Here is a 922,746-nt window from a genome sequence, read left to right on the forward strand (position 1 = left end):
AAAAAGTTAGTCACCACCATTTTTATCGTTGGCGCAGCTGTCTATATGGTAGAAGTGAAAGCGGAGATACCGGGGTTACAGCCAGAGAAGAACTGGGACCTAACCGGTTATGTGAAATACATGGCGACAGGGGGCATTCCAGATCACGGAGAGAATACCTTAGATCACCTTATACATCAGAGATTTAACTACGAGTATCGCTTCTCTTCCTCATTTCGTTTTAATGCAGGCATGCGCAATAGAGTACTCGCTGGCGATAGCTTGAGTGCGCCGTTCTATTCAGAGATTATTGCGGCGGACAACGGATATTTTGACCTATCAAGAAACCTGGTCGATAACGACAACATGATCATCAACAGTCAGTTTGACCGTTTGTATTTTGATTGGAAAGGGGATGACTGGAGCTCAAGAATAGGACGTTATCGAGTCAATTGGGCGATGAACACCATTTGGAATCCTAACGATCTGTATAACTCGTACTCGATATACGACTTTGACTATGAAGAAAGACCAGGAACCGATGCGATATCGCTCAGCCGCAAACTTGGATTTGCGAGCAGTATAGACTTTGTCTACAGTCCCAACAAAGACAGCAATTTAAAGAGATATTCTGCTCGCTATCTATTTAATCACAACGGTTGGGACATGCAGGTTCTAGCTGGACGATCAGGTTTGGATTACGTTCTAGGTGGTGGTTTTGCAGGTGATATTAATGGTGCTGGGTTTCGAGGGGAGCTGACATGGTTTGACCCATGGAAATCCGAGTATCAAGGTCAATCTTATGAAAAGACCATCGTATCAAGTATTGAGACTGACTATAGTTTTGGTGGAAGACGCAATTGGATAGGGCGAGCATCGGTACTTTATATTAGTGAACCACAACAAGCGATTGATGCGGCGGTATATCTAACTTTACCTCTCACCGCGAGAACTCTGAGTTTTACTAAATTCACGGGCTACGCCGACTTAGGTTTCGACATTACACCATTGTCGCGATTTACTATGTCTGGTAGTTACTATCAAGATGGCTCTTTTTTCGTTGGTTTATCGAACAGCTACTCATTGTCTGACGACTGGCAATTGCTTACCGTATTACAGCGTTTTGATGGCAGTTCTGGAAGCTTGTTTGGAGCAACCCCTTCAACACTGCTGTTTGCCAACATCAAATGGTCGTTCTAATTACTTAGATGATGAGTCGTTTTCTCTAGAACTAACCGAAACCATGCACTGAAGGTTGCTGGCTCCGCCTTCATCGTTTGCTCGATATCAGACTGCTGCCACCATTCACACAGTTCTGCTTCGTCTGCATTAAGGTTGAACTCGACTTTGTTCGATTCAGCAATAACCACGTGATCAAGTTCATTCTCAGTTAAACCATTGCTGAATTTAGCACAATAACTAACGGTACCAATATCGATGAGTTCGAGTGGGGTCGTTATGCCAAGCTCTTCGACAAGACGACGTTGTGAAGCCGAGATAATCTCTTCATCTGGACGTGGATGTGAACAGCAGGTATTACTCCACAATCCACCACTGTGATATTTATTGATCGCGCGTTTCTGAAGTAAGAACTCAAGTTGGCCAGCGTTATAACGATAAATAAGCACTGAAAAAGCCAGATGTTTAAGGCCTAAACGGTGGGCTTCCAGCTTCTCTTCGGTACCGATTGGTTTCCCAAATTTATCGACGACAACAACCAGTTCACAACTCATATTCTATCTCACGCTTGCTTAATGACCGCTTTGAACACTGCGGTTTTCTCTTATTTCACTGCTGCGCCAACCAGCGAGGGCGCGCATCATAGCACAAAAGACCCTGTGATGGAGAGTGGAGGGGAGATTAATTCACAACATTGATACTAAAGATGAAGAGAGATGGATCATTAATGTATTGATTGGGCTCATTCTTTCAGATGTGGATGAGAGTAGCGTTGGTACCTCGGTAACTGATTTCTTAGATTATTGAACGTCGCTCTAGCACTTTGGGTAGAGAGTTTATTCATCAACCAGTCGGGTAGTATTCCACCAGGGTCTGCATAGGCTTTGTATTCGATAAGTGTCGTACCGTTGGTCAGCTTTTGTAGATTCCAACTCGCATCGACAGAAGTAATTCGAATATAACCCTCTTGTTTCGGTAATGAGGATTCAGGCGCATCGTTAATTTCGATAGTGAAACCATAATCGTCGACCCAATACTTCGAGTAGGTAACCATATCGCGGTCTCTCGCTGGCCAAGGTGCTTTAAACTGGGTATAAACGATGTTTTCGCTGATTGATATTTGCCTTAACACTCGGCTATGGCTGGCGTTATCTATCCAGTTGGGGACGTTTTCACTATCTTCTAATAAGGTTAAGAAGGCACTATAAGTTGTTGGTGTAAACATTTGCGCTCGGATTTCGACTAAACCATCGGTGTGTTCTCGAGTGTAGATAGTGATTCCATCATTATCACTGTCAAATTGCCAATAGCTATTTTCTTCAGCGCTTAATGAGCCTGTCAGCAGTATCGTCGATAACAGTAAAATGATGCGTAAAACGTCCATGTTTCACCTGTTGAATGTCAATTTCTTGCATTAAGCATATACAATTTTATTCGAAAAATCAGGGTAGTAGACATTTTAAGTAAAAGAATGGAAGTAGAAGTAGATAGATAGAAGTAGGGAAAGGCTTTCCAAATAGTAAGAGCCAACAGGGCTAGGCGCACGTGTTGGCTCTTTAGGTTGTAATGAATATTAGCCTTCGTTACGCTTTCGGCTTACCAAGTGATTTGACGCCGCCGCTGCTAATAGCGCACCACCAATTACCAAGGTTTGGTAGTAGGCAGGTACGAGAGTGAGCATCCCGACGGTTAAGGTCATGATAATCAATGCACCAACAAATGAACGCAGTACTTTGCCTTCACCGCCACTAAACGCTGTACCACCAATTAACACCACAAGAATCGCGGTCAACTCCATACCATCACCCGACAACGGGTCACCCAGCGACATAAAGCTTGAACGAGCAATCCCCGCAAGCGCAGCTGTTGCACCGACAATGGCGTAGAGCGTGAAGACGACTAGCCCAGTCTTAATACCTGATAATTTAGCCGCCGTTGGGTTGCCACCCGTCGCTGCGGCGTATTTACCTAGTAAAGAACGGTTTTGTAGGATGATGAGCAAAGCCGTAACCCCCACCGCGACCCAAAATGCCATTGGCAATCCAAGTAAAACAGCATCGCGACCATAGTCGTTAAACCATGCTGGCATTTTTAGATCGCCCATGGACTTGATGGCTGACACGCCATCTTCAACTAGAAGCAGTGCGATACCTTTATACAGACTCAAGGTAATCAAGGTGGCAATAACGGGAGTGATATTAAACTTCACCACTAACAAGCCGTTGAAAGCGCCCAGCAATACACCACAAAACACGGTAATGGAGAAAGCTGCCCACATTGGAACACCATTGATGGCGAGGAGGGCATATATGACCGCAGTGAGTCCCATGGTGCTACCAACGGATAAGTCGATGTAACCCGAAACCATTAGCAAGGTAAATGCGCCGGCTAGTACCAACAGTGGGGCGGAGACACGTAAAATGTTGATGACGTTTTTCTTATAAAGAAAGTTTCCGCGCTCAAACAGTGCATACTGATCTAAGTTAACACTACTTAGAAAAATAACAATCGCTGCTAATACAAAGTAGATGTAATAGTTACGGAAAAACTCGGCCACTTGTCCGCCCAGTGCAGGTGATGGTACTGGTGACGGGGCAGATGATGAATTAAGTGATTTGGTTGAATCGGACATAACGTTTCCCCTCTTTATTTGTTTCTAAGGGACAGTGCCCAAGTTTGAGCAGTAATTGCTAAGAAAACGGCGACTGCTTTGAGTATGAATTGCCAATCCGGTGAGAGAGTTAACCCAGTTGCAGCCGAGGTTACCACCGCCAAGATAATGGCACCAAAGAACATGCCAATGACAGAACCGAAGCCGCCAGCAATAGCAATACCGCCAAGTAGCGCAATAACCAATGCGTCAAACTCCATCAGTAAACCACGATTAGAAAAGCCTGACTTAAACTCTGAGGAGAGCAGGATGCCAACAATGCCGGCTACTAGTGCACTAAATAGATAGAGGTAAGTAATGTGTTTTGAATTGTCGATACCTGACAGCTTGGCGGCTTCAGGGTTGGCGCCAATCCAATAGGTGATGCGGCCAAACACGGTTTTACGCTCAATAAAAATGGCGACAAAAAATAGAATGAGCATAAACAGCACGGGGAATTGCATTGAGGTGCCAAACACCTTCAAATTGCCTAGCAAGCCAAACTCCTCCGGCAAATTGGTGTTGCGTTGCGAACCTTGAGTAATCACCTGAGCGATACCTCTCGCCACCATCATAGTACCCAGCGTGACGATGATTGATGGGATGCGAAACTTCACGACGAACAGAGCGTTTAGGCCACCGATAGCCAGTGCGCCCATTAAAGCGCCGACCACGGCTAACCAATAAGGTAAACCTAAGCCTGTCGATAGCGCTGAGCCGCCACCTACAGCTTGAGCAAACCAAACCGACAGCACACCCGAAAGCGCTACAATACCGCCAACGGATAGGTCAAAGTTGCCAGAAATCAGCAGGAAAGAGACGCCAACACCAAGAGAAATGACCGCCCAGTTATTTGTGATCAGGTTAAGCATGTTTTGAACTTGGAAAAAGTTCGGGACAAACGCTGACGCAACAAGAAACAGCCCGATAGCGACAAATGCCACTAACAAGGTGATGTACATTTGGTCGCTCACCCTTCGATACTCGACTGGCGAGTGATTAGGCTTTACTGACGTGTTCATTATACTGCCTCCTCAAGGCCACCCGTAGCGGCATTTAAAATAAAGTTAGTGTCGACGTTCGGTCCATTCTTGATTTCAGACACCAGTGAACCGTCATAAAGTAAGAAGATTCGGTCACAAACACCCAAGATCTCTTCGAGTTCTGTAGAAAACACCGCGACTGAGTTGCCTTCGTTGGCGAGGCTTTTCACCAAGTCATAGATCTCTTTTTTCGCTCCCACATCGACGCCGCGAGTGGGTTCATCGAGTAGAAGAAGTTTTGCCTGTGAGAACAGACATTTAGCGATAACCACTTTTTGCTGATTACCACCGGAGAGTTTCTCTGTGTGCTTTTCTATTGAGCTGGTGGCAATAGAGAGCTTATCGACGTAATCGATCGCCGCATTCAGCTCATCATTTTCTCTGAATACCCCGAAGTCAGACATTCTTGGCAGATTCATCACTGGGATATTTTCTCGAATGGTTAAATTGGTAAATAAGCCTTGAGTACGACGCTCTTCAGGGACGAGGGCAATACCTGCTGCAATGGCTTCACGTGGCGAATTACCCACATCTTTGCCATTGAGGCGAATTGTGCCAGAGACTTTGTCGGCGCCGAATATCGCTCGTGCGATTTCTGTTTTTCCCGCGCCAACCAAACCATAAAACCCAACGATTTCGCCTTTTTTGATATCAAACGAGACATCTTTGAGGCGGTGGTTATTAAGGCGCTGCGCCGCCAGGAACACTTCATCGGTAATGGCGTCGCGCGGGGAATAATCGTGCATGATGCTGCGACCAATCATCATATCGATAAGCTCTGCGCGGCCATCGACTTCAGACATGGGTTTAGTTGCGATGTGTTTGCCATCGCGCATGACGGTGACGCGGTCGCCTAGGGTCAAAATCTCATCCAGTTTGTGAGAGATATAAATAACCGTCACGCTTTGTTCTTGCAGCCTACGAATAACGGTAAAAAGTCTTTCGACTTCTCTTTCCGACAGCGCAGCTGTTGGTTCATCCATAATGATGACGTTTGCGCCAGATGAAGCGGCACGGGCAATTTCAATAATCTGCTTTTGAGCGACACCTAGGGTCGAGACGCGAGCATATGGGTCGATAGACGGCTCGATGGTCGCTAAGGTCTCGATTACGCGATCCTCTAGATCTGATTTAATTAAAAAGCCGAATCGGCTCTGTTCCATACCCAGCGTTAAGTTTTCAAGTACAGTCAATTCATCAACGACGTGTAGCTCTTGGAATAAAGTGGCGATTCCCGATTCACGTGCTGACTGAGTGCCAGTAGGTCGGTAATCCTTACCGTTCACTTTCATTGCGCCTTGAGTAGGCTGAATAGCACCGGTGATCATTTTTACCAATGTGGATTTTCCTGCGCCGTTCTCGCCAATCAAGCAGTGAACGGTACTTCGTTCAATTGCAAAGCTCACATCGTTAACTGCCCGAACACCGGGGTAGTCTTTAATCAGCCCTTCAATTGATAATACAGGTGTTGAATTGTGACTATTCAAGATGATCTCTCCTTCAGTGGTTGCACCTTCGATACTGCTAGGCCACAGATGACATGACAGATGAAGCGAGTTTTTCCTTAACACTGAGATTTTGAATAAATGAGTAACATATAAGGTCGGCGGTCTAGCCGCCGACCTTAAGCCTAGGTTAGTTGCTGAACTGAGCGTCTAGCCATTGCTCTGCATCAGGTTTTGGCATTGACCAGTAAGAGATGGTGTAAGCCTTGTAGAAGAACTCTTCTGCTTGATCTTTTGTCGGAGCGACTTTTTTGTTGATTACGTCCATAACCAAGTCGATACGACCACGTGCTGTCTCAATCGGTGGAAGACCCATAGAGACTTTTAGGCTTGATTCAGGGTCATAGATTTGACCAAATTCGACCGAGTCAAAGTCAACACTGGCGACGATCTCTGTCACCGGTTTGCCATCTTTGAACTTGCCGCGACCTAGCTGGTTAAGACCTGCCATTGTGCCAACGGTTAGGTTAGAGGCTTCGGAATAAATTAAGTTAACTTCTGGCTGTTGAGTAAGAAGGTCAACGATGATCTGTTTCGCAGCTTCTTGGCCGCCGCTAGCATCAAGAGCGCCTAGGTTTTTCGCTGTTGGATCAACCGAAAGCACACCTTCTGCAAATGGGTTAGTTCGACCAGAACTTACCTCGGTATGGTTTGGCCAACCGAGTTGAACCATGACGATTGGCTTGTCAGGATTCGCTTCTTTCCATGCTTTTGCCATTTGTGCGCCCATATCGAAAGAAACGGTCGCTTCATCACTTCGAGCCGTTGGAATGCCGGTATCAGTGATTGGGCTAAAGAAAGACGTCATAGCGATGTTCTCTTCTAATGCTTCTTCAACACCTGGTGTCGCTGCTTCGCCATCCCATATATGAAGTGAGGCACCATCAAATGCACCTGCTGCTACTTGGTCAACGTTTTGCGTCATTACCGCTGAATCGGCTTTACCATCGAAAATAACCACTTCAGCACCGTACTTCTCTTTTGCGTAGCGCTTTGCTTCCGTCGCTTGAGATTGGTGGAATACATTAGACAAATCAGAAACGAAAAACGCGATTCGTTCGTTTGCATGTGTTGTGGCTGCTAGGCTTGAAGCGACAATAATACTCGTAGCGATAAGTCCTTTATTAAATATCTTTTTCAAAGTCACTGACTTCATAATTTTCTCCATTTTTATTTGCTATTCACTCGTCGTCTTTGGAGCAACATCTGCTTCGCCTCTATAAAACAGCTTGGTTCTTATTAAGCCAAAAGCAGCACAACACGTTGTTCTCGTTGATGTGAATTATCTTTCAGACAGGTGAAATATATTTCACGTGTTAAAAGGTAGTGAACAAAATGTAGCCGGTCAATGCTATATCGATACAATACGTATCACTTTGGTCATTATTTGTGATCTAACGCACTTAAATGGTCAAAACGATACGATTGGTATCATTTTAACTTGTAAAAGTCTTTTTCTATGATTACTTTTTACTCAGATGAAATAAATTTCACACCTTGTTAACCAAGATTGCCAAGATAAAAAGCTATTGAGTGTTAACGAAATGTGAGGCCTATATAAAGGCAGAAAGCAGTAATAAAGGTAGAGATATGACGATGAACGAACGTGACGACATATTGAGACAGACAGCAAAGATCTTAACGTTGCGATACATGGAAAATCGCAGCCAGTCGGATATTGCTAAGCAGCTTGGGTTGTCCACAGCGAAAGTGAATCGTGTCATTAAGCAAGCGCATGATGATGGTCTAGTTGAGATTACCTTAAAGCTTCCACAAGAAAGAACGCATACATTAGAACAACGCTTGTTGGAAAAATTTGGCTTGAAAACTGCGGTGATTCAGCCAAGTCTCAGCCAGGATGACGAAGTCGTTACTCGCCAAGTGGCACAGGCAGCAGGTGAACTACTTATAGAAACCATCAAGCCAGACAGCATTATTTGCATCAGTGCGGGTAAAACCATGGCGCAGATTGTTGAGCAGCTAAAACCCATGCACTTTCCGAATGTGAGAGTGGTTCCGGCTACAGGGGGTATCCAGGGGCACCATTTCACAGACGTGAACTACCTAGCAAGCAAATTGGCAGAAAAGCTGGGTGGAACAAGTACCCAACTCCACGCGCCGCTTTTTGTAGATACCGACGAACAGCGCAACATCTTGATGGAGATGCGTAGTATTAAAGATGTTCTCGACTTGGCTCGAAACGCAGATATTGCCTTGGTGGGTATTGGTTCCGTCGCCAGTGAAAGTGACAGCTACTATGACCTGCGCTCGTTAAGTGGCCATGAAACTGAAACGCTGATCAGCGCCCAATGTAAAGGGGAAGTACTAGCCCATCTTTATGATGCACAAGGCGATAAATGTGCGGAACACATCAACCAAAAACTTATCGGCCTCAATCTTCAAGAACTCGATAGCATCGAACACAGTTTCGGTGTAGCAGCAACTCGCTCTAAAGTGTCCGCCATGTTAGCGGCATTGAGAGGCGGATTGATCAACGGGTTAGTCTCGGACGAAGACACCGTCGCCAGCGTATTAGAACAAGCAGAATAGGGAATCAACATGCAAACTAGAGAAATTGGAAATTCAGGAATTGAAGCATCAGTCATCGGTCTTGGCACGTGGGCAATGGGTGGTTGGATGTGGGGTGGAACAGATGAGAAAGCCTCCATTGATGCCATTCATGCTTCTTTAGATCACGGCGTGTCTTTAATTGATACCGCTCCAGCGTATGGACTTGGTGTGTCTGAAGAAATAGTGGGTAAGGCAATCAAAGGACGCCGCGACAAGGTAGTACTGGCAACTAAATGTGGTTTGGTTTGGCATACGAATAAAGGTAATCACTTTTTTGATGAGAATGGCAAGCCAGTGCATCGTTATCTTGGTGCTGATGCTATCCAACATGAAGTGGATCAAAGCCTAAAACGTCTGCAAACGGATTATCTCGATCTCTACATTACCCACTGGCAAGACCCAACCACGCCGATTGCTGAAACCATGGAAGCATTATTGGCGCTAAAGAAAGCCGGTAAGATCCGCGCCATCGGGATCAGCAACGCTAATCAAGCGGAGTTGGAACAGTATCAACAAGCAGGCGTTGTGGACGCGGTGCAGGAGAAATATAACCTCATCGAGCGTCAGTTAGAACAAACTTTGTTGCCATCAACCATCAAAACTAATGTCGCGTGTCTTAGTTACTCATCACTTGCTATGGGGCTGCTGAGCGGAAAAATCACCCCTGAACGTGTTTTCACTGGCGATGACCAGCGCATCACTGATCCTATGTTTACTATCGAAAACCGCCGTTGGGTACAAAAGTTCTGTCAGTCCATTGAGCCGATTGCTCGCCAGAAAAATGTAAGTGTTGCACAGCTAGTGATTGCCGCAACACTGCAACAGCCAGGCATCACTTATGCTCTCTGTGGTGCACGAAATGCAGCTCAAGCAATAGAAAATGCCGCAGCAGGAAGTGTGGTGCTATCTCAGGAAGAGGTGAAGTTTATTGATGCAAAATCCCATGAGTTTTTTGGCGAGTTGGAATTGGCGTAGCGACGCATCGTAAGGAAAGCGGAAAACAGTGGCAGGGAGCAACAATGAATAACAACTCAACCGCCTTTAGGCGATTAAAAGAGAATAGTAACTTTGACGTCGTGGTCATTGGCGGAGGAATCAATGGTATTAGCGTTTTTCGAGAACTGGCATTGCAAGGTGTGAAGGTCTTGTTAGTCGAGAAAGATGACTTTTGTTCTAAGGCCAGTGCTGCGCCATCTCGCATGATACATGGCGGACTTCGCTATCTAGAAAATGGTGAGTTTCAATTGGTGAAAGAAGCACTCTATGAGCGAAATCGCCTACTTGATAACGCGCCTCATTTTGTTGCTCCTTTAGAAACCACCATTCCTATTTTCTCTACTTGGTCGGGTATGTTTGACGGCCTGTTTAAGTTCTTAGGATTGAAAGACAAGCCTTCACAGCGTGGCTCTGTGGTCATCAAAATTGGGCTGAGTCTTTACGATTGGTTCACCAAGCGTGATCAATTGATGCCAAATCACCAGATGCACTCATCTCGCTCAACACAAAAACGCTGGCCTATGATGGGGGGGGACGTAAAGAGCAGTGCCACATACTTTGATGCGTGGATTAGCTCACCCGAGCGCCTCGCCTTGGAATTGATTCAAGAAGGGGTAGAAGCGGGTGGCGTTGCACTCAATTACACTATGGTCTCTGGGTTAGAGCAGGGGAAGTTGACGATTTCTAATCACGACGCTGCGGAGTCTATTCAAGTTAAAACGCACCATGTGGTCAACGCGACAGGTGCTTGGGTCGACACGACCAATGGATTACTGACTGCACCTAGCCAGTATATGCAGGGGACAAAAGGGTCACATATCATCGTCGATAACGCAGATCTGCTGGCTGAGCTGGATGGCAATATGCTGTTTTATGAAAACAGCGAAGGACGAGTTTGTATCTTGTTCCCGTATTTCGGAAAAGTACTGATCGGCTCGACGGATATCCCCGTGAGCGACCCTGAATCGGTGCGTTGTACGGACGAAGAAATTGATTACATTATCGAATCACTTAGAGGCGTGCTACCAAAGCTGGATATCAGTCGTGAGCAGATCGTCTATCAGTTCTGTGGCGTGAGACCACTTCCTTCAGTCAATACCTCGACCACAGGGCAAATCCCCCGCAGTCATTCATTGAAACAAGACAAGATTGGCGACACTCTTATCTATTCGCTTATCGGAGGCAAGTGGACAACGTTCCGTGCCTTTGGTGAGGAAGTGGCAGATGAACTTTTAGCATCATTAGGTAAAACGCGAGTTTGCGATACCAAACAAAGAGCAATAGGTGGTGGTAAGGGTTACCCTGTCACTGATTCATCAAAAGCGACTTACTTAGCCTCATTAAGTGAGCGTCATCCGCAATATTCACAACGCCAAATGGAAACTTGGTTTCAGCGCTACGGCACGGCCTGTGAATCACTGCTTGGTGCACTTCAAGGAACACAAGATAAAGCGCTGTCGTCACTCGATGACTACACCCAAGGCGAGCTCAAGTTCATTCTGGAACGTGAGTATGTATCGACAACGTTGGATGTGCTGCTTCGCCGTACCTCGATAGCGATTGAAGGCAAGTTAACTGAGGAAAGCTTCGAGGAGATTTCCAATTTGGTCGCTGACCACTTTTCTTGGAGTCAAAGCGAACGCGATAAAGATAGAGCTCAATCGAAGCAAGTGTTGCTGGATTTCCATGGCGTTGAATTGGACGCCTTACCAAAAGTTTCAAAACCCACATTACAACCTACCGTTACGGAAAATGAACAACTATTAGATGGAGAAGAGTATGTATTTAACCAGTAAAGTCAGGATGAATCGCCTATTTAAGCAAGGGCGTTGTTTGGATGTGGCTATCGACCACGGCGTGTGCAACGAGCCTTCATTTTTAGATGGGCTAGAAAACATGTCTTCAGTGGTAAAACAACTAGTGGATGCCAAGCCAGATGCGATTCAGATGAATGCGGGTCAAGCTGACTTACTGCAAACTGTCGATGGCAAAGACAAACCTGCACTGGTCATGCGAATCGATTTGGGTAACCCATATAACGCAGAGCGTCACCGCCACATGTGGGCACTACTACAAAATGCGGAGCAGCCTCTTATTCAAGCCCTTCAAATGGATGCGGCATGCGTTGTAGTGAACCTATTCATGCTGCCTGATGAACCTGACTTGTTTAAGCAATGTGTTGCCAACATAAGTAAGGTCAAAGCTGAGTGTGAGAAATACGGTATGCCACTGATGATCGAACCCTTGGTGATGCAGCCTAACAGCCAAGGACAGGCTTATATGGTCGATGGTGACTGCGAAAAGATTGTCACCTTGGTGCGTATGGCACGTGAGCTAGGTGCTGACATTATTAAGGCCGATCCAACCAGCCAAGCAGAAGACTTCCATAAAGTGGTTGAGGCGGCAAGGTGCCCGGTATTGGTTCGTGGCGGTGGACGTGAAGATATTGAATCTGTGTTTAACAAAGCGCGAGCACTGCTCGATCAGGGTGCGCTTGGCATGGTGTATGGACGCAATATTTATCAACACCCCAATCCAAGCCGCGTTGTCGATGCTTTGATGGCTATGATTCACAATGGTGCGTCTACCTCAGAAGCAATGAACATCTACATTGGCGATAAATAGCAGATACAGAACTAAAGCAAGGAGGGGATATGAAGTCATATGCGATAGGAATTGATTGTGGTAACACGGCGATCAAAGCGGCATTGTTCGATGAGCATGGCTGCGAGATAGGTGCTGTAGCCAATAATTATCCGACTCATATCCCTCAACCAGACCACACCGAAGCGGACTTAAACCAATGTTGGTCGCTATGCGCAGAGGTGATCGCTAAGTTGATTGAGCAAACCGGTGTGCACAGCAGTCAAATTATCGCGCTAGGAACCAGCGGTCATGGGAATGGACTGTATCTGCTTGATACTGAACTAAAGCCATTACTTGGTATTAAGTCTCTGGATAATCGTGCTGCCAGCGAAGTCACCTTGCTACAGGCATCTAAGGGATTCACAGACCTCAAAAAGCGTAATCGACAAGGCGTGTGGTCATCTCAAACAGCAGTGTTACTTACGTGGCTACAGAAGCACCAGCCAGAAACGTTTCAAAAAACCGGTCAGGTGCTGTTTTGCAAAGACTATGTGAACTACTGCCTTACAGGGCAGTGCGCGACAGAATGGGGAGATATCACTGCATCGGGTTTGTTCGATTTTGAAACCGACTCAGTGTCTCTTGAGCTTCTAAATCACTACCAGTTGGCAGACATTAGCACCAAGTTGCCGCCGATTTATGAAAGTAATCAAGTGATAGGAACAGTCACTGAAGACGCTGCACGTATAACAAAGCTTAAAGCGGGGACACCTGTCATTGCGGGTCTGTTCGATGTAGTGGCATGCGCCTATGGTTCACAAGCCAGTGCGTTAGCTGATACCTCGGTCGTCGCTGGCACATGGAATATCAATCAGGTAGTGACTGATGAACTGCCGCCTGAAGAGGTATTTATGGCGTGCAAATTTGCTGAGAATCGATACTTAGCCATAGAGTCCAGCACCTGCTCAGCATCCAATCTAGAGTGGCTGGTGGAGCGATTCTTCTCTGAGCGAAGAGAGCGTGAAGCAAGCGTTGGCAATAATATTTTCGAACAGTTTAATCGTCAATTGGAAGATGTCGAATTAATGCCAACGTTACCCATGTTCCATCCGTACCTCTACGGATCGACCGGGCAAGATAGCCAATCGGCCAATCTGTTTGGTTTGAAGGGTTGGCATCAGGACATTCACGTGGTCTACGCCTTTTATGAGGGTATTGTATTTGCCCACCTTGAGCATATCCAAAGACTGCGATCGGCAGGGTATGACGTGGATCGAATTGCCATTAGCGGTGGCGCTTCTCGAAGTGAATATTGGTGTCAGTTGTTTGCAGACATATTGGGCGTCACGGTGACGTCGACAAATTGTAACGAGGTCGGGGCAAAAGGCGTGGCGCAACTGGCGATGAGTTCCGTTACTGAAAGTCAGACTGAGCGAGTAAGCCCTCAGCCGCAGCCCGATAAGCGTTATGTGCCTAATACTAAGCGCTCGGAGTTCTTTGCGACTCGATATAGTAAGTACTGTCTTCTGAGAGATGCATTACGTTCATTGGGTTGATTGAACCTTGATTATCTCAAGCGACAGGTCTAGCTAGTTAGCGACTAACAAGGATTTGCCACAGCAAAGTTGTGGGGGCTTGTTACGTCCTGAATAAACTAATTTAAATAATGATACGAAATGTATCGATATAAATTGTGAGGTGAATTATGAGTCAATCTATTGTTTTGCCAAAGCTTTTAGAGGTAGGCGAAGGCGCAACAGCGCGAGCGGGAGAGATAGCTATCCAACTGGGTTGTCGCCGAGTCATGATTGTATCTGACCCAGTGATGAAAACCTTAGGCCAGGTCGACCAGCTAAAGTCCTTCGTGAATCAAGCTGGTGTTGAGGCGGATGTTTTCACGGATACCGTTCCAGAACCAACAGAGGCGTCGATACTTCCAGCGGTAAATAAGGTGATTGATGGGCATTATGATGGCGTCATCGCGCTAGGCGGTGGCAGTGTGATTGATAGTGCTAAAGCGATTGCTTTGCTTGCGGAGCACCAAGGTCGAATTCGAGATTACAGTGTACCTAATATCGTGACTTCGCCAATTATGCCGTTGATTGCGATTCCAACGACGGCGGGAACGGGCTCGGAGGTCACCAAAGTGACCATTATTACCGACGAAACCAACGACGAAAAGCTGCTTTGTATGGGACCAGGTCTTATTCCATCAGCCGCCATCATTGATTTTACTTTAACAATGACGGCTCCGGAGCGCATCACAGCGGATACCGGAATTGATGCGTTAACTCACGCCATTGAAGCCTATGTCAGTGGAAAGTCGGGTCTGTTTACTGATCAGCAAGCGCTATTGGCGATGAAACTTATCGCGCCAAATCTGCGTGAAGCCGTCAATAATCCCGACAATAAAGATGCCAAAGAGCAAATGATGCTCGGCGCGACGCTCGCAGGCATTGCGTTTTCTAACGCATCTGTTGCCTTGGTACATGGCATGAGCCGCCCAATTGGCGCGCACTTTCATGTGCCTCACGGTATGAGCAACGCCATGTTATTGCCGACGGTAACGGAATATTCGATTCCAGCGGCTAAAACTCGTTATGCCGAGTGTGCAAGATCAATGGGAGTGGTTGATGCGAGTACCAATGACGACGATGCAGTCGCTGCGCTACTGCTGGAACTTAAGCAGATCAATCAGGATTTAAGCGTGCCTTCCATGAGCGATTTTGGCATTGATAAACAGGCGTTTTGGTCAAATCTCGACATCATGTCTGAACAAGCTCTGGCTTCTGGATCGCCTAACAACAATCCTCGAATTCCGAACAAAGAAGAAGTGATCGAGCTGTATAAAGCCGCTTGGTAGCGCCTGAATTTCCTCAATTAAGCCTCAGAATACTAAACAAGGATGAAAACATGATCAGTAGTTTTATTAATAATCAATGTGTTGAAAGTCAGTCCGAACGACATTTGCCTGTCTATGACCCTGCTACAGGTGAAGTGCAGAACCAAGTTGGACTGTGCTCAAAACAGGAAGTAGAGCAGGCAATTACCATTGCACAGGCAGCGTTTGACTCTTGGGCAAAAACCACACCGCTTAATCGCGCCAGAGTGATGTTCAAGTTCAAAACTCTGTTAGAACAAAATCGTGATGAACTGGCGAATATCATCAGCCGTGAGCATGGCAAGGTGTTTAGTGATGCATTAGGTGAGATAACTCGAGGGCTAGAGGTGGTCGAGTTTGCCTGTGGAATCCCACATCTGCAAAAAGGCGAGCACAGCCTAAATGTTGGAACTGGTGTCGATTCGCACTCGCAAATGATGCCACTTGGTGTGGTGGCCGGGATTTCACCATTTAACTTCCCAGTGATGGTTCCTATGTGGATGTTTCCCATTGCCATCGCAACGGGCAACACCTTTATCTTAAAACCGTCAGAGAAAAATCCCTCTGCGCCTCTGTTTATTGCTGACCTTCTGAAACAAGCGGGATTACCTGATGGTGTGTTTAATGTGGTTCAAGGGGATAAAGAAGCGGTAGATACGTTACTGCAAGACCCAAGAATTCAAGCTGTTAGTTTTGTCGGTTCAACGCCGATTGCGGAATACATCTATTCTGAGGGCGCAAAATACGGCAAGCGCGTTCAAGCCCTTGGTGGTGCGAAAAACCATATGGTGGTCATGCCGGATGCCGATATTGACGGTGCAGTGAATGCGCTGATGGGTGCAGCTTATGGTGCAGCTGGAGAGCGCTGCATGGCGATTTCGGTTGCCGTCGCTGTGGGTGATGAGACGGGCGATGCATTGGCTCGTCACCTTCAAGATAAGTTAGCCACGTTAAAAGTAGGACCCGGTTACGGTCAAGCGATTGAAAACGATATGGGACCTTTGATTACCAAAGAGCATAAGCAAAAAGTTTGCGGATACATTCAAAAGGGTCAGGAAGAGGGCGCGGCTTTACTTGTTGATGGTCGAGATCTAGAACTGGCTAAGTCCAGCGATGGCTTTTTCGTTGGTGGTACCTTGTTCGACCATGTGACCACCGACATGACTGTATATCAAGAAGAAATATTCGGTCCAGTGCTTTGCATTGTTCGAGTCAAAACCTATCAAGAAGCCCTGCAAATCATAAACGACCACGAATATGGCAACGGCACGGCTATCTTTACTGCAGACGGTGATACCGCAAGAGATTTCTCCGCCAATGTTCAGATCGGTATGGTCGGAGTAAATGTGCCTATTCCAGTACCAATGGCATTCCACAGTTTTGGCGGTTGGAAGCGTTCACTGTTTGGCCCTTTGCATATGCACGGTCCTGACGGCGTTCGATTCTTTACTCGAATGAAAACCATCACCACACGTTGGCCCGAATCGGATGTGAAAGTCGGTTCAAAGGACAGCACACAGACTCAAGCCGAATTCGTCATGCCAACTATGAAATAACGCATTGACGTGAGGAGGTGTGCGGTAGGTTTGCTTAAATTTGGGCAGCGAGTCAACAAGATAAACTGTCTATTTTTTGGATTGATTGGGTAGGCGAGCCTGTCCTCTTCATGTTTTTTAAGTGCTCACTTTTCTATGAGAAGTGAGCTTTGTTTAGTGACCATAAAAAACAAGGAGAAGGCGATGAAAGCCAATCGCTTGATAAAGTCTCTTGAGACTTGGCGTCGCCCTGTTGTGAGCAGTGTATTAGCGGGACTATGCAGTACCTCGTTTATTGCCGCAGCAAATGCTGCACAAGGCCCTGGATTGGGTAACCTTACCTACGGATCATCAGAGGCATTTACTCATGTATCGAGTCCACTCGTTGACGATACCACTAATTTTCTTCCCCCCGACTATCCCGGCAGAAAACACTATGGCGTAAACGTCATGACGATGCTCAACGGCTATATGGTTGGCGTCTTTGCCCCTGATAGTGGCGGTGGGCCGGGAGGTTGGATCGCACTGGATGTCTCTAACCCCAAAGCCATGCAACTCGTTAAAACAGTATATGAACCGGATCTTGCCAATCTAAACCGTACTGGTGATGGGTTAAGAACAGCGGAGTTCAGAGAGCCGCACTCGTTTGGCTTGGGGGAGAATAACACCATTGCCATCCAAACGGGAAAGGGGATAGAAATCTGGGATTGGTCGGATGTGACTAATCCTGTACGCTTGTCGAAATTGGCTATCTCTGGCGTGAACTTCGGTGATTACAACAACGTCTCTTGGCAGCTTTTTTGGCAAGCTCCTTATCTTTATATTGCTCGTGGCAATGCAGGGTTAACCATTGTTGATACCAGTGACATGAGTAACCCAACACTAGTGAAAACGGTGCCGAACTCGGAACTGGGCGGATTCAACATAGGACCACTCTTTGCGCTGGGTAACCGAATGTTCATTTCCAGCATGGAAGGGACGGCAGGTTTTTCCATGCTCAACATAGATGATCCGGTTAACCCAACCTTAGTTAAGACGGTTAATCGCCTACCAGAGAAGTACTATGCTTCATGTTGGGATGGCAAATATGCGTATTTCGGAGCGCGAAGCACCAATGACTATTTGCGTGTCTATGACACGACTACTAACCCGATGACGTTAGTTAATGAAAAACTGACTGGATTCGAAAATCTTTATTGTAACGTTCAAGACAACAAGTTGTTTCTGGGTAACCAAGACGATATTGCGGTATTAGATGTCAGTGATATCAACAATATACGTGAACTTGGGCGCAGCTCATTGAATGCCACAAGCAGCAACACTGACCATGGTCAGGTGTTCCCATTTGGTAACCTAGTTTGGGTTGGAAACGACCATGGTTCTGGCAGTGGTTTGATTGCACATCAAAGTATGCCGGACAATGTTCCTCCTTATATATCCGCCGCTAACCCAGCGATCGACGCGACACTGCAACCTTTATCGACACGTATTGGTGTGGCGTTATCAGATAGCGTGTTGATGGAATCGGTCAATAGTAGCTCGTTTACTGTCACCAAAATCGGTAGTTCAACCCCGCTTCAAGGGGAGTACAGCACCAACCTCGGATTCATCCACTTTACTCCATCCCAAGCACTGGAAGCGGACAGTATTTACGAAGTCGTACTGGAAGGTATAGAGGACTTTGCTGGCAACCCAATGGCTCGTACTGAATATCGCTTTGCGACGGGATCACAAGTCGGCCACGATGTGAGCTTGTCAGCCAATGATAAAGTGACACTAGGTAGTAGTGTTAATGTGTCTGCTTCTACGACACCTTTGTTAGGGGGCAGTCTGGAGTATTCTTGGAACTTTGGCGATGGTAGTGGTTCGACACCGTTTTCGACCAGCGGAAACGCGAGTTATACCTACAATCAGCCTAACCATTGGTCTGCGGTGGTGACGATTAAAGAAACCACGGCTGATGGCGTGTTTGAGAGTAGTAAGTCGGTACCCATCACAGTATATCGTCAACCAACAACGGTCTCGCCAACGGCGTCATCAACCATAGTGGAAGCCAATGGCCAGGTTGTTGTGGTTAACGAAGACAACGATACCGTCAGTGCTATCGAAAACACAGCTCCGTACGGCAAATTATGGGAAGCTGCAGTGGGTGATCAGCCGAGAACTCTAGCGGTAGCGCCTAATGGCAATTTATGGGTAGTTAATCAGGCAGATGCTAGTATCACTGTGCTGACAAATACTGGCCAGTTTGTGGATACGATTGTGCTGCCAAGAGCGTCTCAGCCATACGGCATCGCTTTCTCCCCAGATAGCACTAACGCTTTTGTGTCGCTGCAGGCAAGTGGTAAGTTGCTCAAGATCGACCCAAGCACCAAAGCTATCGTGGCAACAGTGGATGTTGGTCATAGCGCAAGAGGCATTGCGGTTGACAGTTCATCATCACAAGTTCTGGTGACACGCTTTGTTTCGCCTCAAACTAACGCGGAAGTTGTCGCAGTTGATGCATCCAGTATGACCATCGACCAGAGTTATCTTATCGCTAAAGATACGACAACAATAGATGGCCCAGATAGAAGCCGAGGCATTGCTAACTACCTTGGTTCCGTCGCAATTTCGCCGGATGGATATAGTGCTTGGCTGCCATCTAATAAAGCAAACGTTGATCGTGGTCCCTATTTAGAAGGCGATGAAACCAAAACGCTGACGTTTGAAACGACGATTCGAGCTGTGGTTAACCGACTCGATCTCAATTCGAAAACAGTGATGGATAATGCCTTAGATATTGATGATCGTGCACAGCCCAAAGCGGCCGTATTCAGCGATATAGGCGACCTAATTTTTATTGCGGTAGAAGGTCAAAATAGCATTGAGATTCGCAATACCTACAATTTAAACAGAGCTGGGGAGATTTTTGATACTGGCTTAGCACCAAGAGGGCTCGTACTATCAGGGTCGACATTATTTGTTCACAACTTTATGTCAAGAACGGTGTCTGTGCATGACGTCAATGCGTTTTTGACCGATCGAGGTGACATTCCAACCTTGGCACAAGTCTCTGTGGTGGCGAATGAAACACTGCATCCACGAGTGCTACGCGGCAAACAGATCTTCTACAACGCAGCCGATGCGAGAATGACCCAAGATGGCTACATATCTTGTGCCGGCTGCCACGCAGATGGCGATAGCGACCATAGGGTGTGGGACTTTACCGACCGTGGTGAAGGGTTAAGAAACACTATCTCGTTATTGGGTAAGACAGGCACAGGCAATGGTCGAGTGCATTGGACCGCGAATTTTGACGAGATACAGGATTTCGAAAACGATATTCGCTACGCGTTCGGTGGTCGTGGGTTTATGGTAGACGCCTTATTTAGCCTGTCAGAAAACCCATTAGGAACATCGAAATCAGGTAAAAGTGAAGACTTAGATAACCTCGCGTTTTACGTCAGTAGCTTAAATCAATTCCCTAAAAGTCCACACCGAGATTCTTCTGGCGCGTTAACAGCTGAAGCCTTAACGGGGCAGGCGCTGTTCACCTCGAAAGGGTGTGACACTTGTCATGCGGGAGTGTATTACACCGACATGCAAAGGCACGATGTCGATACCATTGATGCCTCTTCAGGGCAAGGCATCGGAGCTCCATTAGTAGGTACGGGTTTTGATACACCGAGTTTGATTGGTCTTTGGGGTAGCGCACCATATTTCCATAACGGTCAAGCGGCAACGCTGGATGATGTGTTACAAATTGGCTCGCAACATAGCGTGGCGGATAACTCAGAACGCGCTGCATTGGTGGCTTATCTAGAACAGATTGAATACGAAGGCCCCGATATAGTGGTACCCGAACCACCGCAAGCAACAACCTATACCTACCTAAGTGATCTTTCGGAAACCAGCGCAACCAATGGGTGGGGACCGATTGAAAAAGACACCAGTGTTGGTGAAAACGCTGCGGGTGATGGTCAAACGATATCCATTGGTGGTAGTGAATTTACCAAAGGACTCGGTGTTCATGCTTATTCAGAGGTGACGTACAGCCTGACGGGTGGCACTTACGATCAGTTTACTGCTTTCATCGGTGTTGATGATGAGACGGGCAGTTCAGGTTCCGTCGTGTTCGAGGTTTGGTTGGATGGCGTGATGGCTTATCAAAGTAGCGTATTACGAGGAAGTGATGTTGCCGAGTACGTGCAAGTGAACATTCCAAGTAGCGCGCAGGAGCTCAAGCTAGTGGTGAGTGATGCGGGTGACGGAGTCGGTAGTGACCATGGTTCTTGGGGAGACGCTAAGCTTCGCACACCAAGTGAAGGTGGCGGTGCCGCTGTTCCAGGGCTGTTTTATGGCACCGTTTCGGGCAATATTAATGAAACCGATGCTAACCCGAAAACATCCATAACAACCTCATTAAGCGAAACGGAAGATGCGATTGCTGGTAATACGACCGAGGTGTTTACCGGTTATATCTACGATGCCGACGGTCAGATTTCTTTCAGTGAAAACAATGATGACAAAACGCGTCTATGGATTGATGGACAGTTGGTGCTAAGTAGTGACCTCTGGAGTGATCGGGTTTCGACTGGCAACTTAAACTTATCTCCTGGTTGGCATCAGTTTGAGTTGAGGCTAAGTAATGGCAATGGTGGCAGCGGACCTCATACTGGATTGGCTTTTGCCTATGACCCAGACGGTGGCAGCAATTGGATTCATCCAGCCGATAATGGTTCGGGTAATCTATTTATGACTGAGGATCCAGGAAGTTCGCCCACACCGCCAGCGAGCGTTTATCTTAGTGACTTACAGGAAGACAGCTCGACCAATGGCTGGGGCTCTATCGAAAAAGATATGAGTAATGGTGAGCGAGAAGCGCAAGATGGCACCACCATTTCAATAGGCGGGCAAACCTTCGCCAAAGGATTGGGGGTACATGCGAACTCAACGATCACTTATACCATCTCTGCAGGTCAATACAGTCGCTTTACTGCGAGTGTTGGTGTTGATGACGAAGTGGGTAACTCTGGCTCGGTAGTATTCCAAGTAGAACTAGATGGCGTGTTGTACTATCAAAGTGCGACGTTGACCGGTTCAGATAACGCAGAATCCGTTTCTGTTGATATTCCAGTAGACGCTACGGCCATCACACTTAAGGCGAATGATGCCGGAAATGGCAATGGTTATGACCACGCGAGTTGGGGGGATGCGAAACTATTGCAAAACTAGCTTGAACAGGGCTTGCTCCGGCAAGCCCTTTTAATATCTGTCACTTAGGCTTTGTACACGGTTGCACTTAATCAGTAAAAGCAATAGGCTATTCAAAGCATATCGAATACCGTATCAAGGATGAATGTAGCTCTATGACAAGCTCTAGTTCGGCAAATACTACTAAAGGTTCAACCCTAGACCGAGTACTACAAGTGCTCGCCATCGTGGCTCACAGCCGTGGCCAACTCAATAGAGAGTCTATTGCCGAACAACTGTCTATGCCAATTGCGTCTGCGAACAAACTGATCAACCAGCTTATCGTTTTAGGCCATCTCCAAGAAAATATCATTGGTCGCGTTATTGCGGGGCCGAACCTGCAGTCTTTATCTCATGATATTTTAAAGAACCAACGCTTTTCTGAACAAAGAACATCGGTGTTGCAACGCCTTGCTGACACGATTGGTGAAACGTGCGGAATTTCAGTGCCTAATGGTATTGAAATGATCTACTTTGAGCGTGTGAACTGCAACTGGCCACTGCAAATCAATTTGGCAGAGGGGAGTCCGGTCCCTATTGCAGCTTCCGCATCGGGTAAGCTTTATCTCGCTTCATTGAACACTTCAATTCGTGAAAACGTCGTACAACACATGGGGTTAACCGAATACACACCAAAGACCATAACTAATGATGGTCTGTTTCTTGAAGAGCTGAGCCGGATTGCTGAACAAGGATTTGGTGAAGACAATGAAGAATTTGTCGACGGTATGGTGGCGATATCTGTGCCTATTGGCTCCGATGCATTAAGTTTTGGCTATCTATTTTGCCATGCACCGAGCTTTCGTACCTCGTTGGATAAGCTGAAAACACATCTCCCAGAATTACGCTCAGCTGCGCAAGAAATTTTAGAGTTTACACTTGGCGAGCTAAAGACCGAGTAGTTTGATCTTTGCCAAAAATTACCGTACGGCATTAATCGTTAGTGAGAATTTGTGATTGGTTGAGATATTAATTTTCATCCGTCTCGCGTATGTTAATACTTCCAATCCAAGGGAGCATTAGGCTTTGAAAACCAGCAACGCAATGTACCAACCTCATATTCAGCAGCATTTAAAAGACACCACAAAGTTCATTAATGGGTATCTAAAATCAGGCAAAGAAGACTTGACTGCATCCTTGGATAGTCAGAACCAAATCAAGATTCGCAACTCTGAGGGAGCGGTCGTCAAAACCTATGACGGTGAGAAAATTGCGGAGAAAAAAGCGGGCGTTGATACCTACGTATAAGGAATAGGTCTAGCTTGAAAGCTAGACCTATTTGAGTGCTCTTGAAGTTCGAAGGCCTACTTTATACCTGTTCGCTTGGGTGTCCCCACATGCGCGGCTCAGCGTAAGGGCCTGTTATCGATGATGTGGACTCCCCAATACCTTGCAAAGCGTTCGGTGTCAGTTCACGTGCAAACCAACATTCCAATGGCGCCTGTGTTCTCACCGGCGGTAGAACATTATGCGGTGTATTGTAGCGATTACCATAATGGAAGGGTTCTCCCATAACAAAGATAACGTCTGCATCCAATTCACTTTCGGCTTGTTCCATCAATCGTGTCGCATAGCCTTTCCCTTGATATTCCGGCAGTACAGCTAATGGTGCGAGCACATAACATTTGAGATGTGGGGCAGCATCAATGGTAATTGGCGTATAACATGCGTGAGCGACACCCTGATAAACGATAGAGTAACTTCCATCGAGAATTAAGTTATCGGCAAACTCAGCATAGAGCTTGGCATGTCTTTCATCATATAGTCCTCCTGCAGCAGCGAAGGCTTCATATTGAATTTGGTACGGCGTTTTCATTCGATTTACCTTATAAATTTCATGGTTGTCAGAGCACAAACCCAAGCGTTCACGGTTCACCTCATTGCTTGTCTGACGAGTTCTTTTCTACTTAAAGACGTTTTGATCAATTTGCTCATATCTTTGTCATATCGACGTTCTACATTCGAGTTTTTGTCCTTTTTTCGTCTTTCTAAGAAAGCATGTTCCTGTTTTAAATTTAGGTAACTGTCATAACGTTCAGGGGTTATGTTACCTGCTTCAAGCTCTTTCTGAACTGCACAACCAGGTTCCCCCTCATGCTGGCAGTTTCTATATTTGCAATCTTGGGCAACAAGAGATATTTCCTCGAAAACTGAGTCTATATCGTTACCGTTTGCCCACGCTTGTACTTCCTTGATACCAGATGTATCGACAATGAAACCGCCATTTTCTAACTCAAATAGGTAAGAGCTTGACGTGGTATGCCTGCCTCGCATGTCTTGCAAGCGAAGTCCATTAGTCTTCTGCGCTTGATATTGCAATAACGTATTGGTTAAGGTCGATTTACCCACACCAGATGGTCCAATGAAGACACCGACTTTACCGTTAGCTAGGTATGTCATAACGTCGTTAATACCTGTGCCGTCTAGAGCACTGCAGGTAATTATGTCGATACCTAGCGCGATCGTTTCGGCTTGCATTTGCACTAATTCAGCGTCTTCATTTAAATCCGACTTATTAAGTATGACTACAGGCGTTGCACCACTGTTCCAAGCAACGGTCAGAAGTCTTTCTAATAGACGGTCTGAGTAGTTTCGACCACCATCTAAGCCCATCACTATGAATGTGTAATCTACGTTTGCAGCGATAGTTTGTTGGACTGTTGCTTCACCTGAGGCTTTTCTGCTTACCAAACTTTTCCGTTTCTTGATGCTTTCGATCAATATAATATTGTTGTCATCTCTGGCTTCTATCCAATCGCCAACACAAGGATAGCCTTGCTTGTCTTGTATTAAATGGATAAAGCTACCCTTCAATTGGGCAGTTCTAATGCCGTCAGGGGTTTGTACTTTGTATCTATTGGCGTTTCTTTCAATTACTCGGTATGTCTGTAGGTTATTCGAGTACATATTCACTACCTTTGTTTATGCTCATTTGTTTCAGTTCAGACAAAATAGTTTTTGATGGGAATGGTAGAGACATCATCGGTTCTGCTGCCATTGTTACTAACAAAAATTCATTGTCGTCTGCTGCGATTCGGTTTGTTCTAATCGTGCTGCACTTACTACATTTGTGGACCAGAGACCATTCTCGATTCTTTTGAACATAAATACTGATCGGTTCCATAATGCCACGACAACTCGAACGTCTATCTCCCGCTTTAATATCCATGTGCACGCTGCTTAGGCAGTGAGGGCAGTGGTTACGATGTTGTCCACCGTATTGAATAGGTGTCACGCCTAAACCACATGATGCACAAAGGAATGATTCGTTAGGGTTAGCTCTTAAAGTTCTCGTTCTAGTCATAATGAATACCTCACACTAGTTAGTTTATTGGTGATACTGCTCCTTAAAAAGGAACTGACTGACCGTGCAGTCGGTTGTTGTGTTTAAAAAAATCACGCCGTTAACTGTGCGTGATATTGAGTGAATCTATTAACAATATTTGTTGATGAATTCTTGTTTGATTTCTTCTATAGGGAAGTCAACATTCAACAAATAGTTCATTGCGATGCCGTCGATTTCAGCGATAAACATTCTTGTCACAACCGATGGATTTGGGTGCGATAGAGAACGAAACACCTCTTCGGTTGATGCCTGCAGACCTTGATATCTTTCTTCAATTAGATCTAAGACGATCTTACGCGTGGTCGGATGTACCATAACACTGAAGTTTAATTGATACATCTTTCGGTGCTGCTCGATCATCATTCCTTCAAATATCGAATCAATCATCGCCTCAAGTCTCCCTTCTGATGAAGTTAAGTGCTCATCTTGTTGGTCAACTCCGTTGATGATGTCAGTCATATGGGTGAACACTGCTCTTAGTAGCTCGTTCTTATTTTTAAAGTGATGGAAAACTAAGCCTTTTGAGATTTCTGCATGCTCACAGATAGTTGAAATAGGCGTTTTTTCAAACCCATGCTCCGCAAATAGCTGCATGGCAACTTCAATGATCTTGTCTTTCTTGTCCATCACATTACTCACTTTGTTAACTGACCAGTCAGTCAGTGGGTGCGAATGTTAATTTCACTTTGAGTATGTGTCAAATATTATTTTGGATAATTTTTAGGTAGTAGATGGTAAATTGGTATAGAAATATCTTAGCAACTCTACGTAAGCCTACTTAAAACAATGAGATACGTTAGGAGTTATGGAAGGAGGGGCTCCCTTGCAAGTGAGATTAAGTTTGCAAGGGAGCATCAGGACTTATCGAAAAGGCAGTTTCCTTATAAGTCTTGATTCTTTTTGTTTAGAAGTTGTACTGAAGACGTACACGAGCACCGTATTCAGAGACATCGCCGCTTACTTTGTCAGCCTTTGCGGAGGTGTAATAAGCACCTGTAGACGCTGTCAATGAGTCAACTAAAAAGTCTTTGTGCTCATAACCAGCGTAGGTAGTGAATAGATTCACATCGCCAACGCTGCCATTTTTTACTTCGTTGTTGGCTGTTGTATAGAAAGCACCTAAGCCGAAACCATACGCTGCAATGTTAGTACCGAACGTGTGTAGTTTTGTGTCTACACGGGTACTGGTACCTTTCAAGAGAGGTTTAGATGTCTTGTATGCGTAACTCAGGTTTAAGCTTGCTAGGCCAAATTTAACATTAGCAGTTGTTGCTAAACCAAGTTCATCTTTGTCTTTAGACGCGTCTTCAAAACCTTTCTCAAGACCTGCTGAGATTGAGAACGATTTGCTTGGAGTCACTGTTAATACTGGACGTAACGCAACATTGCTGTTTTTATCTTTTTGGTCAACGAAAACAACGTTGGTTTCAAATTTAATTAAATCATTACCAGCGTAAAGTAACGCTGCGCCATCAAAACGTCCGCGGTATTTGTTACCACGATAGTGACCTGCGAATAGTTCACCATCGACTAGACTGGCTGTATCAGCATCATCTACGAAAATATCAATTTGAAGAGGGGAGAGATCCAGTGCTTCGAAACGACCTAACTGAGCGCCCAGATAAGTGTTGCCAGTTTTCTTAAGGTCTAAGTAAGCGTCATCCATAGTGACGGTACCGTCCGTTTTCAGTAACGGATTAACACGAGCTTTCATTTTATACCCGTTTTGCTCAACAATATAATCGGCAGTAAATGATAGACGCCCATTTGTATTAAGCGTTGTTTTGTCCGATTTTAGTTTTGTTGTCGAAGTCTTTAAGTCAACAGATTGTTTCGTAGCGTTCATATCAATACGCATATTGCCGCCAAGAGTTAATGTACCAGGGCCAGCTTTAATGTCTGCTGCCATTGTTCCAAATGACATAGTCGCACATGCAATACTCACTGCTAATATATTGAATTTCATAATTTACCTTTTTGTCCTTTCTTGTGTTTTTATTCAACGATGATTATTTTTATGTGAGAGATGTTTATTGACAAGTTGATAATATTAATATTTAGACTTGAACAGTTAAATGCCCTTTTTAATCTGGAAGGTTGTATTTGAATATAACTTCTTTGTCAGATGGGTTATTTACAATGTCATTTTCTATGTTGATAGTGTACTGGAATGTAATAAAGAATAGATAATATAATTAACGAGGGTGCTATATCGCGAGATGGTGAGAGTTGAGGTATTTAGTGAAAAGAGGTTGAGAATCTTATTAGTAGGTAGAGATTTAATAATGAATTGACGACAATACTAAACGTGATAGGAAACGATAGTAAGGCGATCATCTAAAAGGTGATCACCTTAAGCGTTAAAGCAAAACACAGGTTATTTGTTTTCTTGCCGATTTTCCAATACTTCGGTCAATGTGGCTTCAATCGACAAGCCGTCCTGTTTAACTTGCCATGCTTCATATTTTGCTTGTGCCTCAAGTATGCTGTCTATGTCCAGTGCGAAGAAGCAGCACAGCCTCATAGCTAGTTTAGGAGAGAGTCTCGTATTTCCGCATAAGACCATTGCAAGTCCACCATGACTTACACCGATGGACCGAGCCAACTCTCTTGTACTGAGGTTATGTTTTTCCTTTAATAAAGCAAAAACATCGACAGCAGATTTTGGTGGAAAGCTCATAAAGTAACCTTGGATTTATCTATATTTACTTGTTGGTTTAGCATTAAATAAACCAACATTGGTTCATTCTTTCTGATAGGTTTTAATGTAAAGCAATATTGGTTTACTTAGCTGTTTACCGCTGGTGTTGTATTTCAATTGACATTTTTATATGCAAGTACAAACCTAGGGTAACAGTTATTGCATAGTGAAGAGCCCAATCTTTTTGTGTGCAGCATCGACTTTTGTTGCATATTAATTGGGTTGTCTTCAAGTTTCTATTGATTGCCTCAATTGTCAATGTTCTCTGATGAAAGAGTGCATTTATTTTTGGTGATATATAGCATATCAAGATGATAAATATATTATTTAGACTTGAACGCCACTTTTGATATTCATTGTGATAAGGTTGGTAAGATAATTGTGGGTTAAGTCTATCTAAGTAACTTGTATGTAATTTCTTGTTCACCTAATGTATGTGATTGTAATTGCTTTGGTATTATTATCTAATTCACAGTGTCTGAGAGCATCGTCTACTCGTCAGTTGAGAATTAATGACGAGTCGGAGAGCTAATATATTCTACGAGTGTCAACGGATTGGTCTGCAAAACGTATTGTACTGACTGACCGTAGCGTATTATTACCATCTCGTCCTAAAAGAGAGTCTCTAACAATCACAACATCATCCTGATAGTTGATGTTGTAATCATTCTTTTCTCCTGAGAACGTAACGATGGTATTGGAATTATTGCCTGTAATGTTATTGTCAAGTTTATTGACGATTACTTCGACGGGATGGCTTCCTGTCAAAGTTATGTCTTTGAGGTAGCGAGAGTGGTTGGTATAAAGCAAGTCTTCACGGTACTGGAGACTAAACGTTCCTTTAAAATTAGGGTCTAGATGGGCGTTATAGGTTAAGTAGGGATGGAAGAATTCTGTCATTAACTGATAGCCCTTTGGATCACGAAGTTGAACTTCGTGTCTAGTTCCAGCAATGTAAAATCCCCACATACCCCATCCGCCGGTAAACTTGTCCATCATCCTAAAAGATTGCTTCGGATAAGCACCCCACAAGCCGTAATATGAGTCTAGAACAGATGCTAGATACTCTTGAGTTAGACTGTTCTCTTCCGTTAGCTCGTCGATCCAATCTTGTACTTCTGGAGTCATAGCCCAAATTTGTTTGGCATAAGCATTGATTTGAGCGTTGCGTATTTCAGTCTGGTACTCAGGGAGAACCCCTATGAATTTGTCATACCCATCTACGCCGATTCCATAATCATGAACGAGGTGCAATATTTCTTCAAAAGTCGCGTCTCGGTGCTGGTAGTTTTGCGCCATGTACCAAGGTCCGCCCTCAACTTGAATTTCCTCTTCATATAAAGGCTGCCCCTCAAGTTCGGCAGCGTTATTAGTGCCATCATCTCGTCCGTTTAAAAGGAGTAAAGTAGCACCATTCTCAGCCATTCTATTCGCAACAGCACCCTTATTGCTTCCATACTTGGATCCGGAAAAGTCGGTAAGATAATGAACAAGCACCGATTTGGCTCGAATTATCTGTCCGTCAGATAGCTGGTCTTGAGCAACAATGTGAATCGACTTTCCATTCGGTGCAACAACCGAAGTGTAACGATTAAAGCGTAACTCTGACGAAAACTGTTTTTTCAGTTGTAATGGAACTTCAGTAATACCGAGTGCTTCTTGTTGTGTTGAAATAGAAAAACCAACACTGGATGAACCCGCGTTGACTGCGTTGATATTGAGACAAGCTACGGTCATTGCTATCGGAAGGGCTTTGGGATATTGCAAAGTCATAAAAATGGCTCCATAAGAAGTCGCTTGATGCAGCGAGAGGCGGTAAATACGAGCAGAGTTCTAGGCTAAGAAACCAAAACTATTTTGAAGGAACTATCTTTAGCCTATAAATCTGACATACCGTCCATTCTATCGGAAGGGAGGTGAAACAGAGGTGAAATGGTGGCACTCTCGTTTTTGGAAAATTCGGCTCGGCTTGTTGCGAGTACATGACATTATGTTGGCAAGTGAAGAATAGCAATGAAGCCTGTCTCGGTCTTTTTAGTTTCCATAAACCAACCAAGCTTATCGCAAATTCTGAATATTAGATCTTGTCCCAAACCAAATCCGTCTGTTACCTGCAGCTCGTGGTCCGCCGTAGTGGTATTTTCAATGATGACGGTGTTGTCTTTGCAGTAAATGCGTATAAGCCCTGCGTGGGTGTATTTGAATGCGTTAACCAATAGATTACTTATAACGATTCGTATCGGGGTTTCCGGTAAGTCTAGTACTGGAGCGTTACTATAATCAGTCTCTAACGACACATCAGAACCGTTAATGAAGTGATAGTACTCTTCGACCAGTTCATTCAATAAAGCGGCTACTGAAACTTCCTTTTGTGGTGGAGGGGTGTTGTGTTTACGAGAAAGCCAAAGCATCGTCTCAACGACTTGTTGCATATTTTGACTTGCTCGGTCTATGCGCACAATCGCGTTTTTTGATGCTTCTGGTAGCGCTATTCTTTCCAATATCTCCATATTAGCTCTGATGATGGCCAGAGGGGTGCGAAGTTCGTGACTGGTATGAGATAAAAAGTCCTTTTCCCGAGCGAGCAGGCGGGCATTTTTCGATAGTGCTCGTTGCAAATATGAAGCGACGCGATTGTATTCCTGAAAAGTAAAATCGGGAGTGGGGTTTGATTCTAAGTTCTCTGATACCAGTTCAGACCAATGAACCAGTTGCTCTGTTCTTTTTCCTATTCGATAGCTATAAAACCAGAGTGCCAATAGCACTATAGAGATATAACCACCGACGATTAGCAAGATAAAATTGAATCGGCTATCAAACCATATATCGATTGTGTCATTGATTAGGTGGTAGTCATATTTCGCGATGACGTATACCGTTCTTTCGTCGTCGCGAAGAAACCTAAATATCCCTAAAGTGATTTCCTTCTCTGGGTCATCGGAAAAAGTTTCATCCACTGAAACCACAGTGAATCGATTGTTGGAAAGTTGAACATTTTCCAAAATATTCGTTCCTTCCACACGAATAACGGGGAGGTCGTCTAGGTAGAATCGAATCACATAAGAACTTGGCAACTCGATATTGGGGTCTAACTGGTAAGCTTCTGAGTAGGCTCGCCACTCCGTTAACATTCTCATCTTCACCGAATCTTCAATGCCGTACTCAAAGTAGCGAACTAGCAGCTCGAAAAGCATGAAGGCAGTGATAATCGCGATTCCAACAAAAAACGAGGTGAGATGGTTTTTTAATGGAAAGCTCTTATTAAGCATTGCTGGTAACCTGAATTCTTACACCTTGGCCCACAACGGTTTCGATGAGTTTAATATTATGATTCTTATCAACTTTCTGTCGAAGTTGATAAAGCTGAACCTTTAGGTTGTTGGTTTCAGGTATTTCATTAGGCCATAGCGTCTGTTCGATTTCTTCTCTCGAGACCAACTGAGGAGATTTACGCATTAGCAGCTCTAACAACCTAAGATTAAGTCGAGTGAGTTCAATAGGTTGATTTGAACGCGTTACTCGTTTTTGTTTAAGATCATAGGTCAGATCTCCAGCAACGAGTTTAGTTATTTGACCACTTCGTCTTCTCGATAGAGATTTTATCCGTAAAGCCAGTTCTTTCATCATAAATGGCTTTACAAGGTAATCGTCGGTACCTGAGTTGAACCCAGCCTCTTTGTCTTCAATGGTATCTTTGGCCGTCAACATGAGAATAGGTGTGTCAATACCTGCTTTTCGAAGGTTTTGGCAAACCGTAAAGCCGTTTACCTTGGGTAGCATTAAATCAAGAAGGATGACGTCGTAGTAATTCTCGCTGGCTAAATTGTAACCACTCTGTCCGTCGTAGGCGTGATCGCATTTTATGTTTTCGTATTCCAAGTAATCTGCAATCGAGGCTGCCAAGTCTCGGTCATCTTCAATGAGCAATACATGGATAGATAAATCGGAATTCATGTGTTCAATAGTCCTTTATCTTGCCGCATTGATGATTTGTATCGAAAAGCAGCTACGGGGTGTTAAGTACACCGTTTTGAGGAAATATCCTTAAATTGATAGAGATTATACCCAGATATACTTGATAAAACATTAGTTGAGGCTATGGCTTTGGTGTGTGGTATTTATTCTGTTGATATCCCATTTGGAGAGCAGGGCCATGTCGAACAGTCGTTTTATTAAGGAGGATCTTGAACGGTGAGGGCAAAGGGGAATGTGAGTAAAGAGCTAAAAAGGCTTACCGTAACCCGGTTACGATAAGCCTAAAGTTATCTATTGTGCAGACTTGTCGCTAGCTACTTGAGGTTGTTCAACCTCAGTCAGTAAGCCTTTAATCAAACTCACACAACCTAAAATTAGAATCAGTGTAAATGGCAGCGCTGCAATGATGGTAATCGATTGAAGTGCTTGAATCGATTGAGTACCACCGATCCACAACATGACCACGGCGATGACGGCTGAAATCACAGCCCAGACCACTTTCTGTTTGATAGGAAGCTCGAGTTTGCCACCTGCAGTCATACTGTCTACTACGATTGAACCTGAGTCCAAAGTGGTCACAAAGAAAACAATGATCAGCGCAACGGCAATCAGAGATAAGATGTTACCAATAGGGTACGCATCAAGCATATAGAACAAGCTAAGTGAAACGTCTCCGATACCCTGAGCGGCACCAAGTATACCCACATGATCAACGATCTGTTGAATCGCGACACCGCCAAAGAAAGACATCCATGCAGTGGTGACAAGAGTAGGGATAACTAGTACGCAAAATAGGAATTCGCGAATTGTTCTGCCTTTTGAAATTCGTGCAACGAACATGCCGAAGAATGGCGCATATGCAACCCACCAAGCCCAATAGAACACAGTCCAGCCATGAAGCCATGTGGTGTCTTCACGGCCAGCGCTTTGGCTTAGTGGAAGAATATTTTTCACATAACCAACTACTGCGGTCGAAACTGAATCCAATACCGTTGTGAAGTTCAAAATACCGATAAAACCAAGGAAAACGAATGCGATAATCATATTGAGATTACTCAATACCTTAACGCCGCCGTCCATTCCACGAACAACAGAAACAATAGCCAAACCCATAATGGTCAGGATAATGGCAATCTGAAGCAGAAGACTGTTTTCTAGTCCGAATACGTGACTGATTCCACTTGCAGCTTGTGAGCCGCCCAGACCAAGTGATGTTGCAAGGCCAAATAGGATTACCAGAACAGCCATTACATCGATAACGTCACCGACTCTTCCCCAAACTCTGTCACCAAGTAGAGGGTAGAATACCGAACGCATTGAGAGCGGAAGACCTTTGTTATAGACAAAGTATGCTAGCGATAATGCGGCCATCCCATAGATAGCCCAAGCGTGAAGTCCCCAGTGGAATACAGCAGCACCTAAGGCTAGTTCTCGCCCTTCTGGTGTAAACGGCTCAACACCTAGCGGTGTACCAAACCAATTGGTATAAAAGGCGGTCGGCTCTGCTACGCCCCAAAAAATCAAACCAATACCCATACCCGCTGCAAATAACATGGCGATCCAGGAAATGGTTGAATAATCTGTTGTGGCATTGTCGCCACCTAAACGAATTTTACCGAGCGGAGATAAAGCAATCAGCAAGGCAAAAATCAGAAGAATGTTTGCGCCCCACATAAAGACAAAATCAAACTTTGATAGTGCAGCGGATTTAACGGCATCGATGGCTGCTTTTGCGTCTTCTGGGGAAAGTACTAAGAGAGTGACGATGAAGAGGATGGATAAGCCCGCGGAAGCGGTAAACACTGTATTGTGAACATCCATGCCCCATTTAGTGATGTTGTCTTGACCGACTTGATAATCTGTAGAATCTATACTGTATTTTTGAGATTTAAAACCCATAATTATGAGGTTTACATATTCGTGTGAACGAATATAAAGACCAACTCCATGTTTAATTAATAACTGATTAGAATTCGAAATTCTTCCAATTAACATTATGTTAATCAGTAGTTTATGATGAAAGTGTCCGTTTTACATCTAATCCTGAAGGACGGATTTTAACACAAATAGGACACCTTTTGGGCGCTATATTGAAAGAAGTCATAACAAAGGGTATTTCTCTTATAGATACTTCTCTGTTTAGTGCTAAATGGTCGAAACGAATTTCACAGCACTACCTGCTTTAGCGTTTCGGTTGACAATTAATCGTCAAACAAAAGGTTAATAGCAATGCCTAACAGCACTAATCCGAAAATTGGACCAAGTACGCCAAGCGGTGCTCGTTCAATATACGGTAGGTTTTCTGCAATCATCAGCCCCCATTCGGGTGAGGGTGGCTTAGCGCCAAGACCGATAAAACTCAGCGACGTTAAGCTTAGCGTAATCACTGGCATTCTAAGTAGTGCATGTCTCAATAATGGCGGAAGCACATAAGGAAGGAGATAGTACCTAAGTATCTTGAATTTGCTCGTTCCCCATATCGGCGCAAGATGCGTGTAGGGTTGCGCTTTAGCCTCAACGATAAGACTTGAGCAGTGAGCCGCAAGAGGGGCCCAAGACACCAAAACAATGGCAATCATGGCACTGTTTGGATTCATCCCCGTCATTCCAGCAACCAATAAGCCAGCGATAATATAAGGAATACCCTTGGTTATTTCGATTAAACCTTGGCTGTATCGAGTGTTGAACCCAAGAACCATACCCACAACTAAACTTAGCACTGTCGCGACAAACCCTGCCCAAAACGTCGATAACATACCAGACCCAATGCGGGCTAGAAGGTCACGTCCAATGCCGTCGCCACCTAAGGGTGCCTGCAAGCTCGGAGCAGCAAGTCTGATGAACTGACTGCTAAACGGGTCGCGAAACAATGACCAGATAACAACAGCCAGCAACAGTGAAAAGATTAAACCCGCCGTCAATCGTTTGTTATTACTCGAGGTAAACGCAAAAGATGAATGACTACTGATAAGCTTACCGTTTCTGAGACTGTGGCCTAACAACAACTGTTGAACAAGCAAGCTCAAGCTACTGATGAAAATCGAAATAAATAGAAGTACTAACAAACCACCTTGGAGCACTGGTAGATCTTGTGCTTTCGCTGCACCTAAAATTAGTCGTCCTATTCCTGGGATGGAAAAAATCTGCTCTACAGCAACCGCTCCACCGGTCAGGCCGATCATTATCATCGCGACTTGCGGGATCAAACTGCTGATTGCACGTTTTAATGCGAAGCGCATGATCTGGAAGGAACTGATGTTCGCACTGAGCCAAGTGATCACCCATGGTTCATTGAGGACGCGCTGCAAACTGTCCCTTAACAGGCGACTCAAAAGACCGCTAGCGGGAAGCGCAAGTGCCAGACTAGGCAGCCAAATATGTTGCCAGCTTTGCCACCCGTAGGGGGGGAACCAACCCAACCAAATAGATAGAATAAGGATGAGAACGGACGCTACTACGTATTCAGGTAACGAGATGAGCACCGTACTCAGGCTATTATGGGTTTTCTTTAGCTTTCTTTGTTTCCAGCTAAACAAGGTATGAACTAGGCTAAACCCACACAGTACAAAGGTTAAACCTAATGCCATCGACATCAGTAACAGAGAGGTCGACATTGTCTGTTGAATACCAGCTATGACCGGTGAGCCATCGATCCATGAGTAGCCTAGATCACCATGCAGAGCGTCACTAAGCCAGTCTGTTAATCGTTCCATTGCACTACGGTCAAGCTGTAAATCGGCTCTTACCGCGGCAAGTGCTTCCGGCGTTAACATGTGTTGTTGTCCGGCGCGGGCACGCAAAATCGATTGGCTTGGGTCAATGCCAGCAATATCTGGCATCAAACCCACTAAAATGACGACGACGATCAATGAGATAAGTCTTGATAACCAAGGTGTTAGCACATCGAATATTCGTCGAGAAGTATCAACAGACAACATTAAGTTAGTTCACCTTAGTGTTCGCATTGATAAGGCGACGTTCGCTTGGGTCACGAACAGCATCAGAAACACGAAGGCTTTCACCCTGAATGACACGTTCGTGTAGCAGTGGAATGGCAGCGAAATCGTTCAAAATGATCTGTTCTGCAGCAATGATGGCTTGTTGACGTTTTGGTCCTAAAGGCTGTAGATCGGCGTAAGTCAGAGCGTTGTCGACTTCCTCAGAACAGAATTGACCTAAGTTGAACGATCCCTTACAGCCAAAATCACTCATCATATATGCGATAGGATCGCCTGAATCCAAAACTGTCGCTCGAGAAAGAATAAAGGCATCAAAATTACCCGCTAATGCATCGTTTTCAATTTGAGCGTACTCACGGATATCAAGTTCTACTTGGAAGCCTGCGCTTTCAAGCTGCTGTTTGAGCAAAGCGGCGACTTCAGGAAGTTCAGCACGGTCAGTGAACGTACCTATGACGATTTTCTCACCATTTGCTTTTGTTTTAGCTTCAATCGGTGATGCTTCGGGACGAAGTGGTGCAGCCCAAGCAAGTGCCGGACCTAACAAACCCTTTGCAATATCGGCATGGTTTTCATACACAGTTTTAATGATTTGCTCTCTATCTACCGCCGCGGCGGCAACTTGGCGCAACTCTAATTGACTAAAAACATCTGACTTATTGTTTAAGTAGAGCGTGTTAGTACGCGGCATAGCCACTTCGTGTAAAAGGTTGCTATCAATCGTTGCGATTTGAGAGACAGGTACAGCTTCGACAACATCAGCGGAACCTGTGCGTAGTGCTGCTGCACGTGCAAAGCCATTTGGAACATACTCAGCGATGACCGTGTCTATGTGAGCTTTCTCACCCCAGTAGTCATCGAATCGTTTTAGTTTGGCGCTGGTTGTGCCGTTAATTTCGATTAATTCAAATGGACCAGTGCCTGCACCAGTAGGTACGACTCGACCATTCTCTTTATATGCATTTGCCGCCAAAATGGCGAGTTGAGGACTTGATAAGCGGCTAGGTAGTAAAGGGTCATTAAATGTTGTCTTGATTTCTACGTGCGACGAGTCAAGGGCTCTAACAGAGAGGTCAACACCATCAAGAATACGAGGCTTAGGTGCCGCACTCAAAGCCTGTTGCAGTGAGTTAACCACTGTTTCTGCGGTTAGCATGGAACCATCGTGGAATTTCACACCCTGACGAATAGTAAAGTGCCATGTGAGTGAGTCAATCTGCTTCCAATCGGTAGCCAGCATTGGTTCAACCTCAGAAGCAGGGGAAAGATTGATTAACGTTTCCGCAGTACTCCAACGTGATAATTTGAAAGCGTCGTCAGATAATGGTGATAGTCCAGTGCGAGGTGGCTGCATCATTGCCACACGAATCTCGGATTTGACGCTTGAGTCACTGTTTTCATTTTGTGAATCAAAACAGCCAGTTAACGGTAGAGCGAGCGCAAGCGCGCATGCCAATTTAATTGAGTGAAAACGCATGATTATGTCTCGGTGATGTTGTGTTAAGTATTCGTTTTTGAATGAATTTGGGCATGAATCAGTGCCTGTGTTGTTGGGTGAACAGGTTGTTCCATGATTTGTTTAACAAAGCCGTGTTCGACGATCTCTCCTTGATCTAAGACCACTATCTCTTCACATAGCGCGATTGCTGCCTTGAGGTCGTGACTGACAAGAAGTAGTTGCAGGTCATATTTTTGCTTTAGCGAGTTGAGCAGTTCGATTATTCGTTGGCGATTTACTGGGTCTAAGCTACTGGTAGGTTCGTCTGCAACAAGTAACTTGGGTTTTACAATGAGCGCACGAGCGATGGCGATTCGCTGTGCCTGACCTGTTGAAAGCTGTTGTGGGTAGAGTGACAACAAGTCCGTGGTCAAGCCAACCTCGTTCAGTGCAATTTGTGCGAGCTGTGGGTGGTTCCCCCCAATTTTGAGGTTTTCTAGTGGTTCAATCAGGATTTGTTCGACTGTGTAATACGGATTTAAACTTGTGTGTGGCTCTTGGGGAACCATTTGTACTTCACTGCAGACCCTCAAACGCTCGCTTGCGTTGTGGAGAGGGAGTGTCCTTCCCGCGATTTGAACGTTTCCTAGTGAAGGTGTCCGTAAACCAAAGAGCAATTCAATAAGCGTAGACTTTCCGGCACCCGATGGGCCAACAATGGCAACGTTTTGATTCTCGATCTGGAGGGAAACATTACTGAGTGCTTTAAATGGTTTTCCACCCAACCATCTAGGAGTAGAGTAGTGGTGCACACTGACATTGCTAAAGCTCACTAAAGTTGAACTTACCTTACTACAACTCATGATAGTCTCTTCGATAATGGCAGTCATTGAAGGAGTCCTTTCAGTGAACGACAAAAATGATGAGAACTGGATTCAAGAGCGACTCGCGGTTCACCATAAGCAGCGACTTTTCCTTCGTCAATAACCAGTAATTTGTCGCAAGCTAACGCACTATTTAGGTCGTGTGTAATCAAAATACCCGCCATATTGGACTGCTTTACGCTTTGGCGAATGAGAATTAATATTTCCTGTTCAGTGACAGGATCGAGAGCACTTGTCGGTTCGTCTGCAATTAGTACTTGAGCTTGGCTTAATAAACCAATAGCAATGCAAATGCGTTGTCTCTGCCCACCAGAGAGTTGGCTAGGATAATTGGTTAATACTATGGCCGGATCGGGAAACCCAAGACGAACAAGTAGATTAACTATGGTGTTCCGATTTCTAGCGCTTGGCTTTGTTTGGTCTCCGGTGAGAGCGAGACAAAGCTGCTTCTCTACAGAAACTAAAGGATTAAGCGCTTGAAGGGCATCCTGAAAAATGAAGGCTGGCCGTTGTTGTGCAGAACGATTAAGCAATGGAATCTTACAGACTTCACTGCCCGCAATTGTTATCGTACCCGATACGGATATGGTGTCTGGAGTAAAGCCCGCAATGGCTTTAGATAGCATGGACTTACCAATACCTGAAGGACCCATTACGGCCAGCATTTCCCCCGCAGATACGTCAAACTGAATGCCTTGAAATAGGATTCGATCTTTACTGCTTATGGATAGTTGATTTATGGCGAGGAGAGGAGGTGTCACGAAAAAACTCTTTAATAATACGTTATAACATAACAATGTTATCATCACGAGTTAGGTAAGAGAAGAGCAATGCACAGATTACGGTGTAGATTTTCTAGCTGGTGTATCACCAGATTAAATCAAAAAAGCACTCAAAAGAGTGCTTCTTGAATAGTATGGTTTTGCGGTTGGGGCTAAGAAATGGTTTGATGACCACACTTTTGCTTAACTTGACCGATGAATGGATAGAGAAAGACGATTCGACCACAATAAAAAATAGTAAAAGCAAGCCATAAACCGTGGTTACCCCATAGTGGAACAGCCAATAACTGCGCCAATAAAAACACCATCAGTGTTGCAATACTGGAGTCTCTGACCGGTCGGGTTGTTCCGGTTCCGGTAAAGATCCCGTAGACCGTTAAGCCGTACCCGGCAACCAAGGGGAATACAATTAGCCAAGCTGCCACTTGGTGATACAAGCTGACGAGTTCTGTTTGTGTCGTGAACAGTAAAACTAAATGCGATTGGAACATCAGCACCAACAGAGTGAGAATTACGATGAAGCCCGATGTCCACTGGAAATTGAGTGTTAGCACTCGATCTAGCATCTTTGGATTGTTTTGTCCGACGGCTTTACCGGCGAAAACACTAGAGGCATTAGCAATACCATCAAACATGTAGCTGACGATAAAAGTAATTTGCATAAGGATGGCGTTAACCGCAAGTACGTCAGCCCCTAGTTGAGAGCCAACTCTTGCCATCATGTTGAAGAAAACCAAAATGCAGACCGTTCTCAACATCAAATCAGTATTCGATGAGACGATCGTTGAGAAGTCGTGCCTACTCATTTTGGCGGAGGAAATAAGGCGAGTTAGAGACATTCCTTGTGTATTGAATACTAACGTCATTCCAATCGCAAATGTCGCGATCTGTGCAATCCAGCTTGCATAAGCCACACCTGCTACACCAAGGTCAAAATACAATACAAATACTGCGTCAAGGACAATATTCAAGACATTGCCAAAGACCTGGGTGTATAAAGTTTCTTTCGCTTTCGCTTGCCCCATCAACCAACCAATAATGGTGTAGTTGAGAAGCACAAACGGAGCACCGAAGATCAAAATACCAAAATAGATTTGGGCTTGTTCAGCTACGGCATTTTCGGGCTCTATTATCCAGAGTGCTCCTTGCCAAATGACGGACTGTAGTAGGATAAAGCTTGCACCGACAACAGCAGCAAGAACAAATGGGCGCATCAAACTATTTGTCATCAATGCGTCATCACCTTTACCTAATGCCATTGCACTTTGGCCCGTTGTACTAACTCGGAAAAAACCGAACAACCAATATAGGGTGTTCATAATGACCGTCCCGATAGCAACGCCACCAATCAGCTCTGTGATACCTAAGTGGCCAATCACAGCAGTATCGACGGCACCCAGCAGAGGCTGAGTGACTGTGGAGATAATAAAGGGCAGAGCAATTTTGAAGTAATCTGAATGAGAAATAGTCATAGCAAAATAGCGGTGCACCAGCAAACAAGAATGTTAGTCGCCAATGAGAATTATTTACATTGCGTGAATGGTAGCGAGATTTATTGTGAATGTCATGGATTGATTCATGTGCAGTTACCAAATGCTCAGGAAACAAGCACCTTTAGATTTCAACCTGCCTGAAGCAGACTCAGGCAGGTTTTACAGCGGGGCTATCGATTACTTAAAGCAGGGTAATACATCCTGCTCAAAATAGGGTTCTTGGTTTACCCAAAACATATAGTTAACATGAAGAAACGACTGAGCGAATGAGTGGAGGGCAGGAACAAGACTTTGTCGTTTATCCACGACGTCAGTATTGTTGGTTTGGCCAATGTAGTTACCATCTTGTATCGCGATACCAAGTGGCACGGTATAGTCATTCTCATGCATCATTGCTAGGGCGTGATTTAATTGTCCGCGTTTTCGCATCATAAGGTCAGGCGCGCCAAGGCCAACGCCTATTTCTTGTCCGTATTGATAAATACTCTTTAAGTAACCTTTATCTTCCCATGGTAGCCATTCACCAACCATAAAGTTGGCGTATTGCATCGTGGTGGAGGTTGGGAACGCGTGTTTCATGGCTCGCATATTATCCTTGAGTCCTTCGACATAACTCGCTTCAGTAAAGCTTGGATCTTTCTCAACGCCAATAGCGGTTTCTTGAAGGTTGATGCCTTCAACTTTTCCATCAAACTGTTTTCCTAATGCGTTGAGGAGTTTCGCGAAACGCGCTCTTACTTTGTTGTCCCAACGTTTTGCCACCCAACCCTCTGGCTCACCGTCGTCTGTGTATTGGTAAACCGCACCACCATCGTATTCCTCAGACAATAGGTAGCTAGGTACACCTTTGTAGCGAGGATCAAACGTCGCGTCCTGAAGCTGAATAAAGAGCTTTTTGCCATGTGCTTTTAGATAGTCATAATCGGCTTGAATCATAGAAAAGTCGTACTGATCTTTCTCTGGTTCTAACATTGCCCACGAGTACATGATTTGCGCACCAGAAAAGCGAGCGTTGTTTAGCAATGGGTGATTGTGTATGGCTTCTCGATCACGTGCAAAGTACACAAAATGCTGAATATTATCTTTTGGGATCGGGCATTTAGCAGAGATATGGTTTTTATATTCGTTGGCATAACGGTCGACAGGGTTGTCCCATTGTGCCTGTGCATGACCAGTGATGAGTAACGCAGCTAAAAAGCAGAGCTTTTTCATAATCTGATGAGTTCCTTGAAATGGCGAGATAGCGAGCGTGAGCAGCTAACGAACTTAGTGAAAAAGAGCTAAGTTTGGTAATTACTGTGCCCCAGTTTAAGGAAGCTTTAGCTATGTGACTGTATGATTAGGTAAAGATGAGTCACACCTTGCTGTTTACTATTTACTATCCGCTAGCTCTTTCATTTCCTGATATACGGCTTCTAGGCTCTGTTGGGCGACACGAAGAATAGGTAGGTAATTTTCGAGATCGGCAACGGTTTTACGGCTCTTTGGACAATGGCAAAATAAGGCTGCCATAAAGTTGCCAAACTGGTCATAAAGAGGAAGTGCTATCGCCACCATGCCATCAATGAACTCTTCATCATCCACGCTGTATCCTCTGCGCTGAATAACGTTTAGCTCCTTTTTTAGGCTCTGCTTGTCGATAATGGTGTTTTTCGCACACTGGCTCAGTTCAATTTTACTCAATACTCGACGTAATTGAGGTGGCGTCAAAGTACTTAAATAAAGCTTGCCGCTGGCGGATGCCCAAAGTGGAGTGGGAAAACCAACCGGAATAACAATCTGCAACGGCCAATTGGTTTGAATTCGGTCGTAGTAGACCATATGCGGGCTAGGGTCATCATTCGCCAAGGCCAAACCGCAGGTTTCCTCTAGTTTACGAGAAAGGCCGTGCAGAATAGCCTGTCGTTGTAGTTTATGCTGATTGGTCCATCTTACATCTAATGCAATAGACAGCATTTGTGAACCCGGATAGAAATGACCGCGTTCATCGGACTGGATGTAGTTTGCGTCATCGAGTTGCTGCAACAATCGGTGGCAAGTAGGCTTGGGAATCCCTGACTCGAAGATAATATCAGAAGCTGAGATAGGACTCTTTGCTTCGCCAATCCGTTCAATAACGTTGATAAGACGATCGACTGAATTTACTTTTTCCGACACCATAGATTCCTTTTAAACGCTCACCCTAAAATAATATCCAATCTCACTGCGTTAACGCAGTCATTTGGGCAGCAAGGCTTTATATTCCCAAAGTATTTTACGAGTTTCAACTGGTTAAAGAGACATTGACTTGATTTGAGTGGGGCAAAATGTCGGTATTGACCCGATACTCTTCTCGTCCTTGAGTTGGCGCATCGAGAATAAAGAGTTCTCCTGAACTGGGATATAACACCGACTCTTGAGTGGTGAGCTCATAATCTGCTGTTGTGACGAATAAGGTATTGAAATCTTCGCCGCCAAAAGTACAGCGCGTAGCGTGCTTAACTGCAAGATTGATTTCACCAAGTTGTGTGGCATGACCTATTTTGTCCTGTGATGGAGTGTAATAGGAAATGATGCCGCAGTCCCAGTGACAGATATACAGGTTTCCGTGGCGATCAACGGACAGCCCATCAGGATAGCCCTTGCACTCATCGAGCTCAACAAACACCGCCTTTTCAATTATTTGGGTCATCGAATCATCGAGTTGATATTCATATACTTTTCTTTGGAACATATTTGAACAGTAGGCGCGTTTGAGTGCTGGGTTAAACGCTATGCCGTTGGCGACGCTGAATCCAGAATCCATTTCAAGCGCGGTGTTCGCCGTTAGTCGGTAAAGCTTGCCATCAGGAGCTTCAAGTTGCTTGTGGTTCATCGAACCAAACCATAAATGACCATTCGGCGCCGTAACCGCATCATTTAAATGAAGCTTAGTTGAACCAAAGCAAGGATCAGCGATAGGAGTAAAATCGTCAAAACTCGAAGTACAATAAAACAGTCCCTGTTTGCTAGCACAAATCCAACCATTGCCCTCACATCGTGCAATCGCCGTGATATCAAAAGGTACGTGAAAGACTTGGGTACTCTGGCTGTGAATCGAATACTCAAAAATCTCACTACCTGCAGCTTCGACCCAGACGAGACTATTGGTGTCGGGCTTCCAAATAGGCGACTCGCCAATGGTTGTTCTAATTCCTTTTACCGAATGCATTTTAACTATCCATATTGATACATTTTGTATCAATATAGTTTAATTTATGGTTCAAAGAACGATTTCTTTCAGGAATATGTGAAATGATGCAGCGGATTAACGAAAACACAATGACTTAGCTAATGAGTGGGCGCAATGCACAAGAAATATCCGTTATAATTTCGATAATTAGCTCGCTCAACAAGGTAAGCATCCGTTACCTTAACGAGTACGTATAAAGTATCCAAACCCAAATAAGGAATCTGGATGGAAAGCTCGATAGTGCCAAGAGCGATGGTTTTACCAAGGCCGGTAGTTGTACTTAAAGATGCGGTCAAAACGTTTATTGACGGCAAAGAATCTCATCACGTATTGGACAGAGTGAACTTGTCGCTGGCGGAAGGAGAGAGCATGGCACTCACTGGCGCAAGTGGTAGTGGCAAGAGCACGCTATTGAATATTTTGGGTGGTTTTGAGCCAATGACCAGTGGGACCTTAGAGTTGGCTGGTGAATTGGCGCAAACGTGGAACGATAAGCAATGGGGCTATTTTCGTCACCACAAGCTTGGCGTAGTCTTTCAGCAATTTAACCTGCTAACGCCGTTAAATGTCCGACAGAATATTGAGTTTCCTTTAAGTTTAAACAAACGGAAGTGGAACGCTTGGTGCGACTATTTAGTCGCTAAATTGGATATTCAACCACTGCTTGAACGCCATGTTTCTGCGTTATCAGGTGGTCAGCAACAACGAGTGGCGATTGCAAGAGCGTTGGCGCATCAACCCGCATTGCTTTTGGCAGATGAACCCACCGGAAACCTTGACCAGAAAGCGGGTTTGGAAGTGATGCGACTGTTAGAAGATATTACCCGCGAAGGAAATACGTCAGTTTTGCTTGTCACTCACAGCGAAGAATGTGCAGCGTTTATGCAGCGACGTTGCCGTTTAGAAAACGGATTGCTTTATGAAACACCGTAAAGGAACCCATCTACGCGTTGCTCTGTCCATTTCTGCGGCTCACTATCGTCAAGCGCCTTTACAGGCACTCGCTATTCTTATCGGCATTATTTTGGCAGTGACGTTGTTTGTGGCCGTGCAAGCGATCAATTTAAACGCCAAACGCAGTTACGCGGAATCGGCAGAGTCGCTTAGCGTCAAGGCGCATTATCTAGTTATTCCAATGTCTGGACAGCGCTATCTTCCTGAATCCGTGTATTTTTCATTACGTCAATCTGGATTGAGCCAATCGTTGCCAATACTTGAGGGTCGAGTGAGAGATGATACTGGGCGACGTTATTCTATCCAAGGAAGTGACATTGTAGCGGCGGTCACTTCACGCTCTCGATTACAGTCCGAGAGTGATGATGTGTCTTTATCTAATTCAGCATTGCCTCTGGCTAATTTGATGAATGGCGAACCTTTTGTCATTGTAAGCGAAACTCAGTATCAAAGGATGGGCGGCACTAAGACTGCGGTTTTGGACGACGTTGCTATCCAGTTTGTTGTAGTACCCGACGAATGGCAGTTGGGAAGTCGCTTGCTGGTGGATATCAGCTTTGCCCAACGTTTGCTGAACAAACAGGGGCTGCTCAGCTACATTGCAATATTAGATAACAAGGTGGCGGACGATACTAAGTGGCAAGCGTTGATATCAGGCGAAGCACAATGGGTTGCCAATACAAAAAGCTCAGACCTTGGTTCACTGACAGAGAGCTTTCACCTCAACCTCACTGCAATGAGTATGTTGGCATTTCTGGTTGGGTTATTCATTGCCTACAACGGTGTGAAATACAGCTTACTGAAACGCAATCGGCTGTTAGTGCAAATGCAGCAAGCGGGACTCACACCTAACACGGTTTTCTTGGCGCTGATTTTAGAACTGGTGCTTTTGGTCACTGTAGGCACCAGTCTTGGGTTTATCTTTGGTATCCAATTAAGTCATTGGTTACATCCCACGGTAGCACTCACCTTAGAGCAGCTTTACGGCGCAACGTTATTGCCGGGAACATGGCAATGGCAATGGTGGGCTCAGGCATTGCTACTTACGTTAGTAGCGGCATTGTTCGCTTGTTGGCATCATTTTAAACAGAGGGTACAACAACCCTTATCCTCCCACGGCGGATTCTATCAATCTCCTGAACAGAGCAATGAAAACCGCTTGATGATCGTTGGGCTGATACTTGTGGTGGTGGCACTCATTGGCCTTTGGTTGAGTAGTTATTTTCGCTTAACGATGTTCTGGCTGGGTGTGTTTATTGTTGCGATTCCAATGTTGCTGCCCAAGTCTCTTGGCCTGCTGGCTCGAATAGCAGAACGTAAAACCTCTACAGGGTTGGTCCAGTACCTGTTTGCGGAATTGCGGGAACTGATTGCACCTTTGTCTTTGGCTATGATGGCGCTGTTGTTGGCTATTACCGCTAACATAGGAATGAACACCTTGGTGGGCAGTTTCGAGTCGACATTGAAACATTGGCTAGAGCAGCGCCTGCATGCGGATATTTATGTCAGTCCTGCACAAAGTGACATGACTAAAGTCGAGCAGACGTTAGCTCATTTCGACGGCGTGGAAGAGGTCTATAAGCAATATTATGTGCAATCTAACGTCAGTGGGCTGCCCACACGATTAGGTACCAAAGATCGTATAACCTTAGAACAAACCATGGTATTTCAATCACAAGTCAATGATTTTTGGTCCCGTTTCTATGCTGGGGATGTCGTGGCTATCAGTGAGCCGATGGCAGTGAAACTGGGGTTAGTACTGGGAAGTGAGCTGCCAGGAGATTTTATGTCTGGCATGACACTGACTGTCGGTGCCATTTTTTATGATTATGGTTCGCCCGATGGCGAAGTGCTTATCTCGCCTGAGTTATGGCAATCACAAGGGTTCTCGATGGTGCCAAGCAGTTTAGGTGTGAAGGTGAGCGGTAACCGCGAAGCTATGCAGCAAGCATTAAAAACCAAACTGAATTTACACTCCAGTCAATTGTTTGATCAGGCAGAAATTAAGGCGATTGCGCTCAATATATTTGCTCAAACCTTTGCTATTACCAGCGCTCTCAATGGTGTGACGTTACTCGTCGCTGTTATCGGCTTATTTACTTCCTGTTTTATGCTACTGGAAGCTCGCAAAGCAGCTATCGCTCGGCTTTATGCACTGGGCGTCAATAAATCGCAATTGTTTGTTATGGTGGTAGGACAAATGGTCACTTTAGTGCTGTTCACATTATTGGTTGCCTTGCCACTGGGCGCATTAGTCGGTTATGTGCTGACTGATATTGTGACATTGAGAGCATTTGGTTGGAGTTTGAACTTTGTTTGGAGCTGGATGGATGTGGCTCGCCTTGCGACTATAACCGTAGTCGTGACCATCGTCGCGACCATTATTCCTTTGTGGCGTTTGGTGACACGTCCTGTGGTCGCAAGTTTGCAAAGCGAGGTACTGTAATGTTCAAACAGATGATGGCGATATTGTCGGCTCTAATCCTTATTGGTTGCGGTGAACCTGACGCTCCAAGTTTTGGTCAAATGTTAGGCTCCGATGATGGTCAATTTGAAGAGGTCAAAGGTGGTCGCATCCTTTCTTTTCCAGAAGATCATCAAGCCCACAACGACTTTCGTCAAGAGTGGTGGTATCTCACGGCAAACTTACAGGATGCCGAAGGCCGAGAATATGGTATTCAATGGACACAGTTTCGCTTGGCGGTGAGTTCTGAGGCACCAGCGAATGAAAATGGATGGCAGAGTCAGCAGATCTTTATGGCGCACAGTGCGATTACTACCCCTGATATTCATCTTGCAGATGAGAAGTGGTCTCGCCAGCACCCAGAAATAGCGGACGTATCAAGCGAACCGTTTCGAGTCTTTATTGATGATTGGCAATGGACTTCCACAACCAACGATATTTTCCCTGCGACCCTTGATGTCGCATCAAACCAATTTGGCTATCAATTGTCATTGACTCGAACCGCTCCCTATCAAAAACAAGGTGATGAGGGTTATAGCGAGAAAAGCGCTGACGGAAAGGTTGCATCGTACTATTACAGCCAGCCCTTTATCGACGTTCATGGTACTGTATCGATTAATGGAGAAAGCCATCACGTATCTGGACAAGGCTGGATAGACCGAGAGTGGAGCTCTCAATTTTTGCTCGATTCTCAACAAGGATGGGATTGGTTCGCAATACGGTTAGACGAAGCAACGAGTTTGGTGGTCTTTCAATTGCGTGATGCTGCGACCGGACAAGCGACTTATTCCTATGGGCGATTAATGTATAAAGATGGTCGAGGCATTACTTTGACTCAAAACGATCTAGAACTGTCAGCCGTTCAACAAACCGTAATCGAAGGCCAATCATACCCGACGCAATGGAAACTAATAGTCGTGTCGCAGGGTATTGACGTAAAGCTTTCAGCACTTAATCCTAACGCCAAAATGCCACTTTCCGTCCCATATTGGGAAGGCCCAATTATCGTTGAAGGCTCTCATCAAGGTAGAGGATATATGGAGCTCACTGGTTATTAATCAAAGCGTTAGAATATCTATAGCCTGCGGAATGGGCGGCTTAATGCTTGCACTTCGAAAGTGGCGACTTGTATCGAATCACTCCAAAAATCTAGAGACCACCCGGCTTTTTGTTTTAGGTGTCCTAAGAATTGAGCCGGATTAGGGAGTTGTTCCCAAACTTGGGGTAAGAATAACGCGCCTTTTTTTCCGTCCTTTAACGTCACGCCGCACTGGTGCAAGGAAAGGTGCTGTAGTAAGTCTTGTTCCGAATCAACGTGCAGGAGTTCGGGTTGTGTCAGTACGGAAACCTCAATGTTAAGCGCTTCGGCTTGATGTTTTTGAAGAGGGGTAAATCGTCTATCTTGGCAAGCCGCTGCCCAAGCTTTTCTCTCTACTTCTAGTACTAAGGGAATCTGTGCCACTGTTGTGCCAATGCAGCCTTGCAGCTGATTGTTTACGGTTAGCGTGACAAAGCAAGCCCCGGGTAAAGCCAAACTTTCTGGGTAATCTTGTACCAGTACTTTCGGTAGCGGTAGTTCATTCAAATAGCAATGAATGGTGTGTTCAACCACGTCGAGCAACATAGAAAGCTCGCTATGGGTTAGAGTACTTTTCGATGGATTAGCGGCAGATTGTGTAACTGACATAACCAACGACCCTTTGTTTATCACCATATTCAGTGTCTCCGGAATTAATCAAAGTGAGACGCTGTAACTGGTATTGTTTGGTTGAAATAAGATGGATTACGGCATTAACACCGGTTGAACCGCACGCTTCGTGTGGGGTAATCGTCGTCATGCCTGACTCAATTTTGTTGCAGGTCTGCCGGTCAAGTAGTTGGCACTCAGAATAGCGATGAAAGTGACTAAGATCAGTGCTGATCACCAATAAGGTCTTGCTGTCCCATATTGGCTCAATAAGTTTGGCAATCTCTAAGGCTCTAACTTGTCCTGTGACGATGGGCAGCAGTTGAAAGTCATCCAATACCGTTTGAAGAAAGGGAAGTTGTACTTCCAAGCTATGTTCTTGAGCATGTGCTTGATCGTTAATCGATACCATGGAATTGTCGGCAAGTAACTTGACACAATCTCGGTCAATACTCACGCAGCCTAGAGGTGTTTCAAAGGCACCCACAGAAGGTAATGCACATCCGTGAAACGCGACTCGATGACTAGGACCAACTAAAATCACTCGTGAAAACTGCTGTGCGACAGATTGCAACTGATGGTACGCTAATCCTGCTGTTTCTCCTGAAAATACATAGCCTGCGTGTGGAACAATAAGTCCTCGCAGATCATTCTGAACGTTACATGTCTCTGCGTCTCTGACGTTAGGGCCAGTCAATAACTGGTTTACCTGTCTAGTGAGTTGCTCGGTATCCTTGTTATAAAAACGGCCCGCGACAGCAGGAGGTCTAATCGTCATTTTTCCACTCATATAACATCAAATGTATATACTCATTAGTATAGTTTTTGTACTGAATGAAGGTGTGAGATGGAACCAGTTAACGCCAATCACCGTACACAATTTTGGCATTTGCAGGACGATGGAAGAGTCACGTGCACGGTTTGCCCTCGTTTTTGCACCCTCAGAGAAGGCAAGCGCGGCGCATGCTTTGTTCGTCAAGCCATTGATGGTGAGATAGTGTTAACCACCTATGGGCGTTCGAGTGGTTTTTGCATTGACCCTATAGAGAAAAAGCCTCTCAACCATTTTTATCCGGGTAGTTCAGTACTCTCTTTTGGGACTGCTGGGTGTAATTTAGGGTGCAAGTTTTGCCAGAACTGGAATATCAGTAAGTCTCGTCAAATTGACACGTTAGGTAGTCAGGCAAGTCCTGAACAAATAGCCTTAACAGCGACGAAACACCAAAGTGACAGCATCGCTTTTACCTACAACGATCCAGTGATTTTTCTTGAATATGCTGTCGATACGGCGCTTGCATGTAAGGAGGCAGGAGTAAATACCGTTGCAGTTTCGGCAGGCTACATGTGTGAGAAGCCACGAGAAACCTTCTACTCAGTGATGGACGCTGCCAACATTGATCTCAAAGCTTTTACTGAGCGTTTCTATCTGGGCAACTTGCTCCGGTATTAGATACGTTGAAGTATCTTAAGCATGAAACCGATGTTTGGTTTGAAATTACCACTCTGCTTATCCCCGACGAAAACGACAGCTCGGCTGAAATCGATGCCATGACCCAGTGGGTCATGGACAATTTGGGACCTGAAGTGCCACTTCATTTCACTGCATTTCATCCAGACTTCAAAATGCTCGATAAAACGAGAACACCAGCGGACAGTTTAGTCAGAGCGCGAAACATAGCGCTTAATAACGGTCTTCACTATGTCTATGTGGGCAATGTACACGATGAAGCTTGCAGCAGTACCTATTGCCCAAGTTGTCATAATAAAGTGCTCTCACGTAACTGGCACCAACTCGGCGATTGCGCACTAACTAGCTCTGGCGTTTGCCACCACTGTGGCCACCAAATTGCAGGACGTTTCGCGAAATGCGACAAGCCGTGGGGAAGAAAGCGGATACCAGTTCAAGTGAGATAAGATACGTTGCTATGCGGTCACGATGGACAGTCCTCGCTTTTTGGCGATGAAGGCGAACGAAGCAATGAAGGCATAACAGAGGACAGGAATGAGGTAACTAGTAGGGACATCAAACCTTGTAATTAGCGTTGCTTGCATCATAGGGATAATTCCGCCACCAATACCGCACATGATGAGAATCGCTGATGCTGCACCACTTGCATCACCGAGCCCTGAAACCGTTCGAGAAAATATGATTGGATACATAAATGAATTGCACAGACCAATCATTATTAGAGCGACTCCGCCAAAAAGCGACGGCGATAAGATAGCAACTGAAAGTAATATCATCGCAATACACGCACCAGAGAACAACGTGTTCATCGCAGAAAGACGTTGGGCAAAAATGCTGTATCCAAAACGACCAAGCAGGGAGCCAGCCCAGTATAAGCTCATTAATGTAGCGGCAACTGGAGCACTGAATCCTCCAATGTTGGGATCAGAAAGGTAACTTATCGTGACGGTACCAATCGACACCTCGACCCCTACGTAAACAAAGATAGTTGCAGCACCAAAAATAAACTGAGGCTGGTGACGTAAGGTAGCCAGATGACATAGAATTTTCACGCTCTCTGCGCTTCGATAATCGGTTATCGATGAGGAGTACAAAGTACAGGCAAGCAAAACAAGCAATGCGGATAAAACTAAGTAAATGTTGGATAGTCCGATGGAAATCATAGCGACTCCAAGAACAATAGGACCGATAGTTGTACCTAACGAATTGAACGTTGAAGCGATCGTTAACCTCTTAGTTTCGTTCTGGTCGTTACTGGTTCTGATGATGTACGGGTTAGCAACAACCTGCAAAGCAGCTACTCCCATAGCGGTTATAAAAACGGCACTTAACGCGAAGACAAAACTTTCAGCATAAAGACTGATACACAAACAGAGCGAGCCCAAAAATGTGAGCATAAGCGCTACCGTCAGGCTTAATTTATACCCTTTACGGGCCATTAAAGCAGAAGTAGGAATGCTTATGGCAAACGGAGCAAAATAAAAGGCCAGTTGAACAAGCATCGATTGTTCGTAGCTTAGTGAAAATGTCGATTGAAAATAGGGGACTAATATACTGTTTGCAGAAGTTAGTAGACCCCAACTGAAAAACACAGCAGATAACAAAATTAAAGATTGAGATGATTTGGAAGCCACTGAAACATAGGCCCACATTTCTGTGGACCTCCTCCGATGAATACTGATGGTTAATTGCTTATCAGCAATCAGATAAGAACAAGCTTTAGGCGTTGATTGCGTTATTCAAAATGTCGATGACTTGCTTCCGTTCATGGGCTTGCTGCAAAGAGGTACGGAAGTCTTCATGCATGAGTTTGCGTGCGATTTTAGAGAAAATCTTCATATGTGAATCCTTACCCTCTTCAGTGACAGTAAGCATGATAATAATATCAACATCGACATCCTCGCCCCAAGAGATAGAGTTGTCTAAGGTGAGAACGGAGACGCTGTTATGAGAGACACTGGAAGATTTACAATGAGGAATCGCTACTGAAAATCCTAGTGCGGTTGAAAACACGGCTTCTCTGTCCCAAATCGCTTTTTCAACCTCATTTGCACAACCTGTGCGTTCGTTAATCTCTAAGTTATCGCAAAGTAGCTTTATGGCTTCTTCTTTCGATCTAGTAGATTGTTGAGTAAATACGAGCGCTTCATCGAGTGTTTCTTTGCCGTCACTGCTGTTGTAAAACGTTGCGACACGCGCTTTCACTTGCTCGCTATTCGTTAAGGTAAGTACTTCATTAACTAAAGCTTCACACTCGTTTACGTTAAGTCGAGTTAAGGCACGTTTGCTTGTGGCAATTTTCGAGGCTCCCATAGAAAACTGTGTGAGCCCACAACCCAATAACAAGGGTTGCGCGATAGGGTCAGCAGCGAACTCGCCACACAGACTAACCTCTAACTTGGCCACTTTTGCCGAACCAATCAGCTGCTTTAGAAATGCGATAAAGGCTGGGTTTAAGTGGTCGTATAGGTCAGCGATGGTTTTGTTTCCTCGGTCACACGCAAAGAAGTATTGTGCTAGGTCGTTACTACCAATAGAAATGAAATCGATGAACTCAGATGCTTGGTCGAAGATGTAAGCAATGGATGGAACCTCAGCCATTGCACCAAGACGGATATTGCCTAACTCATGCCCTTCATTGGCAAGTTCGATAGCCAGTTCGTCAATGAGTTCTCTGCACCAAATGATTTCGTTAAGTTTAGAAATCATAGGCACCATGATAGACACTTCACCAAAACAACTGGCTCTAAGTAATGCACGAAGCTGAGAGCGTATAATGGCGTCATATTGAGGGTACATTCTGACAGCACGATAACCTAAGAAAGGGTTGTCTTCTGCTGGAAAACCCATATAAGCACAAGGTTTGTCACCGCCTATATCTAGAGTTCGAATAACCACCTTGTTACCTTGGCTATGTTTCACAACATTTGAATAATGTTGGAATTGCTCCTCCTCTGAAGGTGGAGTGGTACGCTCGCAGAACAGCATCTCAGTTCGATATAGCCCAATACCATCTGCACCAGACGAATAGATACCCTCAGCTTCTTCGCTTGAGACGATATTGGCGAGAACGTTAACCTTTTCTTTATCGAGTGTCGTTACTTTAAGATCCTTAAACTCTGCGGTTTGAGCCGAAAGTGCGTTGAGTTTTTTGCGCTCTAGTTGATAGAACGCATCACAAGCCACGTTACTCTCTAAAATCAATGCGCCATTAATGGCATCAACAACGAGCCGTTGGCCTTGGATAATCTGCTGAGTGAGGTTTTCTATTCCGACCAAAACAGGAATATTAAAAGAGCGTGCCAAGATTATAGTGTGAGAAGTGCTGCCTCCTTCACCCATCACAATACCTTGAATTAGTGCTTTTGGAAGAGCAAGAAGCTGACTTGGGGTGAGTAGCGTGTCTGAGACCAAAATAGTTGGTGCTGTGATCGTCGGCATTTGACTCAGATCTTCATCGCGAACGATATTAGCAAGTTGAAGAGCGATATCTTTGATATCGAGCGCTCGTTCTTTCAAATAGTCACTAGCGCTATTTTCTAGTGGCGCACATAACTTGTCGCATGCATTTGCGATCGCATCAAGAGTGTTTAACGCATTATTATGCATCATTAGAGCACGACCTAGCTCTTCATCTTGGGCAATTTTCAAATGTGCTTCGAGTATCTCTTTACATTCGCCTTCAGAGCTAGCTTGCTTCTTCAAAAGGTTTAGTTGTAACGCTTTCAAAGCGCTCTGTAATTCACTCTCGATACAAGATGACGTCTGGCTTGGTAATGCAGCGGCCATTTTTCTAAGGTCAGTTTGTTGCCAGAGAGTAGCACTAGCCTCACCCAAACCGACTGAAGCAACGGTACCTCGTACATAACGAGGTGCTGCACGCATTAAACCCACAGGAAGTGGTTGTTCGCTTAATTGGACATTCTGTGTGTCTATCGCATTGTCGATATGGCTGAGTTCAGTATCAACAAATGCTTGAAAAAAGATAAGTGCCTCGTTGGCGTCTGAGCCAGTGAAAATAAACTGGCAATGATCGCCTTCCAAGATATCGGCACTAATCATAGACAAGACACTTTTCGCATTAGCAGTTTTATCTTTTGAGCTGTTGACTAAGAGAATGTCACAGTTGAATCGATTTGCTCGTAGCTCAATTTCTTTGGCAGGTCGCGCATGTAAACCATTTGGTAGTGGGCAGATAAAATTAAGATTAGTCATTGTCGTTTCTCATAGTGCTTTTGGTTGCAAGGCTTATTGTTACTGGTCGGCATGGTGGTATGTCTGCCGTTTGTTCTACTGGGCTATGTTCGTCTAGTTGAACATTTTGGTATGAGTAAAGAGTTTGAATATCGCCAAATTCGCACGAAGATAAAGTAGGGTTGAAAGCCCGTAAAATAATCTGTTCGGAGTGCTCAGATTTCTTTAATGTGCTGAAGTGCAGAGAGTTGTTCCATTCGACTAGGCTTTGTGATTCTGGGACGACAAGCGTTGTAGGGTTGAGTCTGAATCTTGCCCAGTCAGTGCCGACATGGCTGATGACGGGTGTATTGATACACTCAACGGTTTGCCAGTACTCAGTTTCCCTTTCACTACAGAAAGGAACCAGAGAAAGAGAGAACTGATGACGGCCTTGAATTTGAGAGTCAGGAGCAGGAAGGACCATACCAGAGGCACGACCTGGTCGATAAGTGAGATTTGCTTGTCCAAGCCAACCAACGCTACGTAGTAGGGTAATAGCAATAGAGTTAGGTGTGTCTTGATGAAACTCATACTCGCGTAAGCCTTTCGTGACAACACCTAACCCTCGCGACGCATTACGATGTAGCACCATTGATTGCATCGGATAGTTAGCAACAGGTGCTTCGGTCCACGATTCTTGTTGCCAGATATCAAGCTCACCCGGTACGTTCTCTCGAGTGACCAAGCCAAATGGTTGGTCTGCCACATGTTGTGAGCACTCTATACCAGTAGGGAAGTTGATTTGTAAGCGGTGGTCCAAAACACAGTTATCTAAATCAACGTCTACATCAATGGCAGGACGGTCATTACGTAGAGTGATTTTGAGAGAAATAGGAAGTCGAGTTGAAGCAACGTGTTGCTTTCTCTCATCAAGGTTTTTAGGAAGCACCATGGAGAAACTTAATGTCATGGTTGACGTTAATACGCCTGTTTCTACAAACACGGTGTGTTCGGCGCTCTTACTGCTAATTATCCAATCATTGAGGAGTGGAGAAAAATTGTAGTTGTCACCTTCGTCAGAACCATCACAGATTTCGAACAGGTTCGGGTATTGAGCGCCATTCCTATGGTCGACAAGATGCAGTGTACCGTTAGTTTGGTATTCAAGCGTGAACCATTGGTTACTGATTACTGATTCTTTGCGGCGGATTGTGTCAGAGTTAGTTGCACTTAGCTTATCTTCTTGAAGGTAAATCGTTGTATAACCACATGCAGGGATATCTTTAACACTCACCATCATGGAGATCTTTCTATACCAAGTTGTTGTTGTGTTATTCGAGAGTTCCTGAATGATCGTCGACATATCTTGTTGTGATTCGTCAATGATTTGATATTGCAGTTCGTTACCTTGCTGATCGACGATGTTAAATTGGTCAGACGGGGTGTAGATGGTAACTTCAACTAAACTGTCACGTTTTTTCGGAATACTATTGAAGACTACGATTTTTGTGCCATCGACAGAGGCTTGAATACCTTGCGTTAACTTTCTGAAGTTGAGTTCTAACAATTGCTCAGCGGTTTCGATGCCTGACAAAAGACGATTAAGAACCATTGCATTTACACGGTCTGAGTTGCAACCACCAATACTATCGTGTGCATGACTTTTCATGGCTTCACGCCAGATCTGATTAACGGCATTTTGTGGGTAAGGCAGTCCATTTGTGTAGTTTAATGCCAGCAAAGGCTCCAAATAACGACTGACTAGGGTTTCTAACTTTTCGTTCGCGAGCTTAATATCCATTCGTGTCGAGAAAATGCCACGATGAATTCTCATATACTTAGGATCGAGCATTTCACCTTTGAAGCAATTTAGAGTGGGAGCCGATGTAGCAAGTGCATCGAAATAGTCATCGAAAGAACTGTTCACAAAGTGAAATTCATCTTGGGTTTGGTTGGCATGATCAAGAAGGCTAACTACCTGAAACTCAAAAGGTGATTGGTCATTGCCATTCGGAAGCATGACGTGCTCACTCGCTGCAAACTGGCATTGCTTTCGTGCATTGGAAGTAATAGCTTCGGTAAAACTCATAGGGTCAGTAGGTAACCATTTTGAACACCCATAACCCCATGGAAAGACTGCTGTTGTTATCTTACTCCCGTCTTGGCTCTGCCATTGAAATTCTGTATTGGCGACGAGTCGTTCAGACCAACCACGCCATAAAACTGCTCTATCAATATTGAATTGATTTAACAGCATTGGTAGTTGTTCTGTTTGCCCAAAGGAATCAGGAACATAGCCGATTTTCATCGCTTGACCATATTTCTCACAGTCGCTCATCCCAAGTAGTAGGTTACGCGTAATTGACTCAGCACTGACGGTGAGAAAGTCCGTTTGAGTATACCAGGGGCCAATCAATATTCTCTGGTTTTTGATAAGAAATTCTAATCGTTCTTTGTGTTCTGGTGCAACTTGTAAATAGTCGTCTAATACAACAGTTTGAGCATCTAATACAAAAGGTCCTATATTATTATCTCGTTCCAGATTAGACATTAAATCGTCCATAAAATAATAAAGTAGTGCTTTTGAATCGTTCTCAGTAAAATACCATTCGCGATCCCAGTGGGTATGCTGAATTAAATGAATAGTTTTCATAAGGCGTGATTAACCCCAGAGCATGGGCTCTAATAGTTTTATAATGAAGGTATATCTCAGGGCTAGGTGACTAGCCCTGAACTAAGAAGAATTTGCTTAACGGGAAACGGTAAATTTAGGTGCGTTTTCCGTTTTGTCCTGCTTTGTCATTTGTTCTCCGTTGAAAACTAACAGGGAGCCTACGGCAATGATGGCTGAACCCGTTGCAATTGCTAAGACGTAAACAAACCAGCTTTCAACAGCAAGCCAGCCGTAGAATCCTGAGATTGGCGCTTTGTTTACGGCTCCTAAGCCTACAGCCATAGCGGCACCAACGGCAGAGCCCAAAACGTTTACTGCGATGATCTTTGGATTAGCCAGTGCAAAGGGAATAGCGCCCTCTGACACACCGATTAGCCCCATCAATGTTGAGGCTTTGCCTGCTTCTTGAAGTGATGCGGGAAAGCGAGACTTCCAGATTAACGTCGCAACACCAATGCCAATTGGCGGAATAATAATGGCGACTTGGGCTGCTGTATTTGGGTCATAAATGCCGGATGCTAATAGAGCCATAGCAGTAGTTACTGCCGCTTTATTGATCGGACCGCCAAGGTCAAAGCCAACCATACCACCGACTACCGCCGCAAGAACGATTTTGTTGCCGTCAGACATAGAGAGTAGCCATGTTTCTAGACCTCTATTCAATGCCGCCATTGGGTCGCCGATTACGTAAGACATTAGTGCGCAAACGAGCAGAGTACCGCCAACAGGAATAATAAAGATTGGTCCGGCGGAGGCTAGTGACTTTGGTAGCTTAATTTTGGTTGCTAGATACTTGACGATATAACCTGCGAGAAGGCCTGCTGCAAGCGCCCCCAGGAAACCAGTACCGATTTTACCGGCAAGCAAACCACCAATCATACCTGGGGCTATCGCCGGCTTATTAGCGATAGCAAACGCGATGTATCCCGCAACAACAGGTAACATTAGCGATAATGCCATACCACCGAAGCCGTCAAAATCGTGGAACAGTCTGACTAGTTGATGTACCGACTCGGCGTGACTGCCATCCCAAATGTTATCGACACCATAAAACGAGGCACCGATACGAGCAATTCCCATCAGTACCGCGCCGGCAATGATGAAAGGGAGCATATATGACACACCGGTCATGATGGCATTCTTAATTTCAGTACCTACTGATTTTTGTCCTGCATTGAACTGGCTCATAATTACACCTCCGCTGTTAGCGCCTCAAACAAAGCAGAGCCGTGCTTAATTGGATCTGCTACTTTGCATTCAATTTTAGGAAGTGAAGCGAAACGCTCAACACCATTTATTGCCACATCAGCTGCGATAATAGCAGCGTCAGCTCGCGCAATATCTTCAGGAGTAATTTCGTTTTCAGCTCCCATACTACCTTGAGTCTCGACTTTTATTTCGAGTCCCAATTCCTTGGCTTTAACTTCAAGCGCTTCAGCGGCCATATAGGTATGAGCTACGCCAGTAGGGCAAGCGGCAACGCACACGATGAACATAATGTAATCCTCTTTTTATTGTAAAAAAAAACACACAACTGCGATAACGCTAGTTGTGTGTTTTTTGATGTTTCTATCAACTAATGTAAGAAAAGCGTAGGCTTTCTCAAGTACAGAGTACTGACATGCTTTTAAAATCTCTGTAAATCCTACAATGGCAATAAAGCTCAATACAAGACGTAGTAAGCGAGCGTGTTGCACCGCGTACTTGTATTCATGGTTGAATCGAGTCGTTGCCATTGGAAGAGAAATCGCTCTAAATGGAGGAATGAGTTCGGCGCTCTTAGTCCATAAATTAGAGTATTGCTCTGCAAGATTGAGCTCGTCTGTTGCGAGTTCTGATTGAGATGCGTTCGTCAGTTTATCTACGGAATCAATAGATTGTGGTATGAAAAACAAACAAAAAGAACGAAGTGCAAGCAATAACAGCTTGATGCACTCCGTAACTTTTAGTTTAAATTTCATTGTTGGTTTCATTTTATCTATCCAATTCCATATTGATGCTTATATTATATTTGAATTCCAAGTATATCCGTGATTGAGATCTCAAATGCAATTTAGCTTTAAACAATTATTCCACTCTCAATTAAAAAATAAATTTTCAATGATTTATGGATTAGTTTAAGTAATGCATTTCGTTTGGGAGGATGATAGCGTTGAGCCCATTAGTCGATAAGACTTTAGTCTTGTTTCCTTGAAGAGTTGGGGTATAGCGACTAATTTTGAACATATCTAGATACTGCATAAGGAAATGCATATGGATATTGTCGTGATGCTTACCAGTGGCCAGTTTGGCGTGTTAGAGGACTGCGAAAGCCTTGAGTTAGAAGGTGAGATGGTGGAGTGTTGGGTCGAGGCTGAGGAGAGCTTCGAGTATCGCTCTGGACAAGTAGAAAGAGTGCTCTAGATGAAAAAGTGGATACTACCCGTGATTTTGGGGTTGCTGGTGGCTTATGATTGGTCTTTTTCAAGGGATGCGTTGGACAGCGAAGACTTTGTCGCCTCTTTTGATAAGCAATCCCCCGATGAAAATGACGTGAAATATCATTTGGATACTTTAACGGCTAACAAGAGCCAGTTAAATGCGGCATTAACCTACTACTATCTAGCCATTTTAGTTACTGAAAAAGATACTGAAATGAAAAAAGACCGTATTGCGTTAGCTAAACAGCTGGATGAAAAGCGACAGGACGTTATTGATAGTTATCGCTTTTCAGAAAAAAATGTCGCTACGTATGATCAGGTTCTTAAGTACGTTGCCGATAGTATTACTTCCGACGAAAAGCGATATAACCGTTGGTACCAGATTCAATTGGCGGGGCAGGGCGATATAAATCAACGTCTTGTTAAAGTCAATGACATGCACGCTAGCTACTCTCATTGCCAACTTGGTACCTATTGTTAAGTACGAATAAGGCCGTCATTGACGGCCTTATATGGTTTTGTGTGTCAAAACATGGTTACTTGAGCTATTTCTTAACGACTAAATTGAGGACAAACAACAGCGCGATAGGAAATAGTGAGGCAATCAACATCCACGCCCAGCCTTGAGTATAGAGGACGAATCCCGCTCCTAATGAACCCGCCGCTTGAAATCCAGTGATAGAGAAATCGTTTACAGCTTGCACTTTGAATCGCTCACTAGGCTTGTATGTTTGAGGTAATAATGTTGTCCCTCCGATAAATAAGAAGTTCCAACCCACACCAAGTGCTACTAATGCCCACCAATAATGGTGTACGGAATGTCCTAGTAGAGCGATGACAATACAAGCAAGGAATATAATGCAACCTAAGGATATCAACTTGTAGAGACCGATGCGCTTAATGATCAGCGGAGTGATTAATGACGGTAAGTACATTGCCATGACATGACTCTGAATGACCCATTTTGCGCTTTGGATATCATGTCCATGACCTGACATCGCAAGTGGTGTCGCAGTCATTAAGAAAGCCATAACTGCATAAGCGGTAAGCCCAGCACCGATAGCGAGCCAAAGTAGGGGTTGTTTAAATAGAAGTGAAAGGGTGCGCGCTTCACCTACCTCGTTATTGCTATCGTGAATCTCTAGAGGTTTCATTGCGATAGCCAGAATGAGAGCACCAACGATCTCTAGAGTCCCTAGTGCCGCATATGCCCGAGCGTAATCAGACTCAAACATTGGGATAAACTGGCCCAAATTGAGCAGTTCAGGACCAACCCATGCTGCTGCAATACCTCCGACCAAAACTAAACTTATAACACTGGCATGTTGGGAAGGGTTTGCACAACTCTCTATTGCTGCGAATCGATATTGACCGACGTAGGCTAATTGAGTGCCAAGAATAAAAGTGCTCAGTGAGAATCCCCAGAAACTGCCATTATCGATGTTCCAAGCTGCAAAGAAGGCCGCGACGCTGCTTACTAGCGCAGCGATAACGAAAGCGCGTTTTCGACCGATTTTTCTTTGGATACGAGCAGCGGGAAAGATATTAAGTGATACGCCTAAAATCAAAGCAGTGACCGGAAAAGTAGCGAGGGTCGGGTCACTATGAAGACTGGTACCGACAATGCCTCCCAAAAATACGTTTAAAGCGCCTACAGAGAGGACAAAAGGTTGGACTGTGGCAAGTAACCAAGCATTCCATGGCAGAGTTCTCATGATATTTCTTACTAGTAGCACATTAGTTTAGTCTCTATGGTGCAGGAACTGGCTAGAAAAGCAATCTGTAATTTGTTTAAAAATCGGCTATTTGCTCACCTTATAAAATTCTTCAATGAAAATTGGAATATTCAATCTAAATTATCGAAGATTGATAATCATCTAAAAAATACTTTTATTTTTCATTAGTTATTCTGATCTATTTGTTATTAAAGTAATTATTCTTATTTTATTATGTTGTTTAAAGTCTAATTGTTGTGATTAATATAATCTCTTTATAAGTGTTTGTATTGATTTTTATATGTTCAACTTTGCTTAGGAAGGGTTATTTTAAATCTGGATTTTGTGTTTGAAATATATTTTGTGGGTACTAGTTTTATAAATGCGAGCTAGGGAATAATATAAGGAATAACTATGGATGGTTTATCATATAAACAGGCATCTAAATTTCTTGATGCAGCGACGATGGGAATTAAGAAAGGCGATGTTGAAGCGTTATTAGTTAGTGATGATAGAAACGGCTGGATCGACCAACAGATTAACCTCAGTTACACAAACCATGTTTCACAAACGTTAGTACAGCAGCAACAGCGTGGTCAAACAACCCTTACTCAGGAAATGAGAGTCTGTGCTTGGTTTGATCTTGCTTTGCAAGATGACGCTCAGTTACGTCAACGAGTTGCATTCGCACTAAGTCAAATTCTGGTTGTGGGCGACCGCGATGCGCAATTGGCACCGTATCCATTAGAGTTAGCCAATTACTATGACATTCTGACAACATACGCTTTCAGCGACTACAAAACGCTGCTTTATCATGTCACACGCTCACCCATCATGGGACATTACTTGACGATGGTGGGTAACCTTCCCAAGTCTCAAACTGGTGTGAATCCAGATCAAAACTATGCACGAGAAATCATGCAGTTGTTTACGATAGGTCTAAATAAACTTAATCCAGACGGAACACTTTATTTAGATTTGGAAGGTAACCCCGAAGCTAATTATGACGATGCCGATGTAGAAGATATGGCAAGAATATTTACTGGTTGGTTTATGTCTAATAGCAGCATGAATGCTCCTATGGAAGCAAACAATTCTTACCACGATATGGAATCAAAAAAGGTGTTGGGAGAGAGCTTTCCGGCTGGCGTTGGAGCGGAACAAGAACTCGATCACGTGCTGGAAGTGTTAGTCAAACACCCTAATACCGCCCCGAATATTTCTACCTTGTTGATTAAGCGATTTGTCACCTCTAACCCGACTCCTGCCTATGTGGGGCGAGTCTCATCCGTGTTTAAACAAACGGATGGAGACCTAGCAGCAGTGATTAAAGCAGTATTACTTGATGACGAAGTAAATGCAGAAGGAAGTCTATTTCGCGCGAAACTTCGCGAGCCCATATTGGCCATGACCTACCTGTATCGTGCTCTGGATAGCAAACCGGGGGCAGGCGCAACTATCACACCAAATGCCATGCTATATCAAGACACTTTTGGTCAATATCCACTGGGTTCACCTTCGGTATTTAATTTCTACTCTCCAGATTACCTACCAATGGGCGGTCTTGGCGAGCAAGGGCTAACTGCTCCTGAGCTTGAGATCATTGATTGGAACCAAACCGTTAAAATGAGCAATATTGCTTGGAAACTGGTTACCGATAATGGTTATAAAACTAGCTCAAATAGTTCTGGAGAACTCTATCCGGATGTGTCGGATTTTGTGTCGGCATCTGGAGACTACTCACAGCTTATAAATTTAATTGCAAATCGATTCTTTGGAGGAGAAGTTCCTGCAGATTTAGCGCCTCGATTTGAAGGTTTATGGAATGCGAAAAGCGATAATAATAAACCCTACTCGGTATCAGCCATGCTTTATTTTGCATTTATCTCTCCCAACTTTATGGTTCAGGAGTAAAGTACTATGAAATTAACAAGACGTAATTTTATTAAAAGCACTCTTTATAGTTCTGCAGCAACTTCTATTCCATTGACGTTATCATTGCCGTCGAGCGCTTTAGCAAATGATGGAAGTGATTATAAAGCCTTGGTTTGTTTATTTCTCTATGGTGGTAATGATTCTTTTAATATGCTTGTTCCAAAATATGGAGAAAATTTAAATAATTATAGAGATTCCCGGCCAGATATTCAGTTATGGGATCATGAGGTGTCGCAAATTGGTCATATTATGGACGACAATCAGCAATCCTTAGCCCTCAATGCCGCTATGCCCAAAATATCCAGTTTGTTCGAGACCAAAGTGGCGACAAGTATCGTTAATGTCGGTTCATTAATCGAACCAACAACCAAGGAAAACTACAACGTTGTCAAACGCTCTCCCAATTTGGGGGCGCATAATAAGCAGCAACTGGCATGGCAGCGAAGCTGGGCGACGAGTCAGTATCATCCTTACGGTTGGGCTGGAATGATGATGGACCTACTAGCGACTGGGGCTGAATCCATTTCACCTAATCTCTCTTTCAGTGGTAACGAGCTAATGAATGGTTCGGGAGTGCAAGACCTTAGAGTGAGTTCATCGGGAATTCGTGCAATGTCCTCTTTGTCGGTAAACTCAGTAAACAATAATATTACCAAATTACTTGCTGATAATAATGCATCGGAGTTCGGTAAGGCATACTTGCAGAGCTTCCAAGACATCTTAGATTTTCAAGATACATTGGGAGATTTGCTCGACCAATACCCAGAAGATCCAAACATTCCTTCCAGCTACCTTGGATCTCAGTTGAAAATGGTCAAAAGACTTATCCAATCTAGTGGCGGCCTTAATCAAGCACGTCAGGTATTTTTTGTTTCGCTAGGTGGGTTCGATAATCACAGCAACCAGCGTGGCAAGCATGATGGTTTGCTGACCACGATTGACGATGCTGTTTCCGCATTTTATGCCTCCCTTGAGGCTGATGGATTGCAAGATAGCGTAGTAACTTTCACCATGTCTGATTTCGGTAGAACCATTCAAAATAACAGTAATCGAGGTACAGATCATGGATGGGGAAGTAACCAATTAGTTATAGGCGGTAGTGTAAAAGGCGGCAAAGCTTATGGTCGCTATCCAGAGTTTGTTAAGGATGGTCCAGACGCAATAGGTAACAAGTTTATACCTACCACAGCGTCGGAACAGTATGCTGCGACATTATGTCGATGGTTTGGATTATCGGAATCTGGAGTTGACTATATCTTCCCCACTTTGTCGCCAGATAAGGAAAATCACTTCCCAAGCCGTTACTTAGGTTTCTTAGGGCAGGATTTAACGGAAAGCGAAAATCTAGCAATCGCCGGTGTCGCGGCCTCTGTGACTCGGGTAGATCATACACCAGAGATGGCTATTGATGGTGACCCTACGACGAAATGGACGGCGAAAGGCGAAGGGATTCATTTTGATATTACATTGTCAAAGATATCTAGCCTTGATGTGCTGCGTTTTTCACAAGCTAAGGGCGATGTAAGGCAGTACTTTATGGATATATCGGTAAGTAGCGATGGCGTGCAGTTCACTAAACTCATGAGTTACCAAACACCGGGAGATACAACTGGCTATGTGGACGTAGAGCTTGGTGGTCAACAGGCCCGTACCCTAAGAATTACTTGTAACGGCAATAATGACCCTGTGAACAGCAAGCTGGTCAAATGGAACAACTTCCAAGAAATTGAAGTATGGGGTAAGCCTGCATAGGTTATTACAAATAACGGAGGGCCCGAATCAGGGCCCCTAGTGAAATCGTTGATGAGGTTGAGATCAGTGACCTACGGTTTTCGAAAGCAAGTTGACGACAAGAACGCCAGATAGAATAAGCCCGATTCCGACAATTGCCGCTAGGTCCAATTTCTGCCCGTAAGCAAAATATCCGACCGTCGCTACTAAGACAATGCCTGCACCGCTCCAGATCGCATAAACCACACCAACCGGCATACTTTTAACGGTGACAGATAACAAAAAGAAAGCCACGGCGTAGCCGATACCAACCACTAGGCTGGGAGCCAGCTTGGTAAATTGTTCTGTCTTAGGAATAAACGAAGTTGCGATCACTTCAGTTACAATGGCTATTGAAAGTGCAATAGCTGGAGGCAGAGAAACAAGAGTTTGAAACATACTGCATTACCACCAAACAAGTGAATACGAAACCGCTCGTACTCTGATGGGCGAGAGTATAAATAATTTCAAAAACTTTGGTAGTGTTGGTTGGGTAAATAATTATTACACCAAAGAGATAATAAATAAGTGAGCGCGGCCGTCACAGACCGCTCCCACGTAGTCTTATGCTTGCTGAGCCACGAGTGCCTTTTTCTCAAGAAATTTAGCAATCGCAGTAACACCAGCAATGTACATAGCGCCACCAAGAAGAGCTACTGCCATCCAAGATAAGCCATGCTCAACAACGTGGTCTTTGTGAAGAATACACATCACCACATAAGCGAACGTAATATAACTAAATGCAAAGTGCGCGATTGGCCCCATACCAATAGTAATCAGAACAACACCAGCAACGTAAATGTAAAACGCGTTCTCACCGCCAACGATAGGCGCCAGTGCTCCCAAGGTTGCAGGGATTAGCATTCCCATGGCGATACCTACAATACCAGCTGCGAAAATGTTCTTAAGTTTGCTTAGGTCAAATCTTGCTTCAAAGAAAAAGATTAGCGCAAGGAATGCAGGCCATTTATCGTGAATACCTAACTTCTGAAGAATAACCGTACCGGCTACGATCCAGATTGTTAGCATTAGCGTTTTTGTCATATGTGCTGAATTGAATACTTGATTCATTATTGGATTCTCTAAATAAGGTGTAGTGAAAGAGGTTGGCGCGGATTCTATAGAGCAGGGATGTTGAGGTCACTAGCGAAAAAAGGGGATCTATCTGAAACTAGGATAGTTTCGAATGGCGATTGGCAAGGCTATAAATTGATGCTCATTGTATAAACAATGAGCATCAATGAGGTTAATGGTTTGAAAACAGTGATAGTGGTGCACTATCAAAGAATGCGCGTAGGCGCTACTTTACTTTGGTTGAACAAAGTACATGTCTTTAGCGTAAATATTGCCCTTCGGGTTATTAATCGGGAAGCCCTTCAGAGTATTTCGAACCAGTCGAGTATGCTTGTAATAGTAGAGTGGAATCATCGGTGCGGCCTCGGCTAATATGGTTTCTGCTTGGTTGAACAGTTGGTAGCGTTTGGCTTTATCTGCGGTTACGCTAGCACGTTGCATTAGCTCATCAAATTTCGCATCACAGAAGCCACTTTCATTTTCAACGTGGTTGCAAGTGTATGAAGCTAACACCGAGGAGGGCTCAGCGTAATCTCCAAATGACCATGAACGCGCTATCTCAAAATCTCCTAAAGATTTAGCTGAGACATAGGCTTTCCATTCCATGTTCTGCAGGTGAACTTTGACGCCAAGCGGCTTCCACATGGAGGCGAGGGCCAAGGCTATCTTTTTATGGTTTTCACTGGTGTTATAAGTCACTGTAAATTCGAGCGGTTTGTCTTTGTTATATCCAGCTTCTGCTAACAACTGTTTTGCCATTTCCAAACGCTGCTGCATGCTCTTATCGCTGTATGCCATATGTGGAGCATCGTAATTTGGAATGATAGATGGAACGGGCGTATAAGCAGCGACTTCTCCTTGACCAGTGATCTTCTCAACCAGTATGTTGCGGTCGATAGCAACGGTAAGGGCTTGTCGAACTTTGGCGTTATCGAACGGCGCTTTTTGGGTGTTGAAAGAGTAGATATACGAACCAAGTAGTGGCAACCCTTGGATTTGAGATGGATCCTCTTTAATCAAACGTTGATATTGCTCCAACTGAATTCGGTTGGTCATATCAATCTCACCTGATTGATAACGCACAAGTTCAGCATTTTGAGAAGCAAGACCAAGATAGGTCACGCCATTAATGACAGTGTGTTGGTCGTCCCAATATTGTGGATTACGCTCTACTTCAACATACTCATTAGGTACCCACTTAACCAACTTATAAGCACCATTGGTGACCATGTTCTCTGGACGAGTCCACTGGTTACCGAACTTTGTTACTACTGCTTCAGGAAGAGGAAAGAAGGTCTTCACACTCATCAAGCTTAAGAAATACGGTGTTGGTTTGGTTAAGGTTACTTCAAGAGCAGTGTCTGTAAGCGCTTTTACACCCAATTCAGAAGCTTTAACGTCTCCCGATAAGATAGCGCCAGCATTAGCGATGTTGGCGGTCTTGAAGTAGTGTCCAGTGTTGTTACCCGTACTAGGATCTACCGCGCGTTGCCAAGCAAAGACAAAGTCTTCTGCTGTTAGCGGCGAGCCATCAGACCATTTGAGATCTTCTTTTAGTTGGAAAGTCACTGTTAAACCGTCGTCGGAGACACTCCAAGACTTGGCTTGACCTGGAATCATTCGCCCATTTTGGTCCTCGATAATTAATCCTTCGAACATATCGTTGGCAATAATGTCGCCCGGCATGCCCGAATTAACGAAGGTTGGGTCGATAGTGCTAGGCTCGGCTCCATTTCCTCTAACAAGATATTGCTCATTTGCTAATACCGTCCCATCCGGAACATTGGCAGAGAGTGCATGAAAAGACGTCGCGATAAGTAAAGAGGCAATGGTGAGGGGGAGCGTTTTTTTGTTCATTGAGTACATCCTATACGTAAAACTTTGTCCGTAATAACTCCCATTTATAACTAAAATTGTCTCCTATTTAAACAACTTAACTACAATTAACCGCAATAAGTTTAATGATTTAATTTACAAATTAGTACAGTGGAGTGTGATTTGGGTCGGGTAGCCTACATATGACGGGGCTTGATCTACATTTCGAAACAATTGGTCATCTATTGAAGTGGGTTTGCAATCACTTGATAAGGTTATTCGCTATCGAACCACTGAAGCACGTGGTTTAATAACGGTATGTGCTTAGTTGTCCTGTCCACTTTCAATTAACACATGCATCCAACATAGACATTGTATTAATGTTTTGCCCTGCAGCCTTTGGCCGCAGGGCGTTTTTTTAATGAGTAAGATAGTCGGAGCCTGCTTGGCGAGAAAGTGTCTCTCGCAATGTTTCAGGAAGGATGCTCCAATGTATGCCTTCCAACGCACCAGCTATATAAAACAGTAAGTTGATTCCCGGCTGTTTATCGTGGCTACCACACACTGCTTTATAAGCATTCACAGGACCTTGCTCTCTTAATTCATCAATGGAGTGGATGCCCGCCTTACGTAACATTCGTTCCGTTTTATATTGCATATTAGGAAGGTCTTTGATGCGCGTGGGCGTTTCTTTACGCCTTTTTTCTTCCAAACCTACACTCCAAACTTCTTCGCAGAGCTTTGCAATTTGTTTATCGCAATGTTTTACAGCTTCAGGAATGGAATAGTAACTAGATAAGCTAGGGTAGTTGCGAGACGATGAGCGCCAATGAAACTCGTATGGCGTACACCCTAATTGCGAAAATTCGTCCTTAAACTTACTATTCGGTGCTCTAAGGTAGAGCTTGTTGCCCTTTATTAGTGCAAACATCACACCATTAGACAGAACGCCTTTCCCGCCAAATACAGAACGGATGCTTATCTCTTTAAGCTCAGTGTACGCCTGTATTGAGTCTACAAAGTTATCTAACATCATCTCTCTCCTTGAATGTGTTACGAATAGGGCAATTTGCGCTTTCGATAAGAAACTGTGATTACAGTTGCATTAATTGTTCCAAATTCTTAGCCGTTACAAATTTTGTGAGAGTGAGGTTGGAGTTATGGTGCGGTTAGAAACGATTTTAACGCAGAGGTTCTTCACTGTTCATAAAACTGAAGCGTGACTTTGCTAAAACGTAAAGAGGCAAACCGTGAGCAGCGAACAAGTTAAGTTCTAGTTTTGATGCAAGATTGAGACAGATTAGTTTTCAGTCTATTTGCTACTTACTTGAATAATGAATCGCGGCTACATTCATTAGGGTACGTGTTCAGAACGTTAGTTGGTAAAGGCTTTACCGAGATGGCTTAAGTTTGTAGTAAAGGTAACTGTTTTAGGTTGTCGAATGCTTCAATGCAATTTCTGAATATCGTGAGGAATGGAAATGCTAGAGCCTTGTACCGTTCTAACATGGGCTGATAATCAATTGATAACGTCCGATACTTCGTGGGTTTTGACCCATCATCAGTACTACCCTCGTTGCGAACAGCCCGTAACAACTAGGGCTCTTTGTGAGTTAGATATCTATCTTAAACGATACCAATACTTCACCGAACCTCGTGGTGTCGTTGACCCTAGATTTCCCATTTTAGCCTTTTCATATGGAGAAGGCAGAGAGGTTAATCAACTCATTGCCGAGCAAGTCATTACTATTATGCTCAGTCAGCCAAGGATTCAAGCTATCCTGCAATGGGAAATCTGCGACATTGTTTTAGACTCGCAGCCAAATTTTAAGTCGCGCGTTACTTCCATTCAGTTCGGGCATAACGAGACTTATATGACAACAAAAGAAGTCGCTTTGAAGGCTATTCAGTATACCCAAGTTCGCAAGGTGAATATTGTTGCTCAACTTTGGCATGCAAGCCGTTGTATTCGTCAGGCAGAAGAATGTGGTTGGCACTGTATTTCCTTGCGGGGTGTCGATGCTTTTGCTCCAACTGACCCACAGCCATGGGTTCGCCATCCGCTGTCTTGGTTGTTAAAAGAGAGTCGCTATCGTTATACCGAGTCTCAGGAGGGCAATTTCGTCATTCAACCTAGGACGACGGTGTAGCTGACGTTATGCCATTCGCTTCTTCTCTACCTTAGTTCTCAAAATTCACCAAACTGTATATGTATACAGTTGTTTCTGCGTTAGATTATCACCAGTAACAACATGGAAGGTAGATTTATGGAAAACGTTAAACAGATAGTTGAAGCGTATTGGCGTGCAATGGAAGGGAATGATTTCTATTATGCGAGTGAGTGTTTAGCAGAAAGTATTGAAGTTCATTGGCCTCAGTCGAATGAAAAAATCGTGGGAAGAGAGAACTTTGCTGCGGTAAACACTGAGTATCCCGCTAATGGGTTGTGGCAGTTTGATATTGTTTCTATTGTTGCAGAGGGTAATACGGTCGTTACCGATGTTAATGTCACTGATGGAAAGATCAAAGCAAAAGCCATTACGTTTCATACCGTTGAAAATGGAGAAATCGTCAAGCAAGTAGAATATTGGCCAGACGATTATCCGGCGGCAGAATGGCGCAAACGCTGGGTTTGCGCCATTAGTTAAGTTAGGCTGCGCCCTTTTTTGGCTCAGACGTTTCCTCTTCCGAGATTTCATTTTCGCTGGTGTTATCACTTAGTACATCAGCAAGCGTTGACTTAGATAGGTGGCCTTGAAGGTCGCCGTTGTCATCGACAACCGGAAGAGGGTGATCGTTATCCAGCGTTTCTGGAATCACTTCCTCCAACAAAGCATCGCTTTTCACCGCAGGAACATCATCCAACATCTCATCAGGAATTTCCTTATGGTAATCAGAGCGCTCAACTTGCTCCAACGCTTCTTGAGTAATGACTCCTTGGTATCCTTCGTCAGTGACAACGTAACCATAATCGTGTTTTGAACGACGCATTTGTGTCAGCGCTTCACCAAGAGTTTCGGCAGTAATGCGCGAAATAGGAGGTTGCATCACTGTCTCTACGGTTAACGCACGCGCACGATTAACGTCTTTAACAAAGGCTTCAACATAGTCGTCCGCTGGGTTTAGCAGTATGTCGACAGGTTTGTCTTGTTGAACAACCACGCCATCGCGAAGAATTGCGATGCGATCACCTAAGCGCAGTGCTTCATCCAAATCGTGAGTGATAAAGATAATGGTTTTGTGCAGTTTTTCCTGAAGTTCGATCAGCTGGTCCTGCATTTCGCTGCGGATTAACGGATCGAGTGCTGAGAATGCTTCATCCATTAAAAGGATATCGGCATCGGTACATAGAGCGCGAGCAAGGCCAACACGTTGCTGTTGTCCTCCTGAAAGTTGGCTAGGGTATTGTTCTTCATAGCCTTCTAAGCCCACGGTCTTAATCCATTCTTTTGCCTTGGCTAAGCGCTCTGTTTTGCTTAAGCCTTGAATCTGTAACCCATACGCTACGTTGTCGATGACTGACTTATGCGGAAGTAATCCAAAACGTTGAAATACCATCGACATCTTATGGCGGCGGAAATCTCGCAAGTCTTTATCGGATAGTTTCATCACGTCAGATCCATCAACGATAATCTCACCTTCAGAAGGGTCGATGAGGCGGTTAAAGTGACGAATCAATGTGGATTTACCCGAGCCGGAAAGCCCCATGACGACGAAAATTTCGCCAGGGTAGACATCAAGGTTGATATCTTGAAGTCCAAGAGTATGGCCAGTACGTGCTAGTAGCTCATCTTTGGTCTCACCGTCCTTGACGGCTTGTAAGTACGACTTATCTTTAGGACCAAAGATCTTATAGAGGTTTTTAATTTGAATAATTGGCTGAGGTTGAGTCATTATTCTCTTCCTCCTAAGTGAGCTTGGGTACGCTTAGCGTAGCTTTGGGAAACGCGGTCGAAGATGATAGCAAGTGCCACGATCGCTAGACCATTTAAAAGACCTAAAGTGAAGTATTGGTTGGTAATGGACTTAAGCACAGGTTGGCCCAATCCCTTCACCCCAATCATAGAGGCAATGACCACCATGGCGAGCGCCATCATAATGGTTTGGTTGATACCTGCCATAATATTTGGCATTGCCAAAGGAACTTGCACGCCAAATAGGCGCTGCATCGGACTTGCGCCGTACGCAGTAGCAGCTTCAAGAACTTCTTTGTCTACTAAGCGAATACCGAGATCTGTCAGTCGAATCACTGGCGGAATGGCATAAATGACGACGGCAATAACGCCCGGAATTTTACCAATGCCAAGCAGCATGACCACGGGTATCAAATAAACAAACGCTGGCATGGTTTGCATAATATCGAGTATCGGAGTGATCACGGCTCGTGCTTTCTTAGACTGAGCCATAATTATACCGGTAGGTATTCCGAGCGCGATGGCGACAAAGGTGGAGACGAGAATAATACTCATGGTTCGCATGGTATTGTCCCACATTCCGAAGAAGCCGATTAGAAAGAATGCAATACCAACAGAAGCACTAAGCTTCCATGAGCGGCTGGCTAAGTAGGCTAGGCCGACCAAAATACCGAGGATGAGCCACCAAGGGCTAGAAAGAAGCAGCTTTTCAAACCAGATTAAAAAACTCAAGAGAGGGTCAAAGATGGATTCGATGGCGTCGCCATATTCGCGAGAGAAGTCGCGATATGCGCCGTCGAGGGTTTTACGAATATCGAGTAGTTGTTTTCTATCGAGCTGAGGTATTTCACTCAACCAACTGGCATTAGACATCTGTTACTCCTTGATTACTTCTGCCATTTAAGAAGATCCCTAACTTAGGGATCTTCTTTTAGTGTGATTGACGCCAACCAATGCCATCATGGCGAGTATTGGATCAATCTCTGACTCTAATTTGCCTCTAAATCCGAAGAGGCAATCCTTCTAGAGCTTTATCTCTTTTACAGTGAATCAACCGCTTTTTGTACTTTTGCGGCTACGTCAGGTGACAGCCATGCTGCCCACGTATCTTTGTATTCCTTCATAAAGTGCTCAACGGCATATTCACCATCTGCTTGCTCGTCTTCCATCCAAGCAAGTAGGCCATTCATTTGAGCATTGGTGAATTCACGCTGCTTGAAATACGCCATCGCTTCTGGTGACTTCTTCGCAAAGCTATCGGTAACAACCGTCTCAACAGCTGAAGGTGGGTACATCGTAGGTTTAGGATCAAGACATTCTTCTTGGGTAATACAGTCTTTAAACATGGTCTCGTCGACACCGCTGCCAAAGTCTACTTTGACCATTTTGTATTTACCAAGAACCGCAGTCGGTGCCCAGTAATAACCAAACCACGCTTCTTCACGTTCATAGGCTTTCGCAATCGAGCCGGAAAGACCTGCACCTGAACCTGGGTCGACTAGTTCAAATCCCGCTTGTTCCATACCTAGTGCATTAAATAAGTTACCAGCAGAAATTTGGCAGTTCCAACCTGCTGGGCAAGTATAAAATGCGGATTTACTTGGGTCTTCTGGGTGAGTGAATTTCTTCGCGTTGGCAAGTACGCCTTCGATCGTTGCGAGAGTAGGATCTTGTTTAACCATGTATTCAGGAACCCAGAAGCCTTCTTCACCGCCATCGGTAAGCGTGGTTCCGGCGTATTGAATCTGGCCTTCATTAACACCGAGATCTAAGGCTTCACGCATTGAGTTACTCCAGAACTCAGGTGCGATATCAGGTTGTCCTTTTGAAATCATCGATGCGCCTGTTGGCATGGTATCGCCGGGAACAAGCTCTGCATCACAGTCGAAACCGTGTTCCAGAATAAATTTATCGATGTTGGCGATGAGTGTGGCTGAATTCCAGTTCATGTCAGCGATAGTGACAGTACCACACTCGTTTGCAGAGGCTGTTTGAAGACTTGATGTAGCTAAAAGAGATGAGAACAATAACGTCCTAGTTAAGTGTTTCATAGTGATTTTCCATTTCAGAGTTCGCTATTAAGTATATGAAATGGAAAAAATATTACAAATTGCATTCACAAACTGTTCACATTGCTGTGACCTAGCTTTCAACAATCGCGGTCTCTTTATGCATTCGTTTGCGTTTCTTCTCATGTTTGGTTAACCAGACAATAGGAACGACGATCATCAAGGTACCAATTGCCATAAAGATATCGGGAACTTCACCGAACCACAGTAAGCCCACTGCCACTGCGCCAATCAAACCGCTGTATTCTGCGCTGGCAATTTTGTTGCTATCTACAGAACGATAGGTTAACACGCACGTCGCCGCATAAATCAAAATAAAGGTGCTTGATGCGGCGGCCACAGGAAACGAACTCCAATCCCAAGATTGACCTTCCATGTATGCCAAACATAACGAGACTGGCATTCCAACAAGGTTAGTGATGAGTAACGTGTGCACGACCGATTGCTGTTTAGGCAGTTTGCGAATTAGTAGATTGTTTACCGCTATAGTAAGGGCAACCACCAAGGCCGATAAGGCGGCAAAATCGACTTGGTCAGGTCTGATAATGACTAACACACCGGCAAAACCCATAATCGCTGCCGCTATGGTTTGGCGCGAGAGTTTCTCACCAAAAAACAGGCCAGCTAAAGGTAACATCATCAGCGGTGCTGCGTAGAAAATAGCATTGGCTGTTGCCAATGGCATTGATGAAATGGCGTAAACCATGAATATGGCGCCAAACAACCACACGTGTGCTCGCAGAGCATGCCACTTCAAACCTTCAGTGATGTTTTTTGGTTTACTAAATAGGAAAAAAGGCAACAAGATCAGAACCGCTGACAACTGACGGAAGAAGACGAACTGAAAAACAGCGACGTCATTACCCACACTTTTAATCAGTGCGTCTGACAAAATAGCAATTTGATTACCAAACACGAGCAAAAGCATCGCTACGCCGACGGTCATTGGTTTCATGTTTATCCTCCTCTTCCTCTTTACGAGAGCATACGAGATGACCTAGGATGAAGTGAAATGATAAATATTCACTTAGTATGAGTTATTTAGATAATGAAACTTCCTCCGTTACGTGCTGTCCATTGTTTTGAATCTGTAGCAAGAAACCTAAGCTTTTCACTTGCCGCTGAAGAGCTCAATGTGACCCAAAGTGCCATCAGTCATCAGATTCGTTTATTGGAAGAGTATTTAGGCGAAGTGCTGTTTATTAGACAAGGGAGAAAGCTGTCACTTTCTCAAATTGGCGAAAGCTATTTGGAAGAGATTAGCCCTGCCGTTGCGTCTATTGCGAAGGCCAGCCAGAGAATTAGGGAAGGGGAGCGTGGCACGATCCGTTTAGCGCTATACAGTTCGTTAGCCGTAAAGTGGTTGATTCCAAGGTTGTCTGATTTTAAGCGCCTATATCCTGAAATCGAGCTGACACTAAACATGGTAGCGGAAGATCCTGAGTTATCAGATAACATAGGTGATTGCTTTATTACTGTAGAGAAACCTAGAAGGAATTTTGTTGCCGAGTCTTTGTACAACGAAGTTCTCTACCCAGTTTGTAGCCATAAAATCTGGAAGGAGATAGATGGAAAAAACCTTCCTGAGGCGCTTTGGAACTATCCCATTTTGTCGACGGATTCTGTATTTAGAGAAAGAGGTAAAGACTGGCTAAAATGGTGTCAAGCAGGCGGTATTACCATGCCAAAAGACCTTGATATGCAGCACTTTAGCCATATGTTGCTGGCCGTAGAAGCGGCGAAGTATGACCAAGGAATTACGTTCGCTAATGGTTACATGATGACTGAGCGAGACTTACAAGATTTGGTCGTGATCCCATCACATGGATTAGAAACGGGCGACAATTTCTATTTCGTTTACAAGAAGAGTCGTGCCCGACAGCCAGAAATTAAGAAGCTGGCAAGTTGGCTACAACAGCAGTGTGGTTAGCGTTCTCCCTAATTCGGTTAGGAAGAACGCTTAGTGTAGTTAACATATTAGGCTGGTTCGTTCACTTGCTTAGTGGCAAGAAGTAGCTCATTGACTTTATTGATAGAGAAGGCTTTATCGACAGCTAAAGTAAACTCGCATAATCCTACTTTAATAATGAGCGAGTTTAGCTCAGGGAAGTGAGGATGAGGTTCTAGCGATACTTTTTCAATCAAGCCGATTCGAATAAAGGTGTGACCAAATTTATAGTTGGCATCTTTAACATCGATGATGTGTTTACCTTGGTTAGCGATAATCAAATCAACGCCATCGGTCATAATCATTGAGCGTAACAGTTTGTATTGCACGAAATTATGGTAAAGATCCATGATGCTCGTGCGTTTTCTCTCTGTGAGCATCATTTCGCTTTGGTAAGCCAGTATGTGCAGCGGCTCTAATAGCTTTTCGGTGCCACAATAGAAACTGTAGGTCACTTTGTCCAACAAACTCGCGTCATTTAGTTCTGTAGAAATAGGGTAACTGGTTCTCGGAGAGACAATTTCACGCAATAGTTTTATCACATGGCTGGCAACGTCTTGAGATACGAGGTTGTATTTGATGATCATCTCGCCTTGAATCGATTGAAGGCCAATGTAGTTGTCGAGCAAATCACCGCCATGAGTGAGGAACAACACATCGGTGTACCACATTTTCTCGGCTTGAATCCGCTCACCATCAATCTTCAAATGCATGATGAAATCTTGTTGAATGATGACAACTTCGGGATAAAGCAACATGCCTGGCTTCATATTTCTACGTTCTTGATGCACAGGAATCTTAAAGCTGTATACCGCGTCTTCAAAGAAATGCTGCTGTTCTGAGAACTGGGGTGGAATGTCTTCTTGCGATTTTATTTCGATCAACCAGGGGCCAAACTGGTCATACTCTTTCTTTAGATCGTACATACCTACCTTCCTTGTTGTCTATTATTTGCTCAATATAACTCTATGTAAAATAATAGCAGGTTGTTGTGATCTTACTCGAAAGACCACCAATAAATGATGGTGGTTTGAATGGTGTTATGTTGTGGAGCAGAGGCTAAGCTGCTCCACTTTGTTTATCCCTCGTTTTTAAAACAACACTGCCGCGCCTAAGAAGAAATGATTGGATGAACCCCGATAGTCGGTCGGTTGATTCGTATTCCAATTTAACGTGTCGTTGAGTGTGACATCGTCTCTGTAACCCTCAACATAGATTTCTCCCCACGGAACAGGAGCCCAAGCTGCACCTAAATTAATCATCGCCACTTTAGTATTGGTCTTGTTAGCCAAGTCATCTTTATCTAACGCCCATTCATAACTGCCATAGAGACGGATATTTTCGGCTACATATAGGTTTGCACCAAGACCAACATTATCCGTGGTGCCTTTGAACGCCGGATTGGTTGCGCCATCTTCGGACATAAATCGTTCGTAGCGTCCGGAGACAGAGAGTAATCCCTCAGAAAAATGATGTTCGAAAGCAACGGCATACTGCTTAATGGTTGCATCCGTTGCTGTCAGGCTGGCACTTGGGTCTGGTATGCCGAGTAAGTCGATAAACTCGCCATTAATATGATTGGCTTGGTTATATGCCGCCGCTAGGTAAGTACCGAAATCCAAAGTATAGGTTGCAGCGACACCAAAGCCATTATCTATGGTGATAGTAGGGCGCGTCTCAACAGGCGCATATACGGAGCCAAAGTAAGGCCATTACCAAACGAGATTTGGTCCTCATTACGACTGGCTTGATATTGCAGTCCAACATAGTAATTCTCTGACTCTTTTGACCACACAACAGTATTCTTGGTTCGTCTGCTACCCAGCTCATCAGACTGCATCATATTTAAGCCACCAGCCCAATATGCGTAATAGCCCTTGTCTGTTTTCATGTAAGGGCTTTCTTGGCGGCCAATAGTTACTTGTCCGTAAATATCATGGCCGAAGCCAACATAGGTTTGGCGTTGCTGTAATGCAATGTCCGATGTATCTGATTGAGTACCAAAGTTAACGTCCCATTCCAGTTTTACGAGGGCTTTAAAGTGCCCATGGGTGTGGGAGATATCGAAGCCCAAATATGAGCCAGGATCTTCTACGTGGATAACATCGCTATTGTAGTTGTAGCCATTGGCGTTACCCATGGCGGTAGCTGAGTTGTAATCATAACGGCTAAGCTGCGCGGCTATCGCCCCGTAAATTGATAGCTCGGTACCTTCATCGTTGTAAAGCTCTATTGCATTGGAAGAAAAAGTTGCCAAAAGTGCTAGGAAAATAGGGTTCAGTTTAGTCATGTTTCTTAAGCTTATAATTAGGTTGCAAAAGTCACTGCCTACGTTTTAAACGCTAGCGTGTCATAGTATTTAATTATCTTTTCTATATTTGTTATGTTTGAATTTGTTATGTTTTTGTTTGGGTTATTATGTCCCTCTGTATTAATATGTTGGCTGACCGAAGTTTAATTAAATGGTGTGGAATTATTCATGGTACAAATCACAACTTATAGTTTTATAATTTTTTATGTAATTAATTAGACTATGGTAATGACTGTTACTTATAGAATTAATGAATGGATTAGGGTTGAGGGGAGTAAAGAAATCTGTCGCTGATTTAGGTATGTTGAAATATCAGGGGTGAAATGTGGTTGGAATGTAAAAATGCCTCCAGAGAAGGAGGCATTAAGTAGGTCACATTTTAGTCACTATTTAGAAGAAAACAGCTGCGCCTAGGAAGAAGTGAGCGCCTTTGGATTCAGTGTCTGCACTTGTAGGGAAGTTTTCGTAATCGATACTGTCGTTAAGTTGCACATCGTCGTAGTAGCTTTCTAAATATACTTCTCCCCATGCTACTGGAGCCCAACCAAAACCGACGTTGTAGATGTTTGCTTCAGATTGAGTTCTGCCAGTCAGATTGTTGTTTTCTTTCGCGTATTCATAGCTTCCGTAGATTCGCATTGATTCTGTAAAGTAAAAGTTAGCACCTAATCCGAAGTTGTCAGTTTTACTGTCGAAGATTGGGCTGCTGCTACCATCTTTTGCTTCGAAGTGCTCATATCGTCCAGAGACAGAAATTGCCCCATCCATGAAGTGATGCTCAGCAGCCAACGCATATTGTTTCACTTCGGCATTGTCTGCTGTACCGGTGGCGCTGCCTAAGATATCGATAAAATTCCCGCTGATATCATTTGCTTGGTTATAAGCAGCAGACACGTATGTTCCGAAATCAAAGGTGTAGGCGATTGCGCCCCCAAAGCCATCTTTAATGGTGATTTTAGAACGTGACTCCAAATCAAAGTTACTATCTAGCGTGCCACCAACTATGAATGAGCCAAAGTTTAATCCGTTACCAAAAGCAATTTGTTCTACATCTCTGCGTGCTTGATATTGCAATCCTAAATACAAATTATCGAAATCGTTTTGCCAAACGACAGTATTTGGAGCACGACGACTTCCTAACTCATCAGACTGCATCATATTAAGGCCACCAGCCCAGTATGAGTAATAGCCTTTGTCAGTTTTCATATAAGGACTTTCCTGACGGCCAATCGTCACGGTACCAAAGTCCTCATGACCGAAACCAGCGTAAATTTGTCTTGCGGTAAGTGCCTCTAAACTATCTCCATATCCATTAACGTCGGTTTGCGTCCCAAAATTAACATCGAACGCAATCTTGGCTACGCCTTTAAACTTTCCCTGTGTATGACTGATATCAAATCCAACGTAAGACCCCGGATCTTCGATAAATGTAGAGTCGTTATTTAGACCATAAGCCAGATCGGAGCCCATTGGTGTGGACTCATCATAATTGTACTTACTCACTTGTGCAGCAATCGCACCATACATAGTAAGTTCAGTGCCTTCGTTATTATATAATTCGATAGCGCTAACTTGAGAGGCAGCAAATACACTTACAGCTAATGTAGAAAGTTTGAATAGACTTTTCATAGTTATTCCTTTTTATAATTTCCGTTTTTTGGATAAAAGAATCCCCATTCAAAAATAAATCTATTTTTGAATACCACTATTAGGGGACATAGTTTGGAGCAGATTAATTAATCTTTGTTGATGGTTTCCCACTTTATTAATAAATACGTTATTTATATTTAGTGTAAGATATTTTTTTCAAACGTGTGTTTAACCTCGGTCACATTTATAGGACCGATGATTGCTCATGTATGAGCTAGGCATATAGAAGGAGGGTTGTACTTTTTATAAAACGAATGGTTGTTAGTGAAATGTTACTCTTAGTGGTATTTCGGTAATAAAGATGAGGGATTTTTGAGTGTATTCATAACTCAGCAAGCGAAGTCAGTAGTCGTTTCATGCCTGATTGATCCAAATATCCATCTGGCTTTTTGGTCGCGCGTAAATATTGATAAGCAGTGATGAGCTTACGATGCTCGAAAATGTCCTTTTCAGCTAGGCGAGTGCCGTTAACGGCCTCGTAAGCCAGTTGGTAAGCTTCCATATCGACAACTTCGGCCTGGCGGTACAGGTATCCGCATCCTGTCGCTAACCATTCGAGTGAACAGTTGGCTTTCATGGCGATTTGGTTTGCTTTTGCTAAGCTTGGTTCACTACCTTTTAAGTATTTGCGAATGAGTGCTTCTGATAGCTCGACACGTCGAGCAAATCCGCTAACACTCTCTTGTCCAATCAATTCTTGTAGTCTGTCTGCAAAGCTCACAACTTCGTACTCTAGTTCGTTTTTTCGAAGTTTACCCGTTGAGAGCTAGGTAAAACAAGCATAGGATGTTGGCAGACTTAAATAAGGAGATAACCAATGGTTTCGAATGTTACAGCTGTTTCGAAAGTGACAATGGCGCCAAATGGACCAGAGTTTTCAGAACTGGTTCAGGGGTATTGGCGATTAGCCGATTGGGGAATGACACCGCAACAACGTCTGACCTTCCTTAAACAGCATATTGAACTCGGTGTTACTACTGTTGATCATGCTGATATCTACGGTAACTATGAGTGCGAACGTTTGTTTGGTGAGGCGTTAGCGCTAGATAGCTCAGTCCGTGAACAGATTCAAATCGTCTCAAAATGCGACATCAAACTGTGCTCAGATAAATACCCGGATCGTAAGATCAACCATTACGATACCAGTGCAAAACATATTTATGAGTCAGTAGATAACTCGTTACAACGCTTGGGCGTAAACGAGTTAGATGTACTGTTAATTCACCGTCCAGACGTTTTAATGGATGCTGATGAAGTTGCTGATGCGTTTAATGAACTATACAAGATTGGTAAGGTCAAACACTTCGGCGTTTCAAACTTCTCGCCACGCCAGTTTGAATTGCTGCAATCGCGTTTGAGCAAACCACTAGTGACTAACCAAGTAGAAATTAACCCGCTTAATTTTGAAGTGGCTCATGACGGTACGCTAGATCAATTGCAACAACTTCGTGTGTTGCCAATGGCATGGTCAACACTTGCTGGTGGAGAAATCTTCAACGGCAAATCGGAACAAGCGAAGCGAGTCCGAGCAGAACTTGAGGCAATTCGCAACGAAGTAGGGGCGGCCAGCATCGATCAGGTGATTTATGCGTGGGTTAAGCGTCTTCCTTCGAATCCTTTACCTATCATCGGTTCAGGCAAAATTGAACGAGTTAAAGCAGCCGTTGCTTCTCTAGAAATAGAACTTACTCGTGAACAGTGGTTCAGAGTTTGGGTTGCAGCAAAAGGTCACGGTGTGCCATAGATACATTAAGTCGCCCGTATTAAATGACGAGGACCTTGCTTTGATTCATAGCAAGGTTTTTTTCTAACAATCGCTGACTTGGTGAGTAGTGCTTACTATGATACATATTCTGACATAAACAGTGTTTATTATTAGCGAGAGTGATGTTATAACATAACAATTGTGTTTTAGTTATTGTTATCCTATGAAGTCTCCACGATACGTCTTGTTTGCTATCGCTGCTGTCTCATTTTCCCTCGCAGCGTACCTCTCACTTGAACAAGAACAGCCTCAACCTGAACCTGTAACCATTAAAATTACACCATACAAATCTACGCTCGATAACCCTGAAATTAGCGCTTCAACCCCAACGACATCGCTGCAAGCAGAAAAGCCTAACCTTGCTAAAGTCCATTACATCGTTAAAGTTGGTGACTCGTTAAGCACCATTTTTAATGCCTGGGACTTGTCGTATAACACTCTGCAAAGTCTACTAGAGGCCGATTTAAACTCGCTGAAACTCGACACTATTAAGCCTGGCGACCACCTAGAAATGGTGATAGATCGAAACACTAACCAGCTCAAGCAATTAACCTATCATGAAAGCTTAGTGGAAAGGGCTGTATACAAACGCTTGGAAGATGGCAGCTACAGCTATGAATTTATTGAAGAACAAGGTGAGTGGAAGACACATCTCTTCTCTGGAGAAGTAATTGGCAGCTTTTCGAGCTCTGCCCATAAAGCAGGGTTAACGATCACACAGATCGCCAACATTACCCGAGTCCTAAGAGACAAAATAAACTTCGCCAAAGATTTCAGAGCGGGTGATACCTTTAACATTCTGGTCAATGAGCAATACCTGCGTAACCACTTAACAGGCAATACCGAAGTACAAGGTATCTCGATTACGATTAGAGGAAAAGAAGTCGCTGCGTTCTTGGCTGAAGACGGTCGTTTCTATGATCGTGAAGGTAACAGTTTAGAGCAAGCCTTTGACCGCTACCCCGTTGCGAAACCGTTCAGAAGAATTACCTCACCATTTAATCCACGACGCATCCATCCTGTTACTGGACGTATTTCACCACATAACGGTACTGACTTTGCAGCACCTGTCGGCACACCCGTTCATTCGACTGGTGATGGTAAGGTAATTGCCGTGCGCAACCACCCTTACGCGGGCAAGTATTTAGTTATTGAGCATAACAGTGTCTACAAAACACGATACTTACATTTGCAGCGTATTCTTGTTAAACGTGGTGACCATGTTAAGCGTGGTCAGACAGTGGCTTTATCTGGAGCAACTGGGCGCTTAACGGGGCCCCATTTACACTTTGAAGTGCTAGTACGAAATCGTGCAGTTGATCCAATTACAGCTAACTTGCCGATGGCAACGTCGATACCACCAAAGGATAAGCCTGCGTTTATTGCGCGAATTTCGGAATTTGACCAACTTGTTGGTAACGAAGGCGATATTCCGGCGGTTCAAGAAAAACGCCATGTTTAATCGGTTCGCATTGAGAGCTTTCAACTGGCAGGGAGTATTCTTTGTGGTTTTGTTGACGTTGGCGACCAACGTCAACGCACACCCACATTCGTGGATAGGTAACCAGTTAACGATCAATGGCAAAGGGACACTGGTGGATAGCATCAGCATGGAATGGGTGTTTGATCCTTTCACCAGCGCCTATGCGCTAGACGGCGATTTTTCAGTGTTTGATAGCGAAGAAAAAGCGCATAAAGAAGCGGTAAGGTTGATGTCGAATCTTTTGAATACACATTACTTTACCTATTTGTATGTTGATGGCGAACCGCTTAAGTTTCGTTTGCCAGAGGTCTACGCATTAACTAAGCGAGGACGACGTATGGTACTGACTTTTACATTGCCGTTATCTCGCGCTATCGATGTATCGACTCAGGAGCTGGATGTTCAGGTTTACGATAATACCTACTTCATCGATATTTCTTGGAAAGACCCGTCGACCGTTACGCTTAGTCCAGACGTAAGTGGCAAATGCAAGACTACCCTTGAAACCCCAAATCCGTCTCAAGAAATCCTTGATTACGCGAACTCATTAGGCATTGATGAACAAGGGGATGACGACCTTGGTGCTCATTTTAGTCAGAAAGTGAGCATACATTGTGAATAGCTTGAACCGTTGGATTCAAGCTTTAACGCTGGCACTAATATTGGCCGTTTTTGTCGCCGTGATTATGGGTGTGATCGAGAACATTGACTCCCTTAGATGGGTGTTTGTTTCGATACAGCGATCGCTACTAGAACAGCTATCTGACTACTTGGATCTGGTTGACTCTGGCGACTGGCAGGCACTCATTGTTACTGCACTGTGTACTTTTGCTTATGGTTTTACTCATTCTTTGGGGCCGGGGCATGGCAAAAGTGCGGTGATGTTGCTCGCAACAAGCTCAACCTTAAGCCGATGGAAACTAGTTTGGTTAAGCCTACTTATCAATATGTTGCAAGCAGCAGTGACGATCTCCATTGTTTTGCTTGCCAACCAGTTCTTATCTATTGGGTATCGGGCTTCCATAGGCTGGGTTGCATCCATTAATCAGTTTGTTGGCGCTGGTATGGTGGTGCTTGGCGTCGTTTATTTGATTAAAGGTTGTATCAAACAAAAACGGCCACACGAACCTGAAGTCAGTACCGTGGCGACATGGAATTTCTCAAACGTTATATTATATGGATTGCGACCTTGCAGCAGCTCGGCATTGATAGGGCTTTTCAGTATGCTTTGGTTTGGCTGGCAGTTGTCGTTAGGTTTGATGCTGGCGAGCTTTTTCGGTAGCTTTCTATCATTAAGCTTAGTGGTCGTATTCGGTCAAAGCGCTTGGTTTAAACTGGAATCTTTACTTCATCGTCGACATAAAAACCAAGAGAAACAATGGATGTGGGGTTATGTCGCGGTTTTCGCTATTTCAAGCTTTTATATCATGGTCGGCTGGTTGTTTTGGGAGACAAGTGCAGTACAAATGTCTCCCATCTTGTGACTATTAACGTTCTATTTTAATTTGTGGTTGCTGACTATTGGCTGGCTGAGTCAGTGACCCAATTCTTGTTGCCGTAACACCACAACTTCTGCAGAAGTTCAGCATATCGTTTACGCCGCTCTTTTCTACTGCGAGAAGCAGGCCACCAGAAGTTTGTGGATCGCATAAGATGGCTTTGTCAAAGTCGCTTATTTCACCCAGCATATGTTTGACTGAGTCATAGTTTCTGTGAGTGCCTCCAGGTATGGTGCCTAACTCAATATATTCCTCAACGCCAGGTAGCAGAGGTATCGCAGGTAAATCGATATGGGCATCTAGATTGGAACCATTACAGACTTCAATAAGGTGGCCAAGTAAGCCAAACCCCGTTACATCTGTGATAGCTTTTACTTGTGAAAACTCAGCAAGCTGCTGACCAATCACGTTGGACTCACACATCCATTTCACTGCTAGTCCTTTATGTTCTGGTTTAAGCTGCTTTTTCTTCTCAGCACTGGTTAATAAACCGATACCTAGAGGTTTGGTTAAAAAGAGGTCACAGTCTGCGGTGGCTTTTGAATTCTGTTTGATTTGATCTAACTTGCCAGTTCCGGTTACGGCCAAGCCAAATATCGGCTCTGGGGAGTCAATGGAATGGCCGCCCGCAAGCTCAATACCTGCTTTTTGGCAGACGCTGCGTGCTCCCTCTATAACTTTTCCTGCAATCTCTGGAGCCAATTTGTCGATAGGCCAGCCTAAAATCGCTAGCGCCATAATAGGTTTCCCACCCATCGCATAGATGTCGCTAATAGCGTTAGTGGCAGCAATACGGCCAAAATCAAACGGGTCGTCAACTATTGGCATGAAAAAGTCGGTGGTACTGATAACGCAGTGTCCATCGCCAATATGATAAACCGCGGCATCATCACGGCTAAGGTTGCCAACGATTAATTGATCACTGCTTGGCGTAGGTGTGTAGGAGGCGAGAATTTGGTTAAGGACTTTCGGTGACAGTTTACAGCCACAACCGGCACCATGACTGTATTGGGTAAGCGCGATATTTTCCATAGCAACAACTCCGTACGTAAGTGAATTAGGGAGAGAAGCATCAATGAGGCAATAACCAAGTACAGACTTGGTTATTACAGCGCCCCATTTTAGCTATTGAGAGCGTTCAACAAGAGATTGTCGAAAATAGTTAGCTATAGCACTTCTCGTTCAGACCATATTTTTTGAGTTTTCGATAAAGAGTAGCAATTCCTATGCCTAGTTCTTCCGCAACTAATTTGCGGTTTCCTAGTCGGCCAATTGCTTCTTCAATTCTGACTCGTTCCATGTCTTCTAAGCTCATTCCTGAATCCTGAATAGGGCTAGGTTTGGGCTCGGGTTGATGTGCTTCAAAGTGAGGGGGGAGAAGGTCAACATCAATCTGTTCGCCTTCCGGTACGATATTAATCAGATACTCTACTAAATTACTCAATTCACGAACGTTGCCCGGCCAGTGGTAACTGGTTAAACAGCTCATAGCTTCTTCAGACATACCTGGGTAATTGGTACCCAGTTTTTGGGTATGTATGTCCATAAAGTGATTAACCAACAGAGGTACGTCACCTTCGCGCTCACGCAATGCAGGTAGTTGCAAAGGAATAACGTTAAGTCGGTAGTAAAGGTCTTCACGGAACTTGTTAGTAGCAATCATCTCGGCGAAGTTTCGGTTGGTCGCAGAAATGATTCGAATGTCCACTGGAGTGGCTTTGTTAGAGCCAATTGGCATGACTTCGCGCGCTTCTAGTACACGAAGCAGTTTCGCTTGTAACTGCATCGACATATCGCCGATTTCGTCTAGGAAAAGTGTGCCATTGTTTGCGGCTTGGATTAAACCGACTCGGCCTTTACTGGACGCACCGGTAAAGGCGCCCTTGGTATAACCAAATAGTTCACTTTCCAGTAGCTGATCCGGGATCGCTGCACAGTTGATAGCAATAAACGGGTTTTGTGCTCGTCCGCTGAGCTTATGAACAGCGTTGGCGATGACTTCTTTACCTGTACCACTTTCACCATTAATAAGAACACTCGATGGGCTCTTAGAAATGCGTGACATGAGTCCTTTCAGCTTTTGCATTTTTGCACTTTCACCGATGACTTCGGCAAATATGGCATTGGTCTCGTAAGGTAGGACAGGGTTATGTGGTTGGTAGAATGACATTAAGAATAGTTTATGAGTTCGACAATTATAAAATTGCCCCACTAATAATTCTTCTCGACGACCAATCGAAACAATATGTTGCTGTTGATGATCATTACTACCGCGACATTGTGATAGAGGTCTAATATTTATTTTCTTTTCTGGCAGTTCTTGAATAGTAATATTCAGGTTAGCTAGGGCAGGTTGATTGCCATATTTAACGTAGTTATTTTCATCAAGAACTAAAACTCCTTGGTCCATATTGTCTATTAAGTTAATAAAGACATCTTCAAGGCCTTTATTCGGTGTTTGGTTTTCTGTGACTTTTGCCACAACAAGTTGCGCGGTATGTTTAATGTAGTCGGAAAAAAGCTTCGCGTTGTCTTTAATAGTCTGTTGAGATTCTTCTGTAAAAGCGACAAGGCTCATTACGCCAATACAACGATCTTCAAGAAGAATAGGAACACCTAGGAAGGCAGTTTCTCGGCACGCATCCTTAGTTGTGCACTCGGCACAGAGCGGATCGGCTTGAGACTTGATGAGTGTTTTTTCTTCTTTTGTTTCAATGATATATCTAAAAAGTCGTGAGCTGGCGTTGAGTTTTTTTCCAAAAAATTGGCTATAGGGGCCTGTTCCCGCGATACGGACCAAATCCGCGTCAACCACTTCAGCATCCACCTTGAGAACGGTAGACAGCATCTGGGTGAATCGGATGATGGTTGGCTGTATAGCCATGAGTTCGGAAGCGTTCTTAGTTTCAGGCATAATGTTTTAATCGTTATTAAGAGAATGACATTCTATTTTTAATTACTCCTTATGAGTTTGATTTAGGTCAGAGACAAATGTACACGCCTGTCAATTTTCAGAGCTTTGGTATCTGGGTCACATATTTATCAATACGCACTTTTGAATAAATAAGCATTATTCCCATTTGATGTCAGAAAATGAGAGTTTCTCGAAATGAGTCTATCAACCCGCAAGGCTATCAAATTGATAGTCTCACAATGATAATCTGCAATTTTCAGGTTTATAAATAAATTAACTTAGATTCGAGTATTTTATAGCTAAGATATATATCGCCGTTATATCAACCGATAAATAAAATCTCCATCACAGTTTTTTAGGTAGTTCATTTTTAACAAGAATATTTATGCTGACGATTGACTTTATGGAATTAATGGCTTGATAAATGCTTTGATCTAGCTTTCCGGCACGCCTGCTTTACTGCTCTATTTCGTGGGCGTGCCGCGAATCGTGATGCACACCTCATTCAACCAAGAGGGAGTTATTATGAATGAAGCTGGCTTAGGCAGCAGAATGCCTCGAGTAGATGGACGAGCCAAAGTAGAAGGTACGGCAGTTTACGGCGACGATGTTCACATATCGGGTTCTCTTCACGGAGTTTGCCGTTACACAGATATACCTGCGGGTAGAATTCTTTCTTTAGATACCTCGGACGCAATGAAAGTCCCTGGAGTCGAACGAATCATTACTTATGACGATATTCCAGGAGATCCCAAAGTTGGGGTGATCATTCGAGACTTTTACCCTATATGTCAGGAATGGGTACGTTTTAGTGGTGATGTTATTGCACTCGTTATCGCAGACAGTTATGAGACTGCTTGTGAAGCAAGTGAAAAGATCCGAGTCGAATATGAACCATTTCAGCCCGTTACTGATCCAGAGTCAGCGTTAGAAAGTGATGCAAGACTGATTCATCCGGATAAAGATTCTAATGTCGTTAACACTCACCACACCGTTAAAGGTGATGCAGATAAGGCCATTGCGAAGGCCGATGTGGTTATCGAACACACCTATCAAACGCACTATCAAGAACATGGCTATATTGAGCCAGAATCAATAACCACTTATCTAGACCCCAATAATAACGAGCTGACTATCGTTGGTTCAATTCAAAACCCTCATAGAGTAAGAAGCTTTGTCGCCGGTTTCCTTGGTATTCCACAAGCAACTATCAACGTGAAGCGTTCTGTGCTTGGTGGTTCGTTTGGTGGTAAAGATGACACCATTGATCATCTTGCTTGTCGAGCGGCGTTATCCACTTACCTTACCAAACGCGCAGTCAAGTTCTCCTATAACAGAGAGCAGTCACTTATCGAAAGTACCAAACGTCACCCATACACTATGCGCTACAAAGTCGGCGTATCGCGTGAGGGTAAAATTGAAGGGATTAAAATCAATATTATCGCGGATGCTGGTGCCTACGCGACTTGTACGCCGTTTGTAACTTGGCGCTCTTCAGTTCAAGCCGCGGGTCCGTATGATATTGACCATGTTCGAGTAGACGTGACAGGGGTTTACACCAACAACAGCGTATCGGGTGCAATGCGTGGTTTTGGTTCTCCTCAGATTATTTTCGCTCACGAATCCTTGATGGATGAGATAGCACTAACATGCGATATCGACCCAATTACGGTGCGTGAACGCAATGTTCTGAAACAAGGCTCTTTGAGCATGACAGGACAGTGTTTTGACCAGCATACGGTTTCAGCATCAGAAGTATTGAAAACCGCAGCGGAAAAATCTCAGTTCTATGAGCGTATGGCGGAAATGAACGCTAAGAACAACGTCAATTCGCCCATCAAATATGGTATTGGTTTAGCACTTAGTTATCGTGGCTGCTCTTTAGGTGCGGAAGGTGCGGATAACTCCACCGCGTTGTTATCGTTAAATGCAGACAGCAGTCTAAATATCTCAACTGGTGTGTGCGAAAACGGACAAGGCCTGCAAACTACCATGGCGATGATAGCGGGCGAAGTGTTAGGTGTGCCTTTGGATATGGTGCGTTTCTCAGAATCGCCAACCAGCCTAATCGCTGACGGCGGACCAACCGTTGCATCTCGCGCCACAATGACAGGCGGTAATGCGGTGAAACTCGGCGCAGAAACCATCCGAGCTCGTTTGTTTGATACCATAAAATCCGACCTCAAAGTCACGCGAATTGAAGATACCACATGGCGAAACGGTCAGATTAAATCGAACTTACAGTCTGATATTCAAGTGCCACTGCAAGAGGCGATTTCACGTTGTCGTCAGCAAGGGATTAACCTTGCGGCCTATGGTTGGTTCGATCCACCGCCGATTCACTGGGATGAAGAGAAGGGCACAGGCTCACCATACTTTACGTGGGTTTACGGCTGCCAAGTTGCAGAAGTAAAAGTAGACACCTCAACCGGTAAAGTAGATGTACTTGGGGTAACCGCAGTACACGATGTAGGTAAGGTTATTAACCCTGTCGGTTTTGAAGGCCAAGTAGCGGGCGGTATCGCTCAAGGTATCGGATTCGGTATTTTAGAAGACTACAATATCGAACAGAGCGAAGTGAAATCCGATAACTTCGACACCTACTTAATGCCTACCATCAAAGATATTCCCAACCTCAATATCCACGCGATAGAAAATCCCGACCCAGCAGGCCCTTACGGCGCGAAAAGTATTGGTGAACCTGCCGCAGAGCTCGCCGCTGCTGCCATCGTTAATGCTGTTGCGTTTGCCACTAAAAAACGTCATAGAACGTTACCACTGACACTGGAGCAAGTGTACTTAGGCTACAACCTTAAAAAGCCAGTGCGTCAAAGCGAACTCTTATGCAGCGGTGACAACCATCATCAAGTGAACCGCTTGTGCGATCTCAATGTGACTAGACCTGAAACCTTGGGTGAGGCGTTGTCGTTAATGCAGCAAGGTTCAATGACTATCTTAGCGGGTGGTACCGATGTGCTTGTTCAGCATCGTTTGCAAGAAACCGCAGCACCACTACTCGATATCACGGGCCTCAAAGAGCTAAAAACTATCACTCACGAAGGTAACAGCATAGTGATTGGTGGTGGTGCATGCATCACTGATGTCGTGGAGCACGAAGAAGTACGTCACCACTTCCCATTATTAGCAACCGCATGCAAAACCATAGGTTCAACACAAATCAGAAACCGTGCAACATTAGGCGGCAACATCGCCAATGCAGCACCATGTGCCGACTCAATTCCTCCGTTGATCGCTTACAAGGCAGAAATTGAGCTAGCGTCTGAAAAACAAGTGAGACGCTTACCTATAGCTGAGCTTCTTAAAGGCGGTTATCGCACGGACATTCAACCAGATGAGCTACTGACTAAGATCATTCTTACGATTCCAGATAAACCATTTGAGCTAACCGAGTACGTTCAACTAGGACGTCGTAATGCACTGAACATCACACGTTTGAGCTTGAGCTGTTTGATGAACGTCGAACAGGGCATAGTCAAAGAGTGTCGTCTTGTTGATGGCGCGCTATTTAGCTATCCACGACGCTTGTATCAAGTAGAAGAAGTGTTGTGTGAAACCACGTTAGACGAGCAGGTTATTGGCCGTGCTATCAGCGTGCTATCAGACATTATCGAAACAGAAATTGGTGGACGTTGGTCAGCTGCATACAAACAGCCTGTTTATCTGAACATGTTCCGAGAGCTTATGTCGGAAATCCAAACCAAACTGTCAGATGACCAGTCGTTAGCATAGGAGTGCATTTCAATGGTTAAAGAAACAAAACAAATATCGCTAACGGTGAATGGCGGTGTGTATAACCTCGAAGTCACGGGTAATACACGGCTACTCGACATGTTAAGAGAGCAATTGTCACTTACTGGCACGAAAGAAGGGTGTGCGGTAGGTGAGTGCGGTGCATGCACCGTGATTAAAGATGGCAAGCCGGTTTGTTCTTGTCTGGCACTGGCAATTCAGTGCGAAGGCAGTGAAATCGTCACCATTGAAGGGTTAAGAAAGGACCCACTGGGAGTGGTTCTTATGGATGAGTTTTTGACCACCGGAGGAACACAGTGTGGTTTCTGCACGCCAGGCATGATCATAAGTGCTTGGGCGTTGCTTAAACGCTATCCAAACCCGACTGAAGAAGAAATTCGTGATGCTCTGGAAGGCAACCTGTGTCGATGCACTGGTTATCAGCCGATTGTAGAAGCAATTAGGCGCGCCACAGAGTTTTGCAACATTCCTCAATCTCAAGTAGAGCACAGCCTATAAAAGGAAGCAGTATGGAACTCCTCTATGAACTAGACGAAAAACCCCCGTATGGCGTTACCTTATTTCTCGCAGTACAGCACATGTTGGCATCAATAGGAGGTATTGTCGCAGTGCCGCTTATAGCGGGGAGCGCGATTGGCTTGCCGCCTCAAGACATTGTCACGCTAATCAGCGCGTCATTGCTTGTGTCGGGTTTGGTCACTATTGTGCAATGTATTGGTTTTAAGCAGATCGGAATCCGGCTACCTGTCGTTATGGGTTCGAGTTTTGCCTTTATTGGCAGCATTATCGCCATTGGCAAAACCGAAGGGTTGGATGCAGTGCTTGGAGCCGCATTTGTAGGGTCATTTCTGGTGGTAGGTTCAAGCTTTTATATGAGCCATATTCGCAAGCTATTTCCTACCATTGTTAGTGGTGTGGTTGTAACCTTGATTGGTTTGACCATTTTACCTGTAGCAATGAACTGGATTGGTGATGCTCCTCAAGGTCACCCAGAGTTCGCGACGTTGCCGAAAATATTCTTGGCTGCCGCATCGTTAGCCGTGGTGATAGGCGTATCAGTGTTCTGTAAAGGCGTTGTCGCCGCATCGAGTATCATCATTGGGTTAGCCGCAGGTTATATGATGGCTATTCCACTGGGTATGGTCGATGTTACTCAAATTGGCGAAGCGAATTGGGTGGCAGCTCCTATGCCTCTGCACTTTGGGATGAGTTTTTCCATCCCAGCCATTATTACCATGAGTTTGGTCTATTTGGTGGTAGTTGCAGAAGCAACAGGAGACTTTATGGCACTGGCGAGCAACTGTCGTGTTGAGCTGAAAGGGAATGACTTGAAAAAAGGACTGTTGGCCGATGGTTTAGGCAGTACCTTTGGTTCGTTCTTCTCAGCCATGCCAGTAGCAAGTTTCAGTCAGAACGTTGGTATCGTTGGTATTAGTGGAGTCGCTAGCCGCTTTGTCGTTGCAGTGACAGGCTGTTTGTTGGTACTTGGTGGTCTATTCCCTAAATTTGCAGCATTAGCGGTGACGGTGCCAAAACCTGTGCTCGGTGGGGTTGGCTTCGTTATGTTCGGTATGATTGCTTACGCGGGTATTCGAATGCTAATGAAAGCCACTGATTCCCGACGCAATGCGATCGTGGTTTGTGTGGCGTTAGCATCAGGTTTGGCGGTTACCTACGAGCCTAATCTACTGCGTCATTTCCCAGAGAGTTTAAAACTTGTTTTCCACTCTGGCATCACCACGGGCACCCTAGCTGCCGTTACGCTAAACCTTATCCTTCCTAAGTCAAAAGCTAGCAAAGAATAGCCCTTCTAAGACACTCTTCTCGCCCTGAGAAGAGTGTCTATCACCCAATATCAATATGATACTCACCCTTTTACTATCGCTATCAATTTGGTTTCGGTGCTCTAATCAGACTGATAGTTGAGACTGTCATCGTTTTCATCCCTTCCATTGTCAAACGACGAACCCTTATAAGACGGGGCTTTCAAAGAAATTTCATTCTTTTTTATTTGATACGAATTATTGGCACAGAACTTGGAATATAAGAACCAGTGACAGAAATCTGAAGGCCAGACGATCGGCCAGTTAGGAGTAAATACAAATACAAACAAGAGGGCAAATACGCTTTGTTAGCCTGTTAAATATAAATAGCATGCGAATATTATCTTGAGTTGTATTTTTTATAGTTAATCTAGATGGATAATGGGATAGCAAATGAAAAATATGAATGAACTGATTAAAGAAATTTCTCAACTAGAATCAAAACTTCACGATAAAGACTTTCTATTAACGTGGGAGCAAAGCCCAGAAGAATTAGAAAGAGTATTAAAAACTGCACAAGTACTAAAAACCATGCGTGGTGAAAATATCGCCACTAATGTATTTAAAAACGGCCTAGGCATTTCCTTATTTAGAGACAACTCGACTCGTACTCGCTTTTCTTATGCTTCCGCTATCAACATGTTAGGTCTAGCGCAACAAGATCTTGATGAAGGTAAATCTCAAATTGCTCACGGTGAGACAGTTCGTGAAACTGCGAACATGATTTCTTTCTGTGCTGATGCGATTGGTATTCGTGATGACATGTACTTAGGCGCTGGTAATGCTTACATGCGTGAAGTAGGTGAAGCGTTAGATGATGGTGTTAAAGAAGGCGTACTTCCTCATCGTCCAGCATTGGTTAACCTACAGTGTGATATCGACCACCCAACACAGTCTATGGCTGACCTAGCATGGTTAGAAGAGCACTTCGGTGGCTTAGACCAACTTAAAGGCAAGAAGATAGCGATGACTTGGGCGTACTCGCCAAGTTACGGTAAGCCTCTATCTGTGCCACAAGGCATCATCGGTCTTATGAGCCGTTTCGGTATGGATGTCGTGCTAGCGCACCCTGAAGGCTATGACCTAATTCCTGAAGTTGTTGAAGAAGCGAAGAAAAACGCACAAGAGTCTGGCGGTAGCTTCACTCAAGTAACTTCTATGGAAGAAGCATTCAAAGATGCAGACATCGTTTATCCAAAATCTTGGGCACCTTACAAAGTTATGGGCGAGCGTACTGACTTGCTACGCGCTAATGACCATGATGGACTAAAAGAGCTAGAGAAAGCGTGCTTGGCACAAAACGCACAGCACAAAGACTGGCACTGTACTGAAGAGATGATGAAGCTAACTAAAGGCGGTGAAGCGTTGTACATGCACTGTCTACCTGCAGATATCACAGGCGTGTCTTGTGAAGAAGGTGAAGTAGAAGAGTCTGTATTCGAGAAGTACCGCATTGCAACTTATAAAGAAGCAAGTTGGAAGCCGTATATTATCGCGGCAATGATTCTGAACAGAAAATATCAAGATGTCGCAGGCGTTCTTGATGAGCTACTAAACGAATCAGAAAAAAGAGTTAAATAAAGTACTCCCGTAATATTACACCTCGCCTTTATTCCTTCGAAGGCGAGCGTGTAAATGGATTAAATAAGGTATCGCTATGTCAAAGTTGAATTTTAATATTCATATTGCCGATAACCAGCATTTTAATGGACGCCTCTCCGATCTGTTTTCCATCAGTGAAGCCGAAAAAGCGCGCCGATTTCATTTGCAATTAGATGGCTATCAACCAACACCTCTTCACAATCTAACCCACCTTGCAAAAGAGTTTGGTGTGAAGAACATTCTTGTTAAAGACGAAGCGTATCGCTTTGACCTAAACGCATTCAAAATGTTAGGCGGCGTTTACGCTATCGCACGACTCTTGTGTGATGAATACAAGATGGACATCGACGGTTTCAATTTCGAAACTTTCAAAACTCAAATCAAAACCAAAATGACCTTCGCAACGGCTACTGATGGTAACCACGGTCGTGGTGTCGCTTGGGCGGCGAATCAACTGGGTCAAAACGCAGTTGTCTACATGCCAAAAGGCGCAGCTGATGAGCGCGTTAACAACATTCGTGCCCTTGGCGCAGAGTGCATTGTTACTGACATGAATTACGACGATACCGTAAGACTAGCCATCAAAACTGCTAACGAGCATGGCTGGAAAGTGGTTCAAGACACGGCGTGGGAAGGCTATACCGAGATCCCAACGTGGATCATGCAAGGTTATAGCACCTTGGCAGTGGAAGCCGTTGAACAAATGGTTGAGCTAGGTCTGGATAAACCGACGCACGTGTTCTTACAAGCGGGTGTAGGCGCAATGGCTGGTGGCGTATTGGGCTATCTGGCTGAATATTGTGGCCCAGGTCAGCTTCGCTCAGTCGTTGTTGAACCAAACCAAGCAGACTGTATTTATCGTTCAGGTATTGCTGAGACTGGCGACATGGTCAACGTAGACGGCGATCTTGCCACCATCATGGTTGGTCTAGCTTGTGGCGAACCAAACCCATTGGGTTGGGAAGTGCTTAAAAACTGTGCCACTCAGTTTGTTTCCTGCGAAGACCGTGTAGCTGCGTTTGGTATGCGCGTATTGGGTAACCCTCTAAGTGGCGATCCTGCGGTTATCTCTGGTGAGTCCGGTGCGGTTGGTTTGGGTCTATTGGCAGCGGTGGAATACAGCCGTGAAAAAGAGAGCCTAAAAGAGCATTTAGCGCTTAATAAAGATTCTGTTGTTTTGGTTATCAATACCGAAGGCGACACAGATCCTGTGCACTATCGCGAAGTCGTTTGGCAAGGTAAGCACGCGACAATCTAAAACAACGCAGAAAAAAGTGACAAAGAAAGATTAGTAATTTCAAGCATTAACATTCCTGGTGGGGCAAGGCTCCATTGGGAACAGAATTTGGAGTAGTAACAATGACTGTAAGTATCCCTTTTGCAACCGTATTGGAAAAAGCGCAAGAATACAAAGCTGATATGTCTCGTTTCCTTCGCGATATGATTGCGATTCCAAGCGAAAGTTGCGACGAAGAAAAAGTCGTTCTTCGCATCAAAGAAGAAATGGAAAAAGTAGGTTTTGACCGCGTCGACATCGACCCGATGGGTAACGTATTAGGCTGGATTGGTAACGGTCCTACATTGATCGCAATGGACGCACACATCGATACTGTAGGTGTGGGTAACCTAGACAACTGGAACTTTGACCCATACGAAGGTATGGAAGATGATGAAGTTATCGGTGGTCGTGGTGCATCAGACCAAGAAGGCGGCATGGCGTCTATGGTTTATGCAGGTAAGATCATCAAAGACTTGGGCCTAGAAGACGAGTACACATTGCTTGTGACTGGTACGGTTCAAGAAGAAGATTGTGACGGCCTATGCTGGCAGTACATCATTGAAGAAAGCGATATTCGCCCTGAATTCGTTGTGTCTACTGAGCCTACTGATTGCCAAATTTACCGTGGTCAACGTGGCCGTATGGAAATCCGCGTAGACGTGTCTGGTATCAGCTGCCACGGCTCTGCACCTGAGCGTGGTGATAACGCTATATTCAAAATGGGCCACATTCTTAACGATATCGAGAAATTGGCTGGCAACCTTGGCGACGACCCATTCTTGGGTAAAGGTACGCTAACTGTGTCTGAAGTGTTCTTTACTTCTCCAAGCCGCTGTGCGGTAGCAGATAGCTGTGCAGTATCTATCGATAGACGTATCACTTGGGGTGAAACTTGGGAAGGCGCAATCGAAGAGATTCAAAACCTACCTGCAGTTCAGAAGTATGGCGCGAAAGTAACTATGTACAACTATGACCGTCCTGCATACACCGGTTTGGTCTACCCAACAGAGTGCTACTTCCCAGCATGGAAGATCGACGAAGACCACATTGCAACTAAGACTCTAGAAGCATCTTACGAGCTACTATTCGACAAAAAACCACTTGTCGACAAATGGACGTTCTCTACTAACGGCGTATCTATCATGGGTCGTTACGGCATTCCAGTTATCGGCTTTGGCCCAGGTAAAGAGCCAGAAGCTCATGCGCCAAACGAAAAGACTTGGAAAGAGCATTTGGTGACTTGTGCAGCAATGTACGCGGTTATCCCTCAAATGTATCTAGAGAAAAAACGCAACCAATAGGGTAGTACCACGCGCTAACACATTGAGTTGTAGCAGTTAGCGCGTGACGACTCACGTCGTTCTCCATCCTAGAGTGCCAACTTGTGTCTGCCTGAAGTTGGCGGAGTCCGCTCTAGGATGGGATTTTCCGTCACAGCTTATCGCGACTCCTTTATCTTGATGCGACATGTAACTTTCCGGTGATCTTATGACTTTTGAACAATTCAACAATATCGAATCCCTTCTCGATAATTCATCGTCGCCATTGCTGATTCAAAATGGCACTGTGGTTGACCATGCTGAAATTCGTAAAGCCGATGTTTTGGTCATTGATGGAAAGATTGAGCAAGTCGCTGAAAACCTAAAACCCGTGAGTGAAGATACTCGCGTGGTGGATGCAACAGGGTTGTACGTCATGCCAGGCGGTATTGACGTACATACCCACTTCAACATTGATGCAGGAATCACTCGAAGCTGTGATGACTTTTTTACTGGCACCAGAGCGGCGGCTTGTGGCGGCACGACGATGATCATCGATCATATGGGCTTTGGTCCAAAAGGCTGTGATTTGTTCCATCAACTGGATGTTTACCATGGTTACGCGGCTGATAAAGCGGTCATTGACTACAGTTTCCATGGTGTTATTCAGCACATTGATGATCAGATTTTGGAACAGATGCATGCCATGGTACATGAGCGCGGTATTCCGAGCTTCAAACTGTACCTAACTTACTCTTACAAGCTGGATGATTGTTCGGTCCTTAAAGCGTTAACGCAATTGAAAAAAGTTGGCGCACTGACAACGGTTCACCCAGAGAACGATGCAGCACTGTCACTGAAACGCAAACAGTTCATAGAGCAGGGCAAAGTAGAAGCGAAATATCATGCGCTAAGTCGTCCACTAGAATGTGAAGCGGAAGCGATAGCAAGAGTGATCAACCTTGCCCAACTAGCTGATTCTGCGCCGCTCTACATCGTCCATCTCTCTAACGGTCTAGGACTGGATTACACCCGCCTCGCAAGAGAGAACAACCAGCCAGTGTGGGTTGAAACTTGCCCACAATACTTGGTGTTGAACAATGACCGTTACGAACGTGAAGACGCGCTGAAATACGTGCTTAGTCCACCATTAAGAGACAAAGCGGAAAGCGAAAAACTCTGGAAAGGCTTAGCGGACGGTTCGATTGATACTGTCGCGACTGATCACTGCTCGTTTACGTATGCAGAACAAAAACAGCTAGGCGCAAAAGATTTTACCAAAACACCAAACGGCATTCCTGGCGTCGAAACTCGTATGCCTCTGATGTTCTCAGAAGGTGTCATAGCCGGACGAATTACCCCCAATCAGTTCGTGTCTCTAACCAGTTATGAGCCTGCCAAATTGTTTGGTCTCTATCCACAAAAAGGCCATCTAGGCTGTGGCGCGGATGCCGATTTGGTGTTGTTTGACCCGAACAAGAAACAAACTATCAGACACGATAGCTTACATGACAATGCAGACTACACGCCTTACGAGTCCATTGCGTGTCAAGGTTGGCCACTCATGACGTTCAGCCGAGGTAAGTTAGTTGCGTACGATGGTGAATTTACCGGAGAAGCGGGGGACGGGCAGTTTATTCACCGTCAACCTTTCTCAGCAGAATAACGACAGAAACAACTCAAATAACACACGATTTATTACTTATACAGAATGTGGAGGCCGAGCACAGCGAATGATCGGCGTCTTTCAAGGAGTCCCTATGAACGCAAGCAAAACAAACAAAAGCACTGTAGTGGTTGCCCTCGGTGGTAACGCACTATTAAGACGTGGCGATGAGCCAAGCTTCGCTAACCAACTCGACAACATCAAAATTGCCGCCAAAGCGATCGCTGAAATTGCCAAAGAATACCGCGTGGTGATTGTTCACGGTAATGGCCCTCAAGTCGGTCTGTTAGCATTGCAAAACCTAGCGTACGACAAAGTATCACCTTATCCATTGGATGTATTGGGCGCAGAAAGTGAAGGCATGATCGGCTACATGCTAGCTCAAGAGCTACAAAACAAATTGCCTGAAAGAGACGTGACTACGCTACTGACTCGTATCGAAGTCGACTGTGATGACCCAAGTATTTCTGATCCAACTAAGTTTGTGGGTCCAGTTTACGATGAAGCAGAAGGCCGCGCGTTAGCCGAGAAGAACGCATGGACGATGAAGCGCGATGGAGAATACTGGCGTCGAGTGGTGCCTTCACCACTTCCGAAAAACATCATCGACAAACACTCTATTGATACCTTGCTAGAAGCTGGACAAGTTGTCATCGCTTGTGGCGGCGGTGGTATCCCAGTATGTAAATGCGAATCTGGCTTCAAAGGTGTTGAAGGCGTGATTGATAAAGACTTAGCCGCAACCTTGTTAGCGAAACAGCTAGGGGCAGAGAAGCTACTTATCCTAACTGACGCACCAGCTGTGTTCCTAAACTGGGGTAAAGAGAACCAACAAGCACTACGCAGTGTGGGCCCAAGTGAGTTGAAACAATACCAATTCCCAGCAGGTAGCATGGGACCAAAAGTGGATGCGGTTGTGGACTTCGCAGAGTTTGGTGGCAGAGCGTATATCGGTGCACTTGATGAGAGCTTAGATGTACTGGCTGAAAATTGCGGAACTTGTGTATCGTTAGATTTTGAGGCAGTTCCGGCTTAAACGATTTAACTTAACCCACTCAGGCCGTGTTTGTTTTACGGCCTGTTTTTTTTCCTTACTTTTATTCGATACCTTATTTCTACTCAACACATTAGTTTACTTCGTGACGATGTGGTTAACGTGTAAACACTTTTCCTGACTCAAAATGGCTAACTCGGTTAGCCAACTTTTCCGTTTGTTTGGCTGAGTGAGACACCATGATAATGGTGTAACGCTTGGCTAATTCGAGAATCAACGCCTCTATTTGCTGCGCCGTGTGTTTATCTAATGACGCGCTAGGCTCATCAAGTAATAAAATTTCTGGCTCCAAAGCCAACGTTCTCGCCAAACAAAGCCGTTGCTGCTGTCCTCCCGATAGCGAAGCAGCATGATCACTCAAGCGATCACTGACTTCCTCCCAAAGAGCTGCTTGTTTGAGTGCGGTTTGGGCGATTTGATGTGCCTTTTGTCCAGTGACTGAGTTGACTACTCTCAATGGCAGTAACAGGTTATCGAGAATTGAACCCGGCAACAGTTGAGGATGTTGAAATACCATACCGACTTTTTGCCTAAGGTGGGGAAGTTGGTGTTCAGGCATTTTCTGAACACAATGTTGAGTATCATTGAGTGTAAGTTTGATATCACCTGTAGTTTTACACTCGGCAAAACAGTCATTGAGGCGATTCAGAGCGCGTAAAAAAGTGGTTTTTCCAGAGCCAGAAGCTCCAGTAAGCACATGGATCTGGTTCCGATAAAAATCCATATTGGCGTTGCTGACAACTTGATTGGAGCCAAAGGCGATGGTCAAATTTGAGACTGAACCAGCAAGCTGTGAAGAGGGTTGAAAGCTCATGTTAGGCTCTCCTTATCGATTTACGCTGAGTGAGTCCTGCTAACGAAAACAAGCTGGCAGTTAGACAAAGTAAGGTAAACGCTGCACCGAACGCCATATGTAGTTCAGTCTCACTTTGATATTGCGCACTGTAGTAAAAAATGGTGAAAGGTAGCGCTTCGTAGCGTTCAAAAATACCACCGGGCAATCCAGCGTTGGCAACTGCCCCAGTTAACATAATGACTGCTGTGTCTTCGGCGGCTCTGCCTATGGCGAGCATAATGCCTCCGATAATGCCGCTTTTCGCTTGTGGTAACAAAACGGTTCGTAACGCCTGCCATTGCGACATCCCCAAAGAAAGAGCTGTGACGTTGAGTGATGACGGAAGAGCTTGTAAAGCCGTTCGTGTAGCAACGGCCAAATAAGGGATGATTAACATGGCGAGGCACAAAGCGGATAACAGCAAACAAGCATTGGCAGAGGGTAAAAACCAATGCCTCAAAGAGAGAATTAGAGTAAAACCAAATAGCCCCATCAAAATAGACGGAATGCCTGCAAGAATATCGATGCCAATCGCAAGGCAACGTTTTAACAACGAAGTTTTACTCGTCGCGAGCCAAACTCCGGTAGCGAGTCCAGGCAAGAGGGCTAGTGTTAGCGCCAATAAGATGACCGACAGTGTGCCAACGCATGCGGGCCATATACCATCCCAGATAGGTTCCCGACCTAACATGGCATCAATGGGTAATGCATCACCAAAAAACAGCTCAGTACTTATCGTTGGTGCACCGCGATAAATAATAAAGCCGATAAAAACACTCAAAGCCGCGAGTAACAGTAACGTGCACAGCACACTCCAGAGATGGAATAAGCGAGCTTTCATCCGTTTATTCCTCTATCAGTTGAGTGAGTCAGTTTGCGAATCAGTACAGTAACGCAAACGCTAATGGTGAGTAGAAGTAGGCCCGCAGCAAATAACGAATTGTACATAGCGCTGCTATTTTCGGTGGCGAGAACCAAGCCAATATGAGCGGTGAGGGTGCGAACAGAATCTAAAATACTTCCTGTGATTTGTGGCGCATTGCCTGCCAACATCAGTGGTAACAGAGTGTCTCCAATCGCTCGGTTAAACCCCAACAAGGCGGCGCTTGCTACGGCGTGCATTGAGTTTGGTACGATGACGTGGGCAATCATCTGACTGTCGGTCATGCCAAGTGAACAAGAGGTTAATCGCAACTGCTGCGTCAAGGATTGAAACCGAGAGTCCAACATCATGATCATGACGGGTAAGATCAACAGCACCATCATCAACATAACAGCAAGTAAGGAAAAGCCGGAACCACTACGAAAGGTCTCTCTTAATAATGGAACCAACAAGAAAACCGCGGCTAAACCGTAGACCACAGTCGGAATGCCAGCCATTAGCCTGACTAAGCGGCGAATCCAAATAGCGATAGGTTGGTAACGGCTATATTGGCAGAAACTGGCAATGCCAAGAGCAAAAGGGAAGGCAACTAAACTGGCTGTAATAGCAAGAACACCAGAGCCGAATACCATTGGGAAAATGCCATAGTGTCCTTGATCAGGTTGCCATTGAAGAGAAAAGACAGCGACGCTTGGGTCAGTAACAACAGGCAATGCAAACCAAATCAGAAAACCAAACAATAATGACATCAAAACGAGCACTACCATCACTAGGGAAAGTAGTACCCGCTCTGGTGCAACCAAATGGTGCATGGTTAACGCTTGCTTAATGGGATATAACCAGATGCGCTGATGTACTCTGCGCCTTGAGGACTATAAATAAAGTCAACAAACTCGCTGACTAAACCTTGAGGTTCACCTTTGGTGTTCATATATAATTTGCGGACGATTTTGTATTCGCCAGATGCACAAGCTTCGTTGGTTGGGTGGACACCATCGAGCGCAGGGGCTTTCACTGTGTCATCGATGTAACCAACACTGCTATAGCCAATGGCGCCAGGGTCACGGGCAATGGCGGTTTTCATGGCACCATTTGATGGGATAACGTTGGCGTTCGTTACGATAGCAGTACTGTTGAGCATCTTTTTAAAGAATACCGCGCGTGTGCCACTGGCTTCATCGCGGGTAAAAAGGTTAATAGAACGGTCTTCACCACCCAGCGCTTTCCAGTTGGTGATTTTTCCAGAATAAATGTCGATAACTTGCTGTTGGGTTAGATCTTTAACGGGGTTCTCTGGATTAATGATGATAGCCACACCATCTATCGCAAAAGGGAAGGTGACCAAACCCTGCTCAGCTTCACTAGGTTTTAATGCGCGACCGGTGTTGCCGATATCAACCAAACCTTTGGCAACTTGCTGTGCCCCAACACCAGAACCACCTCCAGCAATGGTGATACGAATATCAGGGTTGGATTTCATAATCGCGCGCGATGCGAGTTTCATTACGGGAATATGTGCGGTGCCGCCAGCAATATTAATGGTGCCTGATTGGCCAGCAAATGTATCGGTATCTGCGGCCTGACTAATGACTGGAATAAAGCACAGACTACAGGCTAACAGTCTGATGAAACCAGTTTTAAAACGCATAACTACTCCTTTGTCTTAATCGAAAACATAAGGGCCGAATCACGGAATGTATTCGGTGTAAATCATGTCAAATTAACCAATCTAGATTACGCCTAATCATTTTCTAAAACTATGTGACTGCTAGACAGAAATGATGATTAGTGTTTGATTTAAATCATAAATGTTTATGATTTAAGGTTGGTTTGGACTTTATTTGAGAAATGTCTTGTTAAGGAAGGATGGCTTTAAATAATTACACCTTCTATCTTAACGTTTAAAGGCCAAAAGACAGTATGAGAGACCGATGACTGAATACCCATTAGAGATTTATCAAGCACCGTTAGACGCTATACGTTCTGGTGTTAAGAAAGTAGAGATTCGAACCAATAATAGCTATGAAGCGATTGAATACGACAAACTAATGCCGGGAGACAGAATCGCATTTCAGGTGATTTCCGGCCCTCCTTTTGTTGGTTTGGATGTCATTAAGCCAAATGCGTTAATCGTAGAAGTAGTCGAAGTACGTCAATATCCCGATCCAAGAGCGCTATTGACGAGTGAAGGTATGCAGGTCCTCTCCAAGCTGTGCAATACCATTGAAGAAGGGATAGAAATGTTATACAGCTTCCATGAATATAAAGAAATGATACCTCAGCATGGCATTTTTGCTATCGAGATTCGTATTGTTGAAGACGAGTAAACCCTGCTGATAGAGAACAAGAAAACTGAGTAGCGATACTCTGTTTTCTTTTGCTAATTCAGATGATTAGTTATTACAGTCCTTTCGATTTTCTAACAATCCAATTTTCCTATCCTAGACTAAAGATAATTACCTCAGTAGCGATAGGTTGATTATGCCGAGTCTCAATCGATGGTTCGATGACATCTCAATTACCAAGAAGCTATTACTCAGCTTTTCTGTGCCTGTTTTGTTGATGCTTGCCGTTTCTGTAGCCGTGTTTCAAAACACTCAATCTATGGAGGAGGACGCTCGTTGGGTTGAGCACACACACAAAGCTATTGGTCGCGCGCAGGAACTGCTGAGCCTCACGGTGGATATGGAGACGGGTAAACGAGGCTTTTTGCTCACCGGTGACGAAGTGTTTCTTGAACCTTTTCATTTATCGTTAGAGGTGTGGGATAAAAAAATTACTACCTTGTCTAAACAGGTGAGTGATAACCCCGTTCAAGTCGAACGACTCACCAGAATCAATACTTTGCATAATACTTGGCTCAGAGACATTGCAGATAAAGCCATTATTCAAAGACGCTTGTTGGAGAACGGACTAGCGAAGCAAGACAGCATCGAAGACCTTTCACAACAGAAAGAAGGTAAACGTATTATTGATGAAATACGTGGGGAATTTGCAACGTTTATTCAAATAGAGCAAGAGCTTATCACCATTCGCAGTATGGAGTCGTCAAAGTCCGCGAGTCAAACCTCCTTTGTGTTGTTTTTTGGAACCTTGTTTGCAGCACTGATCTCACTTTTTGTGGCGGCATGGAGCTCTAAACGTGTTAAGCAACGTATGGATACATTACTGAGTGCAACCCAACTCGTTGCTAAAGGACAACTTCAAAATGGATTAGAAACACTCAACCGTAGCCGCCATTTAAAAGGAAGAGACGAGTTCGCTATGCTCACATCGAGCTTTAGAGATATGGCGTTCAACTTATTGAAAAATGATCAAAAAATGAAGGAGTACAACCAGAAGCTTCGTGATGAAAGCGACCGCGCAGAAGCTGCAGCCAAAGCGAAGAGTGAGTTCTTATCGACCATGAGTCATGAAATTAGAACGCCAATGAATGGTGTTATAGGCATGACTAACTTGCTACTTGATACCAAGCTCGACGAGCAGCAAATACGAATGACTGAAACCACCAAAAATAGCGCTGAATCATTGCTTTCTATTATTAACGACATACTCGATTTCTCGAAAATAGAAGCAGGTAAGATTGACTTAGAGTTGATTGATTTTGACTTGGGTGAAGTGGTCGAGGATGTCGGGGCTATGCTCTATTTTGCGGCAGAGCAGAAGGGGATTCAGCTGGTATGTCCGGCTACACCGGTGATGGATCTTTTTTACCGAGGGGACCCTGGTCGTATTCGCCAAGTGCTCAACAATTTGGTCAGTAATGCGATTAAGTTTACTGAAGACGGAGAAGTCGCGGTGTACGTGACCGTGGAAGAAAAACGACTCACCGACAGTATGCTGAGATTCGAAATACGCGATACCGGTATTGGCATTAGTGAAGAGCAGCAACAAAAGCTGTTCTCGCGTTTCTCGCAAGCAGACAGTTCAACCACTCGAAAATATGGTGGGACGGGTTTGGGGCTTTCCATCAGCAAACGCTTAACGGAAATTATGGGTGGCGAGATCGGTGTCACCAGTGAAACGGGCAAAGGATCGACATTTTGGTTTACAGTTTGTCTGGAAAACTCATCTAAACAGTCCGTGGTCTATTTGCCTACTGGAGACCTGAAAAAACAACGTATCTTAGTGGTGGATGACAACGATACCAACTGCAATTTACTCGAGCAGATCTTCACTCGTTGGGAGATTCCATATCAGGTAGCTAATAGTGGTGAAGAGGCGTTGAGGGTTTTAGCTGATAACCACAAACAACAGCAATTCTTCACAATTGCGATTCTTGATTATCAAATGCCGAATATGGACGGGGTCGAGCTAGCCAAACAAATCCAAGATAACCCTGATTACAATGATACTCGCTTGGTGATGTTCTCATCGGTAGTGCAGCGTGGCGATGCGAAGAAAATGCAGAAGGCAGGCTTTAGCGGTTACCTCACCAAACCGATGCAGCAAGCTGACCTGTTGAGTGTGTTAGAAAAAGTATCGGGATTGTCGGGAAGTGATAGAAGCGAAGCGTTTGTGACACGACATACGCCGGCGAAGAAAACCCAATACAACGCGCGCATTCTTATTGTGGATGATGTCACCACTAACCAAGTCGTGCTGCAATCGCTGCTGTCGAAATTTGGTATCAAAGTCGATAAAGCTAAGAATGGACTTGAGGCACTAGCTGCTCTTAGAACACCTGCCAACTACGACCTTGTCTATATGGATTGCCAAATGCCAGAAATGGATGGCTATGAAGCAACGAGAGAGATAAGAAATACTAAAAATATCAACATCAACCATTCGATTCCTGTTGTTGCAATGACGGCAAACGCACTGCAAGGCGACCGCGAAAAATGCTTAGAAGCAGGGATGGATGACTATATTTCTAAACCTATTAACGCAAAAGCACTTGGTGAGTCGCTGGAACGTTGGATATCTCATTGTCAGATAGACGATGATGATTCCAAATCAGAAAATCGCACTAGCGCTTAGAGTGACAGTGTCACAAAATGATGAGTCAGTCAGGCCGTTGTTTATGGCTGGCTGACTTTTCTAGTTTCTATTCCAATGAAGTAATCAAACATTCCATTGATTGCACGCCAATATATTAATCTAGATTAAGTTTTGCGTTGTCCATTCTCTGTATTATCGCGCCTCGCTTTTGATACCAATAATAAGCATAACAATACATTGAGGAGATTGGAGTTGAGCCACTTGTTCACAGAGAGTCGCATCGGCAATTTGGTGCTGAAAAACCGCTTCATGCGAAGTGCAACTTGGGAAAATATGGCGACAGAAGACGGTCATATGACTGACAAGCTTTACGCCATCTATGAAGAACTTGCCCAAGGTGAGGTTGGTCTAATTGTGACTGGCTATGCCAACATCGTAAAAGAAGAAAAACCCAATGCAGGCATGATGGGGATGTACGATGACTCTTTTATCGACGAGTACCAAAAGCTGACTGATTTGGTTCATCAGCATGATTCGAAGATTGTAATGCAGTTGGCTTACGGCGGCACGAAAACCACGTTTAACGTTGGTGAAAGGGTGATCTTTGCGCCGAGTGATATCCCTGAAATGGGTACGCAAACACAAGGCAAAGCCATGACCAAAGCAGAGATTGACTACATTGTAGATGCCTTTGCTAAAGCAACGTTAAGAGCGAAACAGTCAGGCTTTGATGGGGTAGAACTGCATGCCGCGCATACCTATCTGATTAACCAGTTCCTGAGCCCGTACTATAACCGTCGCGATGATGAATATGGCGGTAGCTTAGAAAACCGCATGCGATTCTTAGTTGAAATCTATCAAGCGTGCCGCGAGCAAGTTGGTGATGACTTCCCGATTTTGGTGAAACTGACAGCCACTGAGTTTTTTGAAGGCGGTTTAACGTTCGACGAAACGCGAGTGGTATGTAAAACCCTTGAATCGATGGGTGTTGATGCGCTGGTTATCTCGGGCAATATCCACGGCAAAGCTAACACTATGGTTGGCGAAACTCACGATGGTTATACCATTCAAGAGGAAGGCTACTTTCACGAATACGGTCATGCGATCAGCCAAGAAGTGAACATTCCTGTGATTACGGTTGGTGGTTTGACGGATATTGCTGCGATTGAATCCATTGCAGAAAATACTGGTATTGAGTACTTCGCACTTTCACGCCCATTGTTGTCAGAGCCTAAGTTGGTTAAGCGTTGGAAACAGGGTGATCGAGCGCCAGTAGAGTGTGAGCGCTGCTCAAAATGTCGTACTAAGCGCGGTAACTTCTGTGTGGTGAATAAGGAAAGAAAAGTTGCGCTTGCCGCTATGTAATCTTACCGCTACGTAACGTCGCTATTTGCTAACCAAGTCGCTGTGTAAACTTAGCCCCAAACAGAAGTAGCGTATAGGAGCCAGAATGCCACTGGCTCTTGTCGATATACCAATCTTCATGATCTAGCACGAAAAATTCCATTTTATACCTACAACCTCTGAATAGTGACTACACTAAGTATTAACTCAATACGATCATCGCAATGATCGGTTCAGGATGAACATTGAGTGAGTAGTCGAGTATTCAAATAGAGGTAAGCTATGGCATTAATTACGCAAGTACTTAATAACTTCCCCGGATTCGCTGTTCAGTACGATCCAAGCAAAAATCCCTTTTTTCGACCAATCATGGAAGAGAACCTAAGAAAACTTAAACAAGTATCAGCGGGCAAATCGCTGCTCTCTGAAATTCAAGCGGCTAAGCCTGCGGCGCGGGGGTCGTTTCCTAACAACATCAACGTTATTTGTGTGCCAACACACCTTAACTTCACTCAAAGTGGCTTTAAGCGTGATGTGCTCTATGACAGCGATGGTCAAGCAAACGTTACGGGCATGACTGCGAGTAATCAAGCAAGGTTTGCTCCCCAAGGTTGTCCGTTCTGGATGGCTGGTGGTAGTCATAACTCCGCCGTCAATCAAACCGCAGCCACCAACGCCACTGGCTCAGTGTGTTATATGCATTTTACTAACGTGCAGGTGATGACGCGCAAAGGTGAAAAAGCGGAACCTTATGTCGTACTTGCTCACGAGCTCATTCATTCGCTCCATTGTCTTCAAGGTACAAAGATGGATGGGAAAGATGAAGAACTCTGGACAACCGGGTTAGGAAAATATTCCAACAATCCAATGAGTGAAAACTGCTTCCGCCGTCAATTCGGCTTAGCGGAGCGTACTCAGTACTTCTAATCCTTTCTTGCTAATCAGTTAGATAAGAGCCGCGGTGTTTACACTGCGGCTTTACTTTTGCGTGCTGGCTCATCACACCACTTTACAAAATCAACGCTAAACCAAGGCAGTTATCGCTTGCTTGGATGATAACCAGGGTTACTATATCCATAGCTAAAATAAGGATTAACGGGTTTGGAGAGTCAACCATGTTATTAAGCAATTACCATATGCATTGTCACTATTGTGATGGGAAAGGAACACCAAAAGAGATGGTGGATAAAGCCGTATCCCTTGGTTTTAAATCGGTGGGCTTTAGCTCTCACGCTCCTTTGCCTTTCGGCAACGATTTCTGCATGTTAGCGGAAAACCTAGAGGCCTACGTTGCCGACATTAAACAGCAAAAAGATCGTTCTGACATTGACGTGTATTTAGGATTAGAAATCGACTTTATAGTCGGTTTGACTGCGCCAAGCGATACGAAGTGGGACGCGTATCCCCTCGACTATAAGATTGGCTCGGTTCATACATTAGACGCCCCAAACGAGCGTTATTCTATGCTTAGTGTCGACGGCCCACACGATGAATTTAAAGTGTTGTTGGATGAAGTGCACAACGGCAGCGCGCGCTTGATGATTGAAGTCTATTACCAGCGCGTTCGAGAGTTATGCGAAGCTGGTGGATTTGATATTTTGGGTCATTACGATTTGGTCAAAAAGCACAATAAAGCGCTCGCTTTCTTTGACGAACAAGATAGCTGGTACCAAGAGATCGCCATTGCCACACTAGACGCAGTTGCAAAGGCTGGCGTGATATTGGAAGTCAATTATGGCGGTATGCTGCGCGGCGCAACCGACGATGTTTATCCGTCCCCTTGGCTACTTAAGCATGCCAAATCAAAGAATATCCCAGTACAGATTAACGCCGACGCTCACGCGCCTCATCACTTAGGCGTGTATCACGAGAAGTGTCGAGAAATCCTATTAGAAGCGGGGTATCAACAGCAGCGTATCTTACTTGATGGCAATTGGCAGGATGTGTCCATTCTCTAATAGCAGCGCCGCTTTTAAACCTAATTTTAAAGCCTCGATTGTAAAGTATGTTGTAAAGCGGCTTAGCTCACAGTTATTCCTATTCCGTACTCTGTATTTCGGCTTCGTGAACTCACCCCAATTATGTGCAACGCATTGGCGTTAGGATGAACTCAGACGAAAAGTAGAGTGGTGGTTGTATGACACTGTCTAGTAAAAACAAAGCCATAACGGCATTGGTTGTCGTTATGATTTCCGCTGCGCTATTGTGGTTTGAACAATTTGGCGTAGTTCCTTTCCTGACTCTGATTATCGGCTTCTTCACTTTTATCATTCAAGTCACGTTACACATTATGGGCTACCACAACGGCGACGTTTTCGAAGCCTACCAAGACGCTGAACGCACCGAAGCCACCGCACTCACTAATCTCATCAAAAACAAGAAAGACTGCGAAAAGCGTTAGCTAAAATCAGTCCCATCTCACTTATGTACGAATAATCGACATTGGTTGCATATCAATTATGCAACCAAGTTAACAGTATCCTTCGCCACAATTTCATAAAGTAACGCTCATTAACAGACTTTAACAAAATCAACAGCTTGCTCTTGCTAAAAAGAGTGCGGTAGCCGTGATGGAAAAAAGAGAAAACCGTTATTGCAGTGTTTGCGGAAAAAACACTGACCACGTCGTCGTATTGGTACGCAAAGAAAGCCCATTCAAAGAAGACAAGAAGCGTAAACGCAAAGAGTTTTTGACTGGCTTTTTAAAAGGCTGGGCATTTGGCGCATTTCTGGCCTCGATGGACGATTTCTCACGTCATTGTATTTGCGAACAGTGCGGGACTAAGACAATCGAAGACTGACACTAACCATGCACGCGTACTTAGCAGGACTAGAAATCCGTATTTACCTACATTAGGCGGAATAATTCCGCTTTTTCTGTTTAATATGCAACTGTATTTGCATTTTTTGTTGTAGGTGATTGAAAATTAGGGGTAAGTTTTGCATTGTGTGGGGAAGTTAGGTGGATTAAATCCGTCTATAAAGCGTTATATGAACTTAATAGACTTTGTAATTAGCTTAAGATGATAATGTTACAAGTTGCATATTATTTGCGAGTAATATCACTCTTTTAGTCTTAGAACTTCTTTAGACTAATCATTCACTAATGGAAGAAGTGGAAGATTAGTTTATGAAATATTGTCTTATGATGCTGGTAGCTATCTTTACAGGAACTCTATATGCACAGCCAGTAAGTCTTGTTGGTAAAGTTGAGTTGTCTCATAGTGGTGGAACGGATAGCTGTGGTTGCCATTACAATCGAAAAACTGGCGAATATCATTGTCATACTAGGAAGCAACGCGGTGGTAGTTGTCCGCCATAGCGGCACTTTGAACTTCGTAAATGCATGTGAGTTAGCTTAGAGTTACTCGTTCATATAACAAATTGCTCAAACGGACGCGTAACGTTCGTCACTTTTGGTTTGAAGTTCAGAGTACTTGGTAAGGTTGGTCGTAAGCGCCGTTTAGCAAAGCGTTAGGTCACATCATTAGTATAAGGAGAGACAGAAAGATGAATACTTACGTTGTATTAGAAAAGTCTGGAATTAGAGTGGCTGTAAATATTGTATCTGATGACGCGGGAGATGAGATAAGAGCACTTGAAAATGAGGGTTTTGTTATAGTAAACAACGCTATACAAGCGAATAGTAAAGAAGCTGCTATTGCTGCGTTGACCAGAAAAAAAACGGTTAATAACCCAGATTCTAATTACTCAACAGCAAAATTAATATCGTCTTTGATCAGTGTCATCGGCTGGACTGTATTTGCAGTCGGAATAATAGTTTTATTGTTGAGCTTAGGTATGTTGGGGGGTCGATATGGTGTGAACTTTTGGTTATTCCTAAGTGCAATAGCTCCGGGTGCAGGAACAATGGTTTCTGGGTTGTTCTTAGTTGCAACAGCTCAAGTGGTTAGAGCTACAGTAGATAATGCTGATAATAGCCGTCAAATTTTAGAACATTTGCAGCGCCAGTGACCTAACAATTTGTTCAAGCAGACAGCTAACGTTTGGCGATTTTGGTTTGGTTGAGTTTAGTGATTACGTGGCTTTGCTTGAGTGTGGTGGTAGTTAGCTGCCGCTTAACAAGGCGTTAGCTGCCATCCATGTTCAAAGGAGGAACAAATGGATTATCCACTTCAAGGAGCATGTCAGTGCGGACAAGTTACCTATGAATTACATGAAAAACCATTAATGGTCTTTGCTTGCCACTGTACAGAGTGTCAAAAGCTATCTACTAGTCCATTTAGTATCACTGCGGTTGTTGATGTATCTGAAATAGAGTTTTCGGGTCAACTGAGAAGCTGGGAGCGCTTAGCTGATAGTGGTAATAGAAACTGTGCAATGTTCTGTGCAAGTTGTGGAAACAGAATTTATCACTTTAACCCAGATGCACCGGAAACAGTTAAGTTGAAGCTAAAACCAATTGATCCATCTTCAGCTGATATTTTCGAACCTCAAGCGCATGTTTGGGTTAGTGAAAAACTGGATTGGTATCAGATACCAAATAATGTAAAGGTCTTTCTCAAGCAGCCGAGCTAGCAGCTAACAAATTGCTCAAGCAGACAGCTAACGCTCGGCGATTTTGGTTTGTTTGAGTTCAGTGATTACGTGGCTTTGCTTGGGTGTAGTGTTCGTTAACTGCAACTTAGCAAGGCGTTATGCGTAAAGCATCGTAGGAGTTATTTTGATCGTAATTAGAAAAGCTACTGAAGCTGATGTTCACATAATTTATGAATTAAGAAGACGCGCTATTTTAGACAAATGTGCAACCCATTATACGAAAGAACAACTCTCCTTGTGGACGCTTGGTGGAGTTTCGGATGGCTTTGTTCAAGATGTAATTAATACTTTTTACGTTTCTGAAACTGATGGTCAAGTAATTGGCAGTGGTAAGCTTAATATCGAAACCGGTATGGTAGACGCTATTTTTGTAGCACCCGAATACTTTGGAGTCGGTGCGGCCAAAAAAATGCTGAATTTTCTAGAAAGCTTGGCCAAAGAAAATGGTTTGTGCTCACTAAAATTAGAATCAACTTTAAATGCTGCACCTTTCTATCGCTCCTTTGGATTTATGGGAGATAAAGTATCTACTTACCATTCACCAAGAGGTATTAGTTTGGATTGTATTCCAATGACAAAATCACTGGAACAACACGCATAACAAATTGTTCAAGTGGGATTCGCAACGCGTGGCATTTTCAGTATGCGTTGCTTTAAGTGATTAAGGCGGTATGCGGCGGCATCGGTATTGCGTTGCTCACCTCTTAACAAGGCGTTATGTGTTTTATGAGGTGATATGAAAAAATCAATTATAGCGATTATTGTTCTTGTTTTTTCGATCGTTATTGCCTGGTATCAGTATCCAATGTGGATACAAATGATATTTAGTAATGACGTGTCGGAAGTGAGCAAAAGGGCGATGTTTGGTGATTCCTATGGTTCACTAAATACTTTGTTTTCAGGTTTAGCCTTTGCTGGCATTATTACATCTATATTTCTACAGTCTCAAGAATTGAGAGAAACTAGAGCTGAAATAAAGGCACAAAAAGAAGAGTTTGAACTTCAAACCAAAGCTATGAATAAGCAAGTGTTTGAGACAACATTCTTTCAATTACTCCAACTGCATAATGAAATTGTTCAATCATTGCAAATAGAAACAGGTTTCAGTACAAATCGAAAGTTGGTTCATGGTCGTGATGTTTTTAGTATTCTATTTAATGAAAAATTTGTAAGCCAAGATTATGAACTTGAGTATTATCATCAATTTGGTGATAGTGAAGACTTTAGTGATGACTTAAACGGGCACTATTTAAAGTTTCATCGGGTTTATGGGCATTTGGTTGGTCATTACTTTCGAAATATTTACCAAATTTTAAAGTATGTCGATCAGTCAACAGTGGAAGACAAAAAGTTCTATTCGAATTTGATTAGAGCTCAAATGTCGGACTATGAATTAGGTTTGTTATTTTACAACTGTATCAGCGACTTGGGTAATACGAAGTTTAAGCTGTTAATTGAAGAGTATGAGTTTTTTGAACATCTCCACAGTTTAAGTTCAATCGAGGAGCATGAAATTCGAATGTATGTGAAAAAAGCATATGGAACTACGAATAAGTCCTTTATTGGCATTTGTGAAAAAAACACATAACAAAGCGTTTAAGGCAGATTCCCAACGCATGGCATTTTTCATTCCATCGTTGGGTTTTGTGTTTAAGGTGGTATGGTTAGGTTTCGTGGTGGCGTTGCTCACTACTTAACGCGGCGTTATGTGCTATATAGTTTTTGTGAAAATTAGTAATTAGGTGGGATTTTGGCTAAGAAAAGAAATAAAAGAAACCAAAAAAATAATAGAGTGGAAAATAGAAAAGATAAAAAAAACCTCACACTTCTTGAAAAAATAAAGAAGCATAGATTTTTTATGTTAATCACTGGTGTTATAGGTTTTGCTTCTATGCTTTATCCGTATTATATGGATTACGCTGAAGGAAAGTGGGGGGGAGGAATTGGCTTAAGTATATTAAGTGCAGATATACCAGAAAATGAAGTGGTTTATATATTTTACTCTACGCCAGAGAAAGCTAAAGACAAGAACCTGATGATACCAGTGCAGTTAACTATTATAAATGATTCAAATGTTTCTGTTGATGATGTAACTTTGTCGTTAAAATATAAAAAAGAAAATTTTAGGTCAATATTAGATGAGAAATTTAATATTCACTCAGGTAGTAGATTGAAATCAGAGGTGTCCCATGAGTTAAGTTCATCATCAAAAAACGATTTTTCAACCTACCAAGTTAAATACTTACCAAAAGGAGGTAAGTTTTCGATAACGGATGGAGCCTTTTCCTCTAAGGTCGATTATGGTGAAGGTTTCCCAGTTCTATATTCAGCTATGAATGGTATTGATATAGAAGCAACAACCTTTAGTAAAAAGGATGCTGAAAGAAAGTGGTTGTTAAAATATAGAGGTGTTGATGTAAGGGATAATAATGGTATTGAATGGTGGATAAAGGAATGGTACGGGAAGGATATAGCTATAGATGTTAGACGTAGTAAAGGTTTTTTCCAGTACTTAATAGGGTTAATTTACTCAAAAGACATCATTGTCTACAGTTTTTCACCGAATTTTTCCTATGCAAAAGGTTGGGATGTTTATATTCCAACAGCTGATGTTGAACTGTATAAAGGGTATAAATTTAATCCATATGTTTGGAGTCTTTTATGGGATTTCAGTATTAAGTAGATCGGCGCACATAACAAGGCAATCAAGGTGACCCACTATACTCGGCGGTTTTGGTATGGAGTTCGGTGTGCTTTGTTAGTTCAGTGCGGGGCACCTTATTGCAGGCGTTAGGGTAATTGTTGGAAGTCGTATGGACGTTGAAGTTCGAAAAATATCAGGCCACATGTATGGCCTTGGAAAATACCTATTGGCTCACGGCATAGAGCATGTGATTTTTACTGGCATGAGGAATCCATTTTGGCCATCGATGGGTGTCTTACATGTTGCTCAGGCGGCGGAAATTTTAATAAAGTCGGCAATTGCTCAAGAGCATCCGCTGTTAATTTTCACGGATTTGCCGAAACTATCTCAAAATACCGAAGAACGGCTTACAACTTCTCAGTTGATGGCAAAAGCGAAAACTGTTCAATATAGTAAGCTTCCGGATTTGTTATGGGCTGCTACTGGTTATGAAATCAAGCATCTCGATGTTTATAGAGAAATGGGTGAACAGCGAAACCGTATTCAGCATTTAGCTGTACCTGATGATGATTTCAATGATTTAGTATTCCGTTTTTGTATCCAAGTTATCGATCCTTTAATGGTGCATTTTTTTCACGAGCATTTCTTGGATAATTTGGATTTTGACGACCTCTACATCTATGAGGATAACCTTCTAAGTGACTCAATAGACTCCACGGGGTTGAAGTACGAGGGTAAATTACCCTAACAAACAATTTAAGAGGGATTCCCCACGCTTGGCATTTTTAGTTTGGGTCAAGTTTAGTGTTTACGGTGTTCAAATTGAGTGGCGTGGTCGCGTGGCTCACCCCTTAATTGGGCGTTAATTGGCTAATTTGGATTCGGTACGAAGGAGAATAATAGTTGGGTAGATATGATCAGGTAGATTTAGCTTATACATTTCTTGCGGCTAAAGAAAATGCAGGTGAATCTTTTACAATCGAAGAGTTAGCTAGTGTTACTGGTTGGAAAAAACAAACGTGCGGCACTTATCCATCAAAACGATGGCACCAATATGTTCAAAAAGATGGTTCGCACTACCTGACATCTGGAATTAAGTCGTTAAGCAAAGAAGAGTTTCGTGCAGTTCATAGCCAAAAGCTCCAACAAGTTACTGATCAATCGACAAAAGGAATGCTACTGCATAAAGCAAGAGAGTTCGCATTGCTTGCAGTCTCGACATATAACAATCCTTATACAGAGTTTAAAACCTACGGTTATATAGTAAATATTGTCATAGCTTATACAGCATTGTTTCATGCGATTTTTGAAAAGAAAGGGGCTAACTATTTTCATTTAAAGGATGGTGAACCGGTTATTATTGACGGTGAAGAAAAAGCATGGGAGTTGATGGAGTGCTGCAACGAGTATTGGAAAGGCGTAGAGCGCCCTGAAAAATACAACCTTAAATTTCTTATAGGCTTGCGTAACAAGATTGAACATAGAAGTCTCCCTGCAATTGATTTGGCTGTTGCTGGTGAGTGTCAGTCAGCGTTAATGAATTTTGAAAATTTGCTTGTTGAAGAGTTTGGGGATTCACATGCTTTGTGTGCAAATTTAGCTATTGCAATGCAATTGAGTCGTACTTCAGAACAATCTCAATTGGACGCTTTGAAACAACTGCAACGGGATAACTACAAAGTAGTACGGCATTACATGGAAAGTTATCGTGCAGATTTAAGTGATGACATATTTGAAAGTCAACAATATAGACTTCGAGCTATGCTTGTTCCTAAATTAGGTAATCATGCTACATCAGCAGATTTAGCAGTAGAGTTTATCAATGTAAATAAACTATCCGAAGATGAGTTGAAACACTACGAGCAAGGGGTTGCGTTCATCAAAGGCATTGAGAATCCATTTAAGCTCAAACCTAAAAAAGTTATGCAATTGGTTAAGGAGAAAATGCCTGACTTCAATATGTTGCTACACACCAAATGTTGGAAACACTTCGAAGCTAGACCTCGTGATTTAAAACCAACTTTCAAAGGTGAGTTTGCTTCCTACATTGAAGGTTTTGATGGATACCTATATACAAACCAATGGGTTACATTTCTAATAACAGAATTGAAAAAGCCAGAAGTGCTAGCAAAAGTTAGAAACGCCAATTAACAAAGCCTTCAAGCTGATTCGTAAACGCGTGCCGAACTCGCTTCGCTCAAACATGGCACACATTCGCTCACAGCTTAAGGGGGCGTTATATTTTTCATCGATTTTTGTCTATTCAAGAATTTTCACTTGAATTAATGGTTATGACTTGATGCATATGTAATATGAATCACGTTATTAAAAATTATTGGCTTTTCGTCTTTTCCGGCTAAAAGCTATTCACTATATTGATGCTTATGGTTTTAGAGCAATTAAGCTCATACCGCTTGATGGTTTAGTTGGTAAGAGTCTTAATGTGATCTTGTATATAAGGAGTTATTGTGTCTGAGTTGAAAGCATCAGAAGTGTTTGGTATTCATAAAAATGTATTAACTTATGTTGCTAGAGACCATGTCGATCGCCTGTTCAAGATGGCTTTGCATTCCGAAAAACAGATTTTAGTATATGGTGCATCTAAGCAAGGAAAGACCGCACTTGTATCCAAGTATTGTGGGTACGACGAAAACATTGTTTACCAACTCACACCTGAAACGGAGTTGATAGACATATACCAAGGTATACTTAAGCAAGCTGGCATAGCTCTTAAAACCGAAGTTACAGAAGGAACTGGTGAGTCCAGCTCGTTGAAGCTTAGAGCTAAAATAATAGCTTCAATCGCATTGTTTGGTAAAGCGTCTGCTGAAACTGATCTTCAGGCGACTGATAGTAAGACAAAATCTGTAAAGTATGATGAAGTACCATTCAATATTAGCCAACCACAAGACATAGCTAACTTGTTAAAGCGCGCTAAAAATGAAAAGTTCATAATACTCGAAAACTTCCACTACTTAACATATGAGAATCAAAAAAGATTTGCCTTTGACCTTCGAGCCTTTCAGGAACTAGGAGTGAGATTCATCATTCTTGGAGTCTGGCGAGAAAGGAACAGAATGCTACAGTTTAACGGAGATCTTCTTGATCGAATTCAGGAGGTTCCTGTTGAACCATGGAATGAGAGCGATTTTAAAAAAATTGTGGACAAAGGCTCTGAACTGCTGAATATAGGTATTTCAGAAGGGCTTTTTAAGCATACTTGTGGTTTAGCTTTTAGTAGTGTAGGGGTTTTTCAGGACTTATTGTTAGGTATATGTTTAGCTTCTGAAGTATACGAGAAACAAAGTTCTTTTAAGCATTTATCTAGAACAGATTCTTTGGATCTTATTGTAGAAGAAAAAACTACGAGTTACGGTGACCGACATAAGAGGGCATTAGAAGCCATTGCTGCGTCGTCAAAAAATAGGGGACACGAAAAGTTTTATTATTGCATTATAGATATCATACTGGAAGGTGGATACTCCAAAATTGCCGATGGAATTCACCTGAATACTATGTTTGAAGCATTAAAAAACAGATCAAAACAGAATAACTTTAAGGTTAGAATGGTCAAGAACTCATTGATGTCTCTGCATAGAGTACAAGCAGACAAAGATATCATGCCCCCTATTTTGTATTTCGATGAAAATGCAGAGTTACTATCTATCTCAGACTCAACACTATACTTTTATCTGAAAAACTCAGATTTACGCAGTTTTCGTGAACAATTGAAAAACTCATGCGGAAATAAAATATAACAATCTGTTTAAGAGTGATTCGCAACGCGTGGCATTTTTGCTATGCGTTGTGTTTAGTGATTAAGGTGGTATGCGGTAGCTTCAGTATTACGTTGCTCACACCTTAACAGGGCTACATGGATTCCCCGGGCTGTCAAACATCCGCTAAACTTCAAGTGATGGGTTTTGGACTGCCGCTCTACATTCGGTCTACTTATCGATGGTTCGCAACATCGTGACCCTGATGACTTTGCGCGACTGCGGTGCCTTATTCGTTAGATGACATTTTAATGTCCGCCGCATTAACAGGCTCTCCGCACGTGGTCTTAACCTATCTCCATCCATTGCGTCTGCTATGACCCAGTGGGTGTAATACTCTCGCTGCTTGAGCTCGTCAGAGCTTAAGCAGCGTAGTTTTTATACTCCGTTTGATTGTGTAACAGTGACCAGATAATACGGGCGTTCTTAGCCGCTAAAGCGACAATTGCGCGGTTCATGCCTCGTCGTTCTAATACATTTCGACACCACTGACTCAGCCTGTCTTGCTTATCGCCGAGGTTGGCTATGACAGTTCTCGCCCCGTGAACGAGCAGTGTACCAAGGTATTTGTCCCCATGTTTGGTGATTCTGCCTAGCTTGGGTTTACCACCCGTAGAATATTGCTTGGGGACTAAGCCGAGCCAGGCAGAGAAGTCTCGGCTCTTATCAAACTCAGCGCCATTGCCTATCGAGGCTAATATGGCGGTCGCGGTTTGAGGGCCGATCCCTCGAACTTTCATAATGCGTTGAACGTTATCGCTGATCTTAGCGAAGGACTCGAATGTTTGTTCGGTATCCGCAATGCGTTGGTTGAGAGCATCAAGGTGTTGGTATGCGTCATGGAGGACGACTCTAGCCAATTGAGGCAGTTCGTTTTCTGCATCTTCGAGCATGAGTGGAACCTGCTTCATTATTGACGAGCGGCCGACGGGTATAACAAGCCCAAACTCAGAAAGCAAAGCTCGAATGCGGTTCATGATAGCTGTTCGTTCACGAACCCAGTGCTCACGCATACGATGTACCGACAATATAGCCTGCTGCTCAGGTGACTTTGTTGGAACAAAACGAGTCGCAGGACGTTGAACAGCCTCACATATCGCGACGGCATCATTGAGGTCGTTCTTTCCTTTAGTTCTGTATGGAGCCACATATTTAGCCGCCATGATGCGCATATCGTGGCCAAGTTTGTTGAGTGTTCTTGCCCAGTAATGTGCACCACCGCACGCTTCCAAGCCTATACGCATATGCGGAAGGTTTGATATGGTAGTCAACAACTTAGAGCGTGTAACTGACTTATGTAGAATAACTTTGCCTTTTTGGTCAACGACATGAAGACTGAAGTGGTTCTTAGCTAAGTCGATACCGCCAAAATACGAATAATCAGACATGGTGCCTCCGGTTCTAACAAGTACCACAAGAGTGTGGCAGATCCTCGGGAGGGGGAATCCATGTCATTTGTTATTTACCTGAAAGTATTAACTAAGTCACATCTTAGGATTACTTACTTTTTAAGTCGCTAATTGTTTTGTATCTTATATAAAACAATAAGTTAAGGATGATGCATGGAAGGCAAAGTTAAGTGGTTTAGTAACGAAAAAGGATATGGCTTTATCACTGCAAACACCGGGAAAGACCATTATTTCAATGTTCAAAGCGTTGTTGGTTCTTCTCTTCCGAATAATGGAGATCAGGTTGAATTCAACTCAAAACAAGGAAATAAAGGGCTAAGAGCTGTTGATGTTGTAATTACCGGTAAGGCAGTAAGACAAAGTAAATATGCTTCAAGAAACGATGATAGAATAAACTGCCCAAGCTGCGATAAAAAAATTGTACCTAGAATGATAACTTACCGAGGTGAGCCTGATAAGTCAGTATGTCCTTATTGTGCTGCAACAGTTAAAAACTTCCGTTCTAATATAATGGGCTATATCGTTTTAGGTGTATTAGTTTTAGTAGTTCTAGCCTCGCTAACATAGTCAAAACATAACAATTACTTCAGCCTGAAGCACTACTTCTGGCATTTTTAGTGCAGGTGGCGGCAAGTAAATTGGGCGTTAGACGAATAGGTAGAGTTCATTGTTCGAAGTTGGAAAAGTCTAAAGCCGGCGACCTGAAGTGTATAAAGGACAACAATACGGTGGTATTGCAACACCGACTCAACATCCTGATGTTTTTATATCTACCAGTGATGCAGGCGAAGAATTCGGTTATATAAGATGGCTTTGGCTCTGATGTTACATTTAGGTATGCCAGAGAAGGTCAGGAAGTTGATATGCTGTCGGTAAAAGGTAATTTGGCAATCTTCGATCACAAAAAAAACTAAAAAGAAATATTGCTGTTTGAATCGACCTCGAAAGGATTTATCCGTTTTTTCGGAGTGAGTAATTACACTGAACACCGTATTGAGCAACGTCTAGACAATAATGGTCAGCTTCGTAATGGGTTCATTTTTTATTTAGATGTATTTTAACAATCCAGGCTTTCAAAATTAGAAAGCTCGAAAAAATCCTATTTGACATAGCCAACTCGAAGTAAGTCACTAAAAGAATTACGTGACATCGCTAATGCCGTTGCTCCGATCAACTTAGACATCATAGAACAGGTCATTCATGTGCGTTACCGTTGCGAAGCCATAAAATTGTATGTCAAGAAGCGGGCGAGTGGAGTTTGTGAAGGGGGGAGAAAAATTGGCGTTTGAGAAAAGTTATTCATGGTTTGGACGGGAGTTTATTTAAAAGCCTCACATTTATCGGCCCCATAATTGCCTTATATAATCTTAACAAGGAGTAGTAGGATGGTTAAAAAAAGAATAGCACTAGCTTTAGTTGCGGCGGCTGCCTTCAGTACGCAAGCTAATGCTAGTACTTCTACGAATCAGGTTGTTTTACCTCAATGCACATTTGATTACGCAAACATTAGCCAAGAGTTTGTTCAGCGGGTTGCTGTTTACGTAACCGATGATGTCTTGAAGTATGCCACCCGAGAAGATGTGTTGAATTGGCTAGACGAGCAACTTGAATACTCTAATAAGACATTCCAAAACTCCTGTGTAAAAATGCAGCAAGAACTTGCAATAGTACGTTTTGTGGAGAGTCCCGATGACCAGTTGAGTAGGGACGGTTCATATACTTTGCAGACAAACGAAATGACTGTAGTCACTTATAACGACTGGATTTCTGGATTGGACATTGATTCTTCACGACCCCTAGGGGTGACAACACCTATGGGTCGAACAAGTTCAGTGATCCTAGATGATTGGAAGAAAAGGTCTATCGATAGAGTTGTTTCTGTCAGACCTTATTACTTAAAAAGTGGTTCAGGTAATACTGTTTGTGGTGTAGCGAATGGAAAGTGGAGTAGACCCAATGCTGCTCCTCAATTGGCGAGCTATGCTCCCTATAATAGTTGGGGTGAGAACTCACCAAGTTCGGATATTTTCTCAACGGTGGCCTACCATAATGACCCAGTTTGTATTAGCGAAGATCTCATTGCTCACGAGATAAACCACACAAATGGTCTTGCTCACGAAAGAGGAAACCAACCAGCAGTTAATCTCGAAGATACATTAGGACTTGCTTATGAGTGCGGTGGTCAACGCTCACTAATGTACTCTGGAATCAACAACCAAAGGGATGTTCCATTCCTATCTACTCCTGACATTACGATAAACGGTGTGAAGTGTGGTGTTGAGGGGAGCAGTTGGGGTGTTAATAGTGTGGAAACGTTGCATTTCAACCTTGGTATTTCTATTTTGCACAATAGTCCACGTCAAACTCCCTATCAAGGGGTGATAGATGCAGGAGATCACCAACAAGTAGGTGATACTTCAACTTGGAACTACCTAACTAATGCACGTCATGGAAATATGGTGAAGTCTGGTAGCGTCAGTATTGATGCCGTTCCTAATTCAATTGTTGACCAAAATGGCACATTTACAGTAACAGTATCAAGGACTGATGTTTCAAAAGAGGGAAGTGCACTTGTGCGTATTCTAGGTAAAAGTAATACATACAGTGGTACCGACTTCGACAGTGAAGCGAAGGTTGATTTTGCAATTGGTGAGTCTCAGAAAATAGTCACACTTAACACGTTTGCTTCTGGCTTGATGCGAAATACAGGCACTGTAGATATCGTACTCCATTCTCCATATCAAATGGACTTGGGAACGGTAGCAAGTATTACTGTACCTTATGTTCCTTCACAGTACGGAGATATGGGTAAAGTAAAAATCTTAAACGCAACTGCTAAGTGTGTAACTGACTGCCAATCTGGAGTAGTGAATCTATTGCGTGAAGGAGGAACACAGGGGTCCATAACCGCAACGGTTACTCTCTCGAACGATGGGAAAGTCGTAGATACGCAGAATGTAGTGTTTGCAGAAGGGGAAACTGCGAAGACGGTACCTGTCAATCGCTCTGATCTTACATCATTATTGGTCACTGTAGATGCTAATCATCCGTCTTTAGTTACCTATGGTGGAGTCAAGTTTACAAATGATTCAGGTCCTATCAACCCACCTTCTGGTGATGCTAGTGGTGGTGGCGGTTCCACAAGTTTGTTCGCTTTCATTGGCCTATTGTTAGCTCTTTATTCAAGAAAGTGGGCTAACAAATGGATTCATGACTTCTAAGGAAGCAGATCCAATTATCAGAAATCTGAAAGTCATTGGGATAATGCAGCTAACAAATTACTTCAACGGACGGCTTAGGTTCGCTATTTTGGCTTGAAACTCTGTGTTATTGGTAGGGTTTTTCGTAAGCGCCGTTTAGTAAAGCGTTAGCTTACCATACCAACTACTATGGCGATGTTACGCTCATCATCTTCCACATTAATATCATCTCAAGCATGAGCCAAACAAAGGAAAACCAACCATGAGAGTCGTCCCAGAACTCTATTGTCAAAGCATCAAGGACAACATCAAGTTCTTTGTCGACGTGCTTGGCTTTGCTATCAAGTACCAACGAGAAGAAGAGAAGTTTGTTTACTTAACGCGTGAGGGAGTTGACTTGATGCTTGAAGGAGTAGGTGGCGACTCCCGAAAATGGTTAACTGGCAACTTAGAGCATCCATTTGGTCGAGGTGTTAACTTCCAATGGGATGTAAGCGATATCAACGCGTTATATTCAACAGTGCAGTCTAAAGCACCCAGTTCGATCTTTCTTCCCATGGAAAGCAAACCTTATTCAGTTGACGGTAAAACGGTCACACAAGCTCAGTTTATTGTCGAAAGTCCTGATGGCTACCTATTCCGATTCTGCGAAGATGAACATCAATGACAAGTGCTGAGTACATTATTTTAGTTACTTTCCCTCAAAGCCACTTTTCAGTTAGCAAACATCCATTTAAGTGAGCCAGTCACTCGAAAAAATCACAGTCTATTTCATTAAATTAGGAGTAGTTCAATGTCTTATACAGAAGCAAGTTGCCTTTGCGGCGCGGTGACAATCAAAGCCGAAAATGTTAATCCCAAGTTTACTGTGTGCCATTGCCAATCCTGCAGGAAGTGGGGCGGTGCTCCATATTTTGCAGTGAAGTGTGGTACTCAAGTGAAGATTGAAGGTGGTGATAAAGTTAAAATGTATCAGTCATCGTCTTGGGCTTCTCGTGGTTTTTGCACAGAATGTGGCACTCATCTTTTCTACAAGTTTAAAGCAACCGGTGATTACAATATGTCATTAGGTCTGTTTGCTAACGTAGAAGGGTTGGAAATGGACATGCAGTATTTTAGTGATATGCGCCCTGAGTATTATTGCTTTGCGAATGAGACCAAGGAAATGACCACTGAGGAGATCATGGCCTATTTTGCTGACGAGGTTTAGATCACTATTGAGCGAACGCTACAATGGCTTGTCTCACTTGTTATCGTTAGTGCTGATGGCATAAGTGTATAGGAACAACAATGGTTAGATGGCCGTGTATTTTCAAACTAGAGGGCGACCCAGAGCTTATGTATTTTGGCTCTGAGTCAGCGTTAGCGAGTGAATTAGAGTCTTTGATTTGGAGTAGTTCTGATCGCTTAATCGATAGTGATGGTCACAGCTTCATAATTTGCCAGGCGAGCGGACGTTATACATTCGAACTGAACGACTCTGTTTTGTCGTTATCTGAAATTATTCAACTTATTCAAGAGCACGAGTTTTCAAAGGCTGAAGTGTGTTTGACAAAAATACAGTTTGCGTCTGTGAAGCAGGCTATCCAATCGCTGTCGTTTGAGAAGTAAATGGAGTGGGAGATTCAAGTCGATAGCTTGATACCTATGAGGAAGCAATGAATATCATCAATGTCATGAAGGAATATAACGAGTTTGAGCGAAAAGCCATTAACTCGTTTAATGGTGTGCAAGAGTCTAACGATGAAATCACGCGCTTTGTTTCTGAAGACGACTATGGCAGCTATATTTCTTATTTTGATTTCGACGAACAACGAGCAGAGTCCCTTGTTAAGGAACAGCTTGAGTATTTTCAAGCGCGAAATCTCAGCTTTGAATGGAAGACTTATAGTAGTGATGTGCCCGTTAACTTGGGGCAAATTTTGTCGCAATATGGTTTTCAACAAGAGGCAACCGAGTCTTTTATGGTGTTGGACCTCGAAAATGCCGAAAATGGAGCGTTCGATGATTCACTCATAACTGAAGTTTCGGATAGCAAAGGCATTCGGGATGCCATCAGGGTACAGGAACAAGTCTGGGGTGGCGATTATGAGTGGCAATACAACTACTTGTTTAAGCTTAAGCAACAGGAGCCAGATTCAATCTCTATTTATGTGGTTTATGTCGATGGCCACCCAGTGACATCGGCATGGTTAACGTTTAATGGCAACAGCCCATTTGCAGGAATTTGGGGCGGCAGTACGGTGAAAGCGTTTAGAAGTAAAGGATTCTATAGCCAGTTGCTCAACAAGCGTATCGCTGAAGCCAAGTCTAGAGGAATGAAATATCTTACTATTGATGCCTCGGATATGAGTAAGCCTATTGTTGAAAAGCGTGGTTTTAAAGTGGTGGCAACAACGACGGGTTATACGTCACCTAATAACTAATTGGGTGACATGCTTCAAGCCATATTTGTTAGGTAGTAGTAATCATGGGTTGCTCATCGCTAAAAAGTGCTAGCGACGCCATAGAATTACCGTCAGTGTTGCATACTGTTGTCAAAACCATTAATACTAGCTTTTGACTGTCTGATAACCGAGTTGAATTATGGAAGCACCAAAAGAAGAACTTCTAGCTTTATTAGTTAAAGAGTGTGAGCTATACACGTCTATACCTGCCAGTGAGCATCAGCAAAAGCGCGATAAAAAGTGTTTTATCGGTGGAATCATGACGGCCTGCCGTGTGGTAGGTATCAGTTATCAGGAATTGAATTCGATTATTGAGTCAATGCCAAAGCAACCGAAGTTCAAGGATTTAGACGAGGAGTTGTCGACTCCTACTTATGTTCGAAATAACGTAGATATTAAGTTGTAGGTTGCGGATGACTGAAAAAGTATTTTGGATTAACCCATACCAAACTGAGCTGCGTTCCGAAGTTACTCATATTGAAGGCAATAACGTTGAATTAAACAAGACGATATTTTACGCAGCGGCTGGGGGACAAGAAAGCGATAGTGGGACGATTCACGATGTCTCCGTTTTACAGGCTACCCAAAACGGTTCACGTATTATCTATACCTTAGCCTCGCTACCAGATTTTGAAGTTGGGGATACGGTTGTAACGTGTATTGATTGGGAGCGTCGCTATTCCTTAATGAAACTGCATTTTGCTGCGGAGGTTGTGTTAGAAAAACTATATCAACGCTGTAGTGGCATTGTGAGAATAGGCGCTCATATTGCACAAGATAAGAGTCGTATTGACGTTGAATGGCCAGAAAATTTAACCGCGTTATTGAAGGAAGTCGAAACAGAGTCGCAACTGCTCATTGATTCTGACGCAAGAATTATCAGTGATTTCTCTGACAAAGAAAACGAGCGCAGATACTGGAAAGTAGAAGGCTTTACTCAGGTACCATGCTGCGGTACCCACTTAAATAGAACATCTGAAGTAGGGCAGATCCGGCTAAAACGTAAAAATTTAGGTAAAGGCAAAGAACGCGTAGAGATAACGTTGTGCACATAGTTGGTTTTACCACAACTTTGACTAAGTGTGATTAACCTAATGGGGACGACATGGAAAGTTTAGGCAAACTGATTTTCTTTTGTGGAAAAATGGGTGCTGGCAAGACAACACAATCCAAGCTGATTGCGGCCAAGCAAAGGGCGGTACTTATTTCTGAGGATGAGTGGTTAGCCGCACACTATCCCAGTCAAATCCACTCGTTTGAGGACTACATCAAGTTCTCTACTCTTATTAAACCTTTTATTAAGTCACATGTTCAGAGCTTATTAACGGTGGGCGTTGATGTGGTAATGGACTTTCCTGCCAATACAGTTAGACAGCGTTCGTGGTTTTCATCTCTATGTTCTGAAGTGCAATGTGCTCATGAGCTTTGCTATCTCGATGTGTCGGATGAGGTTTGTTTGGTTCAAATCGGCAAGCGTCGGGTTGAGCAGCCAGAAAGGGCACATTTTGACACAGAGGATGTGTTTCATCATGTGACGCAGTACTTTGAAGAACCGACGGACGATGAAGGTTTGAACATAGTGAAGGTATAAAATCCGTTTGGTAACTTGATTGGCTTGCGTGGACCAAGCCGTTAACCCTTCTAAATCCGACCCATCCGTTTAACACCTATCTATCTTTTAAAACCAAATATTCTGGAGTACTAATGGCGAACCCAAGACTATTAAAGTCTCAAATCACCGACATTGTTTGTGGTGAAAACGTCACGATTATCGAACCTGCGAATGTCTATGGCTGTGAGTTAAAAGATGAAGTATTTGTTGGCCCATTTGTTGAGATACAAAAGAACTCAGTTATCGGTGCTCGAACTAAAATCCAATCGCACAGCTTTATTTGTGAATATGTGACTATCGGTGAGGATTGCTTTGTAGGTCACGGGGTTATGTTTGCCAATGACCTTTTTAAGAGCGGTCAACCCGATCCAAACCCAGAGAGTTGGGGACGTACTGTTATTGCCGACAACGTGACGATAGGGTCAAACGCTACCGTTCTGTCGGTCAATATCTGTGAAGGGGTTGTTATCGGTGCCGGAAGTGTCGTGACAAAGGACATTACCGAGAAAGGTATTTACGCAGGGAATCCGGCTAAAAAACTACGAAGCTTGCCTTAAGTTAGAAAAGTAATTATAAACAAGGTGTTAGTGCCATTTTTCATAGTATTTTGTTTGACTGAGTAAGTTGGTGAACGACATAGCATAGAGTGGCAAGTGGTATTGAAAACGCCACACCAACCATACAGTAAAACAAAGGAATGACCATGGACGTTACTATTGGCAAGAGTCTTGAACAGATTTCAATGGGTCAAGCTATACGCTATCAAGTATTTACGCTTGAACAAAATATCCCAACAGAGTTGGACTTGGATGGGTTGGATAATGACTCATTTCACGCTCTAGTCTGGGATGGCGGTAAGCCTGTCGCGACCGCTCGTTTAACGGTGAATCAAGACGGTTCGTCGACCATGGCGCGAGTGGCGGTTTCTGAGGAATATCGTGGTGATGGCGTTGCATCAAAAATAGTCCGGGCCCTAATAAAACATGCCAGCAATATCGGAGTGAGATGTATCGATATCCACGCCCACGCTTATTTAAGAAAGTACTACGAGAACTTTGGATTTGAATATATCAGAGAAGTTGAGATTGTTGGTGAGCATCAGCTTATTGAAATGAAGTACCAAATGGAACCTACCGTTTAATTACGTGGGTCGTGCAGTACAGCTTGGATAAAAAGATGAATAAAAGTGTGTTGGTAGTGGGTTCGATTGTTGTCGTCGTATCGCTATTTTACTTTGGTAAGCGAAGTGGAGAAGAATTGTCTTTGCCGGAATGTGAGCTAACTAAGGTTGCTGAAACGCCAGTGTTTTTCTTTACCGATGACTCTATTGATGAACATCGGTTACAGGAATATATCGACTATTCAAACTTAGTATTAAGCAACTCATGTGTTCCCATTAAGCGTACCTTGGCGGGCGTCTCCAACATCGATACCGGCAAATTTAAAGGGAATGAGGTTGGGAAATTGCATCAACAGCTGTTAAAGCAAATGACACCAAATGACCATGAAAAGCTCAAACAAACCGATAGTTACTATGTGTTGGTGCTCCCGAGCAGCCACGAGCTCACAGAAGATGGGACGTTAGGGATCGCCCATGTGAACTTTAGTCGTCGATTCTTGATCTTAAGTTCAGATAGTGACGTGCATGTTTTAGAGCATGAACTTGGGCATTTGGCTTGGGCATGGCATAACGATACGCCAGATTACTGGTTGAAAGGGGGACTACTGCCTGAGTTTCATAAACATATTAGGTCATATGCCAGAGGGGCGTTGTGCGGTGATGCTGGTACCGTTATGACTTATGCTGAGAATCAATTGCCAGTTTACTCATCACCAGATATTAAGTACTACGGCAAAGCATGTGGTAATGAAAATAGTGCTAACAATGCGCGTCTTATGCGCGAGTTCGCGGCCTCTTTGTTAAGCACCGAAGACGATTTCAAGGAGTAGACACTGTGAAGTTTGCATTATTACAGTTCCCAATTAGTGCTCAATCAACCGAAAACCATGAACAAATCAAGCGTGCTATCTTCGAAGCTAAGTGCGATGGTGCAGATGTATTAGTTACTCAAGAATGCGCCTTGTCTGGTTATCCACCAATTGAAATTGGTGCTGTTGCCGATATTGATTTTGAACTTCAAGACGCTGCGTTTAATCAGATTGTAGATTTGGTTAAACACACGCAAATCACTGTTTTCTTTGGGCTTATTTGCAAGTTTGGAGATAAAGCAGCAAATTCTGTTGCGATCATCCAACCCTCAGGTGAGGTGTTTTACTACGACAAAAGAGCCCTGTGGGGTTGGGACGCGGAGAATTTTGACGTAGGGAATGACTTCAATGGTGTTGTCGATATTCAGGGTATTAAGGTTGGTGTTCGAATCTGTTACGAAATTCGATTCCCTGAGTACTTTAGAGAACTCTATAGAGAACAGGTCGATGTCGCTATCGTGAGCTTATGTGATGTCCAACAAGAGTTTGATGCCAATCGTTATTCAATTATTAAATCGCATCTTGTGACTCGGGCGATTGAAAATGTGTTTACAGTGATATCGGTTAACTCGACAACCTTTGAGCAAACCGCTCCGACGGCAGTTATCGATAAACAGGGTAATCTTGTTGTTGAAGCAGAGCGAAACAAGAAATCTATCACCTATTTCGACTATGAAAAGACGGAACATGGCTTTGGTGCCAAAGGCTGTGTCACATACTCAAATAAGCTATTAGGTTTATAGCTAAAAATACAACAATAACTATTGTCAGGGTGAATAAATGAGTGAGATTGCTCGTTTTATATCTGGAGAAAGTCCAGATAAATTTGGTCGCTATATTGATGAGCTATTGGCTTATAACCATTTTTGGTTGGAGCATGATCATAAGTATATTCAGGTGTTCTTCCCAATCGACGAGGGCACCAAGTTTAATCAGCATGCTCCTTTAGTAACACAGAAAGATAGAGACTTGTTTGCCAATTCAGAAGCACTTCGAGTTGCTCATTTGAAGATACTTGATGTCATGTTGGATTTTTGGGGAATGCAGAGAAATGGATTTGAAATCACCTCTGTCTTGCCGCTGAGTGGGAAGAATCACGTTTGGTTAAAAAGCCACGATCATAATCAATTGAGACTAACACGAGCGATTCGCAGTCTGTATTTACTGGGCAATGAACAGGTTGCAATAAACCTATCTGAGTTTCTCTTTACTGCAGCTAATGAAGACGGCACTGTGTCGGATAAAACGATCCAATATTGGCGTAATGCCTTGGAGGGCTAGAACAACTAATGAGCCAGTACAGTACGGAGAAGATGAAGGCGTTCTGTTGTAATTGCAAGGCGTTAACACAGCATAAATACACCTTGTTTGGTACAGAGAGTAAACAACATAAGAGTGAAGCTACGGGCTTTTTCTCTGGGTTATTCTCAGCGATATTAATGTCTTTGATGGATGGAGAGGCGACAGGTGATTATAAATGCCAGAACTGTGGAACCTACCTGCATACCCCTGACTATTTAGATTGATTTTCTTATATAACGCTTCGGCGTTAATAGAGTCTATAACGAATATTCACCCCCAAATTGGAGCCCTTATGCACTTCACAATCAGAAAAGCACGAGCAAGTGATGCACTAGCAATCAGTCAGTTAATTATCCCTCTAACCAAGAAATACGTCTGCCCTGACTGCGATGAATCTGTGCACAATGTGTTGCTAGGCTCTATGTCTCCAGAACGCATTGAAGGGTATATGGCAAGCAATTATTCCTACGTTGTCGCTGTATCGGAAAGTAACGAGGTTATCGGCGTTGGTGGCGTTCGTGATAATACGCACTTGTACCACTTGTTTGTTCATGATGAATATCAAGGGAAAGGTTTGTCGCGTCAACTTTGGGAGAAGGTGAAAGGGGTTGCATTACAAAACGGAATGAAAGGCCGGTTTACCGTTAATTCTGCGCTTAGTGCAGAGAACGTTTATCTGAAATTTGGCTTTAAACGTATAGACGGAGTAAGACGTGAGAAAGGTATGGTTGATATCCCAATGGTATTAGATGTTACTGAAAAATGATTAGGCCAAATTGGTGTTTATTAAGGAGTATTGCCCGTGGAATCAGACAGAATAAAACTCGTTCCTCCTTCATTGGAGTACCAGCCTAAAATGTTGGCGGCAATCCAAGCGAGTAAAGCGGAGCTTGGAGAATATCTTCCTTGGGTACCATATGCTTTGACCCAAGAAGAATCGGTGGAGACCACCAAACAAGCGATGGCAGATTTTGAAAACTTCGAAAATGAACTGCGCTTTTCAATCATTGATAAAGAGACCGATACGTTGGTAGGCGCTGTAGGATTGATCATTCGTGATAAGGCGGTGCCATTTTTCGAAATTGGTTATTGGCTGAATACATCAAGCGTAGGCTCCGGTTATGTAACTGAGGCGGTAAAGCTTGTGGAGCAGTATGCCTTTGAATCATTAAAGGCGAACCGGGTGATTATCAGAGCTGCTGAAACGAACGCAAAAAGTCGTTCAGTTGCTGAGCGTTGCGGCTATCACTTAGAGGGCATTGCGCTCAATGAACGTCGATTGCCAAACGGTGAGCTATGTAACACCGTGATTTACTCAAAAATCAGTTTATAGAAAGCGATGGTTGTTTAGGAGCTGGGTTATATGGATATAGCAATACTAACGTTTGATGGATTTAACGAACTGGACTCTTTTATTGCCTCGGCAATTTTGAATCGAATGAAACCGCATGGGTGGAATGTTCAGATAACGTGTCCGACGGATGTGGTGACATCAATGAATGGCGTAGAGGTGGTAGCGCAGCAGCCGTTAGAGTTTGCAAATCAAGCCGATGCCGTGTTGTTTGGCAGCGGTATGTTGACGCGACAAATTGCAACGGACCAAACCATTCTGTCACGGCTTTCTCTTGATCCTAACAGGCAAATCATTGGCGCACAGTGTTCCGGTACGTTGCTTCTGGCTGCGTTGGATTTACTGAATGGAGTATCCGCTTGTACTGACCTCACCACGAAACCTTGGGTCCAAGATCTAGGCATCGAGGTGCTGGAACAACCTCTACATGCACACGGTAATGTGGCTACATCCGGTGGTTGTATGTCTTCGCAGTACTTAGCGGCTTGGGTGATCGCTAAGTTAGCCGATAGAGAACAAGCGGAGTCCGCGATTCATTACGTAGCTCCGGTTGGAGAGAAAGAAGAGTCGATTAGACACTGTATGTCGGTAATAGAGGCGTACTTATAAAAAGCGAATGAGATTGCTGTTCTGTTAATAGTTCTACGGCGCTATGACTGACTGATTATGTCGCAAAACCCTAGTTCTTTGTTGAGATTGTAAATTCAACTAGTATCATATTGATTTGCGATTTATTTAGGATACAGCCGTTTATTTTTACGGCGTAATCAAAGGAATGAAACATTGAAACGTTATCTAGCCCTATTCGCGTTAGCACTTAGTTTAATTTCTCCCATTATACATGCGAACGATGTTCAGCTTAGACGTGCTTATGAAAATCAACAGAGTGATCTTCAGGTAAAAGGCGAGGGCACAGTGTCTAGAGTACTTTCTGATGATAACAAAGGCTCGAGACATCAAAGGTTTATATTACGCTTGGACAGCAGACAAACGTTGCTGGTTGCTCATAATATTGATTTGGCACCACGCATCCCAGATCTGAAAGTGGGCGATAGAGTGCAGTTTTACGGTGAATATGAATGGAATAACAAAGGCGGTGTTATTCATTGGACTCATCACGACCCTAGAAATAGGCATGAGCATGGTTGGTTAAAGCACCAAGGTGAGGTATACCAATAGCACTTAATATCGACAAAAAGACAATAAGCCCTTATTTGTGAAAATAAGGGCTTATTTCTCTCCGTCCTCTAACATACACACGAATACCCTTTCATACATATTGAGAGCTCTCACAATGATATTCTCAGCGAACAAAATTACGTAAGTCTGTCGGTAGATTGGCTCTGGATTTGTTTTTGTTGAGCAATTCGAAAGCGTCAATGGCACCAACACTCAGCTTAGGTTGAAAGTGACAGATCATGCAGCAAAATGTAGGCAGTGTTTGATGGGCAAATCTAAACGAACCATTCCTTTATTTCTGACATTCTCATTGATTGTTGTGTTTCTTACTATATTCGCGGGAGCGAGTTTGATGGGAGAGAATCATAGAATCAATGAAGTGCTCAACGAGCGCTTTAAGAGGTTCAAAACCGAAGATTTTTCTGCGCCTTGCTTTCCTATTGCCGTTGATTCGCATTTGGTGAATATCGACGAGTCTAAGACTTGTAACAACCAAAACTTTTTACTCTACATTAGTTTGTTGAAGCGTTTCGATTTAATGGATGGCAGTGCGTATACGCTCAAGATTAAGCGCAATAGTTTTTGGATACCGTTTCTGTTTTCGGATGAAGTTGGCGTGAGCATTCGGCTGCAAAAAGAAGATGAGAATAACGGGTTCTCTTTTGATTGGTTGCCATTTGTCGAACAGCCAGAAGAACACTACATCGATGGCTTGTTTGTGATGGGGCGTGATCATTGGAAATGGACAATCAACGACGTAGTGATAAACGATGCGAAACTGCAACAGATATTCACGGAGTACGAGCAAACGGTCGACTTTAATAAACACATCGAAAAAGTTGGCTCTCGCTATGAATTCAAAAATGGTGTGGTGGATAGCGAAAGTGCCAGCGATTTTGATAAGCGGTTACTGAGATTCAATCTTCAAAAAGTCACGGAGTTTTTGAAGTAATCGACTCAGCTGTCTAGAAGCGAAGGTATTATGTCTGCTATGGTTGTTGGCATAAAGAACTAGCACCTTGCAAACATAAAGGAATCAATAACATGGAACTGGTTACTCCTTCGTTAGAACGGATGCAAGCCTTTGCGGTTTTCTATCAAGATTTTGAGATCCACGATGTGGACAATGCGGAGTATTACCGCGAAGGCGTCAGTGATTTTCCGAAATATGTTCAGCGTTTAATCGATGAAGAAAAGGGCGTCAATTTACGCCAAGGCTATGTGCCTTGCAGTCATTTTTGGTTGCTAGATTCTGAACAGAGAATTCTAGGTGCGATTCGTGTCCGTCATCATATTAATAATGAATTTCTGTCATCAGAAGGTGGTCATATTGGTTACGACATTGCCCCTTCATATCGAGGGGTAGGCTATGGAAAGCATATGCTCAAACTTGTTTTACCTAAAGCGAATGCCTTAGGCATAGAACGAGCCTTGGTGACCGCAGATGAAGATAACGTCGCTTCAAGACGCGTTATTGAATCCAATGGCGGTGAGTTAGAAAATATCGTCATGGGAGAGGTGTTTCCTAACCCAATTGCGAGATATTGGGTTGAATGCATTCAAGGTTAGTTTAATTATCGCCATTGCTATCAGGAGGATGAAATGTCAGAGCATTACACACAGATAAGTTGGAAGCGAAAACAGGACGAAGTATTTAGTGATAATAACTATAGCCGTGGTCATGTATGGGAATTTGATGGCGGTTTGACGGTCCCTGCATCACCTTCACCTCATGTGGTGCCATTGCCTCTCTCTATAGAAGAAAACATTGATCCAGAGGAAGCCTATATTGCTGCTTTATCAAGCTGCCATATGCTGGTTTTCTTATCGATTGCTGCAAAACGAAAATATGTTATCGACAGCTACATCGATAAAGCTGTTGGAATACTTGCAGAGAATGAAGCGGGAAGAATGGCAGTCACCAAAGTCATTTTGCGCCCGGATGTAGTGTTCTCTGGAGAGCGTGTACCTACCCGAGAACAGCTTGAAAAAATGCACCATTTGTCGCATGAAAACTGCTTTATCGCCAATTCTGTAAAGACTGAAATTGTGACCGAAATTAGTTAAGGATTGGTGTCGTCCGATCGAGTTCTGACAATACCCGACAAAACCACTATACAATTCATTGAATAGCTATCGTATGTTAGATCAAGTTTAACAAGGACAAGGCTATTCAGTGATGAAGATCTCTATTGTTCAAACCGATGTGGTCTATAAAGACAAACATCAGAATCTACTTCAAGTCACTCAACTTCTCTCAGAAACTCAAGAGGTTGGAGATGTCATCTTGTTGCCTGAATTGTTTTCTACTGGCTATATTTTTGACTCGCCTCAGGATATCCATGAGTTGTGTGAGGAGTATCAACACAGTCCCACCATTGAAACGTTACAGCAACTGGCTGCGACTTATCAATCAGTCATCGTTGCTGGTATTGCAGAGCATCATGAAGGGCGTTTCTGCAATAGCGTTGCAGTTATAGATAGCGCTGGTCTACAGCACCGCTATAGAAAAATCAGCCAAACCAATATCGACAAACAGTACTTCTCTCGTGGTGATTCATTGCTGACGTTTGAATACCAAGGTTATGTTTTCGGAGTCGCGATTTGTTTTGACTTGTGGTTTCCGGAAATTACTCGCGAATACGCAATATCCAATGTCGATGTTTTGTTGCATCCAGCAAACTTTGGTGGCGAACAGAGCCTACTTCTCTCTCGCACCAAAGCGATTGAAAACCACTGTTATGTAGCGACTTGTAATCGAGTCGGCATAGATAAAACCCAGAGTATCGTTGGCGAATATTGTGGTAATAGCCAAGTGATATCGCCCAGTGGTGAAATTTTGGCGCAGCTGAAATCTGTAGCTGCTGTTGAAACTATCGAACTGAGTAAGATCGAGACCAAGAAAGTGATTGGTGTGGATCTGATAAGTGAGATTGGGCAGATAGAAAAGCAGCTTAAGTAAAATCTGTTCTTTAATGAGATAACAAACAAAAGGTAAGTGGTCTATGAATTGGTTTCTAAGCGTATTAAAACGGCCTGTTGATTTTAAAGGTCGCGCCAGGCGGAAAGAGTATTGGTATTTCTTTTTATACAGTTTGATATTAACGATCATTTTGTCAGTGATAGATAATGCACTTGGCTGGTACAACCCTGCGGAAGAAGTCGGGATTTTGAGTGGGGTGTTCACGCTGTTGATTTTGTTACCGAGCTTAGCTGTCACCGCACGTCGTTTACACGATACCGGTCGCTCTGGCTGGTGGATGTTGCTGTATATCATTCCAATAATCGGTTTTTTAATACTACTGTACTTCTTGGTGTTGGACAGCAAACCAGAGTCCAATCAGTATGGTAGTAACCCGAAGGCATACGAGATTAACGGATAATCGTTTTTGCTCAGATCTGGAGTTCAGATCTGAGCTGGTCTTGTTTAATTAGCGCCACATTACAAGGAAGCTGAAATATGAATACTAAGACGCAACAGGTTTTAGAACGATTGGAGCGATTAGGCAATGACAACGATCGTCTGCAGTCAGAGCGAGCGAAAAAGTACCTCAACATTACAAAAGATACCGGTGAGTTTCTCTCAGTGCTGGTTAAAGCCACGAATGCTCAGCGTATCTTAGAAATTGGCACCTCAAATGGATACTCAACGATTTGGTTAGCCGCATCAATCCCGAACACCGGAATGGTGCACACCATTGAAGTCAACCCTCTCAAGATAGAAGAGGCCCGTGACAACTTCGAACAAGCTCAAGTTTTGCAGAATATTACCCAATGGTCAGGCGATGTTTGTGAGGTTCTAAAGCAGACACCGGAACAGGTCGATTTCATTTTTCTCGATGCAGACAGAAGCGATTATTTGTCCATTGCTGAGCCTCTGTTCTCACGCCTAAAACCAGGTGGATTGCTTGTGTGTGACAATGCCATATCTCATGCTTCAGAGCTAGAAGGGTTTGTCGCTTGGGTAGAGAGTCAAAGTAACTTAACTACGTCGTTGGTTCCTGTTGGGAAGGGGGAGTTGCTGGTCTTGAAAAGATAGAATCGTCATAAAATCATAAGGTTATTTTGAAAAAATTGCTCAAGGTCATTCAGTTTCATAAGTGCTTGGTTTAGTATTTGTTTCCCAAAAACATAACAATATGAGAATGAATGTGAAAATAATAAAATTACTGCTGTCATTAGGTGTCTTTGCGTTATTAACGGGATGTGCGACTAGGCTGGAAGCCACGGTTGCTCCGGGACAGTCATTAAGTGAGTTGGGGAATGTATATGTCCAGCATTTCTCGCCAGACAAAAGACACTTGAATTATGTAATTGCCGATAAGTTAACTTTGTTGGGTTATCCTGCTACACCACTTAATAGCGATAACATCCCTGATGATGCGGACATTGTAATTACATATGTTGATAACTGGCAGTGGGACATTACAAACTACATGATAAAAATAAAGATTGATTTTAGAAAAGCAGCAAGTAGGCAACTATTGATTACGGGTGAATCTTACCGTACGTCATTAGCTAGAAAAGATCCTGATCTGATGATTCAGGAGGCACTAGAGAAAATTCTTCAAGAAGCAGGGCTTAGGTACAATCATATAGCCATGAATTGAGCTTTGATTTGGAGAGCTTGATATATCAATAAGGGTTCGGAACGTGGGTTTTGAACCTTTTTTGTTTTCTAGGTATTAAAAATCTAAATGTTGAAATTAACTATGTTTAAGCTCTACTTACCATGATATTTTCATTCCATCCGAGTCCCTTTTTAGAAGCTGAAACATGAACATAGCGTTAAGAACCATCACGGGTGACAACTTCTACGCAATCTGTCAGCTTGAAGTCGCCCCTCATCAAACTTCACATATTGATAGCAATGCTATCTCTCTAGCGGAAGCAAATTTTATGGCGTCTCCGTGGTATAGAGCTATCTATGTCAAAGAACAACCCATTGGCTTTATTCTGGTTAACGTCGACTCACAATCCAATAGACTTTCACTGTGGCGATTTATGGTAGATAAAAACTATCAAAAGCAAGGCTTCGGTAGACAAGCTATCACTTTGCTTTATCAGGAGTTGAGACAAGAGTTTGGAACAATAGATTTGTTTACGAGTGTCGTTCGTGATGAAAAAGGGCCTAGGCACTTTTACCTAAGCTGTGGTTTTGTCGAGACTGGCACCTTAGTGGAAGGGCGAGAGATTGAGTTGGTGTTTTCTTTGGATTCGAACTTCAATAATGCTGATTAGTGAAGTGTGTTTGCACGGAGGAAGTGATTATCAATTCATGTTTTCTGGCTCACAAGCTTCGCGACATTATGAGTGGTTAATCTACTTCAAAGAAAGGCTTAACGTGGTTCACGAGGAATGCCGTGTTAATAGCAAAATATCTGTAATAGGAACGATCAAAGCATGCAATTAGAAAAAGTAACGAATAACAATTTAAATGCGGTATTGGCGTTGCAATTGGATGAAGCACAACGCGATTTCGTCTCAGAAAATGTTGTCTCAATGGCTCAAGCTGCGGTGAATCCGGATTATCAACCGAGAGTTGCTATGGTTGATGGTGAAGTCATAGGATTTGTCATGTATAGCGAATGGAAAAATGCGCCATGGGCAACGAGTGACAAACTTGGTGAGTACTATATTTTTCGTGTGATGACGGATAAGTCGTATCAAGGAAAGGGGTATGGCCGTTTGATGATGGAGGCACTTATCAAAGAAATTGAAGAGCTTAAACCTAAAGCGATACACATAGGCTACTGTGATGAGAATAAGGTAGCCCAACAATTCTATCAAAAACTTGGGTTTAAAGAATACGGACGATTCGATTGGGGAGATATAGCTGCAAGCATCGTTTACTGATCGTGATGGTTAAAGTTGCATCTGATTTTTGATAGGTAATATGTATTAATTATTGGTAATTAAGTGGTGAAAACTTAGTTATCATTTTTATGCACAAAGATGCGATTGATTATCATTTGCGTGCGAGTATCATTTCTCTATAGACGAAAGAGGAATGATACTTATGAATGGCGCATCCATATACGCAGATGCTAATGCGGCACAAAAAGCATCATCATTTGCCAAAATAAAACGTAAGTTACTGATGTTAGGGCCGGCGTTTATTGCAGCCATTGGCTACATCGACCCAGGTAACTTCGCGACAAATATTGAATCAGGATCTTCATTTGGTTACCAACTACTTTGGGTAGTGCTTTGGGCGAACTTAATGGCGATGTTGATTCAGTATTTGTCTGCCAAACTGGGTATTGTTACAGGGAAAAACTTAGCCGAACATTTACGTGATCACCTACCGAATAAATGGGCGGTTGGATTTTACTGGATTCAAGCAGAGATCATTGCCATTGCCACTGATCTAGCCGAGTTTATCGGCGCCGCAGTCGGTTTCCAATTAGTATTTGGCATAAGCTTAATGGAAGGGGCTCTGATAACCGCCGTTGTGACAGTTATGATTCTAATGCTGCATCAAAAAGGACAAAAGCCTTTAGAAGTAGTGATAGGGTCTTTACTCATGCTTGTTGCGGTTATTTATATTGCCGAACTCTTCTTCGCTCACCCAGCAGGTGGTGAGATGATGACAGGCTTGCTTACACCTAGCTTTACTGATTCTCGTCAAATCTACCTTGCCGCGGGGATTCTGGGGGCGACGGTGATGCCTCATGTTATCTACCTTCATTCTGCTTTGTTTAAGAACAGCTATGGGGAAAGTACTGAGACTCGCCTTCGCAGTACTCGATTTGATGTGTTGATCGCGATGGTTATTGCAGGATTCGTCAATATCGCCATTGTGGCGATGGCAGCAGCGGTCTTTCATTACTCTGGCAACCAACACGTTGCTGAAATTGAAACGGCTTATATGACACTAACACCATTAGTCGGTAAAGCAGCGTCGGTTTTATTTGGTGTGTCACTAATTGCTTCGGGTTTATCTTCTACTGTCGTTGGTACTATGGCGGGTCAAGTCGTGATGAAAGGGTTTGTTCGCTTTTCTATTCCGATGTGGTTACGTCGCTTTATTACTATGGCGCCATCGTTTGTCGTCATAGGCATGGGGATGAACACTACTGATATCCTAGTGATGAGCCAAGTTGTTTTGAGTTTTGGGATCGCGCTCGCCATTATCCCACTGCTTATTTTTACCAACAGTAAACGTTTAATGGGAGAGTTCAGAAATAACAAATGGGTTTCTTATGCGGGTATGGTGATTGTAAGTTTAGTGCTTGCTTTGAACGCCTACTTGATGTTCACATTAATCGTCTAAGTGTGATTATTTCTCAATATAACGGAAGCCGAGTGGCTTCCGTTTTTGCGTTTAGATTATTCTCTTTTCAAAGCGTCTTTTCTTTATCGCATACAGAGCTTGAAACCCTTAAATACACAATTGTTAGAAGTTCGACAAGATCTTGATTTACTGATTGAATATCTAACTCCAATTATCGATTATGCTTAGTACACGTCATTCAATTGATTATCACCTTGCTTTACAACCCATCAAGGAGAAAACGTTGGAAAAAGTCCTAATTAGTTCATGCTTGCTAGGGAACAAGGTTCGCTACAATGCGAGTGGGTTATCTATTTCTGAGCAAGATTTAGTTTGGCTCAAGCTGAATGTCGAATTAATAGTTATGTGTCCCGAAGTCTCGGCAGGTCTTCCTACGCCGAGACCGCCAGCAGAAATTGTTTTAGGACAAGGTGCCGATGTTATTGATCGCAAAGCTTCTGTTGTTGGGGATGACGGTCATGAGGTGACCGCTGAATTTTTGCACGGTGCAGAGCTTGCACTTAAGAAGTGTCGTGAACAGGGTATTCGTTACGCCATACTAGCAGAGGGTAGTCCGTCATGTGGCAGCGTACAGATTTATGATGGCACATTCACAGGCGTAAAAATTCCCGGGCAAGGAGTGACTACCGCCATGTTAATTAGGGAAGGCATCAAGGTGTATAGTCAACATACTCTCGCCAATCTCAAACATGAGTTGGAAACGTTGGAGTTGCATGAGCGGATGGAAGTTCATGGATAAAGACATCATAAGTACAGCACTGGATAATATACGAGCTAAATCGAAGGGTAAGCCATCCGCGAATACTAGCCGCATTACGATCAACTTTCATCCTGATAGATACACGCCTGAAGGGCTGCCTCTTTTGCTCGCCATCGCCAAAGATGGTGAGCTGAAATCCCAGTTTGAAACCAATACGAGTAACGGTGGCTTGACGGCTTTTGAAGGTGGCGACCGTTGGTTATGGGAACAACGGGTATTTGATGGTGCTTATGACCGTGCACCTATGAATTTGAGGCCGAAGTACGGCGCGGTTAACTTCCGAAACTATGCGAACGGAGCATCACCTAGGTTTGGGTCGGCGTTTTTTGAGTTAAAACCGCATGTGCTCGAACGAGCGACGTATTGTTACCCAGATAGTTTTTTTGAACCAGAAGATTTTGCTGTTTCAGAAACACTTAATAACTTGATCAATATAGCAACGTCTTCTTCTGCAGACTTACTTGATGACTACATTGAAGCACACATTCACGGGACAGTATCGTTAAAAGATGACGTTGAGTGCTTAGTCTTAGATCCTGTTTTCCAAGCCACTATGATTGAACAATATGCGCTTGAATTGGGTATTCCCATCCAGTGGCATAACGGCTATCAACTGTCTATTGAAACAATGAATCAATACCCCGATTATCGAGGTGTGCAGTTTATCGAATTAGCGAGAGAACTAGCGCGAGATGGAATGATCGATGCAAAGTTACTTGGTTTGGCGGTAACGGAGCAGCACTTTGACGAGCAAGATATTAAGAAAATCTGGCACTACTTAGCGAGGTTTGGATATCGAGCTTAAGCCATAAAGGCGATCAAAATGTGATTGGCTATTGTTGAGAGCACGCTATGAAGATTGTAAAAGTTGATAGCTCAAATATGCAGATATACGCAAATTTATATCAGGGTTATGCGGCCGAATTTTCAAGAATCATTGATGACAAACCAGATGCTAGTGGACTGTTCGAAATTTATCCAAAAATCGAGGGCAAGGTATCAGGCTATTTACTTTATTTGGATGGAATACTCGCGGCATTAGCTGCGATTGAAGAAAAAACACCAAAATGTTATGAAATCTGTGATTTCTATGTACTTCCTTGTTTTCGTAAGAATAAAGTCGGTAAGCAGTTTATTACTCAATTATTTATGCAACTCCAAGGTACGTGGGAAATCAAACAAGTCGCCGGAGCTGATCACGCAGTGAGTTTCTGGCGTGATGTCGTTGGTGAGTACACCTCACAAAACTATGTGGAAGATAAGTATCAAGACCACAAGTGGGGTTTGGTTACAAGGCAGTGTTTTGGCCACGTGTAGGTTAACCGGGGAATAACAGGGTGATTCGATGACGCGATTAAAGTTTAATGTGTTTGGTCAAATCATGTCAGTGACACGAGAGCACGATACTTGGGTTTTGTATCGAGAATCACAAGTGGGTATTAGGGCAAAGATCTATGATGTCGTGATACCTTCTGACTTAAAGGAAGAGGATTTAGTCACCTATTTAGATGATATTTACCATGAGATGGCCAGCGTTAAATTTCCAAGAGTGTTGAAGCTGTGAACAATAAAAAGTGGGTGATGGAGTATGACTACAAACAGAGCGTTGATTCTAACATTTTGAGAATCAACGCTTATTTTTTATGAGTTTAAGATTGAATCGGCAAGATTAACGGCATTGTCGAGACGTTCTTTGTCGTCAAGTCGTCCTAGGCTGGCTGGAGCAAGTACGTTGGTATAGAGAGCAACCTGCTTGCTAAAGGGCAGTTCTAGTTGCTCATACAAATCTTGACGGATTTGTGCATGTTGTTCCGGGGCATGATCAGCAAGACGAATTAAAGTATCGTAAATAAGAGTTTTAGTAGTATCCATGGTTCATTATTTTGTGTGTAGCTTCGGGGGACCCCAAGTTTATCCTTTTTTGTAGCAGAATCTCTGTGATGTAGATCGATGTTGTAATTGAAATGTAAAAATATGTGCTTGGTTGCGCACCAGGGTGGGGACGCTTTTCCTTCCATTAAGTTGTATAGTTCGAAGAGCCATAGATTGGTGTTGCTGGTTTGCGCATTATTAGAGCAGTCGAGATTCGGTATGCCATGACTTTTCTTGAGCGCTGGTACGGTATTGACTACAATAAGCCACTTCTTAAATACACTAGGTCATAATCATGAGCGACAACAACGCAAAGCCAGCTTTACCCGATCACCTATCAGGTAACCCACGCAGCCCACACCACGTAGCTGAGTGTTTTGAGCACCAGATTGGTATTCGCCTAAATGGTAAAGAGCGTACTGATGTTGAAGAATACTGCATCAGCGAAGGTTGGGTAAAAATCCCTTCACCAAAGGCACTGGATCGTCGCGGTCAACCTATACTAATCAAATTAAAAGGCACTGTGGAAGCGTACTACGTTTAATTCGTTAACCACGGTTGCTTGTTCAACACATAGAGGTATCGCCCGATGTCTTTATGTGTTGATATTCCATTTTCCACTCCACATCAAGTTCTGCGCTATTCCTTGTCTACCGTGACAGTTCCTTACGATCACTCAGATTAAGATATGTTAATTTATCTTATCTACATTACGTTAAATTGAAATGTTCTAATGAGATCTCAAGGAAGGTTAGGTCATGGAGCTCTATAGCGACTATCAGACGCACCCATTTCTCTGCCGCCATTGTAATCAACTAACGCCACATTTGTTGATCTATAGCCCCAACTCAGAATTAAAACTTCAGCGAATAGCTGCCAATGATTCGACACCTAACACGTTGTTTGGGTTACTTATCAGTCTGTTTTCGAGTCGCGAAATCGAAATAGTCGACTATCCTGATGATGAACAACTGTATCAATGCGACCGATGCGGTAAGGCTGAAGTACATAAAAGATAAGGACTCGTTATTCCCCCATGAACACCGTCATTTCAGAAGCCATAGCGCTTCGCAAAGCCGGAAAGCATCAAGACTCTCGTAAACTCCTCGAAACATTACTTGTTGACCCACTGTACGCTGCATCTGCGCATTTACAGATTGCATGGTCATACGACAATGAAGGCAAAGAAAAATCCGCGATTCCACACTATAAATCGGCATTACTTGGCAAGTTAGCGGATCAAGAGCGTTTTGACACACTGTTTGGCTTAGCTTGCACCTACAGAAGCTTAGGGGAATATGTTGAGGCGTTGCATTACTTTGAACAAACTATGTCTGAATACCCAAAAGCAGAAGAAGTCCAGCCATTTTATGCAATGTGCTTGTACAACTTAGGACGGCACAAAGAGGCTGTTCAGTTGCTATTGAATCTCTTGTTATCGACAACCAATAGCGAAGCCATAAAGGAATATAAACGAGCAATCTCTTTGTATTCAGATGATCTCGACAGAACTTGGTAAAAACAAGCGTAATAGATTAAAAGTTTCTATCGAAGTTGTGAAAAGGAATATGATATTTATTCCAAATTTAACGAGTGTCATTTACCATTCTATTATTAGTGAATGGCGCTTGTTTAGTATATTTGTTGGCCTGAAAATATAAATTATCATATTGTTCGTAAATAGCTTAACATTATTTCGGTATTTATATAAATATTGGTTTGTTTGATATTCATTTGGCGAATAATACTATTTAAATTGTCAAGTAATGTAGTGCAACGAAAGTAATCTTTCCCCATAACCACAAATTTTCCTTCGACATTTATTGAGTGAATAACGCTAGTGCGTACTATTCATCCCACATCCCCTGCGTAGAGATTTATTCTGCAAATCTCAATTAATAATAGTGATAAATATCACAATAAATGGATTGAAAGATGAAAAAGACTATCTTGGCTATTCTTGTAGGTTCGGTTATCTCCCTCTCTGGTTGCAACAGTTCGAGTTCAGATTCGACAGAAACACTACCTTCAACAGACGTATGCAATTTTGTTAACGTATTAGATAGAGTAGGTAATCCGGATCGAATGAAAGACCGTGATGCGCAAAGTAACTTAAGTTATAACGCATTTACAGACTTAGGTGCGTGGCATGGGCATTTATTACCAAGCGATGATTCTGCGATAGGTTCTGCTGGTGGTATTATGATTGTTGACCAGGAGTACTCTAGTTATATAGCTAATGAAAACTTTGACAAACTTACTCTAATTGACGCAGATAACAATCAAGAAATAAATTTACTATCTGCGGAGGTTAAGGCTTTTTCTACACCAGACGCGTTACATCAAGTTATCGAAAATAATGAATTTAAGATAGAAATGACGACACGTTTTGGTACTAATCGTTCATCTATTATTGAAACCAAAATCAGCAACAAGTCAGATCAAGTGCGTAATCTTAAACTTGTTTGGACGGGTGGTTTCCTAAGAGACTTTAGTACGGTAGGGGATGATGTCGCCGCTAATACGGTTTATAACGCGCTTACTGGCGAAAACGGTGGTGTTGAGCTGACGTTTAAAAAAGCAGCGTCTTGGTCGGGCTTAAAGAGTGAAGAGGGAGCTAAGTTTTTTGTGACTCGCTCTATCGGTAATGCAACTACTGCAGTGACCGACTATAACTATCGTTCTGAAGGTTCGGTTACTATTAACGCGAATGGCAATACTACTTTCTATAATGCGTACTCTTATGTACACAACCCGACAGAAGCTATTAGCGAAGCGAGTGCGGTGAGCACGTTGTTGCAGCAAGGTGCAACAGCAATGAGCACAGCGAAGGCTCGCTGGAATGAATATTTAAAACATGGTTTGGCCAACGACTCAGCAACTAAAGCAGAAAGTAATGTTGCAGTGAAAGCCATGATGACACTCAATGGGAACTGGCGCTCACCGGCGGGTATTGTTCAGCACGGGACCGTTACGCCATCGGTAACGGCTATCTGGTTCTCTGGTAACAACACTTGGCCTTGGGATACATGGAAACACGCGTATGCGATGGCTCACTTTAATCCAGATGTGGCAATGGAGAACATTCGTACTGTGTTCCAGTTCCAAGTGAAAGATGATGACCCAATCAGACCGCAAGACGCGGGCTATCTGTTGGATGTTGTAAACTACTCGCTACCACAAGATCGAATTGACTCTGGTTACTACGACGACAAATACGACATTCCTTCTGCGGCACAAAACGATGCGTCAATGAACTGGAATGAGCGTAATACTAAGCCTTCGCTAGCGGCTTGGGCTGTAATGGAAATCTACCACTCTCTTATCAACGAATTTGACCGTGCTAATGATGCTCAATCGTGGATTGATGAAATGTATCCAAAGTTGGTGGCGTATCATGATTGGTGGTTATCAAACCGTGACCACAACTCGAACGGAGTTCCTGAGTATGGTGCGGCTGTTGATCCTTCGCACAACACCGATGATGGACATATGTACATTGAAGTGTGGACAGAGCTAGGTGATGATCTAAAAGCTCTGGTAGGTGCTGAGAACGTGAAAGAGATTGATAGCAACGGCACATCGAAGGAGTATCAAGTCATCGGTGTGGACTCGTATAACTTGGTTCTGGATAACTACGAAGAGCTGGCTATCACTGGTTACAAAAATGGTTCACAAACAGCGACGTCATGGGAATCCGGTATGGATGATGCCGCTCGTTTTGGCTTTATCTATGATTTAGCGAAAACCAACTCTCGTGACTGGATCACAACAGTATCTGCAGCAACGGAATACGATCAGTTAGGTCGTTATGCTCAGCAGCATTATAACTTCGACAACACGATTACTGGTTCGTCAGAAAACTGGGCCTACAGTGACGTTTCTGATGAAAACATGGCGAAATTGCGTGATGCACGTAAAGACTGGCAGGTACGTTTTGGTGAGAACCACGATAGCAACACCAATCTAGTTGGCTTCTCTATGTTGCAAGAGTCGGTAGACCAAGCGTCTTACATGTACAGTGACAATAAGTATTTATCTGAAATGGCTGGCTTAGTTTCTGACGGCGTTGAAGGGAAAGGCCGTGGACAAGAGTTTGTGGAGCATGCAGAGTTTATTAAAGACTACATCAACACTTGTATGTTTGATTCTGCTACCTCGTTCTACTACGACATTCGACTTGTTGATAAAGATGGTAAGAGTTTCTTAGATTCCTCAGGAAATCCAGTACCTGGGGCTGATTTGAAGCGAGTGGATACGCCTTATCAAGGTAAAAATGTTTACTGTGCGGGTGTCGTACTAACTGAGCGCGGTCAGGCTCCAGACGGTTGGTCGCCATTGTTTAACGGTGCGGCGACTCAAGCGAACGCGGACAAGGTCATGGACGTCATGCTTGATGCGAGTAAGTTTGATAGTTCTACAGAATATCAAGGTGAAGGGGTGTCATTAGGGACGGCAAGTCGTGATAACCCAGCTTACGGAGCTGATATCTATTGGCGTGGGCGAGTATGGTTGGATCAATTCTATTTCGGCCTTCAAGCTCTTGAGAAGTATGGACGCCATAATGATGCGGTACGTATCGCTGAAGACCTGTTCCAAAACGGTGAAGGCTTTGGAAGCGACGGCGCAATTCGTGAAAACTACAACCCAGAAACAGGTGCGGTTCAAGGTGCCAGCAACTTCAGTTGGTCAGCAGCCCACACTTACATGATGTACCGTAACTTCTACGGAAAGTAGGTGAGTTAGCTCTGTAAGTTTTAATAAAAGAAAACGCCTGATGAGACCATCAGGCGTTGTTTGTTGAAATGTAGTGATATCAAAAACCTTCGTCATTTCCTTGAAAAAGGAAATCTCCGCTAGCGCATCGTAAACTCAATTTACTTAACGTGCTCACCACGTTTGGTTTTCTACGCGTTGTAGAAGGTCCTCATTTTCATGAGGGTGACGGACGTAAGCCAATAAGGATTCGTTATGTGGGTGATGGGTTATTAATACCCACTACCGACCACTTAAACACAACATTGCCTCAAGAACACCGCCTGCAACCGCACGCGCTTTATCAGAAATCGTGCAGTGATCAACGCTTTCTCCACGCGGATCGACATCGCCCACCTTAAAGCCTTGATGAACACTCAATCCGTTGTTGAGTAAGCCTCTCACTTTACCGCTCAATGGCGAGTAGACGACCATGTCATCGACTTTCGCAATAGGTTGTCCTTCTTCAACCAAATCGCCAAGTTTTACTTCCGCAGTAAAGATACCTACGCCAGGCGCTCTAATCACCCGTTGCTCTGTATAACCTAGAATGCTACCTGGTATACCTGAATTAGGCTGACATGGACCGTCGTAAATTACTCGACCGAGTTGATGTCCACGATTGGTTTCTATCGCAGCGTGACAGTCTTCACCAGCGGTAAAGCCAGGGCCTAAAGCAATGGTGACGGGTGCCATTCCTTTGTGTGTGCCAAGGTTCTTTTTCGCAAGGATGGCATCAACGACAAAATCAGGCTTGATGGCTTCGGCGAGTTTTCCTGTTTCGTCGACAAACACAGGAATCTTGCCTTTTTCTAACAATCGGCAGGCTTTATCAAAAGACTGAACTTTTTCTGCCGTAATGCCTTCTACCGTGACAGGTTTGCCGTAGAGGCATTGGCCGAATGAAACCGAGCAGCGAATCATCGTTGGCTTTTCAATATCGCTCATGACTACTTTAAAGCCGGAATTGTGCAATCTCGCAGCGACTCCAGTTGCGATATCTCCCGCACCTCGTACTAGCACCAGTTTTTGATTAAAGCTACCAACGCTTTCTTTCAATTTGGCCCCTGAAGCGCCATTTTTCGCATTAAGTACTTCAGCTAAAATACTGATGGCGATTTCTTCAGGCGTTTCAGCGCCAATATCAAAGCCGATAGGAGAGTGGATATGATCGATTTCTTCTTGGCTGGTGCCTAATTCGCGTAAGCCTTGGAATAGTGTTTGTACTTTTCTGCGGCTGGCCATTAAACCCGTATACGTGGTCTTTTTCTGGGCGATTGCGTTGATAGCGTCTTGATCTTGGTGGTTGGTGGCGATAATCACGTAGCTATCTGGTGTGATATCAAGAGAGTCGATAGCACTGAGCATGGTGTCGCCTAGTACTCGATGAGTGCCTTGGGGAAAATGTTCCTCTGCTAAGCTGCCTTCATAAGCATCGACAACAGTAATATCGAATCCTAATGGAGCGGCGGCTTGGGCAACGGCTCTGTTTACATGACCAGCCCCTATTAAGTAAAGGCGGGGGCGAGAGCCATAGACATCAATTGAAAGCGTCATTGCGCCACCACAATCCATTCCCATGGCTTCAGGGCCGGTACGCGTCATTCGTCCAGTAACGACTCGAGGTTTGTTTTCTTTTATTGCTTCAATAGCTTGCTCGATCACGTAGCGCTCGATCATGCCACCACCAATCGTGCCATGAATTTGTCCGCTTTGTTCTACGAGCATGGTTCCAGTATGACGAGGAGAAGAGCCTTTTGTTTCAATGATATTGGCAAACGCAAATGGTGTATTGGTTTGCTCTAACTGTGCTGCCTTGGCGAAAATGTTCATCCAAACTACCTCTGTGTAAATGCTATAGAGTCCGATTGAAAATGTGGTGGATTGGGTTATCTGCCGTCATTTGTGTTATCGCAAGTTGAGCGAGCTGGGGCTCTTCATCAAATATCTGCTTGGCCAATTCAGTCAGTTGTACTTTATCGCTAGCCAAATCGAATCTATTGATGACCCATATTTTTTGTTGTTGCTCACTGCATCCTTTAAACAGACCTTGGTCACTATTCACCAATGCTTGAATTTGATTTTTCCCGATGACTGACCCTTCGTTGCATTTCGTTAACATACTGAATTCATTCCAACGATGAATGGCTTCAGGATTAGCCGGGTTAAGTATCGGATCTGCACCAGTGACACCAATTACCACATCACTATGGTTAGGAATGCAAGGCTCATGCCTAGCAGGTGCCTTAAGAGGAAGTCGGTGTGAACCATCTGCTTCAATGATAAAAACAGAGTAAAGTTGCTGACGTTTTAGGGATTCAATCTGCTCGTTAGATAGGCCACGAACTTTCACTTTTTCATCGTTGTCGCTTGGAGATAAACGTTCACTATAAACAAAAGCAATACCCGTTGATGGTAATGGTGAATGAGAGGCAAAGTCCGTGACTTGATTCAGCTCTGGCGCATTAGGAAAGTACATCTTGGTGGTTGTCGTGACACATACTTTGTGGCCAAGTTGCTGGTATTCATTAGCAAGCCGATACAAGAGTTGTGTCTTTCCTCCGCCACCCACTAAGGAAATAGTTATTGGTTCACGGGCACTGGTGGTTGTTGAAATTAATGAATGTACAAACTCGGAAAAAGAATTATTTGACGACATTGGCATATTTACCCAATTCAATAGATTAAAATACAAAAAACTCAATTCGAATTTCGTATGATAAAAAATAAAAATAACATTGACTGTGTCATTCCAGCAGCCGGATTATCGTCTCGAATGGGATGCTGGAAATTAACTCTACCTTATAAAGACAATACGATCTTAGAGCAAAGTATCACAAATGCGTTGTCATTCTGTACTCGTGTGATCTTAGTGGTTGGGCATAGAGAAGACGAATTGATTGAGCAGTTTCAAGACAACATAAAGGTCACCATTGTACGAAACCAACATTACCGCTCAGGCATGTTTTCTTCACTTCAATTAGGCATTAATGAGGTCGACACAGAGTTCTTCTATATCAGCCATGGTGATATGCCTTGTATCGAAAAAGAAATTTATAAAACTCTTTGGGAACATAAGGTTACTGGCACGTTGTTCCCGGGTGAACCATACGCAACAGGCCACCCTGTGTTGATACATACGGCAAGCTTTAAGGCTCAACGAGACCAAGGAAACTTTGATTCGATGAAGTCGATTCTCAAGCTAGGAGAGATGGCATACCTTAGACTTTGCGACCCAACTATTCATTTAGATGTAGATACTCCCGAAGCCTACCAAAAACTGCTTAAGTTAACGCAATCAAAGTATTAACTATCAACTTGATAAAATAGTATCGAAAGTATCAATTTGATATTCATCTATCACCTGATAATGAATAATTAATTTGTTAATTGATGGTTAAAATCAATGACAATAAATAACACTTGGCTGGTCTGTACAGTTTAATTTGATATTGAAAATCACGATCTATATCGCAAATTCTTTCAATATTAGACCGAGCTCACGAATACTAAATAACAAAGTAAGCATTGGCTCAAATGTTGCCTTTTACCTAGTAACAGTTTTTCTGTAATTCAATCTAATCAATGCTAAAAGGCGAAGAATATGAATATTAAATACCTCACGCCGGACACAGTGAGTGCAGCGTTGGAGCTTAAAGCTAACCATGGAAGTCAAGCGGTGTGGTTTGCCGGAGGGTCTAAGTTAAACGCAGCACCGACTCGCAGTGATGCAGGTGTTTTTGTCGCAATCGACAAACTGGGTTTGGACTATATCAAACTAGATGGCAACACCCTCACTTTGGGCGCTATGAGCCGAATTCAAGATCTTGTCGATAGTGAGTTAGTCCCAAGCAACATTAAACAAGCTGCGGGCTTCATCTATTCAAGACATCTAAGAAATCAATCAACGATTGGTGGTGAAATAGCTGCGCATCAGTGTGAAGCTCCGCTAGTTCCTGTCCTTATGGCTCTCAATGCTTTAGTTCGCTTCGCGGATGACAAGCAGGTTGAATTGGAAGCTTACATTCAGCAACCAAGTGATGAGCTTATTAAAGAGATCGTCATTCCTGACATCACGCTTGCTGCACTAAGCAAACGAGTAGCAAGAAGCGCTGATGGCCTACGCGTAATCAATGCGTCGGTGTCTGTAGATAAGCAAGGCAAACAGATTGTTGCTATGGAAGGGGTCGCGACTCGTTTTGACGAAATCGCTAAGCCAATAAGACTACGCGATGTTGAAGGTCTGACATTTAGTGGTGATGAATTAGAGCAAGCCATTAAGAATTCAATTCACGCCGTGGAGGATATTTGTGGTAGCGCTGAGTACAAAACTTACCTAAGTGCCATCGTGATCTCTGACCTACTAATTGAATGCCGTGAAATGGCGAAGGGGGTAGCGTAATGTCTATTCAATTTAATCTTAATGGCCGACCTGAAACGGCTCATTGCGCACCAGAAACCAACGTTCAAACACTATTGCATTCTATGGGACTGCATTCGGTCCGAAATAGTGATGATGGTTGGGGTTTCGCGGGCTCAGATGTTGTGTTGTTCAACGGTAAACTTGTCAACGCATCACTGCTTATTGCAGCTCAATTGGAAGGTGGTGAAGTCAAAACGGCCGAAGCACTGTCTTCTTGGAATCAACTCAGTTTAGTTCAACAAGCGATGATCGATGTTGGTGTTGTTCAATCGGGATATAACGACCCAGCATTGGCATTGCTGTTGACTGATTTACTAGAGCGTATTCAACAACCTACACGCGAAGAAATAGACGATGCTCTATCTGGTTTGTTTAGCCGTGACGCTGGTTACCAACAATTCTATGAAGTTGTTGAATTGGCGGTGAAACGCCAAGCTGATCCGCAATATACCGAGATGTTTGCGCCAGAGTTTAGAGATGACTTGGATGTAGTTGGTAAGAACTGTCCAAAACTCGACTCTGCGAAAATGGTTCAGGCTAAGCCTTGTTATGTAGAAGATAGAATTCCTGCAAATGCTTGTGTCATCAAAATGCTGCGCAGCCCACATGCTCATGCTTGGATCACGCATCTAGATGTATCTAAAGCAGAAGCCTTACCAGGTGTAGTAAGTGTCATCACTCACCTTAACTGTCCTGATATTCCTTATACGCCGGGTGGTCAAAGTGCGCCAGAGCCTTCACCGCTTGATCGACGTATGTTCGGCCAAAAAATGCGTCACGTTGGTGACCGTGTTGCTGCTGTTGTTGCCGAGTCAGTAGACATTGCGAACGAAGCGCTGAAACTGATCGATGTTGAGTATGAAGTACTCAAGCCTGTCATGAGTATCGACGAAGCGCGCGCTCCAGATGCACCAATCGTCCATAATGAGCCTATTGAATATGGAGTAGGGGCACCAGACGATCTAGAGCAACAAAACGCCAACGCCGATCCTCGGGAAGGTAAGCTGATTGTGAATTTCCCAATTGGCTGTGAGCCAAGAAAGAACATCGCAGCAGGCGTTCGTGGACACATTGGTGATCTAGACAAAGGTTTTGCAGAAGCGGACGTTATTTTAGAGCGTACTTATGAGTCGAAGCAGGTACAGCAACTGCCAGTCGAAACCCATATCTGTTATAGCTACATGGATGGCGATCGCGTCATCATGCACGACTCTACACAAGTGCCTTGGCACGTACGTCGCCAAGTCGCCAAGATCCTTAATGTGAAACAGAACAAAGTTCACATCGTTAAAGAGCGTGTCGGTGGTGGTTACGGCTCAAAACAAGATATCCTTCTTGAAGACGTTTGTGCTTGGGCAACCTATACCACGGGTCGTCCAGTATATTTCCACCATACTCGCGAAGAAGAGTTTATTTGTAACTCCACTCGTCACGTAGCGAAAGTGACCGTGAAACTTGGGGCGACCAAAGACGGTAAGCTTACCGCTATTGATATGGAATTCCTCGCGAATACTGGCCCTTATGGTAACCACGCATTGACGGTACCATCAAATGGTCCTGCCTTGTCACTGCCGCTTTACCCTTGTGACAACGTCGATTTCCGAGTTACTACGTACTATTCAAATATCTGTCCAACAGGTGCTTATCAAGGTTATGGTGCGCCGAAAGGTAACTACGCATTGACGATGGCGATGGCGGAACTTGCGGAAGAGCTAGGTATTGACCATCTCGATATGATTGAGAAAAACCGAGTCGTTGAAGGCCAAGAGCTTAAGATTCTTGGTGCTATCGGCGAAGGTAAAATGCCTACCACCACTCCTAAGGTACACAGTTGTGCGTTAGAAGCAATTCTTCGTGAAGGTCGTAAGCTCATCGAATGGGATTCACCAAAAGATCATCAAGGTGATTGGAAAGTGGGTCGAGGTGTAGCGATCATTCAACAGAAATCAGGAATTCCTGATATCGACCAAGCGAACTGCAGCATCAAGATGGCCTCCGATGGTACTTTCATCGTTCATTCAGGTGGCGCAGACATCGGTACAGGTCTTGATACAGTGATCGCCAAGTTAACTGCTGAAGTTCTTAAGTGTCCACTGGAAGATATTACGATTCATTCTGGTGACACTGACCATGCACCTTTCGATAAAGGCGCGTATGCCTCTTCTGGCACTTGCTTCTCAGGTAATGCAGCAAAACGCGCTGCAGAAGCGATGCGTGAGAAAATCTTGAAGTACGGTGCGGAAATGCTTGAAGAGTCGGTTGAAAATGTACAAATCGTCGCACCTGGCTTGGTAAAAGGGCCTGCTGGTGAAGTAACTTTCTTCGACATCGCGCATAAAGCAGAAAGCGGAACGGGTTGGGGACAACTGTTGGCTTCAGGATGCTTCACTACTGCTGAGTTCGCTTTCCCTTACGGGGCAAACTTTGCAGAAGTTGCCGTCAATACTAGAACCGGTGAAATCCGACTTGATAAGTTCCATGCATTGCTCGATTGCGGTACTCCAGTGAACCCTGATTTGGCACTTGGTCAAATCTACGGTGCGAGTATGCGCGCTATCGGTCACAGCTTGTTTGAAGAGCTTATTTACGACGACAACGGTGTGCCAATCAACACCGATCTTAAGAGCTATGGTGCGCCGAAGATTGGTGACATTCCAAAAGATTTCAAAGCGGTGTTGGTGCCAAGTGATGATCCAGTTGGACCATACGGTGCGAAATCTATCTCTGAAATTGGTGTAAACGGTGCAGCGCCTGCCATTGCAACAGCAATTCATGATGCTTGTGGCGTATGGCTACGTGAGTGGCACTTTACTCCAGAGAAAATCCTCAAAGGTCTCAATAAATTATAACAAACAGTGCGGCAGCGGAGACCAAAAAACGCTGTCGCACATTTATTCCAAATAACGGGAAGCAATGCCTCTGTTAGTGAGCAAAGTAGTGAATAGGGGCGTTAAGGTCGAGGTAATTATGCAATATACCCAATCAATTAAGGCTATTAGGGCTTCAATACTTGATATCACAAAAGTAGTTGATAAGCCTGAAGATATCGAACAGCACGTACGTTTTATTGAAGATGGACTTCTTCTTGTTGACCAAGGTCGTATCGAGTGGGTCGGCGAGTGGGAAGAAGGCAAAGATAAAGTCCCAGACTCAGTACGTATTCGTTTTTATCCAGGCAAAATTGTCATGCCAGGATTTATTGATACCCATATTCATTACCCACAAGCAGAAATGGTTGGCGCGTATGGTGAACAGCTACTTGAATGGCTGAACAACTATACGTTCCCAACAGAAGCGCGCTATAAAGACAGAGACTACTCCAAGGAGATGTCTAAGTTCTTTATTAAGCAGTTGCTTCGAAATGGCACGACAACAGGCATGGTATTCGGAACGGTTCATCCAGAGTCCGTAGATGCATTGTTCTCTGAAGCAAACAAACTCAACATGAGAATCGTCGCGGGCAAGGTCATGATGGACCGCAACGCGCCAGACTACTTACTAGACACACCGGAGACAAGTTACAACCAAACAAAAACACTGATTGAGAAATGGCATAAAAAGGACCGTCTGCTTTACGCGATTACCCCAAGATTTGCACCCACTTCCACACCGGAACAGTTGGAAATGGCGCATAAGTTAAGAGAGGAATACCCAGATACGTATATTCATACGCATTTGTCAGAAAACACGAACGAAATTGCTTGGGTTAAAGAACTTTTCCCTGAACAAGACGGTTATTTAGATGTTTATCACCATTATGGCCTGACTGGATCAAAGAGTGTATTCGCACATTGTGTTCATCTAGAGGACCAAGAGTGGGACTGCATACAAGAAACGGATTCAGCTATCGCGTTTTGTCCAACTTCCAACCTGTATTTAGGCAGCGGCCTGTTCAAAATGCAGGAGGCGTGGAAACGAAACGTGAAAGTAGGTATCGGGACGGATATCGGCGCAGGAACCACTTTTAATATGATGCAAACGTTAAACGAGGCATACAAAGTTGCTCAATTGCAGCAGCAGAAGCTCTCGGCGTTTGAGGCATTATATTTGGCGACATTAGGTGGAGCGAAAGCACTCTCACTAGACCACCTATTGGGCAACTTTGAGGTTGGCAAAGAAGCTGACTTTGTTGTGATTGATCCTTGTGCGACACCGCTCCAGCAACTTCGATACGACAACTCTTCTGAACTTATTGAAAAACTGTTTGTGCTCATGACCCTCGGCGACGATAGAAGTATTTATCGTACCTACGTTGACGGGTGTTTGGTTTATGAGCGCAGCTGATTTTATGGCAAATATAGCAAATACAGCAGATGCATTGGTCTCAATACAAGGGATGACCAAGACTTAATGAAAAGGAATATAACATGTCCGAAAATATCTCAAATCAGCAAAGTACGATGGAGATTGCTGAAGATAAACCCACGTCAACCAACAATAGTTGGGTCGACAATTACTTCTTAATCTCACAACGTGGTAGTAATTTTAGGCAAGAGTTAATTGCTGGGCTTACTACTTTCTTAGCCATGGTTTACTCAGTGATCGTAGTACCAAGCATGCTTGGTGTTGCTGGGTTCGATCAAGGCTCCGTCTTTATCGCCACCTGTTTGGTTGCGGCATTTGGTTCACTGCTCATGGGCTTTTGGGCTAACTTGCCGATGGCTATTGGTTGTGCGATATCCCTAACCGCCTTTACCGCTTTCAGCTTGGTGCTCGGGCAAGGAATATCTATACCTGTTGCGCTGGGAGCGGTCTTTTTAATGGGTGTGGTCTTTACTGCGATTACCGTTACAGGGGTAAGGCAGTGGATCCTAACAAACCTACCTTTTGGTATTGCACACGGTACGGGTATTGGTATCGGTTTGTTCTTGCTACTTATCGCAGCGAATGGTGTTGGACTTGTGGTGAAAAACCCAGTTGAAGGTCTACCTGTTAGCTTGGGTGAGTTTACATCGTTCCCAGTAATCATGTCAGTACTTGGTTTAGCCGCGATTTTCGGCTTAGAGAAGCGTCGTGTTCCTGGAGGCATTTTACTGGTTATTGTTGCGATTTCTGTGCTAGGTCTGATGTTTGACCCAAGTGTTAAATTCCAAGGTGTATTCGCCATGCCATCGTTTGGTTCAGGTGAAAGCTCACTACTTGGTTCAATGGATATTATGGGTGCATTAAGTCCACTTGTTCTACCAAGTGTATTAGCCTTGGTTATGACAGCGATTTTTGATGCGACTGGTACGATTCGTGCGGTAGCGGGACAAGCTAATCTACTCGATAAAGATGGCAACATCATCAACGGTGGTAAAGCACTGACGTCTGACTCAGTCAGTAGTATTTTCTCTGGTTTTGTTGGTGGTGCGCCAGCTGCGGTTTATATCGAATCTGCAGCAGGTACTGCAGCGGGTGGTAAAACGGGTCTGACAGCCGTTGTGGTAGGTGGTTTGTTCCTATTGCTACTGTTCCTTGCCCCATTGAGCTACCTTGTTCCTTCTTACGCTACTGCACCTGCGCTGATGTATGTAGGTTTATTGATGATGAGTAACGTCAGCAAGCTTAATCTCGATGACTCTGTTGATGCGTTATCAGGTCTTGTTTGTGCGGTATTCATCGTACTAACTGGTAACATCGTGACGGGTATCATGCTTGGTTTCCTAACACTAGTATGTGGCCGTGTAGTATCAGGCGAATGGAAAAAACTTAACGTTGGTACTGTGTTGATTACTATCGTATTGGTGGTGTTCTACGCGGGCGGTTGGGCGATTTAAGACGCATGTCGATGAGCTCGATGAACGTGATTATTAGTATATAAAAGCAAGGGCACCTCGAATCACTTTCTTGGTGCCCTTATTGTTGGTTGGAAGGGGATTAATATGGACCTGATGGATTGTATTGCTGTACTGTGGAAACACGAGAGACCGGAGCTAGATACAGAGCCAATGGTTCTTATTGGGCGATTAATGCGAGTGAGTAAATGTGTGGAACAAGAACTCGCGAGTTTATGCCGTCAATACAGTTTAAAAACCGGAGAGTTTGATGTGCTAGCTTCACTACTGCGCTCTTCTGCACCTTATCGTTTAACTCCCAGTGAACTTACACAGTCTTTAATGCTGACATCAGGCGCAATGACCCATCGGCTGGATCGTTTAGAGAGTAAAAAACTGATTGCCCGATACCATTCGAACTGCGATAGACGTTGTGTTGTGGTTCAACTTACACAAACGGGATATGACATCGCTAACGCTCTGATTGATGCTCACGTTGATAAGCAAAAACAGTTGGTGTCCGGTCTTTCGTTGGAACAACGACAACAAACCACAGCGCATTTGAAAGTTTGGTTGGAGCATGTAGAGAAAGGTGGTTATGCGGAGCCGAAGCAGGACGAGAATGTACTTCAACGGCAGCGCAAAGCGAAAGCTATCGATATACCTAACCAGTCAGAAGTCGTATTAGAAAGCTAAACATTTAGTAGGCAATTAATGTGAGAATAATAAGCTATCAATATGATAGCTTTTTTATTGTTATGATAGATGTAATTAACAAAACACTCGAACTGACTATCATAAAAAACTGTATTAAATAAGATTACACTTTAATCAAATTAATAACTATTCTCAATAGCCTTTATTATCAGACCTCTGTCACGAAATAGCAGTTAAAATGTCTTCATGTTAAGTAATTAGACAACCTTGGCTTAGTGATTGCTCTTATCTCATTAATTCATTTACACAGAAGTACAAGCGAATTAATAAAGGAGTGTTACCATGGGAGATATCATGCGCCCAATTCCATTCACCGAGCTGCTTGAACGCATGTTTGGTGAGTATCATCAAAGCAAATCGATTTTCGGCATCCCAGAAAAGCAGTTCTATAAAAAACAGACAAACCAACACCTTGCGGTATGGGGTGAAAACTGCGAAACCCCTGTAGGACCTGCCGCCGGACCTCATACTCAATTAGCTCAGAATATAGTTACGTCTTGGCTTGCTGGTGGTCGCTTCATGGAGCTTAAGACTGTTCAGAAGTTAGATCGTCTTGAAATTGCTAAACCATGTATTGATGCAGAAGATGAGTGTTTTAATACAGAATGGTCAACCGAGTTTACGTTACACAAAGCGTATGACGAATATTTGAAAGCATGGTTTGCGCTCCATCTACTGGAATCAGTATTTGATAGTAAAGCGGCGAAGCAAGCGAAATCATTTATTTTTAACATGAGTGTTGGCTATGATTTAGATGGTATTCTGACCGAGCCAATGCAAGAGTATATTGATAATATGCTCGATTCTTCAAAGCATCCAAAATTTGCACAATATTCAACAGAATTAAAAGACTTTATTGCCAATAATAAACTGTTGAATAGCAAAACATCAGAAACTGAACTGCAACAATTATTCGAAATGGTAGATGATATCCCGGTTAGTTTGACTGAAGGGGTAACACTATCAACCATGCACGGTTGCCCACCAAACGAAATCGAAGCGATTTGTCGTTATATGTTGGAAGATAAGGGTATCAATACCTTCGTTAAATTAAACCCTACGCTGCTAGGTTATGACCGTGTTCGCAGCATTCTTGATCAAACGGGTTTTGACTATATTTCCCTTAGCAAAGAAGCGTTCTCTCACGACTTGCAACTGCAAGATGCGAAGGCCATGCTTCATCGTTTAGTTAAGCTTGGTAAAGATAAGAACATCGGCTTTGGTGTCAAACTGACCAACACTCTTGGTACATTGAACAATAAAGGCCGTCTTCCTGACAAAGAAATGTACATGTCTGGCCGCGCATTGTTCCCGCTATCTATCAATGTGGCGTTGGAACTGTCTCGCGAATTTAATGGCACGTTACCAATCTCTTATTCTGGTGGTGCAAGTAAGTTTAACATCAGAGAGATCTTTGAAACTGGTATTCGCCCAATCACTATGGCGACAGACCTGCTCAAACCAGGCGGCTACTTGCGCCTTGCTGACTGTGCCAAAGAGCTTGAAGAGAGCACTGATTGGGCAATGCGTGGTGTTAACCTAGAGCGTTTGGAAAAACTGGCCGAGAAGTCTTTGTGCGCTGAATACACGCAAAAAGAGTGGCGTGGTCCAGAAGAAATTACTGTCGAACAACCAGTGCCACTAACGGATTGTTATGTCGCACCTTGTGTAACAGCGTGTCCTATCAGCCAAGATATCCCTGAATACCTACGCCTAATGGGTCAGCACAAGTATACCGAAGCGTTGGAAGTCATTTACGCTCGAAACGCTCTGCCTTCCATCACAGGTCATATTTGTGATCACCAATGCCAATACAACTGTACTCGTCGCGATTACGAAGGTGCATTGAACATTCGTGAAATGAAGAAAATTGCGCTGGATAAAGGTTGGGATGGCTACCAATCTAAATGGCATCATCCAAATCTGGATACAACCAAACAGCCAGTCGCGGTTATTGGAGCAGGTCCTGCAGGTCTATCAGCGGCGTACTTCATTGCTCGAGCTGGTCACCCTGTGAAAATCTTCGAGAAAGAAGAGAGCGCAGGTGGTGTGGTGAAACACATTATTCCTCAATTTAGAATTCCTGAGAAAGCCATTAGACATGACATTGAGTTTGTTGAAGCTCATGGTGTGGAATTTGAGTATGGCGCGAATCCAGATATCACTATCGACCAACTGAAAGAGCAGGGCTATCAGTATATCTGTCTGGGTATCGGTGCAGATAAAGGTAACCCTATCAAGTTAGCGGGTGACAATAACAACATTTACAAGTCTCTAGACTTCTTACGTCGCTACAACGATGGCGAGGCGTTAGCGCTTGGTGACCATGTGGTAGTAGTTGGGGCAGGTAATACCGCGATGGATAGTGCTCGTGCCGCGCTTAAAGTCAAAGGTGTTGAGAAAGTAACAGTACTTTATCGCCGTACTGAAGCTGAAATGCCAGCATACAAAGAAGAGTATGACGAAGCGGTCGAAGATGGCGTGAACTTCAAGTTCTTAACCAATCCAGAAGAGTTCCATCAAGATGGCACTATCGTAGCGCGTGTCATGACATTGGGTGAGCCTGATGAGAAAGGCCGTAGACGTCCAGTAGCAACCGATGAAACTATTTCACTCAAGGCCAGCGCAGTCATTACAGCGGTAGGTGAGCAAGCGAACCGTGATGTGTTAACGCGTATCGGTGTACCAATGGGTGACGACGGTTGGCCAGCAGTCAACAATGACACTTGTGAGACTCAGGTCGAAAACGTGTTCTTGTTAGGTGATGCGCAAACCGGTCCATCATCGATTGTTTCGGCAATTTCTGGTGGTCGCAAAGCGGCGTCAGCAATTATCGAACGTGAACTTCAATCTGAAACGTTAGCTCAAGTTGAGTCTTCAGTAACGGCCGCAGAAGTTTATCGTAAGAAGGGCGAAATCAAAGTTGCACTGCTTGAAGCGAACAAGCTAGAAGAAAACGACCGCAATGAGTTTGTTAAGCAAGAAGCAGAGCGCTGCTTAGAGTGTTCTTATGTGTGCAGTAAGTGTGTAGATGTTTGTCCGAACCGTGCCAACATGTCACTGCCGATTCCGGGCTTTAAAGACCAGTATCAAACGCTCCACCTTGATGCTTACTGTAACGAGTGTGGCAACTGTGCTCAGTTCTGCCCTTGGGACAGCAAACCATACAAAGACAAATTTACGTTGTTCAGTCTGAAAGAAGACTTTGATTCAAGCACTAACCCAGGTTTCTTGGTTCAAGGCGATGAACTGTTGCTAAGAGCTAAAGGGGAAGTCGCAACGTATCCAATTAATCAAAATGGTCAAATCGAGTTGCCAGAAACGTTAGCTGATGAAGCCACTATTATTCAGTACGTTCTATCGAACCACAAATACTTGCTTGGCGCTGTAGAAGTGTAAAAGGAGAATAGAATTATGTTGATAATTAAGAACGCAACAGCAGTACAGATGGAACCTGCCTTTATTAAGGAAGGGATTGATATTGCGATTGAAAACGACCGTATCATAGAAGTCGGTGAGTCTCTTAGTGCCAAGTATCCAAACGCTGAAGTGAAGGACTTTACTGGTAAGTTAGTAATGCCGGGCATTGTCTGTTCTCACAACCACTTCTATTCTGGATTGGCTCGCGGCATCATGGCGGACATTAAACCAAGTCCAGATTTTATCTCCATCTTGAAGAACCTATGGTGGCGAATGGACCGTGCGTTGGATGAAGAAGCTTTGTACTACAGCGGTTTGATTTGTTCATTAGAAGCCATTCGTCATGGCTGTACATCGGTTATCGACCATCACGCCTCACCGAACTACATTGAAGGGTCACTGGCGACACTTCGTAAAGGCTTCTTAAAAGCTGGCCTTCGCGGTATGACCTGTTTTGAGACGACTGACCGTAACGGCGGCGTTGAAGAAATGGCGGCAGGTGTAGAAGAGAATATTCGCTTCGCACAACTTGTGGATGCAGAAAAAGAGCGAGGTGTTGAGCCTTATCTGGTTGAAGCTCATATCGGCGCTCATGCTCCATTTACCGTGTCGAATGAAGGTATGGCAATGCTGTCGGAAGCGGTGAAAGCGACTGGGCGTGGCTTACATATTCACGTTGCAGAAGACCGTTACGATGTGACTCATAGTCATCATCATTACGACCAAGATATTGTTGAGCGTCTCGATGGCTTTGGCTTAATCGATAGCAAAACACTGCTTGCTCATGGTTTATTCTTGTCCGAGAAGGACATTAATATCTTGAACAAACACGATGGTTTCTTGGTTCATAATGCGCGTTCGAATATGAACAACAATGTAGGTTATAACCATCAGTTACGTCAGTTCAAAAATGTCGCGATTGGTACCGATGGCATTGGTGCGGATATGTTCGAAGAGCTAAAATTTGCGTTCTTCAAGCATCGTGATGCTGGTGGTCAAATGTGGCCTGATAGCTTTATGCGCCATCTCTGGAACGGCAACGAGATTCTTGGTCGTAACTTTGGTGCTAAGTTTGGTCGTTTGGAAGCAGGATATAAAGCGGATCTAACGATTCTTGATTACACCTCACCAACACCTTTGGTTGCTGATAACTTGCCGGGTCACTTTGCATTCGCACTCAATGCGAGCAACGTAAACAGTGTGATGGTGGAAGGTAAGTTCTCTTATCTAAACCGTGAGTTCCCATTCGACGTTGAGCCTATCTATAAAGAGGCGAGGGAAGTCGCAGCTCGTTTATGGAAAGACATGGACAATCTTGATTAACCCTTTCGTTTGATTGACCAATAATAAAAAGACCAGCATACGCTGGTCTTTTTTATGAAGAGAATCTGAGGTGATTACTTCATTTGTTGTACTTGTTTTTGAAGCTGGTCAAGTTGCTTCATCTTGCCTTGAAGACCCAGAGACTGGTAGTCAATCGAAGCAGGGTTCATCATCTGACCTTGCTGCATTGGGTAGTTAGGCAGAGTTTGGAAGAATTCGCCAAGTACGTCTTGAATTGGAACGAATAGCCACATGTTGTCTGCCATCCAACGTAGGTACATGCCAGATTCGTGTGGTGCTTTCTCAAATGGGTCAGCACGTAGGTGAATGATCTTCGGCCAGTTAGGAGAGAAACGTACCGCGTCAGTGATGTTACCTTCTAACGTTGCGAAGTGTAGTTTCCAATCATTCCAACGAACCGCATTCAATTCGCCGTTTGCTGTGAAGTAAAGTAGAGACTCACGAGGTGCTTTGTCAGTTTTACCTTCAAAGAATGGTTTGAAGTTGTAGCCATCAATATGTACGCGCCAGTCTTTACCGTTTGCTTTGTAGCCTTTAGCTAACTTTTCTTTCACATCAGGAACACCTGCTGCAGCAAGAAGCGTTGGTAGCCAGTCTTGGTGAGCCATCATTTCGTTGATCTTAGTACCTGGTTCAATTATGCCAGGCCAACGGACAAGTTGAGGAACGCGCATACCGCCTTCCCAAGTTGTGCCTTTTTCACCGTGGAATGGTGTCGCACCGCCATCAGGCCAGCTAACTGTTTCAGCACCGTTATCAGTAGAGTAGATAACAATCGTGTTGTCAGCGATGTTTAGCTCGTCCAGTTTGTCTAGCAGGATACCAACTTGGTCATCGTGCTCTAGCATGCCGTCGGCATAAATAGAGATACCAGATTTACCTTGATACTTCTCTTGCAGACGAGTCCAAACGTGCATACGTGTGGTGTTGTGCCAGATGAAGAATGGTTTATCAGCTTTTACTGCCTTTTCCATAAACGCGAGAGACGTTTCTAGGAACTCTTCATCAGCATGTTCCATACGCTTACGCGTCATAGGACCAGTATCTTCGATTTTGCCATCAGCAAAAGACTTGATTACACCACGAGGGCCATAGTTCTTACGGAACTCTGGATCTTTAGGGTAGTAGTAAGTTTCTGGTTCTTCTTCAGCATTTAGGTGGTAAAGGTTACCAAAGAACTCATCGAAACCATGATTAGTTGGCAAGTGTTGGTCTTGGTCACCTAAGTGGTTTTTACCAAACTGTGCCGTCATGTAGCCTTGCTCTTTGAGTAGATCAGCAGTGGTTGGAGCCCAGTCTGGAATACCGTGTGTTGAACCTGGCATACCGATTGTTAATAGACCAGTACGGAAAGGTTCTTGACCAGTAATGAAGGCTGCGCGACCTGCTGTACAAGATTGCTGACCATAATGGTCAGTGAAAAGTGCACCTTCGTTAGCGATACGGTCGATATTTGGAGTTTCATACCCCATCATGCCTTGGTTATACGCGCTAATGTTCCAATAACCAACATCGTCGCCGAAAATCGCAAGGATATTCGGTTTATCTGCTGCAACTGCAACTGAAGATGTAGCAATAAGCCCAACGCCCATTGCAATCTTACTTAAGTGGTTTGCCATTCTAGACTCCATCGTCTTTTACTCATTGATTTTGCAGTAAACACCCAGTGAGGTGCTTATTTGCCTCGCACTCTATTTGAGGTCAGAGATGGTGTCGTCTTATAAACACTATAAAAAAAAGTTATAACTGGTAAATATTCTTATCTAAATCATAAGGTTGAGTTCCAATGGGGTGGTCACTTACAACTTTAGTGCTATGTGAGATTAATCAAAAAATCTGGCTAATGTTTATTAATCTATTAATAGTGAAAATTGCCTTAGATTTTTGGCGCTTATGAGTGTTTGCGACTATACGTTAATGGGCAGGATGCGACCAACTAACGTAGAGGTTTACATGACAACACACAGAAGGTTTAAGCGGAGCTTAGCAGTTTTGGCTACCGCGTTATTTGGTATATCAGCCAGTGCATATGCAGAAGATAAGCCCAACATCTTGGTGATATGGGGGGATGACATTGGTCAGTCCAATGTTAGTGCTTATACATTTGGTCTTATGGGGTATAAAACGCCTAATATTGATTCCATTGCGAAAGAAGGCATGATGTTCACCGACTACTACGGCGAGCAATCTTGTACGGCAGGACGTTCGACATTTATAACCGGTCAAAGTGTATTGCGCACAGGTTTAAGTAAAGTGGGTCTACCGGGGGCTGACCTTGGGTTACAAGCGGAAGATGCAACCATTGCGGAGCTTCTAAAGCCTCATGGTTATATGACAGGGCAATTTGGTAAAAACCACCTTGGCGACAAAGATGAGTTTTTACCTACCAATCACGGCTTTGACGAGTTCTTTGGTAACCTTTACCACCTAAATGCTGAGGAAGAACCTGAAAATATCGACTATCCGAAAGATCCCGAATTCCGTAAACAATTTGGACCTCGAGGGGTTATCAAATCTTATGCCGACGGCAAAATTGAAGATACTGGCCCTTTAACTCGTAAGCGTATGGAAATCGTGGATGAAGAGACTCTTTCCGCGGCTCTAGACTTTATGGATCGCGCGGTAGCCGCAAAGAAACCTTTCTTCGTATGGTGGAATGCGACACGCATGCACTTCCGTACTCATGTGAAAGATGAAAACCTCGGTAAGTCAGGCATTAGTTTTTATGCTGACGGGATGATTGAGCACGACAACCAAGTAGGCGAACTCCTTAAAAAAGTCGATGAGTTGGGAATCGAAGACAACACAATTGTTTTTTACTCAACGGATAACGGTCCGCACATGAATACGTGGCCAGATGCGGGTCTTACTCCTTTCCGAGGTGAGAAAAACACTAACTGGGAAGGAGCGTATCGTGTCCCTGCGATGGTGAAATGGCCGGGTAAAATCGAAGCGGGCTCGGTCTCCAACAATATTATGCATCACATGGATTGGTTGCCTACGTTGTTAGCAGCGGCTGGTGAGCCTGATGTAAAAGAGAAACTTCTTAAGGGGCACAAAGCCGGTGACAAGACCTTTAAAGTTCACCTTGATGGTTACAACTTCCTTCCTTACTTAACAGGTGAAAGTGAAGAGTCACCGCGTGCGGAGATTTTCTACTTCTCAGACGATGGTGATTTAACCGCACTGCGTTATAACAACTGGAAAGTCGTATTTATGGAGCAGAGGGTAGAGGGGACGTTGCAAATATGGGCAGAACCTTTCGTGACACTCCGCGTGCCAAAAATCTTTAACTTGAGAATGGACCCTTATGAGGTCGCTGATGTTACCTCCAATACTTACTATGACTGGATGTTGGATCGTGTTTACTTGTTAGTTCCGGCTCAAGTCTATGTAGGGAAGTTCTTAGAGACCTTTAAAGAATTCCCGCCAAGGCAAAAAGCAGCAAGCTTTAACTTGGATGAGGTTATGGACAAACTTCAGACCCCGACGAATAAGTAGTTAATCTGTGTCCGGAAAGCGCCCTAAGTATTGGGCGCTTTTTTGTGCATGTTCGTAATGAAAAGCACTCTGTCTGTTAGAGAATAATAGGAAATCGTAATTCGAGTTTGGATTCCTTTTCGCAGATTTTACATAAAGTTATCTGGAAATCATTGGCTGATACAGTAGACTAGTGAGAGATTTGCTGATTAGAACCCTTAGAACAACATGCTGCTAACTGCCTCCCCAACCGCTGAGTTATTTACTCAACACGAATTTCGCTCTCTTGAACTTAATGGCGATAGCCTTGTGCTGCACTCGGTGCGCGCCGAGGTTCGAATTCCGTTTAGTGAATGGTCGGGAAAATTAAGTGTTAAGCGAGGGTTAGTATGGTCATCCGTGTCGGTGTTTGCGCACGAAGAGAATGGCAAACAGGTGTGCTGGGTGGTTCAGGGGGTACCTTGGAGAGAAGCGCAGGACTTTGCCAAACATGCTGTGAGTTGTTATCAGCAATGGCACCATAAACAATGCGGTTTGCTGAATACCTATCTACCGAAATGGGAAGATGAGTTACGACGCTTGCGTTCTCTGCCACAATTTTTGCCTCAATCACAAATGGTGTCATGGGCGGATGAAGTAAACTCCGAGTTTCTTGAAATCAACATGTCACTGTCTGAAGCGATGCGCACAATGCCAAAGCGAATCAACAACCTCATTCCATGGTTGGATGATACAGCGACAGTGCTAGCAGAACGAAACCAAACATGGTTGGAAAATGAGCGTGAGAATTGGCAAGTATTATTCTCGCAATCTGAGTCATCTCCACTTAATTACTCACAACAAATGGCGGTCCTGCATAACAATGATCAAAATTTGATCCTTGCCGGAGCAGGTTCAGGTAAAACGAGTGTGCTGATGGCGCGTGTGTCCTATCTGCTGCAAAGTCATCTCGCACAGGCTGACCAGATACTATTGGTGGCGTTTGGTCGGGACGCTGCTAATGAAATGAAGCAACGTCTTGAGAAAAAGCTGGGGCAAACGGCTGACGCTATTTCGGTGCTGACCTTCCATCAATTAGGACTGAAGATACTCAAAGAAACTGAGAATCAACCACCTCAATTAACGCCATTAGCGACTGAGCAAACACAAAAAACTGCCTGGTGCATTGACTGGCTGAAGAAGCATTGGATGACACCAACCAACTTCAAACGTTGGCAAAAGCACTTATCTAAATGGCCTATTGCCTACTTAAAAGGAGATGAGGAGCTTGGCAGTCAAAGTGAAAACCCTAAGCTCATCGCGTGGCTAGAACAGCAACTAGACCAATTGATTTCTGCTGGATTATCGAAGAAAGCGATTCAAGAAAAGATCATAGACGAAGAAGAGTATGCGCGGCTTAATAGTGAGTTGGCGCTATGTTGGCCTTGTTATCAAGCGTGGCAAAAAATGCTCAAAGAGAATGAGCAAATTGACTTTACCTCGATGATTACTAAAGCGACTAAACATGTTTCTGCTTCGCGCTTCAAATCGAACTGGAAGTTTGTCATGGTCGACGAGTATCAGGATATTTCCCCTGATCGTTTAGAGTTGGTTCAAGCCCTTTGTGAACAAAAGCTTCAAGATGGTACCAATGCAACACTCTATGCTGTGGGCGATGATTGGCAGTCCATCTATCAGTTTACTGGATCTGATGTGGATTTGACGACAGGCTTTGAACAGCGATTCCCTAACGCCTCTATCCACTTGTTAGATACGACTTATCGTTTTAATGACAAGTTGTTGGAAGTGGCGTCTGACTTCATTCAAGCCAATCCGACACAACTGACTAAAGATATTAAGAGCCACAAATCCGCTAAGCAAAAGGCAGTGATTGTGGAGCAGGGCAGCCGTGTAGAGAAAATTCTTGAGGAACTTAATAGCAAGTCCAAACAAGGTAAATCAGTGTTGCTGTTAGGACGTAACCACTATCATAAACCGGAATTGCTTGGTGATTGGTGTAAGCAGTTTGCAAACTTGTCGTTGGAGTTTATGACCTGTCACTCTAGTAAAGGCAAAGAGGCGGATTACGTTATTGTAGTAGGCGCTGATGAGGGACAATTCCCAGCGAAAAGGAAGTTCGTTCACCTAAATAATGCCCTGACCATAGGCACAGATACTTATGAACACGCTGAAGAGCGGCGCTTGTTCTATGTTGCATTAACAAGAGCAAAAAACAAAGTGTGGGTGACGTATCAATCCTCACCATCGATATTTGTACGTGAACTTATGGAGCACGAACAAGTGCTTGTTAAAAAGTAATGGAATACAAAAAGGCCACATTTTGACGTGGCCTTTGTCTTAGTTACCGTTCCCTAAATCTTAAAGATTGAAATGGCACTGTCCATTTTGGTGGTTTGGCTAGACACGTTTTTCACTTCATCTAAGCAGTTACGTGCATTCGACATGTTGTCATTAGAAATTTCATTAAGCTCTGTGATGGATTCGCCTACCTGACCCATTACTATGCCTTGCTCTTCAATCGCCGCGGCAATTTGATCGGAGTTGGTCTGAATTTCAGCCATGTCCTCAGAGATTTGCTGTAGTGCGCTATCAAGCTTCGCAGAGGCAGACAATGTTTCTGCTCCTTGAGCGTTGCATTGCTCTATGTCGGTAACCACCGTTGTCATTTGAGCCTGAATCGCACTGACGAGGTTAGTGATCTCTTCCGTTGATTGATGTGTTCGGCTAGCCAAGGCACGAACTTCGTCTGCGACCACTGCGAATCCACGTCCTTGTTCGCCAGCGCGAGCTGCTTCAATAGCTGCGTTTAGTGCTAATAAATTAGTTTGCTCCGCGATATCTTGGATAATATGAACCGCTCCGCCAATTTTGCCAACATGCTCATTCAAGGAACGGATTTCATTGTTACTTTCCGCTAGTACGGAAGAAAGGGACTCAATATTACCGACAGTGTTTTCAACAAATGCGCGGCTGTTTTGAGAGTTGTCCGCTGCTTTGTTGACAACATCAGCGGCGTTGTGAGTAGTTTGTGCAATTTCGTCAATGGTGGTTACCATTTGCTGAACCGCCGTTGCCATTGAGTTAGTGTGGTCACTTTGACTATGGAATTGATGAATCACATTCTCCAATTCATCTTCCATATTGGTACTGCTGCTTCTAAGCTCTGAAGACTGCTTCTGTGTGTTACCAACTAATGAAGCAAAGTTATCTAGCAATGAATTGACGGCTTTACCAATCGAGGCTATCTCATCGTTGCCTTTAACTGGCACTCTTTTGGTTAGATCATTGTGTTCAGCAATATCCGAGATAGTCGACTGCAAGCGGTTTACATTAAGGTTGATTGCTCTGACTATGTAAGTGATGAGAGCGGCAATGACAACAAGTAATAGAACAGAAATGGTCCATTTTGCGGTCATGATGGTTTGGATTTTGTCATCAAGTACACGGTTTAATTGAGCATTAAAATCCTCAAAATCTGTTTCAATCTTATGAGAATTGCTGCGAGTTAGCCCAAGCAAACCTTGGTCGTAGGCAAAGCCAATGACTTCACGTTGCTTAAGGACATTTTGACCAACAGTATTAAGTGATGGGTTGTTGGTTGGTTTCACGGTCGCAACATTGCCAAACATAACGTCATCGTGGTACTGCAATAATTCATGAGTGATGTCTCGCTCAAGCTCTTGATGGAATACTTCAAGAAATTGATTAGACAGACCCTGTGAAAGGTTTAGACCAAGTACAACGTAACCATTTACCAGTTTTGTGAAGGCTTGTTCGTACGCTGCAAGCTCCGCTGATAGTTGATTTGGAAGAGAGACACCTGCGTTGGCAAGGGTGAGTTGAAGTTCATTCTGTTGATTACGGAAATGTTCAGCGTTGACTCTGAACTTTGCGAGGTACTTTTCGTCTTTACGTAACAAAAAATCTTTTTCATTTCTACGAAGATTCAACAAAGTGACTTCAAGTTGACTCAGTTTAGTGAGAGCATTGGTAAGGTTATCTGTAGTCTTCGCAAAGTAGCTACTAGACATTAACATTGAGGCGATAGCCAATACGGCTATTGACCCTAAAAGTAGAAGTTGGTGCTTGATCTTCATTATCAACCTTTTCATATTCGCGAGAAAGATATTGCCAGCAATTGGATTGGCAATATGAATATGTGTGCTTAAATATTTCTGAGCGTGGAATGTATCAACTTGTTGATTTCTAGTCACTTATAAAAGTTTTTCTAAACTCAAAAATGGAAAGACTACACAAAACTAAGCCGTTTTTTTATTATTTACTATTGTATCGGTAAGCGTACGCCGTTCTTTAGTAATAAATTTGTAATGTTAATGCCCTTAATGAACCACAAGAGGTTAACCAGTTGTTAGATTTAGAGTTGTATGATGGAATTATCTTCGATATGGATGGCACGTTGTTGGATACCATGCCAAACCATGTCTTAGCGTGGGAAATGACGGCAACGAAATTCGATTTTCCATTTGATCGCCATTGGCTGCATTCTCTGGGAGGTATGCCAAGTGTCAAGATCGCGGGTGAGGTGTCAAAGCGTTATGGTATCGAATTGGATCCGAAACAAGTGTCGATATTTAAGATGAATGCTTTTGCACAATTGCCACTAACAGGTAAGCCAATAGCACACACTTATGAAGTGTTTCAGCAATATAAAGGCACCAAACCCATGTCGATAGGTACAGGGAGCCAACGTGACTCTGCTTTGAAGCTATTGACGCACGCTGGAGTTTTGAATGACTTAGACTGTGTAGTGTCGGCAACCGATGTTGAGAGTCACAAACCTAATCCAGAAACGTTCTTGTTAGCGGCTAAGAATATGGGTGTAGACGCTAAGAAGTGTGTAGTTTTTGAAGACACTCAATTGGGCCTTCAAGCTGCGCATGCTGGTGGAATGGACTGTTATTTGGTTACTGAGTCAGGCTTTGAATTTCATCCGGTACAGTGACCTTTTCGATAGAGAACGAAACAAAAAGAGCACTTTATAGGTGCTCTTTTTGTTTATAGTTTTGATTATTGAATTTCAATCAATTCAACATCAAAAATCAGTACTGCCGACGGAGGGATAGGGCCAGTACCTTTCTTGCCATAACCCAATGTACTTGGGATGTACAAGCGATATTTGTCACCTTCAGACATGTGTTGAAGACCCTCTTGCCATCCTTTGATAACTTGGTTCAGCCCGAAGCTAATTGGTGTACCACGGTCAACTGAACTATCAAACACAGTACCGTCGATAAGCGTGCCGTGATAATGCACTTTAACTTTGCTTTTAGGACCTGGTTTTTCAGTATTGCCACTAGTTTCAAGCACTTCATATTGTAAGCCGCTCTCGGTAGTAATAATGCCTTCTTTCTTAGCGTTTTCTAGAAGGAATGCTTGGCCTTGCTGAAAGCTCTCCTCACCAGCTTTGCTGTTGGTCCAAGTTCGATAGATCATGAATGCCGCTAATAGCAGAACAATGAGAGGGATTAAGACTTTAGACACAGTAATTCCTTATTGTTATTTTGTTTTTAGGTAGTTGATGGTTTCAGCGATTTCATTAATGTCTTGGTGACCCGCTAGCATCACCTCGTATTTACCATTAACGATAAACGTTGGAACTGCATTAATTTGCGCTTTAGTCGATACGGTTTCTGCAGTTTGAATGTAATTAAACAGCTCTTTTTGCTGCGCTTCGCTCAGGTTGTATGGGCTAACCATTCCACGAGATTCAAAGATTCGATCCAATTCAACTTTCTTTGCGCTGCCATCCATATCTGGGTTTTGAACGAGTGCAAATAGCTCGTCTTTCATGTCAGCAGGAACGACGTTGTTTTCTGATTGCATGACGGCAGAGTAGAACAACATACCAGCGATTTGTGCGCTTTCATTAAACATCACATGGACTTTACCAAGTTTACTGTCAGTCAATGACTCTAACTCAGGGAGCATTGGTTCAAGGTTACGACAGTGACCACAGCCTAGAGAGAATACTTCGGTAACTTGAGGTAAGCGCAGTGTGCTCAGGTTGGCATCAAGTGTGCGATATTGCTTGCCCTCAACGGGTGTTGTATCAGAGTCACTACAAGCCGAAACAACAAGAGCCAAGGCCATCACGGATAAAGTTTTAGTAAGAGTTTTAAACATGTTTGAGCTTCTATATGAAAATAACTCACAGAGTTTAACGTTTATTTAAGTCTGCTTACAAGCAATTCAGCTCGTCAAATCGTTACAAAGAGAAACCTAAATTCCGTCAGTTTTTTTATGTTTCGCTATAAAGTTTCTGTATTAATCGCCGATAGTTAACAGCGTATAAAGGAATAATTGGAGAGTGACATGTTTACGTTGAAACAAGCAGGGATGGTATTGGCTGCCTCCTTACTAGCGGGATGTAGTGCCGTGTCATCGACAACAAGTAAACTATTTCCAGACATGCTGCAAACGGCTCCGAAGTCAGAGTTTGATGTGATGCATCCAGAATGGGCGGATGCGCCAAAAATCGCCTCAACCAGCGTTCAAGGACCTTATGGGCAAATGCGCACCGAGTCTTGGAATGTTCTTGAGCGCTACTTGGTCAACAATGGTCTCGACTATGAGTTAGTTCCTGGTGACTATGTCATGATCCGTTTAAAGCAAAAAATCCACTTTAATACTGGCTCTGCACATGTAGCTAGCACCTCTGCACAGTGGCTGCAACAACTGGCGAGCTTTTTATCTGGACAGCAAGGGATTGATGTTGTAATCGGCGGACATACAGATAATACCGGAACTGTGGCAATCAACGATAAGCTATCTGACAAACGTGCTGAGTCCGTTCGCCAAACCTTGATCAGTCAACGAGTGCCTAGGCAGATGATCTATACGCGTGGTTATGGCGAAAATGTTCCAGAGTGCACGAACCAAACACAATATGGGAAGGCTTGTAATAGGCGAGTCGAATTGACCTTGATAGTAGCGCAGTAGATAGTTAATAGATTAAAAAAGCGACGTTGTAACGTCGCTTTTTTATAGCTAAATCAGATAAATAGATTAACTTAGTCCAATGATGTTGCCTTCGTCATCAAGATCAAGAGACATAAAGGCTGGTTTGTCTGGTAAGCCTGGCATCGTCATTACATTGCCGCAAAGTGCATAGATAAAACCAGCACCAGCACACAAACGCAGTTCACGTATTACAACATCAAAGTCTTTTGGTGCGCCCTTGATACTGCCATCGGTGGTGATAGACAGAGGGGTCTTAGCAAGACATACGGCGAGGTGATTGAAGCCATGTTTTTCATATAGTTCAAGCTGCTTTTGCGCTTGATAAGACAGAGTGACTCGAGCGGCACCGTAACCACCTTCACATACGGCCATTAGTTTAGATTCAATGGATTGATCGAGTGTGTAAAGTGGTTTGAAGTTCGCTTCGTTCTCACAGGCCGCTATAACCTGCTGTGCGAGTTCTTTAGTGCCTTCGCCACCTTTTGCGAATCCTTCACTAATTGCTACTCGGCAATCTTGTTCAAGCGCTTCAATCCAAGATTTTAGAAGGTTAAGTTCCTCGTCACTATCTTGAGGGAAGCGGTTAATAGCGACGACCGCTGGTACACCATATTTAGCTACGTTGTTGATATGCCATTTCAAGTTCTCGAACCCAGCTTTCAGGGCGTTCGAGTCGTTACCGTAGATAGAGTCTGGAATAGGCGTACCTGGTTTGAGGTCATAGAGTCCAGAGTTCGCTTTTAAGCCACGAAGTGTCGCCACGATCACAGCACAGTCAGGTTTTTTATCTGTTGCAGAGGCTTTGATATTACACGCTTTTTCAAAACCCATATCAGAACCAAAACCACCTTCAGTGATCGTATAGCGACTCAACTTTGTCGCAATGCTATCGGCGATAATGGATGAGTTACCATGAGCGATATTGGCAAAAGGACCCGCATGGATAAGTGTTGGAACCCCTTCAAGAGTCTGCATTAAGGTTGGTTCAATGGCTTCTTTCATACTAACAGCCATAGCACCTGCAACCTGAAGATCCTCGGTGGTAATTGGCTCACCATCTAAAGAGTAAGCCACGACAATGCGGCCGATACGTGAACGCAGATCTTTTAAGTCTTTCGATAGTGCTAAAATCGCCATCAGCTCTGAGGCTGCGGAGATATCAAATCCGTCTTCACGCTCATAACCATTAATGGTTTTGTTCACCTCGTTTTGGCCAACTGTCACCATGCGAAGTGCTCGGTCATTGTGGTCAACTACGCGTTTCCAGACGACATTCTTGATATCAATTTTTAATGCTTTAAGCCCAGTACGAGATTCGAACGCTTCATAACCTTGGCGTTGTTCGTGGTAAATACGAGCGTCAATTGCGGCAGCAGCAAGGTTGTGAGCGGCGGTAACCGCGTGAATATCGCCCGTCAGGTGAAGGTTCAATTCTTCCATCGGTGCAACTTGAGAGTAGCCACCACCTGCAGCGCCACCTTTCACACCGAAAATTGGACCCATTGACGGCTGACGAATACACGCCATGACCGATTGACCAAGCTTTTTCAGACCTTGTGATAAACCAATTGTTGTCACGGTTTTGCCTTCACCTAGTGGTGTAGGAGTGATGGCAGTGACGACAACAAGCTTGCCATCAATATTGTCTTTGAGTCGGTTTACCGCGTTTAAGGATACTTTTGCCTTGTGAAAACCTTGAGGATGAAACTCAGAGTCGAGTAGTCCAGATTGCTTAGCAATCTCAGAAATAGGGGAAAGAGACGTCGTACGACAGATATCAATATCAGATAGCATTAACGGTCCTTAAAAGCCACAAAATTATTGAGGAAAACGTTTGCGTCAGGATAATACTGGTTAAAAATCCTTTGTAAAGTTAAATATTCAGCAATCTGTTCTATTTTTAATTACTCTTTATTTAGTTGATTGTTTTGAAAACAAAAAGAGGCCGAAGCCTCTTTTTTATCGATCCCAGTATGCTTCTTCCAAGCTGTCTTCTCGCTCTGGTAAAGAGCGGGTGAGTCGTGGCGAGTGCTGTGTTAGGACTTCGTAACTCACTCGGTTCGCATACTTACAAATTTGTGAAAGAGAAGAGTAGGTTAAGCAAGGTGCAACATGTTTATCTGACTCTGGAACATTCTGGCAATGAAAGTCATTGGCTGTCATGTCGTGAAGTAGAGCCGAAAGAGCACCATCACCTGCGCCGTTGGTGTTCTTAATCTCCAGTGGGCCACCTAAATATGGGCCAATATGAGAGTAGACTTTCTGCGGGTCAGCACAATCCGCTTTACGCATTGCTCGGCTAAATTCAAATTTGTTGAACTCATCGATTTCGCCTTCAAGAATATCGTGCGTCGTTTCACGGAGCGCAACATTGTCGCAATAACCGGCCATATATAGGCCGTCAGGGCCAGCTGTACACAATACCAAATCTACCCAGTCTAACGCTTTGTCGGCGGCAAGTAGTGGGTCGGAGAATCCAGTGAGTGCTTCACCTTCTTCTTCATTCATAGCAACGATAGTGACATTGTCTTTAATGTAATCCTGCCAGAACTTTTCGTTGCCTTCGATAACCCACTTAGTTCCTAACGTTAACACCACGGGTACCGATTTAGATTTTGCGATCTCGATTGCACGTGCAACCGCTTTAGGCATCGGATCTTCTGGCTTACCACGCATTAGATAAGAAGAAACAACCAAAGCTGAAGCCTTGTTAAACACAGACTCTGGAATACTCTCTGGCTTAAGTTGGTTCATTTCACCTTCGTTGATCGCAAATGTTCGTTCACCATCGTCGGTGATTAGCGTGTAGCAACGGCCAATTGGACCATCAACAGTTTGTAAATGGTTCAGGTTCATGCGTGAAGACGTTCGGCATAGATAACGGTAACCGTACGAACCTACTTCAATGTTCTTTGACATAACGCCCAGTAAAACAGATTTGCTATCTGCCAAAACTGAATAGTTGTGTAGCGTGTTACCAATAGTGTCACCTGGGAATTGGTGAGTAATTAGTCCTTCAGCAACCAGTTCTTCATAAAGCGCGTCTGCTTTACTTTCTTCAAGTACCAGAGAGTGACCTTTACTTAGGTCGTATTTAGCAAGAAAAGCATCGTCAACTCGTGCTTCGATATCAACGATCGTTTGACCAACACCAATAATAGTCGGTCGGAATAGCTTTGGAGCTGACTGAGCTTGGCTAACAGACAGATCTTTCTTGCTAGTTGGGAAATAGTGTTTTGACTTACGTTGTCCAGGGAATCTCATAGTAAACGCTGATGGAACGAAATTTGGCGGCATGATATCACAATGACTTCAATAATGTTTCATAAAATTGCAGCGTTTGTGTGATTTTGACCATATGCAGAAAGGGGTGAAATCCAATCTTTAATCAGACTGTTAACCAATGCATAACCATAGTCTTGACATGGTTTATCAGCCGACTAACCTAAGACTAGTTATAATGACACGGATTGCATATTGAATATTTCAAGCCTAAGCCCAGAGAAAATTCAAGAAGTGCTTGATCGCATGGATTGTTATTTCTTTATTAAAGACAAAAACGGATGTTACACCTACGTCAATGAAGCGGTATGTCAATTGTTTGCTCGTGCTAGAGAAGAGATTATCGGTGCTGATGACAATCAGTTTTTCTCGATAGAGCAGGCAAGTGACCTTATCAAAAATGATGTGTCGGTTCTGAATGGAAAAACGGTTTCAAACGTTGAAGTGAACACGTTGAAATCGGGTGAGGTTAAGCACTACCAAAATATGAAGTCACCCATTTTCAACAGCCATAATGAGGTGGTCGGCATATTTGGGTTAGCGATTGATATTTCAAAGACCGTGGCGCGCCACAATGAACTTGAGTTCCTCGCTATTCGGGATGTACTAACCGGCTTGTACAATCGTCGATTTCTTGAACTCCAATTAAAGCATGAGATCGCATCGTTTAAACGACATGGCCATGACATGTCCTGTTTAATGTTGGATGTGGATGGATTTAAATCCATTAACGACCGATTTGGGCATAGTATTGGAGATTACGTTCTCCAGTCGATAGGGAAGACCCTGTTAGGGACGGTGCGAGAAGAGGATTTTTGTTTTCGGTTTGGTGGAGATGAGTTCACTATTTTACTTCCAAAAACCTCGCTGCCGGATGCTTATAGATTGGCTGAAAGAGTACGTGAATCGGTAGCAAGTAAAACCCTCTATTCGAGCACTGGTCATCCGTTCAAGATCAAGATAAGTCTTGGGGTCGCATCTCTGCAAAAAGGATTGGAAGATCAACTGTTGGCATTGGCAGATAAAGCCTTAATGGAAGTAAAGCTCAACGCTAAAGGGAAGAATACCAGTTACGTGTTTTGTGACCATTTAGATTCCGTCACAAGCTGTAATGGTTGTATACAAGCGGGTCAATGTAAATAATGACTATTGGCGGAAGCGGGTACTTCTAATTATTAAAGTACCCGCTTATGTTTTATTGGGCTACTTCAGTGGCCGGCTCAACATAGGCAGCAGTATTCCATAGTGGAACAGTTGAGAGACTGTGCTTAAAGCTACCTGACGTTTCTTTGGTAGAGTATGAAAGATACATAAGCGTTTGGTTATCTTTGTCATAGATGCGACGTACTTTCATGCTCTTAAAGAAAATACTCTTAGATTTCTTGAAGACCACTTCACCTGACTTCGACTTATCGATTTGCGCGATCATTTCTGGTGTTATCTCACCAGTTTGTCGACATGAGATAGAGCTATCACTTGGATCAGATAGGCTTAAGTCAGCTTCAATGCTGGCAATATGGCAAGTAACACCGGTAACAATAGGATCGGTTAGAGTATTGAGTTTGATATCTTTTAATGTGAACATACCCAGCGATACATCACCTACCTCTTTATCACCACAACCGTATAAGGCTAGTGTCAGAGCAGGGACCAGCAAGAGCTTTTTAAACATAGAGAGCATTCCTTTTTATTAACGCTTTTGTATACCATAACCAAGGTTACTCGAAAAATCGAACAGGATTATTATGAAAGATGTCGCAGAACGACTTTATACCAACAAAAATCAATGGCTAGCGAGCCAGATAGACGTTGATTTCCCAACACCTGAAAGCGTACAGGGAAGGGAACTGTATCAGGAGTCGTTGTCGAGCAACAACTTAGAGTCGCTTAAGGTGGACTCTGAAAGCGATTTGAACATCGAGTGGCACAAGGTTGATTTTCATAGATTAACAGTCATGTTTGCTCTATTGCAGGCGAAAAGGTGGGCGGTTGAACACCATCAGAATGCGATAGTGGAATTTTTCGCACAAATTATTTTGGACCAGTCGCATGACCTATATCTGGGCTTTGAGGGTGGCGAAGCTTGTGCCTCGGTGTTAGTGAGTAAAGAAGACACCGTTGTTCTTTTCTCGGACTTAGTTACCTGTCATAGCGCACAGGATTTAAGCCCGGAGCCCATTATAGCGTCTCTAATACAAACCTTAGATATTGCAAAAGAATCTGACCTTTGGATTGAAAAACGGTGATCTGCTTGGAAGTTTCGATCATCAAGTAAAACAATATATAAAAACTCACGCCTAGCCCCACATATTGATCAGGGAAGTATATTAATATTTTACGAAAAATAAGTGTTGTAAGGCTTGGTGTTTGATGTCAAAAGTAAAATGTGTGTTGTTTGATTGTGATGGAACACTGGTCGATAGTGAAAGATTGTGTTGTGAGGCGATAGTTGCCACGTTTGAGCAGGTAGGGGTAACGCTAAGTATAGAAGCGGTATCGGATAACTTTTCGGGCGGCAAGATAGCGGACGTTCTATCTTCCGCTCAATCGTTGGCACAAAGTCATGTTTCGCTGGATTTACTAGAACCTATTTATCGTAATGAAACTCAACGCTTGTTTGAGCAGAAGCTTAGACCTATAGAAGGAGCATTGGAGCTGCTTTCTCACTTGGATCAACAAGGTATTGAATATTGTGTTGTTACCAACAGTCCACTTTCTAAAGCCCAAAAGATGCTCTCTATTGTTGGCTTGAGTGATAAATTCAGAGGTAAAGTGATTTCTGCTTTTGATGCAAACAGTTGGAAGCCTGAACCCGATTTGCTTCAATACTCAGTAACCATGATGGGTTTTCTACCGGATGAGTGCGTTTATATTGACGACACATCGAAAGGCGTCAAAATGGGCATAGCAGCGGGTATTAGAACTGTACACTTTGCCACCAGTTGTGACTACGAACAGAAAAATGCAACCTGTTTGACATCAATGAAACAGGTCATTGAACACATTAATGAACAGAACAGTTTAGCGTAAAAGGTTTGATTGACGTGGCATTGAACTTTTGTTGGTAGCTACGAGTTGTTTGCTTCGTCAATTCTGTGGTGTAGTAGCCACATTCCGCACACAAGAACGTTTCGTTATCTTCAGACAACAGGCCTTCATCAGCTCCGCACTCGGGACATAGTCCTGTATATGGTTCTTGTGATTTGCTATGTGACATATCTCTCCTAACTACTCGAAGTTACCTTGACCCTCCTAATAGTAATACGAGCTCAAATATCTAGTGTGGAAAACTGTTCGATTTCACGCGCTAATGCGACTTATGTCACTAACAGTCATTATTGGTCGCTATTTGTACAGATGAGATATTGGTTCAACGAATGAATATGCGTGTTGATGTGTAATTTAATATGCATCTAGGTTTGTATTTGGTGTTTCTTTGTATATTGAAAATAAGCCAACAAAAAAGCCAGCTATGCTGGCTTTCTAATTTGAAATACTGTTTTATGAGCAGAGCACGTTAAGTGCGGTAACGAGTCAGTACTTCTCCCAGTGTAATCGTCGCTTTAGTAAGGTTTGATACGCCCACCTCGCTTTGTTCCGCTACTTCGCGAATGGTACCGGACTGAACTCGAATATCACTGAGCTCTGCCGCAATTTCAGCAGCTACCGCGCTTTGTTCCGCCGCTGATGTAGAAATTTGAGTACTCATGTCCATTACTGCGCGAGATGAGTCGGCGATAGAATTGACGTCATGTCCAATCTCCGAAATCAGTGCGCTACTGGATTCGGCTTGTTCTACCGTTTGTTGAGTAATGGCGGCAATATTTTGGCTTTCAGATTGAAGCTTTTCAATCATAGCTTGAATCTCGACCGTGGCTGTCTGAGTACGACCAGCTAACGTGCGAACCTCATCTGCGACGACTGCGAAACCTCGGCCTTGTTCACCCGCTCTTGCAGCTTCAATAGCTGCGTTTAACGCTAATAGGTTAGTCTGTTCAGAGATTGCATTGATGGTGGTAATTACTTCATTAATTTGGGTCGTATTATCCGTCAAAGCCGCTACAGAATGTGAAGCTTCTTCGATAAACGCAGACAATTGATTGATATCACCAATAGCTTGTTGAACGCGTTGATAGCTGAGCTCAACTTGCTTGGTATCTTCTTCTGCTTGTTCATTTGACTGACGAGAAATGTTCGACACTTCTTGAGCGGAAGCCGTCATCTGTTCCATAGCGGTAGCAACTGAGTCAAGTGACGCATATTGATTGTTGATTTGGTTGTTACTTTTCGCCATTTCCTCTTGAAAAGAAGAGGCTGTTTCTTCCAGGCTGGTTGCAGATGACTTAACGGTGGTGACTAGCTCAGTTAAAGTGTCCATAGCGCGGTCCAATGCCACACCTATGGTTCCAAACTCATCGCGGCCAGCGACAAAATTAAGACGAGAGGTTAGGTCGCCGTCGGCAATTTTCTGAGTGGTGGAGTAAAGAGTAAATAGTGCACCACCGAGGAAAGTGGCCAACCAATAGCTAAAGATAGAAAAAGGCAGTAGCCAGAGATAAGTGAGAGCAAGAGAGGTAAGTGCTTGAGACTTGGCGTTGTCTATTTGTATAGAAGCTGAAGTGGTTAGGCTGTAATTTTTGCCATCCAACCCGCGAGCTGTTGCTGTTACCTGACCGTTATTGATCGAAGATGCTTGGCTTGTGGATTCTATAACGTTGAAGTTTTTCAAAATGCTTGAGTTACCCGTTGCTGAACTTACTTCTAAATAACTAGATAGCTTGGCTTCAGCACTAACGATTGCTTGTTGCTCTGCATTTGAGACGCTGTCTTGATAACGACTGACCGCAGAAAAGGTAAGTGCGGCGAAAAATAGGGCAAATAGTACCCACATCTTGTCATTAATCGACATCTTGATGAACAAGGCGTCGATCTTTCTAAATTTCACTTCTCTCATGATAACTCCGGGAGTGATATTGTTATTTGAATAGACTGATAAAATTAAAGGCCCTCATTGAGGACCTTCAATCTTGGTATGATATCGACATTTTATGAAATACATTTAGCGGCATTCATTTTAAATGTGATAACGATCACTTAACTAGCCAAGTGTAGGGAGGATCTTAAATGTTACAAGTAACTGAGAACCCACAATAATTACACCAACCAACATCGAGGAATAAAGTGCAATGTGCCCTCCAGCGACTTGGTAGCCCGTTTCACTTGTAAACTGTTTACGTGTTTTCGCCACCATGATGGTTGGTAGGAAGATAGCCAGTACAGCAAGTGCGATCGCTGCATAACCTAGTGCCATGATGAAACCTTGTGGATAGAACAAAGCAAAACATAGCGGTGGAAGGAATGTCACTAGCGCAGCAATTGCGCGTTGAGAGAATGACAGGCCTTCTGTTTGCTTGGTGCCATTTTGTTTTGAAGTGAACTTGCTGCCCAAATCTCTTAAGTATTCAAAAAGACCTAAGCTCACACCCAAGAATGATGTTACTAGGGCTAGATCAGCGAATACACCGATAATAGTAGCGAGCTTCTCGACATGGACTGCTTCCGCCAATAAGCCAATTAGGTTAGACAAACCAGAGTTTTCAATCAGTGTACTTTGTTGTACCACGCCTAAGGTAACAATTTGCCAGAAAATATAAATAACAAGGGGTAAGCTAGAGCCAATAACAATTGCTTTTTTCAGCGCTTTTGTGTCGCCTTCGAGGTAGTTCACTATCGCAGGAATGCTGCCGTGGAAACCAAAAGAAGTAAAAATGACTGGGATAGAAGCGACAATGAGACCTTGCTGAACAGGCATACTCATCAGGTAGCCTTGGGTGACATTGGGAGCTAGTAGAAATAGAACACTGCCCATTGCGATCAGTTTCAGCGTAAAGAGTACTCGATTGAGTTTATCTACCGCATGAGTACCAATGGTAACTGTTAACGCGACTAAAACGGTAAAAAGAAGAGTGGCCACGGTTCCTGGCAAACGAATACCAAAAAGCATATCTAAACGGTCAGCGAACTGGCCACCGCCACCCGCGATATAGGCCGCACAAAGTGCATAGAACAAAAATAGCATGGCGAAACTCGCGATGTATTTACCTTTTTTCCCAAGTACTTGTTTAGCTAGTGTGTGTAATGTCGCGGAATGATCGGCGTACTGGTGAAGTTCTACCATCAACAGAGCGGTATAAGCCATTAAGGCCCATAAGGCGAACATGAGTACTAAAGAAGTACCAAAACCAATACCAGCAGAGGCTATTGGAAGGGCGAGCATACCAGCACCAATGGTTGTACCGGCAATAATAAGTGTGCTTCCGAGAACTTTTGATTTCATTGTACAGTCTACTTTACAGCTTGTAGGTTACTTTGCATTATCGTTTTAACGAACACTCAAATTTGAGTCATTAATGCTGAATTTTCGAAGAGTATGCAGTGTAATAATCCAAATAACAAGTATAATGTAAACATAAATTTATCTAGTGTAAAACTATGTTTACAGCAAGTGTTGGGGTAGGAGATTTATTGGCTCCGCAATCGTTTAACAATGAGTTGTATCAAAATAAATGTCGATTTCTCTTGGGTTTCTTACTTTTGTCATATACGTTAGATAAAACTCTATGACGAGTGTTCAAGCGATTTGTAGTTAGCGGTCTGGTGTTTAGGGCTATGAATACAAAGGCGCTTGTTCTAAAACAGGATGACATTATGGAAACACAAACAAACGAAGAAGCACTCGAATGGCTTGATGCTATGGAGATCGGCTTCGAATTACCTGACTGCGAAGAATTGTCGCAAACGGAAGACTAATCAACATTACTACATGCAAACCAGCTCGTACCAATTAACTGTGTGAGCACATAGACTTAAAGCCGCTACACTGAATATATGAATTCGGTTGGAGATGAGATGGTTTGCAACGATTACTACTACTCTGCATTATTCTATTCCCCATACTTTCGGGGTGTTATCTCTACTATTTTGACCTGAACTGGCAGCTGGAAAATCTGGCCGCATTTATTGTCTTCATTCCCGCGTGTTATCTTATCTTCACGATTGTTCTGATTATTATTAAACAGACGTCAGCAGCAATGATGGCTGCGGTGTTGTCGGTTATCTCATTGGTTCTATTCGGAACGACGCCACAGTTTATTACTTCTGATGGTTGTGATGAGAATTACGTCAGTGTGATGCAATACAACACCTATTATGACAATCAACAGCTTGGGAACTTTATTGATTTTGTTCGTGAGCGACGTCCAGATATTTTGGTATTACAAGAAGTGTCCCCGCAACATGGGGAACAGCTTAAACTGTTGAAAGACCTTTATCCTTATCAATATGGTGGTCAGAGGCGAGTCGGTTATCCAAGTGGTCAAATGATACTTAGCCGCGCACCGTTGTATGGTATGAATACCACCACCTCGATATCGGGGCACAACATTATTCAAGTGGTTTGGCGAGCATCCAACGAACGAGATTTGTTTTTGATAGCTGCCCATCCGCCATCACCGCGATCGGAACTACTCTGGCGTGAAAGAAATGAGGTGATTGAAGATGTTGTTGATATGGCGCAAGCGTCGCCGTTAGATGTGACTATTGTGGTCGGGGACTTTAATTTGGCGAGTACGACAAAGCGATTCAATAAAATACTACCAAGCTTTGATAAGCAACCCGTTGCCAGTTGGCCTAAATTCATTAAACGTTGGTCGATACCTTTTGTGCCTGTAGTGGCAATAGATCATTTTTGGATTCGGCGTGTTGGTGGCTCGCAAAATACTATTTGCTTTCGAGAGAGTTTAAAACAGATTCAAGGGTCGGACCATGTTCCGGTCGAAACACGTTTTAAGTTATAGGGGAGCAACAAAAAAGCGACCCTAAGGTCGCTCTTCTTCCGTTCATTATAAATTGAACATCTTTATTTCTTGCGGCAGTATTCTGCAATCACATACATAGCTTGGCCGTTTGCTTTGCCTTGAACGTGTTTAGGGTCGTCTGCGTTAACGCTAATGCCACGAATTACAGTACCTTGTTTGATAACTTGAGAAGAACCTTTGATTGGCAGGTCTTTAATGACCGTTACGTCGTCACCTTTTTTAAGTTCTACGCCGTTTACATCACGTGGCTTTTCAATGTTTTCATCTAGGCCAAGTTCTGCCCATTTGGCTACTTCTTCTTCTAGATACATCATATCAACAAGATCTTGAGCCCAGCCTTCAGCAGAAAGACGTTTAAGTTGACGCCAAGCCATAACTTGAACAGGAGCAACTTGACTCCACATGCTGTCGTTTAGGCAGCGCCAGTGGTTAACATCCATTGTTTCTGGGTTTTCAATTTGGCCTGTGCAAGTGTCACAAAGCATAATCGCGTGATCAACCGTGATTTGGGTATGTGGAGCCACCGCGAAAGGCTTAAGTGCTGTTTCAGCACCACATAGTTCACATTTGTTTTCGCAGCGTTCAAGCATAGTTGCTTCAATAGACATACTTATACCTTTTATTTGGTGAGACGGGCCTAAGCCTCCGTCCGAATAGTTATGTGGTACTTACTTTGAGTATCACCGGTTTGATAACCGCGCATTATACATGGTTTTAGCCAAAAGTGTGATCGGGAGCGACTAAAACCGCACGATAGACTTTTTGGGCTGTAAGAATATTCTCACTGAGTGAGATTAAAATGCGCATCAAAGCAAGGTTTGGGTATGAGTTCAAACTTTTGTTACTCCACAAATAAACAGCTCACATAACCCATTTGTTTCACTAGATAACTATATAGTTTAAGAGTAAATATAAAACTATATAGTTATTTTAAGTCTGAAGCATATTAGGGAAAGTGTATGACGAGAATAAATCTGAACGGTGATTGGCTGTTAACAAGTAAACAAAAACCGGAAGTTGAAGTAACAATGCAAGTACCAGGCGATAATTACTCTGCTCTACTTAAAGCCGGTGTGATTAACGACCCATATTGGGGTTGTAACGAGCAAGAGGTTCAGTGGGTTCGGGATTGTGAGTGGCAAATTAGTCGCGCTTTTGAATTGAGTCAGCAGCAGTTATCCTCTGAGCAGTTACTCTTGTGCTTGTCTCGCCTAGATACGGTAGCGAAGCTTGTCATCAACGGAACAGAAGTCGACACTTTTTCCAATATGTTTGTCTCGCGTAGGATAGATATCAAGCCATATGTTCAGCTTGGCGTTAACACCATTTGTATCACTTTTACGCCAGCCCATCTTGAAGCTAAAAATAGATCGATATCATTACCTTTCCCAATACCGTCTTCGATGGGAAGCAATAACCAAATTCCTCATATGAACTTGCTCCGTAAAACCCAGTGCCACTCGGGTTGGGATTGGGGAATTTGCCTAGTTGTTTCCGGCATCTATGACGATGTCTTCATCAGCGTGGTTAACGAAGTTAGCTTAGATCGCGTATCAACGGAGCAAATCTGGAAAGAGGACGGCTCAGTTGAAGTTGTGGTACAGGTTTACCACCAAGCTGTTTCTGGCGTAGAGATATCGATTGGATTTGATGAAATTGAAACGCGAGTTAAAAGCTCAGACGGCGAGGTGACTTCAGTGAGTTTTACCATTGAGACTCCCAAACTCTGGTGGCCAGCCGGATATGGTGAGCAGCCACTGTATGATTTAAACGTCACAATGGACGGTCAAACAATAAACAAACGCCTTGGTTTGCGTAAGCTAGAGCTTAACAATGCAGAAGATGACATTGGCTCTGCGATGGAATTTCGTATTAACGATTTTCCTATTACAGCGCGCGGTGCGAACTGGATTCCTATGGATGCCATGCCTGCGCGAGAAAGCAAAACTCGTTATGAGTCCTTATTGGGTGATGCGGTCGCCGCTAACATGAATATGATTCGAGTTTGGGGTGGCGGCCAGTATGAAGCCGATATCTTCTATCAAACATGTGATGAGTTAGGTTTGCTAGTCTGGCAAGACCTCATGTTTGCCTGTTCGCTTTATCCATCCACTCAGACATTCATTGACGATGTAGAACCCGAAGTACGCTACCAAGTTCAGCGGTTAAAAGACCACGCCTGTATTGCCTTGTGGTGTGGTGATAATGAAGTAATAGGTGCATTAAATTGGTATGAAGAATCGAGAAACAGCAGAGATCGCTATGTCGTAAATTATGACCGATTAAATCGTAAACTCGCCGATTTTGTCACTCAAGAAGATCCATCACGAAAGTTTTGGTCTTCGTCTCCTTGTAACGGAGAACTCGATTATGGCGATTCATGGCACGATGACGCTCGAGGTGATATGCACTTTTGGGAAGTGTGGCATTCTGGTGCGTCGTTTAATGCTTACCATAATATTAAACCCCGATTTTGTTCGGAGTTTGGCTTTCAGTCGTGGCCTTCATTATCAGAAGTAAAAACCTTTGTACCGCAAGAAGATTGGAACGTAACCTCACCTACATTTAAAGGACACCAAAAGAATGCCTCTGGTAATAGCATTATTACCGAGATGTTTACCAGATATTTTCGCTTTCCGGCTAGCTTTGAGCAGATGCTGTATTTAAGCCAAGTTCAACAATCCATTGCGATTAAAACCGGTTGTGAGTACTGGCGCTCTATATCTCCGATTTGCCGAGGAATGTTGTACTGGCAGTTAAATGACAACTGGCCGGTAAGCTCTTGGTCGAGTATTGAATACAGCGGTCGCTGGAAACAACTTCATTATCATGCCAAACGTGTATTTGCCCCTACCTATGTACCATTTGTTGAGACTGATGATGCCCTGACCTTGAGGCTGGTTAACAATCGAAGAACTCAAGAAAAGGTCACCGCTGAAGTGATGTGGATGAGTTGGAATGGTGAACCACTTGGCAACTGGAATTTGAACCTTGATATCGCACCGGATGAAAATCAAGAAGTTTGGTCGTTGAACAAATCGCAGTGGCAGACGCGAGCTGACCATGGTTTCTTCTTTGTCCGCTTCGAATCTCAAGGTGAGTGGAGTCAGAATACCTGGTTTGCTAAACCCGAGGTGAAACAGTTGGCCATTAGCAAAGCGAAAATTCAAGTGGATATCGACGGAAGTGCGATAATACTAACCGCTGATAAACCAGCGTTTTTCGTTCATTTGGAGCACGACGATTCTGGGCGATTTAGTGATTCCAGTTTTACTTTGTTGCCCAATGAGCCTTATCAGGTTAACTATATTGGTGAGGAGTTAGAGACACTGCTATTGACGCTACGTGTCTATGACTTAAGCAATAGCTACTAATTAACGTTGACTTTGCTTCGCCCTTAGAGCCAGTGATACTTTTGATGCTGGCTCTTTGTTCAGTGCGTTACAGATTGTCCAACCAGCTTGGGCGACAGACTCAAGGTCTACGCCTGTTGCGATTCCCAACTCATGGCAGAGATAGAGCACGTCCTCAGTTGCCACATTTCCAGACGCTCCATCGGCGTAAGGGCATCCCCCAAGTCCGGCGACGCTGCTGTCTATGGTTTGAATACCCATTAGTAGCGCTTGATAAAGATTGGCAAGCGACTGCCCGTACGTATCGTGAAAATGAACGGCCAATTGCGATGTGGGGACATTCTCCAAGACAGCTTCTAACACCCTAGCTATTCTCAGTGGTGTTCCTGTACCTATGGTGTCGCCTAGTGACACCTGATAACAACCTAACTCTATTAGGGTGTCACTGATCGCTGCCACTTGCTCAGGCGTGGTTTTACCTTCATAGGGGCAATCAACGATGCACGAGAGGTAGCCACGAACTCTTAAATTGTGTTGATGAGCAGCTTCAATGACGGGAATGAACCGTCGAATGCTTTCTCTAATTGAGCAATGGATGTTTCGCTGAGTAAAAGACTCAGAGCAGGAAGTAAATACGGCCACTTCGTCAGCACCTGCCGTGAGAGCCGCTTCGAAGCCTTGTAAATTAGGCGTTAGGGCAGAGTAGGTGACTTTATTTTGCTTAGTTATTAGTTGAAAAACGTTAGATGAGTCCGCCATTTGAGGAATACGTTTTGCCGCCACAAACGCTCCTGACTCAATATGTGTTAGTCCAGCGGCTGTCAGTTGATTGATTAGGTTCACTTTGTGTGACGTGTCTACGTTGTTTTCGTTCTGTAATCCATCTCGCGGACCCACTTCAACAATATTAACGTGACTAGGAAGGACAGGATTAGTAAGGGTAGCCATTAGAATTTACTCCTCTTCTTTCCAAATAGGCGGCACTTTGTCGAAGAAGGCTTGCAGACCTTTCTGACCTTGAGAAGAGGTACGAGCATCGGCAATAACTTGGCTTGTGAAATCGATCAATGGAGGATCGATCGTATGGTTGTGGCAGTGCTGAATCAAGGCCTTTGTGTTTGCTATTGCGTTTGGGCTATTGGCAACGAATTTATCGACCAGTGCATCTACGAAGGGGTCAATTTTACTACCTAGTAGTACCTCGTGGACAATTCCAAGCTCCAGAGCTTGAGGGGCGCCCATGACTTCAGCACTCAGCATATAACGTCGAGCATAACGGGCACCTATGGTACGAATGACGTAAGGTCCAATGGTTGCAGGAACAAGTCCAAGTTTCACTTCGCTAAGACAGAATCGACAGTCGGCATGGGCAACCACTACATCGCAGCAGCACAGCAACCCTAAAGCCCCGCCAAATGCCGAACCTTGAACGACAGCTACGGTTGGAATCGTTAGCGTGTCTAGACGCTTCATTAGTTCGGCAAGTTTTTGGGCATCTTCCAAGTTTTCGTTTTGACTTTTGTTAGCCATGGATTTCATCCAGGCTAAATCAGCCCCTGCGGAGAAGTGCTTTCCGTTACCACGTAACACTAAGCAGCGGATATTCTTGTCGTTCCCAACGCGATGCAGTGCATCGAGCAGATCGGCAACCATCGCGTCATCAAAGGCATTGCTTTTATGTTGACGATCTAACGTCAGATGAGCGACTCCCTTAGTGTCGACGGTAAATTGAATAGCATTAAGTTCAGTCATAGCCGCCGCCCGTTACATTCGAAAGATGCCAAATTCACTATCGAGGATAGGAGCGTTATCAGTAGCATGCAATGCAAGTGTCAAAATACGGCGTGTGTCTTTGGGGTCGATAATGCCATCGTCCCAAAGCCTAGCACTGGCGTAATAGGGATGGCCTTCATTGTTATATCGGTCGACGATATTTTGTTTGTAGCTTAGCTCTTCCTGTTCAGGCCATTGTTGATTCTGACGTTTCTTCACCTCACGTTTTACTTGAGTGAGTACGTTGGCCGCTTGTAATCCCCCCATCACTGAGATACGCGCATTTGGCCACATCCACATCATTGTTGGGTCGTAGGCTCGGCCACACATGCCGTAATTGCCTGCGCCATATGAACCCCCAATGATGATAGTGAACTTGGGCACATCGGCACATGAGACCGCCATGACCAGTTTCGCGCCATGTTTTGCTATACCGCCTTCTTCATATTGCTTGCCGACCATAAAACCGGTGATATTCTGAAGAAACAGCAGCGGGATTTTACGTTTGGCACACAGTTCAACAAAATGCGCGCCTTTTTGGGCTGACTCGGAAAATAAGATGCCGTTGTTGGCAACAATTCCAATGAGTCGTCCATCAATTCGAGCAAAACCACAGACTAAGGTTGCTCCGTAAAGTGCTTTGAACTCGTCAAATTCAGAGTCATCGACGATTCGAGCTATCACTTCACGGATATCGAAGGACAGCCTTAAGTCACAGTTTACAATGCCATATATCTCAGTTGGGTCATAACTAGGTGATCCTGTTTTTGTCGCGGTATGAGTGGCTGGTAGCGTATTGTTTGTGTTAGTGCTCGAAACGGCTTGTCGTGCTAACTCCAACGCGTGTTGTTCGTTGTGGGCATAATAGTCAGCGACACCGGACTTTTTACAGTGTACGTCCGCGCCGCCGAGTTCTTCATCGGTCACTTCTTCTCCGGTCGCTGCTTTTACGAGAGGGGGGCCTGCGAGAAAAATCGTACTTTGATTTTTGACCATAATGGATACGTCAGCCATAGCGGGAACATACGCGCCGCCAGCGGTACATAGGCCGAGAACCACAGCGATTTGCGGTATGCCTTTTGCCGACATTCGAGCTTGATTAAAGAAAATGCGCCCGAAATGGTCCTTGTCTGGAAATACTTCGGCTTGGTGAGGCAAATTTGCTCCCCCAGAGTCAACAAGATAGATACAGGGAAGGTGGCATCGCGCCGCTATTTCTTGGGCTCGAAGGTGCTTTTTGACGGTCAGCGGGTAGTAGGTTCCGCCTTTAACGGCGGGATCGTTAGCAATGATCATACATTGAGTGTTGCAAACCGTACCAATTCCAGCGACGACTCCTGCACAAGGTACTTTGTCCTCGTATACCTCCCATGCTGCAAATTGACCAATTTCAAGGAAATCAGAATGCTGATCGAGCAGGGCATTAATACGTTCGCGAACCGGAAGCTTTCCTTTTGCACGTTGACGTTGAATGGCTTTTTCGCCACCGCCTTCCGCGATGGTTGAAAGGTCGGTTTCAAGCTGTGCCACAAGCGCATTCATTGCTTTTTGGTTTTTTAGATAAAGCTCTGAATTGGGTTTCACTTTACTGACAATTTTAGTCATAAATCCCTCCGCTATTGAGACTCTTGGAATAGCTCTCGGCCGATAAGCATGCGGCGGATTTCTGATGTGCCGGCACCGATTTCATATAGCTTAGCGTCACGCAACAAACGTCCTGCTGCATATTCATTGATATAGCCATTCCCGCCTAACAATTGGATCGCATCTAACGCCATTTGTGTTGCAAGCTCAGCGTTGTAGAGAATGACACCAGCAGAATCTTTTCGAGTAATTTCGCCTCTATCGCAAGCGCTGGCGACCGCATACAAATAGGCACGTGCTGCATTGCAGCGTGTATACATATCAGCGAGTTTTGCTTGAACCAATTGAAACTCACCAATAGAGCGGCCGAACTGTTTTCGTTCGTGAACGTAGGGGACAACCAAATCAAGGCAGGCCTGCATGATACCCAACGGACCCGCTGCTAGTACGACACGCTCGTAGTCAAGCCCGCTCATCAGTACTTCAACACCGTGATTGATTTCCCCTAGAACATTTTCTAAGGGTACTTTGCAGTTTTGAAACACAAGTTCGCAGGTGTTGGAGCCTCTCATGCCAAGCTTGTCGAGTTTTTGTGCGTGGCTGAATCCTTCGAATTGTTTTTCAACAATGAAAGCAGTAATGCCGTGTTGAGCCGCTGAAGGTTCAGTCTTGGCATAAACCACAACCACATCCGCATCTGGGCCATTGGTAATCCACATCTTGCAGCCATTAAGCACAAAGTGGTCACCGTGTCTTTCTGCGCGAAGCTGCATGCTTATGACATCTGAGCCTGCATTTGCTTCACTCATCGCTAATGCACCAATGTGAGTACCATCAACGAGTTTTGGGAGGTATTTTGCCCGCTGGGCATCATTACCATTTCGAAAGATTTGATTAACGCAAAGGTTGGAGTGAGCGCCATAGCTGAGGGCAATGGAAGCAGAAGCGCGGCTGATTTCTTCTAGAGCGATGACATGCGCAAGATACCCCATGGCAGCGCCACCATATTGCTCGTCAACGGTTACGCCGAGTAGACCCATCTCACCAAGCTCTGGCCAGAGGTGGTTTGGAAATGCGTTATCCGCATCCACTCGTGCAGCGATAGGGGCGATGCGTTCGCGAGCAAAAGCACTGACATGCTCGCGCAGTAAGTTGATGGATTCATCAAGCCCAAAGTTCAGTGGGCTGTACTGATTAATCATAGAACCTCCCTTTATCTGGAAGAGACTCTACATCCTGTTACTTTGGCAATGAATCACAGCGTTAGGAACATTAGCTTGCTTTCTGTTTTCCTAAGGCTTCGATACAACGTTTTTTTGCCACAGATAAGTCTTCCAGTAGTGCATTAATGTCTTCAAGTTGGCGTTTCAAAACCGCTTCTTTTTCATCAATGATGTTGAGCATTTGCGTGAGCTGATGCTCTCCCTGATGTGTGTCATAAAGCTCAAACAACTCACGTATCTCCGCAAGAGAGAATCCAAGTCTTTTACCTCGCAGTATTAACTTCAAGCGAATCTTGTCCCTTCGTTGATAGATTCGCATCGTGCCTTTACGGTCAGGTTGTATTAATCCTTCATCTTCGTAAAAACGAATGCTGCGAGTTGTTACATCAAATTCTTTTGCGAGCTCGCTGATCTTATAAGTTTCCATCGGTTACTGCTCTCCGAACTATGTTTTGGTCAGGCTTCGCGACCACTGCATTAATTTTAAAAGTCATTACCCAGTCGTTTGATGTGGTGATGTCCGACATTGTCGTAATGAAAAAATGATACGTTATTAAGTTGTTTCTTTACGTTTACGTAAATGTTAGTGCTATGCTTACTCATACGTCAAGGAAATAGTCGAGAATGCAGTTTAAAGACCAACGTCGTCACAAGAGCACAAGGAGAGAGTAATGCATCAACGAGAAGTCTGGATTGTCGCTGCAAAACGAACACCGATGGGACGGTTTCAAGGTGAACTATCGTCATTCACTGCTCCACAATTGGGAAGTGCCGCGATAAAAGCGGCGATGAATGATGTTTCGTTAGACAGATCCTCCGTTGATGAACTCTTAATGGGCTGTGTGTTGCCTGCTGGGTGTGGTCAAGCGCCAGCGAGACAGGCTGCTCTAGGTGCGGGAATAGTGGAGTCGGTTCCTTGTACCACGATTAATAAGGTATGCGGTTCTGGCATGAAAACGGTAATGCTTGCCCATTCAATGATTCAATTTGGCGAGGCAAACTGTGTGATCGCTGGTGGTATGGAAAGCATGACCAACGCGCCTTACTTGTTGCCCGGCGCAAGACAAGGGATGAGAATCGGGCACAAGTCTACCTGTGACCATATGTTTACCGATGGCCTAGAGGATGCCTATGAAGGTAAGTTAATGGGCGTGTACGGTCAAGCCGTCGCTGATGAGCTTGGTTTCTCTCGCGAGCAAATGGACAGCTGGGCGACGATATCAGCACAACGTGCGCTCAATGCGCAGCAACAAGGTTTATTTCGCGGCGAAATAGCGCCACTAGATAGCCAGCACCATGAGCCAATTAATGAAGATGAATTACCAAAAACCATCAAACTCGACAAAATTCCAAAGTTGAAACCCGCCTTTAGTCAACAGGGCACCATTACCGCAGCAAACTCAAGCGCTATCTCTGACGGGGCGGCTGCGCTTCTGCTGATGGAAAAAGAGCAGGCTATAGCTCTGCAGCTCAAGCCTTTAGCCATCATCAAAGGGCACGCATCGTTTGCCAGAAAACCTAGCGAATTCACGTTGGCCCCTGTTGGAGCTATCAAACAATTACTTACTAGACTCGAATGGTGCGTGGATGACGTAGATGGATGGGAGATCAATGAAGCGTTTGCTGTCGTAACGCAAATAGCGGTGAATCATTTTAAATTAGACAGCGACAAAGTGAATGTGAATGGAGGAGCCTGTGCGTTAGGTCATCCTCTTGGTGCAAGTGGCGCACGAATACTGGTTACTCTAATTCATAGTTTGAAAGCAAAATTAGCGAATTCAGAGTGCGAGAAAAGCTCGCTCAAAGGTGTAGCTGCATTGTGTATTGGTGGTGGGGAAGCGACCGCAATAGCTGTGGAAATTCCACGTTAATACGGAGAGGGAGATCATGAGTGAGAAAGTGCCTTTGTTTATCGACGGTGAATGCCGTCAATCATTAGCATCTGAATGGCTAGACGTCACCAACCCAGCGACCAATGAAATCATTGGCTCGGTACCAGTCACGCTAGACATTGAGATGCAGCGTGCTATTGAAAGTGCCTTACAAGCGCAAAAGGATTGGAAAGACGTACCTGTTTCTGAACGCGCGCGAGTGATGCTTCGTTATCAGCATTTACTCAAGGAACATCATGATGATATCGCTGAATTGCTTTCAAAAGAGACAGGCAAAACATTGGCGGATGCCAAGGGAGATGTTTGGCGTGGCATTGAGGTCGTCGAGCAAGCCGCCAATATTGCCAGCAATATGATGGGAGAGACTGTCGAGAACGTAGCGACAGATATAGATGGCTGTTCTATTGTTCAGCCCCTTGGCGTTTGTTGTGGTATTACGCCTTTTAACTTTCCAGCTATGATTCCGCTTTGGATGTTTCCTATAGCAGTTGCAGCCGGAAACAGCTTTATCCTCAAACCCTCTGAACAAGTGCCGCTAACATCGATTATGCTCGCCGAGTTATTTCAACAGGCGGGTTCACCTAGCGGAGTTCTTCAAGTGATTCACGGTACTAAGCCTCAAGTGGATTATTTGCTGAAACATCCAGATATCAAAGCCATATCATTTGTAGGCTCGGTACCGACCGCTCAATACATCTATCAAGTAGGCACTCAACACCATAAACGGGTTCAAGCATTTGCAGGGGCTAAAAATCATATGGTGGTTATGCCGGATGCAAATAAAGCTCAGGTAATAAATAACCTTGTGGGAGCATCCGTCGGCGCGGCGGGGCAACGATGTATGGCGATTTCAGTCGCGGTATTTGTCGGTCCCTCTAAACAATGGATAGCCGAACTGAAAGTTGAAATGGCGAAGATTAAACCTGGACCCAAAGAGGATCCTGAAGCTACTTACGGTCCATTAATCAGCCAACAGGCTAAGCAGCGGGTTTTGTCTTTTATTGAGGAAGGTAAGCAAGCTGGAGCGATATGCGAACTGGATGGCAGCCACTGTAAAGTAGAAGGCTATCCTAAAGGCAATTGGGTTGGACCCACCTTATTTAGCGGGGTTACGACTGATATGTCTATCTACCAACAAGAAATTTTTGGTCCGGTTTTAGTGTGCATTGAAGTGGAGACGCTCGAGCAGGCGCTTGAGCTAGTAAATCGAAATCCTTACGGTAACGGTACGTCAATTTTCACTGCTAGTGGTGCTGCCGCAAGGAAATATCAACACGAAGTGCTTGTCGGTCAGGTGGGGATCAATGTTCCTATTCCCGTGCCACTACCATTTTTCTCTTTCACCGGTTGGCGTGGGAGTTTTTATGGTGATCTGCATGCTTACGGTAAGCAAGCCGTAAGGTTCTACACGGAAACCAAAACAGTCACCTCGCGTTGGTTTGACGATGATATTCCTGATGGGCCGAATCTGACGATTCAACTTAAGTAGTTTCACTGCGGAAAATCGCAGAGTGATTAAGTCATGACAGTAGATGGTGAGGTAATGCTATGGATTTTGAACTGAATGAAGACCAACGAGCGTTTTCGGAGACGGCTTTTCAGTTTGCCAATGAGCACTTAATGCCTAATGCAGCACAATGGGACGAAGAATGTATCTTCCCTAAAGATGTGTTAAAGCAAGCAGGTGAATTGGGCTTTTTGGCACTGTATACACCAGAGCAAGAAGGTGGCTTAGGATTAAGCCGCCTTGACTCGTCTATTGTGTTTGAAAAGCTAAGCATGGGTTGTACCTCCACCACGGCCTTTATGACCATCCACAATATGGTGACTTGGATGATAGCCAGTTTTGCTACCGACGAGGCCAAGCGAGCGTTTTGTCCCAGTTTAATTAGTGGAGATTGGCTGGGGTCTTACTGCCTAACGGAGGCAACGGCGGGCTCAGACGCGGCTTCTCTGCTGACAACTGCTACGAGACAGGACGACAGTTACATCATTAACGGTTCAAAAGCCTTTATCTCAGGAGGTGGAGAGACCGATGTACTAGTGGTAATGGCAAGAACGGGGGAAACCGGTGCTAAAGGTATTTCGGCATTTGTTGTACCTGCACATTGTGATGGGATCAGTTATGGGCGCAAAGAGCCTAAGATGGGCTGGAATAGTCAACCAACGCGAGCCATCACATTCGATAACGTTGTTGTCCCTGCGACATATCGCTTGGGTGAAGAGGGGCAAGGCTTCACCTTTGCTATGAAAGGTTTGGATGGCGGGCGAATCAATATCGCGACTTGTTCCGTAGGAACGGCACAGCATGCGTTAAACCAAGCTGCTCAGTATCTCCATGAACGAAAGCAGTTTGGAAGGAGTTTGAGTCAGTTTCAAGCCTTACAGTTTAAGTTGGCAGACTTAGCAACGGAGCTGGTTGCGGCGAGACAGATGGTACGTTTGGCGGCATTTAAACTCGATAACCAACATCCAGATGCGACAACTTATTGCGCGATGGCGAAACGATTTGCTACCGACGTTGGATTTAACGTGTGCGATGGTGTGTTGCAACTCTTTGGCGGTTACGGATACATCAAAGAATATTCGCTTGAGCGTCATTTCAGAGACGTCAGAGTGCATCAAATCTTAGAAGGGACCAACGAGATCATGCGTATGATCATCGCAAGACGAGTCCTAAGCGACGCATTCGCTATTGAGTAACGCATTCAACACGGAGAAGACAAAATGTCAGAGGTCAGTTCGATTCCTTATACCATTGATAATCACGTGGCTGTGTTAACCATGCACAATCCACCCGCCAATACGTGGACGTGTGAAAGCTTAGTTCGTCTTAAACAGTTGATATTCGAGCTAAACGATAACAAAGATGTCTATGCGCTGGTTATCACAGGCAACGGAGACAAATTCTTTTCCGCCGGTGCTGATTTGAAGGTTTTTGCTCAAGGGGATAAAGAAAGTGCTTGCACCATGTCAAGAGTGTTCGGAGAAGCGTTTGAGGCGTTGTCCGGTTTTCGCGGCGTATCAATTGCCGCTATTAACGGCTACGCGATGGGAGGCGGTTTAGAGGTAGCGCTCGCTTGTGATATTCGAATTGCAGAGCAACAGGCCGTTTTAGCACTTCCGGAAGCTAAAGTTGGTTTACTACCTTGTGCGGGGGGAACGCAAAACCTTACGGCTCTGGTAGGTGAAGGCTGGGCAAAACGAATCATTTTGTGTGGAGAACAAGTGTCGGCACAAAAAGCACTGGATATACGATTGGTTGAAGAGGTTGTCGAAAGGGGCAAGGCGTTGTCTGTTGCGGTAGCATTGGCAGAGCAAGTTGCTCATCAATCACCGAGCTCGGTAACGGCATGTAAGGCATTGATTCAGTCAAATCGCCACGATTTTATTTCTCATGGTTTAGTCAAAGAACGAGAACTGTTCATCCGATTGTTTGATACTGAAGATCAGCGAGAAGGGGTGAATGCTTTTCTAGAAAAAAGGCCACCCGAATGGAAGAACAGCTAGGAGAGCAAAATGTCAGATACTGTTAACTTTCAAGAAATTCCTTGTGGTGAAGGTGGTTATGTTATCGCAGTTGCCACTCTAGACAATAGCGCCTCATTGAATGCACTTACTCACAATATGATTGTGTTACTAAAACAACAACTTGAACAATGGCATCAGGATGAGCGAGTTGTGTGTGTCGTGTTGGATGGTACGGGAGAAAAGGCATTTTGCGCCGGTGGCGATGTCAGAGCCATGCACACTATGATGAAAACACAACCCGCGGATGTGGCCAAAGCGTATTGCGAGCAGTTTTTTAGCGTGGAATATGAATGCGACTACCTCATTCATAGCTACTGTAAGCCTATCATTGGTTGGGGGGACGGCATTGTAATGGGCGGAGGAATGGGGCTTTTTATGGGAACTAGCCATAAGGTTGTCACGCCTACATCACGCTTAGCCATGCCAGAAATCAGCATCGGTCTGTTCCCCGATGTAGGCGCTACCTACTTTCTTAATCAACTTGAAGACCGCTTGGGCCTATTTTTAGGACTGACCGGCGTCATGTTTAATGCCACGGATGCGATGGACATTCATATGGCAGATCACCTAGTTGCCCCAGATGCAAAAGAGAAACTGATTAATCAATTGCAGGAAACCGATTGGAGCTGCGTTGACGACAGTTACGAATTCCTCTCTGAGTGCTTGGAGAAATTGGCCGAAAAAGATGACACTAGTTTACCAGCATCACAGTTGAAACCACGTTTGGATGAAATCTGTGCAGCGTGTAACGCCACTGACATTGGTAGTGTGTTTGCCAACATTATGGCGTTACCGGGTAACGATAAGTGGTTGGTGGCGGCAAAGCATAACCTGTCACAAGGCAGCCCTATCACAGCTCACATCTGCTTTCGACAAATCAACGATTATAGTCATTTAACACTTGCAGATTGCTTTCGACTCGAACTGATTCTTGGTGTTAGGAGTGCCACATTGGGGGAGTTTGAAGAGGGGGTGCGTTCACGTCTAGTTGACAAAGACGGCGCACCGCATTGGAAGTATCCAAACATCAACTCAGTTAATAAAGCCGTAATTGACGAGTTGTTTACCTCATTGTGGCGAGAGCAAGAACATCCGCTATTTCAGCTTGGTCGGGTTTAAGGAGAAGCGCTATGAATCAGTCAGAATGTAATACCATTGCGTTTGTTGGGCTTGGTAACATGGGCAGCCCTATGGTGGAAAACCTGTTAAAAGCGGGTTTTTCCGTCAATGTCTTTGACCTTGTCCCTGAGCTTGCTAAGCAGCTTGAGTCTGTCGGTGCGAAGGCATTTATCAGCCTAGAAGCTGCGGTTGAAAATGTTGATGCTGTAATAACCATGCTTCCTGCGGGAGAGCATGTGCGAGCGGTGTATTTAGGTGACCACCATGGAGGAGAAGGGCTACTCAAACTGGTAAAACCGGGTACATTCCTTATAGATTCTTCGACAATCGAGCCGGATTCCGCAAAGTTAGTTGCTAAAGAGGCGACCAAAAATGGATTGAGTTTTGTTGATGCGCCTGTCTCTGGTGGCGTAGCAGGTGCCAAGGCTGGAACGCTTACATTTATTGTTGGTGGAACTGATCAAGCGTTTGAAACCTCCAAACAAATCTTGGCTCATATGGGTAAGAACATATTTCATGCCGGACAAGCTGGCGATGGCCAAATGGCCAAAATTTGTAATAACTTGTTATTGGGTATTGTAATGTCCGGCACCTGCGAAGCCTTAAGCCTTGGTATCGATAACGGTCTCAACCCTGAGGTACTCTCAAATATTATGCAACAAAGCTCTGGAAGAAACTGGGTTTTAGAACTATATAACCCTTGTCCGGGAGTAATGGAATCCGCTCCAGCGAGCAATCAGTACGCTCCGGGCTTTATGAGTAAGTTGATGTCAAAAGACTTGGGGTTAGGGATGCAGGCAGCGGCTAATAGCCAATCGGCTGTTCCTATGGGCGCATTAGCGCGTAATCTCTATGCATTTCATAACAATAATGGCAATGCAGAGTTAGATTTCTCCAGTCTGTTTGAGTATTTTCGTAGTGAAAGGGAGAAGTAGATGGAACTGAAACAGAGCGTTATCGCCATTACTGGTGCTGGCCAAGGATTAGGTCAAACAATGGCGACAAGTCTCGCACAACAAGGAGCGCATCTCGCATTGATGGACGTGAACCTTGAAGCGTTGGCACAGACCAAACAGTTGTGTGAGGATTTAGGGGTTAAAGCACAGATCTACCAAGTTGACGTGACCAATGAAGAACAGGTGGAATCTGTATTTAGTGACATTGTCACTGATTTTGGTGCGCTAAATGGTTTAATCAATAATGCCGGTATTCTTCGTGATGGCATGCTAGTTAAAGCGAGAGATGGTGAGATATCTAAGATGTCTTTAGACCAGTTCAACTCGGTCATTAACGTCAATCTCACCGGTACGTTTTTATGTGGCCGTGAAGCCGCAGTAAAAATGATCGAAACGGACTCAAGAGGTGTGATTATCAACATCTCAAGCGTGTCGAGGGCGGGAAACATGGGGCAAACCAACTATGCCGCTTCTAAAGCGGCGGTCGCGACCATGGCTTCTGTTTGGGGGAAAGAACTTGCGCGCTATGGCATTCGCGCTGCTGCCATTGCTCCGGGTGTCGTTGAGACATCAATGACCGCGCAAATGAAGCCAGAAGCTCGTGAAAGACTTGAGCATATGGTTCCCGTAAGACGAATGGCCGATCCGTCAGAGATCGCTCATACGGTGCGTTTTATACTTGAAAATGAATACGTGAATGGCCGCATTATCGAAGTGGATGGCGGCTTAGTGATTTAACCGCCTTTGTTCTCGATAACTATTACATAGCTTGATAATTTGGACCGCCACCGCCTTCTGGTGGGGTCCATTTTATATTGGCTGATGGGTCTTTAATATCGCAAGTCTTGCAGTGCAGACAGTTACTGGCGTTGATTTGCAGCTGTTTGCGACCTTTCACCTCAATAATCTCATACACACCAGCAGGACAGTAGCGCTGACTAGGCTCGTCAAACTGTGGAATATGGCTATCGGTGACCACATTGACATCGAGAAGTTGCAGATGACACGGTTGATTCTCTTCATGCTGGGTACCCGACAAATAGACGGATGAGGGTTTGTCAAAACTCAAGACGCCATCGGGTTTTGGGTAGCTAATGTTAGGAACGTTGGCTTTATGTGCTAACTGTGAATGATCGTCATTGGTATCAGTGACTGTCCAAGGAATCGGGCGTTTGAATAAACGGGTCCACACATTTTGCTCGAGCACATTGAGCATGCCCCCTAGAGGTTCGCCAAAACGATGCAAGTTAGCGCCAAAGTTTTGTGTGTCGCTGAGTTCTTGATGGAGCCAAGACGCTTCAAACAAGGTTTGATAATCCGCTTCATTATGCGCGCATCCCTTCGCGAGTTGCTGATAAACCGCCTCGGCAGATAACATGCCGGACTTCATTGCGGTATGAGTGCCTTTTATTTTGCCCATGTTCAGTGTGCCAGCGTCACAACCAATGAGCAGCCCTCCAGGGAATTGCTGTTTGGGGAGCGAACGAAGACCACCTTTAGCGATGGCTCTTGCACCAAACGAGATACGTTCTCCATCATGAAGGTATTTCGCAATGGCTGGGTGGTGTTTGAAGCGTTGAAATTCGTCAAAGGGACTTAGGTGAGGGTTGGTGTAATTAAGGTCGACAATAAGACCTACAGCGATTTGATGATTGTCCAAGTGGTAGACAAAGGTGCCTCCTGTGGTTTTAGAGTCGTGCAAGGGCCAACCGACGCCATGAATGACTTTGCCTTTGGCGTAGTGGGGCTGCTCATCGGGTAGTTGCCAAACTTCTTTGAATCCAAGAGCGTAATGCTGTGGCTGCTTGCCCTGATCGAGCTTAAATCTATGAATAAGTTCCTTGCCTAAATGGCCACGCGCACCTTCAGCGAAAATGGTGTACTTACCTTTTAATTCTATGCCTGCTTCAAACGTGCTTTTTTGTTTTCCTTGCTTATCTAATCCCATATCTGAAGTACAAACACCAACTACTGCGCCTGTATCTGAATAAAGAACGTTCTGCGCTGCAAAGCCAGGAAAGATTTCAACGCCAAGGCGTTCTGCCTGCTCCGCAAGCCATTGACACAACAAGCCAAGACTGATGATGTGATTCTCTTCGTTGTTGTGTAGGGTGGCTGGCGTCAGAAATGGCGGTATGTTTAGATGATTGTACTGGGTAGTTAGATAGATGAAGTCATCTTGCTGCACAGGATTGTTCACAGGTGCGTTTAGCGATTGCCAGTCAGGAATAAGCTCATCAAGCGCTCTGGTTTCAAACACAGCACCAGAGAGAATATGAGCCCCAACTTCGGCACCTTTCTCAATCACACATACCGATAGCTCTGAGTCGTTTTGCGTCGCAAGCTGTGTAAGATGGATGGCACAAGCAAGCCCCGCAGGGCCGGCACCAACTATAACCACGTCAAATTCCATGCATTCTCTTTCCATGTTCACCACCTAATTTTGCAAAATGGATCCATTTTGGAACTCTACGTATAACTATAGTGCAGTTGACGTAAACGTAAACTTTACTAAGCTCAAATAGTAACCATTAGGCTTGTTCGTTTTATCCAAGGAGTCGGTATGAAGGTGTTAGTTGCTGTAAAGCGTGTCGTTGATCCCTATGTGAAAGTTCGTGTACTTAAAGATGGTAGTGGCGTTGAAACCGCTAACGTCAAAATGTCGATGAATCCTTTCTGTGAGATTGCCGTGGAAGAAGCCATAAGACTTAAAGAGTCTGGCTCTGTAGACGAAGTAGTGGTTGTGAGTATTGGTGATAAGACAGTGCAAGAAACTTTGCGCAATGCCCTTGCTTTGGGAGCTGACAGAGCGATTCATATAGAAGCGGCAACATCACCTGAGCCTTTAGCTGTAGCAAAAATCTTGAAAGCGATGGTTGAGAAAGAACAGCCAACATTGGTTCTACTAGGTAAACAATCGATCGATACGGACAACAATCAAGTTGCGCAAATGCTAGCGGCTTTGACGAGTAGACCTCAAGGAACGTTTGCCTCGCAAGTCATACTGTCGGGTGAGTATGTTGAAGTCACTAGAGAGATAGACGGGGGACTGGAGACCTTGAAGCTGACGTTACCAGCCATAATCAGTACCGATTTGAGGTTGAACGAGCCTCGTTATGCGTCCTTACCTAACATCATGAAGGCCAAGCGCAAGCAACTGGATGTTATCGATGTTGACTCATTGGGCGTGAACTTGAGTCCGAAACATCAGGTTTTGGAAGTCTTAGCTCCCAAAGCGCGTCCAGCAGGCGTGAAAGTCGCAACTGTAGATGAGTTGATCGATAAGTTAACGAATGAAGCAAAAGTACTTTAAGCCGGTGAGTATCAAGGAGAAGGGATTATGAATACGCAAATTCTTGTTATTGCAGAGCACGATAACCACAGCGTAGCGCTTGATACCTTTAAAACGCTATCCGCAGCAGCGCAAATAGGTGAAGACATTTCGGTGCTTGTCATGGGGTATCAATGTCAGGAGGTAATAGAGTGTATTGGCCAATGCGATATCGTCAAGCAGGTGATCGTCGCAGACAATGAACAATTTAGTCATTTACTTGCTGAGAACGGAGCGCCAATAGCGGTGCAGCTTGCCAAAGACTTTACACATATTTTGGCTCCAGCGACGACATTTGGGAAAAATATGCTACCACGTATTGCTGCGTTGCTCGACGTAGGCCAGCTATCTGATGTCGTGGAAATTGTAACGGCAGATACGGTTATCCGCCCAATCTATGCCGGTAACGCGCTAGCGAAAGTGAAGTCGACGGAGGAAAAAATACTCATGACGATACGCGGTTCAGCGTTTGAAGCTGTGGGGCTTGAACCCGCGAATCAAGCGCCAGTGATAGCGGTCGGCGGTCATGATATTGGGAATGGCCTTTCGGCATTTGTCTCTCAGCAACAAAATGAGAGCGAGCGCCCTGAATTAGCGGCTGCTAGTGTGGTTATTTCTGGTGGGCGTGGTGTAGGCAGTAAAGACAACTTCGCTTTGGTGGAACAACTCGCTGATAAACTCGGTGGTGCTATTGGTGCGTCGCGAGCCGCGGTTGATGCGGGATTTGTTTCTAACGACCTGCAAGTAGGCCAGACGGGTAAAATAGTCGCGCCAGATTTGTACATTGCTATCGGTATTTCAGGTGCAATCCAACATATGGCAGGGATGAAAGACTCTAAAGTGATCGTCGCGATAAACAGTGATCCTGAAGCACCCATTTTCCAAGTTGCGGACTATGGATTAGTAGGGGATTTGTTTGACATTATGCCGGAGCTTATCGACAAAGTACCCTAAGAGCTTAGGTTAAAAACAAACTCGCTACTTTGCTGTTAGGACAATTCCTACAGCGCGTATGAGGTTGGTTGTTACTCGATAATGTATTTCCAATATATTGAATAGTAAAGACTATTTTGCTCTTAAAAATGAATTGGTAGAGAAGTTGTTTTTGGGTGCTAACTTTTTGTTATGAATATCGTTGATTTCGTATAGGATGCTCCACCCGCAGTTTTTCGTCGGCAACGACTAGGCAAACATGTCCGCCACTTCTCTCTATACTGACCTTTCTGGTTACTACGACCTAATGTGTGTCGATATTGATTACCAAGCGCAGAGTCATAACGTAAAACGATTGCATCAATTGTTTGGAAACCAAGGAAATACTCATCTTGATTTAGCATGTGGCACTGGCCCTCATGTCCGTCACTTTATTGATTATGGTTATCAAAGTAGTGGTTTGGATATCAATCAACCTATGTTGGATTTCGCGTCGGTTAGATGTCCGGAAGCTCAGTTTTCGCTACAAAATATGAGCGAATTTACTGTTACACAGCCACTTGATTTGATTACCTGTTTTCTCTATTCGATTCACTACTGTGACGGGATAGAAAGGCTTAAACAGTGCATCAATAGTGTATTTAATGCTCTATCAGTCGGTCGCGTATTTTGCTTCAATGCGGTTGATAGGTTAAAAATCAATAACCATTCTTTTGTTCAGCATTCCGTAGAGAGCGAAGGCAGTAAATTTACGTTTCGTTCAGGTTGGTATTATGAAGGCCAAGGTGAGCGTCAGGCGCTTAAGCTTAACATTGAAAAAACCACAGGTGACGAAACGCAAAGTTGGTTTGATGAACACCCGATGGTGGCTTTCACTATCCAAGAACTAAAAGCACTATTAGAACCGCTATTCTACGTACACCTGTTTGAACATGACTATGAAAAAATAACGCCTTGGGATCAGCAATCGGGCAATGTTCTAGCGGTTTGCGTTAAGAAGTAACAGCGTCGTGCTAGGTTGCATCGAGAGTAAATAAATCAAAGCTCGTTAAATATGCAACCTAGCTATCATATTGAACACCCTTAACTTGAAGCGAGTGCACTTCGCTTGCAGGATAATGCACTCTGTTTTAAGTCACTAAGGAATGTTTGATGGCTGGTATTACCGAGCTAGAGCAGTTATTGAGCTCTATGAGTCCATGTCTTCTCGAAGACGAAGTCGTATTCTGTCATGTGAAAGGGGCGCTTAAGGAATATACAAAACTCGAGTTGATTGCTACCTTCATTGAAGCGGAAGGCCTCACACTTGTCCTACCTAAAGCCGAAGCTGTCAAAGCGAAATTGAGTTTTGAGTCAGTATTTCAACAAATTACGCTTAATGTTCATTCTAGCCTTGAAGCTGTAGGTCTAACCGCAGCCGTCGCCTCAAAATTGGCGGGCAAAGGCATTAGTGCCAACGTCATTGCTGCCTACTATCACGACCATATTTTCGTGCCATCACTAGAAGCTCAAAAAGCTTTACTAGCTTTACAAGAGTTTAGTGACGACAAATCCAGCAATGATGGAGCATCTAATGACCGCTGCCATTAGAGCTAAAGCCGTTTGTCTTTTTCGACATAACGGAAAGGTGTTACTTGCAGAAGGTTACGACCCTGCAAAAGACCAGCACTACCTGATCCCCGTTGGTGGTGGCATTGCGTTTGGCGAAACGTCGCGAGAGGCCGCTGAACGAGAAGTAAAAGAAGAAATCGGCGCAGATGTAACGTCCCTTGAACTTCTTGGCGTTAGTGAGAACCTCTTTACCTTCGATGGACGCTCTGGACATGAGATTGTGTTTGTCTATCAGGGGCGATTTGTTGATCAAGGTTACTATCAAAAGACGCATATCGACGGGGTTGAAACTAATGGAGTGGAATTTGTCGTTAAATGGGTTGAAGAAAGCGAGCTACTGGCAGGAAAGATACCGATTTATCCAGAGGGTATCTCAGAGATGTTACCAACGTAAGGAATGAAAAGAAGAAAGGACGCTGTTTTGTATCAATTATATTATTACCCTAACAATGCGAGCTTGGCACCGCATCTTTTGCTTCATCATATGAAGCTTCCCTATGAACTGCTCTTGGTGGACAAAAAGGAGAAGGTTCAAAAGTCTGCAGATTATTTAAAGCTGAATCCTGCGGGACGAATTCCTACTCTTGTAGCGAACGGTCAGGCTATTTTTGAAAGTCCAGCGATTTGTATTCACCTATGTGAAAGTCACCCCGAACACAAGTTGATTCCGGCGATTGGGAGTCCGTTGCGTCCGCTATTTTTTCAGTGGTTAACCTATTTAAACAATACACTGCAAGCCGAATTGATGGTGCGTTACTATCCACATCGTCATACCAATGATGATTCGACCATTCCCAATCTCTTGTCGGCCCAAGACGAGCGTATTGCAGAGGCGCTGGGCATTATTAATGATCAGCTTGAGGGTAACGAATACCTATTAGGTGCAAACATTTCTGCCTGTGATTATTTTTTATTTATGCTGGCAGAATGGTCACTCCCTGTAGAAAGAAATCCAATGACGTTTGCTCATTTGGCGGATTATCTACAAAGATTGTCTACTAACCCAACGATTAAAGCAGTCAGTGAAATAGAAGAAATAGACCTTTCTCCATTTATCAAAGGATATTACAAATAACGGGATAGCCGGATAGACTAATAAGGAATTACACATGAAACAAAGGACGTTTTCATCATGGCTGCATACTGAACTGCCAATCATTCAAGCGCCTATGGCCGGAGTGCAAGACAGTAAGCTTGCGATAGCAGTAAGCGAAGCTGGTGGTTTAGGCTCCATACCTTGTGGCATGCTTTCTAAAGAGCGTATTGTAGAAGAGTTAGAGTCCATTACATCAGCGACCGATAAACCATACAATCTTAATTTTTTCTGCCACTTAATGCCTAACTTTGATCAAGAACGCCAAGCTCAGTGGCGTAATCGACTTGCACCCTATTTTGAAGAGTTGAAACTCGATATTGCCATTCAACCTAGCATGGCAACGCGCATGCCATTTAGCGAGGATATCGCTGATGCTATTGAAGCATTTAAACCTCCTTACATCAGTTTCCATTTTGGGTTGCCGAAGAAGGCTCTTTTAGAACGAGTAAAAAGCTGGGGGACATGTATTTTGTCTTCGGCGACTACCGTCGAAGAGGCGGTTTGGTTAGAGACAAACGGGGCGGATGCGATTATTGCTCAAGGAGTGGAAGCGGGCGGTCATAGGGGAATGTTCCTAACGGATGATCTTGATACTCAATTACCAGTCGAAGATCTTATCAAGGAAATTGTTGATAATGTTACTGTACCCGTCGTGGCGGCTGGAGGTATCAGCACTGCTGACAAGGTTGAACACGCGTTTAACATAGGTGCTGAGGTAGTTCAGGTGGGGACCGCATTTCTATTGTGCGATGAGGCCACGACATCGACGTTACATCGTGATGCTATCAAAAGCACTCAGTCTCAGCATACTGCAATTACCAATGTATACTCGGGCCGACCGGCACGAGGAATAGTCAATCGTGCAATGAGGGAGCTTGGCTTTGTAACACAGGAAGCACCGCAATTTCCCTATGCGTCTATCGATATCACGCAGCTCAGAGGACAGGCAGAGCAGCAAGGTAGCGCAGACTTCTCACCGCTTTGGTGTGGAGAAAGCACTGACGGTTGTAAAGAAGTATCGGCAGAAAAGATACTCAGAGATCTCGCTAGAGTTTGAGTAATTAACGTAATATTGCGATAAACCTTATTTATTCATAAACCCGAATTACTATAGAGAAACCACAATGGATTACGACCAATTCAACGAATTTTGCGGCGCTTTCCCAGCGACCAGTCATGTTATTCAATGGGGTGATGCTCATGTCTGGAAGGTCGGTGGCAAAGTCTTCGCTATTGGGGGCTGGAACAAAGAGAGCGGGGCAGCGTTTACTTTCAAAACGTCGGATTTGAATTTTGATTTTCTTAGTGACAGTGAAGGCTATCGGCCTGCGCCATACTTTGCGAGTCGTGGAATGAAGTGGATACAGCAGGTGGAGACGTCAGGTCGACTTGACGAAGAATTACAATATTACCTTAAAGAATCATATCGGTTGGTGGCGTTAGGTCTAAGTAAGAAAAAACGTGGTGAGCTAGGTATCGTGATTGACGACTAACTCACCCCGTTTAACGTTTAGTCAATAGTTGGCTGCTGGAGGTGTTCAACCAGTACTTTGACGAATCGCGCCGCTTCGCCACCAGTACAGGCTCTATGATCGAATGTGATCGACAAAGGTAGCGCTTTGATGACTATTGGCTGGCCGTCTTGTAAAACTAGTTTTTCGATAATTCGACCAGCTCCTACGATAGCGACTTGAGGCGGTGAGACGACAGGAGTCGCGAAAATTCCAGCAATGGCACCAAAGTTCGACAGTGTTATCGTCGCGTGTTGTAGTTGTTCTCTGCCTATTCGCCTGGCCCGAATGCCCTCTACAGTGTCATTTAACCAATGGCGAATTCCTTGTTGGTCAAAGCTGTCGGCGTTTCTGAGTACTGGGACATACAATCCATGGCTACTATCTACCGCGATTCCGATATTCACTTTGCTATGAACACAACGAGTCATTGTATCGGCATCAAACCATGCGTTTAAAGCCGGTTCTTTTTGGCAAGCAAACACAACAGCTTTAATTAAACGGCCAGAGATATCCTCTTTTTGTGACCAATTGGACAACAACGCTTCTTCAGTGATCGTCACAGAAGCAACGTTGTGATGTGACTCCGCCATAGTGCCGACCATGGTGCGTCTTGCTCCTTTAAGCACTTCCGTTCCGGGTGTCTGTCGGTCGAGTTCGTTGTAAATATCTGTGTCAGTGATAACACCGTCATGTCCGCTTCCTTTCACCTTTAATAGGTCAACACCGAGCTTCTTAGCGAGAAGCCGAGCAGACGGCATCGCCGTGACTGTTTGTTCTGAGTTTGAATGATGAGCAGGCCCAACCCAAAAGTCATCAACTTCAACGTGGTGTGTGTGATTTGACACATTGCCAACAACGGTTGCTGCATCGCTTGATGTGGCTTTAGAGTGGGTCGCAGACGCTTCCGTGACCACTTCTTCAATCTCAATCAGCAAACTGCCGATGTTGATGACGTCACCTTCCTCCCCATGACGGCTGACGATTTTGCCACTGTAAGGTGCTGGCACTTCTACAACGGCTTTCGCGGTTTCGACGGTTAAGATCACCTGATCAACGTCTACATGTTCACCAACGTTAACGTGCCATTGAACAATTTCAGACTCAGCGAGTCCTTCCCCTAAATCTGGTAATAAAAATGACTTCATTTCCAGCCCTCCACAAGTTCGCGTGCGGCAAGTGTGATGTCTTGTTCTTGAATTAAGAAATAGTCTTCGTTTTTGTAATATGGCATAACGGTGTCGAGCCCAGTAACACGCCTAGGTGGGGCTTTGAGAAGACACATAGAATGTTCGGAAACTCGAGTAATGATCTCCGCTCCGACACCACAGCTTTGGCTTGCTTCATGGACGATAAGTAAACGTCCTGTTTTTTCCAGTGATTTAATAATGGTGTCCATATCGAGAGGCTTTATACTCGCGAGATCGATGACTTCTGCTTCAATTCCTTGTTCCGAAAGCGATTGGGCGGCTTGCAGGGTTTCAACTACACAAGCTCCCCAAGTGACGACTGTGAGATCCCGTCCTTTTCTTAGTGTGTAGCAGGTATCAAGAGGCAGAGCTTGTCCATCGTTTACTACGGGGGATTTGACTGTTCGATAGATTCGCTTTGGCTCGAAAAACATTACAGGGTCGTTACTACGAATTGCAGCTAGCAGAAGTCCGTATGCTCGTTGAGGAGAGGAGGGAATAACGACCTTTAATCCAGGAATATGAGCAAACAGGGTTTCGATGCTTTCAGAATGATGCTCAGGGGCGTGTATGCCGCCACCAAACGGTGCCCGAAATACCGCAGGGCAGGTTAACCGACCTCTAGTGCGGTTTCTCATTCTTGCAGCGTGGCAAATGAGGTGTTCCATCGCAGGAAAGACAAAGCCCTGAAATTGAAATTCGGCAATAGGTCTTAACCCTTGTGTTGCCATGCCAACCGCGACGCCTCCTATTAGGGCTTCGGCAAGGGGAGTATCAATCACTCTTCTTAATCCAAATTTCTCTTTTAAACCGACAGTAGCGCGAAACACACCGCCGTTGTCTCCAACGTCTTCGCCTAGTAGCACGACGTTTTTGTCGTGCTCCATTTCATAATGAAGTGCCAAGTTAACCGCTTCAATAAGCGTGATTTCGGGAGTTTGTTGATTAATCATGTTTGCCTCCCTGCATTCGCAACGTCTTATTAATCAGCGTATCTCTTTGCGGTGCTAGCTCGCTTGTTGGGGTTTCGTAGAGATAATCGAACGCCGACTCTGGTGGTTGAGGTGGGGTGGCTAAATAACGAGTAACAGCTTCTTCAACGATGGTTTTGGCTTCTTGAGCCAGTAACTGTTCCTGTTCATCAGACCAAAGGCTTAGCGCGATTAGATAGGATTTCAGACGTTTTATTGGTTCATAGTCCCAGGCTTGTTGTAGCTCTGAATCACTACGGTAACGACTAGCATCATCAGCGGTTGTGTGGTCACTTAGTCGATAGCTGATAGCTTCAATCAAAGTGGCTCCTTTGCCCTTTCTCGCTCGATCGACCGCTTGCAAAATGGTGTCATACATCGCTATAACATCATTGCCGTCCACTGTGAGACCGGGTAATCCAGCTCCAACCGCTTTGTCTGCTAAAAATTCTGCGCCACATTGTAGCGAGCGAGGGACGGAAATCGCCCATTGGTTATTGTTGACGACAAAAATCAAAGGAATGTTCCATGCACCAGCACAGTTGAGTGATTCCAAGAAGTCGCCTTTAGATGTGGCTCCATCTCCACAAGTTACCAAAGCGACATCGTGGTTCCCCTTAATTTTTAACGCGGACGCCACTCCTACGGCATGAGTGCATTGTGTGGCGATAGGAACGCAGAAGGGAAGATCGGTGCATGGTGAGCCATCATCAAATTCGAAATCACTGCCTCGCTCATCGCCTCCCCAGTATTGGAGGTTTTTCTCTATAGCGATACCACGAACCCAGAGAGCGGGCATATCACGGTAATAAGGAACAAAGACGTCTGATCTTGTGAGAGCGTGACCGATGGCGATACCGATGGCTTCTGCGCCAAGATGGGAAGGGTAGGTACCAAGTTTGCCGGTTCGCTGAAGAGCAACGGCTTTTGCATCGTATGTTCTCGCAACTACCATGTCGCGATAGAACTGAAGTAAGGTGTTCTCATCTGCCCATTGGGGCAACGGCTTAACGAGATTACCTTGGTAGTCGATAAAACGACGCATGGGTAATGCTTGTACGTTCATCTCGAACTCCTTTTCGCACGCTCTGATAAGAGCTAGTGCTAGAAAATCCCAGGGTACAACCTTGATTTTTGTTTTCAGACATGATGGTAATCGTCTGAAGACAAAAGAATCATTGATACTATAAGTGTAATCAAATTGTTAAAAAGTGCCGCATTTAGATGCCCTGATACTAGTAAAATTAACCTTACAGGGGTACTTATGTGAATTAATATATGGAATTGAAAATCAAATCTGGGGATATCGACTGGTTTTGAACGAGCGCGATTGTTTGGTGTGATATATGTCACTGGTATTACCTGTTGTAATTTCATGTAGAGGTTGGGCAACTACAACAGGTTTTCTGCCATATGTGGGTCTTGAGCTCTAAATCTCTTCACATAGTTCGAGTGGTAGACCGTCAGGATCTTGGAAAAACGTAAAACGCTTACCAGTGTATTCGTCAATTCGTATTGGTTCTACGTCAATATCATTTGCTTTTAGATAATCGACAATTTGCTCTAGTTTGGTGACATTAAATGCTAAATGTCTTAAACCCATAGCTTCTGGAAAGCTAGGACGTTCAGGAGCTCCAGGGAAAGTGAACAGCTCAAGTTGCGTGCCATCAGGTAAGGCGAGATCTAGTTTGTAGGAGTCTCGATGTTCGCGATAGTTCTCGTCGATGATTTCCAGCTTTAGTATGTTGACATAAAAGTGTTTCGACTTTGCGTAGTCGGAACAAATGATGGCGGTGTGATGGATCCCATTAAGCATTTTGTCTTCCGTCGTTGATTGGTTAATTGGTTAGCTTGGATGGCAGTTCCTTGACGACATAGTCAATAAACACGCGTAAGCGGGCCGGCATATACTTGGTTTGTGCGTATTGGAGTGCAACGGCTCCATGGTAGTTACTCTTGATGGTCCAATCCGAGAGGACGGGCACAACACTGCCATCTTCTATGGCTTCAGAAATAACAAAATCATGAAATATTCCGATGCCGAGACCTTGTTTAACGCCATGGAGGCGCATCTGAGAGTGGTTGATGGCATAGCGTCCTGCTACTTTCACAGTATGAAACTCATCGTCTTTGAGAAAATCCCAAATGTTGTCGCGTTCCGTTTCAGCAAGATAGAGGCAGTCATGTTTCTCAAGATCACTTGGTGTATAGGGCAGTCCACGCTTAGCAATGTAATCGGGACTGGCACACAGTACGAGGTTGGTTGGTCCTAACTCTTTCATAACGAGGTTTTCGTCTGGTTTGTCAGTAAGCTTGAATGCAACGTCGATGCCCATGCGCAACAGGTCGATTTCGCCATCAACGGCGCGAACTTTCAATTGAATTTCCGGATATCGCACTAGGAAGGGAGTAATAAAAGGTTGTAATACTGAGTTAAGAAACGCTTCCGGTGCGGCGACAGTAATAGACCCGCTTGGCTCAGTATGGTCGGATTGAGAGACGTCAATGGCCTGTTGTGCCGCGTTCACCATTAACACACTTTGGTCGTAAACCTTTTGCCCAGCCTGAGTGATAACCAACTTGCGCGTAGTGCGCTCAAACAACTTTGCCGATAGCGCACTTTCAAGACGAGTAATGGTTTTAGATAGCGCAGACGGCGTGACCCCCAGCTTTTTTGCGGCAGCGGTAAAGCTGCCTTCGTTTACCACCAAAATAAAAGACGCGAGGTCAGGTAGTAAACTCAATAACTTATGGCTGAACATTATTGTTGCCTCAGATTCACTAATGGTTTTCCATCTTAAGGGATAATCGTTTGCACCACAATGAACTAAAATGATTCCAATCTAGATATAAGGCGAATCAATACGCTGTAAATATCACCTCCCTACATAACCTATTGATAAATAGGATAGAAAAAGGAATCCACTATGTCTTCTGCGTTTTATAAGCAAATCCAAGAGCAAATTGAAGAAGTAAAAGCTGAAGGACTTTATAAGTCTGAGCGCATCATCACTTCTCAACAACAAGCGGCTGTTGAAATCTCAACAGGTGAAGAAGTACTAAACTTCTGCGCGAATAACTATCTTGGCCTTGCAAACCATCCTGCACTTATCGACGCTGGTAAAGCGGGCATGGATAAAAACGGCTTTGGTATGGCTTCAGTTCGTTTTATCTGTGGTACTCAAGACATTCACAAAGAACTTGAGCAGAAACTGTCTACATTCCTAGGTAAAGAAGACACTATCCTTTACACATCATGCTTCGATGCAAACACAGGTTTGTTCGAAACTATCTTGGGTAAAGAAGATGCCATCATTTCTGATGCGCTAAACCACGCTTCTATCATTGACGGTGTCCGTCTATGTAAAGCAATGCGTTACCGTTACTCTAATAACAATATGGAAGAGCTTGAGCAGCAGCTGATCGCAGCTAACGAAGCAGGTGCTCGCCATAAGCTAATCGTAACTGACGGTGTATTCTCAATGGACGGTGTGGTCGCAAACCTTCCTGCAATCTGCGATTTGGCAGATAAGTATGATGCGCTAGTGATGGTTGATGACTCTCACGCAGTTGGCTTCATGGGGAAAAACGGCGCGGGTACACATGAGTTCCACGACGTTGTAGACCGTATCGACATCATCACTGGTACGCTAGGTAAAGCAATGGGTGGTGCGTCAGGTGGCTATACTTCTGGTAAGAAAGAAGTGATTGACTGGTTACGTCAGCGTTCACGTCCATACCTGTTCTCTAACTCTGTAGCACCAGCTATCGTCAATGCGTCTATCCGTGTTCTAGATTTGCTACAAGAGAGTGGTGACCTACGTGAACGCCTATGGGAGAACGCTGCTCATTTCCGTACTCGTATGGAAGGTGCTGGTTTCACTATGGGTGGTACCGATCATGCAATCATTCCAATCATGCTAGGCGACGCAAAAGTGGCTGCAGAGTTTGCTGAGCGTGCGTTAGCGAAAGGTATCTACGTTATTGGTTTCTCTTTCCCAGTAGTACCTAAGGGCCAAGCTCGTATTCGTACTCAAATGTCTGCGGCTCATTCTCGTGAGCAACTTGACCGCGCTATCGATGCATTCATCGAAGTTGGCAAGGATATGGGTCTTATCTAAGGTTTTTAGGGTTTCGGGTTTAGAACCTGAAACCTGTCTTTAAGGTTACATTATGAAAATTAAAGCGCTATCTAAGCTAAAGCCTGAGCAAGGCATTTGGATGACCGAAGTGGACAAGCCTGAACTTGGTCACAACGACATTCTAATTCGTATTAAGAAAACGGCAATTTGTGGTACTGATGTACATATCTATAACTGGGATGAGTGGTCACAAAACACGATTCCTGTTCCTATGGTTGTCGGCCACGAATATGTAGGTGAAGTAGTTGGTATTGGCCAAGAAGTTCGTGGCTTCGAAATTGGCGACCGCGTATCTGGCGAGGGTCACATTACTTGCGGACATTGTCGTAACTGCCGTGGCGGTCGTACTCACCTATGCCGCAACACAGTTGGTGTTGGTGTAAACCGCACTGGTGCGTTCTCTGAATACTTGGTTATTCCAGCGTTCAATGCGTTTAAGATCCCTGAAGGTATCTCTGACGATCTAGCATCTATTTTTGACCCGTTCGGAAACGCTGTTCACACTGCGCTGTCTTTTGACCTAGTTGGTGAAGATGTACTGATTACAGGCGCTGGCCCTATCGGCATTATGGCCGCTGCGGTTGCCAAGCACGTAGGTGCGCGCCACGTAGTTATTACAGACGTTAACGAATACCGTCTAGATCTTGCAAGACAGATGGGTGTAACACGTGCCGTAAACGTTGCAAAAGAAAACCTAAAAGATGTGATGGCAGAACTAGGCATGACTGAAGGCTTCGATGTAGGTCTTGAAATGTCTGGTGTTCAAGCGGCATTTAGTTCAATGCTTGAAACCATGAACCACGGTGGTCGTATCGCACTACTAGGTATTCCACCATCAGACATGGGTATCGATTGGAACCAAGTGATCTTCAAAGGTCTGGTGATCAAAGGTATCTACGGCCGTGAAATGTTCGAAACATGGTATAAGATGGCAAGCTTGATTCAATCTGGCTTAGATCTGACGCCAATTATCACTCACCATTATAAGATTGATGATTTCCAAGAAGGCTTCGACGTCATGCGCAGCGGGCAGTCTGGAAAAGTTATTCTCGATTGGGAATAACTTTAGGGCATATTGTGAAATAAAAGAGCCAGAGATAATTCTCTGGCTCTTTTATTTAATAAATGGCGACTAATTGTTTTGCTCTTTATCTCTATTTTCGTAGTAGTCCCAAACGGTGTAACGTTCGTCGTCAGAGATAACGCAATAAGGTACACGTTTACCTTCTTCTGAGAATCTTTCTAATTTATGTCCTTGCTCAACGCAGTAAACATAAGCAGGGTCACTTTCAACCGTTATTTCGTCTACATCATATTTATCTGGCTCGCTCGCACAACCAGCCATAACTCCCACCGCTAATGCGCCAATCACCCATTGTAACTTTTTCATTCTTTCTCCTAGTTGGAATTCACGCTTTGAGTTAAGTGTAGGAGATTTCAAAGGAAAAGTGTTTTGATTGAGTCAAATTATTCAATATTTTATGAGAATGACCGGTCAATTGTCGTTTCGTTCCCAAAATTCCTACAAACGGTGCTTCATTGATTAAATAAGAACAAAACGGTGAGTATGAAACTCACCGTTTAGTCGCTTCGAAGCGCTAAATATACTTGTTACCTTCACCAAAACGGTAGATAAGTCGAGTTCCCCATAGTTGGTCTCGAGCACCAGAATTACGATGGTAAGCGTATTTCCAGTCAGCCTGCAGAGACCAATTGGCATTGAGGGAATAGTGAACACCAGTGCCAATGTTCCATTGTAGCTTTTTAGTATCGCGGTCTTTATCCAACATGGCTTCACCTACGCCAGCATTTAAATAAGGTTTAAATGCGCTGCCGGGCATAAAGTAGTACTGAACATCTAAGCTATAGTTCTCATAGATGTGCTTTTCGTTGCTTACCGTCGAGTCATAATTTCCTTGCATATAGCCTAAACGAGTAGAAAACTGCTCTGTGAAGTACAAGCCCAATGTAAAGGCAGGAGCAAAGTCGTTTTTCAGGTTACGTTCATTATCCAATTGCGGATACGCAAAGCCGGCACTCACACCAACGATACCGTAGGTAACGGGGTCGTCTGTGTACTGGTGGTAGTTCTTTTTCTGTCTACGTTTAAGGCTGTCATCCGTTTCACCTGCACCAAAGGCATAGTTAACTTGCATTTGGTACTTAGTCTCTACTTCACCATTGCGCATGACATTGGAATGAACGCCGACGAAACCAGTACCAGCTTTAATTACTTCGCGCCCTGCAATGTTGTTTACGCCTCGCCCCAGACTATCGACAGGGTCTAGGAAGAACAAAGCTGTTGAGCCTAGGGCATCAGAACCCCAAACAGTTCCTCCTCGTAAGCGAATTTCTTTTTCTTTGTTGAATGCCCATTCACCATATACCCAGCCAAGGGTAGGGGTAACAACCAAATCTTGAATTGATGGGATCTCTGCAAAGGCTTCGATACCATATTCCCAATAAAAGGTGGACATAAGTGTGGAATACATAAACGCATCCCATTGTCTATAACCAGATTTCCGAGCAGCTTGGTAATAAACACCACCAAAATATGGGTGTCCGATGTAGTTGATAATGTGATCATCGCGATCCCATACAGGCCCCGAGCGCACGTTATCCCACCACTTATTCATTAATTGAATATCATCTTTTTCCCAGTTAGTAATAGATTCGGGCATCAGTGCTAAGACACCTGCTACACCAACGCCATACGCAAAGATAGATTTAGTTTGAGACCAAAGCCTTTCACTGTCTTCGCCATTTTGAGGGTTAAACAGAGAAACGCGATATGGAGAATCATAGAAGTTTGTTGGGTTGTCAGACTCATTTGCTATACGCAACTCTTCAAAGCTACTGTTAGTGGATATGGAACGGTATCCAAGGCTATTCAGTTTTGCAGACTGAGTTGAACTGAGACCTGAGTCAGATAGCTTGTGATCTTCTGCGATGGCTTGTTGAACAAAATCTTGCTGAGAAATAGCAGGACTATGATTATCAGAACTATGATTATCAGAGGATAATGTGTCATCTTGAGCGAAAGTCGTTGGAACGGCGACTAAGATGGATAATGCGATTAACGATTTTTGAAGTTTCATATTGTAAGAGGAACTTGGCAAACGAATTTATAATATTAGTTGCTTAAGGTCCCTTTAAGCGAGGGAGCAATAATACAGCGTTCATTTATGTTAGTCGCTTATTTAGTCAGGACAAAACTGTGTCTAAGTGTAAATGAATGTTTTTGTGATAGACTTCTCGCAATATTTCATAGGTTAGCAGGTTACAAGTGAGACAAATTACCACGGCTATTCATCCTGATATTGAACATCTCGATGACAAAAAGATTATCAAACGAAATGCAACTCGCGCTATTGCGATTGATGGTGAAAATATTTTGCTGTTGTTTACTGAGCGTTATCATGATTACTCTCTTCCGGGCGGTGGATTAGATGAAGGCGAGGACGTTATTGCAGGTATGGTGAGAGAGCTAGAAGAAGAAACGGGTGCCCAAAATATCCATTCCATAAAGCCTTTTGGAATTTATGAAGAATTTCGTCCATGGTATAAAGATGATGCAGATGTAATGCATATGATTTCTTACTGTTATTCATGCAAAGTCGACCGAGAGCTTGGTGCGACTGCTTACGAAGATTATGAAGTAAAGAATGGTATGAAAGCGGTTTGGATAAACATCCACGAGGCAATCGCCTTTAATGAAAAGACCATTGCAGAAAGCGATAAAAAAGGGATGAGCATTGAAAGGGAAACCTACTTGCTACACTTGATCGCAAAAGAAATGCTATAGAGCTAAGGGATTAAACAATGAAATTGATGACTAAAGACGACAATTTCTTTTTCTTGCTTGGTTCTCTGTTGGTATTGTTTTTCTTAAGTGCGGTCGTTCATCAATTTAAAGATGAAGCTCAAGACTATGTTCTCGCGTTACTCATCCTTTGTATGAGTACGTCGATCGTTGGCGTACACAGAAAACAGACATTTTATCGATCTTGGTATGCGGTAATGATAACTGTGGTCGTGATTTCAGGTAGTATCTCTATCTTTGAAGACTATGACCTGTCCCTAATCACCATGTTTGCAATGCTGTTCTTCGTCTTAGCGCAAACCTTTTCCGCGCTGAAGCAGGTGATGACACCTAAGAAAGTTACGCTAAATCAGATTGTGGGCTCTATTTGCGTTTACTTGCTTTTTGGTTTGTCATTTGCATTTATCTACCTGATTCAGCTTGAGCTGTTCGTTGCTCCTTTTAACGGCTTGGAGGCGAAGCCATGGCTGGATAACCTTTTCGAAGTTATCTATTTTAGTTTTATCACATTAACGACTGTTGGCTATGGAGACATCTCTCCAGCGCTTGCGATTCCGAAGTTTTTTGTGTTTCTAGAATCAATTACGGGTAGCTTCTATCTAGCGATAATGGTTGCAAGTTTAGTGAGCAGCCATCTGTCCCAAAAGGAAGTCCATTAGTACTCAGATAGAGCAGCGACTGGCTGCTCTTTTCATTTCAGCTTGCCTCATTGGCATAGCATCAATGGTTTCCTTTACTAAGGCCCAATCTGTTTTTGCTCCCCAGCGAAGTTTTTCCGAGCCATCTTTACCGATTAGAACAGCTGCATGCTCGCCTTTGTTGATTCCATACATTTTGATCAGTGTGGAGTAGTCAAACGTCTCTTTAACCCATGCAGGGGAGGAGAAACCATCCTCGGTAATAACCAGAGTAACTACATCTCTTTCGTCTAACGAGCACTCATTAGTAAGAGTACCCAGCAAAAATTCCTTCACTTTGTCGTCATTGCTGGGTGCAAAGTACATGACGCTACGATGCGACATATCGTAATGAACCTCTCCAGAGCGCTTTGACCCATATTCTGGATAACCACAGGCGGTGCCGCTCAACAATGTCAACAGAGCGATTAGTCCAACATTTCTCATCGTTACCTCCTAAAGCTATCTCAGTGGTTATACGTTAAGTTTAGCAATTGAGTTTTCTATTGCTAAAACAATCAAACATGATTTCTGGTATCATGGACGGCAAATTGATAAAGATGTTCATTATGGAATCAATAGCGATATTTGTAGATGTACAAAATGTCTACTACACCACTCGTCAGGCGTTCGGTCGCCGCTTTGACTACAATGCGCTTTGGGCTAAGCTGAGCCAAAGTTATCGAATTGATATTGCGAGAGCCTACGCCATTTCGTCAACTGATCCTAAGCAAAGGCAGTTTCATCACATTTTAAGAGGCATTGGTTTTAATGTTCAGCTAAAGCCCTTTATTCAGCGTTTAGATGGCAGCGCAAAAGGAGATTGGGATGTAGGGTTGGCTTTGGATGTGTACGAAACCGCAAATAGTGTAGATAGAATCGTCCTGATATCTGGAGATGGCGACTTTCAAGTTTTGGTGGAACGTATTCAGCAGAGATTTAACACCAAAGTTACGGTAGCTGGTGTGAGATCGTTGACGGCCAATAACCTAATCCAAGCAGCTGACGACTATATTGAAATTGATTCTGATTTGTTGATAGGTCAACAGAATGAAAAGTAAGCTTCTCGTCGGCGCACTGGCCACAGAGTTCAAAACGGTTTCTGCAATGATGCGCATTTATTGCAAAAAGCATCATGGAAGTAATGATGAGTTGTGTGAAGATTGCAAATCATTGCTGGTCTATGCTGAGACGAAACTTGATCGTTGTCCATATGGTGAGTCAAAACCGACCTGTAATAAATGTCCAATACACTGCTATAAACCAGAGCCTAAAGCTCAGATGAAAGAAGTCATGGTTTATTCTGGACCAAGAATGTTACTGCCACACCCGATCTTATCAATTCGACACCTTTTACACGAGAGAAGAGATGTTCCTAAGAAGCCCGAGGCGGGGCAGTCTAATCGAGCGAAGCGTAAAGTTAAGTAAGCGCGTTGGATAGCTAATGGAATTATGAGCCTGCGAGCGCAATAACGTGTGAAACAAGGACACCCAATGTTAAATGATTGCGCAGAGTCGAGTAGGTTGAAGGGAAGGATGAACCTGCCGTAGATAACTTGGCTTTTTCTACGGCCCAAACAAAGATATACCCCACCATTGATACTACTAATGCTAGCTGAAACTGTTTTGGAGCAATCAAAATAACCAGCCAAGCCATCAAACAAATCAGATTACTGAGCAAAAGCATAGGAAGCGAAAGGGATTGGTTTTCTCCGGACAAGGCATGTGACCACAGAATGCCACACAAAAAGCTCAATATAATCCCACTGTACGCGATGAAGACTATTCTGGTATTTATGCCGAAAAGTTCTGCATTGGCATTAAAACTAGCGATACAAAGCGCAAAGGGGATTAATCCGAGATAACCCAACCAGTTCATCATCTTTACAAGTTGGAGTCGCTCCTTTTCAGTCATGGTGGCTTCCTATTATTACTTGAATATCAGCAAGTTTAAGACGAGAAATACTAAGATGCTAACTATTGTCGTTAATAAAACATTTTTGGTTACCCATGCCATAGCAACAGCAAACGTTGCGGCGAGCATGTAAGGTAAGTTATCCGCAAGTGACAATTCGCCATGAGGTAGAAATACTATAGGCCCCCAAATAGCGGTTAGAACAGCAGGACTCGCGTAACTTAAAAATCGCTGAGCAGAACTACTCAACCGCAACGGTACTGTAGGTTCTAAGAACAAATAACGACTTAGAAATACTACGGCGGTCAATACTAAAATAACTAAATACGTCATCGTTTGAGTCTCTCTTCACTTACATAACCGACTGTCATTCCAATTAGGCTTGCCAAAACTAAACCCATACCAATATCAAGCGCGGCAAACGCGACAGATGCCAAAAGAGCTGACAATGCTGCTAGGAAAATTGGCGTCGTTTTTATATTGGGCACTACAATAGCAATGAACGTTGCCGCTACCGCGAACTCTAAACCGTATTGCTGTAAATCTGGTATTTGTGATCCTATGACGATACCGATGAAGGTTGCGATATTCCATATCAAATAAAATGATAGCCCCGCTCCGAGTGCGTACCAACGGTCAAACTTTTTAGGGTCGTGGTGGCCGCAAAGAGCGAACAGTTCATCGGTGAGCAAGAAGCCGAGCACGACTCGCCAACGTAACGGTAAGACAGAAATATGGTTTCTCATTGAGAGGCCATATAAAAAATGTCGAGAGGTAATAAAGAAAATGGTGATGACCATAGCCAACAAGGTCGCGCCAGACTTAATCATACCCATAGCAACAAGTTGAGCCGCTCCTGCAAAAAGAATTGCGCTCATCGCTTGTCCTTCAAGTGGTGATAAACCAGAATCGATCGCAAATGAACCGGCTAGAAAACCCCATGGTACTACCGCTAGACTGAGCGGCATCATCGCTATTGTTCCTTGGGTGAGCCTCTTGAATGTAGTTGTAGAACTTTCCATATAACACTCCTTTGTAAGCAAGAGATTGTATTTGGAGTGTCAATTTTCAAGTGTGTAGATATATGAAATCAAAATTATTTTTGTATTTGATGACCTGATAATATCTTGCTCCCTTAATATCTCTAGAGCTCCATCTAATTTCATGCGCAACCTTGTTTTCTGTTTGACATTGATAAGCACCATGGCCCTAGCCAATGAATCAGCCGTTTCGTCTCATTTAAAAGTAAACGACGAAGATTTTGGCCGTACTCTGCCTTTCTTTGGAGATCGAATACGTAGCGTTGGAATTAGACTGCCCAAACCGATCGGGATATCTTTGTTTACTCATCAGCAAGAAGACTTAATGAACTTGAGCGACTTTAAAGTTGACGGTGAATCTGTAGGGGACTTACTGCCCGACGGAGCAAGTCAAACGGTAAATACAACGAGTATTATTGCGGTGAGAGGTGATGTATGGTTGATGCCGTTCTGGGGCTTTAACGCTATGATAGGCAAAGCGATAACCACATCGGACATATCTATTGGTGTTAATGACTTACTTAACGACAATATTGCAAAGCTGGAACTTAATGGGATGGCAACGACGTCGACCATTACATCGATAGGTACAACCTTAGCGTATGGGCATAAACAGTTTTTTACGACCATAGATGCACAATATGTCTCTACAGCTGTCTCTGGTGTAGGTGTCGATTTGGATGCTTTGGTGGTGACTCCGTTAGTAGGGTTTAATATTGGGGACAGCGGTTGGAAAGTTGTAGTCGGGGGACAGTACCAAGATTATCAAAGGCAACTTAAAGGACAGCTTGCAGATATCCGGTTTAGTGCCAAACAAACATCAAGTAGATGGTCGACAATGGTTGGAATGCAAAAAGAGTTCAGTTATAACTGGGAGGCCTCGTTAATGGCGCAGAGCGGTAAGACGAGGGAGGGCGTGACGTTTATGTTAGGTAAACGGTTTTAAACCACTTGTTGCAATCGAGGAAGCAAAGCAGTTGGCATAGCCAGGTGATATCCTTGATAGAAATCTATCTTCAGCGCTTTCATTGCAACGAGCTGTTCAGCGGTCTCTACGCCCTCTATGACGGTCTTGGCCCCTGATTGTTTAGCAAGTTTTAAACCCGTGAGTAGGGGACGTTGATTTCCATCCATATACTCAATTAACAACTGACGGTCCAATTTTAGTATATTAGGTTTAACTTGTTTGACCCTTTCAGGACTTGATTCTTTGCATCCAAAATCGTCGATAGCAATCAAAAAATCTTCATTACTTAGCTGGTGAGCAGCTGAAGCCAATGTTCTCGCACTAAAGGCCGTTAATTCCACAAGCTCGACAACGACTCTTTTATTATCGATTTGCAGTGCTTTAAGTCGAGACATTAACAACGATGATTTTAATCCTTCAGCCGCCAGCCTTTCACTGGATATCGGTAGAAAATTGAGGAATATAAGTCTGTTGTTGTACAAGGACATACTAAAGTTACGCAAATGAATGGCACGGCTCAATCTGTCCACGTTGAGCTGATCGGCTAATGAAATTTCATCATTCTGGAAAAATAGATTGGGTGGAATTGGTTCGTCATTTTGATCAAACAAGCGAACCAATGCTTCCATACCGATTATTTCATTTCTTATATTGAATATAGGCTGAAACACACTTTTTAAGGTCAAGTGTTTATAGGTTGCAATACAGCACCCGGAACGATCGAGTCTAATCCGTTGGGAAAATTGATGTTTATCGGTTAGTAGCATTTACAGCGTTTTATAAATGAAATTCAAACTATGATGGCACGCTGATCACGGATGTCAAATTCAGTAACTGAATGATATCTGTGATAAATATCACTATTATTGGCTAAGTCAATGTGAACTATTAACGTTTTTTGAAAGTGAATCAGTGTCAGTGTTTATAATTTGATGAAATCGTGTATAAAAAGCAGACAAAACTCGGCTAATAACCTTAACTACATTGATCTGTCTCATATTTGCGATAGCAATAGTATTGATAAATGTAATCGATTAACTTTTTGGAGATTTGTCTGTTTTTTTTGAAATACATCTCATTTTAACGCTCATCAAAGAAATCCTTGTTCCTTATGTATTTACTCATTAAATGATAAGAAAAAGGCCGGACTAACCAGGATATTAATGAGCGCCCGAATCTCACCAATGAAGGTGTGTTTTCATAAATGCGCCCGTTGTAGAGCCATAACATTTTTCCCACGTGCCAGTATGCGAATGGAATGGGTGGTAAGAACGTGACAACATCGAGGTCACAACAGATTCGGTAGGTTTTATGAGCTAATTTAAAGTGCTTTTTAAATCCATAACCCCCAATAGCCGGTTGGCCAAACGTAACAATGCGTTTTATCGACTTTGGGTATTTTTGTTCAAGTGCGTCTGCAATAACACATCCGATCGCGCCGCCAGAGGAATGGCCTGTAATCGCGATACGTTTACCATTCTCAATCAATTCGGAAGCGATGCTTATTGTGCGTTCGAACACAGAAAGGCCCAATTGGTCTTTTTTGTGCGTGGGTTGGCTTTCTTGGTTAAGAATAAAGTGAAAGCCTGCGTGAATAGAGTAGTTCAGCCCAAAGTGTTGACAGCTTCTTTGCCACATAGCGAAGTTTAATAACCAATCAGTAGGACTGTGAGAACCTTTAATTACGATGACCGCTTCTTCTTTGTTTTGGCTCCACAGAATGCGAACGACGGTTTTTCCAGATCTATTGGCGACAATTCGTTGCCCGTTAGGGTCGAAACCGTAGCGTGTTTGCTTGAATACTCGAGGATATGCCAAGTTACACAACACTGCGTATTTTTCATATTGGTATCGTTTGAGACTTTTCACTTCAACTCTGGTTTGGTTAGTAACGGAACCACTATGAGAAATTGTAGTTAAAGTTTGATGACAACTACCATGAAAAACAAAGGGGGCTATGGATAAATAATGGCGTAGAGCTGAACGTACTTTAATACTGGCTCTTGGTTGGCTGTCCGTTTTAAGGGATGAGTGAAGTTAATATAGTTAGGTGTCATCGCAAGTCGATTTCGAAGTGAACCACTAAGTGAACTATCTGCCTCAAGCAATTTAACTCCTTGGCGGACATAACTGTCGAGATCGTGTGGCAGTGTATTTTGCCACCAATGGATAATTCCTCTGCTTTGAGCACATCGATTGATCCAGTGGTCGGCGACAACCACCAAAATATCCTTAGATTGAATGGCGTAATGATTCTCTGCTTGCCATTGTTGAAGGTGAGTAAATAGGCGCTCTTTACTTGCAGAGTTGGCATTAATGAAATGATGAGTGATTATCCAAATAGTCCCCAAAGAAGAACTGACCCGATAATTACATGAGCTTGCTGAATCGTTTCTTGAATCTAACGGTGCTAGTGTTGCCTCATGGCCCAAGCTTATAAAGCTTGCGGAAACTCTTCTAGCAAACGCGAGTCCGAGGTGATGTTCGGTCATTCCACCATTATGGACGGCAGGGTAGTGCTGGTGGCAGAGTTTTTGGCAGTCTGCTTGAAAGTTGCGAATACTATGAACTACGATATCTTGCAACAATGAAAAATCCTTCTTCCTTGAAACGGAATCTTTATTAGATTCGTTTTTCCCAAGTGCCCCAACGCACGACACCCAACACATCAATATCATTATCACTGACTTGATGGATCGCATTCTTGGTTGTGTCGTCGCCATACCAGACGTGGATGATGGTACCAACTTTAACAAGAGTAAAAAAATCCGGATAGGGGTTACCTGGAAGTCTTGCTAGTACGATGTCATCGTTAACCCAAGGCTTATTTGGATTAACGAGCGCGATACAATCCCATTTATAGGAGACGGACCCAGTAACTGGGTACATTACGCCAAAACATTCTTTGTATTCAGGAGGAACAGGTATAGATCCGACTGAAGGTGGCATGTCTCCGCTTAGCAGTGCATTGACCTCTGTACGATTATAAACAGCTACAGTGATCGCACTTTGGTTTGCTGCATGGGTAATATCTTCAGCATCTGTGTGTTTGTCGCCAACACCAAAGCAAAGCCAATGTGCTTGCACTTTAAAATAATCAGCGATTAATGAAAGATCTTCAATGGACGGATAAGTACGTGTTGGGCCTTTCGTGAGGTAACGTCCTATCGTGGCTTTACCTTTTCCGATCGCTTCGGCCAACTCGTTATTGGTAATATTTTTTTCTTTTAGCAGTGTAGAAATGCGTTCTTGATATCCGTCGGTCATGGTTCCTCCATAAAATTGTCTTTATGATAGTTTATGGGTTTCAAAAATGAAACTTATAAGGGAAATAATCAAAGATTATGAGACTTGCGTGGAAAATTGTGAAAGCGAGGTTGAGATCTACGGTGGAATACTTGCCTTAAATGGAGCAGTGTTATAGTTAACCCTTTAATTGTAACAAATAATTAGGAATAACATGTTTGAAACCAAGAAAAGAGCAGAGCTCATTAGTGACTTACAAACCTACTTTAGTGATGAGCTCGATTACGAGTTAGGGCAGTTCGACGCCGAGTTTTTACTAGATTTCCTGATCAAAAAACTAGGTCCTGCCTTCTATAACAAAGGGTTAGATGATGCCAAACAGGTACTTGAACGGAAAGTTATGGACATTAGTGATGAGTTGTATGAGATAGAAATGCCAGAAGATAGCTAAGTGACTAATTGGTAAATAAATATCTTGTTCGAAAAAACTGAAGAACATTATCAAAGAGTGATTATCGTTAAAGTGTCAATTTAAGTAAATACTGTATCTCAAAGGTTGTATGGTTGTTAAGATGCTAAATGAGATGCAATATCAAGTAACGGAATTGGTAATGACTGGAAACGAAGTAAAAAACTATAACCCTGTGGCGAGAGCACTGCATTGGCTTTCTGCGATTGTGATTATAGGAATGTTTGCCGTTGGCTTATGGATGGTTGACTTAACCTATTACAGCGAATGGTACAAAACAGCTCCTCATTGGCATAAGTCGATAGGTATTCTTTTAGCTGGTTTGACGGTTTTTCGTCTTCTTTGGAAAAGTGCCACTGTCACACCAAAGATTGAAGGCCATCCTATTGAGCAATTAGGAGCGAAAGTTGGCCACTTACTGATGTATCTAGCGCTGATTGTTATATTTGTCAGTGGCTATTTAATCTCTACCTCAGATGGTAGAGGCATAGAAGTATTTGATTGGTTCACTGTACCTGGTGCAGGTGAGTTATTTGCTAACCAATCTGACATAGCGGGCGAAGTTCACTTTTATGCTGCTTGGTTCGTTATTATTGCCGCCGCTGGACATGCACTAGCCGCGTTAAAACATCACTTTATTAACAAAGATAATACTCTTCGAAAAATGTTAGGAGTTTCGAAATGAAAAAGACACTAATCGCTACAGGAATGGCAGTGGCAATGATGTTGCCGCTAGGTGCAAATGCTGCAGACTATGTAATTGATACAAAAGGTGCACACGCCTCTATTAACTTTAAAGTGAGTCACCTTGGCTATAGTTTTATTAAAGGTCGATTCAACAACTTCTCAGGCGAGTTCAGCTATGATCCAGCAAACATTGACGCATCAGCGGTAGAAGTCGTAGTTGATACGACAAGCTTAGATTCAAACCATGCTGAGCGTGACAAGCACATCCGCAGTTCAGACTTCATTGATGCAAGCAAGTTCTCTGAAGCAACGTTCAAAAGTACTGGTGTAAAAGATAAAGGTGACGGCAAACTTGACGTGATGGGAGAGCTAACACTTCACGGAGTAACACAACCAATCACGATTGAAGCTGAGTTTATCGGTGCAGGTCAAGACCCTTGGGGTGGTGAGCGTGCTGGCTTTAATGGTACTACCCGTTTAGAACTGGCTGACTTCAAGATTCCAGTCATGGGCGATTCAAGCTATGTTGACATGGAACTTCACGTAGAAGGCGTGAAGAAATAACTATTTCTCATGAACATGCTAATTTGATTTTTCAAGCCCCTTTTTAAGGGGCTTTTTTGTGAACCAAACTAAATCAAAAATACTGATAACTATAGTCAGATTTTCTTTTCTCGTAAGTTACGAGTCATTTATTAATGCTTCGTTAACTGCTTTCTATAAATAACCAATTTTCTTTAACTACATTAGAAAAATCTTTGTATCTAACATTCGCCTCGTTCTCAGCAATGAGCACCAGTTACCAACGGAACGGCTCGGTAATTGGCGAAATGATTGGTCTACGGTGAGTGGCTGATGTTTCGATAGGGCGAAGGGATAGTCGCCAAATAATAAATCCTATTTTCCTTATTGATACAAAGAGTTAAAAATGAAAAAGCTACTATTAGTTACCGCAATTACGTCTGTGTTTACTGGTTCTACATATGCTGCAATCTTAGGTGAAGATGTTAGCGTAGAATCTCTTGAGAGTCAGTTCGCTGTTCAAAATGGGCGCGTGTATAACAAAGTTACGAAAGAAGAAGTTGGTCTTATCAGAACGAATTCGAGTACTGATAGCGTTGTTGAAATTCGCACAAAAGAGGGTGCAATTGTAACGTTGGACAAAAATGATATGTCCTACAAAATTACTGAGACAAATGGTGAGTTAAACAAAGAAACGACGGGTAATATTTATACAGAAGCTTGGAAGCCAAATAACAAAGTGATTGATGCAGGAGAATCTGAATTTGAACAAGTTAATGTTGAGCGCGTTACTGCTGAACATGCAATCGCACACATTGTAGAGTCAAATAATTTAGAAATTAAAGGAGATGATATCATCGCGACTAATCGCCATGGAGAAATTGCAAAAGTAGGCGAGAAAATGGCTGATGGATCCTACGCTATTACAGATCCAACTACTGGTGAGTCGATCCGGGTGGAAGTGGATGATAAAGGAAATGCAACACATGTAAACTATAGTGATGGTCAAGGGAACAACACAAACGCCAAAATTGTAGACAATGATATGAAACCTATGCCGAATCCGATTGACCCTACAGATCAAGATAGAGCTGATACTCGCAATGATATAGCCGACAACCAAAAAGCTATCGCCGATGGACGTGCTTGGGCTGTACAAGCAGAACAACGCTTCAACCAAGAAGTTAAGCGCCTAGACAGCAAAATCGATAAAGTAGAGGGGCGTGTATCTAACGGTGTCGCTATGGTAGGTGCAATGAGCCAAATGCAATTTGGTCAGGGTGGTTTTGGTATCGGTGCTGGTGCAGCGAACTTTAATGGTTCCAACGCAATTGCGATCGGTGCAGGATATAATTTTGGTCAAAAAGAAGAGTGGATTATTAAAGGTTCATTTGGTTACGCTGAAACGAATAAAGGCAATGCTGGTAAAATCAAAGATACCATGGTCGCAGGTGGCGTAACTTATACATTCAAATAATAATAACTAAGTCTTTACGAATAAGATTGCCCCGGTTTTTACACCGGGGCTTTTTTCGGCCAAACGACTTATTTCCTAGCCAAAAACTTTTGTGTCGAACTATGCAGTTTCAAGCTCACGTTCAACAATATTTAGGCGTTCACCATAGATTGGGCGAACTGCTTTCATAACTTCTGCTCTAGACAGCACTCCTACTAAGACACCATTTTCAAGAACCGGTAGTACATGTGGCTTACTGACCTTCATCGTTTTAGCACGTTCTTCTAGTGATAGAGTAGAGAAACTCGTAGCGATGCCCATAGAGCTCACCGGATATAGCTGCTCTTTGTCGATGCAAAGAAACTCAGCCACATCAACCAACTTTTCGGTAGCATTGATGGCGACGACATCACGGCTCATTAAGTCCACTACTTTCTGACCTTGCTCAGGAATGTAGTCTTGGCACCAAAGGTCGACCATTACGTCGTGGACAGAGAAGAAACCAACCAAACGTCCTTCAATATCGGTGACTGGTGCGCTTGTTAAGTTGTGGTCTAAAAGCGTATCAAGTGCAACAGCAGTAGGCATTTCAACACTAAGCGTTACCGGTTGAGTGTTCATGATGTCTTTTACGATGATGTTGTTGTTCATTTGCGTCTCCTTTACTGACGTTAGCGCAGTAGTTGTTGTGATTGCAGTGACATTTGCTGCTTTTAGTTGTGGTCTTCGGTAGATGCTCCAATTGGCAAGTCCTACCAAAACCGCGCCACCGATGATGTTACCTAGCGTGACTGGTATTAGGTTATTAGTGAGAAAGTGCATTGGGGTTAGGTCGCTAAACTGTGCAGCGGTTGTCCCCGTTGCCGCCCAAAACTCGCTGCCCGCAAAGTTCTGAATAACGATTCCAAGTGGCACCATAAACATGTTTGCTACGCAGTGTTCAAAACCGCTGCTAACGAACATAGCGACAGGTAAGACGGTCATTGCAGCTTTCGTCATAGCGTTCGCTGAACTAAAGGTTAGCCATATCGCCAAGCAAACAAGTAGGTTACAAAGCACACCTAATGCAAAAGCTTGTATCCACGTATGATGAAGCTTATGTTGGGCGATATTCAGTGCGTTAAGACCCCATTGACCGTTGTCCATTTGGTAAAGCCCGGCAGCTGACACAATCAACAGCAAGAACATTGCGCCGATAAAGTTGCCGACATATACTTTTCCCCAAATTGACAGCATTTTTCTGAAACTGATTTGCTTATTTGCCCACGAGATGCTCGAGAGAACAGAGCTGGTGAATAGCTCTCCGCCGCAAATAACAATTAAAATCAGACCCATGCTGAATGCGAGTCCACCCGCTAATCGGCTTAGTCCCCATCCTGCATCTGCACTTCCAGTCGTAACTGTGATGTAGAAAAGGAATGCAAGCCCAATGAAGGCCCCGGCCATGATGGCCAGACTCATCGTCATCCCACTGGTTTTCTTCGCTTTACTTAAGGCAAACTTTTCAGCTTCTGCCATCATTTCAAGTGGCGAAAAGAGCAGATGATTGTCGGAGCTAGCTGATGCCATTAATGACTCCTTACTCTTGTCGTATTGGATGTTTCGCGCATTTCATAACTCCTTAATCAAAGTGCGAGAACAAGGCCCCTTGCCGTGTTCGAATCTAGATTAAGGGGTAGAGTACCTAGTGGTAAAATTGATAATTTTTAAAATCTAAATCAGAAATATTGATAACTTATCTGCACAAGGTAGAATAAGGGCTGTTGTCCATAACGTACTGTTTTTAAGTGAGAGATTGGCAGGTTAATAAGATTCTTGGTGGTGAAATAATAATCACAAAAATCCACCTGACGGGCAGCATAAGGGAAACTGATGATGTCCGGTCGACGCCTGAGAATTGATTGCGGCATTCAATTTGGATTTAGTAGTGGAAGGAAAGCAGATGCGATATTCATTAAAGCAGTTAGCAGTATTTGATGCAGTAGCCGATACAGGAAGTGTCAGTCAAGCTGCTGAAAAGCTGTCTTTAACCCAATCAGCCACTAGCATGTCGTTAGCGCAATTAGAGAAAATGCTTGGCCGCCCTTTATTTGAACGTCAGGGTAAGCAGATGGCGTTGTCCCATTGGGGAGTCTGGCTGCGTCCAAAAGCGAAACGCTTGTTACAAGACGCCCAGCAAATTGAGATGGGATTTTACGAACAGCATCTATTGAGTGGCGAATTAAAGCTTGGCGCTAGTCAAACACCAGCAGAACACTTAGTCCCTGATCTTATTAGTGCCATCGACAACGATTTCCCTGAGATGAGAATTACGTTGGGAGTGCAGAGTACGGACTCAGTGATCGAAGGTGTTTTGGATTACAAATACGACCTTGGCATTATAGAAGGTCGCTGCGACGATAATCGAGTTCACCAAGAAGTTTGGTGTCGAGACCACCTGACTGTCGTGGCATCTGCCCATCATCCTTTTGCAAAAAGAGATAGAGTGAGTCTCGCACAACTAGAGCAAGCGCGCTGGGTATTGCGCGAACATGGTTCCGGTACCCGTAAAATCTTTGATAGCTCCATCCACCATCTCATTGCAGACTTAGATGTCTGGCGCGAATACGAGCACGTACCCGTACTTCGTAGCATGGTCGCAAATAGCCAGTACCTAACTTGTTTACCATATCTTGATGTAGAGCGCTTTATTGAAGCTGGTCAATTGGTTGCGTTGAACGTTCCCGAACTAGAAATGGAACGCACGCTGTCATTCATCTGGCGTGCTGATATGGCCGAGAACCCTTTAGCTGAATGTGCAAAGAGAGAGGGGCTAAGAATGATGAAAGGTCGCCCTTCGGTATTGTAGTGATCTTTGTCACATAATAAATGTACACAATGTAACTTAAATAATGTTAACGTGATATTTGTCACGCCAATATCCAGTGTATTTGTTAACCTAGCATAAATAATCATTTTGCTAGGTTAACCCTTTATGAGCCCACTAATCGCTATTTCAATTACCACAGGTATTCTCTCTGGCATCTGGGGATGGACAGCGATGTCGTTAGGTTTGTTATCGTGGGCTGGGTTCTTAGGGTGTACAAGTTACTTTGCATCACCGAAAGATGGCATAAAAGGTTTAGCACAAAGCTTACTAACTAATATGTCTGGTGTTGTTTGGGCTTTAGTGATTATTCATGGCTCTTCACTGGTCAATCTAGAGATCGTTGGCTATTTAATGACGGCTTTAGTTTCATTCTTTATGTGTTTTCAAGCAAAACGCGATTGGTTAGGTTACATTCCAGGTACGTTTATCGGTGCTTGCGCAACTTTCGCGGCTAATGGTGACTGGCAAATCGTTGTACCGTCTTTAGTGCTTGGTGGATTGTTTGGCTATTCAATGAAAGCCAGTGGACTTTGGTTACATCAACAGCTTTCCGTCAAAACGACTCAAGAGTTAGTAAAAGACTGAATTTCAAAGTTAAAGCCTGATATCAAAACAATTGATATCAGGCTTTTCTTCAAGTATTACCGTTCGCCATAGTCACAACTCGTTTCAAGATCCACCTTATCAATAAAGGGATACTGTCCGGTCCTCTCTCTTCACATTCTGAGACAATCGCCAGTGCAAGGTCGGGTTTCGCAAACTTTTTGAGTACGCGCGTGACTACCTTTTTTGGAGGGATTGGATGATCATGAGGAATCTTGATGAGATCCCTAAAGAAATCTTCAAAGCCGTGTGTATACAGATAGTGCTCAATATCTCTATCGGGTAGTTCAGTTAAATGGTGGCGCGGATGGTCGCCGTGTAATTGATGGATAACAGTTGTTGCATATTTCTTTCCAGCAGCATCTCCGTCCGTTACAACATGCCAATCTATACCAAATGCTTGGGCAACTTTGATCAAAGACTTAAGACCTGATTGTGCAAATTCAATGATTTGAACTCCTTCAGCGGATAGGTTATAGCCCGAAAGATTAGCGAGTTCATTAAAAAGCCACACCTCAGTCTCGCCTTCAACCAGTAACCAACAACGGGCAAATAGTGCGCGGGAGCGATGAAATCGGATATGAAAACCAACGCGCCGCAAGTCATCTTTAGTTAGGTTGTTAGGAGAAATACTTGTCGTAACAGTCTTATCAGACTGCCTGACTAGTCGACGGATAGATTCCAGTGGGACTGCGCCGAGTAAGTCACTACTGTTCGTTGTGAGGATCTTTTGCATCGGAAGCATTTGCAATAAGCTCCACGCGCGGGAGAGGTGAGTTGGGTGTAAACGACCTTCAGGATCTTCAATGATAAGTATTGGACGTGCGCAACGTCTGAGTTCAGTTGGACCTTTTGCCTGTAAATAGGCATTGAGCAATCCTAATAGAAGTAACCGCGTTTGATGGTTCTTCGTTTCATCGATCACTTGGGAGAGATTTTGCTCATTCGAAGGTCGCGAGAAGAATACGCCATCGCGATTGCCATTTTTGGAAAGCCCGCGTGAATGGCTTTTAAATGAGAAATAGTGCTCTACCAACACCTTCATCGAGTTGAGACTACTTTTCATTTCTCCTTTATTCACATGGCCAGGTATCGCCATTAATCGACGCACTGTGTTGTTGATTCGCTTTTCAGAGCGTGAGTTATGACCATTAGTAGCGATCTCATGATGGTAGAATCTACGAGAGTCTCTAAGCCGTATGACAGGGTGAAGTGTCATCAACTCTTGCGCTAATTTCTCTGAATGGTGTAACCGTAGAGGAGAGCCATTTAAATCAAGAAAGGCATAATGCTGAGTGACATCATAGCCTTCTAATGTAGCACTGATTCGATAATAGAAACGTTCTACTCCATTACTGTCTTGCTGCCAAATAGGTTTGAGCTTGCGATAGCGGCCTGAGTGAGTTTCGTTTCTTTCAGTGGCTACAAAGGAGAGAATAATCTGTAGGTGCCTCGTTTGGGGATGTGAAGCGGCGTAATCTACGTGGAAATCTTTCATTTCGAACTGATACAGTTCCCCGTCAGCAGGAAGCACAACACACAAGGCATCAAGTAAAGAAGACTTACCCCAAGTATTTTCACCAATCAACGTGGTTAGGTCATTGAGCGCGAGAGAGAGGCGCTTAATGCCGCGAAAACCGGATATATCAATGCGTTCTAACTTCATCCAATTCTCCTTAAGTTGTAGTTAGTACGTAGAATCGAAAATACTAACTATCTCAATCAATTATAAGAGGGTTTTCGAGATTGAGCTGTAATCAAGCTCATATTAATTTCAAATATCCCTAGAGAATTTATGTGATGTATATCAAACACAGACCTGTATAATGTGCTCTGCATTTCAAGAACTTCATTGGAATGTCACATAAAGCGGTCTAACATCAGAGGGGAGATAACAGAGAAACGCTATGAAGAAAAACAATAAACCTCTCAAACTAACGATTGCTCATATCAATGATACTCACTCATACTTTGAACCAACGTCTCTTCCATTAACCATCGTCCATAACGAAACTGTATATCAACCATTTGTTAGCGCTGGCGGCTTTGCACGCATTGCAACTCGAGTTGAACAACTGAGAGCACAGGCTGATGATGAGGCATTCTTGCTGCTACATGCAGGTGATTGTTTTCAAGGGACGCTGTACTTCTCCTTATTTAAGGGCGAAGCAAACGCTGAATTACTCAATGAACTTAGACCAGATGCGATGGCACTGGGTAATCATGAACTTGATATGGGTAATGAACCTGTCGGGAAGTTCATTAGAGAAATAGAGTTTCCGTTATTGGCGGGTAACTGGAACCTCTCTAGAGAGGGGGACAAAGAGTTTCCGCTAAATGGGCATCCGAATCTATACCAATATGATGTGGAGCAAAAAACTGCACAATGGATAGTGAAGAGTGTTGGGAACGAACAAGTGGCCATCTTTGGTTTGTCTATCGACAAAATGGCTGACATCGCGAACCCGGACTGTGATACAAGCTTTGAGTCTTCGCTAGAGGTTGCGCGAGCGACTATCGCCGCCATTAAACAAAGTGGCATCAATAAAATCATTATCTTAAGCCATATGGGCTATGAGGCCGACCTTGAAATAGCGGGCCAATTGGAAGGTGTTGGGCTCATAATCGGCGGACATAGTCATGTGTTACAGGGTGACTTTTCTCAACTAGGATTGGCTTCCAAAGACCACTATGGCGTTAATGTGAATGGCACATATGTGGTTCAAGCGGGTTACCATGCGATGATGATGGGCCATTGTGAAATTGAGTTTGATAGTGACGGTTCAGTGGTGAGCTTTAACGGCAAAAACGAACTGTTAGTCGGACGCCGAGTGTTTATGGATGTAGACGGTGAGGTATCATCCATTCCTTATGAAGCGATTCGAGATAGAGTTCAATCGCATCCGAACGTCCAAGTTTGTCGCAAACATCCGTCAATCAAACAGATAATGAATGATAAGTACCGTCCTAGAGTAAAGGCATTACAAGAGCAAAAAGTGACGACTCTGAATCATACTCTTCGACATATTAGGCTTCCAGACGAACAGGGCGGTAGTGAGATTGCTCCTCTCGTCGCTGCGTCATTTTTACACACCATGAAAGCGCTTGGTCATCAGGTTGACTTTGCTATTCATAATGCTGGTGGCGTGCGAAATTCACTTAATCGCGGCGCTATTTCGGTGGCGGACATTGCCGGAAAATTATTGCCTTTTGCCGTGCCGATAGGCATCTATGAGATAAAAGGGAAGTACATTCCACGTATCATCGAAGGCGCAATCGACAACGCAATAGGTAATGGTGTTATAGGAACGGGTTCAGGCAGTTATCCATATACGTCGCAACTTGAGTTTCATTATGACAAAGACAAACCTAAAGGGGCTCGAGTTACAGATATTAAGATTGCTAACCAGCCAATCGAGTTGAACAAAATATATACTGGCAGTTCAAGCGCTTACACCATGAAAGGAAAAGAGGGCTACGACGCCATATTAAATATGGAAGGGACAGGTACTGTTACAAATTGGTCTATGGCTGATTGTTTTATAAAGCTTTTATCGGATAGACCGTATGTAGTGAATAGAATAAACCGAGAAAACAAAGACTCGGTTCCAAAATAATGGAACGTAAATTGCTTTTATTGAACTGATCTTGGCGGTTGCAGTCTATCGAAACAGATTGCGCCACATTCACTGGAGGAACCATGTGGAACAGAGATTGGATTGATACGCTTGTGGTACTGAGTTGGATAGGCGCATGGTCGCTACTTGTCTACTTTATACCAGGAGGGGCAATTTAGCCCACACTGCACTTTAGCCAGCTCAAATGAGCTGGCTTCTTTTTTATATTTTTCATCTTAGATGCAGATAAGAAAGGGGTTGGCCGAGAACTGCTTAATCTCGGCCGTTCCAGACGCGCAAGCAAAGGCGTTCCGTAAACAAAACTAAGAGCCAAGGCTTGCGTCGTCAAGAGAAATCGCACGTGATCCTCTATAATTATCCAAAAATACTGGTTTAGTTTTACTATGTGCGGTCGACTTAACATTATCGATGATCCATTTAGCCAACTTGTATCACGTCAACTTGGCATTACTTTTTATGCCAAGCCGAATCAAGACATTCGGCCGAGCGAACAGATCCAATGCATTGTTGCATCTCCCGAACAAGACTTGTTTCAGTTTCCACTTGGTTGGGGGCTCCGAACAAGCTGGAGTAGTAAGTTGATTATTAATGCTCAAGCCGAAACAGTATCTATTAAACCGACTTTTCAACAAGCTTTTGCTCTACATAGGGTCGTTATACCATGTTCTGGTTGGTATGAATGGAGTCAAGGAACCTCTTGCGCTGAAAACAAAACCAAGTGTTCATTTTATGCAGCAGATAATTCGCCTTTGTATATGGCAGCTATTGGTTATCCGGAGTCGAAGCGGGTTATCACACTCACCACTGCACCGACACAGAAGTATCTACGCTATCATCACCGTATGCCAGCGCTGCTCGCGGCTGATTCGGTTTCAGATTGGCTTAATTGCAATGCTCGCGAAGCGGAGGCTTTGTTGAAAAATGGATTAATACGCAATGCTTGGACTTGTCGACCCGCATAAAAAGCTAAGTGAAAACAACATCACTTGTGATTCATCGAGAAGGAAGTAAAATCTTTCAGACTTTCAAATACAAAGGGTAAACTTGGTATGATGCTCATCGCTTATAAACTGGTGAAATTAGCGATTATTACTGCTGTGTTTTTGACAATTTTTGATCTGGTCGCTTACGGTGAAATAACGTGGTTCAGCCGTTGGTTTGGACTTTAAGCAAGAAACCATTACGTATAAAAAAGCCTCATCTAGTGAGGCTTTTTTCGAATTCTGTTTGTACTAAGCGTTAGAGCTTACAACACGCTTTTCTTGTTGCATCTTGATTAGGAAGTAAACGTTGACGCAAGCTATAAAGCCGTTGGTGATAACAACTGGCATAGAATCAATAGCCAGTCCATAAGCTGTAAATAATGCACAGCCGATAAAGTTCAACACTCGTAGCTTTACGATATCCTTCATCGTTAATGAGATAGCCACCATAATTGATGCTGCATAACCCAATAACTCAACCATATTAATGTCCATAATGTGCTCCTCTAAATCTTGCCAGTGAGTCTGGTACCTATTCTTCTCATCATGAGATTTACGAGGAAGCTCCTTGCCTCGAACGGTGTTGCTAATTCGGGTGCACTATATCAGCCAGAGTTCTGTGATGGAAGCCTCACTTTTGTGTTCGGAGAGGGTTAGCGATTACGCAAACGTTTTTTCTCCTGACCTTAGTTACGAAGAACGGTTTTTGTTGAGTAAAATGTTAAAAAAAGCCCGCTTTAAAAGCGGGCTTATAAATCGGGTTAGGCGATTACTTCTTACCTTGAACCATTTGCTTGTCTTCTTCAGTCAGTTCACGAATGCGACGGCTGATATCACGACGAGCTTTTGAAATCTCAGCGCTCTTGATAATGTGATCATCAACACGGTCTTCGTAGTCTGCTTTCATGTTTTTGATGATGGTGACGATTTCATCGTGAGTCATTTCAGGCTTGATGTAGTCCATCAAGTTTTCTAGCAAGTCTACACGTTTACGGTTATCACGAACTTTTTTCTCGTTATCTAGAAGCTCGCGTTTTAGTTTGTTCTTACGACGTGCTTGTGCAACGATCTCGAATACGCTACTCATAAGTCCTTTCCTAAATTATTGTCAAAATCTAGCTTGATTAAAGCATAACAAAACTCGTTATAACAGCCCTTAGATCAATACTGACGGTCTATTGCTCATAATGTCATCACTCAAGAAAGAAACAATTGAGTTAATAGCTCACTTAGCGCTATGATTTCCGAACCCAATGTTTGTCAATTTAAAGAAAACCATGTTACCTCACTCTAAAACACTTCCTGAATTCAAAAGTGACATAGTGATCAATCAAGAGGAACCTCAAGTTTCGCCGTCAAAGAAACTGAAGGGGGCTTATATTAACGAGCGCTCTCGACTGGAAGTGACGGAAGTTGAGCTCAACCGTAGTAAGGTTGTGATGGTCGACCAAGATGGCAATTTGATTAGGGTTCCGTTTCTTTCTGAACACTAGGTACGTATGCTTACTTCTGTAAGGTTTAAAGCGAATAAAAGGATATAACAATGAATATAGAACTTTCCTTGGTCGAGGCTCGTGTTATCGGATGCCTTATCGAAAAAGAAGTGACAACGCCCGATCACTATCCCCTTACGTTGAATAGTCTAACAACAGCATGTAATCAAAAAAGCAATCGTGACCCAGTGTTATCTTTGTCAGAAGCCGACGTTCAAGATGCAGCTCAAGCATTGATTTCTCGCCGTTTAGTGAGCGATGAAAGTGGCTTTAATAGCCGTGTATCGAAATTTCAACATAGGTTCTGCAACACGGAATTTGGTGACTTAAAACTGAGCGCTCAGGAAAAAGGTATTGTATGTTGCTTGCTGTTGAGAGGCGCTCAAACTCCAGGCGAATTACGTACCAGAACTAACCGTCTATGTGAGTTCACGGATGTTAAAGAGGTAGAAGCTGTTTTAGATGCGATGAGCAGTCGTGAAGGCGGCGCTCTTGTCGTTAAACTCCCAAGAGAGGCGGGTAAACGCGAGTCTCGATACATGCACCTATTTAGTGGCGAAATCGACATTGAGGAGTTTGCACAGCAATCTGCTGGTCCTATTTCCGTCTCCACTCCGACGACCGAGCGTATTGAAGCTCTAGAGCAAGAAGTTGAATCTTTAAAGTCTGAGCTTAGTGAGCTCAAAGCGCTGGTCAATTCACTTATGTAATGCGAGAAAGGGTAGCAATCATCGCTACCCTTGTTTTTTTTGCGTATTTTGAAATTAAGTCATGGAAGTTGAAAACGAAGAGCCATCTTGGTTTGTTTACCTTGTTAGAACGTCTCATTCGGCGTTGTATTGCGGTATTACTAATGATTTACAGCGGCGCTTTAAACAACACCAAGAAGGTAAAGGAGCCAAAGCGCTGCGTGGTAAAGGGCCTTTACAGCTTGTGTGGAGTCAATCCGAAAAAAACAAAAGTGAAGCTCTGAAAACAGAAATAGCTATCAAGAAGCTCAGGAAAGCGCAGAAAGAACATCTAGTAAAGCAGGCTGTCCGTTTCGAGCGAAAATAACTGTAGCAAGATGACTGGCTGAACACATAGATGTTGTATACACTTGTTCTATAACAGAATAATGATAAGCAACACATGAACAGAATCTATTCAACTTTGCTAGCTTCCATAATCATTCCATTCGCCACTCAGTCGGCAGCGAGTGAAATATTGCCGGGCTATTGGGATTACCAAGAATATCTCCGTGCCCATCCTGTTCAAGAACAGCTTACCAATGAACTTTCCGAGGTTGTTAGGCGACAGCCAACACCACTCTCTGTCGAGCAGAATAAACCAGTGACAATATCGGTGGTTTACCCCGGTCAACAGGTGTCTGATTATTGGGTTAGGAACATCAAAGCCTTCGAGACACGTATGGAAGAACTTGGTATTAACTACGAGCTTAACCAAGTTTTTACTCGACCTAATATTGATTTGCGACAGCAAAGTGTTTCGCTGATGGAAGCGGTAAAAAACAAGTCCGGTTATTTGATTTTTACACTAGATACGACACGTCATCGTAAGTTCATTGAACACGTAATTCATTCAACTGACACCAAGCTCATCTTGCAGAATATCACGACTCCAGTGAGAGCATGGGATGAAAACCCTCCGTTTCTTTATGTTGGTTTTGACCATGTGATTGGCAGTCATCTACTCTCAGATTACTTTAAACAGCGCTTTGAAAATAACCATTCCTATTCTGTCTTGTATTTTTCAGAAGGTTACGTTAGCGATGCACGTGGCGGTACATTTATCCAAGACATGGAAGACTCGGGTAACTATCAACTCGCATCATCCTATTACACAAAAGCGAACAAAGAGAGTGGCTACAAGGCGGCATTGAGTAGCTTGCAACAGAACCCAGACATTAGCTTTATTTATGCTTGCTCAACGGATGTAGCTCTAGGCGCAGTTGATGCTCTAGAGCAGCTTAAACGCAATGATATCGTTATTAATGGTTGGGGAGGAGGGTCTGCTGAACTTGATGCGATCGCTAATAATAAGCTTGATGTAACCGTTATGAGAATGAATGACGACACTGGTGTTGCAATGGCTGAAGCTATTAAGTGGGACCTTGAAGGAAAGCCCGTACCAACGGTTTATTCCGGTGATTTTGAACTAGTTACCAGTAAAGATTCGCAATCAAGGATCGATGAATTGAAAAAGAAAGCATTTAGATATTCTGATAAAAGCTGATGCCACTAACGAACTTCAATAAACATAAAACACTCGCGACGCTTATTACTCGTACGGTTGTATGGGTAGTGACGATCTTTACTGTAGGGGTGTTGATTCAAAGTTGGCATTTAAGCCGAGATATCGTGCAAGAAGAAGTGCAACGAACCTCGCGCCAAACGAGTAGTTTAATACATAACTTCTTCGAATATCGCCTCGCTTCGTTACAAATTTTGCAAGACAGTAATGCCAAAAGTGATACGGTTGAGAGTTTTTTCAACAATCATGATTCTCGCTCGTTAGACTATTTTTTTCTCCGAGAAGACAACCTTGAGCCAATCCATTCTCCAGACTTTCGATTTATCAGTCATTTAAGTGATGTGATTTGGGATGACGGCAATGCTCTTTTCTATGGTTTGGAGTCTTCTAGTTTAAATGAGCTGTTTCACAAAGTAGACATCCACAGTAATTGGAATGCACTGGTTACTGACTCTCAGTTAGGACTTAAGCACACTTTGATTCGACGTACGCCAATTATCCAAAGCGAGTCGGGGGAAGTCCTTGGGTTCCTATTTGTTGGCGTTGTTCTAGATGACAATGCAGGTTTGTTAGCTAGCTTGTTGCGTGGCAGCAATAGTGATGATGTTATTCTGCGTTTTGGTAATAAATTTATTGCGTCGACCATTTCACCTGATGACAACTATACGCTTAAATCAATTTCTGATTTGATTTATAGCGGAGAAACAGATTTAAATCGTTTATTGATCACTGAAACAAACTTAACTGTCGGGACGAAACAAGATGTCTTGACTATCTTTTCAGTACAGCGAAACCCTAGTGTTCTTGCACTACGTAATAGCTATTTATTTTGGATTTTTCTTTCGCTTGTCGTCATAACCACCATATCTTTTTTAACTAGGCGCTGGCTAAATAGAAAAGTAACTCAAGAATTGTCTGAGCTGATGGTTTACACCAAAGTCGCTGTAAATAAAGAGCGGGTTCAGAGGTTTGCTGGTTCAAGTATCCATGAGTTCAATCATATTGGTAACACGTTAAGCAATACTTTTGAACGCTTGTCAGAGCAAGAAAAACTGTTCCAAGACCTATTCAATTTTTCTCTTTCCCCAATCATTGTCTGGACTGAGAAAGCCACTATTCTCCAAATTAACCCGGCAGCGAAAAAATCATTAGAGCTGTTTGAAGAATTAAATCAGTCAAACAGCGAGAGCTTTGTTCTATTTGTAAACGAGATGACGCCACTTGTTATGAAGGCGAGTATGGGAGCGACGTTAACAGGTATTGATGTCCCTATTGGAGAAAAAGTTTTTAGGTGGAGTTTATCCGCGATTCAGACTAGGGATGACAGTACGTTGGTGCTATCACAGGGCCAAGACATTACTAAATTGGTCGAGGCAGAAAAGCAAAGTATTAAAGCTCGTAAAGAAGCCGAATGGTCAGCTAAAGCTAGAACTGACTTTTTAGCGAAAATGAGTCATGAAATTCGTACACCATTAAATGGAATCTTAGGTATTTCACAGCTCCTTAAGCAAGGAGGCGATGATGGTAAATATCAAGAACAAATTGAAGTGCTTTGTAACAGTGGTGAACACCTACTGGCAGTGTTGAACGATATTTTAGATTTCTCCAAAATTGAGAATGGTAGCTTTAAGCTTGAAAAACATAACTTCAAGTTCAAAGAAGTGATTACTGCGATTGAGGGTATATATAAGCCTCTTTGCGATCATAAGAATATTGAGCTCGTTATCCAAAATGGTTTAAATGAAAATACAGCCTTAAATACAGATCAGGTTCGCCTCAATCAGATTTTGTTCAATCTAGTTAGTAACGCGATAAAGTTCACCCACAAAGGGCACGTTAAGGTAAGTTTTGCGCTTAAAACCACAGATTCGAGTAAAACCAATTGGTTAACTATTCATGTCGAAGACACCGGTATTGGTATCCTTAGTAATCAAATTCAACAGGTTTTTGACCCATTTGTTCAGTCGGAAGCAACGTTGACACGTGAGTATGGTGGTAGTGGTCTTGGGTTAGCGATTGTTAAAAACTTAGTGACTATTTTTGATGGTCAAATCAATGTAAGTAGTGAGGTAGGTCGCGGGACTCATTTCGAAGTTAGGTTACCCGTAGAAACAGCAATCGGGCAAGCTGAACAAAGTGTTGAAGAAACGGTTATCGATTTCAATTTGTTTTCTGAAGTAGTAAATGTGCTGCTGGTAGAAGACAACCATACCAACGCCTTTATTGCCAAAGCCTTCTGTGAAAAGTACGGTATGAATGTGATTTGGGCTAAAGACGGGCAGGAAGCGCTAGAGATTCTGAGTACGATGTCGTTTGAGTTGATCTTAATGGACAACCAATTACCTTCCGTATCAGGTATTGAAGTGACTAAACGAATTCGGAATACGATTAATCAAAAAGTTCCTATCTACGCTTGTACCGCAGACAATTTAGATTCAACCCGACAAGCCTTCTTTGCTGCTGGCGCAGATTTTGTCATTGTGAAACCGATTAAAGAGAAATCTCTGTACGAAGCATTACGACACTTCAAACAATATCATTATCACCTAGGAGCAAACCAGGCGGTAGAGAAGTAATTAAGGCAGGGAAGCGCAATTCGCTTCCCTGTTTTTAGTCGTCGGTATGGACTAACGAGCGAGCTTGTGATGGGCATTGGAGAAGTGGCCAGCACAAAATGCACCAACAATCGACAGCTCACCAGCTAAACAAAGGCTTGCTGCAACTTCCGCCAAGGCTTGGGAGTTACCGGTTCCATGCAAACCTAGTAAATCTAAGCAGGCTTTTTGACTTGGTAAGCCCGTGCCGCCCCCAACCGTACCAACCATTAGGTTTGGTAAGGTTACGCTAGCATACAACTCGCCCGCATCAGTCACTTCCATACGCGTCATGCCAATAGCAGACTCTGCAACGCATGCGGCATCTTGCCCACAAGCGATATAGAGTGCTGCTAACGCATTGGCGTAATGTGCGTTGATACCGATAGTACCACTGAGCGCTCCGCCAACCGTGGTCATCTGACCAAACTGCGCCATTTTTTTTGGGGTAGTGTGAAGGTATTTTTCGACTAAGCTTGCTGGAATAAGAACTTCAGCGGTGACTTTCTTGCCTCTAACGCTACGTAGGGTTTGAGAGTTGGCTTTTTTATCACCGGATAAGTTACCGTCGAGAAACGCATAATCCGGCTCAATAGGGGTATGCATCATGATGTAATCAAATACAACGTTGGTTGCTATGGTCACCATGTTTTGACCTGAAGCGTCTCCTGTCAAATACTCGAATACCAGATAAACATGATTACCTTCAATATTGACGTTGATATCGCTTAACTTTCCGTGTGATGTTGTAGATTCAGCTAATTGTTTAAAGTGGTCAAACTGTGTTACTAACCAAGCCACAAACTTTCCGGCTTCAATTAACGACTTGAAGGCGAAACCAGGGGTGCGCGTTACGCCCTCATTAAGCAACATAGCGCTAGCACCGCCGCAAGCAGTAATAAGATTAGCACCTCGGTTGTAAGAAGCAACAAGAGCGGCTTCTGTTGTTGCCAACGGGACTTGATAGTCGCCCTGTGCAAATAACCCATTGACCCGTAGAGGACCTGCTGTACCAACAGGCATTTTTAGAGTGCCTATGAAAAACTCGATATTTTTGGCATAGCTATCCATTTGGGATTCGGTATGAGCATCGAGTAATTGTGACTTGGCTTCAGAGTTATCAAGAATTCCCCAGCGGTAGTCAACATTACGAGCAGTTAGATAAGGGCTACGATTCACTTTTCGAGAAGGTGTGTGTTGCTTAGGCGATAACTTAGCATCGAACTCAGTCAAAGTGAGATCTTTATCAATACTAGTGAGGTAATCACGTTTATGAAGGTTAACTTTTGGCATGCGGATCTTAGTAAAACAGTTTGGAAGGGGATTCTACCCACCTAACACTCAGATACAAGGAGTTCCAGTGCGGTTATGTGACATCTTATTACTTTGCCACGTGAATCCAATGGGTTACTGAGAGAAAATGCAATACTTTGAAACAATACAACGGTTGGTATTTACTGGAATAGTTGTGTCAGAGCGCTGACTTCTTCGTCACTAAGTAGACTCGCAGCACTTGGGGAAAGTTGGTTGGAAATTTCACCTTGTAACGCTTTTAATTGCTGAGGAGATAGCAATTTGAGTTGTTCTCTTAACTGTTCAAACTGTTGCGTCGACATTCTATGACCTTTATTTAAATTGTTGAGTAAAGCAGTCTGAGTTCCGTTCATCTTCACATCGTAATATGGTGCTGATGCTTAATCTATCGTTGAACTGATGAGAATTTGTCCGAGTATTGTAAGGAACAGTTAATTGAACTGTAAGAATAGTCAGGTTGCTTTCACTTACAATAAACAGAAGCAACCTGAATGGCGGGGCCCAGCGAGACCTAAACCTGTTTGGTGCCCTCATTATGTGGTTGTGTCAGGGCGTCAGTTAACGCGTGGAATTCGGGCAACATTCGATAAATTAAGTGTAATTGTTGCAGGACCATACGAGCCGAACGATCATCTTCATCACGCCATTCTATTAATCGTCGGTGTATATCAAACTGATCAACGGTAGTTACGTTATTTTCATTCCCCATACCTTCAAGTTGATTTTCTAGTAATTCGATATGATGGTTTATGGTCCTATGTGCCTCCAAGACGAGAAGGTGGATTGACTCGTCTTCGAGTCGTTGCCTATGCGCGCCCAAAGCCGATACATAACTGAGAAGCGCATGACTTAGCGTTAAGAAGCGAAAACTCTTATCGGTGTCCACTTGATAACGTCCTGGTTCCGCCAACATATTTGAAATCGCAGTCGAAAGATTAGCATCGGCATTATGAGCATCGCGTCTGGCGATACGATAATTCAGGTCATCTTTTTTACCCAGACGATATTGACCGATAATCTGCATTAGATATCTTCGATTTGTCCTCAGCGAATTCGCCATAATCTTGTGCATACGTTTCGACTCCCAATCCGGGAGAATAAAGTAGACGGCACTTACTGCTAGAGCACAGCCAATAAGTGTATCCATCAGACGTGGCAATACCACGGCATAACCTTCACCAAGCTGATGAAAACAAAGCAGCACAAGTACTGTGATAAAGCCGGTAGCGTATCCGTAATTGTTGATTCTAAATGCAAAGAACATCACGCCAGACAGGACAATCAGGAACAGTTGGCTTTCGGGAGAAGGGAACAGAGTAAGTAAAGGGACGCCGACAAATAACCCAACAAGTGTACCTGCAATTCGCGCTGAGAGCTTTTGACGTGTTGCGCTGTAGTTTGGCTGGCACACAAAGAGTGTCGTCAGCAAGATCCAATAGCCTCGATCGAGATTGAAGCCTTGAATAATGCCATAGCCAATAGTCAGCGCTATTGATAGGCGAACGGCATGTCGAAACAGTATCGACTCTTTCGACATACTTGCTTTGATTCGATTCCACATCGCTGTGAACGTATGTGGGTTGGTGTCGTCCAGTATCCCGTCTTCTAAAACGTTACTATCCGGATTACTGACGTTACTAAGTAGCTTTTCTACAGTAGCCAAGTTATTAAACAGATAATTTAGCTGAACTAATAAAGGTGACCATTCAGGATTATTTTGTTGCTCCAGATACTCAATTGAATCTTGTAATTCGACTAACGCTTTAATCGAGTCGTTGCTGTGAGAGTATTTTTTCCCCAACTTAAGTGCAAAGGCGATCTCTTTACAGGCTTTAGCCTGCATTTCCAATACATGCTTGAAACGAAACAGGACATCAGAATGCGAAAATTGGGTTGCCAACTCTTGATAGCGATAGTGACTTGAGCTTACGCGCTCATGAATGTCTTGCGCGATAAAGTAAACCTGTAAAAAGCGATCACTTGGTCCATCGACGTGACCACGTCGAGAGCGGTTCAATAACGTCGATTTGCAAGCATTGAGCGCGAAGACGGTACATGCATTAAGGCTAGCTTCTTTTAAGCGATGCGGCTGTGGAATCAGGTTTAACGTAGGGTGGAATAAGTTTCTTTTGGCATCTAGATACAAACTCAATTCATTAAACACATTAGAGAGACTTTGCTGAACAGGTTGCATTGGCCAGAAACTATTCCAAATAATAGAAACTAAGTAATACCAACTCGCACCACCTAGTAGTAACAAAGGCTGGAACCAAATGTTCGTGCTTTCATGTGCTCCGAGCATAGTATAGATGGCGAGTAACAATGAGCCGAATGCGATACTAGAGTAACGAGGGCCGATGGCGCCGAGAATAATAAACAGGAACGTAGAACAAAAAAGCCCAATCGCGAACAACCAAGGTATGTTAAATAGAATCTCTATAGAAAATGCGGCAATGGCAAAGCAAATGAGGGTAAGGGTGATGGCTTTAATGCGCCCGAAGAAATTGTCGTCAGTTTCGGCTAGCGCAGCGGCGATGACGCCGAGAATTAATGGTGTAACCCATGTGTGTTGCTCGAAGTACCAAGCTGGAATCACAACGCCTAATAGCGCTATGAGCATTAACACACTGTAGTTAAACGTTTTATTGGCCCATTGAAGGCGAAGTTGACCAAGAATGCTCACAATAGAATGCTGTATCTGATAAAACCGTTATTCTAGCAGAAACTACTGTGGCTTATAAATGACTGTTTTCTAGGAAGAACGAGTAACATTCGTTCTTCCTAATAGCAAAAGGTGAGGAATTAACGCTTGTTCTTTAGGTAACGTTTACGGCGTTCTTCTTTGCGTTTAGCTTTCTCTTCCGCTTTACGTGTAGCTTCGATTTCCACTTGAACGAGCTCTTCAGTAATCATTTCAGGTAATTCAAGAGTGACTTGACCTAAAGTACCGTTTCGCAATTCGTGAAGTAGAATCTCGGAAGCTTTGTGAAGGTTAACACGACCACCAGATTGTAAAGCACCGCGTTTACGACCAATTAGCTCCATAAGTTCTAAATCAGATTCAGGAAGTTCTTCGTCGATCTGATAACGTTCTTTCAGACGTTCTGGATACTGAGCCGCCATATACTCCACGGTGTAGAACGCCACTTCATCGTATTCAATAGCGGTATCTTTTACTGCGCCAGTAGCCGCCAATCTAAAACCACTATGGGGGTTTTCGACTTTTGGCCATAAAATCCCCGGAGTATCAGAAAGCACGATACCGTTTTGCAAGTTAATTCGTTGTTGACGACGAGTAACGGCAGGTTGGTTGCCTGTCACTGCGATGGTTCTGCCGGCAAGGGTGTTGATGATAGTAGACTTACCAACATTTGGGATTCCCATGATCATCGTGCGAATGTTTTTACCAATCTCTTCACGGTGCGGCGCGAGTTTTCGACAAAGTTCAAGAATTTTATGCACTTCTTGAGAATTAGATGTGGTGATGGCCATTGCCTTAACACCTTGCTCTTTCTCTAGGTGCTCGATCCAAAGTTCGGTCTTTTCTGGATCCGCCAAATCACGTTTGTTCAACACCTTGACGACAGGTTTGTCGCCACGGAGTTGAGAAATCATAGGGTTTTCACTACTAAATGGAATACGTGCGTCAAGCACTTCAATAATGACATCTATTTGTGGGATGACTTCTTCGATTTCTTTGCGAGCCTTGTGCATGTGGCCTGGAAACCATTGGATAGACATGAGTGAAAACCTATATTTTGAAATTTGTGCACATTGTAGGAGGTTCAACGAGATAGTAAAGCCCTGCATTCGAGTGGCGAGCGAAGTTTTTGTCGCAAAATTCTTGAATAATAGGTGGAGCAAGCGCTTATATCGACTACTCTTTTTGGCCGAACTCGGTACGCAGCCATTGTCTTAGCGTAATAACACTTTCGTATTTCAAACTCTTTGGAGAACACGCAAAGTAGAACGCTTGATAAGGATTTGGGATGGGGGAACCAAGTTCAACTAGCAGTCCTTGTTCCACTTCATCTTTGATAAACAAACGGTGAGTGACAAGTATGCCTAAGCCTCTGATGGTGGCATGTATAGCTTGTACAGAAGCATTAAAAATCAGGTGATTATGGTATCTAGGGAGTGTTAAAGCGTTGGCATTACACCATGTATCCCAATCATACTTCCGTCTATCGTTAGTAACCAAAATGCTAGGATAATCCCCTAACACAGCGTCGAGTGATATAGCTGCGTGTTTATCGAGTAGGTTAGGGCTACACACTAACACCAATTCATCGTCACCCAGTTTTTCACAATAATAATCTTGCCATTCGTCTGTTTTACCGTGAATTAAGGCGATATCGACGCCTTCTCTCTCAAGGTTAAAACTGCCAATTAAGTTTGAAATACGGATATCCAGATTTGGAGCAAAATGTTGGAGATTGGTTACTCTCGGGATCCACCAGTGAAGAGCCAATGAGTTAACCATGTTTACTGTAAGCCTATTTGTCACGGTTTTGTTAAGCAATGCTTCATTAGCTTCAACAATTTTCTCTAGAGCAGGCGCAACTTTTTTATAGTAAAGGCGGCCTTGTTGATTTAACTCTATGCGCCGTCCAATTCGAAGAAACAGCTTAGTATCGAGTTGTTCTTCTAATGATTTAATTGACTGACTTACAGCTGAGTGACTTACAAATAGCTTTTGTGCCGCTTCGGACATGCTTCCTGTTTCGGCTACGGCTACGAATGTATAGATGGATTTGAGTGCAAGGTATTTTTTCATTTATCACTCTATGTAAGCAAAACTTACATAATCATTAATAATTACTCAGTATTTTTCAGTGATCGCGATCACTATAATTTAGCCCAAAAGACACATTTCGCGAGCACGATACATGATAAAAATTTCACTAACCCATACTCCTGTTTTCTATATGCTATCGTCGACACTTAGCTTATCCGTCACTGGGTTATTAACTAAATTCTTGTCTGAAAGCCTTGATGTGACCACATTGGCGTTCTTACGATTTGCGCTTCCTGCTATGTTCATATTTTCGATACTGATTTTCACTAAGATAAGAACACCTAATTTGGCCATGGCCAAGTTACTCGTCGTAAGAGCATTGTGTATTGGAGCCTGTCAACTGTGCTTTATTTATGCATTGAACAAACTCTCACTGGTGGAAAGTGCAGTGCTATTTGGAACAGGGCCTGTCTTTATCGCAGTTTTGGAAAAGATACTCTTCAATATTAAGCTCCATTGGTCGACTATCGTAGCGTTGTTTATGACGTTTATAGGAGTGGTAACGTTGGCCAATGATGGTAGTGGGTTTGTTGTCAAACCTGAACTTTTAGTCGGTCTTCTGGCGGGGTTCTTTAATGCTGGCTCTCAACTAAGCCTATATAAAGCGTCAAAAACGGAAATGTCAGGTTTAGAAACTAATGCTTGGACATTTGGTATTGCGAGTTTAATTCTACTACCGATTGTGACGTTTTCTCACTGGACTTCTCCTCTGAGTATTTTCAGCGACAATGCTGTAAATACAGGGGTTCTTTTGGCTTTGGCGATTATGGCACTATTGATTATCAATACGCAGGTTTCGCGACACAAAGCCTATTCAACTGCTGATAGCAATTCCCAATTAGCACCTTTAATCTATAGTAATCTGGCTTTCACAGCGTTATGGCAATTCCTTGTGTTTGATGTTGATTTTAGTCACACACAGTTACTTGGTTTAATGCTCATTGTAATGACCAGTGTTCTAACAACGGTATTTCCGCCTCAAAAGGTCATTATTTCTCATAAAGAAAAGTCTTCCGTCGCAGGTTAGCTAAATTGAATTGCAGATTGAAAATAGATTTAATGGAAAGTATAACTATTTGAAATATAGTAAATAAATATATGGCATGAGTTTTGTAGACATCTGATTGATCATTCATAAGCAGGGAACAGCAGATGAAAAAACAGATGTTACCACAAGGCACAAAACGACTGGTGGCTTCCTTAGCCCTGAGCGGACTATTGTTTAGTACGTCTAGCAACGCCGCGCCGTTTGATACGTGCCCAAGCAAAGCCTATCTTTTCCAATCTAATCCAGTTCAAGTTTATGGTGTCAACCTTGTTACGGGCTCGACTAGTTTATTGCAAAGTGATACTGGTATGAATGTGAACATTAACGGTGTCGGTTTCGACTTTGACAACCGTTATATCTATGGGTATGACACTAGCAATAAGCGAATCGTTCGTTTAGGGAGCGACTTCCAAGCGGAAGTCGTGAATACATCGGGTTTACCAACTGACCACACTTTTTATGTCGGTGATGTCTACGAAAGTGTTTATTACCTTTATAGAACAGGAAAAGGACTGTTTACTATCGATCTTTCACCGCTCGCGAGTGATAGTAGTGCGGTTTTACCGGTTAATCGAGTGACGACGCGTGCGGTAGTAAGTCTCACTGACTTCGCTTTCCATCCAAGCGACGGCAAGCTCTATGGCGTAGATAACGGCTCGGGTGCTTTATATTCGTTTAACGCTAGCACAGGTCAGGAAACTTATATTGGTGATACTGGCGAAACGGGTACGTTTGGTGCAGGGTACTTCGATGTAGATGGCTACTATTATGTGTCGAGAAATCAAGATGGTCAGATCTATCGCATTGACCTTTCACCGGGTAATGCCGCAAACATTGCTGCGGGCATAGTTCCGGCTGTCAAATTTGCCGATGGTCCAAATTCGAACCAAAACGATGGCGCTCGATGTGCGAATGCACCAGTGATAGATGAGGACTCTAACATTGATTTTGGAGATGCTCCGGAAAGTTACTCAACAAAACTTGCTGACAATGGCCCACGACATGAGCTCGACGGTAGTACATGGTTGGGAAGTGGGGAACCAGATGGTGAACAAGATGGACGTTACAACAATTTAGCGGATGATGAAGTAGGCACTGATGATGAAAACGGTGTGGGATTTGTCACTGCGGTCGAACCAGGGCTTGATAGTATTGTTAGGGTTAATGCTTCCACCTCTGGGTATCTGTCTGCATGGATAGATTGGAACCAAGATGGTGACTTCGCGGATGCGGGGGAGCAGATTTTTACCGACGAATCGCTATCTGCGGGAAACAACGATCTAGTTTTTACAGCTGATATTGATGCAACAGTGGGTACAACTTGGAGTCGTTTCCGCTTTAGTCAACAAACAGGGTTAAATTATTTTGGTGGTTCAACCAGTGGTGAAGTCGAGGATCATGCTCTTACGGTTACAGGAGATGGCATCACCGTTCGCTATTATCCCAATGCCACCGGTTACGCCACTGTTGCGTTTGAGGATAACTGGCCTTATACCGCCGACTATGACATGAACGATGTCGTTGTGCGTTACCGCGTCACGGAAATTCTCAAAAACGACCAAGTAGTTAAATCTAAGATTGATGGTTACTTAGGGGCAGTGGGTGCATCTTACCATAATGGCTTTGCTATCCGACTCAAAGGTGTCAATCGTGACGATATTGATAGCGCTACCACTCGTCAAATCCAAAACGGCGAGACATTGGCTTCAAGTGGATTAGAACTGATTTCTAATGAAGCGATTATTATCATCACTAACGATACGTCGACATTTAAAGTAGACGGTTGCGATTTCCATAGGACTTTGTCTTCATGTGCTGAGCAAGAGGATGTACAACTCAACTTTACGGTTCACGTTAACTACAATAGCGGCACTACTACTGGGTTAATGGCTATGCCGTACGACCCTTTCATTTTCGCTACAGACAATACGTATCATGGAGATGGGTTTACTGAACCAGGGCGTAAATGGGAAGTGCACCTACCTAACTACGAACCAACTGAGCAATTTGACGCAGATATGTTCGCTGGCTTAGGCGTCGATGTAAGCAACTCAAATACTGGCGTGTACTTTAAGACAGCAGAGAATCTGCCTTGGGCGCTATTAATAAATGACGAGTGGGAGTGGCCACTAGAGTATATCGATTTGGTGGTTGCGTATCCTCAATTTGCTACTTACGCAGAGTCATCTGGAGAGAATGCTCAAAACTGGTTTGAATCGCAATATGCTACGCCCGGCAAATGTTACGTTCCTTAGGAGATGATTATGAATACCAAATATATAACCTTACTAATTGCCTTCGGAACACTCACTGCTTGTGGAGGCGGTGGCGGTGGTGGCGGCGACTCTTCAGGTGGGGGCTCTACGGGGAATACCACCGAGGCCGCTCCTGAGCCGGTTCCAGCTCCGGTTACAGTGTCAGTATCAAGAACAATGGGTGATCTGTCTATACCGGATACGTTGGATTATAAGCCAATCGAAGACTACTCATTGGACATTGACGCAAGTAACGACGTAACTGGTAGAGCGTTTGCCTCGGTTTATACAGAATATGAGGACGACGGCTCTGGTGTACTCACTCCAGTGTACGACAGTAAAATCGCCTCTACGTCACTGAACAATGGGAGTGCTCAAATCGATTTCTCAGCTGCAGAACACGTTGATGCGTTCTTAGTTGAAATCTGGACGTATGATGGTAACCCACCAGCTCAGAAACTCGTGTCAGCGAGTAGTAACAACCTCGCTTGGTGAGAAAAAGAGGAAAATACGAATTGCCCCGTTTTACGGGGCTTTTTAATGGCTTGCTAGTCAACAACACAGTACAATGCGGGGAAATATTCGATTCAAATCACATTATGAGCCAAGAATACAACGACGAACACTATGACGACGATGCCATTGAGATTGAAGCTATTGGTATCGAAGTTTCAAGCCATCCAATCGAGCTATACAAACTATTTAAGGTAGCAAACCTTGTTGGAGGCGGCGGTGAAGCTAAGCACTTTATAGCGGAAGGCTATGTAGCGGTGAATGGCGAGCTAGAAACGCGAAAACGACGCAAAATGTATGATGGTGACTTCTTTGAGTTTAACCAAGAATATTATGTCGTTGTATGTGACAAACCGCCTGTTGAACCTGAGGAAAGAAAACAACTGCAACCTAAACAGCCAGAGGTAGCAGCGCCTTCGTCAAAACAAAAAAAGCAGAACAAGCAGCAAAAAAAGACGAAAGAGCAATCGGCTAAACAGAAAAAGAAATCTACTGAGCCGAATAAAGCGCGCTCTAAATCAAAAGACCCTAATAGCGGACGTGGCGGTATCGATTTTTTCTAAGACGATTTACGTTATGCGAGCAATCGATATTCGCTGTCGTTAAAGTGCCACAGTTTCCGCTGATAATAGAGGCTTAATAGCAATAGAGGAGATAACAATGAAATTTGAGGTAGATACGCATACTCATACTTATGCAAGTGGGCATGCCTACAGCACCATTATTGAAAATGCTAAAGCGGCAAAAGAACATGGATTAAAAGTCCTGTGTACTACAGATCATGCTGATTCAATGCCTGGTGCCCCTCACTTTTGGTTTTTCTCCAACCAACGTGTTATCCCAAGGTTTCTATCTGACGTTGCTATTATTCGCGGTGTAGAGGCAAATATTCTTAATGTGAATGGGGACATTGATGTACATCCTACGTCATACAAAGCACTTGATTGGATTATTGGCAGCTTTCATGAGCCTGTGTTTAAACCTTCTACTAAGGAGGACCACACTCGAGCTCTCATCAATACAATTGAAAGTGGCAATGTGGATGCGCTTGGACATTTGGGAAATCCGAACTTTGACTTTGATTTTCAAAGCGTAGCGGACTGTGCGGCAGCCAATCATGTCGCAATAGAGATCAATAACTCAACGCTGAGAGGGCACAGCCGAGTCGGAAGTGTGGACCGCTGCTATGACATCGCTCGAGCAGTAAAGCGCGCGGGTGGGTACATCACTACAGGCAGTGACTCACATTTTTGCGATACCATTGGTTTATTCGAACTGACCAGTGAATTGCTGACTACGGTTGAAATGCCGACGGATAAGATTATTACTTACAACGCTCGTCAATTCTTGGATTTCCTAGAGCTGAGAGGACGCGCACCGATAGAAGAGTTTGCCGAATTCTAAGATTTGCGTAAATAACGTTTAGAAACAATTTCATTAACGTTGTAGTAACGAGATTTAGTAAACTCGGTATTCAGACCTCAGGAAACTGGGGTCTAATTGACCTTCAAAAGGAATAATAATGATAAAAATAACTACGGCTAGCCTGCTTACATCAGTTCTTTTATTTTCTACTAGTGCTCTAGCAGAGGAGGTGGACCTCAAGAAGAACATGCAAGCCATGAAGTTAGCATTTAAACAAGCAGCAGAAGCTCAGTCCATTGACGAAATGCGCAAACCAGTACTTGATTTGGAAAATCTAATTGCCGACTCAAAGCAAGGTGATTATCCACCAGAGAAAACAGAATTGTATTTGGAAGGTTTCAAAAAGCTGTCAGGCGCAGTAAGTGAAGTCAATGCGGAACTGGATCAGGGTGACCTTGAAGCGGCCAAGCAATCATTACGTGAAGTGGACAGCTTGAGATTGGAGTACCATGACAAGCGTAATCCAAGTATTTGGAAGCGTCTGTTTGGTTAACTGATATCGAATTCGGACATTAAAAAGGAGCACTCTTTGAGTGCTCCTTTTGATTTAGATTAAATAGGTAGCGCTATGCCTGTGCAAACTTAAAGGTTCGGTAGCCCCCAATTAAGTTCTTGGCTTTATAGCCATTATTCACTAATTGACGATATGCAACGTTACCGCGTAACCCCGCTTGGCAGTAAATAATGATCTCTTTATCTTTAGGAAGCTCATCCATACGTTGGCGCAGCTGATCTACGGGTATATTAATTGCGCCGTCAATGAAACCAACGTTTTCTAACTCACCTGGATTACGTACATCCAGCAACAACTGGTTGTCGCTCAAATTATCTATTTCATCGAAATGTATCGGTGTTGCATCACCTTTTAAAATATTATTGGCAACGAAGGCTGCTTGGTTGATGACATCTTTGGCGCTGCCATAAGGGGGAGCGTAAGTTAGTTCAAGATGTTGTAGCTGCTCTACGGTCATTCCTGCACGTTGAGCCACAGCTAAAACATCGATACGTTTATCAATGCCGTCTTTTCCTGCTGCTTGCGCACCAAGAATTTTGCCAGTTTCGGGGCTAAACAATAGCTTTAACGAGACTATTTCCGAACCAGGGTAATAACCGGCATGACTAGCGGTATGTACGTATACTTTCTCGTACGCGATATTATCACGTTTAAGCAACTTTTCGTTTTTACCCACGGACGCTACAGCAAGATCGAAGATCTTAACAATCGCAGTACCTTGTGTGCCTTGATAACTCTCTTTACGGCCTAACATGTTGTCAGCAGCCATCCGACCTTGACGATTAGCAGGCCCAGCTAACGGAACGAAGCTAGGTTTTCCTGTGATGAAATCAGGATCTTCAACAGCATCGCCTACTGCATAAATATACGGGTCGCTGGTTTGTAGGTGTTCGTTGACCGAGATACCACCAAACGCACCAAGTTCGAGGTCTGCGTTTTGGGCTAGGGTATTTTCCGGTCTGACACCAATAGACAAGATAAGCATATCAGTATTTAACGCATCGCCATTGTTTAATGTTAAACGTAACTTGCCTTGTAAATGTTGATGTTCGTTTGTCTCTCCAGCATTTTGATCGGCAATATGTTCATTCGGAATATACTCAACAGATTCAAGTGCTGCACTCAATCTGAGATCAATGCCTCTTTGTTTAATCTCTGCATGTGCAAAACCTGCCATTTCTTTATCAACGGGCGTCATCACCTGATCGGCCATTTCTATTAAGGTGGTACTGATTCCTAGCTGGTGGAAAGCTTCCATCATTTCTAATCCGATAAAGCCACCGCCAACGACTGTTGCATGCTCAGGCTTATTCATTTGAATCGTCTTTATGATTCGATCCATATCGGGGATATTGCGAAGGGTATGAGTCAATGGGTTATCAATGCCTGGTATGGTCGGTACAAATGGAGCCGCGCCAGGACTTAGTAATAGAAAGTCATAACTTTCAGAATATTGACTACCATCAACGAGGTTGCGAACAGTAACAAATTTGTTCTGTTTATCGATGGAAATGACTTCGTTCATAACACGAACGTCAACATTAAAACGAGCGAGGAAACTCTCTGGAGTTTGAAGTAATAACTTTGAACGGTCGGTGATATCTCCACCTATGTGATAGGGAAGACCACAATTTGCAAATGAAACGAAAGGTCCGCGCTCAAACATAATAATTTCGGCTTCTTCACTCAAACGTCGAGCTCTTGCTGCTGCAGATGCGCCACCTGCAACTCCGCCTACGATTAAAATCTTAGTCATACTTTACCTCTGTCAGTGTCGTTTAGGTGCGATGTTCTAAACGTGCATTCAATGTTCATTTGTCGTTACTATATCAATAAAATTAGAAAAGTCTAATGTAATATTATCTAAATATTAAAAAGCTAATTAAGTATTGACTAAAGTAATGAATTGGATAGATAATGCGCGCTATGCAAAATGATCAAATCGTGGAGACTGCCGTTGTGGACTTAATGGAAATGAAAAGCCGAGTCATCGATGTAGCGGATGTACTCAAAACATTATCACACCCTGATAGGCTATTTGTTTTATGCCAGCTTGTAGATGGCGAACAAGGTGCAGGCCAGCTTCAGTCCAACTCAAACCTAAGCCAGTCTGCTTTCTCCCAACATCTGTCAGTATTGAAGAAAGCAGGGCTAGTAGGGATAAGAAAAGAAGCTCAACATGTCTATTACTCTTTAAAAGATCAGAGAGTTGCAGGGCTTATAAGCCAATTACATAGTTTATATTGCGATTAATAGGGCTTTCTGTAGTGGGTTCAATTTGCGAAATTTTCGTTAAGTTTCGCCACTAACATTATTTTTAGATTTAACTCTTAGTGAGGTAACAATGGAGTTTTCAATTCCGTGGGCATCGTTATTAGGCGGCATGATGCTAGGGCTTTCCGCGACTATTTTACTATTGTTCAACGGCAAAGTAGCTGGTATTAGCGGCATAGTGAGCAAAATCTATAAAGGAAGAGCCGGCGATACAAGCTGGCGTGTATTGTTCGTATTGGGAATGGTTGTCGGCGGAGTAGCAACCGCAAAATGGTTTGGATTAGCCCCTGTTGCTATGGTCGTGTCAACACCATTAGTTCTTATCTCAGGTTTACTCGTGGGTATGGGTACTAAATTAGGCAATGGCTGTACAAGTGGTCATGGTATTTGCGGAATGGGTCGACTATCTGTTCGATCAGTAATGGCGACTGTAACCTTTATGGTGGTGGCCATGTTGACCACATTTGTTATGACACACGTGCTTTAGGAGTTTTGAATATGCAAAGGTTGATATCTATCGTTGCAGGTTTGCTATTTGGCGCAGGTATGATCATCTCAGGTATGAGTGACCCGAAGAATGTCATTGCTTTTCTCGACGTTACTGGCCATTGGTCACCAGATTTGGCGTTTGTAATGGGGGGAGCATTATTGGTATTTGCACCAAGCTATTGGCTAATCATCCGCAAGAGGAAGGAGCCAGTATGTGCAGATTCATTCTGCTTGTCCGACAACAAGAAAATTGATAGTCAGCTACTAAGCGGTGCCGCTCTGTTTGGGTTAGGTTGGGGGATTGCAGGTATCTGCCCGGGACCCGCAATTGCATCGATGGCAAACGGCAGTTATAGCGTATTGGGTTTTGTTGTCACTATGTTGGTTGGTATGTTCATTGGCGATAATATCTCAAGGAAAGAAAACGGAAAACAAGCAGCGTAGTGGCTTACCGTATTCTTGAAGTTTGTGTTAAAGGAATAACCAAAGTACTGAAAACATCGAAATGGGAAATGTCATCTCTAGTTAATCATACAACTCTATCGATAAAGGGCAGTGATCACTCATTTGGTACTTTAGCACGTCCTCGACTGGCATGAGACTTTGAACAGCAGGACTTGTTCTTAACTCTGGACTGACGATGATGTGATCGATGAGAGAGCGAAATTGGTGTGTTTTGTCGTTATTCTTGCGAGATTTTACTTTACACGTGGCTTTAGTTTGCTGAGAGGTTAAACGCGGCGCAGTATCTAGACCATTGGTGATTGTCTTCCATAACCAATCGCCGTTATACGCTAGGTTGTGATTGAAATCACCCAACAAAATGTATAACTCGTTTTGTTGTTCGACCTGCTTTAGCCAACTATTTATGACTTTTCCTTGTTTTTTTAAAGTATGACATGAGTTTTGATTGACGAATTTTCCCGAGCAACCGGCTTTTAAGTGCACTGACAACAGGTTTATTGTTTTGTTACCCACGTTAAGTTTGATTGCAGAAGCAAATCTTAGTTTACTACCTGTACTAAGAGGGAAGTCCGCTACGTCTTTGATGGACAAACCCTTTTTCACAGCGAAGCCAGTGTATTGGTTAATCGCGGAGAATTGATGTTGTTTATTAGATGGTAGTGCACGATCCGACAAATAAATGTCGTAATCGTTGCCAGCTATTTTACGGATGGCTTCCTGACTATCTACTTCTTGAAACGCTAACACGGAGGGCGAGAGGACTTCAAATTGACGTGCTAAAGCGAGAAAATCGTCCTTGCCCCTTTGACTTGCTTCGAACTTTGATGATGGATTAAGCGTTAACCATTCAATATTCCATGTAGTAAACGTTGTTGCTGACACCAATGTAGGAAAAAGTGATATTCCAATTACTAAAGAAAATAACCACTTGTAATAACTTAATGTTCTTTTCATTGCACTTGCCATTTTAAAATTCCCTCACAGCCAATGTGCCGCAAGCGTTACTAAAATTGCAACCGAAAATGCGTTAAATTTCGTGAAAAATTTTGTTTTTCCTTCATATGAGATCTACTTCATCTAGATCGAATTCTTCTTGCTCAGTAGCCAATTTTTATTGATCTGAATCAATACTTTGGTTTGGTGCTTTTCGTTAAATACACCACAATATATTGTGTCAGAATAAAAAGTAACAACCCTATATAGTGTGTTTGTGGATAACTCTGTGAGTATACTTTGGGTAAGGAGAAAGGGTGAAAACAATCGTAATCAAGAGAGACGGCTCTCGTGCTCCGTTTACAAAGGATCGTATTGAAGCTGCTGTGGTAAGTGCGGCGGAACATGCAGATAAAGAGCTCGAAATCTACGCTAAAAATGTGGCTTTAGCGGTAGAGCTCAAACTGCAGGATTGCGAACATGTAGACATTCAAGAAATTCAAACAGCGGTAGAGAATGAACTAATGCAAGGTCCATATAAAGGACTTGCTCGTTCGTACATTGAATATCGTCATGACCGTGATATTGCTCGTGAAAAGAAAAGCGCTCTGACTAAAGAGATCGAAGGTCTGATTGAAGAAAGCAACGCCGATCTTCTTAATGAGAACGCTAATAAAGATGGCAAGGTTATCCCGACGCAGCGTGATTTGTTGGCGGGTATCGTCGCTAAACACTATGCGAAGACTCGAATTCTTCCTAGGGACGTTGTGCAAGCACACGACGAAGGCGACATCCATTATCACGATCTTGATTACGCGCCTTTCTTCCCGATGTTTAACTGTATGCTCATTGATTTAAAAGGCATGTTAACGCATGGCTTTAAGATGGGTAATGCTGAGATTGATACTCCTAAATCAATTTCAACTGCTACAGCTGTAACCGCACAGATTATTGCTCAAGTGGCAAGTCATATTTATGGTGGCACAACGATTAACCGTATTGATGAAGTCTTAGCGCCTTACGTAAAAGCAAGCTATGACAAACATCTTCAAATTGCTCAAGAGTGGGACATTCACCAGCCAGAAGCATTTGCTCAAGCTCGTACGGAGAAAGAATGTTATGACGCATTCCAATCATTAGAGTACGAAGTCAACACCTTGCACACTGCCAATGGTCAAACACCATTTGTTACTTTCGGCTTTGGACTTGGTACGAGTTGGGAGTCAAAACTTATCCAACAGTCGATTCTGAAGAATCGAATCGCTGGTCTTGGCAAAAACAGCAAAACAGCAGTATTCCCTAAATTGGTGTTTGCAATCAAAGATGGCTTAAATCATAAGTCTGAAGATCCAAACTACGATGTTAAACAGCTAGCGTTAGAGTGTGCGTCTAAGCGTATGTACCCAGATATTTTAAACTACGATAAAGTGGTTGAAGTAACGGGGTCATTTAAAACGCCAATGGGTTGTCGTAGTTTCCTTGGTACATATGAAGAAAACGGTGAACTTCAACATGAAGGGCGCAATAACCTTGGTGTTGTGAGCTTGAACCTTCCTCGCATTGCTATCAAAGCCAATGGTAGTGTTGAGAAGTTTTATGAGTTATTAAACGACCGTTTAGTGCTGGCGCGTAAAGCTCTTGAAACACGTATTAGTCGTCTAGAGAAAGTTAAGGCTCGTGTTGCCCCAATCCTTTATATGGAAGGCGCATGTGGTGTACGTCTAAAAGCAGACGACTCTATCGCACCAATTTTTAAGAATGGTCGTGCTTCAATTTCTCTTGGTTACATTGGTATTCATGAGATGGTTACGGCTCTATTTGGTAATGACGTTCATATGTACGATGACAATACTATGCGCGACATGGCGCTTAATGTTATCAAGCACATGAAGCAAGTGGTAAACCAATGGGCTGAAGAAACCGGCTACGCATTTAGCTTGTACGGTACGCCAAGTGAAAACCTATGTAGTCGTTTCTGCCAAATTGATACTAAAGAATTTGGGATCATCGAAGGGGTGACAGACAAAGGCTACTACACCAATAGCTTCCACTTGGACGTGCAAAAGAAAGTTAATCCATACGACAAGATTGACTTTGAAATGCCTTACCCAGAAATCTCCTCTGGTGGTTTCATTTGTTACGGCGAATTCCCAAATATGCAGCGTAACATTGAAGCATTAGAGAATGTATGGGACTACAGTTACACGCGCGTTCCTTACTATGGTACGAATACACCAATTGACGAGTGTTATGAGTGTGGCTACATGGGAGAGTTTGACTGCACTAGCAAAGGCTTCACTTGCCCTAAATGTGGTAACCACGACTCTACTCGAGTATCTGTAACGCGTCGTGTATGCGGTTATTTAGGTAGCCCAGATGCGCGCCCATTTAACTTTGGTAAACAAGAAGAAGTTAAACGTCGCGTTAAGCACCTTTAATATCATTTACTAAGAACCAAGAGAGTCAATATATGAATTATCATCAGTATCACCCTATCGACGTAGTCAATGGACCTGGTACGCGTTGTACTCTCTTTGTTTCGGGTTGCGTTCACCAATGTCGAGGCTGCTATAACCAAGCGACATGGTCTTTGCATTCAGGACATAGCTTTACCGATGAGATGGAAGATCGGATCATTGCGGATCTAAACGATACTCGTATTAAGAAGAGAGGTTTATCGTTATCTGGAGGAGACCCGTTACACCCCTCTAATGTAAGCCGCATACTACGGCTGGTGGAACGAGTAAGGCGTGAATGTCCCGATAAAGATATCTGGCTTTGGAGCGGTTATTTGTTACAGGAGCTGTCACCTGAGCAACAACAAGTGATTGACCTAGTAGACGTGCTTGTCGATGGCAAATTCGAGAAAGAGTTGGCTGACCCAGAGTTAGAATGGCGGGGCAGTTCGAATCAAGTGATTCATCGATTCAAACAGTTTTAATATAAAAGAGGGAGCGCAATGCTCCCTTTACTATGTACACTCCGAATTAATCCTGTTTATAACAAAACTATTTCAATATTTTTAATCTAATGCTAACGTGATGCCACTACTTGAATTTCAAAGGGTTGTGACTTTCATGTTCTCTCAATTACCCGAGCCTGTGCTCGATCCTATTCTTTCCTTATCCGTTGCTTTTAGAAATGATGAGCGTGCCGACAAAGTTGATTTAGGCATTGGCGTTTATCGTAACAGTGACGGGCAAACTCCAATAATGAAAGCCATTGCTGAAGCTCAGCGCATTGTCACTACGGAACAACAGACTAAAGCTTATGTTGGTCTTGCTGGGTGTGAAGAGTTTAACCAAAGTATTGCTAAAGTCGTGTTTGGTGAAACACCTATTTATGACCGTATGTCCGTCATTCAAACTCCGGGCGCGAGTGGTGGTTTGCGCATGTTGGGAGATTTACTCAATGTCGCTCAGCCAGGGACAACTGTTTGGCTTTCGAACCCAAGCTATGTAAATCATAAACCAGTAATGGAAGCAGCGGGCCTGCAGGTTAAGTATTATCGCTACTTCGACCCTGCAACTAAACAGGTTGACCGTGATTTAATGCTATCTGATATTGCTCAAGCAGGGCAAGGCGATGTCGTATTGCTTCATGGATGTTGTCACAATCCAACTGGCGCGGATATATCGCTAGAAGATTGGAAAACCATCACAGAGCTAAGCGTGAAAAATGGCTTTGTACCATTTGTTGACGTCGCTTATCAAGGCTTCGGTGACGGGTTAGAGCAAGATGCATATGGTCTTCGACATATGGCTGAAAATGTTGAAGAAATGCTCCTTACTACGTCATGTTCTAAGAACTTCGGGCTATATCGTGAACGTACTGGAGCGGCGATCGTCATTGGTAAAAATGCGACTGAGGCTGCGAACGCGAAAGGTAAACTACTTACATTAGCTCGAGCGACGTACACAATGCCACCGGATCATGGTGCAGCATTGGTTAAAACCATCTTGGCCGATGAGTATTTAACCAACATGTGGTCAACGGAACTGACTGAAATGCAACAACGATTGGTTGCGTTGCGTGATGGCCTTTGTAAAGAATTGAAAAATACTCATTCATCTGATCAATTTGACTTTATCATGTCTCACAAAGGCATGTTTACTGTGCTAGGATTTACACCAGAGCAAATGCAGCGTTTGCGTAACGACTTTGCTATTTACGGTGTAGACGATGGGCGAATTAACATCGCTGGCTTATCAGAGTCGCAATTACCTTATGTAGCCAATGCGCTGATTGCTGTCAGTCAATAATCGATGAGCATTTATGCGCGTCACAGAAATAGAATGAATAAAGGTGAATGAATGAAACCGTGGAAAGTGATTTTACCACTGATGTTAAGTGGTGGCTTGGTAGCCTGCTCTACTACACCAAGTGAGCCAGTGACTCCACCACAAGTTGAACAGCCTAAGCAAGACACTGAAGCTGCAAAATCAGAAACAGAAAAAAGTGCAACGGAAACTGAGAGCACAAAAAAAGAAAGTGATACTCAGAAAGCACAACCAGAGAAAGAGACAAAACCCGCAGAGAAACCAGAAGCTAAGCCAGAAAAGCCAGTTGCTAAACCTGCACCAGTGAAAAATGAAGAAGGTAAATTGATACTAGGTGAGCAAGAGTATGTTCGTTTAGTTGATATGAGAGTTACGACTAAAGCACGAATTGATACAGGAGCAACTACATCGTCACTGAGTGCTGTCGATATCGTTCCATTTGAGCGTGATGGTAAAGAGTGGGTTAAGTTCAAGGTAAAACATAGTGGTGTAGAATCTAAAGAGATGAGTATGCCAGTTGAGCGTTGGGTAAAAGTAAAACAGTCAAGCTCAGAAGAGAGTGATAAACGCCCAGTTATTGTATCCGTCATTAAGATTGGTGATATGACTAGCAAGACTGAGTTTACTTTGGCTGACCGCACGCATCTTAAATACCCAGTGTTGTTAGGTCGCAGTTTCTTTAGAGATGTCGCTCTTGTAGATGTGAGCCGTAAATACGTCCAACCTAAGCCAAGCGGTAAATAATCCAAATAAAGAGTAATAAAAAATGGCTTTCCAATCGGAAAGCCATTTTTTTATTTAGAAGTTAAATGCAACAGACATTTCTACTTGGTTTCCGTAGGTGCCGTTGTCAAATAAGGCTGCGCCTATTGACAGAGCGTCGGTAGAGTGAAATCTAGCGCCAACTTTCCATATAAACTTGGTGTCGTCATTGCCGTTAAGCATACCAATTCGTGCGTCTCCTTCTACATTTTGAAGGAACCAGATACGTGAGCCAATATTGAACTCAGATGCAAAGTCTGTATCCCAAGTGTCGTGGTTTTTTTGTTTGATGTTGTGCACTAGTAACTGGCCGTACACGTCGGCAAATTGTCCTGCTGGACCGTTAAAACCAATACCGCCAGCGACATCCCAATCACCATCAAACCGACTATCACCTCGCACTATAAAGTGTGTATTTTCGGTAAAGTACGTCGTAAATTCTGCTCCCATAGTGCCAGGATCTGCGCCTAAACGAATTTGAAAAGCATTGTAGTTAAAGTTGTTAGCGTAAACCAACGAAGGGGCGGCGACTGCTAATGTTAATAGCGCAGTACGGCTTGCTTTACCTAGCATGAGAACTCCGTGATGAATTGATGTCGACATAGTCTCTAAAAATGAGTTTGTCCAGTATATAGAAAAATGGTCTGCAAAATACAGACCATTTTTGACTAAGTCGAACTTTTCTTTACATTATTTGAATGTGGTCAACCTCAATTTCTGGTGTATTTCCACCTTCGTACTCTCCGAAAATTCTTACTTTAGTTTCATTATTAATAGGTGTAGTTAATCGCGCATCGTCCATATCTACTTGAATTTCAGCATCACCGTCACTGAAAATAAACTTATCGTCCCGAACTTGACGGACTAAATAGCCATCAACAATAACGTTTTTCTCAGTAAACATACTGGTATCAGTTAATAGCTCGGTTACAGAAATCGTTTCAACCGGCCCTGTATATACGACGCTAGGCGATTTAGAATCATGGTGCCCGCCGTCTTTTGCTAACACAAGAGCTGGAGTAAGAATTAGTGCCGCTGCTAGACTCAATACCGTTTTTTTCATAACTTGGTTCCTTTTAGAGTGTCTCTTTAGTTGTCGATTACTATTAAAACGTAGTTAAGCTTAACCATTGCTGAGTGCGGCATTCATTTTCCATTCACTGCGGTTTTTTAGGCTGTCGGTTGGGTCTGAGGAGTAAAAAAGGTAAACTTACCAAAGACTTCATAGCAATTTGAGAATATATGCGTCGCACTTCACAAGCTCTAATGGTTCAAGGAACAACTTCAGACGCAGGTAAAAGCGTCTTGGTGGCAGGATTATGCCGGGTTTTAGCGCGGAAAGGGATCAGTGTTGCCCCATTCAAGCCACAAAACATGGCATTGAACAGTGCCGTCACGAAAGATGGCGGCGAAATAGGCCGTGCGCAAGCTGTTCAAGCGCAAGCGGCTCGTGTTGACGCGACAGTGGACATGAATCCGGTTCTGATTAAACCCAATTCAGATACTGGTGCTCAAATCATTATTCAAGGCAAAGCTTTTGCTAATATGGATGCAGTTGGCTTCCACGACTACAAAAAAGTGGCTTTGCCTTATGTTCTTGATTCTTTTTCTAAACTAGCCAATCACTTCGACGCCATCATGATCGAAGGTGCAGGAAGCCCAGCAGAGATTAATCTTAGACAAAACGATATTGCCAATATGGGTTTTGCTGAAGAAGCCGATGTTCCGGTTATTATTGTGGCAGACATCGACCGTGGAGGAGTATTCGCTCATTTATACGGTACATTAGCATTGCTATCTGAGAGTGAACAGAATCGAGTCGTTGGTTTTGTTATTAATCGCTTTCGGGGTGACATTTCATTGCTAGAGCCAGGACTTGAATGGATAGAACAAAAAACAGGGAAGCCAGTAATTGGCGTAATCCCTTTTATACACGGCCTTAATATCGAAGCAGAAGACGCCATCACTGCGGAGTACGTGACCGCCGAAACAACTAAACTAAGGGTCGTGGTTCCCATACTTACTCGTATTAGTAATCACACCGATTTTGACGCTCTCCGATTACATCCTGAAATAGACTTTCGATACGTTGGTAAGGGAGAGCGAATCGATAATGCTGATTTGATTATTCTTCCGGGCACGAAATCTGTTAGAGATGACCTTAGCTATCTGAGAGAGCAGGGGTGGGATAAGGATATCTATCGACATCTACGATTTGGCGGAAAGGTGATGGGAATCTGTGGTGGATTTCAAATATTAGGCAAGCACATTACCGATTCACTCGGTATCGAAGGAAAAATCGGAACTAGTGATGGTTTAGCCTTACTTGATGTCGACACTGAACTATTCCCAGAGAAACAGCTGACCAACGTCACTGGTGTGTTATCTCTTGAAGGTACAAGCGTAAGCGTTTCTGGTTATGAAATACATGCGGGACAAAGCAAGGTTTCAAGCCAGCCACTTATTGAACTCAGTATTGGCACGAAAGATGGTGCGATTAGTGAGGATAATCAAGTAATTGGAACCTACCTTCATGGCATACTGGACTCTTCCGAATTTGTATCTTTATTGGTGCGCTGGGTAAACGGAGAGTCTGTTTCTAGTTATTCGATTAACGATGAAAAGGAACAAGCGCTGGATACGATAGCGGATGCTCTCGAAAAACACCTAGACCTTCAACAACTCTGGCCAGACTTGGGTTTCACAAACTGATGAAAAAGTTATTAATTTTACTTTTAGTTACACTGTCACCAGAAACATTGGCAGCAACGCTTAATATATACGCTGCGTCTTCTATGACGAATGCCGTTGATGAATTAGCCAATGAGTTTAATCAGCAATCAAATGTTGATGTAGTAAAGGTTTATGGTGGTTCTTCTTCTATAGCACGTCAGATTTACCAGGGCGCTCCAGCGGATCTGTTCATTTCTGCTAACGTTAAATGGGTGGACTATTTAATAAAGAAAGGGGCAGTCGAAACAGAAAATGTATCCAATATTGCACAAAATCGACTGGTGTTAATCAAAAACAACGCCGTAACACATAAAAGTGCATTTGTGTTCGATTCTGCGAAGAGTTGGGAGGAATGGTTAAATGGTGAGCGCTTAGCTATAGGGACAGTATCCTCTGTACCGGCTGGTATCTATGCCAAACAATCGCTCGAATCTTTAAATGTCTGGGCGTCTGTACGTTCTCATTTAGCACCAGTTAATAATGTTAGACAAGTATTAGCTTTGGTTGAGAGAAATGAGGCTCCATTAGGGATCGTCTATAAAACTGATGCGATGGCAAGCGATTCTGTTGAGGTAATTGGCGCTTTTCCTGATACGACCCACGATCCTATTATTTACCCACTAGTTAAATTGAATTCACGCCACGAGACCCAAGAATTTGTAGAGTTTATTAAGTCTCAGCCAGGCCAAAAAATCTTGGCTAAATACGGATTTTCGCCATTGGGTGGTAACCACTAAGTATGTTAACAGACTACGAAATCCAAGCATTACAGTTAAGTCTCAAAGTGGCTGGCGTAGCTATAGTCTGGCTTATTCCGATAGGAGTTTTTTTAGCGTGGATCTTAAGTAAGAAAGAGTTTTACGGCAAAAGCATTCTCGATAGCTTGATTCATCTTCCTCTGGTACTTCCTCCCGTGGTTATTGGTTATTTATTACTGATTTCTATGGGCAGACAAGGGTTCATTGGAAAATTCATTTATGATCTTACAGGCATCAGTTTCAGCTTTAGTTGGAGAGGAGCCGTTGTGGCTTGCATTATTGTATCTCTTCCCCTTATGGTTCGCTCTATTCGCCTCTCAATGGACAGCGTCGATCAAAAACTTGAGCAAGCTGCACGTACCCTTGGTGCTTCGCAAATCAAGGTTTTCTTTACTATCACTTTGCCTCTCGTCATTCCAGGAGTAATCAGTGGGACTATGCTCTCATTTGCTCGAAGTTTGGGGGAGTTCGGCGCAACAATAAGTTTTGTGTCAAATATCCCTGGGGAAACACAAACCATTCCACTCGCTATGTACAACTTCTTAGAGACCCCAGGTGCGGAAGATGCAGCTATGAGGCTATGTATTATCTCGATTGTTATTTCTCTAGCATCCCTCTATTTTGCAGAAGGACTAAATCGTTGGATGAGTAAGCGATTAGGTGTAGCGAAATGAATAGAATAAGTCTCGACGTAAAAAAGAACTTCTCTGATAGAAGCTTTCACTTAAAAACACAATTACCATCGAAGGGGATCACTGCCATATTTGGACGCTCCGGCGCTGGTAAAACGACGTTGATTAATTTGGTAAGCGGGCTTTTGACGCCGGACTCTGGCTTGATTAAAGTCGAAGACCGCATTTTGTTCGACTCAACCCTAAAGCTTGATGTTCCGATTGAAAGGAGACAAGTGGGTTACGTGTTCCAAGATGCAAGATTGTTTCCCCATATGACTGTTAATCGTAATTTGCGTTACGGCGTCACAGGTGGCGACTCGGAGTATTTTAATGAAATTGTTGGACTTTTGGCTATTGGGGATTTGCTAAATCGTTATCCAAGTAGCCTGTCAGGGGGAGAGAAACAGCGTGTTGCAATCGGAAGAGCACTCCTAAGTAAACCACAAATTTTACTAATGGATGAGCCATTAGCGTCATTGGATATTTCTCGCAAACGTGAACTAATGCCGTTTTTAGAGAAACTATCGCACTCTATTGATATTCCAATCCTTTATGTCACTCATAGTTTGAATGAAATTCTTCGTCTTGCTCAGCATCTAGTAGTCATCGAAGATGGCAAAGTTGTGGAGAGTGATACCATCGAAAACGTTTGGAGTTCATCGATTATGCAGTCGTGGCAATCATTTTCAGATAGAAGCTCCTTGTTTAAGGGAGAGATCCTTGAACAAAATAATTATTACGGGCTGACGAAAGTAGCGTTAACAGAACAGCATTATTTATGGGTTCAACATACAGAAGGTGTGATTGGTGAACATGTTCGATTAAGAGTTAGAGCTAGTGATGTATCCATCGCGCTAGAACGGCCAAATAAAACGTCTATCCGTAATATTTTATCTTGTACAGTGGGAGCTATTCACCTGGGAGGTAAAGGTACGTCAAGACAGAGCGTGGAAGTCATTCTCTCACTGACGAATCAACAAAAATTGATAGCAACAGTCACTCAATGGGCGATTGATGATCTGGCACTAGAAGTAGGCCAGAAAGTATATGCTCAAATAAAGGGCGTCAGTGTTTCTCAGAAAGACGTGGCGATTGAGCCGCAAATATAGAAAAGGTCGCTAACAAGCGACCTTTAAATGAGAACATGGTGTTTTATTTCTCAAATACTTCTTTGAAATCGCGCTTCAGAATAGCATCACGACGCGCTTTCTTAATCTGCTTAACCATATCACGAATACAATTGCTTAAAACTTTATCAAGCAGTTGAGCTCGATAGTCTTCTTTCTCTTCGTCAGTCATATCAGCAGGGAAGTCCATAGTTGTGAACTCTTCCATTGTGCTTACGCCCGCGAATGCTTGGCTAACTGAGATCAAAGCATGGAACTGCTCAAAGTTATCAAGGATATTCTGTGCACTGGCAGGTAATGTGTCCCAAGCTTCACGCACCGCTTCTTCAGTCACCTCGTGAATAGAGACCACCATGTTATGCAATTCTTCAGGCACGTCATCAAACGCGATGACTTGACGTAATTCTGGGGATACCAATTCTAGGTCAACTTTGGTTGCTTCGTTATTTTGTGTCTCAGACATACTACTATCTCAGTGTGTAAAATTGCGCTTATCCTAGGAGAAGCAATGTAAAAGTCAATAATAATCGAAGTCTCGGCAAAAATCCTCCCGATATTGGACAAATCAACCTTATCAATACGTTAAAACCTCGATTAAAGTGGGACTGGATGAATATTGTCCTAATATGTGTTATATCTGACTGATTAGGGTTGGCATGCAATTACAGGAAGGCTTATGACACCCATGGATTCTTCAATGAGAATTCTTCTCGTAGATGATGCGCAACTAGAACGGATGCAGCTTCAAATTCGACTGAAACAACTTGGACATGTAGTAGAAGTTGCCGCGAGCGGAAGAGAGGCGCTAGCCTTATACCCATCATTTGATCCAGAACTTGTTCTCCTTGATATCTCAATGCCGGAAATGGACGGCTTTCAGGTGGCTGCGGAGATAAGAGAACGCTATCAAGCAGACTGGATTCCCATTATTTTTCTGAGCAGTCATGATGAACCTGAAATGATTGCAAAGGCTATAAGGGCGGGTGGTGATGACTACTTGGTTAAACCAGTTAATAAGATAGTCTTGCAATCTAAACTAGTCGCCATGCAACGTATAGCGGATATGCGTCGCGAACTTAAGCAAGCAAGTGCGCAACTAGAAGAGGCTAATAGGGCGCTGCAACACCAAGCAAATGAAGATGGACTGACTAAACTATTTAACCGTCGTTATATGGATGAAAAACTCACTGAGCTTATTCAATGGCACGGTCGTCATCAAATACCGCTCTCGGTTATTTTGATGGACGTCGATCACTTTAAGGCGTTCAATGATAATTATGGTCATACCGAAGGTGACCAGTGTTTAATCAATATAGCTCAGTTTCTCGATGTGATGTTTATTCGCAGTGGCGAGTATGTCGGCCGATATGGCGGTGAAGAATTTGTTATTGTACTCAGCAAATGTGACACTCATGAAGCTGAAGAGAATGCGGCTAGGGTTAGGGAAGGGATTTCTCAATTAAACATACCGCATCAGTTTTCCAATACAACGGACAGAGTTACGTTGTCACTTGGAGTGTTTAGTTTGGTTCCTACGGGTACAGAGACAATTAACGAGCTGTATGAAAGTGCTGACAAATTGCTTTATCAAGCAAAACGAACCGGTAGAAACAGGTATGTTTCCCAAATTGAAGGCGATATCATTAGTACAACGTCTTGAGTCTAGCGTAATATGCACGTTATGAACTCCTCAATTATTGAGGAGTTTTTTTATTTAGTTCTGTAGATAAATTCCTAAATTACAAACTGTTACCCACAAATATTCATTGTGGGGCTATTATTAATATATTTCTTCACTCGGTAAAAATCTGTGTCCAAGGCTCGTTTCGTTTCTTTGATGTGTTTTACAACTTTATCTTCTCACAGCGCAGCTGAGCCTGAATTCCGTGATTTGTTTGAAGAAGATTTCGCAGCAGCTATCATTCTCACAGACAGTGATGCTCTAACATTAGGGTTCAAAGACTTTGATCCAAGCTCAGTGCTCAATATTGATAACGACGAAATAGGATCTCAAGAAGCACTTGATCGACGTAAGAATATTGCCGTTTCAGCATTGCCACTTACCTTTGCGTTAAATGATGATGATAGTTTCCAACAGAGGTTAACACTTAGGTTTTCAGCGCTCAGAATTGAAGACCAAATCCTAGATGCACCAGACAATCATACCAAATATGTTTTGGGAGCTTTTACGGGCTATGAACAAGAAATACAGTTCTCTGAACACTGGACATTTGAGACAGGTATAGGTGCACACCTGCAATATCTGCACAGTGACTATGATTTTCAATCCTCTTATTCAAAACTATTTCAACCGTTCCTAGATGGCAAAGTGGTCAATACGTCTGCGTGGGCGGCGAGTCTACAACCTAAAGTCGGCTTCAACTACCACAAATACAAACCTTGGGGGGAAGTGAAGTTTAATTCAACCTTCAACTATTTCTCAGGGGTAGGTTGGGGAAAAGCAAATGATGGGGATGTCGGAACGCCTGAAGGTTGGTATTGGTCAAATGAAGCGAAATTGTTTTATGACGTAACTGATTGGGGGCGTTCAGTTCAGACTATCTACACAAGTCTTAGGCGAGTGGATATTGGCGGAGATACAGTCGGTATGCTTGGATCCCCTCATTACTACGAAGGAACGGTTGGCTGGCTAATGACGCCTCCGTTTAAAATTGAGTTTGTTGATAATATTGGGATAGGGCTAAGTATTAACTATGGGAGTGATCTGAAAGGCGGTAGCATTGTGCTGTTTTTCAACCAAGATTAGTTCACTAAGATAGCATCAACGGGCGCACTGAACTTGGTTTCGCCCTTTTTCTTTGGCGCTGTACAACGCTTTATCGGCTTTCTTTAAAACTTCTTCTGGCTTTCTTGTGGCTTTGCTATCTGCTGCACCAATACTTACAGTGATGCTGACTGTTGAACCTTTGCTGTTCGCGTTACGTTGTTTTGCGCCTTTTTTGTTGTCATTTGGGCGTTCGGCGTTATTTCTAATTACCATTTCATAATCGGCTATCTTCTCTCTAAGTTCATCAAGATAGACTTTACTGTCCTTGGCTGTTTTACCCTTAAATAGAATTGTAAATTCTTCGCCGCCATATCGATAGACTCGTGCGTTACCGCCAACAGATAACATTCGTGAAGCAACAAGCTTTAGTACGTCGTCACCGGTATCGTGACCATAGGTATCATTAAATTTCTTAAAATGATCAACATCTAACATAGCAACAGTAAACTTTCTGCCCAAATGTTTCATATCCATTTCTAAAGCGCGACGACCAGGAATATTCGTGAGTCGATCATTGAATGCCATTTGATGACTGGCAGAAATAACATAAATAATGACTAAAACACCCGCTAAAGAAAATAGGGTGCTAGACATATGCGGGACATGAAAGAAAATGAATGTGCTGCTCGCAAGCAAAATACTGGTATACACAACAGCATCTATTGGGCGATTGTAATTTAATAAGAAAATACCCGTTGCTCCAGTTATAGCTAGGCTATACAAAACTAAAACCAAAGGTAAACGCGAGATTTCGGGGATGGCTAAGAGTAGATCACTGTCAAAATGGTTAAAGCCACCAGTAGCGAAGTGGCTCAATATCAAATAGCTCCACAGTAAAAAGCTCATAACAATCGCAGAGAAAAGGTACATTCCCTTGCTTAACACCCCAGTGTCTGGAAATAAAAACGCAAGACAGCAAGCAACAGGCAGTAGAAGGCTTAACAAGGAGAGTTCTAAAAGAGTTGTACCAGTTGATAACGGAGTTTGTAATCTAAATTGAATGACGCCGTATGCCAACAACATAGAAAGCGCCACCATAGCAATGCGCGATTGCTTAAAGCTGTGGCTCAGTGCGAAAGCAGTACCAAACAAAATGTAGGGCAAGTTTGTCACAAAGCCTGAGTTGGCTTGAGTTGCTGCAATGATATGATTTAAGCCTACGAGTATACCCGCAATCATGATAAGGGGAATAAATAGCCGGAACAGATTTGAGCTAGCAAAAGAGGTCGACATTAACGATATGACTCAGAGACTTGGCAGTAGATTATAGTTCAACATCTTAGGATACGGTAATTTGATGTTTTGCCAAGTGATTTGTTAATGGGAGACTCAAAACTCACACCATTTTCTCAAACTTAATAAAAAACGCTTCAATAATTTAATGAGTTTATAAAACCTAACGCCTATACAGGCGAAGGCAGAAGCAACGCAAACTGTAAACAAGATTCACTTTCCATACGCTAATGGTTGACCAAGCGCTCCAAACCCTACAACATGAATCAATCCATATAGAAAGAGGAAAAAAAGTGGGATTCTTCTCTAAGTTATTTGGTGGCACTAAGGCTGCCGAGCCAAAAATCGTTGAGCCAGTAGAGTACAAAGGCTTTTTGATATACCAAGAAGCATTGGCTGAAGGTGGTCAATACAGGATTGCTGGCAGAATTACGAAGCAATTTGGTGATGAAACAAAAGAGCATCGTTTTATTCGCTCTGATGTGGTTGGGTCTGAGTCTGATGCGAATGAGCTGATGTTAAAAAAAGCACAAATGTTCATCGACCAAATGGGATACAGTATTTTCTAAAGTCAACCCAGCCACCAATATATTGATGTCGATTGATGAAGATTTATTCTGGCAAGACCAGTATTAGTTGTTTGATTTAATTGATGTTGGTCATCTGCTTGCAGCATTTATTGTCATAATATGACCTACCTACACGAAATTCCTCTGCGAAAGCGTATTATAGCACTGGTAAGACCTCTATATTAAGGGTTTCGTGTGGTTTTTTTACTAAAGATGCCTGTTTAAAAGTCATTACGTTCAGTTATATGTAATGAAATATTGTTTTTTTATTACAAATTGCTTGATGTTGTGCACTTGGTTGGTTAAAAAAGAACAATACTTCTGCCAATAGTTAAGGAATAGCTATGCAAATTGGTGTGCCAAAAGAAATTCTCGCGGGAGAAACGCGAGTCGCTGCGACGCCCAAGTCGGTTGAGCAGTTACTAAAATTGGGGTTTGATGTCTCAATAGAATCACAAGCGGGTCTGCTTGCGAGTTTTGATGATTCAGCTTATGAAGCCGCTGGAGCAACCATCACTTCTTCAAAGGAAGTATGGGAGTCGGATTTAGTGCTAAAAGTAAATGCGCCTACTGATGAGGAAATTGCTTTCCTTAAAGATGGAGCGAGTTTAGTAAGCTTTATATGGCCGGCCCAGAATCCAGAGTTAATGGAAAAGCTTTCAAGTAAGAACATTAACGTGATGGCTATGGATTCGGTACCGCGAATCTCTCGTGCACAGGCTTTAGATGCATTAAGCTCCATGGCCAATATTGCTGGTTATAGAGCCGTCGTTGAAGCTGCACATGAATTTGGACGCTTCTTTACTGGTCAAATTACCGCTGCTGGTAAAGTGCCACCCGCTAAAGTGCTGGTAGCTGGGGCTGGAGTTGCTGGCTTAGCTGCGATAGGTGCTGCAGGTAGTCTTGGCGCAATCGTTCGTTCATTCGACGTGCGTCCAGAAGTAAAAGAGCAAGTAGAGTCGATGGGTGCAGAGTTCTTGGAAGTTGATTACCAAGAGAACTCGGGCTCAGGTGATGGCTACGCGAAAGAAATGTCAGATGAATTCAACAAAAAAGCAGCTGAACTCTACATGGAGCAAGCTAAAGATGTTGATATCATTATTACCACGGCATTGATTCCTGGTCGACCAGCTCCAAAGCTGGTAACAAAGGAAATGGTTGATGCAATGAAGCCTGGCAGCGTTATCGTTGATTTAGCTGCAGCGAATGGTGGTAACTGCGAATACACTGTTGCTGACCAAGTGGTAACAACAGAGAACGGTGTTAAAGTTATCGGTTATACAGACATGGTAGGCCGCCTTCCAACTCAATCTTCTCAGCTCTATGCGACTAACCTAGTCAATCTTCTAAAACTTCTTTGTAAAGAGAAAGATGGCAATATTGACATCGATTTTGAAGACGTTGTACTTCGCGGTGTAACCGTAGTTAAAGAAGGTGAGGTCACATGGCCAGCACCGCCAATTCAAGTCTCTGCTCAACCAGCTCCGGCAAAAGTAGAAGTAGCTAAACCTGCGGAAAAAGTAGAAGAGCCAACGTCACCAGTGAAAAAGCTGCTGGGTCTTGCTGCTGCCGTTGGTGTATTTGGCTGGGTTGCTTCTGTTGCACCGGCCGCGTTTTTATCTCACTTTACAGTCTTCGTATTGGCGTGTGTAGTAGGTTATTACGTGGTATGGAACGTCACACATGCACTTCATACACCACTCATGTCGGTAACTAACGCGATTTCAGGGATTATCGTTGTAGGTGCACTTCTTCAAATTGGACAAGGAAGTGGCGTTGTCACGTTTTTATCCTTTATCGCGGTATTAATAGCAAGCATCAACATTTTTGGTGGCTTTACCGTAACCAAGCGCATGCTTGAAATGTTCCGTAAAGATAAATAGGAGGCAACATGTCTGCAGGATTAGTACAAGCAGCATACATTGTTGCTGCATTATTTTTCATTATGAGTTTAGCGGGTCTCTCTAAACAGACCTCAGCACGTGCTGGTAACTATTACGGCATCGCTGGTATGGCAATCGCGTTAATTGCGACTATTTTCAGTCCTGATGCACAAGGCTTCGGCTGGGTTATTGTAGCAATGGTAATCGGTGGGGCGATTGGTATTTTCTATGCACGTAAAGTAGAAATGACTGAAATGCCCGAGCTAGTAGCAATTCTTCACAGCTTCGTAGGTTTAGCGGCTGTTCTTGTTGGTTACAATAGTTATATTGATCCACCGGCAATCGCTAACGTTGAAATGCTTTCTGAAGCCGAAGTTCATGCTCATCATGTAATTCACATGGTAGAAGTCTTCTTAGGCGTGTTTATCGGTGCAGTAACCTTTACTGGTTCTATAGTCGCATTCGGTAAATTACGCGGGGTTATTTCATCATCTCCACTTAATATTCCGCACAAACACAAACTCAACCTTGCTGCGATTGTTGTCTCAACCTTGCTGATGATCTACTTCGTGAAAGCAGACGGCAGCATGTTTGCTCTAATTGTGATGACACTAATTGCCTTCGCATTCGGTTATCACTTGGTTGCATCCATTGGTGGGGCGGATATGCCAGTAGTCGTTTCAATGCTTAACTCATATTCTGGTTGGGCAGCAGCGGCAGCTGGTTTCATGTTAGCAAACGACCTGCTCATTGTTACAGGTGCATTGGTCGGATCGTCAGGTGCAATCCTTTCTTACATCATGTGTAAAGCGATGAACCGCTCGTTCGTGAGCGTTATTGCCGGCGGATTCGGTCAAGAAGTCGTTATTTCAAGCGATGAAGAGCAAGGTGAACATCGCGAGACATCGGCTGAAGATGTTGCCGATATGCTCAAAAATAGCAAGTCAGTTATTATTACTCCTGGATACGGTATGGCGGTGGCTCAGGCTCAGTATCCAGTGCATGAAATTACTGAAAAATTGCGTGCTCAAGGCGTAGAGGTGCGTTTTGGTATTCACCCTGTCGCTGGCCGTTTGCCTGGACATATGAACGTTCTATTGGCAGAAGCGAAAGTACCTTATGATATCGTTCTGGAAATGGATGAAATCAACGATGACTTTAGCGAAACTGATACGGTCCTAGTTATTGGTGCAAATGACACGGTTAACCCAGCAGCTCTTGAAGATCCAAATAGTCCTATTGCTGGTATGCCAGTTCTAGAGGTGTGGAATGCGCAGAATGTAATTGTGTTTAAGCGCTCGATGAATACCGGTTATGCGGGTGTGCAAAACCCACTGTTCTTTAAAGAAAACACCTCGATGCTCTTCGGTGATGCGAAAGAGAGTGTGGACGCTATTTCCAAAGCGCTTTAGAGCCCAATCAAAAATAAAAAAGCCAGCATAAGCTGGCTTTTTTTGTGTTCGGTTATAACTACTATAACCTATAGAATCTCGGTTAACTTGTAGTCTTTGAATTGATCTAAGCCTAACCACTCTGTGGGAACAGCACTTCAATTAGGGGACTCCGATGATAAAATCTTTTGTTTGCTTTATAGTCTTTGCCGCGATTATGTCAGTTGGAATAGTGAACTATGCAAAGGACTCTAAATCTTATTATCTAGTTCATAAAACTCATCTCGCCGATATCACGTCAACGCTCGATAAACGACACGAAGCCTGTACACAGTATTTTAGTTGTTCAACACCCCTTTATTCACAGCCAAAGTATCAAGCTTGTATCGATCCAGATCATGGAACTGCAAATAGCATCTTGCGTCAAAAACGCATAGCTGAACTGCGGCTAGCGAAACTAAAAGGTCGAGTTGGAAAGATCTTGACTTCATAACTCGGGCTATTCCTTTAAGTCAAAATGGTAAATAGAGTCGCGAATCGTGTTTTCCAATAATTGACAAAATAATTGCGTGCACTTGGCGCGAATCTTGCCGATAATATGTAAATTAGTGTTTTTGTATTATTGACCAGACAAGATTATTCGTTTGAAGAAACTAGCGCGCCCTTTGCTTACCATTCTATCTATTGTTCTTGCTCCTCTGGCTTTTGCTGAGTCGCTACCTGAACGTATAGATAATTTCGTCAGTTTTTTTGATTTTGAGCAAGCGACCGCTTCATACGATGTAAGGGTTATTCAAGCTGACTACCCGACACAGCTTCTCACCCCTATATCTATGCTTCCGCAAACAAGTAAATACCCCCTGAAAGAAGTACAACAACTCTATCGGTTAGCTGAAAAATGCAGCGGTACATTACCACTAAGCCCTCTAATCACAGAACCTTTGGTTTTTACCAGGGCAATGTGTGGTGGACGTAAGCTATCGACGAAATGGTTTGCGCGCAGTGGATTGATTCATCCAGGTGGTGGTACTTACGCCGCTAGGTACATCACTAAATACCCAGATAAAAAACATGAGCTTCAAAAGTTTATGCACATCAAAGAAAGAGAGTTGGCACCTCCAGGTTCTCTCTTGGGTAGGCTGCAAGTAATGGATGAACAAACCGTCATTTCTTTAATCCGAGGTTCCTCAATGTTCGTTGAAAACGAGGAGTTGTGGTTGAGAAGAGGTGATATTTACTATTTGTTCCCTTCAAACATTTGGACCTCGAAAGCCAAAGAGGCTGGCCTCAACTTTAAACTGGCTTCTCAAACCAATACGTGTTTCGTGCAACGAGGAAACCTATGTTGGGAAGTTGAGGATCATTCTGATGTACTTCGTATTAGCATGATCAGTTTGATCATCGCTAACATACTTTTAGTAATTGGTTGGGCAATCTATCGCTGGAATACGAAACGTCAAGAGATGAAAAGCCGTATGCTAGTGTTACAAATCCTTACACACGAATTGAGAACACCCATCGCCAGTTTATCTCTGACAGTCGAAGGGTTTAGACGTGAATTTGAGCACTTACCAGAAACTGTATATGATGAGTTTAGAAGACTATGTGAAGATACGCGTAGACTGCGTCAGTTAGCTGAAGCCAGTAAGGATTATTTGCAATCTGATAACAAACCTTTATCGACAGAATGGCTACCATCTGTACAGGATTGGTTAAGTTTCAAAGCAGAGGAAGAATTTGAAGCTGACGTGAATTTGACTATTAATCAAGACGTAGCCGCTAAAATTAACATATATTGGTTAGGAACTTGTATTGATAACCTAATACGTAACGCGATTAAGTACGGCGTTGCACCAGTGAGTTTGAATGTTGTGACTTCTTCAAACTCTATCAAAATTGAAGTCATCGACAACGGACAATTAACTTCAAAGGACTGGCGTGAGCTTAGAAAGCCATTTGTAAGTAAGGCAGGCCTCGGCCTTGGCCTTACTATAGTAGAATCTATGGTTGGTCGAATGGGCGGTAAGATGTACCTAGTCGGGCCACCAACAACATTTATTTTGGAGATACCTTGTGAAACAGACACTGCTACTTGTTGAAGACGACAAGAATCTAGCTGACGGCCTTTTGGTGAGTTTAGAGTTGGCTGGTTATAACTGCCTTCACGCTGAATTCATCTCTCAGGTCGAGCAACACTGGGAAGAAGCAGACTTGGTAATTCTCGACCGACAACTTCCGGATGGTGATTCAGTAGAACACCTTGCTGGTTGGAAGAAAATCAAAGATGTTCCAGTGATATTGCTCACTGCGTTAGTCACAGTAAAAGACAAAGTAACCGGCTTAGATGCAGGTGCAAATGATTATTTAACCAAACCTTTCGCCGAAGCTGAGCTTTTTGCTCGTATTCGTGCACAACTTCGCGCGCCAGAAGCTGACTCGGAAGATGCAACGAAGGTTGTAACAGAGAGTTTGGTGATCGATAAAGCGACTCGTGAAGTGAACTATAAAGGTGAACTGATTACATTAACGCGTACTGAGTTTGATTTGCTACTATTCCTAGCAAGTAACTTGGGACGCGTGTTTACTCGTGATGAGCTGCTTGATCATGTTTGGGGTTACAATCACTTCCCAACGACACGAACTGTTGATACCCACGTGTTACAACTTAGACAGAAACTTCCTGGACTAGAGATCGAAACACTTCGTGGTGTTGGCTACAAAATGAAAGGCTAATGTCTAGAGCATCAAAATTATTAGCGCTAGCAATCCTTACGGCATCAACATCAGTTGGTGCCGATTGGTTTGAAAATAATACAACTATTACGCAAGCGCACCGTCATTTACTTAATCGTGATTTGGAGTCTATGTTCCAATCGCTAGTCGAAGAGTGGCAGCAACAACCGACTAAGAGTATCAAAAACCATATAAACAGGTTGTTTTTACAATCTTTAGAAGTGGATTGCGGTAAGGGTTACTCCTCCCAACCTCTACCTGAATGGATTGACTCCGTGGTAGTAAGACAACAATCTATTCAAAGTCCAGGAAGAGACACCTATTTATCTGCGATAGAAATTGAATCAAAGCGTGTCATTTCAGAAATAAGCCTAAAAAAATGGGTTGATCGGAGAGTTTCTAATGACAGCGAATTTTACGTCAATCCGATTAGTGACGCTGTAACTGAAGAGGCGGCTTATGGAATTCGCTACAACTTAACATCTCCATTAGATGTCGGTCTTTATCGTCTTGATGTGCGCTTACTTGATGGCGAAACTTGGAGTCAGTGGTTAATCTTTACCGATCAATCATTAAAACAGACAGTTCGTTGGTCAGCGAAAGATGAATGGCGTATCGAAAAAAATGCACTTCTAAACCCTTATTGCCCGTTGCCAAAACTCGAAGTTGGTTTATACGATTACATTGGCGGCAAATATACTCAAGTATGGGGCAAAGAATACGAATCTGATTACCCGACGAGTCTAGAAGCCAACAACATCACGCCTGACCGCTATGTATTAGCGGTTTCAATGAAGCAAAGTCGTTGGCAAGGTCCAATACTTTTCGAGCGCTCTCAAATAATTAGTAAAACGTTTGACGTTTCCGCCGACGAATAGCTCATTAGAAAGATTTCCCTCTGAAATCACTAAAGAATCTCGAATCGACGCCGTTAATAAATGCACAAAGGATTAACGGCGTTATTTTTAGATGAAAACCCAATTAAAAACACTAGCAGCCCTTATTATTACTACTTCTATGTCGGCAGGTGCTTCGACGTTAGCGATCGATGCTCGTGGCGATGCAATGGGCGGAACGGGGGTTGTCTCTGCTTCTTATCTTACTGCTCCATTCTATAATCCAGCACTGGTTGCAATCTATCGACGAAACGATGATGCAGGAATGTTGTTACCTAGCCTAGGGCTTAACTACAACGACGAAGACAAAATGTTGGATAAAATTGATAACGTCGTAAATAACCCAAGTGCTTCGGCGCTTAATGAGTTAAATGGTACACAGGCCAAAGTGGATTTTGGTGGTGCAATAGCATTTGGGATTCCCAATCGCTATATCGCTGCAAATATTTTTGGCAAAGCTTATGTGGAAAACGTAGCAACACCAGATATTGACCAAACAGGTAGTAATGATGCGGAAAAAGCGGCTAGGTCAGCAGTCAAAACCGCTTCAGTAGCCGTTACTGAAATCGGAATATCCTTGGCTAAGTACCAAACCTTATTTGGACAACATTTTTCATTCGGCGTATCTCCAAAAATCCAAAGAACCTATACCTATGCCTCAGTAAGTTCACTAAATGATTTCAATTTAAACAATATAAGAGAAAACTCTCAGGGCGATACTGCATTCAACGTTGATGCTGGAGCACTATGGTTCCATGGTCCGTTTAGAGTTGGATTTTCGGCCAAAAATATGTTGTCTCGAAATATTGAAACTGCGAGCGGCACTAAGAATATTGGGGGTAAAGACATACAATATGGTTATGAATACCAATTGTCTCCTCTGTATACTGTTGGTGCTGGTTTTATAGCAGATTACTTTCAATTTTCTGTGGACTACGACCTTAATACTGAAAAGAAATTCACACAGTTTGACGATGACGTAAGAATGCTAAGAGCAGGTATAGAAGTCGACTTAGCTCGGCAAGTTCAGTTAAGGGGAGGGTACATGAAAAACATGGCTGGTGATTCAGATGGAACAATTACAGCAGGTATCGGTTTACGTCCTCTAAATATTATTGAAATGGATATTGCCGCAAGTTACACATCACCTAAGGCTATGGGGGCTTCAATCAACTTTATTGCAACCTATTAGGTTTAATTCGCTTGCTAGAAAATCTAAATCGTCTATAGTTCTGCCATTAATTAATGTCCGTGTTTTTGGGAGGACTTTATGTTTGACGATTTGTCCCTGAGCCATGAAGAGCAGCAAGCTGCAGTAGAACGAATTCAAGAACTGATGAAGCAGGGGATTAGTACTGCTCAAGCGATCAAAATCATAGCTCAAGAGATCCGAGAAGAAAAATCGAAAGAAAGTTCTGACGAACAAAACTGATTTCTATTATTGAAGTGTATTTATAAAAGCCCTTTTAAAGGGCTTTTTTTGTACCCAAAATCCACCCATTCGCATATCGAATACATATTACAGAGTAGAGTTGAAAGCCCCGTACCTCCCAGTAAATTAGTGGCAATAAATAATATATATCTTTATATATCAGCTAATTATGGCAGCATAATCTACTGTCAAGTTTGTTGAAAAATCTGAAGTTGTAATTAAGTTACATATTTACTTTGGTAGTTCAAATCCAGTAGTGAATTGTGCTATGTGATAAAAACAAGTGATTTAGCAATAGTAAGTAGTTACGATCATAATTTGATCGTTTTTAAGGGGGCGAGACTTGTGACAATAAAAAGGCATACCAACAATTGGAGAGGCTAATAGATGATGTTGATTAGTTTAAACTAGATGAAACATGACAGTGTCACGTTTATGATGGAAACTTATGCACTACGTTAACCAAATAAGGCAACCAGAACCAAGACTAGAGTTGCGACGATTAGAAGTACACGCCATATTGGACGTGTGTTTTGAACATCTGAACCGTTGTGATGACACATACCCATAACAAATAGACCCGACTAATTGATTCTCATTTGTTAACCATAAAGGTTGCTCCTAGGTTAAAGTCAACGATCCAACACGAGTGAACTAGAACGACGCCCAAAACGTTGCTTAAAAAAGTGTAAATGTGGTTTCGTGTTAAAACGTTATTATATAAACGGAGAAGTTTAAGGTAGTTTATCTAGGTTCCTTCAAAGTGATGCTGCTTTTAATTCGGGACGTCAGTCAAAAAAATTTGCACACACCGTCAGGTGTTTTTTGATGCCACTTGAACTCCCCAACATTCAAGTGGCTTTTTTATCGTCATAATGTTTGTTGTATGTGAGGTTTCGTTAATAAGAGAGCAGTTTGTTCCTAAGAGTTCTTACGAAGTGGTGTTTAGTTGCTAGGTTGCTAGAAACTAAGTTTATCGGTTGTTGCAGCAGACTAAAGACGGTACAACGTCTTTGTTAATATTCCACACCCAATGCAAGTGCGTATTATCTATCATCTGGTAAGTGTTTCTTTAAGGGGTACGCCCTTCATGTAAGGCGTTGATAAGGCGAGGGTTTGAATACTTGTCGTCGATTAAACCGTACACTACATTTTGGTCATTTTCTTCAAGCATATCTGCTATCTCAAATGCCAAGTCCCAACCGATAGAACTTCTACCTTTACGGTATGCGCCTAGTCTGCTGGTCGTTATGTCGAGTTTCTTAGCTAATTGGTAATCTGAGCTTAGACCATACTTAGCTTTTACTCTATCCAAAAGTGCATTTGTGTAGTTCATATTAGCATCAGTCTCCGCTCACAAGTTGTTAAATTCTAGCGCTACATTATGCATTGGTCACTAAGGTGAATGGGTTTACCTTAAAAAAAGATTACCTTATTGTTATTCGCGAACTTGTGTGAAACGGCTTGCGGAGGCTAGACCATGGAAAGACTAATTACTGACCCCATTCATTTGCCTTGTCCTGATATGGCAGGGTGCGTGAATCCAGACCCAAATCTAACCAAAAACTCTCTCGACATGGTCGCAAAGCTTAAAGCTAAGTTCGCACCATCTTTCCCCAAAAAGCGAAAGACCACTATTCCTTCTCGTTTCAATCAAGCGTGTAGCCGTGATGAAGTTAAAGCACTCGGTCACGATGTAGAAGGGGGTGATTTATGATTGACTCACCCAAAGCATTTAGAAAAGCGGTGCTATACACCGAAAATCAATGCAAATCCGGCTCACTTAATGGCGCATGGAATATTCTTGAGGAGATTAATAAAACCTTTGGAACCTATCATTTTCGTGCTGTGAACCTTTGCAGTGTTATCGAACGTATCATTCAAAACCGCAGTGGGTATTTAACGTTTGAGCAGCGTGCGGACTTGAAAGTTAGTCACCGTCTACGAACGCTTATTAAAGAGCAACGTAACCGAAATGAAACGGGTGATAGTTCGTTATCAGGACTTCGTAAGCAGATTCGAGAGAACAACCAAATCCGCAAGCAAGATGAAGCGCCCAAAATGGGCGCGGATTCTTCAATGAAAGCGTTTGTCCTTTGCCAAGATTGCTTAAAGGTCATGCACTATACACATGAGCGCCACAACGAAGATGAGCTTTGCACTTGTGGTGGTCAATTGTGTGGTTGTGATGATTGCCAAAGCGAAGCGGCAAAACGTGTCGTATCGGGTGCAAAGGTGTTTGTATGAGTCGCAACAAACGCTATGAGGCAAGGAAACGCGCTCAAGGCTTAGTCAAGGTAACGCTTTGGGTGCCAGATTCCAGAGAATCCGAGTTCAAAATGTTAGCTGACGCGTGTTGTGAGTTTCGTCATTTGACGTTTAACACGCTTCGAGACACCCAAAGCGGGAAGTACGTTTCCCTTGAGCGCTTATGATTACTGACAATGACATTATCTTTGCAGCGTCTCTGGTTCAGGGCGCTGACAAAACAAGAAACAATATCGCCGCTCTTGATAGCGGTTTTTTTGGTTCGGTTGATAACGAATGGCTACACGACGAACAACGAAAGCTTAAGAATTTCGAACAAGCTCATGTGCCTCGCACTAAACACCTTCGAGAAATCGGGCGCGAAGCGGCGGCGCAAGCCGAAAGTACTAGGCTCGTCAAAGGGCGCAAAAGTCGGACAACAGGTAAACACCGGATTGACCGTTTAAATGGCGTACTGGCGAACCATACTCGACGCACGCGCTCAGTCGTGGAAGTCGGTGAGCAAGACCATGTGACCCAAAGCGGCCAGTTATTCGACGTGTCAGGGCTTCATGATAACGGTCAATCTCGTGTGTATTTGATGCAAAGAGACTGGTCAAACGAATACAAAGTGCAAACCGTGTATAAACCTGCGCCGAGTGAAGCACCGAACACCAATGACGGCGAGCGCTATACCGACAATCTCACGCCAAGAGCCGTGAAGAAAATCTTTGAGTCGGGGGCGTATGTGGCGGCGGTGCATGGAGGTTTTACCACGTTTTTGACCTTAACGTTTTCGCCAGAGCTGCGAGCGCAACTTTTTACGGGCGAAATTACGATTGGTAGTGAAGTGTCACGCTTTTTGAGTGGTGCTAAGAAACTGTATCAGCGCGGCTTTGATGTGGTTGTTGAAAGTGAAAGTGCTAATGCGTTACAAGGTCACTTTGAAGAGTGCGCCGAATGCCGTGAAATTGAAGGGCATGACACGCCATTTCATTACATTTGGGTGGCCGAATGTCCCGCTAACGAAGACGGTGAACCTAATCCCCATGTGCATGTATTGCTTAATTGGTCTGTGCCTCGCTGGGCGTTTGATACGTGGGCAAAACGCATAGAAAGTTTATGGGGGCATGGCATGGCGAACCTACAGCGAATCAAGTATTCCGAAGCGGCCAGCTCATACATTATCAAAGCGGTGGGTTACGCGGCCAAAGGTGGCAACGCCAATCAAGGACTCATACGCGGTAACCGCTACAATATTGCTCGCGCTTCGCGTGCGCCAAATTGGGAAGTCTTAGCGTCATTCGATACCGACAACATGCACGCCATTATCAAAGAGTGCGGCTACAAGTTAGAACAATGGCGAAAACCCATCGAGCGAATGATACGAAGAAAGCAACAAGCTAAACAGCAAGCGATACGAGGTCTTGATATTGCCAAGGATAACCAACAGGCCGTTAAGCAAATCAAGCTTAAGCGTCTTATTGATAAGTTGTCGCTCGAAATCCGCGAAGCTAAAACCAAAATCAAAGAGCGCGGTTTGTTTGCCAGCTCGCGCCAACACTTTGCACTCACGTTCAGTGGTGACGATGCGGCTACGCGTCTTGATAGTTTCTTAGTGTGGGCGGCGGGTGCTCGCGGTTGGTTTATGCAAAGCAAAGACATTGATGGAATCAATGAGCTAAGAGATTACGCCAAAGAGAAATACAGCGATGCGTATCAGGCGTACCTTGATAAGCGCTGTTACTGGCGAGCCTTGCTCCAACATGAGTTTGTTGATTATGACTTGGATTATGTACGCAGTGAGGCAATGGCCGAACGCTTAGAGTTTTGTCAATTCATGCGCTATGACGCATGAGTTTATTTAACGCCATGGCTAAGGGGAAACAATGGACAACAAAATTATTTCGGAAATGCAGAGTGAAGTGAAAAACGGAAACGCACTCAAAAAGCCGTTGGCATTCTTTCGAATGCTATTAGTCACACTCAAGAATCTAGATGAACGTTTAGAGCGTTTGGAAAAGGGCGCTTAAACACACTAACTAAACCACACCAACGTTGAGAAACAGGGGTAACACATTATGAAACGCAACGAAGCTGCGTGTAACAGCGATTTAAAAGCACTCGACCTTGCTGAGAACCTAGAAAAACAGGTCACTGAGGCCATAGCGAAAATTAAAGATATGGACTTGAGTAAAATCGCGTCCACTTTACCGCGTTTATTGCTCGGTGGCGGTGACCCGTTCGCGGCATTAGGTTTAGACCCTAAGTTATTCGAGCAAGTTGAACGGCTTACCATGCTTAATCGTATCGCTCGTGATAAGTGCCGAACGTTTGTGATGGAAGAAAAAGCCTCACTCGTCGATGAAATCGAAAACGCGGAGGTCATGAGTGATGAGCAAAGTGCCTAATCCTGTTCGCGGTTATGTCACTTGCCCTGTATGCAGTGAAACCGCAACGGTTCATATGATTGGAGAAGGAAAGCTATTATCCGAAGGTGAACCACCTAAAAACCCGCGCAATCTTGGCTTGTTGTATTACCGTTGTCCCAACTGCGGTAACAGTCAAATGTCGAAAAGCGTTAACCAATATATTACCGACCATATGAGCGAGGATGAGCCCGAAACGGTAAGCGCATCGGTAACGCTCGAAACCTGCAATGATAAGGCTCAAGCCGCTATTGAAGCGCCATTAATTAGCGCTGCTAACGATGACTTAAGCCCGTTATCCGTTGCAGCCAATGACGAAATCGTAGTACCTGAAACACCAAAGGCAAGTGTACCGAAACCCGTACCGACAAAGCTAGGAATGAAACTCGTCATAGGTTTTGTGGTGGTGTTACTCATCGTGATTGGTCTGCATGTAGCGCTCAAGAGCAAAGCGGAACAACAGGAGGCTAACGCACATGAGTAATGTTGAAAGTGCTGCAAGCTTTGAATCGATTGATATCGATGCATGGTCAGATTCGCTTAAGCAGACACAAGCCATCGAACAAGCAGAAAAGGACGCGCTATCACAGCCGCTTGACGGTGAATCTTCGTTGCCTGGTCAAACTTCGGATGACTCATACGAAGCCAAAACACCCGAGCAAATTGAAGGGGAAAAAGTATCAAGTGCGATGCTGCTTAATGCTTTGTTTGCGGGTCTAGAGCAAATGACGGCAGCGATTGCTGGCGTACCTTTTCAGTTTGAGCCAAGTTGCAAAGATGCGGTAGTTGAAGCGGCGTATCCAGTACTGGCGAAACAAGATAAGGGCGCGTTTTTTGGTGGTTACGTTGAAGAAGCTACGCTCGTTATCACCTTAATGACCTTACTGGCCGTGTCGGTCACTCAAGTAAAACGATTGAAATCAGTGGAGGGCAAGCCGAATGAAAGCACAACCGCTAACGCGTTTTCCAAATCCCACTAACTCAAATCCGTCACTGGATGCCGAGCATACGCTTTACCTAGCGGGTACGGGTGGCGGCAAAACCTCAGCCGTTAAATACTTAGGCCTAGTACCAAAAGGGGCGCAAGCCTTATTCTTTGACTCGTACCGCAACTACGCAGGGGCGAAGTTTCACGGCCAGCAATGTCATGGTTACTCGGTTCGGTCTGAGTTTATCCGCGCTGCGGTGAACGCTCGCAAGAGTGGCAGGCCGTTTAAGGTGGCGTACGTTCCTAAGCAGGGCGCTTGTATGAATGAATTGGAATTCTTCTCTGCCGTGGCGTGGGCGTTAGGTAATGGCCTTGCACCTAAGCTTTATGTCGTGATTGAAGAATTAGCCAGTTGTGCGGAAACCTCAGCGAAACTCAAAGGCAAAACAGGCGAGCTGCTTCGCGGTGGTCGTCAATATGGCTTAGTGATTCATACCGTGTTTCAACGTGGTCAAGAAGTCCCGAAAACCATTACCGACCAATCAAGTGTGTGGTGGGTGGGTTCGGTAAATTCTGTGAATGACGCAAAGTGGGTAGCTGAGCGAAAAAGTATAAGTATCGACGAAATCACTGTGCTCAAGTCTGCCAAGGTTAACAAAGCTCGTATTGGTAAACCTATTGCGGAATATCTACTGATTCGAGACGGTATAGGAAACATTGATAGAGCTGCTTTGAATTGTTTATCAGGTAAGCGACTGAACCGAAAATACAAATAAACGTAGGTTTTTCCTCGTAATCTACTGATATAATTGAGCATTACTTAAAGGGAAAACCATGAAAAAGAACGTTAGTATTTTTGAACTAAAAAGCGTTAAGTGGATAACGTTAGTTTCGATGATATTTGTTGTAGGTTCATCACTATCAATCTTCATCGACTACATACTTACCGTAGGAGTCAACTTTGACTACAGTGGTCAAGGATGGGCTTACTTGCTGGAGCTTTATGACTTCCCGTTGAAGGTTGTTGCAGCATGGATTGGTATTGTCGGTTTAATAAGCTTGAATCATCGCTCTGAGCAGACAAAACAACAGCTTGAATTAGCCACAAGTCAGATCGTCATTAGTAGTGAACAGAACAAATTTACTAATTACTACAAACATTTAGAAGAGTTTGATAAATATATTACAACACTTCAAGCTAAGGGGAAGTGTGTAGGTATGGATATTAGACAAGCTCACAACGCTATATACCCAGACTGCTTGGTTTGGGGGGACTACCGTGTACCTAGAGGTACTATCCACTCTTTGGCTGATAAGTCAGCACGCTGTTTTTCTGAGATTTTAAGTTATGCGTGTAGTCAAACTGAAAGCTGTAAAGATAAAGCTTATCAAACCGTTTCAAACCTAATCAGTGATATCAAGTTAATTGTATGTGATGAAGAGAACAACAAATACTCGACCTCTTTTGAGAGCGCCAAGGATGACCTGCATGGGGCGATAATTTTGGCTCGAGAGGTAATGAAAGAGCTATCTATTCTTATTGAAGTATTAGAGTTTGATAATACCGTTCATTCTAGGCCATTAAATTGTGTCAAGGATTTACTGAAGGAAGAACGGTCGGCAATGAAAACATCACATGATGCAGTAGTTAGCCATGGGCGTATCATATTGAACGTTGAAAATGATGAGCTTCCCTTAGAGTTTTTTGAATTGAAACTGAGAAAACTCATAGATAATCTAAATATGCTTGCCGCCAATCCACCAACAAAGCACCTCGAAAAGTAGGTTCTAAACCTATAGGTTACAAGCTGAACCTATAGGTTTTTCGTACTTCCTTCCTTTAGTTTTCCTTGTACGTTTATTTCGCACATTTATTTCTAACGTTGCGAAACAGGGGAAACCATGCAAGCAAAACACAAAACTATGTTGATGACCATATTCGCGGTACTCGTTGCGCTGGCAATCATCAACAACGTGAGCGCGCTTAAGCCGCTTAAACAGCAAGTTAACGGTGATTCAGGGTGGTTTTAAGCTATGGAACTACTCAACACACCATTTAACCCGCGTCCACTTGATTTAGACCCTGTTGAGGGTGTGAATTGGGGCAACCAAGCAAGCCTTCGCTTGGTGAGTGGTCCAACTTACCAATCCATTGAACTGGTCACGAGTATTACTGACCCTGCCGATATTGAGCGTGTACGTATCACGCTAAACGGCAAGGAAGTGTACAACCTGACAGGTCAAGACTTGGTAGACCTTCAAGAGCACCGCAAGCAGTTCACTGCGGCGGGTCGCTATGTCATTCCATTTGCCGATTTAACGCTTCGCACTAAAGGCGGCGTTCGTACAGGTGAGCTTGTTACCCTGCAAGGTGAAATCTGGTTTGTGTATATCCAGTTAGCCTCTAAAGCGGGTGGTACGGCTGCGCCAAGTATCCGCGCTCGCTCTCACACCACACAAGCGCAATCACAGCGTGTTTATTTGCCTCGCATCTATTCACTGTCTTGGTTCGCCAGTGCATCGGGTCGTACTCCGTTTGATTTTTCTGAGCGTTCACCATTTTTGTCATTGAAGCGTATTCACTTCAAAGACTCGTCTATTGACCGCGTTCGTGTCCTTCGTGACAGCGTGGAAGAAATCAACGTCAACAAAGCCGATAACGCGTTTGACCTTGCTATCTCTGGTTTAGAGCAAAACGCAGGTTGGTTCAGCCTTGATTTTGTTCGCACTGGTTTTGGCGTGGAAGGTCGTCTACCAACCAATGCAGCGAAACAGCTTCAATTCGAGCTTGATAAGTCTCAAACGGGCAGTGTGCCAGTGCTGATTGAAGCCATTGAGCAAGTGGGCGTTATCTCAGCGAACTAAGGGGGTAAGCAATGTCCTTCCCTGACGAACCGAAAACCACCGCCAGCTCTGGCGGTTGGTTTGACGGCATCCTTGAGGGTGCGGGTGAACTCATTGGTGGCGCTGTCGATGTGGTGGGTGACTTTAGTGGTGATTGGCTTGGCATCAAGATGGGTAACGAGCTAGACCGCGCAAAGTCTGCCAGTCCCGACGAAAACCGCGCCAACAATAACGACTATCAGCAAGCCAACGGGCAACCTGTGAACATGGGTCACGGTGTCCAGTGGCAAACCGTCGCCATTATCGCGGTGTTGCTGATTCTGGTTGTAGGCGGCTTGGCGTTCGCGCTCAAAGGGGGCAAGTAATGCCGATTGTCTATCTAGGCTTGGCGGGTCTGACTCTTGGGTTTGTGACCGCCAAGGAAATCAACAAATCAGCGTGGCTCATTGTGGTGATTCTTGCGCTGATTCTATGGCTGAAAATGGGTTGATATGTTTGGAGCAATGACCAGTTTAACGGGCGGTGGTGGTCTTAAGGGCGGGAGCGCTGGACCATCGGCGGCGAAGAGTAGCAACCAATCAGGGCAATCCATTGGCGGCATCAATATGGGTGGTGGCGTGAGTCCTTGGCTTATCGTTGCTATCGCTATTACCGTCGTCGTTGCCTTAAAGGTACTCAAATGATTCAAGTGGTAACGCAAAACGAAAGCGTTCAAGAGCGTTTGCGTGATGCTTTTCGCGCTTGCCCTGACGACTTCGTACTGATGCAAAAGGCTATCAATGATGACCTTGTGAGCATCTACCAGATTCAAGGCGATGACTATCACCTTGCTGTCGCGGGTGAGGTGGTCGGTGATGACTATTTTGTGTGGGCAGTGGAGGGAACGGGCGCGGTGCAAGCGACTCGTGAACTGGCGACCTACGTTAAAAATAGCGGTCTGAAAGCGATTACCACAAAAACCTATTTTCCTTTGGTGGCTCGGCTGCTCAAACGGCTAGGCAATGTCTCAACCATAAAGCAAGGCGACCACCAATTATTACGATGGGAGGTGTAGCGCATGGGCGGCAGTTCCAGTTCACGCAATAGCACCAGTACGAAGAATACCAGTAGTCAAAATGCCATTAGCGGCGACAACCTTGGGGTTGCGTTAAGTGGCATTGAAGGCTCAACGATTAATGCCACCGTGACCGACCACGGGAGCGTAGGCAAGTCGTTTGATTTTGCGGGTGATGCGCTTGATGAATCGTATGAGTTCGCCAAAGGCGCAATGAGTGAATCGCTCAATCTGGTAGACCAAAACACAGAAAACAGTATGAAGTTTGCCTCTGGTGCGCTGGATAAATTCAGCTCTAGCAACAGTGAAAACCTTCAAATGATAGCGGGGCTCGCGGGTAATCAAGCAGCCCAAAACACAAAGAACCTCGACAAGCTGACTGAGCTGTCCAAGTTCAAACAAGACAACGGACAAAGCGCACTGAACAAACAGCAATTGATTCTCATGGCAATCATTGTGCTCGTGCTTGGCTTTGTGCTGTTTAAGGCGGTGAACCAATGAACTTCAACCTGATTCAAGGGCAAGTGATGCCGTTAACCGTTGAGTCGAGCTGGCTATTCATCGAGTCCTATCACGGCAAGTTGTCGGTGCGTATTGATTCAACTGGTGAAGAGTTCACCTTGCCGAGTGGTTCAGTGCTTCGCTATGGCAAACCCTTGGGGCGCATCTTACTGAGTGGTCAAGGTGCTCTGTCTATTGAACATGGTACCGGTGATTTTACGCCACCGATTGAAGGGCAAAAGCTCGATATTCAAACCATGCCAAAGATGGAGCTTGAAAACGGCCAGTCCATTCGTGTTGAGGCGATGCCTAAAGTGGAAATTGCCAATGGTCAGCAAGTTGTCGTAAGCGAGTTGCCAAAGGTACGAATTGAAAACGGGCAAAGTGTTGGTGTAAAGAGTTTACCAAAAGTCCAAATCGAAGCGGGTCAACGCATCAAGGTTGAAACCTTGCCTAGAGTGCAACTGGCCGCCAATCAGAGTATTCATGTGAAGTCGGGTAGCACCATTACAACGCATGGGGGTGAAGTGCCGTTAAGCGTACCCGCTAACGTTGACCGCAAGGGTGTCATTATCAAAGCGCCCGCTTCAAACGCTGGCGTGATTAGTCTCGATGGCTTTGAGCTCAGTGCAGGGGAAAGCATCAAATTCGACACCACTGCTGCATTCACACTAACAGGTACAGCGCCCGATAAAGCGCAAGTATTGGAGTATTAATCATGTCAGGTTTAGCACCGTTACCAACGGGTAGCAGTCGAAACAAAATTGAATTTCTTTATGAGCAAATGGCGGGTTTAGGTGGCGGCAGCACGCTACCGATTGTCAAAACAAATTTCTTCCCGTCCGAAGATACGGGGTGGAATGATGATTTAGATGGGTTTGTCCTAAAGCCGTTTGTCCCAACTTTCGCCAATGGGTGGAGTAATGATTTGGATTTAAAACCGTTCATTACGCCAGAGCTTGAACATGATGAGCCGTTAGTCACGTTGTGTTTTAGCGTGTCACTGACCGTCATGTTATCCGGTTTTACGGGTGAACTCGCTTACACCATTTTGCTGGTCAATGAGCGCGGCGAACCGATTCTTGACGGTCTTAATACACCCATAGGCATTGGCTTAAACAGCACTACCATGCATGGCGCTATGACTGAGCAAGGGCAGCGTATCACTGCTAATGAAACCGTCGTGTTATCCGTCGATAAGCTCAATGTCCATGACAAAGAGAAAGTGATTCCTCGTGTGGTGGTTCGTGCTGACCCAACTTACCAAATGACTCAAAGCGTGAGTCATCGGGACGTGTTGGAGCATGCGCAGTTCGGAGTGGGCGAGGTTACTCTGGTCGGGCTAGGCGTGTCATCCACGTCCATCTAATCGGGGGGCGTCATGTTTCGCTGGTTCGCTTTTATTATCATTGTTTTCATCATGTATCAGGGGCAAAAGGTCTTGAAATCACAGCTTAATCGCGGGATTCGCAACAATAACCCGCTAAACATTCGCATTAGTAACAATGCTTGGGTTGGTAAAGTTACACCGTCACAAGATAAGGCATTCGAAACCTTTAGTAATCCTAAGTATGGCTTTCGTGCGGCCACTCGATTGATTCGCAATTATCAGAATATATACGGGCTTAACACGCTGTCGGGCATCATTCGTCGCTGGGCTCCGTCCCATGAGAACGACACAGCCAACTACACGCAATTTGTCGCAAGCAATATAGGCGTTGCACCAAATGACACACTAAACCTGTACGACGATGCGTTGATGACTCGTTTGGTTCACGCTATGTCGATTATGGAAGTTGGCCGTTATTACAGTATGCAAGATGCCGCTGCAGGAGTAGCTATCGCATGAACAAGAAAGACGTCGCGTTACAAGTCACCATTGCCGTGTTCACAACATTGTTAAGCGCATGGCTGTATTACAAATTATCGAAAAAGTAGGGGTGTTATATGAAATTTCTAGGTATTGATTTATCACAACCATCAACAAAGAAAGGCTTAGTGTTATTGGGTAGCGCTGCAGCTTTGCTTGTTGGCCGACCTGAACTTCTAACTGCAACGGTCACACCTGATGGTGTACAAGCAGGTGGCATCATTGGCGCGGCAGTTCCTGCGGTCATTGGACTATGGGAAACGCTTCGCAATGAGTTTAAAGGCCAATAATGGGTATAGTCGAAGCGCTCGTATTATCCGCGCTGACTGGCGGTGCGTCAGCCATGGCGACCGTCATCGCTCTTAAAGTCGACATCAAGTGGATGCGTGACATTCTAAAAGACCACGCTGAGCGTATTAAAACTCTTGAATCCAAGCATCAATAAAGGGCGCTACTTTGTGGGCTTCTTCACGTCGTCACTGGTGACGGATGTAAGGTAAGTAGGAAAGGGCGCGTGATGCTTCACGAGGTAACCAGTTTTAACTATAGATTTTCGCCATTTTTGATATTTTATACGCTTCTTTGATACTTTTGCTTGCTATCGATGGAATAGGCCGAACTCTTTGATATAGTTCGGCTTTTTCTATATCATCTAAACTCTGCAATGCGGAGTTTATTGATGAAAGACAAACATATATGGCATGCAATTGATTTGATTCTCAAGTGTTCTTGGATCCTTCCTACAAATTTTAGAAATAAACTGAAATCTCACATAGAGGATTATCACTATTGGTTGACTAGAGAAGTTGAGAGTGATGAAGTAGATAGCATCAGCCTTCTAACCCCTGACGCAGATTGGCGCTTAAAAGGGGTCGGTATGCTATACGAACTTTCGCCTTCCGAAGTTGAAATCATTCAGCGTTGGTATAGAAATAATAAATTTACTTCTAACAATCATGAAAAGAATATAGACGCAACCAATTATGGGTTTGGTTCGCTTACGTTAGGTAACTTCGTATCTAGAGATAAAAATACATATCAGATATTTGATATACCTGTAAAATTTAGTTCAGAATTAATCAAAAGAGCAAGTGTATCAGTCTTTTCATTCGAAAAAGGCCACTTCTATTTATTCTCATATACTTCTTTCTGCGACATCGCTACAGAGTCACTAAAAAACGTTGACTGCAAACATTTAACTCGAAAAGTACACCTCTTAGAAAAGAACATTTTCAGTCATAAATTTGGGGCATTTAGCTTCTCTAATATTAGTTGTCAGTCTAAAGAGCTTATAACCAAGAAATTAGATGACTTATCAGATGATGTATCATTGTTTAACAGAAGCATACAAGAAGAGCTGGGGTTGGACGCGGGCATCTCGCGAGTTCATATATCTACGATGGACATACACTCTGAAGACCATTTTTTTAAACGAGATTATAACGGCGTCAGCCATCCTAACGCGGTAGTCTGGCAAAAGTTTCATGGTGCAGAAGAGTTGTCTGATCGCGAAGAAGAGTTGTTGTTCATGCCTCGACACGAAATCAAAGCTCCTTTTGATACTGTGTATATCCGAACAGCGCGCAGTAACCCCAAAAATTATAGCTGGGACTTTAAAACTAGATTATTGGCGTTAGACGATTCACACCACATTCTGTCCCTTATTTTTAACTCGGAAAAGAAGTTAGAAAAGCTGTTTGACAAAATATCCGTTACGATTTCAAAGCAAGATAAAATCAAGAAGCAGAAGCTATATGATGATTTTTACAGCCATCAAATTGAGCTAAAGAGTATTAAACAGTTCATAAAATCAACAAAGCCCTTTGTAATGGATGCTTTGAATAGTAGTGACGGTGAGAAATACAAAAGCTACATTGAAGGCAGATATAGTAATATTGAACAATTAGTTGAAGAGAATGAACAGTACATTATAGATAGCAAAGAAAGAACTAATGAACTCATCCAAATTGAAAATCTTCGGTACCATAAAAAGTATTCACACTGGGTCATGATATTAGTTCTTGTTCAAATTGCTTTAGCTATTGCTTCAATTGACTGGTCGTCAAAGTCCCATTTGATTAACCGGTTTATTGAAGCCATTCAATTTACAACTTGAATTTAGTTGGTATCCAAGGGGCTGCCGTCATACGGCGGCCACCACGAAAAGGCAGCAAATTTTCTTTGGCTGGGTAGACCTTGGGGTATTCAATGTGGCCATGCAGTTCGACCAATTGAGTGTATTCATCACGCCAATGCACAAAGCTATCCAGTTCTTTAGGACTAAATTCACGACCAGTAGGTGTGATAAAAACCGCGCGTTTTTCATCAATCCGAAAACCATACCAACGCATATCATTGGGCAGATAACCAAGCGCTTTAATCAATAGCAGTTTTTCTGCCATGGGATTGATGGGAACAGTGCCGTTAAGCCAGCGTGAAATCGTGACTTTGTTGACGTGGAAAAACTCAGCGCCAGCGCGAATAGTTTCAAATTCTTGCCAGTATAAAATGGTAAATGACTCTAATATCATGGTGATAAGCCTCACAAAAATCCTGATACAACAAACGTTAATTTCTATTGCTTTGTTTTTATTGATAGCTACCGTCGATACTCGAAGCGACGCGGCGCATTTTGTATAATCATCAAGTTCCAAAGCAGAGTTGAGCGTATCAACGTGAATTGTGTGCCAGAACAAGCCACAGGATTTAACTAACTGAAATTCTTATAATTAAAACCGTTCTAATTGCCATTATCACCAATTGTTAAAAAAACACCTCTAAGTGCGCATTATCTATCTTATGTTAAATATGATATGCAGGAGATTAAAATCCTTACCTTAAACCCGCTCCACTACCTTGTTTTATCCCAGATTTAACCATAATCGATATTTACCATAAAATACCTAATAACCACATGAGTTAATCTACGTTTAACTCAGTGTCGATTAGGTTTAAAAAAGCCAGCATAAAAATGCTGGCTTGTACGCTGTTGGATTAACCGCCTGCAAGTTTAACGGTATATCCTTTTTTCTCTAACGCGGCTTTTATTTTGTCTCTTGCGTCACCTTGTATTTCGATGTTGCCGTCTTTGACAGAACCACCGCAACCACAAACTTTTTTCAGTTCTGCTGCGATAAGCTTTAACGCGGCATCTTCTAAGTCTAAGCCAGTGACAATTGAAACACCTTTGCCTTTGCGTCCTTTTGTCTGTTTTTGAATTCTAACGATACCATCGCCTTTTGGACGTTCTGGCTTTTGTTTTTCTTCTTTAATGCGTCCGGTTTCTGTTGAATATACAAGAGTCATGTTAGTTCTTAGTTTGTTCTGCTTTCTTCTTTGCGATCAGATAAGCTTCAATGTGTCGCTGAATTGCAAGCTTACCACCTTTGATAAGTTTACCATTAAACATGCAGTACCAGGCATTATTTGCACCTGTATCATTCTTTATAGTAAACCCATGAAAGTTCTCTTGAGTGCCAGCTGACTCGCTCGCGCGTTCTGTTGCTGCTTGCGTCAGCTGTGATGGGTCTATGATAGACGCCGTATCACACCACCAATCAATGCTTTTTTTAACCGCGGGTAGAGAGCCTTGTAACTCTCTATTTTTAATAGTTACTTTCCATATCTGGTTTGTTGTACCAATGGATTTGAGGGTAAACCCACGATAACTCGCTAGAGCCATAAAGATCTATCTCTTATTGTGTACGTTGATGCTTTACATTGTGTTTCACATGGTATCAGTTATTCTAAACCAATCAATCGAGTTATAGTGCGTTAGTATGAAAAAAGACATACCCAGAATCACAGAAACAAAACAAATTGACAGATACTTAGCGAAACTTAGAGGTTCTATAGATACAAGTACCTTTGATGAACTAACTTCCTATCGCTATTCTAAAAATTCCGTCATCGCGATGACCAAGGATTGGAATTTGTTCAATGACTTTTGTCTCAGTTCTCACTACCCATCGCTTCCAGCTTCCGTCGCCACTATAAAAGCGTTTATCGAGCGTGAACGACGAGCAAGAAAGTATTCAACAATAAAACGTTACGTCGTAACGATATCGTTAATCCACTATTTATTCGATTTTAAAAATCCTGTCAAATCGAGAGAAATTGGCTTAATTATTGAAAAAATAAGAGTTTTAGGCATTGATTCTGTCTCAGAAACTCAAGCATTAACACAGGAACATCTCAAACAGTTGAGGTTGAAACTTGAACGTAGTCGATCTCCGAAAGATATTAGAAACTTGGCTATATATAGCGTGATGTTTGAATGCGCATTAAAACGGCGAGATTTACGTCAACTATCTCGAATGAATGTAAAGCTTAACGAATACGATGAGTGTCTCGTGGAGATTGATAGCGCAGTTTACCAATTAAGCAAAGAATCAAGTACCATTTTATTACGATGGCTCGAACTAACACCCTGCACTACTATATTTACCGGTATTGACCGACACGGCAACATTAAGGACAACGAACTGAATGATTCTTCGATTTTTCGAATCTTACGTCAGGCCAGCGACATACTAGAACTACCGTTTGAAGTTAAATTTTCTTCCCAATCGTGTCGTGTAGGTGCTGTTAAAAAGTTGGCTCAGGACGGTCTTAAAATAAAAGAAATTCAAGAATTTGGTCGATGGGCTAGCCCCGCTATGCCACTACAATATAGCGGCAAGCGGACACTATCCGAAAAGGAAAAAGCAAAGTTTAAAGACGACAATAACTATGATTAACGGAATGAAGATTCAATGCAGTCGGACAAAAACTCTGAGAACTCAAGACCAGAATGCTCAACCATCTTCGGAAACATAGAAATCGGTGTCATACCTGGAAAGGTGTTAACTTCGTTTAGGTAAATCTTGTTGTCTTCGGTCAAAAAGAAATCAATTCTTGATAGGTGTCTGAGCTTCATTTGCGTGAATACTTTGACTGCACTGGTATGAATAATGTTTAACTGCTCGTCTGTTAGGTCACTCGCTTCTACTGTTGTAGTTGAATGACTGTCTGAACTGTACTTTTCATCATAAGTATAAAACGCACCATCAGGAGCGATAATTTCACCAGGCTTGGTAATGTGCAATTTCCCTTTGTACTCGTAAGCCGCGACCTCCAGCTCTCTTGGTTTTACTGACTGCTCTATAACAACTTGATCCGAATAACCAAAAGCTGCATCAATACTGGCCTCCAACTGTTCGATTTCAGTTACACTGTAACACCCCACGGAAGACCCCTGCTTTGCGGCTTTTACAAATACTTTTCCCCATTTTTCAAAAGCTTGAGTAGCTCTCGCATGAGCTTCTTTATCGTTGTCGGTAAGGAATAGATAAGGTGTATTAGGTATGTCTAATGTGTCATACCACAACTTCGATGTGATTTTGTTAAAGCTATTGCTACTAGCTTCAGGGCCACAGCCCAAATACGGAATACCTGCCATCTCAAAAAGAGATTGAATATCGCCGGTTTCACCAGGGAAACCGTGAATACAAGGAACAACGTAATCAATGTGCAGAGTTTGCTGATCATTAACAAGGGCTTTTTGATTAAGATCTAAGACAACTAAATGACCATCACTGCACTTCCAGCCCTCTTGAGTTATTTCAACCCGCGTAACATTGAATCTAGGATTGAGTTTGAGTTGGCTTTCAAGAAAGTTTGCTGAAACGAGAGACACCTCGTGCTCAGCAGAGCCACCACCACATAGAAGAAGAATATTGAGTTCTGACATCTTAAGCTTGTCCTTAAATTGCTTTCACTAAATGATAAACGATCGAGAAACAACATTCAGTTCTAAATCTGTTAAATCTGCCACCATAGTTACTGTCTGCACATAATACATACAAAAACGCGCTCAATTTTGGATTGAACGCGTTATAACAGTATGAGTATCAATTAGTTCAGCTTGTTCAATGTCGGATATTCCGACTTCTTGATTTGGTCGATGCTACGTACGAACGGCTTAAGGTTTTTAAACTCATTTGGCAGTGTCGCGATAGCTTCCTTCGCTTGTTGCTTCGTTGCATAGTCACCGAAGAGGATTGAATACCATTTCGTTCCGTTTACTACCTTGTAGTTTTGCCAAATTGGCTGGCCGTTCTTTGGTAGTTTATCCGAAAAAGTTGCAACTTTGGCTTGGCTGCCAACGGCAACTACTTGAATTGTGTAGCCAAAACGGAAATCTTGCTCAGCTTGTTTTTTTGATGGTGGTACGATTTTTACTACATCATTTTTAGCAGGCTGTGTTTGGGTCGTTGTCGTGGTAGTTGCAGCCACTTTTTGCTCTTGCACGGGGGCTTTCTGTGCCGCTGGCTCTTTCTTAACATCTTCTGTTTGTGTAGCCGCTACAGCAACAGGAGCAACTGTCGTTGTTTCTACGGGTGCGTAATCCTCGCGATAACTTTCAGATTTCACCTCGGTTGTATACTCACTAGAAGAACACGCTGCTAATAATGAAACTAAACTTAAAATAACGACTTTTTTCATTTTATTACTGCCTGAGTTAATAATTCCCTAAATCATGCAGACAGAACTCTCTTGAATCAAAGATTCACAGCACCTGTCCTTTCTTCCTGTGACATGTTACACAATAATTGAGGTACAGCAATATGTTATGTCTAATTTTAGGAGCCAACAGTGTCTAAGTGATGCCTTCCTAGACTACTATAGTTACGTCTCATAAGGATCATTTGTAGGTCACTGTCGTCTTTTACTGTTGTAGAGGTAAACCATGTCGTTAGACACTCTTTTCAAGCCATCTTCTATTGCTGTTATCGGCGCATCGATAAAGCCTCATCGAGCAGGTAGCGTAGTGATTAAAAACCTTCTCTTGGGAGGTTATCAAGGTACGATTTTGCCCGTTCATCCTCGATATAAATCTGTTAACGGCATACTCTGCTATCGCGCAGTGAGTGAACTTCCGCTAAAACCAGACGTAGCTATCTTGTGCACTAAAGGCGAGCGAAACGTAGATTTATTCAATGATCTTGCGATTTCTGGCGTTAAAACCGTTATCGTAATGGCATCAGATATGAGTCGTCCGTTTGATGATGCGACAACGATAGAACAAAAATGCCTTCAGATAGCGCAGCAGTCTGGCATGCGTATATTAGGTCCAAATAGCCTCGGCATCCTTTTACCTTGGCAAAACTTCAATGCCTCATTTTCTCCTGTTAACTGTAAGCCAGGTAAACTAGCGTTCATATCTCAATCATCAGCGGTTTGTACTACTATACTTGACTGGGCCAATGATAAGAGCATAGGTTTTTCAGCGTTCTTATCCATTGGTTCTGGATTGGATGTGGATTTCGATGAGTTACTTGATTACCTAGCTCGAGACAGTAAGACCGAATCCATTCTCTTGTATGTAGACTCTATTCGCGATGCTCGCCGTTTTATGTCGGCAGCGCGTGCGGCATCGCGTAACCGTCGGATTCTGGTCTTAAAGGCAGGTAGAAACAACCTGACTAATTTAGTCAAAGGCAATGAATCCAACTCATTTGATATCGTTTACGACTCGGCGATTCAGCGCGCCGGTATGCTTAGGGTAAATAACACACATGAACTATTCGCAGCAGTAGAAACGTTAACACATTCCGTCCCACTCCGTGGAGAAAGACTGGCTGTAATAACCAACGGAATTGGCCCAGCAAACATGGCTTTGGATACGTTAACCGATCGAGGCGGCAGTATCGCCCAACTTTCTGATGACACAATATCTAGACTGTCTAAGGTTCTACCTGATACTTGGTCCAATGGGAACCCTATCGACCTTGTCGGTGATGCAACCGCGAAAAGGTACTGTGACGCACTGAGCATAGTCTTAGACAGTGATGATGTGGATGCTATTCTAATCATGCATAGCCCATCTGCCACAGCGGATTCGCAGCAAACGGCTGCGAAGCTCATTGAAACGATCCAAAAACACCCCAAATCTAAACGATTTAATGTTTTGACGAACTGGTCTGGAGAAGCGACAGCTAAAGCCGCCCGCCTTCTATTTACCAATCATGGTATACCAACATACAGAACGCCTGAGAGCGCAGTCACGGCCTTCATGCATTTGGTCGAATACCGACGAAATCAATGGCAATTAATGGAAACACCAACAACGACAGACTCGTATACCACAGAGCAGCTTTCTAAAGCTCACGAATGGCTCGCATCCCATGTTGAATCCATATCAGAAGATAAAGAGTTCACGCAACTCGAATCTCATATCTGCGAACAACTATTTGATTTATTTGAGCTTCCTACTCTTCCCACTTGGTTGGCTCATGACCCAACAGAGGCGATACACCTAGCAGAAAACATAGGTTACCCTGTCACAGTAAAACTTCGTTCTCCTGATATTGCTCACAAATCTGATATACATGGCGTCATGTTAAACTTGAGAGATGCTAATGAAGTCAGTAGCGCGGCACAGTCAATACTCGATCGAACCAAGCTCTCCTATCCCGAAGCAAGGATTGAAGGATTGACGGTACAACAAATGGCTAAGATTGCAGGTGGTCAAGAGATTCGCGTCAAAGTCATCACTGATGCTACGTTCGGGCCAGCAATCTTTCTAGGCCAAGGTGGTTCAGACTGGAAAATTGAAAAAGAGGCGGTCACCGCATTGCCACCAGTCAATATGGCTCTCGCTCGCTACTTAATTATTAATGCAATCAACAAAGGAACGTTAAGGTTCCAGCAATCTCCGAATCCTGTGAATCTTGGAAACTTAGCTCAATTTTTAGTGAAGATTTCACAGATCATTGTCGCTTGTCCTGAGATACACGAATTAGATATCCACCCACTCCTTTTGAATGGTGATGACATCACTATATTAGATGCTTCAGTGGTAATAAAAGGCTACGAAGGAGAACCTCAAGCTCGGCTTGCAATCAGGCCGTATCCTACTGAGATGGAGGAGCTCATAACATTGAAGGATGGCTCAAAAATCTCGTTACGCCCTATTCGACCTGAGGATGAACCCTTTCATGCAGATTTCATTAATAACGTCACCAAAGAAGACCTTTATAAGCGTTTTTTCTCAGACGTCGGTGAGTTCAACCATGAGGCGTTAGCAAACTTAACTCAAATCGATTACGACCGTGAAATGGCATTTGTTGCTGTCGACCTTAGTTACGCTAATCCACACATCATAGGAGTCTCTCGAGTTTTAGTTACCCCCGATAATTCTGACGCCGAGTTCGCCATCTTGATACGTTCTGATTTGAAAGGCAAAGGGCTTGGGCGTGTATTAATGAATAAAATTATTGATTATTGTAAAAGCAAGAACACCAGACAGATCTCTGGAATGACCATGCCAACAAACCGTGGGATGCTGACGCTAGCCCAAAAATTGGGTTTTGAGCTAGACGTACAATTCGAAGATGGTGTGGCAGATATGGTTTTAGTATTAAATCGATGATTTGAGCAATTATTGTAGATCCCAAGTGTTGGCTAAATGGCGTATACACCAGGACTTGGCCTCTCCAATATTGTTTCTTTTCCAAGCCATAACGATATCTATGGTCGCTTCATCGGTGTCTTTGATTCGTTTGAGCTTACCTTCTTTGATCAAGGTATCAGCTACTTGTGTTGGTAAGGTCCCAATCCCAAGCCCTTTTACCAATGCATCTATTTTAGTGACTAAGTTTGATACGGTAAGACGAGGTTGCTTCTCCAGGATATTTACACTTAATGCAGGTTGTTCTCTCGCAGTATCGGCGATAGCAATAACTCGATATTTTTCACGAGCACTACTGTCAAACACACCACTGCGTTTATGTACATAATGATCCGTTGCAGCGACCCAGGTCATCGACATAGGGCCGAGTATTTGTGTTTTCACCCCTTGAGGCACTACTTCAGGTTGAGGGCACACCAACAAAGCGCAACGGTCTTCATTTAAGGCCTCCCAACAACCCGCTAACACCTCTTCCTCTAGTTTGATTCTGGTTTTGCTGACCATGCCAAGTTTATCAACTAAATCAAAAAAATTGCCAACAGGAATAATGCTGTCGTATGCAATAGTAAGATCGAGCTCCCAGCCGTTTGCGAGTAAACGTGCCTCATTGACCATATTCTCTGTGGCTTGGAGTATGACTCGTCCTCTCTCTAGAATTAGCTTCCCTGCATCCGTTAACGATGCTTTGTGGCCCGAACGATCAAAGATCATAATATCTAAATCTTGTTCAAGTTTTTGAATCTGATAGCTCAGGGATGACGTTGCTTTATCGAGTTCTGATGCAGCTGCAGCAAACGACCCTCTTCTTTCTATAGCGTCAAGAATATGAAGGGCTTCTAGTGTTATGGGGTTATGCACTTAACTTCCTTATCAATGAAACAGATAAATATATAATACAACCTAGCGCGAATAAAAAAAGCGACTTCATTTAGAAGCCGCTTTTCTACGTTATAGCATTTTAAAATCTGAGCATATTAAAATGTATATTGAGCATTTAAGCGAACAGAACGACCTGGTTGATATACTTGCGTCCATGCTGTTCTGTAATTTTCATCAAAGGCATTAATTAAAGATAAATCAACCTTTAGCCCTTCGAGGTTGCTTGTAGGTTCCCAAGATGCATAAAAGTCAACAAGTTGGTAAGAGTCAAACGGTCCCTCGGTGTAGCCTGTTGGAACTCGATCCTGTGCACTTACGAAAGTAGCCCTAGTACCGATTTTGGTGTCGATATTCCAAAAACCATATTGTAAATGTGCAACCCATTTATCCGCCGGAATGTTAGTAATCCATTCATCAGTATCGGTATCTTTACCACGAGTCTGTCCGTAAGAAAGACCAACTAATAGTTGTTGCCAACGATAGTCAGCGGCGACTTCATACCCCGTAAGCTCAGCGTTATCTATATTGCTTGATTTACTTGTACCAGCACAACCCTCAAAGGAGCCCGGAGGATTGCAAGTTCCTGCTGGAGTCATGTCGACATCTAGATTGATGAAGTCTTTAACTTTATTCTGGAAAGCTGCTGCCGTTATGTCTAAAGAGTCATCCGCAAACACGTTTTCAAAGTTAAATTGGCCCTTCAATTCAATATTATGCGACTTTTCTGGATTTAGTTCTGGATTTGGTACAAAGATGTTGCTGGGCCCGCCAGGGTAGTAAGCAAAATGCGTTCCGCTCATAAAAAGTTCTGACGTGTCCGGAGCTCTAAATGCTTCATCGTAACGTACTGACCATGCCATCCATTGTTGCGCTTGCCAAAATAGGCCAACAGAAGGTGACCAAGAAGACTGTTTATTGTCATCGTACCCTTTCGCTTTCGATGTAAAAGAGTCGTAACGTACGCCAATGTCAGCAACTACAGATTCAATGATTTGGTAGTTGATATAACCAAACGCTCCTATAACAGACGTTTGTGCATCTGTTGGTAATTCAGGTCTTCCCGAGACAGAAGCAGCGCGATGTGCATCTAGTTCGTCTAAGTATCCATCAACACCGGTAAATAGTTTCAGTCTTCCAGATTCAGACTGGTTTGTAATGTTAAAGCCGGTAGTATTTAACTGAGAAATATCGTCTCCGTTAATCGATGGATCGTTCTCTGTAATCTTGGTGTCATTTCTATAAAGAGATGCTTCTAGGTTAACCCATTCATTGTTAGGGTTGAAGCTGTAGTCAACGCCGTAAGATTGATCTTTAGTCCTACGGCTAATTAAAGAATCAGGGTCGTTAAGCTGCCCACTAGAATCGCCAACTACGGGCGGGTGTCCATCCAGATCCGCATAACGTAGATTGAAACCGAGTTTATGAGCTTGGTTAATTTGCCAATTAAACTTTGCTAGACCTGTTTTATTAGTCGCTTCTGTTCCATAAAGCGTTGAACCATCCCCCTGCTTCATATAGCCACTATCTTTATAACTACCTGCAAGAATCCAATCGATGTTGTCTTTTTTGTTAGCTAACGCCGCTGTGTTAGTCCAAACATCTCCATTGTCTTGATAACCTACTTTAACACGACCACCTAAACCGTCGTCTTCAAGGATATCGTCGGCACTCAATGTATTTTGTACTACTACACCACCAATAGCTCCTGAGCCATACAATGAACTTATAGGTCCCTTTACAACTTCAACGCTACCTAAAAGAGAAGGGTCTAAAAAGTAAGTAGGTCGATGTCCGTACTGCATGTTTTGGCGGTTGCCATCAATAATTTGAAGAACCTTGTTACCACTTAATCCTCGAATGTTTATTGATTGATTTCCTGGTACATTTGCTCCGTCAATCGATACGTTGGGTTCGTATTTTATAGCTTCTGCTACCGAGTTGGGCTGGATTTCATCGAGCTTCTCCAAATCCACCTTAGCTACAGAACGAGTTTTGTCCTGATCCGTTTTTTCCGCTCGAGAGCCCGTTACAACCACTTCATTTAGAGAGGACACATCCTCTTCTGCCATAGCATTTGAAGAAAGTGCTAGCACCACTGAGCTAGCGATAATCGACAGTTTAAGTTTCATAGTTCCTTCTTTATATCTGTTCGAATCACATCAAGGATGTTAATTATTACAAATATAAATACGAATTACTATCATTTCCACTTGCGTTAATGGTAATTATTTTCATCTTTACATTGATTTACACGATAATATGCGCTCTATTTTATATAGTCTTTTAGGCACAAAAAAAGGAAGGTAACCCCTTCCTTTCTTAGAAAACTTGAATGATATCTTTAAGCCAAGGATGACTTCATCACTTTTGGCGTTGGAGTAATGCTATCTCTATAGCTAAACCACAAGTAACTTACTGCAATAATGTAGAACAGGTATGAAAGTGCAAAAACTATAGGAGATGTAATCAGGTCATTTGAGATACTGAGACCAACACCAACTACAGTAACGGTCAATTTGGCCATTGTACCTAACAACAATAAGCCCATAGCAAACTGAGGGAACCGAGTACTTGCAAAAGCAATCATGTAACAAGCCCCTACTGCCAGTGAAGCAATAGATAAGCCTAAAAGGTATGAGTGAAGGTGATCAGCTGCCGCATAACCTGCTCCAAGTGAAACACCAAGCAACATTAAAATCTTAGTCATGAACATAAGCTACCTCAACAAAATAGAAAAATAGTATTTGAAATATCCATTTTTCAAATATGCAAACTCATTTTACATGTATTGTCTGCGTTATTTTATCGAAATTCAAGCACGTTTTTTACGCAATTTCTTTGTTTAAATCGACGCTATTTTTGCCGTAACAAATAGATAACACAACTTACCCCTGGTTGCCTTTATTTACAGTATGTTACGTATTTTACCTATACCAATGGCAACCTGGTTAACAATTAAATTACATAAAAGCGTATTCGAATTAATTTGAATTTCTGTGAACAGAACCGGAAACACAATCAATGAAACAAAATATTAACCTAAAGATGTGCCTAATTTTACATGATTGAGTTTATTTGAACTAATTCAAAGAAATCGATTCCAATCACAGTTTTATTGGTTATAATCCGCGCTCATTTGCGACATGTGTTGATAAACGCAAACTTAATTTGAATTTTTAACCCCCGAACATTGTTCGAAATATCAGAGAACCAAAATGAGCAAGATTGATAAAGCTATGCGAATCCTAATTGCTGGATTCTGTATCAACCTTTGTCTTGGCATCCTATATGCTTGGAGTGTCTTCAATAAAGCGTTAGTTAGCGAATGGGGCTGGAGTGCTGCTGATGCATCTTCACCTTATGCTATTGCAACCATCACCTTCTCGATCTGTCTTTTAGTTGCGGGTATTCTTCAAGACCGTATGGGTCCACGTAACATCCTAATTTTAGGTGCAGCACTAACTGGCTTAGGCATGATCGCGTCAAGCTTTGCTCAATCAGTTTTAATGCTAAATATTACCTTTGGTGTTATCACTGGCGCAGGTATCGGTTTTGGCTACGCTTGTCTTTCTCCATCTGCGATGAAGTGGTTCCACCCTTCCAAAAAAGGTATGGTTAATGGCTTAATCGCCGCTGGGTTCGGTTTAGCGGCGGTTTACCTGGCACCTTTGACTTCATCTCTGATTGGACAAATGGGGATCAGTTCTGCGTTTATGGTTCTAGGTGTTGGTGTCTTAATCATTGCGGTTCCACTTGCTGCTACTATCAATAACCCACCAGCAGGTTACATTCCTGAAGAACCAAAAGTAAAAGCAGGCAAAGCACCAGTTCAGGTGAAAAAGGCGACCGATATTGGTTGGAAAGCGATGCTTAAAACACCTCAATTTTACTCGCTTTGGAGCATGTATGCATTTGCAGCGGCAGCCGGTTTGATGATCATTGGTAACATCACAAATATCGCGAGTGTTCAAGCTAACTTACCAAATGCTGTTTACCTAGCTTCATTACTGGCTATTTTCAACTCTGGTGGTCGTATTGCAGCGGGTATCCTATCGGATAAAATTGGTGGCGTTCGTACGCTGATGCTTGCGTTTGTCTTACAAGGCGTAAACATGGTGATGTTTTCGACTTTCACTAGCGAATTCATGCTAATTATCGGTACCGCTGTTGCTGCAGTTGGTTACGGTACGCTTCTAGCTGTATTCCCTTCTCTAACTGCGGAATATTACGGTCTTAAGAACTACGGTACTAATTACGGCGTACTTTACACCTCTTGGGGTATTGGCGGTGCAATCGGTGCAGCAATCGTTGGTTACTCAATGACTCACGGCGGCGGTTATAACCTGGCCTACACAATTTCAGCTGCAATGATGGGCGTTTGTGTGGTTCTGTCTTTCATCACTAAACCAATTTCAGAGCAAAAAGCGGCGCAACTTTCAGCGGCTTAACAGCTCTATCTAATATTGTTTCATCAAGGCTCAACGTTCCGTTGAGCCTTTTTTTTGTTAAACGTTGGAAAAATATTGATTTATTAACAAAAATTAGCACTATGCATAACAAGGAATTTGAACGCAATTTGCGTAGCATTGAGAGCTAATGATGAAAACGAAAAGTATTGTCCTTTATTTACTTGTACTGGTGTTTTCTGGTTGCGCCACTTACGCCGGCTTAAACTATGACCAGCTATTTGGGAAACCAGAAGTCCGAGAAAGAACTGTTACCCCAACCTCGCCCACTGCGGATTACTTTCTTACTGAAGTAAAACCAATCATCGATAACCGCTGTGTTGTATGTCATGCATGCTATGACGCACCTTGTCAGCTAAAATTATCCTCTGTTGATGGAATCGACCGAGGTGCTAGTAAAGAAATGGTATATCAAGGTACTCGCTTAACGGCATCTCAACCAACGCGATTGTTTGAAGACGCACAAAATACCTCTGAGTGGCGAGAACTCGGTTTCTTTCCTGTTTTGAACGAACGTCAGCAAACATTAGCTGGTAACTTGGACGCTGGACTGGTCTCTCGAATGATCACTCAAAAAGCCAGACATCCTCTTCCAGAAACGGCACAACTTGAAGGTTTTGATTTCTCTATTGATCGCACTCAAGTTTGCCCGACCATTGAAGAATATGACGCTTATGAATCAGATTATCCGCTCTGGGGAATGCCTTTTGGCATGCCTAATTTGGAACCATCGGAGTATCAAACGCTGATTGCTTGGTTGAGTGCGGGAGCAAAAATGAACGCGCCTATTCCGCTGAATGCAGAAGAACAAATGATGGTCGACAAGTATGAAGTATTATTAAACAAAAGTGCTCGCAAAAACCAACTTGCCGCTCGCTATATATATGAACATTTGTATTTGTCTCACTTGTATTTTTCAGAGATTGAGTCTCAACATCGATTTTTCACCATTGTTCGTTCATCAACTCCTCCAGGAGAACCATTAAAACGTATCGTCACCAGAAGGCCTTATGACGCACCGGGCGTGGACCGTGTCTACTATCGTCTTGTTCCCGTTCGAAGCACCATTGTTGATAAAACCCATATGCCGTTTGCACTTAACGATCAGAAATTGGAACAATGGTATGAATGGTTTATTGAACCGGATTATGTCGTTCAGGCCTTGCCAAGCTACGACATCAATATAGCAGCTAACCCTATGACGGCCTTCAAGGACATACCTGTGAAAGCGCGTTTTAGCTTTATGTTAGACAACGCACAAAACACTATTATGGCGTATATCAAAGGGCCTGTTTGTCGCGGACAGCTAGCGCTTAATGTAATTAACGATCGTTTCTGGGTGTTCTTTTTAGATCCAGAGAAATCCGATATACCTGCGGTAAGCCAATTTTATCAAGATCAAGCTGACAACTTAAAGCTCCCTAGTGAGCTAGAAAGCAATACCGTCCCAATCACTAACTGGGTCAAGTATTCGAATCAACAGGCTCGATACCTTGAGGCTAAATCTGAGTTTATGAACACGTGGTTTAAGGGCGGAAAGCATCTGACAACTGATGTACTTTGGACCGGGGATGGCGAGAACCCAAATGCTGCGCTAACCGTCTTTAGGCATTTCGACAGTGCATCGGTTGTTCAAGGCCTAGTTGGTACTAAACCCAAAACGGCATGGATCTTAGACTATGCGCTGCTTGAGCGTATTCATTACCTACTCGTCGCAGGCTTTGATGTTTATGGGAACTTTGGCCATCAACTTATCACTCGTATGTTTATGGACTTCTTGCGTATGGAAGGAGAAAGTAACTTTTTGGCTCTGTTACCAAATACAGTTAGACATGAAGAGTTCAGTAGTTGGTATCAAGACCAAAGTCCGCAATTTAGTGCTTTCTTACAACGAAACATCAAACCATTTAGTCAACCAACTCAAGAGCTTTACTTAACCACAGATTACAAATCTGAGCTATTTGACAAGATTGAAGCCAAACTTGAGCCAGTGCTGCATGACCGATTTAAAATCGTCAACACAGGTCTTTCTGCAGAAAATGAAGCCTTGCTTCAGCAGATCGATAGCATCACAGGTGAAGGACTTAAATCCGTACCACAGATCATTATGGTTATGATAGAAACCGAGTCAGGTAATGAACAGTTATTTACGCTACTGCACAATAATGCTCACATTAATATTTCGAGCTTATTTTCAGAAGAAGCCAACCGCGATTACAAGAATGACAGTCTCACATTTGTGCGTGGAGTGATCGGCAGCTACCCTGCTGCGTACCTAACTCTCAAAGAGCGCGAAATCAGAAATTTCGTTAACGAACTTAAAAATATTCAGGATGAACAGAGTTACATAAAACTGCTAGACAATTATGCAGTTAGACGTAGTAGCAATGAATTCTGGGGTTTTAGCGACCGCGTTCATGAGTTTTACCAACGCACCCAGCCTATCGAATTTGGTCTTTTGGACTATAATCGATTTGAGAACAGATAGGTGCTCTCCGGAACTCTTAGGAGGTGTATGATGAGCATTAAAGATAGCATTGAAGCCATCGAGCAACAGATATATGTTGCCTGTTCAGACGGCGACTACGAGGCCGTAAATATGTTGGAACACCAACTTGAACATTTAAGAGGACTCTCAAACAGAGGACTTGATGAAGACCCTTATGCGATTGAACATCGCACCTTTTATGAAGACGAACGGTAAACCATCAAGGACAATCTAATGCAAAGGGCTCATTTGAGCCCTTTTTCTGTTTCATGATTTAATAGTGAGCTGATCACCATACACCGCAGCGAGACGCCCATCCGGATCATATAAGGTGATTTCACCATCCTCCCAACGAAACGCGACCAAGTTATACTCGCCTACCATTTGATAGCTAGGTACTAATAAAGCTTTAACCTCAGGACGTTGTTGAAGTGCTTGATATAGAGCCCAGCCCAAAGGCTGTTTTTTCTTCAACAGCTCAAGTCGCCAACCAGGAGAGAACTCTTGATAATATAAACGTAAATCGAGTACTCCATTTATGTCGATATGGTATGAGCATAGCGTCATCGGATCGAGCAAACGTGTTGATGCGCCACCAGCTACCTCGGCAATACACGTTTCCGGCTTCAAACTTAAGTAAAGTGCCGGTGATCCCTTAGGATTGAATCGCCCACCCACGCGCGCAGCCCCTTCAGTACTTAGTGGAGACCATGCCCAAACGGGGTTGTGCATTCGATAACAAACGCCTTGATACCTAGTTAAAGGTGCAGAAAGCAGGCTGGATATCAATGGGTTGGTTTGACTCAAAATCACTCAAAAGAACCCATTTCTTTTGCTGTAATATAATCGTTCAGTGCGACTACACCGTCAGCTTTATACTGCTTAATGATCTCCGAAGGCGTCAATCTACCAAACGAGGCGATCGGTTCTCCAATAAACCATGACCAAGCCGCTTGCTCACTCGAAAACCAAGGTTGAACCCTTCTTAAAAGTGCATGGACCTCTAAAAGACGGGTTTGAATTCTCGCTTGCTTTATGCGGTCCACTCGTTTTAATGACTGAACAGGTAAGTCCACAAATAAAGCGATATGATCAACTGTCGTGTAAAACGCGTTGGCCCATAGTTTGGGATCTTCTAACCCTTCACGTTGTAAACTCAACATTGGCACCTCGACAAATTAATGACATGATATTACGTCAATTATAAGTCAACATCAGCAAGTAGTCACCTTTTGGTTCAATCTGTATATTTATCCAGTACTGCTATCAGTGAGTCTACGGACATTCTCTGAGCCGCAACCAAAGGTTCCAGCAGTTCTAAATATCGTCCAAGTTGATCTTCTGAAGATTCGATGGATAAACAGATTTCAAAAAGTCTACTTAAGCCAAGAGAGCCTGCAGAGCCCTTCATTTTGTGGGCTAACGCCTTAATATCTTTAGCATTATCAATTTGTGCGGCTTGTTCTAACTCGTGTAATGTCTGCTCACTTGTACGAGTAAATGCGTCTACAATCTTGGCCATTCTTTCGATTCCTAGCACTTTGATGTCTGCCTCAATAATACTAGGATCGATAATACCCGTTTGTTCAATAGCAGGTTCTTCATGAGTAGAAATTACATGTTCTTCATTTTTCATTTCGAAATCGCGGCCTTTTAACTTCGTTTGTATCATCTCTTTTAACGCTTCCCTATCTACGGGTTTCGGAAGGTAGCCATCAAAACCTGCTTCTAAGTAGCTCTCAACTTCCTCACTAAATACGTGAGCAGAAACGGCGATCATAGGCGCATGATGTTTTTGTGCTTGAGAATCTTCGATTTCACGAAGTTGATGCATCAGGTCAACGCCATTGCAGTCAGGAAGGTTGATATCAACTAGGACGATATCAAAGTCGTTATGAGAAAAAATATGTTTTGCATCATGGCCACTTTCAGCGCAAATGACATGGTGTCCCATATTCATTAAAAAGCCTTCAGCCACCATTGCGTTAACCGCATTATCTTCAATCAACAGGATGCGGCCATTTACCGTTTTAGTGATACCAAGCGGTTGGATTATTTCTTGTTTATCTATAGTGCATTGCTCCAGTGGAACAACAAACCAAAAGCGGCTACCTTCTTCTAAGTAGGAGTCAACGTAAATTGCCCCATTCATCGCTTTGACCAATTTTTGGCTGATCGCTAAGCCAAGCCCAGTGCCGCCTGCAGTCGAATACCCATTTTCAGCTTGAGTAAATGCGTCAAATAGATTGAGCTGATCCTCAGGGCTGATACCAACTCCTGTATCTGAGACCTCAATCATGACACACGTTTCGTCATCTGGATCGAGTGAGACGTATATATCCACTTGGCCGGAAGGTGTAAACTTAATAGCATTACCAACGAGATTATTAAGCACTTGGCTTAATCGAGTTACATCGCCACAATAGACATCAGACACGTCACTTTCGATATGAAATTTAAAGTCGAGACCTTTCTCTAAAGCTTTGCCTAACATAAGTTGATAGCAGTCTTGGATCATACGATAAAGATCAAACGGCTTATTTCTGATTTCTAAATGCCCTGCTTCTATTTTAGAGTAATCGAGCACATCATTGAGAATCGCAAGCAGGTTCTGACCACTTCGATTAATGACATCCAGAAACTTCTGTTGCTGGTTGTTTAGTGGTGTCTCTTCCATTAAAGCCGCTGTACCTAGAACTCCATTCATAGGAGTGCGTATTTCGTGACTCATTGTCGCCAAGAATGCTGATTTAGCGCGGTTGGCCTGTTCCGCAGCATTTCTCGCTTTAGCGTGGTTAAGAACTTCTTGATTTAATCGTTCATTACTCTTCTGAAGTTGTAGCGTTCGATCCGCCACAATCTCTTCAAGATGTTCTTTGTGCTCTTGAAGCTCTCTTTTTGCCGCTGCTTCGGCCTCAGCAACCACTTTAAGTGCCTGAGCAGTATTGCGAGCGGTGATGATGGCTTGTCCCATATGAGCAAGTTCATCATTACCCTTGACGGTGACATCCACCTTTAACTGGCCTTTAGCAATGGAAAGTAGTGCTGATGAGTATTCACCTAGACGTTTCACTACGGACACATAAACCACTCGCCATACAATCAAAACAACAACGACAAAACCTGCAATAGATAAAAGAGTTAACGTCCATTGCGCAAAACTTAATGTCGAAGATAGCTCAGCCACTGCTTTCGTGGTCGCCGCATTTGATTGATCGACCAACTTAGACACCGTGGAGTTTAACGACGTAAACTGTTCTAGGGTCTCTTGCATCAACGTCTTAGAGCGTTGTCTAACATTGTGTTTCTGAGTAAGTAATGAGAAAACGCGCTTTCCTTGAGATAGTTCAGCCAAAAGCTCACTCATTTGCTTAGAACGAGCTGGGTCTTCAACCCCTTTGACTCGTCTTGTCATAATACTGATGTTGTTTTGGTAGTCCTTCTGCAGTTCTTCAATTCGGCCGAGATCTGAAACGGTACGACTCTCCTCAATTTGATTTAGAGTCTTAAAAGCCAATAAGTGCAACTCATGTAATCGTTCCGACAAGTCAAGGTCGACTTCTACCAAACTATCTAGCGCATCTAGGGCATCGGCTTTATTTTCTTGCTCCAGTAAGCGATATATGTGAGTGACGTTCGCAACGGCGATAGTACTGGTGTTAAGAACCTGAGTGCGCGTTAGCTGCTCGAGTTCTTCTGCTTTTACTCTTAGAAGCTCGACTTCATCATCAATAGACTGATCCAGTGTAATAGATTGCTCCACAGCAACTCCAAGCTCGACAAGACTATCAATAATTGATTGGACATAGTTCTCAAGCTCGTTGAGCAATTGCGAATCAAATGAGTCTGAACCTAACGTTTTTATATGAGTGAGGAGCGCTTCTAAGCGTGAAAATAACACCTTGCCGGCTTCTTGGTGTTGTTCTTTGGTTTTCGCATTAGACAAGGTTTGGACAGAAGCGATGATACGAGTACTCAACTCTGATACTTCACGCGCTTCGAGCATTGAAGGAATAGCGGTATCGACTACATTGCGCTCTGTTTTAGCAACAAAAGAGAACCCTGATACACCAATAGCCGTTGATAACAGAACCAACATCGCCATAACAAGAAACGAGAATAATAATTTACGGCCAATACTGGCTTTAGCGAGTAACATTAACCACTCCGGCAGAATCCACTTCTTTACTCTTTGATAGTACGCTATATTTTGCAGTGTTGAAGATAGAGATGCCACTAAACGATTAACCAATGTCAAAAAAAAACATATTCCATTCCATTTTCTCTGCTGCCTTGCTCATTTCTAGCTCGCAAGCCATCGCGTCTCAAGAAAAGATCTGTGCAATTTATCCTCACCTCAAAGATTCCTATTGGCTATCCGTTAACTACGGCATGGTTCAAGAAGCCAAAGAGCAAAAAGTAGAGTTGAAAGTGTTAGAGTCTGGTGGCTACCCTAATATTGATAAACAAAGGGCTCAGTTAAGTGCTTGTCGTCAATGGAACGCGGATGCCATTATACTGGGCACCGTCTCGCCTACCGCATTCACACACGATTTATCGGTCTATACAGGTGATGTACCAGTTTTTGCAACCGTTAATCACCTTGTCGTCGACAAACAACAATCTAAACACGTGAAAGGCGTGGTTGGCGTTGATTGGTATTGGATGGGTTACAGAGTTGGAGATTATCTTGCCAAGAAACACCCCAAGGGCTCAGGAAACACCCCTGTAGCATTGCTACCTGGTCCTCGCTCTAGTGGTGGCACGAAGCCCGTCATTCTTGGGTTTCTCGAAGCTATCAAAGATAGCGACATCAATGTAGTAGAAACTCTATGGGCTGACAATGACAAAGAGTTACAGCGTAACTTGGTTCAAAAGGTTATAGAGGACCACGATAGTCTGGCCTATATTGTTGGGAGCGCTGTTGCGATTGAAGCAGCAATCAGTGAACTACGAAGTTCTGGGAAAGAAGATAGTATTGAGCTTTTGTCCATCTACCTCAGTCACGGTGTTTACCGTGGGTTACTGCGAGATAAAGTTCAACTAGCTCCAACAGACAAAATGGTTGAACAAGGTCGCCTCTCATTGCTCCAAGCCACTTCTTACTTGAGAGGTATTCCATTTCAAAAAGACCAAGCACCGAGTATTGAAGTACTTTCACCGACACACTTATCGAGTCTAGCGATTGAAAAATCACTATCTCCTACAGGCTACCGACCTGTCTTCTCAGTCCAAGGAGATTAACTGTCACAGATATCAGTTATCTTCATTGATACTGAGTAATACAACTATTAACATCAAAGTATCTGAATACCTTTCAATTCCAATAATCAATGTGACAATACTCGGTTATTGGAATTGGAAGATAAACACTTAGGAATTGAGTCAAATGCAAAAAACCATTCGTACCATGCCAGCACATAAACACATTGCATTGGTCGCACATGACCATTACAAACCAGAATTGCTGCGTTGGGTACAAGAGAACAAAGAAAAGTTACAAGGTCACTTTTTGTACGCCACTGGCACCACTGGCCACATGTTAAGTAAAGAGACCGGCTTAGCAATCAAAAGTATGATTAGTGGCCCAATGGGTGGCGACCAACAAATCGGTGCGTTGATCTCTGAAGGTAAATTAGACATGCTGATTTTCTTCTGGGACCCACTAAACGCGGTGCCGCATGATCCTGATGTTAAAGCCCTACTGCGTATCGCTAGCGTTTGGAATATCCCTGTCGCCACAAACCGTGCAACGGCCAACTTCTTGTTTGAGTCCAACCTTCTAGAGCAAGAAGTTGAAATCGAAGTTCCAGATTACGATGCGTATTTAGCTGAGCGAGTCTAGGCATTCAAACAAAGCGCCAGTAACTTACTGGCGCTGTCAATTTGCTACTTTAACTCCGAGCTAAATGTTCCAACAGTGCAACATTCACTTGCTCAGCCGCCTCAAACTGCAATACGTGACCAGCATTCTTCAATAACACTAATGTTGTTTTTTCACCCAACATGTCAACTACCCAGCTAGCATCTTTAACTGGTATTACTTTGTCTTGATCACCCCAAATAACCAATTTGTTTATGCCACTTCGCCCGACTACTTTATAATCTTCGCTAGGGTCTTTGGAAATTAGGTTAATAGCCGTATCGATAATGGCTCTTCTGAAACCTCTGTATTGCATTTGCTCTGCAAACCTCTTTTCCCAATTTGGCTGTTTTTCCGGATAGACTAAATCATTAAGTTGATTGGCGGCAAGCTTCGGAATAAAGAAACTATATCCAAGCCATTTGCCAATGACAGGTAATGTCAATGGACCAAGGTCAATAGGCTGATTAAACGGTGCAATGTAACCCACACTCAGTACTTTGTGTGGGAATGTTGAAGTGTAGCCCGACACTATTGCGCCTCCCATAGACAAACCAATCAAGTGAAATTTATCCTTCGGCACAACTGCCTGTGTTAACTGTTCTATCTGGTTAACAAATAGTTGGCAATCATAGGTTGTATTAGGTCGATCACTGAAACCGCGTCCATACAAATCAAACGTAAGCACTCTGTAGCCTGCACTAACAAGCGAAGATATGTTTTTCTCCCACATATATGAGGGTGCGGAAAAACCATGAACCAGAACCACTACCTCGCCACATTCGTCACCTTGTAATTCATAATGAACATAACCCTCTGACAGTTTAATCACTCTCCCAGGCACCAGAGCTCGACTATATTGGTCGAGGGAACCCTTCTCTGTATTACGAATAATGGGTAACAATAAAGCAGCAAATATAAGAATTGAAATAGAGATAAGTAGCATCGAAACACTCGCGTAATTTAGGTTTACTCATAGTAGGTGTTTCGTTGTGATGGTTCACCTAATAAAGCGAACAAAGTATGCCTTTATTTAATAGTACAATGGCATTGCTATCTTTCGTGACGTTATATGTGTCCCCGCAATGCCATTGTTAAAAAGACTAGGTCTAGAAAAACTAAGACAGATAGTTGTTCATTTCATGTAGGAGTTTTTCTCTGCGTACAGGCTTTGGCACATAAGCATCCATTCCTGCATCAAAACACTTCTGAATATCATCATCGACCACACTGGCTGTTAACGCGATTATTGGCGTTGGGTTCAATCCATTCTCTTTCTCGTACGAGCGTATATCCTGTGTTGCATGAAAGCCATCCTTTATTGGCATCATACAGTCCATCAAAATGACATCGAACTTACCTTGACTGATAAATAGCTCCAATGCTTCTTGGCCATCAGCCGCTATCACGTAATCAAACCCAGCTTTTTTGAGATGTAGTGATGCAACCTTCTGATTAACTAAATTATCTTCCACCAACAGAACTCTTCCAGAAGAGTGAGCATCAGACACTGATTGAGTCTCTTCCGGTCCTGGATTAGATTTAGGTGTCTGTTCAATCGATATCTTGTTATCGAGTACGATAGGACTATCAACCGCGCCTTTAAGCTCAATCGCCGACACGATCTTTTCTTTGAGTATTTCGGCTTTGAAGGGCTTAGGAACATAATCATCCATACCCGAGTCAAAACACTTCTGAATGTCATCATCGACTACACTAGCTGTCAAAGCAATAATTGGAGTCCGAGGTAGATGATTATTAGATTCGTAACTGCGTATTTTTTCTGTCGCTTCGAATCCGTCCATAATAGGCATCATACAGTCCATCAAAATAAACGCGTAGCTCGTATCTTTCTTGTAATGCTCAATAGCTTCTACACCGTTGTTCGCAACATCATATTCAAGCCCCATTTTATTAAGGTGCAGGCTAGCTACTTTTTGATTCACGATATTATCTTCAACTAATAAGACTTTGACTCGTTTAGTAGCATAAGTGTCGATGTTTCGAGTAGCTAGCCCTTTATCTAACGTCCGGCAGCACGCCTCGAGCGATTTCAAAAGTCGATTACCCAGTAAAGGGTAAGTAATGAGTGCGCAAATGTTATTGCCAAAGTCCTTATTCGAGCTTTCAAACTGTCTGATTAAACATATTGCCGTTCGGTTAGCTTGGATCTCTGCAAAGCGTGTTTCATCCTTATCAGAACTGACATCTCCACCTTCAACATAAATTAATAAAGTTTTCTTTTGTGGATTGAGTAAGTCAGCCTCTTGAATTGAGCGACAAACCCGAGCAATGTTCAGCTGATAAAAGTCGAGTTCAGTACGTAAACGGCGTTCATAGGCCGACGCATCACAAACAATAACGAGCTCATCGAAGAGTAATGGACTGCGGTGCTGGTACTCTTTTTCATCAATGGCCAATTCTAGTGTGAAGTAAAAGCGACTCCCTACTCCCTTCACTGAATCAAGTTGGATTTCCCCTCCCATTAATTCAATCAATTGAGTGCTGATCGCTAATCCAAGACCCGTACCTCCAAACTGTCGCGTTGTGGAGTCATCTTCTTGAGCAAACGCTTCAAAGATTTTGGATTGCCTTTCTTTGTCGATGCCAATACCCGAATCCTGAACTTCAAACATCAACGACGCCATGTTATTAGACTCGCCTTGATAGTGTACTCCTATGGTAACACTACCTTTATCAGTGAATTTAACGGCATTAGACATAAAGTTCATTAACACTTGACGCATGCGATGATCATCTGCAAGAACACGAAACGGAACGTTCTGGTCGATATCAACGTTTAGCTCTATGCCTTTCTCTTTGACTTTTGGTGCCACGATCGATGCGATGTCATAAATCGTTTCCCGTATAGAAGTTGAGTGCGGGTTGATTTGAAGCATCCCTGATTCAATCTTCGAAAAGTCTAGGATGTCATTGATTAGGCTTAATAGCAGCTGGGATGAGGTCTCAATCGTATCAACGTAATCTTTTTGAGTAGCAGTCAAGTCTGTATCAGACAAGACTTCAGAAATACCAATAACACCGTTTAGAGGGGTACGAATTTCATGTGACATGTTTGCTAAAAAACTACTCTTTGCTTTACTTGCTTCGATGGCATTTTCTTTCGCATGCTCGGCTGCGTTTTTAGCTTCAAGCAGATTACGTTGACTCTCTTGCTGTTCGTTCGTCAACCTTTCGACCTCACGAGCAAAGCGGCTCAATTCGTCTTTACCGCCAATTCGAGCCGTAAGCGGTATGTCTCCAGTACTTTTTTCATTCTCCAAGTAAGATAGAACCAAACTCAAATTACGAGTTACACGATGAGCAAGACTTATCCCAATACCGACCACTAAGATGGTTAGAACGCCAACTAGTGTTAAAAACAGCAGTCTTTGTTTTTCAAAACCAGAGACAAGTTCTCTAATTTCACTTCTAAGTTGTACCTCAATAGACTGAGACACGCCTTGAATTAGATTGAGCCTCAAGTCTAGCGCTTCCATTCCAAGCTTAATATCAGCTACAGATAAAGCGTTTGCACTCTTGGTGTTTAAAAGCTGCTCTCTAAAAACACTGCTTTGCTCAAAAGCAGCGTTAGAAAAGGCTTTCAATAGCAAACTAACTTGAGTTTCATCCGCATTTATCGCGATAAACCTTTCTACAAAAAGTTGCTGGCTCTGCACTAAGTTAATTATCGACTCTCTTGCTGATAGCATAGCTTCACTGTTTAGTTGATTGCCATTTACTAACGCATTGATCTGCCAGATTTCTTCTCCAGCCCAGAACATTAGCCACTCTAACTGTGCGAGAGATACCAAGTGCCCATCGACTTGTGGAATAACAGCCGTTAATGGAGTTTTCTCTACAAACAACAGTAATTGCTTGTAACTCTCATTTTGCCAATCAACTAGCTCATGGGTCTCCGTTATATCTTGGCTATCTCTAATCGATTCAAGCGTTTCAAAATAATCAACAAGAAGGTTATCAATCCGCTTTAAATCTTCTACACCGTATATTTTTGCCGCATATTGTTGGAGAGAATCAAGCACAGGGGAAAGCTCAACAGTCGCCTTTTCAAGTCGCGTAGAATTTGACTGTGATTGTGTATCGGAAAGAATTTCAGAAAAGCGTACTAACGCTTCTACTTTTTCAAGGTTGTTTAGTTGGAGATTTAGGGTAGAAATCTGACGAGATGCCAAGAAAATAATCAGCACTATCGGTAACAACACAAGTAAAACCATTTTGCGTTGAACCGACAAGTTATTCCAAAAGTTAAGTTGCCTCATTCCCTTGCCCAACTAAAGTTTAGATACTTTGAGTGTAGGACATCATAGAGACAGGTCGAACTAATCGACTAATTTAATGATAATTTTCACCAGAAGTCTGTTATCGCCACCACTTAATACTCTCGTCCCGCTCAGGATCCAAACATCGATTTAGGTAGTTTAATACAGTGTCGAATAAAGAAAGATCGTTCTCTATGTCACTGGTGTTCTCTGTTGATGATGTTCTTTCAACTGCTGCCTTCAAGGCCGGCAGTTGGTCATACAACACAGCATGAGATGTAGGCGAAACGAGATCTTCTAACTGCGCTAATGCACGATGGGCAATGGATAACGGTATTACGATTACTTCAGATAAAGGACGTCTAAACACCTTATCCCTAACCCCCTCCAAATACACACGGTAAGTTGTCAGTTCATCGAGTAAGAGAAACAACTGTCCATTTACACAGTAGTGAGGATAAGGTACTGGGAAATGTGACTTTATGTCAGATGAGATAGTTAAATTCAACCCTGCACGCTGGCATTCGGATTTTAGGTAGCGTAGCAAACCTTGCTCATCGAGTAAGGACTGGATGGTAAACATCCTTACCAAGTGGTAGTCATTCGAAACAAACTTCACTTCAATTTTCGCACCATTTTGTAGCAATTCACTTTCTAAGAGTACTTCTGACAAGTGAATGATGTTTTCCACCGTACTTGTTGATTCCTCTTCGAGCAAAACAGCGCCAATGTTGGAATTATCCATCGATGAAAGACCAGCTTCAAACGCTTCAAACATTAATCGAGCCTCAGAAACTGACTGTCCATTCGTCACGCCACCACAAAAGGCAATAATCGATGAGCTACAGTCACTGCTGCCAACATGACGCAAGATTTCTTCAACTCTAGACATTCCTTCCAGAGTGAGTGCATTGTTGTTGAGGCGCTTTCCTAGAACAACGATAAGTTGATCGAATTCCTTTTCTTTCACCGATGTCGTCCTTTAAATAATTTCCCAAGAGTGAGTCATTTCAACACCAGCACCAAGCATGAGACATACCGAGCAATATTTCTCTAATGAATCTTTGGTTACCTTAGCCACTAAGGCTTCGTCAAGATTGTCACCACTGACTTCGAAATGAATGTTAATCGCGGTAAAGATTCTTGGTGCTGTTTCACGTCGTTCTGTCGTTAGCTTCGCATTTACCGATGTTACGGCTTGGTTTTCTGACTTTAATCCGTCTACCACATCAACTGAGCTACAACCACCTGCTGCCATTAAAACCATTTCCATCGGACTTGGTGCGGTATCACCCCCACTGCCATCCATCACGATGGAATGACCAGATTGAGATTGTCCTAAAAACTTGAATCCTTCGATCCATTTCACTTCCGCTTGCATATAAACCTCTGCAGTCCGACTGATTGTAAGGACTGAGATAGTAACCGATAAAACGGCAATTTGAAATTTTTCCCCATGCCACTCTGTCTACTAGAAATAACAAACACTACTTAATTTGGAGCTTAAATGACGAACTTCACCAAACTACTTGTTGCGTTAGTAGCGGCCGTTCCAGTTTTTTGGCTTATGGTACCGAGCAAGGGGATGGCTGACTCACCCAAAACAAAAGGAGCGAATCAAGAGGTCGCGACTTTAGCGGGTGGCTGTTTCTGGTGTACTGAATCAGATTTAGAACAATTACCTGGCGTGACAGAAGTTGTATCTGGTTATGCGGGTGGTCAACAGCAAAACCCGACATACCGACAAGTCGCGAGTGGCAAATCAGGTCATATTGAAGTTGTTCAAGTAAGCTATGATGCTGACGAAGTCTCTTACGAGCAAGTTCTTGACTACTTCTTTCGTCATATTGATCCAACTGATGATAAAGGCTCATTCGTAGACCGAGGGCCGCAATATCGCCCTGCTATTTTCTACCATAACACCGAGCAAAAGCAGATTGCGGAGCGATTTATGTCCGAGATAGACACACTCGGTGTGTTTCAAAAACCTCTCGCTACCGAGTTGATTGCTTTTGATACTTTCTGGCCTGCGGAGGAATACCATCAGGATTTTTATAAAAAAAGTAGCTTGAAATACAAATACTATCGATACAATTCTGGTCGCGACCAATACTTAGATGAGATTTTCGGTGAAGATAGAAAAGATAACCCAATGACCCTTCGCCAAATGATAGATAACCAAATGAATAAGACTTCGGTAAAGCGTTATACCAGGCCAGATAACAATGAAATCAAACAGACCCTTACTGACTTACAGTTCTATGTTACTCAAGAAGATGGTACAGAAAAGCCATTCAACAATGAATATTGGGATAACAAAGAGGATGGTATCTACGTAGATGTTGTTAGCGGAGAGCCTCTCTTTTCTTCCACTGACAAGTACAAGTCGGGAACCGGCTGGCCTAGCTTCACTAAGCCCATAGACGAGGGTTACATTGTCACAAACACTGATTACAAGATGATTTTTCCAAGAACTGAAGTAAGAAGCAGATTTGCAGATTCTCATCTTGGGCATGTGTTTAAAGATGGCCCCGCGCCTACAGGACTGCGTTACTGCATGAACTCAGCGGCAATGCGTTTTATTCCAAAATCAAAGCTTGCACAGCAAGGTTATGAACAATACCTAGCTTTGTTTGACCAATAAGTGGGCAGCATAAACCTATGCTGCAAGTGTTGCTCATTTTTCAAAGGTTGAACGCACGCGATACCAGTCTACTCTCGGTATCGCGTTTCTTTTTGTATTGAAAAAATGGTTTGTTGCCATAAAACAAAAATCACTTTCTGCATGTACTATCCTTATTAATCTGAGTAATATCCGGTAATTACGATTCATTTACTCATTGTTTGATCTGAACAAATACATTGAGTTAATAGAAAGGTTTCTAACGGCGATGAACAGTTCTATGGATACGCTACAAAACTATATTCAATCTTTTGGTTACGATCTATTAAGTAATCTACTACTTATCACTGGCAGTAGTTTCCTTCTTTGGGTTGTTTGGCGAATATTCTATGGGCGACTTGAAGCACTGACACAAAGAACCAGTCTTGTATGGGATGATCTACTCATCAAAGCGGTTAAGTCTCCTATTAGTGTCCTCATTTGGCTCTGGCCTGCAACCGTATCTATTGGGTTAGTTCTGACCTCTCATACAGAATCAGATACGAGTTGGTTAAATAAGGTCGACTTACTGCTTGTTATATCAACCTTTATCTGGATTTTTCTTCGACTTATTCAAAACGTTGAAGAGCATGTCTTGGCTCAGAAAAAACGCGATGAGACGACCGTTCAGGCCATAGCAAAAGTAGCGCGCTTGTTTTTTATCTCCATAGGCATATTGACGGTAATGCAGGCGCTAGGCCTCAGTCTATCAGGCTTACTTACCTTTGGTGGCGTCGGTGGCTTAATTGTTGGTCTTGCGGCTAAAGACCTACTGTCTAATTTCTTTGGCGGCATGATGATTTATTTTGACCGCCCATTTAAGGTCGGTGACTGGATACGCTCTCCAGACCGCGCAATAGAAGGAACAGTGGAACGTATTGGTTGGAGAATGACCATTATTCGTACCTTTGATAAAAGACCACTCTATGTTCCAAACTCTGTTTTCAGCAACATTGTCGTTGAGAATCCCTCACGTATGCTTAATCGCAGAATCTATGAAACGATTGGTCTTCGTTATGACGATGGAGACAAAGTCAGTCAGATTGTTGATGAAGTGAAAACCATGCTAGAAAATCATAAAGATATCGACACCAAACAGACACTGATGGTGAATTTCGATAAATTTGGTCCTTCTTCGCTTAACTTTTTTATCTATACCTTTACCAAAACAGTAAACTGGGCTCGCTATCATGAAGTAAAGCAAGATGTCTTATTACAAGTAATGGACATTATTAAGAAAAATGACGCTGATATTGCCTACCCTACGCAAACTTTGAAACTTGATCCTGTCTCGATTCATGAACACCCCACTGTGAAAGACATCATTGTCGAGTGACTTTAAAAGGGAGCATTTAATGCTCCCTTTTCCGTCATAAAACGCATTAGCTTTTGAGTTGTCTGGCTTGATACTTTTCTGATTTGAATCCGCCATTTCTTCGTTTCATCTTTACCTCTACGGATCTAGCCTTGTTGGAAACATCGTAACGGATAGCCTGCTTCAGGTAAGCATCATTTAGTCTAGACTCTCTCGCCTCGAGTTTTATTGTTTTCGAAGAACGATTCACGTGACAACGATAATCCCAGTCGTTGTTACCATCTTTTAACGCCAGAAGTATTTGTTTTCCGGCTAGCCCTTTTGTATTGATTCCACGTGGTTGTTTATCAATGGCAAGCGCTAGACCTGCCGTACAGAGTTGTTCATTGCTCAATGTGGTTGCACTTACGGTAGTAGGAAGAAGAACGCTAAAGCAGACGATGAGGATATGATGGATAGACAGCTTCATTATATTTAACCTAAAAATATGATAAGGCCACACATAATAGTATGCCATACTGTATAATTCAATAAAAAAGCCCTCGGTTAGCCAAGGGCTTAAACATCTATCAAAAATGCTTATGCTTTACGACGTGCTTCAACAGCGTCTGCCAGTTCACGAAGTACATTTTCAGTATCTTCCCAACCGATACACGCATCAGTAATCGACTGACCATAAGTTGGCGCAACTCCATCTACTAAATCTTGGCGGCCTTCAACTAGGTGAGACTCAATCATTACACCAAAGATAGCGTCTTCACCGTTAGCCATCTGCTGAGCTACATCGCTAGCAACGACTTTTTGACGTTGGAATTGCTTTGAGCTATTCGCATGACTAAAGTCAATCATAACTTTTGCAGGTAGGCCATTCGCTGTCAGCTCATCTTTGATCGCTTTTACATGCTCAGCACTATAGTTTGGCTCTTTACCACCGCGCAAAATAATGTGACAGTCAGGGTTACCAGCGGTTTCAATAATCGCCGAATGACCGTATTTGGTTACAGACAAGAAGTGGTGAGAAGCGCTAGCAGAGCGAATCGCATCAGACGCAATCTTGATGTTACCGTCAGTACCGTTTTTAAATCCTACAGGGCAAGAAATACCAGAAGACAGTTCGCGGTGAACTTGAGACTCAGTTGTACGCGCACCAATCGCACCCCAGCTAATAAGGTCAGCAACATATTGCGGGCTGATCATATCAAGGAATTCACTCGCCGTTGGCATGCCCATATCAGTCAAGTCGAGGAGTAGCTTACGACCCATACGCAAGCCATCGTTAATCTTGAATGTGTCGTTTAAGTAAGGGTCATTAATGAGGCCTTTCCAACCTACTGTTGTGCGTGGCTTCTCAAAGTAAACGCGCATTACGATTTCTAGTCTGTCACCAAGTTCGTCACGCAGTACTTTTAGTCGTTTGCCGTACTCAATCGCCGCTTCAGTGTCATGAATAGAACATGGACCGACGATAACTAGCAGACGGTCATCGTCGCCTTGAAGGATATTGTGGATTGCTTTACGTGCGTTAAACGTTGTTGAAGAAGCAACTTCTGTCGCTGGAAACTTCTCTAAAACAGCAACTGGTGGTAATAGTTCTTTTACTTTATTAATTCGTACATCATCAGTTTGAAACATTGCTTACTTCTTCCTATTCTTTTAAATCTACATCTTTGATACACGACCGCATTCCATTTTGTGACTTATGTCGTGCTCTTTCCTTGTAACTTATCTGCTTCGAACAATAAGTTCAATCACTATTTAAATAAAAAGGCAAATTAATTGCTCGTTTTTAAAATTAGACACAGTGTAAACATATTGATACAGTTATTTTTGAATAATAATCATACAGTTAATTAGTATTGTCAGAAAAACATCCATTTGGCTGATAGATCTACATCACTAATCTAAGACTCAACAAACGCTCTGTTTTTGGTAATGTGATATTTTTTATAGCTCAAATTACTCAACTAATATTTAATAAAACGGAATTCACCTAAACAAGAAGCGTCGTTCCTAGTGCCTGTTTTTTCACCACCTACTCTGCCACCTAAGTATTATCGAGATAACTTCATACGTTTGTTGTTGCATGTTGAGTCTATCTACTCTGATTTATTGAAACAGAGTGAACGACATTGGATTGAATCGTTTCACACTCTTAGTGAAAACGCACAATGCCTTGTTATTCGGTTAATGACTCGCAAGGGGATTTGGTTTAGAGACGATAAACTGAACTATCCCGAGATCGGCTGTCTCGATTCACCTATATTAGAACTCATAGAGTATGGCTTTATAAGTACAGACCCACCGACAAGTTCATTTGAACTCGCATCCACGTTGTTATCAAAACCTGAGATTCTCACTTTTTATTCAGGTCTAAAACGTACCGCTAAAAAGAACGAACTGATAGAACAGTTGCATCACCAACAGCCTAATCATGTTCCGAAACTTCCGTTCACTGTCGTCAGACTGTTGGACGATGAGGTGTTACCCCTTCTTTGTTTACTATTCTTTGGAAATCGGCACCAAGAGTTTGCACAATTCGTTTTAGAGAACTTAGGAATTCATAAGTTCGAGAATTATGAAGTGTCTAAGGCAACTAGGTTGTTCAATAATAGAGCGGAAATCGACTCAACTCTTGAAATTACAGATCTAAGGATAGCGTACACAGAACTCACAAAGCCTTGTTCTAAGCTCATAAGGCAATTTGCTGACTTGCTCTCATCTGCAAACGGAAAGTACGCCACTAGACAATTAGACAAACTCACTAATTTAATCGCAAGAGATCTCGAACGACAGGGCGACCTCGACCTCGCTTTGAGCTTGTTCGAGTCCTCCCGACTTCCGCCCTCGAGGGAGCGACAAGTTCGTATACTTATTCATCAAGAAAGATTCGAGGCAGCCATTAAACTTGCACTAACAATGATTAAAAACCCTCTAAGCATTGATGAGCAAGAAGTCGGAGAACGACTAAAAGCTAAACTCGACAGGAAATTAAAGACAACTCTTGAGAAGACGGTCAAACCTAGTTTTCCAGAACGTAGGTTCAATCTTGACTTATCTCATGAGCGTGTTGAGTTAGTTGTTTGCAATAAGTTATCTGATCTAGGATGGGAGGTTTTCTATTTAGAGAATCAGTTTCTCAACACTATGTTTGGCTTGGTATTTTGGGACATTATTTTTGCCCCTGTTGAAGGCGCTTTTATCAATCCATACCAACGCCAACCGCTCGATTTATATCATCCGTCATTTACTGAAAGGCGAAAAGGCGCAATCGAGCAAAGACTATCCGAAGTTAAACGAACTGGCATTAAACCGTACCTAAGCATTCTAGAAACCAAAAGAGATATTCAGAACCCATTCATTGTTTGGGACCTAGTGGATACCGAATGGTTAGAGTTGGCAATGACATCCATTGACTATGAGCAATTAGCAGATTTGTTCGCTGTTCTTCTCTCAGACCTAAGAGCATACCGCAATGGTATGCCTGATCTAGTCGCGTTTAAAGGCAACGAATGGTTATGGTGCGAGGTAAAGGGACCTGGTGACAAACTTCAGAACAATCAAAAACGTTGGTTTAAACAGATGGAGAGATTAAATATTAATTATGAAGTGTGTTACGTCAATCATGACTGAGTTAGTGGCAAGCAAAAAAAAACCAGCAATGATGCTGGTTTTTTTGAAATTCGACTTAGAAGTGTAAGTGAATCACAGATGTCGCAATGCACGCTGGGCGACGGATTCCTTCTATTTCTACGCGTATTTCACGCTCTATCTCAAGACCTTTCTTGATCGGTGTAACTTTGACCAAGGTACTCTTAGCACGAAGGTTACTACCTACCTTAACTGGATATGGGAACCTTACTTGGTTCAACCCGATATTTACCATCATCTTCGCAGTCGGAAATAGAGGTTTATCTGGGTCAACACTATCTGTTAGTGCTGGCAACAAAGACAGAGTTAAGAAACCATGTGCGATAGTGGTCTTAAATGGTGATTCTTGTTCTGCTCTTTCTGGATCAGTGTGGATCCACTGGTTATCTTCAGTAATTGATCCAAATTGATTGATTCGTTCTTGACCTACGTGAATCCAGTTACCTTCATGAATCACAGTGCCAATTTTGTCTTGCAGTTCATCAAATAGTGCCTGTGCTGCGGGCTTGAGCACAATTTCTGGTTCGACCTGTACTACATGTGGTTCATTTACTGCAGGCTTGTGATAGTCTCTGACCCATGCTAAAAAATTGCTATGGTTTGTCTTGTCGACAAACTCAGTCCAATATTCGCGAATAGTGGGCGACATCCATTGCATAAGCTCAGACTGATGCTTAACCGAATCAGCTCTTTGTTTAAACAATTTTACAACTTTCATCTTGACCTCAAATCTCAGTTCATAAGAACTAACCCTACTATTTTGAAGCATGTCCCTTCATCACGCAAACTTTTTCGAGCGAACACGCGTATTCTGAACGCTGTTTTATTGATGTTTTTCAATACTTTAGCAATAAAAAACATTATTTTATTTAGCAGTAAAACTCGCTGAGTATCCTCTTTTAGTAAAACAATCTTCTTGGAATCACACACATAACGAGCATCATGAGTAAATCGACATCACTTTGACTACATTTAACGCAGTCAGTGCTCCAAAGGGAATTTTCTTCTTTACAGCCCTTTCCTATGATTCTATTATTAGCGCCACAAAACGGAGAGATGGCTGAGTGGTTGAAAGCACCGGTCTTGAAAACCGGCATACGTTAATAGCGTATCTAGGGTTCAAATCCCTATCTCTCCGCCACATTCTAAAGCCTCGCTTAATGCGAGGCTTTTTTCTTTATTCTACAATCCCCTATGCAATTCAAACTTGCAATCTCCTATGAAAAGAAACTAAGGTTCAGTAAGTTATATTAGCCATAGGGACAAAAGGAACGTGAACTCTACACTAGAAACAATACTCAACCACCGTTCTATTCGAAAATTTAAGCAGCAATCTATCGATAAGGATATTCTAGACACTATTCTTAAAGCTGGAATTGCCGCATCATCATCTAGCCTATTGCAAGTCGTCTCTATTATCAGGGTCACAGAGAAAGATAAGCGCAACAAACTGGTGGAACTTTCTGGCAATCAACCCTATGTGGCTCAAGCTGCTGAATTTCTCGTTTTCTGTATAGACTATCAGCGACACCAAGAGTTAAACCCAAACGTGAAAGTTGACTACACAGAGTTAGGTCTAATCGGTGCTATTGATGCCGGAATAATGGCACAGAACTGTTTAGTGGCGGCCGAGTCACTAGAGTTAGGCGGCGTCTATATCGGAGGCCTGAGAAATAAAGCGGCTGAAGTTGATGAGTTGTTAGGTTTGCCCCCGCACTCTGCGGTTCTTTTTGGGATGTGTTTAGGATATCCAGACCAAATCCCAGAGGTAAAACCACGCTTGCCTCTTGACGTCATTGTGCATGAAAATGAATACCATCAGCTAGATAAAAATGCGGTTGCACAATACGATGATGTGATGCTTTCCTATTACGCACATCGATCAACAAACCAAAAAAGCAGTACGTGGTCTTCACAAGTTACTAGTAAGCTAGAAGGTGAATCTCGACCTCATATGCTCGCTTACCTAAACAGTAAAGGTTTGTTCAAACGCTAATTTCTACAGTAAGAACTCATGACTTAATCTCTTTCTAGTCATGAGTTCTTTCGTACAAAGCAATTCACTCTTTCGGGATCACTACTGTAAAACGGGCGCCACCAATGTGGCTTTCATCTACAGATACACTCCATCCTAAGTTTCTGCTTGCCTGAGCGACAATAGCTAACCCTAGACCGAATCCGCCATTGTTATGATTTCGCGAAGAGTCCAAGCGCGAGAAGGCGATAAATACTTCCTCTCGCTTTTCAATAGGGATGCCAGGACCATTATCTTCTACGTCCAAAGTCCAACATGAGTGGTACTCTCTCAAGGTGACATTGACTACCCCGCCACCGTAACGAAGTGCATTTTTAAGTAAGTTATCAATGACCAAACGGCAAGAGGTTCAATTGCAAGCATCTCGAACACACACGGAGAGACGTTTATGAATAACTTTCGTCTTCTAAAACGAGAACAAGATAAAATCAAAAAAGAGCCGCCTAGGCGACTCTTCTATCAGAATTTGGATTAAAAGTTAATTAACCTTCTTTACCAAATACGTTGTTCTCTTGCTCTTGTACACGGATGAACGTGGTACGCTTAGTTAGCTCTTTCAGTTTCGCTGCGCCTACGTATGTACAAGTTGAACGAACGCCACCAAGAATGTCTTGGATTGTGTTGTTTACGTCACCACGGTAAGGCAGAAGAACCGTCTTACCTTCAGCTGCACGGTAGTTAGCAACACCACCAGAGTGTTTGTCCATAGCAGACTGAGAAGACATACCGTAGAACTTCATAAATTGCTTACCATCTTGCTCGATGATTTCGCCACCAGATTGCTCATGACCAGCTAACATACCACCTAGCATTACGAAGTCTGCGCCGCCACCGAAAGCTTTAGCAACATCACCCGCACACGCACAACCACCATCACCAATGATCATGCCACCTAGGCCGTGTGCAGCGTCAGCACACTCGATGATTGCAGAAAGCTGAGGGTAACCAACACCTGTCTTAACACGTGTAGTACATACTGAACCAGGACCGATACCTACTTTAACGATATCCGCGCCAGCTAGAATCAGCTCTTCACACATATCGCCAGTTACTACGTTACCTGCTGAAATCGTTTTCGTTGGGAATTCAGCTCGTACTTTTTGTACAAACTCAACTAGGTGCTCTGAATACCCGTTCGCAATATCGATACAAATGAATTCTAGATCTTCGCTTAATGCTAAGATTTCTTTTGTTTTCTCGAAATCACGCTCAGACGTGCCCGTTGATACGAATACTTTGTTCAATGTTTCTTTTGTTGCACCAGCAACAAACTCAGCCCACTGCTCTACTGTGTAATGCTTATGCATCGCTGTCATTACACCGTGTTGTGCTAGCGCTGTAGCCATTTCAAAACTACCAACAGAATCCATGTTAGCTGCAATTACTGGTGTACCAGACCATTGACGACCACTGTGCTTGAATGTAAAATCGCGGGTTAAATTTACTTGAGAACGACTTTTCAGTGTTGAACGCTTAGGGCGAAACAGTACATCTTTAAAGCCTAACTTAAGTTCTTGTTCGATACGCATTGTGTAAATTCCTTGATTTATATAGTACATGTTCCAGTGGGCATATGACTAAGCATAGTGCGTTGGCTCTCCGTTGGCAGACGGTTTACCTTTCTTCGGACACAAAAAAACCGGAGCGTTGGCAGACGCTCCGGTTTTCAGCATTATAGGTCGCGAAAATAATCTCGCAAGACTGATATTTTAATTTTTTTTGTGTTACTATTCCGACAAGTTGCAAATCCGCTGATTATCAATCCTATCTTAACGAAATAAAATCTCTCCAACCCTCTGATATAACAGAAAAAACCCACGTTATTTACATAAACAAGCTTACTTTAGCACTCGACGCAAACGTTTTTGCACTGTGCAAATATCGAGCTCTCAACACCTGAATGTGCATTTATTAACCGATTTTTGTGGTTATTCTTGTTATCTATTAGCTCATTTTTACCGATTGATTCGGAAAAAAAACCGCTATTTTATATAACCTCTGAACTGTTCAAATCAAAAGTCATTGTTCTTATCGCCATCACGAATACTTCAAACGCTTAAGATGAAACATAATTGTCATGATTTCGAACTAATCGAATTTGTGGGAGTAAATCAGAAGCTAGCATGCCTACTTCTCCATGTTCCTTTGACTCCTGGTCAGCCGCAAGGCTGTGAATCAAAGTGCCAAGAGTTGCAGACTGCATGTTGTTTTTTCCCTGTCCTAATAGAGCTAAGATTGTTCCAGTCAATAAATCACCCATTCCACCACTGGACATCCCTGGGTTTCCTGCATGACAGACAACCATTGACTGACCATCATAAATCAGTGTTCCTGCACCTTTCAGTACCACTACTCCACCGTAAGTTTTTTGTAATGCTCTAATTGCCTGAAAACGGTCCTTCTCTATATCACTTATACGACAGTTTAATAATTGTGCGGCCTCACCTGGATGAGGTGTGATGATATGGTTCTTCAAGACAGCTGTGTCGCTTTGTATCTGGTTAAGCCAATATAGGCCATCTGCATCAATGACGACTGGAAGATCCAACGACATCGCCAACTTCAGTGTTTGGTCAAAAACTCTAGCGGACCAAGCTGTTCGTCCTAACCCCACTCCAATTGCGATGGCGGAGCTCCAATTTACGCGCTCAGTCAATGATTGGGTGGTGCACGCATCAATCATCGCCTCTGGTAGCAACGTTCTTATTGGTGTGACACTCGCTTCGTGGGTTAAGACGGCGCAAAGCCCACCTCCTGCTCTCAAACAAGCCGCAGAAGCCAGATAAGCCGCCCCACTCATTCCATTGTTTGCACCAACCACTAGCAACTTTCCATGCGTTCCTTTGTGAGAATCTTTTGCTCTTTGAGGAAGATAACTCATCCAATGATTGTTGGTTAATACGACGTTTGCTTTATTCTGTTGAGCAAACTCCCTATCTACCCCTAATCCAGCAAAATGCAGGTGTCCTGTAAATGCTCTAGCTCGACCCGTAACTAACCCTTGTTTGACGCCGATAAAAGTCACGGTTCTATCAGCTTTGATCGCGTTTCCCAAAACAACACCGGTATCAGTATCAAGTCCAGAAGGAGTATCTATCGAGATGATTGGCTTAGAAGACTGGTTTAAACGATCAAACACATGAGAATAGAAAGGACGTACTTCACCTGAAATACCTGTCCCTAATAGAGCATCAATAATAACGTCAATGTCATCCGCAACCACATTTTCCGGCGAATCAATAACGCCACCAGCGGCAAGAAATTCATCTCTAGCTCGCAATGCGTCACCTTTAAGTGCGCTTGAATCGCCGATTTGCCAAACCGTAACGTCATAACCTGCACAAAGACTTAGTTTAGCGACGATATACCCATCGCCGCCATTGTTACCCTTACCGCAGCAAACTAGCAGTTTTCGAGTCTCTGAATAGTAAGTTTGTATAAGTTCAAATACTGACGCACCAGCCTGCTGCATTAAGGTATACATTTCTATACCCAATTGTTGAGCTACGATCTTCTCTCCTTCGCGAACTTGTTGCGAAGTGAAGAGCGATTCAGGCAAGGATGTTATATTTTGGTTCGAAGAGATCATTGTGTGCTCCCGTTTAACCCTAGTGTCAGCTTGTTGGGCAACAAGTGAGGGGCGACAAAGCTTTAGCTATTCGCTTTATTGGTATTTATCCAAATGTTAGCAAACGGGGCACTACAAAGGTGTGAATGAGATTACAAGTTAAAACTGAGGCCAGAAAATATGCAGCGCAAACCTCAAGACAATGGCGAAAATGATCAAAGCTACACCTAATCGATAACGCTTGTATTCATCAACGCTCATGGGAACGCGTTTATAGAACATCGTGACGACGCCCTTCCAATCTTGACTACGACGACCATATTGCACGATACCTGTGATAATGAACAATACACCGGCAAGTAACAGAAGTTTCTCTGTCCAAAAAACACCTTGCTCTATCATAACCCAACTCACTCCTTAAACTGGTTCGTAACTAGTTTATGATGGAAAGGCGTACTTTTCTGTAGAACTATAGTCTAATAGCGCACTTGTCATTAAGTCTGAAGCGATGTCTCGCCAACCGTCAATTTCTTCTATTAGATGTTGATGTTGTTTTTCTGTCACACTGTTGAGCGCAAGAGCTATGTATTTTTCTGCTACTAGTCGATTGTTAGCGATTTTAAGTTTTAGTTTCTCGCTATAAAAACTGTCACTGTCATTTAACAAGCGTTGAAATTCTGGTTGAAAGTAGCCTAAGTCCGAGCGCCGGTTAAGCAACTGACGCATAAAGTGTTGCATCTGCTGACGATGGGCTTGCCAATCAAATACAGTAACATCCATTTCATTTGCCCAACGACTCGCAAGTGTTTTTTGCTGCTCCGTCAGAGGTCCGAACCAACGCTCCAAATTCTCTTCAATTCGCTGTTGGTAAATAAGTCGAACATCTTCGTCTTGGAGGCCTTGATACTTTTTAATGAACTTCTCGTCTTTCTGCTCTAAATTATCAAGTAACTCTTTCACTTGTTTATCTGTCATCTGTTGTGTCAATGCATACAGATCAGGGGTAATCTGAGCGACTAATCGTTTAGTATGTTGCCTCACCTGTTCCATCTGCAAAGAAACATATTCTGCATCTACAGTTTTTGGGTCCTTATTTCGTATGTCCGTCAACTGTTGTAGGTAACGAGGCAATTCATTGGACTTATGCCAATCACCAAGAACAAGAATACGCTCAGTTAATATTTCCTCCTGGCCGTCTTCAAGCGTTACATAGTCATCAATATAATCAACAATGAACCAATCCAAATTGCTATATAAAAACTTGGTTGTACACCCAGTTACAATTAACAAGCTGACAAATAAACCAAAACTCTTAACCCAACCAACCTTTTCCATTTAAATACTTCTTCCTTAATGTACGTTCATGCGGACTTATACGAAGTTTAAGATAAGATTAGATTGAAAATGACTAAAGCGCCCAACTTTGAGCGCTTTTTAACTTGTTTAAATTTGTGGTCTTGCCGTTGAGTGTGTTGACGGTGGAAGGTGAGGTAAAGTGATCTCAGGCTGTTCGCCTGTAAGCGATCTTAAGAATGCAGTGATTTTCTTCGATTCATCTTTAGTTAAGCTTTGTCCTAACTGAATATCTGCCATTACTTCCACTGCTTCTTGCAGATCCCATACAGACCCGTCATGGAAGTATGGGTAAGTAAGTTCGATATTACGGAGTGTTGGCACTTTAAATACATATTTATCGAAATCCTTTCCTGTTACGGCGGCTCTACCGATGTCTGGATTATCTGTTTTAAATGCTTTAACCAAACCCATTTTTTGGTACATCTGGCCTCCCGCTAGTGGTCCACTATGACAAGCGGTACAGCCTTTTTGCTTAAACAGTGCGTAACCTTCAACCTGTTCAGCAGTCAACGCTGAATCATCCCCCTTTAGCCACTTATCGAACGCCGCGTTGGGGGTGCGAAGTGTTTTTTCAAACGTTGCAATGGCATCTGTTACTTCATTAATGGTAAAGCTCTTTGAACCATACGCACTTTCAAACCACTGTTGGTATTGAGGGATGGATTGCAAAGTCCCAATAGCGAGTTCATGTGAAAACGCCATTTCTATCGGGTTTTCAATAGGCCCTGCGGCTTGCTCTTGAAGGTCTTTCGCACGTCCGTTCCAGAACTGTACGAAGTTTAAATCTGAGTTAAGAACCGTCGGTGAATTGATAGGTCCAATTGCCCACTTATGACCAATAGAGCTCGGAAGGTTATCAACGCCACCTTTCGCCACATTGTGGCAAGAATTACACGAGATCGTATTGGATGCAGATAACCTTGGTTCAAACCAAAGGGCTTTACCCAACTCGACCTTTTGTTGGTCCAAGCCAACTACGGGTTCAATCACCTTGATCGGCTCTTGATCTTGCCTTTTCGCATTAACGTTAAATGCGATACCTACTGCTATTGCTGTTACTATTACATTTCTCATTGCTTATTCCTTTGCGCAAATATGTAAATATTAAATACAAGCGAATACCGACGATATATATCGTCTCGTTAGGTTATAATTATTATTAAATTCAACGAACTTATGGCTTATTTGTTCGTCGCAATAAAACAGTAAGGAAATATTAATCGCTTTTACAATGCAAAATTTAGATTAAGATTATGAAAAAAAGGAATGTAAAGTTTAACAAGCTGCCATCTGCCTTTATTTATGGGGATTTGAAAAATAATGAGAAATTAGTCATTACATTAACTCTACATTTTGTTTACACACTTTATTGATTTAAATCAACCAGGAAATTTATCGTTAGAAAAGAAACGATACACTAGCTCTATTTGTTTCTTCATCGCATTTCTCTAGTGAATTCCCAAAAGTCCGCCATATGCATTTCACCTAACGCTATACGTAATAACCGATATTCCAAATTGACACACCGATTTCGTTAACATGCTTCCAAATCAACCGGAGTATCCCCTATGAAAAAACCTTTATTTTCTTTACTGTTAGCCTCTACATTTGCTTTGCCTAGCTACGCAAACATCATCGTTGATATGCAAGGTGTGGATGAAAAAGACTACATCTACGATCTGCACAAGTGCGAAGAGATGTCTGGACAAGTACAGAAACAAAAATCATCAGGTGGAGCAATAAGCGGCGCTGCTAAAGGGGCTGCTTTAGGTTCAGCTGGCGTAGCAATCGCTGGTGGATCGGGTACTGAAGGTGCGAAAAAAGGTGCTGCAGTGGGAATGGCGGCTGGTGTTCTTGGCCGTAACCGCGCTAATCGTGAAAACTCAGAAAAATATAAACAAGACAAGCAGACAGTAGTTAAAAACTGTATGACTAACCGTGGTTACGTGGTACTGAACTAATAATTGCTAAGTTCCTACCCAACAATTATAGTTGCCCTACATTAGCTAAATGGTATCGACTTGCCGATGAACGATCTCAATGCGCTACGCGTATTCTTAACCTTGATGCAAACGCAATCTACGTTAAAAACAGCCAAAGCATTAGGTCGTTCTCAGTCCTACGTCTCTAAAACGCTGGCTCAATTAAGGATCGACTTAGCGGACCCGCTGTTTGTACGCAGTGCAGAAGGCTTATCTCCGACTAGTTATGCTCAAAACATTGAGCCTAAACTAAAAAGTGCCCTTGCAGATATTACCGATGCTTTAAAGCCAGATACCTTCAATCCGAAATCTGTCGATAAAATCACTTTACACATCATCGAGCCCTACTTAATCGGCTGTGGCAAAGAAATTATTAATGCCATTCGCACGCATACATCAGCACCTATTGAAATTAGGCAATGGAATAAAGGCTCAGAGTCGTTGCTTCTGACGGAAGAAGTCGATCTTGCAGTCCATGCTCTGACTGACAAGCCTCAATCTATTTATCAGAAATATATTCACACGGGTACTGGTGTGTTATATGGCAACACGGACGGAGAATACGTTAAGCATATGGTTGCCGATCTAAATGAGCATATTGATTGGTACAAGCTACTTGATAGTGACGCACAAGCAACCATTTTCGTGGATAACCATGCATTGATGACACAGTTAATGGAACAATGTTACACATTGCGGTATATCACGTCCGAAACACCAGAAAAAGCTCCCTTACATTTAGACATGGCTATCTTAACCAAGGCGTCGCGTAAAAATGAAGAAAAGGTAAAATGGCTCATAGAAATCGTTGAACCAATTCTGCGACGTTATACCCCTCTTTCCTACAGCAACACACCCAACTGATACAAAGACATAGTTCACATATATAGGAAATCTGCATCCGTTATTTCTTATAAATGAGCAATAGGCTGTTCTTTTGATATGAAACCCGTTTTATTCCTTTGATAAAAAAGAGCTCCTCACCTATTTTTAGCAGTGATGTAATACATCGTACAGTTAACGATAGAAAGGATGTCATTATGAGAAAAACAGTGGTAGCAGCATCAATTATTGGAACGATGATGGCATTGCCAGTTGTCGCCGGCGATGGTTTTTATCTGGGTGGTCGATTGGGTGGTTCTCAACTATCCGATGCGTGTAATGTCTCAGCAGCACCTTGTACAGACAGTGGTTTCAGTGCCGGCCTTTATACTGGTTACGATTGGAATGACTACATTGCACTCGAATTTGCTTACGATTGGCTAGGCAGCTATGAAACTTCGTTTGTTGATGGAGTTGAGTATAGAAGAGATGCAAATTTGAGTGCTCTTACACTTGCTCCTAAGTTCTCTTACCCATTTAACGATGAATGGGCAATATTCGGCAAAGTTGGCGCCGCATATACAATGTATGATGACCGTAAATCAACAGCTCTGATGGGAGGAGTCGGTTTAGAGTATGACTTTGCAACAGCTTGGTCAGGTCGACTCGAATATCAGCGAATCAACGACGCTAAAGATGATTGGTTCAACACTGATGTCGATACTTTCTGGCTCGGTATTTCATACTCATTTGGTAGTGCATCTGAGGCTGCTGCAACCACTGCTGCAGCTAGTTCAACTCAGGAGGCCTCAGCCGAAGAACCACCTGTTGCAGAAGCGGTAGTTATGACCAAAACATTTGAACAAGTTTCTGGTCAAGAAAACTTCGAGTTTAATAGCACTAAGTTGAACGAGAATACTAAGTCTGATTACGATCCACTTATCGCTCTAATGCAAGATCATCCAGATTCAACCGTAACCATCACTGGTTATACTGATTCATCTGGTCCTGAAGAGGTCAATCAACGAATTTCTGAAGAGCGTGCTGAATCCATCGCCGCTTACTTAGAATCTCAAGGCATAGACCGCTCTAGAATGACGGTTAGTGGCATGGGCGAAGCTAACCCAATTGCCGACAACTCAACGAAAGAAGGTCGTGCACAAAACCGTCGTGTTGAAATTACTGTTCCTGAGTTCGAATACACCACAGAAGAAATGGTAGAAAAAGCCCAATAGTAATGATTAAGAACAAAAAGAAACCGAGCTTGGCTCGGTTTCTTTTTCTATGCTTTAAGTGCTTGTTCCAAGTCAGCCAGAATGTCATCTATATGCTCAATACCAACTGAAAGCCTAATCATCTCAGGACGCACTCCCGCTTCTAACTGTTCAGACTCACTCATTTGTCTATGAGTTGTAGAAGCCGGATGACACGCTAATGATTTCGCATCGCCAATGTTCACTAACCTCTTAAATATCTGTAACGCGTCATAAAAACGCACACCAGCTTCATAACCGTCTTTCAAGCCAAAAGATAGAATGGCGGATGGTTTCCCATCCATATATTTACACGCCAATTCATAGTGAGCCGAATCTTCTAAACCGGCATAAGACACCCAACTCACTTTCTCGTGTTGTTGTAAATATTGCGCCACTTTGAGGGCATTTTCAGTATGACGTTCCATACGTAAAGGGAGAGTTTCTAGACCTTGTAGCAACATAAAAGCGTTCATTGGAGACAGTGCGGATCCTGTATTACGCAAAGGTACGGTTCTAGCTCGACCTATGAATGCTGCTGGACCAAATGCCTCGGTATAAACCACACCATGATAAGATGGCTCTGGTTGATTGAAAACTGGGAATCGCTCTTTATGCTGGTCCCATGGAAACTTCCCAGAATCGATAATCACACCGCCGAGCGATGTCCCATGTCCGCCAACATACTTTGTCAAAGAATGCACCACTATGTCCGCACCATGCTCGATGGGTTTACAAAGTATCGGAGTCGCAACAGTATTGTCGACAATGACAGGAACACCTTGCTGATGTGCCAACGAAGAAATACCTTCTAGATCGACGATATTTCCTGCTGGGTTACCAATCGATTCGCAGTAAACTGCTTTGGTATTTTCGTCAATTAGCTCGGCAATCGATTCTGGCTTGTCATCTTTAGCAAACTTTACTTGAATCCCTTGCTTCGGCAACATGTGAGCAAATAAGGTGTATGTTCCGCCATAAAGTTGAGGCGTCGAGACAATGTTATCTCCGGCTTCAGCTAGAGTCAGAATTGCATAGTTAATCGCGGCACTACCTGCACTTACCACCAACCCAGCAATTCCTCCTTCTAAAGCGGCCATGCGCTGTTCGAGTACATCATTCGTTGGGTTCATAATGCGAGTATAAATATTGCCTGGTACTTCCAAATTGAATAGATCCGCTCCGTGCTGTGCGCTATCAAATTCGTATGCTACCGTTTGGTAAATAGGTGTCGCGACTGATTTTGTCGTAGGGTCCGTTTCATATCCGTGATGAATCGATAGTGTTTCGTCTTTCATTGTCCTTCCTTTTACAAAGTCCTATCTTTCTGGACGTTTTTAAGCGTCAGCCTTCCAGTATTTCATTACTAAATCGAGAATTCTTTGAATCAGACCAAAAAACCAACATGAGTTTTTGCTTTTTAACCTGATGTTTTATCGGTTTTACCAATTAATAAAATAAGTAGAGCCAGTTATACGTGCTTCAACAATCCTAGTATTGTTGCGACATAACCCAAGAGAAGAGAAATCCATATGACCGATAAAGCACTGATCGTCGAAGGTGGCGCAATGCGAGGCATATTTGCAGCAGGTGTGTTGGACGCATTTTTAGAACAGTCGTACAAGCCATACCACTTCGTTATCGGCGTTTCTGCCGGAGCATCAAACCTACTGGGATATTTAGGGAATGCTCCTGGTCGAAGCTACCAAGTTATTAAAGAGCTCGCGACTAGCAAGCAGTTTTACAACCCTCGACGGTTTGTAGCTGGTGGACATCTCGTAGATGTTAAATGGCTATATGAAGAATCCAATAGACAGTTTCCACTCGATCAAGACACGGTATTCAATTCCGTACCTTTTATTGCCGCAGCTACAAATGTTTCAACAGGTCTACCGGATTACTATGAAGTCACTCGTTCCAATATCGCTAAAGCATTAGAGGCAACCGCTTCATTACCTCTCGCCTATAAAGAAACACCTTGCTTTGATGGTGGGTGTTATACCGATGGTGGCGTAGCAGATTCTATTCCCGTACGTGAGGCTTATCGTCGAGGAGCCAGAGACATAACGGTTATCCTGTCTCATCCGTTAAGCTACGAAATGCCCAAACCTAAATCAGGTTGGCTGATGAAAAAGATGTTTGTCAAACACCCAAATGTAGGCCGAGCACTCACTAAACGCGCTCAAAACTACAATGAGTCTTTGGATTTTATCAAGAACCCGCCACTTGACTGCGTCATTCGTGTCATCTCTCCACCAGAGCATTTCCCGGTGCGACGTTTAACAATGAAAAAAGAGTTGCTAGATGTAGGTTACGATATGGGACGAGACGAAGGAAGAAAGCATGTTCACCACCTTAGAGGTGAACATGTCTATCAACAAGAAGAGTGCCCTTTTTGCTAACAACCGGTGTTTTAGGAACAGACCTTCCTTACAAGCGATTATGCTAGCTCAAACGTGATTACGTACAATTCGTTCTCACTAGGATAGATGTCACGGATGACCTCTTTTAGCTGAGGCAAAGTCATGTTCTCTTGATAAGCGTGAGCCTCATTAATGTCGTCGTACTGAATCGCCTCAATAGAAACAATGTTTAAATCTCCAAACTTTCTACCAGTTTCAAACGTCGCAACAGGAACAACTCGTCCTAGTTCAAAATCAATTTCTGTTTTGTCGCGAATCGTAATTGTTTTCTTACCTGACAAAATGTCAGCTTCAAACCTTTCGAAAAACGTGATTTGGTCTAGCATACAATACCCTTAATTAACCAAACTTACTGTACTACCAACTCGCGATGCATGGACATCTAGACGAAGTGGCATTTGTTCTTTTAATTCTGAGACATGGGAAATAATCCCAATTGTTCGTCCGCTTTGTTGAAGTTCAACTAGAGTCTGAACTGCAAGGTCGAGTGACTCCGGATCTAAACTACCGAATCCTTCATCGATAAACAGCGTATCCAATCGAATGCCGCCACTATAGGATTGAACAACATCTGACAACCCTAGTGCTAAGGAAAGCGCTGCCATAAATGACTCACCACCCGAGAGCGTCGCCACATCACGCCATTTTCCTGTATATGCATCCTCTACTATCAAATCCAAGCCAGACCCTGCATTACCTTTACTTCGTGTTTCTTTTCGTTTTAGGTCATATCGACCTTTACTCATCAATCTCAATCTTTGTGATGCTTGGATGAGTACATCGTCAAGCAATACGCCTAATACAAAACGATGAAGACTAATTTTATTACCCGTTTTACCATTAGCCACGTCACTTAATGTCCCAACCACTTGATATTGCTTATCAAGCTCTGCATTTTGCGACACCAACGAGTTCACTCGAGTTAATACATTATTTAGGCTATCCAGTTTAGATTGCTGTTGTTGGAACTGACCTAACATATGTTGATACGATGCATCAGTTTCATTTTTGGCAACAAGCAGTTCCTGGACGTTCGGGTGCTCTACACCTTTCAACTCTTCAGTCAACAGCTTCAGCTGCTCGCTTACTCTAACCTCATCTCGAACAAACGTCTCAAGTTCAAGCTCAAGTGCAGCGATACGTGGCTCGTCTACTATCGAGGACAAGAAAGCTTCCTCGTCACAAAAATGACTACTCAACAGTAGTGTCTTCCACCTCTCTACTGAAGACGCATGTTCGTTTGATAAGTTCTTCAATTGCTTAGTTAATGTGTCCAAATGAGACTGATATTTAACCAAGGTTTCTGCTGTCTGATTAGCATAGCGCTGTGCTGCTTCAAGCGCCTGAGAAAGCTGCGTTAGTTCATCAGAGATTGAGGCTTGACGCTGAAGGACTAATTGGGCATTAGCATATCCAGTCTTGTTGTTCGATTCCAACTGTACAACCACTGCTCGCAGTTGTTCTTTTGAAATTGCCGCTTTATTAACTGAATTCGTTAACGTGTTTAATAACTCTTGCTTAGCTGATGTTTCGCTAACATGTTTGTTAAGGCGCGATTCCATGGCGCTTAAATCAATCTTGTTGAGCTCACTGATTTTGTTTTCAAGCATCGTTATTTGATTTAGCGTTTCAATAGCAGATTGATCTAACTTCGCCTCATCCAACTCTAATGAATTTATAAGGTCGCTTCGCTGTAATACGGCACTGTCTAGAACACTACTTAGCCTTACTAGCTCTTGTTGCTGCTGGTTTAGCTCTGCATTTACGCTCGTTTCATTGGCTCTAAAGTCATTCAATTGTTGTAAGCTAACGGTTTCCTGTGATGGTGCCGCTAGTTTAGGGTGTTCAACACTACCACAAACTGGACAAGCGGTACCGTCTTCAAGAGTCGCGGCCAGTATCGAGGCTTGACTAGAATGCCAGGCTATTTCACATTCTGTACGCTTGCGAGTAGCGGCTTGAGCCGAAGCCGACAAGTTTTTAACCGTAGATTGAGTGTCATTTAGCTGTTTCTTCAACGCTACAATATTCGCGGCTATTGTTTTAAGTGTTTCAATACCTTGCCATTGTTTCCGCCGCTCTCTGAGTGACATTGTCATTTCACCAAGTTTCTGCTTCTCTTTCCTTGCGTCACTCAAAGATTTTTCAAACGTTAGAGTCTGCGCCTGAAGTCGTTCGACTTCATCGGATACTTGTTTATGCTGCTCTACATATGTGTTGAATTGACTGTCAGCATGTTGAGCTTCTCGCCTTTTATCATCAAGTTGGTTCAGAGTTTTTTCTAACTGCTTTAAGGAGTAGCTTTCTTCATTGAGTGCTTCACTCCTTTTATGAACCAGTTTTTGTTGTTCCAAAGCAGTAATAGACGCATCTCGTTCCTTCTCCGCTTGTTGTATTTTTCCACGTCCAATATCAATACGTTCCGATAAAATTGACATGTTTTGTTCAAGCTTTATGGTTTCATCAAAAGTAGGTTTAATCTTTATTGCCTGCTTGTGACTCGTCATAATTTGCTTGTTTAGTGCAATTTCTCCGCGTTTGTCGTTTAGCGTTTTCGCCTCAGCCTCTACGTTGCTCTTAGCTTGGAATCTCTTTTCTAGTGACTGCGCTTGATCATATATTTGCTGAGCTTGGTTTTTTCTCTTTTCAACGACCTGTAATTCTTGCTTTGCGCGCTCAACATTGGGAGATAACACATCTAAAGAGTCATTGAGCTGCTGTAAAGATTCAAGAGAAGCTACATCTAATGCGCCTTTAATTTGGTTATCAAATTCCTCTTTCGCTTTGCGAATACCTGCTGCTTTATCAAAAAGAGTACGTTCTATCGCCGCATAGACTTGTGTTTGAAATAACTGACCAAAGATAGATTCCCTCTCTTTAGAACTTGCGGTTAGCAACTCTCTAAACTTTCCTTGAGGAATCACCATCACTTGTCGAAACTGCTTAACGTCAAGTCCTAGCAGTTCTTGTATCGCGACACCTACTTGTTTAGGTTTATTAGCAATAAGCGTGTTGTCGCTAAGCTTAAGTAATGTAGCACTATGGCTTCGTTTTGTTGTACCTTCTCCACGCTGTTTTGGAACTTCCTGATCGGGACTACGAGTAACCTCATACTTCTCACCCGACAGTTCAAACTCAAATACCAAGGTGGTCAGCGTTTTACTATCAGCATAATCACAACGCATTTGATCGCCAGTACGCTCGCTTCCAGTGGTCTCGCCATAAAGCGCGTAGCAAATCGCATCCAGAATTGAGCTTTTTCCAGAGCCCGTGGGGCCATTGATAAGAAAAAGTGGACAATCACCTAGCTGAGAAAAATCAATACTCTCTTTACCAGAGAATGGACCAAACGCCTGCAGAGTCAGTTTTAAAGGTTTCACTATTGATTACTCCTCAGACTGCTTTTTCAACGACATCACAACTTCTGATAACATGTCCTTTTGATTGTCTGTCATTTCGTCACCTTGGACTTCCAGGAAAAAGTCCCTGAACATATCCACTTCAGAACGACCTAAACGGGCTTGTGATATTTCTTTATCCACACCGACCAAAATTCCAGGCTTTTCTAAATGAAGTACGTTTGGGTAGACCTCTCTTAACTTCGCCATTGGATCGAGAATCGCGTGCTTATCCGTCAGTCTTACCAATAGATAATCATCAAAATTTGCATCGCTTCGACCTAGTTCAAGTAAGTTCTCTAACTCTCCTTTAAGCACTCGCACATCGTGCGGAGCGTTTAAAGGCAAAGCTCTTGTGGTTATCTCGCCACTCTCATCACAGATTTCCACTAACGTCACACTTTTTCTATGATGCTGTTCTGAAAATGAATACTTCATGATCGAGCCGGAATAGCGAATGGTTTCTAGTCCTCGTTTTTGAGCTTGATGAAGGTGCCCTAACGCGACGTAATCAAACGACTTAAAATGTTCATAGCTGACACGATCGGCTCCCCCTATTGATAATGTTCTCTCTGATTCACAAGTCTCAGCACCATCAATAAAACAATGGCTAATAACTACATTATGTACATCTTTATCTAAGACATTACCGATCTGGGAGGCAAGGTAAGCATGTGCGTCATCATGATTATTGATTTGAATATCATAATGGTGCCTTACCGTTTCAGGGTCGCTATAAGGCATACCATAAAAATGGACTACGCTATCCTGAGCAGACACAATCTCGACCGGAGTACAGAGTTGTTCAAGTGAACTAATGATGTGCAGGCCTGCTTTATCGAATTGCTTTGACCCGAACCCCAACCTCTTTGCCCCGTCGTGGTTACCAGAAATCATAATTACCGGCACGTTCAAATCTTGAACTATATGATTCAAAAAACCGTCGAGAACTTCAATAGCTGCGGTTGGTGGTACTGAACGATCATAGATGTCACCAGCAATGATTAGCGCATCAATATGATTTTCAGTAACGTATCGAGTGATTTGGTTCAAGACTTGCTTTTGATCTTCAAGCAAAGAGACATTGTGAAACTGTCTCCCTAAATGCCAGTCAGAGGTATGGATAAATTTCATGCGGTTCAATTTGTTATCGATAATTTCCTTTTAGCAAAGTATATCATTAGCGCTTCAGATTCCTGCGAAAAACTTCTCGTTCAGATCACTTAGCCTTAATTGCCATATTCTTAGCAATAACCGCCAAAAAATGGGGGTTTTATGAATTTTGATATCAGTTTAGTTATAAATACCACTACTCCCCGACAAAAATATAAACGGGTAAAAGGGTTTATGAGAGTCAACCACAGTTGATTTAACTGTAATTACTCGCGTTGTTGGTCATGTGTGTTTCAGCATTCCATGATCACGTTATCGGCTCTGCGTTTTGTAACTTAGCTGATATTACAATTGGTTGAATTTCTCTTATCGCGGTCTGCTCATGGATGGCTGGCCGCACTTTTAATCCACTCAACGATACGTCAGACAAACAATGTCTAGAACAATAATAAAGGAGACGAAAATGAAAGCTCCACAGCGAAAAGATAGAATTGAAGATCTTCTACAAGGGGTCGCTAAAGAAGTGCATGCCTACCTTCACGAATGCGGACGTTCAACTTCCGATGGCTGGGTTTCTTCCGTGACAATTCAGAAGCAGCTTGGGTTAAAGCACCATTGTAATCCCATTGGATGCTCAAACGACACGCCCAAAAGCTGGGTGTTTAGCGTCATTATGAGAAAGTTACAAGACCAAGGTAAAGTAGAATATAAAAAAGTGGGTTCCCGTGTTACTTATCGAAGTCGCACCTTTGTGCACTGACCTTCAATAACCATTAATAAGAAAGGAGCCTTACGGCTCCTTTCTTATTGGTAGAATCAAACTAAAACATGCTCCGCCCAACTCACTGTGACTGACTTCCACGTTTCCACCATGACGAAGCATAATGTGTTTTACGATAGCAAGACCGAGCCCATAACCGCCAGACGCCCTGTCCCTCGCTTTATCTACACGATAAAACGGCTCAAACAGCATACTCCAGTGTTCTGGCTCTATACCGATGCCATCATCATGAACTTCGATCGCGATATGATCAGAATCAGGAACCACTTTTACAACAATGGCATCTTTTGCATAACGTTTGGCATTACCAATCAAGTTCACTAGTGCTCTGCATAGAAGAAAACCATCTATCTGTGCTGGTAGCTCAGTCTGATAGGTTTGCAGAAGAAACTTTTGCCCTATGTGATGTTCCCACTTAGCATGATTCTCCTTAAGCCACTCTACTAGGTTTACACTCTCTAGGTTAATTGCAGCATCAGGTCGTTCTACTCGAGCATAATAGAGCAACTCATCAACTAACTTTTCCATGTCTTCAGTATCTTCGATGATGCTGGTTAGCTGCTTTTTCGCTTCTGGGTCTTGTATTTGCTCTAACAGTATTTCGCTTTGCCATTGAATCCTAAATATTGGCGTTCGCAACTCATGAGCAACAGCATTAGTTAACGCTTTATTGCTGATCATAAGATCAGCAATCTTGGTCGCCATTCTGTTAAAGGTCCGATTCAACTTACCTAACCTCACCCAATGACGTTCTGAGGCTCTCGCTGCAAAATTACCACTGGCAAATTCCATTGCTGTTTTCTCCAAAACTCGGAGACGACGGCTCAAGAACCAAATGAGTACAAAGCTGAATGCAACAAAGCTTGCTAAGAAAAACAGCCACACCACTTGATTCCCAAACTCAATAGCTTTAATCAGTTCAGAGTCTGGGTCATCAGAGAGCTCGAAGTAATTAGGGTTATTATCAAACTTCAACCATAAATGACTGTCATCGTTTAACAAAAAATGCTTATCTTGGTTTTCTTTAAAATACTCACTAATTGGCTCTGGAAGCTTATCTTGCGGATACTGCTCTAGCAGACGGTGTGTTTTATTTGCGAAAAGCTCCATAAGTTCAATTGCTTGCTCATCACTTTCATTGGTCGACACATGATTCATGATGTCGCGAAACGCTTCCACACGAAGGTTGGCGTCAACTAAATCAGGGTCCGTCTTTCCGTAAATTAGGTATTCATAACCATAGATACTGGCTGCGAATAGTAAGATCAAACCTACTAGAGACTCTACAAATATACGCCACACAATAAGCTACCTTAGTGTTTCCAACCATCGGCAACGAATAGATAGCCTTTTCCACGCACAGTGATAATACCTTTAGGATTTGTCGCGTCATCAGAAAGCTTTTTACGTAATGTCACTATTCGGTTGTCGATAGTACGATCTATACCATCATAGTCTATACCGCGTAATTGGCGAGTAAGGTAGTCTCTTGAAAGAACCTCCCCGGCTGATTTTCCAAGTAACCACAATAGGTCAAACTCACTATCAGTTAATGCGACATCAACATTGTCATACTTACAGCTTCTGCTTTTTTGGCAGATAACTAAACTGCCAAAGGACATGGAATTTCCGTCTATTTGTACGTGGTCGTCAGTAGGACGTCTCAATAAATTACGGACACGAGCTAGTAATACACGAGGCTTAATCGGTTTAGATACAAAATCATCAGCCCCTGTTTCTAAGGCAGCAACATGGTCAAAATCGTCATCACTGGCCGTCAGCATTAATATTTTTCCCTGATAACTATCGCGAACCTCTCTACATATAGATAATCCGTCTTGGCCTGGAAGCATAAGGTCTAAAATTGTAATGTCAGGATTGAACTCGGTAATTAGCTCAGCTGCTTCATTGCCTTCGAAAACTGTCTTTACCTCAAAACCCTGAGCTTTAAAGTAATCGCCTAACATCACGTTGAGCTTCGTGTCATCTTCTACAATTAACAATTTTTGATTTACCATGATTGAGTCCAACTCTTCTCTATATTGATCGCAACAATACATAAATTTACATAATACTACAATCAGACCTGTTTACAGGTGCGTCAGATTATTCCTAGCACGCCTGTTGGTGCATATAACTATATTTATACAAATTAACTCTATAATACAATAACTTATACCACCATCTTAGTCCGCGTTAATTGAACGCCGTACAAAATACAGCCCTAGTCTCTTTTTTAGATCCTACTGTATGGGTTTGTCAGAATCCATGAGACAGAACATTACATTTTATAAAAAAGCCCCTCTATATAGAGGGGCTTTAGATTAGAATTTAGCTTTTTTTTAGATTATTCGTCGTCTTCTAGAGGTACTAACTTAGTACTTCCACCACGTATTTTCTCACGTCGATGTTGAATCATGGCGTAAAAGCCCGGAATCAAGAACGTACCGGCTAGCAACACACATAACAATCCACCAACTAATGAAATACCTAACGAATTTTGACTTACGTGACCAGCACCAGATGCAAAAATCAAAGGGAATATACCTAAGATAAACGACCAAGACGTCATATTCACCGCTCGGAATCTCAGCATCCCTCCTCTAACAGCTGCATCATCGATAGCCACATCTTTATCTTCACGCTCTAGTTTGGCGAATTCTACTATCAATATCGCATTCTTCGCCGCCAACGCTATGAGCAAGACGAGACCTATTTGCGCATAGAGGTTAAGAGGCGTACCAGTCAGATTCAGAGCTATAAACGACCCCAATGTCGCGACCGGAACAACGAGTATGATGGCTAAAGGAATCGTCCAACTCTCATATTGAGCCACCATGAACAGATAAATAAATATTAACGCTAACGCAAACGCGTAAACCGCTTGGTTACCCGCTAGTACTTCTTGGTAGGCCATTCCTGTCCATTCATACTGGTAACCCATTGGGAGTACCTCAGCAGCTACCCTTTCCATCGCAGCAATCGCATCACCACTCGAATAACCAGGAGCTGGTTGTCCTTGGACAACAGCACTTCGGTACATGTTGTATCGCCACGCGACGTCTGGTTCAAACACTTGTTCGTAAGAAACCAATGTGCTTAATGGAATCATCTCACCGTTTGAAGAGCGCACGTGGAACAATTGTAAATCTTCCATTCCACTTCGATACTGGGCATCAGCTTGTACCGTCACACGGAAGTTCTTACCAAACATCGTGAAGTCATTCACGTACAATGAACCTAAGTTACCCTGTAGCGTTTGAAATATCGATGAGAGAGGGATCCCTAACTGTTGAGCTTTCTCACGGTCGATATCGACATAGTAATGTGGAACATTTGCTCGGAAAGTACTGAACGTATAGGCTATTTCCGGTTGTTGATTAGCCGTCTGAATCACATCTTGCATTACTAGAGCAAGGTCAGTTCGGCTTCGTCCTAAGGTATCTTCTAGAACAAACTCGAAACCCGAAGCTGCTCCCATACCCGGAACCGCTGGCGGCCCCATTGCAAACACGACTGCTCCTGGAATCTGCTGAGCCGCCATTCCATTAACTCGTGCTGCAATCGCGTTTGCAGAATGATCACCTTCAAATCCGTTTCGCTCACTCCAGTCTTTCAGTTTGATAAACAGTGAAGCACCATTGGAAGCCGCGGCTCCGGTCATAAACGCATATCCGTTAGCAACCGTGATTCCATCGATTCCCGGTTCCTGCTGCACTAGATTCACCAATTTTTCAGTGGTTTCAGTAGTACGAGATAACGAGGCTGAATCAGGAAGTTGGACGTTTACCAGTAGAATGCCTTTATCTTCTTGAGGAACAAACGCTGTTGACGTATTTTTCGAAAAGAAAGTTACTGCGCCTACCGCAATAATAAAGAATGTCATTAGCAGCAAGGCTTTTTTAACCAAAAATCCTGCAACTTGGCCATATCGCATCGTGATACGTTCTAACAGTCCGTTAAACGTTTGGAACCAACGAGCTGTGTTTCCTCCGCCCTGTTTCAATACTAATGAACAAAGTGCTGGTGATAGTGTTAACGCGTTTATCGACGAGATGATTACCGAGATACAAATAGTCAGCGCAAACTGGCGGTACATGATTCCTGTGATCCCTGGGAGCAACGTCACAGGAATGAATACAGCCAATAGAACCAGCGTCGAGGTAATAATCGGCCCTGTTACCTCTTTCATCGCCATCAAGGTTGCTTTTCTTGGCGAGATATGAGGATTGCGTTTCATGATGGTATCCACATTCTCGATAACCAAGATGGCGTCATCCACTACGATACCAATTGCAAGAATGATCCCGAATAAGGTTACTGTATTGATCGTAAAGCCGGTCATGTTCATCACGGCAAACGTACCAATTAGAGATACCGGGATAGCAACAACCGGAATTAATGTTGCTCGCGCACTACCTAGAAACAGATACGTTACTGCGATTACCAGTAAAATAGCTTCCACCAGTGTTTTAACTACGCCCTTGATCGATTCTGCAACGAACACCGTCGTGTCATAACTGGTTTCATATGCCATTCCCTCAGGGAAATTGACACTTAGACGCTCAAGTAAATCCATCACTGCCTGTCCACTTTCTAATGCATTAGCATCAGATTGTAGGTTTAGCGCAACGATTGATGCGTCCTCACCACGGAATTGACCACTACCGTCATAGAACTTCTTACCCAATTCAACACGAGCAACATCTTTTAAGTAGACCGTTGAACCATCAGAGTTTGCTCGAAGAACGACGTTTTCAAACTCGCTGACTGACTCAAGACGACCTTTAGTTACTAAGTTAAATTGTACCTCTTGTGGATCAGCATAAGGCGCAGCACCGACCCTACCCGCAGCAACTTGAACATTCTGTTCTGCTAGCGCGGCATAGACATCGCTGGTAGTCATTTTTAGATTCGCTAGCTTATCGGGGTCTAACCATACGCGCATCGCGTATTCACCGCCACCAATAACGTTAACTTCACTAATGCCTTTAACACGAGCCAGCTGATCTTTAACGTTGAGATTAATGTAGTTAATCAAGAACTGGTCATCGTAACGACCATCTGGAGAATAGAAGTTTAGAACCATTAACAGATCAGGCGAGCGTTTTTTAACTGTTACGCCGACCATACGAACTTCTTGCGGAAGTTTTGATTCTATCTGCGATACGCGGTTTTGAACGTTAACCTGAGCCATGTCCGGATCAGTACCGATGTCAAAGGTTACGTTTAGGTTATATGAACCATCGTTAGCACTCTTTGAGGACATGTAAATCATGTTCTCTACACCATTCACCGACGTCTCTATTGGGTCTGCGACAGCTTCTTCAACGACTTCCGCACTTGCACCTGTATAATAAGCGGTAACACTTACCGATGGCGGACTGATTTTAGGATACTCAGCAACCGGTAGAACCATCAAAGAAATAGCACCGGCGAGTGTGAGTATTATCGAAATAACCAAAGCGAACTTTGGTCTTTGAATAAAGAAACGACTTAACATGTATTAGGCACCCTGTTCTTTTGACTTAGGCTCTTGAATACGTACAGGGATTCCATTTCTTACACGTTGTAGACCTTGAGTGATAACAACATCAGTAGTTTTAAGACCAGAGCGAATCACAACACCCGCTTCCACCTGAGGTCCTAGCGCAACATTGCGGCGCTCCGCCACATTTCCTTCAGAAACGATCATGACAAAGTCACCTTCTAGGTCAGTTTGTACTGCTCGTCTTGGCACAGTAACTACGTCGCTCGCCTCTTTTTCCATAAGCTCAACGCGAACATGTTGACCTGGTAACAGCCTTTGACTTGGGTTTTCAACCACGGCACGCATCGCTAATGTGCCAGTATTAAGATTAATTCGGTTGCCTAAAAAGTCGATTTTCCCTTGTTGCTCATAGACACGACCATCTTCTAGGATAACGTTGACTGCTACGCCATTGGACTCATCAGAACCATCACCTTCGATTTGGTCCATGCCTAAGGCAAGTCGTTCTCGCTCTGATATGCTGAATGAGGCATAGATAGGGTCCATACTCACTAGAGTAGTAAGCACACCTGAAGACGGAGATAACAAGTCACCCGTACTCACTTTACTGTCAGAGATTCGACCCGTGAATGGTGCTCTGATCGTAGTATGCGATAGGTTTACTTCAGCAACTTTCTCTTGTGCAATTCCAGCTTCTAATTGCGCGCGAGCGCTCATTAGTGAAGCAGTTAACGCATCAAATTCGGCCTGAGAAATATTGTTTGATTTAACTAGGTTCTTACCACGCTCGAAGTCCAGTTCTGCTTTCTTTAACGAGGAGCGAGCTTCTGAAACCATAGCTTTTGCGCTCGCTACTTGAGCTTCAAACGTTGATGGCTCGATGGTATAGAGCAACTGTCCTTTTTCTACAATTTGCCCTTCTTGGAAATGACGTTCCAGTAAGTAGCCTGAGACTTGAGCTGTAATAGCCGTGTCTTCTACCGCATCCATGCGTCCGATGTAAATTTTACTTTGTTGATGAGGAACCACCTCCACCGCTTGGGTTTGTACTAGAGGCGCTGGCGCGTTTTGTTGGGTATTAGTTGTTTCACCGCACCCTGCTAAAAGAACAGCAGAGACTAGGCTAGCAACGAGTAGTTTTTTAGGCATTGAAACACCATTTTATCTTCTAATTGGAACAAGCTTTGGCAGACTAGCAAATTACAAGTCAGCTGAATGTCCGAGAAGTATTAATAGTTATATTGAAAGTGTTTCAAAATATAACGAACTGTTTTTACGTAGTTTTTTCTATATCTCTTGGAAATGCATGGTGGTAGATATTCATAAAATCAGCGCGAATTTCTTGCTCTAGATGTGTCGCTAATTCTGTTGGGCAAAATATCATTACATGTAGAATTTGTTCCCCCGTAGCGCCACTAGAAATGTGGATATGTGGCTCTGAACCAGGGAGATCGACGCCGGCATGTTTCTCTATAACACTGTTATAGCGCCGCGCAACATCGATAAAGCTCTCACTATGGTGTTCAATTTTACTCGTAAGTTCAGGTAATAACGGGAATAAGTTGTCAAACCCAGGAACAATAATAGAAAAGCTATGGTAGACATACCTTTTCATGAAGTTTAGGTTTTTTACCGCGTAAGTGAAGAACATGCTGTTTGGCAAAGTGATCGTTTTGCCAGTGAAGTGATATTGGCCGTGATACAAGTCTATCTCTTGAATAACAGTCGCCATTAAGTTGTGCTCTATTACCTCACCACTCGTTTTGCCAACCTCAATCCAATCTCCGATTCTAAATGAACGAGAGCTCGCTCTTTGGATAGAACCAGTAAAGCACAGGATAATTTCTTTGGAGGCAACGACAATAGCGACGGCAATAGCCGTAACCGACAGTGCAAACTCACTGATTTCAGACTTCCAAACCAAAAACAACGTGATAACGATAATAGCAAAAGAACCATTTTTAGTTCTCGACATCCATTTACGCTGATCTTCAGATAAGAAAGCGACATCCCCTCGGATACCAGAAAGGGTCACTCGGCGAATGACTAAGATAACAAAGACGACCAGAAAGCTTAATAACAGTTTGTTTTCTAATAAGAACGCTATTACTTTTTGAAAATCTTCCATGGTCGCCTACTGCATAACTTTGTTTTCCCTAACGATAACGAATTGCAGTGTCTTTCGCAATTTGCACAATCACGTTTAATGCTAATTCCATTCCTTGAACGGTAATAAATTCATGAATACCGTGGAAATTATAACCACCAGTGAAGATGTTTGGACATGGTAGGCCCATAAACGATAATCGTGCTCCATCCGTACCACCACGAATCGGTTTGATGTTTGGCTTAACATCGCAAGCTATCATCGCTTGTTTAGCAATATCGATAATATGTGGATGTGGTTCAACCATTTCCTTCATATTAGAGTAGTTATCAGTGATCGTTAAAGTGACGAGTTTCTGTTTGCTACCTTGGTTAAATGTCGCGACCTTATCCTCCAGGTAAGCCTTTCGTCTCTCCAGACCTTCTTGCTCAAAGTCTCGCAAAATATAATGTAGCGTAGATTTCGGTACTGACATTTCTGCAGTTGTCAGGTGGAAGAAGCCTTCATAGCCTTCTGTCATTTCAGGCGTCTCTTCTGACGGCATTTCTGCTTGGAATCTCGATGCGAACGTCATGGAGTTCACCATCTTGCCTTTCGCCGTGCCAGGGTGAACATTGTTACCATGAAACGTCACCGTTGCGGCGGCTGCATTAAAGTTCTCGTATTCAAGCTCTCCGACAGCTCCACCGTCTATCGTGTAGGCCCACTGTGCCCCGAACCTCTCAACATTAAACAAGTCCGCGCCACGTCCTATCTCTTCATCTGGGGTGAAGGCAATTTTGATGTCGCCGTGAGGGATATCTGCATTTTCGATCAGATACTCTACTGCAGAAATGATCTCTGCAATACCTGCTTTATTATCTGCACCTAATAGCGTCGTGCCATCGGTGGTTATGATGTCATGCCCATGTAACTCATGAAGATCTGGATACTGTATCGGAGACAAGACTTCCTCGCCCTTACCCAAAGCAATATCACCACCTTGATAATTTTCTACTAGTTGAGGTTTTACGTTAGCTCCTGAAGCATCAGGGGCTGTGTCCATATGTGCAACAAAACCGATGGCTGGAACGTTGTAGTCAACATTGGAACGAAGTGTTGCCATTACATATCCGTTGTCATCTAGAGCAACTTCATGCAGACCTAGTGATAAAAGTTCGTCTCTGAGAAACGCAGCGAATGTCGTTTGACCTTTTGAACTTGGACAACAACTTTGTGACGGGTCTGATTGCGTGTCAAACGTGACATAATTGAGAAACCGGTCGATAAGACTTGTCATTTTTTCACCTTACGTTCTTATGAATATTGGTACTCATCATACGTAAACTCATTGTCAGTAAATTGCGATGAATCAGTTTTATATAGATTGAGTGAGAAAAACGCCAATTAATATACGCCTATTACCCTACGCCCTAAATTTGATAGTTTGGGCTGATGACGATTAGAGACATTAGATAAATAATGAGTTTATAAATTACGTTTACCAATCTAAATGTGGGCTTACCTTATGACGGTCAATAAACATTACGTGTTTTCTCCAGAGGATCTTAGTGAGGCTACTGAAGTAGTTACAGAAAACACATCTCGGGAATCAGAAAGAGTTGAGTTAGTAAAAACGTTACAGAAAAAAGGTGGTTTTGAAGAACACTGATAGGGTTAAGATTATTAAAACGAGCAAAAAAAAGAGCACCTAGATAACTAGGTGCTCTTTTTCAAATTCTTTGTGTTTATCGGTTTATACCGATATCACGCTGCATGTGACCAGATAATTCGTTTGCGTAGTAAGTGTTCTCTACTTCGCCTTTACCGAACATAATGTCTAGTAAATGTGCAATCAATCCTTTGAAGTTAACCGCGTAGGTTTTCTTTTCCATAGAGGGTACAGCGATAGTTTCGATGTTCATTGCTTGTGCCATGATTGCCTCTCTTAAAAACTGGGTAACTCGTTGTTGTTGGTGACAATATTAGGCAAAAAAACGCTGTTTAAAAAATGACAAAATTTGGACATTCGCATTAGTTATTCTAATAAAACAAGGCATTAACAACAGCCAGTTAATGTTATCCCAAAATGGTGACTAAATAGTCACAATATGCTTAAATAAATGCATAAATAGCAAACCATATACGTAACAACAATATAGTTGTTGTATTATTGTTAAACAAAAAACCTCTTATAATTAAGAGGTTTTTTGCTATTTGTCGTTAGCTATTCTTATCCACCATGTGAGGTTCGCGCTTTTCTCGATAGAGCGATGCAACCGTTGCTACGGTCATAGTCACAAGAATCACACTTAACGACACCCAGGTTGGAATTTCCCAAGCTGAACCTACTAATGCCATTTTCACACCGATGAAAATCATAATGAATGACAACGCTGGTTTTAAGTAAACAAAACGATTCATCATCCCCTCGAGTACAAAGTACAAAGAACGTAACCCAAGCAGAGCAAATACGTTAGCCGCTAGTACTAAGAACGGTTCTCTAGTAACTGCAAAAATCGCAGGAATTGAGTCTAGAGCAAACATAATATCCATAAACGCAATCACACCGATTACGACTAACATTGGCGTAAATACACGTTTGCCGTTTTCGATAATAGATAACTTGTTACCATGAAAATCATCTGTAACGGGCACTAGCTTTCTAATTACACGTTCAGGTAATGGGTTTACTTCATCCTCACCTGAGTCTTTAGCAAGCTTAATACCTGTCCAGATCAAGAACGCCGCGAACAAGTACATTACCCAATGGAACTCAGCAAGTAACTGAGCTCCAACACTGATCATTATTGCTCTTAAAACCAAAGCACCTATAACACCCCAAAGCAGAGCTCTTGGTCGCAAATGTTCAGGTACTGCGTACTGGTGGAAGATAATTGCAAACACAAACAAGTTATCCACGCTCAGCGATTTCTCTAATAGGTACCCTGTTAAGAAAGACACCGTCGCCTTTTCCGCAGTGTAATCACTTGCTGGAGCGTAAAAGTCCCAGAATAAGTAAATCGTTGCAGAAAAAGCAAACGCTAGTAGAAACCAAAATACACTCCATATCGCTGCTTTGCGAATAGAGATTTGACCACCGCGAGTTTGATATATGTCCAACGCAACCAGAGCTAGCGTTAGTACAAAGAAAGAAACATAAATAGATGGGCTCATAAGTCCTCCAGGCGGAAGGACGAAGAGTATGGGTGTCGACCTTCCACAAACAAATACTTCACTCAGTAACAAAATACTGAGCATTTGATTGCGTTGGTCTCGTCAAAGCGCTGTCTGCGCTCTTATTTGCCGGATAAGCTCTAGACTTAACGAGATGACGACAAATAAACGGGTGACTACTCCCCAAAACGAGCGGATTGTATGCCTCAAATTTGAGGTTGTCTATCTTTTTTGTGAGCTAAAAACGAAAAAACCAGCACTTTCTTTTTATGCTGGTTTCACGTCTTGGTTTGTAAAGCTTGATTACGCTTTTACTTTATCCGTTGTTTTCTGGTTTGTTTCTTTCCAGTATTGAATACGACAACGATGAAGCTGTGCACGTCTCATCTTTTTCATGGTTAACTCCTTCTATACTTTACGCAATTCAAGTTACTTTTTGAATGTAACATTGAAATGACAGTCGTAAGACTATTGTGTGACAGTGTTAGAAAGCTGGGGAAAGTCCCAAGTGAGCATGATTTGCTCTTTGTCACTTGTCATTAAAAGCGTTTCTGTTGCTAACGTATTCTGAATCTCATTTTTACGGATCCAGGTAAATAGTTTGGACTCAGAAATGGGATATAAGTTCAAAAATTCTATGAGTTTCTTATCGGCTATATGAGGTAAATCCTGATTGATTAAATCTTCAACAATCAATTCCTTACCCGCTATTTTAACGCTTTTTAATTGATAGCCGTCAGAACGCAGTAACGTCTGAAGCCTTGTGTAATTTGTAACCGTCATTGGTATGAAAAAAGACACTCGCGCTACTGACTGATTCACAACATCGATCTCAGCCACCATTGGAATGCCACGGTATTTTGTATCAAAACCACAAAAACGCTGATGTTCTATTTCACCACAGTCATATACATCAGACAGAGACCTAACCTGATTTAAGGTACTTAACGGCAACTCTCCCATAACATAACGAGATGGCCATGTAGTCATAGCAAAGGAGATAGAGGGAATCAGAAGTGATAGCAACAGTATTCTTAATTTCATCTCTCTATAGTACCTTTTATTTCTTTCTACGAACTCATCCCCCTCTAACTCATCCTTAAGAATCTGTTATGTGAGCTTACTCTGACTTTGAGGCGTAGAGCATGAGAATGATGTGAGACCGTTTGAGGCAACTTATAGTAACCTCGGATTATTAGAACAACGGAATGAGCATGAAACATAAGACCCTACTTGCTTATATGCTGTTGGCTTCGCCATCGCTATTTGCATCACCCTACTTAACCATCTCTACCTCTACAACGAGCAGAGACTATCCACTCGACCCTACAACGCCATTAGTCGTCACTCTTAATAAAGATAAGTATCAGCTCGAGATCAGCGCTACAGATACGCTCTGCAATAATGAGTTGCCCAATAAGGTTAAGTTCAACACTCCAGTTCCTCTCCTGTGCGGTAAAACATCTACTTTGCCTTTGAATATTAGGTTCACCGGAGACTACGCCTTTAGCTACGATGAAAAACTTCACACATTAACCTTTAAACGACAGCCTAAAAAAGTGGCTAAAACTGAGTTTAAACGTCCAATACCAGATGTTAAGTGCGAAAGGCTCCCTAACCAGCTCCAGACTATTGATCTAGGAAGCTCTTACCCCGATGGGACACAGTTGAAAGATGTGTTTTCAGGTTCAGTAGTCACTGTTCATAATGGTCAAGTCTCACTACAACCAAACGCATCGAGTGGCGGTCTAACCTTGTTAGAGCCAGTTAAATCAGTCCAATCGAACACCAAGTTCGACTATAGAAACGCCAACATCTATTTCGTCATGGTCGATCGTTTTAAAGATTCTAACCCGGAGGCAATACAACCTTACGGACGTCAAAAAGATGGTAAAGATGAGGTCGGGACATTTCATGGTGGCGACTTAAAAGGCGTCACAGAGAAGCTAGATTATATTAAAGCGCTTGGTACCAACGTGATCTGGCTTTCTCCCATCGTAGAGCAGGTACATGGTTTTGTTGGGGGTGGCGATAGTGGATCGTTTCCATTTTATGCCTATCATGGTTACTGGGCTCGTGACTTCACCAAAATTGACCAGAGCTTTGGTAATGACAAAGATTTGATGCAGCTTGTTTCTGAAGCCCATAAGCGAGGGATAAAGGTCTTGTTGGACGCAGTCATTAATCATCCAGGCTATTCAACACTTGCCGACCTACAATTCGACCACATTGATGTTGCCAAAACTACCAATATACTTCCAAAGACCTGGGCACACTGGGCACCTAAGAAAGGTGAAAATTGGCACAGTTATCACATCAATATAAATTACAACTCACACAATTGGGCTGATTGGTGGGGACCTGATTGGGTAAGAACTGGGCTACCTAGCTATGATAAGCCAGGCTCTAGTGATACAACTTTGTCCCTTGCAGGTCTGCCAGATTTCAAAACAGAATCAAATAAAACCGTTCAACCACCAGAGTTTCTACTAAATAACCCAGGCACACGAGTAGTCGCAAGAGACAATTATACCGTGGCCGACTACTTAATCGAATGGCAAACTGATTGGGTTAAACGCTTTGGTATAGATGGATATCGAGTTGATACCGTCAAGCACGTTGAAGGCGAGGTCTGGAAAAGACTCAAAGCTGAAGCGACGTCTAGTCTTGAGTTGTGGCGTTCAGAAAATAACGTTGAAGGACAGCCTTTCTGGATGATGGGTGAAGTTTGGGGGCACAGCGCCTACAGAAGCCCCTACTTTGATGATGGGTTTGATGCTTTAATTAACTTTGATATGCAAAAGAAGCTCGACAAAGGCGCTGCATGCTTTAGCCAAATGGCAGACACTTATCAGCATTACGCTGACACCATTCAAAGTTCACCTGATTTTAATCCCGTAAGCTACATGTCTTCTCATGACACAGAACTGTTTTTTAGCCGCTTTAAAGACTATGACATGCAACGAAATGCGGCCAACGCCCTGCTACTAAGCCCTGGTGCGATTCAAGTCTACTACGGCGATGAGGTGGGAAGAAACATCGGTCCTTATGCAGATGACTTCCATCAAGGTACTCGCTCGGACATGATTTGGGAGCTTTCAAATGATAAGCAAAAGCTGTTGAAGCACTGGGAAACAGTTGGACAATTTAGAGATCGACACCCAGCCATCGGTGCAGGAAAACATACGGTATTGCCGAATGATAACGCTTACGTATTTTCAAGAGAATTAGGCGACGACAAAGTCGTCATCGCCTATTTTGGAAACTAACAGCTAGAGCCATTCAATCAAGAGTTCTTAGGCTAGAATGCTTAAGAACTCATTTATATCCCCCTTCTATCATGGGTTCATCTAGCCTTAGTCTAATTCGATTACGTTGAATAGCCTCTGGCGGCAAACTGATGAATCCATATCGATTGAGCACTGGTTTCTGCTCTTCTGACAACGTTAAGCCAATAAAGAACTCTTCTTGCTCATTAAAATACTCTCGATTCGGAGGTAGATTTAGATACATGTAGTAAACGCTAGCCAGAGGATAACGTCCAGACAATATCGTTTCTTTATTCACATCATAAGACTCACCAAAACGGTTGGTGACTTTTAAAATATTGGTATCTTTCAGCTCATCACTATACACGGTATAACCGAGCGCCCCTTCCTCACCGGAAATTTCATTTAAAAATGTTGGTTTGTCAGACACAAAGTGAGTCGCAGCGTATTCGTCATCTTTACATGTAACCCAACTTGAAAACTCCTTGTGCATTACTAATTGATTGTCGATAGCAAAAGGAACCATAGGAATAGTGCTCTGTCCATTACCGTCCGCCCACCTCACCACATCTGGTTGTGAATGGCAGCCAAAGACTCGTTTTAGCTCCGCCACAGAAATAGATTGGGTTTGATTGCTTTTATTGGCGACAATTGCTATCACATCAGCCGTAAAGAACAACTCCGTTGGCTTATAACCATGTACTTGAACAAATTTTGCCACTTCCCTGTCTTTCCATTTACGAGAGCTAATTCCCATGGCAAGTTTGTTGTTAGTGATGCTATAAGGAACATCAGTACTGCCTTTAACAGTGATATCTAATTGCTTTGCATCAACCAATGCCTGCATTAACGGGACTAAGTTGTGCTCAACAGCAACAATAGAAGGCGGTGTCATTTGCTGGTCTGCTAGGGCGAGCGGAGAAACTGCCATGCTACCGATAATTACCGTACTCAGTTTATTCACTGGGAGCCTCCACCTTAGTCGCACTGCTTAAGTTTTTTTCCGAAGTAAAGATATCCCACTCCTCGGTTACTTTCATTTCAGGCCGATAAAAAACCGCTATCGTTCGACGCTTACGTTTATGAAGCTGTTCTGTGTAATACGTTGTTTGCGTGAACTCCTGCTCCGAAATGCGTTCTGATTCAATACCCATTCGCTCAAGCTCATTACGGATCGCACCAGTACGGCGCTTAGCCAGCGCTTTGTTGTAAGTGTCGGTTCCTTCTGAGCTAGTATCCCCTATTAGAACCACATTTGAGTTGGGGTATTGCTCCAACATATCGACAAGTCGCTTTACTTTAGACGTTTGATCGGAACGTAATTTTGATTTATCGAAATCAAAATCAATACTTACAACCACTGGTTTGTCAGAAATTTGCCAATCTGCGCAGCCAGTATTGTCGACCGCAACATGCTTGGGGGTATCAAGGCATCGATCTCTTTGATTAATAACACCATCTCGGTCTTGATCACGTAAATCATCAATTTGATGTCTATTGGTTTTAACGTTAGGAGATTCAGCGCAGCCAAGAAGTACAAAAGGAAGGAGCCCCATGATAAATAATCGCTTCATGACGACTCTCCTTCTTTTTGCCACTCGTCTGGATGTTCAACGCGTAATGCATACGTCAGCACGCCCATCGCGTTTAGCAGTCGATATGCAGCGAAGGTACGGTCGTATTTACTTCGGATATAGTTTTGTCTAGCAAGAAAGACCTCGACCTTAGCATCCAAGACATCAAGCAGACTGCGTCGTCCTACATTGAATTGCTGGATGTAACCGAGTTCAGCAATTTTTGCGGCATCGACATTTTGTTGGAGCAATCGAATTTGTTGTTCCAATATTGAGTACGCATTCCACGCAAGTTCAGTACCCTCTCTTACTTCACGTTCAGTTCGTACTCTTATGGCACGTGCCTCCTCCAAACGCCACGCCGAAGACTCCACTCGTGCATTGGTTGAAAAGCCACTGAAAATATCGTAATCCAGCGTCACCATGGCGCGCATATCTTCATCTGGGCCCACTACGTTACCTACGTTACGATTTTTGTTTGCATGCAACTCCAATTTAACTTCCGGATAATAATCGCCTTTTTCACGTCTAATCTCTTGCCTTGCGGCGTCCATATCAATCATTGCAGCTTGAATCTCAGGATGGTTATCAACCGCTTGTTGAACTGCCGTATCAAGGGTACTCGGGAGCAATCCGCTGTCGAATTTTGGAAAGACCAATTCGCTGCCAGGCTTGCCTACTAAGCGCAAAAACTGTGTTTTCAAATCATAGAGGTTGTTTTGGGCCGATATTTGAGATGACTGAGCGGTCGCAACACGTGCTGAGATCTGTGCTAGATCTGAGTTACTTGCCAACCCTTTCTGTTTTTTGTCTAAAACGTCTTGATAGATTTCTTGGTGCTCGAGCACATTCCTATTGGCCAATTGCAGTAACGTTTCTGCTTCTAATAGCTCTAAGTATATTCTGACAACATCAAGCGATACATTTTCTGCCCTTGAAATCAGGGTTAGACGCTCAGCTTCTGCTTCGTAACCTAGGCGTTTTACATTCGCACTAGTACCGAATCCATCAAATAAGAGCTGTGATACACGAACGCCTAATTCGGTTCGGTTTAATCGTCTATCATCAGGGTCAATATAATTGCCGTTGTTATAGCGAGTTTCTTCTACGCCTGCCGCAGCATACAAATTTACTTGCGGTAAGCGATAACCACCCGCGGCATCACCATCTCTAACTACCGATTGATATCTAGAATACTGCGCAAGTACTTCTGGACTATAATCGATTGCAAATGCTACTGACTCTTCTAGTGAGATCGCGTGAGCTTGAGATGCAAACGCCACACACATAGACAGCATGAGCTTTGAACAACGCATACTTTTTCCTTGTCGTTATTATCGTTCTCGTAAAGAGTTCTGTTTCGCTCTCAGTATTGGTTTTAACCAATAACTCAAAACTGTTTTTTCTCCAGTTAAGATGTCCACTGCTGCCTGCATTCCAGGAATGACTGTAAAGGATTTTTCTTCGAGTGCTTGCTGATCCAGTTCAATGTGAGCTCGATAGTAAGCCGCACCATCCTCAGTTTGCAACGCATCGGCACTGACATACGTCACTTTGCCTTTTTGTCCACCATATATAACAAAATCATAGGCCGAAAATTTGACTGTTGCCTCCAAACCTACTGAAATAAAAGCAATATCTTTGGGAGCAATCTTGGCTTCTACGATCAAACCCGAATTTTTAGGTACCAACTCCATAATCGGTTCGCCAGGTCGAACGACACCACCAATGGTTCGAACGAACACTTCTTTAACGGTGGCGTCTACTGGTGACTCAATCTGAGTTCGGCGTAGTTGGTCGGCAATGGCTTGTCGGCTCTCTTTCAATTGCGCTATCGTCGCGGAGATTTCATTGAGTTGACCTTGAGCCTTAGTTCGATAATTGAGCGCAATGCCTCTGTGATCAGCTATTGCTTCAGCGTAAGCGGCTCGCTGTTTTTGAGCCGAAACCTTTGCACTCGATAAATCGCCTTCCAGTCTGATGACATCGCGATTCAGTTTAAGTAACTCCACTTCAGCCACCGCACCACTTTCAACGACAGATTTGAGTAAATCACGTTCTTTCTTAACTATCGCTAAACTACTTTGCAGAGTACGAATGCTAGATTGAGTATCACTAACCGCTTGTGCTTGTTGCTCGATTCTAAGTTTTGATTCTTCTAGCTCTGAGATGACTTGCTCTAGCCGTTCATAATAGTTAGCCTTTGCATTAAATAGCGCCGCGCTAGAGGTATCGTTGGTAACAATATCGAAAGGCGTCACTGTTACCTGTTTTTGCCAATCACTTTGTTGGTTGTCGACTTTAACTGATGCCAGCTCCGCCTCTAAGCGGATTCTTTGTGCGGCAAGGCTATCAAACTGCTTACCCGACTCTTGGAATGACGCTCTAAATCGTGTATCATCCAAAATCGCTAATGGCTGCCCTTTTATGACCGAGTCACCTTGTCTCACTAGTATGTTCTCTATCAACCCGCCCTCTAGAGACTGAATGGTTTGCACAGACTGACTTGGAACGACTGACCCCTCTCCGACGACAACTTCATCAAGCGTTGCCCATGATGCCCAACCAATAATAACCGTGACTAAAGCTGCAATAATCCAAATTAGCTTTCTGGAGCGATAAGCCAATTGACGATTGTTCCATTCGATGTGACTAGTGCTCATGGCTACCTCCTTTTATGACGGAGATATTTTTGACTTTGTGTTTACTAGATCGACGTTCGACAATATCCTTGGGCGATCCTTCTAGCGCAATTTTCCCCCTTTCAAGGACTATTACACGGTCGCATAAAGCTAGGAATGACTGCCTATGAGAACTAATGACCATGGTGATATTTTTAGGCATTCTTAATAGAGCCTGATAGAAACGCTGTTCAGCTTGACTATCTAAAGCACTGGTTGGCTCATCTAATGCAAGTAGCTTTGGTTGACGATACAACGCTCGCGCTAACGCCACAGCTTGTCGTTGCCCTCCAGATAAATTTCGCCCACCTTCTCCAACTTGAGTTTCTAACCCATTGACTAGGCGAGGCATATAATCGTTCAACCCAGAGTATTGAATTGCGTACGCCAATCTTTGTTCATCAAACTGAGTATCACCAAAAGTAATATTTTCGAAAACAGAACCGAAAAACAGCACACTATGCTGAGCAACCCAACCCGTGTTTTCACGCAACACACTGTGAGGCCATAATTTTGAATCCAAACCTTCAAAATAGACTTGACCACTACTTGGCTCATATTGCTTCAACAGCAAAGACATTAACGTAGACTTACCGGCCCCAGCGGCCCCTACAATGCCAATCCTTTCGCCTGCTTTAATCTCGATATCGATTCCTGATAACACTTCAGCGCGCATCTCGGGATAGACAAAACCTACATTATCGAGTTTGATATGACCATTAAAGCTACCTCGTTCCAACACCTGATGGTTGGTATCTTCTTGAGGCAAGCTCATGATTTGATTTAGCCCTTCCATTGCTGTTTTTGATTGTTGGTATCTCAGCATTAGCATCGACAGCTGATTAATCGAGCTTCCAGCACGTCCACTTAGCATCACTATCGCTATTAAGCCTCCCATAGTGAGCAGACCTTCTGCGATCTGATAAACGCCGAAGACAATGAGTGACACCGTCACTATCTGTTGGCTAGATTGAATGCAATGCGAAACAATATTTGTGTAGGTTCGTGAACGGCTTTGCCACGTAGAAAGAGATGAGACGACCTGTTCCCAACGTTTTTGTAGTAAACCTTGAGCATTGTTCTGTTTGATTTCAGACAGTGCGTTGAGGCTTTCAATGAGCTGCGCCTGGCGTTGAGTAGAAAGACGGGAGGTTTCCTCTAACGTCCCTTCTACTTTCCTTTTCATAGCAACACTGATGACTACTAGAAGTAGCATGACGCCCATAGGAATTAGCATCATCGCCCCACCTAACCAGCCTATTAACACCAAAAATAGAAACGTAAAAGGCAGATCCACAAGTGTGACTAACGTTACAGATGTCAAAAACTCTTTGACCGAATCGAAGTCTTGCAGCTGTCTTGAAAATGCACCAACAGATTGAGGTCGGTTTTCTAACCTCATCCCCATTGTTTTACTAAACAGCTGTGATGAGAGTTTGTTGTCAACGTAGCGGCTGGCCATATCCGTAACCGAACTTCGTGACTCTTTGAGTATCCAGTCAAATACAATCACTATAGCCACACCAATCGACAGAACCCACAGTGTGTTAAAGGCTTGATTGGGCACCACTCGGTCATAAACATTCATAGTAAATAAAGGGACAACGAGTGCGAGCACGTTTATTACAAACGAGGCCACCAGCAAGTCACGGTACCAAGGGCGTACTTCCTTGATTGCCATTAATAGCCAATGCGCTGGAGTATGCTGTTTTAGGTCATCGACTCTCTCATCTATTATGCTGTTGGCATTGATTTGCCATAACGCGGGGTCTATTTGTGCTCTAAATTCAGAAATATCGACCGTACTTTGTTTAAACTCTTGTTCAACATTAAGGTATGTAATCTGTTGTCCATCCACTCCTATCACAATCAATGGATTACGTGTCACCGACTCAACAACGACCAATGGTAATGCTGCTTTCGTGATATCTGCAATCGACAACTCCATAATATCGATACCAAGCCGTTCCAAAGCTCTAGAAAATATCCCCTCGGACAGTTTTCCTTCATCTAAAGGAAGTCCAGATTTTATTTTGACTGGATGACAACGCACTTCAAAGTGCCTACATAACCACTGTATAGCCTGTAACCAATAATCCTTGTCTGTTTTATCCACTGCGTTTCCCTACTACTTAGATTGGTTTAAGACAAAATTAGGTTTTGGTCGTCGATCATTTTTTGAATAATGTCAACTTCAGCCACTCCACTGGTGCTGTTCCCTCCGTATAACTGTTCCAGTGTTGTGTTTTCTAAAACTATGTGATGCTTAACCGTTGTTCCATCAGGTTTAAGGTCAATCCTGACGTTCGATCCTTCTTGGACCAGATCCATTTGTTGATCTGCCTCAGCAGCCGTCGACACGCCCGCTAGGATGCCACTCAAATCAATAGAGTCAGTGTTAGCACCCGTATCGTAATCACTGATGGTGTCGGTATGAGTGATAAGCCCTAACTCATCAGCACCAAAATAAAACGTGTCAGCCCCAGCCCCTCCAGTTAAAGTGTCACTGCCGTTACCACCATCGATAAAATCATCACCACCTCTACCGTCAAATGTATCGGATTTACTGGTACCCAAAAAGCGGTCGTCTTCGAATGCCGAAGTTGCACTGTCATCAATCGCGGTATCCGTATCGTAGAGCGTTATTTGAAGCTCAGTGCTGAGCCCATCGGCGCTATTGCCATTGAGTTCAGCACTTGGTTCTAAGGTTAAAGTAAATTCCAATGGACTATCACCAGTAATGACTGGATATCCTGTTATAGCCAGATCGGCAACATCAGCTAAGTCCACAACCCAATCGCTCCCACTTGCTTGTCCTTTGGATAACGTGATATCTGATGGCAATCCAATAATGGTCAGCTTTCCCGTCTCGCTATCCGCAGGATTCACTAATGACAGTTCGAGCCCTAACGGTATATTTCCTTCTGCAATCGAGTATATGGCATCATATTCAAGGGTAAGAATTGGCTCGTCTGGCTCCGGCGTTATAGAAAGGTGAACCGTACCTTGTTTGAATGGACCTGCATCATAAACTCGATTGCCAAGCACTGTATTCTGATCCAGAGTATCGGCAGTGATAGTCATATCTATTTCACCAAACGCATTACCTGCAAAAAGTTCAATACTATTAATGGAACTAGCGCTCACAATAATAGTGGCGGTTGCAATATTACCCACTTGAACAAATTTCGCTGTTTTGCCGTCGATCCTGATACTTTCTATACCATCAATAGCATTAGGGTCGTCAGTCCCTTTAACCGTGACGACTATCGTTAGAGACTCATCGCTATTCGTTTCTAAACTGGTAATCTCAACGGGGATCTCAATCACTGCATCCTCATCCCCCGATACCGAATCAGGCAATCCGAAAAACTCAACCTCATCACCAATAGGTCTTACCCCAAGAGTAAAGTTAGATTCAGTTATTCGAGTGTCTCCAGTGGCAAGTTCTTGAGTAATGGCTCTTAACTCAAGTGGAATATCACCACTGAAGTCCAGAGGCGGCAGAATATAGGTGTCATTCAGCGTGGCGACATCCAACTGCCATTCATAGGTAGGTGAACCATTAAACGTCCCGCCATCTGGGCCATTATTAGGTACTAATTGATAACTAGACCCCGACTTAATCACAACGACCGCACCTTCGGGAACCCCTGACAGACTGAGAGACATATTTTCAGAGCCGTCTTTATCGATCAGGTCCGCACTTAGCGTCGCAAGTGAAATGTAGCTATCCTCATCGCCCAAAATATCAGTTGTTACTAGATCTGCAGGGTCAACGATAGGATTAATAGTGACGATTTTGGTGACGGTTTTAATTTGAGTATCTGTCTCAGCAAGACAATCTGTCTTATCGGTAATTGAAACGGTTGCTGTTAACGATAAATCACCACTGAAATTCTCTGGAGGGACGAGTTTTACTTCCGGTAGTTTAGTCACATCAGTTAATGTCCAAGAACCGTCACCATTATCAACCAACCAGCTAGGATCCCCATCTGCAGAGAGCTGAGCACCACCAGAAACTGCGATAGTGAAGGAATTGACCGTTTCCTTTCCGGTTGCAGAGTCACCTTCGCCGATGACGGTTTGTCCTAATTCAATTGAATCACCCAACACTAACGTTAGGTCTAGATCAGTAGTGACGTCTTCATCGATATCGGTAAACGCTGTCGATAAAATGATCTCATCTACCACGGGTTTAATGTCAATGTTAATGGTTTGGGTTGTCGTCAGTGAAGAGCCATCACAGCTTGAAGTTTCCGTCGTTTCTATTGAAAAAGATAAGCAGCCAGCGAAGTCTTCATCTAACCCTGTAATCTGCAAATTACTCAGTCCTGTTTGACTGATCGAATACCCAATGAGTTCGCCATCATTATCGTAAACAGGAATCACGCCATTCCCTTGAAGCTCTACACCGTCCGGTAGAGACGAGGTAGGAACATAAAACGAAATCTCATTGTCTGGATCACTGGCAATATCAGGATCAAGCAACCCTGATAAGTCTAGGACCTCTGTCCCTTCATCGAATTCTATATCATCGCCAGTTTCGATAGGCTCTGGCGGTCCGATCGGATCACAGGGTTGACCTCCACCACTGTGTCCCGTTACTTGAATTTGAAAGACACCATCAATATAACGAGCGTCATCTCCGTCAACGACTCGCGCTTTTACAACAATATCTAAAATAGGCGTGTCTGTTTTACTCTCAATTGAAATGCCATCGAGAATCAATTTACCCAACTCTTGGATCGAGTCACTCGTTAATCCTTGCGCTGATATCAACCAATTACCATCTGGTGTTTGCTGAGGCTCATTGCCTGTGCTAGTCACAAAAAGTTCATAACCAGTGGGAATCTCTAAAATGATATAATCAAGATACTCTGAACCATCTATGTCCTCATCGATAAACTTAACCGCTGAAGAGACATCAACAGGCGAGCCGTCATCGCTAACAAACAAATCAATGGATGTTTCTAAACGAGTATCTATTTCAACTTTAGCAGCGACAGCAATAGTCAGTTCACCAATTATCGTTTTTTCACTCGTATCTCCTAATCCAGACGTATCAGTTACTTCATAACGGATTGGTATGCTAAACGTATCACTGAGATCTTCCTTAGGTACGACGCTAAGACGCCCACTATTTAGCAAGCTATCTAATGTCGGTGTTGTAGCGTCGAGTAGTGTTTCCAAATCCAAACCTGAAGACGGAACGCTGATAACTGTACCATCAAAGTAGAGCGTAAGATCCAAAGGCACTGAATCGATAATATAACCTGTCAAAGTTTCACTTTTATCGTTGTCACCACTAATTCTTGGCTCTAGGTTCAATGATATCTGTGCATCTTCTACACCTGTGGTCACTACAGACAACCCATCGCTCTGGTCAACGACCGGTAACAAATCGATCTGTACTGTATAGTCAAAGGAACCTGAATCGCCGTCTGGCTCTGTCGACACGACCGTTGCATCAAAGGTCATTCGTCCACTGAAATCTTCGAGCGGTTTTATATAAAGAGCAGCAAGTTCACTATTACTGACCTGGTAGATATTACCTGTAATAGGGTCAATTTCTGCAATGGTAAGTGCTACTGGATTACCAGCGCTATCTACCAGAGAAATATCATCCGGTATATTAGTAATCAAAATATTCAGCGTTTCAGACACATCATCATCACTTGTGATGAACTCAAAGTCTAATGGCACGAGGCCATCTTCAAGAAAGCTCCCTATCGATTGAATTGTATTGGTATTGCTATCGAAGTCCCAATTACCATTACCTCCATCTTGTGCGATGGGCGGATCTACAACACCTTTAAGATGAATATTGATAGTCTTTGAATCACTGTAGGCTTCATCATTCACCGGTGCTAAACCGTCGATGGTCGACTCGATTGCTACCGCAGTCACTTGAATCGATAGGGATTCAGTTACCGAGCTGATATCCTGTTTTGGGACTAGTAACGCTTGTGAGTTCAATATCGCCTCAGAGTCCACACGATACGTATTTGCTGAAATTAATTGATAACCACTACCTGTAAATGACCAACCATCTTGAACTACAATGTCATATTTAAGAGTCTCTGAACCGTCAGTGTCCGTTAAATTACCGAAAATGGCTGCTTTTAGGTCTATCGTTTGATCTTCTAGCCCTCTGATATCTTTAACCGTAAGCTCAGGCTGATCTGCATCGGGAGAGACTTTAATCACCACGACATTGGCTATTTCTTCAGTCTTATCGTCAGGGCTCGAAAAACTGTTGCCTTTTTCTGTCGCGATAGCTTTGATATCGAAACTAAACTCACCTGCTAGATCTTTATTTACCGTGATCGTCATCTGGTCCAACTGACTCTGAGTATAGCTTTTACCTTCGACGATCTTACTGCCATCAAGCTTAATCGTTATACCGTTAGGAATATTAGAGATCTGATAGGAGAGTTTTTCTGAGGTATCAGTGTCGGCTAACTGGGCATCAATATTTAGTGGGAATGTTCTGTCGATATCTTCCGTCAAGGCATATTCAAACTGCGAGCTTGCCCAGTCAGGAGCGTCTGCCACTGGCAACACAGAAATATCTAGATTTTCACTATTAACATCTTCGTTCGCCACACCAGTCCTAGTTATCGTTGCCCCAATAACTAAAGCAACGACATTCCCAGTGAGGGTGGTATTCGATTCATTCTGCTTAGGGACATAAGTCAACACACCATCAGGAACAAAATAGTCTCCTGCACCTTTAGAGATCTGTGCATCAGTCAAGGTAACGACACCGCTTCCATCGGGAACTAAAGCCACACTATCAAGATAAAGCGTCCCGCCTTGAAGGTTACTCAACGTTATTGCACTGACATTTTCATTTTGGTCGAAATCACCCACATAGACTTTGATATCTAATGTGGCCGTTTCATCCTCTCGAATCTCAGTGTTGGTAACTCGTATGACTCCTGTTGAGTCATCTAGAATCAATGAAGCGGTACTCGTCACCGTATCGCCATCAAAGTCAGTGACGGTGAATTCGATCTCGTCAACCAACGCTGGGCTTGCATCTACATTTGTATCAGTTGCAATGGTATATCTACCATCAGAATGCAATGTAAGTGTGCCATAACTCGAGTTAGCATTATTTTGGTTAGTAAGCGTAATGACTTCAGGGTCATTCGTTAAGAAATCATATTCTGTTGACTCGTATTTAAACGATGTAATCGTGGCGCCATCTACGCCCATAGCAGATGTACTGAGTAAGTTGCCTGAAAAGGTTTCACCTTCTGTCAATTCTAGAGTTTCACTAGTCACTGAGGGCACATCGTCTGTTACGACTACCGTCAGGTTTGTTACTACCGATATGTCCCCATCAGCATCCGTCGCATAAACAGGGAAATCGATATCCAATGTATTGGTTCCATTACCTAGAGGGTGATCGAGCGGCTTTGTAAGAACAAACTCTGCAGATCCATCAAGGTTCAATCGAATTCGAAAAACCTCTTCACCAGATATCGCCTGACTAGCAATATACCAATCATCAATGTTACTCGCTGTGAGCATGATATTGTCGCCGCCACTGGAATAACCAGCAGCGTTAAAGGTCGATAAGTCGATATCTATTGCCACTATCGCATCGGAACCTCGTACAAATTCAAGCGCATTTGATAGAACAATATCCACTTCAGGAGAATCAGCGAGAAGCGCTTCATCAATCGCAAGGTCATGAGTAACTAAAGAGGGGTCACCACCATCATAGATTTTTACTGTCGATACTGCCGTTGTTTCAGTCCCGTCAACATCTCTTGCCACTACGGGTAAGTTAATAGATAACTCATTTAAACTACCATCATTGCCATGGTCTACCTCTTTAAATACTCGAAACGACAATTGGAAACTCGATGTGAGTCCAGATTCGACCTCGTAATCATTTGGCAAGCCCACTCGAAACACAACTACCCCGTTTTCATCAACACCATCAAACGTTTTGTCACCGTTGTCGCGCCAAACAATGTTTAGCCCATTAGTGGTAATTGGGTTTCCTAACGAATCAACAACCGCATTACCGCTTGTAATACCCAGATCCACTTCGACAATATTGTCTTCCGAGGCGGTAATAAATATTGCGCTGCTATCGCTCGTTGTTATTTCATCAGGCGCTGTGCCTTTTGGTAATTCAGTGACGTCAAGCGCAGTTGTACCTAAAGATGCTTCGCCTGAATCATTAACGGTAACATTCAACGTTAATTTGGTGACATCTTTGTCAGAATCTCTTGCGGTAACAATAAAGGGAAGCTGCATCGGATCAGAGGTATTATCTATTTGCTGTTTTAGCTCGAACGTGTAATCAACCAAACCTCCTGTACTTGTATCCGGTGAAGTAAAGGAAATAATAAAAACCACATTTGAAATATCACCAATGTACCCTGTCAAAATTGAACCTGTGGGGCTTAAGGTGTAAAGCACTTCTTCTCCATTACTATACACTAAGGGCTGTTCGCCAATCTCAAAGTATACTGAGGCATTATTGGAGATGTTTGTATCAAGATCATCAGCACCGAGTGCAACATCAAATTGACCAGCCCCCAACGCAGAATCAGTACTAACGTCGCTTTCTGATACGGAAGCATCACTCTTTGAAGTTAAGACCGGATCCGAACCATCCTCAATTAACAAAGTAAACTCACCAGATTCTAAATCGGTGCCATCTGTGTCTTTCCCTCCTATAAGCAAAGGTAGTTTCAGCAGATCGTTTTTATTCGGATGGTTTAAAGGGCGCTCAAGGATTATCTTCACATTACCCGTTACATACGTAGAGTCACCGGAAGATACTGCGCCTGATAAGGTAATGGTAAAGACTGTTTGACTGCCCGACGTGGCAGTAATGACCGTCGAATCGTTATTTAGGCTATAACTCAGGGCCATTAGATTGGCACCACTGGTCAGGGCAAGGTTATCTAGCAAGTTGATAGTCGAAGCTTCAAAAAACAGACTATTCGGATCTGGATTATCTGATCCTGGAGCAAGTGAGAACTGGGCATTGATGGTCTGGGGACGCAAATCGGCGTCAGCTTCAATAAAAGACGTAGAACCTTCTAACACCTCACCGGCATCACCGTCACGAATAAAGATGGTCGCAGTAGCCTGACCAAAATCATTTTCTTGGTCACTAGCAAAATAATCGAATTGAATTTTAGGATTAGTCGAAGCGTCTTGATTTCGGTTCGAAGCGAAGTTGTAGTGTCCGTTGGCAAACACACTGAGCTGCCCTTCAGATAAAGTTACCACCGTTGGAGTACTGCCGCTGACCGCGTACTCCACATTATCAACGATTATTTTGTTTATGGTTAATGCGCCATCGAGATCGATATCATTATTCAGAACGTTACCTGATCGAACCTCTCCCTCGGTAACAAAAGAGAAATCATTAAACAATACCGGAGCGATATCAACGATGTTTATTGGTAAATGCCCAATAACCACTTCCGTGGTGCCGTCTGCGTCAGTTTGAGTTCCTTGTACTAAAAGAGCCGTTTGAATGGAGTTTAATGGCGCATCTTGATCGATCACTTCTTTAAAAGCGATGTTCACCGAATCACCGGCTAATGTAGCAATAAATACCGTTTCACCGTCACTACGAACGCCAGTTATGACTCGGTTTGTCACCGTTACCGTTATGCTCGAACCATTGGATGTGAGCTGATCAATTAAGTCTTGTTCTTCATAAAATTTAAAGTCTGCATTTTGAATGCGTATATCCGATTCTTTATCTTGGGAACCAAAGATCCCCACTACGGTGTCAGAAAATGCCAGCGATTCTGGTAAAATAATGGTCGGCATGTCGTCGATAGCAGTGTTCCCGACCGCGTTTGAAACTTTTGCGTCTAGTGTCCACTCAACACCCTTATCGAGTAAACCAATGTCTATACCATTGACCATCCAGTTGCCAGAGTTATCGACATTACCCTGAAACTCCAATGTCGTTACGCCATCACTCACAATGACTGTAACAGGTAACCCTTCTTCTACGAGTCCTGTCGTTCCTTGCAGAGTAGTCAGGTTGCCAGCACGAAACGAAAGGATATTGAACCCTTGCAGAGTATCAATATCAATAGTTGGCTTTACGACATCAATCGTAGACGTATCAGCCGCTGACGCTGGGTTTCCGGCTACGTCAACGGTGGAAGCAACCACATTTAGTGGTCCATTATTAAACGAAGATAGATCAACACCAGATACGCTCCAAGCACTATTCGTTACCGTCGCACTTAGATTAAGCGGCGATCCGTTTTGGCCTGTAATAACAATCTCAACGATCTGACCGTCTTCAACATCAGTCACCGTTCCTGAGATGGTTGAGTTAGTTATCTCGTTTTCATTGATGACCTCATCCATGTCATCGATCGATACCGTAATAAAGGCTTGAGTATCTTTAATAATGGTATCGGTGGAGTTTGCAGGATTACCTGCAATATCGATGGTGGAAGCTTCAATGGTCAAGACTCCATCTTCTAGAGTCGTTACATCCAGAGTGTTGACATTCCACACTCCGACTTCATCAACCGTAGATGAACCTGTAATCGAGTTACCTTGTTCATCGGTAATTACCCAATTGATAGGCTGTCCAGATTCAACATTTGCGACGCTACCCAAATAAGCACTTGTACTAACCTCTATGGCATTAAGGTAGTCGTCACCAAAACCATCTGCTTCAACGGTAATGTTCGCCAGTGTATCTTTTATCGTTTCGTCATTAGCAGAAATGCTATTACCAAAGTCGTCAGAAACAGCGGCATTAACACTCAACGGTCCTTCCATTAGTTCTGTTAGAACAACTCCAGTGGCAGAGTATGCATTGTCCTGAGTGATTGCTTGAGCTTCTACAATATTACCTTGTTGATCGGAAATCGTTATCTGAACTATTCGGCCGTCACGAACGTCGGTTGTTGTTCCGACAATTGTGACATTTGGTACCTCGAACTGGTTCTCGTAACCATCCCCACCATCTAAAATATCTACCGTGATTTGAGCTTGCTCTGAGAGGATATCGAGTGCTAGTAACTCTGGTCGAGTTTCTTGAGAGTCAAATATTCCTGGCCTGGTATCAAATCCTGCTTCAGCGATCGTTTCATCCAAAGTTGCTTTTAAGGCAATGACAAACCCTGCACTGTCGCTAGAGCCTGAATTGGTCTCATCAACAGTCCCATTTGCATTTGTAATGTTATTAGATAGGTTATTTATCGTCTGAGATAACACGCGCTCCGTATCAGCAATTTGTGTTTCAGACAATTGAACATCTTCGCCGAGTTCTTGAACTTCTTGCTTTACAAACTGGACCCCTTTTAACAATACTTCGTCATTCGATACGCGTTCCCACGATCCATCGGCAAATACTTTCCACACAACATCGCCTATCTGCATGTAAAGAACTGGTACCATACTCAAACCCCAAACCACACTAACTTATTCATTAAGATTAGTATTTCTTGAGACCGCTGCTTGAAATGTTGCTAAAAATGCATTCAGTTCTCAGTTTTTAAACAGCATTAGTGCTTATTCGTTGCAATATTGACATCAGGATTTGGGTACAAGGTCGCATTTCTTAATCTAAGATCAGAACATTTGCTGTCATTTACTAGGATATGTTTGTGGTCAAATCACCTTTTAACCACATGTTTTAAATGGATAAAAAGGAATTTTCATGGCGAAAATAATATTGTATATGCCAACACCAACAACAGACTTATTGTCATACATAGAATATGGTGATCAGCCCACCGATAGCGGCGGTTTATCTACATTCGCTGGTCACCGAAAAAACCATCAATGGATTGAATACCTGCTAAACACCAAGAATAAAGAAGCGATCCAAATTTGGTATGAACCAAAAACCGTTATAAACGAATTAAAAACCATTTCTAACGATGACCAAATCTATATTAGAGGACACGGCGAACCTGGTAGCGAGTATATAAAAACCTCGAAAGGTGGTAAGGAACTAGGCCACCGATTTGTTGTTGATAGACTTAGAGAAAACGGTTTGCCCAAATCTTTTAGAGGAAAGATAAAGTGCTATAACTGCAATAGTGGCTCGTGGCTCAACGGAAAACGCAGTTTCGCACAAGCACTGGCGGATTACATGTATGGCTGGGGCTATGACAAATGTACTTATTACGGTTATAGAGGAAAACTAGATTCATACTATAAACAGGGTACGCAAGGCATACACAAGTACATTCGCGAAGGAGCATGGGATGTAAATCAGGGTATTTGCAGGGCTAGAGATGGTCGGGTACAGATAAAACCTCAGGCTCTTAACCCAACTCAATGGGAGTCTTTATCGGGTTAACGAATACAAATAAGCGACGCAAAAAAACGTCGCTTTTTACTACATTCGCTTTAATGGTTTTACAACACTATCTAGCCCTTCAATTTTCAGTGCCAAGCACAGCTTAAGTAACTCCCCCAACTCACCATTAGGCCAACCTTTTTTGTCAAACCACAATAAGTACTCTTCAGGTAAATCGATCAATACCCTGCCCGCATACTTACCGAACGGCATTTGAACCCTAGCGAGCTTTACTAAATTTTCTTTATCTAACATTTTATTCTTGGGACTAATCAGGTTCTTTTATGGTGAGTAATCTTAAAGATGTTCAACCAAATAGCAATATAAACAAAGAGGAAGAAGACAATAGTTAAAAACTAAGCAGCGAATCGCAGACCTCAAGGTCAAACACTTCTCTAGGGTTTAAGTTCGGAATTTCTACTCACTCTCATCTTTCGGATAGAACACAGCCAACCAAATTGTCAATGAGGACTCTGAGGTGGACTTCACTCGATGCTTGACGTGTGCTGGTATATCAATGTAACCACCAACACCTAAGGTCACAAAAGTACCGTCATAGTACTCAATAACACCTTCTCCTTTCAAAACAGTCACCCATTCATTTTCGGTTTGATCATACCAATCACCAATTGGTGTAAAGTGGCCATCTGAAACGATACGTTCAATTCTCACTCCCTCAGAAGCAATGATGTCTTCAAATACTTCATTGGTTAAATCTTTTGGAATTTCACCAAAGATATTTCCTCTCTTCAATCCCATTTATCTATTTCACTCTAGTTATGTAACCAACTAAAATACTTACAAAATTTTTGCTTGTAAGTTAAAGCTCTATCGTTAATAAGATACTATAATCTAAACAAATAGAAACATAGAGTTTACGAATCATTTTCCATTTTGGTTTCTGATTTATGTCATTTGAAACAACAACGATAATAGGACATACATGAACTTTGAGTTTGGACTCGTAGGTTTTGCGGCGTTAATTTGCGTAGGCATTCTGTTACATCACCCTTCTCGTACTCTTGGCTTACCTTCTCTTTTGATCTTTATGGCGGTAGGTCTGGTCATAGGTAACGGTGAATTTGGTTTCGTCTATGACAACTTTACACTTACTTCTGCAATCGGGGCGATTGCATTAAATATTATTGTCTTTGTCGGAGGTTTGAGTACTTCGACACAAAGCATCAAAGTTGCTTACAAAGAAGGTGGCGTACTTTCCTCTCTTGGAGTTGTATTTTCCACTGTTGTCTTCGCTGGTATTATCTATGTTCTCTTTGGCCTCCCGCCGGTGCATTGTTTACTATTTGGGGCAATAGTTTCCTCAACAGATGCAGCTGCGGTCTTCTCTATCCTTGAATCCAAGAAACTAAAACTCAAAGAAGACACCGACACTATCTTAGAATTCGAATCAGCAACTAATGACCCTGTCGCTTTGATACTAGTCGTATTGCTGACCAGTCTTGCCCTTACTCCCGATACGGTTCCTTCAGTTACAAGTATCGGAATCGAGTTATTACTGCAGATCTTTGTCGCGCTAGCTATAGCGATTTCTATCGGTAAGTTATGTACTCACCTGTTAAACAGCATCAAACTTGAAGAATATGGGCTAATCCCGGTTTTCATTTTAGCTTCCGCAGTACTAGCAATGTATGGAAGTGATTTGCTCGGTGGCAATATTCTACTCGCATCCTATGTCGTTGGAGTGGTCATTGGCAACGGCGTAAAACGTGGTATGGAAGTCAGTCGCCACTTTTTTAATAGTCTTTCGTGGTTAGCTCAAGCAATACTGTTTGTTGCTTTAGGGTTACAGATCTTCCCTCAAGAACTCTTCAAGGTGTTCTGGCAATCCTTGCTGCCTGCTTTCTTGTTGATTCTTGTAGCAAGACCGATAGCAGTACAGTTATGTTACCTACCTTTCAGAAAAGCCAGTTGGCAAAAGCGTTTGTTCATATCTTCTATCGGATTGAAAGGAGCAACACCTATTGTATTTGCATTAATTCCTGCAGCTGCAGGAGTTGAAAACGCGGTTACTATGGTTCATATGGTGTTCTTTATTGTTGTCATTTCTGTGTTCGTGCAAGGTGGAGCGATTGAAGTATTGGCAAACAAACTCAACCTTAAAGAAGTTAATACACCAGAGGACTAAACACTTATTCAATATACACTCGATTGTTTAAGAGTGAATAAAACAAAAGAGCCAGAGAAACTCTGGCTCTTTTAGTTCACAAAAACCTTATTTAGCGGGTTTATTGTGACAATGCTCAATCGCCGTTTTCATCAACTCTAGTGCAGACTTGTCACATGGTGGCAATACAGCATCGCTACTGCCAATTGGCTCGACTCTTTCGCCCCATTTGATGTAGCTAGCGCCCCACGTCAGACCCGCACCAAATGCGGCTAGCAACAAGTTATCTCCTGGCTTAATTCTTCCTTGCTCCATTGCTTCACAAAGTGCGATTGGCACAGTCGCAGCGGAAGTGTTGCCATATTTTTGAATATTGACGAATGCTTTATCTTGGTCGATTCCAGACAAATCACACAAGGTTTGAATGATACGGATATTAGCCTGATGCGGAATCACAACATCAATATCTTCTTTAGTAAGGTTAGAACGAGTCAAAACGGTATTTGCTGCCGCCCCCATTCCTTTTACCGCTCGTTTGAAGATCTCTTTGCCAATGAAATTGAACTCAAAGTAACCGTTATCTGCTGCGAATCTCTCCATTGAAGTGCCAAATTTTGGCACAGCGAGAATATCGCGACCTTTTGCATCACAACCAATTTGCGCATCTTGAAGACCGACTTTACTTTCAGTACGAGAGAGCACTGCAGCACCTGCCCCGTCACCAAATAGTACGGCGGTATCACGCTCACTCCAGTCAATAAAGAACGAAAGTCGCTCAGCACCAATAACGATGGCGTTACGATAATTGCCTGACTGAATCAGTTTTGTGGCCGTTTCGAGCCCATAAACGAAACCTGTACAAGCCGCATTTAGGTCAAACGCAGCGGCTGCTGGAACACCTAAGTTTTGCTGAACTCGTGATGCTGTATTGGGAATCAAAGAATCTGGAGAACACGTAGCAACGATAATCAAATCAACTTCATCTGCCGTGATTCCAGCACATGCCATTGCATGTTTAGCAGCAACGGTTGCCATTTCAGAGGTGTTCACATGGCTAATGCGACGATTTTCTATACCAGTACGGGTTCTAATCCACTCATCGGATGTTTCCATTACAGTGCTAAGATCGTGGTTAGATAAGATCGCTGGTGGAAGGCACTTACCCCAACCAGTAATTTCGGCGTAAAATGTTGTCATTCTGTACCTATTTTTTTATAGTTTTCGTCAATCGAGATAGACAAATAATATCAATCAGCTCACTGTGATAAGTTTCAATAATAACTTGTCTATCCCGACTCTAAGAGCTTCGAGTATACTCATAATCTAAGGCTCACAGAAGCCTAATTTCATAAATTCAATACACGGTTGGGAGAGACCATGTCGACTATCAATACCCGTTGCCCATCATGCAATGGACTTAATCGTTTACCCGCAGAAAGAATCACCGAGTCACCTAATTGTGGTCGTTGTAAAGCACCGCTTCTTGATGGCCAACCAGTTGAAGGGACGGTAGACAACTTCTCCGCACTTTTGAACAGTAACCAACCTGTTGTTATCGATTTTTGGGCCACGTGGTGCAATCCTTGTGTTGGTTTTGCGCCCGTCTTCCAACAAACCGCCGAAGAACGCAAAGGACAAGTACGATTCGTGAAAATTGATACAGAGCAACAGCAACAACTAGCAGCTCAATTTCAAATCAGAAGTATTCCGACCATTATGGTGTTTAAAAATGGTCAGCGCGTAGACGTAATCAATGGTGCCCTGCCAAAAGGTCAATTCGACCAATGGTTAGAGCAAGCTATTGCAAAATAACCACCATAGAGCGCAGGAGCGCTCTATCTTTCTTCATTCGATTGCATTACTTGTTTACGATATGCACTTGGCGAACTACCCATATGTTTTGTGAACCTATGGGTAAAATTGAACGGATCACGATATCCTAATCGCTCCGCAATCATGGCAATTGACCAATCGTTATTTCTTAGCAAATCACACGCTTTTTCCATACGTAGATTAATGAGTCTTGCTCGTGGTGACACGTTGTAAAGCCGCTTACATATTCGTGCGAGCTGCTCTTCGCTTAAAAATGTTCTATTCGCCATCGTCTTAACAGTCCATGGTAGATGAAGCTGACCTTCAATTTGACTGAACAAAGCTTGTACTCGAACGGTCGAGTCAGTAGGTTGCGACTCAAATCCAGTAATAATACGGCACACTTCCCCTACTAGCAGTTTTCGATAACTTGCTCTGCCACCAATTTCCAAATACAGGAGTGTCATTAAGGCCCAAATCCGTTCACAACCATGAAATGGCAGTACTTTCTGTCCTAAATCAGATAACGCTTGCCAACGTGGTCGGTCTTTAGGTAGAAACCAGATCATGCGCCAATGTTTATATTGAGGGTTGATCTCAAATCGATATGGTGTGTGTGCAGGTAATACGACTATCGAGTACGGCTCGATAGGAGCAACAAAATCCTCCGTCATCAACACGCCACCACCTTCGATTGTAAATAAGACTGTGTGTACATCAATGCCCTTACGCTCCACATGGTAGCCTTCAATCAAGTTTGCCATTCCAGCCATGAAGATATCTTCAGGAATGAACTCGGGGATATCATTAGACGAAAGAAAGCGTTCTTCACATGCCTCCGATAAAAAGACTTCATCTATCCACTCAGACTTGATGTCAAATTCATCAATGACGGATTCGCACAGGTTTTGTCTATTTTTGAACATGGTTTTGATGTCCCAATTTTCTTATATTACCACCGTTTATATGATTCAAATCACACTTTCAGGAGGGCAGCTATGACAACTAAAACCTATCTTAAGTCATCTAACAAGGCTTCTCAAAACCATCTTCTCTCTTCTGTGGTAAAGCTTGGTTTCCCCGTCGCAATTCAAAGTGCACTTGTTGCAATTTTGGCACTGGCGGACGTACTGATGGTTAGTGATTTTGGTAAGGAAGCAACTGCTGCAGTGGGCATTGCCTCTAAATGGCACTTTGTCGCTATTATGATCATGGCCGGAATGGCTTCAGCCAACGGTGTACTCGTTGCTCAGTATTGGGGACGTAACGACAAACGTAGCGCCAAAACTATCACCCAGCTTTCAATGGAGTTCGGTGCAAAGCTGTTAGTACCCGTGACATTAGGTATCACGCTCTTCTCCAGTTTTATTATGATGTTGCAAACCAACGACGCTACCGTTATTGAGCTTGGTGCTACCTATTTATGGTATGCGTTTCCGGTACTTATATTGACTCACGTAGTGATTGTAGCGGAATCAGCAATGCGCTCATCCGGTGACGCTGTCACACCTTTAATTCTCGGGGCTATGACAATCTTTATCAACATTGCCCTCAACTTCTGGTTAATTAAAGGCGGTATGGGTGTCCCTCCAATGGGCGTAGCCGGCGCTGCATTAGCGACAACCATATCAAGATTACTTCAAGTGGTTTTTATCTGGGTATATCTCAACTATCGTAACCATTGGCTTCTTACAGAAGCGAAACTTGAGAATACCGAACGACTCTGGGGTTCTTATAAAAAACTCGCGGTGCCGACCACGCTTAACGCTATTTTATGGGCAATGGGTACACTTATGTACCAAGTGATATTTGGTCATATGGGCACTACCGAGCTCGCTGTTTTCAGCATGATGGGACCATTTGAGTCGCTGTGTTATTCGCTGTTTTTTGGTATTTCGGTAGCCTGCTCTGTGCTACTTGGTCAATCCTTAGGCAGAGACGAATTTGAACAGGCATTCAGTATGTCTAAATTCTTTATTAAAGCGGTATTCTTGTTTGGAATCGTCACAGGAGCAATTCTACTACTTGGTCGTGAAGTCATCCTTGAGTGGCTGAACTTAACCACCGATGAACTTTATCCGCTTGCTGCACCCGCTATGTTTATTCTGTGTTGTGCAATATGGCTACGCATGCTGAACCTTATTATTATCAACGGTATTCTACGAGCCGGAGGAGATAATAAGTTCTGTTTAAGAATGGACTTCATCGCAATGTGGACTGTGGGACTTCCGCTAACCGCAACCGCAGCGTTTGTATTCGGACTTGAATTTCAGGTTGTCTATGCTTGTATGCTTTTTGAAGAAGTAGTTAAGTTTGCTTTGTGTTTCCATCGCTATTTAAAACGTTATTGGATGAATAATTTAACCGTGGTTAATGCATAGTAATCTGCAAAATCAAAAAGGCTTCACTTGTTTAGGTGAAGCCTTTTGCTATATGTTACTAGAGTACGTAAAGTTGTTACTTAATCCGTATTTTCCCCAGCCTGCTGCATCAAATAACTTGTCGTTGGTTCAATAGTATTAATCAGTTTCTCTACTTGGAGTATCGCCTCTATAGACGTGCTGTTTTTGCGGTAACTGATAAATAAAGGACGAGACCAAACCTCAGACCCGTCGACTTGATAGAGCTGTCCAGAGTCTAAGAAAGGCTCAACAAGTGAAGATGGCAAATACGCACAACCACCCTTCTCAAGAATAAAGTCCAACGCAATTCGACCTGTTGAAGTGCGTAGATATGGTGCTGGAATATTTGGGTGTCTGTCCGCATGCTCAAAAGCAAATTGTGTACCCCAATCCACGTATACATATTTATCTTTAAAAGCATCATCAAGCACACGTTGCTCTGTTGAAACCAGTACTAGTGTCAATTCAGCAATCTGATGGCTTTTAAATTCCTCGACTTTAAATGGGTCGAAAGAGAATGCAAGATCTAATGTGCGCTCAAGTAGTTTCCTATTTAGCTGCTCACGACCCAAAGACTCAGCAACAAAGCCATAGCCGGTTAATGAGTCAGTGACGACACTTAAACAGTTTTGCAGATAGGCATCCCAAATGTTAGGTGTACCACCAATCGTCAATTGCAACGCTTTGTTGCTCTCTAGTGATAAGTCAAACGTCGCTTGCTTGAGCGTCGATACCATTACTTCTGCGTACCCTATTAGCCTTTGGCCAGCCGACGTTAGTTGGATGTTGTTTCTGTGTCTTGTAAACAGTCGAGTATCAAAGTATTCCTCTAGTTGTTTAATGCGAGCACTCACAGCGGCCTGAGTTATATAGAGATTTTCTGATGCGCGGCCAAAGTGCTTTTCCTTCGCGACTTCGAGGAAAGTTTGAAATACTTTTACGTCCATAAAAATGACTCTTAAACAGATTCTAAGTAGTTGAGCTAACGAAAAAGTTAGCTCAGTATTCTTACACAGTTATGCTGTATTAAGCATAAAGAAATTTTGTGATTTCGACAAAAACAATTCGTTTCCTTTCTTTCCGTTTTCACACTATTTTCAGCATCGAACCAACACGGGATTCAACGGTTTAGTCGACTTTTCTTTGGATTGTTGCGGAGCCACCTGAATTACCTTGCTTTACTACCTATTTGCTTTGAGGTCTCTATGACTGAAACTCAATTTCGCCACGGCAAGAAACGTTTTTATGATGCAGTAAAGTTTCCACGCGGATTCGCTAAATCGGGAGATTTTACACTTTTGGAAGAGGACATCTTAGTAACTTATGGTGAAACTATGCTTGCGCTTGAGCGCGGTGATATTTCACCAGAGAACGCTGAAGAGAAACACTTCACTAAAGTGATCGTTAACCCGAGTAAGGCGAAATCTAAACTGGAACATACTTGGCTTAAATACGTTCGCTTAGCACGCGGAAGACGAGCGTTCCACACTTTAAATAGTAAATCGAAGTATCACGAAGCTTCGAAAGACTATGATTATGATATGGATAACGATGACGTTCTAGAGCCAGCATAAGTATTGTGATCTTTCCTCCTAAACGCAAAGTAGAGCCAAGTGCTCTACTTTTTTTTGCCCAGAAAAAGCTCGTATATTCTTCCTAACCGAATCACAAAAAACCGCCCGAAGGCGGTTTAATTAGTCAATCAGAAACGCTCTGCTTGGGTCTACATAGACTTTGTCGGCCATCGCTTCACGTCCTAATAACATCATATACGACATATCCTGACGATTACTTAATGTAATTTCAATTGGCCACTCTCTATCCCCCAATCGGAATAGCGTTTGAATCACACAACGTTGCTCTGAGTCACCGTTGGATGATTTGATGCGCCTTGAGTCGTGGATAAGTGACTCACAGTGTACGATTTCTTCCAAATGATAGATATCTGGATGAAGATCGTATTGAACGTACATGCGCCCGTCACGTTTGAAGCGTTCAAGGTTGTCCACATGAAGAGATGAGGTTTTAGCCCCAGTATCAATACGAACTTCGAGATCGAAGATTCCCAACTCAGGAAGACTACACACTTCCAAGTTACCAATTATCATTCTGTCATTATATGTGTTTGGCATAGTGTTACATGCTCGGTTCTACAGGAACAATCGACTCTTGCATGATTTCGATATGTTCAAATACCTCTTCTGCGCTGTCTCCAAAATACGCAATGTGATACATAGCCTCACCTTCCTGTACTAAAGGAATGTTCTGCTTACCAATGATGATACCCGTACGGTTTGATTTTACTTGGCTGATATTATTTCCTAGCGGGCCATTGATATCTGCCAATGTTTCGCCTTTCTCAACCATAGAACCAAGTTGTACGTACTCTTTAACAAATCCACTCGCGTCTGCACGAGTCCAATCACTGCGGTTAGCTATAAACGGTTCAGTTTTCGCTTTAGAAACACGCTTACGAATCATGCCAAGTGCTTTGAGCACTCTCAAAACGCCTTTAACGCCGGTCTGAATCGAAAGTTCGTCAAAACGTAACGCTTCACCAGCTTCATAAAGCAGCACTCGAGCACCATGATTTACAGCAGCTTCACGTAAAGAGCCATCACGGATGTTTGCATTCAACAATACTGGTACTGCAAATGCTTCCGCGAGACGCTTAGTTTCTTCATCTTCAAGGTTGGCACGAATTTGTGGCAAATTAGAACGATGAATCGCGCCTGTGTGTAAATCAATACCATAATCACAATGTGCGACAATGCTTTCTAAGAATGTATGAGCTAGTCGACCAGCAAGAGAACCTTTCTTCGAGCCAGGAAAACAGCGATTGAGGTCTCTGCGATCTGGCATGTAACGGCTTTGGTTTAATACGCCGTAGACATTCACCATAGGTACATAAATTAACGTACCATTCTGGAGTTTTAGGTTCTCTGCGATAAGACGACTGATGATTTCAATACCATTCAACTCGTCACCATGTACCGCTGCACTGACAAACACCACTGGGCCTTCTTTTTTAGAACGAATGACCTGTACTGGTATTGATACTTCTGCATCGGTATACAGCTTAGCTACTGGTATATCTATTTCTTTACGCTCTCCCGGGCGTATTTCTACGCCCGCAATGACAAGCTCTTTTGCCATTTAACCACGTCCTTTTGTTTTGTTGTTGTTAGGCTTGGCATTTTTCTCGATAAACTCGTAAATTAAGCCCGCCACATCTTTACCTGTCGCGTTTTCAATTCCCTCTAGGCCTGGTGATGAGTTAACTTCCATCACTACTGGGCCATTTTTCGATTGCAGAATATCAACACCACACAGGTTCAGTCCCATCGCTTTAGCCGCAGCTACAGCAGTTGCGCGTTCATCTTTAGAAAGCTTAATAAGCTGAGCACTACCACCGCGATGTAGATTTGAACGAAACTCACCTTCTGCCGCTTGACGTTTCATCGCCGCAATCACTTTGCCACCAACGACAAAACAACGAATATCAGCGCCATTAGCTTCTTCAATGAACTCTTGTACCAAGATGTTAGCTTTAAGACCCATGAACGCTTCGATAACACTCTCAGCAGCTTTGTGAGTTTCTGCAAGCACCACACCGATACCTTGAGTACCCTCTAACAGCTTAATGACAAGCGGTGCGCCACCAACATTCTTGATAAGATCTGGAATATCATCTGGCTTACTAGCGAAACCAGTTCTTGGCAGACCGATACCTTTGCGTGATAGCAGTTGCAATGAGCGCAGCTTGTCACGTGAACGGCTGATCGCAACCGACTCGTTTACACAAAATGTACCCATCATTTCAAACTGACGTACTACTGCTGTTCCATAGAACGTAATAGATGACCCAATTCGTGGAATGACTGCATCGTATTGAGGTAACTCCTCACCCATATAACGGACTTTAGAGTTACTACTAGTAATATCCATATAGCAATGCAGGGTATCAATGATATCCACTTGATGTCCCCTCGCTTCCCCTGCTTCTTTTAGGCGGCGAGTTGAGTACAAGTTTTCGTTGCGAGATAGAATCGCAATGCGCATGGCAGTATCCTCTTATAGATGTTTAGTTTTATGAGTGTGAAACCCCGGTATCGGACGACCGGAAAGAGCGTGCACCTTAAGAGTTTAGTCGATAAAAATACAACGATTGTTTTTGACCGTTACGACAATTTATTTTTATCGTTAATTACGCAAATTTTGGGCATAAAAAAACCGGCTTTCGCCGGTTTTTGTTAATAAATTCATTCAGATAAAAGGTATGTAATCAAAGTGTTAGAATGAATATTACTTATTAGCCATTTCTTTCTTAACCATTACTACTGCTGCAACTACGAAAGTAATGATGAGTGCTAACTCCATTGAGTTCCCCTTAGATTAAAAAGTTATTTCATAAATAAAATTAAGTACTGATACCATTTTATCAAAATTACAACAATTTCATACTTTTTATTCACTGCTTAAGGAGATCTAGATCAAAAAAGAGCGCATTATGCGCTCAGTTGTTATTAATGGTAATTAAATGTTAATAAAACATTATTCCGGATACCCTTCTGGGTTTTGCGATTGCCACTTCCAACCGTCAGTTGTCATATCTTGCAATGATCGTGTAGCCACCCAACCTAAATCTTTATTTGCCTTACTTGGGTCTGCCCAGCACTCCGCAATATCACCAGGGCGACGCTCTACAATCTTGTAAGGAACTTGTTTTCCTGAAGCTAACTCAAACGCCTTAACCATATCTAAAACACTCGAACCATTACCCGTCCCAAGGTTATAGACGTGCAAGCCTTTTTGATTATTCAGCGTCTTGAGAGCCGCAATATGGCCATCTGCTAAATCCATAACATGAATGTAGTCACGAACACCGGTACCATCTGGCGTCGGATAGTCATTGCCGAATACCGAAAGAAATTCACGACGTCCAACAGCAACCTGCGAGACGAATGGCATTAAATTGTTAGGGATCCCTTGAGGATCTTCACCCATTTCTCCGGTTGGATGTGACCCTACTGGGTTGAAATAACGTAGCAAAGTTATCGTCCAGTCTGGGTTGGCTTGCTGAAAGTCTGTTAAACATTCTTCGACCATTAACTTACTTCGGCCGTAAGGGTTAGTAGCACTTGTAGGGAAACTCTCTGTAATAGGAACAGAAGCTGGATCACCATAAACCGTTGCAGATGAACTGAACACTAAGTGCTTAACTCCGGCTTCTCTCATCGCGTCTACTAAAACTAACGTTCCGTTAACGTTGTTGTCGTAATACTCAAGTGGCTTTTCAACAGATTCACCAACCGCTTTTAATCCAGCAAAATGAATAACTGAATTGATATTGTGCGCTTTCAGAACTTCCAATAGCGATGATTTATCGCGTACGTCACCTTGGATAAATGCAGGTCGTGTACCAGACACTTTTTCTATTCTGTCTAACACAGCTGCTTTTGCATTGTATAAGTTATCGAAAATGACAGGCGTCATACCTGCATTTATTAACTGTACACAGGTGTGGCTACCTATGTAACCAGCGCCACCAGTAACCAAAACATTCATGTGCCAACTCCATGTCTAATCTACAAAGGATTATATGCAATCAAAACTGAATTACGACTATCAATGGTGAGAATTACTCAATTTTTTCTTTAGTTGATTGATTAATAGGCGATTGCCAACTCTTCAGGGTACCCTCTACTCATCGCGATTTGTTTCGCCCGATCTTCAATAGCGTCAACGTCCTCAAGTATTGAGTCCACGTCATTGCCTGTAGCGGCTGGGATACCAAACCACTTTTCAGCGATCTTCTTACCGGCAAGTAGCGCAGAAGAAGCTTTCACAATTTCTAGTCGAGCGTAACGTTCTCCTTCGAAGCTTACATCTGCAGCTCGAAGGCTTGGGTCGTTGCCCGGAATTTGCTGCGCACCGTACAAAGGTGTTCCAGCTGGCTGAGCTGTCTCAAAGCAAGGAATATATTGACTAAGGTGTTGTATCGCGTTGCAAGCTCGCTGTGTTTGAACTTCCAAAGACCAGCCTTTGTCGACTTTGTTAATTAGGTTTTGCGGTAATTGAGGCTGCGCACTCTCTGAGGTCGACTGAACAAGCCCTTCATTAAATAAAGTGATGTTCTTAGTCATACCGTGAAGCTGAAAGTAACCGCCGGGATAAGGTGTCAACTGAGCCATGCCTTGTGGCGTACCACGCTTGCCATGAAAGATAATTTCTGGCCATTTTTCGTTCTTATGATTTTGCCATTGAGTGACATAGGCGGCTTTAAACTCGACAAGACGTTTTCGTGATAATTTCAGTTGATCATCAATTATACCTGTTCTAAAGCCGCAGGCATTGATGACAAAATCAAAATGAGCTTCATGGCCATTTTCAAATTGTAGTCTATACCCATCACCCAATTGAGAAACACACTGAATGCAGCGACCCGTTTGAATGTCCAGGTTTTCTAGATTATCAGAAGAGAGCTCTACTGACGCCGCCACGCGAAATAGACTTAGGCCGTATTCCTGTACTACGTAAACCGGATACTTAAGCTTGTTCAAATCAGCATGCTTTGCGAAAGGTATTAACCACTCATCGATCGTGGAAGGTTTTGTTGGGGCTTCAAGTGATGCCAAGGCTTTCAATTGTGCGAAGCTAAACTCATGAAAATAGTCTTCGGGACTACCCAAAACTTGGTTAGCTGGATTTGCTTTAACTAATTGCAGATAGCTTTCTCGGAGCAGTTCTAAACGAGGTAACAAGGACTCCGGTGTACCATCATCATTCTTCGGGACGGCTATAACGGTGGGACGCTTATTGACGGTAGCGGGAAAGAACTTCACGAAATCTATCGACTGTACTAGCAAATCGAGACATTGTTGCTGGGAAAGCTCACGATACAGATTGCCGCCAGCATGTAGATGACAGATTGGTGGGCCGCTAACTAGATTGTCGTTTTTTTCAAACAGCGAAACGCTTAGCCCTTGTTTTGCTAAATAAAGTGCCACTGTAGAACCAGCCACACCTCCACCAATGATTGCAACTCTTTTACCGCTGGTTGCCACCGCTAAATCTCTGTTCATCGCTTAGTTATCGGCGTTATAAAGGAGGTCAATTTTAGCCTTTTAATTTATTAAAAAAAATCACTATTTTTGTGATGTTTTTCTTGACAGTAATTCAGTGCATAACTCAAACCAATGTAGATTTTGATTGAAATTCCTTTCCATTACCGATAAATCAATGGTTACAGTTTTATGCCAGTAATTTTACTATCGAGTTATCCAAGACTTTATCCACCGATTTTGTGGATAACTCATCAAAATCGGTGGCTAAGTATTAAGCAAACTGCTTCTGACTTGTAGTAAGCATTTGTCGTATCAATGAAAATAACACCAGTGCTAATGTAACGAATGCGATTACTGGTACCATTACCCACGTGGATAAATGCCAACTCCACGGCAATTCAAAGCCGAATTTCATGATCGAGCCAACTACGACTTCTGCGCCAAGTGTAGCGACAAGGCCAGCTGTTATCGCCATAATCCCGTACTCGGCCCATATCGTCCGAACAATTCGTTTTCGACTGGCGCCAAGTGTACGGTACAGACGAATCTCTGCCTGTCTTTGAGATAAGCTCAAACGGAGTAAAGTAAAGATGAGTAACACTCCAGATAAAACGCCCAATGCAGCTAATACGGTAATTGACCAGACTATTTGGCTAAGTAACCCTTGAATCTTCTCTCCCATCAAACGAATATCCATTAAACTCACCGTTGGGTGATTTCGTGATAATTCTCCAATTAAAGCATTATCTTTGTCTTCGAGTCGAAAGCTCACTAACCACGCGCTTGGGATATCAGCCAGCACATCAGGGGTAAATATGAAGTAGAAGTTTGGTTTCATATCACGCCACTCAACAAAGCGAATGGAGTTGATTTTTGCCGTTACCTTTTGCCCATTGATCGTGAATCCAAGTTCATCCCCAAGTTTGAGATTCAGGTTTTCAGCGACCTCTTTCTCTACTGAAACACCGTTAGTTTCAGTCCATTCTCCCTCAAGTACCTCATTATAAGTCGGAAGAGTTGCAGCATAAGTAAAGTTAAGCTCCCTACTTAGGGCATCTTCTTGTTCTAGCCCTTGCTTTTGTCGAGATTGAGCGTCTTCCCCATTAATCTCAGTTAATCTGCCTCTAGATATAGGAAACGCCTCTGAACGCTGGATATTGTTGCCGTCGAGTGCATCTAGGTATGTTTGCTTCTCATGTTCGCCTATATTAAGCGCAAACGCATTAGGAGCGTCTGCTGGCAGTGTTCGCTGCCAATCACTTAATAAGTCACTTCGGACTAACCAGATTGTCGTCAACAACATTAATGACAGTCCTAACGCACCATATTGAAGTCCAGTATGCCGCTTGCTACGGTTGATGCGACTGACCGCCAGTTTCATAGAGACAGGCAGCGACACTTTTGAAAGAAGTAAGGTGAAAACAACGCTAATCGCCCCTAAAACTAGAAACAGCCCAACGATGCCCGCGAGAACTATCCACACTAAGTTGTTGTCACGATACGCAATAAGCAAAGGAATAAGGGGAACTAGAATCAATAGGTAGATGAATCCGCCACGCTTCTCATCTGCACTTTGTAACACCTCTACAGAAGAGACTGAGATAAGTTTATACAGTGGTATACCCAGAGCTGGTACACCGATACACAAGCTAGAGACGACAGCGATGAATGCTGGCGTCATGCCATAACTCGGAAGTGGATCGGGTAGCAAGTCAGTAAGTGGCAATCGCAGTAATGCTTCAAGAAGCGTACCCAATACCAAACCTGCAAAGATCGCTAACACCACCAGCAGCAAAGTTTGAATACTAAGCCAGCGAACCAACCATGCTTTGCTTGCTCCTAAGCTTTTTAACATAGCGACAGTTTGTCTTCTGCTCTGGACGTAATTTTGACAAGTCAGAACTAACGTTGTTGCCGCCATAATAATGATGATAGCGACCGTAAGAGACAAGTACTGAGTGGTTCGATCGAATATTTCATTAGTACGACTACCCGAGCTTTGATCTCGCCATCGGTCACTTGGTGTTAGCTCTATTTGGTCTTTTAATGTTGCAATCGCGGTATCGTCACCCGTTAAATAAGCCCTGAATTGAACACGACTGCCCAATTGTACCGCCCCCGTGGCATCTACCGAATCTTCGTGAATATATGCAGTAGGCATCTGCTGGAACGGATTAAAGCTTATACCGGGCTCCTCCAAGATGACGCCACTCACGGTTAAATCTGCGTCACCAACAGTGACAACGTCACCCTGACTAACACCAAGTTGCTCAGCGATCCGACTGTCCAGCCATAATTCTCCAGGTTTCACGCGATGCTGAGTACCCGTATCGGTTGCAAGCGTTAACGTTCCTCTCAAAGGAAATCTATCGTCAACTGCCTTAACGGTAATAAGCTGCATGCCATTATCACTAAAAGACATCGTGGCAAAGCGAGTATAAAAAGAAACGTTGAGTCCAGAGGACTTAATATATTGTTGATTGGTGGGCGTTATTGGGTTCGCAGTGATGTACACTGTATCAGCGGTAAGTGCATCCTTGCCCTGCTTGACAATGACTTGCTCCATCCGCTCTGCAAGTGCTGCTAAGCCAAAGATACAGGCAATGATTAGAGTGAGTGAGATAGCAATCGGCCAAAGTTGCCCTTGCTTAATTTCATCAATGCTCCAACTAACTAGCCTTTTGTTAAGTCCTCCTTGTGCCATCGCTTATTCCTCTTCCAACTTTCCAGCATTCATGTGGAACACGCGATCACAACGTTTTGCTAGCGTTAAATCATGGGTAACTAACACTAATGTCGTGCCATGTTCTTTGTTAAGATTAAAAAGTAACTCAACGATCTTATGCGCTGTATTTTGGTCTAAGTTTCCAGTCGGCTCATCGGCGAAAAGGATTTTGGGACTGGTCATGAATGCTCTAGCAATAGCAACACGTTGTTGTTCTCCCCCTGACAATTGCGATGGCAAGTGATCGATACGATGACCAAGACCAACCGACTCTAAAAGTGCTTTAGCTTTCTCAGTATCCTCATCTTCTCCCTTCAACAGGCAAGGTAATGTCACATTACCCAAAGCAGATAGACTCGGAATCAACAAAAAGCTTTGGAAAACGAAACCCAAATGGTCACTGCGTATCTTGGCTCGAGCCTCATCATCAAGACTGGATATGTTTTGTTCGAGCAGCTGAATCGTCCCATTTGAAGGTACATCTAGTCCAGCCAACAAAGTCATCAGGGTTGACTTACCTGCACCCGATGTTCCCACGATTGCGATGCTTTCACCCTCTTGAATAGACAGATTTACATTCTCTAGGATTGTTAAATGCTCCGTTTTCGTAGACACTACTTTGGTCACTGATTCAGCTTTGATTATGGAAGAACTCATGATTCGGCAACTTTCCTATTTCGTTTTAATTGTTATTTCCTTGGCCTCTTTTCATGCAAAAGCGGCAACGTTACTCATTCTCGGGGACAGCTTAAGCGCAGGTTACAACATGCGCGCAGAACAGAGCTGGCCAACGATGTTATCTGACGAGTTATCATCAGGTGATGAACCGATGAAGGTCATCAACGGCAGTGTTTCTGGCGATACTACGAGCAATGGCCTCGCCAAGCTCCCTGGTCTTCTTAAACAACACTCGCCAGATTACGTCCTAATAGAATTAGGTGCTAACGACGGCTTAAGAGGATTCCAGCCTAGCATAATCAAGAACAACTTGGCGTCGTTGATTGAGATGAGTCAACAGGCTGGTTCAAAAGTTCTGCTAATGCAAATTCGTATTCCACCGAACTATGGAAAACGTTATGCATCGATGTTTGAGGGTATCTATCCTGCCCTTGCCCAAGAGTCTGGTGTACCTTTGTTACCCTTCTTCTTAGAGCAAGTCATTATCAAACCAGAATGGATGATGGAAGACGGATTACACCCAAAACCAGAAGCACAACCTTTCATCGCCCAGTTTGTAGCAGAAAGTATGCAACCCCACCTTTGACTCTCCCATTGAAACTTTTTTAAAGTTTCCTCAATTTGAGGGCATCAGATTCACCTTTTTGATGCCCTAGCTCAATATAATTTACAACACTTTACGTTATTCTGTTCCTTTATCATCGTCTTAGATAGGTTGTATAAATGATAATTGAACCGATTATCAGCGGTGTCGTCGCACGGTCAGCCCACCCAGAGGGCTGTAAAAAGGCGGTCGATAACCAAATTGATTACGTAAAGTCTGCCGATCCGATCAAGAACGGACCTAAACGAGTACTCATTATTGGTGCATCTTCTGGTTTTGGATTAGCAGCGAGAATTGCTCTTACATTTGGTGGTGCTGAGGCAGATACCATTGGTGTTTCCTTCGAGCGAGGGCCTTCTGAGAAAGGCGTCGGCTCTGCCGGATGGTACAACAACATTTACTTCAAGAAACGTGCAGAGCAAGCCGGTAGACGCGCTATTAACATCGTTGGAGACGCATTTTCAACGGACGTAAGAGAACAAGTTATAGAGGCTATTGAGACTTACTTTGAAGGAGAAGTGGATCTGGTTATCTATAGCCTTGCTACTGGAGTAAGACCGAATAGCGAAGGTGGCTTCTGGCGTTCTGCAATTAAACCTATTGGAGAGTCTGTTTCCGGTGCAACTATCAACCTAGAAACTGAACAATGGGAAGACACCACTTTAGAACCGGCCAACGATGAAGAAATTGAAGGCACACTCAAAGTCATGGGCGGCGAAGATTGGGAAAGCTGGATTGATACTCTGGTTAATTCTGACTCTGTAGCAGATGGATTCAAAACTATTGCATTCTCGTATATCGGCCCAGCAGTAACACACCCTATTTATTTAGACGGAACTCTTGGCCGAGCGAAAGTAGACTTACACCAAACTAGCCATGCCTTAAACTTGGAATTGTCTAATTTCAATGGCAACGCTTACGCTGCAGTTTGCAAAGCACTGGTCACAAAAGCGAGTGTGTTTATCCCGGGCTTGAGCCCTTACCTACTTGCTTTGTACAAGACCATGAAAGCACAAGGTAAGCACGAAGAGTGTATTGAGCAGATGCAACGTTTGTTTTCAACCAAACTCTACGGCCAAAGCAAAATTCCAGTGGACGGTGAGCGTTTGATTCGAATGGACGATTGGGAACTGGATCCAGATATTCAAAATCAAGTAGGTAAGCTACTCGACCAAATGGACGCAGACAATTTCAAAGCCGTTGGTGATTTTGAAGGTTTCCAGCGAACATTCTTGAATCTGAATGGATTTGCCCTAGATGGGGTCGACTATTCTAAAGAAGTTGATGTAGATAGTCTTTATCGATTAAAACCATAGTTTATTGCATCTTTTAACCACAGTCTCACTTTTGAGACTGTGGTTATTCTTATCCCTCTCTACCTACCTGTAAAGCCTCCGTGCATCGCTCGCCGCTAATAGACTACTTATACTTAAAGAATAATAAAGTTCGGTTGAATCAATAATCAGTGATCATTACAAACCACAGGATGTGGAACTATCTATGCGTAATTATCAAGCGTTAGAACCTTTAGGCTTTCTTTCTGATTCGGATATTCGAAAGATAAGAGGCGTACTTACATTACAAGAAAGTGACCGTATGAATGAACCTGTATGGGGATATTGTACACTGCAAAACCAATCGATAGCTTTACAATACATTGACCATAAGAGCGCAACGTCACTATTTCAAAAGGGAGATGAATCCTCTGCCCCCTTTCGATTCCCTTGTAACCATGAATCAATCGCTAAGTATTTTGAAAAGCTTTTAGACAAACTAAACATGGATATGTCCCAATATACTGTCGATTATCTCGAAATCTTCAACGCCAGCGACAAGCCGTTAGGTTTAGGGTTTATCATTCATCAATTTGATAAGGATGCAAAAAACACGCTACGCCTACTAGTCGATCAGATTCAATCCATTGCTGCACAAAAAAAACTCTCACAAACGATTTTGGACATGGAATTAAGCTTTAAAACGTCACTTAAAGAACGTGACCACCAGATTGCTTTGCTTGAACAAAATCTTCAAAACCTAAAATCGAAAAATTCCCTTCTAGAAAGGCAGATGCAGTATCAGAAAAATCATGATTCGGCCACTAACATGTTAAACAGACAGGGGTTGGAAAATGCTCTAGAAGCCTCATTCAACAGTCGGGCTATCATCGACGGTAATGCGTATCTTTCTGTCATTTTTATCCAAATCACTAACGGAGAACGAATTCAAGCCAGGATTGGCTGCGATGGCTTTGATACGTTGCTATCGTTATTGGAACAGAAGATTAGCAAAAACACGCCACACATCCATTACTACGCTCGTATTTCAACGACTGAACTTGCATTAACAACCATTGTTCCCTCTTTCGACGAGCACTTTTTACCCAACCTTTGCCGACAACTGTCCGAAGTAGCACGTCAAGGCATGTTTTATCGCGATCAAGAAGTGCATTTACATGTCTTTATGGGTGTAGCAAACTCGTACCATACCGATAACTCTACAGACCTGATCAATAACGCATTTCACGCTGCAGTATCATGTAAAGAATCAGGGGCAACTGTAAGTACATTCACCCAAGCAGACCAAGATGAGCAGAAAGAGTTTAACCAGCTTGAACACTATTTACTTCAGGCCGTGAGAAATGACGATCTTATTCTTTATTTTCAACCAAAGATCGACTTAAAGAATGATAAATGGATAGGTGCGGAGGTACTGCTGCGTTGGAAGCATCCTGTTTTGGGTGACATCTCCAATGAAGCTCTAATTCATATGGCCGAACAAAATGGGCTTATTGTTGAAGTAGGTTATTTCGTGCTAAGGAGCGCGATTGATAAAGCCTCTGAATGGATTGAAATCGCACCTGATTTCACTCTGTCTGTGAACGTATCTGCAAAACAGATCTGTTCAGCCCGTTTTGCTGACAGAGTTCTCGAGATTTTAGAAAACAATGAGTTACCATCAACCAATTTAGAACTAGAACTCACTGAAAGTTGTCTTGTTTCTAACTTCGAAGTGGCTTATCAAAATATAGTTCGCCTTAAGGGACATGGCGTTCGATTTGCTCTTGATGATTTTGGTACTGGGTATGCTTCGTTTAGCTATCTTCGAAAACTTCCATTCGATTGCATAAAAATAGACAAAGAATTCCTCTCTAACATACTTCACAATGCTCAGGATAAAGCGATACTTCGTTCAATAATCAATATAGCTAAAAAGCTAAACAAGCAAGTCGTCGTCGAAGGTGTAGAAACATCAGAGCAACACCGATTCGTAGCAACCGAGAGTTGCGACGTCGCACAAGGGTATTACTACGCTAAACCAATGCCTAGAGATATATTTGAGGCCCATCTCGAAAAACAGTACCCGCCGCCCAAGCAATTCATAATCCGATAAGCTTTTATTTTACAGCATAGTGCTTTACCCGCAGCTGAGAGGCTCCTATAATCCCGCACCAACCTTAAGAAATTCGAGACATTCGACATGGATCTATTAATCGCCAAACTAAAAAAAATCGAGAAGCAAAATTATCGTGCTTACCAGCAAATCAAAGGTAGTTACGATTTCTCTGACTTTGATTTTCATATAGATCATGTTCAATCTGACCCTTACGCAGCGGCATCTCGCGTACGAGCATTCAGACAATGGGCACCAAGCGGTCTTGAATGGTTAAAAGATCAGTCACCAGCTTATCAAATTGCCGCGCGAGACTATATTGCTCGCCAATTTGCTGCTTTTGCAAAGCAAGAGAACAATGTCTCCATTTCATTAACTGGTCAAACGGTGATGGACTCAACAGCCGTTATTTTTACCGACGAAGGGATTGAGCTTCGTTTTCGCGTTAACTTGCCAGCGGAAGGTCGCAGCATCTTAGCGAAGAAAGCCATTAATATGCTGACGTTCCATCTACCAAAATATATTCGTAAAGCGACATTAGAGCGCGAATTAAACATTCAAGAACTTAAGAAGCACTGCGAAGCAGTAGAAGATCAGGTAGCACTACGAGAGCAGCTTGCTGCGAATAACTTAATTGCCTTCGTTGCCAATGGAAGTGTATTACCTCGAATCGCAGGTAACTGTGATTTACCAATGAAAGACGCCATTCCATTCACGTCACCAGAATCACTCGAAGTAACGTTACATCGTCCCAATCAAGGTTATATCAAAGGCATGGGTATCACCAAAGGTGTCACATTAATTGTTGGTGGCGGCTTCCATGGTAAATCGACTTTGCTTAACGCACTTGAACGCTCCATTTACGATCATATCCCTGGTGATGGTCGCGAAGGGATCGTCACCGATGCAGATTCATGCAAAATTAAAGCGGAAGACGGACGCTCAATTCACAATTTAAACTTGAGTAATTACATTAATCATCTGCCGTTTGGTAAACAAACCTCTGATTTCAGTACCCAAGATGCTTCAGGTTCTACGTCTCAAGCAGCATGGCTACAAGAATCCATTGAAGCAGGTGCCAGCGCTATCATGATTGATGAAGATACCTCAGCGACGAACTTCATGATTCGTGATGAGCGTATGCAAGCACTAGTATCTAAAGGTGATGAGCCTATTACACCATTTGTTGACCGTGTTGGGCAGTTAAGAGATGAGCTAGACATTTCAACAATCATTGTTATGGGTGGTTCTGGCGACTACTTAGATGTTGCGGATACTGTGATTCAAATGCATGACTATCAGGCAATTGATGTCACAGAGAAAGCACAACAAGTCATCGCGCTTCATCCAACTGAGAGGCAGAATGAATGTGAGAAACCTCTGGAACTGATTCCACCTCGTCATGTTGATTGCGCACACCTACAGCAGCTATTGATCGATGGAAAATTCCGAGTATCTGGCAAAGGCGCAAACAGTTTACGATTTGGAAAAGAGTTTATTGATGTCCAAGCACTGGAGCAGCTTGAATCAAATTCTGAGCTAAACGCTATTGGTTGGCTATTGTTCCAACTAGCTCAACAGCCTGGTTGGTCAACACATCCACCGAAAGCGCTATCCGAACTGCTTCAAGGTGATTGGAGTGCGACTATGCCAAATTCAGGTGATCTTGCAAAGCCAAGATTGGTTGATACGCTAGCGACCTTAAACCGCCTCAGAGGCGCGAAAATGCGTCAGCCGCGTTAATTGGGTTATACCAAATGTAGTGAGTCATCAGACTCACTACTCCTTCAATAGTGACCACGCTTCGCAGTAACGTCTAAACTTCTCAGCATCCCCACCTTCACGATCCGGATGCCACTTAAGGGCGAGTTTACGCCACGCTTGTCTTATCTCTCTTTGTGTTGCCCACTCATTTAATTCAAAACACTTAAGCGCAACACTTCGTGACATTGTCACAGATGAAACACCAACAAAATGTTTATACCGTTGCCAAAAGTCCTCTAACAAACGTTTGACCTCTCCTGTATCAGCCTCATAGTGTGACCAATCAAGATAATATTCTCTCAATGGGTTATTTTTATCTATGGCGTGCTCCGTGGAACGGTAAGACAAAAGTTGAATGTTCATAGCTTCGACTTGCAACCACTTCTCGGGTATCAGTAACTCTTGTAGCTGATAAAGGGCATTCATTAGTAAGAAGTTTCGTTTAAAAAGATCTTTTTCTGGAGATTCATCCAATGAAGGTATCAAGCTTGCGTCGGCGAGTTGAGAAGCTAAGGTATGAATTTTCAAACCATCCACATTGTTCTCAATTAAATGTAATACCGACCAAAGCAATGGGTTATCTGCTTGTCGATGAGATTTGACTTCGCAATCTGTAGACCCTGTCAATCATCCTCTCCTATTACACTGTGCTTTCATTTAGAGATTAGCACTTCCATCCCTTGAGTACACAAAAAAAGGCCAGCATAAAGCTGACCTTGATTCTATCCGTTAGATAACACCTAACTCTCTCAATCGTTCCATTAGATAGCTATCAGCTGTGTATTTATCTGACAGTACAACCTCGGGATTTGGGTGCAAGAATAGTGGTAATGAAATACGAGACTTCTCTTGCTTCTCACCAGTTGGATTGATAACACGGTGAGTTGTCGAAGGGAAGTATCCGCCACTTGCTTCTTGCAGCATATCACCGATGTTGATGATTAAGTTTCCAAAGTCACATGGAACATCCAGCCACTCATCATCCTTTGTCATGACTTGAAGGCCCGGTTCATTCGCCGCAGGCAAAACCGTCAGTAGGTTAATATCTTCATGGGCAGCAGCACGAATCGCGCCCGGCTCTTCGTTACCAGTCATTGGTGGATAATGCAGTACACGTAGTAATGTCTTTTCGCTGTTCTTGATCATTTCAGACAGTTCAATCGAAAACTTGTCACTTACTTCTTTCGGAGCATACTCTTCTACCCAGCCAAGAAGCTCAGCAGCGAATTCATTCGCTCTTCGATAGTAATCCAAAATTTGCTCTTTGAGTTCTTCTGGGATCTGTCCCCAAGGATAGACATGAAAGTACTCTTTAATGTCCTTAACTGAGTGCCCTTTAGCAACTTCAGACACACTAGGTGGGAAATAACCGTCTTGGGTCTCTACATTAAAGTGAAACTCATTCTTCCTTTCTGTGCTAAAGAACGCGTGCCAGTTCAGATAAATCTCTTCTACAAGTTCTTGAGGAATTGGATGGTTTTTAAGAACCCCAAATCCCGTTTCTCTTAATGAACGTACAAACTGCTCCGCTGCATCTGGTGCTAAATAATCAACCGTTTCTAATTTCATGACTTTGCTTTCTTGTCGTTATGATTTGACGCAGATGTTAGAAAAAAGTTGGCGTTTTTTCAAAGAATCTATTGTATAGCTGTGTAAACGCTTGCGTGTTTTGTGCTATTCGTCACCAAAAACGGTTACAACTTAATTGAACGGTGTTTTATTAAAGTTATACTACGCTTACAAAAAAAGATATTAGATAGCGAATATTATGAATTACAGAACCTCGAGGCGTTACTGCCCTATTCTCACCTTTCTTACCGGTTTATATTGTCTCGTTTTTGTCTTTTCAGCGATTGCGCCAAGCTCGCGAGCAGTATGGGTGGCAGAGATTGTTCCTGCAGTGGCCATCTTGTTACTCATTTGGCTAGTATCTGCTAAATTCCAGTTTTCCAAACCCGCTTACGTTTTGATGTTCATCTGGCTTGCCCTTCACACTATAGGGGCGAAGTACACGTTCGCCGAAGTCCCTTTTGATTGGTTCAATCAGTTAATTGGCTCTGAACGAAACAACTTTGATAGAGTTGCCCACTTTTCCATTGGCCTTTACGCCTTTCCTATTGCGGAATATGTCTATCGCAATAAAGTAATGAGCAAAATTCCAGCGATCATGTTTGCGTTATTCGCCATAATGAGTCTAGCGGCAGCTTATGAAATCATAGAATGGTGGTACGCTGCCATTGCTGGCGGAGATGAGGGGATCGCCTTTTTAGGCTCACAAGGCGACATTTGGGATGCGCAAAAGGACATGCTATGTGACACGCTAGGTGCTATCACGGCATTGACACTTTTTGCTCTAAAGACGCCAGCTAAGGCTTAACATTTTGTTTTAACCAATTGAGGTAAGGTCTAAATCCTGCCTCAATGGGTAAGGCAACAATCTGTGGGACTTCATACTCGTGGTTGGCAATAATAGTTCGTTCTAGACGTGAGTAGGCCTCATTAGTCGATTTGATGATCAACAACACTTCTTTATCATGACAGACTTTCCCTTCCCATACATAGTGGCTACCGATGTTTTGCGTCTGAATGCATGCTGCGAGACGACTCTCCAATAATACCTTAATTAAGTCATCAGCTTGTCTTTCATTTGATACGGTAGTAAGTACCGTTATGGCATTGGATTTCATCAACTATTTCCCTATTTCATACGAACTTTTCCACCAACCATTTTGATCGCTGGCGTACCACGAATTAATGTATCTCTACCGAAAACACTCGCGCACTGAGGACAAATACCGAGCTCCTCCGTGAAATCTTCGGCAATCCGTTCCTTAAAACACTTGACCAGCGCGCCCTTTCCACCTTTACGATATCGAAATAGCTTAGCGCCGCATTTGGAACAGAAAATGTCGACGGTCTTCACTGGACCTTTTTTATTAGGTTTTGCCATTGTACTAACTGTTTATCTCAAGGTCGTCTGGTTTGACCCACACTTTACTGAAGTCAAACCAACCTAGCGCATTGCATTTGGCATTTTGCAAACTACCACAATGGTCTTTGCTGATACCCAGCCAACAATGAAACATAGGAATGATTTGATAACTTTGAATCAGCTTTTTACCCAATTCTTGAGCTGGGAACTTTTCATTCGCTTTTCCACGCCAGTCTTCGACGATCTTAGACCATTGGTAAAAGTCTTCAGGCTTAGACATATGTTCGATATCACTGTGGCCGAGTAACCAGCCTGCTAATGCTTCCTCGCGTTTGCTAGCAATACCCATAGGGCGAATCCATATGTCGATATCATCGAATTCCGGAGAATCTAAACCATAGCGCACCAGCTTAGTTCGAATTCCATCTTGTTTTAGTAATTCTTCAATGCCCTTTGCAATCTCTGGGAACGTTGGATGCTCTGCGTAATAGGCAATTCTAATTTCTTTATCTGCGATATGTTCATACTCGGCCTTCTGCAGCTCTTGTACCTCAGAAGTCGGATGATGATACCAGCCTGGCTTAAGCCCATGCGCGGGAATCATTCCAAGTTCTTCAATGGTCTTTTCCGGTAGCTTACGGAAAATCGCTAACGAATTAATTTTTTTGCTCAGATAACGAGCCCACTGATCGTCCTTAGCAATGCCAGAGACGCGATTTAACAACAAATAGGTGCAGCCAGGGTCGAGTTCGATGTCGTCTTGAACTTCAGAGCGAGCTCCGGCAATCGGATCCGCCAATGTAGGGAAAACCAATGTAGAATGCGTTTCGTCTATAACCCATACTTCCACCGTATCCAACAAGGGACGATAACCAAAGTAGCCATCGAACGCGGATAAAATTAGTCTCTTATCATTATTGGTCGTCACACAATAAGGGCCAGTACCAATAGGATATCGATCGAAGTCATCACCTCGCATATTTTCAGGCGGCAATACCTTGGCCATATTCTCGGCAAAAAGCATCGGAGCTTGAAAATCGGGTTGTGTAAAGTAGACATCAATGACCCATGCTGATGGCGAGATAACTTTGTCCAAATGCTTATAAAGGTTAGCGCCTTTTAACGTTTCAATACTTTGAATTATGTGGTCAATTTTGAGCAGTTCACCGTTATGGAAGCGAATACCAGGTCGTATGTAGAAACGCCATTGCGTTTCAGAGATCTGTTGCCAATGGTGAGCAATATCCGGTTGTAGGACATCATTCTCGTCAAATTTAGTTAACCCACTGAATACTTGGCGTGCTATATGAATTTCAGAACGGCGCATTGGCTTAGTTGGATTAAGCATCGACAACGCGCGGTAGTATGGAAGTCGGATGACTTGTTTACCGTCTGATTGAGTTACCCCTAAGTAGCTTTGAATAACATTAGATAATCGACTTGCGTCTTTGTCGAGCACATTTAATGCATGACCAATACGCCCCTCTTCCAAGTAACGCCTTGCCAGCGTTTCGCTCACATCATTTCGATTCTGTTTGAAGATAAGTTGAGAGAGCTTTCCTCGACCTGCTGCTGGGTGCCATTCAATCCACCCTTCTTCTTCAAGTTTGTTAAGCACGATACGGGCATTTCGCCTAGTACAGAACAAAATACCAGTCACATCTTCTAGTTGTGTTTCAGCATCTTGACCTGAAAAGTGCTCAAATAAAATCTCAAATTGCTTTCTTAGGCGGGGACTGCTCATAAAGAGGAAATACCATTCGTTGACTTGGAAATAAGTTTCCTCTTTATTAGCTTATTTGGCAAGTTACAGTGTCAAAATCGCTATGCCAGTCTCATTGGAAATAGCACGAAGTTGTTCCTCACTGTCTAATTTGACGGACCATTTACACTCCGCACCATTAGCGGAAATAACGCATGCTGGAATGATAAGTTGTAACGCATCTACTTGGGCTTGCAAAGTTACATTGCTCACCGCTAGCCGAACTACCATTTCATGTGGCGTAACAATCACCTTACCTTGAGAAAAATCGACGATCATCGGCTAGCCTTTTTATTCTTTTTCACCGCAATCGTTAAGCGGCTTGTACACACTAACCTCTGCTTCTCATCGGTAATATCGATTTGCCAAACTTGAGTTGAAACACCAAGGTGTATAGGCCGTGCTGTGCCTATTACGAAGCCAGAACGCATCGCTCGCACATGGTTAGCGTTGATGTCTAATCCTACACAGTAATGGTCATTATCAACACAATAGTTCGCAGCAAGCGATCCTAAAGTCTCTGCTAACACGACAGATGCACCGCCATGAAGCATCCCCAACGGCTGATGCGTGATGCTACTTACAGGCATCGTCGCACTTAACGTGTCATCGGTGAACGCCGTATATTCAATTTGTAGGTGCTCAATTAACGTGTTCTTAGAAGTGCGATTTAACGCCTCTAATGAGATATTCTTCTTCCAAATACTCATCGATAAATCCTATACTTAGGTGAACTAATTATAAGAATGATGCCTGTGGTTAACACGAATGGCAAATATCAAAATGTAGGTAACGCGTTTCCCCTTATTCCAACTTAGGGGACGGATAACATTTAAGGGAGTCTCACATATGAAGACTTGGACAAAGGTTTGCTGCTTAGCAGCGGTCACTACTGCAATTGCAGCATGTTCATCGTCTCCAACCGGACGGAATCAACTGATTCTGTTCTCAGACGCGCAAATGAGTCAATTAGGTGCTCAATCTTTTGAGCAAATGAAGAACGAACAAAAAGTAAGCACTGATAAAGAAGTGAATGCTTATGTTCAATGTGTGGCAAAAACCATCACAGACCACGTACCACCCCAGCCTGAATTCAGCGAATGGGAAGTGGTCGTATTCGATTCCGATCAAGTTAATGCCTTCGCACTACCAGGTGGTAAAATCGGGGTCTATACAGGGCTATTGAATGTAGCAGTGACTCCAGACCAACTCGCTACAGTTATAGGCCACGAAGTGGCTCACGTTTTGGCTGACCACAGTAACGAACGCTTATCACAATCACAACTAGCCAATACGGGACTTCAAATTACAAATACCGCTCTTGGCGGCTCTCAGTATCGCGATGTCACAATGGCCGCTTTAGGTGTTGGGGTTCAATATGGAGTGATATTACCTTACGGTCGAACTCAAGAGTCAGAAGCGGATATTGTTGGGTTAGAATTAATGGCGAAAAGCGGATTTGATCCCAATCAGAGTGTTGAGTTATGGAAGAACATGGCAAAAGCATCTGGAGGGAGTCAACCACCAGAACTTCTGTCCACTCATCCATCTCACGATACTCGTATTTCAGACTTAAGAGCAAAAGCGGCGACGTTACCGAATTACGATACGATTAAACCTAGCTGTAAATAGTTCAGTTACGCCACCTATAAGTAAAAGATACTTCAGAGGTGGCTTGATTAACCATGCACCTTTAGAATGCCGCCTAATCTCTCTATGACGACCGGGTCATCCCTTACGTTATCAAACCAAGCATCAGTCGCTGTCGCTAAAGCAAGACAAATGGTGTCGATAGGGATTGCCATTTGTTCCTTAATGCTGCTTTCATCCAGCGTTCGATATGCTTCAGGAGTGACGAATCTATATTTCTTGACCATCTTTAGAGACTTACTCATCTCTAGGCTACTACCTGTCTCATGAAAGAAAGCACATCTGAGCGCATATAACTCCTCTCCACGGAGCTGCAAGATGGTACGAGTTTGTTTATTAGTTTTTTCCGCTAACTGCGAAGAAACCCATATTTGATACCACTTTTGATACCTCGCCCTAGGTTGCTTCTGAGGGTTTTCTAGCCTGCCACATATATCGGGCAACGTGAGTGCAGTTAATAAGGCAGCATACCAATCTTCTCTTTTTAGTGATTTCCTCACTGAGTCGGTAAAATGTTTCATCTTGAGCCTTTAACATAGAATATAAAATAAGCACAAAGCGTTATTTTTTTGTCACTGACATTTTTTTGACAGTTATGAATCAAGTGCCATATTTATGATTTCAGTTTATAAAATGCAGTAGTTGAGCACAAACGTGCTCAACACATTGGGTTATAATCAATAGATCTATAAAAGTTATTTAGTATAACTAACCAAAACCATAAAATGGCATTATCCAATATTAAAATGGATAATATAAGTCATTTTCTGGACCTAATTCTTCAATTGAAGACTGTGACTTTTTATCGTAGACAGCCTTTACAATCACTTTTGAGTTATATGAATTTCTAAATAAGACCTCTTTGCCTTCACCAACTTTTTTACCATTAATGTAGTATGTGGCTTCTTTATTTGAGGACAGTTTAATGTCTTTAGTACTTATTCCAAGTTCTTTATTTATCTCTTTTATAGTAAGTAAAGAAAAAGGTTGTGTATACGTGATTGCAACGCTATAAGACAACGTACCATTAATGTTTAGGTTAGCATCTTCAACCTTTGTTGCATGAACCCTGTACTCACCAACCGTTGACTTCATGGCTTGGCTAACAATGTTTGCTTTATTTTTATTAAAACAATCACTTAAGGTCATTGAACTTGAGCAAATAACCTTTCCATCAAAGAAGACTTTTTTCTCCTTATCAGCATCTTGTTTGAGCCTCGTCTCAATGTCTTTTTTTAGCTTGGCAAGTTCTAGCTCTTTGCTCTTTTCTATGGCTTGCTTTTCGTCTTCATTATTTTTTATCTTCTTAACAAGTTGAGCTTCTTTATTAGTATCACTATTTAACTTAGCAACGCTTTCATTATAAATAGCAATATTATTTTGCAGTCGATTAATAAGATACTCGTTAATTTCTTTTTTTTCACTCGTAAGATTCACTAACGAATTATATGTGGACTCTATATCTTCTTGCTTGTTACCAATTTCATTAATCACTGCATCATTATTATATCGCAGTATATCAACTTCATCGTAAAACTGTTTGAGTTTTATATTGACACTTTGGGTATCGAATTTTGTATAGATCTCTTTCTTCTTAGCCAACTCCTCTGGCGACAGTTGCAGTTGAGCAAATGAAACAGAAGGGAGCAAAACAGAGAGAAGCAATACTGGCTTTGTTATGTTCTTCATAATATTTGACGTTAATTGTTAGTTTACTTAGTTTCAATCATATCTTTGGCGATAGATAGAAACAAGTAAACGCTAACATTGTTCTGACATTTATTTCAAAGGTGAGATCATGGGCATATTTTATTCAGGTGATAAATTAGAATCATGAATGTTAATTGTCTACATCTTTAAATCTACAATAAACGAAAGCCTAAGGAACAATCTGAATCATCGTGGTTTCAGTTCACAAATGAGTTGAGACGACTCCATCGCTACTCTCTTTCGTCTTTCTAAGATTCTCATCTCATTAAGACGATCCAACCTTGTACACAAGTTAATTACTAGGTACATCAAAGCGCAGGGAGACACGCAACATGCTCTTAATCGTTGCTTTGGGAGTGGTAGTAGTCTTCTCCATTTGTACGTTTTCGTGATATTGGTAAACACTCTACCTTCATTTCGGTCCAAGACACCGATAACCTGAGTGATTTAGCGTATCACGCAGAGATGCAATCGGAAGTTGTTAGCTTTTTAGCCACCGGAAGTAGTGCAATTTCTGACGCTAATTCAGTGTTAGAATAGAAGTTAATTAAGAGATATAAAGCGAGTCGTAGACTCGCTTTTTTCATTTTAATACATCAAGAGACATCAACAACTCTGCTATCATCATCAGCTTGGTAACGTGCCCATATCTCCTCAAGAGTTTCAGTCTTGAGACTTATCCCTCTCTCTTTTAGAAAATCCTCGTTGTACAACTTTGAGTAGGAACGATCCGCCAAGTCACAACTAAAAGTAACAATTGTTTTTCCTTTGCCCATTCTCGCAGCAGTGTACAGCGCTCCCGCGACGTTCAGTGAAGAACTGCTGCCAAGAACAATACCGTCATGTTCCGCTACCAAACGAGAGATAGCTACTAAATCCTGATCAGGCAAAGTGATTGCGTGGTTGATTTTCGCCTGCCTGAAGTTATCTACCGTTCTCATAATGCCTATCCCTTCGGTAAACGAACTCCCTGTAGATTGGTATTCTCCGTTTTGCAGAAAAGAATGAATACCTGAGCCATCAGGGTCGACCAGCCACGTTTTCAGATTTGGCTGTTGCTGCGAGAGGTAGTGAGAGTTTCCGGCAATTGTACCACCTGTCCCTACTACAGACACTAATGCGTCTATATTGCCTTCGGTTTGTCGCCAGATTTCGGGGCCCGTATTTAAATAGTGCGCTCGGTAATTGCTTAGGTTCTCAAACTGATCAGCCCACCAGTAATCTTCATGCTCCTCACCTATCCTCTTGGCAGTGTGGTAAAAGTGTTCAGGGTTTGCAAATGGGCAAGGGTCGACTAGCAACAGTTCTGCGCCATAGAGGGAAATCATTCGTTCTTTTTCTTTCGCCTGCCCTTTTGGCATCACGACCAACATCTTGTAACCAAGTGCCTTAGCCACTAGTGCGAGCCCGATACCGGTATTTCCTGCGGTCCCTTCTACTATAGTCATACCGGGTTTTAGTTTTCCCGCGTCAATGGCATCGGTCACCAACTGAAGCGCGGCTCTATCTTTTATTGAACCACCTGGGTTCTGTTGTTCGCACTTGAGAAGGATGTTACAACCTGATATCTCTGAAAGGCTATTAATTCTGACCAGATCGGTGTCACCGATGAGTTCACTGACATTGTTTGCAATAGAGGCAATTGACATAATAGCTCCACTTATCTATCTGATTTATTTAGCGTGTATCTTCATTGTTAATTATCATAAGCGTAGTTAGGTGGATTGCTTAGTCAAGATAAGCGCAAAGGAAGATGGTATTTATAAAGCGCTTTCGTATAGAGAAGCTCGACGAAGTTTGGTATTTTATCTTAAACCAATTACACATCAGACCACTCGTACATTCAGTGTTTAACGCCGTAATAGCAAGGTCAACGGGTCAAATGGAAACGCCTGTAAAACTCTAAAGGAATCAATTTTTCATGTTACAGAAAACGAAACATGCTTTAGTCGTCGAAGGCGGCGCTATGCGAGGCATCTTTGCCGCTGGGGTTTTAGATGGCTTTATCGACCATAATTATAATCCTTTTGATTTTTGTATTGGAGTTTCTGCAGGGGCGACTAATATAGCCTCGTGGTTATCCAATCAACGAGGACGAACCTACACCATCATTGCTGACTACTCGTGTCGTCCAGAATTTATTAACTTCCATAACTTTGCTAAGGGTGGTCACTGGCTAGATCTCGACTGGTTATGGGATCATATTGCGATACATTATCCCTATGATATGCAAGCATTTAACGAACAGCCTATTCCTTTCCACATTGTTACAACCGACATTAACACAGGAGCTCCTGTATACACGTTAGGATCACAAAGTAATTTAGAAATGATTCTAAAGGCATCATGCTCTGTGCCTGTCGCCTACCGAACGCCTATAGATATCGATGGAAGAAAGATGATTGATGGAGGAGTTGGTGATTCAATTCCCGTGATTGAGGCGTACAAAAGAGGCGCTAAGGTCATCACAGTGGTTCTGTCGCAAAAGCAAGGCTATGTCAAACGACCACCTAAAGCACCTTGGCTACTGCGTAGATTTATGAAAAACACTCCTCTACTGGCAGAAGCTATGATCAACCGCGCAGATCAATATAACCAAACGATGGAGTTTATTAACAACCCTCCACCCGACTGCAATATTCACGTTATTACTCCAGAAGATAGTTTTTCTGTGGGACGGCTAACAACAAATAAAGACAAGCTTGAAGCGGGATATCAGATGGGGTTAAGAGCAGCAGACAAAGCGGTACAGCAAGATACATAAAGTGTGTTGTCTTTACGCTCACCATTTTACGAATAACTAGAACTAAAAAAGCGAGCACTAGGCTCGCTTTGTACTATTCATTTTCTATTCTGGTTACAGCAGTTCTACCGACTGCTGTGCAATCACAAACTCTTCATTCGTCGGAATAACCATTGCTACAGCACCTAGCATCTCAGATTTACCGATGATGCCAGCGTTTCCGAAGCGAGCATCTTCGTTGCCTTTCACATCTTCTTTAAAGCCAAGAAGTTTTAGGTTGTTTAAGATCTCGCTACGGATTGGCATAGAGTTTTCACCAATACCACCTGTGAAGATGATGCCATCAAACGAATCTAAAGCTGCTAGGTAAGATGCGATGTATTTTGAGACGCGGTAAGTAAACACTTGGAATGCTAGTTTAGCACCTTCATGACCTTCTTCCATCGCTTCTAAGATGCCACGTGCGTCGCTCGTTAGTCCAGAAACACCTAGGAAGCCAGACTCTTTGTTAAGTGCGTTAAATACTTTGTCCTGTGACCAACCCTTTTTCAAAAGGTATTCAATAATACCTGGGTCTAGGTCGCCACAACGAGTACCCATCATTAGCCCTGATAATGGCGTGAAACCCATTGAAGTATCGACTGAATCACCATTGTTGATAGCACATACAGAAGCACCGTTGCCAAGGTGGACTGAAATGAAGCTAGACTCTTCAATAGGTTTATTGATCATCTTCGCTGCTTCGCGGCTTACAAAATAGTGGCTAGTACCGTGGAAGCCGTAACGACGGATGCCGTAGTCGGTGTATAGTTCATTAGCAATAGCACCAGTGTATGCACGCTCAGGCATTGTTTGGTGGAACGCTGTGTCAAATACTGCAAACTGAGGAAGAGAAGGAAATGCTTCCATCGCTGCTCGGATACCGATAGCGCCTGCTGGGTTATGTAGTGGAGCAAGATCCGCAAGCTTTTCAATTTCCGCTGTTACTTCTTCGTTGATGCGTACAGTCTTAGTGAATTTCTCACCACCGTGAACAATACGGTGACCTACAGCAACGATGTTCTCTTGTAGGCCAAGTTCATCTGTTAAACCCACAAGCTTGCTGATTGCAATTTTGTGGTGACTGTCGTCGCCTTCGATAGCGATTTCAGTTTTTTCACCATTAAATTTCCAGCTCATACGAGATTCAGGAAGGCCAAAGCACTCTCCAAGACCAGACAGAACTGCTTCACCACTTGCTGAGTCGATTACAGCGAATTTCAGAGATGAACTACCAGAGTTAATCACGAGAACAAACGAATTAGACATGGGGGGATATCCTGTTTTGAGCATTGATGGAAGACGACTTCCTAATATTTGTTTGTATTATTCAATATTTTTTGAATCTTTCAACTTTCTTTTATACAAACAACTGTATCAAAATGATATTTATTGATAATGATCAAGGTCCTATTTAATTCACATCTTGAATTTAATCGGTTATATCCCTTGATTATAGGGCAGGTTTGCACCAGTTGCATATTCGTCATACAAAAAAGCCGGGCATGAGCCCGGCTTTCAACTATTTTTGAATAGAAGCGATATTATGCTTCATCACGACGATTGCGTGAGAAACTGCGCTCACCACGGTGACTACCACGATGGTCGCCACCACGGTTACGGTCAAAACGACGCTCGCCATCACGACCACGACCACCTTCACGGTTGCCATCGCGGTTGCCACGATAACCACCACCCTCACGGTTGCCACGGTAACCACCACGGTTGCCATCACGGTTACCGTCACGACGACCACCATCACGACGACCACGAGGCTCACGGAAATCAGTGAAGTCTACCACTACCGCACCCGCTTCTTTTTGGCGAATACGTAGTTTACGAAGTTTACCAGCAACATCAGAGGTCATTTGCTTTGGAAGCTGAACGTAAGTTGACTCACGATCTAGCTTAATTGCACCAATAGAACCTTTAGTTAGGCCAAGCTCATTCGCAAGTGCACCTACGATGTCTTTAACTTGAACGCCTTGCTCACGACCTACTTGCAGTTGGTATGTATCCCAATCGGCAGTGTTGAAGCTACGACGACCATCACGGCCTCCGTCACGGCCACCCTCACGGCGCTCTTTACGACGTTGCTTATCACGCTCGATAGCCGCGATCATTGGATCTTCACCAATGTAGAATAGAGGGCGTTTGCCTTGTTGACGCTTAAGTAGAATCGCTGCCAATGTTGCTGCATCGATTTCTAGGCTTTCTTGTAGTTTCTCTACAAGCTCAGCGAATTTGTCTAGAGACTTATGCTCTTTCTCTTGCTCAAGCTCTGCACCTAGCTTAACTAGACGAGCTTCTGCAACTTTGTCACGTAGAGGAAGTTGGATTTCTTCCATTGATGACTTAGTCACTCGCTCGATAGTACGAAGCATACGGATTTGGTTAGTGCGAACTAGAAGAATCGCCTTACCTTTACGTCCAGCACGACCAGTACGACCGATACGGTGGATGTATGACTCAACATCAAACGGGATGTCGTAGTTAAATACGTGTGTAATACGCGGTACGTCAAGGCCACGTGCAACAACGTCAGTCGCTACTAGGATGTCGATAACACCTTGTTTGATGTGGTCAACAGTGCGCTCACGCAAAGATTGAGGAATATCACCGTGTAATGCTGCCGCTTTAAAGCCACGTGCAGATAGCCAGTCAGCTAGACGCTCAGTATCTTGGCGAGTACGTACGAATACGATTGACGCGTCTGTTTCTTCAGTTTCAAGAAGACGTGCCATTGCTTCGTCTTTCTCTACACCTTTAACAACCCAGAACTGCTGCTCTACTTTGTCTACCGTGTGGTTTTTACCAGCTACGTCAACGTACTCTGGCTCACGCAAGAAACGATCAACGATCTTCTTAAGCATTGGAGGCATAGTCGCAGAGAATAATACGCGCTGTGCTGTTTCTGGTGCGTGCTCCATGATCTCTGTTACATCATCAACAAAGCCCATGTTAAGCATTTCGTCTGCTTCATCAAGAACGAACGTGTGTACTTCGTCTAGGTGTAAACGGTCACGGTTGATTAGGTCTTGAACACGACCAGGAGTACCAACAACAATGTGAGCACCGTTTTTAAGTGCACGCATTTGATCAACGATAGATGCACCACCGTAGATCTCTAAAACTTTTAAACCATTGATGTTTTGACCAAGGTTTTTCATTTCCGCTGCAACTTGGATAGCAAGTTCACGAGTCGGCGCAAGAACCACAGCTTGTGGTTTACGTTGGTCAAGATTTAGCTTGTTAAGCAGTGGAAGAGAGAATGCAGCTGTTTTACCAGTACCAGTTTGAGCTTTACCTAGCGCATCTTTGCCTGCTAGCAAGTGCGGAATTGCCGCAGCTTGGATAGGAGTTGGAGATACGAAACCCATTCCGTCAAGAGCAGAAAGGATTGAGTCGTTCAGCGCTAAATCGCTAAACTGAATTGAAGAATCTTGCATTGGGATCCCATTTATCAATTATTAACTAAGGTCCCACGAGCTCTACCAATTCCAAACTGATCCAGATTGCTTCTAAAGCAAACCTTAAAGAGCTGATTCCATTCAGATGCGGATAAGTAGCAAATCGCATCAAGCCGCTAGGGACGTAAACAAGGAGGCGGATTATTCCCTAAAAGCACAAAAAAAGCCAGAAAAAATTGAAATACATCACAATTTTCTTCTCGATGACAAAATTCTGTATAAAGCGTCATCAAATTTACATCTAATACGCTTAAAACCTAGCCTTTCCTGACTTATTTCGGCTAGGCATATTCCGGGCATTTGGGTATAGTGTCGACACTTTCATCGTTAAGAAGTAGATACATGTTCCAAGACAATCCGTTACTTGCACAACTTAAGCAACAAATCCAAGAAACCCTTCCAAAAAAAGAAGGGACGATTAAAGCAACTGAGAAAGGGTTTGGCTTCCTAGAAGTTGACGCGAAAAACAGTTTCTTTATTCCACCTCCATACATGAAGAAATGTATGCATGGAGATAAAGTTGTTGCAATTATCCGTACTGAAAAAGACCGAGAAGTAGCGGAACCACAAGAACTTATCGAACAGGCTGTCACGCGATTCATTGGCCGAGTCAAACTTATCAAAGGAAAACTTAACGTTGTTCCTGATAGCCCTACTCTTAAAAAGCTCACACTTAAAGCCAAAACTAAGAAAGGCATTAAGTCAGATGATCTAAATGACGGTGACTGGGTCGTAGCACACGTAATTCGTCACCCATTAAAAGATGATGGCGGTTTCTTTGTTGAAATCACGGAAAAGATCACAGACACCAATGACAAAATCGCACCTTGGTGGGTAACATTGGCTCAAAACGATTTACCAAAGACTGAACCAGCCGGCCTTGAAAACTGGGAAATTAACGATCATTCCGATTTAGAGCGTATCGACCTAACAGACGTTCCATTTGTCACTATCGATGGCGAATCAACAAAAGACATGGACGATGCACTTTATGCAAAGAAAAATGACAATGGCAGTTTTGAACTCACCATTGCTATTGCTGATCCAACCGCTTATATCACACCAGAAGACGATATGGATAAAGTCGCCAGAGAGCGCGGCTTCACTATCTACCTTCCGGGACGTAATATCCCAATGCTACCTCGCGATTTAGCGGACGATCTCTGTTCGTTAATTGAGAATGAAGTACGTCCAGCGATTTGTTGCAAAGTCACAGTAAGTGCTGACGGCGTAATTCAAGATGATATTCAATTCTTTGCTGCCAACATAAAATCTCATGCACGTCTGGCTTACGACAATGTGTCTGATTGGTTAGAAACCGGAACATGTGACAAATGGCAACCAAGTGAAGAAATCGCTCAAGTAGTTACTGAACTAAATGAGTTTGCCAATGCTCGCGCGCAATGGCGCGAGACACACGCCGTTGTGTTCCCTGACCGTCCAGATTATCGCTTTGAGCTTAGTGGAGACAATGACGTCGTAGCTATCCACGCAGATATGCGCCGTGTAGCCAACCGCTTGGTAGAAGAGTCCATGATTACCGCCAACATTTGTGCTGGCCGTGTTCTGAGTAAAGCGTACGGCTATGGCGTTTTTAATACTCATCTTGGCTTTAAAGCGGACAAGCTGAAAGATGTTGTAGAGCTGGTCAACCAAGGTAAAGAAGACAACCTTTATACTGAAGAAAGCCTGTCAACTCTTGAGGGATTTGCTCAACTCCGCCGTAATCTTGGTGGTTTAGATTCAAGCTACCTAGATAACCGGATTCGCAAGTACCAAGCGTACAGTGAAATCAGCAACCAGCCAGATGCTCATTATGCAATGGGCTTGGACGTGTACGCGACGTGGACATCTCCTATTCGTAAATATGGCGATATGGTCAACCATCGTCTGTTGAAAGCCTACATTCTTGGCTCTGAACCATCACAACAGCCAGATGATGCTTTAGGTGAAGAGCTTGCTCTACATCGTAAACACCATAAGATTGCTGAGCGTACTGTAGGTGATTGGTTATATGCTCGTACACTTGCTGACGAACCTAAGAAACAAACACAGTTCACCGCAGAAATCTTTGATATCAATCGCGCCGGTATCCGTGCTCGTTTGCTAGAAAATGGCGCTTCTGTGTTTATTCCAAACCCACTCATCGTTGACAACAAAGAGCGCATTGAAGGAAACAACGAGAACGGCACGGTTTCTATTGATAAAGAAGTCGTATATCGTCTAGGGGACACGTTTAAAGTAATACTGAACGATGTGAATCAAGAAACACGTAGCCTAATCGCTAAGCCTGTTGAAGTATTTGCTGATGCACCTAAAAATGCATCAACAGAGCAAAGCGATGAAACGGCTAAATAGCCAATAGCATCTCGCTAGATAATACAAAAAGGGAGCCATCGGGCTCCCTTTTTAATATGAATGATGTTTTGTCGTTCATGCCTCACCAAAAGTACGCTTTAGGATCTTTCTCAATCTCCCTCATCACCGCGGTAAGGTCCGTACTTTTACCCAGAAATGGATATGGCATCCAGTTGTCCCCTTCATCTTCATCGGGAACGAAAATCGACCATTCTCTGGTATTGGAATCGAATAGGACTTTAACGACGACACTGGTGTAACTGGAAGAGCTTGAGTCCAATAGATAATGAGCTTTAGAAAACAAGACGCCATGCTCAACCATTTCAAACAAGGATTTACCCAATTCAACAGGCATGCTCTTGTTACGGTTGCTGCAAACAATTTCGGCACATCTTTCTAGGCGACATTGTGACATTTCGATAAGTGTCATATACCCCACCTTTTGGCTGACTATGTGTTTAATATAACTGCTTTTTGGATAATTTGTTAGCGTTCGACGCCACACAGTAACCATTTTTATCCTCTAATTTATTGGCTATGCAACTCCACTTCACAAAAGTGTCACACAAACGAAATATGATGTGGCAAATTCTCACTTTAATTGGAGTTTCTCTATGCTTCGCGTCGCTTTAGCCGCTCTACTCTCCTTCTCTGCTATAAACACTGTAGCAGCACAAGAAGTCAATATTTCTGGTTCTACATCTGTTGCTCGTGTTATGGATGTCTTGGCAGAACAATACAACACGTCACACAGCGACACGTTCATAGCCGTTCAAGGAATCGGTAGTACAGCAGGTATCACCCTAGTAGAAAAAGGGGCGGCGGATATCGGTATGAGCAGCCGTTATCTTACAGAACGTGAAAGCAGTGAAAGTCTAGACGTTTTTCCTATTGCTTACGATGGTCTAGCTATTGTGGTCAACCTAGCAAACCCGGTTCAAGACCTCACTCGAGAACAGTTGTTTGACATCTATAAAGGAAAAATTAATAACTGGAAGCAAGTTGGTGGCCCAGATCAGAAGATTGCTGTTGTGACACGTGAGGCCTCTTCAGGCACGCGTTCAAGTTTCGAAAGTCTGTTGGGCTTGACCCAAATCATCAATGACAGACTAGTCTCTGATATCAATCCAACGAACCTCGTTGTAAATAGCAACAGTATGGTAAAGACCATTGTTAACAACAACCCACACGCCGTAGGTTACATTTCTGAAGGTTCTGTCGACCGTTCAGTTAAGGCCATTAAGTTTGAAGGTGTGGAAGCAACCACCAAGAATATCTCCGAAGGGAAATACAAGCTCGCACGTCCTTTCCTTTTGCTACACAAGAAAGATGACATTGATGATGACGCGGATAAATTCATTTCTTTCGTGCTATCTAATGAGGGACAATCCCTCATCCAAGAATATGGCTACACGCCTATAAAAAAGTAGTAAAGTCATCGCTACATTAGGGAAAGCATTTGCTTTCCCTTTTTCGTCTCTACCAAGATTGGAATCGTTGAATACATAATTACGACACTTCTGTCATTTCCCATGTTATCGCAACCTGCTATGTTGTTAATCAGAAATGGTTTATCCCCAATAGGAGTCTATTCATGATTGTCACCACTACTCAAACCGTTGAAGGAAAGCGTATAGTTGCTTACAAAGGCGTGATCGCCGGCGAAGCGATCTTAGGTGCCAATGTCTTTAAAGACATGTTTGCTGGCCTGCGAGATATTGTAGGCGGACGCTCGGGCACCTATGAGAGAGAGCTACAACGTGCGCGTGAAATCGCACTAAAAGAATTAGAACAAAAAGCCGCTGATGCTGGCGCGAATGCTGTTGTGGGTGTCGACCTTGACTATGAAGTACTAGGGACTGGCAACGGCATGTTAATGGTGTCGGCGAGTGGCACTGCAGTCGTTGTTGATTAAAGACGAATAAATAAGGCAGCGAATGCTGCCTTATTTGATCACTCTAAAAAATATCAGAGTTTGGTTACAGTCAGCGTTGGATTGGCTTTATTTGTTGCATCCAACTTGAAACGATAGTTTCCCTCTTCAGCAATATTTATAGTGACATTATCATTGCTACCTGCAGTAAGAGTGCTTGCCTCACCCAAAGTAACACTCACTTCGCCACCAAAGTTTGTCTCTGCGTTCCAAGATGCATCGGCGACCTTCATATTAAAACTTCCCGTTTGCACTTCTATATCTAACTGGTAAATATTATTGGCAATATAGCTAAACTTGGCATTGGAATTTTCCGTAGGGGCATCCCATGTCGTGATCGATCCACGTAAGTAGAGTTCAGTACTTCCGAATGGTGCGATACTAGATACATCTTTATTACTGTTGTCTATCGGCAAGCCTACACCCTGGCTCTCACCTTGAGGAAGTACAAAGACAGCGGTTGTCAATGCTGGTACAGAGAAGATTTCATTACTAAATGAGGCTGTTTTCACTTCACTATCATAAGACGACTTTTGAACCGGATGTAGTTCAAAACCGCTAGCTCCTTCAATCTTGAACTCCTTAGTAACTGCCGTCGAGTTAACCACAACCACCACCGCATCATATGCAGAATCAAGATCAGCACCCGCACTGGTTCCATCATCAATCGTCATGACAATTAAACCTTGTGTTTGACCCTGACCAACGTTGCGGAAATCGACTCGTTTCATGACCTCCTCAGCACTATCTAAGCGGAACAGCTCACTACTACTTCTAATTTTAAGTAACTCTAAGAATTGTTGTTTGGTTAGTTCAATGTCCGTTTGAGACGGTTTGACACTAGGATCGGCTATGATTTTTCTGATCAAATCCCAGTTAGCACCATCTTTGTCTTCTCGAGGTAAACCAACATTCCAGTTATTGTCTGAACCATCGAAGCGAACGCGATTATACCAATCTCCTGAGTCGTAGGAATCTCGCTGCATCGACTTAGACCGCAATAGCTCTGAGCCCATGTGAATAAATGGAATACCCTGCCCCAACATTACGGTTGAAAGCGATACAGTCTGCATTCTAGCTCGCTTCGCCGAATCTATCCCTGTCGCAATCTTGTAGGCGTTGTTGTCCCAAAGTGTTTGGTTATCATGCTTCGATACGTAAGAGATATTCTCCGATGGGAACTTAGTATAGCCTGCCGGGGCGCCATTATAATCCACATCTTTGCCGCGTTTAGTCTCACCACTGTAATCCAAGAGAACATAGTCAGCTAAATTGCCCGCCATACCTAAACGGACGATATCTTGGTTGTGAAGTCTATCGTTTGTTGTTTCAACTGATTCGATTACCTCTTCATTAGGATAAGCCGCATTACCAAACCCTTGATTAAACCTTAGTGCATGGCGGCCATCGCTGTTAACGCCGCCATCAAAAGGACTACCACCACGTACTGCGTCTCGCAATCGATCAGAAAACGTACCAATTTCAGTACCAGCCATAGCTAGCTGTGTGGCTTGCTCGAATCGAGCATGATTAGAAACTTCACCAAAATCCCAACCTTCACCATAGAAAATGGTATCGGGATCAATCGCTTTCACTTTCTCTAACGCATAAACCATCAAGTCTTTTGGTTGGTGCCCCATAAGGTCAAAACGGAAACCATCGACTTTGTAGTCACCAGCCCAAACTAATAGTGAATCAACCATTAGCTTACCCATCATCAAGTTTTCCGTCGCAGTATTGTCGCAACAGGTCGAGTTTTCTACGCCTCCGGAATTGGCGTTGAGCCTGTGATAATACCCAGGAACAATTTTATCCAACACTGACTTATCATTTACGCCAGAGGCATTGGTGTGGTTATATACGACATCCATGACGAACTTAAGTCCCATATCATGAGTCGCTTTTACCATTTGGCGGAACTCTTTGATTCTTAGTGAACCTTCAGCGTCGGTAGCGTAACTACCTTCAGGAACTGTGTAATGGAATGGATCATAGCCCCAGTTAAAACTGTCATACATTCGTAGGTCATTCATCAAAGACTGCGCATTCGCACTCGCCGGGTCATAGTTTTGCAATAAATCTTCAATGACCTGCCCACTATCTGCTGTAGAACAAACCGCAGCTTTAGCATTAAGAGCACATAGATCACCGACCGTATCGGTAATATCAACTCTATTGACCTCATCAACCGTAGCAATATCAAACACAGGTAATACATGCAACGTTGTTAAGCCCGCTTGTTGCAATGACTTCAGATGTGTTACTGACTCTCGAGTATCTTCGGTTAGTGCTAAATACTTACCATTCAATGCTTCCGTCCCTCTAGAATCACTGAAGCTAAAATCACGTATGTGAGATTCGTAAAGGACATGATCCTCAGCTTTAGATAATTGAGGACGAGAATAGGCTTCGTCATTCCAACCTTCAGGCATTAATAACGTATCATCGAGATCTACAACTTGAGAATATAGAGAATTTGCAGACACGCTAAGTGAATATGGGTCGGTTACCAATCGCTGCTCCACTTTACCCGTCGTAGGATGGTACACCTTAACGTCGTAACGATAGAACTGGTTCAGCGCTCCACTTACGCCATCCGAGGACCATATGCCAGTATCTGCATCTTCAGTCATTGGATATACACTATCTAGGGTCTTATCTTCATTATAAACTTCTACCGACACTGACATTGCTGTTGGTGCCCAGAGTTTAAACGTCACATCGTTTCCTTCAACAATAGCACCGAGTGTTTGAGCTATTGCATTACCCCCATCTTTTGAGGCAAACACAGAGTCAAGAACCCCGGCTGTTTGAAGCTCAGTGGCGGTAATAATTTCATTGCTCTTGTTATATGCGACTATCACAAGTTGTTTTTTTAAAAGTGTATGTCGTGTCTCCGCATTCACATCAATGTTGAGGGCAGTCAAGCTCGCTAGGTGCTTATAGCGAGCTTTGAGTGGCTCAGGCAACTCACCCGAAATGGTGAGTTCAACGTGTCCATCTTGCCCTTGAATAGACCTATCATCATTCATTGTGATGCTGCCGTCTTCACTGTAGAACAGAACCACTTTATCTGCCGTCGAGGCGGCTTCCCAACCAATTGTGGTACCATCTAACCAGTGAGCTGCGCGCCCATCGATCGCGACAGGTCTATCAGCAGTAGGGACGTAATAAATTTGGCTACTGCCATGGAAACCAAATAATCCCTTATTGTCATCAAGTTGACGTAGTTGAACCTTGTGATTTCCACTCCCAAAGGCTTTCTCATCTCCTTTGTGAAGTATAAAGTTCATACATTCGTGAGGGTCTGATGCATCTGGGTTCACCTTCAGAACATAATAAGCGCCATAGGTAGAGCTAATTCCTGTATACCCAAATGGAGCATCCCAGCTCGTTCCACCATCACCAATATTCATTGCTTCTAGGTCAGTACTTTCACACCCTTCGCCATTCCACAGGTGTAACCCCCAACCAGCGTACGGGTCACCAGATTGAGCCGCTGAGTCACGTTTGTAATAGATGACGACTTCATTCTCGCCAGCCTTATACAAGCCATCCACATCCCCACTATTGCCACCAGCCTCTGTTCCAGACTCACTATTCGTATTGCATCCTGCGAGTAATACAATTGAAATCAGTGGTATAAGCGTTTTAGCTGCCACTGTCATCTTCGGTTTATTATCGTCCACTTTTCAACCTTTTATTATTGAGGGTAAATCGGTTAGTTCACTCTCTATGCTATGAAAAGTGATGCTCAACAAAATGTGAACAATGCATGTTAAGTTTTTGTATCGGATAAAATAACAGAGCGTTTGAAGCACTATCACATACTGGGAAGTCTTAGCACCATATTATGCAACACAGTGCTCATTTTGATCTTACAGATTTTAAAGGCTTAGATACTGGGGCGTAGAGTTTGAGGATGATAACTCAACCTGCAATTGGCGACTTGGATCAGATTTTGTTATGACCTTATTTTCAACTCAAAAATATTAAGCTGCTACAAGCGGCGTTGTTTTGGAAACATCAACCAATAATGAAGTTCGCAGGCAATATGGGAAAGTAATTTATTGCTTTATTGACAGATTCGTTAGCTACGACAGCCACCCCACTCTAAATGACACACCTACGAAGACAAATACAACAGAAATTATGGTTACTGGAATAATATGAAGTGCCATGTCTACAAGGTTGTCCTTCGATAGCTTTGGGATTACTCGAAAACGCGCATCGAGAGCCAAAGTAACCGTTAGAGCAAGCAAAACCAATTTCGCCGCAATACCATGAGCTAGTGGAATTGACATATCGAACCATAAACTAACATCAGGAAGGATCTGATAAGACATCATCAATCCCGTAGTCACTTGAATAACTAACGCTGGCATTCCGATCTTTTCATAGTTCTGCTCGAACTCAAGTAGCATTTCAGGTGACTTGTATTTCAATACTTTAGGTAGGACTACAATACTCAAAATTAGATGACCACCCGTCCAGATTGACGCACCTAAAATATGCAGCACTAAAAGCCAAGCAAACATGTGCCTTCCCTTTTCTTGTTCTGTTAAATTAATCTTAATTATTAACATATTGAACAATAAAGATATGACGAGGATCATACAAATGTAATGATATTTATTATCGTTTATTTGAGTATTAGAGGTAGGGCACTTAATAGAGCTAAAGAACTGTGCGTAATTTATGACAACGCAGAGATAGATTAGAGGGAGTGGAGGCGCCTCCCGGAGTCGAACCGAGGTCCACGGATTTGCAATCCGCTGCATAGCCACTCTGCCAAGGCGCCATAATTTGTGTGCTAACAATTAGCGAATAGATGGTGCCCCGGGCCGGACTTGAACCGGCACAGCGCGAACGCCGAGGGATTTTAAATCCCTTGTGTCTACCAATTCCACCACCAGGGCACGCAATTTCTTGCGATGCCGATTACTGAACAGTAAAACACCATCTGTTTCTTACCGCAGTTGCAGTAAGACTTTAATATGGAGGCGCCTCCCGGAGTCGAACCGAGGTCCACGGATTTGCAATCCGCTGCATGGCCACTCTGCCAAGGCGCCTTAATTTGGGTGCTAATTAATTAGCGAATAGATGGTGCCCCGGGCCGGACTTGAACCGGCACAGCGCGAACGCCGAGGGATTTTAAATCCCTTGTGTCTACCAATTCCACCACCAGGGCACGCAATTTCTTGCGATGCCGATTACTGAATAGTAAAACACCATCTTTTTCTTACCGCAGTTGCCGTAAGACTTTAATTTTGAGCGACTCACTAGGTTTCCGTTCTTCAACGGTCTTGGTGTGACGTTAATCTTGGCAAGGTTGCCTATAACAGTCTCGCTAGTCTCGCATACGTTTTCATCGGGGTTTCCCGTGAGAACGAGGTGTACTTTAACGGATTAAGTTTTTGCGTCAACAGTAAATTTTAACTTTATGAATCAACTGACTAAATATCGAGCCAAGCAGTATGAAGGCCATACAAATCGACTAATTCAGCACCACTTATAAGTTGGCGATCTTGCGATCCAATTGATATTTTTCGTCTGTAATGATTTTCTCAAGTACTTCAACGCGCTCAGATAAGCTTTTTATTTGTTGTACCAACTCGCTATTTAAACCTTCCGCCCCTTCCATGGCTTTCTCTAGTTCAATCGCCCTCATTTTTTCGCGATGAGCGAAAAATGTTCGCAGCATACCTCGACCAAAAATAGCGCCAAAAATGATGAGAACAACCAAGACTTCAGACATAAGCACCTCCACGAATATAGTGATAACTCACCATAGTCGTCGACTAACTTAAACGCAAACTGTTAACAATGCTGAAAACGGATTTCGAGGCTTAGGTCTCAGACAAGGTGAATTAGCTGTCCAAACGTTAGTGAGTACAGTGAGGGAGAATTCTTAGAGCCAGAAAGAACGAAACCCCGACGATTGTCGAGGTTTCTGAATAATGGAGGCGCCTCCCGGAGTCGAACCGAGGTCCACGGATTTGCAATCCGCTGCATAGCCACTCTGCCAAGGCGCCTTTCTATTAACACACTGAGCTGCTGCTCCGTCGTGTTCGGGGCGTACTTTACGGATTACTCAACATTAGTCAAACAAAAAACGATATTATCTCTTCGTTTGTCCAGATTAACGGCAATATGCTTAATCAAGCAGCGATCTAATGTACTAAGCGTTCTCACAGTCACATCTCTTAGTGTGTTTCACCACTTTTTCATCAAGCGTCCCACCAAGTTTGGATGATAGGACCAGCAATGATCAAACATACTCATCAGTGCGGGGTTGCCAAACTTAGAAAGGTTGATGGCGTGAAAGCGGTTTTTACGCTCTTTCAGTTGGTCGACTTTTTGTATCATCTCTTCGGATTGTTCCGGTGCGATAAAGTCGGAAATCACAACCATGTCTGCGTTTTTATAAGTATCAGTCCCCATCAAATCGATAGACTGAACTAATACTGGCTCTAAGTCAGTTCCGCCATGAAATGAATAGCTAAGAAAATCAGCAGCTTCTCGCAAACCATCTTGCTTAGTCAGTTCATACGTAATGTGTGTAGTAGAAAACAGAATCACATAGCATTCACGATCTTCAGCTAAAGCAATTTGCATCAGTGCGTAAGCCATTGCTTTGGCACACTGCTCAGGAAATCCACTCATCGAACCAGATGCATCGATACAAACAATAAATGGGCCCTTCTCTATTTCCACCTTACTGTTATCGGGTTTACTAGTTCGTACTTTTTTGAGCGTGCGTGATTTTCCTTGAGTTTTGTAGTTCATTAAGCGTTTATCAGCGAGATGTTTGTAAAACACCACTTCCAATTCGGGATAAGCGAGAAACATGGTTTCATTAGGAAGCAGTTTATTCAGATCGTCGGACTCGTGAATGCCTACTATATCATCCGTCGCCTCATCACTTTGCTCTTCAACCATCTCAACATCATCAGCTTGTGCTTTATTAAGTTCGGGATCATCCTGATCATTTGCCATTCGTCCAAGCTGTTCTGCTATCTCTTGTAGTCCCTTATTCTTCTTAAGAAACTCGGCATGGTTGTGCATCACTTTTAGATCAGTCTTGGTGAGTTTCGCAGAGGCCATATCCCACAAACGGCCCATAGCAGCTTCATCACCCTGCTCCGTCACGGTATCCATGTTTTGCATGGTTTCCATTCGTTGATACAAATCGGCGAGAAACTTCTCTTTACTTGCTTCTAACTCAGAGACCTCGGCTTGTTTAATCGCATCCGCTAGGCTCTTGTACCAAAGATCGCAAAAGAAACGGGGAAACATGGGATTATTAACTGACTTGTTTTTTTCTAGCAGACGCCTCGCCTGCATGTAGAATGCAGAATGCCACTCAAGTTGCTTGACGACATCATTAATGCGTTCAAAAAATGTCGCTTCATCCCAGTGGATGACCTCTTGATAGAGTGCAAGTTCTTTCTGGAAACGTTCGGTCTCACAAACACGAGTCATACGTTTTTTTACCGAGCCACGCCACTTCAACAAATGGCCTTTGACCGCAGAACGAACGCCGCGCTTTTCTGTGAGCGCAACAACTTGAGAGCGAGCCATCAAATCATTAACTGCCGAATCAATTAGACCTGAGTCGGCAATCATTAGCGCCAAGTTTAATCCGTCTGCTCCGAGCATCCATGCCTCCGGTGTTTTATCTTACGATGTCACTCAACCAAGTTAGCTAGCCATCTAATTAAGCAAAGCTCCTAGTCAAGTAAAGTTCCTAAGCGAGCTTTCTAGGCAAAAAAGTCATTTAATCCTTTGATTCTGGCGACTGCTTTCTCAGCTTCGGCATTAGTCGTTTCAAGTGTTTGCGTGACTGTTTGTAAGCTCACTTCCATCTCTGTTGGTATCTCTTGCTGAATAAAGCCGTGTGGTAGAGCTCCATGGAAGTTAGAGCGTACTTGTCTAAGGTGATATTCTGCATGAGTAAGCTGCGTTAATACCTGATCAGCTCTTGTCGTCCACTCTTGAAGTAAATTGGAGTCAATACCAGAAGTGGTCACAAGCGTAGTTAGAACAGAGCGATTAGCGATATCCTTAATAACGAGGTTATTGGCAGCGTCAATATCAAGCTTCAAGCGGCACAAATGCGTATTTTGGTTTACATAACCATACACCTCACTGCCACCTTCTTTGATGGCTCGGCTAAGCTCATCTTTTGCTACATAGACCCAGCGGCTATCGCCTTTTTCACTCTCAGATACTGACATGTTGCTTTGCAGCAAGACCAATTTGACTAGGTCCGTAGCCGGACCAACTTTGTATGATTTGGCGTTGCTAATATCGTACTGGTATACATCTTTTCGAAGCAGCCCCGTCGTGGATTCCATAGAAAGAGGCATCGCAAACTCAGCTTCGATTTCATCTTGAATATCAGCTAATTGCTCTTTACCTTCTTCGATCTGTTGGAATACTTCCTGTTGATCAAAGGCGTAGTTCAACGCAAAGTCACGAACAACATCGCGAACAATTTCTAGTGATTCTGGACTGTTCCACAGACAGTCTTGTAGTAGCAGTAAGTCGAGCGGGTTGACGCTATCGCGACCATTAAAGAACGCACTCGCCTTGAGGAGTTTTACCGCTTTCTTCCAACGACGGTCGGAAACATACAGGTCTGACTCCGAGAGTCTGCCTTGGTTTTCTTCTGCTGCGGACTCTAGCAAGGTTTTAAGTTGATAGAGTTTTTCAAAGACGGAATCAGTCAACTTGACGTTATCAAGTTCACGTTGCCATTGATGATATTCCTGATCGGTAATCGCCAAACCTTCGGGGATCTTCGCTTCTTCACTCGTGCCAACCGTTAACATTGATTTGAAGTTCTGTTTATTCTGAATACGATTTACAAATATGCGTACCAACATACGGTCATAGAGAGCTTCCAAACCGCTGTCTTCATCGGGCAGTTCATTTGAGGCGGAAACCAGCAAGCGCATAGGCACTCTTTCAATATCACTACCGTTCTTAAATGTTTTCTCATTCACGACGGTTAGTAATGTGTTTAAGATCGCAGGACCTGCTTTCCAGATTTCATCTAAGAAAACCACTTGAGCGGTAGGTAAGTAACCTTCGGTTAATCGTAAATAACGTCCGTTGTCTTTGAGCTCTTGAATACTAAGAGGGCCAAACACCTCTTCAGGGGTAGAAAAACGTGTCATCAAGTATTCAAAATAACTACTGTTATCAAATGCTTGTATCAATCGCTTCGCAATTAGGCTCTTAGCTATTCCAGGCGGGCCAAGCAAAAAGACACTTTCTCCTGCAAGGGCGGCTAATAAGCAAAGCTTTATGGTCTCTTCTCGTTCGTAAACGCCATCGGAAAGTGCTGAGGCGAGTTTATTAATTCGTTCAGATAGCAACGCTTTATCAGCGTGGGAAACAACTGTGGGCTTTATCATGCCAATACCTCTGTGCACAAAACAGGAATGCATAAATGATTTTATACATTTGTTATTATTATGTTACAAGATTTTTCATTCATGCTTTATTTAAAGCATGACCGCAAACCTAAAATTATCAAGCTGATTTTTATAGAGTTTTGTCACTAAGAGTCGCTTCAAACACCAGAACTCATTAGCCGAAAGTATGAGAAAGCGCCTGTTTTGCTCTATTAAACTGTAACGTAGGTTTTTTAATGAACTGTCCGACGAGACTGGGGTGATAACGCCATTGTGTATCGAATAGCCCTAAAACTTCTGGGTTACCATATTTTGAGAGACATAAAGAGTGGAACCGATTGTAGCGGCCACGTAATGACTCTACTCTTTCGACAATCTCCTGTTCCTGCTTAGGTGCGATGAAATCGGAGATCACCAGCAAATCGGCATTTTTGTATTGCTCACCTTGCATCAGTTCCACAGCGTGATTCAAGACCTTTCCAAGATCGGTTCCGCCTTTAAAGGTATAAGACAAAAAGTCACTCGCTTCTTTCAGTCCAGTCGTCCCTGTTAAGTCATAACTAATGAATGTGGAGGAAAACAATATGACGTGGCACTCGCGTTGTTGTTGTGCGGCCATTTTCATTAGTGAATACGCGATAGCTTTCGCTGATTTTTCCGGAGCACCCTGCATTGAACCTGAGACGTCTATCGCGATAAGCATAGGGCCTGTCTCCTTGTCTGCTTCACCCGTCGCTGTTTTAGGTGAATGTAATTGACGAACCGTACGTTGTTTACCTTCTGATTTGTAGGTTAGCAGTCGTTTTTCCACCAAGTGTTGATAGAAAATGGTTTCCAATTCTGGGTAGGCCAAATACATGGTCTCATTAGGAAGAAGATTGTTGATGTCGTTACTTTCGTGGATACCCACAATATCATCTGTCGCAAAGTCCGTTTTCTCTTCAACGACCACTTCATCGTGGCTCAATGCTTTATTTAGCTCTGGAGCATCCACTTCTTCTGCCATACGTCCGAGTTTGTCGGCAATATGTTTCAGCTCTTGATTATTCTCAAGGTACTCTGCTGTACGTTCTATGTGTCGCCAATCCTGCTTTGTTAGTTCTGCTCCTGCCAAATCCCAAAGCCTTCCCAATTTGCCCTGTTCGCCACCTTTTTGCAGGTTCTCCATATCTTTTAACGTATCGATTTTCTGATACATCTGTTTTAAGAATTTAGACTTCTGCTGGTCAACCGTTTGTTGTTGTTTCGATTCAACGGCCTGTTTTAAGCTTTCATACCACTGCTTACAAAACTGACGGGCAAACAGTGATTGTGGATAAGCATCGATATCACTCGCTAACTGACGAGCTTTAGGAAGGAAATGCGAATCTTCAGGGAGCTGCTCAATCAATTGACTTAATTGATCATCAAACTCTTGCTCCGTTAGATAGACTGCACGTTGATAAAGTTCGAGTTCAGATTGCAGAGACTCGGTATCTTGACCTTTGACGAGCTTGCGTTTAACAGATTTAGACCATTTGGCCATTGATGCTGTTAAGCTTTGCTTAAGTCCCTCATCGCTTCCCATCGCCAACAGGTCTGTTTGCTGCATGATGTCTCTAACCGCAGAATCAATAATTCCTGACTCTGCTACCATCATCGCCAAATTTAGACTGTCCGCACCAAGCATTTCGTTACCTATAAATAAACTTCACAACCGTGTAGACCTCTTGATATACCTAAATTTTTCATTGCATTACAGGTAAGAAACCCTAGTTTTCATTTTCGATCGCCATTTAATAAAACGTTCCCCTTATTATCCATCGACTTTTATGTCACGTTATGGTCATATTGAACCGTGATTACGTAAACCTTCTACGTACTTTATATCTAGCCATCAACGGATGATTTTATGGCCCAAAGAACAATTCATCAGTGGAAATCCATTGCCCTCGTAGAAGAAGACATTGAATTACCAAATCAGAAAAGCATTACGCACACGACAATTAAACACCCAGGAGCTGCGGTCATCCTTCCAGTTACCGAGTCCGGCGATATCCTGCTATTAAATCAATATCGGCCCTCACTTAAGAAGTGGCTTTTAGAGCTTCCTGCCGGGACGATGGAACTGGGTGAAAATGCTGAAAATTGCGCACACAGAGAACTGATTGAAGAAACGGGCTTCGAAGCTGGTAGTATGATTTCTCTAGGACAGGTGACACCACTCGCTGGCTTTTGCGACGAGATACAGCATCTGTATATTGCAAAATCACTCAAACCGAATCGCAGCTTAGAATGCGATGATGATGAAGTTATTGAATTAGTGACAATGTCACTAACGGAATTACAACAAAAAATAATCGATGGTGGCATCACGGATGCCAAAACAATAGCGTGCTTAAGCAAAGCCACGCTATGTGGATACATTTAGGAGAGTATCAATGGATTTTCGCTCAGACACAGTGACCCAACCTACCCCAGCTATGCGTGAAGCTATGGCCAATGCACCTGTCGGTGACGATGTTTACGGGGATGACCCAACGGTCAACGAATTAGAACAATGGGCAGCAGAGCGACATGGTTTCGAAGCGGCGCTGTTCACAACATCTGGTACTCAGGCAAACCTGCTTGGTTTAATGGCACATTGCCAACGCGGCGATGAATACCTGTGTGGCCAGCAGGCTCACAACTATAAATATGAGGCTGGCGGTGCAGCAGTACTCGGCTCAATTCAGCCTCAGCCTATTGAGAATAACCCAGACGGTACACTTGATTTCTCTAAGTTGAAAGCCGCGATAAAACCGGACGATAGCCACTTCGCGCGCACCAAATTGTTAAGCCTTGAAAACACTATCAACGGTAAAGTTCTATCATTGTCATATTTGGCAGAAGCAAGGAAGTTTGTTGATGAAAACGGACTGAAACTGCATCTAGACGGCGCTCGAGTATACAACGCGGCCGTGGCATTAGATGTGGACGTAAAAGAAATTGCTCAGCATTTTGATTCTATGACAATCTGTCTTTCAAAAGGCTTAGCGGCTCCTATTGGTTCCTTACTTCTTGGTTCTAAAGCGTTTATCGAACGTGCAAGACGACTGCGTAAAATGGTTGGCGGTGGTATGCGCCAAGCTGGTATTTTAGCCGCGGCAGGAAAACTTGCGCTTACAGAGCAAGTCGATCAGTTAAAAGTTGATCACGCTAATGCCAAAAAGCTCGCACTTGGCCTAAATGACATTTCTGGATTTAGTGTAAACGCCGATTTTGTCCAAACGAACATTGTTTTTGCTAAGCTCGATGAATCGGTAAAGATTGATGTTATTGCAGAATCGTTAGCTAAAGACGGCATTACAATTACCCCAGGGAATCCGATTCGATTCGTAACTCACAAGGATATTTCGAGTGATGACATTGACACATTGCTTCAGAAAGTCAGAGAGTTAGTTGGATAATTGTTTCGACCCATCCAACATTAATTAGGAGAACGTCAGGTTCTCCTTTTTTGTGTCACAAATTCAGCTTGGGAAGTAATAATTTCTTGAGGTTAACCTAAGGTGAAGCATTACCATTTTGCTAAACGGAGCTAGAGTACATTCTTATGAAAAACAATATACTTACCGTGATAGCTTTGATGGCTATTTCATCGGTTGCTGATGCTAACGAATTCGGAAATCCAGAACTAGGTGAAATGAAAGCACCAAGCTGTGTGTTCTGCCACAACCCTAATGGAGCTCCTACTCAAGCTAACTACCCAAACCTCAGCGGGCAAAACTCGCTTTATCTGTTTAATGCTATGAAAGCGTATCAAAATGACGAGCGCCAAGGCGCGATGGCAGAACTTATGAAGGCTCAGCTTCAAAACTTAACGGAAGAAGACTTGAAAGATATTGCTGCGTTCTATTCAACTATCGATTAGCAGAGTATTTATCCTCTGTTCAATCGCACTTATAGCCATAGACACTGTAAGAGGCACATGTGCTTGATAAGGGTGTAAGGAGAAAATAGGATTAGGTTTCGTCTTCTCTATTTCAGCAACTGGTTTTAGTGCCATGCTTTCACCAAGTAGAAATTCAGGAACCAAGCCTATACCAAACCCTCTCTCGATTAGGCGAATAGCATCGTAGACCGTGTTGACACGGTGTGCTGGAACAAACGTTAACTCTTGTTCCGTATTTAATTCTCGATGGTGTATTTGCGCTGGTTGCCAATGTTGAGCGACATATTGGCACGATGTTATATCTACTTCATTGTTTTTCGATTGGCATAGGACGTCAGAAAACTGACCAAGTTTCCTTTGTTTTAGATTGGAATCTCCAGATGCGCCTACACGAATCGCTAGATCAATATCCTGCTGAATTATGTCCACGTGGTCATCGTCACTTACTAAGTTCAGCGTCACATCAGAAAAATCATTAAAAGTATCAGCGAGCGCAGGTATGACAATACTCTGCATCAACGCGTGTGGCGCTGTCACCGATAGTCTTCCTGATGGCGTGTTCATCGACTCTGATGCCTCAATCCACGCAGATTCTGCATGCTCTTGCATGAGAGCGCATTGATGATAAAAACGCTCTCCGGTAGAAGTCAGCATCTGCTTGCGCGTCGTGCGTTTTAGTAAGCTCGTATTCAACTCATTTTCTAACTGTTTTAGCGCTGAACTAACTACAGATTTAGACACACCGAGTTTATCAGCCGCTTTGGTTATTGAGCCACTTTCAATGATTTGTACATAGATAGACATTAAACGTAGTTTATTCACAATAAGCTCTCTTAATTGTTCTCTTTAACAGAACATACCTTTCCAATTAGTTTGTTTTTCATCATCAATACTATCTCTATGATTAACTCAAACACAACCCAAATTAAAAGGTATGACGATGACTCAATCAGCTTTAGAACGCTCAAAAACTGGAATTTCCGCATGGCAAGTTGCATTTAACAATCAGGATGCCGCTGGCTGCGCGGCACAATACGCCGAAGACGCTGTAATGGTAGCGAAACCTTTTGGTACATTTGAAGGTCGAGAGGCAATACAGGCATTCTGGCAAAACATTATAGATCAAGGATTTAAAGACGTTGATTACACCAATACTAAATGGGAAAAGGCTGGAGAAACGTCATACATTTTGACCTCAGACTGGACAATGAATAACGCCTTCGGAGTTGTTCATAAAGAACTATGGGAAATTCAAACCGATGGTGCGTCTCGGTTAACTTATGATGAGTTTGAAGTGCTTGGTGAGAGGTAGACTATCCTGCTTTAGTCATTTATTAGTACGCCCCGTTATACACGGGGCTTAGTATTAAATTGACTTAGATAATCAAAAATGGACATTTTTCGCCACTAACATACATCCAATGACTAATAAAAAGATATGTACGATTCGGTGATAGTCAATTTTGTATTTGTGTAAAAGATGATAGCCGATCATCCCGCCAGTTAAACCAATGACAAACGCTGGCATTGCCGACATCACCAAAGACAACACTTCTTCAGTTATCAAACCTTCATTCCAAAAACTCACGTTGGCACCAATCATCTGCAACATAAAGAAGAAAGCCAATGTCGATTTGGTTTGATCGGCCGTCCAAGGCTGCATCGATGTATACGCAATCACAGGAGGACCCGATTCACCTACGCTAGCACCTAAAACACCTGAAGTGAAACCTGCCCCTACTGTTACCGGAACAGAAGTCTTTTTAAACAAAGGCTTAGTTGAGCGTAGAGAATGTAAACTTGAAGCAACTAAGACAATTCCCATAGTCAAAAGAATGTACTGGGAAGGCATCGTTGCCAGTAACTTAGCACCAACAAAAGACGCAGGTACCGAACCGGCAAATAGAATCAATCCTGTTTGGCGTTGTATTGAATGGCGCATTTTCCAAACGATTGGCAAGGTAACTAACCAGCCAAAAATACCAGCAATTGGGACTGCTGTTTGAGCTCCAACAATGAATGAAAGCAACGGAACCGACACTAACGCTGAGCCGAATCCCGTTAACCCCTGTGTGAAACCCGCTAATGCAATGATCAACGAAACGAGTATTAAAGTGGTGTCCATATGTCCTGTTATTCAGCCGTTAAAAGTTCTTCACACTATAGACTCATGAAATTTAATAACCATTACTCGTGTCACATTTTGTTGTTTTATGTACATTTAGATTCGTTAGTGTGACTATTTTCTCAGAACAAGACATCCATCTCCTTATAATGACCATATCCATACAGTTTTGAACAAAATGCTCACTCAAAAGCGTCTATAAGACTGAAGGTGTTTTTAAGAGGCTCTCATCCGAATCAGCCTTCCCTTCAGATCCTTGTAGATAAACCGTGGTAGCGGATAAACACGAGCAATCATCGACCTTCAACAGGGACGCCTTCAAAAAAGTATCGATTTGAAACTGTTAACGAATTCATCGTATTTAAATTTATGAGGTAAACAATGGATCACTTCCAGTTAGAGTCGGAGCAGTTATTTGAAACACAGGCTCATCAGCACACGTCAGCAAGGGGAATCGAAGAGTTTGATAAGGTTTATGGGTTAGGATACCAAGTGGATCATGCCGATTGGTCCCCTTTCCCGCGAGTTAATCAATTAAGACAAACCTTCCTAGATAGGTCGTATGACATCGACGTTGAGCGTCTTCGTCTTGTTACCGAAGCATATCGAGAGAATGAAACCTTACCACGTATCCTGCAGACTGCTTTCGCTTTCCAGAACATTCTCCATAACTGCACACTGCACGTTTATGATGACGAACTAATCCTAGGGGAGATTGCTGCTCCAGCAAAAGCCTCACCTATTTATCCTGAATTCTCTGTTGACTGGATCATTGACGAAATCCTTCACTCTCCTTTTGAAGAACGAAGTAACGACCAATTTTATATACGTAGTGAGCAGGATAAAAACGAAATTTTGGAGTTATGCGCATACTGGAAAGGCAAAACGGCCAATGAGATCATTACGGCCCACCTTGATGATGACCAAAAGAAAGGCTCACATATGGGTGAAAAAGTCTTTCAGACCAATAATTACCATTTTGCAGGCATCGGACATTTTGCCATGGACTTCACTAAGCTCATGACGCTTGGTTATGACGGGGTTATCTTGCAGGCCAATTCCGCATTGAAGAAATTGTCGAAACAAGACCCCGACTATAGCGATAAACGAGATTATTACAAAGCGACCATTGTATGTTTAGAAGCGGCTAAGCACTATATTACAAGGTACGCGCAGTTAACGTCTAAAATGGCGGAACATGAAACTGACGCTAAACGCAAACAAGAACTGTACACCATGTCTCTCAACTGTCAGCAAATCGCAGGTGGTGCTCCAAAGTCTTTCTGGCAAGCTATTCAGTTATTCAATTTTGCCGTTACTTTGACCCAAATTGAGGGAAATGGTCACTCTATCTCTTATGGTCGTATGGACCAATGGTTACTTCCCTTCTACCAAAAAGATGTCAATGAACGTGCCGTATCAAAGTCGTTTATCCTAGAGCTCATTGAAGTGCTTTACGTCAAAATGAACAACCCAACTAAGCTCAAAGATAAAGGCACAGTAAAAGTTCGCAATGGTCGAGGTTTTGGTGGAGAAAGCTTAACTCTAGGTGGAGTAGACTCAGAAGGTGAAGACGCCACCAACGACCTAACAATGTTAATGTTGGAAGCATCAGCCCATACTCGAATGATGAACCCTTGGGTCTGCGTTCGAATGCACGAGAAAACACCGTACGAGCTCAAGATTAAGACGATTGAATGCATTAGAGCCGGTTACGGTCACCCTAAATTGTTCAATGATACCCCAGCGATAAAAGCCATGTTAGGTAAAGGGGTGTCTTTAGCTGAGGCGAGAAATTACGCTGTAGTTGGCTGCGTTGAACCTACAATACCCGGCAAAGAGCACGGTTGGTTGGACGCTGGCTACGTGAATACCGCAAAAATGATGGAAATGGTCATCAATGGTGGACGAATTCTTTCAGGGCCAAATGCTGGCCAGCAACTGGGGCCAGATACTGGCAGTTTAGAAACTTACGCTACATTTGAACAAGTTCTAGAAAGTGTCGATAAACAGTTTGCGTACTGGTGCGATCAATTATGTAGCTGCTTAAATGTCACCGACAAGATTCATCGTATGGTGAAACCCACTCCCTATATCTCCGCGTTTTTTGAGGGTTGTATCGAAACCGGACGCGATATGACGTTTGGTGGTGTGAAATATAATGGTACTGCTCCGCAGGCTGCTGGAATAGCAACTTGCGCTGATTCTCTCTCTACCATTAAGAAGTTAGTCTTTGATGACAAGAAATACACGGGTAAACAATTGCTTGATGCTGTGAAGAATAATTGGGTTGGTTATGAAAAGCTGTACGCGCTCGTCAATAGCTCCAAGATCCCCCATTATGGCAACGACATCGATGAAGCCGACGAGCTATTCACCTTTATGTTTGAATGCTATTGCCGTCATATCAAGGGACGCGTCAATCCTAGAGGCGGAAAGTTTAGCCCTGGCGTCTACACCGTCAATGCGAATGTTGGTATGGGCTTATATACCAATGCGTCGTTAGATGGTCGCAAAAATGAAGAACCTATCTCTGATAACATGGGACCTGTCCATACCGCAGGCGGTTCGCACGATACGCAAGGCCCGACCGCTATCGTCAACTCCGTCACGAAGGTAGATCATAGCTTGGCGACCAATGGCACTCTACTCAATTTACGTTTTCCAGAAGACGCCGTTTCAGGCATTGAAGGAAGAGATATTCTGGCCAGTTTTATCGACGAATACATATCCAAACAAGGCATGCACGTGCAGTTTAATATTATGAGTTCGGACAAAATGCGCGCCGCCCAGAAAAATCCAGAACTGTACAGAGACATGTTAGTACGAGTAGCGGGATACAGTGCGTATTTCGTGGAACTTGGAAAACCTTTGCAAGACGACTTAATTCAACGCACCGAGCTTAGGTTCTAACAAATAACCTATATACAACTACTGTCAAGCTGGGCATTCAACGCCCGGCTTCTAACTTAATTGAGGTTATTTGTGTCAAACCAAGCCACCGTATTGAATGTACAGCGCTTTACACTCCACGACGGTCCAGGGATCCGAACTGAATTCTTCCTTAAAGGATGTCCTCTACGATGTGATTGGTGTGGAAACCCGGAGAGTTTTAATCGCAGAATAGAAGTTGGGGTCTACCATAACCAGTGCATCTCACGTGAGCACTGCGGAACGTGTTTAGAGGTTTGTCCATCGCCCAATATGTTGACGTTTTCCGATGATTATCTATTTGAGGTCAAACGTGATCTTTGCTCTTCCTGTATGGCTTGCTCTGACGACTGCCCTGCAGAAGCAATCAAACAATGGGGCAGTTTCATGACTTTGGATGAGTGCATGACAGCTATCCGCAAAGACAAAGGCTTCTATCAACGTTCAGGTGGTGGTGTAACTGTGTCTGGCGGAGAGCCCCTTTTACAGAGCAACTTTGTATTGGAGTTGTTTAAGTTATGCAAACAAGAAAACATCCACACTTGTTTAGAGTCGAGTTTCTTTGCTAACTGGAACCGAATAGAAAAGCTCCTTCCCTATACCGATCTATTTATCTCCGATATTAAGCTACTAGATAGCCAGCGCCACAAAACGCACACCGGAGTCGATAATCGTAAAATCCTCAATAATCTTAGAGCATTGAGTAAAACTGAAAAGCCTATCATATTGAGAATCCCAGTTATTCCGTCCATCAACGATGACGATGAGAATATTACCGCGACCGCTGATTTCATTATTAATGAGCTCAACGGACGCGTACAAACGCTGCAATTACTTAGCTTTATGCGCTTAGGGGAAGAGAAATACCGCTCATTAGGGTTGCCATACAAGATGGCCGATTTAGCCTTTGAACGTGATAGTTTTCAACTAAGGGTAAATCAAATTGCCGACTACTTAAATCGCCGAGGCATCCATTGTACGGTTGGAACAAAAGACGCCAACCTGAAATGCGCAAATTAGAATCCATCAAGATTTAGAGGCACTTGTTTACCTAGCCAATATGCATAAGTGGTGTGATCAATAAGGTCATCGCCAGTGTCGGCGTGTACTAAAACACTGAGTTCACCTCTAACACTATCAAGCCAAGGGATAAGTGCATCAAAGTCTTCACGAAAGAACAAAACCTGGAAGCTCCACTTCGTATGAGGTCCAACAGGCTTTTGATGTACTCTTCCGACATGCAGACCAAACTTTTCTGTAATGGTTTCACTTAACACGGTAGCCATTTCTAAAGAAGATTGATCAAAGTAGACGTGTGCATGGTATTTATCGTGAAGGTTTTGGGGTTTTTGAGGTGATGTCATGGGGTTACTTTGCGATAAAATTGCGTGAGGAAATAGTGGCGGGATTGTAACTGATATCTATCTGAAAAATAAGGGAAGAAGTTAAATTCTTACCCTTATTTTCTTTGAAGTAAATTAGCGCTTTTTACCACGATTGGCATGAATCTTAAGCTTGGCTTTCATCTTACGTTTATCCGCCCCTCGACCTTTACGGCGAGGTGCACGATCAGGTTCGACTTCAGAGGCCGGACTTGGTTCAAAGCCTGCCAACCACTCTTGTGGTAATCGCGTATCTAGCAAACGCTCTATTGCTTCTAGAAGATACTGCTCATCGTGACTCATTAACGATACTGCAAAACCTGCATGCCCCGCTCGACCTGTTCGTCCAATACGATGGATATAGTCTTCCGCTTTATACGGCAGCTCAAAGTTCACAACTTGCTCCAGCTGCTGAATATCTAGTCCACGAGCCGCAACATCCGTTGCAATCAATGCTCGTACTTTTCCGGATTTAAAATCATCCAACGCTTTTTGACGCGCTCCTTGGCTCTTATCACCATTGATCGAAACCGCATTAATGCCATCAAGCTTAAGCTCTTTTGCGAGTGCATCACTACCCTGTTTTGTTTTGGTAAACACCAATACCTGTTGCCAATTGCGAGAACCAATTAAGTACGCCAGCAGTTCGTGTTTACGTTTTTTGTCGACGGGATAAACCATCTGTTTCACGGTATCTGCCGTAGAGTTCGCTGGGGTGACTTGAACTTCGATAGGCTCATTCATAATACGATGCGCTAGCGTTTTGATACGCTGTTCAAATGTTGCTGAGAACATCATATTTTGGCGCTCTTTTGGTAAGCGCTTGAGAATACGATTCAAGTCTGGCATGAATCCCATATCTAACATACGGTCAGCTTCGTCCAAAATTAGATATTCGCATTCAGATAAAGTGATATTGCGGTTATGTTGGTGATCCAAAAGGCGTCCTGGTGTTGCTACCAAGATGTCGGTACCACCAACTAGGTTTTTAGTTTGTACGCCCATACTTGTGCCACCGTAAGCAACAACTACTTTAAGTCCAGTGTCTTTTGCTAACGGTACTAAGCTATCAAACACCTGTTGTGCAAGTTCTCTTGTTGGTGTTAGTACTAAAGAACGAATAACTTTTGAGTTAGACTCTCGATCCTTAGGTTCTTGAGCAAGTTTGTGAATCAAAGGAAGCCCAAACGCCGCAGTTTTTCCCGTGCCTGTTTGTGCTCCGGCTAAGATATCTTTGCCATCAAGAACATGTGGAATAGCACGTGCTTGAATAGGTGTTGGCGACTCATAGTTCAACGCAGCTAGGTTTTGATGAATTGTGCTACTAAAAGCAAAAGAATCAAACGAAATCACGCCTTCGGAAGCATCAAGTAAAGTCTTGTCTGTCATAAATTCGCCAACAGGTATTATTTAGGGGTCGCGAGTGTATCAGATAACACGACATTGGTTAACGCCATTATTGACTTAGTTCATCAATCATGACTTGAACGGTGTATAACTGCTACTACCGAGCAGATATACCAATGCTTTGCTTTCAACTTGCTACTTAGACTAAATGTTTCTTGGGGCGAACATGATGATTACCATACCAAGTAATGCGACTGATACGCCAACAATATCCCACATAGTTGGACGAATGCCGTCTACAAGCCAAAGCCACAAGATTGCAACGAAAATATAAACGCCACCGTACGCGGCGTACACCCTGCCAGCCGCTGTAGGGTGCAAAGAAAGAAGCCAAGCGAACAACCCAAGACAAATCGCGGCAGGGACAAGCAACCAAATTGACTTCCCTTCTTTTAACCACAAGTAAGGCAGGTAGCAGCCTAATATCTCCGCCACGGCCGTGACGAAGAACAGCCCCATTGTTTTTAGTTCAGGCATGTAAAGTATCCAATAACTGGATGGAGGCAGCGTTTTCCACAACTGTCACACCCTGACTTACAAGATGCTCAATGACTTCCTGCACATTGCCAGGAAATACGGCACGCGTCGAAGCCAAATTCAGAATAACGTCAAAGCCTGCATCGACGAGCTGTTCAACAGACTTTTTCACACAGAAGTCTAGAGCCAAGCCACCAACAATCACATTCTTAACCCGTTTAAATTGTAAAAACTCAATCCCTCCCGTTGATAATGTATCAGCTTGGTCGTGATAAAATGCACCATAAGGATGAGCATCTGGGTCGATGCCTTTATTGATTTGAAAATCATAGTCACGAATCGCTGGCAGTCCAGGCAGCAACTCCACGCCTTCCGTTCCCACCACACAGTGAGGATTCCATTTGATGTCGACCTCAGGCAATCCAACTGGTTCCAGCATACGCTCCGGCGTTTCCGCCTCCCAAGCGGCACCAGGAGGGTGCATATCTCGAGAAACCAGTTTTAACGCAGCTTTACTATGATTGTTTACCAACTCTGCAACAATCTCTAACGCGCCTTGCACTGGCAATTCATCAGGACACAGCTCGCTAAATCCTTTTTGAGGGTCCACATCAATGGACGCAGTTTGGGATTTAAAGAGTTGTATAGTGGTCAAAGACATGATGACTTCCTTCACGATTCGTCTAGGGTTTAATCGGTAATACTCTCTATCATACTTAAGTAAATAGATAACACACGTCCTTTACGAATAGCGTCTTCACCCAACAGGGTATTTGACAATTTTCTCAGCCTTATCTAGAGTGCCACTTCTTTATCAATCCTAGTAACACAGTAGGAATGCCGGATGTCAGGCTCACTTTTCAACGATCGTATTATTCAAAGCGCACTCGACCTAGACGTATACAAAATCAATATGATGTTTGCAGCGTTCACGCATTATCCGCAGACTCGCGTGCGTTACGAACTTATTGTTCGATCGAATGAAGATTTATCAGACCTCCAACCCCTTATTGAAAAAGAGATAAACGCTCTTTCAGGCTGTCGATTTACGACCGAAGATATTGCTTATTTAACAACCCAAGCCCCTTATCTCAATGACAACTTCCTCACTTATCTGTCTGACTTCGCATTTGCTCCTAAGCACCAAGTGAAGGTATCTAAGACTGATGAGCAGCTTAGTGTTTCCATTACCGGCATTTGGCACGAAACCATTCTTTACGAAACCTTGGTGATGAGCATTATCTCAGAGCTGCGCAGTCGCCAACGTTGGAACGCAATACCTTACTCTCAGTTCACGACTACGCTTGAACAAAAAGTCGATGCAATAAAATCCGAACTGAAGAAACGTTCCATTGAAAATTTTCAGTTTTCTGAAATGGGTAGCCGTCGTCGATTTAGCGCGCTGGTTCAACGCGAGGTGGTGAGCTACTTCAAGCAACATGCTCCTGCACTAATGAGTGGCACAAGCAACTATCAATTAGCAAAAGAGCTAGACCTTACGCCAATTGGTACCGTGGCACATGAATGGTTTATGGCGCATCAAGCACTAGTGGAACCAGAGAAGTCGCAACAAGTTGCTCTAGACCTTTGGCAGTCTACGTTTAATGGAAAACTTGGTATTGCGCTTACTGATACGATTGGTATTGATGCCTTTCTAAAGGACTTCAATGTAGAGCGAGCCAATGACTACGCTGGCGTGCGTCATGATTCAGGCAATCCTTTTGAATGGGGTGACAAGATGATCGCGCATTACCAATCCCTTGGTATCGATCCAATGTCAAAAATCTTAATTTTCACCGACGGACTAAACTTTGCTGACGCTCTCGACATATGTGAGTACTTCGCGGGTCGTGCGAATATCAGCTTTGGTATAGGTACATTCCTAGCCAATGACATGGGCAATTGGCAACAAGACTCTGCGCAATACCAACCCCTGTCTATTGTCGTCAAAATGGCTGAATGCAACGGTCGTCCTGTTGCAAAAATCAGTGACGAGCCAGAAAAAGCTATGTGTGAAGATGAAGAATTTTTGGCTGAATTAAAGAAAAGCTTCGGTGTACAAAGCAAATATGCGGCGTAAGCTCACGCATTCAACGCCTCCGCTATTTCCATCCTTGAAGCCACTTTTCGCTGTCTTTTAACTCAGTCCAATCAATCGGATATTCGTTACGAGACAGCACGGCTTCAAGCTTGCACGACATGACTGTCCCATCCTCTTCAAACTCGACTTCTGACACCAGAAAGTGCTTTTCTCTATTAAGCGGTTTAATCGCCGTCCATTTGCTGTTTCGTAATTTCGCTGGATTAATACGATTCATTTCAAACCCATAACCATCTGTTTATCATTAGAATTTCTTCTACGGGTCAGGTATAGATTAAGTTCAAACAAGACAAACGTAGTTCGCCAAATCGTCAGAAAATCTTCCCGATCTTAATCGCTTGCTCAAGAACCTCTGGATAGAGTTCAGCGAAAAAGTCTGAAAACTCTTGATAATTCTGCTCTAGTTGCACTCCACAATCAGCAAGAGGTGTCATGCGCATACTTCTAAGTGACATTCGCTCTAGGGCGTACTGTATGTTTTCTAGTTCACTGTATGACTCTAACCAACGTCCTTGCCACATATGAGAAGTCATATTGATAAAACGCTCTGGTAATACTTCTTCAGTAGACGTAATCTTTGCTTCTGCACTATCAACAAATTCTTGCAGGGTTTGATGGTGGTAATCATGCCATCGCTTAGCTAGACAATGGTCCCAAAACATATCCATGGCGATAGGCGCAAATCGTTTTAGGTCTGGATCGAAACGCTGTTTACACAGTTTGATGATGGCATGGTTGTCGGTATAAGAGTCGACAAAACGGTGCAGCCTGATCCCTTGGCTAACATCAGAATTATAGAGCTTTGAGGGGTCCCCCTTAACAAAGTCTCCAAGTAAGTTGCCTAGTAGACTGCTCTGACAGTGATCCGCAATGTGCAGGTGTGCTAAGAAATTCATAACTCTCCATTACTAGTCGTTTGCTACATTGTGGTGACTGTTATCCAAACGGTCAAATCCCACACTCACTCATAGCATCGTATGCGCCAAGTGTAAATCTGACGAAACACTCAATAAAAATCTGATATCAGCCATCAACTCGACACCACCCTGCCGTCACAATTAAACTCGCGCCTCTTACATTTGTGAAGTTCCACGAAGGATCGTTTGCACTGTAGATATCAATTTTATTTTCAAAGGAAGTGTCTTTATGGACAAAGATCATAGCCTTAGAGAGAACCTACTCGCTCTCACTCTTGGCAGCGCACTGGTATCACTTGGCGTTATTTTTTTCAACCAAGTGGGGCTACTGACCGGTGGCACTGCGGGACTCGCACTGTTTATCACTAAAGTGACCGCTCTCAGTTTTGGCCAAGTGTTCTTTATGCTTAACCTACCGTTCTACATTCTTTCGGTAACCCGAATGGGATGGCAGTTCACCATCAATACCTTTATTGCCGTGAGTATCGTTTCATTCGCGGTAGACCATCTTCACCACGTCATTCAGATCGCACACATTGAACCAATCTATGCTGCGTTGATTGGTGGCGGACTAATTGGAATGGGCATGTTGGTCATTTTCCGTCATAAAATGAGTTTAGGTGGGTTTAATATTCTCGCTCTGTTCTTGCAAGAGCGCTTCGGTATACGAGCAGGCAAAGTTCAAATGGCACTAGACTGCACTATTGTGGTTCTGTCACTGTTTGTCGTCGATTTCTACCTCATCGCTCTATCCGTTGTCGGAGCCATTGCAACTAACCTAATTTTAGCGATGAATCACAAGCCAGGGCGTTATCAGCCCTTACCAAGCCAGTCATAAAATTCCGATCCCCAACGTAGCTTAACTAAGTGAAGCCACAATAAAATCGAAATGAGCGTGTGCACTCCCTTTAGCATCTTTAGTGTCTAATTGAAGCAACTCACGCTCATTACCACCCCACCACTCATTACCTGTTTGCCCTTGCAAATATAATTGTGTGGTTAACAGTTCTCTAGTTCCAAGCCATAGCTTGACATGGATATGAGGCGGCCTTCCTGTATAAGGTACTGGGTAGAGGGTAGTGAAATTAAACCTACCTTCTTCGTTGGACTCAGTTGCCCCAGAACCAGCAAAGTTTCGATCGAATTGTTCAACGCCAGGCTGTCTAGGATGATCATAAACACCAGCACCATCGCATTGCCAAATTTCCACACGAACTTGCTTCATAGGTTTGCCCTCTGGTGTTTTCACATGACCACTTAGTTCGAGAGTTCTACCAATGAGCGATGATTGGTTGAGAATGAGATTTGAGCGAGTTGGAATAGTGTTAAGCGGATAAAACGGGCCTTCTGCCTGCGTTGGCGTAATTGGCAGGCTTGTGTTAGCCAATACAGGCCACGCAAACCACACCGAGCATATGGTCAGAAAATCTCTCCTTTGCATCGTACAGTCCTCCACGCTTCTTAAAAACAATTGTGGCTCAGATGGTTCGGATTGCCAGTTTTTGATCAATTGCATTTATTGTCCTCACACATTTTGCAAATGTTTTCGAAATAACAGTCATCAGAAAACAGTTGATATACACTTAAATCAAGAAAAAAGGAGTTTATTCAATGATAAAGATGTTGGTATGCGATTTTGATGGAACAATCAGTGGTGGGCCTACCGATGAGTTATCAGAGTTTACTTCCTACGTTGAAGCTCAAACAGGTATGCAGTTCGTAGTCGCTACGGGGAGAACCTTTCATTCAATTAACGATGGATTAGCTCAGCATACGTTACCTAGACCTAACACTATTGTCAGTGACGTCGGCACTCAGATTCATCATAAACGTACGCTAACCCCTGACTATGACTGGCACACAAAAATGGATTGTCTATGGGATGAAGGACGAGTTTCTGCCGCGTTACATGATTGTGGCTTTTTGGGGAAACAGACACCTGAACATCAGGGCAGCTATAAGCTGACTTATGAAGGGAGATTAGACGGTAAGCAATTACAGTACCTACAAGCTCTGTTTCAAGAAAATGAGCTGTATGTCGACCTCACCTACTCGCACGATTGGTTTTTAGACATCACACCAAAAGGTATAAATAAAGCAACAGCCATCCACCACTTAATGAATAAGCATAAGCTCTGTCCTTCAGAGGTTGTCGTTGCAGGCGACTCCGGCAACGATACCGCTATGCTGACCATAGCAGGGATTAACGCAATATTAGTGGCGAATCACTATCAAGAGGTCGCGCACCTTTCTTCTTTATCTCATGTCTATACGGCGAAAAATACCCATGCGCTTGGTGTACTCGAAGGGTTAAAACACTGGCAAAACAATCGATGAATGTGTAGATCCAAACAACAAAAAAGCCAGTAGTTTTAACTACTGGCCATGTTTAGCTATCTTAAAGATGATTATGCGTTTGCAAAATCTAGGGAACGTACTTTTTGTTTAAGTTCTGGAATCAGTGTAGAACTCGCGCTGAATTTTCTCAGCCCTAGATTCATCAATAGCTCTGTCGCTTTAACATCCCCTGCCATTTCACCACACATACTAACCGAAATACCGGCTTTGTTTGCAGATTGAATGGTCAGTTCGATAGCTTTAATAACCGCTGGTTCGAAGTAATTTACTAGCTCAGCAACTTCAGTGTTTCCTCGATCAGCCGCCATAACATATTGTGTTAGGTCATTGGTGCCAATCGAGAAGAAGTCGACCTCTGCCGCTAAGGCATCCGCGTTGAATACCGCAGCTGGTACTTCAATCATTATGCCAACAGGCAGAGTGGATTCAGGCAACCCCAACTTATCACACTGTTTAGCGATCAATGCTTTCACTGCTTTTACTTCAGCAACCGTTGCAATCATTGGAATCATCAATTGAATGTTAGGTTGTTCTGCGTAAGCTCTTAAAACTGCACGTAACTGCGTTTCAAAAAGCGCTTCATGCTTCAAACACAGACGCACGCCACGTTGACCCAAGAAAGGGTTTTCCTCTTCTGGCATCGGATATGCGGCAAGCGGCTTGTCACCACCAACATCAAGACTGCGGATCGTGATTGGCTTGTCGCCAAACGCAGCTGCAATCTCTTTGTAGACCGTATATTGTTCATCTTCTGTTGGTAGTTCTACGCTTTCTTGGAACAAAAATTCGGTACGGAACAGGCCAACCCCTTCAGCGCCATTGGCTAACGCCGCTTCTACATCTTCAGGACCACCGATGTTAGCCAAAGCGTGAATCGAGGTACCATCTTGGGTTACTGCTTGTGATTGAGCGTTTTGTAACGCGACCTCTTGAGCCGCAAGCCATTCATGACGCTTGCTATTTAGCTCTTCCTGTACCGCTTGAGTTGGGGCAAACCACAATAATCCACTGAAGCCATCTACTGTGATGTTATCACCTGCTTTAACCTGTTCAAGGCAACCTTGAACTTTTACTATTGCAGGAATTCCCATAGCTCTTGCCAAGATAGCACTGTGAGAGGTTTTACCGCCTTCACTTAGACAAATAGCTACCACTTTTGATTTATCAAGACCCGCCACATCCGAAGGCATTAAGTCACGAGCGAGTAAAACGCTTGGCTGCTCGATGGTTATCGCCTTCGGTTTCTCACCCGTCAATGACAGCATCACTTGACGACAAATATCATAAACGTCTGCTTCACGCTCACGCATGTATTGGCTTTCCGCAGCTTGATATTGTGCCGCTAGCGCCATCATCACGTCCATCCACGCTTGCTCAGCGATTAACTCCGCTGCAACTTTTGCTTCTGCTTGAGTCGCAATTTCAGGGTCAGCCAACATCATCGCATGCGCAGCAAAGATTTCACCATGAGGCAATTTTGCTTGAGCTTCTAAATGTTGCTTAACCTCTGCGATAGCGTGTTTAAGCTTCGCAAATTCTTGCTCTGCATTGGTAAATGTGCGTATCGGAACATTGGGCATTTCTTGGGTAAAGATGACTGCTGGAGCCGTCACAATACCGCCATTGACACTAATACCGGCCAAGGCGCCTTCAATATCGTTAGTAAGCTCGGGAGCTTGCTCCAATACCTCTTCTACTACTTCACCTTTAGCGACTTGTTCCGCTTCACCAAAGTGCTCATTGGCAAGGCTAACAAAAGCATCTAATGCGTTTTGGGCATCATCACCACTGACATAGAACGTAATCTGTTCATCACAACGAACCCCTAATTTAGCAATGCTATTTAGACTCTTCGCACTGACTTTTTGTCCTGCTTTTTCTAGATACACATCGCTAGAAAACGGCGCTAGACAACCTACGATCGCCGCAGCTGGTCGTGCGTGAATACCATGGGGGTTTTTAACCATCCATTGAAAGCTTAACGCATTCGCATCGTCGGCAGACTCGCCCACAACGTCAGGAGTCTGCACAGTAAGCTCCTCACCTAGATGTTCTTTTTTCACATCTAAAGCACTGGAGGCTTCAGCGATTACCGCCTCAATAGATAAGCCAGCCGCCGCCGCTACGGACGCTGCCATTGTGCCTTCTACTATTGGCGCAGACACCAGCGCGACTTTGTCACGGGTCTCATCATCTAACAGTTCTAATGCCATTTCAGTACTAAGTAGCGCACTACCTAAGTCCATTAAAACTACAGCACCATCTTGGTCACATACTTCTTCAATCGCCCCCATAACGGCAATTGCATCTGTGCCGATTGGGTTCTCAGGATCATCAACTCCCGCTGCGATCGCAATATTAGCTTTGCCTTGCGTCATTTGAGTGGCCAGTTCGGCCACTCCTTCTGCTAATAGGCGGCTATGCGATACTACTACAATGCCTACCATGCTTACTTTCCTGCTATCGCCTGTCTTAGTGCTTTGATCATTAGAAGTGATGACGTCGCACCAGGATCTTGGTGACCGATACTGCGCTCACCTAAATAGCTTGCACGGCCTTTCTTCGCTTGCATTTCAATCGTTGAAGTTGCACTTTTCTCTGCAACTTCCACCATTTCATCAAGTAAATGATCAGGACTAGTACCGCCTTCTAGAGACGTTTTCATCTCGTTTAGTACAGGTAACCAAACATCACACATGGTCTTGTCGCCCTGCTCTGCTTTACCGCGAGAGATAACACCATCAACACCACTCTTAAGATCGTCAATTAACTCTTGGAAAGTCAAAGATTCACGGCTTCCTACGGACGCAGCTGTACGAATAAATAACGTGCCGTACAATGGACCACTCGCCCCGCCAACGCTAGACAGCAATGTCATACCAGTATTCTTCAAAATGGTTGAGATATTTTGTTTCTCAACTTTTGGCAAGGTTTCTTTTACTTTCTTGAACCCACGATTCATGTTTAGACCATGGTCTGCATCACCGATGTCACGGTCAAGATCAGTTAGAAAGTCTTGGTTTTCTTCGTACGATACTGCGCAAAGCTCAAGCCAATTAATGATGTGTTGTTTTTCAATTTGCATATGTTATTCCTCGGCTTACCACTTCATCGCTGCTGTATCTACTGGAGCATCAAATAGCTCTAGCATCTCTGTGTCTGCTTTTAATAGCGTGATAGACACACCTTCCATATTCAGAGACGTACAGTAGTTACCCACTAGGTTACGAGCAAGACGGAACCCTTCTTTCTCACAGTTATGTGCCAAACGGTTGTATACACCGTAAAGTTCAGACTCTGGTGTTGCACCAAGGCCGTTCACAATAGCGATATAGTCATGATCTGTTTCAAAGTTCTCAATCGTTGACTCTACTTCGTCCCATTCACCTTCAACACGATTCCAAATACGCAGCGTGCGGCTATAAGCGATGTTTTCTTTTAGCTCAAGGAACATCTTGTCAACCAACTCGTCAGCGTTGGTGTATTTAATGCGCTCGATACCCGGTTCACCGTGGATACCAACACCAAATTCAACTTCGTCATCTGCAAGTTGGAAAGATGGTTTGCCCGCTGCTGGTACTACACATGCATCTAAAGCAACACCGAACGAGCGGCAGTTATTATTAATACGGCGAGCGAGTTCTTCACACTGCTCTAATGAGTAACCTTTGTCTGCTGCTGCACCCACGATTTTCTCGACAAGTACTGTACCAGCAACGCCACGGCGGCCTGCGGTATATAGACTATCTTTTACCGCTACGTCATCATCAATCAACACCGAGCCAACCTTGATACCGTCAGAATGAAGAAGCTCCACCGCTGTCTCAAAGTTCAAGACATCACCAGTATAGTTTTTGATGAAGAATAAAACGCCTTCGCCCGTATTCACTTGGTTACCGCACTCGTACATTTGGTCGGGTGTTGGTGAGGTAAATACTTCACCTGGGCAAGCCCCCGTCAACATACCCTTACCAATGAAGCCCGCATGCAATGGTTCGTGACCCGCACCGCCACCGGAGACTAGCGCCACTTGTCCTGGTGTTTCTTCATGCCACATATAACGTGGCTCGTAGTTAGCTTTTAATTGCGGGCGAGAGGCAGCAAGACCTTCCATTTGCTCTTTTACAACGTCTTCAACACTATTTATTAGCTTTTTCATACCTTGTTTCTCTTTTGTAATTTTTAATGTTCGTTTAATTGGATTTGTGTAGGTTTAGGTCCATAATATGAACAAATCCTCCCCCGACAACGAAAAGAATTTGCGTTTCATAATGAAACGTTTCAGTTTATTTATCGTTTCATTTTGGAACGCCAACGTCGCTATTTTGTCCTTTTAGTGATCTACTCCAAGATATGAGCATACTCTCCATTCTTCGCAAATCTGGCTTTGCTAGCCATGTCATAAAAACAACAAGCGCAGTGGAGAATGACTTAGTAAACGCAGCCTTGATATCTATGATGAATCCAACGTTGAAACAAAGATAACCATTAACAGAAGGTCTGAAAAAATGGACAAAATTATTATTAGCCCAAGTAAGTATGTTCAAGGTGAAAACGTATTAGGCTCTATCGCTAGCTATGTAAAAGCACTTGGTGCTAACCCACTTGCTATTGCTGATGAATTTGTAACTGGCCTTGTAGGCGACACAGTTAAAGAAAGCTTCTCTAAAGAAGATATGCCGTTGGCAATGGACGTATTTAACGGTGAATGTTCACGTGTCGAAATCGACCGCCTTACTGACATCTGCGCAACTCAAAAGAACGATGTCATCATCGGTATCGGAGGCGGTAAAACGCTAGATACGGCGAAATCAGTAGCGTTTTACACTAAGATCCCAGTTGTTGTAGTACCAACTATCGCTTCAACTGATGCGCCAACAAGTGCACTAGCGGTTATCTATACACCAGAAGGCGAGTTCGCTGAGTATCTGCTATTCCCTAAAAACCCAGATATGGTCGTTATGGACACCAAAGTTATCGCTGGCGCACCAGTTCGTCTTCTTGTAGCTGGTATGGGTGATGCTCTATCTACTTACTTCGAAGCACGCGCCAACATGACATCTGGCAAAGCAACAATGGCTGGTGGCGCACCAACACGCTCTGCCCAAGCACTGGCAAAACTTTGCTACGAAACGCTGCTTGAAGATGGCCTAAAAGCAAAAGTTGCCGTTGAAAATGGCGTCAGCACTACGGCTGTTGAAAACATCATCGAAGCAAACACATACCTAAGCGGTATCGGCTTTGAAAGCTCAGGTTTGGCGGCTGCGCACGCTATTCACAATGGCTTAACGAAACTTGAAGAATGTCACCACCTGTATCACGGCGAAAAAGTAGCATTTGGTACGTTGGTTCAACTTGTTCTAGAAAACGCACCAATGGAAGAGATTAACACTGTAATCAACTTCTGCCGCGAAGTAGGTCTACCAACTAACCTGTTTGAAATGGGCGTAAAAGAAATCAACAAAGACAAGCTATTTGAAGTAGCAGAAGGCGCAACGGCTGAAGGTGAGACCATTCACAACATGCCATTCCCTGTTACTGCAGACAGTGTGTTCGCGGCGATCCTTACTGCACACCAACTTGGTCAAAAGTAATCTCGCTGTCGTTATGAGAATCAAGAGCCAGCTTTAAACTGGCTCTTTTTTTTGGTCGATGTTCCCTACTGCCAATTTACTATCTATACTCAAAAAGGTTCTTAAAAAGAGAGAGTTAGGACAGTGACAGCCAAAAGGCAACGTATCTTAGAAGTGGCTCTTGAGCTAGCAACAACGACAGGCATCGATTCCTTATCCACCATTGAGGTAGCGAAACAGGCAGAGGTTGCAAAAGCAACGCTATTCCATCATTTCAAATCTAAACAGGCTCTCACAAATGCAATTTATGAATCGATCAAGACAGATTACGACTTTTTTACTGGCCATGAGACCCTAGATATCAATGCTCGATTAGAGCTTTTATGGCGAGAAAGCCTATCTTGGGCAATTGTAAATCCAGAGAAAGTAGCATTTTTGAGCATGTATTACACATCTCGCTCTGTTCCTAGAGAAACTCGTCAGCGAGCTAAACAGCAATCACTTGATGGACTGCACCGTCTTATTCAGGAAGCCCAACACCGTAATGGTTTACAAAATGAGAGTACAGAAGTGCTAGTTGAGTCTGTCTATTCAATGTTTATGTCTACAGCGCAGAACCTAGTTTACGAAGAGCATCAACGACAAGCATTGTTTGTTGATGGAAGTACTTTAGTGTTCAAACGTTTACTAAACTGCCCTGTTACCTAACACTACTCTCTTCCTTCCTCACCTCTGTGCATGTGTTAGTTGTTAACTAACATACATTTATCTGAGTTTAACTTTAAGTGAACCAAACTTAATCCACATCTTAGTGCTGTTGATTGTTCTCGACCGACCGGATGGTTAGTATTACCTCATCAACTGAGGCGAGACAGCAAATTAGGAAGTTTCTTCTCTTTATGTCTAAGAACAACTTACTGAATTTACACATGAGGATTACCATGAAAGCTTCTAAACTCGCGACTATTCTTCCTGCTGCTCTTGCGCTATCCGCTAGCGTCCATGCAAGTGACACACTGTCGTTTGATGTGACGGTAGAATCTGACCACCAACAAATTAGCGATGCTCAAGTATCATTGTGGTTTACACAAGCTGGTCAATCACCAGTGCTTATGGCTGAAGGTAAAAGTGGACACGATGGCCAGGTATCATTTTCTGAGAATACACGACAAGACGACGGGGTCTATTACCTAACGGCAAAAGGCGGCACTATCCAAGGCAAGTCCGTCGAAAAATACCGAAGCTTGGCGATTTTAAATAGCCAGCAGCAAGGTGACATTGTACTGAATGAACTCTCTACTATCGGTTCACTTTGGCCAAATGCCCAACAATACGTTCAAAACTATGGTTTAAGTGGATCTAAAAACGGGTTACTTATCAGCTCAGAGCAAGTTCGAAACTTAGTTGATGTGCAAACAGGCCAGTTTGGCTCCACCGTACTCAACGGAGTTAACTCAGCAGACTCCGAGACCGTCGCTCGAATGAATACGCTTGCAGCATTAACTGCGCTCTGTGGTGCAGAGCAAGCACGCGGCTTATGTGACCAATACTTAGCGATCACAAATAGTGATGATACTTTAGAAGCACTATCCAAGATTGCCCAGCAGCCCTATTTACACACTAAGGCTTTGTTTGATCAGTTTGCTAATGCCTACGTCTATCCAAAGGGGGAGCAGCGTCGAGATACCGACTTTTTACCATACTTGAGCTATAGGCCAGATGATTTTGCACTTATGGTTCGTTTCACTGGTGGCGGTATTTATTCTCCGGGTCGCCTGATGTTTGATAACGAAGGTCAGCTTTGGAGCGGACAAAACTGGATGCCAGGTTCTCAATCGGGCTTAAGTACAGCGATTGGCGGTGGCGTAGTAAAAATGGCGCCGAGTGGCAAGCCACTGTCCCCTCCTCTAGTTGGGTATAACAGTCAAGGACTCGATGGCAGCGGCTGGGGTACTACTGTGTCAAAAGACAAGGTTTGGATTAGTACATTCAATGCAAAAGTTGGTGTATTCGATCTGACAGGTAAAGCACTCGGCCCTGCAACTATTAATGGTCAGCACGGCCAATTACAGGGTCTAGCAACTGCTCCAAATGGCGATGTATGGGTTTGTGATAACCAGTACAATCATATGATACGTTTCCCTAAAGGCGATTACACTAAAGGCGAGATCGTTGATGTACCGGGACTTAAACGACCATTTGCGGTCGCTGTAGACAACAATAACGTGGTTTGGGTAACAAATAACGGCTCAATGACAGTCACACGTTTTGAGGCAGATAACCCTGCTAATGCGAAACAAATTAAAACTGGTATTGCTCCACGTGGTCTCGCTATTGATTCAAAAGGCAACGTATGGGTAGGCGCTAACTTGTCTCCAGGTTACCCGTTACCTAACATTCCAAAAGGAACAAGCATTATTGATGAATTCCGTATCTCAATTGAGAACATATTTGCGCACCAAGCTGATATACCAAAAACAGGCAACGTAACTATGATATCTCCAGATGGTGAAGTGGTAAAATCTAACTTACTTGATAAAGAAATCTATGCAGCATGGGGGGTTAGTATTGACGGTGCTGACAATGTCTTTGTGGGTAACTTCTTAGGTACAGGTTTTGTTCAAGTGTGCGGTGAAGATACTTCTAACTGCCCTGCGGATACCAAAACGGGTGACCTTATTCACTCATACAAAAGTGGTGTTATGCAAGAAGCAACCGACACAATGGTGGACGACGCAGGTAACGTATGGGTAGCCAATAACTGGAACGTTATTACTGCGTTAACTGATAAAAATCCTGAGCGCAGAACATCAACCATGGGAGGAGGAAACGGTATTGTCGTGGTTTACGGTATAGCTCAACCAGTGAAAAATCCGTTAATCGGTCAAGTACGAACAAACAAATAGAGTAATTAAAATACCTTTAAAAGTTGACACTTAGAAAGGCCTACTATGTAGGCCTTTCGTCGTTTCTTTGCCCAAACAAACCCACAGAATTGAAACTTCATAAGCGTAATTCACATCTAGAAACAGATACTAACCTTATGAATCAGTTGAATTTATTTTGCGGAAGCAAACATGATTTAGATTAATTTTTACACATCAATATGCACTTAGTATCTCTTGTGAAAAATAACTCTAATATCAATAAGGAAGCAGTAATGAAATCAACAGCAGTACTAAGTTTATCGGCGATACTTTTAGCTCCAATTTCAGCAATGGCAGATCACACGGTAATCGACGGTATGGACTTCGGTCCTCTAGCTCAACTTGTCGGAACATGGAAATCAGTAGAAAGCGGCGGTGTCGATATCTCTCCAGCTCGGGCAGGTACCGAACAAGGTAAAGGTGCACCTGCCATTACGCCGTTCTACGAGACCATGACGTTTGAAGTCGCAGCAGATGCGGTTAATGCCAGTGAGCAAACGCTTGTTGCGCTTTACTACAAGCAAGAAGTTTTCCGCAAAGCAGACGATACTAAGTTCCACGACCAACGCGGTTACTTTATCTATGATCAAGAGAACCAAATCGTTTACAACTCGTTCTGCGTACCGAGAACCACTTGTGTCACTGCAGAAGGTGCTGCTGGTAATGACATGACATTAGTGATGTCAGAAAGAGGTGTCGCTGAATCTAACTTTATGAAAGAAAAAGCAAGCACAACCAGTTTCACAATGAATATCAAAGTTGACGGTGACACGCTGACTTATTCTCAATCGACAATACTGAGCATCTATGATGGTGAATTTGCTCACACAGATTCGTCCGTACTTGAACGCGTAACGAACTAATACAACACGCAAAAATAACTCCTCTCAGCTGAAGCCCCGCGCTTCAGCTGTTTCTCTTTATTTTCCTACCACACTCGCCTTACTAAATCCGCAGTAACCGCTAGACTTTCCAGCCAATAGTTAATCCACCGTAATTGATCGACCAATTCAACAGCAAATAGAGCCAAATTGCGCGTTCGTGACTATTAAGCGTGCTCTGCGTATGGCAGAATGATTAAACAACAACGATAGCTCGATCCTCCATTATTTACAGAATGAATATAATGGTTGAAATAATCAGTAGCTACGTACAAGCAGCGGTTAATCCCATGTAGAGGAGATTCAATAATGACCCATGAAACAAAAACAATGGAAGTACCTGTCGCTATCGCTGATAGAGTACAAGCATTGATTGATGGCTTTATAGCGAAAGAGAAGTTCAATGCTGAGCGAAAAGAAGTGGTCAACAACTTTCTTGCAATGGATGGTTTAAGCTGTGAAATGGCTGTTTATAGCCTTCCTCAAGACGAGTTAATCAGCACACTCAGCTATGTATATGAACTCTCTGGTACCAACAGCCGTTTCGTCAAAAACATAATTACTCAAACCAGAGACAATCCTAAGAAAGTGCTTTCTGATTCTCAGCGCTCTTCAGCTAAGAGTTTATTATTTAACTTGCTAAATGATCCGTCGGTAATATCGGCAATGAAAGAGAATTAATCGTCCTAATCGACAAATAACTTCCTGAATAACCTAAAAGCGAGCATCTTTACATGCTCGCTTTTGTTTTACTTCTAGCCAATAGTATTAATCAGTTAACTCTTTAATTGGCATTGGATTGCTTGAATCAATGACTGGACCCCTGCCTTCACTTTCTCGCGTGAACAACCAAGGTTCAGTCTCAAATAACCAAGCCCAGACTCTCCATATACCTCGCCCGACATGATCGCTACACCATAATCATCAATTAATGTCCTATTAAGTACATCCATATCTAGCGCTAACGGTGAAAGATCTATCCACGCCAGATAGGTTGCTTCTGGTATAACGTACTGAAGGTCTTTAAACGCAGCATTGAGCGATTCTCGTACATAACTATGGTTTTGGTAAACGTAGTTATTGAGTGCTTCTAACCAATCTTCACAGTGATTATACGCTTCCATCGTGGCAATAACGCCAAGAATTGAAGGGGATGACAATCCATCTACTTGCTTCAATTTAAATAAGTAATCTTCTCTCGTTTGAGCATTAGGAATCAATGCATACGCGCCGTTTAACGCAGGGACATTGAACGACTTCGATGCTGAGGTTACTAACGCCCATTCCATTGATTGATCAAATCCAGTAAATGGGAAATGAGTGCTAAAGCTGACATCCATATGAATCTCATCCGAGATAACTCGCACACCATGCTTGGCACAGAGCTCAGCCATTTTTGTCAGCTCTTCATGAGTCCAAACTCTTCCTGTAGGGTTATGCGGGCTGCAAAGTAGTAAAATCGTATTTTCAGGCTGAGCAATTAGACATTCAAAACTCTGCCAATCTATTTGATAGCGGCCCTCAACTTTTAGCAGTGTACTCCTTGCGCAAAAGCGACCTTGCCCTTCAATCATTTTGTCGAACGCGTCATAAGCCGGTGTGTGAAAGACTACCCCTTCTCCTACTTTCGACCAACGTTCAATGAGCTTAGAGATGATATAGATAACGGATGGTCCATAAACAATGTCACCTTTGTCGATCGTTGTACGGAATCTTTTTGAAAACCAGTGAGATATCGAGGCTTTGAAATCATCATGATTCCATCGGCTATAACCAAAAACAGGGTGTTCAATTCGGCTTTTCAACGCACTTTGAATCGCTGGAGGAGAGGCAAAATCCATATCGGAAATCGTAAACGGCAGCAAGCCTGCTTTCCCAAACCTGTCTTGAACATAATCCCACTGAGTGCAATAAGTGCCTTTTCGATCTATTACGGTGTCAAAATCAAACTCTTGAGTCATTACTGTCTCCAAAAATGAATAAACCTCAGTGTCAGACAATCGACACTGAGGCAGAGCAAAACACTGGACTAGCTTGCGCTCATTAAAGCCTGCATTTCGTTTTTAACTAAGTGCACTTGAGTGCCAATGACCACCTGTAAGTTATGTTCATCAAGCTTAATAACACCCAGAGCACCGTTGGCTTTTAGCTTCGCATCATCCACTAAACTCATGTCATTAACAGACATGCGAAGGCGCGTAATACAGTTATCGAGAGAGGTGATATTCTCTTTTCCACCTAACGCAGCCAACACCGCAGCCCCTTTGCCAGATTCATTTACAAACGCTGCTTCAAGTTGGCTATCGACTTCAGCCGTATCAACGTCACGCCCCGGCGTTTTCAAGTTAAAACGAGTGATGGCAAATTTGAACACTGAGTAGTAGACGATAAACCAAACACCCGCGACTAGTGGTACCAAATACCATTTGGTCGCTGTTCCTTGGAGAATACCAAAGACGAAGAAGTCGATAATATTACCGTCGGTGTTACCAATCGTGACGTCTAACAGTCCCATAATCATGAAGCCAAGCCCAGTCAGGATTGCGTGAACAAAATACAAAACTGGTGCCACGAATAAGAACAAGAACTCTAGAGGCTCAGTAATACCCCCTACCACGCACGCTACAACACCAGAGATCAAAAGTGCTTTAATCTTTGAACGATTTTCTGGACGCGCACAGTGGTACATAGCCAATGCTGCACCTGGTAAACCACCTAGGAAAGTCGGCATTTTACCTTGAGAAAGGAAAGCGGTAACTTCAGGTGTGAATCCTTGAGTATCAGGACAAGACAGCTCAGAGTAAAAAATATTCAATGCACCAGAAACCGTTTGACCACACACTTCCATTGTACCGCCTGCTTCAGTGAAACGAATCAGAGCAACTAAGATGTGGTGTAAACCAATAGGTAATAACAAACGCTCGCCGGTACCAAATAGCATCGGACCAAACTCGCCAGCGCCTTCGATAACATGACCAATACCGTTGATACCCGCTGCGAAATATGGCCAAACAAATGGGATAAATACACCAACCACACCTAGCACAATCGCAGATACAATCGGGACAAAACGCGCACCACCAAAGAAGGCTAATGCATCAGGCATTTTAAAGGTGTAATAGCGCTGGTGCAGTTTTGCGACGATAATACCCACAACGACTGCGCCTAAGATGCCTGTATCTATCGACTCAATACCGATAATACTTTTTACACCATACGCTTTTTCTTGGGCGCTATCACCTAGCACACCAGCCACGGTTAGGAAGAAGTTGATTGCGAGATTAAACGCTGCATAACCAACAAAACCCGCAAAGGCCGCCACACCCTTTTCTTCGCGAGCTAGACCAAGAGGAATGGCGATAGCGAACATTACTGGAAGATAAATAAACGCAACAAGACCTATTTTTGTCATCCACATGAATAGGTATTGCAACAAGGTATTATCTAGTAAAGGGATCGCTTCTTTAATTGCCGCGCTCGACAGTGAGCTCCCCACCCCAAGTAAGATACCTGAGAAAGCAAGAAGTGCGACAGGCAACATGAAAGTCTTGCCGAGGCTTTGCAGAAACTCCCACATGGTAGATTTGTTATTGCGTGTAGACATAGTACGTCTCCAAAAGATTAAGAGCTTGTAGGGCTCATACTCACCACTGCTGATGGGTATGATATTTTGTATTTATGACGCAAATATAAGCTGATAAAACTTTTGATAAAACGTTTTATCAACAAATCTGTGATCCACTTAAACAACAAATCCCATAGCCAAAGTAAGGCTTTAAAAAACAACACAATGAAGGTAAAGTAATTTGATAAAACGTTTTTCCTACATTAAGTGAAACTATGTCATCAAAAAAAGTGACCATTACAGAAGTCGCTAAATATGCGGGAGTCTCCGTCACAACTGTTTCCATGGTATTGGGAAACAAAGGACGTATTTCTCCCGACACTATAGACAAGGTTAACCAAGCTGTTGAAGAGCTTGGCTACATTCGTAATCGCGCTGCAGCAAACTTACGCTCAAATTCGAGCGAAATAATCGGTCTGATCCTTAAAGACATTAGTGACCCTTATTACTCCGAAGTCGCATCTGGAATTAGCGAAGAGATTGAACACCAAGGCTATATGTTGATTCTGGCTCAAAGTGGCGATAGTCAGGAACGATTTGAAAAGTGCATGATGACAATGTCACGGCAAGGTGTCGGTGGTATCGCTTTCTGCCCTATCGCTGACAACCAGCAATTTAATATCGAAAAAATGAAGGAACAAAACCTGCCTTTGGTCTGCGTCTCTCGTGCATCGCTCGACAAGCAAATAGATTTTGTCGGCCCTGATAATAACTATGCGGCGAAGCTTGCAACCGAACATCTAATAAAACAAGGACATCGCCGAATCGCATACGTTGGAGGTGCAAGCAGTTCGTTGTGCAGAGCCGAGCGAATCGGTGGATACTGTTCCACCCTCATGCAATTTGGTTTGCCATTTAAACCAGAATGGGTTGTGGAATGCGAAAAAGGTCAAAAGGCGGCCGCTAACGCAGTACAAACGCTACTGTCTGAACACCCGCAAATAACCGCAATTCTTTGCCACCACTCTTCCACTGCGCTTGGTGCTGTGTATGGCATTCATCGTTCTGGTCGACAAATTGGCAAAGATCAGTTTATTGGTGAACAAGTATCACTTATCGGTTTTGATGACGTAGAAGAAGCAGAGTTAACCGAGCCTCCGCTTACTTTCGTCAACTTCAACGCAAGAGAAATGGGTAGACAGGCTGCGAAACGTCTTATTAGCCAACTAGAACAAGAACATTCTCAACCGTATAGTCTTATTCAACCACCTCAACTGATCATTCGTGAGTCGGCGTAGCTGCCGACTTTATGGCTATTATTACAGTTACCGTACGCAGAGCCCATTTTCAATTTCTTCAACAAATCAATCACTTTGAGTAGTAGTTATTTTCTACAATCCCTTTCATAATGAGTGAGGGACAGAAGGAATGATCATGAAAAACACCTACGCTCTACTCGCTGCTTTTGGGTTCACTATTAGTAGTTACGCCAATGCTACCAGTAGCGCTGATACTCTGTTGATTAATGCCAAGATATACGGCTACGACAATGCAACGGCCATTGCCATTCAAGATGGCAAAATCCAGTCTATTGGTGACCTCTTACATATTAAGTCTTACCAAGATAAGCACACTGAGATTATCGATCTTAAAGAAACTTATGTCTTGCCTGGTTTTATTGATAATCACAATCACGTATTTGAAGCAGCTTCAGAGGCTGGCGGAAACTGTGCGCTGGGAGTGGATGCAACGTTGGAACAGCAAATCCCTTACTTAAAAGCCTGTGCACGATACTCTTCTGACAACTCATGGTTGATTGGATACGGTTTTTCGCTAGAGGCTATTTTAAGTGACGACAACGAGAACACCCCGTTGCAAGTTCTAGACAAGATATTCCCTAACCGTCCGGTTATCCTAATGGAGCAAACTTCGCACTCTATGTGGGTCAACTCCGTGGCTTTGGAGCTCGCAGCAATTTCTAACAATACGCCTGATCCTCAAGGCGGAAAAATCCTCAAAGATCAAGAGAGCGAAGAGCTCAACGGTATCCTTTTGGATAACGCTGGCGACATCGTTATGGAGTTGGCATGGAATAGCATGAACAACCAGTTCGACCAAAGTTACGATGGTTTAATGGTTGGGCTAGAAGAAGCGGCGGCTCATGGTATTACCACGATTGGTGATGGACGCCTGTATTGGAAGCGAGGTTGGTTTGATGTGTGGAAAGAAGCCGAGCGCAACGGCGATTTAACCGCTCGTGTATCTTTGCGTCCTTGGATTTACCCCACTGACACTATGAAACCCCAATTAGGTTATCTGAAGAAAATACACACTAGCGACTCCTCACAACGACTGATTGTAGACCAAGTCAAAATGTACAGCGATGGCATCTTTATCAACGGAACTGCGAAAACGTTAGCACCCTACTTGGATACTTATGTTCCAGACCAACCTTACGGCCTAAATTACATCGCCCCAGGCGATATGGAGAAATGGCTGACGGCACTTGATGCAATTGGCTACAGTGCACACATCCACGCTATCGGTGATGGCGCAATCAGAGAGTCACTCAACGCGATAGCAATAGTTCGTCACCATGGTTCTACTAAACCCTACACCCTGACTCATGTGGAGTTGATCGACAACGATGATATTCCTCGTTTTGCCGAGTTAAATGTCACCGCCGACTTTCAAGTTGGTTCCGACTACGTCGCCAACAATGACCATCAATGGGCACAAGCATTTCTTGGCGCAAGACGTGCTCACGCTTTGATGAACTTGCGCGCCATATTTACTAGCGGTGCAAACTTAACCTTAAGTAGTGACTGGAATGTGCATGACATCAACCCGTTAGTTGGCATAGCCAATAGTATTCATATGGGCAGTAAAGGACTTCCCAATGTAAGTACGGCGATCGATGCCTATTCAATTAATGCCGCAAAGAGTCTAGGTATTAGTGATATTACTGGCAGCATTAGCGTTGGAAAATCTGCTGACTTTGTTGTTCTTGATCGTGATATCACGAAGGTTGCAGTAGAAGATATCCCTTCAGCAAAGTTTATGATGACCATGCTACAAGGCGAAGTCGTCTACAGTCAGCCGTAATACTTTGTTTAAGAGGCGATGAAGCTGCCACCCAATATCACAAATATAGAACCGCATCCTTTGTTGAAGCGCTTTCCATGCCGAGCCAACCAAGGACGTAACCTATTTGCCAGACGAGCAATAAGATACTCAACAAAAAATTCCACTACAGCAAAGGTTACAGCAATAACCACAAATTGCTGCATCAATGGTGTGGTGGAATTCATAAACTGAGGTAGAAATGCACCAAAGAACAACAACACTTTGGGATTAGACACCGCCGCCAAAAAGCCTTGAATAGACAAACCACGTTTTCTGGTGTTAACAGTTTTCTCGACACTCGTCTGTTCTGGACTCGGGCTATTCCATAGCTTATAACCCAAATAGATAAGATAAGCGCCACCCACCCACTTTAAGATCGTAAGTGCTTCCGAAGTCGCTAACATGACGGCACCTACACCAAACATCGCCAGTGCAATCAACAACACAAAACCAATCACGCCCCCGGTAATCGTCGCTAACACTTTTGTCTTGCCGTAGACGACCCCATGACTCAATGCAAGCATGCCATTCGGACCAGGAGCCAAAGACAGACACACCACACTAAACAGATACACTAACCAAACATCAAACGTCATCGTTAACCATTAAATTGAATTACTTATGACGTCAGTATACGAATCACTAGCGTTTTATCTGGGTGATATATAGACTTAACACGGTAATATTTGGACATTACATCATCAACGGAGCTCTCATGACTGCCTCACCTGACCATACGGATGTTCGCTTTCTTTTAGTCGTCCTAGACCAATTCAACATGCTACCTTTTGGCGGTTTTTTGGATAAATTACGTTTTTCAGCCGACGAAGAAGATTACAGCCAGCAGCGCTATTGTCAGTGGAGCATCTCCTCTCTAAAACATGGCACGATCACCTCAAGCAGTGGCGTTGCGGTTGAAACTGAATTTGCGTTAAAAGACGCACAATTTGAGCATTACGATTATGTTGTTGTTTTCGGCTCACGAGGCGCTACGCAAAGTATGGAGAACGCGACGGAATATAAGCCACTATTAAAAAAAGCAGTGACACGGGGTGCAACTTTAGTTGCTATCGATAATGCTAGCTTCCTATTCGCAGCATGTCGGTTGCTGAATGGACATAGTGTTGTCGTCCATTGGCGTCACGAACAAGAGTTTGCTAGTGAATTTCCTGATATTCCATTGCTCTCTGAACAGCTCTATCACGTTGATAAAAATCGAATAACTTGTGTTGGAGGCACCGCTGCGATTGAGTTAGCCGTTGAGTTAATCAGTCGACATTGTGGCCGACAAAAAGCACTAAAAGGACTCGCCGATATGTTCGTCGATGAGGCAAGGCAGAGTCAGCATGGAGTGAAATCCCTCTCTTTTGGGCAGGATGGCAATGCTGCTTCTCCTACGCAAACCAAACGTGCAATAGCATTAATGCGTCAAATGCTATCGAAGAGACAAACTATCGATGTTATCGCGAGCGAGATTGGTATAAGTCGTCGCCAGTTAGATCGTTTGTTCAAGGAAGCACACGATACCACGGCAAAAGGTTACTGGTTAAAGATGCGTCTTGGGCATGCACATTGGCGAATAAACAACTCAAGCCTGCCGCTTGGTCAAATTGCCGAAGAAGTCGGCATCGGTGATGTCAGTTATTTCTGCAAACAATTCAAACGCCACTACGGTATTAATCCGGCAGAATTGCGCCGTACAAAACATGCTCTTAGTACATCAGCTTAATGTTTGATCATCCAAGCCATATTTTTGGATCTTGCGCCACAAGGTTGTTCTACCAATGTTAAGCGCTTTTGCCATATCTTGCATCTTGCCATCAAACATATTCCAAGCTTGGATAATGGCTTTCTTCTCTACTTCTTCGAGTGTCAGTATTTGCTTACCACTCTTTCCCATCGCGTCATTAGAATTATGTTTAATCTCTTCTGGGATATCTTCGAGCGAAATCATATTGGAACTGCGGTTGAGTAGAATTCGTTCCATACGACTTTTCAACTCTGAATTGTTACCTTGCCAACTAAACTGTACCAGAGCTTCCATTACTGTGCGCTCAATCGACACCGCCACATTGTGACGCTTTTCATAGTTGGTAATAATCATCATCACTAATTGCTCGATATCTTCCTTGCGCTTTCTTAATGGTGGGATATTGAGTTCGTTGGACGAGATTTCGTAATAGAGCTGACGACCAAAGGAGCGCTGCGCCACATATTCACTAATGTCAGATGTGGTACTGGTAATAAGCTGAAATGCTACTGGAATCAAGCGCTGACTGTCACTACGACTCACCAAGCCAGTCTTGAGTAACTTCAAAATCACAGTTTGTAGTTCAGGGCTTAAATACTCGATCTTTTCCAGATACAAGCTACCGTTGTGCGCCAATTCGAATTTAGAAGGCAAGCCATGACCATCTTCATCGTCGTAACCCAACATTTCTCGAATCATTGCTTCTGAAGTGAGTGAGCGACAATTGATACTAATGAACGGTCCATCTTTGAAGTCACTTTCGTTGTGTATCGCCATAGCTAAGTCAGACTTACCCACGCCTTCTTCGCCAGTAATTAAGATTGGTGCCTTGGATTTGATCGCTCGCTTCGCCACAGTAATAACATGCTTCATGCCTTTTGACTGCGCGTTGAGATTAGCAAAAGTGTATTTTGCACTACCGCCAATTTGCTGCTGTGCTAACTCACGAATCTTATCGATTGGATGGATAAAGAGCAGTTTAGAACCATCCACTAATGGTCTGAGTGTGATGATCGATTCAATAAACTCACCACCAATCTCTACCGTGGTTTGCTTACGGCGGATCGTGCTGTTTTCTTCAATACTTCTCAAGATAGAAGGCGCAAAACGAACAATAGAAAAGATATCCTTTTCAATAACATCTAACGTCTTAAATTTAAGTAATCGTTCTGCCTGATGGTTTGCCATCGTGATACGGTTTTCATCATTCCATGCTAGTAAACCGTCATCCATACACTCTAATGTCGCATTGTGCGCATTCAGCAATCGGTTCATATTCTCTTGCTCGTTTTGCACATGGATTTGCAACGCAATTTCCTTAGCACAGGACGAAATAATCACATGGTTTTCTTTAGTGTATTCCTTAGCGCGTTTTAGCAAAGAAATAGTGCCCCTCAAGCGTCCGAACGTATCAAAAATAGGCGCCGCTGTTGTGGCATAAGGATGCAAATGTCGATTAAAATGCTCAGCCGCAAATACTTCCGCTGGCATATGGGTATTCAAAGTCAAACTGATGGCATTAGTGCCTACTTTGCCCTCAGAAAAAAAGCAGCCTTTTTTTAAACCAAGTTCATTCACTTCGCGCAGCAAATCATCATGCCCTACGGTAAATAAGACACAACCACTATCATCTGTCACAAATAGAATGACAGCTTCATCACGCAGCAAATCGTAAGTATCTTCAATAACTGTAGTCGCACAGGTAATCACTCGCTCATTACGCTTGATGAGTGATTTGAGGGTGTAACCTGAGGCAATGTGGGGCTTGGACCAATTATACGGGCTAGATTGCTTTGAGCAGCGCTCCCACGATTCCAAAATTGGTGACAACATGAATTCCGGGGAAACCCAATGATGCTTTTGGAAAAAATCCCATTTCTTTTTGTTATCTTCTATGGACAGCATTGATAAACCAGAGTTGTTCGCTTTTGAGCGAAACGGATACGAATTGACGAGTAGGCTTGCTACATCGTGCAGACCCTGTATTTTACTGACTTACACTATTAGTGAGAGTGATCGTATTCACAACACGAATGGACATTAATGACTAATTCGAATAACACTGATCTTAGTCAGAATTGGTTAGAATTAACTGAAAATTGACTCTTTGGTATTAGGCCTTGCCTGATCGGCAATAGGCTAATCTGTAGAAAGTATTGGGATATGTTGAGAAAGTTAGAGGACAAGGTTAGTAATGCACTTCCATGTGTGCATAACGAATCGTATTAGATCCAAGCAAGTGAAAGTAGCAAAAGAGGTACTGCGATAGATGCAGCCATTTTTGTTAAAGATAGCGCTTCACGGAGTATAACTTTAGATTTTGAATCAATAAGTTCAATTGGTTGTTCAAGAGCAATAGTTGCTGTGTTGTTCATGTGTTTTCCTTTTAAAGCAGCGAACTGCAATCCAGCTCACCTTGTGATTTATGTCGCAATTTTGCACTCTTTTGTGAACCACGTCAATGCCATTTTGTAAATATTTGTCCATTTATGTTGAAAACAACAAAAATAAAAAGCCCTGTGTTAACACAGGGCTTTAACTAGTTCTATAACTATCTGAATTTACGCGTTTTTAATGCCATCTAATAAAGTACGATAACTCGATGCTTCGCGGTAGAATACCGCAGGTTTTCCAATTGGCGCCTCCACATCTATCCACCCACCGTCAAATACCTCACCAGTCCAAGCGTGAATCCACTTGTCTTTAGGGAGATAGACACGTTTTACGGTTTCGCCTTGGTTGTATACTGGTGCAACTAGGATATCGCGGCCGAATAAGTACTGATATTTAATGTCGTAGGATTCGTCGTCAGACTCATAATGCATGAATAATGGACGTTGAACCGGCATACCTTCCCTAGCATTAAGTGCAACAGCATCTTTAATGTATGGCTTAAGGTGGACAAATATCTTAGTCATCTTAGCCAAATGACTCATGGTTTCCTCATCAGAGTCATATTGGTGGTTATCTCCAGGACGGTTACCCTCATGACTGCGCATAATTGGCGTAAATGCAGCCATTTCTGCCCAGCGTTGGAATAACTCTTTAGTACGCTTCATACCATGCAACGTAGTGTAACCACCGATGTCGCTATGGTGAATACCGTTACCCATTAAGCCTGAAGACAGAGCCGCTGGAATAACAGAAGCCAAACCATCATCAAGACACCAATCTACTGATTGGTCGCCACCCCATAAGGTGTGACAATATCCTTGAATGCCTGTACCACCAGCGCGCATAAAGAACAAAATATCATCGGTTTTGCCCGCTTCTTCAATCGCTTCATGCTGCACTTTCGCCCAACGATAAGGCCATTTATTGTGTTCAATTTCCGCACTTACACCATTGCTTAGTGAGCAGTCTGTAGGGAGGTATTCGCCAAAGTCCCCCATCCAACCGTCAAGGCCGAAGTCAATCATGTTGCTTTTGATGACACCTTTGTACCATTCACAAGCTTCTGGGTTCGTGAAATCAACGACGCCACAATAAAACTCGCCAAAGTCGACAACGTATTTAGAGCCATCTTCCTTTGTAGCTAGGTAACCTTTTTGTTGTGCTTCATCATACAGAGGAAAATCTTCAAGCACATATGGGTTGATGTAACCCAAGAAACGTACGCCCTGCTCTTTCAGTTCATGAATCTTAGTATCTAGCTCTGGGTATAGGTCTTTGTTCCACTGCCAATCCCATTGAAGTCGTTTACCAAACGACGTCATCTTGATACCTTGCCAATCCTGACACCATGCACCTGCTACCTGAATTCCCGCTTTCTTAGCAGCTTCTACTTTCTCGATGGTAATTTCAGTACCGCCTTGAATACCCAGAATCACACCGTCATGCACCCAGTCTGGCATTTCTGGCTGACGACCAAAGACACCTGTAATATTGGTCATGAGTTCTGGGTAGCTGTCTTCTGCATCAAACAGAATGTATTGCGGGATATCCCAAGCTTGCAGCTCATGAAACTCTGAATTGGTAAAATCAAAATCTGCGTAAGCCGTAGTCTCTAAATGGCAGAAGTACTTTTTGTCTGAAACGAAAGTTGGTTGCGGGTAGTTAGTGTTGTAGTAATCGCCCCCTGCTTTATCAAGCACGTCCGCTTGCCATGTCACATAAGTGTTCTTGTTACGGCCAACACCCGGTTCTGATGACCAAAGCGGGAAATTTTTTCCACGTAGATTTAGATACGTTAGCTGCTCACCACAACCGAAAACACGTTCTTCTTCAGTTGCTGAGATGCGCATCCAGAAACGGTTGAAGCTTTTATCAATCGCCTCAAATTCCGCTTTTAAGCGAGACTCAGCTGTCTCACCAACAATCATTTTAATGACTTCTTTACCATCAAAATAGAAACCAATGGTATGAAAGTCTTGGCCTTCACGAGTAAAACTGTCCACTTTGAATTGACGCAGTGGCAGGCGCTCAGTCACGTAATCCGTGATATCAAAATTACCACGATACATGTCGAAATTGCCTTCACCAATACCCAAATAAAGCGCAGGCTTGGACACACTATGCTCGACAACCGTGCGGCCTTTATGTTGCAAGGTAAAGCCTTGCTCTGTAACGACTAAGTTCATCTTATTAACCCTAAAGAATTCAGAAATCTGAATCGAAAAATCATTTGAAGAAGGCGCTAAAGTCTGTGCCCTAGCGCCCTATTATCGTTAATCAAAAGCTGGCGTATTACTTGAACTGAACTTTGTATTCAGCATCAATCTTCGCTTCACACGTTTTGATCTCATTTTCAAAGCGCTGTAGCCATTGCTCACCTTCTTTACCAGCAGTACTTAGGAAGTAATCTTTCACTGGACCTGCCACTTTTTGGAACTCAGCGCGTTCCTCTGCAGACGGGTTATAGATAGTCCCTTTCGCTTTGCGGAACTCTTCGTAAGCTTCAAACTCTTTGTGCTTCGGATAAGCACGTAGGTATTGGTTTTGAGCTGCAACACCATCAATGAGCACTGCTTTCAACTCATCGGGCATAGACTTGAATTTCATGTCGTTGAACACCCAAGCACCGCCCATGTACGCGTGACCATCAAGGATGATGTAGTCCAAGCTTTCGTGGAACTTGTTTTGCACGATATCAACAATGCCGTTCTTAGTACCATCTACCACACCCGTTGATAGAGCGGTATACACTTCAGGCCATGCGATAGGTGTTGGTGAACCGCCTAGCTCTTTAACAAGCTCTTGTTGAATACGTGCAGGTACAGTACGTAATTTCAAACCTTTCACGTCGTCAGGAGTTTTCACCTGCTTCTTAGTCGTAGCAATGTTACGCCAACCACCAGAGTTGGATACCATCATAAGACGAACGTTAGGCGCTTTCTTAAGAAGCTCACCACGTACATCCCCAATGAACTCTTCGTTGTCGTATACACACTCAGCAACACGGTCATTTGGAAGCATGTAAGGTAAGTCGAATGCGCCAACAGGCTGCCAGAAGTTCGCTAACTCAGGAATTGTCGTTTGGAAATAATCAAACATTCCTGCTTGAACTCCAGCAATACACTCTTTCGCCGTACCACATAGCTGACCTGATGGATAGATGTCTACTTCAATCGCACCGTTAGAACGAGACTCTACAAAGTTTTTGAAAACCAGTAGCGATTGATGGTTATAACTATCTAGGTTAGACACGTGTGGAACCGTCAGTTTATAGTCTGCTGAATAAGCGGCGCCAGAAGCAAGCATGGCTGTGGCAGCGACGGCTAGTAGTGTTTTTTTCATTCTATGTTCCTTTTATCTTTATAAATTTTTGTTTCACGTATTCTTTTGAATCAGCTCTACATCACGCCCAACAGCTTAGGTAGGCCTATCACTAATTCCGGGAAGAATGAGATGAGGAAGATGATCAAGAACTCTACAATCAAGAATGGAATGATCGCCTTCGAAATTTTCTGTAGGGGTTGCCCGGATACGCCCGAAGCAACGAATAAAACCAGTCCCATAGGTGGTGTCGCAAGACCAATAGATAGGTTGACACACATCACCACACCAAAGTGCACTGGGTCGACACCCGCATTGATCATGATTGGCGCAATAATAGGGCCGAAGATTAGGATTGCAGGACCAGCATCCAAGAACATGCCTACGATGAATAGGAAGATGTTGATGATGAAGAACAGCATCAGTGGGTCACGAGTAATGCTATTAAAGAACTCTGTAACCGTATTCGAAATACCTGAGAAACTGATCGCTGACGCAAAGCCACTTGCCGCTGCAACAATGATAAGTACGGCTGCTGCGTTCACCGCTACTTTTGCAAACAACGCATAGGTAGCTTTAATATTGGTCACTTTAATGACATAAACCGACAGGAAGATGGCATAAGCTACTGCTACTGCTGCCGCTTCCGTTGGCGTAAAGATACCGCCATAGATACCACCGAGAATGATGACTGGTGTCAACAACGGCAGAATCGCCAGTTTCAAACTTTGACTGCGCTCTAGCTTAGTAGCACGAGGCAGAGTTTGTACTTCAGGATACTTACGAATTTGCATTCGGTTTACCAGCATCAAGCCAACACAGAAGATGATGCCTGGGACAATACCAGCAATAAACATAGCAGCGACAGATGTGTTCATGACAAACGCATACAACAGCATCAGACCAGAAGGTGGAATGATATTACCAAGTACCGTCGCCGCCGCCGTTAACGCCGCTGAATAGCTCTTGTCATACTTGTATTTGGACATTTCTGGAATCAGCATGTTGCCGATTGCCGATGTCGCAGCCACTGCCGACCCGGTTAGTGCACCAAACAGCGTGGAGGCAAGAATAACTACGTGCCCTAAGCCACCACGTAGGTGTTGAACTCGAGTTTGAGCGAAAGAGATAATACGTGGCGTGATACCGCCGCTCGACATACACTCACCCGCCAACATAAAGAATGGCAGCGCTAATAGAAGAAAGTTATCAAGACCAGAGTACAAGCGTTGATAAAGCATGTTGATGAACAGTACTTGGTCATTTTGAATAAATGTGATGATTGGCGACAAACCTAATGCCATCAGCACAGGCACACCCATTAATAGGAATGCTAGAAAATAAACTAGGAAAATTGGGGAAACCATAACGTTACCTCTACTCGGCCGCTTCTACTGCTGATGAATTATGTTCAGCAGGATCGAAATGAATCAGGTTGTGTAATGCGCCAAGTAACTTTTGGAGAGCAAATAGACACGAAATCGCCAGCATAATCGGTGGAATCGCATACACGACAAACATTGGAATAGGAAGACTATCCGCCATTACCGACCCTGTTTTGTAAAACGCGTAACCGAAGTAAATCCAGACCGCAAACAAGATCAAGCTAGCGACATGGCCAAATACCATCAAGAGTTCGAAGATACGCGTCCCTTTTAATTTGTCGGTGACGAATGTCATCGCGATATTACGCTCATCTAGGTAGATGATTGGTAGGCAAAGGTAAGTCATGTAGATCATCAAGAAACGAGATGATTCATCTGTCCACCCCAAAGGAGTGTTTAAAATGTAGCGAAAGGCTACTTGAATCAATACGATGACAGTCATCACTAACAAGAAGAAACCTGCTATATTTGCTGTCCAGCGCGCTATTGGCGCATTAATCGTATTTAAAGCGTTTTCCATTGCTTTAAGCATAGAACCACCATAAAAAATTTTAATTTTTGTTATTTAAACGACATATTGTCCACTCTATTTATATTGATAACCCAGTTAGTAATTTTTAACCGTGAGTGTTTTCACACTGAGCAACAATATGTCGTTTTTTGTAGGGTTAATGTCACATTATGGACATTTGGTCGTTTTAAGCTTTACCGTTTGAGCCAAATAGACGGATTTTGTGTTGAACAACTTCCATCATTGATTCAATACCTGTGTTCATGACATCCGCCAAAATGAAATCATTTTCATTCTGTTTCCAGTGAGCTTGAACACCTTTGATAAAGCCTTGACGAAGCTCAGTATCAACGTTGATCTTCGCTACACCGCGTTTCACAGCTTCGACCACTTGGTCATCAGGTACACCTGAGCCACCATGAAGTACAATAGGTTTTTTCACTGCTTCTTTGATTTCGCTTAAACGGTCAAATTTCAGCTCTGGTGTTGTTTTATATACACCGTGAGCGGTACCGATAGAAACGGCCAAATAATCAACACCCGTGCGTTCAGAGAAGTCCAGAGCTTCTTCAACCGTGGTGATCATTGCATCTTTCTCATCAACAGTGATGTCATCTTCCGTACCACCAATTTTGCCAATCTCACCTTCAGCACCTAAGCCAAGTGCATTAGCTACGTCGACGACAGCTTTAGTAATGCGAATGTTCTCTTCGAAAGGAAGTGCCGAACCGTCAAACATCAGCGATTGGAAATCACGGGTTGCTGCTTCCATGCACTGTTCGAACTTGCGGCTATGATCAAGGTGAATACAGATTGGCACTGAAATCTGGTGATGTTGTATTAGAGAGTCAACAGCATCGCGTAACGGTTTCATGCCCATTTCATTAATCGCTTTTTGGCCGATTTGAAGCATGATTGGTGATTGCTCTTTCTCAGCGGCAAGAAGCACTGCTTTAATTGTTTCTAAGTTGTGTGCAGTAAAAGCGCCGATGGCATAGCCATTGTTCCACGCTTCTTGAATCATTGTTTTACCTGACATATAAGGCATTGTGAGTGTTCCTCTGTATTTGTTCGTTACTGTAGTAATTTACCAGTACAAAACGTCCACTTCTGTTAGTTATGTATCACTTTATGACACAAACGCTCAATTAAGGACAAAAATGAGCTATAGAGCACATCTTTATGTTGTTTTTTGATTTTCTCTACCAAAATGTTAAAAACAAAAAAAAGATGACGGCACTACACCGTCATCTTTCGGAAAGAGTTAAAATTAATATCCAATGATATTAGGATGTTATCTCATATCTTGGTCAAGCAAGCCTTGAGATAATGCAGGAGCTAACCCTGGAGTCAGTGGCAATCTAGGAATCACCAAACAATGCATTAAGTGGTAAATATCTTGTTTACCATCCCATACCTTGCTAGTACCAGCTTGGTTATTTACGTCCAGCTCTTGCCACCAAGAACATCCCTCATAATCAATCAAATAGGTGCGGCAATAATCCCACCATGTACGATAGTAATCTTCGTACTTCTTATCACCCGTTACTGTAAATAGAGCATAGGCAGTACCAATCGCTTCTACAGGAGCCCAGCGGATACGCTCACGAACTACTGGCTTGCCATCCCAATCTACCGAATAAACAAAGCCCGGCGCACCGTCCACATGCCATGCGTCACGCACCGTAGCATCAAATAGTCCAATAGCGTCTTCTAACAACCATTCTGGACAATCTTCGCCAATTTCTAGCAAGGTTGCACGTAAGTGACAAATCAAACGTCCCCATTCGATCCAGTGGCCTGGTGTACCACCATATGCTCTGAAATGACTTGCTGGTGTTTCTTTATTGTAATCAGGAAGAGGTTTCCACTCAGAGTCAAAGTGTTCATTAACGCGGTAGCTTAACCCTTTCGCTGTTTTGTTGATCATAAACTCGGTGATATTAAGTGCGCGCTGCAACCACTTCTTATCTTTTGTCACATCGTAAACAATCAAGAAAGCCTCTACAGAGTGCATCGCCATATTACCGCCGCGGTAATCCTCGGTTTCAGTCCATTCTCTGTCCCAAGACTCGAAGCACATTTGACGATCTTCGACCCAGAAGTGCTTTTCATATACGGCAATGGCTTCTTCTAGAAGTGCTTGCGCACGAGGGTGACCTGTAGTGACTGCACTCGCTGCGCCAAGGAGCACAAACGCATGTTGGTAGCCTTGTTTTGACTCATCAACAATGCCTTCGCCTTCGTTATCAATTGTCGCAAACCAACCGCCGTGAGCTTGATCTTTCAACGGGCCTTCTAGAGCTTTAATACCGTGCTCGACAAGGTCATAGGCACCAGGGCGTCCCATGAGTGCAGCCAAGGAATAACAATGGAGCATGCGCGCAGTTATCCAAAGACGTGTGCCCATCTCTTCGCGCACATTGCCGTTGTTACCAATCCAACCAAAACCGTTTGGTACCACAGAGTTTCTGCCAAACTCAAAAATGCGGTCAGTTTCGTTATCTAACCATGTGTTATGGGATCGGGTATTAATCCATTTCATAGGGTGTTTCCTCGTTATTTTTTGTTGCGACCGACCCTATCAGTCCATCGCATTGAATTCAGTATCATTATTGTTATCTAGCGAACGGCAATAGCGGTTTGCTGATTTTTAGGTCTATTTCACCTCAAAACGGTGAATAGTTTTTTCTTCGAACAATTCACCAGGATTCAAACGCACGGATGGAAAGTGCGCTTGGTTAGGGCTATCCGGATAATGCTGTGTTTCCAAACATAGTCCTTCACGATTTTCATACTTATGACCATTGCGACCATACCAAGGCTTATTCGACAACTTGAAACCGTTATAGAACTGCACAGCAGGTTGAGTAGTAAAGACCGTCATTGCTCTACCACTATTAGGTTCATACAGTTCAGCAGCAATTCGATAACCTTGTCGGTCTGTATCGCCGTTTAATATAAAGTTGTGGTCAAACTCTCTGTTGCCTACTTCTGTGCGGGAGGTAAAGTCGAGATCACTGCCCGTTACCGAACAAATTTCTCCCGTTGGAATCATGGTTTCATCCACTGGAGTATAGAACTCTGACTGCAGTGTTAGTTGATGATTATCAACGGTTCCTGAATCATGCCCACCAAGATTGTAATAACTATGATTGACCAAATTGACGACCGTTGACTGATCGGTATGAGCAGTAAAGTTGTAATGGACTTGGTTCTGTTCATCCAGGCCGATTGAATGTGTCACGACTAAGTTGCCACCAAACCCTGACTCACCGTCCGGAGAGATTCGACTGAAATGAACAAAAATCGCTTCACTTTGCTCTTCTAGCGCGTAATTCCAAACGTATTTGTCGAACCCTTTTGAGCCACCATGCAAATGCTGCCCCGTCGGAAGCTCATTCGTTTCTAACTGAAAGACTTGTCCATCTAATTGGTAACGGCCATCCCTGATTCGATTTGCAAAGCGCCCCGCGACTGCTCCAAAAAACGGGTGGCCAGCAACATACTTTTCAAGGTTCTCATAACCTAGAACCACATCAGCAATCTGGCCGTTACGGTCTGGGACTTCAATGGAAGAGACAATACACCCGTAATTAGTTACACGTATCGTCATGCCGTGTTCATTCGCCAACGTAAAGAGCTTAACCGGTACCTCTTGACCCTCAATGTGGCCCCAGTTTTCTTGAGTCAGTTTCACGTGATTGCCTCTATCCGTTATTTAATTTTTGCTTCAAGACCTGAAGTGACGCGTAGCTGTTCAAATACCGCAGTCCAATCCTGACGACCTCGGCCTGCTGCACGCGCAACACTATATAGCTCGCGAGATGCCGCACCACAAGGCATTGGTACATTCACTTGGTTAGCAAGATCCAAAGCAATTCCTAGATCTTTATGCGCTAAATCCAGCATAAATGCAGGGCTTAGGTCGCCTGCTAATACTTTGCCCGGCCAGGTTGTTGTAAAGTGACCCTTACCCGCTGGAGTACCACTCATGACTTTCAATGCTGCATCAAACTCAAGACCAATAGCTTCAGAAAGTGTCGCCGCTTCTGCAGACACTGCGTTAAGAGCAATGCTCATATAGTTGTTAATGATTTTTACGCGAATACCTTTACCTGGGCCACCAGCATCAATTGTTTCAGAGCCCATGCAATCAAATAATGGTTGCGCTTTGGCGATTTGCTCTGGAGTACCACCAGCAAGAATCAACAGCTCACCTTTGATTGCATGGTCAGATGTTCGACCTACTGGTGCTTCCATCATTGAGAAGCCTTTTTCCGACATCTCGTTAATAAGCGCATCAGTTTCAAACGGGTGAATGGTCGACATGTCGATAAGTAACGCCTGCTTATCTAAGCCTTCTGTAACGCCACTGTCACCAAAGAGTGTGCTTTTGACCAGTGCGCCATTAGGCAGCATAGTAATAACAAATTCAGCGTCAGATGCAGCGTCTGCTGGTGATGTAGCGGCTGTAGCACCTAACTCAACCATCTTTGCGACAGCAGTTTCGCTGATATCAAACACGCGTAAAGAGTGGCCACCTTTAATAAGGTTTGCTGCCATTGGGCTGCCCATTTGACCTAGACCGATGAATCCTACTGTTGACATGAAAAAGTCCTTAGTTCTGTTATTGAATTGCTACTTACTATAATCATTCGAGATTTAATAACCACAACATTTGTCACATTTTGTTGTTTTATGTCCATTTATTATCTTTTTGTGAGAATACTCTCATCGCAAATCTATTTAGTCCTTATAATGAGCCCATGAGTTGTGAAAACACTCGATGGTTTTCGACGGAGATTTTTCCTTAAAGCTAACGATAGTTTCACCGCTTTTTTTCCAATGATGTTTGAAACGATAAGAGATATAAAATGGCGATAGCTTGTGTTGGTATTACAGTATTAGACCGAGTGCAATTGGTTTCCCAACTCCCGACTCAGGGCGGCAAATATGTTGCGCACGATTACTTTGAAGTTGGTGGTGGACCAGCCGCTACAGCTTCGGTCGCAGTGGCTAAGTTAGGCCATGACGTTGACTTCATAGGTCGTGTTGGTTGTGACAGCGTTGCTGATACCATGTTGACCGAATTGGCCAGCTATGGTGTTGGCGTAGACAAGATGGTGAAAATCGAAGGTGCATCCTCTGCATTTTCAGCCGTCATCGTCGATGAAGAAGGCGAACGAATGATAGTCAACTATCAAGACAAGTCTCTGCTGCGCGATGCTACCCCTCTTAAAAATGTTGATTTTTCGACATATTCCACAATTCTTACAGATGTTCGTTGGATAGATGGCGCAAAATATGCACTACAGCAAGCAAGAGAACTGGGTATTCCCTCGGTTTTAGATGCAGACATAACTCCCGAACCCATTGATGAACTTGTAGAATTAGCAGATCATGTCGCTTTTAGTGAGCCAGGTCTCGAAAAATTCACTGGAACAAGCGATCCTGTTGAAGGTCTCAAAATCGCTCAAAAAAAGACATCTGGACGAGTTTATGTTACAGTCGGTTCAAAAGGATGTTATTGGCTTGAAAATGGCGAACTCGCACATCAAGTAGGTCTGAAAGTAGATGTTGTTGACACCACAGGTGCAGGCGATGTCTTCCACGGAGCACTTGCTGTCGCTGTTGCAGAGCGTATGGAAACGCGTCAATCCATTATCTTTTCCAATACCGTAGCTGCGCTGAAATGTAAGAAACTTGGAGGCCGCGAAGGTATTCCAACCCGAAAAGAAGTGGATGACACTATATAAAACTAATAATAAAAAAGAAGGGTTATCGTGACTAATCCAAGACAAGATAAATTATTACAGTTCGTTAACGACAAAGGTTACTACACCGTCGAAGAACTCGCAGAAATGCTCGACGTTTCGACTCAAACGATTCGTCGTGATATTAAGAAACTCAGTGAAGAGCGCCTTGTAATACGTCACCATGGTGGAGCAAGTTCTCCTGCTACCAAAACGAACCTAGATTACGAAGTCCGTAAGGTGTCAGAGACCGAACAAAAAAACGCTATTGCTAAACGTATTGCGGATATGATTCCTGATAATTCAACGGTATTCATCACTATTGGTACGACCGCTGAAGTTATTGCGAGTCATCTGCTTAACAAGAGTAACTTGCAGATTATTACTAACAGCTTACGTGTTGCGAATGTGTTACACGGTAACAAGACATTTGATGTTCTGATACCAAGTGGCAAGGTCAAGGCATTTAACGGTGGTATTGTCGGGACTGAAGCATTGGACTTTATTTCCAACTTCCGTTTTGATTTCCTTATTACCAGTGCAGCATCTATCGATGTTGATGGTACCTTATTGGAATATGACTTAAGCGAAACTCTGATTACTCAAACAGTAATGAAATCGGCTCGACATGTGTTGGTCGCTTTGGATTCAACTAAGTTTATCCCCAAGGGATCCATTGAATTAGGTCCAATTAGTGATGCAAGTTGCTTATTCACTGATGCGCCTCTGACTAAAGAATTAGAGGCTATTGTGAATAAAGGCGATACAACAATTGAGATTTGCGATTAATCTACGTTTGCGCAGCTGAAAATTAAACGGTCAACTTGTCTAAGACAAGGTGGCCGTTTTTATTTGCAGCATCCCACTAGATGTCTTGATTAAGTAACATGACCTGCACTCTAATCCAATCGCATCGAAGCACTCTATAGCACTAACGAAAGCACTAGTAATAAGCGAACTACTTGGCGTGCCTGTTCGCTTCACCATATTACTAAGCAAATACAAGATATGAATGAGCGTTTGGCGCTTAGCTCCCCCCTCTCCCCACATAGGTTCAACGTCAAGCGTCTCACCGTATAATGCTGGCTTAATTAATAAGCCATTGTCTTCAAATTCCAAACGGTGCTTTATTACCAAACTGCTGACGATTAAGATTTCACTGTATTGCAGAGCACTATATCGAGAACATCCGCTTAGAAGATCACCTAACCAACCGCAGCCGTGGCTCGGCTCTTGCAAAATCGACTCTTGAAGAAATAGATTTCGAACATACGTTAACGCGGAATTCACACACAAAGCAGGTACCTTGGGTCGAGGTGCTACAGTTCTATTCCGCCACAGCTCAGCCTGCTTATCTACGTCAGTCATCGAAACGTTTATTGCTTTGCTCATCATACGCGCAACCTACCTACTTACTGATGCGCTGTACGCTTCATTACAGCGGTAAACTTGCTCTCCGAAGTGGCTGTAGAAACAAGCACCCACCCCTGACTATTCATGTAATTTAGAGCATCCATTGGCGAGTTAAACGCAATGGTTTTGCCATTTTCGTCGCGTAATAGGTCTTTGTTCCTAACGCCAATCTCCAGTTCTTGCCCAAAGTCGACTTCAACTTTCCATTTCGTCAGACTTAAGAGTTTTCCGGATGCGATCACCATAGCGTATTGTTCGGTTTGGGACTGACGCGCAGTAGGTTCGGGAGATGAAGCAGCGTGACTTACGGTCAACGGTAACAGCAATAATAAAGACAGTGGGACAGTTCTAAGTAAGGTTTTCATACAAGATCTCCGATAACATTTCGACAGGCACACCAACTGCGCCAACGACAAAAATCGTATCAAAGACAATGTCCATTATATGGAAAACATAGCCCTGTTTTGTCTGGAATATGGAAGGGCGTTTCTACTTACGACCTGATGAACAAATAATTGCTATGCTTTCTGCTCGTCTCGTTTTTTCAATGTACGGTAGAATTCTGATAAGTACTCAACATCTTCTTTCGGAGCTGCCAACATTAGATCCAGAAACTTCAACGTGCTTGCGGATAACGGTAATTGCCCGCCATGAAGTCGTTCTAAGCTGGTCATAGGGAATAGCTGAAGAAGACTAACATCAAGTGCTTTCGCAATACGGAAAAAATCTAGAATAGTAAAATGGCTCTTTCCTTCTCTATCCATTTTCTCATAAAGCGCAGACCGACCAATTCCTGCTTTTATTGCCAGTGAGTTCTTGGAAAGCTGGGTCTGAACCATCAATGCTTCCATTCTCTCTATAACCATTTTTCGGAACACCTGTTCCTCGACCCCAAAAAACTCAAAACCTTCTGTTTCAATCTCTGCCATTTCGATTTGTCCATTATGTGGAATTTATACACCCAACCTATCCGAATAACGGATATATCAAATGATAAGTTTATACCAGGTTACACACAACACTAGTTATCAAACCTTATATTTTAACTGAGGACACCTTTATGCAAACTACTCATCAAGCTTTAATCATCGCTGCACTAACGCTGTCTAGTGGTGCAAACGCAATATCTCTCGAGCCTGCGAAAGGTTTGAATGTTAACCAACCCTATTACGCTCCAGAGACATTTGTACAACAGAAAAGCTTGCCAGTTGTGGATATTCGAGGTCTTGACTCTAAAAGCTATGTCACGGTTTTTGAAAAGCAAATTGGCGATGAGGTGAGACGAGGCATTAAAGAGGCAGAGTATGTTTACAAACTGGCGGGAATTGATGTTGTCGAATTCGAAAAAGACTCCATGAAAATATTGGAGAACTCGAGAAAACTCAATCCCGAGTACTTTGAAATAGTAGAAGCATTGGCAGAAGTCGGAGGTATTTCTGTAGAAAGGATGTTCACATTATCTCAACTTGACGCCGCGTTAGCGTCAGCAGCCCAATCATCATTAATTGGCTGTACAACCATTAGTTTTGCAGGTACAGGGGTGGTTGGACAAGTCAACGATACCCCTTCTTTATCTGGCGGAAACTATTGGGTTCTTCAAGCTGACGATTACGTTCAAGTCATGGCGTCCGGTTTCTATGGCTCTGGCCAAACGCTTGGCAAAGACATAGGTGTGGTGATTAACTTTCAGGGCACTGACTCAAAAGGTGTAGGTCTTCAATCTAATAGTGCAATCGAACTTGGCGCTCTTCAAAACTACTTAGCTCGTCATGCCAAAAGCGTGGAAGAAGCAGAGAAAATTCTAGAGAAACACCGAACGGTTGTTGCATCGCATTTTAACTTTGCAGATGCAAATGGCGATACCATTGGTATAGAAATGCTAGAAGGCGATAATTACGTCATAAAACGTCCAGCAGGTATAGGTCATGCGAACCATTCCGAACGTCCGGGCGTGATGCAGTCTTTTGCTGAATCAGTAGGGTTAGGCGAGAAAAGCAGAAAACGCACCATCGCTACTGCCTACACTGAATGGCGCGCAGAGTTTGCTCAACAGTTTATCGATAATAGCCCTGAGGGAAATGTTGACGCAGCAAAGTACGTGCTTAATACCAAACCTATCGCTCAACATGCAGCATATGGGTCGGATTTTATCTCTACGCTAACCGCAGTTATGGACACTAAAGAAGGCTGCTTAGAAGTGGCTCCGGGGGTGGGTGAATGGAATGACTTTCAGAAAGTGTGTCTAAACAAATAGTTCGTTACTCTAGAGTAGACTCTAATAAAGAATCTACTCTAACTCTGTTGTAAGCCATTGAGTAACGACTAAAGATCTACGCATCAAGTTGAAAGGAACATTGACAGGAGTAACTACCTAATTAGTAGATACTTTAAATTAAGTAAGGGATATCCTATTTAGAAGGATTTCTATCGCTCCCAAAAGGATACCTCCGCGCTGCCATTTCATACTCCATTCCAACCGAAAGTTAAATTACTAGTCTAATATCTGTTGTGCATCAAGTTACCTCCTTGCTCACACTTGCTTTAGTGATGAACAATTGTTAGCCAACTGTAAATGTCTCAATACCGATTTCCAATATGAGCGTATTTATTGGTAAATTGGATTACAAACCATCTTTGTTAGGTACTCATTGAGGTCAAGACATTTGGAGAGATGATTAAAATAAGAAGTTATTTTACATTGTCCATTTAGTACTGTACCTGGTATACCTTCACGTTGCGTAATATGCAGAGTGAGTTCTAACGCTCATTAGTTCAATCAATTAAAAGAATTTAAATACTGAATAAAATAATAAACAAGATTATATTCTAGCAAAAAGGTATAGGAGTTCACATATATTCTTATACCGACTATTTTCTCCAACGATGTTTAGTGACATTCCTAGTTCTAACATAGAAAAGCATTAGGTCATTGTCGATGAAGAATGGCCTTCTCCCCGAAAAATTTGTCTTTATAGGCGACGATAAATAAATATCCGCCAGACCTTCTTTTCTCCATATTAACAATGTAATTCTTGAAATACGTAACACTCCTGCTTGTTACCAACAAAAGCACACAATCATTGATAACTTTAATCTTTTACGCTTGATTATTGACAAAATCTCGGATACAATATTAGTAATAGTTAATCAAAACCAGCGCAAATTTAATTAGGCACACTGCTTTCATGACAACAAAAGACAAAAGAGAAGAATTATTTTTAAGTAATGCTCGAGATAAGTATGGTGTAGAATACGACTACTCGAAAGTTAAGTATGAGAATAATCGTCGACCTGTAGTTATTCGCTGTTCTATACATGGCGACTTCCGAGTTACGCCAAGCAATTTTTTATCTCGCAATATTGGTTGCCCACACTGTGGCCGTGATGAAGCCAAAAATAAACGGCGAAACAACTACAACAAGCAAACAAGTAGTGAAAGATGTGTTACAAATCAGTTTAATGTAAATGGCTATGCAACAAAACATCCTCACCTATTGCACCAACTCTTCAAATGAAAATTTCCACCGTCAAATCAAATAAATATTGCAAAAAGCATTTAACTAACAAAATCATTGTTTTATAATATTTATTGAAGATTATTCAAAGAATTTTGGCAAGTTTTTATACCCCCAAGAAAATTACAAATGACAACAATATAAGCATTATATCGAACTACATAACACTCTCATACATAACTCGCAGGCAACTTTCGCTAAAATAATTTAAGCGTGCTATTTTTCCAGTTATATATCTAACTTTTTTGACCTCGTTATTTTTGGAAAGTATATTATAGTATTTAGACAACGTAATGACTCGATGATTAACTTATAGGAGAAGGCTTTTACGGATTACTAATACAAATTCCACAAATATCGTAATTATAGATAACAATAAAGATATAGAACGATAATCACAAGGATAACACTACTCTACCCTTATAATTTATCCATTAAGATAAGTAAGAGTGTTAATTAAATTACTGTTTAAAACTAAGCAAAACGCTAGTTGCATTTAATCTTTTTCTCATTAATCACTATAGTGAATCAAGTTGAATTTTCAATTATTTAAATACACGATTGGTTAAGAAGGTTAACTCAACAGGTTTTACATCTAAAAATAACTGTCTATGATGAGGGGGATATTTCTTGAACATCCATTGTATTGCTTCTTCGGAATTTATCAGTAATTAGACAAAAAAATGTTAGAAAAGACAGTAGGACATTACCATAAAGTCATTCTCAGAACTAAAAATATCAAATGTAAGAGCACCTCCCTTGCTACCTATTCGCACAATACAAACTAAAAATAAATCTTCGGCTTTCTGTTTTATAATATCAATAGCGTCTTCTTCTCGAAATTCACACTCAACGAAACGAAAATACTTCGTAACCCTACTGATGACATAGTTGCTAAACTTATGTATGTCGTCGATGAATTAAAAACCTTCTGATAATGGAATTAAAAGAACTTATTCTGTTTACGTTAACTCTACGGCCATTAACGTAAACATCAAAAACCTGATTTAAACTTGCACACGTTAGTTTTGCATTTCTACCCATCACCTGACCTTTACTATCATAGTCATAAAATATCTATTACCAGTAGACCTCACACAAAGCTGATCAGTCGGTAACTCGTTCACTCTCATATTAGCTTCGGAAATGTAAGAACAATTTTTAAAATCGTTCGCATAAAAGAAACAGACGCTCCTTGGAGTTCATAAATCACATCTTCTATTTCCCAACTAAGTTATGTAATGACCCCGTCGAAATTGGACAACTTAAGCCGCTAAAGCATACACTTCAGCAGGTGTTTTCATCTAAAGCGCCTGATGTGGATGCTCGCTCGTTGTTGTAGAACTCAAGCCACTTACCGATGGCAAAGCTAGCTTCACTTAAAGAACCAAAGTTGTGCATCCAAATAGACCGTTCTTTGATGGGTTTTATCAGACGTTCAACCATGCTATTTTCCTGTGGCGTATACGGTTGGATGAACTCCTGAGTCAGGCCGTTCTGCATCGCTAACGTGGTGTAGAGGTGAGAGCTAAAAACCAAACCATTGTCACTTCGCAGTTGTAGCCCCGGCGTTGCTCGGCCAATCACACCAGAACGAGTCGATATGGCATCCTCTAAGGCTACGACAGCAGATTTGGCATTGCCTCGCTTGCTAAGGATTCCAGCCTAAAACTTCTCGAGTATGACAGTCCATAACCAGTGTCAGTGATGCCCAGCGATCTTGCTGACCACACAAGAATCTTGCGATATCCGCAGACCAGCGCTTATCAGGCGCTTGGGCGACGGAAGCTTTGGCTTCTACACGAGGCCTAAAGCCAAATTGACGTTTACGGCATTGCCAACATTTCAGCTTCATTATGCGTTGGATGATGTTTTTGTTTTCACCAAGCGAAAATGCCACGGAGCGATGCCCTGCGTAAGGCAAAGCATCAATAAGTCTCTTTATTTTCACTGCCAGCCATTCGTTGATCTTGGGCTTACGCTTCTTGGCTCGATAGTAAAAAATACTTCGAGAAAGCCCGTCCAGCGGCACAGTTGAGAGACAGAAACGTTATCACCTCCTTGCGCCATCTCCTCCGTGATAGTAATGATTACTCGTCGTTCTGGTCGAGATCGCGATTGAACATTTTTGGAAATTCGATTTGAAGCATGGCTTGCCCATAGGCTGCATGCAAATCATCAATTTTCTTTTCGTATTGCTCAGTCACATCCTTAGGATTAGCCTTTAAGGCGTTCTCCATACCACCTAGGGCATCATCAACCCAACGCTCAATCTCAGAAGGTGTCAGATCGAACGTTCTAGCGGTTTCCTTGGCGGTTATCTTACCTTTGATGATGCCCTTAACAAGTTCAGCTTTGCATTTAGCAGTCCAATGTTTATTTCTGGCTTGTTACTCATACTGACTCCTGACTAGAGTGAAACAATATCATGTCCAATTCGTCTCTGGATCATTACAGTCATTTGTTACGACTTGGATAAAGTTTTCGCAACCAGTTATAGCCTTCCGAATAAGCATTATAGTCAATATAAAATCGATATTTCATATTGACTAAAATAATAATTCTCTATACAAAAGATTTCTTGGAAAGTTGGAGATGTTTTACTAAGACTAACCTAACAATCACATAGTACAAATATGTATAGAAAATAGTAGCGATCGATAAACAAGAAACGGTTATGTAGGCTTAAGGGCCTTTTAGCATTTTATCTAGCTATAGCTTACACATTTATATAACTTAATATATTTTTAATGTCTAAATTATCCTTACACAGTATCGACATAGACACCGCGATACGATAACTAACGGTTTCTACGATTAAACTTCACTTCGCCAAATGGCTAATAAAGCTACTTTTCTTTTTACATATACCAAAAACAATAAAAATCCTCTTGACGGTTTGTATAAGTATGTGAATTATGATTGTCATGCATTCATCATATATCTACAGTTGCATATCTTTAAAGAATCTCTCTTATAGCTTTTTCCACCAATAGAACAGCTATCTACATTACTCCCGTTTAACCTTTATTGATATGCTTCTATATAATAAATAAAAACAATCACATTCTCAAAAACTATTATTAATCATAAGTTAGTTCGAGCATAAAATTTAGGTCAACACTCAATACCCAATGCTTGCAACTTCAATGAAAGAAACGCGACTTTTAGTGTCACTACAGAAATTATTATTGATAAATTTACAGTTCATAACACTTACTTCACTATCCTTACTATTTCAAAAAACTGCGGTACCGTTCCACTCTCGGACATCATGTATCTATGTAAATCTATAAGAAACTCATAGTTAGGAGCCCCATCTATAAATCTATGTTTATATAGTCTATCACGATCCCAAAGATAAATCATACCGTCTGCTTTCATAACAGCCATTGCATGTGCAACAGCTCTATCATAATAAGTCATTGCAATAGTCCCTACTTCATAATTATCTAATCTAGAAGCAAATTCCGGAAGTTTCTTTGTTATTTTTCTTTCATGCGAACCTAGTCGTTTCGATTGTTTAATTAAACTCTTACTAACTTTATCCTTCTTATTTGATGGTACAGGAGCACCAAGATATTTCTTTTTAACTTTAAACGCCCCCTTTTTATACACTTTACCATTAACCTCCAGTTTATAATATTTATTCATACTAGCCATCAATTCGTATATATCTCTACCATTATCTACTGAAGGGATAAATCTTTTCTTTGGTACATCATCAATTCCCAGGATAGTATAAATTTCTGCATTATAAGTACATGCTTTATTGCATAACACTTCTTCTGGAAAGTATTTGTACGATTTACTTCTTAAAACTTCCACATATTCTTCTGGACTTCCATAAACATTTGGGTCATATTCATTCTCACCACACTTTGCATTCGCATCAAATGCAAATAGTAGAATAAGAGCTAAAACCAAAAAATTACCAATACAATTCTTCATTTACTTACACTCTATTTAACGTCCCTTAAAAAATATTATATAAAGGTATAAATTCTCCAAGCATACTCGGTATAAATCTATAATTCTAACCATCTATTGTTGTTAAAATTATAAATGGCAAACTCCTTCATTCATAAAGTTATGATCGTGGTCTTCGTAGCGATTTTTAGAATCTAAGTTTGACTTGTTTGAATTCGAAGTTAAGTCCTCCATCGAGTTAGGACTAGGCAACTCCTTAATAGCTTGCCTGTTGTCAGAAACAATGGTGTTAGTTTTAGTTCTAGCTGCGCTAGGGTCGAGGTTCACATTAATAGATGTTGCCGTACCATTTTTGTACTTAGTTGCCGTAACCCCCTTTGTTTTAGCATCTGTCACATCAGCAATATCTGTGTTATTTTTCGAGTCTTTAACTATAACATTTTTATTTCCTATATTCTTACCAACTCTTTTACCTACCATAAATACTCCAACTGAGCTTGAAATTATATTGAAAACCGCTTCAGCTTTTCGATCATTTTGAACTGCAGAAATAGTACGCCAAATCGGTAAGATACCACTCAACCTCTCAACTGCTCTTTCACTTCGAGTTGTAACACTCTTATAGGCTTCTTTTTCTTCTTTGAGTAAATTGCCATATGCTATACTAATGGCATTAATTAAATCACTTGACTGGATCGTTTGCTTTTTAAATGTGTTGCAATTGTAATCTTCTTCTCCATTACCGGTTGAGTCATAGTAACAACGGTCATGTTCTTCAGGGTTCATTATATTCGCATGAACACCAGGTGTAGGCATAAAGTTTAACGCTCCTTTACTTTCTGCAGCCTCGATACCATTCACATAAGCATCTTTACCATCGAGGAAGTTAATAGAAAATGAGCTATTATCTAAGGTTAACAACCAGTTTTTTTCAACATAGTTTGTATCTAGTATGCCTACTCGATATTGGTGGAATAGGTTAACTGTATTTAGCTGTCTACTAGTTATACTTGTTAGATCTAAATCTCCTTGCCTAAAGTTATGTAGTAATACATCGTATGCATATGCTCGGGCGATTTTTTCCATATTATTATCAAAATCATCAGACCAGATTGATGTAATAGTATACGTATCACTAAACCCATTATTATTTAGCCAGTTGAATTCATTAGTGCGGATTTTTTCTTCCTCTTCAGTTAAGGTCTTGCCTCTAAACAGCATCCCTAAAGTCCCTTGGTCAATATATTGGATCCAGTTATTTTCTATCCATTCTTCTGATGCGCCATAAATTGCCAATTGAGCACGTGCAACAGATTCTCTTGTAATTAGAGGAGAAAATATATCGTTACCGTCATCATCCATGCCAATGTATGCCGCAACATCATTTAATTGAGTGGTTGCATTTGATGAGGCTTCATAAAGTGTATAAATATGTTGCTTTTCAATAGCGCTGAATTCTTCGAAACCGTTAACTATAGAGAATAATTCAATGGCCATTTGTTCATAATTGCCTCTTGAACTAACAGGCGGTTCAGTTACGGTAGGTACTGGAAGTGTGTTTTCAAAACGGCCGCTAACAAAGTTGTTATCAGAAGACGATCCGTCATAAACATCACCTATAAAAGTTGCGGCATTAACAAATTCAACCTTTTTTAGCCTATAACCGCCTGGCGATGTTTCTGTAGCGGTTGTCGTTGTATAGACATACTGATCATCTTGGAAACTAACTCCTCCGGTATAACGCTTTGTACCGTTACTAGTCTGCACATAAAAATAAGCTAGTTCTGACTGTTCAACCTGTTCGAAATCTTCTTTCTCTAATGCAACCTTCAACAGCGCCTTTCTCTTTTTTCCACTTTCTTTACGCATGCTAACTTGTGCGGTTAGTTCAGGTAAGTAACGCAAAGCATCTTCATCTACACTCGAGTATGGCTCGCCATTGACTTCCTTTAAATCAAACGTACCAAACACATATTCATCAGTGCCTGAGGAGCCATCACAGTTAAGACCCTCGTATACAAAGTCTGTTGAGAACTCAACTTTTATTAAACAAAACTGCGAACCAGGAAAAGACTTACTTCCGGTTTTGCCATAAAAATACTCAAGACCATCATCAGTAGCTTTACCTTCAACATTGTCTATGTAAGTTCTACCGTCATAAGTGTATGTAAACATTACTGAGCTAGGGTTCTCGAGCTCGTTCCATTCACTATATGGTAAACTAACTTTGTTTTTCACCTGTCTTTGGTTACCGGCAACTTTATCCATACGTGTTTGTACGGTAATATTCTGTGGATACTCAGGAGCCACTCCGTTATCTCGATTTTCCATGTCAACCAATGCATCAAAAACGTACGGCCACTCACTTTCATCAATGTTATTATCGAATATTTTTGCTAATTCTGCATCCCTAGACAACAAACGACTAGCAACGACGCTCTTTACCCAAGACACCGAGCCGAATGGGTACACAGAATCCAATAACATTTCATCTAAAGCTAGTTTGGTTGCAATAATTTGCCAGCGAAATTCGTCACTATCGTCAGTGGAACCAAACGATAGCTCAGCTATCTCTGTAAAATCTTTTCCTTGCAAGTCTTGGCCTTGAAATATGCCTAACTGTTCATTAAATGTAGCTCCTGAATCTTCTAGTATTGCTCTGGAAAAAGCTTTATAATCATTAGAACAGTAGTTTTTTTTCAAGCATGTATAAATAATTGCTGCTGTTTCATCTGGATCATAACCTGAATCGTAATCCTCATTTTCAAGCAGAACCCTGTTATAGTTCTCTAATAATAATGGTTGATCATATTGCTCAAATCGAACAGCATCAACAAAACTAATTTCACGCATCGCTGAAGTTTCTTTAATGAAGTCAACGCTACCATATTCAGATAGTGAGCTAATTTTTAGAGCGGTGTAAAATTCCCTTTTCAACTCATCGGCATATTGGTTTATGTTGGTCGATAAATCAAGATTTGAACTTGACGCTGCAGACGAAATATATTCAATCAACATATTGGAATCCAATCCATCAGCATTATCGAATAAATTCAATTCATTAGTAAGATACGAGCCTGACATAATTGTGTTTTTGTAATCTTCGTAAGACTCTGCAATCGTACTTTCAGCCAATTTAATTAAGGCATTTCGATTGACGTTCATTCTGCCGGAATTTGATATTTCCTGAAATGTCGATCCTCTTATGTCTGACCGTAGCTCATGAATGATTATAGGATACAGTATTAACATACGTGAATTTTTATCGGAAAAGTCAATCTCAGACTGCGAATTTAATTTACTACGAACTAAATCTTGCCGCGTAAAAATGTAATCTGTGTTATTTGAACCTGAATACAGATTGACATTTGCGGTAAAATCATCAAGATAGACACTGCTTAAATAACAGCCCACTTGCTCGCTATATTCATTCTCAGTTTCAATGGTGAATGTAAAATCACTTCCTGATTGGTCCAATTGTTCTACTGTTGGATATACGACTTCAGCAACAAACTCGCTACCATTGTCACTTAAATTAAGTGGCATTGTTTCTTGCAGTAAATATTCTGGCGTTCTCCCAATGTCGCCTGAATATGTTGCTAGCTGAACAAAAGTAACGGGCATACCTTCAAACAAACCTTGGCTTTGTGCTGCGTCAGCATCTAGAATAATCTTTGAACGACATTGTTTCATGTTGTTTTCATCGATGTCGGCTAGCTTTATAGCGGCTTGAATATCAATGCTTTGGCTATTAACCGTTGGACTTACTAAATAAAATACAACAGCGAGATACAATGCACTCTTTCTTTTCATTCTTTTAAACCTTTGAGTATCTATATTTAATTTGTTACACCATTTCATTTTTACAACGTGTTGACAAAATAGAGTCGATTCGTTTAATAAAAATGGGATAACGTTTAATACCTAAATAGCTATTAAATTTGAGATTTATAATGCTTCATACGATTACCCACATAAATCTATTACCGATTGGAGTTAATTCACTTACCATTCTGTGTCTACTTTTTGTTTGTTTTCGCACTAAAAGTTTCCAAAAACCAAGAAACACTCACGAAGTCCTATTTTAACCGCAAAATTAGTAACCAACTTCTCTTCAGTAACGCAACAAAAACTTGAATGTGAATGTGGTCGCGTCTTTCCAAAAGTGGGGTCTTGGCATATCAAGCGAGCTCCGACTAAGCTTCAAAGCTCTTTGCTGGCTTACACAATACACTATTAACAAACCCATCAACACAGTAAAACTCCTGTTTCCATTTCCTTTTAACGGTTACTTTGTTGCTAAGTAAAAATCCACCTTCTTAGAAGGCGGCTTTAGCGTTCAGCCCCCTCAAAGGGGGCGTCTCCGCGCTGTTAGTTTATCTTCAATTCCAACTGAGCCTCATACTCTTGGTCTTTGGACATGACTCAAATCGGTAGACCTGTGTTAATCTACACAACCGATTTATGATTATTTTTGTATTCATGGCTACCATCCAAGTCCCATGTCGTTTCTGCAATAAAACTGACCCTGTCCGTAACCATGAAAAAGGTCATTCAGGCTTTCCTCGTTTCAGGTGTATTGACTGTAGGAAAAGCTTCCAACTCGATTACGTCTATGAGGCTCATAAGCCAGATGTGAAAGAGAAAATTGTCGATATGGCAATGAATAGCTCTGGCGTCAGAGAGACGGCTCGAGTGTTAAATGTCGCGTACAACACGGTATTGAGCACTTTAAAAAACTCTCGCCAAGACAAGTGACCTCGATTCCTTTCGATAAAGCTAACATTGCTCTGATTTATGAAATCGACGAACAATGGTCGTTTGTGGGCAATGAGAGAAACCGTCGATGGCTTTGGTATGCATGGGAGCCACGTTACAAACGCATCATTGCTCACGCATTTGGTAAACGTAATACGGTTGCACTACGAGCGCTTCTCGCTTTACTGAAGCCTTTCGATATTAGTTTCTTTTGCACAGATGACTTCAGTGTCTACACGAAAGAGTTACCAAGAGAAAAGCACATTGTAGGTAAGCGGTAGACTTAACGAATTGAGCGAACTAATCTGACGTTACGTTCGCGATTAAAGCGGCTTGTGCGCAGAACAATAGGCTTTTCGAAATCAGAAGCAATGCATGACAAAGTTATAGGGACGTTTATTGAGAGGGAATTTTATATGTAATTCAACTGATTTGAGTCACGACCTGGTCTTTTTTATCTTGATGTCTAACGTAACACCAAATTATGTCCTCGTTCACACCTACCGTATCAACAAAATACCCCCTCGCCCAAAATAATTTCCCCACACTTTCTTTCGAATATGAGTAAACTTATTGAACAGGCGAATTGCAGACCGTCCTTTCAGGGTACCCATTAACGTCGAAATTGAAACTTTTGGTGGGACTATGACAACCAAATGAACGTGGTCAGGCTGAATATTTAACTCCAGTACCTCGCAATCCTTCATATTGCAGAGTATGTAGATAGACTTGTACAACTCTTTCGCTACATTGCCCTTAAGAATTTTGAACCTGTACTTTGGAGTCCAAAGTATATGGTATTTACATCGCAAGTAGACGTGTGATGAACTTCTATAATCGCCCATGTTAATTGTTTCCTCTTAGTTGTGGTGAATAAGAGTCTTACTTCTTACATGGGCGTGTTTTCGGGCAACAGCCCTTAGGAACAATCACCACCGCCAAAGGCAGTGGTTTAGGGATGACAATTAACATAAAGAGACTTATTGATGCTTTGCCTTACGCAGGGCATCGCACCGTGGCATTTTTGCTTGGTGAAAACAAAAATACCATCCAACGCATAATGAAGCTGAAATGTTGGCAATGCCGTAAACGTCAATTTGGCTTTAGGCCTCGTGTAGAAGCCAAAGCTTCCGTCGCCCAAGCGCCTGATAAGCGCTGGTGTGCGGATATCACAAGATTCTGGTGTGGTCAGCAAGATCGCTGGGCAGCACTGACACTGGTTATGGACTGTCATACTCGAGAAGTTTTAGGCTGGAGTCTTAGCAAGCGAGGCAATGCCAAATCTGCTGTCGCAGCCTTAGAGGATGCCATATTGAATCGTATATGGTGTGATTGGCCGAGCAACACCAGTACTACAACTGCAAAGCGACAATGGTTTGGTTTTTAGCTCTCACCTCTACACCACGTTAGCGATGCAGTACGGTCTGACTCAGGAGTTCATCCAACCGTATACGCCCCAGGAAAATAGCACGGTTGAACGTCTGATAAAACCCACCAAAGAGCGGTCTATTTGGATGCACAACTTTGGTTCTTAAAATAAAGGTGGCTTTGCCATCGGCAAGTGGCTTGAGTTCTACTACAACGAGCAAGCATCCACATCAGGCGCTTAAGATGAAAACACGTGCTGAAGTGCATACTTTAGCAGCCTAAGTTGCCCAATTTCGACGGGGTCATTACACCCGATCTGATCACGAGATTTTAATTTAGTTCATTCTATTTTTGTAACAAAGTCGACTCTGTTTTGTAAAACTTCATCTCCTGGAATGAAGAATACCATCCAACTTAAAGTGCATTATTCTTAATCTATTAAACACAATTCAAATAACAAATTTATAAAACAACTCTGACAAACACCTCTTTGCGTAATTTTACTGTTTACCGATAAGGCAAATTGACCTAATGTTTGTGTTATATAAAACAGACGACTGCCGTTATGCTAACCAAAACAAACATAAAGTCCGCAATATTAAATTCTGATATCTCACCATATTTCCAACCTCAATTCGATGTAGGAACCAATAGAATTATGGGATTTGAAGCGCTAATAAGATGGAAAAAAAACGACGAAGAAATATTAGCACCAAGCTATTTCTTAGATAGCATTTATAAATTCAATCTATCCAGTCTTTTATTCGAGCATACGCTAAGTAAAACTATCAACTTACACAAAACGTTATTGGACAATAACAGAAACTTTAAATTTAGCATAAATGTAAATGCTAAAGACCTTTTGGGAAAGTCTGACATAGTAGAAGTCCTGAAACAGCATTCCAGAGCACATTGTATAAGCGAAAGAATGCTAACTTTAGAAATTACCGAAGGTGAGCCCTTATTTATGAGTGAGAAGACAATCGAAAATCTAGATAGAATACAGAATCTTGGTGTAGCTATATCGTTCGATGATATGGGAACAGGATACGCTTCCGCTATAAATTTCATTGAGGGCAATTATAACGAACTAAAGCTGGATCGTAAGTTTGTTCGTCTTATGCACACAAACACCAAAGCAGTGGCACTAATAGAAAGCTTGGTCTATTTGAGTCGAAGATTAAACATTCCTCTGATTGCAGAAGGAGTAGAAACCCGAAAAGACTATGACAAGTTAATTAGCCTTGGCTGCCATCGCCTTCAAGGGTACTACTTATCTCCACCTCTTAGTAAAGAACAAGTTGAACTCGCATTTATAAGATCATGATTTAGACGTACAGCCACTATGAATATTAAGATTGCTTACCCATAAAACAAAGTGGATTATCGTTTTTGATATATAAAATAGCCAAATGCCGCTATGATACCGCGCATGGAAATTGCAATATCAGATATGAAATCACAATTTCCAGTCTCCGAAGTATGGATAAAACGAAGAAGTAATATCATACCTTTTCTTGAGCTTACCCTAAAACATTTAGAGAAGTAATATATTTTAAAATTTAGGACCAAGCTCTTTCAAAAATATGACAAACGATACTTTAGCGCAATGTACATATGACCCCTTATTTATGAGCAAGATGACATGATAACTTCTCCGTTATAATTTTCATCATAATGAACTGAAACTAGATACGCCCTCAAACATAAGTACTACCTTCGTAGAGCTTCCGTTCATTATATCGTATTTTTTCTATTTACTATCCCATTTCTATAAGCAAATTGTAATAACTCAGTATATGTTTCGAAATCTAAATCATTCATCATTTTATATTTGTGAGACTCTATCGTCCTACTACTTAAGAATAAAATTTCACCACACTCTTTTGTAGTTAGGCCCGAAGCAAGCAGTGCGAGTACCGGTAACTGCTTCTTAGTCAATTTCAGTACTTTTTCGGCATCCGACACCCTTCTGCTAACAGATCTAATAGGTCTTATAGTCGAGGAATACTGCCAATGTAGAAGCCACAATCTACAGACACTGATAAGTTCATTTTTTGAACTCTCAGAAAATGAAAGGTTTCTAAATGAACTAAATGACATCCCACCAAACCGCTCACCATAAAGTTCTAATTTTACCATAATGTGTAATTTTACCCCCTGATTTGCCAATTCACTCAATACGTGCATGTTAGATGTTCTCAAATCTGCCTCACTGAGGATTGAGATTGACTCAAGGTTCACAAGTCTCAAGTAACTAAAAGATTGTTTCCCATTAAGAAATTTATCCGGGTTTATTGTAAACCGATCATCAAGAGAAACACTGAGGATCTCGCCTGAATTAACAAGTATCCTTGAGTTGGGCCATATCGTCATCCTGTCCATTCCAAAATGTATAAGCGCGTTTTTAATTGCCTGAACGAAAGCACTATCAAATGAGTCTATTGGTGCATTGTTAAGCATATCAACCTGAGATAAAATAAACTCTCTATTTAAGTGATGAGACATATCTTTCCTTTGTCACTGCAAAGCTGCCTAATTTAAAAATATACGTAATAAAATATTACGTTTAATTTATGAGATGAGCATTCTTATTTGTGTCGTCTTGCACTCGACTCTTCTTAGCTAGTGTGGTTACTGTGCTTTGACAAAGAAACAAATAAGTACTTTTTCCCAATTATTTTAAGGTAGCAATCTTTTCTAAAATTACAATGTTTTTTTGAAAATCAACAATAAATCGCATGCTTCCCTGCTCTGTAAAGTGCCATTATATCAGACGGTTAGTATCATTTCGATACATAATTCGCTTAGTCCCTACGAATGTCGACCCTTTGATTTTTTAATCATAGATTCGCGTTGTTATCGCTTTTGTAATAAGCTGATTCAAGTGTTAGTAAATTAAAACGGAGTTATCATGGATAATTTGTCATTGGTTGTGGGATCAATTATTTTGTTTTGTGTAGCCGAAGTTGCTGCAAATGAGACGTTGCAGGAGGATTTGACATGGCAGGGGACTGCCAAATCATTTTATGAAGGGACTGACTTATCAAATAAAGCGTTAAGAGCCGCTGCGTTATCGTTATTTGAGCCATCTGGCAGAGAAACATACGAGAGCTTTACCTCAAAAGAGTTAACATCACTTTACAGGTTATCCAGTACGATTGTTAATGTAGACAAAGCAACAATATTGATCTGTATAGAGCCGAAATTATAGGACCCAATCAAAATTTATGGATCCTTTGGCTTCTGTATGCAGTCAGATTTTACAATTTTGATTTCTTCACCTGGATAAATTATAGCGTTAGCGCTTCTGAACCGCTCTTTTAACCATAAGTTATTTTTATATAGTTCTTCTAGGCTCTGTTGGTTTTTTCTCGCAATTTTTGACGGCCATTCTCCGGTTTCTACTGTGTGGGTCAAGCTGCAGTCACTAATAGATGATGCAACAATTTTGTCTTTAGTTTTCTCCGAAGTTTCTATACGACTATTTGTAGCTAACCCCGCATTTGTTGATGGCCTGTTAGTCACATCTGATGGGTACTTGTTTCTTATAACTATACCAGAGTAGTGCAATCCAAAGCCATATAAGTAGGTATCAGAATAGTTGTTGTTGGGGAACATTTGATAACCGAACTTTACTCCAAAGTTAGGGTTAACGTTGTAGATAAACCCTGCTCCTAGCAGTACGCCATTGTTAATGGTACTAGCTCCCAAATCTAAATATGCAGACGTTTTGTCGCTAAAGGCATGTTCTATTCGAGCATATACATCCGAATCAACATTGTTAAATGCCTCACTATATACGTGTGATAATTTAACGCCTAAATAATATTTATCATTTATAGCATACAGCCCCGTTAACGAATTATAATATGTAGTAAGCTCATCATTAGGGATTATAGCTGCACCAATATCAGCCTCAATCGTAAATCCCGAGCTATAGGGAATGAAAACTAGTCCTAGTAAGAACTGAAACACCTTATTCTTAATCCTATTTATTTCCACTTTTACATCCTAGGTTGAACCATAATATAAACCGTATCGCTATAGATACCGTTATCTAAACCTGTTGTTTCTAGGTCTTTAAAGAACACTCTCAGATTAAAGTCTATATTTGAAGAGTCTGATGGCTCAGCTTCCACCGTTGTACTCGATGAAACTATACTCCCTTCTTCAACTATTTTTCTTGCACTACATTTATCACATTCTATTGAGTATGGAATTTCACTTCCGGAAGGACTTCTTAAGCTATACTGCTTGCCAGAACTAAAGGACAAATCTATACCGTTAGCCAACTCTCCATGGACGGTAACGTTATGTGTTGTCTCACCAAAAATCTTACCATTATGAATGATATTTTCGAATCTACTTTCTCCCTGTACGTCTACACTACTAATATAATAGTCTTCTAATTCTAATTCTACAGACACATTTCTTGTTATATGCTGCCTACTTTTTACCCCTTGAACTGTGTAAAAGTCATAAAATAGTGTAGATGTAAGAGTACCTCGATAGATACCCGCACTTTTTCCTGAAAAATTGTTAACAATTGATTCGTTGTCAATAGAGTATATAATTCGATTATGAGTAAATGGTTTAGTACTAAAGTTGTAGTTCACAGAACTATTTGAAGAGCAACCATGAGGTCCAATTAATTTCACTCTAGTTCCCAAGATTACATTCGTATCACATATCGGCCCACCTCCCTCGAGTTCTATAGCTGCAATATTACTTGTTTCATATTCGACGCCTACTGCTGAAATAGGCAACTGAACAGACTCTGAACCATTAGACAAAGTAACATGAGGCTGAGATAAACTAATAGCTCCAGGAACCCATTTCATTGTAGGTATTGACTTATCAGGCAAATCCCAAAAGGAAGTCGTATAAATTTCATCTTCCAGTTTTTGTAAGCTACTCCAATTTACTGTTCCGTTATTTACGACTCCTTGTAATGTTGCCCCATGAAGACTCGAAGAGATCAAGAATATCAATCCCAGTACATTAGATTTTTTATTATAGTATCTCATTTTTCTCGTACTCGTCATTGTTTGTACTAAGTTTTACTCTAACGTCTACATCGTCTATTGATATCGGTAAAGGCACATTAATAGTTCTACCAGAGAGTACTGTTACCTTCTTCTTACAGTTCTTTATAGCTTCGTTACTTTGATCATAGCCACACCAGTTAAAACTTGCATCAAAATAGGTCTCTCCTTTATTGGTTACTAATACGCTATTAGTATTTTCCTCAATTTCGATGTCGTACTGTATAGGTCTATCATCGGCTGCAAATAGTGCATATGCTCCATAACCTATTGAAATAGCCATCTTAGAATTGACACCGTCTGTTCCATTGCTAGACGGCACAAACGCTATTTTAAATATACTGTCTTTTGTATTTACGCACGTTTTACAAAGTAGAATAACTTTGAAATCTTTAATCTCTCCGGGATCAAGGATAGTCTTTGCTGGCCTAAGTTCAACTTTCCAATCTGAGATATTCTCCCTAGTATATTCTTTTTCTTCTAGCTCTCCATCTACAACATTTATTTCCGTCACTTTTGCGCTAAGATATACTCTATTTTCCTCTTTACTAGAAACAGTAAATGTAACGTTGTCATCACTAGTTGACTTAAATAGAGAGTCGACCTCAAATGATAGACTTTGCTGGGACATTGTTAACGCTAAAATCGAACTGACTATTAAACTCTTAAACTTCATCAGATGTAGCCTCCTTTTTATTCTTATCAATTAAAGTAAATTTAGGATTTTCTGCTCCAAAGCTTTCATTTAGCTTTGTTAACCTCTCGATCTGGTCGTTAGTAAGTTCACTTGATAATTCAACAAATAGATAAGTCCCTCGTTCAAATGAGAACAACTTTGTCTTTAAGCTCAAATAACCTAATTCTAGGACTGTATTCTTTAATACTACTTCATCTGTATACAATCCGGCAAACACGTAGTTATCATTTCCATCTTGATGTAGAACTTCTAAATCTTGCTCTGAATATTCATTACCAAACTCTAATATCTCTGGTAAACAGACGCCTTTTTTATGTGATTTTGACTCAGATTTAACGTTAATCAAACACATACCTTTCCTTGAAATTAGATGAAGTTCACTTCCTTTAATGTAGTTAACCCTATAAACTCCGTCACTTGTAATTCGCTCTATACTTTTGCATCCTTCACTTAAACATTCAACTGATGTAATAGGATTGCCTTCAATATCATCGAGAACTACCAGTATACTATCGAGGTACGCTATTTTTGGTTGGAGTTCGTAAACTGAACCAATCAAACTAAACGAATCAATTTCGTTATTTTCGATGTACAGTTGCTTTGAGTCATTCTTAATCTGTGCTTTAAAACCCGTGTAAGGTTTAACACCTATAACAGTATCTTCGTTTACCAATTTAGTTTTGTCTATTACTCTATTTTCCATCGTAATAGTTGAGTAAATATCCGAGTTCACGGGTGAGTCTAATTCTAGGTTGTCGAGCACTTTAACCTTTACATAGGAGGAAGCGTTTTCTCGCGTAAAGTCAAAACCATCTTTCGTAACTATCTGAGTACCTGTTATAGTTCCGGACATATTTTTTGCACCAGTAGCATCAACAAATAAATATCCATCAGCATTTACTTCGTTTGTTTTTATACCTCCACTAAGTGATAACTTCCCATAAAAGTTACTACTATCATCTAAGACAGAAGCAACAGACCCACTAAACCTAGACACTGTATCACTAGTGGTATACCTTATTGTATTAATATTTTCCAACTTGCCGTTATAATCAGAATTTACAGCAAACTGCGATGAAACGTTATTACCAAGCTCCAAGATATAATTGAGATTCAATATAAGTGAATCATTACCTTCCGTTAAATGCGAGTGTTTAATGCTATTATACGTAACACTAGAATTAAATGTCCCCGGCCCTAACTTTATACCCCAGCTTCCACTTAGTGCGTTAACAGTTTCCTTGAGACCATATATATCCTCTCGTTTATCTTGAGATACACGAATGTATCCATTACCACTTAGAAAATCTCCTGACACCCCTAGTCCATAGCTTTGAAATGAGTTTTCATTATAAAGAATTGAACTTAGTTTTTCATTTTGGGTTAATTTGTCGTCTTTCTTTATTAAAGCACTAAAGTCAGCATAGAATGGTGAAACATCAATTCTTCCGTTGTGATATCTATCGTCATTATCGAACCAACCACCATTGTATTCTAGTTTAACACCTTCAAGCGGTTGATAAACAGTTAAGAACTGATAGTAATTATCTGCACTAGAGTTTGTAACTCCTGTCCCTAGCATTAAATTCTCAAAAAAACGATAGTTAACAAACGCACTATAATAAAACCTTGATTCTTCATTCACTTCGTCAAACTCACCAAAGGCCAAAGAATAATCGAACTCACCAATATTAACGTTAACGTTCTGGCTGTTATTAACCAACCTTCCTTCGTTAAAAATCGTCTCGCCTGATACGGTAAGAAGTATATTCAAATCATAAACACCAGAAGGTAGGTCTGAATAGCTAATAAAGTGTTTTCCCTCAGATACAGATCGACTGTAGACCAATCGATCCCCTCTATACGCCTCGACTTGTGCTTCTTGAGGCGCATAGAAATAGATCTTTTGAGCTTGGGCCTTCTTTCTTTTCAGCAAGTTCGGACTAGTCCCAACCAGTACTTTTCTTCCAGAATAATCTGCCCCATCATAAAAAGCGTCAGTTGAGTTAATCGTAGGGTTATACCTGTCCTCACCAATAAGTAATCGCTTGTCTTTATAGTCTAGATTATAATAAGCCGTATACACTGAGAAGTCACTGTTTGTTGAATTGTATTGTGTGTCAAAATATGCGTAACCAAAAGGCAAACCCAGTGTTGTTTGGTTGCCGAAACTGACATTTGCAGAATCTTCAATGTCAGTATAAGCATATAGTCTGGCGTTATTTATTAGTGCGTTGTGGTTATTTACCGCAGATACATACTCTTTTGTTTGATTTTCTCCCTCTAGAACGCTAGGAGCAATAAAAATTTTCAGGGAAGAATTATCAAAGTCAAACAGGTAGTTTGCTTTACGGTCGTTAGTTTCTAATACACACTTTTTTACACGCCCTTTACAACCGGACTCTGACCTAATCCCTTCTAGGAGTTCATCAACAATTTCTATTGAGACAGCTTCTTTGATATTTTTATCTACTAAAAAATCCACTAATGTCTCTTTACTCAAACTGTTATCGATCAAGCGAAAGGTATCATAACTAACTATAGCTTTCACTTCTACTCCACTGCTATCACCTGCTATAGTTATATATATTCTTTTCATTGATTCATTAAATAGATCTCGAAATTCATCTGGTACTTTTTCGGATAAAGCTGAGCCACTTAATAAAATAAACGCGAGCACAATAAGGTTAGAACACTTCATAATACAACTCAAATACTCAATAGACTGACTTCAAATGCTAAATTACCGTAGCAGTTTTGTTTAGATTCAATTTGTTCAAGCTCAGGAAAATCAACTGACATATTGTGAACAGATAAATATAAACCTTCCTCAATTCCCTGCCATTGGAAGTTCACACCTTCACCCTCAATGATATTATGCCCATCTAGACCAACTGCGACTTTAAAATCTTTAATAAGATTATTATTTTCATCTAAGCATACATTGTAGTTCTTAACCAACGATATGCTGTAGTCATTTGACTTAGTACTCTCGACCTCTAGATTTTGATTTATACTCTCGAATTTTCTTTCATTAACCTTATATGTTGTTTCGTAATGCTCTTCATCAAAGACTGCGCTAATAGACGAGTCTTCCGTACTGAGTGAGACTTGCGTCTCTAATGGGATAGATATGACAAATTGATTAGCCCCAACGTCATAAGAAATTAACGTAAAGAGACAAAGCACATATCGTTTTATCTTACATTCAATCATTGGGGCTACCACCTAATTACAGAGCAGTGTCAGAAACGATGACCGATGCAGTTAAGCTAACACTTGTTCCGCTTTCCACGCCGTGGTCAACCGTTGTAAAGCCGGCACCCGCACCCAATCCAAATGCTAATTTTGTAACATCGCCCGCACTTAGTGAGATAGCCTTATTAAGTACCACTGCTGTTCCGTTATCTTCCAGCACAACCTCACCGTCAACAGCTGTTGCAACACCACCGTCAATCTGATAATTAATAGAATCGACTTCGTACCAATATGCTTCAGGAAGACTATCTGGGTCATTCACTGTAAATTGAATCTGATCGCTTGCTTCAATTTTATAAATACCGTTACCATCACTTGTTTCTCGCAACGAAATCGAACCACCCGTAAATTCTACATCACCAACCTTTTTAATTACGAACGAGTTGTTATCGTTTAGGTCATTAACAGAACCGGACCAAGAGAAATCTGTCGTAACTGGCGCCGCCGAAGCCGCTCCACTGATAGCAACAAGAGTAGACAATGCAATTGTATTCAGTTTATTCATCTTTACCTTCCATTTGATTTGATTTGATTTGATTTAAATCGAATTTTTGTTCCGCTTTAGAACGACAGAAATACTAACGCCATTAATGATGTTAGAAACCCGCAAATTTCCTGATTTTGTTAATCCAATTGATAAAATTACCTGTAAGAAGTTTAATTTATGCCTGACAACAAGATGTAACTCTCGAAATATATGCATGTCATCTGATAAACCAAATTGGTTTACGATGACTGTATTACGAAATTCATTTCAAAAGCGAATGCGAGTTAAATCGTTCACCTTTTAGAAAATATATTGATTTTTGAACACACGCATTCCACTAACTTGTTATGTATTTTGCCCTGTCGCAATGCATCGTAGTTACGGAGACCGAGTGAGGCTCCAACTAACAGTACCACGCGATATATGGCGGTTCAGATGGTCAACACCTATGATGACCAACTTCTGTTTTCGCTTGCTGTTCTCGCAACCAAAAGCCAGATTGCGTGGTTCCTCATTTTTCCAAAAATTGGACTTGTAGCGCGAAGGGATTGGAGCGGTCACTTTCTTTACCTAAACCACCCTCTGGAGCTCCCTTGCACCTTATACGCTATCATCCGATATTTACCTGATGGGATTTGAGTAGATTGGGAAATACCACAGCATCTCTTACACTTGGTAGTGTCAGCTCAGCTGTGATAGTTTTATGAGCATCGGTATCAATAGAAAGAAGAAGTTTGCGCCAGGCTCGCTGATTTATACAGGTATAGTGAGGATAAGCTAATGTGAGCCTTCGCTGACCTTAAATAAAGGCGGTAAAATCTTGTAGTGTGAAGATATGGAAAGGTACCCTTTACCATGAAAGAAGATACGGTAGCGAGGCTTAAACATGAAATCAGAACAAGTGAACGAAGATTCCTACTATGAGCTCAAGATTCTGATTTCGTTAAATCTATTTCCGCAACAAACTGCGTTAATTGTAACACAAACCTGCTCGTTATAAAGTCACCTAATTGCAATAGTTGTGCGAACTATTTCTCGTGGTAGTGAGAATGATTCAATCTAGATTCACTTACCCTAGAAGAATAAAAACGTTATTAGCTTTTGACGACCCTGTATATAATTCAGTGTAACTGTCGGGGTTACATGTACTCACTGAGTCGGTCTTCTACACATAATCATAAATCGCTTTAGAGCTTGTCACCCGTTTCTAGTCGGCATCGTCCATTTCTTGGAAGCATCTCGGATAGCCGGGGAGGTCACCTTTCTAGCGAACTCATCCGTTGGGGAGAGCTTGCGCTTCCTAATCGCTTTTCTAATAACTTTATCGTGGGGTTCAATGGCGTTAGTCGTGCAAATGGCTCGGCGAATATCTTCTGAGTAGTTAAACAGGGTGTTGAGGTTGTCCCAATGCGCTGTCCACGAGCGACTGATTTAGGACATTTGCTATCCCATCGGTTAGAGAATTGCTCTAGAGCCAGCTGAGCCTCACCTTCTGTGGCTGATTGGTAGATTTTCTTCAGGTCAGTCGTCACTGTTTTGTAGTCTTTCCAAGGGACATTCTTGACCGAGCTTCGCACCATGTGGATGATACAGAGCTGTATTTGCGTCTCTGGAAGCGCCGTGTTGATGACGTCAGGAAAGCCTTTTCAGTCCGTCAACGCAAGCGATAAGGGTGTCTTTTACCCCACGGTTGTGAAGCTCAGTTAGGAGGTTAAGCCAGAACTTGGCACCTTCCGTTTCAGAGAGCCGTATACCGAGCAGTTCTTTTTAGCCCTCCATGTTGACGCCTAATGCAAGATAGACCGCTTTGTTAATGACTTGCTTGTCATGGCAGGCCTTAACCACGATGTAATCAAGATAGACGATGGGGTAAATGTCGTCGAGAGGTCGCGACAGCCATTCTATCACTTGCTCAAGCACCGAGTCCGTTATTTTTGATATCAACGTTGACGAAACATCAGCATCATACATTTCCTTGAACGTTGTTACGATTTCAGGTTCAGAATTAGCTTCACGATAGCGAGGGACGTCGACTTCGACCTCTCCATCATTGGTGATGACTGACTACTCGAGTAGTCATTGCGAGAGTTGGAGTTCACTCTAGATTGGTGTGTTTGATATCCAAGGAGCTCATCGAGTTCAGCGTTTAAGGCCGTTTCAACGGTCACCTTGGTTAACAATTTTCGGAAGTCATCAAGACCAGATGCTGTCTTAATTCAATTTGCTGTTTCACGAGCAAAAAGCTTCAAGTGCTTTCTTATCCATATTGTCCATCCTTAGCCTTTAAGGCTTAAGTCTAGACAGTTTCACAGAATTCAGGACACTCTCCTTTTGATACTCAAACTATCAAATATTAGTTCCCGGTATAGCCCTAATTGAATTTGATAATCGCACAAAGCGCCCAAATCTGAAATATTCAGTAGTAGTCATAACCTTTTCAAAAGGTTATGACTACTACAAATATGGTCAAGATTTATTCCTCCTTTACTCAAGGGGTGTCCTACATTTACTTCCGAAAAAGATATACTTCCATCGATTCCGTACAATACAGAATAACTAGAGCTATTTCCCATGAATCTATAATGAAGAGGCATACGATAGTGCATCGAATGATTTAGGCTAACTCCCTAACTTATCGCCTGATTTTTACCGACGTGATTGAATGTGTATCCTCTCTCCCGAAGATAGACCGATTCCATGAAACCATGGGGTACCATTCAATTTCTTCGGCACTTAGTAAAGCCCTGAACTTGGTTAACCCATCGAAGCTCGTACTGTTTGAGCCTTGCACTAGAAAAACGCGATCAGTTAATAGCTTTTCATGAAACTTATCTATCTTCAGTTTCAGAGCGGCTTTTCCTGCTTCTCTTCCGCTTAGTCCTTGGGTTCTGACAGTCGCTATCCTGCTATTCTAAGCTGAAAGTGATTTACCTAACCTACCAACTCCTTGCCCCAGACCAAAAAATAGCCAGACCAACAACAGCTCCGATACCTGCACTTATGCCAGCTTCTTTCTCAGAAGACCCAACTGCGACGTTGATTCCAAATTCAGCCACCCCAGATACAACTGCATCTCCAACAGCTAGCCCTGCTTTAACACCGCTCTTGGCACCAATTGCTGATGCTCCAAAACCACCACTGATAAAACCGAGTACAGCACCAATACCAACCTACTTCCAATCGAAGCTATCCCCCTCAACAGCCGTCTGAATTCCTTCAGCTGAAGCTAATATACTAGCTCCAACTACAGATCCTGCCATAACCCCAATAATTAGACTTGATATTGCGACGTGCCCACTGGGATCTCGCTGGTTTACCGGATCACCTAGGCAGTACGCATAACTATTTATTCCTCCTTTACCAAATGGACCCATCGCGTTGAATCGCATTAACCTTGGATTATAGACTCGGTAACCATTACCAGGGTGATAAAGACTGATATACGTGGGTGACTACGATTGTTTAGTGACTTCACTATCGCAACTTCTCTACTGGTAAAGGGCATGTTTCCCCTACCTTCACGTTGCATGACTTTATCGACTCTGTTTCTAGATTGGCGAAGGTCTTATTTGTTTATCCCCAACAATCCTGCATAAACTGTCTTACCAAGGATAACGAGGTTTATTCTAAAAGCGCTTCACGAGGTACCGTTCAGCATCTAACCAATGATGCAAGTCGACTCAAGCTATACGGTGAAGCCTCACTCATCGTATAGTTTAAAAGGTGAATGATCTAACTCGCACTTGTTCTTTAAGTGTGTTCATCGACACAGCCAACTTGAACTACTCTTTAAGTCGGAGTATCAAAGAATTCATCTTATTATTCGTACGTTACGATAAGAACACGAGGGTTAGGAAATGCTTAGGCCTATAATTTCTCATGTTATTTCGCGATGTCACAAACGTGAACATATCAACCATGAATGTCTTCATAAAACGCACTAATGTACAAAACCATCTTCCGAGAAGATGGTTTTGACTTGAAAAATAAGAATACTTGATAAATTCACTGGGAGTTTAATAACATAACACAATACTTATTCTGAGTTATAATTCAACAACCTATCGTGAAACACACATTCCATAAGTTCCTGTACTTCTATCTACACTTTGAAAGATTCCAGTCTTGTAGTCCAAGTTTGACTGTCCAGAGTTCCCAATATTGCGGTAGCTTTTCCCGATTGGCCAAAGGTAATTATAATAGAGACCGTAAGAACCTCCAGTAGCATTATAGAGTTGTGTTTGTTCAGCTGCCGTTGGAACAGCCCATTCATCATAACCGCCATAATTCAGAGTAGATAAATAATCACAGTGTGCTTCAGCTTGCAGGTAAGTAAATCTAGCAAATTGTCCAGATGGCCCATTTGTACCATCTTCTGTAAGCAAACTAATGAAACTCCGACTTGAATCACTACTAGACTCTACATAGTTATATTTAGCTAACCAATTTTCACTAGGTGTGCTGGTAAACACCTTACCGCCGATCACTCTAACAGCTTTGAGGCAACTGTTGGTCGCGTTATTATTTGAGTCACCGACGCCCGTCCCGCAAAATATATGCTCAATTTCAGGAGCTGAATGTAGTTGAAAAGTTCTTTTAAAAACAAATGAACCGTATTCAAACTTAACCTCTACACTTTCTTCGTTAGTCGTCAAAATCTCAAAATCGGCCTTACCTTCACTATCAGTCGTTTTTATTGTATCAACGATCGTAGCGTTACCTGTAGGGTTAATTATAGTCGCATGTATATCAATCTCAGGAACAATTTGTAAATCTTCGTTAAATGCCGTAATACTTATAATACCTGGTTCTGCATTTAAATCCAATCCATCGCCAACAATCAACTCACCTTCTGGAAAAATACTATTCTCCATACATGCGACATAAGAAAATCCCGATTGGTAAGAATTAGTCTCTGTTTGGCCAGTTTTAAGATCTACGTAACAATAATCATCGTTATCATTGCAGACGTGATTGACTCTGTAATCATAATTATCAGGCCACCCTGCCGAGGCTTCTATATTACCTGGATACAAGTTATATAAATGTTGCAGTGCTAACTCTGACGGAAGTATCTTGTTTTGAGGCGTAAAAATGTTAGTTTGTGAATTGCAGTATGCAACCGCATCGTCATATTCAAGCATACTCCAGTCCTCTCCTTCCCAGTGTTTACTTCCGTCAGGGGCTTCACTATAAAGCGGAGGTCGTTGAAGGATATAGCCATCAACTATTATATCTGTAGCCTTCGGACCAAAATAAACACCAACACTTTCTTGAGACGTTTCCAGCATCAAATTTTCATGTGATATATTGACATTTGAATGCCCAGACTGAGACCCAGACCTTTTAGTAAGAAGAATACGTGCAATACCTTCGTCATCGGTTTGAACGACATTCGAATGAGGGATTACATCATTGTTTTCTGTTTGAACGATTACTGGAGCATTTCTAACAGGATGACTAAATGCATCCGTAACCAATGCGTCTATAATATTTTCATCTACCCCATTTGATGCAGCACCATTTTTAATTAGAGTAAGTCCATTTAACGGGTCAATCGTAGAGGTATTATTATCACCGATAAAATCTACATTAGCGCTTACGCGGTTCACGATCCTTTGACTATCAATATATTGAGCGGATACTTCAATCTTCTCTGCCCTCTCGTTAGTAGCTTGCACAACCACGTACCCAAATTCGTCAGTCACACCTGAATACTTGTCTAATTCCCCATTGCCTGTAACCTGAAAGTCTAAACGTAGGCCAGAAACCGGAGTTTCGTTATCCTTAACTAGAAAACTTAACGAGGCTGTATCCTGGCCGTTAGCGTATGCTGATGATTGATATGAATCAACAGATAAACCACCTGCATCTATACACGTCAAGTAATACAAAGTTTGACTATTATACGTGTTTATTTCAGCCTCATTATTTAGGAGGTCACTAGATACAGTGTATTGAACACTATTCCCATCTGATGCGAGGTATGCGATTTCAATCGGCCAATCGTTGTCGATCGAAGGATTATATTCGGTTAAAAACACAAGCTCCTGCGTCGTAGGCAGCCTCCCTCTATGAGAGCATGCTTCAGTTGCTTGTTCTAAAGTATAAGTAGCTACATTAATAGGTTCTTCATATCTATTTTCTTCGTTAGAGCTAGAGCTATTATGTGAAGCATCTGATGCTTCGCTGGCAGTTAGAGGTGGTGTAAAATATGCGCCATGAGACACTATCCCCCTCCATAATCCTCTGTCTTTTGGATCAGCCACTTGAATTGTAACTGAACTTGAAGCATACCCACCGTGATGATCACTAATAACATAATTAACATAGTGCAATCCACCTTGAGATGTAACAAAATCAAATTTTGTATTTAACAAATCGTTTGTATTCGTGGGTTGTACTAAAGCATTATTAGAGTTAACATAAAGGAGTTGTAAATCATAGTTATCAGGAGAAGAAATATTTTCGCTAATGTCAACAGTAATAAGTTCCTCTGTGTTGATTTCATCCGGATATTGATACTCTGTAGCTAAAGGAGGAAAACTTGATGCCTCTGAGACGCTGATATCTATTTGGCCAGTTTTTAGATCACTAGGAAAGGATAGATTTTGAGCAACGTAAATAATACGATGATAACCAATTTCAGTAGCTTCGTATGTTATAGTGTTATTGACTGCATCCACTTCCGTCACCATACCTCCACCCAATAGTTGAATATCAGGCATCAAGCTATAACCACTAGGTAAGGACACATTAATAATTGGACTTAAACCTGTAACTGTGGCTTCAGATATAGGTGATAGTTCAGCTTTCCCATCTAAACTACTAATTACAGACGCTTTCCCTTGTGCGATAGAGCCGCTTTGGTTTTCGATCGCGTATTGATACTCACAAAGCTCGCCTTTATTTAAGACCTCAAAACCAATTCCCTTGATAATAGGCTCTCCACAAAGAATCTCACTACCATAAACCAGATATACAGAGCTAAGTTCTGTGCTCAAGGAACTAGATGAGGTAATATCAGCCTGCAAATCGACATAATCTATCTGATTAGGCAATACACTATGTAAACTATCATATGCTGAGATTTCATCATTAGAGACAAATTCAGGGCTCAAATCTTCCTTTGAGCCTATATTACACCCCGCTAACGACACTAAGCATACCATACCAATATGTTTTTTGAACTTCGGAACTTTCACAATTCAACCCTTAAAACTTGACTACCCTTCTATCATCCCACAAATAGCCACACATTAAAGCAGTAAATTTACCGATCAAAATAAAGTGAATAAGTACATATAACAGACATGTAATAAGAAAATCTCATCCTTTCTATTAAAATTGAATCAAAAGACTTAAAACTGTCAGATAAACCAGACGCATGCGCAAAAGCAACAATTTTCGCGATAGGACGCGTATCCACACTTTCAGTACGTAAATTAGAAGAAAACAATGATATTAGTTATCTAGGACATAAATTAGGGCCTAAAGTAGCCTACTTAAGAAAATTGGCTCAAAAGATTTAAGAGAAATAAATGCCACCACTTACTTGACGAGGCCTTTATTCTTATAGCCAAAGGGTTATAGTTAATACCCACAAAAACCTAAAGAGTTGCGTAAATAAAATGAACTAAATCAGAACTTGCGACCAGATATGAACATTCATTCACTAACTCTGATTTCAAGTCGAAGCCTAGCTACAAAACCACTAACTGGCGTAAACTCCATTTTGCAATCGATAACGAAACCCCAGAAATTATGGTAACGGAGCTGACAGTATCAAGCGTAACAAATGCTGCGGTACTTCTATATTTACTGAAACATACCAAACCACCCAGAAGATCTCAGGTAACGACACATACGATACAAGAGACGGCCGCAGAGCGGTTTGCTTTAAGAAAGTGCTCCCTCTAATCCTTCCAAGCGAGAAATTCACCTTCTGGGATAAGGTGAATCCATGCAATCTGGTGACTGGTTACCAAAACCAAAAAAAACCATGGCCATGACAAGCATCCACAATCTAAGAGCACTATTTTACGCGTGTACACGTACCGCGTAAAACAGCTACTTGGAGCCTCACTCACTCTTCGTTACTTCATGCACAAGTTTGGGAGCCTTACGCCATGCTCAAAGTACTCACAAGTTAACTGGGATAGGTATATCCAAAACTCAGCATATAGCTAAAAAAGTAAACGGTTTAACTCGCATTTGCTCTTTAAGTGAATTCAACACCAAACAAAGCCCAGCCTAAGTGTAGTTATGTACCCACAACAGACCTGTGGTAACTAAAATGACGTCTACTTACGTATATAGTACTTTGCCAGTATGCCATTTCTTAGGATTCATTAATCCATGATTTTGATACATATTGGTACACTAGACAGCCCCCTTACTCCATATATAACACAGAGAAAATCAATGCTGAGAAATATTGAAATGGGTTATGAGCGTTCGAAAAGAGAGTGTGATTACTAGCAGTTACTCATAATTGCTCTGAATTGCTCTGAATTCTAGGCCTGCGATTTCAAGACCTAGAACACTCCATAAAAACTCTTTTATATAGTAAACTCTTAAACTTGCACCTTGCACCTTGCACCTTGCACCTTGCACCTTGCACCTTGCACCTTGCACAAGATATTTTAACAGCGAATAAAACACTAAATCAACTCGATAATAAGACAGTACCACGATTTCTACGTTTTTCATTAGTATTATATACGAATTCCAAATATAAATTGAGTAAATTTATCGACTCCCGAAGAGAACGATTGATTTATACCAATACTAAAGTGATCGTTTACGTCATATCCAAGCCCAAGCATAGGTGTAACAGTGTTTTCTTCCATGACTCCACTATCATTAATCTCAATCTCTGAATCCTTATTATCTGTAATTTCACTGGTCAACCCTTCACCATAGTTTAATCTATTGACATAGACTCCCCCTTTTATACTAAACCCACTGTCAAATAGATAGCCGGCATGAAGGCTAAAGCTAATACGAGATTCTACATCATATAATTTAAACGTTTTCGTATCATTTTTCCAAGTACTTTTTTCTCTGTAATCAGTCTTACCAAAATCAGCGCTTGTACCAAAAAGCCAACTATTATCCGAGACGTATTCTATACCTAACACAGGAGACCTCTCTGTCGAAGCTCCTATATTAGTTTGTAATTGCCCAGCAATTAACGGGAAAGGCATCAATAACATTATTAAGACGTTTTTTTTCATTTAAATTACCATTAAACTAGATGATTTAAACACTTATATACTTTAGCAAATACTTTATCTATCAAGTGATTACACTCTTATGTAGCGCACTTGCTTAAAAAGAACTAACAAAGGCTATAAATTATCGAACTAGCTTCTCTTTACCTAAATAGACCTACTTGACTTATAATATAGTTACTCCCTATCAGGGAATCTTACTGACAAAGAACCGAATTAAACACTGTCAGTCTTCGATTATATGTTTACATTAGCGCGTAGGAAAACCTTATCATCGTCTTCAGATGTAAATTTGTAATCAGTCACTAACTCAAGGTGTTCGTTAAGACGGTATGAAGCACCGATAGTGAACCAGTCATCTTTATCAAATGTACCTCCTTTGTTGCTCTCTTTATCGAAATTGTAGTTTTCCGAGTTATATGTCGATGAGATAGAGAGGTTCATTGTCGCTTGGTGAGCGATACCTAGTGCATAACCCTCTGTTTCCTTATTATTTACTGCATTTGTACCATCTGACTCAACGTCAGTAAAATCGTATTTTGCAGCAAAGTTAAACTTGTCAAATACTGCTACCGCACCAATCGTGTAGACTTTTTCGCTGCGGTCGATTGCGTCTGTTGAATATTCACCTTTTGCGATATCCACATAAGTACCACCGATAACAACTGGACCTACTGTTGCAGAACCACCAACAGCCCATGCATCATTAGTATGTTCCCATGCCGCACCGATATCTAAGTTTTCACCAAAATAGTGGTGATTAAGTTGCTCGTCAGTACACGCCGCTTCATCAGCTTCTGCACCTAAACCGTACTCTTTAGAAATATCACCAAAGCCAAGGTATACATCCGCAATACCACATTGTTTACCAAATGTCGTAATACCTGCTACCGTCTTAGTACCAAATACAAAGCGGTCGACATAGTTTGTCGCTTCTACTTTTGTATCTAATCCACTCCAAGCATAGCGAGCTTCACCACCCATTAGAATCGAAAAGCTATCTGTCACCGAATAACTTAAGTCCGCACCTACTTTAAACATATAAGTTTGGTCAAAGTTTCCATCTTCTTGGTCATCAAATAATACGTTACCGCCTAACTCTGCCCCTGCGTAAGCAACGCCAGACAATTTATCGTTCTCAATAAAATCGTACAGGTTATTTGGTTTATCAGCAGTAGAAGACAGCTCTGAAATATTTGCTGCAGATGATTGCTCAGCTGAGATAGTTGCTGCGTTTGATTCTGCTAAAGCAGGTGCCGACAAAATCATAGCGATTGCAATGGCCAGTTTTTTCATTTTTTGTATCCCGATAGTAATGTTGGTTTGCTTTTATTTTTGAACGTAAGCGTCCTTTCGATGGGGGTAATATTGAATCAACCAACATGGTATAAATACGGTAATATTACTGAAACTTCAATTCTCCACGTGCGGCACTTCACATTAATTAATTAATTAATTTATCAAAAACGAACATTACGACTGGGTAAGATTGTCCAGTTTAAAAAACCAGTTCACTAAGTTTTAATACGGTAAATTTACTGATTTTAACCTTTGACTCATATTAAAAAACCAGCTCATTACAAGCTGGTTTTTTATTATTTAGATGGATAATAACGTCGATATCATCTGCTTGGTAGTGACTCCAATCTGTTGATTAATGGTAATACTCTTGTTCAATAAAGGTGCCGATAACCTTATCGTGCATCTCTTCCGACTTCGAAAAACCAATAGTTTTTCGAACGAAACGTTTGATGCGAGATCTTAGTGTGAGGTTGGTTCTTTCTACCCGTTGTGTATATCGTTTACCAATGGTGTGCTTCTCTATCGGTAGGTTAGCACTGTACACAGCATAATCGCCGGTGCAGCAAAATGGAATTATGAACTTTGACAGCAGACGTTGTAGTTCATTGAATGCTTCGAAGCATGAGCAATGACTCGCTTATATCGAGGCTCCCATGCGTACCGAAGCCAACGTTGATTTTTTTGTTAGCAACAAAGGACCATTGCTCGTCCACTTCGCAAATCAGTTCAATATTGGCGAGGTCAAAAGGTATCGTTGTGGCTTGTTTTGGTGTGAGCTTTTTTTAAAGTGGCCAGTACAGTGTTGTACCCCACCTTTAAAACACGTGCTGTCTCTCTAACTCCGGAGCTATTCATAGCCATATCAACGATTTGTTCTTTAACACTTGGCTTGTAGGCTTCGTAAGCATAGTCGAGTTGAAATGAATGCTTGCAATCAAGGCAACGAAATCGCTGAAAGCCGGAGGCTCCTATACCATGTTTCCGTACAGACTCAGATTGATTACAAAATCGGCAGTTTACTTGAATCGAAGCCATAGAAATACCTCAAAAAATGAGAGCAGATTCTATCATACAATCAACGGGTTGGAGTCATGACCTAAAAAATCGCCAACCGCAAAAAAAGTAAGAATCAGTATTATTACGCTATACAATACCGCTGTTCAAACAGATGCTAAAGGATATGGCTGATAAACAAGTCAATTACGGAGGGCGCTATTAAACTCTAGAATTAAAGTTACGCGTAGATTGTGCTTAATTTGTGCAACATTTTAACGATGTAAAAAGTAAGTGGATACACCTAAAGCTTGTGTAAACACTGTAGTACATCCCTACTAAACAAGATATGATAAAAATGAAACTAATATTACTTAAAACTATGGCACTACTACCCATGGTAGCGGCCTTGCAAACCAATGCTTCAGTCGTAATAGAAAACTTCAGTAGCCTCAATGGCAACAACGACTCTGAATATCTCGACAACGTCAACCATCTACTCTTGCCAAAAACACATGATTCATTGTCACTTGCCTATGCAATGCATTCTAATGGTACAAACTCTCGTTATCTCAGAGTGGATCAGGATGATGGTTTGGGTTTATTTGGCGATGGTACGATTGACTTCGAGGTAGTAGGAGGAACCTGCCCAAATTATCAAATAAAGTTTCAATATAAACGTTCATCAAGTAGCGGGGTTCGGGAACTCAGAGTTGAAGACCTAAGCACAGGAGCTGTACTCTTTAGTGAAGATGTTTCAAGTATGACTGGCTTAAGTCAAGGTGTCGTACAACTTGAAAGTCAAGGACACGGTGCTTTTAGATTCCATATGAATCGAGCTTGGGTTGATAATATTGAAGTTCATTGTGAAGACCTTGGAAATGGTTGGCTTAGTGAGCTCCCTGAAAAAAATATTAAAGAGCTACTCATTCCAGGTACATATCGTTCATTAGCCAATGGCTCACTCTCAAACAATATAGTTTCAATGAGAAGTATTTGGGGAGACGAAACGGCAGAAAGCGTAGCAAAAAATATGTCTAAATACCATAATTCGGGGGTGCGTACACAACTCGATAATGGGTATCGATACTTGGATTTTTGTAGTGTTGACATCGCAGAGTCTATTGATTCACATACCTTTAGAGGATGCGGCGAAGTGGCAACAAAGAGTCTTATCTCAGATGGAATAGATAGGGTTGTGTCTTGGGCTGTCGACAACCCTCAAGAGCTGGTTATAGTTGATATCAAAGAAGCGTACGTGCCGGGTGAAGTGGCTGAAACAGAAGAGGAATTCGAAGAAGCTGATGGTGACTCACCTTTTTATTTAATGGGTGGAAAAACCTACTTTGAACTAGTCCAAGCTGTATACAATAGAGCGCAATACCATATTCTTACCAGTGACGATATTGACTTTGATTTAATAACAAATAAAACACCATACTACCTTGGTAAGAGCCTTGTTCTAATTATTAATGATGACCTATTAAATGAAGGCTACCAAGAAAAATCTGCACTTTGTGAAGAGGATTCCGATTGTCTTTCCGTGCTAACAGAAGAATACGAAACACTGAATACACTCACAAGTCATAGCCACTTTTTTGATTACACCACGACTTATGGGATAGAAAATTCAAACCCAGAAGAAGTCTTTATCGAAAATGAAGAGCTATTACGATTGAAAAATATCGTCAGTCATTATGAGGAGTTAACGGACGTGGAAGATGATTACTTTTCTGCGAACATTAGAGACAAATACGACGAGCTATTTAACTCATACTCAAATCCGATTTATGTACACAATTTTGCGCTTACTCCTTCAGAAGTGACATTTTCAGCAATACAAAAAGCCGCTGATGATGGAAATGGGCGTTTGAGAACATCTTTAGCATGCGCGGCGGCGGCTTTTGCTCCTGGCATTACGCGACGTGAAAACAGAGCATCAGAAAAAGCAGCGCTAGTCAAAACTAGTTGGCTGACCCCTTATATTAGATTAGATAATGACGACAAAAACAAAAACAAAAACAAAAACAATTACGATGACCCAAACACACGAGATGACGCAGATAACCGTGATACTAGCTCGGGTAACGTTAAAGCTAAAAAAACGAAGAAAAGTAAGAAAAAAAGGTTATATAAAGCAAGCAAGCCTAAGACCTTCACGGGGTATGTTGTCAGAAGTTTAATCTTTTATAGAGTATGTAAAGGAGTTGCTGAAAGACTAGAAAATAAAGGTCAGTTCCAAGGGTTTGAAGGGTTGTATCTTGATGATATTTATCAAGCCTCTAAAAAAGCTAACACACAAGGTTTAGCGGAGCGCCCGCAATCAGACTATACGAATCTAAATATTGCCGCCCATAAAGGAATTAACTCGCAGTTACAAGAATTTATTCAGCGATTTGATGTAGCTAAGTCCGGCATTTATAAAGTAGGCGCATCAAATTACTCTGACATAGTAGCTTTGGCTCAATCTATTAACTTGGGAGATTCGGAGCTGCCTACTATCAAAATACATAACTTAGGCTATACGGCATCGGGCTTGTATGCATATGATGTAGACAAAGGCTACTACGTCGGAGGTAGGGAAGGAAGACGTTATATTGGACCTAAGGTTTATATAAAAACAAACTTGAACAGCACTTATCAGGAGATTATTGCTGACAGCATTTATGATCTCGAGATTAATTCGCAATTAGATTGGATAGAAATTTCCATAGGAAGGGCTGATGGCAAAGGAAATAAAATGCTGCTGCAACGAATGAACTCTCAGGACCTAGAAGAAATCGGACATAACCTTTATGTTAGGGGGAGCTCAACAAGAAATAAAGGGTATGCTTATTTATCAGCAAGCTACGATTCAAGTTGCTATGTAGAAATTAAACCAAGAACGGTATGCAAGCCTGAAGAATACCTTACGCACTTGACATTTAATGGTTCAAATTTGGATTATGATTACTCCAGCTCTGAGTTAGGGTTATTGGATGAAGATGAAGCTCTATCGAAATTACAAGCGGTGTACTCAGGTTATACGCCAGAGAAAGGGATTGACAGTATCTACGAGGACGGAAAACATCTTACCCAGTTTGATTTAATTGCCGCGGGGCTCGAAAACATATCGAGCTCTCCCAATGCATTACTATCGTACAATATGATGTTTATTTTAGAGGGTTATGAAGGTATTGAATTCAATAATTCTGATGACATGCTCAGTCATTCACAGAGGCTAATTAATCGCTATAATAATGGACCGAATGGTCATGTTATTCTGGGCAAAGAAGGGGGATACTTTTATTCTTCACCATCTTCTGGCACTCAAAAGCAAAAAAAAGCATGGGATATTTGTGACAAAGGTGCTTGGCGATTACCAAATGTGTCTATGTATGAACGCTTTTTTGAGAATGCGGATGAGTCCTTGTTTGGTTTAACTAATTTAGATAGATATAACCTGGCTTTTGAAGACGTTAACCCTAATAAGGTTGTAAAACAAAGCTATCATTCAAACCTTTGGGCTTCAGATAAACCGAACAGCAGCACTAGGAAATATTACAATATTGAAACATTGACGTCAGACTCTCGTAGCAAAAATGACCAATTACCTTATATTTGTGCATTGGAAGATTAATAATGAAAATAATTTATCATTTTATATCAACTATACTCTGTAGTGTTTTTCGGATACTACGCCTTCATAAACTCGCTTTACTTTCTATATTTCCCAACGAATATCGCACTTGTTATCTTAAATTGAAACGCAGGTCGACATAACATTTAGGAACGAAATAATATTTTCAATTTTTCAAGGTAAATAATGGTAATAATAATGCTGGGTAACTTTAAAAAAATAATAGTTTTTTGTTTGATATTTTGCAGCTCTTATGCAATGTCAGAGAGCGCTTATGAGACTGTAAGGTTTTCAGGTGGCGGGTACGTTGAGATTAAAAACAATCGAAGCTTACCAATTATAAATAAAGGGTGTTATGTCGAATCTGGAATAGTAAAAGTAAAAGATCGAAATACTAGTCAAGAATATGGCTATTATTCTTATGATAATTTAACATCAAGTAGTGAAATAAAAAGACTAAAGAAAACCCTGAAAAAATCCATTAGATATTTCTCAAGTCATAGTAAAGTTGAATACAATTCAAGCTTGACTATCAGTGAATCTAAAAAAGGGTTTCTTAAAGATTATAGAGAAGCCTCAGAAAATTCCCTCTATCATTTAAAGGGAATTGAACGCATGGTAAATGATGGTTCTATTTCAAGCACCTTTGATAAAATAATATTTGTAACATCAAGAAAAAAAAATGCCTCCAGTGATCAACCATTCTCGATGTTCGTTTTTGCCTACTTTAAGCCACAACATATAAATATAGGGCTAGAACTTAGCGATGTTCTTAGGGAGCCTTATACTTTAACGATGATAGCTTCTTTGTATCATAAAGACGCTATCAAATGGTACTTAAATGGTAAAAATAAGATTGAGGACAATTTATGCTCGGAAGTTGGTGCAATTGAGAGAGTATTTACATCAAATCCAACATATAACATATTAATAAAATACTCAGGGCGTGAGGCACATAGTATATTAAAAGAGCTTTCCCCTTTAGACTCTGTACCATTAGATTATCAACTTGGAAATGATTCTGAATTTATTAATAATCACCAAACTGGCACGTTAGTCTCATTAGGCTACCTTAGAGAAGCTAAACTGTTGGATGATACTTATGGTGTTTTTCGAGACGACTGGTATCAGAGAGGTATGGGAAAAAATATTGTAGAATACTATCCAACAATATTTGACGACATTTTAAAGAGAGAACAAAGATTCTCACAAGAAGTTATCAATGTTAGCGAAAACTTTAGCCTAGAAGATCAAGACATAGTCGAGGACTATACGGTTGATGCGATTGACTACAATACACCTCTTCCCGGTGGAGGCTACAGTAAAGATGTAGAGTCACTAGATCAGGCTCTTAGTAAAATAGCTTCAGGACTAACAGTCACATATAGCGGTACTAGAGAAAAAAACTCCTCCTATACAAATGGTATTATAAGGGAAGGCTCGTATATAACCAACGAGGCATTTATGTCAACATCCAAAAGTATTAAGACCGCTAAAGAATTCGCAAAACCTAAACCTAACGATTCAAGAAAGCCTATAATTTTTGTAATAAAAGGACAAAGTGGTAAGCAGATAGCTTCTTTATCATATGAACTAGAGGCGGAAGTTTTATACCCTCGCCGAACAACTTTCTATGTACATGGAATTGAAGATGTTGACAGTGTTTACTTTAGGGGTTTTGTTGTATTTATCGAGGAAATTGATGAACTTCCGCATGATTCCGTTGTAAGAGAGTTCCGAAGCGGGAATATTATGACTAGATAGACTTTGTTTTTGACTTTGAAAGCCTATCGTACTGCGAATAACCCGCTTTAATCGTGAACATAACGTCAAATTGGTTGGCTCAATTCGTTGAGCCAACCTTTTACCTAAAAATGACCACTACTCTTCGACTTCAAAAATCAGAGTTATTTTAATTCTATAGAAAAATTGGGGGCTCGTGCCTTGATAGAAAGTCACTAACTGTTGAAAGGTAAATATTCACCCGCGAGCTATTGACGACGGTAGTGACTCCAATCTGTTGATTAATGGTAATACTCTCGTTCAATAAAGGTGCCGATAACCTTATAGTGCATCTCTTCCGACTTCGAAAAACCAATAGTTTTTCGAACGAAACGTTTGATGCGAGATCTTAGTGTGAGGTTGGTTCTTTCTACCCGTTGTGTGTATCGTTTACCAATGGTGTGCTTCTCTATCGGTAGGTTAGCACTGTACACAGCATAATCGTCGGTGCAGTAAAATGGAATTATGAACTTTGACAGCAGACGTTGTAGTTCATTGAATGCTTCGGTGTCTCTTTTACCAAAAGCATGAGCAATGACTCGCTTATATCGAGGCTCCCATGCGTACCAAAGCCAACGTTGATTTTTTTGTTAGCAACAAAGGACCATTGCTCGTCCACTTCGCAAATCAGTTCAATATTGGCGAGGTCAAAAAGTATCGTTGTGGCTTGTTTTGGTGTGAGCTTTTTTTAAAGTGGGCAGTACAGTGTTGTACCCCACCTTTAAAACACGTGCTGTCTCTCTAACTCCGGAGCTATTCATAGCCATATCAACGACTTGTTCTTTAACCCTTGGCTTGTAGGCTTCGTAAGCATAGTCGAGTTGAAATGAACGCTTGCAATCAAGGTAACGAAATCGCTGAAAGCCGGAGGCTCCTAGACCATGTTTCCGTACAGACTCAGATTGATTACAAAAGCGGCAGTTTACTTGAACCGAAGCCATAGAAATACCTCAAAAAATGAGAGCAGATTCTATCATACAATCAACGGGTTGGAGTCATGAGCCAATAAATAACTGACTTACGCATCGGTAAAATATACCGCAAATTACTGCATAAAAATCAGCTATTCTGTAAGCGCCAATAACTCCGCATTCTTTCCGCTCTGAATATAAACCTTGATAATGACCACTGTCATTACTCATACAAGGTTCGTTCATGTCTACAAACAACATTGGCAGCATCATATCGATGCGTGGCAACAAACCCAGATCTCTCAAGCGCAATACTGCCGCTCTCACCAACTCGACCAAAGTCAGTTTAGCTACTGGAAACGTAAAGTATTGGGCGCGTCCAACACAAGCACTGTCTCATCTCAGTTCACCATCGCTCAGGTGGAAACTTCAACCCTTTCTGTGACCCTGCCAAATGGCGTGTTGATTGATGGGGTCGACGAGATGAATACCCACGTCGCACTCAAGCTGCTGGAGAGATTGAACTGATGCAACCAACGTTAAGGCCTGCTCAGCACCTTCCCACCGTTTACCTCTACCGTGACCCTATCGATTTTCGAAAGTCACATAATGGGCTTAGCGCACTCATCGAAATGGAGTTGGGTCACAGTCCATTCAGTGGTCACCTGTATGCGTTTATCAATAAACAGCGCAACAAAATTAAATGCTTGTTCTGGGAAGACAATGGCTTTGTGCTGTACTACAAATCCTTAGCGGAAGAAAAGTTTAAATGGCCAAAGCGCTCCGACGAGGTCGTTACCCTCACTGGTCAGTAATTTAATTGGCGTCTAGATTGGTACGATATTACTCTTATGAACGGCCATAAAAAACTCGAATACGAGTCTTTGTTTTAAGGATGTTAATGCCTTGTTTTGGTACAATAAAGCCCATTGAAATAAGGCATTGACACCATGAGTTCCACTTCTAAAAACTTAACTGAAATCGAGCAGCTTCGTGCTCAGTTAGCAGCAAAAGAAGCGGAGCTTCAATCTCAATCAGCCCGTATAGCAATCTTAGAAGAAGTCGTTCGCCACCTAAAGCTTAAACGCTTTGCACCAAGCAGTGAGAAAACTTCGGCAGACCAGTTTTTACTGTTCGACGAATCAGAGCTATGTACTGACCCTGACCTGACTGCTTTTGAAAATGAACAAGCGAACAAGAGTGCTCAAGGTGACCATGACACCAAGCCTCGCGGCCGAAAACCGCTATCAAAAGACCTACCGCGTGAGCAAATCTTCTTATACCTAACTGATGAAGAAAAAACAGGTGCCAAGAGCACTTTCTTTGCCAAGGTAAAAGAAGAGTTAGACATCATACCTGCTAAAATCCGCGTGTTGGAATACATGCAAGAGAAAGCGGTCTTTGATGGTAAAGGTGAGGCTCAATATATCATCACGGCGCCAATGCCCAAGCACCCGCTTCCAGGCTCTATCGGTAACGTTAGCCTCCTCGCTCACGTCATTGCCTCAAAATACGCTGATGGCTTGCCTTTGTATCTTATTGAAAAGATGCTGAAACGATACGGCGGTGGCCTCTCTCGAACGACATTAGCTAATTACGTCATTAAGACATCAGAGGTGCTTCAGCCACTTATCAACCTGTTACGTGAGCAGCAAAATGCAGGTCGATACATCATGATGGATGAGTCGCCACTTCAGGTACTTAAAGAGCCTGGCCGTGCTGTGACATCCGATAAATACATGTGGGTCTCATTAGGCGGACCGCCAGATAAGCAAAGCGTTCTGTTCCACTACGACCCGTCTCGAAAAAAAGAAGTGCCGCTCGAGCTTCTCGATGGCTTCAAAGGCTACCTGCAAACCGATGGTTATGCGGGCTACAATGCTGTCTGTGAAAAGTACAGCCTTACTCACCACGCACGTCGTAAGTTCATTGAAGCTCAGGATGCACAGCCGAAAGGTAAAAAAGTAAAAGTAAGTAAAGCCGATACCGCGCTCGGTTATATCAATACGCTTTACCACATTGAGCGCAAGTTGACTGAATTAAAAGAGACTCAAGAGTATACGCCAGAACAGGTCGTAAAATACCGCCGCTAGCACAGCATTCCAGTGCTAGATAAACTGAAGGCGTTCTTAGACAAGACCATTAATCGAATACCATCAGAGGGGTTAACAGGTAAAGCGGTCAGTTATATGCTCAATCAGTGGTCAAAACTGGTGGCTTACTGCGATAACGGTGAGTTACGCATCAGCAACATTATGGCAGAAAATGCAATCCGCCCATTCGCTGTAGGTCGAAGGGCTTGGCTCTTTGCTGACACACCATCTGGTGCTCAAGCGAGTGCGACATGCTATAGCTTGATTGAAACGGCGAAATTAAACGGTCTTGAACCTTACTCTTACCTTCACACCCTTCTCAGTCAGTTACCGTACGCCGAGACGGTCGAAGATATAGAAGCGCTTCTACCATGGAATCTAACCAAAGCCTAACGGCTTTGGTTTACCCCTTCAATACGCTGAGTAACTGGCGCTTACGCTATTCTTGCCTAAAAAAAACGCTAAATCATTCATAACCTAGCGTCTTTGAAATAAGCTTTAGATAAGCATCCTATTTAGTTAAGTGCTTCATATTTTCTCTCTATCATGCAATTGCGAAGCACGGTCTTATAATTTTCTAAATTCTTTTGCTGTTGCGCACTTTCATTTCCTTTGCCCGCTACACGACCGACCAAGAGTCCACCCGCCGCACCGATTTTTGCAGCGTCAGAACCACTACCACCTGCAATTGCCCCTGTTGCAGCCCCAGCGGCAGCCCCTTTAAGCAACCCTCTAGCTCCGCTGCCTCGCGAAGAGGTCACTTCTTCTTGAGTTTGATTTGCTAGGTTTTGACAGTGTGCCAATTCCTGCTCCGCAACATCCTTTGTGACATTATCATAGTTGAAAATAAGCTTGGATTTTTGGTCAATAATGTCTCCACCTTTCACTGGTTCTTGGGCCATTGATACAAAAGACGCACTCATTATCATTCCTGCTGCTATTAGCTTCTTCATACTTTAACTACTCTATTTGTCAAACATTGAATTAGCATGCACATTAAAAGTTACGAGTCGTAGCGTAAATTTACTGAATCAGAATTAGCCTTAATTAATCATTCCGTAAAATTACCCTATTTACTTCGAGGTTAGTTAAACATATAAAGAAATTCTTTTATAAATTAACAATCATGAGCAACATAAAAGTAAAAGCACGACAATACCTCGAAAAAGGCATCATAGAGCAACTTCTTAGACCATCAGAAAGATTAGTAATTAAAGACCTCGCTAGACGCTACTCACTGGGCTTATCGCCTCTAAGAGAGGCTGTTCAAGCATTATCACATACTGGTTTTATTCACTATCGTCCTAATCATGGAGCTTGTGTTGCTCCTCTATCAATGGACGAACTAAACAGCATTGTTGACTTCCTGTGTCACCAACTATTACCTAAAAAAGGAGTAGCACCCGAGAAAGAAAACGATGGCGTAGTTCAGGAGTACCAGTTGCTTTATCACTTTCGCATATTTGGCGAGAGCACTAAACTGAATGAACCTGACCTACCCAATTTTTACCATATCGATGAACATTTAGTGGGAATGTTTGAATTGCTTATCCCAACAAACAAAGCTGTGGTGGTGCAGCGCGCTATCCATCAGTCGCTGCAAAACCTGAGGCGTTACTTACGACTCTATACTATTCATCACTGTAAACAGTGGCGACGTTTGTATGCCCCAAGTGAGCTCGACATGGTAGTGCACAAAGCGATCTATTCAGCACGTTCCGATTATCGTGAGTTATTTACCAACTACCTCATCAATATTCATTCGGTACTCGAGGAGTCCATGGTGCTTGGTTCTAATCCACTTTTCACCTATGAATCGGTCGCGGTTTCGCTCAAACGTTAACACCTTGCTTATCCTTACAGTTAATAAGGTGAGAAATTCTGCTTCAGTTCCCGTAGAATACGCCCTCGTTTTTATTGGTAGGGTATAAGTTGTGACACGAGATCAGTTTGAGCTTTTAGCACCTGGTGGTGATGTTGAGTCTATTAAAGCAGCAATTGCGGCAGGCGCTGATGCCGTCTATTGCGGGCTAGACCGCTTTAACGCTCGAAACCGCGCAGCGAACCTAACATTAGAGAACTTAACAGGTGTTTTAGCACTCGCACACGCTAACAACTGCCAGATTTTCCTGACGCTTAATGTGTTGATCCTGGAGAGTGAGATTCCAGCAGTTATGCGACTGCTTGCCCAGCTAGCACAAACTGATATTGACGGCGTAATCGTTCAAGACCTAGGACTCGCTTACCTACTCAAGCACCATTTCCCTGAATTAGATGTGCACGCGTCTACTCAGCTCAATACCCACAATACAGGGCAAATTGAGTTCTTAAAGCAGATGACGGTAAGTCGAGTTAATCTTTCGCGCGAGTTGAATATCAAAGAGATTGGTCATTTAGCCAAATTCGGCCACCAGCACAACGTGTTAATGGAAGTCTTTGTCCATGGTTCATATTGCATTGGATTCTCTGGCCTTTGCTATATTAGCTCTGCTCGCAATGGTGCGTCAGGCAATCGCGGACGTTGCAGCCAGCCATGTCGTGAGCAGTATAAGACGACAAAAGTAGGTTCCGATTACCCATTAAACTTAAAAGACAATTCCGCTTTTAATGACCTGCAAGCATTAGCCGATGCTGGAGTTTATTCTCTCAAAGTAGAAGGCCGTATTAAGAAGCCTCATTACGTCTATACTGTCGTTGATAACTGGAGAAAACACATTGACCGTCTGTGCGACGGCAAAGCACTCTCCAATGATACAACCGATCTTTACACCGTATTTAATCGTGATTTTTCCAATGGCTTCCTGCAAGGTGAGTTTGGAAAAAACATGTATATCGACAACCCGCGTGATCACGCAGTAAAGCACTTCTCAACGGTCTATCAATGCACTACCAGTGATGAAATTCAGTCCGTAAAACGTCGTCTTTACGATAAGAAAACCAAAATTATTCAACATGTTGAGTCTGAAGTTTCGGCGATGGACCTCGGTGCAACGAATACCGTAACCAGCTTAAAAGGCTCCATTGAAGCTCCTAAACTAGCGCCTCTACTTGAAAACCCGACAATTGGTAGTAAAAAGCGCCTTTCCATACTTGTTTCATCGGAACACGACGTCAGTCTAACGCTTAACGATAATGTCGATGTCTACTATCAATTGCCGATGGGTTTAAAAGCCGAGTTAGCATCACTCATTGCGCTCTTTGAAGCTAATCCTAGACTCAAACCATGGTTCCCTGCCATTTTAATTGGTGATGATTTTGAGGCAGCGAAACAGCTGTTAGATGCCATTAATCCATCGATACTGGTAACTAATAATTCAGGTGTCGGCTTTTACGCACAAAGTACTGGGTTGAATTGGATTGCCGGCCCTCAGATGAACACTGCGAACTCTTATTCGCTCAAATGTTTAAACGAAGAATACCAAGCCAGTGGCGCGTTCTTATCGAATGAACTGAGCAAAAAACAGCTCAAGTACATCCGTCGTCCAACTACAATGCGAACGTTCTACAGTGTTTATCATCCAAATACGTTACTTACCAGTCGACAGTGCTTATTCCAACAAACTGAAGGATGTAAAAAGATTAAGGTAAATAATGGCTGTTTGAAGCGCTGCAGTAAACGAACGTCCATCATTAACTTAAAAGACAACCCATATGTGGTCGATAAACAAAAAGGTTCGTTTAACAGCCTTTATAGTGAGCTGAATGTTCTAAACCTAGAAGTACTCAATGACCACAACGATCTAATTACGGATGTATTCATTGATATGCGCAACATTCAAACTGAAACTAAGGTCAACGACGATAAGCAGCTAATTATCAACAGTTTTTTGCAGTGGCTGGCTGAGCCAGAGCATACATCAGGTGCTGTTATAGCAACTCTCATCTCGCCAACAACAAACCACCAATATTCGAAGGGTATTTAGGCCCTAGCTAACCAACGGTAGCCCATTGTTACCGTTGGTTTTTTACCAAGATTTACATTCAAACCTAGCGCATAATCGAAATAAACAGAGTATTATGTAATACAAATTCAACTCCCAACTCCTCTATCTAGTCTTAGAGTCTCTTGATGGAACACCAATGACAAATGGAATTCGCTACAAAGTAATACTACTCGCCTGCCTAATTATTAGCGTTGGTCAGTTGAGTATGGGCTTAGTATTCCCATCACTGCCTTGGATTGCTGCGGATTTTGATATTTCTTTGGACCAAGCACAGCTTCTGGTCGGTATCTATTTATTGGGTTTCGGACCATCTCAATTCTTGTATGGTCCCATTTCAGATGCTGTGGGACGAAAAAAAGTCCTGTTATCGGGACTCATCATCGCCTTAATGGGGCTAATAACAATAATTGTCTTTCAGAGTACGTTTGAAGGGATGGTATTAGGCCGATTTTTACAAGGCTTAGGGACGGGATGCTGTGCCGTACTCGCTAGAGCATCAACCAGAGACCAGTTTAACGGTGCTGATCTTCCAATTGCTATGTCCTACATCGCAATGGCCGCTTCCATAACCCCTGTCATTGCGCCAGTCCTCGGTGGTTTCATCAACTTCCATTTCGGTTGGAGCATGGTTTTCGTTTCCTTGTTTAGTTATGTTGCATTGGCATGGATAGTCATTGCTTTCCAATTCAAAGAAACAGTAGCTCAAAAATCTTCAATACCTTCTCCACGAAAAATGCTGTCCCAATACTGGGAACTGATGCGTTCGACCTACTTTATGAGCTTCGCCAGTATCGGATGGCTGAACTTCAGTTTAATGATCACTACCGTATCCGTTATGCCTTTTATCATGCAGAATCAAATTGGTATGAATTCTGATGAGTACGCATTATGGGCGCTTATCCCGGCTTTCGGTATGATTTTAGGTACGACACTATGTAATCGAATACGTCCTATCATCGGTACAAGAAACATGCTCTTTTGTACGCCTCTCATACACTTAATTGCAGCACTTTGGTTATTTCTATCTCCCCTCGAACCTATCCATTTAATGTTAGGTCAGTTTTTGATGATTTTAGGAAACGGCATCGCACTCCCTTGCTCTCAAGCAATGGTCCTTCTTCCATACAAAAAACAAGCAGGTGTCGCCGCCGCTTTATCTGGAGGTGGGCAGATGATTGTATCATCCCTGGTTAGTATGGGATTGGTTCGGATAGGTTTGAGTGAACCTTGGCATTTATCAATGGTGATAACGCTCTTCGCAGCAATTACATTCACAAATATCCGCAACGGATTTAATGCAGAGCAATCATCTCCCTAAATCCAAGGAATCACTAAAGACATAACATCAGCAAGTATTATGATTAATAGTCCGGTTGATGATCTTGAAAATAAACCGTCGCATCCATAATATTGCCATCTTCGAGTTTGCACTCATTAGAAGCGGATATAAAGCTACCGCCATTCGCCTCACAATAATGCTGAACCTCCGTTTTCACCGGTTTAGGGGCTTGGTGTATGTTGTTTGCACAACCAAATAGAGTTAGTGGTGCAACTAATATCATTAGTACTAATTTTCTTTTCATTTCTCATTCTCACGTGGTTATTAATTCGTATTCAACTGGTTAGCAGTTACCTTTCCACTGGATTACTCCGCATATTAGTTATGTTGGACATGTTGCTAATGAACTTATATACGACAACCAGATACCAATCTTTTCGGATTCAAAAGTAAATCGATGGCTTCGTGAATGCTGTTAGAGATTAGATCTGCTCGCATAAGTGCTTTTGGGTGAACGCCTTCCGCTGTCTGAACGACAATGCCTAACGCCACTTTTTCAAGCATAAGCACATCGTTTAGACCTCTACCAATAGCAACAGAGCTTGAGGATGGTGTAGACATAGACTCGCTTTTCTGTCTTTGAGTATTACAGTGGCCTAAAGTGACTACATTAACGGGTAGAGATGACAAAACGTCTTTGGCGGTGCCAAATGTATCCGCAGTTAACACGTAAATATCTACTAATGAAGCAAGCTCTCTTAGCTTATTTTCGACGCCCCCAATGAGCTTTCCATCCTCAGCTAACGTACCATCAAATCCAAAATATACCGTTTTAATCGTTTTAGTCCAATTTGGTATAGGTATTTCAATACTCATATCTATTCCTCGAAGAAGTTTCTTTCATTTAAACAATTATCGAAAAGAAACCCTCAATAAAATACAGGTTAATTATAAATCTCAACAAACAAACCAAATTAATCACAATACGATTAACTCGTGCTAATTGTAAATCCAAGTAATCTCATGCTTAGCTGAAATATCGTGATTTAATCTTAATGCGAAGATATCACAACGACTACTGAATTATACTTCAAAGAGATTTTAGCATTACTAAATCAATAAAAACCTTGATTATCAATACGATAGTAATTTTACACGTATAAAGGACACCTAATTAACGTTTGAATAGATTACTATTCTGATGAGTAGATTTAGAGTTAGCCAATTATTTAGCCACTTGAGTATTTATTAGAGTACGGATTCTAGAGATAAAAAACACGATAGCATTTTGATTTAATGCATTTTTAACTTAGCACTGCCACATATCATTTTATAAAAAACGCCTTATCACCCTTCAACTCGTAAAATAACTGCCATAGATAAAATCAACCAATGGAACTACTCATAATCTTACCTATAATATAGCTGTCAGTAACATTCTGGCTAATGACTAAATTAACACTAAAAGGAAGTATGAGGTTAAATATGTATAAATCTATTTTCAGACTCATGATGCTCGTATCTTTTTCTATACTAACCATCGCTTGTACTGCAACACAAAGCTCGGATAAAGAGAACATGGATGCGTCCATGGAATCATTACAAAGTGGCACGTTGGTTGTTAATGATTTTGGATATGAAGTATCGGATGGCGATGAGGTTAGACAGCAGTTTGATTCTTACTTATCTCCCATCTATCGAGAAACTTACATTACGAGCAAACAAGCTAAAGAGATGAACCTAAAACCTGGCTACACTTTCCATGTATATGACTTCCAGTCTGTTGAGAATTTAGACAAGAAGATTGCGGAAAAAGTCAAAAAGGACAAACCTATTTACTTTACTGTTGACTACTACAAGAATGTTGTGGGCGATGATGATCAAGTAGAATACAATGCAAAGGTAACGTTCTACTAGTATTCTTATGTACCGCCTCTTTGCACAATGGGCGGTACTATCAACACTCGCAGCCTTGAGCTCTTATGTTTTTGTAAGCCTTAGGCTCTGAGCAGATAGAACTACAGATAAAGTCAATGCAAATCGCTTACAACTAACTGAAGGTTGATATTCGTAGTTCTAGAAAGCTTAGCTTTTCGAACTATGTATCGGTATGAGAAAGATGATGTTGCTGGAATTGGAGCGTGCAGCGGGAATCGAACCCGCATCATCAGCTTGGAAGGCTGAGGTAATAGCCATTATACGATGCACGCATCATCGTGGGACGAGAGTTAATATGCCATATTTGAGACAAAAGAAAAGCACTAATTGGAACTTAAGTGTTTGTTTGCACATTTTTTATTCTTAACGAACAATTCTTACCCGCTTCAAATCACCTACCTTCAAAAATCCGTGACATGGTGCACAAATGTGATAAAGGGCGACACCAAGTAGCCCTTTATCGACTATGACGGACTATACCATTGTTGGATCTGGTTCTAACCCCATTAATGCTCGTCCTAGGATCTGAGCACAAACATCGTAATCGGTATAGGCATGTGCACCTGTCATATGAGAGTCGCGGAATAAACGCTGGGCTTCGTTGTCGCTAAACCATGCCATACCGCCAGAGGCTTCGAAAAGACGGTCAACACTTTCAATGCAAATCTTAACGGCATACGCTTGATTTGTGCGCCAGTAGCTTAGGGTCTCTGCTGAAGGGTATTCCTTACGCTCACCATGTTCCTTGTGGTCCTGCCAAGTTTTCTCTAATAGGGCTCTAGCAGCGGCAACCTGATGTGTTGATTCCGCAAGACGCATCAACGCAGGAGTTGCTACGCCAACATTAGCGCCGGTGTAAGCTCGTACACGGTTCTTCTGCTTCTCTTTGTAAACATCCAACATACGTTCAGCAATACCCAAGCCAATAGCTGCAAAGCCACATGCAAAGTAAGGGCGATAAGGTGTGTAGAAAATGTCGCTCTCTGGGTATAAGTCAAAGCCAGCGGACTCCCCTTCCATCATACCTTTTGCGGTTTCAATTCTGTGTTCCGGAATGAAAACATCTCTAAGCTCTAGGGTTTTCGTACCACTTGATTTCATACCAGCAGCATACCAGTCATCGACAATCTTGTACTGATGGCGAGGAACGATACCAAAACAATAAGATTTATTGCCATCTTCATCGAAACGATTGAATCCTAAAATTGCCCAATCTGCATGATCACATCCACTACTCCAACGCATATCACCGTTGAAGATGACGCCGCCTTCTGTTTCATCAATCTTACCAAACGGAGCGATGCTGCTGCTCGCTGTGGCTTCAGGGTCACTTCCCCAGAACTCTTCCTGCGCTTCTTTGGAAAACATAGCCATTTGATGACTGTGAGTCGCCAACAAGCTTGCGCCCCAAGCTGTACCTCCACATGCACCAGCAAGTGCAGCGACACAATCAGTAAATTCTGGCAAAGAGATTTCAAGGCCACCGTAAGCCTTAGGTTGAAACGCCCTAAAGAACCCAATCTCTCTTAGCAATCGGATGTTTTCTTCGGGTGGCGTTCGGTCTTGTTCTGCTTGCATCGCGTTATTAGCGATAGTTGGCAAAATAACGTGTAATTTTTCGAGTAACGGATTAGGTGTTTTCATCATCGATTCCTTTTGAAGGTTAGCCCTATAATCGTTATCAGGTGGGCAATTACTGACTAGTATGTTCACAAAATCGAAGTTGTTAAATGGATGTTACCTTTGTTTGCTTGTACTTTTCGCAGAGTTACCTAATATATTAACTATTAACTCAAATTGAGAAGATAAAGCATATGGAATCTCTCACTATCCCTAACCTGAATATTGGTAAAGTGTACGACTCTCGTTATCAGGATAATGACTTTCACGTTGAAAAATTGGATAGTCTAGCCTTGTTCTTTGGTCGTAACATGCCAACTCATTATCACGATCGTTACTATCAAATTCACTGTATTTTGGAAGGGAACACGCACGTTTTACTCGATGAATCTCACTACTCGCGGAACGGTGTCACACTGTTCTTTACTCCCCCGACCGTTCCTCACTCTTTTGTCACAGAAGATCACGCTAGTGGCTTTGTTATTACAGCCAGTCAAACCCTTGTTTGGAGGTTATTAGACATTGAAATTGGAAGAAATGATGTTGCTTCTACCGCCATGCAACCTTTTTGCACAGAGCTCGAAAGTGGGCATCGTTTAGTGACACTTTTTGAGCATTTGATAGCGGAACAAAGCGGATCAGATTTTATGAATGACATCGCCTGCCAGTCGATCTTACAACTTATACTGATCGATGTTATTCGCTTAGCAAATGCTCAACCAACCAATACTACTTATCGTAGTAGCGATGTTCATATTTTTAATCAATTTAGCCAACTTATTGAACAACACTACAAGTCTCATTGGACGCTTCCTCAGTATGCAGAAAAACTCGGATTAACAACAGCACGGTTAAACGATATCTGTAAACGTATTAGTGGCTTAGCGTCAAAACGTTTAGCCTCTGATAGAGTAATGCAAGAGGCTAGAAGACTATTACTATTGACGGCCATGTCAGTACAAGAAGTCGCATATGAATTGGGATACCAAGACCCCGCTTACTTTGCTCGTTTTTTTAAGAAAAACGCTGGTGAGACGGCAACAGAGTTCAGAGAAAGAGAGCAGCAATAGCTGCCTCTTCCTCTATGAGGATGTATTGAATATTCTGTTAAGAATGGTGAATGTGGACACTCGCTTTTTATTACTTTAAACCACCCATAAACATGTATTTCATCTCCATAAACTCTTCCATTCCATGTCGGGAACCTTCACGCCCTAGCCCCGACTCTTTAACTCCTCCAAATGGTGCAGCAGCAGTAGAAATGAGACCTTCATTGATACCAATCATACCCACTTCCAACGCATCACCAACTGTCCACGCCTTCGCCAACGACTGAGTATAGAAATAAGCAGCCAATCCTGAGTCTGTGTTATTTGCTCTGGCAATCACTTCTTCGACTGACTGGAACTTAAATAATGGCGCCAACGGCCCGAAGGTTTCTTCATGTGCTACTAACATATCATCGGTGACACCTGTCAATACGAAAGGAGTCACAAACTGACGATAGCGCTCATCAAATCCACCGCACCGAATCTGAGCACCTTTTACAATGGCATCATCCACGTGCGATTGTACTTTTGCCACGGCTTGAGCATTAATCAGAGGCCCTATGGTCACGCCTTGCTCAAAACCGTCGCCTACTTTTAACGCTTGGACTTTCTTGGTTAACTTAGAAGCAAATTCATCATAAACCGCCTCCTGAACAAAAATACGGTTTGCGCATACACAGGTTTGTCCAGCATTTCTGAACTTTGCAATCATCGCCCCTTCAACAGCGGCATCTATATCAGCATCATCAAATACAATGAACGGAGCATTACCTCCAAGCTCTAGCGCCATTTTTTTAATAGATGAGGCGGATTGATTCATTAGGATCTTACCTACGTTAGTTGACCCAGTGAACGATACTTTGCGCACCCATTTGTGTGCAGTAACAACGCTGCCGATTTCAACTGCGTCACCGGTAATCACGTTTAGCAGTCCATTAGGAATACCCGCCTGTTGTGCTAATTCAGCGAGAGCAAATGCAGTAAAAGGCGTATCAGGCGCTGGTTTTAACACTACTGAACAGCCCGCTGCAAATGCAGGTGCACATTTTCTGGTGATCATCGCTGCAGGAAAATTCCAAGGCGTGATTGCTGCGACCACACCAATAGGCTCCTTAGTCACAACGATTTTTCCATCAGTCTTATGACTAGGGATCATTTCTCCATAAGCGCGTTTCGCTTCTTCGCTATACCACAATACAAAGCTTGCAGCGTAGGTAATCTCACCTTTCGCTTCTGCATGTGGTTTGCCCTGTTCTGAGGTTAAAATTGTGGCAAGATCTTCGGTATTTTCAACAATCAAATCATACCATTTTCTCAATACCACGGACTTATGCTCGGCAGTGGTGTCCTTCCACAATTGGAATGCAGATTGTGCAACCTCAACACTTAACTCTGCTTCCGCTTTGCCCAGTCGAGGCACTGAACCAATCTCTTGTTGATTCGATGGGTTATAAACCACATCATAAGTGCCGTTAGGTGAACTAAACCATTCACCGCCAATAAAACAGCGTTGCTGAATCAATAATTTAGGATTATTGAGTTTCATGTGCTCTCCTAGTCAATCACTTCAAATACTACGTTAACTTGCCCTGTGCCAGAGCTAGGGAAGTATTCTGTTATTACTTCACTTCTACCTTCATACTTATCCCATCCCAGAGCGCCAAATAGCATAGCAGTGTCATGCATTCCCCCTTCACCTGAACAAAGGTTTGCATAATCAGGAAGCATCTCGAGGAAAGTGCCGTAATCACGCTGGGCCCAGAGTTCCAGTACGCGCAAGTCTACTTGGCGGTTAAACTCCTTTGAGATAGTGAACGTGCCGTTGTTGGCTTCATACTCCTCATTATTCCATATTCTGTGTGATAGCGAGCCAGAGGCTAGTAACATCACTCGACTGCAACTTTCTTCTATCGCTTCACGGATGGCTTCTCCGAGTTTGCGTGAAGACTCAATATCATGCACCGTGCACCACGCAGCAATTGAGACCACTTTAAACTGACAGTCTTCATTCATATAACGCATTGGCACTAGCGTGCCGTACTCTAGGTCTAATGATTCAACTTGATGAGACAAAGTAAACACGCCTTTTTCAGTCGCGCACTCTGCGATTTTATCGCCTAAATCAGTATTACCGTAATATTGGTATTCTAGGTTTTGGATAAAATGAGGGAACTCGTTACTGGTATAGTTTCCCGAGAATCTATCTCGCGAGTTAATATGATATCCAGCATTCACCAGCCAGTGTGTATCCAGAACCACCACTGTATCGACATCAAGATCTTTAGCCATCTGAGCAATTTGTTTATGCCCATCTATCGCTGATTTACGACAACCATGTAATCTGCCTGGTTGCTCTGACATGATCATGGTAGGCACGTGAGTAATTTTGGCGGCAACACATAATTTTCCCATTTTCGGTTCCTTTTGAATAAGGCTTCGCTCTGTGGCAAGAAGCTCCATTATTGGTTGATAGGTTATTGAATATAAAACTAATACAAACTGAAGATCGTAATGACACTGGTCGTCACTACACTGACCGTTGCCATCGCTATAATGGTGGTAGGTAGTAGAACCGCCGAACACAACCCTCCCATGTTGTATCTCTGCCCAATTACGGCATAGACACCAAACATTGGCATACTCGCCAAAATGACAGCGACTGCACTCATCGTAGGATCGAGATCGAACCAAAGGACAATCATCACCAGCAGAAGCAGAGGATGAATGACTAGTTTTCCAAATACTACTGTCCCTATCTCCTTTTTCATGCCATTGACTCGCACACCAACCAAGCCGCCGCCAATCGTAAACAGCGCAACACCGGTAACAGTATTGGCGAGCATCTCGACCATCCGTTCAGCCATTTCTGGTGTATTGATGTTCAGTCCAGAGACCAACATCCCGAGCAAAATAGACAATACGATCGGATTCTTTAAAACGCTTCTCCCTGTATCTGATAGCTTCTTAAGAAAACGAGTAGATTTGTTCGAGTTAGACATATCTGCAAGAGCTAACAAAAGCGGCAACATAATTAAATTCTCAACAACTAAGGTCAGAGAAAATGGTACTAATGCAGAGGTACCGAACAGGAAGTAAATAACGGGAAAACCGATCAACAAGCTGTTGGAAAAGCAGCTTCCCAACCCCAGAATAGTACTTTCTGTGACCGTTTTTTTTAGCGCAAAAACACAAAGAACAGCAACAAACGTAAAGGCTAAAAGCGAACCAACGGTGTACACCATTACATAAGCCACATTCCATACCTCTTCCAGAGGCTTAGTACTTAATGCACTGAAAATAGCGGCTGGCAATCCGAAGTTGAAAACAAACGCTGCCAACGCTTTATGACCATTTTCCGGTATGACTTTATTCTTAGAAGCAAGATAACCCAGGCCAATAACAAGAAATACCGGGAGAATAGTCATCACTACATATTGGAGATGTTCGATAGCTATCACGAGTCTTCTCCTTCCACTTTCAAGTCTGAGACTGACTAGTAAGCTTCTGATGAATATTATTTTTCTTAAAATTAAGCTCTGGATGCAGTTCTATCATCTCAAAGCCAATACTTAAGTATTGCTGTTCGAATACTGGCTTTAAATACGCTGAAAATACCTCGAAAATTTGTTCAGCAGCTTTTCTTCTAACATCTAGGTCTCTGCCCGTACCGACTTTTGCCGTTAGGTGGACAAACCTATTTTCTGGATCCTCATCCGCGATAAGATAGTAATCACTTTTGACCGCACGGGTTCGAATTCCACCCTTAGGAAAAACACCCGTAGCAATGGCTTCTCGATGGATAACTTTCATTAATTCCGGTATGTCTACATCCTTCTCTATGTTTGGTGAGAACTCCATTATGAAATGCGGCATTTTCATCTCCTTAAAATAGGCTCGCTACAATCGCTGAAACGAGCCTGCGCAATTGCCATTACTTTTAACGAATACTGAATGGTCAAATGACCTAGCGTTTTCCTAACGTCGGAACGTTGTGTGTATCATGAGCAATACAGATATTTTTAGTTTCCATGTAGAAGTCAAAGCTCCAATCTCCCCCGTCTCGCCCAATCCCAGACATTTTTACTCCTCCAAAAGGCGATGGTAGATTGCGGTTGTTTTCTGAATTCACCCAAATCATGCCCGCTTCCACCTTACTCGCCAATCGCATGGCTCGACCCGTATTGGATGTCCAAATGTATCCCGACAACCCGTAATCCGTATCGTTCGCTATCTCAATCGCCTGTTCCTCGGATTCAAATTCGATGCAAGTAAGCACTGGACCGAAAATCTCTTCTTTGGCAATACGCATAGTATTATCGGCTTCAGTAAACAACGTTGGCGTAAGGTAGTTACCGTTACCTAACTCCTTGATAGCTCGACCACCAACTGCTACTGTCGCTCCATCCTCTTTTGCAGCATCCATATAGCTAAGCACTTTGTTGTAGTGCGACTGATGAACTAGCGGCCCTACTTCTGTTTCTGGGTCTAACGGATGTCCTACCTGAATATTTTCCACACGTGCCTTTAACGCTTCGATAAATTTAGGTTTGATTCCTTTTTGAATTAGCAATCGACTGGAACTTGTGCAGCGCTGCCCATTTAGGCTGTATATCATGAAAACCACCGCATCCAGTGCACGTTCAAAGTCCGCATCATTAAACACGATCACTGGGTTTTTACCGCCTAGTTCAAAGTGAACTCGTTTTAATGTCGGCGCGCCTTGCGCTTGGATCATGGAACCAGTGACTGTCTCACCAACAAACGCGACTGCTTTTATGGCTTTGTGCTCGGTCAGCGCTTTGCCAGCAACTTCGCCGAAACCATTCACCATGTTCCACACTCCGGCCGGCAACCCCGCTTCTTCGGCACACTCTGCAAGAATGGCTGCCGTCAAAGGACTAAACTCGGCTGGCTTATGCACAACGGTACAGCCCGCGGCTAACGCTGGTGCAATCTTCCAAGTAGAAAGCATAAACGGAGTATTCCAAGGCGTAATCACGCCCACTGGCCCAATTGGTGTCCTAACGGTATAGTTTGTATGGTCATCTTGATGAAGTGATAGACCGTTTTTAGCTTCCGGTGATTTGTCAGCAAAGAAACGGAAATTGGCAGCACCACGAATCGCAGCTTGTTTCATAAATCGTAATGGCTGCCCACAATCCATAGATTCAACAAGCGCAATTTCTTCAGCACGCTCTTCTATTTTATCCGCTAAACAATGAAGTATCTTCTTACGTTGAGCACCAGGTAAATCGGCCCACTCAGTAAACGCTTTCTGTGCTGCTAAACACGCTTGATGTACATCTTCTTCAGAGCCTTTAACCACCAACCCCAAGGGTTCGTTGTTCGTTGGCGAGAGATTCTCAAATGTTTCCCCTTCGCTTCCAAGTGTCCATTCGCCGCCAATATAGTGACCTAAAGTGCGTTCCCTGTATTTAGTGAGATATTGTTCTGCTTTAGTCAAATTTAAGTCGAGTTGTTGAGCCATGATGTAATTCCTTTATCCTTTTGAATTTATCGTTGTTCGTAGAATGCCTGCTCAGATAACACTGGGTTTTCAAGCGTACCCACCTCTGCGATTTCGCACGTCACTACATCACCCGGTTGAATGTCTTTCAGACCTTTAGGTGTGCCCGTCGCAATTAGGTCTCCGGGTTTAAGAGTCATAAATTGGCTTAGATATTCAATAAGAAATGGAATGTCGAAAATCATATCCGCCGTCGTACCTTGCTGAGTGACTTCACCATTAACACGAGTTTCCAACGTCAGGTTGTTGATATCTCCAATATCATCAATATCCACTATCCAAGGTCCAATCGGACAAAGAGAGTCTCGGCTTTTTACTCGTAGATTTGGACGGTAGTAATTCTCTAAATAGTCACGGATGGCGTAGTCGTTACATACCGTCAAACCCGAGACGTATTGCAAAGCATCTTGACGCTTCACGTTTCGTGCTTCCTTGCCAATCACAGCAACAAGCTCACATTCATAATGCATAAACTCGATATCATCAGGGCGGTAAGAAGGTTGACCGTGTGCTGTTAATGTATTTTGACCTTTAAGGAAAACCAGTGGCTCTTTAGGTGGTTCAAAAGCAAGCTCTGAAGCGTGATCGGCATAATTAAGACCCAGCGCAAAAATGGTTCCTGGGTTCTCTATTGGTACCAGCCACTTAAACGTATCCTTTGCTATTTTTTCGCCAGATTGCTTCGTTACAGATAAATCATCATTCACCGTTACGTTTAGCGTTTGCCCTTGATAATCTATTCTTGCCCGTCTCATTTACTCACCTCCTGTAACAATATTTTCAAGGCGAAGTACATCACCTAAGCTTGAATTCACTTGGTCATAAGGTTGCAACTCCACGCGCTCACCAGCAAATCCAACAGCAATTACGTCTCCTTTTTCTAAGGTCATGATGTGGGAAATTTTGCTGATAAGTGTCTCAATCGAACGGTGTTGACGACTTATTGGAAAGTAACGTTTAACAGAGCCGTTCACAGACGTCGTCAGCTCAAGCTCTCTAAGGTTCGGTATGTCAGAAGCTGATACTGGCGCAGACAAGGTTGCGGAATTGTCTAAACATTTTCCTTTAATATCTGGGCGGTAGTAGCTTTTCTCTGGGAGGGAAAAGTCATGCAGCAACGCGAAGCCGCCAATATACTCTTCGGCATTTTGCACGGCGACTCGACAGCATTGCTGCCCGATAATAACCGCAAGACTCGCTCCAACAACCAACGCTTTATCTTGGTGTGGCCAATCAATGGGACTATTGTCATTATTCCAAGTATTGTGGGGTTTGAAGTACAATACTGGTTCAGTGGGTAGAGCCTTATAGGGTGCTTGTTCAAACTCAATCGTCATCTTATCCAATTGCTGTTGGTCATTGAGAGCCACACACACCACTTTTCCTTGTAGTTTTGTTTTCATCATATTTCCTGCTTAATAAACGTTATCAATGACTGGCGTTTCAATGTCATCTACATGGTTAAGCTTGTAAGCAAGTTGTTCTGCACCAAGTCGGAGCAACAACGTATCAACACCAGCACCTATGAACTTAACGCCTCTCGCTGCATATTCGCGTGCTTGCTGAGGGTTTAATGACAGTATCCCCGTTGCTTTACCGGCGTGTTGAATGACCTCTATCGCGTGGTCAATTGCTGCAACAACTTCTGGATGAGACGGGTTACCGATATGCCCCATTGAGCCCGACAAGTCCGAAGGTCCGATAAATATGCCGTCAATACCTTCCACCGCTGCAATTGCTTCAATATTGTCAATAGCTTGCTTGGTTTCGACTTGCACCAAAATACAGATCTGCTCATTCGCTCGGTGTAGATATTGAGGAACTCTATTCCACTGGGACGCTCTTGCTAAAGCACTGCCAATACCACGGTGACCGAGTGGCGGATAAAGTGCTGACTTAACCACTTGCTCGGCTTCGTTCGCATCATTAACCATCGGTACTAAAACCGTTTGTGCGCCAATATCGAGCAACCTTTTGATTAGTGTTGGATTACCGTCTTCCGCTCTGACGATTGGTGAAGCACTGTGAGGCGCCAGAGCTTGTAAGTGATGCTTAATACCCGTTAGATCAAACGAAGCATGCTCACCATCAATGAGTACCCAATCGAACCCAGCGCTTCCACAGATCTCTGCACAACTTGTGTCAGGTAACCCCAACCATAACCCCCACAATGGATCATGGCCTTTTAAAGATTGTTTAAATTTGTTTTCAAGCATCTCAATTATCCTTAAACAAATTTGACCGAGATTCCGCCTAATGGACCAAAGTCCGCGTGAATCGTATCTCCCTCTTTCACTGCTACGGGACGAGTGAAAGAACCCGCTAAAATGACCTGTCCAGGCTCTAATGAAACACCATGTGGTGCAAAGCGTTTGCATACCCAACATATACCATTCGCAGGATGCCCTAATACGCCAGCTGCCAACCCGGTTTCTTCAATTTGTCCGTTGAGGTAAAGCATGGCGCCTGCCCAACGAAGGTCTAATTCTGTAGGTTTAATTGGCCTTCCACCGATAATGATTCCTCCGTTAGCCGCGTTATCCGCGATTGTGTCGTAAACTTTTCGCGTATAACCAGTTTCGGGATCAGTTCGGTGACAACGAGCAGCTATCAGCTCCAATGCTGGAACCACATAGTCGGTAGCATTAAGCACATCAAAAATAGTGACATTGTCACCTTCTAGTTTTTCTTTTAGTACGAAGGCAAGCTCAACCTCAATACGAGGATCGAGAAAGTCGCCAACAGGTATCTGTGAGCCGTCTGAAAAAAACATGTCGTCGAGCAGTACGCCATAATCCGGTTGATCAATGCTGACTGCCATTTGCATCGCTCGAGACGTAAGGCCAATTTTGTAACCTTTGACTTTTGCACCCTCTCTTTTCTTCCTATCTACCCATCGACTTTGAATTTTGTATGCGTCTTCCATCGACATTTCTGGGTAATCAAGCGTAAGAGCGGTAATTTGCTCTCTATTCTTCTCTGCTTTATAAAGGCGTTCCGCAGCTACTTGAATTTGCTCTTCTGTTAACATTCGACTTCCTTTCGTTTCAGTACTGACTTCTATTTCGACCTTTTAATTATCAACTGGCCTTTGCAAACCGAGCGATACACTCGCCGATTTAATTAACATGTTAAGTACTTTAGTTAATATATTAAATAAAGTCCAGAAACCCAAACTCACCACATAAGACACTGATATTTATATATTATTTGATATATTCTCGTTTTATAGACCATGAGACTGTAATCCATTTACATTGTAAAATTGATTAACATCACACTATTGTGCCAACAGAAGAAGTGAAATGAGGTTTTTATCACTTAGTTCTTTTTATAAACCTGTGATTAATTTTTGATTCATTGATCTAGTTAACATATTAAGCATTTTGCCTACATTTAATTAACACAACAGATTCGCATTCTGATAAAAGTAGTTAATATATTAAGTATTCAAACAACGACTCACTAAGTGGGCAATGCTCAAGCAGGAACAGAGCAATAAATAAACCGTGAAACGAAAGGAAATACGTTATGCGAGTAAACAAAGTCGCCACCATTACTAGTACTGCTCTACTTTTATTAAGTTCTTTCTCTGTACACGCAGAACCAGAAAAAATAATTAAAATAAGCACTTGGGGCTCCCCAAACCATGGTATCAACAAAGTGGTTTGGCCAACTTGGGGTCAATGGATCGAAAAAGCTACAGATGGTCGGGTTGGTATTAAAATCGAGTATGATCTTGCACCACCTCAAACACAGATAGATGTAGTTACTGATGGTATCGGTGATGTAACTTGGATCTTCCATGGACATAAAGCAGGTCGTTTTCAGTTAACTCAACTTCCTGAAATTCCAACTTTTTCTGAAGGTACTAGCTCAGAGTTAATGTCTCAGGCTTATTGGCGTACATACGAGAAGTATCTGAAAAAAGGTCGTGAACATCGTGGCGTTGAAGTAATGGCGCTAAGCGTACATGGACCTGGACAACTCATCACCAAAAATCCAGTCAAATCACTAGAGTCTCTCCAAGGCAAAAAGATTCGTGTCGGCGGTGGTGTTATTTCATCCGTTGCTAAAGATATGAAGGTAACACCTGTCTTTATTCCCACCACCAAAGTCTACGAGTCGATCTCGCAAGGTGTCGTCGAGGGCGCTTATCAACCTGTAGAAGCATTGAGCTCGTTCCGCCTAGCAGAAGTCGCAGATAACACTTTAGTGATTCCTGGTGGTCTGTACCGCGGTAGTTTTGCAATCGTCATGAATCTCGACACGTTGCATGACCTATCTAAAGAGGACCAAGAAGCAATTAAGAATGTCTCGGGTGAGAAGCTATCGCGCTTATTTGGTAAAATGTGGGATGACGTGGACAATTCCGCTTATACCACTGCTTTGGAAGGCGGCCATACTTTCACTCCAGCCTCCCCAGAAATGATCGCTGAACTCAAGAAATCGAGTGAGCCATTAGTTTCCAACTGGTACAAGGTTGCGGAGAAACGCAAAGTTGATGGCCACGCGGCTTACGACTACTTCTATCAACAACTTGAACAAGGATTGTAGTAATTATGAATGGTTTTAGTATTGCTAAGACCATACAGCGAGGGCTTGAAGCTCTCGCTGCCATCAGCTTACTGCTCATGATGTTGATTACGTTTGTTGATGTGACTGGTCGATATTTCTTTAACGCTCCTGTGATGGGTTCGACTGAGCTTATTGAAGTATTGCTCGCAGTTATGGTTTTTATGGCGTTTCCTCTTGTCTCTTGGAATGAAGAGAATATTTGTGTCGACCTTCTGGATAACTACTTTCCTGAAAAATGGATAGGCCTAAGACAGGTGGTGATCAACCTCATTTGCTCATGTTCTTTAATACTTGTAGCCATGATGAACTGGAAGTTAGCCGGTCGCTCGTTGGATTACGAAGAAGTAACAGAAATACTCGAGATGCCACTGGGATACGTCACGTATTTGATATCGATTACTGGCTTTGTAGGCGGAGCATTAACAGGCCTTAACGCATTGCTTTATGCCAAGGGTCTATTTAATAGTAAACCAGCAAAAAATACGATAAACACAACGAGCAAGGAGGCTTAAATGATAGAGTCCATTATTGGCTTTACAGCCCTTATCATCATGGTATTTCTTCGCTTGCCACTTGCTTTTGCAATGGGAGTTGTTGGCTTTATTGGCTTTTGGTACATCAACGATTACAACTGGAACGCGGCAATGTCGATGGCAGCAAGACGCATTATCGACACCGGACAAGATTACAGTCTTTCCGTCATACCACTATTTATCTTGATGGGTAACTTTGTCACCAAAGCAGGGCTATCCAATGAACTATACCGAGCGTGCAATGCGTTTGTCGGCCACAAAAAAGGTGGCTTATCCATGTCGACCATTTTGGCTTGTGGTGGGTTTTCAGCGATTTGCGGCTCAAGCTTAGCGACGTCTGCCACCATGTCTAAAGTCGCCATGCCGCCAATGAGAAAATATGGATATTCAGACGGTTTGGCCGCGGCCTCGATTGCTGCTGGCGGAACACTTGGAATTTTGATTCCTCCAAGCGTCATGCTCGTTATCTACGGTCTATTAACCGAGAGCAGTATACGAGAGTTATTTGCCGCAGGCTTCCTACCAGGCCTACTTGGTATTGGTCTTTATCTCGCAGCCGTTCAATGGGTAGTCTTTCGATCGCCAGACAGCGCGCCTCCCGGAGAACGCGTTAACTGGAAAGGACGATTTGTTGCCTTAAGAGGGATTCTATCGACACTACTTCTTTTTGTACTAGTCATGGGAGGCATATACGTCGGTGCGTTCACGCCAACTGAAGCTGCTGGTATAGGTGCTACTGGAGCGTTTGCCCTTGCTGCGTATCGTCGTAAACTGAATTATCAGGTCATGCGAGATATTCTTGTCGACACAGCAAAAACTTCTGCCTCTTTGTTCGCCGTGGTCATCTGTGCGCTGATTCTATCCAATTTCATCAACCGAGCCGGTTTACCTACCGCATTGGTTGAAATGATTCAAGCAGCCAACGTTACACCGATGATGGCGTTGGGGCTGATTCTATTGATATACATTATCTTGGGTTGCGTATTTGAAAGTATGTCAATGATGCTACTCACCGTACCAATCTTCTTCCCTGTAGTGGTAGAACTTGGTTTTGACCCTATCTGGTTTGGCATTGTGGTCGTTGTCGTAACAGAGATCAGCTTAATCACACCACCAGTCGGGCTAAATGTTTTTGTGCTGTCTGGGATTATTAAGGACATAAATACCGGGACCATCTTTAAAGGGGTGTTTCCGTTTTGGGTAGCCGACATGGTTCGCTTAGCAGTTATTGTTTTGGTTCCGGCAATTGTTCTGTTTTTACCTAACATGTTGTATTAACTAAGAAAGAGCTTTCCGTAGAGGAAAGCTCTTTTTCGTTTAGAGCAATGTATCTACATGTATTAGCTGACAAATAACTCACCATATATCAATAGGATGACTTCGCCTCGTTTCTGATATATGGTTTATTACGAGTAAGGAAATTATGAAGGTTAACTTAGTGACTAAATACGAAGATTCTCTCCCGCTACAACTTATTCGGGCCAGAGACATCGCAATGGAATACTTTCGCCCAGTTTTAGCCAGCAATGACATCACGGAACAGCAATGGCGTGTCATGCGTGTATTGGATACGAAAGGGGAAATTGACTTTACTACACTCTCCCGCGAATCTTGTATTCTAAGCCCAAGTCTGACTGGCATCATTAATAGGCTAGAGAAGCTTGGTTACGTTGAAAAGAAAAAATGCGAACATGACGGTCGTAAATCATACATCCATTTGACCAATAAAGCCGTTGCGCTGGTTGAGACGCTTCGACCTCGCATCGAAGAGCAATATGTATCACTTAAACAACGGATGGGTGAAGAGAAGTACTCACAACTTTCCAATTTGCTCAACGAACTTATTGATAGCAAGCACTAAAACACCCGCTTAGGCGGGTGTTTTCAAGTTTAGAACTCTAACTATGGCAATTAGGCCACTTCCGCTACTTTGACGTCAGCTTGCAGATGTTTAAATTGGCGGTCGAAGTACATGAGTGCGTCCTTATCCTGAGTCGTAATTGCTTCAACCTCTAAGAACAGCACTGTATGCGTACCCATTTCTTTCATATCACTAATACGCCCTTCCAGTGTCGTTAATGCTCCTTTTAACACTGGAACTTGATATTGATTTAGGTTCCACCCTTCTAAAGCAAAACGCTCTTCCATTTCCAATCCAGTCATCCCAGCGAAGTGCATGGACATTTCTTGGTGTTCACTCGCACATGTATTCACACACATACGACCATTTGCTTTGAAGATCTCATTTGACGCACTCGAGCGATTGACGCAGACCAATACAGTTGCCGGTGAGTCAGTCACCGAGCAAACTGCTGTCGCGGTAATGCCAACGGTTCCAGCCTCTCCGCCGGTAGTGACAATGTTGACCGCCGCAGCCAATTTAGACATAGCATTACGAAATTCTTGTTGTAGAGACATGGTATCTTCCTTATTTGATGACTTTAAATTGGTGCATTTATTAGCACTCCTTGTTATGTATCATCATTGTGGAGCACCTTGCTCGTACCGAACATAGACGGTTCACGCAATCGCTTGCACTTTTCGCAGTCCAGTGATTATAAAACTGCATAGAATTGACAATATTTCGAATATTCACTCTCGATAATTCTATTAAGCTCTGTTACCTTTACGCCATTAAATCGAGTGCTTTTAATTGATTAGACGGAACTATGCCTTCTCCACAAACCATCACAAAAATCGTAGAAATTGGCGACACACTTCATCGAAGTGGTTGTGCTCCATATAAAGTGGAAAAGTACGCGCAATACTATGCTCAAAAGCACGGACTTGATGTAATGGTTCAAGCAACACCTACCGCTATCAACTATCAGTTTCCGGACAAAAACAATACGGTAGTAATGAAGCGTTTAAAGCCAGCATCCATTAACCTCAGTTTGCTCGCGAATACCATTATCCGTATCAACCAACCAAGTAACGAACCGCTTCCTGAGCCCGTTGGTTACCCTAAATGGGTGGTTGCCCTAGCCAATATGGGGATTCCACCAGCCTATCTTATGTTGGTAGGAAGCACGCTTGAAGCGATTGGCTTCTCCATCTTATTGGGTTTGATGGTTTGGATATGCCAACTTATTTATAAAGGTCGCAACTCCATTGCTGTTGAGTTTGTATCTGCGTTATTGACAGGCGTTTTGGTTGCCTTCATTGCAAGTACAGGTGCGGCCATTCCTATTTGGGCGCTATGTATTGCATCGGTGGTACTATTTGTGCCCGGCCTATCTATTGCTAACTCTTTGGAGTGTTTGGCGTTCAATGATCTCGTTTCAGGTACTGCCCTATTAGGACAGAGTGCCCTTACCCTCATCAAACTGTTCATTGGTGTGATAATGGGCTTGAATATTGGTGAAGCTTTATGGGGGCAAACAGAATCACTCTCTTATACCAATGAGGTGCCACTCTGGCTTCATTGCTTTGGATTACTCCTTATCTCTACCTCAATCGGTGTGATTTTCAACGCTAGACCTAAGGATATTTTGTTGGGTCTTCCCGTTGCTGTATTAGGTATGTGGGGGCCATTTTATTTAGGCTTTGATAGCGGCTGGATCGTCGGTACTTGGGTCACCACTGTATTGATAACGTTATACGGTACATGGGTAGCGAAACGCTTGGATCTAACAGGCTCAATTTATATTGTTCAAGGCATTATTATTCTTGTTCCTGGTAGCCGCGTTCTCGTTAGTGCAAGTCAATCAGTGTTTGAACAATCGATTCTTCCGATACCAAACATCGGTTTATCCGCATTATTTATGTTCTCTGCTATCGTAGCCGGACAAATAACCGCATATTCGATCTACTCACCAAAGATTGAGCGATAAAATACTTAATAAGAAGATTATTTTATAGAACTCTAGTGGGATTCATAATAATAGAATTGTTTGCAAAATCTTTACAAAACTATTAATTCACTAATCGAAATAATGTTTTATATCAAAGGGTTATACCAGAAGCCCTTGTATTGACTTAGATCATAAAAATAAGCTCGTTTGTTTGAAATGTCATGTAATTGACACTTAAAAACGAGCTGAACTTCAAATATTCAGCAACTTTCCAAGTAACTATCTTTGACTTAAGTAAGAACTACCTTATATTCATGACTGGCTAGAAAAATAGTTCCATTGTTTACAAAAGGCATTCGTTGAATTCTCGGAATTCCCCCGACGCGTTGTACGCAATAGCAATTTACTTTTCCACGCTATAGCTGCCGGATTTGGCAAACAAGAAACAAAAGATAGTAAAATTTAGGATATAGATATGTCTAACACAGTTACTGGTACAGTTAAGTGGTTCAACGAAACTAAAGGCTTTGGCTTCATTCAACAAGAAAATGGTCCTGACGTGTTCGCTCACTTCAGCAACATCAAAGCGGACGGTTTCCGTACTCTAGCTGAAGGTCAAAAAGTGGCATTCAAAGTGACACAAGGCCAAAAAGGTCCTCAAGCTGAAGAGATTACTTTGGTATAACTGCCAGTAAGCAATACCTTTGATAAATAGCCAGCTAAGCTGGCTATTTTTATATCACTTGAAGCACATTCTCTCTATTGTTTATACCCTTTTGCGCCCATAAGCGTACTATAGACATCACTATTCTACGAATTAGACACTCCCATGGCACTAAAACCAACCATATATAAGTTTCGCGTAGCGTTAACGGATATGAATCGAGATTATTATGACTCTTTTAATCTGACCGTAGCACTGCACCCTTCTGAAAACCATCAACGTATGATGGCAAGGCTCATGGCTTTTTGTCTCAATGCCTCTCCTGATCTGCAGTTCACAAAGGGACTATCGACGATTGAAGAGCCTGATATCTGGGAAAAATCTCTCGACGATCAAACCTTACTTTGGATTGATATCGGTGAGCCTGACGTTGAGCGCGTCAAAAAAGCGACACGTTTGGCTAAAAAGACCAAAGTATACAGCTTCAACACTAAAAGCGACGTATGGTGGCAGCAAAACCAAGGTAAATTCGGTTACCTCGATGCCAGTGTTTATCGTTTCAATAATGACTCGATTGAAGCCCTCTCTTCGCTAGTCACTCGCACAATGGATCTCTCAGTCATGATTACCGGAACCTCATTATTTGTTGACGCAGAGACTGGATCAGCAGAAGTGACGATTGAGGAGTTGCAAGACAAATGATCGAATTGAGGGAAGCGCTCAACAGTATTAAGGTTAATCAAATTCAACTTGTCAATGTTCAGTCTGAAGCACTGGATAATTTGTGTGAACGAGAAAACTTGCTGTATGCAACAGCTCAAGAGAACAAGCCAGAATCTAGCCCAACTCACCTGCTTCTTGGCCTTTTCACTAAGTTAAACGTTGAAGCTCTTTCCTCAGTTGAATCTCATATAGAGCAAATCTCTGAAATGAAATCCATATTCGATCAACAGCTTGAAGAGAAACATGCGAAGGCTTTTCGGCTACCGGTGCTGGAAGAGTTGCAACTCGTCACGCATATATGGCTATATATTCAAGGCTATCTTGGTATGGATTATAGTTTGGCCAATGACCACGCAACACAAACCAGTAACGCAATCAGTGGATTGCTCGATCAAAGCGCTGATGCTCTACGTACTGACTTTAACCAAAGCTATTATCTTGGTTTTCGAGAATTTGAAGCAAACAAACCACCGTCTTCTGGATGGAAACGGTGGTTTGAGAAATGGTTCAACTAGCGAGCTGAATCCGCTCTTTAGTGGCGATTAAAGATTGGCGTGAGGTCCGAATACCTCGTAGTGAATTCTGTCTCGCTCAACGCCAATCGATTCAAGTTGCTTCACAACATGGTCCATAAAGACTACTGGGCCGCAGGTATAGAAGTGCCCAAAGTTCGTTGGAAGAGAATCTTTGATTTGTGCTAGATCCATTAAACCTGTGCTCGAATTATTGATACCCTCTGCATTAAGTGGTTCACGATACCACACTCTATGGTTCCAACCTTTTGCTGATACGATGGTATCTACCTCATCAATGAAAGAATGTTGCTGTTCGTTTTCACAGGCATGCAAATAGGTAACAGGATCGGACTTGCCATCCTTTGCCAACTGTTGAAGCATTGCTTGCATTGGCGTACAGCCAACACCTGCAGAAATCAGAACGACCGGCTTATTAACTTCTTTGTAGAAGAAGTCCCCTGCAGGAGGCAGTATTTCGATCACCGTACCCACTTCCACTTCATCATGCAAATAGTGAGATACCAAACCTAGCTGGTCGCTGTTATTACCTTCCTTCTTGACAGAAATTCGGTAATTTTCACCATTTGGAGCTTGGGAAAGTGAATACTGGCGAATTTCTACATTCTCACCTTTTGAAGGTGTGACCTGTACACCTAGGTACTGCCCTACTTCATAATCAAGGACTTTGCCGCCATCTTCTGGAGTAAGGACAAAACTCATAACCAACTCAGATTCAGGCTTTTTATCAGTTACCACAAATCGGCGAGTACCGCGCCATCCACCGGTCGCCTTTTCACGCAACTGGTATAGCTCTTCCTCACGATCAATAAAGATTTGCGCTAAGAATAGGTAAGCTTCAGTCCAAGCTTCTTCAACTTCTTTGGTAAACGCATCTGGCGCCAGCTCTCTTAAGGTCTCAATGAGGTGGTGACCAACGATTTGATAGTGTTCTGCTTTGATATTAAAACTAGTATGTTTGTGCGCGATACGTTCAACGGCTGTAGTAAGCGCCGCTAAGTTTTCAATATTTTTAGCATACGCAGCAACAGCTTCGAATAGAGCAACACTTTGACGCCCTGTCTTTTGGTGCGTCATATTGAAGATGTCCTTCAGCTCAGGGTTGTGAGAGAACATTCTTTGATAGAAATGCTGAGTTAAAGCAGGGCCTGCAGACTCAAGTAATGGAATTGTGCTCTTGATGATTTCGATATGGTTGTTATTTAGCATATACGCTCCCTAGAAGGCTTAGACTTTTACAGTACGAACTTCGACTGTCTCATATTGTTTTTTATAGTTTTAGTTGTATCCCTTGAGATATTTCTCTCGGGTATAGTGCGAGTTGAGAATCACACTTATTTGTTTTTCAACGAATACCTACAAAGCACATAGCGTGCCAATTTTGAAATCCTTAAAAACTCTCACTTATTCAAGAGTTAACTATTAAATATCAGTCAAAATGACTGCTTTAATTTAGGTCAATATGACTCTATAATGCCTAGCATACTCATTACCATAAGTTGTAATCTCCTATGCAAGACATTTCACCTTCCAACTTAATGGAGCTGACTATTGGCCTAGCCAGCAGCAATAACGACCAAGAACGCTTCGATTCGCTTATCAATACCATCAGAAAAACCATCATGTGTGACTGTGTTGCCTTGTTGTCACTTCAAGGTGATACGCTTGTTCCTCTCGCGATGCAGGGCTTAGGCCGCGATACTCTAGGGCGCAGGTTCGTTATTAGTGAACATCCAAGATTCGCTCAGATTTGCGCATCCACATCTCCGGTTATCTTTGACGCCGATTCTGAGTTGCCTGACCCATTTGACGGCTTGCTCATTGACCACCATGGCGATCTTCCAATGCACTCCTGTATGGGTTTGCCTTTGATTTTTGGCGACAAGATGTTGGGAGCCCTCACCCTCGATAGCCTAGGGACTAATGCTTTTGACCACATTCCAACGCGCAGCCTAGAAGTATTGTCTGCCATTGCTGCATCCACATTAAAAATGGCACTAACTTTTTCTCAGTTGGAATACCAAGCCAAACAATCCAAACAGCTGCTTGAAGAACTCAACGTCGAAGCTTGGGAACGAGATGGCAGCGATATGATCGGTGATAGCGAGTTAATGCGCGTATTGAAATCCGATATCGAAATTGTCGCGCCATCAGATTTTAATATCCTAATTCATGGTGAGACCGGTGTTGGTAAAGAGTTGGTGGCACGTAATCTACATTACCAATCAACTCGCCGACAGAATCCGTTAGTCTATGTTAACTGTGCGGCAATTCCTGAAAACCTCATCGAGAGTGAGTTATTTGGTCATGTAAAAGGGGCGTTCACGGGTGCAGATAAAAATCGCATGGGTAAATTTGCGCTAGCCGATGGCGGAACACTATTTTTGGATGAAATTGGCGAGCTCCCACTTGCTGCACAGAGTAAGCTTTTACGAGCATTACAGAATAACGAAATACAACCCGTTGGTAAGGATGAGATTCAAAAGATCAATGTTAGAGTCCTCGCAGCAACCAACCGTGAACTCAAGGAAGAAGTTGAACAAGGTAAGTTCCGCGCAGACCTTTATCACCGACTCAGTGTTTACCCAATTTCTGTACCGCCATTGCGTGAAAGAAACGGCGATATAGAGTTACTGGCTGGTTTCTTTCTGGAGCAAGCTCGACGTAAGCTTGGCATTAACCAAATCAAGCTAAGTCCAAATGTCATATCTCATTTGAACCGCTATTCATGGCCCGGTAATGTTCGAGAGCTAGAACATGTTATTAACCGAGCAGCTCTGAAAGCGAAAGCAAGACTGTTTGATAAGAATGTGGTCACCGTAAGCATTGACGACTGTGGTCATTTTGACGATGAAAGCCGCATCACTCCGACCAAGCAAAGTAAAACAAGCGCTCCAATGATTGACCACTCGAAAGGCATTCGAGAGTCCACCGAAGAATATCAAAGAAGCTTGATATCCAATGCCTTAATTGAATGCGAGTATAACTGGGCTAAGGCAAGCAGAGTCCTTAAAACTGATCGAGCTAACTTGATTCGCTTATCGAAACGGTTGGGAATTAGTGTGACCAAAAGCCATACCCTTTCTCGCAGTTAATGTTAACCGTACCAGAATCGTAAATAAGATGTTAATATTCGACGGTATGTCTCGCATACCGTCATTATAATTTTCTAAAAACAACAAGACTGCTCAACAGGTTATTTATGAAGTTCATCCGTATTATTCTTGGTAAAATCATACTGCTATTAAATTTCGTTTTCTCTCCGCGTGGCGTTAAACGCACGCCTGAAGCACAGCAACAAGCCGATCAAAAAGCGCAAACTATGCAGCTCTATCAATTTGAAGCGTGTCCCTTTTGTGTGAAAGTACGTAGAGAAATGAAACGTCAATCAGTCAACATTGCATTGAAAGATGCTAAAAATGACTCAGTTGCGCGCGACGAGCTGCTAGCGGGTGGCGGTAAAGTAAAAGTACCTTGTCTGAAGATCACTCAAGGTGGTGAAGAGAAATGGATGTATGAGTCTTCCGACATAGTTTCTTATCTGCAAAAAGAGTTTGCTTAGGCCTTATGCAAACCGTTATTTCACAGTACGCTTAGTAATTAAGGTAAGAATGTTCAGGACTTGAAGCGAGTTGTAAGTAGCTCCTCGTCTGCGAAGGGATGACGGCAAATTTAGCGACAAGGTCTAAAATTCGTTTATATAACATACCTAAAAAAAGAGCTCATACTGAGCTCTTTTTTAGTTTCCTAATTGCCGCTAGACGGCTTGTTGCAAGTTTTCAGCATATTTACCTTGCTGCGCCATTACAAAGAAATTATCAATCCAATGCAGTATTAACGCAGAGTCTTGTGCTTTGTTTATTTCAATAAACGCTTGGTCATAATGCTGAGGCGTTAGGAGATGCTTACGCTTCTCCACCAATTTTTCTGTGAAGCTGGAGCTAAACTCAGGATGTCCTTGGACTGTGAATATATGATTATCTTTCACAAGCATAAAGTTAGGACAAAAATCATTAGTAGCAATAACTTTCACGCCGCCAGGAACAATAATCACTTGGTCTTGATGACTCACTAATAGTCGCGCAGAGTCTACAGACAGATTCATCCATTTCTTCTGAGCGGTAATTTGAACTTCATAGCTGCCAAGTCCCCACCCTTTTTCCGATTTTTGCACCTTGCCGCCGAGAGCTCTCGCAATAATTTGATGTCCAAAACAGATGCCTACTAGTGGACGTCGACGAGCTTCACAGCGCGTTATCCAGTCTATGAGTTTGAGAATCCAGGGATGATTATCGTAAGCATTGTGTACACTACCTGTGATTATAAACCCATGGCATTCATCATGATGAGGTAACTCTCCTTTTGTCGCATCGTAGTTCTGAAAAGTGAACTCATTGTTGACCTCATAGAGAGAGGCCTCAATCATGTCTGCGTATTGACCATGGTCATCTGATAGTGGCGAGTCCACATGGCCGCACGTTAATATCCCTATCTTCATTTATCACCTACTTCATTGTTGGCATTACAAATTCACTTTCTCTTTGCCCTTTAGGCCATCGAGCAGTAACCGTCTTCATACGAGTATAGAAGCGCACGCCATCATTGCCATGAACATTGAGAGGTCCAAAGATTGAGCGCTTCCAACCACCAAAGCTATGAAATGCCATTGGCACTGGAATTGGCACGTTCACCCCTACCATACCGATTTCTACTTTTTCTGAGAAGTCGCGCGCGGTATCACCATCACGAGTGAAAATTGCAGTACCATTACCGAATTCGTGCTCATTAATAAGTTGCAGTGCTTCTTGATAATCTTTGGCACGTACTACCGACAAAACGGGACCAAAAATCTCTTCGTTATAAATGGTCATATCTGGAGTAACATTGTCAAATAACGTCCCGCCGACAAAGTAACCAGGAGCAGAGGTATTGATGCCACGCCCGTCCACTACAAGCGTTGCGCCTTGGTCAACACCACTTTGAATGTACTCCGTTACCTTGTTCATGTGAGGCTCGCTCACCAATGGACCCATTTCGTTTTCAGGTGATACTCCCAGCCCTGGGCCTACGCGCAGAGCTTCCACTTTTTGTTTCAACTGTGCCACTAATCGATCGGCAGTTTCATCACCGACAGCAACCGCCACTGAGATAGCCATACAACGCTCTCCCGCCGCACCATATGCCGCTCCCATAATAGCATTTGTCGCCCCTTCAAGGTCTGCATCTGGCATAACAACTAAGTGGTTCTTAGCACCGCCTAACGCTTGAACTCGTTTGCCATTTGCACTTCCTTTGCTGTAGATAGCTTCAGCGATCGGCGTTGAACCTACGAAACTCACAGCTGCAACGTCTGGTGACTCAAGAAGCGCATCAACCACTTCTTTATCACCTTGGACAACATTAAAAACACCATCAGGAAGACCTGCTTGTTTCAATAACTCAGCCAGCTTCAAAGACGCACTTGGATCTTTTTCAGATGGTTTAAGGATAAAGCTGTTTCCGCAGGCAAGCGCTACTGGGATCATCCATAGCGGTACCATCACAGGGAAGTTAAATGGTGTAATACCAACGCAGACACCAACTGGCTGCATTAAAGAATAGCTGTCTATCTCGCGTCCAACATTAAGTGAATGTTCACCTTTTAGCAGATGTGGGATACCACAAGAAAACTCAACCACTTCTAATCCACGTGTCAATTCTCCTAATGCATCACTGTGTACTTTGCCATGCTCGGTAGAAATTAACGTAGCGAGCTCATCTGCGTTCTCTTCAAGCAAAGCTTTGAATCTGAACATGACTCGAGCACGTTGCAGTGGTGGTGTTGCTTGCCAAGCTTCTTGCGCCTGTTTCGCGACAGCCACAGCTTCTAGCGCTTCACTAGCACTTGATAGCTGAACTTGCCCTCGCAACTCACCATTTGCTGGGTTAAACAAGTCTGCGTTTCTTCCGCTGTGGCTCTCTACCATTCGGCCGTTGATAAAATTAGATACCAAAACTGACATAGTCTTATTCCTTGTAATCAATATTCTGCAAAACGTCTGCAATCAGAGTAAATAAATCGTCGATATGCTGCTTCTCAATAATCAGCGGCGGAGAAAGCGCGATGATGTCGCCAGTGACACGAATCAGAGCGCCCATCTCGAAACACTTGGTAAAGACTTGGAACGCTCTAGATCCTGGCTTACCCGCAATTCCTTCTAACTCAATACCAGCAATCAAACCATAATTGCGAAGGTCTTTTACGTGAGGTAGCCCTTTCAAGCTATGGACCGCTTGCTCCCAATAATCTGAGAGCTCAGCCGCTCGTGTATAGAGATTCTCATTGCGATAAATATCTAGTGTCGCTAAACCAGCCGCTGCGGCTACTGGATGGCCGGAATAGGTGTAGCCATGGAACAACTCGATAGCTTGACTATCTGGAGCCACCATCGCTTGGTAAATTTCGTCGCTGACAAAAACGGCTCCCATAGGAATAGCACCATTAGTTAAGCCTTTAGCGGTAGTAATAATGTCAGGCTTGACGTCGAATTCTTGCGCTGCAAAAGGACTACCGATGCGACCAAATCCTGTAATAACCTCATCGAATATCAATAGAATGCCATGTTGGGTACAGATTTCACGAAGACGTTTCAGGTAACCTTTAGGAGGAAGAATTACCCCCGTAGATCCCGCAATCGGCTCAACAATAACTGCAGCAATGTTACTTGCATCATGCAGAGTAACGATATTGTTTAGGCTTTCCGCCCAGCCGGGATCGTAATCAGGTAGCCCTTTGCTAAAGCCGCTATTTTCAATGCTCAATGTATGCGGAAGGTGGTCGACACCAGTTAACAGACTTCCAAATGTCTTGCGGTTATTAACAATTCCACCTACCGAAATACCACCAAACCCGACACCGTGATAACCACGCTCTCTACCAATTAGGCGTGTACGAGTCCCTTGTCCGATGCATCTCTGATAAGCCAACGCAATTTTTAGTGCGGTATCAACAGATTCAGAACCTGAGTTAGTGAAAAATACGCGATTCAAACCTGATGGAGCGATTTCTGAGAGTGACTCAGCAAATTCAAATGGCAATGGATGACCCATTTGAAATGTTGGCGCAAAGTCTAGATTGTGAATCTGACTCGCCACCGCTTCACTGATTTCATGACGCCCGTGTCCTGCATTACAGCACCATAGACCTGCTGTACCGTCGAGTATCTTGCGTTTATCTTCTGACGTGTAGTACATCCCTTCAGCTGAAACTAACATGCGTGGCGCTGATTTAAACTGCGAGTTAGCAGTAAACGGCATCCAAAAAGCATCCATATTTCCTGAACTAGTTGTACCTTGCTTGTTTATACCTTGCATCGTGCACTCCAACTAAAAATGCTGAACAGCATTGTTTCTTTTACTAAACACCGCTACACAATCGAACCACAACATGTAAATGCAATGTTATTAAATAATGAACAAAATTGACTATATAACGTTTTATTTGCCTATTCAATGATTAAATTATAAACATTTGCTGGTTTTTTCTGTTTAGTGAGCTAGGATTGTGTTTAGTTTACTAATCACAAAGGGAAGAGTTGGAGATTTCGCCCAATGGAAACAGAAATAGGACCAAGGTTTAAAGCACTAAGAGAACGTGCAGGCTTATCACAGCGTGAGTTAGCCAAAAGAGCCGGCGTGACCAATGGATTCATTTCTCAGATTGAAAGCAACGCCGTAAGCCCTTCTGTCGCGTCGCTAAGTAAACTACTTAGCAAGATCCCTTCATCTATGGCGGAGTTTTTTGCGGTTGATGAACCAAAACCTGATCAGTTTTTTTCACGCAAACAGCAACAACCAGAAATAGGCCGAGGAAAGATCAGCTATCGCCAGATAGGTCACTATCACGACGACAGGCAAATTGGCATGTTGAGAGAAACACTCGCTCCAGGTGCAGACACCGGAGATGAGATGCTCGCTCACGAAGGTCAAGAGTGCGGTGTTATTGTCCAAGGCGAGTTGGAGCTCACGGTCGACAGTGAAGTCGTCGTTCTACATGAAGGCGACAGCTATTATTTCGACAGTACACGTACTCACCGATTTAGAAATACTTCTGATATTGATTGCATCATTGTCAGTGCAAACTCACCAGCCAGTTTTTAAGGAAGAAGGTAAACAATATGGACACTATGACTTGGCATGATAAAGCCGAAGCGTTGAGTTTTCGTACTCAGGCTTTTATCAACGGACACTTTGTTGATTCAGTCTCCGGCGATACGTTTGAAATCATCAACCCAGCAACAGGTCACCTATTGGCGCATGTCGCCCGCTGCACAGATAAAGATGTTGAGCTTGCAGTAAATGCTGCTCGCCAAGCGTTTGAGAGCCGTGTCTGGTGTGGTCTACCACCGGCAGAGCGCAAAGCGATCCTACTTAACTACGCTAAGCTCATTGACGAACATAAAGAAGAGTTTGCCCTTCTCGAATCACTCGATATGGGTAAACCGATATCAGATGCAATGGGATATGACGCGCCGGCTACCGCGCGCTGCATTCAATGGAACGCAGAAGCCATAGACAAAGTCTATGATGAAGTAGCACCAGTAACAGAAGGAGCATTAGCACTTGTGACTCACGAGGCACTAGGTGTCGTTGCGGCAATCGTACCTTGGAACTTCCCTACTGTTATGGCGGCTTGGAAGATTGGGCCCGCATTAGCAACTGGTAATTCAGTTATTGTGAAGCCTTCAGAGAAATCACCTCTCACCGCTATTTTGCTCGCCGACTTGGCCAAACAAGCAGGTATTCCAGACGGAGTGTTTCAAGTGCTCCCTGGCTTTGGCCATGAGGCAGGACAAGCATTAGCGCTTCACAACGATGTCGATTGTATCACTTTTACTGGTTCAACCGCCGTAGGTAAAAAGCTGTTATCTTTCGCGGGTGAATCCAACCTAAAACGTGCATTTATGGAATGTGGCGGCAAGAGCCCCCACATTGTAAATCACGACGTTAAAGATATAGAAAAAGCTGCTGCAACAGCCGCCTCTGCTATCTGTTACAACCAAGGGGAAGTGTGTACAGCAGGTTCACGACTTCTGGTTCATTCCTCTATTAAAGATGAGTTTATTGAACTGGTTAAGAAATACATGGCGAATTGGCAGCCTGCCGATCCTCTTGAGAGTGATACTCGGGTCGGTGCGATAGTAGATGCTGCACAGTATGAGCGTGTATTAAGTTACATCGACATTGGTCAGACAGAAGGCGCAACACTAGCTTACGGTGGTAAGCCTGCAATGGGCAACACCGATGGTTTCTTCATTCAACCCGCTTTGTTTACTGATGTCACACCCAATATGCGCATCTATAAAGAAGAGATTTTTGGGCCCGTTCTATGTGTTACCAGTTTTGACTCGATTGATGAAGCGATCCAACTTGCTAACGATAGCGAATACGGGTTGGCGGCAGGTATTTGGACATCTGACATGTCAACAGCCATTAAATGCTCTCGTGCATTAAGAGCGGGAACGGTATTCGTGAACAACTGGGATGGCGGTGACATGACCATGCCGTTTGGTGGATACAAGCAAAGTGGTAACGGTCGTGATAAGTCGCTGCATGCTCTGCATAAATACACTGAAGTGAAATCGACGTGGATTGAATTAGACTAGAGTTCTCTTTCAACACAAGAAAAATAGCGAAGCTCATGCTTCGCTATTTTTTTATTCAAAGACTTTAGAAAGTTGGAGGTGTCGCCGCACTAATAAGCTCACATTCGACCTTTCCTTTATTACGAAAGCGATGTGGTTTGCGAGTTTCAAAGTAATACGAGTCACCTGCCTTTAATACTCTAGTATGGCTGCCAACCGTAATCTCAATTTCTCCTCGAATAATGACACCGCCCTCTTCTCCATCATGCTCGATGAAGTCAGTCCCCGTATCTGAGCCTGGCGGATAGATTTCTCTTAAGACTGCTAATTGGCGACCTTCTCGCTTTGCACCAACTAGCAACATTTTTATCTGTCCATCCCCTAAATCCGCCATCTGTTCTGCACTAAAGAAGATGTCATCTTTAGGCTCAACGTCGAGGGTGAAGAACTCTCCCATTGAGATTGGTATAGCATCGAGGATCTTTTTCAAAGAGCCAACGGAGGGGTTTACTAAGTTCTGTTCTATTTGAGAGATCATGGAGTTGGTGACACCACTTCGTTTAGCGAGTTCACGCTGTGACATCCCTCGCATGGTACGAATTGTTTTTAGTTGCTTACCTACATCCATGTCTTTCTCCCAAATTAGAACCGATTACTTAGCATCAACCACTTGCTGAACTATTGTTGACTCATTTTCATTTCAAGCAGCCTACGCTTTTCCGCCTTCGCCATCAACCACCACGCTATAAACGTGGCACAAGACACAGCTAATATGGTCAGTGTTGCTAATGCATTGATTTTAGGGCTAACACCTAAACGGACACTTGAGAATACCACCATAGGTAATGTTGTCGCACTCGGACCAGATACGAAGCTCGCAATCACTAAGTCATCTAATGACAAGGTAAACGCTAATAACCATCCCGCCAAAATAGCGGGTGCAATCGAAGGCAGCGTTATCTGTAAGAACACTTTCCAAGGTGGTGCGCCCAAGTCCATAGCAGCTTCTTCGATAGAGCGATCGACTTCTTGAAGTCGAGAACTCACTACTACAGTGACATAAGCCGTACAGAAAGTTACATGGGCAATCCAAATAGTCATCATGCCTCGCTGGCTAAACAGGTCAAACACTTGTCCCATCGCAATGAATAACAATAGTAGAGAAAGACCTGTAATAACCTCTGGCATAACCAAGGGCGCCGTGATCATAAAGGCAAACCCAGTTTCCCCTTTAAATTTCCCAAAGCGATTCAATACAAATGCAGCAATAGTACCTAAAACAACAGCTGCGCTGGCTGATAAAAAGCCTATCATCAGACTCAGCTTCACACCGCCCATGAGCAAATCATCTTCTAATAGCTCAAAATACCATTTAAACGAAAAACCGGACCATACCGTAACCAATCGGTTTTCATTAAATGAGTAAACAATCAGAATCAGAATTGGCAGATAAAGAAAGGTAAAACCCGCCGCCAAAATACACCACTTCAGTTTACTGTTATAGACCGGAATGTCGTTCATGCTTGCGCCTCCAGTTCACGTTTTTGATAACGATGGAACCATAAGATAGGCAACATCAAAATAAGCAACATTACGATAGCTACCGCCGAAGCGACTGGCCAATCTCGGTTGTTAAAGAACTCTTGCCACAAGACTTTACCAATCAATACTGTATCAGGCCCGCCAAGTAGTTCCGGAATAACAAACTCACCCACAGCAGGGATGAACACTAACATCGACCCTGCGATAATACCGGCACGTGTCAATGGTACGAGAACCGTGAATAGTGTCGTTACTGGTTTCGCCCCGAGATCACTTGCCGCTTCCAGTAAGGAGTAATCCACTCGCATCAATGCGGTATAAAGAGGCAAAACCATAAAGGGTAAGTAGGTATAGATAATACCAATATAAACTGCAGTATCTGTGTGTAATATCTTGAGCGGTTCCTCAATAACACCGAAGGTCATCAACATATTGTTCAGAAGGCCGTTATTCTTGAGGATTCCTATCCAAGCATAAACACGAATCAAAAAGCTGGTCCACGATGGCAATATGATCAGCATTAATAACACATTTCGAGTTGACGGCTTCGAATGAACAATAGCCCAGGCAATCGGAAAACCAATCACTAAGCAGAGCAATGTAGAGATAAGTGCAATACGAATCGACTGTAAATACGACGAAGCGTATAAGTCATCTTCTATCAGATATTGATAGTTGCCGACGTTGAGTAATAGCTGCAACTGCTGCTCAGCATAACTAAGCAATTCAGAATAAGGTGGAATCGATATTTGAGCTTCAGCAAAACTGATTTTGAATACGATTAGAAACGGCAATAGAAAGAACAGCAGTAACCATCCGTAGGGAACAGCAAGCAATAAGCACTTTGGCGTGGGAACAATACGCCAAATATTGAGTTTGGCTTGTTTCTTCATAGTTTCAGTACCACGCAGCTTTCCATGTCCCAGCAAAGATTGACTCTTTGCTCCCACGTCGGCATACCTTTTCTCACACGGCTCGTGTTTTGCAGCGTTGCAGTGACCAACTTGCCGGAATCCAAACGAACATGGTAAATGGATTGGTTGCCCATATAGGCGATATCTTCCACTACCCCACTACAAGAATTACTAGAGTGATGGGTATGGTCACATAGCGTCATTTTTTCTGGTCGAACAGCTATCATCAAAGGGATACCCGGAGCACCTGAAATACCATGATTAATAGTAATCACATCCGATAGGTCTGGGGTTCGAACCGTCGATTTATCGCTAAGATTGGTTTCTAGAACACCCTCAAAAATATTGACCGAGCCGATGAATTTCGCGGCAAACTTCGAGTTCGGATGCTCGTAAATAGCTTCTGGAGAACCAATTTGCACAAACTGGCCCTTGTTCATAATGGCGATGCGTGTTGCCATGGTCATCGCTTCTTCTTGGTCATGCGTGACCATCACACAGGTAACACCCACACTTTCTAGGATGTCGACCACCTCAAGCTGCATTTTTTCGCGTAAGTTTTTATCCAGTGCACCCATTGGCTCATCTAGCAAAAGTAGTTTTGGTTTTTTAGCTAAGCTTCTGGCGAGTGCAACACGCTGTTTTTGACCGCCAGATAATTGGTGCGGTTTACGCTTCGCGAAATCTGTCATTCTGACCAGCTCAAGCATATGTTTAACGGTACTAGCGATTTCTTGGCTTGGCATGCCGTCTTGCTTTAACCCAAACGCAATGTTTTTTTCTACTGTCATGTGAGGAAACAGTGCATAGGACTGAAACATCATATTGACAGGTCGTTTGTATGGAGGGATATCGGCAAGATCTTCACCATCAAGAATAATCTGTCCTGCGCTTGGTTGTTCAAATCCAGCGAGCATTCGTAGCAAGGTTGATTTTCCGCACCCCGACGCGCCTAATAGCGCAAACAGTTCACCTTGGTTGATCGTAAGATCGATGTTATCTACCGCAAGATGGCCGCCGAAGTCCTTCGTCAGTCCTCGGATTTCTAATAATGGTTTTGGTGGCACCGGCGAAACATGTTGGTGATTGAGTTCTGTATCAAGTGACATCACTGTCATGGTAGTCTCCAAGCAAAATTGGCGACTCAAAGCGAGTCGCCAAATTAGGGTTTGATCAGTTCTTAATGAAATCCGTCCAAGCGCGAGTCATAGCACGTGATGTCTTATGCGGTAACATCTTTGAGCTATATAACTTCGCTTGCGCTTCTTCTGTTGGGTAGATTCCTGGATCTTCCAAGATTTCTGCGTCAATAAACTCACGTGATGGTGGGTTTGGATTCGCATACCAAACATAGTTACTGATTTCAGCAATCACTTCTGGACGAAGTAGATAGTTGATAAACAAGTGAGCGTTTTCTGGGTGCTTCGCTTCTTTTGGAATCGCCATTAAATCAAACCAGGCAAGCGCTCCCTCTTTTGGAATAGAGTACGCCACTTCTACGCCATTATCTGCTTCAGCTGCACGATCTGCCGCTTGCAGCACATCGCCTGACCAACCAATTGCTACACATACATCGCCGTTAGCTAGGTCATTGATGTATTGTGATGAATGGAAATAGGTTACATAAGGACGAACTTGCTTAAGCAGTGCAAGCGCATCTTTTTTATAAGCGTTAGGATCAGTACTGTTTGGATCTTTGCCGATATAGTTCAGCGCCGCTGCCATGATCTCTGTCGGTGCATTCAGGAAACCAACACCACACTTAGAAAGTTTCTCCATGTTTTCTGGTTTGAATACTAAATCCCAGCTATCAACTGGCGCGTCTTCACCCAAGACCTCTTTCACTTTAGCAACGTTGTAACCGATGCCCGTTGTGCCCCAAAGATATGGCACAGAGTAAGCGTTGTCGGGGTCGACAGTGTCCGCCAGAATTCCCATTAATTTAGGGTCTAGGTTGCTGTAGTTAGTTAGCTTTGACTTATCCAGCTTTTGGAACGCACCAGCTTTGGCTTGACGGCCCAGAAAGTCATTACTTGGCACGACTAAATCAAAGCCTGTATTACCAGATAATATCTTCGCCTCTAATACCTCATTTGAGTCGAACACATCGTAAACCACCTTGATGCCTGTCTCTTCCTCAAACTTTTTAATCGTATCTTCCGCGATATAGTCTGACCAGTTGTAGATATTGAGCACTTTTTCCTCAGCCGCATAGGATGTCATTGAGCTAAGTCCTATCGTCATCCCTAACGCGATACCGAAGCATGCTTTTGTTTTCTCCATTTGGATCTCCGTTCCTGTTTGCTCTTTGGTTAATACCTTTGGGTATAAATCTCGTCGGCTACTGCGAAACGTCGGCGAGTGTGTTGTCTAAGGCTATTTTTGCCTTGTCGATAAACTCATCAATTTCTGCACGTGTAATGATAAGCGGTGGTGAACAGATCATGGTGTCGCCAACAGCTCGCAACACGACACCCGCGGCAAAGCAGTGTTCACGACATCGAGTACCGACATCAAGTTCTTTGTCAAAACGCTCATAGGTGGTCTTGTCTTTGACTAATTCAATAGCCCCGACCAGTCCTTTCGTTCTAGCTTCTGCCACCATTGGGTGTTCAAGAAGTTCATTCCAACGAGAAGCAAAATACGGAGCAATATCTTCACGCACACGATTAACAATATTGTGTTTTTGCATCTCTTTAATGTTGGCGATAGCAACTGCACATGCCGCTGGGTGACCCGAATAGGTAAAGCCATGAGCGAATTCAGTATCTGCGTCTGTCAACACTTGTGCGACATGGTCTCGAACCATTACACCGCCAAGTGGTAAATACCCAGAAGTAATGCCTTTCGCCATACACATCAGATCAGGTTTGATGTTGAATGTTTGGCTTGCGAACCACTCACCGGTGCGCCCAAAGCCGCAAATGACTTCATCAGCAATAAGTAAGACTTCATACTTGTCACAGATACGTTGAATTTCAGGCCAATAACTGTCAGGCGGAATAATAACGCCACCTGCACCCTGAATGGGTTCCGCAATAAACGCAGCGACATTGTCTTCACCCAGTTCTAGGATTTTGGCTTCAAGCTGCTGCGCACGTTCTAGGCCAAATTCATTCGCGTCGATCCCTTGTCCTTCACCAAAATGATAAGGTTGATCAATATGAACAATATTCGGTAGTGGTAGACCACCTTGGGCATGCATAAATGCCATGCCACCTAGACTTGCCCCTGCCATCGTACTGCCGTGATATGCATTCTTGCGACTGATAATGGTTTGTTTATTTGGCTTACCTAAGCTTGCCCAGTAATGGCGCACCATTCTAACCACGGTGTCGTTGCACTCTGAGCCTGAACCGGTAAAGAACACGTGGTTCATGCCTTCAGGCGCTACTTCGGCAAGCAAAGTTGAAAGCTCTACAGCTGGTGGATGAGTGGTTTGGAAAAACAAATTGTAGTAAGGCAACTCTTGAAGTTGATTCGTCGCAGCCTCGATAAGTGGCTGGCAGTTATAGCCCATATTGACGCACCATAACCCTGCCATTCCATCTAGGATTTTGTTGTCATCTTCGTCGTAAATATAAATGCCTTCCGCTCGGGTAATAACGCGTGAGCCTTTATCGTTGAGTGCTTTAAAGTTGGTAAATGGGTGCAAGCAGTGTGCACTATCTTGTTCAATCCATTTAGACCCAGTTTGTTTTGACATAACTTAATTCCATTTCTCGCTGTATTAACGGGTTTGCTTTTCTCTATAGCGTTGCCTGTATTAAACGTTCAATAATAAGAACTCTCTTTCCCAAGAACTGATGACTTGGAAATACGTTCTGTACTCCTTACGTTTGATGGCTACGTAAGCAGATACGAATCGGTCACCTAAAATTTCTCTCAGCTCGTCACTGTTTTCTAACAACACCAAAGCGTCTTCTAGGTTATGAGGAAGTGAGTATGGCTCAGTGGTCATATCACCTGTGCTTTTTTCCGTTGGTGTAAGCTTCTCTTTCATACCTAAGTAGCCACATGCCAACGTCAATGCCATGGCGAGATAAGGGTTTGCATCCGCGCCGGCGTAGCGGTTTTCAAGACGGCGAGACTCTTTATCAGAGATAGGCACACGTAATCCAACAGTACGATTATCTTCACCCCAAGCCACGTTCGTTGGTGCAGAGTCACCAAATACTAAACGGCGATAGGAGTTCACGTTAGGCGCGAAGAACGCAATAGCCGCTGGCGTGTATTTCTGCATACCGCCGATATAATTCAAGAAAAGGTCACTGTTAGTACCATCTTCATTGGCAAACAGGTTTTTTCCGTTTTTATCCACCAAACTCTGGTGAATATGCATTGCACTACCAGGCTCATCTTCCATTGGTTTTGCCATAAAGGTGGCATACACATCATGTCTTAAAGCTGCTTCACGTACAGTGCGTTTAAATAAGAACACTTGGTCAGCTCTATCGAGCGGCTCACCGTGGTCAAAGTTCAGCTCCATTTGTGCAGCGCCAGATTCATGCACCAAAGTATCGACGTCCAATTCTTGAGCTTCACAGTAGTCGTACATGTCTTCAAAAATAGGATCGAACTCATTCACTGCATCAATACTAAAAGACTGACGAGCTGTTTCAGGGCGTCCATTTCGACCAATTGGCGGCTCTAATGGATAGTCCCAATCTAGATTCTTCTGTACCAGAAAGAACTCAAGTTCTGGGGCAACAACAGGTTGCCACCCCTCTTTAGCATAGAGGTTTAGCACTCGACGCAGCACGGCTCTCGGTGAGATATCTACCGGGTCTCCATCGACGGTAAAACAATCATGGATAACCTGAGCGGTAGGCTCTTTTGTCCATGGAACAAAACGAATGGTATTTTGGTCAGGCTCCAGAGTCATATCCTTCTCTGTCAGGTCGATCATACTTTCATCGTCTGGCCAGTCTCCGGTTACAGTCTGGAAAAAAACCACTTCGGGAAGACGCATGCCCCCTTCTCGAAGGAATTTTTTCGCAGGCATAATCTTGCCTCGCGCGTTGCCTGTAATATCGGGGATCAGGCACTCAACTTCAGTAATACGGTTTTCTTCTATCCATTTCCTAATCGTTTCCATAAATCCTTCTTTTTCAAAAATTGCTCAACGAATTTATCAATAAGCTCCATTTAGGATTGGCAGCAAGCTGTACAATTGTCAAACAAATATGTTAATTATTTTGTAACTTTTGAGATAATGATTAACATTTTATATACATTTGTGTTGTCTTTTACTGAACATTATGTCTATGGTTAAAAAGCAACCAGTGGCGCAAGATTCAAAACAAAGGCTTGCTATACATGGATAGGTTGGAGATAAGTGGAGGAGCCACAGTGGGAACAAGTCAACTTTCAAACAGTGCTGACAACATAGAACCAATACAGGTTAGTCACGATAAGCTAACAATTGAACGATTTATTGAACACCACCCTGACGTGACTACGTTGGATCTCATATTGTTCGATATGAACGGCGTAGTGAGAGGTAAGCGCGTTCCTTTATCACAACTAAATAAGGTACTAGAGCAAGGTATCTGTCTTCCGGCTTCTGTATTTGCCTTAGATATTTGCGGAGAAACCGTAGAAGAAACTGGTTTGGGATTCGAAAAAGGCGATGGTGACAGAATTTGTCGTATGGTCACAAGTTCTTTGGTTACTACACCATGGCAGGAAAACAGTGCTCAAGCCATTGTGACTATGTTTGAGCCCACATCCAATCAACCGTTTTTTGCCGATCCTCGCCACGTACTAGAAGTACAGCTAGACAAATTAGCTACGAAAGGCTTCAAACCCTGTATAGCCGTTGAGCTCGAGTTTTACTTACAAGACCTTGAGCCCGATGAAGCGGGTAACCCGCAACCACCATTAATGCCGATAAGCGGTGAAAGGATGACACAAACGCAAGTCTACTCACTCGAAGAGCTCGATGAGTTTAAAGCGTTTCTAGATGAGGTGATTGAGACCTGCAACGCTCAAAATATCCCTGCCGACAATATCACCGCCGAATACGCACCTGGACAATTTGAGGTCAACCTCAAACATACGAGCGACGTACTTCTGGCGTGTGACCAAGCTATGCTGCTAAAACGCGTAGTGCGAGCAGTAGCTAAGAAACACGGCTTCTACGCCAACTTTATGGCCAAGCCCTACACCGAGTATGCTGGTAACGGCTGCCATGTCCACATTAGCCTGCAAGACGACGTCGGCAACAACGTATTTGGTGAAAATGAAGAACTACTACTCAATGCCATCGCGGGCGTTCTCGCTCATTTAGAGGATAGCATGGCAATATTTGCGCCCAATGCGAACTCCTATCGTCGACTTCAACCCAATATGTTTGTACCACTTCACGCTACATGGGGATGGGACAATCGCACTGTAGCAGTAAGAATTCCAGCGAGCGGTACCGAAGACAAAAGAATTGAACATCGACTCTCCGGCGCGGACGTAAACCCTTATCTCACCGTAGCAGTATTGCTAGCATCAATAATCGACGGAATAGAGAACAAACTGACTCCACCAGCACCAATTGAAGGGGATGCGACCCTACTAGAACTGCCTATGCTTCCTATTTCATGGGATATGTCTCTCCATGAGTTTGAAAACAGTCAGTTTATGAAAAGCAGTTTTGGTGAAGAGTTTTGTAAAGTCTATCTTGCCAATAAAAAACATGAACAGGCGCGCTTTTCAGCACAAGTCTCTCCATTAGAATACCAGTGGTACAAATAAGTAAGGATACAAAATGAAAGTCAAACACACAGACTCTTACTATGCAGCATCAAGAAATCAGCATTTCGATTTCCCCAAACTTATGGGAGAACATGTTGCCGACGTCTGTGTGATAGGCTCCGGAATCACCGGAGCCACCGCTGCATTAGAGCTGGCTAACAAAGGCTTTAAAGTCATTGTGTTAGAAGCTAACCGCGTGGGCTGGGGGGCATCTGGTCGCAGTGGAGGCCAAGCCATTTTCGGTTGGGCATCAGAGCAGGACACACTTGAGAAATTAGTCGGTAAATCCGATGCCAAAAAGCTTTGGGACATCTCTGTCGAAGCGCTGGCGTTAACGAAATCGAACATCAACAAATACAACATTGATTGCGACTGGCGTGATGGCATGGTTCATGTGGGTATGAAACCACGCCACGATAAAGAGTTAAAAGCATGGTATGACGATTTAACTGAAAACTATGGTTATGAATCATTAGAAATGTGGGACAAAGATGAAGTTGCCAGTCGCATTGCAAGTACCAAGTATACCTCTGGAATGTTTGATAGTAACAGTGGCCACTTACACCCGCTCAACTATACCTTAGGTTTGGTTAATGCAGCCAAACTCGCTGGGGCAGAATTTTATGAAGATAGCGCAGTAAACAAGATTGAACATGGTGATCCGGCAACGCTGTTTACTAGAGATGGAAAAGTAAAAGCAAATCACGTCATTCTTGCTTGTAATGCCTATATGGAAGGGCTGGAATCGAAACTCGAAAATAAAGTAATGCCGGTTGGTACTTATATTTGCGCGACCGAGCCATTAGGCGAGGAAGTAACAGGATCGCTGATGCAAGATCATATCTCAGCTTGCGATATCAACTTCGTTCTCGATTACTACCGATGTTCTGGCGACCATCGTATGCTATTTGGTGGAAGGGTGAGTTATTCAGGCGTCGCACCATTTAACTTAGAAAAAGCCATGCGCGCGCGGATGCTTGATATATTCCCACAGCTTAAAGACACAAAAATCGAATACGCTTGGGGCGGAAATGTCGCCATCACTATGAATCGAGCCCCCCACTTTGGCCGGCTAAAACCAAACGTCTATTTTGCGCAAGGTTTTTCAGGCCATGGTATCGCCGCGACAGGTATGGCGGGTACATTAATGGCGGAGTGTATTGCGACCACTGCAGAGCGATTCTCTATATTTGATAAAATCAAACACATGCCCTTCCCGGGTGGTCGAATGTTTAGAACCCCAGCGTTGGTTCTAGCCATGTCTTATTTTAGAGTTCGAGACCTTTTATAAAGTAGATAAAAAAGGAGCTGATAGTAGCTCCTTTTTTTAGATTTCTAAATATTGAATTAACCAACAAGCTATTGAGTTATATTAACGTCATAGTTTGATAGATAATGTGTAACGCTTTTCTTAGGGATTTAATTGTTATATCAATTAAATCCCCCATCATTATTTTAATAACCCTGAATGGACTTGCAGCCCCATTTGGGTCAAAGAATAAATTTTCCCTTCACCCTTAAACACCAGCCCGGCTTTAACTAATTGACGCAAATGAAAATTGAATTTGGTGTGATCTTCTACCCCCACTACTCGACATAGATCCATGAACTTCATTTTACGATGCAGTCGTAATTGTTTAAGCACTTGTCGTCGAATAGGATTCGACAGAGCGCTAAACACTAAATCATCATCCCGCTCTAGCTTAGGGGACTTAGGAGATCGCTGAGCATGAATTCGTTTCAAGGTTGTCGAAACCGTAGTGAGGTTAAAAGGTTTAGTAAGAAACTCGTCCGCTCCCTTTTTCATCGCATCCACAGCAACATCTACCGTCGCAAATGCCGTAGAAATCACTATGCCAATGTTCGGGTGAATTCGACGAAGACTTGATAACGCTTCTATGCCCGTTATACCAGGCATCACCACATCGAGTAACGCAACATCAAAATGTTGTACCAATGCAGCCTCAATGGCATCTTCGGCATTATCAAATGCAACGACATCAAATGACTCGAGGCTAAGTGCTTCAATCAATGCTTCTTGCAGTTCTTTGTCATCTTCAGCTAGTAACAATCTCAGTGTCATTTCAAATATCTCGGAAGTTTTATTTCTACGGTCAAACCACAACCTTCGTTGTAGAGGTTCATTGACCCATTGTGCTGCATTACCAATTGATTCACTATAGCAAGCCCCATCCCTGTCCCTTCACCTTTTGGTTTCGTTGTGAAAAATGGCTTACAAGCATTCGCAATGATCTCTTTACTCATACCGCCAGCATTATCTTTAAACACTAGGACTGCGTTCAACTGCTCTTGATAGGCCTTAAAGGTTATAATTAACCCATCTTTTCTAGCATCACAAGCATTCGATATCAGGTTAGAAATTACATCTTGCAAAGCTTGAGCATCACCAACTACCTCTAAACCATGTTGACAATCTACTTGCCAGTCAGTGCCGTCAAGTCGAAATCGATTAAGCTCAAATGTATTGTAAATCACGTCTTGTACGTTCACTCGTTCTCGTAATACGGGCTTTTTATGTGCGTAATTTAGGACTTCTTGACTGATATCTGCAGCTCGTTCAAGCCCAGTACGAATTCGCGTCAACTGGCGTTGATATACATCGTTTTCAGGTAGCTGACGCTCAAGAATATCACAGCCCATCGTTGCACTTGAGAGTGGTGTCTTGATTTCGTGGGCCACGGCTGACGATAGCTCTCCCAATTCACGAAGTTTCACGTCATGCAGTAACTGCTGAAGCCGAGTTTCTAACTGTATATCTCGTTCACGATCAAAGACTCGCAAAGCTCTCCAAATGAAGATGAGTATGAGTATTGCGCTAACCGTTCGCAGTATTATCACCCAGATACCAAACTCGGCAGTAAGTACTCCTGCTGATATGCCATATAAAACTAATGCGAGTCCAGTTAATTTAAACGGTTTTGAAGCACCATGCCCTTCGTGTTCAAGCTCATTCGCGTAAACATACATCACTAACCCTGCTGAACAAGCAGCACCAAAGCCAAAAATCAAGCGAACTTGATTGGCAATCAGTTGCAGGTATTCGCTATAGCTTAACGCCCAGTACTGGATAACCACACTGAACATGAAATAGATAAACGCAGCGCAACCTAATGCTTTTATCCATCTTATCTGCCGCCAAGTGGTTACTGAAAGCAACTGCCACGCAAAAGCACCCAATGCAATATACGACAGCCACAACTTGGCGACTTTGAAGGTTGCTAAGCCCGTGACACTTTCTAGGTCGTCAGCGTAAATAACAAGATAAAGCTCAGACCACTCATGTAGACCATGTAATAAACCGAACGCAGCAAGCGTCGGTAGTGCCGATGCCATTGAAATACGACTTTGACTCAGGTCTCGGAACAATATAGCGAAAAAGATCGCAAAGAAAGCGAGTCCATAAACCAAATAAACTGAAAAAGTAAGTAATTCATCCATACTTTGTAATATTTTAATTCACATCGTTAAGTTACCTGTTAATAGAAGTATTACATGTTAAACCAACCAAGTAAAATATTGTGAAGTTTTATTATCAGATAGGCATCGTTTTATATAAACCTTTGCGTTAAATAGCACTGTCACGTACTCGATTAATATAACTGTAATATTTGGTTCTTAATCTCCGCTTTGTTGATTGGTACATACCGATTAATGGATTGAGTAGTTTCAATCACCTTAGTTTTATTTGAACACAAAACTAAACCGGGCCATTAAAAAGTATTACTCCTTTTTAATGGCCCACACTAAACGAATTATATCGGAGATATATTGTGAAATTTATCAGATCAGCTCTCTTGTCTTCTGTGTTAGTCACTGCATCATTCGGCTTGGCAGCAAAGACCACTATTAACGGAGCGGGCGCGACTTTCCCTCATCCAATCTATGCAAAGTGGGCTGAGCAATACCAAAAGGAAACGGGTATCCAGATCAACTATCAAGCTATCGGTTCTGGTGGTGGCATTCGTCAGATCACAGCAAAAACGGTAGACTTTGGCGCGACAGATGCACCGCTTACCATCGAAGAGTTGAACAAAGAAGACATGATTCAATTTCCTATGGTCATGGGCGCGATTGTCCCTGTAATCAACCTCCCAGGTATCAAGGCAGGTCAATTAAAACTGACAGGCAAAGTATTAGCTGATATCTACTTAGGAAATATCAAGAACTGGAACGATAAAGCTATTACGGGACTTAACCCAGATATAGCGCTCCCGAACCAACCTATTTATGTTGTCCACCGCTCTGATGGGTCAGGTACTACATTCAATTTCACTGAATATCTTGATCAAGTTAGCCCAGAATGGCACGAAAAAATCGGTGCAAGCAAAGACATCGCATTGCCCTCGGCAGCGACGGCAATTGGTGGAAACGGTAACGCTGGTGTCGCCAACTTCGTTACGCGCACTCGTGGTGCTATCGGCTACGTAGAATATGCATTCGCTAAACAAAATGATTTGGCGTACACACAAATGCAGGCTCGCGATGGTGCATATCTAATGCCAACCATGAAAACCTTCCAAGCCGCTGCCGCAAACGCCGATTGGGAAGACGCTCCAGGATATCATTTACTTCTTAACAACCAACCGGGAGCTGATTCGTGGCCGATGACCGCCGCAACTTTCATCTTAATGCATAAGGACCAACCTGACGCCAAGAAAGCACAAGAGATTATTAAGTTCTTTGAATGGAGCTATACCCAAGGCAAAGCTGCTGAAGAACTCGACTATATTCCAATGCCGAAGAAAGTCGTTAGCATGGTTAATGACACTTGGAAACAAAGTCTAAAAACCAACAATCAAGCCATTATTAAATAATTCACTATTAACGAGCCTAGCCTCTCGAGGTTCAGGCTCGTATTCCCAGTATTATGACTACTTTAACTTTATCCAACAAAGTAAATGGCGACTCAATTTTCGAACGATTGAGCTTTACTAGTGCCCTACTTATTCTTGTTACTCTTTCCGGAATCTTACTGTCACTCATTGATGGAGGATGGCCTGCAATTAAAGAATTCGGACCGGGCTTTGTATTCCATAACGTGTGGGATCCGATTCGAGGCCAGTTCGGTGCTGCGTCAGCCATCTACGGTACTCTAGTGACATCACTAATTGCCATTATTATTGCCGTCCCTATTGCCTTAGGTACAGCAATATTTCTCGCCGAGTTAGCGCCTAAATGGGTCAGCGTACCGGTAAGTAAAGCGATCGAATTGCTAGCGGCTATTCCAAGCATTATTTATGGTATGTGGGGTCTTTTTGTCTTTTCTCCTTGGTTCTCAAATGGCTTCCAAACCTGGGCTGGTCAACACCTTATTGAAATCCCCATCATCGGACCTTGGTTTAATGGTCCGCCTATTGGCATCGGACTTCTTACTGCGGGCATTATTCTGTCCTTCATGATTTTACCAATCATGACGTCACTTACACGAGATGCACTAAAGTCTATCCCCAATGTGTTGAGAGAAGCAGCTTATGGTACCGGAGCGACACCTTTTGAGGTGATTACCAAGGTACTGATTCCTAAAGTGAAAAATGCAACCGTGAGCGCTGGTATCTTGGGTTTGGGTCGCGCACTAGGCGAAACCATGGCAGTCGCATTTGTGATTGGGGGTGCAAACCGTATTGAAACTTCTTTCTTTATGCCTGCTGCATCAATCTCATCGACAATCGCTCAGCAGTTTAATGAAGCCACCGACCCAACGCATATTGCATCACTGATTGCGCTTGGCGTTGTACTTTTCTTTATTACGTTCTTCGTGATGGGATTTGCTCGTCGTCTAGTAGGGAAAGCATCATGAAAATAAGAAAGCTAAAGAATCAGCTGTTTCTCGCATTCTGTACCTTCTCTGCAGCATGTGGTGTGTTTGTATTGGCTTGCGTACTGTATACCTTAGTGGGTGAAGGAATCAAAGGCATCACGTGGGCAGTCTTTACTGAGATTACTCCAGGTCCTGGCAGTCATGGTGGACTCAAAAATGCTCTATTAGGGAGCTTAATGCTCACCACTATCGGTATCCTCATAGCTACACCTATCGGGGTACTTGCTGGAACATGGTTAGCAGAGGCTCAGCCTGGCAATAAAGTTGCCGAATCAATTCGCTTCCTAAACGGTATGCTTATGAGTGCGCCTTCAATCCTAGTTGGCTTGTTTGTTTATGCGGTTATCGTGGTTCCAACCGGAGGTTATTCAGGCTGGGCAGGTGCAATTGCATTAGCAATATTGGCGTTGCCTGTGATCGTAGCGTCGACAGAAGAGATGCTGCGCTTGGTCCCACCAACATTGAAAGAAGCAGGAAGTGGCCTAGGCGCTCCGAAGTGGCGAGTCATCACCCAGCTTGGATATCGAGCCGCTGGACCCGGAATTATGACTGCCGTATTACTGTCTGTCGCACGTATTTCTGGCGAAACGGCTCCTCTGCTTTTCACTTCATTGAACAGCAGTTTCTTAACGACTGATTTGAGCAAACCAATGGCTAACTTGCCTGTCACCATATATCAATTTGCTATGAGTCCTTTCGCCTCTTGGCAAGAACTGGCATGGGCGGGCGCTCTCATCGTTACCACCTTTATTTTGATTGTAAATATCACGGCAACAGCTTTGCCGAAACTTCTAAAAGCGAGAAAGGCATAAGTATGGCTACTGCAAACATAATTCAAAATAGCGAACAATCCATTCTTGGAAGCTGCATTTCTACCCTTGATTGTGAGACAAACAACGCCAACGACGTGTCTAATCTGACACACCGTATGGATATTCAAAATCTAAACTTTTTCTATGCTAAAGGGCTAAATCCTGCATTGAAGAATGTGTCGATGCCGATATATAAAAACCGAGTAACGGCACTAATTGGACCGTCAGGCTGTGGAAAATCCACGCTACTGCGCACCTTAAATCGCATTTATGATCTTTATGGTAACCAGTACGCAGAAGGTGAGATTCTTCTTGATGGCGAATCCATATTTTCTAATACAGATGTAAATGAACTGCGTTCTAAAGTCGGGATGGTATTTCAAAAACCCACACCATTCCCAATGTCTATTTACGACAACATGGCGTTTGGGTTAAAGATACAAGGCGAGCTATCAAAAGCCGAGATTGACGCTCGTATTCAATCGGCACTTAAACGAGCGCACCTATGGGAAGAAGTAAAAGATAAGTTGCATCACGATGCGAATGGCCTTTCGGGTGGGCAGCAGCAACGGCTATGTATTGCACGTACGATTGCCCTTGAGCCTGAAGTTATTTTGATGGATGAACCGACTTCGGCGCTTGATCCTATTGCGACTGCCGCAATAGAAACCTTAATCACAGAGTTACGAGAGAAATACACGATCGTTATCGTCACACATAATATGCAACAAGCAATGCGTATCTCTGACTACACAGGCTTTATGTATTTGGGAGAACTCGAAGAGTTTTCCCTTACTGAGACCATCTTCCATAACCCGGCAAACGAGCGCACAAGGCGCTATATTTCAGGGGACTTTGGTTAGTATTACGCAACCAACGACTCATCTTCATGGCCCGCTCTTATCGAGTGGGCTAACTTCTCTGACTCAAATATTCGATGAAAGCAGAAACGTTATCAGAGATTTCTTTAACATCTGGCTCAAGTAACTTTACTGTTATTTCTGAGTTTCGATTCTCCAATACCCCTTTATCAGTGATAACGAATAATCTCTTTCCTACTACTTGTTTGCTCTCGCTCTCAACAAGTTCGACGGACACAATCAATCGCAGGTTACGATCACGTGTGCCTGAAACAACCTTAGCTAAATCGATAACCGCACCAATAGGAATGAAATCCGTTGGCTTCACTGCACCGGAAACTCCTTCAATGTTCTGTACATCAACAGCCACTTCCAGAGTTTGTTTGCTATTCATCGATGATTTCACAGAGTGATTTTCTATTCGCTTTCGTAGCGATTGCTCAAGTTCAGAGCGCAATGTATCAACGACACTCTGTGACACATACGCTTGGTTTGCTTTACGCTCCGCGGTGACGGTTCCTAATTCTAGAGCAGCGTAGTTATTGAGACCAAAGCCTTGTTCATACCAAGAAACGCCGTCATACGTACCTATGGTTTCCACCGCAAAGTGTCGATAATTGTCTTGCGGCTTATAGTCTGACTGCGTTGGAAGCGTATTTGTACATCCCGTCACGGCTAACATCATCGATAACACCAAGATTTTTACTTTCAAGCTCCGGACCTCCTCAATTGTCACCTTTCAAGCATAGGCGCCACTCACTTAATAAACAGTGTCGAGAGTGAAAAACGTGAGCCATCGTGATTATCGTGGGTGTTGCTAGCTGTTTTTGTTAGAATCCCTCCGCAATCAAACGAAGACTAGGTAAAACCATGTATAAATTGACCATCTCTCTCGACGAGTTCTTACGCAATTATTGGCAAAAACAGCCAACAATCATCAAGGGGGGATTCGCTGAATTCCAAGATCCTCTCACTCCCGAAGAACTTGCAGGATTAACGATGGAAGAGGTGGTCGATTCACGTTTTGTATCTAATCTTGATAATAATTGGCTAGCCGAACACGGTCCTTTTGGTGATGATAAGTTCGCCTCTCTACCTCAGAGTAATTGGTCTTTTATCGTTCAGGCGGCGAACCATTGGCATGACGGCGCAGCGCAACTTGTTAAACCCTTTCAAACTATGCCGCAATGGCTATTTGATGATCTAATGATTAGCTACTCTGTCGAGGGTGGTGGTGTTGGTCCTCATATCGATCAATATGATGTATTCATTATTCAGGGCATGGGAAAACGTCACTGGCGAGTTGGCGCAAAAGATGTTGGACAGTATAAAGAAACTCAGCGCCATGAAGCGCTACGCCAAATCGAATCTTTCGAAGCAGAAATTGATGACATTTTGGAACCCGGTGACATTCTTTACATTCCACCTGGTTTCCCACACGATGGATACGCCCTTGAACCTTCAATGAGCTACTCTGTTGGATTCCGCTCTCCAAAAGAACAAGAACTTATTAGTAACTTCGCAGATTACATTTTGGCTCACGATTATGGTGATGAGCATCTCCACAAGCCCGGTCTTCGCACACAAGATAACTTTGGTAAGATTTCAACAAGCGACTTAGATTCCCTTGTCAGCATGCTAAAAGCGAAACTGGATGACGAAGACACTATCAAAGATTTCATGGGATGCATGCTGAGCCAATCTCGACACCAACTTAATATTATTGAACCTAGTTCAAAGTGGAGTTGCGAGGATGTGTATCAGCACCTAGAAAGTGGTGGCGCTATATTCAAAGTCGCTGGATTAAGAACACTTTCACACGAAGCCGAGCCGAACATGATTTATGTAAACGGTGAAATGTTCAAGATCCCTGAAGAGTTAACTAGCTTCGCAGAATTGCTCTCTAACCAAGAGACTATTTGTCTTGAAAACAGCGGAGAATCGTTAACACAAAACTCCGCTGCGATTTCGTTAATCACTGAACTAGTCAATAAAGGCTATTGGTTTGCTGAATAACTAGCATAATGGCGTGGCTGCGTTTACCGTTAACACGCCAATTTTCCTTCTAAAATTTGATTCTTGATAACGTAAGTACAGCAAACAGCCCAGCAATCGCTGAAGCGCCTGTAACTAAACTAAAGATACTCGTTAATCCAAACCATTCTGCGGTGATTCCACCCATCGTTGTACCAGTTGCATAACTGCCCGCGATAGCAAACAGTAGCAAGCCTTGTGTAGAAGCCGGAGGCAGAGTGGTTACTTTGGCGACAATAGCCGGTTTAACCATGTCGACCATAGATAAGCATTGCATAAACAACAAATGCATGACTAACGGCAAGTAGAAAAATCGCGCGTGCCCTGTCGCCAGTAAAGACAATACCAAACCGACGACAACATAACCGATTAAACCGACTATCCATACCTTCCCTGCACCAAATTTGGTTAACGCTCGACCTGCGATATCCAACGTTAGTAAACTAATTACAGAGGAGAATGCCAGTAATAATGAAGTTGCTGACTTATCGATTGAGAATAAGCTTTCAAATAGATTAGGACCTTGCGCCACCTGATTGGAACTCGCAATCATAGCGATGAACACCGCCAATAAAAACGTCACGAACGTGGCATTCCAATGACCTTTTTCCGTTGTTTCTGACTCAGTCGTCTCTTCTAGTACCAAACGTGATGCCGCTTTCTTACTGTCAATTCCACTGATCATTAATGAGAGTACCGCGGTAATAGCGACGACAAGAAATGCTACTTGAGAGCTCAGGTTTATACTCAAGGGGAGTATTGCTCCCATCATCACTGCACCAACAAAAATACTTTGGTTCATTCGAGTAAGACGCAGAGCTTGCTGTTCGTCGTTGTAACCCGCAACCACGATAAATGTAGGATTAACCGTCATTAAAGTGATGGAGCCCAAGCCGACAAGAAACGTCGCCAAATACATTGCCAATGTTTGAGGGACAAACGCAAAAATAACCATCGCAACAACGTGACTCAACAAGGCGAGCTTCTGCGCTAAGGCATGAGCTCGCAGACGATCTATCACACTGCCTATGATTGGCGCAACAAAACCACTTAGCCCCACAAAGGCTAGAGCTGCGCCAGTATGTGCCATCGACCCTGTTACTTCAAATATATGACTTGGAATCAAAATCGGTAACGCCACCAACTGCACCGCACCAAACATAAACGCTGCTGCGTACCAATACGAAATACCATGTTTTTCCATCATAATTAGGAACCTAATGTCTAAAAGTATCCCAAAGTGTCCCAATTATGCTGCTGCGAAATAAGTAAAACACGGGATAGTTAAGTAACATACTATGACTAGTGCCCACTCTGTTCCTTAACCAAATTGAATACATATTCCGCCCTCTCATTAGAAAATTTAACCTTGGGATTAGCAGAGCTATATCTAATTTCAAAGCTAATTCACAGATATATATTTTGTTACAGTCGCTTCATATAAATACATATTCTAATTGACCGCGATCATCTCTCTAGCACATCAAACTCCTCAAAATATGCACACTGTTCCACTATCTCAAGGCTGTCATATGACTGATTCAACTAAAGAACGTAAGGTAACGATAGGAAGCTACATTGCGCTAGCTTTTGCTATTGTGTTTTTCTCTGGGTTACTCCAATCCAACGAATGGTATGGGGTATTTGACTTTACAACACTCAACGGAGCATTTGGACAAGTTGCCCACAACGTAACTGAAACGGAAGCTGGCGTACAAGCTGCTACCACTTCGTTTCGAGGTGTTGGTGGTAGCGGTGCTCGTGACGGTTTCATTTTTGCACTAACACTAATTCCAACCGTTATGTTTGCACTGGGCATGATCAATGTTTTAGAGCACTACGGGGCACTTGATGCGGCTCGCAAACTTCTTTCTCCTCTTCTCCGTCCTTTAATGGGTATCCCTGGAAACTCTGGCTTGGCACTTATCGCTTCACTTCAAAGTACTGATGCGGGTGCTGCGATGACTCGACAGTTGAAAGACGAAGGTCATTTGACCAAACGCGAAACGGATGTCTTCACTATGTTCCAGTTCACTGCCGGCGCAGCAATTGTTAACTTCTTCTCTTCTGGCGCGGTGCTGTTTACGTTAACGATGATGGACGGCTCACTAGCTGTCTCTTCCTCAATCGGTTTAGCAGTAGCCGTTATGTTCTTATTTAAGTTTGTTGGTGCCAATCTATTCCGTGTTTACCTAAATATCACTGAAGGTAAAGAAGACAAGTCGAATAAAGACGACGAAACTATGACTAAACAAGAGGCGACATCATGAGTGAAGTAAAAGCGAAAAAACCTATGGTGACGGACATCTTTGTTGAAGGTGCTAAGAAAGGTTGGGTTATTGCAACTACGTCTACAGTCCCTAACGTTCTAATGGCGTTTGTCATTATTAAAGCGCTACAGATAACGGGTGCATTGGATGCAATGGGCGCTTTATTCTCTCCTGTGATGGCTGTATTTGGCCTACCGGGTGAAGCTGCCGCTGTACTTATCGGTGCTTGGATGTCTATGGGCGGTGCCGTAGGTGTGGTAATCACTTTATTCGACCAAGGCATTCTAAACGGCACTCATATTGCCATCCTAGCTCCAGCTATCTATTTGATGGGTTCTCAAATTCAATATATGGGACGTATCATGGGACCAATCGGTACAGAGGGTCGTTATATCCCAGTAATGATTGCAATTTCTGTGTTGAACGCGTTTGGCGCTATGTTCCTAATGAACATTTTGGTGTAACTCAGCAGCGCTTAACATATATATGTTAGGAAAATGCCCTTCATATGAAGGGCATTTTTTGTTTGCTAGACCTTGAATTTAGCGACTTGAGCGTGCAACTCCCCTACGTGGCTGGTGACTTGCTCCGTCACATGGTTTGTTGTGCGAGATTGTTCCGCTACTAATTTAAGCGATTCATTAATCTCGTTAACAAGCTTCGAAATAGACTGAGTAGCAACCGCCTGCTGCTCCGCGGTTGCCGCTAAGCTTGCCATCTGGTCATTTACGAGCTCTACCTGTTCGCCAGATGATTGAATTCGACTCAATGCGCCACTAGTTTGTTCCATAGCTTCGGATGCTATGGTAGTGCCGACATTGATTTGCTCTACAACTTTACTTGTGGAAGTTCGAATAGCTTGAATGATAGTGTTGATTTCCGTTGTCGATTCCGTCGTTCTACTAGCCAGCATTCGCACCTCGTCAGCAACAACGGCAAAGCCTCGCCCTTGTTCTCCAGCCCTCGCTGCTTCTATCGCTGCGTTCAGTGCCAGTAAGTTGGTTTGCTCTGCTAGCCCTTCGATAACCTCAGTCACTTTACCGATCGCTTGACTCTCATTACTTAATTGTTCAACTAGCTGCTGAGTTGTTTCAATGGTCGTGACTAACGAAGTCATGTTGGTATGGTTTTCGGTCAACACATCCTCACCAGAAATTAGTTCTTGTTTCGCATCAACCAATGCCGAGGACGACAACTGTACTTGACTGGCCGTTTGTTCAGACCCTACCGCAACCTCAGACAAAGAGTGACCTATTTCATCGACATGTTGTGACTGCTGTTCAACTTTAGTCAAACTTTCACGGCTGTTTTGAGTTAAATCGCCCATCCTCAGTTCAACAGCTTCTACACTATTGGTAACTTGACCAACTAATGTTGCCAGCGCATGGTTCATAGCGTTAATAGATTTGGTCAAATCAGCAAGCTCATCACTGCCAGACACCGCCAGTGGTTCACTGGAGACGTTACCTTCCGCGATAATTTGAGCTCGTTTGACAATAAGGGAAATACGCCCTCCTATTTGGCGTCCCATAATATGAGAAATGACAAACGCTGCGACAAGTACCGCAATACAGCTGATACCTAACACCGTAATAAGTGCGGTCACGCTACTACTGATACTTTGTTCTGTCGATGACGCTTTTTGTTGTTGTGCACTAACGATACCATTCAGTTCATTTTGAACCACATTAATCGCAGGCAGCAAGGTATCAGACATCAGACTATTCGAGCGATTCCAACCATCCGATTGTCGTATCTCAATAACTTGCTTTGCGAGCGGAACGTATAAGGCTTTCATTTCGTTAAATAGAGACCATAAACTCTGGTCACTATCACTCATGAACGATTGCTTATAACCGATTTGGGTCACGACTTGATCGTGGAATTTCATCAAGTCCGCATACTTATCTAGATAATCTTGCGCACCATATTGCAAGTAGTCACGTAGCGCCGCTAATGCATTTGCGAGAGAGTTATAACCATCGGCATAAAGCTTAAAGAGTCGCTTTCTCTCTCCACCTTCCGTTTTTCCGGCTTCATCATTGATCAGTCCTTGCAACTGATCGAGAGCCACTTCGGCAATAGGAGCGGCTTCATTAATAAATAGAGAGTGCGCCGGTAAATTTTCATCGGTATGGCTTATTGCTAAAATATCAGCTGAAGTTGCTTTAATTGTGCTCCATTCATCATTGATGACTTGGTATTGCTGAGCAGAAATCAATGACTCCAAGCTAATCAACTGGATATCAACTAGATCTATCTTTGAGAGAACCTCTCCACGATAGCTTTCGACTTGCTCTTCAGAGCCCACTAAGAGCAGAAAGCCTCGCAATTCTGAAACCGTTTCTTGAATAGACTGACCAAGTTGCCGACTGGCATCGACCGTTGGAAGGTCATGTAATAACAAAGACTGGGTGTCTGCTTGCACGCTTTCTACACTGCGATACACAAAAAGTGATGAGACGATAAAAAGTACGCCAAGCGCCAGAAAACTTGTTCTGAGCTTACCCGATATCGAGAGCTTCATCCTTAAACCTCTATAAAATCCTGATTAATTCATCACTATATCGGCATCTATCTCAAAAATTCAATGTTTTGTTTTACGATTTGTTACCAACTCTTTGCGAAGGTAAGTGTTTGTACTTAGTATTGAATAAAAGCTAGGCAGTATATGGGGACCTTTAATGGCAAAAGACTTGTTCGCCAACCTCGACTTAAATCTTTTAAGAACCTTTATCATTCTTAATCAAGAACGAAATATGCGTAAGGCATCTGAAAGATTATTTGTGTCGCAACCCGCCATTAGTAAAGCACTTCAAAGGCTTCGTGACCATTTCGATGATGAACTATTTGTGAAAACGCATCATGGCCTTAGAGCTACTGAAAAAGCTTCACAATTGGCGGAATCTATTTCTCCTCTAATGGATGAACTGGCGAACGCCCTAAACCACTCCTCAAAGTTTGACCCGGCTAAACTTGAAGGAACAATTAAGATCGCCATTTCCCCATTTTTCCTTTCAGGTATTGCTACCAAGCTATTTCATTCATTGCGTCGAGAGGCACCATCAGTACAAATACAATTTTTGAACTGGAGTAAGACTACTCTGCAAGATATTGTTAATGATGACATTCATATCGGACTTAACTACAGTATCTCGCACGCACCAAAAGAACTCATTCAGAAATTTATGGTTTCTGATGATTTTCGTGCCTACGTAAGGAATGAGCACCCGTTTGATAGAAACCAAGTAGATCTGCTTGAGGGTGGTAATTTTGAAATCGCGACTTTAATAGCGGCGGATTGGAACTCAAATATTTCTAATTCTGAAAAAATGATGAAGCTACGAGGAATTGAAGCCAACATCGTTTTTAGATCTGAGCTCCCTTCAGCAATAATTGATATCGTGAAAAATAGTGACGTGCTTTTCCCTGGCTCAAGATACCTAAACCTTGACGCCCACCCCGGACTTCGTTCACTAGAAATATTGTTTGCTAGTGAGACCGTCAATACTGACATTAATGCCTTCTATCATTATAAAAACCGCAATAATGCCACGACTCGCTGGCTGCACAACAAACTCCTCGACATATTACTGGAGTAATTCCATTTAACTATTAGTTCCACTACCTTTGATTATTAATAACTATGGGTAATCAGCCTTATTCCCCCCTTTCATTAGAATACCTTAGCATCCAGCGTAAACTCGCCTCCTTGTAAGAGAGGTCTATTGTGGGCTTAAACAGAGTCAACTTCGAATGTATGAAGCAACGAGCGAATTATGTTGGATGCCTCACTGTAACCTAGCAGCTATCACGTCGACTTAACTCTTACTTTTGAACCTAAATACTTTGAACACTTGCGAAGTATCGATACGGACAACACCGTGTTCGTCTTAGTGAGTCTCAAATCATAGAAGGTACTTACGAACTTGGTTTCAACCTCAACTTTCAATAGAAGTGACAATATGAATATGCAATTAGAGCAAGCTAAGCCGTCTTGGGTATCCAAATTAGTTGCGACGATATTCCTTTTCTTAGGTGGGCTTTCATTTGCGGAAGCGAAGCAAGAAGACACTATTAACAGTGACGACAAAAACAAACTCTTCGTGTCCGTTGGCTTTGCCTGGAGTGACACGTGGAGCAACTCTCTACAACACAATATCGGTGCAATGGCTGGAAAAATGCCTAGTAAGGATGGCTGGGCGCCGCTATTGAGTTACCAACACTTAAAATACTCTGAGATACGTGGAGAAAAGCCGTCACTTCAAACCTATATGCTCGGTGCTTCTTACGGATTTACTGATAACGTCGCGTTCTATTTCTCAGGCGGTGTGGGTGATTATCGTTATAAAAATGAGGACAACAAAGCTCTTGCACTCGGCACCGGAGTACTTGCTAGTTTCGATTTTGGTTTAACTCTGTCAGGAGGTTTTGAAACCAGCTTGGTGGACTCTCACAATGGGCAGCTCACTCACTTAATTACACGAATCGGCTGGAGCTTTTGAATTTTTACCAAATTTCATCGGTAGCTCCCCCCTATCACTCTGTTTTGGTAGGGGGATTTTTTGCAGCAATTCTAGAATGCCGATAAAGAAACCAAGGTTTTGGTGTAGTCTTTCTGAGGTGTTGCGAACAGCGTTTGTGTATCGCCCTGCTCTACAATTTCGCCATCTTTCATTACGATGGTGTAATGGCAAAGTGACTTTACAACATTCAAATCGTGGCTGATAAATAGATAAGTCAGCCCATGTTTTATTTGTAGCTCTTTGAGCAAATCAAGAACTTGTGCTTGCACCGTTCTATCTAAAGAAGACGTAGGCTCATCTAGCAAGATAAATTCTGGTTTGAGAATCAATGCCCTTGCAATCGCAATTCGCTGCCTTTGTCCTCCAGAGAACTCATTTGGATATCGGTGTCTTGTTTCAGGGTCTAAGTCCACCTCTTGCATCACGTCACAAATCATCTTGTCTAGAGTTGCATCGTCGTGCTCAAAATGAACTCTTAATCCTTCTCCAATGACCTGTGCCACAGACATTCTTGGGTTTAGTGCTGAGAAAGGATCTTGAAACACAACCTGCATTCGGCTTCTAAAAGGCAACATACCTTTGCGGTCTAACGTCTGAATGTCTTGGCCATCAAACTCAATGATACCTTCACTTTGAACTAACTTAAGAATCGCCATGCCCGTCGTTGATTTGCCTGAACCGCTCTCTCCAACTAGGCCAATCGAGTAACCCTGCTTAAGTTCAAACTGCATATTGGTTACTGCTTTGACATGACTGACAACGCGTTTGAACAAGCCACCCGTGATAGGAAACCAAACTTTCAAATCATCAACAGCAAGCAGTGGTTTCGCGGAGGCAGAGACCTCAACGGGTAAGCCTCTAGGGTCGGAGTTGATCAGTTTTTGTGTATAAGGATGTTCAGGTGCATTAAACACTTGATGACACTCGCCAACCTCAACCAAACGCCCTTGTTGCATGACCGCCACTCTATCAGCAATACGGCGCACAATACTCAAATCATGAGTAATAAACAGCATCGCCATGCCGAGTTCTTGTTGTAGATCTTTCAGAAGGTCCAAAATCTGTGCTTGGACCGACACATCTAGTGCTGTGGTAGGTTCATCAGCGATTAGGAGTTCAGGCTCGTTAATCAGCGCCATGGCAATCATGACACGTTGACGCTCTCCACCGGAAAGCTCATGTGGATAGGCTAAGATCTTCTGTTCTGGATATCGAATGCCAACTTTCTTCAGCCATGAAATCGCCAGCGACTCTGCTTTACTGGTTCTCATACCTCGGTGAATAGCTAAAGTTTCTACCAGCTGTTTGCCTATTTTATGCAACGGGTTCAATGACACCATCGGCTCTTGGAAAATCATTCCGATGCGACCACCTCGAATACCTCGAAGTTGCCGCTCGGAGCAATTAAGCATATCAATATCATCAAACGTAATGTGACCGTTTAGATAGTGGCTAGAGCCTTTCGGCAGCAGCTTAAGGATCGCGTTGGCTGTTACCGATTTACCTGAACCACTCTCTCCTACTAATGCTAAAGTTTCCCCTTTGCGGATTTTTAGGGAAACATCATAGGTCACTTGTTCTACTTGCTTACCTCTACCAAACCCAACGGAAAGGTCCTCAATAGCAAGTACGTGTTTTGGATCATCTTTTGTCATACGTTGCCTATTAACCTTGCTGGTGAGGGTCAAATGCGTCTCGTACCGCTTCACCAGCAAATACAAGTAGCGTTAACATTATCGATAGAACGGCAAACGCCGATAAACCAAGCCAAGGCGCTTGTAGGTTAGCTTTACCTTGCGCAAGCAATTCACCTAGCGACGGCGACCCTGCGGGTAAACCAAACCCTAAGAAGTCTAGCGACGTTAGCGTAGTCACTGAGCCAGAGAGGATGAATGGCATCATCGTCAGTGACGCAACCATCGCATTGGGTAGCATATGCCTAAGCATGATTCGCTTGTCGTCTACGCCCATGGCGTGAGCCGCTTTCACGTAATCGAAATTTCGGCATCTTAGAAATTCAGCCCGAACGACACCAACTAAACTCATCCAACTGAATAGCACCATAATACCCAGTAGCCACCAGAAGTTTGGTTCAACAAAACTCGATAAGATAATCAATAAGAACAGAGTCGGCATGCCAGACCACACTTCAATAAAGCGTTGTCCGAATAAATCTATCCAACCTCCGTAATAACCTTGTGTCGCACCCACTGCAACACCAATCACACTGGATACTATGGTTAGGATAAAGCCGAACAATACAGATATTCGAAAGCCATAAATAATCCGAGCTAACACATCCCGACCTTTATCATCTGTACCCAGCCAGTTGACGTTATCCGGTGCAGACGGAACTGATGCCACTATATCGTAATTGATGGTATCGTAGCTAAAGCGGATTAACGGCCAAATGATAAAGCCCTTTTCCTCAATAAGGTCAATAACATATGGGTCAGTATAATCAGCTTCTGTTTCAAACTCCCCACCAAACTTGGTTTCTGCATACTGTGTGAAAATTGGGTAATACCATTGGTTGTCGTATTCCACCAGTAGCGGCTTATCGTTGGCGATAAACTCAGCAAACAGACTCAAGAAAAAAAGAACGAAGAATACCCATGTTGACCAGTACCCACGTTTATTGGCTTTAAAGCGCTGCCAACGAGCTCTTGTAAGAGGATTCATTGCCATTTAACGCGCCTCGAAGTCGATACGAGGGTCAACCCACGTATAAGTTAAGTCAGAAATAATACTCAAGATCAGACCTAGTAACGTCATAATGTAGAGAGAACTGAATACCACGGGGTAATCACGTTGAATAGTAGATTCAAAACCAAGTAACCCTATCCCCTCAAGCGAGAACATGACCTCTATCAACATAGAACCGGTGAAGAAAATGCTGATAAAAGCACTAGGGAAACCGGCAATGATGATCAGCATTGCATTTCGGAATACATGCTTGTAGAGAATACTGCTTTCATCAAGCCCTTTCGCTCTAGCTGTCACCACATATTGCTTGTTAATTTCATCTAGGAAAGAGTTTTTGGTCAGCATACTGAGCGTAGCAAAACCGCCAATAACCATAGCTAGAATCGGCAAGGTTAAATGCCAAAAATAGTCGACGATTTGCTGATACCAAGTCAATTGATCAAAGTTGCTCGACACCAAACCTCTTAATGGGAACCAACTGAAATAATTGCCGCTGGCAAAAAAGATGATGAGGATAATAGCGAACAAAAAGCCTGGGATAGCATAACCGACAATGACAACGGCGCTCGACCAAATATCGAAGCGAGATCCATGATGTATCGCTTTAAGAATGCCTAATGGTATCGATATCAAGTAGATAATCAGGGTACTCCATAACCCCAATGATATCGATACTGGCAGCCGCTCTTTAATGAGGTCTATGACATTACCGCCACGAAACAAACTGTCTCCAAAGTTGAACATCGCGTAGTTTTTGAGCATGTCAAAATAGCGTTCATGCATTGGTTTATCGAAACCAAACTGCTTTTTAATTGCCTCTACAACTTCAGGATCTAGCCCACGGGAACCTTTGTATCCCGTTGCTTCATCACTAGGGCCTGAATCAAGATCAACCTCGCTCCCGCCGCCACTAAAGCGCTCCATGACTCCAGATTCCAGACCTTGCATTTGAGCAATAGCCTGTTCTACAGGCCCTCCAGGTGCAATCTGAATAATGAAGAAGTTAATGGTTATAATTGCCCAAAGTGTTGGAATCACCAGCAACAAGCGCCGGAATATATAAGCCGCCATCTATCCCTCTTATCGACGTTTTGCAGGAAGCTTTTCAGCTTTCTCTTTAGACACCCACCAAGTATCGACACCTAAGTCGTAAGTAGGTAAGACATCAGGGCGCTCAAATTTATCCCAAGTGGCTACACGGTATTTTTTGATATACCACTGAGGGATAATGTAAAAGTTCCACTGAAGTACTCTATCTAAAGACCTTCCCAACGCTAATAAGTTTTCAGGGTTTTGCTGATTTTGTTCAATCAAGTCAGTCAGATCATCAATAACAGGATCCTTAACGCCCGCTTGGTTATAGGTCGAATCGATGAAATTAGAGTTCCAAACAATCTTCAAGTCAGAGCTTGGATATGGATGTGCTGTGTAACGAGATGAGACCATGTCAAAGTCTCGATCACGCCAACGTTTCAAGTATTGTGTAGTGTCGACAGTACGAATGCGCATATCGATACCCATCGCACGCATGTTCTTTTGCACCGGAATCGCGAATCGTTCGGAAGTTGGGCTATAAATCAATAGTTCAAAGCTCAGCGGCTCACCCGTTTCTATGTTAGTCATGACTTTATTCTTTAACTGCCAGCCGGCTTCTTTTAACAGTGCAAAGGCCTTACGCATTTGTGGTCTGATGCGACCTGACCCGTCGGTGACCGGTGGATTATATTCATCGGTGAAGACGCGCTCTGGGATCTTACCTTTATATTTATTTAAGACCTCAAGTTCTGCTTCAGATGGTAACCCCTTCGCTTCATAGTCCGTATTTTGGAAATAACTGCGAGTTCGAGTGTACTGGTTATAGAACATATTTTTGTTCATCCACTCAAAATCCATGGCGTAGTTTAGAGCTTCGCGTACTTTGGGGTCGCTAAATACAGGACGCTCAGTGTTAAACACAAATGCTTGAGTAGCCATTGGTTTGTGGTGCTCAATCTCTTCTTTCTTGATATAACCCTTATCAAAATTCACACCGTTATAGGAACTAGCCCAAAACTTAGCACTGGACTCTTCCCTAAAATCAAACTCCCCTGCTTTGAATGCTTCTAACATAACCGTGTCATCACGATAATAATCGTACTGAATCGTTTTGAAGTTATTGCGTCCGACATTCACCGGAAGATCTTTTGCCCAATAGTTTTCATCGAGTTGGTAAGTTAGAGATTGTCCCATCTTATAATCGACGATCTTATAAGCACCACTGCCAACAGGCGGTTCGTTTAGCGGCTCAGAAAAGTTCTTATCTTTCCAGTAGTGTTCAGGCAGTACACGAGTACTTTGCGCTAAACTGAATAACTTTTCCTTATTTGGAACCGACATTTCTATACGCACAGTGAGATCAGAAATTGCTTTTACGCTTTTAACGTCTTTATAGTACGCACGAAATTGCGGTACCCCCTCTTTTACAAACTTGGCATAAGTAAACTCAACGTCTTTGGCGGTAATAGGAACACCATCGTTAAATTTCGCTTTAGGATTGATATCGACTTCAAGCCACGAGTAATCGTCTGAGTAACGCACTTTCTCAGCAATCAGAGGATAAAATGCATCGATCTCATCGCTTGGAGAGAACATAAGCGTATCGTAGAGGTTACCAGTAGCGGCAGCAGGTTGTCCGCGAGAGGCGTATCGGTTGAAGTTATCAAACGTGCCGTTTTGGCCGTAGGTTACTTTTCCGTATTTGGGTGCGTCAGGATTGACATAATCGAAGTGTTTAAAGTCTGCGGGGTATTTTGCGGTTCCAAAACCCACCAAGGTTGTCGTCTCTATTACATTGGCAGCCCATACGCTACTCGTGAATAAACCAACTCCCACAGCCATTGCTGCTCTCTTCAATAGCGCCATTCCTTTCTCCCCAAAATAGAGAAAGGCCGAGTTGAAACGTCCTTTCTCTTCTTATCATCATCGTGATGCTTAAACGTATTTATACTGATATAAATAGCTGTATTTCACGGGGTTTTCAAGGGGAGGAAGGCTCTAGCGTGCTAATAAACGGTTAATCTTTGCAACAGTTGGAGCTAGGCGCTCACTTCTGCATCACAATAGTGACAATGAAGGATTTGTTGAGTTTTAGGACAATGCATATGTACTTTTTTTGAACAGCCTTTCTTCGAGACATACAAAGCTTTATCAGCCAGCTCAATGATGTTCGCGTCTTCGACCGTATGAGTCGCTACCCCGATGGAGCAAGAAACATTGAACGACTTACCCCCACTGCTCTTAAAGGTTAGCTTGTCTATTTTTTCGGACAAACGCCCCGCTAAAGCATAGGCTTGATCGATATTGCTGCCCGGTAACAAAAGTACAAACTCATCACCACCATATCGGCACAGCATATCTTCTTCACGCGTGAAGCGTTTAATAACCTTAACGACATCAATTAATACTCTATCTCCTATAGAGTGCCCATATTTATCATTAATTGGTTTAAAGCGATCTACATCAATAATAAGCAGTGAACTTGGCGTTTGGCTCTGAGCGAAGTTCTGTTTTTGCTGTTCTAAGGCTAAATGCAGGTAACGTCGATTGAAACATCCGGTAAGGCCATCGGTGTTAGCTTCTTCTAGCAGGGTCTGACGTTCTTCCATATCCTTTGAGACATCAACAGCAAACCCAATAACTCCAAGCACTTTGCCGTTCTTGATAATGGGTGACGAAACCGTTAAGTGGTACAACTCCTGATTATCGATATTGAAAGGGATTTTTTGCTGCGTCGGCTTCTTAGTTGCAATCACCTTTTTGTCATTGATTCGCATTTTTTTAGCAACGCTGAAGTTGAACAGGTGCCAATCCGTTTTGCCTTTTATGCCGTTCATTGTGACATCAAAGTTGTCGAGCACTTTGCGGTTCACATACTGGTACTTCCCTTTATTGTCTTTAATGAAGATATAAGCGTCCACCGCATCAAAGACTTCGGATAAGCCTAGTAATTCTTCGGAGGAACCTTGATGTGCTGACAATATAAGTTCAAGCATAAATCGTAAAAAAGTGCATAACGTTGAATATCGAATAATAGAGTCTAAACCCTAGTTAGCGATATTGCTTCGACGAGATCCCTTTTTTTAAGCCAAAAGTTTAAATTTGGTAGACGCTCCACATTTTTGAACCAACATCACATGATTAGAGCTGCACAGGTCAACTTTCGTGCAGACTATCCGTGTTTTCAGACAGAGCGTTTTGACAGTTCACTCTGTCTTGTCTTCATAGGTTATTTCGCCATTTCTATACGGCTGGTAACTATCCAAACACGAGCATAGTCATAGACCAGGTTGAACAAGAAAGCGTAGATGGTAATAAAAATCGTGACACCAATATCCATCACAAACGCCTCTAGTAAAGAAACGTTAAGTAAGTAAGCCATCGCAGGAATAGTAACCAGCAATAGACCTGCTTCGAAAAGAACGACATGAACTACCCTCGTCTTAAAAGAACGCAGAGTCTTTTCTCCTTGAACAAAAGAGTCAAACATCATGTTAAATATATAATTCCAGCACATCGCCATAGTGGCAATAACTATCATGGTTCCTGATAATGCAGCAACATCATGGTCGGTAAACAACGCCAATCCGATAACTGAAAACGTCACTGCCAACGCTTCAAAAAGCACTGAATGAAAGATACGTTCTACTATTCCCATTATAAATTCCTCACTATTTTTTGTTTGGGGACATCGTATGCAGTGATTATCGGTATTCTCAGCAATATAGAAAGTTAACAATCATCACACATCGTGATAGCCTAAATTGGCATTTCGATTTTTTGGGGTATCACAATGTACAGTTTTGAGCAGCTTAAAGTGTTTGTAGCGGTTTGCGAGCACGGTTCATTTTCCGCCGCAGCCCGTAAGCTTAAAAGAGCCCAATCAGGGGTAAGCCAAGCCATTTCTAATTTGGAGATCGCCATTGATCAAACCTTATTTAGTCGAGAAAAAAACACGCCCGAGCTCACCGAAAATGGCAAAGCGCTTCTTCCTATTGCTCGCTCTATATTGCATCAGCAAAAATACTTTGACCAAAAGATCGAAGCTCTTTCTAATGACTCAGAACACGAACTGACCATTGCTGTCGACGATAGCTTGATGAGTCAGGAGTTTATTAAACTGTTGTCCCCATTGGCGGCTCAGTTCCCTATTACTAACTTCGAGCTTATCTGCGCCTCAACGTTTGATATCGAAGAACTCATTCGGCAAGACAAAGCACAGATAGGTATTGTTTATGCCGACGGTGAGTTAAAAGTAGACATGGATATTTTCATCCTCGGTCAAGCTCGTTTCTTAACCGTTGTCGCTCCAAACCACGAACTCACACGATTGCCAGTGGTCAAGGACTCCGACTTAAAGCATTTTCGGCAATGTGTCCACCGAAGTGTTGAAAAACAGGAGCTATGGTTTACCTACGGCATTAGCTCTAATATTTGGTACGCCAACGACCACAAAACGCTCGTTGATATGGTCTCAGAAGGATTGGGATGGTCTAACTTACCTGAAATGTTAGTTAAGAAGCCTATGGCTGAAGGGAGAATGGTTGCATTACCTGTGGCTCATGAAAAAAGTGGCTGGGTGACGACGGTTGGTTGTCTTGTGTCACGAAGTCGTACTAATGGCCCGGTACTAAACGCTCTTATTGAACTATTACAACAACATCAATTTGCTGATAATCAATGGCAGTAACACTGAAAACAGGGCCAAAGATGGTTTGTCATCTTTGGCCAAATCACCTGTTAATAAATATCAGATTACTAATAAGCCACACCAATTCGCTGGTTTGGGTGTTGATTAGACTCTAACTCATCAATCATAGCCTTAGCGTAGTCGCTTACTGAAATTCGGCTGTTGCCTTGTTCATCAAGCAATAACTGTTCACCACCAGTACGGTATTTTGATAGCGTTTCTCCCGGAAAAATCTCTGCAGCTGGTGATACAAATGTCCAATTCACGCCGTTGGCTGTTTGTTTGAACACATCAAGCGCTTCCCCCTGTGCGATGGCTTCAGCTTTATATTCTTCAGGGAACTCTGGCGTTGAAATCAAAGTCACTCCCGGTGCAACTTCCAGAGAGCCAGCACCACCTACCCACAGCAAACGCCCTATTTTCGCTTCCGAGACTGACGTGAGTAGCTTTTTAGCTGCCTGTTTCACAATATCGTGGTTACCTTTCGCACGTCCGCCGATGGAAGCAATCACGGCATCGACACCGGATAATGAGTCGACCATCTCGCCGATAGGCGCTATGAGGTCAAACGCTCTAGCTTCAATATCTGGATCTTCAACTCGATTCACTTCTCTAACCAGTGCTACAACTTCATGACCACGCTGTTTAGCTTCGTTTAAAATATGGCTACCAATCCAACCTGTTGCGCCTACTACTGCTACTTTCATAATTATCTCTCCGTCTTGTTTGGTGTTTTCTTGATGACGTTAACAGTCTAATAGAACCTTTTTTCGAGATAAATTCACAAAATTGATGCAGTTTGTATCTAGTTGAGTTACTAATAAGCTTCTTATCTAACAGGAGCCGATGATGGATAGACTTACAGCGATGCGCAGTTTTGTCGAGGTAGCTCACTGCGCCAGTTTCACTAAGGCCTCCGAACGCCTTGGTTTAAGTCGCTTACAAGTTTCTCGTCACGTTAACGAAGTAGAACAGTGGTTGGAGCAGCGGTTACTTCACCGAACCACACGCAAAGTCAGTCTAACGACAGCCGGTGAACAAGCACTGACGCGATGTGAAAGCATTTTGCACGAAACGTCACAGTTAGAACTCTCATCTCAGCCACAAACCCCTTATCTCTCCGGTACGGTTCGTGTTGCGGCGCCTATTGGCTTAACACAAAACATCTTACTGGATGCTGTTGAGCAGTTCACAGAACAGCACCCCAACGTTGTTATTCAGCTTTTTGCCTCGGACAGTTTTGCTGAATTAGTTGACGAGCGTATCGACATCGCACTTCGTTATACCAACAAACCAGCAGACAATCTTATTGCTCGTAAACTCATGTCTATCGACTCACTGATATGTGCCTCAAAAAACTATATCGAAAAACATGGCGAGTCAACGCGGTTTGATGATCTTAGCAATCACAACTGCTTTCTCCATTTGGAGCGTACTTCTTGGGAGGGAGTCAAAGGTGGTGAGACAGTGTCAGTTAACGTTAGTGGAAACATAAAGGCAAATGATCTAGGCGTATTAGTAAAAGCAGCGCAAAGAGATAAGGGAATCGTCTTACTGCCTTGTGACTTGGCAAATCCGCTAATCGAATCGGGTTCACTTACCCCAATTCTAAAAGACTACGCTATTCCAACCAGTACACTTTGGGCAGTATATCTCTCAAGGAGTTACCAATTACCTATCGTTCGACAGTTTATAGATTTTCTTGCCGATTTTTGGAGTAATGATATTAAAGCGGATACCTCTAACTAGTGCATCCGTTACACAAACAAAAAAGGCTCCTTATTTAGGAGCCTTTGATTAAACAATTTGAACGTCACTGGTTAGTCATTATGCCAACGGATATTAGCGAGTACCGTTTTGAACTCTCCTTCACTAAATAGCATGAACGGCGTATCCAAAAATGCGAGGTCCACATCTTGAGCGACAAAAAGTGAGACTGGAATATCAATAGTCACAAACTCGTCAATAGACTGCAGCTTATCGGCAATATCAATTTTAGCTACGTCATCTGGAAGCTTATTCTCCGTCCACTTTTGCAGAGACAAATAAACTGGCTGCTTAGGTGCTTTAGAAACCTTAACCTCAAAACTCAGCATTCCCTTGGCAGAGTTATAACCTGATAAGTTCTCGATACCGCCATCACCAGTTTGGATGTACGCAGCAGCAAACCCACCTTTGAACGTCAACTCTACCGCATCTTGCTGCTGCTGATAGTTATACGGTTTGGTATCTATCGTTCTCAGAGACATAGGATTGTTGCGCGATACATCGCTGCCGATCCAATGAACAAAATCGGCGACTTTCAGTTGGAAATCACCAATTGTCGATTTGATACCGTATATCTCTGTCGCACTATCGGCGACACCTTCGCCCTGAGTACCAGCCTCATCCAACTCGATCTGGTCAAGGTCGGCCTGTTGAAGCGTATCTGAATAGTTGAGTCCGTAGCCGTATTCAAATAACGGAGCGTGCTCACCCAATGGAGATTGCTCCAACTCAGGCACCTGATAATCTGGAATATGTGGCGGAATACGGCTGACCGTTGCACTTCGTTTTTTATTTGGCCAACTGTATGACAGCTTACCTTGGAAGTCATAACGAGCGTTACCTTGAGCGTCAGCAATCAACACATCTGTGATGCCCTCACCTTCACTTCCTGGAAGCCAAGCAGCGACAAAGGCATTCGACTTAGCTATCTCTTCATTCAAGTACAAAGGACGACCGCTGTAGAATACGGTAATCACTTTAGCACCCAGTTTGTGTAACTTGTGAATTTTCTCTACATCAGCCTTGTAGCTGCGTTTAAGCTTGCCAAACTCAAGTGTTTGCCAGGCCTTGATATCACCCATCATTTCAGCGTAAGGATCTTCACCAATGACTACAATTGCAACATCGCCTGCTTGAATAGTCGACTCTAGTTGCGGATCGTAAGTGACATTGTCACAACCCAGTTCATTGACAAGAGCCATTTTGAACGTCGTTGCTCCCGGGAAATCATCAAGTGTATTCTCATCACCCTGCCACGTTAAGTTCCAACCACCAGACTGCTTTTGTAGGTCGTCTGCAGCACTACCCGTAAGCAATACTTTTTGATTTGGATTCAGAGGTAATAATTGATCTTTGTTTTTTAATAACACCAAAGATTTGCGTACCGCTTCTCGTGCTACTTCTCGATGCTCTGGCGCACCCAATAAAGATTGCTTGCCTGCTAGCGCTCTCTTTTTCGGTGAAGGCTTATCCCATAAACCAGCACGCATTTTGACGCGGAGAATACGAGTAACCGCATCGTCGATACGCTCCATTGGGATTACACCTGACTTAATGTCTTCTAGCGCTTTGTGGTACACCGCTATCCAGTGCTCATGCACCGGAACCATTAACACATCGTTGCCTGCATTAATCGCATACGTTGCATCGCCGTCGGTACATTTGCTAACTTCCGCATGCCCATGCCAATCCGTGACAATAAGACCGTCGAAGCTCATTTTGCCTTTGAGCACATCATTTAGAAGGTATTTACTACCATGAATCTTATAGTTATAGCGCTCACCCACTTCAGGATTGTGGTCATAATTCGCTTCATTTTCCCATGTATTGAATGAAGACATGACTACTTGAGCACCGGCCTCTAGACCGCTGAAATAGCCCATTGCATGGATATTTCTGAGTAGATCTTCTGAGTAGCCATTTTTACCTCTGTCTACCCCAGTGAGCGTACCGCCATCTCCAACCCAGTGTTTCACGTTAGAAATCACATGATGCTCACCTTTCAGATCATCCGCCGTACCTTGAAGGCCCGTGACCATTTTAGCGGCATAAGCGAAGGTGATTTCAGGATCTTCAGAGTAACCCTCGTAAACACGTCCCCAACGTAAATCACGTGGCGTTGCTACTGTTGGAGCAAAGGTCCAGTCTAATCCTGTTGCTGCAACTTCAACCGCCGTAATTTTGCCAATTCGTTGAATCAACTCAGGGTCGCGTGCTGCGCCTAAACCAATGTTGTGCGGGAAGACTGTCGCGCTAAATACATTGTTGTGACCATGCACTGCATCAGTCGCCCACATAAATGGAATACGGAATGGCCTATCTGCATAGGCTTCTTCAATCGCATGCCAGAACTCATCCGCTTTATCGCTCCAATCTTGAGCGCTAGAGTGCTTATTCTCGTTTGGCCATGCTCCGCCGCCATTCAATATTGAGCCTAGCTTGTATTGCTTAGCCTCTTCTGGGCTTACACCGCGAAGATCCGGCTGAATCATCTGACCCAGTTTCTCTTCGGTAGTCATCTGAGCCACAATGCTTGCGACTTCGTTTTCTATTGCAGCGTCTTTAGCGATTGCAGATTTAATTTGTGGCCATTCTTTAAAGTAAGGTGTTTGATAAGACATCTTGAATTCCTAAATACAAAACTATGTGAATAAATGACAACGAGTAAAGTGATTAGCTGAAATTTCTACCGGTTCAGGCAAATACTGCGAACATTCCGCTTTCGCCTGTGGGCAACGCCCTGCGTACGGGCAACCTTTCTTTTCAGGTGACCACATTGGTGTTTCCATCGAGCGGTGTGTTGGTAGTTTCTCGTGAATGCTGCGGCTCGGATCCGGCACCGCCGCAAGCAATAACTGGGTATACGGGTGTTGTGGGTTTTGCGTGATTTGCTCTGTGTCTCCCCACTCGACCATATGACCGCAGTACAACACTATGGTGTCTTCTGCAAAATAGCGTGCCGTAGCAATATCATGGGTGATATACATAAATGACTTGCCCATCTCATGCTTCATGCGATTCATTAAGTTAAGCACACCAATTCGAATCGAGACATCCAACATTGACGTTGGCTCATCCGCCAGAATCACTTTCGCACCTATAGCCAGTGTTTTTGCCAAGAAAACACGCTGACGTTGACCGCCTGACAACTGATGTGGAAACTTATCCAACACTTCTTGCGGCGGTGTTAAACCCACTTGGGTTAGGATTTTTATTAGGCGATATTCCATTTCTTTACCCGGTTTTAATCCGTGGTAAATCTGCATTGGACGCATCAGGTGATAGCGAATCGTATGCAGCGGATTTAACGAACTGAACGGGTCTTGGAATACCATCTGTACATCGCGTCGATATGCATCTAGCTCTTCTCCAGAGGTAAATTCATCGATGTTGGTACCGTGATAATAGATACCACCTTCTGTGGCCTTGTGAATCTTAGTCGCTATTTTTGCACTGGTACTTTTGCCACACCCAGACTCCCCAACCACTGCTACACAACGCGCTTCACGTAGTTGGAAATTGAGTCCATTAACAGCACGTAAGTACTGCTTTGGTGAAAAAATAGAGTCACCTTTTTTGCGAAAGTCGATGCAAAGGTCTTTGGCTTCCAAAATAACCGGATGCTTTGCGTCCAATGCCGCTTGGTCAATATGAGGACTTCTTGCATTCATAATTACGCCACTCCTTCGGCTTCAAGTTGTAGTGGAGTATGACAAGCCACCCAACGCGACTCTCCTAAGCTGACCAAATTGGGTTCTTGTGTTCGGCACTGTGCAGTGGCTTTAAAACAGCGAGGCGCAAAACGACAGCCTGAAGGCACATTTTTTAGATCGAGAGGCGAACCTGGAATTCCTTTCATCTCTTGTAACTCACCTTTTAACGTCGGGAATGAGTCACCCAAGCCATGTGCATAAGGATGGTTTGGTTGCTGCAAAATGATCTTCGATGGTGCGAGCTCCACCAGTTGACCTGAGTACATGATGCCAATACGGTCACATAGCTCCACCATCAAACTGAGGTCATGGGTAATAAACAAAATAGAGAAACCAAAACGCTCTTTAAGCTCATACACTTTTTGCAGGATTTCGCGTTGTACCACCACATCAAGTGCAGTAGTAGGTTCATCCATAATAAGTAGCTTTGGATTTAGAGCTAACGCCATAGCAATGACAACTCGTTGTCTCATACCACCAGAAAACTGGTGTGGGTAGTCAAACAGACGCTCTGTTGGAATATCTACGATACGGAGCAACTCTTTCGCTTTCTCAATGGATTCCTCTCGGCTAGATACCAAACCATGAGCATCGAAAATATCAAAGAACTGATATTCAATGGTTTTCACTGGGTTTAAACAGTTCATTGCGCTTTGGAAAACCATCGACGTATCCTTCCAGCGGAAGTTTCTTAACTCATCGTCGTCCATTTTCAGTACATCTTGACCTTCGAATAGGATTTCACCTTCAGAGATCAATGCAGGCGGTCTGTGCAAACGCATTAGCGAGTAAGCAATAGTTGACTTACCGCAACCTGACTCGCCCGCTAGCCCTAAAATCTCGCCACGGTTAATGTGAAAGCTGACGTTATTCACTGCACGAACTTTGCCATCAAAAGTCACGTAGTCGACGCAGAGATTTCGGACATCCACCAACTTAGACGTTTCTGTATGTGTGAAATTAACCATTGGCACTCTCCATTTCTAAGCGCTGTTGCTTCGCAGCTTGTTTCGCTGCTTTCTTCTCTTCACGACGATAACGGGCCATGATTCGTTGAGCTTTCAGTTTCGGGTTTGATATTTCATCAATCGAGAAGTTGATAAGCGCTAGACCAATGGCGACCGACGCTAACGCAACAGAAGGGGCCATAATTTCCCACCACGCACCGATACGTATCGCAGAAGTTTGGTCGGCGTTGTACAACATACCGCCCCACGTCACTGCAAGAGGGTCGCCCAACCCAATAAACTCTAAGGTCGCTTGCGTCATAATGGCGTAGATGACCGTACCAATAAAACTACTCGCCAGAATCGACATCATATTTGGCATAATTTCAGCAAACAGCATTCTCGGTTTGGTTTCACCCATCACTTCAGCGGCGTGGACAAAGTCCTTATTTCGAATCGCTAAGGTCTGAGCACGTAGTACGCGAGCTCCCCACGGCCATGACGTTGCACCAATTATTATCGCGATAACCAGAGGCGACACTTGGTCCAAGAACGCAGCCAATACCAGCATTAACGGTAGGCTTGGAATAACCATCACTAAGTTAGTAAAGAATGACAATACGTTATCAATCACACCGCCGAAGTAACCAGAAGCGATACCTATCACCATCGCCATTACAATCACAAACGTGCCAGCGACGAAGCCAACCATAAGCGAAACGCGACCACCATAAAGAAGCTGAGACCAGACATCACGTCCCATTCGCGTCGTACCTAGAATATTGTCTGGGTTTGGAGCTTGATGTGGTCGACCAACACGGGCTCCCGGCAATACATCAGTAAGCAGCGGTGCAAAAACACACATCAACACCACTGTTGCGACTAAGAAGATCCCAACCGCTGCTTTGGGGTTATCCAAGAAAAATTGTTTAGCCATTTTAAAGTATTTCATGCTCTTAACTCCTTTAACCCAACTCAGTGCGAAGACGTGGGTCAAGCACGAACAGCAGTAAATCTGCGATAAAGTTAGCGCCCAATACCATGATGGTCATGATAAGCAGGTAGCCTTGAATCAACGGGTAATCACGCGCAAGCATGGCTTGGAACATGACCTGTCCTAATCCCGGGTAATTGAATATGATTTCGATAATCAGCGAGCCCGCGAAGATGGCGCCAACCGACATAGCAAATGTAGTGATCATTGGCAGCACTGCGTTGCGCGCACCGTATTGCAGCATCACCTTTTTGTCTTTCACACCTTTAGCCCAGCCCATGACAATAAAGTCTTCACCAAGCTGGTTGATCATGTTGGAACGCATGCCCATAACGTTGCCCATTCCAAGCAGTACCATGCTGAGCAATGGCAGTGCTAAGTGATAAGCTACACTGCTGACAAATTCAAAGCTCATTGCAGGATCGAGCGATGGGTCGTAAGCATAACTTGTCGGAAACCAGCCGAGATCTGATGCAAAGATAAAGTACATAAGTAGAGCCATTACTACGGCGGGAATCGACGATATCACTACCGAACCCACAGTGATGACAGAATCGACCCACGTGCCTCGCTTCCAAGCCACCCAAATACCGAGCAACGTTGTGATGGTATAAGACACGACAAGATAAGAACCAACCAGCAACAACGTCCACAACATGCCACGACCAAGAACATCAAACACAGGCTGGAAGAAACGTGTCGATGTTCCCCACTCACCCGTCATGATGCTTTGTAGGTAAGTTAAAAACTGTTGAAACAGTGGTGTATTGGTGGAATAACCGTAAAGAGCTTCAAGAGAAGCGATGGTCTCTGGTGTAATTTGCCCACCATTTTGTGCAAGACGCCCCAAAAATGATTGAATTGGGTCACCAGGCATCAATCTTGGCAAGAAAAAGTTAATGGTTACTGCGGCGACAAAGGCCAGCAAATAGAAGCCAAATCGGCTTAATAAATATCTCATAACCTAAATTCCAATTAGACTTTCCCCTCAGCTCCCCCTTATGGGGAGCCGACAAGTAAGAGAAGTGAGAGAAAAAAGCGCAGCCTCCCTCGCTCAAGAGACCACGCTAAACTGGATTAACCTTTCGGTTTTAGGTTCATTAGGTGAACGAGACGGCTCATGCCATTCCAAGGTGCAGGGTGACCAATTTGATTATCTTCATTAGCCCAACCTTCGAAGCGAGAGTCGTTATATGCGTACCAGATACCGTTGTAGTAAAGAGGAATTTGAATCACATTTTCGGCAAAGTAACGTTCTACGTTAGCCGCAATTTTCTTCTGTTGATCTTCGTCTTTAGTCAAACCTAGCTCTGAGATCCACTGGTCAAGTTGTGGGTCAACATAGTTACTAACGGTAGTAGACCACCACACTGGACTTTGTACGTATTCAGAACCCATAGTGAAATCGTAGAACTTCCATACTGAAGATTGCATCGAACCAGCACCGAATGTGGCATCGAAGTTCGCTGTTTCCCAGTTTTTCGCATACGCATTAGCTTCTGGAGTAATTACCGTTGCATCGATACCTGCCATGCGCAGACCTTCTACCGCAATAGAAGTGTTGTTTACCCAATCACTCCAACCACTTGGTACCTGGATTTTAAAGGTTAATTTGCTGCCATCTGGGTTCTCTACAAAGCCGTCTCCATTAGTATCTTTGTAACCGCCGTCTGCTAATAACTGCTTAGCTTTGTTAATGTCGTACTGGTTCACTTCAGCCCAAGTTTTGTCGGCTTGTTCGTCACGCCAATTCCACATACCTTTTGGTAAGTTTGTTGCTGGGTTTCCACCGACAACGTAACCATAAGAACCAATCATCATCATGGCTTCACGGTCCATTGATAGGCTTACCGCTTTACGGAAGTTCACATCATGGAAGGCTTTATTTGCGCCTTCATTCTCTGTTTTGTAGTTGAATGTGATTCGAACACCATCGTTTGATGGGAACCAGTACTTGTTATTTGGATGTTTAGAAACAAACGTACGCTCGATATCAGGAATAAAGATACCTGCCCAGTCCACGATTCCTTTTGAAAGCATCTCTAGCGCTGCATCGTTACTTGAGAATTGCGGGAACTCTAAACAGTCAATTTTGAGGTCTTTATTCCAATAATTTGGGTTACGACACTGAACATAAACTTGTGGTGTAAAACGCTGGATTTCTGTGAATGGGCCCGTGCCCACTGGGTTATCATTCGTGCTTTGGGCTGGCGAATCATTACCTTCCCAAATATGTTTAGGGACGATACGAACCGTTTCACCAAGAACATCGCGCGCTGCAAACGCATTCGGTTCTTTTAGATAGATTTTAACTTGCAGGTCATTAACCTTCTCGACTTTGTCGACTTTACCGCTGACACCGCCGGTATCGATCTCTGGATGTGCTTTCGGATACTCGTAAGTAAACACAACATCATCAGCCGTGAACGGTTTACCATCAGACCAAAGAACACCCTCACGAAGATCGACAGTCAGTACCGTCAAATCATCGCTCAGTTCATAACCTGTTGCTAGCCAAGGATGGACGTTTTTCGAGTCTAAGATATCGAAGATGTATAGCGATTCATAAGCAAAGTCTGAACGACCACCAAACCAAGGGTTAAAGTTACGCACCCAGCCAGTTGAGAATTCATTGAGAATCTTCAAGTTTGGCATGGAAGACGATTCTTCAGCGTGAGCGGGGATAACCATTGATGCAGCAATTGCAGAAGTAAGAAGCAGCGTTTTTTTCATCTATCTATCCTTGTTTATGAACTGTGTAGGCGAAGTTCGTTATCGTTGTTTTTCAAGGATACTAGCGAGGAATTCGGTTTATAAACGTGACTAAAACCACATTGGATCGGCAATGGGTTGCCTATTTGTTAAAACTAAAAAGCGTTGCACAGAAACCTTCTTACTCATGAAACTTTTCTATAATTTGCATAATTTAACTTATATTAATCATTGATTTAGGTTGAAATATTTCATGAAAATTCATTCTCTGGCTATTCAAGCTCACGCTTTTGGGATCAGAAATAGGCAATAGTGTTGCTATTTGTTAATCCACCCCCATAACCTTAAGTAATAAAGCGAACGATTAGGCACGTCAATGCAACAACAAGATCAATCCAGAGCTAAGAGCAAAAACTTAGGTATTCTATTAGAACTGGTTAACTTCATTCGCCCTTACCAAGCCAAAGTATTTGCCGCTCTGGTAGCACTCATCTTCACCGCAGGCCTCACTCTGTCTGTTGGTCATGGCGTTCGAATCTTAATTGACCAAGGCTTTGCTCAGCAATCACTGCAAGACTTGGGTAATGCGATTCAATTTATCATGTTGGTCACCGTGTGCATTTCCATTGGCACCTTTTTTAGATTCTATTTAGTTTCTTCTGTTGGTGAACGCGTCAGCGCAGATATTCGCCTCGCGGTATTCAATCACATCATTACCCTGCATCCGAGTTATTTTGAGACCAACGGCAGCGGCGATATCATGTCTCGTATCACCACGGATACGACGCTATTGCAAAGTATCATTGGTTCTTCTTTTTCTATGGCAATGCGCAGTGCGCTTATGTGTATTGGTGCGATTATCATGCTGTTTGCCACCAACATTAAGTTGACGCTCATTGTGTTAGCATCGGTTCCGTTTATTTTGATTCCCATCTTGTTCTACGGGCGCCGTGTAAGAGCGCTCTCACGTCAAAGCCAAGACTCTATGGCGGACGTAGGCAGCTACGCAGGCGAAGCGATTGAACATATCAAAACGGTCCAAAGTTACAGTTTTGAGGCGCAAGAGCGTGCGGCTTTTGCTGAGGAAGTAGAACGAGCTTATGACATTGGACGTAGGCGCGTTAAGCAGCGCGCTATCTTGATTTCTGGCGTTATCGTTATTGTTTTTACTGCTATTGCTGGCATGCTTTGGGTTGGGGGCAGCGACGTGATCCACGGTACTATGTCAGCCGGTGACCTTGGTGCTTTTGTATTCTACGCAATTATGGTGGCTTCTTCTTTAGCGACCATTTCAGAAGTCTTAGGTGAGTTGCAACGCGCTGCTGGCGCAACCGAGCGCTTGGTAGAAATCCTGCAAGTTGACAGCCATATCAAGGCGCCTGATAGCATCTTCAATGCTACCAATACGCTGCGATCTGAAGTTACGTTTGACGATGTAACCTTCCATTACCCTTCCCGACCTTCTCAATCTGCCACTGAACGGTTAACCCTCAAAGCAGACGAAGGTAAAGTACTTGCACTCGTTGGGCCGTCTGGAGCAGGTAAAACAACGGTATTTGAGCTTTTGCAGCGTTTCTACGATCCTCAAGCCGGACAAGTGAAGTTAGGTAACGTCGATATTCGAGAGTTTGACCCTCATGAACTTCGCAAACAAATGGCTCTAGTTCCACAACAGCCCGCTTTGTTTAGTCACGACGTCTTTCACAATATCCGTTACGGCAATCCAGACGCGACCGATGAGCAAGTAATTGAAGCAGCGAAAAAAGCCCATGCCCATGATTTCATAATGCAGTTGCCAGATGGCTACCACAGCTTCTTAGGAGAAAGGGGCGTGCGACTTTCTGGAGGGCAACGCCAACGCATCGCTATAGCGCGCGCTATCCTCAAAGATCCAAAAATCCTTCTGCTTGATGAAGCCACAAGCGCCCTCGATAGCGAGAGTGAACATCATGTACAACAAGCATTAGAAGAGTTAATGGTCGGAAGAACCACTATCATCATCGCGCACCGTCTTTCAACCATTCAGCACGCAGACCAAATTGCGGTGTTAGACCATGGTCGTTTGGTCGATATTGGCGATCATCATTCGTTGCTAGAAAATTGCGAACTATATAAGCGTTTGGTGGAGTTACAGTTTAAACAGCCCGTAGTGAGATAATAGCGGCAGTTGTACAAATCATTAATGTAAAAGCCCTTGTTTGGTCAAATCCAAACAAGGGCATAGAAGTTTCTATTCGAACCGCTACCAGTGGATATCTAGATCTTGGTTCAAGTTGTTTTGTATATCACCCCACTCGTCCATTAATTCAGAGGCTTTTCGGTGTGAAATCGGTTTAACCAGCGTTGAGCCAGCATGATCTTTCAGGTTGAGCGTATAGGTTTTAGCATTAAGGTCGGCCGTTATACTGTGGTATTCGTCAAGACACTGCTGTTTAGTTTTGTTAGGTCCCCATGCTAACGTCAAATCCGTTCCGTTAATATTCATGCAAACCGCAAGCGAGCTACAATCCATCGCATTCTCCTTGTCGTTAGTGTAGTCACTCTATGAAGCTAGCCAAGTCTGGTCATTTCGCCAACACAAACTGTCAAATCTTGAGTGATCACTCATTAATACGCTGACATTTACAACACCCGTCACTGTAACTCTTCGACTCCCCTGCGCATTTCAGGATGGGCAAATTTCCAAAGAAAAATACCCAAACTCAAACCCCGTCATTCCTGCGAAGGCAGGAATCTACTGACAGCGCCCACTGAATCATATGGTTCACTCCGCAAACTATGTGACGATACTGGCTTATTTTTGCCCCTTTCTGTGTCAATAACCCAAATCCGGTCATTCCTGCGAAGGCAGGAATCTACTGACAGCGCTCACTGAATCATATGGTCCACTCCGCAAACTGAGTGACGAGGCTAGCTTATTGTTACCCTATTCCTTGCCAGTAACATCAACCTCACAAATCACTGTGAGGTGGTTTGACCAACTTCTTCTAATCAGCATAGTGTCTATGAAAATGGGCTCTTACCAACTTAGCCAACTTAGCCAACTAGTTCGAATAGGCCGTCTTATTTCCATTTTTTAACCTACCGAAGAAACGTGTTCTCTGTTAGAGTCACCGTCAACTACGCTATTGAATAAAGACACCCACAGATCGCATGTAATTGATGGATTTTTGTTCACCCTTAGAACTCATTTTAGGAATCCCTAGTGACTAACAACGAAATTTTACGTCGTATCCAACACGCGTTAAACCTTAAAAACGCACAGATAATGAAAGCTTTCGGGCAGGCCGAAGTCACTGTGGCTCACGATAAAGTGGCAAACTGGTTAAAAGATGAAAGCGACAAATCTTGCGTTAAGATGAAGGATCAAGAGTTGGCGGTATTCTTAAATGGCTTTATTAACCTCAAGCGAGGAAAAAAAGACGGCGAGCAACCTAAGCCAGAAGTCGTGTTAACTAACAACATGATTCTCATGAAGCTGCGCATTGCGCTAGACATGAAAGCAGAAGATGTGTTGGACGTATTAGAAGTAGTTGGTATTAGTTTAAGTAAATACGAAATTGGTGCGTATTTCCGCAAACCAAACAACAAAAACTACAAACAGTGTGAAGACCAACTGCTGTGCGACTTCTTAAATGGTGTGCAGTTTACCAATCGTCCCGATTCTGAAGAGTTTACTGGGTAATTTTTATTTCGAATCGAACATAGTAATTGACTCAAAAAGCGAGAACCATTTCATTTTGGCTACTCGCTTTTATCATGTTAAGGAACAATACTAGAGCTTCACAATCACGTCTACTCTTTGTCTTTCTTCAGTAGATACCTATCAAACCAAGCTGAAATCTGGTCAGCTTTTAGAATCAAGACACACACCGCCCCCTATGACCCTACCAAGATAAACCCAAGCTAAAACCTTAAGCCAGTTAGGGGCCTCTATTCTGTTCAAGCTATTCCAGACATCTTGTAGTGATTCACTAAAACTGGCCACGTATATAGAGTTTTTCCATACTTTTGGTCATGCGAGCAGGGTCACGACTGACGCCATTGGTAACACGAATTTGCCCCAAAATGTGTAAGACCTTTTACTCATTCATATCCTGTTAATCCTAGGTTAACTTAGTAAAAGTTATTTGAGATAACAAATATCAACAAATTTTGCGTTACATGAGTACCTCATTAACTCAAGAGGTAAATCGTTTGTGTTGAACGTGTTTTTTGCTGAATACTCCTGAATGAATTCCTAAGGGCGATGCTCTTTTTTACTGCTTAAGTATTTAGCCATAAGGCGAATCTCTTCATCCGTGTAGTGCTCCATTGCGACCTCCATGGTCATGAACAAGCCGTTTTTACGCTTTTTATTCTTGTAATCTTTCATTTGGTTGAAGAGGTAAAGCTCGTTTTGTCCGCCGATTTTCGGGTACATAGGCATCACGGGCTCATTTCCGGTTTCACCATGGCAAGTAGCGCAACCCCCTTTGCCCGGCGCGATGTACAGTGCTTTGCCTTTATCAGTCTCAATGTTGGCGAAAGTGGAGAAGCTGATGGAGGCAATAAGTAAAATAAGCATACTTTTCATGATTACAGTTCCTCTTTTAAGCAAGTTAGCCAGTCTTGAATCACTTCGGGTGAGTGCTTGATATACCCAGAATAACGAAATTTAGCTTCTCCATTAATCACTACCAGTGTGGCGGGTAGCCCTTGAAAACCGAGCGCTTGAATTGCCCCCATATCCGGCTCAATGGTTTTCGGTAAGTGATGAATACCCAATTTAGAAAAACGCTCTTCGATCGCCGGGAGATTGTCCCCAATGTGTACGGTTTCAATATTAAAGTTTGTGTCAGTCGCTATGCTGTCGAGTGCTGGTAACTCCTTTAAACAAGGAGGGCACCAAACCGCCCATAGATTGACCAAGCTGACTGGGCCTTTTAGTTCGGTAAGCTGATAGGTCACATTTTCTGGTTTAAACCCTTCTGGTGTGGTGCATTCTTTTGCGGTTGTCGAGAAGCTCAAACATAAGGTGATGCTAGCCAGTGCGAATGAGGTCCACTTATTCATTGATATACCTCTTCAAGGCTTGGCCAATTTTTGCACCACCTTCGCCATAACCAAATACGTCAATAAGCTCTCTGTCCGGTCCGTAAAGGTAGATGTAGGCAGAGTGGTACACTTCATAATGTTTTGGTAGAGGGGGATAAATGGGCTTGCCCTCAAGAGAATAGCCATAGGTTGCCTTCATACTCTTTGTTATGGCTTTGATCTGCTCATGCGTTCCGGTTAACCCAACCATTTTGGGATCAAAATACTTCACATACATGTCCAAGTTTTCAACGGTATCGCGGTTAGGATCAACAGAAATGAAGATGGGCGTGACCTTATTTGACGCCTCGTCTAACGAATTCACTGCGGTCGCTAAATCGATAACCGTGGTAGGGCAAATATCGGGACAACTGGTGTAACCAACGCCCATAAGAAGGAACTTACCTTGCCAATTTTTCTCGGTCACCGTTCCTAGGGTATTCTCTTGCAGCACAAACTTTAAAGGTTTAGCCACGGCGTTAAAACTCAGTAAGAATGCCGCTAGAAAAGCGTAGAGAGTATAGGAAGTTTGTTGTCTCATTGTGCGTTCCTTTAGTGACATACGGTGTTTGTAATACCCATTGCTAGCAGATGTGGTTTGGCTAGCTTGGTGTCGATCTCTTTCAACACTTTGTTGGTGCGGATGTCGTAGACGAAAAGTTTTGAAGAGCCTTCTTGCGTTGCAAACAGCGTCTTGGAGTCTGAAACCACAACAACTTCTCGTAGGTCATTAGTTAACGGGACTGATTGAACGGGTGTATTGGTCGAAAGCTCAAAAATGTCGAGAGCTCCCTTAGATTCAATTATGCCCATTGTCTCTATCCAACCCGTGCGAATAGACTTTGGAGCCCCGGTAAGCTTGAGCTCTTTGACAACTTCACCTCCCCAAGATTCGATAACTTGTGCTTGACCATTTTCACTGGCAAGCACGATATATTCAGAGTCGGAACTGACGTAAGGACGCCAAGGTTGAGAGTCGAAATGAAAGGTGTTGAATTCCATCTCCATAGAGAGATCCCAAACGACAACGGAATTGTCTTTATATTGGGAAGCCAGTGCTAGGCGTGCATCTGGTGATAAAGTCAACTCAGAAACGTTGCCTTCGCCGACATTGATATAGCTTCTTTGACCATCGTGATTACGATAAATAAGCGTTTTACCGGACTTGCTCTCTGAAACATACAAGTTGTAGCCACCGTTATCAAAGTTCATGCTAAACGGCGATTTGATATCGGTAATCGTGGCGACATATTCGCGTTTTAGCGGTTTAATAATGTCTATACGATCTTTCATTGCTACTGCCAGTTGGGCTTCATCAGCATGAAAGGTAATTTCTGTTGGAATTCCTTCCATCGCCATTTGCCAGTGTGTCTTTTTAACTAAGTCGTAGACGTAGACGGTTGGGGTTTTTCCGTCGATGTAGACGAGAACATCTTGTACGTCTGACACTTCAAGGTGAATCGGTTTTGCCTTGAGTTCGATCTGGTCTGTGTAGGAAAACGCAAAAGTGTCAATAACGGCGACGTTGTTAGAGTTATCATCAGAAATGAATGCCCAACGAGCGCCATCGTCATATCGACCTTCGATATCGGCGTGCGCGGTAAAGGTAAGCAAATAGGTAAGTAGGGGAATCAAAATCTTGTTCATAGTAACCTCGAACAATAGAAAACATCATCGCAATCGAGCCACAAGTGAGTTTTTGGGGCGACATTGTTGGTGTGGAAGTAAAGAAGCCCTCAAGAGGGCTTCATTGAACAACTAAGGATTACGAACACAGCGAGTGTAGAATTCGGAGTCTTTTGACATACCGAAACCTTGCCCAGTTAGGTAACCATGTGCCCAACCTTCGTTATCACCCGTGAATCTCAAATCCAACTGCTCAGGCGTTTGGTTTTTCTTACGAGCCGATAGTGGTCTTACGTGAAGCGTAGGGCCGGCAACATCAGAAGTGCTGGTCCAGAAGAATGACTTCACTGGTGTGTTCGGGAAAAACTCTTCATCAATAGCCGGAGAGACTTTGTTGTAGTTAACAATGGAGTTCATCTCTTTGATATCTGGAGTGCGCCAGTCATCATAGCCAGCATATTCTAAGTCTTGGCAGTACTTCAGAGAGTCATCGAACTTGCGCTTCACATAATCAATGTTTTGCTGCCACATTCGATTGGTCACTTTTTCTGTGACAGTACCGTCACCGTTATCGACGTATTGCATGTTGTGGTATGCCGCGTCGTTATCTGCGCGAACACAGCGAACTAGCTTGGTTGACGCGGTGTGTTGACCCATGATATGAGCATCAGGGAAGCCCACGTGCCAAACGTGATCGTGACGGTCAGAAACAGGGAACGTCCAAATACCAGAGTTTTGACGAGGCATGTTTAAGAACACATCGTTATTAATAGCCGGACGGAACTCACCCATGTCAGCTATGGAGAATAGCTCTTTCATTAGCGGGAAACGCCAATCTGTGTAACCATCAATTTCTAGGTTTGCGCAGTATGCTTTACCTTCGACCGCCGTCATCCAGATTCGGGAGGAGTCTCGTTCCCACATCAACTGGGTATTGTTGTCGAAAACGACTTTCCCTGATTCTGAGATAGTGTAGCTAGGCTCATTACCTTGGTAGTCAGAGTCTTCGCCAAAGGTATCAGTAAAGTTCTGAATTTGACCAGTGTCTGGCAATTTGAAACCTTCAGGCGCTGGCATGCCAATACCAGTAATAAACTCTTCCTTTTCAATCGGTTTGACGCGTTGGCCGGAAACATACGCCGCTACATCGCGGTAGTCTTGCTCTGATAACATCTTAGCGTAAGGCATCATGATGCCGGCCAATGCACCGTTAGTACGTTTGCCGTCGCGGTAGGCAATCATCTGTTCATAGATGTATGTCGGCATTTGGCCTTTCAATGGCGGGAAGTTTTTCTGTGTTGATACGCCTTGTTCGCCATGGCAGGCTTTACAGGTACTATCGTAAGTCTCTTTTCCGCGCTTGAACTCTTCACTCTCTAGTACATCCGGCATTGGGTTGTACTTCATTTTTTGTGCACCAAGCAGGATCGCAGTCGATGCCATATCACGAGGCGGGTTAGCGTAAACGATCTCTTTCATTTGAGAGGAGATACCTGCGTGACGCTCATTATCCATAGCGAACCATTGGTCTAAGAACCATTGCGGATCAAAACCTTCAAGCTTAGGGCTTAGCGTTTCAGGCACTTCCTCTTTTGCTGGTCGGTGACAACCGAGGTAACAACCAAATACGATACGTTTTGCTGCTTTTAAGTCCTTGGGTGATTTCTTTAAATCTTCAAAAGTTCGATTAATGGTGTAATCACCGTATCCATTATCGATGTCTTCTGCTGCAACAGCGCTACCAGCCAATGCTAAGCTGATGGCAAGTGATAATGCGATTGAATGTTTCATTTATAAGCCCTCAGTTGCCACCAAATTACGAATTCGTTCTTCCTCACGTAAACGCATCTCACGCTTTAAATTAGGGTGGGCGATATCGTAGTGGCAGCTCGAACACTTCCAAGATGGATCGTTATCTTTGTTGTTAAATGCAAGGTTGTGAGAAAAGTCCGATGCGGGTGAGTTTTCGTCTGCACCTTGAGCACGCTCTTCCAAGCCACGGTGGCAATTGATACAGCCTGAGTCATAAACATACTCACCACGTTTAGGGTGAAGTTCATCATAATCAAGCGAATCCATACCCAGAACGAACTCTCCCCATAGATGGCGAGTACCGGATGTTCCTTTTACCCAAAGCTCTTCGACAATGTTCGATTTTGGCAGGTGACAATCGATACAATCTGCGACAAAACCATGTTGGTTATTACCGCCATGTATCGATTGAGAAAACGTTTCAGCCATCGGTTCCATTGTATGGCAGGACGCACAAAACTCATTGGTACTGAATACATGCAAAACTTCTGTCGCAGGGAGTGCTGAAATCAAACCAATACCGATGCCGACTGCGACAATGGCAAGTTTAACCGAGCGTTTCACTTGTTTAATTTGCTCAATAATTTTCATTATCTCACCTACATTTTATGCTTCGGGGGAAAGTCAGAAGATTTAAGAACGCTTGCTTCACACTGTTGGTCTGACAGGTAGGTCAGCCAAAAGTTGACCGAGTACTTTTCACCAGCGAGTGGGCGCTTCTTAAGGTCCATTAACATAAAGTGCGTCCCACCACGTTCTAGTTTGGTTACCGCGTTCTTTTTAAGAAACAGCTTCGGAAAGCGCTGCATTGTCATCACGCCATCTTTCATAATGGTGTTATGCATCTGAACCTCATTGGTAAGCTCTGGTATTTCCGCGCCTAAAATGGCTTCCGGAGAAGGAAGTCTCAGAGCTTTGACCTCTTCGTCTTCAGTAAAGGTTGCATTAAAGAACAGTCCCGTTTTGTTGACGCCTGGAGCGGGCTCAACGATGACGCAGTCGGTAATAGAGACACCTGCATAAGCTTGAGCTGCGCAGAGCAAGCTCAACGTTGTGAATAGCTTTTTCATCTGTTATATCCTTAGCACAAGGCGTTAAAACTTGAAGTGGAGGCCGATGTTGATGTTGTCATTTCGGTTTTCACCATTGTTGTTCGCAGGGTCATTGGTTGCTGAATCATCAGCGTACTCTGCGACTTCAATATAAGTAGAGAGCTGTTCACTAAAGGCATAGTTAAGGCTTGCCAGATAAAGCGTTTGGCTATCTTGTTGGGAATCGTCGAAAACTTTGTGTTGAGCGCCGAGTTTGAATGTCAGCTTATCTAAAGAGTATTTGCCTGAGATACCATATACAGCGCTGTCGCCTTGGGGATCGTCGTGATTGAGCTCAACAAGGCCACCGAGGTAGAAGCTCTCCCAAGTGTAAGAAGACGACAGGGCGTAACGCACGTAGTCATCGTCTTGGTGGCCTGGTAATTGTTTCTTGTCTACTTGGGAGCGATTCAGCACTAGACCAAAGTTATCGGTCACATACAGTAAACGCAGACCGAGAATATCGATGTCTTCTCCATTGCTATTATCAGGGCTTATGACCGCGACTTTTGCGTACACACCGTTCCATTTGGGTGTCATATAGGCTAGCTGATTGTTGCCAGATTTTGCTTGACGAAATAGTGCCGCATTGCTTGAACGGTCCATATTGTTACTGTCAAAAATATCTACGCGAGAGTAGAGATCTTTATAGGTGCCAGTTGTACCGTTTCCGAAGTAGATGCCGCCGAAATCCTTAGTTATTAGCACTAAGTTTGCTTCGCTAACACGCGTATCGAAGCCCTGCTCCTCCTTAACCTTTTGTGTTAAATCTTCAGAATATTCAGCTTCTAGGTTGTAGATAACACGCAATAGACCAGCGTCGTGTTTGCCTTTTATGCCCGCACTCGCGCGATGAATTTCTGACTGATAATCTTGTCCTGCTTCCCAGCGTACTTGCCCTAAAATGTCGCCATAAAAGTTGGGTGCTTCAAAGGTTGTTGCCGCGACAGGCGTTGTACACAAAGCCATTGTGGACAATAGCAAAGAATGTTTTAACTGCATGAATAGACCTACTCTAAAGTGGTAGTTATGAAAAGTTGTGTCGAATTATATCGAGTTGTTTTTCTGGTAATACGCGAGTAGGAAATAGCAGTAATTCAGAAACTGAATAGCAGAGGTGAGATCAAATAAAGCATTGATATTTTTTTACTTACAGTGATGAAGGAGGAAAATTTACATTTTAGTTAGTAATATCTTAGAGAGACGATTAGGAGCTAAACATGGATATCGAAGCGGTTAAAATGTTCTCTGTTTTGGCGAAAAAACTGAACTACACCGAAACAGCAAAAGCACTCGATGTAAGCCAACCAACATTAAGCAGAAAAATTAAAGCATTAGAAGAAAGCTTAAATGTTACTTTGGTTCATAGAAGAGGAAGCAGTATCAGTCTTACACCACAAGGCGAAGTGTTTTTCGAGTCGGCTGGCCAAATTCTCGATCTTATCGACCACACTGTAGAAAAGCTTCATGTTGAACGCAAAGGTGTTAGCGGCCTACTGCGTATAGGCTGTTTACACCCGATGGCGAGGTTTTTAACCAAGAGCTTCTTACCGGATTTCCATGAAAAGTATCCAAATATCCACATTCACTTTCATACATTGACGCCAAACACCTTGAGCTTGTTTGAAGATGTAGATCTGATGATTGCCCCGTTTTTACCGAACGATGAGTCCGTTGTCTGCCGAAAAGCCTCTCGATTTACACGATGTTGCTATGCCTCGCCAAAATACATTCAAAAACGTGGTGAACCCAAATATGTTCATGATTTAGAGCTGCACCAATGTATTACTCACACCAACACGCCAAGCTCAGAACGATATTGGAACCTAATAAATAAACATGGTGATAAACGACAGATTGAAGTCACAGGAGATATGACGACAAACTCAATCGATATCGCAATTAATTTGGCGCAAGAGGGGTTTGGTATCGGCTTAATTCCTGATAACCAAGTTCGTGAACAAGTGCGTTGCGGAGAGCTCATAAAGTTGTTCAATGGCGAATGGTTTGAGGAGGGCACTCTCTATATTTTATATAAACAGAGTATACATACACCGAAACGCTTTAAGGTGTTTATTGAAGAGTTTGAAGCATTTCATGAACAATGGGGATTGCGAGACTAAACAACAAGGAAAGTAGAAGTTTGGTGATTTCTCATACCTGAAGTTATTCTTGGTTTTCTAATGTTCGATTTTTCAAAACTGATTTTTGTCCAGAGACGTGCTGGCATGATCACTGCCAGCACGTTTGTGCCCTTTTCCGTATTTCAAAGCAGACCTTACGTTATCGCGTCATTCCAGATTATCTTTTATAGGATTAGATAAGCGAATCGCCTCAACAAAGCAATGCCCCAACTCTCCTAATGCCTCTAGGTCATTAATCATTAAATAGAACTGACTGGTCTTAGTATGATTGAAACTCAAAGGTAGAGGCACCAGTTCCCCTTTTTCCACTTTGTCTTTTACCGCTTCAGTCGGCAACCATGCATAGCCAAAACCCAGACTCACCAATTGAACCGAAGTATCTACATTGTCTACCGTCCAGCGCTGATTGGCTCCCAACCAGCCATGATCAAGCTTTCGTTCGTTTCCGGAGTCTCGTACTACAATTTGGCGATAAGGAACCAGATCCTCCATCGCCAGAGACGCCTTATTGCTGTTCAAAGCGTGTTCAGGGTTAACAACTGCCAAGAAATCGATATGATCGATTTCTTCTGAGTATCGGTCAGCTATGGGATACGCACCAATAGCTATATCAACTTCACCCTGCTTGAGTAACTCTGTGGTTCCGCTTAATGTTGGTTCGAAGACATCAATATTCGCATTTGGAAACGCATCCGATACAGCAGTCAATGCCTGATGCAATCGCAGTCTTGGAAATACCTGATCAACAGCAATGCGTACCCGTCCATCCTGAGAAGACCTTAGTCGATGAGATAACACTTCAAGCTTGTCCGCCTCGTCCAGAAGATGACTCGCTCGACGCAACACCAGTTCTCCCGCTTGTGTCAGCGTTGCTTGGCGGCCAATCATTTTAAACAGTCTAAGATCAAGGCCTGACTCAAGCTTCTGTATTGCATGATGTATCGTTGAAGGGCTTTTGTTCACTGCGTCTGCTGCTTGATTAAAACCACCGTTTTCCACAACTGCGCGGAACATACGCCACTGCTCCAGTGTGACTTTAGACATGCTTAACCTCACTCTACAACGAAAACGCAGACTCTAGGCCAATTGGAACTATCCCATGCGGGTTACGCAAAGAATTCACTGAGTGATATCCTTTGCGATAAACATCCAGCTCTATAGTTTTGGCAACATTAGGAAGACGGACCATCTCTTGCAAATAACGTGACAATTGCGGGTAGTCGCGCAGTGCTCGCAAGTTACATTTAAATGCGGTGAAATAAGCGACATCAAAACGCACCAATGTTGGCAGTAAGCGCCAGTCCGCTTCTGTCACGTGTTGACCAAGTAGATACCGACTTTCTGACAATTGCAGCTCCAGACTATCAAGCGCGGAAAACACGTTGGCAACGGCTTCATTGTATGCGGCCTGTGTACGAGCGAAACCAGCTTGGTATACCCCATTGTTGAGATTTCGATAGATGAATTCATTGAGTTCATCGACGTCTTTTTTCCGTGCATAGGGGTAAAAGTTCTGGGTATCACCGGTGATATCATTAAAAGCGCTGTTGAACATACGAATGATATCGGCTGACTCTGTACTAACGATTTTGCCTTGCTGTTTGTCCCAGAGTACCGGCACAGTTACACGACCGGTATAGTTTGAGTCGGATTTTGAGTACAGTTGATGCAACGCAGTCAGCCCAAAAAGTGAGTCGGTAAACCTAGACTCACCCTTTGCATCATTTGCTTCAAATACCCACCCCTCATCAGTTCTTAATGGCTTGACCAGAGAAAGTGACACCACCTTTTCCAGATGCTTAACACTCCGGTAGATCAAGGTTCGATGTGCCCAGGGGCAGTTCAACGCGGCGAATAGATGATAGCGCCCTGCTTCTGCTTTAAAGCCTCCTATCCCAGAAACGCCAGCACTGCCATCTGGTGTAACCCAGTGCCTAAACTGTGCACTATCACGTTGAAACTTCCCATCGGTTCGTTGATATTGTTGTTGCTCCAACGCTCTAAGCTCATCATCGTTGAACCACTGACCTGCGACTAGTTTCCCCATACTCACACTCCTTCTCAACTGCCAATCAAGACAATGACTCTCGGCCATGGGGTTCTGCAAAATCGATGATTGGTCCAACAGGGATGATACGGGTTGGATTAATCGTTTCATGGCTAGCATAGTAATGCGCTTTAATGTAATCCAATGCCACTGTTTCTGCGACTCCGGGAATCTGATACAGGTCGCGTAAATAGCCCCATACATGAGGATAGTCGACAATACGACGAAGATTACACTTGAAGTGGCCTACGTAAACGGCATCGAACCGAACTAAGGTGGTAAACAGTCGCCAATCCGCTTCTGTCACTTCTTTGCCCGTTAGGTATCGATGAGTTGTTAGCCTACTTTCCAACTTATCCAGCGCCTCAAAGACCTGTCTGACAGCTTCATCATAAGCATCTTGTGTTGTTGCAAAGCCCGCTCGGTACACCCCATTGTTAATGTTAGGGTAGATAAAGTCGTTAAGTTCATCGATTTCTCGCTGCTTGTCACTAGGATAGAAATCGATTGGCGTTGCCCCTATGTCATCAAATGCGTCATTGAACATACGGATGATCTCTGCCGATTCATTACTGACAATAGTTTGGGTTTTCTTATCCCAAAGCACCGGTACCGTGACTCTTCCGGTATAATTAGCATCTGCTTTGGTGTAAATCTGATGCATGAACTCAGCATGATGGATTGGATCCGCAATAACGTTATCCCCAGGTAGAAAGCTCCAACCATTTTCGCCCATAAACGAATTTACAACCGACATCGATATCATGCCTTCGAGTCCCTTCAGCTTCCGATAAATAATCGTACGATGCGCCCAAGGACAAGCTAGTGACGCGTACAAATGGTAGCGATCTGGTTCTGCTTTAAATCCACCTACCCCCGTCGGTCCAGCACTGCCATCTTTAGTAATCCAGTTTCGAAAGCTCGAAGCTTTACGTACAAACTTGCCTCCGGTTGACTTAGTCTCGTACCAATCGTTGTGCCATTGTCCGTTGATTAACTGCCCCATGATGTGATCTCCTTAATGGTTGCTAAGTGGACGTTATTAGATCGCCCTGGTTTTCATCTTCAATTCAGTTACTTCTGACGATTGTCTAGTGAGTAAGCGCCTGCGCCTTGAGAAAACAAAATTAAAAACGCGCCTGCCAAAGAGATATTTTTCATAAAGTTAGTCATTTCTGCAGGATTACTAAAGTCGGCGTGGAACAAAATGGCAGACATCACACTAAATCCTGCTAGCGCGAAGGCAGCAACTTTAGTTTTCCATCCCAAAACGATGGCAAGACCTGCAATAACTTCTGTCAGGATTACGAGCGGTAAAAGTGCTCCCGGTACGCCCATCATCTCCATATAACCTTGGGTTTGCTCGTATTGGCCTATTTTGCTAAAACCCGACATAACAAAAATAAGAGCAAGAAATAGACGGCCTGCTGGTGCTGAAAATTGTTGTAGCTTGTTCATAGTGACACTCCTAAAGATAGTGAATTAAGTCCGTGTTGTTTCGATAAGTTCATATTAGTTGTTGACCAAATAACGATAAACATCAAAAATGAGGAATGATAGTTCTCATATTGAGAACAATAATAAGGAAGGGCTGTTGTGGGACAATTAGAGAGCATTAAGATTTTCATCACGGTTGTGGAGACGGGCAGTATTACCAAAGCCGCAGATAGGCTCGGCCTCGCTAAATCTGCGGTCAGTAAAAGGCTGGCTGAGTTAGAGCAGCTATTAGCGGTAAAACTCATCAATCGAACCACCAGAAGTTCAAGTCTGACTGAGGCAGGAGAACGCTACTACCAGAAAAGTCGCTTAATTGTTGAAGAGATGGAGGAGCTCAACGCAGAAATCGCTCACTCGCAAGGCACCCTTACGGGTAACCTAAAAATAGCCGTACCGCTTTCGTTTGGGCTTCATCATTTAACACCCGCTCTAAAAGAGTTCTGCCAGCGACATCCCGAGCTAAAGCTCGACCTAGAGTTTTCTGATAAAAAAATTAATCTTGTCGAAGACGGCATCGACTTAGCGATACGCATAGGCGAGCTCACTGACTCTTCCCTGAAAGCAAAACTGATTACCAACATAGAGCATGTTCTGTGCGCCAGCCCGGACTACCTAGCACAACATGGCACCCCTGTGGCACCCGAAGACATACAACACCACCAGTTTCTCAAGTACAGCCAATCGCCACTTTCCGGCATCACGCTGACCGATGCTGATAATCACAGCCACCTCGCCCCCATAACGCCGCACCTTGTGGCCAATAATGGCGACTTTCTAAAAGATATGGCTTCAGCTGGTCATGGTATTGTTTTCTTGCCCCGCTTTATTGTCTGGAAAGAGCTCCAATCTGAGGCTCTTACGCCTATCTTAACGAACTATTCTCTCAATAAGGTCGGAGCGTATGTTGTCTACCCTTCAACCCGTTTTCTCCCGCGTAAAAGTCGCTTATTCATTGACTTTCTCGCGAGCTACTATGGTAGCGTCCCCTATTGGGACAGGACGCTGTCATAATATTGCGTTTTTCACCCGAGACTCCCTACAAGATAAGGGACTTGGGTGGCGAGTTAAGCCACCCATGTCTCTCATCGACAAAACACTTAATTTTCTTGAGTCAGATCCTTGTAGGCAGCGGGGATATTTAATCCAGAATGTACCCAACCAAACAAAGCGTAACCACCAAATTCAGGCATGCTTACACGCTTGACAGTTTCTTCTAATGACAATCCCTCGTTCACTGCACGCTGAACTTGTTCCTTTACCGCTTCCAGGTAATCAATATGCCATTGAATGTCGGCTTTACTCATTACACTCCCGTGCCCCGGCACCACCCGAGCATCCTCAGGTAAAAACGTATACACTTTCTTGAACGTCTCGAGGGTGGCCAACATATGACCATCAAGCAGCCATGGTAAGGCAGGTTTGACAGCAACAATGGCATTACCTGTCCACATCACCTTGGACTCAGGTTCCCAAACAAACAGATCGCCGCCAGTCTGAGCAAAACCAAAATCGATGATGTGTACTGTCTTGTCACCCAAATCCAAAGCAATTTGGCTTCCTGGTTCAATTAACACATCCCCAGTAGTAGGAACGATTTCCTCAATTCCACGCCCTTGACCAAAGTTATACATCATAAACTCTGTGTCGGCTTTAAAGTTGTTGTCGACATAGTCTTTAGTATTTTGATGTTGAATGATCACAGACTGTTCAGGTAGGTACATGTTCCCGTATGAATGGTCGCCATGATAACTGGTGTTCACCGCATAGATTGCGGTCGACTTGCCTCCAACCTCACCGACCAACCCCTGAACCTGTGCGTTTAGGCGCTTGTTGAGCATAGTATCTATGATTAACACACCTTCAGTGCCAACCACCAGCCCCCCACTAGTTGCCACAGGAAACCCTTTGGCTTCTAATTTTTTTGCATTTGACGCATAGTAAGCGTAAACACCATCCGCTAATGTCTCACTGACTAATTTAACCTTATTGGCATCCCAAACGGGCTCATTAGAGACCACGCTTGCTGAAGTGACTGACAAAACACAAAGACATAAACTAGTGGTAACTCTCATCTGTTCGCTCCTTTCTTTAGAGGTTATTAAAAAGGTAGAATCCAGATGAAAAAATCGCATTCGATGCTTTGACATCATTTATTCGATTTTATTGGATGCGGCTATAATTCGTTAAATTTGGGGTTCACAAGGCTCTAAAAAAAGCGTCACTCAGAGTGCTCTGCACCTGAGAACTTGGACACTGACTAAGCGACTTTTCCATATTTAAAGTTATCCGCATTTTCCTCGTTTACGTGATTGCCCTAAGTAGTTTTTGTCCAAAAGCTTCTTAGAAATTGCTCACAAAGTTCATTGTCCGACGATAATTCTTTGAAATACCCAAACGAATAGCAGAAAAAGCAAGACCTGACCCATTGATTCTTGTCAAAACACTGCCAGTACATGTAACCAGAGCTTCGTACTCTCGGCCTTTCATAACAACATTTTGAGTAACTTTTTCTGACCATACTTCATTAATGCCCTATAGATTGCTCGTTGTGAAAACCGTTCTATAAAACGCAACGCGATATGAAAGTTGTGCCATACTAATTCTCACACGCACTATCGAAGTATGAGCTGTCATTTTCACTACTAGTTATTTACAGGGGTCATACCATGTTTCCATCACCTTTATTATTATCTCGACAGTTATTACAGCAGTCTAAAAACCTAGTTACACCAACTCAACTGTGTAATGCTTTAGCCGTTATCGACAAAACCTCGACCGCTCTCGTGCCGGTGAAGAACTATAAACTTAATATTCCAGTCTGCGTGTTTCCTAGGAATATCTTTGAGCAGTATGTCAAATCCAACAGGGCACTCGGTAGAAAAGACGGTGTTTTCTGGGTTACAGACCGCAGTACATTTGATAACTTTGGCATAGGCCTGTCACACCTAAGAATAGAACGCTTATTGGGTATGGACCCAGGTTACTACCCAAGGGACCAAGACTTAGTTATGGTCGTCATCGATAAAGCCGAAGAGGATGACTTTCGATTACCAAGTGGTAGTGAAGGTGGTGCGAATGATAACTGGCGAGAAGGTGGCTATGCTGGTTGGCCACATGCTGGTATGTCGACTCCAGAGAGGGTTGCTAGTTCGAGAAACAGTACGCTAGCCGAAATTAGCTCCGCTATGATGTTAGTGCAAGGGCAAGAAAATCCACTCGATGTATCATGTTCAATTGATGACGTATTCAGCCGCTTTAAAAAATAGTGCTGTTTAGTCTACGAATCACGTAAAAGAACACATTTCCGAGCAAAGCTTACTCTCCTCCAACAAAAAAGCCCCTCTGATGTTCAGAGAGGCTTATCTTTGGAACTCAGAAGTTATCTATTAGAGTTTGTCCCAAGCATCTGACCAATGCACCGTTTCACCCGGTGCATATGATGGGTTTGAGCACCAACCTGTATAAGGCCATGGTTTACATTGATATAAGCCGCCATCAGAGCCAGTGACGATATCCCCTTCGACATAGGTCGCGTTAGGATCGTAAGCCGGATGCTCTCCCGGAGGAGGTGTCACTGATTCATCCACCACTTTGAATCCATGAGTCGCTACTTCCGAGTTGCCCTCACCGTCTGTCGCAGTGGCTCTGAATACAAAGTTTCCAGCTTCTATAGCTGACAATGTCACGGTTAACGTCGCTTCGTCATTCACCTGCTGGGTTTGCTCGTATATCTTAGCGCTAGAGCTATCTTCAACTGTAACGGCAACAGAAGCAGACTCACTGGTATTTATGACTGGGTTTAAAGTAACGCTACCACCAGTCAAAGTGTACTGAGAGCTCAATCCATCGATAGTGAAGTCAAAACCTGGCGCTGGCGTTCCGCAACCATTATCATCCACTTTTCGCCATACTCCCCACTCTCCAGTAGTGCCTGGTTCATCACCACGAGTCCACCATTCAGCACGCCACGTTGAGCCGTTATGAGAAACGAGATCTCCTTTAGAGTATGTAGCGCTAACATCCCATGCGTTTGCACAAGAACTGCCATCAGCGACCGTTACCACACGATTTGCCGTAGTGGTTTGATTAGCACTGTCTGTTACTCGGTAAACTAAGTCGTATTTACCTAGTTTGTTTACATCCACGCTGCCTTCTACACGCACTTGAGAGGTTAAGTCACCATCTTCTGCGTCAATGGCTTTTACCCCTTGCATTGGATCAAAGCTATCGCCCAATTTGATGGTGACGTCGGCGACGCCTTCAAACTCTGGAGCTAAACTGTACACTTCCACATTACGGCTCTGTTTGGTCTCGTTGCCATCACTGTCTGTCACACTATAAATCAATACATAAGTACCGATGGTGTTAGTGTCGACCGAGCCTTCAACAGAAATGCTATTGGTTAAGTCTCCATCTTCCTTGTCTTTTGCGGTCACACCGGCATAAGGGTCGAACGCACTACCATGACGCACACGAACATCAGATACACCACTAAATACGGGCTTACCTTCACTAGGTGGTGGCGGTGTCTGACCATGTACAAACGCACCGTAGTCGTTAATAAACTGTTCACCGTAAGCCTGACCTGAGGCGTTGGTGCCCATGTCCCAGTTTACTGACCATGTCATCACACCTCTCAGCGCCTGACCTTGAGCCTTTAGTTGGTTAAACGCGTTGTAGAGGTCTTGAGGATCTTGGACAAAACCAGTCGCCGCAGCGTCAATATTGGCAGGAATACCAAATACCAATTTATCGTGTGGAATCTTGTGGAAACCTCGCGTTCCGTTAGCAAGAGAATCCGAGATGTAATAAATAAACTCTTGTTTTAAAGCGTCGTTGTTCTGAGCAATCCAACCAACGCCATCCACCCATATACCATCCCCACCTTGGTTATAAAACTGTGGGTTTATCCAATCGTAGTAGCCTTCTAGTCCGGTGATATAAGGAACATATTTGCCACCTTCCGTTAAGTAAGGAAATTCAGGGGCCATCGTAATTAGGAAGTTCTTACCTTGCTGCTGGTAGTGCTCTTTTACTATACGTAGCGCTGCAGGAATGACAGTTTGGTTGTCTGAAGCGGTTACCGCCGACTGTTCTAAGTCGATGTCCAAACCATCAAAACCGAACTTGTCAGTCAGTCGAATGATCTCTTGTGCGAATGCTTGTTCATCACCTGTCTTTAATTCGACATGAGCATCAGCACCACCTAACGCGATCAACACTGCTCGGTTTTGCTGATTAAGCTTCTCAATTTGTGCGATAAATTCCGGTTCAGAAAGGCCAATCGCGGGGTCTAGTTTAAAAGTGGGAATACGGCCTTCGCTGGTGTTAAATACCTTCATAAATGAAACGTTGACAACGTTGTACATAGGATCAACATCATCCAACGTAATACAAGGCGAATTACCACCTTTATAGCCAGCGCCATCACACCAGTTATGCCAATAACCAACTACAACACCAGCTTCCGGGTTCACCATCTCATTCGCCGATGCTGCACTCGCAATACTGCCTAAACCTAGAGCCACAGCAAGATAGAGCGTTTTTTGCTTCATCATATTACCTCTTATTCATTCAATTTCATTACGGGATTCACTCAGCATTTAGATACAGCAACGCATTGAGTTCCGTAGGAATTATATGATTGAAGTAAGAAATTAATCACATGATATACATGTACTTTTTGTATAGATTTTCGATATCGTGATCTTAATTCACGATGAAAAATCAATAAGTGAATAATTCTAGACCAAGGTAATAAAATGAGGCATATAGGCGAAATTTGCTTATATTTTTATCAAAGAGTAGGAAATTTCCACCAAGCAACCTATTGATAGTTTTCTCTAGAAAATAAGTGGCAATGGTCAACGTTTAGGTATGAAACTGCTTGTGTTCAACCAATCGGTAAGTGGGAGGTACTCTTTATTTCTTTTATCGACATATTCGACTGTAGCGCCGTGACACCTTTGACACGTCGCAACTCGCTAAGCCTGTCGTAGTATTGCTCAAGGCTTTGGGCAACTATTTGGACAATGTAATCGGCGCTGCCAGCAATGCAGCTACACATAACCACCCACTCTACCAAACCCACAAATTCTTCAAACGGCTCTGTACTTTCAACATCGTGATTACCTAGCGTTACCAATGTAAAGCCTGACACTTGTAGGTTGAGTTTCTGTCGATCGAGAACCGTTGTGTAGTTGTCGATATAACCTGCTTCTTCAAGTCGTTTCCAACGCCTCCAACATGGCGTTTCACTCAAATTCACTCGTTCAGCAAGTTTATTATTACTAATTCGACCTTCACGTTGAATGATCCTCAGTATGGCAATATCTATATCATCCAACTCATATGTAGCGCTTTCTTTCTTATTCATAGTTAATTTGGAAATTTTCTGCTCAATATGAGTTCGATATTAACGTAAATGGCAATTCTATTTCTAGTGGTTTCGATAAGCTAAATAGTGACTGCAACATTACATTATCAGGGGATTTTATGAGTGCTCAATTGCTCTTTGCGTTTATCGTTTTTTCATTTTCTATATCGATAGCACCTGGCGCCGGTAATATCGCGCTACTTAGTTTGTCGAGTCGGTATGGCTTTGTTGCTGTGTTACCTTTCATCGCAGGCAGTGCTTTAGGCGTATCGATTATTCTTGTTGGCTCAAGTCTCGGACTGACAAACCTTTTGAGCTCCGAACCAATGTTATACACAGCGCTAAAAGTACTAGGGACCTGTTACCTACTTTATCTCGCTTGGTCGATTTCAACCCTCAAACTGAGCGATAGTGAGACGGACAAACAAACTGGCTTTTTCAGTGGTACGCTGGTTCAAATTCTGAACCCCAAGGCTTGGGTTGCTTCTTTAACTCTACTGACGCAGTTTCTGCCCGGTCAAAACAGAGTTCTATCCGATGACGCGGTGATTATGGCTATTTTCATTGCAATTGGAGTGTCGTCTATGTGCATTTGGGCATACTGTGGTTCAGCACTCAATAAGCTACTGACATCGCCTAAATACTTCTTGTGGGTCAACCGTGGCCTTGGAGCAAGCTTAGGAGTTGTTGCCATTGTGATGGCTGGACAATCTATTTAACCTCAATACAAAACAGCCGTCCCTTGTTCAAGCAGGAGACGGCTGTCAGTTAGAGTGATATCGATTAGCTAACGGTTTTACTAAACCTCAAACTCAATGTCCAAGCAGCGAGCCCGATAATTGCGTACACACTAACATTCATCCAACCGGCGGCTGGAATCGCACTCAACGGATTTGGTGCCAAGATCGCATGTAATGGCAGATAGAAAATGTCCGAAAAGAACTGGTCGACACCATAAAACCCAAACATGGCTATCGGCATCCAGCGCAGTACATAGATTGCAATAAGCATAATCAATAATGGAGAGTTTACTTTTTGCGATATTGCCATAGCGCTAAGGGCCAATGGGAGCAAGAGTACTCCGGCAATCACCATTCTCAAGTAGAAGCCTACCCAACTAAACATAACCGCTAGTAAAGAAGACTGTTTATGTAACAATGCCAATTGATGATCGGTTGAAGTATTGAGCAACCACAACAGAAAATCGGCAAAAAACACCAATATTGAACACACCAGTGGAATCACTAGCAACCCAAAAGCTAACTTAACTAGGTGCGTTTTCACATCACTGACTGGCATACTACGCCAAAACATAATGCTGCCTTCAGTACGTTCTTTACGCAGTGTTCGTGGAAAATACTGAGTACCCAGCAGTATTGATAAAAGCCCCGCACCACCTGCAATCAGCATGTTGACGTCGTTAGCCATTTCTTTATGGATGTCACTCACGTCACCACTAAAGTTCATGTGAAAGAACATATTGTGCTGCAAGGTCGAACTGCTCATTAAGCTAATAAACAAAAGTAAACCACAAGCAAATAGGAATAACGGAACTCGCGTTACAAGCGGGTTCTCTATCCACTCTTTACGTAGCATTGCCATAATAGAACGCATTACACCGCCTCCTTTTGCAAAGCCAAAAATAAGTCTGCCAATTTCACGCCGTATACCGCCCCTAGCGTTTCTGCCTGTTCTGAAAATTGTGAGTGCAGCAACCACTTGGTGCTGCCTAGTCCTTTCTGAGAAGAGAGCGGCTTCATAGCTTCAATTTCAGCGCGATACTCATCGCTAGCATCTAGAATGAAGTAATCTTCGCTGATGGCTTCCATTGAGCTTTGCAGCACTGTACGCCCTTGTTTAAGAATCAACACATCGGTAAGTAGATGCTCGATTTCACTCACCTCGTGGCTGGCGATAATTAGTACTCGATCACCATCATGGAACCACTCTAGAAGGTGGCGGTAGAAAGTATCTCGATAAACCAAGTCGAGTCCTAATGTTGGTTCATCTAAAATCAGTATTTGGGTATTGGTCGCAATGACTACCGCTAGGTGCAATTGCACTTTCATACCTTTAGACAAAGCTTTGATTCGAGCACGTGGTTTGATGTCAGTTTGGCGCAGTAGTTCATCCGCTTTACTGCGGTCAAACCCTGTGTGCACCCCTTCGGTGTAATCCAATAACTGCGCCACGGTCATCCACCCAGGAAGCACATTAACATCCGAAATGTACGACAAGCTTTGCATGATCTTGTCACGCTGAGTTATCGGTTCGAATCCATTGATACGGATGGTTCCGTTGTAATCGTGTGCGCCGAGTAAGGCGTTAATGAGTGTCGATTTACCTGCACCGTTGTGTCCAAGCAAACCTAGTACCTGACCAGCCTGTAACTCAAAACTGATATCGTGCAAGCCTTCACCTTGCTTACTATATTGCTTGGATGCATTTTGCACACTGACTAAAGCGCTCATTGGTCACCTTTAATATGGAGTTTAATTTGCTGGACAAACTCGTCTAATGACATATCCAGACGCTGCAAAGTTACAGCAATTTGAGGGATTTGCTGTTCAAGAAAACGGGCTTTTTCATCAGCCAGTAATTTGTTTTTAGCCCCTATCGCCACAAACATGCCTTGGCCACGCTTCTTTTCTACTAGCCCTTCATCTACCAACAACTGATAACCTTTCATAACCGTTAAATGGTTAATCTTCATGTCTGCAGAGACATTACGAACTGACGGTAACGGCTCACCTTCTTGCCATATACCTTGGAGTATTTGTTGAGTAATTTGATCAGCCAACTGACGGAAAATCGGTTGACGATCATGCCAATGCGTCATTAGCGCCCCTTGACTGAAATGGTGTTATATATATGTATAACACCTAAGCTAACAGATTGGAAGGTAATTGTTTTTCACATAGGATTAGTGAAAACAAAGCCCACCTTAGAAAGTGGGCTTTACTCAACTATTTGAGGTCTTGAAGTCGTCACACGGCGACTGTTTTCACCTTTAGACGATTCTTATTATCCCGATTGCTAATAACTTGTTGATGATCGTCGATCGGTCCTAACGACTTGGCCAAACGGTCATACAAGACAACATTGACGGTTGCCGCAAGATTCATGCAGCCATGGGTAGGCACATAAACCACATGGTCGGCTTTATCTACTAGTTCTTGTGGTAATGAGCCATCTTCAGGGCCAAATACATAAACGGCATTGTCTGGATGATTAAATGAAGGAAGCGACGTCGCGCCGACGGCGAACTCGACACAAACAACTGAAACGTTATCTGCGACGTCAGCCGTTAAGTCATTCATCTCAACCAGCTCAATCCGTTCATGGGTGTTTTGCGTGTCCGTTTGAAATCTCACAGCTCGGCTATAACGGGTTCCGTTATAACGAACTTGGGTTGCGTTATAGCACCCTGCTGCTCGCATTACGGCACCGACATTCGTTGGGCTCTTCGGATTGTGTAATCCGATAATGACGGTAGATTCTGTTGTCATTGATAGGGTTCTACTTGGTTTGTCAGATAATAAAAAGCGTACTTTGATGGCGCAGGATTATGCCATAGAAACGTTATTCGTGCTGTTTTTGGTGCGCGTCAATATCTAGTCACCGTTCAGAGTTAGGGGTCTTCCTACTACAACAATATCTTTCCTATACAACAAAAGTGGCACCCCAATTCATTTAAACCTCTATTGAGGTGTTTGCCTTTATCATTAAGTATCATAAAATTATTAATTACCGTTAACTTTGATACTTTTTGACAATATGAAGTGTGAATGAAGGAATACACTTAGCTTCGAACTCACACAAAAGGACACCACAATGAAAGTATTTACTCCGTCAGTATTAGCGCTAAGCCTGTTAGCCATGGGATCAGCATACGCCTTTGAATTAAAAAGCAATGATATTCAAGAAGGCCATCCAATGGCTAAAACCTTTGAATATAACAGTTGGGGTTGTGATGGTGGCAATCAGTCACCGCAACTGACATGGAGCGACGTTCCAGAGGGAACAAAGAGCTTTGCAATCACCGCCTATGACCCAGATGCCCCAACCGGCAGTGGTTTCTGGCATTGGGTCGCCTTTAATATTCCAGCTTCTGTGACCGAGTTACCGCGAGGTGTGGACATCAAAAAACTAGGGGGCCGAGAGTCTCGAATCGATTATGGTAGTGTTGGATTTGGTGGTGCTTGCCCACCAAAGGCCGATGGTATGCATCGTTACCAATTTACCGTCTGGGCGTTGCCAACAGAGAAACTCGATCTTAATCAGGACACACCATCTGCGGTTATCGGCTTTACGCTTAATAATATGGCGATAGGCAAAGCAAAACTGACTGCTACTTATACACGCTAACTTATTCAAGGGGGAATGATGAACCATCCATACCAAGTAACGTTATTTCGAGCCGAACAACTTCAACGACTCAGAAATGTGCGGATTCATTCCCCGAGTATTATTCAAATCATTTCTGGCAGTAAGCGACTTTTTTGGAAAGACAATGCCATGGATGTGTCGCACTCTCAATTGCTGCTTTGCGAAGCCGCTGCATCACTCAGCTTTGAAAACCTACCACAGAAAGGACGATTTCTTTCCAGAGTATTCAGTTTCCACTGCTTACCTACACAATCCATGTTAGAGACAAGCAGAAATCGTAGCCAAGAAGACGACCTACCAATCTTAGAAGCGACAAACGCATTACAAGACATACTCAATGCTTTGTTTTCATTTGAACAACACCACATGAGTAACGCAACCCAGAATTTCTGGGTGATGGGGCTTTACCAACAATTAGCGGAATACGGCGCGTTGCATCAGTTGTTCTCTGACTCAGAGACTCGATTTAGTCAAAAACTGAGTCGCTATCTTTCTCATTCCCCAAGCGAAGAACATGCCCTAGAAACCGTCGCACAACATTTCGCTATGAGTCGTGCTACTCTGATTCGTCGGTTAAAACAAGAAGGTACACAGTATCGAGAAGTACTGGCAGAAGTGCGTTTAAACCATGCTCTGTTTTTAATCCAAAACGGCTCTTATAACGTCGCACTATTAGCCCAATCGTGTGGATATCAATCCGAGGGTCGATTCAGCCAACGCTTCAAAGGAAAATTTGGTTTATCACCTCGAGACTATATTAAGACAGTGGCGGTCTAAGCTTGGAACAGAACCTATAACGTGATCCCATTAACCCTTTAGTTTGTGGGGTAATGTTACCCTTCTTACGGTTATTTTTTGCGAGAGGGAAAATTCAAATGCAGCAGGTCCTGATTATCGTCAATGATGCACCTTATGGTTCCGAGAAGCTCTTTAATGCCTTGCGACTCGCCATTCAACTCAATGAGCAAGACAGTCAGAACGTTAAGGTGAATCTATTTTTGCTTTCCGATGCTGTCACTGCAGTCTTACCAAGACAATTCCCGAACGAAGGCTACAACATACAACAAATGCTAGAGATAGTGATTGCCCAAGATAGTGAGGTCAAATTCTGCGGCTCTTGTATTCAGGCGCGTGGATTATCAGGACTTGATGTTATTGAAGGCTGTGAACTCGCCACAATGGATGATTTGGCAAATTGGGTATTAATGGCGGACAAAACAGTCAGTTTTTAGCTAGGTAATCATTCGGCTCTGAGCGATAGCTCTACCTAGCTATGCATTGAGAAGGCGCGACCACCTTCTCAATTCATATATAACTAAACTCTAAATGCCAGCAATTATTCGGCGTCTTGTTGCGGATTCTGTTCAGCGTTTATCTTCGCGTACGTGTGCAGCAGCTCAGTGAGTATTTTGACCCAGCCAAACGCATCTTGTGGCGGATCAATCAGCAGTTTTTCGACCTGTTCACAGTGCACCTCTAGGGTAATTGCCTGCTCTAAATTGAATGAGATGGCATAGAAATGCCACAAAACAAGTCGTGTCATTCGCTCACTGTTCTGTTTTGCATTTTCAGAATCATCAAATGCCTGTTGAATCTCGCTCAGAGCAATTGCCGTCATTCGCAACGTTGCGTCAAGACGGGCCGACATCATGCGCTCTTCGCTGTCCACTTCTTCTTGTTCAAAGGTAAACAGCTCACTCATAACATCTTCTGGCACCATTCGGCTAATCATTCGAAGGCTGAATTCTTCCAGTTCATGACGAGGCATGGTCACAAGGCAGTTAAAGGTGTAATCACGAAGCATAGTAAGTTGCTCTGGTTAACGATCAAATTGAACCGCGCATTCTAATCAGATTGCAGCAATTTTCCAATTTTTCCTATATTGCGGACCGTTTAGGTAACCCACACTATCAGGACTGCTACGCTAGTTTGTTAGGTTATCCGTCATCGCGTCCGCAACGGCAGCAAACTTGGCCAAGTCTTGCTTATCAATACCCGCCGTCATTTGAAGCAACATCGCTTTATCAATCTCAGCCACTTTACTCATGATGGTTTCACCTGCGGGCGTCAATATCAGGAAGTGGCTTCGCTTGTCTTCAGGGTTTGGAGCTTTCTCCAACAACCCTTCTGAAATCAAAGTATTAATAAGCCTTGTAACCTGAGCTTTATCTCTGCTTAGCAGGTTTGCAATATCAATTGATGTACAAGGTGCTCGCTTAGTAATGATCTTCATTACTCTGATATGCATCGGTGCTACATCGCAATCAAGGCTTTCAATTTGTTCACTCATTTGACGCTTCAGCGTATGGACGAGGCGGAAAATCGATTCAAGTGAGGTGTTTTCAGACATAGTGATCCTTAAAAATATAGTTGACATTATCAACCATAATACTTATAGTTGACATTATCAACTTAATTCTAAGCAATTTCAAGACTGGAGAACCTAAATGACGACACAAACAATGCCTGCTTCCCCTGTCACCAATGATGCAAGCACCCCTATCCTATATAAGGTGCTTGTCATTGTCAGTTTGATGACAGTGATTGGAGGAACTCTGACAGGTGTGATGACTTACATGAATGTCGGTTTACGTGAAACCTTTTACAGCGATTGGTTATCTTCATTTGCCCTAGCCGCTATCGTAATGATGCCTTTCGGGATGGTGATGATGACTTTACTTACTAAGCTCGCCAATCGACTGCTACCGTCAATAAGCGCGACATTTCGTAACCTCATCGTTGGGATAAGTATGGCGGTCGTAATGGAATCGCTATTGGCTTTCGTTACCGCAGCCAACAACATTGGATTTGCTGATATGACAGTATTCACCAATGAATGGTTCAAGGGCTTTATTGCCGCACTACCTGTTGGCCTAACGATCATGGTCGTTATGTCAATGACAGTGAAACCTAAAATCGAAACCTTCTTAAAAAGCTAGACTTTAGAATAATAATCCCCCTACAGGAGCGCACTATGAATTCACTCAATAGTAAACACAACACTTATCGAATCACTATCGAAGAAACTAATACTAAAGCGGAACGCGAGCTTCAAACCATGACGTTTGAAATCGAGGATAGAGAAGATATGTTTGCCATTGTCGAAAAAATGAAGCAGTCGAGTGGACTGGATGAGCAAGCGGCGACTCGTCTTGGAGTCAGTATCCGTCTATTAGGTCCTTTGATGATGCAAGATCGTAAGCATCCGCTATTCTCTGACTTTATGCCCCACTTCAAAACCTTCATGCAAAATTTGAAGAAGACCATTAAAGGACAATAGTCTTATCCTAGCCTCTCGGTAACGAGAGGCTTTTTGTTTCTCTCCTCATTAAATAAGATTCAACTACGCTTAATACTCTAACAATGACACTTTATTGACGGGGTTAGATATGAGCAAGAAGCTGGAAAATGCCACCAATCTATATATGGAAGGAATTCGCGATGGTCACGTAAGAGAAGCTGTGACCAAATATACAGGAATTCGTTATACCCAGCACAGTACTGGCGTCCGAAATGGAATTGAGGGTTTCGTGGAGTTTTTTGAGCCATTCATTGAACGCTGTCGAGTCAGAGATATCCAGATCATTCGCTCTGTTGTCGACGGACAATATGTTTTTGTTCAAGCTTATCAAGATATCAATAACGGAGAAGCTTATTGGCTCACAACTGACCTATTCGACACCGACCAACACGACAAGATAGTTGAGCATTGGGACGTCATTTCTGCCTATCAAAATAATCCGGATGACCAACTCGACCAGATTAGTGGGCCAACTGAAATCACTGATTTAGAGCACACCGAGTCCAACAAAGAACTAGTACGTCGCTTTCTTTGTGATGTGATGGTTCTTGGTCAAACGGAATCAAAAGACAACTACATCACGTTTGACGATATTCCCATTCATGCCTCCTCGAACGTGGTTCACCCATCAAAACTCATCGGCGCTTACAACCAGGTATTTAAAATCATCGGACAGGGTGATACGGTGGTGGCGTACAGTCGCGTAATCCATCAAAAACAAGAGTATGCGCGCTTTGAGATATTCAGAGTGAGTAATGCGAAAATAGTCGAAATTTGGATCAATGAAGAGCCTATTCCACCAAAGCATGAGTGGGTCAACGGCGGTAAATTCTAATCGCAGAACAGCACAGTTATCAGTGTACGAGGTAAACAGATGTCAAAAACAACCAAACTTGAGAACGAAGACAAGTTATTCAAAAAGGCATTGGAAGTTGGCTGCAAAATGGCAGCAATGCAGGGATATCCCATTCAGGATCAATCAGCGACACCAGCAACGAAAGCAAAAGCTCTCTATCACTTTCTCGTAGAAGTAAAACAAATCGTCCCTCTCCCGGAAGACAAAGAAGATGGACCTCACATCAAAAAACGACTCGCTATTTGGCTTCACAGTGCCTTACCCGACAATGACCCTCTGAAATAACGAATACGTCATGGAGCACTCCCTTTTTATAAGCTCCATGACATCTTCTTTATTGCTCTAACTCATCTTCTATCCAAACATTTCTAAAATCTGGCCACGACCAATCCGTAATGGATACTCCCTGCAACACTCCTTTCCAACGCAGTGTCTGTCTGTGGTGAAACAGCGGCGTGAGCCAGTTCTGATAATGCATCGTTGTGGCAATAGACTCTAGCTTCGCTAAATACTGAGTTACTTGGCTACTTTCACGAAGGCTGATCATTTCAGCCCTTAGCCACGCAGATGCATCGTCCGATAAACCTTGGTGTAAGATAGAATCTGACATCAACCATCGATACACAGAAATCGGCAAGTTGTCATCTACATTAAAACTGGCAATCACTAAAGGCTCACTGAGCTGACGGTGTTGCGACAACTTATGCATTTCTTCTAACGAGTAGACATTGATGGTGCAGTCTATACCCATTTGATTCAAAGTATGTTTCATCACCTGAGCGCAATCTTTTATTACCAGATGGTCGTAGACTGCTATATCCAGACAACTTGGAAGCGATGCCGGCTCTGGTTGACAAGGTTTAATCTGTGTCCAACTAGGTAGAAAGTTGTGAGCTGGAATCGACGCCATTAACAGTTCTGACAATTGATCATGCTGTAATATCGTTTCAGGTGAGAGCACACTCGCCAACCAACGCCGCTGTGCGAGGGTTAACTGTTGCTGACTGGCTGTATTGAACAACATATACAGGCAACCATTTTCGATTCTGGTCTGGGTACTTTCCTGAACATCACTGCGGTTTTCTATTAAATAGTCAGGCCGATCTAGAAGATTAGGCTGATCATAATGACCTAACTGAATACGTTCACTTGGTGTATTGGCTAATTGCCAAATCGTCACAGTGTCGGTCAAAGAACGCAGACCAAAATAAAAGTCGTTCGCTTGTAACCTTAAACGCTCGTCCGATTGCTCAACGACTTGGAAAGCTCCAGAACCGTCTATGGTTGCTACTATGGGGGAACTGATTTGCTTAGGAGGTTGAATGGAATAGCGCAAGTCAGAGAGCAATGCTGCAAAGCCTAGATCTGGACTACTAAGTTCAAACGTCACACTTTGCTTTGTAAAGGAGATAGTCACCACATGCGACAGTTCTTCGCGGTATTCTGGAAGCCCGTGCAATTGCTCAAATAGCTCTTTGATGAGTGCGGCGGTGATAACCTCACCGGAATGAAATTTAAGTTGCGGGCGAATATAAAAGCGCCAAATGGTAGCGTCTTCGTTGCTGGTCCACGCGTGAGAGAGCTGAGGGGTTAACTGCCCTTCTTTGTCACACCCTGTCAAACAAGCATAAACCTGCCTTACTAAGAATCGCTCGCTATTTCTCAATGGAGTGTGAGGCAACAGTTCATCGAATACGCGTCGATACGTTAGTTGAATATGCAGCTGATCTTCACGAACGATCGCACCTGAAGTTTGGCGCAGTAAAGCGGCAAACTGCTGTTGGTCATCTTCGAGGAACGTCATCGCATTTTCATAGTATCCAGCTTCAATCTGCACTCGAGCTAATACTTGGCGAATTTCGGCACGTTCAAAAGCAAGGTGTATTACCGAGCGCTGATTTCGCCCGACTTTGGGCTGCCAGGTAAGCCATTGTCGCTGTTGAAGCTCTTGCAACAAGGTGCGGCTGTGACGAGTCGTAGTACAAAGTTTTTCTGCCACCTCAGACAGAGAAATAAACACATCACACTTGGTTCCTAGAGGCAGTAAACGTTCATAATAATGCAGTGCGCGTTGGTCTTTCATTTCATCCCTCAATTACAGAAGAGTGCTGATTTCGAAGCACAATCAGGAAAATTACGATACATTTCCTTCCTCATTTAAATCCCATCGCCTCTATTTAGTACTAAAATTCGCTAATAAACACATATTGAGGAAGATTATACAAAAACATTCACTCTTTTTTCATTCCTCATATTAATCAATACTAGGTCTATAGTAGTTTTACTTACAGATTGTTGCTTGCAGCAAGCTCATTAGCGACAAATCCAAATCAATAAAGCAAATAAGCTTAGAGGTTTCATATGACTCAATTTCCGGATAACTTTCTGTGGGGTGGTGCAATTGCTGCCAACCAAGTTGAAGGTTCTTATAACCTTGATGGCAAAGGACTCTCGACCTCAGACATGCTGCCTTCAGGCATTTTGAGTCCTCATCAAACTCGCGATGAACGTACTCCTGGTATCAAAGATCTTGCTATCGACTTCTACAACCGTTATCCAGAAGACATTGCGCTTTTTGATGAGATGGGCTTTAACTGCTTGAGACTTTCTATCGCTTGGACTCGCATTTTTCCAAATGGTGACGACACACAGCCAAACGAAGCGGGACTCGCTTATTACGACCGTCTATTTGATGAGTTAGCGAAGTACAACATGACACCATTCGTGACCTTGTCTCACTACGAGATGCCTTACGCGTTAGTAGAAAACTACGGCGGCTGGGGTAATCGAAAACTGATTGAGATGTTTGAACGTTACGTTACAACGGTGTTTGAACGTTACAAAGACAAAGTGAAACTGTGGCTGACATTCAACGAAATCAACATGTCATTGCATGCACCTTTTACCGGGGTAGGTTTGCAAGAAGATGCTACAGAACAAGAAATCTATCAGGCTATCCATCATCAGTTGGTCGCCAATGCCAAAGCGGTAAAACTGTGCCAAAAGATCGTTCCAGATGGCAAGATTGGTAACATGCTGTTAGGCGCGTTAAACTACCCGTACACGTGCAACCCTGATGACGTGATCGCAGCGATGCACGAAAATAACAAATGGCTCTTCTTCGGAGATGTACAAACTCGTGGTCAATACCCAGGCTACATGTTGCGTTACTTCCGTGAAAACCAAATTGAACTCGATATTCACGACGGAGATTTAGAGACCATCGCACAAGCGTCAGTCGACTTCATTTCGTTTAGCTATTACGCCAGCGGCTGTGCAAGTGCCGATCCAAAGCAAAAAGAAGTAGGTAACATCGTTGACAGTGTACCGAACCCATATCTGGAGAAAAGCCAGTGGGGTTGGTTGATCGATCCGAAAGGACTGCGCATTTTGCTTAACTTCCTGCACGACCGATACCAAAAGCCGTTGTTTATTGTAGAAAATGGTTTAGGAGCAAGAGACGAAATTGATGCGAATGGCAACATTGAAGATGACTACCGCATCAAATACCTAAATGACCATTTAGTACAAGCGAGAGAAGCGATTGAAGATGGTGTTGAATTAATGGGATTTACTAGTTGGGGTCCTATCGATCTTGTAGCGAACTCCACCGCAGAAATGAGTAAGCGTTACGGTTTCATTTATGTCGACCGTCATGATGACGGCAACGGCACACTAGAACGTAAGCGTAAAAAAAGCTTCCATTGGTATCAAGAAGTGATTAAAACCCAAGGTAAATCACTAAGCGAATAACCAAAAAGAAAAAAGCCAGACAACTCGTCTGGCTTTTGTTTGCACGCTTTTTAAGGCAGCGCCAACGCCTTTTGTTTTAGCAAAGTGACAGGCACTCGCAGTATACGCATATTGGAACTATTGGTTTCGACAATCACAATTGCTGTTTCAGCATCAAGTTGATAAATATCTGAATAAGCCGATGCACCTTCGACCAATTGAATTGGACCTTTCCAGCTGTTGCCCTCGTCAAAACTAAACCATAAACCTAAGTCTTGACGATTGCTCGCTCCAGACGGACTACCTTGGGGATTGGTGAACAGCAGATATCGACTACCATCCGCTTCTTCGAAGCGAGTAATTGAAGCGTCGACGGTTCCAGAGCTTATACCTGGGAAAACATCGGCATTGTTACCGCTGAGCATAGCCCATGTTTTACCGCCATCTTCACTCAAGAACTGTTGACGCGGACCGTAATTAACACCACTTACGATCTTGTTAAAATCAAGGCGTGCAGTTAAGAGCAAATGACCATTATCTAGTTCAACAAGATCCGATTCACTCGGCTCAAGCGTTTCCAAACTGCTCGCACTCTTCCAACGATAAGGAAGCGGTAAGCTTGCCCCTGTTTGCCAGTTTTGACCACCGTCGTCACTGTACACAGACATGACGTTTAAGAAGTATCGGTCTAGTGTAATAGCGGGATATATTAGGCGTCCATTATGACTACCAGCAATCGCTTGCTGTCGTTCAAGCTGGATCCCGTGACCAGGCCCAGGGTTCACACTGGCGTGTCCGTAAAAGCTCATGGTATTGCCGGACTTCTGTTTACTCCAACCTAATTGTTCTAGGTCAGTCGTGGTACTCGCTGGATCTTGTTGAGCTAAATAAGCCGCATCTAGGCTAACCAAGGTCACGCCTGATTGCTCAAGAGCGATATCCTGTAGATGAATTCGGCCATCAACACTGCTGTCTGCGTTACCAAACTCCACAAGATTGCTACTCGACGTTTCACCTGACCAACTAGCCAGAGTATTGCCATCGACCAATAGAGACACTTGATTACTCAGGGCTGAATAGGCAATTTGGTATTGATGAAAACCATACACATCACCACTACTTAGCGCGACAACAACAGGCGAAGACTCACCATTTAATTGCGCGGTAAGCTGTCCTGACGGGTCTACAGCAAACGTCACCACAAAAGTACGAGCTCCATCTGCCGCCTGTATTCGGTTAGCAGCACCGTCAAAGATTCGTAGTGTGGCATTCAACTGCCAGTCCTGATTACTGTTTAGAGTGGCTGATTTACTGTAGAGCTCTGAACCTCCCCAACCTGCAATTTGATAGCTGTGCTCCTTCACTTGATGAGTCACATCCACCGGAGCCAGCCAATTTGAAGAAGCGATATCGTAGGTACTGTAGAAGACCCCACTTGGCATCCATGACTTGATCTTATCGCCATTCTGCGCGGCGTCAGTCGGCCAACGGACATAAGAAACAATAACACTGTCAGACGCTGAATCGTAAATAGGACGAGGATCAGAGAAATCATAGTCGTCGTTAGCGTTGATCTGCTCGGTTAAGTTCAATTCAGTATTCCATGTCACCCCTGAGTCGGTAGAGACGCGAGTAATAATATCATTGGTGTTGGCGGTTGAACCTGGGTCACCTCCCCCCACTCGTTTCTCTGCAAAGGCTGTCACCACACCGGGTGTTTTTGTGCTCGCAACTAGAGATGGTATGCGATCGGGGCCGTTGAAAATCACATCGCCTTGCACTTCGAACTCTATATTCTTGTATGCTGAGACACCATCGGTATAGGTTGAACCGTTACCCCACACCAACATATTTTGTGACGTTGGTGAAGGAGATATCTGATCGAGAATTAGCTGTCCATCGAAGTAAAAGCTCGCATTAGGGTTATCCCCCGGGTGAAAGACCAATTCGTACTTATGGTAGTCCGTTGCCGCCGCGCCTGTCGCCAGTACAGTAGTACCACTTCGACCTTCAAACTCCACCACTAGCTCACCAGCACTGTTTATGGATAAAATTGGCAACACACGCTGACTGCCATCGGCGTAATAGTTGGTGATCATGCCGCCACTAACCACGCGCATTTCAGTCGATAACCTCCAGCCGTAGTTCGTTGCTTGACTCTTTAACGCGTCAGATAACACCGTTTTCCACTGTGCTCGTCCGCCTTCACCTTGTGCGACCCATGCTGTTACCCCATCTACTGTTGATAGCGCACCACTACCACTTTGGCTATGATCTGCAATCCAGCCTTGTTCACTTGGCTGATCTTTGACGGGGTCAGTTGTTGCCATGTAATCAAACAGCTCTGCGTTTGCCAGCGGAGCGGTACCTATTGCCATAACGAGCCAAACTGCTTGTCGGTTTTTCCTAAAAACCATATTTGTTCCCTTCTGTCTAAATCCAAACTAACTCATGGTGTTACTTTGCGACAACGACTCGACAACGCTCTGAATCACAACAAAGTAGGCCCGAATAAAAAACTGAGTGACGCAAAATGGTCACTAGCATGCCATACAGCCTAGTTTACTTTTGCATTAATAAAAATTTACTTCATCGATCAAGATCGCAAAAAAATATATTTTCATTTAATAACTAAAAGGACAATAGCAACGTTTAGAAGGTAACGGAAATGCGCCCAGATCCACTAAGGGCGCACCAATTAGCTGTGTGCTTGAGTGCTGTCTCGAATGATAACTTGCACTGGGGGGATGTCGTAATTTGGTTTATTGCCACTGATAAGATCGAGTAGATATCTGACACCGATCTCACCCATTTCTGCAAATGGTTGGCGTACTGTAGTTAGACGAGGAATGTAGTATTCATCAATAGGAAGGTCATCAAAACCAATTACCGAAACATCTTCAGGGACTCGTAAACCGTACTGATGCAATGCTTGAATTACGCCAAACGCACTATGATCATTAGCTGCAAATATTGCAGTGGGCTTGGCACCGCCCTTTAATGCAGTCGTAAGATTTTGGAAAGCATTTCTTGATTCAAAGTGACCGTCGATAACCATACCGGGTTCTGCCACTAACCCTGCATTTTTCAGCGAGCGCAAATAACCGGCAATACGGTTCTCAGAATCAATATTGCCACTTGGTCCCGTCAAATGCATGATTTTCTTATGACCTAGCTGAACCAAATGGTTAGTGGCAAGATACCCCCCCATTTCATTATCAACGTTTATGAGAGGCAAAATTCCTTTACCTCTACGACACATCAATAATGTCGGGATCTTTCCTGTTAGTGCTGCGATATCTTCTTCTGCCAAATCACCACCGACAACTATAATGCCATCCACTTGCCGTGAAACCAGATCTTGAAGCTCGTGACGTTCACGGCTTTGTTCCCAGTTCGTGGTTTCGATAATAATATCGTAACTGTGGTTACGCATTCTACGATCCATGCCATATAGGATGCGGCTTACATAAGGGGTATCAAATGAAGGTGCAACAACACCGATCTTCATGTTCCGCTTTGTCTTAGGCTGGGCTTTACGACCTTTAGGTTTAAAACCAAGGTCAAAGATAGCCTTTTCGATGGTGTCGACTTTGTCTTTAGCGATGAAGGTCGTTCGATTTAAATAACGTGAGACGGTGCTTGGCGAAACGCCAGCTTTTCTAGCAACGTCGTATATGGTGGCTTTTTTCTCTTTCATATGGCCGATTTCACCGCATTCCTTTGTGTACTATTTCGGACAATTACCTCCACAGGAGGGACTTGGTAGTTTGGCTTAATTCCACTAATCAAATCAAGAGCATAACGTATCGCAATAGATCCCATGATTTCGAGTGGCTGTTTAACCGTGGTGAGTTGTGGAATTAGGTAGCTGGAAAATGGCAGATCATCAAAACCTATGAGTGAAATGTCATCCGGAACAGAATAGCCTTTTTGATGTAATGCCTGAATTGCTCCATAAGCGCTTTCATCATTAGACGCGAAGATAGCCGTAAACTCAATCCCTTGCTCTATTGTCTCTTTAACCACTTCAAGCGATTGCTCTGACTTAAACTCACCTTCAACAATCAACTCATCCAGCACTTCGATTCCCGCTTTTTCCAAACTGCGTTTATACCCGACTACCCGCTCATCAGAATCGTTATTACCGATGGCTCCGCGAAGATGAAGGATTCTGGTGTGACCTAACTGAATCAAATGATTGGTCGCTAAGTACCCACCAAGCTCATTATCGACTAAGACTTGAGGAATACCGGTAATGCTATCTGTAGGAGCTAGATAGACCGGACTTCCCAGTAGTAACACCGGCGTTTTGCCAAGGATCGTTTTTACTTCAGCATCATTTAGGTAGCTACCAATTAACACAATAGCATCGGCATTTCGCTGCTTAAACTGTTTGAGGATTTCAGTTTCGCGGGCTTTATTCCAATGGCTCGTTTCAACAATGATCTGGTATGAGTGGTTGAGCACAGTACTGTCCATGCCCTTTAATATTCTTGCGATATGTGGACTATCAAATGATGCAGCGACAACCCCAATCGACATACTGCGCTTGGTAATAGGTTGCGATTTTCGAGGTTTACTCTTGAACCCAGACTCAAACATCGCTTCTTCGATAGCACGCACTTTATCTTTAGCAATGAAGCTGGTTCGATTTAAGTAACGAGAAACAGTACTTGGAGAGACACCCGCTCGTTTTGCTACCTCGGTTAAGGTAACTTTGCTTTCCTTTTCTTTTTTCATGGTTCTACCAACATCAGCGCCCATAAAATAAAGCGCCTAAACATAGACGCTTTATAACTTACTCGAAACGGCAGGGTCAAACCGAGAGCGTTAACAAGTATTTCGGTTAAAGTCGCTCGGTTTCATCCAGCCTTGCAACGCACTCGTCTCTCCTAATGACGCGCCATTTGATTCGATCACTGACTTATACCAAAGTGCAGATTCCTTAGGCGTTCTCTTCATCGTTTCATAATCAACGTGAACCAAGCCGAAGCGCTGCTTGTAACCTTCCGCCCATTCAAAGTTATCGAGTATTGACCATTGGAAGTATCCCATGATGTCGACACCATTCGCGGCCGCTTCTTTCAAACCTAATAAGTAACGATGCAAGAAGTCGATGCGAGTCGTATCATACACTCTACCGTCTAAACTGACCCAATCATTGGTGCTAAGTCCATTTTCGGTGACAATAATCGGCTTGTTATAACGCTCATACAAAAATTCAGTGCCCCACTTGAGTGCTTCAGGCGTAATTGGCCAATCGAAATGGGTCTTCGGATAGTTATTCGGATACTCCACAACTTCTGGTGTCCCATCGGCTGCTGCACGTACCATTTCCGAGCTGTAGACATTAATTCCAACAAAATCCAAAGGCTGACAAATGGTTTCCATATCACCAGGTTTGATAATAGGTGCATCAGCGCCAAATAATGCCAATCCATCTTCTGGATATTCACCTTTGAATGCAGGATCCATCCACCAGCTCGCGTTAAACATTTCTTTATTAATAACATTAAAGGTATGCGCTTTTGCAGCTGCAATATCTTCTGGGCTGTTGGTCATAGGTACAGCGGTTCGGAAACAAGGTGCTGCCCCGACCTTAGCTGGACGTTTCGAATTGGACCGAATCACTTGTACCGCTTTACCGTGGGCAAGTAGTGCATTGTGCCACGCGCGATTCACTTCCTTCGCAGGGAGTTCAAGACCAGGGGCATGCATTCCCGTTTGGTGGCCAAGTCCAATGAAACATGCTTGCTCATTTAACGTAAACCAGTTTTCCACTCGATCAGACAAACGGTCGACAATCACTCGAGTATATTCAGCGAACCAATCGCTAGAGTCGTCATTTAACCATCCTCCTTTGTGGAACAGTGCCATCGGATAATCCCAATGAAATAACGTTACCCAAGGTGAAATGCCTTTAGCAAGCAACTCATCAACCAAACGGTCGTAAAAATCCAACCCTTGAGTATTCACTTTACCAGTTCCTTCTGGCATCACCCTTGGCCACATAATACTCAATCGATACGCTTGTAGAGCGATTGACTGCATGATTTTTACGTCTTCTTCATAGCGATTGTAGTGGTCGCAAGCCATAAATCCTGTGTTTCCGCCCTTTACGAATCCATCACGGCGAGAGCACATGTCCCAGACGGAATCTGCACAGCCATCAACACCTTGGGTATTACCTTCAATTTGATAACTGGCGGCAGCTGCCCCCCAAATAAAATCATCTTTGAAAGCCATCGTTTCTCCTTAATCTCATCTGCTTTGGTTTGTGTGACTTACAACACTTCACGCTTGCTTTGTAATCACTCAAGGCTAAACAAATTAATGCGCTAATTGAGTGATATCTGTCTCACTACTTCTGCTGCAGATTTTATTTATATCGAAACCATGAACCATATTTAGAAATACAACAAAGCCATGAAATATCTTTTTATTTTTCACAATTTAACCATATAAATCAAATATTTATGATGAAAAATATTTCATGCCCGTTAGTTTTATAAATTAGACATGGTGGATTAGATCACAAAACATCTCATTATTGTTCGTTAGCATAAATTTAGAAATTCACTCGCTGCATGTTTGTCATGTCCATATTCAGTCGGATTTATATAGAGACCTTAAGCAACAATGAAATTAGATAATACATATTACGAAAAGCTGTACGCTGGAATCTTAGGCAAGATAATTGGAGTGTATGCAGGACGACCTTTTGAGGGTTGGGTTAACGAGCATATCGTTGACCAATTCGGTGAGATAAACCGCTACGTCAACGAACAAGTTAACCATCCTCTTATCGTCAGTGATGACGACATTACCGGCACCTTTATGTTCACTCACGCTTTGGAAGATCATGAGTATCGCTCTGACTTTTCTAGCCAGCACCTTGGTCAATCTTGGCTTGATAATTTAATCGAAGGAAAAACCATTCTTTGGTGGGGTGGCTATGGACAATCGACCGAGCACACTGCTTGGCTCAATTTAAGAAATGGGTTTGAAGCACCGCATAGTGGCTCAATAGAAACCAACGGAAAAACCGTCGCAGAACAAATAGGCGCACAGATTTTTATTGATGGCTGGGCACTCATCAACCCTGCAATGCCAGATAAAGCCGCGCAGATGGCAACTGAAGCCGCTAAGGTTAGCCACGACGGTGAAGCCGTTCACGCCGCAGTTCTACTTGCCGTTATGGAGTCTCAAGCGTTTATTGAAACCGACTTGCACGCTCTCATCGATCTCGGCCTGAGTTATATCCCTAAAGAATCGAAAATTGCCGAAGTCATTAACGCAGTTCGTGGCTGGCATGAAGAGAATCCACGTGATTGGAATTGGGCATTTTCGCAGCTTAAAACTCACTATGGCTACGACAAGTTTGACGGCACTTGTCATGTAATTCCTAACCATGGATTAATCATTTTATCTCTTCTTTACGGAGGTGAAAGCTTCCACGAATCAATGAAAATTGTGAATACATTAGGTTGGGATACCGACTGTAACGCGGCGAACGTAGGTTGTCTCAATGGTATTAGGTTAGGCTTAGCCGCTCTTGATGATGGCTTTGATTGGCGCACACCAGTCGCGGATAGAATTCTTCTTCCAAGTGCCAATATTCAAGATCATATTTTCGATGCAGTTCAAGAAGCCGATAAGCTCTATGCAATCGCTCATCAATTACATCATAATGAGCGCCTACCCAAACGTCCTAGATTCCACTTTACGCCTAAAGGGTCATTGCAAGGTTTTGCTATTAACCCTGACTTGAACTACAACCAAAACGCACGCCTTAGCAACAGTGAGCAAGCGCTGCGACTAGACTTCTCGCATTTGGTATGTGGTGTTCCGTTGCAAGTGAGTACCGCAACACATACGCCACTAGATAGTAAAGTAAACGAATCGTCGTACCACATTGTCGGCAGTCCTACACTCTATCCGTCTCAAACTATCGAAGCGAGCGTGTCAGGTGCAACCGATTATGACCACGCCAGTGTCAGTTTCTACGTCGAAACTTACGACAGTCAAATGAACGTTGAGCGCATTTTTAGTGAACCATTCACCTTGTCAACGCAACCACAAACTCATCAATGGACTCTACCAAAACTCGATAACGTAATGATTGCCACTGTTGGGCTGCAAATTAGTAACCCACACTCAGGAAACGATGCTGGATATATCAAGCTGCATTCATTGGACTGGCAAGGCACGCCATCGCAAACCATAGGCATTGATAGCAACCCTATCCATGAAATATGGGAAAGCAGCTTTATCAATACTATGGATACCTGCATCAAGTTCGACAACCAGGATATCTACCGCTTAGTCAATAACGACGCATCTCACCCTGGGCTTTACGTATACGGCAGTAAAGACTGGCACGACTACTCTTTATCTATCGCGCTCAAACCTCAAATAAAACAAGCTTTTGGTCCGATAGTTCGCTACCAAGGGTTGGAACGTTACTACCGAGTCGAACTCAATACGAATGATCAGATCTCATTGATACGTAGAGAGTTTGGCAAAGATGTCGTTATCGCCATAGAGCCATTCCCGTGGCAACCACACGAGCGCTATCACTTCGACCTTTCAGTGAACGGCAATTTGTTTGCTTGCTCGATTAACGGCAAACAAGTTCTGACGTCCATTGATGAAACCATGCCTGAGACCTATCAGTCTGGCGGTGTAGGTTTTTACAACCAATTGGGCCCTGTACACTTCACGGATATGACGGTAGTCGCACTCTAGAACAAACTAACGCTTACCTGACCTAGCGACCAAATTGGTCGCTAGCATCAACCACAAAGTGACTCAGCACTGAAGAACAAAAACTGAGCGCTTACCCTAATAAGAAAGAGATAGAGCAATGAAAACAGCATTAAAATACTCCAAACTTGTCTCTGCTATCGCGCTAGCAACACTGTCTGGCACGGCATTGGCGCAAACGACGCTAAATGTGGCAGCATTTGCAAACTACGACCAGGCAATTCGTATGGCGATCCCGATGTTTGAAAAAGAGAATCCAGACATCAAAATCAACCTAACCTCACTGGCATTCGATGACCACCACACAGCGATGACAACCTCACTGTCGACAGGTGCGAACGTACCCGATGTAATGGCAATTGAAGTGGGCTATATCGGCCGATTCGCTAACGCAGGCGGCTTGGAAGATCTTAATCAACCACCATACAACGCAGGCACATTTGCTGATACTTTCTCACCATTTACAGTACCTTTAGGCCAAAACAACAAAGGCGAGCAGTCAAGCTTACCTGTTGATATCGGCCCGGGTGCGATTTTCTATCACAGTGAAGTATTGGCTAAAGCTGGTGTGACCCAAGAAGAACTGCTGCGTGACTGGGACTCATTCATTGAGTCTGGCAAGAAAATCAAACAGAAAACTGGCTCCTACCTTGTTGCAGACGCGGTGGACATTAAAGATATCGTTATCCGCTCAGGCCTCAAAGATGGCGAATCTATCTACTTCGATCAAGACAACAAAATCATGGTCGAGTCCGATCGTTTTAAAGAAGCTTTCAAACTCGCAAAACAAGTGCGTGATGCTCATCTCGATGCGCAGGTAAAAGCGTGGAGCACGGAGTGGACCGAAGGTCTGCGTCGCGGTGATATTGCCAGCCAGATGATGGGTTCTTGGCTTGGTGGTCACTTTAACGGCTGGATCTCTCCGGGAGAAAACGTCTGGCGCACCGCAGACCTTCCTGCTAATACATTTGCAAGCTGGGGTGGCTCATTCTTGGCAATTCCAAAGCGCGCGGAGCATAAAGATGAAGCATGGAAGTTCATTGAGTTCATGAGCCAACGTGTTGATATTCAGATGGAAGTGTTCGAGCAGCTTAATATCTTCCCTTCTCTTATCGAAGCGCAAAATTCTGAATTCATGGAACAGCCTGTTGAATACTTAGGTGGAACTCAAGCTCGCATGCAATGGAAACTGGCCGCTGCCAACATCCCTGCAATTAAGGCACATCGACATGACCCTATCGCCGAGCAGATCGTCGATGACGCGCTTCAATCGGTACTGACTCGTAATGTAGAGATCGATAAGGCGCTATCAGATGCCGCCCGTCAAATTAAGCGCCGCGCTCGTCGTTAATCCCGTTTCATCAATTTTTAAGACATCCTCCTAGCGATTGCTAGGAGTGATGCTCGATTTAGGTAAGTAGAAAACTATGGCTTCTGTAACATTTAAGAACTTAAAAAAGCGCTACGGCAAAACTGAAGTCGTTAAGCAGTTTGATCTGCATATTAACGATGGGGAGTTTGTCGTATTTCTGGGACCATCTGGCTGCGGAAAATCCACGACGCTGCGCATGTTGGCGGGATTAGAAGAGATTTCTGAGGGCGAGATCTATATCGGAGACCGCTTAGTCAACGACCTTCACCCAACTGACCGCGATACCGCCATGGTTTTTCAAAGCTATGCCCTTTACCCACATATGACGGTAGAACAAAACATTGCTTTTCCACTTAAAATGGCTGGTCGCAACAAAGATGATATCAAACAGCAAGTAGCTGCCGTAGCGGACTCCTTGGAGCTCACTCCGTTACTCAAACGTTATCCTAAAGCCTTATCTGGTGGCCAAAGACAGCGCGTAGCCATGGGACGAGCGATGGTCCGTGTCCCTTCTGTCTTTCTGTTTGATGAGCCACTGTCAAACCTTGATACCAAATTAAGAGGCAGCATGCGCGCTGAAATCAAAGCGATGCATCAGAAGTTAAAAACGACCACTCTTTATGTTACTCATGATCAAGTAGAAGCCATGAGTCTCGCCGATAGAGTCGTGATTTTAAAAGATGGCTACGTGGCACAAATTGGCACACCTAAAGAGATTTTCGACGCACCATCGTGTCGTTTTGTCGCAACCTTTATCGGTAGCCCTGAAATGAACATGATTCCCGCGACTATGCCCCACTCACGTGGACTGAATATCAGCAATCAAGTTGTTGAACTTGACCGCTGCTTGCACAATTCACATGAAGGCATCGAGTATGGAGTACGTCCAAGCGATTTGTATCTTAATAAACAAGCCATTGAATCAGACAGCATAGCCAGCGTTAAAGTACGCTTGATTCACGCTGAACTTCTGGGATCTATGTATCACTTACACTGCCAGTTAGGTGACAACAAAATTCTTGCCGAAATCGATTCGTCAGACTCCCTCACTCGACTTGAAGGTGAAGACATCGAGCTGTTTTTCGATGTTAAACGAACGCATGTATTTAATGCCGAAGGCAAAGTTTTACATGCAGCCTAATCGAGTATCGTTACAGGAAGTCCAACCATGTCTGTCAGCATAACCTCTACCAATAAACCCAGTGAAAACACTGGTACTTGGCATCAATGGCGAGCCAAGAGTCATAAATGGGTACCCTACCTGTTTATTAGTCCATTTTTCATTATTTTCTTAGCATTTGGTGTGTTCCCAATGCTGTTCTCCCTCTATCTTTCCTTTCATTATTGGGAGCCAGCGGCTGGTCTCAGTGCGATGGAGTGGGTGGGTTGGGAAAACTACCAATTTGCGCTTACCGACGATTGGTTCCACAAATCTCTCTACAACACATTCTGGATGGCACTGGCATCAGGCGTTCCACAACATTTAGTCGCCATACCTCTGGCTTTCTTCATCCATACCAGTTTTAAGCGTGCCAGAAATGGAGTCATCGGCGTCTACTTTCTGCCTTACATTACTTCAACCGTTGCGGTGGCGATGATCTTTACTACGCTATTTTCACGAGACTATGGCTTAGTAAATATGGTCCTTACCTCTATAGGTACTATTTCCATTGGCGGTATAGAGCCGTTTGCATGGATCTTCCCAACGCAAAACATCGACTGGAATCAGCCCGAATATACTAAAGGCATGATTTCATTCGTGGTGTTTTGGCGTTATGTGGGTTGGAATACCATTCTCTACCTCTCAGCGATGCAAACTATTCCAAAAGACCTGTATGAAGCTGCCACCATTGATGGGGCAAGCAGAATAAAGCAGTTCTTCTACATTACGCTGCCAATGCTTAAACCGATGATGTTCTTCGCGATTACGCTGTCGATCATTGGTAGTCTACAAATTTTCGAAGAACCCTTCATCATTACCAATGGGACGGGCGGTATAGACCAAGCCGGTAAATCTGCGGCTATGCATATGTACATTACTGCATTCCAAGAAGGTGATTTTGGTACTGCCTCCGCGATCTCTTGGATTCTATTTATGATTATTGCCGCTCTATCTTGGGGCAACAACAAACTGTTCTCTGAGAAAAACCGAGGAGCAAACGATGAAGACTAATTTCTCCGCAGGACAAATCACCGCCTACAGTTTCGTCGCCTTTGGTGCGATCGTTATGTTAGCTCCGTTCTACTTTATGTTTGTTTTTGCGACCCACGATAATACGGCCATTATGTCGGTGCCGCCTCCACTGTGGTTTGGTGACGAGTTAGGCAACAACTTAACCGCGCTCATTGATTACTTACCCTACTTTTGGAAAAACTTAGGTTGGAGCTTCTACATTGCTGCTATCACAACAGCCTTGAACCTGCTGTTTTGTTCACTTGCTGGCTATGCATTTGCTATGTTTGAGTTTCGATACAAAAAGATGTTGTTCGTGTTCATTATGGGCACACTCATGCTACCCGCGTTTTTGAGCATGATTCCGACCGCTTTAATCATGTCGATTCTCGGTTGGATGAATACGCCAAAAGCGCTCTATGTCCCTATGGCATGTGGGGCGATGGGCATCTTCTTGATGAGACAATATATCGGCAGCGCCATTCCAAGAGAGCTGATTGAAGCGGCGAGAATGGACGGTTGTAGCGAGTTCGGAATTTACTGGCGCATTGTTGTGCCATTGATCAAACCTGCGTTGGGTACGCTGGGTCTTGTGGTATTCATTGGTCAATGGAATAACTTCATGGGTCCACTGGTTGTTATGAACGATATGGAAATGTACACCGTTCCGCTCGCGTTGCGTGCGTTGCAAGGTAGTACCGGACTGGTTCCTTACGGCGCAATTTTCAGTGGAGTCGCTATCGCCGTGCTACCGCTCATGGTGATGTTTGTGATCAGCTCTCGTAAGCTTATCGACGGCTTAACCGCAGGAGCCGTGAAAGGTTAATCCTAACTAACTGGGCGCTTAATACCAAAGCGCCCTTCGTTCTGTCCTCTGCCGCTCAATTCACCAGCAACCAAATTTCATATGGTTGTATAGCCATCTCTTTCAATCTATAGTGTTTGCTTATAACTACAATATAAATGACCCAAGGATTAGGAGTGGTAACATGAAAAAGTATCAAGCACTATTGGCAATGGGCGCTCTTATAGTGATCGCAGGTTGTGCACCATCAAATGAATATCGCAATAACCAAGAAATTGGCAACAAAATGGAGCAAGACGCTCAGCGTGAAAAAGAGATTTGCACTGCGTTAGGCGATATTAACTGCGCTCAGCAGTAACCAATTCTACCCTCTTACGCTCGGTAAGAGGGTGACTTATCTTACTCTTCCTGATAGTAGTCAATTACGGCGAGCAAACCGATTAATGCCGCATTGTAGTCAATGGCAAACTCATTCACAGCGTACGACTTTTCATCATCAACATAACTCAGCATTCCCAAGTCTTTAGGCGCGATGCCTGCTTGCCCTTTTATATTTGGTCCTCCCACCAAGAAACCTGGGAGACTTACACCTGTGCCAATTCGATATAAATGATGGAGATGTCTTACCGCATGAGTTCCAAAGTGGGTCACGTAACTCATATTAAAACCATTCGCTCCAAGCAAGTAGTCTAGTTGAGCTTGAACCAACCACTGGTAATCCCGTTTACCAGAGATAATATCGCTCCAAGCAAGCAAGATACCAATCTCGGCAACCATTTTGTTGGAACCCCAAATGAACTTTCGGTTAGCAACATAGAAGGGTGATTGCTGAGCGCTCTTAGCATAATCACGCGCGACACTATCTAGATCCCTTTTCATAGATTCAACCAACTTGGTGTTGGTTTCAGTCATAATGTGCCATACCCCCATAAGCGCTGGATTTTTCCATTCAAAAAAATCGAGCATTGGGCGTCCGGTGGCAACAAGCTGGGAATAATGCGACTCAACATAGGACAGATAACTCTCTTTGTTAGCTGTGATATAGAGTTCTGCTGCCGCCCAAATTCTATCGTCGACGTCAGTCTCCAGCGCAATTTCTTTATCAAACTGGTTGTAAATGTAAGGGCCAGAACCACTGTCGTCCTCTTTTTGCCAATCGATATATTGCTCAGGTTGAGTCTCTAAATAACGCCATGCCAATTCTGCCGCAGCGAGCATTTGCTTTGACAAGGTTTTATCAAATGGTTGATAGATGCGCGATGCGAACGCTAGTGTAGCGGCGAACTTTGCGGTATCTGGCGTACTGACGCCATAGATATATCGAGTTTGGGTATCCAACCAAGGTGGAATTTTAGCAGGCCACATCGCACCAGATAGCTTGCGATACACTGCTCCGTCTTTGCGCTGCATCTTCATCATCCAGTTCAGCTCATATAGCGCTTCAACTAAGATTGGGGGCATTTCTCCGTTAGGAGAATCAAACTGATTCGGTGACTGTCGATAAGCTTCAAGCATTCTCGCTACGGTAATTGTCGCCGTGGCGATATATTTACCAAAGTCACCAGCATCATACCAACCTCCACTAGCATCAATAACTGTCCCTTTAGGGTTAAACTCATCACCACGAAAAATCTCACCGTCTTTGATATGACTTGGCGGCCTCGCCATGCCTGTTACTGGTGAATACACGGCCTCACCAGAGCGCTGCAAAAGCAACGCGTGTACTAAAGCAGTTTGCAATCCTTGGTACACATTGTTTTTTATTTCGAAGGGTACCGAACGCTTATCTGCTGATTTTAGGACATACCAGCCAGGTTCGGCGACAACAGAAAAGTCAGCAACATAAACCGGTTTGCCGTTGGGTAAATGGCTATTGTAGGTCAGAGGAAACCGAGCGACCTTAGCGTCATTGGGAATGGTAAGAAGATCAAGGTGCTTGCTTTCTGGATCGACCCAATACGCCCGTTTATTTGCGGAAGGTTCATAACCTAATTGGTTAACGACAATATCGTTGGCGTACGTCACCCAAGACAACATCACCGTAGCCCAAATCATCAAACCTTTCATCGCGACTCCTTTACCGTCTTCCACCGAGAATATCGTTTGAAAGCAGTCTAGTAATCGGTTGATTGGTTTCCAGTAAACCCGCGATTAATTGCTTGAAATGTCGTGGGAAGTAGAGGGAAGCAATGACTTCAGATAAAAACGGCTACGCTTACCTACCTCATCTTTAGTTTCCTTGGAATAAGCTCAACTCCATGCTTATAACGCTTCGCAGACGCGTTTAACGCCAGCTCCAAAGCGCTATCGCAAATCAGCTCAAACTGCTGAGGTAACGAGTTTACTTTGGTCGGAAGAAAATCCAATAAACGGTTGTCACCAAATGTGGCGAGTTTAATCTTGCTCATTAACTCGGGCTGTTCGATAAGGACATCCAACACCCCCTCAAGCAAGGTATAAGACGTTGTCACAATAGCATCAGGAATAGAGTTCGCCTCAACCCAGTCACTAAACATACGCTTACCTTCGTCGTTATTAAAGTGCTCACCATACGTTACGTAACACTCGATACCCGCATCTTTCGCCGCGGACTCAAAACCCAACTGACGTTCACGAGAAATATTCAGTTCGGGCAGAGCTCCGATAAGTCCAACCGATTGCGTGCTGGTATCGATAACCGAGTTAGTGAGTTCAAACGCTGCACCAAAATCTTCACTAATCACACAACTAAAGTGTTCATCGTCCAACGAACGGTCAATCGCAATCACAGGGGTGCCACGATTTTGGATCGTAAGATAAAAGTCACTGGCTTCTGTTATAGCACTGGCAACAAACAACGCATCAATTCGACGAGAAACCAAGGCATCAGCTACAAGTTTTTCCGTTTCAGGATCATCATCTGAGCAACCGATTAGAATTTGGAACCCTGCTTTACGAGAGTTTTGTTCGAGCAGTTTTGCAATACGTGCATAACTGGTGTTCTCCAAATCAGGAATGATCAAACCAAATGAACGACTATGGCCAGCACGGAGTGATGATGCCGCATGATCTGGGCGGTAATTATGCTGTTCGACAACGGCCATTACCTTTTTTTGGGTTTTTTCAGAAATTCGATATTTCTGTGCTTTACCGTTGATTACATAGCTTGCTGTGGTCTTTGAGACCCCCGCTAACTTCGCTATTTCATCTAAAGTCATAACTCGATCCTTTTTGTGCGATGGATCATATAAATGAATTCCAACCTAACTGACAAGTTGAATTATAAGCTGAATCGGTTCAGTATAAAAGCTGAAAGGATTCAGCAAAGTTCACAGTTTTGAAAACTGACCTATATTTACAGTGACGTTGTCAGATAAAAATGTCAGTGAACATAGGAACTAGCACAGCAAAGTCGGTACAGCAAATACGCTTTGCTGAATTTTTTTAAAATTTTGCTGAATCGATTCAGTTTAGCTTAAAGCAGAACAAAGAATCGATTCAAGAACAAGAATAACGTGGGTGAGCGAACATGCTTGAACTAAACAGTAGTAACATCAAACTAAATCAATCGTCGGACGACAAACTAAGCGCAATCAAAGTGATTGCTGCTGATCTAACAGAAAAGGGCTTAGTTCAAGAAGGTTATGTCGACGGTATGCTTAATCGTGAAGGTCAAAACTCTACCTTCTTGGGCAACGGTATTGCCATTCCACACGGCACAACAGACACACGCGGTCTTGTAAAACAAACTGGTGTTGCGGTTCATCACTTCCCTAACGGTGTTGATTGGGGCGACGGCAACACTGCTTACGTCGCAATTGGTATTGCCGCAAAATCAGATGAGCACTTAGGCATCCTAAAACAGCTTACCAAAGTACTGTCTGCTGACGGCGTTGAACAAAAGCTTAAGCAAGCGAAGTCAGCAAACGAAATCATCGCCCTACTTAATGGTGATGTTCAGCTTGAAGCAGATTTTGACGCATCACTTATCCAACTTAACTTCCCTGCAAGCGACATGGTTCAAATGGCAGCAGTCGCTGGCGGTCTGCTAAAAAATACTGGCGGTGCTGGAACAGAATTCGTTGCAGACCTAGTGACTAAATCCCCTACTCACTTAGGTAAAGGTTTGTGGCTAGTGAGCAGCGACAAGGCGGTGACTCGCACAGGTATGGCGTTTGTTTCAACCATCAATCAATGTGAGTTAGACGGTACACCAGTACACGCTCTGATCGCATTCGCAGCTTGTAACAATGCTCACCAATCTATGCTCAACAAAATCACTGAAGTGGTATTCAAGCAAGAGCAAGAGAAGTTGCTATCACTATCCGCAGAACAGGTGCTGGGTTTCTTCACTGGCGAAGAAGTAGCAAGTGCCGATGCAACTGACGGAAACGTTGCAGTATTTAAGATTAAGAATGCGCATGGTTTGCACGCTCGTCCGGGTGCAATGTTAGTGGCAGAAGCGAAGAAGTTCGAATCAACCATTACGGTTTCTAACCTAAACGGTGAAGGTAAAGCGGTTAACGCGAAGAGCCTAATGAAAGTGATTGCTCTAGGTGTAAAACATGGTCACGAATTGCAGTTCTCTGCTGAAGGCCCTGATGCAGCAGAGGCACTAGAAGCCATTGGTAAAGCGATCGCTTCCGGCCTTGGTGAAGGTTAAGGAGGTCGTCATGACAGCACAAACCAATAAAGTGGTAACCATTACACTTAACCCCGCATTAGATCTCACAGGGAGTTTAGATACCTTAAACACAGGTTCGGTGAGTCTGGTTAATCAAGGCTCTCTACATGCTGCGGGGAAAGGTGTCAACGTAGCGAAAGTACTTAGTGATTTAGGCGCAGACGTTACTGTGACAGGTTTCCTAGGCAGCGACAACCAAGAGCTGTTCTGCCAACTTTTCGAGCAGATGGGTGCCAAAGACCATTTTATTCGAGTCTCAGGCTCTACTCGCATCAACGTGAAACTGGTCGAGAAGAACGGCGCAGTGAGCGACATTAACTTCCCAGGTGTAGAAGTCGACGAAGCAGCAATCCGTCAATTTGAAGCCACGCTTGATGAGTTGATGCAAGAGCACGATTACTTTGTCTTCGCGGGGAGTTTGCCTCGCGGTATTAGTAGCGAGCAATGTGCAAATTGGATCGAACGATTAGAGCAAAAAGGCAAACGCGTACTGTTCGATAGCAGCCGCGAAGCGCTTGCCAAAGGTCTAGATTCTAAGCCATGGCTAATCAAACCTAACGACGAAGAACTGTCTCAGTTCGTTGGTCGTCATTTAGAAACTCAAGAACAATGTTTAGAAGCAGCAGAGTCAATTTCAGACAAAGGCATTACCAATATTGTTGTTTCTATGGGTGCCGATGGCGTGCTTTGGTTTGAAAACAACCAATGGCTACAAGCAAAACCACCAAGAATGAATGTCGTTAGCACCGTTGGTGCAGGCGACACTCTGGTTGCAGGACTATGTTGGGGTCACATGCAATCATTCGCTAAAGAAGAATTACTCTCCTTTGCAACTGCACTGTCTGCTTTGGCGGTAAGTCAAGTGGGTGTTGGAGTGCCAAGCATTGAAGAAGTTAAATCACTACAACAACAAATACTGTTACAAGAGCTGAGCCGCTAATCGATCCGAATCTTTGATTCTGATTTTGTGGCACTTATGGACACAAAGGTCAAACCTATGAAAATTTCAATTATTACAGCCTGCCCTAGTGGGGTAGCAAACAGCATTATCGCAGCCGGATTGCTCGATCAAGCGGCTAAAGCACTTGGATATGATGCAACTATCGAATGTCACTCAAGTGTTGTTGAAACACAAACACTGACTGACGCGCAAATTGCTGACTCGGAAGTGGTGATTGTTGCCGCAAATGCGCCTGTGGATACACAGCGCCTAGTAGGTAAGAAAGTCTACCAAGCGAGCATTTCCGAGTGCACAACGGATCCAAAAGCGTTCCTAGCTAACGCAATCGAAAAAGCGACTGAGCTAACCGAAGGTACATCAGTTACTCCAGTTGCAGTTGAACAAACTGGTGGCGCGAAGAAAATCGTTGCTATCACGGCCTGTCCAACAGGTGTTGCACACACCTTCATGGCAGCAGAAGCACTAGAAGAACACGGTAAACGTCTAGGTCACACAATTAAAGTGGAAACTCGCGGCTCAGTAGGCGCCAAAAACCAGCTAACTGCTCAAGAGATCGCTGATGCTGACTTAGTCATCATTGCCGCTGATATTGAAGTGCCGCTTGATCGCTTTGACGGCAAGCTTTTGTACAAAACCAGTACTGGTCTAGCACTTAAGAAAACTGAACAAGAAATAGATAAGGCCTTCGCTTCAGCGACTACTTACACTCACTCTGGTGCAAGTAACCAAGCAGGCGCAACAGAAGAGAAAAAAGGCGTTTATAAGCACCTCATGACTGGCGTATCTCACATGCTACCTGTTGTTGTAGCAGGTGGCTTGATCATCGCTCTGTCGTTCGTATTCGGTATCGAAGCATTTAAAGAAGAAGGCACACTAGCGGCTGCGCTAATGACCATCGGTGGTGGCAGCGCATTTGCTCTGATGATCCCTGTATTAGCAGGCTTCATTGCATTCTCAATCGCAGACCGTCCGGGTCTAGCTCCGGGTTTAATCGGCGGTATGCTGGCAAGCTCTACAGGTGCAGGTTTCCTTGGTGGTATCGCAGCAGGTTTCATTGCGGGTTATTCAGCGAAGTTGATTGCTGACAAAGTGTCTCTGCCACAGTCAATGGAAGCGCTTAAACCTATTTTGATCATCCCATTCCTAGCAAGTTTGTTCACTGGTTTGGTCATGATCTACATCGTTGGTGGTCCAGTTGCAGGCATCATGGCAGCAATGACTGACTTCCTAAACAACATGGGCAGCGCGAACGCAGTTCTGCTGGGTATTATCCTTGGTGCAATGATGTGCTTCGACCTAGGTGGTCCAGTCAACAAGGCAGCATACACCTTTGGTGTTGGTCTACTAGCTTCTCAAACCTACGCTCCAATGGCAGCAATCATGGCTGCAGGTATGGTTCCTGCATTAGGTATGGGCTTGGCAACGTTCCTAGCTAAAGATAAGTTCGAAGCAGGTGAGCGTGAAGCGGGTAAAGCATCTTTTGTACTGGGTATGTGCTTCATCTCTGAAGGTGCGATTCCATTCGCAGCAAAAGACCCAATGCGTGTTATCCCATCTTGTATGATTGGTGGTGCGTTAACAGGTGCTCTATCTATGTTAGTCGGTGCGAAACTAATGGCGCCACACGGTGGTCTGTTTGTTCTACTGATTCCAGGTGCAATCTCACCAGTGCTTATGTACCTAGTGGCTATCGCGGCAGGTACGGCAGTAACTGGCTTCACTTACGCTTTCCTAAAGCGTCGTGAAGAAAGCAAAGAAGTGGCGACAGCCTAACCCATTTAAAAGTCCAAGTGAGCCTACTCACTTGGCACTATGCCACCCCCAAATAGGCATTTTCAGCGCTGCTCCTCGCAGCGCTTTTTTGTGTTTTTACTATTAGCTTGTATTCCGTCCCTTTGGGCTCCATATTCCTTATGACTTGTTAACGAACTCTGAATACCATGGAACATTTACTACGCCTAGCGAACTCAATTCCGCATACCCTCTCGGTCCAAATCTTACTTGCGATCGTGCTATTTCTTGGTTATTACCTGTTTACTAAGCTGGTAAATGGTTGGATTAAACGGTTATCAGAAACCAAGAAAGTATCTGCCGCTAGAAGCAGTTTTATCCTGAGAACTTTCAATATCGCTTTTGCCTTCATATTTATTGCCATATTCTCTATTACTGTGGGTGTTGGATACGGCGACTTATCACTGTTCTTCTCCTCAGTTTTTGCAGTATTAGGTGTCGCTCTCGTCGCACAGTGGTCAATGTTGAGCAACATAACCGCGAGTTTCTTGATCTTTTTCGTCTTTCCTTATCGTGTTGGTGACCGAATTAAGGTGGTTGATAAAGACGAGGATATTTCTGGCATTATTCAAGACATACGAATGTTCCACGTCTTAATTAGGCACGACAATGGCAACTTAATTACCTATCCAAATAGCCTAATGCTACAAAAAAGTGTGATTAAACTTGCACCTAAGAAAAAGCCGAGTACAACGACTCGACTTTACACAAGAATCAGAAAGGACTCATAACTTAGCCAAGGCGACGTCTGTATCCCGCGATAACAAGTAACGCCAGCGATGTGAACCAGGTCAGTGCCCCACCACCTCCACCCGAAGATGTGTTGGAGGAAGTCGTGCCACCAGTGTAGATAACCTGACCATTAGCTGATAGATAGTCCAATCGCGCTTGTTCATCGGAAACAATAAACGGCGTTTCCGATCCGGCTAACACACTATCAATCCACGTCGCATAATCCGCTATTTCTGTATATGCAGCCGTTACCAAAGATTGAGGGTCACCACACGTCGCTGGACCAAAACTCGTAATACCAACCTGCTGGTAACTACCATTATTGTTCCAGTAAATAGGACCACCGGAATCTCCCTGACACGTCCCCGCTTTCAGCCCAGTTGATTGACTAACATCGCCACTGAAACAAACCTGCTTATCTGTTAAATTATTGCCATTCTGAAAGTTTGAAGCACAATCCGCATTACTTACCCAAAACAAATTCGCCTTTTGCAAAATCGGTGTACCATCTACCCCTGAACGTGTGTTGCCATGTCCTACAGCAACAAAGGTTTCATTCACGTTTCGATAGCTTTGCGTCGTAGCACGATTGACATTACTCCCTGAAGAAGCGGGGGATTCCAGTTTCAAAATAGCGATATCATTTGGGAGTAGTAAAGTAATGTTATTATCAAAATCTGGATGAATATATACTTCTGTGACACGGCGTCGATCTGCGTTCAAGAAATCTCGTTCACTTTCCAGCATTGCAACAGCAGACGTAAAAAGTAGCGCCCCCATATCACCTTCAATACAATGAGCCGCCGTCATTACATATTCCGACGTTAAGAAGGTTCCACCGCAGTAGGCTCCACCTGAGTAACGACCATCGTAATCAGTAGAATCAATGTATAAGCTAGCAAAAGAGTCAAAATCGTTGATTGAAGCATCTTCACCACCAACAATCATGGGTGCGATATCAATTTCAGTCGAATTGGATGGCAATGCCACAACACTCAGTGAACTGAGAAGGGCAAGTACAGAACCTGGATGGTTGGCAACCCATGATTTCATAAAAAACTCCCTTTACAACCCACCTTATCGACGACGCTTTAGGAGCAGTCGTTCATAAATAAGTATAGGGCTCAATTAAGGGAGTTCGAGAAATTGTTGTTAAGCAGGTAGTATAGAAAGTAAGACTCAGACTCGAATGGTCTTTCGTCGTCTCATCCAGCTCAAACCAACCAGTAACGCAACAAAAGAAAAATGCACCGCTCCACCACCTCCGGAACCCGAAGAGGAACTTGATGAAGAAGAACCACTATTGCCAGATGAACCAATGTTATAACCTTTACTGATCAGATAATTACGTCTCGCAGTATCGTTAGACACATGCTTAGCCGCCTCTTGCCCATTAAGGACACGATTAATCCAATCAGAATAATCCACTATTTCGGTAAACACCGCGGTTACTGAACGATTTTTGTCGCCACAAGGTACAGGCCCAAAGCTTGTAATACCAATCTGAACTTGTTGGCCATTGCTATCCCAATAAATAGGTCCGCCAGAGTCGCCCTGACAAGTGCCTGCCAACAAGTCCGTCACCCTGCTGTAATCACCGGTGAAGCAGATTTGCTTCGACGTTAGGTAACTACCATCCGAGAAAGCGCCTGCACAAATAGTATTGTCCACATACGTTAGACTCACTTTCTGCAGTACATCAAACGCATCATGACCATAACGTGTATTACCATGACCAACAGCAGTAAACACGTTCGCAGGATTGCGATAGCTTTCATTACTTGGACGGTTTATTGCCGTACCCAACCCTAATGCAGATTCCAGTTTAAGGATCGCGATGTCGTTAGGTACTAATTTATTAATATCATCGACATAGTCGGATGGATAAAATATCTCGACCACTCGCCTTTTTTCCGAGTTAACGTAATCTGACTCATACTGCAAGTTAGGTGCAGCCATTGTAAGTAACGGCGAATCGCGATTGCCATAAACACAATGCGCCGCCGTCAAAACATATTCAGAATTAAGAAGTGTTCCCCCGCAATAAGGAGAGGAAGAATAGCCCACCCCATACTCTTGACCGTCCAAATACAAACTGACAAACGACGGATATTCGGCGACATTCGCCGTACTGCCGTTGACAATATAAGGAGCAGCTTCGACTTGCGCATTGGTTGATGGTGCAAAGGAAAACGCTAACGTGGTATAAGCGAGCGTTGTATAAACTGACCGTTTAAATGGTAACAATAGAATCACTAGACAGTTACTCCTTGTATACTATCGACGAACTGAGATTCATTCTTTTTTGATATCACTCCCGCAAAAAACATGCAAACAAGATACGACTTTTGTGTGGAGTCATCTCACTAATTATTTAACACCATACGGTTTTTTCAATTTATGCCCTTTTCTATCATTAATAGAAATAATGTTCTAAAACGAAAAAGCACCGCTAATGCGATGCTTCATATAATCTAGCTCTTTGTTGCAGAACTGTGCTTAGCCACGATAGTAGCGCTGAGGAACGAATGGCATTTTCTCTACTGTCATAGCCAGCTTCTTGCCACGAACATCAGCAAATACTTCGCTACCGATTGCCGCAAATTCAGTCGCAACATAAGCCATTGATACAGGCTTGCCTGCTGTAGGACCAGCGGTACCACTTGTCACGATACCGATTTCGTTATCATTAGCATCAAACAACTTCGCACCTTCACGAACCGGCGCTTTGGTTTGGCCAACAAGTCCAACACGTTTGCGTGCCACGTCTTTAGTTTCGATTTGCTTTAGGATAATGTCTGCACCCGGGAAGCCACCAGCACGCTCACCGTCAGCACGGCGAACCTTTTGAATGCCCCATAGCAGGCTCGCTTCAACTGGTGTCGTCGTAGTATCCAGATCATGACCATATAGACACAGGCCACATTCCAGACGAAGTGAGTCACGGGCGCCAAGACCAATCCACTCTACTTCTTCAAAGTCTGTTAGAGATTTCGCCAGTGCTTCTGCATTTGCAGATGGTACTGAAATTTCATAACCATCTTCTCCAGTGTAACCTGAACGGCTAACAATGCACTCAACGCCATTGATGTCGAGTTTTCTCACGTCCATAAATAGCATATCTGCTACTTCAGGTTGTACACGAGCCAACACTTCAGCGGCTTTTGGCCCTTGAAGCGCAAGTAGAGCACGATCTTCAATCACTTCCATTTCTACGCCATCAGTAAGGTGCGCTTCTAAGTGAGTGATGTCTTGTTCTTTACATGCAGCATTTACGACTACAAACAAGTGGTCGCCTAGATTCGCAACCATCAAGTCGTCCATGATGCCACCTTCTTCATTAGTGAAGAAAGCATAACGCTGCTTACCTTCCGGTAAATCGATAATATCAACTGGCACCAATGACTCTAGAATCTTCGCTGCGTTTTCTCCGTATAGACGCACTTGTCCCATGTGAGACACATCAAACAGACCAGCCGCATCGCGACAATGCAAGTGCTCTTTCTTCACACCAAGTGGATACTGAACTGGCATATCATAGCCAGCAAAAGGAACCATCTTCGCCCCCACTTCCACGTGTAATGCATGCAGTGGTGTTTTCAACAAATCTTGGGTTGCTTGTTCTTGAGCCATTGTATTCTCCATTGGGTCGGGCTGCATTAATTAGCCCTGCTCCTAAATCGGGGATGTCTAAATTCCGCTATCCCTAATTTATCTGCTTTGCAGTAGGAATGGCGGAGCATGAGTTATCGCACCTTACGTCTTATAGTTGACGCCTATACGAAGTTAGATTTTCGTCATTTGGAAACCTTGTTTCCTATAATAAACAAGAATGCGCCCATTTTTCACCTTTAACAAGATATGAACACTCAAAAATGTGACATTTAACATTCCATTCACAGAGTAACAGGCATAAAAAAAGCGTGGTTTCGACGACATTTTCATCAAAACCACGCTCGTTCACGACTTTTAAACACAAAAGCAAACGTTTGCCTTTATTATAGGAAACTATCTCGTTTGACGATTATTTCGCCGTCACCCACAAAATATGGGCATCTTCTTCACTGACGGATATCAGCATATGACCCATATTTGCGTCGTAATACACACTATCTCCCGCCGACATTATCATCGGCTCATAAAACTCAGAAAAGAACTTCACTTCTCCTGAGAGAATCAGTAAAAATTCCTCTCCATCATGTCGTACCCAGTCACCATATTCTTCGAAGGTTCTAGCCCTCACAGTACTCTTAAAAGGCATCATCTTTTTGTTTGATAACTGAGTGGCAAGTAACTCATGCTCATAGGTAGGTGTTGGGTGGGGTTTACCTTCACCTCGACGAGTAAAATCACGACGACCAGTTGCCACCTTTTTCTTTGGTGGTTCAAATAGTTGCGGCATATCTATATGCAAGCCCAATGCAAGTTTTTGCATGGCTTGAAACGTTGGCGATATCTGTTCGTTTTCAATCTTACTTAACGTTGAACGTGCAAGGCCAGTTCTTTGACTCGCTTCTTCTAACGTCAGTCCTAGTTTGGCGCGAATATCTTTAATTCTTTCGCCTAGTTTTAGAGGCTCAATGTTCTCATCACCTTCCTTCGCTAAAGTCAGCGATGGGTACTCATCATAGATGTCTTCTGACATGCTTTCCCTCTTCTACCAGTAACTTCCTGTGACTTATTTTCATTGTTGCATGAAGCTGTGTCTTTATTAAAGACCATGTACAAAAATAAAGCGTGCTCTCCGTAACAGTTTTGGAAACTGTGTTTCCTATAGGAAATTTTTGATTGATTGTTGGTGCCGAGCGAGGTATGTTATCGGCTTGTTAGATGAAGAGATGCATTAGCGAGTACAGGTCCGTTGCGTTGTTAACCTCAACCTGTGCCGTTTTTTTGAATGATTTAGTCCTACTTTTTGGGACATTCTCGCGCTGCAACATTGGACTTTTGTTTCGTCCAAGCAGTACTAAGACAAGCCTCAGTCAGTACCAACAATAGGTAATAAAAGGCACTGATTGAACAATGGAAGGTTCACCGCCATGAATGCTCAGTACTTGAAAAGCTACCAAAATCACAGCCTAGAAAGCTTCTTCTCAACCAACCTGTCTGCTACAGATGACGCTGTATTCACCGGAATACAAGCCGAGTTTGTCCGTCAAAATGAACAAATTGAGCTTATCGCTTCTGAGAACATCGTTTCTAAAGCGGTAATGCAAGCACAAGGCACATGCCTAACCAACAAATACGCAGAAGGTTACCCAAACCGTCGCTACTACGGTGGTTGTGAACACGTAGATACCGTCGAAGCTATTGCTATTGAACGTGCGAAAACCCTTTTTAAGTGTGAATACGCAAACGTTCAACCTCACTCTGGCGCACAAGCAAACGGCGCAGTTAAATTAGCTCTTTTGCAGCCGGGCGACACCATTATGGGTATGTCGCTTGATGCGGGTGGTCACTTAACTCACGGCGCACGTCCAGCACTGTCTGGTAAATGGTTTAATGCGGTTCAATACGGCGTTGATAAAGATACATTAGAAATCAACTACGACGACGTTCGTGCCCTAGCCGTTGAACACAAACCAAAAATGATTATTGCAGGTGGTAGTGCCATTCCACGTGTTATTGATTTCGCTAAGTTCCGTGAAATCGCTGACGAAGTCGGCGCAATCCTGATGGTTGATATGGCACACATCGCAGGTCTTATCGCGACAGGTGCTCACCCTAGCCCACTACCACATGCGCATGTTGTCACTACGACAACACACAAAACACTACGCGGCCCTCGCGGCGGCATGATCCTGACTAACCACGAAGACATCATCAAGAAGATCAACTCTGCGGTATTCCCAGGTCTTCAAGGTGGTCCACTAATGCACGTCATCGCAGCAAAAGCTGTGGCATTTGGCGAAGCTTTAGGCCCTCAGTTCTCAACTTATATCGATTCAGTGATCGCAAACGCAAAAGTTCTTGCCGAAGTATTGCAAACTCGCGGTTGTGACATTGTGACTGGCGGTACAGATACGCACCTTATGCTTGTTGACCTACGACCTAAGGGTCTGAAAGGCAACAAAACAGAAGAAGCGTTGGAGCGTGCGGGGATCACATGTAACAAAAATGGCATCCCGTTCGATACAGAAAAACCTATGATTACTTCTGGTATTCGCTTAGGGACGCCAGCTGGAACCACTCGTGGTTTCGGTACTGAAGAATTCAAACTCATCGGTGAGTGGATTGGCGATGTTCTTGACGGTCTGGTAGAAAACCCTGAGGGTAACCCAGAAGTCGAACAACGTGTTCGTAAAGAAGTGAAGGCACTGTGCGCTCGCTTCCCACTTTACACTTAAAGAATAAAACATCCTTAATATTGGAGATAAAGCAATGGATAACACTTTGAAGTTTTCTGACAGCCACGAATGGGTACGTGACAACGGTGACGGTACTGTGACTATCGGTATTTCAGAGCACGCTCAAGAGATGTTAGGTGACGTAGTATTCGTTGACCTACCAGAAGTAGAAGACGAAATCGAAGCGGGCGAAAGCTTCTCTCTAGTAGAGTCAGTGAAAGCAGCTTCTGACATTTACGCGCCAGTTTCAGGTGAAATCGTTGAAATCAACGAAGAGCTTGAAGACAGCCCAGAGCTTATCAACGAAGAGTCGTACGAAGGCGGCTGGATTGTTAAGGTGAAAATGTCTGACGCCTCTGAGCTGGAAAACCTTAAGAGCGCAGAAGAGTACCAAGCTTCTATCGAAGACGAGTAAGCAACATACAGACGTTGCTTGTCTGTTTTAGTGTCGCCTAACTTGAACCGACGCATCCGTAAAAAAGCGTCGTCATCCCTGCGTAGGCAGGGATCTTATTTTAGTTGGGCACATGCTTTTAGTAGATTCCTGCCTGCGCAGGAATGACGTAAAAAGTAGGGATGACGTTAAAAATTCGAGCAACGATTTTAAAGATCTCGCAGAGGATCTTTGAGAAGGTAAAGGAATCATGACTGAATTACTTCAAAGCCTAAGCACGCAAAATGAATTTGTTGCACGCCACAATGGGCCAAACAAATCTGACCAACAAAAGATGCTGGACGCGATTAACGTACTCAACCTAGATACGTTAATTGAAGAGACTGTCCCAGCACAAATCCGCCTTGAAACGCCAATGACGCTAGACGCTCCAATGAGCGAAGCGGACATGCTGGTTGAAATGAAAAAGTTCGCGGATTTGAACCAAGTTAAACGCACATTCATCGGTCAGGGTTACTACAACACCTTCACACCAAACGTGATTCTGCGAAATGTTCTGGAAAACCCAGGCTGGTACACAGCCTACACACCTTATCAGCCTGAGATCTCTCAAGGCCGTCTTGAGTCACTTCTCAACTACCAACAAATGGTCATGGACCTAACTGGTATGGAAATCGCTAACGCGTCGCTACTTGATGAAGCAACTGCAGCGGCAGAAGCGATGACCCTATGTAAGCGTGCTGGTAAGAGTAAGAGCAAAGTCTTCTTTGTCGCTGACGATGTACATCCACAAACATTAGAAGTTGTGAAAACTCGTGCAGAGTTCATCGGATTCGAAGTTCAAGTTGGTTCACTTGAATCACTACCTGAACAAGACGTGTTTGGTGCATTAGTACAGTACCCTGGCACAACAGGTGAAGTTCGCGACCTAACTGACATCATTGCTAAAGCACAAGCAAACAAAACGCTAGTAACGGTAGCCACCGACCTTCTCGCTTCTGCTCTACTTAAGCCTGCGGGTGAAATGGGTGCAGACGTAGTTATCGGTTCTGCACAACGCTTTGGTGTACCAATGGGCTACGGCGGTCCACACGCAGCGTTCATGGCAACAAAAGATAAGCATAAGCGTACTATGCCTGGACGTGTTATCGGTGTTTCTATCGATACTAACGGTAACCAAGCACTTCGTATGGCAATGCAAACTCGTGAGCAACACATCCGCCGCGAGAAAGCGACATCGAACATCTGTACTGCTCAGGCACTGCTTGCCAACATGGCTGCGTTTTACGCGGTTTACCACGGTGAAGAAGGCCTTAAAACTATCGCTCGCCGTACACACCACATGACAGCTATCCTAGCAGCAGGTCTGACTAAATCTGGTTATGAACTGGCTCACAACAGCTTCTTCGACACCATCACAGTCAACACTGGTGAGAACACAGATAAGCTGCTTCAGAAAGCCGTGGCATCTGACATCAACCTACGTCAACTAGATGGTCAAATCGGTATCAGCTTCGATGAGACAACAACGATTGAAGATATCAACGTCCTATTTGCCGTCTTCGAAGTTAAAGAGAAAGTAGAAACTCTATCTGCTGAAATCGCTGGTAATGAGTTTGCTGCTATTCCAGAGAACTGCCGTCGTACTTCTCGCTACCTAACTCACTCTGTGTTCAACACGCACCACAGCGAAACACAGATGATGCGCTACCTAAAACAGCTTGAGAACAAAGACTTCTCACTGACGCACGGTATGATTCCACTAGGCAGCTGTACCATGAAGCTAAACGCAGCAGCTGAAATGATTCCAGTAACTTGGCCAGAGTTTGGTTCTATTCACCCATTCGCTCCAATTGACCAAGCGGCGGGCTACACAGCCCTAGCGACTGACCTTAAGAAGAAGCTATGTGAAATCACAGGCTACGATGAGTTCTCACTGCAACCTAACTCAGGTGCATCTGGTGAGTACGCTGGTCTGATTGCGATTCAACGCTATCATGAAAGCCGTGGCGAAGGTCACCGTAACGTTTGTTTGATTCCAAGCTCCGCACACGGTACAAACCCAGCGACAGCGTCGATGGTGTCAATGAAAGTGGTAGTGGTGAAATGTGACGACAACGGTAACATCGACACTGACGACCTAGCTGCGAAGATTGAAAAACATCGCGAAAACCTGTCAAGCATCATGATCACCTACCCTTCTACACACGGTGTGTACGAAGAGCATGTGAAAGAAGTGTGCGAAATGGTTCACGAAGCTGGCGGTCAGGTTTATCTAGATGGTGCGAACATGAATGCACAGGTTGGTCTGACTAACCCTGGCTTCATCGGCTCTGACGTTTCCCACCTGAATCTTCACAAAACCTTCTGTATCCCACACGGTGGTGGCGGTCCAGGCATGGGTCCTATCGGTGTAAAATCACACCTAGCACCTTTCCTTCCAGGCCACATTGAAAATGGTGTTGAAGGTAGCGATTACGCGGTATCCGCAGCAGATCTAGGCAGTGCTTCTATCCTACCAATCTCTTGGGCATACATTGCAATGATGGGTGAGGCGGGCCTAACTGACGCAACTAAAGTCGCAATTCTAAACGCGAACTATGTAATGGAACGTCTACTTCCACACTACCCTGTTCTTTACCGTGGCACTAACGGCCGCGTAGCGCACGAATGTATTATCGACATTCGTCCACTAAAAGACGAAACAGGCATTAGTGAAGAAGACATCGCTAAGCGTCTAATGGACTACGGTTTCCACGCACCAACAATGTCGTTCCCGGTTGCTGGCACGCTAATGGTAGAGCCAACAGAGTCAGAGGACCTTGAAGAGCTAGACCGTTTCTGTGATGCAATGATTGCGATCCGCAACGAAATGACACAAGTTAAAGAAGGGGTTTGGCCACTAGATAACAACCCGCTTGTTAACGCGCCTCACACACAAGTAGACCTATCAAAAGAAGAATGGGATCGCCCGTACTCTCGCGAACTAGGCTGCTTCCCGTCAAGCGCGACTAAGAGCTGGAAATACTGGCCAACGGTTAACCGCGTAGACAACGTGTACGGCGACCGTAACCTAATTTGCTCTTGCCCAAGCATTGATAACTACGAAGACTAGTTTTCTATGCCACAAGTGATACTCAAAAGCGAACCTTAATCGGTTCGCTTTTTTATTTTAAGGACCAATGGGCTGCTTTAAAAGCTCTGCCATCAGGCATACAAACTGCGAAGAACGAACCGTAACTCCCCGTAAACTAGTACTTTTCTATATAGATATCGTCACATTCTGTTGGCTGGGTGTTATAGTAGCGACTCTAAACAAGTATCAAGGATAAAGTAAAATGGATAAATTTCTAAAGCTACTGGCAACTAAGCCTAATGAAGTCACTTTCGAGCAAACAATGCAGGTTATAGACGAACATTTTGACTTTAGCCCAGTAAGCTTTGTAAACGGAGAAACCGAAAATCAGGCAGGACAAAACAATGGCTCTTGTAAGATTTTTGCTTTTGCTCAGATACAAGGATTAGACAAACCATCAACTCTGGCTTGCTTCGGCCAGTTCTATCGTGATGACGTGTTAAAGAATCCAGATGGCAGTGACCATGCCAACATTCGTAATTTTATCCAGCATGGCTGGGCTGGTATTCGCTTTGAAGGTGCGGCGTTAACAGCGAAGTAAGGTTTAGCGATGATGGATTTGGTCTGCAATATTGATACTGCAGACCAACAATTTCCGCCACTTTTATTTCATAATTGGATAAGTAAAGAATAATAGATGAGCCAAATTAAATAAGAAGTGGAATAACACTGTAACCCAAAGTCGTGAACTGTAATGATAAATCAAGCCATAGCCCACACCAGCTAATGTTGCAAAAGAAACCAGTAGTAAACCACCATTAAAGTGCGCTATACCAAATAATAAACTCGCCGCAGCTACGCCCACAATCCAACCAAATCGTTTACTTAGTGATTGCTGTACAAAACCACGAAAGAACGCTTCTTCTGCTGTACAGGTAAGCAGTAAGTTATTTAACGAAAATAGCCACCACCAATAAGGAATTGTAAATTCTGGCTGCAACGCACCGAGTTGCCATGCAAAGGGTAACAAGCCAAATAATGGGATTGCGCTAAATAAAATAGCTTTGTAATTAAACGTAGCCTTACTTCCTAAAATTGCAGGGTAAGCCAACAACAAACCGAAAAAGATGAACGGTTTATCAAGGTTTAAGTACATAGTAAACGGGATGCTTTGGGGGCCTGCGATAACAGAATCAAGCACTTTCGCATTACCAAAGCCTGGTATTAAATGTAAGAAAAGAACCACGCACCAGAGCAGAATAAATACGTAACTTCCTAATTGCCATTTACGTTCCAAACTCGGGGTTTTATAAGCGATGGCAAGGCCAACAAGCAGTGTAGCCAAGCCGATGATGTTAAGCCTGTTCTCGATCAAGCCGCCAATCAAGCTGATAATAACAAGAGCGATACTAAGTCTAGTTTTATCAACAAAAGCAAAGATAATGGCCAAAGAGAGTGGTAGCCAAATCCACATGGAGGTATCTAAAATCATCGAAAGCCTTTAGAAAAATTGCAATACCGAAGTGATTCTTTAAGACAATGCGCAGTTAGGTTCGACAGCACCACTACATTAGTAATGTTTAGATTGCCTAAACAGTAAAGCGCCCCACAAACCAAGGCGCTTTAATTAACATATGCCGTACAGCTAGAGATGAAGTAGCAATAAACTACAAATACGCTTCTCTGCTCGCACTGCTTGTTTTAGTTTTATTGCTTTACCGCAGCAATTGCAGCATCGTAATTTGGTTCGTTGGTTACCTCTGAAACTAACTCACTGTGAACCACTACGCCTTCTTTATTCACACATACGATTGCACGAGCCGTCAAACCTCGTAGAGCACCTTCTGGAATTGCCACTCCATAGGTTTCTGCAAAATCTGCGCTACGGAAGGTCGATGCGTGCTGAACATTCTCAACCCCTTCAATTTCACAGAATCGACCAGCGGCAAAAGGTAAATCAGCTGAAATACAGATCACTTGCGTATCTTCTAGCTGCGCTGCTTCTTCATTGAAACGCTTTACACTAGTCGCACACACAGGCGTGTCAATGCTTGGGAAGATATTAAGAATCAGGTTCTTACCTGTAAGGCCTGATAACGTAAGGTCCGATAAATCAGACGCAGCAAGAGAAAACTCAGGTGCAGAATCACCAGCTACAGGAATAGAGCCTGCAATAGTTACAGGGTTACCTTGGAAAGTTACTTGTGCCATTTTTATACCTTTACTTTCTGTTATATGAGTACCTAAATATAAAATCGCATTCGTATAACTTGTTCAAGATCAATTTTTCAGATCAGACCTGACATTTCTATACAGACATAATGCTCTTGATATGAACAAAGCTGCATTTATTAACCAACATACTAGTTCTCACCTTACATATTTCATGTAAGCCTGTACTGAAGTTGCTGATACAAAAATGGACAGAACTCGTTTTGGAATACCTAACATTTGCAACTTATGTATTCTCTTTTATCAAGCTTCTTTACCATTCTCAGAGGAGCTACGTTTCCCTTCGGCCTATTTGTTAACTGGTTGCTATTCGTTTACTAGATTTCCCTACGAGTTTGATGTCTGGATGCTTATGAGAAACAATTTCTACACACTCATCTGAGGTTGCCATTAAATGAGACCATTCATCTTCATAGCCCGAAATGAACGTTATTGGACTTTCTTTACTCCATTGATGCCCTTTAATAAGAGCACAATTTGGGAATTTCTCCCCTACCGCCCAAAGTTCGAGTAAACCGCCTTCATCTAATAGGCGAAACCCACTTACCGTTTCAAACATGACATCGTATAGAGATTCAGTTTCTTCATGGAAGACACTTACTATCAATGCGTAATCTTTATGCCGCTCACTTCCTTTAAGCTCGTAACCACTACCATCTGGATACGTCACTGAAAAATGCCTTCCATTCCATGATAAATCGACGATATATATCGTTCCTTCACTGAATGGAGTGTCCCATTCTTTAACTTCCATATGTCTTCTCCCATTCACTGATTCAAGCGACCTAACGCTTATTGGCTGATTTTTAATGGATTTTGTCGTTCAATATTGCAGTCTTTTTATACCAGTTCAATTAGCAACCATTAGTTTATTTTTGGTTGAACACATCAAACAGCACCTTTGAACCCTGTGAGAGAATCAGACTAAACAAGATTACCGAAAGTTGAACAACTCTGAATGAAAATTCTTCGCGTCGAATCTGATTGCTTTTAGTTGACCAAGCAACGCCTTCCTAAATCCAACAGGACCACAAAACCAGATACTTCGCTGCGCAATATCAGGATGTTTTTGGCGTATCTGCTCAATAGACAAAAAAGGCTTTAGCCGATTATCGATCACATGAAACTCAACGTTTGCTTTTCTGGCTGCACTTTCCATCTCTATTATCAGTGAAGGCGATGGGCTCTCGGTACAATAATAGAAAACAACTCCACCCCTATTTGGTTGCTGGGCGAGTTCCTCCAATCGGGCTTTAAACGCCGCGCAACCAACCCCCCAGCAATCCATACTTGCTTTTTACTATCGTCAAAATCTAACTTGCCTGAAGCCAAATAAAGATGATAGACAGGATGAGGGCGAGCACCATTGAATAGAGTTTGTTCATAATAACGCTCCTGTTGAGCTTTAACTCTACTCCTTCTAATGTAACCCTACGTCAGGGAGAGTAAATCAGTGTAAATGCTTAATCACTCTCTTCCACCAGCTGACTATTGGTCATCTTAGATAAAAGCTCAGCGATTCGATTTCTCATATCGCGCCTATCCACAATCATATCTAACGCCCCATGCTCCAAAAGAAACTCACTTTGCTGAAAGTCTTCTGGCAATTCTTCACGTACGGTTTGCTCAATGACTCTGCGTCCAGCGAAGCCAATTCTTGCTTGGGGTTCACCAATATTAATGTCACCTAGCATAGCGATGCTGGCAGACACACCACCATATGTTTGGTCAGTGAGGACGGAAATATAAGGTAATCCAGCCATTGATAGTTGATTCAAAGCGGCACTGGTTTTGGCCATTTGCATCAATGCCATTAAAGATTCTTGCATCCGTGCACCACCACAAGCTGAAAAACACACTAGGCCACAATTGCTATCTCTCGCGACGTTAACAGCGTGAACAAACCGAGCGCCTGCTACCGCCCCCAAAGAACCAGCCATAAACGAAAACTCAAACGCGCAGGCAACAACAGGCAACCCCATAATCTGTCCCTTCATTGCGACGAGGGCATCTTTCTCCCCAGTTTCTTTTTGTGCTGAAGCTAAGCGGTCGGTGTAATGCTTTTTATCTTTAAAACCCAAGATATCTTCTGGTTGATAGTGACTTGCAATTTCAACCTGTCCCTCGGTATCTAAGAAACTAGCGAGACGCCGACGTGCTGTTATTCGCATATGGTGACTACATTTGGGGCATACCTCCAAACTCAGTTGCAACGCTTTGTTGTAAAGAATGTGGCTGCATTGAGAGCACTTTCTCCACAAACCTTCGGGTATGTTTGCTTTGCGATTACTAACCAGTTTTTTTCTATGTAATAGCTTTTCAAGCCAACTCATGCGCGTTTATACCTTCGTGATTTAATTGATTTCATCATTGTATAAACTCATAATTAGCAATAAAGTGTCGATATTGAGTTACTTAATCCAACATTTTGGGACAATAAGTCGTGCTTGAGAGAATTGACCAACAATGGCTAAAGAGCTTTCATTGTGTGTACGAAAACATGAGCTTTAAACGTGCCGCGGAGTTTCTCCAACTTCCAACCTCCAATCTCAGTCGCCATATCAGCTTGCTTGAAGAGCGACTTGATACCCGACTCTTCGATAGAACGACTAGAAGAATTGCGCCGACAAGTGCTGGGGAGCACCTATATCTACTCACACAGCCACTGCTAAATAAGCTTAATGATGCACTTGAAGAGGTTACGTATCATTCTCAAGAGGCCGTTGGACAGTTGAGAATACTGATGCCCGACTCCCCTGTGTTGGCTAATGCCGTGGTAAGTTTCTGCGAAAAACACCCCTCAATATCGCTTAGTTGTGATACCAGCGTCAGCCCCAAGGAGGACTTATTCAACGGGTTCGATGTAATTTTAAAATTCCATCGTGGGAATCTTGACGATACCAATTTGGTAGCGAGGGAAATTAAACGCTGGCCTAGTATTGTAGTCGGTGCTCCGGAACTTCTTGATCGTTACCCTAGACCCTTTAAGACCACTGACTTACAACACATTCCTTGCATTAGCAGTCTGACCGCGATCAATGGCGAACCGTGGGTTTTCAAAACGGACAGCGGTGAACGAATTACCCAAAAAGTTAAGTCTTCTTTTAAGGTCAATAGCGGACATCTCGCTAAAACAGGCGCGCTCTCTGGTATAGGGCTGGCAATTCTCCCTAGAGACATATGCCAAGGTGAACTGAGTTCTGGTGCTTTGAAAGTGATAGAAATGGAACATCAACCTGATGACTTGGTGCTATATGCATTTTACGCGTCAAGAAGGCATGTAGCCAACAAGATACCGTTGTTCATTGAACATATTAAGCACTGTGCGCATTTTGACGGTTGAATAATACTGTTTCCCTAGTAATACTCCGCACCGTAAACTCGCTTTCCTGTAAAAAACTGAAACCATGAAAAAACCTGTTTTGCTCTTGAGCCTCATACTTATATCTTTCTTTTCATCTGCCTCAACGCTCGATGAGTCTATAGCATCAATTGAGCAACGAATCTCGGGACGCATCGGCGTCTCCGTTTTGGATTCCAGAAATCAACAGCAATGGCACTATCGAGGCAATGAACGCTTTCCTATGATGAGCACGTTTAAAACTCTGGCATGCGCAAAGATGTTACATGACGCTGACTCAGGAGAGCTAGACAAGAACGCTTTGGCTCCCATAACGTCTGACAAACTTATTCCTTGGTCACCGGTTACAGAGAAAATGGTGGGCAGTTCCATTACCGTCAGCAAAGCTTGTGAAGCGACAATGGAAACGAGCGACAACACTGCAGCCAATATCGTTCTGCATTCCATAGGGGGACCTCAAGGACTCACTGAGTTTCTACGTTTGAACCAAGATGACGTGACTCGATTAGACCGCATTGAACCAGAGTTAAATCAGGCACTTTCAGGCGATAAACGGGATACAACAACACCAAATGCGATGAATACCACACTGCATCGTCTTCTATTTGAAGGGGCCCTGAATCAAGGCTCGAAAAATCAGTTAATGGCTTGGATGCAAGGGAACACGGTTTCAGATTCATTGCTACGATCGGTTCTACCGCAAGGATGGTCTATCGCAGACCGCTCTGGTGCAGGCGCTAATGGTTCACGTGGTTTTACTGGTGCTATTTGGGCTGACAATCGCAAACCATTGGTCATCAGCATTTATCTAACACAAACCGACCTATCGATGTCTGAACGTAACCAAATCATCAACGAAATTGGTGGGCTGATTTTCCAAACGTATGCTATCAAGTAACGAACTAAGCACAGCGCTAACTTAATAGAATGCATGCCGCCACTAATTATATTCCCTCACGAAGATAGTAGTCGGCATGTTAACTCATTGAATGAATCTTACGCAGAAGCTCTAAGTCGGCGCTCTATCTGAAATCACCTTACCATCTTTAATAGTAATAATACGTTTAGTACGCTCTGCTAATGCATTGTCGTGAGTAACAATAATGAGTGTTCTGCCTTCCTCATGAAGTTGATTAAACAATGCTTCAATCTCAGCGCCTGACTTCGAGTCCAATGCGCCTGTGGGTTCATCAGCTAGGATAATTTGAGGGTCATTTACCAAGGCTCTAGCAATGGCAACTCGCTGCTTTTGACCACCAGATAGTTGGTTTGGTTTATGGTCAAGGCGGTCCCCTAAGCCTACCTGCTCTAGCAGTCTTGCCGCACGCTGGCGACGCTCTTTAGCTTTAATTCCGCCGTACACCAGAGGCAACGCTACATTGTCGAGTGCGGTAGCGTATTCAAGTAAATTGAAGCTTTGGAACACAAAGCCAATCTTCTGGTTTCTAATTGTAGCTAGAGCATTAGCGGTTAAACTCGCGACGTTCTGCCCTGCTAATAAATAGTCACCATCGCTAGGTTTATCTAGGCAGCCAAGCATGTTCATTAGGGTTGATTTTCCAGAACCCGAGGGACCAAGAATCGACAGGAATTCACCTTGGTTAATGGTTAAGTCAACGCCATCTAATGCACGTACTTCCATTTCACCACTAGCGTAGTATTTGCAAATATTAGTCAGCTCAACAAGAGGCATATTTGCCAAGCTTTGTTTCGCGTTATTGTTACTCACTTTGTAATGCCTCCAGCGGGCTGACTTTGGCCGCTCTGTTGGCGGGTAGCCAAGCCGATGCGACACCGATAATCATTAGGGTAACGATAACAATCGCGACCACAATCCAAGATAATTCAGGAACAGGCTTTCCGAGTTGTTCATAGAACGCATTTCCCTCAAGGCTGATGATGCTAATCGCAGAGATCAGAGCGTAAGTGACACCTAACCCTAACGCGCCACCCATCATCATGGTCATAAGAGATTGAACTAAATAATGAACACGGATAGCCGTAGGCGTTGCCCCCACCGCCATACGAACGCCAATATCGCGAGTTGAACGCTTTACCGTCGCATACATGACATTGGCAATCCCAACACCCGCCACCGCAAGAGTGACAAAACCAATAATGCCGAGGAAGCTTTGTAAGCCAATAAGAAACTGCTGCATACTTTTTTGTCGTAGGAACATGTCTTCCACTTGAACTACTTGCTCGTCATGGACGCTTGCTCCGTGTTTACGAGCGATGACTTGGCGAATGATTTGCGCCAACCTTTTGCGGTCCACATTGGCTTTAGGTTCGACGTTTATACCGCCAATGTCTCCATTGGTGTGAAACCGTTGCCAAGTAGCCAGCGGCACAAAGCTCGAATAGTTAATGCCATCCCCTTGCTCAACTCGTCCGCTATTCTTCGCCAAAACCCCAACAACCGTAAATTCCTCACTGCCAATTTTCACCTTTTTTCCAACAGGATCCGCTTGTAAAGTCACCGTCGCAAACCAGTTATAGTCGTCAGTTGGATTAAACAGATCTGCAGCCAATGAATAGCCAAGCACAACCACTTTGCGCATCTGCTTTTGGTCTAGCGGGTTCAGCCATCGCCCTCCCGGCAACGGGATTAGGTTAGTCATCGACGCAAAATCGGTCGGAACAGCTATCGGCTGTTGCCATGAACCTCTATCGCCAACTTTGATGTTTTCATTCCATTGAGCAGTAGGAGCGACACTGGCTACTTCAGGTAACGCCTTGATAACTTGAACATCCTCTTTTTTTAGCTTAAGAAACTTACCTTGGTGGAAAGCGCCATGGTCGATACTGGCGATGCCGCCAGTTAAGTAGATCAAGTTGCCATTGCCATTTTGCGCCGTTTTCAGTACTCCTTGACGAATACCCTCACCGACAGCAAGCATGGCAGCAATACATAGCGTTGCCCAAGCCACAGCCAATATGGTTAAACCCAGACGTAACTTTTCTGCTGACATTTCCTGAAAGATTTGTCTTATTGGTAACAACATCGCTACGCCCTCGCACTTAAGGCAATAACCGGAGTAAGGCGTGAACCTCGCCTCGCAGGAAAATAAGAAGCCATCAACGCTAAAATCAGAGTAACCAGTAGCGACCAAGTAATGGAGCCTCCAGTTATCATTGGTGTGCCTAACCACTCAGGAAGAGCGATTGAGTTAAGTAACATCACAGTAGCAAAGGCGAATGCCAACCCTAGCGCCGTTCCAACGGCGACAAGAATAAGCCCTTCAAGGATAAACTGCTTCAGAATCGATTTTTGCGTTGCTCCCACTGCTAGGCGCACACCAATTTCTCTGGTTCTTTCGGTAACAGACAGGAACATAATATTAGCAACACCAAGCGCACCAACTGCCATGGTCATGGCACCACTTGCGCCCAAGAATATCTGGATACCCCTGAAGATCCCCTTAATCATGGAAGCACCCTCGCTAAAGTCTGGCATATCAATAGCGTCTCTATCTGTGGGATCAAAATGAAGCAGCTTCGAATAAAAATCGGCAACACTTTTTCTAAACGAATGCGCATCCATGCCCTCAATAGGCTTCATTAACAGCATCCATGGTTTAACGTTCCATAAGTCACGATAAGTAGTTTGAGGAATGTACACAGTGCGACTATCACTGAAAAAGCTGGCGGAATCTTCATCTTTGAGTACGCCAATCACCAGAAAAGGAATGCCGTTCACTTTGACGGTATGACCAATGGAGAGGCCTCCCATCTTAGCAATTTGGTCGCCTAACACTGCTACACGAGTGTGATTAGCAATATCACTAGGCGAGATATGGCGCGAGGTGGGTTCGAACTTACTTTGCATAAGGGAGAAATAGCTCGAGTCGATACCGTTTACACTGCTCGATAAGTTTTGCCCTTTTTCATTGGTAACGCTGGCATCCCATTTGGCGTAAACACTGGACACAGCGTCGACGAAGCCGGTGTTTTTTATTCTTTCAACTTGTTCTTGGGAAATGGTGATCTGGCGTCTAGAAGGTAAGCCTTGCCAGGCCTTGCTGGTACTAGAAGGAAATGCAACCTGTACATTATTCATCAAGAAAGATAGCTGTTGAGTTTGGTGACGATAAAAGCCCTCTCCAAGTGCAATCAATACCACCACGGAGATGACACCCCAAGCAATGGCAATAATTGCGAGTGCACTTTTCATGCGGTGCGCCAGCAGAGTTTGCCATGTTTGCTGCATCAGATTGGTCATGAGTTAAGTGCTCGAGATATCAATGCGATTGTGTCATCATCCAGCTTTCCTGCTGTTTGCAATAAGCCTATGCGCTGGCGCCAATAATTGTACAGATTGGTTTGTAGGCTGTTTTTTGCTTCAAACAGACTGTTGTGGGCGTTGATTACTTCTGACACTTCCAGCAATCCAGCATCGTATAGTTTCTCTTTACTACGCAGGACTTTCTCTCGAGATAGTACCAGTTTGTCTGCCATCAGCACTTGATTCCAATTGATTTCCACTTGAGTAAATTGCTGCACCACTCGTTTATGGATATCGTTCTCTACTTTGCGAAAGTCCTGCTTGGCGCTGAGAATATTAAGTGATGCTTCATCTACTTTGGCACGCGTCGAGCCATTGAGGTCAATGGGTACACTCAAGGTAATACCGGCACTGAACTCACCATCTTTGCGTTGGTCACCACCGTTGTAACCCACATCTCCCTTTAATGTAGGGTAATAGCCACCTTTAGCAGAATCTCTCGCAAATTCGCTCGCTTTAACATTCTGCGCTGCCACCAGCAGTTCTGGACTGCTGTCTTTCGCAAGCTTTAGCCATTGTTGTTGTGAGTTCACCAACATAGGTGGCTCCGCAAGGGAGTCGGTACGAATTTGGTCAACGTTTTTTGGCGTTTGATTGATAAGTTCGGCAAGTGTTGCTCTTTTTACTTCTAAGTCAGCTTGCGCGCTCAAAATACCCGCTTGTTCAGATACTTGAGTCGCGCGAATCTCTTCTACGTCCACAGATTTTACTTTACCGGCACGGTAGCGCTTCTCGATGATCTTCAGCAGCTTATTGCCTTCTTCTAGCTTAGACTTAGCCAGTTGAAGATCTCCCTGCGCACTTGCTACGTCCAAGTATGAAGACAACAGTCTTTGCGCCAACTCGTTGTGTGAGCGAGATAGCTCTAGTTGTGCTTTGATGTAGTTCGCGTTCGCCAAGTCTAAATCTGACCATAAACTGCTATCCCAAATAGTTTGAGACAGTGTTGCCCCGTAGCTATTCGAATTGTCTGTCGACTCACTCCAATTGGCAGAGGCATTGGCACTTAAGCCGGGTAGCAGAGAACTGCGCCTTGCATCAACTCCCACTTCACCCAGTTGCACTCCAATTTTAGCTTTTTCATAATTCGGGTCGTTTTGTTTTACCTGTTGCCAAGCTTGCTCTATAGAAATCGCATAACATGGTAAGCTCAAGGTAGTAATTAATACCGCACACCCTAGTTTCGACAAAGATAACTTAGCCATGTGTGACTCCTGCCATCATGCTGTTGTCGATAATCTCTTCGTTCAACTCAACTCCATCGAGCACCTCGACATTGATGCCATCCGATAGACCAAGTTTCACTGGTTGTGTGTGAAAACCCTGCTCAGAAGCATCGGGGATCAATACATTGGGTGTGTCGCCGTTAAATTGCAGTGCTCGCTCAGGTAGAGTTAAGACGTTTTCTGACTTCTTCAGGGTAATTTTAGCTGTCGAGGAGAAACCTGAACGCAGAACCACACCTTGAGGAATCGATAACTGCCCCACTTCAACGCCAAATCCGTTGTCGAAACTCTTTGCCGATGAGTTACTTGCTGGTGAATTTAAGTTTTCAGACTGAATAGCAACCTTGGACAGTACTCCGGTAATTTCCACATCAGGGTACGGTGCAACGGTCAACACAACAGGCATTCCTGGAGATAATTGAGCGGCGTCATGTTCACTGACACTGCCTTTGAAAATTAAACTATTCATATCCGCTAGCGACATCATGGCGGTGGCTTCTTGGTTGGATTGGGTGGAGATTATTGGTTCACCGACTTCAACTTTGCGATTAAGAACCGTGCCATCAATCGGCGCGTAGATAGTGGATGTCAGACGAGCATTACCGATGGAGGCTTCACCGCTGCGGATAAGCTCAAGGTTCTGACGCTTCTGCAACACATTGGCTTGAGCGGATTTCACTGTCGAACGAGCGCTTACGTACTCATCGTAGTTCTTAGGAATAATGTCCTGCTCAACCAAGCTCTTTAAGTTGGCAAGCTTCTGCTTGGCTGATTCAAGCTCTGCTTCACTGCGCATCAAATCGGTTGAAGCATCGGTTAACGCTTGAGGTGTTGGATTAGGGCGAACCTTGATGAGTGGTTGACCTTGTTTGACTTTTTCACCGACGCTGACATAAATCTCACCTACAATTCCATCAATCTGAGATTTGATGGACACCGAGTGAGCAGGCACGATATTACCAACGGCCACCGCCTGTTTCTCAATAGTTCCCTTTTCCACCGCCTGTGTAGGAAAAGCTAACGGCTGATCCGAAGATTGTAGATAGAAATACGCACCACCGCCGAGCAGCGCTACACACGCCGCCGAGACCAACCAAGTTTTCGCCATCATTCACACCAATTATTGTTACACGACCTTGTGACCAGCTCGTGAATATAAAGTTCTAGGATAATAGCGACTTTAGTGCATGAAATTTGTCATGCTTGGTATGGTTTATGTCATCGGTTAGAACGTGACTCTTGTGATTTCAACCACTCAATCTGCGGCAATGTTGGTAGTTAAACGAGTAAAAGAGCCATACTACGGTCAACGTAGAGTTCTACCGTAGAAAATGCCTTTCAGCGCTAGGATCTTTCCACTCTTTGTGACATAGACACCACGCTGATCAGAGATCAAGATAGTCTTATTATTCCCTCGCTGTTGAATAAATAGATTCTTAACATTGAAAGTCTGCTGTCCATGGGCTTGATCTTGTTCTATTTGATAAAAATAATAATGATTACCCCATCGCAAAAATACACCAAACAACTGCTTAGTTTGTACAATCTGCCCATCAGCATCGTAGCCAACATAGCGCATTTTGGAGCGACCATTTTTTAGGTCCAGAGTTAGAACCTCTGAACCTATGTCTTCATAGCTAACTTCAAATCGATGGGCTCCTTTAGTCAACACACCAGAAATGATCCCAAACGCCAAAATGGTAAACACCGTCGCCATGATCGGCAGCCAAAACTTATACTTCATCTGGTGTTGCCTCCGTTGCTTCTAACGGTTTTTGTTCCTCTGAACACAAAGTTGGTTGAAAATACGAACCGCTAATCTCTTGCCAACCATTCGAGTCCAGCAACACGACTTGTATATCGAAACACTCTATGCCGATACGGTGCATATAGATAGCCTCAACTCCAGGCTTAGCAAGTGAAGATAAATCTACCATCAGCTGTGAATCAAGAGCAGCATTGTCATGGTATACATTAATACCGTTTATCGCGGTTCTCTCCATAAAGAATCCGATACGAAAAAACAGTACTATCACCAATATACTTACAGCAATCCCTGCTCCAAGTGGCGCAAACTGATAGCTAAACTGCGACAGCTTGGCCAGTGAATGATATCTCGAGGGTGAGGGTTCAGATGCGTCGATAGGAGGATTCACGGCGTCTAGTTTGGGTTGTTCTGCATTTACTGTTGGTCGACTTCCATCGAAACCTACGACTTGAACATCGCTTCGTTCTGGGACAACTAAGCAATATCCTTCTTTTTGAACAGTAATGACCTTACAGCAGGATTCCACTTCTAGTAGGGCGTTACGAATGTTTTTAATTGCGACATTAAGGGAGCTGTTTGTTACTACCCTCCCCGGCCAACAATGAGTTAGCAGGTAATCACGTCCTAACGTTTGCGACCCGTTATTCATCAAGTGCTTTAAAATCAGGCACTCTGATGGCGATAGCGTAATAACCTTATCGCTAGATGTTTTTGTCAGCGTTCGATTATCAAGATCAATAACCAAATCATGTCTTTTATGATAATTCATAAGGTGAGTAAACTTTGTTAATAAACTCACCTTAGAATAACACGTAGATTTACATTACCGCAAAGCTATAACGACAATTTAAATCCAAGTTTAATAACATCCACATTTGCAAAACCTAATTTGACGGCATTAAGTTCATTGGCAATATCAAGAGCATGCTGCTCATCTTTTGCTAAAACCGCAATAGAATAAATTGGTCTAATCATCGCTTTTTGATTAGCGGTTGGTTTAGCAATCGCTTGGTTCTTTAAATAAGCGGACGTAATTACACCTTTAGAACTCCAATCAACTACTTTTTGCAAATCAGCACTGATTACTTTGTCAGCAAAAATTTGATCTTCCGGTTCTTTCCAGGTCAGCTCAATCGCATAATTTGTAAACGCAACATCAGTGTCTAGCCACTTACTACCAATATCTCTAATTTCTGTTATTTCAGCTAGTTCTTTATATTGAAAAGGAAGATTTCCAATAACTCTCCTTACTTCCTCTTCACTATCGGCTTCCATAACAAACTTAATTATAGGAAAAGCCTTGTCACCGATAAAACTCTTCGAAACAAACATATCGTGTATTAATCCAGCATCAATAAGATTTGCAAAGGCTTTCTTTTGATTAGGCATGACGTCAAATACGGCTTGTGCGTCTTGTGTTTTCCAAGCTATCGAGACTCCGTACGCTGCCGCATAACTATTTATTGAAAATAAAAAGCTAAAAATAGCTAAAAAGATTCGTGTTAGATGATTCATTTAGGCAGACTCTCTGTTAGTTTCGAATAACTTCGTAAAGATTGGGGTCAGCGACAACACCATCAAGGTGATTTTCCGGTAGCTGTTTTCTCATTGCTGATATGGCAGCTATGAAATGTTGCTTACTTTCCCAATTTGCAACATTCACATACATGTAGGTTGCGTCTTTACTCAACGCTTTGTGTAGTGTCGTATTGATATAGCCTGGTTGTTGTACAAGGATGTCTCTAGCACTTTCCCAATACTCTAATGCATCTGCTTCGCTAGCGGCATCAACAGCAAAAGTGTTAATCAGTACAACAGGTTGTGCGAATAAAAAGGGACTGACTGTCAGAAAACTTAGCGTAATTGCTTTATTAATAAAACTCTTCATGTGGATCTCCTTTGATTAGAGTCGCACACGCTATACAGAGTAAAAGCCAACAACAAGACTCAAATGAGCTATTTAATATTAATTAATCGCTCGAACAGACAGCAATGTTAAATAAAATGACTACGTTTATTTACAAAGCATGAATATGAGAAGATTCTGCGATAAGTCCTAGTTGTTATATGCACACTATGCACTTCAAACCTTATCTTTCCCAAAATAAAACTAGGGCTATCTGATCCAGCTAGAAATAGCTATAACAGCCTAGTTCTTGCAGCTGAACTACGAACACAACCTTGCAGGTAGAGAAAATAACCACTGACTTTTTATTGATATATGCCAGTCGAAAAATCAACTTTATTACGGCAAAATAGAGGCAGAATCTGATATGACCCTGCTATTAGTGCTTATATCTTACTATGGGATTTGATTATTGGGTTTGAATAAAAAATACAACTAAACGTTTACGGAGTAAGAATATAATTTGAAGAGAGTATGAATTTTTTGCTACATTTAGTTGATCATAATTTATGAAATAGAGATCATTGAGCCTAAATAAAGACACTCAGAAAAATGTGAATATCATCGTGGTCAAACAATAACCACCATGATATCCACTCAAACTTAATCAGAAAATTAGATCACCCATGTTACTGATTGCGTTTTTTCTTTTTCTTACCCGTACCAGCCGGTTTTGCTCGTGGTTTCATGGGTGCGAAATAAGCTTCACTCTGGTCATCATCCACTTCAAATCCCGCAACTTGTTCGCGTTCAAGACGGAACTTATTTTTCTTTTCTATCACTTTAAAGTGATGATAGTCGTCGTAATCGATAAGAGATAAACCAAGACCAACCTCTCCTGCGCGGCCACTGCGCCCGATACGGTGCATATAATCGGCGGGACTGCGTGGCAGGTCAAAGTTGATCACGACCGGTAGCTTTTCAATGTCAAGCCCACGAGCTGCGATGTCGGTTGCGATCAGAACTTGAATGTCGCCAGATTTAAACCCTTCTAGCACACGTGTACGAGCACCCTGCCCTTTATCACCATGGAAAACCTCTGCAGTGATACCGCGTTTTGATAGCTTTTGTGCTAAATGGTTACAGCTATTTTTGGCATTAACAAAGATTAACGCTTGTCGCCATTGATGCTGTTTGATTAAGTGCGCGAGTACCGCCGTCTTTTGACCTTTATTCACGCTAAACACACGTTGCACGAGAGTACTGGTCTCAGCACTTTGCAATTGCACTTCAACAGGGTTGCTAAGTAAGTGCTGCGCCAGACTTGTTACTTTCTCAGGGAAAGTTGCTGAAAATAGTAACGTCTGTTTTTTCTCTGGTAGCAAAGCAAGAATTTTGTTGAGCTCTTCTGTAAAGCCTAAGCTCAACATACGGTCCGCTTCATCTAGTACTAGTGTTTGCACTTGGTCTAGCTTAATAGCATTACTTGATACCAGATCAAGTAATCGTCCAGGTGTTGCCACAACAATGTCGCTGCCACCTCGAAGCGCTAGCATTTGAGGGTTTGCTGAGACACCACCGAATACAGCAACCGTTTTTATCTCATTTCGTAGATGATATGAGTACGATTTAACGTTATACGCCACCTGTGATGCTAGTTCGCGCGTAGGAACAAGAATTAGGTGAGAAACCGTGTTGCCACGACGACTGTTAGGTTTGTCCTGTTGACAGATTTTTTGCAGAATCGGCAGCGAAAACGCGGCAGTTTTACCAGAACCCGTATTCGCACCACCAACAAGATCACGCCCTTCAAGTAGGTAAGGAATGGTGTGAGATTGGATTGGAGTCGGTTGGCTGTATTCCAACTCCTCTAGTCGCTCAACTAGGGTTGGAATCAGACCTAGGTCAGCGAATGTTGTTGGAGATGTTTTGTCAGTCATTACTCTCTGGGCACTGGGCTAGATAAAGGCCGTGTATCTTAGTCTATTTACGACGTTGACGTTAGTAAAAATGAAACAAACCCGTCGTTTTAACCACCTGCTCAAGGCTTAGCTATCAAAATGATAACCTCGTTATCGCCACTAACTATCAACTTGACACCTTGTTACCCTTTCGAGGTTCACGGTTAATCACCACTAAACTCGGAGATCGGCATGCTCACAAATCCATCAATCAAAAATTAATTATTACCATCGCAAAACTCCAACGAGTCTCTAAAAAGCTAAACGTAATAATTGGTTGTCAAAGCTCTTGGAACATAACTTGCTCTATTGCTGACGAATTTATTAAGTGGTGAATAGAAGGACGTAGTATGAAGTTAACATATGAAGTTGAGGATAAACCGCCATTTGGAACATCGTTACTATTAGCATTTCAACATATGCTGGCGGCTATGGGGGCAATCATTGCGGTGCCTTTAGTTGTGGGAAGTGCCATTGGCCTTCCGACTAATGAAATGATTGTCTTAGTTAATGCAGCGTTACTGGTATCGGGAGTCGTTACTATCATCCAATGTAAAGGCGTTGGAGTAATAGGCATTAGACTTCCGGTTGTTATGGGCACAAGCTTTACGTTTGTTGCTATCTCTATCTCTATTGGCATTGAATCTGGTGTTGCTGCCATCTTTGGAGCGGCATTGGTTGGCTCCTTGGTCATGATCATTGGCTCCAAATTTATGCCTCAAATACGCAAGTTGTTCCCGCCCGTCGTGTCCGGAACGGTCGTTGTATTGATCGGTCTTACCATACTCCCTGTCGGTATCGACTGGATCGCGGGAGGCTTTGTAGGCCAAGAAGGATACGGACGGTTAGAAAATCTTGCTCTCGGCACTTTCGTTCTTTTATTGATTATCGCAATTTCTAACTTTGGCAAGGGGATCTTCGGTGCGGCATCTATCGTTATTGGTATTGCTGTTGGATATCTGATTGCGTTGGCATTGGGCATGGTGGACTTCACACCTGTAAAAGAGGCGACCATTTTTGCTACTCCAGACCTATTGCCGTTTGGCATTGAATTCACTGTAGCTGGCATTATTGGTATGTCCATCGCTTACTTGGTCACTATTATGGAATCTACTGGGGATTTCTTAGCCCTAAGCGATGCCACCAAAACAAAGCTCACGGGTAAAAAACTTTCCAGTGGTATCTTATGTGATGGTGTGGGTAGTGCTTTAGCGTCCGTTGTCGGTACTACACCGTTTTCTTCATTCAGCCAAAACGTTGGTATTGTCTCGATTACTGGTGTTGCAAGTCGCCATGTGGTCGCCTTTACTGGCGTCATTATGGTTTGTGCAGGGTTGATTCCTAAGATAGGTGGTCTAGTCGTTACTATTCCTAGCAGCGTGTTAGGCGGTGCTGGCATCGTTATGTTCTCAATGATCATCTCATCCGGTATCAACATTCTGTCTCGTCTGAACTTTACCAAGCGCGATATGTTGATTGTTGCTCTGGGTGTCGCCGCCGGAATGACAGTGACGATTCGTCCTGAAACATTGACCTACTTCCCAGATTCCTTAAGAGTTATTCTAGGTTCGGGAATTACCACAGGTTCTCTCGTTGCACTTGGTTTGAACTTAATATTGAAGGTTGACGTGACCGACGAAATTGAAAGTGCAGAAGAAAAGAAAGTGCTGTTTGATGAATCGTTCAAGCAAACGAAAAATATGGCTGAGCTTGAGTCTGAGAAGGCTAAAACAGTGGGGCTAGAGTGCGATTAATTCAAAATTGTTAAATCAGCTCCGCTAGTTTTCTAGCTATGAAATACCACAACCACGCCGCCAGCAAGCGGTGTGGTTTCTTTGCAAACTGTATTGCTACTTTACTCACTGACAAACACGTACAGGTCACCTCGACAATGATTGATACTGTATTCGATTGGACGCCCTGAATTGTCAAACGCGGTTTGTTCAATGAGTAATACGGGAGTTGTCGAGTCTATATTAAGCTTCTCAAGTGACTCTTCTGTTGGCATTTTTGCCGACACACGACTTTGCGTTCTTGAAGGTGTTATGTTTTGACTGTGGAAGTAATCGTACAAAGATAACTGGATGTCATCTGGATCTTGAATCAAATCAGATGGAACGTAAGATTCTTCAATTGATACCGCTTGCTCATCAATATAACGAACGCGCTTCAAAAGAAACACTTCCTCCCCCTCTTTAAGGTTTAGGGTTTGGGCGATTTCCGCCACACAAGATACAGTGTCTTTCTTGATCCAAAGCGTATCTGGCTTTTTCCCTTTTAACACGACTTGTTGAGAAAAACCTGTCGCAGCTTTACCTGAATACTCTACCGTGTCGCTAATCATGGTTCCCAAACCACGAGAGCGAACAATGACGCCATCTTTATCGAGCACGTCTAACGCTTTTCGAATCGTTATCCTTGAGACTCCTAACAAATCGCTGAACTCACGCTCCGTGGGAATAAAATCTCCACTTTTTAAGATTTTCTGTTCAGTGGCGACCTTTACTGATTCAGATATCTTCATATACAGCGGTGATTTATCTTTTTGTTCAATACGAGTCAGTATCAGTTCGATAAGAGGCTGGTAGGTTGTCATAACGTTCTTATTTTTATCAGCAATTTTTGCATTATACCTGATATTGGAAAGGATTAGATAGGGCGACGAAAAAAGCTGAAACAGGCAAGTTTCAACTTTTTATTTATCTCACGTGACAGCAACGACTTGCTTCGCATCCTCTTTTGGTTTGACCACAAGCAACAATATCGTAGCAACAAAAACTAAAACAGCGCACGTAGAGTAAGCGAGATCGTAAGTTCCAAATGTATCGACCGACCAGCCCGCGAGCACTGGGCCAATAAATCCTCCAACGCCCCACGCCGTGTATAAAATACCGTAGTTAGTGCCGAAGTTTTTCAACCCATATAGCTCCGCCATAACAGAAGGGAAAACTGCAAGTAAAGCGCCATAGCCAATACCGGCTAAACCTGCACCAAGAATTAAGGTGAAAGACGAATCAAATTGAGCAAACAGCAGCATATTTACTAATTGTAGTAACATAGCTAGAGCAAGGGTTTTGATCGAACCGATCTTATCACTCAATAAGCCAGTGGCTAATCGACCGCCTGAGTTGAAAATTGCTAACGCTACTACCAAATATGCACCATCTATAATGTTCCCTTGTTCTGATGCGATCGAGGTGATGTTTGCGATGATCATTAGCCCTGCAGATGCCCCAAATGCATAAGCAAGCCATAGTAGATAAAAAGGACGCGTTGATAGCATATCTCGCCATAGCACGTCGGTACTTTGAGCTTTAGCTTTCGATTCACGTTTCATGTTTGCAGGTTTAGGTTTGAAATCTGAAGGTGGATTGGTGAAAGAGCACGCCAAAGGAAACGCAATCAGCAACAAACCAAGCCCAAGGATCTGCAAACTCACTTCTAACCCGAGTTCAGAAATCAGCACACTAGTTAGAGGTGCAAGATACAGTGCCGCCAAGCCAAAGGCTGTAGCCAGCGCGCCATTGACCATTCCTTTTCTGGAAGCGTGAAACCATTTCATTGCAGTCGGATTAAGACACGCATAAGAAAAACCAATACCGGAACCTGTCAACATTCCAAAGCTCAAACATAAGTTCATGGGAGTAATAGATAGACTCGATAATGCCATCCCTCCACCAGCCATTAATGTACCAAGCATCAGTACCTTCTTCGGGCCAATTTGATCTTGAATACGCCCTGCCACCAGAAGCGCTAATGATAATGTGACGATAGTAATGGTATATGGCAAAGACGCTTGCGTGTGGCTCCAGCCTAATTCAATAAGGGCATTTTTAAACACACTCCATGTATAAAGCACACCGATGCACAGATTAATCCCGCAACCTATGGCTAGGATCCTTATAGCTTTGTTATTCATGATAATTACTTATGAGCATCGCTCGGAGCCGAACGACCTTCGATTAGATTGATGGTGAAAGTGATGAGGCTTAACTGAGTGTTAAGCCCCTTTTATAATTACAATATTTTAATATTGTCGAAGATAATCTGAGATTCTGACAACATTTGGAGCACAGTCACCGCCTTCATGACTAACTACGTATGATGCAACTGCATTACCGAGAAGGACAGCATCGGCCAGTTCCCACCCAGAACTCAAACCAGCAAGCACACCACCAGCATGAGTATCACCGGCCCCAATCGTATCAACAACCTGCGCCGCAAATGGTGCAACGACTCCATGAGACTCTCCATTGCTAAATAGCGCACCGTCACTATCAATTCGTAAAATCAACGGGCAGTGATAACGTGAATACCATTGTTCCACAAAGCGTTGACTGTCTTTCATCCCTAGGTGCTCTGCTTCTTGACGGTTAAGCGAAATGATTGGCTTCAAGAGCAACAACCGCTCAAGTAAAACCGGTTCGATGTCAGCGATACGCGGACCAAAATCGATAAACAATTGAATAGAATTTGGTAGCGTTTCTAACCAATTGATAATTTCTACGCCACAATCTGAAGCAAGCTGGTAACCAGATAAATAGATAATCGCGTCATCATTGATCGATAGCTGACTTAGATTTTCTCTATTCCAGTTGTTTTCCACACCACTGACAGAAAGAAACGTTCTTTCGCCATCTGGTTCAACAAGGGCTAAGCACCAGCCATTGTCTCCACTTGGATCGGTTAGGTTGCTTTGTAGTCCTTTCTCCTCCATTGAGTGACGAATTAAGTCTGCCCATTTTCCACTTCCGATGGGTAAAGCATTGGTCGACTGCAGGCCTAGACGTTTAACTGCAATCGCGATATTAAGCGCACAACCACCAATATGAATGCCCTTTTCTTGCATTTCCAAGTCACCGCCTCGCTCAGGTAAGCAAGGGGTTTCGGTCACAATGTCGACGACAGCAGCGCCGATTAAGCATAATTGACGTTTGTTGTTAAGTGTCGGAATTAATTCAATTAGTGCATTATGAGGCATGGCCCTGCTCCTTAGCTTCCCGAAGAGAAAGGAATTTGCACGCGTATTCTTCAAAGTTTAGCTGGTTTTCATTATCTAACTGCTGCTTGAGCGCAGCGTCAATTGCTTGAATACCATTCAATGCACCGCAAATTGCTGTTGCCATTGCGCCAATGGTATCAGTATCACCACCTAGGTTTGCACACAAAATTGCACAGCGGTTTGGATCAGTTTCGGCCAGTTCAACCATCGCAATCGCTGCCGGTACAGACTCAATCGTACTTACACCAGCGCCCACTAGGTTATAGATTTTCTCCATTCGCTCTTCGATACCACATCTCTCTTCTGCCACCTGCAGAGCTAGTTCGACACGTGATGCCATAGATGCACTGAACGTCGTGACACTCTTTGTTTGTGCAGTATGAGCAATCGCTGGTAGTTGATCTTTAATCTCTGTCCAAGAGTGCCCTTCAATTGCTTTCGATATTGCCCAAGCAATAATGACAGCTCCTGAAATGGCAACATCCGACTTGTGAGTAGGACTTGAAGCTAATGCAACTTGCTCGATGAAGTCGTCATGGTTATTTGTTGGTAACAGGCAACCCATAGGCGACACACGCATCGCAGCGCCATTAGTTACTCCATTGTTCTCCAACTCACTAATCGCTACTCCTTCTTTAATCGAGCGCATTGCCGCTTTTGAACTTGGGCCAAAAATATTTTTATTAAACGCATCAAATCCTTCTGCCCACGTTAGTACATTACGAGCGATGACTTCAGGAACAATTTGACCATCACATTCAATAATTGCGTCAGCTAACGCAAGTGCCATTGATGTATCATCGGTAAATTGACATGCTTTAAAGTAACACGCAGCATTGTTCTCTTCAGGACCATCAAGAAAACGGTCAATCCAACCAAAATGGGCTTTTACTCGACTGCGAGGCCAAAGTTCAGATGGCATCCCCATTGAGTCACCGAGTGCTTGACCATAAAAAGTGCCAAGGATTCTGTCTTGTTTTGTAATCGTCATCTTACTTACCAAAAAAAGGGTTAAACGTCCTGCCCAACATGAATTAAACACATCGGGCAGGGCTGAAATTTAAGCTTGTGCTTTTTGTTCTGCACTAGAGGAATCTTGCTGATCAGCCATTTGGATTGGTTTTATCTCACCATTAGGCTCACGGAAGAAGTACATAAAGATGGCTAGGATGATCGCGATCATGACGCCACCAAATCCCCACATACCTGCCCAGTCAAACGTTAAGCCGTTTTGTGGTGTGTCGTATGCAAACATTTTTTCCATTAAGACACCACCAAGGCGATAACCAAGCAAGCTACCAATACCCTGACAACCTAGTGTAATCAAACCTTGAGCAGCAGTACGCATGTGTGCTGGCGCTTTCTTATCAACATAAATATAAGCGGTTACAAAGTAGAAGTCGTAGCTTACGCCGTGTAGCAAAATGCCCAAGAACAATAGTGAGTACAGATACCATGTGTCTGCGCTGCCGTAGACAAAGAATCCATAACGGATGGCGGCCGTAGCAAGACCAAGAAGCAATACCTTTTTAATACCAAATCGTTTAGTAAAGAATGGTAGTGCTAACATAAAGAAGATTTCAGAGAACTGACCCAGCGTCATCCAACCTGTTGCGTTACTCATACCTACTTCTGTTAGGAAGCCGTTTGCAAAGATGTAATAAAACGCGAGTGGCATACTAAACATGAATGAACATACAAAGAACGCCAAGAAGTTTCGATCTTTCAATAGCACCATCGCATCAAGACCAAGCATGACTTTTAAGTCTAGTTTTCCGGTACTCTTTGGCGGTGTATTAGGCAAAGTTAAAGCGAATATGCCTAATAACGCCGAACTTGCAGCCGTAATAATAAGCGGAATATTGCTTGAAGAAATGTCACCGTAACCTAACCAAGAAGGCAAAAAGCCAATCGCAACACCCGAGGCAATCCAACCAATCGTCCCCATCACACGAATGCGTGGAAAATCACGTTCGACATCTTCTACATTAGAAAAAGCAATGCTGTTTGTCAGTGCAATCGTTGGCATGTAGGTCAGTGAATAGCCAAGTAAAAGCGGGAAAAAGGTGGCGAATTCAGTTTGTTGTGCCGCTAAATACATGAGTACCGCGCCTGCCAACAACATCACAGAGAGTACTTTCTGCGCTGGGAAAAATCGGTCGGTGATAGAACCTACCAAGATTGGCGATAAGATCGCTGCAATTGCAGTACAAGCGTATGACCATGCAATCTCTGTTGGGGTAAAACCGTTGGTACTTAGTATTTGCCATAACGGGACGAACCATGCGCCCCATATAAACCATTCAATGAACATCATTGAAGATAGTTTGATGTTTGTCGTTTTCATTTCTAATCCTTAGGTACTGTAGGGTACAAAACAATGGTACTATTCAAAATAATACCAATACAATACCAAGGTGGTATTTTTGTGATCAAAGCGTCACTTGGGCGAACGTTCCAGGATCCTGTAATGATAGTTGGAGTGATGTGACAAGAAAACCTACAGACTGCAACTGAAAGGTTTATTGATAAACTAACTAGGTTATCCTAAATGCTGTTATTAGATTCCTACCTGTATAGGAATGACCATGGACAGACTCTAGAATCTCCGAGCTGTACCTAGGCGCTTCAATTGAATGTTCTTAGTATGAATCGAACAACATACCAAAGAACACTTCGCGGGACTCAGGACTGCTGTCTCTATGAGTATGATATTCAACGTGAGATTTTATGTTCGCGGAAGGAGAAAGCTTGATGCTCCAAAGTGATTTAACTTGATTCGGAATTATAGAATATCGAACGTCGATGACTCGTGTCTTGTCATCAGGATCTTGTGCAACATATCCGTTAGAAAACCATCGAAAGCGTTCGATATCGATAGCTTGTTGTGAGTTAGGATCGAGCCAAGGAAAATCTCTATTCACATCAAGTTTAGGTACGGATTGTCCAGGGTATGTTTTCACTGTACTTCCTACTCTAACTGCATCGACATAATATCGTTCGCTGGTTTCGTAGACTACTTTCCACAGTAATATGTTAGCAAAGCTCGGCTTGGCCTCTAGTTTAATCGGGGTATGCTGTCTTTCGTTAGCCAATTGCCAACCAGCTGCTTCCGCTCGGTCTCTTTGAATCATGCCTATCGTTGGGTACATAACAGCCCACAAAAAAGCCAATCGGGCTAACCATGTTTTACGCTTAAACGTTGCCAAAACGACCAGTATCAAAATAGGTAGCGTATAGATAGGATCAATGACCGAAACCGTGCTCCATGCATAACGCTCATTAGTAAACGGCCACAACAATTGAGTTCCATAACTAGTGCAAGAGTCTAATAATGCATGAGTGCTATAACCTAACGTGCAGTAAAGCCAACTTTGTTTAAAGGAAAGTCCATGTCTTTTCGCAACCAAAGGATGTAGCACCCACGCACAAATTAAGCTACCAATAGGGATGAAAAACAATGAATGTGTGAATTGGCGATGAAACTCTAAGAACAACAAAGGATCATCATGCGAACGAATAAGCACATCTAAGTCAGGGGACATTCCCGCGAGCAGACCCAATATACCAGCAACGACTATTTGTTTTTTTCTACTTAATGATTGAGACAAAGAGGCACCTAGCACTCCTTGGGATAATGGATCCATGATTAACTCATTGATTGCATTCAGCTCATGTATACAGCATAGATGCTGATTAGCTAGAAAATCGAGTGACTAGTGGTTTTTTTTATTTTATTGTCACTAACGAGGACACTGAGAAGAGTCCTTTTGATGCGGAAGCCACCATAATTAATCTGCTCTAAATATTCAAAGCTAAATCGCTTTGCAACAAACCTATGATTTTTCGGCTGAAACCTTACCATCTCGGCCAAAAAGGGTTATACATAACCTTATATAAGTCTAATAAATGAAAAAGTTATGACACTTAAGGAAATCCTCCAAGTTCGCAATGTGCGCTACTTCTTAATGTTTCGAAGCAGCTATTTTGCGCGTTTTTATTATCCTGTTTTCACCCTGCTCTATCTGGATTACGGGTTAACACTGTCGCAGTTTGCAATGCTCAATGTGATTTGGGCTGCTACCATCGTTCTTGCGGAAGTACCATCAGGAGCCTTTGCCGACACTTTAGGTCGTAAGAAACTTGTCGTCTTATCCTCGATTATCATGTTTGTTGAGATCGCCATGATAGCCTTTGTCCCGACAGGTAATCCGAGTTTGGTATTCGCGGTATTTTTGGTTAACCGGATATTAAGTGGCTTAGCTATGGCCCTTGCTAGCGGTGCCGACGAAGCTTTGGCATACGACACCTTGAAAGAACAAGGTAAGGAAGAGGCGTGGCCTCATGTATTGCAGATTCAAATACGAGTGGCCTCTGCAGTGGGTATCTTCGTTACGCTGATCGGGGCGGCTATGTATGATGTCGATGTCATGGGGTCTGTGTACCAATTGTTTGGATGGACAGCACCAGAGAGCACTCAAGACATTATGCGTATTCCGGTTTACGCCACTTTGATCGTAGCCATGGTCGCCATTTACGCAGCAATCAATATGCAAGAAGATAAAAAAACGATGCCCAAAAGCGGCGATAAGCTAGCAACAACGTTAGCAAGCTTAAACTTGACGCTCAGTACCGGTAAGTGGGTTATGTCTACACCTTATGTATTGTTCATATTGCTCTACTACAGTCTTTTCGAGCACACCTCACGCATGTTTCTCACTATGAATAGTCAATATTATCGCGCTATCGACATTCCTATTATCTACATTGGATTCATTGGCGCTGGCGTGAGTATTTTTAAGATACTCTTTGCAGGACAAAGTCGTCGCTTTGCCGAAAGTCTAGCCCCTAAAAAGTTCATCACAATCATGGGGATAGCGACTATCGCGACCTACTACTTTATCAGTTTAGGTTGGTCGATTTACGGCGTAATTCCAGCACTAGTACTGATCTTTATCATCATGACGATGAACATCTTTATTAGTTACCACCTCAATAGAAAAACTGAATCACACAACCGCGCAACCGTTCTAAGCTTCAAAGGACTGATGTTTAACTTGGGATATGGTTCTATTGGCGTGCTATACGCGTACTACTACAAACTGGTTTCTCAAGGCTACAGCCAAGAGCAAGTTGAGCAAGGTGTCGACTTTATCGCTTCACTCTCCTCGTTCGTCTACTATTTCGCGTTTTTGTTTATCTTGATAAGTGTATGGTTTCATTTAAAGGATAGAAAAAAAGCAATTTTTGAATAACCTACACTACTTTTTCTATAGGCCACCATGCCTACAACCTCGACACGAACTGGCATTCTCTTATGAAAGGAATGCCAGTTTTGCGACTTGTGAGTGTTTGCTTATCTGTTAACCGTAAAGGTGTTGCTAGTAAGACAACATAACCGCTATTATTAACTTTATTATTTTGGTTTATCGAATTAGATAAAGATGAAAAAACACGAAGAACTGGTACAAGATTTAATAAGTAAGATCTGCAATAACGTTATCACTTATAAGCTGCCATCTGAGAGAGAGCTTGTAGATAAGTACCAACTATCACGTTTTTCTGTCAGAAAAGCCCTGTCAAAATTGGAAGCCATTGGCATTGTTAAACCAAAAACGGGTTCTGGTTATTATGTTAACACTTCTATTATCGGCTCTCCCTTAATCTACAATTCAATTACGGAAAACAGCTTCGAGCAAATTTCCTATAAGAAAGTGCAATTGAATAAACGGGTACCGACTATTCATGAGATGCAAGTCTTTACTATTGGAGAGGATGACTATTTATGGCATATCAAAAGGTTACGTCTAATCCAAAATAAAATCACACAGATAGAAGAAACGATCGTTCCGGTACATCTTTTTCCGAAAATGAACGACAGTATTATTGAGAGTTCACTGCAAAAATATGCGTTGTCGTTAGGTTTGAAGATTGACAGTTATCTAACCAACTATAAAGCAATTAACTTATCAACGGAGGATGCCAACATTTTACAATGTAAACGTACCACCGCTGCTATGAATATTACTAATCGCGGTTTTTTAACATCAGGTGAGGCTTTTATTGTTAGCGATGTCATTGATATAAATTATCAATGCACTTATCACACAAAATTCAATAATGAGAGTTTGCTATATCGAGATCAAAACGACCGCTAATTATAGCGGTCGATTTTTCTAAATAGTATTTACACCTTAAGGAGTATGAATACTGCCATCTGGAAGTCGGCTTTGAGTCCACTCATGAGGACGGTATTCTACCGGGAAATCAAGTGCCGCAGCGCGGTTGATTTCTACTCCGATGCCTATGTCTTCTGAAGCATAAAGAAAACCATTTCTAGGTTCAGCTGCATTAGGGAACACTTTTCTTGTGTTTTCTTTGTAATGCACATGCTCTTGAATTGCCGCGTTGTGAAGGTGTACATTTAGGTGAGTATTCACCGCTGCTCCAATTGGTGTCATATCTGGTGGACAGTGCCATGCAATACGAACACCGAAGCTTTCGCATAGATGGCCTAATTTCAACGCAGGAGTGATACCACCGATCTGTGAAACATGGCAACGAATGAAATCAATACGACGATTAACAACGACTGACTTCCACTCTTCTGGGTTATTAAAAAGCTCCCCTAACGCTAGCGATACCGAGGTTTGACTGCGTAGGTTATCCAACCATTCGGTTTGATTTGGCGGCAGAATATCTTCAATGAAATACGGTTGATATTGTTCAACTTGCTTGGCAAATTGCAACGCTTGATTAGGAAACAGCCGTTCATGTACATCATGAAGAATGTGGAATTTACGACCGTACTTTTCACGCAGTAAACGGAACATCTCTAATGTGTTATCCATATACTGGTCTTGGTCGTAGTATGAGCCTTCAGTTGGATTTTCTGTGGTGTGCATATTCTCTGGTACACCGCCATAAAATCCCAATTGGCAACGAATGTGTTTATAACCCTGCTCTAGGAATTGCTCAACTTGCTCATAAAGCCCTTCCATTGTGTCACTCGTTGCATGTGTATACACTTGAATGGCATCTCTAGATTTACCACCAAATAATTGATGTAACGGCATGTTAGCTAATTTGGCTTTAATATCCCAAAGAGCCATATCAACACCAGAAATAGCATTATTAATAACCGGACCATTACGCCAATAGGCATTGACCATCATCATTTGCCAAAGGTCTTCAATATTATTCGCATTCTTACCTAATAACAAAGGCTTAATATATTCATCAACCATAATTTTAACAGCAAGTGGACGCTGTTGGAATGTCGCACATCCATAGCCTGTTACGCCGCTCTCGGTTTCTACAATCACAGTAATTAGATTGTGTCGGTCTGGCTTAGTAATTATACATTCAATGTTGGATATGATATTTTCTTTCACGGCGTAATAGCTCTATGTCAGTGGTTTTATTCTATATAACAGCGAAAAAAACCTTATTTCAAGCGCTAATTTTCGGCAAAAAGTAACTGGTTCGTTATTGCTAAACATTCGCTAAAAAAAACGAACCAATCGACGAATTTTGCTGAAAATTAACAATTTGCCGCACTTAATGTGACGGAAGTCTCTGTTTTTCCGATTGGGGTAAATATGAGTGATGGATATTATGTCCCCAACAAATAACGCAAGCACATAGGGACTCCTTAGATGCAACTTACTGAAACTAATAATGAAGTGAACTTGAATGCTCAAGCATCGAGTAACAAGAATAGCTTTAGCGACAACCTACAAATATTGGTTCAAGCACTTGGCGGCCAAGATAACATCATCAACATTACTCACTGCATGACTCGTCTTCGATTCAAGTTAGCAGATGAGACACTTGCCAAGAAAGAGCAGCTAGAAGCCATTTCTGGGGTCAAAGGGGTGGTTCTTGCTCAAGGTCAGACTCAAGTCGTCATCGGTGTAGATGTAGAAAAGTGGTACAACGCGCTATCAGGTGTTAGCAAAAGCAGTGATGAACCAGTGATTGAAGCTGAAAAAGGTAAGCTGTTCCAAAATGCAATGCGTATCGTTGCGGGCATTTTTGGCCCTGTGGTTCCTGCAATTGCTGGTGCGGGTATGTTGATGGGCCTTCTTTCTGGTTTAATTGCGACCAACGTTATTTCAGAATCTTCAGATACAGTGTACTTCTTGCGTTCGATTTCTACCGCTGTATTCTTCTTCCTACCAATGTTAGTGTCTTTTTCTGCCGCTAAAGTATTTAAAGTGAACGAATACATTGCATTGGCTGTGTCTTCCGCCATGCTTGCGCCTAAACTAGTAGAAAAAGCGGCGTTACTCAAAGACGCTGGTAGCGTTCCGGAGCTGACTGTACTTGGTGTGGTACCAATCGAACTGCTTAACTATGGCGGCGCAATCGTACCTGCTATCTTAGCGGTTTGGGTACTTTCAAAAGTGACACCATTTGTTGATCGATTCGTCCCTTCATCCGCCAAGCCAGTATTTACTCCCCTACTCGCCTTCACGGTCACTTCAACTATCGTATTGTCCCTGGTTGCCCCAGCTGGCATGTGGTTAAGTAATGGCGCAGGTTGGGTGGTAAGCTCGCTATTAGAAATCTCTCCAACACTGACTGGCTTTGTATTTGGTTTAACTCGCCCAATCACCATCGTATTTGGTATTCACCACAGCATGACGCCAATCAGCTTGAATAACTTCGCGCTGTATGGAAAAGACTTGCTTATGCCAATAATGTGCTTGGGTAACCTCGCTATCGCGGGTGCTACGATGGCGGTATGGTATAAACAGCGTAAGAACGTTTCAAAAGAACAGTCTTCTGTTACCGTAGGTTCTGGTATCACTGCAATTCTTGGTATCACTGAGCCTGCACTCTTTGGTGTGTTGACTAAATACACTAAAGCACTGTTCATGGCGAGCCTAGCAGCAGGTATTGTTGGTGCGATCTCAGTAACTATCGACACGCATCTAACGAGCTACATTTTGTCTTCAGTATTTAGTTTGCCTGCATACCTAGCAAGCGGTACTCAAAACTTCATTCAAGCGGTTCTTGGCGTGATTGGTGTGTTTGCATTGGCATTTGCGTTGACGTTTATGTTTGTCAACGTTGATGACAAATAAAACGACTTATTAATCAAAAGGCTCATAGTAGTAATGCTATGAGCCTTTTTCTTTATCTAAACATAGCCAAGTCAGCTTTGTCTTCCTGAGAACGCTTTCACCTAGGTCGCGAATAACAATTTGAGTCACATTAGGCTAGCTCTTAAAGCGTCACTTTATCCGATGTTGCTAATGGGTGTGGCTTCGACATTATTGGTAGCATAGTGGTGACAGAAAAAGCTTCTGCGAGATAGTTAGTGAGCCACTGTTCTTTTAGGTTTTAACTGCTATCACTTACATTCAGCTCAAGCGACTAAACGTCACAGTAGACAATTAGTCTCCCGAAGCGCCATCTACTCTGTTAAACGTAGGTGGCGTCAAAATTCATTACGCTAGTTTATATAATCATCTCATCATCTCCACCTCTAAACTAGGTAACATAACCTTATGTTATCAAATACCTTTTTCTTAGTTGAATAACACTTAATCCACTATTAACGAACGCTATTTGTTCAACTCTAACGACAGAAATACTATTAGAAAAAACAGTTAGAGAGACCATTATGAACATCAAAAGCAGCCTTTTCATTTTATTTACTGCCATCTATTCAGCGACGTCGTTCGCTAACGTTATTGTCGATACCAAAGGTGTCGATATGGAAAAATACAACGCTGATATGTACGAATGCCAACAACTATCGACCCAGGTTCAAAGCAATCAAGTCGATAGTTTAGGTCGCGACGTTGTGGGAAGCACAGCCCGCACTGCAGCATTAGGCGCAGCAGGTACAGCCATTGCCGGCGGCCACGGTTCTAAAGGCGCCAAAGTTGGTGCAGGGGTTGGTCTGGTAGGTGGCTTACTCCACCACCGTGCTGAAGCACAATACAGTGAAGCCAAATATCAACACGATGTTGATAGTGTCATGAAACAGTGCATGGTTGGCCGCGGCTACAACGTTTTAAACTAAGGGGGAGACTATGAACCTCACTCTAGATTATGCATCACTGGCGATTTTGTTTGTTGTGCTTCTAATCCTGATCTATGGATTGATCATTTTGCACGATATTCCTTATGAGATTGCCAAAAAACGTAATCATCCACATGCCGATGCGATTCATGTTGCTGGTTGGATTAGTTTGTTTTTCCTCCATGTTATGTGGCCTGTGCTTTGGGTATGGGCAACCATGTATGACGGTGATAAACAACAGTGGTTAGGGGCTCGTTCAGCCCATTCCGATAAACAATATCAAGCATTAGTTGAACGCATTGATGCTCTTGAAAAATCAATCAAGGAGTAACGAAATGGAAACGCTCATCATCCTGAGTTACGCAGCACTTTGCGTTATTGTATTTAAAGCTTTTAAAGTGCCTAAAAATAAATGGACGCTAACAACGGCCAGCGTTATTGGGTTATTTATCGTAGGTTGGATCTTTCTCTATATGGCGATGTATCAACCGGTTTCTCGTATGGCTCGTTTATACAGCGTCACGACTCCTATCACATCACAAGTAGAGGGGTTAATTACCGATGTCTATGTGAAAGGCAACCAACAGGTGAAAGCTGGTGATCCACTTTATCAAATCGATAAAACGCCTTTCCAAGATAAAGTGAGCCGTATAGAAAGCGACATTCAACGAACATCTTCTGCCATTGAATTTTATGAATCAGAATTGGTTCGTTACCAGAAACTCGGTAAGAAAGGGTTTTCATCGCAAGAGAATATCGACAATATCGAAACTCAATTGTTGGAACAAAAAGCCAACCAAAGCAAATATCAATCTCAGTTAGAGTTAGCGAAATTTAACTTAGCGAAAACTACTGTAAAAGCGCCTACTGATGGCTACGTAACTCAAGTGGCACTTCGCCCAGGCATGAAAAGCCGTATTGTTCCATTTCAAGGTAATCTAACGTTCGTACATAAAGAAGACAAACAACTATTTGCTGCGTTTAAACAAGCGCCTGCGCGCTATATTAAAGCTGGTTATCCGGCAGAAGTGACCTTTAATACTATTCCAGGTCACGCGTATAAAGCCCATGTGGTACAGGTAAACGATATATTTGCTCAAGGTGCAATCACTCCATCTGGCATCATGAAGTATCCAGAACAGATACCTCATAACGGTAGGATCTTAGTAAAAGTTGAATTGGACAACCCGTCACTTTTGCAAGGTATGCCAATACCTTCAGGCACTGATGCTCATGTTGCGGTTTATTCACCTAAATGGGAGATGTTCAGTATTGTCCGTAAAGTGATTTTAAGAATGCAAAGTTGGCAGAACTGGTTATTTGAAGGTTAACTTTATTATTCAGGGACATATATACCCGACACGACTTCAATCACAAAGAGAGGGCTGTTTTCAGCCCTTCATAATTACATAGAAGGGCGACTTAATGGCACTTTCAACCAAACAGCAAGGCGTAGCCAAAGGCATGGGGCTGGCTTTGTTCCTTTCATTGGCATCCATAGGCTATGCGATTTATTCAAACCCATTGAGTTTTGATGACAATACAAATCGCTTCGAAGTTCTGTCTTACTCGTTTATTCTACCAACGTTATTTCTACTCATATCCATTGGGCGACTAGCTAAACATCGTTTTTTTAGCGCAGAAGATATTGATGGTAGTGGCCTCACTCAAGGCTCACAACAAGCACGTATCTTACAGAGCATCATACAGAACACCCTTGAACAACTTGTCATAGCACTGCCCATCTACTTTGCATGGAGTACACTGGCGCCCAGCCTTTGGCTTTCTGCGGTTCCAATATGCTCAGCTCTTTTCCTTTTAGGCCGAGTCCTGTTTGCAATTGGCTATAAGCACGGAGCACCAGCACGCTCATTTGGCTTCGCACTAACCTTTTATTCGTCAGCAGTGTTATTGCTAGCCTTACTCACTGCCGTCATTTTCTAACTACTTTTCGTCAGCATTCACACCAAAAAGCGACCACTATTGGGTCGCTATCTAATTGAGATCTTGTAAAGTTGCTTTACTGTCTACAGGTCAAGCGATGACACTATCGCTTGCCGAAACCACTCATGTCCTTTGTCGTTTTTTTGGGACTGATGCCACGTCATGTAAACCGGAACTTTCTGAGTTTCAAATGGTATTGGAAAGACATTTAGTCCGAGAGACTCTGCAAGCTGCTCCGCTTGCCATTGACCACTGACAGCAAGCCAATCTGTTTGTGCAGCCATAACCAACGCCGTCGCACCAGAGCCCGTGGAATATGCGACTTGTCGTGGCGGAAGCGCGACGTCAATCGCTACAGAGTCCAGTGTATTGGTATTAAGACGTTGAGTTTTCCAAGTAATGTGGCTTTCTCTAAGAAAATCCTCCATCGTCAATTCACTTTGTATCCTTGGATGATCTTTACTTACGGTAACCACCAACTCTTGATCAAAGAGTACCTCATTGTGGTAGCCCCTATCCTCTAATGGCACCGTCGCTAATATTACGTCCACACGACGACGCCTCAGGTCGTCGTGTCGGTCTTGCTCATTCAAATGTTCAATGTCTGCCTGTATGGTGACATTCGGTGCATGCACATTTTTATAGCGAACCAAAGGGGGGACAACGATTAGGTCGATGTCTTTATGGCTAGAAATGCGAAAGGTACGTTGGCTTAACTCAGGATCAAAGTCTTGACGTGATTTGGACCCATTCAGCAACAGGCTAAGCGGCTCTTGAATCTCGTTGTGAAGCTCAATAGCAAAATTAGTAGGTACGATACCTCTTCCCTGACGAATAAATAGCGGGTCTTGATATTCATCTCTAAGCCTATTTAGCGCATGACTGACCGCTGGAGCAGTGATGTTGAGAACTTCGGCCGCTTCGTTCACACTTTTCGACTTAATAACCGCGTCAAAGGTTTTAAGGAGATTTAGATCCATTATTTCCGCTCTATCTGTCTGATTCGCCTAAATTAAACATAGTCCATTCAAATCAAATTACGAATGACTAATTGCGGAAACAAAAAGACAGCTATTAGTTATAGCTGTCTTTACACGTCGTGAGTCAATGATTTCTGTTTATTTGAAGTCAGCATTATGGTGTGGACTGAGGGCTTTTTTCTACTCTATACAAGGTGTCTTCTAACAACGCGATGGTTTCCTTATCGAGCTCTGTCGCCTCATCAAAAAGCCTTACGTATTCCATATTTTCTTCACTTTTTGCTTCCAAAGAAAAGCTAGGATAAAGGTTTAACGAAGAAAGGTAGAGGTCATCAATGACGTTCATGAAAGACTTCGACAAACTTGTCGGCTCATCTGATATACCCATTAATAGTTGCGCGAACTTGCCTGCTACAGCCTGTTGGCGGTTAATTAGCTCTTTCAAATGAGTCAGTTCTTTATTGGAAGAATCACTTTGCACTAGTTTACTTTCGATGGTACTCAAGCATTGAGCCAATGATGATTTTTGTGCTAGTGACAAATCCAAGTAATGCCCAAGTCGATCATAAGTGACATTGCGCATTGGGAAACCACAACATTGTAGCTCTCCGCGACTTTTGCTGGTAAGCATGACACGTTGACGACAACGACCACACTCCAATAGGTCATAGGTTAAGTTATGGCTACTCATCGTGCTCCACCTCCAATGAATGATCTCTAAGCTCTCTTTTTACTTTCGTTTTTTGTTTCTGAAGTTTATGCGTCATAGCAGAAAATGCTTCAGCCGCAACATGGTAGAACTCATCACCAGAGTGTTTAACGAAACACCATTGATGCTCAGCGTGAACTTTAAGCTCAACATCATATTGCCCATAAGAGCGGTGGTGGATTATCGAGACGAAAATCTCCGTTGCCTGTGGGTGCACTGCGAATAAATGGTCCGCTTTGGTGACACAATGTGAACGCATGCTTTCCGATAAAACAATGCTTTGTGTGTTAAAATGAATGTTCATGATACTTACCTTTTAAGCGTTGGTTTAATAATAATTACGGTGTTATTTGGATCCTAAAGTCCGGTACCCACTTGAAAATAGAGCGCATTGTCTTCTTCACTTTTCGCGACATCTATTCCTACTTTTAAGCCGTAACGACGAGCGATCAAATAACGAAAGCCCACTCCGTAGGCGTAGTGATTTCCGTCACTAAATAGCTCATTAGTCGCATCGGTAGCAGAACCAACCCCGGCAAATACCGAACTCGACCAGCGGTTTGTGAAGCTATAAGTGACCTGTGATTCGATTGAAGCTGTCGAAGTGCCTTGATATCGATTTCTAGCAATACCTCTAAGCTCGATATCAGGGTACGCCGGAGGAGGCAGCAACCTCTCATCCGTCGATAGAGTGTTGTACTTACCCGTCAACGCCACATTCCATTTTTGACTAACGGGGAAATATTGTGTGCCTTCTGCGGCAAATGTTTGAAAGTCGTAGTCACTACCAAGGTGCTCACTGAATACCATGTATTCCGCTTTATAATCTCCACCTGCCGTTGGATATAAGAAGTTGTTTTTGGTGTCATATTCAGCAATCGCCCCCAGACCTGATACCGTCGGCGTCATATTCAACCACCGATTAGCCACCTGATTCGCTTTGCTTGGCTCCACAATACTCAGTTCTGGGGAAACGAACTTTTGACTCACACCAAGTAAGACGGGTGATTTACCCACTCGAAACTGCAACTTCTGGATAACACCATATCCATTCATGCCCATTTCAAAACCTGATGCGTCATCTTTCGCAAACGGAGCATAGAAATTCATATGAATGTCACCATAAAAGGCGCCGCCTAAATAGCGAATGCTGTCTTTGTTCCAGGTATGCCTATGACCGATAAAACCCGCCCACGTGCCATTTTGAGTACCAAACGCCCCTGCAACGGTAATCGCTGGAGTAAGGAGCTTGGCTCCACCATCAAGTGAGTTTAGGGCTAATTCTTTACGCTTCTTTTTTTGAGCATCAGATTCATGCAAGAATACTCCCATCATTCCACCGCCATACCCCACCGCAGGTTCAGTGATCAGAATGGGCACAGGGAGGAAGCCATACGCGTTTTCCGCTAAGTAGTCTCCCATGTCCAACTGACCATCAATTGGGTCTGTGAAAGATGTAGCTTGAGCACTAGTCCCAATTAGCGTTAGTGAGAGTAAAAATAAAGAATTAGCGAGTTTCATTGGAGCCTACTTAAACAATCTTCTTAACTTACTTAGTGGACGTTCTCAAAACGACTCGACTAAAACTGATAGTTGAACTCGACACGTTGATCACCATCGAAATAGGATTGATCGTGCGTCCAGTTAGCAAAGTAACGAACGTTAAAACGTGGAGTGAACTGGTAAGAAACTACAAACTCATTAGTAAAAACAGAACCTGCATCCGTCCAAGCTTGCGAGCCCGCTAAAGGCGTGACCCACATTGGGTTGTAGTTAACCCACAACTTGTCTGTAATTGAATATTTGCTATAGCCACCAACAACGGCATAGACGCCAGGTAAGGTATATCCGATGTATTGGTCGTCTGGGTTCACTTGGCCTGAAGATACCTGTTCAACTTTATCACCAGTAAACTTGCCGTTTTTGACCTGAACGCCGACACCAGCTAATGGATAAAGTTGTAACCCACCCCATTTAGGTAGCGCTTGGATAAAACTATAAGAGGTGTTCAATGCTTCTTGTTCGACGTTGTAATTCAAATCAATTTGTCGACCAAGACCGTTTGTCGTGTTAATGGTGAAATTACGGAAACGAACTGAGTCGACAGAATCATCGCGTTCTGAAGTACCAGACCAACCTAATGAGCTACCGGCAAAGCCTTTAATCTCCAATACGTTCATAGCCATCGTGTCGTCATTCCCGGTGTCATAAGCTCGACCGATTTTTACGTTTAAGCCTTTATCCGTCAGCCCTGCTCCCGCTTGTGTGTACACTGCTAAAGGGTCAGACATGTCTTGTACACCATCGCTTGCGTTAGCAGCGACCGCGTTTGAAACAAAGCCAGACATTAGCGTTGTCATAACAAGGGTGGAAAGAAGGTTTTTTGATTTCATCGGATAAATTCTCGTAGTGATTAACTGTTGATGAGAATCTTAAGGATTAGCCGATATATGATCGATGGAGGAGAGTTTAATAGTGGATTTAGTCTGGTTTAATCAATATTAAAATCAACTAAAACAACTTACTATCAGCGCTTTAGCTTTGTAACATTTGGAAGGATTACAAATGATTATTATCGTCTGATGCAGGAAGTACATCCACGACAAGCTGAACGAGTATGTGGATCGAGTCGTCCCCTTTGAACTTTGCAGTAGGCATTGCGAAGGACTCGTCTTGCGGCAAACCAGTCTTCTGGCTTTTGCATAATCAAGTAGCCATTGAACCGTTTTAATAAAGGTAAGCGATACTCTTCGACAAATTTACTGTCAAACTCAACCTCAAAGTACTCGAACACCTGCTCGATAGCGGTAAATTCGGTAAGCTTGCTTTGAATGTCAGTGAAACTCATCGGTCCTAGGTCTACAAAAATTAATACAAATGAACAGGCAAAGGATTGTACTAAAGCTGCGTTTGGTTGTCACAAAAGTAAAAAAGCCCAAAGCACTTCTCGGCGCTTTGGGCTTAAATACAACAAATAACAATTACGCGTGGTACTCTGGGTAATCTAATAGGCCCACTTCGTTACCACCAAACAAAGTATTTGGATTATGCTCTGCTAGCGGATAACCGTGTTCTAGGCGACTCGGTAAGTCAGGGTTGGCGATAAACGGACGACCAAAACCTACCATATCAGTAATACCGTCAGACAGTGCTTTTTCGGCTTTCTCTTGGTTGTAGCGACCAGCGTAAATGATCATACCTTGGTACGCTTCTCTTACTGCGGTTTTAAATTCCGCTGGTGTGTCTGGGGCATCATCCCAATCGACTTCTGCAATGTGCATATAGACTACGTGGTGTTTTTCCAATACGCGAGCCGCAGCAGTGTAAGTATCAATTGGCGTTTTATCGACTGTGCCGTTAAGTGAAGTAAATGGCGCAAGACGAACACCTACTTTGTCGGCACCAATCGCATCTACGACAGCTGCGACGACTTCATCTAAAAAGCGAAGACGATTTTCGATTGGACCACCGTATTCGTCATCACGGTTGTTTGCTTCAGAGTCAATAAATTGGTTGATTAAATAGCCGTTTGCACCATGCAATTCGATACCATCAAAACCAGCCTCGATCGCATTCAGTGCTGCTTGACGGTATTGACCAACGACTTCTTGAATATCTTCTTTTGTCATCGCACGAGGCTCGACCACATCAACAAAGCCAGGTTCGTTCGAGCCATTATCCACAAATACTTTTACGTTTTCAGCTTTTAGAGCCGAAGATGAGATAGGCTGCTTGCCACCAATATTGTCTGGATGCGTGACACGACCAACGTGCCAAAGCTGAGCAAAGATAGCTCCGTCTTTTGCGTGTACGGCATCAGTGACTTTTTTCCAACCCGCGATTTGCTCGTCTGAATAAATACCAGGAGTCCAAGCATAACCTTGTCCCATTGGTGAAATTTGTGTGCCTTCGGCAACGATTAAACCAGCAGACGCGCGCTGTGCGTAGTATTCGGCCATCATATCGTTAGCAGAGTTACCAGGTTGAGTCGCACGAGAGCGAGTCATAGGTGGCATTACGATGCGGTTTTTTAGTGTTAATGAACCAAGCTGAATTGGTTGAAACATTGAATCTGTCATTGTGATACCCCTATTTGCTCGTTTGAATAAGCTCAATTGAATAGCCGTCTGGATCTTTAACAAAAGCGATGTGCGTTTCGCCACCTTTCATAGGACCCGGAGCGCGAGTAATGTTGCCACCAAGTTGCTCAATGCGCTCACACGCTGCATAAATGTTCTCACAACCAATCGCAATATGTCCCCAGGCGTTACCTTGGTCATAGTTGTCTGTATCCCAGTTGTAAGTTAACTCAATAGTCGAACCTGCATCTTGACCTTCGTAGCCCACGAAGACTAGCGTATAGCGATACTCTTCATTTTCGAAACGATCCAACATTTTCATACCAAGCACTTCAGAATAAAACTTGATGGACTTTTCTAAGTCCACTACTCGAATCATGGTGTGTAAAACTTTCATGTAACCCCTCGGCAGAACTCTTGTCAGCGCAGTAAAACAGACCAACAACGTTATATGGTTATTTCCAACTGACGCTAGAGTAAGGCAAATGGGAAAGTAGGTGAAATTATCTAATATTATAATTTTGATAATTTTTTGGAATGATTAATGGGAGAGAAAAAGTGAGAAAAGAAAGTGGCCTTGCACATTAGCAAGGCCACTTTATCTTGGTTATTTCAAATCAAAACGGTCAGCATTCATTACCTTAGTCCACGCAGCAACAAAGTCGGTAACAAACTTTTCTTTGTTATCATCTTGCGCATAGACCTCAGCATACGCTCTTAGTATCGAGTTAGAACCGAATACAAGGTCAGCACGCGTCGCAGTCCATTTCACGACATCATTAGAACGATGCACGATATCATAGGAATTTCGGCCTGTTGGCTTCCACTGATAGTTCATGTCTGTAAGATTAACGAAGAAGTCGTTGCTCAACACTCCAACACGCTCAGTGAAGACACCGTGGGCACTGCCGTTATAGTTAGTCCCTAACACACGCATCCCACCGATGAGAACTGTCATCTCTGGTGCGGTTAGCCCCATCAATTGAGCGCGGTCTAACAACATCTCTTCCGGTGTTGCAGCATAATGCTGTTTTTGCCAGTTTCGGAAACCATCTGCAACAGGTTCTAGAACTTCAAAAGATTCGACGTCAGTTTGCTCTATGGTTGCGTCACCTCGACCTGGAGCGAAGGGTACGTTCACATTAAACCCAGCAAGTTTTGCTGCTTGCTCTACACCCACATTACCCGCTAACACAATCACATCAGCAACACTTGCGCCAGTATCGACAGCGATACGCTCAAGAACAGGCAAAACCTTATTCAGTTTCTCTGGTTCATTTCCTAACCAGGTACGCTGTGGCTCTAGACGGATTCGAGCCCCATTAGCCCCGCCACGTTTATCTGACTGGCGATATGTACGTGCACTATCCCAAGCCGTTGTAATCATTTCCGTTGCACTTAAATCTGACGCTAAGATTTTTTCTTTTACGTCTTCAATATCATAATCCGTTGAACCTGCAGGAACAGGATCTTGCCAAATTAGTGCTTCAGTTGGCGCTTCTGGACCAATGTAAACTGATGATGGTCCCATATCACGGTGGAGTAACTTAAACCAAGCGCGAGCGAACACCTCTGAGAACTGCTCTGGATTATTGTAAAAGCGTTCAGAGATCTTACGATATTCTGGGTCCACTTTTAGTGCCATATCGGCATCAGTCATCATAGGGTTGTATCGGATGCTTGCATCTTCTACGTCTACCGGCTTGTTTACCTCATCAATCGCAACAGGTTCCCATTGCCATGCGCCTGCTGGGCTCTTAGTCAATTGCCACTCATGTGATAACAACATCTCGAAGAAACCGTTATCCCACTGAGTTGGATGTGTAGTCCAAGCGCCTTCAATACCACTGGTGACTGTGTTGCGGCCGATACCACGCGACTGATGGTTGTTCCAACCTAAACCTTGTTCGGAGATATCCGCTCCTTCTGGAGATTCACCAAGCTCGGCAGCGTTACCGTTACCATGTGCTTTACCAACTGTGTGACCACCAGCCGTCAACGCCACGGTTTCTTCGTCATTCATTCCCATTCGAGCAAAAGTAACTCGCATATCCTGAGCGGTTTTGAGTGGATCTGGTTGACCATCAACACCTTCAGGGTTCACGTAGATAAGACCCATCATGACCGCTGCTAATGGGTTTTCTAAATCTCTATCACCAGAATATCGACTGTTTTCACCTTTACTGTCTTGAAGCCATTCTTTTTCAGCGCCCCAGTAAATATCTTTCTCTGGCGACCAGATATCTTCACGACCAAATGCGAAACCGTAGGTTTTTAAGCCCATCGATTCGTAAGCAATATTACCCGCATAAACGATAAGATCAGCCCAGCTAATTTTGTTGCCATACTTTTGCTTAATTGGCCAAAGAAGGCGACGTGCTTTATCTAAGTTTGCGTTATCTGGCCAAGAGTTTAGGGGGGCAAATCTTTGGTTACCCGTACTCGCACCACCTCGGCCATCGCCAATTCGATAAGAACCGGCTGAATGCCATGCCATGCGAATCATTAAACCGCCGTAATGGCCCCAGTCAGCCGGCCACCATTCTTGGCTATCGGTCATTAATGCTGTTACGTCTTGCTTCAATGCGTCAAAATCCAGCGTTTTTACCGCTTCACGATAATCAAACGCTTGTCCTAGAGGATTCGTTTTAGCATCGTGCTGATGCAAAATATCTAAGTTAAGTGCGTTGGGCCACCATGCAACATTAGAACCTTCTGAAGAGGTAACTGCTCCATGCATAACCGGACATTTGCCAGTAGTTGTATTTTCTTGCTTCATAATATTTCACCGATTTTATTTATTACTTTTAACGATTACGACAAGCACACTATTTTTAAATAAGCGAAGCCAAGCATTTACCCAGCTTCAACTATGGATTTATTAGTAATTAATATTTCATTACACCGAATTCAATCAAATATTAACTACCTAAATATAAACAATGTGACCATCCATTTATTAGTAGAGGTTTGAGTTACACCGCTATAATATAGTCACTATCATAATCCCAGTGACCATAGACTTCCGTTTCAAATCTTTTCCGTTCGTTGTTGTCGTCAGTTAAACGTCCAACGCTTTTTCGATTGTTATGCTCGAACGTGCCTTGGTTGTAGTTCTCCGTCCGAACAACACTCTTAACTCCAAATGAGCTAAAAACCATATCACTATAAGGGTTCGCTTTCATGAAACACCTCCTTTGCCGTTACTAAGCAAACTATAGTGCGCTCCAGCCGTTTACACCATTGGGCTTATCCTATTTCTAGGATAGGGAAAACCTATCGATGCGTTAACTACTAAAGTTATATTCAATATAAGTAGATTTTTTAAAAATGAAATATAAAAAGGTAGATAAGAATCTTGCACGTTTTAAAGCAAAACATGCAAGACTATTGGGAGAGTGGTGAAGATAACTAAAATACGCTATTAGCTTATTGCTAATAAAGATTAATTACTCTTTTTTAGAAGGAATAAATGGTAGCCAAACTCATCAGAATATTGAGTACAAATATGGACTTCGTGTTGAATATCTTTCCATGCGGGTTTATTGGACATTTCGGACGTCATTTCAACAACTCGTTCACCCAATGGACCATAATAGTTCATCCACCCAGATTGACTCAGCGCGAAGTTATCGATCACTTCATAACCTGCCTTTTTCATTTGCGCTAACCGTGTCTCAACAAGTTGAATGTCTGGGTATTCATGGCTCCAAAACTGTTTCGATTCGTCACTCGGTGATGTCGTTTTCCATACCATGTCGCTCACCATCAGATAGCCCTCTTGTTTCAACAAAGGTTTCCAATCCATTAGAGCCTTTTCGATTCCCATGATGTAAGCGCTTCCTTCTGCCCAGATCAATTCAAAGCTCTGTTTGTCGAATGGTAGCTCGGTCATGCTCGCAGTAACTGTCTTGAGCCTGTCTTGCCACCCTTGCTCAGCAAAACGTTCAGAAAGACGTTCGAGCGCTGTCGACTCATTATCAACAGCAGTGATAACTGCATTACTTTGCTCTGCCAGTACTTTTGTGGCTAGACCTTTACCACAACCAATTTCAAGGATATTTCGTGGCGTCGTCGGTAGTAAATTCAGTGCCTTTGCTGTGTCCTCTTCACTACCTGGCCCCCAGCGTTCTAATGTCTGGAAAACCTTCATAAAATCGGACATGTATTCGTCGTGTTCGTTCATATCTTTTGATAACCATTTCAAGTGCAAGGCGTCTTTTTCGCTAAACCCTTGCTTAATTAACCAATCCAAGTGAGCATCAGGAGCCAGTTTGTCCAAATCACCATGCCAAGCTTTAAGGTCACCTTCCCCAAGTAACGCCGCGAGTAATTGCAACGACTGCTGTTTTTGCTCAATTTCTTGTTGTAGGACTTGCAGTCGGTTCTTGAGTAGCTCTCGATCCACCTTAGCTTCTAAGCAGGCCTTACACTCTTTAAGTGTCAATCCACCTGCCTGCAACTTCTGAATCAAACGGACTCGCTGTACATCTTTATCGCTGTAAACACGATAGCCGTTTTCTAGTCGTCTACCTGAAATCAGCTTTTGCTTTTCATAGTAAAGTAAAGCCGTTCGTGACAAGCCGACCATTGCTGCTAACTCTGAGATTCGATACAAATCCAATGCCTCTATCTGTCTAGATGATTAACCACTTTAAACTATAAAGTTATAGACAGGTCAATGAGGAAAGTGAAGAAAAAAGACGGGAGACACGAACTGTTCACACTGCTGTCCGTGCCTTTGTACAAATGACGTTATGCTTTGATTGCAGTACAGAAACTCACATCTGCTGTATTCGTTTCCAGATTATAGGAATGGTAAAGTTCGAAACAGGGCCTATCGTCACTATCAAGCTGCTGTTCAACAACTTGCCCCATCAGCTCTTCCCACGCAGGTCCATATTGCGACTTTTCAGTAATCGTTTTGCGAATACAAGCGTATTTACCGCCATCAAATGACATCAACTCGACACCGTTAGATACGTCTACAGTTGACTCAACCAACAAACAAATATCGGTTCGGCATTTATCTGCTGGGGTGATCTCTGGGTTATCATGATAAACGAAGATACTGGTGTTCCCAGCTAGACCTTTTGGGCCTGCCCATGTGTAAAGTGTATCGATTGCAGGTTCATAGTTTTCTCCGTATGGGCCAGTCACTCGCACGTAAGCTAATTGACCAGATTCAAAAGTTTTAATATCCATCATTGTGCTCCATGTTTTTGATTCGGCTTCAGTATAGAGGTCGGCTTCGCCATTCTCGTGTCCATTATTGCGAAGCTTGTGTCCAATCTTGCTGTTTCGCATCAAGCAGCCGTACTCCTCCATATCACGGCAATTGCGAATGTCCGTTGGCGTGATTCCAAAGTACTTTTTAAAGGCTTTTGCCAAGCTTTGAGAGCTCGCGAAGCCACTATCTAATGCCACCGTGGTGATGTCTGGTTTGTTATAGAACAGCTCGTTAGCGGCTTGTTCTAGTCTCAATCGACGAATAAAGTCGTTCAGCGTCTCTCCTACCACTGCTTTGAATATTCGATGGAAATGGTACGGTGACAAATGTGCTTTCTCTGCTACCTGTACCAAATTTGTAGGATTGTCATAGTGACTTTCTAGATAACGAATTACCGGTCGTAGTCGTTTGTGGTAGTCAGTCTTCATCGCCTAGTCCTTCCACATTCCAAGTACGGTTTTACGGATATCGGTAATCGCTTTCGCAGCGATTTTTTTATCCTGAGCATCCGGTGCTATTTTCGGATAGTGCACTCGGTTTAAGTGTTCACACAACGAGTCCGTCATAAAACGGCTCTTGCCTCCATACACATGCTTATCACCCCAACTCTGTTGCTCAGGTACCCAATATTTCATCGGCTGCATGAGATGCAGTTCTTGCTTAGCACGCGTCATGGCTACATACAGTAAGCGTCTTTCTTCTTCTAACGCTCGTTTGTCGCCCACTGCATATTCATTAGGGAAGTTGCCATCAGCGACATTGAGAACATAAACATTTTGCCACTCTTGCCCTTTCGCACTGTGTACCGTGGAGAGAATTAAAAAGTCATCATCGATTTTAGGGTTGCTTGCTAAATCACCAGTCGACTGCGGTGGGTCAAGAGTCAACTCAGTCAAGAACCGTTCACGCGTACTGTATTGACCGGAAATCATTACAAGCTGCTCGACATCACCCCAACGAACAAAATGGTCATCGTAATTCAGTTCTAATAATGGGCTATAGAGAGTTGCAAGAAGGCTCAATTGTTCTGCCCACGGTACAACGTCACTGTTTATCGTGAGTAGAGATTCGACTAACGTTTTAAACTCCACTCTTGCCGACATCGGGACTTTACAATCAGACAGCGCACTGAACTGATATTGATGCGCCTTTAAATGCTCGATGATATTGTTAGCGGTTTTAGGTCCAATACCAGCAAGCAATTTCAACACTCGAAAAGCAGATATGGTGTGTTTTGGATTATCAGCCCAGCGAAGAATAGAAAGAAGATCTTTAACATGAGCGGCTTCAAGAAACTTCAGGCCACCATGTTTAACATAAGGAATATCACGGCGCGTTAACTCAAGTTCCAATCTGTCGCTATGATAGCTAGAGCGAAATAGCACAGCTTGTCGTTTCAGCTCAATGCCCTCTTCCCTCGCTCTTAGAATAGATTCAACGATATATTCCGCTTGCTTAGCGTCATCTTCCACCGTGACAAGTTGAGGTTTAGGCCCTTGTTTTCGCTCCGAATGTAGCTCAACTTTATAACCTTCTTGTCCTTCATTAAGTAGTTGATTGGATAAATCCAAAATACCTTGATGTGAGCGATAGTTGGTTGTGAGCGTAATGACTTTTGCAGGCGGAGAAAACTGTTGTGGAAATTCCAGAATGTTGTCGACACTCGCCGCTCGGAAGCCGTAGATGGATTGCGCATCATCACCGACTACGGTTAACCCTCTTCCATCAGGAAAGAAGGCTTTGAGCATGCCCGCCTGAAGTAAGTTGGTATCTTGGTATTCATCGACCAATATGAAATCGAATTGAGCTCGCACTTTATTTGCTATCTCTGGCACTTGAGCCATATGGAAGCAGTAAAGTAACAAATCATCGTAATCTAAACAGAATTGTTCCGCTTTCTGCTCCGCATACTGAGCAAACAAGATCTTGAGTTCAGAGCTCCACTCTGCACAATTTGGGAAATATTGCGCGACAACCTCTTCGACAGCAGTTTGGCTATTCACGCAACGAGAATATATTTCTAAACAGGTTTTCTTTTTTGGAAAACGTCTATCGGTATTGGTAAAGCCAAGCTCAAACCGCAGCACATCCAACATATCCGCTGCGTCATTTCTATCCATAATGGTGAAATCACTTTCGAGGCCGATAAGGGCAGCATGTTCACGCAACAATCTTGCGGCGATAGAATGAAAAGTCCCCATCCAATCAAGCTTGACTGGGTGATATTGTTTACGCTGCTCATTAAGCTGCTGCTCTGCAATTCGATTCGCGCGAGAAGCCAGCTCAGCAGACGCCCTGCGAGCAAACGTCACCAACAAGATTTTCTCTGGCGGTACACCTTGAACTAATAACTGAGCCGTTTTGTGAGCTAAGGTATTGGTCTTGCCCGTTCCCGCGCCAGCAATAATAAGTAGCGGGGAGTGGTTACTCGTATTGCCTGATTTTGGCATACCAAAATCGACGGCGAGCTGTTGTTGGTGATTAAGAGTGATGGGTTGTGCCATGGTGTGCTCATCTAACTATCTTGGACAGTATAAGATTAGCATGGATACTGTTTTTATATACAGTAAAAGTATAAGTATGCGATCTGTGTGGTATTCAACTGGACAAATGGTGAGTTCGTCCAGCTGAATAATAAGGCGTTAGATACTAGGTTGAACCCTCTTCATATCCAGCATAGGCAATGCCGGAAAGCCGTGCCATATTATGATTCCAAGTAGCAAGGTCGTGTTTGTTGAACTTACTCAAATCATCATGACCACAGGCTCTCGCCATCACTTGCATGAGTTCCACCGACGCCTCAAAGAAGTTTTTTAATTGATGGGATGCTTTTTCAACATTGAGTCGTTGCCTCAAATCGGCTTTTTGCGTTGCGATGCCCGCAGGGCAATTATTGGTGTTACACATTCTCGCAGCGACACAACCGATAGATTGCATTGCACTATTTGATATCGCGACCCCATCAGCACCTAATGCGAGTGCTTTAACAAAATCCATCGGTACACGAAGACCACCAGTGATAATCAGCGTAACCCTGCCACTCGCACCTTGCTGATCCAGATAACGCCGCGCTCTGGCTACGGCTGGAATAGTTGGCACACTGATATGATCCCGGAACATTTCCGGAGCCGCACCCGTCCCCCCACCTCGACCGTCGAGAATGATGTAATCCGCACTGGCATCAAGCGCAAACTGAATGTCCTCTTCAATATGGTTTGCACTCAATTTAAACCCAATAGGAATACCTCCCGTAACTTCTCTCACTCTGTCAGCGAATCGTCTGAAGTCTTCAGCCGTATTCAGATCTTTAAATGTCGGAGGAGAGATAGCGGGTTCTCCTTCAGGAATACCTCTAACTTGAGAAATTTTGCCGATATTCTTGTTACCGGGAAGATGGCCTCCGGTGCCAGTTTTCGCCCCTTGTCCGCCTTTGAAATGAAACGCTTGCACCGATTTGAGTTTACTTTCATCGTAGCCAAATCCTGCGCTCGCCAACTCATAGAAATAACGCGAGTTTGCCGCTTGCTCCTCTGGCAGCATCCCCCCTTCACCCGAACAAATACCTGTACCGGCTAACTCCGCCCCCGTTGCTAATGATACCTTTGCTTCTTCTGACAGAGCACCAAAACTCATGTCCGAAACAAATAAAGGAATGTTAAGCTTCAGCGGCTTCTTAGCCTTAGGTCCAATGACCAATTCAGTCCCAACGGCAACGTCTTCAAGTAGAGGTTTCGTAGCCATTTGAGCAACCATAACTTGTATGTCATCCCAGTGGGGTAACAAATGCCTAGGCACGCCCATTGACGTCATTGGGCCATGATGTCCAAGCTTAGACAGCCCTTCACGGGCAAGTTGATGTATGAGTTCGACTGTTGGTTCTTCTTTCGTTTTAACCGCAACGGGCCCATCACTCGCCTTTTGACTCACACCAGGCCCTTCTTGACCAACTTGCTCATCACAAAACTGTTTGTGGGAGCCATCGCAATATGGAAGGTTTGCTGAGTGCTTGCAACGACACAAATACGCATCGCCCGATTTATCAGCACTGAAGCTTTGTGGTTTGAACTCCGTTCCTGCATGTGAACCGTCGCAGTAAGGTTGGTTTTTTGAACGTCCACAAGTGCAAAAGTAATGCTCTTGTCCACCTTCTAGCTCAACCTTTATCGGCTTGTTATCGGCAATTATTGGTTTGCTCATAATGCTTATCCTTGTTATCCACACTTTCTATGAAGGGGTAACGATAAGCATAGGTCAAAAAACCAACGATAAGATACGTCCAAAGAATCGACAGAGCATCACGTTGGAAACGTTAGAGCTGAGTATCACTCTTTACATATGTCGTAGAGAACTCATAACTATCGCAAATGTGCCTAGCCACTGAATATTCGAAGATTTGTCCGTTATCTAGATAGGCATTTTGGGCCACATTCACTAGATGTTCCCCTATAGGAACACTGAGGTAGTCCGCCTCTTCAACGTTAGCGTTGACAATCGTGATGCGTAAATTAGCGCTATGAATAGTAAGCTTCAGTTTGTCAGATATGTAGCCATATATCGAGTCTTTGACATGTTCGATAGCTAAGCTAGGGACAATTTTTGCTGACAGATAGATATACTCAACGATTGATGGCACGCCATCTAATACTCTGATTCGCGTTATGTCATAAACTGGATCGCCAACGTTGCATTTTAGTTTTTCCGCTATCAACGTGTTTGCGGGCGCCGAACTGAATTTAACAACGCGAGTGTGAACAGTTTTACCCTTATCTTGGGCTCGTTTTTTGGTTCCAAGTAAGTGAGAGTCAGATACGGCATCAGGCTTTTGTTTAACGAATGAGCCAGCTCCGCGCTTACGTACTATCAGCCCTTCTTTCACTAAGAAGTCCATGGCTTTTTTGATGGTTATTTCACTGCATTCAAACTCCGCGGCCAACGATCTGCCATCTGGGAGTTTTTCCTCCGACGAGTACTCTCCAGAAAGAATACGTGTCTTCATTTCACTATAAATGCCCTGATATTTAATCATTTATGAATGCCTATGCTATCCAATATACATCGGCAAATAACCTGCCTTTACTCTTTGTCCCAAGGGTACTTCCTTCTGTATCAAGAAACAAGCAACGACAAAAACCATATTTAACCAAGTCTAAATCTCATCAAAAACCGCCAACAAAAGTGATCAAAATCACCATATTGAGCAAGCATATTTGTAAAACCATATGGTTTTAATAGTATCACTTTAAAGAGATTGATATTTAAAACTGGAGTAATCATGGCATTTCAAAAGAATTTCCTATGGGGCAGTGCGTCTGCGGCTTATCAGATTGAAGGCGCAGCTAACTTAGACGGTAAAGGTGACTCCATTTGGGACGTCTACTCTCGTGTACCTGGCAACACATTCAAAGACACCACGGGGGAAGTAGCGATCGACTTCTACCACAAGTACGAAGAAGATATTGAGTTGATGCGCGAAATGGGTTTAAAAGCTTATCGCTTTTCAGTCGCTTGGACTCGCATCATGCCTGATGGCCGTACTATTAATCCTAAAGGCATCGAGTTCTATCACAACGTTATTAATAAACTTATCGAATGTGGTATCACACCGATCCTAACAATCTACCATTGGGATCTTCCTCAAGCCCTACAAGATGAATACCAAGGTTGGGAAAGCCGTAAGATTCTGGCTGACTTTACCAAGTACTGTGAAGTCCTGTTTACCGAGTACGGTGAAAAAGTACCGTACTGGGTTTGTATGAACGAGCAAAACATCTTTACTAGTCTTGGTTATGTTCAAAAAATCCATCCACCAAAGGTTTCCGATTATCAGCGTTTTATTAATGCTAACCACATTGCAAGTCTTGCAAATGCTAATGCGGTAAAACGATTCAAGGAAATGGGCCTGCCGGGTCAGATCGGAGCGAGCTTCGCTTATAGTCCGACCTACTCTAAAACTGCTTCTCCAGAAGATGTCATCGCGGCTGAAAACGCACAAGAAATCCAAGATTTGCTTTGGATGGATGTCTACGCAAAAGGCGCATATCCAAAGATTGGCCTGAAGCTTCTAGAACGACTTGGTATTCATATCGACTTTCAAGATGGTGACAAAGAGCTGCTAAAAGCCGGTATCTGCGACTTCATGGGACTAAACTACTATCAGTCCGCTACGTTTGTTGCTCCAGAAAATAAAGCTGAGACCGCTCAAACAGGTAATGCTGCTCAAGTCTCTGTGGTTTCCGATGTTGCGGCTATCCCAACAGACAAATACTACGTACGCGCTGATAACGAACATCTAAAAATGACTGATTGGAACTGGGCCATTGATCCTGAGGGACTGCGCGTCGCCCTTCGCCGCATTACATCACGCTATAACCTTCCAATTCTTATTAGCGAAAACGGCCTTGGTGCTTATGACACACTAACGGAAGATGGCAAAGTTCATGATGACTACCGCATTGACTTTCTAAAAGCGCACGTAGAAGCAATTGGAGATGCGATTGACGATGGTTGTGAAGTTATTGGCTACTGCACTTGGTCTTATCAGGACTTGTTCAGTTGGTTAAACGGCTATGCGAAGCGTTATGGGTTCGTGTATGTTGACCGTGATGAAGAGAGTGAAAAAGAACTGAAACGCTACAAAAAAGACAGCTTCTACTGGTATCAAAAAGTCATTGAATCTAACGGTGAAACTCTTTAGATTTCACAAAAAAGGTCTAGCTTGAGCTAGACCTTTTTGTTATCGCAACCGAGAAGTTGGCTACGCCATGATTACTTAATTTCACCAAAGCGCTCTAAGTAAAGAATGGTGGCTGCGGTTCTTGAAGGGACTTGCAGCTTTCTCAGCAAACTCTTCATATGCACTTTAACTGTTGACTCCGAAATAAACAGTCGGTCGGCAATTTGCTTGTTTCTAAACCCTTTCGCTACCTCTTGAAGAATCTGCATTTCACGCTCAGTCAGTGTCGCGAAAACATCACTGGTATTGGCTCTTTCTTCAAGGTACTTCTCGATGGCAGAACTGAAAGCTTTATTGCCTGATGTCAGCCCACGAAGCAGTTCAATGATTTCATCTGGCTCGGTATCTTTAAGTAGATACCCATCAGCTCCCGCTTTTACTAAGGCATCGATATCCGCTGGAATATCAGAGACGGTAAGAATGACAATGTGTCCCTGAAAGTCATCTTCTCTTAGTGCTTTGAGCGTATCCAAACCTGACATACCCTTCATATTAAGATCGAGTAAGATCAAGTCAGGTTCATGTTCTTTTGCCAGCGCAATTGCATCCGAGCCATTGCTGGCTTCCGCAACAATCCCAAAATCGTCTTCAAAGCTGAGTAACTGTCCAATACCACGCCTCATTAAAGGGTGGTCGTCGACTAACATGACTTTACATTCGCTCACTTAGTGGCTCCTTACTTCTTTGAAACGTTAATACCACCTCACAACCATCGTTTTCGGCGGAATTTATAGCAAGTTCTGCATTAAGTCGAGCTGCACGCTCTTTCATAATGCTCATACCATAATGGTCTAATTTCTGTATATTTTGGTCGAACCCTACACCATCATCTTTTATTTTAACAGTAACAAGGGCATTTTCATCTTCGAAACAAGTCACTTTTATAAACGAGGCCTGTGCGTGCTTCATCGCATTAAGTACGGCCTCACGAATAAGTTGTAAGATATGGACTTGTTCGTTTGCTCCTAACTCCAAAGACGACATTTGATTATCGAGTTCTATCTCAGCCTCAGTTTGTTCATCCAATTGATGAAGCATCTCAGTAATAGCTTCACCAAACGTCCCTTCTTTAATCGATAGTCGGAAGGTCGTCAGCAATTCTCGCAACTGAACGTAGGCGTTATCCAATCCCTCACGTATATCATTCAACACTAGTTGAGAGCGACTTGATGACGAGTCTGTTAATTCCTTAGAGATAGAACGGTTTAGTAGTGTAACCTGAATTTTTAAGTAAGACAGTGACTGAGCGAGTGAATCGTGAAGCTCTCTGGCAATCGTCGCCCGCTCTTCCATTAATATAATCTGTTCGGTTTGACGTTGAGCTTTGTTGTAGTAAATCGCTCGCGATAAAATTTGAACGAAGTTATCTATTAATTTTTCATCTGGGCAAGGCAAGCCTACTTGATATCTGAGTTGGCCCAGTTCTTCACCATCCAAGTGCAATGGCCTTACCCGTTCCGCTTTCCCATTGAAAGTACCTTCCGTAGCAATCCAAGGATTACCTTCCACCTCAGAAACTTTGATTTCTACCGCTGAAATACCTTCAACACTGTAGATATAAGTTAATATGGCTCGGAAGTTCTCATGGGAAATTCTCGTTGCTGTTAGTTCTTGTGACGATTGATAAAGCACTTGCAGTGATTGGTGTGCATGTTGAAGCTTATGGGTTTTTTCATTTACCGCTTGTTCTAATCCACGATATAACTTGCCAAGATCTTTGGCCATATTTCTAAATGCGTTACCTAAGATCCCGAGTTCATTGTCAGAACGAACATCAACCTCGACATCAAACGAACGGTTCTGAATCTGTTCACTGGCAGAAATTAGCTGCCCCAAAGGTCGAACAATTTGCTTTCTTACAAACAGTACAACATACACGGCCACCAGTAGAATTCCGCCTAAACCAACTCCGCCAGCCCATGCCAAACGGATTAACTTGTTTTCGGAATGCTCTTGAAGCTCCAATACAAACAAGTCTATACGGTCCACAAAATCAGCGACTAGCAATAGATACTGTTCTCTATCATCACTGGACAGTACAGATTTGAGTTCATGCCAACGGATAATGAGATTGTAATAATCCTGCGTGATTTTCTCAGGTACATCCCATGACTGCAGGGCTTTCATTGAAGGAGAATAAAGGGAACGCTCAAACTGCTCGACATGTAAATAATAGAGTGGCGAATCTGATTGCATATCATAGGCTAATCGATAACTCTGCATTCGCATCGAACCGGAAACGTTGACGGCTTCAGCATCGTTTAAACTAGATGCTAACGTCAAAATAGCAAAGTTCGTTGTTGCTAAGGAAAGCAACAAGATGAGTATCATTGCTTTCGCTATTGTGCCGGTTACAGATTTATTCGGCTTCTTCATGACTCACTAATCTCACTTCACTTGTTTCAATCTATTCATAAGTACCGAAAACCGGACTCACACTATCGCTATCTATTGTCGGTAATTTATTGATCCAAAACAAGGATGGCCCCTATTTAACCCCTAAGAGGTATTTATCCAATTATGTCCAAACTTACAATTTATATGAATGTAAATTAAAGATTGTTAACAGATTTTTTGAACTAGACTTTCTGTAGACAGTTTTTATTGGTGAGATGAATGGTTGATATTTCCAAGCGTCGCTTTTTCACAAGAAAGCAGATCAATACTAAGCAAGCTAGGCTCCCTTGGGTAAAGGATTTAGCAACGTTCACTGACCAATGCACTCGTTGTGGTAAATGCATTAACGTGTGTGAAACGCAAATTATCAAGAGCGGTGATGGTGGCTATCCTGCGGTCAACTTCTCAATTGATGAATGTACGTTTTGTTACAAGTGTGCAGAAATCTGTCCAGAGCCTATATTTAATGATAGAGACGCCACACCTTGGAACGCAAAAGCAGAGATCGACACTCAATGTTTAGCGCAAAACAACATCGAGTGCCGTAGTTGTGGTGATAGTTGTGAAACTATGGCTATCACTTTCAAGTTAAGAGTGGGCGGTGTCGCTTTACCCCAATTAGAGTTAGGGGACTGTAACGGATGTGGAGCATGTGTTTCTGTATGTCCTAGTTCTTCTATCTCGGTGAGTAATGTCTAGTTCGAAGCAAAATTAAAATAAAACAAGAGAAAAAGATTTATGTCACTAAACGAAGTGCACATTTCTAGTTTGGTAGTACATTGCAAGGCTGAGCACCTTGCAGAAATCAAAGCGCAAATCGAACAATTCGATAACGCGGAGATCTACGGAGACAGCGAGGACGGCAAGATTATTGTTGTTCTGGAAACCGAGAATCAGGGTTTCGTCACCGACACAATTGACGCTATCAACAACCTACCGAATGTCCTTAACGCGGCCTTGGTTTATCACCAAATCGAGCACGGGTTAGATGACGATGAAAATAACACTGGAAGTAACCATTCCCAATTAGAGGGTGAAGTATGAAAATGACAAGACGTGCGTTTGTGAAAGCAAACGCAGCGGCATCAGCGGCAGCGGTAGCGGGTATTACCCTTCCTGCATCGGCTACCAACCTGATTGCTAGCTCCGACCAAACAAAAATTACCTGGGATAAAGCTCCTTGTCGTTTCTGTGGTACAGGCTGTTCTGTACTGGTAGGGACGCAAAACGGTAAAGTTGTTGCAACCCAAGGTGACCCAGAGGCGCCAGTAAACAAGGGTCTAAACTGTATCAAGGGTTACTTCCTCTCTAAGATTATGTACGGAAATGACCGTCTAACTCAGCCACTACTTCGTATGAAAGATGGCAAATTTGATAAAGACGGCGACTTCACTCCAATTTCTTGGGACCAAGCGTTCGATATTATGGCTGAGAAGTGGAAAGCTTCACTAAAAGCGAAAGGCCCAACAAGTATCGGTATGTTTGGCTCAGGCCAATGGACCGTTATGGAAGGTTATGCTGCAGCTAAGATGATGAAAGCGGGCTTCCGTTCAAACAACATTGACCCTAACGCACGTCACTGTATGGCGTCAGCGGTAGTTGGTTTCATGCGTGCTTTTGGTATCGATGAACCAATGGGTTGTTACGACGACTTCGAAAATGCGGACGCGTTCGTACTTTGGGGTTCTAACATGGCAGAGATGCACCCAGTTCTTTGGACTCGTATCACTGACCGTCGCTTAAGCCACCCACATGTTCGTGTAAACGTACTTTCTACGTACTACCATCGTTCGTTTGAGCTTGCTGACCACGGTTACATTTTCAACCCTCAGTCTGACCTTGCTATTGCAAACTTTATCGCGAACTACATCATTCAAAACGATGCAGTGAACTGGGACTTTGTTAACAAGCACACCAACTTCAAGCAAGCTGAAACTGATATCGGTTACGGTCTGCGTGACGATGATCCACTGCAAAAAGCAGCGGCTCACCCGAACTCAGGCAAAATGTCAGACATTACGTTTGAACAATACAAAGCCTCTGTCGCACCTTACACTGTAGAAAAAGCTTCTGAAATATCTGGTGTTGAACCAGAGAAGTTGATTGAGCTTGCTAAGCAATATGCTGATCCAAACGTTAAGGTTATGTCTCTTTGGACTATGGGTATGAACCAACATACTCGTGGTGTATGGATGAATGGTCTAGTTTATAACATCCACCTACTAACCGGTAAGATCGCAACTCCGGGTAACAGCCCATTCTCACTAACAGGTCAGCCATCAGCATGTGGTACAGCCCGTGAGGTTGGTACCTTTGCGCACCGTCTACCAGCAGACATGGTTGTAGCAAATCCTAAGCACCGTGCGATTGCCGAGAAAGAGTGGAAGCTTCCAGAAGGGACTATTCCACCAAAACCAGGCTTCCATGCGGTGTTACAAGACCGAATGCTTCATGATGGAGTATTGAACTGCTACTGGATTCAATGTAACAACAACCTACAAGCTGGTCCAAACATCAATACTGAACGTCTTCCAGGTTACCGTAACCCTGAAAACTTCATCGTATGTTCTGACCCATACCCAACAGCGACTGCACAAGCGGCTGACCTCATTCTTCCTACAGCGATGTGGATTGAAAAAGAAGGCGCTTATGGTAACGCAGAACGTCGTACGCAAGCTTGGTATCAACAAGTTGAGACCGTTGGTGAAGCTAAGTCAGACTTGTGGCAGTTAATGGAGTTCTCTAAACGCTTCAAGATGGAAGAAGTGTGGCCAGAAGAACTACTTGCAAAAGCGCCAGAGTACCGCGGTAAAACCATGTACGACATGCTGTTCAAGAACGGCCAAGTTGATAAGTACCCTATCGAAGAAGCTCGTGAGCTTAACGATGATGCTCACCACTTCGGTTACTACGTTCAAAAAGGCCTGTTCGAAGAGTACGCGGCATTTGGTCGTGGTCATGGTCACGATTTGGCTCCATACGATGTTTACCATCAAGTTCGTGGTCTACGTTGGCCTGTTGTTGATGGCAAAGAAACATTATGGCGTTACAAAGAAGGCTCAGATCCATATGCGAAAGCAGGTTCTGGTTGGGACTTCTATGGTAAACCAGACGGTAAAGCTCTGATTATTTCAGCACCGTATGAAGCGCCACCAGAAGTGCCAGATGAAGAATTCGACCTATGGCTATGTACTGGCCGTGTTCTTGAGCACTGGCATACAGGTACTATGACTCGCCGTGTTCCTGAACTGTACAAAGCCGTGCCAGATGCAGTGTGTTATATCCACCCTGAAGATGCTAAGTCTCGTGGCCTTCGCCGTGGTGACGAAGTACTTATGGCTAATAAACGTGGTGAAGTACGTGTACGTGTTGAGACTCGTGGCCGTAACCGTCCGCCAAAAGGTTTGGTATTCGTACCATTCTTCGATGCTCGTATCCTAATCAACAAGTTGATTCTTGATGCGACTGACCCTCTGTCTAAACAGACAGACTTCAAGAAGTGCCCTGTGAAAATCACGAAAGTGGCTTAACAGAGACAATATTGAAACGTGGCTGCTTCAATAGAAGTGGCCACCGAAGAATTAGCCTTAAGGCGGAGATAACAAAATGAAAAAACTGATTGTCGCTATTCTCTCTGTTGGTGCACTGATTGCAGGTGTTGCGCAAGCAGAATTGAATAACCCGGGTGGAACTGGTGGTCTAGATTCACTTCGTGGTAGTAGTAACCTTGAAGACACACGCCCAGCGGATGACTTCAAACATATTCCTAAAGACCAAGTGATTGAGAGTGATTACGTGTATCAGCCTCCACTGATCCCTCATCAAATTCGCAACTATGAAGTATCGCTTAACGCAAACAAATGCTTGGCTTGCCATAGCTGGAAAAACGCGAAAGAAGCAGGTGCGACTAAAATCAGCGTAACTCACTATATGAACCGTGAAGATGCTGTTTTAGCGGACGTTTCCCCTCGTCGTTATTTCTGCTTGCAGTGCCACGTTCCTCAGGTTGATGCACAACCGCTAGTAGGTAACGAGTTTGAGCGCGTAGATTCATTGCGTACTGAATAGCCACGAAGTATTAAGAGAGGCTATATATGAAATTTCTTAAAGCGTTTTGGACTCGTTTAAAGTCACCAAGTAAAGCAGCAGCTGGTGTTGTGCTATTCCTTGGTTTCGCCGGCGGTCTGCTATTTTGGGGTGCTTTCAACACGGGTATGGAAGCAACGAATACTGAAGAATTCTGTTCTGGATGTCACGCACCAATTGTTGCTGAAATCCAAGAGACAATTCATTATTCGAACCGCTCTGGTGTTCGTGCAATCTGCTCTGACTGTCACGTTCCTCACAACTGGACAGACAAAATTGTTCGTAAGGTTCAAGCTTCGAAAGAGTTGTTTGCACATTATGTGTTGAAAACCATCGATACTCCTGAGAAGTTCCAAGCACGACGTGGACACCTAGCTGAACGAGAATGGGCTCGACTCAAAGCCAATGACTCCCTTGAGTGTCGTAACTGTCATGAATTTGATTACATGGACTTTTCCGAGCAAGGCCCACGAAGCGTGCAGCAGCACTCTACTGCATTAGCGTCTGGCGATAAAACTTGTGTTGATTGCCACAAAGGTATCGCACACAAACTGCCTGATATGAAAGGTGTGGAAGGCTGGCAATAAGGAGCACTGAATGAGTACATTAGAATCGGTGATTTGGCACGTACTAGGTTATGCTGCAATGCCAGTCATCATTTTGTCGGGATTCGTTGGAGTCGCAGCCGTTTCGATATGGTTGTTGTCTCTCGGTAAAGACAAACAGCAATAAAGCTTTTAGCCTCGCTCATGCGGGGCTTTTTATTTTTCCCCTCTTAACCACATGATTTCTACTATAGTTAATTTACTCCAATAAAATGAAACAAATAGAGTAGAATCAGCTTATTAAAGCTCACGCTATCCCTCTGTTGTAGAAAGTGTCAGTGGTCATGTCCAAGAAAAACAAAACATCTAGCAAACTCTCCATACGCCGTGTTGTAGCGTTACTGTTTACTCTCGCTATCACAGCTACAGCCTTAATTTCGGCTACCGTCATTTATTCACTGACTAAAGAACGCGAAGTCAACCATGCCTTAGCGAACTATCAGTTGATTTCGTCATTGGTCTCACAGCGATTGGAACAGATCGATCAAGTCGGAGAGCAGTCTGCGGTTCAACTGGGATACCTATTGAGTACCCAGTTAAGCGAAAAGAGTCCTTCGGAACTAATTGAGCTGTTTGGAGCCACATTTCTCGGTAACCCATTTATCCATAGCATTTATATCGGATTTGATAATGATGACTTTCTTCAACTCATCAACCTGAAACCTAAATACATCTCCGATAAATTGAACCTACTTGAAGGCGAATCTTGGATGGTTATCGAACATTCCAATGATATCGACGAAAAGCGGGTCAAGCGCACACGATTCTACTTCGATAATTTTGAACTCAGTAGAGAGCAAGAAGAAGTCAGTATTTTTTACCCAACACAAAGGGGATGGTACACACGTGCCTCTGAAGAAGAGGTCTATAAAACCACACCTTATCTCTTTCACAACCTACGAGTCACTGGCCAGACATTTTCTCGTAAGATACCGAGCCTCAACGCTGTCATTGGCGTCGATATTGCTCTCGCTTCACTAAATGAACACTTTGAAGATAGCTTGTCTGATAATGTCGCGCTGGAGGGAGCAGATGCTTACATAACGGATGGTGAGGGTCGGATTATTGGCACCAATACTATATTAGACACGGCAAATAGCCTGCCCTTCATCGATAAAATGCCACTAACAAATACACAGCTTGATCTTGTTATCAACTCACCGGTGCTCAAAGTATCAAATCAATTAGATTGGGAGCCTATCGATTTTACTGTGGTTGGCAATCCGGACGGACTTGCCATCGACTTATTCACGCTAATCTCTGATGCCACCGGACTACAGTTTGAGTACATTAATGGTCGAAGTTGGCAGGAACTCGTTAACGACTTTCGTCTGGGCAAAATTGATATTCTGCAATCTATTGCTAGTGATAGTAATGTCTCTGACCACAGTATCGAAAGTGACATCCTATATTCTCTTGAGTACGCCATTGCTACGCATAAAAGCGCACCACATATAGCATCGTGGGATGACCTCAAAGGCAGAACAGTCGGCTTCCTTGGTGGTTGGTCTATTGTCGAGCAGTTGAGAAAAGATTACCCAAGTATTACCGTTTATGCCTACGATACTTATGATGAAGCGTTCGAAGATGTACAGACCCAGAAAATTGTAGGTATTGTTGATGTTGCACCTGTAATCAAAAGTAAAGTCGAAAAACTAATTAACTATGACTTGAAGACTCAGTCGTTAAAAAAACATCCAGCTTTTCCAACTGACTTCGTTTTTATTGCTAATGAGCAGCTTAAGCCGTACATAGAACTGATTAATCAAGCGCTAACCTATCTTGATCAGGAGAAAGTGCGTACCGTGTTAGCAGACAAATGGCTGAATAGCGACCAACACCACACTAGCCATATTCCTTCAAATCGGCTGCTATCTATGCTGGAAGATCCAAGTTTCCATGAAAAGATCTCCTCTGTCGATATGAAGGGACAAAAGCACTTTGTTTATATCACTGAAGTTAACGACACACCCCAAGAATATTTCGTACTCACCATACCGGAAAAGAAACTTCTAGGTAGTGCCTATCAGTACATTATCAATAGCTCTCTCTGGACCTTAGCTGCACTCGTTATCATGATTCCTCTTGTGTGGCGTATCAGCACTCCGATGTCCAGTCCGATTAAGAAATTACTCCTGCAAACCAAGCGAATTAAACACCGCCAATATAATAAAGTGAAGGCGTTCAACAGTTCTGTGCGGGAGGTGAATGAGTTATCTCATGCTATCTATGATATGTCGCAGTCTTTAGATGCATTTCAGCGCTCGCAGGATGCATTTATTGAGGCAATCATTCAGCTTATCGCGCGTGCCGTCGATGAGAAATCGCCTTACACAGGCGCACACTGTTTACGAGTCCCCGAGCTTGCGTTCCTCCTTAGCGACGCTGCAGAGCAATCGAACGACGGCATCTTTGAATCATTTGAGTTTGAAAACGAAGCCAAACGCAGAGAATTTCGCATTGCTGCTTGGTTGCACGATTGCGGAAAAATCACCACACCAGAGTATGTGGTCGATAAAGGAACCAAATTGGAAACTAACTATAACCGAATTCATGAAATTCGAACTCGATTTGAAGTGTTATGGCGCGATGCTGAAATTACAGCGCTAAACATTCAGTTAGAGCAGCCAAACTTGGCCACTGATGCGAAACAAAACCTAAAGCAACGTCAAGAAGAACTCCTAGAGCAGTTTAGCTTCATTGCACAATTAAATGTTGGAAACGAGTTTATTAATGAGCAAGACAAAGTTCGCATTGTCGAAATAGGCAAACAAACCTGGACCAGCCACTTTGACCGTTACCTTGGTTTGTCACCGTTAGAAGAACAACGTCTATCTGCAGAAACGAGGTCGCCTGCTTGCGAGCCACTACTTAGCGATAGACCAGAGCATATCATCACTCGCTCTGCAGACTACGAGTTAGATGAAAAGCTAGGCATCAATATGAACGTTCCTGAACACCTATATAATCTTGGCGAGATTTATAATCTCTCCATTTCAAGAGGAACATTGACGCAAGAAGAGCGCTTTAAAATTAACGAACATATGATTGCTGGTATCAAGATGCTGAGCAGTATCCCTTTTCCTGAAGATCTCAAAAACGTGGAACGAATCGCTACTACTCACCATGAAACAATGAGAGGAGATGGCTACCCTAGACGTTTAACCGGAGACAAGTTGTCAATCCCAGAGCGTATCTTAGCCGTTGCGGATATTTTTGAGGCACTTACAGCTGCAGATAGACCTTACAAGAAAGCTAAAACCATCAGTGAGTCTTTGGATATTTTACATAAGATGGCTCTGGAAGAGCACGTTGACATGGAAGTATTCCAATTATTCATTAAGAGTCGCGTATACATGACGTACTCGAAGCGATTCCTGGCCCCTACGCAGATTGATGAGGTGGATGAAAGTAAGTATCTCAGTTAAGAAACTTAACTGAGAACCCAAGAAAAAACCGCCAAATACTGGCGGTTTTTCGTATGCAATTGCAAGAACTTTCTAAGGTGCTGTATCTATTTCTATCGGTTGGTAATGTTTCGATTCTAAGTGCAACCATTCTGGGATAACGGTACCCATTGAAATTGATGACCAAGTGCCGGAGAAAATACCAATAAACATTGCCGTAGCGAAGCCTTGCAATGCATCACCGCCCAATAACCAAAGTGCAGCAACGGTAATCAGAGTAGTACCAGAAGTCACCATTGTTCTCGCAAACGTCGCTATCACTGCTTGGTCACTTACATCAGCAGTTTGCTCATTTGGACGCAACTTTAGGATTTCACGAATACGGTCGGCAATAATAATCGAGTCATTGAGCGAGTAGCCCAAGATGGCTAAGATCGCAGCGAAAACCGTGAGGTTAAACTCCATCTGAGTCAACGCAAAAAAGCCCAACACTAAAATGACATCATGCAGAAGTGCCGCTAATGCGCCACTAGCCAAACGCCATTCGAATCGGAAGCTCAAGTAGCCTAAGATACAAAGCAAACAAACTAACAGCGCCAAACCGCCTTGGTCATAAAGGTCTTGACCAACCTGAGCACCAACAATACTGTCACTGACAATGGTAGAACCTGGATATGCCTTCAGCAGCGTTTCTTTGAACTCATTGTGTTTCGCTGCACCTTGGTCTGCAGCATAACGAATAGTCCAGCGCCCTTCTTCTCCTGACTGGGTAACTGTAATGCCATCGCCTAAAACGGGTTCTAGTGTCTGTTTCAGTTCATTTTGGCTGGTATTTGATGCCAGTTGCACCTCTGATACAACGCCACCGGTAAAATCCAAACCGAAGTTCAATCCTCTCATTCCAACGGCGATGATCGAAATCACGACCAAAGCAATGGAAAGCACATTAGTAAAATATCGAATGGAACGAATATTAGTTTTAAAGAAGTTTTTCATGATTAAACCCTCACCTCACGACGAGTGTCTCGTCCCCACTTCAAATTAATAATTGCACGCGATGCGAAAATGCCCGTGAACATGCTTGTTAGCAGACCAAGGCCTAGCGTTAATGCGAACCCTTGAATCGGACCATTACCAATGGCATATAGAATAACCGCCGTAATCATGGTGGTGATATTTGCATCCATAATGGTTGCCACTGCAGAGTTGAAACCCTGGTCTATTGCTTGAGCAAAGCTACGCCCTTCCGCCAATTTATCTCTGATACGTTCAAAAATAAGTACATTGGTATCTACCGCCATACCGACTGTAAGTACTAAACCAGCAATACCCGGAAGCGTTAAGATGGCACCTGGCACCAGTGCTATTAGACCTAATAAACAGCTCATATTCAGCACCAACGCCACATTGGCTACCCAACCTAATCGACGATACCAAAGCGCCATAAAGGTCAGAGTTAGTCCCATGCCTAATGCTAAAGCTGCAAAACCATTTTGGATATTTTCCGCACCGAGAGATGCGCCAATAGTACGCTCTTCAACAATGGTCACAGGCGCTGTCAAAGAGCCGGCACGAAGTAGCAGAGCTAGTTGCTGAGCTTCTTCCAGGTTACCCGAACCTGTAATACGGAACTGACTACCCAATTGGGATTGAATGGTTGCCACACTGATGACTTTTTCATTGCGCTGAGTTTCACCTCGTGCATCCACACCGTACTCGCGATAGACCGTCGCCATTGGCTTACCGATGTGCGTTGCAGAGAAATCGCTCATCATTTTGCCGCCAGCATGGTCGAGGGAAATATCAACCTCAGGGCGATGCATTTGGTCAAAACCTACGCGAGCATTAACAATGTGCTCACCCGTCAATACTGGCTTCTTCACCAAAGTAACCGGTTTGCCTTGTTCGTCTTTCACTTTAAGTGTAGACACCGGGTTTGATGACGTGCTGACTTCATGGAAAGCCAAACTCGCAGTAGCACCAATCACGCGTTTTGCCAATGATGGGTCTTGAACACCTGGAAGTTCGATACGAATACCTGATTCGCCTTGACGCTGAACCATTGCTTCCGTGATACCTAATTCTTCAATACGCTGGCGCATGATTTTTAGGTTTTGCTGCATGGTTAGATTTTGGAAATCTGCATAGTTCTGAGCTTTCATCTTAATAGATAGCTCATCCCCTTCTCCCTTCGCTTGCCATTCTGGGTAGTTAGCATTCACAAACTTACGAACAGCAATCTCACCTTCGCTGTCTTTTGAAGTAACACGAATGCCCGTATCAGTGTCAGGGCGTACTTGTACACCGAAGATACGTTCTTTACGCAAGTCTTGCTTAATCTCATCGACCACTGCATCACGCTGCTCAGAAACTGCTTGGTCTACGTCAACGTTCAATAAGAATTGAACGCCACCGCGTAAGTCCAAACCAAGTTTAATTGGAGTAAAGCCCATCGTTTGGAGCCATTCGGGTGCGACTGATGTGTAAGAGTAGGACATGCTGTCATCCTTACTCACCCACTCCCCAAGGGCATTTCGAGCCTTGGTTTGCTCCGCTTCATTGTCAAATACAAGTTGAGCGACATTGTTTTCCATGCTGACGGATTCTGGTTTGATGCCGTCGTCATGTAGTAAGGAATTGATTTTGAATACCGAGTTTAAATGCTCGTTGTGCTCGCTCACTTTCAGCTCAATAGCAGGCTTCTCGCCGTACCAAGACGGTAAAGCACTTAGAGTCAAGACCACACAGGTCACGACAAGAACGATATATTTCCAAGTAGAGTATTTGTTTAATACTGCTCTCGGTTGAGGCTTTTTACGCATAGTTTTCCCTCAGCGTTATGCTGAACTTTTAATACAGATAAAGATAAGCACACCTACTATTCTCCATGTATTACATTGGAGTAGAGGTGGATAGATTTACGGTTGAAAACGAACTATGCGTATTGGGTATTCAGGAAAACGTAGAGCGTGTTGCCATCTTTCCAACCACTGATACGGTGGTTGCTTTGGACATAATTAAGGAAGAAAGGGGTTATCAGCGCTTCATTAACGGCAGCACTGCGCAACTCTTGTTGGCCAGTACAACTATAATCGAACACCACACTATAAGTAGGCGTTTCTAATTCATGGTTCTCATTGTTGTTGCCAGTCCAACGCCAGACGGTGAGTATCGCCTTAGCATCGTGGTCGCCAAATGACTTTGATTTCGGCTTTTGAGGAGTTGGGTTTTGTCTGGTTGTCTGGCCAAGTCTGGTTGAAACACCAAGTGAAGCTTGATCTTCCCATAGAGAAATACCAGAAGATGAGTTCTGTGGATTTGCCGATTCAGACGCAGCAACACCTAGCGGAGCGAAAAACGCAACAACCAGAGAAACGATAAACTGCAAATAGAACTTAGACAAAAAACTAGCCTCATGACACCAAGATCTGCATTATCTGCCTATGTTGCCTCAAAGACAAATAAAAAATACTAAATCGAATATTAGAAACCGTTTACTTCATGTTGAGGTAATAAATGTCGCAAACTATAGTCAAAGAGTAACGATAGAAAGGAATGACAATGGAACTGTCACAAAATGAAAAATTGACCTTAGTAAAGTACGCATTAAACGTACTCGATGGATGGGGTGCATCTAATTTACAGACAGAAGCCATTTTAGAAATTTCGCCTGAGCAGCATGCTCGCTTAAAAGTTACGCCTGCCACTGTCCCTATTGGTCCTTCAACACTTGAGCGAGTTCACTTAGTGGTTGAAATTGATGGCCTACTGCGTAACGCGTTCGAAAGCTCTCATTTCATCAACAACTTCATTAATGTCAGAAACAATGCCAAAAACTTAAACGGTTACGCGCCCATAGAGCATATCGAGAGAGGCGACCTCACCGCTCTTAAGCGCCTCAAACAGTATGCTAAAGAGATGGCCCGTAATGCAGAACGGGAACAGGACGACTATTAAACTATTGGTGGTAATATTCTTATCGCAGCAGATTAAAATAACTCTCCTGTCGCGACATTCAAATAAACTTTATTCTCCGATTCAATCCCACCACAGTAGGTAAAATAAACACTGTCTTGATGATTGATCGATTTTACCCAACCACTTAGTTCTTCAAAATCAGACAATCGACATCGCTTTTGCTTCACCAGTTTAGTGGAAGCATCAAAGAATTTTTCTTGATAGAGCATAAAGTCGTCACTGCCTTCGATGTAGTCCGTTAAGACATTTAACCAACGCTCGCCACTCAGGTTAACCTCTTTAGTCACTAGGTGCTTTGTATTTACCCACTGAGATATTTCTTCCGCCCCTTCTTCGAGTTGATAAATAGGCGCGATGCGTATCCACTCACCCTCTCTCTCAAGAACTTTCAACTTTTCACCATAGTACGCCACACCATCAGGTGCAGAGGCGAGATCGGGTTGAGTAAGGACGTTCTCGAATGATCTCGCCACAAAATAGTATTCTGGTAAAGGAGGCGGACTGGGTTGTTCAACAACAATGTCAGAAGGCGAATCATCGCTTGTATTCTGTAAATCAGGATGTGTTCGAGGCACAATCGCTTCTGTCTCATCTTGATTGAAATAGCCCAGATAATAAGCAATACCAAGACCAGCTAATACTAGCGTTACGACCGCTAATACAATAACCACTACCTTTTTCACAACTGACCCATTTTATCTAATGCTTGTTATTCGTTATCGGCAACAAGGGCGAATAATTAACTCAGGATTCTAGCAGATAATCACACTTCGCTAAATTCGCGCTTTAAATCATCCAGCAATACATATAAATACATTCATTAAGTTAATGAATGTGCTAGTATTTCTGCAATGTTTACTTCGTCTGTATTTACTGCAACAGAACGACTATATTTCAATCAATAGAGCACCGAGCGCTGGTTTGCGCTCCCCATTACTTAATGTAATGTAGAGCAACTAAGCTGGTCGATTAGGGTATACCTAAGTCAGTGATTAAACTCGATTTCAAGATCAAATCGACTAGTATAGGTTTAGCACTATTGTGTAAGGGTTAGTTATTAATGCGCTTAAAGTTGTTATTAGGACTACTGATTTCTCAGTTTGTATTTGGCATTACTATCGTCAGTGCCAATACTAACGCAGGGAACAGTATAGAGGATGGTAAAACATTCACTATAGGGGTACTCAGTAGCAAAGCCCGAAAGCATATTGGTTTCTCTGCGCCACTTGCCAGGTACCTGGCTGACAATCTTCGTCAATATGGGTATACGAAAGCCGAGGTCAAGGTAACCAAATCGGCATTAGAGCTCGGACAATGGTTGGATTCTGGAGAAATAGATCTAGTATCTGAAACTCTGTTTGCTGCACTCGCTTTACAAAGCGAACATAATGGTGAAATTATTCTTCGACGTTGGAAAAAAGGTGAATTTGAATACCACACCGTGTTTTTTGCCCGCAAGGACAGCGATATCAATTCATTGTCCGATCTAACCGGGAAAACTATTGCTTTAGAAGACCAAAGCTCGACCTCCGGGTTTTACTTGCCGATGAAAACACTGAGTGAACATCATCTAGCCCCAACACGTTTCGCGAGCTCCTTTACTCCAGTTCTAAAAGATAAAGTTGGTGTCGTACTGACAGGAGACGTTCTTCGTAAAGCAGATGAAATCTCGTTATCGACCTGGGTCTATCGTTCTCAAGTAGATGCGGCCGCTTTCTCTAACGCTAATTGGGACGATTTGGGAGATATGCCTCAACATATAAAGTCGACCATGAAAATTTTCTATCGTACAGAAAGTGTTCCTCGTAGTGTCATGGTTATCAGAAACGACCTACCAACAGAGGTAAAACAGACCGTTAAAGATACATTGCTCAACGCAGACTCGGATCCGACGGGCGCTGCTGCACTTGCAAAGTTTCAGAAAACGGCAAAGTTTGATGAGATACCTTCATCCCAGCTCACATTATTTCCACAATACAACGCCGCTCGTCTTCAAGTCGAAGAAGCATGGTTCAACTGATTTAGGGTAATTGAATGAAGTTGAGACTACGACTACAAGGACAATACATGCTAGTGACATTTGCACTAGCCGTTGTCATGACGTTGACCAGCGCAGGTATTCATATATGGCTTTCCTCCGCGCAATCGAGCCGACTGCTAAACGAGTTAACCGTTCAAAACAGCAAGACCTTTCGAGCCGAGTTGAGTAAACGCGCTGATCAAATGTCAAGCTATCTGTCAGATGCGATGTTTGATCCTCTTTATATGTATAACCAGGAAGAGGCCAGCTACCTCATTAAGCCAATCACTCAACTAGGTGAAGTTAAACGTCTGGTCATCTTCGATAAACAGGGGCGAATATTTCATGATGGGGATGAATCACTGGAAAATATCGGTAAGCCTTTCCCTTACCCCAACCAGATTAACAGCGTATTACGTTATGGCAGCTCAATTCAGTCTTTCGGACCTGATAGCCTAACTGTTTTCCGTCCAATCGCAGCAGCGGACCAAGTAATTGGCGGTGTTTTTATCGAGCTATCACTCGATAAGGTTCAAAAGGACATTGATTCAGTAACAACTCTAATAAAGGCCATCGATCGACGCTCTAAAGAAGAACTGTACATCGGCGTGGCACTAGCCGCCGTATTACTACTGACTATCTCGGCTATCATCGCAACCATTATTTCTCGCCGTTGGAGTAAACCTCTCATTAAGCTTACCGAGCAAACTGACGCCATAGGTCGAGGGGATTTTACTCGCGCGGAGAACATCACTGCGGTTGATAGACAGGATGAGATTGGGGATTTGAGTATTGCCGTACGTTCAATGGCAACCAAACTCGAGCAGCGCACGCAAAAGATCACTCACCTAGCCTATCACGATGCGTTAACAGAACTGCCTAACCGCACACGCTTTATACAGCATCTGCAGAGCACAATTAAGTCTTATCCAGCGACTTCATTTTCGGTGCTGTTTCTCGATTTAGATGAATTCAAGGTAGTCAATGACAATTACGGTCATGATAGTGGTGACTTTTTACTGATAAGGCTGGCTGAAAAACTCAGTTTATGTGCCCGTGACATTACCAATGACCATCCACTGACCATGATTTCTCGTATCGGTGGTGATGAGTTTTTAATGCTTATTCCGCACTTAAAAACAACAGAGGATGTAGACGCCGTAATCAAAAAGATCTTTGTCGCGGTGCGCTCCCCTATTTTGATGGAAAATGAAGAGCTCGTTGTTGGAGGCAGTATAGGTGTCGCCAGATATCCGTATAACGGTAAAACCTCTGAAGATTTAATCAAAAACGCAGACATTGCCATGTATCGAGCCAAAGCTGATGGCAAGAACACTCATAAGGTCTTTACCCCTAAGATGTTCAAGTCTGTCGTACATCGTGCCAATATTGAACGAGAATTACGACGTTCACTGTCTGATTTGCAACAATTCGAACTTTGGTTCCAGCCATTGGTTTGCATAAAGACTGGACGGATACTTGGTGCAGAGTCTCTAGTTCGTTGGAGACATCCAACCTTAGGTATCGTTCCTCCTGTTGACTTCATCTCTATTGCAGAAGAAACAGCGATGATATTGCCATTAGGGCAATGGTTAATTGAAAGACTTTGTATTCAGCTACAACAATGGGCGCCTTACTTTGCACCTGATTTCCATGCGTCTATCAATATCTCGTCGAAGCAACTTTACAGACAGAATTTGGTGGAAATGTTTGCGTTTTATATGGAGAAGTATCAAGTTCCAGCCAAAGCAATTCGAATCGAAATTACAGAGAGCTTATTACTTCAGGACGAAGATGAGGCAGAACGTACGCTAAAAGCGATCCGTGAGAGTGGCATTGAAGTATGGTTAGATGACTTTGGTACTGGCTACTCGTCTTTAAGTTACCTGCGTAAGTTTACCGTAGACGGAATTAAGATTGACCGTTCCTTTGTTAGAGACATTATCACTGACCCTAAGGATCAACAATTGGTACAGGCCATGGTCGCTATGGCCAAAAACCTCGACTTACTTGTTGTTGCCGAAGGAATTGAGAAAATCGAACAGGCCGAAAAACTGTCGCAGTACGGCTGCCAGATTGGACAAGGGTATTACTACGATAAGCCAATGCCTGTGGATGACTTTGTGAAAAGGCTCATCAATGCCAGCGAGTCTAACGTGGTTGAATTCAAAATCTAAAAAAGCCGCTCCAATGGAGCGGCAATACTCAACGACATGTTTTGTTATAGTTATGAGGAAACAAACTCTCTTCAAAATCTTGCAATGCCAATATCGTTTTCTTGAGATTAAGGCTATTTATTCAGTCTTAGGTCCACTTCTACCGCTAACGCCACTGACGCTCCCACCATAGGGTTGTTACCCATCCCGATGAAACCCATCATAGCCACGTGAGCTGGCACTGAAGAACTGCCTGCAAATTGGGCATCAGCATGCATTCTGCCCATTGTGTCTGTCATACCATAGCTCGCAGGACCCGCCGCAACATTGTCTGGATGTAGAGTACGACCAGTACCACCACCAGAAGCCACAGAGAAGTACGCTTTACCTTGGTTAAGTCTTTCTGATTTGTAAATACCCGCTACCGGATGTTGGAAACGCGTTGGGTTTGTCGAGTTACCTGTGATACTTACATCAACTTGAGCGGCATGCATGATGGCCACACCTTCACGGACATCATCCGCACCAAAGCACAAGATTTCTCCGCGCTCGCCTTTACTAAAGCGTTTACGGCTAACTTCATTGAGTTCACCAGTTGCGTAATCATACTGAGTACGGACGTAAGTAAAACCGTTGATGCGTGAGATGAGATAAGCGGCATCTTTACCTAGGCCGTTAAGGATAACTCTTAATGGAGATTTTCTAGATTTGTTTGCGTTCAGAGCAATTTTAATCGCCCCTTCTGCTGCTGCAAATGACTCATGACCAGCAAGGAATGCAAAGCATTGTGTTTCTTCATTAAGCAATCGAGCTGCTAACGCACCATGTCCTAAACCTACTTCTCGCTGCGCTGCTACACTGCCTGGTTTACAGAATGCTTGCAAACCCTCACCAATAGTTGAAGCCGCTTCCGCCGCTGTCGCTGTTTTACGATGAAGAGCTAAAGCAGTACCTAAAGTATAAGCATCACATGCATTATCAAAGGCGATTGGTTGCGTGTCTAATACCAATTGTTTTGGGTCAATACCCATTTCAAGACAGTAGTTGTAAGCCTCTTCAATTGAGAGGAAGTTCATTTCATTAAGTAGTGCTTGTTTAGTAATAGTCATAATAAATTCCTCAACTTAGTCTTGACGTGGATTAACGGTTTTAACAGCTTCATCAAAGCGGCCATAAGTGCCTTTCGCGCTAGCTAGTGCTTCGTCAGCGGCCGCACCACTATTGATTTGAGCCATCATTTTGCCAAGGTTAAGGTATTCATAACCGATGATTTCACCGTCTTCATCAAGCGCTAATTGGGTAACATAACCTTCAGCGACTTCCATATAGCGAGGACCCTTGATTCGGGTTGAGTAACTCGTTCCTACTTGACTGCGTTGAGTTTTACCTAGGTCTTCTAATGCAGCGCCAACTTCAAGACCGCCTTCGGAAAAAGCGGATTGAGTTCGACCATAAGCGAATTGAAGAAAAATCTCGCGCATTGCGACGTTAATTGCATCGCAAACCAAGTCAGTATTCATCGCTTCTAGAATGGTTTTTCCGGTAAGAATTTCGGATGCCATCGCCGCGGAATGGGTCATGCCTGAGCAACCAATTGTTTCAATAAGCACTTCTTCTACGATGCCATCTTTAACGTTAAGCGTTAACTTCGCCGCACCTTGTTGAGGAGCACAAGCACCAACGCCATGACTCAGGCCAGAGATTGCGATAACGTCTTTGGGATTGATCCAGCGGCCTTCGACAGGAATTGGCGCGGATGCATGAAGGTCGCCCCTTTGAATTGGGCACATAGATTGAATTTCGTGAGCGTATTGCATGTCGTTTTCCTCGATAAAGGAAAACAGGTGTAGAACGGAACTAATGATCTAACTACAGTTCGTCGATCCCAAAATAGGATCGTCCCAACAGATACACCTGTTTTCAGAAACTGTAGGAGTCATCAGCCGATTTGGCGGTTAAGTAGGTGGAACCCCATCACCTTGGTTGCAATTTTAGATCTAAATCACATTTTTGTGCAAGACCTCTGTCTAGAACCATTATTCATAAAAATATTTAGTTTTATATTCATAACGCAATAAGCATAATGATATCAACTATTACAAAGTCGATACATAATCGGCTCTAATATCAAGGTATAGTCGTGTCATTTTGGCGTTAATTATCTTGAAAAACACCGTTTATTTAGCCTGTTAGGCATTGCTGTCTCAAAGCAGTCTCTCTAGAATTTTGAGCTTTAATTAACCACCTTTATTAACAGAATGATCGTAATGCGATATCCCTTCGCAGTGTCAACGGAGAAAAGTAGTGTCAACATCGTATTCAAGTGAGCAAAACAACAGTTGGAAGTTCGTTTTGTTGCTTGCCATCATCGCAGTGGTATTTAGTGGGTTATTCGACCACGACGTCTGGACGCCCGACGAACCTCGTGTGGCTGCCATTATTCATAGCATGTACATCACAGATGACTTCATCATCCCTCAGTTTGCTGGCATTTCATTTGTAGAAAAGCCGCCTGTGTTCTTTATCATCTCAACCGTATTAATGCACGCAACGGGACTTGACGCCATCATGGCTGGGCGACTTGCTCTTTCCTTGTTGTGTCTGGGATCACTTGCCGCTACATATCGAATCGCTTACCTATTTAAAGGAGAGAATTTCGCATGGATGGCACTGGCTGTACTTGGGACACTTGAAGGTTTTATCCTCAACTTTCATTGGTTGCGAGTTGATGCTGCATTAATGTTTACTACAATCGCTGCAACTTGGGCCTTTAGTGAAGCCTACCTACGCCAAAAGTTAGGCTATTTAATTGTGGCAGGTGCATTTACTGGGCTGGCCTTCTTAAGTAAAGGGCCAGTCGCCATCGTGCTTTGTATAGGTCTAGCATGGGTACCGTTAGTATTACGAGCTTTAACCCTAAGAAAACAGTTTCCTGAACAAGCGACCTCAACCAGCCAGTTTGTACTGATGCATGTGTTTGGTATCAGTGTGATGTGTTTAGTCGCCGCGAGTTGGATTTATCCTTTCTACAAGACGGCTTCTCCAGAGCTTTGGAAAGCATGGTTTTGGGATAATCAGGTAGGCCGACTGACAGGCTCTGCAACAAATACTCTCGGCCACAATAACGCGGGAAAACCTTTCTATTATGTCAAAGGCATACTGGAATACAGTGCGCCATGGACACCACTATTATTACTGTGGCTAGGCAACTTTATCTATAAGCTACGCCAACCAAAACAGCTCTCTTGGACAGATGGCTTCTTCGCTTTTTGGTTCGCTATCGCTATCTTTGTCCTGTCTTATTCAGTGACAAAGCGTTCTATGTACTTAGCGCCGCTAATGCCGCTGTTTGCTCTTATTATTGCAGATGCGTTAATAAGCTTCTCTGGCAAATGGTTTAACTGGTACCGCAAAGGCTGGCTTGCGCTAATGTCATTAGTTCTGATTGCATTTGCTGTTGTGCCTTTATGGTCAGGATTTTTGCCAACAAGAAAAATTCCACCAGCACTAATGGAATGGTTGAGTACGTGGCACTTGGTAGCATTGTTACCTATCGCCGCTATCGTTTTGATGGTGCTCGTAGAACGTAAGCCATGGCCGCAATGGAGCAAGATGGCAATCATCACTGCCCTATTCTTCTCAAGTGCCTTTAACTACTTGTTCCCAGCGATTGATATTGCAAAAGACATGAAGCCGGACTTAAAAGCTTTTGTTGAGCAAGTGCCAGTAGAAAAAAGAGACCGTATTGCAAGCGTGCGTTTCTCAGAAACTATGACGTCGATATTCTTCCTCTACCATGACTGGGCAGTTCCACAAGTCAGTGTTGAGCGTGCACAGGCCATTTTAGATGGAGTGGACCCTGACTACGATTACCTGTTACTCGATAGAAGTAACTCAACAACTGACATAATCAAGTTCACGCCATTCCGTGAGGATACACAATATAAGATCCTCGCAAAAGGAACGCCTCGAAGTGACAAAGAAAAGGATGCGGTTTTTTGGCTTTCTGGACAATAACCGAAACTAAATTGTCATAAAACATTTCAGCCCTCTAGAAATAGAGGGCTTTTTCTATCTAAGACTTGTTGCACAGATCACAATAACGTCAACCTACATCGCTGATTCTACGCAGTCGTTAATATTTAGTTGCAAACCACCCTCACGCATCTAACTGAAAATAAAGTTATTATCTTAGTGAGCTAAGGCAACAATATTCCTTCCTAATGACCTCTTTGGTTCTATATAGTCTTTGCATTTGATTGGAGTTATTGAAGCCTTTATCATTTTTCAAATACGGTTGATATACCACACGACATATTTTAAAGTCTACCTCTTGGCAGTCTGGCTAACTGTCATAAAAGTCAGATAGACTCAAAACCAAATAAATAAAAACAACGTCACAGGCACATAAACATGTTCGAACAAAAGACATTTCAGTTAATGAAGAACACTCTTGAAGGCAAGGTGAAGAATATCGATGTCATCCCACGATGCAGCAAAGAGTCACTAATTGAGGCCATTCATAGCGCATCAACTGTTAATGACTTAATCGGAATCAATAAAGCGATTCTGCGCCTCATTAGTAAGGCTTAGCTGGTGCTTTGGGACGGGTAGTTGACCTGTCCCTTTTTAATTAGCGTTTAATTGATGAATGCGGACCTGGTAATTTCAATTTAGGTTGAAATTCACCTTTCGCTCCCATGTCCACAATGGTGTATTCGTTGTAACGCTCGGTGCAGTCATAGCGACTCTGGCTTAGTTTATGAGCGTTAATCATCAGCTCTTCTAACTCAAGATTATATTGATGAAACTCTTCTTCGGTTAATGTCAGCTTTGCGCTAATCAAGTAAACACTATTATCGTCAGGATCTATCTCCTGGACTTCGGCCTTTAGAGCATCAATCACTTGGTTTTTAAAGAAATTTGAGAACTGGCTATGCTTTCCAAATGCAATGTGCCGTGGTACCGACAGCTTAAACTCCAATCCCTCAGAGAGTGCAATCAACCCAACATTTTCCAAATCACGTAAATAAAGGTACATAGATTGTTTATCTAAGTCATAACGCTGCATGAGGTCGTCTGCACTAAGGTACTCATCAATAATGCCAGCTATTAGTGTATAAAGCTCCGGTGATTGACAAAACGCGCTATCTTGTTGTTCTGTATAGGTTGGCACTTCACTGACAGCGTTTTCTGCATTCAAAACAATGGTCGATAACGGTGTTTGGATCAGACCTGCAATGTCATTCATCCGACTGATGGAAAGCGGCTGATGTAAGTTGAGCATCCGTTTTACACTGACTTCCGACACCTGAAGTGCTTTAGCAACATCCAAGTAAGACATTTTTGAGTTTTTCAGCGCTCTTTTTAACTCTTCGCAAATCTGTTTAGCGATGGCATCCATTGTACAAATGTTCCAAGTTTCTTATCGTGCCACCCAAAGTATCACATTAAGACCTAATTTTGTTTCCAATTGAGGAAACGAATCAATATGCGACCATAAAAACTCAACCACACTATATTAGGTCGCCTTATGATGAACACTATTTTCGATTTTGTCCCCGAACTACAACGACGCAGCTATCAAGAGAATTTAGCTCCAAAAGCTCAATCTGGCTTTTTCAACTCGACACAAAAAAGCCAGCTTAAATTAGCTGGCTTGGCAATCATTGTGGTGGTCTTAAATGGACTTTTATTTCGCTTTTACATATAAGTCCTTGGAGTAGATACGCCCTTCAACATTATTCATTGGAAACCCGCCGACCGTCGGCCTTACTAAGCGAGCTTGCATGTAATAATAGATTGGCGCAATCGGCATATCCTGGGCTAACAAGGATTCTGCCTGATCGTAAAAACGCGCTCGCTCTTCGTCTGTTGTTGCAGCGAGTGCTCCATCAATAATCTTGTCGTAAGCCTTGCTCTTGTAAAACGCTCGGTTGCCCGCATTATCAGACGTCATCAGACTTAAGAACGTAGATGCTTCATTGTAGTCTCCGCACCAAGAAGTACGAAGTACGTCAAAGTTACCTTCACGACGAGCGACCAAGTATGATTTCCACTCTTGATTCTCTAACTCTACTTTTGCCCCCAAGTTTTTATTCAGCATTGACGCAATAGCTACAGCAATTGATTTATTGCTTTCGCTTGTATTGTATAGAAGTTTAATGTCCAGTGGGTTGGCATCGTTGTACCCTGCTTCAGCGAGTAACTTCTTAGCCTTCTCGTCACGTTGTTTTTGTGTCCACTTGCTGTAATCAGGTTGCGTCGCGTCGAAGCCCGCTACATATTTGTGAGCAAACGTATAAGCAGGAAGATTTCCAACTTGTGTTACACCATCTGTAATCACATCACGCATAATGGTGTAGGAAACCGCTTGACGCACTTTTGGATCATTAAATGGCGCTTTGGTCGTATTGAAAGCGTAATAGTAGGTACACAGCAAAGGAACAACGGTATAGGCATCCGGCTGTTCTTTCTTGAGCTTTGGTGCCATTGCAGTTGGTACATCCGAGGTAATGTCCACTTCTCCAGAGGCGTAGCGGTTCATCGCTGCTGTTTGACTTTCAAACGGAATATAAGTGACTTGATTGAGTACCGTATGATCGTTATCCCAGTACTGATTGTTTCTCGCCAGTTCAATACGTTCGTTAATGACCCAGTTCTTTAGCACAAACGCGCCGTTAGAAACCATATTCCCTGGCCTAGTCCACTTATCTCCAAATTGCTCTAGGTTTGACTTATGGACCGGCATCATTGATGAATGTGCAGTCATAGCGACAAAATACGGCACCTGACTGTCCAGCTCATACTTTAAGGTGTAATCATCCACAGCTTTCACCCCTAACGAATCTAGCGGCGCTTCTCCATTAATGATGGCTTGAATATTCTTAATTTTGGTCAGCTTTAAATACCAACCATTAGCTGAGGCAAAGTTAGGATCGGCGGCTCTTTTAAGGCTATAAACGAAATCTTGCGCGGTAACCGGATCGCCATTTGACCACTTCGCATCTTTTCTTAAGTGAAAGACAAAGGTTTTGTTATCACTAGTTTCCCAAGACTCGGCAACACCGGGAATGACATTTCCTTCTTTGTCTTGAATCACTAGACCTTCAAATAAGTCCCTTAGAACATGCATTTCTGGTAATCCCTCAGCATTAGCCGGGTCCAGCGTTGCTACTTCCGCATCGTTGCCACGTACGATTTTTTGAGTCTCAGCCAGTTGTGTGCCATCGGGCACCGTCGCACTCTGTACTGAAAACGTCGCTGCAATGAGCGCTGAGAGAATCGATACTTTCCATGAAGTAGTGTGTTTCATCCTAAACCGCCTGATTGGTGTCGTTATTATAAATTTGCCCTTTGGTCATCGATAACACATTGGTTTCTTTACAACAAAAAGGCTTTCAATAGCATTACATCACTATTTATGGCATATATAACCACAGAATGCCGTGAGGAAAGGCAAGAAGTTGGGATGTAGAAAATGGATAATGCAAATCAAACAAAGCCGCAATTACGCCCAAGGGCACTAAGGGCAGAATTTCAAAACAAACCAGAAACATATGGTCACTCTGTTTTAGGCGCACCATTATTGTACTTTCCGGCCCAAATTAACTCACCGGAGCGAGGACTCATACTGGCAGGTACCCACGGAGATGAGACCGCATCCATTACCGCGTTGTCGTGTGCCCTTCGTACCCTGCCTGCTGAATACCTGAAACACGATGTTATCTTATCAATGAACCCTGATGGCAATCAGCTGGGGACTCGCGCCAATGCCAATCAAGTCGATCTAAATAGAGCTTTCCCGACGAAGACATGGACGGACAAAGGAACAGTATATCGCTGGAGTACCTCAGCAAGTGAACGTGACGTCAAAGTAAAAACTGGTAATGTGACTACTCTTGAACCAGAGATTAGTGCCCTTGTTGACCTGATCGAGGCTCGAAGACCACAGTTTGTCGTATCACTTCATGAACCATTAGCCTGTATCGATGATCCGGAACATTCTGAATTAGGTAAGTGGCTTGCAAAGCGTTTCTCACTGCCTTTGATTGACGATGTCGGGTATGACACGCCTGGTTCGTTTGGGAGTTGGTGTGACGAGAAAGGACTACCTTGTATCACGCTCGAATTTCCTGCCATTTCAGCGGACAATGCGATAGAAGAACAGTTAGAAGCACTTATCGATTTGTTGCAATACAGTTCAACAAGTGCTTAATCAAAACGGTTACTTGTCATTGCGACGTTTGAATTTGCGGCCAAGATAAACCACACCGACTAATAATGCGATGTAGTAAAAAAACTGGCTAACATACATACCAATTTCATCTTTGTTCGGTAGATTCACGTGCTCCCAAAATGTAAATACCTGTTCCGACTTACCCGAATCAAAAATCATCCAGACGGTCACCGCCAGACAGACACCCATGAATACCAAATTTCTCATTTACTACACGTGCTCCATTCATTGACTCTCTTACCTTAGCCACTTATTGGACGTGGGTGAGAGCGAGTAATCTGACAAGACTATCAGTGAAGATAAACAAAATCAGTGATTCATACCCGTTAATTTTCACTCCCGTTAAAATTAATCTAGATTACTTTACATTTTTGGACATGATTTCACTTGACGTTTATGACTAACAAGATAACGTAAGCACTCATTTTGAACACGACGGCTTTGGTTTGCATACATTTAGGCAATCTATTTTTCGCACACTCTTCCTACTCACTGCCATTTTGGTAGTGATGTTTTGTGCGCTAAAGACGAACGTTGCATACCACAGCCAACTGGTAGAAGTCGCACCAACACCCGCACCTTATATGAGCGAGGCGGCCCTGTTCAACTCCAATTCCATCGAGAAAATCGTCCATAACATCACCCCAGTTGATGAACCATGTCGATTGACACAAAAGTTGCTTGGACAATCTTTTGCTCATTTAGAAACCTTTACTCCGCTTCTGTTTTTGGTCGCTTTGTTAGCACTGCTCTCTGAGCGCAAAGTTAAGCCAGCCCATACTCGCCGAAGCGATACCTATCCTCCTAAGCTCAGGCTTCACGTAACTCACTGTACTTTCCGGGAATAAAACGCCTCCAACTTAGGTCTATTTATTACTTATTGGAGATTACTGTGTCTTATACAAACACAATGTTAACGACTCGCACTACGCGTAGCCGTCTTTTAATGTCGCTTTGTCGACAAACATTTAGCACTCTAGTGCTAACGTTCGCGATCGTCTTCGTTGCACTTTACAGTGCAATGTCAAATGCGCAATCTACAGGATGGATTCAAGATCCAATGCATCCACCGGTGAAGGTTCGGCTGCTATCTACCGGCCACCTCGATCCACAAACCAAACAGATGGAGATGGTTCTTAATGTCGAACTCGATGGAGAATGGAAAACCTATTGGCGCAGCCCCGGTGAAGGCGGTGTCGCACCGGAATTTGATTGGAGTGCTTCGACGAATGTCGAAGCGATAGATAGGCAATGGCCCGTACCTGCTTATTATGAGCAGCTAGGGGTGATGACTTTAGGGTACAAACACGAAGTCAGCTTCCCGATTATTGTCACCGTGTCAGATACGTCCAAACCAATCTCTCTCAAAGCCAACTTGCGATTGCCAAGCTGCACCAATATCTGTGTGATAGCGGATTACCCTATTGATTTAGAGATTGATCCCAATGTTCTCTCACTAGATTCCGATGCCGCGTATCTGTTTGGTCAAGGTATGAGCTTGACGCCCAAAAAGGACAATCAAATATCCGTAGAAGCAAGCTACTGGAATCAGCAAGCACAAGAGCTTCAACTTAAGCTAACCAGCAAAACGGCTTGGAAAAAACCACAGATTTTGGTCGATGGAGACGAAGTCAGTGATGAGTTCTTCGCACAGCCCAAAATAACCATCGAAGGCAATACTCTGTATGCCAAATTTGATGTTAGCAACTGGCTTGGCGAAGCAGATATCAGTGACAAAAACATTCAAATTACCGTGTCAGATGAGCTGATATTAACGGAAACGTCAACACAAGTATCCACGATACCAATGGCCTATCCTGAGAGTGGAAGCCTCATTTGGATGATAGGATTTGCTCTTATAGGCGGTCTGATTCTCAATATCATGCCTTGTGTACTTCCAGTGCTTGGCATGAAGCTTAACAGTATCATCTCGGGCGTGAACCAATCGCCAAAGCAAGTTCGATTGTCATTTCTTGCTTCATCGGCCGGTATCATCAGCTCATTCCTATTACTTGCTGGTGCCTTAACATCTCTGAAGATGGCTGGGCATATGGTTGGTTGGGGTATTCAATTCCAGAATTATTGGTTTATTGCCTTTATGGCGATAGTTACCCTATTGTTTTCAGCGAATTTACTTGGTTTATTCAACATACAACTCCCAAGCAGCCTCAACACCTGGATGGCATCTAAAGGTGACCAGAGCTATGGGGGGCATTTCGTTCAAGGGATGTTTGCAACGTTACTAGCGACACCATGTAGTGCTCCCTTCCTTGGTACTGCCGTTGCGTATGCACTGGGAGCAAGCTATACCGAGCTTTGGTTGATTTTTGTGGCACTCGGCATCGGAATGAGTTTACCGTGGCTGTTGTTTACGCTGTTCCCATCCTTGGTTAATGTCTTCCCTAAACCAGGTCCTTGGATGAACAAAGTGAAGCTAGCATTTGGTGCAATGATGTTATTGACCAGTCTTTGGTTAGTAACACTACTGTCAACCTTTATTGGTTTTGCTTTAACCGCAGCGTTGGTAGCCATTATTATCATTGCTACCCTGGTACTCATTAGCAAACAATACGGGCGCAAGGCAGTAGCTGTTCTCTCTGCGCTATCGATTTTTGTCGTTGGTGGTGGACTAATCATCGGCAGTGTGACCGCAGATAAATGGTCCACGCCTATCGTTGATGATCTTCACTGGCAGAAACTGGATCGTGATCAAATACCAGAGCTCGTGGCTCAAGGAAAAACCGTATTTGTTGACGTTACTGCTGACTGGTGCATTACCTGTAAAGCCAACAAAATTGGCGTCATTCTACAAAACCCAGTTTATGAAAAACTTCAGCAATCAGACATCGTACTGATGCGTGGAGACTGGACAACGCCAAGCGAAAGCGTGACTCAATACCTACAGAGCTATGGACGCTTTGGAGTGCCATTTAATATTGTCTACGGTCCAGAATATCCGCAAGGCATCCCAATGCCCGTTATTCTGACGTCAGAGGTGGTTATGCAGTCTATCGATATGGCCAGCGGAGAAACACATGAAGGCTAAATCGACCGAAGAAAAACCTTGGTCCAGCCGTCTTAAAAAATGGTCAAAAGAGCTCATCAGCATTGTTATTTTGATGACATTGGTTTCAATGGCTCTGGATTGGTATCGCAGTACATCAATGCCCAGTGGTGAAGCGCTTTCGTTAAAAGCGATGACCACCCAAGGCTTGCCTGTCGATATCATTCAACAAAGCCAGGAAAAACCGGTTGTACTGTATTTTTGGGCGACGTGGTGTGGTGCTTGTAAATTTGTCAGCCCAACGATCAATTGGTTTGCAAGCGACCATCAGGTGCTATCTATTGCCCTATCGTCGGGTACAAATGAACGCGTCCAACAGTATATGACAGCTAAGGAATACGATTTTCCGGTGATTAACGATACAACCGGACTAATTAGTCGACAATGGAACATCAGTGTCACACCGACCGTTGTCATCATAAACAAGGGGCAGATTGAGAGTATCTCGACTGGCATCATCACGCCGATTGGGCTGTGGTTACGGATTTTATTTGCCTAGTGTTCACTGGGCATAAGGAAAAACAATGAAAAAAACACTTATTTCAATGGCGATCAGTATCGCTGCGCTACTTCCAACTCTGTCTCATGCTGCTTTAACCGCTGAGCAACAACAACAGTTAGACAGTATTCATCAGCTATTGACCGAAAACCCAGAGATCATCGGCGATCTACAGCTAAGTCTTCAACAGTATGTCGAAGGTCAAAAACAGCTTGAGAATGCAAAAAAGCAGAGTGAATCATGGCTAAACGATACGACAATTCACACTGTTCTGGGAAATACAGATGGATCGACAGTCATCGTCAATTTTACCGACTATAACTGCCCATATTGCAAGCGCTTGGATGGCGAACTGACGAAGTTAGTTGCTAACTATAAGGATTTAAAAGTCATCAATATCTATGTCCCGCTCAAGCAGCAAGTCATTGAAGGGCTCGATACTAACTCCGCAGCATTTGCCATTAAGGTTTGGCAGCAAGCACCCGAAAAGTTTGTAGAAGTGAATCGTCTACTTGTCGCGAAACCTGGTATACATACCAAAGACTCTATCGAAGCCATCGCGAAAAAGACAGATACAACACAGTATCTAACAGGTGATACGAAAATTAACGAGTCTTTAGTGAAAAACTACAAAACATTTGTTGCCCTGGGCTTACGTGGGACACCCGCTATGTTCATTGGCGATGAGCTGATCCCAGGCTATGTCCCTTACGACAAACTGGAACAGGTCATCAAAAAGAACATGGCTGAAAACGCTAGCTAATTGGCCCCCAACCATAATGCTCAGAAAGCTGATTGAGCTTTCTGAGCTCTTCTTTCGTTTCGGTCATTAGCCATTGCGCTAACTCCTCAACAATCGGTGAGCCCGTCCTCTTATGGCAGAAATAGCGCCAACTACTAAAATGGATCTGCGCATTTTTGGGGCACACAAGATACTCTCGTTCCAGTTCCGGTAAAGCAAGCAGTAAATCGGTAACGGCAACACCATGGCCTGACAAGCAAGCACTCAAGGTTAAATCCAAGGTAAAGAATGTTGAATTTCGCACCAGTTGATTACTCTTGTATTGGATTTTATCCAACCACACTCGCCAATCAATATGATCAAGTGTTGGATGCAGTCTTGGTAGCGTCAGAAGGTGTTCAATATCGCGGTTTTCACCGAGTAACTGCTGAGTACAAACAGGTGCCATGTACTCTTCTCGCATAAAGGATATTTCCGGATCGTTTTGATAAGCTTCACTTTCACGAGTGGTAAAAACGAATAGGTCATAATCGCCTTTCCTTAAACTTTCCTCTTCATCAATTACCGGAATAACGGCAATTTCATAATCAGGGAAGCGCTCGTTTAGCTTCTGTATTTTCGGTAATAGCGCTCGAGTGGCATAACTTAACGCTGCGCGAATCACTATCTTGTTACTCTGGACTTCTTTCCAAGACTCAAGCAACGACTGAAGGGCCTGATAATTACGTCCCAAAACTTCAAACAGTGCTTGCCCTTTCAACGTCAGCTGAATTGAGCGATGACCACGAATAACCAATGATGCATTGAGATCATCTTCAAGTTGCTTAACTTGGCGGCTCACTGCACTTTGAGTAACGTGAAGCTCTTGCGCTGCAGAGGTAAAGCTCATATGCCTTGCTACGGTTTCAAAGACTTTTAGTGCATTGTGTGAATAGGGAATATTCGAATATAGATTCATAATTGCTCACATGATCTGAAGTCATGCCAGAGTGACACAAATGTTAATTGAACACCATAGTTATGCATATAAAATGACCTCATCATAACCTGAGGCTATCATGAAGAAAATTCTATCCCTTGCTGCACCACTTATTGTTTCTCAGCTAATTTCAATGGCGCTGGTCCTTACTGATGTTTGGATGATGGCACAATTGAGTGTGAGTGATCTTGCGGGTGGTGGTCTTGGAGCCTCAGTCTATACGTTCGTTTTCCTCATCGCAGGTTCAACCGTAGGATGTGTCGCTAACCTCATCGCCATTGCTTATGGACAAAGTGTAGCTCGCCCTGAGTATGGGTTAAAACAAGTCCGATTGGCAGTAAAAGGCGCTCTGATGTTAGCCGTGCTTCTGACTATCATCCTAACGACAGCGTTTGTTTTCGCCCCAGATTTTCTGAGAGTTGCTCAACAGCCTGAAGAAGTGATTACGGTCGCCATGGTCTACCTTGATACTTTAAAGTGGGCCATGTTGCCGACGCTATTGCTGCTTATCTTGCGTGGCCTGACGAGTAACTATGGCGATGCCAAATCTGTGATGATTATGTCTCTGGTTACCGTCATTTTGAACGTCCCTTTCAGCTATTGGTTAGCATTTACTTTGGATTGGGGAATTGCCGGGCTCGGTATAGGTACCGCTCTTGCCGCAACACTGGTCTTAATTGGTTATGCGACTTGGGTATTCAAACGTCCAGTGTACTATCGGTTTGCACCTTGGCTCCATCTTGAGGAATACAACTGGCGTTTGATGCTACCGTTATTGTCGATGGGTATCCCTATTGCTATTGCAGGAGCTCTAGAAATGGGGCTGATATACGGTGGCACCTTGATGGCAGGGTTTATTGGCGTAACTGCTCTTGCCTTGCATCAAATCCTATTGCAATGCTTAAGTTTCACTTGGAATATTAATTTTGGTTTTTCTCAGGCTGCGGCCATTCTTGTGGGCAAAGAGTTCGGCAATGATAACCTCATTGGAGTCAAAGCCGTTGCGAAGCGAAGCTTCGCACTAGTGACGATACTAAGTGCTGTACTAGCGGTAGTCTTCATTGCTTGGCCGGACGCGATTGCCAGTTTGTTCCAACTGGATGGAGAAGGTGAACATGCATTAACGGACATGTTATCTTCATTGATTTGGGTTGTCGCACTGTGCTTCGTAGTAGATGCTTGGCAGTTGTTAGCCATTAACCTGCTTCGTGGCATGAAGATCGTCAAGCTTCCAACTCTAATGACCGCCATAGGATACTGGGCATTTGGTCTACCAGCCGCATGGTGGTTAATGGAACGCTATGAGCTTGCTGGTATCTGGGGCGGTATATTGGTGGGTTTAGCGGTAACTGGGTTATTGTTACTGGCGCAACTTATTGTCGAACTGCGTCCTTCAAAGACGCTAAGAGACAACGTGGTTGGCGTTGGCTAATAAACTGCTCGCATCATACTGGCAGAGTTATTACCATACTCACAAACTATACTGAAATCAGGATTTAACTATGTCTCTTCCTCCTTGCCCAAACTGTCAATCTGAGTATGTGTATCAGGACCAAAGCCAACTCATCTGCCCTGAGTGTGCTCACGAATGGAATCCTAATGAAGTGCCGGAAGATGCCATCATTGTTAAAGACTCGAATGGTGCAGTATTGGAAGCTGGTGACAAGGTGACGATGATCAAAGACCTTAAAGTTAAAGGCAGCTCTCTAGTCATCAAGATTGGCACGAAAGCTGTTGTTCGCAATATCAATGATGGTAAAGACCATCAGCTTGATTGCAAGGTGGATGGTGTTGGTGAAATGATGGTGACGGCAAAGTTCGTTAAAAAAGCCTAGCCCGCGCCATTACAGCTGACAAGCCAGCAGTCTTCTAGATTGACCAATAAAAACGCACATATTTTTTCACTATATAAATAAAAAATGTGCGTTTTTTGTTGTCTGACATTAGTTGTTAGTCACGTACTGCAGAATCCCCACGATCTGTTGTGGTGTCTCAGCCCATGCCATTGCCGCGGCATCTACCTCTTTAAGAGGATGAATAATCCCTTCGTCGTGCAAAGTGATAAATGGTTTATCTAACGCGGCCAACATACCAGCATCAAACGCAGCATTCCATTGACGGTACTTGTCTCCAAACCTAACTACACCAATATCGCATTGTTTAATTAGGTTTTTAGTGCGAATCGCATTCACTTTCGATGATTGATGATCGCGCCAAAACTGGACGTCGTTAGATCTAAGGTGATCGCCCGCTGCATCGCTAGATTCATGATCCGTATTCGCGGAATAAAACTCGATATCTAACTTAAGCTCTGCAGCACCTGCGATGATTTGCTCACGCCAATCTGTATGAATCTCTCCGCTCAAATACACTTTCCAACTCATTTTATTTCCTTGTTTTATGGGTTTGTCGCAATCACATCAGCTCTTATCACCATGGTGTCGAGCACCAAATCTGCAAGCAATTTACGACTGTCTAAATAGTGCGATGTCTGTTTATGTACCTGCAGTGCGTGCAGGTCTTGGTAGATTTCGTATAGGTAGAAATCTTGGGGTGCTTCCTTATCTTGAATAACGTCAAACCGGTAACACTCAGGCTCGTTTGTCACTGAGGCTTTAGCATTTTCCATCATTACTGATTTGTAGTGCTCTTCGCTACCTGGTTTCACCCGATTTCGAACAATAATGCAATACATCTTACCCTCTCCTTGGTATGAATTTGAAATCACATGTATTTATTGTATACAATTTGAATAAAAATAGAATACAAAGGATGTAAAGAATGAAAAGACCTTCTCCATTTAATGGTATGAGACACATCGCGTTAGTAGTGGAAAAGTTTGAAGAGTGTGAAGCGTTTTATACCGATATCATGGGTATGGAAGTGTTAAGAAGAGCCAATGAAAACTTGGTGTACTTAACGTGTGGCAACGATAACCTATCATTAGGAAGAGCAAAAGCTCAGCGAGTCTGCTCACCCACTAGCGTCGACCATTTTGGATTTATCGTCAACAGCAAGGAAGAGCTTCAAGAATGGTACGAATTTATGCAGGCGCGGGGCGTCACGCTATTAGACGAGCCCCACGACCATAGCGATGGCGCGCGGAGCTTTCATTGTAAAGACCCCGAGGGGCATGTCATTCAGCCCCTCTATCATCCTGTTGTTTCACACCAAACGTTCATTTAGAGCACTTGGTGTATCTGATATTACTCTTAGTGACTGTATCGTCGCTTAAGCTTCAGATTTTTCGACTTTACGATGACCTTCTTGAAGATGTACAAAATCAACAAGGTCATCGCCAGATACTTGATATGCTTGCCCAAAGCCTTTAACGAAAAGACCTTGTTCTGCTTTCAAGTTAAATAGAATGAAGTCTTGTAGTTGACTTAGACCATCAATGATTTCACCAAAGCGATCTTGCATTTGAGCAATAACAGCTTGCCATTGCTCAGTATCGCGCTCAACAATGGACGCTACAGCGTCAAACGTCAGTCGCTTGCGTGCAAAAAGCTGTTTACTGTCGCTTTCATCTTCAATCATCATTAAAGATACATTAGGATTTTTCTCAAGATTGCGAGCATGACGAGCAATCTGAGAGATCAGAACAAAGTATCCATCCTGATTTTGGACGTAAGGCGCATAACTAACGTTTGGTCGTCCCTCTTCATCTACCGTTGCCAATTGAATGGTTTTACGTTCTTGACGAAACTCTTTGATTTCTGGGCCAAGTCGACCTTGTAAGCGTTCTTGCTTAACTTGTTGATCCATGATGAATTCCTCACTTTCTCTAATAATTATAATTCTAAATTTGAATTTTGGTTGAGCGTTTACTGGCTAGATAACCTTTGCTTAAGAGCGTTAAATTGCTCTACCTGCTCAGGGAATAGGACTCGCTTCTTGTCACGCCCTAGGTAAATCTTAAACACGTTATGACCTGTTTCATCGAAGAAACCAAAATAGTGGCTTTCGCTGCCCATAAAAGGTTTGCTTACCAAAGCCACTTTAGTAATTAGGTCGAGCTTCAAATGTCCATGAAGTTCCCCTTCCTTGCCCATCAGGTTGTAATAACCTCGAGCAACTTTACCTTTAGGGAACGGTGCTTTTACTTCAAAGATTGAGCCAAACGAATGAACTATTGTCGTCACAGGACCCCAAGTTGTTAATGATTCGAGTAACTCCTGTGCAACGCTGCCGTCTGCAATGGCAACCATCTCGCCTGGCAGTGCACAAACAACATCACATTCGGTCACTTGTAGCTTCTCAGCAATAGCAGCTGGCAATAGTGACGGTTCTTGTTCCAGTATCTCAGCAACTTGCTGTTTTAAACTTTTTGACATTTTATTTTCCGTGATAGGTTTCCAATATTTACAAGCTAGGAGGCCATCTTCGATGGATGTCCTTTGCCACTTTGACCATGGCCGTGACCATGCGGATGTGTGTTCATACTTTTACGAGGGCTCAACGTATTAATCGCTTCAATGGCGCCCTGTGCGAGCGTCACAGCCCAGAAACTGCCAGCTAGAGTCAGCACCAGATAATCTTGTTCTAGCTCCACCAATCCATTTTTACTCCAAATAGCGAATAATGGTTTAAGCAGCTCGAACGTATCCTGCCCTTTGAAACTTGGTAGTGCACTGCGACGTACAACACCACTATCGAAGCCCGCTTTGAGTGCCGCATTAATGGACTCAGTCGGCCCTTGCTTCACCATCATCGCAATCGTAGAACGACCACTCTTCATTGCGTCCATATACGCATCAAGTGAGCGATGATGCATCAACCCATAGCCACCAATGTTGCCACCCGCACCGCAACCAATAGGTAATACCTCAGCATAAGTTTTCGCCAAGCTGTTATATTGACTACGTTCACGATTGTCGCGAGCCCAATGGTTAACACTCAGTTGTTTAATATGATGCTTATCCATAAAGGCAACACCACGTTCGTACATACTGGCTTTGTCCGGGGTTGTTGCCGGCGCGGGTATTCTTCCTTTCTCGACCATGTTTAGCATCGGTGCACTACCACCAACCACCAACTGATAAAGATCCGCACCATGAGCTCCCGTATCCAAAAAGTCTTGTAAGTCTTGCTCAAACACATCCAAAGTTTGGTATGGAAGTCCGTAAAGCAAGTCAATGATTATCGGAGCCTCGTCCCTCGCACTTAACGCGGCAACTCGCTCCAGCACGACTTCACGGTCATCCAATCGCTTGGCGCTTCGGCGAACTTTAGTGTCAAAGCTCTGAATTCCGAACGAAAAACGGTTGAAGCCTCCTTCAAGTGCTTTATCAAACATCTCATCGGTGAAGCGGTTGGTTCGACCTTCAAGCGTTATTTCGCAATCAGTAGACAATGGAAATGAAGAACGAATAGTTTTGCCAAGTATCTCTACCTGATCTGGCGACAAATCCGTTGGCGTTCCACCGCCGATATACACAGCGTGAAATAATCCTGATTGCGTCCACGCCAAACGGGACTTTATTTCAATCTCCTTTAATAGAGCCTCGAAATAGTCATCAACAAGCTGGCGACTCGCTGCGTTTTGAAAAAAATTACAGAATGTACATCTAACCCGACAAAACGGGATATGGATATAGAGACACCGCTTATTTGCTTTAGACACAGAAGTAGACGTGATGTTCTCAAAAATCTGAGATTGCTGCTCGGCAGCGATTGGCATCGACATTCCTCCTGCATGAGGAGATGACTTTTTATTGAATGCAAAACGGAGTGGATCCGGCGTCGATATACCAAAATGAGAATCATTTAATTGATTCAAGTCAATTTTCATAGCTAGTCTCAAAAGAGTTCAAAGCCCGTTAAACAAAGGGCTAATCCAAAACTCAAATGATCATAAATAGACTTAAATGATAATGCAATTGATAATTGATCTTATTTTCATTGTAATACATAATCTCACTTGTGAATTGATTTGAGGGATAGGCTGGAGTTGTTGTGAATATTACCCGCTATGTTGTTGCTGGCGTTGTTTCTGTTGCCTTACACATGAGCTTAATGCTGGCTCATAAAGAACAACAAGTCTTCGCAATGCCTTCTGGAAGCACTTCTCAATCTGTCTCTCTTAACTTTGTCGCTCCAAAAGCATCTCCAACAGAGAAGCCATCCGAACAGCAAAAAACAGACCCTACTCCGCAAGAAAAGCCGGTAGTGAAGGAAACAGCTCCCGAAGTGGTTAAGAAAGAGGTGGTGAAAAAGAAGCCGCAACCCGTTAAGAAACCTGAACCGAAGAAAGTGGTTAAGAAGCCTCAACCTAAACCAGCTCCTAAGAAAAAGCCTGTCGAAAAGGTGGTGAAGCAGGAAAAAACCAAACCACTGAAGCCAGAGAAAACCGAACAGAAGAAAGTAGATAAAACACCATCTAGCTCTGACAGTGCGCCTAAAGCGGTCGTAAACAGTGGTGTCAGCAGCGAACCCATTTTGGTGACTGAACCAGCGTTCCTATCAAAACCAGTGCAACCGCGCTACCCGCGTATTGCCCGTAAACGTGGCATTGAAGGTGTTGCAACGTACGAAATTTGGCTAGATGAAAAGGGTCGACAAGTAAAACAGGTGCTTATCTCCTCTTCTGGCGCGACTATCTTAGATAAATCTGCGCTCGACGCTATCAAACAATGGCAATTCTCTACACATACTGTCAACGGTGTGGCGATGGCACATCGAATTCAAATACCCGTTCGTTTTAAATTGGATTAATCATGGAACAACTGCATTATCTCGAAGAGCAACTTGGCTTAATGGCATGGCCACTTATCATCTGCTCTGCCTTAACCGCAATGATCATCATCGAGCGTCTATTTCAAATCGCAATTAGTAGCGGTGTAGGAAAGAGTGCTATTCGACAAGAACTCAATCAAGCATCTCCGGTAAACGAAAAAGAGATCGAAGCACTGGCGAAAGATTTAGTTCAGAAACGCCCGCTTCTTTACAAAGGGGTGGCAATGCTCCTCGCACATCACTCATTTGCCAAATCACTTCGAGAAGACGCTGCTTCCATTTGGCTGCAAGATAAACGTCACCAACTCCACTCAGGACTACGCATTTTAGGATTGATCGGTGTTATCAGCCCGCTTATTGGCCTTCTTGGTACTGTGCTAGGTCTGATTGAGATGTTCAAAGGTATTGCGGCTGCCTCAGGCAACGTCACCCCGAATGATCTGGCTGACGGTCTTGGGCTGGCAATGAGAACCACGGCGGCAGGTCTCATCATTGCACTACCTGCTATCGCAGGTTCACAACTCATTGGTCTGTGGGCTGACAGAATTGTTGCCAAACTTGAGCACACTCTTAACTACGTTAACTTATGGTTAGAAGGCGTGGAAATGCAGCACTCTGATAAAGATCCACTCGTTGTAGACAATATCGATAAACTGCCAGCGAGAGCGGCACATGATTAAAGTCAGCCAAAACCACCAGCAGAGTTCGCTCTATCCAGATTTGACCCCACTTCTCGACATCATCTTCATCGTTATGGTGTTTCTGATGTTGACGGCATCTGTTCGTTTAGAGTCACTGCAAGTCGATTTACCCACTACCGAGTCTTCTGCCGTTTCTGAGGTAGATACGCAATCTATTACGGTCAACATTCTGGCTCAAGAGCCCTATTGGGCTATAGATGGTAAACACTATATCGACTGGGAAAACTTCAAATTGGCCTTACTCGAACAATCCAGTTCAAGCAAAAGCCCAATCATTATTGGAGCAGAGAAAACGGCAGACGTTCAACATCTCGTGCAACTACTCGCTTTTATGCAAGAGAACGGTATACCAGCGACCCAACTGCTCACCGACGAACCAACAGACTAATAATGACTCAAGTTAAGAATCACACCAATTAACAAGGACTATTCAATGAACAAAACGCTTAAAAACCTGATGTTGGTTGGCGCACTTTCCACTATTCCTGCGGTTTTCTCTAGCGCAACTGCAGCAGAAAAAATCGTCAGCGCTGGCGCATCCGTAACTGAGCTGATTTACGCGCTAGATGCTCAATCTAAACTCGTGGGGGTTGATGTAACAAGTGTTACGCCAGAGGGAACCACTATTCCTAAGGTTGGCTACCATCGTGCCCTTTCTGCGGAAGGACTATTGGCACTAGAACCGACTCTGGTTATTGGTTCCGATGAGATGGGACCAAAACCAGCCCTCGACCAGCTAAGTCGTGTAGGTGTTGACGTTGAGGTGGTCGATACGTCTTCAACCATCGAAGGGCTGAATCATCGTATCGACCAGATAGCCAAACTAACTAACAGCGAAGCAAAGGTTGGTGAACTAAAAGAAAAAGTAGCTCAGCAAGTAGAGGCACTCAACAGTAACCAGCCTAGTCAATCCAACATGAAAAAAGTGCTATTCCTTCTGATTCACGAAGGACGCCCGGCTAACGTTGCAGGTAATGGTACTACTCCAGACGCCATCATTAAGCTTGCAGGAGGTATCAATCCAGCGGCTAGCCAAATCGATTCGTACAAACCGCTATCTAATGAAGCCATGGTAGAAATGCAACCTGATGTGATTCTTGTGAGCGGTAGAAGCTACGAGAAAATGGGCGGAAGTGATGCGGTATTAAAAGCGCTCCCTCTGCTAGCCGCAACTCCAGCTGGGAAAAATGGTGACATCGTGACGATTGATGGCCATGCCCTTGTTGGTGGATTAGGTCTCAAGAGCTTGGCGGAAGCCAAACGCATTAATGAACTACTTTATCCATAATCACCATAACAGCGTGGTGTTTGCCGCCACGCTGTGACCTTTGAAAGAGATATTCAACTTTTATGTTAAGACGGTTCTCTAATACCTACGTTTTCGGCGGCTTCGCAGTTTTACTCTTCTTTTCTGCTGTTTACTCGATAACAGTTGGTCCAATGAATATTACTATTATGGACAGCGTTATTGCGCTCACTAGTCGAAGCAATACCCTAGCCCCGCATATCAATTTGATTATTCACGATATCCGATTACCTCGAACCATGCTTTGTATGTTTGTTGGAGCTATTTTAGCGGTATGTGGGACGGTCATGCAGGGTTTGTTTCGCAACCCACTTGCGGAGCCAGGTATTATAGGCGTTTCCGCCGGAGCTTCTCTTGGCGGAGCGATTGCGATTGTAGGTTTTTCAATAATCGGTGTTGAGTTTCCTCAGTTTATGGCTTTAGCTGTCGTGCCTGTTTTCGCGTTTTTTGGTGGCGCACTGACAACTCTACTCGTATACAAACTTGGCACTAGCAAATTTGGAACGTCGGTAACTATTATGTTGCTTGCTGGGGTGGCTATTAGCGCACTTTCTGGCGCTGGTATCGGTTTTCTTAACTTCGTTGCCGACGATCAAATGTTGCGCGATCTTTCCTTATGGTCAATGGGCTCATTAGCAGGAGCAACTTGGGGCAAAATTGCTTTATCAGCCGTTACACTTATCGGGTTATTTTACTTTTTCTATAAAAAAGCAATGTCGTTAAATGCTCTACTTCTTGGGGAATCAGAAGCAAAACACCTTGGTATCCCAGTTCAAAAGCTCAAACGTCAATTGATTTTGCTTACTGCTGTTGGGGTGGGTGTCACCGTGAGTGTCTCGGGCATGATTGGGTTTATCGGGCTAGTCATTCCACATCTAGGACGCATGTTGTGTGGCCCAGATCATCGCACTTTACTACCACTGTCTGCTTTGTTGGGAGCGTTACTGATGACCGCTGCTGACATGTTTGCTCGGGTTGCGGTTGCTCCAGCAGAACTACCCGTAGGGATCGTGACCGCCATTATCGGCGCCCCGTTCTTTCTCTACTTACTATTCCAGCAGAAAGGGAAAATCTTATGAGTGTTGCTACGGTAGATACGATGGCAATATCACAGCCTTCAATGTTAACCAAAGAAAAATCCCCTGCCATATCCGCCAATGATGTCAGTGTTAGTTTTGGTGAGCGGGTGATTTTGGACAACGTAAGTATTGAGTTGAATTCGGGAGAAGTCACCACGTTACTGGGCCCGAATGGTGCCGGAAAAAGCACCTTGTTAAAGCTGCTTTGTGGAGAAACAGAATCTGAGGCCGATGTTGCTTACTTTGGTCAGTCAAGAAAACAATGGAACCCAAAAACATTATCAAAGCATTTGGGTTTATTGCCTCAACACAGCACGTTATCTTTTCCTTTTCTTGCTTCGGAAGTAGTCGAACTTGGAGCCATTCCGCTTGATATGGCTAATAAGGACACCAAAAAGCTTGCTTTACAGTACATGCAACAGGCCGATGTAGCACACTTGGCGAATCGCCTCTACCCTTCGCTGTCAGGTGGCGAAAAACAACGGGTTCACCTAGCTCGTGTTCTAACTCAATTGCATCTTTCTGGCGACAAGAAGATCCTAATGCTTGATGAACCAACATCTGCACTTGATCTTGCGCATCAACACAACACTTTAGCTATCGCTCGTGAGCTAGCTGACAACCACAACACTGCGGTAGTAGTTGTTTTGCACGACTTGAATCTCGCCTCTCAGTACTCCGATAGAATCGTTATTTTACACAACGGCAAATTGGTAGCCGATGGTGCTCCAAAAGATGCCATCAATAGTGAGATGATTGAGCGAGTATATGGCTACAAAACCATTATTACTCGACATCCGCAACTTGGCTTTCCGGTCGTATTAGCAAGTTGATTAGACTAACAACTATTGGTTTTCATCAGCAATAAAAAAACCGCTTGTGAACAAGCGGTTTTTTTATGCGAGCGTTGGTTACTTTGACAACTGAATCAATGAACGACCAATCAACCATTCTAGTTCTTTATCACTGCCTTCGCCGTATTGAGACTCTACTAGTTTGTACAGCCTATCTATACCTTTCGAGGCAAACTCATGCGAGTTTTCAGAAGTAACAATGTGATGGAAAAGTAGCTTCAAGATCGCCAAGAATTCTGGATTCTTCAACGACTCAATCCAACTGCCTGTAAAACCGTTGATTCCTTTTTCAAATTCTAAATGTTCCACGAACATCTTGAAAATTCGACCATCAAGCGCTGCCGTAAAGTCCGTTTTCTTTGGAAAATGGTGACTAATACCGGTTCGCGAAATACCTGTCTGTTGGCTCAAAGTGGTGTACGACATCTTGTCGTATCCTAGTCGGATGATCTGATCAACGACCGCTTCCATAATTTTCTGGATCGTAATCTCAGTATCTTCTTTACTACGCTTTGGCATTTTAAAGCTCTTCTCTTATCGTTATGTGCGTTCACTGTATGCTATACCATAATTAAAGCAGTACTCGGTATAGTTTTCTATTCATTAACGTATCGATTTGTTAAAACTCAGTTTACGGCACCTGAGGCGAATTATTAGCTAAACTCATGAACATTATACGTCCCATTGAGAATATTATAAAAAACAAACCATTGATTAATAAGTTATAAAGTCTAACACTTCTCTGATATTGATAAACTAGTCTGTACTACATCACTAGTGCGCAAGTCTCATTTATGAGAACTCGATCACAAAGATGCACTATTACTTGCATAATAAAAAAATATTAAAAAGCAATGACTTATAGTAATTCGATATATCACTTGTCACTTAATTAGATAAAAATAGTTAACAGTTAGAAAATTTCTGTTACAAAACCATATCTTAACGCAATGACCTAATCCTTTGAGCATGTATTTATTACTGGATACCTTATTTCCACAGATATAGAATAAACACAGATTTTGTAAGAGGTATCGTTATGTCAAATACATATGAAGAGCCAACCGTATGCGATGCATGTGGTGTAGCTGGTGAAATGGGCTTTATCATCAAAGAAGGCGACGACGTCGCCGAGGTACAGCTATTCAGTGATTCAAAAGCACAGTTAGAAGTTGAACTTCAAAAGTATGTTGAACTTGCTCAGGCTGTCTGTAAGAACGTTGAGTTTGAAGTTTCACCACTTGAAGAAAGCTCAAAAGAGCTCACTGCTCGATTCAAGTTTGAAGTCAGTGCTGAAAAACTGATCTTCGAACTGAAAACACGTTCTCTGGCAAGATAACTAGAGCTTACGTAACATCAAGCGAGCATTATTGCTCGCTTTTTAATTGCTTCCACTTAAGTTGACCATTCATTTCAAAGTCCTGCTCCGCCACACATTGCAATACTACACCTTCGACATTAATCACCGATCCTAATGAGTACGCTTTGTCGTTGTAATAACAGACTCGCTTACCGAGCTTGGAATCCGATAACAATACCGCAGCTCCAACATCTGCCCCAGGCGTGGTGATGGTTTTAGCCGATAAGGGCGAGGCGAAAGCACACATTATCGCCGTCACAAGGCCCAGTGATTTCCATTGTTTTCTCTTAATTTCCATTGCAAACTACCTACGTCGCTCTGATTGTATGGTATCTCGTTATTATGATTCGTTTTTTTGCTGCAATAGTTGCAGCCCTTTTGTTCACCACATGCTCAGTGGCGCAAGACCTCGATCATTATAAGCTACTTAACCATCTTGATAATTATGGCAACCTTGACCTGAGAAATAAGCCGTACACGACACTCCCCGAGGGATTAATCGTAAAAGGCAACCTCAATATCGCAAAGACACCTATTAAGATGCTACCTAATAATCTTGAAATCAAAGGTAGCTTAGATGCCTCAGATAGTTTAGTGGAATTCATGCCAAGAGGAACCAAAATCACAGGATACGCTAACTTTCTCGGAAGCCAATTGAAAGCGTGGCCAGCTGGTGTTGTTCCCGGTGGCTATATCAACCTCACGGATACGCCGGTAACCAAATTACCAAATGGTATGTATGTCAAAGGCGACCTAAGTGTCATTCGCACTAAATTAACTGAACTGCCCAATGGTTTGGTCGTAGAAGGCAACCTTTATCTGGGTGGTTCACAAATAACCACTTTTCCCAAAAAACTCACGGTCAAAGGAAATATCTATCTAGGCGGTAACACCATTACTCAATGGCCAGACGACTTAACCTTGGGTGGTGCCGTCGCTCGTTAATGCATTAACTTAACCACTCATTTATAAAACCGGAACAGTGTAAAAATCTGTTCCGGTTTTTCAAATTCTACCAAGTGTAAGCTTTTACTACCGAAACGACAGAGGCTTTACACTATGACATTTTTCAATTTCGTTGCTAATTACTTTCAAGCCACCTATAAATATGAGGACAACAATAGCTTACTTGGAAAGCTGTTTTACGTCTCTCCAGCAGAGCGTGCCGAGCGACTTAATGAGCTGTTTGGTACTGATGCATTTTGGGGGATATCCACATATTCAGAGCGACATAAAGACTCCATCACAGAAAAACCGGAACAACGAGATTAAATAATCAATGGCAGCAGACAGGCGTAAACTTGAGCTATACGAAAACCTTTTTAAGCAATTAGGGCCGGGAGATCACCGTATTACTATCGGCTCGATTGCAGAACATTTTCAATGCAGCGAGCGACACGCGCGAACGTTACTTAATCAAATGGAAACTAAGCAATGGTTATCCTGGACTCCTCTCCGTGGCAGAGGAATGAAGGGCAAACTCGTCTGCCTACAAGAACCTATTGAGGCCTGCTACAAAGAGGTTGAACAGGCTACTGTAGAAGGCAACTACGATTTGGCGCATAAACTGATTGGCTTTAACAATCGTAATGTCGCTAGTGGCCTAAAACATTACCTGACGCATGCAACAACAGCCAGTGAAGATACCATTTTTGCTCCATTTCATCGCAGACTCAGTTGGCTCCACCCTCATCACACTATGGAGCGTACTGAACGCCACCTCATTCACGAGGTTTTCCAGACCCTAGTCAATGTTAAAGGGACTGAATTCAGTGGTAACCTCGCCCATGCATGGGAAAGCGATGATGAGAAAATTAGCTGGGTCTTTTATCTGCGTAGTGGCGTCGTCTTTCACGATCAGTCTCCAGTCACCACCAATGACGTAGTAGAGAGCCTAAAGTCACTAACTCTCTCACCTTACTGGTGTGCGCTTTACGATCATATCGCTGATATTACTAGTCATACTGCTAACCAAATCCAGATAACACTTAAGTACCCTGACCCTCATCTACCTAAGCTTCTGAGCAGAGCCGAGGCATCCATTATGCCTAAGCATTTTATCTATCGTGCCGAGAGTCATTTCAAACCGATAGGCTCAGGCCCATTTATGGTGGATGTGAGTTCCGAAAAACTGCTTCGCTTGAAACGCAATCCGAACTATTGTGGTCAGTCGGCTCTGGTCGAACATATCGAACTTTGGATTCACAAGGAGTGGGCAGAAGATAAGAAATGCGCTGAAAATTTCTTCTTCCTTAGTGATGAGCAAGTTCAATACACGGCGTCAACATCCGATATTGGCTACTTTTTCCTACTCATCAATAATAAAGCCTTACAGAATTCGTCGTTTCAACACAGTTTGGAGAGGTTATTTAACGGTCGACTAGACTCACCGATCCCCTGTGATACACATGTCGACTTTTGTTTTGAAAACAACAACGAAAACCGTTGGTTTTCGCGCAAACTCATTAGTGCACTCAAACAGCAAGACGTTACCGCAACCGGTACTCAAGTCGTCTATGGTCATCCAGCACCTAAACAAGACCTAGCTATTGGTGGCATTCGCTTAGAGGGAGATAGAAGCACTAGCCTAATAGCTTTTTTTAAGCTCTACCCATATTGGCAAACAAACCTAACCTGGAAACAACAAGACCACTTGAAGCACACCCTATCGGCCGCACGCTCGGAGGCAGACACATCAAAGCAAAAGCAGATTCTCGACGCGTTGCTTACCTGGTTACACAAAAACCATGTACTGACGATTATTAAGTCAGAAGATCTTTGTTTGAGTATCCCTTCTCGTATTCGAGGCGTGGAAATCAACTCCATTGGCTGGTGCGACTTTTCCAAACTGTGGATCAAACAGAGAATGATACATTCTCACTAAGTCAATACTCGCTCTTACTCAGAAATAGTGAGATATCAGAAGTAGTGAGATATCGCTAAATAACGGGTTCGGATATGTTCTATCAACAGCCTCACTTTGTTTGGCGGTTGTCGAGTAAAAGGGTAAACGGCATAGATTCCCAAACGCTTACCCACTTGGTCAGGAAAAATATCCACCAGCTGACCATTGCGTATGTCATGGTATACCAAGCAGCGTGGGACATACGCGATACCATGCCCACCTAATGCCGCCTTTCGCAGTGCAGTGGCATTATCAGTAGAAAATGAGCCTGAAACGCGCACGATATAGTTACCTTTATTTGCCTTAAACTCCCACTCTGAAGCTCCGGTGGTTTGATAAGCGTATTGCAAACAATTGTGCTGCGTAAGATCTTCAGGCTTGAGAGGTTTGCTGTTTTTCGCAATGTAGGAAGGAGAAGCACAAACTACCCACTGAGAATCCAAGATATGACGCGCTATCAGGCTTGAGTCCTCTAGATATCCTGTACGAATAACAAGATCAAACCCTCCATCCACCAAGTCTACAAATCGATTATCTAACGACATATCAACGGTGAGACCGGGGTGCATGTTACAAAATTCGGCCACAGCATCGGCTAAGATCAAATCACCGGAGATAGACGGCACGGACATTTTGATGTGACCACTAATATTCTCACCATACCCTGAAACTGATTCCATAGCCTCTTGGGTGGCTTGCTTCACATTTTTCGCACCATGAACAAGTGCTTTACCAGCCTCAGTGAGCGTTAATTTACGCGTTGTTCGATATAATAATTGGACACCCAATTCTTCTTCTAAACGTGCAATTCTTTTACTAACTACTGAATTTGTAAGGTTATTTTGCTCTGCCACTCGGCTAAAAGCACCTGTTTCTACCACCTGGTAGAACAGAATTAAGTCATCTGCTCGCATCACATTATGCCAATTTTGGAAATAATCATTTTCATTATTTCTCTATATCAACAAAAAATAAAGGGATAGATTCACCCCACCTTAACAACCCTATTACAAAAATAATAAAGACAACTTCGCCCATTCACATAGTTGGAGTGGATGAGCTAAGACAAAAGGAAGCAACCCATGTCTGAAACTCTATTAGCCCTCGTGGCATTTTCGCCTATCGTTGTCGCGGCCATCTTACTGGTCGGTCTCAATTGGCCCGCAAAAAAAGCTATGCCTGTTGCATTTGGACTTACCGTAATTATTGCCCTATTTGCTTGGGATATGTCGGTCACTCGCGTTCTCGCGTCGGTATTTCAAGGCTTTGGAATTACCGTCTCCGTACTCTGGATAGTGTTTGGTGCAATTTTCTTGCTCAACACCCTCAAACATACAGGAGCCATCACCACAATTCGTAACGGTTTCACCGACATTTCCCCCGACCGTCGAGTGCAAGCTATCATCATCGCGTGGTGTTTTGGCTCCTTCATTGAGGGCGCATCTGGGTTTGGAACCCCTGCAGCAATTGCAGCACCGCTGCTTGTCGCCATTGGCTTCCCTGCGCTAGCTGCGGTATTAATGGGTATGATGATTCAATCTACACCCGTCTCTTTTGGCGCGGTAGGTACCCCTATCATAGTCGGCGTAAACAAAGGTCTAGATACCCACAATATCACCGAGTCTTTGGTTTCTCACGGCGCTTCATGGGACATGTATTTGCAGCAAATTACGGCTAACGTTGCCATTATTCATGCCTGTGTTGGAACCCTCATGCCAGTGCTCATGGCAATGATGTTAACCCGTTTCTTTGGTAAGAATCGCAGCTGGACAGAAGGTCTAGACATCCTGCCATTTGCACTATTTGCTGGTGTTGCGTTTACTATTCCATATGCGCTTACAGGCATTCTTCTCGGCCCTGAGTTCCCATCACTCATTGGCGGGCTTGTCGGCCTAGCCATCGTCGTCAGTGCGGCAAAAAAGGGCTTCCTAGTACCGAAATCAAAATGGGATTTTGAAAGCGAAGATAAATGGCCAACTGAGTGGCTAGGTTCGTTGAAAATGGATCTTTCCGAATCAAACGGAAAGCCAATGTCGATGGCCGTCGCTTGGCTACCTTATGTGCTGTTAGCCGTCATCTTGGTGGCTAGCCGAGTCAGCTCTGAGTTTAAAGGCTTCCTGACCAGTGTGAGTCTATCGTTCAGCAATATTCTTGGAGAGACTGGTATTAGCACCGCTATTCAGCCTCTATATTTGCCGGGCGGAATCCTAGTGTTCGTTGCCTTGTTGGCAGTCATTATTCAATCACGCAGTGCGAAACCACTGGTCGCCGCTTTTGGTGAATCGAGCAAAACGCTTATAGGAGCTGGCTTTGTTCTTGTGTTTACCATCCCGATGGTTCGTATCTTCATTAACTCTGGGGTAAACGGTGCCGATCTAGCGAGCATGCCAGTAACCACGGCTAATTTAGCCTCTGCCATGGTTGGTGAAGCTTTTCCTGCGCTAAGTGCCACAATCGGTGCTTTAGGAGCATTCATTGCGGGCTCAAATACGGTGTCTAACATGATGTTCAGCCAGTTCCAGTTCGAAGTTGCACAGACTCTTACTATTTCAACCACTGCTGTGATTGCATTGCAAGCGGTAGGAGCAGCAGCCGGTAATATGATCGCTATTCATAACGTCGTCGCTGCCTCTGCTACCGTAGGACTACTGGGACGTGAAGGCCTAACGTTGCGCAGGACGGTTATACCCACATTCTATTACTTAGTCGTTACCGGTCTCATTGGATTGGTTCTGGTTTACGGCTTCCATTTCACCGATGCCTTGATGAACTGATTTAGGTTCAATTAACCACGCACTTACCTCGTTTTTTGAGTGAAGTTGTGAATTATCTCAAGAAGGTAAGTGCGCTTATTTTTCAGAATGTTACATCTAGTCTATATAAGAATATAAACCCATAAAAATGGGTCTGGTGCTGGAGCAAAGCAATGCGAATCTATCCCTCAAAACCGAGCAAAGTTTATTTTTATGCCACTTGCCTCGTCGATGTATTTGACCCTGAAGCGGGTCTTGATGCGATGACATTGCTGAAGCAACAAGGTATCGATGTAGAGTTTGTTGAAAAACAAACGTGCTGCGGTCAGCCAGCTTATACCTCAGGTTATGAAAATGAAGCTAAGCAAGTCGCGCAAAGCCAAATGGACCTGTTCACAGAAGAAATTCCTGTGATCGTATTATCCGGTTCCTGTGGAGGAATGATGCACCATCATTATCGTCGATTATTCAAAGGCGATAAGAACCAAGCCAAAGTGGATAGCTTTTGTGACCGTGTCTTTGAACTCACTGAATTCTTAGTAAATGTTTGCCGCGTGAGGCTAGATGATAAAGGTCAACCAACGAGTGTTGTCATGCATACTTCTTGCGCTGCTAGGCGAGAAATGAACGTCCACGTTACCGCCACAGACTTGCTCAGCCAACTGTCCAATGTCGAACTGAGAATGCAAGATTACGAGAGTGAGTGTTGCGGCTTTGGTGGCAGCTTTTCGGTCAGACATCCAAATATTTCCCAAGCGATGGTTGAAGACAAAACTCGACACATCGAAGCAACAGCATCAGATACTTTAGTAAGTGCTGACTGGGGTTGCTTACTCAATATTAACGGCGCTTTTGAATATCAAGGCAAAGCCATCAAAGGCCGCCATATAGCCTCATTTTTGCTAGAACGTACCCAAGGAGAATCCTAATGAGCCAGACTCCTGAACAGTTTCACGCCCTAGCAAAAGATGCTCTAGCCGATAAGCAGCTTAGAGCTAATTTTCGTGGCGCAATGGACTACCTGCGCGATAAACGTAAAACAGCTTTCTCTGATTTGGATGAAGAGAAGCAGACCCGCGACCTGGCCGAAGCCATTCGTCAGCGCTGTCTTAGTAAGTTACCGGAGCTGCTCGAACAACTGGAATTCAACTGTTATCGAAACGGTATCCAAGTCCATTGGGCAGAAAATCCAGAGCAAGCTAATACGATTATCGCCTCTATTGCTTCCGAGCATGACGCCAAAAGCATCATCAAAGGTAAGTCTATGGTCAGTGAAGAGATTGAGATGAACCATGAGATGGCAAAACTGGGTATCGAATGTCTTGAAAGCGACATGGGCGAGTACATAGTGCAACTTGATGGTGACAAACCATCGCACATCATCATGCCGGCTATCCACAAGAATAAGCAAGAAGTTAGTGACACATTCGAAGCAAATCTTGAGGGGTTTAGTCCTACCACCGACGTTGATAGCTTGATTCAGACCGGACGTACTCGCTTGAGACAAAAGTTCTTTGAAGCCGACATCGGCTTATCGGGCGTGAACTTTGCCGTAGCTGAAACGGGAACGCTGTGTTTGGTAGAAAATGAAGGCAATGGCAGGATGTCTACCACAGTACCTAACGTCCACATCGCGATTACCGGTATCGAAAAAGTCGTTGAATACCTCACAGACGTGCCGCCTTTGTATAGCGCGTTGACTCGTTCTGCCACTGGGCAGGCAATTACGACCTACTTCAATATGATCAGCTCTCCTCGTAAAGCAGGAGAGAAAGACGGACCTCAGGAAGTCCACTTAATTCTGCTCGACAACGGCCGTAGCCAAGCCTTCCAAGACGAAGAGCTACGCAAAACGTTGCAGTGTATTCGTTGTGGAGCATGCATGAATCACTGCCCTGTTTACACCAAGATTGGTGGCCACGCCTATGGCACCGTTTATCCCGGCCCAATTGGCAAGATCATTTCTCCTCACCTATTGGGAATCGATAAAACTAAAGATCTCGTGACGGCTTCAAGTCTATGTGGCGCGTGTGGTGAAGTGTGTCCAGTACGCATCCCTATTCCAGAAATGCTATTGCGCCTTCGTAAAGAAGCAAAGAACAAAGCGAGTAAAGATAACCTAGAACTCAACGGACAGAACGCAGCACGCAGCAAAATGGAGTCTGCGGCGATGAAAGGGTTTGCTTTAGCCGCAAGTTCATCCCATCTCTACCATGCAGGGACATTTATGGCGACAAAACTGCAGAGCTTAATTCCAAATAAACTGGGTGCCTGGACACAATGTCGAACCAGTCCTAAACCAGCTAAGAAAACACTGCATCAAATTATGGTTGAGAAAAATAAGGCCGAGCCTAAGAAGTGACAGAGGAAATGAGCATGAATACAAGACTTGCGAAAGATAACATTCTTGGGCGCCTAAAACAGGCAAAGCGAACCCCCAAAACAGCCGAAGAGATGGCGTTTTTTCCTTGGGGTAGTCACCCAGATATTACGGCAGATGATAAAGCCCAACGCTTCTTTGACATGATGACAGCAAACCACGCCGATGTTCGAGTCACCACAAGAGCGGAATTAAGCCCTACTTTACAATCCGTTATGGAGCAATATCAATTTCAAAACATCGCAATTGGCACGGCTGGTGAATACATCAACGATTTTGAAGTCGCCACCAGCACACGAAACGTTACCACATTCAATAAAGAAATTGAGCAATGGAAATCTGAACTGTTTAACGATATTGATGTAGGTATCACACACACCCTTGGAGGTATCGCTGATACTGGTGCTTTGATTCTTTGGCCTACAGAGCATGAGCCTAGAACACTATCGCTAGTGCCTCCGAGCCACATTGCTGTCGTTAAGAAATCAGCATTGTATGGTCATTTCTTGCAAGTGATGCAAGAGAACAACTGGAATCATTACATACCGACAAACGCACTATTAATATCTGGCCCTTCGAAAACTGCAGATATCCAACAAACGCTCGCCTATGGCGCACACGGACCAAGCCAGCTGATCGTGTTACTGCTGGAAGACGAATAAGAATAAAGGACACTGGAATGAGCCATGTAGACGCTAAGACACAACAAGAACTCAATAGCAAAGAACAACGCTACTCAGTAGTAAAACAGCAACTCGCCACCAAAATTGATAGCGAACGCATCATCACAGACGATGCACAACGTCTGGCTTATGGTACCGATGCCAGTTTCTATCGACTCATTCCTCAGATCGTTCTAAGACTCAAAGATCTCAATGAGGTGGTGTTCGCTATCCAATGCTGCAAAGAACACAACGTCCCTTTCACGTTTCGTGCGGCAGGGACTAGCCTTTCAGGGCAAGCGGTATCAGACTCCGTATTGATTGCTCTTACTGACGACTGGCGCGGTCATACCATTATCAATGATGGCGCACAAATAAAACTGCAACCTGGTGTCATTGGCGCTGATGCGAATAAATATCTACTGCCTTTCCAACGAAAAATCGGGCCAGATCCAGCGTCGATCAATACGTGTAAAATCGGCGGAATTGCAGCTAATAATGCCAGCGGCATGTGTTGTGGTACGGCACAAAACTCATATCGTACTGTTGAAAGCATGAAATTAGTGTTCGCAGATGGCTCAATTTTGGATACGGGGAGTCAACAAAGTATTGAGAGTTTTAAACAGACCAACCCGAGTTTGATTGAAGGACTCAAAACATTAGCCGAAGAAACGCAAGCCAATAACGAACTGGCTAGTAAAATTGCCCACAAGTATCGATTAAAAAACACCACTGGGTACGCTTTAAACGCACTCGTCGATTATTCTGATCCTATCGAAGTCCTTGAGCACCTTATGATTGGTTCAGAAGGTACATTAGGTTTCATTGCTGAAATTACTTACAACACTGTTGTAGAACATGAGTTCAAAGCCTCTACTTTGCTGGTCTTCTCTAACATTGAAGAAGCAAGCCAAGCTGTGACAACGCTATCGAGTACCCCAGTCGCTGCCGTGGAGATGATGGATGGTCGAGCGCTGCACTCAGTAGCCGACAAACCGGGTATGCCAAGCTTTATTCAGCAACTCGACCTAGAAGCAACCGCTCTGCTTATCGAAGTCCACGCCTCAGACAAAACCACACTGGATGCTCACACTACGAAAGTGATGGCATCACTTTCGGATTACACCATTATTGAGTCGGTGCCATTTACCCTTGACCCGAGTACTGTCGCAACGCTCTGGGGTATTCGCAAAGGCATGTTCCCTGCTGTTGGTGCTGTGCGTGAAGTGGGTACCACCGTCATTATTGAGGACGTTGCATTCCCAGTAGAAAATTTGGCCGCTGGAGTTCGAGATCTACAACAACTGTTTGACAGATATCAGTACGATGAAGCCATCATCTTTGGCCATGCGCTTGAAGGCAACTTACACTTTGTCTTCACTCAAGGTTTCGATAGCCAATCGGAAATCGAACGCTATGGTGGCTTTATGGATGATGTGGCTGATTTAGTCGCAGTAAAGTATCAAGGTTCATTAAAAGCCGAGCACGGTACAGGGCGAAACATGGCGCCTTACGTCGAGCTTGAATGGGGACAAGAAGGCTATGCCTTAATGCAACGCATCAAGACCTTGTTCGATCCTCAAGGATTATTGAATCCGGGCGTCATCATCAATGACAACCCACATTCGCACATCGAAAACCTCAAACCTATGCCCGCGGCCGACGATATTGTTGATCGTTGCATCGAGTGTGGCTTCTGCGAACCCGTATGCCCATCACGTACCCTCACCCTTTCTCCTAGACAACGTATTGTTCTATTCCGGGAGCTGCAACGTCGCCGAGCCAATGGCGAATCAACTCAAGCTAGCGAGCTAGAAAAGGTATTTGAGTATCAAGGCTTGGATACCTGCGCAGCAACTGGTTTATGCGCTGATCGTTGTCCTGTCGGTATCAATACAGGGGAATTGGTGAAGAAGCTGCGTGCTCCTAAGTATGAGAAGTTTCGACCCATCGCAAAATGGACAGCTGATCATTTTAGTGCGACAACCACTATCGCAAGGTTTGGCCTTAAGAGCGGTCACGTAGCCTCTAATCTCCTTGGGGCGCAACGAGTGGCGAATATCGCCAGAGGAATGCGCTCAATCACTAAAGACGCCACACCTGCATGGCTCGCAGAGACACCAAACGGAAGTCACTTCGATCTTGAAAAGGCGCTCAATGACAAGCCAGCAGCAAACTCAACAATAAAGAAAGTCGTATATCTCCCATCGTGTGCAAGTCGCAATATGCAAACTCAACCCGCAGCAAGGGATCAACGCTCGCTAGAAGAGGTGACACTGTCACTTATTTCAAAGGCTGGATTTGAATTGGTTACGCCTAAAAAACTGAGTGACCAATGTTGCGGTATGCCCTACGACAGTAAAGGCATGGTGGATATAGCAAAACAAAAGAGTCTTCAACTTGAAGACGCGTTATGGGAAGCCAGCAAAAACGGTACATACCCTATTCTCATGGACACCAGCCCATGCGCAAAACGCAGTATTGAGCAATTCACCAAACCCATGACCATTGTTGAGCCAGTCAAGTTTACCCACGATTACTTGTTAGATACTTTGGCATTGGCGCCGATAGACGAAACTGTGATGCTTCATGTTACCTGCAGTTCTAGACGTATGGGTTTAGAGCAATCAATGTTGAATCTCGCTAAGGCTTGCGCCAGCGATGTGGTGTTACCCGAACACATTCAATGCTGTGGCTGGGCAGGAGACAAAGGTTTTACCACTCCAGAGCTAAATGAAGCAGCGGTTGCTCCGCTTAAGCAGCAAGTTCCAAGTGGATGCACACGAGGCTTTAGCAACAGTATTACTTGTGAAATAGGCCTGTCTCATCACAGCGGTATTCCTTACCAATCCATCCTCTATTTAGTGGATGAAGTTGCCCAAACTAAATAGCAAAACGCCCCTCACTAATGAGGGGCGTTTCTTTAATTATATCCCACATGCCAACTACGCATAGCGAATGTCCAAAGACGTCAAAGTGCATGAGCACACCTTGTTTCGCCCTGACTCTTTAGCTTCATAAAGCGCTTTATCCGCTCGCCCAACCAATGAATCCCATGATTCATCATCGACAAGCTGAGCAACACCAAAACTGCAACTAATAGAAAATTCTTCACCCTTGATGTTTCCGTACTTTTCAACTCGAAGGCGTAGTTGTTCAGCTAATGCTCGCGCTTGATGCAAATCCATGTCGTAAAGCACCACCATAATTTCATCCCCACCAAATCGAAACGTCGTATTGCCACCATTTAACGAATCTTGAATGATATCTGATACTTTGCGAATTACTTTGTCTCCAGCGATATGTCCGTATCTGTCATTGATCATCTTGAAGAAATCAATATCAAGCATAATGACACTCACATTGGTTCCCCGAGCAAGCTGTTTTGGTAAATCTTCTTCAATGTAAACTTCAAGAGCTCGTCTATTACCGAGCTGAGTTAAGGGGTCAAAATAAGAAAGTGCGTTAATAGCTTTCACTTGTCTGCCATTGATCATCCACAACATACTGAAGCTAATAGAAACGATGAGAAAAATGCTAAGTAAGAAAGCCATCGAGTGTACAAACCCAGCGTCCATAAACTGCACGATTGCCTCCCCCGAAATGGCGTAGTAACTTCGATAAACCATGAAGCTGCCATACAGCACAAACGTCAACACCATGGTTCTTACTGCAAGAGGTAAGTCTTGTTGCTTTCCGACTGACATAACTCTCGCCGACACCAGAGTAACTAAAGCTAAATAGCTCGTTATAGCCACAATTCGGTTCTCAATAGATGCTTGGTAATAGGTAAAATAAACAAAAGACAAAAACACCAAGGGAATCGTCGTCATACACCAATAAGAGTATTGCAGCTTGGATTGCCTAAACTCACATAGGCTATGCAGTATCATTTGAAATGCACAGGCAATCAGCATGTTAGCCGTAATGACCGTGAGAAACTCGGGCAAAAGCCCGCGAAAGCTTATCAAAAGCGGTCCCGTTCCCATTACCAACAAAGCCAATGAAAACATAGTCAAACCCGCAACCTTTTGCTGAGAACGTTGATAGAGCAGAAGCCCGATACAGTAGACGCAACTAAAAAGTATAATGATAAAATTAAGCGTCCTCATATCGAGAGAAAACGCATCCATAACCACCGCCCGAAGTACTATTCCTTATCAATTAACAACAATTCATTCATCAAACAAATTGAATATACTCAGGGATACTAGAATAAATAGGCCGGTTTTGTCTGTGACTCATAGGAAATGAGATCCACCTCACTAATAAAGATGTCATTAGATTGATCAAATTATCGCTTCGACTTTCAACACGGTATCCACTTTCAGCCGAAATTGCAGAATCCTTTCACTATTCGCACGCAGTATTTACTTGGCTTGCACGTTATTGACAACCGTTTTAGGCATCTAGGGTTGAATAGGCGGCGATTAAATGAAGAGGGAACCTACCTTCTCGATATTGCAGGGGTTAAACAAATAATGAACTTTACACAACAGGATACCGAAGCACTTTATCGGGTCTGGATGTCTCAAAAGGCAAAGATGCATATCACGCAAATGGAAGTGGCTAAACGTTTGAATTTGAGTCAACTTGAACTATCCAACCGCCTTAACGGAAATGTGCCACTAGATACCACTTTTATAGACCGATTTTGTAAGCTGCTGCACATTGATCCAACTTACCACCTGCCATCTCTTCGCGGCTCAGTCGAGGCAGTGTCTAGCACTGCTCGCCTTTATAATACGCGCCTCACAGTAGATGGCGACATCACTAACATTCGTGTCGATGGAAATCAAGTAACGATAGAGTACCGTATCTAACTGTTATTTCATTGTTTCCACTACACTAATGTCCAGCCGTCTTCTGGCTGGAACAAGCACCGAAGGGGGTCACTCCCCTTCAACCTGCTTAGTTAGAAACCTGAATTTGCATTATGGCTCACTAAGCAGCGCTACACATTCGTTGTATTTGGGTCGAGGTGTTTTCTTTTTCTTCACTACTACTTTCTCGGGCTTCGAAGCTTTTTTCGCGGGAATATACGGTTTCCAAGAAGCTAGCTCCGCACCACAGCCATCTCCGGGTGGAGGCGCATTTTGCGCTACGCATTGCTCATCCCCTTCTGGACAATGCAACCTTACGTGAAAATGGTAATAGTGCCCCCACCATGGCCGTACCTTTCGCAGCCAGTCTCGTTCTTTCCATGACACTTCGCACAACTGCTTTTTAATTAGAGGGTGAACGAAAATTCTCGCGACACGATCGTCAACCGCCGCAACCTGAATCAATAATGAATGATTACTGGTCCATTTGTCCTTTTTGAAACGATACTTGTCGATGTCGACCACCGGATAGGGTTCTGGGTCTTGCAATTCTTGCTTTGAAAGTGGCTCATTAGGTAGTCGTAACCAGATATCGGCGTCCAGCCCAGTTTGATGACTGGCATGTCCTGATGTGAATCGCCCCCCTCGTGGCATGGCAATATCCCCCACCAGAAGTTGCCCCATGCCCAGCCGATCGACCTTGCTAGCTAGATCGGTTAGGTAGCGGATCATATCTTGATGCCCGTAATAACGGTTACGCTGAGCACGAATGACCTGATATCCAGTGCCATCTAGAGAGAGCTCTTCTCCCCCAGCTAAACATCCGTTGGCGTAGCTGCCAATTGATGAGGAAGCGCCTTTACTAGGAACCGTAATTTCATCCCAAGAACGGTCAAGCGCATAACTGCTGATTGGTATTAGTAACGACAGCAACAGTCCATATTTCATCATCATGTTCCCCTGCATTCCATACGAAACTAGAACAGACCACTAAAAGCATAGTGTGAACCCGATACGATTGCCTGCTCACATTCGAGAATAAAGTAAATGAGAGAAAAGACTTGGCTCGTGATCTCAATCCGAGTAGTGGAGCGAATTTGATATACAGAAGTTGAAATGTTTCACAAATGTAAAGAAAAACAGCTTTATTGTGCTGGTTATTATTGAAGCCGAAAGAGTAACGCGCTAAAAATAAGGAACTCAATTGCCCTAATGACAATTGTGTAACTGTATAAGTCGTCATTCCTTTTTTGAGGCTGCCACCTTTTTCGGGAGTGACGACTTTGCTCTTCCTACCGATGAATCCCTTTAACTAAAACGCGCCACATAATCAATAACTCTGCTGCGATACTCTCGCTTCATGGACTCATCAATAAAACTTGCGTCAATGGCGTTAATTGTCAATTGCGCCAGTTCTTGGTGGGTCATATCGTGCGCTTCACTTACCGCTTTGAAATTGTCTGTCATATAACCACCAAAATAAGCTGGGTCGTCTGAGTTAATAGTAACCGCGACACCTTTGCGAAGTAGGCTCACAATATTGTGCTGCGACATATCATCAAATACACACAGCTTGATGTTTGATAGTGGGCAGACGGTTAACGGCATTTTCGTCTCAATAAGACTCGCAACGAGTTCGTCACTTTCCACACAGCGAACACCATGGTCAACCCGGCTTACGCCTAATAGCTCTATCGCATCAACGATGTTCTGAGCAGGCCCCTCTTCTCCAGCATGAGCAACAGTCAAAAAGCCATGTTCTTTAGCCATTTTAAACACACGTGCGAACTTCTCTGGTGGATGGCCTTGCTCAGAAGAATCCAGCCCCACCCCTACAATCAGATCTTTGTGTGGCAAAGCTTGTTTGAGCGTCTCGATGGCAGAATCTTCAGAAAGATGTCTTAAAAAGCACATAATGATTTGTGAGGTAATACCCAGTGTCGTTTCACCGTCTTGCAATGCACGGTGAATACCTTTAATCACCGTCTCAAAGGCTATCCCTCTCTCTGTATGTGTTTGAGGATCAAAGAAGATCTCGGTATGAATAACATTATCCGCTTTACAGCGCTCCAAATAGGCCCATGTTAAGTCGTAAAAATCTTGTTCGGTAATAAGAGCATTCGCACCTTGATAATAAATATCGAGAAACGACTGCAAGTCTTCAAAGTCGTAGGCCGTGCGCAGTGCTTCAGGTGAGGCATAAGGAAGTGAGATACCATTTCGTTGTGCTAGTTTAAACAGAAGCTCTGGCTCTAATGAGCCTTCGATATGGAGGTGCAACTCTACTTTGGGAAGATCTTGAATAAATGCGTTCATATTCCACCTATTATGATTGTTGTGGGTGCACTTACTCTAAGTATAGGAATAATTTGAGGTAATTTTCGAACGCCAATACAAAGAGCAAGACACTAATGTGATCTTGACTCTTCGTAATCAGCACTTTGCGGGAGCTGGTAGAGACCCCCAAACCATATCATTGGGGTTATACGAAGCAAACGATTGGTATTGTACACGACCGTCACTTACGTTCAATAGTCGCGAGGACAAACAAAAACGGTGTCACATTGGACACCGTTTTTCATCAACTTGTTACCATTGAGCTTAGTCTTCAAAGCTGCCCGTTGTTGCCAGTTCTTTGAACCACAAACCGTGTTTTTTCGGAATTCGGTCACCCGTTTCTAAATCCAAACGATAGAAGCCATATCGACGCTTAAACGAGTTTAACCAAGACCAGTTATCGATGAATGTCCACTGATGAACACCAAAACAGTTTGAACCTTCTTGGATTGCTCTGTGCAGCTGAACTAAGTGCTCTTTCATCAACCCTGTGCGGAATGAATCGTCAATCAGTCCATTCTCACCCGGTTCACCTTCTGACTCGACGTCCATAGCAATGCCGATTTCAGCTAAATACCATGGGATATTACCGTAGTTTTCCTGAACATTTTTAGCAATATCATAAACGGCAGTTGGTAAAATCTCGTTATTATCACGATAAGGATTGAATCGGCCTTCTGGATTCACATAGTTCTCAAAATAAACTTCTGGCGTAAAGTAATCCAAGTCATAGCTCGCTTCACGTGCTTTCACGCGACGTGGAACGTAGTAGTTCACACCTAAGAACTCAACTTTTGCTGACGTGATCTGTTCTATCTCTTCCGGCGTCGTTTCCGGTGTGACGCCCTGTTCCGCCAGAACTTCACAAAGCTCTTTCGGAATCTCATTTTTAACCATAGGGTCAAGGAAACTGCGGTTAAACAGTAGGTCGGCATACCATGCCGCTTTCTTGTCTTCTTCGCTGTCATTGCGCGTATAGGACGGCGTCAGGTTAAGCACGATACCAATCTGTGAGTTCTCAAGCTCCAGCGCATTGAAGCGATGAACTGCTTTTGCATGAGCAAGAATGATATTAAACGCGACTTGCACCGCCAACTTGCCATCTTTCTTACATGGATAATGGAAGTCATACAGATAGCCGCCTTCTACCGGAACAATAGGCTCATTAAACGTGATCCAGTACTTCACTTTATGACCGAACAGTTTGAACGCTGTCTCGGCATAATCGGCAAACATATCGACCACTTTTTTCGATTCAAAACCACCGAATTTCTCTTGCAGCTCAGCAGGCATATCGAAGTGATATAGGTTCATCATTGGCTCGATGCCATTAGCGATCATTTCATCTAAGTAGTTGTTATAAAATGCCACTGCGTCCTGACATACTTCGCCCGTTTCATAATCTTTGATCAGTCGAGACCACTGAATAGAAGTACGGAACGAGTTAAAACCAACCTTCTTCATGTTCTGAACATCTTCTTGGTATCTGTGATACGTATCCGTCACCGTCTCTGAGCTAATTCCACGGTAAAAACGCTCAGGGCTCTTTTGATGCCAAAGATCCCAAATAGAGTCGTTTGCTTTATTGGTAGAGCCTTCTGTCTGAATGCCAGACGCAGCTGCGCCCCACATAAAGTTCTGTGGAAAAGTGTACTTAGTCATGTTGCTAACCTTGTGTATTCAAAAAATGTTTCAATGCCCCAATCAAATTGGCATCGTTGCCAAATTGGGTCAGTTTTGGATTTGGACGGACTTTCGCTAAAGGGTGTTGCGCCAATATGGCATCCAGCTTTTGATTAAGCTTGTCGATCAAACCCGAACTGCGACTGATAGCACCACCTAAAAGGATGTATTGCGGATCTACTGAGTATTGGACATTGATAAGTACGGTTGCCAAGTCAAAATACCATTGCTCAACGGCAGCGATAACTGCCTCATCACCTTGTTCGTAAAACTCAAAAACTTTAAGGCCATCTAACTCTTTTGGTGATATCTCTTTAGCGCGAGCGGTTTGTTCAATGATGCCCCGCGTTGAGGCCAAATCAGAGTATGTTAATGGTTTCCCTTGTTCAAAACGCAAAATGCTATAGCCGAACTCTCCACCATGAAGATGATGTCCTTTTAGGATATGACCTGATTTGACAATGGCGCCGCCGACACCAGAGCCTAGTACCAACAAACAAAAGTCGTTTGACTCACTGGCTGCGCCTAACCAATCTTCTGCTAGTGCAGCGCAACAACCATCATTCTCAAGCTCTGTCGGTAGTCCAAAGCGTTCTTGGTATAGCGACTTAACATCAAAACCATGGATGTAATCGAGTGCACTTGAGCCTTCGATCACACCCGTTTCAACGTTCACAGCGCCACAAGTGCTAACAGCTATACCTGCTATCGCGTAATCGTGTTTCAGCTGTTCCAACTTGGGAGCTAAAGAGTCTAACCAAGCGTTATAAGACGCTACTCGGCTTGGCAAAGAGAAGCGTTCGAAAATCTTTGCTTCCTGATTCATTACCGCACACTTTACCGATGTGCCTCCAAAATCTAAGACCAGATAGTAACGTTCAGTCATCGACGTATTTTTCCTGTCAGACTATGATAATGAGTGTAAGAACGCAGCGCCGCGTACACCGGAAGAGTCACCATGAACACTCTTCACTACCTTGGTTTTTACCGATTTAGTAAACGTATACTGAGATAGCTTATCTTGGACCAGAGGATAGATTTCATCGACATCAGACATTCCACCGCCTAGTACTATTACCTCGGGATCAACAAAATTCACCACGTTAGCGAGTGTCCTTGCTAACTGGTCACAGTAGAGCTCCAAGTGCGCAATGGCTCTGCTATCACCCGATGCATGTAACGCCATGATTTGCTTCGAATCTGCTGGCGAATGCTTTTCTGAGAAGGTGCGACCAAACCCAGTACCGGAAACAAACGACTCAGCACAGTTCATCGACCCGCAATAACATTTAACCGGTTGACCATCAATTTCTGGACTGTAGTTAGGCAGTGGATTATGGCCGATTTCGCCACCTAATCGATTTAGCCCCGTGACAATGCCGTTATTGATAATAACGCCTGAACCGCAGCCAGTACCTATGATTACGGCAACACAAGAGTGCTTGGCCTCCTTGGCAGCCCCATCCTTAAACTCCGATAGCGCCAAACAGTCAGCGTCATTAGCAATGGCAACTGGTACATCGATTTGTCTTTGAATGTCACCGATAAAGTCATGGCCGTTTAGCACAGTGACATTCGCGCCTTGCATTAGCCCATCATTACCGACTGAGCCACAACATCCAATACCAATAGATTCTATTTCACCCTTCTCTGATACTGTGTTAATTACTGACATCACAGACGCGAGAAAGCCTTCATACGAACCAGTCTCTGTCGGTTCACGATGCTTCACAATGGTTTGATAACTAGCAGAATCGAGTGCAACACCTTCAATTTTAGTGCCGCCAATGTCCAGTCCTACGATCATGATGGATTCTCTCTAAAGTAGATTGCGCCGAATTAAACCCAGCGATTTACTTTACTTAATCAAATTTCATTGCGGATCTAAAGCACGTGTCTGTTAAAACCTCGGCGTCGTCACAAAAACTATATACTTTTCATTTTTAAAACTATATAGATATCACCAAGACATACTCATTCGAAGTTATTGAACGACTCTTTCATTTTTTCCCCCTCTAGATTGTTTCATTACCCGCCTATAGTTGATATCAACAAAGGAGGTCAGCGATGACACTGGTTAGAACAATTGAACAAGTCATTCCATCTCATGCCACATCAGATGGTGATGGTGTAAAAATTCGCCGAGTACACGGCTTCGATAATGCGGCATTTTCACCGTTTTTAATGATCGATGAGCTTAAGTCCGATGACAAAAAAGACTATGTGGGCGGCTTTCCTCCGCATCCACATAGAGGTATAGAAACGCTAACCTATATGATGAAAGGTCACTTTCAGCATAAAGATCACATGGGCAACGTAGGCGAATTACGCTCAGGCGGAGCACAATGGATGGCAGCAGGTCGAGGTGTTATCCATAGTGAAATGCCAATCATGGAGGAAGGTGACCTACACGGATTTCAAATTTGGATCAATCAGCCAGCCAAAAATAAAATGACACCGGCGCAATACCATGACTTTCAACCAGAGACCATTACTGAATATGAACAACAAGGGAGTGGCTTAATTCGTCTACTCTCCGGTGAAATCAGGGTAAATGGCTCCCTACTCGCTGGGCCACTGACGAAAACTGGAGTCCCTGCAACAGTGGCAGACTGGCGCAGCAATCGAGGAGATTCGGTAAGACTAAACGTCCCTTCAGAACACAATATGATGCTTTACGTTTACAAAGGAGCTGTGAGTGTTGCGGATAAAAGTTTGAAAGAAGGCGAACTTGCACTAGTTTCAAAAGGAGAAGCAATGGAGATGACAGCGAGTTCCGAGTCCGGGGTATTAGTCTTTGTTGGTGAGCCAATAAATGAACCCGTCGTTCACTACGGACCTTTTGTCATGAATAGCATGCAAGAGATTCAACAGGCGATTAATGATTATAATTCAGGCGTATTCGATACTTACTAACCAATCCGAGTTGAAGATTTTAATTTGACACCCCAATCCACTGCCTGTGTGTCACGCATCGACGAGATCGTCGATGCGTTCTTTTTTCTGACGCAATTTAATATCGAGCCAGACGCAGCGATACTGGTGCTTTACATTGTAAATCTCTATAGGTATTCACACAGGTATGCAGTCGCTTGTTCCACTTTTAGATCAAAGCTAGAGTCACCAGCCACATTAAAATGTTCACCCGACGAATACGTCTTCCATTCTTCTTCTCCAGCAAGGCGCACTGTTAACGCTCCTTTCACTACCGTCATTTTTTCAGGGGCAGCCGTCCCAAACGTGTATTCACCTGCAGCCATCACACCAACACTGCTGTCGCCATCTGCTTGGGTAAAACCCAGTGATTTCACAGAGCCTTCGAAATAGGTGTTTTCTTTAATCATCTTTTTTGACTTCCTTGTTAGTTAATCATCGTAAAAGCATGGTTTTACCTCACAAATTGCCGTAAAACAAGAGAATGATCAATTGCTAAGATCAATTGGTATAAACGAGTAACATGATTTAACAAGGTTTTGATATGTCGGACAAAGCAACTCGAGTACCCACTCATCGCATAAGTCGCTTAGGAAAGTTGGCGTCTTTGGCCACACGTGTGACGGGAGCAATGGTGACGGAAGGCGCAAAACAATTAGCTCAAGGCAAGCGCCCTGTCGCAAAGGATTTATTGCTCACCCCTGGCAATATCAAGCGAGTGGCCGACCAACTAGCGCATTTGCGAGGCGCAGCAATGAAAGTAGGACAGCTCATGTCTATGGACGCAGGCGACCTCATTAGTCCTGAGCTTGCAGAAATTCTTGCTCGCTTACGATCCGACGCTTCCCCGATGCCCGCCAAGCAACTTGCAGCTGTGCTAACTCAAGAGCTAGGGAGCGACTGGAAACATAATTTTGTTGAGTTTAATTTTAAACCTATAGCCAGTGCCTCTATAGGCCAAGTTCATCAGGCTCACTCTGATGATGGCACTAAATTGGCTATCAAGGTTCAATATCCAGGCATCAAAAAAAGCATCGATAGTGATGTCGACAACGTAGGTACTCTGCTCAATGTCGTCGGTTTGATCCCGAAAGGCGTCGATTATCGTGGCTTACTTGAAGAAGCAAAAAAACAGCTTCATGCTGAAGCAGACTATCTTCTTGAAGCTGAGCTTCTAGAGCGCTATCGCGACTATCTAGGTGACGACCCAGATTTTATCTTACCCACAGTGCAAAGAAACCTCACCACTGATAATGTACTGGCTATGACTCATGTATCAGGCATGCCCATCGAGTCTCTTATCAATGCAAACCAAAACACTCGAGACCGAGCAATGCGGCTACTGTTGCAATTGCTTTTCAAAGAGATATTTGAATTTAAATTGGTCCAAACTGACCCAAACTTTGCCAACTTTCTGTTTAACTCGGAGCAACAAAAAATCGTATTACTCGATTTTGGAGCTACTCGAAGCTACAGCGACAATATCAGCAACGGATATCGCCATGCGTTCAGTGCGATTTTAGATGCCGATACAAAACGACTGGACGCTGCGTTGCAGCAGATTGGTTTTTTCAATCAAGACATTCTTCCAGAGCAGAAAAGTGCAATCTTTGACCTCGTCACCTTAGCTTGTGAACCGTTAATGACATCTGGCCTCTATGATTTTGGTTCTAGTAATTTAGCGCAGCGCTTGAGTCAAGCTGGTACAGTGCTTAGCATGGAAAAAGACTACTGGCACACACCGCCTGCTGATGCTCTATTTTTGCACCGTAAAATTGGTGGACTCTATCTGTTAGCGGCCAGATTAAAAGCAAAGGTAGACGTGCAAGACTTGTTTACGCCTTACATTCTCACCCAGCCTTAAAGTGCAAACTCACAAACAACAATGTGTTACAAACAATCGATACATTTATAAAACGGCACGTTTTATTCTTAAGTAATCGTCACAATTGCCGATACCATTTGAAAGCCCACAAGGAAGTGCTTGAATGACAAAACTAGGCAGAACATCCAGCAACAATGACTCGTTAGTATTAATTGTCATTTTGGTGATTTCGATTATGCTAGCATCTGCTTTGGGGTATGCTTTCTACACTAGCCATCAAAATCATATCTCGCCTAGCCGCGTGTATGGTAACTGGATAGAAATCGGAGCTCCCAAACAAAGCACCGAAATTTTGACCTTTACGGATTATGGAGCTTTGCGTAACCACAGATTGATAGCAACTTCTTTCGAATTTGATGGTCGAGTCGTCAAGTTGAAAACAGGCAGTGGTTTATGGGTTTATGAACGAGTGGGCACTCCTAGGTCACCGCAGTTACGCAGAATCTCCCCTGCTCTACCCCCACAACGATTCATTTTTGAAGGCTATGAACACACAGTACCGATGGATGGCTATAACCCAGGGCAAAATCGACGTTCAGCGCTTAGGGAACATTTCTCCACTAAATAGCCCTTTGGCAGCAGGTTCGGTAAACCTTTTTCTCCTAAACTACCTAAGCCTGTGAAAAACAATGTCTTTGCATTACATTATGACAGAACCCTGAATTACAACGCTTGATAGTTTACTATGATAGCGCCATTTACAATTGACCCAGCTTATAATATGAAGTTCACATCCATAAAAGAATCTAAGATTGCAGGCATGCTCTGTCTTGCAGCATTTGCTTCCCTAACATTCATCATTTCGCTGGTGTTTTTTCCTAGTCATCTAACATCCGTTGTTACAGAGGCAATTGGAGCGCTGATGCAAAACCTTACCTATTCTGCCGGGCATCAAGGTTTTCTGATTTCATTAGCTATACTCATGGGGCTTATTGCGTGGCATCGTCGTCAAGCGACTAACAATCTACACCTATTGATTCAGTTGGGATTACTGCTTGTTCTGAGTTTCGGAGCAAAAACCTTCCTTAAAGAATTTACTCAAAGCCCGCGACCTTACACGGAAACACTCGCAGAGCTTCATGTCATCGACTCACCACAGAGCTTCTACAATCTCACCGTTGATGAGAAAAATGACAGGATTCATCAAGTGGAAGAACAGGTTAGTGAATGGCGTACTAAGCACTGGATTGGAGAGACTGACTATTCGTTTCCATCAGGTCATACTATTTTCGTTTCTGTATGTGTGCTGTTTTTTGGGGGGCTTTTCGCAAGCCAAGGCCGTTATGTACTCGCTTCATTGGTCATAGTATGGGGCGTAGGCGTGGCAGCAAGCCGTTTGTGGTTAGGCATGCATAGACCTGTCGACCTTTTTGCTTCGATGTTATTTGGGCTTATCCTCTATATCATCATACCTTCTCACTACCCCTTGCTCGACAAGGTGCTGTTCAAGATCAAAAATCGCTAGAGACTGCAATAAATTTCCATTATTATCGAAATACTGATTTTGGAGAGTGTTGTATGCAAATAGAAGTCGCTGCGAAAGCCCTAAAAGAACTTGGCCATGTTACTCGCTTGGCGATATACAGACAGGTTGTGAGAGCTGGACACAAAGGGACGCCTGTCGGTGAGATCCAAGATCGATTGAATATCCCAGGGTCTACGTTGTCACACCATATCTCAAGCCTAGCATCGGCAAACCTTATTCAACAGCGCCGAGAAGGAAGAACGTTATATTGCGTTGCCAACTATGAACACTTAGAAGGTGTGATTAGCTTCTTACAAGATGAATGTTGTATTGACGAATCTTGCTAAACCCTAACTCAAGGCCTTACGTTTACGTAAGGCCTTTCTTCTTATAATTAAGACTTCGCATCATTAGTCCTGACTTTACTTAGCGGTAATCCCCTTAGGTTCGTACAGTTTTACTACTACCACAGGGAGATGTGTCCATGCGAGCCTCAAAAGTGGCCGATTATTCCGGTCGAACACTTCTTATTCTGTTTATGGTGATAACGTTCAGTATCACTGCGATTGCTGTGTTATTAGTGGTCGATCATGAAGCAGAGAAAACCATTGCTAAACTTCAGTCCAATAGTGCAAAGACTGAAATCCAAGCGGCTAAGAACTTTATGGATCAGTTTTTTATCGCGACCGATATGCATATATCTCACCTAGTTGAAGAACCTGCCATTATCGCTGCAGTTAGCGGTGACGAATATCTAGGTGACCACCAGCATCACTCTCATAATGGCCATTCTCATGGCACTAACACGACTCCGACTGGACCAGATGTATTCAAGCACCTCCATCAATTTCATCTCTCCAATGTTGAAGTAAAATTCTGTTTGTTTAACTCATCAGGAAGTGTTGTTTTTAACACACTTCCTCAAGAAGGACCGATTGAACAGCGACTAAAGCTGCTAGAGGTTATCAAGTCTAATGCAACTAGAGAAACGGTTTACCTGCTGAAAGAACACAACAATCAGAAAATCATTAAGTTCTATAAGCCTATTTACGTTAACACCCAACTTCGAGGTGTTGTAGTAGGGGCGTTTCCGTACTTCAACGAAAGCTTTTTCAGTAAGCTAAGTAGTAACAACTCCCGTTGGTTTTCTTTGACACAACCCGGTTCTAATTGGCTAGAGACACCACCAGAGGGGAATTGGAAAACGGAGAGTATTCGGTTAGCGAAGTCCAATATCTCGTTAGTCTTTGGGATTAATAATGCAGCATCAGATTTACAGCGAGACGAACTACTTAGTAGCCTTGCTATTGCATTAGTCATAGCCCTTTTTACCAGTTCAATTATTGTCTACATGTTCGGACGTAGGATGATAATTAATCCGTTCCAAAAGCTTGAGCAATCTCGAGCGAAGTTAACACAGCAGACTGAATTACTAGCAATAAAAGAACGCGAGGCAAGACGTTTAGCCAACGTTGTTAAACACACTCGTGACGCGGTATTGATTACCGATAAGCAAGGTCGTATCGAATGGGTTAACCAAGCTTTTGAAACCATGACGGGATTCATAAAGGAAGAAATTATAGGCATAAAACCCGGCACTCTTTTACAAGGTGAAGGTTCAAATACAGAAGCCATCGAGCAATTAAGAAAAGCGGTGCAAACTCACCGACCGACTAGAGTGGAGATCCTTAATTTCTCAAGAACAAAGCAACCTTACTGGGTCGATATAGAGCTTTCGCCAGTATTTGACTCTCAAGGAGAGCTAGATAAGTTTATTGCGGTCGAACGCGACATCACCGCCACCAAACAGCTGCAAGAAAAGCTCGAAAATGCCGTCGTGGCCGCTGACTCGGCAAATATCGCCAAAACGCAGTTTCTCGCCACAATGAGTCATGAAATTCGTACGCCAATGAATGGAGTACTAGGCATGGTGCAAGTTATGCTGTCAGAGACAAATGATCAGCAACAAAAGGAAAATTTGTCACTTATTCTGGAGTCCGGCAATCACTTGATATCCATACTTAACGATATTCTAGATCTCACCAAAGTGGAACAAAACAAAATCGAGCTAGAAAACCGTCCTTTCACTATCGAACAAATAATTGCCCCATTACGTTCTACTTATCAAGCCGTATGCCAGGAGAAAGGAATTGACCTCAATATTGATTGCCATGTTGACTCTAAGATAACGTATCTTGGAGACCGTAGTCGCGTAAGACAGGTTTTATACAATTTACTTAACAATGCCATCAAATTTACCGAGCAAGGAGGAATAACTGTCAAAGTCACTCACAATGTTTCCCACCCTTCACTATTACACTTTTCCGTGCAAGATAGCGGCATCGGAATTGAGCCAAATGCGCTAGAGAGAATTTTCGAACCCTTTGTCCAAGCTGATGCTTCCACGACTCGACGATATGGTGGTACAGGACTCGGCCTAGCGATTGTTAAACAACTTATAGAGAAGATGGGCGGCACGATCCATGCGACCAGCAAAGTTGGTCAAGGAACGCGGTTTGACTTCCAGTTTGAACTTCCAATAACGTATGGTGAGCGCATTACATTAGTAGGCCACAAGGCACACCAAAGCCCCCCTCTCACAACGCAAAATATTCTCATTGTTGAAGACAATCATGTTAATGCTCTTGTCGCCCGTAAGTTGTTAGAGTCAGAAGGACATACAACCAGCACCGTCACCAATGGTGCGATGGCATTGGAGGCGCTAAGTGAAAACAAATATGACCTTGTATTGATGGACAACCATATGCCAGTTATGGACGGTGTAGAAGCCTGTTCACGTATTCGAAGACAATTTGGAACTGATTTACTAATCTTTGGATGGACTGCTGATGTTTTCGCTGATTCAAAGCAGGCGTTTATCGACGCTGGTGCTAATTGTGTTCTGCACAAACCACTTAAGAAAGACGAACTGTTTGATGCCATTATGCAATTTTCTGATACTCAAGAGCATAATCGCTATAAAGAATAACCGCGACAGATTGTAAATTGGACGAGTCTGAATGTTATGTAACGCCAGATATTCATTGATATAGGCTAATAGCAAAGGACTCATTCTATCAATAATCCACATATAGCATGACATTCTGTCCTATTTATTACCTTTCAATATAAAAACAATATTATCAACAGGTGCATTTACCTCTCAAATCATGTGGTTATATTCACCTATAGAAAATTTAATTTGCATCACAAATATAACTCACCATTGGCTAAAAATAACGCAACTAGCACGTAAGGCATTATATTTAATGAGAAATATATCTATTAGTTCGTTAAGATGCATCTAAATAATATTAATAACCTGCTTTCATTCATCAGCCAAATGGAATTTGGTCTAATTATAAGTTGGAGAGGAAACCTTCAGTGAAACTGAACAATCTGTCTATTCGTACTAAGCTGCAAGCTATTGTCATCTTCGCAGTTTTAATTCTATTTTCTCTTGGTACATTTAATCTATTAATACAAAAAGATGCGAGCTACGAGTAAAGAAAAGAGCAAGTCCGTTCAAATGTGCAAATCACCTACGAGATTGCGAAACATTATCAAAAACTCGAATCTACGCTTGGCAAACAAGCTGCACAACAAGCTGCGATAGATGCAATTAGCCAAATTAGATACGACGGCAGTAACTATTTCTGGATAGCGAGTGCTTCTAATACAATTGTAATGCACCCTACTCAGCCACAACTTAACGGCACTAGTACAAACACCTTGACAGATTCCAGAGGAAATCATTTTTGGCAAGAAATGTCATCCATTGCTAAAACCACAGGCAGTGGTTTTCTTACCTACTACTGGCTAGGTCCGGATGGTGAGGAGTCCGAAAAGATTTCATTCGTAAACTATATCCTGGAATGGGACTGGATTATTGGTTCAGGCGTCCAAACCTCTGATATTGATAAAGCGTTTCAGAGCCAACTTATAAAAGAGCTTATCGTAGACTCCGTAGCAGCACTTGTACTTATCGTCATTTGTTTGGTTGTTGCACGCAATATCATCAAACCCATTGAATCACTTGTAACGCAGGTTCATAAAGTCGCAGATGGCGATCTCACGGTCGATATGAAAACAGAACGACGCGACGAAATTGGTTATTTGAGTAACGAACTGAGTCGAATGATGGACAAACTCAAAGAGACCATTAGTGCTGCCAAACGTTCAGCGGACTACTCTGGTCAATTATCCAGTAGCATTGCAGCAGCAAGTGAAGAGACGTCAACGAGTATAGACTCACAAAGCCAACAACTTGAGCAACTTGCTACCGCGATGAATGAAATGTCATCAACCATTCAAGATATCGCGGGTAACTCTGAAAGAACATCAGCGACCACAGAGGAAAGCAAAGACTTTGCTGCTCAAGGTAGCCGAAGCATGGGGTATACACTTAACAACATAGCTGGGATCTCCGATGACATCTCCAGTACCTACCAGTTAATGGAAGCGTTGAAACAAGGCGTCAATGATATTAGCAATGTCGTCAATGTTATTCATGAGGTCTCGGAGCAAACCAATTTACTCGCGCTTAACGCAGCGATTGAAGCAGCACGAGCTGGTGAACAAGGGCGCGGCTTTGCTGTGGTGGCAGACGAAGTCAGAAACTTGGCAAGCAGAACCCAAGAGTCAACAGCTCAAGTACAAACTACCATCGACAAACTCAATGAACGTACCGAAAGCGTGCTGTCTGTTATGGCTTCAAACCAAACTAAAGTGACAGAGAGCGTGGATCTTGCTTCGCAAACTCAAGACAAACTTGATACTGCTGTCGCTAAGCTCAACGATACTTATGACATGGTGGCACAAATTGCGGCAGCAGCAGAACAGCAAGGAACGGTTGCAAATGAAGTGAATGAAAATGTCAGCATCGTGCATATGTCGATTAGCGAAATACGTCAGGCGAGTCAGAGCCTTGCGGAGCAATCTCAATCTATGGCAGCAGCATCTGACGAGCTGAATCACAAACTCTCTTACTTCCGGGTCTAAAACCCAAAAAACGCTCCGTCTAAGATGGAGCGTTTTTCATTATCAATTGTTAAGCTCAGTTATTTTTGGTTATACACCATGATAAAAGTGATGGGCACTGACGTGGCTATTGACGGCAATCCTGCCACCTCACGTAACTTTTCAATGCCAGCTTCTAGTCCAAAATCTGATGCTTGCACAATCACAGGATCCGTCGAGACAATGGCGATCTTGTTTTCAGTCAATCGCATCACCGTTAGTTTGGCTGCGTAAGTTTTCTGCACGCCATGTAGATCCACGGTAAGGTCATTAACAATTGAGTACACTCCACCAATTTGGCTGTTGTCCAGTTGACTCATATCGACCACAGTGGTAATCGTCGTTTTGGCAAACTCTGCGACATTAAACAACATCGTTTGCATGCGTTCGTTACGAATAGGAATATTGGTCTCAACACTGGATAGGTCAATAACTACCGTAGCTTTACCATCATCGCTGATGGTCCCCGTCATTGAGGAAAAGTGATGCACTTCACTAACACTGTTTTTCTTGGTCGACACAAATTTTAATGACGAGTTATTGCCATCTAACATCCATTCGGCCTGCACTGGAAGCACGACTATGAAGGCCAACAACATGGTTACCATTCTGACTATCATTTTTTTCTCCTAACTGATCACTGACCTAGTTAGGTTTAGTCTAACCTACCGAGAAACGCCATTTTGCTTACCGCGAACCTGCATAATCGCCACAATCTCTCATTGTCCCATCGTTCTCACTATTCCCACGATGGTTCTCACATTGCGAATTTCGTAAGAATCAATTCTATTGCATTGAAATATATAGGATTATTACTAGGCATCGAATTTGCTTACCTCTGAATAATTCGCCTTTAAACATAAAAATAGAGGAATAAGCGATGAGAACAAGGAACGTCATTACACTAGCCAGTTTACTCCTACCATGGCAAGTTTATGCGCTTTCTGTAGCAGATTTAACCTTCGAGTCTGGCGCGGAGGCATCAAATTATTCAGCTAAGGGAAAGCCGAGTAATTTATATTCTGTTGCAGACACGTTACCTCAAGACGTATTGACCAATGTCTACTCCATGCTTCCAGAGGGTAGTGTCGTCAACAGTGCTTTCATTGCACCAGATAAATACTCAAGCATCGATATTGACGATGAACTAAACGGGGCAGAATATGCAACCGCCCGTATTACCTTCCTTAACGAAGGTGCTGGATATCGAAACAGCCTTGGCTATTTTGTTTTCGACACTGACAACCCTCCTACCGATAAAGACGATATTGATGCCCACATTATTGTCTTTCCCAATGCCTCAAAACCTGGAGAAGGAGAAATGCAAGAAGGGGATACGATTGACCTCGACGTACAACTGACTGCCAATCAAACACTCGCCTTCTTCTTGATTCCGAACGGCTGGGGCTGGGAGGGGAGCTACAACAATATTGCTAACTTTGGGAATTGGGGAACACCTTTTTATAGTTACCCAGCTTTGAATCCAGAAACTACCATGGAACACAGAAGGCATAACGTTGCTTTCCTTGATGTTCAAAATGAGTTTTTGGTATTGAGTTTTGAAGATATAAAACGTCCATCTGGCGATAACGACTTCAACGATCTCATCTTTACCGTTGAAGTCACTCCTTTTGAAGCCATTGATGGCGTCAACAGTGATGGTACAACCGACTCCAAATATGAAACTCTTGTTCAAGAAAACGATCCTGACATTTCTATCACCTCGGTCTATCCCAGTTCAGATTCTATGGCCACTATCGCTTTTGAAGACCGCTGGCCATTAATGGGGGATTACGATTTCAATGATGTGGTGTGGAGCTATAAGATTACCGAGCAAATCAATGGACAACGCGAGCTGACCAACATCACCATCGACTACACACTGCAAGCTATGGGTGCTGGCTACTCTAATGGGTTTGCGCTCCAATTACCTAACGTCGATCCAAATAACCTTGCTTCGGTTGCCTTGACGAAAAATGGACAAAGCGTCACCCATACTGTTCAACAAGCGTCCAACGACGAAACTATCTTCATCATAGCCGAAGACTTACGAGCAGAGTTATCCGCGTTAGGGGGATTGCCTCTCGGTTGTCATTTCTACAAAACGGATGACACGTGCCTGGCGATGCAACAGGGCATCAGTTTGTCTTATCAACTTACTGTTGAATTAACCAATCCTGTATCGCGCGACCTAATTGGTTACCCGCCCTATGATCCTTTCATATTTGCCTCTGAAGGAGAATATCATGGTGATTTTGTTCAGACACCACCAGGTATGTCTTGGCAAACACACATGAAGGCATTCGGTGGTACAAGTTTTATGGATAATGCATTATTCGGACTTCATGATGACCGCTCTGGCGGAGCACAATCGTTTTTATCAGAAAACAATATGCCTTGGGTGATTAATATTCGTGACCAATGGGAACACCCAAAAGAGCTGGTTGATATTACCGTCGCCTACCCTAACTTTCCTAACTGGGTCACGAGTGCTGGAGAACAAGATAGCGATTGGTACAACTACGCTAGCGCAAACCAAGTAATCTCAAGTTCGGAACAGTAAGGAGTATCCCATGATAAACCCAATAAAACCTCTCACTCTTTTTGCTGCCCTAGCCTCAGTTGTTGCTTGTGGAGGCGGTGGCGGTGGCGGTGGCGGTGGCGGTCAAGATACTGCGAACACAACTCCAGCAAAACCCGTTGAAGCCCCAACTGAAACACCAATTGAACGAACTGCAGATCTTGTTGCAGATAGAACATTTTCATTCGATGTTGGCCAGCTAATCACACTGTCAATTGATAAAGGTAATGCAGGAAAAGGCGCGTTGCATGTCTATAGTCAAGCCGCACACACTTTTGAAAATGGAGATATCGCTGCGGATCCAACTTCACGAGTAACGACCATCTATCCAGCAGAAACCGATGAAGTCACACTGCAAGTTAACAACAACTGGACCAAGATTTACGCTCAATGGGTGCCAATGACAAGTAATGAACAAGAGCAAACCTGGACTATTGACTTGAACCAAACCCAGAACGCTTACCATCTAGCTTTTTGACTAGGCTTGTATTGGGCTCAGCTGAATTTCTGAGCCCATATATCGTTTGGTTTGGTTTGACACTTCATTCATCACCATAGGCTATCGATAATAGTATTGATAACCATTATTGTTTGAGATACGATTGCGCTCTTTTGTTTCTCCCTTTCAGAATGAGCCAATCAATGAAATCACTACTCGCTAAAGGATTAAGCACGGTTTTTCTACTTTCGTTCGCTCTTATGGGTGCATCTGCACATGCACAGAGCCAACGCGTCATAACCGACCAACAAGGCAGTATCACCATCAAAGGCACGCCAACCCGAGTCATCGCTCTTGAATACTCGTTTGTGGACGCTTTAGCTGCTGTTGGTGTGTCACCGGTGGGCGTCGCTGACGACAAGAACATCGAGCGAATTCTTCCAGAGATACGCGAACTGATTAAACCTTGGCAATCAGTAGGAGTTAGGCCTCAACCAAGCCTAGAAGCAATCTCACAGTTAAAGCCAGATCTCATCATTGCCGATGCTGAGCGCCATAGCACGATTTACAACGATCTTATGGCCATCGCACCGACGATATTGTTGAAAAGTCGCGGCGAAACTTACGAAGAGAACTTACAGTCTGCAATGAAAATTGGTGTTGCGGTCAATAAAGCCGATGAAATGGCAGCACGTATCGAAAAACACCATAAAATCATGGATCAATACAAAGCCAAGCTTTCTTCGAATGAGTCGTTTCAGTTTGCTGTGGTAACCGATAAAGGTATGTGGCTTCATGGTCCAAACTCATATGCTGGGGGTGTGATTACTGCGCTTGGATTACATGGTCCAGCGGTGCCAAAAACCGACAAAGCCTACATTGAAGTCAGCTTTGAGCAACTACTCAAGATTAACCCTGATTGGTTATTGCTTGGTCCCTATAAGCCCCACACTGTTTATGATGACTGGCAATCAAATCCATTAAGCAAAATGCTGAAGGTAGAGAAAACAGAGCACGCCGTTAAGGTTTCTCCACAGCTCTGGTCATTAAACCGAGGTATTTTGGCAGCTGAAGGCATCGCCAAAAACCTCTCTGATATTATTAATCAACAGCACTAATTCAATATGCTTCAATCAACACAGTGCAAGCTCTGGCTTGCACTTATTGCTGGTACGTTGCTGAGCCTAAATCTCTCTTTAGTGGCGTGGTCTAGCTTTGACCTATCTTTTCAATCATTGCAGGGCTTCTGGCTACACTTTAACTCAGCTAGCATGGAGCATCAAATCATCGCAACGCTAAGAATGCCTCGTGTACTCAGCGGTGCATTAATTGGAGCTAACCTCGCTGTTGCAGGCGCTCTCATGCAAGGATTGACTCGTAACCCCCTCGCTTCACCATCCGTGCTTGCTATCAATTCTGGAGCAGCACTATTTATCGTGTTGAGTAGCTTTGGCTTCCTATCTTTATCCTTGTCAACCGCGGTAATGGGTGCGGTAGGCAGCGCGTTAAGTGGTCTGTTGGTTATGTTTCTTGGTGGTGCTTTTGATGATCGTCCACACCCTGTGAAACTGGTACTAGCGGGCATCGCTATCAACGCTTTGTTGCTAGGACTCACACGCGCAACGATTATTCTTGCTGACGATCAAGCCTATAGCGTGCAATCTTGGCTCATTGGCTCAATTAGTAACTTAGATTGGTCTGCCCTGCACCAGTTATTGCCAATTAGTGTTGTGGGGTTAGCGTTAGCGTGGGCGCTTGCTCATCCTCTCAACCTGCTAGTTCTTGGTAACGATGTCGCTACAGGCTTAGGCGTAAACACCAGCATGATTCGATTACTGGCTTTCGTGGCTATTATTTTACTAACCAGTATCAGTGTTTCCATTGCAGGCCCTATTGGCTTTGTCGGTCTGTTAATTCCTCATATTGCACGCAAACTTGTTGGACACAGTTTCTTCGCTCTCATTCCCGCGAGTGCATTATTGGGGGCAATCTTAGTCATGTGTTCAGATGTACTTGCCAGGGGTATAGCCTTTCCCACAGAAACGCCGGTTGGTATCGTTACTGCGCTGATAGGCACGCCCTTTTTCATTTTTCTTTCTATAAAAAGTCGGTTTAGCTCATGAGTAGAACTTGGCTAGTCCTTATCTCGACGACCCTCGCACTGTCTGCTTTCAGTTTGTTAGTAGGAGTCGCTGACTTATCGTTGTCGCAAATAACCTTAACAGCCTTTAAAGGTGGCGAGTACGATTTCGTTGTCAATCACTATCGACTTCCACGTCTCTTCCTCGCCATTGGTGTTGGTGCTGGATTAGGAATCTCCGGAGCGTTGGTCCAAGGCGTGATCCGCAACCCTCTCGCCTCACCAGATTTAATCGGCGTAAGTGCTGGTGCTGGGTTTGTTGCCACACTTTTATTGACAGTATTCCCCAATGCACCAGTTTGGGTGCTGCCAGTTGCCGCAATGATTGGTGGCGTATCTGTGGGATTATTGCTGATCATCATCGCGCGCTCAGTTCAACTACCACCAGCCAGAATGGCACTCACTGGAATTGCTATCAGTGCCTTTCTTGCTAGCGGCATCGATTATTTGCTAGTGGTGCACCCAATCGAGATCAATACTGCAATGATTTGGCTCACCGGCAGTCTATGGGGACGAGGCTGGGAGCAGATGCCTTATATCTGGATGGGGCTTGCGATCTTACTACCTCTTTCATTGTGGCTCGCATGGCGACTAGACATTATTGGTCTTGGCGATGAATCTGCCATCTCCCTTGGTGTCGAACTTAACAAAGTACAAGCCATGGCGCTGATTTGCGCCGTCATGCTTGCCAGTTTGAGTGTGTCTATCGCCGGAACGATAAGCTTTGTTGGTCTTCTCGCACCGCATCTCGCTAGGCTACTGTTTGGACATAATCATAAAGCTTTGCTGATGGGCTCCGCTGTGATTGGTGCACTTCTTGTCCTTACTGCCGATACCATCGCTCGAGGGATCTCGCCGCCGATCGAACTTCCTGCGGGCGTTCTAACCTCTGTCATTGGCGCACCCTATTTCATCTTCCTACTCAAACGTTACAAGGGCTGGTAATGCTGTCTGTCGAGAAATTGAACGTTGCCTATGGCAACAACACTATTATTGAAAATCTGAATTTGACGATTCCGAAAGGCAAAATTACTGCGCTTATTGGTCCTAATGGATGTGGAAAGTCCACGTTATTGAAAACGTTAGCTCGGATAAACAAGCCTAAATCTGGAAGAGTCCTACTTGATTCTACGCCCTTAGATGAGTACGGCTCCAAGTCATTGGCCAGACGTCTTTCTATGCTCCCACAAACCCATACCAGCCCGGAAGGCATCACGATTCAAAAACTAGTGGAGTATGGTCGCGCGCCTTATACCTCTCACTGGGGCAAATTGTCCCCTGAAGATAAAGCGATTGTAGCGAATGCAATGCAAGCAACTGGTGTAGATACACTTGCACAAAGCCCAATTGATGCGCTCTCTGGAGGTCAAAGACAACGTGCTTGGATCGCAATGATCGTCGCTCAGGATACTGAAATTGTGATGCTTGATGAGCCAACGACTTATTTGGATCTATCTCATCAAATTGAGCTCATGCGGATGATGCAAGAGATGCATACACAAGGAAAAACGGTGATTGTGGTACTGCACGATTTAAATCAAGCCTGTCGTTACTGCGACCATTTGGTGGTGCTAAAGCAAGGGCAACTCGTAACCCATGGCACTCCAAAAGACGTGTTTACCCAATCGTTATTAAAAGAAGTCTTTGACCTTGATGCGTTGGTGATTGAAGACCCTATTTCTGGTTCACCTATGTGTGTAGCACGATAATTATATCAATAGGTTATAGATCACCTTTCGTTAATAATAATAACGTTATTGATAACTATTATCAAAAGCATTAATATCGCCACCCTAATGAGAAACACAGTGGTAATCAGGACACATGGCAAATCAAACTGGGAAGAAAGTCGTCTCCCTTTCGCTTCTCGCTCTGTCAATCGGACAAGCATTTGCGACAGAAGAAGTAAACGAATCACAGCCAACAAACAAACAGAAAACTGACGAAAATATGGTCGTTACTGCGACCCGCTACAGTCAAGATACAGATAAAATTCCGGGCTCAGTTCATGTCATTTCAGAAAAAGAACTGGAACAACAAACTGCGGTATCCGATGACCTAACCAGTGTTATCGCCAACCTAGTTCCGGGCATGACGCCAAGTCGACAAAAGCTCTCTACCCAAGGTGAAAACCTTCGTGGACGTACCGCACTTATCATGGTCGACGGTGTTCCGCAAAATAACCCACTTCGCAATGGTAACCGTAACGGTTACACCGTAGATTCTTCAATGCTTGAGCGTGTGGAAGTGGTTCAAGGAGCAAGTGCCGTACAAGGTAACGGCGCCACTGGCGGTATCATTAACTACGTAACAAAAAGTGCTAAACCAGGCGACCATTGGAAGCAGACCGTTGGAACACGCGTAACCTCAAACCTAAAGGAAGATGGTACAGGTGGTAAAGTCTATTACAATCTGAGCCAGTATGACGAAGATTACGATCTCTTTATTGGCGGTGCGTGGGAGCAACAAGGGCTGTATTACGATGGTAATGGCAACCCAATCGGCATGAACTCTATCCAAGGTGAAACGCAAGATTCCAATGCCACAAACTTTCTCGCTAAAGGAGGCTATAACTTTGATGGCGGCAATCAACGCGTCAGCTTCAGTGCTAGTCGCTACCAACTAAAAGGCAACCAGAACTACGTTAGTGTTCCTGGCGACTGGCAAAATGGCATTCCGGGAACCGTAGTTCCGGGCACACCTTCTGGCGATCCTACGTCAAACTATGCGGAACTGTATAACTTTGGTTATGACCATTATGACTTCTTTGGTGGCGAGCTGAAATTCCAAGCCTTTTACCAAGACTTTGAAGCGGTATTTGGTGAAGCATCATGGTGGCCAACAGCAAACAAACAATATGATCAAGGCGCTATCGTATCGACCAAAAAAGGCTTTAAGCTAAGTTATGTCAAAACCGATCTTCTTGGCTGGGATGATAGCTGGGTCATTGGTCTAGACGGTCTGGAAGACACCACAAAGCAAACTCTCACTCAATCTGGTAAAGATGTAACACCAGATATGATGTACCAGAGCTTAGCTCCCTTTATTCAGGGCGATATGCTAGTCACCAATTCTCTACGCCTTTCAGGTGGTGTTCGCTTTGAAAATACCAAAGTAACGGTTGCAGATGGTCAAACCTTGTGGGGCTATGGTAACGCAGGGCATCGTCAGGTTGATATTATTGGCGGCGAACAAAACTTTTCTCAGGCCGTCTTTAATGCCGGCGCCGTTTATGACTTTACCCCAAGTATCAGTTCATTCGTTGGCTTTAGCCAAGGCTTCGGTTTACCAGACATTGGACGTGTGCTGCGTGGTAACTGGATCGGTGGTCCAGCCGTCGTTGCTCCTGTAGGCGGTGCACCTATCGACTTCAACACCATGCCGGCGGTGAAACCTGTTGTAACGGATAACTACGAAGTGGGGCTAAGCTACAGCGATGACAAATGGTTTGTCAGTGGTAGTACTTACATGTCCATCGCTAAAGATGGTGCGAACCTAAGCCTTAACAGCGGTGGTACTTATGATGTTGTACGCCAACGCACCGATATTAAAGGTTACGAGTTCACCGCGACCTACAATATTTTGCCTACTACACAGATTCAGGCACTATATGCTCACGTAGAAGGTCAAGTAGATACCAATCAAGATGGCTCGGTGGATAGTGATATGGATCTTAAGAACCTATCTCCTGATCGCCTATTGATGGCAGTCAACCACAGCTTCTCAGACCGTTGGAATGGTCGTCTACAATACAACCATATGTTTTCTCGCAGTAAAGAGAAAAACGATGCCGGTAGTGCACAGCAGTTTGACGGCTATGGCTTAATGGATGTATCTATGTTCTACGATATGCAGCGTTACGGTCGTATCAGTGTCGGTATTGAAAACCTATTGAACGAGCAGTACATCAACTACTTTAGCCAGATACGCCACCACAATGCGTATTACTTCTCTGGTCGTGGTCGAACATTCAGTCTAGGTTACGAAATCGATTTTTGATTGCTGACAACACTGAACAATAAAAAAGCCCGCTTCAATGAAGCGGGCTTTTTACATTCGAACCAGCAACTGCTATACAGCTAATAGCTGTTGCTTAATTGCATCGTCAGTAAAAGCAGCATTAACGCTATTGCGATAGATATGCATATAGTCTTCTTCGGATAATCCAAACTGCTCAATCACCAACTGAACTTCTTTCGTCATTGTCGTATTCGATACGGTGCGATTATCAGTATTGATGGTGACTGGAATACCACGCTGACGGAAATCCTCAATCGGGTGTACAGTCATGCTTTCCACCGCTTTTGTCTGTACATTACTGCTCGGACACGTTTCTAAAGCCACTTGTTTTTCATGCACTAAGTCAAACGCTTGTTGATGAGTGGCGATATGAATGCCGTGTCCCACACGCTCTGCACCTAACATGGTAATGGCATCGTAAACGTTCTGCCCTTCGCCTTGTTCACCAGCGTGAATCGTGACGTTCAAACCCTGCTCTTTTGCATATTTCGCAAACGGAACAAATTTCTCACAGAATCCAAGCTCTTCTCCACCCGCGAGGTCAAATGCTGCTACACCTTTACCTAGGTACGCAGCACCAACATCAATAACATCATTAATCTCATCGGTTGGCATATGGCGTAGCAAAGACAGAATAATGTTGCCTTTAATGCCGTGTACTTCTTCTGCTCGTTTCATGCCAGCCACTACTGAGCTGATGATTTCTTCAATATTCAGACCTTGCTCTCTGTGTAAGAGAGGGCCAAAACGAACTTCCATATACTTAACATTTTCAAGTGCCGCATCTTCATAGACTTCAAAGGCGATACGTTCCAAGGCTTCTTTGGTCTGCATCACAGATAAAGGTAGATCAAAACGCTTTAAATACTCGAGTAGGTTTGAGCACGTCTCAGGGGCAATCATCAAGTCACGAATAACTTCAATATCCTGAGAGGGAATATCAACACCTTGGATAGAGGCAAGTTCGATGATGGTTTCAGGTCGCACGCTGCCATCTAAGTGACAGTGAAGGTCGATTTTTGGTAGTTGTTTATAGTTCATCGTTACCTCTCTTGGAATAGTTGATAAGCCTCATTCTTCCATTTACTCACTCCGGCTCCATGCAGAAAGGCGACAAGTGTATGCACTTGTTACATAAACATACATGACCCACGTCGAAGAGCTCAAGGAAATGGAGAGCATTTATACTGATTAATCTAATATAAAGCCACCTCAACTGCCTATTTTTTAGTGAGATAGTTCACTTTTTTTAGGTTAAACGTTTGCTTTTGAAAAGTGGAGTTCACAGATATTCATGCTTCACACAACCAGACAGTCTCCACACAATTCACGACATTTCCTACACAGACGTCAGATTCGAAACTCTTTAGAGTACGCCCCGAAACAATTTACAAGACTATTGAACAGGTATCAGAATGAAAAAAGCAGTGGCACTCATTTTAACAGGTCTATTTGCAACTAGCGCATTTGCAGGCGCAACTGACTCAGGTTTTTACGTGGGTGGTGGTTTTGGTTTAATGGAAAGTAAACTTGAGAACCAAGATAAATCTATTTTCCCTACATTTGATGGTGAGCGTTCATGGCGTATCTATGGCGGTTATGCATTTAACCGTATCGTATCACTAGAGGGTGGTTATACTAATTACGGTAGTCTGAGCAATAGTGATCTTAAGGGTCTAAAAATCACTCCTTCTGCAGCATCTTTAGCGGCTAACCTTGGTTACACATTCGACAACGGTATTCGACCGTTTGCCACGGTAGGTTTGTCTCGAGTAAATGCTGAAGCTAAATATAGCAACCATTCAAAAAGTGATTCAGCAACAGGCTTCCGTTATGGTATCGGTGTTGAATATATGCCAGCTCAAATCGATGGTTTGGGTGTACGCCTAGCGTATGAAGCTGATGCTTTCAACGTAGATATGGGCGGTTTTGACACTGATACGTTTACCGTTGGTTCTCTATACCTAGGCGCATCATACAAATTCTAAACTATCCAAAACACGTCAGTTAGCTTAACAACGATCAAAGCCACTTCCCTCGAAGTGGCTTTTTATTTATACCGACCTAAAAAGACCAACCTGCTTTGAAGATAGATACAGCCCCACTTCAATCAAGCTGAGGAATCTTGCTAACGCCAACACTTCCGGCCCAGCCTTCATTTTCGACAATAAAATCCACGCAGGAGTAACACCCAGATAGCGAAACCGAGTATTGGGGAAGAAGAAACGGTCATAGTCATCTACTGAAAAATATATAGGTGACGAATGTGGTGTGCCTATATTGGGCTCATCTGGACCTTTCTTTGCCCGTACTTGACCTAACTTAACGTGAGGCAAGCTTCCATTCTTTGCCAGACCCTGCATTTATCAACTAATGAGAATGAGCCGCAAGATTTTTGTTTCCTTTCTTATTCAGTAGGAATATAAATTGCGTAATTGGTTTTGATAATAGATAACACAGATATGGGAAATACACAGCAACCCACTACTCAGGTTAATGAAAAGCCACTGCAACTTTTAATGCAAGTTGCCGTGTCTGATATGCCTGTTTCAGCAAAAGATTTAAGCATTCAACTCGGCGTTCCTCTCAGCAGTCTTTACCGTCATATAAAGCTGCTTAAAGAGTGGAATCTTATTGAAGAGAGTCCACACGACAAAACACTGATTGTTGGTCCAGCTGCTCTGATGTTGATGCACAGCTATCAGTCGAGTACACACAACCTAGAAGCAATAGAGAGCATATTGTTCCGACTACAAAAGCAGACTGGTGAGATGTCAGCTTACATGGTACCAGTTGGCTATCGTGCTCTATGTGTCAGCTTGCAAGAGAGTGCGCAAGCACTTCGCTGCAGCTATGTAAGAGGACAGAGCCAACCTTTGCTTCGCGGGGCTTCCTCTAAAGTGATGCTGGCTTATTTACCAGAATCTCGTTGCGAAAAAATACTGCGTCATTTCGGTGAACACGAAAACGTCACTGATTGGAATAAGGAGCTGGAGCAGATTCGTCGTCAGGGATTTGCCATCAGTACGTCTGAGTTCGATCCCGGGGTAACGGGCATCAGTGCGCCAGTAATGAAAGGCTCGAAATTAATTGGTGCTGTTTCCATTATGGCTCCTGCCTATCGTGTAGAAGCCAACAAGGACAGATTCATTCTACATGTATTGCAGGCAGCAAGGGCGCTGCCACCAGAAAGGTAATTCATCATGCTCAACGTCTTCAAACAAATCTGGAAACGTCGTTATCATCCTGCTTTAGAGAGCCAACTTTCCGTATTCACGGTATCGGAAGCCATCCAGCCTATGAATAATGCCCAGTTTGAAGACGCTGACTCCCTCCTAGAAACCGCCTACGACTGGCTAAGCTCACAACAAAGTTCTCATTCAATGAGAAAAATTGGCCATTATCCAATTCTGGGTAGTTACTGCTCCGAAAGACCTTACTTCGAAAGCCCGGTTGCAAAACGCGACTTCACCGGTCAGCTCAACCAACAACTTGCGGTTGGTGCAATGCCGCTCGTCATTACCAATTGCCACGAAACCTTGCTCGACATTATTCCCAATCTACTGATCGACAAAGATGAAATTGGTATTGTAAACATCAACGCAGAATTGCTACTCGATCAATGTCTTGATGTCACAGTCGGTTCAATGCTGCATTTCGCACTTAACAGATATAATGAGTGCCGCGCCTTTCATATCGGCATCGACAATAATCGCTGCAACAAAAAACAGTTAGAGTACGCGGAAGATATGGGATGTGATTGGCTTCTTTCAAATGAAGTGGTGTACAGAAATCGAGCAATGATAAAAGAGCAGCTTGCGCGATTTATCAGTCACTGCGACAGACTGGTTGTAACCATCGATCTACCTTCTATTTCGAGACACAATTCAAACCTAGAGAAGCATAAGCTCGATGTGGCTATGGTATTGCGAGTACTACGCCAGTGCTTGGCTTCAGATAAGGTGCTATTAGTTCAGCTTGTAGGTGCTAAGGAACAACACATTTACTCTAAACCAACCCAGCTTCTTGTCCAAGAAACAGGGCTGTTCTTTTCCTAGATAAATCAATCGTTACACCTGATAGCGAGCCAAGAAGAGCTCGGCAGTAGACAGCGCAAGTTGCTGAGCAACTTCGTCGGGCAATGTATCCGTCATTCCCATCAATTGTGGCCAAAAGCAACTACCTTTAATTAGGCTATGCAACTGAACGCTTGCCACACTAATATCTGGAATAGTCAGTTGTTGTTGATCATTCTTGTGCTCTAACCATTTGTATAAGGCAGTTTCTTGCTTCGACATTTTATCCGCTTGGGCTTTCAGTTCCTCTGGTCGATAAAAGTAATGTCCAAACGCAACCTTCGACAAATCAATATAAGCAGGATTGTTCAAGATACCTATCTCATGCGACAGTAAATAGACTAGTTGTTGTTTGAGATCCATCGACGCCAAAGGTTGCAAGTCAACATCCATCATAGATTGTCGCCACAAATCCGATAGCAAACTCATAACTAATACTTCTTTTGACTCGAAGTGATTATATACCGTTCGTTTCGATACACCGGCCATCGCCGCGAGTTTATCCATACTAGTATTATGTACGCCAAACTCGTGAAACGCGTGTTTAGCCGCCTCAATAATTGCCTCGCGCTTCATCTCGCTTCGCGTTTTTTTCTTTTCTGTCATTGGGTTACTCGACAACTCAAATTTTTCTTCCCGTATCTTACACTAATCAGTTTACTTTTTACATTTTAAAAGTAAACTACACTGGTCAGTTTACAAAAGACTTCAGCTATCGATCTCATTACAGCCAGTCTTTTAATCGCGATAGGAAATATCATGAGAAAGTCACTAATCGCCTCAATAGGAGTTCTAGCAATGAGTACCACTGCCTTAACCGCTTGCAGCAACACAGAGAAAGACCCCGAGCGTTATCCAGATAAATACGTCAATACTGAGTTGGAATACCAATCGAGCTTTAGCGACATCGTTAAGATCATGAAGTCTTATTTCACCACTGAGCGCGATACCCCAACTCCGACCTTCGACTTACCTGTACATGTGATGACATCAGAACAATTGTTGAGTGAGCAACAAGATGTGGTTTATCGGCTTGGACATTCTAGCGTTATTATGAAGCTAGATGGCCAGTTGGTCATGGCAGATCCAGTTTTCAGCGATAGAGCATCTCCGGTGCAATGGGCTGGGCCTAAACGCTTTCATAAGACGCCAATATCCCTAGAAGATTTACCGCAGATAGATGTGGTTATCATCAGTCACGACCATTACGACCACTTAGACAAAGCCTCAGTCAAAGCACTGGTAGATAAAGTTAATCACTTTGTTGTGCCACTAAAAGTAGGTGATTATCTTGTCAAATGGGGAGTACCTAAAAACAAGATTACCGAACTTGCATGGTGGGAATCGCATGAGGTCAACGGTATCACATATACTCTGACACCGACTCAGCATTTCTCTGGTCGTGGCTTAACGGACCGTGATTCTACCCTTTGGGGTAGCTGGGTCATTAACAGTCAACAAGCCAACGTGTTCTTTTCTGGAGACTCTGGTTACTTTGGAGGATTTGCTGAAATTGGCGAGAAATATGGGCCTTTTGATTTTACTATGATTGAAACTGGCGCCTACAACAAGTTGTGGTCACAAATCCACATGTTCCCTGAAGAAAGCGTGCAAGCCCATATCGACGTCAAAGGTAAGGTCATGATGCCTATTCACAACAGCACTTTTGATTTGTCCATGCACGATTGGCATGAACCGATGAACAGAGCTCTTGAGATAAGTCAGGAACGTGGTGTAACTATGGTCTCGCCAGAGATTGGACAGCGTTTGGAAATTCACAATCCAACGCCAGTTAAGCAATGGTGGAATCAATGAAGCTAATTCATTCACTTCTGATAGGTGGACTACTGATAGGCTCCAACGCCTTCGCCAATACTGAGGAAGATGTACGATATCTGATCAATCAAATGCGACAATCTGATTGCGACTTCATACGTAACGGTGATAGCCATAATGGTAAAGAAGCAGCAGAACACTTAACCCGAAAATGGAACTACGCTAAGGATGATGTAGCCTCTATTCAGATATTTGTTGAAGAAGTAGCGTCGAAAAGTTGGTTCACCGGAACACCCTACTACGTTATCTGCCAAGGTAAACAAACTACAAGTGCTGACTGGTTAACTCAGCAATTGAAACTGAAGTAATATTCTTTTGATTACTAGGCGTTTGGTTGAAAGCCAAGCGCCTTTCTTATACCCACTAGCCCTAAGATCCACCCTGACTCACACAATAGAGATGTCTACTTTTCAACCATAAATCGATACATAATTTTAACAATTAAAATTTTTATACATTTTTATTGCATAAATAACACTTCTGATAGTATAGTTCACACAATGATTTTTAATGCAGTAAATCAGCATGGGTATTCAAGCAAACAACCTCAATAAGTTCTACGGCACGACTCAAGTTTTGCACGATGTCAGCTTTCATTGCGGCAAGGGTGAAACCTTGGTTCTCTTAGGTCCTAGTGGTGCTGGTAAAAGCTCTCTACTTCGCTTGTTAAATTTGCTGGAAATGGCAGATGGCGGGGCGCTCAGTATTGCGAACAATGACTACGACTTCGATCAACAAGTATGTGAAAAACAAGGTTTAGCACTTCGTAAGCAAGTCGGGATGGTTTTCCAACAGTATAACCTTTGGCCTCATATGACGGTAATGGAGAACTTAATTGAAGCGCCCACTAAGGTAGCAGGCGTCTCGAAAGAGCAAGCCACACAAGAAGCCTTAAAAATGCTTTCTACACTTCAACTCGCTGATAAAGCCGATGCGTGGCCACTACAACTATCAGGTGGTCAGCAACAGCGCGTTGCTATTGCAAGAGCATTGATGATGAAACCTGAAGTCTTGCTCTTTGACGAACCAACAGCAGCGCTTGATCCTGAAATCACAACTCAGATCGTCAATATTATCAACGAATTGAGTGAAACGGGCATCACTCAAGTGGTTGTTACACATGAAGTTGATTTTGCGAAGAAAATTGCCAGTCATGTTCTTTATCTCGAAAAAGGCCGAGTCATCGAACATGGCACAAAAGACGCATTTAAAAACCCAACTACTCAAGCTTTTGCTGACTACTTAACACACTAAATAACAATGGAGATTGCCTTCATCGCAATCTGACAAGGAGAATTATTATGAAAAAGATGTTACTTGCTTCACTGATTGGTCTGGCTTCTACCGGCGCAATGGCACAACAAGAAATCAAATTTGCAATGGAAGCGACTTACGCGCCATTCGAATATGTCGATGAAAATAACCAGATCCAAGGTTTTGATGTCGACCTTGCTAACGCGCTATGTAAACAGATTGAAGCCAAATGTAGTTTCCATAACCAAGCCTTTGATAGCTTAATTCCTGCACTTAAGTTCAAACGCTACGACGCAGCGATTTCTGGTATCGACATTACTGAAGCCCGTCAGCAGCAGGTAAGCTTTACCAATGCTTATTACGACAACTCAGCGGCTTTCGTAGCGATGACAGGTAAGGTTGCATCACAAGCAGTACTAGAAGGTAAGCGTGTAGGTGTTCAAAACGGTTCAACGCACCAAAGCTACCTATTAGAGCAAATGCCAGGTGTAACAGCCGTACCTTATGGCAGTTACCAAGATGCGTTCATCGATATGCAAAATGGTCGTATTGACTCTGTATTCGGTGACACGGCAGTTGTCGCAGAATGGTTTAAGAAAGACGACAAACTGGCTTACGTTGGTGACCAAATCACTAACCAAAAATACTTTGGTAATGGCTTCGGCATCGCTGTAAACAAAGACAACCAAGCATTGGTTGACCAGCTAAATGCAGCACTTAAAACAGTAAAAGAAAACGGCGAATACCAAGCTATTTTCGATAAGTACTTCGGGAATTAATATGGGTTTAACGGGTTACTCAGCGTCACTCGTACAGGCAAGTTGGGTAACCATCCAACTTGCTTTCGTCAGCCTTTTGGTTGGCTTAGTACTGGCGATCATTTTTGCTGGTGGCGAGATGTCTCGTCACAAAATCATCTCTTGGCCAACCACGGCAATTGTCACCATTATTCGTGGCTTGCCAGAACTTCTAGTCGTTCTGTTTATCTTCTTTGGTTCTACACAAGTCTTGTTTTTGATTACGGGAGATTTCATTGAGGTTAGCCCGTTCTTAGCAGGTGTCATCGCACTCTCGTTGATTTTTGCCTCTTATGCAGCACAAACCATTCGTGGAGCACTAAAGGCAGTACCCAGTGGCCAGCGAGAAGCTGGCAGTGCATTAGGCCTAAGTCGTGCACGTGTTTTCTTTAGAATAGTGCTGCCACAAGCGGTTAAGCATGCCCTACCCGGACTCACCAATCAGTGGCTCGTACTATTAAAAGATACTGCTTTAGTCTCACTAATTGGCGTTACAGACTTAATGAAACAAGCACAATTAACCTCTGCGGCGACACATGAAGCGTTTACTTGGTATGCGACAGCAGCGGCGATTTATCTTGTCATCACATTGATTACTCAAAAAGCAGTAAAAGTACTAGATAAAAAGTTCTCCTCAAAAGAAATGGCCGTCGGTAGCAAAGGAGTCACAGCATGAATCAACAACATGTTTGGCAAATGGTCGATGGCTTGCAAACAAGCCTACAGCTTACTGTTGTAGCACTAATCGTAGGCTGCCTGCTTGCGTTGCTGATGACACTTAGCTTGATTCTTCGAACGCCAGTAGTTCACTGGCTAACGCGTGGTATCATCACTCTTTTTACTGGTACACCGCTATTGGTTCAGATCTTTCTGGTCTACTACGGACCGGGGCAGTTTGAAGTCATTAGAGAAAGTTTTTTGTGGACATGGCTAAGCCAACCTTGGTTCTGTGCCATGCTTGCCCTTGCACTTAACACCGCGGCGTACAGTACTCAACTATTTAAAGGCGCGTTCAATGCTATTCCATCAGGTCAATGGCAGGCATGTCGTGCGCTAGGGATGGATATGAAAGCAACGCTACGTGTCTTGCTTCCGTTTGCGATTCGCCGAGCGATCCCTGCTTACTCGAATGAAGTGATCTTAGTATTTAAAGGCACATCGCTGGCCAGTACCATCACTATCATGGATATCATGGGCTACGCACAGCGTATCAATGCTCAAACTTACGACACACTCGTCGTCTTTAGCGTGGCAGGGCTTTTCTATCTTGGGGTAAATGGCATTCTTACTTTGATCTTTAGGCAAGTTGAGAAAAAAGCTCTGGCTTTTGAAGCGGCACGCTAAATCCACTGGCGCTGAAAAAGAATATCACCTGAAAAAGTGGAGCAAGCGCTCCACTTAAATCATGACTTTCAGAGAGAATACCAACACATCTGTAAACAGGGCAGTTTCAAATCCCAAATGCTTATAATGTAATGTTAGAGTCGGAGCAAACACTGGAGTGATACCACCAAGCTGTACGCTGTTCTGCTCTTTTGTGTATCCTGTAATCCCCCCCAATCTTATGCCAACTTTTGCCCAAGGCGTCCAGTCGAACTGAGGGTGGTAAGACAAGATATACGAACGCGTATCGAAACTGTTTAGTAGCGTAAATGCTTCCCATCTTTTGTATCGAACACCAACGATGTAGTTATCTTGGTTTCTGCCCGTAGACGTTAAGTGCTCAGTCCAACCCGCAAAGGTAACGTCAACACCACCTTTCCATTCATCAGCCTTATGATTTTCTTCTTTGACAGATTTTTCTATCGCAAACACAGTAAAGCTAGTTGCGATAAGAACAATGAGCAACACGATGCGGCGTACCATACCAGTTTTTCCGAATACAACATGGGGAACGCTATGCTACAAAAAGTCTACTCGGTTTATTGTCTGTTATTGTATGTTAATGTCGCTATTATCAGTACTAACATCGACTATTTACATGTCTTGTTAAGCACCATTTCAATAAAGCATTTTCCTTCACTGTTAATACATAAGATTTGTTCTTTATCTTGAACCACTTGTACTTCCGTTGGCATTAAAACGGGCTTCTTGAATGCAAAACCCACATTACGAAGAGCGGTTGAATCGTCTCCAGTTGTCAAAAGTTTAGCCACCATATACATCCCATGAATGATCGGCCTATTAAATCCAAATAATTTAGCTGACCATCGAGCCAGATGGATTGGATTATAGTCTCCCGATAATTTTGCGTACTCTCGTGCTTGGCTGACGCTAACAGTAAACGTGGCTAGTTCAGGCAACGAGGTCGACAGCGCAGGGGGACTATTCTTAGATCTCACGTTTTTGCGTTTAATCGGCATCAAGTAACCAGATCGATACCTCGCAATCATCTGTCCTGAGCGATAAAAAGCTCCATGCAATTCAAAACTCAATCCACGGTCAGTTTTTTGCTCTGCTTGTAACTCCAGTTGAAACTCGTAACTTTGTTCACCGTCGAGCTCATCAAACTGCTCAAACTCTATATAGGTATGAACTAACCCTAGAGGACGAATAGAGGTATTTGGATGAGTGAACAGTTGCAATTGCTCATTTTGAGTGGCAACAAATAGAAACGGTAATGGTACGGAGCCTTTGCTAAAGCCGAAGTAGTCCTTATAACGCTGAAGCTTTTCTGAATCAAAATGGAAATTTGAATTGGTTAGCGATAGCGGCCCAATACAAGTAATAGCATTGACATCAATTCGTTTCAGTAAGGCTTTGAATAGTAGAGTGGAATATCGACTGGAGCGAGAAGCATCAATGTGCATTGAAAGTACCGTAAACGTGGCAGTTACTGATTGAGCCTAGTTTACCTTGTCTTGCTCCAATGCAATAGCGCCTCTAATATGAGAGGCGCTAGATGCCATACCTGGTTGCCGAATGATTATTTCGGCTCGTTCATCTTGATAACCAGTTTACCGAAGTTTTTACCTTCCAATAAGCCCATAAAAGCTTCTGGTGTATTTTCAAAACCATCAACTAGGTGTTCTTTATACTTGATTTTACCTTCTGCAAGCCATTGTCCCATCTGAGATGCAAACTCATCATAACGGTGTGCGTAGTCATCAAAAATGATGAAGCCTTGCATCTTGATTCGCTTAATCAGCAAAGTTGCTACCAACATTGACATGCGATCAGGCCCTTCAGGTAATGACGTTGCATTGTATTGAGAAATCAAACCACATACAGGGATGCGCGCACCCGTATTTAACAATGGCAACACCGCATCGAATACTTTACCACCAACGTTTTCGAAATAGACATCGATGCCATCACCGCAAGCTTCAGCAAGTTGCTGCGCCAGGTCATCTGATTTATGGTCTAAACACTCATCAAAACCCAGTACCTCTTTTGCGTGCTGACACTTCTCGGCACCGCCCGCTATGCCGACGACTTTGCAACCTTTCAGTTTCGCGATTTGACCTACCGTTGCACCAACTGGTCCAGTTGCGGCAGCCACAACCACAGTGTCACCCGCTTTAGGTTGACCAATATCCAAAAGGCCCATGTAAGCGGTAAAACCAGGCATCCCCATTATACCAAGTGCAAATGAAGGATGACTTGGGTTCTTACCCAGTTTCACTAGCCCTTCACCATTAGAGATGGCGTAATCTTGCCATCCTGTATAAGCCAGAACCCAATCGCCTTGCTCAAAGTTTCCATTGTTTGATTGCTCAACCTGACAAACCGTTGCGCCGACCATGACCTCATCCAAGGCAACCGGATCCGCATATGACTCTGCAGCACTCATTCGACCTCGCATGTAAGGGTCAAGAGACAGATAAATCGCTCTCAACAGCATTTCCCCATCTTTTGGCTCAGGAATTACCGCCGACTCCAAACGGAAGTTCTCATTTACCGGTGCACCCACAGGGCGTGAAGCTAAGACAATTCTTCGGTTATTTTCTTGTGACATCTTGATTCCCTTTTGTTCCTTTGCTTTAAATATTAGACCAGTCGTCTAGTTTTGTTTGATAAAAAAACCTGTTGTATAAACAGGTTATAAATTAATTATTTATGCTTTAACAGGTGCTCGGTCATTGATAGAGCTACCCTTAACTGTGCCGTGTCTTGGCTGAGCTTACTCAGCAGACTTGCACCTAACCATTGTTGGTAGACGGTACTGGCAGTGCTTAAGCTATCTTGAACAGTAATAGAGCCATCCTCGATACCTAACTCAATACACTTTGCAATTGCTGCAACGATTCGCCCCGCTCCAGTCAGTAGCTCCGAACGCATGGTTTCAGACAAATCAGAGACTTCAGCACCTAACTTAACTACTAAGCATTTATGTGCATTGCAGCGTCCCGCTTCAACATCAAGCCAGCGATTGAAATAGCTCATTAAACGTTCATAACCGGTGCCGTTTTCACTACAGAACAGAGCTTCAATACGTTCCATATAGCCTTCAAAATAACAGGCAATCAAAACTTCTCCGAAGTGCTCTTTAGACTTAAAGTAATGATAAAACGACCCTTTCGGTACATCTGCTGCTCTCAATAACTCCGACAAACCCACCGCAGTAAAGCCTTTCGATAGTATTAACTGATACCCCACATCAAGGATATGCTGTCTTGTTTCGTTTGTTTTTGCATTCATGCCGCTACCATACAAACAATTAGACCAGTCGTCTAGTGATTTGTAATGTAATCATCTTTCACAGTTCGGTACAAACGTATTGTTACTGCAACCACAGTGACCCAAGCATGACTTACCTTTGTTTTTTGAGTTACAATCCCTTTCAATCTGGCATCTTCAGAAAAACGAGGGAATGATGAAAAAAATCGTATTGATGTTTTTGCTCACTTTGCCGCTGATGGCTTGCACTGAAGTCGGCAGCGAAGCGTGGTGTAAAGACATGAAAGAAAAACCAAAAGGCGACTGGACAGCGAACGAAGCGAGTGATTACGCTAAACATTGTATCTTTTAGTCAATCTGACTGAACCAAAATAGCCTTAGATAGTCCCATTTAAAAAACAATGGGACTTCAAAATGATACGCTCACTTATTGTCACCTTAGCGTGGCTCTCCTTCTCTACTCATGCCGCAGTTAAGTATCAAATAACTACTCACGACGCCGACTCAAAGCAAGTTACGATTCAGGCGGATACCTCTGACATTGGAACATTCCAACTTTCCAAGCCACGAACCACCAGCCCGTCAGATGTCCCTGACATCCAGTGCCTCTCAAACAGTGGACAAAGTACAACCGTCAGTTTTGACTCTCCTACTTCCTATCGCCAAATATCCTGGATTGTCAGATTTGAAGCAAAAACATCTGACGAATTCGAACCTGCACAACAAGTTAATACCTATGAGCCAAATGAAGGCTGGCACTTTTTGAGCGAGTGGAACTCGCTGCCCACCATTCAAGGGCAAGACATTGAAGTTTGCGACCCAAACAACGTCTGCAGCGCTATGCCTAACTCAGAGCAGCCGCCTCTTTTTGTGGTTTGGGGTATGCCCTATGAGCGTATGAATATCGGTTCTTCTACCGTCGTAGTGAAAAGTAATGCCTTGCCGTTACTTAAATCTAACGGTTCATGGTTGCAAAACTTAACGCATCAACTGAATTATCTGAGCACTGTCTTTAATGACAAACAACCACATCAGTGGCAGCTCATCTATTTCTCTAAAGACAAAAGCCAACGCAACGTTTCAGGTGCGGCTGGATACAATATCCTTTTAAGCAATGTGCTCACTGACAAGGGGGCTTTTGCCAAGGACAGTATGTTTCATCTTGCAAAAGTGATAGCCCATGAGTCAGTTCATTTCATGGGGTCTCGCTCATTACCCGTATGGGCAGAAGAGGGGTTAGCTGAATATTACGCTATCAAATCCCTACAATTTACCGACTTAAGCAACAAGCCTTCGCCCGTCAAAAACTGGGAAAAGGCATCGAAAGAGTTTCAGCACCTTGGAAATGTAGGATTGATAGAAGCGGGTAAAAAAGTATCCATCGAGAACGACATGCAATATTACCCGTTGTTTTATGTTAAAGGTCCCGCGTTCTGGCAAACGCTCGACGAGCAACTACAAGCGAATCAAAGCTCTCTCGATACACTCATCCCATTGTTACAAACAGGCAACGACTTCAACCTTCCGGATGCCTTTGTAAACCAAGTCACCGGTATTATTGGAAACGATAAGTGGCAGGAAATTAGCTTAGCCTACTTGTAACTTTAAAGTACAATACAACGTCTTTTTGATATGAGAAAAAACCATGACAATCAATAGAATAAACCCAAGTAAACGTTGGTCTGATATCACTGTATTTAATGGAATCGGTCACTTTGTGGAAGTCGCAGAAGCGGACACCTCTGCCGACGTAAAAGGTCAGACACAACAGATTTTCGAACAAGCAGAGCAGATGTTAACGCAGATGAACAGCGATAAATCACGCATTCTATCCGCAACCATCTTTCTTACTGACTTTGCCAATTTTGATGCATTTAACGAAGTATGGGATGAATGGTTTGCTGAAGGCACTGCACCAAGTCGAGCATGTGTGAAAGTAGAGCTCGCTGACCCTAACTTGCTAGTTGAGATTGCGTTTGTTGCAGCTGAGCGTCAGTAACTTGGCTCGAGTTTGAATGCTCAAGTAAACATAGTTGGCAAAAACGCCTGATGACGTTTATCAGGCGTTTTAGTTTAGTCTTATAACAAGCTGATTATTGAATCAAGTTAACGTAATCCAATGTATAGAACGGAACAGCAATCATAACCAGCGACCAGACGACAAGGATGACATGAAGCACATCATTCTCAGAGAACCAGATTTTCTTCTGTTTCCAAAGAACCTCACCGATACCCATTTTCCAGTACTTATCATAGAAGTAGTAAGAGGCATAAATGAGCGCCCATGAAATCATGCATAACAAATCGTAAGTCGCGCCCGTTTTGATGTAGCTAACAGTATTGATGAAAATGAAAGCGATGAAGCTTGGCAAAGATGCGAACATCATAAACTCAAACGTGATGACCGACTTAGTTGCCGTAAACGCTCCCCAGAACGTAATAATGGTGTAGCCAACCGTCATTAATGCGGCATACCAAATGAAGATATCGAACCAAATTGACTCGGGAGGTATTGAGGAGTAGGCAATCGCAACTGTCATTGCATTCATACTAACTTGTTGGAAGATAAGATAGATCACTTCCCACCATGTCGTCCACGAACACTCTTCTCTGTGCTTGGCCTTAAGCTCATAACCGAATGCCTGATAACTGGTACCAGCGATGATCGCGCCAACGCCCCAAAGGATCATCGAAATCCCCCACCAAATACGGGACATTTGACCATCTTGCATAACAAGGAATTGAACACCAACTAGCGTAACGATCACACCGAGTAAATATACCCAGAATGTTGATGAAGGCTGACTAATATCCAGCTCTTTACCAAGAAAATTGAATCGTACAAGCGGCTGCTCTTCCCCCCAGTTCTCCTTAGTCAAAGTTGGGTGCTTGAGCTCGTGAACTTTCTCAAAAATAGACATCTTAATTTCCTCTCAAAAAGGCCGAAGCATTGAGAGCCCCGGCCAGAATAAATTAATCTTCGTGGTCAGGGATAAGGACAAGCTTACCTACATGTTTGCGACTCTGAAGTTCCTCTTGAGCTTCAACGATTTGAGAAAGCGAGAATGTTTTAGAGAGCGCAGGTTTGATCTCGCCTTTTTCAATCGCTTCGATCAAACTTGGAAACACAGGTTCATCCCAACCAGTACAACCGATAAGCGTTAGATCTCGTAGATACATGGTGCGAAAATCAAGTTCTACCAAAGGTCCAGCAATCGCACCTGAGGATGCATAGCGGCCACCACGTTTCAGCATTTTTAGATTGTTTGCGAAGTTTTCGCCTGCAACGTTATCTATAATGATGTCTACTGACATTTCACCAAGAACCTCAAGTGCATGTCGGCCAAAATCAATCACTTCATCCGCACCATATGAACGTACACGTTCAATTTTATCTTCGCCTTCTGCAGCACCAATGACATACGCACCACGACGTTTCGCAAGTTGCACTACAGCAGAACCAACACCACCTGAAGCGCCCGCCACATAAACGCGGTCACCTGCTTTCACACCAGAACGTTGCACCATGTTTTCAGACGTGCCATACGCACACGGAATTGTGCCTAACTCAGCATCACTCCAGTCGCATTCCACAGGGAAGACTTCCGTTGCCGTTATTTTCACGTACTGAGCAAACGCGCCATCAAAATCAGAAGCCATCCAGATATTCTCTTTAGAATCGAAGCCTTCGTGACGAATACATGCGCGAATAAGTACACGTTTCCCAACCAAGTGTTGGTCAGCTTCATCCTTGGCTTCTACGACCAGACCTGCGCAGTCCGTGCCTTGAATAAATGGGAATGGCGTTTCTGCGTTCCAGCCACCGTCTTTCTCTTCAGCCGCATCACCAATCTCATGCTCATCGTCAGATAGGTTGTTCGTGCCTTGTGTCACCTTCTGTGAATACCAACCCAGTCGCGTGTTGATTTCGGTATTATTCACGCCAGCTGCAAGTACTTTAATAAGCACTTCGCCTTCACTGATAACCGGCATAGGAACATCTTTGTATTCCAGCATCTCGTAACCACCATTGCCCATAGTGACCACTGCCTTCATTGTTTTGTCGCCTTCTTTAACTTCAAAACGATTCTTGTCTTTGTTGATATGTAAATTAACTTTCATGTGTTTTCTCTCTAATCATGATGATGGCAGCTCAACGCTGCGAGCTTGTGTAGTTTTGGATTGGACTTCTGCTTTCTTAGTCATGTTATTGAACGCAATTGCGATGACAGCGCCAATAACGCCAAAGATCACAGTGACCACAAAGTAAGCGCGATAGCCGCCTTCGTTGCCGAACATGCTCCATAGGACACTGTTCATTTGAGGAATAAAAATATCTGGTAGATAGCCAATTAGGCTGATAACACCGATTGCGGTACCAGTAAGTGCTGTTGGGATTTTTGCCTGACCAAGTAAAGACCAGTATGTGCCGCGAATAACATAGACAAACACCGCCGTTAGAAGCACTAGGCCGCCGATAACTGTAGTGCCCGCAGAGTTGGGAACCATGGCTAGCGAAAATAAGCATATACAAGCTAGGATTGAGCCAGACGCGACCGTTGTCGCTTTGCCAATTTTATCTGCTAGGTAACCGCCTAAGAAGCCGCCAATTGGACGCATCCAAAGCACACCTACCATCATTGAACCTACCGTAACGGCACTCATTCCGAGGTTTGTCTGAAGGTGACCACCGTAGTAATAAGTTGACCAGAAAACCGTGTAGCCACAGAAAATAATCAGACCTTGGAGCCAGACGAACTTATTGCGGATGATTTTAGATACATCAGCCATACAGAATTTTTCGTCTTCCCCAGCTTCTACATTGCGATCTTCCGCTGGCTTTACAAACAAAGCCACCAGCACTGCAATAGCGACTAGCGCAATCACATACATGTAGATAACAGACTTCAGAGCTGTCTCTTTATCTGCCAGCGCAACACTTTCACCAAGTGTCGTCGTGAACAGAGCTAGAGCGATACTACCCAGAGCTGCCTCGACTAGACCGCGCCCTCCATCCAAGAAGCCAAAGAAACGACCTTCTTCTTCAGGTGTTGACAGCATTTTGGTGAGCTTCATATGAGCTGACCAAAAAGTAAGTACCGCGAAGATACCCCAAACAATAAAGCACCCTACTACGCCACCAAATTCAGGTGTTTGAGCAAACCAAAAACCACCTGCCGCAGTACCTAAGCAACTTACGACCAATAATGATTTAGCACTGAACTTATCGCTCAATACACCACTAGGGAAATAACCTGCGATAAATACCAAACCAAGAATGGAGTAAATATTGTTTAGGTCGGTAACACTCATTTGGAACACTTCAAGAATTGTTTCTTGATATTGCGCTTTTAAATAAACCAAGGGAAATACTGCCCCGGCGGCTAATATTACGAGCGCGAATTGGAAATATCGCGCCAAATTGGACTTATTCATATTATTACCTTTTGTTCATCGGTTATGAGCGTCAATTAGTCAGCACTAATTGACGCGTTTATTATTGGATTGGAGTTAACTTATTATTAGAATTGGTTAAATACTGTTTCGACCGCAAATGCGCCAGGATCTTTGGTTCCTGATAAGCTGTCGCTATTCAGATATGAAGAACGGCCAGCGTTAGCATTTGTCATATTAGCGGTCGCTTCTGCGCCCGCTTTTGCTGCTTTAATTGCTGCATCGAACCCTTGCTCTACCCACTGATTTAAAGCGGGGTAAAGGGCATCAATCATGGTGCGGTCGCCTGGTTTGGCTCCGCCATATTTCATCATCTGATCAAGACCCGCTTGCAAAGCTTTTGGTAATGAGCCATTAAGGTCGTAGTCACGACCAGCTGAAGTAAACAGAATAGAGAGCAACACGCCAGAAGAACCGCCCATCACAGACGTTAAGCAATCGGCAATCGCTGTCATCAATTTAGCGATGTCTTGAAGAGGTAGCTCCTTGGCCTCCAGTTTAGCCAGCACTTTGCTCGCACCAGCAGAGAAGGTGGAACCTGTATCGCCATCACCAACGATCGAGTCTAGATGATTCAACTGTGACTCAATGTTGATAATAGAATGGCAGACTTTTCTCAGCACCAACGCAGTTTCTTCATCGTAGGAAGCGGTATATTCCTTCTTAGTCACTCTGTTTTCGCAAGCCAAAGTTGGCAACTCACGATGTGCAACCATACCTGGCCAGGACTCTGTCTCTACATCAGCAATAAGTGCTGGCTCAATAGTTTCTGAAAGTTGAATCGTTGAAATCGAAAAACCTTTCATATCAACCGCAGTCATTAGCGCACCACTTACAATAAACTTGGCTTTCTGACCGACTTCAGACTCCATCAGCGCTTTCGCAACAACATTCATTTCTATCGGCGACAATCCACCTAAGTTATTAAGAAGTAGCGCATTTTCCGTCGTAGGTTTCGCTTGATTTAACTTGTTAGCCATCAAAGCAACAAGCTCATTTGCTGTCGGTAGCTCAATCGTTTCAATACCCGACTCGCCGTGAATACCCAGACCTAACTCTGCTTTACCGAGCTCAATTCTGTTTTTGCTTTCTCCTGGAAGCGAGCAGCTCGTCAGAGCGACTCCAATCGATGCCGTGTTCTCATGCGCATCCATCGCCGCTTGCTTCACCTGCTCTAACGAACCCCCACTCTCCGCAACGAATCCCGCGACTTTCTGTACAAATAGGGTTCCAGCGATGCCACGTGGCTGAGGGTTTTCTGGAATAGAGATATCATCACCAACGACAATCAGGTCAACCTTGTACCCCATCTCTTTTGCTTTCTCTACAGCAAGCCCGAAATTTAAACGGTCACCAGTATAATTCTTGATAATGACAAGGCAGCCCGAGTCTCCTGTTACATGAAGGATGGCATTAAGCACAGCGTCGACACTTGGTGCTGCAAACAAATCACCACATACCGCAGCCGTAAGCATACCTTTGCCAACAAACCCCGCATGCGCAGGCTCATGCCCAGAACCACCACCACAGATAATAGCAACCTTGTCTTTTTGCCAATCGCTACGAGCAACGACTTTAATATCGTTATTGAAATCTAATAAGGTCAAGTTATTGTTTTTCGCCGCGTAAAGCGAACCAGAAATAGAATCTAAAACAAATGATTGCTTCGTGTTCAAAATAAGATCTGACATTTTAATCCCTTGGTTAATTGACGGCGTTACTTATTGGTAAATTTCCAAGTGCCGTTTAGCGTTGGAGTCATAATAAATAGCCAGATTGGAAATTAAGAAGTAATAGCGTTGAGATTGGTTTTGAATTTTGATTGTTGTTTCAATTATCCACTCATTGCTATTTTCTTATTGGGGTGACTTTTAATTTCGTCACGTTTTTTTAATGGCCGCCACCCTGTTGTTTCAACTTGAAACTCAAGTAAAAAAACAGCTGTTTCATTTGGGAACAAATCAAAATCATTGCCACTATTCCTAGCTAGACATAAGATGGTCTCAGTCCCTACAAATAGAGCGTTTAGATAAAAACATGAAACAACTAATAAATGACGTCGAACAAGTGGTGCTCGATCAAGTGGCTGGACTCACTGCCTCTCGCCCAGAAATCAAAGTTAATGAGAGTCCTCTTTACGTTTGGCATGACCTTTCACCAAACCAGGTTGCTTTAGTATCAGGCGGCGCTTCTGGACATGAACCCATGCACGTTGGGTTTGTAGGTAAAGGTATGGTAACAGGAGCATGTCCCGGCGAGATTTTCACTCGAGCAACACCTGATCAAATTTACGAATGTGCAAGTCGCGTCAGTACTGACAAAGGTGTGCTGTTTTTGATTAAGAACTACACCGGAGATGTACTTAATTTCAAACTGGCCGTAGAACTGCTGCAAGCAGATGGCATTAAAGTCGGGTCAGTTTTAATTGATGATGATATTGCAGTGCAAAATAGCTTATATACCACGGGACGCCGTGGAGGTGCTGGCACCGTTTTACTTGAAAAAATAGTTGGTGCAGCAGCCGAGCGTGGCTATTCGCTGGAACAGTGCGAAACACTAGGCCGTCGAGTGATCAATAACTGTCGGACTTTGGGGATCGCACTTAATGCCCCTATCGTGCCTGAAGCAGATAATCCATGCTTCGAACTTGCAGACAACGAAGTCGAGTTTGGAGTTGGTATTCATGGTGAACCTGGTATGAGACGCATCGAATACACCAATGCGAATGAGCTAGTCACTCAAATGTTCACAACTTTAGTACAAGACGCTCCCTATTCGCGCTTCATCAACGTCTGGGATCGTGAAGAGAGTCACTGGAACGAAACCGAGTTCACCACTGAACAATTTGAACCAGACCATGACTATATCGTTATCGTTAATGGCTTTGGCGGCACTCCAGTTTCGCAACTATACGTGGCGTATCAACAGCTTGCCAAGTGTTGTCAGCAGGAAAATTTCAACATTGTAAGAAATATGGTCGGAAGCTACTGTACCGCTCTAGATATGGAAGGTCTCTCCATTACGCTTCTGAAAGCCGACAAGGAGATGATCGAACTATTTGACGCCCCCGTAGATACGCCAGCTCTTAGATGGTAACGAGCAGCAGTAAGGATACACAACTCATGCAAATCGAAAAACAGCACATTGTTAATTGGCTTGCTTTATGTGCGGAAGCTTATAGCGAACATCAATTATTTCTCAACAACTTAGATCGCGATATTGGTGATGCTGATCATGGTAAACACCTCAATAGAGGCTTTCGAATGGTCGCTGAAAACCTACCATCGGTTGAGAAACAGAACATAGCTACGATACTGAAGAATACGGGAATGGCTCTAATGTCTAATGTAGGTGGTGCCAGTGGCCCATTGTATGGCACGCTGTTCGTTCGTGCTGCTGCAACCATTGGCAGCCGTGAGCAACTATCCTTTCAAGAGCTCCTCAATGCCCTAACCAAAGGCGTAGATGGGATGCTTAGCAGAGGGAAAGCCCGTTTAGGAGACAAGACATTATGCGATGTTTGGGTACCAACGATAGAGCGCGCTCAAATGCACGTGGCTAACGGGGTATCGATAGATGAGTTGCTGGATGATATGCTGTCTACCGCGGAAAAAAGTGCTGTATCGACGATAGAAATGCAAGCCCAAAAGGGACTTGCTAGCCACTTAGGGCAAGCTAGTGTCGGTCACCAAGATCCCGGTGCCACATCATCACTGATGATGATTCAGGCTCTGGTTCAAGCTATAAAAGAGGGTTAACCAACCACAAACGAGAAACGAGGTTGGCTAAGCACTCAACCTCGTTCCATCATACTGTTGATCTCATACTTTTTCACTTTGCGCCACAAGGTGGTACGGCCAATGTTTAGCGCTTTGGCGATGTCTTGCATGCATCCTTCATATGCTTTCCAAGCTTGAATGATCGTCTGTTTTTCTACTTCTTCGAGAGTAAGAATTGGCGCAGCGACCTCTTCATAAGTAATAGAACGCACCTTAATCTCATCCGGAATGTCGATTAGTTTTACCAGATTTGAACTTCGATTCAGCAGTATTCGCTCTATCTGATTGCGTAACTGCGAATTGTTGCCAGGCCAAGGAAAATCTAGGAGCACGGGCATGACATTCTTGTCGATATTGACCGCTATGTTATGGCGCTGCTCGTAAGTGCTGACCAACTTTAAGATCATATGCTCTAGATCGTCTTTTCGTTTTCTTAAAGGAGGTATCGTCAATTCATTTGCAGAAATATCATAGAAAAGCTGTCTCAAGAAACCGCCTTGAGACACATATTCAGCCACGTTTGATGTTGTACTGGTGATTAGCTGGAACTTTGCCGTGATAAGTCGTTGGCTATCACTACGGCTGGTCAGTCCCGTTTTTAATAGCTTCAGGAATGCTGCTTGCAATTCACTTCCAAGGTATTCGATGTTCTCTACATACAAAGTGCCGTTTTGAGCCAATTCGAATTTCGAAAGTTGTCCTTCTCCTTCATCGAATCCAAGAACATCTCTTAATTGCTGATGTGCGTTCGTCGAACGGCAATTAAACGTAATGAATGGCCCTTCTCTATAATCACTTTCGTTATGAATGGCTTTGGCAAGATCAATCTTCCCTACACCTTCTTCACCAGATATCAGTATCGGCATATCAGAGTTGATAGCACGCTTAGCTACTCTCAGCACATGTTTCATCTTTTTGGAGACAAATGGCAAACTGCTAAATGAATATTTAGCATTGTCGCCTACTTGCTGCTGAATCATATCTTTGAACTTATCTATGGGGTGGATAAAGAGTAAATTGGTCCCATCCGACATGCAGCGAAAAGTAACAATCGCTTCAATAAAGCGCCCATCGACTTCAAAAGTGGTTTTCTTACGCAGTACTGTTTCGCCTTTCTCGATTGAAGACATGATGTTTGGAGCAAAACGAATAACGTCAAATACATCTCGCTCAAGTAAGTCGTTGTTATTGATACTCAGCAGCTTCTCTGCTTGCTGGCTAGTGTAAGAAATTAAGTTATCACCATCCCAAGATAAGATTCCGTCATCAATATAATCCAATGCAGCACTATGAGCAGACTGGAGCCGATTCATGCTTTCCTGTTCATTCTGAATATGCAGTTGAAGACTCACCTCTCTAGCACATGAGGATGCAATGACCAGATTCTCCTTGTTATAGTCTTGCGCATTTCTCACCAACATTATGGTTCCACAAAGCTTGCCATATGCGTCTATGATGGGTGCTGCTGCGGTGCCTATTTCGTGCAAATCTCGTTTAAAGTGCTCGCTTGCAAAGACCTCGCTTGGCATGTTTGTTTCCATAACAAAACTAACTGCATTGGTACCAATTTTATCTTCACTTAAAAAACAGCCGACCTTAATGCCGAGCGCCTCCATCTTCGCTTCAAGCTCTTCATGCCCAATCGTGAACATTACGCAGCCGTTGTCATCGGTCACTAGCAATAGCAATTTTTCTTCGCGCAATAGATCATAAGTATCTTCAACTACCGTCGCTGCACAGTTAATAATGCGCTCGGTACGTCGTTTCAAAGAAGCTAAGGTATAGCCCGAAGCAATGTGAGGACGAGACCATTTATAGGCGCTCATCTGCTTTACGCACTTCTCCCATGATAGGAAGATAGGTGATGTAGCAAACTCAGGGGAGACCCATAAATGCTTCTGGAAAAATTCCCAGCGCTTTTTGCAATTTTCAATAGACTGCATTGAATGAGATGTCATAGGAGAAAGACCGTATTGCCGACAGTATATAAGGTTAGTGTTCTGTTTTTAGGTGTCTCAATCACAGTTAAGATACCCTATTTCCTAATGCTCAGAATTTATGCAAAAGGTACTATGTCGCTAGATTCATACATTAACAATCTACGATATCAGGGACTGGTCGACCTTTGAGGATTCATGGAGCTTGATGTCGAAAAATGGTCTTTGTAGCTCTTCCACAGCCACACTAACAAAGACGCATTCATCCCAATCACAACAAATAAAGCCGGCAAACCTCCTAAATTAGACATCATTTTTATGCCATCTACGCCAGAAAATGCCGTCATTGACCAAGCAACTAAAGCAATCACACTTCCCCATAGCACCTTTAGTTGAGCCTTCGCTTTCTTAGCTCGTTCATTGTCTTCATCATTCGATTCGATACATAAAGAAGAGATTGCCTCTGTATTCGAATCCGCAGCCGTCACATAAGCTAGGAAAGAAATAAAGATAAATAGGCAGATAAACAACATCGGCAGAGGTAACTGGTCAAGCAAGCCGTAAATTACTGCTCCGGGTCCATTCTCGTTCAGCAGAGCAAAGTAAGCGCCATTGCTGCTCATATCGAGCTCTAGAATCATTCCTGAGAATATCGCCATCCACATCATTGAGAATGTTGCGGGAATAACCAGGTTCACAATCAAAAATGTGCGAACCGTATGTCCCCTAGCTATTCTGCCTAGGAATAATGCCACGACTGGAGCCCAGGCTAACCAATTTGCCCAATAAAATACCGTCCAGCTCTTAGTCCAGCTATCTCCATCTTGAAGGTTTAGTGAGAAGCTTCGGCTTACAAACTCAGACAGATAATTGGCTAACGCTTGGCTGCCATTGTGAAAAATGACGTCAGTTGGTCCAAAGAAAAACGCGGTTAAAGCTATCACTACGAAGCTGCAAGTATTCACAGAAGATAGGCGTGCGATTCCTTTGTGTAACCCTGAAACAGAAGAGGCAACAAAACACACCACAATGGTTGCAATAACAAAGCCCAATAGCAATGCGCTATTTTCCCAGCCGGTGACCTTTTCAATACCACTAGAAAGCACTAAAGCTCCTGTTCCCAAAGAAGAAGCCATTCCAGCTACCAGAGCAAACATGGATATTGAATCAACCACGCCACCTACTTTGATCGAATATCGCTTACCTAATATTGGTTGCAGTGCCGCACTAATGGAAAATCGACTGCTTAGGTTATAGAACGCCAATGCAAACGCCAGAGCCGGAATTGCATAGATTGAAAATGGTGTAAATGACCAATGCATATACATGGTAGAAAGAGCAAAATCAGCGGCTTGCGCTGAACCTGGAAGTAGGGAAAGTGACTTCGGAGGAGCATAGAGGTGGTACAACGGCTCTGCCGTAGCCCAAAACAACATACCTGCCGCAGTGGTGGTACAAATCGAAATAGCTCCCCAACGCCATTTACTTAGTATCGGTTTTGCACCCTCACCACCTATAGTGACACGGCCTAAAGGAGAAAAGAACACCACAATACAAGTCAAGACCATCACAAATGCCCCAGCTGAAAACAGCCAATCAAATGTGTTCAAAATCCAAGCGTTGATTCTGGTTGTAATTTCTAGAAAAGCCGGTAGGTCAACAAGACTAACAAGTACCGCAACGATAAGAAAAAAGAGTGGCGGCAAAAAGATCTTAAGCCTTAATATGTTGCTCATGAATCAATCCTTTATTTTAGGATCTTCGCTGCAGGTGATTAATAATAAATGCAAATGCAAATCTATAATTATCCATGCCCTCTAGACCTCATGAATAACGGCGTGACATGACCTAGTATATCGAGCGAGAAACCCTTTAAATTAACTATTCGTTGATTTTTAAAGCAGGAAACCAATGTGAAACTTGGTTTATATATTGTGATTTATAATATGGTCTAGCTCTGTCTAAACGACGTCCAATATTACGTTCATATTATGAACTATCTACCCGCGAATAATTCTAATCGAGAGCTATCCTATTCATGAAAGCTCTATAAAAAAAGAAACTATCGACTATTTACAGCTAAAGTTTGATGGTTATGTCAATTTACCCAACAATCGGGTTACCTCTTTTGGAAACTACCAAGACGATCACTAAATTGCGCACTTCCGCCCTCGCCCGTTTCACATTGAAACACACCTCTTGCTTAATAATTCCATTTTGAAACATCCTAAAGATACGCTTACTTAAAGTAAAACCTCCGTTTTGGCAGCTTCCAAAGAATAAATAGCCCCCATACTGTGAAAAAGGCTTCTGCAAGTAGGTACAGCAGCATGGTGTCGTTGGGTTGAGACTCGATTGCAATACCAACCGTGCGAGCTAGTGCCATAAAGCCCGCCAACAGCGTGGATGCGACCACCGACACTTTCAGTGTTTCATTTTTTATGACGAGCAGAATGAGAATGATGCCGACTGCGACAGACATACCGCCGTAAGTTGCGCGTACATCAATGCTGGCAGAATAAGAAAACAGAGCGCTATCAGTGACGCGTTCGAATAGAGTGTTGGGAGAGAGTGTAAACAATACACCGTAACCAGAAAAAATCAGAGCCGTAATCCAAACCATCAATTTTGCTTGTATCATAAAAATCCCGCTAGAGCAGCTAACTATCAGAAGTGTAAGTCACATCTCTTAATAATGCGGGATTTTCGTTTTGCTGTTCGTGGTTAAGGGAGCGAATTCTTAACTATGAAACTCAAGCATACCCTCTGTTAAAATGAAATCGATGATGGTATCCAGCCCCTTACTCTCTTTAAGGTTAGTAAACACATAAGGTTTCACAGGACGCATTCTTTGCGTATCTTGTTCCATCACCTCAAGTGAAGCTCCTACATAAGGGGCAAGGTCAATCTTATTGATAACTAATAGATCTGAACGCGTAATACCAGGGCCACCTTTACGGGGAATTTTTTCTCCCTCCGCTACATCAATAACGTAGATGGTAAGGTCTGCAAGCTCTGGGCTAAAGGTCGCACTCAAGTTGTCGCCACCACTTTCAACAAAGACCACATCGAGATTTTTGTGGCGCTTTGCTAACTCCTCTACCGCTGCAAGGTTCATCGACGCATCTTCACGAATTGCCGTATGGGGGCAACCACCAGTCTCTACACCAATAATTCTATCGGGTTCCAATGCTTCTGTTCGTGTCAGGATTTTGGCATCTTCTTGGGTATAAATGTCATTGGTTACTACGGCGATATGTAACTTATCGCGAATCGCCTTACAAAGTACTTCTAGTAATGCTGTTTTGCCCGAGCCAACAGGACCGCCAATGCCAATTCGTAATGGTTGTTTGTAACTTTCCATAGTCTTTCCTATCTCCTCCGCTGTTTCCTCTAAGAACGAAACAGTCTGGTATATTGTGTTTCGTGTAGGCTGCTGGCGATGGAAACCGCAGGAGTGAAGCTGCCAATCATCCACTCTTCGGTCGCCTGTGCAATTGCTAATGTTTCAGCAAAATGGTTTGATAAATTGATAAGTGCCAACTGTCCATCGGTCTGACCTAGTGGCACCAGTTTAACGCCAGCCATCACCAAGTTTTCGGCCCAGCTCCATAGGTAGCCTTTTTTTAAGTCGGTTAACTCGATATTCCAGTACACTGCAGCGACGCATAGTCCGAGAAGCTGTGTTGCTGGGTAAGCACTGAGTTCAATGTCTGGTAGTTCAACGTCCAGACGCTTGAGTAACGTATTCAAAGCAAGGCCACGCTGCTGCTCTTCTGCCCGTAACTCTTTGGTTTCTCGACTGCTGTAGAGACGTTCCGTAAGCCACTGTATTTGTTTACTATCTTTTGACTCTACCGCCGCATACAAACGTTCAATGATGGGTAGTTCCAACGTCGCAACACTGTTAAACAGCATGTTAGCCAACCAGGTTTCCATTGATTCGCGATTTGTTACCCAGCACGCCTCTACCGCCCACTCTAATCCTTGCGAGTATGTAAACCCGCCAATCGGCAGTGATGGGCTTATCAGCTGAAAAAGTCGGTAACTAGAAACATCACCGCTAACAACGGCTGCATTTGATGTGCCTTTGTTTGACACCATCGCGTCATTTTCTGCTGCGTTTGATGCCATACATTAAGATGCCATTAAGAATGCAGAACTCAGCGCCGCAACACCAACCGCCATCCAACGTGAAGCGACTAAATGGCCAATTTGAATTCCGACAGCCATTAACACCGTCGCACCCATCGCCATTCCCATAGAAAACTGACCAAGTGTGCCTTGCGCTTCAACGCCGTGAGCGTAACCGTGAAAGAACATCATGCCGATACACAAACCAACAGCCAGCTTCACCATTTGCTGCGATGCGCTAAATACTTGCCAGATAGCCGCACTAACGACAAACAGAGAGGCGACAATGGCCATCTCCACACCAGAGACTAAACCAAACCATTTCCCGGCGAGTAAACCAGCCATAAGAGTTATCAGCGCTCCCGTAAGTAAGCCGATCTTCTGAGCTTTGTTTACCGTTAAGCAGCCGACCAACAAACCGAAGGCAACAAGCATAATAAGGTGATCAACACCTGTGATGGGGTGCAGCAAACCGCTAGTGAATGCCATTGAGTCGTGACCTGGATGAGCAAAAGCAAACGCTGGGGTTAAAAATGACAGCGCTGTTGTTGTCTTGAACACTGATTTGGCGAACTTTGATTTCATTGAATATTCCTTTTCTTGTTATTGGGCTTAATAGATATTAATTAGTGATGATGGTGATGACCGCCACTCTTGCCGCCGTATGCCCCACCTTCCGGCTCGAACGGAGCAAGCTCTACTGAAACGGTGGCGCCTAACCCTTCGACCATTTCATCCAGCACATGATCATGTTGGTAACGAACCCAACCAAACTCGACTTGTAGCGGTACATGTCGATTGCCTAGGTGATAAGCAACGCGGGTTAGCAGATGTAGGTCACTACAATAGATGGAAGAGACCTTTTCCGGCGCAGCTTTAACTTCTATGACTAAGCCGCAGCGGCTTTTTAATTGCTCACCACCGCGCAGAATATGGCCTCTGGGCAAAAACAGCCCTGCATCACGACCATCATCGAGAATCACTTTCAAACGGCTCTTGATTCGACTGTCAATCGGCAAACTCAAGAAGGCATGAGGCCGAGTCGTGGGTTGTTGGGTAATTTCTACTAGCTCTATCACTGTATTGTCCTCAATGCTTAACTGTCTGTTTTTATTAAAATAAGAAGTAGCGCTGCGCCATTGGCAGTACATCCGCTGGTTCACAGACCAACAATTCGCCATCCGCTCGGACTTGATAAGTCTGGGAGTCCACTTCAATATTTGGCTGCCAATCATTCAGCTTCATGTCAGCCTTACTGATAGTGCGACACTGTTTAGCAACACCGATGAGGCTGTCCAATCCGAGTTCCTCAGCTATTCCAGCATTTTGTGCCGCTTGAGATACAAACAACATCGATGTGTGCTGAGAAGCCTTTCCGTAGCTACCAAACATCGAACGATAGTGAACAGGTTGAGGGGTAGGAATCGAGGCGTTAGGGTCTCCCATTGGCGCCATAGCAATCATGCCACCTTTGAGAATGACACTTGGTTTTACGCCAAAGAAAGCCGGTTTCCAAAGAACCAAATCAGCCAACTTCCCCACTTCAATTGAGCCAATTTCATGAGCCATGCCATGGGTAATAGCAGGATTAATGGTGTATTTGGCGATATAACGCTTCAGTCGGAAGTTATCGCTATAGCTTGAGTCTTGCGGCAAACTGCTACGTTGTACTTTCATCTTATGCGCGGTCTGCCATGTGCGAGTAATCACCTCGCCAACTCGTCCCATCGCTTGTGAATCTGACGCGATCATAGAGAACGCCCCAAGATCGTGAAGAATGTCTTCCGCGGCGATCGTTTCGCGGCGGATACGCGACTCGGCGAAGGCAACATCTTCTGCGATCGAAGGAGAAAGGTGATGGCACACCATCAGCATGTCCAGATGTTCATCCACCGTATTTACGGTGTAAGGTCTGGTTGGATTGGTAGAAGAAGGCAACACGTTAGACTCCCCTGCCGCCTTAATGATATCTGGCGCATGACCACCACCTGCCCCTTCAGTGTGATAGGTATGAATAACTCGGTCACCAATCGCCCCTAACGTCGATTCAACAAAGCCCGATTCATTCAATGTGTCGGTGTGAATCGCCACTTGCACGTCCATCTCATCCGCGACGGTCAAACAAGTATCAATAGAAGCAGGTGTGGTTCCCCAGTCTTCATGCAATTTTAAACCAACCGCACCTGCGGCTACCTGCTCACGTAATGCCTCTGGCTGACTGGCATTGCCTTTCCCTAGCAAACCAAAATTCATTGGGAATTGGTCGAGGGACTCCAACATACGATGCATATTCCAAGGGCCCGGAGTACAAGTTGTCGCGTTAGTACCAGTATTCGGCCCGGTACCACCACCGATCATGGTAGTAACACCAGATGCAAGCGCTTCTTCGATTTGTTGCGGACAGATAAAGTGGATATGTGAATCAATGCCCCCAGCGGTAAGGATTGCGCCTTCTCCTGCCAACACTTCGGTTCCGGGGCCAACAATAATATCGACACCGGGTTGAATATCGGGATTCCCCGCTTTACCAATCGCTGCGATACGGCCGTTTTTCACCGCCACATCGGCTTTAACGATTCCCCAATAGTCGAGGATCAGCGCGTTTGTGATAACGAGATCTGGCGTTTGACTGCTAGGCAATTGACTTTGCCCCATGCCATCACGAATGACTTTGCCACCGCCAAACTTAACTTCATCACCGTATACCGTGAGATCTTTTTCAACTTCTAACCAAAGATCAGTATCCGCTAAACGAACTCGGTCACCCACTGTAGGACCAAACATCTCTGCATAGGCTTGCCTAGAAATACTCGCCATTATTCTTCCTTGTTGTTTTGAGTTAGGCGTCTTATAAACTGCCCATGACCTTACCTTGAAATCCGTAGACTTCGCGTTTACCCGCAAAGGCAACCAGCTCCACTGTACGTGATTGTCCGGGCTCAAAACGCGTTGCTGTACCGGCGGCAATGTTTAAACGAAATCCTCGCGTCACTTCACGATCAAAGCTGAGTGCATTGTTAACTTCGTAGAAATGGTAGTGAGAGCCTATCTGAATCGGACGGTCACCAAGGTTTTCAACGGTCACCGTTACTGTATCTCGCCCCGCATTGAGCTTAATATCGCCTTTTGCGGTTTCAATTTGTCCCGGGACAAAGCCCGAGTACTTTGCTGTCGACGCTGCCATAACTCCCCCGCTAAACAATTGGTTCGTGGACAGTGACGAGCTTGGTCCCATCGGGGAACGTGGCTTCAACTTGCACATCAGGAATCATCGAAGGTACTCCTTCCATAACTTGGTCAGATGTGAGTAAAGTACGTCCGAAGTCCATTAATTCTGAGACAGTTTTTCCTTCACGTGCCCCTTCTAAAATGGCACTTGAAATAAACGCTACCGATTCAGGATAGTTAAGCTTTAGCCCTTTCTCTTTACGCTGTTTTGCCAACATCCCGGCGCAAAAAATCAGCAGTTTGTCCTTCTCTCTTGGGGTTAATTCCATTTAATAACCTTATGTCGTGAATATTGAATTTAGATCAAGTTGCCCAGATTCTTGGAGGCTGAGGACAGTCGCCAGTCCAATGCTCGCGAACCAACTGCCAGATCTTTTGGAAGCACGCCAAGATCACTTCGCTCCAGTTTCCCAATGCACGAATAACCAGTAAATTTTCCAACTGGCTCGCAGCAATCAACACTGCACCTTCGTTGTGTTCTTGTTGCATGTTATTGAGCAAGGTCTGTACCAATTGGTAAAAATCCTCATCATCAATTGAAACGTAAACCGTCCCCATCATTTGATAATTCAATAAGCCTCTACTTTTCAATAATTTATCATTACCACGAACATTCAAACCTTCAGTCAGTAGCAACTGCTTATCAAGATAAACCTCTGTTTTTCCAAGCAAATGACCTGCACTATATCCCTCATTTAGTGCAGGCCGCCCAAAACAGTGCATTTCCCAGCCCAAAAACTGTGCACCACGCTCCAAATGGATTTCGGTATCAAGACGGACGTGTGCATCAGGAAAAAAGATGTTCTCTTGCGGTAGCCACTCCAAGCGAGAGCCGCTAGCAACATGCAATGTCTGCTTTTGCTTGGCGTATTTAGATTCCGAACGATAAAATTTGGTCGCTCCTGGGGTGGTAATAAGTGATTTGGCTCCTTGAATGGCATGCACACTGATCTGTAGAGTGTCTCCACCAACGACTCCTCCGGGAGGATGGAGCAAGTAGGTATGACAAGGGTTGCCCTCTGGATACAGAGGGCGCTGAATGGCGAGTGGACCTTGTTGAGAGCGGTGTTTTAATACCGTTTTATCGCCGCGATCAATAAAGGTTAAGTCGAGACTCGCTTTCCAACCAAATTGAGTGTGAGCGTCTATTACTTGTCCAAGCGAACCCTGAAGTGCCGTACTTGAATTGACGTCCATTTCTTTCTGATTTGTCGCTGGTGAACTCATACTGTGAGGTACTCCTTAATTAACGCATCGTCTAGGGTCGACATCTCACCCGCCGCAACTTGCCTGCCACGATCCAGAATGCAGAATTGGTCTCCTACTTTTCTGGCAAAAGGCAGTTTTTGCTCCACCAGCAATACTGTTAGGCCAAGCTTTTCATTCAACATTCTAATGATGTCACCAATCTCCTGGACGATATTGGGCTGTATGCCTTCGGTAGGTTCATCGAGAATCAACAGTTTTGGATTAACGACCAAAGCTCTACCAATAGCTAGCTGTTGCTGCTGACCGCCCGACAAATCGCCACCGCGACGATGTAACATCTCTTTCAAGACTGGGAATAAATCGAAAATAAATTCAGGAATGCGTCTATCGCCTTTGTCACGAATCGGCAGACCAACTTCGAGGTTTTCTTGAACGGTCAACATGGGAAATATCTGTCGACCTTGAGGAACGTAACCAATACCCATACGAGGTCGAGATTCTGCGTCATGCTTAAGTAGCGACTCTCCGTTTAATTGAATATCTCCGCTTGAGACTTTCACAAGCCCCATAACACACTGAAGTAGCGTGGTTTTGCCCACGCCATTTCGTCCCATCAGTACGGTGCACTTACCCTTCGGAATCGACATGTCCAAATCCCACAAGGTATGACTTTCACCATAAAACTGGTTCAATGACTGGATCTGCAACATATCATTCCCCTAAATACACTTGTTTTACTTCTGGATGAGATTGCACTTGATCCATGGTTCCTTCAGCCAAGACATGTCCTTGATGGAGCACAGTTACGTGACTGGCAATAGAACGAACAAAATCCATATCATGCTCTACCACGACCACCGAGTGTTTACCCGCCAGCGAGTTCAATAGCTCCGAGGTGCGATCCATTTCTTGATGAGTCATGCCTGCTACAGGCTCATCCACCAGTAACAACTTGGGGTTTTGCATCAGCAACATGCCGATCTCTAACCATTGCTTTTGTCCATGAGACAAGTTACCAGCCGTCAACGTGGCATGATCTTGCAAATGAATCAGCGTCAAGACTGACTCTAACTTGTCCTTTTGCTCGCCAGACAGTTTGGCAACAAACGTCCCCCAAACCCCGCGAACGCCGGACATAGCCAACTCTAAGTTCTGCCAGACGGTTAGACATTCAATAACGGTCGGTTTTTGAAACTTTCTACCAACGCCTGCATTGGTAATTTCAGACTCGTTCATTTTTAACAAGTTAATATTAGAGCCCAACCAGACTTGCCCTGTGTCTGGCTTCGTTTTGCCCGTGATGATGTCCATCATGGTGGTTTTTCCCGCACCATTGGGACCAATGATGCAACGTAACTCCCCCTCTTTGATATATAGGTTGAGATCGTTGATGGCCTTAAACCCGTCAAAGCTTTTGTTGACCCCTTCCACGTACAGAAGGACGTTGTGACGAGTATCAATTAGGGGGTTATGATCCGGTTTTAAAAAAGAGAACACTTCGTCTCGACGAGTCAATTCTTGAACTGAGCTTTTCAGTTGTTGGGCTCGATGCAGCGTCGTCATACTGTGACCTCCTCTGCCTTAGTTTTCGGGTTAGATGCCTTTTTGCGGATTTGTTGAACTTTGTCGGAGAAAAAGCCAATCAAACCTTTAGGGAAATACATCGTTGAGAGGACAAACAACCCACCTAACGCAAACAACCACACTTCTGGAAACTCGACCGTAAACCAACTCTTTGCATAGTTGATCACCAATGCCCCTACAATGGCACCGAACAAGGTAGCGCGACCGCCAAGCGCAACCCAGACAACCACTTCAATGGAGTTGAGAGGTGCAAACTCACCAGGGTTAATGATGCCCACCTGTGGGACATATAAAGCGCCCGCAACACCTGCTATGACTGCCGATAACACAAAGATCCAAAGCTTGATACCATCAACGTCATAGCCCATAAATCGGGTTCGTGACTCAGTATCACGAATCGCCATCGAAACACGCCCTAATCGGCTACTAATGATGGTTCGACAGACCACATAACTCACCACCAAAGCGATGCCAGTAATCATAAATAGCGCAATTTTGGTGGCATCCTGCTGTAAGCTAAAGCCCAAGATGTCTTTAAAGTCAGTGAGACCATTGTTGCCACCAAACCCCATCTCGTTACGGAAAAAAGCCAGCATTAATGCGTAGGTCAAAGCCTGAGTCATTATGGATAAATACACGCCCGACACACGAGAGCGGAAAGCGAGATATCCAAATACGTAAGCCAAAGCACCGGGCACCAACACTACCATCAAACAAGCAAACCAGAATTGGTCAAAGCCCTGCCAAAACCAAGGGAGAGCTTGCCAGTCTAGAAACACCATAAAGTCCGGTAAAATAGGATTACCATAGACACCCCGATCACCAATTTGACGCATCAAGTACATGCCCATGGCATAACCACCTAAAGCAAAAAAAGCCCCGTGCCCAAGACTCAAAATCCCTAGATAACCCCAGACTAAATCCACAGCGAGTGCCAACATGGCGTAACTGAGATACTTGCCCATAAGTGAAATGGTGAAGGTTTCAACATGAAGTGGGTGACCTACTGGCAACAAGGTGTTCGCCAGTGGCACGACAACAACAGCAACTAGGAGAGCCAAAATGGTAAGCTGACCACCCCTATCTCCCCTTAATGCCGATAGAACAAAAGATTTAGATTGCATAGTGTCAGTTATCCTTAACCTTCAGCCGCTCGCCCGCGCTGTGGAAATAAACCACGTGGACGTTTTTGAATGAACAAAATGATGAATACCAATACCAAGATTTTGGCCAATACCGCCCCAGCCCAAGGTTCAAGGATCTTATTGAATAGGCCAAGGCTTAATCCCGCAACGAGCGTTCCCCACAAGTTACCAACGCCACCGAACACCACCACCATAAACGAGTCTATGATGTAGGCTTGTCCCATATTCGGGCCCACATTGGTGAGCTGGGATAACGCCACTCCTGCCACTCCTGCTACTCCAGACCCTAGCCCGAACGTCAAGGCATCTACTCTCTCGGAGCGAATGCCCATTGCTCTCGCCATAGCTCTATTTTGTGATACGGCCCGAACCTGCAAACCCAGTGGGGTTTTCTTAAGCACCATCACCAAGCCGATAAACACCATGATGCAGAACAAAATGATGTAAAGACGGTTATAGGTAAGTGACAACATTGGGTTGACTTGCAGCGCACCTGACATCCAATCAGGTGTGCTCACTGAGCGATTAAGTGGAGAGAAAATGGAGCGCACAGCTTGCTGCAGGATCAAACTGATCCCGAAAGTCGCTAGCAAGGTTTCTAGTGGTCGACCGTAAAGATGACGAATGACGCTTCGCTCAATGGCAATACCTACTAGTCCAGAGACAATAAACGCCATAGGGATAGAAAGAATCAGCGCTAGACCAATTTGGTTTGGCATTAACTGCTGCATGACATAGGTGGTGTAAGCACCGATCATAATCAGCTCACCATGGGCCATATTAATCACACCCATCACACCAAAGGTGATAGCTAACCCGATCCCTGCGAGTACCAAAACCGAGCCTAAGCTGAGCCCGAAAAATACCGTCTCAACCCCTGAGTAGAATTTTTGACTCTGTTGATAACGGTCTAATGCGCGCTCTGCTGCACTGCGCACGAGTTCGTCACTCTCCGTTTTCAGCACTTGATTAAGCGTTGATAACACTACCGATTGTTTGTAGTCAGATAGAACATCAATGGCGGCAATCCGCTGCTCAGTGGTGTTGCCTGTTAGAGCTTCATCAATGGACAGTGCGAGACGCAACAGGCTTGCAATCTCTTGTTCCGTTTCAATACTGGCTCTTTGTTTAAGACGGGAGATAACTGCATCGTCGGTTTGCCCCACTAATGCTGTTACTGCATTTAAACGAATCGTCGCATCGGCATGATCCAACCCGAGCGAGGCAATTTCTAAACGAATTAAGCTTCGTAGCTTGTTGTTCACCCGAACTTTTTTGAACTGGCGAGAAGACTCGACAGCGAGAGTAGTATCGCTCCATGCACTGACGACTTGAGCCGCATTGCGGATATCGCTTGATAGAAATAATTGTTGGTATTGGTCACTCGATTTGTCATTGAAATAATACAGATTGCCATGTAGCCAAGCGGTTAACACAGATTTAGCGACGTCGCTGGGTTCGTGGTCCACGAGCCAAGACATCGCCGCTTGTTTTTGAGGGGTGCTTTTTCCTATGAGCACTTTTGAGAAAGACTCTCGGTCACTTACGTTTGCCAACGCGACATTCGTACTCAAAATTAAGAACACGACCACTTTCAATAATTGAGTTATGTTTTTCATGAAATGCGTCCTTTGCGTTGCCCTCTCTTGAAATACATTGAGGACAAGATCTAAAAGGTGCTTTCACGAGAAACCGTGAAAGCACCATACCGTCTAGCAACTAGTTTGCGCTTCCTGAGCACTTACCAGTTTCGACGTTGAACGCACCACAAGAAAATGGTTTAGACCAACTAGAATAGAGCTTTGCAGATTCTGGCAAGAAGTTTGACCATGCATCACCAGCCACTAAGCCCGTAGTTTCCCAAACGATATCAAACTGCCCGTCGTCTTGAATCTCACCGATCAAAACAGGTTTGGTAATGTGGTGATTAGGTAGCATAGTCGAGTAGCCTCCAGACAGATTCGGCACCGAAACACCAATTAGCGCATCTTGAACTTGTTCTGCATCCGTCGTACCCGCATTGGTTACCGCTTGAGTCCACATATTGAAACCAATGTAGTGTGCTTCCATTGGGTCATTCGTCACTCGTTTGTCACTCGCGATAAACTTCTGCCAAGTTTCTACAAATTCTTCATTTGCCTGCGTGTCGACACTCATAAAGTAGTTCCAGGCTGCCAGATGCCCGACTAACGCCGACGTATCCATCCCAGATAGCTCTTCTTCACCCACTGAGAATGCGACTACGGGAATGTCCTCCGAAGAGACACCTTGCGCGCCTAACTCTTTATAAAAGGGGACATTCGCATCGCCATTAATCGTAGAAACCACCGCCGTTTTTTTACCCTCAGAGCCAAACTTCTTAATGTCTGAAACAATCGACTGCCAATCAGAATGACCAAATGGCGTGTAACTGATCATGATGTCTTTCTCACTGACGCCTTTGTCTTTTAAGTAAGCTTCTAAGATCTTATTCGTCGTGCGCGGATAAACATAGTCCGTCCCTGCCAACACCCAACGCTCGACGTCCAGTTCGGTCATCAGGTAGTCAACGGCAGGAACGGCTTGCTGGTTCGGCGCGGCACCAGTGTAGAACACATTCTTCGAAGACTCTTCGCCTTCGTACTGCACTGGATAAAATAAGATGCTGTTTAACTCTTCAAAAACGGGCAACATCGACTTACGAGAGACCGATGTCCACCCACCAAACACCACATCTACTTTTTCTTTTTCCACTAACTCGCGAGCTTTCTCCGCAAACAATGGCCAGTTGGAAGCAGGATCGACAACCACAGCTTCTAGCTGCTTCCCGAGTAAACCGCCCTTTTTATTTTGCTCTTCCACCAGCATTAAGATGGTATCTTTTAGCGTGGTTTCACTGATGGCCATGGTGCCAGATAAGGAGTGCAATACTCCGACTTTAATCGTTTCTTCCTCAGCCACTGCTATACCCGATACAAGCGCCATTGAAGCACTCACTGCAGCAAGTTTAAGTTTGAACGTCATGTTCATGTTGGATATCTCCTTATTATGAATAGTTATGTCTAACTTTCATATTTCAAGAAGAATGCCAGATATGATAAGGATAATTACACAACCTCAACCAACTGAATATTAGGGATTTTATCTCAACCAACTCCAGATTGAAGCTTAATACTCATTCTGGCGCGCTGCATATTGGTGCAATCACAGGTAGAATTTCACCAAGTTAGCGATATCTCTCGCAATATTTATCACCTGTCTTTGTTCTTTAGCCTCAAGCTAGAAAAAGCCTCCTTGGTTAACGCTTCCATATAAGAAAAATTGCGACTAACTCGACATCTCATCTAAGGTAACTGATTGCATACCATGTTGATTCTTATTAATTTAATAAGACAGACAGCAGGGAGAAAGCGATGCAACAACAAACCTTTAGCGAATTTATCAAACGTGTTTTGGTGCTCGGCGTGCCTATCGCTTTGCAAAGCTTACTGATGAGCAGCTTGGGGTTTGTTGATAGTTTAATGATCAGTCAATTAGGTACTCAGGAAGTTGCTGCTGCAGGTATTGGTGCGAGGATATTTTGGGTTTCTATCGTTTTCATCTGGGGATTGAGCTCCGGAATGGGGATTTTACTTGCGCAATATTGGGGCGCACAAGATGAGCATGGCCTAAAGAACAACCTTGCATTAGGCACTATTGTGACCCAAATATTTGCCTTTCTCTGCTTCTCTATCTGCTTTCTTACGCCGCAGTTACTCCCGCAACTGTTTAATCCAAGTCGCGAGGTACTTGCACTCTCCAGCCAATATGTACAACTGCTGGGCATCGCAACCCTGCTATCAGGATTAGCCATTGCCGCAGATACGGCACTGCGCTCCATTGGACAAACGCACATCAATCTTTATTTGTCCATCATGGAGATTGGCCTGAACGTTGCGTTGAACTACGTACTCATCTTCGGCCACTTTGGTGCCCCAGAACTTGGTTTACTTGGCGCAGGCATCGGCAGTGTGATCGCGCGTAGTGTTCGTCTTATTGCCGTCATTACTCTTATCTATTATCGATACCCAGCACTAGCACTCCGCCTTAAGCATATATCCAATGCTTTTAAACCGTCATTGGTTCGTAAGTTTTTCACGATTACTTACCCTATTGTTGTCGGAACTTTTATCTGGTGCGCGGGGATCTTTACCTTCCACTTGATTCTTGGCCGCATGGGCGAAACCGAACTGGCGACTATGGCTGTGATTACGCCGTTAGAGTCTATTGGGCTTTCTGTGGCTCATGGTTTGTCTAGCGCTGTGGGTATTATGATTGGCAACAGTTTGGGTGCGAATCAGTTTGGACTCAGCACCGTTTACGCACGCTGGGCATTCAAATCCGCCATTCTTCTGGGCGCTATACTCGGCGCACTATTACTGATAATGCAAACTGCCATATTGCAACTCTATGGAGCGCTATCGTTAGAAGTTATCGACTTGATGACACTAAGCTTCCCAGTTGTCGCGTTGAGTATCTTGATGCGCAGCATCAACATCACCTTGATTGTGGGGATTTTGCGTAGCGGCGGAGACAACAAATTCTGTATGAATATGGACTTTGTTTGTCAGTGGGTCTGGGCAGTTCCTCTCACCGCTTTGGGTGCGATGTTCTTTGACTGGTCGTTTCCGGTAGTATTGTTAATGATGACATCAGAAGAGATCGTCAAAGCTTTCCCCGCTACTTGGCGTGTTTTCAGCCATCGATGGGTCAACAATCTGACTGATAGCGAAGTACGACCCACCGCTTAACATGCGCTTTCAGGCAGCTAACCAATTTCAAAAGAAGTCACACCAAAGGTTCTACCAAGTGCAATATCAGGACTGCCCTTGGTATACATGCGCGCCGTCTCAAAACAGGCGGTCATTTGATGATTTGATGCCAACTCTAGCGCTGCTTTATTGGTTTCAGGGACATCTAAAAAAACCGGCTGATCTGGATTAACACTCGAAGTAAGTCCAGTATAGAGCATGTTTGCAATACTCATTGAGTCAGCAAATAACGGTCCTATTTTATACCCATCTTTGCACGGCCGAATAACCCCAATACCTTTAATATCAGAAGGTGTACCAGCATATAAAGCCACACTGTTTGGCTGAAACAGCCATGATTGATAGAACGCCTCTCGATGTGACGGGAAAAAAGGGAGCAAGTAATGCTGAGCTAAATCCAAACTTACACTATGCAAAGACTTGATAGTCTCTTGATTATATGGCGATGATGCGGTTAGGCTTTGATAGCGAATATTACGGTGTGACAAGACAAATCCAGAGCGCTTGTAGTTGTCCTGTTGGTCTACGACGCCATCCAAAGCAACATTGCAACCCTCTAAATAAGCCATTCCTTTACTCCAAATTTGTATTCCATACCCTTTCCCCCGATACTCTGGTTTGACGATATAAAACCCCAAGAAGCCAAAGTTGTGGTCATATTTGATCACAGAGATACACGCTATCGGTTCACCGTCTAAACTCCCTAGCAAGAAGCCGGACGGGTCAGCAAGGAAGTACTGCTGCGCATCATTGAGCCCTGGGTTCCAACCCTCTTCCACCGCCCAATCGACCGCTAACTGCACCTCTTCCAAATTCATTTGTCTAATATGAAATCCCTTCATATTTGCACCTTTCATTGCGTCTACTGTTATAAGTAACTTAGTGGGCAATACAAACTTCTACAACAAGCTCATTGGAAGCGACTAAAGGTCATGCTAGATTTTGTGAGTCATTACCAAAAAGAACGAAAGACATGAATACATTTCCTAACTGGCTTCAAGGTGAAGTCATCAAAGACAAGGTTACTAACCCTAATATTCAGGTTGGCGACTACTCCTATTACTCTGGCTTTTACCACGGCAAGAGCTTCGAAGATATTGCAGTTCGGTACCTACTGGGCGACAAACCCACGAGAGAATTTTGGGAAAGCGGTGCTTATACCGATATCGATAAACTGATCATCGGTAAGTTTTGCTCTTTTGCGTCAGGGGCAACGTTTATGCTCGCGGGCAACCAAGGGCATCGACTTGATTGGATTTCTACCTTCCCATTCTCACAAGAAACCTTCGGTGCAGATGTCAAAGATGGCTTTCAGAAAGCGGGCGATACCGTCATTGGCAACGATGTGTGGATTGGAAGTGAAGCGATGATTATGCCTGGTGTCAAAATCGGCGATGGCGCTGTCATTGGCGCTCGTTCGGTTATCACCAAAGACGTAGAGCCCTATGCCATTGTGGTTGGACATAATACGGTGATCAAAAAACGTTTCAGCGAAGATCAGATCAATAAATTGCTTGAGATGCAGTGGTGGAACTGGCCTCTAGATACACTAAAGCAAGTTATGTCCGTAATGTGTAGCCCTGATATTGATGCGTTGTATCAATACTATCAATCACATCCAGACTTAACGCATTCATGATAACTATTCAAGTAAGTTAACTTATTGTCGCTTCATGTAAAACCTACCAGCTGCTGACAGGCGGTTAACTCCACAATCGTGAATACATAGACAATGACCTGAGAACACACATCTCTTAGGTCATTCATGAACAGAAAATTCTCCCAAAAAGCGCAAATACTCATCTTATTCTTGAGCGTTTTGTCCTCCCCTACCTTTGCTGACCCTTGGCATAAACACTTCGACAAACCGTGGAAAAAGCACAAACATCATAAGAAAGAAGTTCACATTGTGCACCACTATGAGCCTCATAGATTACCGGACTCCGCCGTTATGCTTGCCATCGCAGGGGTGACCTATGCGTTGATTGATGGCCACTACTACAAAAAAGAGAAGCACAAATACATTATCGTAGAGAAGCCACCAAAGAGGCGTTATCGACTAGGACAAATGGTGAAAAAGCTCCCTGAAGGGGCGACAGCAGTAAATAAAAGAGGACAACAGTACTTTGTTTCGAGAGGAAATTGGTTTCTTGCGGTGAGCAATGGTAAGTACGTTGTGGTTGAGCCGTAGCTCGTAAAGAAGGGGGGCTTAGGCGATACTCACATGAACTGCTTTAGGGAGTATCGCTTACTTTTCAAATCCTTGAAAGGCTGGTTACATAACCCAAGTTAGGCTAAGTAACAAAACTACAGCTGAAGTCGCAAGGTACATCGTTAGGATAGTTGCGATCTCACCTAGAGTAGAAGTTGAAGATTTTGATGCTTTTTCTACTTCTGTAGTTTTCTCAGTGTCCAATGTTGATAGAAGTGCTGCGTTCATTTTCTCTACCTTATGTAATAACATTTCAAAAGACAGAGCGAATTTTACCCATTTCGTGACGAAGGTCAAATGTTTTAAGTAATTTAATTACAAATATTTTTATGGAATCTTGATTAGTTTATCTAATCCAATCTGGCCTAATCATCGTCACCTCTTTGGATGAGCAAACCTCAGTTAAAAGCGTCTGGTTAGACTCGAAATAAACTGACGCTTTTTACTTCCATTCTGTCCATACTCCATAGAGAGAGACCAATCTCGATTGAAGTTATAGTTGGCACCCACTAACCCCAGCCACTTATCAATATTCTCTTGCTCAACCTTATAATCAATAGACTCATTGGTGCCTGGGATTGGTTGTGACCCCGAAATGGTTAAACGGCTATCCAGATAGGTTGCCCCAGCATAAATGGCAATGGATTGAGTGCCTTTAAGTGGAATTTGCTTACCAACACGAGGGGAAATATTAAGAACAAACCCTTCAGCATCACTACGACGCATATCCGCATAAGAGGCCGAAATTGGCACCGTAAAGAAGTAGTCTTTCCATCCTGAAGCTAGGATAGTACCAACGGTATAGTTGGTACCACTCAAGTCAGCCACTACTGGTACCGTTAGTGAGCGCTCTTGGAGAATACAAACAGGTTTATTAATTATTCTTGAGCAATCCTCACCGATTTGATTGAGAAAGTCGTTCCCATCGATAGTAAATTGAATATCGGCTTCACCACTGATTTTACCAACTGTTGCGAAGACATTCATAAACGGGAATACCCAAGCATCTAACTTTAACTGTGGAGTTTGTGTATGGCTGGTATTGTTATCAAACGACACGAAGTCAATCGGTACTTTGTTAGAACCTCGAAAGCCTACTTCTAAATCATTAAGCTGCATTTGTTGGAATGTATCGGCATAAATCACACTGATACCAAATGGCTTTGGCAAGCTAAACCCTTTATCAATAACATTCTGAGCATAGAAAGGCAGCGCTCGGTCCCACTTCTTAGGTGGCGCATCACTGGCAGTAATAGGCTCTTTATTTGGTACTCGATTTTCTCCAAGCCCTGTCTCTGTTAGGTCGTAGTTAACCGAAACCGACACTACCTTCGCACTACCGACGGCACCACCACCGGAACTAGAAATAAGATAGATAGGTACGTCTTCATCTCTACCTGCTAAGCTCATACTGCTAAACTGGCCATCTTCACCTAAAAACCACTCAGCTCCGACTGAAGGTTCCCAAGATCCACTGCGATATTCCTTTAATGTTGAAGCATCGTTGAAGATAGCCAACGCTTGAGTAGTACCTAGTGAAAGACCAGCCCCCACTTCGTATCGGTTGACGTTGATATAGGTTACGGAGCCATCTCGTTGGTCATAGATTGCACCAACTCCAGTACCACCACCTAAAACAGGGATCTTTACATTAGACATAGAAACAGCAGCGTAACCATCAGCATAGGCAAGCCGCTCAGGTAAGTCAGGGTAACGTTCACTGAGCTGATTAATCAGTGTATCTGATGTAGCATTAATCTCTTCGCGGGCCGCTTGGCGCTCTTCTGGAGGAATGGAAGAACTGCAACCTGCCAGTGTCAATATACTCAATGCAACAATGTATGGATATTTGCTGTGCATAGCGGACCCCAAGTCAAAAGGAGGGCAGCCTACTTTATTGTGCGCTACGTCTCATCATAAGACACCGATTCAATCAATTGTTAGTAAATATTAATAGCTTTGATTCAATTCTGTAGCCGTTCAGCGGCTGAAACAAATCCTTCGCGTGCATTTTCTATAATGGGAAAGCCATGCGCTGGTAGCAAGGTATCATAGTTCAACATCGCCTTTTCCATTAGCTCAGTGGCCGTTGGTTTAGCCATTTTTAGCCATCCAGGACCAAAATTATTCGGAGAAATGAAACCCATTTGGGGCATCACCCACTTTGCAAACCAATTGAAATATTCATCAGGTCGCGACCAGTTCTGCATACTGTCACCAGATACCAAAATACCTTTATCCCGATGCAGCAGAATCAGGCCTTCCGTGGGGGTACTGGTGGAAAACTCATGATAGGACGCACCATTAATAGGAAGATCATCACCCGACTTTAGAATTCGATCAGCACGGTAGTATTCTGCACTTTCTTCCCTTGAAAATCCTCGTATATAAGGCGCGTCCACTGACCACAAGGTTGCTCCAAACGTTTCTTTATAAAATGGGTCATCAAAGCCATGAAAGGCAGCTAATCGAATGATGTGTTTGACGTCGCCCAACTCATCTAACTCAGCGATGCCTTCGTCACTCAGTCTCACCGAGTTTATTAAAATAAGGTCTCCACCTTGTTTAATCACAATCATATTTCGACTAAAGACGAGATTAAACGGTCCCCATTTAGGGTGTGGCGCTTTCATGGAAACAGACCCTGTGACCAAATAAATATTTTCCAATACTTGAGTCAATTCACCATGGGGTAATGCTTCGGGATAGTTCATTAGGTCACCTAAATGTACAAACTTGATTTGATTATAGACAACCACTGACAAATCACTACGTTACATGACATCAAGTCAATCAATAAATCTTTATAATTCTATAGCGAATCAGTATCAAATATAGAGTAATAACGACCAATCAATGGAACGAACTCTCATCAAGAAGTATTAGTAATACTGACGGCATTCAACGCTTCTCCGAGTCACTTCTTCACTGAACTGCTCGATTTTATATTCATTGTAAATTGCCCGAATTACCAATAGGGATCATTGGCAATTAAACGCGAATACTCTAATTATGAATATTGTACCAAGACCGTTATTTTCAGTGCGTATGCTAGCCCCTAAATACTGGGGAATCTGGTGCGCCTTTGGATTTCTCGCTTTCATCGTCAATGTCCTTCCCTACTCCTTTTTACGAGGACTAGGCACTGGAACGGGATTGTTGGCAATGAAAATACTCAAGAAACGTTCCCAAGTTGCCGCCCAAAATCTAGCACTTTGTTTTCCTCATTACACAACTCAACAACGCGATTTAATACTGAGAAACACGTTTAAACGCACTGGTATCGCACTGTTTGAAACGGGTATGGCTTGGTTTTGGCCTGAATGGCGACTACGCAGAATCTCTTCCGTTGTCGACAGGGAAGTCCTTTTAGATCAAGAGGCGGCGGGGCGAGGAACCTTGGTAGTGTGCAGTCATCACCTAAATCTAGAAATGACCGCTTCAATATTCGGTCAGTTTGCTCAAGGTTTTGGCGTTTATCGACCTCATTCAAACCTGGTTTACGAGTTCGTCCAACATAGAGGTCGCACCCGAAGTGGCCATCAAATGATTGACCGAACAGATGTAAGAACCATGCTTAGAGCGCTTAAAAAGGGATGCCGACTCTGGTATTTGCCAGACCATGATTATGGTCATCACAACTCAGTATTTGCACCGTTTTTTGCAGTGCAGCAAGCTGCTGTAACAGCAGGCCCCAGCGTCCTCATTGATGCCACAAACTGTGCCGTAATTTCAGGGGTTACTGTCGTACAAGATAACCATTATACGTTGCATATTGGCGAGGATTTGAGCGAGCAAATTCCAAGGCGTGACCCTGAAACTGCAGCCAAGGTACTAAACAAGGAACTAGAAGGAATGATTGAGCGCGATATTCCCGGTTGGATGTGGCTGCATAAACGGTTTAAGACGCGTCCAGAGGGCGCGAGCAGCCTGTACTCCTAACAATTGATTTATAAGAAAATAACACCTAACGGGAAAGGAGATTTGTAGTATGTTTCGAGCCCTACTCTTAATATGGAGCCTTGCTGTAACCTTACCAGTTATGTCGATGGAATATGAGACACTAAGTATCGACCAGCCAGCGATACACTATTCCGAATTGGCGTTTCCAAATAGCGATAACATCCAACCTAATCGCAGTGATTTCTCTATCAATAACTATGTTCTCATGAGTAGCGAGTCAGGAGAACGGTGGGCGGCTGTCACCGTAATCAATACTTCTTCAGCCAAACGTACTATCAATCAAACGCAGTTAGTTGCTATCTTGGCTAATGGCGAACGTATATTTGCTGAAGACTTCCATGAGTCAGTTGGTCCGAACAAAACCACTTCTCTCACCATTAACTTTGGTTGGAACAAATTTCCAATTTTATCGATCTATTCAAGACACTAAGCGTCAATTAGCCGCTTGGCTTTTCGGAAAATAAAAAACCAGTCAATACGACTGGTTTTTTTAACTTTGAACTCGTGCCCTACAGCAAAAATTAAGCGGAGAGTTTCTCGCGCTCTTTAATGATATTTTTTACCGGGTTCGCATAACTATCAATTAAGAACGGGTGAGCACCTTCTGGTAAAGCATCCAATTTATCTTGAAGCGTCGCGCGAGTCGTTCCAGTGATAAACTCATCTTCCAAACCTGCCGCCAACTTATTAATTGGAAACAGTGTGTAGTTTTCGTGAATCTGACGATCAATCTCTTCCGCAAGCGCTTCTGGCGTATCAAAATCTTGATCGATTACGTCACCAAATACAACGTGAACGCTGTCTTTACGGCCTACAATACCTTGAACGATACTCTCGATATCTTCAAATTCTCCTTTCTCGTAGTTACCATGCGTCGCTTTCTCGTAAAGCTCGTTAGCTTTCGCGATGTCACATGGATCGTTTTCATACGAAATCGAAACAGGAACAATCTTTAAAGAACGGATGTACTCAGCAAAAGGTATCTTTTGCTTACGCCCTTCTACGTGGAACATTTTAAGAATAGCTGGATCAGTAAAATCGTTACCGTCTTTTGCTCGACCTTCTTTTTGGGCGATCCAAATTGAATTGCCAGTGTCCAGTGAGTGCTTAATGTATGAAGACAAAGTGCCCAACGCCTTCATCATTTCACGAGGGCCTTTCAAGGAGCGCTTTACAATGAAGCTCTTGTTTAGACGCATTAGTTCTGTAGCGCAAGGCTTCTTCAACAGGTTGTCACCAATCGCGATACGAACTGTTCTATGGTTGCCTTCATGCAGACCATAATTGACTAGAGCCGGATCCATCGCAATATCTCTGTGATTGGAGACAAATAGGTACGACGTATTTTTGTCTAATTTGTCGAGACCTTTGTACACCACACCTTTCGTTGTCGTATCCAAGGTTTGCTCTAGGTATTTTTTTACCTCTAATTGAATAGCTTCAACGCTATCCAGTTTCGCCCACTTAAACTTCAAGTACACTTTTACCATTGGGCTCATTAGAGCTTTGAACCAAGGGGCATGATTTGAAAAGCGATGTTGCAAAATTGCATCTATAAACTCTGCATCATTAATCAAACGGTCAATCGCTGCAGGAATCTCTTCGTCGTTGTACGGACGAATATCAATATATGGGTCGTTTTGTGTTGTCATGTTTGTTACATCAAATTAAAAGCTGCACTATTCTACGCTTAGTGTCTAAAGACCGCAGCTAACTTAAGTTTATTTTTGTTAAGGTCAGACCACACTTTTGCATGATTGTTCAGCACAGCGCACATAAAAGTGCGATCTTAGGTTGGATTTGGGATTCACTCACGGTAATCTACGCGCAGTTTAACTACCAAAGACCATCATGAACCACGCCATAGACTTTCAATCCATCAGCTACGACTTGCTGACTATTACACCTCGTAAAAAGACACTACATAATCAGCTGTTCAGAGTTGAGAGTGGGAAGGTGTTGTTGAAGCTTGGAAAAAATGAATATGTCTTTAACGCCGGTGATACATTCTGGCTACCACTGGATTGTTTGATGAGTTTAACCATCTTGCCAACTAGTCACGTGAGTGTAGTGAAATTCTCTGTCAGACTAACGGATTCTTTTCCCAAGCAAGCTGGTCAGGTCAACGTAAGCACGCTTACTTCCGCGCTCTTGGATAGGCTTCTTATTGAAAGTTGTGTTGATATCACCAAGGACTTGCTTCAAGTCATTCGTCATGATGTGACGAAGCTTTCTCCAAAACTATCACAAACTCAAGAATGCTTAGCGGTAAGTCAATGGAAACCGAACAGTGAGACGATTTCTGGCGAACTCGCACTCGCATTGCTTGTAAGAGAAGCTCGAAAGCAAAGACTATCAGGGATCAAATTAGAGGCTATCTGTAACAATCTTTTCGCAGGAAATAGAGAGCAACTTCAATTACTGTCTCAAAGCTTATTGGGCAACACTGACCTCCGTTAATTGACCGCAGAGCACACCCTACCTATTTCTAACTTTTCCTACTACTTTTCTTGGCGTCTCTGGTTGAACGGCTATCATCAGAGACGATACATCTCAATAGCAGACAACTATTCAATACTATTGACTATTAAGGAAGTAATATAACAATCCTAAGTGATTGGCACTAGGCTTCATAAAGATCTTACTTCAAACATAGTAGTAAAGCTGATGTAGGACACCTCAATAGCGTTATTAGAATTAATCCATTGGTCTTCTGAGAAATATGTACTCGCTTTACGTAGACATGATTCAGGAAACCAAAGAGGTTAATGATGCAGACCATTAATATTGTATGGCTTAAGCGTGATTTACGCTTAACCGATCACCAGCCCTTGCAGCAAGCCTTGTTGTCTAAGTTCCCAACCGTACTTCTATATGTTTTTGAACCCATGCTGCTTGATAACCCTCATTACTCTGAACGACACTGGCGTTTCGTTTGGCAGTCCCTAACCGATATGAACGCTACGCTTGCCCCTCTCTCTCACAATGTCACTATCATGCACGGTGACGCCTTAGAGTGCTTTCGCTCTATAAGCAACCGTTTCTATATTAATGCAGTATTTTCTCATCAGGAGCTTGGCCTGAACTGTACTTTTGAACGAGATAAAAACATAGCCACTTGGTTTAAAAAACACAACATACCGTGGCACGAATACCAACTCGGTGCAGTAATACGAGGAGCTGCCAACAGAACTCACTGGGATAAACGTTGGAACAAAGTAATGAGAGAGCCTATTTTAGATATCCAACTCCATAACAAGGCACTTACCACTCTCGACACGGTTAGTCTTGATCATGCTTTTTCTCCACCACTAAACTGGCAATCAAAACTTAAGGGTATGCAGACTGGCGGTAGTTCGCTAGCTTGGGAGACGCTACATGATTTCTTCCAGCAACGCGGTCGTGAATACTATCGTTCCTTATCTAGCCCTACAGCGTCTCGGGTGGCGTGCTCACGCCTCTCTCCCTATCTTGCGTGGGGTAACATCTCGCTTCGACAAGTTTACCAAAGCCTATTACAGCATTGGCAAGTTACTGGTTTTCGTCGCAGTCTAGTCGCTCTGTCTTCTCGTTTACATTGGCACTGTCATTTTATGCAGAAATTCGAATCGGAGTGTAAGATGGAGTTTCGTTGCCTAAACAAAGCCTATGAGCCACTGCTGGAACACAACAGTAGTAGAGATCTAATACTGTTAGAGGCCTGGAAACAAGGTAAAACAGGCATACCGTTAGTCGATGCTAGTATGCGCTGCTTGCACCGGACAGGGTATCTCAACTTTCGAATGCGCGCCATGCTAGTCAGCTTTCTAACCCATCATCTAAATATAGACTGGCGTGCAGGCGTCACACACTTAGCGCAGCTTTTTCTAGACTTTGAGCCCGGTATTCACTATCCACAATTTCAAATGCAGGCCGGCATCACAGGGGTAAACACGATCCGTATCTACAACCCCACGAAACAAGCTCAAGAGCACGACTCTAAGGGTAAGTTTATTCTCAAGTGGCTACCTGAGTTGTCTAAGGTGCCTGTGCCGCTTTTGTTTGAGCCTTGGAAGATGACAGCGATGGAAGCCATTATGTACGATCTCGACTCTTCCGCCCTCTATCTCAACCCCATCATCGATTTGGAATCCAATGCAAAGACAGCAAGGGAGAGACTCTGGACATGGCGAAAAAGACTTGATGTCAAAGAAGAAGGTCAACGTATTCTGTCACGTCACGTTCGGTTATCTAGTCACAAAAAACGCGGTTGATCGACCAACCGACTTAACGCGTAAGATAGCTGTCTTATCAGCTTTGAAAGAGACATTTATTGGTACAGTTATCGTTGAAATTCTGTCTCTTTTTGCACGTAAAAATATAGAAGGGAATGGCAGAAAGCCTCCAATGCATTATGAAAAATATCATCTTTTCAAAGAACGATATCGATAACATGGAATCTAGGTATCGAACTCGTCTTATCAACTCGTTAGCTGGATACAAAAGCGCAAATTTAATCGGCACTTGCGACCAACAAGGCAATGAAAATCTGGCTATCGTAAGCTCTGTCATTCACCTCGGCTCCCAACCACCACTCTTTGGCTTTGTTGTTCGTCCAAGAAATAGTCGCAGGCATACCATGGAAAATATACTCGAAACCGGTCATTTCACGATCAATGCCGTTGCTGCCAGCTTCTTCCAGCAAGCACATCAAACATCCGCTAGATATCCAAAGCACATATCCGAGTTCGGTGCTGTAGGACTTACTCCCTATTACCACTCTTCTTTTCCTGCTCCATTCGTACTTGAAAGCAATTTAAAAATGGGTTTGGTTCTGAAGGAGCACATCCATATTAAAAGTAACAACACAGAAATGCTCATAGGCGAAGTAGTTTCTATACACATGTCAGAACAAGCCATTATGCCTGACGGTTACCTTGATTTAGAACGTATCGACTTAGTAACCATTTCTGGTTTGGATAGTTACCATGTCACACAACGACTTGATCGCTTGAGTTATGCCAAGCCTGACGAGAGTTTGGTTTCATTAAATCGGAGGGGAGACCCTTAGTTAGGATTACCGAGCAACTTATATTCCATGACTAAGCGTGGGAGCTGATAAACAGAGCACAGAACAGCGTTACTTCTCTAAAACTGGTTAAAACGGCACTTCCACCTGCATCATCATATCGCCTTGGTAGTCTTGATGCCAACGGTAGTCCAAGCGTAAACGTGGTTCTTTACCTTTTTCACCAAAGCCAACGCCGAAATGAAGCCCTTGTGCCATCAGCCATTCTTGCATCGACATTTCGTCTTTATGACGAGCGATTTCCTCAGGTACCCATAAACCAATACCAACAAAACTATTTTCTATGTTACCTGTTAGCACAGGTTCGGATTCTTGCGTAAGAAGCCATTGATCCCAATAAGAATCTTGTAGAGAGTTGATAGGAGGTTCGTCTTCTATTAAACCACCAAGCGTAATAACTTGGTTGCCAATATAGTTGAAGGGTTTAGAAATAAGCGAGCAAAACGACTCTTCCTCCGTCACTTTTAAAACAACAGATTTGTTCGTATTGCTCTCACAAAATGCGAATGCGAGAGGACTATTCACCACTACTACTAAAGCAATACAACTCCACCTTGCTTTCATTTTTATTTTTCGTCCTTGTTATAATCTTTATCAATATAGCTTATGTGCGACCAAATGTTGAGCGACGCTAAGCGTCGTTAAGTGATCTACATTCAAACCTTGTGACAAACTATATCGTATCGTCGTCGAGCGGATCTTCACTTTTTCAGGGCAAGCGAGAATGGACCACCGCTCAACAATATCTTGCGCTTTATAAAACTTGCTAAAGCTGAAGAAATTGTCGGGACCAACAACAAAAGTTAGTTCAGCTTCTGGGTATCTTTTTTCTAACGCCTCCAATACAGCAAAAGTTGTCACAGAGGTTCCTGGTTCGTAAAGAGACTCTTCAATGTTGGAACGTTCAACATTGGCTTGTCCAATGTCAGAGATAAACATGTCCACTAACTGACAACGTATGCTGTAATCGAGCATACTTTTCCCCCATGCATGAGAGATACTAGGAACTAATAGTACTTTGTCAAAATGATTCAGAGATTGAATAACACTCTTATGCCCAAAGCTAGGAGGATTAAAAGCGCTACCAAATATCGCTATTTTTGTCATATGTATCTCAATAAATCGTCTCTCTGCATAGATTGACCCTAACTGTAACTTTTTTTCAGCGATTTTCGTAGGTATCATACGAGAAAATATTTTTTGCTTGCAGGAAAAGGGATCCCACATGGAACAACTAATTCGAGACGAAATGCGCGTGCTTCCGTCTATTGACCCACGCTTTGAGATTGAACGCCGCGTTGCTTTTATCAAGTCAAAACTTCAGCAATCTGGCTGCAAATCTATCGTCCTGGGTATCAGTGGTGGTGTTGACTCAACAACTTGTGGTCGCCTTGCTCAACTTGCAGTGAATGAACTGAATGAAGAAAGTAATTCTAGCGACTATCAGTTTATCGCTGTTCGCCTACCTTATGGTGAACAAAAAGATGAAGACGAAGCACAACTAGCCTTGTCTTTCATTGAACCAACTCATTCTGTTTCTGTGAACATTAAAGCGGGCGTTGACGGTTTGCACGCCGCTTCACATATAGCTCTAGAAGGCACAGGTCTACTACCAGAAGACAGCGCAAAGGTCGACTTTGTAAAAGGTAACGTAAAAGCTCGTGCTCGCATGGTTGCTCAGTATGAAATCGCGGGATACGTGGGAGGGTTAGTGCTAGGTACGGACCACTCGGCAGAAAACATTACTGGTTTCTACACCAAATTTGGTGACGGTGCTTGTGACCTTGCCCCGTTATTTGGCCTGAGCAAACGCCAAGTTCGTGAAGTAGCAGATACCCTTGGCGCGCCAGAGCAACTCGTTAAGAAAACACCGACTGCAGATCTGGAAGAACTCGCACCTCAAAAAGCGGACGAAGATGCGCTCAACCTGACTTATGATCAGATTGACGATTTCCTAGAAGGTAAGCCTGTATCTCAAGAAGTCAGTGATCGCCTCGTTGCCATTTATAAAGCAACACAACATAAACGCGAGCCAATCCCAACGATCTACGACTAAGTTGATTTCCTTCATAGAGCCAGCAATTATTTGCTGGCTTTTTTTAACCCTGTGATTTACCTCTCTGAAATCAGATCTTGCCATCGCTCAACTTTTAATCAGCTTAAAGATGTGCCATTGTTATAACAGCACTAGTGATCACAAGTGCCGTTGGCACCCAGAGTCACTTGTGCGAATGCCCAAGCGAAAACTATTGTTCACCAATAAAAGGGGTTGCTATGTTAGGCGAAGATCACTCTCTTCTGAAGGAATTTCCAGAGCATCAAGACGTTATTCATGCCCTTGCGGCAAGCGATGAAGGCTTTGCAGCTGACACGAAAAACTACAACGCGCTGGATAAAGAAATTCGTGTGTTAGAACTGAACGGTTCTCCTATCGAAGATACCGAAATGCATCAACTGAAACACAATAGAGCGGTACTAAAAGATTCGTTGCATCAACGTATAGTGAGTGCTTCAAAGTAGGCAATAAATAGAAAGTCGGTGCCAGTTGGACACTGGCACCAAACAGCCTCGCAATTCCCTATTTAACTGACAATATCCACATCTGTCTGTGGTACTGCACAACAAGCTAAAACCTTTCCTTCTGCAATTTCACTGTCTTGAATCGCCGGTACATCAGGCTGATGAACTAAGCCCGACTCTACCGTAACCTTACACGCGCCACAAAACCCCGCGCGGCAACTGTGAGCAACTGCAAGACCGGCTTTTTCTGCTTGCTCTAGAATCGTTTGCTGATTGTCCCCCTCAAACACCGTACCATCTAAACTAATTTGTACGGTTTTGACCACTTGTTCCGTTGCAGTAGCGACCCCAAAAGCCTCTTGGTGGTAGTGATCTTCAGGTAGTCCTTTCTTCAACATCAAGTTCTTTGCTTTTTGCATAAAGCCGTCAGGTCCACAAACGAAGACTTGTCTCTCAGTAAGGTCGGCAATTTGTTTTAGATGGGACAAACTAAAACGTCCTTTTAATCCCTGCCAATCCTCTGATGGTTGCGTCAGTGCCAATATCACCGTGAGATTTTTATTTTGCTTCTCTAGGTTTTTCAACTCATTCGCAAATGGGATATCAGCGTAAGTCGAACATTGATGGTAGAACACCACATCTCGTATATCGTTTTGGTCGGTAAGGTCGCGCAGCATCGACATCATCGGAGTTACGCCACTTCCTGCAGATAATAATAACAGCGGCTCATGTTCAGAGTTGGCAATATGGAATGAACCGTTAGGCTTATCGGCAATCAAGGTGTCACCTACTTGAAAATGATCAAACAGCCAATTCGATACTTCTCCACCATCAACTCGTTTCACCGATATCGCTAAGCGCCCAGGACGACTTGGACTTGATGATAAGGTATACAAGCGCTTGACCGCTTTACCATCCATATTGAGTTCTATCGGTAAATGCTGGCCTGCTTTGTAGCTTGGCATTGCACCTTTCTGAGGTTCTAACCAAAAAGTTTCAAAATTCCTCGCGACATGCTCTCGCTCGACACAAACAAATTCTTGTTTATTCGCATCCAGATCCTCGTAGTGCTCTTTGTCTTTGTATTCCAGTACTTCGATAGCATCACCAGTGCGAATCATACCCTCATTCTTTGCCACAAGGTTTTGACCAAAGAACACGCCACCGCGTTCATTGGCACGGAAGCGTGAGAAGGTCGTTAGCGGTTCTTTGCTGGCTCTGAATTCCGCTTTTTCGACATCAACTGTTGTCAGAATGCAACGCTCACATGGCTTTACAGCTTCAAACTCTACATCACCGATCTTAATTCTCTTCCATGAGTCCTCGATAAATGGCTCGTCCGAGTCAACCACTAAGTTGGTTCTGAATTGCTCCATACTATGTACTTCACTGCTTCGCTTATTCAATTCCGCTAGTGAACCGGAGCTAATGATAAGTAAAGGATAGCCGTCTGCAAAGCTCACATTATGACCCAGTTTTTCTCTTACCCGGTTTGATTGCTCGCCAGTGAAAAGTAGCTCAACCCTTTGATTCAATACTTCACTGAACCAATCATCCGCTTCATCTGTTGTCGTGTAAGCAGAAAAACTGTCTGCCCATACTTTAGCGGTCGTATCCTGCATTTTAAATGTACTGTATTGCAGCTTTAAAGGAGGCAGTCCAGGGTAAGTGAAGATAATACCTGTCGGTAGAAGGCTGGATGACACTTTTACCATGTTAGGGTATTTGCGTGCGGTCACCATTGAACCATCGGCCAATGCCACCATAAAACGACGGTCAAAACAAAGCCCTTGTTTTTCAACCCATGAAGAGGAAAGAGAAATACCTCCAACTGACTTAACTGGATAGATATTGATTTGGGAAAGCAGAGTAGATTTTGCCACGACTGAGCCCTTTTTGTTGTTATGTCCATTTGCAGAGCACAATGTTAACGCCTTTTTGCACATTGTCCCAGAAACATAGTGAAATCTAAGTCGTTTTCCTCTATCATCCTGTCGCCTAAACGTAAGCGATTGCATTCACATTTTTCGCGGCCGTTTAGGCTCCGTTTCAAGAAGAATCTAACTTGGTGGGAGCCCAAATGACTACATTGACTATTACTCGTCCTGACGACTGGCACGTTCACCTTCGCGATGGCGAAGTACTAAAAGATACCGTTCGTGACATCAGTCGCTACAACGGCCGCGCATTGATCATGCCTAACACTATCCCACCTGTCACTGACACTGAAATGGCACTTGCGTATAAAGCGCGCATCATGGCCGAAAAACCATCTGAGCAGTTTGAGCCTCTTATGGCGCTGTACCTAACCGACAACACCTCTCAAGAAGAAATTCGTAAAGCCAAATCGGCAGGTGTGGTAGCAGCAAAACTGTACCCAGCAGGTGCAACAACGAACTCAGATTCTGGCGTGACTTCAGCAAAGAACATCTACTCTGTATTAGAGACAATGGAAGAAGTTGGAATGCTACTTTTGGTTCACGGTGAAGTGACTACTCACGATGTTGACATCTTCGACCGTGAAAAAGAGTTCCTCGATACGGTACTGGCTCCAATCGTTAACGACTTCCCTAACCTTAAGATTGTTCTTGAGCATATTACGACAGCCGATGCAGCTCAGTTTGTTAAAAATGCCAACGACAACGTAGCAGCAACAATTACCGCACACCACTTGATGTATAACCGCAACCATATGCTCGTTGGCGGTATCAAGCCACACTTCTACTGCCTACCAATTCTAAAACGCGGTACGCATCAACAAGCATTAGTAGAAGCGGCAACTAGCGGAAGTAAGAAGTTCTTCATAGGTACTGACTCTGCACCACACGCTAAAGGCAAAAAAGAAGCCGCTTGTGGCTGTGCTGGCTCATACACTGCTCACGCAGCAGTAGAGTTATACGCAGAAGTATTCGAGCAAGAAGGCAAGCTAGAGAATTTAGAGGCATTCGCAAGCCACAACGGCCCAGACTTCTATGGACTACCACGTAACACAGATACTATCACGCTAGAGAAATCTGAATGGAACGTGCCAGAAACCATGCCATTCGGTAATGACATTGTTGTACCTATCCGTGGCGGAGAAACGGTCAACTGGCAAGTGAAGTAATTTTTACTGATGTACTTATCGTCAAGGCTCCCATTCTCAATGGGAGCCTTTTTTATTGATTAGGGAACGTTACTGAATCGGCAGCGACGTCATCCCAAAATGAATCGCAACTGGCAAAATTAAAGCTTGAATGAACAAGATAAAACTAATATTGCGGCTTTTTACTCGCACCAAAATTGGCGACAGTGCAAACAGCAGCAAACAGATTGCCGTTAGGGTGGAGTTATCCAAATAGAGCCACAACACTAAATATCCACTTAACAAAGCGAGCGCTATGTTGGAGAATGCAAGCTTGCGAGCTAAGGCGAGAATAAACATCACGCCAATAATTAAAAAGAGTGTCGTCATTTATTTTTGCAAATGATAATTATTACCATTTAATTCTAACGCTCTAGAACAAACTGTGCAACCTATTGATTTAAATCTATGACTAAAACTATTGCTATCGCCACTCCCTGTAAAGCCGCCTGTAAAAACGAAGGTGGCATTTGTTCTGGTTGCTTTCGTACCATGGACGAATTGTCTGCATGGCGTTTAATGGAAGAAGAAGAACGCGATGACAAAATGGAGCAGTTAGCAGGTTCTGCAACTACACACGTTTGCCCCAAATGTGGAGAAGCCGCCTATTGTGACATCTCTGCGGGCCACGATACCTGTTGGTGTTTTGAACTGGACAAGCGCGATACGTCTTCCATCGAAAAATCCGATCTGTGTTTGTGCCGAAAATGCCTCTCAACCCTACCTATTGAATAAACCCCCAAACGGGGTACTCAACTTCGCACCGTTGATGTTGCATTATTGTTAATTCCAAAATAGAGTAAATGCACAAACTTAATAAGGGATAACAATATGGAATCGTTACTTAAGGACTACTCTGTCGTTACAGAGATCCCTGTCGCTTGGGGCGAAATGGATGCACTTAATCACGTCAATAACGCAGTGTATTTTCGATACTTTGAAACCGCGCGACTCGACTACTTCAGTCACATTAATCTAATGGAAGACATGGCAGTCACGAATATAGGCCCAGTACTTGGGGAAAACTATTGCCGCTATAAACTGCCTGTCACCTACCCCGATACATTACTTGTCGGCTCTCGAATTACTGAGGTACAAGAAGACCGCTTTAAGATGGAATATCAAGTGGTCAGCAAGAAGCTTGGCAAAGTCACCACGACGGGGACAGCGACGATCGTCATGTTTGATTTCACCACCAATCAAAAAGCCCTGATTTCTGACAAACTCATGTCAGCGATTGAACAAGCAAACCGTGATTAAACGCGATCAAACGAGCCGTTTGGACCGCTAGCTCAGTGGTCCGAAAATGATTTGTCACAATCTTCACACCATGCTCGTTGCACGTTAAACCTTGCAAAGCTATTCTTGCAGCACAAACAATATCGAGAATGGAAACCATGAAAAACCAGTTTCACTACCCTATCGGTACCCCAGGACAGAAATGGACTGAGGAAAACGTTATCCAATGGCGCGAATCGACTACTGTTAAGCGTCTGTACAGCGAAGATGTACTCCCAAAGATCGCAGCGCTAAAAGATACCTTCAATATTGAGCAATATGGTGCGCTTTCGTATGATGTTGATCGATTCCCACTGTTCGTATTAAAAACCAAATCTTGGGATTCGCAGAAGCCAACGGTTCTTGTTACTGGTGGTGTTCATGGTTATGAGACTTCTGGCGTCCACGGTGCGCTTCAGTTCGCCAAAGAAAACGCCTCTCACTACGAGTCTCTGTTCAACATTGTTATCGCACCATGTGTCAGTCCTTGGGGTTATGAAACGATCAATCGTTGGAACCCGAATGCTGTCGACCCTAATCGCTCTTTCTATACAGATTCACCAGCAGAAGAGTCTGCGAACCTCATGGCGATGGTTGCATCATTAGATACCACTGTTTGGGCACATATCGATTTACATGAAACAACGGATACAGATGAAAGCGAGTTTCGACCAGCACTAGCGGCACGCGATGGTCTCGACTACATCGAGGACAATGTTCCTGACGGTTTCTATCTTGTCGGCAATACCGAGAATCCCGCAGATGAATTTCAAGCGAGGATTATCCAACATGTAGAAAAAGTGACTCATATTGCCCCGCCAGACCAAAATGGCAATATTATTGGCTCTAAAGTCGTTCAGCATGGCGTCATCAATTATCCACTGAAGAAGCTCAGCCTTTGCACCGGCATGACGGATTGTGAGTACTCAACCACAACTGAAGTTTATCCAGACAGTCCAAAAGTCACCTCACAAGAGTGCAACGATGCTCAAGTGGCGTCTGTCATTGGGGCTTTGGAATATTTAAAGGCGCGTATGTCGTAATCTTCACTCGTGACTTTATACTCTATGACCCAAGCCATGGCTTGGGTTTTCTATATTTGCACCAATAACCACCAAATTTACAAAACCATTGTTAAAAAGCCGCCAAAATAACCACTTAGTGTTTTCTATCTCCTAAAATAACGTTAGGCTATTTATCGTTACACCATAATAAGAATGAAAAATCTCACAAGGAAGTCTAACTCGTATGACATATCGCCGTATTATAAGTGTCATCGCTGCTATATCGTGCTCACTCACTGCAGTGGTGGCGCAAGGAGCGACACCAACTAACGTCAAGTCGCGTATTGACCGACAGGAAACGCCAGACAGAATTAGAGAATCCATGGTACTACCTTACCTATTTAGTACAGAAACCATGGGGCTTAATGTCGGTGTTGGCGGCATGATAAAAGGTATCTACCAAGACCAGATGACCATAGGTGGCACTGTCTTTGGAGGTGAAACCAGTTATGCACTAGCTGGAGGTGTTTGGAACTACATGATTCCAGGAACCGAACGCGTGTTCTTGAGTGCATACGGCATGTTTGGGTATTACCCAAAACAACGTGCTTATACTTCAGGTAATGCCTATTACACCCCACCTCGTCCCGGTAGCAATGGCTCATCTAATCTAGATTATTTGGAAGCGGATGGCGCATCTAACTGGTTTGATATCAAGATGGAGTATGTACTTCCTATTGGTGTAACCAGAGACAAAGGACTCGTTGACTATCAGATCCGCAACGGTTTGTTAGTCTCAGAGCCTTCCGGAGGTAAAGAGTGGAATCCGTTGACCAGCGGCTCAACTATCTTTGTAGCTCGCCAATTTAATCGATACCAATCTTTTGAGTTTCAACAAGGGGACGTCGACGGCGCGATTCATGCGATGGAGTTTGGCATACTCTACGATAATACCGACTTTGCCCCCAACCCTTCCTACGGTAGCCGACAATACATCGCAACTTCTCACGATTGGGGTTGGTTTGAGTCAAAAAAGCAGTGGTCGTTCAACGAACTTGATATGAGCAAATACTTTTCGCTCGGCAAGTCGGATTGGGCATCACAACGAATTATCGCGATGAACTTCTGGACCGGTTATTCACCTACTTGGGAAGTAACGGATAACCCTAATGGCACTCAGTCTATAAACGGAAATGCACCTTATAATGAGGGGGCAACTTTAGGTGGCTTTACTCGTATGCGTGGCTACGACAATAACCGATTCCACGACAAAGCCGTGATTTATGGCTCTGCAGAATATCGTTATACGTTGGCCTATAACCCTATTAAAGATATCTCTTGGTTGAATTTCTTGAGAGTAGACTGGATCCAACTTGTAGGCTTTGTTGAGGTAGGTCGCGTAGGTTCTGCCTACACGGCGAACGAACTTCTTACCGATCTCAAGTACGATGGCGGCGCATCAGTTCGTGCATTGATGGCCGGATTGGTCGTTCGTGCCGATTTAGCTAAGTCTCCAGAAAGCACTAACTTCTGGATTATGGTTGATCATCCATTCTAAATTTTCGTTCCGATAGCCAACACTATAGTTGGCTATCGATCCAATGAATAAATGTCCGGATTTTTGGTCTTTCTTCATGACCATTTAGACATACCAAATCATAAGTTTGGCTAGTGCTCATTGAAGGGTAAGGGCAAACCAACTCGCCTCTCTCAATATAGTCTTTAACAAAATAATACCTCCCCATCGCTAAGCCAAGTGAGTTCAGGGCTCCGGTCAGATCTAACCCTCGATGCCCAACACAATAAAAGTGTCTAAAGATATTGAGATCATAGTCGTGATATTTAATCCAGCGCTCCCAGACATTTGACCCTAATGCATGTATAAGATTGACCTCTTTCAGTCCATCTAGGCCACGTTCAAAGAGCTTAAATCGTTGAGCGTATTCAGGCGAACAAATAGGAATATAGCGCTCACCAAAGAGAGGTTTAACGAAGCAGTCCTTTGGTTTGTCATCGCCATAATAAAACGCGATATCAACTTGGTCATTCTCGAAGTTCTGTTGCTCTTCGTGGACAAGAATATTTACATTAAAGTTGGGGTAGCGCTGATTAAAATCTTTGAGTCTTGGTACTAACCAAGACGAGGCAAAATTTGGCGAACTGGCTATCGTGATCTCCCCACTCATATCCGTCGATTTAATTTCTTCGATCTCACCAAAAATGGAGTACAACGATTTTGAAAGCGTTTGATGAAACCGTTCGCCCTCCTCTGTAAGCCCCAGTTTCCTTGTGCCTCGGGTAAATAGATTAAAACCAAGCGACTTCTCAAGCACCTTAATTCGATGGCTCACCGCACCCTGAGTCAAGTGCAATTCCTTCGCTGCAAGGGTAAAACTCAGTACTTTTGCTGCGACATGGAAGGTATGCAGATTCCTCAATAAGGTTTGTTCATTCGCCATAACACGGCCTCTACTTATTAAAATTTTTAATCCATAGTACCCGAAAATTAGTTTGTTCGCATCGATAAATAAGTTTCAAATAGCAACTAGAAAACGAATGAACACCCTGTCGTTGCAAGCAAGTACAGGGCACAAGTTCCGTGGATAATAAACACAAAGAGGTTTGAATGAACATACTCGGCTATATGCAAAAAGTAGGTAAGGCATTAATGGTTCCAGTGGCCACCCTGCCTGCCGCTGCGATTTTAATGGGGGTTGGATATTGGCTGGATCCAACAGGTTGGGGAGCAGACAGTACCCTTGCTGCGTTTTTAATTAAGTCCGGCGGTGCAATCATCGATAACATGGCAGTGTTGTTTGCCGTTGGTGTTGCATTTGGTTTAAGCAAGGACAAGAATGGCTCTGCTGCATTGTCTGGTTTTATCTGCTTCTTAGTACTGACAACTCTTCTTTCTCCAGAAACCGTGCAGCAACTTAAAGGTATTAGTGCTGACGAAGTTCCGGCAGCCTTTGGCAAAATCTCCAACCAATTTGTTGGTATTATTGTCGGTATAGTCTCTGCTGAAATCTACAATCGCTACTCAGGTGTAACGCTACCTAAAGCGCTGGCATTCTTCAGTGGAAAGCGCCTAGTCCCTATTCTGACTTCTATTGCGGGTATGCTGTTAGCCTTCGTGCTTCTATATGTCTGGCCTGTAGTGTATGACGCTCTTATCGTGTTCGGCGTTGAACTTCAATCTATGGGTGCATTAGGCGCAGGTCTATTTGGCTTCTTTAACCGATTAATGTTGACCGTTGGCATGCACCACGCCCTGTACCCTGTTTTCTGGTTTGATGTCGTTGGCATTAATGACATTCCTAATTTCTTAGGCGGTGCTCAGTCTATTGCTAACGGAACGGCTACGGTTGGTGTGACTGGCATGTATCAAGCGGGCTTCTTCCCAATCATGATGTTTGGTCTTCCTGGTGCAGCATTGGCGATTTACCACTGTGCAGATAAAAAGAACAAATCAGCCGTGTTCTCTATCATGCTTGCTGCTGCGATGGCCTCTTTCTTTACAGGAATTACTGAGCCACTAGAGTTTAGCTTTATGTTCTTAGCTCCAGGTCTGTACTTACTTCACGCCGTACTGACTGGTATTTCACTATATATTGCTGCAAGTATGCAGTGGATCGCAGGATTTGGTTTCTCCGCCGGTTTTGTCGACCTAGTCCTGTCTAGTCAAAACCCGCTTGCTGTTCAGTGGTATATGCTTATTGTGCAAGGCTTAGTTTTCTTCGCCATTTACTACTGCGTGTTCCGTTTCGCTATTTTGAAATTCAACTTAAAAACGCCAGGTCGTGGTGAAGACATGGCTCCAGAGCAAGAAACAGCGGTAGACGGTGATCAAGGTATCGAAGGCTTAACTCACCAGTATATTGAAGCCCTAGGTGGTAGTGACAATATTACTGAAGTAGACAATTGTATTACTCGCCTACGCCTATCAGTAAAAGACTCTGGCATTGTAGACAAAGAAAAACTCAAACAACTTGGTGCCGCAGGCGTTGTTCCAGTTGGTAAGAACGGTATTCAAGTCATCATAGGACTAGGAAAGGTCGACAAAGTCGCCGAACAGATGAAAGTCGCTTTAGCGCAATGATAACGGACTCGTGATGTAAACCCTTTCTCAATTTGTTGAATCACCTTCAACAGAGAAAAATCGGCGGTATCACCTTACCGCCTCCCCCTCGAAGTGCAGAGTCGCTTAGTCACCGACTTTGCACTTCTTTTTAATCCGCTAACCTACTAATTTATAATATAAATATTCTCATAACATTCAGGCTAATCAAATTTCGACTATTTCTATAAAATCTGCGCTAGTTTGCTATTCAAACCTACTGTTACTCTTCAATCAACGATAAAAAGCACCTCTAAAGTGGTAGTACGAGTGCATTACTGCCCCCGCGGTAATGCCACTGTTTCTTGAGATGTGCGGTCAAAAATATTATTAAACATTGAACGAGGTAGAGCATGTCTAACGCTTTCTATATTCCATCATTAAACCTAATGGGTGTCGGCTGTCTTGAAGAAGCGGTAAACGCTATCAAATCACATGGCTTTACTAAAGCTCTTATCGTTACCGACAAGGTTTTAAACGAGCTGGGCGCAGTAAGTAAACTCACTACTTTGCTTGATAGTGCAAACGTAGCAGCGGTTGTGTTTGACGAGACTAAACCAAACCCAACTATCGAGAACGTGAACGATGGCTTAGCGCTACTAAAAGGCAATCAGTGTGATTGTGTGATTTCATTCGGTGGCGGCTCCCCTCATGATTGCGCAAAAGGTATCGCATTGCTTGCGACTAACGGCGGAGAAATCAAAGACTACGAAGGTGTTGATGTATCAGCGAAGCCTCAGTTACCGCTGATCTCAATCAATACAACGGCAGGCACTGCTTCTGAAATGACACGTTTCTGCATCATCACAGATGAGGCTCGCCACATCAAAATGGCAATTGTAGACAAGAATGTGACGCCAATTATCTCTGTAAACGACCCTGAGTTGATGCTGGCTAAGCCTGCGTCTCTTACAGCGGCAACTGGGATGGACGCACTTACGCACGCGATTGAAGCTTATGTGTCTATCGCAGCTACACCAGTCACGGATGCCGTTGCGATCAAAGCTATCGAAATGGTGCAAGCAAACCTTCGTGAGGCGGTGCAAAACGGTGACAATCTAACTGCACGTGACAACATGGCTTATGCGCAGTTTATGGCAGGTATGGCGTTTAACAATGCTTCACTGGGCTATGTTCACGCTATCGCTCACCAACTTGGTGGCTTCTACGATCTTCCTCATGGTGTATGTAACGCAATCTTGCTACCACACGTTCAGCAGTATAACGCTAAGGTAGTACCTGCACGCTTAGCTGACGTCGCGCGCGCCATGGGTGTTGATACTAATGGCATGACTGATGAGCAAGCCGCGAATGCAGGTCTTGATGCTATTCGTCAGCTATCTAAAGATGTGAACATTCCGGCTGGTCTTGAACAGCTTGGTGTAAAACGCGACGACTTCGATGTACTTGCAGAGAACGCGCTAAAAGACGCTTGTGGTTTCACCAACCCTAAACAAGCAAGCCACGAAGAAATCGTAGCCATCTTAGATTCAGCGCTGTAATTATTCGACACGTTTAACGTGCAACATCACAAAAATGCAGGCCAACCGATTGCCTGCATTTTTGCGTTTAAAAAGCTCCCGCCTTTCCTAACTCAGATCAATGTTACCTTCATGCCATCTCCCTACTATTAGCTTTCAGGCGATGAAAACAGAAAGACGCATTATTTATGCATAAACTAAACAGCTTTAGTCGAGTGGCAGAACGTGAGTACGCACTATCTACCGGTAGCTTAAACTTACTCTATTACGATCTTCCAAAAGACTTTCACGATGAGTACCGCTCTTACGATGCTCCTCGCCTGTGTACCATTTTAAAAGGCACCAAATCGGTGAGTGTCAATCAGTCGCAGAGCTTCCAATACAACCGTGACCAATTTGTTCTGTTACCACCTAATTCGAACATCTACATGAAGATGCCTGAGTACACCAAAGCACTGGTGTATGAATTCGATGAACAAATGATTGAAGGCGTCAGTCAACGTGTTGCTGATACTCTAGAAGTCGATTCACCAACAGCATTAGAATCACAAAGTTTCGCGGTCAATTCCATCGACAAAAGAATCGACAAACTACACACTCGAATGCAAGAGATCCTTCGAGAGCAAGAAGCCTGCATGGACTTTCTGATCGACCTGACCGGACAAGAATTGGTGTTTGAGTTGCTGCGCAATAATACTTGCCAAAGTATCATCTCGAACCATCGCTCTCACCCCATCAGTAAAGCGATTAGGATTATGAATTCACCGATGGGACTAAAGATGACGTTAGCTCAGGTAGCAGAAGAAGTGGGATTGTCTCAGTCGAGTTTTTCACAGAAATTTAAAGCAGCAACACAGCTAAGCCCTAAACAATACCTCACTCAGCTTAGACTGCAGTCCTCAAAACAATGCCTCAACAAATTGAGTGTTACTGATGCTGCCTATGAAGCCGGATATGACAATATTTCTCACTACATAAGACTGTTTAAGAAAGCTTACGGCCTAACTCCAAAGCAATACCAACGTTCGCTAATTCATGGCAGTCATTAAAAATGGTGCCTTAATTAAAAGGCACCTCCTGTTCTAATCGTCGCTAGAACACTATTCAGCGTTATTCTTGCCTGAACTCCAGCGACAAAGTTCAAACCAAAACATCATAAAGGCCGCACCGATTAGAAACGCCAAAATAAAACTGCGGTCATCCATGACACACATGGCAACAATGTCTAGTGTGTCTTCCACAGGTTTACCTCAACTAAAAGTAATAGCTGGCTTGTAGCCAACTGACCGTGTCTTTCTTGCTCACTTTATTGTCCGCGGTATGCTCAACTTTGAAACCAATGGACGCATAATCAGTCACCATATAGCCGCCGCCAATTTCTATTTGTGGAACAAACTCTTTGGCGCGAGTAATGTATGTCGCTTTAGGGTTGGCATAGAGCCAGTGACCAGCATCAAACCCATACATCGCATAAAGACCGCCTTGAACTAACGCCGAGTTTTTAAAGGACGATTTACCTTCTACCGCGATGTCGTGTTTGCTATCCATATAGCCACCGTAAAGCATTGGAAACACAGAGATATTAGGGGTAAAATCGATCTTGTAGATAGCACCCGCTAGCGTCGTCGTGATATTTCGATTTCCGATGACATCCAAGGAATAACCTAGGCCGTCGTTAACCTTAAAATAGCGAACGCGGTAATCTATATCTGTCTTGCCTTCAATATCTTTCTTGTCACCGAGACCTAAATCAGCGAAGACCATATGCCCTTGTCCCCAACCAAATACACTGTTGAGTTGAGTACGATCGTTTGATCTAGACAGTCCAACCATTGAGAATAGAGCCGTCGGGTCGCCATAGTTAATATCTTGAACCGAAGCTTCTGGAGCGACATCTTTTTGGTGAGTCGATGTCACTTCATTTGCCCAAACGCCCGCAGTAATCAAACTTAGAGCCATGGCAGTTATAGTGTTTTTCATATTTATACCTAATTAAACAAAAATCCCTTTAATTAGGTCATCCGTGGATTTCACAAGGCATTGCCAGAGTTATAAGAAGGGTTAACTACACGTAGAGAAGGTAGCGATATTTGATAGCTCAGCTTGTTCTACTAAATCAGCGCACGATACGGTTTTGATGTCGTTAAGCTGATTGAGGTCGATGCGAATCTCACTGTACGTATCAAAGTTGCGCATCTTGAATGAGCCATTTTCGAAGTTGTAGGTATATTGAATCCAGCTGGCATATGTTTCACCGTTTGCTGGGTCAATAATGTCTTGGGGCACCAGATTCCCTGAATCGAATGTGGATTGGAGCTTACCTTCTGTCTGTGCCCATGAAGCCTGTGGGTCAAACTTAACATGAGCAGAGTTGTACAAGCCTCGTAGCATTCTTTCTGGGGATGAGATGGTAGAACCGATGTTATGACCATTTTCGACATGATTAAAGTCACCTACTTTTGTCGCATTCTCATCGTGATATTGCTGCAAAGGGGCGTTCGCCATTACTCGCAGTTTGTCGTTCACAGAACCGCGATGCACCATCATTTTGCCGCCTTCATTGAGCTCAAACAAAGCAATGTCACCAGATTTGTCCTGTACCGAAATATGCAAGCCATGCTGGGTACCATGAATACCATCGGCCCAAGCAAACTGGAATTCATTTGCTTCAAACGCAGCGACCGCTTCTTCTACCGTTTTAAAGTTTTGCGCCATGAAAGCTGCTGCATCACCCCAGTTAACTGCCGGTGCACCGGTGTCCTTATAATCCTTGATGAATGCTTGCGAATCGTACATATATAAAGTTGAAGCAGATAAACCTTGATTGTTGATAGCTTCACCCGATGTATCGACAAACACGGCACGTTCTTCTAAGTTCAATGTCGGATACTTCACCGTCCATTTCGCCGCGGTTTTGTACGATGGAACCGCTTTAGTTGCCACCTCAACACCCGCTGGTGACATAATCGCATACGTACCAAGTTTCTGTCCCCAATCAAGTGTTCTAACTTGAGATACACCATATGGCGTATCAAGCGTGATGCGAGAACATGCGTTGGCGGTTCCAACGAGTACACTTGATGCTGTAGCAGCTAATGTAAGCGCGATAATTGTCTTCTTCATTTTCAACCCTCTAATATGTTCACGGTAGCAAAACCGTGTTTTGTCACCTGTTGATAGAGCGAACTTTAATCGCTGAGTAGAAGTACATCAAAGTGATTAGTATATAAATATCGAATAGGTCAATCAGAAAGAGGAAGCAGTAAGGTAGGAATATCAACCCTTTCCCTCTGGCATACAGCACCAAAGGGAAAGGTTAGTTTTAATGATTACAATGAATTAAAATCGAAAACCATCACAACAATCATACTGCTGTTGTGTTTTGATTATCTTTAACTGGAAAGTACACTCGTTTCAGTTTGCTAAAAGCTTTGCCTATATCCTCAAGAATCACATATAAGCACGGAACGGCAATGAGAGTTACCACGGTGGCGTACATCACAGCAAAGCCTAAAGCAACTGCCATAGGTTTAACAAACGCCGCCTGAAGACTGGTCTCGAACATGATGGGCAACACCCCAAAGAACGTAGTGATAGAGGTCAGCGTTATCGCCCTAAACCTCGCACAGCCAGCTTCAACCACGGCTTGCTTCGCACAATCACACCGCGCTTTGATTTGGTTGACGTAATCAGTCATCACTAACGAGTCATTAATCACAACCCCCGCCGCCGCAATCAAACCAAATGTGGACATCATGCTCATATCAAGGCCATAGAAATAGTGCCCCCATATCGCACCTGTTAGGCTAAACGGAATAACAGACATAATGATAAACGGCTGGGCATAACTTTTTAATGGCACAGCTAATAGAATGTAAACCGTTATCATCCCTGCAATAAAGAACACTATCTGCTCTGCTTTTTGCTTTTGTTGTTCTTCAATCGTGCCACCCAACTCAGTTTTCACTTCAGGGAATTGAGCGCGTAGTTCCGGAAGCACATTATCTTCAATATTCTTCACTGCTCTATCGGGTTCAATCACCGCTTCGTCAATAGAACCATAGATATAAACCGTTCTAAAACCATTCTCACGTCGTATTTGGTTGATGCCCGGCTTACTGGTGATGTTAACCACATCGCCCAACATCACTTTTTTGCCTGATGGGGTATTAATCAAGGCATAGCGCAGTGAAGAGAACGCTTCTCGGGTCAACTTAGGGTAGCGAACCATTACCCTGACTTCTTCAGTATTCCGAAGTACTCGCTGCGCCTCTCCACCATAAAAGCTGCCTCCAACCTGCGACGCTACATTAGCGAGATCCAGTCCGAGATCATAAGCCACAGGTTTTAGCGAAAGTTGTACTTCGCGACTGCCCGTATCCATCGAAGAACTGATATCAAACAACCCCGTCTGGAGCTGAAGCTTTGAAATCAGCTCACGTCCAGCGGCATTCAGCACTTCCATATCAGGGCCATACAGCAAATAACCAAACTCATCGCCCTCTTCGCCACCAGCCACATTATCGTTAATAACAATGGACTTCAGACCAACAATCGTCGGCATTTTTTCGCGCCAACGACGAGACAGCTCAAACGCATCAACTGGACGCACGTCTTCATCAACAAGAGGAAGGATGATCATGCCTTCGGTGCGACTCGTGTTAATCGTCATCGTGTCGCGAATAACAGGCTGCCCGTACTCTTGCTCTATATCCTTGTCGACCTCACTCACCACTTTTTCAAGAGTGAGTAACGCATCAATCGTTTGTTCATCGGACGCATTGCTGTTCATCTCAATTTTGATCATTGGAAAGTCAGACGGAACTTTAGGGCTAGGGATCATACGTACATGCCCTGACGTCAGCATTGCCGCACTGATAACCAAAATTGCGATAAAGCCAGCCATCACAGACCAACGCCACTCCACACACCACGACACGGTGCGCTTGTATGGCCCATTAACAAAGCGGAAAAATGAGCGATTGAAACGGGCACGATAACTGTTCTCTTTGACTGTGGTAAATTTGGTATGAGCCAAATGCGCTGGCAGGATGAGTTTCGACTCTATCAAGCTGAAAATCAGACAGAAAATAACAACGATAGAAAGACCATAGAAAAAAGCCTTCTCTGGTCCTGTCGAGAATAAGAACGGAACAAACACAGCAATAGTTGTCAGTACCCCAAATGTTGCAGGGGTTGCGACACGCTGAGCGCCACGCACGACATTAGTGACCCCTCCACCTTCTTTTTCAACCTCGGTGTAGACACTTTCTCCTATGACGATGGCGTCATCTACCACAATACCGAGCACCATAATAAACGCGAACAGTGTGATGATATTGATACTGACATCAAACAGTGGCATCAGCATAACCGCTCCTAAGAAACAGACCGGTAAACCAACCATAACCCACATAGCTAAGCGGAATCGCAGGAAAATAGTCAGCAAAACCGCTACCAGAACCGCACCTTGCAACAGGTTCTTAAGCATCATATCCAGTCGAGCATTCAAATAGAACGTCATATCCATCAAAGTGTTGAGTTGAATACCATGAGGTAACGTTTGATTTCTTGCGTCAATAAAGCGCTTCACCGTCTCGGCCACAGGCACCATATTTTGGGTTTTGGTTGCCTTAACCGTCAAATAGATACCGTTCTCACCTGAATACTTAAAGTAGTGTTGCCCTTCAGTAAACTCATCTTTTATTTTGGCAATATCACCCAATAAGACCTTGGAGCCATTGGCGCCAACTTTGACGGGTATCTGCCGAAATTCAAAACCATCGTAGTACTGGTTCTCAATTCGAATCGACACTAAACCCGTACTAGTCCTGACTTGTCCTGCGGAAAAATTTGCCGAGTATTTTTGAATCGCCGCTACTACGTCGTCAAGCGTTAGATCATAGGTTCGTAGCTCATCTGGGTGAATTTCAATACCGATTTCATCGGGTGGAGAGCTGACTTCAACCAAAGAAACGTCATTAAGCTGTAATAGTTCTTTCTCTACCTGCTTCGCAATGGTTTTCAGCTCTGATAACGACGTATTGCCTGACAGCACCATACCAATAACGTCTTGCTTAAACTCTATCTGCGTGACCTTAATCGGCTCCATAGCCTTGGGGAAACTAGCTATGGCATCGACTCGCTGCTTTACCTTATCCAGTACTTCCATAAGGTTTGCCTTGGTATCAATTTCCAAAGTTACCGCACCGCCACCTCGATAAGCGTCAGTCACCGCTTTTTTAATCTCGGTGACATCTTTCAGCGACTCTTCCACTTTGATTAGGATCGTCTCTTCAATTTCCTGAGCAGAAACCCCTGGGTAAGACGCTGTCACATTAATGTAGTTGATTTCAAAATTTGGGAACATCTGGCGCTGAATCAGAAAGTAGCTGACGGTTCCCATGATCAAGATAAACGCCATCAAAAGGTTGGCGGCTACCGAGTTATTGGCAAAAAGGGCGATAATGCCGCGTTGAGTGGACTTACTCACTGGCTTCTCCTTGGTTCACCAATACCTCTGAATTACTATTCGAGCGAATCACCGACATTCCAATTTGCGGGAACTCGGGCACAGTTAATACCAGCTCATCGCCTGTTTTCACACCAGAATCGATAAAGAAGTTTGCCTGCTCTTCACGCAAAACATGGACACTTTTAGGGACGAGCTTGTCTTCTTGATCGACAACCCAGACTCGCTCATCAGTGACCAACTCTTGCGGCACTTTAAACAGGTTTGGGATCTGTTTACCGTTGAAGACCACTTCAACATATGAACCAAAAGGTAATGGTTTGGCATCCGTTGTCAGCGCATAAGGGTCCTTGATTCGAATCACTAGGTTTGCCATACGCGTAGCACTGTCTACCACTCCTAGATCTCGCATAATCACACCATCTCGAACCGAGTTAGTGCGACCTTTAGAAATGACGTCGGCTTTCACTCCTACAATATTGTCAGGTAAGAAAGGCGCGTCGAAGCCTGCAATGGGCACCATCACCTCTGCTGATTCAATGTTATTCAGCTCCGCAACTTGTGCGCCTGAAGTAATGTACTGACCAACACCGATGCTTCTGGAGACCACCAACGCATCATAAGGCGCTTCAACTTCACAGTTGGCAAGATCACGATTGGCTCTGCGCAATGCAGCCTGCGCCGATTTAACGCTGGCCTCTGCGCTTAGCACTTGAGGAATACGCAGATAGAGGTCCGAGACTTGGGTATCTTTGATTTTCTTTGCCTGTCTTTCGGCAACTTTCGCCTTAGCACGCTCTTCAATTAAGGCCGCTTGCGCCTGCGCGAGTTGTGCTTGGGCTTGCAGCACCGCTGCTTGATAGTTATCTTTTTCGATGGTGAAAAGTATTTCGCCGCGTTTTACCACGCCACCTGCCACAAAGTTCGGATGCCAACTGGTAACTTCACCGGAAACTTGTGTTGATAACGCAGTGCGCTCAAGTGGCACTACCTCACCAAAACTTGAGATTTGCACCTGATGATTTTCGGCTTTTAGGATTTGGGTTTTAACTCTTGGGACGGTATCGACTTGTTTTTGGTCTTCAATTTCTGGAGCCGTTTGCTCCACTAGCATAAAGCCACCAGCGGCCACACCTAAAATCGCGAATGGTAGAATCCATTTAATACTGCGCTTGAACATAGCTTCCCTTGATTTATATTCTTCTGCTTTGATTATTGTACGTAATTTCAGCTAGAGAAACTGTAAGGAAACCTCATCTTTTTCTGTGTTTGTGTGAAGAGCAGCAATAAGAACAAGAAGGTATGCATCACAACATACCTTCTACACTAGATTCATTCGATGGGATTATGAGTGCGACAGCGAATCACATTTAGCCGCGCAGATAAAATCGTTTTGGTGTAATCCTTTTATTGAGTGGCTCCACCAAGTCACGGTTACCTTCCCCCACTCCAAAAGAATTGCAGGGTGATGAAACTCATCTTCTGCTAGCTCAGCAATCTTATTAGAAAAGGCCCAAGCCAATTTAAAATTCTTAAAACTAAACTGTTTTTCTAACTGAGGAATCCCATCTCTCTCGATAATGCTCCAGCCGTTCAGTTCTGTCAGTAGTTGTTGCTGTTCTTCCTTCGTTAATGCCAGTGCATCGCTACTACACGCTTCACAGCGCAGTTCATTAAGCATGAGTCTTATCCTTTGGTTCAAATAGTGGTGGCAACAATCCAGCGTTCATCGCTCGATTAACGTATTCGGTGAGACCGCCCGATCGTAGTTGGTATAGTTGGTCAATATCGTCCAGTACAAAGTAGGTCGGCTGCATGATATCAATGCGGTACGGAGTTCTTAACACGGTATCCAAGTCGAAAGCTTGGCGCAGTGCTCGTTCATCATCTAACGCATAGAGAGTTTCTCCCGGTGAAGAGAGAATTCCACCGCCGTAAATTTTAGTTAGACCGTTTTGTTCCACTAAACCAAACTCAACGGTAAACCAGTACAGTCGAGCCAAATATACTCGCTGTTTGGCGTCAGCATCACTGCCTAGCTTGCCGTAGATTCGAGTAAATTCGGCAAATTGCGGATTGGTCAACATGGCACAATGACCAAATACCTCATGAAAGAAGTCGGGCTCTTGTAAGTAGTCAAACTCTTCTCTCGACCGCAAAAACGTCGCAACAGGAAACTTACGGTCGGCCAATAACGCGAAAAATCGGTCAAAATCAATAAGCGCCAGTACTGGCTCCACTTGCCACCCCGTTTCTCTATGTAGCACTCGGTTAATTTCAGGTAGCTGCGGAACACGATCAAGGGGTAGATCTAACAAGTCTAGGCCGTGCAAATACTCCTTACACGCTCTCTCTTTCACCAAATCGAGCTGTCGAACAACCAAGTCATGCCATATCTGATCTTCCTCGCTGCTCCACTCCACAAAACCGAGCTCGTTCACAGGTTTTGATACGTACTGAGTCATCTCGTCACCATTAACAACTTTGTTACATTAAGCCTATGTGCGGAGAAATTTGCTGACAATAATTCAATCAGACTCTAATGCGCATCGCGGTGTAACAATTTATTTACATTTGAACGAATTCTTTCGACTTATCAATATATTGTTTTCAGCTCCCTCAATTTGACGTATTGAGGATTCGCACCAAAACTTAATCACAATTCATCGCATTAAGTACAAAGGAAGCGCATGCCAAATAACGACATGGATCACATCCCACTCTGGTCGCCTTCTCCCGAGCGAGTCGAGGGTTCTCATCTCAAAGCCTTTATGCAAGTACTGGAACAACAAGGGCTCAGCTTTAGTGATTATGCTCATTTGCATCAGTGGTCCATCAGCCAGCCAGAGTCCTTTTGGAATGAAGTATGGGATTATTGTGGTGTAGTTGGAGACAGGCATGCGCCGAGTTGCCAGTTAGGTTCGCCAAAATGGGACAAACCTGTCGTCGCTAGAGACACGCTCTGGTTCCCCAATGCGACATTAAATTATGCCGAAAATCTCCTAGCTTACGGCAAGGCTCACCCTTCTGAACTTGCTATTTACTTTCAGAACGAAAATCATCAGTCGTCTCACCTTACTTGGCAGCAGTTAATTGAGCAGGTCTCCATCGTCCAACAATGGCTTATTGAGTTGGGTATTGCTGAAGGCGATGTCGTGGCAGGCTATTTGCCACATATTCCTCATACAGTTATCGCCATGCTCGCAGCGACCAGTTTAGGGGCGATATGGACTTCCACCTCTCCCGATTTCGGCGTGGACAGTGTCATCGAACGGTTTGGGCAAGTTGAACCTAAAATCCTATTCTGCTGCGACGGTTACCATTTCAATGGCAAGGCTTTCGGAATGATTGAGAAAAACCAAAGCCTTATCGACGCTCTGCCTTCGATTACCCAAGCTTGCCTGATTCGCTATTCTGACCAGCACGATACTCAAATGGAAAATGCCGTGGATTGGGGCTCCCTAGCACGGCGTTTTTCGCCTATGCCAGTCGCCTTCCATCGCGTTAAGTTTAATGCACCTTTATTCGTTCTCTACTCTTCGGGGACAACAGGCAAACCAAAATGTATTGTGCATTCTGTCGGTGGCACTACTATCAACCACTTGAAAGAACATCAACTCCATTGTGATATCAAGCCCCAAGACCGCGTGTTCTATTACACCACTTGTGGTTGGATGATGTGGAACTGGCAAGTCTCTGCCTTGGCATCGGGGGCAACATTGGTAATATTTGATGGCAGCCCTGTCTATCCCAAAGTAAACACCGTTTGGCAACTCGCTCATAAAGCTGAGGTCACTCTGTTTGGTACATCTGCAAAGTACCTCGAGACTTTACAAAAGCTCCATTATCGACCCAACGAACACTTCGCTTTACCACGACTCAAAACGCTGTGTTCAACAGGCTCCGTACTTTATCCGCAACAGTTTGATTTCGTCTATGACGCGATAAAACCAGACTTGCATCTGGCTTCTATATCAGGGGGAACCGATATTTGTGGCTGTTTTGTCTTGGGTAACCCTGTGTCCCCAGTCTACAGAGGAGAATGCCAAGCATCGGGACTAGGGCTGGATGTAAAAGTATTCAATGAACAAGGTAAGAGCGTGATTGAACAGCGTGGAGAGCTGGTATGTCGCAACAGTTTTCCCAATCAGCCTATCGGTTTTTGGAGCGATAAGGGCGAACGCTATCACAATGCGTATTGGGCTGAATTCCCAGGAGCTTGGAATCATGGCGACGATGTAATGCAAAGTCTTACTGGCGGTATGACCTTTTTTGGTCGAAGTGACGCTACTCTTAATCCGGGAGGTGTTCGTATTGGAACTGCAGAAATATACCAGCAAGTGAACCAGTTGGAGGAAATCAGTGACGCTATCGCGGTTGGTCGGGTTCAAAATGGTAATGAAACCGTGGTCCTGTTTGTTCAACTTAGCAACACGGCCACGCTTGATGACGTCTTAAAACAACGCATTAAACAAACCCTGAAAACACACTGCTCTCCACGTCATGTTCCTTCAGAGATCTATCCGATCAGCGAAGTACCACGAACCAAGTCAGGCAAGTTAGTAGAGCTAGCGGTCAAGCAAACGCTACATGGTCAACCGGTCAAGAACCAAGGGGCGATTGCTAACCCCTGGGTTCTAGAAGAAGTGAAAAGCCACGTTGTATAACGTAACTTCAAGGTTTGATCACTAATCGCTATACATTCATACGCAATGCGAAGAAAAAGAAGAACGCTAGACAGCCAGTGAACACCAGAGCCAGTGATAAATACTTCATTGTTTCTACCTTAGTCAGCTATTTCCGATGTTATAACAAACTCACTAGTGCAAACCGAGGAATTGGAGAAATTCATTTCTGAACCGCAATACTGAATTTCTCTAATTCATCGTCAAGGCTTCCGGAACCGTGAAGAATAGCGCTCAACAATTAAAAAGAAATCAATCTATGTTGAGAGCCAGTATGAGAAACTACATTACTAAAACGATGACCGCACTATCATTAACGGGAGTGATGACCGCATCTGTTATGGCAAGCATCACAATACCCGAGCGCACGATTCCGACCCCTCCTGGAGTGTCAGAGGAACTTGCTTCGATAATAGAACAAAAAGTTTATCCGACAGGTGTTCCCATTCCAACAACGGATGAAGAGTGGCAAGCCGCGCGATCTGCTCTAGACTCTCTCCATGCGGATATTGCTGTTACAGCGGCAGAGCGACTTGGCGTCCATTATGAACGAAAAATCTTCGCGGGTGTCGATACCTTTTTCGTTACACCTAAGAAAGTATCACCTCAATATCAAGATAGATGGCTGGTACACGTTCACGGAGGGGCATTTGTCTTTGGCGGCGATGAGTCCGCATTACGTGAGGCTATTTGGGTTGCTGACGGATTAAATGCAAAGGTTATTTCGGTGAACTACCGACAACCACCTGAGCATCCATTTCCAGCAGCGATCGACGATACTGTTGCCGTTTGGAAGGAACTAATAAAAATACAACCAGCAGAAAAAACCGCTCTATTTGGTACGTCTGCAGGTGGTAATATTACTCTAACCACAACACTCAAACTCAAAGAACTCGGTGCACCACTGCCCGGTGTTCTGTTTGCAGGAACCCCTGCCACTGACCTGAAAGAAACATCGGATAGTTGGCTTACATTGCAAGGTCTCGACCCATTAGGCGGACGAGACGGTATTATTAACGCAGCTTTCGATGTCTACGCCAATGGAGAGCCACTGGACAATCCTTTATTGTCTCCAGTTTATGGCGATCTTTCTAACTTCCCACCAACGATATTAATTTCAGGCACTAGGGATTTGTTGCTAAGTGACACGGTTAGAATGCATCGAGCGTTAAGAGCTCAGAACATCGACGCACAGCTGCATATCTACGATGGTCAAACACACGCTGATTACTTACAGAGCCTCGTTCAGCCAGTACCTGAGTCTGACGATGCCCTCAAAGAACTATCACGCTTCTTTGATAAACACATCAACTAACCGTCACATTGCTGAATTGAAGCGAGTACTCTCGCTTCAACTCCCCTCCTCTAGCAATTGTCAGGAGTATTACATGTCACTCACTCATCGATTTCGCTGGTTAACACCACTGCTTCTTTGCGTACTTTGTTCTCCTAGCTTTGCTGCTACTTCTCGACTGCTATCGAACACCTCTTCCCCTCAACAAACCCTTAATAGCTTCATACAGGCTTCTGATGAGCTCATCCAATACTGGCAACAGGAAGAACTACGTACTATTGGAGCCGAGCTTGCATTAGCACAAGCTATTCGAACCATGGACCTATCTCTCGTTCCGAACCGAACTCGAACCGTAGTCGTGATGGAGCGCATTATTTTACTTCGTGAGATAATAGATCGTCTTGATTCAGAAGCCCTAAAAGCACTACCAAAATCGTCATCCTACGATTTTTGGCGCTTTGATAATACAGACATAACAATCACCAAACTGACTGATGGTGAACGTGCAGGCCAGTACGTATTTTCGGCAAACACGATCCAGCAATTACCTAAGTGGTACCGAACACTACAGCCTTTGCCCTATAACAGCTCAGAACGGCTCGACTATTATACGGTTTTCATACATTCACCAGGCCCACTTTTCCCCAAACAATTTATCGCGTCACTGCCTGATAAGGTCCATATTCTTTACGGCCCATTACCACTTTGGCAGTGGATTGCTGTTCTACTACTTGCCAGCACCTGCTATGCGTCCATAAAAATGAGTGTTTATTTAGGCCAACGTTGGAACCAACATTGGGCACAGAAAAATTTGAAATGGAAAGTCGGCAAACTGATTTCATTAATCAGCTGTGGCTTTATTCTTTACCTCACTCGTCAAGTCATGGATCAAGGTATCTGGTTAACCGGAGGGGTATATCAGTTCATAACAACGTGTTTCTTTTTAGCACAGTTCTATATTTTATCTTGGCTCATTATGGCTACTTTTAAGTACGGCGCGGCCTTATATGCCTTTAAAAGAAACAATGGAAAACACGTAGACTCCTCACTAATTACCGTTTTGTCGCGTATTTTCGGTGGCCTCACTATCATCATACTTGGTATTTATGTCATCGAATTTATGGGGTTTTCCATCTCCCCTTTACTCGCAGGTATTGGTGTAGGGGGTCTAGCCGTTGCCTTGGCAATTCGGCCGGTACTGGAGAACGTCATCAACGGATTAACGCTGTATGCAGATGGCGGTATAAAAATTGGTGAGTTGTGTCGTTATGGCGACAAGCTCGGCACTATCGAGAGCATTGGTTTACGATCAACTCGGATCCGTACTCTAGAGCGATCATTAATCACCATACCTAACTCTGAGTTTGCAAACATGGAAATTGATAATCTTGAAAGGCGTGACAAAAGGAGGATGGAGCACACTCTGCGCATTCGACCAGAGCTCACTCAAGAGCAGCTTAAAGTTCTCATTGTTAGCATACGCCGAGTACTTTTACAGCACCCTAAAGTCGAACCCGAGCCGATACGTGTACGTTTTTGTGGTATAGGTGAGTTTGCTATTTTGGTCAACACTATGTGCTATATCCATTGCAAAGACAACGAAGAATTCTTGTCAATACAAGAAGATATTCTCTTTCTTATGGCCCAGAAAATTGAAACTATTGGTGCGCAACTCGCCTTCTCGACCCAATACCAGTTCGCCGGGCACCTCTCCGAAACTGACCAAGGATTAGCCGAAGAAGCGAAGCAAATTGTAGAAACTTGGCATACCACCAATAACTACCCATTTCCTGACTTTAGCTACGAATACAAACATGAAATCAAAAGTAGTACAGTGTTTCCGGCGAAGACCTCCTCGGTCAATAGACATGGTTAGACTAATATTCCGGCTGTACTACGTCATCAAAATAGGATTGTAACGCTTGGTGCACCAGTTGATTCAATGGGTACCCTCGTTTTGTTTGCAGGTATCCACCAACAATATTGACTTCACGTAACTCTTTAGGAAACTTAGGCAGAGGGTAACAAGCTAACTCAGGCTCCAGCTCCGTCATATAACTGCTTCCGTAAAGAATCGCGTCAGAGTTCTTTAATTTATGCAGCAGTACCTTAACGCTGTGGGTAACCAACGCAACATTCGCTTGGTAACCTTTTGATTGGTAGATATCTTCGATGGGTGATCGCTTTGAGTTAATTCCATCCATCTCAACTCGTGTTAAAGGCAGAGAATGGATCGCATCCCATTCGCTAGATTTAGTCAGAACAGGGTGATTCTTTCGCGCTACCAGACATAGTTTGATCGCACTCAGGTGGGGCTGATAAATCTCTTGTGGTAGAGGGTAACCCTCAAAATGAATAAGGTAGTCAATGTGACCGTTAAAAACATCCGTCAACGAATCAGGCTGCCAATAAACAAGCTTGAGCTTCGCTTTAGGCAGTACCGCCCTAAGCACCTCAAAGATACCTACCCCATATACTTCTAAGAAAAAGATATGCATCGCGATAACAAGCTCACCATCAAACTCACGCGGTTCAAAATCTCGATACGACTCAACAACTTTTATAATCGGCGTGAACATTTCATCGGAAGCTTGAGCCAGCTTCTCGGCGAGCTCTGATGGTTCGACTCCATGCGCTTTACGGATAAAAAGTTGGTCGCCAAATACTTCTCGAAGTTTAGCTAAACCTCGGCTAACACTGGTTTGGGAAATCCCAAGCTGACTAGCGGCTGCATGAGTATTTTTTGTTTCTACCACGGCACGGAGCAGCTTCAAGAGATTAAGATCCAACTCTTTGATTTCTTTCATTCTCTAACCTATTTATTTCCTTATATATTCAACTATGAGCGAATATGACAATCGAAGCAAATGGTATTGTTGCTGTTATATCCTCCCTCTCCTTCTACTCAGTAAATCAAAGACTGAAAGGATCTTCTCGCCCCTACACAACATTTAAGCCACGAATGAATTTCTCTAATTCATGGTCGGCACCCTTTCTAGCAATTAATGTTCACCCAAAGATCTACTGATAGGAATCAGTAGCCTATGCCATCAATCTGTCGTTAAAAGGAGGCAACGACATACTGGATCTCATAAAAGGCTGAACATGTTCAAGGCTTTAAAACAAGAGTACACGCTGCCACTTGGCATCGTGGCCATCGTTTTTTTTAAACTAATTGGTGATAACTTGCTTAACGGCAGTCTTTCCGTTGTCCCTTATATCCTCACTACCGGATTACTATTCTACGTGGTGATGACCGCGATATTTGCTGTGGTAAGGCATTCCGATGCTCTGGCGATCAAACTAGGCGACCCCTACGGTACGCTGATTCTTACGCTTTCTGTTGTATTACTTGAAGTCATTATGGTGTCGTCGGTCATGTTAACAGGAGAGTCTAATCCGGTTTTAGCCCGAGACACCATGTTTGCCGTTGTTATGGCCGTATTGAATGGTTTTGTCGGCATTACCCTCCTGATTGGGGGCCTAAAATACCATACGCAAACCTATAACCTAGATGGAATAAAAGCTTACCTTGTTGCGATCATTCCACTCGCCATGCTGTGCCTCATTCTGCCTAATTTCACCAGTATGGACTCCTTTGGCAATATGTCAGCAGGGTTAACGTGGACACTAGTACTGACATCTATCGCTCTGTATGGTGTGTTTTTGTTTGTTCAAACCAGAAGCCATACCCACTTTTTCATAGACGCAGATAATGAAGATGAGCACGACTACCACGGTCCGTTGCACAGCAACGCTTACCACACTCTCATGCTCATCTGCTACCTTGTAGTGGTTATCCTTCTTGCTAAGAGTCTCGCTATACCTATCAACGATGGTATCAGTGAACTTGGCGCTCCCGCGGCACTTGGCGGCCTCGTCGTAGCCTTAATCATTCTTACTCCTGAAGCCGTTGGCGCTATCAAAGCGGCCATCACAAACCAACTGCAACGTGCTATGAATCTTTTTTTCGGTTCAGTGCTTGCCACGATTGCTCTAACCGTGCCTGCGGTTCTTTTGATTTCCGGCACTATGAACGAGCCGATCCGCCTGGGGTTAGGGCCAGCGGAAATGGTGCTTTTGGTTGCCACCCTCCTCATGACCAGCGTGAGTTTCAGTAGCGGTCGAACTAACTCACTAAATGGTGCTACGCATTTAGTGTTGTTCTTTGCCTACATCATTTTGATGTTTGATTAACGCACGACATATCCCAAGTGCTGGCAGCCTTCGGACTGCCAACATTAGAACGCGGATATATTCGCAACAAACGTTAAGGTTCTCGTCATGTCTTTTCTTACAGTATCACTAGATTCGGAAGAAACCGTTACTCTGTACAATGAGGTGTTAAATAGCATTAAATCTTCAAATGTTACAACAATTCAATTAAACATTGAGCAAGCGGATGCAACACTGCTTCCCCATGTATTACGTAAACTCACGTCTGATGAACGAGTTAAACTGTGGCAGCTAGTCAGTGAAGCCTCACCTATACTGGCCGCTAATCTGCTTGACCACTTTAGCGACACTGAGCTAATTCATTTGGTTCAGGCGCTACCGCTTTCTGTAACAACTGTCCTCTTTCAATATATCCGTGCAGCTGACCGACGTATGTTGATCAGCCATCTACCCGCTGAAGTTCAACACCAGTTAAAACTAGCATTGCCACCGACTTGGAAACATGAAGAAAAAGCAGCACTCGCCTATCCGGCAAGTTCCGCGGGTGGGATCTGTAAGAGCGAAATCCTCAAAGTGGACGAGAGCACCACAGTGGCCGATCTAGGTGCTATTTTGAGAGCCGAAGAACATAGTGCTGATCGATTAGAGTGGCGTCATATCTATCTACATGACTCTACAGGGGCATACCTAGGTACACTCAAGATCCGCGATATATTCCTGCGCCCGTATAGCGCAAAACTCTCTGACTATCTTGATCCAAGCGTTCCTACCGTATTACCCGAGCAGGATCTCAACACATTGAAAAGTATACTGGACAATACGTTTCACCCAATTATTCCAGTGGTGGATGAAGCAGGCTTTCAAATCGGCGCTGTCGGTTCAAAACAGCTAAACGAGGCGTTATATGAACGCTCGAAACAACAGCTGCTAGAGCAGTCAGGCATTTGGGGAGGCGATGAATGTCGTACCATGCCCAATAACGTGAGGAATTTACGTCGGTTAGCCTTCTTAATCCCGTCGGTCATATTAAGCTACACCGCTGTGTCGATCATTGCAGCCTACGAACCTATTATTGAGCAAATCGCGGTGCTAGCAGCGATTTTGCCGCTAGTTGCCAATCTTTCGGGTGCAGCAGGAAACCAAGCGGTCGCAGTCTCAATAAGAGAGCTATCAACCGGACATCTTTCGCCTAAAGATCTATTGTATGTCGTCAGCAAAGAACTTCCTATCGGCGCTATAAATGGGATTCTAATCGGTCTAGTACTTACCGTCTTAACACTGCTGTCGCACGGTGGTGCCCACGTCGCTCTGCCATTACTGATTGGCCTCGCCTACGCTTTTTCCTCTTCAGTCGCAGTGGTGATTGGCGGCTCCCTACCGCTGCTGCTTAAACGGCTCGGCCTCGATCCAGCCATGCTCTCAAGTCCAATCCTAGCCACATTAACTGATGCTATCTCATTCTTTAGCATCCTCTATTTAGCACAGTCTTTCTTATTGTAATAAAAAGCAAATTCCGGAATTAGATATGAATATAGAAACCCTCTTAACTTACTTAAGTTTAACGGTCGTTGGTTTATTGCCAATGATGAATCCACCTGCCGCCGCGACAGTCTTGCTTGGATTGAGTAAAGGTAGAAACAAAAGTTATATCGTCTCGCAGGCAAAAACCGTCGGCCTTTATTTGTTCTTTGCTTTGTGTATTACCTTTTTTATTGGTGCTTCCGTCCTTGAATTATTCAGTATTTCCATTCCTAGTCTTCGCTTGGGTGGCGGGGTTATTATCATCGCGATTGGCTTCAATATGCTGTTTCCAAAGAAAGACGTGGATAATACAAGCCCCGGCCAAGACTCTATCGCGCTAGTACCACTGACCATTCCCTCTCTTTGTGGTCCTGGAACCATGGCGCTAATTATTAGTCTTGCAGCTGAGCTCGCCATTCACAAAGATGAGCTGCACATGATAAGTGTATACAGCGGCGTCATTTCTGGATTTGCTGTCGTTTCTCTCATAGCAGCTTTCACGCTGAGTATGGCTTATCCACTACTCAAAGCGCTTGGCCAGAATGGAATTAATGCCTTCACTCGAATTATGGGATTTCTATTGATTTGTATGGGGGTTCAGTTCTTTACCTTGGGTATTGAAGAAATTGTTCAGGATATCTATCACGCCTTTTAGTTAGAAAATAGGTTTATACATATAGTTGCTTTCACCTTAGTGGGCACTTATTCACGCAACCACTCAACGTCTCTTTTCGACGTTGAGTGGTTGCAAAAATGAATCGCTGCAATTCATAGTTTTAACGCCTATCGCTCCGTACACTTGCTTCCAAACCAACTGGGGCAGAACCCCATAACTTGTGTCCCAATTAATCACTTAGTCATCGTTAAACATGGAAAGCAGATATTGAGTCGTGATGTTACCGGACACCACAATGTAGACAGGTTTACACCATGAAAACAAACGCTTCTCTTACATCTATAAAACCTCTAACTATAACCATTATGAGTTTGGCACTTGCCGGAACAGTAAGTGCTTCACAGAATCAGTACGGGATGTCTTTGCACCACGAGCTGGTGACAACCCACAATGGAGCAATTACGACACAACCACAGGCAGCCGTTAACGCTGAATGGGATGTTGCGGCAAAGCAAGTCACCCAAATCACCGACGGTGTATATCGAATTGCTGGTTGGGGTATTGGCAACATCATAGCGTTGGAAGGTCCTGAAGGATGGATAATCGTCGATACGGGTGACAACACCGAATACGCCACACAGCAACGCAAAGCGCTTGAAAAAGAGGTCGGTCATGAGATCACCGTTGCTGGTATTCTCTACACACACTCTCACTATGTTCACGGATCAACTGTCTGGCTTGATGACAATACTCTGGTCTTCGGTCATGAAGACCTCATGGACAATCTACAAGCAGATGCTGGTGTCAATGTACTAAGCGGCAATTTTAGCACCAGAGCCGCCATTCAGTTTGGAATGCTGCACCCTGAGCAAGGAGAGGACGCATTTTACTTCCCACACCAGAAGGTATTAGTGACCAATGCCATCAATCAGGGAAGTCTCTTCAACTTATACACACTAAGGGGTGATATTTATCGAGATCCAATGCGCTTAGTTCAAGCTGCAGATTTAGCTTTAATGCGCGATATTGAGTTCCATGTAGACATTCACGGCGCGGCAAATATTGGTAAGGACAGTGCTCGAGAAGCCATTACATACTTCCGCGATACGATGCAGCTTATCCACGACCAAACGTACCGAGGAATAGCGATGGGTAAAGACGCTCAAGACATTGCGGAATGGATTTACATGCCCAAGAACCTTCGTGCCAATAATGAGACTTATGGTCAAGTCGAGAGCTACGCTAAGCAAGTATACAATGCCAGAATCGGATGGATGGGTTGGGATGTTTACGATATCAATCCGTTAACCAAACAACAGCAAGCTAAAAGAACTATCGAAGCCATGGGTGGTGTCGACAAAGTTACCTCAATGGCTCAAACAGCGCTTGAAAAAGGAGATTTAGCAAGTATCCAATGGAGTTTGTTTTTGACATCGCAATTGCAAAATTTAAACGCGATGTCAGATCAAGCCAAACAGATTCGGGCGAACAGCGCACGAAAACTGGGGCAACACACCACGTCAGCGAATGCTCGGGGGTTTTATATTTCGGAAGCTATACTCCATGAAGGAAGTATGACTTTTGGGAATGAGACCATTACCCATTACCAACAGCTGAGCAACATACTGGGGGCGCTTGATGCGCACAAGCTTGCTCACTCCACTCTAGAAGACAACGTTCAATATCTACGCTTTATGATTGATTCACGTTTAGCCGAAAATAAGCAGGTGCAATTTAACTTACGATTCACCGATAAAAAAGTGAATTACGCTTTAGAACTTAGAAACGGTGTTATCGCTATCACAGACCATCCGAATTCAGGCAAAACAATTGAGCTAACTAAAACAGAATGGGACGAGATTATTCTTGGAAAGAGTAACTTCGCTACCCTTGACGAAGAGCTGAAACTGCTCGATCACGCGATAGGACGATAAGCTTCCAACTTACTCTGTTTTATCTCCTTTCTATCTCATATAGAGAGGAGATATCTGCAAATTTGAATTTCTCTAATTCATCGTCAACATCAATCACAAAACATAAAGTAGCGTTATTGAAACGGCTCACAGACGACGGATTGCACGCTTATTCATGGATGAGTTAAATATTAATTAATACAGAGAGTAACAATGAAAAAAGTAACCACTGTCGCAGCAATTTTAACTACCCTATTTTCTACTTCGGCTTTAGCAAATAAAAATATCGACTTCTCAAACCCATACGCATTGTATAACGGTCTTTCCGTTGGTTACGGCAGTAATAATTTCGACGTAAACGCGCAATTTGCTAGCCAAGTTAATAACAGCTGGAGTTTATTAGGGACATATCATAGTGACGACAATTTTGACAATCACGACCTAAGGCTTAATGTCATCCACAATACTGGTGTTGGCTATTTTGTTGGTTATAACTACGATTCCAACTTCGACAATAGAAACCTCCGTGCAAACACTGGCGAACTTGGTGTGCACGTAAACGTGCCGCTAAATAAAGAGCTTCGCTTGGTCCCAGAGTTAACCTTAGGTTCATTTGAGCACCAACATATGTCGAACACCGCTTACTATACGCAGTTGTCGCTAAGTATGGTTTACAACACAAGTAACAACATCTGGTTCAGTGTTACTCCAGAATACACCTATAGCTTCAACGACCTTAAAGAAGACAATGGGCATCGTTCTAGTTTTAGGAGTTGGGATCTCATCGCGGATGCGGGTTACAAGATTAATAACAACCAGAGTTTGGTTTACACCTATCAATACGACAAAGGGGATCATCTCTCCCTCATCTCATACCAAATTGGTTTCTAACTTATTTCCAGCCCACTTAAAGCGGGCTGAAGACCTCGCTAAGGACTAATTTAGCCACGCTTCTTAAGCGCTGGAAACACAATGGGACCTGATAAGTAAAATATTAACCGAATATGAATTGCCTTCTCATCCAAGGTTAAGCACAGCCACTTCATAATCCAATCATCAACAAACACCTAATGAACAAAGGGACTGGATTATGAAACCACTAAGCATTGTTATTATCACTCTTAACGAAGAGAAAAGAATCGCTCGTCTACTCAGTGACTTAAGCTGTCAAACCTACCAAAACTTCGAAGTGATTGTCGTTGACTCCAACAGTGATGACCGCACTTGTGAAGTGGCCGAAAAATATCGTCCAGCCCTGCCTGAACTGACTGTTCACACAATGGAAACACGTGGTGTCAGCTTAGGACGCAATACCGGCGCTAAGTTAGCCAAACATGAACGACTATTATTCTTAGATGCTGATGTCCGCTTAGACAAAGACTTTATAGAGAAAGCAATGACCAAGCTTGAAGAAGAGAAGCTTGAAGTTGCGGGCATTTATATGGGTTCGCGTAAGCTTGCTCCCGCCTACAAAGCAGGTTACGGACTCTTCAATGCAGGGTTATTTACCACACAGTTCTTTTTCCCAACCGCCGTGGGTGCATGTATTTTCTCTACCAAGCGTGCTCATGAGGAAATTGGCGGATTTGATGAAAGTATCGTGCTATGCGAAGACTGTAACTACGTCAAAAAAGCCGCTAAGACATGGCGCTTTAGATTCTTACCGCTGAGTTTCCAGTTTGACCCACGCCGCCTTGAGCAAGATGGCTTCTTCAAAATGGGATTCACTTATTTCAAAGCCAATGTTCGCCGATTTTTCTTTGGCGAAATGCGCAACAACGAGATGGAATACAAGTTCGGTCACTACCAACAGCAGTAACCAATCATACAAATCCAATCAAAACGACAAAAACTAAGGACGTAAGGAATCGTTATGTTTGAGACATTGGGACTGTTTCTCGGCTCTTTCTTTGACGCAGTCATTGGCCCTAACCTAGTGGTTCCGGGAGAACCCTTTATGATTGCCGCGGGATATCAACTTTATAGCGGTGGATATCTCGCTGTTATCGCGGTACTAATTGGCGGCTTACTCGGTGATCAACTGAGCTTCTTCATTGGTCGTCATTACGGTTTTAGCGCACAAAAGAAGCTCCTTCGCTGGCAACCAAAAATACGCAGACCGCTAGCTCGATGTCGCCTTCTTATGAACCGCAATTCATTCTGGGTGATTGCCTTTGCAAGGCTACTAGGCCCTATCGCTTGGGTTGTGCCATTTATGGCAGGGACCAACCATATTCGTTGGCGTAAATTTTCTCTGTATGCCTTGATAGGTTTATTGTTGGGTGTGGGGCAATTTGTTGTTTGGGGCTACCTGTTAGCCGCTGGTGTGGACAATGTGCCAGTGTTAGGTGAGATGGCGACCTTCATCTCAGAACACAAATACACGTTAGGGCTAAGCATAGCGTCCTTAGCTCTATTCTATTTTGGTCTTAAAAAGCAGTGGCGTTATGCTTGGCTGAAAGCGAGCAGCTTTCTGCTAGTAGGCATGTTAGCACTCAACTACTCGCACTTTTTTTGGTTCAGCGACGATACCGTCGTCACCACCACTACCGACACTCAAAATAAAGTGGTTGATGTCAAAGGACTCAACTTTAAGGTTTTCGCGGGTCAGTCGTCGATTTACTCAGCTCAAGCAGTAAACGTGGTCTATTTGGGTGAAACTCCCAAGAACCTAATGAAGCAGCTAGGGTGGATTGAAAATAAAACATTCTCGCGCAGCGAACTTGAATTCTCCGACTACGTCAATTTGCTGAAAACTAAAACACCACCAGTCTCCGATTTGATGTGGAACGGGCAGCCACAAGATCTTGCGTTTCAATTACCGGGAACGCTAACTAAACGCTCGCATATTCGATGGTGGAATGCAGGTATAGACAAGCAAACCAGAGAAACTGTATGGGTGGGTGCACTTAGCTATGATAACGGCCTGACAATCACACCATATGGCGGCATTATCACCATCTTGCACAGCGTGGCTCCTGACGTCGACTCCGAGCGCGACAAGCTTAAGCAAGATGTATTTCGACTAAACGCTCAATGGAATGCTGAGAATCTTAAGCTTGCTACTGTGACAGCAAAAAACGACAGTCACGATTATTATACCGATGGCAAAGTGCTTGTTGTGTCTCAACAAATGCCTGTTAAGAGTTTTACGAATGTCTTTTAATGTGCAGGGAACACACCGCAAACTATTAGTTCTTCTAATTCACTCTAAAACCTTCAATTAGGGCATAAGATTCAAGTATGTCTTTTGCCCAATTTCTTCAGAGTTACATCATTCCTGCGGAAGCAGGAATCTAATTACAATGTTCGCATCATTTCATTAAACGTCGTTCGTCTTTGCCCTTTCTTGTGCTTCACATCTACACCCCTAATATTCGTCATTCCCGTAAAAAGGGAATCTCCAACAGCGCGTCGTAAATCCAATCTATATAACTTACTCTTTCATTTAGAGTGTTATACCCACTTCATGAGACTTTCATTTTCACAGAAATGAAAGTCTCATTGATATCGCTTAAAAACTTAGCTCATTTCAACAGGCATGCTTTATCCGTGAATTAAGCAACAAAGCTCGTACAGCAATGAAATAGTTATGTTTATCAATAAAGTTAATGTGTGCTGTGAGACGAAGGAAAGCGTTAGTGAAGGTGTATCTATTTAAGTTCTAATTTCTAATATAGGGAGTAATAACTCACACCGTCACTGTAGGTTGTAATGAGAAAAACTTCGGTTTCTTCAGTTAATAGTCAAATTTCCGGTTTTCCTTATGGTCCTTTATCAAAGATAGAAGTGACTCACGAATTAGGGCAATTTTTGGAGGTAATGGCTAAATGTGCTTCACGCAGGGAACTCAACCTTGCGTCATTCCTGCATTGGATAAAACCAGCGGTAATTCATAGGCAATACAAGTTTTTAAAGTTATCTAGCGATGTTGGATTCACCGGATACGTTATCTGGGCGTGGGTTGATGATTCAACACTATCTAATTATATGACTCAACCTAGATTCTCACTTAAGCCAATGCATTGGAATGGGGGATGTAATCTGATTGTTGTTGACTGGTTTGTCGAAAGAAACAGATTAAGTCAATTGAAGGCGCTATATAAGCATGTAATTTCCTCTACAAAAATAAGTACAAGAGAGGTCAATATTTGTATTCGAGACGAACACGGAAATATTATCAAAACAAATAAACGGAGTATTTATGGATACTGAACTTCTGACAACACATAAATATGTTAGAAAAGACAATACTCCTTATGTTGATAAACATTTACCTAAAGAGTCCTTTGTATTATTTGACACATACAAGCTAAAAGACACTGAAGTTGTTTGGATCAATAAGGCGCTTACACAAGAATATGAAATTGAACTTGATGATAATGCCATTAAAAGTGAGTTGATCGAGAACTTTAGTTACGTGTCGAAGGGCTATGCCGAGAAGAAACGAATTATCACTAATGATAAAAAACAGTTCATGGCAGATCAGTATGGCTCTCGACATGAAATATGCAATGGTGGCAGTGCAAGGTGTGGGTTAAATGGCCATTTTCAAATCAAAGGAATTGGCCGTAACCCTTTGGTTGCTTCAAATATGTCTGAAAGTCATTCACACGGTAAGTTATTTATAGATGAGGCGATCAATGAAGCGATTTGGGGAGAAATCTGCCACAAATATTTGCCCTATGGAGCAATACGCACGTTAGCTATTATCAAGACTAACGTAAAGCATAAGTTTGGGTACATGGATAATGCGCCTGATAAACATTGCGCCCTAACAATAAGGGAAGTGTCTGTACGCCCTGCCCACTTTGAGCGTTGCTCCTTTTTTTGGCCAGAGGAGAGCTACAAACATCTTCGTGATAATGATGCCAATCGCGTGAGAAAGGCTGCGCCCTATTTCTCGAAATTATTGTTAAGTGGAAAGGAAAAAGCTTCTCTTGATAATGCACTAGATAAAATGATCGATCGATTGGCTTGCCAAATTGCAGCATCAAGAGTCAAAGGCATCCCACATGGTTCCTTAACGAGCTCAAACGTATCGGTTGATGGTCGATTCTTAGATTTTGGCACAATAACGGCTGTACCAGACTTCGGCAACTATGTTCTGGCAAATGGTGTCGGGGCTGTCTGGGATGACCATGAACTTATAGAATCCTGGCTAGTTAACTTCATTGACACGCTGAATCACTACTCGCAAGGCGAATTAACTACAGGTCAAATTAGAGAATATTCATCATATTTTTCGAGGTTACTTGATGAATATGAGAACAAGTTCTTGTTAACAGAGCTAGGACTTAAGGATCATTCAATATCGAACTTACAACAAGCGAGTCAATTAAAAGAGCGCCTAAAAAGTGCTGAGCGAAGGTTTGTTACTCGCTTTAATGACCATGAATTTCGTCAGGATGTTCTCATAGAAGCAAAGGATCTCGGGCTCGATGTTGATTTTATTGGGTTTCCTTTGCGAAAGGCTAAATATTCATCCTTTACCATGCTTCAACGGCACTTGAACACAGAATACGACTATCGATCGGTTAGTCAGCTTATTAACGATTACGTATCATGAGTGAGATAACTATGATTGATGTAATAGAAGTAATATTAATTTCTACGTCCTTAGTGTCATTTATTACCACCCTTGTTTTGTTTGGATGTTACAAACTTAGAAAGTCGAACGGTAAGAATGACGACCACCCAACAGTCTCTGTATTTTTGCCTTTTTATAATGAGAACAAAGAGCATTTAATATGTGCCTTGAACAAGTTAAATGAACAAAGCTATTCAAATCGAATTCAGGTAATTGTCATTGATGATGGCTCGACAAATGATGCAATAACTAGAGTTAAAGAGTGGATTTCACATACCGAAGTAAATCATGACTTCCAGATTGTAGAAAGAGCGGTCAATGGCGGGCGAAAAGGCTTTGCCTTGGATCATGTTTTAGAACTTGGTATGGCTACTGGAGAGGTGTATGTAGTTGTAGACAGCGATACCTATATAGAACCCAATGGCATCTATGAACTGGTCACTAAGCTTTGGTCTGATGAAAAGTACGCCGCTGTTTGTGGTTATATCACTCCGGAAAACCATAAAGACAGTTTTATTGGAAAACTGCAACACTATGAACATATTAGCTTTTATGGCGCAATAAGAGCTGCGCAAGACAAACTAGGCTGTGTTCCTGTCTTAGCAGGCGCCTTTGTCGCTCACCGAGCTTCAGTAGTGAAAACGTTAGGCGGATGGAGCGAGTGGTTAGTCGAAGACATCGCTTGGTGCTGGAAAGCAATATCAAATGGCTACCGAACAGGATACGCACCCAAAGCAAAAGCAACTACGCAGTGCCCAACCGATGCTAAGGGGCTATTTAATCAACGCCGACGCTGGGCTCGTGGGCGAGTAGAAGCTTATGCGGAAGCTTGGAAGACACATTGGATAGCTGGATTGTGTGCATCTCCTTGGTTTCTATTGACCGCAGCACAATACATATTTCCGTCTAGCATTATTTTACTAGGATTTATGGTTGCAATGGGTATTTGGATTCCAATAGCAATCGGTGCAGCCAATATAATAATCTATTTTTTGTTGGTGCAATCCTATATAAGAGACTTTGACTTATCTGGTGATTTATCAAATCGTCAGGCTTTCAAAGCACCAATGTATTCTGCTTTGCTAGAAGCAATTACATGGCTACCAAACTTACTTGGCTATTCTGATGAAATTCTTGGAAAGAAAAAAGGCTGGCTAACAAGATAGTTTTTATGAGCGCAGTACTCTTTTACTGTAATTCAAATATAAGGAAATAACTTATGTATAACTTAAGTGTTGATGAAATATCAATGGTTGATGGTGGTGGTGATGGTAACTCTAGTGGTTATCCTGCCTCTCCTAGTGCTATAAAGCAAATGGCTGGTCCTCAAGGTGATGCAGGCAGGGCTCAGCTAGCGAATGCGCTTTGCCAAGGTACTTTTGCTGCGGCAGGAGGTGCGGCAGGATTTGCAGCTAAGAGTATAGGCGCTGCTGCGGGAGGGGCTGGTGGCTTTGGGTTTGGAGGAGGGATGTGTAACTTCTAATGCGCTTAATTTACTTAACTTCAACAGCAATTATGGCTAGCCTTATTGGTTACTTTGCATTTAAAACAGATATAGATTTTTATTTGAGACTGACCTTATTTGTTACATTCATAATTCATGTGCTGCTGGTTAAGTCTTACTATAAAAAATAAACACTACAGGTCGTATGTAGCGACCTGTATTCATTCTGTCTGTTGAGGACTATACATTATGGAAATTGAAGAAATAATATCCTGGGATTCATGTTTAGGTATAAATTGGGCACTAATGAATAATTGTAACTACAAATGCAGTTATTGCCATTCTGACCTCAATAGTGGTTCAATAAAGTCACCATCATATGAAATTGCAATCAAATTTGTTGATGAACTTATATCGCAGTCAAATAAGCAAGGACTTGTACCATACTTTGAGTTTGGTGGAGGTGAAGTCACTCTACTTAGATATTTTACAGATTTTATCAAGCATATACATCAAAATAACGGGTTAGTCTGTATTGTTTCAAATGGTTCAAAGTCCTTGAAGTGGTGGGAACAATATGCGCATTTACTATCTGGAGTGAGCCTAAGTTATCATATTAATGATATTAAAAGTGAATCTCACTTTATTGAGGTGTCTAAAGTCCTTGAAGCTTCTCAAACTACTCGCTTCCACGTAAACATCATGATGGTTCCCGAGCGGTTTGATGACTGTTTAGCGTTTGCAAAAAAGCTAAAACAAGAAGTTCGTTGCTCTATTGCTCTCCAACCACTCTTTGAAGGCTTCGGTCATGGTGGAATTACCAAGAAGTATCCGTACACACCCGAACAAGAACAAATAATGAAAGACTTTCGTGGTCGACCTGAGCTTAAAACACTTCCACCTTCAATGGCTGAACTAGAAGTTAAATATACCGATGGAACAACCAAGAATCTGTCCACATTTGATCTAATCGCTAATGATCAAACCAATTTTGTAGGTTGGGACTGCTACGCTGGTATTGACAGTTTAGTCGTCACATTCAGCGGCGATATTTACCGTTCTTGGTGTATGCAAGATGGTCCGATTGGTTCGATTTATGATGAAGACATTGAGCTACCTATCCTTCCTACAACGTGCAGGACCAAGATTTGTCAATGTGGTGTCGACTTGTCGGCAAAAAAAATCAATACAAACTTGGTTTCAAAGAAGAGTCAGAAAATTGCAGTTAAGCAGCTTTAACCTCATTTGCTTACGGAAAGGATGACCCGTGATATCAAAAGCCAAACATTTGTATCGGCCAGAGTATTTTGAGGCGCAGAAGTCAGACCATCAAGGCTCTATTTTAATTGATGCTTCATTGAATCAACATCTTTTTGTGGCTGCATCTGTGTTTGTCCTGATGACCATCATTTGCTTCGTTGTTTTTGCCGAGTACACACGCCGAGACACACTGAATGGTGTAGTTAGTCCGACTGGAGGTATTGTAAAGATACAAGCTAATGATGAAGGATATGCTGAAAAGGTACTTGTTACTGAAGGTGAAAAAATACTCGCTGGGGCGCCTTTGTATGAGATCAAAACAGAGCGATATGATCAGTTTGGCCAGGGAGTAAAAAAGCGGATTGTCACTACCATTGAAAATCAAATTACCTTGTTAAATGAACGTCGAAGTAAAGAAATAGAAAAATCGCAACACCAATTAGAAGTCATTGATAATGACTTAATACGTTTATCTGAAGAGGCTAACATACTAAAAGTTGTTGTTGACTTATCTGAACAAGAACTGAGTCTTGCTCAAAGTTTGGTTGATAAACAACAAGTGTTAGTCAACAAGCAGTTCATCTCTTCTATTGAACTTCAGAGGCAAAGACTAGAGTTAATAACTCTAGAAGCTAAGGTGCAAAACCAACGCCTGAGTTTACAGCGTTTGGGAAGAGAGAAAGCAAACCGCGAAGAAACAAGAGAGACACTGCAGTTAGAGCTTGAGATTGCCCTTCAGGACATAGACCGCCAGCTTCAACAAATCGTGCAAAACAAAATGGAATACTTTTTTCAAACAGACACTCAGATTGTATCTCCTATTAACGGTGTGGTTGCGTCAATATTCGTTAAGGAAGGCCATTCAGTTAACAAAGGTCAACCACTACTTGTACTGATCCCAGAAGGTGAAGAACCAGTTTTTGTTGAGTTATACGCACCGAGTCGCAGCATAGGTTTTATTCAAGAAGGTCAAGATGTTCGCCTACGGTTCGATGCATTTCCTTATGAAAAGTTTGGCGTTCAACAAGGTGTTATCTCATCTATATCAAAATCTGCTGTCACGGCTGAGATGCTACCCAATAGCCCATTGATACAAAGCCAGCTTTCTCGTACTCATGGTGGCGTTGGTTTGTACCAAGTAAGAGTCAAATTAGATAAACCAACTATTACGGTTTACGGAGAGGAGCAAATGTTTGTGCCAGGGATGACATTGACCGCAGATATTGAACTGGACACACGTAAGGTTTACGAGTGGCTGTTGGAGCCTTTGTACACCATCAAAGGGCGAATGTAATCATGCATGCAGAAGGGTTGATAGACTGGGGGTGGGGAAAGAGGCTCCCTCTGATTCGCCAAACAGAAAAGGCGGAATGCGGTATTGCATGCCTTGCGATGATTGCTGATTGGCATGGTTACAAAACTGATCTTCGATCACTAAGGGCAAAATGCGGCATTACCCAGCATGGGATGTCATTTGCACGGCTCATTGAGTGTGGTGCACTTCTTAAGCTTTTTGGTCGCGCGGTACGTTTAGATCTTGATGAACTGGAGCAATTAGCTACACCTTGCATTTTGCATTGGAATCTCAATCATTTCGTTGTGCTAAAAAAAGTGAGTGGAAAGAAAATTGAAATTCACGATCCAGCCAACGGTGCATTGAAACTGAGCCATGATGAGCTTAATAAGCACTTCACAGGAATCGCTCTTGAACTAACACCAACCCACGACTTTGAAGAAAAAGTTGAAAGTAAAGCGGTTCGGCTATCAACTCTAATTGGTAAAACCATTGGTCTTAAAGGAGCACTAGGTCGAATTTTTGTGTTCGCATTGGTATTAGAGGTATTAGCGCTTACTTTGCCTATCTTCAATCAGATTGTGATTGATGAAGTGTTGGTTGGTTATGACAAAAACCTTCTTGTACTCGTCATTGGAGCCATACTCATGGTAACAGCAACGCAAACCCTAACCGGACTTGCTCAACAATGGGCGACAATCAAGTTATCAGTGAATTTTAACATGCAGTGGGCTGCAAATGTATTCCACCATTTGTTCCGATTACCGATAGATTGGTTTGAAAAAAGAGACATAGGAAGCATAAGTGCGAAATTCTCCGCGGTGGGTGTCATTCAACAAACGTTAACTACTAGCGCTATTCAGGCTCTACTCGATTTAGTGTTAGTGGTAGGCACTCTTTCGGTTATGTTGGTTTACAGCCTTCAACTATCATTCATTGCCATCGCTGCAGCGTTAGGCTACGTAGTTCTGCGGTTTGCCTGGTTTGGCGCTTTTAAACGTGCAGAAGAAAACACTTGGGAGGCCAGTACTCAAGAAGAAAGTTATTTTATTGAGACAGTTCGCGGTGTATTGAGCTTAAGAGTCAATGGGACATTACCTTGGCGCGAGTCATCTTGGCAAAACCTCAATATTAAACGAAGAAATGCGCAGCTACACGAGCAAAAACTCGGGATGATCTACAACACAATGAATGTGACGATTGTCAGTCTTGTTTCAGCTACGGTTCTCTGGTTTGGCGCAAACTTGGTGCTGGATGGTCTGTTTACAATCGGTATGTTGATGGCCTTTCTTTCGTATCAAGGCCGATTCTCTGCCAGTATTAGTTCATTAATCGATAAGTATTTTGAATTTAAGATGTTATCTGTATACAACGAGCGTTTAGCGGATATTGTCTTGACTGAGAAAGAAACGGATAGTGTTCCTAATGCCTTAGGGTTGCCAATTGAAGCCAATAATCTAAGTAATAATGCTATTGAGTTTGACAATGTTTTCTTCTCCTACGGAAAAGATCAGCCTCCTATTCTTAACGGTGCAAGCTTTACTGTAAAAAGTAATGAGATTGTTGCGTTAGTCGGACCGTCTGGCTGCGGTAAATCAACCATTTCTAAACTGTTGTTAGGTATTTATTCCGTTACGTCAGGTAGCATTAATTATTTTGGTAATAAGTCGACAGCCTGCAAATCCCTTAGGGAGCAAGTCGGTGCGGTATTGCAAGAAGACCAACTATTTAGTGGTTCAATTATCGAGAATATAACCTTCTTCGCTGGCGATTTAGATGAGGAGTGGCTCGTTATGTGTGCTCGCAGGGCAGGTGTTCATGATGATATTGAACGCCTAAATATGGGATACCACACGCTAGTTGGCGAGATGGGCTCGAGCCTTTCTGGAGGTCAAAAACAAAGAATTCTCATTGCGAGAGCTCTGTACAAAAAACCTAAGTTTCTAGTGTTAGACGAAGCGACTAGTAGTTTAGATATCTATTCGGAGTCATTTGTCTGCCAGATGTTTAAAGATATCAAGACGCCTATTTTGATGATTGCACACCGTCCAGAGACTATAGCATCAGCTGACCGAGTATTGCTCATGGATGGTGGTTTAGTTCAGGAAATCCCGAATAATTTTAAGCAGGAAGCTCAAGATGTATAACCACGAAAGAATACTCAGCCCAGATAATCATGCTGAACTGTCTGACGTTGAGTTAATGGAACAATATGGTAAATACTTTGGTTCGGATAATTGGGTCACATTTTCTGGTTGTCCGTCGATTACATTGACCAAAGCGGGGTCGAAACGATCCGAATATTTCCCAAACAACAGCAAAGCTATCGTAATTGATTCAGGTTGTTACCTCGAATCATCCCACTTCCCAGCCTTTCCTTCTGGCATCACGAAACTGACAAGTGTTGCTGTCAACGACAGGCCTTTTGGCAAAATAGTCATTGGCAAAGGGTGCGTGCTTCAAGGCACTTCAATCTGTGCTTACGACAAAGTCTCAATAGGAAATAACGTCATTTTTGGCCCTAATACAGTGATTATGGATTGTAGCGGCCATGCACTTACAAACCGAGGTCATCTGGATGAGCTTGATAACCTAAAAGCTGAGCCTGTCACAATTGGCAACGATGTTTGGATCGGTTACGGATGTATTGTTCTTCCTGGGGTCAATATCGGTGATAACGCGATAATTGGCGCTGGTAGCGTAGTTACAAAGGATATTCCTGCCAATTGCATGGCTGCAGGTAATCCGTGCACCGTGAAAAAAACGGAATTAAATTAATTCAAAATGGAGTTCAGGAAATGAGATTACTTTGCCTTTCGCTAGTAACACTCGCTGTATTGTCAGGTTGTAAAAGTATCCCGATTATTTTTATGCCCGATCACAATGTGTCAGTATCCGGAAGCACGCTTATATTTGACGGCCCGATATCTGGCGATAGCGTTTTGGAAGCATTAAGAGTTGTTCGAAATTCTGGAGCAAATATTGAAAAAATACGAATAACTAGCCCTGGCGGTGATGTGCCTTCGGGTATCGAACTTGGGTATTTTGTCAAAGAAAATAATCTGGACGTTGAAGTTGATAAACTTTGTTTTTCTGCATGTGCAAATTATGTTATTCCAGCTGCAAAAACTGTCTTGATTAAAGAAGGTTCTCTTATTGGTTGGCACGGAGGGCCAAGACAGTCAGATGAACTTTGGCAAGCATCGGTTTCCTCTACCGATAAAGAAGAGTTAATGACGTTTATATCCCGACTACGCGAAAAAGAAGAGGTCTTTTTTGAGTACGTTGATGTTGATCCTGATATCACTGTGTACGGTCAAACTAGTTCGAAAAAATGTCGATTAACTGAGGAAACACACGGGTGGTACTACTCAAAAAGCGACTTAGCAAAAATGGGGGTCACCAATGTTGTTATTGAGGGTGAGCTAGCTTCTTCGATCGAATATCAGGGTGATACAATTAATGCTTGTTTGATGCCAGAATTCAAGTCCATATAGAATATAGAAACACTGTGAGTTGCTTCCTCGCTACTCACAGTTTTACATCTAGTGGTTAGTTTGCTTAATCGACGGCATGATGGTCAACTATTGCTATCACATCCTGCACCGACCCCACGACATAATCCGCAATTAAAAACGCGGGATTATTTTCAAAAGGCATAGCAATGGTGGTTAGCTGCGCCGCAACAGCGGCTTTCACACCTGTTAGGCTGTCTTCTAATGCGAATGCCTGCTCCACTGGAACATCTAATCGCTGACAAACTTCCAAATAGACATCAGGAGCTGGTTTACCATTTGGTACGTCTTCTGCGCTTAACATCAAGTCAAAGCTGTCCTGTATGCCTAGTTTTTCAGTCACCGCATGAATAATTGGATAGGCAGAAGAGCTGGCTAGAGCGAGGCGAAAGTCTCTTTGTTTTAAGTCTGAAATCAGTGTCGGAATACCCTCTATCGCCTCGCCTTCCTGTTCGACAAGTGCAACTACTCTTTGCATTATCTCTGATTCCAGCACCTTAGCATCCACACTCAAGTTAAACATTTGAATCCATGTAGCAGCGATATCGTCAAGTCGTTTTCCCATAGTGTTTTCAATGCAGTCGTCAATCGTGGCGCTCGCTCCGTAATTAGCTAACACTTCAATCTGCGCCTTTCGCCAAAAAGGTTCTGACTCAATAAGTACGCCATCCATATCAAACACAAAAAGTGACTTTGTCGTCATGTCTTATCCTACTTCAATCTGAATAAACTCTATGGATAGTATAAGGTTATGCAGGCCAGTGGAATAGAAAGGTATGCCGCAACCGAAACTTGATTGCAGCACTTTGTGTTTTACAATTTACTCATATCTAGCTTGTGACCCAAAGGCTCGACTTGCACCTCGGCGTAGCCCATTGTCACCGCCTCAAATTGCTTACTCATTTCCAAAGCATGTGCGGCATCTTTGGCAAGCACCGCCACCAAATAAGTGGGTCTGACAACAGCATTCTCTAAATTCTGAGTATTGATGTACGACGAGGTTACCGTGCCAACTTGATTAAGTGCTATCACTCGCTGTAAATCAATGCCCAATACTCGGTCAATTTCCAAAGTCTCTACACCAGACTTCCAAATGAAGGTGAGGCCAAAATTATTCGCTTTCGGTGTGTTGTCTAACCACTTTGATCCTAACAACTGAATGTGGTTTATTCTGACCAAATCTTGTTGGTACAAAGGTAAACTTGCTAGCTGGTCACGCACCGATTGCTCGCTTTCAGCTTCCATAACGAATTTTAGTAGCTGTGTTTTCTGTCCGCCTACTTGGCTATTTTCGACAAACATGTCTTTGATTTTTCCGTTATCCACCAGCTTCTTAAATGATGCTCGCTGTTCCGGCATCGTCTTAAGTACTTGTGCGATATCATCAGTGTTCCACTTCAACTCTACACCATAATCGTACGCATAAGCAGAGCTAGCCCCTGCAAGAAGTGCACCGATAACAAATAGATTTTTGATTATTTTTCTCATGACTTTACCTTCTAATTCAAATGATACTTCTTACCAACGTGAGCGATAGCTGCGGTGACAACTTTTACACGTAGATTCCGCAGCCTTTAGCCCCTTCTCGACTTCTGCAATAGATTGATTTTGCGCACCAAGCGCCACCTGCTGATAGCCTTGTTGCATCTGTTGCATTAATCGATTGAATTTTTCTGGCTTACTCCACACGCTTTCTTTCGCTTTACTTCCTTCTTGAGTCCCTAAAACAAAGGCACCGTTTAACGCATCACTGTTAGCTACAAGTTGCTCGCTCGCTTCTAACAAAGTCTGCCAGTCGGTATCACTACCATCGAGCGTTTTTTTAACGGCCTTAGTTTGTGACTCGAGGGCTGTAAAGGCTTTTTGCCGAGCGTCTATGATGTCTAATGTTGCTGAGTCCGGAGCGGAATACGCTAGAGATGAAATACCTGTCGATAGTGCGAGCAAGAATACTAATTTGGTCGTCGAATGATGAGTGAACATATTTCCTCCACCTGTTTTGTATATCGTTGTTGATGCATTTAATTTACACAACAATTATTGCGTGCGCAACAATTGTTGTGTAAATTAATGTCAACTATTTAAGACTAGAGGATCAAATTATGCAAAAGGTTAAAGTTTGGGATCTTGCGACTCGACTCTACCACTGGATTCAAGCCCTTGTTTTTGCGGGACTAGTATTCACTGGCTTTAGTAATCAAGGGCCCCATATCCAATTGGGACTAGTTTTATTTACATTACTACTTTGGCGCGTGATATGGGGTTTTATTGGTAGTGAAAGTAGCCGATTCCGTTCTTTTCTTAAGCATCCAAAAGTAATTGTCCGATATACATTCGGTAAGGCAATCTCATATGTTGGGCATAACCCGCTAGGTGCAGTCATGGTTGTTGCAATGATCGGTACATTACTCATTCAGTGTGTTACCGGCATGCTTTTAGCTGGAATGTTTGATGGTTTGGAGAGTATCGGCATTTTTATTCCCGAGCCTCTTTATGACATTGCAGACACCACTCACGCATTATTCGCTGACATGTTACCAATCATGGTCGCGCTGCACGTTGGAGCTATTGTTATCTACAAACTACGTGGCAAAAGTCTGCTTATGTCTATGTTCACAGGGCAACAGATACTCAACGCAGATGCACTATCTCCTTCTTTATCGAGCAACTTTAAAGCGTTGTTAGTGCTAATCATCTCAATATTAGTTACGATGACAATAGTTGCTTTTTCAATGGTGTAAAAATGAAGACAGAATTCGAACGCCAAACCAGCTTTGGTTGGCTACTAAATGTTGTGGCAAATCATGCATCAAAAGAGTTTGATAAGAGATTGCGAGAAAAGGGACTGACGCTAGCGTTATGGCCAACTCTAATGTGTTTATGGGAAAAGGAGGGCGTCACTCAACGAGAGATTGCGCAAATGTCCAAGGTAGAGAGCTCAACAACAACTAGAACACTCGACAAATTAGAAGCTCTAGAATTGGTCGAGCGACGTGCCGACCCAGAAAGTCGTCGCTCCTTCAGGATCTTTTTGACAGACAAAGGGAAAGCCCTTAAAGAAGAAGTCATTCACCTACCGGTCGAAGTCAATCAAGCGTTGCTAGCCGGGCTTGAAGATGAAGAACAAAGAACTTTGATTGCAACATTGCAGAAGTTGGTAGAGCGTATATGAGTCCATCTGCGCCGCTCACATTGCTTTAACTGAATTGTTTGAATACTTGTGAGTGCCGAAGCGGTTCAACTCCAGAAACACGTCGATTATCAATGATGGTTTGATAATCTTTCAAATCTCTCATTATTTTTGTTTTATTTAAGCCAAGATAAGATGTTGTTATCCAGTTATCACCAACCAAAAGATCCATTCTAACGAGGAAATACCATGGCAAAGCTGACTATCGTCGCTAACATCATTGCAAAACCTGATCAGATTGAACTTGTGAAAGCAGAGCTTCTTAAACTCATTGATATCACACGTAAAGAACAAGGTTGTATCAACTACGACTTACACCAAGATAATGAAAACCCTGCGCACTTTGTATTTTACGAAAACTGGGAGTCGCGCGAGCTGTTAATGGCACACTTAGCCGCACCACATATTGCTCAATACAAAGCCGCAACCGACGGTGCCGTTGAGAGTTTTACGCTTAACGAAATGACTCAAGTTGGCTAATTGCCACCAAACTATTGGTCAAATAGTAGCGCCCTAATGACAAAAATCGCCCAAATTTGTAAGGCAAGGTATTCTAGTTTTATCCATAAATCCATCGTGTTATCGCAGTCCATTGTATGAACTTTTACGGTAACAAGGTATGTGAGGATTGACAGTGAAGAATTCTCAGAACAATGAATACAGCGTGAAGGTTATTAATAATGCTGTTAGATGCCGGTCATTAGGGTAACCACTAAAGTACGCCCAAACGATGGTTTGGGCGTACGTTTACTACTGTTTTTCAAAAGTTCCGGTGCTTTTGATCATCACATCTAGGAAGCCTGAAGCGTTGCTTTTATCAAAACCGGAGTTTTTCATCTGGTTTTGAGCACCTTTCAATCTCGCCATCAATTCTTGACGCTGTTTTTCTACATCACTAGTGATTTCTTTTTTATCAGTCATAACAGGTTCTCTTGTGTAGCATTGATAAGAACACGTTAGTTCAAGTTTTAAACTTCAACAAATGACAGCTATTCGTAGATCTAAACCTTCATCACCCCACCTATGAACAATTAGAGTCAAAAAGTGGAAATTTCATTTATATCAATACATTAGCTAAGCCACCATCGAACCCCCGACATATTGATAATACTCATAGGACATTATCAAATACTATAGTCATTTCGTTCCGAAGTGTTGTTTGAGTAATATTCGACAAACTCAAACTGCATATTATGATCCTCCACGTAATAAGCACTACGACGATGGGGATGCTCTCCTCCCCAATGATCCAATTCATAACCTGCGATTTTTAGCCGTTCAACTGTTTCGTCAAGGTCATCTACGACGATTCCTATGTGTTTTACGCCTGTCCAGTGCTTGTTCCAATCTGCTATTCGACCATCACCTCCCGATTGGACTGCGATGTAAGAGCGATCATCTCCGACATGAAACCACTCCACTTCCTTGCCATACCATTCTTCCATTTTTCCTTGACCTCAAATCCGCCAGTCTGGTAACGATGCTAATAAAAACTCTATCGTTTTCCTAGGGTTAACTAGCGTAATGTTGGCATGCTCGATATATCCATTCATCGTATTATTCCTTCTGTTAGTGATTGGATCTTAGCGTAATTCCTCAAGTTAACTTGAGGTCAAGGACTATTTAACAGTGGAGTCATAAGCAGGAGTTATCAGACTATTAATAAGTGATGATTAGTGTCTTTTTAACCAATCATTACACTAGCCCTCATCGAAACAGAGCACGGAATGCAAACCACAAGCAGGATAGCTTTTACAATTAAGGGTTAGTAATGAAAAAGTTAGTTCTTGCCACCGCTATCGCAGCAATCTCAACTGGCGCATTTGCAAATACAGATTTTAGTGGTCATCGTGTTGGTATAGGTGCTTCAAATTTGAAGTTTAGTGATTCAGAAGGAAGCTGGAGTTTAGGAACCGGCGTTAAAGTTGAATATGGTTATGACTTCAACCAAATCTTTGGTATCAACGTGTCTTACGCGTGGAACCAAGATGATGTTGATTTGCCAATTTACACTGAGACTTCCGATTATAAAGCTCGAACTTTTAAAGTAGACACAGATATTGGCTATGCCTTTGACCTAGGGCAAGCGTGGATCAAACCTTACGGCGTGCTTGGTCTTGCTTTTCTAAGTGATGAAATTAATACACCAAAAGACGGAAAATTCTCAGGCAATGACTCAAGTATCTACTTAGGGGCAGGTGTTCGCGGCCAGTTGGACATGGGACTGTACGCAGATCTTCGCGTCGATTTACCAATGTATGGTGATCTTGACGCAGACTACCTATCATTTACGGTTGGTTACAAATTCTAACCTAATAGATAACAGGCAGTTAAACCACCTATACCAAGCCAATGTGATTCCACGTTGGCTTTTGACGTATTTCTAACATTGCAAGTGCTAACATTCCCATGTCATCCATAAAACCGAGTAATACAGTGCCGAAAGACCGTTTTGCCAATCTCGATCTTAATCTTCTTCGAGTGTTCAAGGTGCTTTACGAAGAGAAAAACATGCGTAAAGCGGCGGAACGTTTGTACGTATCTCAACCAGCTGTCAGTCAATCACTACAAAAATTGCGTCATCAATTTGATGACCCATTATTCGTTAAAGTGAAATCAGGCTTAGCTCCAACTCCATTTTCTGAGCAGCTATCGAGCTTGTTACTTCCTCTATTGTACGATATTGAAAATGTCGTCAATGATAGTGATGTCTTTGACCCGGCTCAGTTAGACCAAGACATTACCATTGCCCTCTCTTCGAGCTTTGTTTTCTCCATTTCTGGTGAATTGTATCGCTATTTTCGTGAACATGCTCCAGGCCTACGTATCCATATTGCATCGTGGAATGATCAAACAGTAACCGCTATCGAAAAGGGAGAAATACTACTAGGGATCAATGCTGAATTAACCGACAGCTACCCTTTCATGGAAAAGCGAACAATTGGTGAGATTAACGCTTGCTTACTCGTTAGAAAAGAGCACCCGATTACTAAGAAAAAGGTAACGGTTGAGTCTATGTCGAAGTATCCATTGGCGCGACTAATCGTCAGTAACTACAGTAAATATACAAGCCCTACCGTTGAAATCTTCAAACGCCTGGGGTATCCACTAGAAGTGGGGTTTAGTTCCGAATACCCAGTTGCACTTATTGATGTTGTGCAGCAATCGGATATGTTTATGGGAACCACCAACTGCTTCCCGATACATAACTACCCAAATTTAGTCATGCTAAGTCCTGACCAAGTATTACCTGAAGCGCAGTATCCTGCATTGTCCTATTTTCACAGTCGCCACCAAAATAGTGCGCTAGTCAACTGGCTTAATGAGTCGATTATTCATATATTTCAGCAACGTAAAACCGAAAATGCCAATCACCACTTATCGTCGGTTAGCAACCCAATAGAAATAGCGTAACGCACTCTTCTATATATTGTTTGCGCTGTGCTTCAGTTTGCACTCCACTCTCACCTAAAAACGCCCAGTAAGCGGCTTTTCCATGGAACATCAGTAGAAGTTGCATCGCTGCATTTTCTGAGTCGTTGGGAAGAGAAATCGTACCTTTTTCATGATGACGTTGAAGATAATTGGCTAGAACATGAAGTGTTTTTTGAGGTCCAGATTGCAAATAGAGTGCAGATATTTGAGGGTGAGACTTCACCTGCCCCACTGCATTTCGAAACGTTTGCAGAACTTGCTCTTCAAGATGCATGTTCTGAAAGCGAACACCAAACTCCACCAAAGTAGGCTTGATCGGACTATCCAAACTTAACGCCGATTCATCAATCGCGCGCTGCTCACATCGGTATTGAATACAAGTTTCAAACAGCTGGTCTTTAGTTTTGAAATGAGAATAGACCGTTTGCTTTGAGACGTCAGCTAATTTAGCGATCTGATCCATGCTCACCTTGTAGCCATGTTCGCAAAACAACTCACCCGCCGCTTTTAATATCTGTAGTCTCTTCTGTTCACTTTTTTGGATCATGCTCACAATACCAGTAGCAACCTTTGGAATAACTAAATTTTAACACAATCAAACTAGACAGTCTAGTTTGATTGTGATTATTCTATGACCAATAGGTTAGGTTTATAGGATGTCTATGATGCAAACAAAGCAATTACTAACAAAAGCATCAGCACTAGCAATTCTGATTTTGCTACAAGGTTGTCAAAAATCAGAGCAACCAGAGGTAGAGGCGGTCGAGCCTTTGACTGTTTCCACCACTGAAATTACGTTAAGCCCTTCATACAAGGTTCAAAGGGAATACGTCGGTACAGTAAAAGCAGGTCAACAAGCTAATCTTGGCTTTGAGCTATCTGGCAAAGTGGATGCGTTATTTGTCGATGTGGGTGATGTCGTAGAAAAAGGCGCACCACTCATTAGACTCGATACGGATTTATTAGTCACCGAAGCTAACCAGTTAAGGGCACAAAATAATGAAGTGCGAGCCCAGCTAAAACTAGTTGAAGCCAATCTAAAACGTCAACAGTCTCTTAAGTCGAAAGGCTTCAGTGCGGAGGCTGAAATCGACGCCCTCACAAGCCAAGAAGGCGTATTGCAAGCCAATCTTGTGAGGCTACAAGCCGCGTGGAACGCAAATAAGCTAAAACAAGAAAAGTCGACCATCCTTGCCCCTTATTCAGGCGTTATTGCCAAGAGACATGTCTCTCTTGGGGATGTTGTCAACGTCGGAACACCAACCTTAGTACTGCTCGCCAGTGCCGGTAAAGAAGCCTTTATCGGTATTCCAGCTCAACAGCTTGAACGCGTCACCCAACTGACTTCTCCTGATGTGCGAGTCTCTAATGCCCATTATGGCGTCACACTTCTTAACCCAGGAGCGATGGTAGACACCAAGTCACGCAGCGTGTCACTGCGCTATCAGTTTCCTGAAGATGCTCATGTTTTGGAGGGAGAACTGGCCTATTTGGCATTCGAACAAACAATTGACGAACCAGGTTACTGGGTTCCACTCACCGCACTTATTGATGGCTTGCGAGGAGTGTGGAATGTTTATGTTATAGGCGCCGATAGTAAAGTAGAACGTCGCAGTGTGAACGTCTTATACGCCGATAGCCAACGTGCCTTTATCAATGGTTCACTTGCCAATGGCGAGTCTATCATTGCCAGTGGCCTGCACCGCGTTGTTCCGGGGCAACCCGTACAAATAAGCTCTCAATAGGTGGTGATATGAAAGCAGTTCAAATCATTACCAATACTCGATTACTCATTTTAATGACTGCTCTGTTGATCGTAAGTGGTCTCGCCGCATTTTCGTCATTACCAAGAGCAGAAGATCCCATTATCACGAACCGTTTTGCCAATGTCACGACAAGCTTTCCGGGCGCAAGTGCCGAGCGAGTCGAAACCTTAGTTACTGAGGTAGTGGAAAACAAACTTAGGGAGCTTAGTGAAGTCAAACTACTAAGTTCAACATCTAGGCCAGGCATCTCTATTGTCACAATAGAGCTGAAGGATGAGATTACAGAGCCAGAGCCAGTCTGGTCCAAAGCAAGAGATAAACTGTCCGACATCACCCCTGTTTTGCCAACCGGTTCAGGCGCCCCTGATTTAGACAGTGACCACACCTACGCCTTTACCATCATTTCCGCGCTAACTTGGGACGGCCCTGGTGAAACCGATATTCTAACATTAGGTCGTTATGCTAAAGAGTTAGCCAAAAGACTCAGAACATTATCAGGCACTGAGTTTGTCGATGAATACGGCATGCCAAAAGAAGAGATTCAAGTTAACCTACGGACTGCTGACACCGCGGCGTTTGGCCGCTCAAGTATCAACATCGGTGATAGCCTAACAGGCGCAGACGCAAAAAACTCTGCTGGCCAGCTAGTCAACCATTTCGCACGCTTTGGGCTGGAAATTGAGTCAGAATTGGATTCGATAGAGCGAATTAAACAAGTGCCTTTGATCGTTGACGATAACGGTCATATTATTCGACTCGAAGATGTTGCCAGCGTCACTCGCAGCGCTAAGACACCTGAAAATGAAATGGCACTCATTGATGGTGAACCCGGTGTTATTGTTGCAGCTCGAATGGTGCCTGAGTTACGTGTTGATCAATGGACCGCTAGAGCAATGACGGTCATTGAACGTTTTCAGCAGGATTTACCCAGCAATATCAAGGTTAACATTCTTTTTGATCAACAAGGTTACACGACGACACGTTTGGTCGATCTAGGGCAAAGCTTGCTTATCGGTTTTAGTCTGATTCTGATTGTACTGTTTGTGACTTTAGGCGTAAGAGCAGCCGTGCTGGTCGCTATTGCGCTGCCCCTGACTTCAATGTTTACCCTGTCACTAATGAAAATGACGGGCATCCCTATTAACCAAATGTCGGTGACAGGACTTATCGTCGCATTGGGAATTATGGTGGATAACGCTGTGGTCATGGTGGACACCATCCAAAGCTATCGATTAAAAGGTCAGGCTCGCTTAGAGGCGACCATCAATGCACTGTCACATCTATGGGTGCCGTTGTTAGGTTCAACACTCACCACCATTCTCGCTTTTGCTCCAATTATTCTGATGCCCGGCGCTACCGGAGAATTTGTAGGCGCGATTGCGATCACTGTGTCCTTTTCTTTAGTGGGTTCTTATATCCTCTCACACACCGTCATTGCTGGGTTCGCGACTATGCTATTGCCTAGCCACGCGTCGGGAGACCATTGGTACAATACAGGGCTTCGCATTCCCGCTTTGACCCATGCTTTTGCTCGTTCAGTAAAACTGGCGATCAAACACCCTGCTATTTCTTTGCTACTTGTCTTAGCCGTCCCCATTACTGGCTATTGGAGTATCTCTCAACTGACTGAACAGTTCTTTCCACCTTCGGATCGAGACATGTTTGAGGTACAAGTATTTTTACCTCCACAAGCCAGTATTTACGCGACTGAGGCGTCTACGGAGCTTGTGGACGACATCATTCGTTCCTATGAAGGTGTAGAGCGAGTCGATTGGTTAGTTGGCGCTAACTTCCCATCGTTCTACTACAATTTACAAGCCACGCAAAACAACGCGCCGTACTTCTCACAAGCCATGGTTAAAATGAATTCATTCCAAACCGCTAATAAAGTCATTCCAGAGCTTCAGGAGCGGTTAAACAAAGAAATCCCTTCCGCTCAAATTTTGGTGAGAAAACTAGAACAGGGTCCTCCGTTTAAAGCACCAATAGAGTTACGAGTCTATGGTGAGAATCTCGATACGCTCAAATCTATAGGAGAGGATATCCGTCTCATTCTTGCCAATACGCCTCATGTCACACACACCAGAGAAACTCTACAACCTGGTACACCAAAAGTCTGGTTAAAAGTAGATGAAGATACTGCCAAGCTCAATGGCATTACGCTCAACCAGTTTGCCAACATGCTGCAAGCGACGTTAGTCGGGCGAGAAACCGGCTCGGTCACTGAAGGCAGCGAGTCTATTCCTATTCGTGTACGTGTTGCTAATGAAGAGCGTGAAAACCTATCGCACCTTGGCAACTTACGTCTGCCTATTTCTTCCGATACCTATACTACAGGTGTCAGCGTATCGACACTGGCCGACCTTGAACTCACCACCAGCCGTGGCGCTATTACCAGACGCAATGGCGAGCGCGTCAATACCATTGAGGGCTATATTCAAGCGGGAGTGCTACCACAAACGGTACTTAATGAGTTCCAACAACGTTTGTCCCAATATACCTTACCAGCGGGTTATCATATCGATTTTGGTGGTGAGTCCGCAGAGCGAGACCGCTCTGTAAGTCTGCTTATTTCGAATATTTCGGTTGTAGTGGTCTTGATGATTTTGGTCGTCGTCATGTCGTTCAATTCGTTTAGGCTAAGTACGATTATCTTTATGGTGGCGGGATTAGCTGGAGGATTAGGGCTGCTCTCTGTGTGGGTCTTCAACTATCCATTTGGCTTTACCGTCATCATAGCGATGCTGGGCATCATGGGACTGGCTATCAACGCGGCTATCGTAATTTTGGCGGAATTGAGATTAGATGAGAAAGCATCGTCAGGCGACATCGATGCTTCCGTCGATGCAGTAATGGCGTGTACTCGCCATATTACCTCAACCACTATCACTACCGTTGGCGGATTTATGCCATTGATTATCGCAGGAGGAGGCTTCTGGCCACCATTCGCCGTGGCTATCGCAGGTGGTACCGTCCTCACGACATTGATCTCTTTTTACTTTGTCCCTGTTGTTTATCGAATGATGGTTAAACCTCGCAAGCAGAGAAGCCTTAAGCCAAAAGCAAAACAACAGGCGCTTTAAGCAGTGCTGAAAGAAACAAAAAACACTCACCTCAAAGACTGGGGTGAGTGTTGTTTTCTCTTAACAGCGGTCGTGAGTATTAGACCAACTCCCTTAATAATTTGAACGACTCAGGCGCTCGGCCTCGTGTCGCGATAAAACCTATCATGTCATCGTTGTCATTAAATGCGGTAGCTAAAATACCATTAGTACTAGCGTCGTAGTTCCAGCGAGTAACCTGTTTATCATGGACAACGCCAGCAAACTGAATTGGGTAGTTTGGCGTTTTTACCTTAGTCAGCATAGTTGGTAATGTCAGCTTTGTGGCGTCTCCCGTCAACGTTTTAGCAAGAGCACTCGCACTCATCACGATAGGTTGTAAAAACGCCCTTACTTCTCCTTGAATTTCAGCACAGTCACCTAGGGCGAAAATATTGGCAGTGGAAGTACAGAGGTAATCGTCAACGATAATACCCTTGTTCACTTCCAGTCCCATGTTTTTCGCTAATACCGTGTTGGCCCGAAGACCAGCACACACGAGTATTTCATCGACCATCAACTCTTGACCTTGATTCAAAGTAACAAGTTTTGCTTCTGGACCTTCATCAATATGAGTCACAAACGCATCGGTGATAACCTTAATGCTTTCTTGTTGCAATGCCTGCTTGAGTTTCAATTCGATGTAGTCAGGTAATTGGTTCTGCATTAATCTTGTAGCAGGTTCAACTAAGAAAACCTGCTTTCCAACACTCGCAAGATCCAGTGCCACTTCCACGCCAATTAACCCACCACCCAGTACTAATACACGAGATGCGTTTCGCCAACGTGTTTGATTTTTCTCATAGTCAATTAACGAATTATGAGTAAGGAAATCTTGGGATGCAGAGCCTTTAAAGACTGGAATAAAGGGACTCGCTCCCGTCGCTAAGACCAGTTTTGCAAAGCCTAGCGTTTCACCCTCCACTTCAAGAGTCTGCAGCTGAGGGTCTACATGCTCGACCCAAGTGTTGGTATATAGCGCAATACCATATTCTTGTGCGAACGGTGCTGCCCGCTTAGTGATGACCTGTTCAGCGGTTTGCATTTTGGTGAATACATGACTTAAATCTGGCTTGTTATAGTCATGTCCATCATCACCCGTCACTACAGCCACTGAGACTGAGTTGTCGATACGCCGCAATGACTTAACCAATTGATAGGCAGCAAAACCGCTCCCTACAATGACAATGTCGAACTGCTTCATGCCACGCCCTCTTTAATGTGAGGCGCAAATACGTCTTTCCCTAGGTTACATTCTGGACACAAGAAATAGTCAGGCACATCGTCCCAAGCCGTCCCTGGTTCAACACCTTGATTCGGTTCTCCTTGAATTGGGTCATATATCCAATTACACACCGTACAGATCATGCACTGGCAATCGGAATCATGGGATAACTCGGACGTAGCTTTACCCTCATCGCTCGACGCCGTATTGAATTCAATAGGAGTGACATTGAGATCGCTCAATGCCCACTGCTTGGCGACCTTTTGCCCATAGGCTTTGCACTCTCTCATTGCTTTGCCATCGGGACGCCATTTAGTTTTAATACTCTCGGTTGTTTCAAAGCCTGCGTCTGTCAAGCGTGTATGAATACGGTCAACAGCACCACCGTTCCAACCATAGCTACCAAACGCAGCTGCTTTCTTTTCTTTGAACCTTAAACCTGTTATCTCTTCTAGCATGCCCGCAATTTTCGGCATCATCACATTATTCATGGTCGACGATCCTACGAGTACACCTTTCGAACGGAACACATTCGCCAGTATTTCATTCTTGTCTTGGCGCGAGACATTGAAGACTTTCACTGCGACGCCTGGATCCACATCGTGAATGCCTTGTGCGATGGCATCAGCCATCATTCGAGTGTTATTCGACATGGTGTCGTAGAAGATAGTGATGCGATCTTCTTGGTAGTTATTCGCCCATTGCAAATACTTCTCGATAATTTGAACAGGATTATCACGCCAGACGATACCGTGAGAGGTCGCAATCATCTCCACAGGAAGGTTAAAACTCAGCACTTCTTTGATTTTCGCCGTAACTAATGCGCTGAATGGCGTTAGGATATTTGAGTAGTAACGAAGGCACTGCTCAAACAGTTCCGCTTGGTCCACTTCATCATTGAATAGGCGTTCATCACAATAATGCTGACCAAACGCATCATTACTAAACAGCACCGCATCTCCGGTTAAATACGTCATCATACTGTCCGGCCAATGCAACATTGGCGCTTCGACAAAGACAAGTTGTTTGCCATTGCCAATATCAATAGTGTCTCCTGTCTTGACCGTTTTAAAATTCCACTCAGGGTGATGATGGTGACCTACAATAGAGTCTATGGCGGCTTCTGTGCAGTAAATTGGCGTATTAGGGATTTTTTCCATCAACGCTGCAAGGGCACCGGAGTGATCTTCCTCTGCATGATTGATAACGATGAAGTCGATAGAATGCAAGTCGATCTCCATCTCTAAGTTTTGTAAAAACTGATAACTGAATCTATGGTCAACAGTGTCAATCAATACTGTCTTTTCTTCACGAATAAGGTAACTGTTGTAGCTCGTCCCTTTTGTCATTTTGTATTCTGTACCATGGAAGTCTTGAACTTCCCAATCGCGTTGTCCTACCCAATGAATATTGTTTTTTACGTGAATTGTCATGTTACTACCTTATACATAATCAACGTGGCATTTAATCTATCTCTTCTATTGCATTGAGCGTGCCAACCTCTCATATAAACATATCTCATTGTATTTAAAGAATATTAATTCTACCTGGCATGTAAATATTATCTTTATGACAATGCCTCATAGTAATCATTAAGACTAAAAATTGTTTATATGACAAAATACAAGATAGAAAAAAGGCTCCTGTATGAGGAGCCAAGATGGCCTGGAGGCCTAATTCATTGATTTTTCGATCATCGTGTTTAGTGCATGATGATTACGACTTAGCGTGGAACATTTTTTGGCCTTGCTTATCACTCTCAGACCAGAAATTAATATTAAACTGAGCATCGTCACTTATTTCGATGCGATGCCAGTATTGTGGGGGGCTGGTAGCAAATTGTCCTGCATGAATGACAACTTTTGTTTCTGGCTCTACCGCATTTTCATCCGCAAACCCATAGTAGGTGACTGTACCTTCCATAACACATAACTGTCCAAACACACCCTTTGCAGTATTGTGATGGGTGAGTAACGCCTGTGGCACAGTGTCTGAGGTGAAAAATGGAGTAGAACGTTGAATGGTCCAATGTGAAGGAATTCTTAAATGGCTCATGGAAGTCTCCAATACTTTTATCAGTAAAATTAGAATGTTAGAAAACGTGATAGCAGTGTAGCTAGCCACGACGATGTTCGGTTTGAAACAGCTCTTGGTGTGACTTCAAGGCTGGTAATTTGATACCACTCTGCATTCGCCTCTTGCAAAGGACTGTCTAAGTGTAATTGTGTCATAACGACCTCACCTCTACGCTTAAATAATAATGATTATCTTTACTAATATTAAGCATATCGCGTGCCATGGAGACAGAAACAAGCACTATTTTTGCTAACTACCTGAATACATTTATGAATAAGGCTTATCAGATAACTAAACACTCATCTTTCATATCTTACTTTGTTTATTTGATAATCCTTAAACTTGGTCATTATGATAAATAATTTGTTATAGTGACAAAATTAGCACTGGTAATGGAGCTTCGTTATGAGCCAATTTCGTTCGGCATGGTTGCAGATTGCCCTAGACATCACATCCGGTATTTCAGAACAAGATCGCTTTGATCGTTTACTTTCCACCATTCGCCAAGTTCTTCAGTGTGACGCAGCGGCACTACTCAAGTTTGATGGTAAGTCTTTTGTTCCCTTGGCTACTGATGGACTGAGTGCGGATGTATTAGGCCGCCGTTTTGAAATAGACAATCATCCTCGATTTGAAGCAATTGCGAGAGCAGGAGACATTGTTCGTTTCCCTGCAAACAGTGATCTCGCCGATCCCTATGATGGACTTATCCCAAACCATGAAGGCAATCTAGAAGTTCATTCTTGTGTCGGTCTCCCACTTTTACTACAAGATAATCTCATCGGGGCGATCACCATTGATGCTTTCAATCCAACTCAATTTGATACGACCGCAGACAAAGATCTTAGGATACTAAGTGCCTTAGCTGCCAACAGTCTTCATACCGCTTTGTTAGTAGAAAAGCTCGAGCGTTCTGGAGGAATTTCAGAGTCCTCCAGCTCTACTAAACTGGCCCGTCAGGATGCAGCAGATATTATTGGTCAGTCACGACCTATGGGTGCATTAAAACAAGAGATTTCAGCGGTTGCGGATACCGATCTGTCGGTATTGATTATTGGAGAAACAGGAACAGGTAAGGAGTTGGTAGCACAGTCTATCTATTCACAATCCTCTCGCAAGGACGAAGCTTTGGTTTATCTCAACTGTGCTGCACTGCCAGAGTCCGTCGCAGAAAGTGAGCTATTTGGGCACATCAAAGGCTCATTTACCGGCGCTATCAGCAATCGCAAGGGCAAGTTTGAATTGGCTAACAAGGGAACGTTGTTTTTGGATGAAATTGGTGAGTTGTCTCTCGGATTGCAAGCGAAGCTATTACGAGCGTTGCAATACGGGGATATTCAAAGAGTCGGCGACGATCGAAATATCAAAGTAGATGTCAGAATCATTGCCGCTACTAACCGTGTCATGCACGAAGAAGTGAAAGCAGGCCGCTTTCGAGCAGACCTTTACCATCGACTCAGCGTTTTCCCTATCTTTGTCCCTCTACTGAAAGAGCGCGAGGGGGATATTGTTTTATTATCTGGTTTTTTCGCCGAGCGATGCCAACACAAGCTAAAGGTATCTAGCATCAGTCTAAGCGATGGGGCAATTTCCAAATTACAGGCGTACGACTGGCCAGGGAATGTGCGGGAACTTGAACATGCTATTAACCGAGGCGCTGTCATTGCTAAAGCACAAAGTACCTCGTCGCATGTTTCTATATTAGCGCAACACATCACACTAGATGTTCAATCAGAGCAACACCAGCGTGAGAAGGAGCCGCACTTCTCTTCTTCTGGCCATACAACACGTACTTTGAGCACATCCGCCTCGCTCAAAGATGCTGTCGATGAGTTCCAAACTCAATATGTCCAAAAGGCCTTTTTGGATAATAATCAGAATCTAAGTGCCACGGCAAAACAATTAAGCGTTAACCCGGGAAATCTGCATCGTTTAATGAAGCGTCTTAATCTGAAATAGACTCAATTTATAGGCATCATCAAGGGCATCATCGTATGCCCTTTTCTTTTGCCTACAAGATATTCGATAACAATTTCTCACCCGAACGATTAGAAAATGTCGTGTGTAAAAGCCACACAATAGGAGTAGAGATCAACATGTAACAAATTTTGTCTGTTAACATTTATCTGGATATTTAAACCACTTCCTAATAAATACTAAGGATAAAATTATGTGGAATAAACTAAACAAATCCATGATGTTCTGCCAAATGATGTTTGGCCTTTCATTTTATGGGGTGATGGTCATTCTCACGAGGTTTTTTCTAGAAAATCTCGATTACAGTGAAGCGGACACTATGATGGTGGTGGGTGCGTTTTCATCAATCGGTCCTCTATTCGCTATCGCAGGTGGCTTTATTGCCGACAAATTCTTAGGCGCGTACCGCTCATTGACGATTGCTTATTTCGGATTTACCTGTGGTTACGTGTTGCTTGTCATTGGTGCATCTACTGTTAACATCCCTTTAAGTCTAGCTGGTATTGCTTTAGCGAGTTATGGACGTGGCTTAATGTCCCCTTCTTATCCTAGCCTTTACAAGCGTACGTTCAAAAGCCAAGAAGACTTTGAAAACGGATACCCGGTTAACTACTCAGTAAACAACATCGGCGCTTTACTAGGCCAATACCTATTCCCAATGTTCGTGCTCGTTATTGGTTTTTATGGCAGTTTCATGCTTTCTGGTATCTTGGCGTTCGCGGCGCTATTCACGTTGATGACGTTCCGTAAACAACTTCAGGGCGTCGGTGCAGATATCGACCAAGCATCTGTCTCTAACGCAAACTGGATTAAATTCGGTATCACTTCTATCGCCATGGTTGGAATGGTGTTCTTTATGTTCTCTAATATGGACATCGGCAAGAACATTGTTTATGCCATTGGTTTGGCGGCAATCGGCTATTTCATTTCTCTGATGTTCAAAGCAGAAAAAGCGGACGCGCTGCGTATGGGCACTATTTTAATCGTAACGGTTCTGACTACTGCATTCTTTGTCTACTATGGCCAAATGATGACATCGATGACCATGGTAACCATCAATACTATGCGTGGTGACCTGTTCGGTATCATTCCAATCGCACCAGAAGCATCAATGTCAATGAACCCATTATGGTGTATTGTTGCAGGCCCAGTGATTGCAGCAACCTTCTCAAGCTTAGAGAAGCGTAACATCCACTTCACTACAGCAACCAAAATTGGTTTCTCTTTCATTCTGACTGCCATTGCGTTTGGTATTCTGGCGCTAGCCGTGAAAAACATCGGCGAGAGCGTCATCATTCGACCTGAAATTTTCTTAGTTATCCACTTCTTCCAAGCCTTTGCCGAAGTGATTGTCGGTTCACTGGTTGTGGCATTTATTCTGTCTGTAGCACCGAAACATATTGAGAACTTCTCCGTGAGTTTATTCTCAGTGGCGATTGCACTATCTGGGATTGTGGGCGCAGTGTTCTCGACCTCTATCGCAGCGGAAAAAGGCCAAGAAATCACTCAAGAGTTTGTTAAGACAGTATATGGCGACTACTTCTCACTACTTACTATACTTGCGGTAGTAATGGTAGCAGTAGCCTTCACTGCATCCATTGCTATTCGTAAGATGCTAGCAGCTGCTGATAAGCATCAGCCTCAAAACGAAGCCGAACTTACCGAAGCTGAAAGCTAAATCAAACAAAAAGCATAGCTAATTGGTCAGCGGTTACTGGTTTACTAAACACGTAGCCCTGACCATATTCACAACCATGAGAGCGCAAGTATTCAACTTGGTCCCCATTCTCAACACCTTCTGCCACGATTTTTAGAGAAAGCGTTTCCCCCATGACAATGATCGCCTGCACAATAGCGTTGCTGTCATTTTCATCAGGAACATCGCAAATAAACGAACGGTCGATCTTTAGTTTGCTGATCGGTAATCCTTTTAAATACGACAACGACGAATACCCGGTTCCAAAATCATCAAGCGAAATCTCAATCCCCAATTCTCTGATTTGGTTCAGAGTATCAACCGCAAGTTGATGATCAATAAGTAAAAAGCTTTCAGTGATTTCGATCTCCAATCGTTCAGCTGGAAAGTTGGTGTCTAACAGTTTTTGTTTGAGCTTGGTGACAAAGTTAGGATGTTGCAGCTGTAACCCAGAGACATTAACCGCAATTTTGCCGAACTCGATACCTTGGTCGAGCCAACGGCGTCCTTGTTCACATGCTTCACGAATTACCCAAGCACCAATTCGCTGTATTAGCCCCGTTTTCTCCGCAATAGGGATAAATTGAGCAGGTGCAATCACTCCTAATTCAGGATGATTCCAACGCAACAAAGCCTCTACGCCTATCAACGTATTATTCGCTAGATCATATTGGGGCTGGTAAACAAGCGACAATTGTTGCTTCTCAACTGCATCATGCAGCGCAGACTGCACACGTACATGAAGAACCGAACTGTAGGTTAAGTCTGGAGAATAAAACGCATAGCCATTGCGACCATTTTTCTTCGCTAAATACATGGCAGTGTCCGCGTTTTTGAGTAAGGTTTCGCTGTTTTGGCCATCTTGCGGGTACAATGCCACACCAATGCTCCCAGACACTCGTAGCGATTCTTGCGAATCTAACTCAAAAGGACGATTAAACACACCAAGCGTTTCGTCGATTGTGTCCAACAACTGCGCTTCACTGTCATAATCAGTCAGAATAATCACAAATTCATCGCCGCCAATACGTCCGATGCTTGCTCTGTGGTGAAGAACATCCGTCAATCGATCTGCTACTTGCGACAATAATCTATCGCCATACAAGTGCCCCTTACTATCGTTAATGTGCTTGAAGTGGTCCAAATCTAAAAATAGTGTGGCAAATTGCTCGCTATGGCGCTGACCACCTTCAATGCTTTGCTCTAATATACTCGTTAGGTGAGAACGATTCGGTAGATTGGTTAGAGGGTCGAAGAATGCCATTTTGCGCAGTTTTTCTTCATGTGCTTTCTGCTTTGAGATGTCCTCAAATACGCAGATGTAATGCAAAAGCGAATTGCCATCGTCATTGATGGTACTAATCGTCGCCATTTGAGGATAAATGCTGCCGTCTTTTTTGCGGTTAATAAACTCGCCTTTCCAAAGACCCGTTTCTGAGAGTTGTTGCCAGAGGTTTTGGTAGAATTTATCGTCATGGTGACCCGATTGTAGGAATCTAGGGTTTTTACCGATCACTTCAATAGCTTGATAGCCCGTGACTTCTGAGAAAGCGCTGTTTACATCCAAAATCTTGCCATTTTGGTCGGTAATCATCATACCTTCTTGAAAGTTATTGAATATTTCTGATGTGATCGACAGTCTGACTTCGACTTGTTTACGACGGGTGACGTTTCTCGTCATACCTATGACACCAATTAGCTCACCATCTGGTTGCTGAATTGGTGACTTGATGGTTTCTAGCCAGACATCATGACCATATGCGTCACGGCTGGCGCACTCTTCCACCGTCTCTTGGGCACCAAAGTCTATGACTCTATCATCGGCTTTTTGGTAGTGCTCTGAGCGACTTTTCGAGAAGAGCTCAAAGTCAGTCTTACCAAAAATCTCCGAACGAGGAAGGTTCCATGCGGATTCTACGCTTTTGTTGACGGCGATGTACTTCCTATCCGAATCCTTCACCCACACATGATCGTCTAAAGCATCAATAAATTGTTGTAGGGATGGGATTTGTTTTGAAGACATGATGATATAACTCGAACCAAACGTGATGAAGTCGCCACCTAGATGACGTTTCAACACATCGTACTAAATACTGAACAAGTTTTATAGCAAACCGCTGGTTAATTAACCAAAATGTGCAGACGATATATAAATCCAAATGCACATCTTAGTTTACATTGATATTACCATCACGCTCATCATACATATCTGGGGTGACATGAAGACCACCCGAATATCCGGCTTTTTCCAGCATTTCACGCACTTCTTTCACATCATTTGCAGTAACAACGTCTTCTCTAGCGCCTAAATATGACCTCACGAAGGTGATCAATTCTGCTAATCGTGTATCCGATAATACGTCCTCGAAACTTGCCATAGGCATAAAGTTTCTGTCCTTATCAATGTACGTTGGCTGAAGTCCGCGAATCGTTACTGCAATCGTGTTGAATGGATCACTGTGCATAATGATGCCGTTGTTAAGTAGCGTTGGAGCAATAGGATCACGCCCCTTACCATCTTCCCCATGACATGCTCCACATGTTTGGTTGTAAATGGTATAGATCTCCGCAGCGTAGGCCGCCTCATCAAAGCCCGTTGGTTGTAACTGCACCGCATTCTCATCAATGAAATTGTTAGTGTCGCCGCTCAACAGATAGTAAGACATGGACTCAATGTCTTCGCGAGTCATAAGACTCAGACTGTTTTTGATCACATCTGCCATACCTGCAAATGCCGTCCCTTTCGAGGAGTGACCGGTATGAAGGAAGTCTGTCAGACTTTGAATATCCCAACCGTCAACGTATAGCTCAGTAGCAGTAATATTTGGAGCATTCCAACCATCGATTAAATTGCCCTGGAAGATCCTGTCGTTTTCAAGCGCTTGAGCGATGTTCCTTGGTGTATGACATTCGGAACAGTGTCCTAATCCCGCTACCCAATATTTGCCAAGCTGCCATTTATCTACA

The 922,746-nt window shown here is 43.4% G+C and carries 843 protein-coding genes, 7 tRNA genes, 14 pseudogenes and 2 riboswitches (1 of these 866 cut by a window edge); of the genes and pseudogenes, 434 read left to right on the forward strand and 430 right to left on the reverse strand.

Translation table 11 applies throughout. The features are described 5' to 3' along the window. Positions 1-45 precede the first annotated feature (45 nt). On the forward strand, positions 46-1,179 hold the full coding sequence (locus MMA19_RS00535) for a hypothetical protein (RefSeq protein ID WP_240205826.1): 1,134 nt from the start codon (positions 46-48) through the stop codon (positions 1,177-1,179). Here the strand turns inward: MMA19_RS00535 and idi are convergent. The 6 genes from idi to MMA19_RS00565 all read right to left on the reverse strand — a co-directional run bounded on the left by idi (position 1,176) and on the right by MMA19_RS00565 (position 7,512). After that, positions 1,176-1,712, reverse strand: a complete 537-nt coding sequence (gene idi / locus MMA19_RS00540) for an isopentenyl-diphosphate Delta-isomerase (protein ID WP_031494129.1) — start codon at positions 1,710-1,712, stop codon at positions 1,176-1,178. The two genes, MMA19_RS00535 and idi, sit on opposite strands and share 4 nt — an antisense overlap. Positions 1,713-1,900: 188 nt before the next feature. Continuing rightward, the gene (locus MMA19_RS00545) at positions 1,901-2,542 is read right to left on the reverse strand and encodes an START domain-containing protein (RefSeq protein ID WP_240205210.1); all 642 of its coding nucleotides are present in this window, start codon (positions 2,540-2,542) and stop codon (positions 1,901-1,903) included. Positions 2,543-2,731: 189 nt separating this feature from the next. Beyond that, the gene (locus tag MMA19_RS00550; protein ID WP_006070496.1) at positions 2,732-3,790 is read right to left on the reverse strand and encodes an ABC transporter permease; all 1,059 of its coding nucleotides are present in this window, start codon (positions 3,788-3,790) and stop codon (positions 2,732-2,734) included. A 14-nt stretch (positions 3,791-3,804) separates the two neighbouring features. Continuing rightward, a complete protein-coding gene (locus MMA19_RS00555) occupies positions 3,805-4,830 on the reverse strand; it encodes an ABC transporter permease (RefSeq protein WP_156110123.1) in 1,026 nt (341 codons plus the stop codon). After that, positions 4,830-6,338, reverse strand: a complete 1,509-nt coding sequence (locus MMA19_RS00560; protein WP_062459278.1) for a sugar ABC transporter ATP-binding protein — start codon at positions 6,336-6,338, stop codon at positions 4,830-4,832. Before MMA19_RS00560 ends, MMA19_RS00555 begins: the two co-directional genes overlap by 1 nt. A 148-nt stretch (positions 6,339-6,486) precedes the next feature. Beyond that, a complete protein-coding gene (locus tag MMA19_RS00565; RefSeq protein WP_006070493.1) occupies positions 6,487-7,512 on the reverse strand; it encodes a substrate-binding domain-containing protein in 1,026 nt (341 codons plus the stop codon). A gap of 434 nt (positions 7,513-7,946) precedes the next feature. On the opposite strand from MMA19_RS00565, the gene MMA19_RS00570 reads away from it, so the two are divergent. The 10 genes from MMA19_RS00570 to MMA19_RS00615 all read left to right on the forward strand — a co-directional run bounded on the left by MMA19_RS00570 (position 7,947) and on the right by MMA19_RS00615 (position 23,408). Then, on the forward strand, positions 7,947-8,906 hold the full coding sequence (locus tag MMA19_RS00570; RefSeq protein ID WP_031493347.1) for a sugar-binding transcriptional regulator: 960 nt from the start codon (positions 7,947-7,949) through the stop codon (positions 8,904-8,906). A gap of 9 nt (positions 8,907-8,915) precedes the next feature. Then, positions 8,916-9,902, forward strand: coding sequence for an aldo/keto reductase (locus MMA19_RS00575; protein WP_236109586.1), 987 nt, complete (start codon positions 8,916-8,918; stop codon positions 9,900-9,902). A 44-nt stretch (positions 9,903-9,946) separates the two neighbouring features. Further along, positions 9,947-11,719 (forward strand): glycerol-3-phosphate dehydrogenase/oxidase, encoded by a 1,773-nt coding sequence (locus MMA19_RS00580; protein ID WP_240205211.1) that lies wholly within the window; start codon positions 9,947-9,949, stop codon positions 11,717-11,719. Continuing rightward, the gene (locus tag MMA19_RS00585; RefSeq protein ID WP_240205212.1) at positions 11,703-12,548 is read left to right on the forward strand and encodes an aldolase; all 846 of its coding nucleotides are present in this window, start codon (positions 11,703-11,705) and stop codon (positions 12,546-12,548) included. The genes MMA19_RS00580 and MMA19_RS00585 overlap by 17 nt, the downstream gene beginning before the upstream one ends. A 29-nt stretch (positions 12,549-12,577) precedes the next feature. Continuing rightward, positions 12,578-14,065 (forward strand): FGGY-family carbohydrate kinase, encoded by a 1,488-nt coding sequence (locus MMA19_RS00590; RefSeq protein ID WP_240205213.1) that lies wholly within the window; start codon positions 12,578-12,580, stop codon positions 14,063-14,065. Between the two features lie 149 nt (positions 14,066-14,214). After that, the gene (locus MMA19_RS00595) at positions 14,215-15,372 is read left to right on the forward strand and encodes an iron-containing alcohol dehydrogenase (protein ID WP_240205214.1); all 1,158 of its coding nucleotides are present in this window, start codon (positions 14,215-14,217) and stop codon (positions 15,370-15,372) included. Between the two features lie 50 nt (positions 15,373-15,422). Beyond that, positions 15,423-16,946 (forward strand): CoA-acylating methylmalonate-semialdehyde dehydrogenase, encoded by a 1,524-nt coding sequence (locus tag MMA19_RS00600; RefSeq protein WP_240205215.1) that lies wholly within the window; start codon positions 15,423-15,425, stop codon positions 16,944-16,946. Positions 16,947-17,129: 183 nt separating this feature from the next. Further along, complete coding sequence (locus MMA19_RS00605) at positions 17,130-22,142, forward strand: NPCBM/NEW2 domain-containing protein (RefSeq protein ID WP_240205216.1); 5,013 nt, start codon at positions 17,130-17,132, stop codon at positions 22,140-22,142. Between the two features lie 134 nt (positions 22,143-22,276). Then, positions 22,277-23,062, forward strand: coding sequence for an IclR family transcriptional regulator (locus MMA19_RS00610; RefSeq protein WP_240205217.1), 786 nt, complete (start codon positions 22,277-22,279; stop codon positions 23,060-23,062). Positions 23,063-23,186: 124 nt separating this feature from the next. After that, positions 23,187-23,408 (forward strand): hypothetical protein, encoded by a 222-nt coding sequence (locus tag MMA19_RS00615; protein WP_240205218.1) that lies wholly within the window; start codon positions 23,187-23,189, stop codon positions 23,406-23,408. Positions 23,409-23,469: 61 nt separating this feature from the next. Here the strand turns inward: MMA19_RS00615 and MMA19_RS00620 are convergent, their stop codons facing one another. From MMA19_RS00620 to MMA19_RS00705, 18 genes are all read right to left on the reverse strand, one after another. After that, positions 23,470-23,976, reverse strand: coding sequence for a GNAT family N-acetyltransferase (locus MMA19_RS00620; protein ID WP_031494140.1), 507 nt, complete (start codon positions 23,974-23,976; stop codon positions 23,470-23,472). A gap of 56 nt (positions 23,977-24,032) precedes the next feature. Further along, entirely contained in the window at positions 24,033-25,067 is a 1,035-nt protein-coding gene (gene rsgA, locus MMA19_RS00625; RefSeq protein ID WP_240205219.1) for a ribosome small subunit-dependent GTPase A, read from the reverse strand. After that, complete coding sequence (locus MMA19_RS00630; RefSeq protein WP_240205220.1) at positions 25,054-25,464, reverse strand: RNHCP domain-containing protein; 411 nt, start codon at positions 25,462-25,464, stop codon at positions 25,054-25,056. The genes rsgA and MMA19_RS00630 overlap by 14 nt, the downstream gene beginning before the upstream one ends. 129 nt (positions 25,465-25,593) lie before the next feature. Beyond that, positions 25,594-26,133: a TetR/AcrR family transcriptional regulator gene (locus MMA19_RS00635; RefSeq protein ID WP_239941733.1), complete on the reverse strand. Its 540-nt coding sequence runs from the start codon at positions 26,131-26,133 to the stop codon at positions 25,594-25,596. Positions 26,134-26,410: 277 nt separating this feature from the next. Further along, positions 26,411-27,472 (reverse strand): carbohydrate porin, encoded by a 1,062-nt coding sequence (locus MMA19_RS00640; RefSeq protein WP_240205221.1) that lies wholly within the window; start codon positions 27,470-27,472, stop codon positions 26,411-26,413. Positions 27,473-27,883: 411 nt separating this feature from the next. Further along, positions 27,884-28,186 (reverse strand): hypothetical protein, encoded by a 303-nt coding sequence (locus MMA19_RS00645; protein WP_124941940.1) that lies wholly within the window; start codon positions 28,184-28,186, stop codon positions 27,884-27,886. Between the two features lie 549 nt (positions 28,187-28,735). Then, complete coding sequence (locus tag MMA19_RS00650) at positions 28,736-29,980, reverse strand: hypothetical protein (protein ID WP_240205222.1); 1,245 nt, start codon at positions 29,978-29,980, stop codon at positions 28,736-28,738. Between the two features lie 215 nt (positions 29,981-30,195). Continuing rightward, the gene (locus MMA19_RS00655; RefSeq protein WP_240205223.1) at positions 30,196-31,476 is read right to left on the reverse strand and encodes a sensor histidine kinase; all 1,281 of its coding nucleotides are present in this window, start codon (positions 31,474-31,476) and stop codon (positions 30,196-30,198) included. Then, positions 31,469-32,161: a response regulator transcription factor gene (locus MMA19_RS00660; protein WP_240205224.1), complete on the reverse strand. Its 693-nt coding sequence runs from the start codon at positions 32,159-32,161 to the stop codon at positions 31,469-31,471. The genes MMA19_RS00655 and MMA19_RS00660 overlap by 8 nt, the downstream gene beginning before the upstream one ends. A gap of 312 nt (positions 32,162-32,473) precedes the next feature. Then, complete coding sequence (locus MMA19_RS00665) at positions 32,474-34,081, reverse strand: BCCT family transporter (protein WP_006070473.1); 1,608 nt, start codon at positions 34,079-34,081, stop codon at positions 32,474-32,476. 302 nt (positions 34,082-34,383) lie between these two features. Then, positions 34,384-36,120 (reverse strand): ABC transporter permease subunit, encoded by a 1,737-nt coding sequence (locus MMA19_RS00670; RefSeq protein WP_240205225.1) that lies wholly within the window; start codon positions 36,118-36,120, stop codon positions 34,384-34,386. A 4-nt stretch (positions 36,121-36,124) separates the two neighbouring features. After that, positions 36,125-37,618: an ABC transporter substrate-binding protein gene (locus tag MMA19_RS00675; RefSeq protein ID WP_240205226.1), complete on the reverse strand. Its 1,494-nt coding sequence runs from the start codon at positions 37,616-37,618 to the stop codon at positions 36,125-36,127. A 23-nt stretch (positions 37,619-37,641) separates the two neighbouring features. Then, complete coding sequence (locus MMA19_RS00680; RefSeq protein WP_240205227.1) at positions 37,642-38,469, reverse strand: dipeptide/oligopeptide/nickel ABC transporter ATP-binding protein; 828 nt, start codon at positions 38,467-38,469, stop codon at positions 37,642-37,644. Next, positions 38,466-39,224, reverse strand: coding sequence for an ATP-binding cassette domain-containing protein (locus MMA19_RS00685; RefSeq protein ID WP_240205228.1), 759 nt, complete (start codon positions 39,222-39,224; stop codon positions 38,466-38,468). The genes MMA19_RS00680 and MMA19_RS00685 overlap by 4 nt, the downstream gene beginning before the upstream one ends. A 173-nt stretch (positions 39,225-39,397) precedes the next feature. After that, complete coding sequence (locus MMA19_RS00690) at positions 39,398-40,717, reverse strand: MATE family efflux transporter (protein WP_240205229.1); 1,320 nt, start codon at positions 40,715-40,717, stop codon at positions 39,398-39,400. A 198-nt stretch (positions 40,718-40,915) separates the two neighbouring features. Further along, complete coding sequence (locus tag MMA19_RS00695; protein WP_240205230.1) at positions 40,916-41,950, reverse strand: hypothetical protein; 1,035 nt, start codon at positions 41,948-41,950, stop codon at positions 40,916-40,918. A gap of 159 nt (positions 41,951-42,109) precedes the next feature. Further along, the gene (locus tag MMA19_RS00700; RefSeq protein WP_239921715.1) at positions 42,110-42,898 is read right to left on the reverse strand and encodes an IclR family transcriptional regulator; all 789 of its coding nucleotides are present in this window, start codon (positions 42,896-42,898) and stop codon (positions 42,110-42,112) included. Positions 42,899-43,001: 103 nt separating this feature from the next. Further along, a complete protein-coding gene (locus tag MMA19_RS00705; protein WP_240205231.1) occupies positions 43,002-43,928 on the reverse strand; it encodes an SMP-30/gluconolactonase/LRE family protein in 927 nt (308 codons plus the stop codon). A 246-nt stretch (positions 43,929-44,174) separates the two neighbouring features. Between MMA19_RS00705 and MMA19_RS00710 the strand changes: the two genes are divergently transcribed. From MMA19_RS00710 to MMA19_RS00720, 3 genes are read left to right on the forward strand one after another with little or no spacing between them, the layout of a single operon-like run. Next, complete coding sequence (locus tag MMA19_RS00710) at positions 44,175-44,882, forward strand: ABC transporter ATP-binding protein (RefSeq protein ID WP_171393821.1); 708 nt, start codon at positions 44,175-44,177, stop codon at positions 44,880-44,882. After that, complete coding sequence (locus MMA19_RS00715) at positions 44,869-47,349, forward strand: ABC transporter permease (protein WP_240205232.1); 2,481 nt, start codon at positions 44,869-44,871, stop codon at positions 47,347-47,349. Before MMA19_RS00710 ends, MMA19_RS00715 begins: the two co-directional genes overlap by 14 nt. Then, positions 47,349-48,425: a lipocalin-like domain-containing protein gene (locus MMA19_RS00720; protein WP_240205233.1), complete on the forward strand. Its 1,077-nt coding sequence runs from the start codon at positions 47,349-47,351 to the stop codon at positions 48,423-48,425. The genes MMA19_RS00715 and MMA19_RS00720 overlap by 1 nt, the downstream gene beginning before the upstream one ends. Positions 48,426-48,442: 17 nt before the next feature. On the opposite strand, the gene amrA is transcribed toward MMA19_RS00720, so the two are convergent. After that, a complete protein-coding gene (gene amrA / locus MMA19_RS00725) occupies positions 48,443-49,054 on the reverse strand; it encodes an AmmeMemoRadiSam system protein A (RefSeq protein WP_038226637.1) in 612 nt (203 codons plus the stop codon). Next, complete coding sequence (amrB, locus tag MMA19_RS00730; RefSeq protein ID WP_240205234.1) at positions 49,029-49,832, reverse strand: AmmeMemoRadiSam system protein B; 804 nt, start codon at positions 49,830-49,832, stop codon at positions 49,029-49,031. Before amrB ends, amrA begins: the two co-directional genes overlap by 26 nt. A 69-nt stretch (positions 49,833-49,901) precedes the next feature. On the opposite strand from amrB, the pseudogene amrS reads away from it, so the two are divergent. Then, positions 49,902-50,968: pseudogene (gene amrS / locus MMA19_RS00735) on the forward strand (AmmeMemoRadiSam system radical SAM enzyme). Positions 50,969-50,977: 9 nt separating this feature from the next. Here amrS and MMA19_RS00740 read toward each other — a convergent pair. The 6 genes from MMA19_RS00740 to MMA19_RS00765 form a co-directional block, all read right to left on the reverse strand. Next, a complete protein-coding gene (locus MMA19_RS00740; protein WP_240205235.1) occupies positions 50,978-52,174 on the reverse strand; it encodes an MFS transporter in 1,197 nt (398 codons plus the stop codon). A gap of 67 nt (positions 52,175-52,241) precedes the next feature. Beyond that, a complete protein-coding gene (ptsP, locus tag MMA19_RS00745) occupies positions 52,242-54,737 on the reverse strand; it encodes a phosphoenolpyruvate--protein phosphotransferase (RefSeq protein ID WP_240205236.1) in 2,496 nt (831 codons plus the stop codon). Next, the gene (locus MMA19_RS00750) at positions 54,730-57,351 is read right to left on the reverse strand and encodes a glycoside hydrolase family 38 C-terminal domain-containing protein (RefSeq protein ID WP_240205237.1); all 2,622 of its coding nucleotides are present in this window, start codon (positions 57,349-57,351) and stop codon (positions 54,730-54,732) included. The genes ptsP (MMA19_RS00745) and MMA19_RS00750 overlap by 8 nt, the downstream gene beginning before the upstream one ends. A gap of 96 nt (positions 57,352-57,447) precedes the next feature. Continuing rightward, positions 57,448-58,560: a PTS fructose transporter subunit IIC gene (locus MMA19_RS00755; protein WP_031494347.1), complete on the reverse strand. Its 1,113-nt coding sequence runs from the start codon at positions 58,558-58,560 to the stop codon at positions 57,448-57,450. 2 nt (positions 58,561-58,562) lie between these two features. After that, positions 58,563-58,868 carry a fructose PTS transporter subunit IIB gene (locus MMA19_RS00760; protein ID WP_031494346.1) on the reverse strand — a complete coding sequence of 102 codons (306 nt, stop codon included), beginning with the start codon at positions 58,866-58,868 and terminating at the stop codon, positions 58,563-58,565. Positions 58,869-58,883: 15 nt separating this feature from the next. Beyond that, entirely contained in the window at positions 58,884-59,333 is a 450-nt protein-coding gene (locus MMA19_RS00765) for a hypothetical protein (protein WP_124941959.1), read from the reverse strand. A 292-nt stretch (positions 59,334-59,625) separates the two neighbouring features. Between MMA19_RS00765 and MMA19_RS00770 the strand changes: the two genes are divergently transcribed. Continuing rightward, the gene (locus MMA19_RS00770; protein WP_006070452.1) at positions 59,626-59,775 is read left to right on the forward strand and encodes a hypothetical protein; all 150 of its coding nucleotides are present in this window, start codon (positions 59,626-59,628) and stop codon (positions 59,773-59,775) included. Next, on the forward strand, positions 59,776-60,273 hold the full coding sequence (locus MMA19_RS00775) for a hypothetical protein (protein WP_240205238.1): 498 nt from the start codon (positions 59,776-59,778) through the stop codon (positions 60,271-60,273). A gap of 64 nt (positions 60,274-60,337) precedes the next feature. Here MMA19_RS00775 and MMA19_RS00780 read toward each other — a convergent pair whose 3' ends face one another. Beyond that, entirely contained in the window at positions 60,338-61,507 is a 1,170-nt protein-coding gene (locus tag MMA19_RS00780) for an MFS transporter (RefSeq protein WP_006070450.1), read from the reverse strand. 414 nt (positions 61,508-61,921) lie between these two features. Here MMA19_RS00780 and MMA19_RS00785 point away from each other — a divergent pair, with 414 nt between their 5' ends. Both MMA19_RS00785 and MMA19_RS00790 read left to right on the forward strand, forming a co-directional pair. After that, positions 61,922-63,421, forward strand: coding sequence for a DUF1800 family protein (locus MMA19_RS00785; RefSeq protein WP_240205239.1), 1,500 nt, complete (start codon positions 61,922-61,924; stop codon positions 63,419-63,421). 6 nt (positions 63,422-63,427) lie between these two features. Further along, a complete protein-coding gene (locus MMA19_RS00790; protein ID WP_240205240.1) occupies positions 63,428-65,194 on the forward strand; it encodes a DUF1501 domain-containing protein in 1,767 nt (588 codons plus the stop codon). A gap of 63 nt (positions 65,195-65,257) precedes the next feature. Here the strand turns inward: MMA19_RS00790 and MMA19_RS00795 are convergent, their stop codons facing one another. The 4 genes from MMA19_RS00795 to MMA19_RS00810 all read right to left on the reverse strand — a co-directional run bounded on the left by MMA19_RS00795 (position 65,258) and on the right by MMA19_RS00810 (position 69,137). Continuing rightward, positions 65,258-65,611, reverse strand: coding sequence for an SMR family transporter (locus MMA19_RS00795; RefSeq protein ID WP_006070447.1), 354 nt, complete (start codon positions 65,609-65,611; stop codon positions 65,258-65,260). Positions 65,612-65,776: 165 nt separating this feature from the next. Then, positions 65,777-66,283: a hypothetical protein gene (locus MMA19_RS00800; RefSeq protein WP_240205241.1), complete on the reverse strand. Its 507-nt coding sequence runs from the start codon at positions 66,281-66,283 to the stop codon at positions 65,777-65,779. 234 nt (positions 66,284-66,517) lie between these two features. Further along, positions 66,518-68,143, reverse strand: a complete 1,626-nt coding sequence (locus MMA19_RS00805) for a peptide ABC transporter substrate-binding protein (RefSeq protein ID WP_240205242.1) — start codon at positions 68,141-68,143, stop codon at positions 66,518-66,520. Positions 68,144-68,519: 376 nt separating this feature from the next. Continuing rightward, positions 68,520-69,137 (reverse strand): TfoX/Sxy family DNA transformation protein, encoded by a 618-nt coding sequence (locus tag MMA19_RS00810; RefSeq protein ID WP_081411538.1) that lies wholly within the window; start codon positions 69,135-69,137, stop codon positions 68,520-68,522. Between the two features lie 445 nt (positions 69,138-69,582). Here MMA19_RS00810 and MMA19_RS00815 point away from each other — a divergent pair, with 445 nt between their 5' ends. Both MMA19_RS00815 and MMA19_RS00820 read left to right on the forward strand, forming a co-directional pair. After that, the gene (locus tag MMA19_RS00815; protein ID WP_124941972.1) at positions 69,583-70,251 is read left to right on the forward strand and encodes a hypothetical protein; all 669 of its coding nucleotides are present in this window, start codon (positions 69,583-69,585) and stop codon (positions 70,249-70,251) included. A 117-nt stretch (positions 70,252-70,368) separates the two neighbouring features. After that, positions 70,369-70,749, forward strand: coding sequence for a nuclear transport factor 2 family protein (locus MMA19_RS00820; RefSeq protein ID WP_031495514.1), 381 nt, complete (start codon positions 70,369-70,371; stop codon positions 70,747-70,749). Between the two features lies 1 nt (position 70,750). Here MMA19_RS00820 and MMA19_RS00825 read toward each other — a convergent pair whose 3' ends face one another. From MMA19_RS00825 to MMA19_RS00840, 4 genes are all read right to left on the reverse strand, one after another. Beyond that, entirely contained in the window at positions 70,751-71,995 is a 1,245-nt protein-coding gene (locus MMA19_RS00825; RefSeq protein WP_171389444.1) for a glycine betaine/L-proline ABC transporter ATP-binding protein, read from the reverse strand. Beyond that, positions 71,995-72,888 carry a proline/glycine betaine ABC transporter permease gene (locus MMA19_RS00830; RefSeq protein WP_006070440.1) on the reverse strand — a complete coding sequence of 298 codons (894 nt, stop codon included), beginning with the start codon at positions 72,886-72,888 and terminating at the stop codon, positions 71,995-71,997. The genes MMA19_RS00825 and MMA19_RS00830 overlap by 1 nt, the downstream gene beginning before the upstream one ends. A gap of 167 nt (positions 72,889-73,055) precedes the next feature. Continuing rightward, a complete protein-coding gene (locus MMA19_RS00835; protein ID WP_240205243.1) occupies positions 73,056-74,066 on the reverse strand; it encodes an ABC transporter substrate-binding protein in 1,011 nt (336 codons plus the stop codon). 91 nt (positions 74,067-74,157) lie between these two features. Then, on the reverse strand, positions 74,158-75,039 hold the full coding sequence (locus tag MMA19_RS00840) for a DMT family transporter (protein WP_006070438.1): 882 nt from the start codon (positions 75,037-75,039) through the stop codon (positions 74,158-74,160). 93 nt (positions 75,040-75,132) lie between these two features. On the opposite strand from MMA19_RS00840, the gene MMA19_RS00845 reads away from it, so the two are divergent. After that, positions 75,133-76,014, forward strand: a complete 882-nt coding sequence (locus MMA19_RS00845; RefSeq protein WP_006070437.1) for a LysR substrate-binding domain-containing protein — start codon at positions 75,133-75,135, stop codon at positions 76,012-76,014. Positions 76,015-76,061: 47 nt separating this feature from the next. Here MMA19_RS00845 and MMA19_RS00850 read toward each other — a convergent pair whose 3' ends face one another. The 5 genes from MMA19_RS00850 to MMA19_RS00870 all read right to left on the reverse strand — a co-directional run bounded on the left by MMA19_RS00850 (position 76,062) and on the right by MMA19_RS00870 (position 80,714). After that, a complete protein-coding gene (locus tag MMA19_RS00850) occupies positions 76,062-76,958 on the reverse strand; it encodes a hypothetical protein (protein WP_240205244.1) in 897 nt (298 codons plus the stop codon). A 165-nt stretch (positions 76,959-77,123) separates the two neighbouring features. Continuing rightward, on the reverse strand, positions 77,124-77,654 hold the full coding sequence (locus MMA19_RS00855; protein WP_240205245.1) for a hypothetical protein: 531 nt from the start codon (positions 77,652-77,654) through the stop codon (positions 77,124-77,126). A gap of 32 nt (positions 77,655-77,686) precedes the next feature. Continuing rightward, positions 77,687-78,322: a hypothetical protein gene (locus tag MMA19_RS00860; RefSeq protein WP_240205246.1), complete on the reverse strand. Its 636-nt coding sequence runs from the start codon at positions 78,320-78,322 to the stop codon at positions 77,687-77,689. A 411-nt stretch (positions 78,323-78,733) separates the two neighbouring features. Next, on the reverse strand, positions 78,734-79,972 hold the full coding sequence (locus MMA19_RS00865) for a porin (RefSeq protein ID WP_240205247.1): 1,239 nt from the start codon (positions 79,970-79,972) through the stop codon (positions 78,734-78,736). A gap of 343 nt (positions 79,973-80,315) precedes the next feature. Beyond that, on the reverse strand, positions 80,316-80,714 hold the full coding sequence (locus MMA19_RS00870; protein WP_006073566.1) for a hypothetical protein: 399 nt from the start codon (positions 80,712-80,714) through the stop codon (positions 80,316-80,318). A gap of 96 nt (positions 80,715-80,810) precedes the next feature. Between MMA19_RS00870 and MMA19_RS00875 the strand changes: the two genes are divergently transcribed. From MMA19_RS00875 to MMA19_RS00890, 4 genes are all read left to right on the forward strand, one after another. Continuing rightward, entirely contained in the window at positions 80,811-81,737 is a 927-nt protein-coding gene (locus MMA19_RS00875; protein WP_124941979.1) for an aldo/keto reductase family oxidoreductase, read from the forward strand. Between the two features lie 184 nt (positions 81,738-81,921). Continuing rightward, positions 81,922-83,220, forward strand: coding sequence for a peptidoglycan DD-metalloendopeptidase family protein (locus MMA19_RS00880; RefSeq protein ID WP_124941980.1), 1,299 nt, complete (start codon positions 81,922-81,924; stop codon positions 83,218-83,220). Then, complete coding sequence (locus tag MMA19_RS00885; protein ID WP_006073561.1) at positions 83,213-83,863, forward strand: DUF1007 family protein; 651 nt, start codon at positions 83,213-83,215, stop codon at positions 83,861-83,863. The genes MMA19_RS00880 and MMA19_RS00885 overlap by 8 nt, the downstream gene beginning before the upstream one ends. Next, positions 83,856-84,725, forward strand: a complete 870-nt coding sequence (locus MMA19_RS00890; RefSeq protein ID WP_124941981.1) for a hypothetical protein — start codon at positions 83,856-83,858, stop codon at positions 84,723-84,725. The genes MMA19_RS00885 and MMA19_RS00890 overlap by 8 nt, the downstream gene beginning before the upstream one ends. A 3-nt stretch (positions 84,726-84,728) precedes the next feature. Here the strand turns inward: MMA19_RS00890 and selD are convergent, their stop codons facing one another. Together selD and MMA19_RS00900 are read right to left on the reverse strand one after the other, a co-directional pair. After that, entirely contained in the window at positions 84,729-85,772 is a 1,044-nt protein-coding gene (gene selD / locus MMA19_RS00895; protein WP_240205248.1) for a selenide, water dikinase SelD, read from the reverse strand. Between the two features lie 130 nt (positions 85,773-85,902). Continuing rightward, positions 85,903-87,654 (reverse strand): sigma 54-interacting transcriptional regulator, encoded by a 1,752-nt coding sequence (locus MMA19_RS00900; protein ID WP_236109552.1) that lies wholly within the window; start codon positions 87,652-87,654, stop codon positions 85,903-85,905. Between the two features lie 525 nt (positions 87,655-88,179). On the opposite strand from MMA19_RS00900, the gene MMA19_RS00905 reads away from it, so the two are divergent. The 8 genes and pseudogenes from MMA19_RS00905 to arcC all read left to right on the forward strand — a co-directional run bounded on the left by MMA19_RS00905 (position 88,180) and on the right by arcC (position 100,090). After that, a complete protein-coding gene (locus tag MMA19_RS00905) occupies positions 88,180-91,404 on the forward strand; it encodes a molybdopterin cofactor-binding domain-containing protein (protein WP_240205249.1) in 3,225 nt (1,074 codons plus the stop codon). A gap of 12 nt (positions 91,405-91,416) precedes the next feature. Beyond that, the gene (locus tag MMA19_RS00910) at positions 91,417-91,923 is read left to right on the forward strand and encodes a (2Fe-2S)-binding protein (RefSeq protein WP_006073551.1); all 507 of its coding nucleotides are present in this window, start codon (positions 91,417-91,419) and stop codon (positions 91,921-91,923) included. Between the two features lie 11 nt (positions 91,924-91,934). Next, positions 91,935-93,227: pseudogene (locus MMA19_RS00915) on the forward strand (nucleobase:cation symporter-2 family protein); the annotation flags it as partial. A gap of 414 nt (positions 93,228-93,641) precedes the next feature. Continuing rightward, on the forward strand, positions 93,642-94,829 hold the full coding sequence (gene ygeW / locus MMA19_RS00920) for a knotted carbamoyltransferase YgeW (RefSeq protein WP_006073548.1): 1,188 nt from the start codon (positions 93,642-93,644) through the stop codon (positions 94,827-94,829). Between the two features lie 76 nt (positions 94,830-94,905). Then, positions 94,906-96,108, forward strand: coding sequence for a diaminopropionate ammonia-lyase (gene dpaL / locus MMA19_RS00925; RefSeq protein WP_240205250.1), 1,203 nt, complete (start codon positions 94,906-94,908; stop codon positions 96,106-96,108). Positions 96,109-96,209: 101 nt separating this feature from the next. Then, positions 96,210-97,430, forward strand: coding sequence for a YgeY family selenium metabolism-linked hydrolase (locus tag MMA19_RS00930; protein ID WP_240205251.1), 1,221 nt, complete (start codon positions 96,210-96,212; stop codon positions 97,428-97,430). 187 nt (positions 97,431-97,617) lie between these two features. Beyond that, positions 97,618-99,054, forward strand: coding sequence for a dihydropyrimidinase (hydA, locus tag MMA19_RS00935; RefSeq protein ID WP_240205252.1), 1,437 nt, complete (start codon positions 97,618-97,620; stop codon positions 99,052-99,054). Between the two features lie 94 nt (positions 99,055-99,148). Then, positions 99,149-100,090 carry a carbamate kinase gene (gene arcC / locus MMA19_RS00940; protein WP_006073540.1) on the forward strand — a complete coding sequence of 314 codons (942 nt, stop codon included), beginning with the start codon at positions 99,149-99,151 and terminating at the stop codon, positions 100,088-100,090. A 115-nt stretch (positions 100,091-100,205) separates the two neighbouring features. Here arcC and MMA19_RS00945 read toward each other — a convergent pair whose 3' ends face one another. From MMA19_RS00945 to MMA19_RS00960, 4 genes are read right to left on the reverse strand one after another with little or no spacing between them, the layout of a single operon-like run. Beyond that, positions 100,206-100,922 (reverse strand): phosphate ABC transporter ATP-binding protein, encoded by a 717-nt coding sequence (locus MMA19_RS00945; protein WP_240205253.1) that lies wholly within the window; start codon positions 100,920-100,922, stop codon positions 100,206-100,208. 1 nt (position 100,923) lies between these two features. Then, positions 100,924-101,784, reverse strand: coding sequence for an ABC transporter permease subunit (locus MMA19_RS00950; protein ID WP_240205254.1), 861 nt, complete (start codon positions 101,782-101,784; stop codon positions 100,924-100,926). After that, entirely contained in the window at positions 101,781-102,638 is an 858-nt protein-coding gene (locus tag MMA19_RS00955) for an ABC transporter permease subunit (RefSeq protein WP_240205255.1), read from the reverse strand. The genes MMA19_RS00950 and MMA19_RS00955 overlap by 4 nt, the downstream gene beginning before the upstream one ends. 2 nt (positions 102,639-102,640) lie before the next feature. Beyond that, positions 102,641-103,474, reverse strand: coding sequence for a phosphate ABC transporter substrate-binding protein (locus MMA19_RS00960; protein WP_240205256.1), 834 nt, complete (start codon positions 103,472-103,474; stop codon positions 102,641-102,643). Positions 103,475-103,757: 283 nt separating this feature from the next. Here MMA19_RS00960 and MMA19_RS00965 point away from each other — a divergent pair, with 283 nt between their 5' ends. The 16 genes from MMA19_RS00965 to MMA19_RS01040 all read left to right on the forward strand — a co-directional run bounded on the left by MMA19_RS00965 (position 103,758) and on the right by MMA19_RS01040 (position 119,073). Further along, positions 103,758-104,153, forward strand: a complete 396-nt coding sequence (locus tag MMA19_RS00965; protein ID WP_240205257.1) for a hypothetical protein — start codon at positions 103,758-103,760, stop codon at positions 104,151-104,153. A 154-nt stretch (positions 104,154-104,307) separates the two neighbouring features. Next, complete coding sequence (locus MMA19_RS00970) at positions 104,308-106,806, forward strand: response regulator (protein ID WP_240205258.1); 2,499 nt, start codon at positions 104,308-104,310, stop codon at positions 106,804-106,806. Positions 106,807-107,019: 213 nt separating this feature from the next. Continuing rightward, a complete protein-coding gene (locus MMA19_RS00975) occupies positions 107,020-108,132 on the forward strand; it encodes an NADH:flavin oxidoreductase (RefSeq protein WP_240205259.1) in 1,113 nt (370 codons plus the stop codon). Positions 108,133-108,393: 261 nt separating this feature from the next. Then, positions 108,394-109,038, forward strand: coding sequence for a M91 family zinc metallopeptidase (locus tag MMA19_RS00980; protein ID WP_006073522.1), 645 nt, complete (start codon positions 108,394-108,396; stop codon positions 109,036-109,038). A gap of 188 nt (positions 109,039-109,226) precedes the next feature. Continuing rightward, positions 109,227-110,069 carry a histidinol-phosphatase gene (locus MMA19_RS00985; protein WP_240205260.1) on the forward strand — a complete coding sequence of 281 codons (843 nt, stop codon included), beginning with the start codon at positions 109,227-109,229 and terminating at the stop codon, positions 110,067-110,069. A gap of 179 nt (positions 110,070-110,248) precedes the next feature. Beyond that, positions 110,249-110,512 (forward strand): hypothetical protein, encoded by a 264-nt coding sequence (locus tag MMA19_RS00990; protein WP_006073519.1) that lies wholly within the window; start codon positions 110,249-110,251, stop codon positions 110,510-110,512. 169 nt (positions 110,513-110,681) lie between these two features. After that, entirely contained in the window at positions 110,682-110,912 is a 231-nt protein-coding gene (locus tag MMA19_RS00995; RefSeq protein WP_006073518.1) for a hypothetical protein, read from the forward strand. Between the two features lie 329 nt (positions 110,913-111,241). Next, entirely contained in the window at positions 111,242-111,433 is a 192-nt protein-coding gene (locus MMA19_RS01000; RefSeq protein ID WP_236109540.1) for a YHYH domain-containing protein, read from the forward strand. A 188-nt stretch (positions 111,434-111,621) separates the two neighbouring features. Continuing rightward, positions 111,622-112,086: a hypothetical protein gene (locus MMA19_RS01005; protein ID WP_240205261.1), complete on the forward strand. Its 465-nt coding sequence runs from the start codon at positions 111,622-111,624 to the stop codon at positions 112,084-112,086. A gap of 147 nt (positions 112,087-112,233) precedes the next feature. Beyond that, entirely contained in the window at positions 112,234-112,650 is a 417-nt protein-coding gene (locus MMA19_RS01010) for a GFA family protein (RefSeq protein ID WP_240205262.1), read from the forward strand. Between the two features lie 145 nt (positions 112,651-112,795). Then, positions 112,796-113,272, forward strand: coding sequence for a GNAT family N-acetyltransferase (locus MMA19_RS01015; RefSeq protein ID WP_240205263.1), 477 nt, complete (start codon positions 112,796-112,798; stop codon positions 113,270-113,272). Between the two features lie 135 nt (positions 113,273-113,407). Beyond that, entirely contained in the window at positions 113,408-114,259 is an 852-nt protein-coding gene (locus MMA19_RS01020) for a putative phage abortive infection protein (RefSeq protein ID WP_240205264.1), read from the forward strand. Between the two features lie 162 nt (positions 114,260-114,421). Next, entirely contained in the window at positions 114,422-115,354 is a 933-nt protein-coding gene (locus MMA19_RS01025; protein ID WP_240205265.1) for a hypothetical protein, read from the forward strand. A 130-nt stretch (positions 115,355-115,484) separates the two neighbouring features. Beyond that, a complete protein-coding gene (locus tag MMA19_RS01030) occupies positions 115,485-116,063 on the forward strand; it encodes a hypothetical protein (protein WP_240205266.1) in 579 nt (192 codons plus the stop codon). Positions 116,064-116,218: 155 nt separating this feature from the next. After that, positions 116,219-117,466 (forward strand): DUF3644 domain-containing protein, encoded by a 1,248-nt coding sequence (locus MMA19_RS01035; RefSeq protein WP_240205267.1) that lies wholly within the window; start codon positions 116,219-116,221, stop codon positions 117,464-117,466. 317 nt (positions 117,467-117,783) lie between these two features. Next, positions 117,784-119,073 (forward strand): hypothetical protein, encoded by a 1,290-nt coding sequence (locus MMA19_RS01040; RefSeq protein WP_240205268.1) that lies wholly within the window; start codon positions 117,784-117,786, stop codon positions 119,071-119,073. A gap of 380 nt (positions 119,074-119,453) precedes the next feature. Here MMA19_RS01040 and MMA19_RS01050 read toward each other — a convergent pair whose 3' ends face one another. Next, complete coding sequence (locus tag MMA19_RS01050; RefSeq protein ID WP_240205269.1) at positions 119,454-120,479, reverse strand: IS110 family transposase; 1,026 nt, start codon at positions 120,477-120,479, stop codon at positions 119,454-119,456. A gap of 174 nt (positions 120,480-120,653) precedes the next feature. On the opposite strand from MMA19_RS01050, the gene MMA19_RS01055 reads away from it, so the two are divergent. The 33 genes from MMA19_RS01055 to MMA19_RS01215 all read left to right on the forward strand — a co-directional run bounded on the left by MMA19_RS01055 (position 120,654) and on the right by MMA19_RS01215 (position 143,201). Further along, a complete protein-coding gene (locus MMA19_RS01055) occupies positions 120,654-121,067 on the forward strand; it encodes a cold shock domain-containing protein (RefSeq protein WP_240205270.1) in 414 nt (137 codons plus the stop codon). Between the two features lie 818 nt (positions 121,068-121,885). Continuing rightward, positions 121,886-123,721: a hypothetical protein gene (locus tag MMA19_RS01060; protein WP_240205271.1), complete on the forward strand. Its 1,836-nt coding sequence runs from the start codon at positions 121,886-121,888 to the stop codon at positions 123,719-123,721. 241 nt (positions 123,722-123,962) lie between these two features. After that, positions 123,963-124,367 carry a VOC family protein gene (locus MMA19_RS01065; protein ID WP_240205272.1) on the forward strand — a complete coding sequence of 135 codons (405 nt, stop codon included), beginning with the start codon at positions 123,963-123,965 and terminating at the stop codon, positions 124,365-124,367. 126 nt (positions 124,368-124,493) lie between these two features. Then, on the forward strand, positions 124,494-124,910 hold the full coding sequence (locus MMA19_RS01070) for a GFA family protein (RefSeq protein WP_240205273.1): 417 nt from the start codon (positions 124,494-124,496) through the stop codon (positions 124,908-124,910). 80 nt (positions 124,911-124,990) lie between these two features. Beyond that, positions 124,991-125,311 (forward strand): DUF4144 domain-containing protein, encoded by a 321-nt coding sequence (locus tag MMA19_RS01075; RefSeq protein ID WP_240205274.1) that lies wholly within the window; start codon positions 124,991-124,993, stop codon positions 125,309-125,311. 47 nt (positions 125,312-125,358) lie between these two features. Beyond that, complete coding sequence (locus MMA19_RS01080) at positions 125,359-126,126, forward strand: GNAT family N-acetyltransferase (protein ID WP_240205275.1); 768 nt, start codon at positions 125,359-125,361, stop codon at positions 126,124-126,126. Between the two features lie 160 nt (positions 126,127-126,286). After that, positions 126,287-126,553, forward strand: coding sequence for a hypothetical protein (locus MMA19_RS01085; protein ID WP_240205276.1), 267 nt, complete (start codon positions 126,287-126,289; stop codon positions 126,551-126,553). A 7-nt stretch (positions 126,554-126,560) separates the two neighbouring features. Then, complete coding sequence (locus MMA19_RS01090; RefSeq protein WP_240205277.1) at positions 126,561-127,202, forward strand: alanyl-tRNA editing protein; 642 nt, start codon at positions 126,561-126,563, stop codon at positions 127,200-127,202. A 50-nt stretch (positions 127,203-127,252) separates the two neighbouring features. After that, complete coding sequence (locus MMA19_RS01095; protein ID WP_240205278.1) at positions 127,253-127,738, forward strand: ATP-binding protein; 486 nt, start codon at positions 127,253-127,255, stop codon at positions 127,736-127,738. A 113-nt stretch (positions 127,739-127,851) separates the two neighbouring features. Continuing rightward, complete coding sequence (locus tag MMA19_RS01100) at positions 127,852-128,316, forward strand: acyltransferase (protein WP_062459048.1); 465 nt, start codon at positions 127,852-127,854, stop codon at positions 128,314-128,316. Positions 128,317-128,462: 146 nt separating this feature from the next. Beyond that, complete coding sequence (locus MMA19_RS01105; protein WP_240205279.1) at positions 128,463-128,900, forward strand: GNAT family N-acetyltransferase; 438 nt, start codon at positions 128,463-128,465, stop codon at positions 128,898-128,900. Between the two features lie 35 nt (positions 128,901-128,935). Then, positions 128,936-129,709 carry a hypothetical protein gene (locus MMA19_RS01110; protein WP_240205280.1) on the forward strand — a complete coding sequence of 258 codons (774 nt, stop codon included), beginning with the start codon at positions 128,936-128,938 and terminating at the stop codon, positions 129,707-129,709. A 5-nt stretch (positions 129,710-129,714) separates the two neighbouring features. Continuing rightward, positions 129,715-130,491: a carbon-nitrogen hydrolase family protein gene (locus MMA19_RS01115; protein ID WP_240205281.1), complete on the forward strand. Its 777-nt coding sequence runs from the start codon at positions 129,715-129,717 to the stop codon at positions 130,489-130,491. A 37-nt stretch (positions 130,492-130,528) separates the two neighbouring features. Beyond that, positions 130,529-131,029 (forward strand): opioid growth factor receptor-related protein, encoded by a 501-nt coding sequence (locus tag MMA19_RS01120; RefSeq protein ID WP_240205282.1) that lies wholly within the window; start codon positions 130,529-130,531, stop codon positions 131,027-131,029. Between the two features lie 8 nt (positions 131,030-131,037). Further along, complete coding sequence (locus MMA19_RS01125) at positions 131,038-131,274, forward strand: hypothetical protein (protein WP_240205283.1); 237 nt, start codon at positions 131,038-131,040, stop codon at positions 131,272-131,274. Positions 131,275-131,342: 68 nt separating this feature from the next. After that, the gene (locus MMA19_RS01130; RefSeq protein WP_240205284.1) at positions 131,343-131,816 is read left to right on the forward strand and encodes a GNAT family N-acetyltransferase; all 474 of its coding nucleotides are present in this window, start codon (positions 131,343-131,345) and stop codon (positions 131,814-131,816) included. Between the two features lie 36 nt (positions 131,817-131,852). Beyond that, positions 131,853-132,383 (forward strand): GNAT family N-acetyltransferase, encoded by a 531-nt coding sequence (locus MMA19_RS01135; RefSeq protein WP_006073480.1) that lies wholly within the window; start codon positions 131,853-131,855, stop codon positions 132,381-132,383. A gap of 30 nt (positions 132,384-132,413) precedes the next feature. Beyond that, positions 132,414-133,010: a DJ-1/PfpI family protein gene (locus MMA19_RS01140; protein ID WP_240205285.1), complete on the forward strand. Its 597-nt coding sequence runs from the start codon at positions 132,414-132,416 to the stop codon at positions 133,008-133,010. Between the two features lie 174 nt (positions 133,011-133,184). Further along, entirely contained in the window at positions 133,185-133,580 is a 396-nt protein-coding gene (locus tag MMA19_RS01145) for a DUF3465 domain-containing protein (protein WP_006073476.1), read from the forward strand. Between the two features lie 265 nt (positions 133,581-133,845). After that, on the forward strand, positions 133,846-134,532 hold the full coding sequence (locus MMA19_RS01150) for a hypothetical protein (protein ID WP_240205286.1): 687 nt from the start codon (positions 133,846-133,848) through the stop codon (positions 134,530-134,532). A gap of 92 nt (positions 134,533-134,624) precedes the next feature. Further along, on the forward strand, positions 134,625-135,149 hold the full coding sequence (locus tag MMA19_RS01155) for a GNAT family N-acetyltransferase (RefSeq protein ID WP_240205287.1): 525 nt from the start codon (positions 134,625-134,627) through the stop codon (positions 135,147-135,149). 33 nt (positions 135,150-135,182) lie between these two features. Beyond that, positions 135,183-135,647: an OsmC family protein gene (locus tag MMA19_RS01160; RefSeq protein ID WP_240205288.1), complete on the forward strand. Its 465-nt coding sequence runs from the start codon at positions 135,183-135,185 to the stop codon at positions 135,645-135,647. Positions 135,648-135,759: 112 nt separating this feature from the next. Continuing rightward, entirely contained in the window at positions 135,760-136,542 is a 783-nt protein-coding gene (locus MMA19_RS01165) for a carbon-nitrogen hydrolase family protein (protein WP_240205289.1), read from the forward strand. A gap of 43 nt (positions 136,543-136,585) precedes the next feature. Continuing rightward, on the forward strand, positions 136,586-136,963 hold the full coding sequence (locus MMA19_RS01170) for a DUF805 domain-containing protein (RefSeq protein ID WP_240205290.1): 378 nt from the start codon (positions 136,586-136,588) through the stop codon (positions 136,961-136,963). Between the two features lie 77 nt (positions 136,964-137,040). Beyond that, a complete protein-coding gene (locus MMA19_RS01175; RefSeq protein WP_124942012.1) occupies positions 137,041-137,619 on the forward strand; it encodes an O-methyltransferase in 579 nt (192 codons plus the stop codon). A 61-nt stretch (positions 137,620-137,680) separates the two neighbouring features. Then, complete coding sequence (locus tag MMA19_RS01180; protein WP_198558851.1) at positions 137,681-138,190, forward strand: hypothetical protein; 510 nt, start codon at positions 137,681-137,683, stop codon at positions 138,188-138,190. Between the two features lie 166 nt (positions 138,191-138,356). Then, positions 138,357-138,821 carry a GNAT family N-acetyltransferase gene (locus MMA19_RS01185; RefSeq protein WP_240205291.1) on the forward strand — a complete coding sequence of 155 codons (465 nt, stop codon included), beginning with the start codon at positions 138,357-138,359 and terminating at the stop codon, positions 138,819-138,821. Positions 138,822-138,983: 162 nt separating this feature from the next. Beyond that, positions 138,984-139,436: a GNAT family N-acetyltransferase gene (locus MMA19_RS01190; protein WP_006073459.1), complete on the forward strand. Its 453-nt coding sequence runs from the start codon at positions 138,984-138,986 to the stop codon at positions 139,434-139,436. Positions 139,437-139,599: 163 nt separating this feature from the next. After that, positions 139,600-140,856: an Nramp family divalent metal transporter gene (locus tag MMA19_RS01195; RefSeq protein WP_261359877.1), complete on the forward strand. Its 1,257-nt coding sequence runs from the start codon at positions 139,600-139,602 to the stop codon at positions 140,854-140,856. Positions 140,857-141,100: 244 nt separating this feature from the next. Beyond that, positions 141,101-141,616, forward strand: coding sequence for a DUF523 domain-containing protein (locus MMA19_RS01200; RefSeq protein ID WP_240205292.1), 516 nt, complete (start codon positions 141,101-141,103; stop codon positions 141,614-141,616). Continuing rightward, positions 141,609-142,442 carry a DUF3626 domain-containing protein gene (locus tag MMA19_RS01205; protein WP_240205293.1) on the forward strand — a complete coding sequence of 278 codons (834 nt, stop codon included), beginning with the start codon at positions 141,609-141,611 and terminating at the stop codon, positions 142,440-142,442. Before MMA19_RS01200 ends, MMA19_RS01205 begins: the two co-directional genes overlap by 8 nt. 47 nt (positions 142,443-142,489) lie before the next feature. After that, positions 142,490-142,954 carry a GNAT family N-acetyltransferase gene (locus MMA19_RS01210; protein WP_240205294.1) on the forward strand — a complete coding sequence of 155 codons (465 nt, stop codon included), beginning with the start codon at positions 142,490-142,492 and terminating at the stop codon, positions 142,952-142,954. A 28-nt stretch (positions 142,955-142,982) separates the two neighbouring features. Continuing rightward, positions 142,983-143,201, forward strand: coding sequence for a hypothetical protein (locus MMA19_RS01215; protein WP_062458998.1), 219 nt, complete (start codon positions 142,983-142,985; stop codon positions 143,199-143,201). Positions 143,202-143,278: 77 nt separating this feature from the next. Here MMA19_RS01215 and MMA19_RS01220 read toward each other — a convergent pair whose 3' ends face one another. Next, positions 143,279-143,509: a PAS factor family protein gene (locus MMA19_RS01220; protein WP_063603473.1), complete on the reverse strand. Its 231-nt coding sequence runs from the start codon at positions 143,507-143,509 to the stop codon at positions 143,279-143,281. Between the two features lie 295 nt (positions 143,510-143,804). Here MMA19_RS01220 and MMA19_RS01225 point away from each other — a divergent pair, with 295 nt between their 5' ends. The 3 genes from MMA19_RS01225 (at position 143,805) to ygjK (ending at position 148,246) form a co-directional block, all read left to right on the forward strand. After that, positions 143,805-144,053, forward strand: a complete 249-nt coding sequence (locus MMA19_RS01225) for a DUF3297 family protein (RefSeq protein ID WP_006074773.1) — start codon at positions 143,805-143,807, stop codon at positions 144,051-144,053. A gap of 492 nt (positions 144,054-144,545) precedes the next feature. Next, complete coding sequence (locus tag MMA19_RS01230; protein ID WP_240205295.1) at positions 144,546-145,028, forward strand: tetratricopeptide repeat protein; 483 nt, start codon at positions 144,546-144,548, stop codon at positions 145,026-145,028. Positions 145,029-145,444: 416 nt separating this feature from the next. After that, positions 145,445-148,246 carry an alpha-glucosidase gene (gene ygjK / locus MMA19_RS01235; protein ID WP_240205296.1) on the forward strand — a complete coding sequence of 934 codons (2,802 nt, stop codon included), beginning with the start codon at positions 145,445-145,447 and terminating at the stop codon, positions 148,244-148,246. A 261-nt stretch (positions 148,247-148,507) separates the two neighbouring features. Here the strand turns inward: ygjK and yqeB are convergent, their stop codons facing one another. Next, positions 148,508-150,097 (reverse strand): selenium-dependent molybdenum cofactor biosynthesis protein YqeB, encoded by a 1,590-nt coding sequence (yqeB, locus tag MMA19_RS01240; RefSeq protein WP_240205297.1) that lies wholly within the window; start codon positions 150,095-150,097, stop codon positions 148,508-148,510. 22 nt (positions 150,098-150,119) lie between these two features. Further along, positions 150,120-150,923: a selenium cofactor biosynthesis protein YqeC gene (gene yqeC, locus MMA19_RS01245; protein ID WP_240205298.1), complete on the reverse strand. Its 804-nt coding sequence runs from the start codon at positions 150,921-150,923 to the stop codon at positions 150,120-150,122. 57 nt (positions 150,924-150,980) lie between these two features. Here yqeC and MMA19_RS01250 point away from each other — a divergent pair, with 57 nt between their 5' ends. The 8 genes and pseudogenes from MMA19_RS01250 to ssnA all read left to right on the forward strand — a co-directional run bounded on the left by MMA19_RS01250 (position 150,981) and on the right by ssnA (position 163,903). Then, entirely contained in the window at positions 150,981-151,574 is a 594-nt protein-coding gene (locus tag MMA19_RS01250) for an NTP transferase domain-containing protein (RefSeq protein ID WP_240205299.1), read from the forward strand. A 294-nt stretch (positions 151,575-151,868) separates the two neighbouring features. Then, entirely contained in the window at positions 151,869-152,666 is a 798-nt protein-coding gene (gene ygfM, locus MMA19_RS01255) for a molybdopterin-dependent oxidoreductase FAD-binding subunit (RefSeq protein WP_038226663.1), read from the forward strand. Further along, complete coding sequence (locus MMA19_RS01260) at positions 152,666-155,536, forward strand: molybdopterin-dependent oxidoreductase Mo/Fe-S-binding subunit (protein WP_038226665.1); 2,871 nt, start codon at positions 152,666-152,668, stop codon at positions 155,534-155,536. The genes ygfM and MMA19_RS01260 overlap by 1 nt, the downstream gene beginning before the upstream one ends. A gap of 118 nt (positions 155,537-155,654) precedes the next feature. After that, positions 155,655-156,971, forward strand: a complete 1,317-nt coding sequence (gene guaD / locus MMA19_RS01265; protein WP_038223055.1) for a guanine deaminase — start codon at positions 155,655-155,657, stop codon at positions 156,969-156,971. 116 nt (positions 156,972-157,087) lie between these two features. After that, positions 157,088-158,446, forward strand: coding sequence for an NCS2 family permease (locus MMA19_RS01270; protein ID WP_038223062.1), 1,359 nt, complete (start codon positions 157,088-157,090; stop codon positions 158,444-158,446). 105 nt (positions 158,447-158,551) lie between these two features. After that, positions 158,552-159,031, forward strand: a pseudogene (locus MMA19_RS01275) (MarR family transcriptional regulator); the annotation flags it as partial. Positions 159,032-159,442: 411 nt separating this feature from the next. Next, positions 159,443-162,559, forward strand: a complete 3,117-nt coding sequence (gene ygfK, locus MMA19_RS01280) for a putative selenate reductase subunit YgfK (protein WP_240205300.1) — start codon at positions 159,443-159,445, stop codon at positions 162,557-162,559. A gap of 15 nt (positions 162,560-162,574) precedes the next feature. Next, positions 162,575-163,903: a putative aminohydrolase SsnA gene (ssnA, locus tag MMA19_RS01285; protein WP_240205301.1), complete on the forward strand. Its 1,329-nt coding sequence runs from the start codon at positions 162,575-162,577 to the stop codon at positions 163,901-163,903. A 74-nt stretch (positions 163,904-163,977) separates the two neighbouring features. Here ssnA and MMA19_RS01290 read toward each other — a convergent pair whose 3' ends face one another. Then, positions 163,978-165,543, reverse strand: a complete 1,566-nt coding sequence (locus tag MMA19_RS01290) for an arylsulfatase (RefSeq protein ID WP_240205302.1) — start codon at positions 165,541-165,543, stop codon at positions 163,978-163,980. Positions 165,544-165,877: 334 nt separating this feature from the next. On the opposite strand from MMA19_RS01290, the gene MMA19_RS01295 reads away from it, so the two are divergent. Together MMA19_RS01295 and helD are read left to right on the forward strand one after the other, a co-directional pair. Beyond that, positions 165,878-167,425, forward strand: a complete 1,548-nt coding sequence (locus MMA19_RS01295; RefSeq protein ID WP_240205303.1) for an arylsulfatase — start codon at positions 165,878-165,880, stop codon at positions 167,423-167,425. Positions 167,426-167,632: 207 nt separating this feature from the next. Beyond that, positions 167,633-169,702 (forward strand): DNA helicase IV, encoded by a 2,070-nt coding sequence (gene helD, locus MMA19_RS01300; RefSeq protein ID WP_240205304.1) that lies wholly within the window; start codon positions 167,633-167,635, stop codon positions 169,700-169,702. A 53-nt stretch (positions 169,703-169,755) separates the two neighbouring features. On the opposite strand, the gene MMA19_RS01305 is transcribed toward helD, so the two are convergent. After that, a complete protein-coding gene (locus MMA19_RS01305) occupies positions 169,756-171,501 on the reverse strand; it encodes a methyl-accepting chemotaxis protein (protein WP_240205305.1) in 1,746 nt (581 codons plus the stop codon). A 269-nt stretch (positions 171,502-171,770) separates the two neighbouring features. Here MMA19_RS01305 and MMA19_RS01310 point away from each other — a divergent pair, with 269 nt between their 5' ends. After that, the gene (locus tag MMA19_RS01310; protein WP_256200716.1) at positions 171,771-172,367 is read left to right on the forward strand and encodes a beta-phosphoglucomutase family hydrolase; all 597 of its coding nucleotides are present in this window, start codon (positions 171,771-171,773) and stop codon (positions 172,365-172,367) included. A 65-nt stretch (positions 172,368-172,432) separates the two neighbouring features. Here MMA19_RS01310 and MMA19_RS01315 read toward each other — a convergent pair whose 3' ends face one another. Together MMA19_RS01315 and MMA19_RS01320 are read right to left on the reverse strand one after the other, a co-directional pair. After that, positions 172,433-172,906 carry an FKBP-type peptidyl-prolyl cis-trans isomerase gene (locus MMA19_RS01315; RefSeq protein WP_240205306.1) on the reverse strand — a complete coding sequence of 158 codons (474 nt, stop codon included), beginning with the start codon at positions 172,904-172,906 and terminating at the stop codon, positions 172,433-172,435. A 15-nt stretch (positions 172,907-172,921) separates the two neighbouring features. Beyond that, a complete protein-coding gene (locus MMA19_RS01320) occupies positions 172,922-173,548 on the reverse strand; it encodes a thioredoxin domain-containing protein (protein WP_006074752.1) in 627 nt (208 codons plus the stop codon). A gap of 189 nt (positions 173,549-173,737) precedes the next feature. Here MMA19_RS01320 and MMA19_RS01325 point away from each other — a divergent pair, with 189 nt between their 5' ends. Next, positions 173,738-174,364 (forward strand): OmpA family protein, encoded by a 627-nt coding sequence (locus MMA19_RS01325; RefSeq protein WP_081836463.1) that lies wholly within the window; start codon positions 173,738-173,740, stop codon positions 174,362-174,364. A gap of 66 nt (positions 174,365-174,430) precedes the next feature. On the opposite strand, the gene MMA19_RS01330 is transcribed toward MMA19_RS01325, so the two are convergent. Continuing rightward, positions 174,431-176,179, reverse strand: coding sequence for a formate--tetrahydrofolate ligase (locus tag MMA19_RS01330; RefSeq protein WP_240205307.1), 1,749 nt, complete (start codon positions 176,177-176,179; stop codon positions 174,431-174,433). Between the two features lie 165 nt (positions 176,180-176,344). After that, positions 176,345-177,649: an inosine/guanosine kinase gene (locus MMA19_RS01335; protein ID WP_124942025.1), complete on the reverse strand. Its 1,305-nt coding sequence runs from the start codon at positions 177,647-177,649 to the stop codon at positions 176,345-176,347. Between the two features lie 213 nt (positions 177,650-177,862). Here MMA19_RS01335 and MMA19_RS01340 point away from each other — a divergent pair, with 213 nt between their 5' ends. Further along, complete coding sequence (locus MMA19_RS01340) at positions 177,863-178,810, forward strand: GGDEF domain-containing protein (protein WP_124942026.1); 948 nt, start codon at positions 177,863-177,865, stop codon at positions 178,808-178,810. A gap of 52 nt (positions 178,811-178,862) precedes the next feature. On the opposite strand, the gene MMA19_RS01345 is transcribed toward MMA19_RS01340, so the two are convergent. After that, positions 178,863-179,339, reverse strand: a complete 477-nt coding sequence (locus MMA19_RS01345; protein ID WP_006074376.1) for a CreA family protein — start codon at positions 179,337-179,339, stop codon at positions 178,863-178,865. A 73-nt stretch (positions 179,340-179,412) separates the two neighbouring features. Here MMA19_RS01345 and MMA19_RS01350 point away from each other — a divergent pair, with 73 nt between their 5' ends. Next, entirely contained in the window at positions 179,413-179,913 is a 501-nt protein-coding gene (locus MMA19_RS01350; RefSeq protein ID WP_240205308.1) for a flavodoxin, read from the forward strand. A 124-nt stretch (positions 179,914-180,037) separates the two neighbouring features. After that, on the forward strand, positions 180,038-180,697 hold the full coding sequence (locus MMA19_RS01355) for an HAD-IA family hydrolase (protein ID WP_240205309.1): 660 nt from the start codon (positions 180,038-180,040) through the stop codon (positions 180,695-180,697). On the opposite strand, the gene MMA19_RS01360 is transcribed toward MMA19_RS01355, so the two are convergent. From MMA19_RS01360 to MMA19_RS01370, 3 genes are all read right to left on the reverse strand, one after another. After that, positions 180,672-180,884, reverse strand: a complete 213-nt coding sequence (locus MMA19_RS01360) for a hypothetical protein (RefSeq protein ID WP_006074373.1) — start codon at positions 180,882-180,884, stop codon at positions 180,672-180,674. The two genes, MMA19_RS01355 and MMA19_RS01360, sit on opposite strands and share 26 nt — an antisense overlap. Positions 180,885-181,184: 300 nt before the next feature. Further along, on the reverse strand, positions 181,185-182,621 hold the full coding sequence (locus MMA19_RS01365) for a methyl-accepting chemotaxis protein (protein ID WP_240205310.1): 1,437 nt from the start codon (positions 182,619-182,621) through the stop codon (positions 181,185-181,187). Positions 182,622-182,765: 144 nt separating this feature from the next. After that, complete coding sequence (locus MMA19_RS01370; protein WP_124942029.1) at positions 182,766-184,004, reverse strand: aromatic amino acid transport family protein; 1,239 nt, start codon at positions 184,002-184,004, stop codon at positions 182,766-182,768. Between the two features lie 577 nt (positions 184,005-184,581). Here MMA19_RS01370 and MMA19_RS01375 point away from each other — a divergent pair. After that, entirely contained in the window at positions 184,582-185,523 is a 942-nt protein-coding gene (locus MMA19_RS01375; RefSeq protein WP_198558872.1) for an endonuclease/exonuclease/phosphatase family protein, read from the forward strand. Between the two features lie 62 nt (positions 185,524-185,585). Here the strand turns inward: MMA19_RS01375 and MMA19_RS01380 are convergent, their stop codons facing one another. Beyond that, positions 185,586-186,152, reverse strand: coding sequence for a PhnA domain-containing protein (locus tag MMA19_RS01380; RefSeq protein WP_006074368.1), 567 nt, complete (start codon positions 186,150-186,152; stop codon positions 185,586-185,588). 351 nt (positions 186,153-186,503) lie between these two features. Between MMA19_RS01380 and MMA19_RS01385 the strand changes: the two genes are divergently transcribed. Next, positions 186,504-188,918, forward strand: coding sequence for a glycoside hydrolase family 2 protein (locus MMA19_RS01385; RefSeq protein ID WP_240205311.1), 2,415 nt, complete (start codon positions 186,504-186,506; stop codon positions 188,916-188,918). Here MMA19_RS01385 and MMA19_RS01390 read toward each other — a convergent pair whose 3' ends face one another. From MMA19_RS01390 to MMA19_RS01410, 5 genes are all read right to left on the reverse strand, one after another. Next, positions 188,919-189,845, reverse strand: coding sequence for a hydroxymethylglutaryl-CoA lyase (locus MMA19_RS01390; protein WP_198558874.1), 927 nt, complete (start codon positions 189,843-189,845; stop codon positions 188,919-188,921). It abuts the gene before it with no gap. 6 nt (positions 189,846-189,851) lie between these two features. Next, on the reverse strand, positions 189,852-190,649 hold the full coding sequence (locus MMA19_RS01395; protein ID WP_240205312.1) for an enoyl-CoA hydratase-related protein: 798 nt from the start codon (positions 190,647-190,649) through the stop codon (positions 189,852-189,854). A 12-nt stretch (positions 190,650-190,661) separates the two neighbouring features. Further along, positions 190,662-192,275: a carboxyl transferase domain-containing protein gene (locus MMA19_RS01400; RefSeq protein ID WP_240205313.1), complete on the reverse strand. Its 1,614-nt coding sequence runs from the start codon at positions 192,273-192,275 to the stop codon at positions 190,662-190,664. A gap of 11 nt (positions 192,276-192,286) precedes the next feature. Next, positions 192,287-193,456: an isovaleryl-CoA dehydrogenase gene (locus MMA19_RS01405; protein WP_240205314.1), complete on the reverse strand. Its 1,170-nt coding sequence runs from the start codon at positions 193,454-193,456 to the stop codon at positions 192,287-192,289. Positions 193,457-193,526: 70 nt separating this feature from the next. Then, positions 193,527-193,904, reverse strand: a complete 378-nt coding sequence (locus tag MMA19_RS01410; RefSeq protein WP_038226714.1) for a MerR family DNA-binding transcriptional regulator — start codon at positions 193,902-193,904, stop codon at positions 193,527-193,529. Positions 193,905-194,148: 244 nt separating this feature from the next. Here MMA19_RS01410 and MMA19_RS01415 point away from each other — a divergent pair, with 244 nt between their 5' ends. Genes MMA19_RS01415 through MMA19_RS01445 form a run of 7 tightly spaced genes read left to right on the forward strand, consistent with a single transcriptional unit; the run spans position 194,149 to position 201,713 of the window. Further along, complete coding sequence (locus tag MMA19_RS01415; protein WP_240205315.1) at positions 194,149-195,348, forward strand: thiolase family protein; 1,200 nt, start codon at positions 194,149-194,151, stop codon at positions 195,346-195,348. A 16-nt stretch (positions 195,349-195,364) separates the two neighbouring features. After that, entirely contained in the window at positions 195,365-196,858 is a 1,494-nt protein-coding gene (locus tag MMA19_RS01420; protein WP_240205316.1) for a CoA-acylating methylmalonate-semialdehyde dehydrogenase, read from the forward strand. Positions 196,859-196,917: 59 nt separating this feature from the next. Continuing rightward, complete coding sequence (locus MMA19_RS01425) at positions 196,918-198,072, forward strand: acyl-CoA dehydrogenase family protein (RefSeq protein WP_006074359.1); 1,155 nt, start codon at positions 196,918-196,920, stop codon at positions 198,070-198,072. A 24-nt stretch (positions 198,073-198,096) separates the two neighbouring features. Next, positions 198,097-198,879, forward strand: coding sequence for an enoyl-CoA hydratase (locus MMA19_RS01430; RefSeq protein WP_006074358.1), 783 nt, complete (start codon positions 198,097-198,099; stop codon positions 198,877-198,879). 9 nt (positions 198,880-198,888) lie between these two features. Then, positions 198,889-200,019, forward strand: a complete 1,131-nt coding sequence (locus tag MMA19_RS01435; RefSeq protein ID WP_240205317.1) for an enoyl-CoA hydratase/isomerase family protein — start codon at positions 198,889-198,891, stop codon at positions 200,017-200,019. A gap of 11 nt (positions 200,020-200,030) precedes the next feature. Beyond that, positions 200,031-200,954: a 3-hydroxyisobutyrate dehydrogenase gene (gene mmsB / locus MMA19_RS01440; RefSeq protein WP_240205318.1), complete on the forward strand. Its 924-nt coding sequence runs from the start codon at positions 200,031-200,033 to the stop codon at positions 200,952-200,954. Further along, the gene (locus MMA19_RS01445) at positions 200,955-201,713 is read left to right on the forward strand and encodes an SDR family oxidoreductase (protein WP_240205319.1); all 759 of its coding nucleotides are present in this window, start codon (positions 200,955-200,957) and stop codon (positions 201,711-201,713) included. 22 nt (positions 201,714-201,735) lie between these two features. On the opposite strand, the gene MMA19_RS01450 is transcribed toward MMA19_RS01445, so the two are convergent. Beyond that, on the reverse strand, positions 201,736-203,403 hold the full coding sequence (locus tag MMA19_RS01450) for an electron transfer flavoprotein-ubiquinone oxidoreductase (RefSeq protein ID WP_240205320.1): 1,668 nt from the start codon (positions 203,401-203,403) through the stop codon (positions 201,736-201,738). Positions 203,404-203,538: 135 nt separating this feature from the next. Here MMA19_RS01450 and MMA19_RS01455 point away from each other — a divergent pair, with 135 nt between their 5' ends. The 8 genes from MMA19_RS01455 to MMA19_RS01490 all read left to right on the forward strand — a co-directional run bounded on the left by MMA19_RS01455 (position 203,539) and on the right by MMA19_RS01490 (position 209,439). After that, positions 203,539-204,288, forward strand: coding sequence for an electron transfer flavoprotein subunit beta/FixA family protein (locus tag MMA19_RS01455; protein ID WP_240205321.1), 750 nt, complete (start codon positions 203,539-203,541; stop codon positions 204,286-204,288). A gap of 27 nt (positions 204,289-204,315) precedes the next feature. Next, entirely contained in the window at positions 204,316-205,260 is a 945-nt protein-coding gene (locus MMA19_RS01460) for an FAD-binding protein (RefSeq protein WP_240205322.1), read from the forward strand. A 238-nt stretch (positions 205,261-205,498) separates the two neighbouring features. Further along, positions 205,499-206,242: a class I SAM-dependent methyltransferase gene (locus MMA19_RS01465; RefSeq protein WP_240205323.1), complete on the forward strand. Its 744-nt coding sequence runs from the start codon at positions 205,499-205,501 to the stop codon at positions 206,240-206,242. A gap of 149 nt (positions 206,243-206,391) precedes the next feature. Further along, positions 206,392-206,829, forward strand: coding sequence for an ACT domain-containing protein (locus tag MMA19_RS01470; protein ID WP_240205324.1), 438 nt, complete (start codon positions 206,392-206,394; stop codon positions 206,827-206,829). Next, positions 206,813-207,244, forward strand: coding sequence for an NUDIX hydrolase (locus MMA19_RS01475; RefSeq protein ID WP_240205325.1), 432 nt, complete (start codon positions 206,813-206,815; stop codon positions 207,242-207,244). Before MMA19_RS01470 ends, MMA19_RS01475 begins: the two co-directional genes overlap by 17 nt. 27 nt (positions 207,245-207,271) lie before the next feature. Beyond that, on the forward strand, positions 207,272-207,925 hold the full coding sequence (locus MMA19_RS01480; protein ID WP_006074347.1) for a glutathione S-transferase family protein: 654 nt from the start codon (positions 207,272-207,274) through the stop codon (positions 207,923-207,925). 34 nt (positions 207,926-207,959) lie between these two features. Further along, entirely contained in the window at positions 207,960-209,003 is a 1,044-nt protein-coding gene (locus tag MMA19_RS01485; RefSeq protein ID WP_240205326.1) for a nitronate monooxygenase, read from the forward strand. 67 nt (positions 209,004-209,070) lie between these two features. Further along, on the forward strand, positions 209,071-209,439 hold the full coding sequence (locus MMA19_RS01490; RefSeq protein ID WP_006074345.1) for an MmcQ/YjbR family DNA-binding protein: 369 nt from the start codon (positions 209,071-209,073) through the stop codon (positions 209,437-209,439). Between the two features lie 17 nt (positions 209,440-209,456). On the opposite strand, the gene MMA19_RS01495 is transcribed toward MMA19_RS01490, so the two are convergent. The 5 genes from MMA19_RS01495 to MMA19_RS01515 all read right to left on the reverse strand — a co-directional run bounded on the left by MMA19_RS01495 (position 209,457) and on the right by MMA19_RS01515 (position 214,380). Further along, positions 209,457-210,605, reverse strand: coding sequence for a dihydrolipoamide acetyltransferase family protein (locus MMA19_RS01495; protein ID WP_031493776.1), 1,149 nt, complete (start codon positions 210,603-210,605; stop codon positions 209,457-209,459). Continuing rightward, entirely contained in the window at positions 210,602-211,600 is a 999-nt protein-coding gene (locus MMA19_RS01500; protein WP_240205327.1) for an alpha-ketoacid dehydrogenase subunit beta, read from the reverse strand. The genes MMA19_RS01495 and MMA19_RS01500 overlap by 4 nt, the downstream gene beginning before the upstream one ends. Continuing rightward, positions 211,593-212,684: a pyruvate dehydrogenase (acetyl-transferring) E1 component subunit alpha gene (gene pdhA / locus MMA19_RS01505; RefSeq protein WP_240205328.1), complete on the reverse strand. Its 1,092-nt coding sequence runs from the start codon at positions 212,682-212,684 to the stop codon at positions 211,593-211,595. The genes MMA19_RS01500 and pdhA overlap by 8 nt, the downstream gene beginning before the upstream one ends. 363 nt (positions 212,685-213,047) lie before the next feature. Further along, entirely contained in the window at positions 213,048-213,434 is a 387-nt protein-coding gene (locus MMA19_RS01510; RefSeq protein ID WP_006074341.1) for a VOC family protein, read from the reverse strand. A gap of 22 nt (positions 213,435-213,456) precedes the next feature. After that, entirely contained in the window at positions 213,457-214,380 is a 924-nt protein-coding gene (locus tag MMA19_RS01515; RefSeq protein ID WP_240205329.1) for a LysR family transcriptional regulator, read from the reverse strand. A gap of 165 nt (positions 214,381-214,545) precedes the next feature. Between MMA19_RS01515 and MMA19_RS01520 the strand changes: the two genes are divergently transcribed. Then, positions 214,546-215,739, forward strand: coding sequence for a glycine C-acetyltransferase (locus MMA19_RS01520; RefSeq protein ID WP_240205330.1), 1,194 nt, complete (start codon positions 214,546-214,548; stop codon positions 215,737-215,739). A 52-nt stretch (positions 215,740-215,791) separates the two neighbouring features. After that, a complete protein-coding gene (gene tdh / locus MMA19_RS01525) occupies positions 215,792-216,823 on the forward strand; it encodes an L-threonine 3-dehydrogenase (protein WP_006072830.1) in 1,032 nt (343 codons plus the stop codon). Positions 216,824-216,892: 69 nt separating this feature from the next. Here tdh and MMA19_RS01530 read toward each other — a convergent pair whose 3' ends face one another. Further along, complete coding sequence (locus MMA19_RS01530; RefSeq protein WP_006072829.1) at positions 216,893-217,150, reverse strand: DUF333 domain-containing protein; 258 nt, start codon at positions 217,148-217,150, stop codon at positions 216,893-216,895. Between the two features lie 208 nt (positions 217,151-217,358). Then, a complete protein-coding gene (locus tag MMA19_RS01535; RefSeq protein ID WP_240205331.1) occupies positions 217,359-218,858 on the reverse strand; it encodes a DUF3943 domain-containing protein in 1,500 nt (499 codons plus the stop codon). Positions 218,859-219,046: 188 nt separating this feature from the next. Between MMA19_RS01535 and MMA19_RS01540 the strand changes: the two genes are divergently transcribed. After that, entirely contained in the window at positions 219,047-219,565 is a 519-nt protein-coding gene (locus MMA19_RS01540; protein ID WP_062458858.1) for an NUDIX hydrolase, read from the forward strand. Positions 219,566-219,582: 17 nt separating this feature from the next. Next, positions 219,583-220,242: a potassium channel family protein gene (locus tag MMA19_RS01545; RefSeq protein ID WP_038226760.1), complete on the forward strand. Its 660-nt coding sequence runs from the start codon at positions 219,583-219,585 to the stop codon at positions 220,240-220,242. Between the two features lie 3 nt (positions 220,243-220,245). Here MMA19_RS01545 and MMA19_RS01550 read toward each other — a convergent pair whose 3' ends face one another. Beyond that, positions 220,246-220,707 carry a DUF4174 domain-containing protein gene (locus MMA19_RS01550; RefSeq protein ID WP_038226762.1) on the reverse strand — a complete coding sequence of 154 codons (462 nt, stop codon included), beginning with the start codon at positions 220,705-220,707 and terminating at the stop codon, positions 220,246-220,248. A gap of 122 nt (positions 220,708-220,829) precedes the next feature. On the opposite strand from MMA19_RS01550, the gene MMA19_RS01555 reads away from it, so the two are divergent. Further along, complete coding sequence (locus tag MMA19_RS01555; protein ID WP_240205332.1) at positions 220,830-221,321, forward strand: NYN domain-containing protein; 492 nt, start codon at positions 220,830-220,832, stop codon at positions 221,319-221,321. Beyond that, positions 221,311-221,688 carry a nitrous oxide-stimulated promoter family protein gene (locus tag MMA19_RS01560; protein WP_240205333.1) on the forward strand — a complete coding sequence of 126 codons (378 nt, stop codon included), beginning with the start codon at positions 221,311-221,313 and terminating at the stop codon, positions 221,686-221,688. Before MMA19_RS01555 ends, MMA19_RS01560 begins: the two co-directional genes overlap by 11 nt. Positions 221,689-221,710: 22 nt before the next feature. On the opposite strand, the gene MMA19_RS01565 is transcribed toward MMA19_RS01560, so the two are convergent. From MMA19_RS01565 to MMA19_RS01575, 3 genes are read right to left on the reverse strand one after another with little or no spacing between them, the layout of a single operon-like run. Further along, on the reverse strand, positions 221,711-222,175 hold the full coding sequence (locus MMA19_RS01565; protein WP_240205334.1) for a DUF3429 domain-containing protein: 465 nt from the start codon (positions 222,173-222,175) through the stop codon (positions 221,711-221,713). Positions 222,176-222,190: 15 nt separating this feature from the next. Beyond that, the gene (locus MMA19_RS01570) at positions 222,191-222,508 is read right to left on the reverse strand and encodes an AzlD domain-containing protein (protein WP_038226766.1); all 318 of its coding nucleotides are present in this window, start codon (positions 222,506-222,508) and stop codon (positions 222,191-222,193) included. Beyond that, a complete protein-coding gene (locus tag MMA19_RS01575; protein ID WP_240205335.1) occupies positions 222,505-223,197 on the reverse strand; it encodes an AzlC family ABC transporter permease in 693 nt (230 codons plus the stop codon). The genes MMA19_RS01570 and MMA19_RS01575 overlap by 4 nt, the downstream gene beginning before the upstream one ends. Positions 223,198-223,378: 181 nt before the next feature. On the opposite strand from MMA19_RS01575, the gene MMA19_RS01580 reads away from it, so the two are divergent. After that, positions 223,379-224,161: a hypothetical protein gene (locus MMA19_RS01580; RefSeq protein ID WP_240205336.1), complete on the forward strand. Its 783-nt coding sequence runs from the start codon at positions 223,379-223,381 to the stop codon at positions 224,159-224,161. Here MMA19_RS01580 and MMA19_RS01585 read toward each other — a convergent pair. From MMA19_RS01585 to MMA19_RS01600, 4 genes are all read right to left on the reverse strand, one after another. Beyond that, the gene (locus MMA19_RS01585) at positions 224,158-224,949 is read right to left on the reverse strand and encodes an EAL domain-containing protein (protein ID WP_038225037.1); all 792 of its coding nucleotides are present in this window, start codon (positions 224,947-224,949) and stop codon (positions 224,158-224,160) included. The genes MMA19_RS01580 and MMA19_RS01585 overlap by 4 nt on opposite strands. A gap of 313 nt (positions 224,950-225,262) precedes the next feature. Continuing rightward, complete coding sequence (locus tag MMA19_RS01590; RefSeq protein ID WP_171393237.1) at positions 225,263-226,051, reverse strand: lipase; 789 nt, start codon at positions 226,049-226,051, stop codon at positions 225,263-225,265. An 86-nt stretch (positions 226,052-226,137) separates the two neighbouring features. Continuing rightward, positions 226,138-226,770, reverse strand: coding sequence for a hypothetical protein (locus tag MMA19_RS01595; protein ID WP_240205337.1), 633 nt, complete (start codon positions 226,768-226,770; stop codon positions 226,138-226,140). Positions 226,771-226,804: 34 nt separating this feature from the next. Beyond that, on the reverse strand, positions 226,805-227,449 hold the full coding sequence (locus MMA19_RS01600) for a helix-turn-helix transcriptional regulator (RefSeq protein ID WP_006072815.1): 645 nt from the start codon (positions 227,447-227,449) through the stop codon (positions 226,805-226,807). Positions 227,450-227,642: 193 nt separating this feature from the next. Here MMA19_RS01600 and MMA19_RS01605 point away from each other — a divergent pair, with 193 nt between their 5' ends. The 4 genes from MMA19_RS01605 (at position 227,643) to MMA19_RS01620 (ending at position 230,583) form a co-directional block, all read left to right on the forward strand. Continuing rightward, positions 227,643-227,879 carry a DUF2164 domain-containing protein gene (locus MMA19_RS01605; RefSeq protein ID WP_088878441.1) on the forward strand — a complete coding sequence of 79 codons (237 nt, stop codon included), beginning with the start codon at positions 227,643-227,645 and terminating at the stop codon, positions 227,877-227,879. A 160-nt stretch (positions 227,880-228,039) separates the two neighbouring features. Next, positions 228,040-228,582, forward strand: a complete 543-nt coding sequence (locus tag MMA19_RS01610; RefSeq protein ID WP_171390156.1) for a cytochrome b — start codon at positions 228,040-228,042, stop codon at positions 228,580-228,582. Continuing rightward, on the forward strand, positions 228,579-229,148 hold the full coding sequence (locus tag MMA19_RS01615; RefSeq protein WP_240205338.1) for a YceI family protein: 570 nt from the start codon (positions 228,579-228,581) through the stop codon (positions 229,146-229,148). The genes MMA19_RS01610 and MMA19_RS01615 overlap by 4 nt, the downstream gene beginning before the upstream one ends. A 364-nt stretch (positions 229,149-229,512) precedes the next feature. Beyond that, complete coding sequence (locus MMA19_RS01620; RefSeq protein ID WP_240205339.1) at positions 229,513-230,583, forward strand: YadA-like family protein; 1,071 nt, start codon at positions 229,513-229,515, stop codon at positions 230,581-230,583. A 99-nt stretch (positions 230,584-230,682) separates the two neighbouring features. On the opposite strand, the gene focA is transcribed toward MMA19_RS01620, so the two are convergent. Beyond that, positions 230,683-232,131, reverse strand: coding sequence for a formate transporter FocA (focA, locus tag MMA19_RS01625; RefSeq protein WP_240205340.1), 1,449 nt, complete (start codon positions 232,129-232,131; stop codon positions 230,683-230,685). Positions 232,132-232,504: 373 nt separating this feature from the next. On the opposite strand from focA, the gene MMA19_RS01630 reads away from it, so the two are divergent. Continuing rightward, on the forward strand, positions 232,505-233,410 hold the full coding sequence (locus MMA19_RS01630; RefSeq protein WP_006072809.1) for a LysR substrate-binding domain-containing protein: 906 nt from the start codon (positions 232,505-232,507) through the stop codon (positions 233,408-233,410). A gap of 126 nt (positions 233,411-233,536) precedes the next feature. Then, positions 233,537-234,016 carry a DUF1097 domain-containing protein gene (locus MMA19_RS01635; RefSeq protein ID WP_240205341.1) on the forward strand — a complete coding sequence of 160 codons (480 nt, stop codon included), beginning with the start codon at positions 233,537-233,539 and terminating at the stop codon, positions 234,014-234,016. 49 nt (positions 234,017-234,065) lie between these two features. Here MMA19_RS01635 and MMA19_RS01640 read toward each other — a convergent pair whose 3' ends face one another. Continuing rightward, positions 234,066-235,700: an ATP-dependent endonuclease gene (locus MMA19_RS01640; RefSeq protein WP_171390153.1), complete on the reverse strand. Its 1,635-nt coding sequence runs from the start codon at positions 235,698-235,700 to the stop codon at positions 234,066-234,068. A 241-nt stretch (positions 235,701-235,941) separates the two neighbouring features. Here MMA19_RS01640 and MMA19_RS01645 point away from each other — a divergent pair, with 241 nt between their 5' ends. Beyond that, positions 235,942-237,651, forward strand: coding sequence for a bifunctional UDP-sugar hydrolase/5'-nucleotidase (locus MMA19_RS01645; protein ID WP_240205342.1), 1,710 nt, complete (start codon positions 235,942-235,944; stop codon positions 237,649-237,651). A 404-nt stretch (positions 237,652-238,055) separates the two neighbouring features. Next, complete coding sequence (locus MMA19_RS01650; protein ID WP_240205343.1) at positions 238,056-238,634, forward strand: SOS response-associated peptidase family protein; 579 nt, start codon at positions 238,056-238,058, stop codon at positions 238,632-238,634. 270 nt (positions 238,635-238,904) lie between these two features. Here the strand turns inward: MMA19_RS01650 and MMA19_RS01655 are convergent, their stop codons facing one another. Both MMA19_RS01655 and MMA19_RS01660 read right to left on the reverse strand, forming a co-directional pair. Further along, positions 238,905-239,150 carry a YgjV family protein gene (locus MMA19_RS01655; RefSeq protein WP_006072803.1) on the reverse strand — a complete coding sequence of 82 codons (246 nt, stop codon included), beginning with the start codon at positions 239,148-239,150 and terminating at the stop codon, positions 238,905-238,907. Between the two features lie 274 nt (positions 239,151-239,424). Continuing rightward, positions 239,425-239,742 (reverse strand): DUF496 family protein, encoded by a 318-nt coding sequence (locus MMA19_RS01660; RefSeq protein ID WP_006072802.1) that lies wholly within the window; start codon positions 239,740-239,742, stop codon positions 239,425-239,427. Between the two features lie 166 nt (positions 239,743-239,908). On the opposite strand from MMA19_RS01660, the gene MMA19_RS01665 reads away from it, so the two are divergent. From MMA19_RS01665 to luxQ, 5 genes are all read left to right on the forward strand, one after another. Continuing rightward, a complete protein-coding gene (locus MMA19_RS01665; RefSeq protein WP_346657517.1) occupies positions 239,909-240,148 on the forward strand; it encodes a hypothetical protein in 240 nt (79 codons plus the stop codon). 50 nt (positions 240,149-240,198) lie between these two features. After that, entirely contained in the window at positions 240,199-240,858 is a 660-nt protein-coding gene (locus MMA19_RS01670; protein ID WP_240205344.1) for a YceH family protein, read from the forward strand. Between the two features lie 61 nt (positions 240,859-240,919). Beyond that, positions 240,920-241,204, forward strand: a complete 285-nt coding sequence (locus tag MMA19_RS01675) for a GIY-YIG nuclease family protein (RefSeq protein WP_240205345.1) — start codon at positions 240,920-240,922, stop codon at positions 241,202-241,204. Positions 241,205-241,279: 75 nt separating this feature from the next. Continuing rightward, complete coding sequence (locus MMA19_RS01680; RefSeq protein WP_006072798.1) at positions 241,280-242,383, forward strand: autoinducer 2-binding periplasmic protein LuxP; 1,104 nt, start codon at positions 241,280-241,282, stop codon at positions 242,381-242,383. Next, a complete protein-coding gene (gene luxQ, locus MMA19_RS01685; RefSeq protein WP_240205346.1) occupies positions 242,383-244,977 on the forward strand; it encodes a quorum-sensing autoinducer 2 sensor kinase/phosphatase LuxQ in 2,595 nt (864 codons plus the stop codon). Before MMA19_RS01680 ends, luxQ begins: the two co-directional genes overlap by 1 nt. A gap of 51 nt (positions 244,978-245,028) precedes the next feature. Here the strand turns inward: luxQ and MMA19_RS01690 are convergent, their stop codons facing one another. The 5 genes from MMA19_RS01690 to MMA19_RS01710 all read right to left on the reverse strand — a co-directional run bounded on the left by MMA19_RS01690 (position 245,029) and on the right by MMA19_RS01710 (position 251,086). Then, on the reverse strand, positions 245,029-246,288 hold the full coding sequence (locus tag MMA19_RS01690) for a hydroxymethylglutaryl-CoA reductase (RefSeq protein ID WP_240205347.1): 1,260 nt from the start codon (positions 246,286-246,288) through the stop codon (positions 245,029-245,031). 161 nt (positions 246,289-246,449) lie between these two features. Continuing rightward, on the reverse strand, positions 246,450-246,611 hold the full coding sequence (locus MMA19_RS01695) for a hypothetical protein (protein WP_006072794.1): 162 nt from the start codon (positions 246,609-246,611) through the stop codon (positions 246,450-246,452). Positions 246,612-246,820: 209 nt separating this feature from the next. Continuing rightward, complete coding sequence (gene yccS, locus MMA19_RS01700) at positions 246,821-248,992, reverse strand: YccS family putative transporter (RefSeq protein WP_124942064.1); 2,172 nt, start codon at positions 248,990-248,992, stop codon at positions 246,821-246,823. A 119-nt stretch (positions 248,993-249,111) separates the two neighbouring features. Beyond that, positions 249,112-250,050: a ribosome biogenesis GTPase YlqF gene (gene ylqF / locus MMA19_RS01705; protein ID WP_006072791.1), complete on the reverse strand. Its 939-nt coding sequence runs from the start codon at positions 250,048-250,050 to the stop codon at positions 249,112-249,114. Between the two features lie 136 nt (positions 250,051-250,186). Next, positions 250,187-251,086 carry a LysR substrate-binding domain-containing protein gene (locus tag MMA19_RS01710; RefSeq protein ID WP_124942065.1) on the reverse strand — a complete coding sequence of 300 codons (900 nt, stop codon included), beginning with the start codon at positions 251,084-251,086 and terminating at the stop codon, positions 250,187-250,189. 112 nt (positions 251,087-251,198) lie between these two features. Here MMA19_RS01710 and MMA19_RS01715 point away from each other — a divergent pair, with 112 nt between their 5' ends. From MMA19_RS01715 to MMA19_RS01740, 6 genes are all read left to right on the forward strand, one after another. Further along, positions 251,199-252,134: a DMT family transporter gene (locus MMA19_RS01715; RefSeq protein ID WP_240205348.1), complete on the forward strand. Its 936-nt coding sequence runs from the start codon at positions 251,199-251,201 to the stop codon at positions 252,132-252,134. 125 nt (positions 252,135-252,259) lie between these two features. Beyond that, positions 252,260-254,410: an LruC domain-containing protein gene (locus tag MMA19_RS01720; RefSeq protein ID WP_240205349.1), complete on the forward strand. Its 2,151-nt coding sequence runs from the start codon at positions 252,260-252,262 to the stop codon at positions 254,408-254,410. Between the two features lie 9 nt (positions 254,411-254,419). Further along, on the forward strand, positions 254,420-254,905 hold the full coding sequence (locus MMA19_RS01725; protein ID WP_006072781.1) for a hypothetical protein: 486 nt from the start codon (positions 254,420-254,422) through the stop codon (positions 254,903-254,905). A 104-nt stretch (positions 254,906-255,009) separates the two neighbouring features. Next, the gene (locus tag MMA19_RS01730; RefSeq protein WP_006072779.1) at positions 255,010-255,486 is read left to right on the forward strand and encodes an RNA-binding S4 domain-containing protein; all 477 of its coding nucleotides are present in this window, start codon (positions 255,010-255,012) and stop codon (positions 255,484-255,486) included. A gap of 97 nt (positions 255,487-255,583) precedes the next feature. Further along, positions 255,584-256,327 (forward strand): phosphatase, encoded by a 744-nt coding sequence (locus MMA19_RS01735; RefSeq protein WP_006072778.1) that lies wholly within the window; start codon positions 255,584-255,586, stop codon positions 256,325-256,327. Positions 256,328-256,445: 118 nt separating this feature from the next. After that, positions 256,446-256,841: a cytochrome b562 gene (locus MMA19_RS01740; RefSeq protein WP_006072776.1), complete on the forward strand. Its 396-nt coding sequence runs from the start codon at positions 256,446-256,448 to the stop codon at positions 256,839-256,841. A 73-nt stretch (positions 256,842-256,914) separates the two neighbouring features. Here MMA19_RS01740 and MMA19_RS01745 read toward each other — a convergent pair whose 3' ends face one another. Beyond that, positions 256,915-258,618 carry an FAD-dependent oxidoreductase gene (locus tag MMA19_RS01745; RefSeq protein ID WP_240205350.1) on the reverse strand — a complete coding sequence of 568 codons (1,704 nt, stop codon included), beginning with the start codon at positions 258,616-258,618 and terminating at the stop codon, positions 256,915-256,917. A gap of 161 nt (positions 258,619-258,779) precedes the next feature. Here MMA19_RS01745 and MMA19_RS01750 point away from each other — a divergent pair, with 161 nt between their 5' ends. The 3 genes from MMA19_RS01750 (at position 258,780) to MMA19_RS01760 (ending at position 260,069) form a co-directional block, all read left to right on the forward strand. Next, positions 258,780-259,115 (forward strand): metalloregulator ArsR/SmtB family transcription factor, encoded by a 336-nt coding sequence (locus MMA19_RS01750; protein ID WP_240205351.1) that lies wholly within the window; start codon positions 258,780-258,782, stop codon positions 259,113-259,115. Positions 259,116-259,206: 91 nt separating this feature from the next. Then, positions 259,207-259,623, forward strand: a complete 417-nt coding sequence (locus MMA19_RS01755) for a YeeE/YedE family protein (RefSeq protein WP_088878468.1) — start codon at positions 259,207-259,209, stop codon at positions 259,621-259,623. 11 nt (positions 259,624-259,634) lie between these two features. Then, a complete protein-coding gene (locus tag MMA19_RS01760; RefSeq protein ID WP_006072768.1) occupies positions 259,635-260,069 on the forward strand; it encodes a YeeE/YedE family protein in 435 nt (144 codons plus the stop codon). An 81-nt stretch (positions 260,070-260,150) separates the two neighbouring features. Here MMA19_RS01760 and MMA19_RS01765 read toward each other — a convergent pair whose 3' ends face one another. Further along, on the reverse strand, positions 260,151-261,044 hold the full coding sequence (locus MMA19_RS01765; protein WP_240205352.1) for an endonuclease/exonuclease/phosphatase family protein: 894 nt from the start codon (positions 261,042-261,044) through the stop codon (positions 260,151-260,153). A gap of 296 nt (positions 261,045-261,340) precedes the next feature. Between MMA19_RS01765 and nrdD the strand changes: the two genes are divergently transcribed. From nrdD to MMA19_RS01785, 4 genes are all read left to right on the forward strand, one after another. Further along, positions 261,341-263,461 (forward strand): anaerobic ribonucleoside-triphosphate reductase, encoded by a 2,121-nt coding sequence (gene nrdD, locus MMA19_RS01770; protein ID WP_240205353.1) that lies wholly within the window; start codon positions 261,341-261,343, stop codon positions 263,459-263,461. A 32-nt stretch (positions 263,462-263,493) separates the two neighbouring features. Next, on the forward strand, positions 263,494-263,964 hold the full coding sequence (gene nrdG / locus MMA19_RS01775; protein ID WP_198558910.1) for an anaerobic ribonucleoside-triphosphate reductase-activating protein: 471 nt from the start codon (positions 263,494-263,496) through the stop codon (positions 263,962-263,964). A 136-nt stretch (positions 263,965-264,100) separates the two neighbouring features. Continuing rightward, positions 264,101-265,285: an amino acid aminotransferase gene (locus MMA19_RS01780; protein ID WP_062461595.1), complete on the forward strand. Its 1,185-nt coding sequence runs from the start codon at positions 264,101-264,103 to the stop codon at positions 265,283-265,285. 51 nt (positions 265,286-265,336) lie between these two features. Next, entirely contained in the window at positions 265,337-266,047 is a 711-nt protein-coding gene (locus MMA19_RS01785; RefSeq protein ID WP_240205354.1) for an ATP-dependent zinc protease, read from the forward strand. Positions 266,048-266,101: 54 nt separating this feature from the next. On the opposite strand, the gene MMA19_RS01790 is transcribed toward MMA19_RS01785, so the two are convergent. Both MMA19_RS01790 and MMA19_RS01795 read right to left on the reverse strand, forming a co-directional pair. Then, complete coding sequence (locus tag MMA19_RS01790) at positions 266,102-266,638, reverse strand: hypothetical protein (RefSeq protein WP_038226829.1); 537 nt, start codon at positions 266,636-266,638, stop codon at positions 266,102-266,104. Between the two features lie 112 nt (positions 266,639-266,750). Continuing rightward, entirely contained in the window at positions 266,751-267,128 is a 378-nt protein-coding gene (locus MMA19_RS01795) for a NirD/YgiW/YdeI family stress tolerance protein (protein WP_240205355.1), read from the reverse strand. Between the two features lie 179 nt (positions 267,129-267,307). On the opposite strand from MMA19_RS01795, the gene MMA19_RS01800 reads away from it, so the two are divergent. From MMA19_RS01800 to modC, 4 genes are read left to right on the forward strand one after another with little or no spacing between them, the layout of a single operon-like run. Beyond that, positions 267,308-268,777: a cobyric acid synthase gene (locus MMA19_RS01800; protein ID WP_240205356.1), complete on the forward strand. Its 1,470-nt coding sequence runs from the start codon at positions 267,308-267,310 to the stop codon at positions 268,775-268,777. Continuing rightward, positions 268,777-269,535: a molybdate ABC transporter substrate-binding protein gene (gene modA, locus MMA19_RS01805; RefSeq protein ID WP_240205357.1), complete on the forward strand. Its 759-nt coding sequence runs from the start codon at positions 268,777-268,779 to the stop codon at positions 269,533-269,535. The genes MMA19_RS01800 and modA overlap by 1 nt, the downstream gene beginning before the upstream one ends. Positions 269,536-269,537: 2 nt before the next feature. Then, on the forward strand, positions 269,538-270,230 hold the full coding sequence (modB, locus tag MMA19_RS01810) for a molybdate ABC transporter permease subunit (protein ID WP_038226841.1): 693 nt from the start codon (positions 269,538-269,540) through the stop codon (positions 270,228-270,230). Then, positions 270,227-271,339, forward strand: a complete 1,113-nt coding sequence (gene modC / locus MMA19_RS01815; RefSeq protein ID WP_240205358.1) for a molybdenum ABC transporter ATP-binding protein ModC — start codon at positions 270,227-270,229, stop codon at positions 271,337-271,339. The genes modB and modC overlap by 4 nt, the downstream gene beginning before the upstream one ends. 43 nt (positions 271,340-271,382) lie before the next feature. On the opposite strand, the gene MMA19_RS01820 is transcribed toward modC, so the two are convergent. Beyond that, entirely contained in the window at positions 271,383-271,820 is a 438-nt protein-coding gene (locus MMA19_RS01820; protein ID WP_038226845.1) for a DUF3069 domain-containing protein, read from the reverse strand. A 234-nt stretch (positions 271,821-272,054) separates the two neighbouring features. Here MMA19_RS01820 and MMA19_RS01825 point away from each other — a divergent pair, with 234 nt between their 5' ends. Both MMA19_RS01825 and MMA19_RS01830 read left to right on the forward strand, forming a co-directional pair. Further along, entirely contained in the window at positions 272,055-273,017 is a 963-nt protein-coding gene (locus tag MMA19_RS01825; RefSeq protein ID WP_240205359.1) for a diguanylate cyclase, read from the forward strand. Positions 273,018-273,167: 150 nt separating this feature from the next. Beyond that, entirely contained in the window at positions 273,168-274,124 is a 957-nt protein-coding gene (locus MMA19_RS01830; RefSeq protein WP_240205360.1) for a Solitary outer membrane autotransporter beta-barrel domain, read from the forward strand. Positions 274,125-274,139: 15 nt separating this feature from the next. Here the strand turns inward: MMA19_RS01830 and MMA19_RS01835 are convergent, their stop codons facing one another. After that, complete coding sequence (locus tag MMA19_RS01835; protein WP_038226851.1) at positions 274,140-275,378, reverse strand: GGDEF domain-containing protein; 1,239 nt, start codon at positions 275,376-275,378, stop codon at positions 274,140-274,142. A gap of 293 nt (positions 275,379-275,671) precedes the next feature. Between MMA19_RS01835 and MMA19_RS01840 the strand changes: the two genes are divergently transcribed. The 8 genes from MMA19_RS01840 to MMA19_RS01875 all read left to right on the forward strand — a co-directional run bounded on the left by MMA19_RS01840 (position 275,672) and on the right by MMA19_RS01875 (position 284,282). Further along, on the forward strand, positions 275,672-275,947 hold the full coding sequence (locus tag MMA19_RS01840) for an HlyU family transcriptional regulator (RefSeq protein ID WP_240205361.1): 276 nt from the start codon (positions 275,672-275,674) through the stop codon (positions 275,945-275,947). A 344-nt stretch (positions 275,948-276,291) separates the two neighbouring features. Continuing rightward, positions 276,292-277,830 (forward strand): Re/Si-specific NAD(P)(+) transhydrogenase subunit alpha, encoded by a 1,539-nt coding sequence (gene pntA / locus MMA19_RS01845; RefSeq protein WP_240205362.1) that lies wholly within the window; start codon positions 276,292-276,294, stop codon positions 277,828-277,830. A gap of 8 nt (positions 277,831-277,838) precedes the next feature. Next, the gene (pntB, locus tag MMA19_RS01850) at positions 277,839-279,242 is read left to right on the forward strand and encodes a Re/Si-specific NAD(P)(+) transhydrogenase subunit beta (protein ID WP_006072736.1); all 1,404 of its coding nucleotides are present in this window, start codon (positions 277,839-277,841) and stop codon (positions 279,240-279,242) included. Between the two features lie 623 nt (positions 279,243-279,865). Then, positions 279,866-281,320, forward strand: coding sequence for a sensor histidine kinase VxrA (vxrA, locus tag MMA19_RS01855; RefSeq protein ID WP_088878479.1), 1,455 nt, complete (start codon positions 279,866-279,868; stop codon positions 281,318-281,320). Continuing rightward, positions 281,295-281,954, forward strand: coding sequence for a response regulator transcription factor VxrB (gene vxrB / locus MMA19_RS01860; RefSeq protein WP_038226856.1), 660 nt, complete (start codon positions 281,295-281,297; stop codon positions 281,952-281,954). The genes vxrA and vxrB overlap by 26 nt, the downstream gene beginning before the upstream one ends. Next, entirely contained in the window at positions 281,954-282,832 is an 879-nt protein-coding gene (locus tag MMA19_RS01865; RefSeq protein WP_171390697.1) for a DUF2861 family protein, read from the forward strand. Before vxrB ends, MMA19_RS01865 begins: the two co-directional genes overlap by 1 nt. A 91-nt stretch (positions 282,833-282,923) precedes the next feature. Then, positions 282,924-284,042 (forward strand): conjugal transfer protein TraF, encoded by a 1,119-nt coding sequence (locus MMA19_RS01870; RefSeq protein WP_171393365.1) that lies wholly within the window; start codon positions 282,924-282,926, stop codon positions 284,040-284,042. 78 nt (positions 284,043-284,120) lie between these two features. Next, positions 284,121-284,282 carry a YoaH family protein gene (locus MMA19_RS01875; RefSeq protein ID WP_081875794.1) on the forward strand — a complete coding sequence of 54 codons (162 nt, stop codon included), beginning with the start codon at positions 284,121-284,123 and terminating at the stop codon, positions 284,280-284,282. 1,072 nt (positions 284,283-285,354) lie between these two features. On the opposite strand, the gene MMA19_RS01880 is transcribed toward MMA19_RS01875, so the two are convergent. After that, positions 285,355-285,618, reverse strand: coding sequence for a transcriptional regulator (locus MMA19_RS01880; protein ID WP_240205363.1), 264 nt, complete (start codon positions 285,616-285,618; stop codon positions 285,355-285,357). A 144-nt stretch (positions 285,619-285,762) separates the two neighbouring features. Between MMA19_RS01880 and MMA19_RS01885 the strand changes: the two genes are divergently transcribed. The 23 genes from MMA19_RS01885 (at position 285,763) to MMA19_RS01985 (ending at position 298,271) form a co-directional block, all read left to right on the forward strand. Next, positions 285,763-285,999 (forward strand): hypothetical protein, encoded by a 237-nt coding sequence (locus MMA19_RS01885; protein ID WP_063606384.1) that lies wholly within the window; start codon positions 285,763-285,765, stop codon positions 285,997-285,999. Continuing rightward, positions 285,996-286,529, forward strand: a complete 534-nt coding sequence (locus tag MMA19_RS01890; RefSeq protein WP_240205364.1) for a hypothetical protein — start codon at positions 285,996-285,998, stop codon at positions 286,527-286,529. The genes MMA19_RS01885 and MMA19_RS01890 overlap by 4 nt, the downstream gene beginning before the upstream one ends. After that, complete coding sequence (locus tag MMA19_RS01895; protein WP_063606386.1) at positions 286,526-286,717, forward strand: antitoxin MazE-like protein; 192 nt, start codon at positions 286,526-286,528, stop codon at positions 286,715-286,717. Before MMA19_RS01890 ends, MMA19_RS01895 begins: the two co-directional genes overlap by 4 nt. Continuing rightward, positions 286,714-288,387, forward strand: coding sequence for a hypothetical protein (locus tag MMA19_RS01900; RefSeq protein ID WP_240205365.1), 1,674 nt, complete (start codon positions 286,714-286,716; stop codon positions 288,385-288,387). Before MMA19_RS01895 ends, MMA19_RS01900 begins: the two co-directional genes overlap by 4 nt. Positions 288,388-288,418: 31 nt before the next feature. Further along, positions 288,419-288,562, forward strand: coding sequence for a hypothetical protein (locus MMA19_RS01905; RefSeq protein WP_161493958.1), 144 nt, complete (start codon positions 288,419-288,421; stop codon positions 288,560-288,562). A 48-nt stretch (positions 288,563-288,610) separates the two neighbouring features. Next, entirely contained in the window at positions 288,611-288,940 is a 330-nt protein-coding gene (locus MMA19_RS01910; RefSeq protein WP_240205366.1) for a hypothetical protein, read from the forward strand. Next, complete coding sequence (locus MMA19_RS01915; RefSeq protein ID WP_240205367.1) at positions 288,924-289,442, forward strand: hypothetical protein; 519 nt, start codon at positions 288,924-288,926, stop codon at positions 289,440-289,442. Before MMA19_RS01910 ends, MMA19_RS01915 begins: the two co-directional genes overlap by 17 nt. Continuing rightward, positions 289,435-289,938 (forward strand): hypothetical protein, encoded by a 504-nt coding sequence (locus MMA19_RS01920; protein ID WP_240205368.1) that lies wholly within the window; start codon positions 289,435-289,437, stop codon positions 289,936-289,938. The genes MMA19_RS01915 and MMA19_RS01920 overlap by 8 nt, the downstream gene beginning before the upstream one ends. Then, complete coding sequence (locus tag MMA19_RS01925) at positions 289,898-290,662, forward strand: hypothetical protein (protein ID WP_240205369.1); 765 nt, start codon at positions 289,898-289,900, stop codon at positions 290,660-290,662. Before MMA19_RS01920 ends, MMA19_RS01925 begins: the two co-directional genes overlap by 41 nt. 58 nt (positions 290,663-290,720) lie before the next feature. Then, a complete protein-coding gene (locus MMA19_RS01930) occupies positions 290,721-291,671 on the forward strand; it encodes a hypothetical protein (protein WP_240205370.1) in 951 nt (316 codons plus the stop codon). Positions 291,672-291,788: 117 nt separating this feature from the next. Then, entirely contained in the window at positions 291,789-291,917 is a 129-nt protein-coding gene (locus MMA19_RS26510; protein ID WP_261359856.1) for a hypothetical protein, read from the forward strand. 3 nt (positions 291,918-291,920) lie between these two features. Beyond that, the gene (locus tag MMA19_RS01935; protein WP_240205371.1) at positions 291,921-292,751 is read left to right on the forward strand and encodes a major capsid protein P2; all 831 of its coding nucleotides are present in this window, start codon (positions 291,921-291,923) and stop codon (positions 292,749-292,751) included. Positions 292,752-292,762: 11 nt separating this feature from the next. After that, positions 292,763-293,095, forward strand: coding sequence for a hypothetical protein (locus tag MMA19_RS01940; protein ID WP_240205372.1), 333 nt, complete (start codon positions 292,763-292,765; stop codon positions 293,093-293,095). After that, complete coding sequence (locus MMA19_RS26515; protein WP_256200733.1) at positions 293,095-293,220, forward strand: hypothetical protein; 126 nt, start codon at positions 293,095-293,097, stop codon at positions 293,218-293,220. The genes MMA19_RS01940 and MMA19_RS26515 overlap by 1 nt, the downstream gene beginning before the upstream one ends. Before the next feature lies 1 nt (position 293,221). After that, complete coding sequence (locus MMA19_RS01945) at positions 293,222-293,413, forward strand: hypothetical protein (protein WP_062463819.1); 192 nt, start codon at positions 293,222-293,224, stop codon at positions 293,411-293,413. Further along, complete coding sequence (locus MMA19_RS01950; RefSeq protein ID WP_240205373.1) at positions 293,410-293,784, forward strand: DNAase; 375 nt, start codon at positions 293,410-293,412, stop codon at positions 293,782-293,784. Before MMA19_RS01945 ends, MMA19_RS01950 begins: the two co-directional genes overlap by 4 nt. Positions 293,785-293,787: 3 nt before the next feature. Beyond that, on the forward strand, positions 293,788-294,285 hold the full coding sequence (locus MMA19_RS01955; protein WP_240205374.1) for a chemotaxis protein: 498 nt from the start codon (positions 293,788-293,790) through the stop codon (positions 294,283-294,285). Further along, on the forward strand, positions 294,282-295,001 hold the full coding sequence (locus MMA19_RS01960; protein WP_240205375.1) for a hypothetical protein: 720 nt from the start codon (positions 294,282-294,284) through the stop codon (positions 294,999-295,001). Before MMA19_RS01955 ends, MMA19_RS01960 begins: the two co-directional genes overlap by 4 nt. A 2-nt stretch (positions 295,002-295,003) precedes the next feature. Beyond that, on the forward strand, positions 295,004-295,654 hold the full coding sequence (locus MMA19_RS01965; RefSeq protein WP_240205376.1) for a hypothetical protein: 651 nt from the start codon (positions 295,004-295,006) through the stop codon (positions 295,652-295,654). Between the two features lie 12 nt (positions 295,655-295,666). Further along, positions 295,667-296,134, forward strand: a complete 468-nt coding sequence (locus tag MMA19_RS01970) for a structural protein (RefSeq protein WP_240205377.1) — start codon at positions 295,667-295,669, stop codon at positions 296,132-296,134. Positions 296,135-296,232: 98 nt separating this feature from the next. Further along, a complete protein-coding gene (locus MMA19_RS01975; protein WP_063605291.1) occupies positions 296,233-296,445 on the forward strand; it encodes a hypothetical protein in 213 nt (70 codons plus the stop codon). Next, entirely contained in the window at positions 296,445-296,600 is a 156-nt protein-coding gene (locus tag MMA19_RS01980) for a hypothetical protein (protein WP_240205378.1), read from the forward strand. The genes MMA19_RS01975 and MMA19_RS01980 overlap by 1 nt, the downstream gene beginning before the upstream one ends. Before the next feature lie 234 nt (positions 296,601-296,834). Continuing rightward, positions 296,835-298,271, forward strand: a complete 1,437-nt coding sequence (locus MMA19_RS01985) for a hypothetical protein (RefSeq protein WP_240205379.1) — start codon at positions 296,835-296,837, stop codon at positions 298,269-298,271. On the opposite strand, the gene MMA19_RS01990 is transcribed toward MMA19_RS01985, so the two are convergent. From MMA19_RS01990 to MMA19_RS02000, 3 genes are all read right to left on the reverse strand, one after another. Further along, positions 298,261-298,686 carry a phage protein gene (locus tag MMA19_RS01990; protein WP_240205380.1) on the reverse strand — a complete coding sequence of 142 codons (426 nt, stop codon included), beginning with the start codon at positions 298,684-298,686 and terminating at the stop codon, positions 298,261-298,263. The two genes, MMA19_RS01985 and MMA19_RS01990, sit on opposite strands and share 11 nt — an antisense overlap. 463 nt (positions 298,687-299,149) lie before the next feature. Beyond that, positions 299,150-299,461: a stress response translation initiation inhibitor YciH gene (yciH, locus tag MMA19_RS01995; protein ID WP_038226864.1), complete on the reverse strand. Its 312-nt coding sequence runs from the start codon at positions 299,459-299,461 to the stop codon at positions 299,150-299,152. A gap of 1 nt (position 299,462) precedes the next feature. Beyond that, entirely contained in the window at positions 299,463-299,837 is a 375-nt protein-coding gene (locus MMA19_RS02000; RefSeq protein ID WP_240205381.1) for a DUF3319 domain-containing protein, read from the reverse strand. 97 nt (positions 299,838-299,934) lie between these two features. Between MMA19_RS02000 and MMA19_RS02005 the strand changes: the two genes are divergently transcribed. Next, entirely contained in the window at positions 299,935-300,894 is a 960-nt protein-coding gene (locus MMA19_RS02005) for an integrase (protein ID WP_240205382.1), read from the forward strand. On the opposite strand, the gene MMA19_RS02010 is transcribed toward MMA19_RS02005, so the two are convergent. Together MMA19_RS02010 and MMA19_RS02015 are read right to left on the reverse strand one after the other, a co-directional pair. After that, positions 300,891-301,886 (reverse strand): D-alanine--D-alanine ligase, encoded by a 996-nt coding sequence (locus tag MMA19_RS02010; RefSeq protein ID WP_236110423.1) that lies wholly within the window; start codon positions 301,884-301,886, stop codon positions 300,891-300,893. The two genes, MMA19_RS02005 and MMA19_RS02010, sit on opposite strands and share 4 nt — an antisense overlap. A 164-nt stretch (positions 301,887-302,050) precedes the next feature. After that, a complete protein-coding gene (locus MMA19_RS02015; protein WP_240205383.1) occupies positions 302,051-302,641 on the reverse strand; it encodes an SPOR domain-containing protein in 591 nt (196 codons plus the stop codon). A gap of 244 nt (positions 302,642-302,885) precedes the next feature. Between MMA19_RS02015 and MMA19_RS02020 the strand changes: the two genes are divergently transcribed. Beyond that, entirely contained in the window at positions 302,886-305,570 is a 2,685-nt protein-coding gene (locus MMA19_RS02020) for a bifunctional acetate--CoA ligase family protein/GNAT family N-acetyltransferase (RefSeq protein ID WP_240205384.1), read from the forward strand. Positions 305,571-305,579: 9 nt separating this feature from the next. Here MMA19_RS02020 and MMA19_RS02025 read toward each other — a convergent pair whose 3' ends face one another. The 3 genes from MMA19_RS02025 to MMA19_RS02035 form a co-directional block, all read right to left on the reverse strand. Beyond that, positions 305,580-306,467: a LysR family transcriptional regulator gene (locus MMA19_RS02025; RefSeq protein ID WP_240205385.1), complete on the reverse strand. Its 888-nt coding sequence runs from the start codon at positions 306,465-306,467 to the stop codon at positions 305,580-305,582. A gap of 116 nt (positions 306,468-306,583) precedes the next feature. Next, entirely contained in the window at positions 306,584-308,617 is a 2,034-nt protein-coding gene (locus MMA19_RS02030) for a TonB-dependent hemoglobin/transferrin/lactoferrin family receptor (protein ID WP_240205386.1), read from the reverse strand. A gap of 212 nt (positions 308,618-308,829) precedes the next feature. After that, on the reverse strand, positions 308,830-309,195 hold the full coding sequence (locus tag MMA19_RS02035) for a hypothetical protein (protein WP_006074906.1): 366 nt from the start codon (positions 309,193-309,195) through the stop codon (positions 308,830-308,832). Between the two features lie 508 nt (positions 309,196-309,703). On the opposite strand from MMA19_RS02035, the gene MMA19_RS02040 reads away from it, so the two are divergent. The 3 genes from MMA19_RS02040 to MMA19_RS02050 all read left to right on the forward strand — a co-directional run bounded on the left by MMA19_RS02040 (position 309,704) and on the right by MMA19_RS02050 (position 313,658). Further along, the gene (locus MMA19_RS02040; RefSeq protein ID WP_240205387.1) at positions 309,704-310,936 is read left to right on the forward strand and encodes an OFA family MFS transporter; all 1,233 of its coding nucleotides are present in this window, start codon (positions 309,704-309,706) and stop codon (positions 310,934-310,936) included. 151 nt (positions 310,937-311,087) lie between these two features. After that, complete coding sequence (locus tag MMA19_RS02045; protein ID WP_240205829.1) at positions 311,088-313,442, forward strand: fatty acid cis/trans isomerase; 2,355 nt, start codon at positions 311,088-311,090, stop codon at positions 313,440-313,442. A gap of 30 nt (positions 313,443-313,472) precedes the next feature. Next, entirely contained in the window at positions 313,473-313,658 is a 186-nt protein-coding gene (locus tag MMA19_RS02050; RefSeq protein WP_006074903.1) for a hypothetical protein, read from the forward strand. Between the two features lie 51 nt (positions 313,659-313,709). Here the strand turns inward: MMA19_RS02050 and MMA19_RS02055 are convergent, their stop codons facing one another. The 3 genes from MMA19_RS02055 to torS all read right to left on the reverse strand — a co-directional run bounded on the left by MMA19_RS02055 (position 313,710) and on the right by torS (position 317,601). Then, entirely contained in the window at positions 313,710-314,174 is a 465-nt protein-coding gene (locus MMA19_RS02055) for an RES domain-containing protein (RefSeq protein ID WP_006074902.1), read from the reverse strand. Between the two features lie 77 nt (positions 314,175-314,251). Continuing rightward, entirely contained in the window at positions 314,252-314,605 is a 354-nt protein-coding gene (locus MMA19_RS02060) for a hypothetical protein (protein ID WP_062461522.1), read from the reverse strand. A gap of 74 nt (positions 314,606-314,679) precedes the next feature. Next, positions 314,680-317,601, reverse strand: a complete 2,922-nt coding sequence (torS, locus tag MMA19_RS02065) for a TMAO reductase system sensor histidine kinase/response regulator TorS (protein ID WP_240205388.1) — start codon at positions 317,599-317,601, stop codon at positions 314,680-314,682. Between the two features lie 92 nt (positions 317,602-317,693). Here torS and torT point away from each other — a divergent pair, with 92 nt between their 5' ends. Both torT and MMA19_RS02075 read left to right on the forward strand, forming a co-directional pair. Then, positions 317,694-318,686 carry a TMAO reductase system periplasmic protein TorT gene (torT, locus tag MMA19_RS02070; protein WP_062461515.1) on the forward strand — a complete coding sequence of 331 codons (993 nt, stop codon included), beginning with the start codon at positions 317,694-317,696 and terminating at the stop codon, positions 318,684-318,686. A 145-nt stretch (positions 318,687-318,831) separates the two neighbouring features. After that, entirely contained in the window at positions 318,832-319,287 is a 456-nt protein-coding gene (locus tag MMA19_RS02075) for a methylglyoxal synthase (protein WP_006074898.1), read from the forward strand. A 49-nt stretch (positions 319,288-319,336) separates the two neighbouring features. On the opposite strand, the gene MMA19_RS02080 is transcribed toward MMA19_RS02075, so the two are convergent. From MMA19_RS02080 to MMA19_RS02095, 4 genes are all read right to left on the reverse strand, one after another. Continuing rightward, positions 319,337-320,251 carry an alpha/beta hydrolase gene (locus tag MMA19_RS02080; protein ID WP_240205389.1) on the reverse strand — a complete coding sequence of 305 codons (915 nt, stop codon included), beginning with the start codon at positions 320,249-320,251 and terminating at the stop codon, positions 319,337-319,339. Between the two features lie 172 nt (positions 320,252-320,423). Then, complete coding sequence (locus MMA19_RS02085; protein ID WP_240205390.1) at positions 320,424-323,588, reverse strand: response regulator; 3,165 nt, start codon at positions 323,586-323,588, stop codon at positions 320,424-320,426. A 100-nt stretch (positions 323,589-323,688) separates the two neighbouring features. Next, a complete protein-coding gene (locus MMA19_RS02090; protein ID WP_240205391.1) occupies positions 323,689-324,558 on the reverse strand; it encodes a YdcF family protein in 870 nt (289 codons plus the stop codon). A gap of 12 nt (positions 324,559-324,570) precedes the next feature. Then, a complete protein-coding gene (locus tag MMA19_RS02095; RefSeq protein WP_124942090.1) occupies positions 324,571-324,969 on the reverse strand; it encodes an OsmC family protein in 399 nt (132 codons plus the stop codon). Positions 324,970-325,095: 126 nt separating this feature from the next. Here MMA19_RS02095 and msrB point away from each other — a divergent pair, with 126 nt between their 5' ends. Beyond that, positions 325,096-326,232: a peptide-methionine (R)-S-oxide reductase MsrB gene (gene msrB, locus MMA19_RS02100; RefSeq protein ID WP_240205392.1), complete on the forward strand. Its 1,137-nt coding sequence runs from the start codon at positions 325,096-325,098 to the stop codon at positions 326,230-326,232. A 247-nt stretch (positions 326,233-326,479) separates the two neighbouring features. Continuing rightward, entirely contained in the window at positions 326,480-327,586 is a 1,107-nt protein-coding gene (locus MMA19_RS02105; RefSeq protein ID WP_124942092.1) for a mechanosensitive ion channel family protein, read from the forward strand. A 46-nt stretch (positions 327,587-327,632) separates the two neighbouring features. Here MMA19_RS02105 and MMA19_RS02110 read toward each other — a convergent pair whose 3' ends face one another. Both MMA19_RS02110 and aroG read right to left on the reverse strand, forming a co-directional pair. After that, positions 327,633-328,034: a hypothetical protein gene (locus tag MMA19_RS02110; RefSeq protein ID WP_081411586.1), complete on the reverse strand. Its 402-nt coding sequence runs from the start codon at positions 328,032-328,034 to the stop codon at positions 327,633-327,635. Between the two features lie 110 nt (positions 328,035-328,144). Continuing rightward, positions 328,145-329,197: a 3-deoxy-7-phosphoheptulonate synthase AroG gene (gene aroG / locus MMA19_RS02115; RefSeq protein WP_124942093.1), complete on the reverse strand. Its 1,053-nt coding sequence runs from the start codon at positions 329,195-329,197 to the stop codon at positions 328,145-328,147. A 381-nt stretch (positions 329,198-329,578) separates the two neighbouring features. Between aroG and MMA19_RS02120 the strand changes: the two genes are divergently transcribed. After that, positions 329,579-331,195, forward strand: coding sequence for a VRR-NUC domain-containing protein (locus tag MMA19_RS02120; protein ID WP_240205393.1), 1,617 nt, complete (start codon positions 329,579-329,581; stop codon positions 331,193-331,195). Positions 331,196-331,250: 55 nt separating this feature from the next. On the opposite strand, the gene MMA19_RS02125 is transcribed toward MMA19_RS02120, so the two are convergent. After that, positions 331,251-331,931 (reverse strand): MaoC family dehydratase, encoded by a 681-nt coding sequence (locus MMA19_RS02125; RefSeq protein WP_006075750.1) that lies wholly within the window; start codon positions 331,929-331,931, stop codon positions 331,251-331,253. Between the two features lie 332 nt (positions 331,932-332,263). Here MMA19_RS02125 and MMA19_RS02130 point away from each other — a divergent pair. Both MMA19_RS02130 and nfsA read left to right on the forward strand, forming a co-directional pair. After that, positions 332,264-332,354, forward strand: a tRNA-Ser gene (locus tag MMA19_RS02130). A 132-nt stretch (positions 332,355-332,486) separates the two neighbouring features. Beyond that, positions 332,487-333,209, forward strand: a complete 723-nt coding sequence (nfsA, locus tag MMA19_RS02135) for an oxygen-insensitive NADPH nitroreductase (protein WP_124942095.1) — start codon at positions 332,487-332,489, stop codon at positions 333,207-333,209. A gap of 64 nt (positions 333,210-333,273) precedes the next feature. Here nfsA and MMA19_RS02140 read toward each other — a convergent pair. The 6 genes and pseudogenes from MMA19_RS02140 to MMA19_RS02165 all read right to left on the reverse strand — a co-directional run. Then, positions 333,274-333,588, reverse strand: a pseudogene (locus MMA19_RS02140) (ATP-binding protein); the annotation flags it as partial. Between the two features lie 142 nt (positions 333,589-333,730). After that, positions 333,731-334,777 (reverse strand): GMP reductase, encoded by a 1,047-nt coding sequence (locus MMA19_RS02145; protein WP_006073644.1) that lies wholly within the window; start codon positions 334,775-334,777, stop codon positions 333,731-333,733. A 527-nt stretch (positions 334,778-335,304) separates the two neighbouring features. Next, positions 335,305-336,837: a bifunctional ADP-dependent NAD(P)H-hydrate dehydratase/NAD(P)H-hydrate epimerase gene (locus MMA19_RS02150; RefSeq protein WP_062461470.1), complete on the reverse strand. Its 1,533-nt coding sequence runs from the start codon at positions 336,835-336,837 to the stop codon at positions 335,305-335,307. Between the two features lie 138 nt (positions 336,838-336,975). After that, a complete protein-coding gene (locus MMA19_RS02155) occupies positions 336,976-337,218 on the reverse strand; it encodes a hypothetical protein (protein WP_006073638.1) in 243 nt (80 codons plus the stop codon). Between the two features lie 36 nt (positions 337,219-337,254). Then, positions 337,255-338,151 carry a DUF6279 family lipoprotein gene (locus MMA19_RS02160; protein ID WP_240205394.1) on the reverse strand — a complete coding sequence of 299 codons (897 nt, stop codon included), beginning with the start codon at positions 338,149-338,151 and terminating at the stop codon, positions 337,255-337,257. Between the two features lie 108 nt (positions 338,152-338,259). Further along, complete coding sequence (locus MMA19_RS02165) at positions 338,260-339,246, reverse strand: cytochrome-c peroxidase (protein ID WP_240205395.1); 987 nt, start codon at positions 339,244-339,246, stop codon at positions 338,260-338,262. Between the two features lie 494 nt (positions 339,247-339,740). Between MMA19_RS02165 and MMA19_RS02170 the strand changes: the two genes are divergently transcribed. The 3 genes from MMA19_RS02170 (at position 339,741) to MMA19_RS02180 (ending at position 342,211) form a co-directional block, all read left to right on the forward strand. Continuing rightward, the gene (locus MMA19_RS02170; protein WP_124942118.1) at positions 339,741-340,133 is read left to right on the forward strand and encodes a glycine zipper family protein; all 393 of its coding nucleotides are present in this window, start codon (positions 339,741-339,743) and stop codon (positions 340,131-340,133) included. 66 nt (positions 340,134-340,199) lie between these two features. After that, positions 340,200-341,018 (forward strand): LysR family transcriptional regulator, encoded by an 819-nt coding sequence (locus MMA19_RS02175; RefSeq protein ID WP_240205396.1) that lies wholly within the window; start codon positions 340,200-340,202, stop codon positions 341,016-341,018. Between the two features lie 176 nt (positions 341,019-341,194). After that, complete coding sequence (locus MMA19_RS02180) at positions 341,195-342,211, forward strand: OmpA family protein (RefSeq protein WP_240205397.1); 1,017 nt, start codon at positions 341,195-341,197, stop codon at positions 342,209-342,211. Positions 342,212-342,258: 47 nt separating this feature from the next. Here the strand turns inward: MMA19_RS02180 and MMA19_RS02185 are convergent, their stop codons facing one another. Next, positions 342,259-343,527: an O-acetylhomoserine aminocarboxypropyltransferase/cysteine synthase gene (locus MMA19_RS02185; protein WP_006073626.1), complete on the reverse strand. Its 1,269-nt coding sequence runs from the start codon at positions 343,525-343,527 to the stop codon at positions 342,259-342,261. Positions 343,528-343,761: 234 nt separating this feature from the next. Between MMA19_RS02185 and MMA19_RS02190 the strand changes: the two genes are divergently transcribed. Next, entirely contained in the window at positions 343,762-344,631 is an 870-nt protein-coding gene (locus tag MMA19_RS02190; protein ID WP_006073625.1) for a patatin family protein, read from the forward strand. Positions 344,632-344,669: 38 nt separating this feature from the next. On the opposite strand, the gene yqfB is transcribed toward MMA19_RS02190, so the two are convergent. From yqfB to MMA19_RS02205, 3 genes are read right to left on the reverse strand one after another with little or no spacing between them, the layout of a single operon-like run. Continuing rightward, positions 344,670-344,978, reverse strand: a complete 309-nt coding sequence (yqfB, locus tag MMA19_RS02195) for a N(4)-acetylcytidine aminohydrolase (RefSeq protein WP_031494371.1) — start codon at positions 344,976-344,978, stop codon at positions 344,670-344,672. Between the two features lie 9 nt (positions 344,979-344,987). Further along, positions 344,988-348,032: an SMC family ATPase gene (locus tag MMA19_RS02200; RefSeq protein WP_240205398.1), complete on the reverse strand. Its 3,045-nt coding sequence runs from the start codon at positions 348,030-348,032 to the stop codon at positions 344,988-344,990. Between the two features lie 6 nt (positions 348,033-348,038). After that, on the reverse strand, positions 348,039-349,184 hold the full coding sequence (locus MMA19_RS02205) for an exonuclease SbcCD subunit D (RefSeq protein WP_240205399.1): 1,146 nt from the start codon (positions 349,182-349,184) through the stop codon (positions 348,039-348,041). A gap of 442 nt (positions 349,185-349,626) precedes the next feature. On the opposite strand from MMA19_RS02205, the gene MMA19_RS02210 reads away from it, so the two are divergent. Beyond that, positions 349,627-349,923: a hypothetical protein gene (locus MMA19_RS02210; RefSeq protein ID WP_006073617.1), complete on the forward strand. Its 297-nt coding sequence runs from the start codon at positions 349,627-349,629 to the stop codon at positions 349,921-349,923. A gap of 30 nt (positions 349,924-349,953) precedes the next feature. On the opposite strand, the gene MMA19_RS02215 is transcribed toward MMA19_RS02210, so the two are convergent. The 9 genes from MMA19_RS02215 to MMA19_RS02255 form a co-directional block, all read right to left on the reverse strand. After that, complete coding sequence (locus MMA19_RS02215) at positions 349,954-351,246, reverse strand: ATP-binding protein (protein ID WP_240205400.1); 1,293 nt, start codon at positions 351,244-351,246, stop codon at positions 349,954-349,956. Between the two features lie 11 nt (positions 351,247-351,257). Then, positions 351,258-351,962, reverse strand: a complete 705-nt coding sequence (locus MMA19_RS02220; protein WP_006073614.1) for a response regulator transcription factor — start codon at positions 351,960-351,962, stop codon at positions 351,258-351,260. 329 nt (positions 351,963-352,291) lie between these two features. Continuing rightward, positions 352,292-355,447 carry a multidrug efflux RND transporter permease subunit gene (locus tag MMA19_RS02225; protein ID WP_240205401.1) on the reverse strand — a complete coding sequence of 1,052 codons (3,156 nt, stop codon included), beginning with the start codon at positions 355,445-355,447 and terminating at the stop codon, positions 352,292-352,294. 3 nt (positions 355,448-355,450) lie between these two features. Further along, the gene (locus tag MMA19_RS02230) at positions 355,451-356,584 is read right to left on the reverse strand and encodes an efflux RND transporter periplasmic adaptor subunit (RefSeq protein ID WP_240205402.1); all 1,134 of its coding nucleotides are present in this window, start codon (positions 356,582-356,584) and stop codon (positions 355,451-355,453) included. A gap of 124 nt (positions 356,585-356,708) precedes the next feature. Then, on the reverse strand, positions 356,709-357,563 hold the full coding sequence (locus MMA19_RS02235; protein WP_236111615.1) for a mechanosensitive ion channel family protein: 855 nt from the start codon (positions 357,561-357,563) through the stop codon (positions 356,709-356,711). A gap of 28 nt (positions 357,564-357,591) precedes the next feature. Next, positions 357,592-358,821, reverse strand: a complete 1,230-nt coding sequence (pepT, locus tag MMA19_RS02240) for a peptidase T (protein ID WP_240205403.1) — start codon at positions 358,819-358,821, stop codon at positions 357,592-357,594. A gap of 448 nt (positions 358,822-359,269) precedes the next feature. Continuing rightward, positions 359,270-359,458, reverse strand: coding sequence for a hypothetical protein (locus tag MMA19_RS02245; RefSeq protein ID WP_006073603.1), 189 nt, complete (start codon positions 359,456-359,458; stop codon positions 359,270-359,272). A gap of 286 nt (positions 359,459-359,744) precedes the next feature. Next, on the reverse strand, positions 359,745-360,698 hold the full coding sequence (locus MMA19_RS02250) for a TerC/Alx family metal homeostasis membrane protein (protein WP_006073600.1): 954 nt from the start codon (positions 360,696-360,698) through the stop codon (positions 359,745-359,747). Between the two features lie 468 nt (positions 360,699-361,166). Continuing rightward, the gene (locus MMA19_RS02255; RefSeq protein WP_031494935.1) at positions 361,167-361,742 is read right to left on the reverse strand and encodes a hypothetical protein; all 576 of its coding nucleotides are present in this window, start codon (positions 361,740-361,742) and stop codon (positions 361,167-361,169) included. A gap of 170 nt (positions 361,743-361,912) precedes the next feature. On the opposite strand from MMA19_RS02255, the gene MMA19_RS02260 reads away from it, so the two are divergent. After that, entirely contained in the window at positions 361,913-363,967 is a 2,055-nt protein-coding gene (locus tag MMA19_RS02260) for an alpha-amylase (RefSeq protein WP_240205404.1), read from the forward strand. A gap of 49 nt (positions 363,968-364,016) precedes the next feature. On the opposite strand, the gene MMA19_RS02265 is transcribed toward MMA19_RS02260, so the two are convergent. Genes MMA19_RS02265 through MMA19_RS02290 form a run of 6 tightly spaced genes read right to left on the reverse strand, consistent with a single transcriptional unit; the run spans position 364,017 to position 379,640 of the window. Next, entirely contained in the window at positions 364,017-364,931 is a 915-nt protein-coding gene (locus MMA19_RS02265; protein ID WP_236111619.1) for a substrate-binding domain-containing protein, read from the reverse strand. Next, on the reverse strand, positions 364,924-365,541 hold the full coding sequence (locus MMA19_RS02270; RefSeq protein WP_124942129.1) for an OmpA family protein: 618 nt from the start codon (positions 365,539-365,541) through the stop codon (positions 364,924-364,926). The genes MMA19_RS02265 and MMA19_RS02270 overlap by 8 nt, the downstream gene beginning before the upstream one ends. Then, complete coding sequence (locus MMA19_RS02275) at positions 365,538-366,857, reverse strand: TolC family outer membrane protein (RefSeq protein WP_240205405.1); 1,320 nt, start codon at positions 366,855-366,857, stop codon at positions 365,538-365,540. Before MMA19_RS02275 ends, MMA19_RS02270 begins: the two co-directional genes overlap by 4 nt. An 18-nt stretch (positions 366,858-366,875) precedes the next feature. Continuing rightward, positions 366,876-368,204, reverse strand: a complete 1,329-nt coding sequence (locus MMA19_RS02280; RefSeq protein ID WP_124942130.1) for an HlyD family type I secretion periplasmic adaptor subunit — start codon at positions 368,202-368,204, stop codon at positions 366,876-366,878. After that, positions 368,194-370,338, reverse strand: a complete 2,145-nt coding sequence (locus MMA19_RS02285) for a type I secretion system permease/ATPase (protein ID WP_240205406.1) — start codon at positions 370,336-370,338, stop codon at positions 368,194-368,196. The genes MMA19_RS02280 and MMA19_RS02285 overlap by 11 nt, the downstream gene beginning before the upstream one ends. Before the next feature lie 26 nt (positions 370,339-370,364). Continuing rightward, on the reverse strand, positions 370,365-379,640 hold the full coding sequence (locus MMA19_RS02290) for an RTX toxin (protein ID WP_240205407.1): 9,276 nt from the start codon (positions 379,638-379,640) through the stop codon (positions 370,365-370,367). A gap of 262 nt (positions 379,641-379,902) precedes the next feature. On the opposite strand from MMA19_RS02290, the gene MMA19_RS02295 reads away from it, so the two are divergent. Then, entirely contained in the window at positions 379,903-380,550 is a 648-nt protein-coding gene (locus MMA19_RS02295) for a hypothetical protein (RefSeq protein ID WP_006073580.1), read from the forward strand. Between the two features lie 39 nt (positions 380,551-380,589). Here MMA19_RS02295 and MMA19_RS02300 read toward each other — a convergent pair whose 3' ends face one another. Further along, positions 380,590-380,805: a DUF3820 family protein gene (locus tag MMA19_RS02300; RefSeq protein ID WP_063603643.1), complete on the reverse strand. Its 216-nt coding sequence runs from the start codon at positions 380,803-380,805 to the stop codon at positions 380,590-380,592. A gap of 162 nt (positions 380,806-380,967) precedes the next feature. Further along, complete coding sequence (locus MMA19_RS02305) at positions 380,968-381,309, reverse strand: cupin domain-containing protein (protein WP_240205408.1); 342 nt, start codon at positions 381,307-381,309, stop codon at positions 380,968-380,970. Positions 381,310-381,493: 184 nt separating this feature from the next. Here MMA19_RS02305 and MMA19_RS02310 point away from each other — a divergent pair, with 184 nt between their 5' ends. Then, entirely contained in the window at positions 381,494-382,696 is a 1,203-nt protein-coding gene (locus tag MMA19_RS02310) for a potassium/proton antiporter (RefSeq protein WP_006073575.1), read from the forward strand. Positions 382,697-382,783: 87 nt separating this feature from the next. Here MMA19_RS02310 and MMA19_RS02315 read toward each other — a convergent pair whose 3' ends face one another. Beyond that, entirely contained in the window at positions 382,784-383,872 is a 1,089-nt protein-coding gene (locus tag MMA19_RS02315) for a ketoacyl-ACP synthase III (protein ID WP_240205409.1), read from the reverse strand. Between the two features lie 180 nt (positions 383,873-384,052). Between MMA19_RS02315 and trxC the strand changes: the two genes are divergently transcribed. Then, positions 384,053-384,487, forward strand: a complete 435-nt coding sequence (gene trxC, locus MMA19_RS02320; protein ID WP_240205410.1) for a thioredoxin TrxC — start codon at positions 384,053-384,055, stop codon at positions 384,485-384,487. A 23-nt stretch (positions 384,488-384,510) separates the two neighbouring features. Here trxC and MMA19_RS02325 read toward each other — a convergent pair whose 3' ends face one another. After that, the gene (locus MMA19_RS02325; protein ID WP_240205411.1) at positions 384,511-385,413 is read right to left on the reverse strand and encodes an AraC family transcriptional regulator; all 903 of its coding nucleotides are present in this window, start codon (positions 385,411-385,413) and stop codon (positions 384,511-384,513) included. A 72-nt stretch (positions 385,414-385,485) separates the two neighbouring features. On the opposite strand from MMA19_RS02325, the gene MMA19_RS02330 reads away from it, so the two are divergent. Continuing rightward, the gene (locus MMA19_RS02330; RefSeq protein WP_198558955.1) at positions 385,486-386,868 is read left to right on the forward strand and encodes an MATE family efflux transporter; all 1,383 of its coding nucleotides are present in this window, start codon (positions 385,486-385,488) and stop codon (positions 386,866-386,868) included. Between the two features lie 80 nt (positions 386,869-386,948). Here MMA19_RS02330 and MMA19_RS02335 read toward each other — a convergent pair whose 3' ends face one another. Further along, entirely contained in the window at positions 386,949-387,836 is an 888-nt protein-coding gene (locus MMA19_RS02335; protein ID WP_124942137.1) for a LysR family transcriptional regulator, read from the reverse strand. A gap of 258 nt (positions 387,837-388,094) precedes the next feature. Here MMA19_RS02335 and MMA19_RS02340 point away from each other — a divergent pair, with 258 nt between their 5' ends. Continuing rightward, positions 388,095-388,463, forward strand: a complete 369-nt coding sequence (locus tag MMA19_RS02340; protein ID WP_031495460.1) for a DUF413 domain-containing protein — start codon at positions 388,095-388,097, stop codon at positions 388,461-388,463. 120 nt (positions 388,464-388,583) lie between these two features. On the opposite strand, the gene MMA19_RS02345 is transcribed toward MMA19_RS02340, so the two are convergent. The 7 genes from MMA19_RS02345 to MMA19_RS02375 all read right to left on the reverse strand — a co-directional run bounded on the left by MMA19_RS02345 (position 388,584) and on the right by MMA19_RS02375 (position 397,338). After that, a complete protein-coding gene (locus tag MMA19_RS02345) occupies positions 388,584-389,021 on the reverse strand; it encodes a RimK/LysX family protein (RefSeq protein ID WP_031495458.1) in 438 nt (145 codons plus the stop codon). Between the two features lie 4 nt (positions 389,022-389,025). Further along, positions 389,026-390,045, reverse strand: a complete 1,020-nt coding sequence (locus tag MMA19_RS02350) for a succinylglutamate desuccinylase/aspartoacylase family protein (protein ID WP_038226967.1) — start codon at positions 390,043-390,045, stop codon at positions 389,026-389,028. Then, positions 390,046-390,951: a 30S ribosomal protein S6--L-glutamate ligase gene (gene rimK, locus MMA19_RS02355; RefSeq protein WP_240205412.1), complete on the reverse strand. Its 906-nt coding sequence runs from the start codon at positions 390,949-390,951 to the stop codon at positions 390,046-390,048. A 492-nt stretch (positions 390,952-391,443) separates the two neighbouring features. Next, complete coding sequence (gene galE / locus MMA19_RS02360) at positions 391,444-392,457, reverse strand: UDP-glucose 4-epimerase GalE (RefSeq protein ID WP_240205413.1); 1,014 nt, start codon at positions 392,455-392,457, stop codon at positions 391,444-391,446. Between the two features lie 101 nt (positions 392,458-392,558). Further along, a complete protein-coding gene (locus MMA19_RS02365) occupies positions 392,559-393,974 on the reverse strand; it encodes an FAD-dependent oxidoreductase (protein ID WP_240205414.1) in 1,416 nt (471 codons plus the stop codon). Positions 393,975-394,227: 253 nt separating this feature from the next. After that, positions 394,228-396,660 carry an FtsX-like permease family protein gene (locus MMA19_RS02370; RefSeq protein ID WP_240205415.1) on the reverse strand — a complete coding sequence of 811 codons (2,433 nt, stop codon included), beginning with the start codon at positions 396,658-396,660 and terminating at the stop codon, positions 394,228-394,230. Between the two features lie 3 nt (positions 396,661-396,663). Next, on the reverse strand, positions 396,664-397,338 hold the full coding sequence (locus MMA19_RS02375) for an ABC transporter ATP-binding protein (protein WP_006071725.1): 675 nt from the start codon (positions 397,336-397,338) through the stop codon (positions 396,664-396,666). Here MMA19_RS02375 and tesA point away from each other — a divergent pair. The 4 genes from tesA (at position 397,337) to MMA19_RS02395 (ending at position 403,096) form a co-directional block, all read left to right on the forward strand. Further along, a complete protein-coding gene (gene tesA / locus MMA19_RS02380) occupies positions 397,337-397,945 on the forward strand; it encodes a multifunctional acyl-CoA thioesterase I/protease I/lysophospholipase L1 (protein ID WP_006071723.1) in 609 nt (202 codons plus the stop codon). The two genes, MMA19_RS02375 and tesA, sit on opposite strands and share 2 nt — an antisense overlap. Before the next feature lie 137 nt (positions 397,946-398,082). Beyond that, entirely contained in the window at positions 398,083-399,279 is a 1,197-nt protein-coding gene (fabV, locus tag MMA19_RS02385; RefSeq protein ID WP_006071722.1) for an enoyl-ACP reductase FabV, read from the forward strand. A 184-nt stretch (positions 399,280-399,463) separates the two neighbouring features. After that, positions 399,464-401,353, forward strand: a complete 1,890-nt coding sequence (locus MMA19_RS02390) for a bifunctional diguanylate cyclase/phosphodiesterase (protein WP_240205416.1) — start codon at positions 399,464-399,466, stop codon at positions 401,351-401,353. Positions 401,354-401,440: 87 nt separating this feature from the next. Then, positions 401,441-403,096 carry an ABC-ATPase domain-containing protein gene (locus MMA19_RS02395; RefSeq protein ID WP_006071719.1) on the forward strand — a complete coding sequence of 552 codons (1,656 nt, stop codon included), beginning with the start codon at positions 401,441-401,443 and terminating at the stop codon, positions 403,094-403,096. Positions 403,097-403,132: 36 nt separating this feature from the next. Here the strand turns inward: MMA19_RS02395 and MMA19_RS02400 are convergent, their stop codons facing one another. After that, a complete protein-coding gene (locus MMA19_RS02400) occupies positions 403,133-403,744 on the reverse strand; it encodes a DNA-J related domain-containing protein (RefSeq protein WP_124942142.1) in 612 nt (203 codons plus the stop codon). 102 nt (positions 403,745-403,846) lie between these two features. Next, the gene (locus MMA19_RS02405; protein WP_240205417.1) at positions 403,847-404,686 is read right to left on the reverse strand and encodes a 2OG-Fe(II) oxygenase family protein; all 840 of its coding nucleotides are present in this window, start codon (positions 404,684-404,686) and stop codon (positions 403,847-403,849) included. Between the two features lie 199 nt (positions 404,687-404,885). On the opposite strand from MMA19_RS02405, the gene MMA19_RS02410 reads away from it, so the two are divergent. After that, the gene (locus MMA19_RS02410) at positions 404,886-405,494 is read left to right on the forward strand and encodes a DUF2238 domain-containing protein (protein ID WP_038222427.1); all 609 of its coding nucleotides are present in this window, start codon (positions 404,886-404,888) and stop codon (positions 405,492-405,494) included. On the opposite strand, the gene cutA is transcribed toward MMA19_RS02410, so the two are convergent. From cutA to MMA19_RS02435, 5 genes are all read right to left on the reverse strand, one after another. Next, positions 405,484-405,804 carry a divalent-cation tolerance protein CutA gene (gene cutA / locus MMA19_RS02415; RefSeq protein WP_006071711.1) on the reverse strand — a complete coding sequence of 107 codons (321 nt, stop codon included), beginning with the start codon at positions 405,802-405,804 and terminating at the stop codon, positions 405,484-405,486. The two genes, MMA19_RS02410 and cutA, sit on opposite strands and share 11 nt — an antisense overlap. Positions 405,805-405,815: 11 nt before the next feature. Continuing rightward, positions 405,816-406,067, reverse strand: a complete 252-nt coding sequence (locus MMA19_RS02420) for a hypothetical protein (protein ID WP_171390349.1) — start codon at positions 406,065-406,067, stop codon at positions 405,816-405,818. Positions 406,068-406,071: 4 nt separating this feature from the next. Next, positions 406,072-407,793, reverse strand: coding sequence for an SgrR family transcriptional regulator (locus tag MMA19_RS02425; protein ID WP_124942145.1), 1,722 nt, complete (start codon positions 407,791-407,793; stop codon positions 406,072-406,074). Positions 407,794-407,856: 63 nt separating this feature from the next. After that, on the reverse strand, positions 407,857-408,090 hold the full coding sequence (locus tag MMA19_RS02430; RefSeq protein WP_240205418.1) for a DUF3389 domain-containing protein: 234 nt from the start codon (positions 408,088-408,090) through the stop codon (positions 407,857-407,859). After that, on the reverse strand, positions 408,087-408,521 hold the full coding sequence (locus MMA19_RS02435) for a hotdog fold thioesterase (RefSeq protein ID WP_124942146.1): 435 nt from the start codon (positions 408,519-408,521) through the stop codon (positions 408,087-408,089). Before MMA19_RS02435 ends, MMA19_RS02430 begins: the two co-directional genes overlap by 4 nt. Before the next feature lie 139 nt (positions 408,522-408,660). Here MMA19_RS02435 and MMA19_RS02440 point away from each other — a divergent pair, with 139 nt between their 5' ends. Further along, positions 408,661-409,443, forward strand: a complete 783-nt coding sequence (locus MMA19_RS02440; RefSeq protein ID WP_006071702.1) for a M48 family metallopeptidase — start codon at positions 408,661-408,663, stop codon at positions 409,441-409,443. Between the two features lie 47 nt (positions 409,444-409,490). On the opposite strand, the gene MMA19_RS02445 is transcribed toward MMA19_RS02440, so the two are convergent. The 3 genes from MMA19_RS02445 to MMA19_RS02455 all read right to left on the reverse strand — a co-directional run bounded on the left by MMA19_RS02445 (position 409,491) and on the right by MMA19_RS02455 (position 412,820). Continuing rightward, positions 409,491-409,706, reverse strand: a complete 216-nt coding sequence (locus MMA19_RS02445) for a hypothetical protein (protein ID WP_124942147.1) — start codon at positions 409,704-409,706, stop codon at positions 409,491-409,493. Positions 409,707-410,202: 496 nt separating this feature from the next. Then, positions 410,203-411,150, reverse strand: coding sequence for a hypothetical protein (locus MMA19_RS02450; protein ID WP_006071700.1), 948 nt, complete (start codon positions 411,148-411,150; stop codon positions 410,203-410,205). 617 nt (positions 411,151-411,767) lie between these two features. Further along, a complete protein-coding gene (locus tag MMA19_RS02455) occupies positions 411,768-412,820 on the reverse strand; it encodes a cysteine synthase A (protein WP_006071694.1) in 1,053 nt (350 codons plus the stop codon). A 272-nt stretch (positions 412,821-413,092) separates the two neighbouring features. Between MMA19_RS02455 and MMA19_RS02460 the strand changes: the two genes are divergently transcribed. Further along, positions 413,093-413,935, forward strand: a complete 843-nt coding sequence (locus MMA19_RS02460; protein WP_198558965.1) for a patatin family protein — start codon at positions 413,093-413,095, stop codon at positions 413,933-413,935. Positions 413,936-414,028: 93 nt separating this feature from the next. Here MMA19_RS02460 and MMA19_RS02465 read toward each other — a convergent pair whose 3' ends face one another. Together MMA19_RS02465 and MMA19_RS02470 are read right to left on the reverse strand one after the other, a co-directional pair. Continuing rightward, positions 414,029-415,222 carry an acetate/propionate family kinase gene (locus MMA19_RS02465; protein ID WP_031494342.1) on the reverse strand — a complete coding sequence of 398 codons (1,194 nt, stop codon included), beginning with the start codon at positions 415,220-415,222 and terminating at the stop codon, positions 414,029-414,031. Positions 415,223-415,497: 275 nt separating this feature from the next. Beyond that, positions 415,498-417,402 carry a DEAD/DEAH box helicase gene (locus tag MMA19_RS02470; RefSeq protein ID WP_006071603.1) on the reverse strand — a complete coding sequence of 635 codons (1,905 nt, stop codon included), beginning with the start codon at positions 417,400-417,402 and terminating at the stop codon, positions 415,498-415,500. Between the two features lie 363 nt (positions 417,403-417,765). On the opposite strand from MMA19_RS02470, the gene rnb reads away from it, so the two are divergent. Further along, positions 417,766-419,781, forward strand: coding sequence for an exoribonuclease II (gene rnb, locus MMA19_RS02475; protein ID WP_240205419.1), 2,016 nt, complete (start codon positions 417,766-417,768; stop codon positions 419,779-419,781). 82 nt (positions 419,782-419,863) lie between these two features. On the opposite strand, the gene MMA19_RS02480 is transcribed toward rnb, so the two are convergent. Continuing rightward, positions 419,864-420,211 carry a DUF3024 domain-containing protein gene (locus MMA19_RS02480; RefSeq protein WP_006069662.1) on the reverse strand — a complete coding sequence of 116 codons (348 nt, stop codon included), beginning with the start codon at positions 420,209-420,211 and terminating at the stop codon, positions 419,864-419,866. A gap of 184 nt (positions 420,212-420,395) precedes the next feature. On the opposite strand from MMA19_RS02480, the gene MMA19_RS02485 reads away from it, so the two are divergent. Continuing rightward, positions 420,396-421,211, forward strand: coding sequence for a phosphate ABC transporter substrate-binding protein (locus MMA19_RS02485; protein WP_236110278.1), 816 nt, complete (start codon positions 420,396-420,398; stop codon positions 421,209-421,211). A 164-nt stretch (positions 421,212-421,375) separates the two neighbouring features. Continuing rightward, positions 421,376-421,696, forward strand: coding sequence for a heavy metal-binding domain-containing protein (locus MMA19_RS02490; RefSeq protein WP_006069660.1), 321 nt, complete (start codon positions 421,376-421,378; stop codon positions 421,694-421,696). A 53-nt stretch (positions 421,697-421,749) separates the two neighbouring features. Here the strand turns inward: MMA19_RS02490 and pulA are convergent, their stop codons facing one another. From pulA to MMA19_RS02545, 11 genes are all read right to left on the reverse strand, one after another. Then, the gene (pulA, locus tag MMA19_RS02495; RefSeq protein ID WP_240205830.1) at positions 421,750-425,382 is read right to left on the reverse strand and encodes a pullulanase-type alpha-1,6-glucosidase; all 3,633 of its coding nucleotides are present in this window, start codon (positions 425,380-425,382) and stop codon (positions 421,750-421,752) included. Positions 425,383-425,808: 426 nt separating this feature from the next. Next, complete coding sequence (locus MMA19_RS02500; RefSeq protein WP_240205420.1) at positions 425,809-426,252, reverse strand: CopD family protein; 444 nt, start codon at positions 426,250-426,252, stop codon at positions 425,809-425,811. A 189-nt stretch (positions 426,253-426,441) separates the two neighbouring features. Then, positions 426,442-426,515 (reverse strand) — tRNA-Cys (locus MMA19_RS02505). Positions 426,516-426,546: 31 nt separating this feature from the next. Continuing rightward, positions 426,547-426,633, reverse strand: a tRNA-Leu gene (locus tag MMA19_RS02510). 79 nt (positions 426,634-426,712) lie between these two features. Continuing rightward, positions 426,713-426,786 (reverse strand) — tRNA-Cys (locus MMA19_RS02515). Positions 426,787-426,818: 32 nt separating this feature from the next. Further along, positions 426,819-426,905, reverse strand: a tRNA-Leu gene (locus MMA19_RS02520). A gap of 321 nt (positions 426,906-427,226) precedes the next feature. Continuing rightward, positions 427,227-427,472: a hypothetical protein gene (locus MMA19_RS02525; RefSeq protein WP_006069657.1), complete on the reverse strand. Its 246-nt coding sequence runs from the start codon at positions 427,470-427,472 to the stop codon at positions 427,227-427,229. A 203-nt stretch (positions 427,473-427,675) separates the two neighbouring features. Beyond that, a tRNA-Cys gene (locus tag MMA19_RS02530) sits at positions 427,676-427,749 on the reverse strand. 181 nt (positions 427,750-427,930) lie between these two features. Beyond that, a complete protein-coding gene (viaA, locus tag MMA19_RS02535; RefSeq protein WP_240205421.1) occupies positions 427,931-429,376 on the reverse strand; it encodes an ATPase RavA stimulator ViaA in 1,446 nt (481 codons plus the stop codon). 101 nt (positions 429,377-429,477) lie between these two features. Beyond that, the gene (locus tag MMA19_RS02540) at positions 429,478-431,139 is read right to left on the reverse strand and encodes an ATPase RavA domain-containing protein (protein ID WP_006069655.1); all 1,662 of its coding nucleotides are present in this window, start codon (positions 431,137-431,139) and stop codon (positions 429,478-429,480) included. A 175-nt stretch (positions 431,140-431,314) separates the two neighbouring features. Beyond that, entirely contained in the window at positions 431,315-432,808 is a 1,494-nt protein-coding gene (locus MMA19_RS02545) for a VWA domain-containing protein (RefSeq protein ID WP_240205422.1), read from the reverse strand. A gap of 222 nt (positions 432,809-433,030) precedes the next feature. On the opposite strand from MMA19_RS02545, the gene MMA19_RS02550 reads away from it, so the two are divergent. The 3 genes from MMA19_RS02550 (at position 433,031) to MMA19_RS02560 (ending at position 435,031) form a co-directional block, all read left to right on the forward strand. Then, a complete protein-coding gene (locus MMA19_RS02550) occupies positions 433,031-433,549 on the forward strand; it encodes an NUDIX hydrolase (RefSeq protein WP_240205423.1) in 519 nt (172 codons plus the stop codon). Positions 433,550-433,559: 10 nt separating this feature from the next. Continuing rightward, positions 433,560-434,567 carry a low-specificity L-threonine aldolase gene (gene ltaE, locus MMA19_RS02555; RefSeq protein WP_240205424.1) on the forward strand — a complete coding sequence of 336 codons (1,008 nt, stop codon included), beginning with the start codon at positions 433,560-433,562 and terminating at the stop codon, positions 434,565-434,567. 146 nt (positions 434,568-434,713) lie between these two features. Next, positions 434,714-435,031, forward strand: coding sequence for a cytochrome c (locus MMA19_RS02560; protein ID WP_240205425.1), 318 nt, complete (start codon positions 434,714-434,716; stop codon positions 435,029-435,031). Here MMA19_RS02560 and MMA19_RS02565 read toward each other — a convergent pair. Continuing rightward, entirely contained in the window at positions 435,017-435,874 is an 858-nt protein-coding gene (locus MMA19_RS02565) for a LysR family transcriptional regulator (RefSeq protein WP_240205426.1), read from the reverse strand. The two genes, MMA19_RS02560 and MMA19_RS02565, sit on opposite strands and share 15 nt — an antisense overlap. 118 nt (positions 435,875-435,992) lie before the next feature. Here MMA19_RS02565 and MMA19_RS02570 point away from each other — a divergent pair, with 118 nt between their 5' ends. Beyond that, entirely contained in the window at positions 435,993-436,364 is a 372-nt protein-coding gene (locus MMA19_RS02570; protein WP_006069649.1) for a nuclear transport factor 2 family protein, read from the forward strand. A gap of 72 nt (positions 436,365-436,436) precedes the next feature. Here MMA19_RS02570 and MMA19_RS02575 read toward each other — a convergent pair whose 3' ends face one another. Further along, complete coding sequence (locus MMA19_RS02575) at positions 436,437-437,177, reverse strand: sulfite exporter TauE/SafE family protein (protein ID WP_006069648.1); 741 nt, start codon at positions 437,175-437,177, stop codon at positions 436,437-436,439. Between the two features lie 381 nt (positions 437,178-437,558). On the opposite strand from MMA19_RS02575, the gene MMA19_RS02580 reads away from it, so the two are divergent. After that, a complete protein-coding gene (locus MMA19_RS02580; RefSeq protein ID WP_240205427.1) occupies positions 437,559-440,090 on the forward strand; it encodes a formate C-acetyltransferase/glycerol dehydratase family glycyl radical enzyme in 2,532 nt (843 codons plus the stop codon). 72 nt (positions 440,091-440,162) lie between these two features. Next, the gene (locus MMA19_RS02585; RefSeq protein WP_240205428.1) at positions 440,163-441,128 is read left to right on the forward strand and encodes a glycyl-radical enzyme activating protein; all 966 of its coding nucleotides are present in this window, start codon (positions 440,163-440,165) and stop codon (positions 441,126-441,128) included. Here MMA19_RS02585 and MMA19_RS02590 read toward each other — a convergent pair. The 4 genes from MMA19_RS02590 to MMA19_RS02605 form a co-directional block, all read right to left on the reverse strand. Beyond that, positions 441,125-441,472, reverse strand: a complete 348-nt coding sequence (locus MMA19_RS02590) for a DOPA 4,5-dioxygenase family protein (protein ID WP_240205429.1) — start codon at positions 441,470-441,472, stop codon at positions 441,125-441,127. The two genes, MMA19_RS02585 and MMA19_RS02590, sit on opposite strands and share 4 nt — an antisense overlap. 114 nt (positions 441,473-441,586) lie before the next feature. Next, the gene (locus MMA19_RS02595; RefSeq protein WP_240205430.1) at positions 441,587-442,879 is read right to left on the reverse strand and encodes a DEAD/DEAH box helicase; all 1,293 of its coding nucleotides are present in this window, start codon (positions 442,877-442,879) and stop codon (positions 441,587-441,589) included. Between the two features lie 162 nt (positions 442,880-443,041). Then, the gene (locus MMA19_RS02600) at positions 443,042-443,374 is read right to left on the reverse strand and encodes a YnfA family protein (RefSeq protein ID WP_240205431.1); all 333 of its coding nucleotides are present in this window, start codon (positions 443,372-443,374) and stop codon (positions 443,042-443,044) included. Then, positions 443,367-444,035, reverse strand: a complete 669-nt coding sequence (locus MMA19_RS02605) for an isochorismatase family protein (RefSeq protein WP_240205432.1) — start codon at positions 444,033-444,035, stop codon at positions 443,367-443,369. Before MMA19_RS02605 ends, MMA19_RS02600 begins: the two co-directional genes overlap by 8 nt. A 183-nt stretch (positions 444,036-444,218) precedes the next feature. Between MMA19_RS02605 and pncB the strand changes: the two genes are divergently transcribed. Further along, the gene (gene pncB, locus MMA19_RS02610; protein WP_240205433.1) at positions 444,219-445,454 is read left to right on the forward strand and encodes a nicotinate phosphoribosyltransferase; all 1,236 of its coding nucleotides are present in this window, start codon (positions 444,219-444,221) and stop codon (positions 445,452-445,454) included. A gap of 22 nt (positions 445,455-445,476) precedes the next feature. On the opposite strand, the gene MMA19_RS02615 is transcribed toward pncB, so the two are convergent. Beyond that, positions 445,477-445,692: a TIGR02450 family Trp-rich protein gene (locus MMA19_RS02615; protein ID WP_006069640.1), complete on the reverse strand. Its 216-nt coding sequence runs from the start codon at positions 445,690-445,692 to the stop codon at positions 445,477-445,479. Positions 445,693-445,786: 94 nt separating this feature from the next. Next, positions 445,787-446,371 (reverse strand): ACP phosphodiesterase, encoded by a 585-nt coding sequence (locus tag MMA19_RS02620; RefSeq protein ID WP_198558980.1) that lies wholly within the window; start codon positions 446,369-446,371, stop codon positions 445,787-445,789. Positions 446,372-446,621: 250 nt separating this feature from the next. Between MMA19_RS02620 and MMA19_RS02625 the strand changes: the two genes are divergently transcribed. Next, a complete protein-coding gene (locus tag MMA19_RS02625; RefSeq protein WP_006069638.1) occupies positions 446,622-447,230 on the forward strand; it encodes a YitT family protein in 609 nt (202 codons plus the stop codon). 21 nt (positions 447,231-447,251) lie between these two features. Here MMA19_RS02625 and MMA19_RS02630 read toward each other — a convergent pair whose 3' ends face one another. Next, positions 447,252-447,833: a protocatechuate 3,4-dioxygenase gene (locus tag MMA19_RS02630; protein WP_240205831.1), complete on the reverse strand. Its 582-nt coding sequence runs from the start codon at positions 447,831-447,833 to the stop codon at positions 447,252-447,254. 170 nt (positions 447,834-448,003) lie between these two features. On the opposite strand from MMA19_RS02630, the gene MMA19_RS02635 reads away from it, so the two are divergent. Further along, on the forward strand, positions 448,004-448,729 hold the full coding sequence (locus MMA19_RS02635) for an HAD-IIB family hydrolase (protein WP_062461329.1): 726 nt from the start codon (positions 448,004-448,006) through the stop codon (positions 448,727-448,729). 71 nt (positions 448,730-448,800) lie between these two features. Here MMA19_RS02635 and ptsP (MMA19_RS02640) read toward each other — a convergent pair whose 3' ends face one another. From ptsP (MMA19_RS02640) to dhaK (MMA19_RS02650), 3 genes are read right to left on the reverse strand one after another with little or no spacing between them, the layout of a single operon-like run. Then, positions 448,801-451,197 (reverse strand): phosphoenolpyruvate--protein phosphotransferase, encoded by a 2,397-nt coding sequence (ptsP, locus tag MMA19_RS02640; protein ID WP_240205434.1) that lies wholly within the window; start codon positions 451,195-451,197, stop codon positions 448,801-448,803. A gap of 2 nt (positions 451,198-451,199) precedes the next feature. Then, positions 451,200-451,835, reverse strand: coding sequence for a dihydroxyacetone kinase subunit DhaL (gene dhaL, locus MMA19_RS02645; RefSeq protein WP_006069634.1), 636 nt, complete (start codon positions 451,833-451,835; stop codon positions 451,200-451,202). Between the two features lie 15 nt (positions 451,836-451,850). Further along, entirely contained in the window at positions 451,851-452,909 is a 1,059-nt protein-coding gene (gene dhaK / locus MMA19_RS02650; RefSeq protein WP_006069633.1) for a dihydroxyacetone kinase subunit DhaK, read from the reverse strand. A gap of 349 nt (positions 452,910-453,258) precedes the next feature. Between dhaK (MMA19_RS02650) and MMA19_RS02655 the strand changes: the two genes are divergently transcribed. From MMA19_RS02655 to MMA19_RS02675, 5 genes are all read left to right on the forward strand, one after another. Continuing rightward, positions 453,259-454,344 (forward strand): glycerol dehydrogenase, encoded by a 1,086-nt coding sequence (locus tag MMA19_RS02655; protein ID WP_063606919.1) that lies wholly within the window; start codon positions 453,259-453,261, stop codon positions 454,342-454,344. 123 nt (positions 454,345-454,467) lie between these two features. Next, positions 454,468-455,031, forward strand: coding sequence for a TetR/AcrR family transcriptional regulator (locus tag MMA19_RS02660; protein ID WP_240205435.1), 564 nt, complete (start codon positions 454,468-454,470; stop codon positions 455,029-455,031). A gap of 233 nt (positions 455,032-455,264) precedes the next feature. After that, positions 455,265-457,229: a hypothetical protein gene (locus MMA19_RS02665; protein WP_240205436.1), complete on the forward strand. Its 1,965-nt coding sequence runs from the start codon at positions 455,265-455,267 to the stop codon at positions 457,227-457,229. Positions 457,230-457,483: 254 nt separating this feature from the next. Beyond that, entirely contained in the window at positions 457,484-458,113 is a 630-nt protein-coding gene (locus tag MMA19_RS02670) for a heme-binding beta-barrel domain-containing protein (protein ID WP_240205437.1), read from the forward strand. A 327-nt stretch (positions 458,114-458,440) separates the two neighbouring features. Beyond that, on the forward strand, positions 458,441-458,812 hold the full coding sequence (locus MMA19_RS02675; protein WP_006069628.1) for a hypothetical protein: 372 nt from the start codon (positions 458,441-458,443) through the stop codon (positions 458,810-458,812). 95 nt (positions 458,813-458,907) lie between these two features. Here MMA19_RS02675 and MMA19_RS02680 read toward each other — a convergent pair whose 3' ends face one another. Continuing rightward, a complete protein-coding gene (locus MMA19_RS02680; RefSeq protein ID WP_240205438.1) occupies positions 458,908-460,092 on the reverse strand; it encodes a MalY/PatB family protein in 1,185 nt (394 codons plus the stop codon). A gap of 68 nt (positions 460,093-460,160) precedes the next feature. Beyond that, the gene (gene malX / locus MMA19_RS02685) at positions 460,161-461,735 is read right to left on the reverse strand and encodes a maltose/glucose-specific PTS transporter subunit IIBC (RefSeq protein WP_088878619.1); all 1,575 of its coding nucleotides are present in this window, start codon (positions 461,733-461,735) and stop codon (positions 460,161-460,163) included. A 236-nt stretch (positions 461,736-461,971) separates the two neighbouring features. Here malX and malI point away from each other — a divergent pair, with 236 nt between their 5' ends. Further along, on the forward strand, positions 461,972-462,994 hold the full coding sequence (malI, locus tag MMA19_RS02690) for a Mal regulon transcriptional regulator MalI (protein WP_240205439.1): 1,023 nt from the start codon (positions 461,972-461,974) through the stop codon (positions 462,992-462,994). Positions 462,995-463,130: 136 nt separating this feature from the next. Beyond that, entirely contained in the window at positions 463,131-464,801 is a 1,671-nt protein-coding gene (locus tag MMA19_RS02695) for an amidohydrolase (protein ID WP_240205440.1), read from the forward strand. A gap of 8 nt (positions 464,802-464,809) precedes the next feature. Here the strand turns inward: MMA19_RS02695 and MMA19_RS02700 are convergent, their stop codons facing one another. Then, positions 464,810-465,418: a LysE family transporter gene (locus tag MMA19_RS02700; RefSeq protein WP_240205441.1), complete on the reverse strand. Its 609-nt coding sequence runs from the start codon at positions 465,416-465,418 to the stop codon at positions 464,810-464,812. Between the two features lie 119 nt (positions 465,419-465,537). Here MMA19_RS02700 and MMA19_RS02705 point away from each other — a divergent pair, with 119 nt between their 5' ends. Continuing rightward, on the forward strand, positions 465,538-466,551 hold the full coding sequence (locus MMA19_RS02705; protein ID WP_240205442.1) for a helix-turn-helix domain-containing protein: 1,014 nt from the start codon (positions 465,538-465,540) through the stop codon (positions 466,549-466,551). On the opposite strand, the gene dhaR (MMA19_RS02710) is transcribed toward MMA19_RS02705, so the two are convergent. The 10 genes from dhaR (MMA19_RS02710) to yihU form a co-directional block, all read right to left on the reverse strand. Next, on the reverse strand, positions 466,543-468,477 hold the full coding sequence (dhaR, locus tag MMA19_RS02710; protein WP_088878623.1) for a dihydroxyacetone kinase operon transcriptional regulator DhaR: 1,935 nt from the start codon (positions 468,475-468,477) through the stop codon (positions 466,543-466,545). The two genes, MMA19_RS02705 and dhaR (MMA19_RS02710), sit on opposite strands and share 9 nt — an antisense overlap. A gap of 320 nt (positions 468,478-468,797) precedes the next feature. Next, positions 468,798-468,947 (reverse strand): hypothetical protein, encoded by a 150-nt coding sequence (locus MMA19_RS02715; RefSeq protein WP_038227019.1) that lies wholly within the window; start codon positions 468,945-468,947, stop codon positions 468,798-468,800. Positions 468,948-469,133: 186 nt separating this feature from the next. After that, positions 469,134-471,152, reverse strand: a complete 2,019-nt coding sequence (locus MMA19_RS02720; RefSeq protein ID WP_240205443.1) for an alpha-glucosidase — start codon at positions 471,150-471,152, stop codon at positions 469,134-469,136. A 106-nt stretch (positions 471,153-471,258) separates the two neighbouring features. Beyond that, positions 471,259-472,308 (reverse strand): TRAP transporter substrate-binding protein DctP, encoded by a 1,050-nt coding sequence (gene dctP / locus MMA19_RS02725; RefSeq protein WP_062461282.1) that lies wholly within the window; start codon positions 472,306-472,308, stop codon positions 471,259-471,261. Between the two features lie 56 nt (positions 472,309-472,364). Continuing rightward, positions 472,365-473,654, reverse strand: coding sequence for a TRAP transporter large permease (locus MMA19_RS02730; protein WP_038221714.1), 1,290 nt, complete (start codon positions 473,652-473,654; stop codon positions 472,365-472,367). A 10-nt stretch (positions 473,655-473,664) separates the two neighbouring features. Next, positions 473,665-474,204, reverse strand: coding sequence for a TRAP transporter small permease (locus MMA19_RS02735; protein WP_006069616.1), 540 nt, complete (start codon positions 474,202-474,204; stop codon positions 473,665-473,667). Positions 474,205-474,370: 166 nt separating this feature from the next. Further along, a complete protein-coding gene (locus MMA19_RS02740) occupies positions 474,371-475,231 on the reverse strand; it encodes a class II fructose-bisphosphate aldolase (protein ID WP_006069615.1) in 861 nt (286 codons plus the stop codon). A gap of 246 nt (positions 475,232-475,477) precedes the next feature. Beyond that, on the reverse strand, positions 475,478-476,728 hold the full coding sequence (locus MMA19_RS02745) for an AGE family epimerase/isomerase (protein ID WP_006069614.1): 1,251 nt from the start codon (positions 476,726-476,728) through the stop codon (positions 475,478-475,480). 114 nt (positions 476,729-476,842) lie between these two features. Beyond that, positions 476,843-477,883 (reverse strand): aldose epimerase family protein, encoded by a 1,041-nt coding sequence (locus tag MMA19_RS02750; RefSeq protein ID WP_240205444.1) that lies wholly within the window; start codon positions 477,881-477,883, stop codon positions 476,843-476,845. 17 nt (positions 477,884-477,900) lie between these two features. Continuing rightward, positions 477,901-478,794: a sulfolactaldehyde 3-reductase gene (gene yihU / locus MMA19_RS02755; RefSeq protein WP_240205445.1), complete on the reverse strand. Its 894-nt coding sequence runs from the start codon at positions 478,792-478,794 to the stop codon at positions 477,901-477,903. Positions 478,795-479,060: 266 nt separating this feature from the next. Here yihU and MMA19_RS02760 point away from each other — a divergent pair, with 266 nt between their 5' ends. Further along, entirely contained in the window at positions 479,061-479,942 is an 882-nt protein-coding gene (locus MMA19_RS02760; RefSeq protein WP_006069611.1) for a sugar kinase, read from the forward strand. A 27-nt stretch (positions 479,943-479,969) separates the two neighbouring features. Beyond that, positions 479,970-480,728, forward strand: coding sequence for a DeoR/GlpR family DNA-binding transcription regulator (locus MMA19_RS02765; protein WP_124942181.1), 759 nt, complete (start codon positions 479,970-479,972; stop codon positions 480,726-480,728). A 39-nt stretch (positions 480,729-480,767) separates the two neighbouring features. Here the strand turns inward: MMA19_RS02765 and MMA19_RS02770 are convergent, their stop codons facing one another. From MMA19_RS02770 to MMA19_RS02780, 3 genes are all read right to left on the reverse strand, one after another. Continuing rightward, positions 480,768-481,334 carry a hypothetical protein gene (locus tag MMA19_RS02770; protein ID WP_240205446.1) on the reverse strand — a complete coding sequence of 189 codons (567 nt, stop codon included), beginning with the start codon at positions 481,332-481,334 and terminating at the stop codon, positions 480,768-480,770. A 17-nt stretch (positions 481,335-481,351) separates the two neighbouring features. Continuing rightward, complete coding sequence (locus MMA19_RS02775) at positions 481,352-481,717, reverse strand: hypothetical protein (protein WP_240205447.1); 366 nt, start codon at positions 481,715-481,717, stop codon at positions 481,352-481,354. 153 nt (positions 481,718-481,870) lie between these two features. Continuing rightward, a complete protein-coding gene (locus MMA19_RS02780) occupies positions 481,871-482,281 on the reverse strand; it encodes a helix-turn-helix transcriptional regulator (protein ID WP_171390310.1) in 411 nt (136 codons plus the stop codon). Positions 482,282-482,412: 131 nt separating this feature from the next. Here MMA19_RS02780 and MMA19_RS02785 point away from each other — a divergent pair, with 131 nt between their 5' ends. Both MMA19_RS02785 and MMA19_RS02790 read left to right on the forward strand, forming a co-directional pair. Continuing rightward, complete coding sequence (locus MMA19_RS02785; protein ID WP_240205448.1) at positions 482,413-483,606, forward strand: C45 family peptidase; 1,194 nt, start codon at positions 482,413-482,415, stop codon at positions 483,604-483,606. A gap of 931 nt (positions 483,607-484,537) precedes the next feature. After that, on the forward strand, positions 484,538-484,867 hold the full coding sequence (locus tag MMA19_RS02790) for a DUF723 domain-containing protein (protein ID WP_240205449.1): 330 nt from the start codon (positions 484,538-484,540) through the stop codon (positions 484,865-484,867). A gap of 1,287 nt (positions 484,868-486,154) precedes the next feature. Here MMA19_RS02790 and MMA19_RS02795 read toward each other — a convergent pair. The 5 genes and pseudogenes from MMA19_RS02795 to MMA19_RS02820 form a co-directional block, all read right to left on the reverse strand. Continuing rightward, entirely contained in the window at positions 486,155-486,454 is a 300-nt protein-coding gene (locus tag MMA19_RS02795) for an integrase core domain-containing protein (RefSeq protein WP_240205450.1), read from the reverse strand. 64 nt (positions 486,455-486,518) lie between these two features. Further along, positions 486,519-486,818 (reverse strand): hypothetical protein, encoded by a 300-nt coding sequence (locus tag MMA19_RS02800; RefSeq protein ID WP_240205451.1) that lies wholly within the window; start codon positions 486,816-486,818, stop codon positions 486,519-486,521. A gap of 139 nt (positions 486,819-486,957) precedes the next feature. Next, positions 486,958-487,239 (reverse strand): annotated as a pseudogene (locus MMA19_RS26520) (transposase); the annotation flags it as partial. A gap of 844 nt (positions 487,240-488,083) precedes the next feature. Beyond that, positions 488,084-488,818 carry a hypothetical protein gene (locus tag MMA19_RS02815; protein ID WP_240205453.1) on the reverse strand — a complete coding sequence of 245 codons (735 nt, stop codon included), beginning with the start codon at positions 488,816-488,818 and terminating at the stop codon, positions 488,084-488,086. Positions 488,819-488,926: 108 nt separating this feature from the next. Beyond that, positions 488,927-492,610 (reverse strand): hypothetical protein, encoded by a 3,684-nt coding sequence (locus tag MMA19_RS02820; protein ID WP_240205454.1) that lies wholly within the window; start codon positions 492,608-492,610, stop codon positions 488,927-488,929. A gap of 669 nt (positions 492,611-493,279) precedes the next feature. Between MMA19_RS02820 and MMA19_RS02825 the strand changes: the two are divergent. Then, positions 493,280-493,977, forward strand: a pseudogene (locus MMA19_RS02825) (IS1 family transposase). A 1-nt stretch (position 493,978) separates the two neighbouring features. Here the strand turns inward: MMA19_RS02825 and tnpA are convergent. Next, a pseudogene (tnpA, locus tag MMA19_RS02830) lies at positions 493,979-494,400 on the reverse strand (IS200/IS605 family transposase). 113 nt (positions 494,401-494,513) lie between these two features. Here tnpA and MMA19_RS02835 point away from each other — a divergent pair. Together MMA19_RS02835 and MMA19_RS02840 are read left to right on the forward strand one after the other, a co-directional pair. Beyond that, on the forward strand, positions 494,514-494,942 hold the full coding sequence (locus tag MMA19_RS02835; protein ID WP_240205455.1) for a DDE-type integrase/transposase/recombinase: 429 nt from the start codon (positions 494,514-494,516) through the stop codon (positions 494,940-494,942). 546 nt (positions 494,943-495,488) lie between these two features. Next, positions 495,489-496,250, forward strand: coding sequence for an EAL domain-containing protein (locus tag MMA19_RS02840; protein WP_240205456.1), 762 nt, complete (start codon positions 495,489-495,491; stop codon positions 496,248-496,250). 410 nt (positions 496,251-496,660) lie between these two features. On the opposite strand, the gene MMA19_RS02845 is transcribed toward MMA19_RS02840, so the two are convergent. Continuing rightward, positions 496,661-497,431 carry a helix-turn-helix transcriptional regulator gene (locus MMA19_RS02845; protein ID WP_240205457.1) on the reverse strand — a complete coding sequence of 257 codons (771 nt, stop codon included), beginning with the start codon at positions 497,429-497,431 and terminating at the stop codon, positions 496,661-496,663. Positions 497,432-497,837: 406 nt separating this feature from the next. Here MMA19_RS02845 and MMA19_RS02850 point away from each other — a divergent pair, with 406 nt between their 5' ends. After that, a complete protein-coding gene (locus tag MMA19_RS02850; RefSeq protein ID WP_240205458.1) occupies positions 497,838-498,137 on the forward strand; it encodes a hypothetical protein in 300 nt (99 codons plus the stop codon). Positions 498,138-498,151: 14 nt separating this feature from the next. Here the strand turns inward: MMA19_RS02850 and MMA19_RS02855 are convergent, their stop codons facing one another. The 7 genes and pseudogenes from MMA19_RS02855 to MMA19_RS02885 all read right to left on the reverse strand — a co-directional run bounded on the left by MMA19_RS02855 (position 498,152) and on the right by MMA19_RS02885 (position 506,629). Beyond that, entirely contained in the window at positions 498,152-498,928 is a 777-nt protein-coding gene (locus MMA19_RS02855; protein WP_240205459.1) for a LysM domain-containing protein, read from the reverse strand. Between the two features lie 2 nt (positions 498,929-498,930). Further along, positions 498,931-499,953, reverse strand: a complete 1,023-nt coding sequence (locus MMA19_RS02860) for a hypothetical protein (RefSeq protein ID WP_240205460.1) — start codon at positions 499,951-499,953, stop codon at positions 498,931-498,933. Continuing rightward, on the reverse strand, positions 499,940-500,647 hold the full coding sequence (locus tag MMA19_RS02865) for a hypothetical protein (RefSeq protein ID WP_240205461.1): 708 nt from the start codon (positions 500,645-500,647) through the stop codon (positions 499,940-499,942). Before MMA19_RS02865 ends, MMA19_RS02860 begins: the two co-directional genes overlap by 14 nt. After that, the gene (locus tag MMA19_RS02870) at positions 500,637-503,369 is read right to left on the reverse strand and encodes a TcfC E-set like domain-containing protein (protein ID WP_240205462.1); all 2,733 of its coding nucleotides are present in this window, start codon (positions 503,367-503,369) and stop codon (positions 500,637-500,639) included. Before MMA19_RS02870 ends, MMA19_RS02865 begins: the two co-directional genes overlap by 11 nt. Positions 503,370-503,377: 8 nt before the next feature. Beyond that, positions 503,378-503,884 carry a hypothetical protein gene (locus MMA19_RS02875; RefSeq protein ID WP_240205463.1) on the reverse strand — a complete coding sequence of 169 codons (507 nt, stop codon included), beginning with the start codon at positions 503,882-503,884 and terminating at the stop codon, positions 503,378-503,380. 16 nt (positions 503,885-503,900) lie between these two features. Then, positions 503,901-504,431 carry a hypothetical protein gene (locus tag MMA19_RS02880; protein WP_240205464.1) on the reverse strand — a complete coding sequence of 177 codons (531 nt, stop codon included), beginning with the start codon at positions 504,429-504,431 and terminating at the stop codon, positions 503,901-503,903. Positions 504,432-505,610: 1,179 nt separating this feature from the next. Next, positions 505,611-506,629: pseudogene (locus tag MMA19_RS02885) on the reverse strand (IS256 family transposase). A 706-nt stretch (positions 506,630-507,335) separates the two neighbouring features. On the opposite strand from MMA19_RS02885, the gene MMA19_RS02890 reads away from it, so the two are divergent. Next, positions 507,336-507,623 (forward strand): hypothetical protein, encoded by a 288-nt coding sequence (locus MMA19_RS02890; protein ID WP_240205853.1) that lies wholly within the window; start codon positions 507,336-507,338, stop codon positions 507,621-507,623. Here the strand turns inward: MMA19_RS02890 and MMA19_RS02895 are convergent. From MMA19_RS02895 to MMA19_RS02915, 5 genes and pseudogenes are all read right to left on the reverse strand, one after another. Next, positions 507,584-507,802 (reverse strand): RHS repeat-associated core domain-containing protein, encoded by a 219-nt coding sequence (locus MMA19_RS02895; protein ID WP_346657519.1) that lies wholly within the window; start codon positions 507,800-507,802, stop codon positions 507,584-507,586. The two genes, MMA19_RS02890 and MMA19_RS02895, sit on opposite strands and share 40 nt — an antisense overlap. A 672-nt stretch (positions 507,803-508,474) precedes the next feature. Further along, positions 508,475-511,618: an Ig-like domain-containing protein gene (locus MMA19_RS02900; protein WP_240205465.1), complete on the reverse strand. Its 3,144-nt coding sequence runs from the start codon at positions 511,616-511,618 to the stop codon at positions 508,475-508,477. Between the two features lie 1,512 nt (positions 511,619-513,130). After that, a complete protein-coding gene (locus tag MMA19_RS02905; RefSeq protein ID WP_240205466.1) occupies positions 513,131-513,652 on the reverse strand; it encodes a hypothetical protein in 522 nt (173 codons plus the stop codon). 234 nt (positions 513,653-513,886) lie between these two features. Next, positions 513,887-514,945: a hypothetical protein gene (locus MMA19_RS02910; RefSeq protein ID WP_240205467.1), complete on the reverse strand. Its 1,059-nt coding sequence runs from the start codon at positions 514,943-514,945 to the stop codon at positions 513,887-513,889. A 358-nt stretch (positions 514,946-515,303) separates the two neighbouring features. Further along, positions 515,304-515,986: pseudogene (locus MMA19_RS02915) on the reverse strand (IS1 family transposase). 316 nt (positions 515,987-516,302) lie between these two features. Here MMA19_RS02915 and MMA19_RS02920 point away from each other — a divergent pair. Continuing rightward, positions 516,303-519,563, forward strand: coding sequence for a hypothetical protein (locus tag MMA19_RS02920; protein ID WP_240205468.1), 3,261 nt, complete (start codon positions 516,303-516,305; stop codon positions 519,561-519,563). A gap of 198 nt (positions 519,564-519,761) precedes the next feature. Further along, complete coding sequence (locus MMA19_RS02925; protein WP_240205469.1) at positions 519,762-521,327, forward strand: ADP-ribosyltransferase; 1,566 nt, start codon at positions 519,762-519,764, stop codon at positions 521,325-521,327. Positions 521,328-521,345: 18 nt separating this feature from the next. On the opposite strand, the pseudogene MMA19_RS02930 reads toward MMA19_RS02925, so the two are convergent. After that, positions 521,346-521,435, reverse strand: a pseudogene (locus MMA19_RS02930) (IS1 family transposase); the annotation flags it as partial. 152 nt (positions 521,436-521,587) lie between these two features. After that, a pseudogene (locus MMA19_RS02935) lies at positions 521,588-522,286 on the reverse strand (IS1 family transposase). Positions 522,287-522,466: 180 nt separating this feature from the next. On the opposite strand from MMA19_RS02935, the gene MMA19_RS02940 reads away from it, so the two are divergent. The 4 genes and pseudogenes from MMA19_RS02940 (at position 522,467) to MMA19_RS26525 (ending at position 524,742) form a co-directional block, all read left to right on the forward strand. Continuing rightward, positions 522,467-522,784 carry an IS66 family insertion sequence element accessory protein TnpB gene (locus tag MMA19_RS02940; RefSeq protein WP_240205470.1) on the forward strand — a complete coding sequence of 106 codons (318 nt, stop codon included), beginning with the start codon at positions 522,467-522,469 and terminating at the stop codon, positions 522,782-522,784. Then, complete coding sequence (gene tnpB / locus MMA19_RS02945) at positions 522,784-523,071, forward strand: IS66 family insertion sequence element accessory protein TnpB (RefSeq protein ID WP_240205471.1); 288 nt, start codon at positions 522,784-522,786, stop codon at positions 523,069-523,071. Before MMA19_RS02940 ends, tnpB begins: the two co-directional genes overlap by 1 nt. A 135-nt stretch (positions 523,072-523,206) precedes the next feature. Further along, a pseudogene (locus MMA19_RS02950) lies at positions 523,207-524,580 on the forward strand (IS66 family transposase); the annotation flags it as partial. A 30-nt stretch (positions 524,581-524,610) separates the two neighbouring features. Continuing rightward, the gene (locus MMA19_RS26525) at positions 524,611-524,742 is read left to right on the forward strand and encodes a transposase domain-containing protein (RefSeq protein WP_261359879.1); all 132 of its coding nucleotides are present in this window, start codon (positions 524,611-524,613) and stop codon (positions 524,740-524,742) included. Between the two features lie 122 nt (positions 524,743-524,864). Here the strand turns inward: MMA19_RS26525 and MMA19_RS02960 are convergent, their stop codons facing one another. Next, positions 524,865-525,272, reverse strand: coding sequence for a glycine zipper family protein (locus MMA19_RS02960; RefSeq protein WP_240205472.1), 408 nt, complete (start codon positions 525,270-525,272; stop codon positions 524,865-524,867). 203 nt (positions 525,273-525,475) lie between these two features. Between MMA19_RS02960 and MMA19_RS02965 the strand changes: the two genes are divergently transcribed. The 3 genes from MMA19_RS02965 (at position 525,476) to MMA19_RS02975 (ending at position 529,611) form a co-directional block, all read left to right on the forward strand. Continuing rightward, the gene (locus tag MMA19_RS02965; RefSeq protein ID WP_240205473.1) at positions 525,476-526,192 is read left to right on the forward strand and encodes a GntR family transcriptional regulator; all 717 of its coding nucleotides are present in this window, start codon (positions 525,476-525,478) and stop codon (positions 526,190-526,192) included. A gap of 91 nt (positions 526,193-526,283) precedes the next feature. Beyond that, positions 526,284-528,272: a peptidase U32 family protein gene (locus MMA19_RS02970; RefSeq protein WP_240205474.1), complete on the forward strand. Its 1,989-nt coding sequence runs from the start codon at positions 526,284-526,286 to the stop codon at positions 528,270-528,272. Between the two features lie 157 nt (positions 528,273-528,429). Then, on the forward strand, positions 528,430-529,611 hold the full coding sequence (locus tag MMA19_RS02975; protein ID WP_240205475.1) for a multidrug effflux MFS transporter: 1,182 nt from the start codon (positions 528,430-528,432) through the stop codon (positions 529,609-529,611). Positions 529,612-529,654: 43 nt separating this feature from the next. On the opposite strand, the gene MMA19_RS02980 is transcribed toward MMA19_RS02975, so the two are convergent. Beyond that, a complete protein-coding gene (locus MMA19_RS02980; RefSeq protein WP_124942187.1) occupies positions 529,655-529,876 on the reverse strand; it encodes a hypothetical protein in 222 nt (73 codons plus the stop codon). A gap of 104 nt (positions 529,877-529,980) precedes the next feature. After that, positions 529,981-530,448 (reverse strand): ATPase P, encoded by a 468-nt coding sequence (locus tag MMA19_RS02985; protein ID WP_239921534.1) that lies wholly within the window; start codon positions 530,446-530,448, stop codon positions 529,981-529,983. Positions 530,449-531,057: 609 nt separating this feature from the next. Between MMA19_RS02985 and MMA19_RS02990 the strand changes: the two genes are divergently transcribed. Next, positions 531,058-531,489 (forward strand): hypothetical protein, encoded by a 432-nt coding sequence (locus tag MMA19_RS02990; RefSeq protein ID WP_062461199.1) that lies wholly within the window; start codon positions 531,058-531,060, stop codon positions 531,487-531,489. Positions 531,490-531,707: 218 nt separating this feature from the next. Here MMA19_RS02990 and MMA19_RS02995 read toward each other — a convergent pair. Together MMA19_RS02995 and MMA19_RS03000 are read right to left on the reverse strand one after the other, a co-directional pair. Beyond that, positions 531,708-531,782 (reverse strand) — tRNA-Gly (locus MMA19_RS02995). A 202-nt stretch (positions 531,783-531,984) separates the two neighbouring features. After that, positions 531,985-533,154: a p-hydroxyphenylacetate 3-hydroxylase oxygenase component gene (locus tag MMA19_RS03000; protein ID WP_006069577.1), complete on the reverse strand. Its 1,170-nt coding sequence runs from the start codon at positions 533,152-533,154 to the stop codon at positions 531,985-531,987. A gap of 170 nt (positions 533,155-533,324) precedes the next feature. Here MMA19_RS03000 and hpaA point away from each other — a divergent pair, with 170 nt between their 5' ends. Next, a complete protein-coding gene (gene hpaA, locus MMA19_RS03005; RefSeq protein WP_006069576.1) occupies positions 533,325-534,200 on the forward strand; it encodes a 4-hydroxyphenylacetate catabolism regulatory protein HpaA in 876 nt (291 codons plus the stop codon). A 70-nt stretch (positions 534,201-534,270) separates the two neighbouring features. Here the strand turns inward: hpaA and MMA19_RS03010 are convergent, their stop codons facing one another. The 9 genes from MMA19_RS03010 to hpaH form a co-directional block, all read right to left on the reverse strand. Continuing rightward, positions 534,271-535,725, reverse strand: a complete 1,455-nt coding sequence (locus MMA19_RS03010) for an NAD-dependent succinate-semialdehyde dehydrogenase (RefSeq protein ID WP_006069575.1) — start codon at positions 535,723-535,725, stop codon at positions 534,271-534,273. A gap of 8 nt (positions 535,726-535,733) precedes the next feature. Next, entirely contained in the window at positions 535,734-536,591 is an 858-nt protein-coding gene (gene hpaD, locus MMA19_RS03015) for a 3,4-dihydroxyphenylacetate 2,3-dioxygenase (RefSeq protein WP_240205476.1), read from the reverse strand. 77 nt (positions 536,592-536,668) lie between these two features. Next, positions 536,669-537,637, reverse strand: coding sequence for an AEC family transporter (locus MMA19_RS03020; protein WP_240205477.1), 969 nt, complete (start codon positions 537,635-537,637; stop codon positions 536,669-536,671). 19 nt (positions 537,638-537,656) lie between these two features. Beyond that, the gene (locus MMA19_RS03025) at positions 537,657-538,052 is read right to left on the reverse strand and encodes a 5-carboxymethyl-2-hydroxymuconate Delta-isomerase (RefSeq protein WP_198559007.1); all 396 of its coding nucleotides are present in this window, start codon (positions 538,050-538,052) and stop codon (positions 537,657-537,659) included. 91 nt (positions 538,053-538,143) lie between these two features. After that, the gene (gene hpaE / locus MMA19_RS03030) at positions 538,144-539,667 is read right to left on the reverse strand and encodes a 5-carboxymethyl-2-hydroxymuconate semialdehyde dehydrogenase (protein ID WP_240205478.1); all 1,524 of its coding nucleotides are present in this window, start codon (positions 539,665-539,667) and stop codon (positions 538,144-538,146) included. A 26-nt stretch (positions 539,668-539,693) separates the two neighbouring features. Next, the gene (locus MMA19_RS03035; RefSeq protein ID WP_171390963.1) at positions 539,694-540,461 is read right to left on the reverse strand and encodes a fumarylacetoacetate hydrolase family protein; all 768 of its coding nucleotides are present in this window, start codon (positions 540,459-540,461) and stop codon (positions 539,694-539,696) included. Beyond that, the gene (locus MMA19_RS03040; RefSeq protein WP_240205479.1) at positions 540,462-541,109 is read right to left on the reverse strand and encodes a fumarylacetoacetate hydrolase family protein; all 648 of its coding nucleotides are present in this window, start codon (positions 541,107-541,109) and stop codon (positions 540,462-540,464) included. Positions 541,110-541,121: 12 nt separating this feature from the next. Continuing rightward, entirely contained in the window at positions 541,122-541,922 is an 801-nt protein-coding gene (hpaI, locus tag MMA19_RS03045) for a 4-hydroxy-2-oxoheptanedioate aldolase (protein WP_240205480.1), read from the reverse strand. Positions 541,923-541,933: 11 nt separating this feature from the next. Next, positions 541,934-542,737 (reverse strand): 2-oxo-hept-4-ene-1,7-dioate hydratase, encoded by an 804-nt coding sequence (gene hpaH / locus MMA19_RS03050; protein ID WP_006069567.1) that lies wholly within the window; start codon positions 542,735-542,737, stop codon positions 541,934-541,936. Positions 542,738-543,237: 500 nt separating this feature from the next. Between hpaH and MMA19_RS03055 the strand changes: the two genes are divergently transcribed. From MMA19_RS03055 to hpaR, 4 genes are all read left to right on the forward strand, one after another. After that, positions 543,238-544,263 carry a TRAP transporter substrate-binding protein gene (locus tag MMA19_RS03055; RefSeq protein ID WP_240205481.1) on the forward strand — a complete coding sequence of 342 codons (1,026 nt, stop codon included), beginning with the start codon at positions 543,238-543,240 and terminating at the stop codon, positions 544,261-544,263. Positions 544,264-544,268: 5 nt separating this feature from the next. Next, a complete protein-coding gene (locus MMA19_RS03060) occupies positions 544,269-544,796 on the forward strand; it encodes a TRAP transporter small permease (protein WP_006069565.1) in 528 nt (175 codons plus the stop codon). After that, positions 544,797-546,095: a TRAP transporter large permease gene (locus tag MMA19_RS03065; protein ID WP_240205482.1), complete on the forward strand. Its 1,299-nt coding sequence runs from the start codon at positions 544,797-544,799 to the stop codon at positions 546,093-546,095. 145 nt (positions 546,096-546,240) lie between these two features. Further along, positions 546,241-546,678 carry a homoprotocatechuate degradation operon regulator HpaR gene (gene hpaR, locus MMA19_RS03070; RefSeq protein ID WP_006069563.1) on the forward strand — a complete coding sequence of 146 codons (438 nt, stop codon included), beginning with the start codon at positions 546,241-546,243 and terminating at the stop codon, positions 546,676-546,678. Positions 546,679-546,728: 50 nt separating this feature from the next. Here hpaR and hpaC read toward each other — a convergent pair whose 3' ends face one another. Beyond that, complete coding sequence (hpaC, locus tag MMA19_RS03075; protein WP_006069562.1) at positions 546,729-547,235, reverse strand: 4-hydroxyphenylacetate 3-monooxygenase, reductase component; 507 nt, start codon at positions 547,233-547,235, stop codon at positions 546,729-546,731. 251 nt (positions 547,236-547,486) lie between these two features. On the opposite strand from hpaC, the gene MMA19_RS03080 reads away from it, so the two are divergent. From MMA19_RS03080 to MMA19_RS03095, 4 genes are all read left to right on the forward strand, one after another. Further along, positions 547,487-548,650 carry a threonine/serine exporter family protein gene (locus tag MMA19_RS03080; RefSeq protein WP_240205483.1) on the forward strand — a complete coding sequence of 388 codons (1,164 nt, stop codon included), beginning with the start codon at positions 547,487-547,489 and terminating at the stop codon, positions 548,648-548,650. A gap of 436 nt (positions 548,651-549,086) precedes the next feature. After that, positions 549,087-549,296 carry a cold-shock protein gene (locus MMA19_RS03085; protein ID WP_006069560.1) on the forward strand — a complete coding sequence of 70 codons (210 nt, stop codon included), beginning with the start codon at positions 549,087-549,089 and terminating at the stop codon, positions 549,294-549,296. Between the two features lie 144 nt (positions 549,297-549,440). Continuing rightward, positions 549,441-549,977 carry a YaeQ family protein gene (locus MMA19_RS03090; RefSeq protein WP_006069559.1) on the forward strand — a complete coding sequence of 179 codons (537 nt, stop codon included), beginning with the start codon at positions 549,441-549,443 and terminating at the stop codon, positions 549,975-549,977. Then, complete coding sequence (locus MMA19_RS03095; protein ID WP_006069558.1) at positions 549,974-550,513, forward strand: hypothetical protein; 540 nt, start codon at positions 549,974-549,976, stop codon at positions 550,511-550,513. The genes MMA19_RS03090 and MMA19_RS03095 overlap by 4 nt, the downstream gene beginning before the upstream one ends. Positions 550,514-550,540: 27 nt before the next feature. Here the strand turns inward: MMA19_RS03095 and hmpA are convergent, their stop codons facing one another. Then, positions 550,541-551,740 carry an NO-inducible flavohemoprotein gene (gene hmpA / locus MMA19_RS03100; protein WP_062461192.1) on the reverse strand — a complete coding sequence of 400 codons (1,200 nt, stop codon included), beginning with the start codon at positions 551,738-551,740 and terminating at the stop codon, positions 550,541-550,543. Positions 551,741-552,042: 302 nt separating this feature from the next. Here hmpA and norR (MMA19_RS03105) point away from each other — a divergent pair, with 302 nt between their 5' ends. Both norR (MMA19_RS03105) and MMA19_RS03110 read left to right on the forward strand, forming a co-directional pair. Further along, a complete protein-coding gene (gene norR, locus MMA19_RS03105) occupies positions 552,043-553,626 on the forward strand; it encodes a nitric oxide reductase transcriptional regulator NorR (protein WP_240205484.1) in 1,584 nt (527 codons plus the stop codon). Positions 553,627-553,733: 107 nt separating this feature from the next. Continuing rightward, positions 553,734-554,093 carry a glutaredoxin domain-containing protein gene (locus MMA19_RS03110; RefSeq protein WP_088878657.1) on the forward strand — a complete coding sequence of 120 codons (360 nt, stop codon included), beginning with the start codon at positions 553,734-553,736 and terminating at the stop codon, positions 554,091-554,093. A 195-nt stretch (positions 554,094-554,288) separates the two neighbouring features. Here MMA19_RS03110 and MMA19_RS03115 read toward each other — a convergent pair whose 3' ends face one another. The 3 genes from MMA19_RS03115 to MMA19_RS03125 are packed head-to-tail and all read right to left on the reverse strand — an operon-like array spanning position 554,289 to position 557,884. Further along, a complete protein-coding gene (locus MMA19_RS03115) occupies positions 554,289-555,029 on the reverse strand; it encodes a type 1 glutamine amidotransferase (protein ID WP_038227038.1) in 741 nt (246 codons plus the stop codon). Positions 555,030-555,036: 7 nt separating this feature from the next. Further along, positions 555,037-556,533, reverse strand: coding sequence for a CoA-acylating methylmalonate-semialdehyde dehydrogenase (locus MMA19_RS03120; protein WP_124942192.1), 1,497 nt, complete (start codon positions 556,531-556,533; stop codon positions 555,037-555,039). 4 nt (positions 556,534-556,537) lie between these two features. Beyond that, entirely contained in the window at positions 556,538-557,884 is a 1,347-nt protein-coding gene (locus MMA19_RS03125) for an aspartate aminotransferase family protein (RefSeq protein ID WP_240205485.1), read from the reverse strand. A gap of 237 nt (positions 557,885-558,121) precedes the next feature. Between MMA19_RS03125 and MMA19_RS03130 the strand changes: the two genes are divergently transcribed. Then, entirely contained in the window at positions 558,122-558,670 is a 549-nt protein-coding gene (locus MMA19_RS03130) for a cupin domain-containing protein (RefSeq protein WP_038227041.1), read from the forward strand. A gap of 17 nt (positions 558,671-558,687) precedes the next feature. Next, positions 558,688-560,175 (forward strand): aldehyde dehydrogenase, encoded by a 1,488-nt coding sequence (locus MMA19_RS03135; protein ID WP_240205486.1) that lies wholly within the window; start codon positions 558,688-558,690, stop codon positions 560,173-560,175. A 64-nt stretch (positions 560,176-560,239) separates the two neighbouring features. Here the strand turns inward: MMA19_RS03135 and MMA19_RS03140 are convergent, their stop codons facing one another. From MMA19_RS03140 to MMA19_RS03170, 7 genes are read right to left on the reverse strand one after another with little or no spacing between them, the layout of a single operon-like run. Beyond that, positions 560,240-560,782, reverse strand: a complete 543-nt coding sequence (locus MMA19_RS03140) for a cupin domain-containing protein (RefSeq protein WP_006069549.1) — start codon at positions 560,780-560,782, stop codon at positions 560,240-560,242. Between the two features lie 50 nt (positions 560,783-560,832). After that, a complete protein-coding gene (locus tag MMA19_RS03145) occupies positions 560,833-561,675 on the reverse strand; it encodes an ABC transporter permease subunit (RefSeq protein WP_006069548.1) in 843 nt (280 codons plus the stop codon). Then, positions 561,672-562,589, reverse strand: a complete 918-nt coding sequence (potH, locus tag MMA19_RS03150; protein ID WP_006069547.1) for a putrescine ABC transporter permease PotH — start codon at positions 562,587-562,589, stop codon at positions 561,672-561,674. The genes MMA19_RS03145 and potH overlap by 4 nt, the downstream gene beginning before the upstream one ends. Beyond that, positions 562,586-563,728, reverse strand: coding sequence for a putrescine ABC transporter ATP-binding subunit PotG (potG, locus tag MMA19_RS03155; protein WP_240205487.1), 1,143 nt, complete (start codon positions 563,726-563,728; stop codon positions 562,586-562,588). The genes potH and potG overlap by 4 nt, the downstream gene beginning before the upstream one ends. A 55-nt stretch (positions 563,729-563,783) precedes the next feature. Beyond that, the gene (locus tag MMA19_RS03160; protein ID WP_006069545.1) at positions 563,784-564,893 is read right to left on the reverse strand and encodes a polyamine ABC transporter substrate-binding protein; all 1,110 of its coding nucleotides are present in this window, start codon (positions 564,891-564,893) and stop codon (positions 563,784-563,786) included. A 58-nt stretch (positions 564,894-564,951) separates the two neighbouring features. Next, positions 564,952-566,316, reverse strand: a complete 1,365-nt coding sequence (locus MMA19_RS03165) for an aspartate aminotransferase family protein (RefSeq protein ID WP_240205488.1) — start codon at positions 566,314-566,316, stop codon at positions 564,952-564,954. A gap of 60 nt (positions 566,317-566,376) precedes the next feature. Further along, positions 566,377-567,708: a glutamine synthetase family protein gene (locus MMA19_RS03170; protein ID WP_006069543.1), complete on the reverse strand. Its 1,332-nt coding sequence runs from the start codon at positions 567,706-567,708 to the stop codon at positions 566,377-566,379. 236 nt (positions 567,709-567,944) lie between these two features. Between MMA19_RS03170 and MMA19_RS03175 the strand changes: the two genes are divergently transcribed. Further along, the gene (locus MMA19_RS03175) at positions 567,945-569,357 is read left to right on the forward strand and encodes a glutamine synthetase family protein (RefSeq protein WP_031496044.1); all 1,413 of its coding nucleotides are present in this window, start codon (positions 567,945-567,947) and stop codon (positions 569,355-569,357) included. A 13-nt stretch (positions 569,358-569,370) separates the two neighbouring features. Then, positions 569,371-570,648: an FAD-binding oxidoreductase gene (locus MMA19_RS03180; protein ID WP_006069541.1), complete on the forward strand. Its 1,278-nt coding sequence runs from the start codon at positions 569,371-569,373 to the stop codon at positions 570,646-570,648. Positions 570,649-570,807: 159 nt separating this feature from the next. Here the strand turns inward: MMA19_RS03180 and MMA19_RS03185 are convergent, their stop codons facing one another. Both MMA19_RS03185 and MMA19_RS03190 read right to left on the reverse strand, forming a co-directional pair. After that, positions 570,808-571,440 (reverse strand): response regulator, encoded by a 633-nt coding sequence (locus tag MMA19_RS03185; protein WP_031496042.1) that lies wholly within the window; start codon positions 571,438-571,440, stop codon positions 570,808-570,810. Then, entirely contained in the window at positions 571,437-572,816 is a 1,380-nt protein-coding gene (locus MMA19_RS03190; RefSeq protein WP_006069539.1) for a HAMP domain-containing sensor histidine kinase, read from the reverse strand. The genes MMA19_RS03185 and MMA19_RS03190 overlap by 4 nt, the downstream gene beginning before the upstream one ends. Positions 572,817-573,148: 332 nt before the next feature. Here MMA19_RS03190 and pstS point away from each other — a divergent pair, with 332 nt between their 5' ends. Genes pstS through pstB form a run of 4 tightly spaced genes read left to right on the forward strand, consistent with a single transcriptional unit; the run spans position 573,149 to position 576,871 of the window. Beyond that, entirely contained in the window at positions 573,149-574,192 is a 1,044-nt protein-coding gene (pstS, locus tag MMA19_RS03195; protein ID WP_031493758.1) for a phosphate ABC transporter substrate-binding protein PstS, read from the forward strand. A 53-nt stretch (positions 574,193-574,245) separates the two neighbouring features. Then, complete coding sequence (gene pstC / locus MMA19_RS03200; protein ID WP_240205489.1) at positions 574,246-575,175, forward strand: phosphate ABC transporter permease subunit PstC; 930 nt, start codon at positions 574,246-574,248, stop codon at positions 575,173-575,175. Further along, the gene (gene pstA, locus MMA19_RS03205) at positions 575,172-576,008 is read left to right on the forward strand and encodes a phosphate ABC transporter permease PstA (protein WP_062461158.1); all 837 of its coding nucleotides are present in this window, start codon (positions 575,172-575,174) and stop codon (positions 576,006-576,008) included. Before pstC ends, pstA begins: the two co-directional genes overlap by 4 nt. A gap of 2 nt (positions 576,009-576,010) precedes the next feature. After that, positions 576,011-576,871, forward strand: coding sequence for a phosphate ABC transporter ATP-binding protein PstB (gene pstB, locus MMA19_RS03210; RefSeq protein WP_006069535.1), 861 nt, complete (start codon positions 576,011-576,013; stop codon positions 576,869-576,871). Between the two features lie 49 nt (positions 576,872-576,920). On the opposite strand, the gene MMA19_RS03215 is transcribed toward pstB, so the two are convergent. Next, positions 576,921-577,580 carry a DUF3313 family protein gene (locus MMA19_RS03215; protein ID WP_240205490.1) on the reverse strand — a complete coding sequence of 220 codons (660 nt, stop codon included), beginning with the start codon at positions 577,578-577,580 and terminating at the stop codon, positions 576,921-576,923. Positions 577,581-577,738: 158 nt separating this feature from the next. Between MMA19_RS03215 and MMA19_RS03220 the strand changes: the two genes are divergently transcribed. After that, positions 577,739-578,884 (forward strand): cupin domain-containing protein, encoded by a 1,146-nt coding sequence (locus tag MMA19_RS03220; protein WP_240205491.1) that lies wholly within the window; start codon positions 577,739-577,741, stop codon positions 578,882-578,884. Positions 578,885-578,933: 49 nt separating this feature from the next. Here the strand turns inward: MMA19_RS03220 and MMA19_RS03225 are convergent, their stop codons facing one another. Continuing rightward, a complete protein-coding gene (locus MMA19_RS03225; protein WP_240205492.1) occupies positions 578,934-580,109 on the reverse strand; it encodes a hypothetical protein in 1,176 nt (391 codons plus the stop codon). 325 nt (positions 580,110-580,434) lie between these two features. Between MMA19_RS03225 and MMA19_RS03230 the strand changes: the two genes are divergently transcribed. Both MMA19_RS03230 and MMA19_RS03235 read left to right on the forward strand, forming a co-directional pair. After that, positions 580,435-581,172, forward strand: a complete 738-nt coding sequence (locus tag MMA19_RS03230) for a nucleoside recognition domain-containing protein (RefSeq protein WP_006069531.1) — start codon at positions 580,435-580,437, stop codon at positions 581,170-581,172. Further along, positions 581,169-581,636 (forward strand): YjiG family protein, encoded by a 468-nt coding sequence (locus tag MMA19_RS03235; protein ID WP_006069530.1) that lies wholly within the window; start codon positions 581,169-581,171, stop codon positions 581,634-581,636. The genes MMA19_RS03230 and MMA19_RS03235 overlap by 4 nt, the downstream gene beginning before the upstream one ends. 65 nt (positions 581,637-581,701) lie before the next feature. Here MMA19_RS03235 and MMA19_RS03240 read toward each other — a convergent pair whose 3' ends face one another. Next, a complete protein-coding gene (locus tag MMA19_RS03240) occupies positions 581,702-583,699 on the reverse strand; it encodes a methyl-accepting chemotaxis protein (protein ID WP_240205493.1) in 1,998 nt (665 codons plus the stop codon). Positions 583,700-583,856: 157 nt separating this feature from the next. Between MMA19_RS03240 and MMA19_RS03245 the strand changes: the two genes are divergently transcribed. Together MMA19_RS03245 and MMA19_RS03250 are read left to right on the forward strand one after the other, a co-directional pair. Further along, on the forward strand, positions 583,857-584,774 hold the full coding sequence (locus MMA19_RS03245; RefSeq protein WP_006069528.1) for a LysR family transcriptional regulator: 918 nt from the start codon (positions 583,857-583,859) through the stop codon (positions 584,772-584,774). A gap of 363 nt (positions 584,775-585,137) precedes the next feature. Next, the gene (locus MMA19_RS03250) at positions 585,138-585,677 is read left to right on the forward strand and encodes a hypothetical protein (RefSeq protein WP_240205494.1); all 540 of its coding nucleotides are present in this window, start codon (positions 585,138-585,140) and stop codon (positions 585,675-585,677) included. A gap of 71 nt (positions 585,678-585,748) precedes the next feature. Here the strand turns inward: MMA19_RS03250 and MMA19_RS03255 are convergent, their stop codons facing one another. From MMA19_RS03255 to MMA19_RS03280, 6 genes are all read right to left on the reverse strand, one after another. After that, complete coding sequence (locus MMA19_RS03255) at positions 585,749-587,353, reverse strand: ABC transporter ATP-binding protein (protein WP_240205495.1); 1,605 nt, start codon at positions 587,351-587,353, stop codon at positions 585,749-585,751. A gap of 10 nt (positions 587,354-587,363) precedes the next feature. Further along, positions 587,364-588,386, reverse strand: coding sequence for an ABC transporter permease (locus MMA19_RS03260; RefSeq protein ID WP_006069525.1), 1,023 nt, complete (start codon positions 588,384-588,386; stop codon positions 587,364-587,366). Then, positions 588,387-589,475: a microcin C ABC transporter permease YejB gene (locus tag MMA19_RS03265; RefSeq protein WP_240205496.1), complete on the reverse strand. Its 1,089-nt coding sequence runs from the start codon at positions 589,473-589,475 to the stop codon at positions 588,387-588,389. A gap of 9 nt (positions 589,476-589,484) precedes the next feature. Next, positions 589,485-591,281, reverse strand: coding sequence for an extracellular solute-binding protein (locus MMA19_RS03270; RefSeq protein ID WP_240205834.1), 1,797 nt, complete (start codon positions 591,279-591,281; stop codon positions 589,485-589,487). A gap of 197 nt (positions 591,282-591,478) precedes the next feature. Continuing rightward, complete coding sequence (locus tag MMA19_RS03275; RefSeq protein ID WP_240205497.1) at positions 591,479-592,435, reverse strand: sensor domain-containing diguanylate cyclase; 957 nt, start codon at positions 592,433-592,435, stop codon at positions 591,479-591,481. Positions 592,436-592,668: 233 nt separating this feature from the next. Continuing rightward, positions 592,669-593,097 (reverse strand): PACE efflux transporter, encoded by a 429-nt coding sequence (locus tag MMA19_RS03280; RefSeq protein WP_240205498.1) that lies wholly within the window; start codon positions 593,095-593,097, stop codon positions 592,669-592,671. A 135-nt stretch (positions 593,098-593,232) separates the two neighbouring features. Here MMA19_RS03280 and MMA19_RS03285 point away from each other — a divergent pair, with 135 nt between their 5' ends. Further along, positions 593,233-594,129: a LysR family transcriptional regulator gene (locus MMA19_RS03285; protein WP_171392289.1), complete on the forward strand. Its 897-nt coding sequence runs from the start codon at positions 593,233-593,235 to the stop codon at positions 594,127-594,129. Between the two features lie 68 nt (positions 594,130-594,197). Here MMA19_RS03285 and MMA19_RS03290 read toward each other — a convergent pair whose 3' ends face one another. Continuing rightward, positions 594,198-594,836, reverse strand: a complete 639-nt coding sequence (locus MMA19_RS03290) for an NAD(P)-dependent oxidoreductase (RefSeq protein WP_240205499.1) — start codon at positions 594,834-594,836, stop codon at positions 594,198-594,200. A gap of 142 nt (positions 594,837-594,978) precedes the next feature. On the opposite strand from MMA19_RS03290, the gene MMA19_RS03295 reads away from it, so the two are divergent. Further along, entirely contained in the window at positions 594,979-595,878 is a 900-nt protein-coding gene (locus tag MMA19_RS03295; RefSeq protein ID WP_240205500.1) for a LysR family transcriptional regulator, read from the forward strand. 71 nt (positions 595,879-595,949) lie between these two features. Here the strand turns inward: MMA19_RS03295 and MMA19_RS03300 are convergent, their stop codons facing one another. From MMA19_RS03300 to MMA19_RS03325, 6 genes are all read right to left on the reverse strand, one after another. Next, on the reverse strand, positions 595,950-598,517 hold the full coding sequence (locus MMA19_RS03300; RefSeq protein WP_240205501.1) for a glycoside hydrolase family 3 protein: 2,568 nt from the start codon (positions 598,515-598,517) through the stop codon (positions 595,950-595,952). Positions 598,518-598,538: 21 nt separating this feature from the next. Further along, on the reverse strand, positions 598,539-599,567 hold the full coding sequence (locus tag MMA19_RS03305) for an ABC transporter ATP-binding protein (RefSeq protein ID WP_062461104.1): 1,029 nt from the start codon (positions 599,565-599,567) through the stop codon (positions 598,539-598,541). 2 nt (positions 599,568-599,569) lie between these two features. Then, positions 599,570-600,577, reverse strand: coding sequence for an ABC transporter ATP-binding protein (locus MMA19_RS03310; protein WP_062461101.1), 1,008 nt, complete (start codon positions 600,575-600,577; stop codon positions 599,570-599,572). Then, complete coding sequence (locus MMA19_RS03315; protein WP_063606825.1) at positions 600,570-601,508, reverse strand: ABC transporter permease; 939 nt, start codon at positions 601,506-601,508, stop codon at positions 600,570-600,572. Before MMA19_RS03315 ends, MMA19_RS03310 begins: the two co-directional genes overlap by 8 nt. Positions 601,509-601,521: 13 nt before the next feature. Further along, a complete protein-coding gene (locus MMA19_RS03320; protein WP_063606824.1) occupies positions 601,522-602,511 on the reverse strand; it encodes an ABC transporter permease in 990 nt (329 codons plus the stop codon). Positions 602,512-602,627: 116 nt separating this feature from the next. Continuing rightward, positions 602,628-604,283, reverse strand: a complete 1,656-nt coding sequence (locus tag MMA19_RS03325) for an ABC transporter substrate-binding protein (RefSeq protein WP_062461093.1) — start codon at positions 604,281-604,283, stop codon at positions 602,628-602,630. 355 nt (positions 604,284-604,638) lie between these two features. On the opposite strand from MMA19_RS03325, the gene MMA19_RS03330 reads away from it, so the two are divergent. Beyond that, positions 604,639-606,420: an ABC transporter ATP-binding protein/permease gene (locus tag MMA19_RS03330; RefSeq protein ID WP_240205502.1), complete on the forward strand. Its 1,782-nt coding sequence runs from the start codon at positions 604,639-604,641 to the stop codon at positions 606,418-606,420. 84 nt (positions 606,421-606,504) lie between these two features. On the opposite strand, the gene MMA19_RS03335 is transcribed toward MMA19_RS03330, so the two are convergent. After that, complete coding sequence (locus MMA19_RS03335; RefSeq protein WP_006069509.1) at positions 606,505-606,774, reverse strand: hypothetical protein; 270 nt, start codon at positions 606,772-606,774, stop codon at positions 606,505-606,507. Between the two features lie 693 nt (positions 606,775-607,467). Between MMA19_RS03335 and MMA19_RS03340 the strand changes: the two genes are divergently transcribed. Next, positions 607,468-607,947 (forward strand): DUF1456 family protein, encoded by a 480-nt coding sequence (locus MMA19_RS03340; RefSeq protein WP_240205503.1) that lies wholly within the window; start codon positions 607,468-607,470, stop codon positions 607,945-607,947. A gap of 555 nt (positions 607,948-608,502) precedes the next feature. Here MMA19_RS03340 and MMA19_RS03345 read toward each other — a convergent pair. The 8 genes from MMA19_RS03345 to MMA19_RS03380 all read right to left on the reverse strand — a co-directional run bounded on the left by MMA19_RS03345 (position 608,503) and on the right by MMA19_RS03380 (position 614,869). Continuing rightward, positions 608,503-608,838: a cytochrome c gene (locus MMA19_RS03345; RefSeq protein WP_124941253.1), complete on the reverse strand. Its 336-nt coding sequence runs from the start codon at positions 608,836-608,838 to the stop codon at positions 608,503-608,505. Between the two features lie 2 nt (positions 608,839-608,840). Then, positions 608,841-609,317, reverse strand: coding sequence for a TlpA disulfide reductase family protein (locus MMA19_RS03350; RefSeq protein ID WP_124941254.1), 477 nt, complete (start codon positions 609,315-609,317; stop codon positions 608,841-608,843). After that, a complete protein-coding gene (locus MMA19_RS03355) occupies positions 609,310-609,879 on the reverse strand; it encodes an SCO family protein (RefSeq protein WP_124941255.1) in 570 nt (189 codons plus the stop codon). The genes MMA19_RS03350 and MMA19_RS03355 overlap by 8 nt, the downstream gene beginning before the upstream one ends. 11 nt (positions 609,880-609,890) lie before the next feature. After that, entirely contained in the window at positions 609,891-610,985 is a 1,095-nt protein-coding gene (locus MMA19_RS03360; protein WP_240205504.1) for a WD40 repeat domain-containing protein, read from the reverse strand. Between the two features lie 111 nt (positions 610,986-611,096). Continuing rightward, positions 611,097-612,755, reverse strand: coding sequence for a DUF1566 domain-containing protein (locus MMA19_RS03365; protein WP_124941257.1), 1,659 nt, complete (start codon positions 612,753-612,755; stop codon positions 611,097-611,099). Next, positions 612,756-613,367 (reverse strand): NapC/NirT family cytochrome c, encoded by a 612-nt coding sequence (locus MMA19_RS03370; RefSeq protein ID WP_124941258.1) that lies wholly within the window; start codon positions 613,365-613,367, stop codon positions 612,756-612,758. An 8-nt stretch (positions 613,368-613,375) separates the two neighbouring features. After that, positions 613,376-613,846 carry a copper chaperone PCu(A)C gene (locus MMA19_RS03375; protein WP_124941259.1) on the reverse strand — a complete coding sequence of 157 codons (471 nt, stop codon included), beginning with the start codon at positions 613,844-613,846 and terminating at the stop codon, positions 613,376-613,378. A 24-nt stretch (positions 613,847-613,870) separates the two neighbouring features. Next, positions 613,871-614,869, reverse strand: coding sequence for a porin (locus tag MMA19_RS03380; RefSeq protein WP_240205505.1), 999 nt, complete (start codon positions 614,867-614,869; stop codon positions 613,871-613,873). Positions 614,870-615,087: 218 nt separating this feature from the next. Here MMA19_RS03380 and MMA19_RS03385 point away from each other — a divergent pair, with 218 nt between their 5' ends. Next, complete coding sequence (locus MMA19_RS03385; RefSeq protein WP_124941261.1) at positions 615,088-615,990, forward strand: LysR family transcriptional regulator; 903 nt, start codon at positions 615,088-615,090, stop codon at positions 615,988-615,990. A 168-nt stretch (positions 615,991-616,158) separates the two neighbouring features. Here MMA19_RS03385 and MMA19_RS03390 read toward each other — a convergent pair whose 3' ends face one another. From MMA19_RS03390 to MMA19_RS03405, 4 genes are all read right to left on the reverse strand, one after another. After that, positions 616,159-617,055, reverse strand: a complete 897-nt coding sequence (locus tag MMA19_RS03390) for a LysR family transcriptional regulator (protein ID WP_240205506.1) — start codon at positions 617,053-617,055, stop codon at positions 616,159-616,161. Positions 617,056-617,068: 13 nt separating this feature from the next. Continuing rightward, entirely contained in the window at positions 617,069-618,058 is a 990-nt protein-coding gene (locus tag MMA19_RS03395; protein ID WP_240205507.1) for a glutathione S-transferase C-terminal domain-containing protein, read from the reverse strand. Between the two features lie 25 nt (positions 618,059-618,083). Beyond that, complete coding sequence (locus MMA19_RS03400; RefSeq protein WP_240205508.1) at positions 618,084-619,064, reverse strand: glutathione S-transferase family protein; 981 nt, start codon at positions 619,062-619,064, stop codon at positions 618,084-618,086. Positions 619,065-619,132: 68 nt separating this feature from the next. After that, entirely contained in the window at positions 619,133-619,516 is a 384-nt protein-coding gene (locus tag MMA19_RS03405) for a DoxX family protein (RefSeq protein WP_239961897.1), read from the reverse strand. 138 nt (positions 619,517-619,654) lie between these two features. Between MMA19_RS03405 and MMA19_RS03410 the strand changes: the two genes are divergently transcribed. Next, complete coding sequence (locus tag MMA19_RS03410) at positions 619,655-620,566, forward strand: LysR family transcriptional regulator (protein WP_240205509.1); 912 nt, start codon at positions 619,655-619,657, stop codon at positions 620,564-620,566. Positions 620,567-620,652: 86 nt separating this feature from the next. Here MMA19_RS03410 and MMA19_RS03415 read toward each other — a convergent pair whose 3' ends face one another. After that, positions 620,653-621,627 (reverse strand): MBL fold metallo-hydrolase, encoded by a 975-nt coding sequence (locus tag MMA19_RS03415; RefSeq protein ID WP_240205510.1) that lies wholly within the window; start codon positions 621,625-621,627, stop codon positions 620,653-620,655. Positions 621,628-622,221: 594 nt separating this feature from the next. Between MMA19_RS03415 and MMA19_RS03420 the strand changes: the two genes are divergently transcribed. Further along, positions 622,222-622,821 (forward strand): hypothetical protein, encoded by a 600-nt coding sequence (locus MMA19_RS03420; RefSeq protein WP_240205511.1) that lies wholly within the window; start codon positions 622,222-622,224, stop codon positions 622,819-622,821. 120 nt (positions 622,822-622,941) lie between these two features. Here MMA19_RS03420 and MMA19_RS03425 read toward each other — a convergent pair whose 3' ends face one another. Together MMA19_RS03425 and MMA19_RS03430 are read right to left on the reverse strand one after the other, a co-directional pair. Beyond that, a complete protein-coding gene (locus MMA19_RS03425) occupies positions 622,942-625,113 on the reverse strand; it encodes an immunoglobulin-like domain-containing protein (protein WP_240205512.1) in 2,172 nt (723 codons plus the stop codon). 335 nt (positions 625,114-625,448) lie between these two features. After that, positions 625,449-625,931 (reverse strand): Lrp/AsnC family transcriptional regulator, encoded by a 483-nt coding sequence (locus tag MMA19_RS03430; protein ID WP_240205513.1) that lies wholly within the window; start codon positions 625,929-625,931, stop codon positions 625,449-625,451. A gap of 119 nt (positions 625,932-626,050) precedes the next feature. Here MMA19_RS03430 and MMA19_RS03435 point away from each other — a divergent pair, with 119 nt between their 5' ends. Then, positions 626,051-626,650, forward strand: a complete 600-nt coding sequence (locus MMA19_RS03435) for a LysE family translocator (RefSeq protein ID WP_240205514.1) — start codon at positions 626,051-626,053, stop codon at positions 626,648-626,650. 64 nt (positions 626,651-626,714) lie between these two features. Here the strand turns inward: MMA19_RS03435 and MMA19_RS03440 are convergent, their stop codons facing one another. The 4 genes from MMA19_RS03440 to MMA19_RS03455 form a co-directional block, all read right to left on the reverse strand. Next, on the reverse strand, positions 626,715-627,545 hold the full coding sequence (locus MMA19_RS03440) for a hypothetical protein (protein ID WP_038227064.1): 831 nt from the start codon (positions 627,543-627,545) through the stop codon (positions 626,715-626,717). Then, entirely contained in the window at positions 627,545-628,402 is an 858-nt protein-coding gene (locus tag MMA19_RS03445) for an ABC transporter ATP-binding protein (RefSeq protein ID WP_198559048.1), read from the reverse strand. Before MMA19_RS03445 ends, MMA19_RS03440 begins: the two co-directional genes overlap by 1 nt. Next, positions 628,399-628,770 (reverse strand): GntR family transcriptional regulator, encoded by a 372-nt coding sequence (locus tag MMA19_RS03450; RefSeq protein WP_031494015.1) that lies wholly within the window; start codon positions 628,768-628,770, stop codon positions 628,399-628,401. Before MMA19_RS03450 ends, MMA19_RS03445 begins: the two co-directional genes overlap by 4 nt. 148 nt (positions 628,771-628,918) lie before the next feature. Next, positions 628,919-629,440 carry an RNA methyltransferase gene (locus tag MMA19_RS03455; RefSeq protein WP_006069496.1) on the reverse strand — a complete coding sequence of 174 codons (522 nt, stop codon included), beginning with the start codon at positions 629,438-629,440 and terminating at the stop codon, positions 628,919-628,921. Positions 629,441-629,765: 325 nt separating this feature from the next. On the opposite strand from MMA19_RS03455, the gene MMA19_RS03460 reads away from it, so the two are divergent. The 3 genes from MMA19_RS03460 to MMA19_RS03470 all read left to right on the forward strand — a co-directional run bounded on the left by MMA19_RS03460 (position 629,766) and on the right by MMA19_RS03470 (position 631,552). After that, positions 629,766-630,299, forward strand: a complete 534-nt coding sequence (locus MMA19_RS03460) for a YbhB/YbcL family Raf kinase inhibitor-like protein (protein ID WP_240205515.1) — start codon at positions 629,766-629,768, stop codon at positions 630,297-630,299. A gap of 18 nt (positions 630,300-630,317) precedes the next feature. Further along, a complete protein-coding gene (locus tag MMA19_RS03465; protein ID WP_240205516.1) occupies positions 630,318-631,097 on the forward strand; it encodes a helix-turn-helix transcriptional regulator in 780 nt (259 codons plus the stop codon). Between the two features lie 98 nt (positions 631,098-631,195). Further along, positions 631,196-631,552: a DsrE family protein gene (locus tag MMA19_RS03470; RefSeq protein ID WP_240205517.1), complete on the forward strand. Its 357-nt coding sequence runs from the start codon at positions 631,196-631,198 to the stop codon at positions 631,550-631,552. A 104-nt stretch (positions 631,553-631,656) separates the two neighbouring features. Here MMA19_RS03470 and MMA19_RS03475 read toward each other — a convergent pair whose 3' ends face one another. Both MMA19_RS03475 and MMA19_RS03480 read right to left on the reverse strand, forming a co-directional pair. Then, entirely contained in the window at positions 631,657-632,124 is a 468-nt protein-coding gene (locus MMA19_RS03475) for a hypothetical protein (protein WP_006069492.1), read from the reverse strand. Between the two features lie 120 nt (positions 632,125-632,244). Then, positions 632,245-632,670: a MarR family transcriptional regulator gene (locus tag MMA19_RS03480; protein ID WP_006069491.1), complete on the reverse strand. Its 426-nt coding sequence runs from the start codon at positions 632,668-632,670 to the stop codon at positions 632,245-632,247. 97 nt (positions 632,671-632,767) lie between these two features. Between MMA19_RS03480 and MMA19_RS03485 the strand changes: the two genes are divergently transcribed. The 4 genes from MMA19_RS03485 (at position 632,768) to MMA19_RS03500 (ending at position 634,762) form a co-directional block, all read left to right on the forward strand. Then, complete coding sequence (locus tag MMA19_RS03485; RefSeq protein WP_240205518.1) at positions 632,768-633,259, forward strand: DUF2798 domain-containing protein; 492 nt, start codon at positions 632,768-632,770, stop codon at positions 633,257-633,259. A gap of 35 nt (positions 633,260-633,294) precedes the next feature. Next, entirely contained in the window at positions 633,295-633,600 is a 306-nt protein-coding gene (locus tag MMA19_RS03490; protein ID WP_006069489.1) for a DUF3861 domain-containing protein, read from the forward strand. 109 nt (positions 633,601-633,709) lie between these two features. After that, on the forward strand, positions 633,710-634,456 hold the full coding sequence (locus MMA19_RS03495) for a hypothetical protein (protein WP_240205519.1): 747 nt from the start codon (positions 633,710-633,712) through the stop codon (positions 634,454-634,456). A gap of 39 nt (positions 634,457-634,495) precedes the next feature. Continuing rightward, a complete protein-coding gene (locus MMA19_RS03500) occupies positions 634,496-634,762 on the forward strand; it encodes a DUF5062 family protein (RefSeq protein ID WP_031494115.1) in 267 nt (88 codons plus the stop codon). Between the two features lie 49 nt (positions 634,763-634,811). On the opposite strand, the gene MMA19_RS03505 is transcribed toward MMA19_RS03500, so the two are convergent. Then, positions 634,812-636,560, reverse strand: coding sequence for an SgrR family transcriptional regulator (locus MMA19_RS03505; RefSeq protein WP_031494116.1), 1,749 nt, complete (start codon positions 636,558-636,560; stop codon positions 634,812-634,814). Between the two features lie 278 nt (positions 636,561-636,838). Between MMA19_RS03505 and ascB the strand changes: the two genes are divergently transcribed. Beyond that, positions 636,839-638,230 carry a 6-phospho-beta-glucosidase gene (gene ascB, locus MMA19_RS03510; protein ID WP_124941277.1) on the forward strand — a complete coding sequence of 464 codons (1,392 nt, stop codon included), beginning with the start codon at positions 636,839-636,841 and terminating at the stop codon, positions 638,228-638,230. Positions 638,231-638,280: 50 nt separating this feature from the next. Here ascB and MMA19_RS03515 read toward each other — a convergent pair whose 3' ends face one another. The 4 genes from MMA19_RS03515 to MMA19_RS03530 form a co-directional block, all read right to left on the reverse strand. After that, the gene (locus MMA19_RS03515; protein ID WP_240205520.1) at positions 638,281-640,626 is read right to left on the reverse strand and encodes an exo-alpha-sialidase; all 2,346 of its coding nucleotides are present in this window, start codon (positions 640,624-640,626) and stop codon (positions 638,281-638,283) included. Between the two features lie 281 nt (positions 640,627-640,907). After that, positions 640,908-641,909 (reverse strand): substrate-binding domain-containing protein, encoded by a 1,002-nt coding sequence (locus MMA19_RS03520; protein ID WP_031497171.1) that lies wholly within the window; start codon positions 641,907-641,909, stop codon positions 640,908-640,910. Next, positions 641,906-642,952, reverse strand: a complete 1,047-nt coding sequence (locus tag MMA19_RS03525; protein WP_038221737.1) for a substrate-binding domain-containing protein — start codon at positions 642,950-642,952, stop codon at positions 641,906-641,908. Before MMA19_RS03525 ends, MMA19_RS03520 begins: the two co-directional genes overlap by 4 nt. Positions 642,953-643,042: 90 nt before the next feature. Then, entirely contained in the window at positions 643,043-644,458 is a 1,416-nt protein-coding gene (locus MMA19_RS03530; protein WP_240205521.1) for a GH1 family beta-glucosidase, read from the reverse strand. A 393-nt stretch (positions 644,459-644,851) separates the two neighbouring features. Between MMA19_RS03530 and MMA19_RS03535 the strand changes: the two genes are divergently transcribed. The 6 genes from MMA19_RS03535 to MMA19_RS03560 all read left to right on the forward strand — a co-directional run bounded on the left by MMA19_RS03535 (position 644,852) and on the right by MMA19_RS03560 (position 651,686). After that, positions 644,852-646,960: an ADP-ribosylglycohydrolase family protein gene (locus MMA19_RS03535; protein ID WP_240205522.1), complete on the forward strand. Its 2,109-nt coding sequence runs from the start codon at positions 644,852-644,854 to the stop codon at positions 646,958-646,960. A 118-nt stretch (positions 646,961-647,078) separates the two neighbouring features. Then, a complete protein-coding gene (locus MMA19_RS03540; RefSeq protein ID WP_240205523.1) occupies positions 647,079-648,329 on the forward strand; it encodes an extracellular solute-binding protein in 1,251 nt (416 codons plus the stop codon). A 76-nt stretch (positions 648,330-648,405) separates the two neighbouring features. Then, complete coding sequence (gene ugpC / locus MMA19_RS03545; RefSeq protein ID WP_239921903.1) at positions 648,406-649,491, forward strand: sn-glycerol-3-phosphate ABC transporter ATP-binding protein UgpC; 1,086 nt, start codon at positions 648,406-648,408, stop codon at positions 649,489-649,491. Positions 649,492-649,518: 27 nt separating this feature from the next. Continuing rightward, the gene (locus MMA19_RS03550; RefSeq protein ID WP_006069477.1) at positions 649,519-650,523 is read left to right on the forward strand and encodes a sugar ABC transporter permease; all 1,005 of its coding nucleotides are present in this window, start codon (positions 649,519-649,521) and stop codon (positions 650,521-650,523) included. Next, on the forward strand, positions 650,513-651,349 hold the full coding sequence (locus tag MMA19_RS03555; protein ID WP_006069476.1) for a carbohydrate ABC transporter permease: 837 nt from the start codon (positions 650,513-650,515) through the stop codon (positions 651,347-651,349). Before MMA19_RS03550 ends, MMA19_RS03555 begins: the two co-directional genes overlap by 11 nt. 163 nt (positions 651,350-651,512) lie before the next feature. Beyond that, positions 651,513-651,686: a hypothetical protein gene (locus tag MMA19_RS03560; protein ID WP_006069475.1), complete on the forward strand. Its 174-nt coding sequence runs from the start codon at positions 651,513-651,515 to the stop codon at positions 651,684-651,686. Between the two features lie 41 nt (positions 651,687-651,727). On the opposite strand, the gene MMA19_RS03565 is transcribed toward MMA19_RS03560, so the two are convergent. Next, a complete protein-coding gene (locus tag MMA19_RS03565) occupies positions 651,728-653,395 on the reverse strand; it encodes a glycoside hydrolase family 9 protein (RefSeq protein ID WP_240205524.1) in 1,668 nt (555 codons plus the stop codon). A gap of 152 nt (positions 653,396-653,547) precedes the next feature. After that, positions 653,548-654,525: a catabolite repressor/activator gene (gene cra, locus MMA19_RS03570; protein ID WP_240205525.1), complete on the reverse strand. Its 978-nt coding sequence runs from the start codon at positions 654,523-654,525 to the stop codon at positions 653,548-653,550. Positions 654,526-654,836: 311 nt separating this feature from the next. Here cra and fruB point away from each other — a divergent pair, with 311 nt between their 5' ends. The 4 genes from fruB (at position 654,837) to MMA19_RS03590 (ending at position 659,474) form a co-directional block, all read left to right on the forward strand. Continuing rightward, on the forward strand, positions 654,837-655,970 hold the full coding sequence (fruB, locus tag MMA19_RS03575) for a fused PTS fructose transporter subunit IIA/HPr protein (RefSeq protein ID WP_006069472.1): 1,134 nt from the start codon (positions 654,837-654,839) through the stop codon (positions 655,968-655,970). 10 nt (positions 655,971-655,980) lie between these two features. Continuing rightward, positions 655,981-656,931 (forward strand): 1-phosphofructokinase, encoded by a 951-nt coding sequence (pfkB, locus tag MMA19_RS03580; RefSeq protein ID WP_031495977.1) that lies wholly within the window; start codon positions 655,981-655,983, stop codon positions 656,929-656,931. A gap of 57 nt (positions 656,932-656,988) precedes the next feature. Then, positions 656,989-658,725 carry a PTS fructose transporter subunit IIBC gene (fruA, locus tag MMA19_RS03585; RefSeq protein WP_198559059.1) on the forward strand — a complete coding sequence of 579 codons (1,737 nt, stop codon included), beginning with the start codon at positions 656,989-656,991 and terminating at the stop codon, positions 658,723-658,725. 167 nt (positions 658,726-658,892) lie between these two features. Next, on the forward strand, positions 658,893-659,474 hold the full coding sequence (locus MMA19_RS03590; RefSeq protein ID WP_006069468.1) for a mechanosensitive ion channel family protein: 582 nt from the start codon (positions 658,893-658,895) through the stop codon (positions 659,472-659,474). Between the two features lies 1 nt (position 659,475). On the opposite strand, the gene MMA19_RS03595 is transcribed toward MMA19_RS03590, so the two are convergent. The 4 genes from MMA19_RS03595 to MMA19_RS03610 form a co-directional block, all read right to left on the reverse strand. Further along, positions 659,476-660,528 (reverse strand): serine protease, encoded by a 1,053-nt coding sequence (locus MMA19_RS03595; protein WP_240205526.1) that lies wholly within the window; start codon positions 660,526-660,528, stop codon positions 659,476-659,478. 126 nt (positions 660,529-660,654) lie between these two features. Beyond that, a complete protein-coding gene (locus tag MMA19_RS03600) occupies positions 660,655-661,731 on the reverse strand; it encodes a serine protease (RefSeq protein WP_240205527.1) in 1,077 nt (358 codons plus the stop codon). Between the two features lie 243 nt (positions 661,732-661,974). Next, positions 661,975-663,108 (reverse strand): glycine cleavage system aminomethyltransferase GcvT, encoded by a 1,134-nt coding sequence (gene gcvT / locus MMA19_RS03605; RefSeq protein WP_171393571.1) that lies wholly within the window; start codon positions 663,106-663,108, stop codon positions 661,975-661,977. 391 nt (positions 663,109-663,499) lie between these two features. After that, positions 663,500-664,120, reverse strand: coding sequence for an XRE family transcriptional regulator (locus tag MMA19_RS03610; RefSeq protein WP_006069464.1), 621 nt, complete (start codon positions 664,118-664,120; stop codon positions 663,500-663,502). Positions 664,121-664,514: 394 nt separating this feature from the next. Here MMA19_RS03610 and MMA19_RS03615 point away from each other — a divergent pair, with 394 nt between their 5' ends. The 4 genes from MMA19_RS03615 (at position 664,515) to MMA19_RS03630 (ending at position 669,893) form a co-directional block, all read left to right on the forward strand. Then, the gene (locus tag MMA19_RS03615) at positions 664,515-665,822 is read left to right on the forward strand and encodes a serine hydroxymethyltransferase (protein ID WP_006069463.1); all 1,308 of its coding nucleotides are present in this window, start codon (positions 664,515-664,517) and stop codon (positions 665,820-665,822) included. A gap of 34 nt (positions 665,823-665,856) precedes the next feature. Then, positions 665,857-666,237, forward strand: coding sequence for a glycine cleavage system protein GcvH (gene gcvH / locus MMA19_RS03620; protein ID WP_006069462.1), 381 nt, complete (start codon positions 665,857-665,859; stop codon positions 666,235-666,237). Positions 666,238-666,466: 229 nt separating this feature from the next. After that, positions 666,467-669,331 carry an aminomethyl-transferring glycine dehydrogenase gene (gene gcvP / locus MMA19_RS03625; RefSeq protein WP_006069461.1) on the forward strand — a complete coding sequence of 955 codons (2,865 nt, stop codon included), beginning with the start codon at positions 666,467-666,469 and terminating at the stop codon, positions 669,329-669,331. A gap of 223 nt (positions 669,332-669,554) precedes the next feature. After that, positions 669,555-669,893, forward strand: coding sequence for a HopJ type III effector protein (locus MMA19_RS03630; protein WP_240205528.1), 339 nt, complete (start codon positions 669,555-669,557; stop codon positions 669,891-669,893). A gap of 63 nt (positions 669,894-669,956) precedes the next feature. Here the strand turns inward: MMA19_RS03630 and MMA19_RS03635 are convergent, their stop codons facing one another. The 4 genes from MMA19_RS03635 to accD all read right to left on the reverse strand — a co-directional run bounded on the left by MMA19_RS03635 (position 669,957) and on the right by accD (position 673,857). Continuing rightward, a complete protein-coding gene (locus tag MMA19_RS03635) occupies positions 669,957-670,784 on the reverse strand; it encodes a type II CAAX endopeptidase family protein (RefSeq protein WP_240205529.1) in 828 nt (275 codons plus the stop codon). Positions 670,785-670,999: 215 nt separating this feature from the next. After that, a complete protein-coding gene (gene tpx / locus MMA19_RS03640; RefSeq protein WP_171393575.1) occupies positions 671,000-671,503 on the reverse strand; it encodes a thiol peroxidase in 504 nt (167 codons plus the stop codon). Positions 671,504-671,819: 316 nt separating this feature from the next. Further along, complete coding sequence (locus MMA19_RS03645) at positions 671,820-672,278, reverse strand: hypothetical protein (protein ID WP_038227088.1); 459 nt, start codon at positions 672,276-672,278, stop codon at positions 671,820-671,822. A 709-nt stretch (positions 672,279-672,987) separates the two neighbouring features. Then, positions 672,988-673,857, reverse strand: a complete 870-nt coding sequence (accD, locus tag MMA19_RS03650; RefSeq protein WP_240205530.1) for an acetyl-CoA carboxylase, carboxyltransferase subunit beta — start codon at positions 673,855-673,857, stop codon at positions 672,988-672,990. Positions 673,858-673,967: 110 nt separating this feature from the next. On the opposite strand from accD, the gene MMA19_RS03655 reads away from it, so the two are divergent. Both MMA19_RS03655 and bla read left to right on the forward strand, forming a co-directional pair. Next, positions 673,968-674,867, forward strand: coding sequence for a LysR family transcriptional regulator (locus MMA19_RS03655; RefSeq protein WP_240205531.1), 900 nt, complete (start codon positions 673,968-673,970; stop codon positions 674,865-674,867). Between the two features lie 64 nt (positions 674,868-674,931). Further along, positions 674,932-675,783 carry a class A beta-lactamase gene (bla, locus tag MMA19_RS03660; protein ID WP_031493826.1) on the forward strand — a complete coding sequence of 284 codons (852 nt, stop codon included), beginning with the start codon at positions 674,932-674,934 and terminating at the stop codon, positions 675,781-675,783. Between the two features lie 111 nt (positions 675,784-675,894). Here bla and MMA19_RS03665 read toward each other — a convergent pair whose 3' ends face one another. The 10 genes from MMA19_RS03665 to MMA19_RS03710 all read right to left on the reverse strand — a co-directional run bounded on the left by MMA19_RS03665 (position 675,895) and on the right by MMA19_RS03710 (position 685,950). After that, a complete protein-coding gene (locus MMA19_RS03665) occupies positions 675,895-676,587 on the reverse strand; it encodes an ABC transporter ATP-binding protein (RefSeq protein WP_038221729.1) in 693 nt (230 codons plus the stop codon). 19 nt (positions 676,588-676,606) lie between these two features. Next, positions 676,607-677,890, reverse strand: coding sequence for an ABC transporter permease (locus MMA19_RS03670; protein ID WP_240205532.1), 1,284 nt, complete (start codon positions 677,888-677,890; stop codon positions 676,607-676,609). Positions 677,891-677,892: 2 nt separating this feature from the next. After that, positions 677,893-679,107 carry an ABC transporter permease gene (locus tag MMA19_RS03675; RefSeq protein WP_240205533.1) on the reverse strand — a complete coding sequence of 405 codons (1,215 nt, stop codon included), beginning with the start codon at positions 679,105-679,107 and terminating at the stop codon, positions 677,893-677,895. Then, positions 679,104-680,375 (reverse strand): TolC family protein, encoded by a 1,272-nt coding sequence (locus MMA19_RS03680; protein ID WP_240205534.1) that lies wholly within the window; start codon positions 680,373-680,375, stop codon positions 679,104-679,106. The genes MMA19_RS03675 and MMA19_RS03680 overlap by 4 nt, the downstream gene beginning before the upstream one ends. Beyond that, a complete protein-coding gene (locus MMA19_RS03685; RefSeq protein WP_240205535.1) occupies positions 680,368-681,504 on the reverse strand; it encodes an efflux RND transporter periplasmic adaptor subunit in 1,137 nt (378 codons plus the stop codon). The genes MMA19_RS03680 and MMA19_RS03685 overlap by 8 nt, the downstream gene beginning before the upstream one ends. A gap of 198 nt (positions 681,505-681,702) precedes the next feature. Beyond that, positions 681,703-682,140 (reverse strand): hypothetical protein, encoded by a 438-nt coding sequence (locus MMA19_RS03690; protein WP_062462114.1) that lies wholly within the window; start codon positions 682,138-682,140, stop codon positions 681,703-681,705. Continuing rightward, positions 682,130-682,933 (reverse strand): winged helix-turn-helix domain-containing protein, encoded by an 804-nt coding sequence (locus MMA19_RS03695; protein WP_240205536.1) that lies wholly within the window; start codon positions 682,931-682,933, stop codon positions 682,130-682,132. Before MMA19_RS03695 ends, MMA19_RS03690 begins: the two co-directional genes overlap by 11 nt. A 65-nt stretch (positions 682,934-682,998) precedes the next feature. Continuing rightward, positions 682,999-683,679 (reverse strand): hypothetical protein, encoded by a 681-nt coding sequence (locus tag MMA19_RS03700; protein ID WP_240205537.1) that lies wholly within the window; start codon positions 683,677-683,679, stop codon positions 682,999-683,001. A 16-nt stretch (positions 683,680-683,695) separates the two neighbouring features. Next, on the reverse strand, positions 683,696-684,052 hold the full coding sequence (locus MMA19_RS03705) for an antibiotic biosynthesis monooxygenase family protein (protein ID WP_240205538.1): 357 nt from the start codon (positions 684,050-684,052) through the stop codon (positions 683,696-683,698). A 647-nt stretch (positions 684,053-684,699) separates the two neighbouring features. After that, entirely contained in the window at positions 684,700-685,950 is a 1,251-nt protein-coding gene (locus tag MMA19_RS03710; protein ID WP_006069437.1) for a DEAD/DEAH box helicase, read from the reverse strand. Positions 685,951-686,321: 371 nt separating this feature from the next. On the opposite strand from MMA19_RS03710, the gene MMA19_RS03715 reads away from it, so the two are divergent. Beyond that, positions 686,322-687,725: a nucleobase:cation symporter-2 family protein gene (locus MMA19_RS03715; protein WP_198559079.1), complete on the forward strand. Its 1,404-nt coding sequence runs from the start codon at positions 686,322-686,324 to the stop codon at positions 687,723-687,725. Between the two features lie 101 nt (positions 687,726-687,826). Here the strand turns inward: MMA19_RS03715 and MMA19_RS03720 are convergent, their stop codons facing one another. The 6 genes from MMA19_RS03720 to MMA19_RS03745 form a co-directional block, all read right to left on the reverse strand. Then, the gene (locus tag MMA19_RS03720) at positions 687,827-688,567 is read right to left on the reverse strand and encodes a GntR family transcriptional regulator (protein WP_006069435.1); all 741 of its coding nucleotides are present in this window, start codon (positions 688,565-688,567) and stop codon (positions 687,827-687,829) included. A 108-nt stretch (positions 688,568-688,675) separates the two neighbouring features. Then, on the reverse strand, positions 688,676-689,890 hold the full coding sequence (locus tag MMA19_RS03725; RefSeq protein ID WP_240205539.1) for an OFA family MFS transporter: 1,215 nt from the start codon (positions 689,888-689,890) through the stop codon (positions 688,676-688,678). Between the two features lie 108 nt (positions 689,891-689,998). Continuing rightward, on the reverse strand, positions 689,999-690,952 hold the full coding sequence (locus MMA19_RS03730) for a PfkB family carbohydrate kinase (RefSeq protein WP_006069433.1): 954 nt from the start codon (positions 690,950-690,952) through the stop codon (positions 689,999-690,001). Next, entirely contained in the window at positions 690,942-691,964 is a 1,023-nt protein-coding gene (locus MMA19_RS03735) for an ADP-ribosylglycohydrolase family protein (protein WP_240205540.1), read from the reverse strand. The genes MMA19_RS03730 and MMA19_RS03735 overlap by 11 nt, the downstream gene beginning before the upstream one ends. Before the next feature lie 69 nt (positions 691,965-692,033). Next, positions 692,034-693,320, reverse strand: coding sequence for a nucleoside permease (locus MMA19_RS03740; protein ID WP_006069431.1), 1,287 nt, complete (start codon positions 693,318-693,320; stop codon positions 692,034-692,036). Positions 693,321-693,615: 295 nt separating this feature from the next. Beyond that, positions 693,616-694,620, reverse strand: coding sequence for a metal-dependent hydrolase (locus tag MMA19_RS03745; RefSeq protein WP_240205541.1), 1,005 nt, complete (start codon positions 694,618-694,620; stop codon positions 693,616-693,618). A gap of 273 nt (positions 694,621-694,893) precedes the next feature. Between MMA19_RS03745 and MMA19_RS03750 the strand changes: the two genes are divergently transcribed. Further along, on the forward strand, positions 694,894-696,228 hold the full coding sequence (locus tag MMA19_RS03750) for an MFS transporter (protein WP_240205542.1): 1,335 nt from the start codon (positions 694,894-694,896) through the stop codon (positions 696,226-696,228). Positions 696,229-696,417: 189 nt separating this feature from the next. Next, positions 696,418-697,131 (forward strand): GntR family transcriptional regulator, encoded by a 714-nt coding sequence (locus tag MMA19_RS03755; protein WP_171389756.1) that lies wholly within the window; start codon positions 696,418-696,420, stop codon positions 697,129-697,131. 36 nt (positions 697,132-697,167) lie between these two features. On the opposite strand, the gene MMA19_RS03760 is transcribed toward MMA19_RS03755, so the two are convergent. Then, on the reverse strand, positions 697,168-698,367 hold the full coding sequence (locus tag MMA19_RS03760; protein ID WP_240205543.1) for an enolase C-terminal domain-like protein: 1,200 nt from the start codon (positions 698,365-698,367) through the stop codon (positions 697,168-697,170). Between the two features lie 264 nt (positions 698,368-698,631). On the opposite strand from MMA19_RS03760, the gene MMA19_RS03765 reads away from it, so the two are divergent. The 5 genes from MMA19_RS03765 to MMA19_RS03785 all read left to right on the forward strand — a co-directional run bounded on the left by MMA19_RS03765 (position 698,632) and on the right by MMA19_RS03785 (position 702,956). Then, positions 698,632-700,065 carry a PTS transporter subunit EIIC gene (locus MMA19_RS03765; RefSeq protein ID WP_240205544.1) on the forward strand — a complete coding sequence of 478 codons (1,434 nt, stop codon included), beginning with the start codon at positions 698,632-698,634 and terminating at the stop codon, positions 700,063-700,065. 542 nt (positions 700,066-700,607) lie between these two features. After that, entirely contained in the window at positions 700,608-701,012 is a 405-nt protein-coding gene (locus MMA19_RS03770) for a glycine zipper family protein (RefSeq protein ID WP_006069422.1), read from the forward strand. 10 nt (positions 701,013-701,022) lie between these two features. Continuing rightward, complete coding sequence (locus tag MMA19_RS03775) at positions 701,023-701,343, forward strand: DUF3302 domain-containing protein (protein ID WP_038227107.1); 321 nt, start codon at positions 701,023-701,025, stop codon at positions 701,341-701,343. A 4-nt stretch (positions 701,344-701,347) separates the two neighbouring features. Continuing rightward, complete coding sequence (locus MMA19_RS03780; RefSeq protein ID WP_006069420.1) at positions 701,348-702,343, forward strand: efflux RND transporter periplasmic adaptor subunit; 996 nt, start codon at positions 701,348-701,350, stop codon at positions 702,341-702,343. Positions 702,344-702,437: 94 nt separating this feature from the next. Then, positions 702,438-702,956 carry an MAPEG family protein gene (locus MMA19_RS03785; protein WP_006069419.1) on the forward strand — a complete coding sequence of 173 codons (519 nt, stop codon included), beginning with the start codon at positions 702,438-702,440 and terminating at the stop codon, positions 702,954-702,956. Between the two features lie 83 nt (positions 702,957-703,039). On the opposite strand, the gene MMA19_RS03790 is transcribed toward MMA19_RS03785, so the two are convergent. From MMA19_RS03790 to MMA19_RS03860, 15 genes are all read right to left on the reverse strand, one after another. Further along, a complete protein-coding gene (locus MMA19_RS03790) occupies positions 703,040-703,936 on the reverse strand; it encodes a LysR substrate-binding domain-containing protein (RefSeq protein ID WP_006069418.1) in 897 nt (298 codons plus the stop codon). Between the two features lie 154 nt (positions 703,937-704,090). Then, the gene (locus tag MMA19_RS03795) at positions 704,091-704,627 is read right to left on the reverse strand and encodes a hypothetical protein (RefSeq protein WP_240205545.1); all 537 of its coding nucleotides are present in this window, start codon (positions 704,625-704,627) and stop codon (positions 704,091-704,093) included. Continuing rightward, positions 704,620-704,949, reverse strand: coding sequence for an HPF/RaiA family ribosome-associated protein (locus MMA19_RS03800; protein WP_006069416.1), 330 nt, complete (start codon positions 704,947-704,949; stop codon positions 704,620-704,622). Before MMA19_RS03800 ends, MMA19_RS03795 begins: the two co-directional genes overlap by 8 nt. A 53-nt stretch (positions 704,950-705,002) precedes the next feature. After that, on the reverse strand, positions 705,003-706,166 hold the full coding sequence (locus MMA19_RS03805) for a glyceraldehyde-3-phosphate dehydrogenase (protein ID WP_240205546.1): 1,164 nt from the start codon (positions 706,164-706,166) through the stop codon (positions 705,003-705,005). 59 nt (positions 706,167-706,225) lie between these two features. Next, complete coding sequence (locus MMA19_RS03810; protein WP_031493891.1) at positions 706,226-707,038, reverse strand: hypothetical protein; 813 nt, start codon at positions 707,036-707,038, stop codon at positions 706,226-706,228. A 179-nt stretch (positions 707,039-707,217) separates the two neighbouring features. Continuing rightward, positions 707,218-707,493 (reverse strand): nitrogenase-stabilizing/protective protein NifW, encoded by a 276-nt coding sequence (locus tag MMA19_RS03815; protein ID WP_038227112.1) that lies wholly within the window; start codon positions 707,491-707,493, stop codon positions 707,218-707,220. Between the two features lie 133 nt (positions 707,494-707,626). Beyond that, positions 707,627-708,724, reverse strand: a complete 1,098-nt coding sequence (locus tag MMA19_RS03820) for an alkene reductase (protein ID WP_240205547.1) — start codon at positions 708,722-708,724, stop codon at positions 707,627-707,629. A gap of 10 nt (positions 708,725-708,734) precedes the next feature. Next, a complete protein-coding gene (gloA, locus tag MMA19_RS03825) occupies positions 708,735-709,121 on the reverse strand; it encodes a lactoylglutathione lyase (protein WP_240205548.1) in 387 nt (128 codons plus the stop codon). Between the two features lie 210 nt (positions 709,122-709,331). After that, a complete protein-coding gene (katG, locus tag MMA19_RS03830) occupies positions 709,332-711,503 on the reverse strand; it encodes a catalase/peroxidase HPI (protein WP_240205549.1) in 2,172 nt (723 codons plus the stop codon). Between the two features lie 196 nt (positions 711,504-711,699). Next, positions 711,700-711,909, reverse strand: a complete 210-nt coding sequence (locus MMA19_RS03835; protein ID WP_124941309.1) for a hypothetical protein — start codon at positions 711,907-711,909, stop codon at positions 711,700-711,702. A 260-nt stretch (positions 711,910-712,169) separates the two neighbouring features. Then, positions 712,170-713,342, reverse strand: coding sequence for a MerR family transcriptional regulator (locus MMA19_RS03840; protein ID WP_038221671.1), 1,173 nt, complete (start codon positions 713,340-713,342; stop codon positions 712,170-712,172). A gap of 137 nt (positions 713,343-713,479) precedes the next feature. After that, on the reverse strand, positions 713,480-714,382 hold the full coding sequence (locus MMA19_RS03845; protein WP_198559094.1) for an AraC family transcriptional regulator: 903 nt from the start codon (positions 714,380-714,382) through the stop codon (positions 713,480-713,482). A 3-nt stretch (positions 714,383-714,385) separates the two neighbouring features. Continuing rightward, entirely contained in the window at positions 714,386-716,458 is a 2,073-nt protein-coding gene (locus MMA19_RS03850; RefSeq protein WP_240205550.1) for an ATP-dependent helicase, read from the reverse strand. A gap of 145 nt (positions 716,459-716,603) precedes the next feature. Beyond that, entirely contained in the window at positions 716,604-718,151 is a 1,548-nt protein-coding gene (locus MMA19_RS03855) for a glutamate synthase-related protein (RefSeq protein ID WP_240205551.1), read from the reverse strand. Between the two features lie 112 nt (positions 718,152-718,263). Further along, on the reverse strand, positions 718,264-718,980 hold the full coding sequence (locus MMA19_RS03860; RefSeq protein WP_088878757.1) for a GntR family transcriptional regulator: 717 nt from the start codon (positions 718,978-718,980) through the stop codon (positions 718,264-718,266). Between the two features lie 246 nt (positions 718,981-719,226). Here MMA19_RS03860 and MMA19_RS03865 point away from each other — a divergent pair, with 246 nt between their 5' ends. Next, positions 719,227-720,648, forward strand: a complete 1,422-nt coding sequence (locus MMA19_RS03865; protein ID WP_240205552.1) for a glycoside hydrolase family 1 protein — start codon at positions 719,227-719,229, stop codon at positions 720,646-720,648. A 71-nt stretch (positions 720,649-720,719) separates the two neighbouring features. Here the strand turns inward: MMA19_RS03865 and MMA19_RS03870 are convergent, their stop codons facing one another. Both MMA19_RS03870 and narQ read right to left on the reverse strand, forming a co-directional pair. Then, positions 720,720-721,352, reverse strand: a complete 633-nt coding sequence (locus MMA19_RS03870; protein ID WP_006069402.1) for a response regulator — start codon at positions 721,350-721,352, stop codon at positions 720,720-720,722. Next, the gene (narQ, locus tag MMA19_RS03875; protein ID WP_006069401.1) at positions 721,339-723,063 is read right to left on the reverse strand and encodes a nitrate/nitrite two-component system sensor histidine kinase NarQ; all 1,725 of its coding nucleotides are present in this window, start codon (positions 723,061-723,063) and stop codon (positions 721,339-721,341) included. Before narQ ends, MMA19_RS03870 begins: the two co-directional genes overlap by 14 nt. A gap of 240 nt (positions 723,064-723,303) precedes the next feature. Here narQ and napF point away from each other — a divergent pair, with 240 nt between their 5' ends. The 7 genes from napF (at position 723,304) to MMA19_RS03910 (ending at position 731,203) form a co-directional block, all read left to right on the forward strand. Beyond that, positions 723,304-723,783, forward strand: a complete 480-nt coding sequence (napF, locus tag MMA19_RS03880; protein ID WP_124941315.1) for a ferredoxin-type protein NapF — start codon at positions 723,304-723,306, stop codon at positions 723,781-723,783. Positions 723,784-723,822: 39 nt separating this feature from the next. Continuing rightward, a complete protein-coding gene (locus MMA19_RS03885; RefSeq protein WP_006069399.1) occupies positions 723,823-724,128 on the forward strand; it encodes a chaperone NapD in 306 nt (101 codons plus the stop codon). Continuing rightward, positions 724,125-726,614 carry a periplasmic nitrate reductase subunit alpha gene (gene napA, locus MMA19_RS03890; protein WP_088878761.1) on the forward strand — a complete coding sequence of 830 codons (2,490 nt, stop codon included), beginning with the start codon at positions 724,125-724,127 and terminating at the stop codon, positions 726,612-726,614. Before MMA19_RS03885 ends, napA begins: the two co-directional genes overlap by 4 nt. A gap of 76 nt (positions 726,615-726,690) precedes the next feature. Beyond that, entirely contained in the window at positions 726,691-727,152 is a 462-nt protein-coding gene (locus MMA19_RS03895; protein WP_006069397.1) for a nitrate reductase cytochrome c-type subunit, read from the forward strand. Between the two features lie 26 nt (positions 727,153-727,178). After that, positions 727,179-727,757: a NapC/NirT family cytochrome c gene (locus MMA19_RS03900; protein ID WP_006069396.1), complete on the forward strand. Its 579-nt coding sequence runs from the start codon at positions 727,179-727,181 to the stop codon at positions 727,755-727,757. 10 nt (positions 727,758-727,767) lie between these two features. Further along, on the forward strand, positions 727,768-727,902 hold the full coding sequence (locus MMA19_RS03905) for a TIGR02808 family protein (protein WP_006069395.1): 135 nt from the start codon (positions 727,768-727,770) through the stop codon (positions 727,900-727,902). A gap of 157 nt (positions 727,903-728,059) precedes the next feature. Continuing rightward, on the forward strand, positions 728,060-731,203 hold the full coding sequence (locus MMA19_RS03910) for an HD domain-containing phosphohydrolase (RefSeq protein WP_240205553.1): 3,144 nt from the start codon (positions 728,060-728,062) through the stop codon (positions 731,201-731,203). 72 nt (positions 731,204-731,275) lie between these two features. Here MMA19_RS03910 and secF read toward each other — a convergent pair whose 3' ends face one another. The 3 genes from secF to MMA19_RS03925 form a co-directional block, all read right to left on the reverse strand. After that, entirely contained in the window at positions 731,276-732,178 is a 903-nt protein-coding gene (gene secF, locus MMA19_RS03915) for a protein translocase subunit SecF (protein WP_006069393.1), read from the reverse strand. Between the two features lie 2 nt (positions 732,179-732,180). After that, positions 732,181-734,004: a protein translocase subunit SecD gene (gene secD, locus MMA19_RS03920; protein WP_006069392.1), complete on the reverse strand. Its 1,824-nt coding sequence runs from the start codon at positions 734,002-734,004 to the stop codon at positions 732,181-732,183. A 113-nt stretch (positions 734,005-734,117) separates the two neighbouring features. Further along, positions 734,118-734,585: a hypothetical protein gene (locus MMA19_RS03925; RefSeq protein WP_006069391.1), complete on the reverse strand. Its 468-nt coding sequence runs from the start codon at positions 734,583-734,585 to the stop codon at positions 734,118-734,120. A 158-nt stretch (positions 734,586-734,743) separates the two neighbouring features. On the opposite strand from MMA19_RS03925, the gene MMA19_RS03930 reads away from it, so the two are divergent. After that, positions 734,744-735,139, forward strand: a complete 396-nt coding sequence (locus MMA19_RS03930) for a hypothetical protein (protein WP_006069390.1) — start codon at positions 734,744-734,746, stop codon at positions 735,137-735,139. 32 nt (positions 735,140-735,171) lie between these two features. On the opposite strand, the gene MMA19_RS03935 is transcribed toward MMA19_RS03930, so the two are convergent. After that, a complete protein-coding gene (locus tag MMA19_RS03935) occupies positions 735,172-735,843 on the reverse strand; it encodes an SH3 domain-containing protein (RefSeq protein ID WP_240205554.1) in 672 nt (223 codons plus the stop codon). 377 nt (positions 735,844-736,220) lie between these two features. Here MMA19_RS03935 and MMA19_RS03940 point away from each other — a divergent pair, with 377 nt between their 5' ends. Together MMA19_RS03940 and MMA19_RS03945 are read left to right on the forward strand one after the other, a co-directional pair. Then, the gene (locus MMA19_RS03940; RefSeq protein WP_240205555.1) at positions 736,221-737,180 is read left to right on the forward strand and encodes a phosphate/phosphite/phosphonate ABC transporter substrate-binding protein; all 960 of its coding nucleotides are present in this window, start codon (positions 736,221-736,223) and stop codon (positions 737,178-737,180) included. Between the two features lie 14 nt (positions 737,181-737,194). Further along, positions 737,195-739,357, forward strand: coding sequence for an EAL domain-containing protein (locus tag MMA19_RS03945; protein ID WP_240205556.1), 2,163 nt, complete (start codon positions 737,195-737,197; stop codon positions 739,355-739,357). A 113-nt stretch (positions 739,358-739,470) separates the two neighbouring features. Here the strand turns inward: MMA19_RS03945 and MMA19_RS03950 are convergent, their stop codons facing one another. Beyond that, positions 739,471-740,445 carry a GGGtGRT protein gene (locus tag MMA19_RS03950; RefSeq protein WP_124941322.1) on the reverse strand — a complete coding sequence of 325 codons (975 nt, stop codon included), beginning with the start codon at positions 740,443-740,445 and terminating at the stop codon, positions 739,471-739,473. A 15-nt stretch (positions 740,446-740,460) separates the two neighbouring features. After that, positions 740,461-741,153 carry an iron-sulfur cluster assembly scaffold protein gene (locus MMA19_RS03955; protein ID WP_240205557.1) on the reverse strand — a complete coding sequence of 231 codons (693 nt, stop codon included), beginning with the start codon at positions 741,151-741,153 and terminating at the stop codon, positions 740,461-740,463. A 106-nt stretch (positions 741,154-741,259) separates the two neighbouring features. Beyond that, positions 741,260-741,324, reverse strand: a riboswitch (Fluoride riboswitch). Between the two features lie 316 nt (positions 741,325-741,640). On the opposite strand from MMA19_RS03955, the gene MMA19_RS03960 reads away from it, so the two are divergent. Both MMA19_RS03960 and MMA19_RS03965 read left to right on the forward strand, forming a co-directional pair. Beyond that, complete coding sequence (locus MMA19_RS03960; RefSeq protein ID WP_240205558.1) at positions 741,641-743,353, forward strand: glycosyltransferase family 39 protein; 1,713 nt, start codon at positions 741,641-741,643, stop codon at positions 743,351-743,353. Between the two features lie 396 nt (positions 743,354-743,749). Beyond that, the gene (locus MMA19_RS03965; protein WP_006069383.1) at positions 743,750-743,929 is read left to right on the forward strand and encodes a hypothetical protein; all 180 of its coding nucleotides are present in this window, start codon (positions 743,750-743,752) and stop codon (positions 743,927-743,929) included. Between the two features lie 40 nt (positions 743,930-743,969). Here MMA19_RS03965 and MMA19_RS03970 read toward each other — a convergent pair whose 3' ends face one another. Further along, complete coding sequence (locus MMA19_RS03970; protein WP_240205559.1) at positions 743,970-744,740, reverse strand: XRE family transcriptional regulator; 771 nt, start codon at positions 744,738-744,740, stop codon at positions 743,970-743,972. Between the two features lie 129 nt (positions 744,741-744,869). Between MMA19_RS03970 and MMA19_RS03975 the strand changes: the two genes are divergently transcribed. After that, the gene (locus MMA19_RS03975; protein WP_240205560.1) at positions 744,870-745,049 is read left to right on the forward strand and encodes a hypothetical protein; all 180 of its coding nucleotides are present in this window, start codon (positions 744,870-744,872) and stop codon (positions 745,047-745,049) included. Here MMA19_RS03975 and MMA19_RS03980 read toward each other — a convergent pair. Next, entirely contained in the window at positions 745,029-746,651 is a 1,623-nt protein-coding gene (locus tag MMA19_RS03980) for an ABC transporter substrate-binding protein (protein ID WP_124941324.1), read from the reverse strand. The genes MMA19_RS03975 and MMA19_RS03980 overlap by 21 nt on opposite strands. A gap of 165 nt (positions 746,652-746,816) precedes the next feature. On the opposite strand from MMA19_RS03980, the gene mpaA reads away from it, so the two are divergent. Next, positions 746,817-747,554, forward strand: a complete 738-nt coding sequence (gene mpaA / locus MMA19_RS03985; RefSeq protein ID WP_198559101.1) for a murein tripeptide amidase MpaA — start codon at positions 746,817-746,819, stop codon at positions 747,552-747,554. Between the two features lie 9 nt (positions 747,555-747,563). Here the strand turns inward: mpaA and MMA19_RS03990 are convergent, their stop codons facing one another. Beyond that, positions 747,564-747,782: a hypothetical protein gene (locus tag MMA19_RS03990; RefSeq protein ID WP_124941326.1), complete on the reverse strand. Its 219-nt coding sequence runs from the start codon at positions 747,780-747,782 to the stop codon at positions 747,564-747,566. 239 nt (positions 747,783-748,021) lie between these two features. Between MMA19_RS03990 and MMA19_RS03995 the strand changes: the two genes are divergently transcribed. From MMA19_RS03995 to MMA19_RS04010, 4 genes are all read left to right on the forward strand, one after another. Next, positions 748,022-748,423, forward strand: coding sequence for a hypothetical protein (locus tag MMA19_RS03995; protein ID WP_124941327.1), 402 nt, complete (start codon positions 748,022-748,024; stop codon positions 748,421-748,423). A 98-nt stretch (positions 748,424-748,521) separates the two neighbouring features. Next, positions 748,522-750,621 (forward strand): protein-disulfide reductase DsbD domain-containing protein, encoded by a 2,100-nt coding sequence (locus tag MMA19_RS04000; protein ID WP_240205835.1) that lies wholly within the window; start codon positions 748,522-748,524, stop codon positions 750,619-750,621. Beyond that, positions 750,611-751,138: a protein disulfide oxidoreductase gene (locus tag MMA19_RS04005; RefSeq protein ID WP_240205561.1), complete on the forward strand. Its 528-nt coding sequence runs from the start codon at positions 750,611-750,613 to the stop codon at positions 751,136-751,138. The genes MMA19_RS04000 and MMA19_RS04005 overlap by 11 nt, the downstream gene beginning before the upstream one ends. Before the next feature lie 25 nt (positions 751,139-751,163). Beyond that, a complete protein-coding gene (locus MMA19_RS04010) occupies positions 751,164-751,901 on the forward strand; it encodes a DsbA family protein (protein ID WP_038227142.1) in 738 nt (245 codons plus the stop codon). On the opposite strand, the gene MMA19_RS04015 is transcribed toward MMA19_RS04010, so the two are convergent. Next, entirely contained in the window at positions 751,894-752,838 is a 945-nt protein-coding gene (locus tag MMA19_RS04015; protein WP_240205562.1) for a LysR family transcriptional regulator, read from the reverse strand. The two genes, MMA19_RS04010 and MMA19_RS04015, sit on opposite strands and share 8 nt — an antisense overlap. 100 nt (positions 752,839-752,938) lie before the next feature. Between MMA19_RS04015 and MMA19_RS04020 the strand changes: the two genes are divergently transcribed. After that, positions 752,939-754,291, forward strand: a complete 1,353-nt coding sequence (locus tag MMA19_RS04020; RefSeq protein WP_038227144.1) for an MATE family efflux transporter — start codon at positions 752,939-752,941, stop codon at positions 754,289-754,291. A gap of 70 nt (positions 754,292-754,361) precedes the next feature. Beyond that, entirely contained in the window at positions 754,362-754,694 is a 333-nt protein-coding gene (locus MMA19_RS04025; RefSeq protein ID WP_006075210.1) for a zinc ribbon domain-containing protein YjdM, read from the forward strand. 108 nt (positions 754,695-754,802) lie between these two features. Here MMA19_RS04025 and MMA19_RS04030 read toward each other — a convergent pair whose 3' ends face one another. Together MMA19_RS04030 and MMA19_RS04035 are read right to left on the reverse strand one after the other, a co-directional pair. Continuing rightward, positions 754,803-755,243 (reverse strand): YtoQ family protein, encoded by a 441-nt coding sequence (locus MMA19_RS04030; protein WP_198559104.1) that lies wholly within the window; start codon positions 755,241-755,243, stop codon positions 754,803-754,805. A gap of 14 nt (positions 755,244-755,257) precedes the next feature. After that, a complete protein-coding gene (locus MMA19_RS04035) occupies positions 755,258-755,554 on the reverse strand; it encodes a putative quinol monooxygenase (RefSeq protein WP_031495897.1) in 297 nt (98 codons plus the stop codon). 86 nt (positions 755,555-755,640) lie between these two features. On the opposite strand from MMA19_RS04035, the gene MMA19_RS04040 reads away from it, so the two are divergent. Beyond that, the gene (locus tag MMA19_RS04040; RefSeq protein ID WP_006075207.1) at positions 755,641-756,045 is read left to right on the forward strand and encodes a VOC family protein; all 405 of its coding nucleotides are present in this window, start codon (positions 755,641-755,643) and stop codon (positions 756,043-756,045) included. 45 nt (positions 756,046-756,090) lie between these two features. Here the strand turns inward: MMA19_RS04040 and hutZ are convergent, their stop codons facing one another. The 3 genes from hutZ to hutW are packed head-to-tail and all read right to left on the reverse strand — an operon-like array spanning position 756,091 to position 758,653. After that, complete coding sequence (hutZ, locus tag MMA19_RS04045) at positions 756,091-756,627, reverse strand: heme utilization protein HutZ (RefSeq protein ID WP_006075206.1); 537 nt, start codon at positions 756,625-756,627, stop codon at positions 756,091-756,093. A gap of 59 nt (positions 756,628-756,686) precedes the next feature. Further along, entirely contained in the window at positions 756,687-757,196 is a 510-nt protein-coding gene (gene hutX, locus MMA19_RS04050; protein ID WP_006075205.1) for a heme utilization cystosolic carrier protein HutX, read from the reverse strand. A 35-nt stretch (positions 757,197-757,231) separates the two neighbouring features. After that, positions 757,232-758,653, reverse strand: coding sequence for a heme anaerobic degradation radical SAM methyltransferase ChuW/HutW (gene hutW / locus MMA19_RS04055; RefSeq protein WP_006075204.1), 1,422 nt, complete (start codon positions 758,651-758,653; stop codon positions 757,232-757,234). A 164-nt stretch (positions 758,654-758,817) separates the two neighbouring features. Here hutW and MMA19_RS04060 point away from each other — a divergent pair, with 164 nt between their 5' ends. The 6 genes from MMA19_RS04060 (at position 758,818) to MMA19_RS04085 (ending at position 763,516) form a co-directional block, all read left to right on the forward strand. After that, entirely contained in the window at positions 758,818-759,576 is a 759-nt protein-coding gene (locus tag MMA19_RS04060; protein ID WP_236110747.1) for an energy transducer TonB, read from the forward strand. 2 nt (positions 759,577-759,578) lie between these two features. After that, the gene (locus tag MMA19_RS04065; protein ID WP_038227150.1) at positions 759,579-760,277 is read left to right on the forward strand and encodes a MotA/TolQ/ExbB proton channel family protein; all 699 of its coding nucleotides are present in this window, start codon (positions 759,579-759,581) and stop codon (positions 760,275-760,277) included. Next, positions 760,270-760,686, forward strand: a complete 417-nt coding sequence (locus tag MMA19_RS04070) for a biopolymer transporter ExbD (protein WP_006075200.1) — start codon at positions 760,270-760,272, stop codon at positions 760,684-760,686. The genes MMA19_RS04065 and MMA19_RS04070 overlap by 8 nt, the downstream gene beginning before the upstream one ends. 45 nt (positions 760,687-760,731) lie before the next feature. Then, the gene (locus MMA19_RS04075) at positions 760,732-761,586 is read left to right on the forward strand and encodes an ABC transporter substrate-binding protein (RefSeq protein ID WP_038227151.1); all 855 of its coding nucleotides are present in this window, start codon (positions 760,732-760,734) and stop codon (positions 761,584-761,586) included. 62 nt (positions 761,587-761,648) lie between these two features. Beyond that, positions 761,649-762,683 carry an iron ABC transporter permease gene (locus MMA19_RS04080; protein ID WP_062458292.1) on the forward strand — a complete coding sequence of 345 codons (1,035 nt, stop codon included), beginning with the start codon at positions 761,649-761,651 and terminating at the stop codon, positions 762,681-762,683. A 41-nt stretch (positions 762,684-762,724) separates the two neighbouring features. After that, positions 762,725-763,516 carry a heme ABC transporter ATP-binding protein gene (locus MMA19_RS04085; RefSeq protein ID WP_240205836.1) on the forward strand — a complete coding sequence of 264 codons (792 nt, stop codon included), beginning with the start codon at positions 762,725-762,727 and terminating at the stop codon, positions 763,514-763,516. Between the two features lie 78 nt (positions 763,517-763,594). Here MMA19_RS04085 and MMA19_RS04090 read toward each other — a convergent pair whose 3' ends face one another. Continuing rightward, a complete protein-coding gene (locus MMA19_RS04090; RefSeq protein ID WP_006074644.1) occupies positions 763,595-764,056 on the reverse strand; it encodes a TetR/AcrR family transcriptional regulator in 462 nt (153 codons plus the stop codon). Positions 764,057-764,576: 520 nt separating this feature from the next. On the opposite strand from MMA19_RS04090, the gene MMA19_RS04095 reads away from it, so the two are divergent. After that, positions 764,577-764,876 (forward strand): YfcZ/YiiS family protein, encoded by a 300-nt coding sequence (locus tag MMA19_RS04095; RefSeq protein WP_006074643.1) that lies wholly within the window; start codon positions 764,577-764,579, stop codon positions 764,874-764,876. A 28-nt stretch (positions 764,877-764,904) separates the two neighbouring features. Here MMA19_RS04095 and MMA19_RS04100 read toward each other — a convergent pair whose 3' ends face one another. Continuing rightward, the gene (locus tag MMA19_RS04100; RefSeq protein WP_124941334.1) at positions 764,905-765,195 is read right to left on the reverse strand and encodes a YnjH family protein; all 291 of its coding nucleotides are present in this window, start codon (positions 765,193-765,195) and stop codon (positions 764,905-764,907) included. A gap of 44 nt (positions 765,196-765,239) precedes the next feature. Between MMA19_RS04100 and MMA19_RS04105 the strand changes: the two genes are divergently transcribed. From MMA19_RS04105 to MMA19_RS04115, 3 genes are all read left to right on the forward strand, one after another. After that, entirely contained in the window at positions 765,240-765,842 is a 603-nt protein-coding gene (locus tag MMA19_RS04105) for a hypothetical protein (RefSeq protein WP_031493535.1), read from the forward strand. A gap of 114 nt (positions 765,843-765,956) precedes the next feature. Next, positions 765,957-766,169: a hypothetical protein gene (locus MMA19_RS04110; protein ID WP_198559108.1), complete on the forward strand. Its 213-nt coding sequence runs from the start codon at positions 765,957-765,959 to the stop codon at positions 766,167-766,169. A gap of 7 nt (positions 766,170-766,176) precedes the next feature. Next, a complete protein-coding gene (locus tag MMA19_RS04115; RefSeq protein ID WP_240205563.1) occupies positions 766,177-767,781 on the forward strand; it encodes an SgrR family transcriptional regulator in 1,605 nt (534 codons plus the stop codon). A gap of 35 nt (positions 767,782-767,816) precedes the next feature. Here MMA19_RS04115 and MMA19_RS04120 read toward each other — a convergent pair whose 3' ends face one another. Further along, entirely contained in the window at positions 767,817-768,716 is a 900-nt protein-coding gene (locus MMA19_RS04120; RefSeq protein WP_006074638.1) for a LysR family transcriptional regulator, read from the reverse strand. Positions 768,717-768,884: 168 nt separating this feature from the next. On the opposite strand from MMA19_RS04120, the gene MMA19_RS04125 reads away from it, so the two are divergent. The 5 genes from MMA19_RS04125 to MMA19_RS04145 all read left to right on the forward strand — a co-directional run bounded on the left by MMA19_RS04125 (position 768,885) and on the right by MMA19_RS04145 (position 776,488). Next, positions 768,885-770,576 (forward strand): L-lactate permease, encoded by a 1,692-nt coding sequence (locus MMA19_RS04125; protein WP_240205564.1) that lies wholly within the window; start codon positions 768,885-768,887, stop codon positions 770,574-770,576. Positions 770,577-770,728: 152 nt separating this feature from the next. Beyond that, the gene (locus MMA19_RS04130; protein ID WP_006074636.1) at positions 770,729-771,484 is read left to right on the forward strand and encodes a (Fe-S)-binding protein; all 756 of its coding nucleotides are present in this window, start codon (positions 770,729-770,731) and stop codon (positions 771,482-771,484) included. Next, on the forward strand, positions 771,484-772,917 hold the full coding sequence (locus MMA19_RS04135; protein WP_240205565.1) for a LutB/LldF family L-lactate oxidation iron-sulfur protein: 1,434 nt from the start codon (positions 771,484-771,486) through the stop codon (positions 772,915-772,917). The genes MMA19_RS04130 and MMA19_RS04135 overlap by 1 nt, the downstream gene beginning before the upstream one ends. Positions 772,918-772,931: 14 nt before the next feature. Continuing rightward, positions 772,932-773,597 (forward strand): lactate utilization protein C, encoded by a 666-nt coding sequence (locus MMA19_RS04140; RefSeq protein ID WP_240205566.1) that lies wholly within the window; start codon positions 772,932-772,934, stop codon positions 773,595-773,597. 17 nt (positions 773,598-773,614) lie between these two features. Next, on the forward strand, positions 773,615-776,488 hold the full coding sequence (locus MMA19_RS04145) for an FAD-binding and (Fe-S)-binding domain-containing protein (protein WP_240205567.1): 2,874 nt from the start codon (positions 773,615-773,617) through the stop codon (positions 776,486-776,488). A gap of 54 nt (positions 776,489-776,542) precedes the next feature. Here the strand turns inward: MMA19_RS04145 and MMA19_RS04150 are convergent, their stop codons facing one another. Continuing rightward, positions 776,543-777,610, reverse strand: a complete 1,068-nt coding sequence (locus tag MMA19_RS04150) for a GGDEF domain-containing protein (protein WP_240205837.1) — start codon at positions 777,608-777,610, stop codon at positions 776,543-776,545. Between the two features lie 468 nt (positions 777,611-778,078). Here MMA19_RS04150 and MMA19_RS04155 point away from each other — a divergent pair, with 468 nt between their 5' ends. Then, on the forward strand, positions 778,079-778,420 hold the full coding sequence (locus MMA19_RS04155; RefSeq protein WP_240205568.1) for a helix-turn-helix transcriptional regulator: 342 nt from the start codon (positions 778,079-778,081) through the stop codon (positions 778,418-778,420). A 111-nt stretch (positions 778,421-778,531) separates the two neighbouring features. Here MMA19_RS04155 and mepA read toward each other — a convergent pair whose 3' ends face one another. From mepA to MMA19_RS04180, 5 genes are all read right to left on the reverse strand, one after another. Beyond that, positions 778,532-779,368, reverse strand: coding sequence for a penicillin-insensitive murein endopeptidase (gene mepA / locus MMA19_RS04160; protein ID WP_088879063.1), 837 nt, complete (start codon positions 779,366-779,368; stop codon positions 778,532-778,534). A 360-nt stretch (positions 779,369-779,728) separates the two neighbouring features. Continuing rightward, on the reverse strand, positions 779,729-780,736 hold the full coding sequence (locus tag MMA19_RS04165) for an adenosine deaminase (protein ID WP_240205569.1): 1,008 nt from the start codon (positions 780,734-780,736) through the stop codon (positions 779,729-779,731). A gap of 94 nt (positions 780,737-780,830) precedes the next feature. Continuing rightward, positions 780,831-780,930: riboswitch (purine riboswitch) on the reverse strand. 91 nt (positions 780,931-781,021) lie between these two features. Beyond that, complete coding sequence (locus MMA19_RS04170; RefSeq protein ID WP_240205570.1) at positions 781,022-782,419, reverse strand: glycoside hydrolase family 1 protein; 1,398 nt, start codon at positions 782,417-782,419, stop codon at positions 781,022-781,024. 4 nt (positions 782,420-782,423) lie between these two features. Further along, positions 782,424-783,326: an ROK family protein gene (locus MMA19_RS04175; RefSeq protein ID WP_240205571.1), complete on the reverse strand. Its 903-nt coding sequence runs from the start codon at positions 783,324-783,326 to the stop codon at positions 782,424-782,426. Positions 783,327-783,347: 21 nt separating this feature from the next. After that, the gene (locus MMA19_RS04180) at positions 783,348-784,247 is read right to left on the reverse strand and encodes an ROK family protein (RefSeq protein WP_240205572.1); all 900 of its coding nucleotides are present in this window, start codon (positions 784,245-784,247) and stop codon (positions 783,348-783,350) included. Between the two features lie 260 nt (positions 784,248-784,507). Here MMA19_RS04180 and MMA19_RS04185 point away from each other — a divergent pair, with 260 nt between their 5' ends. Then, positions 784,508-785,356 (forward strand): pirin family protein, encoded by an 849-nt coding sequence (locus tag MMA19_RS04185; protein ID WP_006074623.1) that lies wholly within the window; start codon positions 784,508-784,510, stop codon positions 785,354-785,356. A 146-nt stretch (positions 785,357-785,502) separates the two neighbouring features. Here MMA19_RS04185 and MMA19_RS04190 read toward each other — a convergent pair whose 3' ends face one another. Next, complete coding sequence (locus MMA19_RS04190) at positions 785,503-785,784, reverse strand: pyrimidine/purine nucleoside phosphorylase (RefSeq protein ID WP_006074622.1); 282 nt, start codon at positions 785,782-785,784, stop codon at positions 785,503-785,505. 134 nt (positions 785,785-785,918) lie between these two features. Between MMA19_RS04190 and MMA19_RS04195 the strand changes: the two genes are divergently transcribed. From MMA19_RS04195 to MMA19_RS26600, 8 genes and pseudogenes are all read left to right on the forward strand, one after another. Then, entirely contained in the window at positions 785,919-787,238 is a 1,320-nt protein-coding gene (locus tag MMA19_RS04195; RefSeq protein WP_006074621.1) for an AarF/ABC1/UbiB kinase family protein, read from the forward strand. A gap of 124 nt (positions 787,239-787,362) precedes the next feature. Further along, complete coding sequence (locus MMA19_RS04200) at positions 787,363-787,827, forward strand: DUF2850 domain-containing protein (protein WP_006074620.1); 465 nt, start codon at positions 787,363-787,365, stop codon at positions 787,825-787,827. A 117-nt stretch (positions 787,828-787,944) separates the two neighbouring features. After that, entirely contained in the window at positions 787,945-788,724 is a 780-nt protein-coding gene (locus MMA19_RS04205; protein WP_240205573.1) for a phosphatase PAP2 family protein, read from the forward strand. A gap of 53 nt (positions 788,725-788,777) precedes the next feature. Next, entirely contained in the window at positions 788,778-789,071 is a 294-nt protein-coding gene (locus MMA19_RS04210; protein ID WP_006074618.1) for a metalloregulator ArsR/SmtB family transcription factor, read from the forward strand. Between the two features lie 137 nt (positions 789,072-789,208). Further along, on the forward strand, positions 789,209-791,713 hold the full coding sequence (locus MMA19_RS04215) for a PAS domain-containing hybrid sensor histidine kinase/response regulator (protein ID WP_124941347.1): 2,505 nt from the start codon (positions 789,209-789,211) through the stop codon (positions 791,711-791,713). Between the two features lie 395 nt (positions 791,714-792,108). Next, positions 792,109-792,231 carry a hypothetical protein gene (locus MMA19_RS26530; protein WP_261359874.1) on the forward strand — a complete coding sequence of 41 codons (123 nt, stop codon included), beginning with the start codon at positions 792,109-792,111 and terminating at the stop codon, positions 792,229-792,231. Positions 792,232-792,243: 12 nt separating this feature from the next. Continuing rightward, a pseudogene (locus MMA19_RS26535) lies at positions 792,244-792,666 on the forward strand (cache domain-containing protein); the annotation flags it as partial. 12 nt (positions 792,667-792,678) lie between these two features. Further along, positions 792,679-793,725 carry a methyl-accepting chemotaxis protein gene (locus tag MMA19_RS26600; protein WP_346657526.1) on the forward strand — a complete coding sequence of 349 codons (1,047 nt, stop codon included), beginning with the start codon at positions 792,679-792,681 and terminating at the stop codon, positions 793,723-793,725. Between the two features lie 59 nt (positions 793,726-793,784). Here the strand turns inward: MMA19_RS26600 and MMA19_RS04225 are convergent, their stop codons facing one another. Further along, positions 793,785-794,363, reverse strand: a complete 579-nt coding sequence (locus tag MMA19_RS04225; protein ID WP_171389805.1) for a YceI family protein — start codon at positions 794,361-794,363, stop codon at positions 793,785-793,787. A 260-nt stretch (positions 794,364-794,623) separates the two neighbouring features. On the opposite strand from MMA19_RS04225, the gene MMA19_RS04230 reads away from it, so the two are divergent. The 7 genes from MMA19_RS04230 (at position 794,624) to MMA19_RS04260 (ending at position 802,902) form a co-directional block, all read left to right on the forward strand. After that, positions 794,624-796,306 carry an LruC domain-containing protein gene (locus MMA19_RS04230; RefSeq protein ID WP_240205575.1) on the forward strand — a complete coding sequence of 561 codons (1,683 nt, stop codon included), beginning with the start codon at positions 794,624-794,626 and terminating at the stop codon, positions 796,304-796,306. A 10-nt stretch (positions 796,307-796,316) separates the two neighbouring features. Continuing rightward, complete coding sequence (locus MMA19_RS04235) at positions 796,317-796,802, forward strand: hypothetical protein (protein WP_236110712.1); 486 nt, start codon at positions 796,317-796,319, stop codon at positions 796,800-796,802. Between the two features lie 164 nt (positions 796,803-796,966). After that, entirely contained in the window at positions 796,967-797,881 is a 915-nt protein-coding gene (locus tag MMA19_RS04240; RefSeq protein ID WP_198559121.1) for a Fe(3+) dicitrate ABC transporter substrate-binding protein, read from the forward strand. Between the two features lie 6 nt (positions 797,882-797,887). Further along, positions 797,888-798,886, forward strand: coding sequence for an iron chelate uptake ABC transporter family permease subunit (locus tag MMA19_RS04245; protein ID WP_240205576.1), 999 nt, complete (start codon positions 797,888-797,890; stop codon positions 798,884-798,886). Next, on the forward strand, positions 798,883-799,848 hold the full coding sequence (locus tag MMA19_RS04250; protein WP_240205577.1) for an iron chelate uptake ABC transporter family permease subunit: 966 nt from the start codon (positions 798,883-798,885) through the stop codon (positions 799,846-799,848). Before MMA19_RS04245 ends, MMA19_RS04250 begins: the two co-directional genes overlap by 4 nt. Next, a complete protein-coding gene (gene fecE, locus MMA19_RS04255) occupies positions 799,848-800,612 on the forward strand; it encodes a Fe(3+) dicitrate ABC transporter ATP-binding protein FecE (RefSeq protein ID WP_006074687.1) in 765 nt (254 codons plus the stop codon). The genes MMA19_RS04250 and fecE overlap by 1 nt, the downstream gene beginning before the upstream one ends. A gap of 115 nt (positions 800,613-800,727) precedes the next feature. After that, entirely contained in the window at positions 800,728-802,902 is a 2,175-nt protein-coding gene (locus MMA19_RS04260) for a TonB-dependent receptor (RefSeq protein WP_240205578.1), read from the forward strand. A gap of 72 nt (positions 802,903-802,974) precedes the next feature. Here the strand turns inward: MMA19_RS04260 and add are convergent, their stop codons facing one another. After that, positions 802,975-803,964, reverse strand: a complete 990-nt coding sequence (gene add, locus MMA19_RS04265; protein ID WP_198559125.1) for an adenosine deaminase — start codon at positions 803,962-803,964, stop codon at positions 802,975-802,977. Between the two features lie 374 nt (positions 803,965-804,338). Between add and MMA19_RS04270 the strand changes: the two genes are divergently transcribed. Beyond that, the gene (locus tag MMA19_RS04270; protein ID WP_062458368.1) at positions 804,339-804,911 is read left to right on the forward strand and encodes a porin family protein; all 573 of its coding nucleotides are present in this window, start codon (positions 804,339-804,341) and stop codon (positions 804,909-804,911) included. 66 nt (positions 804,912-804,977) lie between these two features. Here the strand turns inward: MMA19_RS04270 and MMA19_RS04275 are convergent, their stop codons facing one another. Beyond that, entirely contained in the window at positions 804,978-805,286 is a 309-nt protein-coding gene (locus MMA19_RS04275) for a hypothetical protein (RefSeq protein WP_240205579.1), read from the reverse strand. A 99-nt stretch (positions 805,287-805,385) separates the two neighbouring features. Here MMA19_RS04275 and MMA19_RS04280 point away from each other — a divergent pair, with 99 nt between their 5' ends. Beyond that, on the forward strand, positions 805,386-806,120 hold the full coding sequence (locus MMA19_RS04280; RefSeq protein WP_240205580.1) for an IclR family transcriptional regulator: 735 nt from the start codon (positions 805,386-805,388) through the stop codon (positions 806,118-806,120). Between the two features lie 6 nt (positions 806,121-806,126). Beyond that, on the forward strand, positions 806,127-806,981 hold the full coding sequence (locus tag MMA19_RS04285; RefSeq protein WP_240205581.1) for an arginase: 855 nt from the start codon (positions 806,127-806,129) through the stop codon (positions 806,979-806,981). A 12-nt stretch (positions 806,982-806,993) separates the two neighbouring features. Here MMA19_RS04285 and MMA19_RS04290 read toward each other — a convergent pair whose 3' ends face one another. Continuing rightward, entirely contained in the window at positions 806,994-807,605 is a 612-nt protein-coding gene (locus MMA19_RS04290) for a TetR/AcrR family transcriptional regulator (protein ID WP_006074680.1), read from the reverse strand. 153 nt (positions 807,606-807,758) lie between these two features. Between MMA19_RS04290 and MMA19_RS04295 the strand changes: the two genes are divergently transcribed. From MMA19_RS04295 to artM, 6 genes are all read left to right on the forward strand, one after another. Further along, complete coding sequence (locus MMA19_RS04295) at positions 807,759-808,814, forward strand: MBL fold metallo-hydrolase (RefSeq protein WP_198559127.1); 1,056 nt, start codon at positions 807,759-807,761, stop codon at positions 808,812-808,814. Next, positions 808,811-809,143: a DUF5329 family protein gene (locus tag MMA19_RS04300; RefSeq protein WP_062458380.1), complete on the forward strand. Its 333-nt coding sequence runs from the start codon at positions 808,811-808,813 to the stop codon at positions 809,141-809,143. Before MMA19_RS04295 ends, MMA19_RS04300 begins: the two co-directional genes overlap by 4 nt. A 217-nt stretch (positions 809,144-809,360) precedes the next feature. Continuing rightward, positions 809,361-810,089, forward strand: a complete 729-nt coding sequence (gene artP, locus MMA19_RS04305) for an arginine ABC transporter ATP-binding protein ArtP (protein WP_240205582.1) — start codon at positions 809,361-809,363, stop codon at positions 810,087-810,089. Positions 810,090-810,136: 47 nt separating this feature from the next. Further along, positions 810,137-810,868 (forward strand): arginine ABC transporter substrate-binding protein, encoded by a 732-nt coding sequence (locus MMA19_RS04310; protein ID WP_062458387.1) that lies wholly within the window; start codon positions 810,137-810,139, stop codon positions 810,866-810,868. Between the two features lies 1 nt (position 810,869). After that, a complete protein-coding gene (gene artQ / locus MMA19_RS04315) occupies positions 810,870-811,562 on the forward strand; it encodes an arginine ABC transporter permease ArtQ (RefSeq protein WP_038227185.1) in 693 nt (230 codons plus the stop codon). After that, positions 811,559-812,230 (forward strand): arginine ABC transporter permease ArtM, encoded by a 672-nt coding sequence (artM, locus tag MMA19_RS04320; RefSeq protein ID WP_006074674.1) that lies wholly within the window; start codon positions 811,559-811,561, stop codon positions 812,228-812,230. The genes artQ and artM overlap by 4 nt, the downstream gene beginning before the upstream one ends. A 54-nt stretch (positions 812,231-812,284) precedes the next feature. Here the strand turns inward: artM and MMA19_RS04325 are convergent, their stop codons facing one another. The 4 genes from MMA19_RS04325 to MMA19_RS04340 all read right to left on the reverse strand — a co-directional run bounded on the left by MMA19_RS04325 (position 812,285) and on the right by MMA19_RS04340 (position 815,527). Next, positions 812,285-812,752, reverse strand: coding sequence for a hypothetical protein (locus tag MMA19_RS04325; RefSeq protein WP_240205583.1), 468 nt, complete (start codon positions 812,750-812,752; stop codon positions 812,285-812,287). A 107-nt stretch (positions 812,753-812,859) separates the two neighbouring features. Then, a complete protein-coding gene (locus MMA19_RS04330) occupies positions 812,860-813,696 on the reverse strand; it encodes a MaoC/PaaZ C-terminal domain-containing protein (protein WP_240205584.1) in 837 nt (278 codons plus the stop codon). A gap of 116 nt (positions 813,697-813,812) precedes the next feature. After that, on the reverse strand, positions 813,813-814,844 hold the full coding sequence (locus MMA19_RS04335) for an NADP-dependent oxidoreductase (RefSeq protein WP_240205585.1): 1,032 nt from the start codon (positions 814,842-814,844) through the stop codon (positions 813,813-813,815). A gap of 95 nt (positions 814,845-814,939) precedes the next feature. Then, a complete protein-coding gene (locus MMA19_RS04340; protein ID WP_240205586.1) occupies positions 814,940-815,527 on the reverse strand; it encodes a TetR/AcrR family transcriptional regulator in 588 nt (195 codons plus the stop codon). Positions 815,528-815,702: 175 nt separating this feature from the next. Between MMA19_RS04340 and MMA19_RS04345 the strand changes: the two genes are divergently transcribed. From MMA19_RS04345 to MMA19_RS04355, 3 genes are all read left to right on the forward strand, one after another. Next, a complete protein-coding gene (locus MMA19_RS04345; RefSeq protein WP_006074668.1) occupies positions 815,703-815,858 on the forward strand; it encodes a DUF3012 domain-containing protein in 156 nt (51 codons plus the stop codon). 62 nt (positions 815,859-815,920) lie between these two features. Next, complete coding sequence (locus MMA19_RS04350) at positions 815,921-817,108, forward strand: hypothetical protein (RefSeq protein WP_240205587.1); 1,188 nt, start codon at positions 815,921-815,923, stop codon at positions 817,106-817,108. A 43-nt stretch (positions 817,109-817,151) separates the two neighbouring features. Next, positions 817,152-817,505 carry a RidA family protein gene (locus tag MMA19_RS04355; protein WP_006074666.1) on the forward strand — a complete coding sequence of 118 codons (354 nt, stop codon included), beginning with the start codon at positions 817,152-817,154 and terminating at the stop codon, positions 817,503-817,505. Positions 817,506-817,599: 94 nt separating this feature from the next. Here the strand turns inward: MMA19_RS04355 and MMA19_RS04360 are convergent, their stop codons facing one another. The 4 genes from MMA19_RS04360 to MMA19_RS04375 form a co-directional block, all read right to left on the reverse strand. Continuing rightward, positions 817,600-818,427 carry a hypothetical protein gene (locus tag MMA19_RS04360; RefSeq protein ID WP_088878822.1) on the reverse strand — a complete coding sequence of 276 codons (828 nt, stop codon included), beginning with the start codon at positions 818,425-818,427 and terminating at the stop codon, positions 817,600-817,602. Positions 818,428-818,479: 52 nt separating this feature from the next. Next, positions 818,480-819,628, reverse strand: coding sequence for a zinc-binding dehydrogenase (locus MMA19_RS04365; RefSeq protein ID WP_240205588.1), 1,149 nt, complete (start codon positions 819,626-819,628; stop codon positions 818,480-818,482). Positions 819,629-819,643: 15 nt separating this feature from the next. Then, entirely contained in the window at positions 819,644-820,942 is a 1,299-nt protein-coding gene (locus tag MMA19_RS04370; RefSeq protein WP_240205589.1) for an MFS transporter, read from the reverse strand. Between the two features lie 86 nt (positions 820,943-821,028). Next, the gene (locus tag MMA19_RS04375; RefSeq protein WP_240205590.1) at positions 821,029-822,651 is read right to left on the reverse strand and encodes a dihydroxyacetone kinase subunit DhaK; all 1,623 of its coding nucleotides are present in this window, start codon (positions 822,649-822,651) and stop codon (positions 821,029-821,031) included. A gap of 346 nt (positions 822,652-822,997) precedes the next feature. On the opposite strand from MMA19_RS04375, the gene dhaK (MMA19_RS04380) reads away from it, so the two are divergent. Both dhaK (MMA19_RS04380) and dhaL (MMA19_RS04385) read left to right on the forward strand, forming a co-directional pair. Then, entirely contained in the window at positions 822,998-824,056 is a 1,059-nt protein-coding gene (gene dhaK / locus MMA19_RS04380; protein ID WP_088878825.1) for a dihydroxyacetone kinase subunit DhaK, read from the forward strand. Between the two features lie 26 nt (positions 824,057-824,082). After that, complete coding sequence (dhaL, locus tag MMA19_RS04385) at positions 824,083-824,718, forward strand: dihydroxyacetone kinase subunit DhaL (protein WP_240205591.1); 636 nt, start codon at positions 824,083-824,085, stop codon at positions 824,716-824,718. A gap of 35 nt (positions 824,719-824,753) precedes the next feature. Here dhaL (MMA19_RS04385) and dhaR (MMA19_RS04390) read toward each other — a convergent pair whose 3' ends face one another. From dhaR (MMA19_RS04390) to urtA, 16 genes are all read right to left on the reverse strand, one after another. Then, positions 824,754-826,682: a dihydroxyacetone kinase operon transcriptional regulator DhaR gene (gene dhaR / locus MMA19_RS04390; protein WP_240205839.1), complete on the reverse strand. Its 1,929-nt coding sequence runs from the start codon at positions 826,680-826,682 to the stop codon at positions 824,754-824,756. A gap of 164 nt (positions 826,683-826,846) precedes the next feature. After that, entirely contained in the window at positions 826,847-828,412 is a 1,566-nt protein-coding gene (locus MMA19_RS04395) for a BCCT family transporter (protein WP_240205592.1), read from the reverse strand. Between the two features lie 503 nt (positions 828,413-828,915). Then, positions 828,916-829,317 (reverse strand): DUF4345 domain-containing protein, encoded by a 402-nt coding sequence (locus MMA19_RS04400; protein ID WP_171390380.1) that lies wholly within the window; start codon positions 829,315-829,317, stop codon positions 828,916-828,918. Between the two features lie 99 nt (positions 829,318-829,416). Continuing rightward, complete coding sequence (ureG, locus tag MMA19_RS04405) at positions 829,417-830,040, reverse strand: urease accessory protein UreG (RefSeq protein ID WP_240205593.1); 624 nt, start codon at positions 830,038-830,040, stop codon at positions 829,417-829,419. A 29-nt stretch (positions 830,041-830,069) separates the two neighbouring features. After that, on the reverse strand, positions 830,070-830,780 hold the full coding sequence (locus MMA19_RS04410) for an urease accessory UreF family protein (RefSeq protein ID WP_240205840.1): 711 nt from the start codon (positions 830,778-830,780) through the stop codon (positions 830,070-830,072). A gap of 33 nt (positions 830,781-830,813) precedes the next feature. After that, entirely contained in the window at positions 830,814-831,395 is a 582-nt protein-coding gene (locus MMA19_RS04415) for a HupE/UreJ family protein (protein ID WP_124941372.1), read from the reverse strand. A 41-nt stretch (positions 831,396-831,436) separates the two neighbouring features. Then, positions 831,437-831,889, reverse strand: coding sequence for an urease accessory protein UreE (gene ureE / locus MMA19_RS04420; RefSeq protein ID WP_006074661.1), 453 nt, complete (start codon positions 831,887-831,889; stop codon positions 831,437-831,439). Between the two features lie 34 nt (positions 831,890-831,923). Next, positions 831,924-833,627 (reverse strand): urease subunit alpha, encoded by a 1,704-nt coding sequence (gene ureC, locus MMA19_RS04425; RefSeq protein WP_240205594.1) that lies wholly within the window; start codon positions 833,625-833,627, stop codon positions 831,924-831,926. A 31-nt stretch (positions 833,628-833,658) separates the two neighbouring features. Then, complete coding sequence (locus MMA19_RS04430; RefSeq protein ID WP_006074659.1) at positions 833,659-833,994, reverse strand: urease subunit beta; 336 nt, start codon at positions 833,992-833,994, stop codon at positions 833,659-833,661. A gap of 10 nt (positions 833,995-834,004) precedes the next feature. Then, the gene (gene ureA, locus MMA19_RS04435; protein WP_006074658.1) at positions 834,005-834,307 is read right to left on the reverse strand and encodes an urease subunit gamma; all 303 of its coding nucleotides are present in this window, start codon (positions 834,305-834,307) and stop codon (positions 834,005-834,007) included. 34 nt (positions 834,308-834,341) lie between these two features. After that, positions 834,342-835,265 (reverse strand): urease accessory protein UreD, encoded by a 924-nt coding sequence (locus MMA19_RS04440; RefSeq protein ID WP_240205595.1) that lies wholly within the window; start codon positions 835,263-835,265, stop codon positions 834,342-834,344. Next, the gene (gene urtE, locus MMA19_RS04445; protein WP_006074656.1) at positions 835,262-835,957 is read right to left on the reverse strand and encodes an urea ABC transporter ATP-binding subunit UrtE; all 696 of its coding nucleotides are present in this window, start codon (positions 835,955-835,957) and stop codon (positions 835,262-835,264) included. Before urtE ends, MMA19_RS04440 begins: the two co-directional genes overlap by 4 nt. 1 nt (position 835,958) lies before the next feature. Beyond that, on the reverse strand, positions 835,959-836,810 hold the full coding sequence (gene urtD, locus MMA19_RS04450; RefSeq protein WP_240205596.1) for an urea ABC transporter ATP-binding protein UrtD: 852 nt from the start codon (positions 836,808-836,810) through the stop codon (positions 835,959-835,961). Beyond that, positions 836,807-837,955, reverse strand: coding sequence for an urea ABC transporter permease subunit UrtC (gene urtC, locus MMA19_RS04455; RefSeq protein ID WP_239941517.1), 1,149 nt, complete (start codon positions 837,953-837,955; stop codon positions 836,807-836,809). The genes urtD and urtC overlap by 4 nt, the downstream gene beginning before the upstream one ends. Positions 837,956-837,969: 14 nt before the next feature. Then, positions 837,970-839,595 (reverse strand): urea ABC transporter permease subunit UrtB, encoded by a 1,626-nt coding sequence (urtB, locus tag MMA19_RS04460; RefSeq protein WP_006074653.1) that lies wholly within the window; start codon positions 839,593-839,595, stop codon positions 837,970-837,972. 100 nt (positions 839,596-839,695) lie between these two features. Then, entirely contained in the window at positions 839,696-840,985 is a 1,290-nt protein-coding gene (urtA, locus tag MMA19_RS04465; RefSeq protein ID WP_088878837.1) for an urea ABC transporter substrate-binding protein, read from the reverse strand. A gap of 383 nt (positions 840,986-841,368) precedes the next feature. On the opposite strand from urtA, the gene MMA19_RS04470 reads away from it, so the two are divergent. Next, positions 841,369-842,745: an MATE family efflux transporter gene (locus tag MMA19_RS04470; RefSeq protein ID WP_240205597.1), complete on the forward strand. Its 1,377-nt coding sequence runs from the start codon at positions 841,369-841,371 to the stop codon at positions 842,743-842,745. 17 nt (positions 842,746-842,762) lie between these two features. On the opposite strand, the gene MMA19_RS04475 is transcribed toward MMA19_RS04470, so the two are convergent. After that, on the reverse strand, positions 842,763-843,608 hold the full coding sequence (locus tag MMA19_RS04475) for a GNAT family N-acetyltransferase (protein WP_240205598.1): 846 nt from the start codon (positions 843,606-843,608) through the stop codon (positions 842,763-842,765). Between the two features lie 131 nt (positions 843,609-843,739). On the opposite strand from MMA19_RS04475, the gene MMA19_RS04480 reads away from it, so the two are divergent. After that, positions 843,740-844,405: a CatB-related O-acetyltransferase gene (locus MMA19_RS04480; RefSeq protein WP_006074648.1), complete on the forward strand. Its 666-nt coding sequence runs from the start codon at positions 843,740-843,742 to the stop codon at positions 844,403-844,405. A 126-nt stretch (positions 844,406-844,531) separates the two neighbouring features. After that, a complete protein-coding gene (locus MMA19_RS04485; RefSeq protein WP_239920560.1) occupies positions 844,532-844,957 on the forward strand; it encodes a DUF6515 family protein in 426 nt (141 codons plus the stop codon). Between the two features lie 84 nt (positions 844,958-845,041). Here MMA19_RS04485 and MMA19_RS04490 read toward each other — a convergent pair whose 3' ends face one another. From MMA19_RS04490 to MMA19_RS04500, 3 genes are all read right to left on the reverse strand, one after another. After that, positions 845,042-845,206, reverse strand: a complete 165-nt coding sequence (locus MMA19_RS04490) for a hypothetical protein (RefSeq protein ID WP_156020246.1) — start codon at positions 845,204-845,206, stop codon at positions 845,042-845,044. Between the two features lie 174 nt (positions 845,207-845,380). Beyond that, positions 845,381-846,838, reverse strand: coding sequence for a hypothetical protein (locus MMA19_RS04495; RefSeq protein ID WP_240205599.1), 1,458 nt, complete (start codon positions 846,836-846,838; stop codon positions 845,381-845,383). Between the two features lie 104 nt (positions 846,839-846,942). Next, positions 846,943-847,692 (reverse strand): hypothetical protein, encoded by a 750-nt coding sequence (locus MMA19_RS04500; RefSeq protein ID WP_240205600.1) that lies wholly within the window; start codon positions 847,690-847,692, stop codon positions 846,943-846,945. A 298-nt stretch (positions 847,693-847,990) separates the two neighbouring features. Here MMA19_RS04500 and lpxL point away from each other — a divergent pair, with 298 nt between their 5' ends. Continuing rightward, entirely contained in the window at positions 847,991-848,920 is a 930-nt protein-coding gene (gene lpxL, locus MMA19_RS04505) for an LpxL/LpxP family Kdo(2)-lipid IV(A) lauroyl/palmitoleoyl acyltransferase (protein WP_240205601.1), read from the forward strand. A 49-nt stretch (positions 848,921-848,969) separates the two neighbouring features. Beyond that, positions 848,970-849,371, forward strand: a complete 402-nt coding sequence (locus MMA19_RS04510; protein WP_240205602.1) for a hypothetical protein — start codon at positions 848,970-848,972, stop codon at positions 849,369-849,371. A gap of 91 nt (positions 849,372-849,462) precedes the next feature. Here the strand turns inward: MMA19_RS04510 and MMA19_RS04515 are convergent, their stop codons facing one another. Next, complete coding sequence (locus MMA19_RS04515; RefSeq protein WP_006070949.1) at positions 849,463-850,593, reverse strand: 1-acyl-sn-glycerol-3-phosphate acyltransferase; 1,131 nt, start codon at positions 850,591-850,593, stop codon at positions 849,463-849,465. Positions 850,594-850,792: 199 nt separating this feature from the next. Here MMA19_RS04515 and MMA19_RS04520 point away from each other — a divergent pair, with 199 nt between their 5' ends. The 3 genes from MMA19_RS04520 (at position 850,793) to MMA19_RS04530 (ending at position 853,991) form a co-directional block, all read left to right on the forward strand. Further along, positions 850,793-851,401, forward strand: a complete 609-nt coding sequence (locus MMA19_RS04520; protein ID WP_240205603.1) for an AraC family transcriptional regulator — start codon at positions 850,793-850,795, stop codon at positions 851,399-851,401. Between the two features lie 311 nt (positions 851,402-851,712). After that, positions 851,713-853,194, forward strand: coding sequence for a deoxyribodipyrimidine photo-lyase (locus MMA19_RS04525; protein ID WP_240205841.1), 1,482 nt, complete (start codon positions 851,713-851,715; stop codon positions 853,192-853,194). A gap of 140 nt (positions 853,195-853,334) precedes the next feature. Next, the gene (locus MMA19_RS04530; RefSeq protein WP_038227778.1) at positions 853,335-853,991 is read left to right on the forward strand and encodes a flavin reductase; all 657 of its coding nucleotides are present in this window, start codon (positions 853,335-853,337) and stop codon (positions 853,989-853,991) included. 87 nt (positions 853,992-854,078) lie between these two features. Here MMA19_RS04530 and MMA19_RS04535 read toward each other — a convergent pair whose 3' ends face one another. After that, entirely contained in the window at positions 854,079-854,573 is a 495-nt protein-coding gene (locus MMA19_RS04535) for a hypothetical protein (RefSeq protein WP_240205604.1), read from the reverse strand. Positions 854,574-854,603: 30 nt separating this feature from the next. After that, positions 854,604-855,116 carry a nicotinate-nicotinamide nucleotide adenylyltransferase gene (locus tag MMA19_RS04540; RefSeq protein ID WP_038222203.1) on the reverse strand — a complete coding sequence of 171 codons (513 nt, stop codon included), beginning with the start codon at positions 855,114-855,116 and terminating at the stop codon, positions 854,604-854,606. A 118-nt stretch (positions 855,117-855,234) separates the two neighbouring features. Between MMA19_RS04540 and nadE the strand changes: the two genes are divergently transcribed. Then, on the forward strand, positions 855,235-856,065 hold the full coding sequence (gene nadE, locus MMA19_RS04545) for an ammonia-dependent NAD(+) synthetase (protein WP_006070921.1): 831 nt from the start codon (positions 855,235-855,237) through the stop codon (positions 856,063-856,065). A gap of 218 nt (positions 856,066-856,283) precedes the next feature. Next, positions 856,284-856,529: a YdcH family protein gene (locus MMA19_RS04550; RefSeq protein WP_006070919.1), complete on the forward strand. Its 246-nt coding sequence runs from the start codon at positions 856,284-856,286 to the stop codon at positions 856,527-856,529. Positions 856,530-856,591: 62 nt separating this feature from the next. Here the strand turns inward: MMA19_RS04550 and MMA19_RS04555 are convergent, their stop codons facing one another. Further along, positions 856,592-858,412 (reverse strand): hybrid-cluster NAD(P)-dependent oxidoreductase, encoded by a 1,821-nt coding sequence (locus MMA19_RS04555; protein WP_240205605.1) that lies wholly within the window; start codon positions 858,410-858,412, stop codon positions 856,592-856,594. A gap of 197 nt (positions 858,413-858,609) precedes the next feature. On the opposite strand from MMA19_RS04555, the gene pyrC reads away from it, so the two are divergent. Further along, on the forward strand, positions 858,610-859,635 hold the full coding sequence (pyrC, locus tag MMA19_RS04560; protein ID WP_006070917.1) for a dihydroorotase: 1,026 nt from the start codon (positions 858,610-858,612) through the stop codon (positions 859,633-859,635). Positions 859,636-859,704: 69 nt separating this feature from the next. On the opposite strand, the gene MMA19_RS04565 is transcribed toward pyrC, so the two are convergent. Further along, on the reverse strand, positions 859,705-859,983 hold the full coding sequence (locus MMA19_RS04565) for a hypothetical protein (RefSeq protein WP_006070915.1): 279 nt from the start codon (positions 859,981-859,983) through the stop codon (positions 859,705-859,707). A 96-nt stretch (positions 859,984-860,079) separates the two neighbouring features. On the opposite strand from MMA19_RS04565, the gene MMA19_RS04570 reads away from it, so the two are divergent. The 4 genes from MMA19_RS04570 (at position 860,080) to MMA19_RS04585 (ending at position 863,493) form a co-directional block, all read left to right on the forward strand. Continuing rightward, positions 860,080-860,388, forward strand: coding sequence for a DUF1289 domain-containing protein (locus tag MMA19_RS04570; RefSeq protein ID WP_031495200.1), 309 nt, complete (start codon positions 860,080-860,082; stop codon positions 860,386-860,388). Positions 860,389-860,484: 96 nt separating this feature from the next. Then, positions 860,485-860,913 (forward strand): thioesterase family protein, encoded by a 429-nt coding sequence (locus tag MMA19_RS04575; RefSeq protein WP_240205606.1) that lies wholly within the window; start codon positions 860,485-860,487, stop codon positions 860,911-860,913. Between the two features lie 137 nt (positions 860,914-861,050). Beyond that, a complete protein-coding gene (locus MMA19_RS04580; protein ID WP_240205607.1) occupies positions 861,051-861,974 on the forward strand; it encodes a M14 family metallocarboxypeptidase in 924 nt (307 codons plus the stop codon). A gap of 205 nt (positions 861,975-862,179) precedes the next feature. Beyond that, positions 862,180-863,493, forward strand: coding sequence for a BamA/TamA family outer membrane protein (locus MMA19_RS04585; RefSeq protein WP_006070910.1), 1,314 nt, complete (start codon positions 862,180-862,182; stop codon positions 863,491-863,493). 22 nt (positions 863,494-863,515) lie between these two features. Here MMA19_RS04585 and MMA19_RS04590 read toward each other — a convergent pair whose 3' ends face one another. Continuing rightward, positions 863,516-864,394 (reverse strand): LysR substrate-binding domain-containing protein, encoded by an 879-nt coding sequence (locus MMA19_RS04590; RefSeq protein WP_006070908.1) that lies wholly within the window; start codon positions 864,392-864,394, stop codon positions 863,516-863,518. Between the two features lie 167 nt (positions 864,395-864,561). Between MMA19_RS04590 and nagE the strand changes: the two genes are divergently transcribed. The 3 genes from nagE to MMA19_RS04605 all read left to right on the forward strand — a co-directional run bounded on the left by nagE (position 864,562) and on the right by MMA19_RS04605 (position 868,582). Next, entirely contained in the window at positions 864,562-866,034 is a 1,473-nt protein-coding gene (gene nagE, locus MMA19_RS04595; RefSeq protein ID WP_240205608.1) for an N-acetylglucosamine-specific PTS transporter subunit IIBC, read from the forward strand. Positions 866,035-866,405: 371 nt separating this feature from the next. Beyond that, positions 866,406-867,554, forward strand: a complete 1,149-nt coding sequence (gene yiaY, locus MMA19_RS04600; protein WP_031494587.1) for an L-threonine dehydrogenase — start codon at positions 866,406-866,408, stop codon at positions 867,552-867,554. A gap of 167 nt (positions 867,555-867,721) precedes the next feature. Further along, the gene (locus tag MMA19_RS04605; protein ID WP_062458464.1) at positions 867,722-868,582 is read left to right on the forward strand and encodes an AraC family transcriptional regulator; all 861 of its coding nucleotides are present in this window, start codon (positions 867,722-867,724) and stop codon (positions 868,580-868,582) included. A gap of 51 nt (positions 868,583-868,633) precedes the next feature. On the opposite strand, the gene MMA19_RS04610 is transcribed toward MMA19_RS04605, so the two are convergent. The 7 genes from MMA19_RS04610 to phhA form a co-directional block, all read right to left on the reverse strand. After that, positions 868,634-868,774: a hypothetical protein gene (locus tag MMA19_RS04610; RefSeq protein WP_240205609.1), complete on the reverse strand. Its 141-nt coding sequence runs from the start codon at positions 868,772-868,774 to the stop codon at positions 868,634-868,636. Between the two features lie 13 nt (positions 868,775-868,787). Then, a complete protein-coding gene (locus tag MMA19_RS04615; RefSeq protein ID WP_240205610.1) occupies positions 868,788-869,513 on the reverse strand; it encodes a hypothetical protein in 726 nt (241 codons plus the stop codon). 81 nt (positions 869,514-869,594) lie between these two features. Beyond that, positions 869,595-870,656: a linear amide C-N hydrolase gene (locus tag MMA19_RS04620; RefSeq protein WP_062458466.1), complete on the reverse strand. Its 1,062-nt coding sequence runs from the start codon at positions 870,654-870,656 to the stop codon at positions 869,595-869,597. 241 nt (positions 870,657-870,897) lie between these two features. Further along, on the reverse strand, positions 870,898-874,026 hold the full coding sequence (locus MMA19_RS04625) for an efflux RND transporter permease subunit (protein WP_240205611.1): 3,129 nt from the start codon (positions 874,024-874,026) through the stop codon (positions 870,898-870,900). After that, positions 874,019-875,185, reverse strand: a complete 1,167-nt coding sequence (locus tag MMA19_RS04630) for an efflux RND transporter periplasmic adaptor subunit (protein WP_038227226.1) — start codon at positions 875,183-875,185, stop codon at positions 874,019-874,021. The genes MMA19_RS04625 and MMA19_RS04630 overlap by 8 nt, the downstream gene beginning before the upstream one ends. Before the next feature lie 165 nt (positions 875,186-875,350). After that, positions 875,351-875,686 carry a 4a-hydroxytetrahydrobiopterin dehydratase gene (locus MMA19_RS04635; RefSeq protein WP_006070894.1) on the reverse strand — a complete coding sequence of 112 codons (336 nt, stop codon included), beginning with the start codon at positions 875,684-875,686 and terminating at the stop codon, positions 875,351-875,353. Next, positions 875,679-876,470 (reverse strand): phenylalanine 4-monooxygenase, encoded by a 792-nt coding sequence (gene phhA / locus MMA19_RS04640; protein ID WP_240205612.1) that lies wholly within the window; start codon positions 876,468-876,470, stop codon positions 875,679-875,681. Before phhA ends, MMA19_RS04635 begins: the two co-directional genes overlap by 8 nt. 225 nt (positions 876,471-876,695) lie before the next feature. Here phhA and MMA19_RS04645 point away from each other — a divergent pair, with 225 nt between their 5' ends. From MMA19_RS04645 to MMA19_RS04655, 3 genes are all read left to right on the forward strand, one after another. Beyond that, positions 876,696-878,672, forward strand: a complete 1,977-nt coding sequence (locus MMA19_RS04645) for an acetoacetate--CoA ligase (RefSeq protein ID WP_240205613.1) — start codon at positions 876,696-876,698, stop codon at positions 878,670-878,672. A 292-nt stretch (positions 878,673-878,964) separates the two neighbouring features. Then, positions 878,965-880,005: an alpha/beta hydrolase gene (locus MMA19_RS04650; RefSeq protein WP_124941403.1), complete on the forward strand. Its 1,041-nt coding sequence runs from the start codon at positions 878,965-878,967 to the stop codon at positions 880,003-880,005. A 73-nt stretch (positions 880,006-880,078) separates the two neighbouring features. Beyond that, entirely contained in the window at positions 880,079-881,860 is a 1,782-nt protein-coding gene (locus MMA19_RS04655; protein ID WP_240205614.1) for a mechanosensitive ion channel domain-containing protein, read from the forward strand. A 1-nt stretch (position 881,861) separates the two neighbouring features. On the opposite strand, the gene MMA19_RS04660 is transcribed toward MMA19_RS04655, so the two are convergent. Further along, positions 881,862-882,791 (reverse strand): LysR family transcriptional regulator, encoded by a 930-nt coding sequence (locus MMA19_RS04660; RefSeq protein WP_240205615.1) that lies wholly within the window; start codon positions 882,789-882,791, stop codon positions 881,862-881,864. Between the two features lie 298 nt (positions 882,792-883,089). Between MMA19_RS04660 and MMA19_RS04665 the strand changes: the two genes are divergently transcribed. The 15 genes from MMA19_RS04665 (at position 883,090) to MMA19_RS04735 (ending at position 901,295) form a co-directional block, all read left to right on the forward strand. Continuing rightward, positions 883,090-884,181, forward strand: a complete 1,092-nt coding sequence (locus MMA19_RS04665; protein WP_240205616.1) for a calcium:proton antiporter — start codon at positions 883,090-883,092, stop codon at positions 884,179-884,181. Positions 884,182-884,268: 87 nt separating this feature from the next. Continuing rightward, complete coding sequence (locus MMA19_RS04670) at positions 884,269-885,660, forward strand: magnesium transporter (RefSeq protein ID WP_240205617.1); 1,392 nt, start codon at positions 884,269-884,271, stop codon at positions 885,658-885,660. A gap of 25 nt (positions 885,661-885,685) precedes the next feature. Further along, complete coding sequence (locus MMA19_RS04675; protein ID WP_240205618.1) at positions 885,686-886,336, forward strand: MarC family NAAT transporter; 651 nt, start codon at positions 885,686-885,688, stop codon at positions 886,334-886,336. A 275-nt stretch (positions 886,337-886,611) separates the two neighbouring features. Continuing rightward, positions 886,612-888,231 carry an alkyl sulfatase dimerization domain-containing protein gene (locus MMA19_RS04680; RefSeq protein WP_240205619.1) on the forward strand — a complete coding sequence of 540 codons (1,620 nt, stop codon included), beginning with the start codon at positions 886,612-886,614 and terminating at the stop codon, positions 888,229-888,231. A 192-nt stretch (positions 888,232-888,423) separates the two neighbouring features. Next, positions 888,424-889,101 (forward strand): hypothetical protein, encoded by a 678-nt coding sequence (locus MMA19_RS04685; protein ID WP_240205620.1) that lies wholly within the window; start codon positions 888,424-888,426, stop codon positions 889,099-889,101. A gap of 199 nt (positions 889,102-889,300) precedes the next feature. Beyond that, on the forward strand, positions 889,301-890,029 hold the full coding sequence (locus tag MMA19_RS04690) for a glycosyltransferase (RefSeq protein WP_038227235.1): 729 nt from the start codon (positions 889,301-889,303) through the stop codon (positions 890,027-890,029). A 54-nt stretch (positions 890,030-890,083) separates the two neighbouring features. Next, positions 890,084-891,376, forward strand: coding sequence for an LssY C-terminal domain-containing protein (locus tag MMA19_RS04695; protein WP_240205621.1), 1,293 nt, complete (start codon positions 890,084-890,086; stop codon positions 891,374-891,376). A gap of 1,038 nt (positions 891,377-892,414) precedes the next feature. Further along, positions 892,415-893,779 carry a protein adenylyltransferase SelO family protein gene (locus MMA19_RS04700; protein WP_240205622.1) on the forward strand — a complete coding sequence of 455 codons (1,365 nt, stop codon included), beginning with the start codon at positions 892,415-892,417 and terminating at the stop codon, positions 893,777-893,779. Between the two features lie 11 nt (positions 893,780-893,790). Next, entirely contained in the window at positions 893,791-894,966 is a 1,176-nt protein-coding gene (locus tag MMA19_RS04705) for a glycosyltransferase family 2 protein (protein ID WP_346657527.1), read from the forward strand. 53 nt (positions 894,967-895,019) lie between these two features. Beyond that, positions 895,020-895,283 (forward strand): hypothetical protein, encoded by a 264-nt coding sequence (locus MMA19_RS04710; RefSeq protein WP_038227239.1) that lies wholly within the window; start codon positions 895,020-895,022, stop codon positions 895,281-895,283. Positions 895,284-895,493: 210 nt separating this feature from the next. Next, positions 895,494-896,483: a radical SAM protein gene (locus tag MMA19_RS04715; protein WP_240205624.1), complete on the forward strand. Its 990-nt coding sequence runs from the start codon at positions 895,494-895,496 to the stop codon at positions 896,481-896,483. A 28-nt stretch (positions 896,484-896,511) separates the two neighbouring features. Further along, complete coding sequence (locus tag MMA19_RS04720; protein WP_240205625.1) at positions 896,512-897,798, forward strand: HlyD family efflux transporter periplasmic adaptor subunit; 1,287 nt, start codon at positions 896,512-896,514, stop codon at positions 897,796-897,798. A 2-nt stretch (positions 897,799-897,800) separates the two neighbouring features. Continuing rightward, positions 897,801-899,945: a peptidase domain-containing ABC transporter gene (locus MMA19_RS04725; RefSeq protein ID WP_240205626.1), complete on the forward strand. Its 2,145-nt coding sequence runs from the start codon at positions 897,801-897,803 to the stop codon at positions 899,943-899,945. Continuing rightward, the gene (locus MMA19_RS04730; RefSeq protein ID WP_088878874.1) at positions 899,938-900,576 is read left to right on the forward strand and encodes an acyltransferase; all 639 of its coding nucleotides are present in this window, start codon (positions 899,938-899,940) and stop codon (positions 900,574-900,576) included. The genes MMA19_RS04725 and MMA19_RS04730 overlap by 8 nt, the downstream gene beginning before the upstream one ends. Then, positions 900,546-901,295, forward strand: a complete 750-nt coding sequence (locus tag MMA19_RS04735) for a hypothetical protein (RefSeq protein WP_240205627.1) — start codon at positions 900,546-900,548, stop codon at positions 901,293-901,295. Before MMA19_RS04730 ends, MMA19_RS04735 begins: the two co-directional genes overlap by 31 nt. Before the next feature lie 64 nt (positions 901,296-901,359). Here the strand turns inward: MMA19_RS04735 and MMA19_RS04740 are convergent, their stop codons facing one another. The 3 genes from MMA19_RS04740 to MMA19_RS04750 form a co-directional block, all read right to left on the reverse strand. Further along, positions 901,360-902,016, reverse strand: coding sequence for an HAD-IA family hydrolase (locus MMA19_RS04740; protein WP_240205628.1), 657 nt, complete (start codon positions 902,014-902,016; stop codon positions 901,360-901,362). 110 nt (positions 902,017-902,126) lie between these two features. Then, positions 902,127-902,801: a hypothetical protein gene (locus tag MMA19_RS04745; protein ID WP_240205629.1), complete on the reverse strand. Its 675-nt coding sequence runs from the start codon at positions 902,799-902,801 to the stop codon at positions 902,127-902,129. Positions 902,802-902,831: 30 nt separating this feature from the next. Further along, complete coding sequence (locus tag MMA19_RS04750) at positions 902,832-903,296, reverse strand: cytochrome c (protein WP_031495595.1); 465 nt, start codon at positions 903,294-903,296, stop codon at positions 902,832-902,834. Positions 903,297-903,415: 119 nt separating this feature from the next. Here MMA19_RS04750 and MMA19_RS04755 point away from each other — a divergent pair, with 119 nt between their 5' ends. The 3 genes from MMA19_RS04755 to MMA19_RS04765 all read left to right on the forward strand — a co-directional run bounded on the left by MMA19_RS04755 (position 903,416) and on the right by MMA19_RS04765 (position 904,983). Beyond that, positions 903,416-904,054, forward strand: a complete 639-nt coding sequence (locus MMA19_RS04755; RefSeq protein ID WP_198558643.1) for a cytochrome b/b6 domain-containing protein — start codon at positions 903,416-903,418, stop codon at positions 904,052-904,054. A gap of 2 nt (positions 904,055-904,056) precedes the next feature. After that, positions 904,057-904,485, forward strand: coding sequence for a MarR family transcriptional regulator (locus tag MMA19_RS04760; RefSeq protein WP_006069291.1), 429 nt, complete (start codon positions 904,057-904,059; stop codon positions 904,483-904,485). Between the two features lie 207 nt (positions 904,486-904,692). Further along, on the forward strand, positions 904,693-904,983 hold the full coding sequence (locus MMA19_RS04765; RefSeq protein WP_006069292.1) for a putative quinol monooxygenase: 291 nt from the start codon (positions 904,693-904,695) through the stop codon (positions 904,981-904,983). Positions 904,984-905,253: 270 nt separating this feature from the next. Here MMA19_RS04765 and MMA19_RS04770 read toward each other — a convergent pair whose 3' ends face one another. Beyond that, entirely contained in the window at positions 905,254-905,424 is a 171-nt protein-coding gene (locus tag MMA19_RS04770; RefSeq protein ID WP_156020514.1) for a hypothetical protein, read from the reverse strand. A gap of 203 nt (positions 905,425-905,627) precedes the next feature. Further along, a pseudogene (locus MMA19_RS04775) lies at positions 905,628-906,056 on the reverse strand (VOC family protein). Between the two features lie 218 nt (positions 906,057-906,274). On the opposite strand from MMA19_RS04775, the gene MMA19_RS04780 reads away from it, so the two are divergent. Then, complete coding sequence (locus MMA19_RS04780; RefSeq protein ID WP_240205630.1) at positions 906,275-906,814, forward strand: porin family protein; 540 nt, start codon at positions 906,275-906,277, stop codon at positions 906,812-906,814. Positions 906,815-906,912: 98 nt separating this feature from the next. After that, entirely contained in the window at positions 906,913-907,917 is a 1,005-nt protein-coding gene (locus MMA19_RS04785; RefSeq protein WP_240205631.1) for a LysR family transcriptional regulator, read from the forward strand. On the opposite strand, the gene MMA19_RS04790 is transcribed toward MMA19_RS04785, so the two are convergent. Beyond that, positions 907,892-908,491, reverse strand: a complete 600-nt coding sequence (locus tag MMA19_RS04790) for a TetR/AcrR family transcriptional regulator (RefSeq protein WP_240205632.1) — start codon at positions 908,489-908,491, stop codon at positions 907,892-907,894. The genes MMA19_RS04785 and MMA19_RS04790 overlap by 26 nt on opposite strands. 112 nt (positions 908,492-908,603) lie before the next feature. On the opposite strand from MMA19_RS04790, the gene MMA19_RS04795 reads away from it, so the two are divergent. Both MMA19_RS04795 and MMA19_RS04800 read left to right on the forward strand, forming a co-directional pair. Further along, a complete protein-coding gene (locus tag MMA19_RS04795; protein WP_240205842.1) occupies positions 908,604-909,683 on the forward strand; it encodes an efflux RND transporter periplasmic adaptor subunit in 1,080 nt (359 codons plus the stop codon). A gap of 8 nt (positions 909,684-909,691) precedes the next feature. Further along, entirely contained in the window at positions 909,692-912,787 is a 3,096-nt protein-coding gene (locus tag MMA19_RS04800; RefSeq protein ID WP_240205633.1) for an efflux RND transporter permease subunit, read from the forward strand. Positions 912,788-912,866: 79 nt separating this feature from the next. On the opposite strand, the gene norW is transcribed toward MMA19_RS04800, so the two are convergent. From norW to MMA19_RS04820, 4 genes are all read right to left on the reverse strand, one after another. Next, on the reverse strand, positions 912,867-914,009 hold the full coding sequence (gene norW, locus MMA19_RS04805; RefSeq protein ID WP_124941747.1) for an NADH:flavorubredoxin reductase NorW: 1,143 nt from the start codon (positions 914,007-914,009) through the stop codon (positions 912,867-912,869). Further along, positions 914,006-915,463 (reverse strand): anaerobic nitric oxide reductase flavorubredoxin, encoded by a 1,458-nt coding sequence (norV, locus tag MMA19_RS04810; RefSeq protein ID WP_240205634.1) that lies wholly within the window; start codon positions 915,461-915,463, stop codon positions 914,006-914,008. The genes norW and norV overlap by 4 nt, the downstream gene beginning before the upstream one ends. 283 nt (positions 915,464-915,746) lie before the next feature. Next, positions 915,747-916,085: a DUF1971 domain-containing protein gene (locus MMA19_RS04815; protein ID WP_006069303.1), complete on the reverse strand. Its 339-nt coding sequence runs from the start codon at positions 916,083-916,085 to the stop codon at positions 915,747-915,749. A gap of 29 nt (positions 916,086-916,114) precedes the next feature. Next, entirely contained in the window at positions 916,115-916,261 is a 147-nt protein-coding gene (locus MMA19_RS04820; protein WP_164491498.1) for a hypothetical protein, read from the reverse strand. Positions 916,262-916,511: 250 nt separating this feature from the next. Here MMA19_RS04820 and norR (MMA19_RS04825) point away from each other — a divergent pair, with 250 nt between their 5' ends. Both norR (MMA19_RS04825) and MMA19_RS04830 read left to right on the forward strand, forming a co-directional pair. Beyond that, complete coding sequence (gene norR / locus MMA19_RS04825; protein ID WP_240205635.1) at positions 916,512-918,065, forward strand: nitric oxide reductase transcriptional regulator NorR; 1,554 nt, start codon at positions 916,512-916,514, stop codon at positions 918,063-918,065. A gap of 211 nt (positions 918,066-918,276) precedes the next feature. Continuing rightward, positions 918,277-919,761, forward strand: coding sequence for a peptide MFS transporter (locus MMA19_RS04830; protein WP_006069305.1), 1,485 nt, complete (start codon positions 918,277-918,279; stop codon positions 919,759-919,761). A 1-nt stretch (position 919,762) separates the two neighbouring features. On the opposite strand, the gene MMA19_RS04835 is transcribed toward MMA19_RS04830, so the two are convergent. Both MMA19_RS04835 and MMA19_RS04840 read right to left on the reverse strand, forming a co-directional pair. Then, the gene (locus MMA19_RS04835) at positions 919,763-921,802 is read right to left on the reverse strand and encodes a bifunctional diguanylate cyclase/phosphodiesterase (protein WP_240205843.1); all 2,040 of its coding nucleotides are present in this window, start codon (positions 921,800-921,802) and stop codon (positions 919,763-919,765) included. A gap of 145 nt (positions 921,803-921,947) precedes the next feature. Further along, positions 921,948-922,746, reverse strand: partial view of a cytochrome c gene (locus MMA19_RS04840; RefSeq protein ID WP_240205636.1) — the end only. The gene runs 1,358 nt beyond the window's last position; 799 of the gene's 2,157 nt are visible here — the last part of the coding sequence; its start codon lies beyond the right edge, outside the window — the gene reads right to left on this strand; its stop codon occupies positions 921,948-921,950.

It is taken from the genome of Vibrio sp. CyArs1 (assembly GCF_022432925.1).
Taxonomy (GTDB): domain Bacteria; phylum Pseudomonadota; class Gammaproteobacteria; order Enterobacterales; family Vibrionaceae; genus Vibrio; species Vibrio mediterranei.

Coding starts and splice junctions, on each gene's coding strand:
- MMA19_RS04760 (WP_006069291.1), top strand. CDS start 904,057: ATGAAGACAGAATTCGAACGCCAAACCAGCTTTGGTTGGCTACTAAAT.
- MMA19_RS02335 (WP_124942137.1), bottom strand. CDS start 387,836: ATGGACGTAAAAGTATTTCAAACTTTCCTCGAAGTCGCGAAGGAAAAG.
- MMA19_RS03255 (WP_240205495.1), bottom strand. CDS start 587,353: ATGACAAAAGATGATCCAAAACACGTACTTGCTATTGAGGACCTTTCC.
- MMA19_RS04395 (WP_240205592.1), bottom strand. CDS start 828,412: ATGAGCAACATATTAAGGCTTAAGATCTTTTTGCCGCCACTCTTTTTT.
- MMA19_RS01630 (WP_006072809.1), top strand. CDS start 232,505: ATGCGATATTCATTAAAGCAGTTAGCAGTATTTGATGCAGTAGCCGAT.
- MMA19_RS03765 (WP_240205544.1), top strand. CDS start 698,632: ATGCAACTTACTGAAACTAATAATGAAGTGAACTTGAATGCTCAAGCA.
- MMA19_RS00585 (WP_240205212.1), top strand. CDS start 11,703: ATGTATTTAACCAGTAAAGTCAGGATGAATCGCCTATTTAAGCAAGGG.
- MMA19_RS01410 (WP_038226714.1), bottom strand. CDS start 193,904: ATGGAAACTTATAAGATCAGCGAGCTCGCAAAAGAATTTGATGTAACA.
- MMA19_RS02670 (WP_240205437.1), top strand. CDS start 457,484: ATGAAATCAACAGCAGTACTAAGTTTATCGGCGATACTTTTAGCTCCA.
- MMA19_RS04125 (WP_240205564.1), top strand. CDS start 768,885: ATGTCTGAAACTCTATTAGCCCTCGTGGCATTTTCGCCTATCGTTGTC.
- malI (WP_240205439.1), top strand. CDS start 461,972: ATGTCATCAAAAAAAGTGACCATTACAGAAGTCGCTAAATATGCGGGA.
- MMA19_RS04275 (WP_240205579.1), bottom strand. CDS start 805,286: ATGCAGGGTCTGGCAAAGAATGGAAGCTTGCCTCACGTTAAGTTAGGT.
- dpaL (WP_240205250.1), top strand. CDS start 94,906: ATGTCAAAGTTGAATTTTAATATTCATATTGCCGATAACCAGCATTTT.
- MMA19_RS01450 (WP_240205320.1), bottom strand. CDS start 203,403: ATGGAAAGAGAATGCATGGAATTTGACGTGGTTATAGTTGGTGCCGGC.
- MMA19_RS04200 (WP_006074620.1), top strand. CDS start 787,363: ATGACAAAACTAGGCAGAACATCCAGCAACAATGACTCGTTAGTATTA.
- MMA19_RS01385 (WP_240205311.1), top strand. CDS start 186,504: ATGACGAGAATAAATCTGAACGGTGATTGGCTGTTAACAAGTAAACAA.
- MMA19_RS04615 (WP_240205610.1), bottom strand. CDS start 869,513: ATGAAAAACACTATAACTGCCATGGCTCTAAGTTTGATTACTGCGGGC.
- MMA19_RS00700 (WP_239921715.1), bottom strand. CDS start 42,898: ATGGTGTCGGAAAAAGTAAATTCAGTCGATCGTCTTATCAACGTTATT.
- MMA19_RS03365 (WP_124941257.1), bottom strand. CDS start 612,755: ATGAAACATTCAATCGCATTATCACTTGCCATCAGCTTAGCATTGGCT.
- MMA19_RS02220 (WP_006073614.1), bottom strand. CDS start 351,962: ATGGTAAATCAAAAATTGTTAATTGTAGAAGATGACACGAAGCTCAAC.
- MMA19_RS02590 (WP_240205429.1), bottom strand. CDS start 441,472: ATGACATCACCTCAAAAACCCCAAAACCTTCACGATAAATACCATGCA.
- MMA19_RS03670 (WP_240205532.1), bottom strand. CDS start 677,890: ATGTTGTTACCAATAAGACAAATCTTTCAGGAAATGTCAGCAGAAAAG.
- MMA19_RS03945 (WP_240205556.1), top strand. CDS start 737,195: ATGAAGTTGAGACTACGACTACAAGGACAATACATGCTAGTGACATTT.
- MMA19_RS02420 (WP_171390349.1), bottom strand. CDS start 406,067: ATGGCAAAACCTAATAAAAAAGGTCCAGTGAAGACCGTCGACATTTTC.
- MMA19_RS03780 (WP_006069420.1), top strand. CDS start 701,348: ATGGAAACGCTCATCATCCTGAGTTACGCAGCACTTTGCGTTATTGTA.
- MMA19_RS01070 (WP_240205273.1), top strand. CDS start 124,494: ATGTCTTATACAGAAGCAAGTTGCCTTTGCGGCGCGGTGACAATCAAA.
- ltaE (WP_240205424.1), top strand. CDS start 433,560: ATGGATTTTCGCTCAGACACAGTGACCCAACCTACCCCAGCTATGCGT.
- MMA19_RS04675 (WP_240205618.1), top strand. CDS start 885,686: ATGAATATAGAAACCCTCTTAACTTACTTAAGTTTAACGGTCGTTGGT.
- MMA19_RS02010 (WP_236110423.1), bottom strand. CDS start 301,886: ATGTCAGAACTCAATATTCTTCTTCTATGTGGTGGTGGCTCTGCTGAG.
- MMA19_RS01755 (WP_088878468.1), top strand. CDS start 259,207: ATGGAGTTTTCAATTCCGTGGGCATCGTTATTAGGCGGCATGATGCTA.
- MMA19_RS00750 (WP_240205237.1), bottom strand. CDS start 57,351: ATGAAAACTATTCATTTAATTCAGCATACCCACTGGGATCGCGAATGG.
- MMA19_RS02175 (WP_240205396.1), top strand. CDS start 340,200: ATGAACGATCTCAATGCGCTACGCGTATTCTTAACCTTGATGCAAACG.
- dhaK (WP_088878825.1), top strand. CDS start 822,998: ATGAAACAACTAATAAATGACGTCGAACAAGTGGTGCTCGATCAAGTG.
- nadE (WP_006070921.1), top strand. CDS start 855,235: ATGGAACAACTAATTCGAGACGAAATGCGCGTGCTTCCGTCTATTGAC.
- MMA19_RS00990 (WP_006073519.1), top strand. CDS start 110,249: ATGACACTGTCTAGTAAAAACAAAGCCATAACGGCATTGGTTGTCGTT.
- MMA19_RS01295 (WP_240205303.1), top strand. CDS start 165,878: ATGACAACACACAGAAGGTTTAAGCGGAGCTTAGCAGTTTTGGCTACC.
- MMA19_RS03455 (WP_006069496.1), bottom strand. CDS start 629,440: ATGACAACAGAATCTACCGTCATTATCGGATTACACAATCCGAAGAGC.
- MMA19_RS01550 (WP_038226762.1), bottom strand. CDS start 220,707: ATGAGAAATGTTGGACTAATCGCTCTGTTGACATTGTTGAGCGGCACC.
- cutA (WP_006071711.1), bottom strand. CDS start 405,804: ATGAAATCCAATGCCATAACGGTACTTACTACCGTATCAAATGAAAGA.
- MMA19_RS04765 (WP_006069292.1), top strand. CDS start 904,693: ATGGCAAAGCTGACTATCGTCGCTAACATCATTGCAAAACCTGATCAG.
- MMA19_RS03380 (WP_240205505.1), bottom strand. CDS start 614,869: ATGCAGTTAAAACATTCTTTGCTATTGTCCACAATGGCTTTGTGTACA.
- MMA19_RS01290 (WP_240205302.1), bottom strand. CDS start 165,543: ATGGCAAACCACTTAAGTAAGATTGCAATGGGCGTTGGGCTTATTGCT.
- MMA19_RS01395 (WP_240205312.1), bottom strand. CDS start 190,649: ATGACTGAACTTAATGCTATTCAATTTACCGTCGACACTAAGGGAGTC.
- MMA19_RS01950 (WP_240205373.1), top strand. CDS start 293,410: ATGATTCAAGTGGTAACGCAAAACGAAAGCGTTCAAGAGCGTTTGCGT.
- ygfM (WP_038226663.1), top strand. CDS start 151,869: ATGAATATTAAATACCTCACGCCGGACACAGTGAGTGCAGCGTTGGAG.
- MMA19_RS03735 (WP_240205540.1), bottom strand. CDS start 691,964: ATGACGATTACAAAACAAGACAGAATCCTTGGCACTTTTTATGGTCAA.
- MMA19_RS03635 (WP_240205529.1), bottom strand. CDS start 670,784: ATGATTTTAGATACCTCCATGTGGATTTGGCTACCACTCTCTTTGGCC.
- MMA19_RS01915 (WP_240205367.1), top strand. CDS start 288,924: ATGAGCAAAGTGCCTAATCCTGTTCGCGGTTATGTCACTTGCCCTGTA.
- MMA19_RS02040 (WP_240205387.1), top strand. CDS start 309,704: ATGAGCAAGATTGATAAAGCTATGCGAATCCTAATTGCTGGATTCTGT.
- MMA19_RS02315 (WP_240205409.1), bottom strand. CDS start 383,872: ATGACAACATTTTACGCCGAAATTACTGGTTGGGGTAAGTGCCTTCCA.
- MMA19_RS03360 (WP_240205504.1), bottom strand. CDS start 610,985: ATGAACAAGATTTTGATTCCCCTACTTACCTATTTGCTTACCTTTACC.
- MMA19_RS00950 (WP_240205254.1), bottom strand. CDS start 101,784: ATGAAAGCTCGCTTATTCCATCTCTGGAGTGTGCTGTGCACGTTACTG.
- MMA19_RS03310 (WP_062461101.1), bottom strand. CDS start 600,577: ATGGTTAATTTCACACATACAGAAACGTCTAAGTTGGTGGATGTCCGA.
- MMA19_RS02500 (WP_240205420.1), bottom strand. CDS start 426,252: ATGTTTGCTTGGCTTTTAGTGCTGCATATTTTAGGTGCGTCAATCTGG.
- hpaC (WP_006069562.1), bottom strand. CDS start 547,235: ATGTCTCTACAACAAGAATTTCGTAATGCTATGTCTAAATTGGCTGCG.
- MMA19_RS03980 (WP_124941324.1), bottom strand. CDS start 746,651: ATGAAACACACTACTTCATGGAAAGTATCGATTCTCTCAGCGCTCATT.
- MMA19_RS04520 (WP_240205603.1), top strand. CDS start 850,793: ATGAACCACGCCATAGACTTTCAATCCATCAGCTACGACTTGCTGACT.
- MMA19_RS01020 (WP_240205264.1), top strand. CDS start 113,408: ATGAAAAAATCAATTATAGCGATTATTGTTCTTGTTTTTTCGATCGTT.
- MMA19_RS03590 (WP_006069468.1), top strand. CDS start 658,893: ATGGAACATTTACTACGCCTAGCGAACTCAATTCCGCATACCCTCTCG.
- MMA19_RS01515 (WP_240205329.1), bottom strand. CDS start 214,380: ATGTTCAGCCATAAGTTATTGAGTTTACTACCTGACCTCGCGTCTTTT.
- pstC (WP_240205489.1), top strand. CDS start 574,246: ATGACTACTTTAACTTTATCCAACAAAGTAAATGGCGACTCAATTTTC.
- MMA19_RS01390 (WP_198558874.1), bottom strand. CDS start 189,845: ATGGCTACCCTTACTAATCCTGTCCTTCCTAGTCACGTTAATATTGTT.
- MMA19_RS03855 (WP_240205551.1), bottom strand. CDS start 718,151: ATGAGCAAACCAATAATTGCCGATAACAAGCCGATAAAGGTTGAGCTA.
- MMA19_RS01565 (WP_240205334.1), bottom strand. CDS start 222,175: ATGACTGAAAAGGAGCGACTCCAACTTGTAAAGATGATGAACTGGTTG.
- MMA19_RS00680 (WP_240205227.1), bottom strand. CDS start 38,469: ATGACTGCCATTATCGAAGAGACTATCATGAGTTGTAGTAAGGTAAGT.
- MMA19_RS01250 (WP_240205299.1), top strand. CDS start 150,981: ATGATAAAAAATAAAAATAACATTGACTGTGTCATTCCAGCAGCCGGA.
- MMA19_RS03035 (WP_171390963.1), bottom strand. CDS start 540,461: ATGAGACGGGCAAGAATAGATTATCAAGGGCAAACGCTAAACGTAACG.
- modA (WP_240205357.1), top strand. CDS start 268,777: ATGAAAAAGTTATTAATTTTACTTTTAGTTACACTGTCACCAGAAACA.
- MMA19_RS04070 (WP_006075200.1), top strand. CDS start 760,270: ATGATTAAAGTCAGCCAAAACCACCAGCAGAGTTCGCTCTATCCAGAT.
- MMA19_RS03270 (WP_240205834.1), bottom strand. CDS start 591,281: ATGGCTGTGGGAGTTGGTTTATTCACGAGTAGCGTATGGGCTGCCAAT.
- MMA19_RS00710 (WP_171393821.1), top strand. CDS start 44,175: ATGGAAAGCTCGATAGTGCCAAGAGCGATGGTTTTACCAAGGCCGGTA.
- MMA19_RS01420 (WP_240205316.1), top strand. CDS start 195,365: ATGAGTGAGAAAGTGCCTTTGTTTATCGACGGTGAATGCCGTCAATCA.
- MMA19_RS03445 (WP_198559048.1), bottom strand. CDS start 628,402: ATGAGCGCTTTAGTCAGTGTGCAAAATGCATCCAAGCAATATAGTAAG.
- MMA19_RS04680 (WP_240205619.1), top strand. CDS start 886,612: ATGAAAACAAACGCTTCTCTTACATCTATAAAACCTCTAACTATAACC.
- MMA19_RS01880 (WP_240205363.1), bottom strand. CDS start 285,618: ATGAACTACACAAATGCACTTTTGGATAGAGTAAAAGCTAAGTATGGT.
- urtE (WP_006074656.1), bottom strand. CDS start 835,957: ATGTTGCAGATCCAGTCATTGAACCAGTTTTATGGTGAAAGTCATACC.
- yqeB (WP_240205297.1), bottom strand. CDS start 150,097: ATGAACATTTTCGCCAAGGCAGCACAGTTAGAGCAAACCAATACACCA.
- hpaD (WP_240205476.1), bottom strand. CDS start 536,591: ATGGGAAAATTATGTGTTGCCGCCAAAATTACTCACGTGCCTACCATG.
- MMA19_RS04525 (WP_240205841.1), top strand. CDS start 851,713: ATGCAGACCATTAATATTGTATGGCTTAAGCGTGATTTACGCTTAACC.
- MMA19_RS03505 (WP_031494116.1), bottom strand. CDS start 636,560: ATGAAAGACCAACGCGCACTGCATTATTATGAACGTTTACTGCCTCTA.
- fecE (WP_006074687.1), top strand. CDS start 799,848: ATGCTGTCTGTCGAGAAATTGAACGTTGCCTATGGCAACAACACTATT.
- MMA19_RS00755 (WP_031494347.1), bottom strand. CDS start 58,560: ATGAGCCAGTTCAATGCAGGACAAAAATCAGTAGGTACTGAAATTAAG.
- MMA19_RS02245 (WP_006073603.1), bottom strand. CDS start 359,458: ATGGCACAAGCAATGAACATCGAAACTATCGCTGTACCCTCTATGGAA.
- MMA19_RS03755 (WP_171389756.1), top strand. CDS start 696,418: ATGAAAAAACACGAAGAACTGGTACAAGATTTAATAAGTAAGATCTGC.
- MMA19_RS02030 (WP_240205386.1), bottom strand. CDS start 308,617: ATGAAACTTAAACTGTCGATTATCGCTAGCTCAGTGGTGCTAGCACTT.
- MMA19_RS04375 (WP_240205590.1), bottom strand. CDS start 822,651: ATGTCAGATCTTATTTTGAACACGAAGCAATCATTTGTTTTAGATTCT.
- MMA19_RS03130 (WP_038227041.1), top strand. CDS start 558,122: ATGGAAACAGAAATAGGACCAAGGTTTAAAGCACTAAGAGAACGTGCA.
- pyrC (WP_006070917.1), top strand. CDS start 858,610: ATGACTACATTGACTATTACTCGTCCTGACGACTGGCACGTTCACCTT.
- MMA19_RS00985 (WP_240205260.1), top strand. CDS start 109,227: ATGTTATTAAGCAATTACCATATGCATTGTCACTATTGTGATGGGAAA.
- MMA19_RS03900 (WP_006069396.1), top strand. CDS start 727,179: ATGAAATTTCTTAAAGCGTTTTGGACTCGTTTAAAGTCACCAAGTAAA.
- MMA19_RS04285 (WP_240205581.1), top strand. CDS start 806,127: ATGCTCAACGTCTTCAAACAAATCTGGAAACGTCGTTATCATCCTGCT.
- MMA19_RS03535 (WP_240205522.1), top strand. CDS start 644,852: ATGAAATTAGATAATACATATTACGAAAAGCTGTACGCTGGAATCTTA.
- MMA19_RS02835 (WP_240205455.1), top strand. CDS start 494,514: ATGACAATTAACATAAAGAGACTTATTGATGCTTTGCCTTACGCAGGG.
- MMA19_RS04695 (WP_240205621.1), top strand. CDS start 890,084: ATGTTTGAGACATTGGGACTGTTTCTCGGCTCTTTCTTTGACGCAGTC.
- MMA19_RS01125 (WP_240205283.1), top strand. CDS start 131,038: ATGAGCCAGTACAGTACGGAGAAGATGAAGGCGTTCTGTTGTAATTGC.
- MMA19_RS02430 (WP_240205418.1), bottom strand. CDS start 408,090: ATGATCGTCGATTTTTCTCAAGGTAAGGTGATTGTTACGCCACATGAA.
- MMA19_RS01080 (WP_240205275.1), top strand. CDS start 125,359: ATGAATATCATCAATGTCATGAAGGAATATAACGAGTTTGAGCGAAAA.
- MMA19_RS00970 (WP_240205258.1), top strand. CDS start 104,308: ATGCCGAGTCTCAATCGATGGTTCGATGACATCTCAATTACCAAGAAG.
- add (WP_198559125.1), bottom strand. CDS start 803,964: ATGAACTATAAACAACTACCAAAAATCGACCTTCACTGTCACTTAGAT.
- MMA19_RS01370 (WP_124942029.1), bottom strand. CDS start 184,004: ATGAAATCAAAAGTTCTCGGAAGCACACTTATTATTGCCGGTACAACC.
- MMA19_RS04110 (WP_198559108.1), top strand. CDS start 765,957: ATGACATTTTTCAATTTCGTTGCTAATTACTTTCAAGCCACCTATAAA.
- pntA (WP_240205362.1), top strand. CDS start 276,292: ATGCAAATTGGTGTGCCAAAAGAAATTCTCGCGGGAGAAACGCGAGTC.
- MMA19_RS02540 (WP_006069655.1), bottom strand. CDS start 431,139: ATGATAAAGCCCACAGTTGTTTCCCACGCTGATAAAGCGTTGCTATCT.
- MMA19_RS04685 (WP_240205620.1), top strand. CDS start 888,424: ATGAAAAAAGTAACCACTGTCGCAGCAATTTTAACTACCCTATTTTCT.
- MMA19_RS00620 (WP_031494140.1), bottom strand. CDS start 23,976: ATGAAAACGCCGTACCAAATTCAATATGAAGCCTTCGCTGCTGCAGGA.
- MMA19_RS01760 (WP_006072768.1), top strand. CDS start 259,635: ATGCAAAGGTTGATATCTATCGTTGCAGGTTTGCTATTTGGCGCAGGT.
- MMA19_RS03990 (WP_124941326.1), bottom strand. CDS start 747,782: ATGAGAAATTTGGTATTCATGGGTGTCTGTCTGGCGGTGACCGTCTGG.
- MMA19_RS02085 (WP_240205390.1), bottom strand. CDS start 323,588: ATGAGGCAACTTAACTTTTGGAATAACTTGTCGGTTCAACGCAAAATG.
- MMA19_RS02300 (WP_063603643.1), bottom strand. CDS start 380,805: ATGTTAGATAAAGAAAATTTAGTAAAGCTCGCTAGGGTTCAAATGCCG.
- MMA19_RS02125 (WP_006075750.1), bottom strand. CDS start 331,931: ATGAAAGTTGTAAAATTGTTTAAACAAAGAGCTGATTCGGTTAAGCAT.
- MMA19_RS00550 (WP_006070496.1), bottom strand. CDS start 3,790: ATGTCCGATTCAACCAAATCACTTAATTCATCATCTGCCCCGTCACCA.
- MMA19_RS04800 (WP_240205633.1), top strand. CDS start 909,692: ATGAAAGCAGTTCAAATCATTACCAATACTCGATTACTCATTTTAATG.
- MMA19_RS03615 (WP_006069463.1), top strand. CDS start 664,515: ATGAATGCTCAGTACTTGAAAAGCTACCAAAATCACAGCCTAGAAAGC.
- MMA19_RS01400 (WP_240205313.1), bottom strand. CDS start 192,275: ATGACTAAAATTGTCAGTAAAGTGAAACCCAATTCAGAGCTTTATCTA.
- MMA19_RS03110 (WP_088878657.1), top strand. CDS start 553,734: ATGAAGTTCATCCGTATTATTCTTGGTAAAATCATACTGCTATTAAAT.
- MMA19_RS02225 (WP_240205401.1), bottom strand. CDS start 355,447: ATGTTAAGTCGTTTCTTTATTCAAAGACCAAAGTTCGCTTTGGTTATT.
- MMA19_RS02375 (WP_006071725.1), bottom strand. CDS start 397,338: ATGAGTTCTTCCATAATCAAAGCTGAATCAGTGACCAAAGTAGTGTCT.
- napF (WP_124941315.1), top strand. CDS start 723,304: ATGGTTGATATTTCCAAGCGTCGCTTTTTCACAAGAAAGCAGATCAAT.
- MMA19_RS04245 (WP_240205576.1), top strand. CDS start 797,888: ATGCTTCAATCAACACAGTGCAAGCTCTGGCTTGCACTTATTGCTGGT.
- MMA19_RS03645 (WP_038227088.1), bottom strand. CDS start 672,278: ATGGAAGTTAAAGAATGGGACACTCCATTCAGTGAAGGAACGATATAT.
- MMA19_RS02180 (WP_240205397.1), top strand. CDS start 341,195: ATGAGAAAAACAGTGGTAGCAGCATCAATTATTGGAACGATGATGGCA.
- MMA19_RS01105 (WP_240205279.1), top strand. CDS start 128,463: ATGGACGTTACTATTGGCAAGAGTCTTGAACAGATTTCAATGGGTCAA.
- MMA19_RS04135 (WP_240205565.1), top strand. CDS start 771,484: ATGAGCCAGACTCCTGAACAGTTTCACGCCCTAGCAAAAGATGCTCTA.
- MMA19_RS04785 (WP_240205631.1), top strand. CDS start 906,913: ATGTCATCCATAAAACCGAGTAATACAGTGCCGAAAGACCGTTTTGCC.
- MMA19_RS01510 (WP_006074341.1), bottom strand. CDS start 213,434: ATGCTTAATGGGATCCATCACACCGCCATCATTTGTTCCGACTACGCA.
- MMA19_RS03260 (WP_006069525.1), bottom strand. CDS start 588,386: ATGGCAATGAATCCTCTTACAAGAGCTCGTTGGCAGCGCTTTAAAGCC.
- MMA19_RS04780 (WP_240205630.1), top strand. CDS start 906,275: ATGAAAAAGTTAGTTCTTGCCACCGCTATCGCAGCAATCTCAACTGGC.
- MMA19_RS02770 (WP_240205446.1), bottom strand. CDS start 481,334: ATGATGAGCAAAGCAATAAACGTTTCGATGACTGACGTAGATAAGCAG.
- MMA19_RS00655 (WP_240205223.1), bottom strand. CDS start 31,476: ATGCTTAATAAGAGCTTTCCATTAAAAAACCATCTCACCTCGTTTTTT.
- MMA19_RS03090 (WP_006069559.1), top strand. CDS start 549,441: ATGGCACTAAAACCAACCATATATAAGTTTCGCGTAGCGTTAACGGAT.
- MMA19_RS02790 (WP_240205449.1), top strand. CDS start 484,538: ATGACAACAAAAGACAAAAGAGAAGAATTATTTTTAAGTAATGCTCGA.
- MMA19_RS01270 (WP_038223062.1), top strand. CDS start 157,088: ATGGAGATTGCTGAAGATAAACCCACGTCAACCAACAATAGTTGGGTC.
- hpaH (WP_006069567.1), bottom strand. CDS start 542,737: ATGTTAACAGAAGAGCAAATTCAAGTAGCTGCGGAACGCCTTTATAAA.
- MMA19_RS01905 (WP_161493958.1), top strand. CDS start 288,419: ATGGACAACAAAATTATTTCGGAAATGCAGAGTGAAGTGAAAAACGGA.
- MMA19_RS04490 (WP_156020246.1), bottom strand. CDS start 845,206: ATGAACGCAGCACTTCTATCAACATTGGACACTGAGAAAACTACAGAA.
- MMA19_RS03265 (WP_240205496.1), bottom strand. CDS start 589,475: ATGGCGGCTTATATATTCCGGCGCTTGTTGCTGGTGATTCCAACACTT.
- MMA19_RS03450 (WP_031494015.1), bottom strand. CDS start 628,770: ATGACGCATTGGCATGATCGTCAACCGATTTTCCGTCAGTTGGCTGAT.
- MMA19_RS03240 (WP_240205493.1), bottom strand. CDS start 583,699: ATGAAGCTCTCGATATCGGGTAAGCTCAGAACAAGTTTTCTGGCGCTT.
- MMA19_RS02700 (WP_240205441.1), bottom strand. CDS start 465,418: ATGACGTTTGATGTTTGGTTAGTGTATCTGTTTAGTGTGGTGTGTCTG.
- MMA19_RS03730 (WP_006069433.1), bottom strand. CDS start 690,952: ATGCCTCATAATGCACTAATTGAATTAATTCCGACACTTAACAACAAA.
- MMA19_RS01365 (WP_240205310.1), bottom strand. CDS start 182,621: ATGAGAGAAGTGAAATTTAGAAAGATCGACGCCTTGTTCATCAAGATG.
- MMA19_RS02860 (WP_240205460.1), bottom strand. CDS start 499,953: ATGAGATACTATAATAAAAAATCTAATGTACTGGGATTGATATTCTTG.
- fabV (WP_006071722.1), top strand. CDS start 398,083: ATGATAATTGAACCGATTATCAGCGGTGTCGTCGCACGGTCAGCCCAC.
- ugpC (WP_239921903.1), top strand. CDS start 648,406: ATGGCTTCTGTAACATTTAAGAACTTAAAAAAGCGCTACGGCAAAACT.
- MMA19_RS01600 (WP_006072815.1), bottom strand. CDS start 227,449: ATGACCGACGGATATCAAGAACGCATTTCTACACTGCTAAAAGAAAAA.
- gcvT (WP_171393571.1), bottom strand. CDS start 663,108: ATGGCTCAAGAACAAGCAACCCAAGATTTGTTGAAAACACCACTGCAT.
- MMA19_RS00905 (WP_240205249.1), top strand. CDS start 88,180: ATGAATGAAGCTGGCTTAGGCAGCAGAATGCCTCGAGTAGATGGACGA.
- MMA19_RS01555 (WP_240205332.1), top strand. CDS start 220,830: ATGGAATCAATAGCGATATTTGTAGATGTACAAAATGTCTACTACACC.
- MMA19_RS03095 (WP_006069558.1), top strand. CDS start 549,974: ATGATCGAATTGAGGGAAGCGCTCAACAGTATTAAGGTTAATCAAATT.
- MMA19_RS02035 (WP_006074906.1), bottom strand. CDS start 309,195: ATGACTAAGATTTTAATGTTGCTTGGTGTTTCACTTGGAGCAGGTTAT.
- MMA19_RS00635 (WP_239941733.1), bottom strand. CDS start 26,133: ATGGACAAGAAAGACAAGATCATTGAAGTTGCCATGCAGCTATTTGCG.
- pntB (WP_006072736.1), top strand. CDS start 277,839: ATGTCTGCAGGATTAGTACAAGCAGCATACATTGTTGCTGCATTATTT.
- MMA19_RS02985 (WP_239921534.1), bottom strand. CDS start 530,448: ATGAGTATTGAAATACCTATACCAAATTGGACTAAAACGATTAAAACG.
- MMA19_RS00535 (WP_240205826.1), top strand. CDS start 46: ATGGTAGAAGTGAAAGCGGAGATACCGGGGTTACAGCCAGAGAAGAAC.
- MMA19_RS26510 (WP_261359856.1), top strand. CDS start 291,789: ATGCAAGCAAAACACAAAACTATGTTGATGACCATATTCGCGGTACTC.
- MMA19_RS04515 (WP_006070949.1), bottom strand. CDS start 850,593: ATGACAACACAAAACGACCCATATATTGATATTCGTCCGTACAACGAC.
- MMA19_RS03160 (WP_006069545.1), bottom strand. CDS start 564,893: ATGGAGAAAACAAAAGCATGCTTCGGTATCGCGTTAGGGATGACGATA.
- MMA19_RS04655 (WP_240205614.1), top strand. CDS start 880,079: ATGTCACTCACTCATCGATTTCGCTGGTTAACACCACTGCTTCTTTGC.
- MMA19_RS00810 (WP_081411538.1), bottom strand. CDS start 69,137: ATGATGTTAGATAACTTTGTAGACTCAATACAGGCGTACACTGAGCTT.
- MMA19_RS03460 (WP_240205515.1), top strand. CDS start 629,766: ATGAAAGTATTTACTCCGTCAGTATTAGCGCTAAGCCTGTTAGCCATG.
- MMA19_RS04345 (WP_006074668.1), top strand. CDS start 815,703: ATGAAAAAAATCGTATTGATGTTTTTGCTCACTTTGCCGCTGATGGCT.
- MMA19_RS01975 (WP_063605291.1), top strand. CDS start 296,233: ATGAAATTTCTAGGTATTGATTTATCACAACCATCAACAAAGAAAGGC.
- MMA19_RS00780 (WP_006070450.1), bottom strand. CDS start 61,507: ATGAGAACTCTGCCATGGAATGCTTGGTTACTTGCCACAGTCCAACCT.
- MMA19_RS01990 (WP_240205380.1), bottom strand. CDS start 298,686: ATGATATTAGAGTCATTTACCATTTTATACTGGCAAGAATTTGAAACT.
- MMA19_RS04795 (WP_240205842.1), top strand. CDS start 908,604: ATGCAAACAAAGCAATTACTAACAAAAGCATCAGCACTAGCAATTCTG.
- MMA19_RS00660 (WP_240205224.1), bottom strand. CDS start 32,161: ATGAATTCCGATTTATCTATCCATGTATTGCTCATTGAAGATGACCGA.
- MMA19_RS04715 (WP_240205624.1), top strand. CDS start 895,494: ATGGAAATTGAAGAAATAATATCCTGGGATTCATGTTTAGGTATAAAT.
- MMA19_RS02715 (WP_038227019.1), bottom strand. CDS start 468,947: ATGAACAACACAGCAACTATTGCTCTTGAACAACCAATTGAACTTATT.
- MMA19_RS04025 (WP_006075210.1), top strand. CDS start 754,362: ATGTCTCTTCCTCCTTGCCCAAACTGTCAATCTGAGTATGTGTATCAG.
- MMA19_RS02405 (WP_240205417.1), bottom strand. CDS start 404,686: ATGAAATTAGAAACGGTTGATTATTTAGCACCAGATGCAGCGGAGCAG.
- yciH (WP_038226864.1), bottom strand. CDS start 299,461: ATGACTCTTGTATATTCAACAGAAACCGGACGCATTAAAGAAGAAAAA.
- MMA19_RS01985 (WP_240205379.1), top strand. CDS start 296,835: ATGAAAGACAAACATATATGGCATGCAATTGATTTGATTCTCAAGTGT.
- MMA19_RS02390 (WP_240205416.1), top strand. CDS start 399,464: ATGCGTAATTATCAAGCGTTAGAACCTTTAGGCTTTCTTTCTGATTCG.
- MMA19_RS04740 (WP_240205628.1), bottom strand. CDS start 902,016: ATGACGACAAAGTCACTTTTTGTGTTTGATATGGATGGCGTACTTATT.
- MMA19_RS00580 (WP_240205211.1), top strand. CDS start 9,947: ATGAATAACAACTCAACCGCCTTTAGGCGATTAAAAGAGAATAGTAAC.
- MMA19_RS03745 (WP_240205541.1), bottom strand. CDS start 694,620: ATGGATCCATTATCCCAAGGAGTGCTAGGTGCCTCTTTGTCTCAATCA.
- MMA19_RS03385 (WP_124941261.1), top strand. CDS start 615,088: ATGGATATCGAAGCGGTTAAAATGTTCTCTGTTTTGGCGAAAAAACTG.
- MMA19_RS00570 (WP_031493347.1), top strand. CDS start 7,947: ATGACGATGAACGAACGTGACGACATATTGAGACAGACAGCAAAGATC.
- MMA19_RS03480 (WP_006069491.1), bottom strand. CDS start 632,670: ATGTCTGAAAACACCTCACTTGAATCGATTTTCCGCCTCGTCCATACG.
- MMA19_RS02680 (WP_240205438.1), bottom strand. CDS start 460,092: ATGACTCAAGAGTTTGATTTTGACACCGTAATAGATCGAAAAGGCACT.
- ureC (WP_240205594.1), bottom strand. CDS start 833,627: ATGGCGAGTATTTCTAGGCAAGCCTATGCAGAGATGTTTGGTCCTACA.
- MMA19_RS03560 (WP_006069475.1), top strand. CDS start 651,513: ATGAAAAAGTATCAAGCACTATTGGCAATGGGCGCTCTTATAGTGATC.
- MMA19_RS03470 (WP_240205517.1), top strand. CDS start 631,196: ATGCAGCAGGTCCTGATTATCGTCAATGATGCACCTTATGGTTCCGAG.
- MMA19_RS03845 (WP_198559094.1), bottom strand. CDS start 714,382: ATGAAGACTGACTACCACAAACGACTACGACCGGTAATTCGTTATCTA.
- MMA19_RS00740 (WP_240205235.1), bottom strand. CDS start 52,174: ATGTGGGCCTATGTTTCAGTGGCTTCCAAATCATCTCAATCTTTAATT.
- MMA19_RS02895 (WP_346657519.1), bottom strand. CDS start 507,802: ATGCGATTCAACGCGATGGGTCCATTTGGTAAAGGAGGAATAAATAGT.
- MMA19_RS03490 (WP_006069489.1), top strand. CDS start 633,295: ATGAATTCACTCAATAGTAAACACAACACTTATCGAATCACTATCGAA.
- MMA19_RS04080 (WP_062458292.1), top strand. CDS start 761,649: ATGTTAAGACGGTTCTCTAATACCTACGTTTTCGGCGGCTTCGCAGTT.
- MMA19_RS04700 (WP_240205622.1), top strand. CDS start 892,415: ATGGATACTGAACTTCTGACAACACATAAATATGTTAGAAAAGACAAT.
- MMA19_RS01085 (WP_240205276.1), top strand. CDS start 126,287: ATGGAAGCACCAAAAGAAGAACTTCTAGCTTTATTAGTTAAAGAGTGT.
- MMA19_RS04250 (WP_240205577.1), top strand. CDS start 798,883: ATGAGTAGAACTTGGCTAGTCCTTATCTCGACGACCCTCGCACTGTCT.
- MMA19_RS03085 (WP_006069560.1), top strand. CDS start 549,087: ATGTCTAACACAGTTACTGGTACAGTTAAGTGGTTCAACGAAACTAAA.
- pncB (WP_240205433.1), top strand. CDS start 444,219: ATGTCAGGCTCACTTTTCAACGATCGTATTATTCAAAGCGCACTCGAC.
- MMA19_RS02730 (WP_038221714.1), bottom strand. CDS start 473,654: ATGGTTTCCCCAATTTTCCTAGTTTATTTTCTAGCATTCCTATTAATG.
- MMA19_RS01635 (WP_240205341.1), top strand. CDS start 233,537: ATGAGCCCACTAATCGCTATTTCAATTACCACAGGTATTCTCTCTGGC.
- MMA19_RS04145 (WP_240205567.1), top strand. CDS start 773,615: ATGAGCCATGTAGACGCTAAGACACAACAAGAACTCAATAGCAAAGAA.
- MMA19_RS04140 (WP_240205566.1), top strand. CDS start 772,932: ATGAATACAAGACTTGCGAAAGATAACATTCTTGGGCGCCTAAAACAG.
- MMA19_RS04335 (WP_240205585.1), bottom strand. CDS start 814,844: ATGTCACAAGAAAATAACCGAAGAATTGTCTTAGCTTCACGCCCTGTG.
- MMA19_RS04165 (WP_240205569.1), bottom strand. CDS start 780,736: ATGAACGCATTTATTCAAGATCTTCCCAAAGTAGAGTTGCACCTCCAT.
- MMA19_RS02045 (WP_240205829.1), top strand. CDS start 311,088: ATGAAAACGAAAAGTATTGTCCTTTATTTACTTGTACTGGTGTTTTCT.
- MMA19_RS03120 (WP_124942192.1), bottom strand. CDS start 556,533: ATGTCAGTTTTGGTATCTAATTTTATCAACGGCCGAATGGTAGAGAGC.
- MMA19_RS01005 (WP_240205261.1), top strand. CDS start 111,622: ATGAATACTTACGTTGTATTAGAAAAGTCTGGAATTAGAGTGGCTGTA.
- MMA19_RS02210 (WP_006073617.1), top strand. CDS start 349,627: ATGAAAGCTCCACAGCGAAAAGATAGAATTGAAGATCTTCTACAAGGG.
- galE (WP_240205413.1), bottom strand. CDS start 392,457: ATGAATGTTTTGGTTACTGGTGGCGCTGGTTACATAGGTAGCCACACC.
- MMA19_RS01230 (WP_240205295.1), top strand. CDS start 144,546: ATGAACACCGTCATTTCAGAAGCCATAGCGCTTCGCAAAGCCGGAAAG.
- luxQ (WP_240205346.1), top strand. CDS start 242,383: ATGCCACTAACGAACTTCAATAAACATAAAACACTCGCGACGCTTATT.
- MMA19_RS03285 (WP_171392289.1), top strand. CDS start 593,233: ATGTACAGTTTTGAGCAGCTTAAAGTGTTTGTAGCGGTTTGCGAGCAC.
- rsgA (WP_240205219.1), bottom strand. CDS start 25,067: ATGTACTCGAATAACCTACAGACATACCGAGTAATTGAAAGAAACGCC.
- MMA19_RS02960 (WP_240205472.1), bottom strand. CDS start 525,272: ATGAGTGCGTCTTTTGTATCAATGGCCCAAGAACCAGTGAAAGGTGGA.
- MMA19_RS00600 (WP_240205215.1), top strand. CDS start 15,423: ATGATCAGTAGTTTTATTAATAATCAATGTGTTGAAAGTCAGTCCGAA.
- MMA19_RS01790 (WP_038226829.1), bottom strand. CDS start 266,638: ATGCTAGGTAAAGCAAGCCGTACTGCGCTATTAACATTAGCAGTCGCC.
- MMA19_RS02340 (WP_031495460.1), top strand. CDS start 388,095: ATGACTGAAACTCAATTTCGCCACGGCAAGAAACGTTTTTATGATGCA.
- MMA19_RS03275 (WP_240205497.1), bottom strand. CDS start 592,435: ATGCTTGAACTTATATTGTCAGCACATCAAGGTTCCTCCGAAGAATTA.
- MMA19_RS04100 (WP_124941334.1), bottom strand. CDS start 765,195: ATGGAAATTAAGAGAAAACAATGGAAATCACTGGGCCTTGTGACGGCG.
- urtA (WP_088878837.1), bottom strand. CDS start 840,985: ATGAACATGACGTTCAAACTTAAACTTGCTGCAGTGAGTGCTTCAATG.
- MMA19_RS04635 (WP_006070894.1), bottom strand. CDS start 875,686: ATGCTTAATGAACTGCGCTGTGAAGCGTGTAGTAGCGATGCACTGGCA.
- MMA19_RS03025 (WP_198559007.1), bottom strand. CDS start 538,052: ATGCCGCATTTCATAATGGAGTTCTCACCAAACATAGAGAAGGATGTA.
- MMA19_RS03540 (WP_240205523.1), top strand. CDS start 647,079: ATGAAAACAGCATTAAAATACTCCAAACTTGTCTCTGCTATCGCGCTA.
- MMA19_RS00610 (WP_240205217.1), top strand. CDS start 22,277: ATGACAAGCTCTAGTTCGGCAAATACTACTAAAGGTTCAACCCTAGAC.
- MMA19_RS04725 (WP_240205626.1), top strand. CDS start 897,801: ATGCATGCAGAAGGGTTGATAGACTGGGGGTGGGGAAAGAGGCTCCCT.
- MMA19_RS01445 (WP_240205319.1), top strand. CDS start 200,955: ATGGAACTGAAACAGAGCGTTATCGCCATTACTGGTGCTGGCCAAGGA.
- MMA19_RS01930 (WP_240205370.1), top strand. CDS start 290,721: ATGAAAAAGAACGTTAGTATTTTTGAACTAAAAAGCGTTAAGTGGATA.
- MMA19_RS02880 (WP_240205464.1), bottom strand. CDS start 504,431: ATGAATAAACTGAATACAATTGCATTGTCTACTCTTGTTGCTATCAGT.
- MMA19_RS03815 (WP_038227112.1), bottom strand. CDS start 707,493: ATGAGTTTCACTGACATTCAAAGCAAGCTTACCGAATTTACCGCTATC.
- MMA19_RS02560 (WP_240205425.1), top strand. CDS start 434,714: ATGAAAAACAATATACTTACCGTGATAGCTTTGATGGCTATTTCATCG.
- msrB (WP_240205392.1), top strand. CDS start 325,096: ATGACGAACTTCACCAAACTACTTGTTGCGTTAGTAGCGGCCGTTCCA.
- MMA19_RS01175 (WP_124942012.1), top strand. CDS start 137,041: ATGAATACTAAGACGCAACAGGTTTTAGAACGATTGGAGCGATTAGGC.
- MMA19_RS00910 (WP_006073551.1), top strand. CDS start 91,417: ATGGTTAAAGAAACAAAACAAATATCGCTAACGGTGAATGGCGGTGTG.
- MMA19_RS03465 (WP_240205516.1), top strand. CDS start 630,318: ATGAACCATCCATACCAAGTAACGTTATTTCGAGCCGAACAACTTCAA.
- MMA19_RS00575 (WP_236109586.1), top strand. CDS start 8,916: ATGCAAACTAGAGAAATTGGAAATTCAGGAATTGAAGCATCAGTCATC.
- MMA19_RS04040 (WP_006075207.1), top strand. CDS start 755,641: ATGAAAAGACCTTCTCCATTTAATGGTATGAGACACATCGCGTTAGTA.
- MMA19_RS01560 (WP_240205333.1), top strand. CDS start 221,311: ATGAAAAGTAAGCTTCTCGTCGGCGCACTGGCCACAGAGTTCAAAACG.
- MMA19_RS01425 (WP_006074359.1), top strand. CDS start 196,918: ATGGATTTTGAACTGAATGAAGACCAACGAGCGTTTTCGGAGACGGCT.
- MMA19_RS03185 (WP_031496042.1), bottom strand. CDS start 571,440: ATGACACTGAGATTGTTACTAGCTGAAGATGACAAAGAACTGCAAGAA.
- MMA19_RS03345 (WP_124941253.1), bottom strand. CDS start 608,838: ATGAAAAGTATGCTTATTTTACTTATTGCCTCCATCAGCTTCTCCACT.
- MMA19_RS01835 (WP_038226851.1), bottom strand. CDS start 275,378: ATGTCGACCTCTTTTGCTAGCTCAAATCTGTTCCGGCTATTTATTCCC.
- bla (WP_031493826.1), top strand. CDS start 674,932: ATGAAAAAACCTGTTTTGCTCTTGAGCCTCATACTTATATCTTTCTTT.
- MMA19_RS01575 (WP_240205335.1), bottom strand. CDS start 223,197: ATGGAAAGTTCTACAACTACATTCAAGAGGCTCACCCAAGGAACAATA.
- MMA19_RS01780 (WP_062461595.1), top strand. CDS start 264,101: ATGTTCTCTCAATTACCCGAGCCTGTGCTCGATCCTATTCTTTCCTTA.
- MMA19_RS03525 (WP_038221737.1), bottom strand. CDS start 642,952: ATGAAAAAAGAAAAGGAAAGCAAAGTTACCTTAACCGAGGTAGCAAAA.
- MMA19_RS03690 (WP_062462114.1), bottom strand. CDS start 682,140: ATGAAGTATAAGTTTTGGCTGCCGATCATGGCGACGGTGTTTACCATT.
- MMA19_RS04190 (WP_006074622.1), bottom strand. CDS start 785,784: ATGATTAAAGAAAACACCTATTTCGAAGGCTCTGTGAAATCACTGGGT.
- MMA19_RS04150 (WP_240205837.1), bottom strand. CDS start 777,610: ATGTTTTCATTGGCTTTGTTGGTAATGGGAACGGGACCGCTTTTGATA.
- MMA19_RS01055 (WP_240205270.1), top strand. CDS start 120,654: ATGGAAGGCAAAGTTAAGTGGTTTAGTAACGAAAAAGGATATGGCTTT.
- MMA19_RS01190 (WP_006073459.1), top strand. CDS start 138,984: ATGCAATTAGAAAAAGTAACGAATAACAATTTAAATGCGGTATTGGCG.
- MMA19_RS01360 (WP_006074373.1), bottom strand. CDS start 180,884: ATGTCACATAGCAAATCACAAGAACCATATACAGGACTATGTCCCGAG.
- pstB (WP_006069535.1), top strand. CDS start 576,011: ATGGCTACTGCAAACATAATTCAAAATAGCGAACAATCCATTCTTGGA.
- MMA19_RS03865 (WP_240205552.1), top strand. CDS start 719,227: ATGGCATTTCAAAAGAATTTCCTATGGGGCAGTGCGTCTGCGGCTTAT.
- MMA19_RS04815 (WP_006069303.1), bottom strand. CDS start 916,085: ATGAGCCATTTAAGAATTCCTTCACATTGGACCATTCAACGTTCTACT.
- MMA19_RS02095 (WP_124942090.1), bottom strand. CDS start 324,969: ATGCAAGCGGAAGTGAAATGGATCGAAGGATTCAAGTTTTTAGGACAA.
- MMA19_RS00545 (WP_240205210.1), bottom strand. CDS start 2,542: ATGGACGTTTTACGCATCATTTTACTGTTATCGACGATACTGCTGACA.
- MMA19_RS01820 (WP_038226845.1), bottom strand. CDS start 271,820: ATGTCTGAGACACAAAATAACGAAGCAACCAAAGTTGACCTAGAATTG.
- MMA19_RS04370 (WP_240205589.1), bottom strand. CDS start 820,942: ATGAATAAGTCCAATTTGGCGCGATATTTCCAATTCGCGCTCGTAATA.
- MMA19_RS01690 (WP_240205347.1), bottom strand. CDS start 246,288: ATGCCAAAAGTTAACCTTCATAAACGTGATTACCTCACTAGTATTGAT.
- MMA19_RS02290 (WP_240205407.1), bottom strand. CDS start 379,640: ATGGTACCAGTTCTTTACATGCAGATAGGCGATGTTGTGTGGAAAGTA.
- MMA19_RS02050 (WP_006074903.1), top strand. CDS start 313,473: ATGAGCATTAAAGATAGCATTGAAGCCATCGAGCAACAGATATATGTT.
- MMA19_RS04830 (WP_006069305.1), top strand. CDS start 918,277: ATGTGGAATAAACTAAACAAATCCATGATGTTCTGCCAAATGATGTTT.
- MMA19_RS04260 (WP_240205578.1), top strand. CDS start 800,728: ATGGCAAATCAAACTGGGAAGAAAGTCGTCTCCCTTTCGCTTCTCGCT.
- potG (WP_240205487.1), bottom strand. CDS start 563,728: ATGACAGTGATGTCACTTGATACAGAACTCAATCACCAACATGTTTCG.
- MMA19_RS01130 (WP_240205284.1), top strand. CDS start 131,343: ATGCACTTCACAATCAGAAAAGCACGAGCAAGTGATGCACTAGCAATC.
- MMA19_RS01535 (WP_240205331.1), bottom strand. CDS start 218,858: ATGAAACTTCAAAAATCGTTAATCGCATTATCCATCTTAGTCGCCGTT.
- napA (WP_088878761.1), top strand. CDS start 724,125: ATGAAAATGACAAGACGTGCGTTTGTGAAAGCAAACGCAGCGGCATCA.
- MMA19_RS03190 (WP_006069539.1), bottom strand. CDS start 572,816: ATGGATGAATTACTTACTTTTTCAGTTTATTTGGTTTATGGACTCGCT.
- MMA19_RS01345 (WP_006074376.1), bottom strand. CDS start 179,339: ATGTTTAAAAAGCTCTTGCTGGTCCCTGCTCTGACACTAGCCTTATAC.
- MMA19_RS02470 (WP_006071603.1), bottom strand. CDS start 417,402: ATGCAAGATTCTTCAATTCAGTTTAGCGATTTAGCGCTGAACGACTCA.
- MMA19_RS03305 (WP_062461104.1), bottom strand. CDS start 599,567: ATGAATGCAAGAAGTCCTCATATTGACCAAGCGGCATTGGACGCAAAG.
- secD (WP_006069392.1), bottom strand. CDS start 734,004: ATGCGTAAAAAGCCTCAACCGAGAGCAGTATTAAACAAATACTCTACT.
- MMA19_RS03280 (WP_240205498.1), bottom strand. CDS start 593,097: ATGGGAATAGTAGAACGTATCTTTCATTCAGTGCTTTTTGAAGCGTTG.
- MMA19_RS04185 (WP_006074623.1), top strand. CDS start 784,508: ATGACACTGGTTAGAACAATTGAACAAGTCATTCCATCTCATGCCACA.
- MMA19_RS03135 (WP_240205486.1), top strand. CDS start 558,688: ATGGACACTATGACTTGGCATGATAAAGCCGAAGCGTTGAGTTTTCGT.
- MMA19_RS03850 (WP_240205550.1), bottom strand. CDS start 716,458: ATGGCACAACCCATCACTCTTAATCACCAACAACAGCTCGCCGTCGAT.
- MMA19_RS00900 (WP_236109552.1), bottom strand. CDS start 87,654: ATGCCTGAAACTAAGAACGCTTCCGAACTCATGGCTATACAGCCAACC.
- ureA (WP_006074658.1), bottom strand. CDS start 834,307: ATGGAATTAACCCCAAGAGAGAAGGACAAACTGCTGATTTTTTGCGCC.
- malX (WP_088878619.1), bottom strand. CDS start 461,735: ATGTCTACACGCAATAACAAATCTACCATGTGGGAGTTTCTGCAAAGC.
- MMA19_RS01865 (WP_171390697.1), top strand. CDS start 281,954: ATGTCTAGAGCATCAAAATTATTAGCGCTAGCAATCCTTACGGCATCA.
- MMA19_RS00720 (WP_240205233.1), top strand. CDS start 47,349: ATGTTCAAACAGATGATGGCGATATTGTCGGCTCTAATCCTTATTGGT.
- MMA19_RS00645 (WP_124941940.1), bottom strand. CDS start 28,186: ATGAGCTTTCCACCAAAATCTGCTGTCGATGTTTTTGCTTTATTAAAG.
- MMA19_RS04440 (WP_240205595.1), bottom strand. CDS start 835,265: ATGAGTTCACCAGCGACAAATCAGAAAGAAATGGACGTCAATTCAAGT.
- MMA19_RS03500 (WP_031494115.1), top strand. CDS start 634,496: ATGTCAAAAACAACCAAACTTGAGAACGAAGACAAGTTATTCAAAAAG.
- MMA19_RS00765 (WP_124941959.1), bottom strand. CDS start 59,333: ATGAAATTTAAACTAAAAGTTACGGAGTGCATCAAGCTGTTATTGCTT.
- MMA19_RS01980 (WP_240205378.1), top strand. CDS start 296,445: ATGGGTATAGTCGAAGCGCTCGTATTATCCGCGCTGACTGGCGGTGCG.
- MMA19_RS03405 (WP_239961897.1), bottom strand. CDS start 619,516: ATGAACAAGCTACAACAATTTTCAGCACCAGCAGGCCGTCTATTTCTT.
- MMA19_RS01885 (WP_063606384.1), top strand. CDS start 285,763: ATGGAAAGACTAATTACTGACCCCATTCATTTGCCTTGTCCTGATATG.
- torS (WP_240205388.1), bottom strand. CDS start 317,601: ATGTTACTCGCTAAAGCCAGTATTGGCCGTAAATTATTATTCTCGTTT.
- katG (WP_240205549.1), bottom strand. CDS start 711,503: ATGAAGCAAGAAAATACAACTACTGGCAAATGTCCGGTTATGCATGGA.
- MMA19_RS02940 (WP_240205470.1), top strand. CDS start 522,467: ATGACCACTGTCATTACTCATACAAGGTTCGTTCATGTCTACAAACAA.
- mpaA (WP_198559101.1), top strand. CDS start 746,817: ATGGATAATGCAAATCAAACAAAGCCGCAATTACGCCCAAGGGCACTA.
- MMA19_RS01475 (WP_240205325.1), top strand. CDS start 206,813: ATGACCGCTGCCATTAGAGCTAAAGCCGTTTGTCTTTTTCGACATAAC.
- MMA19_RS02455 (WP_006071694.1), bottom strand. CDS start 412,820: ATGTCAATTGCCTCTATTGCAAACAATGTCAGTGAACTCATCGGTGAC.
- MMA19_RS00770 (WP_006070452.1), top strand. CDS start 59,626: ATGGATATTGTCGTGATGCTTACCAGTGGCCAGTTTGGCGTGTTAGAG.
- MMA19_RS03770 (WP_006069422.1), top strand. CDS start 700,608: ATGAACATCAAAAGCAGCCTTTTCATTTTATTTACTGCCATCTATTCA.
- MMA19_RS04030 (WP_198559104.1), bottom strand. CDS start 755,243: ATGAGTTGGAAAGTGTATTTGAGCGGAGAGATTCATACAGATTGGCGT.
- MMA19_RS04085 (WP_240205836.1), top strand. CDS start 762,725: ATGTTAACCAAAGAAAAATCCCCTGCCATATCCGCCAATGATGTCAGT.
- MMA19_RS00630 (WP_240205220.1), bottom strand. CDS start 25,464: ATGACTAGAACGAGAACTTTAAGAGCTAACCCTAACGAATCATTCCTT.
- MMA19_RS02820 (WP_240205454.1), bottom strand. CDS start 492,610: ATGAAAAGAAAGAGTGCATTGTATCTCGCTGTTGTATTTTATTTAGTA.
- MMA19_RS00815 (WP_124941972.1), top strand. CDS start 69,583: ATGCTAGAGCCTTGTACCGTTCTAACATGGGCTGATAATCAATTGATA.
- MMA19_RS04835 (WP_240205843.1), bottom strand. CDS start 921,802: ATGTCTTCAAAACAAATCCCATCCCTACAACAATTTATTGATGCTTTA.
- MMA19_RS01305 (WP_240205305.1), bottom strand. CDS start 171,501: ATGAAGATCAAGCACCAACTTCTACTTTTAGGGTCAATAGCCGTATTG.
- MMA19_RS02460 (WP_198558965.1), top strand. CDS start 413,093: ATGTTACAGAAAACGAAACATGCTTTAGTCGTCGAAGGCGGCGCTATG.
- MMA19_RS02000 (WP_240205381.1), bottom strand. CDS start 299,837: ATGGCTCTAGCGAGTTATCGTGGGTTTACCCTCAAATCCATTGGTACA.
- MMA19_RS02815 (WP_240205453.1), bottom strand. CDS start 488,818: ATGAAGAATTGTATTGGTAATTTTTTGGTTTTAGCTCTTATTCTACTA.
- lpxL (WP_240205601.1), top strand. CDS start 847,991: ATGAATATTGTACCAAGACCGTTATTTTCAGTGCGTATGCTAGCCCCT.
- MMA19_RS01460 (WP_240205322.1), top strand. CDS start 204,316: ATGAATACGCAAATTCTTGTTATTGCAGAGCACGATAACCACAGCGTA.
- ygjK (WP_240205296.1), top strand. CDS start 145,445: ATGAAAAAGACTATCTTGGCTATTCTTGTAGGTTCGGTTATCTCCCTC.
- mmsB (WP_240205318.1), top strand. CDS start 200,031: ATGAATCAGTCAGAATGTAATACCATTGCGTTTGTTGGGCTTGGTAAC.
- MMA19_RS03710 (WP_006069437.1), bottom strand. CDS start 685,950: ATGACTGACAAAACATCTCCAACAACATTCGCTGACCTAGGTCTGATT.
- MMA19_RS03740 (WP_006069431.1), bottom strand. CDS start 693,320: ATGAAAACGACAAACATCAAACTATCTTCAATGATGTTCATTGAATGG.
- MMA19_RS04235 (WP_236110712.1), top strand. CDS start 796,317: ATGATAAACCCAATAAAACCTCTCACTCTTTTTGCTGCCCTAGCCTCA.
- MMA19_RS01870 (WP_171393365.1), top strand. CDS start 282,924: ATGAAAACCCAATTAAAAACACTAGCAGCCCTTATTATTACTACTTCT.
- MMA19_RS04365 (WP_240205588.1), bottom strand. CDS start 819,628: ATGAAAGTTAATTTACATATCAACAAAGACAAGAATCGTTTTGAAGTT.
- MMA19_RS04750 (WP_031495595.1), bottom strand. CDS start 903,296: ATGTTCACTCATCATTCGACGACCAAATTAGTATTCTTGCTCGCACTA.
- MMA19_RS03145 (WP_006069548.1), bottom strand. CDS start 561,675: ATGAACGACATTCCGGTCTATAACAGTAAACTGAAGTGGTGTATTTTG.
- MMA19_RS02445 (WP_124942147.1), bottom strand. CDS start 409,706: ATGAGTAAGTCTCTAAAGATGGTCAAGAAATATAGATTCGTCACTCCT.
- MMA19_RS03440 (WP_038227064.1), bottom strand. CDS start 627,545: ATGCGTTCTATTATGGCAATGCTACGTAAAGAGTGGATAGAGAACCCG.
- MMA19_RS03370 (WP_124941258.1), bottom strand. CDS start 613,367: ATGAAAATTATTGAGCAAATTAAACAAGTGAAACGCTCGGTTAAACTT.
- MMA19_RS04280 (WP_240205580.1), top strand. CDS start 805,386: ATGGGAAATACACAGCAACCCACTACTCAGGTTAATGAAAAGCCACTG.
- MMA19_RS03800 (WP_006069416.1), bottom strand. CDS start 704,949: ATGAACATTCATTTTAACACACAAAGCATTGTTTTATCGGAAAGCATG.
- MMA19_RS02150 (WP_062461470.1), bottom strand. CDS start 336,837: ATGATCTCTTCGAACCAAAATATAACATCCTTGCCTGAATCGCTCTTC.
- helD (WP_240205304.1), top strand. CDS start 167,633: ATGCTGCTAACTGCCTCCCCAACCGCTGAGTTATTTACTCAACACGAA.
- MMA19_RS03400 (WP_240205508.1), bottom strand. CDS start 619,064: ATGGGGCAGTTAATCAACGGACAATGGCACAACGATTGGTACGAGACT.
- MMA19_RS02655 (WP_063606919.1), top strand. CDS start 453,259: ATGGACAAAATTATTATTAGCCCAAGTAAGTATGTTCAAGGTGAAAAC.
- MMA19_RS02850 (WP_240205458.1), top strand. CDS start 497,838: ATGGATAATTTGTCATTGGTTGTGGGATCAATTATTTTGTTTTGTGTA.
- hutX (WP_006075205.1), bottom strand. CDS start 757,196: ATGTCAAAAAGTTTAAAACAGCAAGTTGCTGAGATACTGGAACAAGAA.
- torT (WP_062461515.1), top strand. CDS start 317,694: ATGTCAAAAAAAAACATATTCCATTCCATTTTCTCTGCTGCCTTGCTC.
- MMA19_RS03905 (WP_006069395.1), top strand. CDS start 727,768: ATGAGTACATTAGAATCGGTGATTTGGCACGTACTAGGTTATGCTGCA.
- tesA (WP_006071723.1), top strand. CDS start 397,337: ATGATTCGGCAACTTTCCTATTTCGTTTTAATTGTTATTTCCTTGGCC.
- MMA19_RS04705 (WP_346657527.1), top strand. CDS start 893,791: ATGATTGATGTAATAGAAGTAATATTAATTTCTACGTCCTTAGTGTCA.
- MMA19_RS04300 (WP_062458380.1), top strand. CDS start 808,811: ATGAAGCTAATTCATTCACTTCTGATAGGTGGACTACTGATAGGCTCC.
- MMA19_RS02345 (WP_031495458.1), bottom strand. CDS start 389,021: ATGCCAAACACATATAATGACAGAATGATAATTGGTAACTTGGAAGTG.
- gcvP (WP_006069461.1), top strand. CDS start 666,467: ATGACTGAATTACTTCAAAGCCTAAGCACGCAAAATGAATTTGTTGCA.
- MMA19_RS00825 (WP_171389444.1), bottom strand. CDS start 71,995: ATGACTCAACCTCAGCCAATTATTCAAATTAAAAACCTCTATAAGATC.
- MMA19_RS01500 (WP_240205327.1), bottom strand. CDS start 211,600: ATGATTAATCAACAAACTCCCGAAATCACGCTTATTGAAGCGGTTAAC.
- MMA19_RS01665 (WP_346657517.1), top strand. CDS start 239,909: ATGTTTGTCAATTTAAAGAAAACCATGTTACCTCACTCTAAAACACTT.
- MMA19_RS01060 (WP_240205271.1), top strand. CDS start 121,886: ATGGTTAAAAAAAGAATAGCACTAGCTTTAGTTGCGGCGGCTGCCTTC.
- dctP (WP_062461282.1), bottom strand. CDS start 472,308: ATGAAAAAAACACTACTAGCCGTCGCTGCCACAGCCATGCTTGCTTCT.
- MMA19_RS03300 (WP_240205501.1), bottom strand. CDS start 598,517: ATGTCTTATCAAACACCTTACTTTAAAGAATGGCCACAAATTAAATCT.
- MMA19_RS04210 (WP_006074618.1), top strand. CDS start 788,778: ATGCAAATAGAAGTCGCTGCGAAAGCCCTAAAAGAACTTGGCCATGTT.
- MMA19_RS01495 (WP_031493776.1), bottom strand. CDS start 210,605: ATGAAGTCATTTTTATTACCAGATTTAGGGGAAGGACTCGCTGAGTCT.
- MMA19_RS00835 (WP_240205243.1), bottom strand. CDS start 74,066: ATGAAACACTTAACTAGGACGTTATTGTTCTCATCTCTTTTAGCTACA.
- MMA19_RS03415 (WP_240205510.1), bottom strand. CDS start 621,627: ATGAGAGTTACCACTAGTTTATGTCTTTGTGTTTTGTCAGTCACTTCA.
- MMA19_RS02450 (WP_006071700.1), bottom strand. CDS start 411,150: ATGAAGAACATAACAAAGCCAGTATTGCTTCTCTCTGTTTTGCTCCCT.
- fruB (WP_006069472.1), top strand. CDS start 654,837: ATGCTTGAACTAAACAGTAGTAACATCAAACTAAATCAATCGTCGGAC.
- hpaA (WP_006069576.1), top strand. CDS start 533,325: ATGGAATCTCTCACTATCCCTAACCTGAATATTGGTAAAGTGTACGAC.
- MMA19_RS01670 (WP_240205344.1), top strand. CDS start 240,199: ATGAATATAGAACTTTCCTTGGTCGAGGCTCGTGTTATCGGATGCCTT.
- MMA19_RS04485 (WP_239920560.1), top strand. CDS start 844,532: ATGAACAGAAAATTCTCCCAAAAAGCGCAAATACTCATCTTATTCTTG.
- MMA19_RS01355 (WP_240205309.1), top strand. CDS start 180,038: ATGTCAAAAGTAAAATGTGTGTTGTTTGATTGTGATGGAACACTGGTC.
- MMA19_RS01485 (WP_240205326.1), top strand. CDS start 207,960: ATGAAACAAAGGACGTTTTCATCATGGCTGCATACTGAACTGCCAATC.
- MMA19_RS03065 (WP_240205482.1), top strand. CDS start 544,797: ATGATAGAGTCCATTATTGGCTTTACAGCCCTTATCATCATGGTATTT.
- MMA19_RS03315 (WP_063606825.1), bottom strand. CDS start 601,508: ATGAAATACTTTAAAATGGCTAAACAATTTTTCTTGGATAACCCCAAA.
- MMA19_RS04550 (WP_006070919.1), top strand. CDS start 856,284: ATGTTAGGCGAAGATCACTCTCTTCTGAAGGAATTTCCAGAGCATCAA.
- MMA19_RS00800 (WP_240205241.1), bottom strand. CDS start 66,283: ATGAATCAAGTATTCAATTCAGCACATATGACAAAAACGCTAATGCTA.
- MMA19_RS03375 (WP_124941259.1), bottom strand. CDS start 613,846: ATGAAAAAGCTATTCACAACGTTGAGCTTGCTCTGCGCAGCTCAAGCT.
- focA (WP_240205340.1), bottom strand. CDS start 232,131: ATGGCATCAGCTAGCTCCGACAATCATCTGCTCTTTTCGCCACTTGAA.
- MMA19_RS04105 (WP_031493535.1), top strand. CDS start 765,240: ATGATTCGTTTTTTTGCTGCAATAGTTGCAGCCCTTTTGTTCACCACA.
- MMA19_RS01795 (WP_240205355.1), bottom strand. CDS start 267,128: ATGAAAAAAACGGTATTGAGTCTAGCAGCGGCACTAATTCTTACTCCA.
- MMA19_RS02920 (WP_240205468.1), top strand. CDS start 516,303: ATGAAACTAATATTACTTAAAACTATGGCACTACTACCCATGGTAGCG.
- amrB (WP_240205234.1), bottom strand. CDS start 49,832: ATGACGATTAGACCTCCTGCTGTCGCGGGCCGTTTTTATAACAAGGAT.
- MMA19_RS04065 (WP_038227150.1), top strand. CDS start 759,579: ATGGAACAACTGCATTATCTCGAAGAGCAACTTGGCTTAATGGCATGG.
- MMA19_RS03705 (WP_240205538.1), bottom strand. CDS start 684,052: ATGAAGAGTTTTATTAATAAAGCAATTACGCTAAGTTTTCTGACAGTC.
- MMA19_RS02165 (WP_240205395.1), bottom strand. CDS start 339,246: ATGAGAAATGTAATAGTAACAGCAATAGCAGTAGGTATCGCATTTAAC.
- MMA19_RS01030 (WP_240205266.1), top strand. CDS start 115,485: ATGGACGTTGAAGTTCGAAAAATATCAGGCCACATGTATGGCCTTGGA.
- MMA19_RS02425 (WP_124942145.1), bottom strand. CDS start 407,793: ATGAGCAGTCCCCGCCTAAGAAAGCAATTTGAGATTTTATTTGAGCAC.
- MMA19_RS01155 (WP_240205287.1), top strand. CDS start 134,625: ATGGAACTGGTTACTCCTTCGTTAGAACGGATGCAAGCCTTTGCGGTT.
- MMA19_RS01205 (WP_240205293.1), top strand. CDS start 141,609: ATGGATAAAGACATCATAAGTACAGCACTGGATAATATACGAGCTAAA.
- MMA19_RS01920 (WP_240205368.1), top strand. CDS start 289,435: ATGAGTAATGTTGAAAGTGCTGCAAGCTTTGAATCGATTGATATCGAT.
- MMA19_RS03165 (WP_240205488.1), bottom strand. CDS start 566,316: ATGTCAAAACAAACTGGGTCTAAATGGATTGAACAAGATAGTGCACAC.
- MMA19_RS01405 (WP_240205314.1), bottom strand. CDS start 193,456: ATGATTAATCAGTACAGCCCACTGAACTTTGGGCTTGATGAATCCATC.
- MMA19_RS04415 (WP_124941372.1), bottom strand. CDS start 831,395: ATGAAATCAAAGTTCGCCAAATCAGTGTTCAAGACAACAACAGCGCTG.
- MMA19_RS01490 (WP_006074345.1), top strand. CDS start 209,071: ATGGATTACGACCAATTCAACGAATTTTGCGGCGCTTTCCCAGCGACC.
- MMA19_RS02015 (WP_240205383.1), bottom strand. CDS start 302,641: ATGAAAAAAGTCGTTATTTTAAGTTTAGTTTCATTATTAGCAGCGTGT.
- MMA19_RS02055 (WP_006074902.1), bottom strand. CDS start 314,174: ATGCACAACCCCGTTTGGGCATGGTCTCCACTAAGTACTGAAGGGGCT.
- secF (WP_006069393.1), bottom strand. CDS start 732,178: ATGAAAAACTTCTTTAAAACTAATATTCGTTCCATTCGATATTTTACT.
- tdh (WP_006072830.1), top strand. CDS start 215,792: ATGAAAATTAAAGCGCTATCTAAGCTAAAGCCTGAGCAAGGCATTTGG.
- MMA19_RS04095 (WP_006074643.1), top strand. CDS start 764,577: ATGTCAAATACATATGAAGAGCCAACCGTATGCGATGCATGTGGTGTA.
- MMA19_RS02630 (WP_240205831.1), bottom strand. CDS start 447,833: ATGCAAAGGAGAGATTTTCTGACCATATGCTCGGTGTGGTTTGCGTGG.
- MMA19_RS03835 (WP_124941309.1), bottom strand. CDS start 711,909: ATGAAAGCGAACCCTTATAGTGATATGGTTTTTAGCTCATTTGGAGTT.
- MMA19_RS03820 (WP_240205547.1), bottom strand. CDS start 708,724: ATGACAGATTCAATGTTTCAACCAATTCAGCTTGGTTCATTAACACTA.
- MMA19_RS02845 (WP_240205457.1), bottom strand. CDS start 497,431: ATGTCTCATCACTTAAATAGAGAGTTTATTTTATCTCAGGTTGATATG.
- MMA19_RS03955 (WP_240205557.1), bottom strand. CDS start 741,153: ATGCAATACGCTCACGAAATTCAATCTATGTGCCCAATTCAAAGGGGC.
- MMA19_RS01640 (WP_171390153.1), bottom strand. CDS start 235,700: ATGAAGTTAGAACGCATTGATATATCCGGTTTTCGCGGCATTAAGCGC.
- MMA19_RS01610 (WP_171390156.1), top strand. CDS start 228,040: ATGACTGGAAACGAAGTAAAAAACTATAACCCTGTGGCGAGAGCACTG.
- MMA19_RS00675 (WP_240205226.1), bottom strand. CDS start 37,618: ATGCGTTTTCACTCAATTAAATTGGCATGCGCGCTTGCGCTCGCTCTA.
- MMA19_RS04770 (WP_156020514.1), bottom strand. CDS start 905,424: ATGACTGATAAAAAAGAAATCACTAGTGATGTAGAAAAACAGCGTCAA.
- MMA19_RS00995 (WP_006073518.1), top strand. CDS start 110,682: ATGGAAAAAAGAGAAAACCGTTATTGCAGTGTTTGCGGAAAAAACACT.
- MMA19_RS00955 (WP_240205255.1), bottom strand. CDS start 102,638: ATGCACCATTTGGTTGCACCAGAGCGGGTACTACTTTCCCTAGTGATG.
- MMA19_RS03495 (WP_240205519.1), top strand. CDS start 633,710: ATGAGCAAGAAGCTGGAAAATGCCACCAATCTATATATGGAAGGAATT.
- artQ (WP_038227185.1), top strand. CDS start 810,870: ATGGGTTTAACGGGTTACTCAGCGTCACTCGTACAGGCAAGTTGGGTA.
- MMA19_RS02780 (WP_171390310.1), bottom strand. CDS start 482,281: ATGGCAGAGATTGAAACAGAAGGTTTTGAGTTTTTTGGGGTCGAGGAA.
- MMA19_RS02370 (WP_240205415.1), bottom strand. CDS start 396,660: ATGGCACAAGGAGGACTTAACAAAAGGCTAGTTAGTTGGAGCATTGAT.
- MMA19_RS00860 (WP_240205246.1), bottom strand. CDS start 78,322: ATGACTAAACTGAACCCTATTTTCCTAGCACTTTTGGCAACTTTTTCT.
- MMA19_RS01415 (WP_240205315.1), top strand. CDS start 194,149: ATGCATCAACGAGAAGTCTGGATTGTCGCTGCAAAACGAACACCGATG.
- MMA19_RS02705 (WP_240205442.1), top strand. CDS start 465,538: ATGACTGCCTCACCTGACCATACGGATGTTCGCTTTCTTTTAGTCGTC.
- MMA19_RS04350 (WP_240205587.1), top strand. CDS start 815,921: ATGATACGCTCACTTATTGTCACCTTAGCGTGGCTCTCCTTCTCTACT.
- ygeW (WP_006073548.1), top strand. CDS start 93,642: ATGAAAAATATGAATGAACTGATTAAAGAAATTTCTCAACTAGAATCA.
- MMA19_RS04565 (WP_006070915.1), bottom strand. CDS start 859,983: ATGACGACACTCTTTTTAATTATTGGCGTGATGTTTATTCTCGCCTTA.
- MMA19_RS01435 (WP_240205317.1), top strand. CDS start 198,889: ATGTCAGATACTGTTAACTTTCAAGAAATTCCTTGTGGTGAAGGTGGT.
- MMA19_RS01890 (WP_240205364.1), top strand. CDS start 285,996: ATGATTGACTCACCCAAAGCATTTAGAAAAGCGGTGCTATACACCGAA.
- MMA19_RS04035 (WP_031495897.1), bottom strand. CDS start 755,554: ATGTATTGCATTATTGTTCGAAATCGGGTGAAACCAGGTAGCGAAGAG.
- MMA19_RS01875 (WP_081875794.1), top strand. CDS start 284,121: ATGTTTGACGATTTGTCCCTGAGCCATGAAGAGCAGCAAGCTGCAGTA.
- MMA19_RS01195 (WP_261359877.1), top strand. CDS start 139,600: ATGAATGGCGCATCCATATACGCAGATGCTAATGCGGCACAAAAAGCA.
- MMA19_RS02675 (WP_006069628.1), top strand. CDS start 458,441: ATGACCCATGAAACAAAAACAATGGAAGTACCTGTCGCTATCGCTGAT.
- MMA19_RS02550 (WP_240205423.1), top strand. CDS start 433,031: ATGGCCCAAAGAACAATTCATCAGTGGAAATCCATTGCCCTCGTAGAA.
- MMA19_RS02435 (WP_124942146.1), bottom strand. CDS start 408,521: ATGAGTATTTGGAAGAAGAATATCTCATTAGAGGCGTTAAATCGCACT.
- MMA19_RS00875 (WP_124941979.1), top strand. CDS start 80,811: ATGGTTTCGAATGTTACAGCTGTTTCGAAAGTGACAATGGCGCCAAAT.
- MMA19_RS02595 (WP_240205430.1), bottom strand. CDS start 442,879: ATGACAGACAAGACTTTACTTGATGCTTCCGAAGGCGTGATTTCGTTT.
- ygfK (WP_240205300.1), top strand. CDS start 159,443: ATGGGAGATATCATGCGCCCAATTCCATTCACCGAGCTGCTTGAACGC.
- MMA19_RS02490 (WP_006069660.1), top strand. CDS start 421,376: ATGATTGTCACCACTACTCAAACCGTTGAAGGAAAGCGTATAGTTGCT.
- MMA19_RS00795 (WP_006070447.1), bottom strand. CDS start 65,611: ATGTTTCAAACTCTTGTTTCTCTGCCTCCAGCTATTGCACTTTCAATA.
- MMA19_RS03680 (WP_240205534.1), bottom strand. CDS start 680,375: ATGGCTAAGTTATCTTTGTCGAAACTAGGGTGTGCGGTATTAATTACT.
- MMA19_RS00850 (WP_240205244.1), bottom strand. CDS start 76,958: ATGTACGATCTAAAGAAAGAGTATGACCAGTTTGGCCCCTGGTTGATC.
- MMA19_RS03485 (WP_240205518.1), top strand. CDS start 632,768: ATGACGACACAAACAATGCCTGCTTCCCCTGTCACCAATGATGCAAGC.
- MMA19_RS02250 (WP_006073600.1), bottom strand. CDS start 360,698: ATGAGCCCATCTATTTATGTTTCTTTCTTTGTACTAACGCTAGCTCTG.
- MMA19_RS02665 (WP_240205436.1), top strand. CDS start 455,265: ATGAAAGCTTCTAAACTCGCGACTATTCTTCCTGCTGCTCTTGCGCTA.
- MMA19_RS02270 (WP_124942129.1), bottom strand. CDS start 365,541: ATGAAGCGATTATTTATCATGGGGCTCCTTCCTTTTGTACTTCTTGGC.
- MMA19_RS02600 (WP_240205431.1), bottom strand. CDS start 443,374: ATGCCTGAACTAAAAACAATGGGGCTGTTCTTCGTCACGGCCGTGGCG.
- MMA19_RS02480 (WP_006069662.1), bottom strand. CDS start 420,211: ATGACACTTATCGAAATGTCACAATGTCGCCTAGAAAGATGTGCCGAA.
- MMA19_RS03125 (WP_240205485.1), bottom strand. CDS start 557,884: ATGCAAGGTATAAACAAGCAAGGTACAACTAGTTCAGGAAATATGGAT.
- hpaE (WP_240205478.1), bottom strand. CDS start 539,667: ATGGCTCAACAACTCGACTTAAATTTGACTAAAGCAGAACAATATCTC.
- MMA19_RS03250 (WP_240205494.1), top strand. CDS start 585,138: ATGAATATGCAATTAGAGCAAGCTAAGCCGTCTTGGGTATCCAAATTA.
- MMA19_RS01935 (WP_240205371.1), top strand. CDS start 291,921: ATGGAACTACTCAACACACCATTTAACCCGCGTCCACTTGATTTAGAC.
- MMA19_RS02280 (WP_124942130.1), bottom strand. CDS start 368,204: ATGAGCACTAGTCACATCGAATGGAACAATCGTCAATTGGCTTATCGC.
- MMA19_RS04310 (WP_062458387.1), top strand. CDS start 810,137: ATGAAAAAGATGTTACTTGCTTCACTGATTGGTCTGGCTTCTACCGGC.
- MMA19_RS02545 (WP_240205422.1), bottom strand. CDS start 432,808: ATGCTTGGTGCGGACAGTCTAAATTTGGCGATGATGGTAGCAGAGTCA.
- MMA19_RS00930 (WP_240205251.1), top strand. CDS start 96,210: ATGACTGTAAGTATCCCTTTTGCAACCGTATTGGAAAAAGCGCAAGAA.
- dhaL (WP_006069634.1), bottom strand. CDS start 451,835: ATGCAAATTGAAAAACAACACATCATTAATTGGCTTGAGCTTTGCGCA.
- artP (WP_240205582.1), top strand. CDS start 809,361: ATGGGTATTCAAGCAAACAACCTCAATAAGTTCTACGGCACGACTCAA.
- MMA19_RS00790 (WP_240205240.1), top strand. CDS start 63,428: ATGAAATTAACAAGACGTAATTTTATTAAAAGCACTCTTTATAGTTCT.
- MMA19_RS02295 (WP_006073580.1), top strand. CDS start 379,903: ATGGCGAAAATAATATTGTATATGCCAACACCAACAACAGACTTATTG.
- MMA19_RS01605 (WP_088878441.1), top strand. CDS start 227,643: ATGTTTGAAACCAAGAAAAGAGCAGAGCTCATTAGTGACTTACAAACC.
- MMA19_RS03080 (WP_240205483.1), top strand. CDS start 547,487: ATGCCTTCTCCACAAACCATCACAAAAATCGTAGAAATTGGCGACACA.
- MMA19_RS03885 (WP_006069399.1), top strand. CDS start 723,823: ATGTCACTAAACGAAGTGCACATTTCTAGTTTGGTAGTACATTGCAAG.
- MMA19_RS03420 (WP_240205511.1), top strand. CDS start 622,222: ATGTTTCCATCACCTTTATTATTATCTCGACAGTTATTACAGCAGTCT.
- MMA19_RS03530 (WP_240205521.1), bottom strand. CDS start 644,458: ATGGCTTTCAAAGATGATTTTATTTGGGGGGCAGCTGCCGCCAGTTAT.
- MMA19_RS01645 (WP_240205342.1), top strand. CDS start 235,942: ATGAAGAAAAACAATAAACCTCTCAAACTAACGATTGCTCATATCAAT.
- MMA19_RS02410 (WP_038222427.1), top strand. CDS start 404,886: ATGAATTACAGAACCTCGAGGCGTTACTGCCCTATTCTCACCTTTCTT.
- MMA19_RS01970 (WP_240205377.1), top strand. CDS start 295,667: ATGTTTCGCTGGTTCGCTTTTATTATCATTGTTTTCATCATGTATCAG.
- phhA (WP_240205612.1), bottom strand. CDS start 876,470: ATGACTCAGTACGTATCAAAACCTGTGAACGAGCTCGGTTTTGTGGAG.
- MMA19_RS01615 (WP_240205338.1), top strand. CDS start 228,579: ATGAAAAAGACACTAATCGCTACAGGAATGGCAGTGGCAATGATGTTG.
- MMA19_RS01660 (WP_006072802.1), bottom strand. CDS start 239,742: ATGAGTAGCGTATTCGAGATCGTTGCACAAGCACGTCGTAAGAACAAA.
- MMA19_RS03965 (WP_006069383.1), top strand. CDS start 743,750: ATGTTCGAACAAAAGACATTTCAGTTAATGAAGAACACTCTTGAAGGC.
- MMA19_RS03725 (WP_240205539.1), bottom strand. CDS start 689,890: ATGAATAACAAAGCTATAAGGATCCTAGCCATAGGTTGCGGGATTAAT.
- MMA19_RS01965 (WP_240205376.1), top strand. CDS start 295,004: ATGTCAGGTTTAGCACCGTTACCAACGGGTAGCAGTCGAAACAAAATT.
- MMA19_RS03805 (WP_240205546.1), bottom strand. CDS start 706,166: ATGAAACTCGCTAATTCTTTATTTTTACTCTCACTAACGCTAATTGGG.
- MMA19_RS01620 (WP_240205339.1), top strand. CDS start 229,513: ATGAAAAAGCTACTATTAGTTACCGCAATTACGTCTGTGTTTACTGGT.
- MMA19_RS02350 (WP_038226967.1), bottom strand. CDS start 390,045: ATGGCAAAAGAGCTTGTCATTGCGGGCGTAGAAATACGCCCGGGAGAG.
- pulA (WP_240205830.1), bottom strand. CDS start 425,382: ATGACAGTGGCAGCTAAAACGCTTATACCACTGATTTCAATTGTATTA.
- MMA19_RS01225 (WP_006074773.1), top strand. CDS start 143,805: ATGAGCGACAACAACGCAAAGCCAGCTTTACCCGATCACCTATCAGGT.
- MMA19_RS03520 (WP_031497171.1), bottom strand. CDS start 641,909: ATGAAAGAGAAAAAAGCCACCATATACGACGTTGCTAGAAAAGCTGGC.
- MMA19_RS02235 (WP_236111615.1), bottom strand. CDS start 357,563: ATGGAAGATTTTCAAAAAGTAATAGCGTTCTTATTAGAAAACAAACTG.
- hpaR (WP_006069563.1), top strand. CDS start 546,241: ATGAAGGTTAACTTAGTGACTAAATACGAAGATTCTCTCCCGCTACAA.
- MMA19_RS03395 (WP_240205507.1), bottom strand. CDS start 618,058: ATGGGGAAACTAGTCGCAGGTCAGTGGTTCAACGATGATGAGCTTAGA.
- ptsP (WP_240205236.1), bottom strand. CDS start 54,737: ATGACTAATCTTAATTTTATCTGCCCACTACCAAATGGTTTACATGCG.
- MMA19_RS02740 (WP_006069615.1), bottom strand. CDS start 475,231: ATGCCTTATATGTCAGGTAAAACAATGATTCAAGAAGCGTGGAACAAT.
- MMA19_RS02580 (WP_240205427.1), top strand. CDS start 437,559: ATGGATCACTTCCAGTTAGAGTCGGAGCAGTTATTTGAAACACAGGCT.
- pfkB (WP_031495977.1), top strand. CDS start 655,981: ATGACAGCACAAACCAATAAAGTGGTAACCATTACACTTAACCCCGCA.
- MMA19_RS02155 (WP_006073638.1), bottom strand. CDS start 337,218: ATGATAGAGCAAGGTGTTTTTTGGACAGAGAAACTTCTGTTACTTGCC.
- MMA19_RS01545 (WP_038226760.1), top strand. CDS start 219,583: ATGAAATTGATGACTAAAGACGACAATTTCTTTTTCTTGCTTGGTTCT.
- MMA19_RS01185 (WP_240205291.1), top strand. CDS start 138,357: ATGAACATAGCGTTAAGAACCATCACGGGTGACAACTTCTACGCAATC.
- MMA19_RS03140 (WP_006069549.1), bottom strand. CDS start 560,782: ATGGATGTAGGTAAGCAACTAAAAACAATTCGTACCATGCGAGGGATG.
- MMA19_RS04510 (WP_240205602.1), top strand. CDS start 848,970: ATGTTTCGAGCCCTACTCTTAATATGGAGCCTTGCTGTAACCTTACCA.
- MMA19_RS04540 (WP_038222203.1), bottom strand. CDS start 855,116: ATGACAAAAATAGCGATATTTGGTAGCGCTTTTAATCCTCCTAGCTTT.
- MMA19_RS04660 (WP_240205615.1), bottom strand. CDS start 882,791: ATGAAAGAAATCAAAGAGTTGGATCTTAATCTCTTGAAGCTGCTCCGT.
- MMA19_RS02760 (WP_006069611.1), top strand. CDS start 479,061: ATGGCGATAGCTTGTGTTGGTATTACAGTATTAGACCGAGTGCAATTG.
- MMA19_RS01750 (WP_240205351.1), top strand. CDS start 258,780: ATGCGCGCTATGCAAAATGATCAAATCGTGGAGACTGCCGTTGTGGAC.
- MMA19_RS03975 (WP_240205560.1), top strand. CDS start 744,870: ATGATGAACACTATTTTCGATTTTGTCCCCGAACTACAACGACGCAGC.
- MMA19_RS01350 (WP_240205308.1), top strand. CDS start 179,413: ATGAAAGATGTCGCAGAACGACTTTATACCAACAAAAATCAATGGCTA.
- hydA (WP_240205252.1), top strand. CDS start 97,618: ATGACTTTTGAACAATTCAACAATATCGAATCCCTTCTCGATAATTCA.
- MMA19_RS04010 (WP_038227142.1), top strand. CDS start 751,164: ATGAAAAAAACACTTATTTCAATGGCGATCAGTATCGCTGCGCTACTT.
- MMA19_RS03435 (WP_240205514.1), top strand. CDS start 626,051: ATGAGTGCTCAATTGCTCTTTGCGTTTATCGTTTTTTCATTTTCTATA.
- MMA19_RS01455 (WP_240205321.1), top strand. CDS start 203,539: ATGAAGGTGTTAGTTGCTGTAAAGCGTGTCGTTGATCCCTATGTGAAA.
- MMA19_RS02205 (WP_240205399.1), bottom strand. CDS start 349,184: ATGAAATTTATCCATACCTCTGACTGGCATTTAGGGAGACAGTTTCAC.
- MMA19_RS02310 (WP_006073575.1), top strand. CDS start 381,494: ATGAACTTTGAGTTTGGACTCGTAGGTTTTGCGGCGTTAATTTGCGTA.
- MMA19_RS03895 (WP_006069397.1), top strand. CDS start 726,691: ATGAAAAAACTGATTGTCGCTATTCTCTCTGTTGGTGCACTGATTGCA.
- MMA19_RS04195 (WP_006074621.1), top strand. CDS start 785,919: ATGTCGGACAAAGCAACTCGAGTACCCACTCATCGCATAAGTCGCTTA.
- MMA19_RS04470 (WP_240205597.1), top strand. CDS start 841,369: ATGCAACAACAAACCTTTAGCGAATTTATCAAACGTGTTTTGGTGCTC.
- MMA19_RS02905 (WP_240205466.1), bottom strand. CDS start 513,652: ATGAAAAAAAACGTCTTAATAATGTTATTGATGCCTTTCCCGTTAATT.
- MMA19_RS01430 (WP_006074358.1), top strand. CDS start 198,097: ATGTCAGAGGTCAGTTCGATTCCTTATACCATTGATAATCACGTGGCT.
- MMA19_RS01710 (WP_124942065.1), bottom strand. CDS start 251,086: ATGAAAAAATACCTTGCACTCAAATCCATCTATACATTCGTAGCCGTA.
- trxC (WP_240205410.1), top strand. CDS start 384,053: ATGTCGACTATCAATACCCGTTGCCCATCATGCAATGGACTTAATCGT.
- MMA19_RS02525 (WP_006069657.1), bottom strand. CDS start 427,472: ATGTCTGAAGTCTTGGTTGTTCTCATCATTTTTGGCGCTATTTTTGGT.
- MMA19_RS04500 (WP_240205600.1), bottom strand. CDS start 847,692: ATGAACTATCCCGAAGCATTACCCCATGGTGAATTGACTCAAGTATTG.
- MMA19_RS02305 (WP_240205408.1), bottom strand. CDS start 381,309: ATGGGATTGAAGAGAGGAAATATCTTTGGTGAAATTCCAAAAGATTTA.
- MMA19_RS01745 (WP_240205350.1), bottom strand. CDS start 258,618: ATGACTAAGATTTTAATCGTAGGCGGAGTTGCAGGTGGCGCATCTGCA.
- idi (WP_031494129.1), bottom strand. CDS start 1,712: ATGAGTTGTGAACTGGTTGTTGTCGTCGATAAATTTGGGAAACCAATC.
- MMA19_RS04115 (WP_240205563.1), top strand. CDS start 766,177: ATGGCAGCAGACAGGCGTAAACTTGAGCTATACGAAAACCTTTTTAAG.
- MMA19_RS04745 (WP_240205629.1), bottom strand. CDS start 902,801: ATGAGAAAAATAATCAAAAATCTATTTGTTATCGGTGCACTTCTTGCA.
- MMA19_RS02170 (WP_124942118.1), top strand. CDS start 339,741: ATGAAAAAACCTTTATTTTCTTTACTGTTAGCCTCTACATTTGCTTTG.
- MMA19_RS00945 (WP_240205253.1), bottom strand. CDS start 100,922: ATGAGCTTTCAACCCTCTTCACAGCTTGCTGGTTCAGTCTCAAATTTG.
- MMA19_RS02275 (WP_240205405.1), bottom strand. CDS start 366,857: ATGCGTTGTTCAAAGCTCATGCTGTCTATGTGTGTGGCGTTTGCATCT.
- MMA19_RS03910 (WP_240205553.1), top strand. CDS start 728,060: ATGTCCAAGAAAAACAAAACATCTAGCAAACTCTCCATACGCCGTGTT.
- MMA19_RS04005 (WP_240205561.1), top strand. CDS start 750,611: ATGAAGGCTAAATCGACCGAAGAAAAACCTTGGTCCAGCCGTCTTAAA.
- MMA19_RS04130 (WP_006074636.1), top strand. CDS start 770,729: ATGCGAATCTATCCCTCAAAACCGAGCAAAGTTTATTTTTATGCCACT.
- MMA19_RS01895 (WP_063606386.1), top strand. CDS start 286,526: ATGAGTCGCAACAAACGCTATGAGGCAAGGAAACGCGCTCAAGGCTTA.
- dhaR (WP_088878623.1), bottom strand. CDS start 468,477: ATGCTGTCCATAGAAGATAACAAAAAGAAATGGGATTTTTTCCAAAAG.
- MMA19_RS03290 (WP_240205499.1), bottom strand. CDS start 594,836: ATGAAAGTAGCAGTAGTAGGCGCAACAGGTTGGATTGGTAGCCATATT.
- MMA19_RS01335 (WP_124942025.1), bottom strand. CDS start 177,649: ATGAGATTCCCTGGACAACGTAAGTCAAAACACTATTTCCCAACTAGC.
- MMA19_RS03750 (WP_240205542.1), top strand. CDS start 694,894: ATGACACTTAAGGAAATCCTCCAAGTTCGCAATGTGCGCTACTTCTTA.
- MMA19_RS03335 (WP_006069509.1), bottom strand. CDS start 606,774: ATGGATTGTAGCTCGCTTGCGGTTTGCATGAATATTAACGGAACGGAT.
- MMA19_RS02075 (WP_006074898.1), top strand. CDS start 318,832: ATGCAAAAAACCATTCGTACCATGCCAGCACATAAACACATTGCATTG.
- rimK (WP_240205412.1), bottom strand. CDS start 390,951: ATGCGCATTGCGATTCTATCTCGCAACGAAAACTTGTACTCAACTCGC.
- artM (WP_006074674.1), top strand. CDS start 811,559: ATGAATCAACAACATGTTTGGCAAATGGTCGATGGCTTGCAAACAAGC.
- MMA19_RS03055 (WP_240205481.1), top strand. CDS start 543,238: ATGCGAGTAAACAAAGTCGCCACCATTACTAGTACTGCTCTACTTTTA.
- MMA19_RS02105 (WP_124942092.1), top strand. CDS start 326,480: ATGAACAGTTCTATGGATACGCTACAAAACTATATTCAATCTTTTGGT.
- MMA19_RS03675 (WP_240205533.1), bottom strand. CDS start 679,107: ATGACCAATCTGATGCAGCAAACATGGCAAACTCTGCTGGCGCACCGC.
- pdhA (WP_240205328.1), bottom strand. CDS start 212,684: ATGAACGTACAAGCATTACCCATGCGTCGTTTTATCGACTACCAAGGT.
- MMA19_RS02735 (WP_006069616.1), bottom strand. CDS start 474,204: ATGCTTAAAGCAATGGAAAACGCTTTAAATACGATTAATGCGCCAATA.
- MMA19_RS01945 (WP_062463819.1), top strand. CDS start 293,222: ATGTTTGGAGCAATGACCAGTTTAACGGGCGGTGGTGGTCTTAAGGGC.
- MMA19_RS02185 (WP_006073626.1), bottom strand. CDS start 343,527: ATGAAAGACGAAACACTATCGATTCATCACGGATATGAAACGGACCCT.
- MMA19_RS01325 (WP_081836463.1), top strand. CDS start 173,738: ATGTTTACGTTGAAACAAGCAGGGATGGTATTGGCTGCCTCCTTACTA.
- selD (WP_240205248.1), bottom strand. CDS start 85,772: ATGGAAAATATCGCGCTTACCCAATACAGTCATGGTGCCGGTTGTGGC.
- MMA19_RS00830 (WP_006070440.1), bottom strand. CDS start 72,888: ATGTCTAATGCCAGTTGGTTGAGTGAAATACCTCAGCTCGATAGAAAA.
- dhaL (WP_240205591.1), top strand. CDS start 824,083: ATGCAAATCGAAAAACAGCACATTGTTAATTGGCTTGCTTTATGTGCG.
- MMA19_RS04180 (WP_240205572.1), bottom strand. CDS start 784,247: ATGATCGTAGGACTGGACATTGGCGGCACTAAAATTGAAGGTGTTGCA.
- MMA19_RS03970 (WP_240205559.1), bottom strand. CDS start 744,740: ATGGATGCCATCGCTAAACAGATTTGCGAAGAGTTAAAAAGAGCGCTG.
- MMA19_RS04605 (WP_062458464.1), top strand. CDS start 867,722: ATGCATAAACTAAACAGCTTTAGTCGAGTGGCAGAACGTGAGTACGCA.
- MMA19_RS02060 (WP_062461522.1), bottom strand. CDS start 314,605: ATGTTGAGTTTACAACGTGAAGGGTTAGAAGATCCCAAACTATGGGCC.
- MMA19_RS01530 (WP_006072829.1), bottom strand. CDS start 217,150: ATGAAAAAGTTACAATGGGTGATTGGCGCATTAGCGGTGGGAGTTATG.
- MMA19_RS04410 (WP_240205840.1), bottom strand. CDS start 830,780: ATGGTGTCAAACAAAGGCACATCAAATGCAGCCGTTGTTAGCGGTGAT.
- MMA19_RS04400 (WP_171390380.1), bottom strand. CDS start 829,317: ATGATACAAGCAAAATTGATGGTTTGGATTACGGCTCTGATTTTTTCT.
- MMA19_RS03595 (WP_240205526.1), bottom strand. CDS start 660,528: ATGAAATCATGGGTTGCCAACCATCCAGGTTCTGTACTTGCCCTTCTC.
- MMA19_RS04620 (WP_062458466.1), bottom strand. CDS start 870,656: ATGAAGAAGACAATTATCGCGCTTACATTAGCTGCTACAGCATCAAGT.
- MMA19_RS04670 (WP_240205617.1), top strand. CDS start 884,269: ATGTCTTTTCTTACAGTATCACTAGATTCGGAAGAAACCGTTACTCTG.
- MMA19_RS03060 (WP_006069565.1), top strand. CDS start 544,269: ATGAATGGTTTTAGTATTGCTAAGACCATACAGCGAGGGCTTGAAGCT.
- MMA19_RS02745 (WP_006069614.1), bottom strand. CDS start 476,728: ATGAAATGGATTAATACCCGATCCCATAACACATGGTTAGATAACGAA.
- MMA19_RS00805 (WP_240205242.1), bottom strand. CDS start 68,143: ATGAACAAAAAAACGCTCCCCCTCACCATTGCCTCTTTACTTATCGCG.
- MMA19_RS01065 (WP_240205272.1), top strand. CDS start 123,963: ATGAGAGTCGTCCCAGAACTCTATTGTCAAAGCATCAAGGACAACATC.
- MMA19_RS01675 (WP_240205345.1), top strand. CDS start 240,920: ATGGAAGTTGAAAACGAAGAGCCATCTTGGTTTGTTTACCTTGTTAGA.
- MMA19_RS02575 (WP_006069648.1), bottom strand. CDS start 437,177: ATGGACACCACTTTAATACTCGTTTCGTTGATCATTGCATTAGCGGGT.
- MMA19_RS04575 (WP_240205606.1), top strand. CDS start 860,485: ATGGAATCGTTACTTAAGGACTACTCTGTCGTTACAGAGATCCCTGTC.
- MMA19_RS01220 (WP_063603473.1), bottom strand. CDS start 143,509: ATGGATACTACTAAAACTCTTATTTACGATACTTTAATTCGTCTTGCT.
- tpx (WP_171393575.1), bottom strand. CDS start 671,503: ATGGCACAAGTAACTTTCCAAGGTAACCCTGTAACTATTGCAGGCTCT.
- MMA19_RS04230 (WP_240205575.1), top strand. CDS start 794,624: ATGAGAACAAGGAACGTCATTACACTAGCCAGTTTACTCCTACCATGG.
- MMA19_RS02605 (WP_240205432.1), bottom strand. CDS start 444,035: ATGTCTTTGACCACTATACAACTCTTTAAATCCCAAACTGCGTCCATT.
- modB (WP_038226841.1), top strand. CDS start 269,538: ATGTTAACAGACTACGAAATCCAAGCATTACAGTTAAGTCTCAAAGTG.
- MMA19_RS00965 (WP_240205257.1), top strand. CDS start 103,758: ATGACTGAATACCCATTAGAGATTTATCAAGCACCGTTAGACGCTATA.
- MMA19_RS02160 (WP_240205394.1), bottom strand. CDS start 338,151: ATGGAAAAGGTTGGTTGGGTTAAGAGTTTTGGTTTATTTGTCAGCTTG.
- MMA19_RS00865 (WP_240205247.1), bottom strand. CDS start 79,972: ATGAAAAGTCTATTCAAACTTTCTACATTAGCTGTAAGTGTATTTGCT.
- MMA19_RS03330 (WP_240205502.1), top strand. CDS start 604,639: ATGCAACAACAAGATCAATCCAGAGCTAAGAGCAAAAACTTAGGTATT.
- MMA19_RS03550 (WP_006069477.1), top strand. CDS start 649,519: ATGTCTGTCAGCATAACCTCTACCAATAAACCCAGTGAAAACACTGGT.
- pepT (WP_240205403.1), bottom strand. CDS start 358,821: ATGACAAGTCTTATCGACCGGTTTCTCAATTATGTCACGTTTGACACG.
- hmpA (WP_062461192.1), bottom strand. CDS start 551,740: ATGCTAAATAACAACCATATCGAAATCATCAAGAGCACAATTCCATTA.
- MMA19_RS04240 (WP_198559121.1), top strand. CDS start 796,967: ATGAAATCACTACTCGCTAAAGGATTAAGCACGGTTTTTCTACTTTCG.
- MMA19_RS00690 (WP_240205229.1), bottom strand. CDS start 40,717: ATGACTATTTCTCATTCAGATTACTTCAAAATTGCTCTGCCCTTTATT.
- MMA19_RS04495 (WP_240205599.1), bottom strand. CDS start 846,838: ATGCACAGCAAATATCCATACATTGTTGCATTGAGTATATTGACACTG.
- MMA19_RS03940 (WP_240205555.1), top strand. CDS start 736,221: ATGCGCTTAAAGTTGTTATTAGGACTACTGATTTCTCAGTTTGTATTT.
- MMA19_RS03565 (WP_240205524.1), bottom strand. CDS start 653,395: ATGAAAGGTTTGATGATTTGGGCTACGGTGATGTTGTCTTGGGTGACG.
- MMA19_RS02325 (WP_240205411.1), bottom strand. CDS start 385,413: ATGTTCAAAAATAGACAAAACCTGTGCGAATCCGTCATTGATGAATTT.
- MMA19_RS02990 (WP_062461199.1), top strand. CDS start 531,058: ATGTATAAATCTATTTTCAGACTCATGATGCTCGTATCTTTTTCTATA.
- MMA19_RS02440 (WP_006071702.1), top strand. CDS start 408,661: ATGAAGACTTGGACAAAGGTTTGCTGCTTAGCAGCGGTCACTACTGCA.
- MMA19_RS00880 (WP_124941980.1), top strand. CDS start 81,922: ATGAAGTCTCCACGATACGTCTTGTTTGCTATCGCTGCTGTCTCATTT.
- tnpB (WP_240205471.1), top strand. CDS start 522,784: ATGCAACCAACGTTAAGGCCTGCTCAGCACCTTCCCACCGTTTACCTC.
- MMA19_RS01000 (WP_236109540.1), top strand. CDS start 111,242: ATGAAATATTGTCTTATGATGCTGGTAGCTATCTTTACAGGAACTCTA.
- MMA19_RS02870 (WP_240205462.1), bottom strand. CDS start 503,369: ATGAAGTGTTCTAACCTTATTGTGCTCGCGTTTATTTTATTAAGTGGC.
- MMA19_RS01715 (WP_240205348.1), top strand. CDS start 251,199: ATGATAAAAATTTCACTAACCCATACTCCTGTTTTCTATATGCTATCG.
- urtB (WP_006074653.1), bottom strand. CDS start 839,595: ATGAAAAACATAACTCAATTATTGAAAGTGGTCGTGTTCTTAATTTTG.
- MMA19_RS03355 (WP_124941255.1), bottom strand. CDS start 609,879: ATGAGACAACAAACTTCCTATACTCTCTACGCTTTTCTAGCGGCATTC.
- MMA19_RS03810 (WP_031493891.1), bottom strand. CDS start 707,038: ATGAAATCAAAAAACCTTCTTTCCACCCTTGTTATGACAACGCTAATG.
- MMA19_RS01215 (WP_062458998.1), top strand. CDS start 142,983: ATGACGCGATTAAAGTTTAATGTGTTTGGTCAAATCATGTCAGTGACA.
- MMA19_RS04585 (WP_006070910.1), top strand. CDS start 862,180: ATGACATATCGCCGTATTATAAGTGTCATCGCTGCTATATCGTGCTCA.
- MMA19_RS03475 (WP_006069492.1), bottom strand. CDS start 632,124: ATGCTTCGTGATTACACCTTTAACTGCCTTGTGACCATGCCTCGTCAT.
- MMA19_RS01910 (WP_240205366.1), top strand. CDS start 288,611: ATGAAACGCAACGAAGCTGCGTGTAACAGCGATTTAAAAGCACTCGAC.
- MMA19_RS03630 (WP_240205528.1), top strand. CDS start 669,555: ATGGATAAATTTCTAAAGCTACTGGCAACTAAGCCTAATGAAGTCACT.
- MMA19_RS02395 (WP_006071719.1), top strand. CDS start 401,441: ATGGATCTATTAATCGCCAAACTAAAAAAAATCGAGAAGCAAAATTAT.
- MMA19_RS03010 (WP_006069575.1), bottom strand. CDS start 535,725: ATGAAACTCAATAATCCTAAATTATTGATTCAGCAACGCTGTTTTATT.
- ylqF (WP_006072791.1), bottom strand. CDS start 250,050: ATGTCTATCCAATGGTTTCCAGGCCACATGCACAAGGCTCGCAAAGAA.
- MMA19_RS01695 (WP_006072794.1), bottom strand. CDS start 246,611: ATGTCGACGCAACAGTTTGAACAGTTAAGAGAACAACTCAAATTGCTA.
- MMA19_RS00960 (WP_240205256.1), bottom strand. CDS start 103,474: ATGCGTTTTAAAACTGGTTTCATCAGACTGTTAGCCTGTAGTCTGTGC.
- MMA19_RS01960 (WP_240205375.1), top strand. CDS start 294,282: ATGAACTTCAACCTGATTCAAGGGCAAGTGATGCCGTTAACCGTTGAG.
- MMA19_RS02330 (WP_198558955.1), top strand. CDS start 385,486: ATGACAACTAAAACCTATCTTAAGTCATCTAACAAGGCTTCTCAAAAC.
- MMA19_RS03795 (WP_240205545.1), bottom strand. CDS start 704,627: ATGAGTAGCCATAACTTAACCTATGACCTATTGGAGTGTGGTCGTTGT.
- MMA19_RS01100 (WP_062459048.1), top strand. CDS start 127,852: ATGGCGAACCCAAGACTATTAAAGTCTCAAATCACCGACATTGTTTGT.
- urtD (WP_240205596.1), bottom strand. CDS start 836,810: ATGACGACGCTGCATCGAGCCCAACAACTGAAAAGCTCAGTTCAAGAA.
- fruA (WP_198559059.1), top strand. CDS start 656,989: ATGAAAATTTCAATTATTACAGCCTGCCCTAGTGGGGTAGCAAACAGC.
- MMA19_RS04175 (WP_240205571.1), bottom strand. CDS start 783,326: ATGACTGAACGTTACTATCTGGTCTTAGATTTTGGAGGCACATCGGTA.
- MMA19_RS04155 (WP_240205568.1), top strand. CDS start 778,079: ATGAACTTTACACAACAGGATACCGAAGCACTTTATCGGGTCTGGATG.
- MMA19_RS00605 (WP_240205216.1), top strand. CDS start 17,130: ATGAAAGCCAATCGCTTGATAAAGTCTCTTGAGACTTGGCGTCGCCCT.
- MMA19_RS04690 (WP_038227235.1), top strand. CDS start 889,301: ATGAAACCACTAAGCATTGTTATTATCACTCTTAACGAAGAGAAAAGA.
- MMA19_RS03775 (WP_038227107.1), top strand. CDS start 701,023: ATGAACCTCACTCTAGATTATGCATCACTGGCGATTTTGTTTGTTGTG.
- guaD (WP_038223055.1), top strand. CDS start 155,655: ATGCAATATACCCAATCAATTAAGGCTATTAGGGCTTCAATACTTGAT.
- MMA19_RS01165 (WP_240205289.1), top strand. CDS start 135,760: ATGAAGATCTCTATTGTTCAAACCGATGTGGTCTATAAAGACAAACAT.
- MMA19_RS03515 (WP_240205520.1), bottom strand. CDS start 640,626: ATGGTTTTTAGGAAAAACCGACAAGCAGTTTGGCTCGTTATGGCAATA.
- norV (WP_240205634.1), bottom strand. CDS start 915,463: ATGACAATTCACGTAAAAAACAATATTCATTGGGTAGGACAACGCGAT.
- hutZ (WP_006075206.1), bottom strand. CDS start 756,627: ATGGATCAACAAGTTAAGCAAGAACGCTTACAAGGTCGACTTGGCCCA.
- dhaK (WP_006069633.1), bottom strand. CDS start 452,909: ATGAAAAAGCTAATAAATAGTGTTGAAGACGTTGTAAAAGAGCAAATG.
- MMA19_RS00885 (WP_006073561.1), top strand. CDS start 83,213: ATGTTTAATCGGTTCGCATTGAGAGCTTTCAACTGGCAGGGAGTATTC.
- MMA19_RS01680 (WP_006072798.1), top strand. CDS start 241,280: ATGAACAGAATCTATTCAACTTTGCTAGCTTCCATAATCATTCCATTC.
- MMA19_RS01585 (WP_038225037.1), bottom strand. CDS start 224,949: ATGCTACTAACCGATAAACATCAATTTTCCCAACGGATTAGACTCGAT.
- MMA19_RS03930 (WP_006069390.1), top strand. CDS start 734,744: ATGGAACTGTCACAAAATGAAAAATTGACCTTAGTAAAGTACGCATTA.
- MMA19_RS04290 (WP_006074680.1), bottom strand. CDS start 807,605: ATGACAGAAAAGAAAAAAACGCGAAGCGAGATGAAGCGCGAGGCAATT.
- MMA19_RS04020 (WP_038227144.1), top strand. CDS start 752,939: ATGAAGAAAATTCTATCCCTTGCTGCACCACTTATTGTTTCTCAGCTA.
- MMA19_RS01735 (WP_006072778.1), top strand. CDS start 255,584: ATGAAATTTGAGGTAGATACGCATACTCATACTTATGCAAGTGGGCAT.
- MMA19_RS04580 (WP_240205607.1), top strand. CDS start 861,051: ATGAAAAACCAGTTTCACTACCCTATCGGTACCCCAGGACAGAAATGG.
- MMA19_RS02485 (WP_236110278.1), top strand. CDS start 420,396: ATGCTTCGCGTCGCTTTAGCCGCTCTACTCTCCTTCTCTGCTATAAAC.
- ascB (WP_124941277.1), top strand. CDS start 636,839: ATGACTCAATTTCCGGATAACTTTCTGTGGGGTGGTGCAATTGCTGCC.
- MMA19_RS04590 (WP_006070908.1), bottom strand. CDS start 864,394: ATGGCGAATGAACAAACCTTATTGAGGAATCTGCATACCTTCCATGTC.
- MMA19_RS00785 (WP_240205239.1), top strand. CDS start 61,922: ATGGATGGTTTATCATATAAACAGGCATCTAAATTTCTTGATGCAGCG.
- MMA19_RS03390 (WP_240205506.1), bottom strand. CDS start 617,055: ATGTCTAAAGTCACACTGGAGCAGTGGCGTATGTTCCGCGCAGTTGTG.
- MMA19_RS00555 (WP_156110123.1), bottom strand. CDS start 4,830: ATGAACACGTCAGTAAAGCCTAATCACTCGCCAGTCGAGTATCGAAGG.
- MMA19_RS03115 (WP_038227038.1), bottom strand. CDS start 555,029: ATGAAGATAGGGATATTAACGTGCGGCCATGTGGACTCGCCACTATCA.
- cra (WP_240205525.1), bottom strand. CDS start 654,525: ATGACTTTAGATGAAATAGCGAAGTTAGCGGGGGTCTCAAAGACCACA.
- MMA19_RS01170 (WP_240205290.1), top strand. CDS start 136,586: ATGAATTGGTTTCTAAGCGTATTAAAACGGCCTGTTGATTTTAAAGGT.
- mepA (WP_088879063.1), bottom strand. CDS start 779,368: ATGAAATATGGACTGTTGCTGTCGTTACTAATACCAATCAGCAGTTAT.
- amrA (WP_038226637.1), bottom strand. CDS start 49,054: ATGTCAGTTACACAATCTGCCGCTAATCCATCGAAAAGTACTCTAACC.
- arcC (WP_006073540.1), top strand. CDS start 99,149: ATGAACGCAAGCAAAACAAACAAAAGCACTGTAGTGGTTGCCCTCGGT.
- MMA19_RS03235 (WP_006069530.1), top strand. CDS start 581,169: ATGAGTGAAGTAAAAGCGAAAAAACCTATGGTGACGGACATCTTTGTT.
- MMA19_RS04090 (WP_006074644.1), bottom strand. CDS start 764,056: ATGCCAAAGCGTAGTAAAGAAGATACTGAGATTACGATCCAGAAAATT.
- MMA19_RS02190 (WP_006073625.1), top strand. CDS start 343,762: ATGACCGATAAAGCACTGATCGTCGAAGGTGGCGCAATGCGAGGCATA.
- MMA19_RS03295 (WP_240205500.1), top strand. CDS start 594,979: ATGGATAGACTTACAGCGATGCGCAGTTTTGTCGAGGTAGCTCACTGC.
- dhaR (WP_240205839.1), bottom strand. CDS start 826,682: ATGCAGTCTATTGAAAATTGCAAAAAGCGCTGGGAATTTTTCCAGAAG.
- MMA19_RS01075 (WP_240205274.1), top strand. CDS start 124,991: ATGGTTAGATGGCCGTGTATTTTCAAACTAGAGGGCGACCCAGAGCTT.
- yqeC (WP_240205298.1), bottom strand. CDS start 150,923: ATGTCGTCAAATAATTCTTTTTCCGAGTTTGTACATTCATTAATTTCA.
- norR (WP_240205484.1), top strand. CDS start 552,043: ATGCAAGACATTTCACCTTCCAACTTAATGGAGCTGACTATTGGCCTA.
- MMA19_RS03425 (WP_240205512.1), bottom strand. CDS start 625,113: ATGATGAAGCAAAAAACGCTCTATCTTGCTGTGGCTCTAGGTTTAGGC.
- MMA19_RS00980 (WP_006073522.1), top strand. CDS start 108,394: ATGGCATTAATTACGCAAGTACTTAATAACTTCCCCGGATTCGCTGTT.
- potH (WP_006069547.1), bottom strand. CDS start 562,589: ATGAAGAAACAAGCCAAACTCAATATTTGGCGTATTGTTCCCACGCCA.
- MMA19_RS03170 (WP_006069543.1), bottom strand. CDS start 567,708: ATGGAAACGATTAGGAAATGGATAGAAGAAAACCGTATTACTGAAGTT.
- MMA19_RS04330 (WP_240205584.1), bottom strand. CDS start 813,696: ATGCACATTGATGCTTCTCGCTCCAGTCGATATTCCACTCTACTATTC.
- MMA19_RS03950 (WP_124941322.1), bottom strand. CDS start 740,445: ATGACTATTACTAAACAAGCACTACTTAATGAAATGAACTTCCTCTCA.
- hutW (WP_006075204.1), bottom strand. CDS start 758,653: ATGAAAATTGACTTGAATCAATTAAATGATTCTCATTTTGGTATATCG.
- MMA19_RS02875 (WP_240205463.1), bottom strand. CDS start 503,884: ATGATTGAATGTAAGATAAAACGATATGTGCTTTGTCTCTTTACGTTA.
- nrdG (WP_198558910.1), top strand. CDS start 263,494: ATGAATTATCATCAGTATCACCCTATCGACGTAGTCAATGGACCTGGT.
- MMA19_RS02695 (WP_240205440.1), top strand. CDS start 463,131: ATGAAAAACACCTACGCTCTACTCGCTGCTTTTGGGTTCACTATTAGT.
- MMA19_RS03325 (WP_062461093.1), bottom strand. CDS start 604,283: ATGAAAAAAACGCTGCTTCTTACTTCTGCAATTGCTGCATCAATGGTT.
- ssnA (WP_240205301.1), top strand. CDS start 162,575: ATGTTGATAATTAAGAACGCAACAGCAGTACAGATGGAACCTGCCTTT.
- MMA19_RS00760 (WP_031494346.1), bottom strand. CDS start 58,868: ATGTTCATCGTGTGCGTTGCCGCTTGCCCTACTGGCGTAGCTCATACC.
- MMA19_RS02975 (WP_240205475.1), top strand. CDS start 528,430: ATGACAAATGGAATTCGCTACAAAGTAATACTACTCGCCTGCCTAATT.
- pstA (WP_062461158.1), top strand. CDS start 575,172: ATGAAAATAAGAAAGCTAAAGAATCAGCTGTTTCTCGCATTCTGTACC.
- MMA19_RS03685 (WP_240205535.1), bottom strand. CDS start 681,504: ATGGCGAAAACTTGGTTGGTCTCGGCGGCGTGTGTAGCGCTGCTCGGC.
- yqfB (WP_031494371.1), bottom strand. CDS start 344,978: ATGCTAGACCAAATCACGTTTTTCGAAAGGTTTGAAGCTGACATTTTG.
- MMA19_RS03220 (WP_240205491.1), top strand. CDS start 577,739: ATGTATAAATTGACCATCTCTCTCGACGAGTTCTTACGCAATTATTGG.
- MMA19_RS02365 (WP_240205414.1), bottom strand. CDS start 393,974: ATGAACAGAGATTTAGCGGTGGCAACCAGCGGTAAAAGAGTTGCAATC.
- MMA19_RS00595 (WP_240205214.1), top strand. CDS start 14,215: ATGAGTCAATCTATTGTTTTGCCAAAGCTTTTAGAGGTAGGCGAAGGC.
- MMA19_RS01900 (WP_240205365.1), top strand. CDS start 286,714: ATGATTACTGACAATGACATTATCTTTGCAGCGTCTCTGGTTCAGGGC.
- MMA19_RS04340 (WP_240205586.1), bottom strand. CDS start 815,527: ATGAATGCAAAAACAAACGAAACAAGACAGCATATCCTTGATGTGGGG.
- MMA19_RS01320 (WP_006074752.1), bottom strand. CDS start 173,548: ATGTTTAAAACTCTTACTAAAACTTTATCCGTGATGGCCTTGGCTCTT.
- MMA19_RS04480 (WP_006074648.1), top strand. CDS start 843,740: ATGAATACATTTCCTAACTGGCTTCAAGGTGAAGTCATCAAAGACAAG.
- MMA19_RS03320 (WP_063606824.1), bottom strand. CDS start 602,511: ATGAGATATTTATTAAGCCGATTTGGCTTCTATTTGCTGGCCTTTGTC.
- MMA19_RS00665 (WP_006070473.1), bottom strand. CDS start 34,081: ATGGGTTTTAAATCTCAAAAATACAGTATAGATTCTACAGATTATCAA.
- MMA19_RS02910 (WP_240205467.1), bottom strand. CDS start 514,945: ATGAAAAAACTGGCCATTGCAATCGCTATGATTTTGTCGGCACCTGCT.
- MMA19_RS04755 (WP_198558643.1), top strand. CDS start 903,416: ATGCAAAAGGTTAAAGTTTGGGATCTTGCGACTCGACTCTACCACTGG.
- MMA19_RS01650 (WP_240205343.1), top strand. CDS start 238,056: ATGTGCGGTCGACTTAACATTATCGATGATCCATTTAGCCAACTTGTA.
- MMA19_RS01825 (WP_240205359.1), top strand. CDS start 272,055: ATGAGAATTCTTCTCGTAGATGATGCGCAACTAGAACGGATGCAGCTT.
- MMA19_RS01140 (WP_240205285.1), top strand. CDS start 132,414: ATGGATATAGCAATACTAACGTTTGATGGATTTAACGAACTGGACTCT.
- MMA19_RS00705 (WP_240205231.1), bottom strand. CDS start 43,928: ATGCATTCGGTAAAAGGAATTAGAACAACCATTGGCGAGTCGCCTATT.
- MMA19_RS03555 (WP_006069476.1), top strand. CDS start 650,513: ATGAAGACTAATTTCTCCGCAGGACAAATCACCGCCTACAGTTTCGTC.
- MMA19_RS03695 (WP_240205536.1), bottom strand. CDS start 682,933: ATGAATTATCATAAAAGACATGATTTGGTTATTGATCTTGATAATCGA.
- viaA (WP_240205421.1), bottom strand. CDS start 429,376: ATGCTCGGAGCAGACGGATTAAACTTGGCGCTAATGATTGCCGACTCA.
- MMA19_RS01740 (WP_006072776.1), top strand. CDS start 256,446: ATGATAAAAATAACTACGGCTAGCCTGCTTACATCAGTTCTTTTATTT.
- MMA19_RS04535 (WP_240205604.1), bottom strand. CDS start 854,573: ATGAAAGCAAGGTGGAGTTGTATTGCTTTAGTAGTAGTGGTGAATAGT.
- MMA19_RS04650 (WP_124941403.1), top strand. CDS start 878,965: ATGAGAAACTACATTACTAAAACGATGACCGCACTATCATTAACGGGA.
- MMA19_RS01380 (WP_006074368.1), bottom strand. CDS start 186,152: ATGTCTATTGAAGCAACTATGCTTGAACGCTGCGAAAACAAATGTGAA.
- MMA19_RS04325 (WP_240205583.1), bottom strand. CDS start 812,752: ATGGTACGCCGCATCGTGTTGCTCATTGTTCTTATCGCAACTAGCTTT.
- MMA19_RS01725 (WP_006072781.1), top strand. CDS start 254,420: ATGAATACCAAATATATAACCTTACTAATTGCCTTCGGAACACTCACT.
- MMA19_RS26515 (WP_256200733.1), top strand. CDS start 293,095: ATGCCGATTGTCTATCTAGGCTTGGCGGGTCTGACTCTTGGGTTTGTG.
- MMA19_RS01730 (WP_006072779.1), top strand. CDS start 255,010: ATGAGCCAAGAATACAACGACGAACACTATGACGACGATGCCATTGAG.
- MMA19_RS03860 (WP_088878757.1), bottom strand. CDS start 718,980: ATGATTAAATATCAGGGCATTTATAGTGAAATGAAGACACGTATTCTT.
- gcvH (WP_006069462.1), top strand. CDS start 665,857: ATGGATAACACTTTGAAGTTTTCTGACAGCCACGAATGGGTACGTGAC.
- gloA (WP_240205548.1), bottom strand. CDS start 709,121: ATGAAAGTTTTACACACCATGATTCGAGTAGTGGACTTAGAAAAGTCC.
- MMA19_RS03245 (WP_006069528.1), top strand. CDS start 583,857: ATGGCAAAAGACTTGTTCGCCAACCTCGACTTAAATCTTTTAAGAACC.
- MMA19_RS04820 (WP_164491498.1), bottom strand. CDS start 916,261: ATGACACAATTACACTTAGACAGTCCTTTGCAAGAGGCGAATGCAGAG.
- aroG (WP_124942093.1), bottom strand. CDS start 329,197: ATGTTTCAAACTGATGATGTACGAATTAATAAAGTAAAAGAACTATTA.
- MMA19_RS01570 (WP_038226766.1), bottom strand. CDS start 222,508: ATGACGTATTTAGTTATTTTAGTATTGACCGCCGTAGTATTTCTAAGT.
- MMA19_RS01520 (WP_240205330.1), top strand. CDS start 214,546: ATGTCTTCTGCGTTTTATAAGCAAATCCAAGAGCAAATTGAAGAAGTA.
- MMA19_RS00695 (WP_240205230.1), bottom strand. CDS start 41,950: ATGAAAAAGCTCTGCTTTTTAGCTGCGTTACTCATCACTGGTCATGCA.
- MMA19_RS01955 (WP_240205374.1), top strand. CDS start 293,788: ATGGGCGGCAGTTCCAGTTCACGCAATAGCACCAGTACGAAGAATACC.
- ureG (WP_240205593.1), bottom strand. CDS start 830,040: ATGGAAAGTTACAAACAACCATTACGAATTGGCATTGGCGGTCCTGTT.
- MMA19_RS01800 (WP_240205356.1), top strand. CDS start 267,308: ATGCGTCGCACTTCACAAGCTCTAATGGTTCAAGGAACAACTTCAGAC.
- MMA19_RS01720 (WP_240205349.1), top strand. CDS start 252,260: ATGAAAAAACAGATGTTACCACAAGGCACAAAACGACTGGTGGCTTCC.
- MMA19_RS04205 (WP_240205573.1), top strand. CDS start 787,945: ATGATAGCGCCATTTACAATTGACCCAGCTTATAATATGAAGTTCACA.
- MMA19_RS03350 (WP_124941254.1), bottom strand. CDS start 609,317: ATGAATAAGTGGACCTCATTCGCACTGGCTAGCATCACCTTATGTTTG.
- MMA19_RS04645 (WP_240205613.1), top strand. CDS start 876,696: ATGCCAAATAACGACATGGATCACATCCCACTCTGGTCGCCTTCTCCC.
- MMA19_RS02625 (WP_006069638.1), top strand. CDS start 446,622: ATGGACAAAGATCATAGCCTTAGAGAGAACCTACTCGCTCTCACTCTT.
- narQ (WP_006069401.1), bottom strand. CDS start 723,063: ATGAAGAAGCCGAATAAATCTGTAACCGGCACAATAGCGAAAGCAATG.
- rnb (WP_240205419.1), top strand. CDS start 417,766: ATGTTCCAAGACAATCCGTTACTTGCACAACTTAAGCAACAAATCCAA.
- MMA19_RS02980 (WP_124942187.1), bottom strand. CDS start 529,876: ATGAAAAGAAAATTAGTACTAATGATATTAGTTGCACCACTAACTCTA.
- MMA19_RS04630 (WP_038227226.1), bottom strand. CDS start 875,185: ATGTTCAAGCGCAGTATTAAATGGATTCTACCATTCGCGATTTTAGGT.
- MMA19_RS02145 (WP_006073644.1), bottom strand. CDS start 334,777: ATGCGTATCGAACAAGAACTTAAGTTAGGCTTTAAAGATGTACTGTTT.
- MMA19_RS03230 (WP_006069531.1), top strand. CDS start 580,435: ATGACTGATTCAACTAAAGAACGTAAGGTAACGATAGGAAGCTACATT.
- MMA19_RS04530 (WP_038227778.1), top strand. CDS start 853,335: ATGAAAAATATCATCTTTTCAAAGAACGATATCGATAACATGGAATCT.
- nagE (WP_240205608.1), top strand. CDS start 864,562: ATGAACATACTCGGCTATATGCAAAAAGTAGGTAAGGCATTAATGGTT.
- MMA19_RS02020 (WP_240205384.1), top strand. CDS start 302,886: ATGTCGTTAGACACTCTTTTCAAGCCATCTTCTATTGCTGTTATCGGC.
- MMA19_RS03700 (WP_240205537.1), bottom strand. CDS start 683,679: ATGAATCATCTAACACGAATCTTTTTAGCTATTTTTAGCTTTTTATTT.
- MMA19_RS04475 (WP_240205598.1), bottom strand. CDS start 843,608: ATGAAGGGATTTCATATTAGACAAATGAATTTGGAAGAGGTGCAGTTA.
- MMA19_RS03790 (WP_006069418.1), bottom strand. CDS start 703,936: ATGGATCTAAATCTCCTTAAAACCTTTGACGCGGTTATTAAGTCGAAA.
- MMA19_RS04015 (WP_240205562.1), bottom strand. CDS start 752,838: ATGAATCTATATTCGAATATTCCCTATTCACACAATGCACTAAAAGTC.
- MMA19_RS01260 (WP_038226665.1), top strand. CDS start 152,666: ATGTCTATTCAATTTAATCTTAATGGCCGACCTGAAACGGCTCATTGC.
- yiaY (WP_031494587.1), top strand. CDS start 866,406: ATGTCTAACGCTTTCTATATTCCATCATTAAACCTAATGGGTGTCGGC.
- accD (WP_240205530.1), bottom strand. CDS start 673,857: ATGAGTTGGCTTGAAAAGCTATTACATAGAAAAAAACTGGTTAGTAAT.
- MMA19_RS04710 (WP_038227239.1), top strand. CDS start 895,020: ATGTATAACTTAAGTGTTGATGAAATATCAATGGTTGATGGTGGTGGT.
- MMA19_RS01050 (WP_240205269.1), bottom strand. CDS start 120,479: ATGTCTGATTATTCGTATTTTGGCGGTATCGACTTAGCTAAGAACCAC.
- MMA19_RS01010 (WP_240205262.1), top strand. CDS start 112,234: ATGGATTATCCACTTCAAGGAGCATGTCAGTGCGGACAAGTTACCTAT.
- MMA19_RS00775 (WP_240205238.1), top strand. CDS start 59,776: ATGAAAAAGTGGATACTACCCGTGATTTTGGGGTTGCTGGTGGCTTAT.
- MMA19_RS00590 (WP_240205213.1), top strand. CDS start 12,578: ATGAAGTCATATGCGATAGGAATTGATTGTGGTAACACGGCGATCAAA.
- MMA19_RS03040 (WP_240205479.1), bottom strand. CDS start 541,109: ATGAAAACAAAACTACAAGGAAAAGTGGTGTGTGTGGCTCTCAATGAC.
- MMA19_RS02620 (WP_198558980.1), bottom strand. CDS start 446,371: ATGAATTTCTTAGCACACCTGCACATTGCGGATCACTGTCAGAGCAGT.
- MMA19_RS00845 (WP_006070437.1), top strand. CDS start 75,133: ATGAAACTTCCTCCGTTACGTGCTGTCCATTGTTTTGAATCTGTAGCA.
- MMA19_RS03180 (WP_006069541.1), top strand. CDS start 569,371: ATGAAAGTCAAACACACAGACTCTTACTATGCAGCATCAAGAAATCAG.
- norW (WP_124941747.1), bottom strand. CDS start 914,009: ATGAAGCAGTTCGACATTGTCATTGTAGGGAGCGGTTTTGCTGCCTAT.
- MMA19_RS02615 (WP_006069640.1), bottom strand. CDS start 445,692: ATGAATCGTATTAATCCAGCGAAATTACGAAACAGCAAATGGACGGCG.
- MMA19_RS04170 (WP_240205570.1), bottom strand. CDS start 782,419: ATGACTAAGTACACTTTTCCACAGAACTTTATGTGGGGCGCAGCTGCG.
- ptsP (WP_240205434.1), bottom strand. CDS start 451,197: ATGGTAGGCATTGTAGTAGTATCGCATAGCCGCCTATTAGCAGAAGGA.
- MMA19_RS02925 (WP_240205469.1), top strand. CDS start 519,762: ATGCTGGGTAACTTTAAAAAAATAATAGTTTTTTGTTTGATATTTTGC.
- yihU (WP_240205445.1), bottom strand. CDS start 478,794: ATGTCAACAGTAGGATTCATCGGTCTAGGTCAAATGGGCAGCCCAATG.
- MMA19_RS01095 (WP_240205278.1), top strand. CDS start 127,253: ATGGAAAGTTTAGGCAAACTGATTTTCTTTTGTGGAAAAATGGGTGCT.
- MMA19_RS03000 (WP_006069577.1), bottom strand. CDS start 533,154: ATGAAAACACCTAATCCGTTACTCGAAAAATTACACGTTATTTTGCCA.
- MMA19_RS01940 (WP_240205372.1), top strand. CDS start 292,763: ATGTCCTTCCCTGACGAACCGAAAACCACCGCCAGCTCTGGCGGTTGG.
- MMA19_RS04295 (WP_198559127.1), top strand. CDS start 807,759: ATGAGAAAGTCACTAATCGCCTCAATAGGAGTTCTAGCAATGAGTACC.
- MMA19_RS04075 (WP_038227151.1), top strand. CDS start 760,732: ATGAACAAAACGCTTAAAAACCTGATGTTGGTTGGCGCACTTTCCACT.
- MMA19_RS01330 (WP_240205307.1), bottom strand. CDS start 176,179: ATGCTATCTGATATTGATATCTGTCGTACGACGTCTCTTTCCCCTATT.
- MMA19_RS01150 (WP_240205286.1), top strand. CDS start 133,846: ATGGGCAAATCTAAACGAACCATTCCTTTATTTCTGACATTCTCATTG.
- MMA19_RS04000 (WP_240205835.1), top strand. CDS start 748,522: ATGTCGCTTTGTCGACAAACATTTAGCACTCTAGTGCTAACGTTCGCG.
- MMA19_RS04355 (WP_006074666.1), top strand. CDS start 817,152: ATGACAATCAATAGAATAAACCCAAGTAAACGTTGGTCTGATATCACT.
- MMA19_RS00840 (WP_006070438.1), bottom strand. CDS start 75,039: ATGAAACCAATGACCGTCGGCGTAGCGATGCTTTTGCTCGTGTTTGGT.
- MMA19_RS02080 (WP_240205389.1), bottom strand. CDS start 320,251: ATGCTACTTATCTCTATTTCAATTCTTATATTTGCTGCTTTATTGTTA.
- MMA19_RS02635 (WP_062461329.1), top strand. CDS start 448,004: ATGATAAAGATGTTGGTATGCGATTTTGATGGAACAATCAGTGGTGGG.
- MMA19_RS04120 (WP_006074638.1), bottom strand. CDS start 768,716: ATGCGAGCAGATGACTTAATTCTGTTCTACCAGGTGGTAGAAACAGGT.
- MMA19_RS01765 (WP_240205352.1), bottom strand. CDS start 261,044: ATGAAAAGAACATTAAGTTATTACAAGTGGTTATTTTCTTTAGTAATT.
- MMA19_RS02840 (WP_240205456.1), top strand. CDS start 495,489: ATGCTAACCAAAACAAACATAAAGTCCGCAATATTAAATTCTGATATC.
- MMA19_RS00565 (WP_006070493.1), bottom strand. CDS start 7,512: ATGAAGTCAGTGACTTTGAAAAAGATATTTAATAAAGGACTTATCGCT.
- MMA19_RS02110 (WP_081411586.1), bottom strand. CDS start 328,034: ATGAAGCTGTCTATCCATCATATCCTCATCGTCTGCTTTAGCGTTCTT.
- MMA19_RS02570 (WP_006069649.1), top strand. CDS start 435,993: ATGACTCAATCAGCTTTAGAACGCTCAAAAACTGGAATTTCCGCATGG.
- MMA19_RS03785 (WP_006069419.1), top strand. CDS start 702,438: ATGGCACTTTCAACCAAACAGCAAGGCGTAGCCAAAGGCATGGGGCTG.
- MMA19_RS01210 (WP_240205294.1), top strand. CDS start 142,490: ATGAAGATTGTAAAAGTTGATAGCTCAAATATGCAGATATACGCAAAT.
- MMA19_RS01090 (WP_240205277.1), top strand. CDS start 126,561: ATGACTGAAAAAGTATTTTGGATTAACCCATACCAAACTGAGCTGCGT.
- hpaI (WP_240205480.1), bottom strand. CDS start 541,922: ATGCTTGAAAACAAATTTAAACAATCTTTAAAAGGCCATGATCCATTG.
- MMA19_RS03225 (WP_240205492.1), bottom strand. CDS start 580,109: ATGATGGAAAAACATGGTATTTCGTATTGGTACGCAGCAGCGTTTATG.
- MMA19_RS00640 (WP_240205221.1), bottom strand. CDS start 27,472: ATGAAATTCAATATATTAGCAGTGAGTATTGCATGTGCGACTATGTCA.
- MMA19_RS03430 (WP_240205513.1), bottom strand. CDS start 625,931: ATGAATAAGAAAGAAAGCGCTACATATGAGTTGGATGATATAGATATT.
- MMA19_RS02865 (WP_240205461.1), bottom strand. CDS start 500,647: ATGAAGTTTAAGAGTTTAATAGTCAGTTCGATTTTAGCGTTAACAATG.
- MMA19_RS02965 (WP_240205473.1), top strand. CDS start 525,476: ATGAGCAACATAAAAGTAAAAGCACGACAATACCTCGAAAAAGGCATC.
- MMA19_RS04225 (WP_171389805.1), bottom strand. CDS start 794,363: ATGATAGTCAGAATGGTAACCATGTTGTTGGCCTTCATAGTCGTGCTT.
- MMA19_RS03715 (WP_198559079.1), top strand. CDS start 686,322: ATGAAGTTAACATATGAAGTTGAGGATAAACCGCCATTTGGAACATCG.
- MMA19_RS00670 (WP_240205225.1), bottom strand. CDS start 36,120: ATGTTGTCTGTTGATACTTCTCGACGAATATTCGATGTGCTAACACCT.
- MMA19_RS02005 (WP_240205382.1), top strand. CDS start 299,935: ATGAAAAAAGACATACCCAGAATCACAGAAACAAAACAAATTGACAGA.
- MMA19_RS01110 (WP_240205280.1), top strand. CDS start 128,936: ATGAATAAAAGTGTGTTGGTAGTGGGTTCGATTGTTGTCGTCGTATCG.
- MMA19_RS04360 (WP_088878822.1), bottom strand. CDS start 818,427: ATGTCTATTTTTGAGAAAGTTCACGAGCTCAAGCACCCAACTTTGACT.
- MMA19_RS03720 (WP_006069435.1), bottom strand. CDS start 688,567: ATGACAACCTACCAGCCTCTTATCGAACTGATACTGACTCGTATTGAA.
- MMA19_RS01580 (WP_240205336.1), top strand. CDS start 223,379: ATGGCCCTAGCCAATGAATCAGCCGTTTCGTCTCATTTAAAAGTAAAC.
- MMA19_RS01120 (WP_240205282.1), top strand. CDS start 130,529: ATGAGTGAGATTGCTCGTTTTATATCTGGAGAAAGTCCAGATAAATTT.
- MMA19_RS01925 (WP_240205369.1), top strand. CDS start 289,898: ATGAAAGCACAACCGCTAACGCGTTTTCCAAATCCCACTAACTCAAAT.
- MMA19_RS01785 (WP_240205354.1), top strand. CDS start 265,337: ATGAAACCGTGGAAAGTGATTTTACCACTGATGTTAAGTGGTGGCTTG.
- MMA19_RS04730 (WP_088878874.1), top strand. CDS start 899,938: ATGTATAACCACGAAAGAATACTCAGCCCAGATAATCATGCTGAACTG.
- MMA19_RS01655 (WP_006072803.1), bottom strand. CDS start 239,150: ATGGACATTAATATGGTTGAGTTATTGGGTTATGCAGCATCAATTATG.
- MMA19_RS02785 (WP_240205448.1), top strand. CDS start 482,413: ATGCAAACTACTCATCAAGCTTTAATCATCGCTGCACTAACGCTGTCT.
- MMA19_RS01470 (WP_240205324.1), top strand. CDS start 206,392: ATGGCTGGTATTACCGAGCTAGAGCAGTTATTGAGCTCTATGAGTCCA.
- MMA19_RS04430 (WP_006074659.1), bottom strand. CDS start 833,994: ATGGCAGCGTCGACAGCAAAGTACTCGGGCTTTGTCCCGGGACAAATT.
- norR (WP_240205635.1), top strand. CDS start 916,512: ATGAGCCAATTTCGTTCGGCATGGTTGCAGATTGCCCTAGACATCACA.
- MMA19_RS02720 (WP_240205443.1), bottom strand. CDS start 471,152: ATGAACTTAGTCGTTACAGAGCAAGGCTTTACCTTGCAACATAAAGGC.
- MMA19_RS03610 (WP_006069464.1), bottom strand. CDS start 664,120: ATGTCAGAAGACATCTATGATGAGTACCCATCGCTGACTTTAGCGAAG.
- MMA19_RS02465 (WP_031494342.1), bottom strand. CDS start 415,222: ATGTCTAATTCGTTTGTTCTCGTGATTAACTCTGGTAGTTCATCTCTG.
- MMA19_RS00650 (WP_240205222.1), bottom strand. CDS start 29,980: ATGACTTTGCAATATCCCAAAGCCCTTCCGATAGCAATGACCGTAGCT.
- MMA19_RS01465 (WP_240205323.1), top strand. CDS start 205,499: ATGTCCGCCACTTCTCTCTATACTGACCTTTCTGGTTACTACGACCTA.
- MMA19_RS04270 (WP_062458368.1), top strand. CDS start 804,339: ATGAAAAAAGCAGTGGCACTCATTTTAACAGGTCTATTTGCAACTAGC.
- MMA19_RS02260 (WP_240205404.1), top strand. CDS start 361,913: ATGAAACATAAGACCCTACTTGCTTATATGCTGTTGGCTTCGCCATCG.
- MMA19_RS02255 (WP_031494935.1), bottom strand. CDS start 361,742: ATGAAATTAAGAATACTGTTGCTATCACTTCTGATTCCCTCTATCTCC.
- MMA19_RS04665 (WP_240205616.1), top strand. CDS start 883,090: ATGTTCAAGGCTTTAAAACAAGAGTACACGCTGCCACTTGGCATCGTG.
- MMA19_RS04215 (WP_124941347.1), top strand. CDS start 789,209: ATGCGAGCCTCAAAAGTGGCCGATTATTCCGGTCGAACACTTCTTATT.
- MMA19_RS00715 (WP_240205232.1), top strand. CDS start 44,869: ATGAAACACCGTAAAGGAACCCATCTACGCGTTGCTCTGTCCATTTCT.
- MMA19_RS00820 (WP_031495514.1), top strand. CDS start 70,369: ATGGAAAACGTTAAACAGATAGTTGAAGCGTATTGGCGTGCAATGGAA.
- urtC (WP_239941517.1), bottom strand. CDS start 837,955: ATGCAATCTAAATCTTTTGTTCTATCGGCATTAAGGGGAGATAGGGGT.
- MMA19_RS01160 (WP_240205288.1), top strand. CDS start 135,183: ATGTCAGAGCATTACACACAGATAAGTTGGAAGCGAAAACAGGACGAA.
- MMA19_RS02230 (WP_240205402.1), bottom strand. CDS start 356,584: ATGCCTAAAAAACTACTCGTTGCTAGCCTAGTCTCTGCTGTTCTTTTA.
- modC (WP_240205358.1), top strand. CDS start 270,227: ATGAATAGAATAAGTCTCGACGTAAAAAAGAACTTCTCTGATAGAAGC.
- MMA19_RS02775 (WP_240205447.1), bottom strand. CDS start 481,717: ATGAAAACCTTACTTAGAACTGTCCCACTGTCTTTATTATTGCTGTTA.